The sequence below is a fragment of the Ruminococcus albus AD2013 genome (assembly GCF_000526775.1).
GTDB classification, from domain to species: Bacteria; Bacillota; Clostridia; order Oscillospirales; family Ruminococcaceae; genus Hominimerdicola; species Hominimerdicola alba_A.
The window spans coordinates 2,822,741-3,745,486 of sequence record NZ_JAGS01000001.1 but is presented as its reverse complement, the minus strand read 5'-3'; the positions used below and the strand labels follow the sequence as shown (position 1 = coordinate 3,745,486).

Sequence of the window (922,746 nt, the reverse complement as noted above, 5' to 3'; positions counted from 1 at the left end):
TATTTTTCTAAAACATCGGAATCGATTAATTTTAACCGTAAGTGAAGTGTGACTGCTTTTGCATATCGAGTTAATTGTCTATTCTATATTGTGGTAATTTGGTAGATTAACAATAATTAAGTATATAATCCTAAATCGTATACTAATTTATTGACATTCTATAATGAACATGATATACTAACTTTCGCGCGTTATCAATTATAAGTAATTCGCCATGCAATTTCGGCATGAAAACTTATTCAGGAGGATTAAAATGGATAATAAATATTCAAAAAAATTTCTTACTGGTGTGATATTTTCATGCGCATTATCCGCTTTGATTGTAATACTACGGATTTTCAAAATTGCAGTAATTTTAAAACCGAGCAGTGTTTTTTGGACAATTTTTGCTGTTTCTATTGTATCGTTTATTGTTTTGATGTGCAAGAAAGCGAATAAGAAAAATGTTATTCTGTTCATTGCAGGAATTTTCATATATTTTTCTGTATTTTTAGTATCTCTGTTTCGAGTTGGTACAATCGGAGGAACTGAGTATTTTAACACGATAAGTTCTGATGATGGCAAGCATACAGTAGTATTGCATGAATTTAAGAGACCTATACACAGTGGATTTACAATATATAAGAAAATTTTTCTAAATATTTATATATGTGAATATTGGACTGATGTAAGACCGGGTTATCTTCCTTTTGAAAGTGGAGATTGTAATTATGAATGGGATAATGATACGCTGAATATCTCTTTCAAAAGAGATGAAAATGTTGGGCACGAGACAGTTTCCATTGTTTTCTGAGTTAGAGCTTTCGTTTAGTGGCAGTCTTTGGAGACGTGTGCGGTGGTTGATATTTAATTTATCCAATTTTACTGGTGGTATGTTATTTAGCAGTTACATTTCATAGACAACCAAAAGCCCGACTGGTACACATTTACCGAACCGGAAGACAGGCGTTAGATTCGACAAACAAAAACACTCATTCGAGGATTTATTCTTGAATGAGTGTTTTTTTGGTAACCGTCAAATACCCTGCACCCCATAAAATATCAGACCCTGCAAGGAATCAACATCCCTGCAGGGTCAAATTTATTCATCGCCATTGAGTTTGAGATTTTTATCTACATGTATATGTGTTATATATGATTGTGGATTTTTTCTTATTGATTATATGTGAAGCAGTATGATCTCAACGAATGCAAATACCTCGACAGACCGATGACGCTTGAAGAATGCCGTCAGGAAAAGGAACATAGGCTTTGTCTGCACCGTTGGATTTGATTTTAAGGACACAGACGGATTTGATCTGATCGGCGGAGAAACACTTTTCACTGATATTTTGTAACGAAGATATAATAATTCGCTCGAATTTTGTATTGTTAATTTATAAATTCACTCTAAAAATGTTATAACCTCTTGACTTTTGGCTCAGATTATTGTATGATAGTATCAGGAGGTGCAGCAATATGTATATGCGAAGAAAAATAGACCGGTTTCTAAGCGACTGGAAACTTGACAACGACAGAAAGCCGCTTATCATTAAAGGTTCACGTCAGATAGGTAAGACCGAATCAATCCGCCACTTTGCAGCAGAACACTACGAAAGCGTTATAGAGATAAATTTTGTAGAAGAACCGAAATACACGATGATAACCGCAGACGGTTATAAAAGCGATGCAATCATCAAAAACATCTCACTGATCGACCCAACCAAAAAATTTATCCCCGGAAAAACGTTGCTCTTCTTCGATGAGATACAGCACTTTCCCGATATTGCCACAAGTCTGAAATTCTTCAAACAAGACGGACGCTTTGATGTGATATGCAGCGGTTCGATGCTGGGCATCAATTACCGCAGGATAGAAAGCAACAGTGTAGGCTACAAAAAAGACTATATCATGTACTCGCTTGACTTTGAAGAATTCCTGTGGGCAAAAGGATATGATGCTTCGCTGCATGACGATCTGCTCGGTGCTATGCTGGAGCTGAGACCGTTCAGCGAGCCGGAAATGGCAGTGTACCGTTCATTGTTTCTTGACTATTGTGTACTCGGGGGTATGCCAGCCGTTGTGAAGCAGTATATCGAGAGCGGTATTTTTGAAGGCTCTCTCGATACGCAAAGACAGCTGATAGAGGACTATAAAGAAGATATCAGAAAATATGCAGACGGTGTAGACCAGACCAGGATCATCAATGTCTTCAATAGCATAGCACCGCAGCTTGCAAAAGAGAATAAGAAATTCCAAATCTCAAAAGTCGCTTCCGGAGCACGCTTTCACACATACAGAGGTTGTATTGAATGGCTCACCGACGCAGGGATCGTTAATGTATGTAATTGTATGAATTTTCCTGAACTGCCGCTGAAGGGCAACATTGATCCTGATAAATTCAAGCTGTATTTTTCAGACAGCGGACTGCTTGTAGCAATGCTTGATGATGAAGCACAGGACGACCTTCGTGCCAACAAAAATTTAGGCGTTTACAAAGGCGCTCTTTATGAAAATATGGTTGGTGAAGCACTGGTAAAAAGCGGCTGTGAGCTGTGTTATTACAAGCGTGATGACTCTACGCTCGAACAGGATTTCTTTCTGAGAACAAGCAATTCTCTTGTTCCTGTTGAAGTGAAATCACAGAACGGCAGAGCAAAGTCCCTGCGGACACTGATCAGTTCGGAAAAATATGCTGACATACGCTTTGGTGTTAAAATGATAAACGGCAATATCGGCTACAGCGATCATATCTACACATTTCCATATTTTTGCACATTTTTGCTCAGAGAGTTTCTGAAAGCCGGAACATTCGATGAAGAAAAAGACCTGTAAACCACAAAACCGCCGTCAGGGTACGAACCTGAACGGCGGTTTTTTCTATTATGTAAGATGCTTGAAAACGGCGTAAAATCGAGGTTTTATATACCCCTCACTGAACCTGTTGAACCCCCTCATAGAACCGATTGAAAATCGTCAAGCAAAGGGAAAATATAAGAAACACGGCTACCAGCGCCAGATCTATAATAAATCATATAAAGTAGCTTTTCCAGTGAAGGAGGGCTGCTTTTTCTTCACAGCTATTGTATCAATCACCTATAGTTTTGATCCCTCTGGAATATGAATAAACAAGCACACTAAAGCGATATTTACTTCATCGGCATATCAGCCAGAGCATCCTTCTGCTCTCTCCTTGCGTAAATGACATCAGTTACTATGACTCTGTTTTCAAGCTCGTTAATCCAGAAATATACATAGTAATTCCCGATAGTCATTTGATGTATACCTTCGGTGCGCCAAGGCTCTTCCTCTATAAGCTTGACCTTGTTAGGGAAATTGTCAAGCTCTGTTATCGCATCAAAGATCATTTTCACTGTATTGCGAGCCGCCTGAGGTGCTTTAAGCTTATTTCTGATATAATCTGCTATGGATCTGATCGAGTTTTCAGCAAACGATGTAACTTCGACCTTATATTTACTCATTACCCAGTTCTCCCATCAGCCTGTCAAATACAGTGTCAGCAGGAGTTGACATTCCATGTCTTGCCTGTTCAAGCCCTACGGACATTCTCTGGTCAAACTCTTCTTTTGTCATTTCATCACGTGCTTTTACATCATTCACAGGAATCGAGGGACGAAACGGCAGACCGTTCCAAAGTATTATCTCACGATAAAACATATTTATTGCAGTTGAAACAGGTATTCCAAGCTTTTCCATTACAGCCTCAGCCTGAGCCTTTACTTCGGGCTCGACCCTTGCTGTAACATTTGCAGTTCTTGTTGCCATAGTATCGACCACCTTTCTAATGATATTATACCACAATGTATCGCAAATTGCAATACATTTTCAAAAAGATTTTAAGATGCTTTCAATATTGTCTGATGCACAATTAAATCATTCAGCGCTCTGTTAGTGACGAATCTTTCCAAGGACTAGTAGATAAGCTCGTGTGACATCCTCCCCCGCCTAAAGAGGCGGGGGCTTCCCCTGACCTCAGCGAGTTCGGTTCTCGTTCGATAGTACTAATGTACTAAGCATATGCGAGCTAACCCCGTGTGTCCCACGGCTTTTATGATTTAAGACTATCCTAATGCTATTAGCATACCTTCATTTCTTATATTTATTGCAGCATTTACATCTCTGTCATGATGAGTTTCACATTTGGGACAGTCCCATGCTCTTACATTCTTGTTTCGGTGAATAATGGATCGTTTCAGTTAGTGGATGAAGATTTTGCTTTTGATGAAGTTCCGGAAGTAGATGAAATGATTGCTGAAAATCTGATTCGCAGCAGAGGCTCAATTAACGAATATTATGATATATTTAAGCAAAGACAGCCCCAAAAATATGCAAGCTTAATAGATGCATATAGAAGAAAGAACTATGATGTATTAAGTGAATTCGGGTTGCCGACTGCACCAGGACCTAATGGGTGGGTGACGACATTGTATTTATCATCACCGGATCAATGCAGATTATCTGTTATCCTCAAATATCTCTATTTTACTCTCACTCAATTCTTTAACAATTTTAATAAAATCCTTATATTCATCAGCATTTAGATGAGTAAAAGTCGGATTGGATTGAATTATTTCATTTGTATTTCTTTTTATTCTTTCAATGATATATTCCGGAAGAGCTCCGACTTTTTTCCAGATCGCATGGTATAAAATGATATCTGCAATAACCATTTGTTCAGTATCTTCAGCTCCTAAAACTTCTTCAGTGTACTGCCTTCCAATATTTTCCGCATCCAAAGGGTGTCTTTTAAAATATACTTCAAGTGACTCAATCAAATTTGTTTTTTCTTCAAAATAGTTATTTTTTTCTATGATCATATTAATTCCTCACTTCGTAATTCGTATATTATTATGAATTATTTCAATTTCAATGTTTGTATGTCGTTCATGGAATTGGGTCACGACATTGTATTTATCATCACCAGATCGATGCAGATTATCTGTTATCCTCAAATATCTCTATTTTCCTCTCACTAAATTCTTTAACCATTTTGATAAAATCGTTATATTCATCAGCATTTAAATGATTAAAAGTTGGGTTGAATTGTAAAATCGCATTTGCAATTCTTTTTACGCTTCCAATGTCAAACGCAGGAAGAGCTCCCGCTTTTTTCCAGATTGCATGGTAAAAAATGATAATTGAAATAATTAGTTGTTCAATATCATCAGCCGGGTCAACTAATTCATAGTCCAGTCTTGCAATATTCGCTACATCTAAAGGGTATCTTTTAAAATATCTTTCAATTGATTCTATCGTATCGTTTTTTACTTCAAAATAGTTATTATCTTCTATGATCATATTAATTCCTCACTTCGTAATTCGTTTACCATTATAAATTATTTCTATTTCAATGTTTGTATGTCGTTCAAGGAATTGCGCTATTACATCGCTGCAACTATCACAACACTCTAACTCTGTAAATAGCTTTATTTTACCGGATATATTGGGCGTATTTTTAATCTGTCTTTCAATTTCGCTAAGTATCTTATACTCTGAACATACTTCACGTGGGAAAAACTTGCCCTCCTCTATCGGCTGCTTCAAATGCTGTAAATGGGCTTTCTTCAGGGTGCCAAGCCATATGGTGTTTACGCTTCACCTTGTCTTACAATATCTTCGTTTTCGTCATATTCGGTATACTTGTAATGATAATCGTTTTTATAATGATCTCTTATCAATTTTAACTTACCTGAATCATACCATTCATACGATTTTCCTACCGGAAATCCACCCGCAAATACTCCGCAGCTTTCAATATTTCCCGAAACATGGAACCGTATGGACAGTCCGTGCTGTCTTCCTTTCTCGTAATACGAATAATACGCAAGATTTCCGTTTCTGTATAATTCAAATAATAATCCGGTAAAAGGAACGCCTTCACTGCTGCATACCAGGTCGCCGTAATCGCCGCCCCAGCATATTTCTTCACCGTGAAATTCGGTTCCGTGTTCTATAACATATTCCTTTGATAATACATCTATTTCGCTTGGTTTCATAAGTCCTCCGATTGCTTTAAATTATATACTTTTATCAATTACATAAAAGGAAAGCTTTAAAAAATGTTAAGATAAATATTTATCTTACTGTGTTTTTGGATAACTTTATTTATAGTATATTGGAACTCTACGGGGTGCATCAGAGCAAGATATGATTTCAGAACAGCTCTACCCGTTCAAGCAAGAAGTCGATAAGGCTGCAATGGAAAATACCGTTGTTGTCATAGTAGTTGTGAGATATATCCTGCCTGATAACGATCTTCTTGAAGAAATCCTTTGTGAGCATAAGGGAAGACAGCTCTAAATCGGTCTTGTCCTCGGTGTTCATTCGCAGTGCGGATTGGATATATATGCGCTTGTCGGCATCGTTGACAACAAAATCTATCTCCTTCTGCATATTACGTCTATTGGAACGGTCTGCCACTACACCAGCATCGACCGAATAACCCCTGCGCAGCAGTTCGTTATAAATGATATTCTCCATCAGATGCCCGGGGTCGAACTGCCTGTAATTGAGCCTTGCGTTTCGGAGTCCCATATCGGTGTAATAATATTTGTTCGGGTACTTGAAATAGGTTTTGCCCTTGACGTCGTATCGCTTAGCTTCGGAAATCAGGAACGAATCCATTATATGTCTGACGTAATTCGAAACGAGCGCAGGATTGATCTTCTCATTTTTCATGCTAGCGAGAGCATTTGATATATTAGTCGGATTGGTCAGCGAGCTTATCTGCGAGGCAAGGAAATCAAGTATATCATTAAGAATATCCTCACGTTCAATGCCGTTTCGCTCAACAATCCCCTTGATATATAGCTCACGATACAGGCTGGAAAGATATTCTTTTTTATCCTTTTCGTCATCAAGTGAAGTTATCCTCGGCATACCGCCATAGAGCATATACATATCCAGCGCCTTGCTTTCATCGACCGAGACCGCTGAACAGAACTCCTTGAACGAAAGCGGATAAACGTGTATCTGCGAGGCTCTCCCGCGGAACTCGGTTGCAATATCGTTGGACAGACCCTTTGAATTACTGCCCGTAACATAAACATCAAGGTTCTTATATGCTTTCAGCTCGTTGAGCATATCGTATATATTGACCTCGATACCACCATTTTCTTTGTCCACGACCTTGCTTGTCATCTGAACTTCATCGATGAACAGATACAGCTTCCTATCCTTGTTTTCGTTGACGAGCGTTTCGACATACTCGCAAAGTACGATCGGATTACGGTATTTGTAATAACGCCTCTGGTCGAGTTCGATCTTTATGATCTGTTCTTCGCTAACATCATGTTCAAGAAGATACTGATAGAAAAGGTCAAGCAGCAGCACCGATTTGCCGCATCGTATTATACCTGTAATGACCTTGATTTCGCCGTTCCACATCTTGTGAACGATACGGTCAAGATATTAATCCCTGTTAATCATGATATTTCACCTCGAATTTACGTCGCTTGTGACGCAACTTATAGATATAGTATAACACACTTCTCAATTATTATCTAGAGGTTTGAGAAAATTCACATATAAGTTATGTCTATTGTGACGCAACTTGTAGGTGATATAGTGATTGAGTAAAATTGCATCACTAACCAATGACATACGCTTCTGCGGGAGATATTCTGTTGTAATGGTGCAAAATATAGGAGAAAAAAGTTTAGAAGGAAAATAGTTCTATATCATTCTTACAATTGACCTTTCCTCTGAACTATGCTATAATTATTTCAGCAAACACATCGCTTAGTAAACGGTGCAGATGAAATTGTCGGAACCATTAAAGATGAATGCTTTAATGAGGCTAAATAATGATGGTTGGAGTTTCAGATCATTTTTTGAAAGGTTTGAGTGAAAGATATGAATAAACGTATCATAAGCGGCTTGGCGGCTGTTGTACTTGTGCTGTCGGGCGTGGGCGCGAATGTCGGTAACTTTGTTGGGTTAAGAACAGAGATCACAGCAAGCGCAGATAATTTAGTTTATGGGGATTATACATATTCCGTGCTTAATGACGGAACGGTTAGGATCATGAGTTATAATGGTACGGATACGGAACTTGCAATTCCTGATACTATTGACGGGAAAAGTGTTACGGCTATCAGAAATTATGCATTTTCCACCAATTCCACTCGTAAAAGCCTTACAAGTGTGATCATTCCGAATAGTGTTACGAGCATTGGTGATTACGCATTTTCCGAATGTAAAAACCTTACAAGAGTCACCATTGGTAAAAGTGTGAAGAGCATTGGCAAGTACGCATTTTGGTATTGTTCTCTTACAAGCGTTACTATTCCGTCCAGTGTTACGAGCATTTCAGGGGAAGCATTTCTTGGCTGTTCAAAGCTTACAACGATCAATGTTGATAACAAAAATATGAGTTATGCTTCTGTAAACGGAGTTTTGTATAGCAAAGATATCAGTGAATTGATATGCTTTCCCTGTGGAAAAGCAAGTGTTAGCATTCCGGAGAGTGTTACGAGTATAGGTCAAAGCGCTTTTATGGGTTGTGAAAAACTTACAAGCGTGACTATCCCTAACAGTGTCAAGAGCATTGGCAGGGGCGCATTTTGGAATTGTTTCTTTACAAATGTGACCATTGGGAACGGTGTTAAGAACATTGTAGATTACACATTTTACTGTTGTCCAAACCTTACAAGCGTGACCATTCCGAATAGTGTTACGAGCATTGGCAATTCTGCTTTTGAAACTTGTAAAAGCCTAACAAGCGTGACTATTCCTGACAGTGTTAAGAGCGTTGGTCAATCTGCATTTAAAAATTGTCCAAAGCTTAAAAGCATTACAATTCCGGCAAGTATTACGAGCATTGGCTATGAAGCATTTGGATTTGATATTTCTTCTAATGAGATACCCGGTTTCAGGATATATTGCTACAAAGGCACTGCCGGTGAAAGATACGCCAAAGGTTACGGTCTTGTTTACAAACTTCTTGACGACAATCCCTACGTGACATCGACCCCCGGCAGCAACTGCGCAAACCTCAAATGGAATGCCGTTCAAGGTGCAGAAAAATACGCTGTTTACGGTCTTGTCAGAGGCAAATGGCAGAAGTTTTCTGAAACTGTAGATACTTTATACACGGTAAAAAATCTCAAGGCAGGCACCAATTACGAAGTCGCGGTCATAGCGATGTTCAGCGGCAAATGGAACACCGATTTCTCCAAAGCAATAACCGTCTTCGCCGACGAAAGCGCTGCTTCTAAATATCCCAAAGTCACGGATATTGATTACAACGAGCAGTATCACCAGTTCAAGTTGAGCTGGGATGCGGTTGACGGTGCCGAGAAGTACGGCGTGGCGGTATTTATCGCCAACAAGTGGAAGATCGTTACCCAGGATATCCCCGCAAACAAAACGAATTTCACTTCTCCCAAGCTCAAAGCAGGACAGACCTATAAGATGGTAGTCTGCGCCAAAGTGAACGGAAAGTGGGATACGGACAATATCAGCGAAAGAGCGGTCATTGTAAAAGTGATCTGATACTACAAAGAGCAGCGCGAAGCTGCTCTTTTTTGTGAGATTGAATTTGAGATTTTTATTTTTAGACAGATCATCAATTGACAGCTTAGCTTCTGTAAATACATTCAGTTTTAGTATCGAGAAAAAATTTATGCCTGCGGCAGAATGTACGGAAAGCCGTCATCATTCAGAGCAAGTCTGCATACATCGCAGTTTTTCATGATCTCTATAATCTCGCTGAGATCGGTCACTTCACGGTCTTTTCTTCTCATAAGCCGAAAATCCTCATATCCCCGTCAACGGTTGTAATTCCTGCAATGCCGAAGCTGTCTACAAGAACCTTTGCCACATTCGGAGACAGGAACGCAGGCAGTGTCGGTCCGAGGTGAATATTCTTCACTCCGAGATACAGCAGAGCAAGGAGAACGATGACTGCTTTCTGCTCATACCAAGCGATATTATAAACAATAGGCAGATCATTTACATCATCAAGCCCGAATGCCTCTTTCAGCTTCAGAGCGATAAGCGCCAAAGAATAAGAATCATTGCACTGTCCTGCATCGAGAACTCTCGGAATACCACCGATGTCGCCTAAGTCGAGCTTGTTATACTTGTACTTCGCACAGCCTGCGGTGAGAATAACTGTATCTTTTGGCAGCTTCTCAGCAAATTCCTGATAGTAGCTTCTGGACTTCGCTCTGCCGTCACAGCCTGCCATGACTACGAATTTGCGGATAGCCCCCGATTTTACAGCTTCTACAACTGTATCGGCAAGTGCAAATACCTGTTCATGGGCAAAGCCGCCGATAATAGAGCCGGTTTCGATCTCGGTAGGCGGAGGACATTTCTTAGCCTGTTCGATGATCGGCGAGAAATCCTTTACTTCGCCGTAGGGTGCGTCAATATGCTTACAGCCCGGATAGCCTGCGGCACCTGTTGTCCAAAGCCTGTCCTTGTAGCTGTCCTTCGGCGGAACGATGCAGTTTGTGGTCATCAGCACCGGACCGTTAAAGCTCTCAAATTCCTCTTTCTGCTTCCACCACGCATTGCCGTAGTTTCCTGCGAAATGTGGATACTTTTTGAAGAACGGATAATAATGCGCAGGTAGCATTTCCGAGTGCGTATAAACATCAACTCCCGTATCCTTTGTCTGCTCAAGGAGCATTTCAAGGTCTTTCAGATCGTGACCTGAGATCAGTATTGCAGGATTTTTGCGGACACCGATATCAACTGTCGTGATCTCAGGATTGCCGTATGCTGTAGTATTTGCAGCATCAAGGTCAGCCATACCCTGAACGCCGTACTTGCCGACTTCCAGCGTGAGAGCCACAAGGTCATCGACCGACAGACTGTCATCAAGTGTTTTAGCAAGAGCCGACTGTAAGAAAGAATCAAGCTCCTCATCATCATTCAGCAGAGCGTTTGCGTGTTTTGTATATGCCGCAAGTCCTTTCAGACCGTAGGTTATCAGCTCACGCAGAGAGCGTATATCCTCATTCTCTGTTGCAAGTACGCCGACAGTCTTTGCTTTCTCGGCATAGTCCGAACCGTTCCAAAGAGCTGCTTCGGAAAGTGATTCTTTATTCTGCACCTGTCCGAGCAATTCTTCTTTGACTGAAAGTGTTTCAGTAACCTTAGCGGTAATGCTGTCGAGATCGAAATTTGCATTGGTGATCGTGATAAACAGGTTCACGCTGATAAGATGATTAACAGTCTTATCGACAGTCTTTCCCTCTGCACGGAGCTGAGTTGTCACCGCAGACAATCCCTTTGTAACGTACACAAGCAAGTCCTGCATTACTGCGACTTCGGGTTGTTTACCGCAGACACCGCAAGCGGTACAACCTTTACAGCCCGCTGTTTCCTGACACTGATAGCAAAACATTTTCTGTTCCATGATATATTCCTCCATTATTTTCTTATCTCAACGATACTGCCGTCCGGCGAAATGACTGCGACTTCGAGCGGAATATCCTTACCGCTTGCTTCTATCGCACGTTTTATCGCATACTCCATACCTCCGCAGCATGGTACGGTCATTCTTGTGAGAGTGATGCTTTTTATTTCGTTATTCCTGAATATCTCTGTCAGCTTCTCAGCGTAATCAACGGCATCGAGCTTAGGACAGCCGATGAGCGTTATCTTCCCACGGATAAAATCATGGTGGAAGTTTCCGTAGGCGTAAGCCGTGCAATCAGAAGCGATAAGAAGATCTGCACCGTTGAAATAAGGTGCATTTGTAGGCAGGAGCTTTATCTGTATCGGGAACTGTCGCAGACAGCTCGGAACACGAACATCGCTGTCATCTTCTTTTGGCGTAAAGCTCTGCAAAGCAGAACCCGGACAGGTGAAACCGCTGCAAGCGGACTTCTTCTGTTTGTTTGCCTGCACTGCCTTCTCGTCATAAGCCGCCGCTTCACGCTCGGTGAAGTGGATAGCGTCCATAGGACAGGCAGGGAGACAGTCCCCGAACCCGTCGCAGAAATCGTCACGCATGAGCTTCGCTTTGCCGTTTACGATAGCGATAGCCCCCTCATGGCAAGCTTTCGCACACAGACCGCATCCGTTGCATTTTTCTTCGTCTATCTCAATTATTTTTCGTATCATAGCCATACCTCCTTGACTTATCAGTTACATTATAGTATAATCAAAGGAGAAAGTATGTTGTAATTACAACATTTTGGGAGAAAAATATGGATATTTCAGTTTTGCATAATTCGATACTGTTCAAGGGCTTTGATGATACCGAAATATCGGAGCTTATGAAAGCCCTTAATGCAGCCGAAAAGAAATATAAGAAAGGTGCGATGATCTTTTCTTCGGGAGAAATCACCGATAAACTATGCTTTGTGACCACAGGCAGCGTTACTATTGAAAGCAATGATATGTGGGGAAACCGCACGATACTCAACCTTGTAGGTAAGGGACAGTTCTTTGCAGAAAGCTATGCACTCCTGCCCGATGTGCCTATGCTGGTCGATGTCTGCGCCGCTGAGGATTGCACTGTTGTTTTTCTGAGCATGAAGTCGCTCGCTGACCTCAACGATACGATAAGGGCGAGACTTCTTGCAAATCTTCTCACTATCACCACGAGAAAAAATCTGCACCTATCGAGCCGGAGCTTTCATACTGCTCCGAGACAGGTGCGTGGACGTATTATGGCATATCTTAATACCGTATCGGTTCAGAAGCATTCCCGTAAGTTTGATATACCCTTTGACCGTCAGCAGCTTGCGGACTACCTCAATGTTGAACGCTCGGTGCTTTCCAATGAACTCAGCAAGATGCAGCGTGACAGATTAATACGGTGCAGGAAGAACCATTTTGAGATCATATAACAAAAATGCAGCCGACATTAGGGCGGCGCACATAAAGCAGTTTATGTGCGCCGCCCGAATACCGGACTTTTTCTGCTTCTACAGCTTCAAACGAAACCGCAGTTAACTATCTATAAGAGGTGTCTGCTTACTGTACAGTAACAACGAATGATCTGTCATCGATCTTATCCAGATCCCACTTACCGTCAACCTTAGCGCAGATCAGCATCTCGTAAGTGCTGTCAACGAGCAGCTTAGGTGAAGTGTATGAAAGCTCGTTGGTGTAAGCAAGGATCTTCCATCTGCCAGCAATCTTAACTGCTACGCCATACTCCTCTGCATCCTGAACTTCATTCCACTCCAGCTTGAACTGATGGAACTGTCTGCTGTATTCGATGTTGCTGAGGGTAGGATATTCTTCATCTCTGGGAGTTACAGTGATAGCTTTGGAATAATCTCTCTTCCACTCGCCGTTGAACATTGCAATTACTGCTACCTTGTATTCCTGACCGGGCTTCAGATTCTTGAGATTATAAGATGTACCGTGACCGGATTCCAGAAGTCTCCACTCGCCGTTGATAAAGCCAACTACACCGTACTTTTCAGCACCGTATACCTTTTCCCAATTCAGAGTTACGCTCTTGTGACGCTTCTCGTATGTAACCTCGGGGTTGAGCTTTTCCTTTGCCTCAACCTGAATGGAATCGCTGAATGCATTACCGTTAACAAAAACGGTAGCAGTATATATGGTCAGACCCTTGGAATAAACAGAAGTCAGGTTAACTTCGCTCTCAACGGCTTCGCTAGCACCGTCGTCCAGGCTGATCATCTTAGGAACAGCGGTGTATGTGCCGTCATCTTCAAGAATCCAGTTCCATGTTACATAGTGGTACTTATCAACAGTTGCTGCCTTGCCATCAACATATACAGAAGAGTTGGGATCGAATGCTGCACCGTCTTTACCATCGACACCATCGGGATAACGACCGGAGTGGTTACTGCTCTTCATGCCCTTGCCGCCCTTGCCGCCTTCGAGGTTGAAGTTGCCACCGTAAATGGTGATGTTACCAGCCAGTGCATAGCCGCCCTGTCCGCCGCTGCCTGCATACCAGCCATCTCCGCCGTCGCCTGCGTTACCAGCTTTGGCGTTGATAGTACCGCCGTATACAGTGAGATCACCGTCGATAGCAGCTACACCGGGAATACCCCAGTTGCCATTCAGCCAACCGGTGCTGCCGTAGCCCTGAGCAGAATCACTTGCAGTAGCGTTGATAGTGCCGCCGTATACGTTTATAGTACCCTTGATAGCGTTGTGACCAAACTGGTTGGTACCCTCATTGGGAGCACCTGTTGCGTTGAGTGTGCCTTCGCCGTAAACGTTCAGTACTGCACCGTCTTCAATAACGATACCCTGAGAAGCTGTAAATGTTGCACCTGCGTTCAGTGTAAGGTTAACTACACCAGAAACAGTAACTACGCTGTCAACGGTAACGTCACCTTCTTCGATAACATAATCGCCTTCGCTGAGTGCGCTGTAATCAACAGCAACAACTTCTTCAACTGCTTCGGCGGTAGTTTCGTCAGCGGTAACTTCCTCATCAACGTAAGCTACCAGCTCTGCCTCATCAGCACTTGCCGACAGGCTTATAAAGCTGCCAACGTTAGCAGGGAGCATACCTGCAGCCATTGTAAGTGCCATCAGACCTGATGCAACCTTTTTCATACTTCTTCTTTCGTTCATTTTCTAGTTCCTCCTTAAAAAATGATTATTAATATTATAAAAGCATACCCAAATTACCACAAAGGATACACTTTTATTAACTTGACAAATTGCTGTATATTAGCGATGAATATACACCAGAAATTGGTATTTCTGATTTGGCGTTTATTACTGACTAACTGTACAACTAACGGTAAATATTTACATCAAGTTCAAAACTACCTTGCTTTGAGTACATAGTTTATCCATTTACACAATATGAAGATTCGTCGCAAATCGCGATATATTAATGAATTATAGATATATTCAATAATTTATCCTAAGATTTGCTCAAAAAATAATTATCATCTACACATAAGGAACAAATCGTCTTTCGGCGGGACTATTCATGACAACGTTATCGCTTTTGGCGTTGGGTAAAGTTAGCACCAGCGTACTTATAACGCTGTCATGTAAATCTTACGCCGATAAATTTGGTCTTCAATATCTGTATAATGATATTATCATTTATTATAGAGTAGTGGGTGGACATCATTTTCTTTGCTCGCGCAAATTTGAACAAATAGTAGATGAATTTCATAACCAACACTATACTAAGAATTGTAATATAAAAAAGCTAAAAAGTCAATAGAAATTGCGTGAGTTGTATGAAACTTGCGTGAGTGGTCATTTATATTCTTGTATTTTATTTGTCACTATGGTATAATATTTATATTAAGTTATATTAACTCTGGAGAGGTGAATTTATGGAACTTAATATAGCGATCGTGGACGATTTGGAACACGACCGCATTATAATAAAGAATAGTGTTGATCGTTTCTTTCGTGACAGACACAACTGTACAATCAGGTCGGCGGAATATTCTTCTGCTGAGGATTTTCTTAAAACCTACCGCAAAGGAATGTTCGAGATAATCTTCGTCGATGTTTGCATGGGCGAAATGGACGGTCTTACCCTTGCAGAACAGCTTCGCATTGCTGACCGTGAACTGGGTATTATTTTTATGTCTACCACGCGGGACTTTGTTTTTCAATCCTTCTCTTCTCAGCCAAAAGGTTACCTCTGCAAACCATTTGAGTATGCTGCTTTTGCTGAGGTAATGAACAGGACTATCCGCGATCTTGATGCTGAGGACAAGCTGCTGAAAGTCAGCATTCCTCATAAGGTGTTGGAGATACCACTTTCTGAGATTGTCGCTGTGCTTTCAAACAACCATTCGGTGGATCTAAAACTTATCACGGGCGAAGTCAAACAGAGTATCATGCTTTTTGGCGAACTGGAAACTGCTTTGGAAAACGAGCCTAATTTTCTGTTTTGCAGCCGTGGTGTAATAATCAATATGGACTACGCATCACAGGTCAGGGGCGACCAGATCATCATGCAGGATGAAATGATATATCCTGTTCGCAGGCGCGGACGTAAGGATATTCTCGCAAAATTCACGAAATACGCCGCATCGCGTATGCGCAGGAGGCTTGATATATGAATATCAGCCTGACCATCAGATATTTTACCGAGCTTGCAATGGTCATACCCGCCGCAGCTATGGCGGTGATACCTGTGTACCGCTGCCGCAAGGTAAACAAGCCATTCCTCTTCGGCGCACTTGCGATCGTTCTTGGCATATTCACTGTGGGTGGTTCGATACTGTGTTCGATGCTTCTAATTCCAACCAACAAGCTGTTGTTTCCGACGATGGTTGCGATGTTTCTGCTATATAATTTCTGCTTTGAACTATCTATTTTTCAAAAGCTTTTTTCCTTTGGAAATTCGATGTTCCTGTGTGCGTTTTCAACCACATACAACACATTCCTGACTGCGCCGCTGGAACTTGGAAACAAATATAACGTATACAACCTGTCTTCGGGGCTTATCTGTCTTGGTGTTACAGTTTCTGTCGGGCTAGTCTTTGCACGAACACTATTTAAGAAGTTCCCCGAAATGTTTGAGAACGAAGATCTCGATAATGTGTGGAAAGTTCTTTCTATCGTACTGCTTACTTCATCGGTTCTCATTATCTGGACAAATCCTCTCAGCGCCGAGAATGTCATGATAGGCAGATTGCGCAGGATAACTCTGGTGATATTTCTGACCATTCCGATTGTCACTTTGTTTCTGTACCATATATTATGGTGGCTTTCCAAAAAGATGACCGAGCGTGCTGATCTACAACGCAGCCTTGACTTTTTTCGTATGGAAGAAAACCAGTACCGAAAAACAAGGCAGTATTTGCAGGAATCCTCTCAGCTTCGTCACGATTTTCGCCAGCATATACTCCTTATAAATGAATATCTGAAAAAGGGTCAGACCTATAAACTGAATGAATACCTCGCCCCGCTGGTTGAACATATTTCCCAGCGGCATAAGGCGATATGCGAAAATCAGGCGGTCGATGCTATTGCAAGCCACTATGACGAAGCCGCAAAATCTCAGGAAGTTTCAATAAACTGGTCGATAGACTTAGGCGAAGACCTGCCCGTAAAAGAATCGGATATGTGCGCAGTCATGGGCAATCTGGTAGAAAATGCCATTCGTGCGGCATCAGAACTTGATGGCGATAACCGTCTTGTGAGTGTCCGCATCGGTCTGATGAATACGAAAGCGTTGGTAATATCGATATACAACGCCTATCGCGGCAGGATTGAACTGGACAAGAATGATTTGCCCATCACCAACAAAGAAGGTCATGGAATCGGTCTGCGTTCTGTTCAGAACATTGTGAAGCGTTATAAAGGGTCAATGGTCATTGAGACCCACAATGGGATTTTCAACGTAAGCATACTTATGTATCGTCCCGAATAAACAGGGTATCGGATTTTTCTATACATTAAAATGAGTTCTGTAGATTTTATATTTACAGAACTTTTTTAGCTTAATTACTCAGGTTAATATTCTTTTGTATCAAATGCCGTTAATACTATATAATGACCGTCAATCTTTACAAAAACAAAAGATAATATTCATATACTTAATAATTTGCTTGCCGTTTGGCGTTTGACCTACAAGGTGCCAAGCTCTTCTTTTTGTGGTATAATATAATTGCCAAAACCATTAAACCAACGAAAGGATTCAGAAGATTCCTGTGCAGGGGGAAAAATAACATCAGAACTGAGTTCCTTTTGCTGGGACTTGCATACAACATAAAGAAGCTTTTTGCTAAGATTTCAGAAAACCGACTTGGAATTTCTCTTTTTGAACTGAAAACGGCATAAAAACCAGCAGAACATAACACCCCCGAGTCCTCTTTTTTTGAAGAGGGCTTGGGGGTGTGTGCTCTGAAACAGCTTATTTCACCAGTTAATATGTTTTTTTACTCTGATGTTCGGATATGGTTAGAGGGTGCTGCGGTTGCAACAGCCTCTTGATTTTATATCCTGTCTAAAATACTATGAATATCCCCATTGATACAAATGCTCTGACCTCTGATCTCATCAGGTGCATACGCCTCCCCGAAATTCAGGCAGGCATAGACCGCCTTCGGGTTTGCATAGGTCATCTTCCAGAACGGATACTTGATTATGACAGGCGTGTTCATGCCTACGCCAAGCTCTAAGAACAGGATATGCTGTCCCTCATGGCGGCGCAGGAACTCATCATAACGCTCCGCTGCTCTGTGCCAGCCCTCGTCTTCGACAAAGGTGTCATCTGCTCTGAGGTTCATGCTCATAGGCTTTCCGCAGACAGGACAGTGCGGAACAAGCTCTGACGGAACACGCATATCCTTCTGCCGCTCAAACATCGCCCTGACCGTTTCCTCGTTGTCATAGGTCTTTTGTCGGCACGGCTCACTGCACTGCCAAAGTCCATAATCGCCCTGCGTGTAGAACAGGCGGTGCTTGTGAAGCCTCACACGACTAAAGTCGCGTGCTTCCAATAGTGTCCTAGCGGACACGCCCACTTTAGGTGGGCGGACTACGTTTCTACCATACAGCCTGAACTCAGAAAATTATGCTGTTTGAGCAATAATTTCCGCATTCAGGTTAACTAAGGTAGAGAACGTGCAGGTGCTTCTCTTACTGCATTGAGGTACTTTTGCCTCAATGAGCAACCTTGAATTCTCATCCAAGGATTTTAATATTTCACGTATGAAATATCTTGCCCCGATATTATACGAAGCAGATAGATCACAGTTGTAGGTCTTGCCATTTTGAAATTTGCATAGCTCATAGGTATTGAAACCACCAAATTTACCACGAAGTACAAAACCACTGCCATCGTAGGCAAGGCGTGACGTATTCCATGCACAGATATGGCTTACTCTCATACCCAGTCTGTGAACTTTATTCGTTACAATAGACTGAACTTCCTGACTGCGCCACAGCTTGAGCTTCTGCTTTTTAGAACCGCGGACCTTACCGTTCTTGTCTAAATGCTCAAATACAATAACATCTGCATTATAAAGAACAGCTATATCTACGATGCAGGCAGCAGTTTTAGTGGCAATGTCGTGATTGATTCCTTTGGCTTTTGCCCAAAGCCTTGGTGTTTTATAGTTACCATGCTGCTGAGCTTTTTTTATACGGTTAACACAATGCATCAGATGGTCTGTTTATTTGGTAAGCTTACAAAAATGCCTTCCAAGAATAGTGCCATCTGAAAGCATTACGGAAATCGTAGCTGCGGTGTTTATTCCAAGATCTACAGCAACAATGGTCTGTTCATACACAGATATATCTGCAAGTTTGACCTTTTCCTCAAATGGAAATTCCAAAAACCACTCCTTGCCTCGTTTTTGAAGTGTTGGAGCGCATTGCTTGCGAAAACTGCAATGTCTGTATATATAATCCATATCAGACTTTTTAAGGTTTATCGTTATCCAGTCCCATGTATTACGGATGTAGACTTTGATCTGGGCAGTATAATCACCGGTCTGATTGTACATTACTGTACGGTACATAGAAGGGAATGTATATCCTGCTTTTGGAGACGATGGTTCTCTTCCGACCGGATCTTTGATCCAGTTATCGAGATTGCTTTTGTAAGATGATACCTTGCCTATAGCCTCGTTAATAGCACCACGGCGCAGATAGCTTGGCATCTTATAGAATTTGGCATCAAAATCATAAATTGGATCGGGATTATCTTTTGTAGCATGGATCAGTGTTTCAATATATGTGAGTCTACTCACACCTTTGAATGCCGTGAAGAACGCTATTTGCTCGACGGGATCGTTGAACTTGATGACACGTATCTCGGTGCTCCAACTCTAGGTAGATTTGCCAGGGATAATATCCGCGCAGGCTCGAAGATCGAGAGTGATAATGCTCGAAGTTACAAGAAACCGCTGGCACAGAAATACTTCCATGTTATTGAGACATATGATCCGACAAGCGGTCAGCTGAATTGGATGCATAAAGCTATATCAAACTTCAAAGCAATGATCATGGGAACTTACCACGGAAACGAAAAGATCCACACATCGTTATATGCTGCCGAATACTGTTACAAATTCAACCGTCGTAAGCTGGGAAACAGTGCGTATTTAAGGCTTTTGGCTGCTTTGGTGCAGTGATCTTACTTGTGGTGTGTTAAGGGGATAACCATATAATAATATAGCAAAATACCTCACTTGCTAAAATTTATATATAGCAAAAAACTCTGAAGTACATTTAATGCACCTCAGAGTTAAGAATAATGAATTGATAATGCCATTACTGGATTGGTATGGGCATTATTGTTTAGTAAATACCTGAATGCTATCAGGGCTTTCATATTTGTTATGTTCTATGATTGATCTTTGTTTATGACACTATTGTTCTATCTGTGGCGAATTAGATTCTGTGTCACTTTGAATATAATCATCCAGTGTGAACATCATTGTTTCCCTAGGACCCGGCTTCGTTGGCAATCCGAATTCACTTAATTGGGAGTAATTTTCATTCCTATATGCTTCTATCATGCTTGTATACTTTTGAGGCTGTCTTTGTTTGAAAATATCGTAATATCCGAGAATCGTTCCTCTGCTTCGAAGCAAATTTGCTGCGATTATATCATCGACCTCGGGTGTTTCATCAAAATCAAAACTGTTGTCAACCAATCGAAACGACCCATTATCGATTGAAACAAGAATGCGACTATAAAACAGATATGCTTTTACTTTATCAGAATCGTATATCAGCTCAAAATCAGAGCTTCTTATCTCCTCATCCCCTACTTCAAGAAGAAGTGTATCTCCGTCCTTTATAGAATACACTCTACCTGTTGTAGTAGATCTACTTTTTACTTCAAAAACATCGCCATTTGGGGTTGTAACTGTGCCTTCATCATTGAGTCCGGAATGACATCCAACCAGAAATAAAGATATCATAAAGCTCAGTAATAAAATAAAAAATTTTTTCAACATATTTTTATAACTTTCCTTTTATATAGTTGATAAACGCATATGTCAAAGCGTCGCTTTCTTCTTGTGTTATAATTTTGGGATCAGGTATGGAATAGATCGGTACGGAATACGTTAATGGATTTCCAAACATATCTGAAGATGTATAATATTTATAACCTTCAAAACTCTCCTCGTATTTTTTTCTTATTTTCGGAGTATAAGCTGCTTCCTCAGCCTTATCTTTCATAAAGTAATGCTTAACTGGACCATTACCATGTGTAAATTCATCTGCTTTTTCTTTAAGTTTCTCAATTCCTCCATAGTTATCCACAAATATCTTAAATCGATCCTTATAAACATTGTTATAATAGTCTTTCAATACATCCGATAACAATTCACTCTGATTATATAAATGAACAATATTATCAGCATCGATATCCGAGAACATATCATCTTCCTTGAAGTACTCAGATTCGTCAGAACAAATATATTTCTTAGCTACCTCGTTTAAATTGCTATTTTCTTCATTAGCATGAACTTTAATGTCATAAATCAAAGTCTGCAAGTCTCCAGCCCATCCTGAGAGTTGAACATCCACAAACAGTGGCTCATTTCGATATCCTGATAATGTAGCCATCATATGGATAAAATCAATCTCATTGCCGTCTCTGTCGATGAATTTTAAATTTTGAAAATAACCGAGAAGACCATGGTGTCGCTTTTCAATCTCCTCTCTAAGTTCTCCACAATCAAATCCTGTTGCATACGACCACATAAGATTATTGATAATACCATCATAACCGTATCTTTTCTTTAAGCAACGTAGAACATTGATTGTAATAATCGAATCGTCGAACATTTCATAATACTCATGATCATAAATTAACTCAGAATTTTTAATTTCTCTAATATCATCTTCAAGGATTTTGATTTTTTCGATTAAAGTGTTAAAGTTTCGATCATACTCAGAAAGCCATAAATCATCATGACCATTTTTATACGTATCATCATCCCAAGGATCAGAATTATAAGTAAAATATACAGATGAATAAGTGGTCTTGCCGCTATAACCATCATATACTTCAACAACTTTTGATCTTATATTATCAATAGATATTTCCTGTCCATCGAAAAGATCATCATTATCACAATCCTGAATCTCAGGGTCGGTATAGAAAATCTGTGCATTAGAAATGACCAGTCCCGAAACCTCAAATTCATCAGGGAGTCCGTCTTTATCTTTATCGGGAAGTGTTTTCAGATCAAAATGGTTTTTCTTTGAAAGATCCTTATAGATCGCATCCAGTTCTTCTGCTGTTGCAGCAGTAAAAGAGTCCCCGCCGGTGTAAGTTGCGCAGTCTTTCAGCTTCTGATTGTCTGCATCCGAACCAAGACCAATGGTATGTATCTTTATGTTCTTCTCAGCAGCCTGTTTTATCAGATCATCGACAACGTTTTTGCTAAGGTCTATCTTTAAATTAACATCGCCATCAGAAAGTAAAATTATATGTCTGGTGTACCAATGCTCGACTTTGCTGAGCTGTTTGACTGCCTCTTCAATTGCTGAACGCACATTAGTGCCACCGCCATTGTATGGTTCTACACGCCTTTTTAATTCTTCTTTATCATATGAGAAGCCGCTGACAAGTTTTGCGCTACTTTCAAAACTGATAAGAGCAGTTTTGTCAGTTAATGTCATCGAGTCAATGAAATTATCAATTGCAAGTTTTCTATAACCGTTTCTGTCATTACCGCTCATACTTCCCGAGCAGTCATAACAAATTGCTGCTGCAAGCGGTTCGTAATCATCTTCAAAATATAATGAAGCTCTTTTCCAAGCATCAAACCATTCTTTTTTATCTACAAGCATATACTTGCTGAAATGAGTAGTATTTATGCTGACAGTAGAATTCTCTTCATCAAGTATGGTTTCAAGTTCAACGAATTCGTCCTTATTCTCATCATACCATAAAAACAGCAGGTTGTCAAACTCTGTATCGCCCAGCTTACTCTTGTCAATAACATATGTAAGTGTAGCTTTTTCATACTTTGAAGTAGTTTCAATAGAGAAGGGTTCACCAACAAGTCCTACTACACCTGTGCAAAGCATATCCTTATTCATTACACTCTCAACAGTAGTAGTCTTCTGAAGATTGCCTGTACCCTCCATAGAAACGATAACTTCTGTTACGGCGCAATCTTCGTTCTCAACCTTGTGTGTAAATGTCTGAGAACGCCTTTCCTTGCCGTCAAGCTCACCGTCATCGTCTGAATCGGGATCTTTGGGATCAGTGCCAAAATAAATCTCGTCATCATCGTTCAGACCATCCTTATCGGTATCAACTTCAAGCGGGTCAGTGAAATAGGTATTAACTTCATCACCGTCTTTGAGGTTATCTCCATCGGAATCATCATTGAAAGGTCTTGTGCCGATCTCGTATTCCTGACCATTTGAAAGACCGTCTGTGTCAAAATCTTCATCGTAGTCTGATACACCATTATCGTTTGTATCGATTTTCAAAGGATCAGTACCGAGAGAAAGCACTTCATATCCGTCGGGCAAAAGATCACCGTCGGTATCAGCTTCATAAGGCTTTGTGCCTATTTCCTTTTCGATAAGGTTAGGCAGACCGTCTTTGTCAGTATCTGCAAGATACTTCCAGTCAGCAAAAGTCCAGCTGAGTTCTTCGGTTTCAGTACCTACAAATTCTGCCCATGTGTTGCTGTAATTGATGTTAGCACCATAGCGGCTGTTAATAACAACATTCTGTGCGATTATGATACCGTTCAGATTAAAATTGTCACAGTCGATGGTAACTGTACCAAATGGCGCATAGATCAGACCGTTCATCGAAGCCTGACTTTCATCGATATTTATATCACCGAATTTGGAATAGATAACAGCATTGTTGCCGTTGAGATTTCCGCCGCTGAGAGTAACATCGGAAACCGCACCGATTGCAGTATTCAGTGCAACATTGCCGTTATATGACATCTTGCCTGTAACATACACCGGCGAATTGAGGTTGATGTTCATCTCTGACAGCGTATAGTCGTTATCAAAATTACGGCTATTATTGAACCAGCTTGTCATCAGCTTGTTGTGGATATAGATCATATCCCTGCTGACATCGAAAGCCTTAGCGCCGTCCTGTGCATCAGTGGTATTCTCATCATCGGTGACGATCTCATCAACAGCAAGTGCTTCGTTCTCCAAAATAGTACCATTTACATTCGGATACTTTGCAGTTGTCGAATAAACACCGTTTGTGCAAGTGTTGCCATTGACCGTCAGATAATTAAGGTCAAGCTTAATGCCACCCAGTTCATCCGCAGCAAATATCGCATACGGATATGCTTCCTGCTTACTTGCAGCGTCAGCACTTGCAGGTAAAACTGCTGACATACTTGTTGTTATCATAGCTAATGATAACAGCCCTGAAACAACACGTTTCAGATTTTTTGATCGTTTTTGATCCATTTTAACCCTCCTAAACTTTTTTGCCAAATTTTCGGCAAAGCGGCTTTGAATTTTGAGTCGCTTGAAGATTATATCACATTAAAATATCGTGTGTCAATAGACTAATTAGTCTCTCCTCAATTCAAATAAAACCTTCGTAGCATCGACAAAAGCGATAAAACATGGTATAATAGAAGTGCAAGGAAAAAGCCGGAAAACGAGAAAAAAGCTTGCACTTTGGAGGATGCCATGTATAAGTTCAAGAGAGAAAAGCAGATTTCATTTACCGATTTCAATCAGCCGCTGGGACTGAAAATGAACCCGGATAACCGCTGGGTGAAGAAAGCAGCAATGATCCCGTGGGAAACGATCGAGGCTGAGTATGCGAAGCTGTTCCCGAGCCATACCGGTATGCCTGCAAAGCCCCTGCGCATGGCACTCGGTTCGCTGCTGATTCAGAAGCAATATCACTATCCTGATGAGGAACTGGTCGAACAGATCAGAGAAAACCCGTACTATCAGTATTTCATCGGTCTGCCCGGATATGAAGACAAGATTCCGTTTGTGCCGTCTCTGCTTGTTGAATTTCGCAAGCGTCTGTCTGAAGAGGTGCTGAACGAGATCAATGAAATGATCATCGAATACAATACACTGAAAGACGATCAGGATGACGATGATGATCACGGTAACGGCGGCGGAGAGCAGGAGACGAATGAGCAGCAGGATGTCTGGAATCACACGGAAACCGCCGGGATTTCTGGTACATTGATCATTGATGCAACTTGTGCTCCGCAAAACATCAAGTATCCGCAGGATATTGAACTGCTGAATGAAGCGCGTGAAAAGCTGGAAGATATGATCTGCCGGGTCAGTGATGAATACAATTTCTACAGACCGAGAATGTACCGTGAGAAGGCACGAAAGGATTATCTTGCTCTCGCAAAATGCAGAAAACGCGGTGCGAAAAAGATCAGAAAAGCAATCAAAAAGCAGCTGCAATACATCCGCCGCGATCTTGGATATATCTCGAATCTGCTGAAAAATAATGGTGTTGTGCTTTCAGAATCTGACGCATATTTACTCGATATTCTGGAGACAGTCTATTCGCAGCAGCAACATATGTTTGTCAGCAATACACATCGCATTGAAAATAGAATCGTCAGCATCAGCCAGCCATATATCCGACCGATCGTCAGAGGAAAAGCAAAATCTCCGGTTGAGTTCGGTGCCAAGCTGGATCTGTCTGTGGATGAAACCGGAATGTGCAGAATTGAAAAGCTATCCTTCGATGCCTACAACGAGAGTGCCGTTTTAAAAACTGCGCTCGAGAATTATAAGAAACGCACAGGACATTATCCGGAGCGTGTACTCGCAGATCAGATCTATCGTAATCGGGATAACATTGCATTTTGCAGCAGTCTAGGCATTCGGCTTTCCGGAAAGAAACTCGGAAGGCCGAAGAAGGATGCAGACAGCAAGGCTGAGAAGAAAATCGCCTACCAGGATAATACCGACCGAATTGAAGTGGAGCGGAAGTTTAGTCTCGCGAAACGCAAATTCGGTCTGGGTCTGCTGCTTACAAAAAGAGAAGATACAACAAAAGCATCGATCGTTCTCAGCATCATTGCGATGAACATCGACCGTCTTGCGGCGATGGTTTTGCGCCTTATTCAGTTTTTGCTGAATTTCGAGCTGTCATATGGCCTGCGGCGGTGCTCTTGAAATTATGCCTTAATGAGGAGAGACTAATTATCGATTCAGAAATAACAACTTAATACAGGTATTTGCTAAGTGATTTCTCAATGTTCTACACAATTCAACAAGAGTTATGGAGTTAAGGTTGGAACAATCGGAGAACATACCTCTCATATTATTTTTTACGTTGCCTGTATCAAATTCACTTAGATTAAGTGCAGTCAGACTGGTACAGTGATCAATCATAATGACCATATTGTTCAGCTGTCTCAGATATAATTGCTCAAAAAAAATCCTCCATTGACATGAATGGAGGATTCGACTAGCTGCAAAATTGGCATCAAAAACCACACTGTACGCTGGGAAGTATCGCTCTAATCCAGATTGCAGTCTCCAGCGCAAAAGGCAGCTGTATATATTCAGTTATGACCGAAGCAGTCTGTTGTGCTGGTGATGATCAGACGGCACATGTTTATGTTTAAGACTTCTGTCGCTTACAGTTGCTACAAAATACGATGGATTCCATATATATTTATTATAGTAGATTTTTTTAAGAATTTAAAATTTTATATACTTAAAAGTTGTTCTGTGTTTGTGTCACGCGTGACACAATCAAAATTTAATTATTTTTTTAGATCTAAGAAGCAAAATGACAGCTGATCTTACTCACTTAGCTGTCTTTCACTTAAGAATTATAGTATCTGACATTCTTAATTGAGGATTACAGTTTACAAGACGAAGTATATGATCAGGACTTCCTGTATTTGGTAGCTCTTACAATATGGTATTACAATGAATATACATACCCTCGACCATGCACAACAGAATGTCTAGAAATGCCGCCTAACTCATGACTAAAGTCACGAGCGTGCGGCGGCAAAATCGTCAATATCAGACTTTTCAATTATATGATTTAATAATTTAAAGAAAAACATTAAATTTTCAACTTCATTATCAGTTTCATTTTTTGAATAGACATCAACTCTTAATTCCCAGCTCAATTCGAATCCATATTCTTCCTTAACACAATCTGCTCCATATATTTATATACAAATCATTATATCATAAAATTATCCTGATTACAATAGCATGGTATTGCTATTGCTTCGTCTTTATCAGTCGTCTTGGTCTTTTTCTTTAAAATCTGCCCATCTTTCGATTGAAGTCTAATGTATCTGAGGTATTATGAAAGATCACGGCATTCAATTTGCTTATATCAAACTCCACAAAAGAAATAGTAACGCTAGGATCATTATTATCATAGGAATCGTATTCTTGTTTACGCATTGTGTATAATCCGTAAGTTGCGTTACCATCGCGATTTAAAGCCATTATATACCAATCATCATAGTATTCATTAACAGGGAGATCATTTCCCAACGATGAAGTCGATAGATTAAAAACCACGCTATTATGCGGTTTGCGGGACTCACATAACCGGGTTGATCCCAATTTGACCCCACAAAAACAACAATCGCAGAAAAGAACCCAAGCATAGAATTATAAAGAGCTGAGACAGGTTATGTTGTCTCAGCTCTTTTTGCAGTGTCTATTTCTCCCTCAGCCGATAAGTCCTGTTCCTGTTCGCACCCTCGGCAACTATAATGTCGTCAGCGATCAGTTCATTGAGAATGTCTCTCGATCTTGTCAGCTTGATACCAAGTAATTCTGCAATATCTTTTGATTTGCAGGTAACATGGTCGGTAAGGAACTCAATTACCGTTTCTTTTTGAAGTTCGATGATCTTCTTTTTATCGCCGGTTTTTATCAACGCTTTTTTATCAACGCTTTTTATCAACGTTTTTTTACCAGAAACCGCTGATAAGTCATTTGGCTCGGAAATCACCGAAAGCGACAGCGTGATCCTTTCCGGCTCGAAATCTTCGGTGATGACTGGCGCTTCCCAGCCCTGCTTGTCCCAGACTCTGTAAATGTTCGGGATACCGCTGCCTGCACGCTCGCCAATATCTATGAGGTTGAACATCTTAATCAGCGTGGTGTTTCTTGGGTCGGAGACACCGCCGCTTTTTGCTGCTTCAACGTCAATACGGAAATTGCCGGGATTTGAGAATGTAATAGTGTCACGCTTTTTGATGATAACAAGCCCCTGCCTGCCATAATAATCGGCATTGATAATGCAGTTTGCCAGCGCTTCACGCAGAGCCGTGTGGACAGGCGTATCATCAATTCGCTCGCCGTTTTTGATCTTGAAGGGAGTCTTGATGTCCTGGGCGATACGGTTGTAGACTTTGAAATAAAAGTCATAAACGTTGCCGCTCCAGTCGCCCGATGAAGAAACGATACGGTCGGTCCAACGGGTGCTGTCATCGAATTGCTCCTGATAGTCTAGGAAATAATGAGGAAACTCCTTGACGATCTCATACTCATATCCGAACATCAGCAGACCTGCAACTGTTGGATAACGCCTGCCGTCCTTGCCCCTGCTGACCGCACCGAGCTTGTAAAGAAAATCCTCGTCCTCCAGCTCCTCCCAAACGTGACCTGGGCGGGAGTTCCGCATACGCTGACGATACCTGTGAACGCTGTCATAATCGAAAACGCCCATATCCATATCTTCCAGCACCAGCATATCCTGTGATCTGCTCGCAGCGTCACGCAGCATCGCCTGGACTTCTTCCTTAGTGCAGTGATAATCGCCCTCACCGTTGCGGCGGTAAGTACCGGAAAGCGGGTTGCCGTCAATATAGATAGGCTTGTCAGGACGCTCCGCACGGGGAACCCTGATAACAACAATATCCTTGCCGTCAACGACCTCGGTTTGAACGTCTTTCTCAGTAAGAATGTTAAGACTCACTTTGTTCGGGTTGTTGATTATTTTCCAGAATTCCTCGATCAGATAAGTCGGGTCGGGCAGATCAATAGCGTGCAGGGACTTGTCCTTGTGCTCCTCAACGCCAAGCAGGATCACTCCGCCCAGCGTATTGGCAAAAGCAGAATAAGTCTCCCAAATGCTGTTAGGCAGCCCGCCGATAGCTTTTTTCGCTTCTATTCTGTTGTTCTCTCTGTATTTTTCTAAATGGGTCAGGTCTATCATGGTGGTACCTCGTAAATGGTTTTAGCTGTATTTTTTTACCGTCTAATGATCTGAATCAGTAACTCGGAATTTAGAATTGATCCTTAAACTGATTCATAATTCCATTGATTGCATATGGTTTTGCATACTTGATCATGGCATCACTAACACTTACAGTATTACTGTTATAGATTATTTACACATAGAAGGATAAACTTCTAGATGTTTGGTTTTTCCACTTTTTGTAATATTGACATTTTGAGTTTTTCAGTATTCCAACAAGTGGTTCAATAAGTTTTATTTGTTCTGAAATATCAAGAGAATCATGGACTTTTGAATTTATGCCCCATTCTAACAGATCAAGAGCAGCATGTCTATCCAATTGTCCATGAACATATTGATTACGATAATGCTTTAAGCATTTATAACAGGCACTTTCACATTGGCATTCTGTCAGTATTCTCTTTATATCACTAAGAATAGTTGATATCTCTTTGGCTACACCGACTGCATATCCTGCACCGCTTGAAAGATTATCATACATATAAACATCAATAAAACATTGTCGAGCATTTCTACGGAATCTGAATCCGGTGACTAATTCATCAAATTCAATATCGAGCCGCTGACTCACCGCCAATCTCATAAAAATATGTGCGAAATAATCCAAATGGGTATTGACAATGATATTATATGAAAATAATAAAGCCCTAGGAGTTTAGCTTGGTTCTCATATATAGGTTTTACAAGAAGTACTTTTTTTCAGATCATACTTCATAAACCTTTCATTGTGTGTGAATCCGCACGACTCGTAAAGCTTCATACCTTGTTCCGATGCAGTGATATGAATAGTACCTATTCCATTTCGCTTTGCCCATCGCATGACATACCCCAGCAAGCACTTTGCAATTCCGCGTCGCCGGAATTCAGGTGCAACATACATACTCGAAAGCACTCCTATCTTACCGGTCGGATTAGCAGAATAGGGCGGCTTTTCGGTTAGTGTCAGCCCGACTGTACCGATCACATTTCTGCCACTCATCGCAATCCACATACGGAATGTTCCGTTCCCGAATGCACGCTCATAGAAAGCGCGTATCTCCGGTGCTAAGGTAGCTGCATTTACATCACCTTCTTCGATCAGCTGTGCAATACGCAGCTCTATCAGAAGATCTGTCAGCTTCTCACCTGCCATGCCATGACCGTTTTCGTTATACCTCGTGACGCTCTCGATATTAATGCCGTTTTTACGGCGTGCGATCTTAGCATGCAATCCCTCGATCATCCAGTCTGCAAACGGGAAACCGCTTTCGATAGGTTTGTCATAAAAATCGTCATAAGAAAGATAGTCAAAATCAATGACCACAACTTCGCCTGCCGCCGCACCTTTGCACATCAGCAGCGTATCCATTGTGCAGCCGGGTGTACTGATGAAAATGCCGCCCGCGACCAGCCTCTGCTCATACGGTTCTTCATATTCTGCGGATGCCGCCTCCTGTGCAAATTTCTTCCATTCTTCCTCAGGAAGCCCGCCGCCTATCATCGGCGGAAGGTCGGCGATTATGGGCGCATAGGGATTATTCTCACGCATTTCATCCAGCGACCAGATACCGTAATCGGGACCGATACCGCCGTTGCCAAGTTCAGTAAGATAGCGCACAAGATCGTTCGGCAGCTTGATATGCATCTCCTGCTCAAATTTGCATACTTGTTCTATTGTGGCAGGCGGGTAGAACAGATCGGCTATTGTGCAGTCACGGTGTTCACTGCCGCCGCACATCGCATATTCTTCCGCAAGCGCACGTATCTCTGCGATCAAGTCCATATTTCATTCCTCCTGGTTAATTTCCAAATGATCTGTGTTATCCCCAAACAGCACTTACTGCTTGTTTGTATATTTTTTCCTCGCCATATAAATAAGGCCTCCACCAAACAATGAATACCTTGATTTTTGATGATAAAAAGATAATCTCTTAGATAAGATTTCTTATCGATTCTTCTTATTTATTATATCACAATTAGATGGTATATTCAAGTGTAAAAATAGTAATAATCACGATTTTTTAGGGTTGTTCGTGAGTTGTTCGTCAGTTGCAGGAAAAATGAATAGGTGGGCGTTTTCACTATTAATACTAAAATGTCATCGAATCAGTTGTTTGATATGCACAAATATATAAATACCTATTGACAAGTGACCGACCGTTCGCTATAATATAGATAGCAAGTGAACGATAGGTCACTCTTTATTTTTGGAGGATGCTATGGCAAAGGATACAAAGGAAAGAATACTTGATGAAGCGCTCAGGCTGTTTTCGCAGAAGGGATATGACGGTACGAATATCCGTGAGCTGACTGCATCGCTGGGGCTTGTAAAGTCATCAATGTACAAACATTATAAGAGTAAAGAAGAAATCTGGAACTCTTTGCTGGACAGAATGATCGCATATTACAATGAACGTTTCGGTTCGGCGGATAATCTGCCGCCTGTACCCGATACTCTTGATGAACTTGTTGCAATGACAATGCGGATGGTCGATATTACGGTGCATGACGAAAAGATCGTGATGACAAGAAAGCTGCTATCTATTGAGCAGTACCGTGATGACCGTGCAAGGCAGCTTGCAACAAAGCACTTTCTGACTGGGCTGACCGAGATGTTCACATATATTTTTGACAGAATGATGAACAAAGGATTACTGAAGAACGATGCCCCTCAAATGCTTGCATTTGCCTATACCGCACCGATCTCTGCTCTGATTCATTTATGTGACCGTGAGCCCGAAAAAACGGCTGAGGCTATTTCACAAATCAAAGAGTTCAGCCGGCATTTTAGCCAAGTTTACGGGCAGGGTGACGATTTTGCCGCCGCACGCTCGTGACTTTAGTCATGAGTTAGGCGGCAAAATCGTCAATAATATGATTAGAAATTTTTGCGGATAACCGCGTTTTTATCTAGCACAACAATTTGCTTAAGTGGTTTTCGTTGTAATATGTCTCAATTGACCTTCGAAGCGGAGATCGGCACATTTTATATCAATAATCTCAACTGTTACCCGAACAGTATTTTCTTCGGAGTGCTTTTGTTCTTTCAATCTTCTGCCGATATTTCTCCGCGTCTGCCAGTTCGTCCAGCCAGCGGGTGTAGAAATCATCAAAGCTGTCCGCAAGAAGTTCCAGCGCACCCTCGCCGGTCTGAAATATTTCCCGCGCATTTTCCCCGTAATGATAACTCCGTTGTCGTAAGCACAGCCCGCCGTGCCTATCGTCAGAAAACCCCTGTCCTCGCAGATATTGTCATTGAGCTCATACTGCACAAAAAATCTCTCGGGGTGAGCGTCATAGAATTTTTTGTCTATATCGAAATCCTCGACCTCGTCTGCCCTCATCGGGCGCGGGTCACATTCTTTTTTCAGGCTGTATTTGAAAGCATCATCGTATCCCTGTTGTCTACAAATTAGTTCTACTATTCTCTCTCAAAGCTGTGTCAGCTTAATCTCTGTAATTTACAATAACACCCTTTTCCCTGAGTGCGCTTTCAACTTCTTCTGAAAACTTGGTATTATATATCGTGATCTCTTCAAGCGAATCCATACCACAGATCTCTTCTTCTGTCACCTGACCGGAATATATAGTCAATGATTCAACACTGTCCAATTTATCAAGTCCTGATATTTTCCCATCTGTTTTCAGAAACATCCTACCCAAGTTTTCCATCTGTGAAAAATTATCACAGTCAATATCATTCTTGCAAAAGATACTTAGTTGTGCTAATCTTTCAAGCCTTGAAAAATCTTCACAGTTGATATCATACTTACTGCAATAAATATCTAGATTCCATAATTGCTTTAGTTCGTTCAATTTATTCAACGAGACCTCTGTATTGTCTCCGATTATACTCAATGTTTCCAATTTTTCCAGACCTGATATATCTTCAAAACTATCTAAATTGGTATCGTATAGGTTCAAATATTCCAATTCCGTACATTTGCTCAAAGCTGACCAGTTGACACCTTCTCCGCTAATATGTAAACTTTTTAATTTGGGATTTACAATATCATTTATATCGACCGGTATCACATCACCCGATTGATGAGCATCATAAACATATATATCCTCCAGTTCAGGGCAGTACTTTACAAATTTTATAACCGGGTCATCAGCTTCCAATGAATGTATCCTTTTTAATGTGTTTGAAGGATAAAATCCCCGTTTACTCATCTCTTCATCGTAACAATACATCAAAAACGGTCTGCCCAGATAAGGCGTAAAAACTCTCACCAACGCAACCAATACAATGCATAATGCAACGCACACGGTAATTATAACTTTCTTCTTTTTCATGATCAGTCTCCTATTCTTTTTTTATTTGTTATACTTTTCTATCTCAAAGCTATATCAGCTTAATCTATGTATTTTATGGTAACACCCTTTTCCCTGAGTGTGTTTTCAACTTTCTCTGAAAGCTTAGTATTCCAAACCGTAACCTCTTTTAGTGAATCCATGTCGCAAATATCTTCTTCTATCGCTTGATCTGGATGATTTAATGACAAAGATACAACGCTGTCCATTTTATCAAGTCCTGTTATTTTCCCCTCTGTACCCAGATACAATGTTTCCAGGTTTTCCAGCTTTGTAAAATTTTCACAGTCAATATCATTCGCGCAATAGATATTTAATTCATTTAAATTTTTGAGCTGCAAAGGCTCTACCCAGTCGATATCACTCTTACAATTGAGTTCAAGTTTCCTTAAATTTTGTAATTCATTCAATTTGTTCAAAGAAAGCTCTGTTTTATTTACAAGGATACTCAATGTTTCCATTTTTATCAGTTTGGATATATCTTCAGTAGTATAAAAATCACTAAAGGAAATACACAGATCTTTCAATTCAGTACAATTGTTCAGACTTGACCAATTAACACCATATCCACTCATATCCAATTTCTTTAAATTTGGATTTGAAATATCCTTTATATTGAATGTTTCAGGGTAACCCAAAACAGTTAACTCTTCAAGATTAGAACAGTATCTTATAAATTTTACGCAAGAGTCATGAGAAGAAATCTGTAATATTTTCTTCACATCGCTGGATAGATAAAATCTCTCCTTACTGCCTCCGCCACCACAACAATAAATCAAAAACGGCTTACCCAGATAAGGAGTATAAATCCTTACCAGCACAATTAATACAACGCACACGGTAATTATAATTTTTTTCTTTTTCATAGTAGTTCTCCTTTTTTCAGACTTTCCTGTCCTCAAAATTGCCCATAAATATTATATCACAAATATTTTTTTTTTGTCAATACACGTCCGCTGTCAAGGAAATCAATTTTCATTTTATGACCTGATTCTGCTTAACAAATTTACTTGTTAAGAATCTTTTATCGTGCAGTAATGGGTAAAATGTGCGTCTGTTTTTGGGACGTACTGCTGGGTTGTCGCCCCTCAGCTGCGACTGCGTCGGCAGCGCCCTCGGGGCGAGAAATCGGATTCGCTTCGCTGTCCGATTTCGTGCGCGGGCAATATTTACGGACAAAGAAAGAGCGTGGACCTGTGATCCTTGCAGGGCCTTATATTTTAGGGGATAAGAAAATTCTGACGGTTACCTCATTTACGCAAGTATAATAAAAAACGGATAGTCGTCTGATACTGACGTTCTATCCGTTTTGCATTTATCAAATTATAACAAATTCAGCCTATCACTTTATAGTAATAGTTCCTGCATTTTTGATTGCATTTGCTGTATCCCAGCTACCGTTTACTCTTGCCGCGATAGCGACCTTGTAGGTCTTACCCGGGGTGAGGTTCTTAGGAGAAGTATAAACCGTGCCTGTTATATTCTGTACCTGTACTCTCCACTTCCCTGCCAGATATACCGCTATATCGTATCTGTCAGCACCTTCGACCTTACCCCATTTTAATCTTACCTGATGGTAGTTCTCGCTGTATTCAACGTTGATATATGTGGGGTATGCAGGCTTGGCAACAGTACTGTGAATGTAGGTGTTCATTCCCTTGTTTTCGATAACAGCATATTCTCCTACGCCGCCGACAACAATTCCGGGAGCATCGGCATTTGCCCAGAAGCTGCTGTTCGAGAGCTTTGCCGCTTCTTTTATAATACCGAATTTCTCGCCAAGTACAATAGTATTAAGGCTGTCACACTTATAAAACATATCTGTCATACTCGATACTCTGCTCGTATCAAAGCTGCTGAGATCAAGTGAAGTAATGGCGGAACACTCTTGGAACATTCCAAACATATAACTTACACTGCTTGTATCAAATCCGCTGAGATCAAGCGCGGTCAGCGAGGAACAGCCCCTGAACATATCACACATACTTGTGACTTTGCTTGTATCAAATCCACTCAGGTCAAGTGAGGTCAAGGCTTCGCACCAAGTAAACATACTGTCCATAGATATTGCATTGCTTGTGTCAAATCCGCTGAGATCAAATTCTTTTATTTTTTTACAGCCGAAGAACATCAAGCCCATATATTTTACATTGCTTGTGTCAAATCCGCTTACATCAAGAGATGTCAGAGCGTAACAATTCTCGAACAATCCGCTCATATCCGTTAAATTGCTCGTATCAAATCCGCTCACATCAAGCGAGGTCAATTCGCAGCAGTTTTCAAACATTCCGGCCATATCAGTGACCTTGCTCGTATCAAATCCGCTTACATCAAGAGAAGTCAGAACGAAACATCCTTCAAACATATGTCTCATATCTGATACATTGCGTGTATCAAATCCACTAACATCAAGCGAAGTAAGACTGGAACAACCTTTGAACATAAAGCCCATTTCTTTTGCACTGCTTGTATCAAACCCGCTTACATCAATCGAGTGAAGTGATCCACATAAGTCGAACATCAGAGACATATCTGTGACTTTGCTTGTATTGAATCCACTTACATCAAGCTCCGATAATTTGAAGCAGCCATAGAACATTCCTCTCATGTCCGTTACATCGCTCGTATCAAACCCGCTTACATCAAGCGCGGTCAATTTGGAAGCATAACCGAACATACTACTCATATTTGTGACATTGCTGGTATCAAATCCCCTTACGTCAAGTGAGGGCAACTTTTCACAGCACCAGAACATACCGCTCATATTTGTAACTTTGCTTGTATCAAATCCGCTAAGATCAAGTGAGGTAAATTTTTTACAATTACTGAATATAAAACTCATATTTGTTACGCTGCTCGTATCAAATCCGCTCAGATCAAGTTCTCTCAGACTTTCACAGCCTTCAAACATATAACTCATATTTGTTACATTACTTGTATCAAAGCTGCTTATGTCAAGTGCTGTCAAACATTTGCAGTCCTCAAACATAAAACTCATATTTGTAACTTTGCTTGTGTCAAATCCGCTGATATTAAGGGTGCTCAGTTTTTTACAGCCAGAGAACATATTGCTCATATCAGTAACATTGCTTGTATCAGCATCTGAAAGATCAATATAAGTACAGTAATTAAAATCGCTGAACAGCTCGCTGCAATCTTCAGGCAAAACAGTTCCTTCTAAAGCTACGATGGTTTTTACATACGAACGGTAACAAAAATCCCTTACAGCTGTACCATCTACCTCACCTCTGAGAAACAGCACTCCTGAATTTTCATCATAGGAAAATTTGTTTGCAAATTCGGCATGCGCGGTTATAGTCTGTGTTATTATCGGCGCGCCAACGCTGACAGTTCCTGCTGCCATACACAGTGACACTACTACTGCTAAAAATCTTTTTACTCGCATTGTTGTTACCTCCAAAATTTTCAATTTTTAATAGAATAAAATATATAATTATTCTAAAAGACATGATAGCATACATCACAAAGAATGTCAACAATTACGATATGTTTTATTTATTATTTGTTTATTATCAATAAAAGAAAATATAATTTTTTATGCTTTTGAATGTCGATCTTTGATAACACGAACGGTCAATATTCACGTACCAAAACGAGCGTATGCATACGTTTGCATACGCTCGTATATTTTGTATCGTTTGGAATAAATTCGTATCGTCTGGTATGAGTTCGTATAATTTGGTATACACATCAACGAAAAACTATTTACCGATGCATAACAACCAAAGCCAACACTGCCATACCAATACACATCACACCCAGAAACACAGACCCGACTCTTGTTCCCATCAGCGGACGATATATCTTCGACGGTTTCTCGGGCGAAAACCTTATCTCCCGCAGATTGCCGATATCCGGCACATCAACATTCGTGAACACACCCTCGCTTGAAACATAGATCGTCCCATTAACTTCATACTGCCACCAGGGATTGTAAAGGCGGCTGATCCCGCTGCCTCGCCTGCCAACCGTTCTTCCGCCTCTCTTATGGCTGCTTTTAGAATAATGATAATTTCTGTAAATGCACATAGCTGTGATCACCTGCGTACATTCTCTCATTTTACGCGAATGCACCACAGGCGGTATCACCAGCATTCCCAAGCCAACTATTCCAAACCCGACGCAGGCAACTTCTATCATCCTTTCCTGCGTAAAATAAAAGCTGCCAGGATGTGACTTGTGATAAACGTTCACCACCGATATCACCACCAGCACAGCCCCTATCAGCGGAATCACAAGATTCATAATACTCTCCAGCGATACTCCGTCCTGAAACAGACCGACCAGCCCGACGAACAGTAGCAGCGCCCCGAATGTCGTCATGCAAAGTAAAGGTTCCGTTTGCACAAAAATCGGCATAGCGATCAGCACACCGATAAACGCTATTACAAATATCGCTACCTTGATACTGTCCGCCTTGCTTGTCTTACTTTCCTCCAGACCAAGCTTTCCCTCCAGTCCAAGCCTTTCAGCAGGCACACCGTCCACAATCAACCTTTTTCCATAAGGATTGACAATCGCCCGCATCAGCGTTCCCATATCGAACACAGGTGAAGTAAACTCATCATTACCACTATTCATATAAATGCCCCCTATCTTTATTTATATTATACCACATCACAATATAAAAGTAAAGAACCATAGCTAACTGATACACGGCAACAGCATTTACTTTTTAGAGAAAAAGAAGTAAAATAGAGATATGAAGATAGAAGAATTAAAAGAAGGAATACGAAATATAAGTGAGCCAAGGAGGACAGGATATGGAAATATCCGACACAAGCTCGAAGATATAATAATCATAGGACTGTGTACCATAATATGCGGAGGGGAAGATTTTGCCGATATGGAGACGTTTGGCAAGAGTCGACAGGAATATTTGTCGAAATTTCTTGAACTTCCGAATGGTATACCTGATGGTGACACATTCAGACGAGTATTTGAAAAACTAAATCCGTCTGAGCTTTCGTCATGCCTGATAAACTGGATATCATGTGAAAGGACCAAAAGAGGAACAGTTGCGATAGACGGAAAAACGATTTGCGGAAGCGGCAATGGTAAACATAAAGCATATCATGTAATAAGTGCTTTTGTTGCAGAAAATCAGCTTACTTTAGGTGAATTGGCAGTTGAAGAAAAAACAAATGAGATAACGGCAGTTCCTGAACTTCTGGATCTGATTGATGTAAAAGGCGACATCGTAACTGCTGATGCAATGAGCTGTCAGAAGAAGATCGTTGAAAAGATAATTAAGAAGAAAGCAGATTATGCAATAGGTCTGAAACAGAATCAGCCTGCATTATACAAGGATACCAAAGATTATTTTAATGAATTTTGTGATGATATTCCGATGAAATCGACGCTTGACGATTTTGCCGCCGCACGCTCGTGACTTTAGTCATGAGTTAGGCGGCATTTCTAGACATTCTGTTGTGCATGGTCGAGGGTATGTATATTCATTGTAATACCATATCGTAAGAGCTACCAAATACAGGAAGTCCTGATCATATACTTCGTCTTGTAAACTGTAAGCCTCAATTAAGAATGTCAGATACTATAATTCTTAAGTGAAAGACAGCTAAGTGAGTAAGATTAGCTGTCTTTCTGCATCTTAAACCTCATAAAAAGAAAAATTGAATTCTGTTTGTGTCATGCGTGACACAAACACAGAACAACTTTTAAGTATATAAAATTTTAAATTCTTAAAAAAATCTACTATAATAAATATATCCCTTCGTTTCTCTTCACCGAGCCGCGTAGCTACTCGGTGAAATGCCGAAAACAGCGGCGGGGAAGCTGTGCAACAGCCCCTTTTTAGTCTTTTTCGAGGTGTTTTCCGTACCGGATTATGTCTATACATTTTTCGACTTGCGATAATGATAGAGTATTGCTTTTTACTGTTACCCAGTACAATAACTTTAGTACATAATCTCTTTTATTTTTTGTGGAAATGACTATATCCTTATTTGAGATAAAAATAGCTTCTTTCAGAGCATATTGTTCCTCTTTATTCAGCTTAAGAGCTAAACACAATTTTTTTTCGTTTTTAGGAGTAATATCTCTACTTCCGTTAAGAATATTAACGACGTGAGAGTATGACAATCCTGTACGTTCTGCAAGCTCTTTGACAGAAATCTTTCTATCCTTTGCAAATTGTATTAAAAGACTTCTTGCTATTGTTGATTCGGTACTTTTAATTTTCATAATTATCACCTTCCTCATATTATAATTATAGCAGATTATTTAGAGAAAAATAAAAAAGCAGATCACACCATTATCTCGTGTGATTTTGGGACTGCAAATGTGCATTTTCAGCTCAATAAATGAATTTTAAAGTAACAAAACAGCTCGCAAATACGGCACTTTTGCCATATTTACGAGCTCGATGCTTTAGCAATATCAGTTCACAAAAGATGATTTTTATGCGATTCCAAGAAAAAACTTCATAGGAATTTTAAGCATAAAATGTAGTTCTTTGGAAGAGGCCATATTATCCGATAAAATTACGAAGATTCCGAAATCAGCATTTTCTAACTGTAAATCACTTAAGCATATACAGCTTCCGAAAAACTTAAAGATTATTGAACATGGGGCGTTTTGGTATTGTTATTCCCTTGAAAATATCATCATCCCTGAAGGTGTCAAAGAGATAAGTGAAAGTGCCTTCTATGACTGCTACACGCTAAAAGATGTTATATTTCCGAATAGTCTGGAAGTGATAGGAGACTACGCTTTTCAGGACTGCAAAGGTATAAAAGAGGTCAATTTTCCGAAAAACCTGAAAACGATAGGAGAACAAGCTTTTGTCGACTGTGATTCTCTTGAGAAAATCATTATTCCGGAAGGCGTTGAAGAGATAAACGAACGAGCATTCTTATTGTGCTCGTCGCTATATGAGGTCACAATAGAAGGTTCGCCGAAAATTGACGGTCATGCGTTTGGTGGTTGCTATTCGATAAATGAGGTCATAATAAAAGGTTCACCGGAAATTGATGAGTATGCGTTTGAGAATTGTAATATAGTTTATATAAATTCTCCGCAATGATGAAAACGTGGTGATACCCGATCGATAGAAATCTGTATACACCGCTTACAAAGTAACGAAATAAAAAAACAAGGGCTGTGAACAGCCGCATGAGAGTATGATCTCTCACACGGCTGACACAGCCCTTTAATGTATCATGTTAACTCTTATTTTATTTCTGAACCGCCCCATTCAACAACTGTGAAGCCTTTTCTTTCAAATGTGGAAAGCTCCTGCGGTTCGATGTCCACAGCTTCTTCAAGAGGTGCATATGTCATGAATACGCGCAGCATACTATCGGGTGATGGTGTGATGTTTAGCTTTGCGGTATCAGTATATTTATCACTCTGGAAGGAAATGAGATTATATTTGTTATGCTCCATTTGTGGCAGCCAGTATACGATAAACTCATTCATCTCATCTTCAGTCAGTCCCATATAGCTGAGCTTTTCTTTGAGAAAACTCTCGGTATCACTGCCTGCTACACAGAAGCCCTTAGAAAAATCAAATTCAGTTCGGCAGTTTACAGCGTCCCAGAACAGGTATCTGTGATGAGAGCCGTCAGCCTTGTTCACAAGTGATCCGTCAGGTTTAGCGACTACATCCCAGCCATTGTTGTACTTAGGATAGGTAGTAGAAAGATCAGCTTCGGTCAGTTCGACCTCAACATGAACGTCGGTCTCCTTTTCGGGATATAGGTAGATAACAGGCTTTTTAACTATAAGAGATCTGATTTGGATCTGTCTTTCGCCAAATTCATTCACGACCTGTACCCAGCCGTACTTTCCCTTATACGCTGTAAATGCCCAGTTATCATTATTATTCATAACGCCGAGTTCCTGAAGGGAAGTTTTTCCGGGGATCGTTGAAACTTTACTGTAGCTTGTATCAGGTCCGAGATACATAGTGATCTCATCGGCAATAACATATAAGTCCGAACCATATTTGAATTCTCTGTCAGGCTTGACATAGGAATTATAGTCGACTATGGTACAGGTCACAGCATTTTTGATAGCGTTTGCAGTGTCCCATTTTCCATTAACTCTAGCGGCGATAGCTACTTGGTAAGTCTTTCCGGTTGTGAGATTCTTGGGAGAAGTGTAAACAGTATCGGTTATATTCTGCGTCTGAACTTTCCACTTGCCTGCAAGATATACAGCTATACCGTACATATCAGCACCTTTGACTTTGTTCCATGTAAATCTCACCTGACGGTATTTATCGTTGTATTCGACTTTTATGTTTGTGGGGTATGTTATAGGATCGCCGGTAAAAATATTGTATGTGTTATTGCCTTTATTTTCGATATCTGCAAATTCTCCGCTTCCGCTTACAACAACAGAAGTTGCATTAGCATTTACCCAGCCGTCTTCGTTGGGAAGTTCGGCTTCTTCTTTTATTCTTTTGAAATTCTTTCCAAGAGTAAGATTTTTCAGATTATTACAATCTTTAAACATCCGACCCATATCTTTTACCTTGCTTGTATCAAAACTGCTCAGATCGAGTGTTTCCAAGCCGGAACAGCCGGAGAACATATTGTACATATCTGTGACCTTGCTTGTATCGAAACTGCTCAGATCAAGTTTACTCAGGCCGGTGCAGCCTTTGAACATATTATGCGTCCATATGACCTTGCTTGTATCAAAATTGCTCAAATCAAGTTCAGTCAAACCGGAACAACCATCGAACATATTGTGCATATATGTAACTTTGCTAGTATCAAAACCGCTCACATCAAGGTCGGTCAAACTTGAACAGCGACCGAACATCCAGCCCATATTTGTAGTCTTTTTTGTATCAAAACCGCTCACATCGATCGAAGTCAGCCTCGAACATCCGTTGAACAAACTGATCATAGATTCTACATTGCTTGTATCAAACGAACTTACGTCGATCGTTGTCAAACCGGAGCACTCATAGAACATACCTGCAATATTTGTCGCATTTCTAATATCAAATCCGCTAACATCAATTGAGGTAAGGCTGGAACAATGGGCGAAGATAAAAGACATACTTTCAATATTGCTTGTATCAAATCCACTTACATCAAGCGAAGTAAGTTTGGAACATTCATAAAACAACTCGTCCATATTTGTTACATTGCCGGTATCAAATCCGCTTATATCAAGTTTCTTCAAACCGGAACAGTAATAGAACATTCTGCTCATATCTTTAACATTGCTAGTGTCTGCATTTGTAAGGTCGATCGATGTGCAATTATAGAAACCTGAAAACATGCTGCTGCAGTCTGCGGGGAAAACTGTTCCCTTTTCAGCGACAACTGATATAACTATACCCTTGCAATTTTTGCAAAATTCCTTTAATGTATCACGATCTACCGTTCCCCTTAGCGTTAGCAAGCCTGTCGCTTCATCAAATGAATAACACTCTGCTTCGGTAACAGCTTCTGCCTGTGCTGTGATAGTCTTTGTGATAACAGGCGCACCGTAGCTTACAACACCTGCTGTCATACAAAGCGACATCACTACTGCTAAAACTTTTTTCATCTGCATAATTTTGTCCTCCCGATCAATAAATATAAAATATTATAACACGCGCAAATTCTATCGTCAATATTTTTGACATATCAGCTTAATCGTTTGTCAATTATCAATAAAAGAAAATATCATTATTGTATATTTATTACAACAAGTGAAGATATGGAATGATCACAATTGCTAAAAAATCATTGCACAACAAAAACGGATAGACCGTCCATTGTGAAGATGCTATCCGTTTTGATTTGTAAAATTATTTTGTCGAGGAAGACATCACTTTACGGTATGGCGCTGTGTACAGGACTCGAACCTGTAAGTCCAAAAGGACGCTGCTTTTCGGGAGCAGTGTGTTTCCAATTACACTAACACAGCGCATAACGTCGGCATTCGGATTCGAACCGAAACATCGGAAAACTCCGATTACTCTCGCCTTTCCAAGACGATCCCTTACCAGTTAGGGTTATGCCGACATATGGTGGGCAGGGTGGGTGCCGACCCCACTACGCATAAAGCAACGGTTTTACAGACCGCCGAGTTTGCCGATTCTCTGTACCTGCTCATATTGGTGGGAGAGGAAGGACTCTAACCTTCGATGTTTCTAATGTCACGGTTTTACGGACCGCTGCCCTCGCCGCTGGGTGACTCTCCCGAATAACAAATAAAAAATACCGCCTGACCCGAAAGCCAGACGGTATATGCTGAAGCTTATCATCAAGCAGTATCAACATTCACGCATAGCCAAACGAGCCTTATTCTTCTGAACAACGCTTGAATAACTATATGAATATGAGAATGCAAATACTGTGTTTTTCATAATGAACTTCCTTTCTTGATTTCTTTAATGACATTATAACATAACTTAGTACAGATTTCAATAAACCTGTAGTATAGACAGAAGAACTCAGAGTCGAACTGAGATCTACGGTTTTGGAGACCGTCATTCTAGCCATTGAACTATTCTCCTATTTCTATCGTATCTATTACAAACTACTCCTTGAATTCTAAAGATGATACCCGTTAGAATTTCAATACATAATTTGTAATAGAGACTTATTAGCTTCCGTTGAGAGGATCGAACTCCCATTGACAGAGTCAAAGTCTGTTGTCCTGCCTGTTAGACGAAACGGAATTATAGTGCCTCCGGCAAGAATCGAACTTGCGACGCCAGGTTCTTCAGACCTGCGCTCTACCAACTGAGCTACGGGGGCATATTGTAAAGACTGTGATAGGGGTCGAACCTACGCTCGTCGGGTTGCAGCCGACAGCCTTTCCACTTGGCTACACAGTCAAATTATTTCCGCTGAGAGATTTGAACTCCCGTTTTCGGTGTCAGAAACCGATGTCCTACCACTAGACGAAACGGAATTATGGCGACTCCGGCGGGACTTGAACCCGCGCTCTCCGACGTGACAGGCCGGTGTTTTAGCCGGTTAAACTACGGAGCCGTGTGTCCTGAATGAACAGGACGTATTAGTTAAGGATTATTATCTCATCAATGGTGACATTCAGGATATGAGCCAAAATCACCAGATTGTCGATAGAGGGTATGGACTCCCCTCTCATCCATTTGAATATGGACTGAGGTGTGTTGAACCCCAGAATGTTCTGAAGCTCTGTCACTTTAAAACCTTTTGCTTTTATAAGAGTCTTTATATTGGAACCTGTTGCTGTCATATTTATGACAGGCATTTCTTCAGTCATAATAATACCACCTTCCGATAGAATAAGAAAACCGTCTGTATGAGTTTGCACTACATACAGACGGTTATATTCTTTCAGAAGATGGTCAATAAACTCTATCTTTGAACTGAACAATTACCGGTGTTCGTATGCAGCACAAATAAGCCTTCGTCTTGCCAATCAAAACTAAAGCTAAAGAAGCACTGGTAATCATCATATGATCTGACAACAGTATTGTTCATGATAGAATTCATTGTTTTCACCCTTTCGTAATATAATTTCGGGAGATCGTTGCTCCCCTCTTGTTGTAACTTATTATAACACTCATACAGAGAATTGTCAAGTAGCTTTGTAAGCTACATTAATGACCGCAGTGGGAGTTGAACCCACGTTTCAAGGTTGAAAACCTTGTGTCCTGACCATTAGACGATGCAGCCTTATGACTGTTACCGGAATAACAGTCAGATCTTCTTAATTATAACTATCTGATCGATAGTCACGCCGAACATATCGGCTATGATTATCATATTATCGATAGTTGGCACAGTATCTCCACGCAGCCACTTGAAAATAGCCTGCGGAGTATTGAAACCGCACCTTGCCTGAACATCAGCGATCTTGAAGCCCTTCATTTTCATTATAGCTTTAATATTCGCTCCTGTTGCTTTGACATCTATCACCGGCATTGAAAACATCTCCTTTCTAAATATATTGATCCTGATGCTCCCGGTGAGATTCGAACTCACACTACACGGGGTTTAAGTCCGTTGACTCTGCCGTTGGTCTACGAGAGCATAAAAATGCGGAATCAGGGAGTCGAACCCTGAATAAAACGGTATTTGAGACCGTCGCGTATGCCTGTTCCGCCAATCCCGCAAAAATATTACCCGTGGGAAGACTCGAACCCCAAAAAGCCTGTTTCTAAAACATAAATGTATGCTAGTTATCAACTATGTTGATAACGTTCATACACACGGGCATAACAAAAACACCGCCTGCTGCAAACAGACGGTGTTTCACTTACAAGGATCAATAATACTTAGAAACAAGAAATCCCGAAATGTTCATCCACTTTATCTGTACGCAGCACAAAAGAAGTCTCTTCCAATTCGAGGACGAGGCTCAATAATGATTCGCTATACAGATATGAAACAGTGAACTTATTCATCTCGGTTTTCTCCTTTCTTTGATGTTGAGGTCATTATATCATATCTACAAGAAAAAATCAAGTAAACCGTAGGTATATTTTTTATTATAGAGTGCTTATATCACGTAAAAATTCCTTCTATAATAAAAACAGCTCTATTACTTGATAACATGGAGTAGAGTTGGATCTAAACCTTAATAAATTTCGATCAGATTAATTAAGGTGATCTCCCCAATCCTTCCAGCTGACATACATTGTATCATTGATCGTCATGCTGATATCACCGAGATAGAATACTGCATTATGGGCATTGTCGTCATTTCGCAGTGTAAGATACTTTTTAGTGTTTGCAGACAGTTTTGCTTCCGCATCGCTTGAGCTTTTTATCTCTACTGCAAATGTGTGTTTCCAGTCGGCTATGGTGTCTACTTCAAAACCGTTGCTGTCTCTGTAAAATGTTAGATTAGGTTTTTTTTGCCTGATTCATTCTGTTTTTCAGCATCTCTGCTACGGCACAGGTCTCAACAACAGCACCTTTGTACTTGCTCAGAAGCAGATCTTCTTTGTTCTCCAGCCTTAACAAATGACACAGCAGTCCCGAATCGACAAAATACAGCTTTGGTGTCTTTACTATCGAACGCCCAAGATTGTTCGTATCAGGCTCCAGAAAATGAATGATATATGAGTTTTCAAGAATAGACAGCCAGCTTTTTACTGTGGGTTGGGAAATTCCTATCTGCTTAGCTATGCTGTCCATTGAAAGAATCTGCCCACTGTATATAGCACATATCTGAATGAACTTTCTGAATGTTGACAGATTACTCTTATTGATCTGGTCTTTAACATCAAGATCAAGATAGGTGTCGATATAGCTCTCAAACCAGTCTTCTGCAATATAATGCTTTTCATTGTCATAAAGCGGAGGATACTGTCCTCCGAAAATAAGGTCATAAGCGTTCTTGGGCATAAGGTCAGCATCTTTAAGCTCTTTAATGGAAAAAGGGAGCAGTTTCAGAAAAGCAGCCCTTCCTGCAAGGCTGTCGGACATATTCTTTCTAAGCCTGAACTGGCTTGAACAGATGAGAATGAATTTCCCCGGTGTGAAAGGAGCGCTGTCAACATGAAGCTTAAGCGCATCAAATATCTCAGGCACCTTTTGCGCTTCGTCAATAATGGCACCATTTTGAAATGCCATAATAAAGTCGGCAGGGTTTGATTTTGCAAGTTCACGCATATTTTTATCATCAAAAGTTACATACTTTTTGTCGGGGAAGGTGATCTTTGTAAGCGTGGATTTGCCACTCTGTCTTGGACCTGTGATTCCTACTATCGGGAACTGCTCTGCAAGACGAAACAGCGCTTTTTATGCTATTCTGTTCAGCCTAATAATACCTCCTCAAAAAAACGAAATTTCAAAGTTTTAAGTTACTGTAATTCAAAGTATAATATAATTGCAATTCAAAGTCAAGCGTTATGTAAAACTAAAGTTTTGATTATTATATGCATATTAAACTCTATTATGAAGAGTATTGGAGAAGAAAAAGAGATTAAAGAACTGAAGACTGCCTGCAAAGCAGTCGGATGCATTTTTACTCCTGCATGATCCAACATGATTGACCTCGCATTATGCGGGGCCTTTTCTTTTATACGGAAAAAATAACGGAGTATATGAAAAGAAAAAAACACTATTAGTAAAACAAAATGAAGTATTCAGGAAAAATTAAGAGCATGCAATTTTGATTCTCAACTATATATAATCTTTAAGCGGGAAATTATATATAGTTGTTTTTGTGGGAATGATGTACCGGAAGATGATAGAACGGATGTTTATAAAAAACGGGAAGCGAGAAAGTTGTTTGAATGAAAAAAGATTTGATAAAAGGATTGAGAGGCGGAAGAATGAGAAAAGTGCCATAAGGTCGGAAGGAGTATTTTTGCTTTTTTTTGATGATTTCAAAATATGGTTATCCCCTTAACACACCACAAGTAAGATCACTGCACCAAAGCAGCCAAAAGCCTTAAATACGCACTGTTTCCCAGTTTGCGGCGGTTGAATTTGTAACAGTATTCGGCAGCATATAACGCTGTGTGGATCTTTTCGTTTCCGTGGTAAGTTCCCATGATCATTGCTTTGAAGTTTGATATAACTTTATGCATCCAGTTCAGCTGACCGCTTGTCGGATCATATGTCTCAAAAACATGGAAGTATTTCTGTGCCAGCGGTTTCTTGTAACTTCGAGCATTATCACTCTCGATCTTCGAGCCTGCGCGGATATTATCCCTGGCAAATCTACCCACAGTTATGCCCTTTAAATTCGGCACATCGCTCATTTTAACGTACTCGGGATTTCCTGCTGCGTTCTTCGATAAAGCTACGATCATCTTGACTTTTTCAGTACCTCTGCCACGCTTTTTACCGTGAGTCGGAGCACCGAGATACGTGTCATCAAGTTCAACGATCCCGTCGAGCAAATAGCGTTCTTCACGGCATTTCATAGCTTTTCTGATGCGATGAAGGATGTACCAGGCTGTCTTGTAGGTCACCCCCAAAGACCTCATCAGCGTAACAGCAGAAACGCTGCATTTGTTGCTCATAATGAGGAATGCGGTGACTATCCACAGTCTGAGCGGAATATGTGTTCTGTGCATAAAAGTTCCGTTTGTGGCGGATATATCTGCTTTACAGAACTTGCAGCGCAGCAGATGTCGTGACCTTATCCTGCGGTACTCAGAGCCACCGCAGAACGGGCAGGCAAAGCCCTTTTCAAAGCGGATATCAAGCAGAAAATCCTTGCAAAAACTTTCATCTGCGAACTAGAACACCCGACACTTGTGACAAATTACGATAGCACTTCCACATGGGATACGCTCAGATATTTTATCAGGGTGGTAGTAAACATAGGCGAATGGAAATAGGATGAGTTAACGTATATTGTCAGGGTCTTTTGTGCTATGATTTTCATAATTGACGGTGTTTATTTGCAGAATGATATTTTTGTCATAAAGAACAGACCTGACTGCCGGATAGCTAGTCAGGTCTGTTTCGCAGGATATCATTCTTTTTCGTCTTCACTGCCTTTATTTCTTGCGATACCGATAGCTGCAAGCAGGACCGCTGTGCCTAACGACACACCGCCTGCAACACCTGTTGCGGGATTAGCATTGCTAGCATTTGGCTTGGGGCTGTTTGCTGAAACAGTTTCAGCCTTTTTTGAACTGCTTTCGGATTTGCTTGAGGGATCGGATATATTCTCTGTTTCGGCAGACAGGACATACTCACTGTCCTCATATATGCCGGGCAGTTTCAGCTTGCCGTCCTTCAACTGGTCAGTAACGTCTTCGCCGTTCAGTACGACTTTAGTGATCTGCTCGCCGTCCTTAGCCTTGATCTCGAGAACAGGCTCGGAAAGTCGATCGACAGTGAACTCCTTTCCGTCTTCACCATTGACTTTTACATCAACATCACCTGTGACCGTAAGCCTGAGCTTGTGTTTATCCGGAACTTCAGTTCCGATAGTAGCTTCGCCCGGTGTCTGGTCAGATCCCTCGGCGCAGACTGTTATGACGGTGCAGGTCAGCATGGAAAGACAAAGCAGGAATACTGCTATTTTTTTCATGCGATCAACTCCTTATGTCCTGGGTGCTGCATCAGTGTATTCAACATTGAATGTCACGGTGTCACTGTACTCACCTGCGTATGCGGTCTGCCAGTCTTCCGCGGTGATATTTATGGTAAGGTCTGTTTTATCACCTACTGCGGTGTATTCTGCGGAAGTGAATACATTTTCGTTAACGGCATCGCTTGTTCCCTCGAAAATGGTGTATGCAAGGGTCTTTTCCTCGTCAGCCTTGTTCTCCATCTTGCTGTCGGTGACCAGGGATACTTTTACCGCCTTGCCGGGGTCGAGCTGTGCCTTTGTAAGTTCGATGGTGCCGAAATCGGTATTCTCGGTATTGAATGTCACCTTGGTGTCGAGGGGGATAGTCACGATGTAAGCAGGTGCTATCTCGGTGGTGATGACAGCATTAGCCGACTGTGGGTCGCTAGTCTCGTTTATCGTGGTGGGTTCTGCGAATGCCGTAACAGGCATTGCCAGTATTGCAAGTGCGGAAAGTCCGCTTATCAGTTTTTTCATATCGGTTCCTCCTTATTCAACTTTGATACCAAAGGTCAGCGTTTCGGTGTGCTTGCCTGCGTAGGTCGCGCCTGTTGCCTTGGAGAATGCCAGTGTCTTGGACTGCTCGCCTGTCTTGGTATCGAACTCTGCGACCGTACCGCCTACCGATACGTCTGCATTATCGGACTTGATGGTGTAATTCGCGGTGGAATCACCTATCTTTGCATTGAATGTACTTCCGCTTGCGGTATTAGATGCGCTGTCAAGGGTGACAACTATCTTTGAATCCTGCGCAAGTCTGACGTCTGTTGCAGTTATCGGCTTGGTGGTCTCTTCGGTGTCTGATAGAGTTACGCTTGCGGGGATAACTACTGTGTAGGTGGGCGATACCTCATATGAAACTTCCAGTCCTGCGGAAGATGGCTTAGGGTCAGGTAAATTATCGGTATCGGGAACTATTTGTGTAAGGTTAAAGATTATATGCAGGGTGCTTTCTTTCTGGATATTGTAATCTGCAAGAGTTTTGTTATTTTCAAGCTGTTTGCCTGCAAAGATGAGTCTTTGTGCATCCGGAGCTACGCCCTCTTTATCCTGTATTTTAGCCTTAACGTTCTCTATCGTGTCACTGGGTTCAACATCAAGAGTTATAGTTTTGCCTGTAATGGTCTTGACGAATATCTGCATAGCGTTTGCGGTGATGGTGCATACAGATGATATCATAGTCAGCGCCATTCCTGCCGCCAGTAATCTTTTAGCTTTCATTATGATGGCTCCTTTTCAATAGAAATTCCGAATACTACGGGGTCGGTGTACTTGCCTGCGAATGTGGGTGTCTCATCGGTGGTGAAAGAGATACCGGCACTTGCGGGTTCGGTCGAGGTGGGAAATTCGGCTACCTTGCCGCCTGTTTCCTTGTTTGTCAGCTTGCCAAAACTTCCCTCGGCGGTGTAGGGGAGCTTATACTCGCCTGCACCCTCGTGGAACATATTGAACTTGCTTGCGCTTGTTAGGGTGACAACTATCTTTTCGCCCTCATTCAGGAATACCTTGCCGGTCTGAATGGTGCCGCTGCCCGAATACTGTTGTCCGTATTCGCCTGTAAGCTCGAAGCTTGCGGGTATTGTCACGGTGTAGGTCGGGTCAACGTTAAATTCGACCGTCGCGCCCGCCGTTTCGGGGGTAGGGTTCACGTCAAAAGGGTCGCCGCCTTTAGGGGTGATAGTCGTATTACTGATGGCTGCTTCTGCAAAAGCTGTAACTGTCATCATACTTGCAATTGTAAATGCGGTCATGCCGCTTATCAGTTTTTTCATGGTGGATACCTCCTGAAATAAATTTTTGTTACTTTGCTATCAAAACCGTCTCAACGTTCGCGCCGTTATCAGTCAGAGAATGCAAATAATCATTATATCACTACTTACGGCTCATAGGTGTAGGGGCTTGCGCTGATAGCACCTTCTACACCGCCTATGGTCACAGTGCCGCAAGTACTGCCTCCTCCAGCACCGATGCTATATGCACCTCTATCACCTTTGCCCTTTGTGGCTGTTACCTTTGTGACGGTATTTGCAATGGTGATATCGCCACAGGATGATACTTTATTATTATTGACACTGCTTCCAATACCGGCAGCACCCTTGCCGCCTGTTGCATTAACCGTACCGCCATTGATTTTGATTTCGCCACAGGATGCATTAAAATAAACGCCGGAGCCGCTTCCAATACCGGCAGCACCATTTTCATAATTGCCGCCTGTTGCAGTGATCGTACCGCCGTTGATTGTGATATTGCCACAAGTTGAATCACCGCTTCCGATGCCGGCAGCACCTTCGCCGCCTGTTGCAGTGATCGTACCGCCATTAATTACGATGTTACCGCAATTAACGTGGTATCCTCCGCCGATACCTGCACCAGAAGGGTTGGTATCATTGCTGTATGCAGTCAAGCTGCCGTCGCCATCAATGGTCAGAGTCTTGCCCGAAGCGATCCAGATGCCGGGGTAATTGTTATAGCCATCGCTGCCTCTGCCGGCACATATTGTATTCGTACCGTTCAGGATAATAGTCGCATCGTTTGGGCAATTGATACCAGCCCAGTCGCAATTTTTCCCGAGGTTGGTGATATTCGCATCTTTCAGCGTGACAGTCGCACCATCTGCGATGGAAATCTTGACATTTGCAGCAAGCGTACCTGTCAGAGTTACGCCGTCCTTTGCTTCATAGTCGGCTGTCAATGTTGAAAGGTCAACAATAGTTTCTGCACTCTCCACCGAGATACCAAACGTCAGCGTGCCTGTATAATCGCCCGCGTACTTTGCCTTGGAAGCGTCCATCTTGGAGAAAGTAAGGGTCTTGTCGGTCTTGTCATCATTGGAGAATTCCGCGGCTGTGCTGCCCTTTGCAAGAGTTTCCGAACCTGCGGTTACGGTGTAGTCGAGGGAGTCGTCAGCGTTAGTTACCTTGAAATCGTTGGTATCCTCGTTTGCTATCTTTAAGGAAAGCTTCTGACCCTTAGCCAGCTTGAACGGCTTTGCAGTTTCATCCACCGAGATAGATGCGCTGGTCGCGGCAGTATCCGAAAGTGTGATGCTTGCGGGAATCACCACCGTGTAGCTGGGGTCTACGCTGTACTTCACATCGGTGCTGTTAGAAGAGGTGTTCGCATCGAGGGTCTTGATGTTCTCAGTTGCAAAGGCGTTTATAGGTGCCATTGCAGATACCATTGTGAGTGTTATCATGCCTGCGATAAATCTTTTTGTGTTTTTCATAGTTCATTCCCTCCTAAATCATGATAGTGATACGTTAAACGTAACTGTACCTGTGTAATCGCCCGCATATTTTGGCTCCTGATCAGGTTCGTTGAATTTAAGCTCTATATAGCGGACATTTCCCGTGTCGTCCGCACCGTCAACATGAAGTATCTCGTCATTGTCCTTGACATCGAGCGAGGTAGTGTCATCCTCGATATTGTTCAGCCTTTTCCTGCCCGAAATGGTGTAGGTCAGCGCGTCCTCGCCCTGTGTTACCTTGAAACAGCCGTCATCACCGATGATAGATACCCGCACTTTCTGTTTGGACACTCCATCGGGATAATCCACGCTCACATTGTAGTAAACATCGTCCCCCAGCGTGACCTCCGCGGGGATAGTTACGGTGTAGGCGGGAGAAGGGGGAGGCGAGATAGTAACATCTATGCTTTTCTCACATATACATACAGAGCCTGATGTTACCCTATACCATACGGTATATTCGCCTGCGTCTACTGCCACAGGGATATTTTCGGAATAATTCTGTCTGTCAAGACTATATTCCATTGTTCCCGAAGAAGTCGAGCCTCTTTCGATAAGTTCCTGTTCACTGCCGTCATAAATAAGCTCGGATTTTGCAACAGGAGCTGTCACAGTCACCTCATTTAGTGTAAGACCGCCTGAATAGGAAAACGAGTTAGAGTTAGTATTCGCTTCAGCTGTCGTATAGAAATCGGAAACAACAGCTGTGCCCGATTGATACATAAATCCTACGGGGTGAAATGAACCTGTATATGTTCCAGTGAATGCACATCTTGTGGCAGTCAGCTTTCCGTTAGGTCCGCCCCAGCCTATAAAACCGCCCGAATAGCTTGTGCCTGACACCTTTCCGCTGAAAGAGCAGTCTGTCAGCGATACATCAGCCGCAAAGCTGTGACCGACCATTCCGCCGAGATGTGTCTGACCGCTGATCTCTGCATTAACAGTCACATTCTCTACGGTCAAAGTTCCCGAAGGAACGCCCACAAGTCCGGAAGAATGAATACCGCCCACAACTTTACCTTCAACTATCAGATTCTTGATAGTGGCATTTGTTACGCCGCAGAACGGAGCAGCGCCGTGAGTCGAGGTACTGTTGATATCAAGAGTAAGAACATAACCGTCTCCGTCGAATGTTCCCGAAAACGGCTTCGGAATAGCACTTGCATCTCCGCTTCCCCCATGATTATTTCGTCCTATCATGGTAGTAACGGTAATATCTGAGGTGAGCTTGAAATACGTGTCTGCGTAGCTTGTTCCGCTGTTGACGTCATTTGCAAGAGCGTTCCAATCATCAGCCGAGTTTATCAGATAAGGACTTGCTTCGCTGCCGTCGCCCTCAAAATCCTCCGCACTCACCGTAATTACAGTATCTAACAGCTTAAAATCACCAAGCGGCAATCCTCCTGCCGAGGTCGTCATCACAGCCGCCGCGCAAAGCATGGCTATGAGCTTCTTTCTTTTAACCTGCATTTTATCAACTCCTTTACTTAGCTATCAGTACCGTCTCGACGTTAGCACCGTTGAGAGGTGTTTCACCGTCGAGGGATATTGTCGATATTTTTATCACCGCGGGATATTCGCCCGCCGCAAGGGACTTTGTCAGGTGAACATCGTAGATGCAGTCACCCGGCTGAACGTATTTCGACTCAAAGATAGTTTCATCGGTATCCTTGAGGGCTATAACGAACTTGAAGTAGCAGGGGTTGCCCTCGGGGTTCATCAGTGCCATTGTGACGTCCTGAGTGTCCTTGGCTATGCTGATACTCGGATATCCGGGTATCTTGATACCTTCGGCAGCACCGCCGTTGTCCTTTGGTTTTTCGCCTGTGTATTCGCCTGCATTTTCGTCAAGCTCGATAATATTCGCTTTTGAAGTTGTATCCTGCTGTGTGGGTTTTGTATCACCAATTCTATCCGAGTTTTTCCTGCTCAGATTTATCCCCAGCACGATCCCTCCCGCTATAAGCAGTACGATCACCGCTGCCATTACGACCAGCTGTTTTTTTGTTAGTGTTATGCCTTGTTTTTCATTCATAATGATCTACCTCCCGACAATAAAAGCGCACCCTTTTGGAAAACACTTATCCCCAAGAGTACGCGTCTATCAGTATAGTATTAAATTGAAAAGGGGCGCAGTTATGCCATGTCTGTCGATCTCTCTATCTATCTGATAGTAATGATTCCGCATGGATTTTTCAACTCCTTTTTCGGATAATTAACATCCAGTTCATGTATTTATTTTATCATAATTTAACCATTATGTCAAGTTTGTATTAATATAATTTGAATTTATAACATAAAATTTGAGCATAATGGCAAAAAACAAGTTCTAAGTTGGGCAAAGTGCGAGACGAAAAAGGAAAAATCAGGCATTTGCGTTATACAGATGCCTGATCAGTCAGTTTGTTTTTTTCGATGCTTTATCATGGACAAAATACGGTATCTGTCCTTGACAGGATACGTTCACTTTTGGATGACAATTTGGAGGAGCGGTGACACTCAGGGTGAAAGAGAAAGTGGGTATCAGGGCGATCTTCTTTTTGATTTTCTTTTTATAGAGAATTGTTTTTATCTATTATGGATTGTTTCGTAATATACAGGAAAAATAGTAGTGGTTGATTTTTATTCTGCATGATTTTTTTCACCTTCTTTTTATTATGAGGGAATGGAAGTTCGGAGAGATGTGATGAGGATGTACGGTTCTTCAGCATATAAATAATGGGGCTGTTGCAGCCCCTTTTTATATCCTTACTTGCACATTGTCTGAAATGTTTCTTTTGGCATCACACAAAGATTGGAACTTTGTGTGTGGGAAACACGAGCAGTCGTTTTAGTGTGCAATAATAACCCCCGAAGCATATTTGTCTCGGGGGTGGTACTATTTAATATCAGATAAAATATTTTTCAGCATAGCGAATTGTTTCTTGAAATTTCCCGAAGATATCTCACCTGTCGTGGGCACATTACCTGCTGCGCCAATGTTTCTTCCGAATTTTTGCTTAGCGAGATACACGGCGATATTCAGTGATATCTCGGTTACCATGAGCACTGTGTCCACGCGCTCGCAGACGGCTTTATGCTCGTCAATGGTGCTCTTCATCAGCATAGCCATGTTTTCTGTGACAGCTGCCTGCCTTATGTATTCCTCGTCGCGCTCACTTTCGAGGATTGCGCGGAAGCTGTCATATGCTTCGCAGAATTCGCTGTAAAAGCGGTTTACTGTAACACTGCTGTTGTGAAGTATCTTTCTGTTGCGGGCAAGTTTTTCCATAACCGCCTGAAATGCGGGGTAAGCTTCATCGAACCTGTTCCAGTAGCTGTTTATTTTCAGTCGTTCAAGCCCGCCCTTGTCAAAATCAATTTTCGATGGGTCAAGCTTTTCTATCAGCGTACTGAGTTCAGCAAGGTCATTCGTGACACTCATAAGAACAGAATTTCCGCCTGCCATGTCCATCAGACGTTTCTGCGCTGTGTTTACAGCTGCCGCCATTTTTTCATCGTACATTCTGTTTCTCCTGCTTACAGATTTGCATTGAACAGGTTTTTCAGCTGATAGATTACATCGTCAGTATCAGCGTTTATCGTAGCCGCTTCGTTCATCTCGGATATAGCTTTCAGCTCATCGAGGTCAGCATTGTAGCCGATGGTGTAAATCGGTATCTGAGAAGCTGTAACAGCACCGTTGATATCACTCATACCTGCGCCGATATTATACTGACCATCGCTAAGCAGGAATACCATAGGCGAAACATTCGGGTTCTGTGCCATGAATTCTCTCAGCATTATCACAGCCTGAGAAAGTGCGGAATAAGTTGCCGTATTACCCGATGCAGTAAGGGAATCAACTGCGCCCATGAAATAAGCCTGCTGATTGATATCGAACTGACCTATCTCCAACTCCACGTTCACGCCGCTTGAATAAGATACAACGCCGATATAGTTGGTGGAGTTTATATACTTTATACTGTTGCTCAGTGACATTTTCAGCGAGTTTATAGGTTTGCCCGACATTGAGCCAGAGCAATCAAGAACAAACACTGCTGCTATGGGCTTGCTGGTGTTCTTGTTCTTTTTCCAGAGTTTCTGTATCTGCATCCAGTTGCTTCCGCTTATATTGTCAAGACCGCCCTTGTAATCTTCAAGACCATTGAAGCCGTATTCAGTAGCTTTTTTCTTTGCGCTGTCAGATGAACAGAACTCAGCGAACTCCTGAAGAGCCGAAAGCTTTTCGCTGCTGATATCGCCAACAGCAACGAGAGGATTGTCATGTCTCATGCCGAAGGGGATAAATTTATAATTGTTTGTAAGAGCAACGTCCTGAGTGTAGGACTGATATTCCATCATCATGCAGTCGAAAGTTCCGCTTTCGGCAGCTGTTCTCATTTGCAGTGTATTATACGCGACAAATGGTACGTTATCCTGAAATGACTGGAATCCCTTTACAGCATCTGCGCTCAGAGGATTGCTTTCGTCAAAACTGGTGAGCATAGCAGCCAGGAAGTTCAGTCCCGTTGTGGATACAAAGGGATTTGTATAGCCTGTAGTTATAGTTCCGTTTACGGTAGCATCAACTATAGCCTTGATATCCACAGTGCCGTACTCGGATTCAAGTGATGAATAAGTGGTAGGGTCTATGAGTATGCCTGCCGCATTTCCTACAGTCCTGTCGGTGATGGTCTGTGTCTTTATGCCCTTGTCACTCAGTATACTGCACCAGATATTAGCCGAGGGCGATATAGCATCAGGGGTGTAAACACCTGCCGCGATATAGTCTATCTGTGTACCCGAGGATATGGAGCGCAGTCTTATGCCAACGCTTTTACCGTTTACCTCTGCGTTCGAGGAATTGAATTCCTCTGCCATTTCAGTCATCCAGCCGTCAGTGCCTGTGCCTGCCTTTTCGGGTGAAGAGAATATCTCCACCACGATATCCTTGCCGTAAGGCTCAACGCCTACGGGGTAGGTATTGTCGATATCGGGAAGTTCCTCAGCCGCATATGTATCATCGAAAGAAACTGTGCCTTTGGGCGCGTAGTTCCTTGTAACATTGACTTTCTCAGCGTTATTTTTCAGATTCTTGTCGATATCTTCAGCACTAAGGATCTTATTTCCGTTCTTGTCAGTGTCATTTTCCTTTGATTTTTTAGAGCCGTTTGATGACACTGCGGCTATTATAACTATAATGATACCTATAACAACTACAACAGCGCCCAGCACAGCCGGTTTCATCTTTTTTGTCATTTTGCACTCAACCTTTCATATGGTTCATTCCTCAAGACTTCTGTAATCCGAGGTCGTATCTATCAGCTTCTGCATATCTGCAAGAGGTGCTTCGGATATCTCGTCAAGGCACACCAGTTCATGTATCAGGCAATCGAATTTGGTGTTTATCTCCTCAAGCCTTTCTGCCCTGGTGCTTACCTCATCGATATACTGTCTGCACATATTGTCGTTTTCATCCTGTGACCACTGACGGTAATCGAAAACGCACACCCTTTTCTTTATAGCTCTTGCATTTGATGCCGACACTTTAAGTACATCATCCAGAACCGATACATAGTTCTGATAGGTGATATCTGCGGGATTGAAAGAATCCGAAAGCATACGCAAAGTCTGGTCATACTTCGTTGTTATGCCCTGAATGCTCTCCTGAATGCGTGTGCCAAGCTCGGTCTGCCTGAATGGGTTGTGATAGCTGAAAGCACTCTTATCAACACTTCCGAGGTCTGAATTTATCAGCATAGCTATCTTTGGGTCGCCGCTGACATTCTTGAGACCGTAGAATTCATATATCCTGAACCACTCCGCGAGGTCACGGTACTTCTCATAGGGTGTCTGCTGTGCGGGAAGCCCTGGTCCTGTGGGTTTTGTTCCCTGTGTCAGCGAATAGATGTACATTCCGTAAGCACCTGTCAGCGCGAGCATAAGTATTATGCCCAGCACTTTCATAGCACCGCCGCGTGCGAATATCCCGATAGCCCCGGGGGCAGCCAGCAATATCAGCGAAAGCAGATATACTATGCTTACTATTATATGTTTAGGTTTCAAATGTTTCACCGCTTTTCTGTGTTAATACATTATAACTTTTTATATTATAACATTTTTAATAAACAATGTCAATATGGATTTTCCATGTAAAAGGGGAGGTGAGATTTGCAATAGCTTGTGAAAGAACTCGTAACTTATATATACATTTACAAGGTTTTAACTGAGACTGTACCGTACGTGTGTTGAATCAATTCAAATAAGATGATTTTTTATGGTTCATTTAGAGCCTTCTTTAATCAATTTACATGAATGTGAATTTGGGGTGGATTACTTTGTGGTTTCTGTCCTAAATAAATTATATTATGTAAGTATAGCAATTGTTAAAATATACATTATATAGTTGTAATGCTTGACTTTTAACACAACATATATTATAATTCTATCAAACGAACGAGAGTGTGACAATTACCGTTCATGTTGGTATCAACCAGAGGTTCTATCTTTGGGTAATAAGCTATGGTGACGGTATTGAGCTGCTGTCTCCCGTGAAAACTCGCAGTGAGTATCTTGCTGAGGTAAGAAAAATGCTCGGTGCATATCCTGAGTTCAATGTGAAATAATAGCGCATCGGTTCTTGACACTCCCATTCCGCTGTTATATAATATTACAAGTGTGTTTTTAGGAGGTCATAGCAATGATAGATGAAGTAACAGCCGGAGCAAAGGTCAAGCTCAGAGAGAAGATAAGCGACAGCGTTCCCATAGGCAGTATTGCCACGGTCTTATACATCGACGACCTCGACAATGTTTTCATAGAATGGGTGAGCAACGGACGGCTGACCTCATTCTCCAAAAAGAATTTCAAGAGCCTGTTTGATATGGCAGGATAATGATTCATTCAAATCACATAAAAACAAACTCCCCGGAACTGCTCATACGAACAGCTCCGGGGAGCATCATTTTGGGATCATAACTTAGCGAGGTATTATCCCTCAATTGCAATATACTTGTGATTCTCCAGCTTCTTAGGCTCTGCCTTCGGAACGCAGATGTTCAAAACACCGTCCTCAAACTTCGCCTTCACATCGGCTTCTGTAACAGTATCTCCGATATAGAAGCTCCTCTGCATTGCGCCTGCGTAACGCTCCTGACGGATCAGCTTGCCCTTCTCAGTTTTTTCGTCCTTGTCAAGTCCCTTTGCGGCACTGACAGTCAGATAACCGTTCTGAAGCTCAAGATTGATCTGATCTTTCTTGAAGCCCGGCAGGTCGATCACGATCTCATAGTGATCATCATGCTCATGAACATCAGTCTTCATGACCTGAGCGGCGTGTTTACCGTACAGCTCCTTCTCCACGTCTCTGCTAAAATCAGGGAATCTGAAGAAATCATCGAATAAGTTTTCACCGAAAATGCTTGGATACAACATAGGTCAGTCCTCCTTTTTTACTCGTCACATTGTTTCCATTGCTTCGAGCAAGGGGACGGAGGGTTCAGCACCCGGATCCTTTGGTGCTTCTCTGTTCCTTTGTTCTGACTATATTATAGCACTCTTGATTAGCACTGTCAAGGGGAGAGTGCTAATTTTCACACAGGTTTCATATTTTTTGACAAGAATGTCACATTGGGTTGTGAGCAATAATAATCTGCCAATTAACCTTTTGACCGCAGTATGGTATAATTATCCTATACCCTGCTATACCGATACATTGGTGGGGTAGGTGATGGAAGTTTGACGGTAAAAAAACGGATATCCGCCCAACAAGGACGGTCTATCCGTTTTGTGTTCTGTAGATTTTACTGGTGCTAGCCTGTCACTTTACAGTAACAGTAACAGCGTTTTTGATAGCTTCATCAGTTCTCCACACACCGTTTACCTCAGCCGCAATAGCTACTTTGTAAGTTCTGCCGGGGGTAAGGTTCTTGGGTGTGGTGTAGGAAGTTTTAGTGATATACCGTTTAATAACTTTCCACTTGCCCGAAAGATATACAGCTACAGCGTACTCATCTGTGCCTTTTACCTCATCCCATGTAAATCTTATCTGGTGGTACTGTTTGCTGTATTCTACCTTGATGTTTAAGGAAAGATTTGCGGAGTTGCCTGCGTTAGCACGTATGTAGGTGTTTTTGCCTGCGTTTTCGATAACTGCATACTCTCCGTCACCGCTGACAACTGTCTTTGGGGCTTTAGCGTTTGCCCAGCCGCCGCCGTTGGGAAGCTCTGCGCCCTCTGCTATGTTTTTGATATTCTTACCGAGAGTCAGCTTTTTAAGGTTATTACATTCGCTGAACATATAAGTCATACGTATGATCTTGCTTGTGTCAAATCCGCTTATATCAAGTGTGGTAAGATTTGAACAGTTTTGGAAGATACCGTCGAAATACAGAACTTTGGCTGTATTAAATCCGCTAAGATCAAGCGAGGTCAGCCCGGAACAACGACTGAACATATGCTCTATGGTGATGGTATTTTTTGTATCAAATCCTCTTACATCAATTGATCTAAGACCGGAACACCCCAAGAACATACCGCTCAAATAACGAACATTGCTTGTATCAAATCCGCTTACATCAAGTAATGTAAGACCCGAACAACCGCGGAACATATAATACATATCTGTGACCTTGCTTGTATCAAATCCACTTACATCCAGTGAGGTCAGACCGGAACAATTCAAAAACATTTCACGCATACTTGTGGAACGGCTAGTATCAAATCCTCTTACATCAAGCGAAGTAAGCTTGGAACAGCCGGAGAACAAACCACTCATATCTGTTATATTTCTCGTATCAAATCTGCTAACATCAAGTGAAGTAAGTTTGGAACAGCCGGAGAACAAACCACCCATATTTGTTATATTTCTCGTATCAAATCCGGTCACATTGAGCGCAGTCAGGCTTGAACAGTTATGGAACATTTCCTTCATATTTGTAACATTGCTTGTATCAAATCCGCTTACATCAAGTGAGGTTAATTTTGCACAATTCCAGAACATCAAGCTCATATCTGTTACTTTGCTTGTGTCAAATCCACTTATGTCAAGCGAAGTCAGAGACGAACAACAAAGGAACATTCTGCTCATATTTGTAACATTGCTTGTATCAGCTTTTGAAAGGTCCATAGATGTACAATTTTTATAGTAGCTGAATAATGAATCACTTTTTTCAGGAAAGATCGCTCCCTTTTCGGCTATAACAGTTTTTACACTATCTTTATATCTATTGCTGAAAGTATTAAATTTTGATCTGTCGATCTCACCTTTCAGTGTGAGCACGCGGGTTGTTTCGTTATAAGAATAGCAATCTGTTACAAGTGCAACATTTGCTGCCTGAGCGGTTATGCTCTGTGTTATAACAGGTGAGCCATAGCTGACAGTTCCTGCCACCATACAAAGTGACATCACTACTGCTAAAACTTTTTTTAACTTCATATTTATGTCCTCCTGAATTCTAGTGCCGAAACGGCAATATATCAATATTTTCCCAAGATATGATAGCACACATAACCATCAATGTCAATAATATCGATCCGTTTTCTTGACCATTCGTCAATTTTCTATAAGAGGAAATATTATTAATTTATACTATTGACGGAAAGTGAAGGCGTGTAATAATCACCATTGATTAAAAATCGTTGCACACAAAAACGGATAGCCGTCCGAAATGGACAGTCTATCCGTTTTGCTTTCGTGATATTTTACCGGTGCAAACCTATTACTTTATGGTGACAGTCACAGCATTCTTTATAGCGTTTGCAGTATCCCATTTTCCGTCAACTCTGGCAGCGATAGCAACTTTGTAAGTCGTGTCGGGGGTCATGCTTTTGGGAGTAGTGTAAGAAGTATCGGTAATGCCCTTATCCTGAACCTTCCACTTTCCGGCAAGGTATACAGCTATAGCGTATCTGTCAGCGCCTTCAACTTCTTTCCATGAGAATCTTACCTGGTGAGATTTCAGGTTATATTCTTGGCTGTATTCAACTTTGATGTTGGTAGGATAGGTGGGAGTATAGGTTATATAGGTATTCTTCCCGTTATTCTTGATAACTGCAAATTTTTCGTCACCGCTTACTATTCTTGTAGGAGCTTTCATATTTACCCAGACTTTGCTGTTGGGAAGTTGTGCTTTTTTGAGAACATTTTTGAAATTCTCACCAAGAGTAAGGGACTCCAGTTTATTACAAGAACTGAACATACAACTAGAACTGGACAAATCAGACTTTTCTGTAACCTTGCTTGTATCAAAACCACTTAAGTCAAGTGATGTCAATTCACCGCAGCCATAAAACATATAACTGATATCTCTAACATTGCTTGTATCAAAAGAGCTTAAATCCAGTGTGGTTAGTTTGAAACAATCACCAAACATATGATACATATCTTTAACTTTACTTGTATCAAAATTGCTAAGATCAAGTGCAGTCAGGCTATGACACCAAGAAAACATATCGCTCATCTTTGTAACTTTGCTCGTATCAAATCCACTTACATCAAGCGATGTCAAGCTTTTACAGGAACTGAACATACCGTTCATATCTGTAACCATGCTTGTATCAAATGCAGTAACATCAATTGAAGTCAATTTGAAACAGCCACCAAACATACTACTCATATCTTTAACTCTGCTTGTATCAAATTTGCTTACATCAAGTGATATCAATTCGTTACAGCCATCGAACATATCTCTCATATCTGTAACTGCGCTTGTATCAAATCCGCTTACATCAAGCGATGTCAAACTTTTACAGTAACAGAACATCTCGTCCATATATGTAACTTTACTTGTATCAAATCCACTTACATTGAGCGATTTAAGCTTGCAACAGTTATCGAACATTCTGCTCATATTTGTAACATTGCTTGTATCTGCATTTGAAAGATCGATAGAAGAACAATTTGTATAATTACGAAAAAGAAGGCTGCTGTCTTTAGGAAGAACTGTACCTTTTTCAGCTATGACAGATTTAACACGATAGCCATACTTATTGTTAAATTTACGCAAAGTAGCACCATCAACAGTACCGCTAAGCGTAAGCCTGCCTGTTGTTTGGTTAAATGAAAAACCGTTTGTTGCTGAATCGTCTGCCTGTGCGGTTATGCTCTGTGTTATAACAGGCGCACCATAGCTGACAGTTCCTGCCACCATACAAAGTGACATCACTACTGCTAAAACTTTTTTTAACTTCATATTTATGTCCTCCTGAATTCTAGTGCCGAAACGGCAATATATCAATGTTTTCCAAAGATATGATAGCACACATAACCATCAATGTCAATAATATCGTTCCGTTTTTCTTGACCATTCGTCAATTTTTATATTAGAAAATATTATTAGTTTATACTATTGACGGAAAGTGAAACTAAGATAACCGTCAAATAAACAGAGTATATGAAAAGAAAATGTACTATTAGGAAATATAATGAAGTATTCAGGAAAAATAATAAGCGAATGATTTTAGATTGCAAGTATATATAAATTCATAAGTGAAAATTATATATAGTTGTTTTTTGAATGATGAGAAATAAGGAAAGGGTAAATGATGTGTCTGTGGATAATGAGGTGGATGAGAGAATGAGCTCAAAGGGATAAAAGAAGAAAAGGATGATAATGGGGATGGCATCAACCGAAAGAATTTCCTTTTTAGCGACACGGAAAAAGGAGCCGCTGCAAGTGCAGCAGTTATGAGCATCATCGAAACAGCAAAAAGAAATGAGCTTGATGTCTATGGGTATATGCTCTATCTGCTGACCGTCCTGCCCAAGTGGGGGGCGGATCCAACTGAAACACAGCTTAAATCGGTAATGCCTTAGAGCATGGCACTTCCATCATACTGTAAGCAAACTTACAGTGAGGTAAAGTAATTGGCTGTAAAGTAGAGTTACAGCCGTTGGTAGAGAAGTATAGTAACCGGTAGTAAAGTACAAGTAGATGGCTCTAATGATCAAAGCCGAGGTTTCATTGGAAGCCTCAGCTTTTCTCTTTAGGGGCTGGGTTTGGTTGGCGCTTACAATGCAAATCACAAAAGCAGCAGAATTCAAAAAGAATACTGCTGCTTTTCACTATTTACTTCATATTGTTTTTCATCTATTTCAGATCTCTGTTTTTCATTACTATTATCCCAAGTGTTAGAACCGCGCATAATGTTAACAGGCAACACAATATGCAGGCAGTATGATAATTATTCCACTCTACCATATTTGATTTTATGAGACCATTCGGATCTATTGATAATAACATCAATGCTTTTTTATCTGACTGCAGATCTTTTCCGTGATACATGATAACATTATACATTTTGTTTTCAACATACTGGCTTGCTAATATATTCAATCCCAAAGCAATCGCAAGCGCAGGTACTCTTCTTGCTGTTACTATCATGCATAAAAGAGAGATACCCACAAATGTAGCTATAGCAACTACTGCAGAAATGTTTAGATGTATACACAGATCCAGGGAACTTTTTACACTTTCTGAGGTTATATGATAAAATTCCAGTCCGAACCTTACGAGGCAGTAGCTCAAACCTAAAACTTCGCTTGCAATATGTATCAGCATTGCCCCGACATAAGATGTAATAAAATAGCCTAGGAATATTTTAAACCTTGAATGACCTGCCAGAATTTTATTTCGCAATGCACCCGAAGAATAATCATCGCCTACGCAAAGTATTGTTACTGCAATGATTATATACGAAATATACCATAAGTGAGCTAAATAGGTCGATATTTCCATAAAGCTCCAGCCCATCCAATAATCGCTGTTTTTTCCGTGAACTTTATGCAATACGAGCAACGAATCACTTGCAACAGCATTATAGATGTTAAAAAAAGACATTAGCAAAAGGCAGATCCAATAAACTTTGCTGTGAAATAACTTATAGAAATTTGCTTTTAATAATTTTGACATGTAATTTTAGCCCTCCGATGTTTACTTCATATCCTTTTTTACAAATACAATATAACCAATAACACAGAAAAATGCCATTGTGATCATGCACCAGCCGCAGGAAGGCTGGATAGCAGTTCTCAAATCAATTGCCTTATCAACAGGATCAACGAACCATCCACAGTAAAATGATGGAAGAAGCGAGTCTATAATAATGTATAGTTTATGTGAGAACTCACTTATCTCACTATCATCAAGTCTGGCATATACACTTAAATTTGCAGAATAGCATAGACATATTATCAAATCACCCAAAATTGCAGCTACCATACCTATAATACGATTTCCTGCGGCTACAATACAGAACAATGTTAATACACAAAGTGCTGCAGCAGGTGCAAGTGAACGTACCAACATGGATACGAAAGTGAGAAAATACCCGTCATATCCATATAAAGTACAGCATATACCATAACAAACTACCGTACAGATAATATGTACTAAAAAACATTCAACAATACTTGTCAGCAGATAGCCCGTATACAATTGTATACGAGAATAACCTGCCACGAGTTTGTTACGTATAGCTCCCGATGAATATTCATCTCCTATAATCATACCAATCAGCAAAACTGCGATAAATACAAAAGAAGAAAGATGTGTAAAACATGTTTCAGGGCATTGAATAACAGACCATTTGTCATATATCGATTCTTTTACCCTACCTGAATACTCCTCGTTTTTTGTAATCATTGTCATGATATTTATAAACGGCATCAGAAGCAAAGTCAACCAAAATGACCAGCTGTGGAACATCTTGTAAAAATTTGTTTTCATAAGCTTTATCATGATTTGCTGCCTCCGATAAGCGAAATGAAAAAGCTTTCAAGATCCTCATCGTTTTCATTAACCGATATTATATCGCATCCTGATGGCATTAGTGCTTTTGTAAGCTGTGATATATTGGGCCTGCCAAATATATCAACATTATGCTCGTCTGTGATCTTATATTCAAAGCCCATATTATCCAGTACAGAAGAAAGACAGGATGAATCCGTTACCTCTATATGTGTTGATCTGCGGCATTCTTTTTCAAGTTCTTCAGCACTCATTTCACGGATAAGTTTCCCATTATCAATAAAACCATAGTGTGTGGCAAGTCTTGAAAGCTCGTCGAGAATATGCGAAGATATGAGAACAGTTATCCCTTTCTCACGATTAAGCTTGATTATCAACTCTCTCATTTCAATGATCCCCTGAGGATCAAGTCCGTTTATTGGCTCGTCCAGTATCAGCATATCAGGAGCTCCACACAAAGCAACAGCGATACCTAGTCGTTGTTTCATACCAAGCGAGAAATTACGTGCTGTTTTTTTGCCTGTATTTTCAAGCCCGACCAATTTCAGAAGATCAGGTATACTTTTGTAGTCTGACAGACCTAAAGTCATATACTGCATTTTCAAGTTTTCATAAGCAGTAAGTCCCGGGTATATTGAAGGAGTTTCCACAACAGCACCTATGCGCTTACGCTGTTCCAGTATCTTTTTGTCATTATTCTTGACTCCGTATATTTCAAAACTTCCCGAAGTTGGCTTCTGCAAGCCACAAATAAGACGAATAAGCGTAGTTTTACCTGCACCGTTTTTTCCCACAAATCCATAAATCGAGCCTTTAGGTACATTCATAATAAAGCCATCAAGAGCAGTATACCCTCTGTATTTTTTTTCAAGTGATTCAGCTTTCAAAACATATTCCATATCGGTCTTTCATTTCCTTTCGTCTGCCAAATAAGAGTTGAGTGTTACGACAATTTATTCAACCCCATATTTGCGAGTAATAACCATTTTGTGCCAATAATTGATCGTGCTTACCCTCTTCGACAATCCTTCCATCTTTAACAACACATATATTATCACAATTCATTACAGTTTTAAGTCTGTGTGCGATTATCAGAATGGTAATATCTTTGGGTAACGAGTCAATTATATCTCGGATCATCTTTTCAGATATCGTATCAAGATTACTTGTTGCTTCGTCCATGATCAGTATATCAGGTTTTCTTATCAAAGCTCTGGCAATTGCAAGTCTTTGTCTTTGTCCGCCGGAGAGATTCTTTCCGTTTTCTTCAATTTTGGTGTTATAACCCATTGGCAGTTTTTCAGCAAAAGAATCTATGCCACATTTCTTGCATATATCCACAACATCTTCATCAGATGCATTCGGATTACCTATTTTTATATTATTCATGATAGTATCCGCAAATAATGATGTTGTTTGCGAAATGTATGAAATATGTTTCCTAAGTTCTATGGGCGAATAATCATTGATCGGTATATTTCCGATAGTGACCTCTCCGGTTTCGACTTCATGAAAAGCCATTAACAGCTTTGCAATAGTAGTTTTACCGCTTCCGCTTTCACCCACAAGTGCAGTTTTCGTCCCTGCTTTACATGTTAATGATAACTCTTTCAAAACAGGTTCACGATTTCCATAGCTGAAAACTACTTTGTCAAAAATGATATCTTCTTTCAGATTATGTGGAGAACGTTTATCATTATTTTCTTTTTCTGCATCCAGAATATCATTAAGTCTTTCTGCTGCAACCATAGCAGTTTGTATCGTTGGCTGTAGATTGACAAGATTTCCAACAGGCTGTAAAAAATAACCCATCATATAATAAAATACCAGCAGATCCGATAGCATCAGTTGACCTTTGATGCATAAATTTGCTCCCGTCCAAAGAAGTAATACCATGCTTATAGATGATACCATTGTCATTATTGATCCGAGTATAGTTCCCATAACATTTCCCCTTACGCCATGATCCAATTGCTCACCATACAATGCTCTAACCTTTTTCTTTACAGGGATCATATAATTATATGATTTGATAGTCTCTATACCGTCGATAGTTTCTTTCAAATACGAAGTTACGATACTGTCAGATTCCATCATTTTATAATTTACGTCGGATAAAGGTTTTCTGAATGCCAGAAGAATTATTGTGTAAACAAAGATAGTAATACACGTAATAAGAAAAAGCTTAGGACTTAACCAACAGAGAAATAATCCTGATGCAACTGCCATCATACTGTCTAAAATAATAGTCAGTGTAGCGTTACTAATGGCTGATTTTATATAGGCAGTATCTTTAAATCGCGACATATACTCGCCGGTATTTCTATTACCATAAAACCCTGCCGGAAGATCTATCAAATGATCGTAGAACTCCATTGTAAGAGGAAATTCTACATATTTTGACATTTTAGCCATGGCTTTACCGCGAATAATATCAAGTATCATTTTCAGTATATACAATAGAATCGCTGTGATACATACTGATTTTAATGATGGCATTATTTTGGATATAAGACTATCGATCTTTCCATCAGCCACAAGGTTCCGATCTGCCGAAGGAATATCCTGGGATAAATGATCACTATTCTCTTTGTTAGATATTACACCGGCTTCATATTCCTGACCGTTTCGTTCATCTTCAATTTGTTTGGTTATAACTGTATGTTGTGACTCTTTTACAACATAATTGAATACAAAAGAACCGGTCACGTTTATTATTGACATTATCAAAGATAAAACACATACACAGGTAACAAGCTTTTTTTGTTTTATAATATATTTAAAGAACTTTCTGAACGATCCTTTTCTTTCATTACCTGTATGAAACTTTTCAGTTTTTTCAAATGTAACGATTTGACCGAGCCAACATTGTTTAAACAATTCTAACGTTACAGTGCTTTTTCTTTGACATCCAGGATCGCTGATCAAATAAGAATTCTTTTTGATTTTCCAGACTACAACATAGTGTTCATATCCATATTCATTGATTATTCTCGCTACAAAAGGAAATTTCACTTCGCCTGATATTATACCGTCATTAAGTTCTTCAAAACTGCCTCCGAGTCCTTCTCCATTCAAGCCTATCTTTTGGGCTCCATCAACCAATCCATATACGTTTGCTCCTATATTGTCAACTTTGATAAGCGACCTTGCTTTTGCAATCGGAATCTTTAATCCATGAAATTCAGATATCATACAAAGACAGGCCGCGCCGCAATCTTTTTCATCATGTTGCTTTATATGGGGATATTTCATTCTAATTGCTCACTTTCAAAGAACACTAATTATATATTTTTAATATGATGGACTGCTGTCAGAAAAAATATCTGACAGCAGTCCATACATCATCGCTGTGTCGATCGGATATTTATGAATTTAAACTATATACTATCCGTAGTTAGACAACTTTATTAAAACTGCATTTTATGCTGTTCTATAGTTGTAGCTTGCTTCTCCATTCCCACCAGCATGATGATAAACTATATAAGAAATATATCCACTCCACCAATGTTCTTTATAGCTTCCGCTGTGGTCACGTTCATCACCAGCTCGATAATCTTTGACTGGTAGATACTCATCTCCTGCCTCTGCCCAACCCGAGCCGTAGCCGCCATTAAACGTTTTCATTTCTGATTCATTCAACTTTTTCATAATTAAACTCCTTTTAATTATATAAAATTATCGAATAAAACAGCTGCAGCGCTTATTCTATAATTAATTATACACAATTTTGTTTTTGATGTCAACAGTTTAATATAATTATATTTGGGAAATTGTGACTTTTTATATAATCCACTTAATAAGGAAACGGATGCAAATTATTAATCATATTAACGTGATAATTATTCTGTTAAATTATCAAATGATTAGTCGGTTATTGAATCTGAACAAGTAGAACTTAAAGAAAAACTGCCGATGACTACTCTTCCTCCTGAAAATTCTCATTATGATTATGTCAAAACGGTTTTTGAACCCGGTACTAAACATTATGAGGAATACTGGAGAAGAAAAAGAAGAGAAAAAGAGATCGAAGAAATGAAAGCTGCTTGTGAAAGAGCCGGCTGCGCTTTTACTCCCGCATGATCCAACTTATCTGACCTCACTTTTATGTGGGGTCTTTTTTTATACAGAAAAATATACAAAGTATATTTGATCTATGGAGTTGTTTGGAGTTTATTATACTTCTTTAGATATTGGTGGGGTAGGTGCGGAGGTTTATACGCTTACCCTAATTATCATTTTGATTATGTCAGGATAAGATGTAAAGCACCCACGTAGATACTCACATTTAGTATCCACGTGGGTGTTACGTCTTCAATAAGATCAAATATCAATGCCGCCTGTTATCTTATGGTGACGGTACCTGAATGTTTGATAGCGTTTGCGGTATCCCATTTGCCGTTCACCCTTGCAGCGATTGCGACTCTGTATTTCTTACCGGGTGTCAGGTTCTTGGGAGATGTATAAACCGTACCGGTGATGTTCTGGTTCTGTACTCTCCACTTGCCTGCAAGATAAACAGCGATACCGTATTTGTCAGCACCTTCGACTTTATCCCATGTGAATCTTACCTGGTGATATTTCTCGCTGTATTCAACTTTTATAGTGTTGCTGATTACCGCATTCGGCAGTACAGCGCCATAGAACGTAAGCTCCGCAATATTGCAGCAGTACACATCATCGGTATTCACGCCGTTATTCGGCCTTCCCTCTGGAACAGCGTAGCGGATATACCGTGCTTTCACCGGTGCATCGAGCATAACGGTCTGTGTGTCCGATGTGGGCATCCTGCCGATCGTGTGTACCGTCTGCCAGCTTGTACCATCCTCGGAAACGCTGAAATAGCCATCCACCATACGCGCCTCATAGCCCTTTCGGGGAGTGTAGGCGATCGCATTCAGCTCACATATTTCCCCAAGATCAGCCTGTACCCAGCCTGCACCCACACCGTCAAAGTAGGTTGCAGTATCGCCATCAAACGCCTTTCCGTAATTGTAGCCTTCCTGCTGCTTCCACGAATCTGTACCGCTTGTTGCTTCGGGCGCTAATTTTGTAAAGCTCGCCTCCGGATTCAGCGTGCCATAGAGCTTGATTTCCGCTACATTACAGCAATAAACATCATTTGTGTTGTAGCTGTTGCGCGGCTTGCCCTCTGGTACTGCATAGCGGATATAACGTGCCGTGATCGGCTTTTCAAGTTTCACTTTGTGCATGGCAAATGTGGGATTCTCACTAATTGTGTGTATGCTCTGCCAGTCTGTGCCGTCCATCGACACCTCGAAATAGCCATCCACCATACGGTATTCATAGTTCTGACGAGGGCAGTAAGCAAGTGCGCTCAGATCGTAGACCGCACCCAGATCTGCCTGTACCCAGCCGGCTCTCGTGCCGTCGAAGTATGTTGCGTTGTCGCCGTCAAAAGCCTTGTGGAAATCGGTATCTGCATTTTGCTTCCACGAGTCAGAGCCGCTTAGCTTGTCAGCCTGCACCTTGATCTCATTGCCGCCTATACTGCCATTTCCCTCAATGACAAACGTTGTGATGGAATTGCCGGGCAAGGTTGCATTCAGCGTTTTGCCGTTTAGATTGATAGTGCCCACATTCTTCCAGTTCTCATTCTTGCTCGTGCGGATCGCATTTGCCGTGCTGCCAACCTCAGCAAAGTCTGAAAGATCGAAAGTTATGTCAGCACTGCTGCCGCTTGTATTGTAGGAAACAGCCACGATCTGTCCCGTCTCAGGATCATAAGCGGCAACAGTATTGCCGGAGGAGTTCAGCATAATCATACCGGGGCGAATATAGCGCGAGTACTGTCCGAAAGCGTAGTATTTCTTCGTCAGAACGATCTTATTTGCATCATGGTTGGCAACTGCCACGCCCCAGTAGCCCTTCTGCGTGTCCACCATACCGGTATCCTTTCGGCCGTTGTAGCCGTTCTTTGAAATGTGGCTGTCGATCACCTGCCACATGATCCACGCCGATGCGTTCATGTCGTTGACATCGGTCGTGATACGCTGTGCCAGCCAGAGTGCCGCACTCATTTCGCCTGCATTCGTCCCGGCCGTGCCGCTGCTGTCCACCTCGCTCATCCAGAGATTTTTTCCGTTGGACAGGGCAATATTTTTTAGCTCGGCACGTTTGCTGCCGCCGTAGGTGTGGGTGTCGATACGACCGATCGCTTTTTTTGCATCATTAGAGAGATTGTTAAAAGAGCTAATCTGCGTGTCAATGGAGGTCTCATCCGTACCGCAAAGAATAACATCGCCCATTCCCTTGTCACGCATCGCCTTTTGCAGCTCCACGATCATGGTTGACTGCGAGCTTCCCTGATCGAAGTGACAGCCCTCCTGCTTGTAGCTGTTGGCCTTCCAGAAGTTGGTATACGGCTCATTCATAGCTTCCGCGCTCTGGATCTTCACGCCCCAGTCGTGCTGATAGTGATAGCAAACCTCCGCGAAATACCGCGCAAAATCATCGTATTGGTCGTCCTTCAGATTGTTGCTTTTGGCATCTGCCGATCCTGACGAACAGCCGCTCTTCGTCATGTAATAGGGCGGCGAATTGGAGAACATTTCCACAATCATATCATCTCCGGCAGCCTGAATAGACCGCATAAGCACATTGCGCTGATTGGCATCAGCACTCCAATCATAGGTAATTTTTCCGTTGCTATACTTAGTATATCCCGGCATATTGGAATCGGTTCGTGTGATATGATTGTGGCTTGGATCATCACCGCCGCCGATATTAAAGCGAGCAATATTAAGACGTAGACCTTCATCACCGTAGAACACATCCGCTGCCTGCTGTGCCAGCGAGTCAGAATAGCCGAGGCGATTGGCCCACCAGCAAAGAGATGTACCCCAGCCCTCAAATTCGCCATTGTTTATGGTAAAAGTATTATCCGGTGACAGCTTGACTGTTTGTGCCGCATGAGAGGTGAGAACACAGTGTGGTGCTGACATAAGGAGCATTCCACCGGTACAAAGCAGAGCGGTCAAGCGTTTGAAAATTTTCATATGATCCTCCTCCTTTAAGAATAAAGAGCTTGTTCTTGTTGAGACAAATTTGAAGGAGCTGTTGCTTAGTTGAAACAGTCCCGTTTTGCATTTATCAAATCGAATCAATTTTGAACTGTCACCTTATAGTAACAGTACCCGAATGTTTTATAGCATTTGCTGTGTCCCATTTTCCGTCAACTCTGGCAGCGATAGCGACTTTGTATGACTTCCCCGGGGTGAGATTTTTGGGAGATGTATAAACAGTGCCGGTGATATCCTGTTTCTGAACTCTCCACTTGCCTGCAAGGAAAACAGCAATGCTGTATTTGTCAGCACTTTCGACCTTATCCCATGTGAATCTTACCTGGTGGTATTTTTTTATGTACTCGACTTTGATGTTAGTAGGGTAGGTAAGCTTGGTTTCTTCAACGATAGGTAAGCGCTTATAGGTGTTCTTGCCGGTGTTTTCGATAACTGCATACTCTCCGTTACCGCTGACTACAGTCGCGATGTCTTTGGAATTTACCCAGCCTTTGTCATTATAAAGTTCTGCTTCTTCGGGAACATTTTTGAAATTCTCGCCAAGAGTAAGGGAACGTAGATTAAAAGAGAACATCCAGTTCATCTTTGTAACTTTGCTTGTATCAAACGAGCTCAGATCAAGTTCGGTCAAATTTCTTGAAGAGAACATTGCCATCATATCGGTTACTTTGCTTGTATCAAATCCGCTTACATCAAGTGTTGATAAGTTAGTTGAAGCGAACATTCCTGACATATCGGTTACTTTGCTTGTATCAAATCCGCTTACATCAAGTGTAGTCAATTTATTACAGGCACAGAACATACCACCCATATTTGTAACTTTGCTTGTGTCAAATTTGCTAATATCAAGTGACGTCAATTTTGCACAGCCCCAGAACATATCACACATATCTGTAACATTGCTTGTGTCAAAACCGCTAACATCAAGCGTTGACAAGCTAAGACAGGAATTGAACATACCACTCATATCTGTAACTTTGCTTGTGTTAAATCTGCTTACATCAAGCGATGTTAATTGGTCACAAAGAGAGAACATATCACCCATATCTGTAACGTTGCTTGTATCAAATCCGCTTACATCGAGAGAATAAAGTTTGCTACACTCATTGAACATATAGCTCATATCAGTAACATTGCTTGTATCAAATCCACTTAAATTGAGCGATTTAAGATTGCAACAGTTATCGAACATTCTGCTCATATTTTTTACATTACTTGTATCCGCATTTGAAAGGTCGATGGAATAACAAGGATATTCGCAAAAAAGCTTGCTGCAGTCTTCAGGAAGAACAGTTCCTTCCAAAACTATGACAGACCAAACGTTATCGCGATAGGTATTGTTAAATTTACGTAAAGCATCACCATCAACAGTACCGCTAAGCGTAAGCATACCTGTTGTTTGGTTAAATGAAAAGCCGCTTGTTGCTGAATCAGCCGCCTGCGCAGTTATGCTCTGTGTTATAATAGGTGCGCCGTAGCTGACAGTTCCTGCCACCATACAAAGTGACATCACTACTGCTAAAACTTTTTTTAACTTCATATTTATGTCCTCCTGAATTCTAGTGCCGAAACGGCAATATATCAATAATATGTTAGCACACATGACCATCAATGTCAATAATATCGTTTCGTTTTTCTTGACCATTCGTCAATTTTTATATTAGAAAATATTATTAGTTTATACTATTGACGGAAAGTGAAACTAAGATAACCGTCAAATAAACAGAGTATATGAAAAGAAAATGTACTATTAGAAAATATAATGAAGTATTCAGGAAAAATAATAAGCGAATGATTTTAGATTGCAAGTATATATAAATTCATAAGTGAAAATTATATATAGTTGTTTTTTTTTGAATGATGAGAAATAAGGAAAGGGTAAATGATGCGTCTGTGGATAATGAGGTGGATGAGAGAATGAACTCAAAGGGATAAAAGAAGAAAAGGATGATAATGGGGATGGTGGAACGCTCTCCCACCTCTTTTTTTACGATCACAGGAAAAAATAAAAAAGTGGCTAAAAAGAAGTCATATTTTTTTATTTGATCATTGCGTAACACAAGAAAATATGGTATAATGTGAAAAAACAGGATATGACTGTATATCTGCGACACGTTCTCCGTCAGGGCAGCAAAGGACTGAAAAAGGGGTTCAGGAAATGAATATTATATTTGAAAAATTCAGTGAAAAACATATTGAAGAGGCTGTTGAGCTGGCACTTGCGGAGCTTGAAGCGGAAAGAACACATTGTCCCGACCTGCCCTGTGTGGATTTCAGCGAACAGCTGACAGGAATGCTGCACTGGTTAAGCAGTCAGCAATTCGGGAAAGCCGCTCTGTATGACGGAAGGCTTGTGGGCTATCTGGTTTTTGCAGGCCCTTGGGACGGCTTTTTCGGAGATGTAAATGGCGTGTTTTCGCCTCTCGGCGGCAGTGCTTTTTCCTATGAGTTTAAAAACCGGGGCAGGCTGGCTTCAATGCTTTTTGCAAGCGCATCGGAAGAATTTGTGAAGCAGGCTGTTTTCAGTTGTGCGCTAAGCAGATACGCTCACGATGAGGAAGCTGCGAGATCCTTTGTGCTCAATGGCTTCGGAATACGCTGTTCGGATTCTGTCAGGGAAATCTCAAGCTTTGCTATTTCTTATGATCCGGGAAACATTCATTTTGCTGAATTGCCGCCAAATGAATTTGAAAGAATAAGGGAACTGAGAAACGGGCTTGTAAAGCATCTGGAAAGAGCGCCGGTATTCTTCTCGACTGATATGGAGCGCTATGAGCAATGGTTTAAGAACGGAGATCTGCGAGTGTTTGCCGCAGAGGCAGACGGTGAGATCATCGGCTTTATCTCCCTGGAGGATGAGGCAGAAAACTTTATTACCAGACACAACACGATGAAAAATATCTGCGGTGCATACTTTGATGAAAAGTATCGCGGAAAGGGAACTGCGCAGGGCTTGCTTGGATTTATCATCGAAACGCTTAAAGCTGAGGGCGTAACTCACCTCGGTGTGGACTGCGAAACTCTTAACCCTACTGCGCTTAATTTCTGGGGAAAGTATTTTGGACCGTACACATATTCCTTTGCAAGAAGGATCGATGAGCGCATTGTGTTATAACATCAGCGTCAGTTTGAACTCAGACAGAAAAACCGTCAGAACAAGAAGCCCCCGCAGTTTAGGCTGCGGGGGCTTCTAATCTATTTGTATTCTCTCCACCACCGCACCGTCTGCGTTATCCTTGAATTATCTTTTTGTTTTGGGAAAGATTATTTCAAGTATTAGAGAAATATATCTGATGGTGTTTGATTTTGAAATGAGGTGAAAATAAAGTGAAGTTGTGATGAAACGACAGGTTTTATTACTGTCTAAATTTTAGACACCATACAAAGAAGCCAAGATGCATCTGTGTTTTATATTTTCTTTGTCCGATGAGTTGAATTTCGTTTTAATATTCTTTCATGAGTTCGCTTTTTCTGTTGGAGAAAAAATTTGTCCCCCTCATTTTTTAAAAGTATTCAAGTTTTGAATTTTTGAGAGTATAAAAGGAGGATAAAACGAATGAAAATATCCAGTTTTGGTGCAGTTTTAGGGTAGTTTTAGAGTAGAAATGAACTCAAACGCTGTTTGTAGCCCGGGATTTCCTCCGATTTGGGTATGTTTTGGGTATCATTTGGGTATGTTTTCGTTTCTATTTTCCTCTAAGAGTCCTAAAACTAACTTTCCGATTTAGTTTTAGGATTTTGAAGATTTTTGCTTCATTTGAGGCACTTTTAAATTCAAGTTTTGAATACTTTTTCCAGAATTTTCCTTCGTCGCGCTAAAACTAAATTTAGTTTTAGAAATATGAAATTAGTTTTAGAAATATGAAACTAATTAGTTTTAGCGTACTAAAGCGTTTTCTTCAAGGTTTGAATAATATTATTCTTATTATTGAAGAGATTTATTCAACGGTTGAATAATAATTTACAAATCATGGAAAAGTATTTACAATATTTGGCTACATATACCAAAATATGTAAATTTCGGTAAGATCTTAATATATTTATATAATCGCTTCATTCGGAGATCAGAGAACATCCCAAGCAACTAAAATCAGCCTAAATTTTAGACTATTTATGTTATTTAAGAGCGCATATCTGTCTAGTTTTAAGACACTTATTTGTCTAATTTTTTATCACCTGTGCCTTATCAGTTGCATTTTTGTCTAAATATTAGTCAATAATCAGTCGAAAAATTAGACTTGGTTGTTCGAGAGTGCTTGTATCTATCTAAATTTTAGACATTTATCTATCTGAATTTTAGACACTTAATTTAAGACGAATAAATAACTGTCCGATATTCAAACAGTTATTTATCTAAATTTAAGGCAGTTTTATTGTGAGCGTATACTCCTCCCGCACCTACCACGCTGAAGGCTAATGAAGTATAATAAACTCCACGAAGCAAATTGGACTATCCAAATTGATCCATGTAGTTTGGCATTATGTATCAGAGTGATTGGTCAATACCAATGCACCAAACGATCTGCATGATAATAAGCATGAGATATAATACATATAAAAAGCAATACACAGCATATTTATAAAAGACAATATATAATATTTTATATATAAATATCAAAGTTAATAAATAACATATTGTATTTTATATATAAACGCAGTATAATGATCAACAAGCATAGAAGAAAGAGAGGAGCGTTCGTTATGAAAATAAACAAAGAGCTGCAAAATAAAGCCATTGCTGCAGAGCTTGGTTCAAGATTCAAGCAGTATCGCATAGATTATCCGATGACAAGAACAGAACTTGCAGAAAAGTCAATGGTATCGGTAGGTACTATTGCGCGTTTTGAAAATGGCAGCGATATCGGTCTGATAAACCTGATAAAGCTGCTCAAAGCACTGGAACTTGAGGAAAAACTGGATTTGTTGATACCCGATCCTCAGGAACGTCCTTCCTACTATGTTGAAAACAACACTCCTAAAAAGCGTGCAAGAAAACGCAGACAAAACGATAATGACTGGAAATGGGGCGATGAAAAATGATAGAAACGGCAGAAGTGTACCTTTGGGGAACTCGCATAGGGTTTGTTCATCAAGGTGTAGATGATGTTTCGGCTAGCTTTGAATATGACAAAAAGTTTCTGACCAGCGGAATAGAACTTTCACCGTTTAAAATGCCTTTATCCAATAGGGTATATTCATTCCCCGAGCTCAGCCATGTTGAAGCATTTCACGGTATTCCCGGTCTTCTGGCTGATTCTCTTCCTGACAAATTCGGTAATGCTGTCATTGACAAATGACTTGCAGGTCAAGGGCGTTCTTCCAAGTCTTTTACTCCTATTGAAAGGTTGTGTTATACAGGCAAACGCGGCATGGGAGCGCTTGAATATGTTCCGTCTGCCGGACCTATGCAGATAACGGGTGAAGTCGATGTTACCGATATGACAAAACTTGTTTTCGCAAGTGCTTTCCGAAAAAGTAGCACAGTTTTGTCCGATGCGGAAGCAGGCAAAAATGCAGTTGATGGAGATAGGTTCTACGGCAGGCGGTGCAAGAGCAAAAGCTACAGTTGACTGTAATGAAAAAACAGGCGAGGTCAGATCGTGACAGATAGATGCATGAAAAGGTTTTGACTACTGGCTCATAAAAATTGACGGAGTATCAGGCAACAGTATGTCAACACATCGTCTGAAGAGCTTTTCTTCCATAGGATCAATAAGTTCGGACATATCAAGTTGGTTCTTTTTCATGTTGATAGACCTCCATTGATTCTTTCATCAAAGAATATTCAAGTATTAGAGAAAAGTATTTGAGGTTGGTTGATTTTGAAGTATGACGGAAAAATGTTATAAAGGTAGGATGAAACGATAGGATTTTTTTATTGTCTAATTTTTTGACACCTTACAAGAGAGCAGAACTGCATCTATGTTTTATATTTTCTTTGCCCGGCGTGTGTATTTTCGTTTTAATATTCTTTCATGAGGTCGATTTTTCTCTTGAAAAAAAGTTGGTCCCCCCTGATTTTTGGTTTAAATTCAAGATTTGAATTTTTGGAGGTAAAAAGTGAAGAAAAAACGAATGAAAAAATCCAGTTTTGGTGCAGTTTTAGGGTAGTTTTAAGGCAGAAATGAACTCAAACGCTGTTTGTAGCCCGGGATTTCCTCCGATTTGGGTATGTTTTGGGTATCATTTGGGTATGTTTTCGTTTCTATTTTCCTTTATGAGTCTAAAACTAACTTTTCGAATTAGTTTTAGGATTTTGAAGATTTTTGCTTCATTTGAGGCACTTTTAAATTCAAGTTTTGAATTATTTTTCCAGAATTTTCCTTTATTACGCTAAAACTAAATTTAGTTTTAGAAATATGAAATTAGTTTTAGAAATATGAAACTAATTAGTTTTAGCGTGCTAAAGTTAGTTTTAGCGTACTAAAGCGTTTTATTCAAGACTTGAATAATAGTATTCAAGATTTGAATACTATTTACAATATTTGGATATATATGTCATAATATGTAAATTTTGGTAAAATCTTAATATATTTATATACGAGATTGACGTGAGGTGAAATAATCGTCTTGAACAGCAAGAAATAGTCTAATTTTAAGACAATTATTGTCGTTTTGGAATGTATAGTTGTCAAAATTTTAGTCACTTATCTGTCTAATATTTTGACACTTGCACTCGATTAAATATACTTTTATCTAACTTTTAGTCAGTTATTAGTCTAACTTTAAGACTAAGTTGTTTTTGCGAACCTAGAATAGTCTAAGATTTAGTCAGATTATTGACTAAGTTTTAGACACCGCATTTGTATCTGTCTAACTTTTAGTCAAGTTATAGTCTGAATTTTAGGCAATATTCTTTCTTTAGAGCTCTCCGATACTATTATAAATCAGTCTGTCCTGCAAAAAATACTTCTCACAAAAATATACCTGCGGTTTACTTGATTTATAACGCTGCCTGTATGCGAAAAGGTCGGCGCTGATATAGAAGTTTCTCGCCATAGTATTTCTGATGTCAGGTCAGAAGTACTATGGCGTTTGTATTGACAACACTTCGATGTTATGATATAATTGTTACTTACACAAATTGAGATGAATGTTGGAACTTTATATTTCAGTTCTGCCGAGGGAGAAATGTTAAAGTTTGTAGCAATTTATCCTTGAAGATACAGCGAGAAAGGTAAAACAAATGAAAAATTACGATAAACAGACCATAGCGCAGATCAGGAAACCGATAGTTCAGGCAGCGATCATAATGCTGGTGTTCTATGCGATAGAGATACCAATGGTGCATTTCAATGTATTTCCCGATGTAAACACGCGTTATATAGCAGACACTATAATAAGAGCAGCAGGCGGAACTGCCGGACTGATACTTTTGAATGGGTATTCCAAACGCGGTGAGAGTAAATGCACGCTGAAGCAGCTATTCACAAATAAGATTTCAGGGAAGACGTGGCTTATCATGATCCCACAGATTATCAATATTTTGCTTCCTTTCCTGAATATATTTATTGCAACCGTTTTTACAACAAGATATATTTTAACGCTCAGCATATTGATCGTTCAGCAGTTTGCAACCGGGTTCTATGAAGAAGGCGTTCAGAGAGGACTCATGATGAACGGTCTTATCAAATTTAATATAAGCACAGTGAAAAGAAGGCTGTTCACTGTTTTGGTTACAGGTCTGTTCTTCGGTCTGGGACATGCTCCCAACATCGCTTTTGGCGAAAATCCTCTGATTCAGGTTCCGTCTGCAATGTGTATTGGAATGTTTTGGGCGGCGGTATATATGCTGTCAGATAATCTGCTTCTCGTAATGCTTCTGCACGCTTTCGCCGACAGCACGTTCAGGATCGTCCACGGATTGTTCGGTTATGCTCGCGAAGGCTTTCTTTATCAGGCAGTAGAGTGTTCGAGAGATATCATAGAGTATGTGATACTGCCTGTTCTGGCGATCTGTATCTGCATATGGTTTGATAAGCTTAAGAATAATGCCCCTGAGGACGGGTCAACTTAAATGATAAGTCGGAAGATAATATACAAATCATGGTAATCATGGGGCTGTTGCAGCCCCAACAAAGAAAAAGAGCCTGGCACAGACCTATAATTACCAATAAGAGCAGGCACTTGGTATGTTTGAAAATATTAAAACTATATGGAGAGCAGAGACAATGAATGTATTATTCAAGGAAATTCGGCAAGGAAATATCGAAAATATAAGAGAACGAATTGAAAAAAATCCTGCCGTTGTAAATGAGGTATTCACTGGAAAAAAACCATTGAAAGATATAGGACAATCACCATTGCAGGTTGCTTTGAAATGCGCTGAATTTGATATTATAGACTTGTTGCTCAATAATGGTGCTGATCCGGATTTCATAGAAAACCCCTCACAAGTTCCACCGGGTAGTATGTGTTGTCCTGTAATATCAGATGCAATTAAATATGCAATGGATACCTTGCTGTATACTGGTACAAAACACATTGAACAATCCTTACGATATGTAGGGATCATTGAACGATTGCTTGTGTTAGGAGCAGATCCGAACAAAAAAAGAATTGATAAGAATCCAATCAACAACTGGCAGCCACTTGGAGTACTGGCGGCAAGAGGAAATTATATTTTGAAGCGGACAAGGAGCGATGATCCAGAGGCATATTGCATATCAAATAAAAACATCATTACTATCCTTGATTTGTTGATAAAGTATGGAGCAGATGTTGAGGATTGGCTTGATAACGGCGTATGGGGAGACGAATCCAATCGAAAAGCTTATCTCGATGATTTTGAAATTAAAGACGAAGTTGATTTTAATCGAGAGATTCGCACCATTTTTCAAGAATATTTTAACAGACAAACTAATACTTGATATACAGCAAGGAGAAATCGCTCTCCTTGCTGATTTTTCTTCCTTTGGGCAGACTGTTCGTTCTGTAAGTTAATACCAAAATAATGACCGCTTCGTTAAGCATAACCACTGAAAAATTTCAGTATTGATAATGATATGCAGTGCTTCGCGGCAACAAAACCCTCCATATATCTACTGACGTTTTCGGGCTTTTGGCGGTATTTTCTGAAAAGAATACAGTTTGTTAAAGGCAGTTCTCCCTCCTGCATAATTTCAACTGCGAATTTTAATATGATATGCGAACAGAATGTATTTCGGTGGTTGCTTTTTCAAGGTAGACGTGGTATAATTTGTGGGTAAGATTAACTTTGATAATGTAATTCGAGGTATCTCTATGAACGATAAAGAATTATTCACTCGCATATCCGAAGTGGAAAACAGATTGAATATAACAATTCCTAAAGTCTATAAGGATTTTTTACTTAAATGCTTGATAGAGCGAAGATTTCTCTTTCAGATATAAATATGATTATAAGGTCATCCCTATTTCATCATTTTGCTTTATTAGACAAAGAAATGAAAACTCTTAACTCCAATAATCAGCAATCTTAGTATAAAGCTACCACCTATGAAATATATTCAATAGGTGGTGTTTTGTTGGGCGAATACTTTGTACTTACCGTTCTCCAAGCGTTTTTATAATATAACGGTGTGTAAGAAAAATAGGTGTTAATTCGTTACGAATTATCTTAAATTTTACACAGTAATATAATTTAGGGTAAAGGTTTCCCCTCATACTGCGACAAAAGAGATTTCAATACAGAAATTATCGCCGTGAATTATCACATTTCCGTCGGCTTCTTTACTATATGACGTGATTATATTTGTATTTGACGAATACCTTTGACCATTGCTATTGGCAGTTCACTAGTCTGTCCACAGCCTTTTCCATTATCATTTTTGTAAGAGCCATTTTCGCTAGGATATGTCAGTCTATAACCGTCGTAAAGATTCAGCTGCACAAATCTAGTATCGAAACTTGAAATACTCGGCGGTTATCCTTACATTCAAACAACAGTAGATCTCGCTCTTACGACTGAGTGATCACAGTTATTATCGGAAGCTTATATTATGAAACGAAAACACATAATATTAAGTTCGAAGATAATAACGAATATTTTGTTTCTTTCGATGAGAACGGAAATTGCCTTGATTGGAAAGGCAGCTTTGGATTTGGTATTGGAAGCGTAAGTTTTTTTACAAATAATCGTGGAGAAGTTTGTGTTGATGAAAATAATATCGATTGGTATTACGAAGATTTCATTGAAATAATAGACCATTTTTACGAGGAAATAGATGAAAGTATAGACTGTCATCATTATACCGAAAATGATAATTATACACAGTACATTCACTTTAATTATTACTATCATGGTCCCGAACACGACAACGTATTTATATGTCAGCATGATTGATTTTTTTAGGAGCTTATTGCGCGGACGCACTATGAGCGGCTGGTGGCTTCGGGGGTAAGGCTTTACCGATTCACGCCGGGGTTCATACATTCAAAGGTGTTCGTCAGCGATGACAAAGTTGCCACGGTGGGCAGTGTGAATCTCAACAGCAGGAGTTTCTACTGTGATTTTGAATGCGGTGCGGTGCTGACAGGAGTTCCCTGCATAGCGGATATCAAGACGGATATCCTTGACACGCTGGCAGAATGTCAGCTTATCACCGAAGAAAATATTATCCCTCTGACCCTTGCGGAAGAAGCACGTGCCGCTGTGATGGGGAATCTTGGGGGGATGATGTGAATATTGAATAATGAATAGTGAACACACTTATGGAGAAAAGACTGGTGTATGATGCTTCAAAAACAACCTAAACACTATAAATGCAAGAATGAGGATACATATACAAAAATATGGACAGATATAGCAATACTTTTTGTTCTTTTATTGGCAGTTGTTATAGTTTGTGCCAAAAGAAAACCCGGTATGACTGAAGTATTGCATGAACTTATATCGATAAATCCCTTTTCTGCATTGATACTGCTGGTATTGCTGGATATCGTTTTTGCAGTGGTAAAGACTGTGATCTATGGCAGAAATAAAAAGATCATAATGAACAAAGGCAGTGTTTATGAAGGGAAGATCGAAGATACTGTATATGTAAAAAATAAGTTCGTAAAAAGTCCGGGTGCTACATATGATTACAGGTATCTTGTCCGCCTGAATGATGGAAGAACAGTTAATACGGAAGTTTATTACGAAGACTTTGTCAGCAAGGATAACATAAGCTGCTGCAATGTTTATGAATATAATGACCGTTATTATTTCACGGATTTCAGATGAGGTCAGGTGTTACAGTTATGAACATATGCATATATCTCAGAACTAAATGTCAACAATGTTTGGGCTAATTGTGCATAAAATATTATTTAAAGGGCATAAAAATTCATTGAATTGTTGATAACAGTCAATTTAAATCTTGACAGCTACATTCCGGAATGGTATAATATCTAACGTTCGAACAAATTACTTTAGTTTTTAGGAGGATATTTATTATGTTCAATGCAAAGAAATTAATCTCAGCTGTAGTATCGGTAGCACTTTGCTGCAGTATGGTAACAGCGATCCCTGCATATGCGCAGTGCTATACTTCCTGTGAGGGTGTACGTCAGGTAAAGGACAACGGTCAATATGTTTCCATGCAGGGTATGGCAGCTGACAGCACAGGTATATATGTGGCAAAGACCAGAGTAGAAAAATACGGTTACGGTGCACAGATCTACCGTGTAAGCTTCGACGGCAAGACCCAGACAAGGCTCTCTATGAGTGCTGCTGTTTCCAACGAACTCAAACACGCAAACGATATGTTCCTCAACAAAGAGAACGGTGTAAACTATCTCTATGTCAACAATGCTGACTTCAACAGCAACAGATCTGATTGTCATCTCGTCAAGTTAAGGATCAGTGGCAACACTCTGACCAAGGTCAAGACGATTTATTTTACCTATAATAATAAGCGCCTGAACTTTTCCGCTGTATCCGGCTACAAGTGGGTGAACGGCAAGTACAGAGTCATCCTCAAGGGCAGCAATAATGTATATACCGCTGATATAAGCACCTCTAATGTTAATGAAACTGTAGCGGCAAAAAAGACTCTTACTCTCGACACAGTTGTTATAATCAAGGGTACCGGATATAATTTCGCTGAGAAGTTCGCAGACGGCTCTGCTTGTTATTCCAATCAGGGTATTACATACTACAACAACAGACTGTACACTGTAGTATCTTCAAACAAGAAGCCAAACCAGAGCTTTATCGTTGCATACGACAACATAAGCAGCAAGCTGGATTCCGCTGCTATTGAAAAAAATGTTGCTGATTCCACCAGAGATCAGTTCCGTATAACCAGCTCTAAATTCCCCAACCTTTATGAAATGGAGAGCTGCGCTATCTATAACGGAGTACTCTACTATAACACCAACAGAAGAAAAACTGCTAACGATAGCGACTATGACGCTGTACTGAAAATAAAGGATTTTAGAGCGTAAGTTATATTTCGGAAAAATAGCCGCCTCAAAAGGTTCGACACGCGGTCGACGCAGTCACCGCTAACAGAAAAAAATCGAGGGGCTGTTGCAACCGCAGCACCATCTAACCATATCCGAACATCAGAGTAAAAAAACATATTTACTGGTGAAATAAGCTGTTTCAGTGCGCACACCCCCAAGCCCTCTTCAAAAAAGAGGACTCGGGGGTGTAATGTTCTGCTGGTTTTATGCTGATTTCAGTTCAAAAAGAGAAATTCCAAGTCGGTTTTCTGAGATCTTAGCAAAAAGCTTCTTTATGTTGTATGCAAGTCCCAGCAAAAGGAACTCATTTCTGATGTTATTTTTGCCCCTGCACAGGAATCTTCTGAAGCCATGATCCTGTTTCAGCACTCCGAATACGCCTTCAGCCTGTATGCTTCGGTTCATTCTGAGCTGTTTTCCGAATTCGGTCGTTATATTTTCCAGGCTTTCTGTTCTCAGTTCTTTGAACTTATGCGATATAGACAGCGTTTTGTTTCCTTTTGCTTTTGTACAATTCTGTTTGTAGGGACAACCTTCGCAGCTTTCACATCTGTACAGTGCTTTCTCCGAAACGAATCCGGTCTTCGTTTTCTCATGCTTTGTACCGATACGCCACAGTATCCTTCCTGCCCTGCATACGTGTATATCGCCGAGTTCGTGATATTCCATATTCTCGGGTCTGCCGTATTTTGTACGGAAGTTTCGCTTTTTGCTCTGCTCATAATTTACGGGTTTTATGTATGTTGCTGTTGAAGAGGCTATGAAGGGCTAAAATACGTGGTTTTCTAAATTTCAGAAATTTAACAGAATTTGCCAAATGGCTCAAAAATGCAATTTGTCACCCTGAATTCTAAGTGGATGACAAGACGGATGACAAAATCGGGTGACAAGAATCATAAACCGCCGTTCAGGTTCGTCCTGAGCGGCGGTTTTTTCATTCGTTGAAGTAAAGCACCTTTCCGTCAATGAGTGTAAATTTGTCCGCACCCTCAAAATCAAATCCCCCCGTGCAGACAAAACCCACGCCCGACACAGTGATGCCTTTGATGCTGTCAAGCTGTTCCTTTTCCTGACGGCATTCTTCAAGGGTCATGGGGCGGTCGAAGTATTTGCATTCGTAGAAATCATACTGCTCTCCACGCCGTATCACGCAGTCAAACTCGCCATTGGTCTTGGTAGCAGGGTCATCATACCAATAGCTGCCGAAGTCGTCAATATCCGGATATAAGCCCTGCATAGCGGCTCTGTGGAAGTATTGCAGAGCGATACCTTCAAGCCGTCTGCTGACGAATTGCTCCAGTACATCGTCAATATTTTGATTGAAGAACTGCTCCTCACCGATACGGACGATCGTTCCCGCCTTGCCGAAAATGAACGTGAAATAGAACCGCATCAGATTATCCACGATCTCGTAAAACTGTTTTTTCTTGTCATTCCGGCGGTTGATCGGGTCGGTCTTCTGAATGGTCTCCATGTCGAGCAAAATTTTCAACTGCTTGTCAAGCAAACCTGTCTCGCTGTTCGCTATTTTGTCCCGTATCTCGCTGTAACGCTTCTTGCCGTTGCCGAGGATCTCCAGAATCCTTGCATCAAATGTCTTCCGTATCTCCCCCAGCATGACATTCTCGATGTGCGACCGCACCAGACCTGTTTCGGGCAACAGCAGACGCTCGATGTTTTCCCGAATAGTCAGACCCGTATCAAGATTTTCCAGAACATAAGGACTTCCACCGAATACGGCATAGAAGGCGACCTTGTCACGAACAGAAAGATCGGGATAGAATTTCGCTGCATCAAGGTAGTCAAAGTCACGGATATGCTGTATCAGTGAGAACCGTCCGAACAGTGGGTTGCCCTCTTCGAGCAGTTCCTTCATCACTGTGATATACGAACCGCAGAGCACCAGCTTGACATTTTCGGTCAGCCTGTCGATGACCGCCTGCATATAGGAATCGACTTCGTTTTTCTTTTTGGTCTGTTTCAGATAGGGATACTCGTCAATGATGAGAAGTATCTTTTTGTCAAGCGTTTTCAGGTAATCCATCATCTCGAAGAAAGAGCCGAAGCGGATATTCGGCAGTCCGAGCCCCTCCGAAACGCTCTGATAGATCAGTTCCATATTTCCCTCAAAGGTGCTTGTCACGCACATATGGTTGATGACGACACCCTCAAAGCGCTTTGCAGCTTCGCTCAAAAGCGTGGATTTTCCGACTCTGCGCTTGCCGTAGACCAGCACCGCCGTTTTGCGTTTCCATGAGGAAAGCTCGGCATTCAACTGCCTGAGTTCTTTTTCTCTGCCGATAAACATAGCATCACTTCTTTTCTGAATATATTTTCTCTGAATAATTTTTCAGTATAATGATATTATACCACAGCGCTTTGCACTTGTCAAGTTTCTGAATAAAAATTCAGTGAAAAACCATTCAGAAAACAACAGACTTGATTCGATGACCCGTTATTGATAGTATGCCAACGGTAAGCAATACTATCACTCGGAAGCAGGTTATGAATCAGATGAAAATCAGGAATTAATTGTACATGGTAATATTATAATTGATAAGTATAAAGATAGATATATATATTGCCATCTGGAAGGAGAATACAATTCAACCAAGTTGATCATAATGTTTAAAGGAAAAAAGAAATAGGAGAGAGGTACAGCTGGAGCGTATTGAATGAAGATACATTTTCTTTATTTGTTAAACAATAAAAAACGGCAAGTTTCTTATCAATAAAGCATCAATAAAAACGGATAGTCGTCTGCTTAGGACGATTATCCGTTTTGTTTTTAAATCATATCAATTTAGTCTATCACTTTATAGTAACAGTACCGGCATATTTGATAGCATTTGCTGTATCCCATCTGCCGTTCACTCTTGCGGCAATCGCAACCTTATAAGTTACGCCGGGAGTCAGATTTTTGGGAGAAGTATAGGTAGTGCCTGTGATATCCTGCTTCTGAACTCTCCACTTGCCTGCCAGATAAACTGCTATGCCGTATCTGTCAGCGTTTTCCACCTTATCCCAGGTAAATCTTACCTGATGGTACTTCTCACTGTAATCGACCTTAATGTTGGTAGGATAAGGGACTGGTTTCGGACCGCCGAACTGATCGTTCATGAATGATGACATCCAGACCAGAGAAGCGTTCAAGCAGACAGAAACCTCATTTACAGACCATGCCTCTGCACTGTCAGCATAGCACTTCTGATTAGCTAAAGTGCCTCTTTTATAGCCGAGACCACGAAGGTAATTATCATTATAAATAACTGAGCAGGGACCGCCTGCAAGAACACCTGAGGGTGCCTTCGGTAATTCCGGATTGATACTGTTTGCCCAGTATTTGTGATGTGGCGATTTCATTGCCTTATCGCCGTAGCCTGATACATAAGAGAAGCCCAGACCGTTACGTCCGAAGAGGTAATCAAGTGCTTCGGCTGCACCGTTCCGATAAATATATTTGCCGTTATCAGTATCATAAGCATAAGCCAGGACCATAGCGTTGTTGATAACGAAGGAGTTGGAACCGTACTCATAACCTGTGTACACATCTCCATCGCCGATACCGATATAGCCCCCGACAGTCGCACTCGTGTAAGGTATGCCCATGCCTTCTTTACTCATCTGAAAAATATATCGATCAGCAATATTTTGGATAGAATTGACAATAGTCTTCCTGTCAGCAGAAGATGTCTTGTCGCTCAAGTAGAGTGAAAGGGTGCCCAGACCCGCAGTATTGCCCCAATTGAAGGAACCGAACGAACCGTTGTTCTCGCCGCTGCTCAGGCAGGAAGTCAAGCTGAATGCCTTATCCTGACCTGACGGGTCATTATAATTTTTATAGTTTTTTAAGAAGCCATAGTAAGCCGAGTCCCCTGTTGTTGCATAAAGCTCACAAGCTGCCCAGTAAGCATCATCAACTACATAGGTGTCACCGAAATTGTTGTTTCCGCCGGATTCACTGGGAGCAAAGTAAGGATCATCATAGTAATAGCCACTTGTAACGTTCCAATCAGACTGCTTAGCCATGATAGCCTTCCAGCTGTTCTGTGCATTTTGCAGACACTCTTTTGCGAAGTCATCATCTATGCCCTTCCACAGACGTGAAGCCTGTGCAGCACAAGCGATCATGTTGAATGTGGCTGCATACGTAGGAGGTCTGACGATACGGTAAGGATAATTATCCTCCATTGGGGGGTCAATACAGTATATGGACCTGAACGTGAGCGGAAAATCTGCCAACGTATGATCCTGCACTGAATGATATACAAAGCCGTCCTCATTTATCATTTTGAACATCCACTCCAGCTCTACCCTTGCTTCATCAAGTATATCGGGAGCATTATCCTTATTTTCTGGGACAGCTATCGTGCCGTCAGTCCACTTGCGTGTATTGCCTCTCCTCTTGGAGAACTCATAAGCGTTCTGAAGTGTCCATACGGAGAAACCGCCTTCGACAACGTACTTACCGTGGTCGTTTGCAGCGTACCATCCGCCTGTAACGTCGATCTTCTTATCCTTCTCGCCATCAGAGAAGTCGCTGTCATAAGATCTTACCCATTTGCTCTGAACGTAAGCAGTATCAGGATTATGACCATACTTATTGTGAGCCAGCCTACTCTTATCACCGGATGTGATGTACTCAGACTCTATCGGTACTCCTGAGCGGTTCTGATAGAAGTAGTTCATGGAATCCCTCAGCAGCTGATCATCATAGATCTGTCTGTCTATCCTGAATGGACTGCTCTCGTTCATCGTATAAGATTTCATATTTACGGGATTTGTCCAAAGAAGCTTATCACCTTTTAGCCTTGTATCATTTACATTCTTATATCCCATCACCTGAGTGCCGCTTACGCCGACCGTATCCTTAACGAATATCGTGTACTCGCCCTCAGTTCTGAAATCAGAGAAATCAATGATATGTACGTTGGCACCCGAGTCCTTGTATCTTGTGACCGAATTAACAACTGTATCCTTACCTGTACCCGAATTAGGATCGCTGCCGAATACCTTCGTCTTGCCTGTGTACTTTACGTTGCCCGATCTGTCACGTATCTCAAAAGCCAGTGGCATATCAGCATCGGTAACATAAGAAGCCCTCTTTTCCAGCTGAGGATAATAACCGATCTGATTCAGACGAACGTTGCTTTCGGGTCTTACAACGCCCCACTCGTTAACATCTCCATCGATAAATACGCCACCGGTAGTGTCGATCAGAGACAGATCATCGAATTTGAGGACCGTACCGTTTGGGAAGCAGTCTACCGGCTGATACTGACCCTTACCGCCGTAGTGGAATGCCCAGTCAGCAAGCTCAAGATCATATTCAGCTGTAAACTCAGCATCGAAGGTGTTGTCGCCTTTAGCGATCTTTACGCATTCCCACGTCTGATTGAAATCATCATTGCCGCAGTTGTTGTGCCAAACTTCAACAGTTCCGCCGTAGTTACCGATCTTGGTGTACAGCTCACCCTCATTGGAAGAATTGACCTTCCAGTGTACCTTGTAAGTATGACCTTTGTGTATAATTATATTTCTGCAACGGAACTGAAGATCCCATCTTGACTCGGGACCATCGTTATTCTGTATCGTTATATTGTAAGTGCCGTCTGAAATATCGAAGTCCTGCCGTGCCGGTGCATTCTCTAATGTGCGCCAGGGAAGACCTATGCCTGCTTCGAAGTCAGACTGGATAAGTATCTGTTCGTCTTCTGCAAACACACTCATAGGTGCAGATGCGGCTGCTGCCGATAAAGCGCCGGTAATTGCCACAAGCCCTGCGGCGATACGTTTCATTGTCTTGTGCATAACCTCTTGACCCTCCTTTTGAAAATAAAAGAACTTAAATCTGATACGGCTGTAACTTACAGTAAGCGAAATATATACCTGAAACAGCCATAGCCACATTATAACTGGGATGGACATTTCACAGTCATTACGCTGTTATGTCCGATAGATATTATATCACATTGTTTTTCAAATTGCAATGATTTCAATAATATCTTTTAAATTTTTTTATTCCATTCCTCTGCCGCATCAGATTTCCGCAGTATATAAAAAAACAATTCGCGGATGCATATGGTATGAAACTTAAAAATGTTCTTCTTGATGCCCACGATGATCAGCTTATCAAGATATTCTGTCAACGCACCATGGTAGCGTTTTTCTTTTAAATGTAGATTACAAGTTGAAGTATCATCTGACGGCATTAAAGAGTGGGTCACGCGTGACACAACAAAGCATCAATGATTCATCCATTATAGTATTAGTATTCTTTTACTTAAATTATAGCTGCATATATGTTATAATAAGTACATACCAAGGTATTCAGATGTTCTTAGGATTAGCTGCTCAAAAATATCCTTTTCATTATGCAACATAAAAAATAACACCGCTTTCTATGAGACTTCGCATAGCCTTGTCAGGGAAATAAGGAGCATATTTTGTCACAAGGTCCTGAGAAATATTACATTTTTCGATCCAATTTCTGATAACGGCTTTTCTCTCATCGTCAAAATATTCCGAAGGGGTACTGTTCATCATTTCAAGGAACTGCAAAACAAATATATTGTCATTATCAATTTTAACTCTTGACTTCCGCAAGATAACTTCCTGATTACCAACTTTTACTCTGCGAAGTTTTGAATTTTCGTTATTCGTTTGAATTTCTGGAATATTTGACATCTGTGTGGATAGTCCAGCTTGCTGCAAAGCTGTGATTCCGGTGTAAAATCCGATTCGATTTCCTTTCTCGGATAAATACTTTCTTTCTATGATTCTGCTGGGATTCAGAATACTGTTACCAAATGGTGTTTTGACTGGAATATAGTAAATACCTCGGTCATACCTGATGATCTGTCCGCATTCGCAGAGTTTCGCAAGTTCTTTTTTGATCCAAATATCAGAATAATTTTCATAAGAAATATCCGACGTGAATATGGGTTCATTTTTACCAAATGATTCCAGAAGATAATCAAACAACATATTCAGCACCTCCCTTTGTTGTACTGAGGATATTATACCACATTTAACCTTATAAGTCGATAATAGTATAATAGTAAATGGTGAATTATTATTTACAGTTATAATTTTCCCTATCTAGTGACCAAAAATACAAATATCACTCTTCTACTAAAGCAACCAAAGACTTTTTTTCAATCTGTAAGACTTCCCTTTCAATCGCTGACATGGGGCTGTTGCAGCCCCTACTAGAAAATGCGAATAATTGGAAATCTATTTATCACACAATTCTCTCTGTTTTTCGTTACCAAAACACCCTTTTTAACTTTAACTATGACTTGTATTCTTCTCCATTATGAAACATTTCAGCAAAAGGTTGCATTAATGGGTTATCTGTGCTATAATTATAATGATAGAGTATGCGCGAGCAGAAAGGGGCGTACAGTTATGAAAAAGTTCAAGACCACCGGACTATGCAATCCTTCTAAGAATTACATGGTAGACATTACAGAGCGCTTGAAGCAAATCAAGGTGATGATAGATAACGGTGACTACTTTACAATAAACAGAGCGCGGCAGTTCGGAAAGACCACAACCCTTGCTGCTCTTGAAAGGTATCTGAAAGACGAGTATAATGTTGTACGTCTTGACTTTCAAAGGATCGGTGATGCGGGATTTAAAACCGAAGAAGCGTTTGTAAAGTCATTCAGCAGAGCTGTTTTGCAGAAAAACAGCAAGATCAATATCCCCAAAAGTATAAACGACAAGCTGCTAGATTTTATCAACAGAAGCAGTGGTCTTGCTATACTTGACGAATTATTCTATTGCTTAATAGAATGGTGCAGCTGTTCGGAAAAGCCTATCGTCCTCATAATCGATGAAGTGGACAGTGCATCAAACAATCAGGTATTTCTTGATTTCCTTGCACAGCTAAGGCTCCAGTATCTTGACAGAGAAGATGACGAGGACAATCCTGCGTTTCAGTCAGTGATCCTTGCTGGAGTTGCCGATATAAAGCACATCAAGGGCAATATCCGAAACGATAATGATTCAAAGGTAAACAGCCCCTGGAATATTTCTGCGGATTTCAATATAGATATGTCACTGTCTGCCAACGGTATAAAGGGTATGCTTGACGAATACGAAGCCGACCATAACACGGGTATGAACACAAAGCTTATCGCCGATTCGATCTACGAACACACAAGCGGCTATCCGTTCCTTGTCAGCCGTATATGCCAGATCATCGACGAGCAGCTTGTACCGGACAAGTTTGACAGTCTTAATAAAGCATGGACTAAACAGGGCTTCAATGAAGCAATTAAGATATTGCTTTCCGAAAAGAACTCGCTTTTCCAGTCGCTCACGGGCAAGTTGACAAACTATCCCGATCTTAAAAGATCGATCAGAAGTATCCTCATGGAAGGTACAACACTTTCATATTCCGCGCTTCAGGAGTCTATCTCTCAAATGGAGATGTACGGTTTCATAAAGAACAATCACAATACAGTTGCCATTTCCAACAGGATATTTGAAACGCTGCTGTATAACCTTTTTCTTTCAGACGAGGAGATCAAATCAAGTGCGATGTTCAATGAAGGCACACTTGCCAAAAACATCTTTGTGGAAGACGGCAGGCTGAATATGCGCCTAGTAATAGAGCATTTTATAAAGACCTATACTCAGATATTCGGTTCGCTTGAAGATAAATTCAAGGAAAAGGACGGGCGTGAGCAGTTTCTGCTGTTCCTAAAGCCTATTATCAACGGTACGGGCAACTACTATATTGAAGCGCAGACCAGAGATCAGACACGCACCGATGTGGTTGTTGACTATCTCGGGCAGCAGGATATTATCGAACTAAAAATATGGCGTGGGCAGAAATACAATGCCGATGGTGAGCAGCAGCTTGTTGGATATCTCGATCATTTCGGGCTGAACATCGGATATATGTTGACATTTAATTTCAATAAAAACAAAGAACAGGGTGTAAAGCTTGTCAAGATCGATGACAAGACAATTTACGAGGGTACGGTATAACAAAAAGTCCCACCAAATAGATCGGTACTCATAAAGAATGTTTCCAAATACTAATATGAAAAACCTATACGGCTATAAGCAAAACAGGAAGGAACTTCATTTCGAGTTCTCTTCCTGTTTGTTTTTTTGTTACACATAATTCAGTACATCACATTATTACATTTAGCAGACCTATATCATTCCCACTTTCAAAACGAGCTATTGTTCCGACCGAGACCATTGATTTTTCTAAAAGCTCTGATCTTGTCATTGGCAAAGCGATCCTGTACTGCTTGAATCTTTCTGATATTTCCTTAGAAATAGCTCTGTCTTGTAATTCTCTGTTTATCTTCATTATTTGTCTATCTCCATCAACCGCACATAGCACTTCATGCTGACCCGCTTTCGCTCATTCTCCCAATCCTTGACACGGCCGACAGAAACGGACATCAACTCTGCTAGCCTGCATCGTGTGAGAGACTTCTTTTTTTGCAAGTTTCTGATATAACTTCCCTGCCCATTTATCAGGAACTTATTGTACTCATCGAGCAAGTCTGTGACTTTGCACCCGAATATCTCTGCAAGTAGTGTGAGCTTGTCCAACGGATACGCCGACAGCACATTGTTCTCCCAGCGGGCATAGGTGGTGCGGTCTACACCAATTTGAGCGGCTATCTCTTTTTGCATGAGCCCACAGCTTATCCTGTAAAATTTCAACCTGTCTGAGACTGTGGAATTATCATTAAGCTCAAAATCGGGTATTCCTTTCGGCTTGAAGCTGTGAATATAAAGGGTGACTGTTTTGCCGCTTGTGTGGGTAGAGTACAGCGTATACATTCGGCTCTTTACTCTGCGTAAAAATCGCCACTCGCCTATGAAGGGCACATCTTTTACATCATCTGACGAGAAAATGTCCGTTGTGATTGTGTAGCATTTTCAACACACCTGCTTCCGTAAGTCGCAAAGCGGGTACCCTTAGTATGATCGAAAGTCTGCACCGCCTTGATGAGCCCTATGGTTCCAATTGATATCAGGTCGTCCTGATCGGAAGAATTTGCATAGTACTTCTTGATTATATGCGCCACAAGGCGAAGATTGTGCTTTATCAGTCTGTTCCGCGCCTCTCTGTCCCCTGCGGACATCTTCTCAAAACATTCCCTTTCCTCTGCGGCACTCAGCGGCGGCGGAAATACCGTCCTGCCATCTAAATGCAGACCGAAAAATAGTCCGCCGTGGGATATCAGCCTGAACAGCTCAAGCAACTGTATCATCATATGTATCTCCTCCGTTTTGCTATATGATAATTCAGTATATTCCCCTGACTTCTCCGATTATGCAAAAAGCGCCCCCACATTATGCGGGAGCACCAATTTATTTTTTGCCACGACAAAAGCCTGCATATCGCAATATGCAGGCTCCGGCCCTTTCATAATATCTATAAACCTTTACTCTGGAAAGCTAATTAATAATAGGATACGATCTAACTTTCAAATTACCACATCAGCATCACCCTGATGCTCCGTATTCTTTTTGTTTCTTTCTATAAACATATTATACTGCATTTGACGTGTTTTGTCAAGTAAATGGTTTAATTTCACAATTTTAACTTTTATATTTGTATGTTTGCACAATTGGTTTCGATTTTCATGAGCTTAAATTCAGAATATTTAGTTTATTTGACAAAACTAAATATCGATTAAAAGGCGTTCTCGTCTTCCCACTCTGAAGATGAAAAAAGTCAGCCACACTCATAGATCGGAACATATAAAGCCGAGATAATTGAACCTCGGCTTTATATTATTGTGTAGTTTTAATTCTTCCGTAAGATCTCTAAAGCAGCATATTCATAAGATTTAATGTCAAGCTTAATACCAGCCGCCCATTTTTCCATCGTTTCCGAACTGTTTGTTGGAAAGATTTATATTGTAGAATTTTTCAGGGGACTGTTTATCGCTGTCAGTATAGATCTTATCCCATGTGCCGGTACCGATAAAATGAGCTTTGCTATCCAGATTAACGATGTATTCGCCGTTAATGTATGTGACCAGTATATTTGCTCTGTAAAGCTGGATCATACGCACTTCACCTGTGGTGTTATAAACAACGACAAGTCCGAAGTTCGTATCATTATCCTTGAGGTATTTAGCGCAATTCTTTGCATCTGTATTATAGCTCAAAGGATTTACACGCTTACCTGTTTTCCATGATTCCGAAAAAGTCGCATCGAGCTGACCAGCTATAACTCTGTCAATTGCCTGTGAGCCTGACGATTTGCCCGCATTGGACTTATAGACATTCCAGCTGTAACTGGTGAAACAGCCTACTCTCTCATACTTTCTGTCTTTTGCATTACCCTGTTCAAGGTAGAGCACCTTGTTGAATGCTGCTCTCTGATCATCTCCGCTAAGCAGAAGCTCATCTGTCAAAGAACTTTCTATCGAAGCTTTTATGGTTCTTGTATCAGCGACAGCAGCGGCGACCCTTGCCTTTCTGATGTAGCTTATAACATTAGGTACGATCAGGCTCGCCAGAATACCAATAATACACATAACAATGACTAACTCTACCAAAGTGAATCCCTTTTTATTATTTTTCATAAGCTCATTCCTTTCATCATGTTCATATTACCACAAATAAATCATTTTCATCACTTTATTTATTGACTATATTATATCAGGTTTAGACAAAATAGTCAACCTTATTAATCTAAATTTGTAGTTATATCCAAAGCAACGTATATAGTTTCTACAAATTGACTAAATCACAAGTTGACTAATTTTACAAATTAAAAGCATTCATCATTGTTATAAACATATAGGAAACAAATTTTGTTTCTATCTTTCAACCAAATGTCTCTTCCCTTATTTTTCCACTTTTGGAGCAGCAAGTAGAATTACAGATGTTGTTTTTTTCAATAAAGCTATCCATTCAACATTCCTCAAAACATATCTACAAAGCAGTGAATATTTACTGAAATGTTGTTTATTCACAATTCTGACACTGCAAAGCCGCGTATCAGCAGTGAAGTTTTGCACCACAAATATTGTTATGTTCATATTGTATAAGCATAGATGGAATGATCTCATATTTACAGTTGTGCGCTCCTATTATCAGCAATCTTACAGCGCTTCCAAATGTTAACATTAAGTAAACTTTGGATTTTTTCTCAAAACCATATTGACAAATGCAGTTTGGTATGATATAATAGACAAGTACTCAACGAGAGAACACAAAATCATATATCGCGGGGTAGAGCAGCTTGGTAGCTCGTCGGGCTCATAACCCGGAGGTCACAGGTTCAAATCCTGTTCCCGCAATCGTATACACTGTTCAGAGTGATCTGAACAGTGTATTTTTTATTGCAATATTCTATCAATGTACCATGTACCATTATAGAGTTATAGATATCGCCTTTCAAAAAATCGTTGTTGTCAGCAGGATAAACTTATAAAACTATGTCATTTGGGAACATTCTTAAAATTTTGAACTTTTTATGAAAGACCTTTACAAATTATGTAAAGTATGCTATAATGATTAATATAACTTTTGATTTTTGATAATATTTTCTAATTAAAAAAAGGGGAATTAATATATGGATTGGGTAGAAGTCGATATTTATACCACTTCCGAGGGCATTGAAGCTGTCACAGGCAGTCTTCTCGGGCTTGGCATAAACGGATTTGTTATCAAGGACGCAAAGGATTTCGAGGAATTTCTCAGCGATAAGAGCGTAAACTGGGATTATATCGATGATGATCTTATGGGTCTAAAAAACTGTGAGACAACAGTTACCGCATATCTGCCTGAAAATGCTCAGGGTCTGGATTATCTTGAAGCTGTCAAGGCTGAACTCCGTGCGCTGAAGACCCGCGATACCGAGAATGCATTCGGCAGGCTTGAATACGAGCTGAAAAATGTTCGTGAAGAAGACTGGGCTAACAACTGGAAGCAGTACTTCAAGCCGCTGGAGATAGGCGATAAACTTCTTATCAAGCCAAGCTGGGAGGATATCCCCAAGGGTGAGACAAGGAAGATACTGGAGATCGACCCCGCTTCAAGCTTTGGCACAGGACAGCACAACACAACTCAGCTTTGCCTTGAACTTGTTGAAAAGTATCTGGGTGAAAATGACAGAGTCCTTGACCTGGGCTGCGGCAGCGGTATACTTTCAATAGGCGCTGTTCTTCTGGGTGCAGATGAATGTACCGCCATTGATATCGACGCAAACTCTGTGAAGATAGCAGGCGAGAATGCCGAGAAGAACAATATCCCCGCCGAAAAATACCACGCTATATGCGGAAATGTCATCGACGATTCCGCACTTGTGGCTGAGATCGGCACAGGATTCGATATGGTATGTGCAAACATCGTGGCAGACGTGCTCATCGGTATGAGCGGACTGTTCAAAGGATTCCTGAAACAGGGCGGCAGACTGATAGTATCGGGTATAATCGATATGCGCAAGGACGAAGTTCTTGATGTTATAAAAGCACAGGGCTTTGTGCTTGACGAAATAAGAGAAAAAGAGGACTGGGTAGCAGCTTCATTCAAAGCACCGTAAGTCCCGAAAATATACAGCAGAACGAAAGGAAGTGCTTAAAATGCAGCTTATATTTGTAGTCATTAAGAGAGTGGAACTGGTGGACGAGATAATGCATGCCCTTGCGGCAGCAGGTATAAAAGGGGGCACCTGCATTGACAGCGTAGGAATGGCAAAGTCTATATCGGATATGGATAATCTGCCGATGATAGGCGTTCTAAGGGCAATGCTCAAGGGTGAAGACCCCGAGCAGAAGGGCAAGACTATCTTTGTGGCCGTTCACGACGACCAGATCGAAGCAGCCAGAGACGCTATACACAGCGTAACAGGCGATCTTACCAAGCCCAACGCAGGCGTACTCTTTGCAGTACCCGTTACCTTTGCCGAAGGCATCAACTGATATACAAAATAAAATCAGGCACTTTTGTCAGACTGACAGAAGTGCCTTTTATCATATCATCAGAAAGATCAGCATAAAAAAACGACCCGAAAACCCGGGCCGTTTGATATACTATATTAAAAAGGTGAATTACTTCATAGCCTCTTCAACAGCAACTGCGCAAGCAACTGTTGCACCGACCATGGGGTTGTTGCCCATGCCGATGAGACCCATCATCTCAACGTGTGCAGGAACAGAAGAAGAACCTGCGAACTGAGCGTCAGAGTGCATACGACCCATAGTATCAGTCATACCATAGGAAGCAGGGCCTGCTGCCATGTTGTCGGGGTGCAGAGTTCTGCCGGTACCGCCGCCGGAAGCAACAGAGAAGTACTTCTTGCCTGCATCTGTTCTTTCCTTCTTGTAAGTACCTGCAACAGGGTGCTGGAATCTGGTAGGATTGGTGGAGTTACCTGTGATGGAAACGTCAACGTTCTCCTTCCACATGATAGCAACGCCTTCGGTAACATCGTTAGCACCGTAGCAGTTAACCTTAGCTCTCAGACCCTCGGAGTAAGCCTTGCGGAATACTTCCTTAACCTCGCCGGTGTGATAATCCATCTCGGTCTCAACATAAGTAAAGCCGTTGATACGAGCGATGATCTGTGCAGCGTCCTTGCCAAGACCGTTCAGGATAACTCTCAGAGGCTTCTGTCTAACCTTGTTAGCCTTCTCAGCTATACCGATAGCGCCCTCAGCAGCAGCGAAAGACTCGTGACCTGCCAGGAATGCGAAGCACTCGGTATCCTCTTCCAGCAGCATCTTGCCCAGGTTGCCGTGACCCAGACCAACCTTACGCTGGTCAGCAACAGAACCGGGGATACAGAAAGCCTGGAGACCCTCGCCGATAGCAGCAGCAGCGTCAGCAGCTCTTGTGCAGCCCTTCTTGATAGCGATAGCGCAGCCTACAGTGTAAGCCCACTTAGCGTTCTCGAAGCAGATAGGCTGGATGCCCTCAACGAGCTTGTATATGTCCAGACCCTTAGCCTTACATACATCAGCGCACTCCTCGATGGAGTTGATGCCGTATTCCTTTATAACAGCCAGGATCTGCTTTTCTCTTCTCTCATAAGATTCAAATAATGCCATGATACTGATCCTCCTTATGCCTTTCTGGGGTCAACGAACTTAACGGCATCAGCAACTCTGCCGTACTGACCCTTAGCCTTCTCAAAAGCTGTGTTAGCGTCGTCGCCTGCCTTGATGAAGTCCATCATCTTGCCAAAGTTTACGAACTTGTAGCCGATGATCTCATCGTCAGCATTCAGAGCGATATCAGTAACATAACCATCGGTCATCTCCAGGTAACGGGGACCCTTAGCCAGTGTACCGTACATTGTACCAACCTGAGAACGCAGACCCTTACCCAGATCCTCCAGACCTGCACCGATGGGCAGACCATCCTCGGAGAATGCAGACTGCGAACGACCGTAAACGATCTGCAGGAACAGCTCTCTCATAGCGGTGTTGATAGCGTCACAAACGAGGTCTGTATTCAGAGCCTCCAGAATTGTTCTGCCGGGAAGGATCTCGGAAGCCATAGCTGCGGAATGGGTCATACCGGAGCAGCCGATAGTCTCAACGAGAGCCTCCTGTATAACGCCCTCCTTAACATTCAGGGTGAGCTTGCAGGTACCCTGCTGGGGAGCACACCAGCCGATGCCGTGTGTAAAGCCCGAGATATCCTTTATCTCCTTTGCCTTGACCCACTTAGCCTCCTCAGGGATAGGAGCAGCGCCGTGAGCAACGCCCTGTGCGATAGGGCACATTGTTTCAACTTCGTGCGAATAGATCATTGATAATAACTCCTTTCGGTTATTTGGCAGTCCATGCCGCCTCTATAATATAATACTACATTTCTTCTGACAATTCAAGTCTTTTCACAAAAATTTTTAATTTAACTGTCATTTTTTACGAAAGCCCTGTATCCCACTGTTTCAGGGGCTTCAGTAATACTAAAAAGCCTGTTTGCAGAGTTAGTCAAACATATACTTGCATATCCGAAGAAAATGGTGTATAATTAAGATATCTGATCATTTCACAGGGAGGATAAGATCATGTCAGCAGATCATTCAAAGAAAGCCTGCGAGCTTTTTGCAGGCGGATATAACTGCGCACAATCGGTGTTCGCAGCTTTTACAGACGTTACAGGCATGGATAAGGAAACAGCACTGAAGCTTTCTTCAAGCTTCGGCGGAGGAATGGGCAGATTGAGAGAAGTCTGCGGAGCCTGTTCAGCGATGTTCATGGTGCTTGGTATGCTTTACGGCACAGGCGAAGATTTTGGATATGAGGATAAAGCCGACCACTACAAGCGCATACAAGCGGCTGCCGAACAATTCAAAGAGAGGCACGGCACTATCGTATGCCGCGAACTTCTGCAAGGGCTGAAAGCCACCAGCGACCCCAATCCCGAGCACCGCACGGAACAGTATTATAAAGTGCGTCCCTGCATAAGATTTGTTGAAACAGCATCGGAGATACTCGATAAGTACATCGCCGAAAATCCGATAGATTGATTGGCAAGCAGCAAGTAAAACCAAACAACATATATTAATAATATTTATGCAAAGCGCTGAAAATATTAAGAAAATATTGAAATAACCATTATAATGAGTTATAATTATATCATTAAATGAATTTATGAAATAGGGGGATATTTATGGAACCGATCAAGGCTTTTATTCAAAAATGGCGTGATAAACTTGCATATATGGAATTCAGCGACCTTTTCCCACAGAACAAGAAGTGCGATGTACGTGATATCAGAAGCGTGATATTCTTCATCGGCATATATCTTGTTGCGCTCATTTTCTGTGCGCTGTTCTTTGTTGTACTGGGCTCGATACCTTTCATCTGGTGGCTGTTCAGATTCATCGGTGTGGTAGTAGGTATCTACGCTCTCGTTGGTATGGTACACATACTCTTGCAATACATGAAATACAACAGCTGATCCGTCAGTCATACAGATAACGATGTCCCGAAGCGTATAAAAGCGTTTCGGGACTTTTTGTTTGCCCGCTCCCCCGCCATGAAACCTATATCATAAAATCCCCAAATAAACACCCATACTCCACTATAGCTTTCTCTATTCCCATATGTTGACAAAGCAATGCGGGCATGATAAAATAATATGGGGGTGATGATATGTCAAGAATGGTCGATAGACTGGCAGAGTCGGGCAGTGGATGTTTTGTGCGCTGTGTAGGCGTTTCTGACAGCTATTTGCTTGATATTGAAGAACTTGACCGCCGTTTTGAGGGAGAGGGCTATCTTCGCCTTAACAAACTAGATACTCCTACGAACAGCGATGAACTTGAAAGGCTCAGAAAAGAATCCGAGGAATTTGCCGAAAGCTTCGAGGGCGAAAGACTTCTTGCACTTTACCGCGAAAGCGTCAGCGATATAAATACATCGATAGAAACAAACCTCATCATAAGCCTGCTGCACTGGAGCAAACTGCTGGGCAGCCGCACGGGCGGCGTGCTTATCTACTGCGGCAAAACAGGCTACAAGGAATATCTTTTCTGTTATCTGGCATATATGAAAGGCTGGAGAGTACTTGTGCTGATGCCCGAGGGCGAGGGCAAGATCTCTTCTGTACTTATAGAAAAATCAGAACTGATAACATTAGGTATGCCCTATGCAGTGCAGATACCTGCCTATGTACCTCCCCGCGTTGTTACTCCCCCGCCTGTAAGACAGCCTGCTCCACGTACCTATCCCGGTACTCCGCAGCGTCCTCAGCTGACAGACAATAACCGTTACGGCACACCGCCGCGCGAGTACAGGAGCGGACCTCGTCCCAATGCACCCATGCGTGGTGACGAGGGGAATATCAGGGTAACGATACCGCCACGCGAGCGCAGGAACGGTCCGCGTCCAAATGCACCTATGCGGGGTGATGAGGGAAATATCAAAGTAAAAATACCGCCGCGCCAGCGTACCAAAGGCAGTGCAAATGTTTCAAAGCAGACGTTTACCGCCGCCGCACCTGAGGATATCCCTTTTGAAACTCACAGTGATATCCCTGAAGCAGAAAACAACTTCTCGCCGTTCCCGCAGAAAAATCGCACGCAGACTCCCCCGCCCGCGAACCGCAGTACGCCGTCCGTGATGAATCGCAGCGTACCAACTCCGATAAATCGCAGTACACCTGCACCGATGGAGCGGAGCAGACAGCGGGAGCTTTCTTCCGAGGAGATAGCAAGGCTAGCAGAATCCGTGGTAATGATAACCGTGTGCAACAAGTTCGGCGATATGATAGGCAGTGCTTCGGGCATAGTTATAAATGCCGACGGATATATACTGACCAATCATCATGTTATCAGCAAGGGCAGCTATTTCCTTGCGAGATTTGAGAATGACCGTACAGCATACCCCGTTCAGATAGTCAAGTACAACAACGTGCACGATATGGCGCTTCTGAAAATACATCGCCGTGCTAAACCGTTGCCGCTGTTCAGAAACAAAAATCAGGAACTCGTGCGCGGACAGAAAGTTATCGCCATCGGCAGTCCCCTGGGGCTTTTCAACACCGTATCCGACGGCATAATCTCGGGATTTCGCGTGATAGATGTCACCGATATGATACAGTTCACCGCGCCCATATCCCACGGAAGTTCGGGCGGCGCACTGCTGAACACCTACGGAGAGATAATCGGTATGTGTACAGGCGGCGCAAAGGAAGGTCAGAACATCAATCTGGCTGTCAGCTGCCGCATCATCGAACCTTTTATCATGAATTTCATATAAACATCAAAAACGGCTTTCCACTTGGGAAAGCCGCTTTTTTCATGCTTTTGCTATGGCATTATTTTAACAGTTTTTTGCCCTTGATATGAGCTGCGATAAGCGAAATATCAGAAACATTTATTTTACCATCGCCGTTTATATCAGCCGCTTTAAACTGATCGCCCACCAGCAGTTTACGTCCTTTAACGTGAGCTGCCGCCTTTGTAAGGTCGTTTACGTTTATGATTCCGTCGCCGTTTACATCGCCTTTCTTTACCTTGGATGCAGACTTGTCAACGATAGCGAAACCAGCACTCGTCACGCCCGAATAGTTGCCCATGCAGGTAATGACTGCCTTTGCCGCACCGACTGCGGTGTTGTTTACGTAAGTCACGCTGTAATCCGTGCCTTCGGTCAGCAGTTTGCTTCCGTCATAGACCTTCACCTTCGGGACAGCTGCTTTTCCGCTGTACGTGTACTCTTTATTTTCGAGCACAACGTTAAGGCAGGCTGCATTTTTACCGTTTATGGTGAATTTCTTTTCGGTAGAGCCGGAGTAGTTTCCTGCACCTGTGATAACTGCCGATGCAGTGCCTGCTGCAGTGTTGTTTTTGTACTCAACCGTGAAATCTCTGCCCTCCGTCAGTTCAGAGTCATCAGCAATAACGGTAACAACAGGAGTCTTGGGATTTCCGTCGTATTCAAAGCTTACGGCAGAAAGTGCAGCCTGTGCGCCAGCCAGCGACTTGGGTGTGATCGTAAAGGAAGCTGTTGCAATATCCTTATAGCCGTTCCTGCCTATCACAATAACTGTTGCCCTGCCTGCATTGATATTGTTATAGTATGCCACTTCAAAATCCTGATGTTCTTTCAGCGTTGCTGAACCGTTAGTCAGGGTTATCTGAGGTTTCTTTGCTGTGCCGTCGTATGCATAGGATCTTGTATCCATACTGATATTGAATCCCGAGATAGACACCGCACTTGCCGAACCGATAACGAAAGGCTGTGTCAGAGTTCCGTAGTAGTTGCCCTGTCCGCTTATGGAAACATAAGCTGTTCCTGCCGAGGTATTTGAAGAATAGGTCACCCTGTAATCCCTGTTCTCCACAAGTGTTCTGCCATCCTTTTCTATTGTTACAGAAGGACGTCTTGCAGCACCGTTAGCATCGTAGAAGTACTTCTCAAGCTTTATGGATGCCTTGGAAATATCGCTGGTATTTATCTTGAAAGACCTGGTAACAGTACCGCTGTAATTGCCTGTGAAGCTGATCTTCACAACTGCGCTGCCCGCTATGATATTATCGCTGTAAGCAAGAGTATAATCCGTCTTTTCGGTCAGTACCCTGCTGCCGTCCTTTACTGTGACTTTCGGCTTTCTGGCTGTGCCGTTATACTCGTAGCTTTCGGGAGATACTGTGACATCAAGACTTTTTGCGGACTTAGCTGTGATAATGAAGCTGTCCTCATAGATGCCCTGATAATCGCCCATACCTGTTATAATTACCTTTGCCGTGCCTGTGTTGACATTTGCAACGTAATCAACAGAATAATCTACGTTATTTGTAAGAACTTCAGTGCCGTCCCTTACGATAACACCCGGAGTCACAGCACTGCCTGTATACTCAGCGGACTTTTCACTAAGCTCGATACTGCATTCTGCGATATTGTTTGAATCAGCATCCTTAGCTGTGATAGTGAACTCTGCGGACTTCATGCCTGTGTAGTTGCCTGTGCCGTTTACATATACACTGGCTGTACCTGCTTCAACGTTATTGCCGTATGTGACATAGTAATCAGCACCTTCAGTGAGTGTATTCATTCCCTCTGTCACAGTAACAGCAGGCTTCTTCTCAGTGCCGTCGTAGATGTAGTTATTGGTCAGCACGGCTATTCTTATATTGTTGAGAGGTGCAGGTGAGATAGTGAAATTCAGTGTACCTGTACCCGCATACTCACCGATACCTGTTACAATAACACTTGCAGTACCTGCATTTATGTTATTGTCGTAATCGTATGTGTAATCCAAACCGTTCCTAAGTGTCTTGTCGCCGCGCTTTACGGTAGGTACAGGCTTTTTAGCCATACCGTCGTATACAAAGGAATCAGCGCTGAGATAAGCCTTGCAGCTAGCGATATTTACAGCCTCTGCCTTGTTTATGGTGAAGTTGGCTGTCTTTGTACCTGTGAAGTTGCCCTTACCTGTCACGGTAACGGTGGCTGTACCTATCCTGGTATTGTTTGAGTAGCTGACAGTAAAGTCAGTACCGCTGACAAGTTTCTTTGAGCCATAGGATACTGTCACAGTCGGCTGCTTCGCACTGCCGTCATAAGTGAATGCAGTTCCCGAGAGAGTGATGTTCAGTTCACTAACAGACTTGGCAGTTATCCTGAAAGTCTTGCTGATCGAACCTGTATAGTTGCCCGTACCCTTTACGGTGATGCTGGCTGTGCCCGCATTTACGTTGTTCGAGTAGGCAAGAGTATAATCCTTGCCGTTTGTCAGGGTCTTTGTACCGTCGGTAACAGTTACATCAGGCTGCTTAGCATTGCCGTCATAGGTATAGCTTGAAGGCGATACCACAGCGGTAAGATTGCTTGCAGATCTCTGACTGATGGTGAAGGCCTTTGTCAGGCTTCCCGTATATCTGCCCAGACCCATGATATTCACAGTTGCTGTACCCGCATTGATATTATCGGTGTAGGATACGATATAGTCAACTCCGTTCGTAAGCGATGCAGAGCCGTTCTTTAAAGTTACAGCAGGCTTCTTTTCACTGCCGTCATATGCGTATGTACTTTTTGAAAGGGTCGCCGTACAGCTGCTTATCGCAACAGCAGCAGGTTCGCTGATGGTGAAGCTTGCTGACTTTGTACCTGTGTAGTTGCCCTTGCAGGTTATCACTGCGGAAGCTGTACCCGCATTGATGTTGTTTGAATAGGAAACAGTATAATCAGTGCCGTTCACAAGGGTATTTGTGCCGTCCTTTACAATTACGGTCGGTTTCTTCTCCTTGCCGTCATAGGTGTAGCTTGCGGGAGAAACTGTTACTGTCAGTGCGCTTGCATTCTTAGGGCTGATGGTGAATGTCTTCGTAGTGGTATCATTGAAATTGCCGATACCCTTGATAGTCACGGTAGCCGTGCCTGCCTTTGTGTTATTGGAATATGCAACAGTGAAGTCTGTGCCCTCAGCAAGAACATCTGAACCGTTAATTACATTAACAGCAGGCTTTTTCGCTGTGCCGTCATAGGTATAATTAGTTGTACCCAGAGTTATGGCGCATTTAGTAATGGAAGCAGGAGCCGCCTTGCTTATGGTAAAGCTTACGGTCTTTGAGCCTGTATAGTTGCCGATGAAGGTGATATTCGCCTTAGCTGTGCCGACCTCTGTATTGGCAGAGTATGAAACAGTATAATCAACACCGTTCATCAGTGTCCTGCTGCCGTCTTTTACTGTTACAGCGGGGGTCTTTGCCTTTCCGTCGTAGGTATAGCTTGTGGGCGAAACTGAAGCAGTTACACCGCTTGCGCTCTTCGCATTTATGGTGAAGTTCTTCGTAACAGAGCCTGTATATCTGCCGTTGCCCATGATAGTCACGGAAGCTGTACCCGCATTGGTATTATTTGAATAAGAAACCAGATAATCAGTGCCGTTCACAAGGGTGGTGCTGCCGTTCTTCACAGTGACAGAAGGCTTCTTCTCACTGCCGTCATAGGTATAGGAAGTCGCACTCAGAGTTACTGTGCAGCCGCTTATCGAAACAGCTGCAGGCTCACTGATAGTGAAGTTTCTGGTAACAGAGCCTGAGTATGTTCCCTTACCGGTTATGGTAACTGAAGCTGTACCAACGTTTATATTATCAGCATATGCAACAGTATAATCAGTACCGGCGGTCAGTGTCTTGCTGCCGTCCTTTACGGTAACGGTCGGTTTCTTTGCTGTGCCGTCATAAGTATAGGAAGACGCACTTAGCGTGATATTGCAGTTGCTTATCAGGGCTATATACACTTCGCTGATAGTGAATGTCTTTGTAGCCGTACCCGAATAGCTGCCCTTGCCTGTAATGGTCACGGTAGCTGTTCCCACATTGACGTTGTTTGAATACGAAACAGTGTAATCGGTACCGTTCGTCAGTGTCTTGCTGCCGTATTTAACTGTTACCGACGGTGTTTTCGCATTGCCGTCATAGGTATATGAAGTAGTTCCCAGAGTGATAGTACAGCTGCTGATAGGAGTAGCCGAAGCTCCGCTTATAGTGAAGTTTGCCGACTTTGTGCCTGTGTAGTTGCCCTTGCCTGTGATGGTAACCACAGCTGTACCTGCATTGGTATTGTTGGAATATGAAACAGTATAATCAGTACCGCTGACAAGTGTCTTGCTGCCATCTTTCACGGTAACTGCGGGCTTCTTTGCTGTACCGTCATAGGTGAAGCTAGTCTGAGAAAGTGTCATTGTCAGTTCGCCTGCACTCTTCGCAGAAATGGTGAAAGTTCTGGAAACTGTGCCCTTGTAGCTTCCCATACCTGTTACAGTCACGGTCGCTGTGCCCGCATTGGTATTGTTGGAATATGCAACGGTATAATCCGTGCCTTTGGTCAGAGTCTTGCTGCCGTCCTTTACGGTAACTGTCGGCTGTTTCGCTGAACCATCATAGGTATATGAAGATGTGCCGAGAGATACAGTACAGTTGCTTATCGAAACAGCAGCGGGCTGACTGATGCTAAAGCTTGCCGACTTTGTGCCTGTGTAATTGCCCTTGCCTGTGATGGTAACAGTAGCAGTGCCCACATTGGTATTATTTGAATAAGAAACGGTAAAGTCAGTGCCGTTTTCAAGAGTTTTTGAGCCGTCCTTTACAGTTACCGCAGGGGTCTTTGCCGTGCCGTCATAGGTGAAGCTTGAAGGTGACACTGACACTGTCAGATTGCTTGCATTCTTTGCATTGATAGTGAAGCTCTTTGTAACAGTGCCTGTATATCTGCCCATACCCATAATGGTCGCAGAGGCAGTTCCCGTATTGATATTGTTGTAGTATTCAACAGTATAATCAGTACCCTTTGTCAGGGTCTTGCTGCCATCTTTTACGGTAACTGCGGGCTTCTTCGCTGTGCCGTCATAGGTATAGCCTGAAGTGCCCAGTGTTACAGTACAGCCGCTTATTGAAACAGCTGCGGGCTGGCTGATGGTGAATGTTTTTGCGGCAGTACCTTTGTAGTTGCCGCTTCCTGTGATAGTCACGGTAGCTGTACCTACATTGGTATTATCGGAATACGAAACGGAGTAATCAGTACCGCTTACAAGGGTCTTGCTACCGTCTTTTACAGTTACCGCAGGTTTCTTTGCACTTCCGTTATAAGTATAGCTTGTCTGAGAAAGTGTGATCTCAAGTTCGCTTATACTCTTAGCCGCGATCGTGAAATTCTTAGTGAGCGTACCACTGTAATTGCCCTTACCGGTAACAGTCACCTTAGCAGTGCCTGCGACGGTATTTGATGAATAAGCAACGGTATAATCCGTGCCTGACTCAAGGATAGTATCTCCGTCTGCAACAATGACTGCAGGCTTTTTTGCCGTACCGTCATATGTACAGCTCTCAGGTGAAAGGGTCATAGTCATGCCGCTCACGCTCTTTGCAGAGATAGTAAAGTTATTTGAGAGCGTACCCGTATAATTGCCTTTTCCCGTGACAGTGACCTTAGCAGTGCCTGCATTGGTGTTATTGGAATAGGAAACGGAGTAATCTGTTCCGTTCGTAAGTGTTTTGGTGCCGTCCTTTACAGTGATCGTCGGCTTCTTAGCTGTGCCGTCATAGGTATAGCTTGTAGCCGAAAGTGTTACTGTGAGGTTGCTTGCGCTCTTGGCTGAAATGGTGAAAGTCTTTGTTACTGTGTCTTTGTAGCTGCCTATACCTGTAACAATAACAGTAGCTGTACCGACATTCGTGTTATTGGTATATGCAACAGTAAAATCAGTACCCTTGGTCAGGGTCTTTGTGCCGTTCTTCACAGTTACCGACGGCTGTTTAGCTGTGCCGTCATAGGTATAGCTTGAAGTACCCAGCGTTACGGTGCAGCCGCTTATCGAAACAGCAGCAGCCTTGCTGATCGTAAATGACTCCGTGACAGTACCTGTGTAGTTGCCTTTGCCTGTGATAGCCACGGAAGCTGTACCAACAGCGGTATTATTGGAATACGAAACGGCATAATCCGTTCCGGAGGTAAGTGTTTTTGAACCGTCCTTTACAGTGACCGTCGGCTTCTTGGCTGTGCCGTCGTAGGTATAGCTCGTCTGCGAAAGCGTTATCGTCAGATCGCCGACCTTCTTCGCATTGATCGTGAAATTCTTAGTGAGCGTGCCGCTGTAATTGCCTTTACCTGTAACAGTGACCTTAGCTGTACCTGCATTGGTATTATTGGAGTACGCAACAGTATAATCCGTACCGCTCACAAGTTCATAAGAACCGTCAATTATCAATACTGTCGGCTTCTTGGCTGTGCCGTCATAGGTATAGCTCGCAGCCGAAAGTGTTGCTGTGAGGTCGCTCACGCTCTTTGCAGATATAGTAAAGCTCTTTGTGAGCGTACCCGTGTAATTGCCATTTCCTGTGACAGTGACCTTAGCTGTACCTGCATTTGTGTTATTGGAATAGGAAACGGAATAATCTGTGCCTGAAGTAAGTACTTTTGTGCCGTCCTTTACGGTAACTGTAGGCTTCTTGGCTGTTCCGTCATAGGTATAGCTCGTAGCCGAAAGTGTTGCTGTGAGGTTGCCTGCACTCTTAGCCGAAATGGTGAAAGTCTTTGTCACAGTGCCTGTATAGCTGCCATTACCTGTAATGGTAACTGTAGCCGTTCCTGCGTTGGTATTGTTTGAATATGCAACTGTAAAATCAGTACCCTTAGTTAGGGTCTTTGTGCCGTCCTTCACTGTTACTAAGGGCTGTTTAGCAGAGCCGTCATAGGTATAGCTTGAAGTACCCAGAGTTACAGTGCATCCGCCGATAGCTTTCGCTTCAGGACTGCTGATAGTGAAAGAAGCGGCCTTTGTGCCTGTGTAATTGCCCTTGCCTGTTATGGTAACAGTCGCTGTGCCTGCATTTGTGTTATTGGAATACGAAACAGAGTAGTCAGTACCGCTCGTAAGTGTTTTGGAGCCGTCCTTTACAGTAACTGACGGTTTCTTTGCTGTGCCGTCGTAGGTATAGCTTGTGACTGAAAGTGTTATCGTCACGTTGCTGACACTCTTAGCCGAAATAGTGAAAGTCTTTGCCGCAGTGCCTGAATAGCTGCCTTTACCTGTGATGGTAACGGTGGCTGTTCCTGCCTTTGTATTATTGGTATATGCAACTGTAAAGTCAGTACCCTTGGTGAGGGTTTTTGAACCGTCTGTTATTGTTACTGACGGCTGCTTTGCAGTACCGTCATAAGTATAGCTGGTCGTTCCCAGTGATATTGTACAGCTGCTGATAGCTTTCGCACTGCTTATCGTGTAATTTGCAGACTGTGTTCCTGTATAGTTTCCCTTACCCGTAACAGTCGCGGTAGCTGTACCGACAGCGGTGTTGTTTGAATACGAAACAGTGTAGTCAGTACCGCTGACAAGTGTTCTGCTGCCATCCTTTACGGTAACTGTCGGTTTTTTGGCATTACCGTCGTAGGTATAGCTTGTCTGTGAAAGTGTCATTTCCAGACCGCTCATATTCTTTTTGTTTATGGTGAAATTCTTGGTAACAGTACCCTGATAAGAACCTATACCCTTTACAGTAACAGAAGCCGTGCCCGCATTTGTATTATTGGAATATGTAACCGTGTAGTCAGTGCCTTTGGTGAGAGTATTGGAATCGACCTCTACTGTGACTGACGGCTGTTTAGCTGTGCCGTCATATACATATGAATTTGCGCTGAGTGTGACATCGTCCGCAGTTATCTTAGGCTGATTAGTCTCCAGATTAACAGCATAATTCGCAATATCGGAGTTGTACTGTGAAAGATCCTGGATCAGCACGAGATTATATATCTTCTTTGAATTTGAAAGCTTGACCGTCTGGGGAGCAGTACCGTTCATATAAACAGTATTGCCCGAACCGAATGTTATTTTAGTCGTATCGCTTTCAAAATTACCGCCGACATACACCTTGCCTGAAGTCATCGTAACTTTGCTGGTAGCGGCGTACGAATAAGTCATTATGATAAAGTCTCCGCTGACATTAACGACATCATTGCTGTTTGTCATATCAAGACCCGCTTCTGTCGATACAAGCTCTCCTCTGCTGGTGACTCTGGCTATCCTGTAATCTCCGTTGACATTCAGCTTTCCGCCGCCAAGCTTTGTCATACCGCCCTCAGCTGTGAAAGTTCCTGTAATATTCAGCGTTCCTCCGCCTAGTTCGATATCTCTTTCAAACTGGGTCACATCACCTGTTATGGATACAGTCTTTCCGCCCATCACCATTCTGCTGATCTTCAGACCATTCTGTGTTCTGATGTTCAGATCTGAGACGAGCGGTGTCGTTGAGTAGAAATAGCCCTCCATATCGATCGTTCTGTTATCAGTGACAGTGATCTTTGCCAGCTCTCCCTGGTATGAACACTTTATAGTCTGTATGCCCGAGCCATTGAGGTTCAGCACGGAGGTACCCATCATAGTGAAGGCATTATGATTGCTTTCAGTAGAGATATAGTCGTATACATTACCACCAACATTTATCGTACCCGCAGTGATGAGGTCGTAGGTATACCAGCCGCTCCTGCCTACGGTGTTTGTCATTTGGGAATTTACATTCCAGATAAGATCCTTTGCGACCGTTATTGACGCTGATTCATTCTGCATCCTGATATATGCATAGGAACTTTCATTTGACTTGCCTATATACAGGTTGCCCTTTACTACCAGCTTACCCGTACCGATATCCAGCATACCTGCTGTCATGTAAAGATCGCCGTCAATAGTAAGAGTATGTCCGTTGAGTATGATATCACTGTTCGTTTGCACCGGACCCGATACTGTTATGTCAGACGAAAGACTTTTCACAGAACTCCAGGTCTCGGCAGATGCGCTTATTACCCCCGCGCTTTTCCATACCTGTTCTCCGGGCAGTACTGCTCCCGAAAAAGTCATCGTGACAGCCAAGATGCCAGCCAGCACTCTTTTCATTTGAATACCTCCATTTCGATATTTCCAGTTTTCTAACCCGATCGGGCACTTCACCCATGCCCTTTAAAAAACTAATTCTTACAATATTATATTATATCATATCCGAAGTCATTTTTCAATATTATTATTAAAACATCTCGTGTAATATTATCATTTTAGGACCTGCCCAAACTGGGCGAAATAGCACATTTCCACAGCATCTTGTGCATTTGGACCATACCTGCGCCGCAAACCTTTCGTACATTAGTATATGTTATCAATTTATGACGGAAAGTTCGCAATAAATGGATAGCAATATGCGCCGTATTTGAAATATAATAGGGGTAAACATGGTATTTAAGGTGTGTACGGAGGTCAACGATCATGGAGTTCTCAAAATTATGGCTGGATTACAGAAAGCTTGCAGATAACCGCAGCAGGGTGATAATAAGCTGTGACAACATGCTGAAGGATTCTGCTGCATTTGAAGAATTAAAGATCGCTATGGCTTCAATGGTGCCCGATGCGATAGTTCTGTGGAAATCCGAAGTATTCGATGATGATTCATGCCTCATCGTACTGACTATACGCCCCGAACTTTCAGAGGAAGAATACGATATCGCGGCTTCCGCGAATATCACGGAGATATGCGCAGGCAGTGAAACAGGTCTGCTGTACGGTGTGTTCGCATTTTTAAGAAAGATCGCACTTGCGGGAAGATTCATCAGCTTCACCGCCCACAAAAAGCCCTCTCAGCCAATACGTATGCTGAATCACTGGGACGAGGCTGACGGCGATATCGAACGCGGATATTCGGGCAAGTCCTTCTTTTTTGTAAATGAGGAACTTGAAGTAAACGAGCGCACTGTCATGTACGCAAGGCTTATGGCTTCCATCGGCATAAACGGTGTTGTTATAAACAACGTGAATGTCCGCCGCAAAGCAAAGCTTCTGCTCTCGATAGAGTTTGCAGAAAGCCTCACAAACCTCGGCGAACTTTTTGCAAGGTACGGAATAAAGCTTTTTATATGCCCCGATTTTGCCGCACCTAAAACTATATGCGGTCTTGATACGGCCGACCCGCTGGATGAAAATGTCATCGAATGGTGGAACACCACCTGTGCGCTGATTTTCAGCAAGATAAAGAATCTGGGCGGTTTCCTTGTAAAGGCTGACTCCGAAGGCGAGCCCGGACCTATGGCTTACGGCAGAACTCATGCCGACGGCGCAAATATGCTGGCAAGGGCGGTAAAGCCCTACGGCGGTATAGTTATCTGGAGATGCTTCGTGTACAACTGCACACAGGACTGGCGTGACAAGAAGACCGACAGGGCTTGCGCCAGCTACGATAACTTCATCGGGCTGGACGGACAGTTCGATGATAACGTGTATCTGCAAGCCAAGAATGGTCCTGTGGATTTCCAGATACGCGAACCCGTACACCCGCTTTTCGGTGCGATGAAAAATACAAATCTTATCATAGAATTCCAGCTTGCACAGGAGTATACAGGTCAGCAGAAACACGTTTGCTGGCTGATACCCATGTTCAAGGAGATAATGGAACATCACACCCGCCACGACCTCCCCGATGACCGCGTAAGCAGGATAGTCTGCGGAGTTGCCGCGGTGGCAAATACAGGCGACAGCTACTGCTGGACAGGCAGTGAACTTGCCGCCGCCAACCTTTACGGCTACGGCAGACTTCTCTTCGATGAAGAAGTCTCATACACCGAACTTGCAGAGGAATGGACAAGGCTGATGTTCGGCGATGATGAAAAAGTCACCTCGGCAGTAAAGGAGATACTTCTCAACTCAAAACAGGCTTACGAGGACTATACCGTCCCGTTGGGTATCGGCTGGATGTGCCACCCCAATGACCACTACGGTCCGTCCCCATGGGGTTATGAATTTGACAGATGGGGCACATACAACCGTGCTGACAGAGATGCCGTGGGCGTTGACAGAAGTGCTTCGGGTTCGGGATACAGCGAACAGTACGCCCCCGCGCTGGCAGAGGTCTACGGAGATATCACAAAATGCCCCGATGAACTTCTGCTGTTCTTCCACCGCGTGCCCTATACTCACAGGCTCCACAGCGGAAAGACAGTGATACAGCACATATACGATACCCACTTTGAGGGCTATGCAAAAGCAGAGCATTTCGCCGAGCTGTGGCATGGGCTCGAAGGCAAAATAGATGACCGCACTTTCAAAAACGGCTGTGAACGTTTTGCTGAACAGCTGAGATGCGCTAAGGAATGGCGCGATATAATCAACTGTTTCTTCCACAGGCTTTCGGGCATTGATGATGAAAACGGACGAGAGATATATTAGGAGTAAGAATATGAACGTTTTTAAGGCAGATGACATTTTTTCTGACGGAATGATCCTGCAGAGAGGTGTCGAGAATTTCATAACAGGCAGCGGCAAAGGTGAAATGACCCTCACCCTTGAACGCGATGACAAGATATGCGGACGTTCCCGCATTGCCGCCGACGGCAGATGGCGCATAGCTGTACCCGAGGGCAAAGCGGACTGTCTGCCCTACACAATAAAAATACGCTGCGGCAACGTAATGCAGGTGATAAGCGATGTCCTTTTCGGCGATGTTTTCCACATCACAGGACAGTCGAACATGGAACTCCCCCTCAACCGCACCTACGACCCTTTCAAGGGTGATGTTCCCGTTCCCGAGGAAGAACTTATCCGTGAATACCGCGTGCCCATTGCCCTGAGTTTTGAAGCAGGCAAAGAGTCAGGCACTTTCACAGGCGGAAGCTGGGTGCGTGCCTGTGATGACAAGGAACTTAATATGAGTGCCGCAGGCTATCATTTCGCTAAAAAGCTTTTCGCCGAGATAGGCGTGCCCATAGGACTTGTGAATACATCAGCAGGCGGCTCGGCTATCGAAGGTCGTATACCCGCAGAGGTCTGCCGCGAATTCCACGAGCTTGACCCCGTAACCGATATGGTCACAGCCGACGGCTACATGGAGAGAACTCTTTCCGAGGGCGAGAAGATCGAAAAAGAATGGTCTGCTTATGTTGAAAGCCGCGATAATATAGGCAAGGATGTCATCAGTGGTAAATATCCTGCCGAAAGCAAAAAATGCACCGTGCCTTTCATGGTCAACGACCTCCCCGATATGAACGGTTTCTGCGGACGTATATGGTTCTGGAAAGAGTTTGAGATACCAGCAGGTGCAGACCTTTCAGATGCCATGCTGATACTCGGCACTCTGGTAGATGCGGATATATCCTACATCAACGGCGTAAAGGTTGGCGAAACGACTTATCTTTATCCGCCCAGATACTACGAGATCCCCGAAAAGATTCTTCACAGCGGAACTAACCGCGTAGCTGTCCGTCTTGACATAAACAACGGCTTCGGCGGCTTCACCGAGGGCAAGCGCTTCTGTGTAAAGCTTGGCGATACCGTTATCGACCTCGAGGGCGAATGGGATTTCATGCCCGCAGTAAAAGCCCCTGTCCGCGGCACAGTAGAATTTCTGCCCTCAAAGGAACTGGCTGTCTACGCCTACATGACAGCCCCCGCGTACAGACTGCCTTTCAAGGGTATGCTGATATATCAGGGCGAGACCAACTGTGGCAATGCCGATATCTACGATGGTCTGTACAGACGCTTTGTCGAGTATTACAGAGAGCGCTGCGGTTACAAAATACCCGTAGTTTCCGTACAGCTGCCCAACTGGACCCCCGGCGGCGAGGGCTGGGTTAAGATACGCCAGAAACAGCTTGAATGCTGCAATATCCCCGATACGACTATGGCAGTAACTCTGGGCATGGGCGAAAACAACGACCTCCACCCCATAGATAAAGAAAGCGTCGGCGCGGCACTCTGCGACTGCGTGATGCGCCTTATCTATGGCAAGGGCGACCCTCTGCCCGTCAGCCCCACAATGATACGCCGCACTTCCGACGGCATAATGGTAGGTTTCCGCGAGGATGTTACTCTCACCGATAAGGATACAAAGTACTTTGAGGTACACACCCCCGAGGGCTGGAGATCGGTCAACGTAAAAGAAAACCGCGGCGGACTTCTGCTGGACTTCACAGCCGATAATGCAGATAAGATCCGCTACGCATGGCTCCCCGATGCCGACAGACCCGCAGCCGAGGGTATAAGCGGAAGACTGGTACCGACATTTGAAGCAGCAATATAAAAAAATACGTATAATGCCAAGGCTGAAAGGCTTTGGCATTTACACTATTATCATAACTAAAAAACACCGCCGCGGTACTATGGCTTACCGCGGCGGCGTTTTACGTATTTATAAGTAAGAAGGTATGAATCGTCAATGACCTGTGAAAAGTTTTGTTATGCTATCGATCTCGGAAAGGTTTCGCACTAACCCTTAGAGAGCCTTGAATGCCTCGGAGAGGTCTTCTATGATATCGTCGATATGTTCTGTACCGATGGAAAGTCTGATAGTGTTGGGACGGATACCCTGCTCCAGCAGTTCTTCCTCATTGCACTCGGAATGAGTTGTAGATGCGGGGTGGATAGCCAGTGACTTAACGTCAGCAACGTTAGCCAGCAGGCTGAACAGCTGCAGATTGTCGATGAACTTCTGAGCTTCTGCTGCACCGCCCTTTATCTCGAATGTGAATATAGAACCGCCGCCATTGGGGAAGTACTTCTTGTAAAGCTCCTGCTGAACAGGATCTTCGGATATCGAGGGGTGATTTACCTTTTCTACCTGGGGCTGAGATTTCAGGAACTGAACGACTTTCAGTGCGTTCTCAACGTGACGCTCAACTCTGAGAGAAAGTGTCTCCAGACCCTGCAGGAATACGAATGCGTGTACGGGAGAGAGGGTAGAGCCTGTATCTCTCAGCAGGATAGCTCTGATGTATGTAACATAAGCTGCTGCGCCAACTGCCTTTGTGAAGCTTACGCCGTGGTAGCTTACGTTTGGTTCATACAGCCAGGGGTGCTTGCCAGCGCCTTCCCAGTTGAAATTGCCGCTGTCAACGATAACGCCGCCTATTGTTGTGCCGTGACCGCCGATGAACTTAGTTGCGGAATGAACAACGATATCAGCACCGTGCTCGATAGGTCTTACCAGATAAGGTGTAGCGAATGTATTATCAACTATCAGGGGGATATTGTGAGCGTGTGCGATCTTCGCGATGCGCTCGATATCAACGACCTCGGAATTGGGGTTGCCGAGAGTCTCTATCTCGATAGCCTTGGTGTTATCCTGAATAGCAGCTTCGATAGCGTCATAATCGAAAGGATCAACGAATGTGCTTTCGATGCCGTAAGCGGGAAGTGTGTGCTTCAGCAGGTTGTAAGTACCGCCGTAGATGTTCTTAGCTGCTACGATGTGGTCACCTGCGTGAGCTGCGCCCTGTATAGCGTAGGTTATAGCAGCCGCACCAGAGGATACTGCCAGAGCGGCAACGCCGCCTTCGAGGGAAGCTATTCTCTCTTCAAAAACGCCCTGTGTGGGGTTTGTAAGTCTGCCGTAGATGTTGCCTGCATCTCTCAGACCGAATCTGTCAGCAGCGTGCTCGGAGTTGTGGAACACATAGCTGGATGTCAGATATATCGGAACTGCTCTTGCATCGGTTGCAGGGTCGGGGCTCTCCTGACCTACGTGAAGCTGTCTGGTCTCAAATCTCAGTTTTCTCTCATTTATATTACTCATAATTAATTCCTCTTTTCATGATATTTAAATAATGTACTGTCCTATAATGCCTTATCAACGTATTCAGATCAGCACATTCGCAGATGTGATGATACTTTTACGCTTCGGCTGATATGCTTCATATCATCGCCCGCTTTCTTATTTTAGTTATCCTAGTTGATTACTAGGTTTCTTACGATGGACTAATAATATCATATTTTTCCTATCATGTCAATAGGTTTTAGAAAAATAATTTATCTTTGTGAATAGTATACTATTACCGCTGTTGAAAATTGTTTCGCAAACAGCAATATGACCTTAAAAACAGGCTGAATATTGATAGAATTACACAAGATATTATATGACCGACATAAATATCCCATTAAACCAACTTAGCTTCAATATAGATAAAAGCACCGATATCGTAAAAATATCGGTGCTTTATGATCCTATGTATTTGCTTGTGTGTTGCTCACGACATCATCGGGAGCGTCACTTTGCTTTATCTACTTGTCCTCTTTCTTCTTTTTCATCACGCAAAGCAATGCGCCAAGCATAACTACCTGTATGCCCACAAGACTCTTAACACCTGTGTTGGGGTTCGAGTTGCTCTGTACAGTAGAACCGCCTGCACTGCTGGTTTCAGAAGAATCAGACTTCGAGCTGCTGCTCTCGCTTGAAGAGCTCTCCGAATTGGATGAAGAATCCTCAGGAGTCTCAACGCCGCGGGACGAATCATCGTCCTTCTCGGGTCTGCTTGAAGAATCAGCTTCACTGCTGTCCTCTTCGTCGGTAGGTACATCATCGTCATAGATGTTGACGAACACTGCCTCGTCAGCAGACTTTCCGTCGCCGTCGGTAATGTCTCTGCTTACGGTAAGCACGCCGTCATTGTCGGTAACAGTATCGGTCACGGTATATACGGTCTTATCGTAAGAGCAGTTATTGCTGCTGCCTGCGATCTCACTTACCTCGTATACATATACGCCTGCTTCTGTGTAAGTCCAGCTGCCGAATACAGCCTTGCCCGCACCTGTGATATCAACAGTGGTGTTCTCGGGAACAGGAGCGCCGTCCTTACCTGTCAGTTCAAATGTGTAGACCTCATCTTCATCGGGAGCATTGCCCTCTACGAACTTCTTGATATCAAGTTCTGTATCAACGGGATTTGGCTGATAGATGTTCACGAACTTCAGTTCGTCAGCCTTATCGCCGTTCTTCTCGATGGAGTATACAGCCTTGTACTCGCCGCTCTCGTCCTTTACAGTAACTGTCAGCGTGTATACAGTATCATCCTTGGTGTAGTTCGTATAGCTCTCATCAAGATCGTTCTCGCTGATAACATAGCGGTATGTGCCCGCCTTGCTGAATGCGATAGTGCCGAAGGGTTCAGCCTCGCCGCTTCCTGTTACAGAAGCTGTCGTCTTCTGAGGCATAGGGATATCGGCATTTTCTCCCTCAGCAGCAGAAAGCTCAAATGTGAACACGCGCTGTGCTTCATTGGGGTCTTTTCCGACTATCTCCTTTACAGCCACAGGAGGTACCAGTTCTGCAATAACAGGAGTATAATCATTCACAAACTCAGCCGCGCCGACTTCTGCATTACCCTTTGTAAGCTTGGTCTTAGCAGAAAGAACGCTGTCATTATCGGTAACAGTTACAGTGAATGTGTATACAGTATTATCCTTGGAGTAGCCAACATAGCTGCTGTCGAGGTCGTCCTCGGTTATCTCGTAAACATATACACCGACCTTATCATAGGTCATGCTTCCGAAGGAAGCCTTGCCTGCGCCCTCAACAGTAACATTTGTTACTTCGGGCATAGGGATATCCTTGCCGTCCTTAGCCGATATGCTGAAGCTGAATACCTTGTCGTCAGGTCTTTCAGTACCGCTGAACAGCTTGACAACATCAGGGAATACTACCGTGTCGGTAGGTGCAGGTGAATACTCGTTTACGAACTCAGCCTTATCAGCAGGCTCGTAATACCTGGTTTCGGGATACAGCACCTGCAAAGGAAGCAGCTCTGCTTCAAGCTGACCGTCATTGTCTGTAACGTTGAATCTTACCAGATATCCTCTGGTATCGAAAGTATAGCCTGTATAAGCCGAATTAACTTCAAATATAGCATAATCGTACTGACCTGCCTTGGTGAATTCGACCTTGCCGAATTCAGCAGTACCCTCGCCTGTGATAGTCACTCTGGTATTCTCGGGTGCAGGCGCATCGCTTCTGCCGCCAAGATTTGTAAAGGGCTGAATCGAGAATATGAAACGCTTTTCAGCACCTCTTGCACTGCCCTCTATCTTCTTGCTGATGACAGGTATCGCAGCCCTTGCAGGCGCAGGAGAATACTTGTTGGTAAACTCTATCTGCTGAACTTCAACAGGCTCGGAAAGTGCCTTGCCTTCAAAGTCATGTGTGCGGTATACCTCAGTCTTAACAGTAAGCTCGGTATTATCATCATACTGTATATCCCTGCGGACATCGCTGACAGTGAATACTACCTTGAACTTCTCGCCGGAGTAAGTCATGCCTTTCTTATTGCCTGTCTTCTCGGATACCTCGTATTCAAATACGCCCGGCTCAGTAAACATCAGACTGCCGTTCTCATCGCCGATAGCAGTTTCTGTACCGTTGACAGGTACCTTGACAGTGCTTATAGCCTTGCCCCATACGCCGTCCTTGTAAGCTCTGGGTGCAGGCGCACCGTTCAGAGGCTTTATGCCGAAATCGCAGACAGCCTCAAAATCATCAGATGTATCGCCATCAACGGTCTTAGCTATCGCAGGGAAGCTCTTGACCGCAGATTTAAGACCTATGGTAACAACGTTAGCGATAGTTGTATCCTTTACCCATCTGGTCTGTACCGACTTCTCGCAGTAATATGCGGGCGCATTGTAAGCCAGTACCTGATTTGTCTTGGTCTGATCCTTATGGATACTGTCAGGTGCTGTCATTTTCAGGTAAACGCATACCGAATGAGGCATATCCTGTGCCGAACCGAATTCGACATCTTCACCTATCTTGAATGCGATAGTCTTTACCTTAGCCCAGTTATCGTAATTATCGGGATCGATCTCGTACCAGTTATTTTCCTCGGTAAGCATCTCGGGTACAAGTCCGGGCTTGCCAAGGGCGGTATCGGTAGCCATTTCTACCTCATCATAGAACTTATTTGTGTTTACAAATACCTTTACATCACCGAATTCTTCCTTAGCCTCGCTGATATCCACTCCGTAGAGAGTACCCTTCCAGTAAGGCATACCCGCAAACTCGGGTTCCTTGTAAGCTTCCTCTATGGAATCGTATATTACTACATTCTTAGAAAGTCCCTCATTAGAGAAGAACTGAAGTCTGTAAGTGTAGTTGTGACCCGCATAGGTCTGTGTAAAGTCCTTGAAATCCAGATCATAGTCATCTGCCTTGATCTTCTTTTTCAGCGTAGTTGCGGAATAGAACATGGTAACTTCGTCTTCTGCCATAGCAGCAACTATATTGGTATGTGTTGTATCTCCGTCGCCGTCGATATCTTCAAACACCTGGTTACCGTCTCTGTCCTTGACTTCCTCAAATATCTTTCCATCGTCAGCCAGCGCTTTCAGACCCACAAGATCAAAAGGCTTGCCGTTCTTATCGATGAACTGTGCCTCTGCGAAGTTGTCAAGCTTTGTGCTTCTCAGCTCCTCATAGTCAGCCACAGCTTTCAGGTATATTACCGAACCCAGAGAATAACAGCTGTCGCTGCCCTCGCCGAGCTTCACCACAGGAAGATCATTATACTTCACCGTTATCTTTGCGTACTGCCTGTGAGTGCCCTTGTAGTTTTCGATAGTTTCAAAAGTTACCTCGGGTACTTCTGTGTTTATGGGTTCAACCTGACCGCTTTTCTTTCTCCACAGCTGTTCCCAGTTGTACTCCTTGGGGCTGTCCGAAAGTACAAGCTTATCCTGCATCGGAGTGACCTCAATAACACTCATGCCCATAGGCAGCAGCTCATGGAACACTATCTCCTTATCGCCCCTGATGACTCCCAGTTCAGCCAGCTGTCTGAGGTCTGCCTCATTAGATGCTCTGCCTGTAACAGCAGCCAGGTAGTAAGAGGTATATACCTTTTTGTCCTCCTGAACAATACCGTTGCTCTTCTTTGAAAGTCCGCAGAAAGGATCAATGCTGGTCAGATTGTTCTTAGCCGAAAGTCTTGTTGCTACCTTGATATTGCCTTCTTCGTTGGAATGGCCATCATAAAGCTCAGCATCAAGGTCAATAAGATCCTGCTTTACATAATCCTTTGCAGCATAGATGGTGCTGCCGTTGGTCGGATTTTCCCATTCACCCGCAGCATTGTAGCCCATCTGAGCATCCCAGTTGTACACCTGGAAATTTTCCAGATGTATCTTATCCATATTTTCAAGCACCTGCTTTACAACAGGTCCCTCACCTCTGAGTACGCCCGATACCTTGGATCTCAGGTTTATATCACCGTTAGCATCGCGGTATACGAACTTTATCCTGTATACTTTGTCGTGCTTGAATTCAAAAACTGTGTTGCCGTCTTCATCGGCATATCTGAAATTGCTGTTTCCGTCAGCAAGAGATATTTCCTGATCGAGCTGCCACTTGTCGGGATCGTCGGCAGTCATAACATATACTTCAACAGGCTTTCTCTTGTTTATAGGCAGATCTTCACTTTCCTTAACATCAAGATTAAGTGTAACTGATTTTACTGCCTTGTGTACTACCTCCATAGTGAAGGTCCTGAAATAGAAATCATCGGGCTGCAAACGCTTGATGTCACTTCCGTCATCACCAAGACCGTTCACATAAAGCGCATCGTCAACAACTTCCATCCAGTAAGGACCATCCTTGTATGTGAAGTCGTCAACAGCACCGTACTTGTAAGTCAGACCGATGCCCTCGATATCGTATGTGAGCTCTGCATCCTTGCCTGCTTTCAGCAGATCGACAGCGCCCACAGGATCGGGACCGCCCTTCTTGACAACGCTCCAGATATCGCCGCTGTAAATAGCGCCCATATCCTGCCATACAGAAGTCACTGAGTCAGAATCATAGGTAACATCGTTTTCATCACCGTCAATGCCCGCATAAGTGATCGTTGCATCGTTTTTAAGCTTTACACGTTTTCCGTTTGAATCAACAGCCTCAGCTGTTTCCCTGGGATATCTTACCAGCACGATGAAACGTGAAGCTGCGCCCTCATACTTCCACTGGCCTGCATACTCTCCATCTTCCTCTTTTTCAAGCGGGATAGTATTTTCATAATCCGCCGCCTGGGATACAGCGATGACCTCACCGCCGTCGGGAAGATCATCGATGTATGTGATAACAGGCTGATTGTATTCCACAGAGGTCTCCAGACGATAACCTATGAAAGCATACTCTTTCAGCTGTTTTTTGAACTCTGCCTCATCAATGCCATACCTTGAAAGATGATACTTGCTTTCAAGCATATCGTCCCATGCATAGTAACAGCCCTGATTTACGCCATCGTTCTCGGTGTATTTATACACCTCAGCATCTCTGACATGGGTGTGGAAAGATGCCGTGATAGTATCAGGCGTGCGGTCCTCTCCAAGCTCATTATCGAAGATCTTGATAGTGTAACCCTGCTCACTGTTATCGGCTACCCTGTTCGCACTTATCGTGTAATGAAGATTAAGGTCGATATGCGGTGAAGATGCCTTTACATTCTCAAGAATAATAACACCGTCAGTATAAGACCTGTCCTCCTTGACCTTCAGCAGCGAAGTATCCGTCGAGAGCTGATTAAGAAAAGCCTCCTTTGCCGTCAGCGCAAAAGGATCACCGTAGCGGTCTTCAAAGGCGCTGTAAGGAACCTCTATCTCCAGACGACCTGCCTCATAGGTCTTGTTAAGGCTGAGTCTCAGCGTTACGTTGACCTGCTGTGTTTTGCCCTCGATGGTATAATCCGCAGTTCTTCCGTCATCCGAAATGACCTCGCCTGTACCGTCAGTCTCGGTTTTCGAGAAGAACAGCTCGATATTCTCGGGCAGTTCAGCAGATTCCGCACTCACAGAAGGCACAGACCCAAACGCAACAGTAAACAGGCATACCAGCGAGAGCAATCCCGAAAGCAGCCTGTACTGCGGTCTATGAGTACTTTTTCTCATTTTTGCATTCCCCCTCCAAAATAGTTTTAAGCCCCACGTTTCCCGACAGACCCGTGCAGCTTCATATAGCCTGCAAAAAGCTATATATATTAATATGGTACCATTACAGAGGGCTTTTGTCAATAAATATACACAATTTAAAAACTTTTTCGTCATTTAATTCAAATTTTTCTGGTTAATCCGAATGGATTTATCACTTTATTCATAGTGTTACCAAAATTTTGTAAAATACTTACCAAAACACAAAAAAACACCCCCGAAAGCCCGGAGGTGTATTACACATTTATATGCTTTATACTGACACTGTTATGTAGCCGCACTTATTATAATAAACAATAATATAACGCCAACAATTACCTTCACCTTTGTTTGTATCCTCTTCGTCACAATGAACCACAGCGGTATAGTAAACTGGGGCGCGCAACAAAATCCGATGATCCAAAGTATCCTATTAGACTTGCCATTCTGCGGTTGAGGCTGAGGCTGATATACAGGCTGCGGGTTAGGAACATACTCCCTCATCACTATGGTCTCGCTGGGAATATAATTATTGTATACGGGCGGTGCTGCCTTTACAGGCGGAGTTATGCCTTTCAGCCTGCAGTAAGCCTCCATCTCGTAATCCGAAAGTATCTGTCTGCTGTCGCAGTAAGGACAGAACAGCACCATGTTATTAACGTCAATATCTCTCTCGCCCATGCAGTTCGGGCATTTGAGGTCAACTTCCATGTGGCGGTCAGCCTGAGAAGCATAACCTCTTGCGCTGTTATCTCTGTTGTAAGTTTCATAATCTCCGTATGCCATTTTAATTCTCCTGTTCTTTATATGGATACTAAAATAATAAGCCAGACCTTACTTTCATATGATATCACATTTTTATTGCAAATTCAACCTGTTTTTCCACTTTGTAATAATTATTCCTTACAAACTTACCCGTGTAATTTTATCAACAACGCACAATTAAAAAAACGCTTTCGCCCAAAAAGACGAAAGCGTTTTTGAATTTGTTATCTACATTAAGACTAAGCTGTAAATTAGTACAGCAGTCTCTTGCCCTTTACGTGAGCAGCGATCTTAACAAGGTCATTGATATCGAGCTTGCCGTCGCCGTTAACGTCAGCAGCCTTTATAGCAGCAGCAGAGAGCATTCTCTTGCCCTTGATGTGAGCAGCCAGCTTAACGATATCGTTAACGTTGATCACGCCGTTGCCATCCAGGTCGCCGGTGGTGTAATCATCTTCGCCTGTAGTCTCAGCATCAGTGGTCTCGCCATCAGTGGTCTCAGCGTCAGTAGTATCAACATCGTCGCCGGTATCAACATCATCGCTTGCAGCCTTTACCTCAACGTTAAGGATTTCGCAGCCATTCCAGCCCTCAACCTTACCAAAAGTAACAGCATTAATATCTTCGATCTTAGCTCCGGCAACTATATCAGCTACAGAATACTCAACAGTTGCCTCTTCGCCTGCAGGATTAACACCAGCCCAACTTCTCCACTCTTCACCTTCGCTGAAGCCAAAGCCGATATCGCCCCAGTTATCATTCGCATCAGTGTAAGTAACTACGATGACAGCATCTTCATCACTCAGAACATCAAGATTATCAAACACGAAAGCGCCTTCACTGTCCTTAGTAAATGTTGTATCAGCAAATACAGGTACAGCCATCATAGATACGGTCAAAGCAGCAGCTGTCATAGCTGCAACGATCTTAGAATTCTTCATCTCAAATTCCTCCAATTCATTAATACAGAATATCAAATAGACATTCATTGTCTATTTACAATATTAATTGTAACTCATTAGACCGTTTTTGTCAATACTTTGTAACCATTATTCATCATTTTACCGTATTCTTTAAGAAGACTTTTCACAAATTTTATCATTATTACCTAATAGTTTGTTTCAAATTTACCTAAAATTCGTATTTCTTTATCAAAATGCAAATTCATTCAAATTTTTTCTTTTTGGGAACAAGTCCTGAAAGCCTTGATAATGACGCCTGCGCCTGCATAAACAGGTCGTGAGCTTCCAGCTCGATATCTTCCCTGCTGACTATATCATGATGCTCTTCCGTCGGCAGTTCGCTTTCAGGTGCAGATAAGTTTTCATCTTCTGATAACGGCTGTATTTCCGCTTCAAATTGCAGTTCAGGTTCGGGATAAGGATCGTTTTCCGTAATAATATCCTGCTCCGAACAAGATTCTGATATCATTTCAGGTTCGGTCTCCGGTTCAGTTTTATATTCATACTCCGCTTCAAGATTCGGTTCAGATCGCAGTTCCTTATCCGATTCAAAAGCAGGTTCAATATCAGCCTCAGGTTCTGCATCCAGTTCCGTCTGTGACTCGTGCTCTTTTTCAAACTCCTGTTCAGAGATCATTTCAGGTTCGGGGTCAGATTCAGTCTGAAGTTCATTTTCAGGTTCGGTCTTCAATTCATCAATAGACTCAAACACAGGCTCGGTCTTCGATTCCACTATGATCTCAGGTTCCGATTCGGACAGGAGTTCAGGCTCCGATCCCGTCTCTTGCTCTGGTTGCTGTTCGATCTTTGGTGAAACCTCCGTCTTCGGCAGAGTTACATCACCATATTCAGGCGGAAATACGGGCTTACTTTTTCCAATGATAGCCTCAAGATCTATGGTGAGTATATCGCTCAGCTCGTCCTTTTCCTCTTCGCCCTCGTGATCTCCCAGCATCTCCATAACATTCACGGTAGTCCCAACAGCATCATGTCTTGTCAGCGCTGCAAGCTCTTCAAAATCAATAAATGGCTTTATACCTATTATTGATACATTATCCGTGCCGCCGTTGAGCGCCGCAAGCTTCGCCAGTGCCACCAGTTTCTCGGATATCGGCAGATCCATAGCCAGCCCTATCTCAAACTCATTCTCGCTGACAAAGTCCGAAAGACCATCAGTCGTGATTATTATCATATCATCGGGTTCTGCCCCGAATTCATTCACCAGAGGTGTCTGATCTATCTGCGGATCGCTCTGTGGACTTCCCATGGAGGATATCACCGCGTCACGCTTCTCGGGATCAAGCTCCTCAGCATTGTCTATCTCGCCCTTGCTGAACATATACTGCCCGTAGCTCTGATCCGTGGTCAGCTGCCTAATAGCACCGTTGACATACCTGTAGATCCTGCTGTCACCCACATTTATACAGAGACCCTTGCCGTCCTCATCAACAGCAAAAGCGCAAAGTGTCGTCTGCATATTAGCCAAATACTTTTCCTGCGTACTGTGCTTCTTTATCTTTCCATGTATGGCCATAAGAGACTGTTTGATATCTGTCTTCGAGGTGTAATCGACCAGAGCTAGCTCTTTCAGACAAAGGCCCGCAGCTATCTCACCTGCATTCTCTTCGCCCACGCCGTCGCAGACCGCCGTGATAAACGGAGCGTCCAGCACCGCTTCACGGAAGCCTTCATTTATTACCTCATTATTGACCAGCACAGCGTCTCCGTTATTTTTTTTCACGCTGCCTGTATCCGTATAACCGTATATGTAATATCTCATAAGCAATCCCCAAATTATCACACACTTATTCCGAAGCGTACCGCCGTCGGGAACTCTCTCTTATCATTATCCCTTTCTGTCCATTGGCGATAGCATACTATACCTTTTATATTATATAATATCTGCGCCCCAAAAGTCAAGTGCTTTTTTGTAGATATTAGACTAAATACTATATAGAGAATACACAAAAATTATCAAACATTTTATAATAATAAGACAGCTTTTTATTCACACCACGTTAAAAGGCACTTTCGTCTTATGACAAAAGTGCCTTTGCATTACATCATATCTGTGCCCCGATCAGAGGTGCTCATTAAACCACACCATTCTCGTAGACTTGGGATCAATATTGTATTCTTCAAAGCTGAACTTTTCATCTCCGAAAATGCTGATATCCTTTATAGCGTCTTGTATAGAAGGGTCATCAAATACCAGCATCCAGTCTTCTCCAGGCATAGAAATATCTATAACAGGGCTGAATTCCGACGGTGTCTTGTAAGCCTTGCCCAGCGAGATATGTTCTTTCAACTCGCTGTACTTCATGCCTACTTTAGCGCCTCCCCTGCCGGGTATCTCAGCACCCGGCAGATATTCAACAGCATATACAAAAGTTTCACCCGGAATTTTTTCAAACTTCTTACGGTCAACTTCATATCCGTCCGCTGTTTCTTTGAACAGATTCATATTATCGGGTCTGAATACAAATCTTATATTAGGGAAGACCTCATCATTGTACATAGCAGCACCCGCCGCCTGACCAATGCTGACCACTTCGACATCGTACTCTCCGTTCATATCATCTTTCAGTCTTTCGAAAGAGTATGTAGGGAAAACCATATTGCTGTTGCTTATAGCATAGGTGCAAACAGGATCTATGCCAAGTTCTTCAAATGTAAACTCATCTGAACGGAGAGTATCCGGGTTAATGTGCTTGTTCTTAACCGCTTTCCGTGTTGCTTCATCGTTGAAAACCAAATTCCAATTAACACCATTAATTATAGTGCGGATATTCGGTGAAAGCGAGCTGTTCTCAACTACTGCCTTGCCCAGACCGAGCTTTTTCTTCAGCTCGCTGTACTTCATCCCCACTACGCAGCCGGTATCGCCTATCTTTCCGCCATTTTCTACCTGTATTACCTGTGCAGGAACGGTATCGTTCATCCCCTTTTCAAACACATCTTTATCAAAGGTCAATACACCGGATTCGGTCATTTTTATGCAGTCTCTTCCTCTGTTGCCGAATATGAAGTAAGTATTCGGGAATACATCAAAGTTGTATACTGCCAAAACATCCATATCCGGCTGTCCTTCGTTGATAGTTGTCAGCTCGTATTCGCCGCCAACTGCCTCTTTAAACATTCCGAAATCATATTCTACCAGCGCACGCTTATTTAAAGCAGGCTCTTCTTTCAGAAGCCTCTTGCCTTTGACGTGTGCTGCCACGAAAGTGATATCTGAGATATTGATCTTTTCGTCACCGTTAACGTCAGCCCTTGCCTTCCTCTCATCATTCAGAAGTTTCTTGCCCTTAACGTGTGCAGCTATTATTGAGATATCTGTAACGTTGACCTTTCCATCCCCGTTGACATCTCCGTTAATTGCCGAAGCACTGATAGCACACACGCTGAACGCCATAGTAAGCGCTGTGATAAATGCCGCTGTTCTTTTCATTATACGTCGCCTCCTGTAAAACAGTTTTTTCGATACACTGTACCGTACTTTTTTATTATATAATTTCTTAATACTTTTGTCAAGTCTTTGATACACCCAGCGATATAAAAAGGCACTTCTGTCGTACTGACAAAAGTGCCTTGTATAAACTTATAAAAAGCTTATGCGCTTTCAGACAAGTATTAGTTGTTGACCAGCTTGTCCTCTTCGTTGTTCCAGCTGTACAGCTTTCTGATCTCTGTACCAACCTTCTCGGAAGGATGCTCAGCGTGGAGCTTTCTCATAGCCTTGAAGTGTACCTGAGAACCTGCGTCGCTCATGTCAAGCAGGAACTCCTTAGCGAAGGAACCATCCTGAATGTCGGAGAGAACCTTCTTCATAGCCTTCTTGGTATCCTCAGTGATGATCTTAGGACCTGTGATGTAGTCGCCGTACTCAGCAGTGTTGGAGATGGAGTATCTCATGCCCTCGAAACCGGACTGATAGATCAGGTCAACGATCAGCTTCATCTCGTGGATGCACTCGAAGTAAGCATTTCTGGGATCGTAGCCAGCTTCAACCAGAGTCTCGAAACCGCACTGCATCAGAGCACATACGCCGCCGCAGAGAACTGCCTGCTCACCGAACAGGTCGGTCTCAGTCTCGGTTCTGAATGTTGTCTCCAGAACGCCTGCTCTTGCGCCGCCGATACCCAGAGCGTAAGCCAGACCGATCTCTGTAGCGTTGCCTGTAGCATCCTGCTCAACAGCGATAAGACAAGGAACACCCTTGCCTGCCTGATACTCGCTTCTAACAGTGTGACCGGGTCCCTTAGGAGCGATCATAACGATGTTAACATCAGCGGGGGGAACGATGCAGCCGAAGTGGATATTGAAACCGTGAGCGAACATCAGTGTCTTGCCTGCTGTCAGGTTAGGAGCGATCTCGCTCTTGTACAGAGCTGCCTGCTTCTCATCGGGGATGAGTATCATGATAACATCAGCCTTCTTGACTGCGTCAGCTACGCTGAGTACGTCCAGACCCTGCTTCTTAGCCTTTTCTGCGGACTTGGAGCCTGCATACAGACCAACAACAACGTCAATACCGCTCTCCTTCAGGTTCAGAGCGTGAGCGTGACCCTGTGAACCGTAACCGATAATAGCGACTGTCTTGCCCTTCAGTACATTAAGGTCGCAGTCCTGCTGATAATAGATCTTTGCATCTGCCATTTTAATTTCCTCCTAAAATAATTTGGAATGATTTATTTCTCCCTGTAAAAAGGGGAATCTACTTCTTTACTTCTTTGCGCTGAAATACTCGGCACCTCTCTCAACAGCGACAGTTCCTGTCCTTGCCATTTCGAGTATGCCGTAAGGCTCGATCACCTTCTCGAATCTTTCCAGCCTGTCGTATCTGTCGCATATCTCCAGTGTCATGGTGGTAAGGGTGATATCCATTACCTTAGCGCCTGTGATCTCTGCGATAGTCATTATCTCGCTGCGCTTGTCAGCAGGAGCACTGACTTTTACGATCATGAGCTCGCGTGCTACGAACTCGTCTCTGCCGAAGGTCTTGACCTTAATGACCTCGATCAGCTTGTTGAGCTGCTTTTCGATCTGCTCGACAGTGTGCTCGTCGCCGTCAGCAACGATGGTGATCCTGGATATAGATTCATCATTTGTAGGACCTACCGCCAGACTTTCGATATTGAATCCTCTTCTTGAAAACAGACCGGATATCCTTGAAAGAACACCGCTGTGGTTCTCAACGAGAACAGAAATGGTATGTTTCATGTCATGACCTCCGTTTTTTCGCGGAAATAAATTCCACACTTAATTATTATACTATCATATTGTGGCTATTTCTTTAATTTTATCAGACTAAATCATTAACGGGCAAATTTAGTCATTTATCACAGTAAATCATACTTGTTATGGCGTGATAAAGTGCTGATATATAAATATTATACAAATCCCGCTCCTTATCAGACCTTATGCACCGTTTTCCATCAGGGGCGCAAGAACTTCCATGCACTCCCGTATGCTGTAAGCCGAGTATATCTGACCCTGATATTCCAGGTCAGCCATGCCGTTGCCCACCAGCGAGAGCACCTCTCTCAGCTGACCGCACTCGTTGTCCGTCAGCACAAGAGTATGTTCACCTCTCTCCGACAGCCATTCCAGCACCCTGCCATTGACAGCTCCCGCCTTTGTTATGACAGGCTGTCCGTCCTTCTCCGAATCCAGCACCATCAGCCCGAATTTGATCGAAGAAGCCAGACAGGTTATGCAGCCCTTGCCTTTAGGCGTTATGACAGCATACTCCCCTGTCCTTCGGGAATTATCCAGCTCAGCCATAAGCCTTGCGGACATATCATCGGCAAAGGGTTCTTCCTTTTCAAGACTGTTCAGCCTTTTTTCAAACTGCCTGTCTATCTCGTTCTCATCTCTCAGGGAGATAAGACCTACCAGCAGTCCCCAGTCGAAGTCATTGCCGTAACTGAGTATCTTATAATGCAGCATATCGCACCTCTTAAAGCGTGGGGAAATCCTTGTCAACGACTACCTCGCACACCAGCATACCTTTCTCGGTCGCCAGTTTCTCGATAGCCTTTTCCTCGGACTTCTTATCCGTTACCCTTATTGCAGGTATGCCGTAAGCTTCAGCCAGCTTTACAAAATCAGGTGAACCGTCAAGGAATACCGCCATCTGTCTGTCGTTGTAGCCCTTGGTCTGAAGTTCTCTTACCATGCCGAGCCTTGTATTTTTGAATACTACCACCTTGACATCAACACCATACTGCACCGCAGTTGCCAGCTCCATCATATTCATCTGGAAACCGCCGTCACCGCAGACAGCTACGGTTATACGGCTCTCGTCCGCCATTTTAGCGCCTATGGCACAAGGCAGAGAATATCCCATAGTACCCATTCCGCCTGATGTCAGGAAGCGGCCGCCCTTTTTGAACTGATATCTGCTTGTCCATATCTGGTTCTGTCCGACGTCAGCGCAGATATTAACGTCCGCAGGCATACGCTCGGAAAGTCTCTGTAAGAACTCCTTGGGATTGACAGTACCCTTGACAGGCTTTACAAACTCCGCAGGCACGCGCTTTTCATCGATGTGTTTCAGCCACTCTGTATGGTCTGCATTGCCCTCGGGGTGCTTTTCAAGATAATCAAGCATCTGCCTGAGTACCATTTTCGCATCGCCTACCAGCGGCAGGTCAGCACCGATATTCTTGCCTATCTCCGCAGGGTCGATATCTATGTGGAGTATCTTGGTATCTTTTTCCAGTTCCAGGGGCGTTTTGACAGCACGGTCACCCACACGGGCACCCACCAGGAACAGGGTATCACAAGCGTTCACAGCGTAATTCGCCAGCTTTGTACCGTGAGTACCTATCATGCCCACATAAAGAGGGTCTTCGTCTGCAAAAACGGATATACCCATCATGGTTGTGATAACCGGTATGTTCAGCTTCTTTGAAAGCTCAACTACCTCATTCTGTGCATTTGAAGCGAACACACCGCCGCCGATGCATATAAGGGGCTTTTCAGCTGTTCTCAGCGCTTCGGTGACTCTCTTCACCTGCAAAGCGTTGCCCTTGCCTGTGGGCTTGTAGCTGCGTATCTCGCACTTTTTGGGATATTTGAAATCCACCATCATCTTCTGAACGTCCATTGGCACATCTATCAGCACAGGGCCGGGTCTGCCCGTACCTGCGATATAGAAAGCTTCCTTGAACACTCTGCCCACATCATCGGGGTTTTTAAGAAGATAGCTGTGTTTCACAAAGGGTTCAGCCGCACCTGTTACGTCAGCCTCCTGAAAGACATCGGAACCTATCTGGTCGGTGTTTACCTGACCTGTTATGCAGACTATCGGTATGGAATCAGCATAAGCTGTTGCGATGGCGGTTATCAGGTTCACCGCACCGGGACCGGAAGTCGCTATACAGACCGCGGGCTTTCCCGATATCCTTGCGTATCCGCTGGCTGCATGACCGCCGTTGGCTTCATGCCTTACCAGAACGTGCTTTATATCCTTGTCAGCGTCAAGCAGAGCATCGTAAAACGGGCAGATAGCCGCACCTGGGTAGCCGTAGACGACCTTTATCTCCTCTGCCTTCAAACATTCGACCATAGCCTGACTGACTGTCATTTTCATAAAAGACTACCTCCTTTTTCCGCTGTTTTTCGGGTATTCTCCGATACACAGCACTTGTCGGGAATTTGGTCATTCCCTACAATAAAAATTTATATAATTATAACATATTTCCACCGTTTAGTCAACCCTGAAAGGCTGCTGTCTGCTGACCAGAAAACTTCCCGCAAATCTCCGCAACACGCTAAAAAGCAGGCGGAAACATCACATTTCCGCCTGCTGATAATATTATGTTTTTTCTCACTGTAACAGCAAAGCATACATCAAATGTACCCTCTGCCCGAGGACTCAGTCATCGTTGGGATCGGTCTCCTTTTTGGAGTCTGTTTCCTTCTTTGAACTTTCGACCTTCTTATCTTCTTCAGCCTTGGAGCTTTCGTTCTTCTTTTCCTCGTCAGCTTTGGAACTCTCGTCCTTCTTGTCCTTGTTAGTCTCAACAACGGTAATGGTATCTTCGTCCTTATCGTTAACAAGAGGTCTGTCACCGCCGTTAGGATCAATAGTCAGATCCAGATAATTGATAGGATTGAGCACATATCCCTGATACCTTATCTCCAGATGCAGATGATCGCCTGTGGAATAACCCGTTGTACCCATCAGTCCGATAAGGTCGCCCTGTCTTACAACATCGCCGGGTTCAACAAGCACCTTTGTAAGATGTCCGTACAGGGTCAGGAAATCATTGCCGTGGTCGATTATTATGAAGTTGCCATATCCGCCGCCGCAGCCGCAGGATTCGTACTTGCCGTAGTCATGGGTACAGGTTGTGTTCGTCATTATGACAGTACCTGTCTCACAGGCGTGTATCTCATATCCGTGGTCGCCGTTGATATCAACGCCCTTATGGTAAGTGCCCCAGCGCGCGCCCACGCCCGAATTTATGGTATAGTCCTGAGGAACAGGCCATGCAAAGGTATAAGTCGGCTCATTTTCGGGTATCTCCTCGCCGTCCTTGACACGCTGCTTGATGTTCTCGTGAAGTTCTTTCAGCCTCTCGTTGGCAAGTTCTTCCGTCGCCGCAACTTCTTCATCGAAAGGCACAGCACCGATAGTCGGCATTAATATCGCGCCAAGACTTTCAGCTGTCTTTATCTTCTCCAGATTGAACTGAGCTTCCTGCTCTTTCAGTTTCTTCTGCTTTTCTCTAAGAAGTTCCTTAGCCTGTGCCGATGAATTGTATATCTCATCAAGCTTTGCTTTCTTCGCATCAAACAGAGCATACTGCTTGTCAAGTTCAGCCTGCTGTTTATCAAGATTTGCCTGCTTTGCCTGACAGGTATCCTGCAAAGCGTAAAGTTCTTCGATTATTCGGTCATCATGTTCCGCTACGCGCTTGATAAGCTCCATGCGCATAAGGATATCATAAAAGCTGTTGGATTCCAGCAGTACCGTGGTATAAGAATCGGAGCCCGAAAGATAAAGAGCCCTCATCCTCATTTTCAGGCGTTCCACGCCGTTTTCGATATTGCCGTTTATACGGTCAAGTTCACGCCTGTTGCTGTTGACCTGCAATTCCAGCACTGACATCGACCTGTTGAGGATATACAGCTCGTTATCCAGCTCTTCCGTGCGCTTTCTGATGCTCTTGAGCATCTTTTCCTCCTCACGGATAGCAGTCTCCGCATCGGATATCTCAACTTTCAGTGCCGACTGCTTGCCGATGATATACCTCAGATCCTCAGCGTGCTTTGTAACATCGCTCTTCCCCGTGACAGCCCCGCTGTCAGCAGGTGTCTGTGTCACTGCTGTATTATCGGTCGTCCCCGACTGTCCGTTGTCCGTCCATGTCTGATCAGGATCGGTCCAGGTCTGATTCGGGTCTGTCCAGCCGTAGTCACCACTATAATCACCGCTGTAACCATAGTCACCGCTGTAACCGTAATCATCTCCGCTGTAGCCGTAATCATCACTGTAACCGTAGTCACCGCTGTAGGTATCGTAGCCATAGCCGCCGCTGTAATCATAGTTTGTATATCCGCCATAGTCGTAGCCGTAATCATAACCGTAGTCATAATCCGCATTGACCTTTTCAGCGTTTATACCGCTGCTGACCGCAGTGAACGTTATGCAAACCGCCGCCGACAGCGACAGTATCCTAATAAAGCCCTTACGCTTGCTCATTTTACACTCCTTTTAGGCAAAAAGAAGAAGCTGTAAAGCATCATAGCGGCATATTATCTATGCCGCTTGATACTAACAGAAATTATACATAGTTAGAGGGGTCAACCTGAGCCATATAGCCGCCCATATCTACCTGTACCTCGAAATGGGTATGAGGTCCGGTAGAATGACCCGTAGAGCCGACATAACCGATTACCTGCTCCTTTTCTACGTGCTGACCAACAGATACGATGATATTGTTTGCATGACCGTAAAGTGTCCACTTTCCATCGGGATGCTCAATAATGCAGTATCTGCCGTATCCGCCGCCGCAGCCGCAAGAGTAGTTCTTGCCGTAATCGTGAGTACAGTAGTTCTCAACTCTTATGACTGTACCTTCCTCAGCCGCACAGATCTCTGCATTGTATATCTGGCTGTCATAGATATCAATACCCTTGTGGTTGCCGTAAAGGGAACCGGAGTTACGCCAGCCAAATCCAAAGGAGATATTATAGTGACCGGGTACAGGCCATGTCAGATTGGACTTCGAGTTTGTGTAGCCGTAAGCCGCATTCTTGCCCGCCGAGGGTGCCGGTGCGGGTGGAACGTATTCGGCGCTGTCATCATCATCCGATGCGCTGTTGCTAATGTCGCCGTCATCTGCGTCAACATTATTGCTTCCGCCGTTATCGTCAACATCATCGTTGTCCTGAACGTCGTTATCGTCCTGCTCAGCCTTCTTGGCATCTTCCTCGCGCTGACGCTTTTCAGCTTCCTCACGAGCCTTTTCCTCTTCTTCCTTCTTCCTGCGTTCTTCTTCCTGACGAGCCTTCTCCTCGTCAGCCTTTTTCTTTTCTTCAGCCTTGATCGCCTGACGCTCCTTATAGAGGTCATCAAGGTCCTTCTCAAACTGCTTTCTCTCCTGCTCAATTATAGCAAGATTGTTTTCATACAGTTCCTTATTCTCACTCATCTTATCGATACTGATCTGGCTCTCCGAAACAAGCTGAGCAAGCTTGTCCCTCTGCTTTTCGTTAGCTTCCTTCTGTGTTTCAAGATCAGCCTGCTTAACTTCCAGTTCAGCCTTCTGCGCATTGAGTTCAGCCTCGTCCGCTTCATACTGATCCTTCAGTGCGATAAGATCATCTATCATATTATCATCGTGCTCGGCAACTCTCTTGACCAGTTCCATCTTCATGAGCATATCATAAAAATCCGAAGCACCGATGATGATATCCGAATATGTATTATTGCCTGCAACGTACATAGCCTTGAGCCTTACCTTGAAATCGCCCACGCCCTGTACTATCTGCTCGTGCTGTTCAGCTACCTGAACTTCTTTCTCCGCAATTGAGACCTCCAGTGCAGATATCTCGTCCTGGGTTTCAGAAATAGTCTCATTCAGTGCGAGTATAGTCTTCTGTACTGTTGCTATCTGCTCCTCGATAGCTTCCTTGTTTTCTTGCTCTGCAGAGATATCGTTCTTGGTATCGGCAATTTTCTTGTCGAGTTCTTCCTGCTTAGCTATAAGTTCATCGATGTTCTTCTTCTTTGAAGCGATATCCTTATAATTATCCTGAAGCTCCGAACTCAACGCATGACCGCGGTCCGCATTGATCATACCGTTACCTGCACCTGAAAAAGCTGAAGCGCAGATAATTACAGCTGCTGTACACGCTGCTGCCTTCTTAAAGCCTGTCAGTTTGCTCATTTTGAATTCCTCCGTAATACTGCGGGTATTTCTATCTTTTTTATTCCGCAGGATCTTTACACAAAACGTCGATTTTTTGTTTGTTCAGAAAAATGCCACAACAATTTCCTAAAGAAAAAGGCAGAAAACGATCGACCCCGTCCCCTGCCTGATCTGTCAATTCGATAAGCGCTTTATCTCCCTTATCGCGCTTATTGTTATTACACCTTGAGGTGTTTGCCTGTACTGATAGAAGTACCTACTGCGCCGATAACGGCACCTGCTGCAAGATAAGATATACTTACGGGGAACAGCAGCTCCTTGAATGAGTAGAGCTTCTTCATACCCATGATGACCCATATTACCGAGTCATCACTGAAGATGTTGTAAACACCCTCATAGGCAAATTTTGTCATAAGCAGCGCACCGATAGCCGCAACCAGACCAACTATCATGCCTTCCACAAAGAAAGGTATCCTTATGAACGCATTGGTCGCGCCGACATATTTCATTATATTTATCTCCTTACGTCTTGCAAAAACGCTTGCCCTGGTGGTATTGGAGATAATTACCAGACTTACTACGACAAGTGCAGACACAACAGCCACAGCTATTATCGAGAATATTCTTCTGATACTGATAAGCACATCTGCAAAAGATGTAGGTGACTGTGTGGAATCAACGTAGTCAAGTGTTTCGATCTGAGCGGTGGTATCACTCATTATCTCAATATCCTTGACAGTCAGTCTGTAAGTGTCGGGCAGAGGGTTCTCATCCGCATACTTGAAAAATGCGCGTTCTTCCTCTGTCATACTGTCGAGCATACCCTTCCAGGCTTCTTCCTTGCTGTAAAGCTCTATCGTATTAACATTGGGTATAGCCTTGAGATGCTCTTTCAGTTCCTTTTCGTTTTCCTCGGTAGCATTGTCGTTTATAACGACTACTACCTCACTCTTGTCTTCGATACCGCTTATTATCCTTGTGAGATTTATCGCGGTAAGGCTCGCCAGACCGACCATAAGCAGGCTGACAAGCAATATACAGAACGAAGCGAAAGTCATCATCCTGTTTTTCCATATACCTGAAACGCCCTGATGGACAAGGTAACGAAGGCTGCTAGCTTTCATCCTGCGCACCTCCTACTACCTCATCGAAGTCAATGCTTCCCTTGTTGATATTGATGATACGTCCGCCGAAATAGCGCACCAGATCATGCTCGTGAGTTACCATCAGTATGGTGGTACCGCATTCGTTGATGCTTTTCAGCAACTCAACTATCTCGTAAGAAAGCGCAGGGTCGATGTTACCCGTAGGCTCATCCGCGATTATCAGCTGGGGATCGTTGACAAGGGCTCTTGCCAATGCCACACGCTGCTGCTCACCGCCCGAAAGCTCGGTAGGATAACACTTAGCCTTGTCCGAAAGACCTACAAGGCTTATAACATAAGGTACTCTGCTCCTGATATACTTTGCGGGAGCGTCTATAACACGCAGCACGAATGCCACGTTCTCATATACCGTCATAGTTGGTATAAGTCTGAAATCCTGGAATACAACGCCGATAGTTCTTCTCAGCGCAGGTACTTTGCCTCTTCTGAGTTTTTTCAGATTGAAGCCGTTTACCAGAACAGTTCCGCTGGTCGCATCTATTTCTTTAAGTACCAGCTTGATAAGGGTGGATTTACCCGCACCCGAGGGTCCGACCACGAAAGCGAAATCGCCGTCATTGATCTTGAGATTGATCTTGTTTAACGCATCGACACCGCTTGAATTATAGGTGACCGACACATCCTGAAACTCTACCAAAATTTTACACCGCCTTAAAGTTTACGGACATAAACGCCCGTACCCACAGGCTTTTCCTTAGAATTTGACGGGGTTGGCGGAGAGATACTTCTTCACCATGAGTGCGATCTTGAAAATGATCGCGTGGTCAAACTCTCTCAGGTCGAGCCCGGTGAGTTTTTTGATCTTTTCAAGTCTGTACACAAGAGTATTTCTGTGTACGAACAGTTTTCTCGAAGTCTCGGACACGTTCAGGTTGTTCTCGAAGAACTTCTGTATAGTGAACAGTGTCTCGTGATCGAGAGAATCTATAGAGCCCTTCTTGAATACTTCCTTCAGGAAAGTCTCGCACAGGGTAGTAGGCAGATGGTATATCAGCCTAGCGATACCCAGATCATCGTAGGAAACGATATTCTTGTCAGTATCGAACACCTTGCCGACTTCGAGAGATACCTGAGCTTCCTTGAAAGAACGCGCAAGATCCCTGACGCCCTCGATAACAGTACCGATGCCGACATTTACTCTTGTATAGAATTCGCTTGACAGAGTATCCGAGATACTTCTTGCCAGCTTTTCCAGATCCTTTGTCTCAACACCTGCGGCAACTTCCTTTACCAGTACGATGTCGCTCTCGGTTATATTGAAGACAAAATCCTTGTTCTTGTCGGGGAACAGGTTCTGGATAACATCGTATGCAGAAACATCGTTTGAAGAAACGATCCTTATAAGCAGAACAACTCTCGAGATATCCGAGCTGAAGTGCAGTTCTCTCGCCTTGACATGAACATCACCGGGCAGAACATTGTCGAGTACAACATTCTTGATGAAGTTGTTTCTGTCGTACTTCTCATCATAATACTGCTTGATGCTGGACAGAGTGATAGCCAGTATGCTCGCATACTTTGCAGCCACTTCGTCAGTGCCTTCAACGAATACAGCATAATCGGGCTTCATGTGAGCGCCGAAAGGCTTGTAGGTGTAGCCGTCACGCACAAAGATATCATGGGAGTCTCCCAGATCGAGCGAAACGAACTCATTAGTTGTACCTACCTGTGCCAGTTCCGAGCAGGCGATTATGGTCGCAGTCTCGTCAATTACACCGATAACGCAGTCGATAGTGTCTCGCATCTGATGAACAACGCTTTGAAATAATCTGTTTGACATAATTTGATCCCCTCTACTTGCAAATTTTATTGTCGTGTTTTGTTTTGCCCTTTTAATAGCAAAACATTCGCTTACAATAATTATAACAAAAAAATCAGGATTTTGCAAGTCTTTTATAGTAAAAAGCGTAGATTTCTCAAAAAAACTTTTCACTTTGACCGAAATCACCCATTCGAGCTTTCGATATGTTACAAATTGTAACATATTTTTCTCCCGAATGTGTGAATATATTGTAAAATCGAAAGTCTCATTGTGTATTTTCAACAAATTCAGCCAATGAAATTCTACATGAGCGATACTATTTTGTAACCATTGAACATTTTGTTGATAAGCATCGATCGAGGTGCATTTTAACAAAAAAACAGACTGCCGTATGGACAGTCTGTCACTTTTATTCAGATCGAAATTATCTTGCTTCCTCAGCGAAGCCGCTGTCAACCAGATCAACCAGACCCTTTACAGCTTCTTCCTCGTCAGCGCCGTCAGCGATGATCTTGATAGTAGTACCGCCAACGATACCCAGTGAAAGAATACCCAGCAGGCTCTTAGCGTTTACTCTTCTGTCCTCTTTCTCGATCCAGATGGAAGACTTGAATTCATTTGCCTTCTGAATGAAGAATGTAGCAGGACGAGCATGCAGACCTACCTGATTCTGAACAACAACAGTATTCTGTAACATGATGCGATCTCTCCAATCCCTATTAGTTAATAAAACATTTTCACAGTCCCTATTATGAGTCGTGGGAGTTTTTTCCCCCTGTTCATGTAATATATTATACCCGACAACGCCCTTTTAGTCAACGCAAATTTTGAACAAACCACCGCCGCGGGCGTTATTTTCGTAAGTTTCACCCATAAAAGGTTAACAATTGTCAATATAGATAGTTAAAGTTGTACAATAAGTCAACATATTTTGTATCATTCTGTCCAAAGCTTTTTAACATCTTTATCAGTTATGCCCAATACATATACCATGTTTATTTGTTAAAATCGACGACTTTGTGTATTATTGCCAAATCTTCATCTGTCAGTTCAAGCTTTTCCAAAAGCTCGGGGCGCTTCTTTGCAGTAGTGATAAGAGCCTGTTCATGACGCCATTTTTTGATGTTTGCGTGATGTCCCGAAAGCAGTATCTCGGGAACTCTCATATCGTGCCATACCTCGGGTCTTGTATACTGCGGATACTCCAGAAGACCATTATAATGGCTCTCGTCTTCATAGCAGTCGGGCTGTGAGAGGGTACCCTCCAGCATACGCACCACCGAATCCACAAGTACAAGCGCAGGAAGCTCGCCGCCTGTCAGCACATAGTCGCCTATGGATATCTCCTCGTCCACCAGAGTTTCGATGATGCGCTCGTCAACCCCCTCGTAATGTCCGCAAAGTATAAAAATGTTATCCATCGCCGCCAGTTCTCTGCATCTCTGCTGAGTAAGCGTTTTGCCCTGAGGTGACATATATATCACATGAGGTCTTTCACGCCCCTCGGTCACGGCTTCAAAGCAGTTGAATATGGGGTCGCACTGCATGAGCATACCCTTTTGTTCACTGTAAGGCGTATCATCGACCCTTCTGTGCTTATCCTTAGTATATGCACGTATGTCGTGACACTTTACAGTGAATATATCCTTTGCCCTCGCCCTGCCCACAATACTCTGTGAAAGATAATTCTCCAGCATCTCGGGAAAAAGCGTTGCGATATCTATATTCATCTTATTTCCTCCGCATCGTCAAAAAGTCCCTCCAGAGGAGTTATCTTCATAACGCCACCCTCAACGTCGGTTTCTGCGATAACAGAGGGTATGGCAGGAATGTAGTACATCTTGCCGCTCTCGCTTTTAATATGGTATACATCATTAGCGCCTGTCTCGCTGACTTCAGTAAGCACACCGTATTCCCTGCCGCTGTTCAGGTCGATGACTTTCAGGCCTATCAGGTCCTGCACAAAATATGTGTCCTCGCCCAGTTCAACGTCTTCCCTGTCGAGATAAAGCACGCGGTTGCGTATCTTCTGGGCTTCTTCCACCGAATCTACGCCCTTTATCTTCATAACTACTATATTCTTCTGAACTCTTGCACGTTCCACCTCAACAGGCGTACCGCTTTTGTAGTACAGCGTATCGAACTCACAGAGGAAATCAGGGGTATCGCACCAGGGCTGTACCTTGACCTCGCCTTTCAATCCGAACACCGAAACTATCTTTCCTGCTTCAAGCAGTTTATTCATAATGTCACTTCCTTATATTATCAGCACCATCAGATGACGATGCTTATTATTTCGCACATTCCCGACAGAGTTTTTCGTTTACCGCAGTCTCACCAGCCCATTACGCGCTTTATTTCAGCGGTAAGTGCTTCTGCCGCCTTGGTATGGGTGGTTTCGGTGGGGTGATAATCAGCTACGAGTCCGTCCTCGGGCTTCTGGGGCTCAAGATGGAATGCGGATATATTAGCGTCCCCTGTTTCGGCGCTGTAATCCGATACCGCCTTTTCAACGCAGGGATAAAGGTTATCGCCCATTATACCCAGTACACAGAGTATCCTTGCATCGGGGTTATTCTTGCGGACTGTCTTCAGAAATTCAACATAGCCCTCAACGTAAGCCGCGCGTTTGTCTTCATCTGACTTGCAGTAGCTGTCATCGTTGGTGCCGAGATTTATCACCACAAGTTCGGGCTGATAGCGCGAGAAATCCCAGTCAAGCGACTGCGCTTCAACATCATCAAAACCGCCGTAGGAGAAAGCCTGTTTTTCGTAATAAAGAGGTATCTGCTGTTCGGGATGCTGTTCGCCGTTGCCGGTCCAGCCCGAGATTATGCCCCAGCCGCTTATGGAGAACATACTGTAATCAGCACCCAGATTCTGTGCTGTTTTATAGGCATATGCCCTGGTGACGTCCTCGGTGGATGTAGCAAAACCATGGGTCGGATCTTCGTCATCAACACCGTATCCGCAGGTTATGGAATCGCCTATGAACTCTATCTTATGGGGTTTTGATGCGGTTGGCTTTATGGTAGCACCCTCTTCAAGATTTATCGGCAGTATTCCGAAGCATGACATGGCTGTTTCGGAAAGCTTGATTATCTGCACAGTCTTTGTGACCTCGGTATCGCCCTGTATCGGGGAATACTTTTTGATGCCGTCGTTGAGCATATCATCGACAACGCGCTCGCCGTCCACAAGTATGGCAAGCCTTGAATAATGATCCCTCGGACCTGTAGAGGTTACCTTATCGCTCTCGATGATGATATCGAGGTTTTTCCCTGTGAATTCAAATTCAACACCCGAACCGCTGAGCGCACACCACAGAGTCCCCTCATCATCAAGATAAGTTCTGCCGACCTGCTTTGCATTTTCTGCCGTTAGCCTTGTACCCTTCATGCCCTTCTCCTCCGTAACCAGACTGCTTGATGTGCTGTCATTTTCAGAACTGTTATTTTTGCCGCAGCCCGCAGCAGAAATACTCAGCGCCAGCGCACAAAGCAGTATCAACGTTTTCTTTGCCATAATATTACTCCTGTCATTATACCCATAAACTCCGCCCCGCTGTCCGTCAGGGGCATTTTGTTTATTATATCATGATTTTTCTGTTATTTCAAGGGGGCGGGAGCACATACAAAGATTTTACGGCTATTTAATATTTTTGTATATTTCTCTGTTTTTTTGAGGAGCATGGCAGCAAAGCCCATGAAAAGACCCGACAGAATATAAATGTCGGGTCTCGGGAATGTTTAATATAATAGTATCAATCAAACCTTTCGTCGATAACACGGGCGGTCTTCTTCATGCTTCTGGGAAGCACGCCTATCTCGACTACCTTGACGATCGGAGTGAAGCCTATCTTGCTCTTGACACGTTCTGCTATGTGCTTTGAAAGCTCGGCAAAATCAACGTGACCGTTGGTCTCGACATAGATACGCATGGTATCCTTGCCATCAAGGTGAGATATACGTATCTGGTACTCGCTGGATATCTCTTCAAATTCGGCAAGCACTTCCTCTATCTGGCTTGGGAACACGTTAACGCCCTTTATCTTCATCATATCATCTGTTCTGCCCCTGATGGTATCTATGCGGGGATACTTTCTGCCGCAGGGACATTCACCGGGAATGATACGGGAGAGGTCGTGTGTTCTGTAGCGGATAAGGGGTGCGCCCTCTTTCACGAGAGTGGTTATAACTATCTCGCCCCATTCGCCGTCGGGAACATTTTCGCCTGTCTTGGGGTCGATAATTTCAAGATAGAGATAGTCGTCCCAGATGTGCATACCTGTGTTATGCTCGCAGTTTATACCGATACCGGGACCGTATATCTCGGTAAGTCCGTAAATATCATAAAGCTCGATGCCAAGTTCGTTTGAGATACGCTCACGCATTTTATCAGACCATCTCTCGGAACCGATAACGCCCTTTTTAAGATGTATCTTATCCTTGATTCCGCGCTTCTGTATCTCTTCTGCAAGAAGAAGTGCATAGGAAGAAGTCGAGCAAAGCACGGTAGTTTCAAGCGCCTGCATCATTTCAAGCTGTTTCTCGGTATTTCCGGGACCCATAGGCACAGCCATAGCGCCCAGTTTTTCACAACCGTTCTGGAAACCGATGCCCGCAGTCCACAGACCGTAGCCGGGAGTTATCTGGATCCTGTCCTTATTGGTGATGCCTGCTACCTCATAGCAGCGCTTGAACATTTCGCCCCAGTCGTCAACGTCCTTGGCGGTATAGGGGATAATTACGGGAGTACCTGTTGTTCCCGATGAAGAATGTATACGAACTATCTCCTCTTCGGGGGCTGTCATAAGACCCAGAGGATATGCGTCACGAAGGTCTTTCTTTTCGGAGAAAGGGAGCTTTGCGAATTCTTCGGGAGTATGTACTTCGGTTATGCCTGCTTCTTCCAGCTTTTTGCCGTAGAAGCTGTTTGATGCTATCAGCGCACGTATACGGTCATTGACCTGTGCCAGCTGAGTTTCTGTTATCTGCATTTGTTTTTCCTCCTTATGGAAGTATTTTCAACTATATAATTATAGCACATATCACCAAAAAAGTAAAGATGCAGAGAGGGATATTTTATTACAATATGTCCGATCAATATTCAGTTGTCAAGCTGCTAAGCCCTGTACAGTATAGCACGCCAAACCGTGTGTCCTTAGACGCAGTGTCAGGCACGCCTGCCATCGTGCGCACTGGGCTTTATATATAAACGCTCATTTACTGCACATTCCGTGCGGCAAACAGGCGGGATCTTCTTTCTTACCATCAGTCAAAAACGCCGAAAAGTTGTACGTTTTTGTACAACTCTTGCAGAAATATGTCCGAGTTAAATTTAAAATCATTTGTTTGCACAGAGGGTGGGGTGTTAGTTTGGGGATTTTGACGGTTTTATGTGGGGACTGCGGTGGACGTTTCGCCCCTGACGGGTCGAGAAATCAACGAGCGTACCGCCGTTGATTTCGGGCGCGGCAATAATTTTCCTCATATAGAATGGGGCTGTTGCAGCCCCAACAAAGAAAAAGACGCCTGACACACCAAAAAGGTAGTGCCAGGCGTCTCATTTTGTGGTATAATGTAATTGCAAATATAACATCAAACCAACGAAAGGATTGTACCACAAAAATGAGAAATTGTCAAGTGCGTCTTAACATGAATTATGAGATCTACATCGAAGAAAGCTCACCTGTCAGAGTATTGAGCAATGTTATAGATGAGATCTATCAAAAAGAAGAATACACGATAATAAGCAAGTGGAATGGCGCCATACCCGAGGATATCATGATGAAGATACTCATCTACGGCTACATGAACGACTCTTTTTCAAGCCGAAAGATCGAACAGCTCTGCAAAAGGGATATCCATTTCATGTGGCTTCTCGATGGCTTTGGAGCTCCGGATCACAGCACTATCTCAAGATTTCGACAGAAAATTGGAGAACAGATCGAGCGTGTGTTTTACGCTGTTGTAAAGTATCTTTTGAATATGAAAGAGATAAGCGGTGAGAACCTGTTCATTGATGGCACCAAGATCGAAGCTAATGCAAACAGATATACATTCGTCTGGAAAAAGGCGGTCTCAAAAAACGAGCAGAAACTTCGTACCAAACTGCCTGAGATACTTGATGAGATAAATTATGCTTATGGTGTGAGATTCCCCGAAAATACAGGAGTATCGGATATGATCTCGACCCTGTCATCTCTTATGATAAAATTCGGTATTGAACGAGTTTACGGAAAAGGACATCATAAATCATCATATCAGAAAGCACTTGAAAAGCTGGAAGGATATCGCGATAAAATGGCACAGTATGACTATTACAACAGCCTTTTTGACGGAAGGAACAGCTTTTCAAAGACAGATACCGATGCAACATTCATGCACATGAAGGAAGACCATATGAGAAACGGTCAGCTGAAACCCGGATACAACATACAGGCAGCAGTGGAAGGCGAGTATATTGTAGGTATAGACGTTTCAAGCGAACGGAGCGATGTAAATACGCTGATCCCGTTTCTGTCAAAGCTCAACGATCTGGAGCTGTTTGTATTGAAAAACATCATCTGTGATGCGGGTTATGAGAGCGAGGAGAACTATCTTTATCTCAGATCACATAACATGACCTCATACATAAAACCCGTAAATTATGAGCAGAGCAAAAAGCGGAATTATCGTACAAAATACGGCAGACCCGAGAATATGGAATACCACGAAATGGGCGATATTTTCGTATGCAAAGCCGGCAGGATACTTTGGAGAGTCGGGACTAAACACGAAAAAAGCAAGACGGGATTCGTTTCCGAAAAAGCTATGTACAGATGTGAAAGCTGCGAAGGTTGTCCATACAAACAGAACTGTACAAAAGCAAAAGGAAACAAGACGCTGTCTATATCGCATAAGTTCAAAGAACTGAGAACAGAAAGCCTGGAAAATATAACGACAGAATTCGGAAAACAGCTCAGAATGAACCGAAGCATACAGGCTGAAGGCGTATTCGGAGTACTGAAACAGGATCATGGCTTCAGAAGATTCCTGTGCAGGGGCAAAAATAACATCAGAACTGAGTTCCTTTTGCTGGGACTTGCATACAACATAAAGAAGCTTTTTGCTAAGATCTCAGAAAACCGACTTGGAATTTCTCTTTTTGAACTGAAATCAGCATAAAACCAGCAGAACATTACACCCCCGAGTCCTCTTTTTTGAAGAGGGCTTGGGGGTGTGCGCTCTGAAACAGCTTATTTCACCCGTTAATATGTTTTTTTACTCTGATGTTCGGATATGGTTAGAGGGTGCTGCGATTGCAACACCCCCTTTTTTTTGATATTGCCGCGCCCTATTTGGACGTTAGTTTGCTGTGCTATTTAAAGCACTCTTGTCGCGTCGCTTTGGTGCCTTGACCGAGCGGCTCCGCCTCTCGAGCTCTCCGCAAGCCTGCTAGCGCGAGGCTTGACCGCGCGCTTTGATTCGCGGCATAGTTTGATTAGTGCGCTGGTTTGTTGCCGCGAAATCCGCCCGTCCGGCGTTAGGACCTTTTCGCGAAAAGCTTGACCAAAAGCTCTCTTCCTTGGCATTCTACTCTAAACTATCTTTGATCAAAACAACTCCGCGCACAAACTATTGCATACCAATGACAAACTGCAATTCGCATCTATCCTGCGGACGGCAGCCGTCAGTATATCATAAAGCTCGGCACCTGCGGAAAGTGTTAGCTTTCGGGAGAGCGATTCGGCTGAATGAGTATCACAGCCTATCACTTCGCCATTTGTCAGCAGTGCGCAGGAATCGCGGACTATCTCGGAGAAAAGATATACGCCCTCACGCAACAAGGCTTTTTTGCCGTCTGCGGCAGCAAGGGCTTTAAGCACGCCGTACTCACTGCCCTCGGAATATGCGGCGGCAAGATTTTTAGCAAGAGCCACCGAATTATAGTACTGCTCTTTTTCCATATAAGCGCGGCACCGTCCGATATTGCCTTTGCCCGCTTCAAGGGCTTCTCGTATCTCGGTGATATCTCGGTCGGGATAATTCTCCTGCAAATACTCCCCGCTTTCCTGCATAGTCACGGGGGCGGCGGCAAGGCTGACGCATCGGGAAATTATCGTAGAAAGAAAAGTCTCCCTGCTGCGGGCTGTTAGTATCAGCGCAGTATGGTCGGGGGGCTCTTCTATCAGTTTCAGCAGGATATTCTGCACCTGCACGGTAGTCTGCACAGATAAGTCAAGGTCGGGTATGACGTAGACCTTGATATCTCCCTCATTAGGTGCAACAGGCGCATCTGCCACGATGGTATCTCTGATATCCTCGACATAGTAGTTTCCCTTGTCGTTGGGCTGTGCAAAAATAAGATCGGGGTGAACGCCTTTTTCGATAAGGCGGCAGCTTCGGCACTGCCCGCAGGGTTCGCCTGTATGGGCTTCGCACATTAGCTGTGCCGCGATATACTTCGCTATCTCCTTTTTGCCCAATCCCTTTTCGCCGTGGATTATCATCGAATGAGGCTCGCGCCCTGCACTGACCATGCGTGCGGTCTGTTTCAGCAGGGTCTGATTGCCGTATATCTTCATCATTTATACCTGTTCAAAACGCTCGATATCGGTAACGAATATAGTCGCACCGCCTATGGATACTTCAACAGGCACGGACTTTTCGTTGATAGGCTCGGTAACAACAGACGACGGCACGAACTGCTTGCGCTTGCGGGAATGTTCTTTCAGAACTTCTATCACCATATCCACCTGCGCATCTTCACAGCAGATCATGAATGTTGTATTTCCCGCCATGAGAAAGCCGCCTGTTGAAGACAGCTTTGTGGCGCGTATGCCTGCCTTTTGCAGACCTTTATTTACAGCGTAGGTATCATCGTTATTTACTATCGCATATACAAGTTTCATCGGAGTACCTCCCAAATTTTCCGCCGTCTGTCCGGGCGGATGTTATACTATTATATTATTATATCATTTTAGATCAGAAAAGTAAAGAGCGTTTTATCTTAAAACGCTTATGGCGGATATGCCGTATCTTTTGAGGATAGAAATTATCTCGGGTGTGATCTCCTCGCCGCTTACCGCTATCGGAACCGAGGGCTGACAGCTTGTGACCGTCATTCCGCATATCCTGCCTTTGGCTTCATCAACAGGCACTTCCTGCTGTAGCGAAAACGCCGCTTCGCGTATCGGCATACGCACTATGGCTTCGGGTATGCCGTCAAATTGAAGGTCTGTACCCTCGGCAGGTCTGATATCTGCCATCGCCGCTTCAAGACGGGTAAAATCTTCCTCGGTGTTGAAAGGCGTGGTCATCAGCACTGCGAGGTCGGGGTCGGTGTATTCGGGTTCTATCTTATTTTTACGCAGGATATCCCCCAGAGAATCACCGCTTATGCCACGTTCAGCAGAAGCTATGGTTATCTTGCATTTTTCATCCCCGATGGTTCGCCAGCCCATAGCGTTAAGGCGCTGTTTGCAGAGTTCAGTGCGTGCGGCAGTTTCAGCCAGCGCTTTTCGATAATCCCCTGCGAGATATTCAGCACAGAGGTCAAGGCTTTGCATGATAAGGTATGACGGGCTTGTTGACGCAAAGAGGGACATCATCAGCTTGGAACATTCCACAAAACCCGCAGGGGCGTTTTGTGAAATATGCAGCATCGCGCCACCTGTATAGCAGGGCAGAGTCTTGTGTGCGGAATCACAGCACATATCTGCGCCGAGAGTTATCGGGTGAGTGTCCGTATCAAGGAATTTAAGATAAGCGCCGTGTGCGTTATCGACGATGAGCGGAACTCCGTAGCTTTTGCAGACTTCGGCTATAGCGGGGATATCCGCGATAAATCCAAGATAATCGGGAGATGTTATATACACCGCATCGATCTCACGCGGGCATCTGAGAAAAGAAGCCCATATATCATGGGCGGTCACTCCCGATGAACACAGCGAGCGGCTTTTCTCGGCAGGATATACCCAGTCAGCGTCGATATCCAGCAGTATGCAGGCATTGATGAACGCCTTGTGGACGTTTCGCGGTGCCATCACAAGCATACGTTTGGACTTATCGGCGCGGCAGTGGTCAGCTATGGCGAGCATAGTCTTTATGCAAAGACTGGAACCCTCGGTGGAATAGAGTGTCTTAGCCGCGCCGTAAAGTGCGGCAGTGCGTGCTTCACTCTCAGCGATTATACCCTCGGCACCGAAGAGATAATCGGCACCGCGTATCTCGGTGAGGTCAAGTGGTTCAAGCCCGTGTAAAGGCTTGCCCTTATGACCAGGCATATGAAAGCGTGAAACGCCGCTTTCAGCGTAGTTTTTGGCAAATTCGTATATAGGTGCAGACATGGCTTTGTCCTTTCATAAAAAGTGTGGCTTTGGATCTTGGCAGAATGTTCGGAAAACTAACATGACAAGATTGGAAAATTATTCACGAAACACAGATATCCTGCCAAGGAAATAAATGGATATCTCCGCAGAACTGCCTGTACGGGGCGATACACGATCAGGCATACCTTATAAAAAAGGAACGCCGTTCAAAAAAGCGTACAGCCTGCCCGACCAAAAAACAGTACCGCCGCCTGAGGCTGACCGCAAATTCGGATAGGCCGAAAAAGCGGTTGGGTCAAAAAACGGATAGTCGGGCAGTGGTACACAAACGCGGGTGTTTTTACAGACACCTCATTTTTTTGAAAAAAGTCTGCTCATGGCAGCACGGCCTGCGTTTCCGACTATTCTTTTTCTGCCGCGGTCTATCGTCCGTGATACTGTAGACTTGTCAACCCCGAATTTTTCGGCTATTTCCTTGACAGTCAGCTTGTCCCAGTAGTATAATATTATATAACATTTTTGCTTTTTCGTCAAATTGTTTTCAAGCATTTTATAGAGTGCTTTTGAATACTCCGCGCGGGCTTCGGTATCGTCCTTTTGCTCTTCTTTGAACAGTTCGTCCTCAAAGCTGCCGCCCGCCGACAGGTATTCTGCACCCGTTTCATATGAGAGTCTTTTTTTGGTCAAGATAGCTGAAACCTCCTGTATTTTCCCCGAAATCAATTTGTAACCAAATTGTAAATTTTCAAGCTCGAATGTTTGTTCTTATTTTTAGTATACCATATATTGTGGTCAAAGTCAATAGTGAACGCAATTTGAAAAAAATTTAGTCAAATTGAGTGAAAAATATCGGACTGTTTGTGCAATTTGTGCTTGATTTTTGTTGAAAGGTGTGCTATAATAGGTCTTGCAATAATGGTTCGGGGTGTTTTATCGGACATATAAAATATATAAAAATCATAACAAATGTCTGAACGAATATCGAGAACTGTGAAAACTTCGTGAGGGTATTGTGTAAGCCCCTGCGGAGGTCGGGTATTGTGTAAGCCCGGATGCACCTATCATAATGGGTCGTTTATGCCCTGTTTGGTTACAAATAGATTACAAAAGTTACAAATCAAACAAGTCATTGCGGCAAAGGAGCAGTGTAAAGATTTATGGAGAAAAAAAAGCTTGACAGAATATCTGAGCTGACAGCCATTTCCAGGCAAAGGGAGCTGACCAAAGAGGAGAAATCCGAGCGCGAAGCACTGAGAATGGAATACAGGCGGAGTGTAACGGCGAATTTCACCGATACGCTGGAGCATACCGTGATAAAGGAACCCGACGGTTCCATGGTCAAGGTTAAGGATATGAAGCGTGGCGGGGAGGATAAATAAAGTGGCAGTACAGTCAAGACAGAAGCAGAAGCTTCTTACGATGAAGAAGCTGTTCGAGGCTAAGACCGACGAGAATCATTCATTTACGGGCGCCAAGCTCATCGAGATACTCGGTGAGATAGGCATCAAGGCAGAGCGCAAGACCATCTATGATGATATCAAGACGCTTTGCGACAGCGGAATGGACATCGTGACCGTCAAGGACGGACATTCCAATGCTTACTACCTGGGCGAAAGAACTTTCCAGCAGGAAGAGCTTTTTGTGCTGGCTGACGCTATCGCTTCCAGCAGATTTCTGACAAAGAAGAAGTCGCAGGAGCTTATCAAGAAGCTGCAGTCGCTTACCAGCGAATACAAGGGCAAGCAGCTGCGCAGACAGATACACGTCGATAACCGCGCAAAGAACTTCAACGAGCAGATATACTACTCCGTAAACAAGATACAGGAGGGTATTTTCGAGGAGAAGGAAATACGTTTCAGGTATACCGAATTCAACCCCGACAAAAAGCAGATACTCAAACACGGCGGAGATTTCTACACTGTATCCCCCTATTCGCTGGTGTGGGAGAACGAGAACTACTACCTCGTTTGCTGGTGCAACAAGCACGAGAAGATCTGCCGCTACAGAGTTGACAGAATGATAAATGTCGATGTGACCGATGAAAGTGCCAGAAAACTCACCGATGAGGAGAGAGCTGATGTAAGCAATATGCAGTCGCTCTATGGTATGTTCGGTGGCAAGCTGGAAAGCGTTACCATGCAGTTCGATAATTCTCTGGCTAATGTCATTATTGACAAATTCGGCATGAACTGTCACCCTCACAGAAATTCCGATTCCACTTTCTGCCTTACAGCAGATGTACAGATCGCGCCTACTTTCTGGGGCTGGTTCTTCCAGTTCGGCAAGAAGGCTAAGATACTTGCGCCCGATAACGTCATCGAGCAGGCTAAGGAATATCTGGAGGAGATATCCGAAAGCTACAAGTAAGCTTTCAGGGCGCAGATACGTCTGTGCCTGATGAAAATTGGAGAGGGCGGGATTACTACCCGCAATTGCGAGAAAGAGATCATATGATAAGCAAATGAGCCTCCCGTCGTAAGGTCAAGCCTTGCGGGAGGCTTCATTGTTATATCCCGACCTGCTGCGGCACAGTCGGGATATATACGATATTTACGGACATTCATGATTGTGTAAAAGGAGAACTTTTATGATATTTGCACTCATTGCTATTATTGTGATATTAGCAGCAGGTGTACTGCTGTTTACAACGCTGGGTCTTGCGGTGGCACTGATAGGCGGTCTGTTTATGGGAATCAGTGTCACGATAATAAAACTTTTCATCATGCCGAGGTTTGAGGAGAGAGACCAACTTCGTCTGGCTAATGACAATATACGCATAACCCCCGAAAGGCTTGAAGTCAGGTACGACGGCTACAAGAAAGGCTATGTTATCGACTGTTTCCATACCTCACCCGAAACAGGAAAGAAATTCGTGTTCAGCACACAGCCCTTTGCCGCTGACCCTACGCCCTATCTCTTCGATGCAAAGATATCTGTGATAGCTAACCGTGTGGACTATTCAAACTATTATATAGAGATGAACGGTCTGGAAAATATCGTTAAGTAATGAGAGGACAATGAGATGAAAGGATTCAGGCAACTCAGTCTTATGCTGGCGATACTGCTTATTTTCACACTGATGATGGCTATAACCGCGATGCTTTTCAAGGGCGTTAAAGCTGGTAAGATAGGAGCAGGCGTTCTGGCTGATGCAATTATGCTGATCGTCATAGCAGTGACAGCAGGGCTGTTATTTGCAGTTATAAGGCTTTTCAGACGGCACAAACAGCACATGAAACAGGCAAATTCGGCGGATATTCTCGCCGAGATAATGGCTATGAAAGACGATAAAAGTAAAAATAACAAGGAGGACTGACCTATGTGTGAAATCTCTGAAAAGCTGGAAAAAGCGAAAGAATACATATGCAAGCGTGCGGGTATCAAGCCCGCGGTCGGAATCGTTCTCGGTTCGGGACTCGGCAATTTTGCCGAGAGAGCGGAGATAGTTTCGGAGATACCATATGAGGATATCCCATGTTTTCCCCGTTCCACCGTTGAGGGGCACAAAGGACGCTTCGTTTTCGGAAAGATAGGTAAAACTCCCGTTGTGATAATGCAGGGTCGTGTGCATTACTATGAGGGTTATCCCATGGAGGACGTCATCATGCCCGCAAGGATAATGGGGCTTCTCGGTATAAAGACCCTCCTGCTGACAAACGCGTCAGGAGGCGTGAATAAAGGCTTCAGCGCAGGCGACCTTATGCTTATAAAAGACCACATCTCCTGCTTTGTGCCTAATCCGCTGATAGGAAATAATCTTTCTGAACTCGGTACAAGATTCCCTGATATGAGCGAGGTCTATGACCGCGAGCTAAGCGGCAGGATAAAGGCTTGCACCGAAAGTCTGGGTACAGAGCTGAAAGAGGGCGTATACTGTCAGCTGACGGGTCCCTCATATGAAACTCCCGCGGAGATAAAAATGCTCTCGGTGCTTGGAGCTGATGCTGTTGGTATGTCAACGGCGGTAGAAGCTATCGCGGCGCGGCATATGGGAGTGCGTGTCTGCGGTATATCGCTGATAACCAATATGGCGGCAGGCATATCGGAAGTACCCCTTTCTCACGAGGAAGTCAAGGAAGCCGCTGACAAAGCCGAGGTAAAATTCGGGGCTCTGGTGGAGCGTTTCATCGCAGGGCTTTCGGAATGATTCTACCTAATGCACATCATAACACCTATGCCGAAGCGATTTGCTGTGCAGTTCGTCAATGAGAGCTTTTGAGCGAAAAAAATCTGCGCAAAAGCTTTGTGCACCGACAACTTAACAAGAAAATATATCCGCGCCCCTTTAGTGCATTGTGCAAAAACGGAGCGCGGATCTTTTTTGTTTTTTGGGATTTGCATTTATCCCATCGATATGCTATGATATTTTCAGTAAAGGAGTGATGAATATGACAGCAACAAATGCTGCACAAAGCAAAAGAACGGACAGGGAGAAAGTATTATATCTGACACTTGCGGGGGTCTTCGCGGCGATGATATATCTGCTGACTGCCTTTGTAAAAGTCCCCACAGGTGCGGGATATACTCACGCGGGTGACAGCGCGGTATTTCTGGCGGCTTGTCTTCTTCCTGCGCCTTATGCGGCGGCAGCTGCGGCGATAGGTGCGGGTCTGGCTGATGGTCTGGGCGGATTCGTGGTATGGCTTCCCGCAACACTGGTGATAAAGGCACTGGCGGCGCTGTGCTTTTCCTCTAAAACCGAAACTATCGTCAACAAAAGGAATATCCTTGCGCTTATCCCCGCACTTATCCTCTGTGCCGTGGGATACAGCCTGTATCAGGGAATTTTCATGTCGGGCGGGATTTCAAAGACCGCTTTTGCCGCGGCATTCGCTCAGGTGCCAGCCTACTGCGTACAGACAGGTATCGGTGCGGCTATATACATTACGGTCGGAACTGTACTCGATAAAATGAAATTCAAACAGCACCTCTTACACAAAGCGGCACGCTGACGGCATGGTCATACTAATAAAAGCGCAGTACATATCGCACTGCGCTTTCTTTATTCCTGCTGTATCGTCAGAGTTTTTTGACTACTTTGATGGGCGGTTCCACGCAGGCGGCAAAAGTATCAGCGTCGGCGGGTTTGCCTACTGTGCTTCCGTAGTGGGTCGGGACGGCTATCTCGGGCTTTATCAGGTTTACGAGTTCAGCCGCCTGTTTTGCACCGATGGTATACGTTCCGCCGATGGGTACACATATGATATCGCAGGTAACAGCTTTAGCTTCGGGGGTAGCATCGGTATCGCCGCAGACATATATACGCTTGCCCTCCAATGTGACTACATAACCGAGCCAGCCGTTTTTCTTGGGGTGAAATGGCTTTATCGCATTATATGCTGCTATCGCATCAACAGGTATACCGAGTATCTCGGCGCTGTAACCCGCGTGCATGAAAGTTACGCGTTCTTCGCTTATCTTGGCTTTTGAAAATGCCTTCACCATAGTATAGGGTGCAACGAAAAGTGTATCGCTGCCCGCGCATTTTTCTATATCCTCGGGTGAAAAATGGTCATAGTGATCGTGGGTGATGAAAATTATATCCGCATCGTGATCCGCCTTATTAAGGTGGAACGGATCGAAATAGATCACCTTATCAGCACCGATACGTATACTGCTGTGTTCATTGACGGTCAGCTTATCTATCATCATGAACTCTCCTTTCGTTATAAAAAGGACCTCTTCCGCTTATGCGAAAGAGGTCCTTAAACTCAACATTATGACTTATTACATCTCGCGGTAATCGATCATACCGTATGTAGCTTCGCCTCTAACGTTAGTCATTTCCTTCAGTGCAGAAACTACGGAAGTATCTGCGGGACCGCTTCTTCTGATGACAGCGATCTTGTACTTAGGATAGATAGCGCCCTGATTCTCGATCTTCTCGGGAACCATCAGCTGTCTGAATGCTGTGTTGACATCATTCATTACCTGATCGGGAGCAGGCTGACCACCCTCGGAGGGGATCATAACAACGAATTCATCGGAACCAGTACGATATACCGACCTGCCGGGGAATACTTCGGTAAGAGTATCAACAGTACGAACGAGCAGACGGTCGCCGGCATCGTTACCGAATCTGGTGTTGATCTCACTGAATCCGAGGATATTGAACATCATGAAGTAGCAAGGCTTCTGTGCGCTTACGTCAGCATTCTCCATATCCATAGCGAAGGATACACGGTTGTTTGCATTCGTCAGCACATCCTTGAACATCGCGGTGTTCAGCGACTGTCTTGTCTGAGAGTTCTTTGCGATAGTAGATATCAGCTTCTGGTTGATCTTTTCCTGTCTCTTACTGATGAAGAAGAATACTACTGTCAGAATAAGGAGGACATAACCGAATATGATCAGGAACAGTCTCATGCCGTTTGTCAGAGCGTAAACTTCCTTTACAGGAGCTGAAACGAAGAACAGCCAGTTATAATTCGGTAAGTATACATAAGATGCAACATATTCGGTGCCGTTTACCTTGTATTCGACCTTACCCTCATCTTGTGTGTTGTTATTACCATATTTTTCACAAAGCTCTTTCAGCTCGGGAATTTCAACTTCCTGATTTATCTTCTCTTTATCAGGAACGAAAAGATATGTTTTAGCAGTAGAGGAAAGCATAAGGTAATTTGCATTTCTAAGCTCTGATTTACTATACTTTTCCTTGTTCTTCGCGTTATTCATGTCCTTGTTTGCGCCGGAGATCCTATCCAGAGTATTGATCAGACCATCAGTTTTGATACCCAGACCTACCAGACCGATAGGCTTGCTGTTCTTATCATAGATAGCCTTGTACATCGAAACGATCTGATTACCTGTTGCAGGGGATTTGATGATGCCTGCGTTGTAAACACCGTTTCCTTTACTTTTCATTTTTTCACGGAGCTCATCAAGTAATGCTTCATCTGTTCTGGTCTGCATTCCTATCGATTCCTGTGAAGTGCTGTGTGTAAGCACGACGGTATCCCATGTGCCTATCCATAAACCTTCACATGAAGGGATCGATCCGCCGAATTCAGAAGTGAGTTTCTGAGCGATCGCAGTAAGTTCTTCAACGCTCATATCCTTCACATCTTTGGTTAGTTCATCACCGCTAAGACCGTTTTTCTCATCGTTCACTTTGTTGAGGAGGTCTGTGACCTGTCTGGCTCTTGCAAAGTCCCCAAGCTGACGCTCATACAGCTCGATGTGGTTCAATACCACCTGCGCACGCTCTTCAGATGTCATAGCCATATGCGCATCCGCACTCTCTCTGGTCCTGTTACTTACGGTATTTGTTGTAACTATCGATACAGACAGCATTATTGCGAGCTGAATGATAAGCACAAAGTTAAGTGATATTCTGAACTTTTTCTTTTCTTTTTTCTTTGATTTTGCCATATTCTAACTACCCTTTCTCTTCTCGGGAATCGAAAGTCCCGATTAATAATTCAGTCTATATATTATCCGAAATGCTTACTAACCAAACAGTCCGAACAGACCTTTCTTCTTTTTGCCGTTGCCGAGTTCTTCAAGGAATTCAGCATCTTCTTCGTCATCATTCTCCGCTGCGCTCATAAGGCTGCTGACACGGCTTTTCAGCAGATCATTCTTGGCTGTGCCGCCGTTGCCGCCTTCATACTGTGATGATGTCACAGAAGTCAGCGGTGAGGAGGGTACCGGTGCTGCTGAGCCGAACTGCACCGACTGTACGAACTGTCCTGACATATAACCTGACTGTACAGGTGCTGCCGCGGGCATACCGTTTGGCATTCCGCTGAATGCGCTGTTCGGCGGGTATGCACCTCCCATGCCGAGCATCTCGGGCAGTGATATCATTCTGTCAGGCATTATCACACGAGCCATAGAATTTTCAGGGCTCATGGACATTATGTAGTTCACACATCCTGTACATGGAAGCATCGGGCTGCGGTTGATGGTATCTATCAGCACCATCGAATCTACTGCGACTTCATTGCCGTAAGTCTGCATATTACGCATTGCCTCGATCTCTGCATGAACACTCATCGGAGCTCCGTTCATCATTTCAATATGACTTACTCCGTTATACACCCTGCCTGTACGTGAACAGATAACACATATAGTTTCATCCGGCGCGATATACTCTCCGCTTTGAGTACGAGCATTCGCGACCTCCAGCGCAATGTTGTAAATGGCTTCAAACGTCATATATTCAAACCACCTTTCATCTCGTCTGTCTGCTACTTCCGAAAACAGGAACAGACCTTTCGTGTGTATTTATTGTATACCTTGACCAACAAAAAGTCAATAGGTTGTGCACTTAATTGAGAAATTAAAGATAAACTTCGTATGATTGCACAAATTTAACCCGTCGACGCAAGTAAATATGACAATACAATCCATATGCATCGGCATTACTTTTTTGTGTAATATGCTTTATTATTTAAGCTAATTTCAAACGTTTAATAGTTCAATCTAACAGTTTATTAAGAGTTTTTGCAGTAACTGCAAATCACAATAGTCACTTACTGTCATAATGCACAAATTTATTTAAACTGTTTAATTTTTTCAGATGGAAAAAACACTTTACAATACCGATATTACAGGGGTATGAACGATCATTCCGACTCATCCGAGGACACGGTGTTTTTGGCTGATTTTACGCCATTTGAGCGATTTTTCACTTAATATAGAAATGTACGGGCTTTATTTTACATTATTATCAAATTAAAAAACAAGAAAAGACCGTCCGGCAAAATAGTCCTGACGATCCTTAACCTGGTGTAGGTGAAGCTGTATCCTTTTCTTTCTCCTGGGGTATAGTTTTTTTGTATTTTTCTCCGCATTTCTTTTGTTAAATTTATTATAACATATTTTTCTCGTTTTGCACATTTTTGTCGTGAACTGCATTTATTTTGTCGCGAATTGCATTTTTTGCGGAAAGCTCCCGATATTCCGGTATAAAGCACTTAATCAGCCACAGCATCTTTTTTTAGTTATCCTTTTGTTTTCCATATCATTTTACCTTATTTACAGACTTTATGCTATCATCACATATTTATGCTGAGTATCATTTCCAGCCTGAACACGCCGTTTTCGCAGGAAAGGCGGGTCATGCCGCCGTATTTTTCAACAGTTTTACGTATATTCCTCACTCCGTATCCGTGGAGCTGTTTATCCGCCTTTGAGGTAAGGTGAACTCCATTCATCATCAGCTTTTCGCAGTCTACACCGTCAGGCGAAGTGTTTGTCAGAGTCATCAGACGCTGATGGGCGGTCTTGCGTATCTCAAGGCGAATGAAACGGTCTGTGTCGGGTTCGGTTCGCATACAGGCTTCAATGGCGTTATCCAGGGCGTTGGCGAACACGGTGCAGATATCTATGGCTTTCCAGCCCATGCCGCCGTCTGCTACTCCATCAATGGTGAAGTCTATGCCCTCTTCGGACATTTTTGCCATTTTGGAGGCTATGAGAGAATCCAGCATCTCATCTCCCGTTACTATCTTCGGGGAAAGCGCAGATACACTGGTATGCATATCCTCTATGAAATGCTTTGCTTCGTCAAATTTGCCCTCATCCATCAGCATAGCTACTACGCTGAGGTTATTGCGTACATCATGGCGGAAAGCGCTGGTCTCCTCCTGAGCTTCTTTGAACTGTTTTGATGCGGCGAGTTCAGCTTCGAGAAAGGAACGGTGCTGTTCGCTGAGCTTATTGAAATAATCGGTCTGGCGGTTGCGGAGTATCAGCAGGGGCAGAAGCACGGCTATTGCTATGCATACCAGTGAAAGCATTACCCTTACCGAGCGGTATTCAGCTGTAAGTGTGGTCTTATCCTTTTCAAAGGTCACATAGGCAGTCTCAACCGCTACCATATATATGCAGTAGAGGGTGACGTATATCTTGTCCGCCAGCCTGAAAGGCATGGTGCGTCCGCGTCTGATGTACTGTCTTGTAAGGTAGATGACAATAATCAGCATAAAAATTATAGCGAAAATATTTGTAAAATTAAATCGTTCAACTAGCTTTTCATCGCTGCTGATATTCAGCAGACCCTCAAGACCTGCACAGTAGGTGCATATCTGCGCGAGTATGAAGGTATTCATGACGCACAGTGCCATAGCAAGTACGGTTTTCGCACCAAGCCTGATTTTTCTGCCTTTGCTTCCCCAGGCGCCAAGCACGGCGGCTGACAGAAATATCACTACCGCAAAGAACGACCATTCAAATAAGCACGACAGCACCTCCATCAGCAGGCAGGATGCTGAATAAATAAGTACCTTTTTGCGGTTTATGACCAGAGAATCATCGTAAAAGCAGTGGATTATCAGTGCGCCCGCTAAAAATGAAAGTATCCCCACCAGAAAATCTGTGGATATAGAGACCATTGATGCAATATCGATCGGGTCCATCAGAGCCCCTCCTGTCTGTAAAAACTATACTATATGATTATAACGCATTTTTATATAATTGTAAAGCCACAGCACACAGGAAGGCTCCGTGACCGCACGAGATCCTCTGCTGTGCCATGGTTAAGATGTTAAGATCGTTAAGTTACGGCATTTTTCAGGCAAAATGCATATGTTTATATTCTCGGCAATACATCGACGAAAAATGCGTATAATCGGCATTTTACGATACAGTGTTCTGTAATCGGTCGATTTTTTGTACTTTCACACTGTACGCTAAAATGTACCGAAAATACTGTAATAAATATGTAATTGACAAATCGCGGACAAAGTTTTATAATAAATTTATAATAATTATATAATTAATGTTCCATCGATCAGACCCTCCGCGGGTTTGTGATAATGACATTTTGAAAGGAGAGAAAAAGTATGAGTAAGATCAAAGTCGTGACAATAGGCAGACTGTACTGTTCGGGCGGCAGTTCTATAGGAAAGAGAGTTGCGCAAAAGCTGGGTATCCCCTGCTATGACAGGGAGATAGTTGAGATGGCAGCTGAAAAAAGCGGTATCTCAATGGCAGAGATCAAGAAATATGAGGAGAGCGTTCTCAATCCGATGAAGAAACCTATAAATCTTTTTGGTTTTTCTGAGGACATATGCGAAAAGATATTTGCGGCAGAAACAGAGGTCGTTTATGAACTGGTGGAGAAAGGTCCCTGCGTTATCGTTGGCAGATGTGCTGATTTCATACTGAAAAACAAGGTCAAGACGCTGGACGTATTCATATATGCCTCTCTTGACAAGCGTATGCAGACGGCTATGAGCGAACCTCACAATATCCCTGCGGACGAGGTCGAGTACCGTCTGAAAAAGTATGACAAGAAGCGCGGGGATTACTACAACTCAAATACCAATAAAAAGTGGGGAACAAAGTTCAGCTATGATCTTTGTCTGGACAGCGGCACACTGGGATATGATATGTGCGCCGACATAATCGCCCACACAGTGGAGGCATCTAGTTAAAAATGGCAAAGGATAAGGACGTTAAGACCAATGCGATGAGGATACTCGACAGGAACAAGATCGCATACAAGGTGAACACCTATGAGTGTGATGAGTTCATTGACGGAGTACACATCGCAGATATGCTGGGTCAGCCACACGACAGCACTTTCAAGACTCTGGTTGCTCAGGGCAAAAGCGGCGGATACTACGTTTTCGCCATACCGATAGACGAAGAGCTGGATATGAAAAAGGCTGCCAAGTCCGTAGGAGAAAAATCCGTGGAGCTGATACACGTAAAGGATATCAACAAGGTGACAGGCTATATACGCGGTGGCTGTACGCCTCTGGGTATGAAAAAGCAGTATCCCACCGTGGTTGACAGTTCAGCTGAGAATTTCAGCGAGATAATCATAAGCGGCGGAAGACTGGGCTCGCAGATATTCCTTGACCCGCAGGATCTTGTAAAGGTCACGGGCGGAAAGTTCGAGAGCATCATCTTTGAACAGGTCTGACGTTGAATACAATTGAATACAGCGACGGGGACAACTGTACTTTTTTGAGCACAGACGTCCCCGTCTTTTTTCGGCATAAGAAATCGGAGAACACGCTATGTTCTCCGATATCATCATTTACCAGGTCTGTTCTTCAACGATCTGCTGATCGGTCACCTGGGGCTGTTCAGCCTGAGAATTTTCTGCCTGACTGTCAGGCTGGGGCTCGGGCTGAGGTTCATCGGTCACAGGCTCAGTTTCAGTCTCCGGCTCGGGTATGGGAGCTTCTGTTGTAGTAGAGGTCTTGGCTTCCTCTTTCTCCTTTTCAGCTTCCACGATGTCAGCCTCTTTCTTCATGGTATCCTTAACATCGCCTATCTTGTTTGTGTATACAAGGAAAGCGTACTCGTCCATCAGTCTTATCTCGCCCGAGAGCATATCGGTAAGCGGGAAGCCGTGAAGCTCAAATCTATTGCCGTCTTCAAGAGTGATCTCAACATTGAAATCACCCAGCATCATGACATCGCCCGATACCGTATGTGACCAGTTGAATCGCCTTACTTCATCTATCTCGAAATCTTCACCCGAGGGTATGAGATTTTCGCTGTACTCGCCGTCGCCGTAGTTTATGGCAAATCCGATTATCTCATGCTCGGTGCCGTTTGTCAGCTCAACGGAATAATCAGCTTTCTTCGCATCCTTTTCGCCTATGTAATTGAGTTTTTCCTCCTCTTCCTCCGGCTTAGATTCAGTGGGAGCCTCAGAAGATTCAGCTGCGCTGTCCTCTTCAACAGTACTCTCAGCGTCCTTTTCGACCGCTGAGGATTCGGCTTTGCTTGAAGTCTTATCCTTATCGCCTGTCTTCTTGCCGCAGGCAGAAAGGCTCGCTGCCATGACCGCAGCTGCCGCAAGAGCAGCCAGTGCTTTTATATTCATCTTACTTATCCTCCGTTTTCCTTAACTTAAAGGTTATCGTAAACACATATATTATACCACACCATCACGTTTGATTTATGAATAAATAGTAAATTCTCTCCCGACATAAACTTTAATTGGTCTTACCGCGCAAGGAAACTTTACGGTTTAAAGCGGCATCAGCCAAAATTGCAAGCTTCTGTTGCGCAACTGCCCGTAAAGGTTGCTTGACCCTCATGGATTTTTGAGATATAATATTTAACAAGGAAACAACAACAAGGGTATTTGAAGAAATAGCAGAAAAAAATATAAATAAAACAACACCTGCTGTTTCTTCAGATATCCGCAGCGGCGAATAAGCAAAAAGACGCCGTAGACAAAAGAAAGACAACAGCAAATACAGAAGTTCGGCACTGATGATGCTCCCCTGTTACGGTAATTATCTGCGATATGATGATACCGCGGCAGGTTTGGACGGCTAAGACAGAAAATTTCCATGTCATCGTGCTGCAGCTTGGTGTATTGAACGTTGCAGTACATCAGGCAGATGTGTGGACAAGAGGTGTTGAGAGATATCGTTGGATATGACAGCTTACTTTGAGCCGTAGTGTTTCTGATACAGGTATCAGAAGTGCTATGGCTTTTGGCATTTTATTCCATATTCTTCGGTACTTGACAAATGGCAAAAAATCGGGTATAATTAAATCATATTTCAGCAATAGGATTACTAAACCAATCAGGAGGGGCAGATATGAAGATCTCCACAAAAGGAAGATATGCACTCAGACTTATGACAGATCTTGCAAAGCACAAGGAAGACGGTTATGTACCCATAAAGGTTATAGCAGAAAGACAGAACATCAGTGATAAATATCTTGAGCAGATAATCTCTATCCTCAGCCGTGCAGGCTATGTGAGGAGCATACGCGGTGCAGGCGGCGGCTATACTCTCGCTTATCCTGCTGAAAAGTACACCGTAGGTATGATACTCAGGCTTACCGAGGGCAGCCTTGCACCTGTTGCCTGCCTTGAAACAGAGGAGAACCTCTGTGAGCGTGCTGAAACCTGCCCTACCCTGTTTATATGGGAGAAGCTTTACGCAGCTATAAACGACGTTGTAGACAGCATAACCATCGCAGATATCGTTGAAAGAGACTGTAACGGCGCTGACCTGTACAGTATCTGATATGGTGATTTGTGGCACATAGTAATTTTGCAACAGCATAATAAAAAGCGGAGGACAGTATCCTCCGCTTTTCGTTTGTCACAGTGTGTATTCAACATTACAGTAAACTTTGCCAGAATCATCGCGGAGAGATATGATACAGCCCGACGGTGTATCGTATCTGTCTGCAAAGACGGTATCGCCCCGCTTTATGGAGAATTTATACTCTGAACGGAGACGCTTCGCATTGTGGCACTCGTGAAAGAGTTCATCTGTTATATCGAAATAACGGGCGTTGTTGACATGATCGTTCATATCGATATCGCTTCTTCTTATGACCATACGGCAGGTGATGACCGGTGCGGTATCAGGAAGGGCTATTTTACGCGGGAGATACTCCATATCTAGCTTTTCATAGCTTTTTACCTGTGCAATGAGGTCAGCTGAAACACGGATCGGTCTGCCTGTTTTGATATCCATGAAAGCACCGCCTGCTATCGACTTTATGCACACATCTCCTTTTTCGCCCAGCACCATGGTATTTCTTGAACCGTACATTCTGTTGAGTTCGTATGTCCAGGTCTTTGTGCGGATATGCTCGCCGTATTCGGGACGCCTTATTATATCCACCTGACGGTGAGTAAGGAACATGACACTGCCTGTTTCCTTAAAAAAGGAAGCGAGAACGGGGTGATTCATCAAATGGAGATCAGAGGTATCCTGGAGGATATCGACAAGGCCGCTGTTACGGACTTTTCCACCCTCACCTATCTGCGAACAATATATCTTTCTGTCTGTTTCAAACATAATTTTCTCCTGCCTCATGAAATAAAAAAGCAGCCGCTCAGGGCTGCTATTTTGTTATTTATACGTCTTTACCGTCCGATGATTTCTGGGTAGCTGACGTTGCACCCGGTGTACTGTAATCACTGTACTCACCGTAGCCATAGCCGTACTTATAGCCATACTTGTACTTATAGCTGTACTTACCGCCATATTTGCCGCCCGATACAGAAACGTTGCTGACAACTACGCCAAGCAGCGAACCATCTGCCATCTTGATAGCGTTGATAGCTTCTTCAATAGCATCATAGGTGGACTGTGCGTGCTTTGCGACAAGAAGAACACCCGCTATGGAAGGAAGAAGTGTCAGCGCATCGGTTACGAGGTTTATCGGAGGTGTATCTATTATGATATAATCATAGTGTACTGAAAGCTGTTCAAGCAGCATCTTCATATTGTCCGAACCCAGCATCTCGGAAGGGTTGGGAGGGATAGGTCCGCAGGGAACTATATCAAGGTTTTCGATAACATCGTGATGAACTATCTCCTTGAAGGTATTGCTGCCGCTTATCAGTGTGCTGAGTCCGACTTCATTTTTAATGGTAAAAACTCTGTGCTGTACAGGCTTTCTGAGGTCGCCGTCTATCAGCAGTACATGATAGCTGTTCTGTGCGAGAGTTATTGCTATATTAGCTGCAACCGTGGATTTTCCCTCGGATGCGAGCGCACTGGATACTGCAAATATCTTGTTCTTCTTGGTAGAGAGAGCAAAGGATATATTAGTTCTGAGGGTCTTATATGCTTCGGTAACCGGGAAAGCAACATTTGAATCCATGAGTGTCCTTCTTTTGGCATTTCTGTTGCCAAAGCGGGGATTTCTGTTAATATTTGCCATACTTGCTCGAACCTCCCTTTCCTTCCATGAAGATATCAGGTATCTCTGCAAGAACAGGAACACCGAAACGATCTCTCAGTTCCTCACCGCTCTTTACGGTATTATCAAGGAAGCTTGAAATTAAAGCTATACCTACTGCGACCGCAAAACCTGCTACCATGCCGAGAAGCAGATATCTCGGTACATTGGGACCACTGGCGGTTTCGGGGACCTTTGCAGGTGAAACGGTTTCAACTGAACCTGCCTTGGTTGTACGTTTGATGATCTGCGGTGCAAGTTTGGATATATAGGTGCAGATATCAGCCGAGAACTTAGGCACCTGGCTGGTAACCGTTACCTGAAGAACCTCGGTATTGTTTATCGCAGATATGTTTATAAGCCTCTTGATCTGATTTGAAGGTATATACGCTTCGCCGTTTTCATCATGAGCTATAGTAAAGTAATTCTTCAGGTCTTCCTCTTTATAGTCTTTCAGGAGCCTGTTGGATATCGCCTCATACATCATAGCGTCATCAAGGATAACGATATACGTTGTTGCGAGACTTCGTGCAGTGTTAAGATCCTGTGCATTGATCTGATTTATATCATTTGTATCAGACAAATTATTGTTAGTAACATAGATCTTGATACTTGAAGTATACTGAGGAGGCAGTACAAACTTAGCATAGCTGTAGCTTGCTATACCCGCAAGTATAGTTACAACGATTATCATTCTCAGATGACCGAGCAGGATACCTAATAATTCCTGTATACTCATCTCTTTCTGTTGTTCCATTATTTACAACACCTACCTGATTTTCTAAAAGATCGTACAGATCTGCCGACAGCAGATCAATATAATAACATACTATATAAGTATACAGCATAAAGTGACTTTTGTCAATCCCATTAGCGCAAAAAAACAACATTTTTCCTTAACTTATTGCATTTAACTGTCAAAGCGGCTGTCAGTAGCTGAGAAGTTCTCTCATCACCCAGCCCGAAGTGCCCTTGTATAGCGTAGCCACCCATACATTTCCGTCGGGACCGACTGTTTCACCGTAGCCTGTGATAGTTGAACCGTCAGGTATGGTAGTCCTGATATCATATTCCTTAGAGGGACCGTATCTCAGATTGAGGTAGGTGGTATCCGAGGTGACGATATATTTTCTTTTGGAATCGTACTCCATGGCAGACTCCATACGGAACAGCTTATTTGAAACTATCTTTGTTGTGGCAGCCGTTGTCGTGCTTTTTGCGGTGGGTCGCGCTGTCGGGTCTTCGATACTTATCGTGCCGTTGGCTGTGGTAGTGGTCTTTTCTGCGCTGACTGTCAGCACAGCACCCGTAGTGCCGTTATGCTCGGGAACGGAGTAGTAAGTCTTTGCCTCGGTGCGCTGGGTCGCACGTATATCTTCATCCACCTCGTCATCCTCATCAAAAACCAGGTCGTTCTCCAGCGAACCGCTGACAGTGGTAGTAGTGGTATAGCCGCCGTTGGCGTCTTCATCATCCGCATCAACATCACCTACTGCGAAAGCCGCCGTCTTTGTGGTATGGACTGAGCGCTTTTCCTGAGCCGAGGTCGAAGTGAATATAGGCTCGTTATCCGAACCATCGCCTTCACCCACATGACCGCAGCCTGCAAGTGATACAGCTGCAAGTGCTGTCATTACTAATATCCTGAAATTTTTACACATTTTTATCTGTCCTTTCAAACAAGAAGTCTGCTTATTCTATACATCGCCCAGCAGACGCAGGGCGTTCTGTGAGAATATTTTCTCCTTATCATCATCGGAAATACCTATCCGCAGTATTTTTTTCTTTATCTCTGCGGGACTGTCCCATGGGCAGTCGCTGGCAAAAAGTATCCTGTCCGCGCCGTGTTTTCTGATTATCTTTTCCATAAGCGCATCTGTGAGAAATCTGCCTGTAAAAGCGGTATCGAAATACACCTCGCCGTCAATGCCCGCCAATATGTCGCACACCTGCTGGTGACTGTCATTGCCGCCCATATGAGCGAGAATCACTTTAAGGTGAGGGTGTTTTTTTATCATACGCAAAGCGCGTTCCGGCGGACAGTGTACAAGCTCCGGCGAGAACACATCAAAGCCTGCGTGAAGTATCACGGAGAGATCACGGCGCTCTATCTCATCATACAGAAAGTCTATCCTGTCATCATCAACCATGAAGCCCTGATAATCGGGGTGGAGCTTTACACCGTGCAGACCCAGTGAAACAAGTCTGTCAAGCTCTGCGGGGATATCCTCGAAGTCGGGGTGTATCGTACCGAAGCTTATGAATCTTCCGCCGTTGTTTTCGGCGCACCAGTCGTTTATAACTTTTACCTGAGTTGGACGGGTAGCCACTGACAGCAGCACTCCCCTGTCGATGCCCCATTCATCAAATCTTGCAACTGTGGTCTCGATAAGACCATCGGTCAGCGGTTCGAGCTCTGCCCGTTCTTTCAGCTGAGATATTGCTTTTTCGGCAATTTTTGGTGCAAAACAATGCACATGAAAATCTATCGTCAGAGTTATCACCTCCGTATTTACTGACATTACAGCCCCTATTATAGCACACAAAGCGCCCTCATTCAAGTAAAGTCACAGAACTTTCGGTATTTTCATACATATATCACACAAATTAGCTTGCATAAACTGAAAAAATGTGGTATAATTTGATAGTATAGTAAATTACAACAGTGAACATTTGTCAGTAACCGCCAAAAATTGCGGTGACATTGTGTTCACGATGCGGAGGAAAGTATCAATGGACAGTTTCAAGGAACAGATAATCAGAAAAGAAAACACAAAAAAAGACAGCACCCTGCGATTTTTGATAACGTTTGCCTGCGTGGCGCTGTGTTTTGCGGTGATAATGTTTACGATCATGGTAATGGGATATCTGCCGATCGCGATCTTTATCTCGGGTCTTATCATATACGGCGGAGTTCATCTTTTACAGAACCTTAATCTGGAGTACGAGTACATCTTCACCAACGGTGACCTTGATATTGACAAGGTAATAGCGGCGAAGAGCAGAAAGCATCTGGCTACGATCAAGGTCAACGATGCTACCGATATCGGCGAATACAAAGGCGGCGACAACGGTAACAGGACAGTCATAATGGCTTCGGCTATGAACCCCGAGATAACCGACTGGTTCATGGACGTAAAGCACCCCGATCTGGGTGATGTAAGGCTTATATTCACCCCCGATGATGGTATGCTCGGGGTGATAAAGACACATCTGCCCCGCACGATACGTTCAAAAGTGAATGTATCCGAAAAGTCGGAGGACTTTGAGTAATGGCAGCTTTCACGGTAGGTACAGACCTTGTGGAGGTAGATCGTATACGCAAAAGCTGTCAGCGTGAAAGCTTTGTGAACAGGGTTTATTCCGAAGCCGAAAAGGAGTACTTCAGAAAATTCCGCGACCCTGCCGAGAGCATGGCAGGAGCCTGGGCGGCTAAGGAAGCATTCTCAAAAAGCCTTGGTACAGGCGTCAGGGGGTTCGAGCTGAATGAAGCGGCGGTGGTCAGGGACGAACTGGGCTGCCCTCATCTCGAACTTACAGGCAATGCCGAGAGGATCGCTGAGGAGAGAGGTCTGGATTTCTCTCTCTCCATAACTCATACAAAAGATTATGCTTCGGCAGTAGTGATAGCTTTTCCGAAAGAGAGCTGAGCATACGGAGCATACATAATAAAAAATCTTGCGGAAATACCGCTTTCTAAGGAGGAATGGATATGATAAAGGACAGGATACTTACAGTTGAACAGATGAAGACCTGCGAAAAGCGTTCTGAGGAACTGGGCGTTCCCGCTTCACAGCTGATGGCGACCGCGGGTGAAAAGCTTGCTTCTCACGTAATGCATGAAACCATGGTTGAAGGTCAGCCCGATACTCCCGAAGTACTTATACTGGCAGGCAAGGGCAACAACGGCGGCGACGGTCTTGTAGCCGCAAATCATCTGCACAGGTCAGGAATCAGCACAAAGATCGTGCTTTGCTGCGGAAAACCCACAACACCCGCTGCCATCAAAGCTTTCGATTCGCTGAACAAGGATATCGATGTAATGTTCTATGACGGCGACAACACTCACCCCTGGGCTGAGGCAATAGACAATGCGACCATCATCGTTGACGCCATCTTCGGCACAGGCTTTACAGGCGAGATCGAAAGAGACCTTCAGCCTCTGTTCATAAAACTGAATACCTACGCCAAACGTGTTATCGCCTGCGATATACCCTCGGGTGTAGACGCAAGGAGCGGTCAGGCGGGCGTACTGGCTGTGCAGGCAGACGTTACTGTTACTATGCACGCAAAGAAACTGGGTATGCTCCTTTCTCCCGGAAAGTATTTCTGCGGATATATAAGAGTTGAGGATATAGGTATCCCGGCGGCAGCTATGTCCGATGACCCGATAATGGCAAACGAGATATACGCCAAAGCAAGTATGCTGGACGATCAGCAGCTCGGCAAGAAGTTCCTCACATCACGAAAGCCATGGGCTCACAAGGGCACTTTCGGCAAGCTGGTATGTGTATGCGGCTGCAGAAGGTATATAGGTGCCGCAGGCATATCCGCCACCGCAGCCATGAGAATGGGCGTCGGTCTGGTGGAGGTCTGCTCTACAGGCAAGGTCATAGACTCACTTGCGGCTAATCTGTACGAGTGCACTTTCAACGAGATGAAAGCTGACGCTGACGGCTACATGACCTCGGATAACGTTCCTGCAATACTGGATAGTCTTGCAGATGCCAAAGCACTGCTGCTTGGCTGCGGTCTGGGTCATACTCCCGAAACCGAAAAACTGGTAGCCGAACTGATCGAAAAATCTCCCGTACCCGTTATACTTGACGCAGACGGAATAAATTCCCTTGTCCCGAATATAGATGTACTATCGAAGAAACAGTCAACGGTGATACTCACTCCTCACCCCGGAGAGCTGGCAAGGCTCTGCGGAGTATCTCAGGAGGAAGTACTTGCAGACAGGCTGAAATATACCTACGACCTTTCAAAGAAATACGGTATCACGGTAGTAGCAAAGTCATCTGAGACCATTGTATGCTGTGCAGACAGGACAGAAGTCATCACTGCGGGCAGCACGGCGCTCTCAAAGGGCGGCTCAGGGGATATGCTTGCAGGTCTTATAGCTTCGCTTACGGCACAGACAAAGCGTTCATCGCTGATAAACTGCATACTTGCCTGCATGGTGATGGGCAGGGCGGCAGAGGTGCTGAGCACGAAGCGTTCCGAACGTGGTATACTTACAAGGGATATTCTTGCTTATCTGCCATTCTTCCTGAAACATCTCGAAGGCGGCGAGGACTGATATACACCAACAATACAGGCGGTTCTTCTTCAAGGAGAGCCGCCTTTTTTGGAGGGATAGCATTGAAAATGAGGTTCATACCGCTTATAGCGGCAGCGTTATTGACGGGATGCGGTGCTGAGAGGACATCGGCAAAGCCTGAGAAACTCAGCGGAGATATAGACAGATCGGCTGATATAACCCTTTTCGGAAGAGAATACAAGGCAGAGCTTCGGCGGGGCGGTGAGGGTACGTGGGAATGCGGATTCACAGAGCCCGAAAACCTTGCAGGACTGAAAATCACTTATGACAGCGAAAGCTGCATTATGGAGATGAATGATCTGAAATACCAATGCGGTAAAGCGTCACTGCCCGAATACGGACTGATGCCGCTTATGGCAGGTGCTGTTGACACTCTCATCGAAGGCAGAGACGTAAGCTGTACCAAAAGCGGAAAATACACCGTGGAAACAGGCGAGACAGCAGGACAAAAGTTTTCAGCAAAAGTCAGGGACGGAGAACTGACGGAGCTGGAAGTAGAAAATTCACTGACAGTACATTTCAGATAAAAGCGAGGATAACAAAAAGGCACTCCCACAATGGAAGTGCCTTAAAAACTGCGTTTTTATTTTTCAAGAACAACTTTGCCGTCTTCATCATACTCGATGATACCATCGGAGTCAGCATCAACCAGTTCTTCCTTCTCATAGGAAGCACCGCCGGGGATAGCACCCTCGGGAACCTTTATAACGTTGCCTGCATCATCTTCAAATACGATATCCGCGATGTAGAGATCGATATCGTTCTTTACCACCCATGCCATAACGGTAGTGTAGTTGGTCTCGTACTCGTGGTTGAACTTAGCATTCTCCGAGATACCTATTCTTGCTGTGGTAACGGTGTGTGCCCACTGGTTGCACCAGCCTTCGCCCGAATCGGAAGCCATTTCTATGGTAGCTGTATTGCCTGCCCATTCACCATTATTATTGGAGCCCATCGCACCGCCGTACCAAGCTACGGTAACAGGTCCGAGCCCATTATCATAAACCGCCTGATCTTTGGCAATAGCTACCAGTTCCACCTTGATCGTGAAGATATCGTCCATCAGCTCGGGCTGAGAAGCGAAGAGCTTGTTCATATCCGTTTTGATCTTCAGTATCTTATGACCGTTGTTTGCGGTATCCTCGGTGTCGTAGATCTCCTCGTCGCACTTGAGCATAGGTATGCCTGCAACTTCCTGTACGGAGAAGTTGATCTTAGCCTCATCGCCCTTATAGCCATCTTCGCCGGGCTTAACTTCATCTGTGCCCTCATAGAAAGTAGTGATGATGCCTGAAACATCGCTGTCTGCCGCGAATGTGAGAGATGCGTTGTCGTAGCACTCAAGAGAATCTGCAATTGCGGACAGCGGCTTCCAATTAGAATTATCTACTTTGGCAGCTGCGTCCTCCTCGGGAGTAGTCTCAGCAGGTGCTTCATCCTCAGCGGGAGTAGCCTCTGCAGGTGCTTCGGTCTCAGCAGTGGTAGTAGTGGTAGTTTTTTTCTCGGGCTCACTCTTATCGTCCTTTTTGCCGCAGGATGCGAACATCAGCGATGTCATGGTGAGTGCGAGAGTCATTGCAAGTATCTTTTTCATTTTTTTATACCCTCCATATTATATACCCGTAGACTTTGCACGGGTCTGACTGATTACATTTGTATTATAACACTTTTCACAAAGCTTTTCAATGTTAGTTTTTCACAATATTCACAGAGTTTTGCGGCAATTTTGCACTGATAACGATTACAGTGCGAGCAAGAAAATGCCCCCGCATCAGGCGAGGGCAGGTGTTGGTTTCAAATTTTAAAAAGATCCGCTCATCCCGCTGACACAACAAATAATCGGTGTAATATCAGATAACATCAACACGACGATCCATGCTGATATATTTTATCAGTGTTCTGCAACGCTTGAAAACGAAACACCCACGGTCTTACCCTCATAGGTGGCAACATAGGCAAAGCTCTGCTCTCCTGCTTTAATATTGCCGTCAACATCGATATCAACCTTGGCAATGGGTCTCTTTTCGAGGTAAAGTTCCTTGATCTTTTCGGGATAATTATTATCGTAAACTCTAAGGATATACTTTCTGTGGCAGTTTGAATCCCTTATAAGCCCTATGGTATTGACTGTATGTGTATCGTCTATAGTAGTTACCACAGGTACGCCCAGACTCAGCTGATTACACAGCGTATTGAAGCCATCGTCGCCGCTGGTAAGGTTATATTCATCTGCTTCATCATCCCACCTGAGAGCATTTAGCCTGTAAAGTGCCGCACATAGCTGTGCATCGTCTTCGTTATAGCCTTTTGCTATCTTATCTATACCCTCTGCTATATCAAGTGAAAGCAGTTCGACCTTTGACCACGGAAGATTGCCCGCCTCTATCTTACGCTTGTCTATCTTCCAGCCCTTGTTTTCTGCATCCTTACGATAATTATTCATCACCATAAGGGTATCGCCCTTTGATCTATAGTCGATATACTCGGTGACCTTTGAATAATGGTGCCTGAATATTTCGGTAGATACAGCACTCAGCGGCTTTCTCTCATCATAAGCCTTGCCTGTGACTGTGTCCCTGAGGTCATAACCTGCGGCATCGCTTTTCTGCATAGAGGGGTCTGCGGGGGAGATATCGCCAAGGGACATCTGCACATTGCCGAGATACCAGTCTCTTGCCATGACTGCCATGCCAAAATCAACACTGGCGCTGGTAGTAGTCCTGAAATTCTTGAAAGCAAATCCGTTCCTTACAGGATCAAAGCCCGTATTGTAAAGTGAATAACCCGTAACATCGTCGCTGGAATCGGAGTATGTAACTATATCGTAGTTGAGCGTAGTAACGATCTGCTTATAAACATCATCAAGAGCAGAAGCGTCCGACGCCGAGTAGTACTTTCCGCCCGTGGAATATGCGACCTCCTGAAGCCATGCACGGTCGATATCCCTGCCGAGACCGACTGTCAGCACTATTACAGATTTTTCATTTGCAAGTGCAGAAAGGGTCTCGATGGTCTCTGCACCTCTCTCATCGGATTCACCGTCGGAAAGCATAACTATGATATTTATGTACTTTCCGTCACCTGTCGCAGTGAATTCGTTTATACACTTTTTAAGTGCAGTCTGATTGAAAGTTCCGTCGAAGACCTCGTCCTCGGTCCTTATCCTTTTAAGGACATCCCGCAGCTCAGATCTGTCTTTGGTAAATCCGCACATCTTTGTATATGTTCCCGTGAACTTGCTTATGCCTATTTGGAAATCGCTGTTAAACTTATCTATCAGTGACTCGGTAAAATCAAGTCGTTTGAAATCCACGTCGTTCTCGGAAGATGTGGGGCAAAGCGCCTTGGGATACATGGAGCCCGAGTTATCGATAAGGAATACAACTCTTGTTGTCGCGGAGTCATTCACAGACTTATCACAACCCACCACATAAGTGCCGGGCTCGGTGATAGTCGCCTGAACATAGCCCTTCTTGCTGTCCGGTCTGGATTCAACTGGAGTATACTCGCGTTTATCAACATCAAAGTGGAGAACTTTAAGATCACTGTAATCACAGCCAAGCTTATTCATCCTGTTTTTATCAACATCTATTCTGATGGTGGCCTCAAGGCAGGGATATTCGGAATAGTAATCATATACTGCCGAGACCACGCTTGGATTCGATGATATGCCGAAAAGATCAAGCTTTTCGAGAGAAGCACCTGCTATATTCGGGTTTCCGCTGAGGTGTAGCTTACATCCGTCAAGTTCCTTTTCTACCACGACCACTCTCGATTTATCGGGTGTGGTGCCGTCGGTAACATCCAGTCTGGGGCTGGTGCCTGAGATTATCTCATAACCGTCCAGCATATCATCACCGTCGGTATCGGGATCCAGTGGGTCGGTGCCGAGTTTTAACTCGTCGCCATCGGAAATACCGTCGCCATCGGAATCACTGTTCTGAACACTGGTACCCTCTTGTGTCTCGGATATATTTATCAGGCCGTCCTCGTCCCAGTCACCGTTTTCAGGGAACTCGGGCTCTTTGTATGTACTCTGTATATCCAGCTGTGAAATGGCATTTTTCGCCAGATTTATCCTGTTGCTTCGTCTGATGCTCATACCGACAATAGCCACTGTGGCTACTACAACAGCCAATATGCCCAGCAATATAAGCAGAGTTATACGCTTTTTGCGCATACCTCTGTCAAGGCTCTTCACAAAATCATCGGCTGTCGGATTACCCTGACGTCTTCTCATTGCGTCTTCACCAATCTTCCTATTTTTACATACCAACCATATACCTTATCACATATTCATCTGCGAACAGTGAATTTTATATGTATATAATATCACAATATTCGGTGATTTTCAAGCCAATTCTTATGGAAATATTACACAAAATATCGAGTCGGATTTTTACTTGCATCACAGACCCATATTTCATTTTTTCATATCATTAATATCTTTATATGAACTTCATTTAAAACATAGCCGCCTGTTTTGGCTGTTTTTGTATGATACAGATATTTTCACTTGATTTTAAGCAATATTTGACGTAGGACGCATATCGTGATTTTTCACATACTTCCATTTTTTCTGAGATAAAATTCCCCTTGCCAAATTGCATATATTTAATTAAAAAAAGTAAGTCACATTTCCGAAATTTATTTTTCCTATTGACAGGGATTTGGAGATAGTGTATAATATTAGGTGAAAATTTTTGGAATAGTTTTTGACTATTCTGTGCAAGAAGGAGTTTTTGCTTATGACCATAAAAGACGCAAAACAGCAAGTGCTCGATTCTATCAAGGCTTATCTGGAAAAAGATGAGTTTGGTGAGTACAAGATAAGCATCGAGCATCAGAGACCCTGCTTCCTGCTCGGACCTCCCGGTATCGGCAAGACCGCTATCATGGACCAGATAGCTCAGGAGACAGGCGTTAACCTGATATCCTACTCGATGGCTCACCAGACCAGAGAATCTGCAATGGGTCTGCCTGTTATCGTTGAGAGAAACTTCGTCGGTGCCGATGTTAAGGTTTCCGAGTATACGATGTCGGAGATCATTGCAAACATTTATTATACTATGGAGCAGACTCACATCCGTGAGGGCATTCTGTTCCTCGATGAGATCAACTGCGTATCCGAATCTCTTGCACCTATCATGCTGCAGTTCCTGCAGTACAAGATCTTCGGTCTGCACCAGATCCCTCCCGGATGGGTAATCGTTACCGCAGGTAACCCCCCTCAGTTCAACAAGTCCGTTAACGAATTCGATATAGTTACATGGGACAGATTCAAGAAGGTCGAGATCGATGCTGAATTCCTCTGCTGGAAGGAATACGCTTACTACGGCGGTGTTCACCCCAGCATAATAGCATTCCTCGAACTCCACCCCACTCTGTTCTACGAGATAGACGCTACCGACAGACACAACTACAAGATCATCACCGCACGTGCGTGGGAGGATCTCTCCGAGATGATTCAGCTGTACGAGAGTGCAGGCATGGCAGTTACTCTGGAGCTGGTAGGTCAGTACCTGCAGGATCACGATGTTGCTCCTATGTTCTACGAGTTCTACTGCAAGTTCAACGAGCTGCGTGAAATCTATGATCCTGATGATCTGCTGGACGGCAACATCACTCAGGCTGCTGTTGACAGAGCCGGAAAGGCTGACATCGAAGAAGCTATAGCTCTGATGAACCTGCTGATGGACGGCGTTACTTACACAATGAGAACGACTATCCAGATGGAGAAGATGATCAGACAGATACATCCCAAGCTTGAAGATATACTTATCAAGATCAACGAGGGTCTTTCCTGCCGTCAGATCATTGCAGAGCATATCATGACCACAAGAAAGAATCTGGATATGGCTGTTAAGGCGCGTATAATCTCGCCTTCCAACAAGAAGATCCAGCACTGGATAATCCATAATCTGGAAGCTTACATGGACAAGTGCACCAACGAGGGCCGTGACAACAAGCAGAGATGTACCATCATCATCCAGAATGCGTTCACTAACCTGCTCACAGGTGCCAAGAACGTTACCAGCCAGTCCATGTCCGGTATGAAGAATATGTTCACATTCATGGAAGCTGCTTACGGCGCTGAAAGCCCTGTTATGAAGAAGCTTCTTGAAGAGCTTACTGTAAACTGCCACACCACCGACTTCATCAAGAAGTACGGTTCCGACGAGTTCTACAGACTGCTCGGACAGCCCGCTGCTGCGCCTACATACAACAATATGTACGAGCTCAATCTGGAAGACTGCCTGAAGTTTGAACAGGAATAAATACTATTCTCCCCTGTCATATGACGGGGGAGTTTTTGTTTTTACAGCAGTGAAAACTTTGCTTTGTAGTTTTATGTATAAAACGATTTCGTGTGCCGACTTGTCTTTACTTTTTCCAAAATATATGATATAATCAAGCATAGTAATTTTCGTGTAAAACTAACAATAAGGGTGAATATGAATGAGTGCTTTTGTTGAATTCAAAAACGTGAAAAAGACCTATAAAACAGGCGAAGTCGAGATACAGGCGCTGAAAGATGCCTCCTTTGAGATAGAGAAGGGCGAGTTCTGCGTTATCGTCGGGGCTTCGGGCGCAGGCAAGACTACGATACTCAATATTCTCGGGGGTATGGATACCCTGACCTCGGGAAGCGTGAAACTTGACGGACGTGAAATATCAAAGTTCGGCAAAAAGGAACTTACAGCTTACAGAAGGTACGATATCGGCTTCGTTTTCCAGTTCTACAATCTTGTGCAGAACCTTACCGCCAAGGAGAATGTCGAGCTTGCGGCACAGATATGCAAAGACCCTCTCGATGCGGAAGAAGTTCTGAAACAGGTGGGGCTCGGCGAGAGAATGAAGAACTTCCCCGCTCAGCTTTCGGGCGGCGAACAGCAGAGAGTTGCCATAGCCAGAGCTCTGGCAAAAAATCCCAAGCTGCTGCTTTGCGATGAGCCTACAGGCGCACTGGACTACAACACAGGCAAGGCAGTGCTTAAACTATTGCAGGATACCTGCCGCAAAAGCGGTATGACTGTGGTGGTCATCACCCATAACTCCGCACTGGCAGCTATGGCTGACAGGATAATAACAGTTAAAAGCGGTACTGTTGAAAGCATGAGACTTAACACGGAGATAGTAGATGTTGAAAACATCGAGTGGTGATGTTCATGAAGTCAAAACTTAAAGTTTCAACTTTCAGGGATATAAAAAGCACCTTCGGACGTTTTGCGGCGATACTGGCGATAATCGCCCTGGGTGTGGGATTTTTCTCGGGAGTCAGGATAACTACCCCTGCAATGGTGAAGACCCTTGGCGGTTTCATGGAAGATCATGAACTTTACGATTACAGGATAGTATCCACTCTCGGCTGGGAAGAATGCGATGTTGAGACCCTCCGCGTTCGTGATGATGTCCGTGCGGCTGAGGGCGCTTATTCTCTGGACATAATGTTCAAGGACGACTACGGCAACGCCCCTGTTATGAAAGTACATTCGCTGACAGAAAATGTGAATGTCCCCGAGATACTGGAAGGCAGACTGCCCGAGAATGACAGCGAGTGCGTTATGGACGGCAAGACCTCCTATAAGCTGGGAGATGTGCTGTATGTGAATACCGAGAACGAGAAAGACACCCTTGAAAAGTTCAAGCCCCGTGAAGTCACCGTGGTGGGACTGGTGTATTCCCCCGCATACGTTCACTTTGAGAGAGGTACCACCTCCCTCGGCAACGGTACGATAAACGGATTTATATATCTTAACAAAAGCGCTTTCGATATGGAAGCCTATTCGGAGCTGTACGTAAAACTCGACCATGAGCTTGAAGTATATTCCGACGAATACGAAGACTACATGGCGAAGCGTGAAGACGGCTGGGAAAAGGCGGCAGAGGACGCCGCTGAGGAGAGATACGACCGCATAGTATCCGATGCAGAAGACGAACTTGCGGACGGAAGAAAGAAACTTGAAGATGCCCGCGAAGAGGGTCAGCAGAAGCTTGACGATGCCCGCGCAGATCTTGATGACGCTAAGGAAGAACTGGATAAGGCTGCAAAAGAGCTCAAAGATGCTGAAAAAGAGATAGCTGACGGCGAAAAGGAGATCGCGGACAACGAGAAGAAACTCAAGGACGCGAAGATCACCCTTGACGACAGCGAAAAACAGCTCCGGAACGGCAAATATCAGCTTGACAATGCATGGTCACAGCTTATGACGAGCAAGGCTGAGATAGATGTTAACGAAAAAAAGATCACCGAGGGCGAAGCGGCGCTGAAAAAGGCACAGGCTGAACTCGATGCGGGTGCTGAACAGATAAACGCAGGTATTGCGGAGATAGAGGTCCAGACCGCGGCTCTTGACGAGCAGTACGCGCAGTTCATGGCGGAATACGGCGAGTATCTCGAAATGATGGATATGCTCCCTCCCGAACAGGCAGAACAGATAACTGCGGCTAAGGCGCAGATAGACGGCGGATACGCACAGCTTGAAGCGGCTAAGAGCGAACTTCTTATGAAGCAGGAAGAACTCACGGCGGGACAGGCTGAACTTGACGCAAAGAAAGCGACTCTCGCAGAGGGCAGAAAACAACTTGAAGCGGGAAAAGCACAGTACGCTCAGGGATATGCGAAATATAACGCTTCATGGGCTGAATATCAGTCGGGCAAGGCAAAGCTTGACAGCGGCAGATACGAATACAATGACGGCGTAAAAAAACTTGCTGACGGCAAAAAGGAACTTGAAAACGGCAAAAAGGAATACGAAGACGGAAAAGCCGAGTATGAGGACGGTCTTAAAAAGTATGAGGACGGCGAGGCTGAATACGAGGACGGTCTGACTTCATTTGATGAAGAGATAGCAGATGCAGAGCAGGAACTGGCAGACGGCGAAAAAGAGCTCCGCGACTTGAAAAAGCCCGATGTTTTCCTGCTTGACAGAGATACCAACATCGGCTATGCCTGCTTTGAGAACGATTCTTCCATCGTGGGCAAGCTGGCTAAGGTCTTCCCTGTATTTTTCATACTTGTAGCGGCACTGGTATGCATGACCACCATGAGCCGTATGGTCGAGGAACGCCGCACACAGATAGGCACGCTTAAAGCCCTCGGTTACTCCGAAAGTGCGATAATGAGCAAGTTCACCATATACGCAGGAAGCGCGGCACTTCTGGGCTGGTCCATAGGCTATGCACTGGGCACTTATATATTCCCGCAGGTCATCTGGCTCAACTACAAGCTTATGTACATAGAGCTTGATGTTGGATATCTGTTTGACTGGAAACTGGCTCTGCTGGCGGGCTTGGTATCTCTGCTTTGCTCGGTAGGTGCGGCATGGCTGTCGTGCAGATATGAACTCAGCGAAACAGCGGCTGAACTCATGCGCCCGAAATCACCAAAGGCGGGCAAGAGAGTACTTCTGGAATACTTCCCTTCCATATGGAACAGAATGAAGTTCCTGCACAAGGTATCTATACGTAATATATTCAGGTACAAAAAGCGTTTCTTCATGATGGTTGTCGGCATAAGCGGCTGTACTGCACTGCTTCTCACAGGATTCGGTATGTCCGATTCGGTAGGAGATTTCGCAGTGGTGCAGTATGAAGAGATCGTAACAGCAGACGCTTCGGTTACTTATTCTTCCGATGACAACGGCGATATGCCCGGGGAACTCAAAGAAAAGCTTGAAAGCACGGGAGCGACCCACGCCGACCTTTATGCTGGTTCATGGGATCTTGTGACAAAGGACGCAGTCAAGAGCATAAGCCTTATGGCGCCTGTTGATTTCAGCGAATTAAATGGCAGTATGAACTTCAACAAGCCCGACGGCAGCAAAATAGACCCGCCCACAGGTGATGAAGCACTTGTAAGCATCAGCATTATGCAGAGATACGGCGTAAAAGAGGGCGACACTATCACCCTGAGAGATGAAAATATGCGTATGATGGAATTCACAGTTAAAGCAGTGTTCGATAACCACGTATACAACTATGTTTTCATACCCTATGATTCCATTGAAAACCAGCTTGGCGAGAAATTCGGGCTGAATGAAGCTTACGTGAATTTCCCCGAGAACACCGACGTTTATCAGGCGCAGACCGACATTGCAAAGCTGAAATGCGTGAAAAACCTGAGCCTGTTTGAAGACCTGAAAAAACGTATGACAGACTCCATGGCGAGCCTTGACTACGTTGTGCTGCTGGTAATAATATGTGCGGCACTGCTGGCATTCATCGTGCTTTATAATCTCACCAACATAAACATCACCGAAAGAGAGCGCGAGATAGCCACAATAAAGGTACTGGGATTCTTCAAAAAAGAGACCTCGGCTTATGTGCTGAGAGAAAACCTCTTCCTTACAGGTCTTGGTATCATAGTCGGGCTGATACTCGGAAATATGCTGCTGCACTTTGTAATGTCATATCTCGTCGTTGACATGGTATGCTTCAAGGAGAGGATACTCGTAAGAAGCTATCTGTACAGCATAGGTCTGACGATAGTATTCAATCTGCTGGTGAATATCGTTATGGAAAACAAACTTGAAAAGATAAATATGGCTGAAAGCCTTAAATCGGTAGAATAGAAATTTTTACGATACGGAGGTAAACTATGGCTACACTAAACTGGAAAGATTATCTCGCAAAAGCGGCAGAAGTAAATGCAGAGGGCGCAGTACTGCTGACAAACAACGGCGTTCTCCCGCTGGATAAGAACTCTGAAACAGCTGTTTTCGGACGTATACAGCTGGATTATTACAAAAGCGGCACAGGCTCGGGAGGCATGGTTAATGTTGACAAGGTCACAGGCATAGTTGACGGTCTGCTTGAAGCAGGCGCAAAGCTCAACGAGGAAGTGCTGAAAACTTACAGGGACTATGTGGCTGAACACCCCTACGACTACGGCGAGGGCTGGGGCGGCGAGCCCTGGTGTCAGGAGGAGATGCCCCTTGACGATGCTCTTGTAAAAAAGGCGGCAGAGACCTCAAATACAGCCGTATGCATCATCGGACGTACCGCAGGCGAAGAGCAGGACAACGGCGTAAAGGCAGGTTCCTATCTGCTTACCGACGGCGAAAAGGCTATGCTTCGCAAGGTCAGGGATAATTTCCAGAATATGGTCGTTCTGCTGAATGTGGGCAATATCATCGATATGGGCTTTATCGACGAATTCTCCCCCGATGCGGTAATGTACGTATGGCAGGGCGGAATGACAGGCGGCACAGGTTCGGCTAAGGTACTGCTGGGCGAGGTATCCCCCTGCGGCAAACTGCCCGATACCATCGCTTATGATATCACCGACTACCCCTCCGATAAGAATTTCCACGACAGGGACAGAAATTTCTACACCGAGGATATATACGTAGGTTACAGATATTTCGAGACTTTCGCAAAGGACAAAGTGCGCTTCCCCTTCGGTTTCGGACTCAGCTATACCAAGTTCGAGATAAGCGCCGAAGGCAGAAAAACGAAAAGCGGCGCAGTTATCACCGCTAAGGTGAAGAATATCGGCAATACCGCAGGCAAGGAAGTTGTACAGGTTTATACAGAAGCCCCCAACGGCAAGCTGGGCAAGGCGGCGAGAGTTCTCTGCGGATTTGAAAAGACAAAACTCCTTGCACCCAATGAAGAACAGACGCTGACGATAGAAGTCACTGAGCGCGACATAGCTTCCTACGATGACAGCGGCGTTACGGGTCATGCATATGCATGGGTAACTGAAGCAGGCGAGTATAAATTCTATGCGGGCAGTGATGTGCGCAGTGCAAAGGAATGCTTCTCATTCACCCGGAACGATACCAAGGTCATCGAACAGCTTGAACAGGCTCTCGCACCCGTTATGCCTTTCAAGAGAATGGTGCGCACCGCAGAGGGTCTTTCCTTTGAGGATACTCCCCTTTCAAAGGTTGACGAAGCCGCAAGACGTCTTGAATATCTCCCCGAAGAGATAGCTTTCACAGGTGATAAGGGCATACGCACCGCCGACGTTTTCCACGGCAAAAACACCCTTGATGAATTCATCGCACAGCTTGACGACAATGACCTGAACTGCCTTGTACGCGGCGAGGGTATGTGTTCACCCAAGGTAACTCCGGGTACTGCGGCGGCATTCGGCGGCATAGCAAAACATCTGGAAGAACTTGGAATACCCGCAGGATGCTGTTCCGACGGTCCCTCGGGAATGAGACTTGATGTTGGCACAAAGGCTTTCAGCCTGCCCAATGGCACACTCATCGCGGCGACCTTCAACAAGCCCCTTATCACCGAACTTTTCACATATCTCGGCTTGGAGATGAGGGCTAACAAGGTTGATTGTCTGCTGGGACCCGGCATGAATATCCACCGCCACCCTCTCAACGGCAGAAATTTCGAGTACTTCTCCGAAGACCCCGTACTCACAGGAGATATGGCGGCTGCCGAGCTCAAAGGTCTGCACTCGCAGGGCGTGGAAGGCACTATCAAGCACTTCTGCGGAAACAATCAGGAGACCAACAGACACTTCCTCGATTCGGCTGTAAGCGAAAGAGCACTGCGCGAGATATATCTCCGCGGCTTTGAAACAGCTGTCAAAGAGGGTGGTGCAAGGTCGGTAATGACCACCTACGGCAAGGTCAATGATCTTTGGACAGCGGGAAGCTTCGACCTGAACACCATGATACTCCGCAAGGACTGGGGCTTTGACGGCTTCACAATGACAGACTGGTGGGCAAATATCAACGACCGCGGCTGTGCTCCCGACAAGAACAATTTCGCCGCGATGGTACGCGCGCAGAACGATGTGTACATGGTATGCGCAGACGGTGAAAGAGGCAGTGACAATGTTATAGCGGCACTGGCAGACGGCAGACTTACCCGCGCAGAACTTCAGAGGTCCGCAAGGAACATACTCTCATTCATGATGAGCACTCATGCTATGGCAAGAAAGCTTGGCGAGGACGAGGCTGTTGAAGTTATCAACAAGCCCGCCGAGACCGTTGACGATGGCGCAGGCGACAGAGTGTTCCTGCTGGACGGCGACCTTACCATAGATATGAGCGGCGTGAAGACCGAGAGAAATCTCGATTACAGCTTCACTGTAGATGTGGCACAGTTAGGTCAGTACCGCATGGAAATGACAGCAAGCTCAACACAGAGCGAGCTTGCACAGATGCCCGTGACCGTATTCAGCATGGGTACTGCATGGGGCACATTCACATGGAACGGCACAGGAGGAAAACCCGTGACCTTCGCCGTGGAAGAGATGCCCATGTTCTCCCGCTATACTATATTCAGGCTTCACTTCGGTCTGGGCGGACTTGATATGGATAAGATAGTATTCAAAAAAATAAGACCCGCCGAGGGCACAGGTCTGTGCGTTGAGGATATCTGAAAGATGGCTTCAAACGCAGACGTACTTCTGGCTGAAAGCGAACATTTTAAAGTAAAAAGCTTCTACGAGGACGCCGCGCTTATCGATAAAAGAACGGGCAGAACTTTTCCCGTTTGCGATATTTACGGCGACCCCGAGGGCGCACTGATAAGCAAAGACGAAAGCTTCGCAGTAGTATACGGCTGCGGAGCGGTAGTGTGCCGTATCCCCGATATGGTATGCACCGAGATATCCGATAAATGGGTGATATCTGCTGAACAGACAGATACACAAAGCATCAGGCTGACGTTTGAAGACGGCAGCACAAAAAATTATGACCTAATGGAGGAACAAAAATGAAAAGGACAACAGCATTAATAACAGCAACAGTAATGGCACTCTGCATGACAGCCTGCGGAGATAACACGGATAAGCCTGCAAAGGAAGACTCATCAAGCACAAGTGCGGCAGCACAGGAAGAAAAGGGCACCACTCTTTCCGATGAGGAAATACTCAAAAAGGCTAACGGCTGCGTAAAAACAGGCTATAACGCAGTAGCTGAATATCTTGCCGATATGGAAACACAAGGCAGAATCTCGGAAGCGACCGAGCAGGAAGCGTTGGATCTCGCACTAAAAGAACTTGAAGGATACTGCGATATAAACGGTACAGTGGGTGTAAGGTTCGATGAAATGGATGATAATGGCTTTTTCAACTTCACAGTGCAGTTCCGTTCAGCTGACAAACCCGAAATAGTCGGACAATATCCCGACCCTGCACAAACCCCTGAAGACAGCCCCGCATGGAATGTGAATGCAGAAGGCGAGTGCAGTGCATCTGAAACCGCAGGTACTTCAGGCGGAAACGGCGGTTCTTTCGGTGATGAGATAAGCGATTTTCTGACAGGCGGATATACTTCAAAATCCAAGCTGAAATCTGCAAACGGCAACGCAAAAACGGGCTACAACGCAGTAGCTGAATATCTTGCCGACCTGGAAACACAAGGAAAGCTTTCAACAGCCACCGAGGAAGAAGCAGCCGAGTTTGCCGCACGCGAGCTTGGCTACAACGATTCAACAGGCATAGTTGGTGTAACGTTTGATGGTGATCTCACCGAGAGCCCTGATTTCCATGTTCTTTGGCGCGAGAACGAAAATTCAGGTATCATAGGAAGATATCCCGACCCTCCCCAGAGTCCCGATGAACAGATAGATTGGGACGCAGCTGCGGAAATGAGCTGTTACGAGACATATTATAACGATGACGAGGACTAACTATCTCATCCCCAGAACTGAAAACTGCCAACTCTAAAGTAGCCTTTAACGCAGTGTGTGAATATCTTGCCGATATGGAAAGCAATATAGTTGCACACGCAGAATAAGATCAAAAAATACCCGTTCTCCACGACGATAACCGTCAGGAGAACGGGATATTTTTTATTTGATATCCTGATAGAACGCCCCATGTTCGGTGCAGTACCATATCAGTCTGCCCATGCGCACGAGGGGCAATCTTGCCTGCATCTTCCACTCGGGATACTGCCTGAACATCATCACGGTGCTGTCGCAGACATACGCCAGAAATGAGATATAATGCTGCTTTGTCATCTCATGGTCGGCGGTCACGAACAGTTCGCCGTCGATCACCTCGGTTTTCAAAACATCATCACCCTCCGCCTTTTTGGGCACTATGGGTGAAAGCCTGTTTCCACAGCAGCTGACAGAAGCTTCCGAAGTCGAAGTCATTATGCCGCCGCAGTCCTTGCATACGTAAAATCTTATCTTTTTCATATCGCCTTTCTCACTTTCGTTTATATCTTTACTGCCCGAAAGCAGGGTGTTCACATCTGTGCCGAATACCTCCGCCAGGTCGGCAAGCAGAGATACATCCGGCGCACCGTTGCCGCACTCCCATTTTGATACTGCCTTGTCGCTTACGTTGACTTTTTCTGCCAGCTGTTTCTGTGTAAGCCCAGCCGAAAGTCTCAGCTGCCTTATCAGAGCCCCAGTTTTTATCTGATCCATTATCCTCACCTCTTGCCTATATTTTAACTCACAGCAGCCGAAAAGTCAATCCACGCTCCGTAGATATGCATAAAACAAAAACGAAGACCCGTAAGAGTCTGCATTTTCTTATAACACTAATGGGGCATACTGTTTTCAGTGAATTTATTTGTTTATTTAACATATAAGCACATTTCAATTTACAGATCGCTTTGGTCCATTTTGCTATTGACCAAGTGCAAATTATATTTTATAATATTATTAGCTATTATTAGCGAAATTGTGAAAGGAATGATATTATGTCAATAAAACAAACTTTGTGTGGAATAGCGGCACTTACACTTATGCTTTCAAGCGGTATGGTTGTCGCTGATGCGGCGGGTGCTGCAACAGAAAATGGAGCAGAAAACAAACTGCTCGATACTATCTCGTACCGCGGCCATGTATATCAGCTGTTTGACGGTGGTCTTACATGGAGCGAAGCAAAGGAAGCGTGCGAAAAGCTCGGTGGACATCTTGCTACGATCACTTCCACAGAGGAGCAGAGATCCATAGAAGATCATCTTGGCGAACCCATCTGCAACAATTACTGGATCGGCGGATATCGTGACGGAGATTCATGGAAATGGATCACCGATGAAAGCTTTGAGTATACCAACTGGGAGTCAGGCGAACCAAATAACTATGGCGGCTCCGAGAATTACGTTCATATGTTTGGTGACGGATACAAGACCAGAGGCAGATGGAATGACGCATCTGACAGCGGTGCAGCATACGCCAACAGTTATTACGATCTTGATAAGTACGGTTATATATGTGAATTTGATCCTGCAAACCCCGATGTCACTTACACCCCCGGTGACAGCTGTGCGAACCTTGAATGGAACGCAGTTCCCAATGCCGAGAAGTATGCTGTATGCGGTTTTGTAAGCGGCAAATGGACGAAGCTCGACGAGACGACCGATACTTCCTACACTGTAAAAAATCTTACAGCTGGAAAGGATTACAAGGTTGCAGTGATCGCCATGTTCGGCGATGAATGGTACGACGATTTTTCAAAAGCTATCATCGTTACTCCGAATTCGGCAGTTATTTATCCCAAAGTAAGCAATATTAACATAAACAGCAAATCTCATCAGGCAAAGATCGACTGGGAAGCTGTTCCCGGTGCGGAAAAATACGGCATTGCTGTGCTGATAAACGGCAAGTGGAAGGTACAGGGCTACACAGATGCCGATACTACCACTATCACCACCCCCAAGCTCAAAACCAACACTGAATATAAGCTCGTAATATGTGCGAAGGTCAACGGCAAGTGGGAAACAAGCAAGCTAAATGAAAGAGCGTTCAGATTCATCGCTTTATAAAGATCAGAAACTCAGCACGGCTGTACGGGAAAACACGTACAGCCGTTTTCATTTACGCTAAAGCACAAAAAAACAGGCTCTTAATGATAAGAACCTGTTTCTAATGATGCCGCTGACCGGACTTGAACCGGTACGGTATTGCTACCGGCAGATTTTGAGAAATTCTATGAACTTTGCAAATCGTTTCACAGTCTTACAAAGCATGGCATTCAAACACCGTATTTTCGGGCTTTTTCAGGGTTAAAAATGTGAAACGCCGAAATTACAGGAATCAAAAAAAATCGAAAAAATGATCAATTTGGTAGAAAAGTTGGTAGAAAACCATGCTGGCAGAGAAATAAGATGGTAGAAAAGTTGGTAGAAAAAAAGAGCCCTCAAACGACGTAATTTCGAGGTTTACAAGCGTACAGCGTTCTAAAAAATGAAATTTCGGAGCGGTGTACGCTATTTTTATGCCCAAAACTGAATATTGTTTTACGCTCCTCAGAAATGAGGAGTTTTTTTATTTCTCATATCAAACGATGCGACAGCGCTATGGTCGCTAAATATTTTAATACTATTATAATGTGTATTTTTTACGCTGTCGTGAACAAAAGATGAATTGACAATAAAGGAAAAAGAATGAAGAGTAAAATAATCCAATAACCATCAGGAGGAAAATGATATGCCAAAACTAAGAATGAAAAGGGATAAAGGCTTTACGCTGATAAACAATACGATTCTCAGGAACAAGAGGATCGGAAGCTCACCGAGAGGTGTGTACGTTACAATGATGTCTATGGCTGACGGCTGGAACTTCACTGTTCGTGGTCTTGCCAGCATCATGGGCGAAGGAGTTACCAAGATTTCCACCGCCATGCATGTGCTCGAAGATGAACACTATCTCAAAAGAGTGCGTGTTTACGAAAAAGGTAAGATCGTTGACTGGGACTACTATCTTTATGATGAGCCGTACCCGTTTGACGACCAGGATGATAATGCTGAAAACTCTGCAGCATCAGATTATTCAAACACTGAAAACACCCACTCCCCTAATTTTTTACCCTTACAAGATACGGATAATCAAGATACTGATAACCTTGATACGGAAAATCAAGATCAAGTAAATCAATATATTGAAAAGCCGTACAGATATAAAGAAACAAAACAAGAAAAATCAAAAAAAGAAATATCTTGTTTTGAAGAAAAATCAATCGATCAATCACTGACAGCTTCAGACGGTAGTGTTGAAAACTTCACTGAGGTGAATCAGGATGGATTGATCGATGGACTGATGAAAAACAGAAAAAAAGCTGAAGATCAGGTAAAAGCAAATATAAACTACGAAGAATTCTGTGAATGGGTCACATTTTTCGGTAATGACAGACTCACAGTCAGTGAAATAAACAATATCGTAAGAATGATAGTCGACGGTATCTGCTCAAAGACACCGTATCAGGATATATGCGGTGAGATCAAGAGCAGACGTGAAATCGCAGAGGTCATGCTGCGTGTTGATCAGGAATGCATCGAGCGTTCTATCAGCAAGACAGAGACCAGATGCGACATAACAAACCGGAAAGCCTACTTCTTCAGTGTTCTCTACAAGGAAGCTGAGGATAAGGACTTTATACGCAATGACCAGGCGAGAGCAGATCTTTATGACATAAGGAATAATTTCTGATCCCGCCGGAAGGAGGCGAAAACAATGACATAGATTACAAACTGCAACAAAAAACCGCCTGCGGATAAATCACAGACGGCTTGAAAGATATTCGGTTTTATGCTTTTTCGATCGTGCAGGTATGCTTACCTGTTTTCTCGTCATAATTGATTCCAGCCAGAATGATATTGCCGGCAAATGGCTTTAAAGCAGCTGTGTACTTCTTAGCCTTGATCTGCTCAATTGCACCGCCAGCAGTCTTGTTCCATTTCAGCTCAATCACTAAAGCAGGATAATTTGACGTAGGCTTTGGAATATAAACCACATCAGCAATTCCTTTTCCGGACGGCATTTCTTCTATTTTTGCGAAACTGCCCTCCGTGCAAATGTATGCATATTTTATAATCGCTCTCAAAGCCTGTTCATTGTTATAAAACTGTGGAGCGTAATTCTCGCAGCGGATTTCTTCCATGATTTCTGCTACTGTATCAGCATCTTCTTTAAGAGTTGCGTCAAGAAGTTTCTTTGAACGCATGATGAGGTTCATCCACGCTTCGCCTTCATTTTTAGAGGACAGCAACCGCTTAAACTCTCCGCGTACTTCATTATTAGGAATGCGAACTGTTTTCTTATCTTCATGATAAGTCAGATATCCAAGGTGTATCAGAAGCGTCAAAACATCATCGGCAGTGCTGAATGTTTCAAAGTCATTCTGAAAATCATCAACTTCCACAGAAATTTCTTCACCAGCAATCAAGTAAGCGATTTTCTCCTGTAACCCATCAAAATTCATATTTATATAAGGTTTCAGTGATTCAGCAGCCGTGGTCTTTTTCCAGTAAGATTTACACTTCTTCTTTTCCAGAGCTTTCATTACTGAATATGGATTATAGATTGCTCCTATATTTGAAAAATCATATCCATCATACCATTCCTTGACTTCCTGATAGTCGAGGCCTCGTGCCTGACATTTCTGCTGTACTTCTTCTTCCAGAAAACCAGTGAATTCAGCAAAGTCGCCCGGCTCAATAATCGGACACTCATCAAAATCAGAAATTGCAGACTGTGAGCCGTCTTTTTTGATAGGAAGGATACCTGTCATGTATGCCGCAGCTACCACCTTCGGAGTAAAGATATTGCTTTTAAACCATCCCCTTAGAAGATTAAGGTATCGTTTCTGAGCTTCAGAATCATCTTTAGCTTCACGAATCATGGCATCCCACTCGTCAATGATAAAAATGAATTTTTGGCTTCCTTTTTTATCTACATATGCAATCAAGTTCTCTTCCAGTCCCTTATCGGCAGAAAGACTCGGATCCAACGCCAAAATATCTTCTTTAACTGCATCAGCAATCTGATCAGGTACTTCTCTTAAAGCAATTCCTTTTCGCTGTGCTAATGAAATAAACCATGCGATATCAAGGTTAATAACATTGTATTGATTCAAATGTTTTTCATAAGATGCACATCCCGCAATTTTCTTATCATCAAACAAACTGTGGGAATCACAGGAGCAATCATAATACGCTGTCAGCATTTTAGCAGAATAGGATTTACCGAAGCGTCGTGGTCTGCTCACACAGATGAGATTATTTTCCGCATTGATGCGTTCATTGATCAAATTGATCAACATGGTCTTATCTACATAATTTGGACCGGCGATCTGTCTGAATCCGGCGTTTCCGGAGTTAATATATGTTCCCATAGCTCCACACTCCCTTCACAGAGGCTATTATTTATCATTTTTAGTATACCAAAAAACAGACAATAAGTCAAGTCTTAACAATACTTCTATGCATTAAAAAGACCGAAAATTCTATTTCTCTGCTTCCTTCTCAGGACAGCAGTATAAAAGGAATTTTAATAAATTAAAAATATGCACCGTTTACTGATGTGTAATGCATAATTAAACATCATAAAGGTTCTGATAGAAAAAGGAGGCGAAACCAATGACATGAATACTTACGAACATTCATTTTCCAGAGCAAGAGGTATGCTGTGGGACTTTTCCGACCAGATTGCTGACATGATCATGGATAAGTACGGAAACAGACTTCTGAACAGTGACATCGACCATGCATATGGCGAGATGGAAAATATGTTTTACGACCATACGGACGAGCTTTCCGCATACATGATGGAATAGAGCGCCCTAACAAAGAAGAGAGGTGAACACATGTCAAAGTCGATCATTACCCAGGACGGCAATATCGTAAACTACGGCAATCTTGTTGCTGTGTACATCGACGATGAGCTCGATGACGATGAAAACGTCCTCGGCTACAATCTTGTCGGTCTGACCAGTACTTCAAAGGAAGCTGACGTTATCATTCTCGGAAGCTATTCCGATGCAGAAGATGCACTCAAGGCAAGATATGGACTTATCTGCTGGCTTCAGAGTGAAGCGTTCGGTACCTTCGAGATGCCGAAAACAGACGAAGGAGGTGAAAACTGATGCCTTCAGATTTTGAAAGCTGTACTAGAAAAACCATCGACATCACGCTGAAAGCAGAAAAGCTGACTGCGGATGTCCTGAAAGCCGCTTTACAGGAATTCGTATCGGGCAGGGCTGAAAAGATAGGACGTATGACCTACGGACAGCTTCAGAAAATATCTTATTCAAAGCTCGACGAAGTAGTGATCTCTGATCAGAACATCGGGGATTTTCTGAAAACTGCAAGGAAATATGATATTGACTATGCTCTGAAAAAAGATAGTGGTACAGAAACACCAACCTGGCATGTTTTCTTTTCTGCGGCAAAGACAGAAGATTTCAAGAGAGCATTTACCGAGTATCTCGCTCCAGGAAAAAGCGGTACAAAAGACCGCAGCGAGTTTACCCGTGAGGAGATGCAGAAAACTGCTAAACGTGCAGCTCTTAAACAGCGCAAATATAGGCAAAGACAAAAGACAAGGGAAAAAGTATTATGAAGAAGCTGATAATAAAATCACTCCCCTATGTAATATTTGCGTATGCAGGTGATCTTATCGGCTTTGCCTACCGGACGGCTGACGGAGAAAGCTTTCAGGAAAAGATCGTCCCCTTCATGAGCGGTCTCGGAACGGCTTTTGCCAGGGTCTTCCCCAGTCTGCACCCGTTTGATGTATTTTTCGGCCTGATGCTGGCAGGTGTAATGTGGCTTGTCCTCTATATCAGGTCGAAAAACAGGAAGAAGTTTCGTTATGGTGAAGAATACGGCTCTGCCGTATGGGGTACGGAAAAAGATATTGAACCGTACCGCGATGCTTCAAAACCCGAAAACAATGTCATTCTCACGAAAACAGAATCGCTGACAATGGGTAAACCGTCTGCACCGAAGTACGCACGAAACAAGAACATTCTTGTGATTGGTGGTTCAGGTTCCGGTAAAACACGATTTTTCGTAAAGCCGAACCTTATGCAGATGCACTCTTCATATGTAGTTACGGATCCGAAAGGAACTGTGCTCATCGAGTGCGGAAAAATGCTTGAACGCGGCCGTCCGAAACTTAATGATGACGGCAGTCCGGTATTTATGCGTGATGCAAACGGTAATATCCTAACAGACAAAAACGGAAAAAAGGTTCCTGAATACGAACCATACAACATCAAAGTGTTTAATACAATCGATTTTGCAAAGTCGATGCACTACAACCCGTTCGCCTACATCGGCGAAAAGAACCGTGAAAAGGACATTCTGAAATTTGTGGAGGTTCTGATAAAAAATACTTCATCTTCACAGCAGCCAAACAGTGATGATTTCTGGGTAAAATCAGAGAAATTACTCTATACGGCATATATTTCGATGATCTTCGCAATGTACCCTGAAGAACAGTGGAACTTTGAAACGCTCATCGAAATGATAAATGCTTCGGAGTGCCGTGAAGATGATGAAGAATTCAGAAACGCCATTGATCTGGAATTTGCACTCCTTGAACACTGGCTGAATAAAGACGAACCTGAACCTGATGACACTGAACTCTATTCGGAATATCAGAAAATGTGCGAATTTGAACCTACCGCACAGCAGCGCCGCATGGGTGGCTTCGCCCTCAAACAGTACAAAGCGTACAAGCTCGCAGCAGGAAAAACAGCTAAATCAATACTCATCAGCTGTTCCACCCGACTTGCACCTTTTGCGATTGACGAGGTACTTGAGATCACCTCATACGATGAACTGCACCTTGATAAGCTCGGTGATGAGCTTTCAGCACTATTTATAATTATTTCCGATACTGATGCGACTTTTAACTTTTTAGTCGCAATCATGTATTCACAGCTTTTCAACCTTCTCTGCACCAAAGCGGATAATTCACCGGGTGGAAAGCTGAAATATCATGTACGATGTCTGTTGGACGAATTCGCCAACATCGGTGAAATCCCACAGTTTGAAAAACTGATAGCGACTATCCGAAGCCGTGAAATATCTGCCTCGATCATACTGCAAGCTAAGAGCCAGCTGAAGGCTATTTATAAAGATAACGCAGACACCATTGAAGGCAACTGTGACACCCTTCTTTTCCTCGGCGGTAAAGAAAAATCGACGCTGAAGGATATTTCGGAAAGTCTGGGCAAAGAAACTATAGATGCCTATAATACTTCCGAAAACCGTGGACAGTCCCAGTCTTACGGACTGAACTATCAGAAGCTCGGAAAAGAGCTGAAATCTCAGGATGAACTGCAAATCATGGACGGTGATAAATGTATACTGCAGCTTCGTGGTGTACGTCCATTTTTCTCGTACAAATACGATATAACACGTCACCCGAACTATTATATGCTGTCAGATGATAATCCAACACAGGAATTCAACATTAAAAAATTCGTAAAAGCTAAAAGCTCGAAGCATTTGAAAATGCAGAAAAACAAGAGCTTTACAGAATTTGAAGCAGATGTGTCATTTGCTTCGGAAGAAACATACTCCGGAGTTACCGATGGTAAAGATACATACGTCGGTTACGATACGGACAGTGAAGAAACCGGGACAAAAAGATAACCGGTTGAAGCTGAAACACTGATTTAATTTTATTTGAGGAGAAACTTATGGAAAAACTTAATATTACAGCGGTAGATAATGCCGTATCAGAAACAGCAGTCACATCAGCACAGCCTAAGCACAAGTGGCTTGCCAAGGGAAGCAGACTTGCAAAGAAGGCTACACTTCTTGCAACAACTGCAGGAGTCATGATGAATACCTGCGCCACACACGCTTTTGCCGCAACAGGTGTAGTAGATACTACTAACTTTATTAATACTGCATGTACCGTACTCCAGTCCGTTATCTGCCTTATCGGCGGCGGTGTCGGTGTATGGGGTATCGTAAACCTTCTGGAGGGCTACGGAAACGATAACCCTGGAGCCAAGTCTCAGGGCATGAAACAGCTCATGGCTGGTCTCGGTCTTATTCTTCTCGCTGTAACGATCGTACCTGTTCTTAAGACTATGATGACAGCTGCGGTCTGATCTGACTAAGATCATTCAGAAAGAGAGACGAGCGTAAAACAGCTGAACGCTTTATAAGAAAAGCTGAACTATAGAATTATGAAAGGTCGCTTATGCGGTGGGCTGTGGTGGGAAATGAGCGGCAAACGAACTCCTCAAGGGGGTGATGAATATAGGAGTAATAAGCGATGCAATCGACGCACTTGAAGACTGGTGCGTTGATCTGTTCAAGGATGGTATCAAGAGTCAGTTTGACGGAATTTCAAAACTGCTTACAGATACCTTTACTCAGACGACCGGTTCTGGCGGACTTGTCTCGAATTTCATTACTAAGCATCCGGCATACTTTACCGGAGGTGCTGCATCCGGCAGGACAGTCTGGACTACTATAGAAACACTGTGCAATAACGTTGTTGTTCCGATCGGCGGATTTATTCTGACTGTAATTCTTCTGAATGAATTATGTCAGATGGTTCTCCGGGGCAACAATTTCAAGGACTTTGACGATTCCATCATTATAAAATGGCTCATCAAAGCCCTGTGCGGTGTAATTATCATATCAAATACCTATTATATCGCTTCGGCACTGTTCTCCTTCGGAACCAACGTGTGTTCCAACGGACTGACAACACTGCTGGGAAGCGGAAAATATCTTTCCACGGCGCTCAAGATCGATACGGCTGCGTTAAGCGGTCTGAGTCTTGGTGAACTCATGACGGTGTGGTTTATTTCCCTGATAGTTCATCTCGGTATCCTGATACTTATAGTTGCAATAGTGATAACTCTTGCTTCAAGAATCATTGAAGTATTCATGTACTTGTCTATCGCACCTATACCGATGGCTACGATGATGGACAGCGGTGAATGGGCTTCCATCGGCAAAAACTGGATAAAACAGCTGCTTGCACTTTCGTTCCAGGGATTTTTTATTGTGGTGGCACTCGGAATATTCAAGACACTCTTCAATAATGCAATTACCACACTCAATTCCAGCACGGACGGCGTGATACTTCAGATGGGTATGCTTTTAGGTTACACTGCAGCACTTATCTTTACTATTTTACGTACAGGATCTATCAGCAAGAGCGTTTTCAACGCAAGATAAAAGACAAGACCGGAGGTTTTATGGCACATTATGTTCCGATCCCGAAAGACCTTAATGATATTAAGGAGAAACTTATACTGGGATTTACGAAGCGACAGGTAATATGTTTCGGTATCGGTCTTGTACTTGGTGCTCCTGTCTATTTCCTCACACGTGATAAACTCGGACTGTCGGGAGCAATTTTCGCAATGGGTGCGGTCGCCGCACCCGCGATACTCTGCGGTCTGTACCGTAAAAACGGTATCTACCTTGAGAAACAGATAAGATTCATGCGTGAATATTTTACAAGGCCTCGCAAACGATATTACAAATCAACAAACATGTTCGCTGCTGTCGAAAGACAGATCGAATACAACAGAATAAAAAATAAGCTGAGAGATGCCGAAAGGAAGGGATGATGCACTTCACGGTATCTCCGCTTAACGGAGGTTACCAATGGGCTTTATAAAGAGAAATGCCGGAAAAAGTGATAACCGCAGCAAAGCAAAGGTTATCATGGGCAAGCCTGCCTCTAAACTTACAAAAGAGGAGAAAAAAATACTCTCTGCACGTATGGCGGAGATCAGAAAAGAAAACGGCGGAAAAAATACGGTACAGAATACAATCCCGTATCAGTGCATGTATCCCGACGGCGTATGTCAGGTATCGGACAATTTCTTTTCCCTGACAGTACAGTTTTACGATGCCAACTACTCAATCTCTGAGTTTGATGAACAGAACAATATCTTTTCAAAATACTGTGACGTTATCAATCTCTTTGACAACACAATACGTTTCCAGCTTACATTTGAAAATCAGAACAGAACAAAGGAAAATCTGATAAAGATGGTGCAGATACCGGAGCAGGACGACGACTTCAACATACTCCGAAAGGAATACTCGTCCATGCTTACCGACAAGCTCATGAAAGACTCAAATGGCAAATCGACACGAAAGTTCTTAACATTCGGCGTTGAGAGCACGTCATACAAGGCAGCACGTGCGAAGCTGATGAGCATAAAAAATGACGTAATAAAAGGATTCAGAGCATTTGGAGTGGAAGCCGAAGTACTTGACGGCACTAAACGGCTTGAAGCTGTGTACTACGCACTGAACCCGTACCGCAATTCCCCGTTTATTTTTGACTGGGGTGCAATGATAAGTTCCGGTATGGATACAAAGGATTTTATCTGCCCTGCTTCACTGAAATTCAACAAGTCGAATTTTCAGATTGGAAGTGCTTACGGTGCAGTATACGGACTTAACATTCTAGCCGGTGAACTTCCCGATGTAATACTGAAGGATTTTCTTGAAATGCAGAATCTCTTCTGTGTGAATATTCACGTTGAACCTTTAGATCAGGTCGAAGCTCTGAAATTCGTCAAGAAGAAGCTGACAAACGTCGAACAAATGAAGATCGACGAACAGAAAAAAGCTTCGCAGTCGGGATACGACCCGGACATTCTGCCGCCGGCTATCAAGATGTACATCGAGGACATTGAAAAGCTGCTCGGCGACCTGAACAGCAAGAATGAGCGGCTTTTCCATATAAGCATTTCGCTGAGAGCATACGCCAGAACGAATAAGGAACTGAAACTGCTTTCGGAAATGCTGAAAAGAACCTGTCAGAAGAACAACTGCATTATGTTCCCTTACGACTACAAACAGGAACAGACACTTGTCTCAACGCTTCCGCTGTGCTGCAACGATATTCCCGTAAGCCGAGAAATGCACACATCCGGAATTGCAATATTCGTACCTTTCACGACAAAGGAACTTTTTCAGAACGGACAGGCCGTGTACTACGGAATAAATACACTGTCCGGCAACATGATACGAGCCGACCGCTCAAGGCTCAAGAATCCGAACGGTCTGATACTCGGAACACCGGGTTCCGGCAAGAGCTTCAGCGTAAAGCGTGAGATACTCGACTCATTCCTGAATACACCCGATGATATTATCATCTGTGATCCGGAGGGAGAATATTATCCGCTGGTTTCGGCACTGCACGGACAGCTAATACGAATTGCCAGCAATTCGGAACAGTTCATCAACCCAATGGACATCACCATTGACGATTACCTTTTCAGTAATCCGATGGAGATAATTGCGAACAAATCGGATTTTCTTATCTCGCTCTGCGAGATAATTGTGGGCGGACGGTACGGTCTGACTGCGGAGGAACGTTCCATTATCGACAGATGCGTGCAGCGTATCTACAAGATTTTTATCGAGAATGAACCGACATTTGAAAAAATGCCGCTTCTCTCGGATCTGCAGAAGGAACTTCAGAAAGAGGGCGAAGTTGCACTGCGTGTGTCGAACTCACTGGAGATGTTCGTAAACGGTAGTCAGAACCTGTTTAATCACCCGACAAATATCGACATGACAAACAGGATCATCTGCTTTGACATCAAGGAGCTTGGAAACCAACTGAAGAAGGTTGCAATGCTCATCGTACAGGATACGGTATGGAACCGTGTGTCCTCCAACCGTGAGAAAAAGAAGATAACACGCTACTACATGGACGAGTTTCACCTTCTCCTAAAGGAAGAACAGACGGCGAAGTACAGTGCTGAGATCTGGAAGCGATTCCGAAAATGGGGCGGCTGTCCGACGGGTATCACACAGAATGTCAAGGATCTTCTTTCTTCAAAGGAAGTTGAAAACATCTTTGACAACAGTGACTTCATCTACATGCTCAACCAGGCTGCCGGCGACAGAGATATTCTTGCGGAAAAGCTTCACATCTCGAAGGAACAGATGAGATTTGTTACGAACTCAGGTCCGGGCGAAGGACTAATCCGATACGACAAGGTACTTCTGCCTTTTACCGATCATTTTCCGACAAACACGAAAATCTACCAGCTGCTTACGACCAAGCCTTCTGAACAGCAGTAATGTGCAAACGGAGGAAACATGAGCTTACAGAGAAAAGAAAACAATCTCCGCAGAGCGCAGGCACGGTTTGACCGTGTAAACAGACGTACAAAGCAGTTTCAGATAGAATTCCGGCGTGAAGCGAACAGTCACGGCACTTTCCACACACGTGCTCACATTGTACGTGATTATAAGGAGTACCACGGAAATGACCGAGGTCTGCTTCACAAAGCTGTAAATCTGAAATACCGCATCAAGGGAGACAGACCTTCCGTAACTCGAACACTGAGTTCGTGGAAGCCGGAAACGGCACAGGGAAAGATATTGAGAAACGCCCTGCGTGCGGGAAACTTTGCTGTTCACGATGTGGCACAGACTGCAGCAGATACTGCACTTGCCGGCGAAACCATCGCACTGAAAACCGGTGATGCCGCTGCACATGAACTGCGTAACAAGCTCCGGCAGAAATACACACGTGAAGCGGTGGACGATTATCACCGTGGTGTATTTTTCATGGGCCGCACAGTTGCTGATGCTGTCAAAGGTACACGTCATCATCTCAGAACGAAAAAGCAGCATAAGCTTGAAAAAGCAAAATATCAGCTAAAAAAAGCCGATAACAGTCTGTTTCGGGAAAAGACGTATGAACCGAAGCTTACTGCCAATGCGGAGGCTCTCCGCAGTTCACATGCTGATTACAGATCAGGGATAGTTACGGACAGGAACAACAGATACCGCAGAGCACTGAACAAAAGGCGTTTGCAGACTTACCGGCAGGAAAAGCGTGAACTGAAATTTGAACGGAACAAGCTGAAAAAAGAAAACAGATTCCGGACAAAGGAACTGAAAAATCAGAAAAAGATCATGCGTAACAGTGACCCAGGGCTCATGGCGTTAAAGCCCGTATCATACTCGGCAGGACGCATGAAGGCATCCGCATGGCAGAAAGCTGTGAATGAAGATGAAGAAAATGATTTTATTCATGCAGCTGACTCGGCAAAACGCCGTATCGCTGAACCTGTAAAGGATAAAGCAAGTAAACCAAAGCGTTTACATCAGAAGGAAAAGAAGCGTGACCGCCTTTCGGATAAGAAAGCGAAGTCGAACAAAAAACTGAAGCGTCAGGAAAGCAGGCTGAATGCAAAGCATGACAGCTTTAAAAAACGAAACAGAAGACCGAAGAGAAAAAGCCTGCGTGAAACTGTAAGTTCTTTTTTCCTTGCGGCATACAAGTACATTAAAAACCTGTATGAAAAGGAAGTAAAGAAGTTTTTTCTCACAATGGTACTCCCCGTCCTTATTATTTTTCTTGTATTCGCATTCATCATCATGATCTTCACATCTGTTTTCTCCAACGGCGGATTCACGCTCGGCACATATGCAGCACAGGATTACGATCTTTCCGAAGCAGAAAAATACTACACGAAGCTTGCCTATGACCTCAATAAGAAAATACTCAAGGTAAGCAGTGAATCTGAATGGAAAAGCGGTCTGGTGGACTTCGGTGCAAACAGGAGTGACCTGAAGGACAAGCCGGATACATGGGTTTGGGGACGTTCATCGGTTTACAACTGGGATCCGGTTTACGATTTCGACTGCTGGAAGCTCTGGGCTTTTCTCTGCTCCTACTACTATAATTTCGATGCCGACAACGATGACATCTATTACTGGGAATTCACCGGCGATACCGAAGATCTTCTCGACGAGATATTCGATGCCGAATACGAGTTCGTGTACTGGTACGACAACCAGTCACGCTGGGAGGAACTCTCACCTTACAACTACTTCGGAGGCGGAAACGCATCGTCAGGATCATACTACGTTGCCGATAAAAATGCTTACATCTGCGACGGTGAACCGTACAGATACCGTTTCAAACCGAATGCAATAACATCAGAGCTGGCTCAGTTTGAGGACGGCGACGGATATATCTGCATCAGAGATGATTACCGTGTACTGGATCCGCATGACGAATACAAGGAAACAGGCTTCTATGTGATGGATCACCGCTGGTATTCTGGAACAAGCGAACCATTCTACTATTATGACGGTTCGGCTGATCAGTTTTACTTCAATCACGGAGGTGACCGGCATAACCGAAGTTTCTGGGGATGGGACGGAACTGACGCATGGTTCCTTGTATCACCGGGTGATACACAGATATGGAACAGCAGTCTCGGCGATGTCTGCCTTTACGGATACTACGAAAAATACCGCTGGAAAACTGAGTGCAGTCTCTACTATAACGTAAAACAGAAGAAGACATTTGATGATGTCATCGCTGACAAGCTCGGCAGCATGTCACACAGCGACGAACGTCTTCAGTATTACACACTTCTCGTCGGAGGTGATTCCGGCACAGGATCACTCTACGGAAATCATCAGACACTGCACAATCTTCTGCCGGGGCCTACTGTCAGAGCTTACGATCTGAAAAGACAGTTCGGCTATGAAATGACAGAATGGAACACCGACAGTGAAGGTCTTTACCAGGGTATCAAGATCTATGCCGCAGGAGGTACAGCTCTGAAAGCACCGTTCAAGTGTAAGATCAAGGATGTTGATACGAGAAACAACAAGATAACACTCAGGAAAGACGATGTTGAATACTGGTACGACGGAACCGGCGGAACAAAGCGTGATACGGAAGTCGAGATCACAAATGCTGTTCTGAAAAGCGGTTTCAGAAAGGGCGATACGATAAACGACGGACAGGAATTTGCAGAAACCACTGCAGGCAATGTTAATTTCCACGTCAACATTGATACGGACGGATACGGCTGGGACTACATCGATCCACGGCTGGTACTTTATTAACGGAGGTGGCAAATGGCACTGTACGACAGGAAAATCGAACAGTACAGCAAAAAGGTATCACAGCTTGAGATAAACATCAGGCGTGATACCGACGAACACAAGAGACTGCTCTCCGAAATCGCGCGGTTACGTTATCTCTCACTCTGCGAAAAGCTTAACTGCGAAGGAGAAAAGCTTGAATCAGTACTCTCACGTGAACACGAGCAGATACAGCGCATGAAACAGTGCGGTATGACCGATGAGGATATCGATGCTCTCGGAAGCGGAGACAAGGACGAAACAGAACAAATAAGATTTTACTCTCAGGAGGAAGACAATGAAGACAAGAATATTTAGTGCATTGCTTGCAGCAGTAATACTCGCATACGGAAGTGTCGGCATCACAGCATCAGCCGAAGCGGCATCGGATCCGCCTGCTGCATCAGATTCATCAACTGAACCGGCGGAAAGCGCTGATGAAAAGCCGGCTGAAACAGCTTCCGCTGAAAAGCCGGAAGCTAGCCCATCTGACGACAGTTCAAAGGCAGACGATTCTGACATTGAAAAGTTCGCAAATGCAATGAGTGAGCTTGCCGGCGAAGGAAATATCACGATTACTCCGCCGGATTACTACGGAGATACCTACTACGATACAGACGGAAATGCTACCCTTATTAAGTCTGAACAGATTATTTACAACACGGAAGAAATGCAGTTTATTGCAGTAACAACAAAAGACGGGCATATTTTCTACGTGCTCATAAACTACACTGCAAAGAACGGTGAGGACAATGTTTACTTTCTGAACAAGGTTGACGATTACGACCTGTACGCACTTCTTTATGCGGGTAATGAGAAAGATGGCAAGATCACACCGGAAGAAGCAGAAAACGCTGCGGAAGCTGCTGAAAACGCAAGAAGCCGTGTAATAACGGAAACTGATGCAGAAGACGAAATAGCTGCCGAATCTGTTGACTCACGTGAACAGGCAAAGGCGGATATGAACAGGATCTATACACTTTTCGCTGTAATCGCTCTGCTCGGCGCAGGTGCAGTATTCTACCTGTTTACGAAGAAAAAAAGCAGTAAGAAGTCCGAACCTGAATTTGAAAAGTTCGGTGACGAAGCTGAGGAGGACGAGGATTACGAGTTCTACGACGGCAGCAGCGAAGACGACGAATAATTAACTGATCTGATATGATTTTATTTTGTTTGATTTTATTTTTCATCAGATCACTCACAAAAAGAAAAGAGAAAAACACTAACACGGACAATGAGAAAGAGAGAATTTGTCTGAATGAAGGTACTTAGCTTGTTTGACGGTATCTCATGCGGTATGCTTGCCTTGCAGAGGGCGGGCATACCCGTGGAATGCTATGATGCCTTCGAGATCGATAAGTATGCCGTCACGGTCTCGAAGAATAATTTTCCCGGAATCGTTCATCACGGGAATGTTTTTGACGGTGATTTCACACAGTTTCACGGATATGACCTTCTGCTCGGCGGTTCGCCCTGCACCTACTGGTCAATAGCGAAGAAAGACAGAGAGACAACTTCCGACGGTATGGGATTCAGGCTTTTCATGCAGTATGTACGTGCTCTGCACGAAAGCGAATGTCGATATTTCCTGTACGAAAACAACTATTCGATACATCAGAACATCAAGGATGAGATAAGCAGCAGGCTCGGCGTTCAGCCGGTCATGATAAACTCGTCACTTGTATCGGCACAAAACCGTAAAAGGTGCTACTGGACGAATATTCCGAACGTCACACAGCCGGAAGATCTCGGTATCATGCTTGTCGATGTGCTCGAAAGCGGAATACCGTGGCAGAACAAAGCGTACTGCATGACTTCGAGCTACAACGGTGCTGTCCTCTACAACACACTGGAACGCAGGCAGCGTACAATGGTCGCCATACCGGTCGATACGGTAAACGGCAAATCACATACGATACCGGCGACTTACTACAAAACCGGTGAAAATCCGTTCAGCCCCTATGGGAGTGAACGGGGCAAACAGCGCATTGCAATACCTGTCGGTGCTGCACAGCGTGGACGATATACCGACGGAAAACAGACGGAACAGCACATCGAGGTACGTGATGACGGCAAGTCGAACTGCCTGACGACTGTTCAGAAAGACAGCCTTATATGTTCTCCGATACGTGTTGGGCATTACGGCAACGGAGGTCAGGGGCAGCGTATTTACTCTGTCTCCGGCAAGTCCGTTACCCTGTCAGCCAACGGAGGCGGTCAGGGTGCGAAAACAGGTCTTTACAAAATCGACCTTCCCGACGGAGACTACATAATACGTAAGCTAACACCTGTTGAAGCGGAACGTCTTCAGACTCTTCCCGATAACTATACCGCCGGCATTTCCAATACGCAGCGTTATATGTGCATCGGAAACGGCTGGACTGTAGATGTGATCGCTCACATCTTAGGAGGACTTAATGACATTTACAATTGATCCCGATTTTCAGTCTAAAGCACTCAGTGTGATAATGAGCTTTATCATGGAGTTCTCGGGAATAACCGCAGAACCCGAACCGGTCGAGCTTACAGCAGGAAACCTGAATGTTTCGACAATATCGGTATCCTGTCTGAAAGTTACCTGGGATTCCGAAGCCGACCGTGACTACACCGTGAGCTGCACGGCACACGATGAGAATTACGCCTTTACGGATAACATGTACTTTAACTTTAAAGGAAATGACCTCTGCTACATAACAGGTCTTCGCGAAGGCACGGAATACACCGTATCCGTGGAACCTGTTCTTTCTGAGGAAGAAAAAGACGATTACAGAGTGAAAACAGCTTCCGCCGACGGTAAAACCGAGACGGTAGAAGTCATTTACGAGTTCCCTCACGAAGATGGCTGGACAAACTGCTTTGCCGGTGAAAAAGCATCGGGGCTAACTGCCATGCCGAGTTCCGGTGCAATATACGGTTCAACTGTTGATACCATAACCGATACAGGTATCCGCCGTGATGAATACGGTGACTACTGCTGTGCAATGGGTGTATGGTACGGCTATTGTCAGGACAGATTTTTGATAGAGTTGGAGAATGGAACTCAGTTCACAACGAAGATATGTGACAGCAAGGGCTTCGCCGATGACGGTGAAGGCAGGTATCATATTTTCGGAAACGGCGGCAAGTGCATTGTAGAATTCATCTATGATGACTACAACTGGCCATCCTGTGTCGCCTTCTCCGGCTCATGGGGCTATTACAACTGGAACGGTCTCGACCTGTCCGCCAACATCAAAAGCATCAAGAAAATAAACTACGGTGAACCCGTAGAATACTGACGGAGGAAAACATGAACATAAGAAAAATCGTAAAGTACATCGCAGAGATCGGTATGATCTCAGGTATCGCTTACATCGCCTACAAGATTGGCGAAACCGACGGTGCCGACAGGGAGAGAATAAGAAGCTCCTACGATGAATCCAGAGAATATGAGGATCTTCCTTTCGAGTATACGGAACCTGATGACGGCTGCATAGCACCGAAAAAAAACAAAAGAGCCTCTGATTACTCAAAGGCCCTGATATATTAACAATCGTAACTGTCTTCTTTTAATTCTTTTAAAAGTCTGTGACTCATCGGCTTAAAAGTAAGTATTGTTAAGCCTCCAGAAACTATTCCACCAATTACAGGTACAACTTTTGCCGCTCCTTTAGCAGCGGCTTGATTTACCATTTTTACGCTCATTTGTGCACTAACTTTTTTTGCAACTGGATACAATGCAGCCCTTGTTAATGCTTTTGCGGCAATCGATGATGTAGTTTTTTCAGTAATAGCAACACATAACTGTTTCAACGCTTGCTGAGCAGCTTCTACTCCATTCATTACTCCAAGAAATATTATAATTATATTCGTAATTCCATCATCCATTTCATCGGTATTGATATCATACCACCCATATAAATACATTAGTTTTTGTATTACCCGAAGAACATGACCATAGAACTGAACAATGTCAGCAGGAATAGTTCCAACCATAGCAACACCACCTGGTAATCCAGACAAAAAAGAAAGTGTAGTTGCTTTAGTAGTTTCTAAATTGATAGATTTCTTTGCGTGTTTTTCTAAATCATCATGTTTTATACCAGCCTTAATTGGACCTTGTTTTATAATATCATCTAAAATTTTTTTGTACTTATCTTTACTAAATTCTCTGCGTAAGTATTCTTCCCGATTAATTCTTACACCAGGTAATTCCAACGCTTTTTCTACTATTACTCTTATATCAAAATTCGCCATTATAGTCCCCCCAGCTTTCATAATTCAACATAGTGGATAGTGAAAATTAGTTTGAAATTATATTAGTATTTATTGTTTTTGATAATTGTTCCAAAATATTTCTCCATATCCTTTTCCGTACCCCAAAATATCATAATCGACTTATTATCTAATAGCCGATAATGCTGAGTAATCTTGTTCTTTTCAAGTTTATACTGATCTACAGAGCAAATAGTTTCCCAGAAAATGCCCTTATAATATCTTGGAATAACAGCCTTAAGTGCTACCTTCGGTGGTAATGGGAGTGCCACATTACCCAATGGATGTAATAATGGATTTTTAGAAATAGCTAATAATGCTTTTTCTGCAAGTTTCTGATCCAACATAAATCCCCCCTGTTACACCAATTGAATATTTATGACTTGAAAAACACGTACTTTTTCTTTATCAACTCAGAAGATGATATTCATCATTGATATTATAACATATTTAACATATTAACATCAATGTATTTCGGCTAAAATAGTGATATTAGACAATCACCAGTACTTTGTTTTTATACAATTATTCGTCACTAATGAAAGGAATGATCTTAATTAATGTCAATTTTAATCATCGGTGAAAAGCCAAGCGTAGCCCGTGCGGTCAGTTCTGTCGTAGGTGCTTCCAAAACTCAGAAAGGCTATATCGAAGGTAACGGCTACATCGTTTCCTGGTGTCTCGGACATCTGGTCGGGCTCTGCTTTCCGAACGATTACGGCAGGGGCTGGGATGGCAAATGGAGCTTTGATCAACTTCCGATGATACCGGATCAGTGGCGTTTCAGGGTTGCGGAGAAAACGAAAGAACAGTTTAATTTGCTGAAAAAGCTCATGAACAGTGACGATGTGACGGAGATCATCTGCGCGACCGATGCTGACCGTGAGGGTGAATGCATTTTCCGGTACGTTTACAGTATGGCTCAGTGTCACAAGCCGGTAAAGCGTTTATGGGTATCAAGCCTTGAAGAATCAGCTCTCAGGAAAGCACTTAGCTCCATGAAGCCAATTTCGGCATACGACGATCTGTTTAACGCCGGTTTTGCCAGGGCAAAAGCGGACTGGCTTGTAGGTATGAACTGCTCAAGACTGTTTTCAGTACGGTACGGAAGCAAGCTGAATATCGGGCGTGTTCAGACACCTACCCTTGCAATGATCGTAAAGCGTGATGCTGACGCTGACGGTTTCGTAAAACAGAAGTACTACACGGCAGACGTAAACTGTGGTGCTTTCATTCTTTCTTCTGAAAGGATAGACGATGAAAACACCGTGGGCGGTATCGTATCCGGCTGTAATGGTAAAACGCTTACGATAAGTTCAGTAAAACGAGAAGTAAAGGCCGAGAAAGCGCCGAAGCTCTACGATCTTACCACCTTACAGCGTGATGCAAATAAACATTTCGGCTACACCGCACAGCAGACGCTCGACTACACACAGTCGCTGTACGAAGGCAAGCTTGTCACCTATCCCCGTACTGACAGTCAATTTCTTAGCGATGACATGAAGCAGGCTGCTTCTGATGCTGTACGTCTCTGTGATAAACTTTTCGGGTTCGGTATAACGCATACACCGGATATAAGCAGGATCATAAATAACAGCAAAGTATCGGGACATCATGCCATTATTCCGACCGGAAATATTGCATCGGCTGACCTCTCCTCTCTCCCCGCAGGCGAAAGAAATATCCTTACGCTTATAGCGACGAGACTTATATGTGCCACTGCTCCGGTTCACAGATACGAAGCTGTGAAAATCACGGGAACATGCAGCGGTACGGATTTTTCGGCAAGCGGAAAAATGGTTCTCGAACAGGGCTGGAAAAGCTATGCGAGGACCACTGAAAAGGAAAATGAGGAAGAAATGTCTCTGCCGGATGTGACCGAAGGACAAACTTTTTCGGTTACGGCAGCAAAGAGCGAACACTTTACATCACCGCCGAAACCATACACAGAGGATACTCTTCTGTCGGCTATGGAACGTGCGGGGAACGATGAATATGATGAGGATACCGAGAAAAAAGGGCTCGGCACTCCTGCCACCAGGGCCGCAACTATCGAAGCTCTTGTCACGAACGGATATGTGGAACGTAAAGGAAAACAGCTGAGATCGACCGACAAAGGAAAAGAGCTTATAACCGTTGTTCCGGAAGAAGTCAGGTCTGCAAGGCTAACTGCTGAATGGGAGTCGCGGCTTCAGAAGATAGAACACGGTGAATTGTCCGAAGCAGATTTCATGAACAGCATTCAACAGTTCGCTGCTGAAATGTGCAGTACATACGGTCTTGCGGATAAATCTGTTTCTTTTTCAGGCTGCAATCATGAAACGCTCGGCAGATGTCCGAAGTGCGGTGCTGATGTTACCGGTGGTAAGTACGGATATTACTGCAAAGGCAAATGCGGTATGACCATCGGCAAAGTGTACGGGGTCACGCTGTCTGAATCTCAGATAAAAGCTCTTCTCGATGGCAAAAAAGCCACATATACCTCAAAGGGGCGAAAGACTATTGTACTGCCGGAATACGAAGAAAACCCGTATAACGGAAAGATATATTACCAGTGGAAGACGGAGGGTAAATGCAATGAAAAATAATAACAAGATCATAATGAAGTTATATGACGGCTGGTTTGAACAGCTGATCTCCGAGATCGAATATAATTCAAAATTTCCGGAAATATTACTGGATCATCCCGAAGAATTCGACAGCGAGATAATCTTCAATGCTATTACTATGTATGAACGAAACAAGTGGGTATTACAGTATCTCAAAAGAAAGCGCTCGAATGAAAACGTATATATTTCGCCGGTATACTACGAAGCTATCCTGTATATCCTGCTTGAAAACAGTGCGGTAAGAAATAAAGATGATGACCAGGATGATTCGGAGTGATGAATGAGCTATGAGAAAAATACAGTACGTCGCCGGAATACCGATAAATGAAGTACATAACCAGCTGTACAAGAGCTTCAGTACCGGCAGAGCACAGAACGTTGTGGTCGCACTCGATAAAAGCGGTGTGCCGTTTTCAGCAAGCTATGACGGAAACGGCATGACACTCGTCTATGACAGCAACTTTTCCTATAAGGTCGACGAGATCATCGGCAAGGCAATGTCGGGGCGCTATGAACTTCTGCTCCGTGAGATCGGACATCAGAACGGCCGTGACAGCTATCTTAAGCTTCTGTCGGAAGTCGCCGGTGTACTGCATACCACTGTCGGCACGCTGAAACAGCGTCCGTATGACATACAGCTTCTTCTCTGCAAGTCGTATGCCGATCACTGGCTATGTGATACATATACAATACAGCGTGAGCTTAACCGTTATCTTACAGCTAACGGAAGAACGCTGTCGGAAATGAGCGAACATGAGAGGCTTGAAATGCAGAAGAACAACACGCCTGAAAAACGTGAAAGTACTGATTCTGCTGATATACAACACCGCATGAACGTCATATACGGTCAGGAAGACCACCGGCGTAAGGCGGAAATTACCGCAAAGGAAGAAAAGCGTGCAGTTTTTTCGAGAGAAAAACAAAGAGAGCTCTCGGAGATCACGAAGCACAGGAAACAGTACGAACAGGAGCTGAATGTTAAATCACAGCCAGTTCAGGATGAAAACTATGAGAGGAAGTGCAGACCATGAAGAAGATCATTATTATCGCAGGTGCAGCAGCTGCTGCAGTAACAACAGCAATCGTATTCATCGTAAAGAGAAGGAAGTGATAAAACATGCCTGTACAGGATAACGAAGATAAGCGCACCGTAGCTGAACCCGTAACTGATGCGGAGGAGGGACTCCGCAGACAGAAAGCACAGACGCAGAAGCAGACTGAGGAAACATGTGTTCAGAAATCGGGAAAACTCCTACCCTTTCTGAACGCCAAAGCAGAACTGCATCAGAGTCGTATCAACGTCATCGACGAAAAAATTGAAAACCAGACGGATAAGATTGACAGGAACAGAGCAAAAATAGAAGCGCTGACTGCCAGAGCGGACAAGCTCGAAGATACCAACCGAATGCTGAAAGCAACTCTCGGTAGTTATCCAATCGTGAAAAAGCTGATTGAAAGCAACGAAAAACGTATACAGACTATCCGGGAAGAAAAGATTGCAAATTGTGAAGAGAAAGTCAGACAGGGTCGTATGAAAATCAAACGTCTGACCGATAAACGCAGTGTGATTTCACACAAGCTTAACAGAGTGACCGCACTGAGTGATGCTGTTAAAAGCTTCTCTATCGGGTATAACAAAGAACGCCGTGAAGCATTCTCCGAAGCAATGAACAGACTGAATGAAGCGACATATCACTGTCTCACCGATAAGAAAAATGCTCTGCTTGCAAAGCGTGATACTCTTATTGAGAAATACAACGCTCCCGAGACTGCTTCAGCAGATAAGCTGAAAATACAGGAACAGATAAACAATCTGTCGATACGTATCCAGAACGTCGAAAACCGAATCGACAAGGCATGGGAACCTGACGAATACTACAAGATCATACCGGATGCGGTAAAGGATGCACAGATGGAGCTTACGAGTGAAAAGCTTGCCGATATGACGGACAGCGGAATGAAAACGGTGCCGGAACTTGCGGAAAACACACTTTTCGCCGCAAAGGAAACGGATGAACTCAGTGCGGAACAGATAGAATCACTGGGAGAAAAGTTCAGAAGTCAGACGATGGCGAAGGTCGAAGAAATGCTTGAAGACGATGCAAACATGATAGACGGCATCATAAACAACGGCAGGAAATCCTCTCTTGATAAGATCAATGATGATGAACACCTGAAAGGTGAACATGCACGAAGTACTGTCAAACCGAAAGCAATAAGCTCAAACCGTACACAAAAACAGAATAATATACGGAACGGTCAGGAGAAAGCTAATAACGGAAACGGACATGCTTACTTTTCAAGAAGCCGTTTGAAAAATGACGTTCAGCGTATAAAAGCACGCAGCGTACAAAATACGGAACAGAAACAAACAGAGAGAAAGAAAAACAATCAGGAACTTGACTGATGAAAATAACTGAAGAACAGAAAGAAAGGGCTAATCTCGTAAATCTTCCGCAGTTTCTCATGTCACACGGCTTCGATCTGAAACGTGCCGGCAGAGAATACATCTGGAAAGATCACGACAGTCTGCATATACGTGACAACGGACCGGGCGAACGCGGACAGTGGTTTCGTTTCAGTGAAAACAAGGGCGGCGATAACATCGGATTCCTGCGTGAATACATGGGAATGTCATTTGCTGATGCAGTAGAAGCACTGACTGGTGAAACAATCGACCGTACCTATACCCCGCCTTCACGTACATACGAACATAAACCACCAACAGCGGCACGGGAGCTTACCCTTGCCGAAGCTGACAATGCACGCAGAGTTTTTGCATATCTGTGCAGGACACGGGGTCTTGACTACGATCTGGTGTCGGCACTGGTACGTGACGGACGTATCGCCCAGGAAGAAAAAACGGGCAATGTCCTTTTCAAATATTATGACGACAACGGCAAGGTTATCGGTGCTGAAAAGGTCGGTACATCGACAGAGCATAAATTCAAAGGGATAGCAACCGGTTCTGCCGGCGGTCACGGCTTTGAAGTTGTCCGCGGCACAGGCGAAAATGCTTTCTTTTTTGAGAGTGCAATAGATATGCTGTCATATCTGCAAATGCACGATAAGGAACTTTCCGACTGCAGGCTTGTATCGATGATGGGTGTCAAGCCGAACATCGTGCTCGATACGATGCTCCGGAGTAACATCTCACCGGATAAAGTGTTTTTGTGCTCCGACAACGATACCGCCGGAAATGACTTTGCCGAAAGGCTGACGGAACAGTATCCCGAAATGAAGCACATCAAAACTCCTGATATATATAAAGACTGGAACGATATGCTGCGTGATATACCGAAAGAACAAGAGACCAACAAGGAGGCTGGACAGATAAATATGCAGTATTACGGCAACGAAATGTGGAACAGGGCGACCGATAACAGAGACAAGAGCCTTGTAACAGTAAGTGTTCATGACTTTCCGAAGCTGAAAGAACAGCTTGAACAGGCTGGCATGAACTACTACGGCTATGTCAGAGGCGATTCCGTTGTAATGGCTGTCAACGACAGTGATGTGGAATGGTTCGGACGTGTATCCGGTGCTCCTGACATTGCACCGGAAAAGTCAAACAGACCATATTCTCCGCCTGAAAAGAATATTATCGGAAATGCGGAGTACAGATATATCCCGAACAAGGAGTATTTTTCTTCTGACCGTGATATGGTTCTCAAGATGGCAGAAGTTATGGCGGAACGCGGCATAAGGTTCTCCGGCAGAGTTTACACTTCGGGAAAAGGCACTCTTACTGTCAGCCGCGCTGATATTGAAACCGTGCGTGCAATTCGTAATGAAACCGCAGCAAGACGCAGCCAGCATGAAGCACCTGGAAAGAATGATGTACGTGACAACAATAACAGTTATCTGTACATGACAAAGCTGACCACCGCACAGTTCAATGATATGCGAATGTATCTTGAAACAAGTGTGAACTATCATACTGTCATACGTGACGGCAAAGTTGCTTTTACACTCGACAGAAATGATGCTCCTGCTTTTCATCGTGCATTTGAAAATGTTGAACGTGAATTAGGGTTGCTTCACAGCATGGCAAATACAGGTCTGTCACTTGAACAGCTGGCTGCCCTTTCCCCTGTTATGCACCGTCTTGCCGTAGAAGATGTCAAGCTCGATCTTACCAGCTTCTTTGACGAAAGATACGACGATGCACAGTTCGGCGAGATGCTGTCACTTGTTGATGCCTATCTTGCTCAGTCACCGGCAGAGCGTTACGGTGAAAACAGCAGGCTGAACGCTATGCTCGAAGCTAAGTCAAACTTTGACCGTGCAATCGAGCTTGATGATTTCTTCTCAGGTCACGACTTTACCGAAGAACAGAAAGCAGCCATTACAGCAATGTTCGTCGGTGACGTGACACGTGGTCAGATCGACAGCATAGACGAATCTTTTACCGCAGAAGACATCCAGGCTTACGATGAGATCCTGCATACAGCATTACAGGAATCAGACGTTGCCGAATTTCTTGCAGCACACCGACAGGCGGTAATCGAACGTGAAAAGGCTGCGAAAGAAGCATCTGAACCGGAGAAGCCAGCGTATAAGATATATCAGCTCAAAGGCGGAGAGAAATACCATGATATTCGTTTCAGAAGTATGGAACGTCTGAAAGCTGAAGGCACTGAACTTAATCAGGATGATTATGATCTTGTCTATAAAGGTGAAATTGAAGAATTCAACGGCAATGCCACGCTTGAAGCCATCTATACAAAGTTCAACATCGATCATCCCGAAGATTTCAGGGGACATTCCCTCTCCGTCAGTGACGTTATTGTTATAACCGATAACGGCAAAGATACAGCATATTACTGTGACAGCTTCGGTTTCACCGGGATGCCGGAGTTCTTCCGTGAAAAGGTGCTTACACAGGAAAAGGAAGAAGATCCTCTATTTAGAGCGAAGAATCTTATCAATGATTTCTGCGTTGACGAGTACAGCGAAGAAGCTGATTTCTCTGATCTGCATAACATCGGTCTTGCACACACCACTCTTACCGATGATGATTTCCCGGTTCAGGTGACAGCCGACCTCGCCGACTTTAAGATCACCTATGAGTTTGACGGTGAAGTATACAATACTGAACAGTACGGCAGCATTGGGGAGATGATTGAAAAAGGTCTTACAGGTCTTGACTTTTCCGACCTTGTATCCGTTCCCGATGAAGTTATTGAACGTCATACAGCTAAGGACGAACAGGACGTAACTCTTATGAGCGATGCTTCCGAAATGGAAGAAGCGTCTATTCCGGATGATGATTATAAGGCGATAACACTTAACTATAAGGGTGATGCCGAAAGCCTTGCCGAGATAAAGGATAAGGCACTGTCGCTTGGTGCTTCGGTACTTGTTGATAATGCGGAAGGAACGATCTCCGTTGACACCTACGAAAACCACAAAACGGAACTAGACACACTCGCCTACACGCTTGGACTTACGAGCATTACCGAGTTTACGTCTGCCATTGACGAACCGCTGTTTACCGATGCAGATGTTATTGAGGATATTCAGCGTAACGAAGATTCAGATGTTCCATTCCGGGAGAAACCCGATACGGCTGGTGAACAGCTTTCACTGTTCGGTGATGCTGTACCGCTGACAGCTTCAAAGACGACAAAGGAAAAGTCAAAGTCAGAATTTGCACCGGGACCAATTGTAGATGGTGTTAATGTTTTTGTTGCCCTTGCAGCAGAAATTGAGCGCGGCACGGGTTTTGTACACGGAAAGTTCCGTGTACAGGACTTTTATGAAAAGAGCCGTACACAGCCAAATCACCCTACCACACAGGAACTGGCTGCCTTCCTGAAAAAGGAGTACGGTACCGGAGGTCACAGCGGTAACGGCAATATCTCACTTGTTGACTATGACAGCAAGGGTTTGACTTTTTCTTTTGAGAACGGAGAAAAATTCCGGCACAGCTGGTTCAACGTAGCTGCTATGGTTGAACAGCATCTCAGGGATAATGCCTATCTTTCAATCAACGAGAAGGAAATGTGGCAGGAAATAAAGGCTGAACGTGCAGCAGAAGAAAACGCTGAACCGTACAGGATCGAAATCGGCGACCGTTTTCGCAACAAGGCTACTGGAATCATTTCGGAAGTTGTTGCGCTGACAGGAGCATTACCATATTATACGGAAGACTGCACTGTAAAGAGATTAAGCGGATCTTTTGAGATCACTGAGAATCTCAGCTATGATTATTTGCTGAACAGCGGTCTGTTTGAATATATCGGCAAAGGTGAACCGGAAACGGAGAAAGCCGAGACGGAGATACCACCAGTACAGGAAGCTGATGTGTCAGGTGAAAACAAAACTGTGTCAGAAGAAAACCTGACACCCGACAAAGGCGAAAACTTCACGATCACAGATGACACACTCGGTGAAGGCGGTGCAAAGACAAAGTTCCGTGCCAATGCCGATGCTATAAGAACGTTGAAAACGCTCGAAGCGGAAAAGCATCCGGCGACAGCTGCTGAAAAAGAAACGCTGTCAAAGTACGTCGGCTGGGGCGCAATACCGCAGGCTTTCGACCAGGATGCTGAAAAGTGGTCTTCTGAATACAGGGAGCTTTCCGAACTTCTGACACCAGAGGAATACAGACAGGCACGTTCAACCGTAAACGATGCGTTCTACACCTCTCCTGTAGTTATTGACAGCATTTATGAAGCTCTCCGCAGTTTCGGCTTTGACGGCGGAAATGTCCTTGAACCGGCAATGGGTATCGGTAACTTCTTCGGCTGTATGCCAAAGGGTATACAGGATAATTCTCACCTGTACGGTATCGAGATTGACAGCATTTCCGGACGTATCGCAAAGGCACTCTATCCCGATGCTGATATTGCTATAACAGGTTTTGAAAAGAACAACTTCCAGAACGGCTGCTTCGATGTTGCAGTCGGCAATGTTCCGTTCGGTGAGCTGGGCTTCAAGGATACAGTACATAATACAACAAAGCTGCATGATTTCTTCTTTGCCGAAGCACTCGACAAGCTCAAGGACGGCGGTATCATGGCTTTCGTTACTTCGGCCGGTACCCTCGACAAGCGTGACGAGAGTACACGTCAGATGTTAGCTGACAAAGCTGACTTCATCGGTGCTGTACGTCTGCCGGGCGGTAAGAACGGTGCGTTCAGGGATAATGCAGGTACGGAAGTAACCACGGACATTATCTTTCTTAAAAAGCACGAAGGCAAATCCGTTTCCGAAATGTCAGATATCCCTGACTGGGTACATATCGGTAAAACAGACGACGGACTGCCGGTAAACAAATATTTTGAACAGCACCCGGAAATGGTGCTTGGAAAGATCATCGAAGGCAACAAACTCTACGGCAGCGGCACGATGGTTGTCGCTGATGATGACTTCGACCTGAGATCCGCACTGCACGAAGCTTTAGGAAAGCTTTCAGCCGAGATCAGTCATGACAGGGGCCGTGAAGTTTACGCAAGAACTTCTGAGGGTGAAAAGGTTGAGATACCGTCCAACCTGAGAGATTACAGTTTATTCTTATCGGAAGATAAGGTTTATTTCAAGAAGCATAACTCAGCCTGTGAGTATCGTTTCGACAAAACAACTGCACAGCATAAGCGTTTTACGGCGTTTATCGAAATGCGTGACCTGACACGTGAGCTTCTCGAAGCACAGGAACTCGACAAACCGAACAGCGTAATAAAGGAGCTTCAGACAAAGCTGGGCGAGGTTTACGATGACTTCTACAAGAAATATGGACTTATACACAGTCAGACCAACAAGCGTTATTTCAGCGAAGATGTGTCGTATAACCTTGTAGCCGGTCTTGAAAAGAGCTATGACAAGAATAAACTGAAAGAGAAATCAGATATTTTCTTCAGAAGAACTATCGTACCTCCAAAGGCTGTGGAACATGTTGATACTGCACTTGAAGCTCTTACCCTTTCGGTTTCGGAAAAAGCAAAGATAGACTTTGAGTACATGAGCAGACTGACCGGCATGACGGAAGAAGAATTGAAGCACGACCTTACCGGCGAGATATTCCGGGTTCCGCACACGGAGAATGAATATCAGACTGCTTCTGAATACCTTTCCGGTGACATACGCAAGAAACTGCGTGCAGCGGAAGAGATCGCCGAGTACGATGCAGACTTTAACATCAACGTGGCGGCACTGAAAAAAGCAATGCCGGAACCGCTGAAAGCCGGCGACATCGACGTAAAAATCGGTGCGACATGGATAGACCCGAAATACTACGATCAGTTCATATACGAACTTCTCCAGACACCGGCATATCAGCGAAGCACCAGCCCGTCAGCACGCTGGAACAGGTCTTCGATCATCGGAACCGAGTATTCCGAACATACAAACTCGTTCCACGTAAGCAACAAGTCATCGGACAGATCCGTTCTCGCAACACAGAAATACGGCTCCCATAATATGAACGCCTACGATGTGTTTGAGCACATACTGAATTTACAGGAGCCGAAGATCTACAAGACGGTAGAGGTTCCGGACGGTATGGGTGATACCAAGGAAAAGCGTGTTGTTGATATTGATGCCACTCGTGTCATTCAGCGTAAAGCTGATGATATACGAAAAGCGTTCAAGGACTGGATATTCCGTGATCCGGAACGCCGTGAAGTTATCGTAAACCGATACAACGAGCTTTTCAACAGCATACGTCCGCGAGAATACGACGGCAGTCACCTTTCTTTCCCGCTGATGACGAAGGACATTAAACTTCACGGCCATCAGAAAAACGCTATCGCACATGCCATGTTCGGCGGAAATACGTTGTTTGCACACGCAGTGGGGGCAGGCAAAACGTATGAAATGATCGCAACGGCAATGGAGAGCAAGAGACTCGGCCTCTGCACCAAGAGTTTATTTGCTGTGCCGAACCACCTGACGGAACAGATCGGCAGCGACTTTCAGAAGCTCTACCCGTCTGCTAATGTACTTGTGGCGACAAAGAAGGACTTCCAGAAGGCAAACCGGCAGCAGTTGTTTGCCAAGATCGCAACCGGCAACTACGATGCCGTTGTCATCGGACACTCGCAGCTCGGCATGATACCAATCTCGAAGGAACGTCAGATCATGACGATACAGGCACAGATTGAGGGTATTCTTGAGGGCATCAAGGAACTGAAGGAGAAGAAGGACTGTTCACGCTTCCAGATCAAGACGATGGAGCGTACACGCAAGAGCCTGCAAAGTCAGCTCGACAAGCTTCAGAAGATGAACCAGGACGACACGCTGACCTTTGAACAGCTCGGTGTGGACAGGCTTTTCGTAGACGAGGCACACGAATTCAAGAATATGTTTGTCGCTACGAAGCTTCATAATGTCAGCGGCATTTCAAATTCTGCTTCACAGAAGGCACTCGACCTGTTCCTGAAGTGCCGTTACCTTGACGAGAAGACGGGCGAAAAAGGTGTTATTTTCGCCACCGGTACGCCCTACGCATCACCTTATCAACACTAAAAAATACCGAAATTCCGCACTTTTTCAAATGCTGAATTTCACCTCAATACCTGTTTCATCGGATATAAGCACGACATCTATCATCGCTGCCGCTACATCGTGCTTCTCCTGCACCGTCAGCTTATCCCACTGCTTCATAGGTTCTTCCAAAGGCTTTGTGTCGATCGCCTTACGCTTACGGCACATGGTCTGCATTTTTTTATCAAGCTCCGATTTCTGTTCGTGCAGGGCGCTCACACGCTTCTGAATGTAGTCAAAGAGTACGCTGTCCGCATCAGCGAGCTTTTCCATGAGCTTCTGTATCTCGCCGTCAATGCGAATGATCTCCGTCTTGATACTCTCCGTTTCGATGTCGGGCTTGCTGTCCTCACGCTTTGCGATTTTGAGCTGTTCGATACGCTTCTGCATTTCTTTCAGCACAGCGTCCTCGACCTGTCTCGGCTTTAACTGAATGGGCGGAGTGGGACAGCCGTTCAGCGTGAACTTGCCGTAGTCGATGAAGCGATGATACACCACACCTTTTCTGTTCGCACAGTGATTGAAGTGCATCGCATAGCCACAGCAGGCACATTTCACCATACCCACAAGCCAAGAGTTCATAGCCTTGCCGTTTGTCGGGAACTTGCTCTGGTGCGACTTCCTGTCCTGAACTCTCAGCCACGTTTCCGCAGGCACAAGCCCCTCATGGTAGGCTACCTTGACGAAATGCGTATCATCAAGCCCGGCGTGAACGAACAAACCGTGAATACCGTCATAGGCTTCAATATCGTCAAGCATTTCATATCCTTTGGAAAGAAAATAACGATACACTTCTTTATCCGCACGGACATACAGCGGATTCTCAAGAATACGGCTCAGGTGTGACCTGTCAAGATTTGAAATGCCTGTTTTCGTGCGTGGTGTCGGTCTTGAAGCATTGATACCGTTCTCTGTCATGTAGCGGATAATATCGGTCAGAGAGTTCTCAGGGTGCTGATACAGGTCATACGCCACACGCACCGCCTCAGCATTCTCCGAGGGAACAAGCACCGAGCCTGTTTTGCCGTTAATAGTCCGTCTTTCAGGAGTGTAGCCGAACTGAACTTTACCGCCCTGATAAAAGCCCGTTTCTCTTGCCTTAGTCTGGAAAGCATCAGCCACTCTTGCGGCGATCGTCTCACGCTCAAACTCCGCAAAATTCAGCAGATTGTTCCTCATCATACGTCCCTCTTTTGTCTCCGTATTGAACGGCTCAGAGAGCGAATAGACGGTCACACCGTAGCGGTCAAGCTCGTCCGTGATGTTAAGATACTCCCTCATGTTTCTGCTGAAACGGTCATACTTTTTCACGATAATTCTGCTGATAAGCCCCTCACGGGCATCGCTCATCATCTGCATAAATGCGGGACGGTGCATCACATCTTTGCCCGACTTGCCGTCATCGCAATAGATACGATAATCGCATTCTCCCACAAACCTGATACACTCCTCCTTCTGTGCGGAAATGGACAAGCTGTTGTTGCCCTTATCCTTGTCGCTGACGGAACGGCGTACATAGATAGCCGTGATACCGTCATTTGTTTTAGTTGTTCTTTTCATTGTTGACCTCCAATTGCGTTTGCAATCGGACGGTTGGTTTTACATCTATATCATAGCGCAACCGTCCGAAAATTGCAACAGCGTTCTTGTAACTGTAATCATTTTTCGGCAGATTGCCAGATCATTCAGTTGTTTCCTTTGTTCCGTTGCGGCGCATTGCACCGAGGAAAATATCGTACATCTTGTTGATCTTCTGCTGTCTGATATTTTCGGGAACATCATCAGGGTAAGAAACCTTTACTTTGATACCCTCGTCAGACACATAGTCAACTGCCTTCTCTCTTTTCTCTACGGCAGATGTTGTATTCAAATTTTAGTCCTTTCCGACAGCTTTTTCTTTCTCGCTGTCTGTCATTTCGGGTTTGGTTATCAGCATCATCGCATCTTTCAGCTCATGCTGGATCGTGTAAGTATCGCAGTACCAATTATCGACATACCGCTTGCAGAGGGCAAGCTGAATATCAAGAGGTCTGCGACGGAGCGTGCCTTCTGTCATACGCAGGAGTTTTGCGACAGCAGGCAGGAAATAAAGGCAGTCATCGCCCTTATGCTCCGCTATCTCGTCACGCTGTTTGGCATACTTGTCCGAAGTGAATTTTGCAATTATTTCATCAACGGACTCCTTGTAAATGCCGTCATAATTGAACAGCATACGCTCTTTATCAAACCGACCTTTGAACGGGATACCGCTTGCGGCGAGGGCAATGCTTATCTGCTGTCCCTTGTCAGTATCTATTGAAACATATTCCTTGTTGTTGCTCTCATAATCGTCACCAACGAGGAAAACATAGTCACTCATTCAAAGCCCCTTTCATCAATCCTCGTCAAACAGAGTACGGGGAGAATCCTCATACAAAGTAGCCTTGTCCTTATCAGCAGGAGCATTGTCCGTCAGACTATCAATATCCGAATCGGACATACCGCCATCACGGAGCTTTTCAAGCTGTTCATGCTCACGCTCGATAGCGGAGAACAGGTCTTTGCCGCTCAGCTTATACTTGTTGGCAAGCGCTGTCAGATAGAGCCTGTCATACTCTGCAAGCTCCTTGTTGAGTTGTGTCTGCTCCTCAGCGATTGTAGCCTGTCGCTTTGCGATCTTCTTTTCGAGTTTCGCCAGCTTGTCAGCGATAGAAGTCGTAGCCATATCATCACCACCATTCTGAATTTCTAATCGAGCCGAACTACTCAGCCCCATACTAAAATTATAGCGCACTTTCGGGGTGAAAGTCTATTCGCAGTGCGCATGAACTTGGGTGCGCCATAAAACTTTTCTTATCGTGAAAATGTTATGGGGAATTTTGAAACGGGCATAAAAAATGCAGAGCTGGTGTTGCTCTGCATTGGGTAAGTATATTCAGTTTTTGGTGCTAAGATAAATCAGAATTTATATCACAGAACCATCAGCAATGTTCCGGCTCCAATCAGGATACACCCCATCACTGACTTAAAAGTAAATTCTTCATGCAGAAAAACAAACGCCAGTATCAGCGTAATGACAACGGACAACTTATCAATCGGGACGACTTTTGAAGCGTCTCCCATCTGCAAGGCCTTGTAATAGCAAAGCCATGAGGCACCAGTAGCAAGGCCGGACAGAATCAGGAAAACCCAACATTTCTGGCTAATGTCTTTTATTCCTGCTTGCTGATGAGTAATAAATACCATTCCCCATGCCATGATAACAACAACCATTGTACGGATCGCAGTAGCCAGATTCGATCCGACACCTTCAATTCCTATCTTTGCCAATATTGATGTCAGTGCGGCAAAGATTGCCGAACCAAGCGCTAATAAAAACCACATAGTGATACTCCTTCAAATTCCGATTTACACGAGCAAGCCGAGTGCTTACTCCTACCTCTAAATTATATCATACCTTCCCCAAAAAAGCAATCTCATTTTCGAGAAATCCGCCCTCCAAAATCACTGTCATCATCAACAGAAATCCCGTGTTGAAACTATGCAAGAGGGAGAATCGTCATGAATAAACTGTAAACTTTTCGGATAATCATGAGCATTTTCTCAAAAACGTCGGTAGTAAAGTAGAAGGGTATTTTCATGGGCGGTCAGGCAGGGCAAAAATTTGAATGTAACGATAAGCATATCGACATTCAAAATCGTCTCAGGGAGAGCCGAACGGAAGGTTTCACCAGACTGCCGCCCACCCAGCATCATAACTGCGCCGAACCCCAGTAAAATACTCTCAGAGCCGTGTGGATACAGAGAAAAGTCGCATAGCTCCAAATCACGCAGGAGCGTGAAAATAGCCGTGAAACGGCGAAATACAAGTGAGGGCGTGGAACGCCCGATCAATTTTCACAAGCACGGTATGTCGTATTACGATTATGGAAAATCGTAAACCACATACGGCTTGTCAGGGGAAAATTCCCCTAAGACCCCTGAGAGGTCGGCACAGCCGACCGAGATACAGAAAGGAGACACAATGTCAATATTCAAAAAATCGGGTGAGGGCTTCCTTGCAAAGCTGTTCAAGCATAAGCAGGTGGAGGAGCTTGCGGAGGAACTTGCCCACACCTATGCGGACGAAATGCAGGAAGATATGCTGTCCGATAATCTCGAAACAGATACCGCCGAGGACACCGCTGCCGAGCCTGTTCCAATGCTGGAAGTCACAGAAACAGGAGAGGTTGACTTCACAGAACCGCCCGAAACCACCGAGGGTGAATCACCACCGCAGGACACAGCCGACAGTACAGAGCCGAGCGAAGTCCGCAAGCACCTTATCACATTCCGAGTGAACGACATGGAGCTTGAAGCGATCAACCGCAGATATGCGGAAACATCGTTCAAAAGCAGGGGCGATTTTTGCAGATATTCTGCACTCACTGTCATGAATGTTGAGGAAGATACCGAGGACATCAAGCAGATAGCACGGTACATTTCGTCTATCTCCAATTCGTTCAATCAGGTAGCCCACCGTGTCAACAAAGGCGGCAAACTTTACGATGAAGATATTGCCGATATGAAAGAGAGGTTAGAGGAAGTTTGGCGATTACTCGTATCCATACGATCCACACGGGAACATACGGTGCAATTGCTTATATCTGCAACCCAGACAAAACCGCAGACGGCAAATATGTTGTTAGCAACTTGTGCGTATCTACTCCATGTGGAGCATCAGAACAGTTTAGGAACATCAGGCAGTCAGTCGGCACAGGACGAAGCCGAAGCGAGTGCCAGCACATAATTCAGAGCTTCGCCCCTGGTGAGGTAACTCCTGAACGGGCTTTGCTTATCGGGCAGGAGCTTTGCAAGGCGCTTTTCAATGACGAGTATCAGTATGTTTTAGCTGTCCATGTAGACCATGAACATATCCATAATCATGTGATAGTAAACAACGTGAATTTCTACACGGGCAAGACTTTTGAAACCGAGCATAATCAGGGGAAAATTCCCGACCGAGCGTGGAGTAAACTTCGCACGATTTCCGACGAACTATGCAGAAAGCACGGACTTTCTATCATCGAAAATCCGCATCTTTCAAAGGGTAAAAGCCATTGGGAGTGGGAGCTTGACCAACAGAATTTGTCGTGGAAAGAACAGCTTAAACGAGCCATTGACGAGGTTATCAAGGTCAGCGAGGACTTTGAGGATTTCCTTGCGAAATGTGCGGATTTTGGTATTCTTGTTGACTACAATCCCGACCACAAAATTGACCTGAAATTTATGCTTGCGGAGCAAAAGGAACGCAATCCGAGGGCGAAATTTACAAGAGCGAAAACGCTGGGTTACTTCTACGAGAGCCAGCAAATCAGAAAGCGTATCGAGAGTTACAAGTACCAAATGTCGCACCGCCCGACAGCGAGAATTATTCGCACCACAACCGAGAAATTTCAGCAGTCTCAGGGCTTGCAGAATTGGGCAGACCGTGAGAATATGAAAGCGGCGAGCAAGGCGCTGAATGAAATGACAGCGAGCAACTCCACCCTTGAAGAATTGGAGAGTGCAGCTCACAGGGCGCTTGCTGAATTTATGGTCATGTCAACACCACAAATCGAATTGAGCGCCCGTATTCACAAAATGGAGGAGCAGATTCCTGCAATCGAGAAGTATCATGAATTTGTGGCTTATCACAAGAAATATGCTTCTCTGGAGGGCAAGGCGAAAACCAAGTACAAGAGCGATTTCTGCTATGAACTTGACGAGTACCACAAGGCTTACAAGAAGCTGATCGAGCTGTTTCCCGACGCTCATATACCGAAACTCAGCAAGCTGAAAACGGAGCTTGAAAAAGCCCGAACAGATTACGCTCAACAGAGTGCAGAACGTAAAGCCCTAAAAAAAGAAGCGGACAGGCTTTCAAGACTTGCGCAGCAGAAGCGTGACAATCAGAGAACGCTTGCCCGATATATGGAAAACGAACAAGCTGCCAAGAGAAAGAAAAGTCAGCTTGAATAAAGAGAGGAAGATTTTATGAGTAGAATAGGTTATATCCGTGTTTCCACGGAGCATCAGGAGACAGCGAGACAGCAGGAGATCATGTGCGACTATCAGGTTGACCGCATTTTCTCCGAGAAGATTTCGGGAGCGAACAAAGACCGTCCTCAGCTTAAAGCTATGCTGGACTATGTGCGTGAGGGAGATACTCTCTACATCGAAAGTATCAGCCGTTTAGGACGCTCCACGAAAGACTTACTGAACATCATCGACACCCTCACTGAAAAAGGGGTAACACTCGTCAGCCATAAGGAGAGCATCGACACCGATACTCCGTCAGGAAAGTTTATGCTCACCGTGTTCGCAGCACTCTCTCAGTTGGAGCGTGAGCAGCTCAAACAGCGACAGCGTGAGGGCATCGAGATTGCTAAGGCTCAGGGCAAGTACACCGGGCGAAAGCCGATTGAGATCGACTGGACGAGGTTCGGTCAGCTTTATGGGGAATGGAAGTCCAAGAGCATCACAGGGCGTGACTTTATGCGGAGAATGGGCTTGTCGGCAAACACTTTTTACCGCCGTGTCAGGGAGTATGAAGCGGAACACGGGATCGCAGAGCCTGTTTCTGCATGAGCATATTGCACCGAGGATTTTTATAATATTGCTGCGCCCTGCACAATTATTATTACAATTACTCCGCAGGGCTGGACTCCTGTCTTGTCATGGGATATAATGTATTTACAAAAAACACAGGAGGGATACAGCTATGTTAAAGATACCCGAATTGGCTATGCCGAGATCACGCAAGGTCACTACTGTCTGCAATGGTAAGCGTGAGGTCTGGACCGACTACGAAGAAGCAAAGGCATATTTCCTCGAAATGATGATGACCGCCGAGGGTGAGGAGCGTGACCGAGCAGAGTGTGTATACATTCAGCTACTTCACGGACTTGACGAGTGCAGCGATGAGGACGAGTAATCAGCGTAAGGGCTTTGCAGTAATGCAGAGCCTTTTGCTATGCTCAGACGAACGGAAATGCCCCTCAGAGCCGTCCGAGCCTGCGGAGCGGAAAACTAACCGCCTGAAAAGAAAAGACCTGAGAAGTGCTTGTGTGAGCAAATCTCAGGCCTTTGTGAGTTATTCAGTTCCAAAAGGGTATGCTGTCATTGTGGCGCGCGCCATAATGCTGATTTGAACCTCAGCGGAACGGAAAGTGAGTGTGTCATTAGACTTTGGGCTATTGGCGCATCTTATGCCACTACTTGCAGGGCATTGTTCTTGATACTCTCAATTGTTTGCAGGATAGCATTTCTCGTCTTTGCATCAAACATCTTGATAAAGCTGTACGGCTTATCAAACGGCGGTTTCATCAGTATTTTTATATCCTCGATATAGCCGTTGTTCTCAATATGATTGATGATCTTCAGGATAAACTCGATCTGCCTTTGGTTGAGTGAGCTATCGTTGATAAATACTGAAAATGCGGACATAGCACTCTCATGGTCGAGCTTTGCGATCTTGCGGATCAGCAGACCAAAAGGTGTATCACCGTACTCACGTTTGTAGTCATCACTGTCTCCGAGTTCCTGCGTGAGTATTCTTTCAAGTTCAGCATAGTCCTCTTTGGTAAGAGGAAGATTATGATTCAGCTTATAAATAACTGCATCGTTCTTATGCTCCTCAACATAGCGGTTGACCTTTTTGCGATAGTCCTCAAAATCATAGGCGGCACCGAGAGCGTCACCTTCTTTGCTTTCAAGCACAGGATCATCGAGCCTTGTGAATATCTTTGGCTTTTTTCCTCCGCCACCGTCAACAAGAAACTGCATCAGGTCACGAAGCTCCTGCCGTACTTTTTCCATCGTCAGAATACTGATATTCTCCCAAAATGTATCTGTCTGAATATCCTTGATCAGCGTGAGTTTCTGCTTAACTTGCGGTATTGTCGCTTTTCGCTCCAACAATTCAGCGGTCAGGCAGAGCTGATTTCTCAGGTAGTTCATTGTCGGCAGCTTGTCGATATTGGCAAGCATCATTCCGTACATGAAGTTATCAAAACGCTTTGCGTATTCGTCCGTGTCGTTCGTGGTGATAAGCGGAGCGATATGCTTTTGAAGTTCCAGTATATCCATATCGGACAGAGATACCCATTTTTCGGGCTTCTTGAATTTCTCAACATATTCTGTTTTGAGTCTTACCGATACAAGGTCATAGGACAGAGCGCACACTCCGCCTTGACAGGTATCTACCAACTGCTTTCGGAAATCCTGATAGGCATCATCGGAGAAACTGCTGTCCTGCAATGCAAATACCAACCGCACCTGCTTACAGAAGATATTTTCGGTCAGGGATTTTGTTTCGCCCGTTTCATAGCCGTTTTGGTGTTCTCTGAAATACTCGAAATTACCGCAGTAATCGAATATCAGGAAACGGCACTTGCCCTCATATTCGCCGTCTATGCCGTCAATGCAGGCGAGGTCTTTGCAAAGTCTTGTACCTCTGCCTATCATCTGCCAGAATTTCGTTTTTGAGCGTACCTTCTTGAAAAATACAAGGTTGACACATTCGGGAACATCAATACCCGTGTCCATCATATCGACCGAAACAGCAATAATGGGCATTTTATCGGGTATCTTGAAATCGTCGATGATTGTCTGGGCATAGCTGTCATCACAGGTGACACGCTGGGCGAATGTGCCGTTATATTTCGGATAGAGCTTGTTAAAACGCTGTACGATGAACTCAGCGTGTTCCTTGTTCTGAGCGAAAATGATCGTCTTGCCGAGCCTGTCACCGCCGTGAACTTTGATACCACGCTCCATCAGGTCTTGCAGGACGGTATCTACCGTTGTTTCGTTAAACACGAACTTGTTGAGCTGTGCCGATGGGATAAAGTCAGGGACATAGCCGTCCTCAGCAAAATCGTCCTCATAGCGTTCCTTATCCTCATCGGAGAGATCATCATAGGTGATACCTTCCTCAAGGAATTTCGTCTTGACCTCATAGTTATAGTACGGCACAAGCACATGATCTGTATAGACCGCCGTTTCGTAATCGTAGGCATAGGTCGGCACACCGTTCTCGACCTCAAAGAAATCATAGGTGTTGCGGTCAACATCGGTTTTAGGTGTAGCGGTCAGACCAACCATGATCGCATCGAAATACTCAAAGATCGCACGATATTTCTTGAAAATGCTTCTGTGGCTCTCGTCAGTGATGATAAGGTCAAAGTGTGCAGGAGAGAACAGCGGTACGCCGTCCTTTGTTTTTGTGCTGTCGATCGCATTCAGTATCGTAGGATATGTAGAGAACACGATACGGGCATTTCTATCGTCCTTGTTACTGCACAGATTGCACAGTGACATATCGGGCAGATAGTTCTTGAAATCGTCCTTTGCCTGCTTGACGAGTGCTGTTCTGTCAGCAAGGAACAGGATATTTGTGATATATCCGCCACGGCTCAGAACATCGGTCAGACTTGAAGCCGTCCTCGTTTTGCCTGTACCCGTAGCCATGACCAGCAGAGCCTTGCGAAAGCCCTCATCTATATGTTCACATACCGCACGGATCGCTTCTTTCTGATAATAGCGGTCTGTGATCCTGTCATCTATGGGAATTGTTGACAGCTTCTTGCGTGTTTCACGGCGGTTCATCAGCTTTTCAAGATCGGACTTTGTGAAGAAACCGCTGACCTTCCGCTGCGGAGAGGACAGATCGTCCCAGAAGTATGTTTCAAAGCCGTTTGAGGTGAACATCATCGGTCTGCGCCCGAATTTACGCTCTAAGCAGTCCGCATAGAGAACTGCCTGTTTTCTGCCGATATTTGGGTCTTTGCTTGTCCGCTTTGCTTCAATGACAGCAAGGGGCAGACCGTCACGCCCAAACAGTACATAATCGCAGTAACCTTTCTGTCCGAGGACACCGTTCATATCGGTGACTTCATATTCTTCCCACACATCGGCATCAGTACCGCCGAACTTCCAGCCCACCCATTTCAGGTCTACATCAATGTATATTTTTCGTGTCTTAAACTCTGAGAGGTCAGTAGGGGCAAAGGTACGGCTTTCCTGTTTTTCTTCTTTTTCGGCGGTAAGCGTAGCCGACATTTCGGCAATTTTCGCCTGCAAAGCCTTGATCTCGCTGTCCTTCTGCTCGATAAGAGACTCCTGCTCTTTGATCTTTTTGGTGTCGATCACGACCTTTTCCGTCGGTATGAGGGCAGGATCAAAGTGCCGTTCCACATAGTCCGAGCCATAGCAATAGTCCACCCATTCGATGAACTCAAACAGGCTTTCAAGTGCAAGCAGAGCGTCAGCCTTATTGACCGCCCTCTCTGTATGCACAGAGAGATTGCCGAGCCTGATAATAAACGGCAGTTTACCCCAAGTCTGGCTGTCAAGGGCGAAGCGGAATGACGGCTCATGGATCAGCGATTGCAGATTGTCCTTATAGGGCATACTGATCGTGTTATCGGCAGAATACACCCATTTCACGGCGAGTTCCAAAGCCTTGCGGCAGCCCACCGCACACATAGCAGGAGAGGTTGCATAGACCTTTTCGGCTTCAACGGCAGCTCCCGAAAAGAGAGCGTAATCGGCTATATTGCTTAAAAATTCAAAATTGGTCATTAAGTCTCACTCTCCTTATGATTTTCTTTATATTGATAGCGATAAATTTCGATTTGTCGGTCTGCTCTACAAAGGCGGCGAATTGCTCTTGTAGTTCCAAATCAGCAACAGGTATCAATAAATCTGATATATTCTTTAGGCTTAAATTCGCCTTATCACCGCCAACTTTCATGAAGTCATAGGCTCTTAATGCTTCATCAGAATTAAGAAATGTTAGTAAGAAAGATGTATTTAGTACATTAGGCTTTAATCTAACAAGTGCAACAGCTTGGTTAATATTTGCAAGTTCATCGCTATCATATACTGCTACACGACCGATTGAAGCGTTTACGATGTTAATCAATATATCGTTTCGCTTTAGAACAGAACGAGGTAATATTTTGTTGATATCATTTGGCAGATATTTCTTTTTGGTAAAATCCAAATATCCCTCACGAACATTCTCACTTGTAACAAATAAAGTTCCTTCCTCAGCATAATCTATTCCTTGCCATTTGGGTGAAGCACCTTTGGTAATCAGATCAGCGTACTCTTCAAGTTTACGTCTTTCAGTGATACCGCCAAACATCTCCACAAACCGTGACTTGACAAGTACATCAAGTTTTTGCAAGATACCGCTACATAGCTCAATCAGCCTATCAATTTTGCGTAAATTATCGGCTATTTTGCGCTGTTCCTCTATCGTTAGAAGTGGCAGTTTCTCTTTTTGGTAGTCCTTAAAGTAGATATGGGGAATGGTAGCGCCTGAAAAATACTTAGCAAGGTTCATATATGTAACCGCATAGTATAGATATTCCACGCAAACATCATCATTTGGAATAAGATACTGCATCGTGCCAATAATAGAGGTTTTTTCAGGCAGGAGCATTGTTCTTCCTATTCCTGCACCGTCCTTAACCACAGCAATATAGGGCTTATCCTGATGATAAAAGTCAACATCTTTGATATACCCACTTGCGCCGTAGATACCATAAGAGCCATTATTCTGCTCTATGTCCTTTTGTGCTATACTTGAACTGCCCTTAGTGCAGACCTCTCCGAGTGTCACATACTTCTTCATGCTGCCACCTCCTCAGAGGTCAACAGCAACCGCCCGACAGACCGTGATTTGAAATCTATCCGATATATTTTCGGTGACTTAGCTTCACATTGTTCTGATCGACCATAGCATACTGCATCGTGGTGTCGATTTTACTATGACCGAGGAGTTTCTGCACTTGTTCTATGGGCATTCCCTTGTCAATAGCCCTTGTAGCGAGGGTGCGCCTGAACTTGTGAGGGTGAACCTTTGTAATGCCGAGTTTTCGCCCCAATTCCCGAAGCCTGATCTCCACACCGCTGATTTTAAGGCGGCAATGCGGTTTCAGGAGTGACACGAACAAGGCAGGATCATCGTCCGTTCTCGAATCAAGATAGTTTTTCAGGTGTATCTTAGTCCGAGCATCGAAATAAACAGGACGCTCCTTGCTGCCTTTACCGAAAACAATGCACTCTCGGCTCTCAAAATCAACATCGCCTCTGTTCAGCCCGACAAGCTCACCGACACGCATTCCTGTTGAAGCAAGCATATCAATAATAGCGAGATCACGCAGATTTTCACAGTTATCACGCATACGCTCCAACGCTTCATCGGTATAGGTTTCCTTGACAGTCTTAGCCGACTTTATCTTGTGTATCCGCCGAACGGGACTTTTCAGGATATAGTCCTCGTCCTCAAGCCATGAAAAGAAGCTCGACAGGATACGGCGGATATTGTCGATATTGCCCTTACTGCAAGCATTATCTTTCTGATACTCCGCAAGATACTCCCTCAGATCGTCAGTCGTAATATGCGTGATATGCTTGTCGGTGTCGGAAAGCATCTTGTTGATAGTGGATTGATAGTATTTCAGCGTTTTTTCGCTGCACCCCTCAATCCTCTTAGCGTTTATAAAAGCGGTCAGCAGCTCTCCGTTACCCAATTCGGGCGTATCTGCTTTATCGCTGTTTTCCGTGATTTCCACATTCCACAGGTTACGCTCTAATACCTTTTGAAGCTGTAAAAGCTGGGCATTATCGAGGTAAGGGAGCATTTCCTGTGTAATGTTAAGTATAATTTGTTCTTTCATTTGGTACACCTCATTTGATTTTAGTGTACCAACGTCCTGCTCCGACATAAGTCTTATTCAGCTTTATGCAATCCTTCGCCCGGACCACCAACATAGCGACTCTTTGCTATTTCTTGAAGATTTTCATCGTCATTTGTCACCTTATTATCTGTTGGTATTCGTATTGTTATGTTTTCCTGAGTAGATGATAATTTGGGAAAATATGAAGGATTTGCTATAAAAAATTCTTGAATTGGTAAGTAATAAATCGTTTCATCTGCTAAATTAACTAATAATACGACATAAGAGTTTGCTCTGGACAAAGCGTAATTAAGGGTGCTACGTTTAAGCTCTAAAGAGATATAATCCCCAGAAACGTTAAACTTTGGTTTTGTACGTCCTTTGACCTGGCATTCAATGATATTTCCTGTCCATTCGTCATTTTCAGTTAATTCCAAGCAGCAATCTATACCGACATCAACACCAGTATAGTCTCTATACTCCCAATGATCTGCATTGAACTTGTAATGAACAATGCCTTTCGCTCTTGAACCGGATGCTCTATTATCATCATCTATCGGATAGTTTTGTGCCATAATATCACCCAAAATACTCCTGCATCAGTGCCTTTTTCAGCGTTTCAGCCCTTTCAAGCACCTGCTTGACTGCCAATTTCGATTTGTCGGTCTGCTCTACAAAGGCGGCGAATTGCTCTTGTAAGGCAATAGGTGGTAATCTAAATTTTAATCCCTTAATTATGGTTAGATTGAGTCCGTCCATAATAGCACCCTTAGAATTCAATGATAGCTGAGATAATAATTCTGGATGGATTTGAATAGCTTTAGCAATAAAAGTTGAATTTGCTAAATTTCTATCGAGTGTTAGGCAAGCTAAATGCTTTGTGTTTATAGCAAGAGGAATGTCTATTGGAATGACAGCAGATCTACCTACTGTTCCCATAATGGTAATGATAACATCAAGAGGTTTTACAGTGTATCTTTTTAGTTGCTGATATTTTGCTTCTGTGATATACCTCATTCTGTTATATGAAAACTCATTCTCTACGGCATTGTCAATGCCGAGAACAAATACGCCACTATCTACAAACTCATCATGATGCAATGCGCTTCCAAACGGTCCTGTTCTCATATCCGTGCATATATCCTGAATATGTACATATTTCCAATCGTTTGTTCCACAAAACATCTCCACAAACCGTGATTTGACAAGCAGATCAAGCTTTTCAAGGATAGCGTTGCAGAGGTCTATTGTGTGGGTTACTTTGTCGAGGTTAGAGACTATTATGTGTTGAACACTTGTATCCTCGGTATATTCAAAAGTAAAACTACCTATATCACTTTTTTTGATATTAGGCATACAAGCTCCTGAGCGAAGTTTCATTATTCTATCTTGTTGGCTTTTCAAGGCATAATATAGATACTTCACTTCACACCTTAAATCATAAAGATAGTAACAATGCGCACCACACCAAAATGGGGCTGGCATATAATTCACATATCCACATGAATTACCACCTTCACTTATTGTAATAGTGCCGCCTGATACATTGAAATCACTCCATTTACCAGAGGGGTTTATACCTCCATTTAGATAATCATATTCACCATTATCAATAAGTTCATCACCATTGATTTGACTGCCTTTAGAAAAGCAACAAATATCTTTTAATTGGATTTTACTCATTCAGCAATCCTCCCAACTCCGACAGCACACCGCCAAGCTCTTTGTAAAGCCCGTCAAGGTCTGCCATGATCTCGCTTGTCGGAGGATATTCCACCGCCACATATTCGGTTTTCTTGTACTTGTTGATAGACAGGTCATAGTCGTTGTCCACGATCTCCAGCTTTGGCACAAAAAAGCTCTGCTCTGTGCGCTCCCTGTCACGCTCACCGTCAGGGTTGTGGAATCGGGCGATAATATCGGGAATATCGTTTTCAGCTATCTCCGAGCGCTTGTCATCAAGGGAGAAACCGTCCGCCCTCATATCATAGAACCACACGTTATCCGTGCCGCCTGCATCGGTCTTGACGAACACCAGCACCGCCGTGGAAACGCCTGCATAGGGCTTGAAAACACCGCTGGGCATGGAAATAACGGCTTTGAGCTGATGATTTTCGATCAGTTCCTTGCGGATAGACTTGTGCGCCTTGCTCGAACCAAACAGCACACCGTCAGGCACGATACAAGCACATCTGCCGCCCTTTTGCAGCAGACGCAGGAACAGTGCAAGGAACAGCAGTTCCGTCTTTTTCGTGTTTGTGACAGCTTTCAGGTTGTCGTTGATACTCTCCGCATCAACAGAACCCTTGAACGGCGGATTTGCAAGGCAGACGGTGTATTTGCCGCTGACGCTGTTCTGCTTTGAAACGCTGTCCTTATAGTCAATATCGGGATTGGTGATAGAATGGAGCATCAGGTTCATAGCCGAGATACGGAGCATCGTCTGGTCAGTATCATAGCCCGTAAAGGTCTTTGTAGCAAAGTCAGCCCATTGCTCATCGGTCATGGTATCCTCATAATGCTTACGGATATATTCGGCTGCGGAAACGAGAAATCCGGCTGTACCGCAGGCAGGATCGCATATCACATCGTCGGGAGTGGGTGCAACCAGCTCCACCATCATCTCACGGATATGTTTCGGAGTACGGAACTGTCCGTTTTGACCTGCCGTAGAGAGCTTACCGAGCATATACTCATACAGATCACCCTGCATATCGAGGTCAGCTATATCATGCTCATAAAGATCGTCAAGCCCCGTGATGATTTTCTGCAACACCTGCGGATTAGGGATAACGAACACGGCACTATCCATGTATCGAGTGAAAGCTGTCTGTTCCTGTTCACCGTCCTCACGGTCTGGAATTTCTATCAGCTCACCCTTATCGTCAAAATCAGGGAGCTTGCCATACTTCATTTTCTTTACCGCAGGAAAGGCATATTTCGAGATAATACTGAAAATATCACGAGCGTCCTTATCCTTGAACTTGCTCCAACGCATAGCCTGTCCGATCTCCGACTGAGGAAAGATCAGATCGGCAGTATCGCCCGTCATATTGGCAAATTCTTCGTTTTCAAGCTCTTTTTCATCGAGGGAGCGTATAAACATCAGATAAGTGAGCTGTTCAATGACCGTCAACGGATTGGTGATACCGCCAGCCCATATATCAGTCCATATTTTATCTATCTTATTCTTAATGACACCGGTAATCATTGTAAACCTCCAACTACCTCACATAACGCAAGGTATTATCCATTATATTATAGCACAATCTGCACAAATAGTCAATGATTCGACGGGCGTTTTTCTAAATATTTCACCGAGGACTTATAAGTCCAGTATGGGCAAAAAAATAAGGCTACTGCATCTTTTACAGTAGCCATCGCTTATTTATTCAGAACATCGCTCATATTCAGCAGAGCATCTGCTTTTTCATCAGACAGCCTGCGGAAATTCTCAATCAAGTGCCGTTCTTTCTCCGTAAGATAGGTGCATTCCGTATCATCATTGAACATCTCCGCAAGTGAAGAACCGAGAGCGACTGCCAGACGATTCAGCGTTTCAATGGTGGGCTGCCGTGTGCCTTCTTCAATGCCCTTGATATGGTGTCCCGACACTCCTGTGAGCTGTGTAAGGCGGTACATAGACATTTTCTTATCTTCCCTAAGTTTGTGCAGTTTCTTGCCGACTTCCATAAAACCGCCCCTTTCTTATTGGTTACTATTATTATATACCTTATCGGACAATAAAATAATATCCGTGTGGGCTTGAATATATGGACATTTAGGTGTATAATATATGGTAACAAAAGTGAATAGGAGCAGTTGCTATGAATATTTACACAGTTTGCTTTTTTGGGCATGGATACATAGAGCGTGGAACGGAGATAGAAAACCGCCTTGACAAGCTCCTTCATGACCTGATAACGCAGAAGGAGTATGTTGACTTCATGATCGGACGGGACGGCGATTTTGACCTGCTTGCTTCTGCTGCCATTAAGCGAGCTATCCGCAATTACGGTTACGGCAATACCCATTTTACACTCGTCCTGCCATACATGAAAGCAGAGTACCGTGACAACGAAAAGGAGTACCTTGACTATTACGATGAAGTCGAGGTGTGTGCTGAATCGTCCATAGCACACCCCAAGTCCGCTATCCAAGTCCGCAACCGCAGTATGATCGACAGAGCAGACCTTGTGGTATGCTGTATACAGCATAAAAGCGGAGGAGCTTATGCCACGATACGCTATGCGGAGAAACAGGGCAAGAAGATAGTGAACCTTGCAAACGAAAACTGAATAAGCATCTGAAAAGAAAAAATCAGGGCTATGCCTTCCGTACACGGTCACGGAGGACATAGCCCTTTCCTTATGCTGTAAATGTATCAGTCCTGAATCTCCTGCATCATAGTCGCACCGTCCTTGAAACCGACCTTGTAGGCAGCTCTCATTTCAGCGGCAGCAGTCTCGCTCACACAGTCCAGAATCTTGTGAAACACATCAATCTGCTCCTCACTCAGCGAATCTTCAAAGGGGATACAGAGCTTATTAAACTCATCGGAGAACTCAGCGGAGTGAATATCGCCCTGTCTGTAATTGTACATCGCATCAATCATTTGTATCTGTCCTTTCGGTTTTATTGCTGTAAAACCAACCGTCCAACATTACCAAATAATCGTTGCTAAGGTGTTGCTTACGGCACACCGCTGAGCAACTCGATAACGGAGCTGCACACGATGATGCGTTATCTCGAATACGACTTTCTGAAGGAACACGGTCTGCATCACTTCGACAACTGGGTTTCCGTATTCGGCGAGCAGAAAACGGAATGGGAGCTGAAACCTGCGGGCAATGGCTTCAAGGAACGTACACGCATTGCGAACTACACAGGTCTGCCAGAGCTCATGTCGATGTTCAAGCAGATCGCTGATATACGCACTGCTGACACACTTAAACTTGATGTTCCGGAGTGTGAATATCATGTAGTCAACGTGGAAGCTACTCCTTTCCAGCAGAAACTTGTACAGGAGCTTTCGGACAGAGCCGATGAGATAAATGCCGGCAACGTTGATCCGAGCCGGGACAACATGCTGAAGATCACGTCGGACGGACGCAAACTCGGACTCGACCCGCGCCTTATCGACCCGTCGTTTGAAGACGACCCTTCCACAAAGCTTAACCGCTGTGTGGAAAACGTGGCACGCATACATGCCGAAACGGCTGCGGACAGGCTTACACAGATAGTTTTCTGTGATCTCGGCGTACCGCATAAAAACACCGCCGAAACAGAAATCGCCGGCGAAGATACCGACGATGCAAACGATAATAAGTCAATGGCGGAAATTGATTCACTGGAAGAAGAATGCGACTTCTGCGTGTACGACGACATACGTGACAAGCTGATCGCACGTGGCATTCCGGCAGACGAAATTGCCTACATACACGATGCGAAGAACGAGAAGCAGAAATCCGAGCTTTTCGAGAAAGTACGCAATGGTGACATCCGCATCCTGCTTGGCTCAACCGCCAAGATGGGAACCGGTACGAACGTCCAGAAAAAGCTGATCGCTGTCCACGATATCGACATACCGTGGCGTCCGGCGGATCTGCAGCAACGCGCCGGACGTATTATCAGACAGGGCAACGAAAACAAGAATGTTCAGATATTCAGGTACGTTACCAAGGGTACGTTTGATGCGTACAGTTTTCAGACTCTTGAAAACAAGCAGCGGTTTATCAGTCAGATCATGACTTCAAAAACTCCAGCCCGCAAGTGCGAGGACGTTGACCAGCAGGCTCTGACTTATTCAGAAATCAAAGCTCTCTGTACAGGTGACGAACGTATCAAGGAAAAGCTGATGCTCGACAATGATGTAAAGGAACTGAAAGTCCTTGCCGCCGAATACCGCAACACGGTGTACGAGATGGAAGACAAGATAAAGGCTTTTCCTGAAAAAGAGGAGAAAATAACCGCTCTGCTTGACGGACTTCACACCGACCGTGAAGCTCTTAGAAAGCTTACGTTCGATCCCGAGACGAAGCGACCAGTATTCAGAATTACTATCGGTGACAAGGAATACACGGATAAAAAGGAAGCTGCAAAGGCTTTCGAGGGTGCTGCACTTTCTGTAAAGTACGCCGACACACCAGTTAAGATCGGTAGCTTTCAGGGCTTCGACCTGTCGGTTACGATACACAGTGAAATGATGGGCGGAGGCATGTCTGCCACGATAAACGGTGCCACCGTTCACAGCACGAAGCTTATTGAAAGCTTTGCCCATAACCTCAACCGCCTTGAATCGGCACTGTACAATATTGACGGCAGGATAGCAAGTGTAAAAGACAACCTTGCACAGCTGAGGATCGACTATTCCGAAGCTCAGAAGATCGCCTCAGAACCGTTTCCACATGCGGAAGAACTGGAAACGAAGGAAGACAGGCTGAGAACGCTTACGGAGGAACTGAACCAAGAAGCGATCGAAGCGAAAAAGAACGCACCGAAACGTGAGAAGACCTGTTACTTTGAAAGGGCGAAGCTGAAACGTGATGCTATGAGGATAGCGAAGAAGCCGAAGCAGAGTAAAAGCAAGGAGCAGGATAAGACAAAGGCGGGGTTGGAGTGATTAACTTTATCCCTGTAATAAAGCCAAAATTATTGATGTACAATAACTATTTATGAATACTGATAATAAGCTCTATCTATTTTAAAGGATGGAGCTTTTATCTTATCAAGCAGTATATTACATTAAGAATAAATCCAAATTGAAGAACAGATTAACTGATAGTTTTTGAAATTTATACTTTCGCTTGATTTTTTGGTAAAATAATGTTATAATCTAAGCATAGTACATGTGCATATTCAACAATTTTGTGATATAAGAGGGGGATTAGTATGACAATGCATATGAGTCTTAGACTAGCCTGGCATGATAAAGGATGGAATGGACATATTTGTGATAATCCATGTAATAATCCTTACTGTGTTGGTGCTCATTCATATCCTGGAGATCTAATCGCTACAAAAAGGGATCTAAATTTTGAAAGCTCTCACAATGGTGAGTCAGCTGAAAAATTTCCTTGTGAAATCGCTTGCGGATTAAGCATCAATGCTTTCGGTAAAGAAACAATACAAACAAAAGTAGATCCACCTGACTGGTGGGGAGAAGGAAATGCAGATGCTGTTATACTGACTCTTCCACCAGCAACTGCTTGTACATGGTGTTATGAAGCTATGTATAAGAAAGACGTTTCTACGGAAGCAGGAAGTACACAAACCTATAACTATGAAAAACGTTTTAAAAACGCCCAGGACTATTTTTCACAGTTTGAAGAAGAAAAATCTCTTGTTTTCTATTATGCAGGCTATAGTAATCCTTTCTCAGAAGGTGAAGAAGAAAACTACGTTATCGTAGGTGTTTCAAGATTAAAGAAAATAGACGGTTTTCATTTCTATGAAAATACTACAGAAGAAATAAAGCAGAAATACGGCGGTGGATTTGCGTGGCAGAAACCTGTTACTTCAAATTATCCCGAAGAAGGATTCTGCATTCCATATTGGAAGTATATCGACAACAACGAGTTATCTGAACGACTTGTAATAAAACCGATAAACAGAACCCCATTTAAGTATGGAAGTCGTGAAGTAACAAATGATGATGCAATTGAAGTCATTCATCAATTGCTGGAAACTATCGATGTTTTAATCGAGATTGGTGATGATACTGAGGATTGGAAAAAAAGAAAAGACTGGCTCAACTCTGTTCTTAATGAACTTTGGAAAGCACGAGGACCTTTTCCGGGAATGGGTTCTGTCTTAGAAGCGTTAGGATTACCTGATCTCATCAAACCTTTCTTTGATATAACAGATGACAATGGAAGAAAAGTTTTTTATAAGCAACTGGAAGAGCTCCTTAATGGTGAGACAGAAATTATTTCAGGAATTGAGTACAATAGCAAGGATTTAAAGATTGTACGTCGTCAGTTTCAGATGATGGAAGATGCTGAAAAAGAGCTCTTGTTACATTTACTGCCACGATTTGATCTTACTACAAAGCAAGTAAGAGGAATCATTTCAGATGATCGTGAAAATGTATCTATCACAGCTACAGTAAGTGAACTTGTCGAAAACCCATATATTATCTTTGAACAGTATGTAGGCGATGATTCTGACGACTCTATTCCTTTTTATAAAATTGATAATGGCATTATTCCTTCACCGGAATATGGTCTGGATGAAATTCTTGATACAGGATCCACAGAACGTTTACGTGCATTATGTGTAGACGAATTACACAGAATTCCAGCACATTCATTTGGCAAGGCAGAAGCTCTACTTAATTCAATAAACGCAAGACTTGACCGACTGCCTGAATGGAAAAGATATGTTTATTCTCTTAAAAATTTTAGTGTAGAAAAAGTTATCTTAAATGGCGGACTGTTCATGAGAACCGATGAAGATAAAAACCTGTATCTTTATATTCGAAGCGTATATGAAGATGAGAGAACTGTCGAAGATGTTTTCAGGAAGCTGGCGGATCGAGCAGATATTGAACTTAAAATACCTATCTCAATTGAAAAATTCAAGAAAAATCTGAAAAATGATAGTTCGAAGCTACTTGATAATGAAGAAACCGCTGAAAAGTATGATCACATCCTGACCAAGCAATCAGAAGTATGCATGCAGATTTTCAGAAAGCCAATATGTGTATTGTCAGGTGCAGCTGGCACCGGAAAAACTACAGTCATAAAAGCTATTCTTGATAATATCGAAAGAGTACATGGGGCAGGAACAAGTTTTCTGTTGATGGCTCCAACAGGTAAAGCTGCAGAGAGAATTAAAGTTCAGACTGGGAAACCATCATCTACCATTCACTCTTTTCTTGCCAAGAACGGATGGATTAACAAAAATATGACGTTTAAGAGAACCGGCGGCAAAATGAGTCAAGATATAAATACCCTCATTCTTGATGAGGCTTCCATGATTGACCTGAATTTGTTTGCAACGCTTATAAGAGCTGTAAACTGGAATAGTATACAGAGACTTATTTTAGTTGGCGATCCTAACCAACTTCCGCCTATCGGCAGAGGAAAGGTTTTTGCTGAAACGATTGAATGGCTGAAAAAAAGTGAAGAATATGCTGACAGTGTCGGTGTTCTTACCGAAAACATAAGACAACTTGTAAATACAGTTGAAGGCAATGGTACAGGTATTCTTGAACTTGCGAATGTCTTTATTCAGGAAAAACAGGTAAACGGCGATGACTCAGATGCTGCTGCAAAGCTGAAGTCAGAAAAAGAGGAAATCTTTACAAAGATTTTGGAAAACGCAAATGGGGATGTTGATAAGGATCTGAGTGTTTATTTCTGGAAGGAACAGGATGATCTCGAAAAAGTAATTAAGGACAGATTAATAACCGATATGCAAATTCTGACTGGAAAGAGTGCAGAAACAGAAAAAAAGTTACATGAACTCTGGTCAGAGGCAATCAAAGATGCACCTGAACGATTTCAGATTATCTCACCTTATCGTGGAGAGTTCTACGGTACAATGTCAATCAATACTTTTATGCAGAGTACCTTTAACGGATACTGGAGCAGAAGACTTAATGTAGATGGTATCGGTTTATTTGATAAAGTTATTCAGATCAGAAACAGACCTGCATCTGACAAGGCTTATGTTTATGACTGGAATGCAAGAAAACCTGGAAGACAAGAAGTATTTAACGGAGAAATCGCAACTGTATCTCCGATGGCATATGAAACAAAAAAGATATCATGGATGACAAACATCCAGCATTTCCAGTGTAATTTTTCAGGAAAAACAAGAGCTGGTTACAGCTATGTATACGGAAAGTTTCTTGGTAAGGATGATAAGGGATATTGGATTCCAGATCAAAAGGTAACAGACAACCTCGAACTTGCATATGCAATCAGCGTTCATAAATCACAAGGTTCTGAATTTGATTATGTATACATAATCATTCCTAATAAGGAAAGTCACCTTATGACAATGGAACTACTCTATACAGCACTTACAAGAGCACAGCGTCATGTTACGGTTTTTCTGCAACAGGATATCAGCACACTTACTACTATGAGCCATGTAGAAAAATCAGCAGTCAGAAAGATTAATTCTTCTGTATTTGAGTTTGATCCTCTTCCTGATGAATTGCTTTACAGCGGTGATTGGTACAAAGAAGAAAGAAAACTTGCTACTTTATCAGAATACTTTGTAAGATCCAAATCGGAAGTTATCATAGCAAACATGCTTGTTTCCGAAAATGTACCATTTGTATATGAAGAGCCGTTATATGCGAATGACGGTACAATGTTTCTGCCTGATTTTACAGTTACATTTCAGGGTGAAAAATATTACTGGGAACATGTCGGCAGGCTTGATTTGCCTGATTACAAGGCGCACTGGGAGCTTAAAGAAAAATGGTATAACAAGCACTTCCCTGGTAAACTGATAACCACTTATGAAAGTAAGGATCTTTCTACAGAAGCCATGAATATTATCAAATCACATTTATGAGAACACAAATGAAACGTGCTAAGTGTTGTATAATCTTACACTAATGAATAACCCCCACATAAATTCAGTGGGGGTTGATTTTTTTATAGTGAACGCATAAAAGATTTTTATTTTGATTGATTATAAGCGAGCCAAGTTTGGTAAAATCAAAGCTTGTATTATTGAAAATCAAAAAACTAACTGCGTTCACTATAATTTATGGATATTTGAATTTTCAGCTCAATTCCGAGAGTGAACGCATAACAAGGTCAATATCCTTATTCTCCAATTCCTGAATAATATGAAGATATGTTTTCTGCGTTGTAGTCATACTTGCATGTCCAAGACGACGTGCAACACTGGCTATAGAAACTCCTGCAAATAGTAGCAAAGAAGCATGAGTATGCCTAAGTCCATGAACCGAAATAACAGGTACACCAGCTTTCTTACAATGCCGTTCTAATATGTCATTCACAGTAGAATTATAAACCTTCTGACCAGCTTTAACAAAAATCGGCTTATCTTCAGGAAGCCCCTTTATAAGCCCTGTAAACTGAATTACTGTCTGCCAGTCAAGTTGAATTTTACGTACAGAAGAACGATTCTTAGTAGGTAAAAATCCCGTTCCCTTTTTATAATCCCAGGTCTTATTGATTGAAAGAGTCTGATGAGGAAAATCAAAATCTTTAGGCGTAAGTGCCAATGCTTCTGAAAAGCGCATTCCTGTCTTAGCCACAAGCATTATAAACCAGTCCCAGTTAATATCTGAGCCAAGATTAAGCGTTATAAGCATTGTATGAAGTTCAAACTGATTAAGATACTTGATTTTCTTATCTCTCGGAGGTTTTCCTTTTATTATAGCCTTACGGGTAGGATCACGAGAAATAAGACCTTCGTCAACAGCATCAAGTATGGCACACTTTATCTGATGATGAAAATCCATCGTCGTTTGACGCTCATGTGTCTGTGCATAATCATTTAAAAGCTGCTGATAATTTATTCTGTTCACATCACACATTTTAGTGTCTGGAATTAGTTTTTTCAGCCATTCCAGTGTCATACGATACTTATTCATAGTAACAGGACGTATCGCACCCTCCTTGTAAACTTTTATCCACTGAGCATAATACTCATGAAAAAGAGATTCCTTTGTGATTGCTTCTAACATTTAAAATTCCTCCTATTTTTAACGGCATTTTGCCGATTTTTACTTACGCTGATGAAGGGTGATAAGGGTGTCGAGCTGTTTGAAAAAGCTGCTTATTTGCTTCTGTTCTCTTAACGAAGGTAAAAATAATGGTGCGCTAAAATACCCATCTGTTGTCATTCCTGTTAATGCTGTCTGAGTTGCTACATTCATAAGATGTTTTCTAACAGTCGGGTGATAGTTCAGTTCCAATGTGGCGAAGTGAGAATCAACAATATCATGATTCAGTTTTACTCGTCTTGTATGCCACGCAAATGCACTGCCTGCGCCATTTTTACCAACGCATACTGTTCTCGCAATACCTTCAAGAACTAATGAAGATTCACCATATATCAAATCTCCTTCGTCAAGTAAAAATTTATCATCATCAACTGGTCCTAAACGATATATTTCGCCATCAAAAATATCGTTATCATAGATATTTCCAACACCAATTACATTGATTCCTTCACCATAGTTTTCTTTGCTAATGTATATACCTGTGTTGTGATTCTTAACTAAATCTCCAACCTTACGCTGTTCCCAAGTGTAAGTTAAAATAATACAAGCATTAAAAAATCACCGGCAGAACTTTAGTCACAGACTTGCGATTGGGAACAGCGTAAGGTTAAAGATATAGCCGATAACACATATGGTGGCGGCACTCCTCAGACCTCAATAGATAGTTATTGGAACGGTGAAATACCGTGGATACAATCACAAGATATTATAGAAAATCAGCTTTTTAATGTTGAGCCGAGGAAGCATATTTCAGAAGAAGCAATATCAAAATCTGCTACAAAATTAGTACCCAAAAACTCTATTGCAATAGTGACTCGTGTAGGCGTTGGAAAGCTCGCATTTATGCCGTTTTCTTATTGCACAAGTCAAGACTTTCTTTCGCTATCTGGTATACAGATAGACGAAAAATTTGCAACCTATTCGCTATACCAAATGTTGCAAAAAGAAAAGCAGAATGTACAGGGTACATCAATCAAAGGAATAACCATTGAGGAGATGCTTTCAAAGAAGATTCCAGTCCCTTGTAACCGTGATGAACAAGGTGCGATTGGTGCATTCTTTCATAACCTCGACACCCTTATCACCCTTCATCAGCGTAAGTAAAAAAAGGAGTCAAGACAAAATCTTGACTCCCAAATGAGAATATCAATTATTCATTTGCTTCGATTTCTACTCCGTCATTCAGAATGAATTCTTTTAGCTTCTTACGGAGCTTAGGCCATACTTTTCTTTCCGGCAAAGTTGTATGTTCAATACTTTCAAAATAAAATTTAGCTCTCGAAATATCCGCTTTTTGTACAAGCTCCTCAAAGCGATTGAAAGCATTGATATTTTCTTCTGTAACATGAAGTTCCATGAAATAATACAATGCCTGCTCACTTATACCGAGATTCTCTGATATCTCATGAATGAGTTTTTTCTTAGCTCTGTTCTGATAATCATTAATGTAATCCATAATGGATTTGCTATCATCAATAATTATTTCTTTATTCTGAATATCTTTAAGCAGAATATTCGCATATTTCTGCTGCTCCTGAGTCAGCGATGCGAAAGATTTATGCAACTCATTCAGTATTTCTCTTCTTGTCTCTTCATCTGTTCCGTCAATAGTTAATTTAACATATTTCTTGAAACGTGAATCCATATACGCAGAATCTATTTTATCTGTAGACAACGACATAAGATAAGCATCAATATCATATGCTTCATCTTCACTCCCACCTGATCCTCCTCTACGCAGTTCTTTATATCGCATAAGAAGAATATTATAAGTAGTTTCGTCGAACTGAAGTACTACAGAATAGTTGTTCTCAAATTCATATTCAAGTTTATCCCATACAAATCCCTGCACCTTTGCCGGTTCAAGGAATTTATTAAGATTACGGAATAATTTTGAAAACTGCTGCTTATCAGCTGTGTTATCTGGCAATCTAGAAAAATCAGGAATTCCAGCGTTCTTAAACAATTCAGAAATCTCATTAAATACAATATTCATGTTCTCAAGATTAGGTCTGAGTTTCTGAACAAAGACACCAAGTGTGTTTGTTCCCGAATACTGCTCGAATGCATATGCTATTATATTCTGCATAGAATATGGACGACGGTAATAGCGAACTATTCCATGAGGTTTATCGTCTGTAAACACTCGATTTGTTCTTGAAAAAGCCTGAATTATCATTTCTATGTTTGACCACTTATAATACTTATCGAGATAAAGCGTATTCAACCACTTAGAATCATAACCAGTAAGCATCTGATCTACAACGATAAGAATATCAAGGCACTTTGTTTTATTGTTTTCTATCGCCAGATAAGGATCTTTATGAGCAAGTCTGGAACAAACATCTTTCTTGAAAGCAGCATAATTGCTTACTCTAAAAGCAACAGCACCATCAAAGAACATATTATTATAATCAGTAAGGATTTCTACTATACCATCAATTTTCTCAATTGTACCTTCACTGTTGTTATCGCTAGGATCAAAAACAGCTGTGATTTTTAGCTGAGAATTTTTTGTTTTGAAAAGCTGATAATACTTGATTGCTTCTGAAATACTACTGGTTGCAAGTATAGCGTGAAACTTTCCAAAATGGCTCTGACTATTCCAATTTTCAAGTATATCTTTTATAACTGCTTCTCTGTGCTCATCACGATCATACTGTGCCTCAGTAAGCTGGCCTTCTATACTTTCCAAACGATCACCGTCATCATCAAGCTGTTCGCCCATAGGGACTTCTTCCATCCAGTGATAGTATATTTTCTGTTTGTTCTCGTCTTCTGAAATCTCTTCTTCACTAGTAGCTTTAGCTTTTTCCAGTGCCACAGCTTTTCTAAGGTCATTATCTTTGTATGTAGGCTGAGGAATCGAGTCAAAACCAAGAACATTTCCATCCCTCATACCATCAGCTACCGTATATCTTGTACCTTCAAGTTCATTACCAAATACATCAGCAGTAGTAGAATTCTTCTTTTTGTTGATTTCAAGAATAGGTGTACCTGAAAAGCCTATAAATACTGCATTCGGAAATGTGAATTTGATAGCAGACAGCATTTCTCCAAAAACACTTCTATGGCACTCATCAACTATGAACACTATTCTTTTTTTGTTTATCGTATTAATATCACTTGTGTTTACTCCATCAGCTTCTTTTATACGGCTCATCTTCTGAATCGATGTAACAATAAGAGTATCTTTTACCGCCTCACTTTTTAGTTTGGTAATAAGTACTTCAGTATTCTCAGTTGACTGAACATCATCTGTTTCATCAGAGAATCCACGGTATTCACGAAGCGACTGTGTACCAAGTTCAATTCTGTCCATAAGGAAAACAACTTTATCAGCATCTTTAGAATTTGCTATAAGCTGCGCAGACTTGAAACTGGTCATAGTTTTGCCACTGCCTGTGGTATGCCAGACATAACCGCCATGTATCTTTTCATCGTCCCACTTCATTTTAGTTACACGGTCTGCTATTTTCTCGGCAGCGTAATACTGATAGCTACGCATTACTTTCAAAGCGTTATCAGTCTGATCAGCAATAGTATAAAGGCCAATAAGACGATGTGCCATAGGAATTGACAGCAGTCTGTCAGCGATTGCATTCCAGTCATTGATAGGATTATTCTGATTATCAGCCCAATGAAAACAGAATTTTTTACTGAATCTATCATCACTTCCAGGATTTGCGAAGTACGTACATTCTTCAGGGTTCATAGTCACAAAAATCTGAACCAATGAAAAAAGTCCGGTAAATATACCCTCGTGTAAATACTTCTGTATCTGATACTGTGCCTCGCTTATAGGAACTCCACTTCTTTTCAGCTCAACGTGAATAACAGGCATACCATTGATAAGCAGACAAAAATCGCCTCTGCGATTAGGGTATATATCATTTTTGGATCTGAACTTTGGCTGTCTTGCTATCTGATAGTGGGTTCTTCCAGAAGCAATAGTATTTCTGTCAAATATATCAAGAGAAATCTGCTTCTTAAAGTTATGATTATCTGCTTCATTATCACGTATTATCTGAATCGTACCACCATTAATAAAACCATTAAGCTTTAAAGGTGAACGAAGCGCAGTAATCTGCTCCATGATTTGAGCCATCTCACCGGTAGTAAGCGGATAATCGCCAAGTCTGTCAATAATACGATTATTCTCGTAAATTATCTTTGCCCAGTTATCGAGCAAGTCTTTTTCAGTTGGATAATTAAGAACCCCATCTTTCCAGCCCTTATCTCTTATAAGAGTATTTATCAGGGCGTCTTCAAAATCCTGTTCAAGATTAAATCCCATAGCATATATTTCCTTTCACTTATACGAACATCTTTTCAAGTAATGATTTTTTGACTTGCTGTAGCTTTTCTAACTTACGCTGATGAAGGGTGATAAGGGAGTCGAGGTTTGCAAAGAAAGCTCCAATTTGCTGCTGTTCGATATTATTTGAAGGAACTGCAATCACAAATTTACGGATATTTTCCATACTCAAAGCAGGTTGAGATGATGTTGCAATAAGCGGAAAAATCATATGATTATAAAACGATTTACTTCCCATTTCTTGAATCATAAATTGAGCATCATAATCGCTTTTGAATCTGATTCTCGAAACATTAGGAGCAAGGTAAAAGCGTTCGTTTTCAGGGATTATTGCTAATTCGCCGACCGTACCTACATATGTGAACAGAACATCGTTCACATATAGTTTACTACGACCTAATTTGCTGAAATTACTACCGTCGATATACTTTACATCATCAAGAACTAACTGCCCATTTTTTACATTTAGTCCCCTTAATGCAATAATATTTCCTTCATCAGAATAAACTATGTGTTCGGTAAACTCAAATCCTGCAAGTTTCGTAACATCTGCAATGTCCCCTAACTTACGCTGTTCCCAAGCGTCAGTAAATCCACCAAATCTTATCTCAGGTTTATCAGCGCCATTTTTAGGAAACATTTTTTCAAGAAGTGATTTCTTTACATTGTTCAATTTGATAAGCTTACGCTGATGAAGGGTGATAAGAGAGTCAAGCTGTGTGAAAAACTGCCCGATTTTGCCTTGTTCACTTAGATTTGTTGGTGCTGAAATCATAGTATCAGAGATAGCAGATTTTGAGATTGAGGTTACTTTTATACCTTGCATAAGCGGTATCAGTTGGTCATGATACGATGCCGAATTAAGGTAGAATCCAAGATACGCAGGAGCAAATTTAAGCTTTGGTCTGCAAGGTATTGTATGCAGACCTGATACAATGCTCAAATCCCCGATATTGTCTATTTCTACGCACTTTCCGACAGCTTCATCTTCTGCGGTATCGGCAATAATTATGTCTCCGTCCTGCAATTTTGATGATTCAAATTTCTTCGCTTTTTCATCATCGGCAATGAATGGAAGATCGGTACTCTGTGCATCTATATACTCACCAAATTTAATAAGAACATCACCGTAATGAATGTTCTTATAAGTGCCTGTATCCTCGCTTAATTCTGCTCTTGATAATGTGTTATTTGAGAGAAAACTCACTGTATCAGACAACTTACGCTGTTCCCAAGTATCCGTGAATCCCTTAAATCTTATTGCAGGAACGTTCGATTTTTTCGTCATTCTGCACACCTCCTCAGATACCGCCGAGCAGCTTCTTTAATTCTTCAAGACCCTGCATATCAAAATCATTTCCTGTAAGGTCGTCTATCATAGCAGAAAGCTCGTTTTCTGTATCTTTGATTTCTTTATCTACCTGTGCAAAAGTGATCTTATACTTATCTTCAAGAGCGTTTACCTTAGTACAAAGTGTAGAAACTATATTCTCAGGCAATGAATTGAGCTGATGTACAAAAGGTGTTATCCACTTTTCATGAAGGAGTTCATTAGCCTGTTCATCTGTAAGATTCTCAATAGTCTCTTTTGTTTTCAGATGTAAAGCCGCAGAAAGCTCCTTAATTGCTTTCTTCAAATTTTTCTCTTCATTGCTAAGTTTGTCAAATGACTTCAAAATAATAAGTATATCTTCTTCGACATCCTTTGCTTTTATAGCTTTCTTAACTTCAGCAGCAACAAAAGCAGTCTTATCATCATTTACAAAACTTTTCTCTTTTGAATCTTCGTCAAGGTTTTCAAAAAGCTCCTCTATTTCGCTGTCAATCTCAGAAACTCTTGTTTCCTTAACCTTTATGTTACTTAATTCTTCCGAAAGATACACGTTCTGAACGAGTTCAAATGGCAACACATGTCCGAAATATCCTTCCTGGACTTCAACTTCTTTACCATTTTTCTTCTTTATAACCATATTCGGATTTACTTTTCTTACCGAATCAAAGCCCTCTGTCTGTATCACTTCTATGTCAGCTGAAATTTTTGTCCAGTTGTCATCAAGTATCTGATAAGCTTCATAAGGATCAATCAAATCGATGCTTTTAAGTCTTTTAAAAATGTCAGCCGAAAGAACAGCCTCTTCCTTTGAAGCAACCATAGATGTTAAGTTGTCAATAAGTTCTTTATGCACGTACTCAGAAAAATCTAAAAAAGCATCATTATACATAGAAAAGAAATGTGATACGTTCGGGTGAGAATACATAATCTTTTTGACATCAGCTGATGCAATATCAGAATATTCGGATGATACTGATCTAAACAGTTCCCCTCTAAGCTGAGGAAAGGCATCCCAGTATTCAGAAAGAGCATCAATCTCACTGTTTGGGATACCACCGAACATAGAAGCATAAATATCCCATGTTTCAGCTGCTTCACTTGAATCTACATAACGAGGTATATTAAGATTATAATCGTTATTTCTGATTTCATCACGACTGACATTTCTTGAATACTTCGGAATATCAAGTCTATATATAATCGTATCAGCTATTCTACGGATATCAGAAGAACGAAGCTTATTGTTCTTTCCTACCTTTTCAAATCCCTTTGAAGCATCGATGATAAGCACATCAGAATTATCACGGTTCTGCTTCAGTACCATGATTATTGTCGGAATACCTGTACCAAAGAAGATGTTTGCAGGAAGTCCTATAATTGCATCAATGTTATTTCTTTCAATGAGATTCTTTCTTATCTCACCTTCTTCACCACCACGGAATAATACACCGTGAGGAAGTACGATAGTCATGATACCATCTGGTTTAATGTGATAAAGGTCATGAAGAAGAAAAGCATAATCAGCTTTGCTTTTAGGTGCAAGACCATATCCAGCATAACGACTTTCTGATTCCTTTCCGTCAGGATTCCATTGCTGAGAATATGGCGGATTGGATACAACCGCATCAACGCGAAGCACAGGAGGATAACTTTCTGTATCAATCGGCCAGTCATCTTCAAGCGTATCTGCGTTTCTTGTAAAGATATTTGAAGGCTCAATGCCACGCATAACAAGGTTCATTCTTGTAAGATTATAGGTATTCTCTTTGAGTTCCTGCGCATAATACTGAATCCTGTTGCTATCCATAAACTTAGCGGCACTTCTGCCTATGTTGATCAAAAGAGAACCCGAACCTGATGTTGGATCGTAAATAGCGATTGTATCTCTTTCTTTAAGGTGATTAGCGACAATTTCGGACATAAGTAGAGATACTTCATGAGGAGTATAGAACTCTCCTGCCTTTTTACCTGCATTAGCAGCAAAGTTAGAAATAAGATACTCATAAATGAAACCCAGAACATCATATCCCTGTTTCTGATCCATAGGGATGTCTTTTATAAGCGTCAGCAAATCACTGATAGCTTTGGTTCTCGCGCCACTTGTTTCGCCAAGTTTTGAAAGACCAGTCTGCAATGTATCAAAAATCTTGTCAAATACTTTTTTATAATTGTCTCCAATAAGGCGACTGAAAGCAGAAAGTGCATCAGTAACATTTGATACATCAAAGCTCTTACCCATACTTAACCATGTTGAAAAGAGATTTTCATAAGCGATAAAGTATCCAATGCTGCCTTTACACTGATCTACAGTTTCTGTATCATCCTCTACCAGTTCGGGAAGTTCTTCAGTGCTCCAGCCATTTCTTTTAAGATATTCTACCTCTTTATCAGAAAGGAATTTGTAGAATATAAAGCCGAGAATGTAGTCCTTATATTCATTGGCCTCAATCTTAGAACGCATTTTATTAGCCGATTCCCAAATTTTGTTTGCAAGCTGTTGTTTATTCAAGCTTATTCCCCCTTAATATTACAAAATTAGAGCGTCAAAATACATAATTCTTGATTCGACAGAATCATAACGAAAATTATTTAGAATCATATAACATTTTCTTAAACGCAGCCTTATATCCATATATCCAAACATTAGATTCAGCTTTATTTTCGAAAAATATATAATAACATTATATCACCAAATCAAGCGTATGACTATATACACAATTTACAAAACAAGCATACAGATAGTATGCACATTACCATTTATACTTGTAAAGAAATGTTACGTAATAGTCACGCTTCTTTGCTATTACCCTTTAATGTTAGGCTTCTGTTTCAGTATTTCCTGAATTTCTGCAAGATGTTTCGCCGTAAAGGTAATGACACCCTCACTGCCAATAGGAATTTCAACATTGCCTTCGTTATATACATCACAATCTATAATGCTTTGAATAAATGCATTCCTTATCGAATTATTCTGCCTAAGTGCTTCAAATCTCTTACTACATTCCAAACAAAGTGCAATTCTTAGTTGTGGAAAATAGTAATCAGGTAATAATTCAATGTTATTTACTTCAATAAGCGGCTTTGGCTTTACTTTAAGGCACATCTGACAAAAGCAAAGATCATGTCTCTCTTCCGGAGAATAAATCTTCAATGCTCCTTCACGAGAATCATTAATATTAAGATCGAAGGTACTGCCGTTTTTATTCTGACCCTTTCTTACTGTCCTTTCCACTTTAACAGAAATTATCTTTATAGGATCATTCCATAGTTTCCGAATATGATCCGTCATATGCTTCATATTCCCAACAGCTTCCGATGGAAACTCATAATCAGAATCATAATCGTACTCATTAGTACTACCTATAGAAAGATAGTCTAGCCCATATTCTTGTAACAGTTCATCAGATAATAATCCATCACGATAAAAACCACGTAAGAGTTCCTCATAATAAACAAAGTAATGATTCGGCTCATCAAGAAGTTCCTCAACCTCATCTGCTGTTAATTCATCATCATAGTAGAAATCTTCATAATGAATATCGCTTAACGACTTGGTTTCAATATCCTTGGCCAATCCCCTGCATTCATCATGAACTGTTATACTCTTGACCATATCAGTATTAAAGTATCCTGACTTATCACAAACAAACAGATTTTCACGAGTAATTTCACCGCATTGATTCTTGAGCGGGATCCTGTAAGCTGATAATATCTTAAACGAATCATTTTTCAAAAGCTTTCCTGAACGATATTCCTTTATTAAGAAGTTATAAATTGATGAAATATCAGTTTGGTTGCCCAGCATTTCCTCTAACTGGTTGTTATATCTGTTACGCTCCCATTTAATGTCCATTTCATTTATGTTAGCTTTATAGATATGTTCGCAAATTGATTTGGTAAGTACTTTTTCGTTTAAAACATAATAATTATCTCCGGATCTTGTCGAATTAGGTTTTACAAAAATGCTGTCATCTCTCCAGGATATATACATTGTAGAATCGTTTTCCGAACTATAAACTGGAATTATTTTCAGAGTTTTTATTTTTCCAGTATACTCATCCGGAACTTCACCAAGATATTCATACAAAGCGTTTCTAAAACTTTCATCTTTGATGAACTGTTCCGAATATCTGTAGATAATAGGAAGAACAATAGAACAATCAGCAGTTTCACACGCAAAGGCATTTAAAACCGAATCATAATCGCCTGAGCTTACATCAATAACAGAGGAAGTATCAATTCCTTCATAATTTGAATTCATCAGTTTGTTAAAGATATAAACAGCTGGCTCCGGAAAACGATACGCTTTATGTTTAATTGGTATTGCAAATATCTCACTGTTGTATGTTGGAAGTATCTCTTTAGTGCGAAGCTGTGATACTAAATCATATCCATTTAAATACTTGTTATCAAATGTTTCATTAGAATAAACACGAACTGTTCCCTGAAATCTTGGTACGAATCTAAGAAATCTGAAAACCTTTGACCTTTCCTCTGTTTTTAGGAAGTCAATCACATTTATTAAAGCAACATATAATTCATTGCGAATAATATCATTCCATTTTGAGCCCTCTGTTTCAATCTCTTCTCGTGACGTCGTAAGAGAAAACGGAGCATCGATAGCAATTGGAACTCTTATCTTATGCTTTGTCGGAAGACCACAATATAATGGAAAATCATAGTTTTTCTCAGGCGAAAATTCTGGTACATAGCATACGATTTGCTGTTCTTCCGATATATCACGACTGCCGTTTTTCCGTTCTTCCAATGCTCCTTCATCAGTTATAGTAAAGGCATGATAAAAACGTTTGAATGAATATTCACGATTTCCTATTGTGATCGTTCTCTTATCTTCGGTATCGTTTATTGTTACTACTATTTTTCCTATTGTTAATTTTTTCAAATTACGTAAGCTTAGGCATAGTTCTAATAGTTCTTTTTCTTTGTAAGTTGGTGTTATTTCATTGCCTTTCAGCTCAATTTCCATTCTTGTTCCTGCCACCGCTTCTTCGGCATCGTTCGATACTCTTGGAATCGTAGGCTCTTTATCACTCAAAGAAAAATGATAATTACCGCTATGAATAGTAACCTTTGATGCAATAGCAAATATTGTTTTGAAACCAACACCTTTTTCTCCGATTGATTGGTTGTGATGTGACAACAGCTTATTTTTTGTTGATTCACCAATCGCAGTAATAGAACGGATATTGGCTCTTGTAAAACCAGTTTCGTTGTACTCAGTGATAATAGTCTTATCCTCCAGCGATAATGAAAAAGTTGGTACAACCTCGTTTCCATAATAACAGTCATCAGCATTCTGAAGAAGCTCCTGAATAAATCGTCCTCTATCAGTTCCGGATTTCAAAATGATCTCAAGATAACTTTTATAACCTTCTTTTCCAAGAGAATCACGAATAGATATTCTTATCTGTCGAAGAACTCGCATGTATTCTTCCTCAGATATTGTGGAATCTTCTACATATTTATTTAGTTCATTTGTTTTTTCACGCCAGGTTATGCGCGTTGTAAAAGGATCATTCGGATCTATATCCCGACAGAATGATAAAAATGATGGTAATGGATTTATTGAAGAAATCAAGATTGCATTGTAGCAAGGAAGATAAATATCATCAGGTTCATCAATGCATACACACTTTTGATGGCAATACTCCATATATTTTCTGACAACCTTCGGAATATCACTCATCTCAAATTCATCATCAAGAAATTCCGAGATATCATGCACATCAGCATCATTTATTTCTAATCCGAATCGTTTATTATTCTTAATTTCCTCACAGATTATTATTCGTAATACCTTTGATAATTTCCGATGTTTTACGATGATTAGCAGCTGTGCCTGTGATATCTTAATAGGGTCAAGTTTCCTGATCAACTGTTCAGGATATTCATAGTTTACTGAATCGAGATAATCAAGAATATCAGAAGTTTTATCTGCAAATTGGAATGCTCGTTTGAATAATTCATCTCTGACATTTCGCTCTATTCTTATTCCAAACTTATTTACCGAAACAGGAGAGATAAATAATGAGCGCTGATACCCCATAAGATGATATACCTTTTCAGGTTCTTTGATATCTTCATCTTTGTTAAAGCAGAAAATCTCATCTGCTTTTTTGAAATCATTATCAACTGTAAAGAAAATTGGCAGTTCAAGATAATGAGCACCATTAAAACTTTTTTGTTCAGTAAGGCACTCCTCTTTACCATTATTTACAGCAAACAGACTTTTTCCTTTATCCGGTAAATACCTGACAATGTTTTCTTTAACAGTATGAGAATAATCAAGAAAAACCTTATCCATAAGATCAGACAAATATCTGCTTGCTTCCTGAAACCATAGATTATTCTCCTGCGGATCAACAAACTCTCTGGAAGCATCGAGCTTAAAAGGTACATGGCATACGATAGGCACAGTCAGTTTAAGCTGAGTTGGAAGAAACGAATATAATGCACCATTACCGACTTCCGAAATAAAATCGGCATCCGGTATAACCGCACATAAAATCATAGCCTTTCCGTTTTCCTGTCCGACTTTTGTTTTGTCACCATAACGGGCACGGCAAGCTTCTTTAGAAAACCTGATATAGGACGTGTATCGTGTACAGTGTATCTCTTCTTTTACATTTACTTCCGAACCCTGATCGTAATCCCGAAGATCAACAGATATTTCAATACCTTTTTCGACCTTAAACTGTTCAGAGTTATCACTTTCTGTACGTGATACATGGAACTCCATGCTTCTGAACACATCATAATAGAATTTCAGCGATGTGAGCTTATTCAGAAAAAGCAACGGATTACGAGAGAAAAGTGCATCTCTCTTACAGTACTGACCCTTTATTTCCTTATAAATCTGTTTTGCTCTGCCAGGAACATATAATGTCATCTGTGTTCCGTTACAATATTCATAGGAATTATAAATCGGAACCGGTATCGTAAAATTCTCTTTAAACAGTTCAAATGAGAACCAACCGCTTCTGATTCGTACTCTGTTTGCAACACCGAATACAGATTTAAAGCCAATACCCTTTTCTCCGATCTGATTCTTTTCAGATGATACATTCTTAGCTGCCTCTGCAATACCCGTAATGGCAAACACGTTAAATGGTGAAAAGCCAACCTCGTTATATGTTAATATGATCTCGTCTTTTTCAAAATCGAACCTCATATCAAGCTTGCAATCAACACTGTCATTATAATCACAGTCATCTACATTCTGTATCAGTTCAAATATAAAACGCAGACTATTGGAATAAAGACCATCTTCACCAACAGATAAAAGAGAGTTGAGAAGCTGAGGATAGTTATCACCGTGAAGCTTATCGTTTTCCGCAACAGCTTCTCTGAATTTCTTCAGCAATTCAATGTATTCTTTACCGTTCTCAGCTGATGCTATCTCTGCTGAAACGACTTTCTTTAACCCATCACGCAGTTGTTCAAGTTTTCGTGAACCTAGGTCACGGCAGTCTATCATTCCATAATCGCTTTGTAATTGCTGAAGCGTTGTCATTATTAATCCCCCACAATCGTAATAACACCATTAACCAATAAAGAAGGCAATACATCCGCCTTCTCAGCAGTTGCTTTTATTTCTGTATTCTTTCGAGAATATTTTTCCCGAACAGTCTCCAACTCACTTTGACGCATACGCTTAATATTCTCGTCATATGCGTCCTGTATCTGCTGTTCCAATGAACGGATCCTGTTTCGGAATGTATTAGCTATACTTTCAAGTTTAAACGATTCCGTTGATTTAATATCTCTTTTATGTTTTGTACTGGCTTCAAGCCACATCTTAACATGAAGTTTCTCTATGTCAGTCCAGTCAAACTGACCATCCGGATTACTTTCAGAATCAGAAGCGTCTTCTAATAGATATGGTAATTCTGCAGCAATCTTTTCATTCTCACAAACGGTAAGCAGTTTTGTATATGTATTATATCCTGTATACTGCCAGGCATAAATCGAAAAAACGTATGAACCGGACGGGATCTCGGAGGTACTTAACGTCAGATGTAAATGCGGTTCCTCACTACGTCCAAAATACTGCGCTGCTTGCTTTGCCAGCGGGTGCATAGCAGTTATGAAGAAGCTGTCACGTTCTTTTGAAGCAGTCTCCGGATCAAATGTTATACCATGGTTAGGTTTTTTTCCGCTTAAATAGTTTTCCCATGTTCTTCTGAGTGCATTACGACCACCTGAGAGTTTCTTCAGATCATCTCTTAATGTCTGCCTTGCTGACGCAGAAAGGCGTAGTGTTTTCAGTGATGATTCACCTAAAATATACTGTCCTTTACCGACCCGGGCAGTAATATAGTTTTCTATCAGTTTTTGCAGGAAGTATCCGGATATCCACGGATTTTCTGCTTTTTTTATTTCCTGAGATGTTGAAAGCTCTGTTAGATCAAAACCAAAGAGTTCCTTTTCTTCATCTTCAAGGCGGTTCAGCTCCTGCATTTTTCGCACTTCATTATCCGCCATCTGTTCAAGCTTTCTGTTGCGCTCTTCTTCAGTAAGAGCAGTATCATAAACAAGTGAATCAATATCGTAAGCGATCTGTCCGAGGATCTCTTCACAGTCGCCTATGCTTCTCTCAAATACACCGATACGCATAAGACATCTGTGATAAATGTCTGCATCTACAGTCCCTTCAGTAATAATGTTATAGATGTTTACAACATCGCTTAACTGACCACGACGGTCAATTCGACCTATTCGCTGTTCAATCTTCATAGGATTCCACGGCAGGTCATAATTGATCATCATATCACAGAACTGATAGTCAAGGCCCTCTGAACCGACTTCGGTAAACAAAAGAATATCTATCGCATCTTCATTTTCACGAGGAAGTTCAAAACGTGATTTCAGTTCGTAGCGAGCATCATCTTTAACACTGCCATCGATCTGTTCAACCCTGAATCCGCATTCAGACAGTTTTCCCTTTAAATATGACAGCGTATGTCTGAATGTACTGAAAATCATTATTTTATTGTTTGACTGTTCCTGCTTTTTACAGATGATATTATATGTCTCTTCAAATTTCGGATCTTCATCAGGAAGATTTTCTGACATACTCAGAATATTCCTGGCAAGTGATGAAATCGTACTGATTGATTTGTCATCAAGATCTTCGCTAGTAACATCAGAATCATAATCAAGCTGCTTCATTCGTCTGCTGATAATATCTCTGATATAAGGTGCAAGTCCGAAAATACAGCTTGCGGCCTGTCTTCGAATCATACTTATCATAAAAGGAACTGTATTTGCATTGTGAAGTGTAGAAAGTGCTGTATGTTCAAAATATAGTAATTCATTATGAAGCGTCTGCTGATAATCAGTAAATGAAATCGAAACCGTATGGGGACGTCTGACACAAAAATCCTGAATATCACGTCTTCGGGTTCTGTTGAGCATAGTTCCAAAGCTGTGAAGTGACTCAATATCAGAAATAAGCTTTACGCGTTCTTCACGGTCTATTTCATAGCTTTCAAGACGTCTCAATATATCATTATACAATGGATTCTCCGCAATAACGTTATCGCCCCATTGTGTTTTCTGAAGGTCAAGCAGTTCCGTTGTCGCCTTTTCATTCCAGCCTTCTTCCATTGCTCGAACTGAATGAACGGCACGGGAAATATTAGCGTTCGGGCGCGACATCATATTAAACGTATCCTTATCCACAACAATATCAGGACGAAGCACGTTAAGAAGCGTAAACAGATCATTATCACTTGTCTGTAAAGGCGTTGCTGTGAGCATTACAACTGCATCCGAATGGTCACAAAAATATTTAGTACACTTGTAAGCAAATGCTTTTTCTTTATCATCACTGCCATTTCTTATATGATGTGCTTCATCAACAATAACAAGATCAAAGTGCGGCTCAGGGTCAAGCTCCGATAATCCGAAAATACGATTCCTTTTGCCGCTCTCACCTTTATATACTTTTGAATCAAGTATTGAATAAGGAATAATAGCTTTGTTAAATCTTACCGGCCAGTCTCCGTCACGGTCAGTATCGGAAATAATTTGTCTGAGAGTTGTTCCATCTATAGGAATAAACTCTTCATCGAACCTTTTCATTTCAAGTTCCCATTTACGTTCAGCTACCAACGGTTTTGGACAGATAACCAACACTCTCTCCAGATCTGATCTCGCTTCAAGCTCCTTGATTATCAGTCCGGCTTCAATTGTTTTACCAACACCAACGCTGTCTGCTATCAGAATTCGTGGTTCATCAGAGTGTATCATTTTCAGTGCAGGACGGAACTGATATGGAACAAAATCAATACGTGCTGAATTAAGCGAATAAAGATTCTGAGATGAAGGATTATTTATCTGATATGCAGTAAGGTAACTTCTCATTTCTGAAAGGCTGATCCAATTATACCCTGCCGGCTTCTCAGCAAGTGCAATCTGACCTGTATAGTACTGTCTGGTTTCATTATTTACAAAAACACTATACTGAATAATATCTCCCAGATCTTTCATTGATCGTACAATACCGTTGACCTTAGGGTCGCTAACTAAATACACAAGGCTATTTTCTTTAATAGCACCTGCTGACTCATTAGAAGTACTCTCCGCTGATCCGGCACTATCACCTGATTTATCATGAAAAGGCTCTGTACTAATACTATCAGGCTGTTCTATAAACTTAATGAAGCTCTTTACCTCTTCACAAGTATCCTTACTTCCGCCAAATTGCTCTATGAGGGTAAGCATAGTATTCAAATCCTGAAGTACTACATCCTTCCCAGGTAACTCAGTACTGCAATGCGCCCAGTTATTTCGCACATTGATCATTTTACGTATAGTTTCACGCTCATAAGAAGGAAGATAGATAATGGTTTGAAGGTTATACCAGGATTTATTCGCAATTCTTAATAATGCAGCAAGGTCAAAATCAGAAAGCTTGGTATAGCCTTTCTCTGTGACTTTTTCTCGCTGAGTAAAGCTCAGACTAGGAATAACGCACTCGTCCCACCAGTTATCTGTAACTCTTGGCAGCAGGTCATTGAGCCAGTTATATAATGTTTTTGAAGCTTCATGAAGGAAAGCATTCATCTTACTTATGATAATCTGAGTATCCATATGATCAACCTCTGTTGTAATAGTTGTTGTTGTGAATTCTGTTAAGAATTTCATTTTGGAATTATTAACTATATTATATCACAATTCAACAATTTTTTCAATAGATTTTATATAAGTTTTGGCTATTAGCAAAATTGGTGATAATGAAGAGCTAAATCACTGAGTTCAGCTCACCTCGCAAATTTTGCGTAAATTTTGACATTAATTTTGATTTCAATGATGATCCGCTGAACGTTGACATGATACGACATTTGTGATATAATGCAGTTAGCGCAAGGTGACCGTGATTATAGTACCATGAGTACTGTCAAATTCTACTCGATAGGAGGAAACTCTATGAAATGGGACAAAGAAGTCACCTTAGCTCTGATTGCGCTTACTAGCACCGCCATTACGGTTGGTGTTCCAGCAATCAAGGAGGTTGCGATACAGCATATCGCAGCCAAAAAGGAGATAGCTTTGGCAAAAGCGAAAGCTGAGTCAAACATCGCCTGAGCTTGCGTCAGAGCACACGATTTTCGGATTGTGTGCTCGTTTTCTTAGACAGGAGGGATGACAAATGAATACCGCTGATATCTGCAAAACAGCTTTTGATGAAGCATTTAATAAAATAAAAAGACAGCGTGATGTATCTGCAGTTGAATGTTTTGAAAAAGAAGCACACACATATACCTCTTCAGCCTTTTTCAAATTTGGCGGAGAAGAATATACGAGCTATCAATTTTTAATGGAACAATCTGAGCGAATATCGTATAACGCACTGTATAACATCATTTGCACCCTTTTAAAGAATAAATGTGTCGCTTGTCAGATAAAAAATGAAAAAGAATTCTTTATCGCTATACCAATATCAGGCAGTGACTTTTCCGGTTATTATTTTAAAAATTTTGGTTTGCCTTCAGCTTTACAAAATACACAAATCTCAGATTTTATAAATGATTTTCAGCAAACAGGTTGTGCCATTAAAGTTATGAAAATAGTTTGTCTAGTTAGCGACTCTGCTGAAAAAGCTATTTATAATAACATTGATAATTCTCCATTAATATCATTAAAAGATTTTTTCAAGCTATATTTAACCGAAGATGATTATGATGTTCTTAAAGCTGAAGAAATAAAATTTACTGACAAGGTTAATAAATATCTCAGTGTTTCAATAGTTCGTACTTTATCTCCAAATGCATTATTTGGATTCAAACAGACTATAGACTATACGATACGCAATTTCAAGTACGAATTATTCATTGATCCGGCACTGACCAATGAACAATTTGAATTAATAAAGGATCAATTTATCAACAGCAAGTATTATAAAGCACTTATAGGTAAAAATGATTTCGCGATAAGTTTCTTGACAGCAGAATGGCTGTTTGATTCTATTCGCTATTCTGGCAAAATAGATTATACTTCAATAGCGATGGGATATTTTAAAGCTATTGAGCAGTTGCTATTTGCATTTATATCATTACATACAAAGGAAAAAGATTCTCAAAACCGAACGATTTTTGTTTTAAAGAAAAAGTATGTCGACTTAGAAGATAGTGTCATCACTAATGATAAAGATGCTATCACCTTACAAGCACTTACAAGCTTCTTTGGGTATTACAAATTTGGAACAAATAACATTGAAATCAGAAATACAGATTTGCTTAATAATTTTATAGATCAAAGCAACACTTATCCAATAATCATTAAAATGTTCGGCTCAATAACAGAACTGCGAAACGGATATTTTCACAAAGATAATATAACCGATTTAGAAACTGTTACAAAAGCGAGAAATACAGCATATCTTTTCTTTTTCTACTTTTTAGGTTCGTATCAGTTATCTGAACATGAAAAAGAGCAATTTAATATACCAACTACGTCTAATACAAACAGCTTTTATAAGCTATGCGGATATACTCATTATCATAGTCGTAGTGTGTACTACCTTTTCTTTGATGACGGGAGTAAATTTGTATGTTCAGCATCTAACGATAACAAAATGTCATTCGACGAATACGGTGATGCAACATATTCAGGATTATATTTCCGTAACCTAAAATGGGCAAAAGTGAAGCCGTTTTCCATTAGTTTAAATGATATAATGAGTCATCGTAATGACGCAGAAGAAACATTAGATATTACTGAACAAGATTTACTTTATTGCAGCATGTCAGTAGGAGAAATGAAACCTATTCCTGACGGAATGCAATTCTCAGGCCCACAAACACTAATATATGATCATGGACATTTTTGTGCACCAACTGAAAAAGATCGACCATCATATTAAAAAAGAGGTGAACCTCATGTGTACCTGGTACTATGCTGAATCAAAATCACTGTCTTTCTTCATCGAAAAGGCACAGCGGCTTCCGCTTGCTTATTCAATAATGAACGCGATGGTAAAGTCAACAAAGATGTCTGGCAACATACGCCCCACGGACATGGCAGCTGTCATTGCACCGAACAAAAGCGGAAATATGAGCATATACCCGATGATCTGGGGTTTTACACACGAAACCTTTAAGCACCCGCTCATCAACTGCCGTGTCGAGACAGCTGACATAAAAGAAATATGGCATGATTCATGGGCAAGACGCAGATGTATCATTCCTGCATCGTGGTACTATGAATTTGGCGTACTCCCATCAGAATCTGAGTTTCAAGGTGTAAGAGACGAAAGGCGCCTCAAAAAAGAAAAGTTTGCTATTCAACCGGAAGGCTCAGAGATCACCTATCTTGCCGGGTTGTACCGGTTTGAAGAACATCAGGGCGCGCAGGTACCGATGTTTGCAGTGCTCACACGGGAATCTGTCGAGCCTGTCAGCACGATTCACGACCGTATGCCACTGATACTTGCGAAGGATAATCTGAAGGAATGGATACACCCTGATGGTGATCCGAAGAAGATAGCCAAGCTCGCATTGACGAACATGGTCATGGAAAAGGCCGTGGATTATCCGGAGCCGAAACCTGCGTTTATGCAGATATAGCTCACAAGCCCAATACATTTCCAAAATTTACATTTATCCTCCTTGACACTCCACCGCCAGAGTAGTATAATAGTACGAGTGTTAAAACTGGAGGTAAAATTCTAATGGAATCAATTACAGTAGGTGCGAAGATAAAGCTGAACGATACAGGTTTATACAGCGAAAAGCCTGTCGGCAGCACAGCAACGATCATTTATATCGATGAACACGATATGGTGTATGTGGAATGGTCAGACGGCAAGCTGACTTCCTACACTGAAGGACAGCTCCTTAAGAGCTTTGTACCTGCATTTGCATAATAATTCGAACAGTCGGCAGATCAGTGTGATGATGTCGGCTGTTTTTATCATTTACGATTTAAAAATACATAGTCGAAAATTTAAGGACGATCAACTTGTCAATGTTGATCGTCCTTTTTTGTTCGCATTCACTTACGGATAGTAAATCAATAAACTGCAAATAGTATGATTACTTGAATTTAGATTAAATTTCTAAGCATTCAGTCAATATAGTAAACAACTAACAGTGTAATCAACACACAAATGATAACTACTATAAGTCCTATAACCATCACACTAGAAACAGTTTTCTTACTTCTTTTGTATAATGATAAAAGAGCCATTTCATAGCCATCTATTTGACCAGATTTTACTGATATATGATTGAATGCGCAAACGCTTTGAACAGAAAAACACCTTTCAATTTGTAGTTTATAATCGTCAAAAGAATCATCTGAGACAAAAGCAACTAGTTGTTTACTCGGCATGGTATTCATATGCATTGATTCTTTCTCCGAAACGTCTATCTCTATTCCAGTAAAAAAACAATCAGGAGTAATCCTATATTCTAATCCAGATTGCTGATCCTCGCATGATAAGCGCTCCACGCTTTGAATTACGGCTTGAATACTACCATAATAATTCTTAGAAAAAGAATGGTATAGACTAATTATAGTTTCAGCATTGTTTGGATCAAAAAATACAGCATTGACATACTTCTCATCATTTTCATCTTCCATGCCAAACACGCCTAAAAGCGGAATACCATTTCCATCTGTTGCAAGTATCATATTATGTTTTTGCTCGATATTTAAAAGAGAATATATAGCTTCCGGTATCTCATCATCATTCACAGCAACACTCTTATTATTACTAAAATCATATTTTACAGTGCGATAGCCATAACTCGAACGAAATGAGCATTTATAGTATGTAATCATGATAAGCTCCCCCCACCTAGGGAAATCATTATTTCTTCCGGAATGGATCAATACGACTAAAAAAATCCTCTGCACCACGCTCAAGAGTAATGTTGATTCCTGTTTTCTTCCTCTCCGTGTTTAAACCACTTTTCATCAAATGTGACTGAGGCTTTGTTCTCAACAAATCGTAAATTGCACAGCAATCAACTGCATCTCGGCTTGGATTAATTTGATTAAATACGCATTTGTTTTTATCACGAATGGAAAAAAATAAACTGATACGCTGCTGATAATCAGAGTATTTATGTTCAGTAATAAACGCAAATATTGTATTTAAAGGAATATAATATTTGCTTTGTACATTCTTATCCGGACATGAAAAACTTCGCAAAATTCTTAAATTGTTTGCGTTAATACTATAATCTAACGTACCCAATAATGAATCATCATATTGAGTCCTCTCAAAGCAATCTGTTAGTGTTACTAAAGACTTACCATAATGATTCGTAAATTGACTAAATAAATTAATAATATTATCAGGGTTTTGTGGATCACTAATCACGACATTAATGTATTTCTCATTATCAGCATCTACTATACCCATAACAGCTAAAAACAAACAATTCTTGTCATCTGATGATGCAAGGATAACAGTATTGGAAAAATCAGTGTTAAAAAGAAAATCTATTGGTTGAGGAAGTGGTTGATTCGATAATGGATGAAGTGTTGCAGCACAATCAGAATCCATTGAACACATACCCATTTGATAACCATTTCCTGATCTGAACGAACACTTCGAATATAGTACCATAGCATATCTACCTCTTCATCATACTAAAGCAACGCAATACATCAAACAAAAGATACTGTCGAAAGTACTGTTTTGTTCGTTATTAGTTGTTGTCAATGATTTCAAGATTATCAGGATTCTGTATTATTTCAAATCCAATAACTTGCTTTGAATTCTCCTGAATAGACTTTGCAATTTTTCCAATTTCATCGATATAATCCGTTTCTTTTGCGAGAGTCAATCTATCTTGGAACCATTCCATAATACGAAATCCTAGTTTCTTCTTTGTTCCTTTGTATGCCTTTTCATAATAGCCAGATCGTAACTTGTGATACACATAAAGTAGCGAATACAGTAAAGGCCGATCGCAGAATCTTGGCTCATATTTCATAGGTGGACAATAACGATATAGAATATCCCCAGTCTTAATTACAATGCAGCTCGTATTAAGAAAAGAATCAAATTCAAGGCCACCAAGAGTAAGGACAGGCATAATCATAGTTGTAAACTTTGTTTGATGATCAGCTTTTTTTAACCATGCAAACAACTGAGAATATTCACTCTTTATTCCATCACATAACCTTTTCATTTGATATTTTCGATAGTCATCTTGATTTCCTGCCGTTTCACTCTGACGATAATACTTTTCACACTTTACAGGAACAAACAAAATCATTTTCTTCGCATTGGTTTGATTTTCAGGGCTAATATGATCTGTAATGAAACTCGTGATTCTTTCTGTCTCATTCTGTCCTTGAAATTGACCTTTATTCTCCATTAACAAAACAGAGTCAACCACAATAATAATTACATCAGTACGTTCAATTTCATCAGATAGTTTTTGATCAAAACTTTGATCTGCCATTGCTGCCCCTATTTTTTCGCCTTCAACATCGACGAACCGAATCACTATTGGCTTTTTATTTTTTTTATTGACAAGTTCTAATTTAACATAAGCATCGGAAAATCCAGCTGTGCCTTTATCATACATTTTGTCGAAAGGCTCATATACAATATGTTCACCGCGAAAATAAGTTTTCATAGTACTTATTGTCTTCATTAGAACAGGATTTGCATTTGCTGAAAGATGAATTTTAGTATCCGCAGTTACCGTATTAAATTCGTCTAACATTGAAGCAAGCAGACTAGTTTTACCTGTTCGTCTTGCTCCTAACATTAGTATCTGAATATCTGGTTGTGGGTTTTCAAGCTTTTTTTCCATAGTTTATTCCTTTCCGTTACCTTCGATGGCAACTGAATCGAAATCTTGCTGACTGTATGAGCAGAATTGCTCCATAGTATTTTTCCACTTATGGTAGAACGCACTGCTTTCTTTGTATTCTTCTAAATCATCCTCCCAGATTATACCCATATGGGAATAATAGAACGATTTCCAAATTTCCGTGGCAGTCCGTTTGTGATTAGCAAAAGAGAAATTCGTCCTATCATAAAACTCACATAGGTAAGAGTAAAGTATACGGTTCGGATCGCGGAACAGATCTTCTCCAAATTTAAATCTTAATTCCTCGCACACCTCACCTAAACGTTCTCTCAATTGGAAGTGAATTGACATAGCCTGCACCTCAGTTGTTTGCTTTGCAAGCTGATTATCTTTTCCATCATCAGCATTACGATTTACTAATCGATCCAAACAAGATTGAATTCGATGCATCAAAAAACTACGAACACTTATTTGAATTCTAGCAATAGTCTCAAATGCAAGCCTAAAATTCTCATATCGTTCATTCTGGAAATACTGTTCAGCAAACTGGATTAACCACTCTGCTTTGTCAGGATAATCAGAAACCGGAAGCAATTTATCAAGTTTACCACCTTTTTCCGAGGATAGCATAGAGACAATTTTTTCACGGAATTCACGAATCTGTCCCTCAAAAACTTCATTGTCAATTTCCAAGAATTGTTGTGAAAACCTTGTACGTAGACTATCAAGTTCATGCCCCCAAAGGTAATATAGTTCATTGTCCATACCACCTTTTTGTAAACTATCTTCTAAACTCTTAACAGAAGGAAGAAGTTGAATTGAATCGTTGAGAATTTTATTGACTGCTTCACGAAATGCTACACAGTCTTCTGATTGTTTATATTTTAGATCCGTTTTATAATCTTTAAGTAATTTCATCATGCCCGAATCATATAAAGCACCCCAACGCTCTCCTAAGAAGTCAAACGAGTCGACTTCTTTCATTAACACAGCATTAAATGCAGAACGTAGTGAAGATTGTACTTTTCTATACTCGGAATATGCAATTTCTGCTTGTTTATGAACTTCTAAAATTACTCCATCATCAACATATTGAATATTTGAAAGTAAATTGTCAAGCAATTTAAACAAACAATCATAAACCTCATCCTTATTTGAGACATCTGTAATAAATGAGCCTGCACTTTGTAGCCCAAACTCTTTCATTTCATTTTCTTTACATACTCTGCAACGAGTGCTATTGTCTTTTCCTTCTCTATTATCATGATTAAACACCCAAAACAGCCATTTTTCAAAGTGCCTATCACTAAACTTTTCACGCAGTTCTTTATGCAAGTTGAGATAATCTTTATCTTGTAATGTACCGCAATCATCATCAGGTTTTACGATAATGACTGCTGCGTCACTTTCATCACCAACTGTCTTTATCATAGATTCTTCAATTCCGACAGCCGTATCCCCTAAACCGATAGTATCTCTTAATACAAGTTTACCAACATCAGAATTTGGAAACTCACATTCAATAACGGCTTCTTTTACCGCAAGATACTTATAATACGTTTGGCGCATGGGATCATATTCATCATAACCATTATGTTGAGCAACATATTGCTGAATCTCATTTGGCTCTGTCAAAACAATTTTTTCTTTATCAATCAGGCAAGACCATTCCTCATAATGTTCGATATACGCCTTGAGATGGGCGAATATTTGCTGTTCTTGTCCAACGGCAAGTTTGCTTCTCAATTCTTCTACCGTGAACTTGCTGAGATCTTCATATCGAGATAAACGAACCTCATCTTTGCCATACAATTCGTCAAAATAAGCCTGAAGAACATTTAAAATATCTACTGGAGAATAGAAATGAATAGTTGCCTTGAAAGAATTATTAGGAACATTGAAAATAACTGACCTAGTACCAGTACAATGTCCTGTTGGAAATGCAGGAATGACATCATTCCCTAATCCACTAATAGTTTGGAGTAACAAACTTTTACCCTGCCTTGCTTTGCCAATTACCGCCAGATTTACTTGATCACGCGAAAAGCGATCAATAACCTTTCTATATCTGCGAATAAGAAGAGTTACAGCATTACGCAAATCATTCGTCTGAATGGTTTGAACATTATCTCTGACTTCTTGATCAACACCATACTTTTCAGGACCGTTGAGCAATGTTTCTCTCATGTTGTCAATTTGTGTGATAGAATCTAATATTCCCTGAACAGATTCCAAGCATTCATTAAGATAAGGTATTTGTTCCTTTCGTCTTGCGATAACTCGATCAATGCGTTCTTTAATTTCCATGTCTTTATCCTCCAACTCTTCCTATCGGAAATAATATTACTACTTTTCATCACCCATATTCAGCAATTTCATATCATGCTTTGAGGAGATTATGAATAGTCCCTTAATTATTATATCACAATCTGTCGAAATTTTCAAGTAGTTTGCAAATATTTTTGTTTATATTGTGTGTTTTGCGAATTTAAGTGATTAATTTTTTCTTAAATATCTTTAAAGTTTAGTTAATCATATACTCATCAATTTTAAAACACCTTAATATTCAAGCATGCTAGAAAGTATTATAGATCATTTAAATAACCAAATATAAAAAAGAAACGGATAGTCCGTCAACATTGGACAGGCTATCCGTTTCTTTTATTCAGCAAACCCACAATCCGACACTTTCAGCTTTGTATGCTCTGCATCCTGCGGATCCACAATATCATATGTAATCGAGCTACACCGCAGTTCTGTGCAAAGCTCGGCAGCCTGTTTCAGGAAGTCCGGTGGTATCCCGATAAGAGAACCATCGTTCTTTATGAGCTTTACACCGTTCCTCCGCAGCTCTTCAATATATTCTTCGCTCTTCATGCATACACCATCGAAGCGAATACAGCTTCCTGTGCTTCTAGGCGGAGCATGTTGCCGATAGCGCCCACACGATTGAGATCACCCGTGGCAAGAGCTACTCGGTAGTCAACGCTCAGTGTCATGAACAGCTCCGTCTGATCGTTCAGAGCGTCCGTTACCTTCGTGTCGAGCTCGTCAAGGTAACGGTATATCTTGCCTTCGTCAACAAGCTTCTGCAAGCGTTCCGGCTTTTCTTCCTCGACGTAGTGCAGATGATACCTTATATGATCCGCATGGAACACGTATCGTTCCTGTTCACCCGTACTGGGGTTTACGTGCCGGACGGTCTGTGTGTCGGTGTTAAGCTCCCATTCGGAAACACCCTGCACTAAATTCTTACTATGAAAAATCATATCCTACCTCTTTTTCTTTACGTAAACGCCCACACCAACGGCACCGGCGACTGCAGCAACACCAATGACGATCGGGACGGGATTGGTTCCTGACTTCTGTTGTTTCTTACCTTCCGTTTCATACGGACCGACTGGAGCATCGTCTTCTGATGAAGCGTTATCTCCTGCAGCGACTGCTTCACCCACAACACGAGGAGCTTCCTCACCTTCATCTTCTATCTCATAAACGGCTTCGCTGTTGTTCTCTGTTTCCGGTTCGTCTTCTTTCAGCGTACTGTACGGTGGAAAGCTGTCAACTGTATTACCGCCGCTGTCGATCATGAACCAGGTTCCGTCCTGGAGCGTGAAACTGTAGGTGGTGTTTTCGGTCTCGATCGTCCAGCCACCGTTATCATCATCATTGAAATCCCAGCCGTTGATAAGGTTTTTGTAGTAGTGCTTGTAGGCATATTTTATCTCGCCGGTTTCCGACCAGTCGTATTCACCGGAGCCGTAGTTTTCGTCGAGCCACTTGTCGAGGATATGATGCTTATATGAAGCTTCGGGGAAGTCAAAGCCGTTATCGCCTTTGCCGTTCCAGATATCCTCCCAGACAGCATTTTCGATGGTGTCACGGTCGAGTGCTTCGTCAGCGTAGACTGTAACGGCTGTGCTGAGTGCAAATGCGGAAGCGAATAATGCTGTAAGAATCTTCTTTTTCATTTATTTTCCTCCTAATCATCTTCATCGGTGCAGTAGTCCAAACCATTCTGTATCTGCAGAAAGATACCGGAATAACGGTCATGTTCTGCACCATCACTGTTCATCATAGCTTCAAGGAAGAATACCATTGCTTCCTCACGGTCGTCCCATACTTTTTTGTATCCGTGACAAACCGTTGTAACTTTACGGCTGCGTGGCATTGCTAATTCGGGAGTTTTTAACATAGTGAGCACCTCCATCTTGAAAGTTCATTTCACTTCTGATCTTAAAACGGAACATCTTCGTTTGTGGTGTTCCCAGCGCTGTTTACTGTTTCCTTCTTCTTAGCCGAGAAGTGTATCTCATCGACCTTCACTTCGGTAAAGCTTTGCTTAACACCGTCCTTCTCGTAACAATTGATGTGAACCGCACCTACAAGAGTTATCATATCTCCTTTTCCGAACCAGTCGGCAATCACATCAGCGTTATTGTTCCAGGCGGTACAGCTGAAAAAGTCGGTTTCTGACTTTTCCTCACCTTTACGCTTCGGACGGTCACAGACTATCGAGAACTTACATACACGGTTTTCACCTTTGGTCTGTACTTCGGGGTCGGCAGTCAGTCTGCCTGCAACTAAGAATTTGTTTAACATTAGTTACCTTCCTTTCATGGTCTTCGATTTTTTGTTCCTTCTGTGATTTTATTATACTTGACTTTACGCCTAATGTCAAGTATAATTTTCAGAAGAAAAAATACTTTTGTAGAAGCGCTAAAAAATGCGTTCTGCTTTTTGGTATGTTTTAACAAGATTTTTGTTATGCTTGACTTTATGCCTAATCAATGGTACAATAAGGTTAAAATACTACAAGGGGGAATACACTTGTTCAAATATAAATGTGAGCTGTGCGGTATGGAGTTTGAAAGCAAGTCCAACCGTGCAAAATACTGCTACTACTGCCGTGACAAGGCACAGGTCCAGAGAAACAAGGCATATGCCGAAAAGAAGAAAGCCGGCACTTCCGTTCCGATCGGAAGCGAACAGAAATGCCCGATATGCGGCAAGACCTATACAGTTACTTCCGGTTCTCAGAAATACTGCAAGGACTGTATGAAAAAACAGCAGCAGGCAAGCAAAGGAAAACCTTCTGCGGAATACATCAAGGAGAACTACGATTATGTCCGTTTCAATGTTCCCAAAGGTGAAGGCGATGCTATAAAGGCTTATGCACAGGAACATAACATGACGATCAAGGATCTTCTTCTCACCGCCTTAAAGGAATACCAGGAAAACCACAAGGACTGATCATTCAAGATCTCCGTCCTTTTTACGTTTACGCTGCTGCTTCTGCGGTTCAAGCTCCTGACGTAAAAATGCATCAATATCACTCTGCGCTCTGCTCAGTTCCTTAAGCTTCGTATCCGTTTCACGATAAATACTGTCTTTCTCTAAACGCTCTGTTTTCAGGGCGTTTATTTTTTGCTCCAGTGCTTCTGCTGTCGGCATTCTGCCGTCAGCATACCACTCATGAAGCTGGCTGTTCAGCTCCCCGTATTTTCGCAGCTCATAGCTGTGCTCTTTCCGGAACTTCACCGCCTGATTTCCGCTTAATGTTTTCAGCTCGTCATACACCGTCTTATACTTTCGGAATTCTCTTATAACCGAAGCCTGAACTTTATAGTCATCGATCTGCGTTTTCATGCTGTTCAGCTCACGCACGAGAACAGCTCTCTGAGCAAAGGTCCGGTTACGTTCCTGCTCCACATCTTCAAGCTGGATCCCGTACTTTGCAATGACGTTTTTCGCCATACTTGCAAGCTTCATGTTTCCACGGTCGATCGCATCACGCACAAACTTCAGATCAGGGTCAAGAACCCTCTCACGTATGCGTGTTCTCGGAACGTACAGCATGCCGCCTTTATATTCTTCAATGCGGTTGATTATCTGTTTCGTTTCGTAAAACCAGCCGAGCGTTCGTGCTCGTGTCATCTTCGCACGCGGATTGCGTTTCTTCTGCTCGGCAAGCATGAATTTCAGATCAATTTTATGTGCCGGATTGTACTCGACGAGAATACCGTTTTCCCGACATCTTTTCAGAAAATCTTCAAAGCTTTCGCTGTCGATTATCACGTTGTCGATCGCATATTTCAGACGTGCTTTCCAGCTCAGCCCCTGACGGTTCATATCCCATTCCCAGTGGGATTTACCCTTCGTGTTCGACGGTGTCTCAATGACCGAGATATTATGCTCTCTGCACACCTCATCAGACAGGTCACGAAGCTTCTGAAATGAACGGTCTTTTTTCGTAGTTCTTCTGTTCTCATGAGTTTCAAAAGTTCTGCCGTCAAAAGCGTTCACATTATTGAAAATGCAGTGCAGATGTATGTGATCTTTGTCGGTATGGACTGCAAGGAAATACTGATACTGATCTTTCAGAAAACGACGACACAGTTCCGCACCTATTTCGAGTGCCTGTTCGGGTGTTACTTCACCCGGAGCAAAGCTCTGTATGAAGTGCTGCGACAGCACCGTATTCAGTCCCGTTCCCATCGCCCGTATCTCGTCAAAATCTCTGCTTGCCTGATACGGGTCCCGGCTGCAATTTGAAGTAAGAATATACTTTCCATTCTCCGTCTTTTCAGGATTTGCAATATATGCTAACGCTTTAGCCTCAGTAGCTTTGATTGGATATATCTTAGTGGCTGCCAAATCCTATTGATGCCCTCCCTTATCTCAGCTATATCTTCATCGTAAATTTTCCCGGTACTGTTCACGCGCACGGCTATCTGATTTACGTTGTTTGATATTGAACTCATAAGGCGGTGTATCTCCCTTAGTTCCGACTCGTTTAACTGCACGATATACCCCTCAAAAATCATCGTCCTGACAAACTCGCTGCGTGACTTTAATCCGCTGTTCTGAAACTTCATTTCAATGGCTTCATACTCTTCTTCTGTAAGGCGTATCTGCATGTATCGGCTGTGCGTTTCCCGCTGCTTTTTTTCTGCTATTTTCATCATTCCTTTCGTCGGGGTCTTAGGGGCTTTGCCCCTGACAAGCTTAGTGCGGCAGAGCGTTCAGTTTTCCGAAACTGTAATGCGGAGTTGCCGTGCTTGCTGGGAGTGAATCACCACTCCGTGGTGATATTGCATACCCCCTCACTTTACTACCGTTAAAATCAGAAAAACGGGAAAGAAAAACGCAGAGTTCACAAAAAATTCACACTTGAATTTAAGAAAATAATACATAAACTTCTGAGCCGATAACTGTGCACCTTTCAAATTCAATTGACATATCCGTATAATTCATTTAACACGGTTTGTAAACAGAGCTGAAAACAGTATATTTGCAACACTATAAACTGAAAAACGTCATAAATGCGCCGCAGTATTTCTCTTGACTGATATAGTCTGATTATGTATAATGAAAGTGCATAGAAAAGGAATGAAGAATAGTAAGCAGAATCATTCACAGTTGAATCAAAATTATCGCCAGAAGCGGAAGGGCTTTACCGTTCTGCTGATTCAACACCTAAGATTCTAAACATTGATGATTATGATATGGCAGTCATCTAATGGTCGGACGGAGAGCTGACTTCTTTTTCTGAAAACCAAGGAATTATTTGAAAGACTATGATCCTGACGACAGGACAATAAGGAGGTATTCTTTTTCTTCACTGTTTTGTTTTATCTGTTTTGATTTTTATTTTTTACTAACGTTTACGTCTATAGATTATTCACCTAAATTTTCATACGATAGTGTCCGTGCGGACGTTATAATCCTGCCCGATGAGGTATATAATATAATCAAGGATTTATATGCTAAGGGGCGGTATCATGGAGATCGGTATGAAATTAAGATCACTGAAAGAGAAAAAGAAGATGACCAATTACCGCCTGACACAGATGACAGGTATTTCGGGGCAGCACATAAGGGGAATAGAAGAAGGAACACGACAACCTACCCTCGAAACGCTAAGTCGGCTTACAGCAGCACTTGGAACCTCTCTGTCAGAGTTATTCAACGAAGATACGGAATGTTCGTATCTAAATGAAAAGGAACGGAAGATCGTTGAATACGTCAGGATGATGTCTGAAGAAAAATCAGACGCTCTTCTTAATCTGATCGAAACCTGGTACAGGTAATATATGAAGCAGCTTTGAACCCGATCGGGTCAAAGTCCCGTGGTAAGGAGTTGTTACGAAAGTAATGGCTCTTTTATTTTTGGTGAAAGCCGGTCATAAGCACAAACATACTCGGTAATGAAAAGATCATTGACAGCACCATACAGCGTGATCATACAGGATCAGCAGGAGGTGGTAATCAGGCTGGATATGCATTCGTTTACTATGGATTGCCTTGTATAGCAATTGAGTGAAACCATTATCGTATAATGTTATAGAAGGGGGGTGTTGCAATCGCAGCACCCTCTAACCATATCCGAACATCAGAGTAAAAAAACATATTTACTGGTGAAATAAGCTGTTTCAGTGCGCACACCCCCAAGCCCTCTTCAAAAAAGAGGACTCGGGGGTGTAATGTTCTGCTGGTTTTATGCTGATTTCAGTTCAAAAAGAGAAATTCCAAGTCGGTTTTCTGAGATCTTAGCAAAAAGCTTCTTTATGTTGTATGCAAGTCCCAGCAAAAGGAACTCAGTTCTGATGTTATTTTTCCCCCTGCACAGGAATCTTCTGAAGCCATGATCCTGTTTCAGTACTCCGAATACGCCTTCAGCCTGTATGCTTCGGTTCATTCTGAGCTGTTTTCCGAATTCGGTCGTTATATTTTCCAGGCTTTCTGTTCTCAGTTCTTTGAACTTATGCGATATAGACAGCGTCTTGTTTCCTTTTGCTTTTGTACAGTTCTGTTTGTAGGGACAACCTTCGCAGCTTTCACATCTGTACATAGCTTTTTCGGAAACGAATCCCGTCTTGCTTTTTTCGTGTTTAGTCCCGACTCTCCAAAGTATCCTGCCGGCTTTGCATACGAAAATATCGCCCATTTCGTGGTATTCCATATTCTCGGGTCTGCCGTATTTTGTACGATAATTCCGCTTTTTGCTCTGCTCATAATTTACGGGTTTTATGTATGAGGTCATGTTATGTGATCTGAGATAAAGATAGTTCTCCTCGCTCTCATAACCCGCATCACAGATGATGTTTTTCAATACAAACAGCTCCAGATCGTTGAGCTTTGACAGAAACGGGATCAGCGTATTTACATCGCTCCGTTCGCTTGAAACGTCTATACCTACAATATACTCGCCTTCCACTGCTGCCTGTATGTTGTATCCGGGTTTCAGCTGACCGTTTCTCATATGGTCTTCCTTCATGTGCATGAATGTTGCATCGGTATCTGTCTTTGAAAAGCTGTTTCTTCCGTCAAAAAGGCTGTTATATTGTTCGTACTGCTGTATTTTCTGCTGATATCCCTCAAGCTTTTCAAGTGCTTTCTGATATACTGATTTATGATGTCCTTTTCCGTAAACTCGTTCAATACCAAATTTTATCATAAGTGAAGAAAGTGTACCGATCATATCCGAAACTGGCGTATTTTCGGGGAATCTCACACCATAAGCATAATTTATCTCATCAAGTATCTCAGGCAGTTTTGCTCGCAGTTTCTGTTCGTTTTTGGATACAGACTTCTTCCAGACGAATGTATATCTGTTTGCATTAGCTTCGATCTTGGTGCCATCAATGAACAGGTTCTTACCGCTTATCTCTTTCATATTCAAAAGATACTTTACAACAGCGTAAAACACACGATCGATCTGTTCTCCCATTTTCTGTCGAAATCTTGAGATAGTGCTGTGATCCGGAGCTCCAAAGCCATCGAGAAGCCACATGAAATGGATATCCCTTTTGCAGAGCTGTTCAATCTTACGGCTTGAAAAAGAGTCGTTCATGTAGCCGTAGATGAGTATCTTCATCATGATATCCTCGGGTATGGCGCCATTCCACTTGCTTACTATCGTGTATTCTTCTTTTTGATAGATCTCATCTATAACATTGCTCAATACTCTGACAGGTGAGCTTTCTTCGATGTAGATCTCATAATTCATGTTAAGACGCACTTGACAATTTCTCATTTTTGTGGTACAATCCTTTCGTTGGTTTGATGTTATATTTGCAATTACATTATACCACAAAATGAGACGCCTGGCACTACCTTTTTGGTGTGTCAGGCGTCTTTTTCTTTGTTGGGGCTGCAACAGCCCCTTTTTTATTTCAAAAAGCCGTGTTCCAAGGTGAAATTTTTGTGATAGCCGGGACACTTTAAATAACAGCAGATTGACTGTAATGCTCGCAAATACGATGCTTTCCGCTGTTATCATATAATTTGGGCGTTTTTTCAACAAACCACGTAAATATGCGGTTTTCATCAAAAGTGACTGACCCAGATCCGGGTCAGTGGTGGGGGTCTAAACCATTGATTTTTCGGGCGTTTGGGTTCATAATATATGTAACGAAAAACAATTCGCTGCTGTACAGTGAACTCATGCGCAGAGGTTACTCGATCACTGTATGGGAACAGAATATGATTCAATCAGACAGACGAGTAATGTTTGATTGTCGGACGGATGATACCTGATGACAGTCTCACTGTGTCTGTTTGCGTTTCCGTCCGTGATAAGGAAAGGACTGAGATGTTCATGAAAAATGACGGCACTATTTTCAGAGATCACTTTAATTACAGTGACTTCAATGACGCTGAAAAGAAGGAATATATTGATTACGATGATGTCAGAATCGATGATAAAGACACCATACATACAGCGTTACAGAAATACCGGAGAAAAGCAAGAATCAGCGAAAGAAAGCTTGCAGATGAAATGGGTATTCCGAAAAGTACAGTGCAGCGCTACCTTAACGGAACTAATCCGGTACCACAGGATATTCTTGCGGCAATAATCATTATACTTAAGCCTCGTCCGTCCAGACAAAGACAGCTCTATGCTCTGGCAGGATATATACGCCCGGACGGCACTTTAACTACAAATCCAAGAAACAATAAACGATCCGAAATCATCGGTGACTTTCTGGACGGCTGTCACTATGTAAGAAGTTTTACTCTTGCGGCCTGTAACAGAAAGCTGATGATAAATCACTTTGAGCCTCTTACAAATGCCGGTATCGACGATAAAGTGGTGATACCCTGATGAGCAGGTTCTTCTACACACATTTCGGCGAATCAGTACCGCATGAGATCGAATGCGAATACAACAAAATGAGACGTAAGGAGATGTGGAACGATGAAAAGGAAAAAGCTTACCGTGCTTCCTCAGTAAACTTTTACGAACTGGAACCGGCACTGGCTGATCCTTCAAGTCTTCCGTCTGCTGAAAAAGAAAAGGCGGATAACGAAAGAAAAGCAAACAGGCTGAAATATCTCTCAATGGGTCTGGCAAAAATGAAAAAGGATTCTCCTATAAGCTACACGCTGATAAAGGAATACTACTGCTCAGCATCAGACGACAAGTTTACATACCCGATGCTGGCTGCCAGACACGGTCTGACCACAGACATTGTGAGATACAGGATTCGTCTTGCCAAAAAAGCCCTGCGAAACTTCATAATATCACACGAAAATGGCTGTGAGTAATTGTGCAGTGCGCTGATTTTTCTTTCAGAGAGCAAAAAAACTGCGAAAATCTTTCCCGTTTTTTCAAAATCAACGGTAGTAAGATAGAAGGGCTTATATTGATGATAAGTCCTGGCATATCATATTAAGCCGGAACGGCACAGTTTTTATCCATTTTCCTGTGCCGTTCCTAAAGCTTAACATTATTGTTCTCCTTTATTTTACTCCTTTCTACCTATAAGGCAGCAGAAATGCTGTCGGGAGTACCCACCTGAAATAATGTGGGTACTTCCAACAGCATTCCTAAATACTATAAACCTATATGTTTTATAGTCTTGATACACTGTCGGGAGCTTCTCTTCCTCCGAGGGGAAGCTGCCAACAGTATATCATATTTGGGCATAGAAATATCGTACAGACGATATACTGCTATGATCAGTATCTTGACAACAGAATATTCATCAGGCTAAACACCGGGAGTTTAAAGGAGGATCAGCTATGACTGACTATGAAGCCTATGACAAGCTCTTTTGTTCATACCCTGATGTTGTTACCGTAAAGGAAGTAAGTAAAATGCTTGGCTTAGGTATCAGAAACACTTATAAGCTGATTTCGGACGGAAAGCTCCATTCGCTTAACTGCTGTAAAAAAATACTGGTTACAAAGGTCGAGATAATAAATTACGTACTGCAATGCGCACAACAAGAGGGGCAAACAGAAGCAATATAATGACAAGTTAGTAGAATCGCATACAAGACTTTTGAAAATCACTTGTAAAAGCAGTAAAGGTGCGCTATAATAAAGCCACCAACTTGTACGCAGACTCTGCCAGCTTTCACACAAGGAGGATAAATAAATGAAAGCAAGTCTGCCCTTTAAATTCATTACTGCTGTGAAAAACAGCAAGCACTATGTGGTCTTTGATTACAGAGACCGTACAGGCAAAAGAAAAAGGAAATGGGTCGGAACAGAGCTTCCTGAAAAATGCAGAAAAAAAGATCTGACAGCAAAAGTAGACGAGATCGTTGCTGACTTTTACAGAGAGCATCTCGAAGATGATACGGAAACAGCTGAAACAGCATACGTTCCTGCATCATCGACCGGAAAAAACAGTGCGTCAACGTGTGAATATACGTTTACAGAATTCTATAAGATGTGGCTGGAGGCTATCAAACCTACTGTTGCGGAAACAACATTTGAAGGCTATACGCACACATCCCACCGTATAATAAAATACTTTGACAAGAATTATCCGGACATAAAGCTGAAAGATGTAAGAGCTATTGAACTGCAGAAGTTCTATAACGATATGTATGCCGGCGGCATTTCCTCAAACACAATAAAGCACTATCACGCTAATATCCATAAGGCTCTGAAATATGCGGTCAAAATGGACCTGATAATGGTAAACGAATCGGAAAAAAACTGATCGTCCGAAGATGGAGAAGTTTGAAGCAATGTTCTACAATGAACACGAGCTTGGTCGTTTGTTTACTGCTTTCAGGGGTGACCGTATGGAACTTGTGGTGCTGATAGCTGCTTACTACGGACTGAGGAGAAGCGAAATAATAGGTCTGAAATGGGATGCTATTGACTTTGAAAAAAAGACGATAACGATCCGTGAAAAGGCTTATGTTATTTCTGAGAATGGTAAAAGTATTACTAAATTCGACAATCAGCTGAAAACCAACTCAAGTCACAGGACACTTCCACTTATTCCGTTTATCGCTGATCTGCTCAGAGAAAAGAAGCAGAGAAATGAGTACCTTGCGGAAATACTGAAAAATGAATACTGTCACGACTATGACGAGTATATCTGCACAGATAACCTCGGACATCTTATCACGCCAGTTTACGTAACAGATCATTTCGCAAGCATGATAAGGAAGCACAGACTGAAGAAGCTCCGTTTCCACGATCTGAGACACTCATGTGCAAGCTTACTGCTTGCCAGCGGTATTCCGATGAAGGCAATACAGGAGTGGTTAGGTCATTCGACATTCCAGGTAACAGCTGACTTCTACAGTCATCTGGATTATAACTCTAAGATTGATTCAGCTGATGCAATCGCACAGGTTCTTGGAGCCTGCAGGGATGCAGCCGGTGGAACAGAGACATAATGTGAACACTGTTGAAAACAGAGTAAGGCAACAAAAAAAGAACCGAGCCAGATAACTAACTCGATTCTTCATGAAACTGATGCCGATGGCGGGACTCGAACCCGCACACTTTCGTACTTGATTTTGAGTCAAGCGTGTCTGCCAATTCCACCACATCGGCTTATAAAAATCTTTCTACACAGAAAAAATTCAAAAATGGTAGATAAGATGGTAGAAGGATTCATACACTGACAAGTCCTTTTCTACCATGATCATAAGATTCCCACGTGTTTATGCCATTAGAACGCTTTCAAAATTACGCAGAAACCTGAAAACAAATAAATGAGCCAGCGGATTTTGAGTCTGCTGCGTCTGCCAATTTCGCCACAGCGGCGTGATCCTGCGTTAATTGACCATAATATTATAACATATCGCATCACGAAAGTCAAGTGGTATCCGGCAAAATTATATCATCTAAAATTTATGCATAATCACTATTAAAACAGCCTAAAAAACGGTTGATTTTTACAGCGAAATATGTTAGAATTATTAAGACGAGGTATGTATGATTTTAAAGTAAATGTCATTTAAAAAAATCATCAAGAACCATTCATTTGGAATGTAATGAAAATACTAAGTTTACTTCGATCTGCTGCCTTTAGAAATATATAAAGGAGGAATTACAATATGGTTATACAAGATCTTAAAGTCCTCATCTGCGACGACTCCATGTTCGCAAGAAAAAAGATGAACATGACTATATCTGCACTGGGTATAAATGAAGTATATGAAGCAGCTGACGGTGAAGAGGCTGTTGCCAAATACAAAGAGAACAAGCCCGATGTGGTATTTATGGATATTATTATGCCCAGGATAACAGGTATCGAGGCTCTCAAACAGATCATTGAATTTGACCCCGATGCTAAAGTCGTTATGGCTTCAAGCGTTGGTACACAGGGTCACTTAAAGGAGGCTTTACGCGCAGGTGCTGCGGATTTTCTGCAGAAGCCTATATCTGATGAAGATACCAGAGCAATCCTCGAAAACGCCGCTAAGGGGGTGCTGTGATTGTTTGCTCAATTTTTCGGAGGTTATCTACTCCATAAAAAGCTGGTCACTTCTGAAGATCTGACGCAGGCTTTTGAGGATAAAAAGCATACAAGAATGCGACTTGGCGTGCTGGCTATAAATGCGGGACTTATGACCGCAGATCAGGTCGAGCACGTTAATATAACTCAGCAGAGCGTTGACAAGCGTTTCGGCGACCTTGCTGTTGAACTGGGATACGTCACCGAAGAACAGGTAGACAAGCTGCTTTCCCAGCAGCCTACGGAGTATCTTCTTCTCGGTCAGACCCTTGTTAACAACGGCGTGCTTTCCAATGCCCAGTTTGAACAGGCTATAAAGGATTACAAATCCGATAACGAACTTACTGACAGCGACCTTGAAGGCAGCAAGAACGAGAGCCTGAACAAGCTGGTAACCGAGTTCTATCACCTTGAGGAAGCAGCAAATGCCAGAATGCTGACAGACTACGTTACCATGATGTTCAAGAACATCATCAGATTCATTGACGGCGACTTCACACCGCTTGAAGCCATCGTTATACGTGAATTTGATGCCGAGACACTTATCGAACAGCGCATCACAGGCACTTACGACGCAGTCACCTGTATCACCGCCGAAAAGGACGTTTACTTTGAGTTTGCGAAGAGATTCGCAGGCGAGAATTTCGGTGATATCACAGGATACGAGAATGAAACTGTGGGCGAGTTCCTTAATGTGGTAAACGGTCTGTTCGCAGTAAACCAGTCCAACGAGGGCGGTGCTGAACTTACAATGACACCACAGCAGTTCATTCAGGATAAGAAGATAAGCTTTGAAAAGCCTGCTTTCTGTATACCTGTTGTGTTCAGCTTCGGCGAGGTGGATTTCATAGTTTCAACCGAATGATATTGATATCAAAGACCCCTGTGCGATCTGCACAGGGGTCTTTTCGTTTTGTTGTCTGTATATTGAAATATGGTTTTCACTTTATCACACCGACAAGAAAGTGTTGTATAATAAGGAAATATCGTGTTGATGTTATCCTTCCCCCGCCTGCGGCGTGGGAAGGATAACCGAAAAGATCACTTGACATCGGTTATATCAATATTGAATTTCACCTCGAAAAGTCCTTCTTCCTCTTCTCCGTTTTCTCTTCTTACGGTATTTACCTGCAATGTAACGGGTAAATCCTTGTTTACTTCCGAAAGAAGCTTATCAGCATGGAATACGCAGGCAACTCGCATGGTCTTGTCGTCCTCTGTCAGCCAGCTGAGACCCGATTCCATCATGTAAGACTCTGTCAGTTCCATTATTGGCTGTACATCACCGTAAACCAGATCCATGTGATTATTTACCCATTCATCGTGTGAGAATGCACTGCCGTCCTTTCTGGTAACGTCTATAACCACGCCGTAGGTGTTATCCTCCTCTTCGTAGTACAGACCGCCCAGTTCCATGTCATAGTCTGCAAATTCTTTGATAGTAGTGCCCTTATCCCTTACGTTGAGTTCGGTGGCTTTCTGTTCTTCTTCGACTTTATCATTTTCGCCTGTGTAGCTGAGACCATCGCTTACCCTGACGGTGATACCATTGGGATCAACACCTTCACCTGCATCGTTGGGCCATGTCATGCCTATCAGAGTTCCCTCGGGAGAATCATGTCCCGATTCAGTACTTACGTTAAAGGGCAGACCGTAGTATTCACACCAGTTTTTAGCCGCATCAAAATCATTATCACCGCACATCCAGAACAGTATATCCGTATAGTAAGTCTCGAGGCCGCTCTCATACAGACCGTTGATAAGATCGCCGATGTCACCGGGACGGTATACATTCAAATATCTGTGAGCCTGATTGTTCCATCTGAACACTGTAAGGTCATCAGTGAGTTCAAATGAATATCCGCCGGATGTGCTTTGTACACCTTTCTTTGCATATACAAGTATCTTATCTCCCTTAGCCAGCAGTTCCTCGGCCTGAGTTTTCTCCATTATGCTGAATCTTGTAGGTATCTCATCGTCTCCCGTGTACTTGAAAACTAATCCTGTATGACCTTCATCATCTATAAGCGAGCATAAATAATCAGTATATTCATCACCGTCTATTGTCTCTTTCTGAATGTTCACTATCTGCACCATGCCTATGAAGTCGGAAGCGTCAATGAGTTTCTGTGACTCTTCGTCTGTCTCTCTGCGCCATGATTCTGAATTGACGTTATCGACTTTATGGCCTTTGGAGATATCTGTTTCTGCGCTGCTTGCATCATCCTCTGCTGTCTGGTCTTCCGAACCCTCTGTGCTGTCTGCCGAAGCCTCGTCCTCAGCATCTGTGGTATAAGCTGAACCCGGTCTGATCGTTTTTACATCGCCGCCGTCGCTCATGCGTCCTGCCGCGAAGAATCCTCCGCCAACTACCAGTACTGCACAGGCTGCTGCTACTATACCGCCCTTGCTGCTGCGTATCCTTGCTCTTTCGTTTGTACTGCTCATAATATTGTCCTCCGCTTTCTGCTGTCCTGTAACAGCTGTTTTGTTGTCATTGTGAGAGTATTCTGCCGTGTTGTCTTTCTCTGCGGCTGCGATTATCTCATCGAATATCCTCATCTTGTTTTCTTCATTATATCTCTTTATTCCTTCCGAAAACCGCATATCTCTCACCCTCCTTCATCTGTTTTCTGAGCTTTTTCAGTGCACGGTACATTTTTGATTTCACCGTAGACTCCGCAAGCCCAAGCGTTTTTGCTGTCTTCTCAATGGTGTAGTCGTGACCGAAGTGCAAAAGGAATATCCTGTAAGTAACTTCGTCCGATTCTTTCAGGCATTGAAGTATCTCTTCATACGTAAAGCCGTCATCGTTTTCCAGACTGTCCAGCGCTTTTTCGTCGATTATCTCGATACCGTCATCAATGCTGTCTGTGATCCTTTTAGCTCTGAAATGATCTGTCAGTCCATGCTTTGCGCTGCGCAGAAGATAATGTTTCGGGTCGAGTATCTTTTCACCCGCAAGCATATGCTTGTAAAGCCTGAGATAGACGCTTTGCAGGATATCCTCGGCAGTTTCCCGCGAGTCCGCCTTGATGATAAGGTATTTATATATGTAGTCATAGGTCTTGCTGTATATCATCTCAAAGCGTTCCCTGACGTTTTCCTCGCTCACGGCTCTCACCTCCTCCTTTCTTTGAGGACTTTGCCCTCTCGCTATAATTGACGATGCACTCCGCAAAAAAGTTTCGATCCTGAAAAATTTTTTTCAGATGCGGGTGCGGGTCTTTTGCCCTCTCGTAATAATAGACGAACCGACCTGTAAAATAGTTTCACTCTAAAAAAATTTTTTTGCAGTTGTTCCGCGTGGGATTTGTCCTCTCGTATTTATAGACGTATCTGCCCGCAAAAAAGTTTCAGTAAGTTACAAAACGCCCACGGATATCATATAGAAGTTTTACCCCGAAGCATTTGAATGTGCTTCGGGGCATTGTACATTTCATAGCTGCTAAGACAGATCAGAATATGTCAATTAAGCTCATACCTTGTTCCGTGGGACAATAACACAGCATCTGTTAATTCTACACATAATATCACTGTGTTTCGGTCATTAAGATCATTGTGCCCATATCTATCCACGCTGCAAAAGCTGTTTTCAGTTTTGCGGCAATTTCAATGTTTTCTTCTTTTCCGAAAAAGCCAAGATCGGTGCCCTGTCCGTGAGCAGTAAACCATTCGCCTGCAATAGCTATAACGGGATTTTTTTCGATCTGCCTGATTTTATTGGAAAGAGCATAGGTGATCGTATAAAAGCAGTGGTTTTCATAATATGCATTCACATATCTGACATAAGGAATTCCATTTTCGACAGTTGCTAATGAAATAACTGTATCTTTTACAAATCGTTCAGTCATGATACGTTCCGCTTGATCGTTCCAGTTTTTCATGTCTTTTCACCTCTAAATCCCGATTTTTGTCTTAATATCAATTATAGCACAGTTATAAATAACAGTCAACAAAAACGCCACAGCACTTCTGACTTTAAGTCAGAAATACTATGGCTTAAAACTTCTGTATCAGTACCACCCGTATTTTCTTAGGGCGTTGATCATACAATATAAAGGCTTATTCCAGCGTTATGGACTTCAGCTGAGGGGTGCCGCCGCCCTTGTAGGTCAGCCAGATGGCATTTACGCCGTCAGGTATGCTGACATCTGTGCCCGATGCAGTCCACACATTGTTTCCTACTACATTTATCTCGCCCAGCACTTCACCGTCCCATGCGGTCTTTATCTGGAATGTTCCGTCGCCGTATGCACGGGTAGCTATGCTTATATGCTTAATGCCCTTGCAGTCGAAATACTTGAAGCCGATGTTGGTGCCGTCGCAGATATTTGCGATATAGCCTATCTCCTCATCGCCGTCCCTGCCGTCCTGCACTATGCGGGGAGAGTTCAGGTCGCCGATGTAGAGTTCTTTCTTCTCGGTGAACAGGTTGCAGGCGATATATGCGGGATACTCACCCTTGCCCTCCAGAGGTCCTCCGTTGAGTCCGCATGAGGTGATCTCCACCTGCGGGAAACTGCCGTCTTCTTTCAGTGTCAGCTTCTCGGCACAGCCCTGACGCGAGAACCATGTGCCGTTGGTATGTCTGTGATAGAAGATATACCACTCACCGTTTATCTCGATGATACTGCCGTGATTGTTTGCGCCGCGGCAGGTGGGCATATCGGCAGGCTTGTAGGTATCTATATGCAGGTCGGTATTGCTGACCAGAACTCCGCCGTACCTGAATCCCTCCATAGGGCTGTCGCTGACTGCGTAGCACAGTTCATGCATAACTTCAGATGAGTATACAAAATAGTACTTGCCGTTTACCTTGCGTATGGAAGATGCTTCAAAGAATGCGTGTCCTTCCCACTGTGTACCTGCGCTGTAACAGCTTCCCGGGGCGATAAGCTTCGGTTCGGTGAGGACTGTCAGCATATCCTTGTCAAGAGTAACTACCTTTGCGCCCGTGCGTGACTTGTCGCCTATACCACAGAAACCGCTGTACATATAGGTAACATCGCCCTCAGTGATAACACCGGGGTCAAACTGGGGTTCATCGCCCTCGCGTTCACCCAGGCGAGTACCATCTTTATAATGCACATATCCGTAGAATTCGTACTTGCCCGCAGGTTCATCACATACTGCCACGGACATAACGCCTACCTTGTCAAGCACATAATATAAATAGTATCTGCCGTCGGGACCCACCGTAACATCTGGGGCATAAAGGCACATATGACCGTCCTTGTTGAGAGGGTCGGCGTTGCGGGGGTAGATAACGCCCTCATATCTCCAGTTGCCAAGGTCGTTCACAGGTGCTGACCAGCAAACGTAGTCCCCCAAGCAGAATACATGACCGTTCCAGAGATCGTGTGAACCGTATACATATACCCTGTCACCGAAAACATAGGGTTCTCCGTCGGGTATATACTCCCAGCTGGGAAGATACGGGTTAAATGCCTGTTTTTTGCTCATATTATATCCTCCTTCATTTTACATGGTCAAGCAAAAATCTTGTAAATGAACTGTTTTCAACACCTGCCACAGCACCATCGGGAGTGAACTCCATCTCGGCGCGGTCGGCATCGGTATAAGGTCTCCATTCGGGAAGTTTGTTTCCGTTGATGTCATATCCGTTGGGGTCGCCCGTCTTTATGAAATTAGCCCAGTAATCGCACATCTGCCTTGCGAGATCGTAGTGTCTGCCCTCAAAGGGTCTGTTATCCTTAGCCAGTGTCTCAAAGAAGAACCAGAGGTCAACGGAATGGAAAGTACCGGGGTGATCGTCACCGGGGATATCGGGAACAAAGCGGTAATAGTAGCAGGGCTTCGGGTCAGCCAGCCTGTTTTCACCGAGGAATGCAGTCTTTACACCTATCTCGGGGGCTGATACGGGGGCATAGCCCTCATCGGTGTGTATATTTGCTTCGGGGTGTGAAAGGAACTCATCGACCTTATCACCGAAATACTTCGCCGCCAATTCCCTGAACTGTTCATCGTTCTCGGCGCGTATGTACTCAAAGAACTCATCACCCGTATTGCCCGCCATAACAGGCACACGGTTGCGGGTGCCGTCACAGAAAGCGTCCAGCGGGTCGCCTGTGCAGAAAAGTCCGTCATTTACTATGGTGAACATCACGCCCCTATTGATCATCCGATCACTGTAAGTGCGGCGTATAAACTGCGCATCCAGCTTTCTCGCCTCTTCAAGGGTCTTGACACCCAGTTCATCGAACAGCTTTACACCCAGCTTTTCTGCGTCTTCAAGAGTACGGGGTATAAAGAATTCGTTTCTCACATAGGGGTTGTTGAACATACCGCTCATTACAACAGCCTTTTTGAAATCTCCCGCATTGCCCTTGCAGGACATCTGCGACAGTACACTTCCGCCGCCTGCGGACTGTCCCGCAATGGTGATATTGTCGGGGTCTCCGCCGAAATTAGCGATATTCCTGCGCACCCATCTTAGTCCCGCCTGCTGATCGAGACTTCCGAAATTGCAGGGCGCATCGGGCTGTTCAGCCGTAAGCTGAGGGTGTGCCAGAAATCCCAGCGCTCCCAGCCTGTAATTTACCGTAACAACGACTATGCCGCGCCTTGCCAGCCTTTCGCCGTCAAACTCCATCTCAGCAGTATAGCCCCACTGAAATGCACCGCCGAAGTACCATACAACAACAGGCATCTTCTCGTCGCCTTTTTTCGCATTCGTCCATATATTAAGATAAAGGCAGTCCTCGCCCATGGGTATATCGGGATCAACGTGCCACTCGCGGCAGTAGATATCATCACCGATACCCGGAGTATCCTGCACCGATATAGGCGCAAACTCAAAGCAATCGCGGGTGCCCTCCCAGTTTTCACAGGGCTGAGGTGCTCTCCATCGGTTATCCCCCACGGGAGGTGCTGCAAATGGTACGCCTTTAAATGCTGTTATCCTCGGATCGGCTGCGGGTATACCGCGAACTTTTCCGTTTTCTGTATTAGCTATCCTTAACATATTGTCAGCTCCTTGTGCAGTTAATTTTAAGGATATTGTACCATTAACACGCCTTTTTTGCAAGACATATCTCACACTGTTCTGACCGATTATTGCTGATTTTACACAGACTTTCCGCCCTATACCCCTATCTGTCCGAACAGTTCATCAGGAGTCTGCCCTGTGTAGAGTATCGCCCTTATGCCCACCTTTTCAGCCCCTTTGACGTTCTTCGGGCTGTCATCTATGAAAACGGCGTTTTCCTTTTCAATGCCGTATCTCTCGCAGATAAGCTCATATATGGCAGGGTCGGGCTTGACTATCTTCTCGTTGCATGAGAAGATACCTCCGTCAGTCTCCCGCGTGAAGCTCATAACATCAGGGGCTGCATGAAGCAGGAACTCAAAAAAGTTTGAGAGGAAGAACACCCTGTGTCCCCGCTTTTTAAGCTCTCTTATCATGGGCACGGTAGTCTCTTTCAGCTGCGGTATATTGCCAAGCTGCGAAAATACGCGGCGTATCTCCCGCTCGCAATCGGGGGCTTGCGCTATGAATTTTTGCAGCACTTTCTCAACAGGCAGCACTCCCCTGTCAAGTTCGATCCAATCGGGATTTCCCCACATCGCCTTAGTTACGCGGAGGGCTTTGTCGGCATCGACGTACCTCCCGACAAATTCCTCAAAGTCAAAATCTATCAGCACCTTGCCGATATCAAAAATTATATCCATATTTCCTCCTATATCCGATAATCATTTACTGTATATACCTCTTCGTCAGCCTGCGGCTCTTCAAAAGCTCCCAGACATTTCTCTGCAAGCCCCTCATCAACATAATAAGCGGAATATTCCCCTGCCATTACAGCGGAATTTCGCTTTTCTATCCGTCTGAGCCATTCCTCACGCGGAACGGTGATGTAGTGTATCTCGAATACAACACCTTTCTGTGCGAAATACTCCCGCGCTTCATCACGCTCACGCTTTGTCCATAAGCCGATATCCAGCACGCTGTCGATACCGACTTCCGCATACTCACAAGCCTTTGCGAATACAAGTTTTTCCGTTCTTTCAACGTATGTATCCAGCATATCCCCCGCACCATCGGGAAACAGTGCCAGCGTTATCTCGTCCACCGAAAGCAGAGCCGCTTTTCTGTCTCTGCACAGCTTTTTTGCATAGGTGGATTTTCCCGTACATACAAGCCCGCACAATGAAATTACTTTTGCCATTTTTCTGCCTCCCCTATCACACCAAATATAGCATATAGAATCGGGATTGTCAACATAAGCGACGAACTTTCGGGGAATGCCAAGGGGAGAGCTTTTGGTCAAGCTTTTCGTGAAAATGTCCTAACGCCGGATACGTTCGACTCAGTCAACGTTGGCGGATTTCGCGGCATAAAATGAGAGCACTAAACAGACTAAGCCGCGAATTGAGCTTTGGCTCAAGCCTTTCGCGAAAGGCTTGCGAGGAGTTTGAGGGGCGGAGTCCCTCAATCACCAAGGCAAGGAACCAAAATGCAAAGCAAGCTTTAAAAGCGAAACAATCTCCCGACCAAACAGGCGCGGCAATAAAAACTCAGAGCGTGGACAACACAACCGTCCACGCTCTTTCTGCGTCCGTAAAATAATTGCTGCGCCCGCCGTCAAACAGCGACAGCCACAGCCGACGCAATCGCTGTTCTTTGACGGCTCGCCCCGAACGAAGAGAGGGGCGAAAACTCACAAACCAATGCCCAAAAACAAAACAATCGACTAGCCCAACAAAACACCGTCCCCAAATTATAATCCAGTTATCTGTTATATGGACTTCAAGAGTGCGGCACTCTTGTCCCGAGTACAGCGGTATCAGGTCGCCCCTGACGGGTCGAGAAATCAACGAGCTATCGCCGTTGATTTCGGGCGCGGCAATAATTTTACGCGAATAGTTTGAGCGTGAACATAATATTTATCCACGCTCTGAGTTCCTTTATTGCCGCGCCTTTTGGGTCGGAAGTTTGCTGTACTATTTATGGCTTTGTTGCCGCGTCGCGTTTGCGCCTTGATGCGAGGGCTCTGCCCTCGCGCTCCCGCAAGCTTTTCGCGAAAAGCTTGACCAAAAGCTCTCCTCTTTGGCATACTTACCCAACTTCGTGGTTGCCCTGCCAAGTTATCCCCCTCAATGCTTGACACGGGGGCTGTTATAGGATATAATATTTAAGAGTATTGATGAATCATGGGAAATGGAAAATACCTAAAATTATAACTGGAGTTGATATGATGTACAAACAGGGTAAATATCAGATAGTATCGAAAAAGACCTTGGCTAAAGGCATTTTCGATATCGAGGTGCTGTGCCCCGATGTGGCTGAACTTGCCGAAGCAGGACAGTTCGCACAGGTGGCTGCGGAGGGATTTTTCCTGCGCAGACCTATATCTATCTGTGATATAGACAAGGACAAGGGCACTATCCGCCTTGTGTTCGAGATACGCGGCAAGGGTACCGAGAAGCTGGCTGAACTCAACAAGGGTCAGCTGATAGATATTATCGCACCCCTTGGCAAGGGATTCAAGGTGCTTGAAGGCAAGAAAGCCATCTGCGTCGGCGGCGGCATAGGTGTCCCCCCGATGGTTGGCATAGCTAAGGCTTACGGTGCAAATGCCGTGGCTATAAGCGGTTTCAGGAATATGGCTGCTGTTATCTTACAGGAAGATTTCAAGGCTGCGGGAGTAGAGACAATACTCTGCACCGATGACGGTTCAGCAGGCAGAAAGGGCTTCGTCACTGATGCACTTGAAGAGCAGATAGCTAAGGATAAACCCGATATCATCGTTGCCTGCGGACCTATGGTCATGCTGAAAAGGATAGCTGATATCGCTGAGAAAAACGGTATCGAATGTCAGGTATCTCTCGAACAGAGAATGGCCTGCGGCGTTGGTGCCTGTCTGGTATGCGCCTGCCGTACAGTTAAGGACGGCAAGGAGATACATTCCCACGTATGCAAGGACGGCCCTGTATTTGACAGCAAGGAGGTGGTTTTTGAATGAACAGACTGAATGTGAATTTCTGCGGTGTTGATTTCAAAAACCCGATAGTACCCGCAAGCGGTACATACGGCTACGGCAGAGAGTATGAGTGTCTTTATCCCCTTTCGACCCTGGGCGGTATCTCCGTAAAGGGTACCACACTGCACAGAAGAGAGGGCAATCCCGCACCGAGAGTTGCTGAGACTCCCTCGGGTATGCTGAACTCCGTTGGTCTGCAGAACGGCGGTGTTGATAAGTTCCTCAGCTACGAACTGCCCAATCTTGTAACTAAGGATACTCGCATAATCGCTAATATAGCAGGTTCTACCATTGAGGAATGTGCCGAACTGGCGGCTAAACTCAAAGGCAGTGATATCGATATGATAGAACTGAATATCTCCTGCCCCAACGTTAAGCAGGGCGGTGCGGCTTTCGGTACCGACTGCAATATCGCAGGTGCGGTAACAAAGGCTGTCAAGGACAATTCGGACAAGCCCGTTATGGTTAAGCTTTCCCCTAACGTTACAAGCATAGTTGATATCGCAAAAAGCGTTGAAGCAAACGGCGCTGACGCTGTATCGCTGATAAACACACTTCTCGGCATGAGGATAGATATCAACACAGGCAGACCCATACTCAAAAACAACGTTGGCGGACTTTCTGGTCCTGCGGTATTCCCTGTGGCTGTGAGAATGGTATGGCAGGTTGCAAATGCCGTAAATATCCCCGTATGCGGAATGGGCGGCGTTTCCACTTGGGAGGACGCAGTTGAGATAATGATGGCGGGCGCAAGCCTTGTACAGGTAGGCGCGGCTATATTCAACGACCCCTTTGCACCCGTCAAGATAATAGACGGTTTGCAGAAATTCTGCGAGGATAAGGGCATAAACAACATCTCGGAGATAGTCGGCACTGTAAAGCCGTGGTAAGGAGGGGCTATGAACTTCCCTTTTGAAAGCGATATATATTCGCTGAGAACGCCCTGCTATCTTGTCAGCGAAAAGGCGCTCAAACATAATATGGAGATACTGCTGTCCGTCCGCAAAAGGACGGGCTGCAAGATACTTCTTGCCCAGAAGGCTTTTTCAATGTACGCCGCTTACCCCATGATGCGCCCCTATATCGACGGCACCACTGCCAGCGGTCTGTATGAAGCAAAACTGGGGCATGAGGAATTCGGCGGCGAGACCCACGTATTCAGCCCCGCATACAAAAAAGAGGATATGGCTGAACTGCTGAAGATATGCGATGATATCATCTTCAACAGCTTTTCCCAGTGGAAACTTCACCGCGGCACTGTTAAAAACAGCGGAAGAAAAGTATCCTGCGGCATAAGGTGCAACCCTCTGTATTCGGAGATAGACACCGACATCTATAACCCATGCTTTACAGGTTCAAGACTGGGTGTTGCCCCCGAAAATTTCGAGAGCGGCGAACTTGACGGCATCGAGGGACTTCACTTCCACACCATGTGCGAACAGGGCGCGGACGTTCTTGCAAGGACAGTACCCCATATCGAGAAACATTTCGGCGGATACATAAAGCAGATGAAATGGGTGAACCTCGGCGGCGGACATCACATAACAAAAGCAGGCTATGATGTTGACCTGCTTTGCAGAACGGTGGATAGTATACAGCAGAAGTACGGCGTTCAGGTATACCTTGAACCGGGAGAAGCCTGTGCGCTGAATGCGGGCTGGCTTGTGACGGAAGTTCTGGACATCGGCAAAAACGGAATTGAATTTGCGATAGTTGATACCTCGGCGGCTTGCCATATGCCCGATGTACTGGAAATGCCCTATCGTCCCGAGATAATAGGCGCGGGCAAGGCAGGCGAGAAAAAGCACGTATATCGCCTTGGAGGACCTACCTGTCTGGCGGGTGATATCATTGGCGACTATGCTTTTGACGAACCGCTGAAAGCAGGTGACAGATTGGTTTTCTGCGATATGGCGATATACTCCATGTGCAAGAACAACACTTTCAATGGTATGCCCCTGCCCGAGATATACCTTGAAAAGCTTGATGGTACTACCGAAAGCATTAAGCGTTTCGGGTATGAGGATTTCAAACGTAGGGTGTAAGCAAAGCTTTTTAATTCACAATTCATAATTCATAATTCATAATTGTTGGCAGGGCAACCACTAAGTTGGGTAAGAATGCCAAAGAGACAAAGCGCGCGGTCAAGCCTCGCGCTAGCAGGCTTGCGGGAGCGCGAGGGCAGAGCCCTCGCATCAAGGCGCAAAACCAAAGCGATAACAAAGCAATAAATAGCACAGCAAACTCCCGACCAAACAGGCGCGGCAATAATCAAAATCCCGAGCGTGGACAGAATCAATGTCCACGCTCTTTCTGCGTCCGTAAAATAATTGCCGCGCCCGCCGTCAAACAGCGACAGCGTCTTTGACGGCTCGCCCCGAACGAAGAGAGGGGCAAAAACTCACAAACCAATGCCCAAAAACAAAACCATCGACTAGCACAACAAAACACCGTCCCAAAATTAAAATCCAGTTATCTGTTATATGGACTTCAAGAGTGCGGTCGTTATATCCCGAGTACTGCGGTATCAGGTCGCCCCTGACGGGTCGAGAAATCAACGAGCTCTCGCCGTTGATTTCGGGCGCGGCAATAATTTACGCAAATAGTTTGAGCGTGGACATTTGATTGTCCACGCTCTGAGTTTCTTTATTGCCGCGCCTTTTTGACAGGGCGGGTAGTTTGCTGTGCTATTTACAGCTTTGTTACCGCATCGCTTTTGCGCCTTGAGTTGAGGGCTCTGCCCTCAAACTCCCGCAAGCTTTTCGCGAAAAGCTTGACCAAAAGCTCTTCTCCTTGGCATTCTTATTTCAGTACAGCTACGTTATCTTCCTGCCAACAATTATGAATTGATCACCGATAATCTCCCCAGAAAAACAGCGCCAGTGTGCCAGGCCCCGAATGCGCACCGATAACAGGTCCCGTATACGATATAACGACCTCCGTATCCTCGCCGAATATCTCTTTCAGCATCTTTTCAGCATACTTTGCATCCTCTATACAGTCGCCGTGACTTATAGTGACTATCTGATTCAGACAGTTGCCCATGCGCTCTTTTATCATCTGCCCCAGCTTGTTTATTGACTGCTTCCTGCCGCGGACTTTATCCTGCGGGATAAGATGTCCGTCATTATCAACGGAAAGTACAGGCTTTATGCCCAGCACCGTTCCCGCTATCGCCGATGCCCTTGATACTCTTCCGCCGCGGAACAGATATTTAAGGTCATCTACCGTGAATACATGGCAGATATGATAACGGTTGACCTCAATCCAGCTTGCAAGCTGGTCGATATCCATACCCTCACGCTTTTTCATATCCGCATAAATCAGCAGAAGTCCTTCACCCGATGATGCACTCAGCGAATCGACTATAACTATCTTTGCATCGGGATACTGCTCCGCAAGATTATCCTTAGCAATGAGCGCACTGTTATATGTACCGCTCAGCCCCGAAGAAAAAGTGAGATACAGTATATCCCTGCCCTGTTTCAGCTCTTCCTCAAAAGCGTCCTGGCATACCCCCACGGATATCTGAGAAGTTTTGGTGGAAGCGTCCTCGCGCATACGTCTGTAAAACTCCTGCATCGAGATATCAGCAGTTGTATAAGGCTTGCCGTCTATCTCAAAGGTCAGGGGGATTATCCTGCAATCCATTTTCAGCAGCCTTTCTTCAGGCAGGTCACAAGTTGAATCACAAAAAAGGGTATATGGTCTTGTCATAACATATCACTCCATTTATAAAGGTGTCTCAAAATCGTGAGGGGTATCCGTTTAATTTTTTGTAATTATACCACACTTTGATGTGTAATTCAATAGTTTTTATGAAAATATTTTGACAGCTGTCTGAAAATTTAACACCTGTTTATGTGAAAAATGTATATCGGTGTCGATTTTTAGAACTTCGTTTTTATTTATACCTACAAAGCGGAGGTAAATAATATTGACATTTTGAGATAAATGTGATATTATTTTGATATCAGAAAGAGATAAAAAACAATCAAAAGAAAATCAAACCGCAATCTGCGGACTTTCTGACGACCGCATACGACCAGGGAGGATAACGATGAAAAAGAGAAATAAGCTTATTTTCCGACGATACCGATGTATACCATCAGCAAAGCAGAACGACCAAAACAAAAACACATAATAAGGAGACGATCACTATGACAGAGAAAATTTTATCAACAAAGAAGAACGGCATGGCAATGATGATGCTTTTCATCCTACTTTATATAGCAGCTTTCCTCGGCATACCTGCTTCACCCGCTGTCGGCGGCGGCGCAGGTCTCCTGATAGGCATTATTTCGGGAATATGGATCACATTCGGCTGGATAGGCTTTATGGGACTTAAAGTTCTTCGTCCGCAGGAAGCACTGGTACTGACACTCTTCGGCAAATACAAGGGCACACTCAAGGGCGACGGATTCTACTGGGTAAACCCCTTCTGCACAGCAGTTAACCCCGCAGCAAACACAAAACTCCGCCAGAGCGGCGATGTAAAGAGCGACAGCGCAAAGACTTCCACCACAGCAGGCGGACAGGGCGCTGTAAACCCCGCAACAGGCTATGTTAAGATCGACAAGAGGATCTCCCTGAAAATGATGACCCTCGATAACAACAAGCAGAAGATCAACGACTGCCTCGGCAACCCCATCGAGATAGGCATAGCAGTTATCTGGAGAGTTGTTGACACCGCAAAGGCAGTATTCGAGGTTGATAACTACAAGGAGTACCTCTCTCTCCAGTGTGATACCGCACTGAGAAATATCGTAAGGCTCTATCCTTATGATGTAGCACCCAATGTTGATACCACAGGCGACGGCGTAGCCGATGAAGGCAGCCTGAGAGGATCTTCCGAGATAGTTGCACAGCGTATCCGTGACGAGATACAGGAAAAAGTAAAGAATGCAGGCATCGAGATCATCGAGGCGAGAATCACATACCTTGCCTATGCGCCCGAGATCGCAGCTGCAATGCTCCAGAGACAGCAGGCAAGCGCAGTCGTTGACGCAAGAAAGCTGATAGTAGACGGTGCAGTAGGCATGGTTGAGATGGCACTTGAACAGCTCAGCGAAAAGAACGTAGTTGAACTTGACGACGAGCGCAAGGCAGCTATGGTATCGAATCTGCTGGTAGTACTCTGCGGCAATCACGATGCACAGCCCGTAGTAAATTCGGGCAGCCTGTACTGATATGGCAGCAAAGAAGCAGATACCGCTGAGACTTTCCGAGAAGCTGTACAACGATATAGCATCATGGGCAGAAGACGATTTCCGGTCTGTAAACGGGCAGATAGAGTATCTTCTGACGGAATGTGTAAAACAGCGGCGTAAGAACGGCGGCTATGTAGGCAAGGACATAGATGCCCCACCGGACCTTGATGTAGAGGAATTTGAGTAATTCATAATTCATAATTCACAATTCATAATTGTTGGCAGGAAGATAACGTAGCTTGGTAAGTATGCCAAAGAGGCAAAGCGCGCGGTCAAGCCTCGCGCTAGCAGGCTTGCGGAGAGCACGAGAGGCAGAGCCTCTCGGTCAAGGCGAAAAAGCGACGCGGCAATAAAGCTATAAATAGCACAGCAAACTACCCGCCCTGTCAAAAAGGCGCGGCAATAAAGGAACTCAGAGCGTGGACAAATTTTATGTCCACGCTCTTACTATGTGCGGAGATATTGCCACGCCAGAAATCAACGGCGATAGCTCGTTGATTTCTCGACCCGTCAGGGGCGACCTGATACCGCAGTACTTGGGACAAGAGTGCCGCACTCTTGAAGTCCATATAACAGATAGCTGGATTATAATTTGGGGACGGTGTTTTGTTGGGCTGGTCGATGGGTTGATTTCGGGACATTGGTTTGTAAGTTTTCGCCCCTCTCTTCGTTCGGGGCGAGCCGTCAAAGAACAGCGACTGCGTCGGCTGTGGCTGTCGCTGTTTGACGGCGGGCGCGGCAATAATTATACGGACGCAGAAAGAGCGTGGACGGTTGTGTTGTCCACGCTCGATGCTTTTATTGCCGCGCCTTTTTTGGGGGCGGAAGTCTGTTTCGCTCTTATAGTTCGCTTTGCATTTTGGTTCCTTGCCTTGGTGATTGAGGGACTCCGCCCCTCAAACTCCTCGCAAGCCTTTCGCGAAAGGCTTGAGCCAAAGCTCTCCTCCTTGGCATACTTATTTCAGTACAGCTACGTTATCTTCCTGCGCATTTTTACATGGGGTATTCCGTCTTCAAGAAATTCCTCCGAGCAGACTTCAAATCCTTCTTTGGCATAAAACCCGATGGCGTATACCTGCGCTTCAAGATAAAGCTCTTCCGCTCCATTATACATCCGTGCCTGCTTTACTCCCTCGTGCAGAAGCCTGCCCCCAAGACCTGTGCCGCGCTCGGTGGTGACAACACGCCCAATCTGTACAGTGTGAGGCTCGTCGGGCTTGACGAACAATCTCAGGCATGATGTACATTCGCCCTTGTCATTCAGCGTGAAAAGGTGTCTGCATATAGGGTCTATACCGTCGATATCCGTGTAGGCGCAGTTTTGCTCTACCACGAATACATCACACCTTGCTTTCAGTATCGCGTGGAGCTCGTACGGAGTGAGCTCTGCGAATTCTTTGCTTATTATATCGCTCATATCCTCACCTTAAAAAGCGGCGCCCCCGCTTATCAGGAGCGCCATATTTTATCCTTTGTATTCTATCCGTATCTCGTCGCCTGAGTTCAGCTGTATCTCGGCGAGTTTTGAACCGCTTTCACAGTCTGTCAAGTCTGAGGATACTATGTAAGAGCCCTCGCCCCAGGGCTGAGTGCGTGTCATTTCCACCGACAGCAAACCGCCTATCATGAGGTTTTCGGGCTTTCCCACGGGGTCTTTCAGTTCAAGGCTGACTTCTCCGCGGGTATAGTCCGCAGAAAGCTTTATCAGCTCATAGTCGTGAAGCCCCGAATCTGCAAGTCCTGCCATATCAGTCAGGGAAAGCTATTCTGGGCAGGTAGGAGATTATATCCTCTTTCATGCGGATAACTTCTCTTCTTGCCGCCTTTGCGAAATCCTGCTCGTCGCACTCCTCTTTCTTGTAAGCGCACATAACGCCGCGGGAAGAGTTGACTATTGCGCCCAGACCGTTCTTGTCGAAGCCCTTGCTTACGCCCTCAGCGCCGCCGCCCTGTGCGCCGTAGCCGGGTACCAGGAAGAATGTGTGAGGCAGTGCAGCTCTCATTTCAGCCAGCTGTTCGGGATAAGTTGCGCCCACAACTGCGCCCACGCCGCTGTAACCGTACTTGCCCATGACTTCACTGCCCCATTTTTCGCACATATCGCCCATAGTAGCGTAAACGGTCTTGTCGCCGATCTTCAGATCCTGAAGTTCGCCTGAGGACTTATTGGAAGTCTTTACCAGCACAAAAATGCCCTTGTCGTAAAGCTTGCACTGTTCCAGCAGAGGATTGATTCCGTCAGAACCGAGGTAGCCGTTTACTGTCAGGGCATCTGCACCGAAAGCTTCGATCTTTTCGCCGCCAACATCGGTAAGACCCAGATGTGCAGCCGCATAAGCTTCCATAGTAGCGCCGATATCGTTACGCTTGCCGTCGGTCATAACGAACATACCTTTTTCCTTGGCGTACTGGATGGTCTTGTAGAGGGTCTTTACGCCCTCATAGCCGTACATTTCGTAGTAAGCTGCCTGGGGCTTGATAGCGGGGCAGATATCGTGTATCTCATCGATGATGCACTTATTGAATTCAAGTATAGCCTTAGCCGCAGCTTTAAGTGTGCGGTCGTACTTCTTGAATTTCTTTTCCTTTATGAATTCGGGAACGTACTCCAGCTTAGGGTCAAGTCCCACAACCGAAGGGTTCTGTGTTTTTACTATGTTTTCAATAAGTCTGTCCATTGACATTTATTTTTCCTCCATTTCTAAAAAGGGGCATCAGCCCCCGAAACCTTGTCAGATCTCATAATAGGGATATATCCCCGTCTTTACGCATTCCACCGTGAACCTCAGAAAGTCTCCGATGTTTATCGCAGGCGGGTCTTTTATATCCAGCATTGAAAGTCCGTCAGCTGATAATCTCAGATAGTATATCTCATCGATATCCTCTGTCTCGGCAGTGAATACATTCACCTTTCCGTCGGTGGAAATATTTTCACAGCCGTTTTTTAGCACTTCAACGGTACTGCCGTCTATCGGTTCATTATTATTAAAATTGAACTCGACCATGTACTTGCCACCCTTTACAGGTGCTTTATCATAGTGCCATACACCGTGGACATTTCCGAGGTCGTTTTCGGCAGTTACCATCGTAATGCCGTTTACTTCCTCTATTCTTGTAAGGTATACATTCATCACAGCACCTCTTTCAGACGGTCGTTCTATGGTCGGCATAAGTGACGAAATTTCACTTACAGATTTCCCTCAATGCAGAATATCCCGCTGATATCCGCAGTCCTTTCGATAAATCCCGCGGCTTCAAGGCAGAAGTCACGTTCATCACTTTTTCTATCGGCACAGCGTTTACGCAGTAGTTCTGCGATCTTCAGCCAGTCCTCTCTGCCGAACCAGTTGAGGGAACAGGGGTCGAAATTATCCTGCATACCCCAGCTGTTGTTCGGGTCGGGGTCTTTTACGGGGAATATCTCATCAAATATCGGTATAAGAAACTTTTCGCAGTCCGTTCTGTACACCGTAAGGCTGTCGTACCTGTCCCAGAAGATATTGCCGTCCTCTGTGATAAAGGCGGGGGTCAGTTCGATGCATACAAGTTCATCGTCGGAGGAGTACAGCCTGATGGTCGTGGCCTTGCGCTCACAGCCGTACTCGCTGATGATATTATCTGATGTTTTTCTGAGCATTGTATCACCCCTTAAAGGCTGAATACCACCTTGCCGCGGCAGATGGTGTACATATTCCTGCCTTTGAGCTTTTCGCCCTTGAACACCGTGTTCTTGCTCTTTGAATTCAGTTCTTCGGGAATGACTTCCCACTCAAAATCGGGGTCGAATATGCAGAGGTCGCATCTTTCGCCCACGGCTATCTTTATGGGTTCGAGCCCCAGTATCTTTCTGGGATTTATGCTCATTACCTCGGCAAGCTTTGAAAGGCTCATCTTGCCTGTGTGGTAAAGCTGAGTCAGTGTTACAGCCAGTGAGGTTTCAAGACCTACAACACCGTTGGGAGCTTTTTCAAAGTCAGCCTTTTCCTCGGCGGAATGGGGTGCGTGGTCGGTTATGATGCAGTCGATAGTACCGTCAAGCAGGGCTTCCTCAACTGCCTGTCTGTCCTTTTCTGTCCTCAGCGGGGGAGACATACGGTAGTCAGCATCGCGGGTGAGAAGCTTTTCATCGGTGTATGTGAAATAGTGGGGGGCAGTTTCGCAGGTGACTTTTACGCCGTCGCGCTTTGCCGCCCTGATGATATTCACAGAGCCCCATGTGGATACGTGGCATATATGTATCCTTGCATCACAGCTCATGGCAAGGGTTATCTCTCTTGCGGTGATGCTGTCCTCGCTGGCTCTGTCCATGCCCTTTACGCCCAGTTTTTCGGAGACCTCGCCCTTGTTGATGATACCGCCGTTTATTATGTTAAGGTCTTCGCAGTGAGAGGTTATTATCAGACCGTTATCGTTTGAAAGCTCCAGTGCTTTTCTCATAAGCTCGGCATTCTCTACAGGTCTGCCGTCGTCTGATATGGCGGTGATGCCTGCCTTTTTGAGCTCGTCATAATCGCAGAGCTCTTCGCCCTTCATGCCCTTGGTGACGCAGGCATAGGGGATAACGTCGATACCGGTCTTTTTTGCCTTATCGAAAACATAACGTATGCCCTCGGGTGAATCGATAGGGGGCTTGGTGTTGGGCATACACGCAACGCCTGTGAAACCGCCTGCCTTAGCGGCGTTTGCACCTGTAAGGATATCCTCCTTGTAGGTAAGTCCGGGGTCGCGGAAATGCACGTGCATATCGAAAAGTCCCGGCACAGCGCAGAGTCTGCCCTTGCCGTCGATGACCCTTGTATCGTCCTCAATATCTGTAATTACGCCAATGGCGGTTATTACACCGCCATCGACTGCTATATCCGTGATCTTGTCCAGCCCGCTCTGAGGATCGCAGGCTCTGACATTTTTTATCAGAAGCTCCATGGAATTACTTGTTAGCTGCGTCTTTTATACGATTGTCAGCCTTTGCATCGCCGTTGAACTCCTTGATAGTTCTTGTTCTTTCGCAGTTATAAACATTTTCTTCGGAGTTGGACATAACGAATGTGCAGGTAGCTTCAGCTTCCATGATCTCTTTACGCTCTCTGTCCGAAAGGAAAGTCCAGCCCTTGTCGGAATGAGGTTCGTCTGCTTTCAGTTTTCTGTAAGTGATCTCGGAGAACAGCTTCAGCTTTTCGCCCATATCATAGGAAGTATCTCTTTCACCTTTGGGGTTGAGCATCAGCTTGATCTTGCCTGCCTTCTCATTTACCTTGAACCAGCCCTCTGCGTAGATGTGATCTTCGTCGCTTGCCTTGACGATCCTGAATTCGCCTGACTGATCGAAATAGAATCTCATATCATCATCTTCATCTGTCCAGTAACCGAGTATCAGCTGTCTGGATTCAGTGCCTTTATCATGCTTGGGTTCGTTGAATACGTATGAGCATACAAAAACGCCGCATATCACTATAAGTACAAACAGTACGCCAAGTATGCCTGAAACTGCCTTTTTCATGTTGATTTCCTCCGTTCGGTGTGTTATGGTATTACTTTATTTCCAGCACTGCGCCTCTGTTGGCTGATGTTACCAGCGAAGCATAACGTGCAAGATAACCTGTCTTGATCTTGGGCTCTCTGGGAGTCCAGTTCTTTCTTCTTTCGGCAAGAACTTCATCGCTTACTTTAAGTTCGATCTTGTGAGCGTTGATATCTATCGCGATGATATCGCCTTCCTCGACCAGTGCGATGTTTCCGCCCAGAGCAGCTTCGGGAGAAACGTGTCCGATAGCTGCACCTCTTGTAGCGCCGCTGAAACGTCCGTCGGTGATAAGTGCAACTGTTGAGCCCAGACCCATGCCCTGTATAGCGGAGGTGGGGTTGAGCATCTCTCTCATGCCAGGGCCGCCCTTTGGGCCTTCGTATCTGATGACAACAACGTCACCGGGAACGATCTTACCGCCGCGGATAGCTTCGATAGCTTCGTCCTCGCTGTCGAATACTCTTGCGGGACCTTCGTGCTTGAGCATTTCGGGAGCAACAGCGGATCTCTTTACAACGCAGGTATCGGGTGCCAGATTACCTCTCAGCACAGCGATGCCGCCGTTGGGCATATAAGGATCATCGATAGGTCTGATGATGTTGGTATCCTTGTTTGCAACGCCTGTGATGTTCTCCTTGACGGTCTTGCCTGTGCAGGTGAGGCAGTCGGTGTTTATGAGGTCCTTCTTAGCCAGCTCGCCCAGTACAGCGTAAACGCCGCCTGCTTCGTTGAGGTCTTCCATATAAGCGTGACCTGCGGGTGCAAGGTGGCAGATGTTAGGTGTCCTTTCGGATATCTCGTTTACCAGCTCGAGGTCGAGGTCGATGCCGCACTCATGAGCGATAGCGGGCAGGTGGAGCATGGAGTTTGTGGAACAGCCCAGTGCCATATCAGCGGCGATAGCGTTCTTGAAAGCGTCCTCAGTCATGATATCGCGGGGACGGATATTCTTCTTCAGCAGTTCCATTACCTGCATACCAGCCTGCTTAGCCAGCTTCAGTCTTGCAGAATAAGCTGCGGGGATAGTGCCGTTTCCTCTCAGACCCATACCCAGAACTTCTGTCAGGCAGTTCATGGAGTTTGCGGTGTACATACCCGAACATGAACCGCAGGAAGGACAAGCCTTGTCCTCGAATTCCTGAACGTCTTCAAGGGTCATCTTGCCTGCATTGTAGGAGCCTACTGCTTCAAACATACTTGAAAGGGAAGTCTTGCTGCCCTTTACACGGCCTGCCAGCATGGGGCCGCCCGAAACGAATATAGTAGGAACGTTCACTCTTGCAGCTGCCATCAGCAGACCGGGAACGTTCTTGTCACAGTTGGGTATCATAACAAGAGCGTCAAAGTGGTGTGCCAGTGCCATACATTCGGTGGAATCAGCGATGAGGTCTCTTGTTACCAGAGAATACTTCATGCCCTGATGTCCCATAGCGATACCATCGCATACTGCGATAGCGGGGAACATTACAGGAGTGCCGCCTGCCATAGCGACGCCCATCTTTACTGCTTCAACGATCTTGTCGATGTTCATATGACCGGGAACTATCTCGTTGTAGGAAGAAACGATACCTACCAGAGGTCTCTCCATTTCCTCTTTTGTGAATCCCAGCGCATTGAACAGCGATCTCTGAGGTGCCTTCTCTACGCCCTCGCAAAAATAATTGTTTGACATTCTGATTACCTTCTTTATTATATTTTTTTCACCCTCGGGTGACTATTTTGACTATTTTATACGTTCATAGGGTCTGCCGCCCAGTATGAACACCGATATGCCCGCAAACAGGAAAGGTATTGAATACAGCCACCAGAATTTCCGTGTGCCCATCGGTCTTAGTTTGATACAGCAATCGGATACAGAATCGGGTTTCATATCCAATATGTATTTTGAGTTGTAATAGAGATCGGTATAATTGTCTTTCCAATTCTCCACTTTGTCTTTGATAAGCTTTTTATCAGCTTTGCTGGAGGTGATTATGCCTTCCACATCGTAGCTGATATTCTCTACCTCTCTGTTTTCCGAAAATATCTGATTGTACAGATCGGTATCATAATACTGATCTATTACCACGCATACAAATTTTCCCGGATCGTTTTCCAGTTCCATCAGAAAATATGACTTGTATGCACCCTCGTTTATCTCCTCCGAATCTGTAACATACAGTTCGTATGGTTCGGATTTATAATTGTTTTCATCGACAGGATAGCTGCCTTTTACCACAGTGGAGATCTTTCCCTTGACATACGTGCCGCTTTTGATATCATCAAATTTCAGCTTCGAGAGGTCACGGATATTTAGAGATTTGAAAAATATCACCAGACCGACTATAAGCACGATGATACCGGCAGCTGATAATGCCAGACCAATATAGTGCAGTTTATTGAGTTTAAGCTTCATATGCTATCAGTCCGATCGGATAAATTTTATTCATTTTTATTATCCTCATCCTCCTCGGGGACTTCCGACACGGACTCGACATCTACTATCTCGCCCTCGGGTCTGCCCTTTTCTTCGGCTTTGCGGCGTGCCACGGCATCTTCACCCGTGAAAACGCTCTTGACGCTGTCCATAGTCCTTGCGGCATCGCTTTTCAGCTTGCCGCTGCCGACATACTCCTTAGCGCCCTTGACAGCTGCGCTCGCCTTGTCCTGTATCTTACCGCTGGTCACGAATTCCTTGGTCTTAGTGACAGCTTTTCCTGCTTCTTCGCCAAGCTTACCGCTGCCTATGAATTCCTTGGTGCTTTTGACAGCTCTGCTGGCATCGTCGTGCATCCTGCCGCTCTGTACATATTCGCGCACGGGGGCAACTGTCTTATCGAAGCCCTCGCGGAGTTTGCCGCTCTCGACAAATTCCTTTGCGTTTCCCGCAGCTGCGGCGAGTTTATCCTTAATACTCATTTAAAAGCCTCCCGGTATAATGTATATTTTTGTTATTTCTCCAAAGCATACACCATAACAGGCACGGGGTCGCTGTCATTGAAAACATAGACCCTAGCGCACTTCGGAGATCTCCACACGCTGTATTTCGGCAGAGGTATCTCATATGGCGGGATAGTATCTATACCCGAGAACATTTCGTCCCATTCTCTGTCAGTGTATACTGTCAGTTCGATATCATTGGGTGACTGCGAGTTCGAGAGGTGCTCACCGCACCTGCAGGTCATTCTTGCCATAGTGGAGTATTATTTGTTCAGACCCAGGAACGCAGCACCGATTATGCCTGCATCGTTGCCCAGCTTGGCAATAACTATCTCTGTGTTCTTCTCGGAATTTCTGGTGTATACTTCCTTAGCTACCAGTTCCTTGAGGGGCAGCAGCAGAGGGTCGCCCTCGTTGCACACACCGCCGCCTATGCAGAGGATATCGGGCTGGAAGATATTTATTGTGTTTGCGATACCGCAGGCGAGATATCTGATGTAATCATCAACTACCTGCTTAGCGGCAGCGTCACCTCTTCTCATGGCATTGAAAGCTGTTCTCGCGGAAACCTTGCCGTGGTCATCAGCTTCTTCTTTAAGTATGCTCTCGGGGTGCTTTGCGATGGCTTCGTTAGTCATGCGGATAAGACCCGTAGCAGAGGAATATACCTCAAAACAGCCTCTTCTTCCGCAGGTACACTGGGGACCGTCAACATTGATAACGGTATGTCCTATCTCAGCACCCGCAAAGTTGAAGCCCGAGTATATCTTCTTGTTTATGATTATACCGCCGCCCACGCCTGTGCCGAGGGTGATGCAGACAGCATCGTTTGCGCCCTTTGCAGCACCTGCAACGAATTCGCCGTATGCTGCGGCATTAGCGTCGTTCTCAACATAGCAAGGCTTGTCGATATGTGTCTTCATAAGCTCAACAACAGGGAAATTCAGGAAACCGAGGTTGTTTGAATACTCGATAACGCCTGTCTCCGAGTTTGCAGTGCCGGGGGTACCGATGCCCACAGCTTCGATATCGTCAAGGGTAAGTCCTGCTTCCTTGACAGCTTCAAGGGCTACCTTAGCCATATCAGCGCATATCTCCTCGCCGGGTCTGGGAAGGTTGGTCTTGCAGCTTGTCTTTGCAACTATCTCAAAATCTTCGCTTACAACACCTGCTTTGATGTTGGTTCCTCCCAGGTCGATACCGATGTAATATTTCATATTATCCAACTCCTATTCGTTTTTTACGGAAGTATAGTAAATGACATTGGAAACTGCACTCTGAGAACGGGTAAAAGTATGATATATGCTTTTGCGAAGTTCGCAAAGCATCAATTTCAATGGCGTTCAATATAAGTCCGCTTTATGAAACGGCACATAAAGCGCCGCTGTTATCTTTTTATGATGCCCCTTATCACCATCACGATGCTGAATGCCGCCATTATCACCGTCGAAGCAAGTGCGGTCAGTATCAGCGCCCATGAGGGGTCGGGTGTTATCCTTATTATCTCACTGTAGTTTATCTCACTGAATCTGCCGCCGTTTTCGCCCCCGACAGTTATACTGCCGCTGTCCAGAAAAGCACCGTCCTCCATATAGAACCTTACGGGGGTATATATCTTTGATATCGCGGGCAGTTCCAGCTTATCGGTCTTTGCGGCGTACATTGACGGCGGTGACATTATCTCGGGCTTGCTGAATATGTAGCAGCCGTCCGCTTCTTCGCTGTAATACACTTCATTGAAGAAATATCCGTATATATCCTGACCATCTTCGGCTTTTCTGACATTTTCGTTATCGATAAAGAACCCTGTGCCGCAGCCCGCTGCAAGCAGTAAAAGTACGCAGTTGACTATCAGTGCTGTCTTCCTCGCCCTGCCTTTGTTAAGCATCGCGGACAGCGTGAAAAGTACGAGGATAGCCGCAGCTGCCAGTATTGAAAATAACGACATAGTATAACCTCCTTATCTATATCATACGTTTTTATGATACGGCATAAGAAATCGCCGTTATTTACTTTTTGCTACAGACATCTTTATTATCAAAGCTACGGTGAATAACAAGATCAGCGCAATTGAACCCAAAAAGGTTAGCAGTGCTATATTCATTACGGGACTGCCGAACAGGTCATTTTTGAATACCATATCGTCGATCATCATACACACGATGCTCAGAAACGCAATGAAAAGCAGTATCCCGTCTGTTGTGACAACAAAGTCTTTTGCCTTTTTCGCATCTTTTTTTATCACAAGTGCCAATCCGACAAAAGCTGCTATGATAAAGATAAATAAGATTATCGGTAATGTCATATTTGCCCTTCTTCAGTTTAGCTGAATGCTGTCGATAAACGGCGGTTCGTCAGCTGCCACATTGATGATATGATCAAGACATCTTATCTGGTAATGCCTTATGCCGTTTATTATCTGAAAAGCAAAGGTGCTTTTCTTAACGTAGTCCAGCCAGTCGGAATCTGTCGCTGTACATACGCAGTTATGATCGTCACGTGTGCCTCTGTCGCCGTTGTCATAACTCTCGTTTATAACGGCGTAGCTTATGTAAGTCTCGAAAACCAGCCGCCAGCGTCTATGCTCATTCGGGTCAATGGAACTGCTGTTTTTTACCAGTTCAGCCACATCTTCACCGAACTCCTCAGCTGTACTTGCTATATCCTGCTCGTTCAGGGCAGAGGCCGTTGTACCCATGATATCTATCACAAGTCCGTTTTCGGTCTCTTCCAGCTTATCCAGATAGATATATTTCTCGGTGTTTACATCTTCAAGAAATTCTTTAAATGTCATATCATCGATCTATCCTCGTAAGTATCAAACTGCACCTGCCCTCGACATAGAATTTGCCCGTTCCTGCGGATATGAACAGGCTGTCGCCCTTTTTTGCAGCCACAGCTTCGTCTGCGGTAGGCTCGGGTTCGCCGTCGGTAACGAAAGGCTCGCCCTCCAGTACCAGCAGGCTCACAAAGGAACTGTCGTCCGCGCAGAACTCTGCCCTTTCCTCAATATCCACCTTGTATGTGGTGAAATACTCGCATTTTGATAAAAGCTTTATCTCAGCACCGTTCTCACGCACCGCGGGGGTATCGGGGTAGCTTTCCGCCGGGGCGAGTTTAGTGACATCCATTGCTTTTTCAATATGGAGTTCACGGGGCTTGCCGTCCTTGCCGACTCTGCCGTAATCGTATATACGGTAGGTGGTGTTGGAATTCTGCTGTATCTCCGCGATGAGTATGCCTTTACCGATAGCATGGAGAGTTCCCGACTTGATGAAGAATACATCGCCCTTATTCACCGGGACATTGCTCGTCACTTCAAGCAGAGTGTTGTCCGCTATCCTCTGTGCGAATTCTTCCTTGCTTATCTCGTGCTTAAAACCGTAGAGAAGCTCGGCGCCTTCGTCACAATCAACTACATACCACATCTCGGTCTTGCCGTATTCCCCCTCCACACGCTGTGCGTAGTCGTTATCAGGGTGTACCTGCACCGAAAGGTTATCTTTAGCGTCTATAAGTTTTATCAGTATGGGAAAGTTCTCAAACTTTCCGCAGTTGGTGCCCAGCACCTGTCTGCCGACCTTGTCGATGTACTCCTGCAAAGTCAGCCCGTCGAATTCTCCGCCCGAAATAACGCTGGCACCGTCCTTGTGGCAGGAAAGTTCCCAGCTTTCGGCGACCTTATCGTAATCGCAGTTTTTGCCGTACTCATCTCTCAGTCTTGTACCGCCCCAGATATAATCCTTGAAGGCTGGCTCAAGCTTAAATATACCCATATCATATACCTCATTTTACTCTGAATGCGAATAATCGCACTCTTTATAATAATAGCATAGTTTTGATATTTAGTCAATATTTTTTCTAAATATTTCAATGAAATCGAATTTCGATCTCAAACATGGCGGTATCGGCAATAAATAATTGACCTGCACAGTATTCTTCCTTTTCCCTTATACAGTATGCACGCCGCCTCATATGCCGTGGTCATAGTCGGCGACTGCCTGCTATCGTGCGCACAAGGGGGGGAAAGATTTTTGTGCTCGGGTGAAAAGCGCTTTTCACTATCAGTGATTTTGGTCGAAAAGTTGTACGTTTTTGTACTATTCAAATGGGGGGATCCCCCATACCCCACGCACGAACCCTCACGCGCGTGAAACCTTGACGCTCCGTGCGCTTCGCTCGTTCCTCGCTTCGCGTACTCGGTCAAGATCGCGTTCGGGTTTCGTGCTGTTTGCCAGGCAGAATAATTTATGCTTTTCACTATCAGTGATTTTGGTCGAAAAGTTGTACGTTTTTGTACAACTCTTGCAGAAATATGTCCGAGTTAAATATAAAAACAGTTGTTTGCACAAGGTTTGAGGGGCGATGTTGGGGAGTTTGACGAGGAGATGGCAAACAGCGAGAGCCTGAGCGCTATCTTGACCGAGTACGCGGAGTGAGGTACGAACGGAGCGCACGCAGCGTCAAGGTTGCTCTAGCGCGAAGGTCGAGCGTTGGGGGTATGGGGGCTGTGCCCCCATTTAAAATATGGTATTGCAGAACTTGCGGAACATGATAAACAGCTTAAAAGCCACCATATGCGCCCCTATGCCACCGCATAAACTTCGCACCGTAAAACAGTTCACTTCCGCAAGATGCCAAATTGTGCATCATAACAGATTAATCTCCGTAAATTTTGTTTATTATATTAATTGCTTACAATTGGCAAATAGAGTATAATTAAATAAAAGGAATGGTAGTTTTACAGACCTGAAATGCAGGTCTGACAGGTAAAAATGATGTGAGATCAATGCGTGCCGATGACCTTGTCTGCGGCGGTCGCGGCATAATGCGGAGCGGAGGGCTTGGCTATGAAAACTGTATACAGACGGTTGATATGCTGCTGCTGTGTGATATTTGCGGCGGTATGTATGGGATCTGTGTCGGCGGTTACAGCGTTTGCGGAAAGCGGCGGAGAAGTACACAGCGCACAGGCACAGACCGAGGAACCAAACGATAATGACTGGCAGATATTCGCCTGTATGGGCGCGGGAGCGGTCATAGTGCTGGCGATAATATGTCTGCTGGCGGATAAGAAAAAGAAATAGACCCGCAGGAGCGGTATATTTCGTATAAATGCTACGGAGGTGAACACAATGAAAAAAGCGCCGTTTCTGGCAGTACTTGTACTTCTTCTCGGGGGATGTACTGCCGACGGTGATGTGAACGACGGCTATGAGGGAAACAACTCTGCGGCGGTCGAAGAGCAGATCGGTAATCGTGAAAATGACAGGTTGTATGTTAACGGTGATGGCGACGGGTATGTTATCTATGCCTCGTGGGACAGCGGAATGAAAGAGCGTATATCTGAGGGATATTGTGTTCAGGACCTCTGTTTTGGCGTAAAGTAAGTAAACTAAGGTCACCCTTTTTCGGGAAAAGTTCAAAAAACAGGACTGCAAATATTACAAGATGGTTAAATTTTCCTTGAAAGACTTGAAAAAGTGCGTAAGATGTAGTATAATTAGCTCGAAAGATATCGGCACTGTGCCGTTGGTCGGATAAAGAGAACATTCTCGGAAAGAAGCGTATGATTATGGAGAAGACTTTTTTCATCAGCAAATCAGCCTCTTCAGAAGAATATAGCGCACCTGCATACGACAGGTTCCAGCGGATAGAGAAACTCAACCTTCTGGTTGACAGCGGCTGGGTCATCAAGAGCTTCAAGTGCGATGCACATGAAGAGTACTTCATTCTGGAGAAAGCAGATCAGTAACACGCAGGGGGAATGACCGCAGGGTCTTTCCCCCTTTTTATTTACAAAGTACCTTTTGGCTTTTGCGTTGTTAAAATAAACCGGGATTTTCGGAAGTGTAATATAGTATAATGAACGGAGGATTTTACTAATGGAGAAAAAAGTCAGAATTCTTTGGAGTGTTAGCTTATTGATTATTGGTTGTGTATCATTAATTATCGCTGTCAGCAATATGGCTTCATTAGAACTGCCTGATATTGCTAAGCGAGTATTAGGAATAATAGATTTGCTTTCTATTCCCGTTTTAGTTTATTCCTCGATAAAACTAAGAAAATGGAATAATAGTGATAAAGAGTAAGAGTGTAAATTCTGATTTGGTTTACCTTAGGAACACTTTTGAAAAATTTAGTTTAAAAATAAGGCAGGCGGGAAAGTCTGTCATAAAAAGGAGGAAATTTTATGGACATGAAATCAATGAACAAGATATCCTATGGATTGTATGTGCTGACAGCAAGGTGCGGCAACCAGTTTAACGGGTGCATCATCAATACGCTGGCACAGGTGACGACTTCGCCCAACCGCGTATCCGTAACGGTGAACAAGGGCAATTTCACCGAGTATATGATACGCACAAGCGGCAGGTTCAATGTTTCGATGATAGACGAAAGTGCGGACTTTTCTCTGTTCACCCACTTCGGTTTCCAGAGCGGAAGATGGGGCAACAAGTTCTATGACTACGCCCTGAAAAAGGCGGAGAACGGTCTGCCGATAATTGAGAAGGGTACGTGCGCGTATATCAGCTGTGAGGTAGTGCAGACAGTTGACCTGGGCACCCATACCATGTTCATCGCCGATGTTGCTGACGGTGAAGTGATATCCGACAAAGCGCCTATGACCTATGCATATTATCACGCCAACGTAAAGCCAAAGCCCGCGGCGGCATCCGGGGGCAGTACGGGGGAAAGATGGGTCTGCAACATATGCGGCTATATCTACGAGGGTCATCTCCCCGATGATTTTGTCTGTCCGCTGTGCAAACACGGCGCGGCTGATTTCACCCGCATGGACGGCGGTGCTGAGGAGAAGCCCTCCGATACGGCTTCGGCAGATGCAGATGAAAAATGGGTCTGCGAGGTCTGCGGATATGTTTACGAGGGCGCACTCCCCGAAGACTATGTCTGTCCCGTCTGCGGCGTAGGTGCCGACCAGTTCAGGCGGCTGGGATAGTCCGCAATAATCGGTCAACATCAAGCAGGACAAGGCTTGACATAAATCGCGGATATATTGTAATATAGGAAAGGAAGATGGATGATGGAATGTCCCAGATGCGGAGGTGCGATGACGGACGGCATACTCATGGGCAGCGGAAAGACCACAGGTGTCAGCTGGATGACCAAGGAGTACCGTATGAAGCACGCTTTCGTTCCATTGACACCCAAAGCGCGTGAAGAAGCGCAGATGGTGAGCTTTAAGCTGGGTGAACTGAATACCCACATGGCTGACGTTTTCTGGATATGCAGAAAATGCGGTATAGTTATGGCTGAACTGCCGAGACTGAAAGAAGGTGTCGGCGATGAGTAACTGCACGGAATGCGGCGGTGCCTGCAAAAATGCTGTTTTAGGCGGCGAGGACGGCGTACTTATCTATAAGTACTATGCCGAAAACGATACTGTTGAGCATTATGCAAGGTACGACCTTTGCTGTGACGAATGTACGGAGTGCGGAGAGTATTCCGCGGCGAAGTTATGTGACAGGGCTGAGGGCGGAAGTCTTGCGGCGCTGGCTGAGATACTGGACGGCGAGGGATATGCATACGAGGTCTGCCCCGAATGCGGCGGACGGCTTATCAGAGATATGGCCGGTATGGGCAGTGCGGGAAATCTGCTGAAAAAATTCGCAGAAAAAGAATTTCCGTACAGCTTTGCGCTGTTTGACCTGTGCGCGGACTGCGGCAGGATATCTGATGTTCACGAAAAGCTGATGGGGGTATAGAAAAATGAATGCTAAGCTTAAAGATGAGATACTGAAAGTACTTAAAAACGGAGATGTGAACGGTCTCGATGCGGAATCGCTGAGCGATGAGGACCTGCGTACTTATATAACTCTGCAAGCCCTTAAAAACGACAGCAAGGGCGGAAAGTACGAGTATGCGGTGGAAACTGTCCGCGACCGTGACAACGGCGGCGCTGATGAAGCTTCACTTGCCGATGCGCTGGCGATGTACGGCGAAAGGGGCTGGCGGCTGAAATTCTGCTTTACCGATGAGATGAGGGTAGAGCGCGACGCTGAGGCTGACGCGACGATAAACGATATCGTGCTGATATTTGAGAGAAAGATCTGATATGGAACACGAACTCTTTATAAAAGAAGTTCGCAGCGGGATATACCTGCTGGATGAAGGACATGAAGCGACAGGATATCTCGTCGTTGGCGAAGAAAAAGCCTGCGTAATTGATACCATGAACGGCTGGAACGACCTTTGCGCTGCTGTGCGCAGGCTGACGGACAAGCCGCTTGTACTGGTAAATACACACGGTCACCCCGACCATATACTGGGTAACATATATTTTGACAAGGAGATCGATCATGCGCTTATAAGTCCACGTGACAGGACGCTGGCTGAGAGTTTCTTTGACACAATACCCGAGGTAAAGGAGATGTGCCGCAAAAGCGGACACAGCATACCGCCTTTCAGGGATATACGCGAGGGTGATGTAATAGACCTCGGAGGCAGGACACTGGAAGCTTTCGAGCTTGCAGGTCACACTGACGGAGAACTGTTGCTGCTGCTTCGTGAGGACAGGATACTTTTCACGGGCGACGGCATAAATCATCATCTGTGGTTACAGCTTGACGGCTGTCTGCCGATGAATGAAGTGCTTGCAGAACTTGACCGTCTGATGTTCCTGGAGGAAATGGCAGATGTGATACTGCATGGTCATGCGAGAGATTTCGATGATATATCATTGATTGGCTGTTTAAGAAACGGCATTGCGGAACTCTGTGAGGGCAGGAATGAGAATGACGAGCCCTATAACTGGTTCGGCGGTACGGATCTTCAGCATCATTTCCGCTGTCCTGAGGATAAGCATTATCAGCAGGACGACCATGTGATATGTTACAGAAAAGAAAATCTGCCTGAATGATATCATGTCAATAAAAATCTTTTTATAAAGGAGTAGAAAAACTATGGCATACGTAATAGGAGTTGACTGCGGTACAAGCGGTACCAAGACAGTACTTTTTGACGAGAAGGGCACAGTGATAGCTTCAAAGACTATCGAGTACCCCATGTATCAGCCGAAGAACGGCTATGCAGAACAGGACCCCGCTGACTGGGCTAATGCGATGGTAAATACCATCAAGGCTGTTATGGCACAGAGCGGTGTGAAGAAAGAGGACGTTAAGGGTATCGGTATATCTGGTCAGATGCATGGTCTGGTAATGCTGGATAAGGATAACAACGTGCTGAGAAAGTCCATCATCTGGTGCGACCAGCGTACCGAAAAGGAAGTTGCTTGGATGACAGAAAAAGTCGGCACAGAAAAGCTGATACAGATAACTGCCAACCCTGCACTGACAGGCTGGACTGCGGCTAAGATACTCTGGGTAAAGAACAACGAACCCGAGGTATACGAAAAGGTCGCTCATATCCTGCTTCCCAAGGACTATCTGCGTTTCGTCCTGACACATGAGTATGCTACCGAGGTATCCGATGCATCGGGTATGCAGCTGCTGGACGTTCCCAACAGAAAGTGGTCTGATGAACTGCTGAGCGTTTTCGAGATAGACAAGAACTGGCTGGGCAAGGTATACGAGTCCTGCGAGGTAACAGGCAAGCTGACAAAGGCTATGGCTGACGATCTGGGTCTGTGCGAGGGCACTATCGTAGTGGGCGGTGCAGGCGACAATGCAGGCGCAGCTATCGGCACAGGCGTATGCGAAGACGGCAAGGCTTTCACTACCATTGGTACATCGGGCGTTGTATTTGCGCATACTTCAAATATATCCATCGACCCCAAGGGCAGAGTACACACCTGCTGTGCAGCTGTTCCCAACAGCTGGCACGTAATGGGCGTTACTCAGGGCGCAGGTCTTTCACTGAAGTGGTTCAGAGATAACTTCTGCAACGCTGAAAAGGAGACTGCCAAGTACATGGGAGTTGATGAATACTACCTGATGGACAAGCAGGCTGAGAGCGTACCTGTGGGCGCTAACAGACTTCTGTATCTGCCTTACCTGATGGGCGAGCGTACACCTCATCTTGACCCCAATGCAAGAGGCGTATTCTTCGGACTTTCCGCTATGCACACCAAGAAAGAGATGCTCCGTGCAGTAATGGAGGGTGTATCTTATTCTCTGCGTGACTGTGTAGAAGTATTCCGTGAGATGGATATAAACGTATCAGACATGATGGCTTGCGGCGGCGGCGGAAGCTCACCCCTGTGGCGTTCAATGCTGGCAGACCTCTACAACTGCCCTGTTAAGACCGCTTCCTCCAAGGAAGGCCCCGCACTGGGCGTTGCACTGCTCTCAATGGTAGGCGCAGGCATCTACTCCAGCGTGCCCGAGGCTTGCAAGGCTGTTGTACGTACCGACAAGGTACAGGAGCCCAATGCGGCAACAGTTCCCGAGTACGAGAAGTTCTATCAGCTTTACCGCGATATCTATCCCGCACTGAAGAACGAGTTTGCCAAGCTGGCTAAGCTTTAATAACACTGCCAAAGAGAAGAGCTTTTCCTTGCCGGCACTAAAGAAGTAATCTATCCACCCAAAACAATTAATACAGACGATACAGCGGATCAACAGCCACATCTTCGGGTGTGGCTGTTTTTATGTCTGAGCCATCGGTAGCGACTCATTTTATTGATCCGTAAATCAGTATGTTCATTACCGAGTTTGTTTAGCTCTGCTAAAAATATAGATTTGATCTTGTTCGATTTTACTAAAAATATAATGGCCCTATTGACAAATAACACTTTGTGTGATATGGTTAGTTACAGAAGCAGCTAACCAACTAAGCACAGCACTTCTGAATAGCTATTCGCAGAAAATAACATATGTGTAGAGATCAAAGAAAGGAGACCTGAACGGTATGAGCGTAAATTATCCGCATTTCAATGATAATGAGCCACTGTTTATACAGATAGCCCAGTGGCTTGAAAACAAGATAGTCACAGGTCAGCTGGGCGAGGGCGAGCAGATACCCAGTACCACAGAACTTTCCCACAGTTTGAAGATCAACCCAGCAACAGTACGTAAAGGTGTCAACATTCTTGTGGAAAAAGGACTGGTATATAAAAAGAGAGGTATGGGTATGTTTGTGGCTGAAAATGCAAATGAAAATGTCAGAGATGACAGACGTGTCAAATTTTATGATGACTTTGTTGCTCCACTGCTGAACGAAGCAGACAGACTGGGACTTACCTGCGAAGATATCATCGGTATGCTGAAAGGAGATGAGGACTGATGAGCAGGATAGAGATAAAGACACTTACAAAAAGATATAATAAAAAGACCGCTCTTGACGGTGTTTCGCTAAGTATCGAAAAGGGTATGATCTACGGGCTTTTAGGTCGCAACAGTTCTGGAAAATCAACACTTGTAAATCTGGTAGGCGGACGTATTTTCCCAGATTCGGGTGAGATCACACTTGACGGCGAAACAGTCACCGAGAACGATAAGCTGCTTCGTCACATATATTGCATGAGTGCCGAGGATCTTCTTCCCAATCACATGAAAGTGAAAGACACCATTAAGGCGCAGAAGTATTTTTATAAGGATACCGATGAAGACTATGCACTGAAACTCTGTGATATTTTTGGCATTGATACGAAAAAACGTCTATCTCAGCTTTCGACAGGTCAGCGTACTCTCGCTAAGGTGATACTTGCACTATCCAGCGGTGCTGATTTCATCTTCCTTGATGAACCTGTCCTTGGAGTTGATGCCAACTGCCGCGAAAAACTATATAAGCAGATCATCGAACGCTTTGAAAAGACCGAAGCTGCATTCGTTATTTCCACACATATTATCGATGAATGTGCAGGATTGTTCGAGCATTGTTTTGTACTGGAGGACGGAAGACTTATCGCAGATGATGACTGTGAAGATCTTCAGGCGAAGGCTTACCTAATCGAGGGAAAGACCACAGATGTTACTTCATATCTCAAAGATAAAGAATATCTGACCAAAACAATAATAGGTACGCTGTGCTGTGCCTGTGTCTCAGGCGAATCAAAGGATGTTCCTGAAGGACTGGAAGTTTCACGTCCTTCTTTGCAGCAGCTTCTGATAGCTATGACGGGAGGTGTACAGAATGCGTGAATTTCTCGGTTACGCCTTTCGCGGTAAAGAGGGACTAAGAAGATACCTTAAATATTTCGGGATTTGTCTTGGAGTATTGTTCCTGCTCCATATCATTCTGCTCATTATGGGTATTATCAGCGTAAATTTCAGGAATGACTGGAAAAATATCTACGAAAGCGCAGGTACTGCTGTGGCAGGTATCATTTTCGGGATAATTCTGCATGATCTTATAAAGATATCGCTGCACAACGGAACATCAAGGATCAGTCTTCTGGTTGGAAGCGGTGCAGCTGCCCTGACATTCGGCGCACTTACTTCTGTGATGATAGAAACTGTCTACCTTTTGACCGATGGTATTTTCAGACTTGCAGGAATGAGACTTGACTGCATCATAATGTGCGATGAACGTCATAACTTGGCAGGCGGTGAACAGCTGTCTATGCAGGGTATGAACGATCTCATTGCCCACGATCCGAGGTTTATATTTTTCAGCATCAGCGAGATATTCCTGCTTGTAATGCTTGCCTATACAGCAGTGATGGTATTCTTAGCGGTAAAGCATAGAACAAATCTTTTCGGAGTATTGACGGCATCTGCGTTAACAGCATACTGCTACTTTATGGTTTTTATAGACTACGGCGGTTCGGTAACACTGCGCGGAGAACTTATGTCAGGGCTCAGAGATAAAATGATATATATCGGAGAGATACTTCATCCTGATCCCATGGCACCGGGTCAGTATGGCGGCTGCATCGGAGCGGTCATGGCATTTTTTTCAACTGCCCTGATGGTATTCATGACAGGCTATCTGGTATATGCCCTTTTCATACTAAGGGTACCCGCCGCAAAGCAAAAGAGAGGTCGTGAATAATATGAAAGAGAGTCTAAGATATATTATCAAAGCCAGATTCGGTATATTATTCACAGCGGTAACTGGTGCTGTTACCATGCTTCTGACGGCAGGGATCTTCGCTCTTCCGCTGATGAATATGTACAGATATGCAGCGGGCGAACCTGAAACTACGAAGTTTGAAGCAGCAGACATTCTCCGTCTGAACTTTGAGCGCAGCAGCACCGAAAAATTCGAGACAGTATCGCTGATAGCTGCCGCAATATGCGCGGCACTTCTTGCCAAAACTGCTTCGGGATTTTTCAGTGCAAACGGAGTAAGCCGCAGGACATCGACAAAAGCACTGTACACCTACGTGCCCATAACTGCGCTGATCCTCACCGCTGAAGATCTTCTGATGCGGATATGTCTTGTAAGAAACACGATCTTCATTAATTCGAGATCACTCAAAAGTATGATCTTCGGCAGAGGTGCTTACGATATTTTTGCCGACCGACCATCATTCATTTCCGAACTTGCGGGAGCTTCGGTTTACTTTGCAGCAGCAATTCTCCTGATGCACGCTGCAATAATTATTGTATCCCGTTCCCGTGCCGATACGATATAAGAAAGTATGATAGATGTTATCATTATTGTTTGTCATACGTTCAAAATATCCCCTGTGAAATTCATCACAGGGGATATTTTCAGTACATTTAATTGTACTCACAGTTTTTGAAAATCACGGGCAAAAACAATTATGAATTAAATATCTTTTCTCTTTACAATTCGCTTAGGTTGTGTTATAATATAAAGTTGTATAGTTGTATTGTAAACGGTAAAATCAATAGTCAGGAGAAAAAACAATGCTGATAGATTTTCACTCCCATTTTCTGCCGCAGATAGACGATGGTTCTCGCAGTATCGAGGAATCTGTGAAGATACTGGATATCATGGCTAAGGGCGGTATAGATACCATTGTGGCAACACCACATTTTTACTGCACTGAACAGTCGGTGGAATCTTTTCTGGAAAACCGCACAAAAGCTTATGAGAAGCTTGCTCCCAATTTAAAGCCCGAACACCCTGATATTCATTTCGGGGCAGAGGTGCTTTACGATCATTCCCTTGTGAATTACGAAAAGCTCCCCGAACTTTGCATTAAAGGCACAAACTGGCTTCTGCTGGAAATGCCCTACACAGACCTTGATGACAAGATACTGAGCGGTGTGGCTTCAATCACTGAGAGAGGTGATGTAAAGGTATTTATTGCGCATATCGAAAGGTATCTGAACTTCACTTCGATGAAGCGTCTGGAACAGCTGATGCGTCTGGAGGTTCTGGGACAGATAAATGCCAGGTCGCTGACTACGTTTATGTCAAAAAGGCGCTGTATGAAGCTTATCGAGCACGGATATGTCCATGTGCTGGGTTCGGATTATCACCGTATCGGCAGAGGTGATGTTACGGTGGATATCGGATACGGTATCATAACAAGCAACAAGAAGTTCGATGATTTTGCGGAGTATGCCGAGGAGAACGGCAGGAAGATACTTGCTGACGAACCTCTCGACAGCATTATCTGAGGGTGATATCATGGCGGAATATTTTTAAATGGCACATAAATGACTATATATGATATTTTAAGTCAAACTCCATTTACTGAAATATCTGAAAAGATACAAATGTTTTATGGAAATATGGATATAGATAAATTCGCTGAACTATATAATAAGCTGTTATCTATTACAGCAGCACATACAGATAAGAAATTTACTGTATATATCTCTGCTTTTAGAATCAGCGATTCAGATGAAGACGAATATGTCGAACATTTTGACGAAAACGATACATCACTATATTATGATGTCAGAGGCAATTACGGTAATGACGATCAGGTATATTCTATTGCAGCCTGTGATTACTTGGATTTTTTACAATATAATATAGATGCTAATACGTTGAAAAACTATTCATACTCAACAATATTAGCACATTGTTTTTTGGAAATAACCGCATATGGGTTTGATAGAGAGTAAAAGCATGAAGCAATTTATCATCAAAAAAATATATGAAAAATTTAATGGGAGGTAATTTGAATGGATAATAACAATCGTCCCCGTGCAAGACAAAAGAACTATCAGTCGGGCGGAAGCGGCGTTCACAAACGCGGCAGCGGTCTCGGAAGTGGTCCTGTCGGTTCGGGCAGCGGCGGAGGTAGTTCCTCGGGCGGAGGTGTAAACCGTGCGGCACTGGGCGGCGGCGGTTCGCTGCTGATAGTTATTGCGATAGTAGTATTCAATCTGCTGACAGGCGGCAAGGGCGGAAGCACATCTAACGGCGGCAGCGGAAACGGTTCGTCACCTGCGGGATTTGAAGCAATTGACACTTCGGGATATACCGCATACAACGGCACTGAACTGGATACCACGGTAGCTGCGGGCTCACGTGAAAAGTACACATCTATAAAGGGCGGCGGCAAGGACGACGTTACACTGATGATTTATATGTGCGGCACCGACCTTGAATCGAAGTACGGCATGGCTTCATCAGACCTTGCGGAGATGGCGGCTTCAAAGTACGGCGACAATGTGAACATAGTTGTATACACAGGCGGCTGCAAGGGCTGGAAGACAAAGGGTGTAAGCGACAGCGTTAACCAGATATATCAGGTGAAGGACGGCGGTCTGAAGCCCTTGGTAAAGGACGACGGCAAGAAAGCTATGACCGATCCTAACAACCTTTCATCCTTTATAAAGTATTGCAGCAAGAATTTCCCTGCTAACAGAAACGAGCTTATCCTATGGGATCACGGCGGAGGATCTGTCAGCGGTTACGGCTACGATGAAAAGAACAAGTCATCGGGTTCCATGGATCTTGCGGGCATAAACAAGGCGCTTAAAGACGGCGGTGTAAAGTTCGATTTCATCGGATTTGATGCCTGCCTTATGGCTACTGCGGAAACAGCCCTTATGCTGGGTCAGCACGCGGACTATATGATAGCTTCAGAGGAGACAGAACCCGGCATCGGCTGGTACTACACAAACTGGCTGACAAAGCTGGGCGAGAACACCTCAATGCCCACTATCGAGATAGGCAAGAACATCGTTGATGATTTTGTGGCTGCCTGCGGCAAGAAGTGCCCCAGTTCACAGACCACGCTTTCCGTTATCGACCTTGCGGAATTCTCCAATACTGTACCTTCAAAGCTTTCGGCTTTTGCGACTTCCGTAAGCGGCAAGATAACCGCAAAGGACTACAAGTCGGTATCAACAGCAAGAAACAACACCCGTGAATTTGCCAAGAGTTCAAAGATAGATCAGGTTGATCTGGTAGACCTTGCGGAAAAGGTAGGAACTTCCGAGGGCAAGACGCTTTGTGACGCACTGAAAGGTGCGATAAAGTACAACCGTACCTCTGCAAGCATGACAAATGCTTACGGCGTATCCATATACTTCCCTTACAAGAGGACTTCTTTTGTGGATTCGGCTTGCAGTACCTACAGTGCTATCGGCATGGGTGACGAATACAGCAAATGCATACGTCAGTTTGCAAAGCTTGAAACAAGCGGTCAGATAGCTGCGGGCGGCACGGGTTCACCTCTGGGTTCGCTGTTCGGCAGCGGCAGCAGCGGTTCAAGCGGCAGTGCCGACATCATCGGCGGACTGCTCAGTGCTTTCCTCGGCGATTCGGGCAGGAGCATTGACGGTCTTGACAGGAACAACACAGATTTCATGAACGAGGATACCATATCCGACAGCGATACAGCAGACTATCTCTCGCTGAATTATTTCGATGTAAACAATCTGGTATGGGAAGAAAAGGACGGCAAGCACCTGATGGAGCTTCCCGAAAATCAGTGGTCGCTGGTACAGAGCCTTGACCTGAACCTTTTCTACGATGACGGAAGCGGATACATCGACCTTGGTCTTGATAATATGTACAGCTTTGAGGACGGCAAGCTCGTTGCCGATACCGACAAGACATGGCTCTCCATAAACGGTCAACCTGCGGCTTACTATCATACCGATACGGTGGAGAACGGCGATGATTACACCATCACAGGATATGTTCCCGCGCTTCTCAACGGCGACAGAGTTGATCTTATACTGAAATTCACCGACGAGAACCCGAATGGTGAGGTCATCGGTGCGACAGATGCTTATGTTGACGGCGAGACTGATACAGTCGCAAAGGGCGAGATAGAGATCAGCGACGGTGATACCATTGATCTGCTCTGCGATCATTACAGCTATGAGGGCGAGTATCAGGACAGCTATATGCTTGGCGAACAGATAACCGTAAAGGGTGCGCTGAAACTCAGCGATACCGATGTGGGTGAGGGCGCTGTAAGGCTGACCTACAAGTTCACCGATATATACGATCAGGCTTACTGGACACCTTATATCACACTGAAATAAAGGCACAGGCTATAAACAAAATTATAAGCCGACAGCACGCGGGGATACCGTTGTGCCGTCGGCTTTTTGTTTGTAATAATGCTATTTTAATATAATTTTCCCGATAGGTATAGACAAATCGCCGATAATGTGGTATAATTAATTTGATACATCTAAGGAGCTGTCCTATTTATGCACGGGCAGGCTCGCAAAGAAAGGAAGCTAGATAATGCTGCATGAAAAATCCTGTGGCGCCATTGTGTACCGCAAGTACCACGGCAACACGGAAATATTGCTGATAAAGCACATCAACAGCGGACACTGGTCTTTCCCGAAAGGCCATGTTGAGGGCGATGAGACCGAGGAGGAGACCGCTAAGCGCGAGATCTTCGAGGAGACGGGCATTGAAGTCAACCTTGACACCACGTTCCGTGAGATAGTGTCTTATTCGCCGCGCAAGGATACCCAGAAGATCGTGGTATACTTCATCGGCAAGGCAAAAAATACCGACTACCGTCCTCAGGAAGACGAGATATCCGAGATACGCTGGGTCGAGATAGACCGATGCAATCAGGTGCTCGCTTACGAGAACGACAGGAGCATCGTAAACAAGGCAAAGAAATTTATAATCTGAACAGAAAAACGAGTCCCCGCTTGCGGTCGGGGGCTCGTTTATTTTTCTGTTATTCACACCAAATTTATTCGTGCTATATCGGAGCTTGAAATACTTGGCGGTTATCTTTCCCCCGCCTGCTTTGCGAACTTCGCAAAAGCATATATAAAACTTTTACTCGTTCTCAAAGTGCAATTTCTTATGTCGTTTACTATAATTATGCGAAGTGCTCTCGCGGTAATGGGTAGGTGTAAGACCTGTCTGCCTGCGGAAGACCCCTGTGAAATAGTCTACCGACGAAAAGCCAAGAAGTTCGCTTATCTCGCAAACGCGGAGTTTGCCTGTTTTCAGCAGTTCTTTTGCGTACTCTATGCGGAATGTATTGTAGAAGCTGTTGAAGGTCATACCCGTTTCCTGCTTGAACAGTTTACCGAAGTAATCGCGGTTGAAGCTGAAATACTCGGCGGCTGAACCTGTTGTGGCTGTTTCCCCCTCGCTGTGGGCTATAAAATCGCGGAGCTTTGATATGAAGCCTGTACTGCCCTTATCCAGAACAGCAAATGCTTTTTCGGCGGCACGGCAGTACTCTTCCCCCGCTTTGCCCTTTGACGCAAGACGTAGTGCCGTCATGACAGCGCGGCGAAGTCTGCTGCGGGAGGGCGGCTCTGCTATGACATCACAGGCACCCATGGAGAAATATCTGCCTACCCCTGCGCCCTCGGTACGGGGGACTATCACGATGGCGGCAATGCCTTTTTCGGTGCATTTTTTCAGTATAACAGCCGCATCTGTCTCGGGGGGACGGTCTGTTATCACAGCTATACCTATGCCGCCGCATTCTATCGCATCCACCGCTTCACGGGTATTCGCGGCTGTCTGTTCCGCGGTCATGCCAAGTTCACGCCACAGGGACATGGACTTGTATCTTTTCAGCCTGACGGCATCACTCTCCGCCAGAAGTACTTTTATAGGAGCTGTCATATTCCCTCACCTCCGTCAAAAAAGACAAAGACGCCGTAATACAAAATTACAGCGTCCTTGCTTAACTTATCCTATTTTCATCATTTTAACATATCCTGTAAGGATTGTCAATGTCAAATTTACAGAAATTTACTGCCCTGAAATATGTTCTATTTGGGCAATTTCCGCTTGAAACCCGATAGGAAGACTTTTCTGTCCTCGGGTATCTTCAGGCTCTCTTTAGCTTTTTGTATGGCTTTGTTGTTTACCCATGGGGTGAGTTTTGCCTCGGTGATAAAGGTGAGTGCCTCATCGTACCTCTGTGCAAGGGCTTCGGCAAAGAACCATGCCTGCATCATGTTTACGTAGTATTCCTCGGACCGGACTGCGGATACCCATTCAAGGTACTCGGTTCTGAAGTGTTCGCCAAGATAGTGCATCATAAGCATTTTCATGCCAAATCGCGTGGTATAGCATTTTCCGCTGTCTATCCAGCGTTTTATGCGGGGCAGAAGTTCCTCCTGCCTGCCTTTGAAGCTTCTGGGATTCAGCTGGTCACAGGTCGCCCAGTTATCCACATGGGGCAGAAATCTCTCCACTTCCGCCAATGCTTTATCAAAGTCCTTTATCTCGGTAACTATCAGGGAATGAAGTTGATTTTCGTCAAAAAGTTCATGGGGCAGGGCTGACAGAAAGCTGTCGGCTTCACCGCTTTTAATCAGCTTTTTGGCAAGTTTCCTGATATCGGGAGTGCGCACACCGAGGAATTTTTCATCTGGCACATTGGGAAGAAGCTTACTTTGAAAATCGCGGTATTCCTTATCCGCAACCGCTTCGAGCTCGGCTTTTATATCCATATCAGTAGTCCTTCGGCAGACCGCAGGATTCGCAGGTCTTTTTGAAAACGCCCTTGAAATGTCCGCCGCAGTGTCGGCAGAGTCCCTGCTTTACAAGGAACTGATCCAGCCACGGGGTAGTTGTGAAAACGTCCATATAATTATATGGCAGTTTGCCCATATTTACATTTCTGAGGGAACTGCACCCTGCAAAAGTCCTTACGCCAGAACCGTCATTCTCGAAAGTTTCGATAGATGCGGGAACTGTCACCACCGAAAGATTGCGGCACTCGGCAAAGGCAGAAGCGCCAAGGGATATCACAGTGCCGGGAAGAAGTATCTCCGTGAGACCGAAACAGCCCGAAAATGCGTAAGCACCGATGGTCTTTATTCCCGGGGGGATAGTGAGGGCACGGAGTTCGCGGCAGTCGGCAAAGGCATAACTGCCGATATTCTTGATATTTCCGTGGAGCTTGATGGTAGTCAGGGAGACACAGCCGCGGAAGATATCATTTGCAAGTTCGTGTATAGCTTTCGGGAGTTTTACGGAAGCAAGCTCGGAACAGCCGTTGAATGCCCCTGCACCTATCAGGGTGACAGAATCGGGGATATCCATAGCTGAAAGCTTCACACAGCCGTTGAAAGCGTTTGAGCCTATCCTTGTGAGGGTAGTCGGCATATCCACTGTTTCAAGGGAGGTACAGCCGAAAAATGCGCCCCACATACCGTTGCCTGCGCTCTGTATCTCGGTAACGCCCTCGGGGAGGACTACCCTGTGGACATTTACACAGTCCTTGAAAGCCTGTGCGCCTATGGCTGTAACGCCATCGGGTACGTAGACCACGGGGTCACTGCCGTTATATTTTTCAAGAACACCTGCACGTATCTCAAATACAGGTGCATTTTTCACAGGCTGTTCTTCGGGGATATATATATCCGCTTTCTGCATTGGTACGGCAAAAGCTGCGCCGCAGCTCTGGCATACCGCCGCGGAAAGTCCGCTTTCAACGCGGTTAATGTCCCCACACATGGGGCAGGCAACATCTATCTCTGTCATTTTCAACACTCCTCCGCGACCATTATGGGATAGCCGCTGATATATTTTTTCACCGCGAACGGTGCTCTGTCCGCATATGCAAATATCTGCGGAGCAAGTTCCTTTGCCACAGCCTGTATCTCACACAGGGGGCGTGTCTGCACAACGGGGCAGACTGTTGAAAGTGCTATCACCCTTGTGCCGTTCAGGTCCATCACACGAAAAGGCCATATGCGGCAGTCGAAGGGCTTTTCAGTGCCCATTATACAGCCCTTGTCATGATCCAGCAGTGAGCAGTAATACAAGTCCCTGTCGGGCTCTTTCTGCATTTTCAGCAGATAGTGATCTTCAAGGTCGAGAAATTCCTGATCGGGTCTGAATCCACTGATAATACGATCATGGGTGCTTTTTTCAATTATCGGGGTCTCCCAGAGGTCATAGCTGTCAAAACAGCAGCAGAGCCTGCATTTTGCACACTCCTCGCGGGAAAGCAGTTTTCCTATCATATCGCTTCTCCTAGTCGGTATATATACTTCCGCCGAGGAATTCCCTGACAAGGCTGTCATTGCCGATGAGTTCGGTATCTATGGGATCGACTTCCTCAAGCAGACTGAGTATGCTCTTGTACTTGTCAAAGTCCTTGTAAGTCTTGCTGACTTCCCTCATCTTATCGAGAAGAAGTCCCTTATATGCGGCGGGCTCATAGCCTATGTAGGTATCCAGCGAGAATTCCTTTTCTTCCTCGGCACGGTACTTGAAAGGCAGTATGAACCGCTCCTCACCGCGGGAAACGCTTTTGAACATATCAAAGGTCTCCGCAGGGCCTCTGCCCCTTGAACGTTCATCGCGGATAAGCCTGCGCATAAGTCTTATCATTGACGGGTGAACGAGAGTGCCGTCACTGAGTTCGATACGTGTGCGGACACTGACGTACATACATCTTGCGAAATCACCTGCGCCGCCCGTAACAAGCGGATTAAGGGCGTGTATGCCCTCGAATACGATGATATCATCTTTTCCTCGCTTGAAGAGGAAGCCGTCGGATGATGACTGCTCGGCAAAATTGAATTTAGGTATCATTACCTCCTCACATCGGGATATCTTCTCCATATGCTCGTTGAGCTTGTTGATATCTATCCGCATTGGAGATTCATAATCGGGTGAACCGTCCTCGTTTACTATATGCTCAAAAAAGCCCTTGGGCAGAAAATAGTCGTCCATAGAGATGGTATGGGTATGTATGCCCATATCGTCCAGCATATTATCTATTTTAAGCGCCGTGGTGGTCTTGCCCGAGCCCGAGGGTCCTGCAAGGAGTATTATCGGACGCTCGCGGTGTTCGTCAGCTATCCTTTCGGCTGCACGGCGAAGTTTCTTTTCGTACTTCTCATTGCACTCCGAGATATATCCATTCTGTTCTGCGACCTTGCTGTTGAGTTTATTTATATTGATCTTTTTCATGTTGTGTCTACTCCGTTTTCATCGTATTCTGAACATGGAGTCGCCCTCGGTGGGGATACGCTTGACATCCATGCTTTCAATGCGTATAAATCTGCCGTTATCAATGCTCATAACCGTGCTGTCGATATCGGCTTCGGTGCCTTCAAACTCGGCTTCAACGGTGCCGTCGTAAAGGTTTTTCACCCAGCCTGTCACGCCGAACTGCTGAGCGGCATAGTAGGCGGTATATCGAAAACCAACACCCTGCACACTGCCATGGAATATTATATGCTTTCTTATCTTTTCCATTAACTGCACCGCCTGTCTTACTGCAAAAACGTTAAACTAGAATAGCTATATTATAACATTTTTGTGCAGATTTGTCAATCTTAACCGAAAGAATGGCTTGAACAAAAGCCCGACCCGCAGTACAGTTTATCAGCTGTGAAGTTCTGATGACGATCGGAGTTATTATATTTTCCGCCATAAATAACTGACGTTCTGCATAGCAAGGCACTGATAGTTGTTGTTATATATTGACAAAACGAAATTTATACATTATAATATAGCTATACTTTTTTTACAATTTAAAGTCATTTAAAATGACCACTTGGGAGGATGAGATATGCCGAGTGAAAAATGGTTCGCAGATGTTGAAAAGTACCGAAAAGTACTGGAAAGTCCTGTGGACTTTAACGAATACTTTGAAAGAGATGCTATCTCAGGCGTTAGTATCGTCCGCTATCCCTTTGGTACGTTAAGCGTGCCTACGGGGGAGATAATAGCGGCTGACCCTCTGGCATACCTTTATGACGGCAGTGAGAGTTTTTATATTCGTGTGCCTGTGGGGGAATACCCTGCTGAACTTTGCATTATCCCCGAAATGAACGGCGACTGTGCAAGGAACGCCGCTATGCGGGTAAAATTCAGTGAGAAAAGGGCTGTGAGATATTCACTGGCACTGACAGGCACGGAAGATACTTCCGAACTGGCGGATTTTGGGGACGGCGATTACTGGGGATTTCCTGTTGATGCGGGACTTGGCTGTATCTGTGACAGGGCTTCGGAAAGGGCATATGTAGAACATCTGCGCAAACTTGCGGCGATACATGGTGATGAGTTCAATGCCTATTACGATTTCATGGAAGCGCTGTTCAAGGCAAGCTATGAAAATGACCCTAAATATCAGCGTGAGGGCGGTGACAGACTGGATTTTGTGGTGCCTGATACCGAACTTCACATACCCATATGCAATTCGGGCTTCGGTGACGGCAGATATCCCACATACTGGGGGTTTGACGCTGACGGCGAGGTCTGCGAGATAGTTGTGCAGTTCATAGATATAAAACTGGCTTACGGAGGCGAACAATGAGAACTAAGAAGATAACAATAGCGGTCATTGTTGTGATCATACTTGCCCTCGCGGTAACTGCGGCGCTGACCATGCCCCGCTTTCACCGAGGCGACAGGATAAAGCTGAATATCCGCGTTAAGGGAGTTCAAGCCGATACACTCGATTTTACGGTCGATGACCGTATTCCCGGCGAAGATGATCTTGAAGTCAGGACAAATGGCGACACTGCCGAAGTATCGATAAAAGCCGACAAGTACGCTACATATTCAGTCAGGATCGACGGTACTGAAAAGCCGCTGGAAGTGCGCATAAAGAAGTGGGACTGGTATGAACTGGTGGATGCGGACATCGACTTCACGATATCCGAAAACGGCGTAAGCTATTCAGCCGAGTCATCTGTGACAACAGGCGAAATGCCTTTCAGGACACACAATACCACTTCGGGTATAGCAGAGGAAAAAGACGGATATTATTCTGTACACATTGCATGATATAACACAGCGGAGAGGAGGATATTCATGGTTGACGAAGAGAGATACATGAAACTGGTGAAAAAACACCGCAAAAAGATAGCGGCTGTTAAGGATTATGAAGAGCTTTTCACTCGGCTGGGGGCTGAAAAAGCGGGCAGTATCACACTGACCTCGGGGCGTATAGTTGCTTGCCCCCTTGAAAGCATAGGTGACGAAAGCAGGCATATAGAGTATTATTACAGAGCCCCCGCAGGTACACATACCGTGGAACTTGCAAAGTCTTCCACAGGCAGGAACGCGGCGGTGAGGATAGTATTTTCCGATACACACGCCGTGCGTTACGAACTTGCACTCATCGGAACTGCAGAGGAACTTGACTGTATAAGCGACCTTGAAGCAGGACGCATACCATTCTATGAATCCTGCACCGCGTCTCCGATAATCGTGGCAGATCAGGGTCTTATGCCCGATCTGCTGGAACATCTCGTCGAGAGATACGGCGGTAATGATTACTACGAAAAAGAGGGCAAGAAGCTGCTTTTAGAGAAAAGCACCTGTTCCGAAGAACCCCTTTGCAGCGGACTTATGGACTTCTATCTTGAAGCCGATGATGCGCATTTCCCTATATTCTTCAACGGCGAGGGCGGCGGACATCACCCGATATACTGGGGCTTTGACCACGCAGAGAACATATGCTGCATGATATTCGACTTCGACCTTAAAGAGCTTCAGGGCGATGAAGAACCCCGCGGCAGGACAGGCAATTTCTTTAAGAAACTGCGCCGCGGTGACAGATAAAAAAGCGATACACATATTTCAGGAACTTACCCAAAAAAACAAGGAGATCCGGATATGAAAATTACAATATTACCCACAACAGGCATAGAATTTGACGGTAAAAGGATATGCTTAGGGTCATCGGCGGAGGAAATCAAAGCTGTCCTCGGGCAGCCTGAGGATGAATACACCGAAGACGATATCACACGTCTTTTTTACTTTGAAAGCGAACTGAGGTTCGATATTGACAAGGGCGGCGTGCTGGAATTTATAGAGTTTCTGGGCTTTGATGGTGAACTGAGACCCGTGATATACGGAACTGACGTATTTGAAACAGATGCGGATGAGGTTCTGGATATACTCACAGAAAAGAACGGCGGGGATATCATCGACGAGGAAGACGGCTACAGCTACGCTTTCCCCGATATAGGCATAGGCATTACACGAGATGCCACCCCCGAGAGTATAGATGAGATGATAGCGGAGTACGAAGAGGACGGCGAAGAGATCGATAAGGAAGATCTTGAATTTGAAAAGAGAAGAGCTTCTCACTGGGCGACCATAGGTCTCGGAAGCAGCGAGTATTACGATTTTCTGAGAGAATAAATATGAGCAGAGCTTTTTTCATATCCTCAGAAACAGGCGGCAGGGCGGGAAATGCCCTCAGCGGGATACTCAGGGATATATGTACAAAAATCGACGAAAACAACTACGATATATCGCGTTTTTCAGCTGATATAAAAAGCGTATGCGTGGTGGTGTGCTGTTTTCCCGATGACCTGCGTGCGGCGGGATTTGGCAAGCCGCGAAAGCTGATAAAGTATAAGGAGGGCACTGCGGATATACGTCTGCCCATGCCCTATGTGGATTTCATAAACGCAGATGACGATACAAAGTATCTCATGGCGGTCAGGAATATCACCGATTCGCTGAAAGTGATATGTGAGCGCTGTAAAAAGAGCAGACGTGCATCTTTTGACTGCGATGGAATGACAGATGATTTGCTGGCACGCCTTGGTATACCAAAAGAACAGCTTGAAAATATTGTCGGGGTATGTACCGACTGAATGGATATAATATGAAGGATAATAATTTCCGAAAGGGGTAGATAGAAATGAACACAAACGATTTCAGGGGCGCTCTTGAAAGCGAACTTTCCCGCAGTTTCGGCGTAACGGCGGAGAATGCCGCAGTATGGCAGCTGCATGACAGCATCTCCCGTGTTGTTATGGAGAATATCTCCGAGCAGTGGAAGCAGAGCACCGAACAGCATATGTCAGGCAGAAGAGCTATGTATCTGTCGATGGAATTCCTGATGGGCAGGGCTGTGTACAACAATCTGCTGTGTCTGGGGCTGACAGAGGTAGTTGACGAAGCGCTGAAAGTTCACGGCAGAAGCCTTGCCGAGCTTGAAGATATCGAAGATGCGGCACTGGGCAACGGCGGTCTCGGCAGACTTGCGGCTTGTTTTCTGGATTCTGCGGCGGCTCATGATATACCGCTGGACGGCTACGGTATACGCTACAAGTACGGACTTTTCAAGCAGTCCATCGTGGACGGTTTTCAGCATGAGGAAGCCGACAACTGGACAAAATACGGCGACCCCTGGTCAGTAAGGCGCGAGGAGGACGCAGTTGAGATAACCTACGGCGACCAGAAAGTTCTGGCGGTGCCTTATGATATGCCGATAATCGGCTACGGTACAAAGAATATCGGCAATCTGCGCCTTTGGCAGGCTGAAAGTGCTGAGGATTTCGATTTTGCGGCATTTGACAGCGGCGATTACGACGGCGCGGTAAAATCCCAGAACGATGCTGAGAATATCTCCAAGGTGCTTTACCCCAATGACAATACCGACAAGGGCAAGGTGCTTCGCCTGAAACAGGAGTATTTCTTCTCGGCGGCTTCTGTGACCGATGCACTGCGCAAGCACAAGGCACGCTTCGGCACACTGGATAACTTAGCAGACTACGTGACCATACAGCTGAACGATACTCACCCTGTTATAGCTATCCCCGAACTTATACGTCAGCTTATAGCAGAGGGCTATACCTTTGATGGGGCTTTCGGTATCGCACACAAGGTGTTCAACTATACAAACCACACCATTATGGCAGAGGCACTTGAAAAGTGGGACAGCAAGGTCGTTGAAAAAGTTCTGCCCGAGGTTTATGCGGTCATACTCCAGATAAACGAGAAATTCTATGCCGATATGTACGCACGCCGCATGGACAAGGCGCAGATACGCGAGATGGCACCCATCGGTGACGGCAAGGTGAAGATGGCGTTCATGGCGATATTTGTAAGTTCCTACGTAAACGGCGTTGCGGCTATACACACCGAGATACTGAAAAATGACGCTCTCAAAGAGTGGTACGAGATATATCCCGAGCGTTTCCAGAACAAGACCAACGGCATAACACAGCGCCGCTGGCTGGCACTGTGCAACCCCGAACTTTCATCGCTGATAACCAAGCTTCTCGGGAATGCGGACTGGGTGAAAGACCTTGACGAACTGAAAAAGCTGGAAAAGTACGCCGATGACGAAAATGTGCTGAAAGAGTTCATGGCTATCAAGGAAGCTAAAAAGCATCAGCTGGCAGAATTTGTAAAAGTTCATGATGACAAGGATATCGACCCTGACTGGATATTCGATATTCAGATAAAGCGTCTGCATGAGTACAAAAGACAGTTCCTCAACGCCCTCAGCATACTTTATATCTACTTCGGCATAAAGGACGGAAGTATAAAGGATTTCACACCTACTGTATTCATCTTCGGTGCGAAATCAGCCCCCGGCTACCGCAGGGCTAAGGCGATAATCAAGCTTATCAACGAGATAGGCGATTTCGTCAATGCTGACCCCGAGACAGCCGATAAGCTGAAAGTTGTATTCGTGCAGAACTACAATGTATCATACGCTGAAAAACTGGTATGTGCGGCTGATGTATCCGAGCAGATATCAACAGCAGGCACGGAAGCAAGCGGCACGGGCAACATGAAGCTGATGCTGAACGGTGCGGTAACTCTTGGCACCTATGACGGCGCTAATGTTGAGATAGTTGAAGAAGCAGGCGAGGAGAACAACTACATCTTCGGTGCGAGGGTGGAAGAACTTGCAGAGATAATGCCTGAGTATGACCCACGCGAGATACTATTCAAAGATGAAAAGATCAAGCGGGTTCTCGACAAGCTGATAGACGGCACATTCTCCGACGGCGGTGTACCCTCGGATCAGGAGGGTTCATTCCGTGAGCTTTACAAAGCCCTCACCGACGGCGCAAGCTGGCACGTTCCCGATCATTACTATGTTCTCGGCGATATCAACAGCTACGTTGAAACAAAACTCCGCCTTAATGCTGATTACAAGGACAGCCTTGCTTTCGCACGAAAATGCTGGCTGAACATCTGCAATGCAGGCAAATTCAGTTCAGACAGGACTATAAAGGACTACGCTGAAAATATCTGGAAGATATAATAAAACAATATCAGGCATCTATAAGAAAGATACTCATATAGAAGTTTTAAGCCATAGTATTTCTGATTTACATTCAGAAGTACTATGGCGTTTCTGTTGACTGTTATTTATAACTGTGCTATAATTGATGTTAAGACCAAATCGGAATTTAGATGATGAATATGATTAAGGAAATTGATATGAGTGATAAATTAAATAATACCGATGAATTGCCTGTTCTCGAACCGCTTATGCCCGGAGAAGATCCCCCACCTGAGCCTATCTCACAATACAGGAATCATCAGGATACCGAAGACAAAATAGCAGAAATAATGGCTCAAGCCCATATAAAGAGAGGAAAGTCGGAACTACGAGAAAGTATTATGCAAACTAATACTATCGTTTATTTATTGGTATTATTGGTTTTGTTCATTCTAAGTATGGAGTTTCTTCCGTCTTTTCTTGTAATACCTGTGATCATGTCTTTTTTGGTCATAAAAGTTCTGTTAGCTATGAAGAAGCAAGACCTTGATCTGAAAGGTGCTATAAAGGATAATATTGTTTTAGTTTTACTTACAGGATTATTCGTTTTTTTGGCAATTCTAAATATTTTTGATAAATGATTTCACTTGTTAATTCTGATTTATCTTAGCAACCGTATAAAATAGGATGCCCCTAAGCGCTTAAACGCTTGGGGGCAAAACTTCTATATGGGTATCCGTCTTTTCTTCGGGTGTGGCTGTTTTTTATGAAAAAATGCGTGTAAACTTTTCGTTAAATAGCTAATCAGGAAAACTGAAAACGTTTACTGTAATCGTATACTTTGAAAAAATCGCCCGTTTTTATTTAAGATACACAAAGGGGATAAGATTTTATATTGCATAATGCCGATTGAATATTGTATCAGATTATGATAACATATAGCGTAAAGAAGGATATAGCCGCTTATCTCCCATAGGGTAAGGGCGGTACGCGGCGGACATTGAGCGCAGTTGATAATGGCTTTGACTGCGCTCGGTCTTTTTAATGAAGCTTATATGGATATGGGTAATGGGTATATATAGTTTGGACAAAATGCGGGGGACGGATGTGCTTGAAAGTACAACCGTCCCCCGCATGATTTTACAATAGTTTTTTTGGGAGAACTATTTTTTATTTCAGGATATCACTGTGCATTCAGTGCAGTCTCGATAGCATCTGCAAAATCGAACTGACCCTCATATACTGTCTCATAGGAATTATAGTCGGTAACTGTCAGATCAACCTTGTAGCCTTTGCTGTATGCTGCTTCAACACCATAGTTTTCAGCATCTTTCAGCAGAGTGCCGTCAGTCAGTTCAAGCTTAGCAAGAACATCGGTGAGTTCAACAGCCTTGATGCCGATGCCGTCAAAATAGAGATAGCTTACAACAGGATAAGTCTCCTGTCTTGCAGAACCTGTGGATATCAGCAGTATAGCGCCGTCATCGAGAGCGATATGAGTGTTGGTGCCGTTAGCCTCACGGTAATTCTCGCAGGGCAGCCAGTTCGCGCCGCCATCGGTGGAATTGAATACGCCGTAATAAACGCTGCCTGCTGCTGCGCCGCCCTCAAGGGGAACGATAGCGTAAGCCTTGCCGTTTTCGTATGCATTTGCAAGACCCATCTTGTTCAGGTCGCTGAAGGTGTTGCCGCTTTCAAAGGTGTAAGCTGCGATGCTTGCAATATCTGATTCATGCTGACTTATCTCAGGCTCAGTATCCTCGGGAGCTGAGTCATCGCTCTTTGAGCTGTCATCATCAGCCGCGGAGCTGTCCTCTTCTGCGGTAGGCTCTTCTTCCTTTTCTTCCTCAGCGGTGGTATCTTCCTCATCTGTTACAACGCTGTCGGCGGAAGCAGTGCTGTTTGTATCAGCCTTGCTGCTGTCGTTATCCTTGGTATTGCCGCAGGAAGCGAATGAAGCAGTCATCATTGCCGAAAGTATAAGTGCTGTAAGTATTTTCTTTTTCATGATTTGTCCTCCTTTATAGATATATGCTATAAATTTTGTTTTTGGCTTTTTACAAACAACATTATAGCACCATTATCCATTCAAGTCAATTACGAATTGATGTCAATTTACACAACTAAACAGTTAATGTTTTGTCATATTGAATAATTGATTTTGAATATAACTACTTAAATAAGATATCTGATATTGTATGATATCTATAAGTTGATACAAAAATATGGAAAAATTATCTTCTACAGATTTACAGGAGAGTAACAATGTAATTGTTTTGTGATGTGATAATTATATGTATAATGAGTGTGAAAAGCCGTAAAATCAAATATCCCGCGAGTTTTTTCTCTCGCGGGATATTTTACTGACTGTGAATATAAATAGGAGGTAGATCAGTTATCAGTTGAACAGCGACTGCACAGCTGCACATATCTTGGAAGCTATGTAGGGGTTGTTCATTGTATAAAGATGTATGCCGTCAACATCGTTGGCGATAAGGTCAACTATCTGTGATACAGCATATGCAATACCCGCATCACGCATAGCGATGGGGTCGTTCTCGTACTTCGACATTATAGTAAGGAACTTCTTGGGCAGTCTTGCATGGCAGAGGCTTGCCATTCTTGCGATGGTCTTGGGATTTGTAACAGGCATTATGCCCGCCTCGATAGGAACATTTATACCTGCGATGGCAGCCTTTTCCCTGAAAGCGTAGAAGTCTTCGTTATCAAAGAACAGCTGGGATATCAGCTGTGAACAGCCTGCGTCTACCTTTTCTTTCAGGTGCTTTATATCCTCAATGCTGTTATCTGCTTCGGGGTGAGTTTCGGGATAGCAGGCACCTATGATATTGAAATCGCCCTGTTCCTTTATAAGGTTTATCAGCTCGGATGCATATTTGAAATCGTTGTGGGGCGGTATGTTGGGGTTTATATCTCCGCGCAGTGCAAGTATATTCTCAATGCCCGCCGCTTTCATCTGTGCCAGTTCAAAAAGCACTTTCTCGCGGGTGAGATTTATGCAGGCAAGGTGTGCCACAGGCTCGATGGAATATTTTTCCTTTATCATCTCGCATATACCGATGGTAGCGTTGCTGCCGTTTCCGCCCGCACCGTAAGTCACGCTGATGAAATCGGGCTTCTGGGGCGCAAGGCCGTCGATAGTGCTGTAAATACTGTCTATAGGAGTATCGCTCTTAGGTGGGAACACCTCAAAAGAGAGCGTAGTTTTATCTTTGAAAAGCTCGCAGGTTTTCATTTTATCCTGTCCTTTCGTTATTGAATAAAATTATATCCTACATATTCTATCACATTATCCTGATATAGTCAACTACAAAAATCATATAAAATGGTATAATAAAAAACTATATCAATTTTTAATTATCAAACCTATGGATCTGTTTCGTACAAGCAAAAGGGTGAACAGGATCAGCAAAATAAATCATTGACTTTATCCCAGTAATATGATATAATATATAAAGTTGGTATAAATTACCGTTGATATAGAATATCAATGCAACAGCGTAAGGAGCGTTTTCTGATGAGTACATTTGAAGAAACAGTCGGCGGTATAGTCAATGAACTGCTTACAGATCATGAAAGCGAAAAAGTCGGCGAGAACATAAAAATATTCAACCACCCCGATAAAGAGATAATCATAGATATCATCTTCAGCCTGAGAAAGATCATATTTCCCGGCTATTTCAGGAACAGGGATATCAAGGTATACACGATGAAAAGCAACCTCTCCATGCTGTTGGAGGATGTTATTTTTAAGCTGACCAAGCAGATAACCATTGTGCTTGATAACGATGACGAGGACAACAGTGATATCCTTGACAGGGCACGGCAGATATCCCTTGAATTTGTTAAGCGACTGCGCACCATAAGGGAGTATATCCTCACCGACGTTCATGCGGCTTTCGACGGCGACCCTGCCGCTTACAGCGAGGACGAGATAATCTACTCCTATCCCGGACTTTTTGCGATACTCGTCAACAGGATAGCCCACGAGCTTTTCCTGCTGAATGTGCCTATAATCCCCCGAATGATGACCGAGTATGCCCACAGCGTAACAGGTATAGATATCCACCCCGGTGCTACCATCGGCAAGTACTTTTTCATCGACCACGGTACGGGCATAGTTATCGGCGAGACCACTGTTATCGGCAATAACGTGAAGATGTATCAGGGCGTGACTCTGGGTGCCCTTTCCACAAGAGGCGGTCAGGCGCTGAGAAGCAAGAAGCGTCACCCCACCATTGAGGACAATGTTACCATCTATTCGGGAGCATCCATACTCGGCGGAGATACGATCATCGGCAAGGACGCAGTAATAGGCGGTAACGCATTCATAACACGCTCTATCAAAGAAGGCGCGAAGGTAAGCGTAAAAAATCAGGAGCTGAGATACAACTACGATGCCGCCCACCCCGTTGAGCGAATGGAGATAGAAGACGACGACACTGCCTGGTTCTACATGATCTGAACGATATTTTATAAATTTCAGGATATAATCATAACAGCAAAAGCCCGTATGCAATGTTTTCATTTTTTTGAAGACACCGTATACGGGCTTAAATATTTGTGTATTATTCTATTGCAGTAACGATCTGACCCTTTGTTATTTCAGAGCTCCGTAATCCTCGTCAGAAACAGCCTCGCACCATTCCGTACTTCCGTCCTCGCCCTCGATCTCTATTGCAAGATGTGAGAACCACGAATCGGGTGCCGCACCGTGCCAGTGCTTGACGTTTGCGGGTATATTCACGATATCTCCCGGGTGAAGCTCTCTCGCTTCCCTGCCCCATTCCTGATAATAGCCGCGGCCTCCGACACATATCAGCATCTGACCGCCGCCGCTTTTAGCGTGGTGGATATGCCAGTTGTTGCGGCAGGCAGGCTCAAAGGTCACGTTGAAAACAGAAAGCTGTTCTTTTGATACCTGAGCAAGGTAGCTCTGTCCGACAAAGAAATCACCATAAGGGTTCGGCTCACCTATCGGGAAGAAGATCTCGTTCTGATATCTGTCCTTATCGGTCTGTTCGGGAGCTTTCTCGTTCCATACATCTTTTGCAAGGCCAAACACTGCCCATGCGTGGGGCCAGCCTGCATAGAATGCCGTATGTGTAATGATCGCTGCTATCTCTTTCTGCGATACGCCGTGATTTTTTGCATTCATCAGGTGGTATCTGAGCGCATCGCTCGTCACGCCCTGCGACATCAGTGCTACTACGGTTATGATACTGCGTGTTTTCAGGTCGATATCGGTATTGTTCCAGTTCTCACCGAAAAGAACATCATCGTTATAATGTGCAAATTCGGGTGCGAACTCACCGAGGGCATCTCTGCCCGCTGTCTGTACTATCTTCTCAGCCATATTTCTGCCTCCTTAAAGCCATTCAGCGGTCTTATTCCTTGAAACGCCTGTATAACAGACGTTTGCATGATATACTATAATTATACCACAGGATCGCTGAAAGGTCAACAGGAGAAAACGTCACGCAAAACAGCCTTTTGAGAGACCGCAGCAGTTTATGTACTTCGTTATAAAGGCACAAGTTATCCGACAGGATATAGCTTTATACAATTTTTATGAGCAAATATTACACTTTTCCGTAAAGGGATATGATATAATTTCTATATGCAGAAAAGACTATAAGATCTCTGCGGTGACAGGCTGTGCGAAACTGTTTATAAGACCGTTTCCGTATTTTACGAAAAATTAAGAATATATCATAAAATGCCTGTTGTAAATGAATACCACCTATGATATACTTTTCCAACGGTAATATATTATAGGATAGAATTGTGAGGGGTAAATTATAATGAAGGATCTGACAAAAGGCAACCCTACATGGCTGTTGCTGATGTTTGCCATACCTATGCTGCTGGGAAACATATTCCAGCAGTTTTATAATCTGGCAGATACAAGGATAGTCGGTCAATATCTCGGTGAAAACCCGCTGGCTGCTGTCGGCGCTACGTCTTCGATCAACAACGTTATTATCGGTTTCATGCATGGACTGACAGGCGGATTCAGTCTGACTGCCGCCCGTGCATTCGGTGAAAAGAATACCGAAAAGCTGAAACAGACAGTTGCGGCAACGGTGGTACTCGGAGGAGTGACCTGTATAGTGCTCACTATACTGAGCCTCCTGTTCATCGATCCGCTGCTGCACGCTATAAATGTGGAACCCGACATATACAAAGATGCCAGAAACTACATAACAATGATACTCGGCGGCATGGGAATAATCCTCTGCTACAATGCTATGGCATCGCTGATGCGTGCTATCGGCGATACGGTCATGCCGCTGGTATTCCTTATATTCTCGGCATTCGGAAATATATTTCTTGATATACTGTTTGTAAAATATCTGAGATTGGGCATAAGGGGCGCTGCCGCTGCTACTCTTATCACTTCAGGTATGTCGGCTGTTGCCTGCTTTATCTATATGAAGAAAAAATATCCGTTCCTCATACCATCGGCTGAGCACTTCAAATTCTCACGCAAGTTTGCAGGTGATATGTATGCATCCGGATGTTCAATGGGACTTATGAATTCTATGGTAGGTCTTGGTTCACTTATAATGCAGGGTGCGATCAATGACCTCGGAAAAGATACCATCAATTCTCATATCGCCGCAAGAAAGATAAGTGAGATGTGCATGATGCCCATGATGGCATTCGGAGGGGCTGCATCAAACTTCGCAGGTCAGAACTACGGTGCAGGGAAATATTCGAGAGTACGCAAGGGATTATACAGTGCCACCATGCTTACCTGGATATGGAGCGTACTCGTCATCATAGCTGTTTATATCGGCACACCTTTCTTCGTACAGGCAATTACAGGTCTGCACAAAGAATACATTATAAAAACAGCAAGTCAGTACACTCATTTCAATATGCCGTTCTATTTCATTCTCGGTATAATATTCGTGTTAAGACATTCCCTGCAAAGTGTCAAGGTCAAGCTGATGCCCACAATGTCAAGCTTTATCGAGCTTGTGGGAAAGATCATCGTATCCTTCCTGTTTGCACCGAAGATAGGCTATAAAGCTATAATAGCAGCCGAACCCATCTCGTGGCTGTTCATGACTCCCGTGCTTATATGGGGATTTGTAAGCTGCAAACAGCTGAAAGAACCCGACGTTCCCGATATCGGCACAAAAACACTTGCCTGAGCAGGAAAATAATTATCCCACAGTTTCACGGACAGGAACTGTGGGATATTTTTGTTTCATATTATAGTTATAACTCTGAAGGGCTTTATTACAAGAAGTGTACGCTGACAGCTGCGGATCTCTTCATAGTCTGTTTCACAGACAGGATTATCCTCTGTAAACCCTCACCCATTATTCCGATGATGGCCGCAGTTCCCTCTCCTCTTGAAATAACTGACAATAAATGCTATAATATAACAAGAAATCACACGAGGTGAAACTATGTCAGAAATACTTATAATAGATGATGATTCGCATATCAACGATATCGTATCCAAAGCACTGCGGTCCGAGGGGTATTCGGTAACAAGTGCCTATTCCGGAACCGAGGCGCTGCTGCTTCTGAATAATTACAGACCCGATCTTATTCTGCTTGACCTTATGCTGCCGGGGCTTTCAGGGGAAGAACTTCTTCCGCGCATCGGGGATATACCCGTGATAGTGGTCAGTGCAAAAGCCGATGTGACAAACAAGGTCGATCTGCTGATAGGCGGTGCGGCAGATTATATCACAAAGCCATTTGATATGAACGAACTTCTCGCAAGGATACTGGTACAGCTTCGTAAAAATGCAAGATCTGACGAAAGATCATTTCTAACTTATCATGAGATCACACTTGATATGGATAAACATACTATCTCAGCTAAAGGGAACGAGAATAAACTTACAAGAACGGAATATGCCATTCTTAAACTGCTGATGTCAAATCACGATCAGGTAGTGGCAAAGCTGACGATATTAGACCGCATCAGCCTTGATACCCCTGACTGTACCGAAGATTCACTGAAAAGCCATATCTACAATCTGCGCAAAAAACTGAAAGCACTGACAGGCAAGGAATATATTTCTTCGGTATGGGGCATAGGGTTTATGCTGACCGAAAAATCTTGACTATTTCTTCACTTTTTTCTTCACTGTTTTCTTTACTTTTCTATTTTATAATATTTTCAGAAACAAGTGAGGAGGTCACATTATGGAATATGTTCTGAAAACAAACGGTCTGTGCAAATCTTATCGCCGATACCATATCCTGAACGGTCTTACTATGAATGTCCCTAAGGGTTCGATATACGGTTTCGTCGGCAAGAACGGCGCAGGCAAAACAACGCTGATAAGATTGATAACGGGTTTGCAGGATCCTTCAAGCGGTGAGTACACTTTATATGGTACAAAACATACGGACAGCAGAATTTCAAAAGTACGCAGACGTATGGGTGCTGTGGTGGAAACACCTTCCATCTATCCCGATATGACTGCAAAGGATAATCTCATACAGCAGTACCGCACCCTCGGTATTTCGGATTTTGACGGACTTGAGGATATCCTGAAGCTGGTAGGACTTGAAAATACAGGAAAGAAAAAGGCGAAACATTTCTCACTCGGTATGCGTCAGCGACTCGGCATCGCAGTTGCCCTCTGCGGAAGTCCCGATCTTCTTGTGCTGGACGAGCCTGTAAACGGTCTTGACCCACAGGGCATCGTGGAAATAAGAGAGCTTATACTGAAACTCAACCGCGAGAAGAATATCACAGTGCTTATCTCATCCCATATCCTAGATGAACTTGCAAAGCTTGCCACACATTACGGTTTTATCGACAGCGGCAAGATCATCAGGGAAATGAGCGCCGAGGAACTGAACGCCGTATGCCGCAAGTGTATGCGCCTGACTGTCAGCAGCACAGCGATACTGGCAAAAGTCCTTGACGATATGGGTATAGGATACAGTGTTATCGATGATAACCATGCGGATATCTACTCAAAACCCAACATCACACAGCTTACACTTGCCCTTGCAAAGGAAAACTGCGAAGTTATTTCCTTTGAGGAACACGATGAGAGCCTTGAAAGCTTCTATCTGTCATTGGTGGGAGGTGCTGTAAATGCTTGACTTGTTAAGTGCAGGTATCCACAGGTACCTTAAACGTCCGCTGACTTATTTATGCTTTGCTGCATCACTTATCTGCGGCATTACGTATGTTATTACGTCTGTTCAAACCAGCGAGAATGTGGATTTCTTTTTTCCTGATGACTTTTACTTTATTTTCAGTATTATTGCAAATACTATTTTATGTGTTATGAATATCGGCACAGAATTCAGTTCGGGAGTAATAAGGAACAAGATATCTTCAGGGCACAAAAAGCATATCGTTTATCTTTCCGAAGTGCTTATTACAGTTCTGATATCGACTATCATGTTCTGTCTTACAGCTGTTCCTCTGGTCGCCTATCATATAGCTTATTTACAGAGAATGAACTATCTGATACTTTCGCTGGCGCTGATATTTACAGCCTACATCTTTATCGGCATTATGATAGTGTTCGTATGCTTTGTCACTGCAAACCGAACAGCAGCCGCGATTATCGGGGGCTTACTGGTCTTTCTGGTAAATGTTATCGGCTATAATGCAGATGGAATGCTTGATGAACCCGAATTCTACAATGTATATCATCAGGCTAACGGGGATTACTTTACGGTAGCAGGTGAATTACAAGAAACCGAGGATATGGACGACATAGTAGAAATAACACAGGAAGAAAATCCTGAATATCCCCGCGGTATCAAGCGAAATATCGTAACGGTGATCCGTGACAGTAATCCGAATGTATCCATCAATTCATTTATGTCATACTGCTATTGCACAAATTACTCTGAAGAACTGTATGAATACGAGAAAGAATCTCATTCGGAAATGGTGAGAAGCGAAGCATCGATGTGTATAGCAGCAGTACTCATAACGATCTGTGGTGCTTTGATATTTAAGAAAAAGAATTTGAAATAAGGGAGCCATGTTTATGATAGTCTGTCTTGTCATACTTATCATTCTGCTTGTGTGCAAGATACTTATAATGCGAAGATCCGCAAGAGAGATAACAGATGAAATACGGGACAGACTTACTTCCGATACAAATACACCCATAACTATCACTAGCCATGACCGCCGTATGCAGGAACTGGCAATACAGATAAACCGTCAGCTGAAAGATCTGCGCAAGGAGTATCTGCAATATCATCATGGCAATACCGAACTGAAAACCGCGATAACGAACATATCACACGATATACGCACACCCCTGACGGCAATAGCGGGAAATCTCTATATGATCGGCAAGACCGATGATATTTCAGAGATCAGGGAATATATCAGCACCATAGAAGAACGCACAGAGACCATGAAACAACTCACCGAGGAACTGTTCCGCTATTCTGTCATATTATCAGATGAAGGTGAACAGGATACGGAGGAAGTTTATGTGAATCAGGTGCTTGAAGAGAGTATCGGCGGATTTTATCCCGTGCTGACAAAGAGGGGCATAATACCGCAGATAGATATCACAGATATCAGCATAGTCCGTAATATGCGAAGATCAGATCTGGCAAGAGTATTTTCCAATCTGCTCAACAATGCACTGAAATACAGCGACGGCGATCTGGAGATAACGCTTACGGATAAGGGCGAGATCACATTCACAAATACCGCAAAGGATCTGTCAGCGGTGGAGGTAGAACAGCTGTTTGACAGGTTCTATACCGTCGAGGTCGCACGCAACTCAACGGGACTGGGACTTTCCATCGCCCGAACACTTGTGGATCGTATGGGCGGTACTATCACAGCTGACTATGATGAAGATCGGCTGATGATAAAGATCATTCTATAATAATACAACGGCACGGAGAAAGATGAACCGCACCAGTAAAAACGTACAATGACAAAAAGAGCCCGCCCCCCGTCTGATATATAGTCAGTGCTGATAAGTCTGTTATCATCGGTTCGTATAAACATAAACTTCTTCCTTTCACTTTAGCACGCTAATACAAAAGTTGACAAAATTGACACAAATTGACACTGTTCTGTCAACTTTAAAAACCCCTATTTTACGGCGTTTAAACCTTGTTTTTGAGAAAATTGACAATGTTGACAAGGTAAGAGGAGAAATGAAAAAATAGCAGGTAATTTCCAATATATGGTAAATTTACTTTTTTAAAGTATCCTTACTACCCTGTCAATTTTGTCAACTTTCATGTTTTTACCTCTGAAAGCCCTATTTTTCGAGGGTTATAAAGTTGACATCTTCGTGTCAACTTTTGTCAATTTAGTGGTGGGATTGACTTGTATTATCGTTTTTGGCTTGCCTCTGGTGCCGTGTTCCACTATTATCCTGATATAGTTCAGGCTTTCAAGAAGCGACAACGGCTCACTAAGCTCCCCTGCTGATAGTCTGGTGATCTTCCGAAAGTAAACCTGCACAGCTTCCGTCACTTAAATGCAAGCCTGCTTATCAGCTCGGGCGTAGATGTAAAGACCGATCAAAGCGTACTTGGTCACTCTCAGGCAAGTACAACACTTGATATCTATGCCGCAGCCTTTCAAGATCGTGAAGCTCAGGCGCTGGGCGTGGTTGCTGATATCCTCACAGAGGGTAAGCAGAGAAAAGCAGAATAATGTATCAAATTTAATACATTTCAACAGAGCAGGCTTTGATCGGTCAGCTCTGTTTTTATGTGATTTGGAATATTTCAGGAAACATCAATTATTTTATAAAAAAATGGATAATGACCAAACAATGACCAAAACCCAAAAAAGCAAAATAAAAAAGCCCTGAAACATCGTAGTTTCGGGCTTTTCTTTGGTGCGGCAAACGGGACTTGAACGATAGCCGCTGCCCATTGTAATTGAATGTTATCTCAGCTTATCTGCGGTGTTGCGACGTTTCTGAGGTATGAACTTCAAGTGATTTGAGGTGGTCTCATGCAGTCTTTGGCGGAGATAAAGTCCAAATAAGGTCCGAAGGTTCAAAAATATTCTACAAAAAACTCGGTTATGCCTTCAACATCATGCTGCTGTCTTGGATATGTATGTATCGTTTTTCTTACCGTCGTCATACACATCATCAATCCCAACTGCCATATACCTCACCGATATCCCAAAAATACTCATGTTCCGGATCTTCACGAGCCTTCCAATCGCTTGGAGTTATGTTGATATTTTGTATACCAATCTCTGAATTGTCATCATCGTACTTCATTACACAGTTTATATGTATCACATATGAATTATCTTCAGTTTTAACATCATTGATCTCAACCGAACCCGTCAATCTGCTGACATTTCCACCGCCGAATGTTTTCCCTCCAAATGCATGATTAATTTCTCCATATGATAATATATCAGAACCGATCTTTTCAAAAACATTATTTATATCCGTATTCAGATCGTAAGTATCAAGGGATCTCTGACAGAAATTCTGTTTTATCATTTCGTAGTCTTTGTTTATAAAGCCATTCGCAACATCTTCTGCAAAATCATCCATCTGTTTTCCATATTTTTTATAATCGGTAAGAGGGTTGAATCTTTCAGCTGGAGAACTTTCTGTGCTTTTAAGTTCTTCTGACTCATCATGGATACTGCTAATATCAGATGTACAAGAAGAAAGAAGCGTACACGATAAAACCAGCACTAGCATAAGTTTTATTCTGTACATTATAGATGTCCTCCTAATATCCAAACTGTATTTCCGTCAATTATTATTTTGTGCGTTTTTTCCCTGTCCACATTACAGAATAAATAATTTTAATCGTACCGATCATCTATTATTTAAACACACTGATTGTTTCTATTGGTGCTGTATTTTCATTCCACTCTTCATCAATATCATTATCCTGTAATTCAAAACAAATGCCTGGAAGATCTTTTATTATGTAGATTGTTTCGATATTTTGTCCATCTTCTTCCGGTCTCCCTATGAACTTTTCAACATCACTTAGATAAGAGCCAATACCGACCTTTCCTTTTACTTTACCTTTAAAATCATTATATACCATTATTTGGATCAGTACTTTATCTTTAAACCAGAAAACAATATCAGCTGTGATTATTTTTTTTACATAATTATTATCGGTTGTTTTATATGGTATTTTTTCAGTACGAAGATGTTCAATAATACTATCGTAGTTTGCACCTATACTGTATCTGCCAACACTTTTACCTGGAATTATTTCATAAAAATCCACTTTACCACTCTCCTTGTTGTATAGTAATAAGCTCCTTAAACCCTTTCAAATCATCACCTACATAATAATCGATAAGTTGACCAAATTCAACATTATCCAAACTAGGATCAATGTTAATTATTACAGTTTTATTATCATATGTTATGGTTCTCTGTAAAGAACCACGCAATTGTCCTTTTCCATCCCAAATTCCTTGACGAATCGTTGCTTTATACTGTTTTCGCCAATATGGCAATGTGAATCATATTTTATAAATAACCCACAGATAAAAATTATATCATATTAAAGTATAAAGTGTCAACAGGTTAATTATTTCAGAAAAACCAACATAATACGTTGATCAACTAAGCTCTTTCTCGATGTTATATACAATTCTCCATCGGCATAAATAACAACTTTAGACCGTTCCATATGTGCAAAACATAGAATATTTTAAATTTTTTGTAAAGAGGGGGTGTAAAAACTCGGACATCTTACCCTATACAAGTAGGAGAAAAAAAGATCTGCACATTTGACAATTTCGTACCCTGCTGAATGTTCAATAAATAAAAAGTTTTTAAATATTCTGTAAAACAGGGGTATCAAAACACGTTCATCTTTCCTTATACAAGTGAAAAGGAGGTCGATATATTGAGAGAACTGAAAACAAAATCATGCGAGGAGATCATGACCACGCTCTACAAGCCCACTGTGTTCGCAGTGGAAGGTCTCATATCGCAGGGGCTGTACATTCTTGCAGGGTCACCCAAGGTGGGGAAATCGTGGTTGGCGCTGGAACTTTGCCTTGCAATATCGAAAGGAGAAAAGTTGCTTGATCGTCCGACACGGCAAGGCTCGGCGCTGTATTTTTGTCTCGAGGACAGCTGGCAGAGAATACAATCCAGGCTGTATGAACTGACCGATGAGCCGTCGGAGAAGCTTCACTTTGCTTTGAAAGCAGACACGATAGGCGATGGACTGTGCGAACAGATAGTCAAGTTCAAGTCGGAACATGATGACCTTCGGTTGGTGGTCATCGATACGTTGCAGATGGTGCGGAGCGAAACGGACAGCAGCTACGGCAGCGACTACGCTGAGTTGATACCGCTGAAAACTCTCGCAGAACAGTTGAGCATCAGCATAGTTCTTGTTCATCACCTGCGCAAAGCAGCAGACAGCGATCCGTTCAATATGATCTCGGGGAGCACTGGTCTGAATGGTTGTGTGGACGGTATGCTTGTTCTGAAAAAGGATAAGCGGTGCGGCGGTCAGGCTGTGCTGTACGCGACAGGTCGTGATATTGAAGACAGTGAATTGTCTCTCACAAGGCAAGGTGCACGCTGGGTACTTACAGATGAACGTGAGGACAAGCCGCCAGATACTTTTGTGTTCGCAGTCCATGACATGATGTCGGAGAAAGAAAAGCTGTCAGCAACGGCGACCGAGTTGAGTGCAGAACTTGAAAATCGTTTCGGATTAGTCCTGCCAAGCAACATGGTCAGCAAGAAACTAATGCAGCACGGATATGAACTTCGGGGCTATGGTGTGAGCTTTGAGATAAAACGCAGCCACGGAAAACGTTGGTTGGAACTGTCTTATGACCGTGCGGGTGACAGCAGTGACGGCAGGTTGCTGTACCCCGAGAGCTGCTGTCCAGCCGGCACCCGAAGTGTCGAAAAGCCTTTAGATACGTTGTCTGAGCAGGGTGACGGCTCAGCTGTGGGTGACGGCAAAGGTCGTGAGGGTGACGGTTCAGGCAGTGAGTATGTTCTCATCAACGGCAAGCGTGTACCTGTTGTGAGAATGTCATTCGAGGATATTGTACGCAGAAGTGCTGCAAGATTACGGCAAAAAATCTACGAAGAGCGAGGCGATATAGTACCCGACAAATATCGCCTGTCGGGTGGTTACTCCACCACGCCAACAAAACGCCACACAAGCGATTTGTGCGCGGCTGTGAGCGATATTGTTGCGGAATAGTATGATTTGATATTTACACGTATCGTATTATTCGGGCAGATATATCAGGAGGAAACGATGTGCAGGTTAAAGTGCGGCGTCAATTCGCCGCAAATCTCACAGCGGACGGCAACGCCGACCGCATTCTACGGGGGTTTTGGCGTATCGGTAATTGGCGTCAATCCCGCAAATTTCAGAAAAGTGTGGTGTCAATATTTCAAAAATCGCGAGATAAGCGCGTAGGTACGCGGGTTTTGCGTGGCGTCAAGCCCTGAATTTCAAATAGAAAGGAAGATCTAAAATGAACAGCAGATTTATCACAAGACAAAATGTATGAGACATCAAGGAGTGTGATATTTGAATGGCTGAAACAAAAATTACAATGCTGACAATAAAAGAAGCTGCTGCACTTGTGGACGGACTAACGGAGTACCGTGTGCGTGAGATGTGCAGGTCGGGTGAACTGCCTTGCTTCAAAGCGGGCAAAAAGTATCTGATAAACAAAGAGATACTGCACAAATATCTGAGCGGTGAGTTAGTGGTTCGGTAGAAAAATATGTTGCAGTAATTAACGTTCGTCTGTCGGCTGGCAATCCCGTAAGTCTTGTGATATGGTGTTGTTGCCGACAGGCAAATATAAATCGAAAGGATGAAACACATGGCGTACATTGAAAAACGAAAAAACAAGAAAGGCGAAGTTACATCATACCGCATTCGTGCGTACTGCGGTTATGATGTTCACGGAAAGCAGATGGTGAGGTTCAAGAGTTGGAAACCGCCTGAAAATATGTCTGCAAAACAGGCAGATAAAGAGATACAGCGCATTGCGATACTGTTCGAGGAGGAGTGCGCACATGGTCAGGTGACTGCGGCTGTCAAGTTCCAGAAAGTCATTGAGATGTGGGCGACCGAGTATGCTGAACTCAACCACCGCAGTACGACTTTACAACGTGAACATCTCATTGCAGACAGGGTCATCCCTGCGCTTGGACATCTGCGCATCGACAAGATAACTGCTCGGGACATTCAGAAATTCATAAACTCTCTTGCAAAGCCCGGTGCTAACAAACGTAACGAAAAACCGTTGTCGCAAAAGACAATGCGACATCATTTATCTTTCATCTCATCCATATTCGAGTATGCGATAAGACTGGACATGGTTAGTGCAAATCCGTGTTCAAAAGTCATCATACCTAAGGTCGATGCAAGCGGCAAAGCGTACAAGAAATCTGAAAAGCACATCTACACAAAAGAACAGGCACGTGAGTTCATGAAGATTCTTCGTGAAGCGCCGATGAAATACAAGGTGTTTTTTACGCTGGCGATATACACAGGTTGCAGACGTGGTGAACTGCTTGGTATCGAGTGGAAGAATATAGATTTTGAAAACGGAACGGTGATGATCGATCATACTTCAAACTACACTGCTGACAAAGGCATCTACTCCGATGCGACCAAAACGGAGAAGTCAACGCGGCTTGTAGATCTTCCGACTGCTGTCATCGGTCTGCTGAAAGCTTACAAACACGATCAGGACAGCTACAAAGCAAATCTCGGAGACAAGTGGCAGGAACACGACCGCCTGTTCACCAAATGGGATGGTCAGCCTATGCACCCGAACACGCCTTACACCTGGTTGATGCGGGAGTGTGAACGCAGGAATTTCCCATTCTATGGTTTGCACAGCTTCAGACATTTCTTCGCATCGGTCGAAATCGAAGCAGGAGTTGACCCAACCACGGTGGCGGCGATGTTAGGTCACAGCACACCTGTGACTACGATGTCTACTTACAGTCATTACTTCGCAGAAAGCAAGCGTCGAGCGAGCAATATCATGGCGGAGGTCATTGAGGGGAAAGAAGCAGGATAACGCACCAAGAAAATTCGGCGGGAGCTCTATACACAGGGCTCCCGCCAAAACTTTTTCCCAATAAGGTCCAAAATAAAGTCCAAACCTAGTTTTCAGGCATGAAAAAACCTCGCAAACGCCGTGTTTACGAGGTTTTGGTTTGGTGCGGCAAACGGGACTTGAACCCGTACGTCTAGGACACACGCCCCTCAAACGTGCCTGTCTGCCAGTTCCAGCACTGCCGCATTTATTTCTTATCTTTGAGGGAACTGAATTTCACACATTCAGCTTAATTATTATATCATGTAGGAAAGCAAATGTCAAGCATTTTTCAAAAAAAAACATTATTATATTCGTTTTTATATACCACATATTATTTTTTATATACTAAAATTCAAGCTATTAGTGTGACCTTTCCTGCGATATCCCGTGAGGCTCATGTTTTTCAGGCTAATATCGATACTCACCTACCTGTTGTCGAAAGGAAGTCCGTCAGCATATAATACAACGGAAGAAATTTTATGCCGGTGCATCATCCCGCGCAAAACGGGAATAATATCCACAGAGATCTTATCCACAAGGAGTGTTTTTATATGACCGTTCACAGAGGTGACATTTATTACGCTGACCTCAGCCCCGTTGTAGGCTCGGAACAGGGCGGGCTTCGTCCTGTGCTTATCGTGCAGAACGATATCGGCAACCGCCATTCGCCCACGGTTATAGCAGCGGCGATAACCAGCAGACAGGATAAAGCCCGTCTGCCTACACATATCACCCTGGGTACAGGGTGCGGACTTTCGCGGGATTCGGTAGTGCTTTTAGAGCAGATACGCACCCTCGATAAGCGTCGGCTTCGTGAGAAGATGGGACAACTTGACAAGGGCGCTATGTCAGCTGTTGATTCCGCACTGTCAGTGAGTTTCGGACTGGGCGGATAGCATTTTACACAAAGCCATCGTGATGACATTGTTCGTCTTCATGATTTTTCTTTTAACTCAGACATATTTCTGCAAGAGTTGTACAAAAACGTACAACTTTTCAATAGTTTTCGCTGATAGTGAAAAACGTTTTTCATTATCACCGTGCCCGATACCGTATCCCCATCGGTCGGGTGCAAAAAGTTTTTTATCACGAAAGGAACAGAAATATGACTATACTGAAAGAACAACTCATAGGCATGGGCGAAGATACCGCTGTATGCCGAATGGCGTTTGCCGTCGACAGCGCCGAGGAAATCCCCTATCTCGGGGCTTCGATCCCCAGGACTATCGCACCCGGTTCAACCGTGTGGGATATCTCCACAGGTGAATACTATGGCATGAACTCCCAAGGGGTATGGATAAACCAGTCCACAGGCGAACCTGTGATACCGCCCGACACCGATAAGGGCTAAAGGCAGTATCCGAAAGCCTGTAATGCAAGACAAAGCACTTCCGTCAAGCAGGACAGAAGTGCCTTGTTTTATCAGTTATCTGCAAATACTTTCAATATCTCTTCAACACCCGCCAGACAGCGTGAATAATCATCGATAAAGGCATCGTGATTGCTCAGAATATAGTCCGTATCACCGTCTCTTGCGGCAAATTCCAGAGCCTTCGCTTTCTCCGACAGCATCTGCGCACCTATTGTCAGTGAAGCGCTCTTAACTGCATGGACGTTCACTCTGTAATCCTCCCATCGCTTTTCGATAAAAGCTGCTTTTATGGGAATGACCTTGTCGGCTTCCAGATAACCGTCAAGAGTGTCCAGATAGAACTCCCTTGAATCCATACAATACCCCAGCCCGACAGCAGGGTTGACGTAAGCGTTCAGTGAACTCATCTTCTGAAGCTCTTTCAGGGTAAAGCTGTCCTCATCGGCTTTTCCATCGTGCTTCGCTGCGTCTTTCGTGACTGTGGTGACCTTCTCCTCAGGCAGATACTTCTTCAGGGTCTTCTCAAGCAGTTCACTGTCGATGGGCTTTGTAAGGTAATCGTCAAATCCCTCACGGATATACATATCCCTCGCACCTACGACTGCATTGGCCGTCAGGGCGATAAAGGCGGCGTCCGTATCGCGCATACCCTCATCACAGACACGTTTCAGGGTCTCTATGCCGTCCATGCCTGGCATCATATGATCAAGGAATACAATGTCATACTGCTTCTCACGTATCAGTGAAAGCGCCATATAACCTGACAATGCAGTCTCGGGGACAATGCCGTACATTTTCAGCAGACTCACAGCCACCTTGATATTCATCTCATTGTCATCTACCACCAGCACCTCGGCGTCGGGTGCGTAGATATGGGTATCGGATTCATTCTCCTTTACCGTGCTCCTGCGGATATTGTCACCCATAGGCTCATGGTCGGATATCTTCTGAGGCAGACTGAACCAGAAAGTGCTTCCCACACCGTATATGCTCTCTACATGGAGCTCGCTGTCCATCATTCCCAGCAGTTTGGTGACTATCGCCATGCCAAGTCCTGTGCCCTCGATGCTCCTGTTGCGCTGTTCGTCAAGCCGCCTGAAAGATTCAAACAGTGCCCCCATATCCTCTTCCCTGATGCCTATTCCCGTATCACCTACTTCAACATACAGCGTGATATCGTCATCCTGAACAGATTCGCTGCGCACCGTAAGAGTTACACTTCCCTTTTCCGTGTACTTCACAGCGTTGGTCAGCAGGTTGGATATCACCTGCTTTATGCGCATATCATCACCTATCAGTTTTGAAGGGAGCTCGGCATCCGCATTGACTATGAGCTTCAGTTCCTTGTCAGCCGCCCTTGCCGCCACCGATGTTACAAGGTCGTTTATCATTGAAGCCGTAGAGTAGGTAACAGGGATTATCTCCATCTTGCCGTCCTCTATCTTCGAGAAATCCAGTATACTGTTTATCAGCGAGAGCAGTGTCCGTCCCGCACTCTGTATATTCAGTGCGTATTCTTTTATGCTGTTATCACTGCATTCCCGCAGTATCATCTCATTCATGCCGAGGACTGCGTTTATCGGCGTCCTTATCTCATGAGACATCTGTGCTAAGAAAGTGCTCTTTGCTTCGTCCGCCGCGATAGCCGATTCAGCTGATTCTTTCAGCTGATGGTTAGCCCTGTTCTGCAAAGCTATCAGATGATGCATCAGGATATACACCGTGATCGTGCAGCCCAGCAGTACCACAACGCATATAGCGCCGTACACAAGCACACTGCCGTAAACGCTCCGCACGTTCCTCATAACATACACCGTGAAACCCGATTCTGTCTGGGTGCTTGCTATGGCAACACGAAGTTTTCCGTCGTAATCGGATATTATCGAAACGTTGCTGCCGTCGGGTTCAGCCGAAACATAGGGCAGTTCTGCCACATTGGTGATATTGTCCCCATTCAGCCTGTAACTGCCGTAGGGGTGGCTGATTATAGTACCCTCCTTATCGGTGATGAAAGCATAGCCGTTACCCGAATAGCTTGTGCCAAGCAGATCCACCAGCTTATCCATATAAAAATCTATGCCGAAGCTGCCGATATATCTGCCTGTATGGGCATCGTAAACTTTTTTTGCAAAAGTCACGCAGTATACACCTGTCTGCTCATCAAAATACGGAGCTGATATGCACCAGCCTTTCTCTGATCCTGCAAGGTCTCTGTACCATTCCCTGTCCTCAACGTGCCAGCTGTCATCGGGCTCCCAGCCGTTGTTCATTATAACAGGATGTTCCCATTCGGGATTGACAATATAGCTCACCGAGATATCACTGTACTGCGAGGTTATATCGTCCAGCCGCTTTACCGCCCTGTCGTAGTCATCAACAAGCGAGGGCTCGGCGGATACCATGGAACAGAACATATCCAGCACGCTTTTCTCGGCACTGACCCAGGATGAAAGCTTCTGCGAATAGCCGTCAAGCTCCTCCCTCATCTGTGATTTTCCCCATCTCAGGGTAGAGATCGTATTCACATACATACTCATGACGAAAACCAGCATAAGAGCGACTATTATCAGCCGCCTGAAATGAGCATCGATCGTCAGCCCCTTGCTTCTGTCACGCCTGCGCTTTTCGGTGTTCTCCTTTTTTACTATACTGTTATAGGAAACTATCTTTCCTATCATGTCACCAAGCTTATGCCCGCTCTCGCGGATGATCTCGAACTCTCTCTCATGACCCGCTGAGTTCTTCAGATTTTCCGAATTTGCCGCGGATATTATTTTGTGCAGAGGTTCCTGCAAACCCGCTGTCAGGCTTTTCAGGAAGACCTCATTGTGTTCCAGCATCTTGCGGGAGCGCTGCGCCGAACGTGCGGTATTGATGTACATCACTGCCAGCATTATGAACACTGCCAGCGATATGCCTATCATCACCAGCATCTGCATATACGAATTGCGGTACAGCGACCAGTTATCCTCGCTGACGATAAGGTACCATCCGAATCCCGATCTTACCGCAAACAGGTTCTGCCCCTTCTGCCTTAAGTGCACGGAACCGTCGCTTCCTTTAGCAAGTGAGAATATGCCTCCGTATTCGGGCATTTCTTCCATAATTTCACAGCCCACATGGGATTCATCGGTACAGCCTGCGATTACGCCCTTTTCAGTGACTATCACAGCTTCTTTTTCGCCATCGGCATACATCTTCGAGATATGCCGCCTGATATCCTGCATGGTGTAATCCATAGCCACAACAGTCTCGCCGTCTGCCAGCATTACTGATACCGTATAGCAGATATCCCCTGTAGCCGCATCAATGTACGGGTCGGTAACGTAGGCTCTTCCCCCGCTGCGCAGAGCGCCCTTGTACCAGCTTCTCTCATTTACATCATAATCGGCAGGAGCGTCAAAATCCGGTATGATATACCAGCCATTTCCCGCAATATATACATTATAGCAAACGCCATCGGTCTCAGGACGTATCTCATTCTTATATTCCCTCACCAGCTTTTCCAGCTTTGCACGGTCGTCAATATCGTTCTGTGCCGTCACAGCGAAGCGCATAGCCTTGCTGCGGACATCGTTTACTGTCTGTTCAAGCTCACGGCTGACTATCTCCAGTCTGCTGCTGCCTGTTTCATCAGCCTGCTGTGAATTCACAGTGAAGACCAGAGTTATCTCCGATATCATAGCTATCACCAGAAGCACCACAGCTATCAGGAACGCAAATGTCGCACTGTTTTTTTTTCAACGCTCTCACCACCTTTTGCTTATAATTATCTCCATTTAATTATATCACATCTTCCTCATGCTTTCAAGTCCTTTTTAAGGGACAGAGTGAGAAATAACAGCTAGCAAATAGTGTAAAATGGATAATGGAAAATTAAGGTATCCGCATTATTTGACGTCTGGGGAAATAATAAACAATTCGCGGCATAGCGTGTTGTGAAAAGCGGATAAATATCGGGGATATACTTTACAATCGTGGAAAAAATATGATATAATAAACAAAATAAATATCAATCGAAAGGAGTGTATTTATGACACGCTGGGGTATAATCGGCACAGGAAAAATAGCACGAACATTTGCGGCTGCACTGAAAGAACAAAACAGTTCTGTGACTGCGGCAGTAGCTTCAAGAACTCTTGAAAACGCACAGAGCTTTGCTGAGGAATTCGGCTTTGAAAAGGCTTACGGAAGCTATGAGGAACTTGCACGAGATGAAAGCATAGACATCGTATATATAGCAACACCCATGCACAAACACTACGAGGACACGCTGTTATGCCTTGAAAACGGCAGGAACGTCCTGTGCGAAAAAAGTATCGCACTGAACACAAAGCAGGCTGAGGAAATGTTCGCAAAAGCCGAAGAAAAAGGACTTTTCCTTATGGAAGCCATGTGGATGAAGATGCGTCCCGCCTACCTTAAAGTTAAGCAGTGGATAAAAGAGGGGCGAATAGGCGAAATCCGCTACATCAAGGCGGATTTCAACAACTTTATCCCCTTTGATAAAAACGACAGGCTCTTCAAGCCCGAATGCGGCGGTGCTCTGCTTGACCTCGGTGTGTACCCTATCACCTTTGCTGTGGCACTTATGGGCGAACCCGCTTCCATCGAGACCCACGCCCACATCAGCGGCGGTATCGACCTTTCAAACAGTGTGACTCTGCTATATCCCAACGGCGCATACGCATCTACCACATCGGGATTTGAGATACAGAACCGCAACAACGCCGTTATCGCAGGAGATAAGGGCAGTATCACCATGGGCGACTGGTTCTTCTGCTCCCCCGAATGTACACTGTACGATGCCGAAAGCAGACAGATAGAGGACAGGCTATTCCCACCCGAGATAAACGGCTACGAATACGAGATAAGAGAAGCCGAGAAATGTCTTGCCGAGGGACTGAAAACCAGCAAAGCCGTCCCACCCGAAGACACCCTCAGCATCATGCGCATAATGGACGAATGCAGAAAAACGTGGGGACTGAAATTCCCCCAGGAAGTCTAGCCAATTCATAATTCACAATTCATAATTCATAATTGTTGACAGGGCGGATAGTGTGTTTTGTTATCGTAAGTAAACATCAAGAATACGTTCCAACTCTGACAATTTTAAGAACACAAAAATGCGCTTACCGCAATTCCGCGATAAGCGCACATTTTTTATTAGCTATATTTTCAGTATCATAGATACTATCTTCATCACAATCCTTTGACCCCCGTCACACGATACTTATCTTCACCGCGAACCTATAATAGGCGGAAACGACCTGCCCAGCCGAGGGCAATTATGAATTGTGAATTATGAATTGATAGAAGTGAATTACTGAACCATGAGCTTGCATACCAGGTTTGCAAACTCAACTGGATCATCGATGGAGAGACCCTCTATCAGCAATGCCTGATCGTACAGCAGCTTGGTGTAATCTTTCAGGGTATCCTTGTCCTCAGCGTACAGCTTCTGCAGCTTGCCGAATATCTCGTGATTGGGGTTGATCTCCAGCGCCTTGTCTGCCTTTACACGGTTAGCGTCATTCTGGGGCATTGCGTTGAGTACCTTCTCCATCTCGATAGATATCATACCGCCGTCACTTGAAAGGCATACAGGGTGAGATTTCAGCTTCTTGGAAAGGCGTACCTTGTTAACCTTGTCAGCGATAGTCTCCTGCATGAAGGCGAACATATCCTTGTTCTCCTCGTCCAGCTTCTTGACTTCTTCCTTCTCCTCCTCGGTGTCGAGATCAACATCGGCATCGCTGATGGACTTGAATGCCTTGCCGTCATAGTTCAGCATTACCTTCAGGCAGAAGTCGTCAACGTCCTGTGTCATGTAGAGAACCTCATAGCCCATGTCCTTGATCTTCTCGATCTGGGGCAGCTTGTCTATACGCTCCTTGGTCTCGCCGCAGGCATAGTAGATGTACTTCTGATCTTCTTTCATTCTGGAAACGTACTCTTTCAGAGTTACGCTCTTGCCGTCCTCAAAGGTAGACTTGAACAGAAGCAGGTCTTTCAGGGTATCTATCGCAGCGCCATAGCTCTGGTAAATTCCGAACTTGAACTGGAGACCGAACACCTCAAAGAACTTCTCGTACTTCTCACGGTCATTCTTCAGCAGCTTTGCAAGCTCGTTCTTTATGGACTTCTCAACGTTCTTTGCGATTATCTTGACCTGTCTGTCCTGCTGCAGCATCTCACGGGAAATGTTCAGCGAAAGGTCTTCACTGTCAACAACACCCTTTACAAAGCTGAACCAGTCAGGCAGAAGGTCTGCACACTTATCCATTATCAGCACGCCGCTGGAGAACAGCTGGAGACCCTTTTCGTAATCCTTGGAATAGTAATCGAAAGGCGCCTTTGAAGGAATGTACAGCAGAGCATCATAGGTAGCTATGCCCTCGTTCTTGGAATGTATGTGAGCGATAGGCTCCTGATAATCAAGGAACTTCTCAGAATAGAACTTGTTGTAATCCTCCTCAGTCAGCTCGCTCTTGTTCTTCTTCCAGATAGGTGTCATGCTGTTGAGGGTCTCTGTCTCGATGGTGGTGGTAGGCTCTTCACCCTCCTCGGCATAGTTTGAATGCTCAACATCCATCTTTATGGGGAAACGGATATAGTCGGAATACTTCTTGACCAGCTGCTGTATGCGCCATGTCTCGCAGTACTCTGAATACTTCTCGTCCTCGGTATCCTCTTTCAGCACCATAGTGATGACAGTGCCCGCAGTCTCCTTCTCAGCAGGCTCGATGGTGTAGCCGTCAACTCCGTTGGACTTCCACAGATATGCCTTGTCACTGCCATAAGCCTTTGTCAGCACGCGAACTTCCTTAGCCACCATGAAAGTGGAATAGAAACCTACGCCGAACTGTCCGATGATATCAACGTCCTCACCAAGATCGTTGTCTGTCTTGAATGCAAGAGAGCCTGACTGTGCGATAGTACCCAGATTGTTCTCCAGCTCTTCCTCTGTCATACCGATACCGTTATCCTCGACAGTAAGGGTCTTTGCTTCCTTGTCAGCCTTTATCTGTATAGCAAAATCGTCCTTGTTGAGACCTACGCTCGTATCGGTCAGGGACTTGAAATACAGCTTGTCGATAGCATCGCTGGCATTGGAGATTATCTCTCTCAGGAATATCTCCTTGTGAGTATAGATGGAGTTTATCATCATATCCAGAAGTCTTTTGGACTCCGCTTTGAACTGCTTGGTTTCCATTATATTTCCTCTCCTTAAAATTTATTACAAACATTTTAGCACTCAGTGTATCCGAGTGCTAAATATATTATACCTCATATACATGAAAATGCAAGAGGTTACACAAAATATCTTTTATTTATTTACAATTTATAAACAAACCATCGCAATGGTGTTGTCAACCGAACAACAAACTGCCACTCAAAAGGTGAGAACAAAAAAATACGAACATATACCAAAGTATACGACCGTATATTTTGGTACGTGTATATACACCGCCCCATTAATTTAGTATCACACTTTACCGAATACTTTACTTTTGTACGATTATGTGATATACTGAATTTATATATCCAAAAAGGAGCTGACATCTATTTGAACAACGAAGTCATCTACATACAGAATAACAGCGGTGAGAAATACAGCTCGCTGAAGATCGACTGCCTGAAACTCGGCGTCATGCTGATACTGTACAGGCTATTTCTTTCCATGATGAGCATATTGGGCGTTATAGTGACCTGCCGTGTGCTTTCGGGGGAATTCCATTCCTACAATGGCGCGGTAGATCTTCTGAAAAGTGATTATGCGGACAAAATATCCACCTCGACCTACTCCATGCTTATGAATACAACGCTGACAACGTCCTCGCTGATACTGACCCTGCTTTTCGGCTGGATAGTGCTGGGATTCAGCTTCCGAGGTTATCTTAAGCCCTCGGTCAACGGAGCAAAAACAGGCTTGAGATACTTCCCCGCCTGCTTTGTGATGAATATAGTCATGTCAGCCATAGTGGCAATATTCGTGAATTTCATGGATCAGGCAGGCGTTACCATACCCGAAGCCGATTTTTCCATAGATAAGCCATCAACAGCGGCTGTAGCACTTCAATTCCTGTATATAGCCATTATGGCACCGCTTATCGAAGAGATAGTCTACCGCGGAATGATACTGAGTGCCCTTTCAAAGTACGGCGAATTTCCTGCCATTTTCTTTTCAGCACTTTGCTTCGGTCTGATGCATGGAAATATCCCCCAGGCAGTAGCGGCTTTCGGCACAGGACTTATGTACGCCTGCATTGCGGTCAGCTGTAATTCGATAATGCCGTCACTGGTGATACACTCGCTGAATAATATCGTCGTGAGCTTCTCCACACTCGGCAAGGCTATGGGATTTGCCTATACTTCCACCGTCAGCAGTATCATGCAGATACTTGCCGCAGTTATCGGATTCTACGTACTGCTGACCAGAGCCAGCGCTTTCAGCACCGCTGACGGTCAGACATCCCGCGAGAAGAAGAAGGTAATGATCACCATTTTCACCAGACCCGCAGTCATCTTATATCTGGTCATACTGATAATAAGAATAGCTGACGGCCTGATAGAAAGCAACGCCGCGTAAAGCACTGAAAGCTCCACGCGGCGTTCTGCCGTTTTTTGATATCTCTTTACCCTTACAACCATTTTTTCTTCTTGAAAAATATAAGGCTGATGATAACTATAAGTACGCTGACCGCGATCACTATCGGGTATGATGCTTTGTATCCCAGTTCGGGCATATATTTAAAGTTCATACCGTACCAGCCCGCGATAAGGGTCAGGGGCATGAAGATAGATGTTATCACTGTCAGGATAGTCATTATCCTGTTCTGCTTCACTTCAAGTCTGGATTGATAAAGGTCACGTATCTGTATAGAATAGTCACGCAGAGAAGCGGTCATATCATGCAGGCGCGATATGCGCTGATTGAACAGGTGGAAATATCTGACGTTATCCTTTATAAAGAAATTGTTCTCATTTTCTTCCAGTTCCTGTGCAAGATCCTGAAGCTGTTCGTAATGTATACGCATATCCCTGAGGTCGCTTCTTATACGGCTGACTCTCAGTGATGGATCAGTTTCCGAACCCTCAAGTATCCTCGATTCGATGGTATCAAGTTCCTTGTCCAGGGTTTCAAGTACCGCCTGATCTCCCGTTACTATCTGTTCAAGAAAATCATAAATGAATCTTTCAAGGCTTGGCAGTACCCATTTTTTGGTACGGATAATGTTCTGCAATATTTTTTCCACCATGCCGCTGTCATCTATGAAAACTATACCTTTCTCATCAAGTGCAAAGGCAAAATTCGTTTTCGGCCCAGAGATGCATTTGCGGTCAGGCACAGAAAATGTACCCGTCAGCGAATCGTAGTTCACCTCAGCCTTTGTGGTGTGTACCGAAGTAAGATCAATATCCATTTCTATACCCATATCGAAAGTATCCTTATATTCTGCCCATTCCGCAGAAGTAAGCACCGCCACATATTTAGCCCCTTGTCTGCCGCTTGTGGTATCTTCCGCTTTTTCAAGAGTGTTTTTGATATAGTATAACATTTTGCTGTCCTCCGGTACGATAAATTACAGCGAACCGAAAATGATAATCGTTCGCCGTAAATATATTATAACACTTTATTCCAAAAAAATCAACAAAAATTTTCTGCCCCGAAGTCTTTTTTCAGACCTCGCGGCAGATTTTTTACATTATTATCTCCGACTGGAAATACTGTTCCTGAAAGTGTATCTTTTCCGCTATTTCCTCTTTGCTGAATGTTTTATCCATCGGGCAGACCACCCATTTTTCTTCAACATCATCAGCCCTGTGAACGACAGCTATGATCTTACCCGTAAATTTTTCAACAGGTTCATCAACGCCTAAAATGTAAGCATCCTGTTCTTCGCCGTCGGGGGCGATGATGCCCTCGATATATCCGTAGTTTATCGGATAATACATATCCTTATACTCGGGGTGATAACTGCCGAGGGGTCTGTCAACTGTGACGGTAACAATATCTCCTATCATTCTGCACCTCCGCAACAAGAAATGCCACAGCATTTCCGAAAGTGTATCGGAAATACCGTGGCTGAATGGTTCATATCAATCTCTTCTGAAAAGGTCTCTTGTGTAAACTTTCTCACGCACATCATCAAGACAGCTGTCATATCTGTTGGCAATGATAGCCGCAGATTCAGACTTGAACTTGTCAAGGTCATTCACGACCTGACTTCCAAAGAATGTCTCGCCGTCTTTAAGGGTGGGTTCGTAGATTATAACTGTTGCACCCTTAGCCTTGATACGCTTCATAACGCCCTGAATTGAAGACTGACGGAAATTATCACTGTTGGATTTCATGGTAAGTCTGTAAACACCGATGACCACGTTCTTTTCGCTGGTGGAATCCCACGAACTGTTTGAAGAGTAGTATCCTGCCTTTTCAAGCACTCTGTCCGCAATGAAATCCTTTCTCGTGCGATTGGATTCAACGATAGCAGACATCATATTCTGTGGAACATCTTCGTAGTTTGCAAGCAGCTGCTTTGTATCCTTCGGCAGACAGTATCCGCCGTAGCCGAAGCTGGGATTGTTATAATGACTCCCTATTCTCGGGTCAAGGCAGACACCGCTGATTATCTGCTGTGTGTCAAGACCTTTCATTTCGGCATAGGTGTCGAGTTCGTTGAAATAAGAAACTCTGAGTGCGAGGTAAGTATTGGCGAACAGCTTTACAGCTTCTGCCTCGGTGAAGCCCATAAACAGAGTGTCGATATCCTCTTTTATTGCGCCCTGCTGAAGAAGTTCCGCAAAGGTATGTGCGGCTTTTACAAGTTTTTCGTCCTCTGTATCGGTACCGACAATGATACGGCTGGGATAGAGGTTATCGTACAAAGCCTTGCTTTCACGCAGAAATTCGGGGCTGAAAATTATGTTTTTCGTATCGAACTTCTCGCGCACGCTCTTGGTATATCCAACGGGTATGGTGGATTTTATTACCATTATCGCATCGGGATTTACTTTCTGTACCAGTCCGATAACCGCTTCCACCGCACTGCAATCGAAGAAATTTTTCTTCGGGTCGTAGTTGGTGGGGGCTGCGATTATAACAAATTCAGCGTCCTTGTATGCGCTCTCACCGTCAAGAGTTGCTGTGAGGTCGAGTTCTTTTTCGGCAAGATATTTCTCTATGTAATCGTCCTGAATGGGTGATATTTTACTGTTTATCATGTCCACCTTTTCGGGTACGATGTCAACAGCGGTAACAGAATTATGCTGTGCCAGCAATACAGCCAGCGACAAACCCACATATCCTGTACCCGCAACTGCGATCTTCATATTACTTTCCTCCCATATAGAAATTCTTGTACCATTCCGCAAAACGGCGCAGACCTGTGCGCAGGTCGATGGTCGGTTTGAAACCGAAATCGCGCTCAAGTGCGGTGCTGTCCGCGTAAGTCACGGGAACATCTCCCGGCTGCATCGGTACAAGTTCCTTGTGCGCATCAAAATCATAATCCTCGGGCAGTACCCCTGCGCGGACAAGTTCCTCGCTGAGTATCTGTACGAAATCCAGCAGATTTTCGGGAGTGCCGCCGCCGATATTGTACAGCGCATAAGGCGGTACAGGCAGACCGTCCTCTCCGTTTTTCTTCTCGGGGGCTTTCTGCATAACACGAACTATGCCCTCAACGATATCGTCAACAAAAGTGAAATCGCGCTTGCAGTTGCCGTAGTTGAATATCTTTATTGTTTCACCGTTCACAAGCTTGTTGGTGAATCCGAAATACGCCATATCGGGACGACCCGCAGGGCCGTAAACGGTAAAGAAACGAAGGCCCGTTGTTGGGATATTGTACAGCTTTGAATATGCGTGGGCAAAAAGTTCGTTGCTCTTTTTGGTAGCCGCATACAGTGAAACAGGGTGGTCTACCATATCATCGGTGCTGAATGGAACTTTCTTGTTTCCGCCGTAAACGCTGGAAGAACTTGCATAAACAAGATGCTCAACAGGGTTGTGACGGCAGGCTTCTAGGATATTGTAGAATCCGATCATATTGGAATTTATGTAAGCATCGGGGTTCTCGATGGAATATCTCACACCCGCCTGTGCCGCAAGATTCACAACTATCTCGGGCTTGTGTTCTTCAAATATCTTCGTGATGAGTGCCTTGTCGGCAAGGTCGCCTTTATAGAATTTAAAAGTGCACTTGCTGTTCTTTTCAGCCTTTTCTATCTCTGCTATGCGGTACTCTTTCAGGCTTACATCGTAGTAATCGTTCATATTGTCAAGCCCGATGATACATACACCATCAAGCATACCGAACAGCTTTGTTACCAGATTCGAGCCGATAAATCCCGCCGCACCTGTAACAAAAACATTTTTTATATTATTGTCAAACATTTATATGACCACCCGATTATTTAATTTCTTTCAGATATCTTGCTACTGCGTCCTGCCATGCGGGCAGAGGCTCAAAGCCGTTTTCTGCAAGCTTGGACTTGTCAAGTCTGCTGTTGAAAGGACGCGCCGCCTTGGAAAGTCCGTACTCCGCAGTTGTCACTGGGGTGACTTTCGTATCATAACCCGCCTGTCTGAATATCTCGCAGGTGAAGTCGTACCAGCTTATATATCCGCCCTCGTTGGTAGCATGGTAGTATCCGTACTTATCGCTTTCAGCCATATCAACGAGAAGTCTTGCAAGGTCAAAGGTGTAGGTGGGTGTACCTATCTGGTCGTTTACCACACGTACCTCTGGATACTTTTTGCCCACATTCAGCATGGTCTTGATGAAGTTATTTCCGTTAACGCCGAATACCCATGCTATCCTGATGATGAAATATTTTTCAAGGGTGTTGGCTACCGCAAGTTCGCCGTCAAGCTTCGACTGTCCGTAAACATTCAGGGGTGCGTAGTCCTTGCAGTCGGGCTGCCAGGGAGTTTCGCCCTGTCCGTCGAAAACATAATCGGTGGATATCTGTATCATCTTGCAGTCCAGCTTTTTGCAGACATTTGCGATATTCTGCGGGCCGTCAACATTTATCGCCCGTACTTTCGGGAGATTTTCCTCATCCTCTGCCGCGTCAACAGCAGTCCATGCGGCACAGTGTATCACAGCATCGGGTCTTACTTCCGTGAGTGTTTTTTCGACTGCTTCTTTGTCGGTGATGTCAAGCTTTCTGTACTCAACATCCTGTTCAACACTGTCGAAAATATCCGAGCCCACAGCCTCATGACCGCGCTTTTTCAGTTCATTTATAACATCATAACCGAGTTGACCGCCAATACCAGTTACAAATATTTTCATATAAATCCTCCAGATGAAGTATTCTGTTTATCGCCGCAAACAGCTTGTCCCTGAGAAGATCGATAACTATGCATACAGCAAAAAGTGCTATCGAGTATACGATTATCGAAGAGATGACAACAGGCTGACTGTTGTGGGTCTCCATGAATTTCTTTACGGGATAAAAAACTACTGCCGGGTTTACCGTTATAAGATATACGGCAAGCACATATTTTGATATCCTGCTCGAAAATTCCGATATCGGTCCGTATGAATCCCAGATAATAAACAGCAGGCAAAGTGCCACAGCGCCCAGCACGATAAGCGGGTCGTTGTAGCTGTAAATATACCACGAAAGGGTGGAATGTGAGCGTCTGTACATCACAAAAGCCGCAAAGGCAACAGCCGCCGAAGTCACAAGATATATCCCCAGATATAGAAGCTTGCTTTTTGGAAGCTTTTCCATGTTCTTTCTGCACAGCATACCCACAAAGTACATATACAGTCCGTGCAAGAATGTATGACCTCTGCCGATGCCGTCCCAGTCGAAAACAAAACCGTAGATCACTGCCACCACGCTAAGCGTTATCAGCAGTTTTTTCTGCTTTTCAGCGTCAAGTGAATCTATAAATTCATTGACGAAGGGCGCAAGGATACAAAGCAGAAAATATGCGCCCATGAACCAGTACGTCGATATCGGGAACGCCACATTCACCAGATATCTCAGCGATTGCCCCGACATCAGCGTGAACTGTTTTGTAAATAGCATGACAAGGTACCAGATGAACAAGTAGAACACCATCTCAACGTACAGCAGTACGATCTTTTTTGATTTCAGTTTTATTGAGTAATAACCGCTGATGAAAAAAAACGCATTAACGGCTATGATGCAGAACGAGTTCAGCAAAAACAGTGAAAAAGGAAATTGATCGGGTCTTACGTTGCCCGATCCGAGGGCTTTGAGATCTAATGTATGAACGATGATATGATGTGCAGTAATCATTATCATCAGTATACAACGAAGCAAGTCAGTTGAATAATTGCGCTTCGCGGACATCTCATACCTCCGCACGATTACCGTACATCTTCTCGTAGTAGTTCTGATATTCTCCGCTTATTATTGTTTCCCACCATTCACGGTTGTTCAGGTACCAGTCAATGGTCTTCTTGATACCGTCCGCGAACTTAGTCTCGGGCAGCCAGCCCAGTTCGTTGTGTATCTTTGTGGGGTCGATAGCGTAGCGCATATCGTGACCCTTTCTATCCTCAACATGTATGATAAGGCTTTCGGGCTTGCCAAGTTCCTTGCATATCAGCTTTACTATATCGATGTTCTTCATCTCGTTGTGTCCGCCGACATTGTAAACTTCGCCGACTCTTCCCTTGTGTATGATAAGGTCGATAGCACGGCAGTGATCCTCAACATACAGCCAGTCGCGGACATTCAGTCCCTCACCGTATACGGGCAGGGGCTTGTCAGCCAGCGCATTTGCTATCATCAGGGGTATCAGCTTCTCGGGGAAGTGATAGGGACCGTAGTTGTTGGAACATCTGGAAATTGTCACAGGCAGACCGTAAGTTCTGTGATAAGCCATAACCAGCAGATCTGCACCCGCCTTTGAAGAAGAATAGGGTGAAGAAGTGTGTATGGGTGTCTCCTCGGTGAAGAAAAGGTCGGGTCTGTCAAGGGGCAGATCGCCGTAAACTTCATCGGTGGATACCTGATGATATCTCTGTATGCCGTACTTTCTGCAAGCGTCCATCAGCACCTGTGTGCCGAGGATATTTGTCTGCAAGAATATCTCAGGGTTCTCGATGGAACGGTCAACGTGAGATTCAGCCGCGAAATTAACAACGATATCGGGCTTTTCTTCCTCAAACAGCTTGTAGATAGCTTCTCTGTCGCAGATATCTATCTTCACAAATCTGAAATTCGGGTTCTTCATCACGGGTTCAAGAGTGCTGAGATTGCCTGCATAGGTCAGTTTATCCAGACATACTATACGGTAGTCGGGATAGGTATCCAGCATATGGAAAACGAAATTCGAGCCGATGAATCCGGCACCGCCTGTTACAAATATTGTCATGGTATATTCTCCTTAAAATTCGATCTTGGATTCTGCCAGTGATGGGTGTACTTTATCCTTTTCGCTGAGTATCAGTTCACCTGCTTCGGGCCATTCGATACCGATGGCAGGGTCATTCCACATGATGCCGCCCTCGTCCTCGGGGTGGTAAACGTCGTCGCATTTATACGCAAACTCGGCGTAATCGCTCAGTACAAGAAAACCGTGGGCAAATCCTCGGGGTATCATGAACTGTCGCTTGTTCTCCTCGGAAAGCACAGCACCTACCCACTGTCCGTAGGTCTCACTTCCCTTTCTAAGGTCAACTGCAACGTCAAAGACCTCGCCTTTCAGTACCCTTACAAGTTTAGCCTGAGGGTGATTTTTCTGGAAGTGAAGTCCCCTGAGTACGCCCTTTCGTGAACTTGACTGGTTATCCTGAACAAAGCTGTAATCAAGACCAGCCGCCTTGAAATCGTCCTCTTTGTAGGTCTCCATAAAGTATCCGCGGTTGTCGCCGTAGGTCTTGACGTCGATTATGTAAACGCCTTTCAGCTTAGTTTCATTGAAAGTAAAATTACCCATCTTAAAAGCTCCTTAGTATTTTATCTTACCCTCTGCAACCTTTTTCAGGTGTGCGCCGTAGGGAGATTTGCCGTATTTTTCGGCAGACTTCATCAGTCCGTCCTTATCTATCCAGCCGTTGATGAAGGCTATTTCCTCAGGGGCGGATATCTCTATGCCCTGACGGTTCTGTACCATCTGCACGAAGTTTGTCGCCTCTGCAAGGCTGTCCATAGTACCCGTATCAAGCCATGCAAAGCCTCTGCCCAGAAGCTGAACATCCAGCAGACCGTCATCAAGGTACATCTCGTTGAGGGTGGTTATCTCCAGCTCCCCTCTTGCCGATGGCTTGACCTCATTTGCTCTGGCAGAAACGCCCTTGGGATAGAAGTAAAGACCCGTCACCGCATAGTTGGACTTAGGCGCCTTAGGCTTTTCCTCAATGGAGACAGCCTGACCCTTTTCATCAAATTCAACCACACCGAAACGCTCGGGATCGGGAACATAGTAGCCGAATACTGTCGCTCTGTCATTTTTCTCGGCATTTTCCTTTGCGGCACGGAGAATACTTCCGAAGCCGTTGCCGTAGAAAATGTTATCGCCCAGTACCATAGCGCAGGCATCATCGCCTATGAATTCTTCACCGAGAATGAACGCCTGTGCCAGACCGTCGGGTGAAGGCTGTACCTTATAAGAAAGGCTGATACCATATTCCGAGCCGTCTCCGAGAAGCCTTTCAAAATTCGGCAGGTCGGTAGGGGTCGAGATTATGAGTATATCCTTTATGCCCGCCAGCATCAGCGTTGACAAAGGATAATAGACCATCGGCTTGTCATATACAGGCAGAAGCTGTTTTGATGTTACCATCGTTAATGGATAGAGTCTTGTACCGGAACCGCCGGCTAGAATAATACCTTTCATATCGTTCACTCCCATTATTAATGTATATCATAAGCTGTGTATTCCGACTGTGCAAAAGCGACAATTTGAAACACAGCCGGTCTTACAATTAATTATCCCTTATATTATACTATTTTTTAGCGAATATGTCAAATCCCTCTTGTAAAAATAGAATGAATTCTCGGCGCAGTTAGGTCGATTTGAAACCGAATGAGCTACAAAAGCAGTAAATTATGCACATATTTTCATGTAAATGAACAGCGAACGAACTAAATTGATTAATTTTATATGTATATAAATTATAGTTAACCGACAAATTAGCCGAAATTTCCAATCGAATTTTTGATATTTGGTATAATCATCCAAAATGGAAAATTTCGATAAAATGTCTGAAATTTAATCAGATATATCAAAAATTTAAATTTGCTAAAATTATAATTCAAAACGCATTTGCGCAGATAATATCAATAATTTAACATTCTATGCTACAAACCGAAACATAAAAACGGCTCAGCTATATTTGATAAATATCATACTTATCATATATCAAAGCTATTCTATCGGTAAATTTATTTTTACTTGATCTTGTGCGAGATCGCCGATATCACGGAAGTTATCAGCGCAGATCATCAAAGCAAAAGCTTAAACATTGGTTAATTGTTTTGATATTTGCATCAAGCTAATAATTTTCTCAAAAAGCTTTTATGAAATATTTCAAACGAAGCCCTTTCAATTCGATATATAATATAGTATAATAAAGAACGAAAACCGACTATCAAACAGTATCCATCTCTCAGCAGAACAGTCATCCGCGACTTTCAGACCTGAAATTCCACATAATATGATATCGTTTTTTTTATGCACGGTCTCTCACCGACGTTATATAAGAATATTATCCTATTCAAAATATACTAAACATTTCACAAAGCGCCGATAAAAAATTTGTATTGTGTACAAATTGTTATGTCATATACAATTATACTAATGTTATAAACCCCGGCCTTAATATTTATTTATTTTAACTATTGCAAGCATTTGGATGATATGATATAATTAAATAAGTTAAGAAATCGGTTCATAAGGAGAATAGGTACAGGGAGAATAGGCTTTTATAGAATTGGCAGTTTTAAGAAAACTGATAATGACCCGATAGTACTTGACTTAACACTTAAAATTAATATGGAGGTCTTTAATATGAACATGAAAAAAGTTGTAAGCAAATGCGCAGCAGTTCTTTCAACAGTAACGCTCATGGGTTCTGCCGTTGCCGGCATTGTTCCCGCACCATTTGCAAATGCCGGAAATGTTATCGTAGCCGGCGCAGCTGATATCAGCGATTTTGAGTATGACGGAACATTTCTCACAGGCGATGTATACTGTCCGACAGGCAGTTCCTTTACCATGGAAGTTACCCTCGATAAAGATGATAAATCATATGGCACTGACGGCTTTAACTATGAATGGTACTACAGCTCCAGCGCTACAAAGGGCACAAACAAGGTAGATCAGTTCAACTGGACAAAGCTGAACTACACCTCAAAGTCTGTAACCTTTAATATGACTTCAGCTATGAACAACGCACACATCTACGCTGTTAAGATCAATAAGTCCACAGGCGAGAAAACTCAGACTCCTATGAGAACGATCTACAACGTAAAGGCTAACCTGCAGATGGGCGCAGCAAAGGCAAGCACTTCTAACGGCAGCACTTATGTTTCCGTTCCCGTATACCTCAGCAATCTGACAAACAGACAGATCTCTGCAGGTAAAATGGTCCTGGATGTAGACAAGAACGTATTCGACTCTGTCAGCTTCGGTTTCGCTGTAAGCGGCCTGAGCACTATTGATAACTTCACTAACGGCCAGTACGTCAACGTATTCGATAATGCTACATCATCTGTTACCCTCGGTTCAAACAATCTTCTGGGTACATTCACCCTGAAGGTAAAGAGCGGCGCTACATACAACGGTTCCAAGCTGACTCTCAATATCGAAAAGCCCACCCTGACAGGCGACTACGTCAGCGGTAACCTCAGATACGGTATCAACACTGCTACCGCAGTTGTAGGTTCTTCCGGTTCCGATACTTCTGACACTGTTCCTGCTAATCTGAGAGCAGTTACCAACTCTCAGTACCACCAGATCCAGTTCGTTTGGGACAAGGTAAATGGTGCTGACAAGTACGGTATCGCTGTATATCTGGCTGGTAAGTGGAGAGTTCAGACTTCCAACATCACTAACAACAGCTACGTTACTCCTAAGAACCTGACACCCGGTATGACCTATAAGGTCGCTGTTGCTGCAAGAGTAAACGGCAAGTGGGATACCAACGGTGCTATCAAGAACGCTATTACTGTTACAGTTAGGTAATTTCGTGCAAGCGGATCGATCATGATGATAAAAACGGCAGCTTTTTCGGAAGCTGCTGTTTTTTGGTTTATAATCATATATAAAAAACGAATGACATCCCATAAAAAGATGCCATTCGTTTTTTATATCAGTATCAAAGTTCTCCGATCATTTTCTTGATGTTATCCGCAAAGATATCATAAGTGAAATTATCCAGCACTCTTTCTCTGCCGGCACTACCAAGCTTGTTTCTCAGCTCGGGATCTCCCGCCAGCTTTTTGAGAGCCTCTGCATAAGCCTTGCTGTCAGAGTTCGGACATTCAAGACCCGTAACATCCTTGACGTTAACATAGTTAACTCCACTGCCGGGGATAGTAAAAGTAACCGCAGGCTTGCCGAAATACATACCCTCCGCCAGCGCTATACCGAAAGCTTCGTTCTTTGTCACCGAGGGGAAACAGAAGATATCGCAAGCCATCAGACAAGCGATAAGCTCGGTGTCGCTGATCTTTCCGAGAAAATGCACCTTACTGTCGCCCGATGCTTCCTTCATCAGCATACCTGTCAGTTCGCCCTTGCCGCCGATGAGTATAGCAAAATCGTCATCAAGATAACGGCTCGCTTCGACCAGCCTGATAAAGCCCTTGTAAGGTATATGTCTGCCCAGTCCGAAACAGATGGTCTTACCCTTGTACTTATTGCGTATCTTAGCCGCAAGCTTCTCGATCTCGGGAGTAACTTTCAGACGCTCGTTGTTGATGCAGTTGGGTATGACCGTACACTTGTCCTTGAAACGGCCCAGGAACGGACTTCCCTTTATGTAGTTCGGGCTAGTGGCGATTATCCTGTCTGCCCTCTCCAGCAGATCAATGTTCTGTTTGTAGAACAGCTTCGATAGCATCTTCTGCTTGGTGATATCCAGATGCCAGTACACCACCAGCTTGAAATCCTTCTTTTTGTATTTGAGCAGCAGCTGAGATACAAAGGGATTAGGATAATGGAACACGATGATATCGGGCTTGTAGCTCTCCATCACATCTTTGAGTTCCTTGTAGTAAGTCACGGAAAGCGCCTGAGAAGCCACTTTTGCCACCGAACCGCAGCGAATGACCTCAACGCCGTTAACGTCATCATGAACAGTCTCGCCCCTGTGGGTCGTTACTCCGTCTGTGGTGGAATCCTCATTGAAGCAGATGATCTTCTGCTCATAGTCCTCCCCTTTCAGCGCCAGAGTTATGTCAGCCGCAACTTCCTCAACTCCGCCTATAAAGGGATAATAGTATTTTGAAATATGTAAGATCTTTTTCATAATCGAAGCCTCTACATTAATTATTTCATCGACATTTCGATGCTTTTCGCTTTGCTGAGCATGGGCTTTTCAACATACTTTGTCAGCAGATGAGCCAGACCCAGACTTGCCGCGAATTTTATCACAATGAACAGTACCAACTTCACAATATACAGTTCCGCCTTTTTATCCGGATTCTTCGGATCAACCAGAACAATGATCTTTTCAAGGATCAGCTGCGGTATATCCGAAACCAGGAAGAATGAGAATCCAACACTTCCCAGCTTATTCATTGCCTCGACCGATACTTTGTACTTGTCCGCAAGCACAAACAGTGCAATGCCCGCCACATATGCAACAATATATCTGATAAACTCTCCTCTGTATGAAAGAATAACACTCGGCACAAAAGCCGCCGCATATATCTCCAGATATCTCGAAATACTGCGGATATCGCCGTATTCCTTGTACTGTATACCTATCAGACCAAACATTATCAGAAGTACAAAAGCAGTCGGTATACCGTCATTGTGGGTTATAAATCTCAGCAGCGAGATCAATACGGCACCTATGCCTCCTGCAATAAATAACCTTTCAATGGTCTTTTCGCTGGCATACTCAAAGAAATCCGCCGAAAGAACAGCCAGCGCCACAAAGAAGCAGACCTGTATCGGCATCATCCAGCTTGTACCGATTAATGGGGAAGATCCAAAAAACTTATTGAACAGCGTCATATTGAACAAAAGGTCTTTAATGTGCGAGAATAATCCTACTCTCGCCAGAACTACCTTCGTGATATATGTAGCCACCAGTATCAGCCAGAAAACAGGGTACATTCTTATAAAGCGGTTGTACAGATACTGTTTTCTCGTCCTTTTCTGCCTGGCCTGTACCGCCAGATATCCCATAATAAGGAAAAATATCGCAACACCCGTCCTGCCAATGACAAAACCAACTGAATTGTCAGCCCACGGCATCGGCGGATGAGCAAAAAACACAAGCAATGCCGCAAACCCTCTCAAGGTAGATATCCATCCGTAATTATTTTCACCTGTGCCGCTCATTTCTTCTTGCCCTTACCATACTCGGATTCATATATGATCTTATCTTTCCTGCTGATCTCCTTGCCCATCTGTACCTCGATGATGCTCATATCCGTATCAGCGATTATCATATGCTTAACACCCGCTTTTGCACTGACAGTGTCGCCCTGCTTCACGGGTATCATCTTATCGTCGATGACCACTCTGCCCTCGCCCGAAAGCACTGTCCATACCTCGTCGCGGTAGTTGTGGCTGTGATAATTCATGTTATTTCCCGCAAATAGCTTTATCTTGACGGTCATAGCCTCGGGTTCGGTATTGATAACGGTGTATGTTCCCCAGGATTTCTCCGCAAAATGAACATCTCCCGCTATCTTCTCAACATAAGGCTTCATATATCCGCTGCGCTCTTTGTCCGATACCAGTATACCGTCGCCGCTGACAGCTATCACCATATCATGACAGCCCATACACAGCACGGGTATGCCCAGTTCATTGACCACCTGCGTATTCTCACAGGTATCATCCAGGGTAACATCACCCTTTGTAGCGTCCGCCATTACCTCAGCCATCATGTTCCATGTGCCGACGTCTTTCCAGTCGCCCGAATAGCGCACTACCTTTATAGAACTCTCCTTTTCGACCACTGCATAGTCAAAGGATATCTTTTCCAGTGTCTCATAATTTTCAAGGAGCTCATCATAACGGGTATATCCTGTAATCTCCTGTACCTTATTAATAAGGTATCCCAGTTTGAAAGCAAATACGCCCGCATTCCACAGCGCACCCTGTTTAAGGTATCCCGCCGCAGTCTCCTTGTCGGGCTTCTCCTTGAAAGACCTTACAGTGCTGACGGTATCCTTCGCCTCGGGTATGATGTATCCGTACTTATCCGAGGGATAAGTAGGTTCGATGCCCATAAGAGTAAGATTGGTATCACCTTTTTTAACATGAGCTTCCAGCGATTTTACACACTCATAATAACTATTGTCAACATAAGGGTCAACAGGACATACTATCACGCATTCTTCCATGTCAACATTCTGCACATCGTGAAGATATGCCGACGCAAGTGCTATGGCAGGAAAAGTATCGCGTCTGCAGGGTTCTATACATACAGATACCTTGTCGCTCAGCTGATTTCTGATAGCGCTTACCTGTGAACGCGATGTCGCAATAGTTATTCCCGCATCGCTTACCGATGTTATCTGACGGTATACACGCTGAAGCATCGACTCATATTCGTCATTATCATTCTTGAACAGTCGTATGAATTGTTTACTTTGCACATCATTCGATAGGGGCCAAAGCCTTTTGCCGCTTCCGCCGGACAGTAAGATTATATTCATTCCATATCCCCCAGTTCAGCTTGTCATCTTCAGTTGAATATGTGGCAATAACAAGCTTTTTACGCGATATCAGCCCCATCAGCCATATTTCCACACAGCATCTGTACACCTTTATTATGGGGTGATGATATCGTTTACATAAATATTCCTTTTAATTTCCGGATCACCCTGAATCATAACAAATCAGTGAAATCACATATATTATATACTCAATATTGTACTGCATTTCGTTCGATATGTCAAGTAACTCACGTTTAATTGCATCGGTAATTTTAACCAATTAAGACTAACAAAATACAATATCCACATTCTGCCATGCAATAATATTATCCTGTCACCCATTTAACAATAATGATAATATAATAACAATGTAAAATTCTGTATTTTACACATAAATCTCGGCCATGTAGTAAGTAAATTAGTTTTAAATTCATTAAATTTATGCACAAATCATTGCCGCAAATTTACGTATATATATAATTTTGAAATTATACTAAAAAAAAGCGGTGTATATTATTTATAGTGATGAAAAAGATTAAATGTGTTGACTTTTGAAGATATGCGTGATATAATATATTTAACAAAAAGCAACCTGCTGTTCTTCGAGCAGGCCGCAAACATCGCTTAATTAAGCTGACGTCCGGCTTAAACAAGTGAACATCATTTATACATATGTATATAATAAATATAACTTCAATATTATAATGGGGTCGTTTCATTCGCGCAGGGCAGCCGGAAGAGATTCCGGATCTTATGTCAAAAACACATCATTCGCAAGTATGGCTTTCAACGCCAGCGGAAAACCTTGAGATTATTGAGAATGGGGAGAGAGAAATGATGAATTTAAGTGCACAGACAGATACAAGCATTCTGGCAGGCAGCATCGAAATGACATCTTACAGCGAAACAGCGCTGCAGGAAAGAGAAATTACCGTTTCACACAGCATACTTTACAGAAAGAAACCTGTATATGAAAAAATAAAGAGAGCATTTGATGTTACATCTTCCCTGATAGCACTCATAATGCTGGCACCTCTTATGCTGGTAGTTATGGTACTCATCGTTATAGATGATTTCGGCAGTCCTTTTTATATGCAGGAAAGAGTCGGAAAGGACGGCAAGATCTTCAAGATCTACAAATTCCGCTCAATGTATAAAAAAGCTGATAAAAAGCTTGAGGAACTTCTCGCCAAGGACGAATGCAAGGGCGCTACCTTCAAGATGAAGAACGATCCCCGCATCACCAAGATAGGTCATATCATCAGAAAGACCTCTATCGACGAGCTTCCTCAGCTCATCAATATCCTTAAAGGTGAGATGTCGATCATAGGACCCAGACCCTTTATTCCCAGAGAGCAGGCAAATCTTCCTGATGACAGGCTCCTGGTAACACCCGGTCTCTCCTGCTACTGGCAGATTGGCGGAAAGAACTCACTTACAACAGAAGAGCAGATAGAGCTTGACAGAAAGTACATAAAAGAACGCTCTGTTTTCGTGGATATTGGTATTATAATAAAGACTGTTTTGTTCGTTTTCAAGATCGGCAATTCCTAAAGTCCGAATTTATCCGGTGCAAGTCCGCTGTGATTTTGCACCGGTTTTTTATGTTAAGAAAACATTTTGATTTCATTATTTTTTGAAGTTCATGGAATTTTAATGTTTGCCACTTGAAAAATTTTATCAAAATTTGGTATAATTTAAAGAGTGTGAATTATGGAATTTCACCTAGCAGACAATTACTGCGCAAAAAATGAATGATTAATCTAGGAGAAACGATATGAAAAAAGTCGCTGTTGTAGTATGCCCGAATATAAGGAATTTTGGAAGCGTATTGCAGTCATACGCAACACAAAAGGCCGTTACAAAGCTCGGTTATGACAACGAATATATCAAATACGTAAAGACCAGAAAGACAGCCTACAAGTATCTCATACAGCTGCTTATCCCGTCTATCATGGCGGAAAGATGGTCTTTTGTAAAAAGAAAATTTTTCCAGAAAAAGAACGGCGAACTCATCAGCAGGCGAAACAAAGCCTTCGATAAGTTCGTTGATAAGTATATGACCGCTTCACCCAAGTACGTAGGGTACGATCAGCTGAAAAAAGCCGCAGGCAAGTACAGCATGGCTGTGCTGGGCAGCGATCAGGTGTGGAACCCCATAAACAGCGGTTCTGATTTCTATACCCTCAACTGGCTGAACAGCGGTACAAAGCGCGTTGCTTATGCACCAAGCTTCGGTGTTGCTGAAGTTCCCGCGCTGCTTAAAGATTTCTACAAAAAATTCTTAGGCAAGTTCGATCATATCTCTGTCCGCGAGAAAAGAGGAGCAGTCATCGTAAAACAGCTTACAGGCCAAAAGGTTCCCGTGGTCTGCGACCCAACCCTGCTTTTCAAGGCAGAGGAATGGGATGATATCCAGCCTGAAAAGCCCGTAGCCGAAGGCAAATATATCTTCTGCTATTTTTTGGGAAACAGAAGAGAGCCCCGCGAATGTGTGCTGAAACTGGCTGAAAAAACAGGACTTCCTATCGTTATGATGCCGTTCTTCGGCGAGATATCAGAGTATGACAATAAACTCAATGCGAAGTTCGTGGATAATCCCGACCCCTCGCATTTTGTAAGCGCTATAAAAAATGCTGAGTATGTATGTACGGATTCCTATCACGGCACAGTATTTTCCATTATTTACCGTAAAAATGTGATGGTGTTCAGGCGTCACAGCGCCGACAGCAGCAAGGATACATTCTCCCGTCTTGAATCTCTGCTTTCCATCGCAGGTATGAAAGACCGTGTAGTGAATGATGTCTGGGAGGACAGGTTCATTACCGAAAGCATTAACTATGATGAAGTGACTGAAAATATTGACAAGCTAAGGAAATATTCCTGGAACTATCTTTCAGACTCACTTAAAAACTGATCGAGCGATCAGGTTCGGAGGATCAAACGATGAACATTTCAGAGCGTGTCAAAAAAGACTGCTGCGGCTGCAGCGCCTGTATGAACAGCTGCCCCAGGGACTGTATAAAAATGACCCCCGACAAGGACGGATTTTTATACCCCGAGGTCTGCGAGGTACTGTGCGTTGAATGTAATAAATGTGTAAAGGTCTGTCCCGTTCTCAATGAGGATACACCTGCTAACAAGCCCAAAGCATATCTTGTAAAAAACAGGAACAAGGAACTCCGCAAGACCTCTACTTCGGGCGGATTTTTTGCGGCAGCCGCAAAATATGTCCTCAGTGAGGGCGGCGTCGTTTTCGGTGTGGGATTTGATGATAATTTCAATGTAAGACACAGCTATATCGAAAATATAAAAGATATCAAAAAATTCAACAGATCAAAATATGTACAGAGTGAAGTGGGACATAATTACCGAAAGGTCAAGGAATTCCTGCGTGACGGCAGAAAAGTGCTGTTTTCGGGCACTCCCTGTCAGGTTGAGGCTCTGCTGAATTATCTGGGTGAAGACCCCGATGATCTCTATACCATGGATATCATCTGCAAGGGTGTTCCATCGCCTAAATTCTGGAAGAAATATCTCTCATGGCACAAAAAGAAAAGCGGCAAGGATATCCGCGAAGTCAGGTTCCGTGAAAAGACCTACGGCTACGGCAGCACTACCATGAGGGTGGTATACAGCGATGGCACAGAGTACGACGAGCCTTATGATGTTGACCCAATGCTCCAGTTCTACAGCAAGGAGATGATCTCAAGACCCTCCTGCTATGACTGCAAATCCAAGGGCAAACACAGGCGCAGCAGCTTTACTGCTGGCGATTACTGGTACGTAAGCGGCGCAGCACCGAGAATGGACGACGGCATAGGCGTATCACAGGTACTGGTAAACAACGAAAAAGCCGCTGCCGCATTTGAAGAGATCAAAAAATATCTGGACGTTGAACCTCTGGATTTTGATAAAGACAGCGCGATAAACGGCGGCATGATGGTAACTTCTGCCAAGCCGAACCCCCGCAGGGAAGAAATGTACGCCGATCTCGATAATATGTCGATGGGTGCCCTGCAAAGGAAATACTTCCCCGCTACATTTAAGCTTAAAAACAGGATAAAGCGGAAGATACGTCCCGTTATGTATAATATGGGACTGCTGAAAATATATAAAAAAAGCATGAGAAAGCGCCAGAGCACCAAAGGCTCAAAGCGCTGAAAATCGGAGGCATGGTGAAATGAAAAAAATTTCGGTATATACAAGGGGCTTTACCCACGCGGCAAGCTATTACAGGATCTTGCAGTATACTGAAAAGATAAAGGACGCCAAAGTAACGAACAGATTTACCGTCACAGATAAGATGTTCAGAAAATACTCAAATTCTCCGACCCTCATCTGCAAGATACAGTACCACCTGATGATATTTTTCAGAAATCTCCGCAATTTTGCCGCAGATATGATCGCCAAGCCCGATATCGTTGTGATATCCCGCGCGGCAGTACCGAAGGTTTGCGTGTTCCCCATAAATCTTATGTACGAGCATATCCTGAAAAATTCAAAGGTGATATGGGATTTCGATGACGATATTTTCGGCATAAACGAGATCACAAAAGCCGAAGCAAGGCTTTTGCAGAAGCACAGCGACCGTATAATCGTCACAAGTGAATATCTGAAAAATAAACTGATCCCCCGCTGTAAAGAGATAACAGCTTTTCTGCCTACTACCGACGGCGACCTTCCCGTTAAGGACAAGGATACCGTCAACAGAGAAAGAGAAGCCTCTTACGGCGAAAAGGTGAATATCCTATGGGTGGGTTCATCTTCGGGACTGAAGCATATAAGGAACGTTGTTCCCGCACTTGACAAGGCGGCAAAGGCAGTAAAAGAAAAAACAGGCAAGACTGTCACACTGACGGTGATATGCAATCTGCCGCTGGAATCGGAAACTAAACACCTTAAAATAGAAAATATCCTCTGGGCACGAGATATCGTCCCCGCAGAGATGCTTAAAGCCCATATCGGCATAATGCCCCTGCTGAACATCAAGCGTTCACTGGGCAAAGGCGGATTCAAGCTGGTGCAGTATATGGCTACGGGACTTCCCTCTATCGCTTCCGATGTGGGATTCAACAGCAATGTGGTCGTAAATAACGAAACAGGTATCCTCGTTGACGACAAAGAAGATACCGAAGGCTGGGCAGATGCAGTTATGCAGCTTTCAGTCGATATAGATAAATGGAAAAACTTTAGCAGGGCTTCTATGGAAAAATGGGAGGAGAACTTCTCCTTTGACCGCAATCTTGAAGCATGGCATAAAATGCTCACCGAATAAAGCCCCGCAAAAAGGAGTTACTTTAAATGAAACTGGTTTTTATACACGATGGACCTCTGTTTTACGATAAGGACGGCAATTATTACGAATTTGCCTACCATGAACTTTACGAGAGATATTCGTATCTTGCAGACGAAATAACATTCATGATACGCACAAAGCCCGTGGAGGGCAAGACATTCACACTTGTGCCACCGCAGATAAAAGTCATCAGCGTGCCGAACTTTAAAAGCCCGAAGACTATACTGAAAAATAAGCCCACGGCTGAGAAGATAGTTGAAAAGTGCGTAAGAGAGAACGATTATTTTGTGCTGAGAACACAGAGTTCCATCGCACAGCTGGCTGTAAAGTATATCAAAAAGTACAATAAGCCCTATATAGTCGAAAGCGTCGGCTGTTCATGGGACAGCTACTGGAACCACGGTCTGCTGGGCAAAGCAGTTGCACCTTATATGTACTGGAAGACCCGCAGCATAATCGGTGATGCTAAGTACGTTTACTACGTTACAGGTCAGTTTCTGCAAAGGCGCTACCCCACCAAGGGCAAGACAGTAAGCTGTTCAAATGTCGTTATCGACGAACCGCAGAAAGCTACACTGGAAAAGCGCCTTGAAAAACTGAAAAGCTTCGATGCAAAGAAAAAGCTTGTGCTTGGTACTGCTGCCGCACTTGATACCCGCTATAAGGGTCAGGAATACGTTATACGCGCCATCAAGCCCCTTACAGATTTGGGCTACGATGTGGAATATCGTCTGGCAGGAGGCTACAACGGTGCGAAGCATGATTATTTTCTCCGCGACCTTGCAAAGGAACTTGGAGTTCTGGACAAGGTCAAGTTCGTCGGCAATCTATCGGCAGATAAAATGCCCGAATATTATGATTCGCTTGATCTCTACGTACAGCCCAGCAAGCAGGAGGGTCTGCCCAGAGCCGTTATCGAGGCTATGAGCCGCGGCTGTCCCGTTATAGGAACAAGCATCGCAGGAATACCCGAGCTTATCCCGAAAGTATGTCTTTTCAGAAAAGGCAGTACCGACGAGGTAGTAAAAGCGGTACAGCGTGTACTTGGTACCGATCTTGAAAAGCTGGCAAAAAAGAATTTTGCAAAGTCCTGCGAATTCAGCAGAGAAAAGCTTATCAGAAAGCGCGAAAAATTCTATGACGGATTCCTCGCAGAATATAAAAAATGATCTTTCAAAGGGTGGTCTGAACTATGGCTCATGCCGCAGGGATAGTGCTGTATAATCCCGATATAAAAAGGCTGGAGGAAAATATCTCGGCTATCGCACCGCAGGTGAACGAACTCATACTCATCGATAACGGTTCAAAAAATATCGACGAGATAGCAGAACTTACGGCAAAATACGATAATATCACTTATGTGAGGAACGATGATAACTACGGCATTGCAAAAGCCCTGAACCAGATAATCGATAAAGCTGACGAACTTGGTGAAGAATGGGTGCTGACCCTCGATCAGGATACCGTATGTGAACCCGATATCATTGAAACATACGACAGGTTCGCAAAACGTGCCAAAGATAACATTGGTATAATAACCTCAAAGTACAAAGACCGAAGCGTTGAAGTCGATTTCGGTATGACACAGGAGTACGAAAAAGTCAGTTTCTGTATAACCTCAGGGGCGTTCAATAACGTTAAGTGTATCAAATCCGTGGGCGGATTTGATGAAAAACTGTTCATCGATATGGTGGATTATGATATCTGCTACGCCCTGACAAGGAACGGCTGCAAGATAATAAGACTCAATTATACAGGCTTCCTCCACGAAGTCGGAAGAAGCTCTTCAAAAAAATTCTTCGGAAAAAATATCATCATCTTCAACCACTCCCCTCTCAGAAAATACTACTGGGTGCGCAACAGCATCTACCTGAAACGCAAGTACAAGCTGGGTATCAAGTCTGATGTGAGAGTTGTAAAAAGAATGATACAGACACTGCTTTACGAGAACGATAAATTCCATAAGCTGAAAAGTATGTTCAAAGGCGTGGCTGACGGATATAAATTGTAAAAGGAGAGATAGCATAAATGGCTGCCATCGCAACGGTTTGCATTGTAAGCTTCAATCACGAAAAATGGCTTAGAAAATGTCTGGGGAGCATCTGCACACAAAAAACAGATTTTGAATATAAGGTGCTTGTCCATGATGACTGTTCGACCGATGGCTCGATAGCTATCATTGAAGAGTTCGCACAGAAGTATCCCGATAAGATACAGACTATCATACAGGAAGAGAATCGTTACAGCAAGGGCATAAACATCGTTCAGAAGTACGTTATACCCGCTATACAGACAAAGTATTTCGCTATATGCGAAGGTGACGATTACTGGTGTGATGAGAACAAACTGCAAAAGCAGGTGAACTATCTTGAAAATCACCCCGAATGTAATATGACTTTCCATAACGCAAATGTGGTGGATACAGATGACAATTATCTCAAAACTTTCTACCCCCGCAAAATGTGGAACGACAAAAAGCTGTACAAAGCCCTGGAAAAGCCCGAGGGTACCGATATATCCGTAGGCGAACTTATTATGCTGGACTTTACTCCCACAGCATCTATCGTGGGCAGAACAGAAAATCTGCGTCCTATACTGAATTTCTCCACATCACTCGATCTGGTAGTAAGACTTGTCACCACCTATGACGGCTGTGCACATTACTTCAACGAGATTATGAGCGCCTACCGCACAAACAACCCGAACTCCGCTTCGGGTTCAATAAAGACTGACCCCGAAAAGCTGAAAAAGAACTTCTTCGACCGTCACTGCGGTCTGCTGAAAGAATTCGATGAATTCACCGAAGGCAAATATCACAGCGAGATCGAACATATCATAAAACGTAAGGAACTGATATACTATCAGCACCTTAATGACCTTAAAGGAATGAAAGCATCGGGGGTATACAACGAGCTTACCCTGTACGAAAGGCTGAAATATGATGTCAAGGACCTACTTCCTTTCATAGCCGATCTGAAAAAGAAGATAAAAAGATCGTAAGAACGATCACGGCAAAAGTCATTATAAATAGTGAAAATCCATATCGGGTCTTCACGTATGCCGATCACAGATGACGATACATTATGCATCTGCGGTCGGGATACGTCAGAAAACCGTTTTAAGATAAATAATATTATAGGAGAGATCTAATGAGTATCAGTGCAAGTACTTTTTTATATCTTACTGTCTTCACTCTTACGTGCTTTTTCACCTATAAGGCAGAAAAGAAATTTGATCTGTATATAAAAACTGAAAAACGAATTGCTAAACGCTTAGCGATATTCTATTCTTTCATCGCACTGTTGATACCGTCGCTTCTTGCCGGTATGCGTGCGGATACCGTAGGTAAAGACGTTCTTGAATATGCCATAAGAACTTTCGATCTTGCGAATACGTCTACCTTCTCCGAAACTTTCGAGCTTACTACCGAGCCTGTGGGCTATGCCCTGCTTGCATATATATCGTCGATCTTCTCCGATGATGCGGGCGCACTTCTTTTCACCTCACAGGTGATGGTAATAGTCCCGATATATCTGATAGCATATAAATACCGTTCTGTAACACCTATGTGGCAGACGATGCTCGCTTATATGTTCCTGTTCTACAACAACTCCTTCAACGTTATGAAACAGAGCGTATCGGCAGTATTTATCATGCTGTTCTACGTATATATGACAGAAAAGAAATACCGCAAGATGGTCGCGTGCTTCATCGTGGCTTTCTCATTCCACTTTTCGGCGGTATTCGGGCTTATTTTCATATTTGTCGCTCAGTTCCTCAACGGCAAGAAAAATAAGGAAACAAAGATCGCCTTCGTGGTGACCGTTCTCCTGCTGATCGTAAACCTGAGAAGCATAAGCCGTCTGCTGCTGGCACTTTCCCTGCTGCCTGAAAAGTATGCAAAAAACATCGAAGCCGTATTCAGCTCGGATACCACCGTTTATCTGCGAATAAGAGGCTTCAACAAGCACGTTTTCTTTGACTGGGTATACAGGTTCCTGCTTCTGCTGATCCCTCTGCGTATCATCAAAAAGATCAAACCCGACTATGATAAAAACATCAGAATACTGCCCGTTCTGGGATTTGCTTTCTACACATACGTTCTTCTGTTGTTCAGAACGATATACGGCATAAGAATATCGCTCTACTGCGATATGTTCACTATACTGATCGTTCCTATGTTCACATATGCGTTCAAGCGTAAAAAGATCGAGGACAAGATCAAAGTCAACGCTGCGCTCATTGTCATTATGGGATGGTACTGGTTTGTATGGGTAATGCTTTACAACTGGTCCGGATCAAACCACTACATATTCAGATGATCGGGGATATGTAAGGAAGCAAAAAGGAGAAATACGTTTTGGATTTAAAAAAAGATAAATTAGAACTTGAACTCAATGACCGGGCTGATAATTCAAATGATCAGGCTGAAAGTCCGAATAGCCAGGCTGAAAAATCAGTAGTTATCAAATCTCTGTTTTTCAAGTTTCTTGAACGTGCGGGCTATCAGGGCATAGCCTTTATAGTACAGCTTGTACTCGCCAAGATACTCGGACCCAAGCAGTACGGTATCATCACCCTGCTGACAGTATTTATAAGCATTTCACAGGTGTTTGTACAGAGCGGTCTCAACACCGCACTGATACAGCGCAAGGATGTCAAGGAAAATGACTACTCTTCGATTTTCCATGTCAGCCTGTTTATCGCAATTGTACTTTATATTGTACTGTTTTTCACAGCCCCCTTTGTTGCGGCTTTCTACGATATGCCCCAGCTGAAAAACCTGCTGAGGGTACTGGCACTGGTACTGATACCGGGTGCATTCAACTCGATACAGAACGCAAAAGTCGCAAGAGAGATGCGTTTCAAGGAACTTATGTACTGTACCATCGGTTCGGTCTTCATATCGGGTACTGTTGGTATAGTTATGGCTTTATGCGGCTGCGGCGTATGGGCACTGGTAGGACAGCAGCTCTCAAGCCGTATATCTGTATGTATACTGCTTCTCCTTATAGTTAAGTGGAGACCTAAGCGTGTCCTCGAATGGGACCGCATAAAACTTCTTTTCTCCTTTGGCTGGAAACTTATGGTATCCGCCCTGATAGACGTTATCTACCGTGAGCTCCAGAACCTTGTAATAGGCAAAAAATATACAAAAGAAGAACTGGGATACTGTAACCGAGGCAAGCAGTTCCCCGAAATAATCATAAACAATATCAACGGCTCGATACAGGGAGTTATGCTGCCCGCGCTTTCAAAGCATAACGGCGATAACAGCAAGATCAAAAGCATGATGCGAAGATCCATCGTTACCAGTTCCTTCCTGATATTCCCCGTGTGTATGGGCATAGCAGTGGTCGCAAGCCCACTGATCCATTTACTGCTGGGCGATAAATGGATGCCCTGCGTACCCTTTTTACAGGCATACTGCTTCGTATACGCATTCTGGCCTGTACATACCGCTAACCTGCAGGCTATCAACGCACAGGGCAGGAGCGATATGTTCCTTAAACTGGAATTCATAAAGAAAAGCTACGGTATCTGTATACTTGCTATCACCGTATTTGTCTTCAATACCCCGCTGGCTATCGTACTCGGTCAGTGCTGTTCAACACTGTTATCCTGCTTTGTTAACGCATCACCGAACAGAAAGCTGCTGAATTACGGCTATAAAGAGCAGATGACGGATATACTCCCATCACTGGGAATCGCTACAGTCATGGGCGCACTGGTATACTCCATAACATTACTGCACATGAAAGATATACCTACACTGCTTATACAGATACCCCTGGGTGTGATAACTTATGTGGGACTGGCAAAATTATTTAAACTGGAATGTTTCGATTACATATTGAATATGGTGAAAAAGATTTTGGGAAAAAAATCGATCTCAAGCGCATCATTGCAAGAAATATTCTCAGCACGTCTAAATAAGATCTTGAAAAGAGGAAAAAGAAAGTGAAAAAACTGTTATTGCTTGGCGGTTCAGCGCAGCAGGTAGTTGCCATTGAGACCGCAAAGCGTCTGGGCTGCTATACTGTTCTCTGCGATTATCTTCCCGATAACCCGGGTCAGTACGCTGCCGATAAATTCTATCTCGTAAGCACCACGGATAAAGATGCCGTGCTGGAAGTCGCAAAAAAAGAGGGCGTTGACGGCGTGCTTGCATACGCCTCCGACCCCGCTGCACCTACGGCTGCTTATGTAGCAGAAAAAATGGGTCTTCCGGGAAGCCCCTACCGTTCGGTTGATATCCTCTGCAATAAGGATAAATTCAGGGCATTCCTTGCCGAGAACGGATTCTGCACCCCTAAAGCAAGAGGCTATGAGGATACAGCCCCTGCTGAAAAAGACCTCAAAGAGGGCGTATTCACTTTTCCTGTCATTGTCAAGCCCGTCGATTCCTCAGGAAGCAAGGGTGTCGGCAGGATCGATACCGCTGAGGAGATATCCGAAAAGCTTGCATATGCTATGTCCTTTTCAAGAGGTCATAAAATAATCGTGGAAGAATTTGTGGAAAAGTTCGGCTACCAGATAGCAGGCGACGGTCTTTCCATCGACGGCAAACTGGTATTCAGGTGTTTTGCCAACGACCATTTCGACCCTAAATGCGAGAACCCCTTCGTACCTGTTTCCGCAAGCTTCCCCTACAATATGCCCGCAGATGTACAGACCAAGATACATAACGAGATACAGCGTCTGCTGACTCTCCTTGATATGGGCACTACCACATATAATTTCGATATGCGTATCGACAAGGACTATAATGTATACCTCATGGAGGTCGCACCCCGTGACGGCGGAAATTATATCCCCGATATCATAAAGTACTGCACAGGCGTTGATCTTGTAGAGTGCGCTGTTAAAGCGGCAATGGGTATGTCACTCAGCGATGTGAAGATGTCCCCCTATGACACATTCTACGCTTACTACGCAGTTCACAGCTATCAGAGCGGCATTTTAAAGTCGATAGATATCGCCGAAGATGCAAAAAAGAAGATCGTTGAAGATCATATCATAGTAAAGCCCGGTGACAAGATCACCACTTTCACAGGCGCGAATACCACCCTCGGTATACTGCTGATGAAGTTCGACAGCCTTGATGAAATGCTTGATATGATGGATAATTCCGAAAAATGGATTAGTGTAAAGGTTGACTGAGATGAAAGAGATAGGCGGATATATCGAATTTGAAAACTACTTCGGCACGGTTTACCACGAAGGCGCAGTCCCGCTGAACTGCGGCAGGAACTGCCTTGCCTACCTTATCGAAGCCGAGGGTATCAAAAAGATCAGGCTGCCATATTTTTTATGCAGCTCGGTCAGAAATGTCTGCCTTAAATACGGCACCAAGGTCGGATACTACCATATAGATGAAAACTTCCGACCCGTAATTAACGACCTTGCCCCCGATGAATGGCTGTATATCGTCAATTACTACGGTCAGATCTCCAATGAGGAAGTAAACGTTTATAAGCAGAAGTTCAGCCGTGTGATCTTTGATAACTCACAAAGCTATTTTCAGCACCCCGCCGAGTACGTACCTACGCTGTATACCTGCCGTAAATATTTCGGTGTTCCCGATGGCGCTTTCCTCTACACAGACAAAAAACTCACCCGCGATATCCCCCGTGATGAATCTTTTGAACGCATACATTACATATTGGGCAGGTACGAAAGGAACGCAGGTGAATTCTACAAGGAATCATCGGATAACAACCATTTCTTCGCCGATGAACCCATCAGAGAGATGTCAAAGCTCACAGCAGACCTGCTCAGGTCTTACGACTATGACCGGATCATATCCCGCAGAACGGAAAATTTCAAAATTCTGCATGACCGTCTTGGCGGTATAAATAAGCTGAATATCACCGTACCCGAGGGTGCATTTATGTATCCTCTATATATCGAAAACGGATCGGAGATACGTAAAAAGCTCCAGCAGATGAAGATATTCGTACCCACTCTCTGGGGCGATGTATTCGATAACTGCGATGAGAACTGTCTTGAATATACTTACGCAAAAAATATCCTGCCCCTGCCTGTCGATCAGAGGTATGATGCGCAGGACATGGGATATATCCTTGAAAAGCTGGAAGAAACAGGAGTATTATAATGGATCTTAAAGGTAAAAGACTTCTGATACTCGGCGCAACTACCGTCGAGATCGAGATAATAAACGAAGCAAAGAAACTCGGCGTGTATACTATCGTCACCGACAACCACACCGACTGGTCGCTGGCACCTGCAAAATATGTGGCTGATGAAGCCTATGATCTCAGCTGGTCGGATATGGACGCGCTGGAAAAACTATGCAGGGAAAGAAATGTTGACGGCTGTCTTGCAGGATACAGCGAAAGACGAGTTGAGTGCCTGACAGAATTATGTAAAAGAATGGGCTTTTACTGTTACACCGAGGGTGCAGATCTGGAAACGATATTCAGCAAGGATAAATTCCGTGAAGCCTGCATAAATGCAGGTATCCCCGCAACCTCTGCATACGATATCCATGATGAAAATATCAGTTTTCCCGTTATCGTCAAGCCTGTCGATAATGCGGGAAGCAGAGGTGTATCTGTCTGCAAAGACCGCGAAGAACTGAATAAAGCATACGAGAACGCCTGCAAGAGTTCCATCAGCGGACGGGCTATCATTGAAGAATTTCTTGACGGTGATGACCCGAGATACGAGCCTGTATTTTTCTACACTATCCACAACGGCACAGCAACACTTTCCAACTCCCTTGACAGGATAATGGTAGATTTCGGCTTCGGCGAAGGTATAATAAAGCAGGCAGTCGGAAATGTATACCCCTCAAGATATCTTGAAAGCTTTATAGAAAAGCAGGACGCTCAGTACAGAGAACTGTTCCGTTCACTGGGTATGAAAAACGGCTATGCGCTTATGCAGGGCAAGATGAAAAACGGCAATTTTGTTACCGTTGATCTCGGTTACCGCCTTGAAGGTTCACTTACCTTCCACTACTCAGATTTCATCAACGGCATGAACGTTATACAGATGATGATACGCCATGCACTTACAGGAACAATGGGCGATGACAGTATCATCAATGAGAAAGATGTTCCCCGCTTAGATAAAACAGGCGTTACACTTACACTGCTCGCCACTAAAGGTACGATAGCAAGTATCAGCGGACTTGACGAGATAAAGAACGAAAAGTGCGTTATCTATGTTTGCCCTAAAATGAAAGTCGGTACCGTGTGCAAGCTCCCTGCGGATTACTCCCAGGTGTTCGCGCGTATCTATATGTGCTCGGATGACAAACAGGAACTCCGTGATACTATCGAAAAGATATACAGCACCGTCAGAGTGCTTGATGAAGAAGGAAATAATATGCTGATAGGGAGATATGATGCAGATGAACTCAAATGATAAAAACTATACCAAAATGATAGATAAGTACGTCACAGGCAAAATACTTGTGACACGTTCCTCTATGCCCGAATATGAGGAGTACTGCGAGGAGATACGTGATATCTGGGATACACGCTGGCTCACAAATATGGGTCCCAAACACAAAAAGCTTCAGGAGGACCTTAAAAAATATCTGGACGTTGAACAGCTCGACCTGCTGACAAACGGTCATATGGCGCTTGAACTTACCATGCAGGCACTGGGTCTCACAGGCGAAGTCATCACAACTCCCTTCACCTTTGCCTCCACAACACACGCCATAGTCAGAAACGGTCTGACTCCCGTTTTCTGCGATATCGACCACGATAACTTCACTATCGATACCACAAAGCTTGAATCTCTGATAACCGATAAGACCTCAGCTATCGTTCCCGTTCACGTTTACGGAAATATCTGCAATATCGAGGAGATACAGCGCATCGCAGATAAGTACGGTCTTAAAGTTATCTACGATGCCGCACATACTTTCGGCGAAACTTACAAGGGCAAGGGCATAGGCTCTTACGGCGATGTTTCCTGCTTCAGCTTCCACGCTACAAAGGTATTCAACACTATTGAGGGCGGTGCGGTCTGCTTTAAGGACCCCGCTTTCGGAAACGCTATCTACGATCTGAAAAACTTCGGTATCCACGGACCCGAGATCGTTGAATCCGTAGGCGCAAACGCAAAGATGAACGAATTCTGTGCCGCTATGGGCATATGCAACCTCCGCCATGTTGATGACGAGATAAACAAGCGCCGCGCAGTTGTTGAGCGTTATCACGAACGCCTTGACAACACCGAGGGCATCAGACTGAATAAGAACGCTCCAGATGTAAAACCCAATTACGCATATCTCCCAATTATCATCGAACCTGAAAAGTTCGGCTGTGACCGTGACGAGGTATACAGCGTGCTTGCAGAACACAATATTTTCGCAAGGAAGTATTTCTACCCTCTCACCAATACATTCGACTGCTTCAACGGCAAATTCGATCCCAACGATACACCGATTGCACTGAAGATCAGCAAGCAGGTACTCACTCTGCCGCTCTACGCCGATCTTAAACAGGAACAGGTCGATCTCATCTGCGATATCATTCTTTCCTGCAAAAAATAATCCGAAAAATTTTACCGCTCCGAGTTTGTTATCGGAGCGGTATTTTTTCATATGAATATCAAAAGAAAAATCCGTCTTGACAGCACAATCAGATCATGATAAACTGTCAGATAGAAAGTTACTACCAATAATTATGACAGGAAGATCATTATGAAAACACAATGGATATTTTTCGATATAGGCTCGACCCTCATTGACGAAACAAAAGCCTACGAACACAGGATATACGATGCCATCGAAGGCACAGACATAACATTTGAGCAGTTCAATAAAATGCGAAAATACTTCGCATCGCAGAACCTGCGGGGCGATATAGAAGCAATAGAATACTTCGGTCTGAAAAGAACACCCTGGCACAGCGAAGACGAATATCCCTATCCCGATGCCGAAAAAGTGCTTGCATATCTCCATGGCAAGGGATATAAACTGGGTGTAATTGCAAACCAGTCCCCGGGCACGGAAGAAAGGCTTCACAGCTGGGGCTTGCTGAAATATTTCAGCACAGTGGCAGCATCAGCCGAACTCGGCATCTCAAAGCCTGACAAAAAGATATTCTTAAAAGCTCTGGAAATATCACACTGTTCCCCGGAAAATGCCACCATGATCGGCGACAGACTCGATAATGACATCTACCCCGCTATGTTACTTGGTATGAAAACGATCTGGATAAAGCAGGGCATATCAGCTTATCAGCAGCTTGATAACAACGGATCAGCCCCCGATCATATCATTAAAAGCCTTATAGAACTGACCGAAATATTCTGATATAAACTGACGGAAGCGGATACGATCAGCGTTACAGATAGGTATAAAATGTTCTATGGCCGTATCAATAATAACGGCTGATGTATTACCAATTTTTACTATATGCTGTCAATAGGGATTTGTCCTGTAAAAAGAAAAGGTAAATTTACAGTAAATGATATTGACTTTTTGAAATGTTTGTGGTATAATCTATTTACTAAAGGAAAACAGGAGGTAAATACCATGCTTGACCTTAAAAAAAAATTTAACGACACAAATGGCATATATGACGAATATAATAGAATATGGTTATCCCCTTAACACACCACAAGTAAGATCACTGAACCAAAGCAGCCAAGAGCCTTAAATACGCACTGTTTCCCAGCTTACGGCGGTTGAATTTGTAGCAGTATTCGGCAGCATACAACGCTGTATGGATCTTTTCGTTTCCGTGATAAGTTCCCATGATCATTGCTTTGAAGTTTGATATAACTTTATGCATCCAATTCAGCTGACCGCTTGTCGGATCATATGTCTCAAAAATATGGAAGTATTTCTGTGCCAGCGGCTTCTTGTAACTTCGGGCATTATCACTCTCGATCTTAGAACCTGCGCGGATATTATCCCTGGCAAATCTACCCACAGTTATACCCTTTAAATTCGGCACATCGCTCATTTTAACGTACTCGGGATTTCCTGCTGCGTTCTTTGATAAAGCTACGATCATCTTGACTTTTTCAGTTCCTCTGCCACGCTTTTTACCGTGAGTCGGAGCACCGAGATACGTGTCATCAAGTTCAACGATCCCGTCGAGCAAATAGCGTTCTTCACGGCATTTCATGGCTTTTCTGATGCGATGAAGGATGTACCAGGCAGTCTTGTAAGTCACGCCAAGAGTTCTCATTAGAGTAACAGCGGACACGCTGCATTTGTTGCTCATAACGAGGAATGCGGTGATTATCCACAGTCTGAGCGGAATATGTGTTCTGTGCATAAAAGTTCCGTTTGTGGCGGAAATATCTGCTTTACATAACTTGCAGCGCAGCAGATGACGTGACCTTATCCTGCGGTACTCAGAGCCACCGCAAAACGGGCAGGCAAAGCCCTTTTCAAAGCGGATATCAAGCAGAAAATCCTTGCAAAAGTCATCGTCTGCGAACTTTGAGTATATCCCATCAAGTGTGATCTCAGGTTTCGGAAATCTTTTTGACATAGCGACAGCTCCCTTCGGTTTCTGTCACTATTATACTATATTTTCTGGTTTTTGAGGTCTGTTTATTTGGACAGCATTGTAAATTATCTGTGGTGTGTTAAAGGGATAACCATGTAATAGAATGCCGTACCATGACAGCAACAATCATATGAACGTATATGACAACCCGCCGAAAGATCTGTACCGCGCACCATACGACCCGATGAATATGTCTGATGGTGTGATAAGGGGAACTTCAAGGGCTGATTATTCACCGTTGAAAAAAAGTCTTGCTATAACAGCACTTCTTTCTATAGCTGTAGTACTGATAGCCAAGCTTTTTGCAGGGAACGTTGTTCCGATCGGTTTCGGATTGCTCTTTTTCATCATTGGCAGCATTGTATTCTGGACTACCATTTTTAATTGCAGTTCAAAGAAAAAGAACTGTACTCAGCCTGTTACTGCAGTATGTCATGATCTTCATGTCTCTGTAAGCAGAGATTCTGACGGAACTACGTCTAGAACTTACAGCCCTGTCTGGAGATACTATTTTAATGGAAACTACTATGAACACCACGAAAGCAATTCAAGCAACATTGATGTTCCCCGCGTTGGTGAAGAGCGCACACTAATGATCGATCCGAGTGATCCTCTTACCATCTACCGCAAAAGTATCCCTCAGATGCTGTTCTTGCTGATATTCGGCTTAATATTCATGATTGTACCGATGCTTATGGTGATGATAGACTGATATTTCAAAGGCACAACTTTCATTGTGAAAGCTGTGCCTTTTTTCTATTGACCAAACAAAGACCAAGCAAAGAAACCATGCAAAACAAAAAGCTCTGAAACAACGGATTTACGTCATTTCAGAGCTAGTAACTAAGCGCCACCTGTTGGACTCGAACCAACGACCCTGCGGTTAACAGCCGCATGCTCTACCGACTGAGCTAAGGAGGCAGATATGCCAAAACACTCCGAAGAGTGTTTTGGGAGAGCCGGCGACAACTTATTTTCCCAGGCGGTCGCCCGCCGAGTATTTTCAGCGAAGATGAGCTTAACTTCTGTGTTCGGCATGGGAACAGGTGTGACCTCATCTCAATGATCACCGACTATTAATTGAGGACAATAACCTCAAAATTGAATAATGAAGGGTAATTTAAGGATTAACATAATTTAGGATAAGCCCTCGACCAATTAGTACACGCTAGCTTAATGCATCACTGCACTTACACTTTGTGCCTATCAACCTTGTAGTCTTCAAGGGGTCTTACTCATAAAGATGGGATATCTTATCTTAAGGGCGGCTTCACGCTTAGATGCCTTCAGCGTTTATCCGTTCCGCACATAGCTGCCCAGCTGTGCCACTGGCGTGACAACTGGTGCACCAGAGGTGCGTCCATCCCGGTCCTCTCGTACTAGGGACAGCTCCTTGCAAATATCCTACGCCCACGACAGATAGGGACCGAACTGTCTCACGACGTTCTGAACCCAGCTCGCGTACCGCTTTAATTGGCGAACAGCCAAACCCTTGGGACCGAATTCAGCCCCAGGATGCGATGAGCCGACATCGAGGTGCCAAACCTCCCCGTCGATGTGGACTCTTGGGGGAGATCAGCCTGTTATCCCCAGGGTAGCTTTTATCCGTTGAGCGACGGCATTTCCATTCACATACCGCCGGATCACTAACTCCAACTTTCGTTACTGCTCGAACCGTCATTCTCGCAGTTAGGCTCGCTTTTGCGTTTACACTCTGACGCATGGTTTCCATCCATGCAGAGCGAACCTTTGAGCGCCTCCGTTACTCTTTAGGAGGCGACCGCCCCAGTCAAACTGCCCACCTAACAATGTCCCCCGACTTGATTCAAAGCCGCAGGTTAGAACTCCAGCACTTCAAGAGTGGTATCCCAACAGTGACTCCACATCAGCTGACGCCAATGCTTCCCAGTCTCCCACCTATCCTGTACATGAAATACCGAAATCCAATATTAGGCTACAGTAAAGCTCCATGGGGTCTTTCCGTCTAGTCGCGGGTAACCGGCATCTTCACCGGTACTACAATTTCGCCGGGCGGGTTGTTGAGACAGTGCCCAGATCGTTACACCATTCGTGCGGGTCAGAACTTACCTGACAAGGAATTTCGCTACCTTAGGACCGTTATAGTTACGGCCGCCGTTTACCGGGGCTTCAATTCGATGCTCTCACATCTCCTCTTAACCTTCCGGCACCGGGCAGGTGTCAGCCCCTATACGTCATCTTTCGATTTAGCAGAGACCTGTGTTTTTGCTAAACAGTCGCCTGGGCCTATTCTCTGCGGCTTGATCACTCAAGCACCCCTTATCCCTAAGTTACGGGGTCAACTTGCCGAGTTCCTTAACAACCCTTCTCCCGTTGGCCTTAGAATCTTCTTCCTATCTACCTGTGTCGGTTTGCGGTACGGGCACCTAAGATATACATATAGCTTTTCTTGTCTCCGTCCATGATGACTTCTCTACTTATTTTCGATCCCTTACGACCGGGTCAACCATCGCCCGGCAACATCACTTTCGAAGCGTCCCTATACTTAAATCTTTCGGTGGCTACGGAATTTCAACCGTATGTGCATCGGCTACGCCTTTCGGCCTGACCTTAGCCCCCGGCTTACCCTGAGCGGACGAACCTTCCTCAGGAAACCTTAGATTTTCGGCCATTATGATTCTCACATAATTCTCGCTACTCATTCCGGCATTCTCACTCGAATAAAGTCCACCAGCGCTTCCGCTCTGACTTCACCCCTTATTCGACGCTCTCCTACCACTGTCATTACTGACAATCCCAAGCTTCGGTGTACATTTTAGCCCCGTTGAATTTTCGGCGCAGGGTCACTCGACCAGTGAGCTATTACGCACTCTTTTAATGAGTGGCTGCTTCTAAGCCAACATCCTGGTTGTTTATGCAACCCCACATCCTTTTCCACTTAAATGTACTTTGGGACCTTAGCTGTGGGTCTGGGCTGTTTCCCTTTTGACTGTGAGACTTATCTCACACAGTCTGACTCCCATGAATCGATTATCCGGCATTCTTAGTTTGATAAGGTTCAGTAATCTTTCGACCCCTAGCCCATTCAGTGCTTTACCTCCGGTAATCTGTCATGAGGCTAGCCCTAAAGCTATTTCGGAGAGAACCAGCTATATCCGAGTTCGATTGGAATTTCACCGCTAACCACACCTCATCCCCGGCCTTTTCAACGGACGTGGGTTCGGCCCTCCATGGAGTTTTACCTCCACTTCAGCCTGGACATGGTTAGGTCACTCGGTTTCGGGTCTATTGCATACGACTTATTCGCCCTATTCAGACTCGCTCTCGCTTCGGCTCCGTGCCTTAAGCACTTAACCTTGCCGCATACAATAACTCGCCGGACCATTCTACAAAAGGTACCCGATCACCCATTGACGGGCTCTCGGTGCTTGTAAGCATAGGGTTTCAGGTTCTTTTTCACTCCCCTCCCGGGGTTCTTTTCACCGTTCCTTCACAGTACTATTCGCTATCGGTCATTAGGTAGTATTTAGGCTTGGAGGATGGTCCCCCCATCTTCCCACGGGGTTTCACGTGTCCCGCGGTACTCCGGATACAGCTCGCTGCTCTGACTTTTCGCTTACGTGACTCTCACACTCTACGGTTCGTTTTCCCACACGATTCAACTAAATCATTACAATGCTAAATGCTGTCCAAAACCCCAAAGGTATTGCTACCTCTGGTTTAGCCTCTTCCGCTTTCGCTCGCCACTACTCACAGAATCTCGGTTGATTTCTCTTCCTCGCCCTACTTAGATGTTTCAGTTCAGGCGGTTCCCCCCATACAGCTATTTTATTCACTGTACAGTGCATGAGCATACTCATGCGGATTGCTCCATTCGGAAATCTGCGGATCACTAGATACTTGCTCTTCCCCGCAGCTTATCGCAGCTTATCACGTCCTTCATCGGCTCCTAATGCCAAGGCATTCTCCCTACGCTCTTATTAGCTTAACCTTAGAATTATGTTATCCTTAATGTTATGCTGATTGTAGTTTTCCCGACTAATTTCTTTTAGTCGTTTTCCTCATTTGCATTACTTTTAATATTGCTTCATTATTCAATTTTCAAGTTACTGTCAGAGGACTTTCGTCCTCAGTGGGCACAAGTGGACTCGAACCACCGACCTCACGCTTATCAGGCGTGCGCTCTAACCACCTGAGCTATGCGCCCAAACGAGTTATGTTCTTGCCTGTAGCTTGTCAGCTTTTCTCTCTGTCCTCGTCCCATGGTGGAGATGAGGAGGATCGAACTCCTGACCCCCTGCTTGCAAAGCAGGTGCTCTCCCAGCTGAGCTACACCCCCGTTTAAGGGACTCTTATGCTCTTTTAAAGATGCTTTAGACATCTTCAAAATTGAACAACCGACTGTTTCCACCACTTGCTGACCGGAGATTTGTTTATGAGAATTTTACTTCTCGCTTCTCCATAGAAAGGAGGTGATCCAGCCGCACCTTCCGATACGGCTACCTTGTTACGACTTCACCCCAGTCATCAATCCCACCTTCGACTGCTTCCTCCTTGCGGTTAGAACACAGGCTTCGGGTGTTACCGACTCCCATGGCGTGACGGGCGGTGTGTACAAGGCCCGGGAACGTATTCACCGCGGCATGCTGATCCGCGATTACTAGCAATTCCGACTTCATGTAGGCGGGTTGCAGCCTACAATCCGAACTAAGACTGCTTTTAGGGTTTTGCTCCACATCACTGTTTTGCTTCCCTCTGTTAACAGCCATTGTAGTACGTGTGTAGCCCAGGTCATAAGGGGCATGATGATTTGACGTCATCCCCACCTTCCTCCGTTTTGTCAACGGCAGTCCTGCTAGAGTGCTCTTGCGTAGCAACTAACAGTAAGGGTTGCGCTCGTTGCGGGACTTAACCCAACATCTCACGACACGAGCTGACGACAACCATGCACCACCTGTCTATACGTCCCCGAAGGGATTTCACATATCTCTATGCTATGCGTACGATGTCAAGACCTGGTAAGGTTCTTCGCGTTGCTTCGAATTAAACCACATACTCCACTGCTTGTGCGGGCCCCCGTCAATTCCTTTGAGTTTCAGCCTTGCGGCCGTACTCCCCAGGTGGATTACTTATTGTGTTAACTGCGGCACGGAAGGGGTCAGTCCCCCCACACCTAGTAATCATCGTTTACGGCGTGGACTACCAGGGTATCTAATCCTGTTTGCTCCCCACGCTTTCGAGCCTCAGCGTCAGTTAAAGCCCAGTAAGCCGCCTTCGCCACTGATGTTCCTCCTAATATCTACGCATTTCACCGCTACACTAGGAATTCCGCTTACCTCTACTTCACTCAAGAACTACAGTTTCAAGTGCAGTTCAGGGGTTAAGCCCCTAAATTTCACACCTGACTTGCAATCCCGCCTACGCTCCCTTTACACCCAGTAATTCCGGACAACGCTCGCTCCCTACGTATTACCGCGGCTGCTGGCACGTAGTTAGCCGGAGCTTCCTCCTTGGGTACCGTCATTATCGTCCCCAAAGACAGAGGTTTACAATCCTAAAACCTTCTTCCCTCACGCGGCATCGCTGCATCAGGCTTTCGCCCATTGTGCAATATTCCCCACTGCTGCCTCCCGTAGGAGTCTGGGCCGTGTCTCAGTCCCAATGTGGCCGTTCAACCTCTCAGTCCGGCTACTGATCGTCGGCTTGGTGGGCCGTTACCTCACCAACTACCTAATCAGACGCGAGCTCATCTTCCGGCAATAAATCTTTGATAGATAGGTCATGCGGCTTATCTATGTTATGGGGTATTAACAATCGTTTCCAATTGGTATCCCCCACCGAAAGGCAGATTGCTCACGTGTTACTCACCCGTCCGCCACTAGCTAGAGAGTGCAAGCACTCTTTCGCTCGTTCGACTTGCATGTGTTAAGCGTGCCGCCAGCGTTCGTCCTGAGCCAGGATCAAACTCTTAATTAAGTTGTATCCTAATACTCTTCTCAGAGTAATTAAAATCTCAGTTTCGTTTCACTGAACGTTTGCATTTTATAGTCTTTACTTGACTCTTACTTCGATTACCTCAAAGTATTTTCAAGGGTTTTCGTATTCTTGGTTGTTCAATTTTCAAGATGCCTTTCGTTGTCTGTCTTTGTCAGACAACTCATTTATTATACCACACTTTTCTTCGTTTGTCAACCCCTTTTCAGAAGTTTTTTGAAGATTTTTTTGAACTCTTTTCAGAGTTCTTTGTGCGTTATAAGCTGTTTTATTATACCACATTTTTCTTCGTTTGTCAAGCCCTTTTCAGAACTTTTTTGAAGTTTTATTTCCGAGCTTAGTTCTTTTTTATTGAACTTCTCTCTTGTGCGGTACTTTTTATTATATCACTTTTTTGCTCTTTTGTCAAGTGCTTTTCGTGATAAATTTTTGCTGCTTCTGAGTTTCGCTCTTCTGAACTGCTCCAGCGCTCGTTCTCTTATCCCTAAGTTTCCCGCGCTTTCCTACGCTCTTTCGTGCTCTCTCGTTGACAGCTTAATTATTATAGCACCTTTTTGCGCGTTTGTCAACACTTTTCGACGTAAAATGATTTTCATAATCAGGTAAATTTTCTGTACACTTTCTACAGTTAGATTCAACGTTCATTATCTAATAAAAAAGCCGCGGCATTTTCGTAACATCTGTCACAAAATACCACAGCATTTCTGTCAGAAAAGCATCATGTCCTCGCCTTCGGCAACGCTGGGCACGTACTCTTCGTTCTCTATAATATAGTCTATCACCCTGCAATAGAAATCAGTAGGGTTCATCTTTATCTTCGATTTGATAAAATTGGCCTGATCTTCATCAGGTGCATAAAGGTTTATATCCATAAGGGTCATATCTCCGTCGATATACCTGCATCCCACATTGAAACCGCTTCCCTCAGGTGTCACATCAAAGCTTATATCCATCTCGCTTTTCAGCTGTGCGAATAATCTGAGCCCCGACGCGTATATCTTGTCGCGCAGGCTCTTCTCCACCTGCTTCTTGAAGCTTTCCGCACCGCTCTTGCCCTTTTCCGTAAGACGATAGTACTCCGTTCCCTCTATCTCCGCCACCTCGATGGTTCCGTTTTCCAGCATAGCGCTTATAGCGGCTGTATAGTCGAAATAGTTGACTATCCCTTCTCCCGTCGCTATCTCCGTCAGCTGATTCGGTGTGCAGAGCTGATTTATCCTGCTGAGGAAATACGCCAGCAGTATCTGAACACGGTATACCTCCGTGACGTTCTTCATGCTCCCTGAAATAAAGTTTTCGGGATTATTTATCGTTGCCATCACCCTCCTTCGGGAAACTTTCTAAAAATTTGGGTATTCCAGCATATGGCTGAGTACAGCCAGACTTACCGCCGCTTCAACGCAGGGTACAGCACGCGCTACTATACACGGGTCATGTCTGCCCTTTACTACCAGTGTCTCGTTCTTCATGGCTGAATAGTCGATAGTCTCCTGAGGCTGTGATATTGAAGGCGTAGGCTTTACAGCCACCTTCAGTGTTATAGGCATACCAGAGGATATACCGCCCAGTATACCGCCGTGATTGTTAGTCTTTGTTACAACTATGCCTCTCTCATTGACATAGAACTCATCATTGTTCTCCGAACCAGTCATTTTAGCAACATCAAAGCCTGCACCGAATTCCAGACCTTTTATCGCAGGTATTCCGAATATCAGCTGTGCTATGGAATTCTCCAGACCGTCAAATATAGGCGAACCGATACCTGCGGGAACATTTATTGCGATGCACTCGATGATACCGCCCACACTGTCCTGATTTTCGCGGGCATTGAGTATCTCCTTTTTCATCTCATTTCCCTGAACATCGATAATTACGGGGAAATCCTTCTCTTTCAGGTCGATTATATCCTGTCTTGAAGTATTTATCGGGTCAAAAGCCTTATCCGTTATGCCGTGTATCTCCGAGATATGCGCACCTATATATATACCTCTTTTTTCCAGTATCTGCTGTGCCACAGCACCCGCAAAGCACAGGGGCGCAGTGAGTCTGCCCGAAAAATGTCCGCCGCCGCGTATATCGTTGAAACCACGGTATCTCAGGGCGCCTGTATAGTCTGCATGACCGGGTCTTGCCAGTCTGGAAAGGTTGTTGTAATCCTGCGAATGCTGATCGCTGTTAGCTATCATAGCCACCAGCGGAGTTCCCGTTGTCTTGCCGTTATGGAAACCCGAGATTATCTGCGGGATATCCTTTTCATTTCTCATAGTTGTCGTGCCGTCCTTTTTGGGCGCACGGCGAGCCATGAACTTGTATATCTTGTCCACATCTATGCTTTCCCCCGGGGGAACATTGTCCATGCAGACACCTATGGCGGGTCCGTGACTTTCACCGAAAACAGTGAAACTTATATTGTTTTTCCATGTTGATGACATCTTACTTTCCTCCTGTACTGAATCTATTCCTCAATTTCTCTGTGTACTTTGATATCTCACACATATCTGCGAAAGATATCAAAGCACACAAATGTGTGCTTTTTTCCTATCCGAGCAATCCTGCACGCAGCGAAGCATTCTCCGCCGCCAGGCTTTCCGCGTATTCATTAACGTCTTCTTCGTTGAATCCGCCCATCTTCACAGTACTCGGCACAGTTATATCCGCTTCCGGCGGCATCTGATATGGCGCACCGCTGTTCTTGGCAGCCAGTGCTTCTTCAAGCAGCACCTTTTCAGTCGTCAGCTTATCCAGCATCACAAGCGTTTCACGCTTGTCATAGCCGCCGCTTCTCGAAGTCCTGAGTATAGGCGGCATACCTGTTTCCGCTGCCGCAGGTGCAGAAGGTCTTCCCTCGTCATCTCCACCGAAAAGTCTGCTGAAAAATCCCATATCATTTACCTCCCGTCTTATCGTCTTTTTGATATACTCCCGTGAAGACCCGATATCACTCGTCCTTCTCGGTATCGCCCACTCCAAGCTGAGCCCGAAGATCGCTTATCTTAGCAAAAAGCTCATCAAAATAAGCATTGGTATCCTTTTCACTGAATCCGCCCGCCATCGCATGGCGTATCGGTGCCAGTTCCGTCTCCGCAGGTACAGTATAAGGCAATTCGAGCTTTTTCGCGTTCAGTGCCTGTTCCAGGGCGTATATCTCGTCCTGAAGCCTGTTTACTGCGAACAATGTTTCTTTCTTGTCATAACCTCCGAAACGAACAGTCCTGAGCATACCTTTTTCAGCCTGTCCGTCGCTCAGTTCGTCTATTTCTCCATTAAGGAGCTTTTCCAATATACCCATAAATCCATCCCCCTGTCATATGCCCGCACGGTCACCCCAACCGTACAATCGGCATCATCTGAAAAATCCTGTCTGTCCCGTAAAATAATCTCCTATCATATCTTCATGCTGCTTACAGTAAATCTCCGGAATCTCCCCTTTCCCGAAATATTTGAGTTCCAGCGTTTCCACGCCGTCTGTTTTCAGTTCGCCGCCGATCACCTCAGCCCCGAACAATGCCACCATCGGCTGTATCTTGTCTCCGTTAGAACATTCCGCACTATACCGCGAATATACCCCTATAAGCGTTTTCGCGCGGACTTTCAATCCTGTTTCTTCAAAAGTTTCTCTCTCCGCAGCCTCATGCAGTGCTTCACCCAGTTCTGCTATCCCTCCGGGAAGACCCCACTTCCCGCCGGGACGCTTCTGCAGGAGTATCCTGCCTTCATCGTCCTCGATAACAGCACAGGCAGCCGTCATGATAACAAGCTCATGCCCTACCATGCCGCGGATATATGATATATAATCGCCCATATCAGAATTCCTCTTCGTAATAGGCTTCAAATGCCGCATCTATACGTTCGCGGAGCCTTGCATAATCCTCTTCGCCACTGATAAAACCGTAGCAGGGCGTATCTCCGCCGCAGCATTTGCCGTAATCATCAAAGAACTGCTTTTCGTAGTACGTCTTTGCAAAGGGCAGTATGTCCTCCCGTATATCTTCGTCCCAGAGTTTGCCGTCGCAGTCCCACATCAGGAACTCCGCACCAGTCATGCGCCCTCTGCGGACATCTTCACAGTGATCGGGATCGGCTTCCTCGCCCTCGAATCCGTTCTCTATTATCCATCTCAGGAACATACCGATATGATTACCCGCAAGAAGCCATATCTCGTTTTCCTGTTCCTCGGTCAGCTCGCCTGTTATGCCGTGAGTCTCACGGTACAGTTTTTCCGTGCTGTCCCAGTGCCAGTCAGCTCTGTCGATAGCCATATCAGTCATCCCCCTCCCAAAAGGCAACAGCATTTTTTATAAAATCCTCAAAATTGTCGCCCAGATCGGTCAGATCGTCCTTATCTATCATCGCAGGAACATTGTAGTACCTGCCGTTTTCGTCAACACAGTAGAGTTCTCCTCCGCCGTCGCCGCCTATTGCCACATATCCGGGAAGAACTCTCCCCAGATCATAGTTGTCATATACCGTCTCCAGTTCTTCCAGCGGAAAAAGCACAAGGTATGTCCCGCCGACTTCTCCCTCGCCGCCGTTATGCTCACGCATGAACTCAAGGTAATCCTCGGGAAGCAGCACTCCGCCTATCTCCTCAACAGGCTCGCCCTTGTAGGCACTCCCGAACTTGAAACCGTCAAAACTCTCCATAGTATTACCTCCGAAAACAACCAATATGAACGATATACCACGCTGTACCGTCAAGTAAAACTCTTATAAAAAATATCTCACGCCGAAGTCTCAGATTTCCTCGGCTATGCCGCCCAGACTTCTGTATACTTCCCAGAAATCAGGATAGCTTTTTCTTACGCATTCCGCACCGCGGATCATCACGGGCTTTTCGCATCTTGTTGCGGCTATCGCCATAGCCATAGCTATGCGGTGATCGTTGTGCGCCGATACCTCGGCACCGCCCGCAAGACTTTCCTTACCCTTTATGATCAGGCTGTCCGCCGTTGCGGTAACATCTCCGCCCAGAGCATTGAGCGTTTCCTCCATTGCCGCCAGACGGTCACTCTCTTTCAGCCTTAGCCTTGCCGCATCGATTATTCTGCTCTCTCCGCCGCAAAAACTGCCCAGTACCGCCAATATAGGCACCAGGTCGGGTATATCAGCCGCACTTACGGTAAAAGGATTCAGCTTACCATTCTCATTATACACTATTTTCTCGCATATTTCAATGATTTTTTTATCACCTTGAAAAGAATTTTCGTTTAAGCCCCTGATATCCACTTCCGAGCCCAGAGAATTCGCCACTTCAAAGAACGCTCCCTGAGAATGGTCGCCCTCAACAGCACCGTCACACGCTACGAATTTCTGTCCTTCGGATATGATGAAGCTGTTCTCGGTCACTTCAACATTCACGCCGTATTTGCGCATTACGTCAATGGTCATATCCACATAAGGGCGTGATTCCAGATGTGAAGTCAGCACTATCTCGCTTCTCTCACCCGTCAGCGGCAAAGCCAGCAGAAGCCCCGTTATGAACTGCGAGGATATCCCGCCGTCTATCTCGTATCTGCCCCCTGTCAGCTTACCATTTATTGTGAAAGGCATGGTGTTGTTGTAATCGAACTCAACGCCATGACACGGAAATTCTTCCAGATAAGGAGTTATAGGTCTTTCGGGAAGCTTGCCCCTGCCAAGGAACTCCGTCCTGACACCCAGTGCCGCCGCCACGGGTATCAGAAATCTCAGCGTTGAACCGCTCTCACAGCAGTCCAGCACCGCGCTTTCGGGGGCATTGCCTATACCGCGAACGACCGCTCTGTCACCCTTGACTTCTATCTCAGCCCCCAGCTGACGCATAGCCTCAACAGTGGTCATTATATCCACCGAGGGGTACAACCTGTCTATCACCGAAGTCCCCTCAGCCAGTGCCGCCGCTATAAGCATACGGTGCGCCGCACTCTTTGAAGGCGGCGGTGTTACCGTGCCGCGAAGTTTTGTGGGGGTTATCTTTATATCCATACTATCAGTCCTTTATATTCGTTATCCGCCGCGGCTCAGCATCAGCCCGCTCACATCTCCGCGATGACAGCCGCTATCTCGTCCTCAGCTATCTCCTTGGCAAAATTATTCTCACCGAACTGCACTACCTCGCCTATTCCTTTCTGGAATACGAATCTCAGTTTGCCGTCCCTCACCTTTTTATCGGTGTAAAGTTTCTTGACCAGTGCCGCCTTGTCGATGTATTCAGGTACACGTACAGGCAGTTCAGCCCTCTCCAGCAGAGCTTCCACCCTCTGTCTTTCTTCAGCCGTAACAAATCCGTACTTCTCGCCCAGACGCGCCTGTGCCGCCATACCGATGGATACAGCTTCACCGTGATACAGCTCGTAATCCGATACAGTCTCCACTGCACGTCCCACAGTATGCCCGAGGTTCAGGACTTCCCTGAGACCGCTCTCCCTCTCGTCCTGCATCACCACATTGTACTTGACCTCGCAGTTGTGCTTTGCTATGTACTCGCAGGCTTCAACATCGCCATCAAATATCCTGCCGACGTTCTTCTCCAGATACTCAAAAAGCCCCCTGTCCCCCAGACAGCCGTGCTTTATCGTCTCCGCCAGACCGTTTGCTATCTGCTGTCTTGGCAGAGTTTTCCATGTATCTATGTCGATATATACCTTATCGGGCTGATTGAACATACCTATCAGATTAGTTGCAAGAGGAGTATCCACCGCTGTCTTTCCGCCAACCGAAGCATCAGCAGCCGCCAGCAGAGTAGTCGCATAATTTATAAAAGGCACACCCCTGCCGAAAGTTCCTGCCACAAATCCCGCAAGGTCGGTAACAACACCGCCGCCCACAGCAATAACTGCACAGTCGCGGCGGAATCCCTTTTCCAGCATAGCATCTTCCAGATACTCTTTCCACTTACGGGTCTTTGATTTCTCACCCTCGGGAATAACGAACATCTCAGCCGAAAATCCCGCATCTCTCAGCATACCGAGTATATCCGATGCATACAGCCCCTCAACGATGCTGTCAGTTATCACAGCGAACCTCTTTTTGCCTGTAAGTCCGCCTTTCAGGTCATCGATAAGCTGTTTCTGCAATCCGTGACCTATCTCTATATCATAGGTGTCGTCCACCACTTTTTTCAACTCGCATCTGAATACCATTTTCATCACTCTTTCTATGACGGTGTATTTAACGATTTAACGGTTTAAAACCAATATACTTTATTATATCATATCTTACAGAAAAAGTAAATACATCCCGACCCATTTTTCAGCAGATAAATCCCACAAAAAAAGGGGACTCTGGGGTGTTATGTTCTGCTGGTTTTTATGCCGTTTTCAGTTCAAAAACGGTCGGGGAGTATATTTTTCGCCCGAAACGAAATAGGTATATACGGAACGCTTTAGCACGCTAATACAAAAGTTGACAATGTTGACAAAACGTTGAAAGGATTTTCAACGCTTATTTTCCCCGAAGTTTCGGGATTTTTGCCCAAACGTTGAAAACGTGACAGGGGTAAGTGTAAAAATGAAAATATATAGTCATTAATTCCAATATATGGTAAATTTACTTAAAATGGCTACCATAGAACTTGTCACCATTTTTCAATTTTCGTATACACCCCGTCATCATTTCAACGTTTAGGAGTTTTGACCCTCAAACCGCGTAAAATCGGGCTTTTAAATGTTGACAACTTGTGTCAACGTTTGTCTACGTTTGTCAACGCTTGTCATACATTATTCATAAAATATAATTGGGTTTACCTTGATGATCGTTTTAGGTTTAACCGCTCTTTTGGTTCGTTCTTCAACTATCTTAATGTAGTTAAGTTCTTCCAGCAGTTCCAATGGTTCTTGCATTTCAATACTGCTCAGCCTTGTTATCTTCTTTGATAGCAGCTCGCCTTTTGTGATCTCGTCCACTTTGTGGTACAATTCTTTCGTTGGTTTAATGTTTTTTGCAATTATATTACATGGTTATCCCTTTAACACACCATTACAAAGTGCTATATAACACGGTAATATCGTGTCGTAGTTATCATTCCCCCGCCTGCGGCGGGTGAGGATAACCGCCAAGTGTTTCAAGTTCCGATATAATACTAATTAATGTAGTGTGTCATCGGGATAATCATAAATTATTTTATTCTATCGTGTTTTGTTTGAACCATTCCATATATTCTTTTTTATGGCGAATAAGGAATATAAATTCATCAATTTCAAAAACCATCTCGATTAATGAATTTTTTGCATATTCAGCCGCAACTGTATCTATGATATGAACTTCATTTTTATCGTTTGAAATTATATACTGATTTCCATCTAAAAAAATACCTTTATAACCGCTATCGTTGCAGATCATATCAGAATATTCCTGTATTTTTGTTTCATCATTCGCCTTTATAAATCCAACAATGATATCAACATCATCAATATCACCTACATCAATAAATAAATAATCCTCAAACATATTTATTGTCATACGATCATATTTTTTCATTATATTTTCAATCGTCATAATATCACCTATTTTATGAAATTTTGCACGGAAAGACATTCCAGACTTGATCAAAGTCATCATAAATTAATTTAATATGCGTTTCTCCTTTACAAATTCAACCGTCGTAAGCTGGGAAACAGTGCGTATTTAAGGCTTTTGGCTGCTTTGGTGCAGTGATCTTACTTGTGGTGTGTTAAGGGGATAACCATATTATATTATGCCACAAAAAGAAGAGCTTGGCACTGCCAGGCTCTTTTTCTTTGTTGGGGCTGCAACAGCCCCTCGGATATTTGATATTGCAGATGTCCCTGCCAAGAACTGCGTATCTGCCGATCACTTTCCCGCTTTTTTATGTAAAGAACGGAACTCCGCAGGAGAGAGCATCTCATGCTTCTTGAACACCGCGCAGAAATAACTGCAATCGTTGTATCCAACCTTTGTCGCTATCTCGTTGATGTTCAGCTTGTCTTCCAGCAGGAATATCTTAGCCTGCTGTATACGCTTTCTTGCAAGATACTCAAAAGGACGCAGATTCAGACATTCCTTGAAAAGTCTGCAAAGATACTGGGGCGAAAGGTCGATAAGATCAGCCAGCTCCACCAGCGTAAGCTCCTTGTAGAAATTCGTGTCGATGTAGTTTATAACAGGCTTCAGCTGATTCAGCTTGGTGCTGTCATGGCCGCCGTTCTGCATATTAGTTACCCTGTGCAGCTCGATCAGGAACTGGTACAGGTGCATCGAACATTCATGTCCTGCATAATAGTAATTAGTCTTCAAAAGGTACAGTATCTTCTTGAATATAGCCTCAACACCGCTCAGGTCGCTGATGTGTACCACCTTAGCCTTGTCCAGCTTAATGTGTTCAAGCGTGTACTGCGCATCTCTGCCCGAAAATGCTATCCAGTGTGTCTCCCATATGTCCTCCACAGGATAATACTCATGGGGCACATTAGGTGGAAGATACATAGCATCTCCCGCTTTTACAGGGAACTCGCCGTCAGCAATTTTAAGAACGCCCGCACCTCTTGTACAGTATATTATCTGATATCCGGGATAACCGTCCTCTCTGATAAAATGCCACTCTCTGTCCCTTGCGCCCGCACCCAGTACGAACAGCGGAAGTGATACCTCATCACCCAGCACAGGATAGTAAAAATCTGTCATAAAAAATCGCCCGCCTTTTATGAAACCTCTATGGGATCATAATATTCAAATTCTCTTATACAATAATATCACAACAAAGCTAAAATGTCAATACCTTATTCGGATATTTTTAAAGATCCGATCTCAAAAGCTCGCTTAAAAATCGTGTTATCGAGCAAACAACCGTTCTGCTGTATTGTCATTCTTTTGACAATGCAGTTTAAAATTTTCTTTTTATCACACCTGATACAAATTATTTAAAATTTTTCAACATAAAAAGAGAGGACAGCACCTCGCCGTCCTCCCCGATTATTTTTAAATTCAGTCCATAGTAACTATCTCTTTGTAGAACTCAGCGTAATCATTTCTGTTGTCCTTGGTGAAAGCGATAGCAGTTCTGGGGTGCTGGTTCAGCAGACCGGTCATGAGGTACTGGAGATCATAGCCCCATACAACGCCCTGTTCGCGCATCTTTGTCATGTGCTCGTCAATGAACTTGATAACAGGGAAAACATTGTACTTGGGATTTTTCAGGAAACCGAGCAGAAGCTCCATAGCGCAGTTGCCCGCACCTCTGCCCATTGAAGCATAAGTAGCATCCAGCCAGTCAACACCGTCACCAACAGCCTCGATAGTGTTTGCAAAAGCAAGCTGCTGATTGTTGTGTGCGTGTATACCGATCTTTTTGCCGTACTTCTCGGCATACTCAACATACAGCGCAGCAAGTCTCTGCATCTGCTCGGGATACATAGCACCGAAGCTGTCAACGATGTATATTACATCAACAGGGCTCTTGCCGAGTATATCCAGCGCCGCACGAAGATCGCCCTCCTGTGCTGTGGATATAGCCATGATATTGCAGCTTACCTCGTAGCCCTTGTTCTTTGCGTTCTCTATCATATCAACAGCTGTGGGTATCTGGTTGAGGTATGTAGCAACTCTGATAAGGTCGATAACACTGTCATTTCTGTCAATGATATCCTCCTTGTAGTTGCATCTGCCAACGTCAGCCATAACAGCTATCTTGAGGTCGGTGTCATTGTCGCCCACAACAGCTCTCAGGTCGTCCTCATCGCAGAACTTCCACTTGCCGAACTTGGTCTTATCGAACATTTCCTTGTCGCCCTTGTAGCCGAATTCCATATAGTCAACGCCTGCCTTGATATTTGCAAGGTACAGGTCGTGTACGAACTTGTCGGTGAAGAAGAAGTCATTTACCAGACCGCCGTCACGCAGTGTTGCGTCTACCACCTTTATACTGTCTCTGTAATTCATCAGATTGGATATCTCTTTCATATCATACATCTCCCGTTTAATAATTCGCTATATGCTTTATGCAGTCTAAGCTTTAAATCACTAAAGCAAAGTATAGCACACTTGGCTCGAAAATGCAAGTGCTTATCCAATATTTTATATATAGTTCACACATTTTTGTGTATTTAGTAAACTTCTACCCCACACTTCCGATATTGGTTTGTATATCACTGCTAATTTTCAAAAATCAAAGAGAAAATACCATTCCATTTTTCTTCTCTACTGCCCCTACCGTCCTGTCAATAATCATGAATCATCAGCTGCTATTGACAAAACTTTGTTAATAAGGTAAAATATATTATAGTAAACGACATTCAATTTTCACCCGCCGAAATAAGGAACAGGCTGGAAATTTATGTCGTTTACTGTATGTATGAATCACTAACTGGAGGCAATTTAATGAGCGAAAACAAAAAAAACTGCGTCAAAGTTCAAACTCCCCAAAGGCTGGGATTTTGATAATATCGCAAAACTGATCTACATCATGATAGTATGCGTGTGCGGAATGTTCATGAGACATAAACTCATGCCACACACTTCAAGAGATATGTGGCTGTACCTCGAAAGATGGTACAACTACTTCGCCGAACACGGCGGTTTCAAGGCGGTGGGCGACGATGTGGGCGATTACACCCCTATGTATTACTACTACATAGCGTTCCTAACCTATTTCAAAAGTTCCTCACCTCAGCTGGGGCTGAAGATACTTTCGATAATATTCGACTTCATAACAGCCATATACGCCATGTGGATAGTCGAGCTTTCGGATAAGAAAAGCAAGAACCCCCACCTGCCCGTAATAGCATTCGCCGCAGTATTCTGCCTGCCGACTGTTGTACTCAACTCCGCTACCTGGGGTCAGTGCGATGTCATCTACTCCTGCTTCCTTGTAATATGCCTTTATTATATGATGAAAGGCAAGGATAACGTAGCGATGATAATGTTCGGCATAAGCTTATCATTCAAGCTTCAGGCAATATTCTTCGCACCTTTCATAGGCATAGCCCTCTTCAAGAAGAAGATACGTCCCCTTAACCTGCTGTGGATACCCGCTGTATACGTTATAAGCATACTCCCCGCAACATTCGTCGGCGGAGATTTTATCCGCCTGCTGACAGTTTACTTCCGTCAGTCGGGTCAGTACGAAGACCTCTGTATGTCCCTGCCCAACCTCTGGGCACTCTGGGAGGAAGTTGAAAACGAACTTCTCGGACCTGCGGGCATATTCTTCGCAGGTGCCTGCGTTGTCACCGTGATGTACTACTACATCACCAAAAAGGAACTGAAACTCACAAATAATACCATGGTGGCACTTGCCATGATATCCTCTTTCGTAGTACCATTTGTACTGCCCCATATGCACGAAAGATATTTCTACCTTTCCGAAGTAATGTTCGTTATATTTGCATTCTGCTACAGAAGCAGACTCTGGCTGATATTCACTTCCCAGTTCTGTTCCGTACAGGCGCTTTCGGGCTACCTTTTCGGCAAGGGTTCCATGGACAGAAGATTCCTGCTGCTTATCGAGATAGTCAACATCGTTGTGGTATACCTCTGCCTTAAAAAGGAGATAGAAGAACCCCGCGATGAAGAAGTTGTAATGTGCTTTGAGAAAAAGGCAGAAAAAGCATGAAAATAGAGCATACTGCCCTCTATGTCAGCGACCTTGAAGGCGCAAAAGATTTTTTCACAAGGTATTTCCAAGCCGAAAGCGGCGAACTTTACCGCAACCCAAATACGGGATTTTCTTCCTGCTTTCTCACATTTGATGACGGTGCAAGGCTTGAGATAATGAACAAGCCCAACATCTTTGAAGACGATAACAGGGTATCCCGAATGGGCTATGCCCATATCGCATTCAGTGTCGGCAGTAAAGAAAAAGTTGATGAACTGACAAAGCGCATCACCGATGACGGATTCCGTCTTCAAAGCCCCCCGAGAGTAACAGGCGACGGCTATTACGAAAGCTGTATCATCGGGTTTGAGGGCAACCTCATCGAGATAACGGTATGACAAGGAGACAGACCATGAAAAAGATATGTATACTTACAGCCGCTGTAATTCTGGCTTTCGGGCTGAGTTCCTGCGGAAATAAAGACTCACACACCTATAAAAGACAAACAAGCTCAAAAGCAAGTGCCGAAAGCAAGGCAGATACTTCTTCTGATACAGATGATGACTCAGTGACCGATGCAGAAAGCTCCGAAGTTATCACCGAAGAAAGCGAAAAATCAGACGAAAGCAAACCTGCCGAATCAAAAGCCGAAAAAAAGCCTGCCACTACTACTTCATCAAAGGCTGACAGCCTGCCCGATGACGGCAAAAGCTACGTCTTTGATGACCCGAGCGGCGATGTAGCAGTTGCTAAAAACGAAGACGGCACGATCACTGTGGCTATACCCTCAAACAGCATAACAAATGAAGAAGCCAATTACTCTGACCACCACATCATCAAAAAGGAAGAGGTCAAAAGCGATGAAAACGCCGATATGACCTACATTACCATTGATGAAAATTACTACAATACTCTTGCAGAAAAAAACATAAATTCCAGCAGGGAAACTCTCGATGATCTTATCGCCAACGGTCTTGATTCCTATGAAACGGTAACAGATATCACCTACAACGATGATCTCACCGATTTTACTATCCATGTTAAAAACAGGGAAGCTTTTGAAAAAAGCGAGGATAAGGAGATAACCTCGGTAATTGAAAGCGCTGCATCAGATTACCACACATATTCTCTTCATGAAGATGTTACGCTCACTTTCCATTTCGTCGATGCTGACGGAAACGAATTTCTTAAAGAAGTTCTGGCAAGCGATTGATACCCCTGCATGAAAGAGACCGCTATGATAAGATACACCGACCTGAACGAAAAATTCATAACCGACCGTTTTCCCGAACTTGCAGAACTTGTTTCAATAGAAACAGAGGGTTTTGATGAGTTTCTGCCCCATGTAGCGTTCGCAAATGTCTTCAACGGACTTGCAGTATCCTTCCTGAAACTTGAAAGCTACAGGCAGAGCGATACATTAAAGCGAATATTCGATATGTACGAAGAACTTGCTTCTCAAGGCGACGAAGATACCCGTGACCTTGTGCAGGTAACTCTGCTTGAATACCTCTGGGACGAAAGTATCACCTATGAACGTGCAAAGGAACTTATGGGGGAAAGCACACAAGAACTATGGGCGCAGATAGACTATCTGAAAGCCCCGTAAATAAATATAAATTTACCACAAGGAGGTATCACCATGACATTGCAGGAGATCATCAGCGATTCCAAAAGCGTAGTATTTTTCGGCGGCGCAGGAGTATCCACCGAAAGCGGCATACCCGATTTCCGTTCTGTGGACGGACTTTATAACCAGAAGTATGACTACCCTCCCGAGACTATCCTCAGCCACACATTTTTTATGGATAAAACGGAGGAGTTCTACAAATTCTACCGCGACAAGATGCTCTGCCTTACCGCCAAGCCCAACAAGGCTCACCTGAAACTTGCCGAGATGGAAAAAGCAGGCAAACTGACAGCGATAGTCACCCAGAATATCGACGGACTTCATCAGGCGGCAGGCAGTAAAAACGTTTATGAGCTCCACGGTTCGGTACTGAGAAATTACTGCATGAAGTGCCATAAGCCCTATCCTGTCGAGGATATCCTCAATGGCACAGGTGTACCGAAATGCACCTGCGGCGGCACTATCAAACCCGATGTGGTACTCTACGAAGAAGGTCTTGACAATGCAACAGTCGAAGGCGCCGTTGAAAGCATCTCCAGCGCCGACTGCCTTATCATCGCAGGAACTTCCCTGACGGTATACCCCGCGGCAGGCATGGTGAGGTACTTCCGCGGCAAGCACCTTGTGCTGATAAATCGCGACCCCACCCCCATGGACGATATGTGCGAACTGGTACTCCATGAAAAAGTCGGAGAAGTCCTGGACAAAATAGTTATCTGATATCCCAAAACCCGACTGCTGAAAACGGCAGTCGGGTTTTTACAAAATATAGGCTCTTATATAGTTGCCCCGCACTCATAGTGATCGGCATATTTTTTCACATATACCCTTTCAGGTATGATAATTCTGCCGTATGCTGTAAATACTACTTATTATACTTTATGCCGATATATTCAATGGGGTCTATCCAGCTGCCGTTCTTTTTCAGGGCAAAGTGCAGGTGCGAAAGTTCAGCGGCTTCACATTCGGCAGTATCGCCCACCGCACCTATGACCTCCCCCGCATTGACGCGGTCACCCTCGACTACGTTCATCGCCTTTGAAAGGCTGTAATAGTATCCCGTCACGCCGCTGCCGTGGTCGATGACTATGCAGTTGCCCCACAGAGGGTCTTCCCTTACCTCGATCACCGTACCCTTGTTCATGGCTTTTACGGGAGTTCCCACATCAGCCTTGATATCCACACCGTCATGTGTACGCCATACGCCGAGAGTGCTATCCTTTACCAGCTCACCCTCCGAGAACGGGTTGATAATATCACCGTTTACAGGCATAACATTAGGCTGAGTTTTGATATCATCCGATATCATGGAGGAAGTGTCATCTTTAAAATCAGAAGAACTGTCTTTTTTATCCGCCTGACTTTCTGCGGGCTTCTGTACACCCGATTTCTTGTTGTCCGCCTGTTCAGCCGCACGCGGAACATCCTGCACGATAGTGCTGTTCAGTTCCTCAACTGCTTTGTTGTAAGCGGCAGCACCTGCCCCCGCAAGAGCTATCAGACTAGCCCCAAGGGTTATGCATACACCTTTTGTGCCGAGCCTTTTTCCAAGCTTTGAATCTGTAAGAAAATTACCCATAGTTTTCCTTTCCCCGAACATCAAATTTCAGCCACGCCGTCGGTCTGCGAAGCCCTTTGACAGTATTGTGGACGGAAAAAGAAAAAATATACATCGAAAATAAAAAGACACTCCTGACGTTCATTCAACGCCGGAAGTGCCTTATAGTTTTTTATTATCACAGCTTCCGCAGACCCTTTACCGCCGCCGCAACAAGCAGCAGATCCTTGGTGTTTATAAGCCCGTCATTGTTCACATCCGCACGGCGCTCGGTACCAGGGTCGGGGAAAAGTCTTTTCTGCTTTATAAAGCTTGCGATCATTAAAACATCGCCTATCTCAACACGGCCGCTGCCGTTTATATCGCCGCGCTTATAAACCTCGGGTGTGTCCTCTTCATCGTCAAGCATTGCAGGGTCGATCTCGGCGCGGCTCATACGGAAATCTTCAAAGCTGTAACTCCTGCCGATATCGTGCATTTCGGGAGTTTCGCTGTATATATCCGTAACCGTCACCGAGAAAGTGCTTTCGCCCTCACGGAGTATATTTCCGTCAGCGTCGATTATCTTAGCACTAAGATCGTATATGTCCTTTACTTCACCCGCCGAGTGAAGCTCGCTCACAGTGCAGTCCCGATCTATCACCCATGTTGAACTCTTATCCACGTTCACGGATATATTTCCTTTTTCACCGCATAAAGCACCTGCCGATACACTTTCGGGAGTACCCCTGTATACCGAACTATCGGTAAGCAGTATATCCAGCTTGCTCAGGCTGTCGCAGAGCATTTGTCCGTAAAGCTCCTGCCCCTTGAGTATCAGACTGCACTCAGCACCGCCGCAGTCCTTTCGGCCCCAGCCCCAGCGGGTAGGGTCGGATACGCATTTCAGCAGATATCCGCCGCGGTCGCTTGAAAGCTTTGTGCCGTTGAGTATTATCTCGCTTTTGCAGTTTGTGGTGAATATCACATCACCGTGAGAAGCTATGCTCCCACCCTCTACATACAGTCTTGAAAGCTTGTCCTCAGCGCCGAATGGGCTGTTTCCGTAAAGCACAGCCGCCGCCGTCAGACCGTCCTCACTCTTTGTTATATCGGTGGAAAGATCACAGTTGTAAATATACATCATGCCGGGATTTGCGACCCTTACAGCTTCAGACTTCCCGCCTTTCAGCGAAGCTCCGCTTATGGCGATGACCGAATCTGATTCTGCCGCAGGAGAATCCTCTCCCCCCGAAGTGTAGCTGCCTCCGCTTATGACCATATTCCCGCTGCCTTTTTCAGCGTATATAGTGCTTGAAGCCGCCCCCGCCGAGTTTACTGTAAGATCCCAGCCGAATACCGAACCGTTCTTTCCCGACCTTACACCGCAGCAGCCGTCGGACTTGTTTGAAAGCTTCATATCCTGCAAATATACTCTGCCGCCGCTGACAGAAAAACTGCCGTCAGCATGGTCAACAGCTGTATTACCCGAAAACAGCGTTTCGGAAGAATCCATAACGTTTATAAGATCGAAATCTCTCCCCGAAGCACCTGTGTACGAAAGCTTGTTTGAATCCACCTTGATGCCCGTAACATCGTTCATCTCGATGCAGGTGCCCGGTGTTTTAAGGTTGTTGTTTGTAATTCGCACGCCCTCAACCTGATGGTCAAAATCCCTGCCACTGCCTGTTGCAATAAGCTTTCCGAAAAGCTGTATCCCCACAGGTGAAGGTCTTGTTTTTGTGACCTTTGCTGTTATGGTATTGTTTTTTATCACTGTGTTCAGATCGTTGTTGAGTTTCGGATCGCCGCTGTCAACAGGGTCGTAGTACCCTGCGTTACTGTCGGAAGGCGACATATTCCTCACAATTATACCGCTGCCCACATTGTTCATGTTATTTCCGCTGACGGTTATATTCTTGTAGCTCTGCATAAGTATAGCGCAGTCGGTTATATTATTGAATGTATTGTTCTCGATGATGAAATCCTTGTAGTATTTTCCCAGCGTTGCCGAATGTGAACCTATGCCGCGCATTACATTTCGGAAAGTGTTGCCGCGCACCACCACATTTTCGCAGGTGGCATCATCAAAGGGCTCAAATCCGCTGAATACATTTGCGTTGTTCATTATATCGAACTGTATGGCTTCCTTTATATACGTGCCGCGGTAGTCCGAAAAATCGCAGTCCGTTATCGTCACGTCCTTAACTCCGCCAAGTTCAAGATGATGTGCATTCAGGTTGCTTTTGAACGACACATTTTTCAGCATAAGATTATTCATATGCCCAAAACGCACATTGCAGAAATTCTGATAATTCGCCCCCACATTGCCGTCAAAGCATCCGCCCTCGATGATGATATTGCGGGCATCCCTGTAACCGCCAAGCTTCCGCGGCTGTGCATTTCTCAGCAGACAGCCCCCTGTCGATGCGGCTTTTTTCAGCACAGCGCCTTTCATGCTTATGTAAGTATTTGAGTACACGAAAAGCGTCTTATTTACCAGATAATTTCCTGCAGGTATCACAACTTTCACCTGAACAGTGTCGCTTGCATTATCCCTCGCATGATCCAGTGCCTTTTGCAGCTGAGAAGAAGTATTTTTTCTGCCCGTTTTGTCAGCACCGAAATTATCCACCGCATTGATTGTTATGACCTTTTTGTATTTGACACTTCTGAACCCCGTGACGTTCTTTGCACCTGTTATTTTATCATAGTTGTAAGCATACGCACGAACAGAAACTCCTGCCGCCGCCCCCGAAAGCAGAATAGCCGCCGCTGTAAGCAGCACAAGCGCTTTGTTCACGAATATTTTCATCATTATTACCGACTCCAAAACAAAATATAAATAATTTAGACAAAAATATTATATCACATCGTGAAGCAAAAGTAAACAGCCAACAACCCTGATGATCAATTTTCGGCATTTTATCATATTTACTAAAATATATGACATTTTCTGTATCTGCTGTAATTATTTATATTCCTTGCGCTCATCCTGCTGTAACCTGCGGACATGTTCTTTTGCATTCATCACAAGCATAAATGAAAATACAGCCATAAGTAAAAGAGGAACAGCTATCATCCACATCGGGAGTTTTGTACCGCCCGACATCAGCAAAAGTATAGCCACAGTGTATCCGCAGCACAGCATCTCCGAACCGAATAGTATCATGCCCCTGAGTATAGCCTGCTTTTTCTGTTTGTCGGTGTAATCCGCCACCATTGTCAGGGTCTCTTTCATATCCTTGTTCATGTCCTCACTCTTCCTTTCGCCGTTAAGCAGTTCACGGATATCGATATCGTAATAGTCAGCCAGTTCGATAATAATGCTGATATCCGGCATAGTTCTTCCGTTTTCCCATCTTGAAACAGACCTTGAAGAAACACCGAATACCTCGGCAAGATTCTCCTGCGAAAGTCCTTTCTCATTCCTCAGCTGTTTCAGAAATGCTCCGATCTTTACCTGATCCATATTGACCTCCTTTCTGTATGCAATTATATCATATCACCTGCCCGATGACCACGACAGAGAGTGAGAACCGCCGCATATCCGCCCCTGACAGATGTGTCATGTTAAAAATACGCCATGTTTACTGAAAATTATAGCACACAGCGTTCACCATGTCAATAAAAAAGCCATAGCATTTTCTGCTATGGCTTTTACTATTCGCTCTTATCTTCTGCCAGTTTTCTTGGCAGTACCCTTTGACTTGTTCTTGGGGCTTTTTTCAGCGTGTCTTCTCCACAGTACCCACAGTGTAGGTGCAATGCAGTTAGAAGAGTACACACCTGCCAGCATACCGATGATCAGCGGGAATGCGAAGCTGATTATGGAGCTTACACCGTATAAAGTGCAGACAACGCATACAACGGACATTGCCATAACAGTTGTAACGGTGGTGTGTATCGAACGTCCCAGAGTCTGGGTAACGGAGAGATTTACCAGTTCTTCAAGTTCAAGCTTGCTGCCCTTGAGATTCTGGTTCTCACGGATACGGTCGTAGATGATGATAGTCGCGTTGATGGAGTAGCCGAGGATTGTCAGCAGAACTGCCATGAAGTTCGCGTTGATATCAAATCTGCATATAACGAAGCAGCCGTAAACCATGCAAAGGTCGTGCAGCAGTGCTACAACGGAGAATACACCTGCGGAGATACCGCCGATCTTCTTGAAACGGAAACCGATGTAGATGATTGTAACGATAGCTGCAAATATTACAGCCACCAGACACTTCAGGAAGAAGTCCATACCGTTTGAAGCGTTAACGTCACTGGACTCAAAGAGAGCCAGTTCGTTATCAGCGAACTTTTCTTCCAGAGCACTCTGGAGTTCGTTCTGCTTAACTTCGTTGATGCCGCCTGTTGAGGACAGCTGTATCTTAACGGTAGTCTGCTTTGTAGCAGCGTTTTCACCCTTGGTAACGGTAGATTTCTGATCCAGCACTTCAGTTACAACGTCCTGAACGTCATCGGTGTTGATGTCGCCTGTGTAGCTGTAAGTCATGATAGTACCGCCCTTGAACATGATATCCACGTTAAGTCCCAGTACAAAAGTCAGTACGATGAACAGTGCGATAAGTGTGCAGGAGATGCAGTAGAATACCTTGCGGTGTCCTACAACGTCGAGATTTTTCTTTTCATTAGTCATTCTTATCAACACCTCCGTACAGCTTGCGCTTCTTGAATGCCTTGAACTTGGAAAGTGAAGAAAGCATCAGTCTTGAACAGAAAATACCGAAGAAGAAGTTCAGTATGATACCTACCAGCAGAGTGTAGCCCAGTGAGTAGATAGTACCCGCTGTGGATGCACCGAATGCCATGAACAGGGGCTTCAGCAGTGTGCCGAATACGCTGTCGGTAGGACCGAATGCGCCCATAAGTATTACTGCAACGAATACAACGGTGATGTTGCCGTCGAATACGGCAGCCCACGCACGCTTGTAACCAAGTTCGATAGCGCCGTTAAGGGTCTTGCCGTTATTAAGTTCTTCCTTGATACGCTCAGATACGATAACGTTAGCATCAACGCCCATACCGATAGCCAGTATAATACCTGCGATACCGGGTATAGTCAGTGTGAAGCTTTCCAGGTTGGGGAAGAAGCCGCTTATGCAGGCAAGAGAACCCGCAGCCTGACCCAGAAGAGCGATCGAAGCAACAAATCCGGGAAGTCTGTAAACGATGATCATATAGATCGCTACCATAATGAAAGCGATAACGCCTGCGATAGCCATTGCTCTCTTTGCACCCTCACCCAGTGTAGCCGAGATTATGTTGGTGCTTGTAGAACGAAGGTTGAAAGGCAGCGCACCTGCGTTGATCTTATCAGCCAGGTTCTTTGCAGACTCATAGGTAAAGTTACCCGAGATCTGACATTTACCGTCGAGTATAGGCTCATTTACACTGGGGGCAGATATATTATTATCGTCCATCCAGATAGATATCTGACCGCTGCCAGCCAGTTCAGTAGTTGCATCGGCAAAAGCCTGTTTACCCTTTTCATTCAGTTCGAGGGATACTACCCAGGAGACATTACCTGTATTCTCATCCTGATACTGACGTGCCTCAGCCTTTTTAACGTCATTACCTGTGAGCACAACGTTAGGATCTTCAAGATTTGCAGGCTGCTCTGTGCCCTTTGCAAACACCAGCTGAGCAGTATCACCGAGTTCTGAAATAGCCTCGGAGGGGTCAAAATTCTCCTCACCGGACTGCCATGGGAACGACACCATTATACGGTGCTTGGTGTAATCAGCATACACCTCACTGTCTGTGATATTCAGACCGACAAGTCTCTGCTCAATAGTAGCCTTTGCAGCATCCATGTCGTCCTTTGTTATTTCTTTTTCCGTTACTGCGTCCATTTCGTCGGTGGTTGTTTCCTGATCCCCATTCAACTCAGGCTCAAATGTAGCATTAACGCCGCCCTGGATATCGATACCCCAGCGTATCTCGTCAATGCCCTTGATGTAGCTGTGTCTGATATCGCCGTAATAATAGTGGATACCGGCATATGTCAGGTAAGCAAAACCGAGAATGAGGAGCAGTACGATGAAAAAGACGGGTTTTGTGATCTTTCGCACTAAAAGTCCTCCTATCAAAATTTACTATGCTTATAGCGAATGACATAAATCTTCCCACATATGCAGTTATCAGCTGCTAAGGGGAAATCATTAATATCTTTAACTATAACATAAGCACATTCACTTACATATTATATAACTTTTTAGGTGAAAAGTCAATAGTTTTTTGAGATTTCCGGCAGAAAACATTATCATTTTTATATGAATTTTTTATCCGCGGGCATATTGTACGCACCAAAACCGACTGACCTAACAAAAAAGCCGAGGCATTTCCTCGGCTTACAGATATTATGAATTTATTATGCAGGCTTGAATGTCTTATAGGTAGGAGTATCTGCGACCTCATAAGCGGGATCGGGATACTGACCGACAATCTCGTCGCCTGCAGCTCTATGCCACTGAACAGTGAACTCAGGATTTGCAACTGTCATATCGTCAGCAAACTGAACAGCTACTTCACCAGAACCTTCGCCATTTGTAGAAAGCTCATCTTCAGCAGACTGCTTAGCGGTAGCCTCAGAAGCAGAAGCGATCAGGCCCTGTGTCTCCTGATCAGCCAGGTACTCAGCAACTGCATTGTAAGCGGTCTTTGCATTACCATTAGCGGTCTTCAGTCTGGACTTCTTAACATAGCCCATCATGCTAGGAACGAGAATTGCTGCGAGCACGCCGATGATCGCAATAACTACTACCAGTTCAACCAGAGTGAAGCCCTTTTTGTTTGAATTTTTCATGTGAAAATCCCTCCATAATTTGATTAAAAATATTTTAGTACCGCGTTATGCGGATACTGCCGAAATTAATTGTTCGGGGCAACGAACTTTAGCATCGATCGATCGTTTGAAGCTTCATGTTGTTTTCGTTTCCCTTACTGTGTCTATATTATAACTCATGATCTTCGATTTGTCAATAGGTTTTTTGAAGTTTTTTTCAAAACATCTTAGTTTTGTCACCTTTCACAAATGCTACATATTTTAACTATTAAACTTATCCCGATTTGCATTATTTCGATGGCTTTGTTGCATATTACATAAGTATTGTCAACTGTTTTGAAACCTTTTCGCCGAATTGTATACTTCAACGCTTTACTTTATTAACAGAAGTTTTATAACAGACGAGTGCTTATTTCTGTATTCTTCACCCGAGCTAAAGCACAACGGCACTCCCGTCCATGCGGAAGTGCCTGTTATGTCAATCTGTTTCGATGACCTTATTACGCGATACGGCGTACCAGCCCACACCGAATATGAACCAGAACACAGGGCTCACGCAGACATAGCTGTCATTTACTATACCCACCAGCATGAATGCAATGACCGATACATAAGTACCTATCCTGAGATGCTTGAACCTGTCATCTATGGGGTGGAGTATAACTGTCTTCGCGCCCTTTACAAGGAATACGCCCAGAAGAGTCAGCAGTACCAGCAGTGATACCACGCCGGAATCCACTGCTACGCCAAGGTACCAGTTATGGGGCTTGTTTACCACCATGCCCGGAGTCTCGTATACTTCCAGCAGGCTGGCATAGTCGTACTGAGGGAACACCGTCACGAAGCTGCCGCTGCCCTTGCCGATAAGCAGGCAGTCATCAAGTATGGATATAGTAGCGCCCCAGATGTAGAATCTGCCTGAAAATGCGCTTAGATCTTTCTTGAAACACTCGGGACCCTTGTAGCTGTTGATAGTATCCTGTGTATACAAACCGTGTACAAAGGGCTTGAACTTATCGTCCTCGTATTTGAATGTGAGGTTCTTTGAGTATCCCAGATCGATGTAAAGCTTTTCCACAGATGCGTTCCAGCTGAACCTGCAGTTCTTGTATCTTTTATCTTTGAAGCAGCTGAAATCATTCTTGTCGGTGCTTGTTTTAAGAACGTTTCCCTCGGTATCGAGGAATTCCAGACCGTCATCACCATTTCGGGACACAGTTATGATGTTTCCGCTGAAGTCTTCCAGCGCAAGGTCATGACCCTCCTGTCTGATCTCTTTAAGGACATAATGTTTCTTTGCCATCTTTTTTCTGTATTCTTCAACAGTGATCTTGCTTGCCGAACCGTTGTTGACAACTGTATCAACGCGGGAGCGGAAATCATCGTTGTTCTTCATCATATAAGCAAATCCGCCAGCTAATAACACAGCCGCACAGACGAATCCTATCAGCGAGGGCAGCCTTTCTATTGTACCTCTGAACCAGTAGACAGCATATATTATAAAGAGTATAGCCGCACTTGCCGCAACGGAGTAAAGTCCGCCCGATGAGTTTGAAAGCATGGCGCATACCGCTATGCCTGCGGCTGATAGAAGACCGAGGGCCTTTCTCAGGATATTCTTGCTTCCCAGACCCAGTGCCAGTGTCAGCGGGAACATCAATCCGCAGAAACCGCCGAGATAGTTGGAGTTGAAGAAGGTTATATGCACGTTCTCGCTCTGAGATTTCAGTGTTGTGGCAAACTCATACTTTTCGGGGGGCGCGATAAAGTGCGCGAAGAAGTCATCCTCCTGCAGGGGATAACCCATGTACTCCATCAAGCCGAATACCGTGCAGGCAAAGGTTGTCAGTATCATCGCCCAGCTGAAAAATTCAAGAGACTTTGTATCGCAGAAATAGTTTATAGCCGCTAAGAATATTATCAGATATCCCAGCACGCCCAGCAGACCTTCATAATGCTTGACTACGCCCATCAGAACAAGTTCGTGATTTTTGGAGCATATACCCGAGATAATAAGCAGCAGTGCATAAATACCCACAAGTATTATCGGCAGCCGCATATTTTTATTTCTCAGCGGGATATCTTTCCACTGTTTTTCTACGAAGAATTCCTCAACGATGAATATCCCTATCAATACGAAAGCCCCGACCACCACAAAGAATTCTTTCTGAAAAAGGAACCAGTCGTTTATAGCGCCCGTATTGGAGGAAAAATACTTCTGGGTCAGCCTTGTAAGGGGCTGTTGATGCAGGTAGGTAACGTAGGGCAGTATCGCCGTAAACATACACATCATCATTGCAACAAAGTTCTTCCTGATGGGATAATTGCCCTTTATCGCGACTATAACGCTATTTTCCTTTTCATGCTTCTTATCCGCTTTTTTCTTTTTTTCTTTGACGGGTGCTTCTTCGGAACCTTTCTCAGTATACTCGTCGGTCACATCTTCAATGACTTCATCATCGTCGTCATCGTAATCGTAATCGTCGTAACCGCCCGATGCTTCTTTCAGTTCTTCAAGTTCCAGCCTGCGCATACGTTCATCACGCAGACGAAGTTTTTCCTTTTCTGACAAGCCTGATTCTTTCAGCGCATTTTTAAAAACCGCTTCATCGTGCCAGTCAAAATTAAAGTCCAGCAGATCTTCCCGCTTCATGTGGACCAACACCTCTCTAAAATAATCATACTTTATTATTATATCACACATTGTTTATATTTTCAATAGTGGTAAATACCGAAATCTCCCATTTAACACGGATAGACATATAGAGGTTTTGACACGATTCGGGCGGCAGCAAACCCGAGCCCAAAACAAACTACGCCGCGAATAGAGCTTTGGCTCAAGCCTTTCGCGAAAGGCTTGCGGGAGCGCGAGGGCAGAGCCCTCGCATCAAGGCGCAAAGCCAAAATGCACAGCGAACTATAAGAGCGAAACAAAATCCCGCCAACAAAAAGGCGCGGCAATGATCAAAATCATGAGCGTGGACAAAATCAACCGTCCACGCTCAAACTTTGTTCGTAAAATATTGCCGCGCCCGAAATCAACGGCGTCAGCTCGTTGATTTCTCGACCCATCAGGGGCGACCTGATACCGCAGTACAAAGGATAAAACGACCGCACTCTTGCAGTTAAGAAACAGATTCCTGTCTGAAATATAAATCGGTGGTTTGTAGGGCTGGTCGATGGTTTGGTTTCGGGACGTAACTTTGCGAGTTTTCGCCCCTCTCTCCGTTCGGGTCGAGAAATCGGATTCGCTTCGCTGTCCGATTTCAGGCGCGGCAATTTTTTACGCAGATAGTTTGAGCGTGGACGGTTGTTTGTCCACGCTCCGAGATTTTATTTCCGCGCCTTTTTTTGACATGGGCGGTTTGTTTGCTGTTCTATTTACAGCACTATTTTTACGTCGCTTTTGTGCCTTGACCGAGGGGCTCTGCCCCTAACAGTCAGCTTTGCTGACTGTGGCTCCCCGCAAGCCTGCTAGCGCGAGGCTTGACCGCGCGCTTTGTTTCGCGGCATAGTTTGTTTGATGCGCAGGTTTGTTGCCGCGAAATCGGAACTATTGCGAAAAGCTTGACCAAAAGCTCCTTTCCTTGGCATAACTTTTCACCACGTTGCAAAAAAAATCCCCGCGAAGCTCTCACACATTCGCGGGGTATACTATTATAAATATATAGCTATAAACTTACGACGGATCATTCTTCGTCGGTAGTTACCTCATCGGGATCCTTTGTCATTGTCCAGCTGTAATCAACCTTGACCTTGTCGCTGTACTGCTCAAGCAGCCAGAACTGTGAAGTTTCCTCGTTTAAAACATATACTCTGCTGTTATCAAAGGTTATTGCCGCTACCATGACCAGTTCACGCTCGCCGTCAGAACTGTCAAACACTTCAAATACATAGCACTCTGTGCCATCTATCTGCTGCTCGCCGAGATATCCGTAAAATCTCTTATCGCTATCTGCCTTGGGAAAATTCTTATCTATTGACTTTATCACACGGTCGAATGATCTCTCTGCCTTCGCAGGTATCTCAGCAAATGTCTCATGTGCTGTAACTGTAAGACCATCTGTTGTCATCGCATCGGAAGTGATATCCTCTCCATCGGTAGATATCATAATGTCAACATCATTTGCTGCCGCGCTCTTCTTGTTCTCTTCTATAAATGAACTCTTTGTGCAGCCTGCAAGGGCAAGTGCGAAGCATACAGCTGCAAGAACTATCTTTCTTTTCATACTCTTATATATCCTCCGTTCGGGAAAAAGCACTATCAAAACCTATCTTATGGATAATGCTGCCGACAAACTCAGTCGTTCGATCATACTAACTTTTATTCTGTATGAGGAATTATAACACACTCTTAAATAGTTGTAAAGAGTTAAGGCGGCATCGCGAACAAAATTCCCCGTTATGAACAATACCGACAAAAGCAGGAATTGGTTTTTGTACATTTGCACAATGCAGACATTACCGTGTAGTATAGTTTACACAAGACATCTCTCTGCTTACAGTTTATAAGACCTTAGTACCATTTTTCAAAGTATTCCGTGTATGAAAAAATGCGAGCTGTGTGCCCGCATATGCAAGGTATGCCGATGCTATTGCTTTTTTATCGGAGGTCGGTTATAATGTAATCAAGATAAGCGCTTATCAAGTAAAAAAGGAGGCGGTGCAGAATGAAAGTCAGGCTGCTTGTAAGAGAGGAAAGATACGCCGAGATATACAAACAGCTGTCTGCGGCGGGTATCGAGATAGATGATACAGCCGACCTTATTCTCAGCGAAAACAATGTCTGCGTAAAATACCTTATCGGCAGACAAGGCGATGATATTTTCAGGCTTGATGTCAGAGAGATAACACATATAGAAAGTTTCGCCCATGATATCATAGCATACAGCGGAGGTGCGGAGTACAAACTGACAGAACGTCTGCGGCGGCTGGAGGAGATACTTGATCCCGGGGAATTCATAAGAGTGAGCAATTCGGCGATAGTGGCAGTACACCATATAAAAAGCATACGTCCTGCCATTTCGCAGAAATATCTGCTGACCCTCACCGATGGCAGCAAAGTCGATGTAACAAGGACATACTATTACATATTCAAGGAATTCCTGGGCATTTAAAAGAAAGGAGCTGACAATAATGACACCTATATTTGCAGTAATACTTGCGGCACCTGTGGTGCTTGGCATAACAGTGCTGATATATATGTTTTACTATCGCAGAAAAATAAACAAACGGCTTGCCGAAGGCATTATATCAGAGAAAAGAGGCGGCAAACCGATGATGCCGCCGATAGTATTCGTACTGGTGACTATCATATGCGTAAGTGCAGTAACGGTGCTGCTGGTGATAGCACTGAGCATTTTCTCATTCAAGAACTTCACTTCATCAGGAAGTTCCAATGGCGGATTTGACGGTGATCCGATCGTGGATGTATGCATGGTATATAAAGAAGATCTGGAGAACAGTCCCTTTGAGGGATACAAAACGGGTGACGAAATAAAAGGCTACAAAATGTCCACAGAGAAAAACGGAGACTTTACGTTCTATTGTTATTATGTCAATGACAATATGCAGGGCGTTCTTCCCAGACTGATAGTGGTGCCTGACACAAAGGCTGATACTTCCAGATTGAGTCTGGGCTTCATAATAAAAGCGGAAGAGGGCAAAAAGGAATTGACTTTCAATGGTTCAGGAGAGCCGTATATGTTCACTTTCGACCGCGATTCATTTGAAGGCACTATCCGATTTGAAGAATTCTATTTCGATGAAGCACTGAACGGCACCTTACTTAGCTGGGAGGAAAAATCCGAAAGATCAAAAGTAAAGGGCGTCCTCGAACTGGATATGTCATATCCCGAACCTGAAGAATAATGAAAAAATGTGCTCTGCTGTGCGGGGCACATTTTTCTGATGTTTCACAGAAGCAAAAACACCCCGCGGGATATCCGCAGGGTGCGATATTTTTTAGTTCAGTCCTACGGGAGCTGTAAAGTAGTTGCCCCATGCGTAGCCCTCCTGACCGTTATACTCAACATAGAACCAGTTGTTCTCGTTGCGTATGAAAGTTACCTCAACACCGCCGGGGATAGTATCCAGTGTAGCGGAGCTTGAAGAAGGCTCGGGGTGGAGGAGCACTGCACCTGTACAGGTTATCTTCTGTGTATCCTCATCTTCCTCGTCATCATCCTGTTTTTTAGAAGTTTTCTTCTTGGTGGACTTTTTAGAACCTTCACGCTCGGTAGCGGTCTTGGTCTCGGGTCCGTGGTATTGTGTAGATGTGATAGTACCTGTAGCAAGATCACCCTTTTCAGTACCTGTAAACAAGCTCTTCCAGAAAAGCATTATTACAACCACAACTATCAGCAGTGTCAGCATTATAGCGATGATACCCTTTACTGCCGCTGATATCTGTGCATCATTTTCCTGCTGTTTTCTTGTTCTTCTTGCGCCCTGTCTGTTGGGTGATGGACGTCTTGCGCCCTGTCTGTCGGGTCTTCCCTGCATATTATGCTGTCCCTGTCTGTACTGACCGCCCTGTCCCTGCATGGGCTGGCGGGGATGATTATTTCTATGCTGATTATTCTCGGGCATTTGCCTGTCTTCCTTTCAAAAAAATAGCGCACTGCGCTCTCTCAAAATATTTTACCCTATTATTATAACGTTTTACAGACAAAATGTCAATTAAAATTCGGTTACAGTAAACCTTAGTATTTTCTTAACATCGGCAATATGAAAACGGCAATATTATATTGCCCGAAAATTGCGCAGTATATACGTTATTAGCGCATTATCGCTGTTGACTTGAAGTTAATGCAGTGGTATAATCAATACTGTAATAATTTTTCCGCGAAAGGAATGACTTTAATGAAAAAACTATCTGTAATATTTACGGCTGCTGTAATGGCATTTTCGATGGCACTTCCCGTATCTGCAGTGAAACATGAAGACCCCGCTGTTGCTTACATAACCTATGCTGATGCGCCCGAGGGTACTGTCTACACTGATATACTTATAAAACTGCCCACCGATGATGAAAGCTACACCGACTTCACACAGTCTCCAGAGGTCTGTAAAGATGGTGCAAAAGGCGGTACTTCTTTAGGTATAACGGCCGACAGCGAAATAGCAAAGTACAGCGAAGATGGATATATCAGCCTTTCACTGCACCACAATAAAGCCCTGACACTTTGCATATACTCCGATAAAGAAGTGCTGAAAATGGCAACGTCCAAAATCGATTCCTGCGATTTTATCGACCTCAGCGTAAACTACGGCGCTTTCAAGGCGGCGTATATTGACGGCGAGGGAAATATCCTCGGGGTGACTGATGCTTCTGAAACTGCATACTCCATGGATACACCTTACGGATTCAGCGCTAAGGAAAATGGGCTGACCTTTCAGCGGCACGGAGCTCACCCGCGTGCAATAGCGATAGGGATAGCTGTATCGGTGCTGGTGATAATCTCGCTTCCTCTTATCATAGGGTTAATTTATTCAAAGCGGAATAAGCGTCTGAAGCCCTCAGAACTTGCGAAAAATAATAAAAAAGATGTAAAATAACAAAAAGCGGAAAATGTCGGGTCTGATACTGACATTTTCCGCTTTATTTTTATTTGACTATCTCAGCTTTTGTGACGTAGATAAGTTCACACGCACCGTCACCTGTGTCTGTTCGGGTGGTACTGCTGTTCCATGTAAAGGTATTGCCCTTATCGTCAGCGGCTTTTACATCCACAAGATAGCCTTCCAGCTTAACCCTGTCGCCGCGGCGTATTTTCAGCACTGTACGCTTTATCCTGTCATCGGCGGGGATAATGTGGTTGTTCGATGCACTGCGTTCAACATTTTCAACATCGCCCACAGGTATAAGCTCGTCGATATCATCTACGTGCCAGGAACAGTATCTTCCCGACTGCGACCAGTGGAAATCTATCCTGTCGTTGTATTCAGCTGTTTTGCCCCATGCAAGAGCAAGATCTACAGGAGCAAGCGCTCCGCTGACTTTGGAATCGTATCGCTTGGTATGTACCACCAGTGCGTCGATCTCGTATCCTGCCTTGAAAGTGATATCCGCCTCATAGCCGCTTATGAACTTCTTGGCTGAGCCCTCGGCTTCTGTCTGCACAGGCTCGCCCAGACCTTTTATGCCCCTGCGTACTCCCCTGCCCTCGATGAACCTGTAAACAAGCACACCGACAATAACAGTCAGCAGAGTGAGAAATATTATTTTTCCCGGCTTTATCCTTCGCTCCATTTACATCATATCCTCTATCTGATAAGGAAGCTCAACAACGAATACCACACCGCCTTCAAATGGGTTATCCACGGTGATCTTGCCGTCTGCCAGATCGACTATTCTCTTTACCAGTGCAAGGCCAAGTCCGTTGCCCTCGGTGGCGCGGGAACGGTCGCCCTGATAGAATTTCTCGAATATCTTGTCTTTCTTTTCTGCGGGTATCTGGGGACCGTTATCCCATATCTTGGTAACTATGCCCATTTCTCCGCGGAAGAGGTTAACTTTTATCTGTCCGCCCTGGGGAGTGAACTTGATCGCGTTGTTGACTATGTTCTGCCATATCTGACCCATCAGATCTTCATTGCCGACGTATATGATATCTTCAAGGTCGATATCCATATCGATATCCTTTTTCGACCACTCGGGTTCGAGCATGAGTATGATCTTGCGAATCTGTTCATCAATGCGGAAACGTTTCTTCTTGCCGATGGTGGTCTGGTTCTCAAGCTTTGTAAGATTGAGTATATTCGATGAGAGTTTTGAAAGCCTTGATGTCTCATCAATGATTATCTGTGTATACTCGTCCCTGTCCTCCATGCTGAGAGTGGGGTTCTGAAAAAGCTTGGCGAAGCCCTGTATGGAAGCCAGCGGCGTTTTGAATTCGTGGGATACATTGGAGATAAAGTCACCGCGGAGAGTTTCGATACCCGAAAGCTCCTGTGCCATCTTGTTGAAGTTCCTCTGGAGAGTGCCGTACTCATCAGAACCGTTCTCACGTACTCTAACCGAGAAATTACCTCTTGCGACCTCGGAAGTCGCCATACTCAGGTCGTGTATCGGCTGAAGCATGGTGCGTCCCACGAAAGTGGTGATTATCGTACCCAGCATGATACTGGACATGAACGCCACTATGGTAACCAGGTTGACTATCCAGAAAATATTCTCACTGTTGAAAGTATTCACGCGGACGTATCTGTCTTTTATCCTGGTTATCATAATTGCACTGGGTATTATGCCCTCGGTGCTGATATAGTATCCTGTTTCGTCGATGTCATCGATATGAGCCTGTACTTCCTTGCTGTCGGGTTCAAGTACAGTGATATCATATGAAGAATTGTTCAGCAGATTGACTATCCTGTCATAATTGAACCTCTCATCATTCTGGAGTTCCTTTGCAGAAAGTGCAAATGAGGTCATCTGTGACACAGCATTCTCTTTCATCACAGGGCTGAATATCAGCAGCAGTACGCTTACGGAGATACTCGCAGATATGAACATTACTATAAAGAACATCATAGCCAGCTTGAACTGCATGGTCATGCGCTGCTTGGGTGGATGTCTGACAGGTTTCAACGATGCGGGCGGGGTATACTTTATTGCTTTTTTCACTGTTTTACCGCCTTATAACCCAGTCCTCTGACTGTTACTATGGAGAAAGCCTCAGCTGTGCCGTAACGTTCACGCAGACGCTTTATATGTACGTCCACCGTTCTTTCATCAACATCCTTATCCATGCCCCACAGTTCGTCCAGAAGCTGTCTGCGGGTGAATATCTTGTTTGGATAGGACAGCAGCTTGAACAGCAGCTTGAATTCCATCTGGGGGATAGTCTCCCCGGGCTGACCGTCAAAAGCTACTGTCTGGGCATCATAGTCAAGTACGCAGTTGCCCACGGTCATGGTGTGCTCACTGGCAAGCTTCGACCTTTTCAGAAGTGCGCCCACACGGAGTATCATCTCGTTGATATCGATAGGCTTGACCATATAGTCATCTGTGCCCGCATCGAAACCGACCTTTTTGTCCTCGAAACTCTCCTTGGCTGTTACCATTATAATAGGCATCTGGAAATTCGCGCTTCTCAGCTGTCTTGTGAGTTCGTAGCCGTCCATATTCGGCATCATGATGTCAGAGATTATCAGGTCGATATTGGTCTTTTCCAGCATATCCAGAGCTTCTATGCCGTCGCTGGCAGTAAAAGGCTGATATCCGTTCTGTTTCAGGGCAGCGCTCATCAGGCGGCGCAGGCTGGCATCGTCTTCAACAACAAGTATCTGGAACATTAAAATCACTTTCCTTTCTTCTATAAGTTTATCCGATCCGTGAAAATAAATTTGCCGCAAGTTTATTTCATTCCATTATAAATTATACTCCAGTTCGAGATGATTTGCAAACTATATTTTGCTCATTCACAAAATATTTACAATATTTTTTGTGGCAACAGTTCACATAAGAGGACTTGCAAATTCATATAACTTAGGTCTAACACCTAAAATCACCATTTTTCTCACACGTATCTGTCACAATATCCGTCGTTAGTTACAACATACCGATATTATTCGTATACCATGTTGTGCAAATATACAAATTTCAAGTCATTTTTAAATCATCTCCATAGTTCATGTTCGGTTCATATAAGGGTGGTATTATATAATCAAGATAAAGAAGAAGGTTCGGCGAAGCGGTAAAGCCTAGTGTCCGGCGAACCCCAACTCTATGAATTTAGATGTTTTCCCTCGCGCGATCCCCCAAGTCGCACTTTCACTGAACATTAGGTTTTACCGCTTCTCTGAATAACATAAAAAATTGGTGCTTGGCAGAGCTTACAAAGCTTTGCAGGTTCTGTCAATCATCAAATCCCTTTCATAATTCTATAAGAAAATTAATGCTCATTTCACGCCGATTTAGAAGTGAGCGTTAATTTTTTGTCCAAAAAACGGTACCATCAAAATATGGGATCAAAAATCGAGAAAACGTTTGAAAAAAATTTTTGGAAACCGTCCGAAAATTCATGTAGGGTTCATATAAGCATGGTATCATATAGTTACAGTAAAGGAAATAACGCGAAGATTCCTCCAATAAATTCTTCGTCTTGATGTTTGGTAAAATCTGTGAAACGCCGAAATTTGCGGATTTTGCCAAACACCAAATCCCTTTCATAATTCTATAAGAAGATTAATGCTCATTTTACGCCGAATCAAGTGGGCATTAATTTTTTTGTCTTTTTGCAGATCGGTATCTGGGTTACCGCTGCTGAGAATTTTACAAAGAAAACGATTAAGTTTTCTTGATAAAATCAAAAAATCCTTCCGAAAATTCATGCAGGGTTCATATAAGCATGGTATCATATAGGTACAATAAAGGAAATGACAAGAAAGTCCCTCCAGAATTTCTTGATCTTGATGGTTGGCAGAGTCCGTAAAACGCCGAAATTTATGGGTTTTGCCAAACATCAAATCCCTTTCATAATTCTATAAGAAAATTAATGCTCATTTCACGCCGAAAAAGTGAGCATTAATTTTTTTGTCTTTTTGCAGGAAGCTCACCTGTCATTATACAGGATACGCTGCTTAAACGTTTTAGATTTTTTTCTAAAAAATTTGAAAAACCTCCCGAAAATTCATTCTCGGTTCACACAAGGGTGGTATCATATAGATACAGTAAAGGAAATGACAAGAAGATCCCTCCAATTCTTCTTTATTCTGATGATTGGCAAAGTCCGTAAAACGCCGAAACTTATGGGTTTTGCCAATCACCAAATCCCTTTCATAATTCTATAAGAAAATTAATGCTCATTTCACGCCGAATAAAGTGAGCATTAATTTTTTTGTCTTTACGCGGACTGATTTTTCTTTGAATGCAAATCTTTTAACTAAAACGTTTGATGTTTTTTTGGAAAAATCCAAAAAAACTCCCGAAAATTCATTCTCGGTTCATACAAGGGTGTTATTATATAATCACAGTAAAGGAAGAAACAAGAAAGTCCCTCCAAAATCTTTCTTAGGTTGCTGTTTGGCAAAGTTCATAAAACGCCGAAACTTGTGGGTTTTGCCAAACACCAAATCCCTTTCATAATTCTATAAGAAAATTAATGTCCATTTCACGCCGAAATAAGTGGGCATTAATTTTTTGTCCCGAACACCGAATATTAAAACAGCCCTTTCTGCCGATACAAACAGAAAGGGCTTTATTTGCTATCTTCCCGAATTCAGGAGATCGTTCTTGATATCCCAGAGCTTCTTCGAGAGATCCACATAGTAATTGTGGGGATTTTCAAAACGTGTTACCTCGTCCCAGAGGGTGTCGACTTCTTCTGCCGCATATGCTACGATATCAGCATAGGCGGGCTTTTTGTAGACCAGCTTTCCGCCTGCGAATATTGGTACCAGAAGTTCCCTTGCCTCAAAATCCGTGACTGTCTTTTTCTTCCAGGTGAAATTCGGGTCAAACAAAGTCAGAGGGGCGTTCTCGTCAAGAACTTCATCGTGAACACACAGCAGGTCGGCTATCGCCTTATGGTTCACCCTGTCGTAAATGCGATATACTTTCTTGAAATGAGGATTGGTGATCTTCACCACGTTCTCGCTTATCTTGATCTTCGGGGTTATATTTCCGTTGGTATCTTCAACGGCGACAAGCTTATATACTCCGCCGAAAACAGGTTCACTGCGGGCGGTGATGAGTCTTTCGCCCACGCCGAAGCCGTCTATCGCAGCACCCTGGAATATCATATCGCGGATAATGTATTCGTCCAGCGAATTTGAAGCGATTATCTTGCAGTCGGGATAGCCCGCATCGTCCAGCATCTTTCTGGCTTTTTTGGAAAGATAGGTGATATCCCCCGAATCCAGCCTTACGCCTACGGGACGTTTGCCAAGGGGCTTCAGTACATCGTCAAAAGCCTTGATAGCGTTGGGGATACCGCTTTTCAGTACGTTAAAAGTATCCACAAGAAGTACGGTGCTGTCGGGATAGCATTTGCAGTACGCCGCGAAAGCGTCATACTCGCTGTCGAACATCTGCACCCATGAATGCGCCATAGTTCCTGTTGCGGGGAATCCGAAAAGCTGGTCGGTTATGGTGCAGGCGGTATTCTTCACGCCGCCTATGCCCGCCGCCCTTGCGCCCAGGATAGCCGCGTCCGCACCGTGGGCTCGCCTTGAACCGAATTCGCTGACTGCCCTGCCCTGTGCCGCCCGCGCGATGCGGTTCGCTTTAGTGGCGATAAGCGACTGATGGTTTACGCACAGCAGAAGATAAGTTTCGATAAGCTGAGCCTGTATAGCAGGTGCGCGTACCGTGATGATAGGCTCGTTCGGGAATATCACTGTACCCTCGGGGACTGCCCATACGTCACCTGTGAATTTAAAATCTGCCAGATAATTTAAAAATTCCTCGCTGAATACGCCCTTGCCGCGAAGGTATCTTATATCATCATCGGAGAAATGCAGATCATCGATGTAGTCGATTATCTGTTCAAGTCCGCAGGCAACTGCAAATCCTCCGCCGTCGGGAACTCTTCGGAAAAACAGGTCAAAGTAAGCTGTCTTGCTGTCCATTCCGCTGAGGAGGTAGCCGTTGCCCATTGTCAGCTCGTAAAAGTCACAGAGCATGGTGTAATTCAGTTCGGTCATTTTTATCTTCCTTTCTGTTTACGATATTGTTATACGGCAGAAGTTTTCCCGCCGTTACAATAAGGATACCACACCCTGCCCCCGATGTCAAGGGCAGACAAAAAGGCGGGGAGCACCATGCTCTCCGCCTTTTTACAGTAAATGATATTTATCTCATGCCATATCAGCAAGTTCGGGTATTACAAATCCTTCATCCACCACAAGTATCCTTTTGCCCTTTGCATGCGCCGCAATCTTGGTGATATCTGCGATACTCTGCTTGCCGTCACGGTTAACATCCGAGAGGTCGGACTGCTCTTCGTCAGCAGGTACACGCTTGCCTTTTATGAATGCGGCAGCCATCGAAATATCGTTAATATTTATCTTGCCGTCGCGGGTGATATCGCCGTATCTGTATAACTTGACATCTGCCGCACTCAGCGAACTTCCCACTGTCAGTGCTGTCTTTACGGGTCGGCATGAATATCCCAGTATCCATACCACATATTCGCCCTCGGGCATGTCTGCATACATAGTGCCGTCAGATGCTGCATTCTCCTTGATGACTGCGCCTTTGCTGTCTATAAACACTACCTGCGTATTGCTGTCGCCGCCCTTTATCGAAAGAACAGTGTTGCATTCTATCTCGATAACGTCATCGCGATCATCGGGACCTTTATAGTCTTCGGGAGAAACTATGTTGAAATTCATACTCGCAGTACCGTTGTAATTACCGATACCCACAACAGTTATCGTAGCTGTGCCTATGTTCACATTATTTTTGCAGGATACTGTATAATCCCTGCCCTCGACCATTGCCGCACCCGAAACAGGGCTTCTCAGTTCAAACTTTATCTTTAAGGGCTTGCCTGTATATTTTACATCATCGATCTTTTTGATGCTCCAGGGATATCCGATATCGGCGGGCTCTATCTTGAATGTATAGCTCAGTGAGCCGAGATAATCGCCCTTGCCCGTTATAGTAAGCTTACCTGTGCCTACCTCTGTGTTATCGGAATACTCAACAGTATAATCCTTGTCCTTTTGTAAGGTATACGTACTCTCTTTTATGGTTATCTTAGGTTCTATCGCTTCACCTGTATATACTATACCACTTGTCTTCACTGTGATATCCTGCCTGCTCAACTGCACGGGAGCACGCCTTGATATCAGGAAATCCACTGTCTTTGTTCCGTTGAAATAGCCCATGCCTCTGATCGTCAGATGACCTGTACCCACAGCATTGTTGTTCTTATAGCTGACGGTATAATCCGTACCCTCTATCAGACGCTTGCCGCTTGAATGTACCTTTATCTTTGGCTCGACCGCGCTGTTTGTATAGATATGGGTTTCATCAGCGAACTCGATCTCAGCAGCAGCCACTGATGTTGCGGGCATTACCTCACCGTCAACTTTTTTATGACATTCCGAACATTCCTTATAGCGGTAGCCCGGTTCTGTCGCAGTCGGTCCTTTCTCAACTATCCATGGACCTCGGGTGTGCTTATGGGTTATGGTGACCTTGCAGGATACATCATCAAAGAAATCTTTACCGTCGCCTGCATAAAAGGACAGTACGCCTTCCTTTTTGGGTATCAGATATATGTTTCCGCCTGACTGTATATCATCTATATAATCACGAAGATATCCGCCGCTGTCGCAGCTGTGCCATATACGGTATCCGCCTGTTATAAGAGGATGGTCGTATGCTTTTATCAGCAAAGAATCCCCTATTTCCACCTCATAGCTATCCTTTGGGAATGCGAGAGTATAATCCTCCTCGTCCAGAAGGTCGAAATAATTCACCTTATAGCTGATTGGTCTTTCCTTGCCTTCCTTGTCGTAAATGCCTGTTATCGTTATGTCGATAACATCGTTCTTCGGAAATACACCCGGATTGAATATTATGCAATTGTTGTTCGATGCTATGTTTGCATCACTTACATCAAAATATCCGATCAGCTTTGAGACATCGTTGGGTGACTTATTATCGAAAGTCATAGTCTTGCCTGTGAGCTTTGAAGTCAGAGTTACCCTGACCTTATCCCTCTTCGGTGCGGAATAGACCTTTGTACTGAGGGTAACGGAATATGCATAACCGTTCTTTTCATCGATAGATACAAATTCATTCGGCATATTCGATGGCGGCCAGCAGATATAATCCCCGGTAAATTTATCCTTACGGGTCTTGTCCCTGACATACATCGCAGTACCGTCATATACCGCGCCCAGACCTGTTTTCTGCATATCGGGATTAAGTATCCAGCGCCTGTGACCAAGCTTTGATATATTGTTCTTATCGGTATCGAACATATAGCCCTCGACTACCGATGCCTGGATATTCAGATATCCCTTGCCTATATTGGAATCACCTGAACCCTGCTTTGCCAGAGCAAATACCTCGTCGCTCATTACGGAGGGTTTGGTGGGGGTGTGGCTCAGCATCTGATTGATATATATTATCAGGCTTGCGTTCTGCGCAAGTTCGTTGTAACTTTCATCAAGCTCAACATCGTAGGGCAGACCTGCCAGATATCGGCAGAAGTTGACGGAATCAAGACCGTCATCAAGGGTGTCCTGTTCCAGTTTGCCTGCATATGTAGGCTTTTTCGTAGAATAAGCTTCACTGTAAGCGGGAACATCATGGAGATCGAAATACATCTTCTGATACATTTCTTTGATCTCGGACTGCGTATGCCTTTCAAGCTCATAGGCTTCTGCGCACACCATAGCAGACAATGCAGCCGCTGATGCAATTGCTGCTGTGAACAGACCTCTGAACAGATTTTTTATCATTTCTATCCTCCTCCACGCCCGTCGGAACCACATGGGTCAATTTGTTAATTGTTCTAAATTTTTTCGAGTAAATTAATATGTTATTTTCGCTAAATCAATTATATCACAATTTTGATATAATTTCAACATAATATGCCATGTTAATTGAACTGAAATTCCCGCGCCTGCTTTGTCTATATTCAACAAGACAACATTTATTTATAGGAAAACATGATATAAGCGCGAAACTGCGGTCTGTGCTCCGATTTACCTTATCTGCATACAAAAAGCCCCGAAGCACTTTAAAATGCTTCGGGGCAGGATCATATAGTCTGATATTATTTCAGCGAATTGACAGCGGCTTTCCTGTCTTCAGCGCCGAAGATGTAAGAGCCTGAAACGAACACATTCGCACCCGCTTCTCGGCAGAGTTTAACAGTCTCACCGTTCACGCCGCCATCGACCTCGATGTTCACTTCAGAACGTCCCATGCTGTCGAGAAGATAGCGTATCTCGCTTATCTTTTCCAGCGTGTCAGCCACAAATTTCTGTCCGCCGAATCCTGGCTCGACAGTCATCACAAGCACCATGTCCACACTGCCGAGATAAGGCTTGACCTCCGAAACGGGAGTACCGGGCTTTATGGATATACCCGCGCTTATCCCGTGGGAATGTATCTTGTCTATCACAGCCTGCGGATCGCTTGCCGCTTCAAGATGGAATGTGATGTTATCCGAACCTAATCCCGCGTAATCATCGATATAGCGTATGGGGTCGGTTATCATCAGATGAGTGTCCATAGGCACCGATGCCGCTTTCCTCACACATTTCAGCACAGGTGTGCCGAAGCTGATATTGTTCACGAAAACGCCGTCCATGACATCACAGTGCAGCCAGTCAGCACCTGCCTTTTCAATGCTTTTTATCTCGTTTTTCAGATCTGCCAGATCACAGCCCAGCAGTGAAGCCGATACAAGATTTTTCATATTTTCACGACCTTAATTATTATATTATACGAAGCCGTATTTATTTTCTTATCTGACCGTTGCCTGTTACGATGTACTTGGTCGTGGTCATCTCGCGCAGACCCATAGGTCCTCTTGCGTGGAGCTTCTGAGTGGATATACCCAGCTCGGCACCCAGACCGAACATCTCGCCGTCGGTGAAACGTGTAGAAACATTTACGTATACAGCCGCCGCATCGATACGCTTAGTGAATTCCTGCGCAGAGAACAGGCTCTCGGTAACTATGCACTCGGAATGTCCAGTGCTGTACTTTGAGATATGCTCGATAGCCTCAGCAAGGTCATCAACTACCTTTACTGCTATAATATAATCCAGGAACTCTGTTGCATAGTCGTCCTCATCAGCGGGAACAACACAGCCGCCAAGTATCTGCTTGGTAAGCTCACAGCCGCGTATCTCCACATTATGCTCGTCAAGACGCTTCTTCAGCTTGGGCAGGAACTTCTCAGCAACATCGCGGTGTACAAGACAGGTCTCCACAGCGTTGCATACAGAAGGTCTCTGTGTCTTGCCGTTATCAACGATGTCAACAGCCATTTTCAGGTCAGCCGAAGCATCAACATAAACATGGCAGTTGCCTGTGCCTGTTTCGATAACAGGAACAGTAGCTGTCTGTACAACAGCCTTGATAAGCTGTGCACCGCCGCGGGGAACAAGTATATCGATGTACTTGTTAGCTGTCATCATATCGTGTGCGATACCTCTGTCGGTATCCTCTACCAGCTGGATAATATCGGGATCGAAACCTGCCCTCTTTACTGCAACACGCATCAGGTCAGCCAGGCATTTGTTTGAGTTTATAGCTTCCTTGCCGCCGCGGAGGATAACTGCGTTGCCGCTTTTAAGGCTGAGTATAGCCGCATCAACGGTAACGTTGGGACGTGCTTCGTATATCATGCCAACAACGCCCATAGGTACGCGGACTCTCTCTATCTTCATGCCGTTGGGACGAGTGCTTCCGTCAACTACCTCGCCCACAGGGTCGGGATACTTTGCAAGTGCTTCGCAGGCATTTGCCATGCCCTCTATTCTTGCATCGTTAAGTGCAAGTCTGTCCAGCAGGGATTCGGTCATCTTGCGTATTCTGCCGTTTTCGAGATCAACAGCGTTAGCCTCGATGATCTCTTTCTTGCTGCTGCGGAGGATATGTGCTATCTCCAGCAGAGCATCATTTTTCATGTCAGATGAAGCGAAAGCGATAGTGCCCTTGGCTGCCTGCGCTTTCTGACCCAGTGTGTCGATGTAACCCATTATAAAAACTCCTTTCAGAAAATCGTTTTATCAAATATATTTTACCATGAAATATTTATCCAGTTTAGGATCGGTGCGGCTTTTCCTGATGAACTCCACCGTGAACCCACACTTCTCATAAAATCCCGCCGCCTGAAAACGGTGAGTTGTAAGGCTGATGTGATCATATCCTTTGTCACGGAACCTGTCTTCCACAGCCTTTATCAGTGCTGTGCCGATATCCTTGCCGCGGTATTCTTTACGTACTATCAGTTCGCTGATATGTACTTCATTATAGTAAGCATGACCCATCACCGCACCCACGATATCACTACCGTCCTTTGCGGCAAATGTAAACTCGTTATAATCGGCTGACGTTCCGTTCTCGGCTGAATGTTCCTCAAAACCATCAGCAACGAATCTTTCAAGTTCTTCATCTGCGTTCTCGCAGAAAACTATCTCAGCCATAATTTCATCTCCATCCGAAGATAGTATACACGCCGTTTTCTTCCTCACAGGGTATGGAATACTTTTTCAGTATATCTTCAAGTTCTTTCCCCGCATCAATTATCTCGGGGGCAATAAGTTTACCGCGCACCTTTTGGGTGCATGGTCGTATCTTCACCCATTCCAGTGCAAAGGCACCGTTGAACAAGCCCTCGTATACATAGGCTTCGTGCCAGTTTATTTCCTCGGTGCATGGCTCTTCATCTGTGATAAATTTTGCAGTATACGTCGGCAGGAACGGCATTTCGTTCATCATAGCCCGCCGCAGGATATCCCACTTTTCCTTGCTCAGACAATTTTCAAGACCTTTTGCCTGTGCCGCCTGAAAAGCTTCTGATTTAAGTTCGTCAGCAGTCATGATACACCTCGGTTCAAAGCCCCAGTATCGTGAAGCACCCGCAGTTCTCAAATGCGTCTTCCACCCAGAGGGCGGCTTCATCGGTTATCTCTTTGACTATACCGCCTTTCTTTTCGGCAAGGCGGCATACCTCTTCCCACTTATCGGGATAGATAAGGTTCTCGCCGCAGTCATCGTAATCGGACAGGACGTTTTTCAGTATCTCTTCCAGCCCGCAGGTATACATTATATCATCATGCAGGAATATGGAACCATCGTTATGGTAGCGGTCGCCTTTATCCCAGTCCCATTCGCCTTTGAAAAACTCATAATATACAGTGCTGACGCGCTCATTATTATGGACGAAATACTTCATACTATCCCTCCTGTGCGGTGCTTATGTTTTTCTTGTTTCCGCCGTGCCTGATATGCCTAAACAGTGCATATATCCCGTAACCTGCCATAGCACCTGTGGTGTTCAGAATAAGGTCGTCGATATCGCTCGCCCTTACCGCAAAGGGAAGCTGTAATATCTCTATGCAAAGTGACATCCCTGCACCTGCCGCGGTAACTTTCCAAAAGCTGTCAAGACGTTTGAAGAGTATCGGCAGTATTATCCCGCTTGGTATGAACATCATCACATTACCCGGGATATTCAGCAGAATGTCAGCAGGGTCAATGTAATCGAGGATATTCACGAAAGGTATGATATTTATCCTTAGCGGAAATATATTCGCGGTATCGAATTCCAGCGGCAGTACCCTGCCGTTGTTCGTCTGCATCGGAAAAAATGTTATCCTCAGCAGAACAGCTAAATTCACATACATAAGCAAAAGCATCAGCTCACGCTTTATATGCAGCTTTTTGTTCTTTAAAGCCAACACCGCTCTTATGATGACCCACAACACAGCGAATACTATCTCGGTTGGTATAAACGGTATGTATATCACTGATCTTCAACTATATCGCTGTCACTGCTCTCGTCGATAGCAGGCTCTTTCTTTTCGGCAAGTGAACCCTTAGCCTTGAACCTTGTGCCCAGACTTCCTGTCTCGAACAGGTAGTACAGATTATCGGGGTTCTTGCCGTTGAGTATTATCATATCGATGCCATTATTGACAGCTATCTCGGCGGCGTTTATCTTGGTTATCATACCGCCTGTACCCATCTTGGTGCCTGCACCGCCTGCAAGTTTCCTGATATCGTCGGTAAGTTCTTCAACTACGGGTATCAGCTTGGCATCGGGGTCAAGACGGGGATCGGCGTCGTAAAGTCCGTCGATATCTGACATTATTATCAGCAGATCGGCATTTGCTATCTTAGCCACGGTAGCCGCCAGCGAATCGTTCTCGCCAACTTCAAGCTCCAGCTCATCGATGGCAACAGTGTCATTCTCGTTGACTATCGGTATAGCACCAAGCTGTATAACTCTTTCCAGAGCGTTCTGAACGTTCTGTCTTCTGTCCTCTAACAGCACGAACTTTGTCAGCAGAAGCTGTGCCACATTTATGCTGTATTCCGCAAAAAGCTTGTCATAAAGGTACATAAGCTCACACTGACCCACAGCCGCACACGCCTGCTTTGTGGGGGTATCCTTTGGTCGTTCCACCAGACCTATCTTTGACATACCCAGACCGATAGCGCCGCTTGATACAAGTATTATCTCGTGACCCGCATTCTGCAGGTCTGCCAGATTCTTTACCAGTCCCTCAACGCGCCTTATATTAAGTCTGCCCGTGCGGTGGGTAAGGGTAGATGTACCGACCTTTACCACAACTCTCTTCTTATCTTTTAAATATGACATTTCAACAGCTTCTTTCCTTATACTTTATCCAACTACTACAATATCTCATTAAGATTATCATAAACGAATTCCTGTGCCGTTCTCGGGAAAAGAACGGTCTTGTAAGTCCTGTTGAGAGATGATATCTTTTCCCTCTCGATTATCCCTGCCTCCTCCGAAAGTATGGTAGCCGCCAGTCGTTTCTGACCGTTCTCCACCTTTTCAGTGAGGTAGTTCTCGTTTATGAGCCAACTTTTTATAGCCTCGCTGACAGGCTTCTTGTCGGCGCTGAGTCCCAGCTGAGTGAGTATCTCGTCACACATCTGCGGAAGAGAAAGCTCTTCGTCCATACCTTGCAGACCCTCCGCGCCGTTCTTTATCATATCAGCCAGACTTCCGCTTTCGGCAGTATCCGACTGCATATTTTTCCTTTCGGGGTGTTCACGGAGATACTTGTTTATCTCCGCCGTGAAGTACATACCATACCTCTCCTGCTTTACCTTGCCCACGCCGGGCACTTCCAGAAAATCGCTCTGTGTCACAGGCATACGCACGCACATCTCACGCAGTGCAGAATCTCCGAAAACTATGTAGGCTGGCACCGATATCTCTGCCGCCAGCTTCGCACGAAGTTCACGCAAACGCTCGAACAGTTCTCTGTCAAAAGCGGTAACGCCGCGCTCTTTCTTTTTGATAACAGCAGGTTCGTCCTTGCTGTGCTTCGGCAGACGCATACTTACCTTTTTATTCTGCATCAGCACCTCAGCAGACCTCCGTGTCAGCACAAGCGTGCTGTGCTCGCCCTCGGTAAGATAGCCCTCAGCCTGTAAATACTGTATCTCGGAGCGTATCTGCGCTGTGGATACATCTTTCATTATCGAATAGGTGGAAAGGGTATCCAGTCCGAACTGCTTTATCTTTGAATTTGCAGAACCTTTCAGCACAGCGGATACCACCACCGCACCGAAATGCATATTCCTCTGATGCAGTCTGTATACGCAGGAAAGTATCTTCTGCGCATCAACGGTTATATCAGTAAGTTCTGTCTCTCCAAGACAGTTCGAGCAGTTTCCGCAGCTGCATTGGCGCTTTTCGCCGAAATAATCCAGTATGAACTGCCTAAGACATCTGCCTGTGTTGCAGTAATCCGTCATCTGACGAAGCTTTTGCAGATCACGCTTTTTGACAAGTTCCTGCGCCTCATCGTCCAGTTCCGAATTATCCCGCGAATTTTCAATAAGGAATTTATTGGTAACTATATCCCGCGCCCCATACAGAAGTATGCATTTTGCCTCACTTCCGTCACGGCCTGCACGGCCCGCTTCCTGATAATAATTTTCAAGATTTTTGGGCATATTATAATGGATGACAAAGCTGACATTGGATTTATCTATGCCCATGCCGAAAGCATTGGTCGCCGCGATAAGGTTCACACGGTCATATATGAAATCGTCCTGATTCTTTTTTCTTTCCTCTGCCGAAAGCCCCGCATGATACCTCGTGCAGGCGATGCCGTCAGCAGTCAGCTTTTCGCTGACCTCGTCCACCGCTTTTCTGGTGGCACAGTAGATTATCCCGCAGCTGCCCTTGTTTTCCAGAACTATCTTCTTAGCGGCAGCATACTTGTCCTTAGCGTGTTTCACTCCGAAATAGAGGTTCTCACGGTCAAATCCCGTGGTCACCGATACAGGGTCGTTAAGTCCCAGCATACGCACGATATCCGACCTTACCTGGTCTGTCGCCGTTGCCGTGAATGCGCCAACCGTAGGACGATAAGGAAGCTGTTCAAGAAACTCGGATATCCTCAGATAATGTGGTCGGAAATCCTGTCCCCACTGAGATACGCAGTGTGCTTCGTCCACAGCTACCAGCGATATCTTCACATTCCTTGCAAGTCCCAGAAAAGATGGCGTACAAAGCCTTTCGGGTGCAACATATATCAGCTTGTACATTCCCCGCGAAGCATTGGCTATTGCGGTGTTGTACTGCTGTGTCGTAAGGGAAGAATTAAGATAAGCCGCCCTCACGCCCGACTGTATAAGGCTGTTGACCTGATCTTTCATCAGCGATATCAGCGGCGATATGACAAGCGTTATGCCATCAAGCATCAGCGCAGGTATCTGATAGCACATGGATTTTCCCGCACCAGTAGGCATTATGCCCACAGCATCGCGTCCGCTGAGAAGCGCATCGATAAGAGGTAGCTGTCCCTCACGAAAATCCGTATGCCCGAAGAAATCGCGCAATACGCTGTATTTATCCGAAAAATCGGTCATTGTATCATCAGCTCTTTCCGGGATTAACCTTTCGGCGGTCAATTGACCCGCCTAATTATACATACACAGTATATTATATCACATTCCGCAGAAAAATGCAACGGTTTAAATTTTTAATTCACATTTCATAATTCATAATTAATAATTATTGTCATGAGCTTTGTGTACTTTCCTATAAATTGCTAATGCCATAAAAAAGGAGAATAAAATGCTTATAGTTTTTATCCGCTCAATTATCCTGTATTTTGTAATAACCGCAGCCGTCCGACTTATGGGAAAGCGCCAGATAGGCGATCTTCAGCCCTCGGAACTTGTGATAACAATGCTTCTTTCCAACATCGTGACCCTCACCGTCGAAGATATCAGCATACCCATGATAATGGGCATCGTTCCCGTCTTCACACTCGTCAGCATAGATGTCTTAGTGTCATATCTTTCGCTGAGGTCGCGGCGTATCCGCCGTACTGTCAGCGGTTCATCAAAACTGATAATATCCGACGGCAAGATCGACCAGAAAGTGATGCGTGAACTTCGCTTCACCACCGATGATCTCATGGCATCGTTACGCGCACAGCAGATTTTCGACCTCGCCGATGTCCAGTTCGCAGTAGCCGAAACAACAGGTACTATCTCCATCTGCCCGAAGAAGTCTTCCGTACCGCCCACTGCCAAGGACTTAGGCATGACTCCCGAAAACACAAACCCACCCGTCATGCTGATAAGCGACGGTGAAGTTTCCACCGCCGCCCTGAGATTTTTAGGTCTTGATATGGAATGGCTGAACAAAGTTGTCAAAGCCGATGGCGCATCGATCACCGATATCTTCATAATGACCGCCGAAAGCCCATCAAAATATACTATTATAAAAAAGGAGAAAAATCAATGAAACGACTTCTGATAAGCCTGACCCTGCTGACCTCTATCCTCGCCGCAGGTATCCTGTCCGCCGCATACATCAGAAATGCTAACACCCGAATTCAGAGCCTTTGCGCCGAGATAAGAGAACAAGCACTCGCCGATGCAGACCCGTCAGCCGCTGTATCCGAGCTTCGCACCTGCTGGCAGGAACACTGCAAGATACTCTCATTTCTCGAAAACTTCAACAGCGTATCAGCAATATCCGCCGAAATGAGCCGACTGCCCGCTCTTGCCACAGCCGCACCTGCCGACCTTGTGGAACAGATAGATTTCATCTCCGAACAATGCCGTCTTCTATCCCGACGCCATCTTCCGAGCCTGCGTTCTTTGCTGTAAGATGACCCATCAAACCAACAAAAAACAGCCCGCAGAAAATTCTGCGGGCTGAACGTATTAGCATATTAGTCCTGATACTTGCCTCTCTTAACGTAGGTAGTATGCAGATACTTGTGAGCGTTGTGAGCGCCGGGAGCTTCAAAGAAGTCCTTGTACAGCATATCGCAAACAGGGCTCTCGTGAGACATTCTCAGCTTCATGCTGCTGTCTGCATCGTACAGAGCCTTAGCTCTGATAGCCTTGAGGTCAACGAAGTTTCTAACTGCGTCGCTCTGAACAGGCTGACCGCCGCCGTTGATACAACCGCCGGGACAAGCCATGATCTCAACGAACTGGTAATCTCTCTCGCCGGAGAGTATGCCGTCGATGATCTCTCTTGCGTTAGCAAGACCGGAAGCAACTGCTACCTTTACGGTAACGCCGCCTACTGTGTAGGTAGCTTCCTTCAGACCCTTTGTACCTCTTACATCGTGGAACTCCAGAGGCTCGCACTTGCCGTCCAGCTTAACAGCTGCGGTTCTGAGAGCAGCCTCCATAACGCCGCCTGTTGCGCCGAAGATAGCGCCTGCACCGGAAGCGATCTCGAAAGGATCGTCGAACTTCTCGTCAGGCAGAGCATTGAAGTCGATACCAGCTTCTCTGATCATTCTGCCCAGCTCACGGGTTGTGAGTGCAACATCAACGTCATCATAATCGCCGTTTCTCTGCTCTTCTCTTGTTACCTCGAACTTCTTAGCAGTACAAGGGATAACGCTGACTACGAACAGGTTCTTGGGATCGATGCCGTTCTTCTGGCAGTAGTAGCTCTTGAGCAGTGCGCCGAACATCTGCTGAGGAGACTTGCAGCTCGACAGATGAGGCAGGAAATCAGGATAGAAGTGCTCACAGAACTTTACCCAACCGGGGCAGCAAGAGGTGAACATAGGCAGAGTGCCCTTGTTCTGAATCCTCTCGATCAGCTCGTTAGCTTCTTCCATGATCGTCAGGTCGGCAGTAACGTCCATGTTGAAGATGTTAACGTCGCCCAGTCTTCTGATAGCAGCGACCATCTTGCCCTCAACGTTAGTACCAACAGGGTTGCCGAACTCTTCGCCCAGAGTAGCTCTGATAGAAGGAGCGGTGAAGAATACGACCTTCTTCTCGGGATCTGCGATAGCGTCCCAAACCTTCTTTTCGCTGCTCTTCTCGGTAAGAGCGCCAACAGGGCAGGATACGATACACTGACCGCAGCCTACGCAAGCGGTAGATGCCAGAGGCATATCGAATGCGGAACCAACGTGAACGTTGAAACCTCTTCTGATGTTGCCGATAACAGAAACACTCTGTACATTCTTACAAGCAGCAACGCATCTCATACACTGGATGCACTTGTTGTTATCTCTTACGAGGAAAGGAGTGGAGTCATCGATAGGCTTGTTCATTTCCTCGGGCATGAATCTGTCCTCATCTGCGCCGTAAGCAATGCTGAGCTTCTGCAGCTCGCAGTTGTTAGCTCTTACGCAGGAGAGACACTTCTTCTTGTGGTTGGAAAGGAGAAGTTCCAGAGTAGTCTTTCTGGACTTTCTTACCTTAGGAGTATTTGTGAATACCTCCATGCCTTCTGCTGCAGGATGTGTACAAGCAGCAACAAGACCTCTTGCGCCTGTGATCTCAACTACACAGATACGGCAAGCGCCGATGCAGTTAACGTCCTTCAGGTAGCAGAGTGTAGGTATATCAACATTAGCAGCCTTAGCAGCTTCGAGAACGGTAGAACCTGCGGGAACTTCAACAGGTATGCCGTTTATTTTAAGATGAATCATTTCCATAGTTCTATACCCTCCTCTTACTTCTTGATGATAGCGCCGAACTTACAGTTGTTCATGCAGACACCGCACTTGATACACTTGGTTGTATCGATAACGTGAGGATTCTTGACAGTACCTGTAATAGCGTTTGCGGGACAATTTCTAGCGCAGAGCGTACAGCCCTTGCACTTGTCGGCGATGATCTCATACTGGAGCAGGTTCTTGCAGACGCCTGCAGGACATTTCTTGTCCTTGATGTGAGCAAGATACTCGTCGCCGAAATACTGAAGTGTGGAGAGTACAGGGTTAGGAGCAGACTGACCCAGTGCGCACAGTGAAGAAGACTTCATGTGTGTAGCCAGATCCTGGATCTTCTCCAGATCCTCCATCTCGCCCTTGCCGTCAGTGATCTTCTCCAGCAGCTGGAGGAGCTTTCTTGTACCAACACGGCAGGGAGTACACTTACCGCAGCTCTCATCAACAGTGAAGTTGAGGTAGAACTTGGATACATCGACCATACAGTTGTCCTCGTCCATAACGATAAGTCCGCCTGAACCCATCATGGAGCCCAGAGCAGCGAGGCTCTCGTAGTCGATAGGAGTATCTATATGCTGTGCAGGGATACATCCGCCTGAAGGACCACCTGTCTGCGCAGCCTTGAATGCCTTGCCATCAGGGATACCGCCGCCGATCTCTTCGATGATCTCACGGAGAGTAGTACCCATGGGTATCTCAACCAGACCAACGTTAGTGATCTTGCCGCCCAGAGCGAATACCTTAGTACCCTTGGACTTCTCAGTACCCATAGCAGAGTACCAAGCAGCACCCTTTCTGATGATCTGTGCAATGTTAGCGTATGTCTCAACGTTGTTCAGCAGAGTAGGCTTGCCGAACAGACCCTTAACAGCAGGGAAAGGAGGTCTCGGACGAGGCTCACCTCTGTTACCCTCGATAGAGGTCAGCAGAGCAGTCTCTTCGCCGCATACGAACGCACCTGCACCCAGTCTGATCTCGATATCGAAATCGTGACCTGTGCCCAGGATGTCCTTGCCAAGCAGACCGTACTCTCTTGCCTGATCCAGAGCGATCTGGAGTCTGTTAACAGCAACAGGATACTCAGCTCTTACGTATACATAACCCTGGTGAGCGCCTACAGCGTAGGAAGCTATTGTCATAGCCTCGATAACAGCGTGGGGGTCACCCTCGAGGATAGATCTGTCCATGAATGCGCCGGGGTCGCCCTCGTCTGCGTTACAAGCAACGTACTTAACATCGCCGGGAGCGTCCTTTGTGAACATCCACTTTCTGCCGGTGGGGAAGCCTGCACCGCCGCGTCCTCTGATACCGGAATCGAGAACTTCCTTAACTACCTCATCGGGAGTCATGGAGGTCAGTGCCTTATACAGTGCCTGATAACCGTCGGTAGCGATATACTCCTCGATATCCTCGGGGTCGATAACGCCGCAGTTTCTCAGAGCTATTCTCTTCTGCTTTCTGTAGAAGTTTGTCTCATACAGAGAAATGATGGAACCGTCCTCGTGAACAGTCTCCTGATACAGCAGATCCTTGCAGATCTCGCCGTTTACGAGATGCTCGTCAACGATTCTCTTGATGCCCTCGGGAGTAGCCTGTGCATAGAAAGCACCCTCGGGGTATACAATAACGATAGGACCGAGAGAGCAAAGACCGAAGCAGCCTGTTCTTACAACGAGTACTTCGTCAGCGATGCCCTTTGCAGCCAGCTCATCTTTCAGAGCCTTCAGAACGTCCATAGAATGTGAGGACTGGCAGCCGGTACCGCCGCATACGAGTACCTGCTTGCGGTAGCCTGTTTCCTTGGCGAGCTTCTCGCCTTCCTCAGCGATTATTGTCCTGACTTTAACGATATCCGCCTTAGCGGCTTTGATCTTATTCAGTTCTTCGATGGTCATACTGCCTTACCTCCTTACTTGTAGCTATCCAGGATCTTTGCGACCTGTTCGGGTTTCAGCTTGCCGTAAACGTCCTCGTCTACCAGCATTACGGGAGCCAGACCGCATGCGCCAACGCAGCGGCAGGAATCGATGGAGAACATACCATCAGCAGTACACTCACCGCTCTTTATGCCCAGCTTTGCTTCAACAGCCTCCAGTATCTTATCGGAGCCCTTAACATAGCAGGCAGTACCGAGACAGACGCTGATCCTGTGCTTGCCCTTGGGGGTAAGAGAGAACTGGCTGTAGAATGTTGCAACGCCGAATACCTCCGACAGTGAAACGCCCAGTCCGTCAGCGATCATCTTCTGGACCTCGATAGGAAGATAGCCGTAGATCCCCTGAGCCTCCTGCAATGTAGGCATCAGTCCACCGGGCTGGTCATGGTGCTTAGCAATGACTTCCTTAAGCTGTGCCTCCTGCTCAGGAGTACCCTGAAAAGGAATAACGGTTTTCTCAGTCATAAAATAACCTCCTTAATTGATTTTGCATAACAAAATATACTGATCATGCGCTGCGCGTATAAAGACAGTCATCATCCTCTGCGAAATGTGCAAAATGCAGAATTTCTCCGGACATAAAAACAAAGCCGTCTGTTATACCTTTTTACATAGGGGATATAAGTGCGTATATGCCCCATAAATCAAGGCGCAGCCAACATTATTATTATACATTATTTCGACTTTCTTTTCAAGCATTTTGGAAAAATTAATAACCAAACTTAATTGCATTTTTTTATGCATTTTTACGCAAAATGTTCGGTTAGCTGTGTATAATTCAGTTAGTATAGACTAATTTTTAGCCGATACCCCACATTTCCGACCTATAAAACAAATCCTGTTTACCATGGGTCATATATGATTTGATATACCTGCAAGAATTCTTTCATTTTTATTTGCGTAACAATGCGTTAATAAAATGTCAATTGATAAAATGCACAAAATAATTTCGCTAAATTTGTGAATGATTTTTCGTAATTTTTGTATACAAAACACAAAAAATATGCTATAATAAAATCAGCCCAAAGGAAAGGAGCGATGTTCCATGAGGTCTATCATAACTATAAGCCGTGAGTTTGGCAGCGGCGGCAGAGAGATCGGCAAGCTGCTTGCCAAAGATCTTGATATCCCGTTTTATGATAAAGAGCTTCTGGAAATGGCTTCCAAGGACAGCGGGATATGCGAAGAGCTTTTCGTCAAGAACGACGAGAGTTATACCAACAGCTTTCTGTTCTCCCTTGTTATGGGCAGTTATCCTGTATCTGCGGATGGCAGGATAAATCCCGACCTACCTCTGAACCACAAGATATTTCTTGCGCAGTTCGATACTATCAGGAAACTTGGCGATAAGGGTCCCTGCGTTATAGTCGGCAGATGTGCAGACTATGTTTTAAGGGATAACCCGAGGGTCATCAATTTCTTCCTAACGGGAGACCTGGCTGATAAAAAAGCGCGTATCCTTGGCAGATACGATATTGAAAAGGACAAGGTGGAGGACTTCATCAAGAAGACCGATAAACGCCGTGCTTCCTATTATAATTATTATACCGACCAGAAATGGGGCGCAGCTCCCAATTTCGACCTGTGCATCAATACGTCCAAGACGGGGATACAGGGTGCGGTACAGCTCATGAAGGAGTATATAGCTATCAAAGAGAACTATAAGCCCGATTGAGTACCTTAAATAACGACATTCATGTTTTTAATTCATTTTACTTTCCTTACTACGAAAAGACACCGAGCCGGGAGGTCGGTGTCTTTTTGTGTGCAAAAAAACAAGAGGTACCGTAAGACGATACCTCTGAAGCTACTATTATAAATTATACATTATCCACTATTCATTTTATACCGTGATCCAGTAACGCTTCATCTGAGCACCATCGACATCGATGGTTTTCTCGAATACCCCACCGTTATCAAGAATGATTTTCTCACTGGCAATGTTATCAGCGTTGCACGTTACAAGCATCTTTTCTATGCCGAGCTTTCTGGCGTTCTGAATATTCAAGCGTAGCATTTCCTTGCCGTAGCCCTTTCTGCGTTCCGAGGGACGAACGGAATATCCGCAGTGCCCGCCCCAAGTCCCGAGAATAGGGTGGTCTATGTGGTGTCGCAGATCAATTATCCCAACAATACGATCGTCACTTTGCCTGACCGCCAGATATGTGTCAGATGGTACCTGTGAACCGACTTCGCCGCACGTTGCTTTGTTACTGCGAAGTTCACAGATGCGTATCCATTCTTCGACGGAACTGCAAGTATCCAATGACATACAGCCTGCAAACTGATCTTCGCTGTCTGCATCATTTTCCAGTATCTCACTCCTGAATGCCCAGATATCCTTGGCATGATCGTGGTCGGGTGAAATAAGTCTTATTGTATCCACAATGATCTCCTTTTAATAATGCAGCACCCTCTGTATATTGCTGTGTACCTGCCGCCTGTCGCTGAGGTTCAGACTGCGTATCATACGCCTTACGGGAAGTATCTGCGGAGGTGCTACCGATAATGAATCCAGCTGCATATCCAGAAGTATCTCCGTCAGTGAAAGATCGGCTCCCATCTCTCCGCAAAGGCAAACCTTTATTCCCTTGCTGTGAGCATTGTCAACAACAAGCTTTATCATTCTCAGCACCGCCAGATGATTAGGCGGGACAACATTCTCGTAGTTCGGGTTCTGCCTGTCTATCGCCAATGTGTACTGTTCCAGATCATTGGTACCTATACTGAAAAAGTCCACCTCTCTCGCCAGCAGATCGCTTATCATCACCGCCGCGGGAGTTTCGATCATGACACCAAGCTCCACATCATTACCGAAAGCTATATGCTTACTGAGAAGTTCGTCCTTTACCTTGTGCATAATATCCTTTACGCGGTATACCTCGTCTACATCTATCACCATAGGTATCAGTATCGAAAGCTTTCCGTAAGCCGATGCCCTGAGCAGCGCCCTCAGCTGAGTTTTGAATATATCCTGCCTGCGCAGACAAAGCCTTACAGCCCTCATGCCCAGCGCAGGGTTCTCCTCTTTGTCAAGATTGAAGTAGTCAGCCGTCTTGTCAGCGCCGATATCCAGTGTGCGTATAACAACGCGCTTGCCTTTCATATCCTCAACTACCCTGCGATAGTTGTAGAAAAGCTCTTCCTCATCGGGAAAACTGTCCCTCTGCAAATACAGGAACTCCGATCTCAGCAGACCTATGCCCCCTGCATCGTTCTCAATGGCAGATTCAAGATCGGCAAGACCGCCGATATTTGCATAAACTTCTATCTCCCTGCCGTCACGGGTAACGTTCTTCCTGCCCTTCAGCCTCTGAAGAAGTTCGCTCTTGCGCTCTTCCTCTTCCTCACGCCTCGCCAGCTTTATCTGGGTCTCGTTGTCAGGCTCAATATAGATAACTCCGTCATACCCGTCAACTATCGCAAAACGCCCGTCGAAATCTTCAAGCTTGACATCACCCAGACCTATCAGTGCGGGTATGTTCATCGTCCTCGCCAGTATAGCAGTATGCGAATTTATCGAACCGCCCATGGTGCAGAATGCCGCAACCTTAGTTTTATCAAGGGTAGCAGTCTCGCTGGGCAGAAGATCTTCCGCACATATTATAGATATATCGTCCAGTACGAATTCCTTAGCCGAAAGATTCTGCAGCTGTCTTATCAGCCTTTCCGAAGCGTCATAAACATCGGCGCTTCTCTCACGGATATACTCCGAATCGCCCTGACGCATGAGTTCCGCCAGTGTCTGTGAAGTCTTTGCCACCGCATATTCAGCATTCAGCCTTTCGTCGAATATCAGACCTCTTACACCACGCTCATACTGACTGTCGCCGAGTATCAGCTCGTGGATATAGAATATAGCCGCATCGGTCTCGCCTATCTCCTCAGCAGTTTTTTCTCGCAGGATACGCAGTTCTTCGACAGCGCCCTCCTTGGCGTTCATATATCTGTCCCATTCTTTTTCGGGATCGTTTATCTTTATCTTGGTAACGCTGACTTGGTCACGCTGATAAAAGCTGATGACACCTCTCGCGATACCGCGGTATACAGACCTACCTCGCAGTGTGACCATAGCAGTTCACCTCCGTTCACTGTATTAAACAGGTCATAACTCTACATATTAATTATAACACATTCACTCATGGTTAAAAAGGATGATTTGATTTGTTTACATTTGCGACACACTTTTTGTCGTTTTAAAATATTATCAAACTATAATTTTGTTTGTTTTAAACAATTTTATATGGGATATTTTTCCATATTCAACAGCAAAAAGAGGAAAAATCGCCCCTGAATACTCTTTCAACGCTCCAAATTCCACTAAATTAACCCCGTGAAAGCACTTCTCCCCCGCTGAGAACTCCGTTGTTATACTCCGTTCTCCTTTTGTACACCCCTTCTAAAAACTCCGCGCCGATTTTGTACAAACAAATGTTTTTTCTTTTTACTCGGACATATTTTTGCAAGAGTTGTACAAAAACGTACAACTTTTCCGCTATTTTCACTGAGTATAGAAAGGCAATGGCTCATTGGGGCTTTTTATATAGATGGTATCGGTGCGCACGATGGCAGGCTGCCGCCCGTCTGTGACTACGGCACATAGGGCGCGTGTCATACTGTACCGACCGAACAGCATCTTGACAACAGAATAACTGTCAGTCTTTTTGGTATATGCAAACATAACTTTTATTATCACTGTCTCTTTACTTTTGGGGAGATATGTGCTATAATAATAAAGTATGTACGGTGAGCTTGTATGTTTGGCTCACCAAAAGCTGAAACAGAAAGGAAAACATATGCTCAAGATAATCGGTGTGCGCTTCAAAAGCGTTGGCAAGATATATTATTTCGACCCGGGCGATGCCGAACTTAAAAACGGTGATAAGGTCATTGTCGAAACTTCCCGCGGCGTTGAATGCGGCGAGGTCGTTATGACCGACAGAGAAATAGATGAAACAAGCTTCAAAAACCCCATAAAGCCAATAATCAAAAAGGCTGACGAACGCGATCTCAAAACGATAGAACGCAATAAGCAGAGAGAGCAGGAAGCTTTCGAGATATGCAAGCAGAAGATCGAAGCCCATAAGCTGAAAATGGATCTGATAGATGTTGAATGCACATTCAGCAATAATAAGATGCTTTTCTACTTTACCGCTGAGAACCGCGTGGATTTCCGCGAACTGGTCAAAGACCTGGCAAGCGTTTTCAGGACAAGGATAGAGCTTCGTCAGATAGGTGTCCGCGATGAAGCTAAAATGCTCGGCGGACTGGGAATATGCGGACAGCCCTTCTGCTGTTCAAGATTCTTAGGCGATTTCCAGCCAGTTTCCATTAAAATGGCAAAGGAGCAGGGACTCAGCCTTAACCCCACAAAGATAAGCGGCTGCTGCGGCAGACTCATGTGCTGCCTGAAATACGAGCAGGACAGCTATGAGGATCTTCTGAAACATACCCCGAAGGTCGGCGCGATAGTTAAAACCACCGACGGCAAGGGCGTTGTTCAGGAGGTAAACCTGCTGACAGGCAAGCTGAGGGTAAAGATCGACCGTTCAGATAATGTCATCACCGTCAAGAAAGACGATGTTGAAGTCCTCAAGGACGGCAATATAAAGATCGACAAGAACGAGCTGAAAGCTCTTAAAGGACTGGAGGGTAAGTAAATGCCGTCATCACCCGTTCATCTGCTGCTGGCATATAGAATGGCTGACAGTCTGAATGTAAAAAACAAAGCAGACTTCCTGCTCGGCGCCATCGCCCCCGACTGCGTGAACTACGGTCAGGAACAGGCAAGTGAGGAAGTCAGGTATACAGCCCATATCCGTGACAAGGATTATGATATCTGGAAAGCCAAGCTAAAAGCTTTCGCCGTGGATAACGCAGAAAAGTTTGCTGATAAAAAAGATTTTCTCCGCGGCTACCTTTTCCACTGCTGGTCGGATATAGCCTGGGACGAAGCAGTTCAGCCGAAGATATTCGAGTTTCTCGGAACACTTGGCTACGGCTACGATGATATGACTAAGCAGAAATGGCAGGAACTTTACCGTTTCAACAGCCTTGCTGTAAAAAGCAAGGAATATGCTGAGTGTACCGAGTTTGTCAAGCAGGGCAAGCCTGTGGATATAGCAGGCTGTTCCGCAGAACTTATATCGAAGTATGCGGCTTACGTCGCAGATGATTACCGCGACAAGATACTCGATGAAAAGCCCCTCTTCCTGAACGATGCGCATATAGCCGCAACAGTTCAGCAGATGAATGAAGCGGGTTACAGCGAAGAACTGGCAAAGTTGTAAAAACAGAAGCAAAAAACAAAAGATACTGAGTAGAACTCAGAATAATTTAAAATGGAGATGTTTAAAATGTTGATGTCATTAACAGAGACCACAACCACAGCACAGAACGTGTTCACACCATTCCCTTTCCCTATGCATCTGGGATTCTGCATTGCGGCTACTATAGTATATGGTATATATTTCGTTAAGCAGAAGACAATACAGCACTTTCTTCTGCTGCTTGCCTGCGACCTTACTTTTATCACTCAGATAAATACTTCCAAGCCTGCCCTGACCTTCCTGTTCATAGCAGAGATAGTTCTGCTGCTGGGTGCTGCTTTCTTCTCGATAAAGTACAGCAGGGCGCAGAAAGCTGCAGAAAAGGAAAAGAAAAAGGCTCCCAAGCAGGACAGCGACACTGTTGACAGCGCTTTTGAGGACTAAAGCATGAAGATAGTTATCCTTGACAGCGAAACAGTTTCCCGCGGCGGCGATGTCAGCTTAGACGGCATAACCTCTCTCGGTAAAAGCGAAGTTTACGGCTTCACACCAAATGACGAAGTTGCCGACAAGATAGGCGATGCCGATGCGGTGATATGCAATAAGTGCCTTATCACCGAAGAAGTTTTCAGCAAATGCCCTAACCTTAAATATGTGGGTCTTTTCGCAACGGGCTACAATAATGTTGACCTTAAAGCGGCTGATAAGCACGGTGCGGCAGTCTGCAATGTGCCCGCATATTCTACCGATTCCGTGGCACAGCACACCTTTGCATTGATACTCAACCACTTCAATAAAATAAGGGCGTATGCAGATACAGTCGATAACGGCGACTGGGTCAACTACAAACTTTTCACCTACTTCTATATACCTACTTACGAGCTGAAAGGCATGAGGATAGGCATCATCGGTTACGGCAGCATAGGCAGGCGCGTGGCTGAGATAGCCAGAGTTTTCGGAATGGAAGTTGTAACTTACACACGTTCTCCCGAAAAAGTGGGCGAGGGTGCAAAAGCTGTAAGCCTTGATGAACTCCTCAGGACAAGTGATGTAGTTACCATGCACTGTCCCCTTAACGAGCAGACCAAGGAAATGATAAACAAGGAAGCTCTTGAAAAGATGAAGCCTACCGCATACTTCGTGAATACTGCAAGGGGCGGAGTTGTCAATGAGTATGACCTTGCTGATGCCCTGAACAACGAAGTCATTGCAGGTGCAGGCATAGATGCCCTGACTTTTGAACCTATGCGCGAGGACTGTCCTTTGAGAAATGCAAAGAACGCTACTATAACGCCTCACATTGCATGGGCACCCAAACAGACAAGGATACGTCTGCTTGAAGTTGTATCTGCAAACCTGAAAGCATGGATAGACGGCAAACCGCAGAATGTGGTGAACGGGAAATAATACTCCGTCCGCGCAGATAGATTTGAAATGCAAATCAGAATAAATAACAATGCCCCGAAGCGTTTTGTAATGCTTCGGGGCAAAATTTGTTTATTAAGATCCGGCTAATGATCTTTGTTTTTTGATTATAAGCAATGGTAAACCTTTGAGCTTTCTCCATATAAAAACTACAGGTATGACCATCAGGCAGGTCACCAGCCATATAATAACAAAATTTCGAGCTCCTGTAACTTTTAAAACAATGTCGTTTGCAATAAAGAAAAAAGGCATAGGATCGTAATGTATCACCATTATATCCATAGAACTTCTTCCAAGTTCACGAAGCGGTATTATCCTCTCCGGTAAAGCCGAACAGATCAGTATCAGTGCTGAAGAACCTGTAACGCCTGTAAGCAGAAACATTGACAGACTGTTAAATTTCAGGGTGTGCATATTTACCACCGGGGGATACAGATGGCAGCATACTATCAATGTAACGCCAAGTATCAAGCCGTATATAAGATTGCGGTGTTTGTTTTTGCGGTCGATATAATTGAAAAATAGAAACCCGAAAGCAATAAAAAACACAGCGGGTATTATACGTATAGCAGCTGCCGCAAGAAATCTTGTGACTTTTTCTTTCATCAAGCCTTGTATTTTCAATCTAGAGTATATCTTTACTGCAAAGAGTGAAAAGTAAAGCGATATCAAAAGAATCACTCGTATGTCAAGTTTAAGTTTGTATTTCAGAAAATGGAACAGAAGCCGTGCAAAGAAAAGGGTCGAAAGAAACCACAGCGGTGCATTGCCCATCGTTGTCCATGTGGCAGTGATCATACCTGTGATATGGTCATCTTCGTTGCCGTAACGATAGTAGTAAACCAATATAAATAATACTGAATAGAGATAGTAAGGCACCATGATATGCATGAATAATCTGCCCGCTTTCAGGGCAGGGACAGTATCCTTTTTTGAGATACTGTCCTTATAGCCCAGCAAAAAACCTGTGATGACAAAGAACAGAGGCATATGAAAAGAATATATCAGCCTTACAAAATAGTGAGCGATATGGTTGCTGTCGGGAACTACAAGATTGACATGACCCAACATTACCAAAAGTATCCCGATGCCTTTTGCATAATCGATATAGTCAAGAGATTTTGCTTTGCTGGCAGAGCGGGCTTTCTTTTTTTCAGCCATTATTTTACAGCGTCCAGGAGAGCCTGTACCTTATCTGTGCGCTCCCATGCTACGCCCAGATCTTCTCTGCCCATGTGACCGTATGCTGCCAGCTGCTTGTACTGGGGCTTGCGGAGATCGAGCATATCGATGATAGCTGCGGGACGGAGATCAAAGATGTCGTTGACTGCTGCACTGAGTCTTTCATCGGATACCTTGCCTGTGCCGAAAGTATCCACCAGTATGGAAACAGGGTTTGCAACACCGATAGCGTATGCAAGCTCAACTTCGCATCTGCTTGCAAGACCTGCGGCTACGATATTCTTAGCTACATATCTTGCTGCATAAGCTGCGGAACGGTCAACTTTCGTTGGATCCTTGCCGGAGAAGCATCCGCCGCCGTGGCGAGCATATCCGCCGTAGGTATCAACGATGATCTTTCTGCCTGTAAGACCGCTGTCGCCCTGAGGTCCGCCGATAACGAATCTGCCTGTGGGGTTCACGAAGTATGTGGTCTTGTCGTCGAGAAGTCCTGCGGGGATAACGTGCTTGATGACTTTCTCGATGATATCAGCTCTTATCTGCTCCATGGATACCTTGGCATCGTGCTGTGAGGATACTACTACTGCATCTATCCTTGCGGGCTTGCCGTCAACGTACTCAACAGTTACCTGAGTTTTTCCGTCGGGACGGAGGTAAGGAAGTGCGCCGTTCTTGCGAACTTCTGTAAGTCTGAGAGCCAGCTTGTGTGCCAGGGATATAGGCAGGGGCATGAGTTCGGGAGTTTCATCGCAGGCATAGCCGAACATGATACCCTGATCGCCTGCACCTGTATCGAATGCATTTTCCTCTCTGCCCTCGAGAGCGTTGTCAACGCCCATAGCGATATCGGGGGACTGCTTGTCGATAGTGGTCATAACAGCGCAGGTATGGCCGTCGAAACCGTACTTTGCTCTGTCATAGCCGATACCCACTACGGTATCGCGTACTATCTGGGGGATATCCACCTGTGCCTTGGTGGTGATCTCGCCCATGCACATTATCATACCTGTTGTTGTCACAGTCTCGCAGGCAACTCTGGAATAGGGATCCTGTTCCAGCATTGCATCGAGGATAGCATCGGAGATCTGGTCGCAGATCTTATCGGGGTGACCCTCGGTCACCGATTCGGAAGTGAAAAGAAATCTTGACATGAATAGTTCCTACCTTTCTTATAAAGAAACTTAGTCGGCTCAACCGACATATACTGTTGCTAACCGTTAAATCAACAGCCAATAAAAAGCCTCTCAATTCCGAAGGAATGAGAGGTGAGATCTTTTTGATAAAAATTCCTCATCTTTCGGAAATAACCGCAGGATTTGGCACCTTGACGAACTGCATAATACAGCACACAGGTTGCCGGGCTTCACAGGACCTGATTCCTCCACCGCTCTTGATAAGGCTATTAAATTTAACGTCTAACATTATACTACATTCTTACTCTGTTGTCAACAGTTTTAACGTTTTTTTTTACAAGGTACGCTATACTAACTCTTTATAGATAGAGTAAGCGGAAATCTATTTGTAATGAAAGACTATATAATCGGCGCAATTTTAAATATTTTTAAACAAATGATAGAATGTTTGAGAAAGCGCTTGACAAATCAGGATTGTCGTGGTATAATAATTTTCGTTGACTGGTCAAGTCAATGACCCAAATGCGGGTGTAGTTCAATGGTAGAACTCCAGCCTTCCAAGCTGGCCACGTGGGTTCGATTCCCATCACCCGCTTTTACTGTTGAATGCAGTATATGCGTCATTAGCTCAGCTGGATAGAGCAACCGCCTTCTAAGCGGTAGGTCACTGGTTCGAATCCAGTATGGCGTGTTACGGTGGGTATAGCGTAGTTGGTTAACGCGTCAGATTGTGGTCCTGAAGATCGAGAGTTCGAATCTCTCTACCCACCCTACAGCTTCTCGGAAATATTTGAGGGGCTGTTTTTTTATAGTTTACTGCCATTCCGGAATTCAGGCGGTGTGATAAATGAACTTATATGACTTTCGCAAACCACTCGTTAGACGGGTGGTTTTTTTGATAGTTCGCGGGTTCGTTGCATAAATTGCGGGAGACTTTGATATGTACATACCTTACATATAACAACTCCCCAGAGCGGTACGTACATCATCGGCGGACTTCCTCAGATGTTGTATGTACATTATCTGTCAAGACGAAAGACATACGAATAAAATAACGAACATTCTTCTAAAAAAAAGCGCATAAACTGCGCAATAAATGGTGAGGTAATGCCAAATTTTTGAATTGACACAAAGTTGTATATGTGATATAATGTGTGCAACGATGAAGATCGCAGTTTATATGCGCTCAGCTGTCGGCGGAAACGTCGGGGCACACACAGCGGCGGCGCACCAAAACGGAGGTAATTATCATGAGCAACAAGCTTGCAAACACACCTGAAGTGAAGATAGGTCTTGTGGCAGTTTCAAGAGACTGCTTCCCCATGAGCCTGTCAGAAAACAGAAGAAATGCCGTAGCTAAGGCTTATACCGAAAAGTACGGCGCAGAGGGACTTTTTGTATGTCCTACCGTTATTGAGAACGAAGTACACATGAGAAAGGCTCTTGACGAAGTTAACGCTGCGGGCTGCAACGCTCTCGTTGTATACCTTGGCAACTTCGGTCCCGAGACCCCTGAAACACTGCTCGCTAAGTATTTCGACGGCCCTGCAATGTTCGTTGCAGCTGCTGAGGATGACTGCGGCGATGCACTTATCGACAACAGAGGCGACGCTTACTGCGGTATGCTCAATGCCAGCTACAACCTCAAGCTGAGAGGCGTAACTGCTTACATTCCCGAGTATCCTGTTGGTACTGCTCCCGAAGTTGCTGATATGATAAACGAGTTTATCCCTATCGCAAAGACTATCGTTGGTCTGAGAAATCTCAAGATCATATCCTTCGGTCCCCGTCCTCAGGACTTCCTGGCTTGCAATGCACCTATCGCAAGACTGTATGACCTGGGCGTTGAGATCGAGGAAAACTCCGAGCTTGACCTGTTCGCAGCTTACAACGAGCACAAGGACGATCCCCGTATCCCCGGCGTTATCGCTGATATGGAGAAGGAACTGGGCGACGGCAACAAGATGGCAGGCATCCTGCCCAGACTTGCTCAGTACGAAGTAACTCTGCTTGACTGGGCTGAAGAGCACAAGGGCGAGAGACAGTTCGTTGCATTTGCTAACAAGTGCTGGCCTTCATTCCAGACACAGTTCGGCTTCGTTCCCTGCTATGTAAACGGCAGACTGGGCGCAAGGGGTATCCCTGTATCCTGCGAAGTTGATATCTACGGCGTTCTTTCCGAGTACATCGGTCAGTGCGTATCCGACGATATCGTTACTCTGCTGGATATCAACAACACTGTTCCCGGCAACATTTACAGAGAGGATATCGAAGGCAAGTTCGATTATACTCAGAGAGATACATTCATGGGCTTCCACTGCGGCAACGGCAGCTGCTGCATCCTGAACAACCCTGTTATGAAGTATCAGCTCATCATGCACAGAGGTCTGGAGCCTGATGTTGAGCCTGATATCACAAGAGGTACTCTTGAGGGCGACATCAAGCCCGGCGAGATCACATTCTTCAGACTTCAGTCTACTGCTGACGCAACTCTGCGTTCTTATGCAGCTGAGGGTGAGATCCTGCCTGTAGCTACTCGTTCCTTCGGTACTATCGGTATCTTCGGCATCAAGGAGATGGCAAGATTCTACAGATATGTACTGCTGGAGAAGGGCTATCCTCATCACGGTGCAGTTGTATTCGGTCACCACGGCAAGGCACTGTTCAATGTGCTGAAGTTCCTGGGTGTTGAAGACAGAGAGTACAACAGACCTGCTTCCACAAGATATTTTGGCGAGAACCCTTACAAATAAATTGCTTTAAAAGAAAAGACTGCTGCGAAGTGACGCGGCAGTCTTTTTTTGTATGTAGATTTTGGGATAAAAAAAGCCCCCGAAGCCTTAAACTTCGGGGAAAACGTCGCTGAGAGGATTCGAACCTCCGGCCTGCCGCTTAGGAGGCGGCCGCTCTATCCAGCTGAGCTACAGCGACTTATCAACTTAATTATTATACCATATCTCAGAGGAAAATGCAAGACCTTTTTCAAATTTTTTTCAGTCTGCCGATATGATATCCTTTATGACTTCCCCTGCAAGTATAAGTCCTGCCACGGAGGGGACAAAGGCTACAGAACCGGGAACGGAACGTCTGCCTTCCTGTGGTTCTTCGGAACTTGTGCGGGGAGTTATGGGTTCTTCCTCGGAGTAGACTACTTTGAGGTGTGCAACATTACGCTTTTTGAGTTCGCGGCGCATCACCCTTGCAAGAGGGCATCCCTTTGTCTTATAGATATCGGTGACGCGGAATGCGGTGGGGTCAAGCTTATTGCCTGCGCCCATGGCGGATATCACGGGTACTCCTGCGGCTTTGGCTTTCATTATTATCTCTATCTTGCCTGTGACAGTGTCGATGGCATCTATCACGTATGTATACTGTGTGAAATCGAAATCATCGGCGGTCTCGGGCATGAAGAAACAGTTATGTACATTTACGGTTATATCGGGGTCGATATCGTGTATCCTTTCGGCGGCTATCTCGGTCTTGTATCTGCCGACGGTGCTGTGGAGGGCGATTATCTGGCGGTTGAGGTTAGTGGTGCTGACGGTATCGCTGTCGATAAGGTCGATGGTGCCTACTCCGCTTCTGGCAAGGGCTTCAACTGCAAATCCGCCTACTCCACCTACCCCGAAAACTGCCACGCGGCTGTTCTGGAGTTTTTCCATGGCTTCACTGCCGAGAAGCAACTCGCTTCGTGCATACTGTTCTTTCATATTAGTCCTCCGTGAAATTACTTGCTTTATTGATAATTGTCGAGCCGTACTGTCAGACGGAAATATGTACTCTGACAAACTTGCACAGATTTTTGCTGACGGTGCAGATCTCCCGCAAGCTTTTTAAAGTTGAAAGAATTTATCTTTGAACCAGACTTTTTTTACTTCAAAGCTTTTGCCGTCAAGATATTCAAGACAACCGCTTTCGGTGGCGAAGCGGAATGTGAGTTTATAGGAACACAGCGCCTGGGTCTTCACGCCGAGGGCGCGGTTTATCTTGTTGCTGCCGTATTTTCCGTCGCCCAGCAGAGGGTAGCCGATGTGTGCAAGATGTGCTCTTATCTGGTGAGTTCTGCCTGTGACGAGATCGACTTCCAGAAGTGCCAAGTCGGACTGCTTATTCTCAGCAAGAACTTTATATCGGGTTATCATGGTCTTACTGCCCGGGAAAGACTTGTCCTCTACACGGACTACCTTTGTCTTTTCATCGCGGCGATGGAAAGCTTTCAGCTCGGCGGACTTTTTATTAGGGATACCCACTGTAACGCAGAGATAGAGTTTTTCAAGTTCCCTGTCCTTGACTTTCTGATTGAGCACCCGCAGGCTTTCGGCATTTTTGGCACATATAACTATACCCGAGGTATTCCTGTCGATGCGGTTGCACAGGGCGGGAGTGAAGCTGTTTTCGGTATCGGGATCGTATTCCCCTTTGTCATAGAGATAGTGCAGAACACGGTCTATCAGTGTATCCGCTTCTCCGCTTTCGTCCTCATGCACCACAAGACCGCAGGGCTTATCGCAGAGGAGTATATTTTCGTCCTCGTACACTATTTCGATATCCTTGGGCGCGTTGAGGAAACGGTGGGCTTCATCGCGCTTTTCGGGGAAAAATTCATCATTGATATAGAGCTGTACGCTGTCGCCCTCGCTGAGTTTTGTGCTTATCTCACAGCGTTTGCCGTTAAGCTTTATGCGCTTTAACCTGATGTATTTGTACATCAGGTTTTTCGGCAGTGCAGGGACTGCCTTGGTGAGAAATTTATCCATGCGCTGTCCCGCGTCATTTTTGTTTATACTGAATTCTCTCAAATTTATCCTCCGCCTATTTTTTGTGATGTTTTATAGCCTTATTTTACCTGACGTAAAATGTCTACAAGTTCCCGGATATCGCTTTCAAATTTTTCATCGGGGACAGGAAATTTACCTGCTTCTCGGTACCTTATGGCTGATTGAAGTTTGCAGAAGCGCCAACCGTCAGCCAGTGATCTGGGGCGATTTTTGAGCTCTTCCGCTATGTTGATATCCATATCTATCATGTAGGAATCTACCAGATTTACGTATAATTCGGGGTGGCGATGTTCGTTGATCTTATTTATCAGAGCTTGGGATCCTTCTGTTAAGCCCCGTTCTCTGAGCACTCTTGATTTCAGGCACATCACCATATCGGGGCTGAACCAGATATCGTAATTTCCCGAAAACTCCATATCCTTTAGCAGGTCACAGACTTCGATCATTTCATCATAATAGCCGTAGATATACAGCCATGTCGCCAGAGCGGATATATTCTGTAGATCTCTGCTTGATTTAAAACTGCACTTTTTCAGTATTTTGTTACAGTAACTTCTGACTTTCTTTTTATCAACAGTGATGCTTATACGCTCGATCAATTCTGTCATAATCAAACCGACCTTTCGTGGGTATTAGCCCTTTGCAAGATACCAGCTTTCGCCCTCGCCGACGGATACCTCCATAGGCACCGAAAGCTTGACTGCATTTTCCATCTCTTCTTTCAGCACGGCGGAAGCCCTGTCCTTATCCTCGGGGGTTACTTCGATAATAAGTTCATCGTGTACCTGTAATATCAGCCTTGCATCCAGCTTTTCTTCTTTCAGCCTCTGGTAGACCTTTACCATGGCTATCTTGATGATATCCGCCGCCGCGCCCTGTATCGGGGCATTCATAGCGGCACGCTTTCCGAATGCCTGCATGACTTTATTGGTAGCTGAAAGTTCGGGGATATAACGGCGTCTGCCGAATATGGTGGTGACATAGCCGTTCTTTATGCCGTCCTCTACTGTCTTATCCATGAACTGTGATACCTTCGGGAAGTTATCGAGATAGTTCTTGATATACTGCTTGGCTTCTGCCACGCTGACACCTATATCCTTGGATAGTGAGAATGCTCCGATACCGTAGATGATGCCGAAGTTTACTGCCTTTGCGGCTGATCTCATTTCGGGGAGCACCATATCGGCGGGTATCCCGAATACCTGTGAAGCTGTCATGGCATGGATATCCGTGCCCTCTTCAAAAGTTTTTCTCATATTCTCATCGCCGCATACTGCCGCCAGTACACGGAGTTCTATCTGGCTGTAATCGGCATCGAGAAGAGTACAGCCTTCACCCGCAACGAAGAATTTACGCATATTGCGTCCTATCTCCTTGCGCACGGGGATATTCTGCATATTGGGTTCGGTGGAGCTTATACGTCCCGTGCGGGTCTCGGTCTGTTTGAATACGCTGTGTACCCTGCCGTCGGATTCTACTTCTTTCAGCAGACCGTCAACATAGGTGGAGCTAAGTTTTGTAAGGGTGCGGTATTCAAGCACAAGGCGTACAATAGGGTGCTTGTCGGCAAGTTCTTCAAGAACTTCGGCGTTGGTGGAATAGCCCGACTTGGTTTTCTTCTTTGCGGGAAGTCCCAGTTTTTCAAAGAGGACTTCGCCCAGCTGTTTCGGTGATGCGATATTGAATTCGCCGCCTGCAAGGTCGTATATCTGCTTAGTGAGGGCTTCGATATCCTTTTTCAGCCATTTGCCGAACTCACGTATACCGTTTGTATCTGCACGGACACCGTAATGCTCCATAGATGCTAGAACTTCACAGAGGGGCATTTCCACATCGTTGAAGAGTTTGAGCATCTCGGTCTGTTCAAGCTGTAATTTAAGGTTTTCTGCAAGCGGTAGCAGTGAGCATATATCTGCGAAATCGCCCATATCCGAGCGGTAAGTGACCTTATAGGTCAGGCAGAGATTTTCGACAGTGTACTCCCCTGCCTGAGAATTCAGCAGATATCCTGCAAGGTCACAGCAGAATGTAAGACCGTTCAGCCTTGTGCCGTTATCAAAGGCAAATCTATGGGCTTTTTTGCCCTCAAAAGCAGTCTTTTCACAGTCGCTCTCAAAATATTTCAGGACTATGCCGTCGAAATCCCAGTCGCCGAAAGCTACGGCATACGCCTTGTCATCAAAGAACACCTGCAATTTATTGCCGTCAAAGATAAAGGCTGATTTTTTGCCCTCGGTCATCTGAGCGATGGCATCATCATTCAGGGGAAGACCTGTTTTGTACTTGGGCAGGTCTTTGAGCTTTATTTTGGTCTCCTCACCCGTATCGGCTGACTTGCTGTCCGCACCTGTGAGTTTCAGTCTTTCCATCAGTCTGAGCATTTCAAGCTCGGTGAGGAAAGCTTTAGCTTCGACTGCATCGGGAGCAGTTAATTTGTAAGCCGCGGTGTCCTTTTCAACGGGAGCTTCAAGGCATATCTCTGCAAGGAAATGGCTGTCGATAGCATCATCATGTCCTGCTTCAAGCTTTGCGCGGTTGCCCTTGGTTATCGTGAATTTATCAAGGTCGGAATAGAGGTTTTCAACAGTACCTGCTTGCTGGATAAGATTCAGGGCGGTCTTTTCGCCTATGCCCTTTACGCCCGAGATATTATCCGAGGTATCGCCCATCAGCGCCTTGACCTCTATCATCTGGCGGGGTGATACGCCGTATTCTTCCATAATGCGGTCGGGGGTATATATCTTGGTCTCCTTTGTGCCTGCAAGGCGGACTGTCACCCTTTCGCTGACAAGCTGAAAGCTGTCGCGGTCACCTGTAAGGATATAGCACTCATTACCGCTGTCAGCAGCAGCTTTTGAGAGTGTACCGAGGATATCATCGGCTTCATAGCCCTCACACTCCACAGTCTTTATGCCGAGGAGTCCGAGAAGCTTTTTTATAAGTGGCATCTGCTGTGCGAGTTCATCGGGCATACCCTTGCGGTTAGCCTTGTATGACGCATTCGCCTTATGCCTGAATGTGGGTGCTTTAAGGTCAAAAGCCACAGCCACGCAGTCGGGGTGTACCTCTTCTATTTCTTTAAGATATATATTCATGAATCCCGTTAGCGCATTGGTGCATATGCCCTTTGAGTTGGTGAGTATGCGTATGCCGTAAAATGCGCGGTTCATTATACTGTTGCCGTCTATACAAAGCAGTTTCATCTGTATACCTCCCGGTTTGTTAACAATGTTCTGTTATATTATACCACATTACTCGCCATCATGCAAGCAGGATCGATATATATTGTAGTTATCCCTTTAGTACACCACTGCAAAGTGCTATAATAAGGATAATTGCCAGGTATTTCATGTTCCGATATAACACCGATCAATATGGTGTGTCAGTAGGATAAAACAGAATATTTCAAATTAAAACACAAATCCATCACATAAATGTTTTATAATGTACCATGTGTTACTTTGAAAACAGATCCGTATGCGTATAATATACGCTGTGAGGAAAGGAAAGATATCCATGTTAAAAAAGATGATGGCTGTTCTGCTGGCTATGGCGATATGCACAGGCTCGATGGCAGGATGCAGCAATAAAAAAAGCAATAAAAAAGATAAAGAAAAGAACAGTTCCGAGACTACCGCTAACGAGGACGAGGCAGCAGGTCCCGAGCAGCAGGAAGTATTGCCTGTGGCTTCGCTGACAGTTGACGGCGAGAAAATAGATACCACTGATTATGTTATGTGCAATATCAGCGGTATAGACATCACATTCGACGAATTCAGATTCTATTATTTCCAGGCTCTTTCACAGTACGAGCAGTTCGGTATCGACGAAAAAGCTCTCAGGGATAATAAGGAGACTTATCAGCAGTTCCTTGAGTATGTCATAAGTTCCATAAAAAATGAACTTGTTACTGACAAGCTTGCGGCAGACCACAACATCGAGCTTGACGACGAAGATCAGAAAGTCATTGATGGCAATGTGAAAAAAAGCAAGGAAAGTTACGCTAACGAAGAAGAGTTTGAAAAGGAGATCCAGAGATCTCACCTTACATATGACGTGCTGGTAAAGATGTTCGTAAGGGCACAGACCTACAACAAGGTAATGGCTGCGCTGTTTGAAAAGGGCGGCGAGTATGCTACCACCGAAGAAGATTTCCTGAAGCTTGTAAATGACCCCAAGGAGTATGCACACGAGGTACACATAATGGTGCCTTTCTATGCGCAGGTTGAACTTGATGACAGCACTGCTGCCACCTACGATGATATGACACTTTCCCAGAAGATAAGTGCAAAAAACTCAGCTTACAATGCCCTTGATGCCGATGCTAAAACAGCTGCGGCAGAAAAGGCTAAGACCGTTGCCGAGGAAGCGCTCCAGCGTGTAAAGGACGGCGAGGATTTCTCCAAGCTGATCGAAGAATACGGCTGGGATATCGAGCTTGATGAAAACCCTGGCAATGGCTACTATATGCGCCGTGACAACACAGGCGGATTCCCCAAGGCTCTGCTCGACGAGACGTTCTCTCTTGAACCCGGTCAGGTATCGGACAAACTTGTTGAGGACGGCACTTACGGTTACTTCATCGTAAAGCGTCTTGAGCCTGATGCGGACTACATCAAGGAGAATATGGACAAGATGATCGCCACAAACGATCAGCCTAAGATACAGGAGAAGTTCACCGAAACAATGGATGCGATGACTGTTACTTACTGCAGTGTCTGGGATAAGCTTACTTTTGACAGTATAACCTGATGAGCATTTTTCAATAAAAGCGAATAGCGATCATAATACCGAAGCTGACTTAATGAAGTCGGCTTCGGTTTTTATTTTTCAGGAAATTCCCCATCACAAAATGACATTTGTCACATAACAAAGTGATGGGCGACACTACAAACCGCAGGCGGAGTATGATATAATACAGACAATGAAAGAAAACAACAAAAACTACGGAGGTTAATGATATGACTGATACGGTTATAAAAATAGACAGTCTTGTAAAAAGATACGGTGAACTCATCGCGCTGGATCATCTGGCTCTGGAGATAAAGCAGGGTGAGGTATTCGGGCTTCTGGGACCTAACGGTTCGGGAAAAACTACAACTATCAACTGTCTGCTGTCTCTGCTTTCCTACGATAAGGGAACAATACAGATATTCGGCAAGGATATGAGCCCCACCGCTTACGATATCAAAAGAGATATCGGCGTTATAATGCAGAATGTGGCGGTATATGATGAACTGACAGTGCAGGAGAATATCGACTATTTCTGCGGACTCTACATCACCGACAAGGAACAGAGAAAGCAGTACGTCGAAGAAGCTATTAAATTCGTGGGGCTTGAAGATTTCAGAAAGTTCCGCCCCAAAAAGCTTTCGGGCGGTCTGTTGAGAAGACTGAACATCGCCTGCGGCATCGCCCACAAGCCGAAGCTTATAATCCTTGATGAACCCACGGTAGCAGTAGACCCCCAGAGCAGAAACAAGATACTCGAGGGTATAGCGGAACTGAACCGCAATGGTGCTACGATAATATACACCTCCCATTACATGGAAGAAGTTGAGCAGATATGCACACGAATCGCTATAATGGACAAGGGCAAAAAGATAGCCGAGGGTACAAAGGAAGAACTCACGGCGATGATAAAGAACACAGAGACTATAAAAGTGACTCTCCACGAACTGCCCGATGAGGTGCTTTCCGAGATACGCTCACTTCCTCATATTTACAGTTCCGAAGTCGAAGATGGCACACTGACGGTATCATGTTCGGGGGGCAAGCACAACCTTATAAGAGTCCTCGAAATTCTTCAGGAGCATGATGTCCACATCGGCAGAGTAACCACCGAACAGCCAACCCTCAACGATGTATTTCTTGAGATAACAGGCAAGGCATTGAGAGACAAGGGGGAATGATGATGTTTTTCAACGAATTCAAATACTTCATCATCTCGACACTGAGAGCAAAACAACTGATATTATGGCTCATACTCTTCCCCATGGTAATGGGTATACTGTTCAAACTGGCTTTCAACGGACTGACTGAAAAGCAGTTCAGTTTCAAGGTCATACCCACAGCGGTAGTCGAAACAAAGGAGAACAGCATATTCCGCGAGGTAATAAAAGGCGTATCCGAGGGTGATGACCCCCTGCTGAAAGTAAGATATACCGATAAAGAAGAAGCTGAAAAACTTCTTATCAAAGGCGATATCGAGGGTATCATTTTCGTTGATGACACCATAAGCCTTACGGTAGCGGGTTCGGATATGGAAGAAACTATCCTGAAAGCATTCACGGACAGATATCTTACACAAGAAAAGCTGATAACGGATACCGCGAAGAAAGACCCATCAAAGATACCCGCCATGACAAAGGCAATGTCAGATGAGATAAAAGTGCTTGACGAAGAACCGATAGAAGCTTCAAGCACAGACAGATACATAACTTATTTCTACAATCTGCTTGCGATGGTAGCTGCCTGCAGTTCGGTAACAGGACTTTCGGTAGTAACAGCGACAGAAGCTGACCAGTCCCCTCTCGGGGCAAGAAAATGCTGTTCGCCAACGCCTAAGCTGATAAGTACGCTTGCCGTTTTGCTGGGCAGCTGGGCGGTGAGTGCTGTATGCATGGTGATAAGCGTATCATTCCTCGCCTTCGTGCTGAAGATAGGTTTCGGCAACAGACTTCCGCTGGTATACGCAGGCGGCATACTTGGCAGTATAACAGGTACTTCAATGGGATACATGATAGCTTCGCTGGTAAAGGGCAGCTATGAAAAAAAGAACGCAGTGGCAATGACGGTATCACTGGGCGGAAATTTCCTCAGCGGACTTATGGTAGCCGAGATAAAGCCCGTCATCATGGAAAAACTGCCCCTGCTGAACGAACTGAATCCCTCTGCGGTGATATGCGACAGTTTCTACTACCTTAATATCGATAGTGGCTATGAAAGATTCATCGGCAAAATGTTGACACTGGCAGCAATGACAGCGATATTCACGGCTATCGGATTTATTTTCACAAGGAGGAAGAAGTATGCAAGTATTTAAGCTGTTCATGCTCATACTCAAAAAAAAGACAAAACTGATAATACTGTTCACCATAGCATTTATGGCACTTTGTATAGGTTTCCTCTTCAGCAGCAGTACAGATGAAAAATTCACCGAGAGCAGGCTGAAAATAGTCATAGCCGACAACGATAATACCCCAGAAAGTAAGGCACTCATCGAGTATATCGGCACAAAGCACGATATAGTAACTTCAAAGATGGATATAAAAGACGCGCTGTTTTTCGGCACGGTGGACTATTTTCTTACTATAAACGAGGGCTATGCCAAAAACCTTGCTGACGGAGCGACGGAAGGACTTTTCAAAAGTCAGCACGTTTACGAAAGTTACAGCGTTGCATATATGAGCAGTTTTCTTGATGAATATGTAAGCTGTGTCAGAGCCTGCAAAGCTGCGGGCGATGACACGGAGACCGCTGTGAAGAACGCCGCTGCCGCCATGGATACAAACACCGAGGTAAGTATGATATCATCAGAAGCGGGAAATGCAAATGGTCTTGAAAGCGGGAAAGGATTTTTCAGATATCTGCCTTATATACTCCTTTCGCTTATGATATCTGTGCTCTCGCCTGTTATGATGTCCATAAACAAAAAGGAAGTCCGTTTCAGAACAAACTGCTCGGCTGTACGCCCCACATCTTTCATGATGCAGATACTCCTCGGAAGCGTTATCTATGTGCTGGCGATATGGGTGCTGTTCATGGTGGCAGGAGCTTTGATGGAAAACGGTGCATACAGCGGCATGGGCTGGCTGAATCTCGTAAACAGCGGGATATTTGCGGTAGTATCGGCATTCATAGCTGTACTGGTATCAATGCTGCTGCCATCACAGCAGACAGTTAACCTCGCCTGCAATGTTATAAGTCTGTTCATGAGTTTCATGTGCGGCGTATTCGTACCCCAGGCTATGCTGGGCAAAACAGTGATATCCATAGGCAGATTTCTCCCCGCATTCTGGTATATCAAGGTAAGTGATATGCTGACAGGTGCGGCGATCTTCAACTCATCCAAGGCTGTGCAGTATCTGCTTATCGAGGCAGGATTTGCAGTTGCGCTGGGCATTATCACCACACTGCTTTACAAGACAAAGCTACGCTCGGCAGAACTTTAATATATCGGAAAATAGGAAAGGCAGATACTTCGTGCGTGAAGTATCTGCCTGTATTATATATCCTTATAGTTCAGAAAATAAACTCCATCTCGATGCATTTCCACTCATCGCCATGATAGCTGTAATATCCGTCCTCGGTACCGACTTCCTTGAACCCTGCCGCGCTATAGCATTTAAGCGCCGCGGGATTATTTTCAAATACCCCGAGTGTTATCTTATCAGCAAGAAGATAATCGCGGGTATAGTTTTTCGCAAGCTCCAGCATTTTTCTGCCGAGCCCCTGTCCCCGCCTTTCACTGTCAACGATGACAAAGCCGAAGCGGGCGGTTTTCTTTTCCTCATCGGTAAAGCGAACTATCATGTGTCCGCAGATGCCTTTCTCATCATATGCTGTAAATTCCAGATGGCGGTCATTATCCCTGTAATCGGCATAGTAGCTGTTAAGCTCATCTGCCGTCAGCGGAAAATCTCCGAACCTGTCAGATGACCACTGTCTGAAAGAATATTCGTCCTTTGTCCAGCTGACTATCTTTTCAGCATCACAGGACTTATAGGGTCTGAAACGCATCATACGTCTTCAAGCAGTACAACTGCCGTAGCCGATATGCCCTCGCCGCTGCCTGTAAAGCCAAGATGTTCCTCGGTAGTAGCTTTTATGGATATCTGCGAGATATCACAGCCGATGGTGTCAGCTATATTTTCGCGCATATCCATTATGTAAGGTGCAAGCTTCGGAGACTGACAGCATATGGTCATATCGGCATTTGAGAAAACATAGTTGCTGTCATCAACATATTCCATTACCCTGTCCAATAGTTTAAGGCTGTCCGCGCCCTTGTAATCAGGGTCGGTATCAGGGAAATGCTGACCGATATCACCCAGTGCCATCGCCCCGAGAAGAGCGTCCATCAGCGCGTGGACGAGAACGTCTGCATCAGAATGACCATCCAGACCAAATTTATAGGGTATCTCAACACCGCCGAGGATAAGCTTTCTTCCCTCGACAAGCCTGTGAACATCATAGCCGTGACCAATACGCATATCTTATACCTCCTTATAGTTGCCTAAGAATTTGAAATAGCTCAGTTCATGTGAAAGCTCACTGAGGAGCGTTGTGACTTCCTTTTTGCCGATATCTCCCTTGAAATCCAGATAGAACATAACATCAAACTCCGTGTTGGCGATGGGCATACTTTCTATCATGGTCATATTAAGACCCGCAACGGAGAATTTTGTCAGCAGTCTGTAAAGGGACGAGGACTGATGAGGAAGTGCCAGACAAACCGATATGGTATCGGCGTTATCTGCCTTGAATGTCTCATGGGAAATGAGTATGAATTTTGTGTAATTCTCCGCCGCATTCTGCACGCTTCTGCGGAGTATCTCAAGACCCAGGTCTTCTGCACATTTTTCCGAGCATATCGCCGCACAGGGCTCGGTGCTTTCCTTTACATAGCAAGCCGCAAGTGACGTATTCGAGAAACTGTGCGCCTTGTACGCGCCCCTGTTTATCAGGTCGGAACACTGCCTGAGCGCCTGTTCATGTGAATATATATCGTGTATATCCTCAATCCTTACGCCTTTTCGCGCCGCAAGGCAGTGGGATATCTTCAGCTTTGCCTGTGCACATATCTTGAAATCGTACTGACGCATGAGTTCGTAAGTCTGCACCACAGAACCCGCAGTCGAATTGATGATCGGCAGTATACCGAATTCAGCCGCACCTGCCGATACTGCCTTGAATATCTCCTCAAAGTTATCAAAGAACATAGTGTCAGCGTCCTCAAAAAGCTCACTGCACGCTATGTGGTTATACGAACCGAAAGTTCCGGGTACAGCCACCCTGTGCCTGCCCGAAAGATCAAGCTTCTTGAAAGGTATAAAGCCAGTATTATCGAACATTTTGCGGTATTGCAGACATTTTGATATATCCATCATCGTCTGGAAATACACCCTTGTGGCACCCTGAAGACCCTCGGGTGCACCCTCCGTCACATTCGCTATCACCTGCTTTTCCCTGTCTTTCTGAAAAACGGGAAGTCCGTTAGCTATCTTATAATCCGCCACCTGTCCGCAAAGCTCCATACGCTTTGAAAAAAGCTCCTGAAGCTGTTTATCTACTTCATTTATCTCTGCTCTGATATCATTCAGATCCATATTTATCACCTGCGTCAATATAATTCTTACCCCTTATTTTACCACATTTCAAAAGATTTTGCAATAGCTTTGCCTAATTTAACACCTTATTCGATTTTGAATAGAATCGGTTATCCCGCTGACATACCATGCTGATAAGCCGTTTGATGGGCAGTATTCTCTCCCCTGCCGAAGGATAGAAAAGAATAATTATTGACATAAATGTTAATATGATGTATAATATATCTGAACAAGCACAAAAGGGCGACCTTGTAAAATATCCCTAAAATGGGAAATCTGATAATGGAGGCATAGAAAATGAAAAAAGGAACAAAACTTATCATTTCAACGGCTGCGGCAGTTACAGCGGCAGTCATCACAGGCACGATGTGCGCGTTTGCAGCAGCGGGCAACGGCGATGTCAACGGTGACGGCAAGGTCAACATAACCGATATAACCCTCACCGCGGCATATGTAAAGGGCAAAAAGATGCTTTCCGCAGATGCACTTACAGCGGCAGATGTAAGCGGCGACGGTTCCGTAAACACGACGGATCTCACAAGGCTCGCAGCCTTTGTAAAGGGAAAGCGTTATCTCGACGGTTCCGAACCCACACCGCCTCCCGAGCCTGAACCCGAAGGTCCTGTTATCGAGGTCAGGAACGGAGTTACATACGTCGATGGTATACTCGTTGTCAACAAGAGCTACGCTCTCCCCGAGAACTACGGCAACGGACTTACAGCTGAGACCCAGAAAGCTTTCAACAATATGCAGGCTGCCGCATGGAATGACGGCATATCACTGTGGATATGTTCGGGATTCAGAAGCTACTCCTATCAGAGCCAGCTTTACTGGAGCTACGTAAACAGGGACGGTCAGTGGGCTGCTGATACATACTCCGCAAGACCGGGACACTCCGAGCACCAGACGGGACTTGCCATAGATATCAACGACGCCAGCAGTAATTTCAACGGCACCCCCGCAGCTAAGTGGATAGCCGCGCACTGCACCGAATACGGATTCATAATCCGCTACCCCTATGGCAAGCAGGATAAGACAGGCTTTATGTATGAACCATGGCACGTCAGGTATGTCGGCAAAGATCTTGCAAAAAAGATAACTGCTTCAGGTCTGTGCCTTGAAGAGTATCTGGGTATAGATTCCTACTATCACTGATATAACAAACAGCGGACGGAAAGCGTAAAGCTTGCCGTCCGTATTTTTATATCCTTGCAACAGCCCCTGGGTCGAGGATAGATATCTTAGGTTTGTCATCGCGGATAACAAAGCCCTTTACCAGTCCCGCATCAGCAGGAGAACGTGCTATCATATCGGCAGTTATGTTTTCAACATCACTGACTCTGTCCACCACAAGACCGCACTGCATAGTGTTGACCTCAATAACTACAACACAGCTTCTTTCATCATACTCCCCCTGTGGCAGTCCCAGACGAAGTCTGAGATCCATAACAGGCACAGCCTTGCCGCGGTGGTTCATCAGCCCCAGAACATAGGGCGGCGCTGTTGGTATCACGGTGAATTCCGGCATTTCAATGATATCCGCTACGCTGAGGATGTAAAATCCGTAATATTCCCCGCCTGCGAAAAAGGTCAGCAGCTGACCGCCGTTGTCAAGAAGTTCGTAAATATCAGCCATTTGAAGTCTCCTCCCCTTTTTCTCCGCCAAGCAGTGAGAGCATATCAAGTATTATCGTAATGCTGCCGTCACCAAGTATCGAACAGCCCGCAAGACCCGCTTCTTTAAGATGAAGTCCGTCAAGCAGGGGCGAGAAAGGCTTTACCACCACCTGCTGATCGCATACTATACTGTCAGCCAGCAGTACGGCTTCATAAGCACCCTCGCGGCAGTATATGCATATTCCCTCTGTGGGGTCGGTTATGTCCGTATTAAGCTGAAGCTTCTCACCAAGCCTTATCAGCGGCAGGCACTTGTCCCTGAGATATACGAACTCATTTCCGTCGGGGTCGGTGATAACATTTTCAGCCGTGCATGAGAATGCCTCTCTGACCGACAATGCAGGTATGGATATGTTGCTGCTGCCTATCTCAACGCTAAGCACATCAACTATCGAAAGAGAAAGCGGTATCCTTATGGTAAAGGTACTGCCCTTGCCCAGCTTTGAGTTGACTGTCAGCTTGCCGCCCACCTTTTCGATGTTCTGCTTTACAACGTCCATGCCGACACCGCGTCCGCTGTACTGGGTCACTGTTTCGTTGGTTGAAAATCCCGCGGCAACAACAAAATTGAATATCTCCCTTTCGGTGTATTCGCTCTCGGGCTTTGTCAGCAGACCGTTCTTTTTCGCCTTTGCCATTATCTTTGCCGCATCCATGCCTGCGCCGTTATCCTTGCATGATATAACCACTTCATTGGATTCATACCCCGCACTCAGGGTTACTGTAGGCGGATTTTTCTTGCCCGAAGCCGCCCTTTCCTCGGGAGTTTCGATACCGTGGTCAACAGCGTTCCTTACAATATGCATCAGAGGGTCGCCCAGCATATCTATTATGGATTTATCCACCTCGGTATCCTCGCCCCTGAAAACCAGATTGGCATTCTTTTTCAGGGTATTGTTCATATCACGCACTACCCTGTTCATCTTCTGGAAAGCAGTAGATACAGGCACCATTCGCAGTGACATAACAACGTCCTGCAATTCATCCGTCAGCTTTTTAAGTTCGCGGGAAGATTTATTGAAGCGGTCAAGGTTGGTATCAAGTTCTCTCAGGTCGGGTGAGGAAGTAACAGCACTCTCGGTTATTACTATCTCCGAAACAAGTTCAAGCAGCTTGTCAAGTTTTTCCAGCTTGACTGTCAGCATACTCTGTTCCTTGTGTTCTTTTTTCTGCGCCTTGGCTGCAGGCTTCGGAGAGTGCTCCGCCTGTGTTTCCGCCTTATTCTCCGTCTTCTGTGGTTCCGCTTTTTCTGCGGCTCCTGCCTTTGGCGCTTCCTTTTCCGCATCTGACTTATCTACCTTGACCGCGCTTTCAACATTGATACCGCTTTGCAGCATCTTCTCAACAGCGGCGGTGTCGTCAGTGATAAGCTTTATGTAAAGACCGTTCTTTTTGATAGCATCATCAGCATCATCGGCATCCATATCGTGCGGAAGAGTACGGCAGACCTCCGATACAGCACCCAGCTTTCTAAGCAGGACTATCGCCCTTGCCGATGGCATAGCACAGCTTTCACTGTATGTCACCCTGTATGTCAGCAATTCATCACCGTCATCGGGCAGGAATACTCCTTCGGGTATACTTATCTCATTATTGCCGCCTTTCTCACCGCCTGACTTTGCTTTCAGCTTGTCTCTGGTAAACAGCTCAAAGTTTTCAACATTCAGCGCCGCTGATATCATCTTTTCAACAGCGTTGCGGTCATCTGTCACAAGTTTTATGTAAAGCCCCGCGTTCTTTATCTGACCATCGGCATTATCATCGTCCATATCAGGCGGTATAGTCCTGCACACCTCCGCAAAAGCCCCAAGCTTGCGTATCAGCACTATCGCCCTTGCTGACGGCATCTGACAGGCATCGTCATATATCAGCTTGTAAGTCAGCATATCCGCAGGTTCGTTATCATCAAAGATATCAGCAGGAACATCATCGCTCTGTTCCTCGGTATTTCCGCCCTCTCCCTTGAAGAACGCCGCTAAGTCGTGTATATGCCCTATCATCTCCGAAAAGTCAGTAAGCGGTATATCCTCATCGGTAAGATTTTCAAGCTCGGCTTTCAGCGCATCACTGCTCTTGTAAAGCAGGTCGAACAGCGCCGCCTTGTCAGTGCGCACATAGGTCTTTTCGCGTATTATAAAGAACATATCCTCCATCGCGTGGGCAAGGGTAGACATATTCTGCAAGCCCATCATCGCCGCCGAACCCTTTATCGTGTGCATGGTTCGGAATATCTCCGCGATGTCGCTCTCCTCTATCATGGATATCTCTTCCGCCTGTTCAGCACGCATGAGTATCTCATCAAGGTTTTCAAGCAGTTCCCCCGTTTCAAACAAAAAGGTATCGACCATGCTTTCCATGCTCTCATCAAATTTTGGCATATCGTATCACCGCCCGTTTTTCATATATTTTTCATCATATCGAATCAAAGAATCTCTCTGTGTATATCTCCTGTGCTTTGCTGTCGGGGAATATTTCCAGATCCGCAGGGTCGAATATACCCGCCGCGTCTTTCACAGATGGCTTTTCTCCCATCCTGACAAGATATACCCTGTCACTCCCCGCCATCATGCCCGACTGCAAAGCGTTCACCATTGCCCCTGCACAGCACATACCGTACCCCGCAGTGAGAAGAACGTCCCTCAGCTTTCTGAAAGCCGTATAATAGTCCTCGTCTCCACCAACGTAATTTCTGCCGCCGATTTCCGCCTTGAACTTCAGCACTTCACCGTTATCTTCCTCCGTTACAACGGCATTATAGAAAGTACCGTCCGTAAGTTTTTTCAGCTTTACAGAATATTCTTCCATAGTCCCTCTCCTTTTCCCGATATCATCACGGGTCGATAATGCCTGCCTTAGCCATCGCAGCAGTGAGTCTCTCATAATTCAGACCCCTTACCACATGGCAGCTTGAACCCTCCGCAGAGGTATACACATAAAGGTGACAAGTACCGTTCATACGCTGAAATGGATTTCTGGTTATCTTTATCTTGCTTATCCTGTCCATCCTGACAGATGCTTTATGAAAGCGGTAGTATCTGCAATAGGAAAGCATACAGTGTCCGCCCTCAAAGCCCACAGCCGTATTGAATGCCGCATTTACCTTTACTATGACCAGCCATACCAGCGGCACCATTGATATCACCGCCAGATTGGTCAAAGCGCTTTTCCAGTCGGGGATAGTTTTTACTACCATCTCAAAGCGCGGTATCAGCCTGCAAAGGAATTCATATAACGCTCCCGGCAGCATACATATCAGCAGCGGTATAGTCACAAATCTCCTGACATCGCCCAGACCGGTGCGCACATCATAGCCCACCGTCGGCATATTCGGCATAAGCAGCCTTACAGATGTTTCCGCCGAAGAATTCGTGGTTATGGGCACAAGTGCCGAAAGTTCAAGCCTGCGCTTGCCGTAGCCCGTGCAGTGTACCTGCACCGAACATATCCCGAAGATCTTCATTAACATGGACTGCTGATAGTCGATATAGTTTATCCTCTCGCGCATTATGATATGCCGCCGCTTTGTGCCCTTGCCGCTGCTTATCAGCAGCATATCCGCACATCTGGTACAGCTGAATCCCCAGTGCCGCATAAGGTTGGATACAAAGGAGACAAACCAGCTGCCCGCTACTGCCAGTGCGGCAACTATCAGATACTTCGGTATATGCAGTGTCATTTTTTCAAGCTGGGTGTTCACCTTTGCCAGAAATTCTTCCTCTATCTCGCGCCCGACTATCCTGTACGCCTGATATATGAAAGTCAGCGTCAGCAGCATCCCCGAAAGGGTAGATGAAAAAAGCAGTGAAAATATCAACAGACTTCTCTTCTGAGTGTTGAAAATATACTTTGGTTTGCTACGGCATTTCTGCGTTGCAAGTTCGTATATCCGAAACGCCTGCTTCTGGCTGATATCCAGCCTGATATCCGCGCTTTGTATGCTTTTTGCATCGGTATCGATATATACCGTACAGGCTCCCAGCAGCCTGAATATATACCCCTGACACAGGGACATTGAAGACATCTCGCTGAAATACACCTGTGTCTTTTCAATGCCGAAATACCCCGTGTGAGCGATTATGCTGTCCTCTTCTATCTCGAAATATATGAACACCCACCGCAGTATGCCGTATCCGAATATCACCGAAAGGGTAAGTATATCCACCCAGTTTGTCTTTACCCAGCTTTCAAAATCGAACTGTGTCGCGATAAGGTATTTCGCCAGAGGTATCAGCAGCAGCCAGAGATACTTTGCGATATACATTATGATCTTTACAGGGTGCTGCCGTCGCCTGAAAAAAACCGCGTATGCCCTTGTATTCGTCTTTCATTCGTCTATCCTGCTCCTGATAGAATTGTTTACCAGATTTGCTATCTCTTCAGCGTCGCGCCTGCCCAGAAAGGGTATCACCAGCCGCGAACCCAGAGCGTTGAGTATTATAAAGTTCATACCCGTCAGCCTGCCCAATGGCAGAAGTATGCAGGTCACCGATTTCACCGAAGAAGTCAGCATGAACTGTTTTGATGTTATAAAAAGCCCGCTTTTTGCGGTTATCTCTTTGTCAGACACAGTGTATCTCGCCTTATGGAAATAAAACGGAAGCACCAGCACCGCAAAAAGCGCCGCTATGACCCACAAAGGCAGCAATACATAGTAATCCGCAAAATTGCTGTGTATATGTGCATACTTCTCCACAAGGTCAAGCACCAGATTAAGCGCGAACCTGATGAAAAAAAGTATAGCACCCAGCAGCGCATATATAAGCGCCAGCGGTCTTTTTGAAAGCTTGTAGATCTTCATATCTCCTGCTCCTACGTTATCGTGACTGTATACTTTTATCGTTTTCCCGCCTGTGCCGATAGTTATACATATTAAGTATAACACATTTCACCCTGCTTTACAAGTACAAAAGCAAAAAAAATTTTAATTAGTTTAGGGGATTACATACTTTATTGTCGAGCCATAGATCTTATGAGCCGATATCGCCAATGTCTTTTGTTTTATGCGAAAAAATGCGCTCGGTATCTTTACTTTTGCAGAAAATTGTGTTATAATCATAAGGTAAATTTTTATTTTTCTCATGGAGGTTGTAAAATTATGGGAATGTTTGATAAGCTGATAGCTAATCTCAAGGCTGAAAAGAAAACTATCGTATTCACCGAGGGCAGCGATGCCCGTATACTCAACGCTGCTGACAGACTTCTGAAAGAGGGTCTGATGGGCGTTATACTCTGCGGCAATGTTGACGATGTAAAGGCTGCTGCTAAGGCAGGCGGCTTCAATATCGACGCTGCTGAGATACTCGATCCCGAGACTTATCCCGAGATGGACGCTCTCGTTGCTCAGATGGTTGAGCTGAGAAAAGGCAAGATGACAGAGGAAGAAGTAAGAGCTGCACTGAAGAAGTCCAACTACTTCGGCACAATGCTCGTTAAGGCAGGCAAGGCTGATGCTCTGCTGGGCGGCGCTACTTATTCCACCGCTGATACAGTAAGACCTGCTCTCCAGATCATCAAGACCAAGAAGGGCAGCAACCTGGTAAGCTCCTCCTTCATCCTTTTCAGAGAGAAGGACGGCAAGGAAGAGAAGATAGCTATGGGCGACTGCGCTATCAACCTGGGCTATACCGACAGACTTGACAAGGAAGGCAACGTAGTTCTTTCCGCTGCAAGACAGCTGGGTGAGGTTGCAGTTGAGACTGCAAGAACAGCTGCATACTTCGGCATCGACCCCAAGGTAGCTGTACTGAGCTTCTCCACCTACGGTTCAGGCAAGGGCGGCACTGTTCAGCTTAGCCACGATGCTGTTATCGAAGCTAAGAACATCGACCCCGATCTCGTTATCGACGGCGAATTCCAGTTCGACGCTGCTGTATCCGCAGAGGTTGCAAAGACCAAGTGCCCCGACAGCAAGGTTGCAGGTCAGGCTAACACATTCATCTTCCCTCTTATCGAGGCAGGCAACATCGGCTACAAGATCGCTCAGAGACTCGGCGGCTATGAGGCTTACGGTCCTATCCTCCAGGGTCTGAACGCTCCTATCAACGACCTCTCAAGAGGCTGCAACGCTGATGAAGTTTACAAGATGGCTATCATCACCGCAGGCATGGCTTGATAGTAAGATAGTTTTATAATAACGTATGACAACAGCCATAAAGAGGTCGGCAGACTTCTTTATGGCTGTTTTGTATGACCACGTATCATGAGGTCATCGTGCTTTTACGAAGCGATACGAAAGTATACCAACGGATACCAAAGCATACGAACATTTACGAAAACATACGAACGTAAAAACAGCGGTTTTACATTGCACTAAGCGCTCGGGAATATCTTTCCAAAGCTTAATAAAAAATACGGTCGTACCCCAACGGATACGGCCGTATATTTTCGTATTATATTAAACGACATTTAATTTCTACATTCAGCGCTCGCGGAAGCTGAGCTTTTTGCCGACGTGAGCGCTGAATGTCTTGAAATTAATGTCGTTTAATATGAGAATCTACCAGAACAGTACCGTCATTGTCGATGGCAAGTTCCTTTACCTGCCAGCCGCCAAGTCCCGCATTGTCCAGCGAGAATTTCATCTTGCCTGCAAAATACGTATTTTCAACATCAACTATCGACATCACGGTAGGACCCGCACCGCTTATGTAGCTTGCGTATGCGCCGTGTGTATAAGCGATATCAAATACCTCTCTGCACCCGGGTATAAGTTCCATTCTGTAAGGCTGATGAAGCTTGTCATGTACCGCCGTGCGCAGATTTTCAAACTTGCCCGTCAGCAGTGAAGCCGAAAACAGTGCCGCTCTCGAAAGATTGTACACAGCATCCTTGTGGGATACTTCCTTTGGCAGACAAGCACGGGCTTCCTCGGTCTTCAACTCAAAATCAGGTATCATAGCCACAAATTTCAGCTTTGTGTATACCTCCTGCTTTACCCAGTGTACCTTTCTGCCATCGAATACAGCCGTAACGATACCGCCCAGCAGTGCAGGGGCAGTATTATCAGGGTGACCCTCTATCTGTGCCGCAAGGTCAACAAGGTCGTCCTTTGTCAGCGGGTCGCCAAGCATCCTGTTAGCACCCACAAGACCCGCGATTATGCAGGCTGAAGACGAGCCTAGTCCCCTTGCCATGGGGATATTGTTGGTCTGACGAAGTTTCAGACCCTCCAGCTTCCTGCCGCATACGGCATATAGATCCTTAGCTGAAAGATATATCAGATTTCTCTCATCACAGGGAACAGGGATATCGTCAGATGAAGCTATATCTATAACATCGCTCTCCTCCATCTCCACATAGTTGTAGTAATTAAGCGCAAGTCCCAGCGCATCAAAACCCGCACCAAGGTTAGCCGAGGTTGCGGGTATTTTAATGTTTATCATTTTACTTCCTCATTTCCAAAAAGGGTCACATTATGTTTCAAGGGGGCGTACTCTCAGCGTTACGCCTATGCTGTCAGCAACAGCCTGCGACTTCGCTATCTCCTCTTCGCCGATAACGTCCACTACCGTGAGTATAACATTTGGCACATACTTTTTCATGGTCTCAGCGAATGAAAGCATCTCCGCAAAGCAGTCCTTGTCTGTCCACTTAGGACGGGTTATCGCCATATAAGCCTTGCTGTCCGAAGCGTTAAGGCTGATGGAAACAGTATCTATAAGTCCCTTGAAATCCTGCTCGGTCTTTCTTCCGTGTATAAGGTTTGCCAGACCGTTTGTGTTGAGCCTTATGGGAGTATCGCATACCGAGCGTATATATTCAGCCGTTTTCAGCAGTATATCCAGCTCGCTTGTAGGCTCGCCGTAACCGCAGAATATTATCTCCTTGTAAGATGAAAGGTCGCGTGTTTTAAGGTTTTCAATGACCTCATCATAGTCAGGCTGATGTTCCAGCCACAGCGGGTCGGAACCGTAAGCGCCGTCATCGTTCTGTCTCAGGCAGAACGTACAAGCACAAGGACATTTGTTTGTGATATTCAGATAAAGCTTACCCCACAGCTCATAGGATATGGTCATAGCTGTCTTTTTCATTTTTATCCCTCCGATATATTTCATGATTTAAGTATAGCACATTCTGATACAAAAGTAAAGCCCTGACGGAAGCCCTGGAGCGCTGAAAGTGCCAGAGAGGTGCATTTAGCCGTGGGCGTTTTGTGCTTTGTGCGAGTATTGCAATTTTTTTTAAAGTGTGCTAAACTAAGGTGTGTTGACATTAAGAAAATCGACCGCTGTGCGGATAGCACACGGTCAATATATCATTGAGGTGAATGTATGAAGGTAATTATTCAGCGCGTAAATTATGCGCGTGTTGCAGTTGACGGCAAGGTTGTCGGCGAGATAGGAAAAGGTTTCCTTATACTGATGGGCGCAGGTCACGGTGACGATGAAAAGGATTGTGAAAAGCTGGCTGAGAAGATATGCAAGCTGAGGATATTCGCAGACGAGAACGACAAGACAAATCTTGCGCTGAACGATGTAGGCGGGGATATACTCTGCGTCAGTCAGTTCACGCTGTATGCGGACTGCCACAAGGGAAACCGTCCCTCTTTCGTAAATGCGGGCGCACCCGAAAGGTCGAATGAACTTTACGAGTATTTCTGCAAATGCTGTGATGACCGAATAAACGGTAAGGTGGAAAAAGGCATATTCGGGGCGGATATGAAAGTCAGCCTTGAAAATGACGGGCCTTTCACGGTGATGATAGAATGTGTGGACGGAGAGATACTCAGATAAAAAACTATGCGGAGGTACGATGGCATACAAGATCAGAACTCTTGAAAAAAGCGAATATACTGCGCTTGAAGATTTTCTGTATGAGGCGATATTTATCCCCGAGGGGGTAGAACCGCCGTCTAAGGATATAATCAAGCGCCCCGAATTGCAGGTATATGTTGAAAATTTCGGCACACGCATGGGCGACTTTGCGCTGTGCGCCGAATGTGACGGCAGGATAGTCGGGGCAGTATGGACGAGGATAATGGATGATTACGGTCATATCGATGATGACACGCCCTCATTTGCGATATCGCTGTACAAGGAATACCGCGGGCAGGGCATAGGCACCGAACTTATGATGAAGATGCTGGAAGTCCTGAAAAATGCAGGATTTTCGAGGGCATCGCTGGCGGTGCAGAAAGCGAATTACGCAGTGAAGATGTACAGAAAAGTCGGCTTTGAGATAGTCGGCGAAAATGAAGAGGAGTATATAATGGTATGGGAGTGCTGAAGGATAAACGTATCTGCGGTATAGCGGCAGGATCATTGACAGCGGCGGTATTTTGTTCGATATCGCTGATCGTAGTACTGAATTTTCTCAAAGGGACACCGTGGTATATTTTCAGCAGTGCTTTGAGACTGGTGTTCGGGCTGGTGGTGCTGTATCTGCTTAAAAAACTTTATGACAAAGACGCAAAGGATGTATTCAGATTCAATGATCCCAAATCGGCATTTGCAGCATCGGCGGGATTTCTGATATTTTTTGTATATACTGCGGCATCGTTCTGCATAGGCGCAAAAGCTGTAACAGGACTCACTGCGGGTCTGCTGATATCGCGGGTGATATTGCAGCAGCTGACTACGGGATTTTATGAAGAGATACTTTTCCGTGCACTGATGTGTGAGGGATACCGTTATACAAAAGGCGGTACTGCCATAAAACTTGGGTTTGCGCTGTTTTCGTCTGTCATATTCGGTGCAGTACATATACTGACAGGCTGGGATATTACGAGATTCATAGAAACGGGTATGATCGGCTTTGCATTTGCGGTGGTATATTTGCAGACAGGTAATATAATACTGCCGATGATACTCCATTTTGTTTATGATGTCATCATCAATTTCGGGAACTATATTGAATGGAGAGAAACGGAGATCTTTTCTGTAATGCTATCATGGAGAACTGCGGCGTATGCGGTGATGTTTGTTGTATCGCTTATAATTCTCATCAGAAAAGAAAAAACGGAAAACACACCATATGGAGGAAAACATGAGGATACTTATTCTCAGGCACGGTGAGCCTGATTATGTTAAGGATTGCCTTACAGAAGCGGGGATCGCACAAGCAAAACTTCTGGCGGAAAGGCTGGCAGGCGAAGATATAAAGGCTTTTTATGTATCGCCTATGGGCAGGGCGCGGGAGACCTGCGATATAACGCTGAAAAAATTTCCCGAAAGCAGAGCGGAAGTCTGCGACTGGCTCCATGAGTTCGACCTTATGTGGGATAATCCCGAGAGCGGCAAAAAGGAAATGGTCTGGGATGTACCACCCGACTACTGGACGGAGATACCCGAGCTTTATGAAAAGGACGGCTGGTATGAGCACCCCGCCATGAAAGCGGCAGGAATGGGCGAGCGTATACTGGCTGTAAACACAGGGGTGGACGAAGTTCTTGCCAAGTACGGTCTTATACGAAAGGGCAGACATTACGAAGTAAAGCAGAAGTGCGATGACACCATAGCGATGTTCTGCCATTTCGGGGCTATGTGCGCAGTGACGGCACATCTGCTGAATATCTCGCCGATGATAATATGGCAGGGTTTCAATGCAGACTTCACTGCATTAACGGAGCTCTGCACCGATGACAGATACGGAAGCAAGGCAAATTTCAGGATATGCACCTTCAATGACACCCATCATCTGAAAGAGCATGAAAGAACACAGCTGAGTGCGAAATAATACTATAAGCAGCCACCCTATGAGATGGCTGCTTTTGGTTTCTTTGACAGTCTGTTGCTTTATGTCAAAAGATCCGCATAAAACAAAATCAAGCTCAGAGGTCCTTGGCCAAAACCTTTGAGCTTGATCTTGTTGTTTTTTATAAAGTCGGGTTAAAAGTGGTAATGTCAAAATTAAGTTCGATACCGAGTGTTTTGTGTTCTCTGTATCTTATGTATGTATTATATACCATTTTGACCCGACGCACATCACCCAAAGTGACTAGATGATTGTAAACGTTTTGTTAACAAGTGAATCTTCTAACAAAACTATTTATTACGGTTATCCCTCCCCCCGCCTGCGGCGGTGGGAGGGATAACATCAACACGATGATTCATTGTTATATAGCACTTTGTGGTGGTGTGACAAAGGGATAGTCATAAAACTATTTCAGTTTCCTTCGGTTGAGCTTTTCGATATATTCCCTGACAGCCTTTTCAGAGGCTTCAACATCGTGTTTCAGGTCACTGGCAGACATTCTCCTTGCACCCGAGCCCATGATTATCACTTGCTCAAGCCCATCGGAAGTCGCCACCGTGACACGGTGCTCCTTAGCCAGCTGGTGCGCGGTGCGCTCGATGTAGGTATCAGCGGTCTCCGCCTCCTTGGTGTATACCACGCTGACGCTCCCCGACTTGTCGATATGCTCGGGCTCTTTCACGCGGTAAGCATCAAATACGATAATAAGCTCGCACCCCCGACAGCCCTGAAAACTGCTCAGGCGGTTGATAAGCGTGCTCCTGGCAAGGTCGAGATTTTCTGCCGCCAGCTTTTTGAGTTCATCCCATGCGAATATGATATTGTAGCCGTCCACCAGAAGATACTCGGGACCTGTGGGAACAGGTCTGGGCTTTGCCTTGGTCTTCACAGCTTCTTTCGGAGTGCGCATAGCGTCCCGCTTTTTGCGGTTTATGGAACCGTAGGTGCGCTCGAATATCGCCATGAGTTCCTCGTCCTCAACTGCACGGCGAACAAAATCTGCCGCGCGGGTGCGGACTTCCTCCGCCTGCTGATACTGCCGCCTGCCTGTTTCGGGGCTGACGTGCATCTGCTCATCAGCTTCGTCCCAGGGCACAACATGACCCGCTCCGTGGGAACAGAACACAGAATCGGCGTAATTGTGGGTGTCCTTGTCGGGATCGTAGCCTATCTCGGCGATGACTTCATCGGCATCAAGACAGACATCGTATCCCGCCGCCCGACAGCTAAGCCTGCCAAGACCCTTTGTATAGCCCGCCACCTCGGTGTGGTAGAACCTGAGCTTGGATACAGGGGCGGTACCTGTCAGTACCGCAGTTTCACCATCGGTCTCGGGAGGTTCGGTGTGCGCCCCCATGCGGTCGAGGTCGGTGAGGGCTCTGCCAACGTTTGCCGCAGGTATCTCCAGACGATAGGAGTACCAAGGTTCCAGCAGGATACTTTTCGCCTTGCGCAGTCCCTGCCTTACAGCACGGTAGGTCGCCTGACGGAAATCGCCGCCCTCGGTGTGTTTCAGGTGGGCACGACCCGCCGTCAGGGTTATGCGCATATCGGTTATGGGCGAACAGGTCAGCACGCCGCGGTGGGTCTTTTCTTTCAGGTGGGTCAGGATTAGCCTCTGCCAGTTTCGGCTGAGGATATCCTCACTGCAATCGCTGTCAAATTCCAGACCGCTGCCCCGCGGCAGGGGTTCAAGTCGCAGATGAACTTCCGCATAATGGCGCAGGGGCTCAAAATGACCCGCACCGTCAACAGGCTCGGCGATTGTCTCGCGGTAAGCGATACGCCCCTCGCCAAGCTCGATATCCATGCCGAAACGTTCGCTGACAATGCGTTTCAATACTTCCGCCTGAACCTCACCCATCAGCGCCGCCGTGACCTCGTGAAGCTGTTCATTATAGTTGACAGCCATGGTTGGGTCTTCATCTTCAAGTATCCGCAGTCTGCTGAGAAGAGTATGCTCGTCAACTTCCTTAGGTGCAATGACGCGGTATGTCAGCACAGGCTCGAGTATCTGCTCGGGATCTGTGGGCTCAAATTCCAGACCCTGCCCCGCGAAAGTCGCGGTAAGGGCGGGCACAGCGCAGACCTCTCCCTGAACTACCACCTCTGCATTGCGGGCTTTTTCGCCGCTGTACACTCTTATCCTTCCAACCTTTTCGCTGATCTCCTCGCCATCACGGTCAGTGTAGGTCAGCACATCACGCACCGCAAGACTTCCGCCCGTGATCTTCATGTGGGTCAGCTTCGCGCCGTTGTCATCGGTGATCTTATAGACCTTCGCGCCGAACTCAGCCCTTTCCTCGGGGAGAGGTATGTACTTTGATATGCAGTCAAGCAGAGTTTCGATGCCCTCCAATTTGAGTGCAGAACCGAAGCACACAGGTATCAGACGTCTTTGCGCAATGGCAGAAATTATATTACTGTCCGAAATTTCGCCCTTTTCCAGATATTCTTCCATCATTTCTTCACTGCACAGAGAGAGTGCTTCTGTCAGATCATCCGCGGGCTGTGCGAAGGATACGCACTTGTCACCCATGGCGGCAGTGACGGAATTCATAACGAAATCCTTACGCGCACCGTCCATGTCCATTTTATTGACAAAGATAAATGTGGGGATATCGTAACGTTCAAGAAGGCGGGCAAGGGTCTTTGTGTGAGGCTGTACACCGTCAGTGCCGCTTATAACGATGATAGCCGCATCGATCACACGCAGGGTACGCTCAGTCTCCCCCGAAAAGTCAACGTGCCCCGGAGTATCGAGCAAAGTGAATCCAACACCGCCGTACTCAAAAACCGCTTGCTTGGAGAATATTGTTATACCCCTGTCCCTCTCAATGGGGTTAGTATCAAGAAATGCGTCCTTGTGATCGACACGGCCCAGCTTGCGTATCGCACCGCTTTTATAAAGCATAGCCTCCGAAAGCGTTGTCTTTCCCGAGTCAACGTGGGCGAGTATGCCTATTACTGCTTTTCTGTTCATATATTTATACCAGCCTTATCATTTTCAAATTCCTGCACACAGACCCACATGGTCAGCACTAAGAGTATTTTAACATATTTGGCTGAAAAAGTAAAGGTCTTCAAACAACTGCGAGTATACAAAAAAAGACCGAGCCATAAGACTCGGTCTTTATGAAAGCTTGTTAAGCTAAAAATTATTCGTTGATAGCAGTAACAACGCCGGAACCTACGGTTCTACCACCCTCACGGATAGCGAAACGCAGACCTTCCTCGATAGCGATAGGAGTGATGAGCTCAACATCCATAGTTACGTTATCGCCAGGCATGCACATCTCCTTGTCAGCAGGCAGAGAGATGATACCGGTAACGTCAGTTGTTCTGAAATAGAACTGAGGTCTGTAGTTGTTGAAGAAAGGAGTATGACGGCCGCCCTCTTCCTTCTTCAGAACGTAAACCTGACCGCTGAACTTAGTGTGGGGGTGAATGGAGCCGGGCTTACAAAGAACCTGACCTCTTTCAACCTGATCTCTTGTGATACCACGGAGCAGAGCGCCGATGTTATCACCAGCCATAGCGGAATCCAGAGTCTTTCTGAACATCTCGATACCGGTTACAACTGTGGTCTGCTTCTCATCAGACAGACCAACGATCTCAACGGTCTCACCAGTGTTCAGAACACCTCTCTCAACTCTACCTGTAACAACGGTACCACGGCCGGAGATGGTCATAGTATCCTCAACAGGCATCAGGAAAGGCTTAGCGTCGTCTCTCTCAGGAGTAGGAATGTACTCGTCAACAGCGTCCATCAGCTTGATGATAGGCTCATAAGCAGGATTGCTCAGGTCATCGGGAGCTTCAAGAGCAGCCAGAGCAGAACCAACGATGATAGGAGTATCATCGCCAGGGAAATCATAAGAGCTCAGCAGATCTCTGATATCCATCTCAACGAGTTCGAGCAGCTCAGGATCGTCAACCTGGTCAGCCTTGTTCATGAATACAACGATTGCAGGAACGCCAACCTGACGAGCCAGCAGGATGTGCTCTCTGGTCTGAGCCATAGGACCATCAGAAGCAGCAACAACCAGGATAGCGCCGTCCATCTGAGCAGCACCTGTGATCATGTTCTTAACGTAGTCAGCGTGGCCGGGGCAGTCAACGTGAGCATAGTGTCTCTTATCAGTCTCATACTCAACGTGAGCGGTATTGATTGTAATACCTCTCTCTCTCTCCTCGGGAGCCTTATCGATCATGTCATAAGCCTCAAACTTAGCCTGACCCTTCATAGCCAGTGTCTTGGTGATAGCAGCTGTCAGGGTAGTCTTACCGTGGTCAACGTGACCGATGGTACCAATGTTAACGTGGGGCTTGGTTCTTTCAAAATGTGCCTTTGCCATAGGAATTTTCCTCCTTAAAATAAATTTTATACTTCGTTCAGACGCAGCGTTCAGATATACTGAACGCTCATCTGACATACCGTAGTATTATTATACCAAATAATTAAGCATTTTGCAATAGTTTTTGCAAAATATTTTTGCTAAAATCAGTCTTTAGCTCTGGAAGTCATGATCTTGTCAGCGATAGACTTCGGTACCTGAGTGTAGCTGTGGGGTTCCATAGCGTACTGACCACGACCCTGAGTCTTGGATCTCAGGTCGTTAGAGTAACCGAACATCTCAGACAGAGGAACAAGAGCGTCAACCTGAACAGCACCTGTTCTCTGCTCCTGACCGAGGATCTGACCACGTCTGGAGTTCAGGTCGCCGATAACAGTACCCAGATAATCATCGGGAGCTATTACGGATACCTTCATGATAGGCTCAAGGATTATAGGAGCAGCCTTCTTCATAGCCTCCTTGAATGCCATAGAACCTGCGATCTTGAACGCCATTTCAGAGGAGTCAACTTCGTGGTAAGAACCGTCATACAGTTCAACCTTACAGTCAACAACCTGGAAGCCTGCGAGTACGCCGCTCTCCATAGCGCCCTTGATACCTGCGTCAACAGCAGGGATGTACTCCTTGGGGATAGAACCGCCGACTACCTTGTTTACGAACTCGTAGCCTGCGCCGCTCTCGTTGGGGAATACATTGATCTTAACGTGACCATACTGACCCTTACCACCTGACTGCTTAGCGTACTTGTAGTCAACGTTAGCTTCCTTGGTGATGGTCTCCTTATAGGATACCTGAGGTGCACCAACGTTAGCCTCAACCTTGAACTCTCTCAGCAGTCTGTCAACGATGATCTCCAGATGGAGCTCACCCATACCTGCGATAATGGTCTGACCTGTCTCTTCGGAAGTATAAGTTCTGAAGGTCGGGTCTTCTTCTGCCAGCTTAGCCAGCGCGATACCCATCTTCTCCTGACCTGCCTTAGTCTTAGGCTCGATAGCGAGCTGGATAACAGGCTCGGGGAATTCCATGGATTCCAGAATAACAGGGTTCTTCTCGTCGCAGAGAGTATCACCTGTTGTAGTATTCTTCAGACCGATAGCTGCACCGATGTCACCTGCATAGATGGTATCGATATCCTTTCTGTCGTTGGAGTGCATCTGAACGATACGTCCGATTCTCTCGTCCTTATCCTTGGTGGAGTTGTAAACGGTAGAACCTGCTGCCAGTACACCGGAGTATACTCTGAAGTATGCCAGCTTACCAACGAAGGGGTCTGTAGCGATCTTGAATGCCAGTGCTGCGAAAGGCTGATCGTCGCCTGAAATTCTCTCGCACTCTTCACCTGTATCAGGGTTAACGCCCTTGATGTGGGGAACGTCGATAGGAGAAGGCATATAGTCAACGATAGCGTCGAGCAGCTTCTGTACGCCCTTGTTCTTGTAGGAAGTACCACAAGTAACAGGAACCATTGTGTTAGCGATGGTGGACTTTCTGATAACAGCCTTCATCTCTTCGATGGTGATCTCCTCATCAGCGAAGAACTTCTCAGCCAGATCGTCATCAACTTCTGCCAGATGCTCGATCAGGTCAGCTCTGTACTGCTCAGCCTTTTCCTGCATATCAGCGGGGATATCCTCACATCTGATATCCTTGCCCAGATCATCATAATAAATGTATGCCTTCATCTCAAGGAGATCGATGATACCCTTGAAATCTTCCTCAGCGCCGATAGGCAGCTGGATCGGAACGGCATTGCACTGAAGTCTCTCGTGGAGCATATTCAGTACGTTATAGAAATCAGCACCCATGATATCCATCTTGTTGACGTATACCATACGGGGTACCTTATAGTTATCAGCCTGTCTCCAAACAGTCTCAGTCTGGGGCTCAACGCCGCCCTTTGCACAAAGAACGGTAACGGAGCCGTCGAGAACTCTCAGAGATCTTTCAACTTCAACGGTGAAGTCAACGTGGCCGGGAGTATCTATAATGTTGAGTCTGTGACCCTTCCAGTAGCAAGTAGTAGCAGCAGAGGTGATAGTGATACCTCTCTCCTTCTCCTGTGCCATCCAGTCCATTGTAGATGCACCGTCGTGTGTCTCACCGATCTTGTAGTTAACACCGGTATAGAACAGGATACGCTCAGTAGTAGTTGTCTTACCGGCGTCGATGTGTGCCATGATACCGATATTACGGTAATCCTGGAGCTTAGTTTCTCTAGCCATGATATATCCTCCTCTATACTCTTACCATCTGTAATGAGCGAAAGCCTTGTTAGCTTCAGCCATCTTGTGTGTGTCGTCACGCTTCTTGCATGAACCGCCTACACCGTTAAGAGCGTCGAGGATCTCAGCTGCGAGCTTTTCCTTCATTGTGTCCTCGTGTCTTTCACGAGAATACTTAGTGATCCATCTCAGACCGAGTGTCTGACGTCTGTCAGGTCTAACCTCCATGGGGACCTGATAGGTAGCACCGCCGACACGGCGAGCCTTTACCTCCAGCTCAGGCATGATATTGTTCATAGCCTCCTCGAAAACTTCGAGAGCAGGACGGCCTGTCTTTTCCTCTACGATCTCGAATGCTCCGTAAACGATCTTCTGGGCAACACCCTTCTTACCGTCGAGCATGATGTTGTTTACCAGACGTGTAACCAGCTTGCTGTTGTATACAGGATCCTGGAGTACGTCTCTCTTGGTAACTCTACCTCTTCTTGGCACTTTAATTCCCTCCTTCACAAATAATGAATTCATAGGTACTCGCTCTGTGACCAGACCTTTCGACCCGTCACAGCCCCGTCAGTTCCATGCAGAGTTACCGATATATATATCAATCACTCCACAAAAACTGTGGTCTCCGCTTTTACGCGGCAATGAGTTGTTCCATAAATTTTGAGCGGGATATTTCCCGTAGTGTTCGCAAGCTTGTTTTAAGCTTACTTAGCAGCGCCTGCCTTAGGCTTCTTAGCGCCGTACTTGGATCTAGCCTGCATTCTCTTAGCAACGCCCTGTGCATCAAGAGTACCGCGGATGATGTGGTATCTTACACCAGGGAGGTCCTTAACTCTTCCGCCTCTGATAAGAACAACAGAGTGCTCCTGAAGGTTATGACCGATGCCGGGGATGTATGCAGTTACCTCGTAGCCGTTGGTCAGCTTTACTCTGGCTACCTTTCTCATTGCGGAGTTAGGCTTCTTAGGAGTAGCTGTTCTAACAACTGTGCATACGCCTCTCTTCTGAGGACAGCTCTGATCGATCACTCTCTTCTTCTTGGCATTGAAGCCCTTCTGAAGTGCAGGAGCTGTAGACTTGTCTGCAAGTACGTTTCTGCCCTTTCTTACTAACTGGTTAAAGGTTGGCATGGTTTCTCTCCTTTCATCAAATAGTTACACTGACCCTATTGTCAGCGTACTCGACTATTATACATTACTTTTCCCGATATGTCAAGCGGTTTAAAATAATTTTTACACTTCACACAAATCACCCCGTCCGACAAGCAGACGGGGTGTCTATTATCCCATATTTTCCCGATAGACCGCAGTTCTTTGTCTGTCAGTATCTCTCCAGACCGGTCATTCTTATCCCTTTGTAAGTTTCGGTTTTTTCGTTTGTGAATACTACTTTACAGCCCGATGAGCCGTCGTCGGTACTGAAGCTTATGACCATATCATCCTTTGGTTCGTTTGTCAGTTCATCCTGTGCCAGCATTATTTTCAGCGTTATTTTACCGTCCGCCGAAGATCCGACTTTATGGAGGGATATGTCATAGTCTTCGGGTGCATCTGCAATATATATCTTTCCGCCTGCGGTGAATCTCAGCCTGTTCGGGTACTGCACATCATATTCAGTATTTATATCGCCCTTATCCGCATAAATATCCCCTGTCAGTTCAAAGGTATATACGAACTGTGTTCCTTTAAGACCATCAGCCGTGCTGTGCCATACTTCAACATCTTCGCTCGGCACAACACTAAAATCATACGCGCCGTCCTCAACTTCCGTATGCTGTGTCTTTATACAGACAGGTTCATGGGGTGCAACTTTCTCCTGTTCCTTTACTTCATCAAGCACGATATCTATTTTCAGATTTCCTCTGATATCTCCTGTTCTTTCCTTATCAACAGCGTTTATCAGCAGATAAGCCGTATTTTCATTAACCGCGTCCTCGACCACCCTGACATTCAATATATCGATATCAGTATCGCACTTAGTTTTCAGACTTCCCTTTCGTCCGTCTATCTCAAGACTGCAAGTCTTTTCAAGGCTGTCAAAGGTCGATACCGCGCTAAGTTTTCCGCCCTCGGTCTTTTCTATCCTCATCACATAAAGCTGAGATACAACTCCGCCGCTGATGAAATCTTCATCGAATATCGTGGTCATCATATGCGTTTCAAGCCCCGTGTCCTCGCCGCTTCGCTTGATTCCGCCCTTAATTTTCGGCTTTATATGAGTTATATTGCAGTAACTGCCGATAACGAATTTCCTGACCCTGTCATCAATGCTGTATTCCGTTGCCCCTGCCGCGGCCTGCGAAGAGCTGAGAATGCCATTGAAGAATTCATCATCCGATTTTCCCACAACTGCATAACCCTTGCAGTACAATGTTCCCTTGTTCTGTACAGCGACATAATCTCTTTCGTCAAGCACCATGGTATAATCAGCATCCAGCCAATCCTCACCGTAAAGGGTATCAAATCCCAGTACCAGCTGATCTCCGAACTTCGGCAGTTCTGTACTGCCCGATAACGCATCACCGTCTGTCGGCAGTGTGGTGCAGAACAGAAAGTTTCCTGTCTGATAGGATCTTCTCGCTCCGACAAGGAGTATGCCGTCTGTATCTTCGGATCTCACGCATTCAAGCACTGTCACCGATTCCGTATGACCGTACATCCCGTTCATCTTACGAACACCTTCATTGTCCTCAGAGCTGTCTGTGTACTTATCTTTAACCTTGACTTCCTTGACTTGCACGGGTCTGTCGTATGCTTCTTGTGCCGTACTTTCCACAGGTGCATTATTTTCTTTCATACCGTAGAACATCGGCATTACCGCCATACCGATAACTGCTGCCGCTGTCACCGCAACTATCCCCGCGGACTGCCATTTTTTCAGCTTCGGCTTCAAGCCTTCAGCTTCAGCCGTTTTCAGAGCCCTGCGCTGCCAGTCCTCGGGTGTCCTGACATTATCCAAAAATCTCATCTGTTTCATAACGTCCGCTCCCTTCCTGTTCAAGCTGACCTTTCAGCTTTTCTCTTCCGCGTTTCAGCTGTGAGCGCACGGTGGAAGGTCTTGTCTTCGTGACCTCTGCTATCTCATCAGCTGTAAGCTCCTCATAATAATAAAGGTATATCACATCTCTGTACTTCGGCGGAAGTTCCATCACCAGCTGCCATATCTCACTGTCGGCAGGCTGAACGGGTATGTCACTGACATCTTCCAGACTGAGGGTGTTCCTGCGCAGGCGATACCGCCATAAGCTCCTGCACTCGTTCACCGTCACCCTGAGAAGCCATGCTTTCGGGTTTGGTATGACACCCTTTTTCAGTTCCTTGTACAGCTTAAAGAACACCGTCTGATATACGTCCTCCGCATCTGTCATATCCCCGGTATGCATCACACAAAGTCTTGTGACCATGTCGCTGTACTCTTTTAACAGCTCTTCATAATCGCTAAGGATATCAGCCATGCGCCTCACCTCCCTCTCTGTATAATAAAACGCTCGCGGTCCCCGAAATGTTGCACGGGTCTGAAAAAATTTTTTTCATTCAGCTGACGCTCCGCATTTTGTCAGCTCCAGTATACCAGATACTATTTTTTTGTCAATATAATGATCAGATCTTCGGGCATAAAAAGCAGCCCTCCGACCTGAGCCGAAGAGCTGCTGATTATTATTTCATATTATCAAGCCGGGATCCTATCAGATGAACGATTCAGCGGGAGCAGTATGTGCGCCGCTCTCGTTCTTGACGATCTCAACCTTGTTGTAAACGTCCATACCTGTACCTGCGGGTATGAGCTTACCGATGATAACATTTTCTTTAAGACCCTGGAGCTTATCCGTCTTGCCCCTGATAGCTGCGTCGGTAAGAGCCTTTGTGGTCTCCTGGAAGGACGCTGCGGACAGGAAGCTGTCGGAGTAGCTGGAAGCCTTGGTGATACCCTGAAGAACGGGCAGTGTTGTGATGAGTCTTGCGCTCTCGTCGCCTGCGTCGATCTGTGCCTGTATCTCTTCGTTGAGCCTGTCAACTTCGTACTTGTCAACCAGCTCGCCGGGAAGTCTGTAGCTTGAACCCGGATCGTCGATCTTGACTTTTCTCATCATCTGACGAACGATAACCTCGATATGCTTATCGTTGATATCAACACCCTGCAGACGGTAAACCTTCTGAACTTCGGTGATGATGTAGTTCTGTACAGCCTTTTCGCCGTTAACAGCCAGTATATCAGCAGGGTTGATCGAACCCTCGGTGAGAGGCTCACCGGGTATAACGGTCTGACCGTCTCTAACCCTGATCTTGTAGCCGTAAGGTATAGGATAGGTCTCGAATGCGGGCTCGATGCGTCCGTCGGGAATGATATCCTCTGTTACGGTGATCTGCTTGGTCTTCTTGATCTCCTCGATGCGAACTACGCCGCCGATCTTGGAAATGATAGCTGCGCCCTTGGGCTTTCTGGACTCGAACAGTTCCTCGACACGGGGAAGACCCTGTGTGATATCTTCTGCCGATGCGATACCACCGGTATGGAATGTTCTCATGGTCAGCTGTGTACCGGGCTCACCGATTGACTGTGCGGAGATAACGCCGACAGCTTCACCGACCTGAACAACGCTGCCGTTAGCCAGGTTTGCACCGTAGCACTTAGCGCATACGCCGTTTCTTGCCTTACACTGCAGTACCGATCTGATCTGGATAGAGGTCTTGCCCTCTTCTTCCAGTGCAGCAACGATCTTGGCAGCGTCATGCTCGCTTATCAGCTTATCCTTGGAGCAGATCAGCTCGCCTGTTTTGGAATCCTTGAGTGATTCAACAAGGTATCTGCCCACAAGTCTCTCGCTGAGAGGCTCGATCATTTCGTTGCCGTTCTTGATGTCGAATATCTCGATACCAACAGTAGTGCCGCAGTCCTTGTGTCTTATGATAACGTCCTGAGAAACGTCAACAAGACGTCTTGTCAGGTAACCCGAGTCAGCGGTACGCAGAGCGGTATCGGCCAGACCCTTACGTGCGCCTCGGGAGGATATGAAGTATTCCAGTATGTTCAGACCTTCACGGTAGTTAGCTCTGATAGGCATCTCGATGGTAGAACCCGATGTATTGGCGATCAGACCACGCATACCTGCGAGCTGTCTTATCTGGTTTATCGAACCACGGGCACCGGAGTCCGCCATCATATGGATAGGATTGTGCTCGGTGTCGTAGCTTGCTTTCAGTGCATCTGTTACCTTATCGGTAGCGGCGTTCCAGATCTCGATGAACTTCTTGGACTTTTCTTCTCTGGAGATATAACCTCTCTTGTACTGCTTGTCTACCTTTTCAACCAGTGCATCTGCTTCTGCGAGGATATCCTTCTTGGAAGCGGGGATATCAGCGTCGCAGACCGCAACGGTGATGGCAGACTTTGTGGAGTACTTATAGCCCAGTGCCTTTATGTTATCAAGCACTTCGGAGGTAGTTGTAGTACCGTGTCTCTGTATACATCTGTCGATGATGTCGCCCAGCTGCTTCTTCTTAACGAGGAAGTTAACTTCAAGGTCGAACTGCTTCTCGGAGCTTGTTCTGTCAACATAACCCAGATTCTGGGGGATTATGGAGTTGAAGATAAGTCTGCCGACAGTAGCGTCGATGATCTTGGAAACGGTCTTTTCACCGATCTGGCGGGTGATCCTTACCTTGATGGCAGCGTGGAGAGTTACATCGTGGTTATCATAAGCCATGATAGCCTCGTTGACATCTCTGAACACCTTGCCTTCACCGGGCTCGCCTGTCTTCTGGAGAGTCAGGTAGTAGGAACCCAGCAGCATATCCTGAGAAGGAACAGCCACAGGACGTCCGTCCGAAGGTTTCAGCAGGTTGTTAGCAGCCAGCATGAGGAATCTTGCCTCAGCCTGTGCCTCAACGGATATAGGCAGATGCACCGCCATCTGGTCGCCGTCGAAGTCGGCGTTGAACGCTGTACAAACCAGAGGGTGCAGCTTGATAGCTCTGCCCTCAACGAGTATGGGCTCGAATGCCTGGATACCCAGTCTGTGCAGTGTAGGCGCACGGTTCAGCATTACAGGGTGACCCTGGATAACGTTCTCCAGAGCGTCCCATACCTCGGGGCGAGCTCTCTCGACTGCTTTTCTTGCGCTCTTTATATTTATCTGAGGATTTGTGTCAACAAGTCTCTTCATAACGAAGGGCTTGAACAGCTCCAGAGCCATCTCCTTAGGCAGACCGCACTGATACATCTTCAGTTCGGGGCCTACGACGATAACGGAACGTCCTGAGTAGTCAACACGCTTACCCAGCAGGTTCTGACGGAAACGTCCCTGCTTACCTTTCAGCATATCCGAAAGGGACTTGAATGCTCTGTTGTTAGGACCTGTAACGGGTCTGCCGTGTCTGCCGTTGTCGATCAGTGCGTCAACAGCTTCCTGGAGCATTCTCTTCTCGTTTCTCACGATGATATCGGGAGCTTCCAGCTCCAGCATTCTCTTGAGACGGTTGTTTCTGTTTATAACTCTTCTGTAGAGGTCGTTCAGGTCGGAGGTAGCATATCTGCCGCCGTCCAGCATTACCATAGGTCTGATATCGGGGGGGATAACAGGAACTACGTCCAGTATCATCCATTCAGGTCTGTTGCCCGATACTCTGAATGCTTCAACGATCTCCAGTCTTTTCAGCAGCTTGATCTTCTTCTGACCAGCGGGCAGTTCTTTCAGTTCTGCCTTCAGTTCTTCGGAAAGCTTGTCGAGGTCGATCTCTTCAAGCAGCTGCTTGATAGCCTCGGCACCCATGCCTGCCTTGAAATCGCTCTCGTCATACTTTACCAGCAGATCGTTATACTCCTGCTCGGTAAGCAGCTTGCCCTTTTCAAGATCGGTGTTGCCGGGATCGATAACTACATACTTTGTGAAATAGAGTACTTCTTCAAGTCTCTTCTGAGAGATCTCCAGCATCTGTCCGATACGGGAGGGTGTGCCCTTGAAGTACCAGATATGTGATACAGGTGCAGCCAGTTCGATGTGACCCATTCTCTCACGTCTTACCTTAGCCCTTGTTACCTCAACGCCGCAGCGCTCGCATATCTTGCCCTTGAAGCGTATCTTCTTATACTTACCGCAGTGACACTCCCAGTCCTTGTGCGGTCCGAATATCCTTTCGCAGAACAGACCGTCCTTTTCGGGTTTCTGTGTACGGTAGTTTATGGTTTCGGGTCTTGTTACCTCACCGTAAGACCACTCTCTGATCTTTTCGGGAGATGCCAGTCCGATCTTTATTGATTCAAATACATTAAAATCCAACAGCGATACCCCTTCCTTTATTTAGAAGTTGAAACCGGAGAGGGAGGCACCCTGTGCCTCTTCTCCTGTTTACCAATGATTAATTATTGTCGTACATGAACGTTTACTGTTTATTCAAACAGATCGTCCTCATCAACGTCACCGGTGTAGCTGTCGTGGAGATAATCCTCATCTCCGTCGTCGCCGTCGCCGTAGTCGTAATCGTCGCTGCCGCTGCTGCCGTAATCGTCCAGATCACCGCGCTCGAGTTCGGAAGTACCGTCCTCGTCCTCAGCTCCGAAGCCGTCGCCGAAGTCTTCGCTCTCAGCGGACATCTTGGTATTGTCATCAGCGTAGTGTGTAGGAATGAGATCGTCGTCATCATCGAACTTCTGCTTGAGGTCGATCTCTTCGTTATTGATGTTGAGAACCTTGATATCAAGGCACAGGGACTGCAGTTCCTTGATAAGTACCTTGAATGCCTCGGGCACGCCGGGGTTAGGAACGTTCTGACCCTTAACGATAGCCTCGTAGGTCTTTACACGTCCGTTCAGGTCGTCCGACTTAACGGTCAGTATCTCCTGCAGAGTATAAGCTGCGCCGTAAGCTTCCAGAGCCCAAACTTCCATCTCACCGAAACGCTGTCCGCCGAACTGTGCCTTACCGCCGAGAGGCTGCTGTGTTACCAGTGAGTAAGGACCAACGGAACGTGCGTGTATCTTATCGTCAACGAGGTGGTGGAGCTTGAGGTAGTACATATAACCAACAGTAACGCGGTTATCGAATTTTTCACCTGTTCTGCCGTCATATACGGTGAACTTACCGTCCTCGCTCATGCTCAGTGCATTGGGGTTGATGACCTCGTCCATGGGGTGTATCTCGAAGTCGTCGTCCTTGTGCTCGAGATAGTTCTGCTGAGCCATCTTGAAGCACTCACGGATATCAGCCTCGTGTGCGCCGTCGAATACAGGGGTCATTATCTTCCAGCCAAGTGCCTTTGCAGCCATACCCAGATGAACTTCAAGAACCTGACCGATATTCATACGTGAAGGCACGCCCAGGGGGTTCAGACAGATATCCAGAGGAGTACCGTCTTCCAGGAAAGGCATATCCTCCTGAGGAAGTATACGTGAAACGACACCCTTGTTACCGTGACGACCCGCCATCTTATCGCCGACAGAGATCTTTCTCTTCTGTGCGATGTAGCATCTAACCAGCATATTTACTCCGGGAGAAAGCTCATCGCAGTTCTCTCTTGTAAATACTCTTACTTCTATAATAGTACCTGCTTCACCATGAGGTACCTTCAGGGAGTTATCCCTTACTTCTCTTGCCTTCTCACCGAAGATAGCTCTCAGCAGTCTTTCCTCGGCTGTCAGCTCGGTCTCGCCCTTAGGTGTTACCTTACCGACGAGGATATCGCCCGAGCGTACCTCGGCACCTATTCTGATGATACCGTTCTCGTCCAGATCCTTCAGAGCGTCATCGCCCACGTTGGGGATATCTCTTGTGATCTCCTCAGGTCCAAGCTTGGTATCTCTTGCTTCTGTCTCCAGATCTTCGATATGGATTGAAGTATACTTATCCTGCTTTACAAGGTTCTCGTTCAGCAGAACGGCGTCCTCGTAGTTGTAACCTTCCCAAGTCATGAAGCCGATCAGTGCGTTCTTACCAAGAGAAAGTTCGCCGTTGGAGGTAGCGGGGCCGTCACCGATTATCTGGTGAGCCTCGATACGCTCGCCCTTTTCAACGATAGGTCTCTGGTTTGTGCAGGTACCTGCGTTGGATCTCTTGAACTTTGTCAGCTCGTAGGTGTGCATATTGCCGTCGTCCTCGCGGATAACGATCTTGTCAGCGTCAACGCTCTCAACAACACCTGCCTTGGTGGATACCACTGCAACGCCGGAGTCGATACAAGCCTTGTACTCCATACCTGTACCAACGATAGGCGACTCGGTCTTCAGCAGCGGCACAGCCTGCCTCTGCATGTTCGATCCCATCAGCGCACGGTTCGCATCATCGTTCTCCAGGAAGGGGATACAAGCAGTAGCGACTGAAACGACCATCTTAGGAGATACGTCCATGAAGTCGATCTTGCTGTTCTCGATCTCCAGGATCTGGTCTCTGTATCTGCCGTTTACCTTGGGTCTTGCGAACTTGTGGTCTTCGGTCAGGGGCTCGTTAGCCTGAGCTACCATGAAGTTGTCCTCGACATCGGCAGTCATGTATACTACCTCGTCGGTAACAACGCCTGTCTCCTTATCAACTTTTCTGTAAGGAGCCTCGATGAAGCCGTACTTGTTTATTCTTGCGAATGATGCCAGATAGGAGATCAGACCGATGTTAGGTCCTTCAGGAGTCTCGATAGGGCACATTCTGCCGTAGTGTGTGTAGTGAACGTCACGAACCTCGAATCCGGCTCTGTCTCTCGACAGACCTCCGGGACCCAGGGCGGAAAGTCTTCTCTTGTGAGTCAGCTCAGCAAGAGGGTTGTTCTGATCCATGAACTGTGACAGAGGAGATGAACCGAAGAACTCTCTGATAGCCGCAGTGATGGGTCTTATATTTATCAGCGCAGTAGGAGTGATTACCTCGCTGTCCTGCGACTGGATATTCATTCTCTCACGGATAACTCTCTCCATTCTGGTGAAACCGATGCGGAACTGGTTCTGCAGCAGCTCGCCTACGGAACGGATACGTCTGTTGCCCAGGTGGTCGATATCATCAACATCGCCGACACCGTCGCACAGATTGAGGAAATAAGAGATGGTAGCAACGATATCATCGATAACGATGTGCTTAGGAACCAAATCGTCGCATCTGCTTCTGATCTCTTCCTTGAGCTCCTCGGGATCGTCGGTGCTTTCCAGTATCTCCTTGAGTACTGCGAAGCTTACCTTCTCGTTGATGCCGCACTCAGCAGGATCAAAGTCAACATAAGCCTGCATATCTACCATGCCGCTGCCTATGATCTTGACTTCCTTGTCTACCATTCTGGTAACGGTCTCGCCTGTGGGAGCAGTCTCGTACTCCTTTACCTCAACGGTAACGAAAGCTTCCTTAACACCCGCGGTCTCGATCTCCATAGCCTTCTCATAGCTGATGAGGTCGCCCTCTTCTGCCAGAACTTCGCCTGTCATGGGAGCTACGATGGGTCTTGTGATCTTATGACCTACAAGTCTGGAGCCTACGCCCAGCTTCTTGTTATACTTGTATCTGCCGAAACGTGACAGATCATATCTCTTTGCATCGAAGAACAGATTGTTCAGATGTGTCTCCGAGGACTCAACCGTGGGAGGCTCGCCGGGACGGAGCTTCTGGTATACCTGCAGCAGAGCTTCCTCGCGGTTAGCGGTCTGATCCTTCTGCATGATAGTCTGGGTCAGTCTCTCGTCAACGCCGAAAGTAGCCTCGATCTCCTCATTAGTGCCAAAGCCGAGAGCACGGATGAATGTGGTTATCGGGATCTTTCTGTTCTTATCTATACGGACATAAACGACATCGTTCGAGTCCATTTCATACTCGAGCCATGCACCTCTGTTAGGTATAACGGTGGTCTTGAACAGATCCTTACCTGTCTTGTCCTTATCAAAGGCATAGTAAACACCGGGAGAACGTACCAGCTGAGATACGATAACACGCTCTGCACCGTTGATAACGAATGTACCGCTGTCGGTCATCTTCGGGAACTCGCCCATGAAGACCTCCGACTCCTTGATCTCTCCTGTTTCGAGATTGTTCAGTCTTGCGGTAACTCTCAGGGGAACAGCGTACGTTGCATCTCTCGCCTTGCACTCTGCGATCGTGTACTTTGAATTTTCATCAAAGCGGTATCCCACGAAAGTCAGCTCCAGATTACCGTTGTAATCTGTGATCGACGAAACATCTCTGAAAACCTCCTTGAGTCCCTCGTCCAGAAACCACTGGTACGAGTTCTTCTGCACCTCGATGAGGTTAGGCATTTCCAGGACTTCGTTGATCTTGGCAAAGCTTTTTCTGGTATTCTTACCAAGTCTTACGTCCTTGACATTAACCATAGGCTCGATCACTCCTTAATTTATTTTGAAACTTTGTGAACGTTTTGTAAAACTGCACTTTTTACCCTCTTGACGTCGGGTGACCAAGTGCCTCACGAACGTGAACTTTGCCCTGTTTTTACCGCTTTCTGGCATTTTTACAGGCGTAAAGCTCCATTATGATACAGTATAAAATTATAACACAGACTTCGACCCTTGTCAAGCCTTTTCCATTGACTGCATCCCTCATTTACCCATTTTCGCCGCTTTTAACAAAAACCAATGTCATGCAGGGCTGAAAGTTTTACAATGACCATTCATAAGATATTCCGTAAATTTTTTATGAACGGAAGCCACCCCATCAAAGTACGTCAGGCAATACACACGTACCAAAAAATACGAAGGCATACGGTCGTATAATTTTCAGCTGTGATTTTTCTCATTTCCCCCATGATTTTTATGGCGGCTCGCCGCTCATCGCAATTGTCATTATTTTCCATTTTTGCTGTGTTACTGCCCATATTTACACCTGTGATATTGTGCAAACAACTGTTTTTAATTTTAACTCGGACATATTTCTGCAAGAGTTGTACAAAAACGTACAACTTTTCGACCAAAATCACTGATAGTAGAAAGACATAATTTTTTCTAAGCATGGCAAACAGCCCGGATCCACTGCCGACACAGTCGTGGTTAGGGTTCGGGCGTGGTGGTATGGGGGCACGGTGACTGCGTCGACCGTTACCCCAATTTGAAATAATATTTTATAGCAAAAGTTATTAAGAACAAAGAATAGATCCCACTTATGCGCACGATGGCAGGCAGTCGCCGCCAGAAGCCCGAGCGCAATCTTGACCGTAGTGAGCCGAACGACCGCAGGGAGTGAGAGCGAACGAAGCGTCAAGGCTTCACGTGCGCGAGGGTTCTGGCGTGGGGGTATGGGGGTATCCCCCATTTGAATAACGGGATATGAGGCGGCGTGTTATACTGTATAATAGGGAAACATACCACCTCCCCCCACGGCAAAAATCAGCCCCGAAGCACACTTCGGGGCATAGTCCACATTTTACATTATTCTGATCTGATGACACATCAAAGGAGGATCTCATGAAGCCTGAATATCACAAAATCTCCCGCTTCCAGCGTAAGCGGAGGGTGCGTTCTCACAAATCTTTCTCTTTCGGCGATAAATTCTTCTATCGCTTCCCTCGTCTCAAAAAGTCCGTACCGATTAAGCTTAAACTGCGGAAACACAAAAGGTATCTCATTATACACCGCCGAGTAATTATCCCCCGAAGAATAGGCGTAGTCGTATCCAAGAAACACCTTTTCAACGTCGGGACACTCAAACCTCGGACGAGGTATGTCCGTTTCAGCCAGAAGCAGTCTGTATCTTATATTTCGCTTTTCTGCTTCTTTTACATATTTATATATATGTTCCATATCGCTGCAGGCAGCCACCCAATAATGATCGGGTATGTTATAAGTCATGCCGATATCGATATGTTCATCATAGTATCCTTCAAAACTTTTGTCCGCATCTTCAACATAGTTCAGGAACCAGTTCTGCGCCGAATCCTTGCTGTAACCGCTGCCGTCCACGCCCCTGTAAGGATTATCCGTATATTCCTGAACGATAATTCCGTTTACTGTCATTTCTCTTTCACTCGTTCCAGTATTTCCTGTCAAGACTTCTGTACATCACCGTCTGCATCACATGGGCTTCGGTTATCATTTCGCTGTTATCCATATCAGCAACCGTCCGCGATACTTTCATCATCTTATCGTATGCGCGTCCCGAAAGCCCGAGGTTGTCAAACACCTTTCCAAGAGTGTTCCGCGCTTCCTCCGTCATCTGACAGAATTCATGCAGTCTGTCGGGAGTTATCCTCGCATTGCAGGTTATTGAAGTCCCCTCGAATCTCGCCGTCTGTATATCTCTTGCCTTCTGCACACGCGCCCGTACCTCCGCCGATGATTCTTCCTTCTGCGGTGAAGACAGATCGCCGTACTCCACAGGTTCAACTTCGATATGCACATCAAATCTGTCAAGCAGAGGCCCGCTTATCTTGTTCAGATAGTTCACCACCTGCTTGTGGGAGCATATGCATTTCCTCGTGGGATGACCGAAATATCCGCAGGGGCAAGGGTTCATGGCACCTATCAGCATGAATGAACAGGGATAGGTTATGGTGCCGAATGCACGGGATATGGTCACCTGCTGGTCTTCTATGGGCTGTCGTAGTATCTCCAGCGATGCACGGGAGAATTCTGCCATTTCATCAAGAAAGAGAAGTCCGTTATGTGCAAGGGATATCTCGCCCGGCTTGGGTATGCTTCCGCCTCCCGCAAGACCCGCTGTTGATACCGTATGATGGGGCGCACGGAAAGGTCTCACCGTTATCAGCGGCGCATTCTTGTCGATATGCCCTGCCACGGAATGTATCTTCGTGGTCTCGATGGATTCCTCAAAGGTCATGGCAGGAAGTATGGAAGGCATACGCTTTGAAAGCATGGATTTTCCCGAGCCCGGCGAACCCACCATCAGCACGTTGTGACCGCCTGCTGCCGCGACTTCCAAAGCCTGCTTTGCAAAACTCTGTCCGCGTACATCAGCAAAATCAAGCGCACCGTAATAGCTGACTTTTTCGGGCTTGTACGGCTGTGCGGGAACTATCTGCGCCTTGCCCGCCAGATGATAGACCAACTCCCCCAGTGAACCCACACCAAGGCAGTCAATACCCTCCACCACCGAGGCTTCACGCAGGTTGTCGATAGGAACGAATATCCTCTCCATGCCGTTTTCTTTTGCCATTATGGTCATGGGCAGAACACCCTGTACAGCACGTATCTCGCCGTTCAGCGCAACTTCGCCTATGAATACCGACTTCTGCATATACGCATCATTCGATATCCCCATTATCCTCAAAACAGATACTGCGATAGCAAGGTCGTGCACCGCCCCTGTCTTTTTAACATCTGCGGGTGCAAGGTTCACAAGCACCCTTGCTTCGGGGAAGTTTATCCCGCTGCTGCGAAAAGCCGAGCGTATCCTCTCACGACTCTCCTTTACCGATATATCAGCCATTCCCACGATATCGAAACTTTCAAGCCCCTCTGAACTTTCTATCTCCACCGTCACGGGAAAAGCATTCAGCCCCAGCAGACCAAGGCTGTTTATCCGCGCATACATCAGCCTTCGCCCTCTGTCTTTGCCGACATTATGCCTTCATAGAAATCCAGCACGTCCCTGTAGACCTCCTCCTTGTTGAGTTCGTTTATCAGTTCGTGCCTTGCGCCGTTGTATATCTTCATCTCAGCATCGCAGTCGTAAAGGCGCAGCTTGTTATACACTTTCAGCACTCCCCTGCCGCAGTCTCCCACAGGGTCTTTGCTGCCCGATATTATATAGGTCGGCAGTTCTTTCGGGTATTCCTCGAACCACTTGTTCCTGTTGACATAGTAATTCACACCCACCAGATTTTCAAATCCGTTTACAGTAAAACAGAAATTGCAGTAGGCATCCGCATTGTATTTTATTACCTCGTCTTCATTTCGGTTCAGCCAGTTACCGCCGTCCCTGCCCGACTTTGAGTTATATATGCCGTATTTTCCGAACATAGCCATATCTGTAAGGGGCGGTCTGAACCTGCTGCCCTTGACTTTTCTTATGCCCTGCAAATAAAGCATCAGCTGAGGTTCGACCCCCAGCAGCGCACCTGTGCCGCTGAAAATAACTCCGTCAAGTTCATCGGGGTATGAAGTCGCATAAGCCCTGCCCAGCAGACTTCCCATGCTGTGTGCAAACATGAAGTATGGCAGGTCGGGGTATTCTTTTTTCATTACTCTCGTAAGGCGGTGCATATCAGCCAGACAGTGCTGCCAGCCGTTGCGCTCGCTGATGAAACCCAGTTCCTTGTTTTTGTTCGGGTCAATTATACCGTCTTTTTCCTCGGCAAGCTTAGCGGCGGTCATACCGTGCCCCAGATGGTCGTTGCCGACTACAAGATATCCGTTATCGTTGAGAAATCTTGCAAACTCGCGGTATCTGCGCACGTATTCGCACATACCGTGTACCAGCTGTATGACTGCTTTTGGCTGAAAATCCTTCTTGGTGTATATCTCATAGTATATCTTCTTGCCCTTATCGCTTGAAGGGAAATATCTTTTCTCGGTGATGTATTCACTGTTTGACATAGTTTATACCTCCTTGTGCTTTGATTTTTGATAGATCATAGTATCGCCCTCAGCGGGCTGTTTCATTCTTGTACGATCTCTGCCTGTACAGACAGGCACTGTCTTCAATTTTGCTGACTGCCGTGAACCAGCTGAACTTCGGTGAAATTACATAAAAGTCCCTGATATCGTAAACTTCTTCCAGCACATCGAACATCGCATCTTTTTCACCCTCATACACCCAGCCGTCTGAAAGTATCAGAAAAAGCTTGTCCTCATCGGGTATACCCGCCTTGATAGCCTGAATATACCCTGCATGGCTTTCGTAATTAAGTGAACAGGCTATGTGTTCGCAGTAAAGTTCTTCCCTGAAATGCATATTGTACTCTTCAAGGGTCTGTCTGCCCACTGGATAGTTTTTTATATCGGCAAAGGTGAAATAAAACTTGCTGATGATATCAGTGTAACCTTGCTTTGAATATTCATGAAATTTTCCGCGGTCGATGTTCTTCGCCTTTATAACTTCCTCTATCTCATCACGGAGAAACAAGTGCTTTTTTCTTTCGGAAATATATTTAAGGTCATCGTATGGCATTTTGTGAACTCCTAAAATTCAAACCGCTGTTCCTGCATGGTTACAGCATCTTTTGTAGTGCAGTTGTCTTTACCAAATGTGACCACTATCCCGTCGGAACATACCAGCTGTGTGCCGCCGTTTATAAAAGCAGAAACATAGGCGTTTTCAAGGTTGCGGGAATACAGCTTAATGCCATCCTTTGCGGAATAAACATCTACAAAAGTCGGGGTCATCTCCCCCTCCTCGACCTCATCTTCCGCGTCATATCTGAATCCCACCGCCGCAATATAGTCGTATTCCGGGATATATCCCAGCCTTAGATAATGTTCACCCACCTTGTTTTCAGCTGACCACAGCTTATTCAGGTCGGTGTCACAGCATTCAAATCCGCCGCACATCACAGAACAGTATACTCTTCCGCCCCCTGAACATACACTCAGCAGTAAGCGCGGATATTTTTTGCTTTTTCCCCCGAAAAAACAGGTACTCTCGTGCAGAGGATACTTCAAGTTCAATATCAGGATAAAGCTTTTCATGATCCTTTTCTATGGAGGTGATACTGCCATCCGCAAGTGAAAGAGTGAACATTTTGTTCTCGGCATTTATGGCATAAAGCACCTTATCATCAGCACTGAAATACAGACGCTGGATCTTCTTGACCTCTTTGGTATTCCACAGGGCTTTTCCGCTTTCAACTTCATAAAGGGTTATGCCCGACCTGCTGTAAGCTGCCGCCGCGAAAAGCTTTCCGCTGTCGGATATGCACAGCCTGTCGCCGCCGGGACCATACTTAGTGTCGTACTCACCCAGCTTTGCCCCTGTGACAGAATCGAAAGCCGCGACTTTTTTCTCATATTCGGCTGCAAGCAGGTATCTGCCGCTGTTTGAAGCCTTCATTTGTCTTATAAACATTTCGTTTTCTCCTTTTTCTTTATATGGTCATAAGTTTACTGTAATTATACCACAAAAGTTTCCAACATTCAAGTAATTTAGCCAAAGATTTTTGTTGAATTTCCAAAAATCGATGGTTTATTCGTTCCTGATTGTTAAAAAAATTCTATTCCCCTTGAAAAATAATTTTATTATGGTATAATATATTGTATACGTGCAGAATGATTTCTGCATAACATAAAGGATAAAGATGATCGATTTTCCGTGGTGTGGAAAGAAATAACTGATGAGGTGAGAAAAATGAGCAAAGAAACTGAACTCTATAAGCTCTGGTGTGAAAAGGCTGTGGACGATCCCGACCTCGTAACTGAACTGAAATCCGTTGAGGGCGATGACGAAGCTATCCTCGACCGTTTTTACAGAGATCTCGAATTCGGTACAGGCGGTCTCCGCGGCGTTATCGGCGCAGGCTCCTACAGACTGAATATCTATACTATCAGACGTGCAACACAGGGTCTGGCTGACTATGTTAACCAGACATTCAAGAACGCAAGCGTTGCTATCTCCTACGATTCAAGAATCAAGTCGGACGTATTTGCCAAGGCTACCGCTGCTGTTATGGCGGCTAACGGCATCAAGGCTTACATCTACAAGGAGCTCATGCCTACTCCCTGCCTTTCATGGGCAGTACGTGAACTGGGCTGTCAGGCAGGCGTTATGGTAACAGCTTCACATAACCCCGCTAAGTACAACGGCTATAAGGTATACGGTGAGGACGGCTGCCAGCTGACCATCGATGCTGCTAACGTTGTTACCGAGAAGATCGAGTCCGTTGATATGTTCGGCGGTGCTAAGTTCATCGACTTTGAAGAGGGTCTGAAGAGCGGCATGATCGAGTATATCGGTCAGGACGTTATCGACAAGTACCTTGATAAGGTTGCTGAACAGGGCATACATACCGACCTCGTTGCAGACAGCGGTCTGAAAGTAGTTTATACTCCCCTTAACGGCACAGGCAATAAGCCCGTAAGAGCTATACTGAAAAAGATAGGCATCAAGGAAGTAACAGTAGTTCCCGAGCAAGAGAATCCCGACGGCAATTTCCCCACCTGTCCTTTCCCTAACCCCGAGATCAAGGAAGCACTGGCTAAGGGTCTTGAACTCTGCGAGAGCGTAAAGCCCGACCTGCTGCTGGCTACTGACCCCGACTGCGACCGTGTAGGTATTGCAGTTCCCGCTCCCGATGGCAGCTATGTACTGTTCTCAGGCAACGAAGTAGGCGCTATGCTGCTGAAATATATCTGTCAGGAGAGAACAGCACTGGGTACTATGCCCAAGAACCCTGTTGCTGTCAAGACCATCGTTACCACCGATATCTGCCGCAAGATAGCTGAGGAATACGGCGTTGAGCTGAGAAACGTCCTCACAGGCTTCAAGTTCATCGGTGAGCAGATAGGCTTCTTAGAGAAGGACAACGAAGCTGACAGATACATCTTCGGTTACGAGGAGAGCTACGGCTATCTGGCAGGTTCTTATGTACGCGATAAGGACGCTGTTGTAGCTTCCATGCTGATCTGTGAGATGGCTGCATTCTACCGCACAAAGGGCATCACACTGCTCCAGGCAAGAGAGAACCTCTACAATGAGTACGGCAACTATCTCCACAGCCAGGAATCCTTCCAATGCGAGGGTGCAAGCGGCATGGAGAAGATGAAGGAGATCATGGCTGGTCTGAGAACAAACGGTCCCAAGGAGATCGGCGGACTGAAAGTTACAGTATTTGCAGACTACAAGGTATCCGAGCAGACAGATATCGCAACAGGCAAGAAGACTGTACTTACTCTGCCCAAGTCCGATGTACTGGTATTCGAGCTTGAACAGGGTGCGAGCGTTATCATCAGACCTTCCGGCACAGAGCCCAAGATAAAGGCTTACTACACCGCAATCGGTGAAACAAGAGCCGCTGCCGAAAAGACCGAAGCTGCGCTGAAAGCAGACTTCAAGAAGATACTCGGCTTCTGATAAACCATTCTACCCGCAGGAACTTCCCTGCGGGTATTTTTATGCCATAAACAAACTGCGATAAGAATGCCAAAGAAGAGAGCTTTGGCTCAAGCCTTTCGCGAAAGGCTTGCGGAGAGCTCGAGAGGCAGAGCCTCTCGGTCAAGGCACAAAAGCGACGTGACAACAATAAAATCAATAGCAGACTATCTACCGACCCTATCAAAAAGCGGGCGGTCACAAAAATCCGATGGAACACAAAACTTGTGATACGCACTTTCGTGCTGGGCGCACAGACCGCCCGCGCCGTCATCGGACAGCGAAGCGAATCCGATGACTCGACCCGAGGAACGAGGGGCGACCTGATACCGCAGTACGTTAGTTAAGAGCGAAGCACTCTTGAAGTCCATGCAACAGTTAGCCGGATTTTAATTATGGGGCGGAGTTTGCCGGGCTGGTCAATGGTTTGGTTTTATGACATAGCTTTGTGAGTTTTCGCCCCTCAGCTGCGACTGCGTCGGCAGCGTCCTCGGGTCGAGTCATCGGAAACGCTGTCGCTGTTTGACGGCGTGCGCGGACAATATCTCCGCACTTGGTTTATACTGGAAATATAGATTTGTTCACGCTCGGGATTTGGTATTGCCCGCGCATTTTGACGGGAAGATAGTCTGATATTGATTTTTTGGTTGCTACGTCGCTTTTACGCCTTGATGCGAGGGCTCTGCCCTCGCGCTCCCGCAAGCCTGCTAGCGCGAGGCTTGACCGCGCGCTTTGATTCGCGGCTCGGTTTGTCTGATGCGCCAGTTTGTTTCCGCGCCTATATCCGATAATTTATCCATCTGTGTCTTTACTTTTATAAAATAGTATGGTATAATAAATTTATCTGATGCCCCATGCACCTGTCAATTAGTTTTTTACAGTCATATGCATGGGTGTTATCGCGGTAAATATTTTTTCACCCGAAATTATATGAAAGAGGTAATGACTATGTCAACTAACAGCTATGAATCCCCCTTCTGTACAAGATATGCCAGCAAGGAGATGCAGTACATCTTCTCCGCTGACAAGAAGTTCACCACCTGGAGAAAACTCTGGGTAGCACTTGCAAGGGCTGAGATGAAGCTTGGTCTTAACGTTACTCAAGCTCAGGTCGATGAGCTTGCTGCTCACATCAACGATGTTGATTACGACAAGGCTGCCGAGTACGAAAAGAAGTTCCGCCACGATGTTATGGCTCACGTACATACCTACGGTGAGGTTTGCCCCAACGCCAAGGGCATAATCCACATGGGTGCGACTTCCTGCTATGTAGGCGACAACACCGATGTCATCATCATGCGCGACGCTCTGACCATCGTAAAGAGAAAGCTTGTAAAGGTAATCGACCAACTGGCTAAGTTCGCTGACAAGTACAAGAACCTGCCTTGTCTGGCTTACACACACCTCCAGCCCGCACAGCTGACTACCGTGGGCAAGAGAGCAACTCTCTGGTGCAACGAGCTGGTAATGGACCTGGAAGACCTTGATTTCCAGCTCGGCAGACTGAAGCTTCTGGGTTCAAAGGGTACAACAGGTACTCAGGCTTCATTCATGGAGCTTTTCCACGGCGATACCGACAAGGTAAAGGAGCTTGAAAAGCTGATAGCTGAGGAAATGGGCTTTGATGCAGTTGTTCCCGTATCGGGTCAGACCTATTCCAGAAAAGTTGACTTCGCTGTATGTCAGGTACTGGCTGCTATCTCACAGAGCGCTATGAAGTTCGGCAACGATATCAGACTTCTCCAGTCCTTCAAGGAGATAGAAGAGCCTTTCGAGAAGACCCAGATAGGTTCCTCCGCAATGGCTTACAAGCGTAACCCCATGAGAGATGAGAGAATCTGCTCACTGGCAAGATACGTTATGTGCGATGTACTGAACCCCGCATTCACAGCAGGTACACAGTGGTTCGAGAGAACTCTGGACGACTCCGCAAACAAGCGTATCTCCGTAGCTGAGGCTTTCCTCGGTGTTGACGCTATACTCAACATCATGCTGAACGTTACCGACCCCGAGAACGGTCTGGTGGTATACGACAAGATCATCACCAAGAGAGTTATGGCTGAACTGCCTTTCATGGCTACCGAGAATGTAATCATGGACGCTTGCGAAAAGGGCGGCGACAGACAGGAGCTCCACGAGCATATCAGAGAGCTTTCAATGATAGCAGGTGCTCATGTTAAGCAGGACGGTCTTGACAACGACCTTGCTGACCTCATCGCGGCTGACCCCATCTTCAAGGTAACCAGAGAAGAGCTGGCTGAGATAATGAAGCCCGAGAACTACATCGGCAGATGCCCTCAGCAGGTAGATGAGTTCATAGCTAACGTTGTAAAGCCCATCATCGATGCTAACGGCGTATCCGATGATGTTGCAGAGATCAACGTATAACGATAAAACGGATAAAGGCTGATAATATCCCGCGATGGAAATTTCATCGCGGGAATATCGGCATAATACAGAGGATATCAAATCGGGCAGATATGACACGGCGGCGAAGTACCTGTTGAAAACACAAAGGGAGATACCGAACTTGCTCTCACTGTTTTCGGCTTTTTAGTGTGCGGATCGCTTGATCTGATATAGCTGATACCCGGCGGTATAAAAAGAGCAAAGCGTGACAGCTGAAGTTAAGTAAAGAGAATATAAAAGAGGAGAACAAAAATGAGAAGAAGATACGATAACAGCGGTTACTACAGAGGAAAGGTATGCCCCAGATGCGGCTGCCCCAGCTGTCAGATAATAAACGAATCCACCACCACAGGCGGAGATTACGGCGTTTGCAGCGGTATATGCGGATATATTCTGATGGGTCCTGTTGGACTGCTGTGCGGGCTTTGCGGAATGGACACCAAGACAAAGACCCGTGCTTACTGGGTATGCCCCAACTGCAACAAGAAATTCAAGGTATGACCGAGGAGAGAAAGCAGGAGATCTGGCTGAAAGCCATGGAATACGGCGGGCGGTGCGGATGTCATCAGCGGGCGGACAGAAGCTTCTTTATAGGACAGTGGCAGTTTCCTGTATGCGCAAGATGCACCGGTGTACTGATAGGGCATATCATCGGTTTTCCCTTTGCTATGAAAAAGCGCGTATCACCGTGGGCGGCGGTATGCCTTTGCGAAGTAATGCTGGCGGACTGGGTATTGCAGGCGCTGAAGATAAAGGAATCCACCAACACAAGGCGGCTGGTCACGGGAGTGGTCGGCGGTTTCGGGACGGCGGTGGTGTATGCGATGATGCTAAAGCGGATATTCTCGAAGATACTGAGGAAAACTCATGGATAAAACGGATATTAAGGTGTTGGCTGGGTCTTGTGCAGTGCTGGCGGCGATCGGATTTTCAATAGTTACGCTCGCTAAGTTCCAAAGGCTGGATTACGACCATGCAGTTCGTATAGCCGATGATTACAGCAAGGCGAATTTCAATATAGAGGATCTGGATATTGATATCGTGAGAGCTGATATCGAACGCAGTTGCTTCTCCGATGTTAAAACAGATAACATTGGATTGAAAAATTACCTTAGGCACAGCAACCACGACGATAACTCCGCGACAGAACTTGACAGCCAAACTGCCACTTTGCTTGGTGAAGTCATAGCCGAATACGAGAACGAACAGTATCATGAATATCTCGATGCTAACTCAGCAGAGATTTCCGACAAGACCTTTGATGGCTGTACGAACGGCTTTCTTGTATCGGGCGTGAATGACGAAAAATCCTTGGAGTATTTCACTGCTTCAGCACGAATAGCACATTACCCCGACAAAAGCTGTGTTGAGGAACTAAAAAAGATCAGAAGTCAGTGGTGGGAAAAATACACCGACGATAACCCCAACAAGTTTGATTATACGACCGATATGCCAACCGTTTTCAGCGGCACTGCCGAGAGCGATAATGCGTATTTCACATACGAAGTCCGATTTGACTACGGCGACGTGGAAGACCCATCGGAAATGGTGTCGGTAGGTTGTACATATTTCGGTTCGGACTATATAGCTGATTATTTTTACTACGGCTATATTAATGACTGCTATCGGGGGTTTCTGAAATTTCTGAGAAAAGAGGAAGTGACAGTTCCCGAAGAGATAATCGGGTTGCCCGATAACATCGAAAAAGAAGAGTGATATAATGGATATTGCAAAATATCAGAAAGCGGCGGACGAGATACTTGACCGCCTTATAAATGCCATGCGTGGCGGCAGGGCGGAGATACACCCTCAGTCGCTGATATGTGCGGTGGGCGCACTGGCGGGATACTCCTGTCAGAAAGATGTGCGCGTGATGTTCATGAAAAAGAACGGTCTTTCGGAGGACAAGGTGTTCACGATAATGACCGACAAGCAGGGCAGGAAATTCTATTTCGGCGACCTTATAAACGAACCTCTCGTCAACGAGAAGTATTCGGTATGGTCGATGATAGGCGGTGCTGTAAAACAGCACGGCGGTAAACTGCCAGATGTGAACGACATATTCCGCTACATATCCTACACCGTGGGTGGCGAGAATTTCGGAAAGCCCCGCGCCTGCGAAGTGGGCGATGATATGGGCATCTACCTGAAACAGCTGTGGCTCCCCCTTAACGGCATAGCAAGCAAGTATGCCGCAGACGGCGAACTGCATATCATATACGGCATTGCTCTGCAAAAGGCAGTATTCGCGGCGGGAAAACAGATGGACGTCACCGAGGCGGCGCGGATAGCTATGGAGAGCGCTGTCAGCATGAGCAAGGTGGATTATAATAGTTTTTGCAGGTGAAAGGCACGAAATCCCATACGACCTGTGACATCTGAGTTATTTGACGAGGTGATAATGTGAAAAAGATCTTTCCGTTGATTTTGGCATTAGCACTTGCAGGCTGTGCAGGTGCTTCAAATAATGACAGCAAAGCCGAAAGCAAAGCTGAGACTTCTGCTGTGAATGATACTGCTGAGCAGGTATCTTCAGATGTTTCACCGGATATTCCCGACAGTATGACAGAAATCTCTGACGAAAAATTGTCCACCGGAATAATCAGTCACGTACAGTACAGTAGTCTGATAATGAAATATGATTACATGGTTGATTCAACAGAGGAATACAAAATATTCAAAAGCTTCTGCGGTGATGTACCTGAATTCGACGACATCGACTTTGACAAGTACACCCTGTTTGCAAAAACAGGAGCAGGAAGCAGCGGTGACAAATATGTTATCGACCGCGTGCTTATCAGCGGAACAAAAGTGATGCTGAACATCACAAAGACAGAAGATGGCATGACCGATGACAATGTGAAGCGCTGGTTTTATGCAGTAATACCAAAAGCAGATCTCCCTGATGAGATCAAGGATTGGAAAAGACCATCGGAGTCAAAAATGGCTTCGGCAGGGATTTCACTGGTGAATGCCTGTATAGAACCCAACAGTTTCAATACTGCAAAATATGAGGCTATACTCAAAAAGTATGATGCTTTCCAAGCTTCGATCAGATACATGGGCAGCGATGGAATGATATTATTGCGTTTTTTAACAGTAAAGAGCGACGCTGATGGGATAAATCAAGATATCGAAAGCAGCTTTGTGCCCCAGCTGTCAGAGAAAGGCGAAAACAGGATAACAGTCACAAAGACTGATCTGCCGACTTCGGTGTATAAAGAACAGAACAGCAATTCACCTGATAGCTATGACACAGGAAGTATATTAGTGCGCATACAGTGCACAGAACCATCAAGTCAGTACAATGAAGCGGCTGACTATATCGAAGAAGCATTCGGTGAAACTGATTGGATAAGTTCACCCAAAGATAACTGCATAGAGGGTAGATTAGAGCTCGACAACTTCCCTGTCGAGAAACTCCAAAGCAGTATTGAAGCGATTAATGACGTGAATGAAAAATTTGATATAAAGCTGAATGGATTCAGCTTGACATATAAATATAACTGAAAGGACAGATAATGATGAAGATCGAAACTAAATGTTTGCATGAGGGATATACCCCCAAGAACGGAGAACCCAGAGTTGTGCCGATAGTACAGAGCACTACTTATGTTTATGACTCAACCGATGCTGTGGCTGCGGTATTTGATGACCCCACCCTCAGCCTTATCTACGGCAGATTCGAGAACCCCACCACTGATGCGGTTGAAAAGAAGATCGCTGCTCTGGAGGGCGGTGTGGCTGCTATGTGTACCTCTTCGGGTCAGGCTGCTTCTCTCTGCTCGATACTGAACATCTGCGAGAGCGGCGACAGCTTTATCGCTTCTACCGCTATATACGGCGGTACTATCAACCTGTTCAGCATAACACTGAAAAAGCTGGGCATCGAGTGCATATGGGTTGACCCTGACTGCACAGAGGAAGAGCTGATGGCTGCTTTCAAGCCCAACACCAAGCTGGTATTCGGTGAGACTATCGCTAACCCCTCGCTGACAGTACTGGATATCGAAAAGTTCGCAAAGGCTGCACACGCTAACGGCGTTCCGCTGATAGTTGACAACACCTTTGCTACACCTATACTTTGCAGACCTATCGAGTGGGGTGCTGATATCGTTATACACTCTACATCAAAGTACATGGACGGCCATGCAGTACAGGTAGGCGGCGTTATCGTTGACAGCGGCAAGTTCGACTGGGCAGCAAGCGGAAAGTTCCCATGCATGACTGAACCCGATGAGAGCTATCACGGCACTATCTACACCGAGAAGTATCCTTTTGCACCTTTCATCGTAAAGGCTCGTATGCAGCTGATGAGAGACTTCGGCTGCTACCCTGCGGCTAACTCCTCTTTCCTGCTGAACCTCGGTCTGGAAACACTGCCTGTACGTATGAAGCAGTATGTTGAGAATGCTAAGATTGTAGCTGAGTACCTGAACAATAACGACAAGGTTGAGAGCGTGTTCTATCCCGGTCTGGAGGGCAACAAGTACTATCCTCTGGTACAGAAGTATCTGCCTCTGGGTGCTTCGGGCGTTATCAGCTTCTCCATCAAGGGCGGCAGACCTGTTGCTGTCAAGTTCATGGACAGCCTGAAACTGGCTTCCAACGAAGTTCACGTTGCAGATATCCGTACCTGCGTACTGCACCCCGCTTCTGCTACACACAGACAGCTTACCGAGGAACAGCTGGTAGCCGCAGGCATCGACGGAGGTATGATAAGATTCTCCGTTGGTCTTGAAAACGTTGAGGATATACTGGACGATCTGAAGCAGGCATTTGCGGCTATCTGATCGATAGTTTAACTTACGGACTGCGGGATTCACTGAGGGAAACCTTTCTGATGAAAGGTTCTCCCTCAGACTCCTTTCCAAAGACTTTTATATAGGTAAGCGGGGGATAGCCGTACTTTAAAAGTACAGCTATCCCCCGCATTTTGTTTTCTATTTTAGAATAGCTATCCCCCGCTTACCTAAGTAAAAAGTTTTAGGAAAAGGGGTTTGGGGGAATAACCCTTTTTCAAAAGGTTTTTCCCCCAATCAACCTCGCAGTTCGTAAGTTAAATCATCAATCACTGACGGAGATAAACGCCGTTTTCTTCGATGTAGTCCTCCATATCGTCTTTATAGCCGAGGTGGAGGGGGTCGCTATCGAGTGCTTTCAGTGCGCGCTGACCGATATCCTTACGGAAGTGTGCGCCCTCGAAGGTGATCTTTTCAACGCCCTGATATGCTTTTTCAAGAGCCGAATTCAGGGTAAGACCCTTTGCGGTAACGCCGAGAACACGTCCGCCGCTGGTGAGGAACTTGCCGTCAGCAAGCTTTGTTCCCGCATGGAAGACCTGAGCGCCCTCGACCTGTCCCTTAGCGTCAAGACCCTTGATCTCGATTCCCTTGGGGTAAGAGAGGGGGTATCCGCCGCTTGCCATTATAACACAGGCACAGCTGCCCTCTGCCCATTCAACGTTGAGTTTGCTGAGCTTATGGTCATAGATAGCTTCCATGATGTCAACGAGATCTGTTTTCAGCATAGGCAGAACTACCTGTGTTTCGGGGTCGCCGAAACGGCAGTTGTACTCGATGACCTTGGGTCCCTTGGGAGTGAGCATAAGTCCGAAATACAGACAGCCCTCAAAAGTTCTGCCCTCGGAATTCATGGCATTGATGGTAGGCAGGAATATCTTCTCCATACACTCCTTAGCTATTGCTTCGGTGTAGTAGGGGTTAGGAGATACAGTGCCCATTCCGCCTGTGTTGAGACCCTCATCGTTATCGAGTGCTCTCTTGTGATCCATGGAGGATATCATAGGAACGACAGTTTTGCCGTCTGTGAAGCTGAGTACAGATACCTCGGGGCCTGTGAGATACTCTTCAACGACGATAGTGGAACTGCTGTCGCCGAACTTTTTATCATCTATCATTTCCTTGATAGCTGTTACAGCTTCTTCCTCGTTCTGCGCAAGTATAACGCCCTTGCCCAGTGCAAGACCGTCAGCCTTTATAACAGCGGGATAAGTGTTCTGCTGCTTAACGTAAGCTATAGCAGACTCGCTGTCCTTGAATACCTCGTAGCCCGCAGTGGGGATAGAGTATTTCTTCATCAGTTCCTTGGAGAATACCTTTGAACCCTCGATTATAGCGGCTGCCTTTTTAGGTCCGAAGGTCTTGAAGCCCTCAGCCTGCAAAGCGTCTACCATGCCCAGTACCAGCGGATCGTCGGGTGCTACTACTACAAGATCGACAGCCAGCTTTTTAGCCAGTGCAACAACACCGTCAACATCGGTAGCACCAACGTCAAAGCACTCAGCCATTGCGGATATACCGCCGTTGCCGGGGGTGCAGTAGATCTTTTCAGCTTTAGGGGACTGTGCAAGCTTAGCGATTATAGCGTGCTCGCGTCCGCCGCCGCCGACTACAAGTATTTTCATTTAAAACACTCCTTTATGAATTTATCAGGTCTTTGAGAAACGTATGGTCTTTAAAACTTCATTGAAGTTGTTCCGCATTGCTGCGGTACACTGATCGTATGAGATGACCCATACTTCAAGGACAGCGGTGTCCTCGGCAAGTATGCTGATATCCAGATCGAAGGATATGCCGTCAACGGAATATACTCCGCTGACAGTATAAGCCGCGTGTCCCCCGACCTTGGTATCGCCGCGGTCGGTGATCTCGATCTGATCTTTCAGCCCCTTGGAATCTATCACTGCATCAGCCACATCGCTGAGGGTCATATCCGCAATAGTTTCAACCACGCGGGAATTTATCATTATCGAGCAGTTGTCCTTTGCATCAGCGATATCATCGCTCTTATATACTATCGACGTTGAAGAAGCAGAATCCTGAGTGGTCTCCCACTTTTTATCGTCAGCCTTTACGGTAAAAACGGGCTTGGTTTCCTTTTTCTTCTTTTCCGCCGCCGAAGATAATGTATCGGCAGCTTCGGGATCCTTGATCTCGATGACCGTTTTGTCTTCAGCTTCCGCCTCGGAGTTTTCAGCCGCCGCGGTATTGTCAGCCGCAGGAGCGCCCTCATTCGGGTCAATAATGACTATACCGGGAGTATTGCCCGCAGGCGCACCTGCCGCCCCCGAACTGCTGTCCTTTTTGCCCGATCCGTCCTTGCTTTCCTTGCCGCCGCAGGCAGCAAGACTGACAGCCACGACTGCTGCCATAGCAGCGATAGCGATCTTTTTCATTTCAAAACCACACTTCTGTCAAAATATTATGAGTTTATTCTGCCTCAACGACCTCTGCGTTCTCGAGAGTCTCCTCAGCGGTCACAGTTTCTTCCTCGGTAGTAGTCTCGTCGTCAGCATCAGTAGTTTCATCATCTGTTACAACATCGTCAGAAACAACAGCCTGTGCAGCAGGCTTGGAATCGTTAGCCTTCTCCTCTTCCTTCTTGCCGCAAGCGGTCAGAGACATAGCAGCTACGGCTGCAGCGATGATCATTACCTTTGTAAATACCTTATTCATTTTAAACTTCTCCATTCATGTGCCGATATCCCGGCTAAATTTTACTTTCCTGATAAATGCGCAACTGCGCATTTTTTTACATACTGTGCGGTCATTGCCGCTATACGGACTTTACCGACAACATCATAGCGTTGTCGGTATCTTCCGTATTTAAGTTGAACTTATTCAGCTGCTGATTCAACAGTCTCCTCTGCGGTAACTGTTTCTTCCTCGGTAGTGGTTTCATCATCAGCATCAGTAGTCTCATCATCGGTCACTACAACATCACCGGAAACAGCCTGTGCTGCAGGCTTGGAATCGTTAGCCTTTTCCTCTGCCTTCTTGCCGCAGGAAGCCATTGTCATTGCTGCAACAGCAGCTGCGATCACCATTACCATACCGATTTTCTTGTTCATTTTACATTACTCCATTCATGCCGCCGGACTCTCCGGCTGAAATTTTATTTGTAACGGCATAACGATCTCCCATATCTCCGCCGATGATACATTGTATATCGATCGTTGGTGGTATGGGGATACTTTATGTCGGTTACTTACTTTCCTTACTATGCGTCATGCGCATAATTTCCTTACTGTGCGGTCTTACCGCTATTCAAACTGCACCGACCACATAAGGTCACGCAGGTCGTTGTCGATATCCGATACACTTGTTTCGGTTATCGTAAAGCAGACATTCACTTCGGTATACCCGTTGAAGCCCGTATACTGCAAGATCCTGGAGTCAACTCCGAAAGCCGACGTATCGAGAGTATACTCTCTGCGTATCCACGGGATACCGTTGATATCAAGGGTACTCCAGTCGATAAGAGACTGCCCTGCGGGCGGAGCTTTCATCAGATTCACTGCTCTCCTCAGCTATGCTGCTTCATTCGGCGCGGCACTTTCTCCCTGATCTTTATCGGGAGCCTTGCCGCAGGCGGTGAGTATCACCGCCGCCGACAGCGCCGCAATTATTATTCTTTTATCCATTAGTGATGGAAGAGTCTGATACCTGTGAATGCCATAGCCATACCGTACTTGTTGCAGGTATCTATAACATTGTCATCACGGATAGATCCGCCGGGCTCTGCGATATATGCAACGCCTGACTTCTTAGCTCTCTCGATATTGTCGCCGAAGGGGAAGAAAGCATCGGAGCCGAGACATACATCGGTATTCTTAGCCAGCCATTCCTTCTTCTCCTCGCGGGTCAGAGGCTCGGGCTTGGTCTTGAATATTCTCTGCCACTCGCCCTCAGCCAGAACGTCCTCGTACTCATCGCCGATATATACGTCGATAGCGTTGTCACGGTCAGGTCTGCGGATATCGTCCTTGAAAGGCAGAGCCATTACCTTGGGGTTCTGTCTCAGCCACCAGTTATCAGCCTTGCTGCCTGCAAGTCTTGTGCAGTGTACTCTGGACTGCTGACCTGCACCGATACCGATAGCCTGTCCGTTCTTGACATAGCATACGGAGTTGGACTGGGTATACTTCAGTGTGATGAGGGAGATCATCAGATCTTCCAGCTTGTCATCGGGGATATCCTTATTCTCGGTAACAACGTTGGAAAGCAGTGCCTTATCGATCTTCAGCTCGTTTCTGCCCTGCTCGAAGGTCACGCCGAATACCTGCTTGCGCTCGATCTCAGCGGGAACATAGTTCTCGTCGATCTTGATGATATTGTATGTACCCTTTCTCTTGGACTTGAGTATCTCCAGAGCTTCATCGGTATAGCCGGGAGCGATAACGCCGTCGGATACCTCTCTCTGTATCATCTTGGCAGTAGGAACATCACATACATCGGACAGTGCGATGAAATCGCCGTAGCTGGACATTCTGTCTGCACCTCTTGCCCTTGCATAAGCGCAAGCCAGTGAAGAAAGCTCGCCCAGATCGTCAACGAAGTATATCTTAGCCTCAGTCTCTGTCAGGGGTCTGCCGATAGCGGCACCTGCGGGAGATACGTGCTTGAAAGAAGTTGCAGCGCACATACCGGTAGCAGCTTTCAGCTCCTTTACCAGCTGCCAGCCGTTGAAAGCGTCCAGCAGGTTGATATAGCCGGGCTTGCCGTTGAGCACTTCGATAGGAAGATCCTTACCATCCTCCATATATACTCTTGACGGCTTCTGATTGGGGTTGCAGCCGTACTTCAAAAGCATCTCGTTTGCCATTGTTATTACCTCCGATTAAAATATAATTTTATCCTTATCCGCGGGATCATCCGCGTCTTTATCAGCTTTTACTATCGGGACTTTACCGAAGAAATCATCGGGATCCACAGTTTTAGTTCTTTCATCCATGCGGCGCATTTCTATGCCCATGTTTTTGAACATCGGGTCATCAGGATCTTTTACCACCAGAATATCATCACTGTTTCTGTTGGCGCGGGCATCTATCTGTTCTGCCGAATACTTGTCGAACTGTAAAATATCTGCCACAGTGTTTCCCAGTGCTGCTCTTGTCAATGAGTCCATTTCTTTGCCTGTTGGTGCGCCCGAAGGTTCGTTCACTCTCAGTTCGATGGGTGAAACGCTTTTTATCATTTCGATAAACTCTTCAATTTCACTGCGTGTCGCAAAATTCAGCACATCGCTCGCTGCTTCACTGTTATACTTTATATAAATATACAGCTGATACGTCGGTTTATTGCTTTGAAGACCGTAATACCTCGGCTGAATAATGTCTATATCGGTGTAAAGAGTCAAATGACATGATAACAAACCGTAGATACCCTGATCCAGCGCTGCATTGTCGCCCTTCACATTCCGGCATTTTCTTACAGCTTCATCAAGGTCGCCCTTGTACAGAAGTTTCGAGCGCCTGTATTCCTTTTCTGTCTTGCTGATAAAGAAAAGGAACGGCCCCCAAAGCAGCAGCAGAAAAGGTAAAGCAAAGATCAGATCAAATACGTCAAAGAGCATCATAGGTAAGAATAGCAGTGTGAAAAGGGTGATTATAACAAACCCGTTCTTTTTGTTCTGCCTGTACTTGTCATTATTATTCATATTCTGACACCTCCACAGGCGATGTTCAGTCACAGTCAGCATAAAGCTGATACTTTCCGCAGTGCAGGCACCTGAAAAGATAGCCCTGCATACTGCCGCCGTTTGTCATACATTCTCTGATATCACCGATATCGAACATAGCCTCGTCCTTGCGGTAGATATCTTCCAGTTTATCTGAAAGACCCATCTTTTCAAGTTCTGCCATACCCACATAGCCCACAAAAGCGCAGTAATCATTACAATGTGCCAGCCAGACTTCCTGCTGCCACCCGCAGTATCCCGGGGTACGGTGTATAAGTTCGTCCAGCTTGGATACATCATCAATCTCCTCACAGCTGTAAGCGTCCTGAAACTCGCCGTCAAATTTCTTTGCGGCACTGCCGTCGGCTATACACCATGGACACAGACACTCAACATCTTCTGTCGAATAGAATGGACTTTCGTATACATATCCGGTCTTTTTGCCGCAGCATTCGCATATCTGCGGCTTGTCAGCCTTTTTGAAAGCCCCTGTGCCTATGGGGTCGGGGTGATATCTGAATTTCGGGAAGTCTTTATCCATATCCATACCTCACTGTTTCAGAAACTGTTATGCGAAGAAGATGATCACAAAATCTCCATGATGAGATAAGCTATGAAACCACCTCCCAAAGCTACCAGCAATGCGGTAACTGTCATTCTGACAGCAGCGGGCAGCCCTGATCTCAGTCTCAGCGGCTGTTCGACTTCTTTGGGTGGGATGGGTACTGTTTTAGAAAAGACCGCAGGTACTGCCAGAAAGGATATGCACAGCATCATAAAAATTATCCCGCCGAGATCATACCCGCCTGAATGATTCCTGAAGAAGTCTAACAACATGAAAGCTGTGATCGTCAGCACGAATACAAGCCCGTAATAGAGATATGTGAGCGTTTTCCAGTGCTGGACGCTTCTGGCATATTCATACCTGATATGCTCGATGTTCTTGAATTCATTTTTGGTTCTTTCAAGGACTGCCCTGTCAGAGCCTTCCTTTATGTTCAGCACCGAATCACAGTAGGGGCATTTTGTCACCCGCTGACCAGGGGCATAGTTTATATCACCCGAACAGTTCGGGCATTTCATTGCCATTATTTCCATGTAATTACCTGCCTTGGCTCATTTCAAAGACTACCGAAGCCACACTTGATCCGCTGTCCTTTTCGGAAAAACTGTCTCCCTTGACCATCTCGCCGATCACTCCGCCCAACAGCAGCATACCGATCACGATACCGTAAAGTGCTCCTGTTGAACTGGGTCTTTCCTTGGGGGTAAGTTTATTCAGAATTATATCGGGAGGAGTCGGTGCAAAGGAATGGAGTATCGGACCGCCGCCAAAAAGCAGCACGATAACAGGAAAGCCTGATATCGTTGACATACTCGAATGTTCAGGTGCAAAGCCGAACACAAAACCTATGACTACACACAACACCATTGAGACATACTTTATGGTCTGCCACCTTTTAAGCTTTGCCAGATAGGTTTTTTTAGCGTTCTCAGCAGCAGCGCTATCTCTCATCATCTGCTCATAATCCAGATCTTCTGCGGACATGGATATCTTTATAACCGAATCGCAGTAGGGACATTTGCAGCTGGTTTTACCATGTTTATAATTTATGTTCCCTGCACAGTTTGGACATTTCATGGATAGCAGTTCCATAATTCTTCTCCTTTGGAATATTTTTACAGGTCAAAGCTCTGCTTACCGTTCTCGGTCAAAAGTATGACCTTTTCGTCCTCGATCATGCCGCCTATGACATGGTTCTCGTTTATAAAACGGAAATACTCCATATGCTCCGCCAGAGTTTTATGCTCGGGAACAAGTATCGGCATAGGCTCGATGCGCGAACCCTGAAAGGCTATACACTTACATTCGGTATATATATCCTTTATCATATCCCGCAGTTTATCCTTGTTGGCAGGGTCGGTAAACTTCTCATAAAGCTCTTTGCCGATATCGTAAAGCTCGGTCATCTGTGTGCTGCCGATATTTCCCGCAAAAACATACCGTCCGTCCTCTGTCATGCCGAGCGTGTACCCGTTGCCGGGAGCTATCGAGAAATATCTTATCAGCTGCCTTGCCATTACTTTGTATACTTGTTTACGATCTTCGATACAGCCTTGCCTGTTTCGATATCGATGAACCTTACAAACAGGGATACCTTGTTATCCTCGTTCAGTGCGTTCCAGAGACCGTTGGTGAACTCATCGATATCGTTGGGGATAGCGATCTTCTTGGGTTCACCTTCAAAGCTGGGCAGAGGATTGCCGTCACCCATATAGGTGTGGATGAAATGACCAAAGCCTGCTATGGGAGTTGAATAGCTGAAAGTGAATCTCTCAACACTGTCTGGGTTGCCGTCAGCGGATTTCAGTATGCTCATAGCATAGTTGTACTGACCGTCGCCAACGTGCATGATACCGGAAATTCTGGGTGTATAGTTGGGAGCATCGTCCTCATACTCTCTTGTGCGCAGGCTCTGCTCGAAAGTCTGCTGCTTGTCCATAAGCTCGTATATAGTATCAGTCTGATCGCCGTTGGTAACGATGGTCTTGTTGCCCAGTACTCTTACAGGGGAATATATTATCAGATGAGGATCGGAAAGCTTTGAAGGATCAGCTGCCTCGGTCTTGATGCCGTCAGCAGTTTCGGTGAAAACTCTGTTTCTGGAATTCACGCTTCTGCCCATGATGAAATAAGCAGTAACAGCGTGCTTGCCGTCAGCGCTCTTGCCGATGATGATACCTCTTCCGGGGTAAGCGTTGCCTTTCAGTTCCTCGTAAATGTCAAGTGTTTTCATATTTTTTGACCTCCTTGATAAGGTTTATGGTTGACCATTGAACTTTGCTTCAATGGTATTTACCAATGTTTTCTTCATATTCTTTAACAGCTTAAAAACAGCCTAGTAAAAAACCACTATCGCGCACAGTGAATATGCACGCGCATCATATCAACTATATATTATAGCAGAAATTTTCGCCGATTGCAAGTCATAGCAAAGAATTATCACTATTTTTTTTCAGATAAAGCCATTAATCAACGTAAGCCTTGCCGTCACGGATAGTTATTCTGTCCTCACAGAACAGCGAAACTGCCTTGGGCAGGAGCTTCCACTCCACGTTTTCCATTATCTTCTTCTGGAGAGTTTCGGGGGTCTCGTCGTTGGCGATATCAACTGCGCCCTGAAGAATTATTGCACCTGCGTCTGCTTCTTCATTTACAAAGTGTATAGTCGCACCGCTGATCTTGACACCGTATTCCAGAGCCTTTTCATGAACTTTCAGACCATAGTAGCCCTCACCGCAGAAAGAGGGTATCAGTGCGGGATGAACGTTGATTATCTTGTAGGGATAAGCCTTTGTAACTACTTCGTCAAGGATTATCATGAATCCTGCCAGCACAACGAGGTCGGCTTTCTGTCTGTCAAGTTCTTCAAGTATAGCCTGACTGTATGCCTTTTTGTCAGCATACTCCTTTCTGGGCAGCACCACTGAGGGTATACCTGCCTTAGCCGCTCTTTCAAGGGCATATGCGCCCTCTTTTGAGGATATTACACAGCTTATCTTTCCGCCCTTTATCTCTCCTCTTTCCTGAGCGTCTATCAGTGCCTGTAAATTAGTCCCGCCGCCCGAGACCAGTACTACTATATTTTTCATAATGATACTTCCTTTCGGTCAAAAATAATAAACACATACGGGCTTACCTGTTTCAGCCGCGTCCCTGAATAGTTTTTTCAATACATCCAACACTTCGCCGCTTTTAGGCAAAAATCTCAGTTTCGTCTTATCCACCGCCGCAAGCTGTCTGTACACTGTTACAGGGTCTTTAAATTCGTATACGTCATCGGGACAAAGTTCCTCATTTAACATATCAACATGATAATAGAGCTGTAACCCGATAAATCCATATTCTTCCGGTTTTATACCGTCAACCACAGCACCAAGATATCCGTCCCATATACCATAGCCCCACCTTATGCCCTTTTCATCACAGGTAAAAAAGACGTACTCTTCCTCGCCCTCAAAACCGGCGTAGTATTTTTCGTCGATATACTTATAGTCCTCAGCGGACCAGGTCATACGCTCCATACTCAATACTCCCCCGCACCTTCGTTTATAACAACCTTTTTAATGCCTTTCATACCGTCCAGTGCTTTCGGGACTTCGGTTATATACTGTTCATCATCTGCATTTCCGAGATCGAGCATCACCGTTACTTTGTCGGGTTCATCTGCAAAGACCATAACATCTCCGTGATATGTATTTTCGTCATCCTGCGGGAGTTTATCCATACACTCTTCCACCGCACTGATATCTTCATCTGTGGGGGGATTTTCAAAATAAACGCTGTACAGGAACATCTCTCCGTCAAAGCCATCGACCTTGATATCATAACTCAGCTTTAGTTTATCAATGCCAAGCGTCTCCTCATAAGTTGGCATCTCCGATTTGATATCATCAACACTGACCGCCTTTGGGTGGCTTTCACGATAACCGATATAGCCAATTGTCAGTACTCCCGCCAGCACGATAAGTCCTGCAAGCTGATGTCCGTGCCTGTGCCAGAATGTCTTCAGCGACTTCCTGTTGTCGAATTCTCTCACGATAAGCCCTCCGCTTCGCATCTCAGCTTGTAAAATATCTGTATAAAAGGCGGTGCGCTCTCCATTTCCTCAGCCATAGCAGAAAGTCTGCGCTTACCCGTCCGCCTGTCGAGTATCGCAAATATCCTGACAAGCGGATACTCGCTTTTCAGGCTCTCCTCAATCGGCTGTGAAGAGAACATATCAAAGGCGCGGTAAAATACTTGATGGTCAAATCCGCCAGCTTTTTCGGCTTCATCAAATGCTTGCATCCAGCTTCTGTGAAGCCCTGCGCCGCTTTCTTCCTGCTCATGGTATTTCTGTGAATGCAGCATCATGAGTTCAAAATAGTCGCTCTTGAAGACCTCAACACCGTCAACACGTATTGCCGCACGCCCCTCATGGTCGGGATATTTGCTGTATGAGGTGGCAAAGTATGTCACACGCCCCTGCAATGAGGGCGCAAGAAACTCCGTCTCAAGCCTTTTCTTTATCTTTGTAAACGGCATAATGCCCTCCTTACTTTATGCTTCCGCCGTGGAACAGACATTCATATATCTGCACACCATTCAACGATATTATCTCATGCCCATAAAACCAGCAGGTATCACCGCTTACCTCGCATTCGTATACATATCCGCCGTCTTCATAACGCGCAGGTCCTCTGAATGGCTTATCAGCAGGAACTCTTAACAGTGCCTCTTTCAGAAAATCTCCGCTGAAATTCTCACCTGTCACTCTGCCGACATAATTCATCGACCAGAATGGTTCGCCGTCACACCATAAAGCTTCCTCGCCCGCAAATCTCTCGCCGCCGAGATAAGTATCTATGTAGGTAAGCCCGTCCTCGCTGTACTTCAAATCATGGGATTTCGGACGGCTGCTTGCGCTTTCCGCGCCCTTGCCCGCATAAGTGGCTTTCTTCGCCCTTATCAGAAATCCGATAACCTTATCGTTAAGTTTGTCCAACATCATTTTCCTCCGCAGATATCAATTATCTTATCGGCATATCTCTCCGCGTATCTCATGGAGAACTCTCCGTGATACATTCCGTCAAGCACCTCGATGCTGCTGCCCTTAACGGCTTTGTTTATCATCTCAGCCGATCGTTTTACCGACTTCATTTCTTTTCCGCCTGCAAAAACATACACTCGCGCAGAAGTATCTTTCACAGAGCTTTTCAGTTCATACTGCTGATTTGCCGTGAGAAAAGCTGTCATATTTTCAAGAGTTATCTCCTTGGTGTCGCGGAAATAATCCTCAAACAGTTCGTCCTTTATCTTCAGTGCCGCGAACTGTTTCCTCGCGAACCACTCTTTTTGAATCAGCCCGTAACTCATTTTCAGTGATGAGGGCAAAAGCGCCGCTGTCATCTTTGAGGGTATAACAAGTGCGCTCTCTATCACTGCATTTTCGCAGATATCCCCGTGCTGTGCCAGCATTTCAAGTGCGACCTGTCCGCCGAGAGACAGCCCGCCGAGAAGTTTCACACTGCCGCCGAAATTTTCATCTATATATGTAATGACTTCCGTCGCGGTGTCTTCTATCGAAGAAAAGTCCCTGTCGCTCCCTGCATGACCGTCTAAAATAGGAAGAACCACACGATACTGCTTTGAAAGTATCTGCGCAGCTTCGCGGTATCCCCACCATGAGAGCCCGCCGCCGTGGAGCAGGATGATAGTATCGCTGTTTTTCTCACCGAAAATAACTGTCTTCATGGTGATGTCACCCTCTTATCGGCTTAGCTTCTATCTCCACCCACGCAGGCTTGAAACCGCAGTTCAGCGCGATATTCTGCGAATGGAGATTTCCCGCACCTGTTCCGTAAAATGGTATATCACCCATTTCGGTTATCCTGTTTTTCAGAAGCGTCACAAGGTAAGTACCAACGCCCTTTGAACGGTATTCGGGCATAACATCAATGCCTATCTGCATCCAGTGAGGTGCATCTTCGGAACAACCAGCCATGCCCATGATGTTGTCGCCGTCGCAAGCGACAACCGCTATCCTGTCGGGGCGTGTTGAAAGCGCCGCTTCGCATATGGCATTTTCAAAACGTTCATCGCTGTAAAACTGATGTATCTCCTCATCATAGTACCACTTTACGGCATAGTCTGCCTGTGGTGTTACATCACGGCAGGGCAGGAACATATGGTGTGTCTGTGTAAGACCGTATCCGTACTTTGCAAGTTCTCTGTCTATCGCCGCAAGGTTTCTGTGTTCCATCAGCTGATGTCCCTGTTTACTTTTGGCAAATCCATACAAAAACTCATGTATAGATTCGTCAGCCGAAATGACAGTTCCTCTGCCGACAGTCGCCATTGAGAGGAATGTCTTTTTCGTTGAATACAGTCTTCTGCCCTCGTTCAAAGCCGATGCCACAACAGTGTTGCTGTCTTTGAAAAAGTCCTCAGCAGTGCAGTTATAATCAACAGCCAGCTGGGTGAGAAGCTTATCGAAATAGTTTTTAAACATATCTGTCACCGAAGTTTTGACATCTCATTTTTCAGAAAATCTTTGTCATACTTTCTGCGGTAATCCCTCAGCATATCATCAGCTGACTTGTGCTGAAACTCACCGTCAGCCATCATCAGCGGGAAATTATGTACGCAGTCGCACAGCAGATATTCCCTGCCGCGGTCTCCGTGACATTCCGCCATCTCGCTTATCACCCGCGACAGTACAGCACAGTATTCGCCAGAAAGTTCAGCACGTCTGCCGTCATCGGGCTTGTCACCGCATACCCATGAAAGTATATCATCGTTCTTATCAAAGTAACCGCGAAGCGCACTTCTTACAAAACCCTCTGAGGGTGATGCCTTTGCAAGTTTATCCGATATCTCCCTGAGTGCAGGCAAATAAGCACCGACCCTCTCGGGCAGTACCCTGAAACACACTATCATAGAATGGATATCGAAAATGTCATTGTAAATAGATTCCATAACACCGAACTTCTTTCATCATGACCCGTTTAAAAAAGCCACCCGACACGAGCCGCGCCGAGTGGCTGAAAATACTTTTTATCAGCAGATGATAACGCCCATGTCGCTATCTACCAGCTCGCCGAGAACATAAGCATCCTCGCCTGCGGCCTTGATAGCAGCGATAGCCGCATCAGCGTCAGCCTTGTCAACAACAACAGTCATACCAACGCCCATGTTGAAAGTATTGAACATATCTCTCTCGGGGATATTGCCTGTCTTTGCGATAAGGTCGAATATAGGCAGTACCTGAACATCGCTTCTCTTGATCTGAGCGGATATGCCCTTGGGCAGTGCTCTCGGGATATTCTCGTAGAATCCGCCGCCTGTGATGTGGGATATGCTCTTTACCTTTACAGCATCCAGCAGGCTCATGATAGCCTTAACATAGATGCGTGTAGGTGTCAGCAGTGCCTCGCCAAGAGTTGTACCCAGCTCGTCATAGTGCTTAGCCAGATTTTCCTCGTTAACATCGAATACCTTTCTTACCAGCGAGAAACCGTTGGAATGTACACCGCTGGACTTTATAGCGATCATTACATCACCCGCCTTCTGTGTGGTGGGGTCGAGTATCTTGTCCTTATCAACAACGCCGACAGAGAATCCTGCCAGGTCGTACTCTTCCTCGGGCATAAGACCGGGATGCTCCGCAGTCTCACCGCCTACCAGTGCGCAGCCTGCCTGTACACAGCCCTCTGCAACGCCTGAAACTATGCTTGCGATCTTCTCGGGGATATTTCTTCCGCAGGCGATATAATCAAGGAAGAACTGGGGCTTAGCGCCGCAGCAGATTATATCATTTACACACATAGCAACGCAGTCGATGCCCACGGTGTCATGCTTGTCCATCAGGAAAGCGATCTTGATCTTAGTACCAACGCCGTCAGTGCCCGATACCAGAACAGGCTTCTTTATGCCTGTGATATCCAGTTCAAAGAGTCCGCCGAAACCGCCGATACCATCGATAACGCCCTTGGTAACTGTTCTGCCTACGTACTGCTTCATAAGTTCTACTGCCTTGTAACCGGCAGTAACGTCAACGCCTGCATCCTTGTAGCTGTTTGAATAACTGTTCTTGTTCATAAATGCTTCCTTTCGGTCATATACTTTAACTTGTTGTAAGTGTTATTCCTTGCCGTTCCAGCAATATGTGCAAAGTCCGCACTCGGGTCTGCCTACTGCCCTTACTGTACCCTCTACGGACTGGAATTCCAGTGAAGTGAGCTTCAGTCGGCGGCATATCTCATCTCTGAGATACTTGCCTCTCTCGGTGTTGGTATCGCTGTATTCGCTGATGTACTTAACACCCTCGATACCCTCATTCTCGTCGATTATCTGCCTTGCGATGAGTTCCAGCTCAGAAGTGCTTCTCGAGAAGTTAAGGTACTTGCAGCCGTACATTATAGGAGGACAGGCAGATCTCATATGAACTTCCTTAGCGCCGTTTTCATAAAGGAACTCAACCGTCTCCCTCATCTGTGTACCTCTTACGATACTGTCATCAACGAACAGCAGCTTCTTGCCCTCGATGAACTCATGAACGGGTATCAGCTTCATCTTAGCTACCTTGTTTCTCATGGACTGATTTGTAGGCATAAAGCTTCTGGGCCATGTGGGAGTGTACTTTATGAAAGGTCTTGCAAAGGGGATACCGCTCCTGTTGGCATAACCGATAGCGTGAGGAGTACCCGAATCGGGAACGCCGCATACGTAGTCAACATCGGGCAGTCTGCCGTTCTTGATGTCGTTCTCCGCCATTATCATGCCGTTGCGTATTCTCATGCCCTCAACATTGACGCCCTCGTAGTTGGCGTTGGGGTAGCCGTAGTAAGTCCAGAGGAAAGTACAGATGCTCATTTCGTCCGTACCCTCGGAGAGTATCTCGTAGCCGTCCTTGGTGAGCTTCAGTATCTCGCCTGCTTTCAGCTCATGGCAGGTCTTGTAGCCCAGCTTCTGGTAAGCGAAATCTTCAAATGAGAAGCAGTATCCGTCCGATCTCTCACCGATGAGAATAGGCAGCTTGCCTGCCTTGTCCCTTGCGCATATGATGGAATCCTCAGTCATAAGCACCAGTGACATAGTGCCCTGTATCTTCTCCTGAGCGTAGCGTATACCGTCAACGAAGCTGTCTTTCTGAGCTATCAGCGCACCGATAAGTCCTGCGGAATTGATAGCACCGCTGCTCATAGTCTCAAAGTTTGCACAGCCTTTCAGCAAGAGCTCCTCTGTCAGCTCCTTTGCGTTATGTATAACGCCGATGGAGCATATAGCATAAAGACCCATCGTAGACCTTACCATTATCGGCTGAGGATCTGTATCGCTTATACATCCGATACAGACCTTGCCGCGCATAGCCTCAACGTCTTTCTCGAACTTTGTTCTGAAAGGTGAGTTCTCAATGCTGTGAATGTTTCTCTGAAAACCTATTTCGGGCGCATATGAGGTCATACCGCCTCTTCTTGTGCCCAGATGTGAATGATAGTCAGTGCCGAAGAAAACGTCCTGTATACAGTCGTTAGCTGACACTGCGCCAAAAAATCCGCCCATAAATCAAATCTCCCGATACCTTATTATTTTTATCGGATATTCGCCGATTCCCGACGCATATCCGTTATCCGTCAATTTCCTGAAATTATATAACTGCGGCAGTCTGCAGGCGTTTCCACGATAATGTCAGCGCCGCATTCTTCCGCTTCTTCCCTGCTGCCGTAGCCCCACAGCACATATACGCTGTCAAGCCCGCATTCCTTGGCTCCCACGATATCATGGAGCCTGTCGCCTATCATAAGCACGCTGTTTCTGTCCGTAACGCCAAGATTTTCCAGCGTGTACTCGATGACTTCTTGCTTCGTGTCCCTTGCACCGTCCACTCCGGAACCTCCGATAAAGGTGAAATACTTTGCCATATCGAAATGCTCCAAAAGGCTTCTTGCAAAGGGTTCGGGCTTGCTTGTAGCAACTCCGAGGACGAATCCGTCGTTTCTGAGTTCTTTAAGTATATCCTCAACGCCCTCAAACTTTTCAGAATCGAAAAGCCCGTCCACAGGATACTTTTCGCGGTATATCCTGACCGCTTCCCAGGCGCGTTCATCGTCCAGTCCGCAGAATTCCTTCATCGACCGAAACAGCGGAGGTCCCAGAAATCTTCTCATATTCGGAGGTTCTTCCAGTCCCATCTTTTCCATGGTGTACCTCACCACGCTGAATATTCCGGGCGCTGTATCCATCAGTGTGCCGTCAAGATCGAACAGCAGGAACTTGTATCTGCTCACAGTGCAGCCAGCTTTTCCTGCAGAGCAGCGTCCTTTGCCTTAACGCCCTCGATCATCTCAGCCTTTGCAGCTTCCAGCTTTTCTGCCAGACCATCATCGGAGAGTGCCAGCATCTGTATAGCCAGCAAAGCCGCATTCTTTGCACCGTCGATAGCGACAGTCGCTACAGGTATGCCACTGGGCATCTGTACAGTAGCCAGCAGAGCATCAAGGCCATCAAGATTGCTGGACTTGCAGGGGATACCGATAACAGGCAGTGTAGTGTGTCCCGCGATAACTCCTGCCAGATGTGCAGCCATACCTGCCGCACAGATGATAACGCCGAATCCGTTTTCCTTAGCCTTGTCTGCAAAATCAGCGGCAAGGGCAGGTGTTCTGTGGGCGCTCATAACATGACATTCATAAGGCACACCGTAAGCTTTCAGCTCGGCACACGCCTTGGATACCACAGGAAAATCGCTGTCCGAACCCATGATAACTGCTACTTTCTTCATATCAGCATCAAACTCCTTCTTCAACAAAAAAAACTGCAGCTATTGCGTTGCAGTTTCAAATTTGGTCATACTTGTTACTTGCATGGGTGTACTTAGAGTGTGATGAGACAAAGCGGCAGCCATCGGTCGCTCCGCCCATGGAATATAAAGCTTTTGAATCTTTACATATTCCCGAATACATCATACGATACTCCTGTCCTGCGCCATGCGGCTTTTAGGGAGGGTCATCCCCCCGATATCATATAAATATTGTACAATATTCTCGGGACAATTTCAACAGTTTTCCATATAGAATTTGTTAAGGTTATAAAAAGATTTATTGTGTAAAATAACAAATCATATCATCAATAAAAGACTCCCTCAGCCCTGTTCAGCGCACTTATCGCCGACATATCAACAGCCGTTTCCGACACTGTGCGGCACTTGCACAACCTCTGCACCGAACGTATGCCATCCGTGTCGGTGCCCGAAAAACCGCGGTATCCCGCTGTTCCTAACACTCTTGCCGATATTTCTCCGTTTGCATAAAGTCTGAAATTATACATCCTTATTTCTCCTTCGTACTGTTCGCTCAGCCCTTAAAACCGACTCCATTTATCTGTTCATCAGTATGCCCCATATTCGATAAATAATGCGCTTGCCTATTGACTTAATGTCACTTATATGTTAAAATTATATTATCGATTTATAGCTGAAAATTAACATAAATAACAAATTACTTTGTTTGCTTACGAAATGTTAAAATAAAACGACAGAAAACAATGTTGGTCTTTCCGAAAAACGGATAAGCCGACAGATAGATAAATGGGGAGAATGTAATGGATAATCTATCGAATATAGGCGTTATAAAAGACGTCATGCAGCGCCACGGCTTTACATTTTCAAAAGCCCTCGGGCAGAACTTTCTGGTAAACCCCTCGGTTTGCCCCCGCATAGCTGAGATGGGCAATGCTAAACCCGGCTTCGGAGTGATAGAGATAGGTACAGGCGTGGGTGTGCTTACAAACGAACTGGCAAAGCGTGCCGATAAGGTGGTCGCCATCGAGATAGATGAACGCCTTATCCCCGTGCTTGAAGAGACCCTCGCCGAACATGATAACGTCAAGGTCATAAATGCAGATGTAATGAAAGTCGATCTGCACAAACTTATCGAGGAAGAATTCGATGGACTGGAAGTCGCTGTATGTGCAAATCTTCCATACTATATAACGTCCCCCATACTCATGATGCTTCTCGAACAGCGTCTGCGGATACGTTCCGTCACTGTTATGGTGCAGAAAGAAGCGGGCACACGCCTGTGCGCACCTGTTGGCACAAGGGATATGGGAGCAGTTACCGTAGCCGTCAACTACTTCTCAAAGCCTAAGATACTCTTCAATGTTTCCCGCGGAAGCTTCATGCCCGCGCCAAACGTTGACAGCTGTGTGGTGCGCTTTGATATCAATGATACCACCCCCGAGGGAGTAACCGACGAAGCCTTTTTCTTCAAAATGGTGAGAGCGGCATTCTCGCAGCGCAGAAAGACCTTGGTGAATTCCGTGTCCGCAGGTCTCGGCACCGATAAGCATACAGTCACCGCCGCCGTGGAAAACAGCGGTCTCGGGGCAAATGTCCGTCCCGAACAGCTATCCATGGAGGAACTGGTGCGTTTCAGCGAGGAACTGAAAAAACTCACGTAAATACGACACATTTCCCACACTCTCGATGATAGAATATGTTCATATATTCTATTATCGGGACGTGAGAAATATGCTACTGAATGTTAAAACAAGATCCGTAACTCCTGCCAGAAAAAGGCAGATATCGAAAAGTACGGCAACAGCACGAAAATGGTCATGCCGCATAATTGCTTTTGCGGGCGGTCTCCTGACAGGTCTTTCTGTCACTCTGGGCTTTCCCTCATTTATGTGCGGCGCGGCAGCATCTCTGGCAGGTAACTATTCACCCGCCGTTTTCCTCGGGACGCTGCTGGCTTTTATGCTGAACCGCGGTATCGAAGCAGGTATAGTGCAGATATGCTCCGTGCTTGTGATAACAGCCATACACTTTATCGACCCCTTCGGAGACAGGCGTGAAGAACCCGTCTATCGCTCCCTCGTGGTGTCGGGAGTGCTGATGCTGTTCTCCTGCGTTGTTACTGCCGCTGTGCCTAGCGATTTTTATCTTGCGTCCATGCGCATGATAAATTCTCTGCTGGCAGGCTGTACCGTTTTCATCACAATGTCTGTGCGTGACTCCGCAAAACACAGCGGTGTTTTCGACCTCACAGGCATGAACGGTATGTTCGCGGGAATGTTCTTCATAATGATGGTGAGCATATTCGCTTCGGTGAATATATTCGCCATAAATCCCGGCAGGATGCTCGGCGCATTCATAATGCTTCAGGCATCAAGAAGATACCGCAGTTTCGGCGGTGCAGTCATAGGCGCACTGACAGCCTGCGGCGTACTTGTCAGCGACCCCTCACTTGCAAGAAACACTCTGCTTCTCGCAACGGCAGGGCTGATATGCGGAGTATTCGTCCGCTTCGGCAGACTGGCAGCTGTCATGAGTTTTCTCGTAACTTCCCTGATAAGCCTTGTGGCAGTGGGTATCAACGGCGATACTTACCATATGTTCGCGGATATCGTAACAGGCTCTATCCTGTTTCTTATCATACCCGCCGATAAAATAAAGAATTTCAGCAAGCGAATATCGGGCTTCCAAAGCACCCCCGAACTCATCGGACAGACCACAGCCGCCAGACTTTCAATGGCAGGCAGGACTCTCGGTGAGATACGCCGCCGTCTTGACATGGTCACGGTAACTATGGACAGGAACACCGCTTCCCGCACAGCCTCGTCAGAGGTCAGACGGTGCGTGTGTACCGACTGCCACTCTTATCACCTTTGTTTTGAGAAAAACGAAAACACAGAGAAGGCTTTTGATATCCTTCAATTTACCCTTGACCGCGGCGATGCCGTAACCGATGAACAGGTCAGGCAGACAGTACTGTGCTGTGACAGACCTGTACTTCTTGCCGAAGCTTTCAACGACCTCGAAAGACATATCATACGGGACAAAGCCGAGAATATCCGCATCAGGGAACTGCGGACAATGCTTACCGATCAGCTTCTCTCAATGGAAGATATCCTTTCCGACCTGTCATACCGTTCATCACGGGTGCAGTCAATAGATACAGGACTCTCCGAAAGCGTGCGAGAACAGTTGGCTGTCATGGGATATAAGGGCGCAAAGGTATGCGTCTATATAGACGAAGACCTCTGCCGAAGAGCCGATGCCTTTGTAAAAGGCGTTTTTTCGGGAGATATCGCTAAACTTACAGCATCGGTGTCCTCTATTCTCGATTGCGATATGGCTCTGCCCGATATCACCGAAGAAAACGGCATGACGAGGATATCCTTCTCCGAACTCCCCTGCTTTACCGCGGAAGCCGCAGTTTTCTCGGCATCTGCCAGTGGAGAGTATTCAGGAGACAGTTATGATATCTTTGATATAGGCGGCAGCGAGAAATATATACTCCTGTCCGATGGCATGGGCACAGGCAAACGTGCAAGGCTGGATTCTTCATTCACTGTCAGCCTCAGCCGCAAGCTTCTCACCTCGGGACTTTCTCTCACCACCGTGCACAGGCTGGTATCCTCGATGCTTCGTGTAAAGGGCTGGGAGGAAAGCTTTGCCACCATGGATATAATGCATCTCGACCTCTGCGGAGGACGGGCTTCACTGCTGAAAGCGGGGGCAGTAAACAGCAGGCTGTGCCGTGACGGCGCAGTAGTGTCTCTGGGAGATACTTCATTTCCCGCAGGGATACTGTCTGATTGTCCCCCCGATAAATGCGAGATAAAGCTTTTTGACGGCGACATCATAATAATGAATTCCGACGGTGCGGACGAAGATTCCGCACAGCTGATAGCACAGACTGCGGCAGATAAGACCGACTGCGATATCAACGAACTGGTGAACCGTCTGGGAAGCATGATACTCGACCGCAGACAGGGCGCAAGAGCAGATGATATCACCGTGATCGCGGTGCGTATAGGTACGCGTAAAGATTAATTATGTATACATTTGTATCTTTTAGTGTATAAATCCGACATTTTTTATTAATACCATATACCATATGCACAAACCCGCTGGTTAAAATATGTAGGAACTTGAAAAAAATTACAAAACCCCTTGCAAAAATATTAAATAAGAGTTAAAATAGATGTATAAAAAGGCATCGCTATGCCTTGTTAAAAAGGAGGAAAGAGTTTTCATGGATAAAATACCTCAGGAATATGAGATACCTCTATACCTTTTCCATAACGGTACCAACTACGAGACTTACCGTTTTCTCGGCTGCCATAAAGGCACAAAAGACGGGAATGACGGTTATTATTTCAGAGTATGGGCTGCCAAGGCTCGCGCCGTTTCTCTGGTCGGCGATTTCAACAACTGGGACGATAACGCCACACCTATGCAGCAGATCGAAAAATCCGAAGTCTGGGAAGTATTCATTCCCGGTCTGAAGACATACGATACATATAAATTCTCCATAGTCGGCTGTGACGGCAAACGCCGCTGTAAGGCTGACCCCTACGGAACACACATGGAGCTGAAGCCCCAGACGGGTTCTAAGATATTCGATATCGAAGGCTACAAATGGAAAGACGATAAGTGGCAGGAAGAACGCAAGACCAAAGACGTTTACAACTGCCCCATGAATATATATGAGGTTCACCTGAATTCGTGGAAGTCCTGCGATGACGGAGTATACTATTCCTACACCAAATTCGCAAATACGATAATACCTTACCTCAAGGATATGGGCTATACCCATATCGAATTCATGCCCCTGGCAGAATTTCCCTTTGACGGTTCCTGGGGTTATCAGGGCATAGGCTACTATGCACCTACCTCACGTTTCGGCACTCCTCACGAGTTCATGGCGATGATAGACCTCTTCCATCAGGCAGGTATATCCGTTATCCTCGACTGGGTACCCGCACATTTCCCCCGCGACGAAGCAGGTCTGTTTGAATTTGACGGCGGTGCGAGCTATGAGTACGCCGACCCCAAAAAGCGCGACCATCTCGCATGGGGCACAAGAGTATTCGACTACGGCAGAGGCGAAGTCAAGAGCTTCCTCATCTCCAACGCACTTTACTGGATAGAACAGTACCATATCGATGGTCTCCGCGTTGACGCAGTGGCTTCGATGCTGTACCTCGATTATGACAGACGTGACGGCGAATGGACACCCAATATATACGGCGGACATGAAAACCTTGAAGCTGTGCAGTTCCTGCGCGACCTCAATACAGCAGTTTTCTCCAGATGCCCCACAGCACTGATGATAGCCGAAGAATCCACCGCATGGCCGATGGTAACCAAGCCCGTCACCGACGGCGGTCTGGGCTTCAACTTCAAATGGAACATGGGCTGGATGAACGATATGCTCAAATATATGAGCTACGACCCCATAGACAGGGCATTCCATCACGATATGCTGACGTTCTCCTTCTTCTATGCATTCTCGGAGAATTTCGTACTGCCTATATCCCACGATGAAGTAGTACACGGCAAAGCTTCACTGGTAAACAAGATGTACGGCGGAGATGTTGACAAAAAGTTCGAGCAGTGCAAGCTGTTCAATGCATATATGATGGCTCACCCCGGCAAAAAGCTGATGTTCATGGGCACAGAGTTTGCCCAGTTCAGAGAGTGGGACTATGAGAACGGTCTTGAATGGTTCCTTGTAGACGAATACGAGAACCACCGCAATTATCATGCTTTCTCAAAACGTCTCAACCGCTTCTATCTCGACCATCCCCAGTTCTGGCAGAAGGACTTCGACTGGTCTGGCTTCAGCTGGATAGCCAATGACGATTTCAGACAAAGCATAATCATATTCCGCAGATTTGATGCGGAGGCAAACGAAGTCATCGTTCTCTGCAACTTCGTCCCCGTTGAGAGAAAGAGCTACTGCTTCGGCGTGCCGTATAAGGGCAAGTATACCGAGGTATTCAACTCCGCCTCCCCCGACGGCGCACCTATGACCAACGGTACTGTCAAATCGCAGGACGTTCCCATGCACGGCTTTGAACAGTCGGTATGCATAGATATACCGCCTTTTGCCTGCCTGTACTTTGAAGTTAAGAAGGACGGCGAAAAGAAAAAAGCGGCTGTCAAAAAGGCAGAACACAACTCAGATAAGAAAAAATCAGCTAAAGAAAACTAACAGGCATACAGCTGTCCCGCCATCATCACAGCGGGCAGATATCAATAGAAAAATAATTAATATGGTGGGTGAAAATTTATGTTCAACAAAAAAGAATGTGTGGCTATGCTTCTGGCAGGCGGCCAGGGCAGCAGACTTTACGCCCTGACCCAGGATGTTGCAAAGCCCGCAGTGCCTTTCGGCGCAAAGTATCGTATTATCGACTTTCCTCTGTCTAACTGCATAAATTCAGGTATAGACACAGTAGGTGTCCTCACACAGTATCAGCCTCTGGTACTCAACGAGTACATAGGCAACGGTCAGCCATGGGACCTCGACCGTGTTCACGGCGGCGTTCATGTACTGCCTCCTTATCAGAAGGCTACGGGTGCTGACTGGTATTCGGGCACTGCAAATGCTATCTATCAGAATATCGGCTTCATCGACAGATATGACCCCGAGTACGTTGTAGTGCTTTCTGGCGACCATATCTACAAGATGGACTACAACAAGATGCTGGAATTCCACAAGAAAAAGGGCGCAGCTGCCACTATAGCTGTTCTCGATGTTCCCAAGCACGAAGCAAGCCGTTTCGGCATAATGATAACCGATGAAGAAGATAATATCATCGACTTTGAAGAAAAGCCCAAGAACCCCAGATCTACACTGGCTTCAATGGGTATATACATATTCACATGGGAGAAGCTGAGAGCTTACCTCATCGCCAACGAAAAGGACGAGACCGCTTCCAAGGACTTCGGAAAGAATATCATACCCGATATGAGAGAAGCAGGCGAAAAGCTGGTAGCTTACCGCTTTGACGGCTACTGGAAGGACGTCGGAACCATCGAGTCCCTCTGGGAAGCTAATATGGATCTTATAAATCCCAATATCCCCATAGATCTCTACGATCCCAACTGGAAGATCTATTCCAGAAACCCGATATTCCCTCCCCAGAGTATCGGCAAGAATGCCCAGATACAGAACTGCATGGTAACAGAGGGATGTGTCATAGACGGCTCTGTAGAATTCTCAATGATATCCGACGGTGTTATCGTTGAAGAGGGCGCTGTTATATATGACTCTATCCTCATGCCCGGCGCAGTAGTCAAGAAAGGCGCTAAGGTAGAGTATGCCATCGTAGGTGAAAACTCAGTCATCGGCGAAAACTGCCAGATAGGTGCAAGACCAGAGACCATCGAGGACAAGGACAGCTGGGGCGTTGCTGTAGTTGGTCATAACCTGAAAATATCCGATGGAGCCAACGTTGTGCCAAAGGCGATAATCTACGAAGATATGTAAGAAAGGAGACCGGGTAAAATGGAAGTTAACATGGGTAATGTACTGGGTCTTGTTTTCGCAAATATGCACGACACGACTCTCGGTGATATGACAAAGAACAGAACTATGGGTTCTGTAATGTTCGGCGGAAGATACCGCCTGATAGATTTTCCCCTCTCAAATATGGTAAACAGCGGTATTTCCGAGGTAGGTGTGATCACAAAGAGCAATTATCAGTCTCTTATGGATCACCTTGGAAGCGCAAGAGAATGGGATCTCGCAAGAAAGAAAGGCGGACTTTATATACTTCCTCCTTTCGGCAATGTTGAAAGCACACTTTACAGGGGCAGGATCGAAGCAATCTACGGCGCGATGAATTTCATCACACATTCTGCCGCAAAGTATGTGGTACTGACAGATTGTGACGTTATCACAAATATCGACTACAAGCCGATAGTTGCAAAGCATATCGAGACTGGTGCCGATATAACCGTAGTGTCACACACAGGACCATATACCTCGGAAGACCTGAAGACCGCCACCGTACTGAACACAAATGACGAAGGTCAGGTAACCAGCGTGCTCATCCAGCCCGAACTCAGCGGCACCTGCACCTGCAGCCTGAATATGTTCGTCATGAGCATGGAATTCATAGTAGATATGATAAAGGACTCCATCGCAAGGGGCAAAGTTTCCTTCGAGAAAGATATCCTTCAGGAAAGATGCAATGAGCTGAAAATAATGGCTTATGAATACAAGTACTATTTCAGCAAGCTCAATTCCACCGATACATACTTCAAGGCAAATATGGATATCCTCGATCCCGAGAACGCAAGAAAGCTCTTCGTTCCCAAGAGATCCATCTATACCAAGGTAAGCGACAACGCACCTGCTAAGTACGATCTCGACAGTATCGTCAAGAACTCTCTTGTTGCAGACGGCTGCATAATCGAGGGCGAAGTTGAGAACTGTGTGCTGTTCAGAGGTGTAAAAGTCGGCAAGGGCGCAAAGATCAAGAACTGCATCCTCGGACAGGGTACTGTTGTAGGCGACGGCGCACAGATGAACTACGTCATCACCGATAAGGACGTAACCGTTGCTCCCAAGCACGTTCTCACAAGCACCGCGGATTACCAGATGTACGTATCCAAGGGCGCTACAGTATAATAAAAATCAGCCGCACGGCGCCGTCGGTCGGTGCCGTGCGTTTTCGATAATAAAACATGGTCTGTGGGAGAAAACGCACCTGTTTCACAGCATAAATACTAACTTTTACAAATGAGCGAAATATGGAACTGAAGAATTATTCAAACGATCAGCTGTATGATATTATTGAAAGAACGGAAGATTACGTTAAAATGGGCGAAGCCTTCAAAGAACTTATGAAACGTTCATCTGATGATGAGCTTGTTGAGATCATAGATGATATGGTATATATCGATGAAGTTCCTTATGCATTAAATGAACTCATGGAGCGGTCATCTTCAAAAGCTTTTGATACAGGCATGGATATCCTTATAAATGATAAAGGAGACCATTTTCTTCAGGCTTGTGTATGGGACACTTGCTATGACTTTAATGATGCCCAAACGGTCACGCTGATGAACCAAAGGAAAACAACAATGGGATACAGCCTGATAGAAACAATACTTTTAAGTATGTATAACTATCAGACAAATTCCTTTCCCACTGCTTTCCAAAAGCTTATCATAGATTCGTATAATAATATGCCCGAAGAAAAGAAAGCTGAATTTTCAGATATGTTTGATGATTTTTCAAAGAAATATCAATTGTAACGGCTGCCCCGGCAGACCCCACCAACTATGACCGACCTATCAATTACGCAAAAGGAGGGTGATACTATGAAGATACTCTATACAGCCAGCGAGGGACTTCCCTACTCCGCATCGGGAGGACTCGCAGATGTTGCAGGCTCACTGCCCGCCGCACTAAACGCACTCGGACAGGACTGCCGCGTTGTACTGCCCCTTTACGGCAGTATCCGTCAGGAACTCAGAGACAGACTGAATTACATCACCAATTTCACCGTGCCCGTAGCATGGCGCAATCAGTACTGCGGTGTGTTCGTGGGAGTGGAGAACGGCGTTACCTACTATCTTCTGGATAACGAATACTACTTCGCCAGAAACGGTATGTACGGCTTCTACGATGATGCAGAAAGATATATATTCTTCTCCCGTGCAGTTCTCGAACTGCTGAAATTCATCGACTTCAAACCCGAAGTCATCAACGCCAATGACTGGCAGACTGCACTCGTGCCCGTTTACTATGATATCTTCTACCGCTATCAGCCGGGATACGAGGATATAAAGACAGTATTTACCATACACAATATCCAGTATCAGGGTCAGTACGGTCTTGAACTGATAAACGACCTCATGGGCATACCACTATACCATACCGATATGCTGAGCTATGACGGCGACGTGAATTTCATGAAAGCCGCAATAGAGGTCAGCGACAGAGTAACAACAGTATCCCCAAGCTACGCATGGGAGATACTCGACCCCTGGTATTCCCACTCTCTCGACAGAGAACTAGTCCACCACCAGTATAAACTCAGCGGTATACTCAACGGAATATCTCAGACGATATACGACCCCGCCACCGACAAGAACCTCGCCCGCAACTACAGCCTTAACGACAGACTGGGCAAACTTGTCTGTAAAAAAGCCCTTTGCGACGAACTCGGCATAGCATCGGGCAAAGAGCCCATCATCGGCATAGTCACCAGATTTGTGTCACATAAGGGTCTCGACCTCATAAAGTATGTCTTTGAGGATATGATAAGCCTGGGCTATAAATTCGCAATACTGGGTTCGGGCGAAAAGATATACGAAGACTTCTTCACCGAGATGCACTACCGCTATCCCGACAGAGTAGGTCTCCGTTTAGGATTCGTCCCCGAGCTTTCAAGAAAGGTATATGCAGGTGCCGATATGTTCCTCATGCCGTCCCAGAGTGAGCCCTGCGGACTTGCCCAGATGATAGCCCTGAGATACGGCACTATCCCGATAGTCCGCGAAACAGGCGGTCTCCGCGATACCATACGCGATGCAGGCGGCGAAAACGGCAACGGCTTCACTTTCAAGAGCTACAACGCTCACGATATGCTCGATGCCACTGTACGCGCAAGAGCGTACTACGACGATAAAATGCGCTGGGAGCGCCTGGTATCTACCGCATTCAAGCAGGATTTCAGCTGGGAGCGCTCCGCCAGGGAGTATATACGTCTCTACGAAAATATCAATTAAAACAGCAATACCTCAAAATGGTACAGCTGAAAGAACGAGGGTGGACTATCGAAAGTCCACCCTCGTTCTGCGTCAGCAGAATTATTGCCTCACCTAAGTTTCCCGAACAGAACAAAGGCGCTTCCGCTGATGCGGAAGCGCCTTTGTTTGGTTGGAATGTGTTTATATAGAGTGTAATCAGTTAATTAAGAGTGATCTCGACTACCGAGCAAGCAGGAAGCTTAACGGTCAGCTTGCTGTTTTCAAGCTTGACATCGTGAGGCCTGATAGCGACTTTCTCGGGATCATCGAAAGTATTGCAGGCATGAACGTCCTCGGTGAGGATATGTGCCTTAACTTCCTTAGCGTCGAAATTACAGATATCGCAGCTGAGCTCGGCATCGTCGTCAATGGAGCAGTTTGCGAGAGTTATAGTCATAACGCCGTCCTTTACGGAAGCGGAAGAAGATATCATAGGAACGCTCTTGCCACCGCAGCAGTTCTCGTTATCGGTATGGCAGTATACGCACTCAGCATCCTGATGAGCCTTGAACATATCGAAAACGTGGTATGTAGGAGTCTTGACAAGCTTTTCGCCCTCAGTGAGGATTATAGCCTGAAGAACGTTGACAACCTGAGCGATATTAGCCATAATAACGCGCTTGCAGTGACGGTTGAAGATATTCAGCTGCATAGCTGCAACGATAGCATCACGCATAGTGTTCTGCTGATAAAGGAATCCGGGATTTGTGCCGGGTTCAACATTGAACCAGTTGCCCCACTCGTCCATGATAAGACCTATCTTGTTATCGGGGTCGTAGCGGTTCATTATCTCGGTATGTCTGGTCAGCATAACGTCAACGTAGTTAGCGAGGTTGAGTATGGTATAGTAATCGTTGGCATCAAACTCTGTGGAAGAGCCCTTGTCTACCCAGTTGGGAACGTTGTATGCGTGGAAGGATATGCCCTGTGCCTGGTCGGGATTGAGGTTCTTCATCAGCACCTGTGTCCAGTTGTACCAATCCTCTCCGCCGCCTCCGGGACCGCAGGCTACCTTGAAGAGCTCGTTGCCGCTGTAATTTTTGCAGTAGCTCTGGTACTGTCTGTACTGGTCGAGGTAATATTCGGGGCGCATATTTCCGCCGCAGCCCCAGTTCTCGTTGCCTATGCCGAAATATTTCAGCTTCCAGGGCTTCTCTCTGCCATTCTTCTTTCTCAGTTCTGACATGGGAGATATACCGTCAAAAGTCATATACTCTATCCATTCAGCCATTTCCTGAACGGTGCCGCTGCCTACGTTGCCTGCGATATAGGGCTCACAGCCTACCAGTTCGCAGAGTTCCATGAACTCGTGGGTACCGAAGCTGTTATCCTCAACAACGCCGCCCCAGTTAGTGTTTACCATCTTTTTACGGGTAGACTTATCGCCTATGCCGTCTTTCCAGTGGTATTCATCGGCAAAGCATCCGCCCGGCCAACGGAGTACAGGCATCTTAATCTGCTTGAACGCTTCAATAACGTCTTTTCTGATACCGTGGATATTGGGTATTGATGAATCCTCGCCCACGTAGATACCGCCGTATATACATCTGCCGAGATGTTCGGAGAAATGTCCGTATATCTCGCGGTTGATGTGGCCTGTTTTGTCATTGGCGTTAACAAGCATCTTAAAATTTTTCATATCGGTATACCTCCTGTAACTTAGAATTAAGTAAATTGCGCGAACGTCCGCGCTGCGTTTCACAGTAATTACAATATAACATATTGACAAACCAAATTCAATGACGTATAATATTTTTGTACTTACTTATCCTACGATTTGTATTCTTTTGTAAAGGGGTGGCTGTATTGTTCAGGCTTCACAATATGGGATTGGATATGCATCACAGTGCAGATTTTTCCATCGAACGTCCAAATGGTTCGGGTGACTGTTTACTTATCATATTCAAAACAGACGCTCTGCTTACTACCGATGGCAGGGATTCTACCGTATCACCTGACACGGCGATAATATACAGCGAGGGTACTCCCCAGTACTATCGGGCGATATGCGGCAGTTATGTGAACCATTTTCTGCATTTCGGCATGGAGGACGGCGACGCCGACGGGCGTGTGATATTCGACAGACTGCTTACGCCCGGGCGTGTGAGTGATGCGGAGGATATACTGCGTATGCTGAGCCGTGAACAGCTTTCCACATCGCCGAACAAGGACGAGTATTCATCTATGCTGATAAAACTTCTGCTGATGAAGGTATCAGAAGAATCTGACGGAACAAGCGATGCACAGCTTAACCCTCATGCAGAGATACTTGACGCTCTGCGTGCGGATATATATGCGAACCCGGGTCAGTTCACCTCGGTGGCACAGCTGGCTGAAAGGGTTAGGGTCAGCCCCTCGCATTTTCAGCAGCTTTACCGCAGCAGATTCGGGGTAAGCTGTTATGAGGATCTGCTTTCGGCAAGGATACGTACCGCGCAGTACTATCTTTCATCAACAGCTCTGACAGTGCGGGAGATAGCGAATCTCTGCGGATATGAAAACGAGGTATGCTTCATGCACAGGTTCAAGGAACGCACAGGTACAGCCCCGGGAGCCTACCGCAAGCTGATAAACGGTAAATGATATGGACAAGATGAGATTTGCCGAAGCGCGGAGAAAACTCCTTGAAAAGCCCCAGAGCAAGGGTATAGGCACGCTGTCGGAGAAGACTGTCCACGCGGTGCTGAAAGAGTATTACGGCGGCGGTGAAGAGAACAAGGAGATACCTCTGGGCGGATTTGTGGCGGACGTTGTTTCCGAAGACGGTGTCATCGAGATACAGACAAGGGCGCTTTATCGGCTGGAGCGGAAGCTGGAAGCACTTCTGCCATTATGCAGGGTGACAGTGGTATACCCGATAGAAGCAAGGAAATATCTGCTGGATATCGACCCCGACAGCGGCGAGCTGATATCGAAGAGGCTTTCGCCTAAGCGGTTGAAGATATGGCACGGGATAGCTGAACTTTACGGGATAAGGAAATTTCTGGGCAATGAGAACCTGACGGTGAGGTTCCCTGTGCTGACAGTCGAGGAAACTCGTATCCGTGCGGTGGAGAAAAAACGTCGGGCTGACAAGATAGACAAACTTCCCTCGGAGATGACTGAGGAAGTCGTTATACGGAGAAAAGAGGATATAGCGGCACTTCTGCCCGAGGAACTACCCGATGGATTCACATCAGCGGAGTTTGCAAAGCTATGTCGGATAAATGCCGACACCGCAGGAAAATGCATACGTGTGCTTTCTGTTATGGGTATTATCACCGAGTGCGGAAAGCAGGGACGCTGCAAGTTATGGAAAAAGACAGAGGGGTAATTCTGCATACGCTGCGGTCGGGAAACTGACCGATAACCAATAACCGATAACACAAGGTCAAAGAACGGAGGAATGAAAATGAAAAGACTGATAAGTGCTGCTGCCGCGGTAATGATCGTACTGACCATGGCAGGCTGTTCGCTTGGTAAAACCGGTGACAAGGAGAAGAGATCCGGTAAAAATGGCGACGCAGTCAATGTTCAGGATTTGCCAGAAATCGAACCCGCTAAAGGTATCGCTACTATATCAATAGTGACAGACGATGCAGGTGCTGAGGATTCCCTTGATTTTATCACGGAAACGGTATCAAGTCATATATCAGAGATGCAAGCTTCCTGGTATGATGATTACGTGATCCCTCCCGAGCCTGTTTACAAGGAATGCAGTATTACTCTTTACGATGAAAACGCCAAGGCGGTATCCGAGGAACTTCGCGGTAATGTAAAGGTGCGCGGCAACTGGACTACCACATATGACAAAAAACCTCTGCGTATTAAGTTTGATGAAAAGCAGAGCGTACTGGGCCTTAACGACGGTGCCGAAGCGAAAAACTGGCTGCTTCTGGCGAGCTACAAGGACGGTTCGATGCTTCGAGACAAGGCTTCGCTGCAAATGGCAAGGGGTATTTTCGAGAAAGACGGGCTATATGCATCTGATACTCAGCTGGTAGATGTTATCGTCAACGGAAAATACTGGGGCGTATATCTACTCGCAGAGTATCAGCAGGTAAATCCCGACAGGGTCGATATCACCGACCCCGAGAAAGACTATCAAGGCACGGATATCGGCTATTTTATGGAGTTCGACGGTTATTTCTTCAATGAGGACGACCTGCATCAGTTCAGGATGGATTACAACAAAAACGCACCTTTAACACCCTATGACGGCAATGACGGCAGTGGCAGGACAATGGCGGCACGCTGCAGCGATGACCCCGAAGACCCCAGAGACGAAGTCGGCATGACGATACACAGCAATATCTACTCGGTGGCACAGCATGATTTCATAGCCAATTACACCAACAATGTATACAATATAATGTACCGTGCGGCTTACGATGATGAAGCATGGGTATTCGATGATGATTACAAGACCATCTCGATGACGGATAAGATAACTCCCCGCGAAGCAGTTGAAAAAGTAGTTAATGTGGATTCACTGGCGGATATGTACATAATCAGCGAGCTTACCTGCGACGCTGATATCTACTGGTCGAGTTTTTATATGGACGCAGATTTCGGTGAGGGCGGCGACAAAAAGCTGACCTTTGAAGCACCCTGGGATTTCGATTCGGGACTCGGAAACAAAGACAGATGCGCTGACGGCACAGGGTACTATGCGGCGAACATCGTACCCGATGCAAACGGCGGTGTCGATGGCGGCGGAGAGTATGATTCCATCAACCCATGGCTTGCCGTGCTTATGTATGAGGACTGGTTCAGGGATATAATAAAGGAAAAATGGACTGCGGCATATGACGCGGGCGTGTTCACGGAAGCGCTGGATACCATAGAAAGCGACAAGACAAAGTACAAAGACGCATTCGAGCGCAATTATGAACGCTGGGACAACCTTGTACACAATGAGATATTTGCAAACGAACTATCAAGCAGGGCGAAGGAATGCAAAACTCATGAAGAAGCGGCAGATTATCTGCATGAATGGCTGAGTGCGAGAGTAGAATTCATGAATGGCGAGTGGGGCAAGTAAGGCTGAACAGTCAGCGCTGAACCTATTGCAATATTCTCGGAAGTATGTTACAATAGGAATGTCGTTTAATATACACTACAACATTGAAAAATCTTCTTTACGAGGTAAATAAAAATGAGAAAAAGCGGAATACTTATGCATATATCCTCACTGCCGAATGACTACGGCATCGGCAAGATGGGCAAGGAAGCTTATGAGTTCGTGGATTTTCTTGTACGCTCAAAGCAGAGCTGCTGGCAGATACTGCCTGTTTCTCCCACAAGCTATGGTGATTCGCCATATCAGAGTTTTTCGATACACGCGGGAAATCCTTATTTTATCGACCTTGAAACTCTTGAAAAGGACGGCTATCTCAAGCCCGAGGAGTACAAGGACATCAAATGGGGCGACGATAAGGGCTCTGTGGATTACGGTACGATATACGAAAATATTTTCACTGTACTGAAAGCAGCTCACAAGCGCTTCCGCAAAGACCCTGCCAAGGGATATGTGAAATTCGTGCTTGATAACAAAAACTGGATATACGACTACGGTCTGTTCATGGCGCTGAAATTCGCCCACGGCGGAAAAGCCTGGTACGAATGGGAAGAACCGCTGAAAATGCATAAAGGCAAAGCTGTCAAACAGGCTTCAAAGGACTACGCTGATGATATCGACTTCTGGTGCTTTGTGCAGTATGAGTATTTCAGACAGTGGAAACGTCTTAAAAAGTACGCCAACGACCGCGGAATAAAGATAATCGGTGATATACCGATATACTGCGCATATGACAGTGTTGAGGTCTGGGCGACCCCCGAATATTTCTACCTTGACAAGGAAAAGAAGCCCATCGAAGTTGCGGGATGTCCCCCCGATTGTTTCTCGGAGGACGGTCAGCTATGGGGCAACCCCCTGTACCGCTGGGACTACATGGCAAAGGAAAAGTACGTCTGGTGGATAGAGCGCATACGTGCGGCTTTCGGGATATACGACACTGTAAGGATAGACCATTTCCGCGGATTTGAAAGCTACTACTGCATACCCTACGGCGCACCGAATGCGAGAAAGGGTCACTGGAGCAAGGGCCCTGATATGAAGCTTTTCAAAGCGGTGAACCGCAAACTTGGTGAACTGGATATCATTGCGGAGGACCTGGGATTCCTTACAAAGAAAGTAGTCAAGATGCTTGAAGCGGCAGGTTATCCGGGCATGAAGATACTGGAATTCGCCTTTGACGGTGACAGTTCAAACGGATATCTTCCCCACAATTACAGCACTTCAAACAGCATATGCTACACGGGTACTCACGACAACGAGACTGCTCTGGGCTGGATAAAGAGCTGTGATAAAAAGACAGCTGATTTCTGCAAGAAGTATCTGAATGTCAAAAAAGACAGCGATGTGCCCTGGGCGCTGATAAGACTGTGCTGGTCAAGCGTATGCGATACGGCGATAGCACAGATGCAGGATATACTTGAACTGGATTCCACAGCGAGAATGAATACACCGTCCACTGTTGGCACTAACTGGAAATGGCGCCTTGAAAGCAGTGAACTGCTGACCGACAAACTGGGTGACAAGCTTGCAGATCTGACAAAGATCTATGGCAGAGCTCCGCATTCCGAAAAGAAAAAAGACAAGGCGGAAGAATGATCGAATACAGTCGCCGCCAACAAAAAAATCGGGCGTATGCATGACCTAATGCATACGCTCTGATTTTTGTCAATGATAACTGTACAGACCACGAGCTTTGTTTTACAAAATCATTTATCCGGTACACCGTTCTATTGCCGCATAATTACACATCTGTCCCAAAAAACGAACATCACACGCCCCGGTTATGTGTCGAATAACTGAAAAAGCCCCGAGAATACTTGAATAATCAAAAAAAAATGTGCTATAATGATAACTTGATAGTTTGTAACTTGATAAATATATCAACGGAAATATAACAAAACCAAAAAGGATGTCATATATTGGATAATATTACAAAAAACCGCGAGCAGTATAAACGGCTCTTGAATTTCATAGCCGCACTGGTGATAATCCTGTTCTTTGTAATGGGATTCTCGTTCGTGTGGTATAACTATTATAACAGTAAAATGCACGACCCCTTCTGGCATTACGGAAACTTCCTGATGATAGGCATTTACTGTGTGATGTACGCAACTTTCACAAGCCTGTTCAACGGATTCAGACTGGGCTATTCAAAGTTCATGGGACTTTTCGGTTCTCAGGTGCTGGGCATAATCAGTACAAACGCCATGGAGATAGTCCTCATCGCCCTTATCGGACGTAACAGAATGGATCTTTCCGCCATGGTGGTACTCGCCGCTATCGAACTGGTATTCGCCTGCCCATGGAGCTACGTCTTCACCATGATATATACAAAGATGTACCCGCCGCGGCGGCTGATAATCATCTACGGCAACTCAAATGCCAAGTATCTTGTAAATAAAATGGCACAGAGGACGGATAAGTATAATATCTGCGCAGCCGTCAGCTGTGAAGAGAGCCTTGATGAGATAGAACGGCGGATACTCCGCTACGAGGGCGCTATCATCACAGATATCCCCGGCGACCTCAGAAACAAACTGGTGAAGTTCTGCTTTGAACATTCCATCAGAACTTACATCAACCCCAAACTTTCGGATATCATTATCCGCGGCGCAGACGATTTCCACCTTTTCGATACACCTCTACTCCTCTCCCGCAACGACGGTCTTAAATTCGAGCAGCGTATGTTAAAGAGATTTTTCGATATCTCTCTGGCAGGTATCATGTTCCTGATACTCCTGCCATTCATGCTTATAACAGCCCTTGTCATAAAGCTCTACGACGGAGGTCCTGTACTGTACTCACAGGTAAGGCTCACCACTAACGGACGCAAATTCAAGGTGCTGAAATTCCGAAGCATGATAACCAATGCCGAAAAAGGCGGAGCACAGCTCGCTTCCGAGCACGACGACCGCATCACCCCCGTGGGAAAAATAATCAGAAAGATACGCTTCGACGAGCTCCCACAGCTGATAAATATCCTCAAAGGTGATATGTCCTTTGTAGGTCCCCGTCCCGAACGTCCCGAGCTTGCAGAACGCTATGAGCTGACAATGCCCGAATTCAAGTACAGGCTGAAAGTCAAGGCAGGTCTTACGGGATACGCCCAGATAATGGGCAAGTACAACACCACCCCCTATGATAAGCTGAAACTCGACCTCATGTATATCGAGCACCAGTCCATAAGGGAAGACCTCAGGATAATCCTCAGCACTGTGCGTACAGTATTCGTCCCCGATGCTACCGAGGGCGTTGACGATGAAAAGCCCATCGAAACAAAGCGCGACCTCATCGAGCACGATTTCAGCAAAGACCTCGGCATGACCGAAGAAGAGGTAGTCGAATACGAAGAAGAAAACGGACTGCCCAAACGCTAAAAAAACGCGGGCACCCGCAGGTCAATAAACAAAAAAGATCAGAGCGTATGCAGCCGAATGAATGCATACGCTCTTTCTATGTCCGTAAAATCATTGCCGCTGATACGAAGAATATAACAATGATATCCCGACTTATATTCACTGAAAAAATACTAATTATACAGTCCCCTTTTCCTCGTTCCCCGACGAGGACTTCTTCATTCCTATCAAGGCTACGCCGTCCGAAAACTTAGGCAGTTTAGGCAGTTCCTTTTCTGCCAGACCTTCTTCAAGCCCGGATATCAAAGCCTTTTTTCCGTAAGAAGCAAGCTGCGATAACGCCTTTTTCGCCGCGCTCCGCTGTTCGGGCGGAAGCCTTTTCAGTGCTTTCAGTATTGCCGTCAAAGATTTCCTCTTGTTGCTGCCCAGCTCGTTGAAAGTTTCACCCTCAGCTGCCTCAAGCACCGAGAATACTGCATCCACAAAGGTATGCCTGTCGCTCTCGTCCAGCGAAGATATCCAGCCCGTCATCGTCTTGTTGACGAATACACCCAGCTTTGAAAGCTCCTCCGCATAATCGAACCCGCAGCGCGTGACCTGCCATGAGTACGCAATATGCTGCGAAAGTCCGCTCGCATTGCTCTTGACTATTCGGTTCTGCGTTCTTCCCGAAAGCAGCTGACCCACCAGAGACGACTGCGGTATCACGCTTATCACCCGTGAAGTCACAGCAAGATATTCCTTCGATGCCGCCACTTCCTCGTTGAAACCGGGGCTGTCGAATGCGAATATCGCCCGCACACGCTTCCTTATGCTCTTTTCGCAGAATGCCGTAGCATATATCGCAAGATTACCGCCCTTTGAATGTCCCCCGAGTACAAGTACCTCCTTGCCCTCCGAGAAATTCTCACTCAGGTACTTCACCGCCATGCTCTGCGAAGCCGTTTCGTGCATAAAACTGAAATTCAGGTCTTCCTTCCACCCCGCAAGAGTGCTGTCCGTACCACGGAAAGCCACAAATGTAAATTTATCGAAAATGCAGGTAAGTGCCGAAAACTGCATATCCCGTGAAGAGTCAACATTATTCACGTAACCGCATATCCGCATACCATCAAACCTGCGTGATTCCGCCAGCTTGTTCACCAGCTCGATATCCTGCTCGTAGCTGACTATCCTGAGCTCCTGCGGAACTTTTTTGCCATCGAAGCTGTCTCTGAGCTCCGCCAGCGTGACCGTTTTGTCCATGCCCGCAGGTACTATCCTCTCAGCAGGAAAATAACTCAGCTCAGCAAGTATAAGTGCATCCACCGCATTGAACGGCGATACCGAAAAGGGCAGGTCGCCCCGCCAGTCAAGATAATCAAGAATGTTAGCCATACCCATCTCCTCCGCTGATATTATAACATATATTGATAAAAATGTAAAGATACTATGTACATATAAAAAACGCATATAATGCATAAGAAGAAAATTTCACTTGATCTTTGGCTCTTCAGCAGACAGAAAGAGCGTATGCATCAGTTTGCATACGCTCGATTTTTGCAGCTGTGCTATAAAGCAGGGGCATTAATTATTTCTGCTTCAGGATATCGGGTGTTGAACCTATGCCGAATGCCTGTTCGTTTTCGCGGTACTGGATAAGTGCGCGGTACATATATACATCTTCGGGGGTAGTTACCTTGATGTTTCCGCGGTTGCCCTCTACCATGTGGGCTTCCTTGCCGATACTCTTTATAAGCGTGCAGGAGTCTACAAGATTATCATAACGGTTCTCGGTTGCTCTTACCTTGTCGTGGTCAGCGATTATCTCACCGAGGTAGAAACTCTGGGGTGCCTGTGCAGCATAGGTATCCTTACGGTAGGGAACAGTTTCAACTGTCTTGCCTGTGGTGCTCATGAGGATAGTCTCAAAGCAGGGGGTGCAGGTGATGGCGTTGCCGTTCTGCTTAACACCCTCGATATTGTTGCAGATAGTATCATAGCTTACCCAGGGGCGTACACCGTCGTGGATAAGTACGATGGAATCATCGGGGTTCTCGCTCTGTGCCTTTTTCAGACCGTTATATATGGAGTCCTGACCTGTTTCACCGCCCTCGACTATTCCGCACACCTTGCTGATGGCGAATTTCTTCACCAGCTTGTTCATGTAGGGGATATAGTCTTTCAGCATTACGATATATATCTTGTCAATATCATTGTGATTCTCAAAGAGTTCCAGTGTGTGTACGATGATGGGCTTGCCGTTTATCTCAAGAAACTGCTTGGGTATGCCTGCGCCCATTCTTACGCCGCTTCCACCTGCGAAAATTACTGCTATATTCATTATATTATTCCTCCGTTACTTGCTTTCGGTCATATACTTTTTGATGAGTCCGACTACGCGCTCTGCTGCCTTGCCGTCTTCCCTGCTTCCTCTGTCGGCAAGGAACTGCTTGACATCATCGGCATATTTCTTATCATCAAATGCAAGTATATTTGCTTCCATCTGATCGTTGTTCTCAGCGATGGGGAAAGGTGTGGAATCAAGGGGATAATAGAATCCTCTTTCCTTGTCGTAGGATTTCAGGTCGTTGGCATAGATGAAGCCGGGTCTGCCTGTGAGGACGAAATCACATATCCAGCTGGAATAATCTGTGATGCCCATATCGCAGGCTGCCATAAGTTCCTGAATATCGGGGTAGAGGTTTCCCTGAAGTATATCGGGGTTGTTCCTTACTGCCTTGACATTTGCCAGCTTGTTTGCCACCTTGAAGTGGTATCTGTTTATTATCTTCCACTTGCCGCCGAAACGTTTTCTTGCGGCTTCGAGTATCCTGTTATAGTCGATATCGTAGCAATCGAGATTTCTTGCATCACGGAAAGTGGGTGCGTAGAGGATAAGATTGCAGTCTTCCTCGATATCGAAGAAATCGCAGACCTTAGCCTTGATAGCTTTCTTTTCCTCATCGGAACAGAAAAGTACATCGTTTCTGGGGTGGCCGTATTCCAGCACCCTTACCCTTTTGCTCTTCCAGTAAGTGGTACGGTATACCATGGTTTCAAAGGAAGAATTGGATATCATGAAATTGGTTATCCTGCCTGCGGTCTCGGCGCATTTTCTCCAGTGTTTATCGCTTACTGCGTCGGGATCTATCTTTTTAAGACCCATAGAACCGTGCCATGTGTTTATATATATCTGGTTGCCCTTTTTAGGAACATAGTTCCAGGGGAAGTTTACTGCGTTATCTACCCAAACCCTTGCGGTAGCCATCTCATAAAAATGTTCGAGAGAATTTCTTCTCACTACTCTTACCTCGGGCGGGAAAGGCAGAGGCAGGCTGTCCATTATCTTTTTGGTGGTAACGAACACGATATCATAGTTAAGACCCTGTCTGATTATCTCATCGCAGATATACTTGGGGTTGCACTCATATACATTATTATAATGCATGAACACTATCTTATTCTTTTCGACCTTATCCCTTGTGCTGTATGATATATATTTTTTCATCAGATAGGATATCAGCAGGTCGGTCTTCTGTCTTGCACGCATGAAAGTGAACTTGAAGAAAGATTTTTCAGCGGCACGGCGCTGTATCTGACCCAGCTTGCCTTTTACTTTATACTCACTCATTTATATTTCCTCCGTTTGAACGGGGTCATTCCCCGTATTTTCCAAAATTTACACTGACCACGTCATGACCTGCTTTTCGCAGGCTGGCGGGAATAAGTTTCATATAATCTCCGTAGGAATATTCCAGATACTTGTCATAATTTGAGGGTACGGGATATTCGCGGTCTCCGAATCGGAGATATTTCGGTCTGCCCAGCCACTTTGCGGGGAATGCCCCGTGACGAAGATGTTCGCCCGTGCCGTCGTAAAGACTATGGGTGGGGAACTTATCAAAAAATGTGACTGTGCGCTCCTGTATTTTTTCAAGTGTACGGATATCGGTATGCTTTATGAAAAGTGTAGTAAGCCTGCACAGCAGTTTCAGTTTTCCGTAGAAGTGCATAGGTGTGCCCTCCCATTTATGGAAGACCATCGACCTCACGAAAAGGGTGAGGAACACATGGAGTTTCTGCAGTGCTTTGATATCCGCTGTTTTATCGTGTACGAATATATCTATGAATATACCCTGATGCATATTGCCGAAGCGGGACGAGAACCGTGTTTTGAACTCGGTGCCGTTCAGCCTTATCTTGGTGAATATGCTGTGGTATTCGCTGTCGGTCTCAGATGACTGGAAGAAGAACTCATCGCTGTTTATCTCGCTGTTCACCACCGAAAGAAAGCGTTTATAGTCATCCCTCAGCATCATTACATCCATATCGTCGTCCCAGGGTATCATACCGCTGTGACGTACAGCGCCTAAAAGTGTACCTCCGCCCAGATAATATTTTATACCGTTCTTGCGGCATATCCTGTCGAATTCGTTAAGGCACAAAAACAGGGACTTGTGCAGAAGCGAGAGTTTTCCGCCGTAGGTATTATCAAAGCAGAATAACTTATCCCCGTGCTTTTTTGAAAAGTCCAGCATGAAAATGCTGTCCTCATAGGAAAGCAGATGTTCAAAGCCGCCAGACATGAGGGACTTTGCCTTGATATTGCATCCACCGAAACCGCAGTAGTACACACCGTTTCTGATATTCTTCCTTGATGCCATGAACAGTGCGGCATTGAAGACATCATGTATAACGGACGAACTGTTCTCACGGGGAGTTCGGCTGTGGCTAAAACCTGCGCCGAATATCATGCCCGTATAGAGGACTGCGCATTTATCTCTGTATTTTTCAGCTTCCGCGGGTATATCCGTTATGAGGATATGCGGGAAGATCTCAGCTGAGGGGACAACGCCCTCACAAAAAGAAAAGCGACAGCACAGCACTTCTTCATTGCCCGAAAGCGGGACATCAGTGCAGTACACGTCCTTTTGTTCAAATATATTTTCAAAGGTATGTTTTATCTGTTTATCTTCACAGAAAAGCATTATGCCGCGGCGTTTGAGTATATCAAAGCGGACACAGTCTGATTTTACACAGCGCTGTACCCAGTCCTCGGTATAATCATTAAGCACATTTTCGGACAGCATAGCTGCACCTCCTGTATCTTGGCAGTATTGCCTATACATTATATCACTATTCACCTGAGTTGTAAAGCGAGTAAAGTCCCGCAAGCCAAAGTTTTAGCGATATTAACAACTAAACAGACTTAATCGGGATAAATTTATGCTGATTCCTCATGTAAAAAGCAGGGACGTTCACTGCATATAGCAGGAACGTCCGATGCTGCATTATGGTAAAAGGTGAATTTTTACTGTCCTTCGGGGAGGATTATAGCGGCTGCGATATAAGGTATGATACCTACTCCGCCCATGCACGCAAGAATAACTGCGCCGAGTCTTACGATGTTCACATCAACATTGAAATATGCTGCAATACCTGTGCATACGCCTGCCAGCATGGAACCGTTCCTTATCCTGTAAAGCTTCTTTTCCATATTTATACTCCTTTCGGTGTGCGACTTTACTGATTACTGAAATTATACTATTGTTTCCTCGGTTTGTCAATACCGTCAGAGGATATCTTTATCGGTGGTGTTATTGGTATTATCGGGGGTGATATCCACAACGGGAGAGTAATTCTGCTGCGGCGCCTGACCCATTGCTGAGGCTGCATCAGGTACCTCGGGAAGGAAGATAGCTGCAATTATATATGCGATTATTGGAAGTCCGCCTATGCAGCAGCCTGTTACGCAGGCTATCCTGATGATATTGGGGTCGAGGCCAAGATATGCACCTAATCCGCTGCATACGCCTGCGATCATTGATCCGTTTCTTACTCTGTAAAGCTTATTTCCGTTCATAATGTTATCTCCTTTCGGGTGTCTGCAAATAATTTTTTCGTTTTGTGTCGTTTATGTTTTATATTATTATACCTTAAAAACTATTAAATAATCTTTAAATACGGGGCTCAGTTTTTCCAGGGGCGTTTACTGCCCGTCCAGCCCTGTTCCTGCCAGTGCTTTTTGTCGCGTTCGTTGATGCCTTTTCTCTGCATAAGATGCATACCGAAGAACACGGCTTTTGTTTTTAAAGATGGTGTCACATGACCCGCACGGCTTTTTATGGCATTTGCCATGGCGGTGGTCTTTCTGTCGATGGCGGCGCGTTTCTTGTCGGATACGCTTTCCCAGTCAGTCGCCATTACGCCCACGCCGTATTTGTATATCTTACCTATCCCCCAGAAGAACAGACTGTCGCCCATATCCTTATTTGTTTTCCCCATGCCCGCACCTGCGGCGGTGGATATGCACACGCCCTGTTTGGTGAACATTCTTCCGTCGGGTGAATGTACCATCCAGCGGTAGCCGTAGTGGTCTAGAAAAGCTTTCATCGCACCTGTTGCGTGGAAGACGTAGACGGGGCTTGCGAGTATTACCACATCGGCATCATCTATTGCTTTGGTTATGGGTGAAAGTTTCTGATAGTGGGGACATTTGCTTTCGTGTTCAAGAAAACAGCGGGTACAGCCTGTGCAGAATTCTCCGAAATCCCTTGGCAAGAGAAATTCAGCGAGTTCTCCGCCTATCTTTTCGCCCAGCATATGTGCTATGTTGTAGGTCGAGCCTTTATGGCTTTGTCCGTGGATTATGACCGTTTTCATACTTACCTCTTATGATGGTATCCTGAAATGATATTATTTTTCTGTGGAGATCGCGCTTCGTAAGATAGTCAATCTGTCACGTGATACAGAAGCCTGCAATGAGTTCCCGAAACCCGATACAGATATCAGCGGGTGACCGTCATCGTTTCCGATATCCGTGGTCATGCTTTCATTTTCTGAGATCTCTGTGCAGGTATCTCCGCCTGCCATCGCCGTAACTATGACTGATATGATGACAGGTATCATGATAGCCAGGAATATTTTTCCTGTGATATTCAGTATTCTCTTCATTTTATTGTTTCCTTTGGTCTGTTCTTCACATTGCGGGTCTGACGGTATTTCTGTTTATTATCCGTGCAGTGCCCAGATGGTTATCATAGCATCGTATACGCCGTGGCATATCATCAGCGACAGCAGTGTACAGCCCTTTATCTTATTTCTGTATGTGCAGAATATGAAGCCTATCACTGCGGTGACAAAGATCTGTGCTATATTTCCTCTGAATACATGGAATAGTCCGAAGAGGAGGGACGAACCTACGGCGGCATATATCTCTTTGCCGAAAAGGCTTTTCAGTTTACTGTATATAAAGCCGCGGAACACCAGTTCCTCTGCGGCACCTACCGAAAGTATGCAGTAAGCGAATTCGTATACGAACTGCCATGGTTCGGTATAGGACTTCCCGCTGTTTACGTATTCTCCGAATCCTGCGAGAACGGGTATGCCTGTCAGCACCAGTGATGTGCCGAGACCCAGCCCGATGCCGATAAGTATCTGTCTGAGGATACCTTCCTTTTCAAGCCCTAAGTCGGCGGGGCGCATTTTATCCTGACGGATAATTATTATCGGTATTACCGCTATCGCCCAGTAAAGGACGAACATCAGCGGAGCGCGAAGCGGGACGGGCATATTCATTGCTATTTTGGCATTGAACATATTCAGCATGAAACCTCCCACCATGCTGCCCATAAAGCCCATCGTAAGGCTTAAGAGGTCATTATCACGCTGTTTTGCCAAACGTGCCGCGCTTACTGTTCTGCCCTTTTTCCAGACGCGCTCTTTTTTTATTCCATTGGTCATATCATGTCTCCGTATATTCTTATTATGGCTGACGTTTGATTTATGATCTGTGGGATATCGGTCAGTTATCGAAAGTGATCTTGATATCGCCTACGCCTGTATCGGTATCGATGGAGTATTTCTTATTGTATTCTTCCTCATTGTTGGTAAGGGCGATCTCACAGTCGCCTGCACCTGTGTCAACATCTATATCGCCGTTGACTTCACCGTCGAAGTTGAAATCACCTGCGCCGATATCTACATCAAGACCGCCTGCTATGGAATCGGTGAGGGTTATATCCCCTGCGCCGATATCGATCTTGACTTTGCCTGTACAGCTGATGCCATCAGCGGTTATCTCGCCTGCGCCTGAATCAAATGATGCTTCTTTGCACTTGATATCAGAAACTGTCAACTCACCTGCGTCAACTTCAAGGTCGAGTTTTTTATACTCCTTTGCGGGAAGATAGAGAACTGCGTCAACTTTCTGACTTCCGTTAATGAAATTGAAAAAGTTAGTGAGGTCAAATTTCCAGCCTTTTGTAAGATCGACCCTAAGAATTCCGCCGCTTTCTTTTATCACATAGTTCTTAGGAACATCGCCCTCGATGTGGATACTGTCGTCAGAAGATGTGCGCACCTCGAGTTTGCCTGCGCCGACATCTATCTCTACGGATTCGGTCTTGCCGAGATCGATATCTTCGGAAACCGAGACAATGTTGCCATTATAGGACTTTGCGGCATCTGAGGTCTTATAGAATACTGCACCGCCTATCAGCATTACAGCACCAACAACTATCAGGCCGACGGAGAAGTAAGGGAAAACCCTGCGGGTGGTGGTATATGTCTTTTCTTCAAGATCTATATTATTCATAACGCTGTCCTCCTTTTCCGAATATCTTTCCGAAAATGCTGCGCATACCGTTTACACAAGCGCCTGCAAGTCTTCTGATACCTGCGAAGCCTGGTCTTGCTACAAGACCGAAGATGCCCAGCATTATCATGCCGATACCTATCATCATGATGCCTTCGGGAGTGTATTCAAACAGGCTTACGATGCCCGAAATCACCATTGAAAATCCGCCTGCCACCAGCGCGATAACGATGGCGAAAAGTGCTGCAAGTATGCCGAAGAGTACACCGCCGACAGCTGCAACAACGCCTATCCACAGGGGGAAAGTCACGATAAGGAGGATTATCTTGAGAAGAGTATTATTACGGGTGGTTCTCTGTTCTGCTGTCATTGTGGGATCGTTGAAGCTTCTTTCAAAAGCGTTTTTAGCCTCGTTGATAGCACCGCCGATCGCCTGATTTGCTTTTGTAGCCGCATCAAAGAATATTCCAGAAGTTGCAGCCGAAGTGTACTGACCATTGCCGGTAGTGTTTGTATTTTCATTAGCTGTATATCCGTAGCCGTAATTGTATGAACCGTTCTGCTCGTTTTTTTCCTTGCCGACTTCTTCAAATGCAACATCCTGAACGTCATCAAATGGCGCTCTTCTTGCCTCTCCTACTTCATAGGCAGCATCGCCTTCGGTATGGATACCGTTTTCTATAAGTATCTCCTTGGCAAGTGTTTCGGGGTCACCCAGAGTCTGAGCTGTCTGTTCGTCACTGCCGTAACCAGCATCAAGGAATATCTCCTCATAATAGCTGAGCGCGTCCTCGATATCCTCGCGGGGCAGCCCGCCTTTTTCAAGGTTATATCTGAGGCTTGTAAGAAATTCAAGTCTGTTCATTATCGTCCGCCCCCTTGTTCATCAAAATACTGTCTACCTTTTCTTTATGTGTCTGCCATTCCTGACGATATTCTTCCAGTGCTTCGTTACCCTTAGGGGTAACTCTGTAATATCTTCGGTTCCTTCCCATAAATTCCTTATCATAAGTCTCCAGATAGTCGTTTTTCTGGAGCCTTCTGAGTACGGGGTAGAGGGTCGATTCCGAGATATCAACGGCTTTTCTGAGGAACTGTGTTATCTCATAACCGTAGGTATCGTCGTTCTGTACCACCGAAAGCACCATAGCGTCCAGCAGTCCTGCATTGACCGGAAATCCCATATTCCTGCTCCTTTCTTTGATAACTCTGTGCATAGTCGTTCTCCTTACCCGCGGGGCGTTTCTTTTGTCTTTTGTCTGATGTCATCTCGTCTCTTTTGCTCTGCATTGCATTTTATACTGTGTAATATATTTTTTCTCGCAGTATATCGAACTCTGTAATATCTTTGTTCTGATGATATTATACGACGTATAATATCATTTGTCAATACAATATTGTGAAAATCAAAGTACTTTGTATATCTGCACAATATTACAATCCTTTCAATTTGCAGAATATAACATCATGCATAATGTCATGGCATTATATGGTAGCAAAGTGGGCTTCTATTATATAGAGTGTACATAATATAGGATGATCTAATCAAGGTGAGATGACCGAGAGTATGATTAATTAATCGTCGGAGAAAATTATGAAATCGCGTTCATAATTTGAATTGTATATTCTGCTATCAAAACCGTTATCAAAGAAGATGAATTAGCAATAATGCTTAAAATCCTCTGGAAAATACTGGCATTAGGCAAAATTTCCTTAATAAATAGGAATAATTCTGTATAAATTAAGCTCTTCAGTGCAAAAGTTTAGTTCAGAATTGTACAATTATTATACACAAAATTCCGGCACCTGATGGGGCAGATCGGTTAATTAAGTCGGGGGCAAAATTATGAAATCTCGTTCATATTTTAAATTGTGTATTATGCTATCAAAAGCGTTATATAAAGAGATGAATTAGCAATGATGCTTAAAATCCTATGGAAAATACTGGTATTAGGTAAAATTCCCTTAATAAATAAGAAGAAATCTGTATAAATTAAGCTGATTTGAGTAATAATTTAGGAGATATCTGTACAATGATCGTACACAATTAAATATCGGAATAGTATGGTACTTCTCCCTCGGAAATGCTTGGTTAAAAGAACTAACACAAGTTGTATAATATAACAATAAAAACGTTTTCTAAATTACCGAATTAGCAACTATGCTTAAAATTTGCTGGAAATATATGGCATTAAGCTTCATTTTCTTAATAATTGCAAAAAATTAAGTACAAATTCTGCATACACCGAAACGAACTGTCGATAAAGAAGACATTTTTTGTATATAATTTTATCCACCGAATTTACTCTATGCTCTTACACCGAAAAATTTCGTATGATATTTTCGGTATATATGATTCAAATATTGCGATTTCTGGTAACAGCCGATCGTTGTATGTCCTATCCTCATTTTTTAAACCATTTAACTCACGTTGTACAATACCACAAATAGTATATATTATAAACAGAGGAGTTAGCAACAATGCTTAAAATCTACTGGATAATATTTCCATATAGTCAAAATTCATTAATAAGTGGGCGAAAAATTGTATAAATAAAAACTGCTCGGCAACAATAATCAGAGCAGCTTTAAATCGTTTGTATATAATCATATCCATGCGAAAATCCTGCAACATTATTTACGCAGATTTTCGTTAATTGTTTACGGGAGGTCATATCATGCAGGATTTTACAGACAAGACAGGCATCACCAAAGAGCGTTACAAGCATATGTGTGCCGCCGCAGAGCGCGGGAGCAAGTGGTACAAAAATGTGCCAAAGGCTTTTATTATCGGCGGGCTGATATGTGTTGCAGGGCAGGCGCTGTCTGCCATGTACAGCGCTTTTGGTCTGGGTGAAAAGGCAAGCGCGGCGGCAGTTTCCATCACGCTGATATTTATTTCCGCACTGCTGACAGGACTTGGTATCTACGAAAAGATCGCAAAACACGCAGGCGCGGGAACTCTTGTGCCGATAACGGGTTTTGCAAACTCGGTATGCGCTCCCGCTCTGGAGTTCCGCACAGAGGGCTATATCACAGGTGTGGGTGCGAAAATATTTATCATCTGTGGACCAGTGATACTTTACGGCACCCTCGCAAGTATCGCCTACGGTCTGCTCTGCTACTTTTTCATATGAACAGCTATTGCTGTCATGCGCATACTTTCTGTCATATCACAGCACGCAAAGAAGGACTGCCGCATAATGCAGCAGTCCCTCTCTGTGGAAAAAATTAAGATGAATGATCATGTCTTAAACTTTATTTAAGGCATTATGCTTCCTCTTCGGTTTGAGAAACTTCTTCAGTCTGAGGGGTCTCTTCAGTCTGAGGTATCTCGTTTTTCTGGAGAAGCATCTTTTTGCCCTTTACATGAGCAGCGATCAGTGTAATATCGGAAACATCAAGAACGCCGTCAAAATTAACGTCAGCTCTCTTGAATTTATCCTTAACGAGCATTCTCTTGCCCTTTACATGAGCAGCTGCCATTGCGATATCGGTAACATTGATCTTGCCGTCGTTGTTAACATCGCCTATCAGCCAGTTTCCTTCTGCCACTGTAACAGTTACGCAGGCGGGTTCACTGTCATTATGGTTCTTATCGCCCTTTACCTTATACCATACATAGTATGTACCCGATTCATCAGCTGTAGGTATCTCATCGCCGAATGCGTCTTCATCAGGTGTTGTCTCAGCATCTGTGGTCATTGCAAAGAGCATATCTCCGCCGTCGCAGTCGCTTGTGGTGATAAGCTCCTGAACTGTTCCGTCTTCGGTCAGCTCATTTGCTGTCGGTGCAGTGAAAACAGGATCAGCCTTTTCGATAACAGTCTCGATGCAGGCAGGCTTAGCGATCACCAGATTATCGTCATTTACCACCTCGTACCATACATAGTAATTACCTGCGTCCACAGCGCCGGGGATATTCTCGGAATATGCATCAGCTTCGGGTGCAGTCTCCTCATCGTCGCCCATAGCATAAACGAGTTTTCCTTCCTTTACCTCACCTGCGGTAATAAGATCCTGTCCGCCGCCGTTGTATACCAGGGGACTTATAGCCTCCGGCTCCTTAGTGATAATCTTCTCCCATACCGCATACAGTACGGTATCAGTTTCCGGTATCGTAAAATCAGCTCCGTCAGCGTAAACAACAGTCTCACCTGCGCTGTCGGTATCCCAGCCCTTGAACAGGTAGCCGTCTCTTACGAAATTATTTGTGTTCAGTTTTACCAGGCTTTCTGGCGTCTCCAGCATGGCTTCCATATCACCGGTTCCGCCATTGGCATCATAGGAGACCTGTGCAAAACTTGCATCTCCTGCAAACAGCTTAGCTTTCTTAGTTACTGTTTCTCCTGCAGGTATCTCGATCGTCCACGACCATGCAACAGCGCTGTCACCGGTAAACGTCGATGCATCTTCTCTGTTTTCGAATACTTTGACTGTTTGATTATCAACAATATCACGGTAACCACCATACCACATGGTCGTGAAATTTCCACCGCCGGGTATCAGCATAAACTGTATCGTGTTATCCTGTTTGACCATTTTTATACCGTTTGCTGAGAATGAACAAGGTGCATTATCATCACCGCCTATACTAACATCACCCCATGAGCCTATTTTCACTGTCTTGGTTTCATTGGTGGTGTTGGTCAGGGTATAGTTTATATTAACTACTTTTCCACTCAGCTGCGCCTTTACATCTGCTGTTACACCATCAGATACATATTGCTTTCCATAAGCAAATCCTTCAAATTTTATCGCGGCATTTTCTCCGACCTGCATCACTGTCAAGTAACCGCCATCACCAAATGTAGTTAGGATATAGTTATCTCCGTCCTTGCCCCTCACATTGAATCCTCTACCTGCAACTGAATAAGCAACATATTCGTTCTCTTCGGACTGTGGCACCTCAGTTTCATCCGCACTTGCTGTAATAGCAGTTCCCGCCAGGAAACCACCTTCATAAAGACTTGCGGGTGCTGCACCCGCTACCATCATTACTGCCAGCATACCTGCTAATACTCTTCTTGATCTTCTTATTTCTTTCATGCTTGATCCCTCCTGTTATCATAATTGCCCCACGGGCTTAGTCATCCCGTCCGGCATATTATCGACGTATGGTCAATGAAAAAGGTCGAAGCAAGCCTGCTGTCTGTCAGATCATATATCAACAGCATAGCTTTAACATCTCCTTTTGATGAATATTTTTTACAAAGCACAGTATAGTTTTGTATATTCACAACTATATCACAAATTTACGCCTTTGTCAATACAGTCTGGTTAATTTATCCAGATTTTGTAATAACACCACAAATTATGCCAAGTTTGTATAGTAACTATTACATATAAATTAAATGATTTTAAAAACTCATATTCACCCGTGCGAATTTGCCATATTTTCCTGTGCAGAAATAACTAAAAAGCACCATAATGCCTTAACAGCATAATGGTGCTTTGGTATATCATTTTTGTATCTCTGCTAAGATACAGTTCACATCTTGGCTCTCTGCTGATCGCCTGTCTCAATTGTATTTTCCCGAATTATCGGAAGTAACGTTTTATACTTCCTCTTCAGTCTGAGGTATCTCGTTTTTCTGGAGAAGCATCTTTTTGCCCTTTACATGAGCAGCGATCAGTGTAATATCGGAAACATCAAGAACGCCGTCAAAATTAACGTCAGCTCTCTTGAATTTATCCTTAACGAGCATTCTCTTGCCCTTTACATGAGCAGCTGCCATTGCGATATCGGTAACATTGATCTTGCCGTCGTTGTTAACATCGCCTATCAGCCAGTTTCCTTCTGCCACTGTAACAGGTATGCAGGCGGGGTCACTGTCATTATGGTTCTTATCGCCCTTTACCTTGTACCATACATAGTATGTACCCGATTCATCAGCTGTAGGTATCTCATCGCCGAATGCGTCTTCATCAGGTGTTGTCTCAGCATCTGTGGTCATTGCAAAGAGCATATCTCCGCCGTCGCAGTCGCTTGTGGTGATAAGCTCCTGAACTGTTCCGTCTTCGGTCAGCTCATTTGCTGTCGGTGCAGTGAAAACAGGATCAGCCTTTTCGATAGTAACATCAGAGTAAGCAGGTTCATAAGATTTGTAGTCAGATTCTTCAGTTACAGATGTTTTATACCATACTCTGTATGTACCTGCATCTGTAGCGGTGCAAGAGTCCTGCCAGAGCTCACTGTCTTCAGCGGGAGCTTCAGAAACGTCTGAATCAGTTATCGCATACTTTGGAGTTACGCCTTCGGCACTAGAAGGTGATATGTTTACAAGAGCCTGAGCATCGCCATTATACGTAAGACCTTCAGATGCCTTGAAAGCAGAGCTGAATTTCACCTGTGTCCATATAACATTGCCGTTTTCGTCAAGAGTTTCCTCCTGTCCGTAGTAGACTTTCATTTCATTGATATCGAGCATAGCAAGCTGGAAATCAGGATAGTAACTTCCACTTGAATATGTCCAGAGATAAAAATACAGTCTGTCATTCTTATCTATCGGCACCTCACCCTTTTCAAACTCGAATGTCTGCGAGCCCATGTAAGGTTCGGAGCCACTGCCGTAAACATCAATAAGTTCCATATCCTTTAGGATATTGCTTCTTGTTTCGTCCTTATTGCCTGCAGTTTCCCAATCTATATTCTTTTCACTATCTTCTAAAGACGTACTTTTGCCGCCGTAATAGCTTACATATTCACCTGTGCGGTAAATAGGCTTTGAAGTCATTACAACACCGTTACAGCCTGTACCGTAAGGCCACTGCCATTTAACGGTTATCGACTGTACACTGTTATCATCATGCAGTGTTACATTTCCAACCTCGGGTCTGAAGTGAGCATAGTCGCCTGCACTAGCGGAGATAGTTGTGTTAAACAGCCCAACGCTGCCGAGATTTATAGGTGCTGCACCCGCTACCATCATTACCGCCAGCATACCTGCCAGTACTCTTCTTGATCTTCTTATTTTTTTCATGACTGATCCCTCCTGATACTAAAACTGCCAGTAGGTTTTATTACCCCGCATGGCATATTATCAACATATGTTAAATTGTAAAAAGGCAAAAGCAAGCCTGCTGTCCGTAATATCAAAAACGAACAGCATAGCTTTGACAGTTCCTTTTTAATGAATATTCTTCACAAAACGAATTCACGTTTTGTATATTCACGACTATATCATAAATACACGCAATTGTCAATATCATCCGATTGTTTTATTTCGGTTTTGTAGTATAACCACAAATTATTCCAGAATTATATAGCGAATATTACATATAAATTAAATGATTTTAAAAAATATCTATTCGCACAAACTTGATATAATTCCCATTCAGGAGCATAATAAAAAAAGCCGTTCCCAGATGAGAACGGCTAGTACAGTTCTTGTTCAAGCGACCGAAACGTATCAGTATCAAAAAAATCAGTTATACTTATATCAAGTCCATCACAAAGCTTTTTTATCGTTACTATGCCAATATTTTTTGCTTTGCGGTTAACTATATCATTTACAGTAGATTGCGTAACACCCGATAATGTTGCGAGTTTATTTACAGTTATGCCACGCTCAATACAAAGCCCGACAAATCGCTCAGCAACAGCATCGGAAATACTCATATTTATGCAGTCCTTTCGTTAAGATGACATAAATATGATACCATTTTTTGTGAAGTATTATTAACGGTTTACCGTTGACTTATGGACGCTCGTATGTTAAAATATTATTAACGATATAACGTTTTAAGACTAAACGAAAGGACTGATATTATGAATTGTAAGAAATGCGGAAAGCCTATTGAAAACACCTTATTTATCTGCCCTGATTGTCTCGAAAAACTAAATACAACTAATAACACAATCACAGTAAACAAAGCTACCCAAAACAATAATTCTAATAATTTAGCTACAATGATTATAATATGCTTGTTAGTTTTCGTTCCCATATTTTGTTTACTTATAGGTAGCCATAATAATCATTCCAATGATACTTCTAGCAGAAAAAAAAATGATAGTCTTTTACAGTTTGGCACTCTTTTAGAAACAAATGAATACACCGAAGATGGAGAAAAAATAATTGTTATAAAAGCAAAGATCACAGGTAGTTTAACAAACAATATGACTATTGATCAAAATTATTTTAATATAGAATACTTAATAAAAAACCATAACTTCAATAAGTATGACACTATCGTATACTGGGCTGTTGCAGATATGACAGATGGATCAGAGTCAAAGGTTATTTCTTTTACTGTTGATAAGCCATTGATCGATAAAGTAGCATCAGGCAAGTTTCCAGCCAATCAAATGGGAAAATATGTATCGGATCTATGGATTTTACCTTCTCTTACAGAATAAATAGTGCGCCACCCGCAAACCAGCGAGTGGCGCAAATAATTATGAATTATGAATTCTTAATTATGAATTGAATTACAACTTAGCTCTGTCCTTAGCTCTCTGCTGATTGCTCAGTGTTCTCTTTCTGATACGTATGCTCTTGGGAGTAACTTCCAGCAGCTCGTCATCAGCCAGGAATTCCAGTGCGTCCTCCAGCGACATATTTCTGGGCGGGATAAGACGCAGAGCATCGTCCGAACCGCTTGCACGGGTGTTGGTCAGATGCTTTCTCTTGCAGACATTTACTACCAGGTCATCAGACTTGGGTGATGCGCCGACTACCATGCCCTCGTATACCTGAGTACCGGCAGATATGAACAGTTCGCCTCTCTCCTGTGCATTGTACAGACCGTAGGTAACAGCCTCGCCTGTCTCAAATGCAACCAGAGAGCCCTGTGCTCTCTTGGGGATATCGCCCTTGTAAGGCTCGTAACCCTCAAATACCGAGCTCATAATGCCCTCGCCCTTTGTATCGGTCAGGAACTCACTCTTGTAGCCGAAAAGTCCTCTTGCGGGGATAAGGAATTCAAGTCTCATTCTGCTTCCGATAGGATTCATAGCCTGAAGCTCGCCCTTGCGGCTGCCCAGCTTCTCCATTACAGAACCTACACAATCCTCGGGAACGTCAATTACTACTCTCTCGATAGGTTCGTTCAGCTTGCCGTCTATCTCACGGTACAGCACACGGGGAGTGGATACGCCCAGCTCGTAGCCCTCTCTTCTCATATTCTCGATGAGTATGGAAAGATGCATCTCACCTCTTCCCGCAACACGGTAGGTATCAGCATTGTCAGTCTCGGATACTCTCAGGGATACGTCCTTCAGCAGTTCCTTGAACAGTCTGTCCCTGATGTGACGGGTAGTAACGAACTTGCCCTCTTTACCTGCAAAAGGCGAGTTATTTACCGAGAATGTCATCTCGACGGTAGGCTCGCTTATCTTTACGAAAGGCAGGGGCTCGAACTTGCCGAATTCGCATATTGTATCACCGATAGTGATGTTCTCGATACCGCTTATACATACGATATCGCCTGCCTTAGCCTCGTTGCAGGGAACTCTGTTCAGACCCTCTATCTGATACATGGTAACTATCTTGCCGCGGTATTCCTGCTTGGTGTTGTGGAAATCACCGATGCTTACGTCCTGATTTACCTTCATAACACCGCGCTCGATACGACCGATAGCGATACGTCCGACGTACTCGTTGTAGTCGATAGCGGATACCAGATACTGCATACCGCCGTCTTCTTCAACCTCGGGAGCAGGTACATAGTTCAGTATCATGTCAAACAGAGGTATCATATCTGTACCGCCGTCCATGGTCAGTGAAGCAGTGCCGTCTCTGCCCGAGCAGAACAGTACAGGGCTGTCCAGCTGCTCATCGGTAGCATCAAGGTCGAGCAGAAGTTCGAGAACCTCCTCAACTACCTCTTTAAGACGCGCATCGGGACGGTCAATCTTGTTAACAACTATTATTATCTTGTGACCCAGCTCCAGAGCCTTCTGCAAAACGAAACGGGTCTGAGGCATAGGACCTTCAGCAGCATCTACCAGCAGCAGAACGCCGTTTACCATTTTCAGTACACGCTCTACCTCGCCGCCGAAGTCAGCGTGGCCGGGAGTATCGATAACGTTTATCTTAACGTCCTTGTACTTTATAGAGGTATTCTTCGCCAGTATAGTGATACCTCTCTCTCGCTCGATATCGTTGGAGTCCATGACTCTCTCTTCAACAGCCTGATTCTCTCTGAAAGTACCGCTCTGCTTGAGCATCTGGTCTACCAGCGTGGTCTTGCCGTGGTCAACGTGGGCGATTATAGCCACATTACGCAGATCTTCTCTTACCATTTTTCTTCCTCCCATTTTTTGCAGAAGTTTTTTCCTACCTATTACCTATTTATTCCCATTTTTTTAATTGAGTCTAATCTTCAATAATTTAAGACTCTTCTGAGGGCACTGTAACGTGCAATTTAACGAAATGCCCCAAACAGCAAAATAACCCTGCGCTCAGCGCAAGGTCACTTTCAGACAATATATTATAGCACATCATTATCAGTTTGTCAAGCATTGTTGGATTATTATTTTTTGTTGACTCTTTGAACAATGTGTGATATAATTAATTCAAGTTACAGCAACTGCATAACTGATCCATAAAAGAGCATGATCGGTCTGCTGTCCGTATGTACGTAATATAAATCATATATATCCAAAGGAGGAGAAATCAATATGCAAACCACACACAAAAACACCAAAAAACGTATCCTGAGCACTGTAATGTCGGCTGCCATGGCACTGACACTGCTGCCATCAACAGTTCTGACAACAAGCGCAGATAACAATGTCGGCAGCGATCCCCTCGGTTATGAGATTACGGGGATCGAGCCCTATTATTTCTTCTACCAGCCAAGCGATATAGTCCTCGGCAATCTGGAAACGGGTCTTGCCACCGCAGCAGTATCCTTTGCGTACAAAAAAGCCCAGCTTATCGAAAGCGACGGCGAAGTTCTCACCGAGATAGCCGCAAACCCCGAAGACCCGCAGATAGTAAATGCGGAGATCACCCGCAGCATGGGAGGTAAAGAGCTTAAATTCAGGGTATACTACTCCGATACTGAATTTATCGACACCGAAATATTCACTGTTATCACCTACGAAGTCACCGTGTCATCCGAAGTTACTGTCCTTTCAAGAGATACCAACACAGCCGACGCAGTATTTGAAGCAAACTTCCATCCCATTCAGGTAAAAGTATATTCAGGCACAGAATTCAGCTATGATGCACAGATCAGCGGGACCAAATTTAAATTACATCTTGATATGGAAGATGCCTGGAAAACTTACAAAGTCCGTTTCTACTATGGCATCAATTCCGATGAATATGTTGAAGCATCTACCTTTGTTGAAATGCCGTTTATACCCCTTTTTGACGGATATGTACAGAACACCGTCATTCCCGAAGGCGAAAAAGAGACCGTTGTGTGCGCAGCCCTTAACTTCCCATGCAAAAAGTTCGAGGTATACAGCAACGGCAAAAAAATATATACCAGTCCCGCAAATTACAACCCCGATTATAAAGCCACAGCACCCATTTCCGAATCATACACAGGCACTGACCTCTTCATAAGGGCTTATTACGAAAGCAATGATTCTGCACCTGCCGAAAGCATCGATTCCGAGATATTCCATATTGTAAAGGCAAACCCATCGCGCCGCTTCACAAAACAGCCCAATGATATGGATATAACCTCGGACAATATCACCGAACTTTCATGGGCGACCAATTTCGTTCCTCTTGAGACCGAGTTCATCTGGGACAACAACTGCTACTTCTCCACTGATGACCCCAGAACGAATTTTGTCAGCGCCGCTGAATGGTTCGGCAACTGTTCAACAGCCGATTACCGCATAAGGGCATACTACGGTGCAGGCGCAGAAGATTATGTTGACAGCGCAGTTTTCCACTCCGTAGCACCCGAGTTCACCGTTGAACCCATAGGCGGATATATCCACACAGGCGAAACGATGAACCTGGAATGGGACACCAACTTCAAGCCCGCAAAGCTTGAACTCTGGGAAGACGGTGCTTACTACAAAACTCTGGATAGCAATGCCAGATCGATACAGCTTGATGGCACAGAAGCATCAGACTATTATATCCAGGCTTATTATCTTGATGAAGAAGACTCATTTATATTCAGTCAGAGTTTCAACGTTCAGCCCACAGACAAGACCATCTACAATATCTACATAGACGAAAACATATACCTCTATAATATGACAGTAAATTCACTCTCACTCAGTGCTGTGGAAGGCGATGAGATATATGTATGCTATCTGGGCGAAGCCTATACTTTCGACAGATGGGACGGTATGCTATCGGGCGTTACATTCGGCAACGAATCTGACAGAGAAACAAGCTTCGTTATGCCTGCAGGCGATGTCACCCTCAAGTATCTGAAAAAGGTCTCCGAACCCGATGATATTCTAGGTGATGTAAACGGCAGCGGCAGCATAAACATTACCGACATCACACTGACAGCGGCTCATGTCAAAGGCAAAAAGCTCCTTAATTCCGAACAGTTTGCACGCGCAGACATTAACCGCGACGGCAAGATATCTGTCACCGATATAACCAAAATAGCAGCTCACGTAAAGGGCAAAAAGCTGATCGCACAGTGATCATGATATCATAACACAAAAACCGGCGGACGAACAGTCTGCCGGTTTTCGCTGTAATATAAGGCACTCCCGTAATATCGGAAGTGCCTTTGTGTTTTTGTGTATCAGTACTTTACAGTGAACTTAACTCTGTCATTGCCGTTCTCATCGGGGTCTACCATCTCAGCCTTGATGATGGTGATAGGTGTGCCGGGAACAGAAAGCTCTGCGTACTGGCCGTCTGTGTAGCCGCGGGATACTGTTGTGAAGCCGTCTACAACGTCCATACCCTCGGTAACTTCACCGAATGCTGCATATTGACCGTCAAGGTAGTCGCAATCGGTATAGCAGATGAAGAACTGGCTGGAAGCGCTGTCAGGATCACTTGATCTCGCCATCGAAACAGTGCCGCGAACGTGCTTCAGATCGTTATCAACGCCGTTATCGCTGAACTCACCCTTGATGGTCTTATCGGAACCGCCCATGCCTGTTCCCTCAGGGTCGCCGCCCTGTGCCATAAAGTCGTCAACAACGCGGTGGAATGTCAGACCGTCATAGAAGCCCTCGCTTACCAGATTTTTGAAGTTCTCACAGGTGATAGGTGCCTTGTCAGCGTGGAGGGTCATTGTGAATGTGCCTTCCTTGAACTCTCTCTCTGTGAAATCAACAGTGAACAGCGCTCTGTCGTGACCGTCAGCATCAGCAGAGATCATCTTAGCCGATGTGATGGTTATAGGCTTTACGGGAGAAGCAAGCTCATTGTTCTGATTCAGCGTTCTGTCGCAGTTGAGGAATCTTTCAACAACTTCCATGCCCTGTGATACCTCACCGAATGCCGCATAGTTGCCGTCAAGGAAATCGCAGTCTCTGTAACAGATGAAGAACTGGCTTGAAGCACTGTCGTTATCCTGTGATCTCGCCATGGATACTGTACCTCTTACGTGCTTGAGGTCATTCTCGACACCGTTATTGCTGAACTCGCCCTTGATGTTCTCGCCCGAGCCGCCTGCGCCTGTGCCCTCAGGGTCGCCGCCCTGTGCCATGAAGTTTGCCACTACTCTGTGGAATGTTACTCCATCGTAGAATCCGCTGTCTACCAGCTTTTCAAAATTCTCGCAGGTCAGGGGAGCCTTGTCCTCGCGCAGTGTGATAACGAAGCTGTTCTCCGAGATATCCTCGTCACCGCTGGTAACGTCATCTCCGCCGTTGTTGGTCTGTGCCGCAGCACCCTTGTCATCAGAAGCCTTTGAACTGTCCTTTTTGTCAGTGTTACCGCATGAAGCGAAAGCACCGCAAGTCAGTGTCATAGCCACTGTCAGCGCCATAACTTTCAGCGCCTTGGTTATCCTGTTTCTTTTCACCTTTTTCAATTCCTTTCATTAATTACCGCTGATTAAAGCGGTCACTATATTATTGTCGCTTTTCAATTATAGCACCTATCTTCTGAAAAATCAACCAAAAGCTGTATATTTCACCGAAATTTCATCATTCCACCTTACTGCGGCTGACTTTTCGGAGACCGCTGCCAAGCTACGCTTTATTATTCTCGACCTCTTTAAATTCAACAGTAAACATCGCTCTTTCATGCCCCTCAGCATCAGCAGATATCATCTCAGCCTGTGTGATGGTTATGGGGTATACGGGAGAAGCAAGCTCGTTTATTTCGTTCAGTGTCCTTTCGCAGTTGAGGAATCTGTCAACAACTTCCATGCCCTCAGATACCTCGCCGAAAGCCGCATAATTTCCGTCAAGATCATTACAGTCTTTGTAGCAGATAAAGAACTGGCTTGAAGCACTGTCCATTTCCTGTGACCTTGCCATTGATACCGTACCTCTTACGTGTTTAAGGTCATTCTCAACGCCGTTATTGCTGAATTCGCCCTTGATATGCTCCCCCGAACCGCCGACACCTGTACCCTCGGGATCTCCGCCCTGTGCCATGAAACCGTCCATTACACGGTGGAATGTCAGTCCGTCATAGAAACCACTGTTCACCAGCTTTTTAAAGTTCTGACAGGTAATAGGCGCCTTGTCCTCACGTAGTGTGATCACAAAGCTGCCAACTGTTATATCCTCATCGGCAGAGGTGATAATATCCTCGCTTTTCTGCACCGCAGTACTCCTGTCATCGGAAGCCTTCGGACTACCCTCGTTTTCATGTGTGTTCCCGCACGAAGCAAACACCCCGCAGGTCAGTGTCAGAACCGCCGTCAGTGCCATAACTTTCAGCGCCTTTGTTAACCTGTTTCTTTTCATACTTTTCATTCCCTTTCATTTCAGACCGCCCCAAAGAACAGTCCGTGTATTATTACCATTTTAAATTATAGCACCTATCTCCCCAATAAACAACCAAAAGCTGTATATTTCACCGAAATTTCATCATTCTTATCCGCCTCGGTTGACTTTTTACTGCTTCGGCATTATAATTATATAGTATGCGTGCAGTGCTTTAAAACGTCAGTACGCATAAGCGATAAACAGATAATGTGAGGTCACTATGGAAAAAACAAAAAAGCAAAAACTTCCCGCGGCGCTGCTGACGGTATTTTCGGCACCGCTGCTTATCATGGCAGTGATATTGTACGCCTATAAACTTGACGGTGCATTTCCTTTCGGCAAAGGCACCGCAGCATGGGGAGATATGATACAGCAGGTAGTCCCTCTGCTGATAGATTTCAAAGATATGCTGGCAGGCAAGGACGGAGTATTCCTGAATTTCAACAACGCCGCAGGCATGAATATGTGGGCGGTGATATTCTTCTTCCTTGCAAGCCCTTTCTCATTCCTTGTGGTATTCATAAAAAAGACGGATATGCTGTACTTTGCAAATATCCTCATAATGCTGAAACTGATGGTATGCGGCGGTACAGCCTCCCTGTACCTTTATAAGACCCGCAAAAAGCTCTATCCCGTATGGATAGCCGCCCTCGGCACACTTTACGGTCTTTGCGGCTACGGTCTTCTTTACTATCAGAACGTTATCTGGCTGGATATGATGTACCTTTTCCCGCTGATGCTGCTGACCCTTGAAATGCTCTGCGAGAAAAAGCGTGTCCTGCCCTATACCCTCGTGCTCGCCGCGATGATGGCGGTAAACTACTATATCGGATATATGGCAGTCATATTCATAATGCTATTTATCGGACTTGCCCTCTGCGCCGTCCGCCGCGAAAGTTCGGGCGGAGAGACCGCTGTAAGATTTGCCGCAGGCTCGGTCATGGCTGCCCTGCTGACAGCCGTTGTCTGGCTGCCAAGCCTTTTGCAGTATACCCAAAGCGGCAGAGTCAAGGACGAATTTTTCAGTTCCATAAAAAGCAAAGGCTTCCTCACCGCATACGAGACCGTACTGCCCACCGTTCTCTGTTCGGCATTCGTGCTGACGGCAGTATTCTTCTTCTCATGCGACGGCAAGCCCCGCAGCCGAAAACTGAGCAATTATCTGGTACTGGCATTCCTCACCCTTATCCCGATAATCGTTGAGCCCATCAACCTCATGTGGCATACGGGAAGCTATATGTCATTCCCCTCGCGTTTCGGCTTTATCACCGTATTCATGCTGGTGGTATGCACCGCCATGTACCTCGAAGACAGGGATACACTTTTCCGTGAAAACAAACTCACCGACCATGCCGCGGTGCTCATACCCGCACTGGTGCTGACATACTTTTTCATTGACCTGGTCACCGAATTTATCCGCAAAAACCGCGAGACCGCAAGTAAATATACAAGCTCACTCTGGGGTGACAGAAACTCGCTTCAGGTATGCGTTACAATGTTCCTGCTGATGTCGGCAATGTCCGCAGTTATGCTCCTGCTTTACCGCAAAGGGTATCTCAGCACAAGAACACTTTCCATTATCTGCACCGCACTTATCCTCTGCGAATCCTTTGCAAACGTCAGGATATACCTGACCACCCCCGTGGTGAACTACCCCGAGCGTGCAGCCGACCAGAATAAAGTCTATGACCTCGCCGACAGGATAGAGGACGAAGAACTGTTCCGTGTAAAGACCGACGGCAAGCTGTTTTACGTAAACCTTGTGGGCACTCTCGGATACGGCTCCATAAGCCATTATACCTCTCTTAACAGTCAGGATTATATGTTCATGATGAAACGCATGGGCGTGTCCTCAAACTGGATGGACGTAGGCAGCTACGGCGGCACCGAACTCACAGATATGCTAATGAGCATAAAGTATCAGATAGTACGCGGCGATGCCGAAAACGCGGTATACTCCAACGGAGATTACTCCATCACAGAAAACAGCGCTTATCTCCCCTCCGGCGTTATCATCGGCGATATCTCAGCCATCGAAGGCGAGCTCCCCGATATGACCAGAAGCGAGATACAGCAGTTCATCTGCGATAACGTTCTCACCGAAGATGCAGTAAAAGCCTATGCATTTGAGGGTGCCGAGAACGGAAGCGGCTATACCGTAACAAACGGCGATACCCTTGAACTCACCCTCGATATAAGCGGCAGACAGTCTCTCTACTTCGATGCTTTTGACCGTCCGCAGGTATCCCTCGGCAGTGATATCGACGGCAGTTTCGATATCTTAGTCAACGGCAGTATGATAAAGACAAACTACCCAAGCGGCGAATTCAACGGTTTGCAGAAACTGGGCGAATTTGAGAACGAAACCGTCACAATAACAGCCAAGGTCAAAAAGGATGCCGATATGCGTTCCCTCGGCGTAACTGCAATAGATACCGATAAACTCAGAGCTGCCGCCGAAGCCGCCCAGACAGTGGGCTTCACCCGCAAAGGCGGAAAACTCACAGGCACCATTAACGCAAGCGCAGGACAGTACTGCCTGATAAATGTACCCTACACCGACGGTCTGAAAGTCCGCATCAACGGAAAGTCCGCCCCCTGCATAAGGGTCCTCGGCGACCTCACCGCAGTTGAACTCACCGACGGCGAGAACGATATCACCGTCACCGCAATACCCAAGGGATTCATCGCAGGCTTATTCATGAGCCTTGCAGGCACTGTCCTCTGCATACTCTGGCACTTCGTTATCAGCAAAAAACTGAAAGTCCCCGAAAAGGCTTCAAAAGCCCTCATGTGGGCTGTCATGACTGCATGCGCGGCAGTGTTTGCGGCAGTATATATCGTACCCGTGATAGTTCACCTCACCGCCGAGGAATAATTAGGAGGCGTAAACTCAATGACATTACAGCAGCTTAAATATGTAATAACCATCGTGAACTGCGGCTCTCTCAGCGAAGCCGCAAAACAGCTGTATATCTCCCAGCCCAGCCTTTCAAACGCCGTAAAGGAGCTTGAAAAAGAGCTTGGCATCGAGATATTCCGCCGCACCCCAAGAGGTATGACACTGTCTTCCGAGGGCACCGAGTTTCTCAGCTATGCAAGACAGGTAGTCGAGCAGGCTGAACTCCTTGAAGCCCACTACTCGGGCGACAAAAAGATAAAAAGGATATGCTCCATATCCACCCAGCATTACGCCTTTGCAGTTGAAGCTTTCGTGATAATGCTCTCCGAGCTTGACCACGAATCCTATGAGTACACCCTCCGCGAGACCCGCACAGGCGAGATAATCGAAGATGTCAAAGACCTCAACAGCGAGGTGGGTATACTGTTCATCAACGACTTCAACCGCAAGGTGATACTCAAACTGCTGAAAGAGAACAATCTGGTCTTCCACCCCCTTTTCCGCGCCGACCCCCACGTTTTCATCAGTAAGGAACACCCCCTCGCAAAGGAAAAGCAGGTCACCTATGAACAGCTTGAAGACTACCCCTTTGTATGCTTCGAGCAGGGTCAGCTGAATTCCTTCTATTTCTCCGAAGAGATATGCAGTACCCGAACATTCAAAAAGCAGATACACGTAAGCGACCGCGCAACGCTGTTCAATCTCTTAGGCGGACTCAACGGCTATACCATATCCAGCGGCGTGCTGGGCAGTGATATCAACAGCGGCACCATAACCGCCGTTCCTCTCGTCACCGATGAAGATATGCTGTTGGGCTGGATAGAGAACAGCCGCACAGGACTTTCCAACGCCGCAAAACGCTATGTGGATACCCTGAAAAAGGTCATCGACAGCTATGGCTTCATCCTTCTCGACGAAAGCTCTGATATTTCGCAGTAAAAATTCACATTAAATTTACAAATTTCGTCGTCTGATATGATATAATAAGCTTTGGTATTTTATTACGATAAAGCATTATTCTGAAAGGAAGTAAAATAATGAGTGACAAGAATCTTGAAGAAATGAGTTTTACCACCCGCGCTATCCACGTCGGCGCTGAGCCAGACCCCGCAAGCGGTGCTATCGAGCCTTCTATCTATATGGCAAACAGCTTCCTGCTGCCCTATGACCCTTCTACTATGAACTGGTCTGCATCAGAAGCTAATATATATACCAGAAACGGCGGCGTCAATCAGGGTATGCTGGAAAAGAAAGTCGCTAATCTCCACGGCGGTGAGGACTGCGTAGTTCTCGCAAGCGGTGTTGCAGCACTTTCCGCTCTGTTCTTCACAAAGCTCAAAAATGGCGACCACGTTATATTCTCCACTGTTACATATATCGCTACCTACCGTATCTTCAACGAACTCTGGTGCGAAAAGTGGGGCATCGAGACAAGCATAGTTGACTGCACTGACATCGAAAAGATAAAGGCTGCAATCAAGCCCAACACCAAGCTTATCCACTTCGAGACTCCCGGCAATCCTACCTGCTGTATCTGCGATATCGAAGCTATCGTAAAGCTGGCACACGAGAACAATATACAGGTATCCGTTGATAATACATTCTCTTCGCCTTACAATACCAGACCTCTGGAATACGGTGTTGATTTCGTTGTTGAGAGCCTTACAAAGTACATCAACGGCCACGGCGATTCCATGGGCGGCGCTATCATCACCGACCACGAGACCTGCGAAGCTATCCGCTATCAGGCACAGGTAAATATCGGCGGCTGCATCAGCCCCTTCAATGCATGGCTGATACAGAGAGGTGCTGCTACATTCCCTCTGCGTATGCAGGTGCATAACGACAACGCTCTGGCAGTAGCTGAATGGCTTGAAAAACAGCCCTGCGTAAGCTTCGTAGCATACCCCGGTCTGAAGAGCTTCAAGGGTCACGAGCTGGCAGTAAAGCAGATGAAGCACGGCTTCGGCGGCGTACTCAGCTTCGGTCTCAAGGGCGAGCACGACCTCTACAACAGAGTAGTTACTCACCTGAATGTATTCACATCAGCTGTATCACTGGGCAACACAGGCAGCCTGATAGTATTCCTCGGTGAGGACGACGAGAGAATGTACCTCTACCCACAGGAATTCCACGGCGGATTCTACCGTGTGGCTATCGGTATCGAGGACAAGAACGACCTCATCAACGACCTCAGACAGGCATTCAAGGCAGAGGGTCTTGAAACCGTAGACTGATACAAAAAACAACATGATAAACTTCGCGGCATTTCCTTAAAAAGAAATGCCGTTATTTTTAGGAGAACCAATATGCCCAAACTTATTATCCTGCGAGGAAATTCAGCCAGCGGAAAATCAACCGTTGCGGCGCGTCTTCAGCATATCATCGGCAGAAATACCATGCTGATACCTCAGGACTTCGTCCGCCGCGAAATGCTATATGCCCGCGACGGCGAAGATACTCCCGCCATGCCGCTGATGATATCCCTGCTGGAATACGCCCGCGAACATTTTGATACCGCCATCATCGAGGGCATAACAAAATCGGACTGGTACAGACCTCTCTTCCAAAAAGCGCAGGAACTCTACCCAAACGAGCTGTACGCCTACTACTTCGATATCCCCTTTGAGGAAACTCTCCGCCGCCACGCCACCCGTGATAAGTGCGGCGACTTCGGGGAAAAAGAAATGCGCGAATGGTGGAACGATAAGGACTATCTGCGCTATATTCCCGAAAAGGCAATAACAGAGGATATGACAGCTGATGATATCATTAATATGATACTGCACGATATCGGTCGGGACGAACTTTTGACAGATAACAGTAACTCACAGTAACGACCCCAAATTATCAACAAAGGATGGATACTATGGTTGAAAACTCAGGGCATAACGGCCACCGTGAACGTATGCGGCAGAAATTCAGGAATGACACCGACCTCAGCACTTTCACTGACCTTGAAGTTCTCGAAATGCTGCTGTTCAGCGTCATTCCCCGTGCCGATACCCGTGAGACCGCACAAAGTCTCCTTAACACTTTCGGCAATCTGCACACAGTGCTCTCCGCCGATATAGATTCCCTTTGCCGCGTAAAGGGCGTAGGCATAAAGTGTGCCGAACACATTGTATTTCTCGGACAGGTTTTCCGCCGCGCCGAAAAAGAGAGCCTTATATCTGTTCAGGCGGACGATTTTGATGATCTCAGCCGATACCTAATAAATTTCTTCAAAGGCGACACCATCGGAAGACTATGCGCATTCAGTATCAATAAATCGGGCAGATTGACCGCCTCTACCGTCCTCTCCGTCGGTATAACAGACCGTATCGCTTTTGATATCGAAGATCTGAAAACATTCCTGAAACAAAACAACGCAGAAATGCTCCTCCTCGCCCATAACCGCACCGACGGCACCGCCGACCCCACCGAAGAAGATATTCTTCTGACCCGAAAGATACGCAATCTGCTTGATGATGAAGTATATCTCCTGGATCATGTGGCAGTAAGCACAGACAACGCAGTTTCCATGCGTTCCCGAGGCTGTTTCCGTTCATTTGAATAACAGAAAAAAATCCGAGCGTATGCAACCGTATGCATACGCTCTTTTCATGCCTGTAAATATTGCATGGTGAGATTTGTATATAACACCGCCAATACAATGGATACCCTACGCTCTCCGCGTACCCGCGCCAATGCCGAACTTAGCATGAAGCCGCTCAAAGATCCTCTCCGCGGGCTTTATGAAGATCAGCAGGAACACGCAGTTGGATACCATATAACTTACCGTGAACCATGCCGACGTCAAGGTAAGCCCCAGAAATCTTTCGGGGGTGAAACCGCCACCAAGCCAAAGAACGCTGCAAATGTCCATGAACAACGAGTAGCACAGCCCTGCCAAAGCCCCGAAAACACACAGCATCAGCCTGTTCTTTTTGAGACGTTTGCCGATAAGTCCCGCCAGCAGACCGATCAAGCCCCATATCATCATCTGAAAAGGTGTCCATATCCCCTGGGTGAAAAAGAAATTCGATATCAGTGCCGTAAGTACCCCTATCAGAAAGCCCTGTTCAGCCCCGAGGTATATCCCCGCCAGTATTATCACCGCCGCGCAGGGCTTGAATGCGGGCAAAGGCGCGAATATTATCCGCCCCGTGACCGACAGCGCCGTCATCACAGCCGCAAGGGCTATCTCTCCCGCCGAGGTATCTTTCTTCTCGAACCTTGCGAAAAACAAACCGCAAACCGCAATACCCGCCGAACCTATCAGCCAGCTGACAGACCTGTCACCGAACAGCAGACAGCCCCCTGCGATGACCGCCATACAAACCGCAAACAGCGCCGCTTTCAACGCCCTGTTCATAAGCCTGCCCCCCATAAAGCCCGACGCAGTCTCTCGACCGTGTATGCGTTTTCGACTTCACCACGCGCTATCCTGCCCGCCGCCGTGCTGAGGTATCCTGCCCCTGCGAAAAATTCTCCCGCAGGCATAAGGCTTTCCACCCGACCGCCGCAGAGTATGGCACAGCTGTCAGCAAACTCCGCCGCGCTTTCAAGGTCGTGAGTGACTGTCAGCACAGCCTTGCCCTCACCGCACAGCCTGCGTATCATATCCCCGAAAGCCCTGCGCGATACTGCGTCAAGTCCCTTTGTAGGCTCGTCCAGCAGAAGCATATCGGGCTCGCAAAGAAGCACCCTGCCGAGGGCGCAAAGCTGTGTTTCGCCGCCGCTGAGGTCGTAAGGGTGAACATCCGCCAGATGTTCACAGCCCATCATGCCAAGCATTTCATCAGCCCTTTCTTCGGGCTTTTCCATGGCTTTCAGCGCGAAGATATAGTCCTCACGCACCGTAGGCTGAATGAATATGTCCCGCGCTTCCTGCGGAAGCATGGCAATAAGCGGCGACGGCTTTTTCAAGCGTTTTCCGAACACCCTGACAGTACCCGAATAGGCTCTGCAAAGCCCTGCCAGACACCGTAAAAGCGTAGTTTTTCCGCTGCCGTTAGCACCTATCAGCGCCAGATGCTCCCCCCTGTGCAGAACCATATCCACGCCCTCAAGTATATCATCGCCCCGCCTTTCAAGGGCAAATCTCAGACCATCTGCCCGCAGTGCTTCTTCCCCGAAATTTCCGACTTCGGGCAAAGGGACTTCCCTTTCGTGAGGTATCTCACCAAGCAGTTTCCTGCCCTCTCTCACCGTCAGCGGACATTTTTCATGCCCCGCAAACACCCTCGCCGCCGCAGGCAGAAAACTTTCCGCCGCCGATACCACACACATCTCCTGCGGTGAAGTATCCGCCGTGATACGGCCATTTTCCATGAGTATCACCCTGTCGCACTCCGCAAACAAAAGCTCCGTGCTGTGCTCGGCGATGATGACCGTTGTACCGGCTTCGCGGTTAAGACGGAGTATCAGACTGCTGATATCCTCCGCCGTTACAGGGTCAAGTCTGCTGAAAGGCTCGTCCAGCAGAAGTATCTCGGGCTGCATGACCAGAGCCGCGCAAAGGCTCACCAGCTGTTTTTCGCCCCCCGAAAGCTCATCAAGTTTTCTGTCAAGAAGCTTGCCCAGACCGAAGCGGGTGATAGTCTCCGCCGCCGCACGACGTACTTTCTCGGCACTCAGCCCTGCATTTTCGGGGGCAAACATTATCTCGCCGTATACCGTATCGCTGACAAAACTGTCCTCAGGGGACTGCGCCGCATACCCTACCATGGGCTGAGGGCTTTCTGCTTTCTTTCCCAACAGCGAAATGTTTCCCGACAGTTCACCGAAAGGTGCTATTTCGGGCTTTAATAGCTTCAGAAGCGTAGTTTTTCCGCAGCCGGAACGCCCCATGAGCAGCACAAGTTCGCCCCTGCCGATTTTCAGGTCGATACCCTCGATAGCAGGCGCTTTTGCGTCATTATATCGGAACGTCAGTCCTTCGCACCATACAGCGTCCATTGAAGCCTCTCCTTTGCAAGAATGATTATCGGCAGAATACATTCTGCCATATATACCGCCGTCATCGCCATCTCATACCTGCCGAAATCCACCTTCGGAAAGAAATCCGTTGCCCCGCCGAGTGCCGATAATACAAGCCCGCCAACGGTCAGCAGTACCGCCGCCGATATGAACAGAACGTCTTTCAGGCGCAAAGCACGCCTGTCCGAAAACGTGATCTTGTGAGTACCGAAACCGCGGGCGTTCATACTCTGTGCCGCACCTGCCGCCGCTTCCGCCGACCACGCCATGCAGGCAGTAAACACCGCCGAAACTTCTTCAAGCCGTCCCGAGGGACTGTCTCCGCCGAAAAGCCCTGCGCCCCGCTGTGCTTCGCGAATGCGTGAATTTTTCCGAATAAGTCGGGGTATGAAGCCGAGGGTCATACTGACAGTCATTGCCAGTTTAGGGGAAAATCTCCCGAAGATGCCAAGCATTTCACGCTCGTTCACCAGACCTCTCAGCACTGCCAGCCACACTCCCGCGCCGCTGAGGGAAAGCCCCAGTTCAAGCCCGTAAAGCATTGATTCCAGCGTGTATGGGCGGTCGTTCACGAAAAGCAGTACCGTCATTCCCCTGTGGGAGAATACAGGATCGATGACCGCAGTAGCCGCGCATAGTGCCAGAGCACCGCACGCCCATTTAAGCCCTTTCCGCCGACCCTCAACAAGAAACAGGCAGATAAGCCCCGCGATAAATCCCGCCCCCGCCGCACTCAGCGAACGCGAGAACATTATAACCAGCAGTATGCCCATGACCGCCGCAAGCCGCGAAAGTGGTGCAAGACCTTTCATCTGCCCGCCTCCCCGAAAAACTCATCAACATACTTAAACACTATCTCGTCACCGCTTTCGGGCTGATACTCCCCGCAGTTGACCCCCGGGGTATCGCCGTTCACAGTGTATATCCAGCCGCTTTCCGCGCCCATGTCGAACTCTTCAAGTCCGCCTATACCGCTGATATACACCGCTCTGCCGCCCTTTGTTGCGAAATCTATGCCCTCATATCTGAGTACTCTTGCGGCAACATCGTAAACGCTGTCCCCCGAAGAAAGGGCGTACTTCCCGTCAAGCATAGTACCGTCCCCGGGCAGACCCTCAGCCCTGCCCACCGCCGCCGAGCAATCCACACGTATCGTAACGTACTCGCCGTCCTCAGTTACAGCCACAGGGTGAAGAGCATAATATTCCTCGGGAGTTTTGATATCCACGAACAGCACAGCCGCCGTCAGAACAGCCGCCGCCCCTGCATATATAGCTATATCCCGTATTTTCATGCTCTCAACTCCTATCTAAAATGGGGGAACGGTCGACGCAGTCACCGTCGCCCCCATACCCCCACGCTTCAAACCCTCACGCGCGTGCAACCTTGACACTCCGTGCGCTCCGCTCGTTCCTCGCTACGCGTACTCGGTCAAGTTCGCGTTCGGGCTTTGAAGCTTTTTGCCATGTTTAACGACTTTGCCGCGTGACTATTATTCTAAAATTTGGGAACGGTCGACGCAGTCACCGTCAGCCCCCATACCCCCGACGCTTCAAACCCTAACCGCGACTGCGTCGGCGGTGCGCGCATGCAACCTTGACACTCCGTGCGCTTCGCTCGTTCCTCGCTACGCGTACTCGGTCAAGTTCGCGTTCGGGCTTTGAAGCTGTTTGCCATGTTTAACAACTTTGCCGTGTGACTATTATTCTAAAATTTTGGGAATGGGCTATGCAGTCACCGTCGCCCCCTCCAACAATTATGAATTAAATAAATCCTCTCAGCCAGAGCCCCAGACTTTTCAAAAGCCCCTGCTTTCTGCAAGCCCGCCGTGATTCTTCATAAAACCTCGTTGCCGCGGTGAGTGAGCTTTCATCGGGGGGATTGTCCGAAAATCTTAGCTTTTCATAAGCCCTCTCCGATTCTTTGAACCTTTCGCTAAGCAGACCTTTCGCTTTCTCTGCCAATTCTTCGGGGCTTAGTCCGCTGACACCCAGCGCAATTTCCAGAAGCTCTTTTCCCTGAAAATGCCGGGCTTTCAAAGCCGATGCTGTATCCCGCTTTCTGCGCTTCATTCTTCTGACAGCCGCCCTTATCCTACCAGCCGCAAGCAGAATGATGAGCGTCCCCACGGGTACAGCACATATCACCCTAAGCGACTGCTTTTCCGTCTTCTTTTCTTCACGTATCTCTGCGGCTGTGCGTGGGGGTGCAGAAGTGTAGATGATGTCCTCAGCCCCAGAAGTCAGGCTGTCTTCATCACTTTTTTCGCCATCAGCTGAAGCACCCTCTGGCAAAAGTGGAGATACTTCCTCATACATGGGTGAAGTCTCAAAGACCACCCAGCCTGCGCCGTCAATGTATACCTCTGACCAAGTTCTGACCTCGCCATCTGCAAGCTTTGCATGACCGCTCTCGGGCATCTTATCAAAGTATATGCCTTTGACTTCTCTCGCCGCAATACCACAGCTTCGCGCCAAGCCAACGGTAAGTTCGGCAAAATCTGAACTGTCAGCGTTTTCGGGTGAAAGCTCAGCTCTCACCGCTTTTCTGACCTCTGCAAGCTTTTTATCCAGTGGCAGAGTGCCCTCTATTTCGGCGATATCCCGCAGATGGGCGTTCTCTTTTGCTGTAAGACTTCCGTAAGCCGAATAGACATACTCCCTGTAAAGCCCCTCGCAGTCGAGGTAATCACCCTCCTGCAAACGTGCCATCAGCCTGAAAATATTCTCGTTGAGCCGAGGGCAGCAGCTGTATTTTCCGTCAGATTTTTCACCGCATACAGTCGCAGGAACATACTCCCCGCTGACTTCGACTTCTTCTGTCGGGAGAAATGTCCCCGCCGATTCCATCAGTAAGGAAGTCTGAGTTTCGGGAGAAAATCCCTCGTCACCAAGTGCTCTCATTATCGCCGAGCCGCGGGCATACTGCGATTTAGTACAATGGGGCTGTTCGTATTCTTCAGCCAGATAAAGGCTTTCGCCGCCCGATGCTGAAACTTCACCCGCAGGCGGAAGTTCGGGCATTTTTATAAACACCGCAGGCAGAGCCAGCACAGCCGCCCCGAGGGCAAGCCCAGCCCTGTGCATATCCTCAGCGCCGAAACAGCACACCGATACCGCCAGCGCAAGTGAACCGCAAAGCACAAAGGGATTTCCGCCGAAAAGCACGTATCCCAGCGCCGACAAAGCCCCGAGTATCACAGCCGTGACCCTGACACCCGCCGCCGAATATACCCCGCAGATAAGCCCGCAGGCTATCACCGGTATGATGTATGCGCTTTCCGAAACGCCCGACACGGGGGTGTAGGGCAAGCCCCGCTTTATCGCATACAAAAACTCTGCATTATCCACACAGAGGGCACATTCAGAGAGAAAACGCTCATGCAGTATCACCGCTGCAAAAGCACCGACCGCCACAGGCAGAAAGCCAAATTTCCGACCGAAACGCCCCACAAGCAAAGCCGTCAGGGCACACAAAAGCAGAGCCGCCGCTCCCGCGTACAGCCCGCCCAATATGTAAAATGTCAGTGTCGCACCCGCCCCGAAAACTATCGGTGCGGAAAAATTCCATGTTTTTTCGCCCATTCTAACTCCGCTTTCAGCCGCCGTCTATTACCGTCAGCCGTTCATCGCTGAACCCTGTTTTCCTTGAAAATGCTATTATGCGTCCGTCGTCTATCCTGCCGCAGAGCTTTTCCAGAAAGCCATCACCCACCTGTTTGTACATGGGAAATCTCAGGACTTCGCTCATCACGGCTTCGCTGTCAGCATTCTCGATGAATTTGAATCCGTCCTCGCCGTAAGGCACAGCAAGACCGTAGTCGATGCCCTGTTCTGTCAGCACCTGTGCCAGACCGCATATCTGCTCTGCAAGTATGCCCGCTCTGTCACCTGCACCGTAATCCGCATAAAGCCAGAGGTCACCTGTTCTTTCGGGGGTATAGGTATTCAGGTAGGGCTTGCCGAATCGGTGGGTCAGTTTCAGGTTCACCCGACGCAAAGGTTCATCGGGACGCGCTTCTCTTGCGCCATCGGGCTCGTTTTCTCCCACCGCCGCTTCCGCTATATCGTATATCTCAGCCCCGATGGGGTCGGGGAGTACCGTAATACTTTCCTCAGCGTAGCATACCGCTGTACGCTTGGTTATCCCAAGCAGGTCGCTTCTGCGGAATGACATGAACCTTATCAGCAATCCGCCGCAGTTATCCTGCGCGGGAAGTTCATACCTGCCCCCGCCTTTGATATCCACCACATTTGCTGACCTCTCACCTGTAACGAGATTTTCGCAGAGTACCGTGCCGCGCAGACGCTTCTTGCCGGAAAATATCACCGCAGGGGCTTCGCCCTTGTGGAGAAAAAGCTTTTCGTAGCTGACTTTAACTTTGTAGTCTTCCGCCAGATTTTCTGTCACTGCCGCGATAAGCACAGCCAGCAGTCCCGCCGCTATGTACAGCCCTATCACGGTAAAAAAGCCCGAAATAAGTGCCGCCGCAAAGCACAGCCAGAATATCACCGCCCTCATATATCCTCCCTGTTTTCGGGATAGGGCAGTTTTTTTATGATATCATCAAGTATCCCCTCGGGAGTTTTTCCCGCAGCCTTTGCTTCTCTTGTAAGCACAAGTCTGTGGGCGCAGACGGGTATAAGACAGGTGCGGATATCCTTTGGAACGACATGGTCTCTGCCGTCCAGAAAAGCCCCTGCCTTGGCTATCCTGCAAAGTGCCAGCGCACCTCGGGGTGATATACCGCCCTCGGTATCACTGCACTCCGCCGCCGACTGCATCATGTCGCAGATGTAGTCCATTATCTCTTCCTTGACAGTCACCTTGTTGATATCAGCCCTGAGACCATCAAGGTCTTCCGCCGAACATACCTGTTCGGTATCGTCAAGCGGGTCGGTGAGGATACGGTCTGTCAGCAGTTTTTTCAGCGCTTCTCTGTCGGGAGCGCCAAGACGAAGCCTTACCATGAATCTGTCAAGCTGAGAAAGGGGTATGGCAGAAGTCCCTGCTGTGCCCGAGGGGTTCTGGGTTGCTATGACTGCGAAGTTCTTTGAAAGTTCGTGGGTAACACCGTCCACAGTCAGCTTTCGTTCTTCCATGGCTTCAAGAAGTGCCGCCTGTGTCCTGCCAGATGTTCTGTTGAGTTCGTCCGCCAGAAGAAGGTCGGTCATTGCCGCGCCATCGTGGTATACGAATTCGCCCTTGCCCTCATCGTAAGCCGAATATCCCGTGATATCCGAAGCAGTGGTATCGGGGGTCATCTGTAACCTGCGGAATTTCAGCCCCATGCATTTTGAAAGCGCAAGCGCAAGGGTGGTTTTACCCGTACCGGGAGTATCCTCCAGCAGTACATGGCCGCCTGCCAGCACTGCGGCTATCAGCATTTCGATATTATCGTCCTTGCCGACGATGACCTTTGTAAGCTGTTCTTTTATCTTTACAGGGATACTGTTCATTTTTCCTTTTCCTTTCTCTTGCGCATAATAACACCGCCGATAACACCCGCAGCAAATAAGGCTATTATCGCTGCAGATACAGCTAACTGCGTATTTTTCCCATTTGCAGAACCGTCGGGGCTGTTTTTCAAGGCGGGGGGAGATGTGTTCCTGTTCTTAGCCGAAGTCATTTCTTTAAGCGTGGTCTTCACAAGCTTTTCGGGGCTTCCCTCGTTCATATCGTATACCGGCCTTTCCCCCGACCTCAGCCTTTGTATACTGCAAAGTGCGATAAGTGCCTGGGATGAAGCCAGTTCACTGCTTTCGCCGCCTTTTTGATGGGCAAATCCGCCGTCATCGTTGGCGTAGCTTATCAGTTCATCCGTCAGGCCCTTGAATCTTTCGTCACTGTCGGGATCGATATCAAGACAGCACAGCGCACATATGATCTGCGCCGCAGTTTCGCAGTTATCCGCATCTCCGTATCTTTCCGCAAGAAGTTCCACCGCCTTGTTTACGGAGTTTTCAGTCTCCTCACAGCATCGGTAGGGTGCAAGCGCCTGCAAAGCCATCGCCGTGATATCAAGGTCGCTTCTGCCGTCACCTGCGGTCAGCGAAAAACCGCCGTCGGAATTCCGGGTATCTATGATCGAATATATTATCTCTTCCCTGTTGGGGAAAGCGTCCTCAGGAAGCTTCCAGTCACAGCTGTCCATGGCTATCAGCGCCCATATCTCGCCGTTTACGCCCTGTTCATCAAGAGGTCTGCCCTCGCCCCGCAGATAGGTGCCTCTGCCAAGAAGATCGATCTCCGAGACATCGGTAGGGTCGATACCAAGGCATATCCCCGTCAGCACAGCGCGGTGCCAGTCAGTGGCATTAAGGCGGTCGATGGCGGCATCGTCGGAATATTCGTCCTCAATACGCTTTTTCCACGCCGTAAAATACTCTCCCGTATCCGTTTCCAGCCCCGACCTTACTGCACCTATCGCCAGCCAGTCCGAACTGTCATAGCCCGCATCTTCCGCTATCCTGCCCGAAAGCAGACTGTCGCCCTCGGGGATACCGTTCTTATTCTTTTCAAAGGTGACGATACCCCTTGCATAGCCCTCTGCCTGTTTTGTATCCAGCGCCGAAGCACATATCGGGGAACTCATCATTACTGCCGCAGTAAGCAGTACCGCAGGTCTTTTCAACATCATTCACCACCAAGATCATTTCCCATATCAAGTGAGAATACAAGCTCAATTCTCTCGCCGTCCGCAAATACCGCAGAAGTCATGGCATAGGCGGGCTTTTTGCCGTTGCGGCTGTACATCCAGCCAGAACCGGGTGCGTAATCAAATTCGCCGAGGGAATCATCATCTTTACTGTTGTTAGGTACAACGCCCGCACCTGCAAGGTTCTCCTTAGCCTTATCGGTGAGTTCTCCCCCCGCGAATCTTCCCGCCATGGATATCCTCGCAAGATATCTGCTGCCAACACTGCCGCGGTACGATACTTCATATCCGTTATCTTCAAGGAACCTAACCACCGTATCGAAGCCTGTTTCGCCTTCAAGCACAGGGAAGCTGCCGCTCTCGCAAAGTGTGCCAAGCCCTATGAGGTCAGCATTGACGGATATCTGTATCCTGCCGATCTCTTCGCCGACTTCGGCTGCTTCGCAATTTATATTGTAGCTGTATTCGCTCTGTCTGCCCGAATTGTCTCTCAGCCTTATGGTGACAGGATTCTCACCGCCGTGAAGTTTAAGTATATAACCCGTGCAGGAAGAATCTTCCCATTTGCAGGGGACGGTATTTCCGCATATGACTTCGATATTATGCGACCACAGCCTTACACCGTCACAGTCGGCGGCTTCAAGGTTCAGGGTATAGGCGCTTCCTTTGACGGTGATATCATCGGACAGATTTATACTTTCAAGATGCGGCAGCTTGCTTTCATCGACATTGTAAAGAGAGGTGACGGTAAAGGTCTGTTCGGTCTGTTCGGTCTTATCATTGTCGTCCCATGCAAGCAGACGAATGGTATTGTCGCCCTCATTAAGCGGTGCTGTAAATGTATCACTGCCGCGGAGGGCTTTTCTGTTCACAAGCACGGAAAGTTTAGGGGAATTTCCGCCCACTGCCTTTGCACTGAAAGTAATGCTGTCGGTATACACTGTGCAGTCGCAGAGGTCGGTGATTATGGCAAGGGTGCGTACAGGTATGTAAGTTACCGAGAATTCAAGGAAAGTATCCCCAGAGGTGAGTTTTATCATGTTCTCGCCCTCGGAGAGAGTTACGGTGAAGCTGTCCTTGCCTGATATGAGCCTGCCGTTCAGCCTGACTTCAAGTCCGTCGTCACAGCGGGCTGTAAATGAAAATCCCGGTTCGTAAACTTCACAGTCGGAAAGGTCGGTAACTATCTCGGCGGCGGGAGACGAAAGGTACACGGTGTAGTCACGAAAAGCTCTGTACACCTTGTTTTCAGCATCCTTATAGGTACAGCTGACCCTTATGGTGTTTTCGCCCTCCCTGAGATGGACCCTGCCTGCAAATCCGTAAAAAAGAGAACCGTTGACTTCAACATCACAGCGGACGGCTTCAAGGTCTTCTATCAGGTGGGTCACGGTGAAGAAGTAGGTGCTGTCATTCACTGTTTCGCCGTCAGCTATCGAGGCGGTGAAGTATTCGCGGTCGGCTTCTCTGCCGTCGGGGGTGGTTTTTGCGAGGGCGGTAACATCTTCAGCCTCACGGATCGTCGATGTGGGTGCCTGGCTGTCCTCAGGTAAAGTATCGTCCTGAGAATATTCCGTTTGCATTACCGCCGCGGAAGTATCTGACGCACCGCTGTTATCATCATAGGCGGGACGGCTGTTATTTTCGGCATCGGAGGTGCTTTCGGGGGATGAACTTTCATCTTTGCGGGAACTTGTATCTTCCTTTTCGGAGATACTGCTGTCCTCGGCTGAAAGCCCCTCTGCCGATATCTCGGGGAGCACAGCTTCGCGGTGTTCTATCCCGATGGGGGTATCTTCGCGGGGGGCATTTCGGAAAAAGCCCACAGCAAAGCTGACAGCCCCTGCTGTAAGCATCAGGGCGGCTGCCGCGGAAGCTATGATACTTTTCCTGTTTTTACCGTTCATACCCGACCTCCGAAAAAGCAATACGATAATCCCTTTAGCACACCTGCCAAAAATGGGGTAAACAAAATGCTAATTGAGCGTTGTATATCTTATTTCCGTAAAACCGCTGTTTTGTATTGTGTCATCAGGATAACCACGTAAAGCAATACAGACCCCGACACATGGACTGATAAATAAAGTAAACTGTATAGCGGCGTTTACTATCGAACATTCCATGTGTCGCAGATCTGTTATCAGTGTCTGTTAAATTAAGCCTGATATTTCCGCAAACGCAGCGGCGTCCGTGGATATCATCTTTCGGTCTTTATCATCTTTTTGCCCTTTGCGTGTGCCGCCGTAACAACGATATCGGTAACGTTTACCGATTCATCTGCATTAACATCGGCAGCGTTGAGGCTGTACTTATCGATCATCTTTTTGCCCTTTACATAAGCAGCCAGCTTTGTGATATCGGTAACGTTTATCATGCCGTCGCCGTTTACATCGCCTTTTTTGGCAAGTGCGCGCTTGTACTGATCTTCGGTCTCGGCAACGAGAACATCGATATCGCTTGAAGCGTAAGCGCTTGCGCCGTTTCCATTATACAGTCCGTAAGCAAAGCTTGCAGTGATAACTTCATCATCGGTGGTGAGCTTATCAACGCTGAATGTAAGATCCTTTGATGTGATATCACCTACGGTCTTCTTGGGACCGTTTGTGACATCAACAGTATACTCCTGATCGGTCGGATTTTCATCTGCCATGAATACAAATGTCTTGACGCCCCTGGGGTGAATGGTTATCTCGGGGCACTCGATATCGAACTTTACTGCTTCACCGACAGCGAGCAGACAGAATGAATCATAGCGGATATAGAGCAGTCCTGTTTCTTCGTCATAGATAGGATCAACTGCGCAGTACTGTGCGTGTTCGCCCTGAGGTGCGAATGCAACAGGAGGACAGGTATGCTTGTTGCCTGCCAAATCTGTTTCCTCAACAGTATCGATAGGAGCGGTCATGCCTGCTTTATCTCTCAGCTTGCGAACAACGCCTGTGGCGCCGTTTTCAACGTAGTATATAACATTATAGCCTTCCTCGTCAACGCCTGCGAAAACGCCCTTAGCCTGACAAGGTGCGGCGGTCTCAACGGTGTAAGCTACCTTGGGCATTATTCCGCCGTTTCCATCATCAACTGCATCAAGCACGACAATACGTGAACCGTTGTATGGATCCCAGCCGGAACCGTTTATGGTAATATAGATCCTGCCGTTTTCAACGATAGGAGTGCAGGTGCAAAAAAAGCCTTCAAGATTAAGTTCAGCATTCAGATCGAGCACGTTGCCTTTACCGTCTTCGGGAGAAGCGGTAAATATTTCATTACTGCGGGAAGTATAGTACAGCACACCGTCCTTGAGCACCATCTTGCTGCGGATATCTTCATGTGCATTTCCTGCAAAAGATTTCTTTTCACCTGTAGCATCGTCAAGAGCTACAGGCGCGTTATTTTCACTTGAAGTCTTGCTTCCGTTCTCAGCTCCGAAGATCACAGTGCCGTCATTTACAACAGCGTTTGTCCAGTAGAAACCGCCCTTGTTGGTGTATTCCCATTCAGCGGATTTATCTTCATTGGTGCTGGTCTCGTCTTCATCAGCAGCACTTACTTTGACAAAATCGGCATCATTCTCATCGGAATTCCAGAAGCCTGTATAGATATTGCCGTTTTCAACTACGATATCGCAGGTGGGACTTCCGCCGTTCTTGTTTTTGTATATCCACAGTGATGTAAGGGTATCTGCATCAAATGCCTGTATGATACCGCCATCGAGAGCCATGAACACTTTACCGTCAGCATAAACGGGACCCTTGGTGGCAAACATTGCCTGACCTGCCATTTTTCCTGCCGATACCTGTTCACCTGTGAACTTATCGATCTTCAGGATATTATCGGCTGTGCTGATATAGATATATCCGTTATCTGCCACAGTGAAGCCTGTGGGAGAAGCAGCCCAGTTCATTTTATCTTCAACTACCTGATCTGCCCAGTAGAGGACAGCATCATCGGCTTTTTTGAAATCGGGTGCGATCGTTTTTTCCTCAGCGAATGAGCTTATTGCTGCTGCGTTAACTGTCAGCAGGGCAGCACAGAAAGTGCTGAGTATTTTTGCAGATTTTCTTTTCATTTTCTGATCTCCATTCTGTATAGATTTTTTTTGCGTTTTTTCCGAAAACGCCTGTAATGCATATAAGTATATCACATTGCTGTCTCTTTTTCAATAGTATAGTCCGCGCAAACAGCAGGACGCGGTATACAAAAAAGTAAACGCTTTGTATAGTTTGAAACTATATCTCGCTTGTATTTATGATAAATGTCGTTAAAGTTTCGTACTTTCGGAATGATATTAGCAGATATTCAATTGTCAAGATACTGAGATGCTTTCTTCCCCTTATACAGTATAACACGCCGCCTCATATCCCGTAGTCATATTCGGCGACTGCCTGCCATCGTGCGTATAGGCGGGAAAAAATCTGAGAATGCTGATCGGGTCAACCGAAAAGGTGTTCTCACTATCAGTGATTTCAGGCGAAAAGTTGTACGTTTTTGTACAACTCTTGCAGAAATATGTCTGAATTAAATAAAAAAACAGTTGTTTGCATAAAATCACAGGGATATAGTTAGGCAAATCGCCGAAGAATGAAAGGAGAAAAAACGGCATTGAACTTGACAAACTCAAAAAAAGATGTATAATTGGATTTGCAAAAATCAATTGCAAAAATGTAAAAACCCAAGCACATTTTCATCTGCCGAAAAAGCGGCAGAGTGTATTCAAAATTTATTTGAGGTGTTTATTTATGAAAAAGATAATGGCAGGACTGCTGGCTGTTTCACTGGTATTCGGCGCAGGCGGAATCTTCGTCAATGTGGATAGTGATGTTTTCACACTGACAGCGAGTGCAGCTGAAGAATTGCCTATGAGCGGCAAATGCGGCGAGAATGTTACATGGATGCTTGATAAAGATGGCACGCTGACTATCAGCGGTGAGGGGGATATGTACCTCGTCGATAAGCCTATTTCACTTGGGCGTAAGACAGATGAGGTAAAAAAGGTAGTCATTGAAAATGGCGTAACAAGCATAGGCAACAGCGCCTTTACATTCTGTATGAACTTAACGAGCGTAACTATTCCCAATAGTGTAACAAAAATAGGCAAATATGCCTTTATGAGCTGTGAAAGCCTGAACAAGATCAATATACCTAATGGCGTAACCCGAATAAGTGACTATACTTTTACACACTGCAGCAATCTGAAAAGCGTAACCATACCTGAAAATGTGACATATATAGGGGAATGCGCTTTTATGGGATGTACAAACCTGACCGACATAAAAATCCCCAACAGCGTAACAAACATAGGGGAATGTGCATTTGTCGATTGTGATAATCTGACTAAAATAACTATTCCGAACAACGTCATAAAAATGGGTTACGGTACTTTTGCAAATTGCGAAGAACTTACAACCGCCGTGATATCAGATGGCGTAACAAGCATAAGCGAAGACGCATTTTATGGCTGTCCAAAACTGAAAAGCGTAACTATACCCAGCAGCGTTCGGATAATAGGAGAAAAAGCATTCGGATACTATAACGATAAGGAAAAAGATATTATTGGTACTACGATAAAAAATTTCACCATAAGAGGCACTAAAGATACTGCTGCTGAAAAGTATGCAAAGGACAATGAGTTCAGATTCGTCGAAATGTCAGACGCTGGCATCAAGGGCGATGTAAACAATGACGGCAAGATAAATGTTACCGACATCACCAAGACTGCGGCGCACGTCAAGGGCAAAAAGATGCTCACCGAAGAAGAGCAGCTTCGTGCCGATGTCAACAATGATGGAAATATCAACGTTACAGATATCACAAAGATAGCGGCACACGTCAAGGGCAAGAAACTGCTTTGACGGATATATGAAAACAGAGTCTTTTAAGGCTCTGTTTTTTTGCGGCAATACTGACGGCGGGTTTTAAGATATATCAAAAAAAGGTATTGAAAAATGGGGAAATGTGTGCTATAATAATTTTAAGTGTTATCGAAAGGCGGTGGCTGAGGTGCTGGACAGTGTTGAGATCATCTCAACGGAGGAGTTTTACACCGAAAAAGCTTCGACCTGCTGCTTTACGGGACACCGTCGGCGCGACCTGCCTTTCGGGGGCGACATCTCAAAGCAGGGCGTCAAGAACCTGATAAGCACGATACATCTGCTGTGTCACGAGGCTTACGGGCGCGGGATACGCACTTTCATAACGGGTATGGCAGAAGGGTCGGATCTGATCTGCGGATCGGTGATAATGGATATGATGCACAGTGAGGATCACCCCGGTATAGAGCTTATATGCGCTCTGCCATACAAGGATCAGATACGGGAGATCAAGCTTCCGAAAGACCGGTATATATACAGTCTGCTGCTGAAAATGGCTTCGGCTGTGGTGGTGACCGGTGATATCGGTGACAGCGGACGTTACCGCAGGAGAAATCAGTTCATGGTGAACAATTCTTCGGAGCTGATCGCGATATACAAAGAAAAACAGCGTGGTTCGGGAACTTTGCAGACCATAAATATGGCAAGGCACAGAGAGCTGGATATACACATTATCGAGCTTGACAGGAACCCGCAGTTCTACTGTGAATAAATATACAGAAATAGGAAATAATATACAGTAAGGAGAATAATATAATGTCATCTGCCGCAAAAAAAAGAAAAAGGAAAAGAAAATCACAGGCACCCGTTGCGCTGGTATATGTTGTAACGGTGCTGATATTCATGGCGCTGATATCGATGCTTGCAGTATACCTGCTGAAAAGCTTCGGTCTGCTGAAAGAGGATGAGGACAAAGACGCTGTTGTTACAGTGCAGACCTTCAATGATCTGTTTGCACGAGTAAACAGCAAAGGCGTGCTTTCGGATATGACGCTGATAAGGATAGACCCTACTGACGACAGCATACTTGTCGTGCCGATATCGGCTATGACAGTGAGCAAAACGAACAACATGACCATGCGTGACATCTTCTCAAATCAGCGTATGGAAGGCGTAAAAAACGCAGTCGAGGGTACGCTGGAGCTGAATATCGACAACTATGCTACGCTTTCAAACGACTCATTTGAGCGAGTTTGCGATATCTACGGCGGTATAACCTACAAGGCGCCCGAAGAGTTATACTATCTTTCAAAGGACAATAACGAGAACGATATCTCGATACAGAAGGGTGAGCTTGCATCACTGGGCGGAAGACAGATACGACTGCTGACGCAGTACCCTGTATTCTCAAACGGCAAACAGGGCAATAACGAATTCCTTGGCGAAGCTATGGAATCGCTGATAAACAGTATGTTCCAGCAGGATTACATCACAAAGGACAATCTGGACAATATTTACAGCATAATCACGACAAACAGTGATACCGACATGAACATGGAGGACTTCAAGTTGCAGAAGTCCTACATCAAAGATATGCTTTCAAGCAAAAAGACCCCTGCGGAAAAGCTTATACCCAGAGGAACATGGGGCGAAAAGGATTCGACCTTTGTTTTCAGCGATGATTTCATCACCGAACTGAAGGAAAAAGCAGCCGAGATTGCTGATGAAAGCGAGGCATCCTCTGCAGCTGAGGGCGTCACACAGACACAGGCTGAAGCAAAGAACACCGAAGCCGAAACAAAAACGGCGGAACAGTAAGACGACTAAGGAAAGTGATCACAAATGAAGCTCATGGTCCTGATACTGAACAAAACAGACGCTCTGGAATACCTGCTTGAGGGACTTTCCGCGGCGGGCATCGGCGGCGCTACGATAATACCATCATCGGGCATGGCGATGACGCTTTCAAAGATGAATTCCAGTTTTCTGAGTTCGTCGATACGCAGTATGTTCAGCGGTGAGGAAGACGACAACAAGACCATAATCTCCGTTATCGAGAACGATCAGCTGGATCTGGCGCGGAGAGTGGTATACAACACTGTGGGCGACCTTTCACAGCCGAACACGGGTATAATGTTCACGATACCGCTGGATTTTGTTGAGGGCAGGCGCAAGCGCAGGACTCCTGTACCCGAAAGAGCGGACAAGGAAGAAAACAAGGATAAAAAAAGCACCGGAGAAGCTAAAAAAGGCAAAAAGGATAGATGATTGTAAATTTCCTGTTAATATTCCGGACATCTCTTGCAAAGCTGTACTATTTATGATATAATATATGCAATAGGCTTGACGAAAGACCGGAATTTAAAATTCACGGTCTTTTGTGTTTGTATGGACTATAATCGCATCGGTACGGGTATGGCCGAGGGCTGTGCAGAGTCGGTGATATCGGAGCAGAGCAGCGCATTCAGACGGCGTTTCTGCATAAGTATCGTGACTTCGGGTACAGCTTTGGCGGTATCGGAACAGATGCGAATATCACAGGGAGGGCTGATGATTTGAGTAAAGGCAAGGGCGGAAGCTCAAAAAAGAGTACGGCGGACCTCGTAGCCGAGCTGGCTCAGCCGCTGGCGGACGAGCTGGGGCTTTTCCTCTGGGACGTCAGGTTCGAGAAGGAGGGCGCTACCTGGTATCTGAGGGTACTTATCGACAAAGACGGCGGCGTGACAATGGAGGACTGCGAGAATTTCACGAGACCTTTCAACAAGATACTCGATGAAGCAGACCCTATCCCGCAGAGCTATGTATTTGAATGCGGCAGCCCCGGACTGGGAAGAGAGCTGAGAAAGCCGATACACTTTGAGGTATGTATAGGCGATGTTGTAAGAGTAAGGCTGATACGTCCCGATGAGAACGGTGAGCGCGAGTTCATCGTGGGACTGGTGGGCTATGACGAGGAAGAAAAGCTTATAGCCTGTCAGACACTGGACGAGAACGGCGACGGCGTAGCGAACGTACAGTTCAGCCTTAACGACTGCGCATTTGTAAAGCTCTATGATGACGGCGACCTTGAAGAGGAGCTGGCAGGAGCTAAGTTTGATTGATAACCGCGACATACAGGTTTTAAGCACGCAAAAAAGCATTATTGATAGTTTGAGAAGTATTTTCAGAGAGGAATGGTCATAAAAGATGAACGAGCAGTTTTTTAATGCACTGACAGATCTGGTCAACGAGAACGAGATCGACAAGGACGTACTTATCGAAAAGATCAGAGAAGGCATAATCAAGGCAATAAAGAAGGAAAATCCCGAGAGCGAGCATATAAGAGTTGATATCGAGCCCGAGACAGGCAAGCTGGAGATGTGCATACTCAAGGAAGTTATGAAGGTAATGTTCGTAGACGACCCCGCTAACGAGATATACATCGGTGAAGCACAGACCTACGATCCTTCCATCAAGGTGGGCGACTGGGTAGAGATACCTGTCAACCCCGCTAAGATAGGCAGAGTTGCGGCACAGTTCGCAAAGCAGTCCATCAAGCACGATATCAAGGATTTCGAGAGAAACAAGCTGATAGAGCAGTACAAGGACAAGGAACACGAGATAGTTACCGCTACGGTACAGAAGGTTGAGCCCGCTACTGGCAATGCTGTCATCACCATTGACAAGAACGAGCATTACTTCTACCGCAGTGAGCAGATACCCGGCGAGATACTCAAAGAGGGCGACAAGATCAAGGTATACATCGTAAGCCTCGGCGGCGGCGAGAAGAGACAGCCTGTTGTAAAGCTTTCGAGAACTCACAAGGATCTGGTAAAGAGACTGTTTGAGCTGGAAGTTCCCGAGATAGCTGACGGCACCGTTGAGATAAAGTCCATATCCAGAACAGAGGGCGTAAGAAGCAAAATCGCTGTATGGTCCAAGGATAAGAACGTTGACGCTGTGGGCGCCTGCATAGGTCCCAAGAAGTCCAGAATCTCCGCTGTTGTACAGGAACTCAAGGGCGAGAAGATAGATGTTATCAACTGGGTAGAGGACGAAGCAGAATTCATCGCTAAGGCGCTGGCACCTGCCGAGGTTCTCAGTGTTGAACTGCTGGAGCCCGAGGTAAAGATCGAGCATAAGGGCGAAGAAAAGGAATTCGAGAGAGTTATCAAGAAGTGCCGCGTTATCGTACCTAACAATCAGTTCTCACTTGCCATAGGCAACAAGGGTCAGAACGCTAAGCTGGCTGCGGGTCTTACAGGCTACAAGATAGACATCGTTCCCGAGAACGCTCCCGAGAGTGCGGAGACTGAGGAAGAATAAGATGCCTGTAAAGCCGAAGAAGATACCGATGAGAATGTGTCTCGGCTGCGGCGAGATGAAGCCGAAGAAAGAGCTTGTCAGGGTGGTGCGTTCAAAAGAGGGCGAGATAAGCCTTGACCTGACAGGAAAAAAGGCGGGCAGAGGCGCATATATATGTGCAGACGCTGAATGTCTGAAAAAGGCACGCAAGGCAAGACGACTGGAAAAGAGTTTTGCGTGCAGGATAGATGATGAGTTATATGATTCAATGGAAAAGGAGCTGAGCGGCGATGAGCAGTAATAAATCGGGAATACTTTCCATGAGCCGCAAAGCAGGCAAGCTCGTTATGGGCATGGACATGGTAAAGGATGCCTGTTCTGTGGGAAATGCGAAAGCGGTATTCACAGCGGCGGACATATCGGAGAAATCGCTGAAAGAGGTAAGATACACCTGTGCAAAGTACGATGTGAAGCTTTACGCCCTGGGCATGAACATGGACGAGGTAGCCCTGGGGCTCGGCAAGCGCGTGGGCGTTGTAGCGATGATCGATGCAGGTTTCGCAAAGAGCTGTGCCAAGGGACTTGAAGAAGTCATCATCGACAAGGACGAGTTCGGTATTTAAGGTGTTCTGACACTGATATAAAACAAACGGAATAATAACAGGCTTTCCCGATGGGGATGAGCCGATGAAGAAAAAATATGTTCATCGTAAACAGAAGGAGGATATTTATTGCCTATGAGTACGAAAGCAACTAAGAAGATAAAACTTAATGACCTCGCCAAGAGCCTGGCTCTCGGCAACAATGATATTATAGAGTGTCTTGAAAAGCTGGACGGAGTTTCCAGAAAGACACAGGCTGCACTTTCACCCGAAGAGGTGAGCTATGTATTTGAATACTTCACCCAGAACAATCAGGTGGAGAATTTTGACGCATACTTTGCAAACACTGTAAAGCCTGCCGAGGAACCCAAGCCCAAGAAGGCTGAAAAGAAGGCAGAACCCAAGACCGAGAAGAAGCCCGAACCCAAGGCTGAGGAAAAGAAAGCTGAACCCAAGGCCGAAGAGAAGAAGCCTGAGGTCAAGGCTGAAGAAAAGAAGCCCGAGGTAAAGAAAGAAGAGCCCAAGGCAGAGGAAAAGAAGCCTGAGCCCAAGCCCGAGAAGAAGCCCGAAAAGAAGAAGGAAAAGAAGGAAGCCAAGAAGCAGGATCACGGCGTGAAAATGCAGCTGGGAGGCGGAAGCTCCTTCGGCAGCGATGACAGCAAGGGCTATACTGTATCGGAGAGCACCGACGATCATTCCGACGGCAAGAGAAGAACTGTCGATACACGCGGAAGCTACATCGAGCTGGACAAGTACAACGAGAAGTACGACAATATGGCTACCAGCAAGCAGGGCAACAAGAACGACAACTTCCGCAAGAAGCAGAAGATCACACAGAAGTCTCAGCAGTACAAGAAGCAGCAGCATTCTCACAAGAAGGAGACAGAGCAGGATAAGCTGAACAGACTGGCTCTTGAAAAGGCAAGAAAGCAGCAGCTGAAGGTTATGATACCCGACGAGATCGTAGTATCCGAACTGGCAAGCAGACTGAAAGTAACTGCTACCGAAGTTATCAAGAAGCTGATGGCACTGGGCGTATTCGCATCCATCAACGAGGTGGTCGACTTTGATACTGCTTCACTGGTAGCAGAGGAGCTGGGTGCAAAGGTCGAGAAGGAAGTACACATCACCATCGAGGAAAGACTTATCGAAGACGAAGCTGACGCTCCCGAGAGCCTTGAAGACCGCTGCCCCGTAGTTGTAGTTATGGGTCACGTCGATCACGGTAAGACTTCCATACTCGACAGAATAAGAAACGCTAACGTTGCAGAGGGCGAAGCAGGCGGTATCACACAGCATATCGGTGCTTACCAGGTAAAGTGCAACGGACAGAAGATAACATTCCTGGACACCCCCGGCCACGAAGCTTTCACTTCCATGAGAGCGAGAGGTGCGAACATCACCGATATAGCTATACTCGTTGTTGCGGCTGATGACGGTATCATGCCCCAGACAGTAGAGTCTATAAACCACGCAAAGGCAGCGGGAGTATCCGTTATAGTTGCTATAAACAAGATGGATAAAGAGGGTGCTGACCCTGACAGAGTAAAGCAGCAGCTGACAGAACATGAACTGGTCGTTGAAGAATGGGGCGGTGACGTTATCGCAGTTCCCGTATCTGCAAAGACAGGCATGGGCATCGATGAACTGCTTGAGAACGTACTGCTGGTAGCAGAAGTCAAGGAGCTTAAAGCTAACCCCAACAGACTTGCTAAGGGTGCTGTTATCGAAGCACGCCTTGACAAGGGCAAGGGTCCTGTTGCAACACTGCTGGTACAGAACGGTACTCTCCATGCAGGTGATGTTATCATCGCAGGCACATCTGTCGGCAGAGTAAGAACCATGACAGATTACCGCGGCAGACCTATCACCGAGGCAGGTCCTTCCACACCTGTTGAGATAACAGGTCTGGGCGAAGTTCCTACCGCAGGTGAGACCTTCAACGCAGTTGAGGACGAGAAGCTGGCAAGAGAACTGGTAGAGCAGCGTAAGCACGAGGCTAAGGAAGACGAGTTCAAGAAGTTCCAGAAGGTAACACTGGACAATCTGTTCTCGCAGATATCCGAGGGCGAGATGAAAGAACTGCCTATCATCGTAAAGGCAGACGTACAGGGTTCTGTGGAAGCTGTAAGACAGTCTCTGGAAAAGATATCCAACGAAGAGGTAAGAGTAAGAGTTATCCACGGCGCTGTTGGTGCGGTAAACGAGAGCGACGTTATGCTTGCTAATGCATCCAACGCTATCATCGTCGGATTCAACGTTCGTCCCGACCCTGTTGCAAAGGCAAACGCCGAGCAGGACGGTGTCGAGATAAGACTGTACCGTATAATCTACGATGCTATCGAAGAGATCACCGACGCTATGAAGGGTATGCTTGCACCTAAGTACAGAGAAGTTGAGACTGCTCGTGTTGAGGTAAGACAGGTATACAAGATCAGCTCTGTTGGTACTGTTGCGGGCTGTTACGTACTGGACGGCAAAATCGGCAGAAACGACCTTATCAGAGTTGTTCGTGACGGTATAATCGTGGCTGATGACAAGATGAGCTCCCTGAAGCGTTTCAAGGACGATGCTAAGGAAGTCAGCGAAGGCTTCGAGTGCGGTATCACTCTGGAGAAGTTCTCCGATATCAAGGAAGGCGACATCTTCGAGGGATACATCATGGAAGAGTACCGCGACTAAGCCCTCGGGCGGGCGGCTCGTTTCCGCCTATTATCGGAAAGCTATAAAGGATAGTATGGCGTGACGGCGGGTCGAAAGATCTTGATAAACGAAATGAACGATACTAAGTTTGAATTTACGAATAAACTGAATGTTGAGGACTATCTGCGTCTGCGTGAGGAAGTAGGCTGGAAAAGCATTGCTCCCGAACAGGCGCAGGCGGGACTTGACAACAGCTATGCGGTCATAGCGGCGATGCTTGATGACGAAGCTGTCGGGTTTGTAAGGCTTCTCTGGGACGGCGGCTATGTGGCGTATCTCGCTGAGGTGATGGTGACGGAGAAATGCCGTCACAACGGGCTGGCTTCGCAGATGGTGGGGCGGCTTGTTGAAAAGCTCCGCAGTGAGAAAAAAGAGGGCTGGCAGATAAAGATACATCTGATGGCAAATCTCGGCAGAGAAAGCTTTTACGAGCCTTTCGGCTTTAAAAGCAGACCGAACGAACATGACGGCGCGGCTATGGATATGTGGCTGTAAAAGATAAAATAAGGAAGGAGCTATATAAATGGCATCACACAAGGCAGGACGTATGTCCGAGGATATAAGACGTATAATCTCGGGAAAGATGGCAGACCTGAAAGACCCGAGGATAAACGGAGGAGAGTTCCTGACAGTTGTACGCTGCGATGTGGCAAGGGACGGCTCTTTCTGCAAGGTATATATTTCCAGTTTCAGAGGGCTTGAGGAAGCCAAAAAGGCTGTAAAGGGCTTTGAATCGGCTACGGGGTATCTCAAAAGGGAGATATCAAATGTGCTTGGTCTGAAAAAGTGTCCCGAGCTGAAATTTGTGGCTGATGATTCGATAGAGCATTCGGCGGCTATAACCAAAAAGCTCAGAGAGCTGGTAAAGGAAGAAAGTTCCGAAAATGAAGAGGACGAGTCCGCTGAGGACTGATCGTATAGAAGGGGCTATTGTATGGAATACGGCGAGATAAACAGGATATTTGAAGAAAATGACAAATTTCTCATATTGACACACAAGAGCCCTGACGGTGATACGCTGGGCAGCGGCTTCGGGCTGTGCTATTTTCTGAGAGATATGGGCAAGCTGGCTAATGTGGTGAACTCCGATGGTTTTCCTGACAGGTATGATTTTATGTACGCGGAGTACAAAGATCAGGATTTCGAGCCCGAGTTCATAATAGCTGTGGACATTGCTGACGTTACCCTGATGGGCAGCGGACTTGCAAAATATCAGCAGGAGGGCATGGTGGATCTTTGCATAGACCATCACATATCGAACAAGCATTATGCTAAACTGACCCATGTTGAGGGGCAGACAGCCGCGGCGGCGCATATCTTCTACAAGATATTCAAGGAATCGGGCAGGAAGCTGAGGGACATCACAGCTAAGTGCCTGTACACGGGAATTGCTACGGATACAGGCTGTTTCAAGTACGAGAACACAACTCCCGAGACCCACATGGCGGCGGCTGAGCTTATGGCTTACGATATTGACTTTGCCAACGTGAACAGGAAGATGTTCGATGTGAAGAGCAAGGGCAGGCTGAAAGTCGAGCAGGCTGTTACAGGCAGTATGGAATACTACCTGAACGATAAGTGCGCAATGATAACCATAACCACGGAACTTATGGAGAAATGCGGTGCAGACCCTGCGGAGTTCGACGGACTGGCTTCGATACCCCTTTCTGCTGAGGGCGTAGTCATCGGCATAACAGTAAAGCAGAGACATAAGAATGTCTACAAGATATCGGTGAGAACTACCGAAGAAATGGACGCTTCGGCGTTCTGCGGATTATTCGGCGGCGGCGGACACATACGTGCCGCGGGCTGTGAGATAAGAGGTTCCCTTGAATATGTAAAGGCTTTGCTGATCGAAAAAGCAGAGCAGGTACTCGGGATATGACAGGACAGGAAATAAGCGGCGTTATCGCGGTATACAAGCCCGCAGGCTGGACATCATTCGATGTGGTGGCTAAAATGCGGGGCATACTGCATACCCGCAAGATAGGTCACGGCGGTACTCTCGACCCTATGGCGGAGGGTGTACTGCCTGTATTTGTGGGAAAAGCCACAAAGGCTTGCGACATACTGCCCGATGTCAGAAAAGGGTATCATGCGGGGTTCAGGTTAGGCATAACTACGGACACACAGGATATCACGGGTAAGATACTTAGTGAGGACGGCAGGCCTGTGACGGCTGAGGAACTTAAAGCGGCAGCTGAAAAGTTCATCGGAAAGATAATGCAGGTGCCGCCCATGTATTCGGCGGTGAAAGTTGACGGTAAAAAGCTTTACGAGCTGGCGCGTGAGGGAAAGGTCATCGAGCGCGAAGCCAGAGAGATAACCGTACTTTCAATGGTGATAGATGATTATGATGAGGTGTCCCGCGAGGGGCACATGACGGTGCTTTGCGAAAAAGGCACGTATATCCGCACGCTGATAAACGACATCGGCGAAATGCTGGGCTGCGGCGGGGCTATGACCTCACTGGTGAGGACATACTCGGCGGGGCTGGCACTGGAAGAATGTCTGAGTATAGAGGATATACAAAGGATAGTCGGTGAGAGCGGTGCTGAAAGCGTGCTGACACGGCTCGATAAGTGCTTTGAGGTCTATCCTGCACTGAAGCTTGATGAGAGAGTCACGGGACTTTACAAAAACGGTGTCAAGCTGAGGGCAGAGCAGGCAGGCGCGGAGGACGGGTCTGTTTACCGTGTATACGGTGCGGACGGCGGATTTATAGGGCTTGGCAGAATGACCGACGGAGGATTTCGGAGCGTCAAGAATTTTTTCGTATGATCGAGGAATGATTTGATTTGAAAGATATCGACAGGGGCTTTTCGCCCGAAAAAGGAACTGTCTGTGCGCTGGGGCTGTTTGACGGCGTACACAGGGGGCACAGGCTGGTCATAAACAATGCGCTGTCACTGGCGGAAGAGCTGGGCGTAAGGTCAGCGGTATTTACTTTCAGGACTGACACAGTGACTTCAAAGGGTCACGACGGCAGGATAGAAATGATACTCAGCGACGAGGAAAAGCGCAGGCATTTCGAGAATATGGGAGTAGACCTTATATACTCCCCTGCTTTTGACGAGCTGAAAGGTATGTCCGCCGAGGATTTTGTAAAGGATATACTGGTAGGACTTCTGGGCTGCAAAGCTGTGGTATGCGGCAGTGATTTCCGCTTCGGTAAAGGGGCGGAGGGCGACTGCAACACGCTGGAGCTTTACGGCAGGATATACGGCATAGATGTCAGGGTATGCGACAAGCTGAGCTACAAGGGCGAAGAAGTGAGCTCGACGGTGATACGCGAGTGCATACGCTCGGGCAGGATAGAGCAGGCAAATGAACTGCTGGGTTACATATTCGGGCTGAGACTTGTAGTTGAACACGGCAGACAGTTAGGCAGACAATGGAATTTCCCGACGATAAATCAGGTGATACCACAGGGGCAGATAATGCCGAAATTCGGGGTATACGCCACAAGGGTCATCATCGGAGACGAAGAGAAGTTCGGTGTGACGAACATCGGTGTTAAGCCTACACTGAAAGCTCACGATGCACCTCTGGCAGAAACTTACATCCTTGATTTTTCAGGCGACCTTTACGGAAAAGAAATAGAGATACTTCTTGACAAGTTCATACGTCCCGAAAAAGGATTCGACAGTATCGAAGATCTGAAAACGCAGATAGGCAAGGATACACTGAAAGTCAGGGAGTTTTACGGATTGTAATAAATACAGGATAAAAGGAGCATACAAAATGAAAAGACTTGCAGCTGCCGCAGTATTTGCAGCATTACTGCTTACAGGCTGCGGAAAAGCCAAAGTACCCGATCTGGAAAAAGATTACAAAGAATATCTGGACTATGCTTTTGACGGGAATTACAGCATAAGCAAACCGATGGAGCAGAGATTCGATTTGGAGGACCGCACGGAATTCACATGGCAAGTGATGTACACGGGCAATGACGGAGAAGACAGATCCACAAGAATATTGATCAACCGCGGTGACGATTATAACAAGAAATATATCGATTATGATAATGACTGGACGGTGGCTGATCTGGTTGCCAGAGTACAGGGAACAGAGGTCTGTGAAGAGATAGCGGATCAGATACTTTCAAAGTATTTTACCGAGACTGCGGAAACCGATGAGCATCTTTCGCTTAAAGGCGACGGATTCACGATATCAGCACATACGACCAGCTGCAGGCTGATGGGTGCAGATCTTGATATGCTTGCCGAATTCATCAAGCCGGGCAGCGGTGAAAAGTATGTTGGCACGAACCTGGCTGACTGGGCTAATGATAAGTACAACTATATTGAAGTATTCTTCGCTATTTTGGATGAGTCAAAGACCGAGGAACTTACCGAGAAGTTCAACGAGGTAATAAGCGATTATAAAGCAATTACCAAAGATCCCCAGACCTACTGCTTCAAACTGGAAGGAAAAGACAGTGATGATAGCTGGGTGACACTGGCATCTGAATGCAAGGTGCAGGGCAAGGACTTTGACGCAGAAAATTTCAGGCTCAGTAATGTTGCCGAAGAGTTAGGTATAGATACAGATACGTATATAGATCCGGATTGACGGATATACAAATTCTGACAAAGGACAGATACTATAGGGGGTAAAAGTCCGAGGGTTTTCCGTAAGCTTTCACAGGACTTACACAGTATGGGGTTATACTTTAATAATGCACAAATTTTCCTTAGTGGGAGGAAAGTAAATTGATAGAGGTAGTTAATTTATCAAAGCATTACGGCGACAAAAAAGCCGTGAACAATATCAGCTTCAAGGCTGAGGACGGTGAGGTACTGGGCTTTCTGGGACCTAACGGTGCGGGAAAATCCACAACGATGAACATTCTCACGGGATACATCTCATGCACCGCAGGCAAGGCGCTGATAGACGGTGTTGACATACTCGAAGACCCTGTAAAGGCTAAGAAGAACATCGGATATCTGCCCGAAATACCGCCACTTTACCTTGATATGACGGTCAAGGAGTATCTGTACTTCATATACGATCTTAAAAAGTGCAAGCTGCCCAAGATATCCCATTTGCAGGATATATGCAGTCTTGTAAAGATAGACCATGTATACAACAGGCTGATAAAGAACCTGTCAAAGGGTTACAAGCAGAGAGTCGGGCTGGCACAGGCACTGGTGGGAAATCCCAAGGTGCTGATACTGGACGAGCCTACTGTTGGTCTTGACCCCAAGCAGATAATCGAGATAAGGACGCTTATACGCAAGCTGGGAAAAAATCACACCGTGATACTTTCATCGCATATACTCTCGGAGGTACAGGCTGTCTGTGACAGGATAGTAGTTATCAACGAGGGCAGAGTTGTTGCAAATGATACTGAAGAGAACCTTTCACACAAGCTGACAGGCGACAACAAGTTCATATGCAGGATAGACGGCAAAAAGGACACAGTTATGCGCCTGATACAGAGTATCGACGGCGTTGACAAAGTATACTGCGATGCAGAACACAAGAACGACATCTGCGATTACCGCATTGAAGCGGCTGAGGGCAAGGAAATACGCTACGAGCTTTTCAGAAAAATGGCGGACAACGGCTTCACCATACTTGAACTCAAGAGCGCAGAGATGAATCTGGAAGATATCTTCCTGAAACTTACTATGGGCGAGACTATCCCCGCTCTCGAAGAGAACAATGATGAGGAGGCTGAGAACTGATGGGCGCTATTTTCAGGCGTGAGGTGCGCAGCTATTTCACCTCCCCTATCGGATATATATTTATTGCGGCATTTTTCGCTTATGCGGGACTTATGTTTTCAACTTTAAGTCTTAACAGCGGATATGCCAGACTGGACAGTATGTTTTCTTCACTGCTGACCATACTGAACGTACTGATACCGATACTTACCATGCGTACCATATCGGACGAAAAGAGGACAAGAACAGACCAGTGTCTGCTGACTGCCCCTGTAAGTCTGGGTGGTATAGTTTTCGGCAAGTTCCTTGCAGCTTTTCTGGTATATGCAGCTGCTGTTTCCATAACTGCTGTTATGGCTGTGGTAGTATCAATATACGGCGAACCTGACTGGAACGTTATCGTGGGCAATATAGTTGCTCTGCTGCTGCTTGGCGGTGCGTTCATCTCCATCGGAATATTCTGTTCTTCATTCACCGAGAATCAGGTAGTTGCTGCGGTCATCAGCTTTATAGCACTTATCGCAGTATCTTTCCTTTCCACCATTGCAGGACTTCTGCCCGCACTGGACGAAGGTCACTGGTACACCAAGGTGATAAATGGTCTGAGGACTGCGCTGGAGAAAACTTCTTTCGGCGAGAGGTACATGGAGTTCACTTACGGAATATTCAATTTCTCCAATGTGATATTCTTTATAAGCGCTGTGGCGGCTTTCCTGTTCCTGACAGTGAGAGTGCTTGAAAAGCGCCGCTGGAGCTAGGAGGTGTCTGTGATGGAAAACAAGGAAGAAAAAGTCACCTCAACCAATTCGGAGAAGCTGAAAAAGCTCGTGGACGAAGAAAAGAATACCAAAAAGAAAAACAAGGATAATGAGCTTGAGGGCAGTGTGGCTAAAAAAATCAAGCACGGCACAATGGCTACTGCACTGACCTGCGTATTCCTGGCAGTGCTGGTACTTTTGAACGTTGTTGCCACTGTGCTTTTTGAGCGCTATCCCATAAATATCGACCTTACAAAGGAAAAGATATACTCCATGACCGAGGAATCGGAGGAGTACGTAAAGAAAGTTGACAGGGATGTACTTGTAACGATATTTGCTGACGAGGACACCTTCATCAACTATTCATCCTACAACAAGCAGGCTATAGAGCTTCTTAAAAACTACTGCAAGATGAATCATCACATATCCTACAGATTTATGGATATAGATTCAAACCCTGATGTTATAAAAAGCTACAGCGATACGATATCCAATTTCGATATCATATTCGAGACAAGCAGCGAAGTCGATGGTGAGACCATCAAAAGGACAAGAAAGCTGGGTATGATCGACCTGCTGAGCTTTAACGATGATTTCGTTTCACAGCTTTCACAGTCGGGCTACAGCATTGATATGCTGAGGGAACAGGCAGGAAGCGACCTGCAGCTGCTGGCTTACTACGGCACTTATGTCGAGTCTTCAAATGCCGAACAGGCATTCACATCGGCACTTATGACTGTTACCGATCCCGATCCTGTATACGTTACTTTCCTGAATGGAAGAAACGAAGTCAGCGACATAATGTCAAAGACTTCGCCCTTCTCCTATTTCAAGACACTTCTTGTGGCTAACGGATACAATGTCAACGAGATAGACATAACCAAGGACGAGATACCATCCGAAACCGATATAGCAGTTATACCTGCACCGACGGTGGATTATCTGCCCGAGGAGATACAGAAGGTCAGCGATTATCTGAACAACGGAAATGAGCTGGGCAAACAGCTTATCTATGTGGCTTCCTACAGCCAGAAAAAGACACCTAACCTTGACGAATTCTTAGAGGAATACGGATTATCTGTGGGCGAAGGCGTTGTATGCGAGACCTATGGTGACAACTACATCAACTATCCCTACTGCACACTTTCCACCGATCTTTCTTCGGACTTCAATCAGGACGTGCTGAACAAGGATCTGGTGATAAGTTCTATGTACACAAGACCTGTAAATACGCTTTACGATCAGCAGGGCATGATAACTACTCAGCAGTATGTAAAGACTACTGATAATGCCTACACTGCAAAACTGAAGTACAACGAACAGTACCAGCTGGTACCCTCGGATACACTTACCACAGGTCAGCAGTGCTTATTTGCAATAGGCTCAAAGGCAAAATTCGCTGAGGACGGAAGCGGTGACACAGCATACAGCAATGTGCTGTGCTTCGGTTCGGAGTATCTGCTTCAGTCGAATATCCTTTCGGCACAGCAGTATGGCAACAGCGAATACTTCTTCAGCATTATCGCGGGCATAACCCACAAGTCGGACGGAGTATTCATCAAGCCCAAGACCATCAAGGGCACAGCCTTTGATATCGACCAGAGCAAGAAGACCGCACTGATGTGGACATTCTGCGTGATAATACCTGTAGCGGTACTGGGTGCAGGTCTGTTCGTATGGTTAAGGAGAAAGAATAAGTAATGAACGGCAAGGTACAAGGTATCATTATCTGCGGCGTGATAGCGGCAAGTCTGGCAGGTATGCTGGTCTTCCTGAACGCCACGGACAAGGATAAAAACAAAAAGGAAGAAAGCTCGGCGGCGGAAACAGTATCATCTGCCGCTGAGATGGAACACTACTTCGTACTGGAAAAAGGTGAAGAGGAGATAGCCTCCATAAAAGCCGAAAACGAGAATGGCGGTTTTACGCTGGACAAGCCATCTTCCGGCAAAAGCTCATGGACGGTGGAGGAGATAATCTCGGTGAACCAGAACAGGGCGATAAAGGAAAACATGATATCCGAATGCGGTTATCTTGAGGCTTCAAAGATAGCCGAAGAAGACGCACAGGAGCTTTCAAAGTATGGTCTGGAAGAACCAAGGGCTTCATTTGAGGTCGGCTACACCGATGGTACTTCAAAGAAAGTGCTTATAGGCGATGTTGCTCCCGAAGCAAAGTACACCTACATCAAAACTGAGGACGGCAGCACGGTATATATGATACTGAGCTCGCGTATATCGGATATGCTGAAAGGCGCAAAGGAATTTGCAAACCTTTCACTGATAGAAAAGCCTGTGAACAATGAGGACTGGCCTGAATACGGCAAGGAAGTCATTACCCGCAGTGACTGGGACTATCAGGTGGTATTCGAGAACGACCCCAACGAAGACAGCAATATGCTTTCAAGCCAGGTAATAAGCGAACCGATATTCTCATATCTTAATATCACGGGTTCAGGCGCTGTTACTCACGGTATGTGGGGACTTACGGCGGCAAGCTGTGAGGCTGTTGCTCCAACCGATGAACAGCTGGCTGAGTATGGTATTTCCGAACCCAGATGTGTGGTAAGCCTTAAAGGCAAAGGCTACGACTACACACTGAAAGTCGGCGGTGAAAGCTACAGCGAAGCCGCAGAGGGCGAAACCCCTGTACTTCAGGGCTACTACTGTACTCTTGACGGTGTATCGGGCAGCAATGCCGTATACGTTATAGCCGCAGAGAATCTGCCATGGGTGACTTTCAAGATTGAGGACGTTACATCAAACCTGATAACATCAAACTATCTTGTTGACCTGGCGAATATGTCGGTGACGATAGACGGCAAGGAAACTCTGTTTGAGATAACTACCAACGGCGGAAGCAATGACAAGGACGAAAACGGCAAGGCGGCTGATGTGACTTCGGTAAAGACTGACGGCAAGGAGCTGGATATAGGTCTGTTCAAGGATCTTTATCAGTTCATAATGTCATGCCCCACCAACGAGATATGTTTTGATGACCCTGAGGGTAGCCCCGCTGTGATCATCAAGCAGGTCCGCAAGGATGGCGGCGAAGATGTTGTCGAGCTTTACAAGGATACTTCAAGACGTTACATCGTCAAGCTCAACGGCAAGACCTCTTTCAGGATACAGAGCACCTGGGTAGACAGCCTGGATACCAATATCGGAAATCTGAAAAACGGCAAAAACATAGACAACAACTATTGATACCGCACATAGTACGGTATCCGACAGACAGAAAGGCGGAGAGAGATAATGAGTGACGCAGTAAAGAAATTTTTCACATACAAGGGACTTCCCCTGGTAAGAAAAGGCAATCAGCTGTATTACGGCAATATGTATGACGACTTCGTTGTATGGATAGAGATAAAGCACACCCAGAAGGTGGGCGATCTTGAAGTTGCCGATAAGGTCAAGATAAGAAAGATGTCTACCGATCTTACCAAGCCTAATATCGACAAGCAGGCAGACACCGACAGCCTTTACGATGCACTTGATATCGCTTGTGCATGGCTGAAAGTTAAAGCGTAAACTGAATTTATTAAAAAGGGCGGAGATCACTTTTAGCGGTCTCCGCTTTTCGGGAGAATAGCATGGAATATGTTAGCATCGGCGGAGTGAACGTCGAAAAAACTGCGGCACTGGCGCCTATGGCGTCGGTGGCAGACAAATCTTACAGGCTGCTTTGCAGAGAATTCGGGGCGGCTTATCTGGTAAGCGAAATGATATCCTCAAAGGGGCTTTGCTACAACGACAGAAAGACAGGCGAGCTTTGCGAGATAGAAGACGAGGAACGTCCCTACGCTTTACAGCTGTTCGGTGAAGACCCCTACTTTATGGGCAAGGCGGCGTATCTTCTGGGAGAGCACAAGCCCGATATCATAGATATCAACATGGGGTGTCCTGTGCCCAAGATAGTGGGTAATGGTTCGGGTTCGGCGCTGATGAAAGATATCCCCCGTGCGGTGGAGATAGCTAAAGAAACGGTAAAAAATGCAGGCTGTCCCGTGACGGTGAAATTCCGTGCGGGGTGGGACGACACCTCAAAAAATGCGGTGGAATTCGCAAAAGCACTGGAACAGACAGGTATTGCGGCTATGGCGGTACACGGTCGTACAAGACAGCAGTTCTATTCGGGAGAAGCTGACTGGGAGATAATACGTCAGGTGAAGCAGGCGGTGAGTATACCTGTATTCGGCAACGGCGATGTCAGGGACGGTGAGAGCTGTAAAAGGATGTACGAAGAGACAGGCTGCGACCTTGTGATGCTGGCGAGGGGAAGCTACGGCAAGCCCTGGGTATTCCGTGAGATACGGCATTTTCTGGAAACAGGAGAAAAACTGCCCGAGCCCGATATAAAAGAGCGCATGGAGATAATGCTCAGGCATTGCAGCTATCTTTGCAAGTACAAGGGCGAAGTCCGCGGCATGAAAGAAGCACGTAAAAACGTAGCATGGTATGTCAAGGGTCTGCCGAATTCGGCTAAGCTGAGGGCGGAATGCGGTGAGCTTTCCGCCTATGAACAGGCTGAGGAAATGGCGGCGCGGATAATACGTGCAGAGAGCGACTTATAATAACAAGGGAGGACTAATAATGAAGCTTTCGGATAACAGGATAATGCAGGAGGACGTTGAGCGTGCTTCGGGTGCAGATTTTATTGAATGGGACAAGCTGAAAGGCAAGACTATACTTGTAACAGGTGCAACAGGTCTTATCGGCGGACAGGTAGTAATGACTCTGCTGAATGCCAATGCTGAGAGAGGTCTCGGGCTGAAAGTAATCGCGGCTGTGCGCAACAAGGAGAAGGCTGAAAAGCTGTTTAAATATGCTGACAAGTCGGCACTGGAATTTCTGGTGCAGGACGTAACTTCACCTTATAATTATGATGGCGGCATCGACTTCATCATTCACGGTGCGAGCATAACAAGCTCGAAGGCATTTGTTGATACCCCTGTGGAGACTATATTCACGGCGCTTGACGGCACAAAAAATCTGCTGGAGCTGGCAAAGGCTAAGCAGGTCGAGGGCATGGTATATCTGTCATCACTGGAGGTTTACGGCGTAGTTGACCTCAGCATGGAGAGTGTTGACGAAAAGACTTTCGGCAGCATTGACCCCATGAGTGTAAGAAGCAGTTATTCTGAGGGCAAGAGGATAGTGGAGACACTGTGTACATCTTACGCCCACGAATACGGCGTGCCTGTAAAGGTCGCAAGACTTTGCCAGAGCATGGGCGCAGGTGTGGGCTACAACGACGGCAGAGTATTTGCGCAGTTTGCAAGAGCAATAATCGAGGGAACAGACATTGTGCTGATGACAGACGGTTCCACCGAGAGAAATTACTGCTACATCAGCGATGCGGTAACAGGTATACTGACTGTTCTGCTGAAAGGCGATACTGCACAGGCTTACAACATCGCCAACAAGGACACCCTCATCAGCATACGCGGCATGGCTGAAATGCTTATCGAGAATTATCCCGAAAGCGGCACGAAGCTTGTCTTCAACATAGTTGAGGACGTAACAAAGCTGGGATACAATCCTAAGGTGAAGATGAATCTGGCAACAGACAAGGCTGAATCACTGGGCTGGAAAGCGGAGACAGGTCTGAAAGAGATGTTTGACAGACTTATCGAAAGCATGAAGATAGACCGCTGATTCTACAGACTTGGTCAGGTATATAATAATGCAGGGGACAGCCGTACTTTAAAAGTACAGCTGTCCCCCGCTTGCTTTATGTTGAAAAGTCATACGTCAGCTTATCATCCAGCCCAGTATTTCAAAATCCGGGGCAGTGTCGCCGTTGATAAACTCCACCTTGACAGTGTGTTCCGCTGCTTCATCAGAAGAGAATATCTCCTCCGCCTTGGGATAATTTCCCCAGCCCCCGGGAAAATCACCGTCCACGATGACCGCCGCATTGTCATCGACCTTTACTGCCACCTTGCCGAAAGTTCCGCTGATATTCTTGTGATAAAGAATACCCAGATCTTTACACTTTATCTTAAAAACAGCCGAACCGCCTGTGGTTGAACCCCAGCCGCCGCTGAAATTCCCGAACTGCGCACTTTCGGTGAAAGTTCCCGCATCTACAACTTCTACCAACTCGGGAGTGTCCGCCGAACCAAGAGTCGCCCCTGCGAACCTGTCACCCGTAGGAGATTCCACCGCCGCAGGATCAAAGGGGGTGACTTCCTTGCTTTCGTTTTCAAGACCGTCTTTCACCTGATCGAAGAGGTTCAGCACGCACTGCGCCATCACCGCATGACCCGCATCGTTGGGGTGTACATTGTCGTTTGATGTGTCCTTCCACGCAAAATTTCCCGCATCTATCTCGGGTATTATTGCATCGTGGTATGATATCATGGGCAGATCATAAGTCTCGGCGACTTTAAGGTGCGCACTCTGCGGAGAACCGCCGCCCTCTGTAGATGGTTCAATAAGTATCACCGCAGGCTGATTTTCCAGTGCGAGACAGTACCTTACAAGGCTGTCCATGGTCGCCTGATAGAACTCGCTGTCCTGATCGTTGATGAATTCGATAAATACTATATCCGATTCAGGCGGAACATCTCTGTACGCCCTGTGTACCGCAAGGTAGGAGTCCGTCGCACCTATGCCCGCATTAGTGCCCAGCACATAAAGACTGAGATTTTCCTCCCACCATGCGGTTATAAGGTTTGTGTACTGCTTTGCCGAACCCGAAGCCCCGGAACCCGCTGTTATAGAATCTCCAAGGTAGCAGATGTTCGTCACAGCTTTCGGGTCGTCCACCGCACGCTGTATCTTAGCCGCCAACCGCGAGGTATCCCCGCGGTTCAGCAGTGACCTTGCCAGCATATTTTCAGTGGCACCCTGTTTGAAGTCGTAAGCGCCGTCATTTACGGGGTACTCCGCCAACAGCTTCTCCGAAGCTGTTTCTTCCGCGATAGTATCACCACTGTTATCCGCAGTTTCTGCGACCTCAGCCGAACTATCAGCCGCCTTTGAACTCTCCCCCGAAGAAGCCCCGCCGCAGCCCGCAAAGGCTGATGCACATATAGTCAGTGCAAGTATGAGTGCAAGTTTATTTTTCATGCGAATTTTCCTTTCATATTTTTATAGTAAACGACATATTGATCTCTTCATTCAGCGCTCGCAGACACTATGCTTTTTGTGGCTGTGTGCGCTGAATGTTCTGAAATATATAACGTTTGCTATATTATCCCTTCATGCCATATTCGGCTTTTCCTATGATAAGTGTATTATATCACACATCTTTGCAAAAGTAAATACATTTATGAGATTAATTTTCTTATATGGTCCGCATATAAAGAACGGTCTGTTCGTACAGATCCCACGCCGATATACCCCACCGACAGCGGATAGTTTCATCTTTTTCGATATGCGAATATCCTATAAAAGCCTTGTGCATAGTGCTGAAAATATCAGTTTAATTTTGTCCTGTTGCACATAGCAAAAAATACCGAAAAATGTTATAATTAGGTAGTATGCAACAATTGTTTTAACGACTATTTATAGCAAATGACATACAGGGTCTTTCGGAGGAACATATCATGAATACTCTTATACACATAAAAAGGATATTCTGCCGCACATTGCCCGCACTTTTCTGCGCGGCGGCGGTTCTTATGACATCGGGCTGCTATCTTCTTCCCGATGAGGAGGAAGCTGCCATTCCGCCCGCTGTAAAGGCAAGCGAGGTCAGCTATACCACCGTGACCGCCAAACGCAAGGATATCGAGAAAAAGATAGTCAGCACAGGTACCGTCACCGCTGAAAGAAAGTACGACCTCAGCTATGAAAAGCAAAGCGGAGTTATACTGGAATTCAATGTCCGTGCAGGAGATAAAGTCAAAAAGGACGACCCCATATGCGAGATAGATACCTCCGACCTTGATGACCAGATAGCTGAAAAGGAGCTGTATCTGCAAAAGGCAAAACTCAATGTGGATATGATATGGGAAAGCGGCGGTACTCAGGCGCAGATAGATTCTGCATATGTGGATGTACAGCTGATAGAGCGTGAACTTAACAAACTGCGTGCTAAAAAAGAAGGTTCTGTTCTCCGTTCTCCCATTGACGGTGTAGTATCTCAGCTTGCCGATGTACGTGCGGGAGATAACGTAAGTTCGGGTCAGACAGTTGCCACTGTCATAGATACCTCTGCGCTGTATATAGCTGTAAAGCCTGAGGATATGACAAAATTCGATATTGACACAAAGGTGCAGATACGTATAAACGAGAATTACTACGACGGCGTTGTTTTCATGAACCCATCTGCCCTTGCAGAATATCAGGAGGAAGTAAAAGCTTCCCACGACAAAGAGGACAAGACAGGTATCAGCTACGAATCGGACTACATCTATGTCCGCTTTGAGGGCGATATCCCTCCCGATGCGCTGGGTCAGCTTGCCGATGTGATACTCGTGCTGGACAGGTCTGAAAATACCATTGTGATATCCAATAACCTCATAAAAAAGGTGGACGGCGAAAAGGTGGTATACGTGCTGAAAGACGGCGAAAAAACTGCCGTTCCCGTAGAAGTCGGTCTTTCAACAGGCTCTCAGTCCGAGATAATATCGGGAATAGAAGAGGGCGACGAACTGGTGCTTAAATAAAAAGCGAGGAGCAATGACCTGATGTTTACACTTCTGCTTCGCAAGATGCGAAATACAAAATGGATGGTATTCTGCCTGCTTATCGGCTTCATCATAGCCTCTGCCATGATGAGTACCATACCCATATATATGAACGCTTCACTTCAGCGTATGCTGATAAAGGATATGGAAGCCTTTCAGGAAGAGTATATGATATACCCGGGTGCTTACAATACCTCGCAGGTGTTCCGAAGCGATACGGATACGGCTTCTCAGCTTAAAGCCCTTGAGGAGTATAACGCCCTTACGGATAAACAGTTCAGTGAACTTGGCTTGCCCGATGCAGGGGGTAAAAAGGTCATTCAGGATACCTATCTCTTCTGCAAATCCATATCCGTTGAAGACGGTGGTTCACCCGCAAGACTTACCCTTGGAGGTATGTCGGATATATGCGAACATTCAACCGCCCTATCGGGAAGAATGATGGAAAAAGGCAAACGTCCCGACGGTGTGTTTGAGTGCATGGCTACGGAAAAATCCTTGAAGACCAACGGTCTTGCCCTTGATACCATCTATGAAATAGCAAATATCCTGGACGATCGCGGTTCGATAAAGATAGAGATAGTAGGGCTTATCGACGTTGCCGATGAAAACGACCCCTTCTGGGCTGAGGGCATAGACGAAGCCTATACCGCCGCGGTTTTTACCGACTACGATACCATGCTTGATGAGATGATACCCACGGGTGCGGTAAATATCGCAAAGGCGAACAATAACTATTTCATCGACTATACCAGACTTGACATCGCGGGGCTGAAGACCATCAACAGCAGATACAGCGCCCAGAAAGAAACTTTCAAGAAAAATGATGTGGGCTTCACCATACCCGCAATGGATATCCTCACCGATTATGCAAAGCGTTCATCTCAGCTGACCCTGCTTTTGTGGCTTCTGCAGATACCTGTGATACTTATGATAGTATTCTACCTGTTCATGGTATCAAAGCTGAATATCGAGCAGGAAAAGAACGAGATAGCCGTATTCAAAAGCCGAGGTGCAAGCAATCGTCAGGTGCTGGGGATATATGCGCTGGAATCTCTGGTGCTGGGTGTCATCACGGCTATCGCAGGACCTTTTGCGGGTCTGGGGCTTTGCAGGATACTTGGCGCTTCCAACGGTTTCCTTGAATTCGTCAACCGCCGTGCCATGCCTGTAAAACTCACCCCGGAAGCTTTTCTGTATGCGGCGGCGGCAGTGCTTGTGTTCTTTATGACCACCCTTGTGCCGATAATCCCAGCATCAAGGACTACCATCGTTGAACACAAACGTTCCAAGACAAAGGCCCACAAACTCGCATTATGGGAGAAAATCGGGCTTGATGTGATACTGGCAGGCGGGTCATTTGCATGGCTGTACTACTACAAACGAACTCAGGCAAAACTCCTTGAACTTGGCGTTAAGGACACAACGGCAACTATCAACCCCCTGATGTTCGTGGCTTCCACTGCATTCATACTGGGTCTGGGGCTTTTCCTGATAAGGATATACCCATTGTTTATAAGACTTCTCGGCAGGGCAGGCAACAGATTCTGGTCGCCTGCGCAGTATGTTTCGCTGAATAATATCGGCAGGTCGGCAACAGGCAGAGAGAGATTCCTCATGCTGTTTCTGGTACTCACCGTATCTCTCGGCGTGTTCTTTGCAAATACTGCCCGCGCCCTCAACCGCAACGCCGAAGAGACTGTTGAATACGCAAACGGCGCTGATATCGTACTCACCGAGGAATGGTATTCCAGCAAGACAGAAGCCACCCGCAAAAATGCAGGACGATCTTCCAACATGGGCGGAGGTGTTTCGGGAAAGTCTGCCGACGAAGATGACACCGATACTGCCACAGTCGTCACATACACCGAACCTCTCTTTGAAAGGTTTGAAAATCTCTCAGGCGTAAAAAATGCTGCAAAGGTTTTCAGGCGTGACGGCATTACCATCAAAAGCAGTAAGATGAATGTCGTAAAACGCAAGGCTGAAAAATCTGACGAGAAAAAGCGCGAGGATTTCCTCGATCAGGATATGAACACCAAGTCCTCAAATATCGACAGAAACGTCCGCCTGATGACGGTTCAGCCCGCGAAATTCTCAGAGGTCATAAATTTTGAGCAGAGGCTTCTGCCCACACATATCAACAACTACCTTGAAGCCCTTGCAGAGTACACCCCGGGCGTGATACTCTCATCGTCATTCAAGGATTACGGACTTGAACTGGGTGATACGGTAGAGTGTGAATGGGGGGCGAATGAACCCTTTGATGTGACGGTACTGGCTTTTGTGGACTACTGGCCAAGCCTTGACCCCTATGCGGAAGCAAAAGACGGCAGTTACATGGATTTCGCTGTGATGAATTTCGATTACGTAAATGTCCAGACCAATATGGAACCCTATCAGGTGTGGATAGACCTTGAGGACGATGCCTCGGTGCAGGATTTCTATAATTCCGTAGAAGAAGCCCATATCCGTACCACAGGCATGACCTCCACCAAGCAGGATATCATCACCAAAAAGAACGACCCAATGCTTCAGGGCATGAACGGTGCCCTCACACTGGGATTCATCACCATTATGATAATGTGCATAATCGGATTCCTTATCTACTGGATACTTTCAATAAAAAGCAGGACTTTGCAGTTTGGTATACTCAGGGCAATGGGCATGAAGTACCGCGAGATAATATCCATGATAGTATACGAACAGATACTGGTTTCGGGCGTTGCCATACTAGCGGCGATATTCATAGGCGGTATCACAAGCGAACTTTTTGTACCACTATTCCAGAGTATCCTCGATGTAAGCAGCCGCGTACCGGAATTTGCGGTGATACCTCAGAGAGATGATTACCTGAAACTTTATACTGTCATCGCTGTGATGCTTCTGGTGGGATTCTTAGTTCTCGGAAGACTCATAGGCAGGATAAATATTTCCAAGGCACTGAAACTCGGCGAGGATTAAAAGCTAACCTGCGGACAATGCCAAGGAAGAGAGCTTTGGCTCAAGCCTTTCGCGAAAGACTTGCGGAGAGCTCGAGAGGCAGAGCCTCTCGGTCAAGGCGCAAAAGCGATGCAGGAACAAATCCATAAATAGAACAGCAAACTTCCGATCCAATAGGCGCGGCAATAATCAAAAAATCGAGCGTGGACAAACAAACGTCCACGCTCTTTCTACGTGCGTAAAATTATTGCCGCGCCCGAAATCAACGGCGAAAGCTCGTTGATTTCTCGACCCGTCAGGGGCGACCTGATACCGCAGTTCTGGTGATAAAAGCGCCGCACTCATGCAGTTCATTTAAAAGATAGATGTTTTGAAATTTGAGGCGAAGTTTGTTGGGCTGGTCGATGGTTTGGTTTTGGGACGTAGCTTGGCAGTTTACGCTTGTTTGTTGCTGTTATTCCAGATATCCGAAATTGCTGTCGGAGTTTACAAAGTCGATATTGTAGATACAGATAACGCGGTCTATATCATGACTTTTTACGTATTCGGATACTGTCTCTTCCTCGAAGTGGTAGTATCTCAGATCGATCATGCTTATGTGACCGAACTGGTTACAGAGTTCGGGGAGAACAGCGTTTGCGTAGCTGTCTTTCAGCAGAAGCACTCTTTCATCGGAAGGAGCGCTTGTATCTATCTCGCACAGTGCGAAATTGCCACCCATGATAGATGCGTACTTATCCTTGGTATTCTCGGGGGCTTTTACGAAAAGTCCCTGTTTGGCGGGTATGCCGTCAATTTCTCTGCACTCCGCGGGAACAGCGTGGTCGCCGCCCTTTGAAACGTATTTCACGGTGATATCGTTGCCCTCGTAAGTCACTTGTTTGATGGTATCACTTTTTGCCCATGATGAGGGGGCTTTTGAGTAGAGGGTACCGTAGAAGCCTGTGAGTTCGCGGGTAGTTTTTTCAAAGCTGTTTACAGCAGGAAGACCCATGGTCTGTCTGAGTACGGAATATCCCAGTTCTGCACCCAGAGAAGTCCAGTGATGGTCGGTGCGGTAGTAGCAGTTGCCGCCCTCAGACCGCAGTGCTTCCTCGGGATATGCAAGGGTGATGCGGTCGGAAAGTATCCCGCGAATATGCTCGGCTGTTGCGTGCTGGTCTTCGCACTTGTTCACCGATGGAAGCTTGTCTTTCAGCACACATGAAGCGTTGGGCACAAGCAGGAATGTCACGGGGATATCACTGTCAAGTTCCTCGGCAAAGGTATTTAAGAAAGATATATTCATATCGACCCTTGCGGTATCCTCATGGTAATCCTGTATATAAAAGCCGTCCTCAGCAAGATACACGCCGTTCATATAATTCTTGCCAAGCAGAGAATCTGCTGTGGTCTTCAAAGTGACAAGCTCGTCTTTCAGGAATATCTGGTCGGACATATATTTTTCGATATCCTTGGTGAAGTCCCCTTTTGTCAGCCTTTCAGCGGTGAATTCGGGCACCTGCTGGAGTGTGCGGTTCTCCATCTCGGAGAATTTTCTGTCCGGACTTATTACACCCGCCGATGTCATGCCGAACACAAGAATCAGGAACACTGCCGCCGTGATAATGTGACCGTTATGAGGGAGTGTTTTGTTTTTAGCCTTCTTTTTAGTTTTCTTACTCATTATCAGACCTCACTGCCGTGGAGTTTCATATAAGCTTTCAGGACTGCCATCTGTGTTTTGGCATCGGGGAGTTCATTATCCATTACCATTTGGAAAGCCTTTTTCAGGGGGATCTTTTTGACATCGAGAAACTCACCGTCATCGAGGTGCTGTTCACCGAAGTGCAGACCTCTTGCAAGGAACATATATATTATCTCGGTATCATAAGCAACTGTGGGATAAATACAGCCCAGATATTCAAAGCTGTCAGCGGTGGCGCCCACTTCTTCTTTCAGCTCGCGCCTGCCGCATTCTTCGGGGTCTTCACCGAATTCCAGCTTGCCTGCGGGAACTTCTGTAAGAACCTTGCCGAATGGATAGCGGAACTGCTCCACCATATAAAGCTGCTCATCTTCATCAACTGCGGCTATACATACACCGCCGGGGTGCTTTATGAACTCCCGCACTCCCCTGCTGCCGTCTTCAAGCTCTATCTCATCACGAAAAAGCTTGACAACAATGCCGTCAAATATCTTTTCTGAGGAAAGTTCTTTTTCCTTCTGATACATAAGCTGCCTCCAATAGTTAATCTGCCTTTGCTTCTGCTGTTTTCTTTTCGACCTTATCATCCTTATCAAAGAACCTGCGGTAAACGAGATATCCTGCAAGAGCAACAAAACCGAATATAGTCAGTGCGATACCCTTGGTCTGACCGTCAGCGGAATAGCTGAACACTATCTCACTGTCGCCTGCGGGTACAAGTACTGCCATCATGCCGTAGTTGACTTTCTCGACTTTTACCTCTTCGCCGTTTACCTTAGCCGACCAGCCCTTCTCGTAGGGTATGCTGAAATATACCAGCTTGGGTTCTTCAAGCTTTATCTTGCCTGTAAAACCGTTGGTATCATGGCGGAAGTAATAGCAGCTCTCCGCTTTTCTTTCAGAGCAGTTATTGATATAGTTGTGATAGTTGAGTTCATCATCGGAGAACTCATAGGGCTTGATATAATCGGAGTATACCGCAGCCTGATTGCCGTCAAGTACAAGTGCCTTAGTGAGCATTATGGTCTTTTCGAGCTTTTCATGATCCTTTATTGCTTCATCATCGGTATAGTAATCAAAGGCGAAGCCCATGGGGATATAGTTCTCGTTTTCGTAGATATTGAAGCCGTTCATGGTATCGATGTAGGTGAAGCCCAGAAGCTTTGGAACGGTCTCAGACTTGGGATTCTCGGTCTCGCCGCTTCTCTGCTTATCGGTGAGTTCATCAAAGTAATATCTTACGGAATTCAGGGATCTGAGTGGATAATACTCGGGTTCCATACGAGTAGCAACGTCTCTCTGCTGATCTATCTCGGCATAGAAATCCATTATCGCGGGATCGACACAGCTGTGGAAACATCTCATGGAGGAAAGATCCCAGAACATACACCAGTTATCAACGCTGTCAGAGGTATCTATACGGTAGAAATCGCTGTCCTCGCCGCCGTATGCAAATTCGGCATCAAGCTTGGCAGTGTCGATATTCTTGCCGCCGTTTATGGCTCTTTCGATATAATCTGCATTGTCGTTGCCCTGCTTTACGCCGTACCAAACCTCGGAGGAATTGCATACCACGCAGGCAACAGCTGTCATGCCAACTGCAACTGTTGTAAATCTCTTTCCTCGGGGGATAAAGTATATCAGTGCACAGAGTGCAACTATCATACCTACGGTAACGCCTACCTGGATATAGTAGAGTTCAGGATACTGTGCCAGCTTGCCGTAGACTATCTCCTTGCCCTCATACTTGGGAAGAAGTCCAACTGCGAGGAAGCCTATACCTGCGATAGCTGTGGGCAGGAAGCCCTTTTTCAGCTGGTCGGGGTCTTCTTCAAGTACCTTTGCGGTCATGAGTGCGAATATCAATATGGGGTGATAGTACCATCTTGCATAGTAGGATGAGTTGAACAGCATGAATGCGGAGTTCAGTATAGGCACACAAGCCATTATAACGAATACTATCACAGACCAGCCCAGCCAGTCGCGCTTTTTGCGGGTACGCATATAGGCGATAACACCGCACATTGAGAACAGGGGAAGATATCCTGCCAGAGAAGCCCATCTCGCGCTGTCAACATCAAAGATATTCACGCGGGCAGGCATATCTGAAAGAGTGAAGAACGCCTGGAATATTCTGGCAATACGTGCCTTATCGTTATAAAGGATATAGTCAAGACCTACCATGCGCTCGTTTACGCGGTAGTTGTTCATTACCATCAGCACCGAGGGCAGAAGTATGATGCAGGACATTGCAAGACCGATAACAGCCTCAACACCCAGATAGATGAATTTCTTGAGGGTGATATCGAAGTCTTTTTCGATACATCTGAGGAAGAAGTATATAACAGTGAATACCACAGCGCTTACAAAGAAGAAGTAGCTGATTGTCGCTGTGATTGCTACCGCAATGGCGAATGCACCCTTTTTGTTTTCCTGCACCAGAAGTTCAAAAGCAAGGAGCAGGAGCGGGAAAAATGCGGTCGCATCATGGAAATGGTTGAAGAATATATTATAGGTCTGGAAACCCGAGAATGCATAAAGCAATCCGCCGATGACAGCACAGTTCTTATTGTTTATAAACCTGCGGAGGTATGCATAGGCGCATATACCTGCAACGCCTGTCTTTATGGCAAGCAGCCATGGCATCAGGTAAACTGTTGAACCTACGGGGAACAGGGTGGTCAGCCAGAAGAACGGCGAACCCAGCAGGTAGAAGGAATAAGTGCTGACAAATCCCGAGCCGAGGTCGGTGCCCCAGTCCCAGCCGAGATTGCCTTCCTTGACCATCTGCTGTGCGTGCTTATAGAACATCAGCTGCTGTGAGTTGAAATCACCGTAATACATAAATATACCGTGGTTGCGTATCATCGCAGGCAGGAAGCCTATCATCATTCCCACAAATGCCAGTATAAACAGCAGAAGATATTTTTCTTTCTCCCTGCCCTCGGGCGGTTTTAGTTTGCTTTTGAACATCTGAGAATTTTCCTTTCCTTTATATATTTTTTACGTGGTTATCCCGCTGACACACCATAAAAACAACAGTTTTACAGAATTTAAGGTGCTTGTCGCATCTCTTTCCCCGCCTACGGCGCGGAAGAGAGGTGTGCTAAAGGGATAGTCATATTTTTAATATAATTAACGTATCGCATACAAATTTTATTATAACACAACCGCAGTAAGTTTGCAATATTTTTTTTAACAAAACTTACCCGTGCAAAGAGGCGTATATCGGCAAAATAGGCACCAAACAGGTGATCTCGGTCATATCGAGACATAAGCAGGCACAAAAAAAGCGCCGCCATACAGGCTGCGCTTTTTACGGGAATGACCCGATATTAACAATATCAGTTAAATCAGAACTGTTCCTCTTTCATCTTTGCAAAGCACTCGCTGCAGTATACAGGTCTGTCCTCACGGGGCTTGAAAGGAATAGTAGCCTCTTTACCACAAGCTGCACATACAGCTGTGAAGGTCTGTCTTTCAGCTCTGCCTGCCTGCTTTCTTGCATCTCTGCAAGCCTTGCATCTCTGGGGCTCATTGGTGAAGCCTTTCTCAGCATAGAACTCCTGCTCGCCGGCAGTAAAGATGAACTCGTTTCCGCAATCTTTGCAAACTAATGTCTTGTCCTCGTACATTTTCTCTTACCTCGATCTTAAAAATAGTAATTGTCCCGCTGCCGACGGATTTGCACCGTCACGATCGTGTCCGCTCACCGTGAGCAGCGCAGCGTTATCTGAATATCCCACGCAGTTTTTTTCTGACCCTCTGCATGGTATTGTTGACAGATTTCTCGCTGATATCCAGCTTTTCAGATATCTGTCTGTAAGAATGTCCCGCCAGGAAAAGCCGGAGCACCTGCCATTCGCGCTCGGAAAGTTCATCGGCGATACGATCGTAGAGCCCGTCATGCTCGGCTTTCGCTATCACCGCATTATCGGGGATATCCTCATCGTTTCCACTGATATCCTCTTCGATCTCCTCAGTGGATATCCTTTCCTCTCCGCTGTATCTGCTGTCCTTCATAATATATGACAGCATACTGTGCCTTATGCAGACCCCTGCATACGCCGCAAAACCCGCCCCTCTGTCGGGACGATAGCTGTTCACCGCACGCAGCAGTGACATCATGCCCTCCTGAACCAGATCTTTGACGATCTGTTCGCGTCCCGCCCTTGGTGCAAGACCCGTAGCCATACGCTCGGCTGTGCCCATATACCTGTATAAAAGCGCACTAAGCGCAGCCTTGTCACTTCCCGAGAGCTTTGCAAGCTCTTCATCGCTAAACTTTTCGTAATCCTTAAACATGACTGCTATACACCTGCGAACCGCCTTATACTGTGGTACATTCCAACGTAAACATATCATAACATTTTCTACACAATAAGTCAAGAGAATGAATTAAATTATTTTTTGTTTTTGAATTTTTTGTAACAACGTACATATTTCACACAAAAATATTGGCAATATACACCACAGAAAAAATGACAATTATCAAAAAAAGTCTGCTTTTTTTCGGCAGACTTTTTGGTTTGAGGTTGGATTTTAGCGGGTCATGCGCGCTTGCTGTACAAGTGTTGAGAACATATTTATAATGATAAAATACTTTGATAGTAGATATCTTATCATCTATATTATGCATAACTATCCAGAAATGCTCAGTACGAAAACTAATTAAACCAGACTCTCCTTTATCCGAGAAATCTTCACCCATTATCTCTTTGACATCAGAAAATGGTGTACCTATAGTTACTCCATTGATACTGAATGGGATATCAGGGTAATCTTCCCTAACATTATGTGAGGTTTCGGATTCACAAGCTTCAAAATAAATGGAACTAATCTTGTTGGATTCCTCTTTAGCGACTTGCCCGACATTATAACCGCAGTAGTTGAGTTCATATGTTGTACTGCCTTTTTCTTTTAATCTTTTGTCAGACTCTTCATCAGGCACAATCTCAAACCCATCACCAAGATCATCTTCTGTGCATGGCAGTTCCAGATTTTTGCCGTTGATGTAAATAACATCTTTGATGGTTTCGTCTGTCCACCCGCCCTCTGGTACAGGCACAGGGTCAGGCATGGATACCGTACTTGCGGTGCTTTGTGTTTCGGTGGCAGAAGCTGTGCTTTCTGATTTTTCGGGCTTTTCTGTTTTATCCGAATTTGTGCAGGCTGATGCGCACATCATCATGAATGATGTCAGTATAACAGCCATAAATTTGAATTTCATTTTATTTTCCTTTCTGATATTCATCCATTCACGGAGATGCGCGGCACGCGGGCAGTTATATCGCAGGTGACTTCGTAGCCGATAGTGCCTGTAAGGGCGGCTATGGTATCGGCGTTAATCTCGGAGTTCATCAGTATAACTTCGTCACCGGGAGTGACATCGGGGATATCCGTTACGTCGCACATGAACTGATCCATGCATACTCTGCCGCAGATACGGCATTTTTTGCCGCGGATAATGACTTCGCCCTTATTGGAGAGCGCTCTGGGGTAGCCGTCGGCATATCCAGCAGTGACGGTGGCAAGCTTGATGCGCTTATCGCTGACGAAAGTTCTGCCATAGCTGACAGCTGTTCCCTCGTCTATCCATTTCACCTGAGAGACCACTGCTTTGAGGGTCATTACGGGCTTTGGCTTGAAAGGCAGGGGCTTGGCGGGGTCGGGGTAAAGTCCGTAGAGGATTATTCCGAGCCGTGCGAGGGAGCTTCCCTCTCCGTAACCGTAGGCACCGCCTGCGGAATTCTTTATATGGGCGTGTTTCAGATGTATGCCTTTTTCTTCCAGCAGTTCTTTGACTTTGAAGAATCTATCCGACTGCATACGGGTGTACTCCTCATCGGAATCGTGTATACCATCAGCAGAGGAAAAGTGAGTGAAAATGCCTTCAAGGGCGATATTCGGCAGTTTGGAAATTTCAGCCAGTTCATCTGCCTGCTCTTCGGCTGTGCCGTGAACGCCTATGCGGGTCATGCCTGTATCGACAGCACCGTGGAGACGAACAGTGTCTTTCGCGTTGACGCTGAGTGCCTGAGCGTAGGAAAGCTCGGTACAAGCCTGTATAATATCGTATGAAGCAAGCTCGGTGGCAAATTCAGGGGGAGTATAGCCGAGTATGAGGATATCACCCTTAATGCCCATATCTCTCAGGCGTATGCCCTCGATAAGATTTGATACGGCAAAATATTTCACGCCGAAATTCTTTTGTAGATAAGGCACGATAAGGTCATCGCCATGACCGTAGCATGAGGCTTTTACCACGCACATAAGCTCGGTATCCTCGGGGAGCAGTTTTTTATATTCGCAAAGATTATAGCCCACTGCCGAAAGATCTGTCTCAGCCCAGCAGCGCTTCAAAAATTTCATGTACAAGACTTCCTTTTTAAAATGTGATATTATGATTATACTCCCTCAGGGAGGTTTTGTCAACAAAAAAGCTGCCCCGCAGGACAGCTTTTGTGATTGAAAATTATTCCTTGGCAGTATCAGCCTTTGCAGCTTCGATCTTAGCAAGAGCCTCGGGAGTAGCACCTGCGGTCAGCAGATCGCGAATCTCGGTGAGGAGCTTTTCCTCAGCAGAAGGCTCAGCAGCTGCTTCCTCTTCTTCCTCTTTCTTCTTAGCAAGAGCAGCAGCCTTTGAAACTGCACCATTTATAGCTTTGAGAAGCAGGAAAAGAACAAGTGCGATGATAAGGAAATTGAGTATCGCGGAAATGAATGCGCCGTAATCAAAGGATACACCGCGGATCTTGAAAGAACCGCCGACGATCTGAGGATTGCCTTCCTCATCATACTTCACACCGCCTGTGATAACAGCGATAAGGGGGTTGATAAAGCAGCTGGTGAGTGCAGTAACGATAGCACTGAAAGCGCCACCGATGATGACACCGATCGCCATATCCATAACGTTGCCCTTGAGTGCGAATGCCTTGAATTCTGTCATAAATTTCTTAAACATACTTCTACACGTCCTTTCGGAAATTTTATCTATTATTATAATATCACATCAAAGTCTTGAAGTCAAGGAAAAATCAGCTAAATATTCTTATAATTCAAAATATTTTTCAGAAATAACGTTGATGGTGCGAAAAAAATATGCTCTCTTTAAAATAGTATACCTATTGCAAAAATGAAATTAAAATGTAAACATTTTATGAAACCACTTGCAATTCTCGGAAAGGTGTGCTATAATAAATAAGCTGTCAGGGACAAGGGCAGTAAAGATGTAACGAATATCGATCAATGGGGTATAGCCAAGCGGTAAGGCAACGGACTTTGACTCCGTCATTCGATGGTTCGAATCCATCTATCCCAACCATACTGGGGCGTCGCCAAGCGGTAAGGCAACGGACTCTGACTCCGTCACTCCGAAGGTTCGAATCCTTCCGCCCCAACTGTTTCCCTCACTCTGACGGGTGAGGGAATTTTTATTATAATCGTCCGTATTATACATTGGTGCGGCTGCCGATGGGTGCCGCTGATATCTGAAGCAAAAAAGTCAAATATTGCTATTTAACAAAATTCAATATAAAGATTTGACCAAATTTTTTAGAAATTTATAGTGATTATACTAAAAAATATAAACCCAAATGGTAAATATTATTGTTAAATTGCTATTGACATATGCTGTAAAGTGTGATATAATGTGGACAAATCCGAACAGGAGACGTTCTGTTTGGCTTGTAATACCGTTGTAAATACTATTGAAGCAGCTGCTGAAAGAACTTGCACGAACTAAAGTTAATACAATGTTAACAAAATGTTCAACAATAGTATCTATATCTGTATTATAATTAAAAACACCGAGTTAATTATATAGCCATACTTTGTTCTGTTGGACGGGCTTTGTTTCTGTCTGGCGGCTGACATCGAATGGGTATGATTAAACAATAAAATTTCAAATTATTAATTTTGGGAGGAATTTTTTATGAACAAGAAGTTATTTGCACTTCTCACTTCTGCAGCTGTAGTAGTTGCTTGCGCACCTGCTGTATTTGCTGAGGCTAATGAGGCTACTAACGACGTTACTGCTACTCTGGAGTTTGGTGCTCCTGCAACTGTAGCTGAGGGTGAAGAGGCTACTATCGACGTATATCTCACCAGCAGCATCCAGCTCTGCGGCGTACAGTTCAATTTCGACGTTGAGAACGGCGAGATCGTTGACTTCGTATTTGACGAGGCTACAATCAAGGATCTTGGTTTTGATGACTGGGGCTTCACTAAGGAGCAGTCTGAAGACTTCAAGGCTCAGGGTTACGAGGATTATGCTGTAATGGCAGTTGACACAAGCTTCGATGAGAACACTGTACCTTCTAAGACTAAGATCGGTACTCTGACTGTTAAGGGTCTCAAGGAAGGCGACGTTATCTCCATCAATACTAAGAACAACCTCGGTAACTATGACTACGGCGATGCTGAAGCAGCTTGGACAACCACTCCTGCTTCTGTAACTGTAGAGGCTGCTGCTGAGTCTACTGTTGAGTCCACTGTTGAGTCTACTACTGAGTCCACTGTTGATTCTACTGTATCCAGCGAGTCCACTGTTTCCAGCGAGTCTACTGTTTCCAGCGAGTCTTCCAAGGCTACTACCAACACTTCTTCTAAGGCTACTAACGGTACTACAAACAACACCAACACCGGTGCTGCTTCCACCGCTGCTGTAGCTCTGGCTGCATCTGCTGCTGCTCTGGTAGTTATCTCTAAGAAGAGAAAGTAATTTAAGCGACTTAAAGTCAATTAAATAGCATTTATTACGGCAGAGTCTTTTGACTCTGCCGTTTTTTGTTGACTTTAACAGCAAGTTGGTGTATAATCGTATTGGGAGGTGCAGATATGAGATACAGGATATTTTGCCTGATGACTATAGTTGCGGTGATATTCACCATGACAGGATGTGGCAGGACTAAGGATACAAAAGATGAGTCCCTATACGATCTGATAATTGAGGACAGCAGTTCTTCTGATGTTGTTGAGAAAACAATAGAAAGCATTGCACAGGTTGAAAGTTCAGCCGAAAACGAGATAGAGGAAGGATCTTCTGCAGTAGAAACGGAAGCTTCTGTCAGTGAAGATAGTATCAGCGATAATAACGAGTACACTGAGTACTGGTTCAGGACTAAGAAACAGCGTGACCAGCACTACGAAAAACACGGTATCGAAATGGGCTTTGCTAATGCTGACGAGTACCGCAAGGCGGCGTCCGACGTTGTCAACGACCCTAATGCGCTCCACAAGACCGAGAAAGAGGACGGCGACGATGTGTACTACATCGAAGATACCAACGAGTTCGTCGTCGTTTCAAAGGACGGATATCTGAGAACGTACTTCAATCCCGACAAGGGCAAGGATTATTATGACAGGCAATAATGTTAACATATTGTAAACACAGCTTTCCTGATATTGACAATCGGGAAGCAATGGCGTATAATATCCATAAGATTTTGTGAGCAGACAAGTTCACTAAAAAAAGAAAGGTTGACCCGTAATGACTCTTATCACCGTATTCGCAGTCTTTACATACTTCTTCTTTAGCTTTAGCCGATTTTTTGGCTATAAGCTTATTTGTCGTGGTATGAAAGCTATGCGGACGGGTGTACAGCAGTTTATGGGCTGACAATATATCCATTCAGGTCACAGACCGTGCTTTCGTATTACGAGAGCACGGTTTTTTTGATGCAGTTTTTCTGACAATATATTCAAGAAATTTCAAGTTTTTTACAGGAGGAATCATTATGGTTATCGTATTAAAAGACAGCGCCAACAAAAAGCAGATAGAGGAACTTATGGAATGGCTAACAAGGTTCGATGTGAAATCAAATCTTGTGGAGGGCGTACACTCGAAGATAATCGGTCTTATCGGCGATACAACGGCGGTGGATATCGAATCGGTGCAGGCCAAGGAGATAGTTGACACTGTCAAGCGTGTGCAGGAACCCTACAAAAACGCCAACAGACGTTTCCACCCGCTGGACACTGTGATAGATGTCCGCGGCAGAAAACTGGGGGGCGACCGCTTGCAGGTGATCGCGGGTCCCTGCTCCGTTGAGACCGAGGAACAGACTATCAAGACCGCTATTGCCGTCAAGGAAGCAGGTGCCACAATGCTTCGCGGCGGCGCATTCAAGCCAAGAACTTCGCCTTACGCTTTCCAGGGTCTTGGCAAGGAGGGCATTGATATCCTTAAAAAAGCAAGAGCTGAGACAGGTCTGCCCATTGTCACCGAGATAATGGACGTCAGCGATATCGACCTTTTCGACGATGTTGATATCATTCAGGTGGGTGCGAGAAATTCCCAGAACTTCACACTGCTGAAAGCCCTCGGCAGGCTGAACAAGCCTATACTGCTGAAACGTGGTCTTTCTGGTACTTTGCAGGAACTGCTGATGTCGGCTGAGTACATCATGAGCGAGGGCAACAGTCAGGTGATACTCTGCGAGCGCGGCATACGCACCTATGAGACCGCCACCCGCAACACCCTCGACCTTGCAAGTGTACCTCTGCTGAAACAGAAGACACATCTGCCTGTTACCGTTGACCCCAGCCATGCGACAGGTATCGCTTCACTGGTAGAGCCCTGTTCTCTCGGCGCGGTGGCAATGGGCTGTCACGCACTGGAAATAGAGGTACACATCGACCCCGAACACGCATGGAGCGATGGCGCACAGTCACTGACCCCCGAAAAATTCAAGGCGTTAATGAATAAAATACGCGCTATGGCTGAATTCTGCGGAAGACCTGTTGACGCTGATTGACGAAAGCTCCGCATTGTGGTATAATCAAAGTGATAGGTTCAGCTAAGCGCAATTCCTTGAACGACATCCAAACATTGATATTGAAATAATTCATAATAATAACATACGAATTAAGTAGTGAGGGATTAATATGTACATAGATAACAACTATTTTGAAGAAAAACAAACTACGATCGATTCAATTGAACATTATTTTACAAGATACCCTATAGATAAAGCTAATATTGCAAGAATGTACTCGGAAGAAGTTTTAGGAGTTGCAGATACTGAACAACTGATTATTGCAGAAATCATTTTTTATCATGCGATGTGGAAAAAGGCGGGAGGACTTCCGGTATATGACATTGAAATAATTAAAAAACTTACCAATGAAATCATAAAATCCAACCAATCTTTTACTCATTTAAATGCTGATGAATATAACGATTTTATCAAAATGGTTAAAGAATTTAGTGAGAGTAAAATAGAGATATTTGAGGATAACAGTTGATCTTTTTGTTTTCAAAAAATATTGTTCCGAAGTGATGGTGTTAAACTACCAACTAATGCTACAGGAGGGCTTCACATGGAGATAATCGCAAGGATACACACCGACCTGCCTACGAAATTCGGGTTGCCGCGGCAAAGCGGTCTGGTTGATGAACTGGAAGGTCTGGTGGTGTTTGAGCCGAAATACCGAGAACCCGAAGCACTTCGGGGGATAGAGGGATTCTCGCACCTGTGGCTGATATGGGAATTTTCCGAGGCAAAGCGTGATAGCTGGTCGCCTACGGTACGTCCGCCGAGATTAGGGGGAAACAAGCGAATGGGCGTATTTGCTACACGATCACCTTTCCGCCCGAACCCCATCGGACTTTCATGCGTGAAACTTCTCGGAGTTGAAAAAACAGCAGATCAAGGGCTTGCCCTGAGGGTAGGCGGTGCCGATCTGATGGACGGCACGCCGATACTGGATATCAAGCCATATCTTCCCCTTGCTGACTGCCGCCCCGAAGCGACAGGCGGTTTTGCGGTGGAAAAGGCTGGTTATTCAGTAAAAGTAGACTTCCCTGCCGAACTTTTGGAGAAAGTACCCGAAAGCAAGCGGACAGCGTTGAAAGCAATACTTGCCCAGGACCCTCGCCCCGCTTATCAGAACGACCCCGAGAGGGTATACGGTTTCGGGTATGCGGGACTTGAAGTGCGTTTTCGGGTATCGGGTGACAGGCTTGAAGTCGTCGAAATCGAAGAAACGTGATATTAACATACACAGCAAAAGGCAGCACCAAGCAGTGCTGCCTTTTGTCATTGTTCGATCTGTTTGCCGAGAAACATGGCTGCCGCCTTGCAAAGCATCGCCTGATCGTCGGTAACATGGCGATCATCCTTGCCCCCGAGGAATGCCACCGCGCCTGTGATATCTCCCCCCGATATTATAGGCGCGACTGCCAGCGCATGAGTATCAACGCCATCAACGGGCTGAAATTCAGCTGACCCATTGCGGTACTCATATCCGCTGCGTGTCTCCAGCATATCCTCCAGCGCCTGAGAAAGTCTGCGCTGTGAGTACTCCTTTTTCGGAACTCCCGACACTGCCACAACGTGATCTTTATCAAATATCACAGCGGGCGCTCCTCCAAGTTTCGATATGACCTCCGCCGCCTGCAAAGCGCCATCGGATAGCTCATTTATCGGGGAATACTTTTTGAATATTACTTCACCGTCGGGGTTGGTGTAGATTTCTAGCGGGTCGCCTTCACGTATCCTCATAGTCCTGCGTATTTCTTTCGGTATGACTACCCTGCCGAGGTCGTCAATGCGTCTTACTATTCCTGTTGCTTTCATTTTGTTCCTCCGTTCTTGTTTTTTGTGGGAATAGTTTGCGCAGATTTTGTATGTTTATGCGTTTCAGGGATATAATGGTTCTGAAATGGTATTCTTTGATCTTTGACGTAAAATCGCTGATCTCATTCTGATCGTACTTAACTAACTTTATCTGCTTGTTTTCAAACCCTTCGCGTTTTTTACATATTCTGAGAACGATCTATCGATCGCTTTCTACATCATTCAGGGGAGTAACAGGTAATTGAATAAAAAAACAGCAGTCATCAATCAGGAGCTTGATGACTGCCGTAAGATCATATATCAGAAGAGGAACAGGATCAAAAGAAAATATCCATAATATTTTTCCCGCTGGCTGCTCATTGATCCGAAGATAATACATAGCCGTTGTTATCCCATCTGGTGAAAAATGCTCTGGCGATAAAACTTTCACTCATGATAAATGATATCACAAGACATAATAACAATGCTGCTATTCCGCCAAAATACTGTACAAAAGAAATGTTGATATTCCTCATTATTATTCCGATGATAAAATATATCGGATCGATCAACAAATAAACTATACCCGACAAAGCAGTGCCGCAATATGTTATGCGAGAACGGTTCGCTTCCGGATTAGACAGTGCCATACCGCAAACAGCCACTGCCATTATCCCATAACCTATCAGGTGTCCCTGATATACCAGAAAGCCTGTCTTACCCAGAAGAATGATCTCTCCCACAGAAAGCCCCGCTCCTGCAACGAACAAAATCGCATATATCCAATTATTTATCCTGAACAGGATCTCACTTTTTTCACGCAGATATTTTCCGAGAAGAAGATATGGAAGTGCTCGGGTCAGCCAGTTTCCGGGAATGAACCTATAGCCCAGAATGTTGAAATGGATAATGCCTGCAAATTCGCCTGTGAACAGCATGAAAACAAAGGTCATTATCATTACTGCCTTGTAGTATTTCATCAGTCCAAGCCAGTCAGCTATATATATTATAATGTAAGCATAAACCAGTGACTGAATGAACCAGATACTGTTACCTATCGGAAGCGGCCAGAGATTTAGTACAACAAAATTGAATATGATACGTCTTGATATAGTGACTGAAATATTGTTGATAAGGCACACGATAACATTTACTATTATATTCAGCACTATCATTGCAGCCAGAAAAAGTCCTGATCTTTTCATTTTTCGCTCGGTCTTTTTCTGACGCTTTTCCTTATCTTCTACCAGTACAAAGTATCCCGATAGGATAAAGAAGGCAGGAGCCGCAAAACCGCTTATCGCTGAAAGCACTCCTGTTGGTTCGGGAAAACCATAGTTCCAGAAGCACATAAATGCCATTAGGATAAACCGCAGATATCCTGCGCCTTTACATCTGTGACCATCATCATAATACTGTTCAAGTTCTGTCGAATTCATGTATTCCACCAGCCTTCATCTGTATTATTCTTTACAGTATCTTTTTCGGGAGGAGTCATGGGCATACTTAATTCAGCAGGGTACTCCTCGCCCTTATTTCTCATATCTGCAGAGGATATACGCTCGTTTAAAGTCTGCGCTTCCTCGCTTGTTATCTCGCCTATCTTACCTTCACCGATACGATATATCCTGTCGCACAGCTTCAGTGCTGCGGGGCGGTGTGTTGAAAGTATGATAAGTCTGTCGGGATGACTTTCCATAATATTATGCAGTACTCTTTCCTCGGTATCACGGTCAAGAGCGCTCGTTGCTTCGTCAAGCAGAAGTATCGGCGCATTTCTTAACAGTGCTCTCGCAATGGAGATACGCTGTGCCTGACCCTCCGAAAGTCCTCTGCCGCGCTCGCCGAGAACGCTGTTTATCCCGTCGGGCATTTGCTCGATAAACTCCCAGGCACAGGCAGTTTTTAGTGCACCTATGACTTCTTCATCGGAAGCTTCTTCATTCACCATACGCATATTATCTGCAATAGTGCCCGAGAAAAGCGTGTTGCCCTGAGGAACATATGCAAAGAACCGACGCATATCGGAATTCATCGGGAACTCATTCCCACTGCCGCTTTTCAGAGTTACATTACCCTCCTGCGGTTCAAGCATTCCCAGCAGCAGACGTATCAGCGTGGTCTTTCCTCCGCCTGATTCAGCCATAATAGCCACTATCTCGCCTGAGCTGACTTTGAATTCCGAATTTTCATAAACATTCTTTCTTTCGTCATAGCCGAAAGTGATATCATTTACGCTGACAGTTATGCCGCTTCCTCTCTGTTCTTCAAGAAGCTCCGCATTCTTCGGGTCATGTTCCTCACGCGGAAGATCAATAAGTTCTCTTATCCTGTGAGCGGAAACGGAAGAATTCAGCATACCGGGTATGGTTGCTACAAGGCTGTTGAATCGGTTTGAAAGTGCTGAACGCTGCTGTAAAAAGAAAGTCATATCGCCGTACATTATCTGACCTGTCCACAGTCTGTACAGGCAGTAGGCGAATGCCGCCATAGATACGACACTGGATACCAGTGTCAGAAGTATATTTGATTTTATCTCAAACTTATTGTAATCGAGGTTGAATCTCTTGTATCGCTGCTGCCATTCGCGGAGCTTTTTTGAGTAATACCCGAAGATGCCGAAGGACTTTATCATGTCGAAATTGTAGAAAGTCTCGACTTCAAAACTCATCATTTTTGAATTGAGTTCAAGGACGCGCTTGCGGTATTCCTTCATGCGGCGCATGATAAAGCGGCTAAGACCCAGCAGTATTGGTGCGGACAGAAACGCTATCAGCGCCATGGCGTAGTCCATTCGCCACAGTACGACGAAAGTGGCTATGAACGTGTAAATGTTTATAACCAGATTGGGTATCCAGTTTATGGCATTTGCCGCGATAGTACCAACATCGCCGTTAAATCGGTTCAACAGATCACCGCTGGGGTAGTTGCTGAGCTCTTTCCAGCGTGCGTCCATTATGCGGTCAAATATTCCTGCCTGTATATCGTTGTTGACGTATATGGATATTCGGGCGTTGATATAGCTGTTTATACTGTTCAGTGCCAGTGAAAAAAGCATCATGCCTATCATCAGCGCTACCAGCATACCCAGCTTTTCATGCTGCTGACCGACTATTATATTGATAAGTACTCGGCTGACATACGCCGAACCTATCGACATAGTTGAACCGACTATACCGAGAACGGTATAGAACACAACTATCCAGCGGTATTTCTTTGAGTAGCTGAATATCCATTTCCAGTCATCAAGAAATTCGCGTATCGTGCCGTCATGCAGGCTGTCCCAGAGTATCTGCACGTTGTCGCTTCGGAACAGCTTGTTTATTCCTGTGTAAACTATTTTTTTCTCTTTTTTCTCATTCATATTGATCGCTATTTCTGTTAAGGGTTTCATATGCCGTGAATGCCGCTTCGGGATCCATATTGCAGCTGAGACGGTACAGCGGTATCCTGCCGCCGAGTTCTCTTAAAAGCTTCAGCGTTTTTTCAAGCGCTGTTTTGTCTTTCGGACGGTAGACCTGCTGTATCAGTTCGGGCATTATCTGCGGGAACGCTGTGCGCTCTATGCGGTTTTCCAGTCCTCTTTCGAGGGACACTATCCCGCAGAGATCTACACCGACATTCTTCTGCATACCCTCTTTGCCTGCCCAGGGCGTGCCGTAAACTGTCACAGTTTCACCGATATGTATAAGCGGTTTATCACCGTTCACCACATAGCTGTTTTCGATATTGTCCAGCCACAGGCGGATATGTGTGGTCTTGCCCGTACCCGATGCCGCGGTGAAAAGCCATGCTTTTTCGCCGACAGCAACAACTGCCCCGTGCATAAGGAACGTATCGTGTTCGAGCATCTGCGTTGCTATTTTGCGGTATACGGCAAGAGTTTCGAGGTAGCTGTCTGGGTGATCCACAAAGGGGATCCTTTCGATCTGTGCTTCACGGAAATTTTTCAGCCGTTCAAGTCTGATATCCTCGGAGGTCGCAGAAATGCAAAAATCGGGCTTGCCGTCCGTGAGGTAATCATGGCAGAGGTCGTAAATCTCGTCATACATACTACTGATGCCGACATTCAGCCCAGCGAGTTTTGCTGTAAATTCCATGCGCTCACCTCACAGCGGATCTCATTTTTTTCCTGATACGGCGAAATCTGTTGCGAAAGCGCAATACAAAAAAACGCATTTTATAGGGCTTGCACCACAGCTTTTCATATAAATTGTACCGCAGTCCTTCGAGGCGTATCGGTTTGTTTCCCCGCTGTGCGGAGTCCACTACACCGAGGATATCCTGCGGGGGAACGACATCAAAACTGACGCAATTATCCCCTGCAATGATGTAATTTCCGTCGTTTTTTCTCCCGACAATGCGGTGCAGAACATACTGCAAACCCTTGGGAGAGGGTCTTGTGTGGAGCACTATGTCAAGATTTTTCAGTGTTTCGATATCGCATTTTTTTACAACGATAGCGTCGGTCTTTTCATGAAAAAGCGGGCGCATACTTACTCCCCTGACAGTGAAAATTATCTTTCCGCTGCGTTCCAGTTCGCCCTCGTATGTTGTCTTTATCACTCTGCCAACAGCCCCTCTTTGAGCAGATTGTTGAGGAAATCTGCCAGCATATGACCTATCTCGTCAACGTTGGATTCGGGGTGGATTTTGCACAGTGCCTTATGCACATTTTCGGGAGTTGTTTCCTCCGAAAGCAGTTTTATTATCTCCGCACCGCTGTCATTCAGGCGGAGCATACCGTGAAATTTTGAGCTGTCTTCGCCCACAGCCACAGCATTCCATTCGCCGTCAATTTCCATTACTGCCATTTCAACAGCAAGCTTCATAATTATCCCTCCATACAAAAACTTGCAGCCGTGAGCCGTGCCCACAGCTGCAAGCAGCTAAATATTCATTCGTTATCTAAAAGTATTCGTTGAAATGAAAGATTACTGTTTTATAAACTTTCCTAAATCCTTGTCCCATTTATAAGTGCCATTCCAACCTTCAGCGTACTCGTCTGCATCATCATAACCGAACATTTTATCAATTGTATCGAAGTATCCATTAGAGTTGTCAAAGATTGTTTTCGAATTTTTAGGTAAAAGGTTATAAAAATCGTCTATGTTATTTTTCGCTTTATTATAATCATTACCATTGTAGTTGGCATTAGCGTCGTTATTCACCCCGTTATAAAATCCACTCAAGGTCACGCCGCTCGCTACGATAACATCAGCTTCCTTAAAACGTAGAACTTCCATTTCGGGTCTTTTCATCGTGCTAATTCTTATGAACCTCCTTCATATTCTGATAATCACTTTAACGTGTTCTGAAAATCAACAGAAATATATCTGTCATTAAATTATCTGACATATATTAACAGCCAAATCACAGGAAATACATCTGCAATTTACACTTTTTACATATACAAATTATAACACAAACCCAACAACTGGTCAAGTTTAGTTTTAGTTGTTTGTGATATTTATGAAAATTTATTTACTGATATTTGCTAATTTGTATATAATTAACATCAGGAGATCAAGATGAGTTGGCTAAAGTCGGATAGTCAGAATTTTCCATTCTCGGTTTAAACAGATATCAGCTTGTCATGCCCGCGGCGGTCAGGCTTTGTCAAGGCTGCCTTTTTATATGTTATCAGCAGTATCTTTGCAGAAGCATAACATGGTCATCTGTGCAATATAATTCCCTATATCTGATCCATCAGCTTTGCAAAAAGCCCCTTGCAGCCTTCCTCGATATCGGCATAGGCTTTGCCAAAATCACGGCTGTACCACGGATCGGAAACATCATCACCACGGTCTGCGAATGTGAGAAGCTTATATATCTTTCCGTCCTTATCACCGCCGAAGATACGGTTCATATTGCGTATATTTGCAGTATCCATGCCGATGAAGTAATCGTATTTATCATAGTCCGACTTTTTCAGCTGTACCGCTGTCTTGCCCGCACAGCCGATACCGTGCCCTGCAAGTTCTGATCTTGCGGGAGGATATACGGGATTACCCAGTTCTTCTGTGCTTGTTGCACTTGATACGATATAAAAATCATCGCTGTATCCTGCATCGGATACAATTTTTTTCATTATAAATTCAGCCATCGGCGATCTGCAGATATTGCCGTGGCAGACGAACATTAATTTTATCATTTTATTTTTTCTCCTCTAATATGATGTGTAGTCTTTTGTACTATTTCATTAAACCATGATCATTCCATTTCATCAAATCAAAATGGAAAAGAATAGCAATTCACCGAAGTGAACCGATATCAGAAAACTTCACAGGTGTACTTTCCTCATCACACCTTTTTAAAAACAAGCATTTTGCCGCGTTCAAGGTCTTCTAAGGTGATGCCGCCTTTTTGCTGATAGTAGGGGCTGTATGCTTTTTCAAAATGTATGCCTTCAAGGTTCTTTTCGATGTATTCAAATCCCTGTGCGCATATCTCATCGGTAAGTTTTTTATAGGTGTATTTGCATTTTTTCTTTTCCCTATTTCGGAAATTTGAAAGGTGGAAAGGCAGTACCGCAAGCACGCCGCCCTTTTTCAGCGTTCTTTGTGCTTCCTCTGTCATGGTGAAACGGTGAAGTCCGCCATATATCTTTTCTTCACCGTGGAAGATATCGGAATATATGACAAGATCAAAAGTCTCATCATCGAAATCATGGCGGAAATCTTCTCTGCCGATGGCAGTGGTTATACAGCGGATATTTCTTTCCTCGGCTTTTGCGTTTAGCTGATCGAGCATCTGCTTTTTGATGTCTACTGCGTATATCCTGCATTTCTGGTCAAAAGCATAGGCTGCCGCGATCGAGTAATCCCCTGCACCGCAGCCATAGTCGAGTATAACGGGGTCGGGGGTATCGGTCAGCTGTGAGATAAGTTCCTTACCCTCAGTTTTCTCCCAGTTTCTGATCTCATCAAAAATACTCATAATATTTCTCCTTATCGGTATAGTGATCATTATGAGTTGGCGGTGAGGTCGCTGTAAGCCCATGGTTTGCGGTAGTTATCGCCCATTACTTCGTTATCGCGGTAATCCCGAAGCATTGCAAGGTCGATATCGGCGGTGAATATACCCTCGCTTCCGTCAGCTTCAAGTATGCACATATCGCGAACGCCCGGTTCATCACGAAGCCATGCGATACCATCGAATATGGTGGAATGACCGTTGCAGTCGGGGACGGTATCGGGATAATTGCAGGTCGCAACGGCGATCATATTTTCGTATGCCCTAGTCCTAAGTGCAGACAAGCGATTGATCTCCATTGGGCAGGCGTTGGGGGCGAGAACTATCTCTGCGCCTTTCAGCATGAGTATCCTTGCGCTTTCGGGGAATTCGCGGTCAAAGCAGATCATCGCGCCGACTTTGACTGTACCTACAGCTGTATCAAGGTCGCAGACCTTAAACCCGTCACCTGATGAAAGTGCGGCTTCTGCGCTGAAATCACAGGTGTGGACTTTTGAATACTTCATGGCTTGCCTGCCGTAACGGTCGAAAAGAACGAGCGTGTTCAGTGGTTTTGGGTCGTGCTTTTCAAGGAAAGTTATGCCTATTGCCATATCAAGTTCAGCTGAAAGTCTGCCGAATGACTGCACGAAATCATCATCTGTGGATATTGCACGGGCTGTCCATTCCTCTGCGGGCGGGTCGTAGATATCGTAGCCGATACTGAACATTTCGGGAAAAAGTGCGATATCTGCCCCCTGTGACTTTGCTTCTTTGCATGCGGTTATACCTTTTTCGAGATTCCCCTTAATAGTGCCTGTGGGGGTCAGCTGTAACAATGCTATTTTTAGTTTGCTCATTTCGGTCTCCTTTTGGGTTTTATGGGCATTCGTTTGCCGCACCGTATATTTTGGTATGCGGTCGTATGATTTGGTATATTTGGTTATACGGTCGTATGCGATGGTATACGCTTGTATGCGAATTCAAGCAAACCTATATTCAGCACTGCGAAAAATGTGAGATACATCGGCATTATCGCGATGCCGAGGGCTTGCTGCAAAAGTCCGAATACCATGGGCATGAATGTACTGCCGATGTATGCCGATGCCATTTGCAGACCTATAACGGCGGCGCTGTTTTTTCTGCCGAAGTTTTCGGGTGCCATATGCTGTATCGCAGGGTAGACAGGTCCCATGCCGATACCTGTTATCACAAATCCGACCGCCGCTGGGATATAGCTTTTCAGCGGCAGGAATATCAGCAGTGTACCAAAAACCTCGACGGCTATCCCGATGCGTATCAGTAGTCTGTCACCCAGTTTGTTGGAAACAAATGCGGATATCAGGCGGCCGAACATCAATCCGCCGAATATCAGCGAACCGAATGCGGCGGCTAGTTCGGTACTTATACCCTGCTTTGCGCCGACAAAGTAGCTGGAAGTCCAGAGGAAGCAGGTGGCTTCACCCGAACAGTAAGCGTAAAATGCTATCAGTGTCGGGATAACGCCGCGAATCTTCAGGGCAGAGATTATGCCTGTGCTGTCGCTTTCGTCATCATCGGAAGTTTCCGCATTTTTCTTCCACAGCGGGAAAGACAGCAGGCAGACAAGCATTATCCCCGACTGTATATACGCTGTCCAGCGGTAGCCCTCATTCCAGCGGGCGCGGGACAGGGCAATGGACATTATGTAGGGACTTATCATTGCGCCTACGCCGTAAAAGCAGTGGAGAAAGTTCATAACCGAAGATGAATAATGCTTCGCCACGTAGTTGTTAAGGGCGGAATCCACCGAACCTGCGCCAAGCCCATAGGGTATTACGAACAGGAATAGCATGGCGTAGCTTGAGGCGAATGAAAATCCCATCAGCCCCAGAACTGTCAGGAGAATTGAGATTACGACTATATTATGTGTCTTGAATCTGCGGATAAGTGCGGGTGCGATAAGGGCTGAGATTATCGTCATGAATGATATTGACATTGAGACATATCCCGCGTAAGATGATGGTACGCCAAAGTCCTTCTGCATGGTCGGCCAGCCCGAGCCAAGAAGCGAATCGGGAAGACCGAGACTTATGAACGCAAGATATATCACGGCTAAAAGAAGTGCTGTCATTGTTTACCTCACTTAATATATACCGATAATTTTTACTATAATTATAGCACGGTTCACAGGGAAGGTCAATCATCGGAAAGCAAAAAACACCGACCCTCTGCGGCAGAGGATATCTGCCGCGGAAAAGTCGGTGAGATCTTGTGATATTACACTAAACTATCTGCTGAAAATTATCTTACAGTAACAAATACAGCATTCTTGATAGCATTTAGAGTATCCCATGTACCGTTTACCTTAGCTGCGATAGCAACCTTGTAGGACAGACCGGGTGTCAGGTTCTTGGGAGTTACATAGCTTCTGGTAGAAGCAGGGATATAGGAAGTCTGAACTCTCCACTTGCCTGCCAGATAAACTGCGATACCATAGTTCTGTGCATTAGGAACTGAATCCCATATGAACTGGATCTGGTGATACTGAGTGTTGTAGTTCACTCTGATATTTGTAGGATAAGTATCGCCGGAAGGCTGATAAGGATTAGGATCGGGATTGGAATAGTTCTTAGGAACTGCATACAGACCGTAAGCTGTCAGCTCGCTGGTAGTAGCGCTGATGAAGAGGTTGCTCATATCGTTCATGGACAGACCGCTGTTATTTACAGCTGCCATCAGATCATCATAGGTGAATGTCTTAACGAAAGGAGTACCGCTGTAGTCGCTTGAGCTTACACGGTTCCATGTATTGTTGCCGCCGTCCTGAAGAACGAGCTCAGGCTGAGATGCGGAATCATAAACGAGAGCGAAGTCGTAGTTGCTGTTAGCATAGTTCTTCCAGCCATCAACTGTGAAGTTCTTCCAGGAAGAGATGGTCTTACCGCTATCATTCTTGTAGAGCTGTACCCACTTGGAACCGATGTCAACACTTGACCACTTGAAGTTGGGGTCAACTGCAACAGAGCTGTTGAGGTTGGAGCTGATGCCGTAAACGCCCATCATAGCTGCAACAACATCCTTAGCACCATCATACCATGTGCAGCTGCCGCGGTTCAGATAACCGTGAGCTTCGCCGTTAGCTACGCCAACAACGTTGTTATCCCACAGAACGCAGGGGATACCCTGTTCCTTAGCTCTGCCGAGGTAGTACTTAGCCCATGCGATACGGTCGTTAGTGTTGCCGAAGTCGGAAGCAGAGAACTCACCGATGATAACGGGAGCATTCTTCTGACGCTGGAGATTGCCAAGATAGTTGAACATATTGGAGATCTCGCCTTCATAATCTGCACCCCAACCGGACTGACCGGGGAAGTTGTGGTTAGCCTTGTCATCGGTAGCCATTGTGAAGTAGTAAGGAGTATATGCGTGTACAGAAAGTGCTACATTGCCTGCATTGTTAGGGATAGCAATGTTGGAAATAGCTGTCTGGTCATTGGATGCGCAGTAGCCGGGCAGCATCAGCAGACGCTCTCTGTTCTGGCTTGAACCCTGATTACGAACAGTATTTACAAATGTAGCATTCAGCTTGTTGATGTAGTTCCAAGTGTAGCCGTTATCGCCTGAACCGTTGCCCCACTCGGAAACAGCGCTGTTGCCTGTCTGACGAGGCTCGTTCATGCCCTCGAAAATGAGGTGCTGGTCATAGTTTGCGAATGTTTCAGCAATATCAGACCAGATGCCCTTCATCTTCAGCTCTGCCTGATAATAAGTGTTATCATTGAACTGAGAAACATTGATGAAATTCTCGTGGTGGATGTTCAGGATAACGAACATATCACGATCGATAGCATAATCAACAGTCTGCTTAACATAGTTCATCCATGTATCATTTACATGATAACCATTGCCGTTCTGTTCAAGATGCTCATACCAGGTCACAGGTATACGAACAGTATTGAAGCCTGCTTCCTTGACTGCCTGGAACTGTCTTGCATTAGGTGCGGGCATACCCCACTGAGTTGCATACTTCTCGGGTGAAGAACCGGAAGGTACTTTGGAATTGTGCGCATCAAGCGTATTACCGAGGTTCCAGCCGATCTTCATCTGGGAAACGATGTTCCATGAACTCTGACCGGAAAGTGCAGATGCCTTGACATTTGCGATCGGCAGAGAAGCTGCGCCTGTTGCTGCGATAGCAGCAGCGGACATTGCGGACAGTACTTTGCCCACGAATTTCTTCTTCATAGGATAATTCTCCTCTCAAAAATAGATAGTTAGTCTTTCGCGGAAAATATTAAGCTCCCGCGAAATAGCTTACTTTTTTCTCCATGCCGCGCAAAAATATACGCACCACGGTGAAATTCCTTCTCAATGAAAACTTTTTCCATTAGTTTAATTATACATTTTTTTTTACAAATGTCAACGGGTTTTGGTGAACAAAGCCCAGTCATATATGTAAAAATTTTAGCTAAATATAGTCTTCAAAAAACAAGTTCGCTGTACGTTCACAAGAAGTTCATACGTACACTTTATTAAGCTGTTTTTTATCAATATCAACCATGGAATATGTTAAGCCTCGTAAATATTCACGGTGCAGATTTTTCAAGGCACTGCTCTATCTGCGAGTACGCTTTCTGCCAGTCGGTCTGAGGATCGGAGAGGATAATATAAGGAATATTCAGTGTGCGGAGTATCTCAACTTCCCTTCTCTGACGCTCTTCAAGGGCTTTGATATAGCCTTCAAATCCGATAATATTATTCGCTTTTCCGTAAGCACCGTTACAATGATAGTCGATAACGCTGTTAAGCCATTCCGTGCCGCGCTCAGGGAGAGCTTTCTCTATTGCACTTCGTATATCCCCCGAATGGAGATAGACCACAAAAGGTTCCAGGGGACTTATGATATCGCATATACTGCGTATATACGCGGCGGAGCGGTCTGTATCAAAGCCGAAGCGAATCATGGTCTCGCACATGGGATTTTGCAGCAGCACACAATTGAAAACATATCTTTCATCGGGCTTTACGGTCTTTACGAATTCCCGCCATTTATCCAGCATCAAGGGCATTTCGGTTTCCCATGGGAGAAAGTCGTATATCTTATATCTTAGCAGTTTATCGAAAAGTTCGCCCTCAAATCCGCTCAGGGACACAATATGACCGTCCCCCTGCGAGACAGACTTTTCTTTTATCAATCCCTGTTCTTCCTTGGAAAAAGTGTTCAGCTCGGTATTGCTCACAAATGAATGGAATTCATAGTCGGCGGGGTGTGACCCTGTTCCTTCGTCAACGAATATGGCGTTAAGCTTATCTGCGATATATTTTGAGGTCGTGCTTTTGCCCGAGCACGGCAAGCCCTCTGTTATTATAAGTCTGTTCATGTCATTTACCATCCTATTTTATAGCGATGATGACGGCGAATTTGCGATAAGCGTAGATACATTTCACCGTACTGAATCCACTGTTTTTAAGCATCTCTGTTTCGTCCTCGACCGAGCACTCTTTATCGAACTTGCGGCGCTCCAGCCAGAGTTCGATATCTCGGTCGGTAAGCCCGCTGTTATAGAGCTGACCTTCCCAGAAGCTGTCATACCATTTATTGAGACGGGTATCCCCTGCGCAGAACTGGTCGTAGTTAACGAAGATACCGCCTGCGGGGAGAGCCTGATATATTTTTGTGAAAAGCGCCTGCTTTTCCGATTGTTCAAGGTGATGTATCGAAAGGGCGGATATCACAGTATCAAATGGTACTTCGGGAAGTTCCTTTATATAATCTGTGGTTTGGTACGACACGTTATCAAGCCCCTGAAACCTGCGTTTTGCAACGCTGAGCATATCATCAGCGATATCGGTGAGCAGATAATCCGATCCGGGGAAATGCTTATACCAGTAGTATGCCAGCAGTCCCGTGCCAGAGCCTAAGTCAACGATGCTTTTCGGTTCTTTGATATTCGCGGCGATAAAGTCGGTGGTATCAATATAAAAATCATCGAAGCAGGGGATAAATTTTCTTCGGTTGATATCGTACTCCTCAGCTATACTATTGAACTGACTTTCTATATTCATTTTGATGACCTCACTTTTCTTTTTTGGGGCAGATATTATCTGCCGTTGATGATAATTATAGCATATAGATACTAATGCGTCAACCGCACTATTGCCGACAGATCTTCACTGAGCACAGCATTTTCTCGCACCGATGATATGAAGGCATCTGAGTTTTTCAAAGGAGTATGATGACAGCGGGCGGTCGAAAGCATCAAAGGAATGGGCTGACACACAGGGTTCACCGCACAGAGAAGTCACAAGCAGTGAATGGTAGAATCCTGAACTGCTTCCAAGCTGTATCACGTCACCTACTGCGGCTTTGCTGATATTGACTTCTTCACCGAAAGGTCCTGCGCCGCGGTTCGTGACCATGAACCGATAGAAGTATTCCACTCCTGTCCATGCGGCGGCGCGGTCATTCAGAGAGATATAATACCAGCCAATATCGCGGGTATAGTTCATTACTGCGCCCCCCGCGAAGATGCACTGTGATACGAAGTTGGTACAGTCACCGCCTGAATTTTCAAAATCATAGAATGACGGATTCCGTGAAAAAGCCCATCTGCGGGCGTATTCTATTTCGTCTGAGATGTTCAGCGGATATTCTCTCATATTATCACCCCTTTATATATTATGCGTTGCTTTCGCGATGCGTTTTTTGATCAATACTAACCTACAAAGCTACTTGACTTTTCAATGCAAGTGTGATAGAATAAGCACATCAAAGGAAATAACTCCTGAAAACAAGCTCAGGAAAATCATATTTAAGAATTATTTTTATCTGAAAGAGGTGAACTTTTTCACCTCCGGACTATAAGAAAGAGGTGAAAAACAATGTACGCTATAATGAACAGATCAGCAATGAGAATGAAGTCTTTTAACGATTACCAGTGTGATTTTAGCTTTGATTTTGCTTGGCAGCAAGATAAGAGCTTTCTTGTGCTGCACTCAGACAGTTCGGTTTGTTCAAGCCCTCACATTTGGGATATCGTATAGCGTTCATTGGATCGTCTTGTGATAAAACAAAAACCGTCTGTGTGCAAAGCAAGCTCACAGGCGGTTTATTATTTTATCAGAAAGGCGGTCATTTTTATGTCATCGGCACCAACTATAAATATGGAAGCAACAGGGGCTAACATAAAGTCTCTCATCAAGGCGAACGGCCTTAAAATATCCGAGATACAGGCTGTATACGGCTTCAACACCCCGCAGTCGATATTCAAATGGATGAGAGGCGAGGCTATGCCATCTGTTGATAATCTGGTAATTCTGGCACACATACTCGGTGTGACCATCGATAATATAATCATAACAAATTGATCCTGCCTTTTTGGCAGGATATACGGCTCCGTAGTTCAGTTCTGGTCAGAACACCTGACTGTCACTCAGGAGATCGCCGGTTCGAGCCCGGTCGGAGTCGCCATATTTCCGTTTCGTCTAACAGGTAGGACGACAGTCTCTGACACTGTAAATGTAAGTTCGAGTCTTACAGCGGAAACTTTGCCTTTGTAGCTCAGTTGGTAGAGCGCGGGTCTGAAGAACCCGGCGTCACAAGTTCGATCCTTGTCGAAGGCACTATATTTCCGTTTCGTCTAACAGGTAGGACAACGGTTTTTGAAGCCGTAAGTGAAAGTTCAAATCTTTCAGCGGAAGTTTGATAGTATATGACTGTGTAGCCAAGAGGCAAGGCAGCGGACTGCAACTCCGCCAGCGCAGGTTCGACCCCTGTCACAGTCTTTACAGTAAAATACAGGAAAGTAGTTCAATGGCAGAATGGCGGTCTCCAAAACTGCAGATCACAGTTCGACCCTGTGCTTTCCTGCTCATTATATAGTATAAAAGAATTAAGCCATAGCATTTCTGATCTGAAACCAGAAGTGCTATGGCTGTTTGTGCTAGTCCGAAAATTACTCTCCCTGCCGTTTTTTTACACAAATAACATGGTCGGATTTCGTACATTCAGCCGATAGAAGAAAACCCCATAAAAGTGATATAATAAATAGGTAAGCTTTTAGACCGCAAAGGAGGCTTTATTATGAGTGAAGTTATGGACAAGATCATCACCAGAAGAAGCGTAAGGGCTTTCACCGACGAGATGCCCACCGAGGAACAGCTCGAAACTATCCTGAAAGCAGGCACTTTTGCCGCTACGGGCATGAACAGGCAGTCCCCGATAATGATAGCCGTTACCGATAAAAAGGTGCGCGATGAGCTTTCTGCAATGAATGCCCGCATTATGGGCAAGGACGAGAGCTTTGACCCTTTCTACGGCGCACCCGCTGTTATAATAGTACTCGCAGATAAGAGTGTGGGTACATATATCTACGACGGAAGCCTTGTTATGGGAAATCTCATGCTGGCAGCCCACGATGTGGGTCTGGGCAGCTGCTGGATACACCGTGCCAAGGAAGAATTTGAATCCGAAGAGGGCAAAGCACTGCTGGCTAAGCTTGGCATAACAGGTGATTACGAGGGTATCGGTCATTGTGTGGTAGGTCATATCAAGGGCGATTACCCCGCAGAAAAGCCCCGCAAGGAAAACTACATCTATTACATAAAATAAGGAGGTCATTTTATGCCTTTCATCAACATCAAAACAAACGCAGCTGTTTCAGCTGATAAGGAAGAAAACATCAAGTCAGCTATGGGCCAGGCGATAACCGCTATACCCGGCAAGTCCGAAAGCTGGCTCATGGTGGGTATCGAGCCTGAGTACAAGCTGTGGTTCAAGGGTACTTCCGACCCTACCGCTATGGTGCAGGTAAGCATCTACGGCACTGCTGACAGATCTGCAAAAAACAAACTCACAGGCAAGATTTCCGAGATAATCGGTGACGAGCTGGGTATCAGTCCTTCGCGTATCTACGTAAGCTATACCGATATCCCTGACTGGGGCTGGAATGGCGCTAACTTCTGATATATCTTCAATAAATGTAATACCCCCGCGTTCTCACAGGAGAATACGGGGGTGATTTTTTTGCAAGACTATCTGTTGTTTACAAGCTCGGGATACATATCGTGCTGTGCAAGTCTCTGCCATGCAAGCTCTTCCCACTTTGTGCCCTTTATGCCGTAGTTGCAGTAAGGGTCGATGGAAATTCCGCCGCGGGGCAGGAATTTACCCCATACCTCGATGTACTTTGGTTCCATCAGCTTGATAAGGTCGTTCATTATTATATTCACGCAATCCTCATGGAAATCGCCGTGGTTGCGGAAGCTGAACAGATACAGCTTCAGTGATTTGCTCTCAACCATTCTCTCGGCGGGAATGTAAGAAATATATATGGTCGCAAAATCAGGCTGACCCGTTATGGGGCAAAGGCTGGTGAATTCGGGGCAGTTGAACTTCACAAAATAATCGCGGTCGGGGTGCTTGTTGGGGAAAGTTTCCAGTACCTCGGGAGCGTAGTCTGCACTGTACTTTGTATTGTTGTTACCAAGCAGCGATATGCTTCCTCTTTCTTTTTCTGTTCTGCCTGCCATGTTCATTCTCCTTTCAGCAGAGGGTCGATAAGTCCGTTAGCCTCAAAAGCCGCAGTCCTGTCGATGCAGGTGCCGCACTTTCCGCAGGGCTTTTCGCCGCCCTCATAACAGCTCCATGTTAGTTCGTAAGGCACACCGAGTTCTGTTCCCATTTTAACTACATCAGCCTTTGTAAGACCAACAAAAGGCGCTTCGATATGCACCTGTTCTCCGCTGCCGATAGTTATTGCGCTGTTCATGGCGTTGTTGAAATCCTGTGAACAGTCGGGATAAGCGTTGCCTGCCGCGTCATCAGCGTGAGCTCCGTAGTATATCACACCGCAGTCCAGCGATATTGCTATGCTTGCCGCAGAAGCTAAGAAAAGTCCGTTGCGGAAAGGCACATAAGTTGAAACGGGCTTACCGTTTGTCTGTGTCAGCTGTTCAGCGTAGCTTTCGTGGGGTATCTCCTTGTCGGACTGTGTCAGAAGCGAGCAGTCCGAATCTGCGAATATCAGCGCAAGGTCGAGGGTTTTCAGCGGTACGCCGTAATACTCTGCCACATTTTTTGCAGCCTGTATCTCCTTATCATGCTTCTGACCGTAGAACACCGAAAGGGCGGTGACATTCTCTTTGCCGTATTTTTTTATGGCGAGAGCAAGACAGGTAGCACTGTCAAGTCCGCCGCTGAATAATACCAATGCTTTCATACCACACCTCAGTCAAGTAATTTTTTCAGGTCGCTGTCTGTCTTGAATGTGCCGAGATATGTGCGTGTCTCGGTATGGGAGGAGGCATTTTTTATACCCCTTGCCGTCATACAGCTGTGACAGCCCGATATCTTTACACCAACATCGGGAGTGCCTGCCGCCTCGGAAATTATCTCTGCGATATCCCTGCCCAGCTTTTCCTGCAATTGCAGACGCTTAGCAGCCATTTCGCAGATACGGGCTATCTTGCTCAGCCCGAGAACTTTTCCGCGGGGGATATAACCAACATTAACGGTCATATCGTACATCAGCGCCATGTGATGTTCGCAGTAGCTGAACACAGTGATATCTTTCATGATGATGGCTTCATCGGCGTCAATGTCCTCGGAAGTGAATGTCTTGCCGAACATCTCAGCGATCTCATGATTTGTATAGGCGGTACCCTCCAGAACTTCCGCCAGCATATTCGCAACGCGGGCAGGTGTCTCTTTAAGGCCCTCTCTCTCGGGGTCTTCGCCTATGGCTTCAAGCAAGCCTTTTATGTGAAACATTATCTTTTCCTTGTCCATTATTCAGACTCCTCTCTCATTGGGATCCCATATAAACTTGTGAAGCTGCAATTGCAGATTCACCCTGCCAAGCTTTTTTTCTTTCATGAACTCTACCATATCCTTCGGTTCTATACGTCCGAAAACAGGACTTAGATACACCTTGCAGACAGGCTTGTACTTTTCAAGCACAGATGCCGCACGTTCCAGGTCTTCTCTTGAAGCGCACACGAATTTCAGCGTATCGCTATCTTTCAGATGCCTGAAATTTTCAAGGCACATACGGCTTTCCATACCGCTGGAAGGCAGTTTGTAGTCCATTGTGAATACGGGGCGCACAGTGCAGTTTTCAGCCACAGGCGATATCGCCACCGAGCCGTTTGTTTCTATCTCAACATCTATCCCGATGTCATTCAGTGAGTTTATCAGTTCGGCGATATCTTTCTGCAAAAGCGGTTCGCCCCCTGTGAGGGTCACGCGGTGCAGACCGTATTCCTCAGCGGCAGATCTTGCGATCTCTGCAAGCTGACCGACCGTCTTTTCGGTATATGGAGCCTCCGCGCCGTTAGCCCACTTGGTGTCACACCAGTCGCATTGCAGGTTACATCCAACAAATCTCATGAACAGCGCCAGTTCACCTGCAGATCTGCCCTCGCCGTTTATGCTTACGAAGCTTTCAGCAAGTTTGAATGTACCCATGTCATTCACCCTCATAATAAGCGCAGTTTTCGGGAGTTTCATAAACCGTTATCCTGCTTACGGGAAGTCCCTGTGCGGTCAGCATATCGTAAAAATGCCTTGAAAGGTTCTCCGCAGTCGGGCGGAAATCCACCTCGGTAATGGAAAATCCTTCGTCCTTCAGTGCGGCAAGGGTAGCCGCTTTAAGACTTCCTTTTTCATATATAAGCGTATGGTCAAAAGAATCAGCAAGCCCGCGGACAGCTTTTTTAAAGTCGCCGAAATCTATCAGCATACCGCGCTTTTCGCCCGCCTGCTGTAACTCACTGCCCGATATCTCAGCTTCGATCTTCCAGCTGTGACCATGTATATTAGCGCATTTTCCGTTGTATCCCGCAAGAAAATGTGCGCTGTCAAAATGTGCTTCTGTTTTAAGATGATACATTTTATCCTCCAAAAAAATAATGCGTCCGCAAAAAAATGCAGGCGCACAGAATATCGGCATGAGTCTATCGACCCAAGCGAATACCATTATGTGCCCTGGTTTTGTTTCTATGCCCTTTGCAGGCATATGACAGGATGGCGCAAGCGAACTGTCGGGATACATTATAACACCATCATAGCTCAAAGTCAAGCCATTTAACGAAATTTTTACGTGGATCCGCATAACATTTACATTCCATTCTGTTTAAGGTATATAATACCCTTATCAACGCTTCGGAAATTTGAACAAAATATTAAGTTATATTTATTAATTTTATCGAAATTATTGACATATGTTGTGTTATCTGTTATAATATAATAAATAACTATCTTTTATCGTGATAAATTTTATGTGATGTCACGATTATTGCTACAAATGACTGAGAGGTGAACTGTGGTGGAGAGATATCGCTTTACTGATAATGAACGTGCTTTGATGGAAAAAGCAGATATCCCCTTTGCAATATACCAGTTTATTGATAAACGAGTAGTTCCTCTGATACTTTCAAAGGGCTTCCGCGATCTTTTCGGCTACGACGACCTCGAAAAAGCTTACTATGATATGGCTAACGATATGTACAGGGAAACTCACCCCGATGACGCAGGGCGCATAGCCGATGCAGCGTACAGATTCGCTGTTGAGGACGCAGGATACGATGTGATATATCGCTCAAAGGCAATAGATGGCAAAGGTTATATGATCATACACGCTATGGCTAAACATATCCGAACAGACGAGGGAGTACGTCTGGCACAGGTGTGGTATACCTACGAGGGCGTTTGCAGCGAAGATGAAGCGGACGTTTCACTTCTGAGCGATTCGCTCAAGATGGCACTGTACAAAGACAGTATGCTCAAAGCCAGCTACTACGATCATCTTACCGGTCTGCCGAGCATGACATATTTCTTTGAGCTTGCTACCAATAAAAGACAGGTGATCCAGGCGGAAGGCGGTACTCCCGCACTGCTGTACATGGATTTCAGCGGCATGAAGTATTACAATCACAAGTTCGGCTTTGCTGAGGGCGATAAGCTTCTTCAGGCGTTTTCAAGGATGCTTGCAAAGCGTTTCGGCAACGAGAACGCCAGCCGTCTGGGACAGGATCATTTTGCAGTCATAACCAAAGCAGATGACATTGAAACAGAGCTGAAAACTCTGTTTGAGGAATGTGCTGCCATGAAAGATGTGCAGCCGCTGCCCATACACGTAGGTATATATAAGCACTGGTTCGACGGCATAGTAGCAAGTATGGCGTGTGACAGGGCTAAATTTGCTTGTGACACGCTGAAAAATCTCTATTCATCAGAATTCAGCTACTATGATATGAAGATGAAAGACGCCGAGGAAAGACAGCAGTATATCATCGCAAATCTGGACAAGGCGATAGAGGAACGCTGGATAAAGGTGTACTATCAGCCGATAGTCCGCGCCGTCAACGGCAAGGTATGCGATGAAGAGGCACTGGCAAGATGGATAGACCCAGTTGAGGGCTTTATGTCCCCAGGCGATTTCATTCCCGTGCTGGAAGATCATAAACTGATATACAAGCTTGATCTTTTTGTGGTCGAGTGCGTTTTACAGAAAATAAAAACACTTTCGGGTGCAGGGCTTGACCTTATGCCTCAGTCCGTAAATCTCTCGCGTTCCGATTTCGACAGCTGCGATATAGTAAGCGAGATATGCCGCCGCGTTGACAAGGCGGGGATAAGTCACAGTATGCTGACGATAGAAATAACCGAGAGCGTTCTGGGAGAAAATTTTGATTTCATGAAAAATCAGGTCGAACGGTTCCACGCCCTTGGATTCAAGGTATGGATGGACGATTTTGGCAGCGGATATTCTTCACTGGATATGCTTCAGCGTATGCCCTTCGACCTTCTGAAATTCGATATGAGATTCATGCAGCAGTTCAATAAAGGCTCAAAATCCAAGATAATGCTCACTGAGCTGCTGAGAATGGCAAACGCACTGGGACTTGATACAGTCTGCGAGGGCGTTGAAACAGAGGAACAGGCAAAATTCCTGCTGGAAGCAGGCTGTGCAAAACTTCAGGGATACTATTATCAGAAGCCAATACCTGTTGAAAAGATACTGGAAAAATACGCTCAGGGCATACAGATAGGGTTTGAAGCCCCTGAACAGTCCCAGTATTACGATATCGTGGGCAGGGTAAGTCTTCATGATATATCTTCATTCTCGCAGGGCGAGGATGTCAGCCTTGATAAGTATTTCGATACTATACCCATGGCAGTCATCGAGGTGAAAGCAGACGGTCTTGTGCGCTTTGCCCGATCAAACAGCTCTTACCGAGTATTTATGCAGAGGATCTTTGGTATGAGTATAAGCGAAAATCCTTTCAACTACGGTGAGACCACCCTTGATGAAAAATCTTCTTTCCTGAAAGCTCTGCTTAAATGCCGGCATGACAATGATACTTTCCTTGTTGATGAGCAGATGGGCAGTGTGACCGTACACTCCTGTATGCACAGGATAGCCGTTAATCCCAACGGCACATACGCCGTTTCTGTTGCAGTCCTTTCTGTAAGGGACAACAGCAAGGGAACCACCTATGAAAATATCGCAAGAGCGCTGGCTGCGGATTTTACAAGCCTTTACTATGTTGATCTCACAAGCGAGGATTTCATGGAATACAGTTCTAAACAGGGTAATGACGAACTCGCACTCGAAAGACACGGTAAAAATTTCTTTGCGACGAGCCATTCGGAAGCTCTAAAATATCTGTACAGCGATGACATTGAAGAATTCCTGTCAGTTTTCACCATGGAGAACATTTTAAAAAGTCTTAAAGAGCAGGGTACTTTCAATATAAACTACAGGCTGAAACAAGAAAATGATCTCGTATATATGAGCATGAAAGCAATGCCTATGCAGCATGATCCTGACCATATCATAGTAGGTACACGAAATGTGGATCAGCAAATGAAAAAGAATCTTATGCTTGAAAAGATGCACCGCAACGAAGCTGTATTTTCTCGTATCATGGCGCTTTCAGGCGACTATATCTGCCTGTATAACATCGACCCCGTTACCGAGGAATATGTGGAATACAGTGCTTCAAATTTGTACAAAAGCTATGGTCTTGCAAAGTGCGGCAATGAGTTCTTCAAAACAAGCAGAGAGACCTGCGCTAAGATAATAAGTGAGGAAGACCATGAGAGATTCAAAAGTCAGTTCACAAAAGAAAACGTAATGAGCTGTATCGAAAAGGATGGCAGCTTCACAATAAAGTACAGCATAGTAACAAAAGACGGACCGCTTCCTGTGACAGCAAGAGCGGTAATGATACGTGAAGATGACGGTGAAAAGCTGATCCTAGGTGTAAAAAAGTCGGCTGTGGCCTGATGATCAGTCAGCTTACAAAATAAAAAACGGCTGTGACGGATAATATCCGCCGCAGCCGTTTTGTGTTCGATATCAAGCCTTTGCTGCAAAATGAGCGTTGAGCTTTTCAACCAGTGCATCAGCGTCTGTTCCGTGAACAGCGCAAGCCTCCTCGATAGTCTCGCCTCTTGAAGCGGGGCAACCCAGACAGTGCATACCTATTTCAAGAAACAGGGGAGCAACGTCAAAATCTGTATCGAGGATATCGCCGATAACTGTATCCTTAGTTACTGAATATGCCATTATGAATTCCTCCTTTTCGGTTTTGATATATTATAACACATAATTTTGCAAAAGTAAAGATGCCCGGAAATAAAAATTGGATTATTTCGGTATACTTTAGAATTTGTTCACAACAGCACAGTTTCAGGGTGTTCAGAACCCGTTACTATCAATGCCCCATTCGGTCATTTTCAGCCTGATATAGTACCCCTGCGGCACATCACATACAGGGCATTGTTCGGGCGGCTGAGTGCTTGTCATTATAAAGCCGCAGTTCATACATACCCAGATTTCTTCCTCCTCGGAGTTATAAAGCTGTCCGCGGCGGATAAGGTCGGCAAATGCAGCAAACCTTTCAGCATGGGCATTTTCTATCTTTGCGATGTTCTCAAAGCTCCGCGCGATGTCGGTAAAGCCTTCCTCGCGGGCTATGCGGGCAAATTCGGGATAAATCACCTCGGATTCATGGTGCTCGTCCTTTGCGGACATTTCAAGCATTGTAAGAAGATCATCGCTTATATCCACAGGGTAGTCGCCGCAGACCTGTAACTGCTGTCCCGAGAATTCCTTTAAATACTCGTAAAACACCTGTGCGTGTGCCCTCTCCTGCTCAGCAGTGAAGCGGAAAAGCTCTGAAACTGCGTAATCACTTGATGCAAACTTTTTCTGTGCAAAGGTGTACCTGTTACGCGCCTGACTTTCGCCTGCAAATGCCCTCATAAGGTTTTCTTTGGTTTTTGAATTAGCCATTTCCATAATAATTCCCCTTTCATCAGATGGTCAGTGTGCCGTTTTCATTTTCTTCAAGAAGAAGCACCTGCTCTTCCCTGGCGGTTACAGCATTGATATATACCAGCACTTTACGTCCGTTTCCCGCACGACAGGTGTATTCGTAGCAGAGGACTTCACCGCCGCCGTCGGTGGGTATCACAGCTGTGCGGTGGCTGATAACACTTAGTTTTGGCGATACTTCTTCTTTGGCCCGCAGTACCGAACACAGCTTGTCATCGTATTCACGCTTGTGATGGTTCGTCAGGAATCCTCGGGCATCGTAGCCCAGTATATCACCGTTGTCCATAGCTACCGAGACTTTAACAAGGTCGGGATATATACGTTTGCCAAGGTCACTGTAACAGAAATTCACTGTCATCACATTGTTCTGTATCTCGTAGTAGGTCATCTCCATTGAAAGTATCCCCAAGCGGTCGAGGTATTCTTCCGCTTTCCCGACAGCTGTATCCTTGCCGAGTTTTGAGGCGTCAACATTGCGCATATTCAGAAAATATGAGATATACCCGCCGTTTTTTGTCACTTCGCAGAACACTCCGCCTTCATCATCGGAAAACCGCCATGCAGGCATTTTTCCGCCGACATCCGAACTTTGTGTCAGGTCGGAAAGGCTGATATCCAGAGCCATAGCCGCCTTCTGCAGGCAGTAGTCCCTGCTCACTTCTGCGGCGTTTTCAGTCATACGCGGGGTCTGTTCAAGGATATTGTCGGAGAATGGTCCGTCGTATATCAGTTTGGGATAATCGTCAAAGCTTCCCTCAAAATCGGTAAAGCCTTCTGTAACATGGGGCGGTTCTTCGTCAGCCATAAAACCCTCAGCCTGTTCAAAGCACAGTTCTCCGCAGGCGACTTCGCCCTCAAGTTCCCACAGTCTGTCGCTCAGTATCTTTGAAAAACTGCAAAGCTTCGAGATACTGCTGTATTCCTCAGCTGTAAGTTTTTCGCCGTTTTGCAGTTTTTTTGAAAGCGACATCGAATAATTTCCCACCTGAGAGAGAAACTTATAGGTGTTTTCAAGGTCCAGCTGACCCACGGGCAGCCTTGCCAGTGCGGATTTTGCGGCAGAAGCTTCACGGCAGAGGTCGGCGGCAAGGGCTTGCTGTACCTGCCCCGAACCTGAATACAGCTGTTTTTCAAGCACGTTGGTGATATCCTCACAGCTGCCTGCAAGTTCTTCGACGGCGGCGGTATAGGAATTGTTCACCGCACGCTCAGCAGAATCGGCACGTTTCATCAGCATGATGTTCTTCACCGAAAGTGCCGCAACTGCCGAAAATGATATCAAAGATAGTTTGATAAGTCCTCGTTTTGTGATAGACAAAAGCATCAGTCCTTTACTTTATTTGAGGTTATAGTTAACGACATTATAATTTCTGCATTCAGCGCTTGCAGACGCTGTGATTTTTGTGGCTGTGAGCGCTGAATGTCTTGAAATTAATGGCGTTTACTATATTATGGCTGAAAGCCATGAAAATATGCACTTTCCGCAGACATTGGTGCTATATTCAAAGACACTTGCCCGCGGACACAATATATAGTGTCTGACTATGTGCCTATCTTCAAATCGTGGATTTTTTAACAATGCCCTGCTGTCCCCGAAACTCCGCGTTATTACAGCTGACGCTCTCACGTATCATACAAAAATATGAACCGTCGTTCGTGAACTCTTCCAAAAAATACACTGTGTTATTGTGCATATTTAATCGATTAAGTGCTTGACAAATACAACATCTTGTGCTATGATTATATACGCAATACAACATAATGCAGAAAAGAGGAATGTTCCATGATAAACGTAAATGTTAAGAACGGTGAGCTTACCGAAGAAGAAAAGCAGGCATATATATCCAGAGCTCATGACCTTTATCCCGGTAAGGCTATTGATTCCATAGATATTTCACTTGACGGCGATTATGCTGAAGTGGACTACCATTTCTCTGCTGTACCTTTCCAGAGGATAAGAAGGATCACAGGTTATCTGGTCGGTACTCTTGATCGTTTCAATGATGCTAAGCGCAGCGAAGTTGAAGACAGAGTTAAACACGGCGTAGTAAGCTAAGTACTTTTAATTTTAATAATTTGTTTTTTATTGGCAGAGGCCGTTCCGTTTATGCGGGACGGCTTTTTTCTGTCCTTTCGTATGTTTTAGTACCTGTTCGTATATTCCGGTACACTGTGGGGAAAATATAAATGTAAACAATTTGTAAAGACTATTGACAATCGGAGAAAAGTGTGGTATATTTTGTTTGTACACAAATAAATCGCATAAAAATAATTCGCATACGACATTTTTAAGACTACAAGGAGGAACCGATTATGACAATCTATGAGAACGTACTGAAAAGAAAAGATGGCAGTGAGTTTGGTCTGGCCGAACTTAAAGGCAAGGTGCTGCTGATAGTCAACACAGCAACGGGCTGCGGATTTACTCCCCAGTATAAAGGTCTTGAAGAGCTGTATAAGGAATACAAAGACAAGGGTCTTGAGATACTGGATATCCCCTGCGACCAGTTCGGACATCAGGCGCCCGGCAACGATGATGAGATCCACGAGTTCTGCACCATGACCTACAACACCACTTTCCCAAGATTTGCAAAATCTGAGGTCAACGGCGAAAACGAGCTTCCTCTGTACACTTTCCTGAAATCACAGATGGCTGACGACAGCGTAAACGGTCTTGCAAACAAGACTATAATGATGGGCGTTGAGAAACTCAGCACTACCTGCAAGAACAAAGGTGATATCAAGTGGAATTTCACCAAATTCCTGGTTGACCGCGATGGAAATGTAGTTGGCAGATATTCACCCACCACCAAACCCGAAGATCTTAAAAAGGAGATCAAGAAATATATATGAGCGATAAATACGAAGCTATACGCCTTAGAAATCAACTTTGCTTCCCGCTGTACCTCTGTGCTAAGGAAGTAACGAGAAAATATACCCCCCTACTGGAAGATCTCGACCTTACCTATACCCAGTACGTGGTGATGATGTTCCTGTGGGAACAGGACGGTTGTACCGTTCATCAGATAGGCGATACGCTTATGCTCGACCCCAGCACTCTCACACCTCTGCTGAAAAAGCTGGAGAGCAAAGGGTATATCTCCCGTACACGCAGTGAAACAGATGAGAGAAGTCTTAATATAGTGCTGACTGAGAAAGGTTCTGCACTGAAAGACAAAGCACTGTCAGTACCTGAGCAGATGAGATGCTGCATAGGTCTGACCCCCGAAGAGGGTGCAGTCCTCGGCGGGCTGATAATGAAAATTCTCAGAAATATTGAAAGTACTGAAAAGGAGTGATTGTTATGGCAGTAATTAAGGTAACAACAGCAGATTTTGAAAATGTGGTACTGAAGTCCGACAAACTTGTTCTGGTAGATTTTAACGCTGACTGGTGCGGTCCCTGCAAGATGCTTGCACCCGTGCTGGAAGAGATAGCAGCTGAACGCGAGGATATAAAGGTAGTAAGCGTAAACGTTGATGATGAGGGCGATCTTGCTGCTCAGTTCGGTATATCTTCCATACCCTGCCTTATCGCTTTCAAGGACGGCGCAGAAACAAAGCGCAGCATAGGTTTCCGTGGAAAGGGCGCTATCGAAGAACTTTTGAGGTGATACTATGAATTACGATGTAGTTATCATAGGTGCAGGTCCTGCGGGCATGACAGCCGCAGTTTATGCAAGACGCGCAAATAAGACAGTGCTTCTGCTTGAAGCTGCAAGCTTCGGAGGACAGATCGTAAATGCTCACAGCATCGAGAATTATCCCACTGCACCCCATATCTCGGGATTTGACTTTGCGATGCGCCTTTACGAGCAGGCAACTGCACTGGGAGCCGAGTTCGTATTTGAAAAGGCTGTAAGCATCGAGGATAAGGGTGAGTACAAGCAGGTCAACACCCCTTCCGCAAGCTACCATGCAGGTACTGTCATAATAGCGACAGGTTCCGATAAGCGCAAACTGGGTGTTGCCCGCGAGGACGAACTTCTCGGCAAGGGTGTAAGCTACTGCGCTACTTGTGACGGTGCTTTCTTCCGCGGTAAAACAGTTGCTGTGGCAGGCGGAACAAGAGTCGCACTTGAGGACGCACTTTATCTCGCTGATGTTGTTGAGAAAGTATACCTTGTGCATAAGCTGAACAGTTTTCGCGGCGCTGAGGCTGAATACGAGCGTCTGAAAGAACGTGAAAATGTTGAGATACTTCTTAACAGCGATATAACTGCACTGAAAGGCGAAAACGCTCTGGAAGCTATCGAGATAACTGCAAAGGACGGCAGTGTGCGTGATATAAGCGCAAGCGGTCTGTTCGTGGCAGTTGGCAGAGTGCCAGAGAACCAGAATTTCTCGTCAGTGATAGACCTTGATGACAAGGGCTATGCAGTTGCGGGCGAAAACTGCCTGACCAAGACCGAGGGCATATACGTCGCAGGCGACAACCGCGTCAAGGAAGTGCGTCAGCTTGTAACAGCCGCCGCAGACGGCGCAGTTGCAGCTATGGCAGCAGTAAAGTACCTCAATGAGAAAAAGGCATAACTTAACCTCATATACGAAAAGCTCGGAGAAAACCTCTGTTACTGAACCGCACCAGTAAAAACGTACAATGACAAAAAGAGGGGGCTGTTGCAGCCCCAACAAAGAAAAAGACGCCTGACACACCAAAAAGGTAGTGCCAGGCGTCTCATTTTGTGGTATAATGTAATTGCAAATATAACATCAAACCAACGAAAGGATTGTACCACAAAAATGAGAAATTGTCAAGTGCGTCTTAACATGAATTATGAGATCTACATCGAAGAAAGCTCACCTGTCAGAGTATTGAGCAATGTTATAGATGAGATCTATCAAAAAGAAGAATACACGATAGTAAGCAAGTGGAATGGCGCCATACCCGAGGATATCATGATGAAGATACTCATCTACGGCTACATGAACGACTCTTTTTCAAGCCGTAAGATTGAACAGCTCTGCAAAAGGGATATCCATTTCATGTGGCTTCTCGATGGCTTTGGAGCTCCGGATCACAGCACTATCTCAAGATTTCGACAGAAAATGGGAGAACAGATTGAGCGTGTGTTTTACGCTGTTGTAAAGTATCTTTTGAATATGAAAGAGATAAGCGGTAAGAACCTGTTCATTGATGGCACCAAGATCGAAGCTAATGCAAACAGATATACATTCGTCTGGAAGAAGTCTGTATCCAAAAACGAACAGAAACTGCGAGTAAAACTGCCTGAGATACTTGATGAGATAAATTATGCTTATGGTGTGAGATTCCCCGAAAATACGCCAGTTTCGGATATGATCGGTACACTTTCTTCACTTATGATAAAATTTGGTATTGAACGAGTTTACGGAAAAGGACATCATAAATCAGTATATCAGAAAGCACTTGAAAAGCTTGAGGGATATCAGCAGAAAATACAACAGTACGAACAATATAACAGCCTTTTTGACGGAAGAAACAGCTTTTCAAAGACAGATACCGATGCAACATTCATGCACATGAAGGAAGACCATATGAGAAACGGTCAGCTGAAACCCGGATACAACATACAGGCTGCGGTGGAAGGCGAGTATATTGTAGGTATAGACGTTTCAAGCGAACGGAGCGATGTAAATACGCTGATCCCGTTTCTTGAAAAGCTTAACAGTCTTGAGTTGTTTGTATTGAAAAACATCATCTGTGATGCAGGATATGAGAGCGAGGAGAACTATCTTTATCTCAGATCACATAACATGACCTCATATATAAAACCCGTAAATTATGAGCAGAGCAAAAAGCGGAACTTCCGTACAAAATACGGCAGACCCGAGAATATGGAATACCACGAACTTGGCGATATATTCGTATGCAGGGCAGGAAGGATACTGTGGCGTATCGGTACAAAGCATGAGAAAACGAAGACCGGATTCATTTCGGAGAAAGCACTGTACATATGTGAAAGCTGCGAAGGTTGTCCCTACAAACAGAATTGTACAAAAGCAAAAGGAAACAAGACGCTTGCTATATCGCATAAGTTCAAAGAACTGAGAACAGAAAGCCTGGAAAATATAACGACCGAATTCGGAAGACAGCTCAGAATGAACCGAAGCATACAGGCTGAAGGCGTATTCGGAGTGCTGAAACATGATCACGGCTTCAGAAGATTCCTGTGCAGGGGCAAAAATAACATCAGAACGGAGTTCCTTTTGCTGGGACTTGCATACAACATAAAGAAGCTTTTTGCTAAGATCTCAGAAAACCGACTTGGAATTTCTCTTTTTGAACTGAAAACGGCATAAAAACCAGCAGAACATAACACCCCCGAGTCCTCTTTTTTGAAGAGGGCTTGGGGGTGTGCGCACTGAAACAGCTTATTTCACCAGTAAATATGTTTTTTTACTCTGATGTTCGGATATGGTTAGAGGGTGCTGCGATTGCAACACCCCCTTTTGTTATGACAAGAAGTTACGGACGCATACAACAGTACGAAAAAGAGATACTTGAATTAAAGAAACAAGGATTGACATTAAGACAAATTGGAGAACGGCTTGGCTTCTCACAAAAACAAGTACATAATTTCATCACCCGGTATAATGAGAAGCAAAGAAAGTTAGCTGCCGGTATTGTTTTGAGAAGGAAAGGTCGTCCGTCAAAAAACGATAAGTACACCGAGACAGATAAAGTCAATGAGCTGAAATATATCATAGCTCGTAAGGATGCGAAGATCAAAGCTCTTGAAATGGAGAATGAACTTATGCGGGATTTTCTCTCGCTTACAGAAAGGAAGTGAGACCGGAAGTAAAGCACCGAGTTATCTATCGTCATAAGGATAAGTACAGCATAAGCGAGATGTGTAGGATACTTGGCGTGTCAAGAAGCGGTTATTATGGCTTTGTTAAACGCATGGACAAGCCTGCAAGGGATCTGGAGCTGTCAGAACTTATTCGTGAATGTCAGCAGGAAACTAAGCAGACATATGGTTATCGTCGTGTAGCTATATGGCTTGAACGCAAAGGCATTCATCATAACCCAAAGACCATTCTGCGTGTTATGAACAAATACAGCCTTCTTTCTGTTGTCAGGAGAAGAAAATACTGCAATTACAGTCATGCTCTGCACAGATACGATAATCTGCTCAACAGAGATTTCCACGCGGACAGACCTAATCAGAAGTGGGTAACCGATATTTCCTACATAAAGACTGCACAGGGATTTCTGTATCTCTCGGTCATCAGAGACCTGTATGACCGAAGTGTAGTTGCTTACAAGACATCGACGGTTCAGAACATAAACCTTGTTCTGAACACGATTAAAGCTGCCAAGAGAAAGGAAAAGGTCACCGGGGAGTTGCAGCTCCACAGTGACCAAGGGTTTCAATACACTTCACAACCGTATTTTAACCTAACCAAAGCATACCACATTACGCCGTCAATGTCAAGACGTGGAAATCCATATGATAACGCTTTGGCTGAAAACTTTTTCTCCATTTTGAAAACAGAATGCATTTACAGGACTAAGATCAAGACATTCGCCGAAGCTAGACATCTCATTGATGATTATATCTATTTCTACAATCATCAGCGTATACAACTCAAAACAAAACTGACTCCGCTTGAATTGCGAAGCCAGTTCGTTGCTTGATTTAATTTGCCATAGGGGCTTTTTGGTGATGTACGCACAATGTGGTGCGGTTCATACAGGAGTTTTCTCCGAGCTTGATTTTTATGTCATATAGATGATAGCGTTATTCGGATATGGCATCAAGTGAAAGTGTGGCGATTCCGTTGAGCGAACCATCGGCACGTTTTCCTGCCAGGAAGTCGTAATAGCCCTGACAGGATATCATAGCACCGTTATCGCCGCAGTATTTAAGCTCAGGCATATATACCTTGAACCCGCGCTTATCGCATTCCTTTTGCAGAAGTTCTCTTACGCCCGAATTTGCCGAGACGCCCCCTGCAAGACCTATGGTCTTGTAGCCGAGATGTTCAGCGGCAAGCATGGTCTTGTCCACCAGTGCCTTTGCAACAGTAGCCTGAAAAGAAGCCGCCATACCCTCACGGTCTATGGGTACACCTTTCTGTTCGGCATTGTGTACAAGGTTTATCACCGCGGTCTTCAGTCCCGAAAAGCTGAGGTCGTACTCACTGCCCTGCACGCGGGGCTTGGGAAGATCATAGGCTTTGGGGTCGCCCAGTTTTGCGGCGGCATCGATGAACTTTCCGCCCGGGTATTCATAGCCCAGAGTTCTCGCTACTTTGTCGAAACACTCTCCTGCCGCATCATCTCGTGTTCTGCCTACAACATGGTAGTGGGTATAATCCTTTACTTCAACTATATGGGAATGCCCGCCCGAAGCCACAAGGCAAAGATATGGCGGTTCAAGGTCGGGGTGAGTGATGTAGTTTGAAGCGATGTGTCCCGCGATGTGGTGCACAGGCACGAGGGGCTTTTTGGTGCTCATAGCAAGTCCCTTGGCAAAACTTACACCAACCAGAAGTGCGCCTATCAGCCCGGGTGCATAGGTAACAGCTATTGCATCGATGTCATCCATGGTGCAGTTTGCTTCTTCCAGTGCGGCTTTTGCCACCCATGAGATATTTTCGGCATGGCGGCGCGAAGCTATTTCGGGCACCACTCCGCCGTACAGCCTGTGTTCATCTATCTGTGAAGCGACGATGTTTGAAAGCACAGTCCTGCCGTTTTCGGTAACGGATATGGCTGTTTCGTCGCAAGAGCTTTCTATTCCTAAGATCTTCATATTATCCTCCGTATTGGGCATCAGCCCGTTCAGCGTTTATGTATGACACAGCATTCCGCTGTTTTGCAAAAACCGAGTTTCTGCGCAAGTCCTGCCGAACCTGTATTTTCCGAATGGCAAGCCCATACAGGTGTTCTGCCGCTTTCAAGTATGTCTTCGATAGTTTTCGCCGCCGCGATAAAGGCAAGACCTTTCCTGCGGTGTGCGGGATCAGTTTCAACGCCTATATCGACTTCTATTCCGCTTACCGCAGCTGAAAAAGCCCATGCCGCAGGTCTGCCATCAAATGTTACACAGTAGCCTGTTCCTCCCGCAAGGAAGTTTTCGGTGCTTTCCCATGAAAAGGCAGGAACGATACGTCCCGCCATCTGTGAAATCAGCCCGCTGTCCAGCTTTTCAAGTTTGTAGCCATCGGGCAGAAAATACTCGGGCGGTGTTGACTTTCTGTACTCAAAGAAAAGTCTGCCGCTGACAGCAAACTCCTCTCCGAACTTTTCTGCGATAGCGTTATCAGCAAACAGCACCAGTCGCCGACCGCAGTTCAGCATAAGTTCTTTTATACTATTTATAAAGGCATCGTCAGCCGATCCCGCGATATGACCGAAACCGCAAAGGTGATGAAACAGCACAGCCTTTCCGTTGGTATAGATATCTCCCGCCTGTCTGCCCTCGGCGAGCGACAGGGGATAAATCTTCCCGAAAGGGATATTTTCGGCGGTTTGAATAAAATCACAGTAACTGTTTTGTGGTATCTTCCTGAATACAGTCATGATTCACCTCATGTTCAGGTGCTTTGTTTAGTCATTATAACGGCATTTTCAGTCGGGTCGTCATAAAAATTCTTGCGCACTCCCGCCTTTTCAAAACCCAGACTTTCATAAAGCGCAATCGCTGCCGAGTTCGACTCTCTGACTTCAAGCACCCAGCTTTCGGCTTCGGTAAGTAATGCAAAAATCTCTGCGAACATCGCCCGCGCTATGCCTCGTCTGCGGTATTCGGACAGAACGCAGATATTGTTTATCTCGGCTTCTCCAGCAATGTACCAGCAGCTGAGAAATCCCGCCGCTTTGCCGTCCGCATATGCAAGCAGAGTGCGGTCATTCGGATTTGTCAGCTGTGCCCGACAGACTTCCTCGCTCCAGGCTTCTTTCAGGCAGGCAGCAGAAAGTGCCGCTGCTTCTGCCACGTTATCCTCTGTCATGGGTACTATTTTCAGCATGGCTTTTCTCCTATCAGCAGATATGAACCCTCTGACCGCAGTATCTTTACCGCGACATTCTCAAAGCCTGCCTGCCTTGCTTTTTCTCTCAATGCGCGGGGAGGTGTCCCAAGACCTGTATCATTGTCAAATGTGAATAAGCACACAAACCGTCCGCCATCCTTCAGCACTCTGAGGATCTCGGTGAGAGCGGCTTTTTTGTCTTTCCACAAAGGCGGAGTATGGAGCGTGGTCACGCAGTCAAAAAAATTATCGAAATAGGGTAGTTCTTCAATATTCGCCTGACCCATCAGTGCTATTTCGTCGATACTTCTGTCTCGGTCAGCGGCAGATATATCCACCCCGTAAAGGTCAAGCCCTTTATCGCTGAGTTTTTGCAGCATGATATCGCTGCCCAAACCGATATCCAGCAGTTTTCCCCCTTCGGGCGCATTTATGTATTGCCTTACAGCAGCATAGTGTTCATTTTCTTCCTTTCGCCTGTTCATCGCATTTTTCAGCTTGACGGCGTATTCAAGAAACATAAAGTTCACCTGCTTTCGATACACTCCTTAACAGCGGCGATGAGCTTATCCATCTGTTCGTCCGTGCCGATGGTTATTCTCAGCCATTTGTCGATAACGGGTTTTTTGAAGTAACGAATGAATATGCCTTTTTCTCTGGTGTAGGTGAATATCTCCTCGGCGGGGATATCGGGGTGCGAAACAAACAGGAAATTTGTTTCGCTGTCGGTGACTTTGAAGCCCATCTCCCTGAAAGCCTTTGCTGAACGGTCGCGGGTAGCCTTTATTTTTTCAACAGTATCGCGGAAGTATTTCTCATCGTTAAGGCTTGCGATACCTGTTTCGATAGCCAGCTGATCCAGTGGATAGCTGTTGTAGCTATCCTTGACCGCATGCATATAGCTGATAAGCTCGGGTTGTGCGAATGCCATGCCAATCCTCATGCCAGCCAGCGAACGTGACTTGGAGAATGTCTGGGTAACTATGAGATTATCGTACTCCTTGATAAGTTCAACGCAGCTGTAACGTCCGAAATCCACATAAGCCTCATCGATGATGACAATTACATCGCGGTTGTGTTCAAGCAGGTCGATGATGAAATCCTTGCCCACGCCGATAGCAGTGGGTGCATTTGGGTTGGGTATAACAACACCGCCGTTTTCGGGGTAGAAGTCCTTAACATTTATAAGGAAGTCGCCGTCAACAGGCTTGGTCTCATAGGGTATTTTCAGAAGCTCACACCATACAGGATAGAAACTGTATGTTATATCGGGGTAGAATATAGGTTTATCCGAGTTGAAGAATGCTCTGAAAGCCGTTGCGAGCACATCGTCCGAGCCGTTGCCGCAGAACACATTTTCGGGAGCGAGCCCGTATCTTTCCGCAAGGGCGGCTTTCAGCGGCACAGCGTCTGCGGAAGGATATTTTTTCAGGTCGAAAATATCCTTTTTGCGCAGGACTTCCTGCACACCCGCCGAAGGGGGATAGGGATTCTCGTTTGCATTCAGCTTGATTATGTTCTCGTTTTTAGGCTGTTCGCCTGCCACATATGGCTCGATGTTTATCAGGTTTTTTCTCCAAAGTTTTTCGCTCATTTAAATGCACTCCTTACAATTCGGGCATATCTTAATTTATTATATCACAACGATGTTCCTCTGTCAAATTCAGCATAGTAAAGTATTACCATGCTATCAACATAAACAGTATATCACGCTTCGGCATATATGTCAATAGGCAGACTTCTTTTTTGTGAAAAAAGTGCACCGCTTTTTAACTTGACATCATAGCACTAATATGATATCATCAACATACACACGAAAGGAGAACAAATGATAATGAAGATAGTAACTCTTGTTGAAAATACCTGCGGACATGAGGGCTGTATCGCAGAACACGGATTATCGGTATATATCGAAACTGAAAAGCACAAGCTTCTGCTGGACTGCGGGCAGACAGACGCAGCAGTAAAAAATGCCGAAGTTCTCGGCATAGACCTGACTGCGGTGGATACCGTCATACTCAGCCACGGGCACTACGACCATTCGGGCGGGATAATGCCGTTTTCGCGGATAAACAATACCGCGCAGATAATCATGCAGAAGTCCGCCGCCGAGCCCCATTATAATGGTGAGCGGTACATCGGTATCGACAAAGATATCTTAGCTCTGCCGAATGTACGCCTTATCGAAGGCGATGTCAGACTTGATGATGAACTTTTCCTGTTCAGCGGGATAACAGGCAGAAGATGCTATCCGCAGGGCAACAGAAAGCTCCTGCGTGATGAGGGCGGCGAGAAAGTGCAGGACGATTTCGCCCACGAACAATGTCTTGTTATTGAACAGGAGGGCAAACGCTGGCTGCTGTCGGGTTGTTCGCATAACGGGATACTGAATATCCTCGACAAGTATAAGGAGATATTCAGCGGCGTTCCAGATTATGTTATCACAGGTTTCCACATGATGAAAAATGACGGTGAGCACACCGATGAAGAAAAAGCTGTCATCATGCAGACAGCCCGAGAACTTGTTCAGATGGATACCGTCTTTTACAGCGGACACTGCACAGGTATACCTGCATTTGATTTGATGAAGACCATAATGGGCGATAAACTTATTGCCCTGCACAGCGGCGAAAAAGTGATATAGAGTGAAAAGCACCGTAGTTATCATGCGGTGCTTTTTCAGATTAAAATATTAGTTTTCAGATGTAAACATTTTATGTGTCATATTTACTTTCGCTGAAAGATGTGGTATAATATATGAAATCAATATCATATCAGGAGGTGCGGTATGAATATTTCGGAATTTGCCAAAGAAGCAGGTGTATCGGTATCGGCAGTCAGCAGATATTTCAACGACGGCTATCTTTCAGATGATAAACGCGCTCTGATAGAAGCGGCTATCGAGAGAACAGGCTATGTGCCGAGTTATTCAGCACGGACAGTGCGTTCAAAGGTGACAAAGCTGGTAGGTGTCATACTGCCTAAACTTTCCAGTGAAAGTATAGCAAGGATAACCGAGGGCATAGGTGAGGTGCTGGGCGAGGAAGGCTTTGAACTTCTTCTGGTGAATACGTCCAACGACTATAACCGCGAGATAAGTTCACTTGAACTGTTCAGGCAGAACCGCGTAGACGGAGTTATACTTCTTGCAGGTGTCATAACCGACCTGCATCGTTCACTGCTTGCCAAGATGCGAGTACCCACAATAATAGTCGGCCAGAAGCTTAAAGGCTTCAATTGCGTATGTCACAACGATCTTGGCGCGGCTTATAACATGACGAAACTCATGCTTGACAAGGGCGCAAAACGTCCTGCTTTCATCGGCGCGAACCCCGAGGATATGGCGGCGGGAAAAGACCGCAGAATCGGATTTGAAAAAGCCGTCCTCGATGCGGGACTTACTCTTGATCCGAAATTCTGCGAGATAGCGAGATTCAGCATGGATTCGGGCTACGAAAAAGCAAAGCATCTGTTTTCGGGCAGAGAAAAGCCCGACTGCCTGTTCTGTGCAACGGATAATATCGCCGCAGGTGCTATGCTGTACTGTCGCGAGAACGGTATCCGTATCCCCGAAGACCTTATGATCGGTGCGGTTGGAGATTCGCGCTTCGATAAGGTGCTTTATGTGTCGCTGTCATCGGTGCATCTCCACTATAAGACCGCAGGCAGAGAAGGTGCCAATATGCTTCTCGCTGAAATGAAAAAGACCAGCGAGGTACATCGTATAGTTCAGCTGGAGTATGATATCATAGAAAGAGAGTCAACAAACCGTATTGGCTGAAATATACAAAATCGAATATGAAACTGTGTGAAACTTACCGAAAAGATGTCCCCAATTCTTAATATATGCCAATAGACAAGTACAAGAAACTATGCTATAATGATACTACGATATGAAAACGGTATCACAAATACACGTGATATTCTTTCAGTAAAAATATGGAAATTATTTTAGAAAGGGTGGGTTCTATGGATCACAAAATTTTAGCATCTGAAATACTTGAAGCGATCGGCGGAAAAGAGAACCTCGCAAGTGCAGCACACTGCGCAACAAGGTTAAGGCTTGTCATTGCCGATAACAGCAAGGTGAAAAAGTCTGATCTTGAAAACTTTGACGGAGTCAAGGGCGTGTTCGAGGCATCGGGACAGCTTCAGATAATCCTGGGCACAGGTGTTGTCAATAAGGTGTATGCCGAATTCATACAGCTTGCAGGGATAGAGGCTGCTTCAAAGGAAGATGTGAAGAAAGCGGCAGCGGCAAAGTCTCCATGGTATAAGAGAGCTATCAAGACGCTTGGTGACGTATTCGTACCTATCATACCTGCAATAGTTGCAACAGGTCTGCTGTGCGGACTGCTTGGCGGTCTTTCAAGAGCATTCCCAAGCCTGGCAGACAGCCATCTGTATACACTGCTGGATATGTTCTCCAATGCAGCGCTGACGTTCCTGCCGATACTCATAGCTGTAAGTGCCGCTAAGATATTCGGCGCAAACATCTATCTGGGTGCAGTTATCGGCATGATAATGATACACCCGAATCTTGTGAATGCATGGTCTGTCGGCGACGGCAGCGGTCTTCCCACACTCTGGTCATGGTTCGGTCTGTGGAACATCAACGCAACAGGCTATCAGGGTCACGTTATACCCGTAGTCATCGCGATACTCCTTCTGTCGGTCATTGAAAAATGGCTGCACAAGCACGTTCCCGAGATGTTCGATCTCTTCGTTACACCTCTGGTATCCGTTCTTGTAACAGGATTCTTTACAATGACAGTTATAGGCCCTGTATTCGCTCAGGTCGAATCTTGGGTACTTACCGGTGCACAGTGGCTCATCGCTCTGCCTTTCGGTATCGGTTCATTCGTTATGGGTGCTGTATATGCTCCTACAGTTGTTGCAGGCGTTCACCATATGTACAACGCTATCGAGCTTTCGATGCTGGCTGACAGCGGCAAAAATATCTGGATGCCTATCGCAACAGCAGCTAACGTAGCACAGGGTGCTGCTGCACTTGCAGTAGCAGTCAAGACTCAGAACAAGAAACTCAAGTCTATGGCTCTTCCTGCATCTCTTTCCGCATTTATGGGTATTACCGAACCTGCTATCTTCGGTGTCAACGTACGTTTCGGCAAGCCTCTGGTTGCAGGTATGGCAGGCGGTGCCTGCGGCGCAGCAGTAGCTTCTATCATGAACGTTTACGCAACTGCAAACGGCGTTACAGGTATATTCGGCTTCCTTATCACTACAGACAGCTTCCTCGGCTATCTGCTCACATTTGCAGTAGCAGCAGTTGTAGCATTTGTTCTTTCATGGATACTCTATGCTCCCACAAAGGAAAAAGTTCCTGATAAGGAGTACAAAGATAACTGTGTATACTCTCCTATGAACGGCAGAGCTATCGCTCTGGAAGAAGTTCCCGACAAGACCTTTGCATCAGGCACACTGGGACAGGGCGCAGCTATCGATCCTATGGACGGCAAGGTAGTAGCACCCGCAGACGGCAAAGTAACTACACTCTTTGATTCTCATCACGCTGTTGGCCTGACCCTTGATAACGGCATGGAGCTGTTCATTCATATCGGTATGAACACAGTTGAACTCGAAGGCGAAGGCTTTGACGCTTATGTCAAGGAGGGTGACAGAGTTTCCCGCGGAGATACCCTCATAACCTTTGATATCCAGACCCTGAAGAACAAGGGATACAGCGTCATCAGCCCCGTTATCATTACAAATACCGAGGATTTCAAGGAAATACGCAGAACTGCTGATGGCGGAATCAACTACTATGAAGAACTTCTCGAAACCAAAAAGTGATGATCCACACGGACGGTGAATCGGTATATGAAAAATGATCTCAGACAAAAGCTTCATCTTGAACCCAAAAGCGGCTGGATAAACGATCCCAACGGTCTTTGTTATTTCAAGGGCGAATACCATGTATACTATCAGTATTCGCCCGATAGTCCTACGGGCAGCGGAAGAAAATGCTGGGGACACCTGAAAAGCCCCGACCTAATAAACTGGCGTTCAATGGGTATAGTACTTTTTCCCGATACACCTGATGATAAGGACGGTGTATATTCAGGCTGCGGATTTGTCAAGGACGATACACTGTATCTGTTCTACACGGGCAACGTCAAAGAAGATGGCGATCACGATTACGTAACATCGGGACGCGGTGCGAATGTCATACTTGTAACCACCCAAAACGGACACGATATGAGCGACAAGAAAGTTCTTCTGCGAAACTCCGATTATCCCGAAGAATGTTCCTGCCATGTTCGCGACCCCAAGGTCTGGGAAGAAAATGGCAGGTACCATATGGTTCTTGGTGCAAGGACTTTGCAGGACAAAGGCTGTGTGCTCCACTACGTGTCTGATGACCTGGAAAACTGGTCATTCCTGGAAAAGTATACAGCCGATGATATGGGTTATATGTGGGAGTGCCCCGATGAATTCGTGATAGACGGACACAGATTTCTGAGCATATCTCCACAGGGGCTTGTTCACAGTAAGTACGATAATCAGAATGTTTACAGCTCGGGATATTACCGCATGGAAAACGGTGTGCTCACCGATTTTACAGAATGTGACAAAGGCTTCGATTTCTATGCGCCCCAGAGTTTTGAAGCACCTGATGGCAGACGTATCCTGTTTGGCTGGGAGGGCATAGGTGATATACCTTATACCAACCCCACCACCGAACTCGGCTGGCAGCACTGTCTGACTCTCCCCCGAGAACTGACAGTCACCGATCACGGAAAAATACAGCAAAACCCCGTGAGAGAACTTGATTCTCTCCGCAAAAACGCCGCACCGATAAACAGCGGCGATACTGTAAAGATCGATCTCCCGTTTGACCTTGCTGCAAAAGTGGCAGGGGATATAAAGGTGAGATTTGATAACATCCTGCAGCTTTTACACCAAAATGGCGAGTTCCGTCTGGAATTCCTGTCAGACAGTGCATCAGGCGGCAGAGATGTAAGATACGCAGATATCCCCGAATTGAGGGATATACGTATCATAGCCGATAAAGCTTCGGTAGAAGTGTACATCAACGGCGGCGAAACAGTCATGTCAGCCAGAATGTACCCTGAGGATACCGAAATAACTCTGTCGGCTGAAGGCATAAACGGAACCTTATATGAACTTGACGGGATCGAGGTGATATCCGATGAATAACGTGCTTGCAGCGATAGGTGAAGCGCTTATCGATTTTATCCCCGACAGGAGCGGCTGCTCCTTCGATGAAGTAGGTGCATTTTCCCCTAAGGTCGGCGGAGCTCCCGCAAATGTGTGCGCGGCGTTCTCAAAGCTGGGCGGAAGATCAAAAATGATAACACAGCTGGGCGATGACCCTTTCGGGCACAAGATAATCGGTGAACTGAAAGCTGTCAATGTCGATACGAGCTGCATCTCCCTTACGGACAAGGCAAATACAGCACTGGCATTCGTATCCCTTGAAAAAGACGGCGGCAGGACATTCTCGTTTTACCGCAAGCCCTCGGCTGATATGCTGTACGGCGAGGAAAGCGTAAAGGAAGAATACTTCGATGATGTTTTTGCCCTGCATTTCTGCAGCGTGGATATCGGAGATTTCCCTATGAAGCAGGCGCACAAGAAAGCCATCGGGATAATGCGAGAAAAAGGCGGCATAATAAGCTTTGACCCCAATCTCCGCTTTAATTTATGGGACAGTATCGAGGCACTGGTAAGTGCAGTACGCGAGTTCATTCCCCTAAGTGATATTGTAAAGATATCCGATGAAGAACTTAGCTATGTAACAGGTACAGATGATATCGAAAAAGGCGTGCAGACGCTGTTTAGTCAGGGTGTAAAGCTTGTATTGTATACCTGCGGTGCTGACGGCGCTTATGCGTTTACGGAAAATGTTAAGGTCTATGCACCGTCTATCAAGGTCAATGCGGTGGATACGACAGGCGCAGGGGACGGTTTCACAGGAGCGTTCCTGTGGAAACTGAGAGATATCACAGAAGGTGATGATATCATTAAGGGCATCACCGAAGAAAAACTTCTGGAATGTCTCACATTTGCCAACAGTTTCTGTGCGCTGAGCGTTCAGCGAAAAGGTGCGATAGCATCTTATCCCACTCGGGACGAGATGCAGATATAAAATTTACGACACGAAAGGAATAACTGCTATGAAAGAATTCACATACATTATCGAAGACGAGATAGGTATCCACGCAAGACCCGCAGGCAATCTTGTAAAGCTCATAAAAACTTTTTCCAGCAACGTTACTATCGAGAAAGAGGGTAAACCTCCTGTCAGCGGTACAGCCCTTATGAAGATAATGGGACTGGGTGTAAAATGTGGAGATACTGTCAAGTTCACCATCGAGGGCGAAGACGAAGAAGCAGCATTACAGCAGCTGGCAGAATTCATGGACGCTAATCTTTAAACAAATGAAAGGGCGGTGACGGTTATGGTCGTTTATCAGGGCAAAGGAGTCTACGGTGCGGTCGCAGTCGGCAAAGTGTCTGTATTCAGCCGAAGTTCAGCCGATGTCCGCCGCGTGAATGTCAATGACACAGAAAAAGAACTCTCGCGTGTCGAAGCTGCCAAAGAAATGGCGGCTCAGCAGCTTGAGGCGATACACAGCAAAGCCCTCAAAGAGGTAGGCGAAGCCAATGCCGAGATATTTGAGGTACACCTCATGATGCTTGACGATGAGGATTATAACGATTCCATAAAAAGCATCATCGAGACCCAGAAAGTCAACGCCGAATATGCGGTCGCTGTCACAGCTGATAATTTTGCAGAGATGTTCTCAAGCATGGACGATGCCTATATGCAGGCGCGTGCCGCTGATGTAAAGGATATCTCCGACCGTCTTATCTCATGCCTGACAGGCGGCAGTAAGACAGAAAACAGTTCAGATGAAAAAATGATTATCTGTGCCGATGACCTTGCCCCAAGTGAGACCGTTTCTCTCGACAAGGACAAGGTGCTTGCGTTTGTTACGGCTTTTGGTTCGTCCAATTCTCACACCGCCATACTCGCACGCAACATGAATATACCCGCGGTAATAAGTGCCGGTGAGGACTTCCTAAAAAATATCCACGACGGTGATATGCTGATAGTTGACGGTCATACAGGTCAGCTTATCGTATCTCCCGATGATGCGACTATCGCAAAATATACCGCCAAACAGGCTGAAGACGCAAGAAAGAAACAGCTTCTGCAGGAACTCAAAGGCAAGGAAAACATCACCCTTGACGGTAGGAAGATAAATATTTTTGCCAATATCGGCGGAGTGGGCAGTATCGGTGCTGTGCTTGCAAATGATGCAGGAGGCATAGGTCTGTTCAGGAGCGAGTTCCTTTATCTGGAAAGTGAAGACTATCCCACCGAGGAACAGCAGTTCAGTGCTTACAGAAAAGTTCTGGAAAGCATGGCAGGCAAAAAAGTCATTATACGTACCCTTGATATAGGTGCTGATAAGCAGATAGATTATTTCGGCCTAGAAAAGGAAGATAACCCTGCACTAGGTCTCAGGGCTGTGCGAATATGTCTCACCCGCCCCGAGATATTCAAGACCCAGCTGAGAGCGCTGTACCGTGCTTCTGCCTTTGGTGATCTTGGAATAATGTTCCCGATGATAACCAGTGTCGCGGAAGTCGAAAAGTGTCTGGCTGTCTGCGAAGAAGTCAAGGCTGAACTGAAAAGCGACGGCATAAGGTTCAACGAAAATACCGAGATAGGTATAATGATAGAAACTCCCGCCGCCGCAGTGATAAGCGATCTTCTCGCCCCTCTTGTGGACTTTTTCAGCGTAGGAACCAATGATCTTACACAGTATACCCTCGCCTGTGACCGTCAGAACGCCAAACTCGAACCTTTTGTTGATACCCATCACGAAGCTGTGCTTCGTCTCATCGAGATGGCGGCAAATAACGCCCACAAGAACGGTACATGGATAGGCATATGCGGCGAGCTTGCGGCTGACCTGACCCTTACCGAAACTTTCATGCGCATGGGCATAGATGAACTTTCAGTTTCACCACCCTACGTGCTTCCTCTCCGTGAAAAGGTGAGGAGCCTTGATCTCAGCCGATGATATTACCGACCGTGCAGATGACCTCTGCACGGTCTTTTTGTGGTGAAAAGCTGTTCGCAATGCAGAGGATGCAATAAAGAAAGCAACTTGCGTTGAATTTGACAAAGTATAGTTATTGTGCTATAATCGCTATTGATCAGCGGAAATTCACTGTGTTGATGAAGTTTATACAGCTTAAACAGCATCCGGAACAAAGGCTGTCTTATCATGCTCCACAAAAAAAGAACCCCGCACATCTGCGGGGGACTTTTTTTGGGGGGAGGTCATTTATAATAGGATCTATAGCATTTTTATATAATTTATCCGGTTCTTTTATCACAGCATCTTCTTGCCTTTGATGAAAGCTGCGATCCTGGAAAGATCGGTAATGTTGATAATGTTATCGTTGTTTATGTCTGCTATGATTGTGTTTTTAAGCATCTTTCTGCCCTTTATGTGAGCTGCTACCTTGGAAAAATCGGATATATTCACAATACCGTCGCCGTTAATATCGGCTTTTCCGGAATGTGTGGAAGCAGCTTTCTCACTGTTGTTGTCATAGCGAACCTTAGGCTCACTGTTCTGCAGCTTGGTCTCGGTTGCGACAACGGGTCCTTCAAGAACTTCAAAACCTACGTTAGCGTAAGCTGCCAGTCTCTGTGCGGTAGTGCCTGCACAGCCTCTGATCTTGAAGCCGGGTATGCTGTAATTGAAAGATGTAGCTGTGATGCCTGTTAAGCTCTTGGGCAAAGTGATCGTCATTATCGAATCACACTTCTGGAATGCATCAGCTGCGATATTGGTAAGACCTTCATAGAAAGTAACTTCGGTAAGGCTGGAGCAGCCATAGAATGTACGCCAGCTTACGTTCTCCACGCTGCCTGCAACATTTATATCGGTAAGAGCGCTGCAGTTTGAGAATACGTATTCGCCCAGATTCTTGACGCCGTCTTCGATGGTAACGGATTTAAGGCTTTTACATTCCTGGAATGTTGCGAGCTCTAATTTATCGATGCTGCCTGGAACGGTAACTTCTGCAAGTGCGGAACACTCTTTGAAAGCTTCCTGACCCATGTAGGTAACGCTGTCAGCTATATCAACGTTCTTTATGCTTCTTGCTTCGAGGAATGCATTTGAACCTATGGAAGTAACGCCATCAGGTATAACTACGTTCTGGAGAGCTGTGCAGGATACGAATGCATAATCGCCGATCTCAGTTAAGCTGTTAGGCATCGAAACGTTTGTCATCATGTTGTTAAGCGCGAATGCGTTGTCGCAGATAACCTTGACGCCATTGGGTATAACTACGTTACCGGAGCAGTTTCTGCCGTCTATAACGATGTTGTTTACGACTACCAGAGGATTTCTGGACTTCTGAGCTGCCAGCCATCTGGTATCTGTGAAAGCATCAGAACCGATGTATGAAACGCTGCTTGGTATGAAAATGTTTTCAAGATTGGAGCTGCCCTTGAATGCGTCATAGTCTATTTTTGTAACGCTGTTGGGTATAATGATGCTTCTTAATCTGTCGCAGCATCCGAATGCGAAAGCGCCTATTGTCTTAACAGTGTTGGGCATATTTATGGCGGTGATGTTTCTGTTTTCTGCAAAAGCGTGGTCGCCTATGCCTGTAACGCCGCTGGGTATGTTTACATTACCGCTGCAGTTTGCACCGTTGATGATTATTCCGTTTACGATGACCATATCGCTCTGTCTCTGCTTGTTTGCGAGCCACTTTGTGCCTGCGAAAGCATTGGAACGGAAGTTGGTCAGGTTCTTGGGGAACTTGATATTTTCAAGATTTGAACAAGAATCAAATGCGTCACAGCCTATCTCAGTAACGCTGTCGGGTATGGTTATCTTTTTAAGGGAAGTACAACAGCCGAAAGCATTCATTCCGATATTGCTGATACCGCTGCCGTTGTTTATTGCTGAAAGGTTTGAACAGTGGTAAAAAGCGTATGCTCCGATCGACTTTACAGTTTCGGGGATAGTAACGCTTGTCATGCCGTTATGGCAGATCGCATAATCGCCTATGCCGACCACGGGAGCACCATTGATATAAGAAGGTATAACAACGTTGGATTCGTTGCCGCTGTAACCTAAGATATTAACACCGCTTCTTACATCATCTATGAAAGCGTACTCGAAATAACCTTCTACTCGGTTAGCTGCGCTGGCAGTTATAGAGGTATCTATAACATTCACGTTCTGAGGAAGAGCTGCGCCGCCGAATACTAATACTAAAGTCATAAGTCCTGCAATAAATCTCTTAGTCATAATAAATACCTCCATCCAAATTACCATTTGTTATTTGTTTATACCACGAAATATAAAGTACACATTCAAACTAACCGTCTAGTTAAATTTGATAATTTATATTGAAATTACCTATATCATTTATCCTGATTAAATTATACATTATTGCGTAACAATTTTCAAGGAACTCTGGGTATACTTTTATTTAATAGGCGAAGTCTTTTAATTAATTATTTCCAGAAAACATTTTCGTTTCCATATATAGTGTTTTTATGTTTTTTAATTTCTATATGTAGTAAGATGAGCCCCGAAAAGTTAACAATTGCTTTTCGTAAGTTTCGAAGAGTTTGAAACATTTTGTAAATAAATAGTGTTTTTTTGTATCTAACTGTAAGATATTTAATAAAAAGCCACCTTTGTCTTACACCATGATTCAACATTTTGACGATTGACACCAATTCCGCCTTGTGCTATAATTACAAATGCTGGTTCGGAGGGCAAAACATTCGATAGAAATGTAATGCCGGATAAGACCGCAGGTTGAAACGCCTGCTGTTTTGTCCGGCTTTTTTTATGGAGGTATTTGAATGAAAAACAATGATTTTACCGAAGGAGCTATACTGCCAAAGCTCCTGAAGTTCATGCTGCCTGTGCTGTTTGCCATGTTTTTACAGGCTATGTACGGTGCCGTGGATCTGCTGGTAGTGGGACGGTTCGGCACCGATAACGATGTTTCGGCAGTTTCCACAGGCTCGCAGATACTTCAGACACTGACTAACCTTATCGTCAGCTTCTCTATGGGCATCACGGTTGCGGTCGCACAGCGCATCGGGCAGAACCGCCCCGAGGAAGCCGCACGGACGGTAGGCACAGGTCTTGTGATATTTGCCATAACGGGAGTGATCTTCACCGTTATAAGTGTTCTTGGCGCAGGCGGACTTGCTAAGATCATGCAAGCTCCCGAAGAAGCCTACAATCTCACCAAAAGCTATATCCGCTTATGCGGCGGAGGATTTATCGTCATAACCGCATATAATCTGCTGGGCAGTATTTTCAGAGGTCTCGGCGATGCTAAAACGCCCCTCATAGCCGTAGGTATAGCTTGTGCGTTCAATATCGTCGGAGATCTGGTCTTTGTTTCAAAGTTCCACATGGGCGCGACAGGTGCAGCCCTTGCGACCGTACTTGCACAGCTTGTCAGCGTTACAATATCCTTCTTTATAATAAGGAGAACGAAGCTTCCTTTTGAATTCCATAAGTCAAACCTGAAGCTTGAAGGCAACTACGCAAGAAATATCATACGTATCGGTTCACCTATAGCATTGCAGGATTTCCTTGTCAGCGTATCTTTCCTGGTATTGATGGCTATAGTCAATAAGCTGGGCGTTACTGCGTCGGCGGGCGTAGGTGTTGCACAGAAAGTCTGCGCTTTCATCATGCTGGTACCGCTGGCGTTCATGCAGTCCATGGCTGCATTCGTAGCCCAGAACTATGGAGCAGGTCATACCGACCGTGCTGTCAAAGCCCTCAAAAGCGGCATAGCAGTATCGCTGATATTCGGCATAGTGATGTTCTTCGTGGCTTTCTTCCACGGCGATCTACTTTCGGGTATATTCTCAAACAAACCCGATACCGTCGCTGCCGCATGGGATTATCTTAAAGCCTACGCCATCGACTGCCTGTTCACCTGTTTCCTGTTCTGCTTTGTGGGATTTTACAACGGCATTGAAAAAACTAAATTCGTTATGGCACAGGGCATATGCGGAGCTTTCCTTGTGAGGATACCCGTTGCATTCTTCATGCAGAAGACGGGCGGCGGCTCACTGTTCAAGATAGGCCTCGCGACTCCGTGCTCGACTGTTTTGCAGATCATCATGTGCTTTATAGCGTATATAATCTTCACGAAGAACAGGACTAGCGTATTCCCAAAGAAAAAAATATGATACCGAAGGATCTAAGCGCATACACATAAAACTGCCGCACAAGCGAACCTTCCACCTATTTCTGCGAATTTCACCTATTTTACATTGACACCGGGAACAAAATGTGGTATCATTACAGATAACGATGAGGGGATGGCACCCATAATAAAAAACGGACATCGTACAACAGAAAAAGGTTTGAGTTACAAAGGGGAGGACACCCATGACAAAAAACATTATTGTAACGGACGAAAACGGCAAAGTGATAGGCACCACCTACCCCAAAAGGGCGGCGGGGCTTGTAAAGAACGGTCGGGCAGAGTATGTCAGCGACTGTGAGATAAGACTGATATCTGCTCACGCTCCGACCGCAGAGATAAAAACGGAGGAACAACAGATGAGCAAGATAATAGAATTTGATGCGAGAAAATTCGCGTTTGACAAAAGCTGCCGCTCCAATTCGGGGCTGCGCACATTTATGACCCTTTCACTCGGTACTGCTGAGGTTTGGGAGATAGGCGACCACGACAGACACAGGTCGCAGATAATAAGCAGGATGAAGCTGCAAAAGTTTACGGATTATACCTTCCGCTTTGCTATGGTTGGCGGACATAACGAGAACGGCGACGAAGTATCACTTGTAAATATCTTCCCTGAAAACAGATGGGACGACAGGCTTACTTTTGCCCTCGACAAGAACCGTTACGAACCTGTTATCAGCAAACGGGACAAGACTGGTCTGCTAAGAGTTTTCGAGCTGCCTTTCAATTCAGGCAGTACAGAAGACTGGTGCATCGTGATAACTCAGGAGAAAGCACCTGCCAAATTTACAGCACCACTGCCGATCGAAGCCTATGCAGGGCTTGAAAATATGACATATCAGCAGTGGCTGAACGAGAACGGCAAAAAGCGCGGGTTCTTCAGCCGCGATACTTCAAGCAAGGACAGCGGATTTATCTTCCGCGACCCCTTTGCAGGCGGCAGTCCTTTCAGAAAGCTGATAGATATGGCAAAGCAGGGCGCTGATGTTGACAGCATCATCGAAAAGGCGAGAAAAGGCTTTGATATTGAAAACCTGATAGACCAGGTCAAGCAAGGCATCGACCCCGACGGCGAACTGTTCGGCGGAGATAAGAGCGCTCCCGATTATGTGGATAACGGCAGCGATAATGCCGGCGGTTTCACTACAGGTTCAAACGGCATGAACGTCACCTGCACTGACCTTAATATCAACGAGAGCGAGTTTGCAGAAAAGCTTTTGCAGATAGGCAGCGGCTGCACTTTCAGGATGACAGATGTGAATATCGGTCCCTGCGGCGACAGAAGCTGCATGATGATAGGCAGCCCGACCTCTGGCAGCACTTTATGCTTTGAGGATGTTACCATGACCTCATATGCACTTTCGATGATAATGGCAAAGGTCGGCGGCGGATGCGTAGTTACATTTACCGATGTTACCATTACCGCAGACGGCGTGGATTCCATGATAGATGCCGATAACGATGCAAGCGGGATAAAGTTCGTGCTGAACGATGTTACTCTGCCAAAGCAGGCGCTTGACCTTATCTATTCTAAGATAAAGACAGGCAGCACCATCACAGCTAACGACATTTCAGCTACATTTACAGCTCCTGCGGCTGAAAAGGCTGAAAGATCTGAGAAGACAGAAAAGGCCGAGAAAACCGCACAGCCCGAAAAGGAAGAGCCCCGCGGCGGATATTTCTTCAAGGATATGCTGAAAAGCACCTTTGAGAATGCGACTGAAAGCTTCAATACTTTCGGCGAGATGATGCGCAAGGCTGAGAACGATATTTCAAGTGCGATAGGAGATCTTGTCAATGACAAGTCCGAAGCTTCCAAGGCTGAGGATGCTCCAAAGCCTGCTGAGACAAAGGACGGATCGACAGAAGCTGCCAACGAAAAGGAAACAGCTGAGGCTGATACCGACGGCGAAGAAGAGTGATCTCCTGACATTAATTATCCAAACATAAGTTTTGCCCCGAAGCATATTAAACGTGCTTCGGGGCATTTTTCTGCAGCTTACTCATTCGCCGCCTCTGTCCCAATATGATTTGAGCCGATTGCACCAAATAAATACCATAAAAATCCGACCTTTTGTCCTTTTGGCTGAAAATGCAAAAAACTCTTGACAAATGGCGGATATCGGTGTATACTCATATTTGTTAACAGCAATGGCGCTGTGGACGTTTAGTCCGCAGCGCTTTGATTTTTTTGGAGGGATAGTTATGATAAGCGTACCCGAGATATTCGGCTCAGATGTATTCAATGAGTCTGTAATGAGAGAAAAGCTGCCCAAGGCAACTTACAAAGCACTGAAAAAGACTATGGACTACGGCGATCCGCTGGCACCTGATGTTGCCAACATCGTTGCTAATGCCATGAAGGATTGGGCAGTTGAAAAAGGCTGCACACATTACACTCACTGGTTCCAGCCTATGACAGGACTTACTGCCGAAAAGCTGGACAGTTTCATCACACCTGCCGAGGGCGGCCATGTTATTATGGAATTCTCGGGCAAAGAGCTGGTCAAGGGCGAGCCTGATGCTTCCTCATTCCCATCGGGCGGACTGAGAGCTACTTTTGAAGCAAGAGGCTATACCGCATGGGATCCTACTTCCTACGCTTTCATAAAGGAAAAGACCCTCTGCATACCCACAGCTTTCTGTTCCTATAACGGTGAAGCACTGGATAAGAAAACTCCTCTGCTGAGATCGATGGAGGCTATCAACAAGTCTGCTCTGAGAGTGCTGAAGCTCTTCGGTTCCGATGCTACAAGAGTTATCTCAAACGTAGGTCCCGAGCAGGAATACTTCCTTGTTGACAGAGAGATGTATTCTCACAGAAAGGACATGATCTTCACAGGCAGGACCCTCTTCGGCGCACCCGCACCCAAGGGTCAGGAGCTTGAAGATCACTACTTCGGTACTATCAAGACAAGAGTTGCCGCTTATATGAAGGATCTGGACGAACAGCTCTGGAGACTGGGTATCCATGCCAAGACCAAGCACAACGAAGTCGCTCCCGCACAGCACGAGCTGGCTCCCATCTACGGCACTACCAATATCGCTACCGACCACAACCAGCTGACCATGGAGATCATGAAGCGTACTGCAAGAAAGCACGGCTTCAAATGCCTGCTCCACGAAAAGCCTTTTGCAGGCATCAACGGTTCCGGCAAGCACAACAACTGGTCGCTTTCTACAAATACAGGCATCAATCTGCTTGAACCCGGCAAGACCCCTGCGGAGAATGCTCAGTTCCTGCTGTTCCTCACCGCAGTCATCAAGGCTGTTTATGATTATCAGGACGTTCTGAGAGCCTGCGTAGCTACTGCGGGCAACGATCACAGACTGGGCGCTAACGAAGCACCTCCCGCTATCATCTCCATATTCCTCGGCGATGAACTGACAGGTGTACTTGACGCTATCGTTAACGGCTACAAGTACGAGGGTGAGCACGTTGAGATGGAGATAGGCGTTGACGTACTTCCCCACTTCGCTAAGGATACAACCGACAGAAACAGAACTTCTCCTTTTGCTTTCACAGGCAACAAGTTCGAGTTCAGAAGCCCAGGTTCAAGACTTTCCTGCGCAGGTCCCAATACCGTTATCAACACCATCGTTGCAAAGGTACTGGACGATTTCGCAGATGTGCTTGAAAAGGCTGACAATTTCCAGGATGCACTGGACGACCTCATCAAGAACACCATCAAAGAAAGCAAGAATATCATCTTCAACGGCGACGGCTATTCCGAGGACTGGGTCACCGAAGCTGAGAAGAGAGGTCTGCTGAACCTGAAGAGCACTCCCGAGGCTATACCCACATACCTCGCACCCAAGAATGTTGAGCTGTTCTCGAAGTACAATGTTTACAGCGAGACCGAGCTGAGATCGAGAGTTGATATACTGCTGGACGAATACTGCAAGACCATCAACATCGAAGCTCTGACTATGATAGATATGGCTAAGAAGGATATCCTCCCTGCTGTTGCTACCTATATCAAGGAGCTGGCACAGACTTCTTCACTGGCTAAAGACTGCGGTGCAGATACATCTTTCGAGGACGATATGGTCAAGAGACTTTCCGCACTGGCAGGTCAGACATACCGCAGACTTTCCGCACTGGAAGAAGCAGAGATCAAAGCAAAGGATATCGACGATGTTGAAGCACTGGCTAACTACTATCACGATACTGTATTCGTTGCCATGGGCGAGCTGAGAGCTTCCGCTGACGAGATAGAAACTCTGGTAGGCGAGAAGTACTGGCCTTATCCCACATACGGTCAGCTGCTGTTCTACGTTAAGTAATAGATAGACTGTAATAAAGAGTGTGTGAGACAGCGTTTCTCACGCACTCTTTTTATACCGATGGATCATTGCAGAAAAAAATATTTGATATTTTGAACAGAGTATGGTATAATCAGTACAGAAAACAACGAGGGAGACCTCAGACATAAACATCACCGAGGAGGAGATAATAATGAAGATAACATCAGCAGAAGCAGCTAAGATACTGAGAGGCTACACAGATGAATACAACAATCTCTGCATTGCCGAGCAGAATGGCAAGGAATACAACGCCGCTGTGGGTGAAGACCCGGATGAACTGCGCCCCGAATACGACTATGTGTCTACCCAGGCACAGCTGGAAGAGCTGGACAGAAAAATAAGAAAGCTGAAGCACACCATAAACATATTCAACAGCACCACCGAAGTTCCGGGGTTCGATATGACAATCGACCAGGTGCTGGTATATATACCTCAGCTGACAGCACGTATAAACAGGCTGTTCCGCATGATGAACGTACTGCCGAAGCGCAGATGCACTACGAGCAACTACAACAACATCATAGACTACACCTACACAAACTACGACCCTGCTCAGGCAAAGGCTGATTACGAAAAGGCACGCAACACCCTGGCAAAACTGCAGACTGCTCTTGACCTGGTCAACAGCACAGTAACTATGGAATTCGAGCCCTGATAAGGGCTTGATCTTCCGCTGACGTTCCCAAAAAGATTTATTCTTTAACAGTACATAGATCAGGTACATGGTATAGGTTATTGGTTATTGATTTTGTTATCCGTTATTTTTAAGGTACAATGTTTTCTCTGATTTTTTTACAAAACCGGTGAACGTCAGAAAAGCTTCCGCCGCAGAAGCTCGGTCATAAGCGGCAGACCCGTCGGGGGATATCCCTCGGCGGGTATTTTTTATTTGCAACAATTTACTATGCCGCCAATATTTTTTCCAAAACTACTTGACAACTGTGCATATGTATGCTAAACTGTGTATAGTGTATATATACAATTTTCTTGGAGGATAAAATGGATATTATTTTACGCAACGAATCTGATGAGCCGATATATCAGCAGATAACAGAGCAGATAAAGGCACAGATAATGGATGGTACGCTCACCGCAGGGGACGCTCTGCCGTCGATGCGAACTCTCGCAGCACAGCTTCGCATAAGCGTTATCACAACAAAACGCGCCTATGAGGAGCTTGAACGCTCGGGTTATATCGAGAATTATACAGGAAAAGGCTGTTTCGTCAAAAAGCAGAATACTGATTTTCTGCGCGAAGAAACTATCAGGCAGACCGAGGAGATGCTTGCGCAGGTATGCAAAAAGGCAAAACTTTGCGGCCTTAGTGCAGACGACCTGAAAGAGATGTTGGATATCATGTATTCGGAGGAGGATGACAATGACTGAATATGAAAATGCTATTGAACTTAAAAACGTAACAAAAAAATACGACGGCTTTACACTGGACAATGTCAGCTTCACTGTTGCAAAGGGCTCTATCATGGGATTTATCGGGCAGAACGGAGCAGGCAAGACTACTACTATACGTTCCATTCTGAATATCATCGGTATCAACAGCGGTGAGATAAAGCTGCTGGGGCTTGACCATATAAAGGACGAATACGCCATAAAAGAGCGTATCGCTGTGGTATTCGATGAACTGCCTTTCCATGATTCATTTACAGGTGAAACCCTTTCAAAGATGTTCTCGGGGCTTTACGGTTCATGGGACAAGGACGAGTTTTTCAGGCTTTGCGAAAGATTCGGTCTGCCTGTAAAGAAAAAGCTCTCTAAATTCTCAAAGGGCATGAAGATGAAAATGCAGATAGCCACCGCACTTTCACACAATGCCGAACTGCTTATCATGGACGAAGCTACCACAGGTCTTGACCCGATAGTAAGGAATGAGATACTTGATATCTTCCGCGAATACCTGATGGACGGCAACAGGTCGATACTAATGTCATCGCATATCACCAGCGACCTTGAAAAAATAGCCGACAGCGTGGCTTTCATCGATAAGGGAAAGATTCTGATAACGGGATTTAAAGACGATATCCTTGATTCTCACGGCATCATCAAATGCACCAAAGATGACTTCAGGGAGATTGACCCGACAGATTATATCAGTGCTAGGATCAGCGATTTCGGCGCGGAACTCATGACTCCCGACCGCAGGGTTGCTGCAAAGAAATACTCAGGTGCGATAATAGAAAAACCGACCCTTGAAGAAATAATGCTGTTCTACGTGAACCGCGAGAAAAAGGAGTGGTCTTGATGAAAAAAGGTTCATTCACTGGACTTCTTTACCGTGAATTCTATCTGGGCAAAAGCAGCTATATAACAGGGATATTATTATTTGCAGGATCCGCACTTCTTGGCTGGCTTTCACTTCTCAGCCTGAAATACGGCAATTTCGGATCGCTGTTCGGTAAAGATCTCAGCGGCGGCGTTATCAAAAACAAAGAAGCTTCCGAAATAATTCGGGCTATGATCCTGTTATTCATGCGGTATATCCCCGCATTGATGTCCTGCACCATCGGCGCAGGAGTGTTTATGGACGTTGCGTGCAAAGATGTAATGAACAAATGGAACAGATTCGAGCACTCAACTCCCGTCACTCCGTTAAGATTTGCGGCAGTCAAAACGATATCAATGCTTATCACGACAACCATCAGCTTTATTCTTGCTGTGTTTTATATGTTTACTATTGATATCGGACTTGGGGAAAGCTTCACCTATGCGGAAATTTCGATAATTTCGATTTTTTTGTTATTCCTGGTTGTATTAGGTGTACTGTCGCAGATATTTATCATGCTGCTTAAAGACAGGGATAAGGGTATGCTGTGTACAACGGCGATAGTAATGGCACCTATCTTTATAATCAGTTTCATAAACTCAAAGAATGAACGTGAAAGCGGCAAAGAAGTGAGTTTTCAAGAGACTATAAAAGATTTTATAGAAAAAACGCTGGAGTATTGCCCACTCATTTATATAGCGATAGCAGTGATTTTTGCAGTGCTGTTCGTGTCTATGTATCTGATTTACAAAAGGAGGGAGAAATAATGAGGGGTCTGCTTTACAAGAACTTTCGGATAAACTTTTCTTCCTGCCTGCTGATATTGATAACCGCATTTGTATGCTGTGCTTCCATCATCGCTGTATCCATAGTAAGCGGAGCTGATTTTATTGCCGAGAATGACGGTGCTCTGATGTTTGCAGTTTTGTATTATTTCGTCTTTATGATGCCCTCACTGACCTCTAATCTGCTGTTTGAATCCGACGAAAGCAGAACGGCAAGCGCTTTTGCAATGTCCCTCCCGCAGTGCAGTAAGGGACATATCGAATCCAAATACTGGTATATCCTGATACAGTATCTTGTGGTGCTGTTCATCACTTTTCTGACCGACACAGTAATTTACGGTATTCTCGGCGGAACTTTCAGCGCCGCTATGATGCTTGTGCTGATCTTCTGTTTCAGGCTCCTGATCTCAGCGATAGAAATACCTTTTGTGATACGCTTCGGCTCACAGAAAGGCATTGCTATAAAAGGGCTGGTGATAGCCTTTATAGTTATGCTTGTTTTGATATACCTTATGTTCGGCGATATCTCATGGCTGATAAACAGCGATGACCCCATCAAAGCATTTATGAACCTGGTAAAAAGCGGAAATATCATATTTCCAATATCATTGTTCCCGTTTTTCAGCATAGCGGCATATTGGCTTTCCTGTAAGATATCCGTCATTGTATTCAGGAGGGGGGCAGAGAATTATGAACAATGATAAAAAGCTGACTATCAAAAGGCTGGTGATATTCCTTGTGATATCATTCATTCCCTTTATCATAATTATACCTATACTCTGGAACATCTTCGGCGAACCCATATATACAAGCAAAAAGGAAAACGTTGCAGTTGTCGCATATATACTGGGTGTTTTCGGAATGATGATACCCTCTGCCGCACATCTCATCACAAGGCTGGTCACAAAAGAGGGTTTTGATAACACCTATCTCGGTGTTCATTTCAAGGGCAAAGAGGGCTATTGGATTGCTTCAATATTGGTTAAACTGGCAGAGGGATGGGCAGGACTTTTCCTGCTTTGGGTGTTATTCCTGAAAGAATTATCATTCAGTGAAGCCTTTCCGGATTTCAGCATGAAGTACATTGGCGCATACCTTTTACAGCTTGCGTACTCGGTAATTATTTTCTTCCCTGCCTTTGGCGAGGAATGGGGCTGGCGCGGCTATATGATGCCGAAGCTTCTGGAACTTATGCCTAAGCCCGCCGCAATAGTTGTGGGAGGTATCATCTGGGGTCTCTGGCACGCACCTCTCACGATAGCGGGACACAATTTCGGCACAGACTATGTAGGCTACCCATTTGTGGGTATACTGATTATGTGCCTGTTCTGTGTGATGATGAACTGCTTCCTCACCCTTGTCACCGAAAAGACAAAGTCGATATATCCCGCATCTTTTATCCATATGATACATAACAACATGGTACCCGCTATCCTGCTGACATTATTTGGTAGTGAGACAGCAATCAAAAAGATACAGGGGCTGAACAGCATAGAACTCTTCTTTGCTCTGTCAGGTATTTCGGCTTTAACTGCGGTCATAAGCTTTATAATCTTCATAAAAAAAGAGAAAGAGAGTTCTGAATAAAAAAAGAACTAACAGAAGTGTAGAATTAAAGTTAGATTAATTAACACAAAGGGTATTGACAAGAAAAAAGCGGCGTGATAAAATTAAAAATAGAACAAAGATCAAACTCCCGCGGAACGGCTGTACGGACGTATCTCATTGCCGCTTCGGGGGAAAATATCATAAAAGATAAATCAATGCATCTATCGGAGGAACAAATGAAAAAACTGCTTTTTGTATTCAACCCCTTTGCGGGTAAAGGTCAGATAAAAAATGAGCTTTTCAATATTGTCGATATCTTTACCAAGGAGGGCTTTGATGTTACCGTTTACCCTACCCAGTGTTCAGGTGACGGCGAACGCAAGATAAGAGAGGACGCCGACAATTACGACCTTATACTGGCAAGCGGCGGCGACGGTACGCTTTCCGAAGCCGTAAGTGCTCTTATCCCGCTGGATAAGAAAGTACCTCTGGGATATATCCCCACAGGCTCTACAAACGATGTGGGTATGTCTTTGGGACTGCCAAATAAGCCCGTAGACTGCGCAAATGCCATCGCTAAAGGAGTATTTTTCGATTACGATATCGGTCTGTTCAACGGCAACAAGAATTTCGTCTATGTGGCGGCTTTTGGTGCATTTACAGCGGTATCCTACGAAACTCCACAGGAGTACAAGAACCGTTTCGGTCATGTGGCTTATATCGTTGAGGCTCTGCGCCGCATAAATGAGATAAGAGGTTACGACCTCACTATCGAACATGACGGTGAGACTATCGAGGGCAGTTTCGCACTGGGTCTTATTTCCAATTCCCAGAGCATCGCAGGCATGAAAAACTTCATTCAGGACGGAGTATGCTATGATGACGGTCTGTTCGAGGTATGTCTTATCAGAACTCCAAACAATGCTATCGAGCTCAGCGGTATACTCGCAGAAGCGGCTATAAACAAGCTGACAGGTCCCAACTTTGTGACATTCAAAACATCTCACCTGAAAATAAAGAGCAAGCAGCCCCTTGCATGGGCGCTGGACGGTGAATCGGGCGGCGTGCATGACGATGTGGATATTTTGAACCTGAAACAGGCTATACGCCTGAAAATAGGCTTCAACGCCATAACTGCCGAGCAGGAATTCGTGCGTTTGCAAGCCCCCGCAGAACGTCTGCTGAAACTGAGTGCCGAGGAATACTTCAAGACCCACGAAACAGAAGACGATTCCGACGAAGACAAATAATAAAATAAAAACCGTCCGACTGATGTAAATTTCAGTCGGACGATTTTTTTACTGGTTCATGTTTGATTCTATCAGTGATATCTTATCGTAGCTGCTGGAGGACGCTGCGCCGAGGGCGAAAAGCACGTCTGTTGCTCCTACTTCTTTGGCAAAATCAACGGAATTGATATTGAAGAACCTGTTATCGCAGAGGTAAATCTTCGAGAATGAGGAAGTCAGGAAAGGCACAAGGGCGTTGCCGTAGCTGTCCTTGAATATTACCAGAACTCTGTCGTTATCAGCATCAGTATCGACTTCAAGTATCGTATCATCTGTACCTACAAACACGGTGTAGCTTGCTGAGATATCGTTGTCCTCAAAGAAAAGTGAGCTTGGTACACCCTCACCGAAATAGGTATCATGGAAAAGCACATTCAGCGAATCAAGGTTTGCGGGCTTGTAGTAGGTGAAAGTGTCGGGAGATTCCTCCAGAGGATAGATGCCGTTCACCGAATAGAACGCCCCGAGATAGCCCTCACGTTCAACTTTTTCATAACTGTCCAGAGATGAAAAATCAACTCCTGCCTTTTCAGCGAAGACCTTTGAAGCATAGTAAGCCGCCAGTGGCTGCCAGTGGTAATCACTGCGGGAATAGAGGTACTCACCCTTGTGGTCTTCAAGCGTGGAATTTATAGGCACACTCTTTCCCGATGTCATCATGGAATACACCTCATCGGCACATTCCTTCTGGTCGGGGTAGCTGTCCCTGAGGTCATCGGGGATATAGAATTCCTGAGAAGTAGGTATCATCATCAGGTAGGTATTTACATTACTTCCCACGCTGTCAGCATAAACATCAACGCAGTCTGCCAGATATCTGCCGTTCTCGGAGTTATAATAGTACTCCTCCATGGCGCGGACATTTGACGTGCCCGAATTAGCAAGTATACAGCCGTTGAAGTACTCATATGTACCTTCTTCGGGTTTTGCGGTTGTGGTAACGGGCTTGGTCGTAGTCTCGGGAGCTTTCGTAGTAGTAGCCTTCGATGTCTTTTTCTCGTCCTTTTTATCATCTTTAGCAGCGGACTCTGTAGGTTCTTCTGGCTTTTCGGACTCTACACTGTCTTCATCGACTGTTGGTACAGCTTCGGTGGTCTTTGGCTTAGGGGCAACGACCATATCCTTATTCTGTCCGATGGTATTTCCACAGCCCGTAAGCATCAGCATGGCGGCTGCACAGGCTGCAAATATCTTAATTTTCATTTATAACACGCTCCTAAAAAACATATTCATGACAAATTATATTATATCACAGAACCGCCCACGATGTCAATAGCGAAGCGCCATGGTTTTACCTAAAGCATCAAAAAAGCAGCCCCGAAGGACTGCTTTAGTCTTTAATCGATATCGATAAATTTCTGTCCGTTATCCCTGTTATCGAACCTGATATTGGGATCCTGCTTGTTCCTGCCTGTCAGCAGAGTTCCGCCGATATTGGACATTCCCGAGATAAGCAGGCAAACGCCCATCAGTCTGGAAGTAACATCAGCCAGCAGTATAGGATTTATTACCAGCATCAGACCTGCCAGTGTAGTAAGCACTGCGATCACCAGAGCTTTTGTCCAGCGGGTGCTGTTGTTCTTTTTCAGTGCAAAAGCGCCCTGGATATTGGTTATACCGCTTATCAGCATATAGGCACCGAAGACGAAAGCTATTACTTTCGGTATAAAATCGGGTCTTACCATGACGAACACACCTGCAAGAACGAGTATAACACCGCTTATAAGACCGCTCGCATTATTGGGGTCAGTTTTTGTACGTATAAAGTATCTCAGCAGAGCAACTGCGCCCATAGCAGTGATGACTCCGCCAACCACAAGCCCGACGACCCTTGTAAAGAAATCGGGTCTGATTATCAGTGCGATGCCCATAACTATGCAGAAAACAGAGAGCACCGTAAAATTGCCCAACACTTTTTTCATTTTATTCATTGCTGTCCCTCCCCATTGTTCTCATTCTCTTTTTTCAGCTTTACCGCCTTTATGACTTTCATACGCGAGAATTCCTCTCTGTCTTTTTCTTCCAGAGAATCTGCGATGAACTTAACAGTATCGGTATAGCGGGGAATTATGATATTCTGCAGCGCATTTGCTCTGCGCTGGGTTTTCTTTATCGCCACGGAAAGTCTGTAAATACTGTTCTCGACTTCAGCGAGTTTCACCGTAAGCCTTTTAACTTTTTCAAAGGCGATGAACGCTCTGTCCAGCTGAGAATTAGTTCTTGCGAATCCATAGCAGACTTCACGGGGAGTTTCATGGTAAATGACCTGCGGGAGCTCCACGCCCATAACGCTTTTGGAGGATAGTTCGATACCGTCCTCAACAGGCATACATTCGGCATATGGGGTTATAACACCCATTGACATATTAGCCATCTTCAGCATCTCATAGGCTTCCTTATAGGTATCTTCTATGGAGCTTCTGAGTTCCTTGGCTTTTTCGACCAGCGTCATTATCTCACGTATAAGGATATTGCGCTTTCTGTCGAGAAGTTCATAGCCCAGTGCCGCAAGCTGGAGATTTTTCTTAGTTGCTATGAGGTTACCCTTCGTGGGGAACACCTGCTGTACAGCCAAAGCTTTTTCACTCCTTTCGGAAATAAGAAACGAGACACTCGCTTAATTTATGATAACTCAGTATTTCACTATAAGTACGATATTCAGCAATACGGCCAGTATACCGACCACAGTGACAAAAGTACCTACTTTGCGATACTTGCTTATCTCAGCTTCACTGCCCTCACTGCCCTTTTTAAGGTATTTTTCGGGCTTTATAAGCATACCAACCCCTAAAATGACTGCTGCGACAGCAAAAGCCATTTTTATGATCTCATACGATGTCATATAAATTCTCCCTAAAATCACTATTTATACGCATTCTCAGGATCGTAGAACTTGTCCAGATGTTCATCATCAACTCTGTCAAGTTCAGTCCTCGGCAGTGACGATAGCAGTTTCCAGCCGAGATCAAGAGTCTCCTCTATCGAACGGTTAGTCTCAAAGCCCTGATTGATGAAGTGCTCCTCGAAAAGCTCACCGAATTTAAGGTATGCCTTATCCGCCGCAGTAAGCTCTTCCTCACCGATAACGGAAGCCAGCGAACGCGCGTCCTGAACTTTTGCATAAGCCGCAAACAGCTGGTTAGCGCACATCTGGTGGTCTTCTCTGGTATAGCCCTCGCCTATGCCGTCTTTCATAAGTCTTGAAAGGCTGGGCAGTATGGCAACACCGGGGTATATGCCCGTAGCATCCAGGTTTCTGTCCAGAACTATCTGACCCTCGGTGATATATCCCGTAAGGTCGGGTACAGGGTGGGTGATATCGTCATTAGGCATGGTAAGTATGGGTATCTGTGTAACAGAACCGTTTGCGCCCTTAACGATGCCCGCTCTTTCATAGATAGAAGCAAGGTCGGAATAGAGGTATCCCGGATAGCCCTTTCTTCCCGGTATCTCACCCTTTGAAGACGAGAACTCACGAAGTGCTTCTGCGTATGAAGTCATATCTGTCAGTATGACGAGGATATGCATATTCTTTTTGAATGCCAGATATTCAGCGCAGGTAAGTGCGCATCTGGGGGTAAGTATACGCTCTATGATAGGGTCATTTGAAAGGTTAAGGAACATGGATACTCTCTGGAGAACACCTGTTTCCTCAAAACTTCTGCGGAAGTAATCAGCAACGTCGTTGGTAACGCCCATCGCACCGAATACTACTGCGAAATCCTGACCTGCTTCATCAGCTATCTTTGCCTGACGTACTATCTGCACAGCCAGTTTATTATGTGAAAGACCCGAGCCAGAGAATATAGGCAGTTTCTGACCTCTGATAAGGGTCATAAGTGCATCTATGGATGATATGCCTGTATTTATATAGTTTCTGGGGTAAACTCTGGATACGGGATTCAGCGGTTCGCCGTTGATATCGCGGTACTCTTCTGCAACTATCTCGCCCAGACCATCGATAGGCTTGCCTGCGCCGTTGAAAATACGTCCCAGCATTTCTCCGCCCAGAGGGAGTTCCATAGGTCTGCCTTCAAAGCTTGTGGTCGTATTTTTCAGCGAGAGCCCCTTAGTGCCCTCAAAGACCTGCAATACTGCCTTATCCTCGTATACCTCAACAACACGCGCCAGACGGTGAGTGCCATTATCCAACTCGATATCAGCTATCTCGTCATAGCTTACGTTCTTACATTTATCGAGAACGACCAGAGGTCCGTTTATCTCGCTGAGACCGATATATTTTATATTCAACTCAGACCACCTCCGCGTTCTTGTACCACTCGTTCATATCCCTCTCGTAATCGTCGAACATACCGAGTTTGTCATTGGGGATATCGTACTTTATCTTGATGAGCTTGTCAGCCCAGCCGTTAGACATTATCCTGTCGATGGAAACACCATCTGCGAGAGCATCTTTTGAAAGCTCAAAGAATCTGAGTATAGCCTTCATCATGCGGTACTGCTTCTCCAAAGGTACATAGGTATCGTCCTTATGGTAAGCATTCTGCTGTAAGAATCCTACACGCACTACTCTTGCAACTTCGATAAGCAGTTTCTGGTCATCGGGGAGCACATCAGTACCCATCAGCTTGACTATCTCCATCAGGCTGTTTTCCTCAACGAGGATATTTGATATCTGCTGTCTTACCTCCATAAAATCAGGGGCAACATTATCTCTGTAATATGCTGAGAGATCATCGGTATATTCGGAATAGCTTGTATTCCAGTTTATGGCAGGATAGTGTCTTGCATAAGCAAGTGCCTTATCCAGTGCCCAGAAGCACCTTACGAAACGCTTGGTGTTCTGTGTTACAGGCTCGGAGAAATCCGAACCCTGAGGGGATACCGCTCCTATTATGGTAACAGAGCCCTCAGCACCGTTCAGTGTCTTTACATAACCTGCTCTCTCGTAAAATTCCGATATACGCGATGGCAGATATGCAGGGAAACCTTCCTCTGCGGGCATTTCTTCCAGACGGCCCGATATCTCACGCAGAGCCTCAGCCCAACGGGATGTGGAATCTGCCATAATAGCTATATGATAGCCCATATCTCTGTAATATTCAGCCAGAGTTATACCTGTGTATATGGAAGCCTCTCTTGCTGCAACAGGCATATTCGAGGTATTTGCTATCATGGTAGTTCTGTCAGTCAGCGGACGCTGTGTCTTGGGGTCTATCAGTTCGCTGAATTCCTCAAGTACCTGTGTCATTTCATTTCCACGCTCGCCGCAGCCTACGTATACGATTATATCAGCATCGCACCACTTTGCTATCTGGTGCTGGTTCATGGTCTTGCCTGTACCGAATCCTCCCGGAATAGCAGCAGTACCGCCCTTAGCCACGGGTACTACGGTATCGATTATACGCTGACCTGTTATCAGCGGTCTCGACATAGGCATTCTCTCCGCACAGGGGCGGGGAGTTCTTATAGGCCACTTCTGGCAGAGGGTGAGTTCCTCTTCATTGCCGTACTCGTCATGCAGCCTTACTACTACATCGTTTACATTATACTTGCCCGTAACAGCCGTCCATACGACCTTTCCGCCCTTAGATAAAGGCGAGAGCATACACTTGTGTGTTATCAGCGCAGTTTCGGGGCAGGTAGCATATATCTCGCCGGGACGAAGTATATCGCCCCTCTTTACTGTCACCGTAACATCGAACTTACGCTTGGGATCAAGCGCAGGGACATTAGCGCCCTCGGATATGAACGCACCGCTTATCTCCTCCAGCTTTTTCAGAGGTCTTTCGATACCGTCATACATATTATCAAGTATTCCCGGGCCGAGAGTTGCCGCCATAGGCGCACCCGTGCCGTAAACAGGTTCACCGGGTTTCAGTCCCGTGGTAGTCTCATAGACCTGCAAGGTAGTTTCCTTTGCGCTTACGCGGATAACTTCGCCTATCAAGCGCTTTTCGCCGACAAAAACCATTTCCTGCATGGCAAAGCTCTTGGTATTGCGCACCGTAACGACAGGTCCGTTGACCGAATATATCTTATCCATTGTTTCCGTACTCATTTTATTCACGCCCTTTATGTGAACTCTACCAAAGCCCCGAGGGAATTCGGTATATATGATAAATCATAGTGAATGACATCTATCCCGAGCGGATCAGCAGGGAGAGCATGTCATTTCTTCATTACAGGTCAGTGCCCAATCCTGCTTTGCCTGCAAAGCCGCTTTTCTGTCTTTTGAATTCGTTATCGAAAGTGCAGTCCAGTGCCAGATTATCTTCGGGGAATACTACCATGAGTCCCCCAAGCAGTATATTCGCGCTCTCGGTGACAGTAAATCTTCCGCCGCATGTAAGCACAGAAGCATATTTCATATCAGCCGATGCTAAACGCACCTCGCCTTTTTTGTTCGGATATACCGCTGCACACTCAGTAACGCGCCTGACAAGCAACTTTTCATAATCAGCGCTTTGTCTGAAAGCCTCCAGCTTTTCCCTGACATTCGAGAACACCCTGTCTATGACTTCCTGTCTTGCGTTCAGCACGTTCCTGCGCTGTGCCAGACGTCCTGCGGATTCCGTCCTCTGTGCAGCCTCTTTCTGCTCCTTTTCAGCCTTAGCTCTGCTCTGTTTGACAAAATCTCTTGCCTCAGCTTCAGCCTCAGCCAGCACTTCGGCGCACTGCTCTTCGGTCTCCTTTATTATCTCAGCAGCCTTTTCGGCAGCCTCATCGAATACTGCCTGCTTGAATTTTTCCAGCTTTTGTGTCTGATCCGTCATTGTAATCCTCCAACGCTTTACAGCTTTATGCCAACAGCCTCAGCCAGATACTTTGATATCGTATCTGAGATATTCGCTGTGGCGTGTCTGTCGGGTATCTCAACAATAAGGGGAGTCGCACGGTTGAGCTTGTAGTCCATGACCTTGTCAGGACACTCTTTCAGCGCCTTTTCTGTCATCAGGACTATTCCAACGTCCTTCATTTCCATCGCTTCATCCAGCGCCTGCGCTACCTCTTTTTCACCGTGTACGACCTTGCCCTCGATACCTGCCAGCCTCATACCCATCTGGGTATCTATATTATCGCTGAGCAAATAGAATTTCATAGTATTAGCCGCCGATGCCCGAGATTATCAGCATGGAGATCAGCAGACCGTACAGAGCGATACCTTCACCCAGTACGACGAAGATCAGTGCCTTAACGAAGTTCTTGGGGTCTTCGGATGTAGCACCGATAGCTGCGGGCGCACCCGAACCAACGGCAATACCCGAACCGATACAAGCAAGACCAACAGAAAGACCTGCCGCCAGATAACCGATACCTGCACCTGTTGTGATAGCTTCCTTAACGGTAGAGCCTTCTTCAGCCGCAAAAGCTATAAGGTCGGTGAAAGGTACTATCATACCCACCAGCATTATGCCTGCAAATGTACACAGATTTCCGATGAAAGCAGCCTTTGCAGACTTCTCACCTGTCTTTATCTTCTTAGCCATAAACATAAAGGGTACTGTCAGCAGTACGACAGCTGCCAGCGGCAGCAACATGATTTTAAGCATATCTAAAACCTCCAAAATTAATTATCATATATTTACTTCGGTATCGAAGCTTACGCTCATAGGCTCAAACTCCTTGCCGTCGCTCTCATAGAAACGCGAGAATATCTCGTAGAATTCCAGACGTATGATCTGTATAGCAACTATCATACCTTCCATAGCCATAACGAACAGGTTGCCTATCACAAGTGTGAAGGGCTTGGCAGCCGTTGCTGACATATTCAGAAGTGTCATTACGACCAGCATCATACCAGCGTGGGAAAGTACAAATCCGCCGACTCTCAGGAATGACATGGTGTTTGAAACATAACTCAGCAGGAATTCAAACATCTCAAAGAAGTTCTCGACGATGAATCCGCCGACTGTCATATCCTCTTCATCCTCGGAAAGCTTCCATTTCTTGTACTTTGCGGCTATCGCAAAAGGTACTCGGCAGAATATACATATACCGGGTATCACCAGCAGCAGCGCGAACACTGCACTGCTTGCAAGTTCTATCTTCAGTATGAACTTGCTTACTACGAAAGTTACCAGCGAACCGTAGAAAATAAGTCCCGCGATGCCGTTGCAGCCGAATACTGCCTTTTCGTAGTTCTTTTCTCTGAAACCTATGTAGATGTTCAGCAGCATGGATACCGCTATCAGGAATATACCTATGCCCACCGCGGTAAGCAGTATGAACGATGACTGTTCAAAAGCTTTCAGCGGCAGGAAGTCTATCCCGATGCTTTCGTATATCGGGTCGAGAAGTTCTTCAAATCCGAATACCGAACCGTACAGTGTACCGAAGATCATACTGGAAAAACCGCATCTTGCAACGATACCGCCTGCCTGCTTGCTCTTTCTGCCAAGTATCAGTCCGCCGAGAAACAGCAGGAATCCCTGTCCCAGGTCGCCGAACATTATACCGAACAGCAGAGTATATGTTATAGCCACGAATGCCGTGGGATTGAACCCGTTGTACTTTGGCAGACCGTACATCTCAACAAGCATTGAATACGGTCTTGTGAACCAGCCGTTTTTCAGCACCGTAGGCGGAGTGCAGTATGCATCCGCATCAGGCGGCAGAAGCACGACTTCCACTTCTTCCATATCATCGAAGCTTTCGGAGAATTTATCCGCCTGCTTTTTGGGAACAAATCCCTTGATATAGAACTTTTCCTTGACAGCCCCGACTTTGCGGCGCAGTTCAAAGATATCGTAGCGCTTTTTCAGCGCGGTATAAGCTTCCAGTATTGTCTGGTCATGCTTTTCGGCGAGTACGGCTATCTCTTTATCAAGAGCCTCTATCTCCGCCTTTTTGTTCTTTATCTGGTCATTCAGCTTTGCAATGGCTTCATCTGTATTGCCCGATACATAGTCGGGAAGATGTATCCTTTCAAAGAACATTGAACGGAATATACTGTCCACCAGTTCCTTGTCGCCATTTGCACAGAAGTACATACCCCAGCAGAAATCCTTTGTAGTCTCGAAAGGCACAAAGAAGAATGTCTGATCGTAGTACTGAAGCTTTGCCAGATTATCCGCAGGCATACGTCCGATGCGACAGGCAGTATGCTTGCAGGCAAATATCTTGCTGAAATCGCTGTTCATGCCCCGCAGATGGTCTACCTGCAGCACAGCGCCCTCCAGCTCTGATACCTCTGTTGCGAGCTTTTGTTTCTCGCCGTTCTTTTCCTCTATCTCGCTGTCGATATTCTCGGAAAGTTCATTGAACTGTTCCGCTGTCCACCCATTGAACCTTGTCCCCTTTGTCTCTTTCAGCTCAATGCCCATCTCAGTGGCAAGGGACGCAAATTCTTTAAGCGGCACACCGAAGGGGTTCTTCTCATTGAGCAGCTTTACAGTCGAATTAGCTTCATTCTTGAAAGCCGGCTCGATATGGAAGCACCCGCTGTCGCAGCAGCGTATGAGGGTCTCATCCAGATCCTCAAATCTGCCGATGATATTGACAAGCGCCATTTTTTCAATCGCCATATTTAGGTGTTCGCACTCCTTTCATCGGGAAGATATCAAAGCGTTATCAGCTGTGCTTCAATAGCGGCAGCCTCAACGCCGTATCTGATGCCCTCGATGATATGCACCAGATTGGAAACTTCTATATCGCAGAGGATAATGAAAGCATACAACGCCACGGGAGCATTTGTGCTGCCCGTAAGGTAATGCCTCAGCCTTCTTATCTTCACGCTGTTTATCTCCACCTCGATATTATCTGTATCGGGGGAGTTTTTCCCATAAATAGTATGATTTACCATGTCCATCATGGTCTCACTGTCGGCTGCTTCATACAGCCTTTCCATATTCTTTTTGCCTATGCCGTAATATTTCAGCGATCTCCTCTTTATCTCCTCGGGTGAATACCCGAAGTAGGATTTCATACGGTAGGCATTTATTATATTTCGGCAGTCGATCTCACGGAGTATGATTGTTTTCAGCTCCTCAGAAACACTGCCCGAAAACTCCTTTTCAGCCTGTTCGAGTAGTTCTTCGTAATAGGCTGTCCTCAGCCTGAGCTCACACTCGGTATAATCGGCTCTGCCATCCTCGCGGACAGGTATCTTTTTCAGTACCTTGCCATAGCGTGTACCCTTCAGTCCCGCCACCAGATCTTCATAGGTCTGTGAAAGGCTGAGCTCCATAACGGGTATCGTCAGATACTTTATAAGATATCCAGGCAGGTCGGAAAGATATGTCCTGTCAAGTGACGAGTTTATTCGATTTATGATAGAAAGTATGCAGTCTATCTCGCTGCGCCTTATCAGAAATCCGAAAAACGGCTGTTTATCAAGCCCCTGAAATTTGCACAGTCTTATATATGTCTCAAAGTTCTCCCTGTACAGCAGTTCTTCAAGAAAACCACGGTGTATGGTGTTGGGATCAACTTCCGCGAAAGCTTCCCTGAAACGTGCCGACCGTGAGATGTATTCCGCCGCTTCGGGCACAGTCCTCAGCGCCGCCAGTTCCCGATAATCCTCCTGCGTGAAAAGCTGAGCGTACTTCGCTCTTATCTTCGCAGTGGTGGCATTTGAACTATAATTCTCCAACATATCGGGCACCTCCTTTCAGCCGCAGGGTCATCAGCCTATTATCGCGGCGATTATATCATTTTCCCAGTCCTCATGACAAGCTTCATAAGCCGCAACAAGGGCATCAAGCTGTTCTCTTTCACTTTGCTTCAGCTCATTCTCGCAGTTGCTCATATCCTCCTCGGAAATAAGGAATGCGCGGTAGAGATCTGCCTCAGACTCAGCATTCTCATGTATCCTCTCGACCTTTTTCTCGCATTCTTTCAGCATCTCGCTGCGCTTCTGCATAGCCTGTTCAAGCTTTTCCTCGGCAAGTCTGTCTGTTTCCAGTATCTCACTGATTATATCCAAACTGCTCACTCCTTTCGGCAGTTTATATTAAACGGCATCGATATCTGTTTGCCGCTCGCTATAATGACCTATAGTCATATGTTTAAAAATACATTATCATTTTACAACTTTTTATCATAAAATTCAAGTCAGCCCTATTTTTTTCCACATATTTAACAATAGTTGCATAGCCCCCAACTCAATTTCGTTGATTATAACCATATCCCGATGGCAAAATACTGTCAAACTGCCCGTATCAGCGAAAAATATCACCTGACTGCGCGCTTTAATAAAAAAATGAATGCTTGACAAAACTGAAAAAACGTGGTATAGTTGTATTTGTTGCGAATACACTTGTTTGTCGGAGGTGAACTTTCCGTGGCTGATAACGAGTCGGGTCTTGTTATAGTTAGTGCAGATGTACTGCCTGATATCGTGCTGAAAGTGCTTGCCGCAAAACGTATGCGGGCAAGGGGGGAGGTCTCCACCTCTACCGAGGCTTGCAGGGCAGTTGGCATTTCAAGAAGCGCTTACTACAAATACAAGGACTCTGTTTTTAATTATGAGGAACGTCTCACCAACAATATCGTTTCCGTCTACTGCACACTGCGTGACGAAAAGGGCGTGCTTTCCTCAATAATATCGAAGCTTTACGAGCTGGGGACGAATATACTGACCATAAACCAGAATATCCCCGTGGATTCCGTGGCTACGGTCACGTTCTCGGTAAGATTCGACAGAGACGCGCTGAATACCCAGAAGCTCACCGAGGAGCTTTCAAAAGTATCGGGTGTAGTTGAAGCGAAGATAATCTCGGGCGAGTGAGTTCGGTCTGAACAGACATAATAATAATTTAGGAAGAGGATAATTATGAGTAAGAATGTAGCGGTCATAGGATACGGTGTAGTAGGCTCGGGTACTGTCGAGCTGTTTATGAAGAACAGGGAAGCTATCAATAAGAAGATCGGCAGGGATTGCGATATCAAGTATATTCTCGATCTCAGGGATTTCCCCGAATCTCCTTTTGCCGATATGATCATACACGATTTTGATACTATACTCAACGATGATGAGATAGAGGTAGTTGCCGAAGTTGTAGGCGGCACTACATTTGCATATGAGTACACCAAGAAGCTGCTTGCAAAGGGCAAGAGCGTAGTAACTTCCAACAAGGCTCTTGTTGCAGCTTACGGTGCAGAGCTTTTACAGCTTGCACAGGATAACGGCTGTTCCTATCTGTTTGAAGCCAGCGTAGGCGGCGGTATACCGATAATCAGACCCCTGAACAAATGTCTGGCAGGTAACGAGATCCAGCAGATCTCGGGTATACTCAACGGTACTACAAACTTTATCCTCACTAAGATGATAAAGGATCAGATGAGCTTTGAGGATGCACTGAAGCTGGCTCAGCAGCTGGGCTATGCCGAGGCTGATCCTACTGCCGATGTTGAGGGCGAGGACGCCTGCCGCAAGATATGCATACTGGGTTCACTGGTATACGGCAAGCACATCTATCCCGAAATGGTACATAAGAGCGGTATCACAAGGATCACTCTGGACGATGTTGAGTACGCTGACAACGCAGGCTATGTTATCAAGCTGATAGCTTCCGTAAAGAGACTTGAAGACAGCAGTCTCAGCGCTATCGTTTGCCCCAGACTCGTTCCCAAGAGCAATATGCTGGCAAGCGTTGACGATGTTTACAACGCAGTAAGCGTTACAGGCGACGGTGTCGGCGATGTACTGTTCTACGGTCAGGGCGCAGGCAAGCTTCCTACCGCTTCCGCAGTTGTAGGTGATATCATTGACTGCCTGAGACATAACGGCAGATCTCTCGGTATCCACTGGGAGGAATCCAAGAAGGACGAGAAGTTCGTGGTAAGATACAAGGATATCAACTGCTCCATGTATGTTCGTCTTAAAGGCGACGATGTTCAGGCTCTCAAGCCTTCCATCTCCGAGATGTTCGGCAAGCTGATGTACATTGAGCGTGCTAATCGCCCCGACGATGAGCTTGCATTCATCACACCCAACATGGTAGAGAGCGATATCGATGCCAACCTGGCTATACTCTCTCACTCTGCTGAGATAGCAAGCAAGATAAGAATGTTCTGAAATTAAGATCACAAAAGCCCCTGCATAAGCGGGGGCTTTTTAAAACGCGGTATAAATACGAGAGGAAGATCTCATGGAATACACTGACTTCACCTTTGAATCCCTCGGAGACGGTATTGAGATATGCATATCCGATGAACACCGTTTCGGTACGGACGCTTTTCTGCTGGCTGATTTTGCTCAGGCAAGACATAAGGATATATGCGCCGACTTCTGCACAGGCAGCGGCATAATCGCTCTTCTGCTTCACAAGAATTACAAGCCGAAGCTGACCTACGCACTGGAGATACAGGAGAAAGCCCACGAACAGCTGAAGATCTCACTGAAAAAGTCGGATATAGATGATATCGTCCCCGTACTGGGTGACCTTAAAGACTGGCGTGCGGACAAGCCCATCGACCTTATAACCTGCAATCCCCCCTACAAGATAAACAACACAGGCGAAAAGAACGACAGCGAAGCGGTATCCATCGCCCGTCATGAGATGCTTTGTACAGTTGAGGACGTTTGCAGAGCGGCAAAGAAAAATCTTCGCTACGGCGGCAGACTGTGTATATGCAACCGCCCCGAAAGGCTCTGTGATATCATGACCGCCATGCGATCCAATGGCATTGAACCAAAGCGACTGCGGACTGTACACAAAAATCCCGACTGTGCACCGTGGCTGATACTCGTTGAGGGGCGCATGGGAGGAAATAATTTTATACAAATTGAAAAGCCGCTTTATGTGCGTTCTGCCGACGGCGGGCTTTCAGCCGAGATGAACAGGATATATCACCTCGATGGTTCAAACTGATATTTAATAGGCGAAAAGGCACTTCTGTCGATGCTGACAGAAGTGCCTGAATTATTTATTCTCTTAATTAGCCCTTGTACTCGGTGCCGTAGTAGCAAGCCTTGTAGATCTCCTTCAGCTCTTCGATGAGAGGATATCTGGGGTTAGCGCCTGTGCACTGATCGTCGAATGCGTCCTCGGACATCTGATCCAGTGTTGCAAGGAAGTCTTCCTCGCTGATACCGTACTCAGCAATGGTCTTCTTGCAGCCTACGCGCTCTTTCAGCTCTTCTACCTTATCGCAGAGCATCTTGAAGCAAGCCTTGTCGTCCTTGCCGAACAGACCCAGCGAACGTGCAACATCAGCGTACTTTTCAAGAGTCTTGGGGTATTCATACTGCGAGAATGTGCCCATCTTGGTAGGAACAGGATTAGCATTGAACTTCATGACATTGGTTATTACCAGTGCGCAGCAGATGCCGTGAGGCAGGTGGTGATATGCACCAAGCTTGTGCGCAAGGGAATGTCCTATGCCAAGGAATGCGTTTGCAAATGCCATACCTGCCATGGTAGCAGCGTGTGCCATCTTCTCTCTTGCCTTGTATGCAGTCTGTCCGTTGTCAACGCACTCGGGCAGATTTTCAAATGTCATTTTCAGCGACTGGAGAGCGATACCGTCAGTGAAATCGGTAGCCATTACCGACGCCAGAGCCTCAAGGTTGTGTACCATGCAGTCCAGACCCGAAGCAGCGGTCAGACCCTTTGGTGCGCTCATCATCAGGTCGGTATCAACGATAGCCATGTTAGGCAGCAGAGCGTAGTCTGCCAGAGGATACTTGTGACCTGTCTTTTCATCAGTAATAACCGCGAAAGGTGTAACTTCGGAACCTGTACCGGAAGATGTAGGTATGCAGATGAAGTAAGCCTTTTCGCCCATTTTCGGGAAAGTGTATACTCTCTTGCGGATATCTATGAAACGCATAGCCATATCCATGAAGTCAGCCTCGGGGTGCTCGTAAAGTACCCACATGATCTTTGCAGCGTCCATAGCAGAACCGCCGCCGATAGCAATGATGGTATCAGGCTCGAAAGCACGGATAGCCTTTACGCCTTCAAGTGCGCAGCCCAGTGAAGGATCGGGAGCAACATCGAAGAATACATTGTGTGCGATACCCATCTGATCCAGCTTATCAGTGATAGGCTTGGTGTAGCCGTTCTTGTACAGGAACTGGTCGGTAACGATGAACGCCTTCTTCTTGCCCATTACGTTTTTCAGTTCATCAAGGGCAACAGGCAGACAACCCTTCTTGAAGTATACCTTTTCGGGTGCTCTGAACCACAGCATATTCTCTCTCCTCTCAACAACTGTCTTAACGTTAAGCAGGTGCTTTACACCAACGTTCTCGCTGACGGAGTTTCCGCCCCAGGAGCCGCAGCCCAGTGTCAGCGAAGGTGCAAAGTTGAAGTTGTAGAGGTCGCCTATACCGCCCAGTGAAGACGGTGTATTCACGATAAGACGGCTGGTATTCAGTCTGTCAGCGAATTTCAGCAGTTTCTCGCGCTCGTTTACGTTATCTATCCAAAGTACCGAGGTATGACCAAGTCCGCCATTGTTTTCAAGCAGGGTCTCAGCCTTATCGAGTGCATCATCGAAATCCTCAGCCTTGTACATACCGAGAACGGTAGTCAGTTTCTCATGACCGAAAGCTTCTTCGCGGTCGGTGCTGGTAGCTTCGCCTATCAGTACCTTTACGTCCTCAGGAACTTCAAAACCGCAGAGCTTAGCGATAGTAACAGGTCTCTGACCAACTATCTTTGCATTAAGGCTGCCGTTGATTATCATGGTATGCCTTACCTTATCAGCTTCCTCATTGTTAAGGAAATAACAGCCGCGTGCTTTCAGCTCAGCCTTTACTTCCTTGTATATTTTCTTATCAACGATAAGTGTCTGCTCGGTAGCGCATATCATACCATTATCGAAGGTCTTGGAGTGAATTATGGAGTTTACTGCAACCTTGATATCAGCAGAAGCATCGATTATAGCGGAAGCATTGCCCGCGCCAACGCCCAGTGCAGGTGTGCCTGAAGAATAAGCACTCTTTACCATTCCGGGACCGCCTGTTGCAAGTATCAGGTCGGAATCTCTCATTATCTGGTTGGTCATATCCAGTGAAGGAACATCTATCCAGCCGATGATATTCTCGGGTGCGCCAGCAGCCACAGCAGCATCAAGAACTATCTTGGCAGCTGCGATAGTGCAGTTCTTTGCACGGGGGTGAGGGCTGATGATGATACCGTTTCTGGTCTTCAGCGAGATAAGTGTCTTGAATATAGCGGTAGAAGTAGGGTTGGTAGTAGGTATTACCGCAGCGATAAGACCGATGGGTTCATAAAGCTTTGTAGTGCCGTAAGCTTCGTTAGTCTCGAACACACCGCAGGTCTGGACATTCTTATAAGCATTGTAAATATGCTCGGACGCATAGTTGTTCTTGATGACCTTGTCTTCAACTATACCCATGCCTGTTTCTTCAACAGCCATTTTAGCGAGGGGCAGACGTGCCTTGTTGGCAGCCAGTGCAGCAGCCTTGAATATCTTATCGACCTGTTCCTGAGTATAGGTCGCAAACACAGCCTGCGCAGCTCTGACTTCCTTTATCTTGGCAGATAGTGCTTCTACGCTGTCCACGAAAATCGGTTCGTTCTTTTTAGCAGTAGTTTTAGCCATTATAGTATCCTCCAAACATTATAAGGTTGAATCTTCACACCAAAACAGGTAATATCGGGTCATTACGACCCCGATCTCCTTTTATCATAATCCTATTATACCAGTTTGTTATTTTTTTGTCAATCACATATTTCACTATCTTTTTTAAACTTTTTTTTAACGTTCTGCAATTTGGGCATCCTTATTTTGCAGGGCTTCCGCCATTGCATCACTATTACGACTTTTTGCGTTATATACAGACTTTTCGCCGTTGTGCTTACCCGATATAGTATTACCATTCTTTACAGCTTTATGACTGCGCCCTCCCGCAGGAATGAGCAATTTCGGTATATTCACAGTTTTCCACCAATCGGCGCTTGTTTAGATTTCACAATTTTTTAAAAATTTGGTGACAATCCGAAAGATACGTGTTATAATAGTATCCGAAATTTGATTTTTGAAGGAGTATCATTATATGAAAATAAAGACAATTCCTTTCATTCTTGCCGCCGCTATGCTGACAGCTTCCTGCGGTAAGCAGACAAACAACGAACCGACGACCGAAACAGAAAAGAGTTCCGCTGTAAGCATCGAAGTACAGGACAACGTCAAGAGCTCTGAGGAAGATAATGCCCCCGCAGATGAAAACTCAGCTGCTGCAAATGCCACCGAAGAGAAGTCTGCCGATGAGAACAAGACGGGCAAAACCGTCGTTCATCTTGCCTGCGCAGGTGATAACCTTATCCACGATAATATCTACGTTGAAGCACAGCAGGAAGACGGAAGCTACGATTTTTCAAAGTGCTATGCCCCCTGCAAAAAGCTGATAGAGGGTACAGATATAGCCATACTCAATCAGGAGACCCTTGTAAACGATGCCTTTGAGCCTTCGACCTTCCCCATGTTCTCCACACCCACCGAGGTCGGTGATGCAGTGGTTGATTTCGGATTCAACGTCATATCCATGTCCAACAACCATGTGCTGGATAAGTTCTCCGACGGACTGATATCCTCACTTGATTACTGGGACAGCAAAGGTGTCGTGCATTACGGTGCTTACCGCGATGAAGCCGATTCCGAGAACATCAGGACGATGGAAGTCAATGGCGTAACATTTGCTTTTCTGGGCTATATGGAACACACCAACGGCATATTCCTTGGTGACGGCGACCCTGGAAAGGTGGTTTACCTCTCCGATGAAGAGACCGTCAGGCGGCAGATCGAAAAAGCTAACAAAATGGCAGATGTTGTTGTTGTGTCCTGCCACTACGGCACCGAAGTCATAAACGACCTGAACGATATGCAGCTGGAGCTTACTCCCAAGCTGGTCGAATGGGGTGCAGACCTTATCATAGGCACTCAAGCACACGCACTTTCGACCTGTACATATCTCGATAAGCCCGACGGCGGTCAGGATTTCTGCTACTACGGTCTGGGCAATTTCTTCTCCACCATGTTCGACGGAGACAATCCCGACGGTCAGTACGGCAGGTCCATAATCGGCATATTCGGCAAGCTGGACGTAGTAAAAGACTACGACAACGGCGGTAAAATATCGTTTGAAAACGTAAAAAGCCATCCCCGTTATTTCCCACTATGAGGGTGCAAACTGGGATTCGATGTGGTACAACTGTGCGGTGTACCCCTATGGCGATTACACTGACGATATGCTTTCCCGCCACATGATGTATCAGCAGGCAGGTGTAAACAGGAACGTTCTGCAGAACTACATAAACTATATTCCGGAAGAATTTCTTGCATACGAATAATTGTTACAGTGAACAGCGAAGTCCCCGACTAACCGCTGTTCGCTTTTTTTATTGATAACGAGGGCAGTTTTACCCTCATAAAAGCGCAAAGGCACTTCTGTCAGTATTCCAACAGAAGTGCCTTATTCTTGCTGCGTATTACCTCCGCAATACCGATATTAGTTTGCAAGACCGGACTTCTCGATACCTTCTACAAAGTATCTCTGCAGGAATACATACATTACCAGTATAGGGGTTATTGAAAGCAGACAGCCTGCTTCCAGCCAAACGATTATCTGACGAACAGATACCGACTGATTGTTGAACAGTGTCTTTGCAAGGGTGGTATTCAGGTTCTTCAGCATCAGTGCAACGGTGTCGTTGTTGGTGAAGAAAGAACTTGATACATAGTAGTCGTTCCAGTACCATACGATGGAGAACAGGAAAACTGTCAGGAATGACTGCCTTGCATTGGGTATCATTATCTTTACATAGGTGTAAAGAGGTGAACAGCCGTCCAGATAAGCTGCGTCTTCAAGTTCCTTGGGCAATCCTCTGAAGAACTGACGGAATATGAAGATGAACAGACCGGCTCTTATGCCGTTTGCGAACAATGCAGGCAGATACATCGTCCAGCCGCTGTTTATCAGTGAAGTTTTGCCAAGAGTCAACATCTTAGCAAGGAACTGAGGCTTGAAATGTGCGTACTGCATATACATGGGTATCGTTGTTATCTGGGGAGGAACGATTATCATCATTACAACCAAGCCGAACAGTATATTCTTGCCCTTGAACTTGAATCTTGCGAAACCATAGCCTGTTATCGAACAGGTTATTACCTGAAGAACAGAAGATACCAGGTTCAGGATGATGGTGTTTATCAGTGTCTTGTCGAACTTCATTACCTTCCAGGTATCCTTGATATTCTGCATGGTGAAGTTCTTGGGTATCCAGATGATAGAAGGATCGTTCATCTGTTCGTTGGGTCTGAATGCTGTTGAAAGCATAAATATCAGAGGATAGAGTATGACAAAGCACAGACCGAAGAGTATCAGAAATCTGAATACAGGCCAGACAGCGCCTATGGCTTTCTGCCTTTTGTTGTACTTTATCTGGTCGGGAGTAAGGAATTTTTCAAGACCTTCCGCCTTCATTCGCTTCTCACGAGCTTTAATAGCAGCCTTGCGTTCTTTTTCAAACTGCTTTTCTTCTTTTTTAGTTGCCACTTCTATCCCCCCTTTACTCAACTTCGTAGTAGATGACCTTGTTAAGGATAGCAACTATGATAGCCAGACAAACACCTATTATTGCGAAGTATGCCCACGCCATCGCAGCTGAATATCCGTGCTGCCAGTTGGTAGACTTGTTAAGAACTATGGTCATTACCTTATTGCCGGGGTCAACGAAGGAGTCAACTACTGTATAAACAACACTTGCGAGTATCATAGGGCTTATCGTGGGAAGAGTTATCTTCCAGAAGAATTCCCACGAAGTAGCACCCTCCATCTGAGCCGCTTCCTTGGAAGCAGGCGAGATGCCCTGAAGTGCCGCGAGTATCAGAAGTATCTGTATACCCGAGTTCCAAACCAGATTGAAGATATCTGTTGTCAGCGAATTTATGATATTTGAAAGTCTGTCGCTTATATTGTAGATACCCAGGAAGTTCAGGAGCTGATCTACAAGGTTAGCTTCAAACATCGTGCTGAACTGCTCGGAACCGCCAGAATAGCCGCCTGTGCTCATGTTGCCGTTGATGATATCCATAACAGGACCCGTAGCTATGATAACAGGCAGGAAGAATACTGCTCTTGCAAATGTTCTTCCCTTGAACTTCTGGTTCAGCACCAGTGCGATGAATATCGAGAAAATAATGATCAGAGGTGTTCTGAGCGCCGTATTCTTCAGCATATCCACCAGCGCGAGAGTATAATCCTGATCCTTACGGAAAGCATTGACATAGTTCTTCATGCCTATCCACTTCATCTCCATGCCGCCGACTTCTACCTTCGTTTCGTTGAAGGAGTAGATAAGCGACATGACGAGAGGTGCGATAAAGAAATATATCGTGCCCAGCGCCCAGAGACCTATGAAGCCGTAGCCGTAAAGTCCCTTTCTCTTTTCATACGAAAGTACGTGCTTTTTCTGCTTTTCGGGAGCTGTATTTTCGGAAGTCTGAACTGCTTTATTGTTTTCTTTGCTCATTATTTCAAACCTCCTTCGATACAGTTTTCTATATTGACGTTCTGACCGTCAACAGTCGCGGTAGCGTTCTTCTTGTCGATCTTTACCACAACATCACCCTGACCTTCCTTTGAATAGGTGGTCGTGAGAACATTTCCGTCGCCGCTTATCTCGTACTTGCTGATAGTGTAGTCAGAAACACCGCCGACAATGTTCTTTGCAGCCTTGTACTGTCTTGCTGCCGCTTCTGTCCAGCCCCTGTAATTAGTATAGTACAGGTCATTGTACTCGGTATCCTGGAGCACATCGCTGTCAGCATAGGTGAAATCATAGTGTATCTGAGAGCCCGAAGCGAGAGCCAGCATAAAGGTCTCATCTGTGTTGGAGCTCTTGTTGATAGCGCTTGAAGCGTAAGGCACATAACCGTGGATGACCATCTGATAGAACGGGATATCAAAGTCTGTGATATCATATCCGCTGGACGAAACAGGCACACCGGATACAGTGGAAACATAGGGCAGGATATAAGCGTTAGCCTCATCAGCCAGGATAGCGCCTATATTACTGTTTGCTTTCTTGTATTCATCAACAAGTACATTCATGGTCTTATCTCTGCAATATGTGTCCTTTCTGGTGTAATCTCCCACCAGTCTGGAAGACAGATAGCCAAAGCCGATCCTGTCGATACCTTCCTTCTGATAACTGCCAAGCATCTCTTCAAAGGTCTTTGAATACTTGCTTGGTGAAAGCAGTGCAGGAGCAACGCCTTTCTGTGCAACGCCGAACGACAGGCTGTAAGAGGTCTGTCTTGAATAAGCGTTGGATATTCTTATAGCAGTGCTTGTCAGCGTCCAGTAACCACCGGAAGATCTGTCCATTGTAAAGTTGTTCATGGACGGGTACACCTGAACATTGTCAGTGTTGATAAATTCAGTGAAATCACTTTTTCCGCCAAGTGTGCCCGAGGGCTTTGCCTTAGTGGAGATATTATCCTTTATAGCGGCATTTGTCCAGTCGTTGTAGTTTACATTGAAACTGTTGACACCCTTGCCTTTAAGCTCTTTAACTATCTCGCCCGCCTGGTCGAAGCCTGTTATCTCAGTTTTGAGATTGAAAGGCAGACCCAGTATGGAAGTTCTCTTCAGCACGCCGCCGTAGAGGTCCATATAAAGCTTGTTGCCGAGAGAAGACTGCCTTTTCAGACCCTTCTCATCTATAAGATAGTTTCTGTAAACCTCAGCGCAGTCAGCATAGTTTACAGTACCGCCGTCCTTGCTTGTAACGGGATAGTAGTGTATGCCGAAACGCTCGGTCTTGATATCTCCCTTTTCAAATACGTTCAGCTTGTTGGCGCTGTCGCCGCTCATAAAGAACGCATCGGAAGAACGTGTTTCAAACTCGAAGTAGCAGCTGTTGTATACCTGCTTGTTCTGACCGCTTACCTGAGCCCTTGCGTATACATTTGCATCACCGTCGGTAGCCACCGCAACAATGCCGTTGCTGCCGTTTACCGTGGAAAGCACGGGCAGATAAGCCTGTTCGGTAACTCTCGGTGCCTGCAGAGGAACCATGGTGTAGTCTCTGCCGTATACCTGCTGAATATAATCGGGATACGTTCCCTTGCCGTTATTGTAGTTGATAACAGCACCGCTGCCGTCGGGAATTATCATATAGCCTTCCGTAGGATTGCCGTTATAGTCCACAGCAGGAGCTGCTGCGAAGTAAGGACAAAGCTGGAGCTTGGTAAGTATCTTGCCGTCCACCTGAGAAGTGTTCGCTTCTTCTACCTCAGAAGAATTAACATAAACATACAGACTGTCCTCGCAAAGCTCGTAATGAACTTTCAGCGTAACGCCCTCGGAGTTGAATTTGTATTCGATAACAGCGCCCTTGTCATTGGTAGTCCACTTGGACTTTGCCTTATTTGAGTAGATAGGTGCAGCTGACTCTGTCCTCTTTTCCTGTCTCAGGTCACCGACCTTGATAGCGCAGCTTGATGCGATCTGCTTTCTCAGCGCTTTCTTCATCATGTTGCCCTTTTCAACATCAACTACCTGATCCTCGGAAAATACGTTTATAGGAGATGTCCACCAGTAAGCGCCGCTGCTCTTTACATAAAGACCGAGTCTTTCGTTCTTTTCGTCACCGTAGAGAATTAGATTGTCATTCTCACAGAGCTTTTGAGCCATAGATGCAGCCTGCTCATCGGAGATCTTTTCGGGGAGAGCATCCTCTGCTCCCGAAGTATCCTCATCAGCCGCTACAGTATCTTCCACCTCCGCAGTTTCCTCCACCGCGGCGGTATCCTCTTCAGCATCAGCCGAAGTAACGGCCATAGAACCCAGAGGCATCAGCATAGTAAGGCACAAACCAAAGACTATCGCTTTTTTATAACTTTTATTATGCATTTTAACACCACCGTTTCTAATTAGCCTCGGATCCTATACGCGATCTCAGTGTAGATCTGATAGATGAATACGTAAACCTGCTGGAACAGAGAGAGCAGAAGTATTGCCAGGAACAGTATCAGCAGCATAGCTGCTACTGTCAGCAGCATGGAAATGAGGGTCTTGCCGAAGGAATACTGATGGCAGGCTCTCATTGCCTGTATCATAAGCACTATTGACCAGCCTAATCCCAGATAGTACAGCGCCGCGATCCAGATGGCCTCTTCCTGTACCAGGAAGTTTGAGAGAAGTACTCGTATAAGTGTGCATACTATATAAGGTACCAAAGAGTAAGCGGAGTAGATACAGATCTTTCTGAAAGTACCCTCGCCCTCCAGCAGTGTGCATATCGACCAGTTGCCGATGCACCATGTAATGTAGTATACCACCGACTGAACTATCAGCGGAACGACATTGAAGATCTTTACGTAGTTGCCGTTGAACTGGAAGCCTGTCAGCTGTCTGTCGGCCACCATTGCAACGAAAAGGAAGAATACTATCACAGCGGATATCCTTATAGATCCCTGCTTCTTCCATCTGAGATCCTCAAAGCCTTCAACAGGGTGGAAGATACAGTGCTTTAACCAGCCCATGGGTGTAAATTCATACATGACTTATCTTCCCTCCTTTTGTTTTTTGAATAATTTTCCGAGCTTGCCCTTGACGATATAGATCTTTCTCTTGTGCAGCTTGGAAAGTACTATCAGCCATACTATCAGCACAACTAAAACTGTAACGATAATATTGAAGTTTTCCTCAATGAACTCGTTTCTTGCGTACTTGAATGCTCTGTCATAAGATTTCTGAGCATAAGCTGTCTCAAAATAATCCAGAGCCTTCTGGTACTCTCCCTCGTTCAGTGCTGCCTTGCCGAGACCCATATATGCCATAGGATAGCCACCGTCTCTTGCGAGAACGTTCTCCCAGATAGGCTTTGCCTCGGAATATCTGCCCTGATCGTAAAGTTCGATCGCCTCATGCATCAGAGATCCGAATGTGGTCTCGGAGTAGATGGTTATATCGTTCTTTGAGCCGTCAAGTACATAGATGTTATTGTTGTAAGCTTCTACCGCGTTGGGATTCGAGAAGCTTCCGCGCTGATCGTTGGTAGAGTTCTTTGTACCGAAGATACAAAGAAGTTCAGCATTTCTGTCGTACTGGAACACACGTCCTGTGGAGAAGTCCAGTACATTTATCAGACCGTTGTCGGATATGCATATATCCGTAAGTCTGGTGGAATAAGTCTGGTTCGCAGTAGCATCGTACTCCGAAGCCATATCACCGAAGATGTAGGTATCACCGGTAGAGTTGTTCCAGATATTGTAGCCTGCGGGGTTCAGCTTCTTTACAGCGTCCGTAGTAGCGTTAGCAGCTTCGGTAACGGTGTATATGAAACCGCCGTCATCAATATCGAAGTTAGCATACTCAACAGGTACATTTCTTGTCATACCGGATATCTGCTCGTTTGAAGCAAACTTTCTCCAGAGCTTCTGTGCGATAACGGCAGCCGTTACCTCAACTCTGTTGGCACCGAAGTATCCCTGGAACTTGCCTGACTTTGTGAACTGGACCGCACCCTGGTTAACAGAGGTACAAACCGCATATACGTTTTCAGCCTTATCTGCTACTACCTTTGAGGGGTTGAAAGTCTCAACGGTATAAAGATCGGTCTCGGGTCTTGTATATTCCTTCACAAGTTCGAGTTCTGTATTGGATTCTACCGAAGCCTTGACAATTCTTGAATTTTCATAGTCTGCAATGTATATGTAAAGCTTGCCGTCCAATACGCTTCTCTTTACATATACTCCCGAGGGAGCTTTGAAATTTTTGCCGTCGGAAGCGCCTGTATAAGCGCCTACCAGCTTCAGCTTTTCATCAAGTCTGAGGATACGGTTATTATCTGTATCTGCCACCCAGAACTGTTTCAGCTCGGGATCAAAGAACATATCCTTTGAATTTGCAAGCCTTGCGGAAGCCTTTTCACCGATGAACAGCGGATCTGCGGGATCCGAAAGCCTGTCTAGTCCCATATCAAATCCGGTAACGGTCTTATCGATACGGTAAGCATTCTGCGAAGGTATCGGGTCGCCCCAGAAATCGTATATATAGGACTTGTAGGGTTCTGCAGCGTAGGCATTCAGCGTCATCGACATTGCAGCGACGGCAGCCAGTCCTGCGCAGAGAATCTTTTTAAAAGAATTTTTTATTCTCAACACTACTTATCACCTTTTTCCTTTTCTAGTTCTCATGTCGGATACCTGTTAATCCTTCATACCGGAATTCGCCATGGTCTCCATTACGTTGCCCTGTGCAACCAGGAATACCGCCAGCGGAGGAATGAGAAGTACAACGCTCGAAGCGAAGGTAACGCCCTGACGGGCAAGACCTGCTGCGGAGATCTGCTGTACAACAGTAGGTAGTGTTTTGAGTTCTTCCGAATATATCAGAGCGCCGCCCTGCATATTCCATGCGCCCTGGAATGCGAAAATTATCAGGGTCATCAGTGCGGGCTTTGAGTTGGGAACGACGATCTGCCAGCATATCCTGAACAGACTTGCGCCGTCCACCTTTGCAGCTTCGACCATCGCATCGTGTATCGTGGACATTGACTGTCTCATCAGGTACAGACCGATGGATGTGGAGATACTTGGGAGTATCAGTGCCAAATAGCTATCGATAATTCCCAACTTAGACATTACCATGAACTGCATGATCCATGTTGCGTTTGAAGCAAACAGCAGTGCAAGTACGATGACCTGGTTGATGAACTTATCACCGGGAAAACGGCACTTTGAAAGCACGAATGCCGCACAGCAGCAAACAAACAGGTTCGCACCGCAGATAACGATGGTTATGAAGAAGCTGTTGAAGATATATCTGGAAAGCGGCACCTGCCATGAGTTAGCCGCAACTCTGAACATATCCGAGAAGTTCCTTCCCGTGGGATTTATGACGTAAAGCTTCGGCGGGAACACGAACAGTTCCTCAACGGGCTTTAACGACTGTATCACCGAGTAGTACAGCGGGAATACCATGAATGCACCCAGAAGCACCAAAAATATGAATATGCAGACATCGCCCGCTCTTGAGCCGTTGATAGACTTTTTCTTATCTGAAACTTTGAGCGTCTCGATAGACTGCTTCTTTTTCTTTCTTCCAGCCATTTGGAATATTCCCCCCTTTTAGTCAAGATACTTGCCGAGTATCCAGTTGACACCCTTATTGGCAAGAAGCATCGCCGCGAAGAGCACGAAACATATCGCTGACGAATAGCCCATCTCATAACGTACCCAGCCGTAGTCGGTAGCGTGGTTCATTATGGTATGTGCAGCGTAGTCGGTGGAAGGCAGACCTACCAGATTCTGACCTACCATACCAACTGTGAACGAAGTGGATATCTGCATAACAGCTGCGAACAGGAGCTGAGGTCCCATAGAGGGGATAGTGATCTTGAAAAGCTCCTGCCATCTGTTCTTGATGCCCTCGATAGCGCCAGCCTCGTACATGGACTTATCTATGTTCTGGAAGCCTGCACGTATCGCAAGGAAGCCTGCACCCATGGACATCCACAGCTGAACGATGATAACGACTGTAAGTATGTACTTGGTATCGGTTATCCACTGTGCAGGGGATTTCAATATGCCAAGATCCATCAGTACAGCGTTCAGGTAGCCGTAGGAGTCACCCGAAAGTATCAGCTGCCATGTAACATACACCGATGTTGTCATGGAAGGTGCATAGAATACGAATGTAAAGAATGTTTTCAGGAACGGATTCATCTCGTTTATCAGCCACGCTATAAGGAAGCTGAGAACATAGGAGAAAGGTCCTGTGAATATTGCGAATATCAGAGTATTTCTTATTGCAATAAGGAACACGTCGTCATTTACGAACAGTGTATAGAAGTTTGAAAGGCCTACCCATTTGGGCATCTGTATCATATTGAAGTTTGTAAAGCCCATAGGCAGTGACATTATAACAGGTACTACCGTAAAGGTGATAAAGAATATCATGAAAGGGATGAGCATGATATAGCAGCCTTTGTTGACTTTTACCATGTGCCAGGTATAAGCCCATTTGCCCTGTTTTTTAATAGGGCCGTCAGTATTTCTTGCCATAACACAGCACTCTCCTTTCCTTAGTCTAATCCGAGATCTGCACGCTTACGTGTGATCTCGTCATTGATATCCTTGTTGTACCAGAACAGGGTATCTCTTGCATTTTCGTTTTCGTTAACAACTTTTCTGAAAGCGTTCATAACGTTTCTTGTAACGCCGTAGGAAGCGGGGATTATCGGTATCTCGACCTGAGTGTTCATCTGATCGAGAAGCAGATCTGCTTCCTTGGTGGTCCATGAAAGACCTCTCAGTGCTTCCTGGTTAGCAGTGGAGTAACGTCCCATAGGTCCGAGTACGGATTCGATGTTGTTGCCATACTTGGTCTGAGTCTCTGTGCTTGTGAACCACTTGATGAAGTCCCATGCAGCATCCTTGTCGGGAGCCTTGTTGAAGATAACGCAGCCGGTGCTCTCAGAGTTGGCAGTATGGTTTATATTGCCGTTTTCGTCCTTGGTTCCGGGTACTGCTCTGAAGCTCCAGCAGCCCTTGATTTCGGGAGCGGCAGCTGTCAGCTGATTATAGAACGAATAGTCATTTACCAGAACAGGCATATCGCCCTGTCTGAATCTTGTGAACGCATCGTACTGCTGCTGGAAGCTGTATGTGGTATAGAACTTTGTCCAGGTATCAAAAGCTTCGATAGCAGGCTGCTCACTGAATGTGGTCTTGGTCTGATCTTCATTGTAGTAGTTCAGACCCTGCTGCAGCAGCATCATAGCGAAGGTGCTTCCGTTTTCTGTAACGGCGGAGACCATCGTAACACCCGCAGTAGCAGTAGCGGGAAGTCTCAGACCTACTTCAAGGTAGTTTCTCTGGAGAGTGGGCAGGCAGTTGATTATGCTGTCCCATGTCGCCAGATCGGTATCGGGGTCGATATCGTACTGTTCCAGAATATCCGATCTGTAGAACAGCATCGGGAAATTCTGTGTACAAGGCAGGCCGTAAACGCCGCCGTCATAGGTGTACAGTGTCATGATATCAGGTGCGAACCGCTTCGTGACTTCTTCATAGTCACTGAACTCTGTCAGATCAACTAGCGTATCTCTTACCGCCAGCTGAATGGGGTAGTCACCGCCCAGGAAGAGTGCCATATCAGGACCCTTGCCCGAGAACGTAGCCTCAGTAATACCGCCCTGTACCAGCTTGAGGTTTATCTTGTTATCAGAATTGGCATTGTAGTCACTGTCGATGAGTTCCTTGATAACTACCGCATTATCACGGCCGAGAGTTACCCAGCACTCCTGTGCAGAGGAATCTTCATCGTTTGAAAGAGAGTTGTAATCCTCAAAGAAAGAGCCTATAAAGGACTGGAAACCATGTCCGACAGTTCCGAAGAATGTCTGCTCACAGTCGGAGAAATCCACATTATCCGAGCAAAGCTCTATCTTATCAACTTCAAGGGGCTGCATTCTGTAAGTATTGATAAAGGTCGATACTGCAGTTACGTTATCCTTGATCTGTCCCATCATCTCGGGGATTATATCAGGCTTCTTCACACATTTGTCAAGTATTATCGCCATTTTTTCAAGAGTTTCGGCTTCTGTTCCGCCCGAACCCGAAAGCTTCTCGATCTTTTCCTTCTCCTCTCTGAGGAGTGCGGCATTATTTTTGAAATCATCGATGATAGTCGGTATAGCAACATCTATCATGTAGTTGTTGTACTCATCAGGAGAAGGACCTGTGATCTGTCTTATCTGGCGATAATAGCTGTTGATATCGAAAACGACATCATCAAGCTCGCCCATTATCTCGCCTATCTCACCTGGAACAGCTTCCAGGGTGATGGTGTTTGCACCGGCTTCAAAGAAGTAGTACATGGGGTCGCCGTCGCACGAAGGTGAAACAACATTCCAGTCGGTATCGTAGAAGAACTTCACCTGCTCCGATTCCTTGTTGGGAACCACGCCGTTTATGTACAGCCTTCTGTTGGAGTACATACCTCTCATCTGATCCTGTCTGCTGAATATACCTATTTTATAGTATCCTGCCTGAGAAACATTGACTTCCCAGGTGACAGCCTGTGTTGATTGGTTCCAGTTTCCGCCGCCGCCGATGGTGTTGTACCTTGTCTTGGTGGGGCTGTAATCCTTGGTGCTTGAAGTCATATAAGATGTCTTATCCGAAGTAGGATACAGTGTTCTTGAAGACTTGAAGCTGGCAGTTTCGCCCTCCAGCACTATCTTCTGTCCCGAAGACTGGCCTATCTCTGAAGCTGAAGGAGCGCTGTACGCCTTGGGTTCTTCATAATTGTATACCTTTATATCGCCTATCACGAACTGTGCTTTGTCCGAATCAAGGGTAAGCACGTGCTTGCCTGCTGTCATATAGAACTGCAAAGGCTCGTTGTACAGACCGTCAACATCTGCCAGAGGCTTATCCATCTGCCATGTGGGATATTCTATCTGTCCGGGACGCATATCATTGCCCTTAGCGTCCTCACCGATATCACCGTCATTCACCCACACTTTATCGAGTGTTATACGCTGAGCCGTACCGTAAGGGCTCTCGCCATCGATAAGCAGAGAGAATTCGATATCATTTGTCGTTCCCGGAAGAGCGTAGTATGACATTTTCAGATTGTATCTGCCATCCTGAGGTATCTCCACCTCATAGGATACCGAACCCTGCTGATTAGACCAGATAAATACATCATCCACGCCCTCAAAGCTCGTTTCGGCGCCCTTGGAAAGATCTGCACTCACCGAGTCAGGCAAATAATCCGAACCCTTTATAACGATCTCATCGATCGTAGGTCTCGCGGTATCCTCATATTTTTTCAGATACTTGCTGTAAGAGTTCTGACGGATACTGTCTGTGCCTGTCAAAGCCTCCGAGCTTTCATCGGCGGTGCCTAGAGAGTTGTCTGTTTCTGCAAAAGCCGTCGGAACAAAGCAGCTGACACTCAGAGATAGCGCCAAAGCAGAGCAAACAACACGCCTAAACATTGTGTTTTTCACTATTAGATCCACCCTTTCTATAAATAATGCTGTGAAAAAACCTGAGATCCTCACTGCACCGACGCATAGTCATTTAAACTGTAAAGAGATCCCATCTATCCTTAGTCTGTAAATCAGACCGAATATACTAACTGTCTTCCGAGGGGAAAAGAATTATCCCGCCCCGTTCTTCGTCAAGTTCCACCCTGACCTTGCCGCCGCCCTTTATTCCCAGCGACTGCATATAATCCTTAGGAAGCTGTAATCTGCCAGACCTGTCCAGTACAGCCAGCTCCTCATGTGAAGCTTCTTCCTCTTTCGTGATGACCTCGCCCATCTCGTCAAGGTCCTCCCTGTACGATTTTTTTCTTATTATCTCCGAGCTCGTCCTGCCGTCCCTTATCGCCACAACTCTGTCGATATGGTCTGCAAGCTTCAGGTCATGGGTCACTATCACAACTGTGACTCCCTCGCTCCTGTTCAGCTCCTTGAATATATCAAGTATCATCGCAGAGGTCTTTGTATCAACCGAACCCGTAGGTTCGTCCGCCAGCAGCAGCTTCGGGTCGTTCGCCATAGCTATAGCTATAGCCACTCTCTGCTGTTCGCCGCCCGACATCTGATCGAGCCTGCTGTTTTTCCGCTTTTCCAGCCCTACCTTTTTAAGAAGCTCCAGCGCTCTTTCACGCCTGCCCTTTCTGCCTTTCAGCAGCATGGGAAGTTCCACATTCTGCACCGCTGTCAGGTAAGGCACAAGGTTTCTCGCATTGTTCTGCCACACGAAGCCCACGGTATCCCGCTTGTACTCCATGTAGTCCTTATCCGTGAATTTCAGCAGATCCTTGCCGTCTACCGTCAGGCTTCCCGCCGAGGGTCTGTCAAGTCCCCCCAGCATATTCAGCAGCGTAGATTTGCCGCTGCCCGAATTGCCCACGATAGCCATAAGCTCACCTTTTTTCACATCCAGGTCAAGCCCCTGCAATGCCACCGCTTCCACATCGGAAGTTTTATATATCTTTACCAGATTCTCACATCTGATCATGTATTCCTCATCGGCTGACTTTATAATAGTATCATCACTCAACTATCTCACCGTCCTCCAATGTATACACCTTATCTGCCACGTCCATCATGCTTGGATCGTGGGTCGTCATGATTATCGTCATGTTCTGCTTAGCCACCAGCTCTTTGAAAAGCTTGACTATATGCAGGGCAGTATTGGTATCAAGTTCCGCCGTGGGCTCATCAGCGAATATCAGCCGAGGTTCGTGGGCTATCGCCCTTGCTATCGCAACTCTCTGCTGTTCACCGCCCGACATCTCGCCGGGTCTGTGGCTCATTCTCTTTTCAAGCCCCACCGCCGCAAGACATTCTCTTGCACGTGCGTCCCGCTTATCGTAAGGGTATTTCGCAAGCCTGAGCCCGAAGTTCACATTTTCAAGCGCCGTCATTCCCGACATCAGCGCAACCGACTGGAAAACGAAAGCCATATCGTACCTGCGCAAATTATCTCTTGCGCCCTCGGAAAGCCTTGTGATATCCTTACCATCGAACAGCACCCTGCCCTTGGTAGGTCGGTCAAGTGCCCCGAGGATATTTATCAGCGTAGTTTTGCCGCTTCCCGAGCGTCCTCTCAGCACGGTAAGCTTGCCTTTTTCTATCTCGATATTGACATTTTTCAAAGCAGAAACTATACTGCCATCGCCGATCTTGAAGTCACGGTAAAGCTCCTCTGTCCTGAGTATTACGTCCATGGGGCTCTCCCTCCCTTCCGCAGCTTTTGTACAGATCAATTATTATTGTTGATTTGTGCATTTTTCACATCTTGTGATATATTAATTTTTATCCATACAATATACAGTATTTGCTGTACAATGTGTTCAAAAATATTAGTTAAGTGAAGTGCACTATGCCACACGATTTATCGAAATTAGCCAAAATGGCATACTTTACTATCATTTATTATAACAATTAACCGACAATTTGTCAAGCGGCAGAAAACGTTTACGCAACCTTAAATTTAAGCTATAATTCAGCTTTCGCCGTACTGCACAATCGCCCACCGCAATTTTTATGCATTTTGCGTCATTCATTCGCAATTTTTGCATTGTTGTATCGATTACATATTTGCAATTCACAATAATTTTCCAAAAATCTTTGTGTAAAATCACAATAGATTTTCAAACTCTGTTATGCACAAAATTATCGTGTTAATTTAGTCCAAATTTCATAAATTTAAATACACAAAAACCGGACTGTCTATCCGACAGCCCGGTCCATGCTTATTATCCTGTTTTACGTGTTATTTGAGCTTTTTCTTGCCCTTGATAGCCGCAGCCAGACTTGAAACGTCCGAGATATTAACTTTTCCGTCCCCGTTAACATCTGCCTTTGAGGTGTTTTTGAGGAGCCTTTTGCCCTTTACGTGGGCAGCTAAAGCTGTCAGGTCGCTCACGTTCAGCTTGCCGTCACCGTTAATATCGCCCTTGGAAGTACTTGTTGAAGCTATCACCTCATAAGACAGTCCGTTCTCCTTTGCATACTGCTCTGCCGCAGAACCCTTGTATACTCTCATCTTGAAACCCTTTATCTTGCCGTTATCATAAAATCCCAGCGCATCGGGACTGATCTTTGTAACGCTCTTCGGGATAGTTACAGTACCCATAGCGGTACAGCCATAAAAAGCATCATACCAAATAGTTTGCAGACCGCTTGGGAACTGTACGTTAGTAAGACTTATGCATCCAAGGAAAGCGTCGAGACCTATCTCTTTCAGCTTTGAAGGGAACTTTACACTTGCAAGACCAACACAATCAATGAAAGTATTGGATTCTATCTCGGTGATGCCGTCAGGCAGAGAAATGCCCTTTAATCTGGCACAGAGGTAAAAAGCGTTTCCGCCTATCTTGGTTAGTGTGGAAGGCAGTGATATGCTTTCAAGTGACTTGCACTTAGCAAATGCGTGAACACCTAATTCTTTCACGCCGTAAGGCACAGTAACAGTCCTGAGTGAAGCGCACTCGTCAAAAGCATAGTCTGGTATCACCTTAAGACCGCTGCTTATCGTGAGGTTGCTGAGGGCTGTACATCCGCCGAAAGCATTGCTTCCCAGTGAAGTAACACTGTTAGGCATAGCTATTGCAGTCAGTGACACACAGTTCTCGAAAGCCTCATTTTGTATCTCCTTCAGACCGTTGGGCAGGTTTATGCTCTTCAGATTGCCGCAATTGAAAAATGCACAGGTACCTATGCTCTTTATCGTGGAGGGCAGAGTAACACTCATTATTGAATGATTGCCGTCAAAGGCTTCCTCGCCTATGCTGACTACAGTCTTGCCGCCTATGGAAGAAGGCACGCTCAGATTTGACGCACCGCCGTTATACGCAGTTATCTCCACGGTGTTGTCACCGAATACTATGTATTCGTAATCTCCGTATGTCGCCGCACTTGCGGTAACAGCGACACTCGAAACTATCGGGGCAGCAGGGCATACAGCTCCGCCAAATACCATCATAAGCGCACAAAGACCCGTCGCAACTCTTTTCATTTTCATAAAACCACTCTCTTTCATTTTCTCAGTTAATTATACCTATCACTATATTTTGTCTGCAGATAATCAATAGTAATATTATTTAACAGTATACTTTACTTTTAAACAAATAACTAGTCATAAAATGCTAAAAACATAATACGATGACACGATAATTGCGCATCAAAAAGCCGAACCATAGCGGTTCGGCTTGTGTATCTGCATATTATTCCTTTACGTGTGCCGCGATCCTTGTGAGGTCTGAAATAGTGATCTTTCCGTTGCCGCTTATATCGCCCTTTTTGGGTCCGGAAAATATCTTTTTGATCTTAACGGTCGTTGCTTTCGCTTGTGCAGATATAGTGTGCGGCAGTATATCCGCCCACAGGGTTCTCGATGTAGCTGTCTTCGAGTACGATATTTTTATAGCACATCGCATAATTTTGGGTCGATTTTAGATCTAATCTGGAATGGTGTATCTCTATGGTGTTTTCAGCGGAATAGTTATCGCTGTGTGTTTGACCGACACAAACCTCATTGTTACCTTTCACAGATACATCAGCATCTACGAACTCCTTCCAAAGCATACCAACACATACCAAAGTATACCAACTGTTAACTTTTTATCCCCTCTTGCAAAATCGCTGAAACCGTGCTATAATAATTTGAATAATATTTTTATAAAGAGGGATCAGTAAAATGAATGGCTGCAAAAGAGTTGCCGCAATACAGGATCTGTCAGGTCTTGGCAGATGTTCGCTGACAGTTATAATACCAACACTTTCCGCAATGGGTGTGCAGGTTTGTCCTGTGCCGACGGCGGTACTTTCCGCACACACAGGTTACAGTGAATTCGTTATCCGCGATCTCACGGATTTCATTCACCCCGCACTGGAGCACTACAAGCGCATGAACACGCATTTTGACTGCATATACAGCGGTTTCCTGGCTTCTGCCGAACAGATAGATCACTGCCTTGAATTCTTCTCCGCTTACCCCGATGCACTTAAAGTCGTCGATCCCGTTATGGGCGATGACGGCAAAAGCTACGCCACCTACACAGGCGAACTTTGCAAGCGCATGGGTGAACTTGTTGAAGTAGCTGACATAATCACCCCCAACATCACCGAAGCGGCTATACTTCTCGGTGAAGAATATCCATCAATGCCCCTTGGCAGCAGCGATGCAAAATCATGGCTGGTAAGGCTGTCGGGACAGGGTGAGCGCACTGTGGTCATCACCAGCGTGAACCTTGCAGGCGGCGGTATGCATACCATCGGATACGACAGGGATACCAACAGCTTCTGGAAGATACGAAACGACTACGTCCGCGGTGCGCACTATTCGGGCACGGGTGATATATTCGCCAGCGTACTCATAGGTTCGCTCCTTAAAGGCGACAGTCTCCCCATCGCCATGAACCGCGCAACAGCATTCGCCGAGCTGAATGTCAAGGTTACATACAGCTACCAGCAGCCCTGGACAGAGGGTCTTATGCTTGAAAGCCAGCTGCCCTGGCTCACAAGCTATCAGCAGCTTGACGGGTATTCTGTGCTATGAGTAATGTGGAAATTTTTGACAGTTCAAGGTCGTATTCCCTGCGGGCGGGGGGGCGGGAAAGCCTGTGTGATAAAGAACAGCAGCTTCCCCAGAAAGAACAGCAAAGTTCGCAGGACCGCACTCACCGACTGAACATAGTCCTCGTAGAACCCCGTATCCCCCAGAACACAGGCAATATCTCCCGCACCTGTGCCGTAACAGGCGCAGCACTGCACATGGTAAGACCTTTCGGCTTTGAGATAGACGACAAAAAACTCAAACGCGCAGGTCTTGATTACTGGGACAAACTGGATATATACTATTATAATAGTATAGAAGAATTTTTTGAGAAGAACGACGGCGCATACTTCTTCTTCACCACAAAAGGCAGGCAGGTACATTCCGAGGCCCGCTATCCCGAAGACAAGCCCGTATACATAATATTCGGCAGAGAAGATGCAGGTCTCCCCGAAGAACTCCTCTACGCCCACCCCGACGAATGTGTCCGCATACCAATGCGCAACACACTGAGAAGTCTCAACCTGTCCAACTCCGTGGCAATAGCCACCTACGAGGTACTCCGCCAGTGGGATTACCCCGACCTCGGCAGAGAAGGCAAACTTACAAAATATACATGGTGACAAATAAGATATAAACACCATGAAGGAGGATAACAAAATGAAAATCAAATATAAATACAGGAGCAATTTAATTTCGACTATTATTTTTGTGGAATTAATGGTTATGGTTGGATTGACAACAATAGCTATGATGTTAAAGTTTTCATCTAATCCATATAATAAAAGCCCCACTAAATCAGAACTAATATTGTCTATGTTATTTCTTTTAACCTTTGTTATATTTATTCTCTCCAGTGTGATTTTCTGTAAAATTAAAATACCGGTAGAGATGATCGCAGATTCAGACGAGCTGTCAGTCACGATGCCTTTTCGAGAAACCATTATAAGCTATTCCGATATTGAAAGTATAAGTCTAGATCACGAGTTCAAAAAGGCAGAAATACGTGGCGAAGATGATTTTTACAATGAGATACTGACAATAACTGATATCAACAAAAAGAAATATGTATATCACAAAAAAATCGAACTTGATCAAAACAAGGTAGCCAAGAACCCCGCATATCTGGAGAAACAGTTTGAAAAAAGCGAGTTCTCACGTCTCAAACGCTACATCGAGGAACAAATGAAATTTGAGAAAAGGCTAAGAATAAACTTACAAAATATACATGGTGACAGATAAGATATATACACCATGAAGGAGGATAACAAAATGAAAGAAAAATACGAATATGAATCCGTCAAAGAGATCGGTACCCTGGACGGTATATTATTATTTGGCGGTATAATACTGCTATGCTTTTCAATAATAAAACACAGCGATCTTGAACCCCGAACATTCTGGATATTAACTTCTATAGCGGGTTCCGCGCTGATCTGCTGGCTCGCACGCCTCTTAGTCCCTATGCACTTTACAGCCGATGAGACAGCTGTCACATTCAGAAGATTTTTCGGAAAGAAGATAGCGTATTCTTCCATAAAAAGCATAGATCTGCGACTCGAAAAAAGAATATACAAGAAAGACGAAGGTAACAGAACAGTCAGACACACGTATTTTATCGAGATACTGACTTTCCACTGTGAAAACGGCGATCACTCATTCGCCTGCAAATCAGAACCATCGCAAAAAACTATTACAATGTCGAACAATTCCGAGATCGTGTCCCCCGATGACACGACATACAGCCCTTTTTCACGGCTGAAAATATACATAGAAGACATAAAAAAGAAAAGCTGACAAAACATACATGGTGACAGATATAAACACCATGAAGGAGGATAACAAAATGAAAATCAACTATAATTTCAGAAGCAATTTACTTCCGATCATCACCCTATTATTAGCGTTTATACCACTTGTTCTTGGTGCAGGTTTAACAATCTCGCTAAATAACGAAGTATCATCCGTGCTTAAACCGGTTGTTATTATAATGTATCCTGTCATAGTGCTCGCCTGCTATATACTGTTAAAAAATTTGCCTGTAGAGATTTTTGCAGACGAAAACGCACTGAATATCAAGGTGCTTTTTAAGAAAACCGTTATAAGATATTCCGATATTGAGAGTATACGTTTAGAGCACGAATTCAGAAAGGCAAAACAGCGCGGCGAACAAAACTGGTATGGTGAGATACTTAAAATAACCGATATCAATAAAAATGAATATGTCTATTACCGAAAACTCGATCTGGATCAGGACAAGATAGCCATGAACCCCACATATCTGCCGGAACAATTTGAAAACAGCGAGTTCGCAAAACTGCAAACCTACATCGAGGAGCGCATCCCGATCATGCAGATCGACTAAACAGAAAGATAGAAAGAAAGAGTGACAACATAATGAGAGAAAAATATACACGTTTCTTTGAAAATGACACAGCTACAGCCATAGGCTGCGGAGTTGCAATTGTAATGTTATTCATATCGGCTCTGGCTGGCGTAGCAACAAGATCGACGGCAGGTGCAGCACTGGCATTTACGCTGATTGTGATTACCATGGCAGCCTTCAATATAACTGAGCCAAAAGCAAGCTTTGATGCCGACGATACACAGGTCACGTTCTCATATCTCGGCAGAAAAACTGTTATAAGATACGGTGAAATAAAAGATATGAAAATTGAACGTCGCAATAACGAGTTCAAAACAAGATCGGGCATCCAGAGATGCTATGTCGAGACCCTGACAATATACGCAAAAGAAAAGACCTACGTATTTTCAGCTCAGATGGATATCGACTATGACGAGGTAGCCAAAGACCCCGCAAGCATGACCGCACAGTTTGAGAACAGCAAGTTCTCACGCCTCAAAAACTACATCGAGGAGCGCATTTATATAAATATATAAAAAGAGAAAAATAACATATAAAGAGGAAACAACAAATGAAGATAAAATATAAATACAGGAGTCCGTTATTTTACGTTTTGTTTTATGGCGGCATAGTTCTCATGATCTTGCTGGCATATTCAGGCGTGAGATTGCGGGAAGAAGACGCAGGCATCATCCTTATATCCATAGCAGTATACATAGTACTGCTTATTATACTGTCAGTTGTACCTGTGAGTATGCACGCCCGAAAACGTTCGGTGCTTATAAAGGTATTCTTTAAGAAGACCAGAATAAGATACCGCGATATATCAGAAATATCAGTTGAACAAGAGTTTCAAACGGCGATGATACGCGGTGATAAGGATCACTATAATGAAATACTCACCATAGAAACAAAATATGGTAAACGCTATATTTACCGCCGCAGGCTTGATATCAATTATAAAAACCTGATACGTCACCCCTGCGATCTAAAGCGTGATTTCAATGAAAGCAAATTCTCTCAGCTGAAAACTTACATTGAGGACATGATAAAGACAACCTGATAAAGGAAAGGAAATGAAAAAATGAAAGAAAAATACGACTATGACACTGTCAACGATACCTCTGCCACGGAAGGTTTAATATTTTTTGCCGCAGTTGGACTGATGATATATTTATTCATGAAAGGTGACCATCTCGATAGACGGATATTCTGGATATTAGTTTTTATATCAGGTTCCGTGCTGGCATTCTTTATCGGACGAATCTTAGTCAGTGTGCGCTTTTCCGCTGACGACAACGCTGTCACATTCAGCAGGATATTCAGGAAGCGGATACCCTATTCCTCAATAAAAAGCATCGATCTGCGCACCGAAACAAGATCGTTCAAGAAAAAAAAGACGAAGTACCAAATTGTCACATATACAGGTGTCACTGAAATAATAACTTTCCACTGTGACGACGGCGACCATTCATTCGCGGGCATACTTGTCCCGCCGCACGACACATCCGAACCGTCAGGTGTGTCAGCCGAGGACATGGCAAACAGCAAGTTCTCACGCCTCAAAAACTACATCGAGGAGCGCATCCCGATCATGAGTGCTGAAAAAATATAATGAAAGAATGACAACTCATGAAAAGAAAATATGAATTCAAAGGCAATGGCAGATGGACGACCGTAGTATCGGTCATATTGTTTATACCATTAATGGTCTGGTTCGTGCTGGCTGCCGTATATGACAGCGTTGCTGCAATGGGTCTGTGGCTGCTGACGCTCATAGGTTTCATCGCCATAGATCTGAATATCCCCTGCTATTATGATGCGGGAGAGACTTCGGTCACTTTCAGCATATTCGGCAGAAAGACCCATATAGACTACCGCGACATAAGGTCTGTGGAGGTCAGTTACGGCGAGTACAGAACACTTGTAGATAAGTCGATAGTTTTTGTAACCCCTTTTGAAGAACTTGTGATACAGACCCATGAAAAACGGTATGTGTTCTGTACAAAGCTGAGAGATTTCAGCGGCAAAGGCTGTATGACAGAACTCAAAGACTATATCGACGAGCGTATAGGCTTGAAAGAGCGCATATAATTTATTTTCATGTAGGATGTATAAAGGAGAACATGGTATGAAAGAAGAATTTACTTATTCTTCGGATACTGGGCTTTTGCTCATATTTCCGACCTTTTTAGTAGTTATTATATTAACTGTAGCGTTAAATAAGTTTTGGTACGGTGCAACAGTTGTTTCCGGGATACTGTTATTGTTATGTCTATTGCTTCTATTGATATCCAGTTTTGTTCCATGTAGCTTTGAGGCGCAGGAAACGGAAGTCAGATTTATAAAAGCATTTATAAAGACCGATGTTATAAAATACAGCGATATCAGGAGCATGGAAATAACGAGAGAGCATAACGATACAAGGTACGGCACCAAATGGGTAGAAACTATCTGCTTTGACCTAGGAAGTAATAAGCTGACATTCAGTGCGGCAATGGACATCGACTATGACGCGTTAGCCAAAAAAACCACATATCTTACAAAAGAGTTTGAGAACAGCAAGTTCTCGCAATTAAAGCGATACATAGATAATAAAATAAATACAGACCAAGGAGGAAAACCAAATGTCTAAAATAAAGATAATGACAGATTCGGCGAGCGATATCTCAGCCGAGAACGAAAAGAAGTACGAAATTCACGTAGTACCTTTCAAGATGAGTATGGGTGATAAAAGCTACACCAGCCGCGTGGATTTCGACAACGAGAAGTTCTACAAAATGATGGACGAGTATGACGGCATACCCCTGACATCGCAGATAACTGCATTTGAATTCGCAGAGAATTACAAGGAGCTTTACAACGCAGGTTATACCGATGTTATCTATGTCAGCATAAACTCAAAGGGTTCTGCCACATACAACAATTCCGTCATGGCAGTTGAGCAGTTTTATGAGGAAGTACCCGAAGCAAAGGGCAAGTTCAATATCATCAATATCGATGGCAAGGGCTACACAGGCGGATACGGCTATGCAGTGGTAGAAGCTGCCAAGAAAGCGCAGAAAGGCGCATCTGTAAGCGAGATAGAATCCTTTATCCGCGATTGGGTGGATAACTGCGTTATATTCTTCGGAATGTATTCTCTGCAATATGCCAAGAAATCGGGACGTATCCCCGCGGCAGCTGCATTCGTGGGTGAGATAATGGGTCTCCGCCCTGTATCCCGAATTCAGCATAACCAGATAACCACCGAAGCCAAAGTACGCGGCGACAAGGCGCTTATCCCCAAGATAATCGAACTCACCGCAGGCGAACAGATACCCAAGACACCTTACTGCGTCGTATACGGCAACGATACCGAAGTCCGTGACGAGATGATACAGGCTATGACCAAAAAGCTGGGCTATCCCCCTGCCGATACCTATCAGATAGGTTCGGAGATAGCGGTAAACGCAGGTCCGAAGGTCATCGGTGTGATATTCAAGTCACAGAACAAGTGATATAACATAAAAAGAGCGTATGCATTGAGTTTTGCATACGCTTGATCTTTTTGTTAGCGCTGACGATCAGGAATTCAAATATAGTGCCACGCCGCCGAGTATCACCAGCACACCCAGTACACCAAGGATAAGTCCTGTCATTTTTCCTTTGCCCTCGTCAGTAGTGTCTTCGCTTTCGTCGGTTTCCTCTTTTTCCTCTGCAATATAATATGCAGAAGGCTTTGCAGGGTCGTATTTGATCTTGATATTATCGCCCTCTGAATAGCCGTCATCCGGTATCTCTTGTGAGTATTCCTCACCGTTCGCGGTGTAGACTATCTTCCATTCCACGAACTCTCTGTCCTCACCGCCGTTGGGGTCGGGCATTTTGGTAACTATCTTTTCAACTGCCTTTGCTGTGCCCTCAACATAGTTATCTTCCTTGATGACAGTCTCACTGCCGAGGGTCGGTATAAAGCTGTACCCCTGCGCAACTTTGAACGCTATGTACAGCAGAAGAAGTCCCGTAACTGCAAGCACTATCCCGACGATATGACCTGCCCCGCTGAAAAGCCCGTCAAAGCTTTTGTCAGTATCATCTGCAAGGGCAAGAAGTTTATACATTTCCATTTTACTCACTCCTCAGCATGGGGTTTTCGTACCCGTGCTTTTCATAATTGTTGTTCAGCATAGTTAAAAGTTTGGTGCTTTTTATGCCGAGATAAAGTTTCAGCGGTCTGCCGTTGTTGTAGTAGATGTTGAGAGTCTCTTTGATGACCTTGCCCTGTGTATAATCGTAGCTGTATTTTTCGGCAGGTCGGAGACAATCCTTTTTTATCTCGGGGACGATAATGCCCTCGGGGGTGATTATAGTGAATGCACAGGGCAGAAAAAGCAGAGTTACTATCAGCGAAAGCACATACACGGGCAGAGACATATTATCCACCGAATAACAGCAGGTCACACCCGCTGCAAAAAGTATCATGCAGAGGATATCGCCTATCTCGGTAAGGGTGACTTTATCCTTTGCGGCTTTCCATGCCTTTATCACGCGGATATCTGTAACAATCAGTGCCGCAGCGACTATTGCAAGGCATACCAGCATCACAATATCAAGATCGGTCATGATATCACTCCCTTACGTAGGCAAGTTCAAGGTCGCCGTCAACAAAGCCGAAACCTACTGCACGGTAGTTTTTCAGCATATCCGAGTATCTGCCATTTTCAAGATAAGCGGATATAAGTTCGCGGACATCTTCGTGTGCTTCTTCCCAGCTGTATTCCTTTTCCCAGTAATACAGGTCTTCCTGCGAGGAATAAACTTCAAAGCAAGCCCATTCATCATCCTGTGCATCAAATCTGTCGGAAGCTACCAGCTGAACGGACCAGCCGTTATTTTCCTCCTCGTAGATATTGAAATTAACTGCCGCCGCTGTATCGGGGAGACCGTTCTCCAGTTTTTCATCGAGCCATGCTGCGAATTCTTCGTACATTATATTTCTCCTTTCGTATGCTGTGGTATCGGTTGGTATAAAAAATTATACCACTGTAAGGACTATTCAAAGATATTATACCACATCGGCAAAGCGAGGTCAACCGTTTTTTGAGGATAGAATGCCAAGGAAGCGAGCTTTTGGTCAAGCTTTTCGTGAAAAGCTTGCGGAGAGCCACAATCAGCAAAGCTGACTGTTGAGGGGCAGAGCCTCTCGGTCAAAGCGCAAAAGCGATGTGAAAATTGTGCTTTAAATAGCAAAGCAAACTCCCGACCAAACCGGCGCGGCAATACCAAATTGTACGAGCGTGTACCAAACCATACGACACGCACAAACTATCCGCGTAAAATTATTGCTCGCGCATCGACCCGAGGACGCTGCCGACGCAGTCGCAGCTGAGAGGCGAAAACTCACCAACTACCCGCCAAAGCAAATATACAATTAAAAACACGCTAAGTATAATTCGCGGCAACAGGTCAACACTATAACCATAAAACTGAAAGGACTGATACTATGATAGAAAAAGATACCGTCCGACTTTTGCGGGAATGTGACGCGGGTGCAAAAATGGGTGTATCCTCAATAGAGGATACTATGGAGTTCAGGCTGAGTGAACCCTTGAAAAATATCCTTGAAAACAGCAGGGAACAGCATATGGAAATGAACAGGGTGATAAATGAACGGCTTGAAAGATTCAGCGATGAGGGTAAAGACCCGCCGATGATGGCTGAACTTATGGGGAAGATAAAGGCGAATTTCAAACTGGTGACAGATGATACCGATAAAGCGGCGGCAGAGTTCATAACTGACGGCTGTAATATGGGTATCAAGTCGCTTTCAAAATACCTCAACCAGTATGCCGCGGCAGAGGAATACTCCAAGGATATCACGAAAAAGCTGATAGCGCTGGAAGAGGAATTGGCAAGGGAACTGAGAGGGTTCTTGTAAGGCAAAACAACCGACCGGCGGGAATTGTCAAAGATGATTGCTTTGGCAGTTTCCGCCGGTTTGCTTATCATCTCCCAATTGTTAAAATTTTATCTGTAAGCATTGACATTGGTCTGCTATTGTTGTATAATTGATTATGTAGGTTTTAATCTTATTTTCTATAAAAAGGAGTTTTTAAAATGAAGAAATCCGTAAGAAAAGCTATCATTGCAGGCAACTGGAAGATGAACAAGACCCGTCCCGAAGCTAAGGAGCTTCTGGAAGCTATCAAGCCCCTCGTAGCAAATGCTGAAGGTAAGGTCGAGGTTATCGCATGCGTACCTTTCACCAATCTGGAGACTGCTGTTAATACTACCGCAGGTTCTAACGTAAAGGTCGGCGCTGAGAACGTTCACTTCGAGAAGAGCGGCGCCTTCACAGGCGAGATATCTGCTGATATGCTGACTGAGCTGGGCGTTGAGTACGTTGTTCTCGGTCACTCCGAGAGAAGACAGTACTTCGGCGAGACCGATGAGACTGTTAACAAGAGAACAAAGGCTGCTCTGGCTGCAGGTCTGAAGCCTATCGTTTGCGTTGGCGAGCTGCTCTGGGAGCGTGAGTGCAACATCACTGAGGAAGTTATCGCTCGTCAGATCAAGCTTGACCTCTTCGATATTTCCGCTGAGGACGTTAAGAAGACTGTTATCGCTTACGAGCCTGTATGGGCTATCGGCACAGGCAAGACTGCTACTGCTGACCAGGCTGAAGAAGTTTGCGCATTCATCAGAGCTACACTTGCTAAGCTGTATGACGATGCTACCGCTCAGGCAGTTACTATCCAGTACGGCGGATCCATGAACGCAGGCAACGCTGCTGAGCTGCTCAGCAAGGAGAACGTTGACGGCGGTCTTATCGGCGGCGCTTCCCTCAAGGCTGCTGATTTCAACACCATCGTACAGGCAGCTGTAAACGGCTGATATCTGAATTAGCAAACACATCGGGGGGCGGGTCAGCCCGCTCCCTTTTTTCATAGAGTAATTGGGGAATTTGGGGAAATTCTTGCAATAAATATATTCAGCGGTAAATTTATGCCGTCTGATATTATTCATGAGGTGTGTTAAAAATGAAAAGAAGCAGGCTGCTGCGCAGACTTATGACTCTTTCGGTAGTATCCGAAGTCATCTATATGTTTTTTATAACTATACTGTTGATCTTTCGTCCCGCATTTTATGACGATGCGCTGATAAAATTCTTCAAAATAGAAATCAGTGAAGTCCCCGCAAATAATCCCGACATGACACTTGCTGCCGTACTTCTGGGCGGCGTTATAATCTACTTTATATTATGGTTCTTGCTTAAACTTATGATGGATAAGGATATGGACCCGCAGATCATCGGTTTGCTGTCATTCCTTATGCTTCCGGCATCTACCATTATTTCAAGACTGCTGTTCTCAAAGGCGGTGAGATCAGCGGCTGAACTTGGCGCTGATGTCAAAGCCTTTACCCAGACACATTTCCGCATTCTGGAATACTGCGGCTGGGCAAATCTTGCGGCATATATCTTCATGCTGATGGGCTTTGCAGTTTGCAGGCAGAGATTTTGTGATCTGGACTGACAGTATCTGAACTTCAGGTCACACTCTAAAGTGTATATTTAATTCTTATTTGTTTTCGGTAATATATGCGCAAAGCATTTATTATAAATAAGTATCCCGCTGTCCTTCATGCGCGGACAGTGAGATAAACGAAAGGACAATTTAATATGAGCATGAAACTGGTACTCATCCGCCACGGCGAAAGCGAGTGGAACAAGGAGAACAAGTTCACGGGCTGGACTGACGTTGAGCTGAGCGAGGCAGGTGTTGAGGAAGCAAAGAAGGCAGGCAAGGTCTTGAAAGAGACAGGCTATGACTTTGATATCTGCTATACCTCATACCTCAAAAGAGCTATACATACGCTCAACAATGTACTGGCCGAGATGGACAGAGAGTGGCTGCCCGTAGTTAAGAGCTGGAGGCTCAACGAAAGGCACTACGGCGCTCTCCAGGGTCTGAACAAAAGCGAAACTGCCGCTAAATACGGCGAGGAGCAGGTGAAGATCTGGAGAAGATCCTTTGATATCCCTCCGATGGCACTAACCGAGGATGACGAAAGAAATCCGAAGAAGGACCCGAAGTACCGCGAGGAAGATCCCGCAGAGTTACCTTTGCAGGAAAGTCTCAAGGATACCATCGCCAGAGCTGTTCCGTACTTTGAAGAGGAGATAAAACCTCAGATAAAATCGGGCAGGCGTGTGGTTATAGCGGCTCACGGCAACAGCCTGAGAGCTTTGGTAAAGTACTTTGACGGTCTCAGCGATGAGGAGATAATCAATGTGAATATACCTACGGCAACACCGCTGGTATATGAATTTGATGACGAATTCAACGTGATCGGCAAGGAGTATCTGTGCGACCCCGATGAGCTTGCTGCAAAAATGAACAGTGTGGCAAATCAGGGCAAAGCAAAGTAACAGTTTCGGCTGAAATTTCAAAGCCGAAGAGCTGTCGGGTCCCCCGCTGCGGCGGGGGCGCTTGGCAGACGATTCGGTAATATATACAGAAAGGACTTAAAATATGTCTAACAAAAAAGTAATCCTCGTTGTAATGGACGGTATCGGTATTTCCGTTACACATCTCGGTGACGCTGTTACCGAGGCTAACACACCTACACTGGACAGACTGAAAAAAGAATGTCCTTACACCACCCTGAAAGCTCACGGAAGCGCAGTTGGTCTGCCTACCGATGACGATATGGGTAACTCCGAGGTTGGTCACAACGCACTTGGCTGCGGTCAGATCTATTCTCAGGGTGCTAAGCTCGTTAACGAGTCCATCGAGAGCGGCAAGATGTTCGCTTCCGAGACTTGGAACGAACTGGTAAACAACGTTAAGGCTAAGAGCAGCACTCTTCACTTCATCGGTCTGCTTTCCGACGGTAACGTTCATTCCAACATCTCTCACCTGAAGAAGATGATCGCTAAGGCTAAGGAGCAGGGCGCTGCTAAGGTAAGAGTACACGTACTTCTTGACGGCAGAGATGTTCCCGCAACAAGCGCTCCCATCTACATCGAGGATCTGGAGAAGTGCATGGCTGAACTGAATGACGCAACATTCGATGCTAAGATTGCTTCCGGCGGCGGAAGAATGAAAGTTACCATGGACAGATATCAGGCTGACTGGGATATGGTAAAGCTCGGCTGGGAAACTCACGTAAAGGGCGAGGGCAGACAGTTTGCAAACGCTCTTGAAGCTGTTGAGACTCTCAGAAACGAGACAGGCGCTATCGACCAGGATCTTCCTGCATTCGTTATCGCTGAAAACGGCGCTCCTGTCGGCAAGATAGTTGACGGCGACAGCGTTGTACTCTTCAACTTCCGCGGCGACAGAGCTATCGAGCTTTCTATGGCATTCGACGGCGGCGATGAGTTCACATACTTCGACAGAGGCGCTAAGCCCGATGTTATCTACGCAGGTATGCTGGAATACGACGGCGATCTCCACATTCCTAACAAGTACCTTGTAAATCCTCCCGAGATCAAGGATACTATGAGTGAGGTTCTGGAGAAGGCAGGTCTGAAGTCCTACGCTGTATCCGAGACACAGAAGTACGGTCACGTTACATATTTCTGGAACGGCAACAGAAGTGAAAAGTTCGCTTCCGAAGTTTGGAAAGAGATACCTTCCGATAAGGTTTCCTTTGACCAGAGACCCTGGATGAAGTCCGCTGAGATCACCGATGATCTGATCGAGGCTATCAAGTCTGAAAAGTATGACTTCATCAGATGCAACTTCCCTAACGGTGACATGGTTGGCCACACAGGTTCTATGGACGCTACCATCATCGGTGTTGAGTCTGTTGATCTGGGTCTGACAAGACTGCTGAAGGTTGCTGAGGAATACGGTTATACTGTACTCATCACAGCTGACCACGGCAACGCTGACGAGATGCTGGAGAAGAACAAGAAGGGTGAGATCAATGTAAGAACTGCTCACTCCCTGAACAGAGTTCCTTTCTACATCGTAAGCAAGGACAAGTACGAGATCAAGGACGCTGACAGCGAGAAGTATGGTCTTGCTAACGTAGCACCTACTGTACTGAAGATATTCGGTATCGAAGCTCCTGCTTGCTGGGAAGATTCAATGATCTGATATTAAATATTGAGCGGTGAGTACTCATGTACCCACCGCTTTTGTATTGCCATATCACACGAACATACGCAAAAAGAGGACAGCCGATCGCTGTCCTCTTTGGATTTATCTGTAAGATCAATATGCCTTGCCCCAGAGTACCATTTTCTTTGCAGGCTTGCCGCAGCATACGCAAACGTCGCTGATATTATCCTGCTCGAAGGGAATACATCTTGAACCAACGCCAGTCAGTTCCTTTACCTTATCCTCGCACTCTTCTTCGCCGCACCACATTGCCTTTACAAAGCCGTCACCGTTCTCTTCAAGAGCCTTGATGATCTCATCGGTGTTCTTGCAAGCGTAGGTACGTCTTTCGCGGTTCTCGAGAGCCTTCTGGAATATTCCCTCGCGTACTGCTTCAAGCTTAGCGTTTACTGTCTCAACAAGCTCGGTGAGAGGTGTGAAGGTCTTTTCTCTGTCGTGTCTTGTAACTATTACGCACTGACCGTTCTCGATATCCTTGGGTCCCAGTTCGATACGAACAGGCACACCCTTCATCTCGTACTCAGCAAACTTCCATCCGGGAGACTGATCGCTGTCATCGAGCTTAACGCGGATACCTGCTGCTTTCAGCTGCTCATATACCTCGTTTGCCTTTTCAAGCACGCCTTCCTTGAACTGCTGTACAGGAACGATAACTGCCTGTATAGGTGCTACTGCGGGAGGCAGTACAAGACCGTTGTCATCGCCGTGAGTCATGATGATAGCGCCGATAAGACGGGTAGTAACGCCCCATGATGTCTGGTGGGGGAATGCAAGCTTGTTATCTCTGCCTGTGAACTGGATACCGAAAGCCTTGGCAAAGCCGTCGCCGAAATAGTGGGAAGTACCTGCCTGAAGTGCCTTACCATCGTGCATAAGTGCCTCGATAGCATAGGTAGCCTCAGCGCCTGCGAACTTATCACTGTCGGTCTTTCTGCCCTTAACTACGGGCATAGCCAGATCCTTCTCACAGAAGTCAGCATAGACATTGAGCATACGCTCTGTTTCTTCGATAGCCTCCTCGGGAGTTTCATGGATAGTATGACCCTCCTGCCACAGGAATTCTCTGGAACGAAGGAAAGGACGGGTAGTCTTTTCCCATCTTACAACGCTTACCCACTGGTTATACAGCTTGGGCAGGTCGCGGTAGCTGTGTACGATATTAGCATAGTGCTCGCAGAACAGAGTCTCGGAAGTAGGTCTTACGCAGAGTCTGTCTTCAAGCTTTTCGCTTCCGCCGTGAGTTACCCATGCAACTTCGGGAGCAAAGCCCTCAACGTGATCCTTTTCCTTCTGGAGAAGGCTCTCGGGGATAAACATAGGCATACAAACATTCTCGTGACCCAGTGCCTTGAAACGGGTATCGAGTATCTTCTGTATGTTCTCCCAGATAGCGTAGCCATAGGGTCTTATTACCATACAGCCCTTTACGCTTGTATACGCTATGAGTTCTGCTTTAGTGCAGATATCGGTATACCACTTTGCGAAATCCTCATCCATTGAGGTTATCGCATCGACCATTTTCTTATTCTTTGCCATATTTTTTTCAACTCCTAATTATATGTACGGCGATATCATTCCGCCACTGTTTACTTATTTTTCCAAAAGTTTTTTCAGCTCGGACTTTGTATAGTCCCTGTATATCTTTCCCGATGGTCCAAACACGCTTTCCGCGGTGTCGGGGATATTCTTCATGACCTTTTTAAGATCGATATTCTCGGGCAAGGTCAGGAAATTTCCGTCATCGTCCTCTAACTTTACCGCACAGAAGATGAACTCCCCTGTTTCGGGATCTAATTCAAAATAGTCCGATACCTCTGTTGCTTTTACATCAAGATATTTTTCCTGACCCGCAACAAAGTTCTCGTAGATGAATTCCGTCAGCGCCTGTTTGCTGATCTTAATGACCCTGACTGTATCCTTGTCGATATGCGTATCCGCATTCAGGGTGAAGTCATCGATGCACTCGTATTCGCCAACATCATTTTGCAGATATTCGATATCGTGGTACAGCAACGTCCTGCCGCTTTCACCCACCGCTCCGAACCGCATATAGAATGAATCCTGTATATCCTCCGATGGTATGCCAAACAGTTTGTTCAGCTTGAAAATGCTGCAAACGTATCGGATATCCATTTTACCATCATGCAGTGAATTCAGCTCTCTGATATTTTCAGCGATAAGCTTATCTGTCTGCTGACTGTCGAGAGTGATGGTATCTTCTACGCTGCCGCTGAAACTATTTTCAAAGAAGTCTATCGCTTCAAAATAGCTTTCATCATCAGGATCATCACTGCTATACCTGAAACACAGCCTGCCGTTCAGGTCGGACAGCTTTACCTCATCGCGGCTGTCGATAAGTATCGCATTTTTGTCACCGCAGACTATCAGCCATGCCAGTGACAGCGTGCCAACGTCTAAGCCCTCTGACGCTTTGATCTTCTCAAAAATATCTGCCAAAGCTTTCTCATTCATTTTCATCGCTCTGAACTTCCTGCTTGTCTTCCGCCTTCTTCTTTTTCTTACCGAAATTGAAAGCGTAGATATCCTGATTATATATCTTGTAATTCGGGTCGAAGCCCTCGTCCTTTGAAGCTTCAAAGGCGCTGTGAACTTCGTAGTTTTCCTGGGGAGAATGTCCCGTGGCAGTATTCTCCACCCTTTCGGGCGTGGCAAGACCCTTGCGTTCGATCTTGTCTGCCAGCTGAGGATTTTTATTCTGTATCCATTTTGCCATTCTCGGCGTTACCAGACAAGCCAGCACTATCAGCACCATTATGATGCCGCATTTTAATGCCAGTGAACCCAGCAGATTCAGTAATTCGTGATTCATTAGTGTTCCTCTGTTTCATCGGGGTAATCCCAGAACTTTCCTTTATGGAAGTTAGGGTTGCCCAAAGGCTTTGCTGTCAGTCTGAACATGACACAGCCGTCAGGACAGACTACTGTTTTTGTATACTTGCTGTCACCGCCAAGGTTTTCAAGGTCTCCGCCGCTGCGGACAGCTTCCATCAGCGGGTACAGCATCATCATTGTTTTGGAGCATATACCCTGACCGTCCTTGTTTACGGGACAGCCGTAAGTGCAGGTATATATATCGCCGGGCTCTTCGCCGTTGCGGCAGTATCTTTCGGTCTTGTTTCCCCGGAGAAATCCCAATACTTTAACTGTGAATTCGTATTCCTCGTTATACCATTTTTTCATGGTGTACCTCCGTCAGAAATTACATTTGTCGGCGTATTTTTGATATATCACCGTCAAAGCGAGTCCTCCTAGAACCTGAAATACAAAAACGGGTTGAAGGAATTGCCTGCAAGGTACGCTACCGATACTGTGAACAGCAGGATACATTCTGCGGGGACAATGACCGTTTCGTAGAGGACAGGCTTGCGCTTTGCAAGGAATCCGCCTGCTTTTTTGATAAGCGGAGTAGAGCATACTACCGCCAGTATGAACAGCAGAGCATTCTGTGAAAGGCGGAAAGATGTCATGTGGTTCCAGAAGGGAAGTCCGCCAAAGCCGAACATATTTTTAAGGTTCTGCAAAAGTGCCGTGGTATCTTCATATGCGAATATGCCCCAGCCAATTACTATCAGCAGAAGTGCATAGATATGCTGTACTATCTTTGGTGATTTTTTCAGAAGTTTCAGCAGGAAGTTTTTCTCCAGCAGGAGTATCACGCCGAAGTATACGCCCCACATCATGAAATTCCAGTTAGCACCGTGCCAGAAGCCTGTCAGGAACCATACCACCATGATATTGACGCACTGTCTTGCCTTGCCCTTGCGGTTTCCGCCCAGTGGGATATAGACGTAATCCCTGAACCAGCTTGAAAGTGAGATATGCCATCTGCGCCAGAATTCGGTGATGGAATCGGATATATATGGGTAATTGAAGTTTTCAAGGAAATCAAACCCGAACATCTTGCCTAGACCTATCGCCATATCGGAATAGCCCGAGAAATCGAAGTATATCTGGAAGGTATAAGCGATTATGCCTATCCAGCTTGCAGCCACACTCAGTTCGTTCTGTGGCGAATGGGATATACTGTCAAAAAGCTCACCCACTGCATTGGCTATTATGACTTTTTTGCCAAGTCCCACACAGAAGCGTTTTACGCCCTCCGCGAACTTTTCGATGCTTTCATCTCTGTGTACCAGCTGTTCGGCGACATCTATGTATCTGACAATAGGTCCCGCTATAAGCTGGGGAAACAGTGCCACGTAAGTGCCAAGATGGAGTATATTCTTCTGGCACTTAACGTTGCCCTTATATACGTCGATAACATAGGACAGGGTCTGGAAACTGTAAAAGCTTATGCCTATAGGCAATGCCAGCCCTGTGGGCTTTATCTGTGTGCCAGCGGCGGAATTTATCGTGTTGATAAAGAAATCCGTATACTTGAAAAACAGCAGCAGTCCCAGATTCCAGACCACCGCTGTCATCATCGCGGCAAAAGGACCTTTACTGTCCTTTTTATTTTCGGGCAGGCGGGTCTTATCCGCAAATATGCCCGTGAAGTATGCGACTGTTATGGACAGACACATAAGAAATATGTATATCGGTTCGCCCCATGCATAGAACACGAGGCTGAACAGGAACAGCACAGCATTCTGGGCTGTTCTTGAGTGCTTTCTGAACAGTACAGGCATGAGAAAATACATCAGCAGTACTGCGGGCAGAAAGCCAAAAAGGAAGGTCGTACTTGAAAAAAGCATTAACCGATTATCTCCTTAGCCTTTGCGCTGTCGCCTGATACGCAGTAGAATACATAATCGCCCTTTACGATAAGCACAGCGTCGTCAAGCTTGGGTGCCTGCTCGGGCTTATAATCGGTGAAGGTTGACTTCTGGTTAGCAAGTCTTATAGTAAGGCTTCCCTCGATGGCTTCAGTCATATCCTTGTTTGCTTCAAAGCAGGCGATCTCCTCGGGGGTAGCACCTGTTGAGCTTGCATATACCTTTGCAGACTTGTAAGCATCGGGTGAAACGCCCATTATCTTTTCGATCTTATCTGCATCAAATTCGATGAGGCTGTCCTCATAGGAGATATCGCTCTTCAGCTGATCTGCTATAGCTTTAACATCTATGTTCTCGACAGTTTCTGTCTTCGCTTTATCTCCGCCCTTATCGCTGTCTTCCTTTTTGCCGCAGGAAGCGCAGGCGCAGGTAACTGTCATAGCTGCAAGAATGATACATACTGTTTTTTTGATATTCATTTTACTCACCTTATCCTTTTAATCTTATATTCATACCATCAGGTATTGTCTATTATGAAATTCTGCCAGTACAGGCAATAGTCGGCGGTCATGTGTATACCGTCGGGAGAAGCTTCCTCGGGGAGGTAGCCGTTTTCATCCGCAACCGCAGGAGAGCAGTCCAGATAATGCAGACCCAGTTCGCCTGCCACTTTTTCTATCGAAGCGGTGAATGTGCGGGCGTTCTCGTTATTTACGGCATCGCCGTCCTGATCCTGGGATTCTGCAAGAGGAAGTATACCTATCAGGTATATCTCCGCATTGGGCTGATAGCTTTGGATAGTCTTTACCATCTCGGTATAGTGTTCCTCAAAGGTATCGACATAAGGCCAGCCCATCTCGTTGGTGCCAAAGCTTATGAAAACTCTGCCGAACTGACGGGTGCTTAACGCTTGCTGGAGAGTACCCACCGAACCGTCGCCCTGTGCTATCTCGGCAGAGGTCAGTACGGTATCGATATTCAAACCGACTGCGCACAGGAAAGTCGCCTGGGGCTTATCGGTGCTGTTCATCATGCCGACTGTACGGCTGTCACCGATAAACACTGCATCACCGAGGTCATCGGCTGTATCTTTTGCTACAGCATATGGGTGTTCGCCATCTGAAATATCGGGCGCATTGGAACTTGTTTCCTCTGTAACAGAGCTTTCGGGCTCGGCTTCTGAGGAGTCCGTTTCCTCCGGTTTCGCTTCATGCGAGGTTATTTCAATTTTAGGCGCAGTTTTTTCAGCCTTGGTGTCAACGGCGGGTTTGTGTGCTTCTTTCACGGCTGCAAACACCGACCAGCACACAGTAAACAGCATACACCCAAGACACAGGGCTGTGACCATATTCTGCTGCGCTTTTACGCGCCTTTTTCTGATAACCGAATTACTTTCCATCTTTCATTTCCTCTAAACACAACTAGATAAGTATATCATACCATATTTCCGCAATTTTTGCAAGTATATTATTGAAATTTAGTATCATTATCCCCCGATTTCTCCGCGCTATACAAAAGGCGGATAGATGACTCTATCCGCCTTGTTTAAAATTATATCCCAAATTCAATTTCGTTTGCTATATCCTGATCCTGCAGGGGCTGTTAATTATAGAGATCCCCTGTGATAGTCCAGTAAACCTCAAGATCTGTAACATCAAGGTTGTCGATATTTTCCGCTCCGTTAAGGAACAAGGGTACTTTATAGCCTATACAGCTGCCGTATTTCAAATCGGGATCGCCGTTTTCATCGACCCATTCTTCATAGAATTCTGCGGCAAGAAAGCCGTCGGGGTCATCGACGATATCATCAAGGAAGGATTCAAAAGGCATATCGGTGGCATAGAACTCGCAGTCAAAAGCATCGACCATTTTCACATTGTCTGTAGCGGAATCCACAAAATAAAGCCTGCCAAGCCAGTCATAGCCGAAAAATGCAAGCTCCTCTTTCAGTGCGGGAAAGACTTCTCTGAATATTTTCTGCCACTTTTTAACGTCCTCTTTCCTGAAAAAAGTGAACAGTCCGTCCAAAAAGCTGTTGCCCGCCGCAATTTCGAGTAATTCTTCTTTGTCTGCACAGGAGGTCGCGCCGACCTTCTCGGATGTGCCCAATATCTTTTCAAACATTTTTCAAGTACTCTCCATTGTATTATTTCGATGCGATAAACTCAGGTCTTTGCTTTTTGAAAAACGATGTTTCAGTCCAGCATTTCATGCAGCTTGATCGCAAGCTTGGATACGGGCAGTCCAACAACGTTGAAGAAATCGCCCTCGATCTTATCCACGAGAAGCGTTCCCTCGCCCTGTATGCCGTAAGCGCCAGCCTTATCCATCGGTTCGCCCGTATTGATATAATCCTCTATCTCCTCATCGGTAAGATCTTTGAACCAGACCTTTGTAGTTTCGGTAAAGGTATCGGTATGACCCTTATAGCTGATGGATACTCCTGTATCTACGGTATGCATACGTCCCGAAAGAAGTCTGAGCATACGCGCCGCATCTTCTTTGTCCTTGGGTTTTCCAAGTATCTCGCCGTCAGCGGTGGTAACTACAGTATCACAGCCGATAACGACAGCTTTCTGATATACATCGGCAATGCACTTGCACTTCTGGAATGACAGAAAACCGGGAACATCGCACGCACTCAGTGCCTCGGGGACTGCTTCTCCGCAGTCGGCGGGTATCACCCTGAATGACGGACATATAAGCTGCATAAGCTCTTTTCTTCTCGGTGATGCTGATGCAAGTATCACATCATATTCCATCATCAGATTTTTGATATTCAAACTTAATAACCCCCATTTTGGTCATACGACCAGTCTGTGCTGTTATCGTAGTAGCCACCGTTATCATAACCGCCGTTATCGTAGGTGGCATCAGATGTATAGGTCGTATCCGAAGACCACTGATCATCGGAAGCGGAATAATCCGACCACTGCGAAGTGCCATCGCTGTAACCGTAATCGGTCTGCGGTGCGGTATAGCCTGTATTGTCATCAGCAGCCGCGGTATTTGTATTCGTGGTATCGCTGCTGTTGTCCTTCGGCGGTTCCTCCGAGCCTTCTGCAGGCTTGGAGAGTTCCAGCTTAGCGTCAACATAGTAGTGGGTCAGTATCTGGTCATATGTCCAGCCGTTCTCGGCGTAGTAATGTGCGCCCCACTGTGACATACCGACACCGTGTCCCCAGCCGCAGGAGGTGAATGTGAATTCGCCGTCCTTATACTTTATGGTGATGGCATTGGATTTAAGACCCATCATATTACAGAGCTGGTTGCCTGTGAGCTTGCAGTTATCTCTGCCGTCGATAGTGACGGTATCGATATAAACCACGCTGTATGCTCTGTCGATAGTGAACCACTTGGTCTGATCCTCCGAGAGAGTGATGCCGAAGCGACCCTCAAGCATGGACTTGACCTGTGATCTGGTATATGTCTTTTCGATGCCCCAGTTTACGTCCTGGTCATCGAATTCGCTTTCAACGCATTTAAGGTAGGGATAATCCATGCTCCAGATATCGCCTGCGGTAGTAGTATAACCCGCACTTGAAGCTGAATACACAGCATTGATTATCTCGCCGTCATAGTGCATAGCCTGACCTTCAACGGATTCGACTATGCTCTCCAGCTTGGAGGAATAGCCGTATCTGAGACCTATGGTAGGTGTCAGACCGTGCTCCTGATTGAATCTCAGGTGAGAATATGCAGCGACTATCTGCGCTTTTATCGCATCGTCGTCCCACGAATCACCTATCTCGTTATTGACCATCAGGCAGAGAAGTTCATGACCGTTCATAACAACGGTAGAGCCTGAATTTTCATCATGCACCCTGAAATACTCGCCTGCCACGCTTCTGGTAGCGGTGAGCTTCTGTGGAGCTGCCTTTTCGGGATAATAGATAAGCGTATCCTGTTCGGGGAAAGGCACCGTGAAATCGTCGGGGTCGGTGATAGCGGGGCTGTTGACCTTGAATCCCTTGCACTTTGTTTCGGCAGCCGACATATCGTAATCACTTATGGCTGCTTTTTTATACTTGGGGAAAGTCATCTTTTTTACAGTAGGCTCAGCTTCTGCCTTTTTAGTCTCCTGCTTGGGTTCAGCCGCAGGAATTGTCTTTTTCTCGACAGGCTTAGGGGCAGGTTTTTCTGCTTTCTGTACCACGGCAGATCTTACGGTCTCTTTCGCTTCTACCCTTTTTGCGGGGTTGAAAGCGCTGTCAGTCAGCATCAGCAGTCCGCAGCCGCCTGTGACGGCAACGCCTGTTACAAGCATTCTGATATGTGCCGCAAGCTGTCTTCCGACAGATGCCTTGCTGTTATTTTCGTCTTTAGTCTTGCTCATCACAAAATTACCTCAAACGTTTAAGATTCGTTGTTTAGGGCTAAAAGCCCACACTGTATAGTTTACCAAATAAAGAGAAAAAGTCAAGACAAAACTCATGTCTGCCCTGACTTTTCGTATGTCTTACCAAATGCTGCACAAAAACTGTTCAGAGCCGTTATGCACTTTACCAGTTCTTGAAATACCTCTGACCATCGACTTCGAGGCAGAACTGCAGGGTCTCAAACCATGCTGAGGTAGCACCGCCGCAATATCTGGGAGCGTAGTAGTAAGTAGCACCGTTGGTGTTATCTTCACCCTGAAGTGCCCTTAACGCGCAGTCTCTTGTGTTCTGCGTGGGTACTGTAGTTCCGTAGTAGTAGCCGTAGATAGCATCAAACTGTTCGGGAGCTGTGAGCACTGCCGAGATAGTGTCCGGGAACTGGCTCGATTTTACCCTGTTGATGATAACGTTAGCAACTGCGATCTTGCTCGCTTCGGAACAATTGCCTACTTCGCCCTGAAGAACGTAGCACAGCATCTCGAATTCATCATCGGTATAACTGATGACGGTGTTTTTGCTGTCCTTGTCTTCAAGCTTGATAACGGTCTTATCCTCTTTTTCGTCGGACTCCTTGTCCTTCTTTTCCTCGGTCTTTTTGCTGTCGGGGGTCTTACCCGTAAAGTACTCAGCCATCGCATAGCCCTTTATCTCGCCATGTCTTACCGAATACCACACACCGTCATCGGTGCATCCGTCAACAACGACCCTTGTGTCTGTGTCGAGTACTTCAAGTGCTTCCGCGCTTTTGCTGGGTTCTGCCCTGAGATTTACGGGCGACTCAACATAAAGGAAGGTCTTGGAAATACTTTTGACCTTGTTTTTGGTTTTCTGTTCGGTCTCAGCCTTGACCGATTCTTTGCTTGTCTTTTTCTCCGTGGCTGATGTTGTCGTCTCAGTTCGGGAAGAGCTTGTCTTTTTGCCTGCTTCCGTTACCGCAGTGGTCTCGGGAGCGGAAACTTCTCCGAACTCATACTCGTTGATACTCGCCTTTCTCCATGTGACGGTATCCAGTGCGGTATACGCACCCTCATCTCTCGCTGTGTCGGTGGTGTTTACATTCGCAGCCTTTGTTTCTCTGCCGATCTCTGCTTCTGCTCCTGCATTTCTGCCAAGCAGTCCGCATACGCTTATTGTACCTACAGTAAGTACGCACAGTGCGCTGCTTCCAAGCAAAGTTCCGACCTTTCTCACGGACGGCTTCGCGGAATTCCGTTTAGCAGCCCTTGATCTTTTCTGCTTCATTTCTATCACATTACCTTTCCGGGAGCCCCTTGCGAGACTTCCTGTCCGCAGCCGTGAGAGATGCTGCGGAGCTTTATATTTTATACACCGGCGAATCCGATGTAATAAGCATAAAGCAAGTGATGACCTCCGTCATCAGTATTCCCAGCCTTTATAGACTGTTTTGTTCCCGTAGATATCTTTCCATATCTTCGGGAAGTAGATATCCTTGTCCGCTCTTTCCTTGTAGGAAGCTTTTATAGCGTCGATATCATCATCGGGTGTCAGCTTCTTAGCGACTATTACCCATCTTACTCCTTCCTCCACAAGCTTTGAACAGGTGGAGAGGGTTATATACTTATCGTCTTCGGTACACTTAATATCGCTTGAGTACCATGACCTCCTTGTAATCTCGTCATACCATTCATCGAACCTGTACTGTTCGTCGTTGAAATCTCTGTAGCCTATGTATTCCCAGAGATCGCCGTTATCGTCTTTTGCATCGGTATTTATCATGAAGCAGCTGACGATGGCGTATTTGCACTTGCTCTCGTATATCGAGTTGAACTCGATCACCGCGTGGTCCTTCAGGAAATCCGCGCCCTGTTCGTATTCGGACAGGTGAGTGAAGCTTGTGCCCAGCCAGCCCATATGGTGGCCGAATATCGTGATATTATCGGACTGTCGCTCTTTGCTGATAATACTCCATGAGTCAGCAAAAATACTGCCCGATTCATAGTAGTTACCATCAATATCTTTGTAAAGATACTCGTCATTGTTCTTGCCCTGAAGAACAGGGAAGCTCATAAATGCATCTCCATCGGAGTCCTTGAATCCGGGTATCTTTATCCAGCCCACAACATCATCATTGCGGTCTAAAAGCTTTTTATCCTTGACCCATTTCTGTACCTCACGCTTTTTGTAAGATTCATCGGGGTCTGCAATATCTATATCATCGCTGCCTGTATTTGCCTCATAGTCCACATTTTCATCGAACTTTGGCTCATACTGTTCAACGAGACCGTGCGCTCGCGATCTTTCTCCGTTTGTGGTGTTAAGGTAGCTTTTCAGCTGACCCAGTGATACGCAGAAAAGTCCTACCGAAGCTATAAAAACTATCTTGCGGACTACCTCGCTGCTTTTATCGCCTTTCCAGGGGATAAAGTATCGTATCACACCACCGGTATTATTAGATCCTTCGTTATCGTTAAAATTTGCTGATCCTCTTGCCATTGCCATTTTATCATTACTCCTCGACTTTCAGGGTCATACCCTCTGTCAAGTCTTTTTGCTGATCTGTTGTTAGTTGTTATTTATTTTTAGTATTCCCAGCCCTGGTATATCTTTTTGCTTCCGTAATGGTCTCGCCAGTACTTGGGGTAATATATCTCTTTATCGGGTCTTTCCTTATAGGATTTTACGATATGGTCGATATTGTCCTCGGCTGTAAGCTTCTTCGCAACTATTACCCATCTGAGGTCTTTCAGAAGCTTTGAACAGGTGGAGAGAGTGATGTACTTATCATCCTCGGTACACTTGATATCGCTTGAATACCAGGATCTTTTGCTCACCTGATCGTACCAGTCCTCAAACTTATTGTCATCATCATTGAAGTCCCGGCAGAGAACATAATACCATGCATCGCCGCCGTCATCCTCGGGCTCAGTGTTTATCGCAAAACAGCTGATTATCGCATATCTGCGTCCGCTTTCATATATGGAATTAAACTCGATTATAGGATACTTTTTCAGGAAGTCCACACCCTGTTCGTACTCGGACAGGTGAGTGAAGCTTGTACCCACATAACCCATATGATGACCGAACACAGTAATGTTATCGGTCTGCCCGTTCTCATCCATCACGCTGGCAGAATCGATAAATATGCTGCCCGACTCGTAATACTCTTTATCAAGATTTTTGTAAAGATAGTAATCATTATCCTCGCCCTTCAGAACGGGGAAGTTTATGTACTCCTCACCGCTGTAATCGGTGAAGCCGGGTATCTTTATCCATCCGATAACGTCCTTATTGCGCTTCAGCAATGGTTTCGCCCAATCCTGAAGCTTCAGCTTCTGCGCAGATGCCTCGGGGTTCGATGCATCGTAATCATCGCCGCCGTTATTTGCATCGTAGTTGACGTTATCATCGAACTTGGGTTCGTACTCAACCACAACTTTCTGTATATAGGACTTCTGCTTTTCACGGCTGGCGCCCAGATAATCACTCAGTTCGTTCAGCGACATCGAAAAGAGTACTATCGATGCACAGAACGCGACTTTTCGGACTATCTCGTTAGCTTTATCACCTTTCCATGGGATAAAGTACTTTACAAACCGCAGAAAGAAATTTGAATCATCTCTCTCTTTAAGATTTGCAGTCTCATTAAACATTGCCATCGTTATGATCTCCTTGACTTATCTGTATGCCGCAAAGCTCGCATATCATCTGCATAGTTTTCAGCACAGTTAACCTTCTTATTGATCCTCTGTCAAGTTTTTCATACTCTTCATACAACTTCAGCACCCGCGACAATTCCTTGTCTTTGTACCTTACCGAAACGTATACCGTTCCGACAGGTTTTTCTTCGGTGCCTCCCGAGGGTCCGGCAAGACCCGTTATGCCCACAGCGCAGTCAGTACCAAAGAGTGCCATGGCACCTTTGCTCATCTCACTTGCTACCTCGGAAGAATAGACAGTGAATTTTTCCAGCGTTTCTTTCTTAACGCCGAGAACTTTCATCTTTATATCCTCGGTATAGGTGCAGACGCCGCCTTTGAACATTGCAGACGCCCCCGACACTGCGGTGATATATTCAGCCACCATTCCGCCTGTACAGCTCTCGGCTGTTGACATAGTGACCGAATTCTTTATCATATATTTTACTACACTCGCTGTAACAATGTCAATAGTTTCTGTTACCACTTTGTAGTCTTCCGCAAAATTCATCAACATCCTCCCGCCTTTTCCTGACACATCACACAAAAAATAGACCCTATTTTTGAACTCCATGTAAATTTAGTGAACATATCTTACTAAAAAATCAAGGGTTTTTCCGCCGCTTTTGTTACGCTTCTGTTACATACCTTCGACATAAGTGTTTGATTTTTCGGACATTTAACACATTCAAAACTTCGGAAAATCGGGATATGAACATAGTTGATCACCTGTTTTTCACAATAAGAAAGTACCGAATTTTGTACGCAAAAATTAAAATTTGGAAACATTGTAACCATTGTGTAACCAAATTTACCAATTGTAACATCGTACAAATTGAGATATTTTCTGTACAGTTGCCGTCATCAGACGCATATGAAAATATGAAACAAAAGTATGTCAGATATCCGCCCTTGTACGTTATCTGTTTTTGATGAGAGTAACGCTGGTGTTCTCGACTGCCTTCTGTATATAAGGCTCAAAATCGAAGCTTGCCTGCGCCTTTTCCACCTCAGCAAGAGAGGGTCTTGTCTTGGGGTGCTTGGGTGTAAATACGGTGCAGCAGTCCTCATAAGGCAGTATGGAAGTCTCAAAAGTGCCGATCTTACGTGCGATCTCAACTATCTCGGATTTATCCATACCTATGCAGGGTCTGAACACGGGCATACGGCAGGCTGCATCGGTGCACACCATCGCATACATTGTCTGGCTTGCCACCTGTCCAAGACTCTCGCCAGTAACAAGCGCCTGAATATCGCCGTCCTTTTCGCATATACGCTGTGCGATCTCCATCATAAGGCGACGCATGAGTATTGTGAAAAGCTCCTCAGGACAGTTGTCTCTCAGCAGTTCCTGTATCTCGGTAAAGGGCACGCAGAAGAACTTAACATCTCCGCAGTAAGCAGTCATAAGCTTTGCAAGTGTTTCAACTTTCATCCTCGCTCTGTCAGAGGTGTAAGGCGGAGCCTCAAAGTGAATAGCTTCCACAACCGCACCGCGACGAGCCATCATATAGCCTGCAACAGGGGAATCTATACCGCCCGAAAGCAGCAGCATAGCACGTCCGCTTGAACCTACGGGGATTCCGCCTGCGCCGTCAACGGGGTCGGAATGAACATAAGCATAATCCTCACGAACTTCAACGGTAACAGTTATCTCGGGATCATGCACATCGACTTCCAGATGGGGGAATCTGTCCAGTATAGCCCCACCAAGTTCGGAACATATCTCGGGCGACTTTTGAGGGAACTTTTTATCGGCACGTCTTGCGTTTACCTTGAAAGTTCTTGCGCCCTCCAGCACTTCAGCAAGATATTCGGGCGCCTGTTCGCATATTGCTTTCAGGTCTTTTTCGATAGCGCCGCTTCTGCAAAGCTTTACTATGCCGAATACTTTGGAAAGTCTGGTCTCAAACTCGTCAACATCGGGATTCTCTCCCAAAGGTTCAACGTACAGAGTTGACTGCGATTTAGTTACTCTGAACTCTCCCGCACTAGCCAGTCTGCGCTTTATCGTTTTGACCATCATGCTCTCAAAAGTGCTTTTGTTAAGACCCTTGAGGGCTATCTCGCCATACTTGCAAAGAATTATTTCCTTCATTATAACCGCTCCTCCGTTTATTTTTTGTCAGTAACTGTCGGCTGTATCCGATAATTTATCGACTTCTTCCGACGATTCTCTTATATATTAATATGGTATAAAACGTCCGTTCATATCACTTCAGCCTTGCCAGTTCGCTTTGTGCAGCTGAGATACCTTCCATCAGACCGTGCAGGTCTTCTTCGGTGGTATCGGGCGAAAAGCTGATGCGAAGGGTGGTATCCATAGCCTGTACAGGTATTCTGAACTCAGCAAGAACGCCGCTCTTTTTGCCCTTTGAACAAGCCGAACCACTTGAAACAAATATCCCGCGCTTTTCAAGATAATGCAGAAGTACTTCGGATTTAAGACCATCTACCGTTATGCTTGTAACATAAGGAGATTTTTCTCCGCGAAAGTTAATGCCTATCCCGCCGTTCTTTTCACAGAGTTCAAACAGCAGAGATTCCAGCTTTTTGGCATTTTCCAGTCTTTCGGCGACATTTTTCGAGTAATGCTTTACCGCTTCTCCGAAGCCGCAAATCAGCGGAACAGACTCCGTTCCCGAACGCATATTTTTCTCCTGACCGCCGCCCATCAGCAGTGCGGGTATGTGCAGACCCTTGCGGATATACAAAGCACCTACCCCTTTAGGACCGCAAATTTTGTGGGCACTAAGTGAGATAAGATCAGCACCCAGGGTCTTAGTCTTTATCGGCAGTTTCATATAACCCTGAACGCAGTCGCAATGAGTGATGACCTTCGGAAAACGCCTGTGTATCGCATTGAAAGCCTTGCTCACAGGGAGAACCGCACCCGTTTCATTGTTGACCAGCATCATGCTGACAAGGAATGTGTCCTCATTTACAGCATCTGCCACAGCTTCTGCGGATATTATTCCGTTTTCGTCAGGCGATATGCGTATTACCTCGCAGCCAAGGCGTTCCAGCTCATCTATGGGGCGTGCTGTAGCGGGGTGTTCGATCGTTGTGGTGACCACCCTGTGTTTGCGCTTACCCTGAGATTTATATGCGCCAAAAATTGCGGTGTTACTGCTCTCGGTAGCCCCCGATGTGAAGAATATCTCCTCAGCAAGACACCCCAGACTTTCGGCTATCACTGTCCTCGCGTCAGTCACCAGTAGCTCGGCATCAAGTCCGCATCGGTGCAGTGATGACGGGTTACCGTACACCTCCAGCCCTTTCATCACCCCTGCTTTTGCGGCTTCACAGGGCTTTGTGGTAGCGGCATTATCAAGATATATCAAAACTTTCAGTCCTTTCTGATTTGATAGCATAAATTATATTATAACATATTTCATTCCGGATTTCAACCTGATAGTATGAACAGATCGTCTTTCATATGTACGCGGAACATTCATTTTCGTGTGATTTTCGGTTTAAAAACTATTGACAGCTTATCATACAAATGTTATAATGATAGAGGTTGGGCGCCTATACGGCGAAATAGATAGATCTTGGGGTGTAATATAATGGAAAACAAGGAACTTTTGGAGCTTGCCATCGAAGCTGCGCAGAATTCCTACTGCGCGTATTCGGGTTTCTCGGTAGGGGCAGCACTTCTTACCGAGGACGGCAGGATATTCACAGGCTGCAACGTTGAAAACAGCTCGTTTTCACTGACAATCTGCGCTGAAAGAACAGCGATATTCAAGGCAGTGTCCGAGGGCTGCAAAAAATTCAAAGCAATAGCCATCGTCGGTGGTGCGGAGGGCAATTTCAGCCACCCATGCTGCCCCTGCGGTGCTTGCCTGCAGGTTATGAGCGAATTCTGCGATGATGATTTCTCTATCATACTGACAAACGGAGAATTCACACTCGGTGAATTCCTGCCCATGCGCTTTGAACTTAACTGAACAGATATACGAAATGTACAGGACTTCGCTGTGTGCGAAGTCCTGTTTCTTTTTTCCAAAACGCACCTGCACAAAAAGGACGGAGAGCACCTGACTCTCCGCCCGTATATTCATCTTTTGCGATTTGTGGATCAGTACATACCGCCCATTCCGCCTGCGCCTGCTGCGGCTGCTGCCATAGCTGCGTCAGCTGCGGGATCCTTCTTGTCAGCTACAAGGCTCTCGGTAGTCAGTACCATTGCTGCTACGGAAGCTGCGTTCTGGAGTGCGCTTCTTGTAACCTTGGTAGGATCAACGATACCTGCGGGTATCATATCAACATACTCATCAGAGTATGCATTGTAGCCGTAGCCTACCTTGCCCGAACGAACGATGTTATCTATGATAACGCTGCCCTCTTCGCCTGCATTTGCAGCGATCTGTCTCAGAGGCTCTTCAAGTGCCTTGTATACGATCTGAGCGCCTGTCTTTTCGTCGCCCTCAAGGCCTTCAACAAGCTCCTTAACCTTAGGCATAGCATTGATGAGTGCTGTGCCGCCGCCTGCTACGATCCCCTCTTCAACAGCTGCCTTTGTAGCTGCCAGAGCATCTTCGATACGCATCTTCTTTTCCTTCATCTCGACCTCGGTAGCAGCACCGACCTTGATAACTGCAACACCGCCGGAAAGCTTAGCCAGTCTTTCCTGAAGCTTCTCTCTGTCAAAATCGGAAGTTGTGGTCTCGATCTGGCCCTTGATCTGGTGAATACGAGCCTTGATATTCTCGCTCTCGCCTGCGCCGCCAACGATGATGGTGTTCTCCTTCTGAACAACGATCTGTCTTGCAGAACCCAGCTGTTCAAGAGTAGCTTCGCTCAGCTCCATGCCAAGCTCGGTGGAGATTACTTCGCCGCCTGTCAGGATAGCGATATCCTGGAGCATTTCCTTTCTTCTGTCGCCGAAGCCGGGAGCCTTTACAGCAACACAAGTGAAGATTCCTCTCAGCTTGTTGAGTATCAGTGAGCTCAGAGCCTCGCCCTCAACGTCTTCAGCGATGATGAGGAGCTTCTTGCCCATCTTTACGATCTGCTCCAGCAGAGGGAGTATATCCTGCATATTGCCGATCTTCTTATCTGTGATAAGAACGAGAGCGTCATCGAGAACTGCTTCCATCTTATCGGTATCTGTTACCATGTAAGGGCTGAGGTATCCTCTGTCGAACTGCATACCCTCAACAACCTCGCTGTAAGTCTCAGCTGTCTTGGACTCTTCCAGAGTGATAACGCCGTCAGCAGTTACCTTCTCCATAGCCTCAGCGATCAGCTGACCGATGGTATCATCAGCAGCAGAAACTGCACCGACTCTTGCGATATCCTTGCTGCCCTCGATCTTCTTGGAGTTAGCGATGATAGCTTCAACAGCGGTCTCAACTGCCTTAGCCATACCCTTCTTCAGGATCATAGGATTAGCTCCTGCAGCGATGTTCTTCATGCCCTCGCGTACCAGCGCCTGAGCAAGCAGAGTTGCGGTTGTGGTACCGTCACCTGCTGCGTCATTGGTCTTTGTAGCAACTTCCTTTACCAGCTGAGCGCCCATATTCTCGAAAGCGTCTTCCAGCTCGATCTCCTTTGCGATTGTAACGCCGTCGTTTGTGATGAGTGGAGCGCCGTACTTCTTATCGAGAACTACATTTCTGCCCTTGGGTCCCAGTGTTATCTTAACGGTATCAGCCAGCTGGTCGATACCTGCCTGCAGTGCTTTTCTGGCTTCTTCGCCGTAAATGATCTGCTTTGCCATTGTAAATTACCTCCGTTTTGATAATTCATAATTCATAATTCATAATTCATAATTTTTGCGGAAGACTAATGCTTACTGTTAGCTATGAAGAATGATATGAACTATGGTAATTGTAATATTTATCTATACCTGATGTACCTGTGCAATTATTCAACTACTGCCAGAACGTCCTCCATTTTAAGAATGGTATATTCCTGTCCGTCAACCTTGACATCTGTGCCGCTGTACTTGCTTACCAGCACTTTGTCGCCGACCTTGACATTCATCTCAACGTCCTTCTTGCCGGGACCTACTGCTACTACCTCAGCTACCTGGGGCTTTTCCTTGGCAGCGCCTGCAAGTATGATACCGCTTGCTGTAGTCTCCTCAGCCTCGGTCATCTTTATAACGACTCTGTCCATAAGGGGTTTGATATTCATTATAATTTCCTCCTCGTATATATAGAATTATATGTTGCAAAATGTTGTTTTAGCACTCTTTGTATCCGAGTGCTAAGTATATTGTACCACGATTTTTATAAATTGCAATACGTCTACCCGATTTTTGTAGATTTGCACAAATAGAGGTCTGTGTATACCATGAAAATTGTGTTAGTATGTGTCTGTTATTTTATGAAGTTTTATGTTATAATTACTATAATTAGTAATGTGATAAAAATCATCTGTTGTAGACTTTGTGATTATTCTTTGAATATTTCTGTTCTCGTTGCATTTAATTTATAAGATGTTCACAAAAAATTAGTACTGAGTTCACAAAAGTTGATTGTAAATTTGTTATACTGTAATTACTAATTTATCATTTAAATTATATTGCTATCCCCTCAAAGGGACAGCATAAAATTAATAGCTTGCAGTCCGGGTGTGGCTGAGGCGACGAAAGGAAGATGAATATGTCACTGGGAAGAGTCTTGGTAGTTGATGATGATAAGAATATCTGCGAGCTGCTGCGTCTTTATCTGGAAAAGGACGGATATGGCGTTATCCTGGCTCACGACGGTGAAGAAGCGGTCGTAAAATTCAATGCGCTGAAGCCCGATATCATTCTGCTTGATATCATGCTGCCCGGCATCGACGGCTGGCAGGTATGCCGTGAGATCAGAAAGAAGTCAAACGTTCCGATCATTATGATAACAGCTAAGGTAGAGACCTTTGATAAGGTACTGGGTCTTGAGCTCGGTGCTGACGATTATATCGTCAAGCCATTTGATACCAAAGAGGTTATCGCGAGGATCAAGGCAGTTTACAGAAGAGTTGGTCAGTCCTCTGCAGAGAGCGAGATCAAGGAAGTCAAGTATGACAAGCTTTCTGTAAATATGACAAGATATGAGCTGAGAGTTAACGGTCAGGTAATGGATACTCCCCCGAAGGAGCTGGAACTGCTGTTCCATCTGGCATCGAACCCCAACAGAGTTTATACCAGAGATCAGCTTCTTGACGAAGTATGGGGCTTTGAGTACTATGGTGACTCGAGAACTATCGACGTTCATGTAAAGAGACTTCGTGAAAAGCTTGAGGGCGTTTCCGACAAGTGGGCACTGAAAACTGTTTGGGGCGTAGGCTACAAGTTTGAAGTTTCCGAAAACAACAATGAATAACGGCAAAAGTATATTTACAAGGTACTTTGCGATTTGCTCAGCAGTAATACTGATAAGCTTTTGTTGCTTAGGAACAGTATTACTGCTTGTTTCTTCAAGGTACTTCTTAGATGAAAAAAAGAGCCTCATGCTGAAAGATGCCAGGGCTCTTGCTTCATATACGCAGGAAAAAATGCTGGAGCAGCCTGACAGATGGCGTGAAGATGTGGCAGCGGAGATGAAGACCTATGCCATAGGCAGCAACTCCGATTATCTGCTGTGCAGTGATGATGGATATGTAGTGGCGGCTACCGGCGGCGAAGTCGAAAACATCGACCCCGAACTGCTGATAAAATTCAATGGTACTACTACATACTCCTATGACGACCTAAACGGCGAACTTGACGAGGTCTGCCATATCACGGGCGATTCCTTTTCCGCCAACGGTCCGAGGTACTATGTGCTGGCATACTCGCCAAAATCACAGCAGGACAACTACACCAAAAACATCATGGAGATATTCATGGTCAGTGCGATAGCCGTACTGCTGGTAGTAATGTTCCTGGTGTATTTCGCTACGCTGAAGCTGACAGAGCCTATCACCGAAGTCGCAGAGATAGCCAAAAAGCTTGGTAACGGCGATTTCTCGGTAACACTCCCCGAGTATACCACCAAGGAGTTCAATGAACTCTCCATAGCCTTCAACGAAATGGCTGCCAACCTGAAAAGCTATGATACCATGCGTAACAGCTTTCTGGCAAACGTTTCACATGAGCTCAGGACACCGATGACTTCCATAGGCGGCTTTGTAGACGGCATACTTGACGGCACTATACCGAAATCACAGCAGAATTACTATATGAGGATAATCTCCTCCGAGGTCGGAAGACTTACCCGTCTTGTAAAGAGTATGCTGAACCTTGCCAAAATAGAAGCAGGAGAGCTTGAACCCAACAAGACTTCTTTCCCTGTGACCGAGCCGATACTAGATACCCTGCTGACCTTTGAGCCGAGGATAGATGAGAAAAACATCGATATCCGCGGACTTGATGTGCAGAGGATAAATATGTACGCCGATATCGACCTTATACATCAGGTGATGTACAACCTTATCGAAAACGCCATAAAGTTTGTGGATAAGGGCGGCTATATCGAATTCTCATTCGAGGACGGAGAGGATGCTACTTCCGTTTCCATAAGGAACAGCGGCGAGGGTCTGGCTGAAGACGAGCTTCCGCTGGTATTCGACAGATTCTACAAAACAGATAAATCCCGAGGCATACACGCTCAGGGTCTGGGGCTGGGACTTAATATCGCACGCTCCATAGTCGAGATACACGGCGGCAAGATAATGGTAAAGAGCCTTAAAGGCGAGTATACCGAATTCACCTTTACCATACCCAAAGCCGAGAAAAACGAGGAATGATGAACGTCAGAGGACTGCTGTTCGCGGCAGTCCCCTTTTTACAAATAAAAGAGAGGTGATAACCTGATGGATCTTGAGAAAGACCTCACCGAGAACACCCAAGGCGAGACCACCGATGAGGACATTACCGATGCCGCAGAAAAGCTCGCCAAGGATGCATCGAACAGCTGGGACTACAGCATAAAATATTTCAATATGCCCAAGGGGGCAGTTGAAAATGATGAGATAGTTGACGGAGATTTCTGGCGCGGCATAACACTGCCCGATATCGAGGAAAAGCCGCGAAGCAAAGGTATTGCAAAGCGTGTTGTACTGAATACGCTGTTTGCCGTGATATTTCTGGGCACAGGTTTCCTTATCGCCTGCGTGAGCGCAAGGGGAAAGGGCGTGGTATCAAACCTCGTCACAGGCGGCAAACATATGACTTTCAATATGAAAGTCGCCGACAGACCCGAAGTCGGTGATGAACTGAAAGACGAAATGGGCAGATACACCGCTCAGGGCATTGCAGAAGTCTGCGGGCCTTCGGTAGTATCCCTGGATATATTCACCGAGCAGAGCACGATAATGCCATCGGGCAAGGGCAGCGGCATAATCCTAAGTACCGATGGATACATTGTATCCAATGCCCATGTTATCGACAAAGCCAAAAACGGTATAAAAGCCGTACTGAGCGACGGCAGGGAGTACGCGGCGGAAGTAATAGGCTCCGACCCGCGGACGGATATCGCAGTTATAAAGATACCCGCCACCGACCTTCAGCCCGCTGAATTCGGAAATTCCGATCAGGTAAAGCTCGGCGAGGACGTTGTATGCATAGGCACTCCCGCAGGATACAGACACTCGATAACAAAGGGTGTGGTATCGGGCACTGACAGAAGAGTTATCCCCGAAAATTCCACAGCAGGTGTCAGCTGCCTTCAGGTAGATGCAGCTATAAATCCCGGAAATTCGGGCGGCGCAATGTTCAATATGTGGGGACAGGTCATCGGTATAACCTCATCGAAGCTTGCTTCCATCGACTATGAGGGCATAGGCTTCGCCATAACCACAAACGAGGCAAAATCCGTGATAGAAGACCTTATGGAAACAGGCACTGTAAAGGGCAAGGCGCGTATGGGTATCGTGTTTGTGCAGATATCCGAAGCAACAGCCGAACTGACAAATTCTACCCCCGGTCTCAGCGTGCAGAGCATAGCCCCCGAATGTGATGTTGCCAATACCGACCTTCAGCCCGGCGACCTTATAACGCACATCAACGGCACATATGTGAACGATATCGAAGATGTTCCTACTTTTGTCAGAAATATGGAACCCGGCGATGATGTGACCTGCCATGTCATAAGAAAGACAGGCGATAAGGAAACGGAATTTGATATAACATTCAAGCTGATGGACGACAGAAATACTCTGGCAGAGGATACCGACGAATAACAGACAGCCCGTAAACGCCCTGAAGCGGCTACGGGCTGTAGCTATGTAGTGAGGAATGCCAAGGAAACAAAGCGCGCGGTCAAGCCTCGCGCTAGCAGGCTTGCGGAAGAGCACACCATCAGCTTTGCTGATGGTGTGCTCTTCCGCAAGCCTTTCACGAAAGGCTTGACCCCAAGCTCGCCTCCTTGGCATTCTATCCCACGAAAGCGTTAAACAAGGTATTGACTTTTTCGGGTGTTTAGTGTATAATATAATAGTCTATTTATATCAATAACAGAAAGTTTCTTTACTGTACAATAAAAAGGTGGCTAGATAAATGGGATTACTTGACAAATTATTCGGCAACTACTCCAAAAAGGAGCTTGCCAAGATCGAACCTATCAAAAATAAGGTGCTGGAGCTCGAGGATAAGTATGCGGCTATGTCCGATACCGAACTGGGCGAACAGACCGCCGTGCTGAGAAAACAGGTCGAAGATGTTTCCGACCTTGACAAAGTTCTGCCCGATGCTCTCGCAGTATGCCGTGAAGCTGCATGGAGAGTTCTGGGCAAAAAGCCTTATCCTGTTCAGATAATCGGTGCTATCGTTCTGCATCAGGGACGTATCGCCGAGATGAAGACAGGTGAAGGTAAAACTCTGGTTGCTTGTCTTGCAGCGTATTCCAACTCGCTTTCGGGCAAGGGCGTACACGTTGTAACAGTCAACGACTATCTGGCTAAGTTCCAGTCAGAGGAAATGGGTAAGGTATTCAACTTCCTGAATACTTCCATCGGCTGTGTACTGTCAGGTATGGATAAGACCGCAAAGAGAGTGGCTTACAACTGTGATATCACATACGGTACGAACTCCGAACTGGGCTTCGATTACCTGCGTGATAACATGGTAATATACAAGAAGGACAAGGTGCAGAGAGAGCACGCTTTCGCTATCGTGGACGAGGTTGACTCTATCCTGATAGACGAAGCAAGAACTCCTCTTATCATATCGGGTCAGGGCGACAAGTCAACCGATCTTTATAATCTGGCTGACAAATTCGCAAAGACCCTGAAGCCCGTTACCGTTATCGAAATGGATGACAAGATCGATAACGACCAGCTGGACGGCGATTACATCATCGACGAGAAGGCTAAGACTGCCACCATCACCAAGAGCGGTGTAAAGAAAGCAGAGAAGGTATTCAACGTTGAAAACCTCATGGACGCTGAGAATATGACTCTGGCACACCACATCAATCAGGCGCTGAAAGCTAACGGCGTTATGAAAGAGGGCGTTGACTATATCGTTCGTGACGGCGAAGTTCTTATCGTTGACGAGTTCACTGGCCGTGTTATGGACGGCAGACGTTTCAACGACGGTCTGCATCAGGCAATCGAGGCTAAGGAAGGCGTTGAAGTCAAGAGAGAATCCAAGACTATCGCTACCATCACATATCAGAACTATTTCAGACTTTACAATAAGCTGTCGGGTATGACAGGTACAGCTCTTACCGAAGAGGACGAGTTCAGAGAGATCTACAAGCTGGACGTTATCGAGATACCTACCAACAAGCCCGTAATCAGAAAAGACCACCCCGATGTTGTATACAAGACCGAGGCAGGCAAGTTCGATGCTGTTATCGACCAGATCGTTGAGTGTCATGAAAAGGGACAGCCTGTACTGGTTGGTACTGTATCCATCGAGAAGTCCGAGCACCTCTCCAAGCTGCTGAAGAAGAAAGGCGTTCCTCATAACGTGCTGAACGCTAAGTATCACGATAAGGAAGCTATGATCGTTGCACAGGCAGGTAAGTTCGGTGCTGTTACCATCGCTACCAACATGGCAGGCCGTGGTACCGATATCACCCTGGGCGGTAACGCTGAGTATCTGTCCCTCGCAGCACTCCAGAAAGAGGGCTACACCGAGGAACAGGCTGTTGAAGCAGCAAGCTACTCCAACACAAATGACGAGGAGATCCTCACCGCAAGAAAGAAGTACAGAGAGCTTTACAAGAAGTTCGATGAAGAGGTAAAGGAAAAGGCTGAAAAGGTAAGAGAGGCTGGCGGTCTCTATATCATCGGTACAGAAAGACACGAGTCCAGACGTATCGATAACCAGCTGAGAGGACGTTCTGGACGTCAGGGCGACCCCGGCGAGAGCACATTCTTCCTCTCCCTTGAAGATGACCTGATGAGAATATTCGGCGGCGATCGTATCACAAGCATGATGGATACCCTCAACGTTGACGAGCATACTCCCATACAGTCCAAGATGCTTTCCAGCGTTATCGAGTCTTCACAGAAGAAGATCGAGGGCAGAAACTTCAATATCAGAAAGAACGTCCTCAACTACGACGACGTTATGAATACTCAGCGTGAGATCATTTACAGCCAGAGGCAGCAGGTTCTCGACGGCGAAGATCTGCACGATTCCATCGAGAAGATGATAGACGACTTCATCGATGACTCTGTAAATATGTATGTTCAGGGCGAGATCGCTGATGACTGGAACCTGGTTGGCCTGAAAGAAAGACTCAACGGTCTGTTCACCACCGAGGACGACTTCAACTATACCCCCGAGGAACTGGATGAAGTATCCCGCGATGAGATCGTAAATACTCTCAAAGACAGAGCTCAGAAACTCTACGATGCAAGAGAGGAAGAACTGGGCGAAGAACTGCTCCACGAGATCGAGAGAGTTTGTCTGCTGAAGGTAGTTGATACCAAGTGGATGGATCACATCGACGATATGGAAGAGCTCAAGAGAGGTATCAGCCTGAGAAGCTACGGTCAGAAGAACCCTGTTGTTGAGTACCGTATGGAAGGTATGGATATGTTCGATGCAATGATCGAATCTATCCGTGAGGATACAGTAAGAATGCTGTTCACCATCAAGGTAAGACAGCAGGTAGCTCCCCAGAGACAGGAAGTGCTCAGACCTATGGAGCATCACAATATGACTATCCGCAACAAGAACAAAGTCGGCAGGAACGATCCCTGTCCCTGCGGAAGCGGCAAGAAGTACAAGGATTGCTGCGGAGCAAACGACTGACAGACTTATAAATAATAATGATGAACAGGACGGCTGATGACCGTCCTGTTTTCGGATATACAATCGATATGACGGAGAGTGAATAATATATGTCAACAGCATTCAAAGGGGCGGATATCCTTCTGCCCAAGGATACGGATATGAACAAGTGGGCAGTAGTTGCCTGTGATCAGTATACCTCTGAACCCGAGTACTGGAACAGAGTTGAAAAATACGTAGGCGATAATAAGAGCGCCTATAACCTGATACTTCCCGAGGTGTACCTTGAACAGCCCGGCGTGGATTACAGGATAGACAAGATACACCGCACCATGAAGGAGTATCTTGAAAAGGGCGTTTTTGAAGAATACAAAGATGCTATGATATATATTGAGCGCATTCAGTCCGATGGCAGAGTAAGGGCAGGTATCATCGGCAGTATCGACCTTGAACAGTACGAGTACTACAAGGGCTCCGAATCTCAGGTAAGGGCAACAGAAGCCACCGTTATCGAGCGTATACCGCCCCGCATCAAGATACGCAAGGGCGCTCCCGTTGAACTCCCCCATATCATGATACTCATTGACGATGCCAAAAAGCGTATCATCGAACCCCTTGCAGATAAGAAGGACGAGTTCACAAAGCTCTACGATTTCGACCTGATGGAGGGCGGCGGACACATCACAGGCTGGCTTCTCGATAAGGAGACAGAAGAGATAGTCGTGAGCCATCTGGAGCAGTTCTCTAAACAGGAAGCTTTTGAGCGCCGCTACGGCATAACAGGCAGACAGCCCCTAACCTACGCTATGGGTGACGGCAACCACTCCCTTGCCACTGCAAAGGAATTCTACGAGACCCTCAAACGCGCAGACCCCTCGGCTGACCTCTCCGACCACCCTGCAAGATACGCTCTTGTCGAGCTGGTAAACCTACATTCTCCTGCCCTTGAATTTGAAGCTATTCACCGTATAGTTACAGAAGTCAACGAAGATGACCTGGTAAAGGCGCTGACAGAAAAGCTCGCCCTCTCCGATGAGGAAAGCGAGCAGAGCTTCATTATCGTTCAGAACGGCGAGGAGAAAAAGGTATTTGTCCATGCGCCAAGCTCAAAGCTGACTGTTGGCTCTCTCCAGAATTTCCTTGACAACTACACCAAGGAATTCGGCGGCAAAACCGACTATATCCACGGCGCAGAGGTAGTTAAGGAACTCTCCAAAAAGAAGAACTCCATCGGATTCCTGCTCCCAGATATGGGTAAAAACGAGCTCTTCCCCACCGTTATCGAAGACGGCGCTCTCCCCAGAAAAACTTTCTCCATGGGTCACGCCGCAGATAAGCGCTTCTACGTTGAAGCCCGCAGGATAATCAAGTAACGAACAACAGGCAGTTCATATACGGACTGCCTGTTTTGCATTGGAATACATTGGATATCACCTGCGTTTATATGATTGACAATTCACCTCATATTTAGTATAATAAAAAAGTGTGATACCATCTGATGATACGGAAAGGGCGGTGAGGTCATGGAAGATAAAGCAAATAAAAAGAAGGCGGCCATTGCTGTCGCTGCAAGTGCAGCAGTGCTTGGCATTATCGCGGCCGCTGTGATATTCCTGACCCCGAAAGATCTGGTCATCAGCGAGATATGTGCCGAAAATGACGGCAATTTCGAGGAAGCTTCTCTGCGTGACAGCGAAGGCAAGCTTTGCGACTGGATCGAGATATACAACCCGAACGTAAAAGCTGTTGACCTTAAAGACTACACCCTCTGCCGTGATGGCAAAGCCGACCATGCCATCAGCGGCGGTACAATACCTGCCCGCGGCTATGCGCTGGTATACTGCACCAAAAACGGCTTCGATGACCCCGATGTTATATCTGCGGATATAAAGATACCAAAGGGCGAGGAATGTACCATATCACTGAAAAACGGCGGTATTGCCGTTGACAGCATCACTGCCGCGCCAGCCCCTAAAGGGTACACGGTATGTTCCGGAAAAAACGGGGCATATATCACCCTTGCGACCCCCTGCGCCAAAAATTCTGAGGTAAAGTGCGCTTCACAGGTAATATTCTCCAAAGAAAGCGGATTTTATCCCGATGCCATCTCCCTTGAAATGACCGCATCGGATTCCGCAGGTATATACTACACCACCGACGGCACCGACCCCCGAACTTCTGATACAGCGGAGATATATTCCGATCCCGTCGATATCAGGGACAGAGCGGGTGACAAAAATGTACTTTCCGCCATGGACCCTATGAAGATACAGCTGGAATACCGTCCCGGCAAAGTCGAAGCCCCGAAAGATAATGACGTTGACAAGGGCACTGTGATACGCGCCTGTGCTAAGTCTGCGGACGGCGAATGGGGCTTGGTCAGCACCGCATCTTACTTTGTGGGACTTTCCCCCGCCGCCCACAGCAATATGCCCGTCATATCACTGGTGACAGAACCCGACTCTCTCTACGACCACGAAACAGGCATATACGTCCGCGGAAAGGTATACGAGGATTACTACCCCACAGACCCCAACCACCTCTATAACGGCTCGATACCCGCCAATTACAATCAGAAAGGCAAGGATTGGGAACGCCCATGCACTTTGCAGTTCTTTGAAAGCGACGGAAGTCTTGTATTCACACAGGAAGCAGGTATGAGGATACAGGGCGGCTGGTCAAGGGCTGATTACCAGAAATCTTTCAGATTCTATGCCCGCTCCGAATACGGAAATAAAAGCTTCGATCACCGTTTCTGGCAGGGGCTGGATACCGCCGAGGGTCAGGACGATGACAGCTTCTCGACCTTTGTACTGCGAAACGGCGGAAATGATTCAAACTATCTGAAATTCAAGGATCTTATGCTGCAGGATATGGCAGATGGATTCTCCTTTGCCACACAGACAGGCAGACCATGTGTCCTCTTTATCGACGGCGAATACTGGGGGCTTTATGTTCTTCAGGAGGATTACTCGCAGGAGTATTTCACCCGCCACTACGGAGTGAAAGAGAAGTCTGTCGCCATATACAAAAATAACGCACTTGACGAGGGGCTTCCCGAAGATGAAACAAGCTTCAATGATATGCAGAGCTTCATCTCCGAAAATGACATGAGCATCGGGGATAACTACAGCCGTGCCTGCCAGCTTCTTGATATGGAGAACTTTATCGACTACTGCGCCGTCGAGATGTACATATTTAACGATGACTGGCCACAGAACAACTACGGCTTCTGGCGTTCAGCGGACGGCAGCGAATACGGCGACGGGAAATGGCGTTTCTTCATGTTCGATACCGAATCCTGTGCCTGCCACTACAATATGAAAGGCGCCGAAAAAAACCTTTTTGAATATCTGGATGAAAAAAAGCACAAACCCCTGACCAAGATGATACTAAGTCTTCTGGAGAATGATGAGTTCCGCACAAAGCTGATAACAAGGCTGATGGATATGGGTAACTGCACATTCACACCCGAGCGCCTTGAAAGCTTCATAAATACCTACAGCGATGCATACCTGTCAGAAATGCCCGCATACTATCTCAGATTCCCTACCAACCGAACAGTAGAGCGTTCATCTATGCCGATGATATCACGTATGACAAAATTCTTTTCAAACAGACAGGATAAGCTCATAGAATACCTGAGCACCGAATATGACCTTGGAAAGACGAGAACTATAACCGTGATCTCCGAAAGCACCGATATTACCCTTAACGGCTGTGAGATCGGCAAAAACTGCGATTGCAGATACTTCGATAACTCACAGATCACTTTGACCGCAGAGGGTAAGGTAATATGGGAGATATCTAAAAAAGGCAGGAAGACAGAAGAGATAACAGACCGTACTCTCACTATTAATGTCACCGATGACATCACGATAAAAGCAAGATCTTAACAGCATACAAAAAAGACTCTGTACCGCGCAGGTGCAGAGTCTTTTATTATACTTATCACATTCTGTATCCGCAGTTTGAGCAGAACAGTTCATCATCGCCAACAAGCTCACCGCACTTGGGGCAAAGCTTTACTGAGGGGCGCTTGGGTCTCATATCAGAGGTATCGACTGCGGGAGTTTCGGGCTGATAGAAAGTCCCGGTGTTTACAGGAGCCTCATTGTAGGTCGCAGGCTTTGTCTCGCCTGTAAGACCCTGTACAGACTGAGTATTCTCACCAAATCCGAAAGCACTGCTTTCCTGTTCGTTGTTTTCGGGAACGGATATATTGTTATCAGTGCTGACAGGCTGAGCTTTTTCTTTCTTGCCGCCGCGTGGAACTTCTGCCACAAAATCCTCACCGCCGACACGTGCCAGTACCACAATACCCGAAAGGATAAGCAGCAGACCTGCGATGAGAGGGAAGCCTACCTTTGCCAGTGCAGCAACACCAACGAACTTGTCGCTGTCATAATTGGTCTTGAAATACTTATCAAAGAAATCAGTACCTAAAATATCGTAAAGTTTTAAAGCAGGATAGATGCACAGCACAGGGCTCATGAATATATTCGCCCAGCCGAAGGCTTTGCCCATGCGTTTGAATTTTGCAGCAGAGAACGCCCAGAACATCATGACCAGTGCGAACACGGCTACCGAGATATAGCTGCTGTTCCTATAAAGAAAATCTTCAAGATTAAAAGACATATCATAAACTTGTCTCGAGAAGAACTGAGTATACAGCAATCCCGGAAGATAGTCATCTGCCGCAGAGCAAAGTGCCAGCAGTGCCGCGATACAAGTCATAAAGCATACTCCGCCGCCGCTGTTAGTCATTTTTTTCCTGCCAATAGTTTTAGCCATCGTTACCATCACCTTCATCAGAATTTTTCACAATACTATTATCATAACCCATTTGCGCCGTTTTGTCAACAGTATTTTCTGTCTTGGGGGCAGGAGGGTTGTCGTTATCGGCTATTTCTATCATCATCGGTTCGGGCACCAGCGCACCGCTGTATTTCGGTTCGGGCAGAGGTTCTTCCTCGGGTTCTTTTTTAGCCGAATGTTCAAACAGCTTACGCAGATACTTGCCGTTCTTGATATCCGCAAGGGCTACCACAGCAAGCAGTATCACACCGAATATCGATATCACCAATGATAGCCGCCAGTAGTTCGGCGAAAACTTCATCTTTACCGTATTTTCGCCCTTTTCAAGGGGTATGGCGATAAGGCTGTCGTCAACTGCCTTCTGAGGTTTTGTCGGCTTGCCGTTTACCTCTATCGTCCAGCCGTTTTCATAGGGGATAGTTGTAAACAGCATCTGACCGTCCTTTTCCGCATTAACTTTGCCTGTAAGCTCGGTATCCGCAAACTCGGTCACTTCAAACACGCTGTCCTGCATTTCTTCAACAGCCTTTGCAAATCCGTCATAGTCGAAACTGTAGAACAGCTTGTCACGCCAGTAAGCCTCGTTTTCATCATTTGCAATGGTTATGCGGACACGTATCTCCTGATCTTTCAGGAATCTGCCTATCTTCATGATGGAATAATTATCCCCCACGAAGAACTGACCAACATATTCCATATTGTAAGCATCGTCAACGTAGTCGTCCTCGGGCTGATACCAGATATTGCAGCTGCGCTCGTATTTCGTTGGCAGGTACATATAAAGGTCGCTGTCCTTATCCATGCGTACCACGTAATCAACATGGCATTCCTTGTTGTTCTCATCCATCGGGTAATACTTTATATGCCCGTCGGTAGTATTTATGGTCCGGACGTTCTCGTTGTCGCTGTTGATGATATCCACAGGCTTGAAGAAGTTATATTCCTTGCCCGCCAGTGCATTGAACAGAATATTCTGATTTTCAAAAGGATCATCGTCACCCAGCTCGACCTCGGAAATATCGCCCTTTGCAGCTACGCCAAGACCAAGTGTATTCGGGTTTTTATAGAACTTGAAAGTCGTCGGGACGATCTTTTTCTCACCGTCCACAACTTTCTCATGGTCAATGCTTATCTCGGTTTTTATCTGATACTCAGGCGGCACCTTGTACCTGCTGCTGACATACATATCATTACCCTTTTTGTCCATTATATACTTTATATCGAATATAGCATCGGTCATGGGGGTAGCGCCGTCATATTTGGTGTAATGTCCGCCGTAGGCAAATCCCAGCCTGTGAAGCATCAGCAGTGCAGGGGCGTTCATGGTCGAGCTTGAATGTGAAAGGCTCTTATAGCCCGTACCTATCGCATCATTTACAGTGCGGTGGAAAGTAGCTTCCATACGGTAGAAAGGCTCGGGGTCGTACTCCTCTATCGTATCCACAGCCTTTCTCAGGTCGGACATATAAGGTTCGTAGGAACTGTATTTGGAGTATGAAACATCGATATCTATCTTCTTGATAGTGTCGATATTCACGGCAAAAAGTTCAGCCGTAAGCACAAGGGTCAGAGAGAAAGCCACTCCCCTTGAACGAGGATATTTCCGTATAAGATACAGCAGCACGAAATAAACGGTAAGCGCTATCATGCTGACCCATATGCCCTGTATGATATTGTATGGATCTCCGTTAGCATTCTTTCGGGTGACGAACAGCTTGAAGTGGGAATAGTTCTCCCTTTCGCACCAGAAAAGGAATACCATCAGCCCGAAGAATACTCCGCCGATATTTTTCGCGGTCACGCCCTCAAGGTTTTCAAACGCCTTGAAAGCCATGCACACCAGCATGAATGAGAATATGAAAGAGTACCTGAAAGGCAGCCAGTTAGGCACCTGAAAACCGTGCATAGCCATATCCCAGGGCTTTATATACATAAGCACCGTGAGTATCACCGTGAGTACGGCATCGGCAGTCTTTTCCTTTACGTTGATCTTCTCGTTCATGAAATACAGGGGCACCAGCAGAAGTACAGCTGTACCACAGTATATCATGGGCATACCCTCGGGGTAGACCGTATCGTAGGTCATGGGGAAAAGCTTGGTGATGAATGTGAGAAAATCAAACTGTGTCGCCAGTGAGAAATCAGGGTCGGTGAACTCGAATTTGCCAAGCTTCAGCGAATTGTATACAGGTATCAGCACCCATGCAGAGCACATCAGCGCCACGACCGTACCCGCACCGAAAGCCAGACATCTCAGTATGAACTTCTTTGGCAGAGCTCTTTCGGGGTCTGAAAGGCATACATAGCAGAAATAGAAGAACGTGAATATTCCCACCATATACCCGATATAGAAATGTGCTATGAACATCAGTGCCAGAGGTATTATATAAGGCAGTAGCCTGCCCTCATACACCAGCCTGCGCACGCCCCAGCATATCAGCGGCAGATAGATAAGACCGTCCAGCCACATGGGGTCCATCAGCTGAACCACCATGAATGCCATAAGTGCGTACATCAACGGGAATAATACCAGCGAAACTGCCTTCGGCGGGTGCTTTGCTGTCTTTTTAAGGAAAAAGCAGCAGGTCACCGCAGATGAGCCAACCTTTGCCAGCTGCATTATCAGTATCGCAGTCAGCATCATATGCCGCGGCAGAAGCGCTATTATTATCATAAAAGGGCTCGCCAGATAGTAGGCAAATATGCCGAACATCTCACCGCTGAGATTTCGCGACCAGTTGTATATCCAGCTTTCCCGCCCCCAGAATGCTTCGCGGTAATGCTCATAATAATAGACGTACTGTCCGTTCAGGTCAAGCACCAGCACGGAGCTGTCGCCTATGGGGTGTATCCTGAAAAATACATAGGAGCCGTACATTATCGCAGCGGCAAGAAAAAACACCGCAAAGTACAGTCTTCTGTCGATGCAGAATCCGCCTATGCCCTCCACAAATCTTCTCAAAAAGCTGCCCCTCTTGTCAGGGGGGCTCAACTTTTGTATATTATCCATTCTTATCTTTATCCTCTCTTCGGCTGACTATTTCCCTTATTATATACCTCGGTCGCTGTTTTATCTCTTCGTATATCTTGGCGATATAGTAACCTATCACGCCAAGGCTGAACATGATTATGCTCGATGTCAGCAGCTGAAGGATTATGACCGTCGGGAAGCCTGCCTCGGAATTCCCGAAAAATTTATTGTAAAGCGTGTTCACGCCCAGTATCACCGATATCAGGAAAGTTATCACGCCGAATATGGTAACTATCTGCAAAGGCGCAGATGTAAATGATGTTATATTGTTAACCGCGAATTTTATCAGCTGGCTCGTCTTCCATTTTGACTGCCCTATCTCGCGGTCAGCGACTTCAAACAGCACCCTTTCGGTGCGGAAGCCTACCCAGCCCGACATCGCCCTGAAAAACGTAAGTCTTTCGGGCATACGGTTGAGTGCGTCGATAACGCACCTGTCCATAAGCTTGAAATCGGAAGCGTCCTGCATATCCAGTCCGCCCGTACTGCTTATCAGCCTGTAAAACAGCAATGAGAAACCCTTGTACATAAAGCTTTCCCTGCCCCTGTCTTTTTTGCGCCCCTCGACTATATCAACTCCGCCCTTTTCCCATATGCGGTACATCTCAACGATGGTATCCACAGGAAACTGCATATCGCAGTCAAAGATAACGGCGCAGTCGCCCTTTGCAGTTTCAAGTGCCGCAAACATAGCGCTCTCCTTGCCGAAATTGCGCGAAAAATTCACAGCGACGATATGGCTGTCAGCCTTTGCGAGAGCTGTCATTTTCTCCCATGTCTTATCAGCCGAACCGTCGTTTACGAATACTATCTCATAATCTATATTATTTTTATCCATGGTACTTCCCACAGCGGCGGCAGTGCGTTCAACATTGCCCTCTTCGTTGTAGGCAGGTATCAGTACAGATATCAAATCATTCACTCCCGAATATCAGTTTTCCTCGGTCACTTCCGTATATTCTCCGTTTTTTCTGATAATTCCGTGTCTTACGGAATTTGCCCTTACAGCAAAGGTAATAACCATGATGTACGCGGTCAGCTTGCTCATAAAAGCCAGCAGTCCCGCAACGTCCTGTATACCCTGAACCCCCGCAAGACGGTTTATCATATCGCTCAAAAGACCCACCGCTATGCATAGCGCGGTCTTGTTGCCGATATCCTTCATGCGCAGTATATCCGTGCGGTTATCAGTCAGCAGAAGCTTCCTGCTTTTGACAAAACTGCCGTCCTTATCATCCGCCGCCATAAGCAGGTCGTTAGCATCAAAAAACGCTATCGCCCCGAACACCATTCTCAGCGCGAGAGCGGTGACAGCCATACCCAGCACACAAGCCGTTATGTTGCCAGCTGTGCCGCGCCCTCTGATGATAAATTCAAACAAAGCCGCCAGGCCAGCACTTAATGCTGACACAGCCGTTCCCACAGCGGAATTTCTTTCCAGCAGCGATAACACTCTTTCACGCTGTGTCTGAAAGTCTGTGCTTTTTTCTTCCATAATGCCGCGCACATTTTTCCAAAGTGCGATACCCCCAAGCCCGCTAATGCGGACAGGGGGTCGCTCTTCATCTTTTCTTTTTATAGCATCGTACTGTCTGACGCACAATTCTCCAAGCTCTCTCGTTCCCGCCGCACAAAGGGCGAAACCGATAGCTTTCAGCACATATCCCGCTGACCAGTCAAGGGGCAGCTGGATAAGCAGCACTGTCATTCCAAGAAAAATAAGGTACATTCACTCAGCTCTTTTTCTTGAACGAGGATTTTATCAGCAGAGCAGCGCCTGCAAATATCATTCCGAACATCAGAACGTATACATAAAGGGTATTGCCGTATTTTGCATGGAAATTCAGCGACGACAGCAAAGATATCACTATCACCAGAAGTCCCAGTGCCGCTACGGAATAACCGATAAAACGCTTTTTGCCGTCCAGGAAGAATATCAGACCTATTCCTACCAGCAGGGGTATCAGCATAACGCCGCCCGAGATGTGCATACCGAACAGGCTGTACATTCCGCCGAATCCGCCTATTCCCGATGTAACGGTAAAGGAGTTCAGCAGCCAGTAAAGACCGCCGCCCAGCAGCAGGAATCCCATGAAGAACTGCAAGGTATCATTTCCTGCAGAACCGCTCCTGTTAGTGTCCTCAAAATAATCCATAGAAGGTTTTTTATTGCCGTTCATTATTGCCTCAACTTCCTTAGCTTCTTTTCTATTTTTCTTGGCAAAAGCTCTTGCGCTTTTTTCTGCCCTTTTCATTTCCTTGTCAAAAAACGAAGTCTTTCCGAACATAAAACACACCTCCGTTTTAACGTTTCATTGTTATGGAACGATCTCTCTTTCCATGCTTTAATTATAAGCTATTTTCCCCGAAATGTCAATACTTCAGCGATTGCACTTATGTTAACATCGGTTGCGTTTTCGGGTTTATTATGCCGAAAACCAAAAACACGCGGACAGCTTTTCCTGCCCGCGTGAAATAACCTTTTGTTCTACTTATTTTTTCTTTTATCAGCGTATCTGTATCTGTTTTGTGCTCAGCTTACCAGCCCATATCGATAAGCCACGAATTAAGTGACTTTTCACGTTCCTGCACCGAAGCTTTTCTGTCGGGGTCAAATTCGCCCTTGATGTTTCCGTCAACTATGTACAGCACGCGGCTGCACTTTGCGGCTACCTTTGCATCGTGGGTCACCAGCATAACAGTAGTGCCCTCATTGTTGAGCTTTGTCAGCTCCTCCATGACCTCTTCCGAAGATGTGCGGTTGAGGGCACCTGTGGGCTCATCGGCAAATATCATCTTAGGTGAGTTTATCATACTGCGGCATATGCAGGCTCTTTGCAGCTGACCGCCCGATACCTCGTTGATATCGTTATCCGCCGTATCGATTATGCCCAGCTTGCGCATAAGCTCCTGACCGCGTTTTACGGTCTCCTTTCTCGGCTCATTGGTCCTCTTTGACTTTATCGCAGGAAGTATGATATTATCCAGCACCGAGAGATTCTTCATCATGTACATCTGCTGAAAGATGAATCCCATATCGTCCAGCCGCATCTCCGCAAGCTCCCCCTCACTGAGACCTGCCATGTCCTTTCCGCAGAATTTCACCGAACCTGCGCTCATCTTGTCCATGCCCGATACCGTATACAGCAGTGTGGATTTTCCCGAACCCGATGGTCCCATCACCGCCACCATCTCCCCCTCGTTTATCGTGAGGTTAAGCCCGTTCAGTACGGTGGTCTTTCTCTTGTTTACCTCGTAGCTTTTGCAGAGGTCTTTTACTTCAAGTATCTTATTCATATTGTTTCTCCTTTCCGCGTCTGCGGTCTGTTGTCCTTTTCTGTAACAAAGTATAGCATGGAAATTCTTAAATAGTCCTTAAATATTTTTCATAAAACAGGGGCATCATAAGCCTCAAACTATGCTTTTTGGGGAAATACTGCGTAAAACCGCAGTTATGACAGCTCATTTGGGTAAATTCGCCGTTAATTGTATGGTCAATATAACGATAACGTTAATCATAATTAACCATATCATAAACACAAGGTACAAAAAATATTTGTGATTTAACAGTAGATGACAATTTTTGACTTGTATAAACACAGGATAAGTGTTAAAATGAAACTGACGAAATTCGCACATTCAGACTGCTGACGTATGGCATCTGTAAACTGTGCGGGAAAGAGAGGTAAAATCCGGATGAAAAACAATTTCAAGTTAAGGTTCATGGCGGGACTTGCGGCAGTAATGTGTCTTGCGGGCGTTATGAGCAGCTGCGGCAATTCGGGAGGAAACAGCTCCTCAAAGAAAACTGCTGACAGCTCCAAGTCCGAAAGTAACGAAAAGACACAGGACGGTAAGGTATTCATGGAGAATACCACAGGCACTTCCGACGGCTACAGCTATGAACTCTGGAAAGACAAGGGCGATACCAAAATGACCATCACCGAGGGCGGCACATTCTCATGCGAGTGGTCAAACATCAACAACGCCCTGTTCCGCAGAGGACAGAAGTTCGACTGCACCAAGACCTACAAGGATCTGGGAAACATCACTATTAAATATGGTGTTGACTATCAGCCCAACGGCAATTCCTATATGTGCGTTTACGGCTGGACAAGAGATCCGCTGGTGGAGTATTATATCGTAGAAACATGGGGTTCCTGGAGACCGCCCGGAGCACCCGAGGCACTGGGTACAGTCACCGTTGACGGCGCGACCTATGATGTATACAAGACCACCAGATACGAACAGCCCTCCATCGACGGCACCAAGACCTTCGACCAGTACTGGAGCGTAAGACAGGATAAGCCACAGAGCGACGGCACAAAGATCGAGGGTACTATATCCGTATCCAAGCACTTCGATGCCTGGGAACAGCTGGGTCTGCAGCTTGGCAATATGTACGAAGTTGCCCTGAATATCGAAGGCTATCAGTCCGAGGGTCAGGCGACCATCTATCAGAACGAACTGACCATAGACGGCAATTACTCAGCTGACCCCGCACCCGTAGTCACCAAGAACGGCGGAAACGACGATAAGCCCGAAGATCCCGCAGACGGCGCAGGTTTCTTCACCAGTGATTTTGAATCCGATGAAAGCGGCTGGATGCAGAGAGGTTCTTCAACAGTGGCACAGACCACCGATGAAGCTTCCGAGGGCAATGGTTCACTGTTTGTAAGCGGAAGGACCGATAACTGGAACGGCGCGGCTTTAATGCTGAGCAGTGAAGTATTCAAACAGGGCGGCACCTACTCTTTCAAGACCGATGCTATGCAGAAAAGCGGCGAGGACGCTACTCTGAAATTCACAATGCAGTACACAGGCAGTGACGGCGACCACTATGACCAGATAGCCCAGCAGACCGCTCCCAGCGGCGAATGGGTGACTCTGGAGGGCGATTACACTGTACCCGACGATGCAACGAACCTCATTCTTTACGTTGAATCTCCCGACAGCCTTACAGATTTCTATATCGACAATGCTTCGGGCATAGGCGACGGCAGTGAGCCCATCCCATCAACATCGGATAAAAAAGACGATACCGAGTACACATTCAGCGACCCCGTTGCTATAACAAATACAGCGGATATCTCCTGGATAGACAAGGACAAGCCCATGGTGGCAATATCCTTTGATGACGGCGCCAGCGCCACCAAAAAGACCGACCCCGCATACCGTATAATCGATACTATGGCGGATAACGGTTTCCACGCTACATTCTTCTATGTGGGCAACTGGATAAAGACTGAAGAACAGGTTAAGTACGCACATGAAAAGGGCATGGAGATAGCAAACCACACCACGACCCACCCCTATCTCTCCAAGCTGAAGCCCGCAGAGATACGCGACGAATATGAAAAGTGCCGCGAAAAACTCAAGGGCATTATCGGCGAAGAACCCTCAGCTGTGCTGAGACTGCCTTACCTCGACGGCGGCGGAGATACCACAAAGACTCTCAACGATGTGGCACTGATATCCTGCGCAGTTGATACCAAGGACTGGAACAATGCTACCGCCGACAATATAGTTGATACTATAAAAAAGGCAAAAGAAAACGGTTCTCTTGATGGCGCGATAGTTCTCTGCCATGAGAATTACGAAGCCACCGCAGAGGCTATGGAAGAAGTCGTTCCGTGGCTGAAAGAAGAGGGCTGGCAGGTAGTTACCGTATCCGAGCTTTTTGCCGCTAACAGCAAAGAACTCATCGGCGGAAAGGTATACACAAAGCTTTCGTGATAAGGCATATTTCAGGCGCTTCTGTCATGCAAGTCAGGAGCGCCTTTGCTTTATGGTATTTATCAGCAGCAAATAAACCAATAATTTAAGTTAAATTAATACGACTTTGTGTCAGATTTGTGAAATGCGCAATTTTTGGTCAGAAAGTGGCACTAAGAGCGCAATTTTTGACTAGTTATTTATTTACTGTTGTACTAAAATTAGTATACGGATATATGAGATATACCGTGTTTATCGGTAATAATACTTTTTGGAGGTAATCAATATGAAAATTACTAAGATCCTTGCTGGTATGTCAGCACTGGCAATAGCAGCCGCAACATCTATCCCTGCATTTGCAGAGAAGACCATCGTAGATGACACAAATCTTGACTATATCGAGGTCAAGGAAGCTGACGGTGTATATCAGTACTATGTAGATCTGGCTAAGAGCCCTTATGATCCTGCTACTGTATCCGCAGTTAAGTTCACTTTCTCTGTTGATGATTCTGCAGGTTTCGGCGGTGGACTGATGCTCAACAGCAACAAAAGCGGTTGGGATCAGAAAGATGAATGGAGTTGGGCAAATCCCGGTGCAGATAATGCACAGATATTTGCTGATGGTTCTGACGGCAATTACACCCTGACATTCGATTTCGGTGCACTGGGCGAAGAATACTGGGGCTCACCCGCTGATGGCGAGAATTACTGGGCACAGGTAGTTTGCCAGCTTTGGTGGGGTAACGATGTTACTGTAACCAACGTTGAGATAGTTGGCGATGAGAAGGCTGAGACTCCCGAGAGCAAGGCTGAATCTGCTGCTGAATCCAAGGCTGAAGAGACTTCCAGCACTGCTGCTGATTCTTCTTCCAGCAACGCTGACAGCGCTTCTTCTTCCAAGGCTGCTACAACAAACAACAACACCAAGAACGCTACTACAACAAACAATGCTTCTTCCGCAGCAGCTGCTTCCGATAACACCAACCAGGCAACAGGTGCTACCACAGGTTTCGCACTTGCAGGTCTCGCTCTGGCAGGCGCTATCGCAGTAGTTTCCAAGAAAAAGAACTGATAATTCAGTTAATGTATGATAAAAACGGATCGTCATATGGCGATCCGTTTTTTTATATCCTGTCTCAAAAAAACAAACCCCCGTGTATAAACACGGGGGTGATGTAAGCAAAAAGATGAAATTACTTCAGCTCTACAGTTGCGCCTGCAGCTTCCAGCTTAGCCTTGATATCCTCAGCCTCAGCCTTAGGAGCAGCCTCCTTAACAGCCTTAGGAGCTTCCTCAACCAGAGCCTTAGCCTCCTTCAGGCCCAGACCTGTGATCTCCTTAACAGCCTTGATAACTGCCATCTTGTTGTCGCCGAATGAAGCGAGTACAACGTCGAACTCAGTCTTCTCAGCCTCAGCTGCTGCGCCGCCTGCTGCGGGGCCTGCTGCTGCTACAACTGCAGTTACACCGAATTCCTCCTGGATAGCGTCAACGAGCTCTTTCAGCTCAAGAACAGACATCGTCTTGATCTCTTCTACAAAATTCATAATCTTCTCAGAAGCCATGATTAAAATCTCCTTTATAAAATATTTTAGTTGTGCGGAACTTTAAGCTGTCCGCCTTAGCTTTATGCTGCACAGATTATGCAGCGTCGCCGCCTTCCTTGTCGGCAAGAGCCTGAAGGGTTGCAGCCAGCTTCTGCATCGGACCCTGGAGGGAGCCGACCAGCATAGCAAGCAGAGTATCCTTGGAAGGTATCTTGGACAGAGCGGTAACACCTGCTTCGTCGTATACCTCAGTACCGATATAACCTGCTTTCAGCTTGAACTTCTCGTTCTTTGTGTCCTCAACGAACTTGCCGAGGATTCTTGCGGGTGCAGTCTGATCATCGTCGGAAATAGCGATAGCAGTAGTACCCTCGAGTACGTTTGTGATATCGTCCAGGCCTGCATTCTTGAATGCAAATCTCAGCATTGTGTTCTTCTCAACGAAGTACTTAACGCCTGCCTCTCTCATTTCCTTTCTGAGCTTGGTATCCTCCTCAACGGTGATACCCTCGTAGCTTACCAGAACGCCTGCTGCGGAGTTCTTGATCAGCTCGGTCAGCGCTGTGACCTTTTCCTGCTTAGCAAGTAAAGTCTTCTCACTTGGCATTTCTTAAATTCACCTCTTTGCAGTTTTCTCGCAAAGCGTAATCTAAAAGAAAAAATCCCCTTTATCCAAAGACAAAGAGAATACATAGTCATTATTGACGATGCTTTCTTTTCCTCGGTCGGGCTTACCTTTGTGCCGACTGTCTTTAGAATACGAATGCTTATATATTATAACAGACCCCCGACATTTCGTCAAGGGGGTCTTTGAATTTTTATGTAAACTTTTTGTGAACCGTGCGTGTTTTACGATTTTCGCATTTTACCGGGGGTATTATTATAATGATGACACAGTCCCATCTCCCTCCACGCCGAAACCCCGCTGCTTGATTTTCATGCTTTTGCAGCTTCAACGGATACCGAGTGCCATTCTTCGTCCCACAGCATACTCCTTAACGTGACCGCCCGTCCGGCGTCAGGACTCACGCCGAAACAGCCGCCCTGAATTTCAGGGATATCTTATCCGTTATTAGCGCGATGAACTCGCTGTTTGTGGGCTTGCCCTTGCCTGTATTTATGGTATATCCGAAAAAGCTGTTCAGCGTATCGATATCACCCCTGTCCCACGCTATCTCTATGGCATGGCGAATAGCCCTTTCCACGCGGGAAGCAGTAGTCGCAAATTTCTTGGCAACAGAAGGATACAGCAACTTGGTCACGCTTTCCAGCATCTCCTTGTCATTCACCGAACATATTATAGCCTCCCGCAGATAGTGATACCCCTTTATATGTGCAGGCACACCTATCTGATGGATTATGTCCGTAACGATTATCTCAAGATTCGCAGGGCTCTGCCGCACCCCACTTATCCTGTGTTCGGAGGATATATCCGTGTCGATATCCAGCATAGCCTTGATACGCTCACCCAGCACTTTCACATCAAAGGGCTTCAGCATAAAGTACGAAGCCCCCGCATTCATCACCTGATTTTCGATGAAGCTGTTCTCATAAGCGCTGGTCACTATGTAAAGGGGCTTTTTATCCAGCTTTTCCGACCTGCGTATCAGCTCGATAGCATCTATCCCCGGCATTACCGCGTCCACGATCACAACATCGGGCAGTTCGTTTTTCACCGCGTCGAATATCACCATGCCGTCTTTCTGGCGTGTTATCACAAAGAACCCCGAATTTCTCAGGTTTGCGGCACAGAAAACCCCGTACTGCGCGGAATCGTCACCTATAAGTATCTTGATCTTGTTGTTCATAAAATAATACCTCCGTAGCTGATAAAAAGTATCCGATCATCCCTTTATCGCACCGCTCAAATTGCCGATATATCATGTTGACGTTATCTTTTCCCCAGCCCGCGGCGGGAGAAAAGATAACTGCCAGACTCTCATTATATTCCTTTAAGCGCTGTTCAGTCGCTGTGTCAGCAGGATAACTGGAAAAAGTATGTTTTGACGTTCCCGGGCAGTCAATTTTCGTTTGCATAAATATCTTAACACAGTTAAACTTAAAATGCAATAGCTTTTTATTAAAATCGTCACGAAATTTCCGATTTTATTAGACAATATGCACGAAGAATTCCGACAAAATATTGCTATTATGAATATTTCTTCGCCTTTCAGCATCAAAAAACAACCCTCGCACCGATTCGTCAGATCATCCCCCGCCCCAACCAAAACCTGCACCTGACCGCACCGCTCCGACATATCTTTCCTTTAGATACAATATCCGACAAGATCCCGCGGACTTTACTTTTGCAGGAATATATGATATAATTAATCGGTCATAAAAATCTGAAAGGTATGATAAAAATGGAGAACACAAAAAAGAAAGATATTTTCGACCGCATAATGGGCTGGGGCTTCTTAAAGACCTTTGAACCCTTCTATAAAAAGAACAAGGAGATACTGCTGTATCTGTTTTTCGGCGGACTAACTACGATAGTCGGGCTGATATTTTTCATACTGCCCTCAAAGACCATGAGCTTTGAAGACATCAAGATCGGCAGTATAACCATAGATACTACCACTCAGGTCGCAAATACCATATCCTGGATATGTGCTGTAACATTCGCCTACATAACCAACAGGATATGGGTGTTTGAAAACAAGGCACACACCTCAAAAGGCATAGCAAAGGAATGTCTGTCATTCTACGGCGGCAGACTTCTCACCCTGCTGATAGAGAACCTTCTGCTGAACCTGTGCGTTGAAAGCATAAACATGAATGATATCGTAGCAAAGGTGCTGGTCTCCATCGTTACGATAATCCTCAACTACATCATCAGCAAACTCTTCGTTTTCAAAAAACAGAAATAATACCACAGTCCGCTGGTCACCGTGCTTATACAGATATATCGTGTAAGCCCCATGACCGCGGGTCTTTTTTTCAGCCGATGCTGCTGTGTGAGAAAATGGTGTCAAAAAGCAGAGTTTATGGTTAAAAGCCTTGATTTTAACGCGGTGATGTGCTATAATATGGTAGCGAAACATCGTGTTGATGTTATCTTTACCCCGCCAAGTATTTCGATCTCCGATATAACACCAATTAATATGGTGCGTCAGCGGGATAATCATAAAATGCAAGCACAAATAATATGATCAAAGGAGAACAACAGATGACAAAGAAAATTATAGCAGCTATGCTCGCACTGACTATATGCGCAGGTCTTGCAGGCTGTGAAAAAGCAAACGAGAAAAAAGACAGCAGTTCCGCTAAAGATAAGGCAAACACCGCGTCAGCCGATACAGATACTACCAACGACGAGAACACACAGACTCCCGACAGCAATACAAGCGATTCAGAAGATACCACCGTCGAGCTGAACAAGGATAATATTTTCATCAATGACGTTTATGTCAATAATACAGACACCCCCACCAATGACGAGCTTCTCACTTTCGCCACGCTGGCTATTAAACAGTACAACGCGGCACAGAAGAATGACAGCGAAAAATATACGCAGATGTTAGCTTTCGATAAGGTGGTCGAACCCTTCAGTGAAATGATCGCCGAAAGACATATCAATCCCGAAACCGATAAGATGTCTGTTAAAGATATGGCAATGTACCGCTGGGGCTATGCGCTTTATTTCTGGTCAGACGTTGATCCGACAGATGATGATGCAGGTACAGAGGAATTTAAAAAGAGAACGTATCTCGCCCTTGACGGTCTCAATATCGATAAAACGCCCCTCTGGGAAACCAGAAAAGACTTAGTCCCCATGGGCGAAGTAAACGCTGATACCATCGCATATATCGATCTTCAGCAATTCGTGCGCGAAGAAGATGATATGTACATCAACTTTGATATGACATTACTCAACGGAAATGATATGTTCAAGTTAGGAAGTATCGAAGCATGGTATATAGACGGTTCCTCAGGCGTAATGATTTTTTCCGCAGAACACAGCGACAACGAATACGCGGGAATGACCATTGACGAAATAAAACAGAAGATCGGGGAAAAAAAGGCTCTGAATAATTCGATAGAAGCCGCAAGCTCTGTGTACTTTATCATGGCTGAGTACTGTGCAGACCGTGATGCGGAGGGCAAAAATATCAAGAAGATCCTTGAAAGCGATTTTCCCATGTGTAATTCAGGCGAGGGTCTTGACATTGCAGGCGATGAACCTAAGGCTAAGGGCGATAAATATGTGTATGACCAAATGCACGAATATGGCTACCCCGACGGCAAAGCATCTATCTCGGGTTATGATAAGGACTTGGACTTCATCGAAAAGGCAGGATATACCTCGACAGACGGAGTGACCGGATATTATCCCACAGAAGAATAGCTGATAACAGATAAGGAGAAAATATTTTTATGGCAAAGAAAATTCTGGCAGCAATGCTTGTGCTGACAATGTGCGCAGGTCTTGCAGGCTGCGGAAAAGTAAGCGATAATAAAGACAGCGGTTCCGTTAAAGAAAAATCAACCGCAGCAGCCGATACAAATACAACCAATGATGAGAATATACAGGCTGCCGACAGCAAAACCGATGATGGCAGCATGACTGTCTCCACAAAACTGAATAGGGATAATATTTTCTTTGAATACATTTCGAGCGATTGCAAAGATGTCCCCACCAACGATGAACTTATCACTTTCGTTGAGTCGGCTGCCGAACAATACCACGCCATTCAGACGAATGACAAAGAAAAGATCAGGCAGACCATTGCTTTCGATAAGATCATTGACCCGTTCTGCGATTTTGTGCTAAACACCGATATAGCAGCTTTCTACCTTGGTTATGATGATTGCGATCACTCTTTAAAAGATTCAATATTGTTCTCGTATGGCTGGCTGCTTCCCGAGGATTCCGACAGCGAAGAAACATATTATTACAATGCTGATGATAATGCATCGGCAGACGAATATAAAAAGAAAATCACTCACTCCGTTGACAACATGAATATCGATGAATTAGTTGATACCTATTGGAAATATTGGAAAGACCTTGTTCCATTGGGCGAACTGAGCGATGATACAGTAATAAGTATCAATCTTCTTAACTTCGAGCGCGACGGCGATGATATGTTCATCGACTTTTATATGACAATATTCAACGGAAATGATAAGTTCGAGTTCAATGGTGTAAGAGCATGGTATATTGATGGCAACGTGGGTGTACGGATAGCGTTGCCGGAACACAGCGACAACGAATATGCGGGCATGACCGTTGACGAGATAGAAAAGAAGATTAAAGAAAACGATGCAATATTTCATTCCTCAGGGATTGCAAAAAGAATGTATGATATCATGACCGAGTACTGCGCAGACCAAGAGGTGTCCGGCGAAGATCTCAAACAAAAGCTTGACAGCGATTTTCCTATGTGTACATCAAGCGCAGGTCTTGACCTTGCAGGCGATGAACCAAAGGCTGAGGGCGATAAATATGTGTATAACGAAATGCACGAATACGGCTACCCCGACGGCAAAGCATCTATCTCTGGTTATGATAAGGACTTGGACTTCATCGAAAAGGCAGGATATACCTCGACAGACGGAGTGACCGGATATTATCCCACAGAAGAATAACTGAAAACCGACCACTGATAAGGAGGAAATATTTTATGGCAAAGAAAATACTGGCAGCAGCCCTTGCACTGGTGATGTGCGCAAGTCTTGCAGCCTGCGGCGACAAAAAGGAGGACAAGGACAATTCTTCAAAGGCTTCAAAGACTTCGGATTCGTCAAAAGCCGACGTGCAGACCACTTCCGATGAAACTGCTCCAGATGAGACTACTTCCGACGAGACCACAGCAGACGAAGATAAGGCAGGCGCTCCCGTAAATAACGATACCACTTTCCAGACAGCCGAAGTTACCATGAAGCTGATAAACAATAACATCATCTATATAGATGAGAACAATCTGGAGACCAGACCCACCAACGAAGAGGTACAGGCTGCCATCGATGCTATCTTCAAGCAGTATAAAGCCGCTGAGGATAAGGATAAACAGGCGTTCCTCGATACTTTCAGCTTCGATATTCTCAAAGAACCAATGGCTGAACTGTGCGATATCTCCTTTAAGTATGACAACGACCATTCCGATGAAGAATTCCAGCAGTATCTCGCAAGCACAAATCAGACCACAAAATATGCAGTAGTTGACGATGTTATCGGTCTGCTTGAAAAGCTTGGCGATTCCGATGTGAACGATAAACTCAGCGATGCTATGGAAGCCAAGGACGGCGCAAAGATCAGAGAACTCCTCAATAAGCTGACCGACAGCGTTAAACCCGATGCGGAAGCTGTAAAAACAAACCTCGATACCGCAACCATCTTCAACAGCAAAGAGGATATACAGAAAATGGGCGATCTCGGCGATGACGTTATCTACGGTTTCTTCCTTGAATACAGCGGAAAATATGAAGACCAGCTTTATATGCGCCTGACTTTCTCGGTTCTTGCAGGCGATAAGGAGTATGACCTCGGCGGTGTGGAAACATGGAGCGTAGGTGACGATTTCGGAGTATACCTCACAAACCAAGCTGAGGAGGTCGATATGGAAGAAGATATGAAGGGCATGAGCGCAAAGCAGATATTTGAAGCCATGAAACTTCAGATGACAGCACCGGAAGAGTGATGATAAACAGGAGAAGACTATGAAAAGACAGGATTATCTCAGCTGGGACGAGTACTTCATGGGCATAGCACATCTTTCAGCCCGCAGAAGCAAGGACCCCAGCACACAGGTGGGTGCCTGTATAGTATCAGAGGAAAATAAGATACTGTCGGTAGGCTATAACGGTATGCCGACAGGCTGCAGCGATGATGATATGCCGTGGGACAGAGAGGGCGACTTCCTTGAGACCAAGTACCCCTTTGTATGCCACGCAGAACTCAACGCCATACTCAACCGTTCAACGGGGAGCCTGAAAAATGCGAGGATATACGTATCCCTGTTCCCCTGCAACGAATGTGCCAAAGCGATAATCCAGAGCGGTATAAAAGAAGTCATATACGGTGACGATAAATATGCCGATACCGACGGAGTGAGGGCATCGAAGAAGATGTTCAACATGGCAGGAGTAAAACTGCGTAAGTATGAGAACACGAATAGGGTCATCAAAATAGAGCTGTAAGGCGAAACACAAAGAAGCGGGAACTGCCAAGGAAACAAAGCGCGCGGTATATGCGACTGCGTCGGCATATGCCTCGCGCTAGCAGGCTTGCGGGAGTTTGAGGGCAGAGCCCTCAACTCAAGGTGCAAAAGCGACGTGGCAACAAAGCCATAAATAGCACAGCAAACGACCGACCAAAAATGCGCGGCAATATCGAAATCATGAGCGTGAGCAAAACTAACGCACACGCACAAACTATCCGCGTAAAATATTGCCGCGCCCGCCGTCAAACAGCGATAGCGTCTTTGACGGCTCGACCCGAGGAACGAGGGGCGACCCTTTTCCCAAAACAAACATCAGTGACCAAACCAAAATGTTCCACGTGGAACATTTGTTTGAAATCAAAAACGGATACAGACATATCCGACCCCAAAAGGAGCAAGACCAATGGAAAGAAAATACGCTATACTCGGCGAAAGCCTGAAACATACAATGTCACCGCCGATACACAAAAGACTGTTTGAACTCAAAAACAGAGAGTTCACCTATGAGATAATCGAACTCCCACCCGAGGAGCTTGCTCCCCATGCGGAATATCTCAAAAGTCTCGCAGGATTCAATATCACTATCCCCCATAAGATAGGCATAATCTCCCACTGCGATAAGCTGGCGGATTCTGCAAAGAGATATAACTCCGTAAACTGCGTCGATAATAAGGACGGCGTACATACAGGCTATAATACCGACTGCGACGGTTTCCTCGCAACGATAAATGCAATGGGCGCAGACCTCGGCGGCAAGGTGCTGCTGATAGGCTGCGGCGGTGTCGGCAGAATGATGGCTATCGAAGCCGCACTCGCAGGTGCTGAACTCTTTATAGCCGTTCTCGAAAGCGATATCCACCTTGCTGAACAGGCTGTAAAGGAAATAACCGCCATGAAGCCCGATGCCAGAGTATCTATCGTCAAGAATACCGAGATAGATACCTCTGTAAGCTATGACCTGCTGATGAACGCCTGCCCTGTGGGTATGTACCCAAAAATAAACGGCTGTCCCGTCAGCGATGAAGTTATAAACGCAAGCAAGGCGGTTTTCGATGTTATATACAACCCCCGCGAGACCGTGCTCATCAAAAAGGCGAGAGCACAGGGCAAAAAAGCCGCAGGCGGTATGGCTATGCTGGTATGGCAGGCAGTTAAAGCCCATGAGATATGGGACGGCGATATCTACTCCGACGATGAAGTCCAGAGCATCATAACCGAAATGGAACTCCAGGTCGAAAAGGATTTCCCGACAGCATAATAATGTCCGTCCCGATGTTCCAGCACGTTCATCGGGACGTTTTTTGCTACGCTAAAATTTTCCCAAAAATGATAACGATTACAATAGTAAATAATTTGTTATCCCCTTGAAATCGGCATTTTTATGTTGTATAATTAGGGCAAAGGATATTTAATATATTACCATATATCTACCTTTAACAAAATATGGTAATGGTTTTTAGGGAAAATGAAGGAGCGGATATCATGCTGATAAATGAAGTCAAAAAAGAACTGGAAGAACATATCATACCATTCTGGAACAAACTGCGTGATGACGAAAACGGCGGTTACTACGGATACCTCAGCTTCGGGCTGGAACTTGACAAACAGGCAGATAAAGGCGTGATACTCCATTCAAGGATACTCTGGTTCTACTCCAATGCCTATATGACCCTGGGCGGTGATGAACTTCTCGACTATGCAAAGCACGCCTATGAGTTCATCAAAAATAACTGTATCGACTACGAACACGGCGGCGTTTACTGGATGATGGACTATAAGGGCAGACCAGCGGATACCATGAAGCACACCTACAATATCGCCTTTGCCATATACGCCCTTTCAAGCTATTACAGGGCAAGCGGCGATAAGGTTGCCCTCGCGCTGGCTTACGGGCTTTTCGATGATATAGAAAACAATACCCTCGATGAGTACGGCTACCGCGAAGCTTTTGACAGGGAATGGAATCTCGTGGATAACGAAGCCCTCAGCGAAAACGGACTTAAAGCCGACAAGACCATGAACGCCATACTCCACCTGATAGAAGCCTATACCGAACTATACAAGGCTGACGGCAATGAAAAAGTCGCCCAAAGGCTGAGATTTCAGCTTGGTCAGATGAGGGATATCGTATTTACCCCCGAGACCAACGCACTGAAAGTTTTCTTTGATACAGCATTCAATTTAGTCGGCGATATCCATTCCTACGGTCACGATATCGAAGCCACATGGCTGATGGATAAAGCCTGTGATGTCCTCGGGGACGATGAACTCAGAAAAGAGTTCGCCGAGATGGACTTGAAGATATCCCATAACATACAGGATATCGCTCTTGAAGACGGTGCGCTGAACAACGAAAGCGATAAAGGCATTATCGACAAGACCCGCGTATGGTGGGTACAGGCGGAAGCTGTTGTGGGCTTTATAAATGCCTATCAGCACAGCGGCGAGGAAAAGTTCCTTGTATCCGCAAAAAGCGTATGGGAGAATATAAAGAAATACGTCATAGACCCCCGTGAGGGCGGCGAATGGTACGCCGAAGTCACCTTTGACCATGTTCCCCGCGAAAGCGAAGAAGCAGTAGGTCCATGGAAGTGCCCCTACCATAACGGCAGAATGTGCATGGAGGTGATAACCCGCGGCGTGGACTTCTGATATTCCCCCGAAAGGAGGACTACATGGAAAAAGCAGTCAAACTGCTTCACCGCACACTTATTACTTTGTGCATTTTTATACTTGGCGGAAGCCTGATATATTACCTTACAAAGTGGGGAAGTCTGCCCGATGAACCGGGTATACATTTCGGTCCCGATCAGGAGTTCGATGTATACGCCTCTAAGGTCTACGGATTTTATCCCCACCTGATGAGCGGTATAACCATAGGTATAGCCGCTTTTTCGGGGTGGCTGATAAGCAGGAAAAGCACGGGGCTTAATATCAGCGAAAAGGGCGAGAAGCTGTTCAAGGCTGAAATAATGCTCACGATAGATGTCATCGCTTTGCTGATAACCCTGACTTTCCTTGAATGGACGATGGCGGTGTCACATCAGAGGGCACTTGGTGATATCGCTCTCGGACTTATAAGCGCGGCGTTCATCGCGGGCGCTGTCGGGATAAGCGCTGAGATAGTCACCGCAGTCAAGTTCCGTAAGAAAAACGAACATGCAAAGGGCACAGGAACTTTTCACCGTTCATGCAGGATAGCCGCATGGCTGTTAACAGGGCTGTCCGTTATACTGCTGGCATTTGTGTGGGAAAGACTTCCCGCAGATGACATTACAGATCAGTATCACGGGCTGGCATATTTTGCCAATTCAGGTACCTACATGAACAAGTGTCTGCTTTTAGTGCCCTACGCGGTATGCGTTATTATTCTGGCAGTGCTTGAAGTCATATCGGTCAGGGCAATAAAAAAAGACAGCAAAGCACTGGTACGGTTCACCGACAGGCTGAAGCTGATAAACGGTCTGTTCTTTTTCTGGTGGGATCTCATGCTGATTAGCGAAGCTAAGATAGGCGCGGTATCGGTTTGTATATACATCGGGCTGACAGTGCTTTTCGCAGTGCTGTATATCTTCCATAAAAAGGAAAATCAGCACCCGAACGCGTAATGAACAACATCAAAATCCAAGGACATACCATAGAAAGGCAAGTTAAAATGTACAAGTACGAAACACATCTTCACACGGCGGAAACTTCTGCCTGCGCATCGGCAACAGGTGCCGAACAGGCAAGGCGATACAAGGCAGAGGGCTATGACGGCATATTTATCACAGACCACTTTTTCAATTCAAACACCACAGTCCCGAGAGATATCTCATGGGACGAGAAGGTGATGCTTTACTGCAAGGGCTATGAAAATGCCAAAGCAGAGGGCGACAGGATAGGGCTGAAAGTATTTTTCGGGATAGAGTATACCTATCAGGGGGCTGATATACTGGTATACGGTCTTGATAAGCAATGGCTGCTGGCGCACCGTGACTGTGACAGAGATTTCTACCAGTTTTACTACGATGCAAAAGCCGAGGGCGCACTGCTGATACACGCTCACCCTTTCCGCGAGGCGGACTATCTGCGGGAGATAAAGCTTCTGCCAAAGTGGGTGGACGGTGTTGAGGTCTATAACAGCGGAAACGGCAAAGATGTATACAACGAGCGTGCCGAGTGGTATGCAAAGCAGTTCGGTTTCCGCACTACTGCGGGTTCGGACAATCATCATCTGTCGGTAAGGAGCGAACGTCTTGCGGGAGTAGTCAGCGAGGTTGAGTTCGAGCGACCCGAAGATTATGCGGCGGCATTTTTCGCTGATAAAGTGAGACCCCTTTATCCTGCGGAAAGATTATAATAAAACAAATGTTCCACGTGGAACATTCTGAAAATAAGGCTGAATGTTCCCGACGGCGAAACCATGGCAGATGCCTTATGATAGCTAAGATAGGAAAACAGTAAAAGGAGGATATTTATGAAACTGAAAAGAATTGCAGCCCTGCTGACTGCGGCAGTTATGAGCGTTGGTGTGATGGCTTCATGCGGCGGCAGCAAGAGTGACGACAAGTCAAAGGCGGATACAAAGTCTGCGGCAGAAACAAGCGGTGCCGAGGGTGACAGCTCCGAAAGCGAAGAGATACCCGTTTCACAGACACATACCAACGACCCCATGACCGTAACTTCTGCAAAGGACTTAGTTGCCAAGATGTCCAACGGCTGGAATCTCGGAAATACCATGGACGCAACAGGTGAGGGTCTTGAATCCGAGATAAGCTGGCTTCCCACCAAGGTATATACAAACAAGTTCATGATAGATATGCTTCCCGAGGCAGGCTTCAATGTACTGCGTATACCCGTAAGCTGGGGAAATCATCTTATAGACGACAACTACACCATCGACCCTGCATGGATGGACAGAGTTCAGGAGATAGTTAACTACGGTATCGATGACGGTATGTATGTTATACTCAACACTCATCACGAGGAATGGTATATGCCCAAGCCCAGTGAGAAAGACGGCGATATCGAGGAATTAAAGGCGATATGGTCACAGATAGCAGACCGTTTCAAGGGCTATGACGAACACCTTATATTCGAGGGACTGAATGAACCCAGACTCCGCGGAGAGGGCGCTGAATGGACAGGTACTTCCGAAGCGAGAGAGATAATCAACGAGTACGAAAAAGCCTTTGTTGAAACTGTAAGGGCATCGGGGGGCAACAACGGTGACAGATGCCTGATGATAACAGGCTATGCGGCTTCTTCGGGATACAACAACCTTTCGGCGATAGAACTTCCCGAGGACAGCGACAAGCTGATAATCTCGGTACACGCATACCTGCCTTATTCTTTTGCACTTGATACCAAGGGTACTGACAAGTACGACCCCGAGGACAACGCTATCCCCACATTTTTCGATACCCTCAACGAACTTTTCATCAGCAGGGATATACCCGTTATCGTGGGCGAATTCGGTTCCATGAACAAGGATAACATCGATGACCGTGTAAAATGCCTTGACGATTATCTCGGTAATGCGGCTAAGTACGATATCCCATGTGTATGGTGGGATAACTATGCACGCATCGGCAACGGCGAGAACTTCGGACTTCTCAACAGACAGGAGTACGACTGGTACTTCCCCAAGCTGATGGATGTATTCAAGAAATACGCCGAAAGCGACCCTTCAGCGGCAGCAGCATAACAACGTAAACAAGCGGTCGGTCACAGAAATGTGCCCGCCGCTTTCATGTTGAAATATTGTGCAATATGCATAACCGAAAGAGTGTTTTTGGCCTTCGATTGTACGATACAGAGAATCACTATTTAACCTATTGACATACTAGGATTAATATGATATACTTTGAACACAGAAACGGGAAGACCCGCATTAATAGTAAGCTATTTCAATGTCGTTTACTATAAATCACTGTAATGAAAGGAAGATATATAATGGCAAACATCTACAAGAACATTGGCGAACTTGTCGGCAAAACTCCTCTGCTGGAGGCTGACAGATTTTCAAAGGCTGTAGGCGCAGAAGGAAAGATACTGGCTAAGCTTGAATACTTCAACCCCGCAGGAAGCGTTAAGGACAGAGTTGCCCTGAACCTCATCGAGGACGCAGAGAAGAACGGCACACTGAAAGAGGGTTCTACCATCATCGAGCCTACATCGGGCAACACAGGTATCGGTCTGGCGGCAGTGGGCGTATCCAAGGGCTACAAGGTCATACTTACAATGCCTGAGACCATGAGCGTTGAGAGAAGAAACCTGCTGAAGGCTTACGGCGCAGAGATCGTACTGACAGAGGGTTCAAAGGGCATGACAGGCGCTATCAAGAAGGCTGAGGAACTCAACAAGGAGATCGCAAACTCCGTTATACTCGGTCAGTTCGTAAATCCCGCTAACCCTGCTGTACACCTTGCTACAACAGGCCCCGAGATCTGGGACGACACTGACGGAAATGTTGACATCTTCATCGCAGGCGTAGGTACAGGCGGTACTGTAACAGGCGTTGGTCAGTATCTGAAATCCAAGAACCCCAATGTCAAGATAATCGCAGTTGAACCTGCTTCTTCTCCTGTACTTTCTCAGGGCAAGTCCGGCGCACACAAGATACAGGGTATCGGTGCAGGCTTCGTTCCCGATGTACTTGATACAAAGGTATATGATGAAGTATTCGCAGTTGAGAACAACGACGCTTTCGCAGCAGGCAACAAGTTCGCTAAGACAGAGGGTATCCTTGTAGGTATCTCTTCGGGTGCGGCACTTTTCGCAGCTGCTGAACTTTCAAAGCGTCCCGAGAACAAGGGCAAGACAATCGTTGCACTTCTTCCCGATACAGGTGAGAGATATCTCTCAACCGCACTGTTTGACTGATAATTCGTACCCCCATAAATAAGCTAAGGACAGATGTACATAAGGTGCATCTGTCCTTTCCATTTTTATTGATCTTTTGCCGCATCTGCTGCGGCGGCGAATTTTTCTTCATCATCGGGGCGTATGACCAAGTCGGGGGTGATGATGAAACAGGGCTTGTCCTCATGCAGAAAAGTTCCGCTGATAAATCGGGGGTTGACCTCATCGTTGACATCGGGGGGAGGCTGTATTTCCTCCTGACTTTTCTCAACAAAGCCCGTGATATTATCGCACAGCAGACCAAGGCGTTTCTCGGTATCGCAGATGATTATACATTCGCGGTCAGTCCTCATACGTCTCGGATAGCCGAATCTTTTCCTGAGGTCAATGACTGTTATAGTCACGCCGTCGTTGACGATAGTGCCCTCAACATAATCGGGCAGGTCGGGGACTTCGCTTGCATTCTGCCGCGGCACTATAAGCCGTACATCAGAAAAACCCATGGCAAAGGTCTTGTCATCAACGGTAAAGATAAGATATTTATTATTGCTCTCCTCCAATGTCTGCACCTCCAAATGTGCTGTACTGTTATTGTATATAGTCATACTGCCGGCACACCAAACTAAACAGCAATCTGATGGACTATGGAGGTATTCTTTCCCCGCATGCGGCGGGGGAAGAATACCTCACCATAAATGTAACTTGTTATAAAAGCATATGAAGTGGTGTGCTAAAGTATTATGTGTCATTAAGTTTATTGATAATATGAGATGCTATCTCATCAAGGGGCAGGCTGATATTTGCGGCACCGTTCTCTGCGGCGACTTTCGGCATACCGTATACCACCGCTGTTTTTTCGGATTCGGCGATATTGTATGCCCCAAGCTTGCGCATATCCAGCATACCCTTTGCGCCGTCACTGCCCATACCTGTAAGTATAACGCCTATGGCGTTCTTTTTTGCCGCATACGCCGCAGAATCGAAAAGAACGTCCACCGAGGGGCAGTGACCGTTGACCTTTACGCCCGCTTCACTTGTGACAAAATAGCCCTTTTTATCGCGAAATACCCTGAGATGCTTTCCGCCTGCCGCGATTATCACCATGCCGCGTTTGAGATATGTGCCCGATACTGCTTCGGTGACTTTCATCGGCAGTGCCGCATCAAGCTGAGTTGCATAAATCTTGGTATAACCCTCGGGCATATGCAGTACACACACCACAGGGGGACAGTCCGCAGGCAGACCTTTCAGCACCACGGGCAGGGCATTTGTGCTCCCCGTTGAGCCGCCTATTACTATGACCCGCTCGCAGTCGCTTATCTTCTGTGGATAGAACCTCGGCTTGATAATGCTTACAGAACTTATTATACTCGTGCTGACACGCTGTAAGAGTTTTTCGTCAGCCGCTGTACCGCTCTGATGAAGTATGATATCTATCGCCCCTGCCGAAAGCAGTGCCGACTGAGGACTTTTGCTTGCGGTAACAACGATTATGGGTATCGAATACCTCGGACAGAGTTCCTTTATATAAGCGGCGGCATCAAATTGCTCACCTGCATCTATATCCAGTACGATCACAGAGGGTTTACGGTGGGCTATCATCATCTTTGCTTTTCTCAGAGGGAACGCCGCTATCACAGTATCCCCTGTCAGAAGTTCTTTCAAGCCGCCTGCAAGCAGCTCATGCATTTTAAGGTCATCTGATATCAGATATACTATCATATGCTGCTCACCTCCGTTTTCTTACGGTAGACAGCAGGCTTCTCCCTGATATAGGGCATATCCAATGGCGCAGATTCAGCGTGACCTATATACAGATATCCGCCCTCTTCCGTGGCATTGTAGAAACGTTTGCACAGGTCGGATTTCGTTTCATCATCAAAATATATCATGACGTTGCGGCAGAGAATAAGATCAAAGCTTTTCTTGAAATTTATCTCATCCATAAGATTATGGTATTTGAATACAACGTTTTTGCGTATGCGTTCCTTGACCTGATAAAGACCGTGAGAGGTCTTATCAAAGAACTTTTCCCGCCATTCCTCGGGGAGATTTTCAAGAGATTTTTCGGTGTACACGCCCTTTGAAGCCTGCCTGAGTGCGTTGAATGAAATATCTGTTGCCAGTATCTTCAAGTCCCACTTGGAGCGGTTGAAACCGAAATACTCATCAAGGCACATGGCAAGATTATAAGGCTCGTTACCGTAGGAACAGCCCGCCGACCATATCCTGAGATCATGGTCACGCACGGCTTTTTCAGCCCGGGGCAGAAAGACTTCGCGGAAATGGTCGAAATGCTCGGATTCACGCATGAAATAGGTATGATTTGTAGTCAGCTTATTTATAAGGTTAGCTACCTCTCTGCCCGATGTATCGTCAAATACAGCATCAAGGTACTCGCTGAAGCTGCTGAAGCCGCAGTCAGCGATATAGTTTGCAAGTCTCGACTGCACAAGGAACTGCTTTCCTTCAAGGTCGATGCCGTAGCCTTTTTTGACAAAATGTACAAGTTTATTGAAATCAAGTTCATTGATGCCTGTATCAACATTTGATATCACAGCCTGCGCCCCCTTTCAGCATGAAAAATTACCTGTCTATCCCTTTAACACGCCACATAGTGATATATAACAATGAAACATCGTGATAACCGCCAAGTATTTCAAGTTGTGATATAACTCCAATCAATATGGTATGTCAGCGGAATGATCATAAAACATTATGCTTTATACAGTTGATTATAACATAATTTCATGTGATTTTCAAGTGGTTTTGTATTTTTCGTACAATAATTATTAAACAACAATATTGAATTTGCTATTATGGTGGGCGTTACAGCTCCTGCATTTTATGAAAAATTTGATAATTTTGAAAAGTTTTTATATACAATGCACAGTGAAATATTCCGAGAAGCTTGTGCGGTTGTGCAGTTCAATAAAGTGTATGCAAAATTATATAATGTCATTGACAAATTATTAAAACGGTGCTATAATGATATCAGTTTCAAAAGCATCATGAAAGGAGTGAGACGATGAATAAAAGCGTGTACAGTCTGGTGCTGGCGGACGAAGTGGTGGAAGCCATCGACCGCATGGCGTATTCGATGAACACAAGCCGATCGAACCTGATAAACCAGATACTCGCCGAAAGGGTCAGCCTTATGACCCCCGAGATGCGTATGCGGCAGATATTCAGCGAGATAGAACAGCTTATGGATCAGCGGTTCCTGTTCATCGATCAGCCCTCCGACAGCATGATAGCCATAAAAAGCCCGGTGCGGTACAAGTACAAGCCTACACTAAGGTACAGCCTTGAACTCAGCCGTGATATGCAGGGCAAGGTAGGGCGGCTGAAAGTATCTTTCAGGACTAAGAGCGAACAGCTGACCGCCGCCGCAGACGGATTTTTTGAGCTCTGGCTGAAACTTGAAAACAAGTATCTCAGGAAAGTTTTTCCCGATGGCGTTCCTGCACAGGCTGAAAACGGCAGGTATACAAGAGATCTCTATTCTCCCATAGCGGAACATCTTTCCGATAAGGAGATAGCAGAGGCGGTGGCAGGATATATCCGCCTGATGGACAGCTGTATACAGACCTATTTTGACGGTCTGACCGAGGGGCGTGACCGTTCCGATGAGATAGGCGCGAAGTACGCGGCGTATGTCAGGACGGTAACTGCGGTTATATAGGACGGTGACGGCATGAGCAGAAAAATAAAGATAACAGACGCTGTTATACTGATACTGCTGACCGCGGCGGTAATAGCTTTTTTCGCACTTACCACAAAGGCGGAGCGGAAATTCGGTGTAAGAATACCAAAGTCATCATCACAAGAAGTGATAGGCGGCTTTACATTCGTGACGCGCAATGACCTTATAATAAATATCCCCGAAGACTATATACGCGAACTCAGCGAAAGCAGACCCACCTACGATGAGGTCGTTGAAAAGCTCGGCGAGCCGGGTATACAGACAGGTTCCGGGATATGCAGAGCCTGCTGGCGCATAGGTGAAAGGAAGTACGCGGAATATGTTTTCATGGGCGATATGCCCTATCTGCAAATACGGGAATACTGATAAGCTAAAAGGAGTACTGTATGGATAAAGAAAAAGTAAGAGTTATCAAAATAAGTAAAGAGGCACTGTTTGAATATATCTATGAAAATTTTATCGCAAATCAGGATAAGTATTTAGATGTAGACAAGACTGAAGTATCTGATTATTTTGATATCGATCATGAGAATGGGAATTTTATATTCTGTGCAATAAGATTTGAAGATGAAGACGGAAATTTCCTTTCAATGCCTTCTGAGATAGATCTGAAAAAACTTATGAAAATGATCCCCGATACAACAGATTCGATGTTTTCACCAAACCGAAAATATTATAAGGAATACTCAAAAGACGAATTAGCTGAATTGTGTAAATAAATTCTTATCAGACGCAGGGACACTTTTTATAACGAAGTTAAATATATTTTTTGACATATAAAGGAGGACACAATAATGAATATGCAGAAATTTACCGAGAAATCGGTGCAGGCTGTACAGGACGCACAGAACATCGCGGCAAGGCAGTCAAATCAGGCGATAGGACAGGAACATCTGCTGAGCGCACTGTGCCTTGATGATAACGGTCTGATACCCCAGCTTCTCACACAGATGAGCACGGATATCAACGCTTTCCGCGGCGCACTGGACAGGGCTGTTGATAAGATACCGAAAGTCACCGTAGGCGGACGCGCACAGGGTCAGGTGTATATTTCCAGTGAACTTGACCGCGCACTTGCCGAGGCAGAAGCACAGGCAAAGCAGATGGGCGATGAGTTCGTATCCGTTGAGCATATATTCTTAGGTATAATGGAATGTGCAAACAGCGAAGTCGCAGAGGTACTGCGTACCTTCGGCATAAACAAGACAGGTTTCCTTGCGGCACTGAAACAGGTGAGAGGAAGCGCAAAAGTAACCAGCCAGAACCCCGAGGAGACTTATGATGTACTGAAAAAGTACGGTCAGGAACTGGTAGGTCTTGCAAGACAGAACAAGCTCGACCCCGTTATCGGCAGAGATTCCGAGATTAGAAACGTTATCCGCATACTCTCCCGTAAGACAAAGAACAACCCCGTGCTGATAGGCGAACCCGGCGTAGGTAAAACTGCCGTTGCCGAGGGTCTTGCACAGCGTATCGTCAGCGGTGATGTGCCCGACAGTCTGAAAGACAGACAGATATTCTCGCTGGATATGGGCTCGCTGATAGCAGGTGCAAAGTTCCGCGGCGAGTTTGAAGAGAGATTTAAAGCCGTTGTAAGCGAGATAAAGAAATCCGAGGGCAAGATAATACTGTTCATCGATGAACTGCATACCATCGTGGGCGCAGGAAAGTCCGACGGCGCAATGGACGCAGGAAATCTGCTGAAACCTATGCTGGCAAGGGGCGAACTGCACTGCATCGGTGCCACCACCCTCAACGAGTACAGACAGTACATCGAAAAGGATAAAGCCCTTGAAAGACGTTTCCAGCCCGTTATGGTAGACGAACCCAGCGTTGAGGATACCATATCCATACTCCGCGGCATAAAGGAGAGATATGAGGTATTCCACGGCGTTAAGATACAGGATCAGGCGCTGATAACCGCGGCTGTGCTTTCCGACAGATACCTGACGGACAGATTCCTGCCCGATAAGGCTATCGACCTTGTGGACGAAGCCTGCGCACTTATCCGTACAGAGATGGACTCCATGCCCACCGAACTGGATGACCTGAGAAGAAAGATACTCCAGCATGAGATAGAAGAAACTGTCCTCAAAAAGGAAAGCGACAAGCTTGCCGAGGAACATCTGGCAGAAGTTCAGAAAGAACTTGCAGATATGAGAGCGCAGTACAACGAGATGCGTGCTAAATGGGAAAACGAAAAGAACGCTATCTCCAAGGTGCAGAAGATACGCGAGGAGATAGATGCTGTAAACGGCGAGATAAAGCAGGCAGAGCGCGACTATGACCTCTCGAAACTGGCAGAGCTGAAATACGGCAAGCTGGAAAATCTGCAAAAGGAACTGGCAGAGGAAGAAAAGAAAGCCGAGCAGTCCTCAAAGAGCAATACCCTGCTTAGAGATAAAGTAACCGATGACGAGATAGCAAGGATAATCTGCCGCTGGACAGGCATACCAGTTGCAAAGCTGATGGAGGGCGAGCGCGACAAGCTGTTAAGGCTTGAAAGCATACTCCATGAAAGAGTTATCGGACAGAACGAAGCTGTTGAAAAAGTCAGCGAAGCTATACTCCGTTCAAGGGCAGGTATCGCAAACCCCAACACACCTATCGGTTCGTTCCTGTTCTTAGGCCCTACGGGTGTGGGCAAGACCGAGCTTGCAAAGACCCTTGCACAGGCACTCTTCGATGACGAAAACAATATGGTTCGTATAGATATGTCGGAGTATATGGAGAAATTCAGCGTAACAAGGCTGATAGGAGCGCCTCCCGGATACGTGGGATATGAAGAAGGCGGTCAGCTGACTGAGGCTGTAAGAAGAAAGCCTTACTCCGTTGTACTGCTGGACGAAGTCGAGAAAGCTCACCCCGATGTGTTCAATATACTTCTGCAGGTGCTCGATGACGGCAGAGTTACCGATTCACAGGGCAGAACGGTAGATTTCAAGAACACCGTTATCATACTGACCTCGAACCTGGGCTCACATTTCATACTTGATGGCATCGACGAGGAAACAGGAGATATCAGCGAGGAAGCAAGGGACAATGTCAACGACCTGCTGAAAACTCATTTCCGTCCCGAATTCCTGAACCGTCTTGACGAGATAGTAATGTACAAACCTCTGCTGAAGAGCGAGATATACAGCATCTGCGGACTGATGCTGAAGAGCCTTGAAAAGAGACTTGCAGAAAAGCGCCTGAAAATGGAGCTTACCGAATCTGCAAAGGCGGCGATAGTCGATCAGGGCTACAATATGGCATTCGGTGCAAGACCTCTGAGAAGATTTATTCAGAGCCATGTGGAGACTCTGCTGGCAAAGGCAATAATCAGGGACGACCCTGCTGCTGACAGCCTGATGAAAGTAGATTATGACGGCAATGATTTCTCTGTTGAGACTATCGCACCGACAACAGCCGAATAATACTTATATTAATTCATAATTCATAATTCATAATTCATAATTGTTGGCAGGGCAACCACGAAGTTGGGTAAGAATGCCAAGGAGAAGAGCTTTGGGTCAAGCCTTTCGCGAAAGGCTTGCGGAGAGCACGAGAGGCAGAGCCTCTCGGTCAAGGCGCAAAAGCGACGCGGCAACAAAGCTTTAAACAGCAAAGCAAACTTCCGACCAATAAGGCGCGGCAATAATCAACAATAAGAGCGTGGACAATCAAACCGTCCACGCTCTTTCTGCGTCCGTAAAATTATTGTCGCGCCTGAAATCGGACAGCGAAGCGAATCCGATTTCTCGACCCGCAAGGGGCGATATGATACCGCAGTCCTTTGATTAATAAAAAAACCTACTTCCAGATATCCTCCCCAAGCCCCGAAAGATAAGCAGTAAGCTCCTCTGCCATCTCGTATTGCTCGGATATCCTAGGATGCCCCGGAGTCGCCTTGCCTGTGCGGGTGAACATGAAATGTCGTATCCTGCTGTCAGAAAGCTCATAAGCTATCTCGTCAACAGCTTTGTCCCATTCGGGGTCGTGACCAAGTACCGTCAGCAGAAGCACAAAATATGCACGGTGGTACTTTGCGCGAAGTTCCTTTATTATCCCCTTGTAACCCTCTTTCCAGCGGGTGCGGAAAGATATATCGGTTATGTCGGGGTCGCCCTCGGCTTCGTTGTGACTGTCATTCTGTCCGACCGCGAATATCACCACATTCGGGGTGTATCTGCCAAAATCCCATGGGGTGTAACCCCTTTCACCCTCGGGATAATAACAAAGCTTGTCGTAGGCAGTCTCCATACCGATGAAATCAGGGGCGTGGAACCAGCCTGTGTTGTCAAATACCGAAATACCGCCCTGGGCTGTGCAGTTAAGCTGTGCCCCGAGATTTCGCGCAGTTATCGAAGCATAGCTGTACCACGCATTGTCGTAAATGCCCTCGTGTCCCTCAGGGTCGCACTTGCCCTCAAAATCACGGGCTTCAACTACTGCGCCCGCCGATACCGAATCGCCGAATACCTCTATCTTCCTTGAGGGAAGCGCAGGGGCTTCAAGAACTTCACCATCAATGACAAAGCCTAAAAACCTGAAATAGTGAGATGCGTCCTGACGCTTGAAAAGCACTATCTCGTGTTCGCCGTCTTCAAGACCATCTGCAAGCGTAAGACAGTACTCTTTTTCCCATTCGTTTTCCTCGCCGAAATCAGCACGGCATACCTTGCCGTCGATAACATATCCGACAGACATTTTGTTGAAAAAACGCCTGTTGAATATCACTGCACTGACACTCGTGCCTTTGAACCTCATGCGCACATTTGAACCTGCCCAAATGAATACGGGCGCATTCGGGTCGTCAAAGTCTATCCTGCCCATGTAGGACATCTTGTCTGTGGGGCTGATAAGCTTTTTGCCCTCGGGTATCCTTGTTTCCATTTCCATATCCTCCGTTTATACTGTATCGTTCAGCGCTTTTTGCGCTGTTTTGACCTTAAATATGCCTTGGTTATTGCGATGCCAAACAGCAGTTCTATCACCGATAGTACTGCGCAAATTATCGACAGAGAGCGGGAGTCTTCAATATTGCTTTCAAAATAATATTCTTTGGTATTTTCGGGATCGTAGAATATCTTCGCGTTTTTCTGTTTTGCAAGATATAAAGATGTGGTATGTAACGTCTGTGAGGGGAAAACGCCGTCGCTCTTTACAACTACATCGGCTTTGCCCTGATAGTGATGGTGCCTGCCCCATATTTTGGCATTCGTCACCTCGCCGACTATCTCGGCTGTGCAGTGGTTTTTCCTGTGGATATGATCTTTCATAAACAGACCTGACGCCACAGCAAACACTGCCGACAATACAAAGGTGAAAACTATCAGCCCGATTTTCAGCCTGTCGGGTTTGTTCTTCTGCTTTTGCTTTTTCAGGAATGCTTCACTGCCGCTTATATGTTTCTTCTTTTTCACTTATGCCACACCACCACATCGCCCGAATTTTTTGCGATGCTTATATCTGCTTCGGGGAATCTCTCTTTCAGCAGACCCTGCATATGTTCGCAGAAAATATTTTCAGTGTAGAAATGCCCCGCATCGAATACCACAAGACCTGCGTTGTATGCGTCAACAAATATATCGTGCTTAACATCTCCCGTGATATAGCCGTCACAGCCCTTTGCAAGTACTTCTCCCAGAAAACTTCCGCCGCTGCCCGAACATACTGCTATCCTTTTCAGCAGACCGCCGTTTGCTTTGTCGTATCTCACTGTGGGACAGCCAAGTTTTTCCTTGCAGATATCTGCAAGTGCTTCGGCAGTGATGCCCTCATGTTCGCAGATACAGCCCATCTTTGCACCGTTTTCCTCGGCTATGCAGTCAACAGGCACAAGACCCAGCTTTTTGCAGAGGATATCGTTCATCACAGCGCAGTCGAAATTTGTGTGGGCTGAGATAACGCTGATATCGTTCCTTGCAAGTACACCAACTACACTGTCCGGGTCAAGCCTTTTTATTCCGCGGAAAATCACGGGATGATGTGTAACGATGAGGTCAGCCCCGACTTCTGCGGCTTCTTTTGCAACATCAATGGTGCAGTCAAGGGACAGAAGTATCTTATCAGCGCTCCTGCCCTTATTGCCGACGCAAAGCCCGCTGTTATCGTAGCTTTCCTGCAAACGGAAAGGTGCTGTCTCCTCGATGAAATTGTAAATATCTCCTACTGTATACATAATTGTCCTCCTTTAGTTATAGAAAAACACCTCCGACGTTTTCTGTCGGAAGTGTCAGTGTAATCGTTATTATTTTTTACCGAACAGACCTCTTTTTGCGGGTTTCTTTCCGATATCCTTGGTGGGGTCGCCGAAACGCTCCTTGTTCTTTTCGATATCCATAGCTTTATCATGTACGCTTGCGGACATGATGCCTGACATCTGCTGCATCAGCAGGTTCTGCTCGAATATCGCAACTGCTTCTTCACAGGTCTCAGCTTCGCCGTTCACCATGAATTCCTTGATCTGACCGATATTGTTCATGTAGTCCATATCCAGATCCATGAAATCGATCTTCTTTCTCAGTGCTGTAAGATAATCGTCGCGCTGTTTTTCAAGCTGCTTTATCCTGCCCTGAAGTATCTCGATCTGCTCGGTGATACCCTCATTGACTTCTTTCTGGTGATCCCTGACTTCAACAAGTTTCTGGGTGTAGTACTTATTGATTATCATATAACCTGAAACTGCTATCGTAAGGAAGCCGAATACAGGAACTATGATGAAAAATCCGGTATGGAAAGCTATCAGCAGGAGAAGTGCAAATATCAGCGCACCGCCGAGAACGTATAGCATCGATTTATTGCGCTTTCCGTTAAAATCAAATTCCCTTTCTGCCTCAGAAACATCTCTTATATATATTTTCAGATACTCCTTGTTCTCCTTACTGATCTCAACGCCGTCAGCAATTTCAAAGTATCTGTTTATATAGCATTCAGCTAACTCCATCTTTTCTAGCTCGGTCATTATTCTTCACCCTCTGAAAGTCGTATTATTAAAGTAATACCCGTACAGCAATGACATAGGTCAAAGTGTATATAATAAAAGTATACCACACCAACTCCTTTTTGTCAATATTTTTATAAATAATATATTCAATAAATAAAATATGTTGGAATTTTTTAGTTGATGTTTAACTAAAAGATATAATTAACGTATTCCTTGAACCGAATGACCGATATACTATATAATATGGGGATTCAGAGCGATATAAGTTAATTTCAATGAAGTTTAAAGTAAGTTAACTTAAATATTTATATAACCTGTTAATTATCGAAAGATTTTCTTAAATTCGCCTGACTTTCATTGACAGAAGTTTCTTTTTGTACTATAATAAATTGCAGATAGAAAAATCAGAAAACCTATGTAGACAAAAAAGACAACAGATGATCAATAGTATATTGTACGTCTGTATATAGCCGATATGCTGTACACATTTTATGTGCAGTGTGCTTATGCAGACTTTTTTTGTCTTACAGACTTATCAACAGGAGGATATGGATATGTCAAAAGCAAGTTCTGTCGGAAAAGCTGTTGTGACTCTGCTGATAATCGGCGGAGTGGGCTTCGGCGGGTGGAAGCTGTATAAGAATTACGGCAGTCCCGAGTCTAACAGCAGCGACAAAGTGTACGTACAAAAGGTATCGAATGTGAATACTGTCACAGGTTCGGATCTGTTTGCAAACAGTTTCCCCGGTGTGGTAGTGGCACAGAAATCGGTAGACGTTAAATACGACAGCACCAAGACCGTAAAGGATATACTGGTGGCTGAGGGCGATGCCGTAAAGAAAGGCGATAAGCTTCTTACCTACGATACCGAAGCGATACAGATCGAGATCGATACTGCAAAGCTGGACGTTGAAAGAACTCAGAACGAGATCGAGACAAATAATCAGCAGATAAAGCAGTACGAGGAAGAAAAGAAGAAAGCAAGTGAAGATCAGGTAGTATCCTACACAAACCAGATACTTCAGCTGCAAAGCGACAATGCAAGAAAAGAATACGACATCAAGGCAAAGAATGTGGAGATAACCAAGCTGGAAAGCTCCAAGAAGAACGCTTATGTCGTAGCACCCATAGACGGCACTGTAAAGGATCTGAAAGATCCGTCCTCAAACGGGGGAGCTGATGATTACGGCTACGATCGTTACGGTTCCGGCGATGAAGGCGTGATAATGAAGATCTCCGCCGAGGGCGACTACCGCGTAAAAGGCGTATTCAACGAGCAGAACAGCAATGCCATATACAAGGACGCTGAGGTGATACTCCGCAGCAGAACAGATGATACCAGCGTCAGTGGTGTCGTATCTGAGATAGACACATCACCTCAGGAAAACAACGACGATATGTACGGCTATGGCGAAAGCGATGAACAGTCAACTTCTTCAAAGTATGCTTTTTATGTTGAGCCCGAATCACTGGAGGGCTTCAAGCTTGGACAGCATATCCTCATCGATACCGACAGAAGCGACGATGTTGAGAAGACAGGAATATGGCTTTATACAAACTTTATCCTGAAAGACGGAAACAAGTCCTATGTATGGGCTAAGAAATCCGACAAGGATGTCATCGAGAAGAGATACATAAAGATAGGCAAGGAAGATACCGAGTACGGCGACTGCGAGATACTTGAGGGTCTTTCCACCGATGATTATATCGCTTATCCCGCCGACTACATCAAGGAAGGTCTAAAGACCACCACAAATTCCTCCGATAAGGATATCCCCGAAAATGATCTTGGCGACGGAGAGATGATGGACGAAGGTATGATGGATGAAGGCATGATGGACGAAGGCACGATGGACGAGGGCGACATGGGCAATATGCCTGGCGATTTCGTTTCAAACGATGACGGCAGCTATTCAATGACAGATGAGGACGGAAATTTCATCGAGGGTGCTGCTGACGGTTCAATGAAAGTCACCTCACCTGACGGCGGTGTTGTCGAAATGGATGCTGATGGCAACTTTATCCGCGGCAGTGTTGATGATGATGGTACATTCACATTCGACTATGACGGCGAAGCTACTGCTGACACTGATAAGGGCGATGCTGACGGCAAGGCAAAGGCTGAAAAGACCGAGAGCGAAGAACCCGATGTAGCATTTGAAGATCTTTACGGCATCTCCGAAGATGAGTTCAACGCTATGTCCACCGATGAAAAGGACGAGTTCCTTAAAAAGCATTACAGCTGAGAAAGGCGGACAATATGGTATTTGAACTGAACAATATCTTCAAGGATTATATGCAGGGCAAAGAACCCGTCCCCGTACTTAAAGACATATCGCTGAGCGTTGATGACGGCGAGTATGTTGCGATAATGGGACCCTCGGGTTCGGGCAAATCCACCCTGATGAACATTATCGGCTGCCTTGACAAGCAGACAAAGGGCAGCTTCATATTCGATGGTTCGGATATAATGAAATGCAGTGACAAGCAGCTTTCGGATATACGCAATACCAAGATAGGTTTCGTTTTCCAGAACTTCAATCTTCTGCCGAGACAGTCGGCACTTGAAAATGTTGAACTGCCTCTGCTGTATGCGGGACTTTCCAGAAAAAGACGCCGCGAAATGGCGAAAGAGGCTCTGCACAGAGTAGGTCTTGAGGACAGAATGAACTTCAATCCCACACAGCTTTCAGGCGGACAGAAGCAGAGAGTTGCCATAGCAAGGGCGATAGTCAACAGACCCAAACTGCTGCTGGCGGACGAACCTACAGGTGCGCTGGATACAAAATCGGGCGACGATGTAATGGAGCTTTTTGAAGAGCTGAACAAGGACGGCGTGACCATAGTTATGATAACCCACGAACCCGAGATAGCCGAACACGCAAAGCGTGTAATGTATATCCGTGACGGCGAACTGCACAGCGGCGCATTCAACAGCCGTGTCAAGAAAGAGGAGGAGGAGAGCGAATGAAAAAACTGATAATATTTCTTCTCTGTGTGGCAGTACTCGGCGGCGGCGGATATTTCGGCATGAAAAAGTACAAGGACAGCAAGCAGGAAAAAGTCGTAGTTGATGTAGTGCCTGTCAGCCTTATGATGCAGGACAGCGAATATTTCGATTACTACTACAGAGGACTTGACGGACGCGTGCAGTCTTCCAATACCCAGAGAGTATATATAGATACCGAGAAGCTGGTAAAGGAAGTATACGTTGAGGAAGGTCAGAGCGTTAAAAAGGGCGATGCGATACTTGAATACGATATGACCGTGGTAGAGCTGGAACTTGCCCAGAAGGAAAACGCTGTAAAGATAGTTGAGCAGGATATCAAGATGGCTAAGAAGGAGCTTGAAAAGATACGCAACTACAAGCCCTCCGAGGACGCACCTCAGCCCCCCGAGCCGGATTATCCTGATTTTCCCGACGATATACCAGATGACAGTATGCCTGACGACAGCATTCCCGACGATATCGGACCTGATGTTCCCGACGGACCTCCCGCACAGCTTATCACAGATGTGATAAAGCCTGCATTCATACCCGCTGAGGGCGTGGGCACCCCTGAGGCGCCCTACATCATCAACTGCACTAATGAGGCTGAGGTCTCCAAAGAGTTCATGATAAGAATGGCAAGCGAGAAGAAGTGCGCCGAGATATGCGTATACGACGAGGAATACAGATACCTTTTTAAATGGATAATAGTGCCTGCCGAGAAAACAGATCCCGAAGCACTTGTAAGCTGGAAGGTATCCGACGGCATAACCATCGACGAGGACGGAAATGCTTCCATTGATACCGATGTTAAGCACTACGGCAAGCTGAGCTTTACTCACCCGACAACTCAGAAGAAGGACGATTCATCATTACCCGAGGACGACAGCTCCGAGCCCGAACTTCCCGAGGAAGATGAAGAACCCTATGATTACTATGAAAGCTACGATCCCGCTGATTATTACATCGACCCGGAGGGTACGGATTATGTATATTCCCGCGAGGATATCAAGCAGATGATATCCGATAAGGAAGACGATATAAAGCAGCTGGAGATAGACCTCAAACAGGCTAATTTTGAACTTCAGACAGCCAAGAAGCGCAAGGTAGACGGCAAGCTTTACGCCGAGCTGGACGGCATCGTCAAGAAGATAGGCAAGGCTTCGGGGGATGAAGAAGCCGCTGAAGAGGAAGAAGAGGAAGACATCTACGAGGAGCCCAATGCCGATGACCGCGCATTTGCAGTTATTCAGGGCGAGGGCGGCACCGAGGTAGTATGCGAGATAAGCGAGCTGAACCTTCCGAAATACAGCATCGGCGATACCTTTACCATAACCTCATGGAATTCAGACGGTACGGGCGTTGCTGAGATAACCAAAATAGACGATGTACCCGTAAGTTATAATAACTATAACTGGGGCGAAAATCCGAATAACTCTTCGTATCAGATACACGCAAAGATAATCGAAGGCGAAGACAGTTTCTCTTACGATGACTGGGTAGAACTTACTGCGGATAAAAAGGAATCGAACAGCGAAAAGTCTTCAAACTCGGTATACCTGCCGATACACTATGTAAGGCAGGAGGGCGGCGATTATTACATAATGAAAGCCGACGAGGACGGCAGACTTAAAAAGCAGTACGTAAAGGTCGGACAGATAATGTACGGCTATATGATCGAGATCAAGGGCGGTCTTAGCTATAAGGACAAGATATGTTTCCCTTACGGCAAAGAAGTCAAGGAGGGCACAAAGACCCGTGAGACCACCGAGATACTTATGCCCGAGAACATGGACATATTCTGAGGAGGTAAGCTATGATAGAAAACGTTAGGCTCTCCCTCCAGGGAATACTGAGCCACAAGATACGTTCATTCCTGACAATGCTGGGCATTATCATCGGTATTGCGGCTATAATCGCCATAGTATCGACTATCGAGGGAACGAACGAACAGATAAAGAACAACCTTATCGGCGCGGGAAACAATACTGTTAAGATATCGCTGATGCAGGGCGATACCGAAGCCGATTTCGCCTGGTCGCCTGTACCTGATAATATCAGGGTGGTATCCGAGGAGAGCAAGAAGAGGATAGTTGACCTTAAAGAGGTTGAGAGCTGTACTCTTTACCGCACAAGAGAAACTATCGATAACCTGTTCTATCTCAACAAGAAGATAGATTCATCTATCATCTACGGTATCGACAGCGATTATTTTTCAACAATGGGTTACGAGATAGCCGAGGGTATGGGCTTTTCCGAAAAGCAGTACACGGATTTCTCCAAAGTTGCGATAATCGATACAAATATGCAGAGAGGTATATTCGAGGGTGAGAACCCCATCGGAAAGATACTCGATATCAACGGCGAGCCTTTCAGGATAATAGGCGTTGCCTGCAAGCGTACAGGATTTGAGCCTGTTATCAACAATGTTGAAGACTACTTCACCTATAACCGTTCTTCCAGCGGACTGATATTCATACCCACCGATGACTGGGGTATAATCTTCCGCTATGACGAGCCACAGAACTGTGTTGTACGCGCAAAGGATACCGACAGTATGACAGGTGCGGGCAAGAAGACAGCGGATATACTCAATGAGAATATCCGTAAGCAGTCTGCGGGTTCTGAGCAGAAATCAGCTGAGAGCGTTGCCAATACCCTTGAATACAAGAGCGAAAGCCTGCTGGAACAGGCGAAGAAGCTTCAGGACCTTTCAAAATCCACAAACCAGATGCTTATATGGATAGCGGGCATATCCCTGCTGGTCGGCGGTATCGGCGTTATGAACATAATGCTGGTATCCGTTACCGAGCGTACCCGCGAGATAGGTCTTAAAAAGGCTCTTGGCGCAAGAAAGAAGCGCATACTCGCACAGTTCCTTACAGAAGCCTCAGTACTTACCACCATAGGCGGTGTACTGGGCGTACTGATAGGCATAGGCTTATCAAAAGTAATTGCGAATATCGCAGAAGTTCCTGTATCTATATCCACACCTGCGATCATCGTATCCGTTGCATTCTCTATGGTAGTCGGTATCGTCTTCGGACTTATACCCAGCATAAAGGCTGCAAATCTCAATCCTATCGATGCACTCCGCTATGAATGATAAATTTTTTCCCAAGTACAAACAGAGACTGTCGCTTATGCGGCGGTCTTTGTTTGTATATATCACTTTGCGGCAGCTGTATTTTTTTGTCAAAAATGGGAAATCAGAAGCAATTTTTGGGTAGACTTTGAGAACCCATCATGCTAAAATCATAGTAATGAAAATCAACACGGAGGTGCAGGATGGAAAACAGAAAATACCGCAATGCGTTTGCAGAGATAGGAAAAACAGATGAAGAGATATCAGCAAGGCTGAATGAAATCGTACAGGAATTTTTCTGCGGTGAGGACAGCTTTTATCACGAAGACGGTGATACAGGCTATTTTGAGGATACAGGAAACCACGATGCAAGAACAGAGGGAATGTCCTACGGCATGATGATGGCTGTTCAGCTGGATAAAAAGGATATCTTCGATAAGATATGGAAATGGTCAAAGAAGTATATGTACCTGACAGAGGGCGATAACGAGGGCTATTTCAGATGGTCATGCGGCGTTGACGGCAAAAGTTTTGCCGAGGGTCCCGCACCCGACGGTGAGGAATTCTACGCTATGGCACTGTTTTTCGCTTCCCACAGATGGGGCGACGGCGAAGGCATATTCAACTATTCCCACGAAGCAAAGGAGATACTCCGTGCCTGTGTCCATAAGGGCGAAAACGGCAGGGCAGGTGCACCGATGTGGAACAGGGATAACAAGCTGATACTCTTTGTGCCCGGTTCTGATTTTACTGATGCTTCCTATCATCTGCCCCATTTTTACGAGCTTTTCGCAAAATGGGCTTATGAAGAGGACAGAGATTTCTTCGCACAGGCAGCAAAGGCAAGCCGCGATTACATCGCAAAATCGTGCCACCCTGTTACCGGTATGAATCCCGAATACGGCGAGTTTGACGGTTCACCCATGTCCCGTCCTCTCCCCTGGGCTACCGAAAGACATGACTGGTTCTACAGCGATGCTTACCGCACTGCCGCAAATATCGGTCTTGACAGGTCATGGGGAGGCAAGGACGACCGCCTTGAAGATGCTGTAAGACGTTTGCAGTATACTCTCGGCATCGTAAATAAAAACTCTCCATTCATGACCTATGAGGTGGATGGTACTCCCCTTGATGAACCCGCAAGACACCCTGTGGGTCTGCTTGCAACAACAGCACAGGCATCACTTGCCATAAGCGGACAGCTTTCCCTCGATGCAGAGGATAAATCAGTCCGCCTTGCCGCTGAATGGGTAGAGCGTTTCTGGAACGAACCCCTCCGCAAAGGCGACAGACGTTACTACGATAACTGCCTGTATCTCTTTGCATTCTTAGCCCTCAGCGGAAATTATAAGATATGGTAAATTCACAGGAGACAGCACTCACCCGCTGTCTCCCATTTTTTTATGCCTGCGCAGGTCGGTCTCGGATTGATACAGATGATGGTTTATCTTACAAACTGCGAGCTTTATTGAGGAAGACCCTTTTGAAAAAGGGTCCTCCTCAAACTCCTCCCCGAAAACTTTTAACTCTTTTTGGCAGGGGGCAGACTTCTTTATAAAGTACACCTAGTACGGTCACTTACTTCACTATATAATAATAGCTGCCCCCTGCCAAAAAGAAATAGAAGTCTTTGGAAAGGGGTCTGGGGAATAACCTTTCTTCAGAAAGGTTTTCCCCAGCAGAACCCGCAGTACGCAAGATAAACCATCATCTGCACCGAACTGGGACTGCTCCGCGGGGGCATAAAAACGGCGGACAGAATGTGTATCTGTCCGCCGGAAATATTATTCAACAGTAACGCTCTTAGCAAGGTTTCTGGGCTTGTCAACGTCAAGACCCTTAGCTACCGAGATATAATATCCAAGCAGCTGGAGAGGAACTACCGCAAGGCTTGCGGCGAAAAGCGGGTCGGTCTTGGGAACGTATGCGGTAAAGTCCGCAGTGTCCTCAACACTGTAATTGCCGTAGGAAGTCAGACCCATGATATAAGCACCTCTTGACTTGCACTCAACCATGTTGGAAACTGTCTTCTCAAACAGTTCCTGCTGAGTCAGCACGCTGATAACAAGAGTACCTTCCTCGATAAGGCTGATAGGACCGTGCTTCAGCTCGCCTGCCGCATAAGCCTCCGAGTGGATATAGCTTATCTCTTTCATTTTCAGCGAACCTTCAAGGCTTACTGCGTAGTCGATACCTCTGCCGATGAAGAAAGCATCGCGGATATTTGCAAACTTGGAAGCGAACCACTGTATCCTTTCCTTGTCTTCAAGTATCTTTGCTACCTTGTCGGGAATGGTCTGTATCTCTTCAAGAAGTTCAGCCAGTCTTTCATCGGATATCTCACCGCGTACCTTTGCAAACTGCATAGCCAGCAGATAAGTTGCGATAAGCTGAGTGCTGTATGCCTTGGTTGTCGCAACGGATATCTCGGGACCTGCCAGTGTGTAGAACACGCTGTCGGCTTCACGGGCGATATTCGAGCCTACAACATTTACGATACCCAGTGTCTTTATGCCGTTTTCCTTAGCAAGAGTAAGTGCGGCACGGCTGTCGGCAGTTTCGCCCGACTGACTGATTATTATAACAAGACTGTTCTTGTTGAAAGGAGTCTTTCTGTATCTGAACTCGCTGGCAAGTTCAACCCTCACAGGGATAGTAGTAAGTTCCTCGATAACATACTGCGCCGCAACACCAACATGGTAAGCAGAACCGCAGGCAACTATGTATATCTGAGAAAGTGCCTGTACTTCCTCATCGGTAAGACCGAATTCGGAAAGCACGATATCGCCGTCCTTAACAACGGAGTTTATCGTATCCTTTATAACCTTGGGCTGCTCGTGTATCTCCTTGAGCATGAAGTGCTCATAGCCGCCCTTTTCAGCTGCTTCGGCGTTCCACTTTATCTCGGTGATCTCCTTGGTGATCTCCTCGCGCTCGATATTGTAGAAAGTAACATTGCCCTTTTCAAGCTTTGCTATCTCGTGGTTGCCGATGTAGTATACGTTTCTTGTATATTTCAGTATAGCAGGAACGTCGGAAGCCACATAGGTCTCACCGTTTGCAATACCGATTATCATGGGGCTGTCCTTACGTGCGGTATATATCTCCTGCGGATATTCCTTGAACATAACACAGAGAGCGTAGCTTCCGCGAATACGTATCATAGCTCTTGCGATGGAATCAACAGGACCCTCGCCGTACTTGCGGTAGTAGTAATCGATAAGCTTTACAGCTACCTCGGTATCGGTCTGCGATTTAAAAGTATATCCTGCCTTTACCAGCTTGTCGCGGAGTTCCTGATAATTCTCAATGATACCGTTATGTACAGCGATAACATTTTCATCATCGGTAGCATGAGGGTGAGCATTAAGTGCGGAGGGTTCGCCGTGGGTAGCCCATCTGGTATGACCTATACCGCAGCAGCCTTTAACTGCCTTGCCGCCGTCTGTCATATTTATAAGAACTTCCAGCTTGCCTTTTTCCTTAATTATCTCGGTATCGTTCCCGCCGTCGCGAACAGCTATACCTGCGGAATCGTAACCTCTGTATTCAAGCTTGGAAAGTCCGTCAAGCAGCACGGGAGCAGCCTGATGGTCACCTGTAAAACCAACAATACCACACATTATATATTACCTCCAATATACGGTTTTATTTCTTTTAATATGGTAAACAATATCCAGATTAATTATATCAGATAATAAACTAACTGTCAATAGTTTGATATACGTTTCGGATGTAATAAATTATATATAAAGACAGATTTCGGCGATTTCGCGGCAGCAAACCGGCGCACCGGACAAACTATGACGCGAAGAGAGCTTTTGGTCAAGCTTTTCGCGAAAAGCTTGCGGAGAGCTCGAGAGGCAGAGCCTCTCGGTCAAGGCGCAAAAGCGACGTGAAAATAGTGCTGTAAATAGCCCAACAAACTACCGACCAACAAGGCGCGGCAATAATCAAAAATCGAGCGTGTGCAAAGCTTATACCACGCACAAACTATGTGCGGAGATATTGCCGCGCCTGAAATCAACGGCGATAGCTCGTTGATTTCTCGACCCGACGGCGCTGCCGACGCAGTCGCAGCTGAGGGGCGAAAACTCGCAAAGCTACGTCCCAAAACAAACACATCGACAAGCCCAACTACCCCCGCCCCCAATAATCAAGAACATCTATCTATGACATGATCTGCAAGAAGTGCTTCACTCTTATCTGACGTACTGCGTTATCAGGTCGCCCCTGTCGGGTCGAGCCGTCAAAAACGCTTACGCTGTTTGACGGCGGGCGCGGGCAATATTTACGCGGGTAGTTTGTGCGGGGCTTTAGTTTTGCTCACGCTCGGAGTTTTCGGATTGCCCGCGCTCTATTGGTCGGAAGTTTGTATCGCTATTTATCGCTTTGTTGCCGCGTCGCTTTTGCGCCTTGAGTTGAGGGCTCTGCCCTCAAACTCCCGCAAGCCTTTCGCGAAAGGCTTGAGCCAAAGCTCTTCTCCTTGGCATTCTATCCTAAGTACAGCTACGTTATCTTCCTGCCAACAATTATGAATTGTGAATTATGAATTATAAATTAAAATAAGGTTTATTTCCATGCTTATTTTCTTGTCAACCCCTATTTAAAACTTCTATGTTTTACACAACCCCATTTAAGTTCTTTTGTTTATCCAACTATACAAACTATTTAATCTATATCTTCCAAACCCCTATGTTCAGGGAAATTTCCCCATCTGTTACAGTTTTTTGTTACTATTCTCCCCTGTTAAGTAACAAATGGTTAAAAAACGGTAACAAGAACTTTTTTGGACAGTTAAAACTCAACACCCCAGTTTTCAAAATTGTTGAAAACTCTGTTGAAACTGTTGAAAAGAGGGTGTATAAACTGCTATAACCCATTTTTATTGTTGAAAACTTTTCCCCTTTCAACAATCGTCCCATTTTTCTCCCTTGAGTGTTACCAAGTTGTAATCAAAGAGTTACACAGCCTGTCCCAAAAGACGTACTTCAAACCCCCATCGTCAAATTGACATCAGTATTCAACTGTAATAAAACAGTAATAAAAATGACATTCCGTTAACGCCCGAAAATCCCATTTTTGGGCGTTTTTACGCCACTTTACAAAAAATTCACAAAATAAATTCTACCTTAAATCGATTACAGCTGTTGAAAATCCTGTGGATTTCTGGTACAATTGTGAAAACGATAATTTTATTATACGGAGGTACCATCATGAGTATAACCTACAACGAAAAATCCCGCTCTTTCAAACTTCGTGCCAATAACACCGACTATATGTTCAAGGTGATAAACGGCGAATATCTCGGTCACGTTTACTACGGCAAAAAAGTCCCCGATGAGGATATGGACTGGCTGCTGCGCCTTGATGAAAGCCCCTTCACCCCCGAGACCAACAACCGCGACAGGGCAGTATATCTCGATACCACACCTTTTGAATACCCCTGCTTCGGTATCGGCGACTACCGCGAAAGTGCCCTGAAGATCCTCGACAGCGATGGTATGTCCACCTGCGACCTCAGATACGTTTCCCATAAAATATATGACGGCAAACCCGCTCTTGAAGGTCTGCCCGCAACTTTCACCACCGAAAAAAGCCCCGCTCAGACTCTTGAAGTCACCATGCTTGATGCCCACACAGGGCTCGAAGCTGTGCTGGTATATTCGATATTTGAAAATCTCGATGCCATCACCCGCTCGGTGAGATTCAGGAATACCTCGAACAAGCCCCTGAAACTCACCCGCGCCATTTCCGCCTGTGTTGAATTCGATACCGATAAATTCGATATGATAACCCTCAACGGTTCATGGGCGAGAGAACGCCACATCGAACGCGCTCCCCTTCACCACGGCAAGCAAAGCATCGATTCCTGCCGCGGCGAATCCTCCCACCAGAACAACCCCTTCGCCGCCCTCTGCGAACACAACGCCGATGAAGATATGGGCGAGGTGTTCGGTTTCAACTTTGTCTACTCGGGAAATTTCATCGCTCAGGCAGAAGTCACACAGCACAAAAAGACCCGCTTCGTTATGGGCATAAATCCCCTCGATTTTGAATGGCTCCTTGAATCGGGCGAAACTTTCACCGCCCCCGAAGTTGTTATGGTACACTCCGATGAGGGCATAGGCAAAATGTCCAGAATTTTCCATGACCTCTACCGCGAGAACCTTATCCGCGGCGAGTACAAAAACAAACGCCGCCCCATACTTATTAACAACTGGGAAGCTACCTACTTTGATTTCAACACCGATAAGATACTCTCCATCGCAAAGGAAGCTTCAAAGCTGGGTATTGAAATGCTTGTGCTTGATGACGGCTGGTTCGGTCACAGGGATTCCGATAATTCCTCTCTGGGCGACTGGTTCGTTTACGAAAAGAAACTCCAAGGCGGCTTGAAGCACCTCGTTGACGAAGTCAACAAACTGGGCATGAAGTTCGGTCTATGGTTTGAACCCGAAATGGTCTCCCCCGATTCCGACCTCTACCGCGCCCACCCCGACTGGGCTATACAGATAAAGGGCAGAGATATGACCCTCTGCCGTGAGCAGTACGTCCTCGATTACTCCCGCAAGGAAGTCCGCGACTACGTATACTCCATGATGAAGAATATTCTCGACAACGCCAACATCGAGTATATCAAATGGGATATGAACCGCCAGCTGACAGAAGTCGGTTCAGCCGCACTCCCCGCCGAAAGACAGCGCGAACTCTGGCACAGATACGTCCTGGGTGTCTACGACCTTATGGGCAGACTCACCACCGATTATCCTCATATCCTGTTGGAAAACTGCTCGGGCGGCGGCGCAAGGTTCGACCCGGGTATACTCTATTTCTCACCGCAGATATGGTGCTCCGATGATACCGATGCCATCGAGCGCCTGAAAATACAGCACGGTACTTCCATATGCTACCCCTGTTCGACGATGGGTGCACACGTTTCCGACTGCCCCAACCATACCGTCGGCAGAAACACTCCTTTCAGAACAAGGGGGCACGTTGCCATGGTGGGAACTTTCGGCTACGAACTTGATGTCACCCGTATCCCGCAGGAAGACAGGGATATGATACCCGCCCAGATTGAGGAATTCAAAAAGTACAATCCTCTCGTCCGCACAGGCGACCACTACCGCATAGGCAATATGTTCGAGGATAATACATGGGATGCATGGATGTTCGTTGCAAAGGACAAGAGCGAAGCCCTGTTCGAGTTCGTGCAGGTAATGGCAAGACCCAATATGCGCTCCCGCCGCATAAAGCTGAAAGGTCTCGACCCCGATGCTTACTACTATGAGGAAAGCGAACCCGATAAGCTGATATCAGGTGCGGCACTTATGAACGCAGGTATCAACTGTGCAAAAGCATGGGGTGCCGACGGCATAAGCGGCGACTACTCCTCGAAGATACTACATTTTATAAGGAAGTGACCCCATGGTACAAGGATACAACTGCATGATAGTTCTCTCCCCCGAGGGCGACGAGTGGCTGATGTGCAAACGCAGAAAAGACCCCTACAAAGGGCTGTACAATCTGGTGGGCGGAAAGATAGAAAAAGGCGAAGATGGCGAACACGCCGCCTACCGCGAGCTTTTTGAAGAAACTTCCATCACCCGCGAACAGATAACCTTAGAACGCCTTATGACTTTCGATTACCCAATGGACGGCTGTTATGTGGAAGTCTGGGCTGGTCAGCTGAGTCAGCCCACCGAAGTCAGCGGCGATGAAAATGACCTCGAATGGCTTCCCTTAACCGAAGATTTTTTCGATATGAAAAAGTATGCAGGTGAAGGCAACATCGGTCATATGTTCGAGATACTGAAACTCCACCCCGAGCGATACCATATTAAATAACAGTCCCACTTTGAAAGGAACAAAGATGACATACCCGAACATTATCAAAGCCGAATTCCTGTCCCGCACCAACCGTTTTATAGCCGAGGTAAATGTTGACGGAAATCAGGAGACCGTCCATGTGAAAAACACTGGACGATGCAAGGAACTGCTGATACCGGGCTGTGAAGTCTGGCTGACCGAACCGGGCACCCCGAACAGAAAAACAAGATACGACCTTGTGGCAGTCAAAAAAAGTACAGGCGTACTTTTCAACATCGACAGTCAGGCGCCAAATAAAGTTATGCGTGAATGGCTGGATACTCAGGGCTATGACAAGGTGATACCCGAATTCACCTACGGCGATTCAAGGATAGATTTTTATATGGAGCGGGGAGAGGACAAATATCTTCTTGAAGTCAAAGGCTGTACACTGGAGATAGACGGTGTGGGCTACTTTCCCGATGCACCCACCGAGAGAGGTGTGAAGCATATCCGTGAACTGATAAAAGCGAAGTCCGCGGGCTACAATGCCGCCATCGGATTTGTGATACAGATGGACGGCGTAAAAGAAGTCCGCCCAAACACTGCAACCCACCCCGAATTCGCAACCGCCATCGAAGAAGCAAAAGCCGCAGGGGTCAAAGTGCTGTTTTTCACCTGCCACACCGAACCCGACTCCCTGACCATCGCAGGAATGACAGAAGCCTGAAAAACACCGACAGGAAATTTTCAACCTGTCGGTGTTCTTTATGTTGAAAACTCTGCGTGTTTTCGTGACGATATGACTTTGAAAATAAAATGTTCCACGTGGAACATTTCTCAACATCACGAACACCGCAACGTTGAAAACTCCCGCCCAAAAGCAGACCCATTTTCGCACCCAGATTTTTCAACACCCCAGCCCCGAACTGTTGAAAATCAGCCCCCTGAATTTTTGATCGTTATGGTATACTCTATGCAGTCTTCCCTGTCGATGCGTTTTGCAGTTGCGTCAACGCCTGCAAGTTTCATGACCTCCATTGCCTTGTTGACGGAGTTGAAAAACAGCCTGACATCTTTCAGCATGACGGCGCGTTTTTCATAGCTCGATTTTTTCAGTTCTTCCCTTTCAAGTCGGGCTATGTATTTTTCCAAAGCGTCAACTGTCCAGCCGCCCTCGATAGTTTTCGCAAGCACTACTTTTCTCTGTTCGTCATCTGCAAGTTTTAAAAGCGCTCTGGCGTGACGTTCTGTCAAACCGTGTTCGATAATAAGCTGCTGTTCTTCACGGCTGAGTTTCAAAAGTCTGAGCTTGTTGGCAATGGTAGACTGTGCCATGCCCAGCTTGATGGAAACTTCTTCCCGCGTGACTTCCCCGCCGTCGATAAGTGCGCTGATGGCTATTGCTTCTTCAAAACAGTTAAGGTCGCTGCGCTGGATATTTTCAAGCAAAGCCAGCACCGCCGACCTTCCGCGGTCAGCTTTGATAATGATACACGGAACGGTTTTCAGCCCCGCAAGCTTCGCCGCCCTTAGTCTTCGCTCGCCCGATATCAGTTCAATATTTTCATCGCTCCGTCTTACCGTCAGCGGCTGTATAATACCGTTGGCGGTTATGCTTTTTGCAAGGGACGTCAGTTCTTCGGCTGAAAAATGTTTCCGCGGCTGAGACGGGTTCGGTCTTATATCGCCGATGTTTATTTCAACTACTTTTCCCAGTTCCCGCAATTCTTCTTCGGGACTTTCCTGCATCTCCACAAAAGCCTTTGTGATAAAATCCGTTATCCTGTTCATCATCGCTCCTCCTTTTCATTAAGAAGATTGTACCACAGCCGCGGCAGATTTTCCATATACTTATACGGAGAATATTTCGTTTTTTGCCGACAGATTAATACCCTTGTCTTTTCAGTGTGACATCATTCACTTTTTTTGGCGGAACGTTTGTCGATTGAAATAAATAAACGTCAGCATAAAATGTTCCACGTGGAACAATTTAACTCACTAAAATCAAAGCACGACAAAATGTTCCACGTGGAACAATCTTCTCACTAAAATCAAAGCACGGCAAAATGTTCCACGTGGAACATTTACAGAAGGATATATAATAGTACGTGCAAAACGCAGAAATTTTCAAAAAGGGGTTTTCAAATCAGCAAAAATGTTGTATAATAAAAACACGAATTATTCTGAAAGAGGAGATACTATGGGTAAGATAATTGCCGTTTCAAATCAGAAAGGCGGCGTGGGAAAATCCACGACGGTCTGCAACCTTGCCGCAGTTTTCGGTGCAAGGGGAGAAAAGGTCCTTATTATAGATTTTGACCCGCAGGGCAACACCACCACAAGCTATGGTATACAAAAAAGAAGCATACGCAATACCGTGTATGATGTGCTGATGGGGGATTGTTCTCTGTTTGAAGCTGTGTGTGCAACTGCTTTCAGGGGGGTGTCGGTAGTGCCGACAACTCAGGAGTTGGCGGGTGCGGCTGTTCAGCTGATGACTATGGAAAACAGGGCTTATCAGCTGAGAAATCAGCTGAAAGAAGCTAAGGCATTCTATGACCGCATACTTATCGACTGTCCGCCGACGCTGGATATGCTGACGATAAATGCGCTTGTGGCGGCTGACTCGGTGCTGATACCTTTGCAGTGTGAATTTCTCTCGCTGGAAGGTCTGGTGGAGTTACATAACACCATCGACAGAGTGAAGCAGACATGGAACAAGTCGCTGATAATCGAGGGTATACTTTTCACCATGTGCGTTGACAGGTACAAGATAACAGGGCAGATAGTAAGCGAAGTCAAAAAGCATTTTCCAAAGGAAGTTTTTTCAACTTCAATACCGAGAAATGTTGCACTGTCCGAGGCACCTAGTTTTGGTCAGCCTGCCATATACTACGATAAAAAAGCCAAGGGTTCAAAGGCATATGAAGAACTGGCAAAGGAAATTCTGAAACGCGAAAAGAAGCGTAAGGACAAATAATTTTTGTGACATTAGAAAATTGTTCCACGTGGAACAATTATGTAGCGGAGTTCAAGAACATGAAAATGTTCCACGTGGAACATTTTCACAGGAACGAAAATCAGCAAGAAAAAATGATATTATGACCTGCAAAGCGATACAGAAAGGATAAATAAATGGCAAAGAAAAACAGAATGGGTTCGGGACTTGATATGCTGTTTGCAGAAAACACTCAGCCCGAAATAAGTGCTGCCCCCGAAAAGGAAAGCAGCAACGGCATTACTATGGTAAAGGTCACTCTGCTTGAACCTAACAAGGATCAGCCGCGAGTGATATTTGATGATGATAAGCTTTCCGAACTGGCGGACAGTATAAAGGAGAACGGCGTGCTTCAGCCGATACTTGCAAGACCTCTCGAAAACGGCGGCTATCAGATAGTTGCGGGCGAGAGAAGATGGAGGGCTTCAAGACTGGCGGGTCTGACGGAAGTGCCTGTATACATAAAGGAACTTGACGACAGACAGACCATGCAGATGGCGCTGATTGAAAATATACAGAGGGCGGATCTTTCGCCTATTGAAGAAGCTAAGGCTTACAAAAATCTGATGGACAGTTACAGAATGACACAGGCAGAGCTGGCAAAGGCGGTAGGAAAGTCCCGCTCGGCGGTGGCGAATTCCCTTAGACTGCTTGACCTTACTGACGAAGTCAGTGACATGGTGGACAGAGGTGAGATATCCTTTGGTCATGCGAAAGTGCTTTTGGGACGAGATAAAAAAGATCAGAAAGAACTTGCAAAGCTGGTCGTCGAAAAAGGGCTTTCGGTAAGAGAGTTGGAAGACGAGATAAAAAATATTGAGCTTCGTGCAAAAAAAGAAGAAGCGGCACTCAAAAAAAATATGCGGGAAAAATCTGTTAAAAAGTTCAGACCTTTCCTGTATGAGTTTGTGATGTCTGTAAATGTTTTATCTCCGTGTGATGTAAAAGCTAAGGAAGAACGTGACGGCGGAGTAAAGGTTGAACTGATGATACCTAAAGAAGCTGATGCTGAAGCGATACTTTCAAAACTGGGTGACCTGCTTACGGAAGAAATTTAAATATCAGGGATATCCCGTTTTTGAAAACGGTGCGAAAGGGCTTGACAAAACTTCGGTCAAGGAGTATAATTAATTGTTGTCAGAAGATAAGAAATTTTTGTAAATTAAGGATAGAAGGACAAGTTATGAATTTAAAGAAAGCAGCAAACGTAAAAAACATCATCTGTCTGGCGGTAGTAGCAGCGCTGGGTGTTGGTATAATTGTCGTTGAGAAAAAGGGCGGCAAGGATATCAAGTCAAAGAATGACAGCAAGTCATCTAGCAGCAGTTCATCAAAGGGTGAAACTGTTATCGGTGAGGACGGCCGTGAGAAAGTGATACTTTCGGCAGAGATACCCGAGCTTAGCTGTGAGTCCATCGATTTCGGCGAAAATGTAGTATTTGCTGATACCGAGGGTAATTACTCCTTTATGGAAAACGGCAGCAGTGTCAAAGACATAGCTGTTCAGGATGACAGCGGTGCTGAGATAGTGTTCTCGAAAGAGGACGGCAAGCTGGTACTGACGAGAGACGATCAGCCTGCGGCCGGATTTGTTTATGAAAATCACATGATCGAACTGAAAGACGGCAAGCTGTACATTGACAGCAGTCCTGTTGAATACAAGGCTACGTCATTTTCATCATACAGACTCAGCAAGGATTACGTTATTGAGTGTACAGATAAGGGCAAGTACAGGCTGAAAGACAACGACGGCAAGATCACCGATGAATGCGAGCTGAAAGACAGCACAGGCGCTAAGATAAAGATCAAGGCTGACGATGAGGGCTTCTACACCGAGGGTGTGAACGATGGTCTGTTTTACAATGTATACAGGCTAGGTGATGATCTGCTGACGACATCGTGGAGCAATGTGCTTTACATCAACGGACAGGAGCTTGTGCCTTACGGTTACACGGATGATTATGTAAATCCCGATATCAAGGTAGATATCGACAAGGTGGATATTGAAGCTAAGAGACCTCCGATAGATTACGGTGCAGCGGCTACGGCTAACGGTGATATAAGTGCGCTTACCGAAGAGATGCTGGGTTATGTCAACGAGATAAGGAAGCAGTACGATATGCCTATGGTATACGGACTTGACGAGTTGGACAAGGCATCGCAGGTAAGGGCTGATGAACTGGCACAGGATTACAGTCACACAAGACCCGGTGAAGATGGGAATGCATACAACACGGTGCTGACAGATGAGGGACTTATCTGGTGGCGCAGTGGTGAGAACATTGCTAAGGGCGGCAGCAATGCAAGGGAAGTATTTGACAGCTGGATAAGCTCGGAAAAGCACAGGGCAGTTATACTTGACCCTGATATGAAGTATCTATCTTTGGCGAAGTCTGAGGGTGATGGTGAGAATTACTGGGAGCTTCTGATGTTCAACGATTGTTATGTACCTGTTGAGGGAGCGGAATAAATTTAATTCATAATTCATAATTCATAATTCATAATTCATAATTCATAATTGTTGGCAGGGCAACAACAAAGTTGGGTAAGAATGCCAAGGAGAAGAGCTTTTGGTCAAGCTTTTCGCGAAAAGCTTGCGGGGAGTTTGAGGGGCGGAGTCTCTCGGTCAAGGAGCAAAAGCAAAATGCACAGCAAGCAATAATAGCACAGCAAACTTCCGACCAACAAGGCGCGGCAATAACGAAATTCAGAGCGTGGACAAATCAAATGTCCACGCTCTTTCTTTGTGCGTAAAATTATTGCCGCGCCTGTCATCGGACAGCGACAGCGTTTCCGATGACTCGACCCGAACGAAGAGAGGGGCGAAAACTCACAAACCAATGTCCCGAAATCAAACCATCGACCAGCCCAACAAAACACCGTCCCCAAATTATAATCCAGCTATCTGTTATATGGACTTCAAGAGTGCGGCACTCTTGTCCCAAGTACTGCGGAATCAGATCGCCCCTTGCGGGTCGAGAAATCAACGAGCTATCGCCGTTGATTTCGGGCGCGGCAATAATTTACGGACGCCGAAAAAGAGCGTGGACGGTTGATTGTCCACGCTCGGAATACTCTTATTGCCGCGCCTATTTTTGACAGGGCGGTTAGTTTGATTTGCTGTTTATTGCTTTATTGCTACGTTAGTTTTGTGCCTTGAATTGAGGGCTCTGCCCTCAAACTCCCGCAAGCCTGCTAGCGCGAGGCTTGACCGCGCGCTTTGTCTCTTTGGCATTCTTACCCAACTTCGTGGTTGCCCTGCCAACAATTATGAATTATGAATTATGAATTATGAATTTACCTTCACACTACGGAGTTATTCTTCCTCCACTCACTTGGTGAGAGGGTAGTGGATTGTTTGAACTGTCTTGAAAAATGCACGGCGTTTTTATAGCCGCAGGTAAATGCGATATCCTCAACAGTTCTATCTGTATATGCGAGGTAATGCTTCGCTGATTCGATACGGCTGTTGATAACGTCTGCATTACAGGTAACACCAAAAGCTTTTTTATACAGCAGATGGAGATAAGGTTCACTGACACTTATCAGGTGTGCCATTTTTTCAACGCTCCATTCCTCTGCTGGCTGGGCATATATCCTGCGGCGCAGGTCGAGGAGTTCGCGGTAATGTACTATGCCTGAATCCTCCTGCTTGCCGTTTTCCGAAAAAACTTCTGAAAGCAGTGCTTTGATGAGAAAGCCTGCTGTCTGGAGATTATTTCTTCTGTAATAGCAATCAGCGATAAGTGTGAAATAGCTTGCAACGTCGATGGATTCGCCGATAAATATAGGTGTATCGTACCTGATATCGACACCCGATGATATATCCTCGCTGCATTCAAACTGTATCCAGTCGTTGATATACTCATCATCGCAGGCTTTATAATACTGCGGTGAATTTTTATCATATATTATAAACGTGTTGGGTTCAACATTTATGGTCTCGCCGTTTATCACGAATACTGCCTTGGTCTTGACAAATAGCATGAGGTGACCCTCATAGCCGCGGGGCTGATCCAATACAAAATTTCCGTCATGCTTACAACTGCAGCCCATACGGTTGATATAAAACATTTACTTCCTCCTTGAAATGAAAATCGGAGCATTTTCATGCTCCGATAATTGTTCTGCGATCATCAGAATATATCATCAGTAACAGTGATAACAGCTGCGTTCTTCTTTGCACTGTTATCCTTGAATATCTGCTTTCTGAACAGTACAAATACGTCCACGAGTATCACCGCGATTATCAGGATGAAAAGTATCAGGGGAGCAAAGCTCTTTTTACCCGGTTTTACTCCGTTCTGGGGAACGTTGTTTATGGGCGCATTATTTATCGGCACATTATTCTGGGGGAACTGGTTCTGCTGATACTGATTGTTCTGCTGGAACTGGTTCTGGGGCTGTACAGGCTGCTGCTGGAACTGATTTGTCTGCTGGTACTGGTTCTGAGGCTGTACAGGCTGCTGATACTGATTAGTCTGCTGGTACTGATTCTGGGGCTGCACGGGCTGCTGATACTGGGGCTGCGGTGCAGGCTGAGGTATCGGCGCGGGTGCGGGAGTTGGTATTGGTGCAGGAGCGGGTGCAGGCTTAGCCATCTGTACCGGCTTTGGCTTTGGTGCAGGTTCCTGACCGGGCATGAATATGCTGTCCATAGTGGGCATATCAGCCTTATTGGGCTCCTCATTCTGGAGCATATCATCAGTTATAACAGGTATCTCAACAGCGTCCATAGTAGGATTTTTAAGAGCTTCCTGCTGCTTTGCGAGTTCCTCGGCAGCGGTGGTATCCTGTGGTACGCTTACGGGAGTTCCGCATATATTGCATACTTTTGTATTTTCAAGTAAAGTATTTCCGCATACGGGGCATATCTTCTGCTTTATTGTAACAGGCAGCTTGCAGCCGCAGGTATTACAAAAAGCCTGACCTTCCTCATATGGAAAATTACATTCGGGACAATTCGGCATAATTGTTCTCCTTTCATTACTACCTATTTATATATAACGTTTGTAACATTTCAGACATTTATATACAATAATATAATACCTCATTTTTATCTCTTTGTCAAGCACTATTTTACATTTTCTATAATCAATTACCCATCAATATCCTTTTGCGGTATGTTGGCTTTCTGTACAGAACGTTTGCGGGATCCATTGAGGGAAACCCTTTTGAAAAAGGGATTTCCCTCAAACTCCTTTCCGAAAACTTCTATTTCTTTTTGGCAGGGGGCAGCTACACTAATAAAAGCGCAGTATGTTATCGTACTGCGCTTTCTTTATTAATATGTCTGCCCCCTGCCAAAAAGAGGCAAAAGTCTTTGGAAAGGAGTCCAGCATGACTTCGTGATGCTTGGGAACAACCTTTCTTCAGAAAGGTTTTCCTCAGTAATCCCCGCAAACGTTCTGTATAAACAGCCAACATATCTCAGACGGATATTGTCGGGCATCAATCCTCAGCTACGGTGTCTTCTTCGAGGACTTCTGCTTTTTCTTCTTCCTGAGCTTTGAGGATATCTTCCTCGCTTGCCTTTTCGACCTCAGCTATCTCGGCTTCGTCGTCGTGTTCGGTCCTGGTGAATGTTACCACCTTATTTTCGCCTGCAACCTTCATCAGTCTTACGCCGCGGGAATATCTGCCCATGACGCTGATATCGCAGGCACGGAGTCTGATAACTATACCATCGGAGGATATCATGATGATATCGTCCTCTTCATCGACTACCTTTATGCCGCATACTTCGCCGTTCTTATAGTTCAGTACACCGTGACCGCCTCTGTGACGGATAGGATAGTTTTCAAGTGCCACACGTCTGCCGAGACCTGTCTCGCTGACTGTCAGGACAGTTGCACCCTCACGGATACGTGCCATTGATACAACGTAGTCGCCATCACGGAGTTTTATCGCTCTTACGCCGTGGGCTGTTCTGGACATAACTCTTGCATCGGTCTCGCTGATACGTATAGCCATACCGTTATGGGTAGCTATAATGAGTTCGTTATCGCCCTCTGTAAGTCTTACGCCTGCTATCTCATCGCCCTCGTCAAGACCGATAGCGATAAGACCGTTCTTGCGGACGTTCTTATAAGCGGAGAGGGGAGTCCTCTTTATCTTGCCCTTCTTGGTGACCATGACGATATACTTATCCGCATCGAAATCATCAACCTTTATCATGGCTGTGATGAGGTTATCATCGGAAAGTTCAAGGAGGTTCTTGATATTAACGCCGCGTGAAGCCTTTGAACCCTCGGGGAGTTCGTAGCACTTCATCTTATAGGCAAGACCCTTTGTGGTGATGAAGAGTATATTATCATGAGAGGAGCAAACGCTCATTTCGGTGATGCAGTCATCCTCACGCTGTTTCATGCCTGTAACGCCCTTGCCGCCGCGGTTCTGCGCCTTATACACGCTTATGGGCATACGCTTGATATATCCCACATTGGTATAAGTAACGACGCTTTCCTCAACGGGGATAAGGTCTTCGATATCAACTTCGCCGCTGACGTTCTCGATCTGGGTACGTCTTTCGTCGCCGAATTTTTCCTGTATAGCTTCGACTTCTTCGATGATGATATCATATACTCTCTGTTCATTTGCGAGGATATCTTCCAGATCGGCAACTGTTGCGGTTATTTCAGCCAGTTCATCGATGATCTTCTGGCGCTCCATACCTGTGAGACGACCGAGAGTCATCTGGGCGATATGGTCTGCCTGAACATCTGTAAGACCGAAACGGGTGCAGAGTTTCTGCTTAGCTTCGGGGATACTCTTGGAGTTCTTCATTATCTCGATTACTTCGTCGATATTATCGAGAGCGATAACGAGACCCTGCAGGATGTGCTCGCGTTCCTTGGCTTTTTTCAGGTCGAACTCTGTTCTTCTGCGGATAACGCTTACCTGGAAGCTGATATACTCCTGGAGTATCTGCTTTAAGGTCAGCACCTTGGGCACGCCGTTTACCAGTGCCAGCAGGATAACGCCGACGCTGTCCTGAAGCTGGGTATAGCTGAAGAGTTTATTCAGCACGACCTGAGGATTTGCGTCCTTTTTCAGTTCGATGACGATACGCATACCGTCTCTGCCTGTTTCATCACGCAGGTCGTGGATACCGTCAACGCGCTTATCCTTTACGAGGTCGGCAATGGACTGAACGAGTCTCGCCTTATTGACCATATAGGGTATCTCGGTAACGATGATGCAGTTTCTGCCCTTTATCTCCTCGATGGAGGTCTTGGAGCGGAGGGTTATCTTGCCTCTGCCTGTGCCGTAAGCGGCTCTGATACCGCTTCTGCCCATGATGATACCGCCGGTAGGGAAGTCGGGTCCCTTGATAGCCTGCATAAGTTCATCGAGAGTACAATCGGGGTTCTGGATAACTATCTTCATGCCCTCGATAACTTCGTGGAGGTTATGAGGAGGGATATTAGTTGCCATACCGACTGCGATACCTACTGCGCCGTTACAGAGTATATTAGGAAATCTCGAGGGCAGCACAACAGGTTCCTGAAGTCTGTCATCGTAGTTGGGCTGGAAATCTACTGTATCCTTTTTGATATCTGTCAGCATATTTACTGACATCTTAGCCATCTTAGCCTCGGTATAACGGTAAGCAGCAGGCGGGTCGCCGTCCACTGAACCGAAGTTTCCGTGACCATCAACCAGAGGATATCTCAGTGAGAAATTCTGTGCAAGTCTTACCAGTGCATCGTACACGGAAGCGTCACCGTGAGGGTGATATCTACCCAGCACGGAACCTACGGTATCGGCGCACTTACGGTATGCCTGATCGGGAGTAAGTCCGTTCTCATGCATAGTATATAATATTCTTCTGTGAACAGGCTTCAAGCCGTCTCTTACATCAGGAAGAGCTCTTGATACTATAACTGCCATGGAATACTGAAGGAAAGATTCCTTCATTATGCTTTCCACGTCCTGATTTAAAAGATTATATTCGTCCACTTTATCAGCTCCTTTTTATAAAAAGCAATTTATGCTGTTAATTTCAGTTCTCACTTACCTCATAATCTTCACCGAGAACTTCTTTCAGCTTATCTCTAAGAAGTGACTGATCCTTTTCGTTTATAACTCGCTTTGAGAGCACGTAGATTGTCTCTTTCCTGAGTATGATTATGAAAAGTCTTGCATTCTCGATTATGTTGAGTGAGATATCCTCAAACCTGACGATACGGGGCTTTACGGGAGTGAAGTCCTCTGCCTGCATTTCCTCTTCGGTGAAGACTGTTTCGATTTTGAAGCAGTCGTCATAGAGGGTGAAGCGGTACTTATCATCTTCAAGGGAAGCAAGTGCTTTCATCAGGTATTTTTTGATGCGGAATGTGTTGAACCATGTGGTGAATATCATCACAAGGCACACAAAGCACAGCACCCAATTGAGATAGCCCTCGGGGTTCTTTATGATAGACGCAACGAACATCAGTGATACTGCTGCGAAAAGTGCGGTTATCACCCAATTGCGCTTATACACATATTTTTTCTGGAAGATGGTGAAGGCTTCTTCTTCCTCTTCGTTTTTAACGTTATAATCAAATCCTGTGAGAGGTTCACCTGTGGGGACGAATTCCTTTTCTTCCTCGGGCTTTTCGGTATTCTCTTCTGTTTTATCGAGGATATCCCTCTCATAGACCTTTTCTGTTTTTACTATTGTCTCCTCGGTATTACCGCCGTTTTTGGATATATCTATTTCCATTAGGTACGCTCCTGTCCGATAGTATTATACGTCAAGGTTCTTGACATACTCCGCGTTCTTCTCGATGAATTCCTTACGGGGACCAACTTTATCTCCCATAAGTATCGTGAATATCTCGTCAGCCTTAACAGCATCTTCGAGAGTTACCTTTATCATCGTTCTGCGCTCGGGATCCATAGTGGTCTCCCAGAGCTGTTCGGGATCCATCTCACCAAGACCCTTATATCTCTGAACAGCGACTTTGAGTTTGCCGCCGTCGGATAGCTCGTCTATATACTTATCTCTTTCTTCATCGGTGAAAGCATATCTTACTTTCTTGTTTCTTTCCACCTTGAAGAGGGGAGGCTGTGCGATGAATACGTGTTCCTCTTCGATGAGGGGTCTCATGAAACGGAAGAAGAAAGTCAGCAGGAGGGTACGGATATGAGAACCGTCCACATCGGCATCGGCCATGATTATGACTTTGCCGTATCTCAGCTTGCTGATATCAAAATCCTCACCGATGGAAGTACCCAGTGCGGTGACTACGGGCATAAGCTTCTCGTTGCCGTATACCTTATCGATACGGGCTTTTTCGACGTTGAGCATTTTGCCCCAGAGGGGGAGTATCGCCTGATAGCGTCTGTCACGACCCTCTTTTGCGGAACCGCCCGCAGAGTCTCCCTCGACGATATATATCTCTGTCATGGACATATCTCTCTCGGAACAGTCTGCCAGCTTGCCAGGCAGGGAAGCGGATTCGAGAACTGATTTTCTTCTGGTGAGTTCTCTTGCACGCTTTGCGGCTTCTCTTGCTTTCTGCGCCTGTATGGACTTATCGAAGATAGCCTTTGCAACTGCCGGATTTTCTTCCAGATAATTGCGGAGTTTTTCTTTCAGCATCTTATCAACGAAGGGTCTTACCTCGGGGTTGCCGAGTCTGCCCTTTGTCTGACCTTCAAACTCGCAGTTTGTCAGCTTGACGGAAACGATGGCTGTAAGACCCTCACGGCAGTCTTCGCCCATAAGTGCGTCGTCGTTATCCTTGATGAGATTATGCGCCTTGCCGTAATCGTTTAAGATCTTAGTCAGGGCTGACTTGAAAGCCATCTCATGAGAACCGCCATCGGGGGTATGGATATTATTGGCAAACGAGAGTATTATCTCGTTATAGGTATCGTTATACTGCAAAGCGATCTCGGCGAACATATCGTCTTCCATGCCGTTTATGTAGATAACGTCCTCGCTGAGGGGTTCAACACCTCTGGTCTTATGGATATGTTCAACGAACTGACGGATACCGCCCTCATAGTGAAGAACCTCACTTATGGGTTTTTCGGGATCTCTCAGGTCGGAGAAAACTATCTTTATGCCTGCGTTGAGGAAAGCCTGTTCACGCAGTCTTTTCAGCAGAACTTCGTAATCGAAGGTGGTAGTTTCCTGGAATATCTGGGGATCGGGCTTGAACTTGACCTCGGTACCTGTTTTGTCGGTCTCGCCGATGATCTTCAGGGGTTCGCTGTAATGACCTCTGTCAAAACGCTGGAAATGAACGTTTTTGCCGTCATATACAGTGAGTTCGAGATATTCGGAAAGCGCATTAACGACCGACGCACCAACGCCGTGCAGACCGCCTGCCACTTTATATCCGCCGCCGCCGCCGAACTTACCGCCTGCGTGGAGAACGGTATAAACTACGGTCGCTGCGGAAATGCCCTCTTTCGGGTGGATACCTGTGGGTATGCCTCGTCCGTTATCCACAACTCTGATAACATCGCCTGGCAGGATATCTACTATTATCTCGGTACAATAACCTGCAAGCGCTTCGTCTATGGCGTTGTCAACTATCTCGTAAACGAGGTGATGCAGACCTTTCGGACCTGTGGAACCGATATACATACCGGGTCTTACACGAACAGGTTCAAGGCCTTCCAGAACTTCTATCTGGTTTTCGTCATAGTTGTTGCTTTTGTCGATCTGTGAGATAGATTCGGTATCGACTACCTCAACTTCCTTGATATTTTCGTTATCCAATATTATACTACCTCCTGCCTGTCAGGCTTTTTCTGCATACGAAATAATTTTCGTTTGCATGGATATATAATCGTTTATATCATTGCTATATATATTATCACATCATCTGAACGATGCTTTATATCTTTTCAGGAGAGTTGCGCAGTTCAGCTGGCTGATGTAGACTTTTTCTTCAAGATCATTGTCATCAAAACAGACCACAAAACTTTTCGGGAGTTCGTAGGTGCAGTAGATGACGCGCTTATTCTTTTCGGCATTTGCCAGATAATCTCTGGTATCGGCTGATGTGGAACTGTTATCGAGATCGAATATGCCGACTATATTTCTGCTGTTTACGATATAGTCATTGCCTATATGAAGATACATATTCTCACCTCATGACGGTCTTTATCTGAGCCATCTGTCCTGTTCACTCCGTGAAGTGCCCCTGTACCATTCTCCGTACCGGTTTTCATGTCCGGATTTGGCGATAAATCTTAAAGGCGCTGTTATTATTTTCAGGGTTGTCCATATAACAGAAAACAGCGTACCAAAATGATCTTCAAACCATATACAGAAGTTTTCCCACCTGGTATTCACATGGAGTTCGCGGGATTTGACCGCCCGCAGTCTTTGGGCTTCTTCCTCTTTTTTCTTCTCATATACCTTGCAATAAGGGCAGCTGCGATATTCATTTGCTGCATACAGATGTCCCTTATCGCACTTTACTACATCTACTTTTTGGATCTCGTCCATATTGTTCATCTCTTTTCAAAAGTTCAAACGTTCTGATTTATCTGAATGTGTACTTATCCCAGAAATGGGGATCCCATATATCATTTCTACTAGGATATCCATAAGGATTCAATTCAACGATTTTGTACAAGATGATCAACGGAGCAAATATGATAGATAAGATAGCCCCGAGAATATCTGTAAACTTATTGAACCTCAGCCTGGAGTTTTCAGCCGGGGTATTTATGTGAAGTTCGCGTTCATCAGATTTTTTGAGAGCTTCTCTTTTTGCAATTTCTTCTGCTCCTTTTTTGCAGTAAGGACAGGTCTTGTAAAGATTTGACGGATAGAGATGTCTGTTCTTACATTCTGTTATCCTGATATCTTCCATATCATTCATCTCTTTCTTTTATCTCGGGGTCATTTTTTCTTTATCTGACCCTTTTCGATATTGAATATCTTCCCGTGCTGTTCTTCATCAAAGGGGATATTCATATCACAGCAGGTGATAAACACCTGCATATCGTGTATTTTTGATATAACGAACTTCTGCCGTGAGGGGTCGAGTTCGCTGAGGACGTCATCGAGGAGGATAACGGGATGATCGTCTATCTCCTCATGGAGGATATACGCCTGAGAAAGCTTCATGATAAGTGCAACTGAACGGTGCTGACCCTGTGAAGCGTCCTCTCTCACTGGGGAACCGTTTATTTTGCATATCAGGTCATCGCGGTGGACACCTTTTTGCGTGAAGCCTGCGCGGATATCATCATCGATATTATTTTTCAGCACATTTAGGTACCGCTCGGTGAGTTCGCCTGTATAGACCGAAGCTGCGCCAAGAGATGCGGTATCATATACCGTGGAATAATAATCTATATCAAGTTCCTCGCTGCCGCCCGATATCTCGGAATAGAGATTTTTGGCGATAGCACAGAGCTTTCTGGTATAATTGAACCTCAGCAGGGATATATAAGCGCCCATCTGGGCAAGCTGGATATCCCACATTTCCAGTTCTTCTCTTCTGCTTCTGCCGTAGGAGATATTTTTCAGCAGGGTATTTCTCTGTTCGATAAGCTTTTCATACTTTTCGGTAACTGCGCTGTATGAATTCTTTATCTGGGAAACAGAGAGGTCGGCGAACTGACGTCTGTTATCGGGTGAACCTTTGGAAAGTTCAAGATCTTCGGGGGTAAAGATGACGCAGTTCAGTCCGCCGAAGAGTTTCGACGGGGCTTTCAGCTTAACACCGTTCAAAGAAACGCTTTTTTCCTTGATATTCGGCTTTGCCATAGCGTATCTTATATCCTGTTCGCGGAAATTGTTTTTGAACGAAAGGCATATCTCCATGACCTGTTCATCGTCGCCTATCATGCGTCTGTCCTTGGTGCTGCGGAAGCTTCTTGCGCCGCTGCACAGCCATATGGCTTCAATGAGATTGGTCTTGCCCTGGGCATTTTTTCCGCAGAAGATATTTATTTTCTCATGGGGCTTTATCTCGATATTTTTGAGATTCTTGAAGCCGTTCACCGATAGATCCGTAATGAACATTACTTTATCACGAGTTCAGTCTTTATCTCGTCTATCTGGACTTTATCGCCGGGGCGTATCTTTTTTCCGCGCATGGTGCAGACTTCTCCGTTGACCTTTATGCGCTCTTCAAGGATTATCTCCTTGCCGATTCCGCCTGTTTCCACTATGCCTGCGAATTTCAGCAGGGAATCCAGTTTTATGAATTCGGAAGTTATACTGACTTCTTTCTGTTTGTATTCCATATTTTTCCTTTCGGTATATTATTACTCTCTGGGCAGGCGGACGGGGAGAACGAGGTATGTATACTTTTCGCCCTCACAGGGAACTATCTTCATTGCCAGAAGACTTCCGCCCATTTTGAGCTTGACTTTTTCATCATCGATAACTTTCAGGGGATCGAGAAGGTACTTGCACTTGAAGCCTATCTCGATAACGGGACCTGAGATTTCGGCATTTATCTCATCGGATATCTTACCCAGTGCTGTGGTACAGTTTATCTTGACATGATCGTTCTCGAAGTAGCATCTTACGGGAGAGGGTGATCTGTCATTGATAAGCAGCATAGCTCTTTCCAGGGTAGAAATGAGCTCTTTTCTGTCTACCACTACATCGGTATTGGAAGAATTCGGTATAGCGGACTTATATGGGTGGAAATCGCCCTCGAGAAGTCTGGAATATACCACATATCCGCCGATATCAAAGATTATATGCTTTCTTGACGGGTGTATGAACACTGTATCTTCTTCGTTATCGCTGAGAAGTCCCTGTATCTCGGAGAGAGATTTTGAGGGAACTACGAACTTGATGGGTTCGCTGAACTTTACGGGTTCGTATCTTACAGCCATTCTGTAGCCGTCGATAGCAACCATAGTCAGGGTATTGTTTTCGATATCGAAGAGTTCGCCCTTGAGGATAGGCTTATCCTCGGTGAGGGCTACTGCAAATTTTGTCTGTGATATCATATTCTTCAGCACTGGCTGAGCGATAGGTATCTGAGTCTCGCTGTCCTTTTCGGGAAGCTCGGGATAGTCCTCGGCAGAAGCTGCGAACATATTGAACTTGGTAACACCGCCCGATATAGTTACCTGATAGCTTTCGGATATATCTATCAGAACTTCATCAGCTGACATTTTCTTTATCATCTCGGAGAAAAGTCTGGCATTGATTATGCATGAGCCTTTATCTTCGCTTCTTACGGAGATGACTGTTCTTATACCCATTTCAAGGTTATAGCCTGTGAGTTCAAGCAGAGAATCCGCCAGTGAGAATTTTATGCCTTCCAGTGACGGGAGAGTTGACCTTTCGGAGACTGCTTTTGAAACGTTGACTATTGCATCGTAAAGCGTCTGCTTGGAACAGATGAATTTCATATTATCAATCCTTTCATTAGGTGCTGATGTATTTTTTTCAGGACGGTTTTCCGTCTTGTTGAATATTCAACGCTGGGGTGAGAAGATAAGTGGAGTTTGCGTGATAAGAAAAACAAAAGTTAAGATATATTTGTAGTATTAGTAGTAGTGTGTGTTGAAAATGTTGGAAAGTAGGTGAAAGCCCTTTGAACTTCGGGTTTCGGTGGGGGGAGTTTTTGTTGGATGAATGTTGGGAAGATGTTGACTTAATTTTCGGGTGTTGAATTGTTTAGAAATTGTTGGTTTAAAAGCTAAAACTTGGTTGAAAAAATGTTGGTATAAAAACTTTCAACTTTTTGGCTTTTAAAACAAATTTTTGGGTATGATGAAAATTTTGAAAATCTGTCGGATGTTGTCGGGATATCCCGAGATATATCGGATCGCTCCGATAAGCGAAATGTTGAAAAACCTGTTGAAAATGTTGAGAACTAATACAAATTTTAATTTGTTTATCAAGAATAAGCAACTGACATTGTTGATTATTTCTCTTTGAGATTTTTGATTATATCGTCAACGGTATCCTTCATTTCCTTATTTGATTTGAGGAGATTTGATACGTCGCGGTAATGTATGGTCATGGTAGAGTGGTTCTTATTTAGGGCATCGCCTATCTGGGTATATGTCATGCCCTTGACCTCTTTCAATATATATATAGTTATCTTTCTGGCGATGGATATCTTTGAATGTCTGTGATTTGACTTGATATCATCGGCAGTAACATCGAATGCGTTTGCAACTTCGGATATTATCCTGTCCACGGTTATCTCGGAGGGCTGATTGGATATGATTATCTCCTTTATGACCCTCTGTGCCATTGATATTGACGGAGATTCGTTGGTATACACTGTAAGAGCTTTGATCTTCTTGACTGTGCCTTCAAGCTGACGGATATTGGTCTTCAGCTTTTCAGCGATAAGTCTTACTACATTATCTGAGAGTTTGAGCTGCAGAAGTTCAGCCTTGCGGTTGATGATAGCCATTCTGGTCTCAAAATCAGGTGCCTGAACGTCAGCCTGCACGCCGAGACTAAGTCTGGTGGATATCCTGTCCTGAAGTTTTGTCATCTTGGAGGGAAGGATATCGGAGGTGAGCACTATCTGCTTACGGGCATTATACAGCTCGTTGAATGTATGGAAAAATTCGTCCTGCATTCTCTCCTTGCCTGCGATTATCTGGATATCGTCTATCAGCAGGAGGTCGGCATTACGGTATTTTTCATGGAAATTTACAGTATCTTTGAATTCGAGGGCTTTGACCAGTTCGTTTATGAACGCTTCGCCCGTGGTATATATTATCTTGAGTTCGGGGTGGTTCTTGCTTACCTTATACTCGATAGCTTTCATAAGGTGTGTTTTACCAAGACCCGAATCGCCGTATATGATAAGGGGGTTGAATACCTTATCGGGGTCGATCTGCTCAGCGTTCTTATCATCGTACTTTTCGGCAACGGCGTTACAGAATGCATAAGCAAGGCTGTTTGAGCTGCCTCTTATGAAATTATCGAAGGTATAAACATCTGCTTCGTCTGAAAGCTCGGTATCCTCTATCCTGATCTCTTTCTTCTCCTCGGGTTCGTCATCACCGGATACCATGATATCCACCTTGATGGGGAATCCCATTACTTCCTCAAAAGCTTTGTTGAGAACGTCACCGTATGCGGTCATGGTCTGCTGCTTTACAAAATCGCTTTTCGCAAGCAGGTACGCCACATTGTTTTCCATCTTATAGGGCTTGAGCACCTGTATCCACATACGATATCCCGATTCGCTTATACGTTTATCATTGGGTACGTCGCTTCCTGTCAGACGATAGCAATATTTTAATACCTCTTCAAATACATCATTGAATGAGTTTATCAACTCTTACGACCTCCTTAAATCTTACCCGTATGCACCCGATGTTTATTCTCAGCTGAGGCACATTTATCAGACCCTCCCGCGATATGGAAAGCAGGAAGATCTTATATAATAAAAATTTACAGATTTTGCCAAAAATAAAAAAGGGCACAAATATATAATTTATTATATCACATTCCAAATTAAATTTCAAGACCCCCTATATATATAATAGTACTGGTTTTTGTTTGCTATATTTGCGTTGATTTCCGTGTATATACAGGGATATATGCAAATCAAAATACAAATTTAATAAAAATTTTACTTTAATCTCAGGGGGCGGCAGGTCAGAGAGGGGAAAGTGATCTTTGAAGAAGTGTTCCGATGATAGGGGTTATCATAATAATAAAAATAATAAATATATAAATAATTATTAAATAAATTATGAACTGACTTGACAAACTATATGTAAGTAAGGTATAATGTTAAATTACAAGGGCTATGTCTACAAGACAGGCTATGGATAATTTTTTCCGACATTTTTTGCGGGTGTGTCCTGATAAGGGTACAGTTGTGAAAAGCTCGGGACTCATAAAGGAGAGTGAAACAGACATGAAGAGAACATATCAGCCTAAGAAGCTCCAGAGGAAAAAGGTCCACGGCTTCAGAAAGAGAATGGCAACTGCTAACGGCAGAAAGGTGCTGGCTCGCAGAAGAGCAAGAGGCAGAGCAAGACTGACTCACTGATAAAGAGCAATGACCGTATACCAGCAAACAGTGTCATACAGACGCTTTGCAGGTTATGCACAGAAAGGTCGCAGTATTTTTGCTGACCGTGATCCGCAGGTGTAACTGCGGGTCTTATTCGTGCATTTTCTGCTCGGCGTTCTGATCGTATGTGTTTGTTTGGTATAAGGTCTTTATCTTTTTATGAGTAAATTAATTTTGTTGATAAATTAAAATTTTAATAGTAAACAGCAGGGATATCTGTTGTTTGATATAGTATACATTCGGAGAGGAAAGATATGCTGTTCACACAGGTCATAAAGGATAACAAGTCATTCCAGAGGTGTTACCGCAGCGGTCGGTATGCTGTATGCGGATATGTGTGCGCGTATTTTTATCCTAATGGTACGCCGTTCAACAGGCTGGGCATAACCGCGGGAAAAAAACTGGGAAATGCGGTATGCAGAAACAGGGTGAAGCGGATAGTCAGGGCTGCTTACAGGCTTTGCGAGACTGATTTTCACATGGGTTACGACATAGTATTTGTCGGCAGGAACGACGCTGCTGAGAGGACTTCTGCGGAGATGGAGAGTTTTATCAGGGAAAAGCTTTTCTGCGAGATGGAAAAAGCTGCGCAGAACGGGGCTTTTGACAAAGTCAGGAATAAGAAAAAAAGGTAAGGGAAATATCATGTCGCCCTTTGCATGGCTGGCAAGACTGCCTATAAAAGTTTACAGGAAATTTATCAGTCCGATGCTGCCTGCGCAGTGTAAATATTATCCGACTTGTTCTTCCTATGCGCTGACGGCTTATGAGAAACATGGGTTTATCAAAGGTACGGTGCTTACGGTATGGAGGCTGCTGCGGTGCAATCCGTGGTCGCTGGGAGGGATAGATGAAGTCCCCGACAAGGTGAGGATAGATTATTTCAGGATAAAAAAAGGCATGGACAAGTAGGGAACTGTTTTGAAATAAGTTGTATGTTCATCTGCACGATGCTTATGTATCGCATGAATATATCGGATAGATATGCAAGTTATTTTGCAGCAGATATTTAAAGGAAAGTAATGTGTTTTCGCACATATTGCGGGCTTATGGGCTCGCGGTAAATGAATTAGGAAAAGAGGAGTTAAATTGTTCGACCTTATTGCTATCCCTCTGGGATGGATAATGAAGGGCTGTTACTATGTATTCAAGAATTATGGTATAGCCCTGCTGGTATTCACGCTGATAACCAAGTTGATCGTATTCCCGCTGAGTGTAAAGCAGGAAAAGAGCATGGCAAGTATAGCTATGCTGAAGCCTAAGCTGGACGAGCTGGAAAAGAAATACGGCAAAAACAAGCAGAAGCTCCAGGAGGAGCAGATGGCGCTTTATTCCGAAACGGGTGTTAACCCTATGGCGAGCTGTCTGCCAATGCTGGTAATGATGCTGATACTGTTTGCGATGATACCTGTTATCTACGGTCCGTTGACGTATGTATCAAATCTGGACAAGGACGATGTCAAGGCTTCAAACCAGATGATAAAGCAGCTGCACATAGTAAGTGCGGAGGTCAAGGATCACGATACTACTCTTGAAGAGCTTATCGCAGGATATGAGGCTGACGGCAAGGATCCTTATGAGGAGCTGGAAGATCTTTTCAAGGACGAGGAGGAATATCCCAAGTCTGCAAAGAGCTTCAAGAAGGAGAGCGGCATCGATAATGTAATAGATGCTATAAAGCTCCACAATGATATCGACACTTTCATACTTGATGAAAAATATTTCGCACAGAACCTTATAGAAGGCAGACCCGAGCTTATGACATTCGTGTTTGCACAGGATAACAGCGGCAAATATTCGGATGTACTGAGTGTTGCATCAAATGATGTTGAAAAATTCTCGAAAGATTTCAACTATGAATTCATGGGTATCTATCTGGGTACTACACCCAGCTGGAAGGACAAAAAGGTAAGCTGTCTTGTGCCTATACTCAGCTTTTTGCTGAACCTGCTGACTACTATCATCAATCAGCACTATACCAAGAAGAACAATCCTGCGGCTGCAAAGATGACAGGTTCAAACAATGCGATACTGTATATAATGCCCCTGTTCTCACTGTGGATCACATTCAAGTATCCTATCGGACTGGGTATATACTGGTGCTTCTCGTCATTGTTCGGTATACTGCAGATAATCATACTCAAAAAGATCTATACTCCCGAGCACGTTGCAGAGCTTGTTGAAAAGGATATGGCTAAGAAGAAGACAAGCGGCAGGCAGAACCTTATGCAGAAGATGGCTGAGGCTCAGCTGGTAGCTGCGGGCAAGGATCCTGCGGAGATAAGAAAGCAGGCAGGCGGCAGTGATTATGAAGAGCCCAAGAAGAAGAGCAAGAACGAGATAAAGCAGGAACAGCGCAAGAAGATCAACGAAGCGAGGGCTAAGGCTGCTGAGGAGATGGATGAGGAAGAAAAAAATCTCACCGACGAGCAGAGAGAGAAGCTCCGCAAGGCGCGTGAAAAGATGGCGAGAAAATACGGAAACTGAATTTCACAGGATATCCTGATGAGATATATTTACAACGAGAGGAGAGCTTGACTTATGAAGCAGGAATTTTCTGCCCCCACAGTTGAGGAGGCAAAGGCCCTGGCTGCACAGGAATTCGGTGTGAGCGAGGACAAGATAAACTTTACTGTTATTGAAGAGCCTAAGAAGTCCCTTTTTGGTAAAGTGAAGGGCGATGCGAAAGTTGAAGCGGAATACACCGAGACAAAGACCGATATCACTGTTAAGTACATCAGAAAAGTACTGACAGGTATGGGCGTCGAGAATATCACCATTGATGTAACTGAGATCGAGAACGGTATCTCACTGGAGATAAACGGCGACGGATTTAGCGAGATGATAGGTGGCAAGGGCGAACTGCTGGATTCACTGCAGTATCTGGCTTCGCTGGTATGCAACAAGGTCGACAGAGAATACTTCAGGATCACTACCGACTCCAACGGTTTCCGTGAGAGAAGAAAGAAGCAGCTTGAAGAGCTGGCTGCAAAGATCGCTAACAATGTCAAGAAGAGCGGCAGATCTTCTGCGCTGGAGCCTATGAACCCTTACGAGAGACGCATTATCCATGCGGCTGTATCCGAGATAGAGGGTGTTACCTCACAGTCCAAGGGTGAAGATCCTTACAGAAAGGTAATAATCAGCTCCACCAACCCCAGACGCGGCGGAAGAGATTTCAAGCGCGGCGGCAAGGGCGGCAACAGAAGAAACGGCAATGGCGGAAGAAAGGGCGGCAGACGTCCTCAGAGCACAGGCTTTGATTTCACCACAAGCTTCGAGAAGGAATACAAGAAGCCTAAGCCCGAAGATTCAATGCTGGGTTCGGGACTTTATTCCAAGATAGATATCTGATAATATCAAATATAAAAAGAGCGGAAAGTTGGATTTCCGCTCTTTTTATTGTTTACAGTATACTATTCAAAATCAACTTCTATTCCGCTGTCTTCAAATTCTTCTTTTATCGACTGTTGTTTATCCTCCGGTACACATCTGTTTATATCATAAAGTTAGTTGTGGGTTATTCTTCCTTAATTTTCAACAGATTTATCTCGGTAGTGTTGAAAATTTGGAGGGGTATAACGCTGTTGCTACGAATTATATATCAGACTTTCCCCTTCATCATCGAACAATTCTGCAAGGTCTTCTCCCCTGAACACAGCTGTATAACCATAGGGCAGGCACATAAAGTCCAGCAATTCCGGTCTTTTTACCATCAGCTTATATACGAACACAGGCTCAAATACCGCCGCATCATCTATCTCGGCTTTGCCTTTTTCGTCATAAGAATAGCTGTTCACCTGCCACCCTGATGAACCCATCTCCTTGAAACGGGTCATCACGAGGTTATCTTTTTCAAGTGCGCCTTTTGCCACAGCCATCTTATCGTAGAAATGCACAGCATCTCCCATAACGCCAAGCTTTTTCAGCAGAAGCACCTGCCTGTACTGTATCTCAAGGGCGGTGGTAAGGTCTGTGTTAAGGGCGGTGAGAGGGTCATCGGTGAAATCGGGGGCGGCTATATCGAAACCGCCGTTATGTTCACTAAGCAGGAATGTAGAAAACCCTGCCCTTATCCTGAAACCGTCCTTTATCCTCTCTGCGGGGATATGTTCTATCGCTTCAAGCAGAGGTTCAACAAAAGGGCGCAGGGCTATTTCTGCTGAAAATCTGAATTTTATTCCGTGTATTTCTTCTGTATAATTTACTACCATCGTTATCTCCTTAAAAAAACAGGCGGGAATTTATCAGCCCGCCTTATCGTTCATAAATTGTTTTACAGTGTTTTCAACAGTACCAACACTGTTTTTTTCGGTTATATCGACCCTGTACGCATAGGTCTGTTCCTTGCCGTCGGTCTCGGCTGTTGTGGTCTCGGTGAAGTATTCTAGTCCGCCGTCCTCATCAAAGTAATACTCTGCCGTAAAACCCGTGACTTCGCCGTTTTCGACTTTTGCGCCAATCTTCTGAGGATCGTAAACGTGGGTAACTTTTATACCGCCATCGATAGTTTCCTCTTTAGCCGAGGTTATATTCTTTGGGGTATATATCAGCAGCCCCTTATCCGCCTGTGGGTGGGGCATTTTTCTTGTATACCTCACAAAATCCGCATCACTTTTTACTGAATGTTTCACCTCACCGTTCTCGTAGGTGAAACATTCCAGCCCGTTATTATACTGTGCGTACTCGTTGTTATCGCTTTTGCCGTAATAGGAAAATATCAGCGTATCCTTTTCATCGTATTTAAAGGTGAAGCACTGTTCTTCCTCTCCCGAGGAAATATCTGTCATTATCACCTTTGCGCTGTCAAGAGAAGTATAATCCTCACGCGCCTGCTTTATCAGCATACTCCCTGCCTTGTCTTCGGCTTCGCCGCAGCTGCCCAGCATGACAGCGGCTGAAATACCTGCAAGCAGGACTCTGACAAATTTTCTCATAAGTTCTTGCCGATCTTAGCGAAGAGTATGAGCGCAAGGGATATAGTTACCATCTGTGAAAGGGTAGCGCGTATCATAAATCCGATATGGAACCTGATAACATACAGATCAACATTCCAATTCTCTATACCGATATCCCTGCCCCATGACATCCAGTTGAAATAGGGTATATTCTGACATACCTCAGCGAGAAAACCACCAAGGATTATGCCTGATATCACAAAGAACAAAAATGCAAAGGTCTTTTTGAATTTATCCATAGCCTTACTCCGTACTTACTTTCTGCGAGAAGGTGAGCGTCTCTTGTTATCGGTTATCTTTTTGAGATCGGAGAACTTCTCATCGCTCGACGCTTTGAACTTGCTCAGCATATCTTCAAAATCCGCATTTCCCGACTTCTGGTTGGGATCGTATATCGGGGGAGGGTTCTTGCTGAAATCCTGAGGAGGTCTGTCATCACGGCGGGGTCTGAAACCGCCCTGAGGTCTGCCCTGACCGCCGCGGTTATTGTTTCCGCCCATAGGTCTGCCGCCCTTATCGCCCATTTTCTTCGGGGGAGCGGGCTGTGCCTTCTTTATGGACAGAGATATCTTACCATCCTCACCCATGCTTAGAACCTTTACCTTGACAGTCTGACCCTCCTGCAAATGATCCTTAATCTCGCTGACAAAGGTGTTAGCCACCTCGGAGATATGTACCATGCCGGTGGTGTCCTTGTCAAGTTCAACAAAAGCGCCGAACTTTGTGATACCGGTTACTTTTCCTTCATAGATCTTTCCTACTTCAAGCTGCATCTGGATTTTACTTCCTCACTTTATTATTTTATTTATTTGTACAAACGGCATATTATCGTACCCACAGGATACCGTACCAAGCCGTTTGCAATATTTTATATCGTTTATTTTATTCCGACTTGTTCACTATGTAGTAGCGTCTTTCATTCGGGTAAGAATAGCCCAGCTGTTCAACAGCCACTCTCTCCATGAACTCGTCTTCGTCTGCTTCGAGCAGAGCGGTATATTCGTCGTTCTTCTGCTTTGTTTCTTCTATCTTGCCTGTCATCATTACAGTTTCCTGCCTCAGCTGTTCTATCTCATTCTGCTGAGACATCATATCCACTGCTGCAATTACACAGAAGCACACAATGATAGCAAACAGAACAGGTCTGAACACACTGCGTTTACGCTTGGATCCGACATTTTCACCGATATTTTCTTCATCATCGGGCAGAGGTTCATCGTCAGCTGTTTCGGGAATATTTTCGATATAGACATCTTCGGTATATTCATCCTCGGCGTACTCATCAGCCGATTCGGTATACTCGTTATCATCATCTTCTGTTTCATCGGCAGAATTAAGTTCAGCCGCCATCAAAAGCTCCGCAGCATCGCCGAGATCATTGTCATTTTCTGCATTTTCGTCATGGATATCAAGCTCATCGTCCCGTTTCATTGTCTGCTCCTTTCCGACTTCGCATACATTATTATAAAAACAGAAGTCTACTCCAATGTATTATACAACATTTTCGCCCAAAGTTTCAAGGGCTTTTCACAACTTTTTCTATTTTAGGACAAATTTAGGCGTTTTTAACAATAACATCCGATGTCGCAAATCGATTTTTGTGAGATAATTCTTAGTGCATTTTTTGTTAGAATGCCAAGGAAGAGAGCTTTTGGTCAAGCTTTTCGCGAAAAGCTTGCGGAGAGCTCGAGAGGCAGAGCCTCTCGGTCAAGGCACAAAAGCGATGTGGCAACAAAGCTATAAATCGAACAGTGAACTAACCGTCATGTCAAAAAAGGCGCGGCAATAATCAAAAAATCGAGCGTGTGCAAAGCTTATACCACGCACAAACTATGTGTGGAGATATTGCCGCGCTCTGGGTTTTAGTAAACAGATACTTGTCTGAAAATATAGATCGAGGTTTACTTGGCTGGTCGATGGTTTGTTTTGGGACATTGCTTTGCGAGTTTTCGCCCCTCAGCTGCGACTGCGTCGGCAGCGCCGTCGGGTCGAGCCGTCAAAAACGCTTCGCTGTTTGACGGCGGGCGCGGCAATAATTTACGCTGATAGTTTGTGCGGGGGCATTAGTTTTGTCCACGCTCGATTTTTTGATTATTGCCGCGCCCTATTGGTCGAAAGTCTGTTTCGCTCTTATTGTTCGCTGTGCATTTTGGCTTTGCGCCTTGGTGATTGAGGGACTCCGCCCCTCAAACTCCCCACAAGCTTTTCGCGAAAAGCTTGACCAAAAGCTCTCCTCCTTGGCATTCTTATCCTCATTTCTGCTTCTCACCCCACTAAAATAATTATTTCCAGAATTTACATCGCGCAAACTTCACGGAAATCAATTTTCAAAAAATCAGGTTTCAAAAGTTACATTTATATTTCAGATTGTACAAATTACTGGACAGAGCACCTGGAAAATGATATAATATAGGCATGAATAATGGAATAACCGAGTATTTTGAAGATATTGAATTATATGAGGAATATGACGGCTATTTTTGCAGTATCCCCGATATCATTACAATAGCAATTCTTGGAAGTATCTGTGGACTTAGAAATATTCATCAGATTCATCAATGGGCGACAAATGACAGAGTAAGCGAATTCTTAAAGGAGAAATTCGGAATCGATCATGTCCCTTGCTATTATTGGATATTGAGCCTGCTGAAATATGTCAAGCCCGAATCGCTCAACCGCTGTTTTGCGGATTGGGTCTATTCATTTATGCCCGAAAAGTCCAAAAGTATGACGATCTCTCTTGACGGGAAAACTGTTTGTTCGACACTTAAAATGAGTAAGATCGAAAGTCCTCTGCACATCATCAGCGCACAGGTATGCGAACTTGGATTGACCCTGGCACAACGCAGCACGGACGATAAAAGCAACGAGATACCTGCGGTGCAGGAGCTTCTGAAAGAACTGAAAATAAAGGGTAATATAGTTGTTGCGGATGCACTGAACTGTCAGAAAGAAACTGCTGAGATTATCGTAAAACAAAAGGCAGATTATCTGCTTTGCGTTAAGGATAATCACCCAAATTTGAAGAAAGATATCGAGGATTATGTGCAGGACAGTTCTCTCAGAGACACTATGCAAACAGTTTCAAGAACGGAGAAAAACCGTGGCAGAGTTGAAACAAGGACAGCGTATGTAACAACAGATATCAACTGGCTGGAACAGAAAAAAGAGTGGAAAAATCTGAAGTGCATAGGAGCCATTCATACTGAATTTGCAACGAAAAAAGGCACTTCGAGCGAATGGCACTATTACCTTTCAAGCCGCGAAATGACAGCGGAACAGCTCCTTCATCATGCAAGAATGGAATGGTCAGTTGAGTCAATGCACTGGCTGCTTGATGTTCATTTTGAAGAAGATTGGTGCAGAGTCGAAAACAAAGACGTTCAGCAATGCCTGAATATGTTCAGAAAAGCTGCGATAAATTTAATCAAGAACTTTAAAAATCGGAACAATTCTAAAGCCGCCATATCCAAACTTATGTTTGAATGTCTTATGGAGCCGCTGATGATTTCGAGGGTGATTTTTGAAAATTGATTTCCGTGCGCAAACTTCATCGGGTCTTGACAAAACCTATAATAAATGTTACACTATAAGTTGATAAATTTCGGGCGAAAGCCTAAGGTGAGGAGTAATAAATATGATAGATATCAAGCTTATAAGAACCAACCCCGAGCTGGTCAAAGAAAATATCAAAAAGAAGTTCCAGGACGAAAAGCTCGTACTGGTTGACGAAGTAGCTGAATTCGATAAGGAATACAGAGCTGCACGTACAAAGGCAGATGAACTGAGAAATCAGAGAAACGTTAAGTCCAAGCAGATAGGTGCTCTGATGGGCAAGGGTCAGAAAGAAGAGGCTGAGGCTGTAAAGGCTGAGGTCAATGCTATGGCTAAGGAACTGGCTGACCTTGAAGTCAAGGAAGAAGAGCTGGAAGCTAAGATCCGCGAGAGAATGCTGGTGATCCCCAACATCATCGACGACAGCGTGCCCATAGGCAAGGACGACAGCGAGAATGTTGAGATAGAGAAGTTCGGTGAGCCTGTTGTTCCTGATTTTGAAGTACCCTACCATGTTGATATCATGGAGACTTTCGACGGCATCGACCTCGATGCTGCGCGCGAGACTTCGGGTAACGGTTTCTATTATCTCAAGGGCGATATCGCAAGACTTCACTCTGCTATACTCTCCTATGCAAGAGATTTCATGATCGACAGGGGATTTACTTACTATGTACCTCCTTTCATGATAAGATCCAGCGTTGTTACAGGCGTTATGAGCTTCGCTGAGATGGAGAACATGATGTACAAGATCGAGGGCGAGGATCTGTATCTTATAGGTACTTCCGAGCATTCCATGATAGGCAAGTTCATCAAGACAACTCTGCCGGAAGCTAAGCTGCCCCAGACACTGACCAGCTATTCTCCTTGTTTCCGTAAGGAAGTAGGTGCTCACGGCATCGAGGAGAGAGGTGTATACCGTATACACCAGTTCGAGAAGCAGGAAATGATCGTAGTCTGCAAGCCTGAAGACAGCAAGACATGGTATGACAAGCTTTGGCAGAACTCTGTTGACTTCTTCCGTTCGCTGGATATCCCTGTACGTACTCTTGAGTGCTGTTCGGGCGACCTGGCTGACCTGAAGGTAAAGAGCTGCGACGTTGAGGCATGGAGCCCCAGACAGAAGAAGTACTTCGAGGTAGGTTCCTGCTCGAATCTGGGCGATGCTCAGGCAAGAAGACTCCAGATAAGAGTTAAGGGTGAAGACGGCAGCAAGTATTTTGCACACACCCTCAACAACACCGTTGTTGCACCTCCCAGAATGCTCATCGCATTCCTGGAGAACAACCTCAACGGCGACGGCACAGTATCTATCCCTGAACCTCTCAGAATGTACATGGGCGGCAAGGACAAGCTGGTGCCTACAAAGTAAGAGATATAAAACATTACAGTACATATCCCCCGTCCGCAAGGGCGGGGAATTTGTGATAAAGACGTTCTGTATATCTTTATGACTTCAAGTATATGAAATAACTGCCGCGCCTGTAAGTGGTGCGGCGTTTTTTGGGATAAGAGAGTTTGATATATTATCGTTAGGAGCAGACCGTATGGAAAATTTTGATATCATAGTAATAGGCGCAGGTCATGCGGGCTGTGAGGCTGCGCTGGCAGGGGCAAGGCTTGGTCTTAAAACAGCACTGTTCACCATAACCCTTGATGCAGTGGCGAATATGCCCTGCAATCCCTCGATAGGCGGTACCGCCAAGGGACATCTTGTGCGCGAGATAGACGCACTCGGCGGTGAAATGGGCAAGGCAGCGGATAAGACCCTTATCCAAAGCCGTATGCTGAACCGCGGAAAAGGCCCTGCGGTACATAGTCTGCGTGCGCAGATAGACCGTATGGCATACCACAACCTTATGAAAAAGACAATCGAGGACACCGAGGGTCTGTATCTGAAACAGGCTGAGATAACCGATGTGCTGTTTGAAGATGACGGCAAGACTGTTCGCGGTGTGCGTACACATCTCGGTGTTGAATACGGCTGCAAGGCGGTGATAATTGCCAGCGGAACTTACCTTAATGGTGAGATACACGTAGGTACTACTACCTACCCCAGCGGCCCCGATTCGGTACTGCCTGCAAGAAAACTTTCCGACAGTCTGAAAGCCGCAGGAATGACATTGCGCCGTTTCAAGACAGGCACTCCTGCAAGAGTACACAAGCGTTCAATTGATTTTTCAAAGCTTGAAGTTCAGCACGGCGATGACGATATTACACCTTTCTCGTTTACCGACAGCGGAAATATCGAAAACAAGGTGGATTGCTACGTCAGCTACACAAACGCCGAGACCCACAAGGTAATAATGGATAATATCCATCTTTCGCCAATATATTCGGGCAGGATACACGCTATCGGCCCAAGATACTGTCCTTCCATCGAGGACAAGATAATGCGTTTCTCCGATAAGCCAAGACATCAGCTTTTTATCGAGCCCATGGGTCTTGATACCGATGAATACTATCTTCAGGGCATGAGTTCATCTCTGCCTGTTGATGTTCAGCTGCAATTCCTGCGTACTATCGAGGGTCTTGAAAATGTGGAGATAATGCGTAATGCCTATGCTATCGAATACGATTGCTGTGACCCAAACGACCTTCTGCCCACCCTTGAATTCAAGGAATTCCACGGCATTTACGGCGCGGGGCAGTTCAACGGCACCTCTGGCTATGAAGAAGCCGCCGCGCAGGGTCTTGTGGCGGGCATAAACGCCGCACTGAAACTGAAAGGCGAAGAGCCTATGGTTCTCGACCGTGCAAGCAGCTACATAGGCACACTGGTGGACGACCTCTGCACCAAGGGCGTTTCCGACCCCTACCGTATGCTTACCAGCCGAAGCGAGTACAGACTTCTGCTGAGACAGGATAACGCCGACCTGAGACTTACCGAAACAGGTCACAGGGTAGGGCTTATCGATGATGAGAGATATGCGGCTTTTCTGAAAAAGAAAGAGCAGATAGATGCGGAGATAAAGCGTATTTCCGCCATAAATATAGCACCCTCAGAAAAGCTGAACGAGTACCTTGTATCACAGGGTACTGACGGTATAAACAACGGCATAAAGCTGACACAGCTGATACGCCGCCCTCAGTTGACTTACAAAGGTCTTGCATTCATCGACCCGGAAAGACCCGACCTGCCTGATGATGTTTGCGAGCAGGTGGAACTTATGATAAAGTATGAGGGCTACATCAAGATACAGCTGGAACAGGTTGCGGCTATGCGAAAGCTGGAAAACAAGAAGATACCCGAGAATATCGACTATTCAAAGGTAGGCTCACTGCGTCTTGAAGCGGCTGAAAAGCTGGCGAAGATACGTCCGCTCTCCGTGGGACAGGCAAGCCGTATCAGCGGTGTGAACCCTGCGGATATAAATGTACTGCTGGTATATCTGGAAACTATAAAGTAGCCCTGATAGTGACCGACCGAAAGGAAGATCTTTATGTCATTTTTAGATAAGCTTTTTGGGAAAGAACGCAAACCCAAGCCCGAGCCTTACACAGTGGATACCGAGTTCGGGAAGTTCACTATGGAGTATTGGGACAAGGAAAAAACAAAGCCCTGCTATGCGTATCTCGGCTTTGCGGAATGGACAGATGAGAGCGGGACCTATGATATCTACAACGTAGAGATAGACTGTGACAGCGAGGAAACTTTCGAGATGAAGAAGGGTCTTGCCACGCTGAAAAAGCTCATGAGCGAACAGGAATTCTGGCTTGAAAGGGCAAGGCAGGGTGCGGCAGAATATTTTCTCACCGAGGACGGTACAGTGCTGACATGGGTAGAGGACGAAAACGGCACAGAGGTGGAACTTCCGCCCGAGGAGTTCAAGAAACTGCTTCATGTGGTATCGATACATATATATGCCGATGACAATATCTGTCTGGTACTGGACGGGAGCTACAACGGAAATAGCTTGTACACTGACCACTGCATAAGCGTTTCGCTCAATAGTAAGGGCGAGGTCGAGGGATGCAGTCTTTGATTAGGGACAGGTCTATGGAGAAATATCTTGAAATGGCTGATCCTGCAAAGCTTAGTGACGAAGAATATCTTCGGCTGGCAGATCATTTTCTCGGGTATATATATGCAAGCAGTTTCGAGCTGAACGTAACGGGGATATGCTATCTTAAACTGATATATGACAATGCCCCCGAGCGTTTTGATAAGCTGATAATAAAGAGCGGACATCTGATGAAGCGTGACGAATATCCCGATATGACTCTGGAAATACTTCTGTTTTGCAATGAAAGATCATACAAGGAATATCTTATGTCCGCGCCCGATTCCGACGAAGTGCGTGATGCGCGAGACAATCTTGAATACGATATCAATCATTACCGCGAAGAAAAATGGTATAAGAATATGTGCGCTGAGTACAGCAAACTCAGAAGAAAACTTGAGGAGTGACAGAATGTCAACAGTATGTGCAATATCGACCCCCCTTGCAGAGGGCGGTATATCTGTAATAAGGATAAGCGGCGAAAATGCAGTAAGCTGCGCGGCTGAAGTTTTTAAACCTTTCACCTGTGAAAGTGTTGAAAAAATGCAGGGCTATACCTGCGCCTACGGTCAGATACATGACGGCGACAAGACCGTTGATGACGGCGTGCTGACGGTTTTCCGTGCGCCCCATTCCTATACGGGGGAGGACGTATGCGAGATATCCTGCCACGGCGGTATATATGTCACTAAAAAAGTGCTGAGACTTTGTCTTGAAAACGGCTGTGGACTTGCACAGGCAGGCGAATTCACAAAAAGGGCTATGCTGAACGGCAAGCTTTCACTTACTCAGGCTGAGGCTGTTATGGATACCATTGCGGCACAGGGCGAATATGCCCTGGCTTCGGCTAATCTTACAAGGCAGGGCAGTCTTTTCGGGCAGATTCACGAAGTCACAGGCGACCTTGTAAAGCTTCTGGGCGAACTTGCGGCATGGGTGGATTATCCCGAGGAAGATCTCCCCGCAGTTGAGGAAACAGCCCTCCGTGAAAGTATCGGGAAAGCGCTGTCCGTCACTGGCAAGCTTATCGCCGACCACGATAACGGTATGCTGATAAAGCAGGGCATCGATACCGTCATAGCAGGCAAGCCGAATGTCGGCAAATCGACACTGATGAATCTTCTGCTGGGTTATGACCGTTCAATAGTAACAGAGATCGCCGGCACGACACGAGATGTCATTGAAGAAAGCGCAAAGCTTGGCGAACTGGTATTCAGGCTTTCGGACACAGCGGGCATACGCGACACCGAAGATAAAGTCGAAAAGATAGGCGTTGAAATGGCTGAAAAACGCCTTGATGAGTGTATGTTCGTTATCGAAGTCTTCGATACTTCCGTCAAACCCGATGATGACGATATCGCCCTGCTTGAAAAGGTTAAGGCATCAGGAAAAAGAAGCCTTATCGTGCTGAACAAATCCGACCTCGAAAGCGCAGTTGATGAAAACTTTTTCAGGGATTATAGCGATAATATAGTTTGTATATCCGCCAAGAACATCGATGACAGGTCACAGATACAGGCGGCTGTGGAAAAGATATTCACACCCGAGAATTATGATGCCAACAGCACCATATTCGCCAACGAAAGACAGAAATGCTGTCTTGATAAAGCCCATGCAAATCTTAAAGCCGCACTTGAAGCCCTCGATATGGGCGAAACTCTTGACGCGGTAACAGTAATGATAGATTTCGCCGCAGATTCTCTGCTTGAACTGACAGGCGAAAAAGCCACCGAAGCAGTGGTGGCAGAAGTGTTCTCAAAATTCTGCGTAGGAAAATAAGAAACGCGGCGGGGCAATTTTGTCTGCTGCCGCACAATGAATAACGGATAGTGAATAATGAATAATGAAAAATCAAGGTATCGCCTTTGGCGGTGGTTTTGATGCGGCTTTGTTATTCATTATTCTTTTTTTCTGAAAAAATTTTTTTCACCTGCAAGGATATGCTATTTACAAACGTATTATATACAGAAAACCAAAAACACCCGCTGCCGACCCCCTCGGCGGCGGACTGTAAGGGGGTGGTTTGACTATGGAAACAGCTTGTTTCGAGCTGAACGGATTTGATGCCGTATATGATGAATATTTTGATATGGTGTACAGGATATGCTACGTGTATTTCCACGGTCATACCGCCGATGCAGAAGACGCGGCGCAGACCGTATTCATGCATTATCTTGAAGCGGGAGTTATACCCGAAACGAATGAGCATACCAAAGCGTGGCTTATCGTCACGGCGCAGAACGTCTGCAAAACTATGCTGAGGAGACATCACAGAAAAGATACCGAACTTGATTTGGCGGCGGATAAGGGTACGGCTTTTGAGTACAATGAGGTCATGGACGCAGTTATGCGTCTGCCCGAAAAAGAGCGCATGGCTGTCTACCTGAACCTCTACGAAGGTTATACAGCCGCCGAGACCGCGAAGCTGATGAAATGCCGTGAAAATACAGTATATTCATACATACACCGTGCAAGAAAAAAGCTGAAAAAAGAACTGGGAGGGTGAGACTATGACAGACAAAGAGCTTGATGAAAAGCTTGCAGCTGCTTTCGATAATGTGCGGGCAGACAGTGCTGTCAAGGCTCGCATTCGGAAAGGCTTAACAGGTGACATTATGGATAACAATAAAACTATAACAGTCAGCAAAACAGCTGACCAGAATGAAAGAACAGGAAAAATAAAAGTCAACAGGCGCGGCAGGATAGCTGCGGCAGTTATCGCGGGCGTTTTAGCAGTGGGCGGAGGTTCATACCTGCTGAAAAACGGCTTTGCCAGAGTTGCTCCCGGCACCGATTCACATACCGAACAAACCACAGATGACGGTGCATATTATTACAACGGAGAGAAAGTTGACAAACTGCCCATGACCAATGAGGAACTCGGATTTCACCCGGAGGCTGAGCAGATATATGACAAGTTCGGATATAATCCTTATATCTGGACGTTAGCTAACGGCAATTTTCTGGTAGGAGTTTCATTTGATGAAAACGGCAATGAATATGAAAGCGGAGATTACTGCCGCTGCTGCTTCTATATATACGATCCGGAAACAAACTCGGTAAAAAGCGTACTAACGGATCTTGACGATCCTTATTCTTACACTAAGTCATTTGTTCAGTACGGCGCAAATTGGAACCGTATAGTATTTACACAGAGAGAACAACGAACTGACATGACCTGCAAAGTATATGATCTTAACCTTGCACCGGTCGAAGAATGTTCATTTGAATTTGATACCGAATATACTGCTTCCAAGATCATGGTAACGTCCGATAATAAAGCATATTTAGTTGCGTACAAATATACTGACTATGGTACCGAGCTTTATCTTTATGACAGTAAGAGCAATGTTGTCTACAAGTCTGAACAATGTGACAGTATAACTCCAAACACCATATCTATATCGACTAATGGCAAGTATTTCTATTACGGTACATCAAACGGTGATTCGATGACTCTGCACGCTGTCGCGCTTGCAGACGGATATGTTGATGCCGAACATACTGACAGTATATACAACAATACAAAATATCCGTACTATTTTGACAGCGGAAGATATCTTTACACCGTTTTCCTTAATGATAAAGGCGAGCAGAGATACAGACGTATAGATATGACAGGCAAAGAGGAACTTGTATTCGGCAAACCCGAAGATGATATGATCTATGATTATACATTTGCGGATAGTACCTATATAACAAGAGACGGCAAATATCTGTTTAACTCCCACAACGACGAAAATGACAACATACTTTGTGTTTATGACATAGAGAATGAAATGAAGAAAGTATACGAAACAAAAATAGGCACTATCCGCATTGACAGAGACGGCATAGGTATACTTTATGATGAAGCCACAGGCGATGTATGTCTTTGTAAGCCTTTTGCAGAAGACGGCGGTCCTGTCTGCCTCAACCTCACAGGAAAAGAGTATTCCAACTTCGGTATGCCAAAGAGTGTACAGAATGACACGGCAGATACTTCCGATACACATTATTACAACGGCGAAGCTGTCGATGAATTGCCTGTATCGAATGAGGAACTCGGATTTGACCCTGAGGCTGAAAAGATAGAAGACAAGTTCGGATCTGAATCGGCTTTATGGAAATTATCCAACGGCAATTTTCTGGTAGGAAAGGCTTTTAACAAACAAGCCGATGAATTTGGCATCACGGAATATTTAAATTCTTATCTTTATGTTTATGAGCCTGATACAAACTCGGTAAAGAGCGTATTGATAAATGATACAAAGAAATTGAGATCAGTTCAGGTCGAGGAAAATTGCATATTAAATGTCAAATTCAAAGAAAATGCCAAGACGGATACTGAATATACCTACGAATTTTATGATCTAGATCTTGTGCCCATCGAAAACAGTACATTCAGCTTCGATGCCGGACTTACTGAACCAAAAGTTTTAATAACGCCCGATAATGAATCATATATAGTTGGTCAAGATTTCTCTATTTACGACAGCAAGGGTAACGTTATCCACAAATCCAAAAATTCCGGTTTTGTTTTCCCTGACAAAAAAATATCTAATAATGGCAAATGCATTTATTACGCTTCATCTAATGAAAATTCAGTAACTTTGCACACTGTTTCACTTGATGACGGATATGCTTATAACGAATATACCTACGAAACAAACAAAGATTTTGACATTCCGTTATATTTTGACAGCGGAAAATATCTGTACATCGTTTACAGTGGTAAAGACGGTAAGCAGCAATTTGGACGCATAGACATGACAGGCGAAGAAGAACCCGTAGACGGTAAACCAAAAGATGAACTGGTATTTGATGATATAGTGGGTGATAGTAATGGAGATCAGTATAATATTTATTTGACAAAAGATGGCAAATATCTGTTTTTAAGCAGCGATGGCGATTCCGGTTCAGTACTTAACGTTTATGATATCGAAAACGAATTTAAGAAAGTATACGAAACAAAGATCGATAACCGCGCTATTCGCAGAGACGGCATGAATGTACTTTACGATGAGAATACAGGTGATGTATGCCTGGACAACGCTCATAATAAATGTTTCAATCTTTTCGGCAATGAGTATTCAAACTTCAACCTGAAGACAAACGTCAAGGATACCACCGAAGCAAACGAAAATGATACAAGCAGCAATGCAACTATCCCCGATGTTATCGGAAATGAAGCAGAAGATGCCGAAAGAAAACTGACAGAAGCAGGTTTCAAACCTGTTCTCAGGTCTGCGTATGATGATGCTTCCGAAGGTCAGGTAGTACGTATCGAGCCTGCTGCGGGTACCGAAGCACCTCTTGGCAGTACCGTCATGATCTACGTATATAAATATGCCGAATATAAGAATGATCTGACATTCAACCTGTCGATCCCGAAAGGTCTGCGCGGCAGTTTCGCTGTCTGTGTTGATTCGGATGATTATCGTTATTGGGGCGAGATTTACGATTTTAACGGCGAAGATGATGAAAGCAACGCTATTCCGATATATCTTTCAAGCAACAAAGATACTGATGTATTCACGATCACCTTAAATAATCTTGATACAGGTAAATCTGTGGAATACTATAAAGTAGAAGCAGATTTCAGAACAGGTGAATTAAAAGCTATCACTGATTATGACAAAGACGGTTTGCTTGCTATTTCTTCCCAGAATTAAAGCAAAGATGATCAACAGCAAAATGCGCTCGATCCAACGGGCGCATTTTTTGCTGTGATTTTTACTAAAAAGACAAAAAAAGTTCTTTACAAATGTAGATAAATGTGTTATAATATTTTTTGTATATATCGAACAGAAAGGAGATATCTATGGCAGGGCTGATATTTGACTCACATTGTCATTATGATGACAATGCTTTTGATGAGGACAGATACGAACTGTTAAACAAACTGCTGGTAGATGAGGGTCATGTTGTAGACAAGATGCTCCACGCGGCAGTAGATGAGAAGTCCTCGCTGTTTGGTATCAAAACGGCTGAAAGGTACGGGAATTACTATACCTCCATAGGCTTCCACCCAGAGTATGCGGACGATGTCCCCGATAATTATATGGAGATACTGAAAACGCTGTATGAAAAAGCATCAGCAACAGGCAAACTCAGGGCAGTTGGCGAGATTGGTCTCGACCACCACTATGAGGGCTATAATGCCGATAAGCAGAAGACCCTTTTTATAGATCAGGTAAAGTTCGCAAATGAAAAAGGACTCCCCGTTATAATCCACTGCCGCGACGCGACGGAGGAATGTATGGGCGTTCTCAGTGAACTGAGACCCGCGGGTGTTATGCACTGTTTTTCGGGTTCGGCTGAAACGGCTGAGGAAGTCGTGGGGCTGGGTATGTATATAGGATTCACAGGGGCTCTGGCTTTCAAAAACAACAAGAAAGCTAAACGTGCCTGCGAAGCAGTGCCGCTTGAACGGCTGCTGCTTGAAACGGACTGTCCGTATATGGCACCACCGCCTTACAGGGGCGAGCGCAGTGACAGTTCAATGATAGCCGAGACTGCAAAAGTCATGGCGGAGATAAAGGGAGTTTCCGCAGAAGAAGTACTTCGGGCAACTAACGAGAATGCGTGCAGACTTTTCGGGATAAGCTGACCGAAGCGATATTATAGTTTTGGAGATGAATGAATTGGCGGAGACACTGTATTTGGTGATACCATGTTACAACGAGGAGGAGATGCTGCCCATAACTGCAAAAGCTCTTATGAAAAAGATGGACGGGCTTATTGCTGAGGGCAAGGTAAGCAGTGACAGTAAAGTAATGTTCGTGGACGACGGTTCAAAGGACAATACCTGGGAAGTTATACAGAAACTTCACGATATGCCCCAGACAAACCTGTTCACAGGAATAAAGCTTTCAAGAAACAAGGGTCACCAGAATGCACTTCTGGCAGGTCTTATGACAGCCAGAAAATATGCGGACATACTGATATCTATGGACGCAGACTTACAGGACGATATCAATGCGATAGACGGTATGCTTGAAAAGCGTGCCGAGGGCTGTGAGATAGTTTACGGCGTAAGGTCTTCAAGAGAGACCGATACCGCATTCAAGAGGAACACAGCCAGAAGCTATTATAAAATGCTGGAATTCATGGGCGTGGAGATAACCTACGACCATGCTGATTACAGACTGATGAGCAAGAGAGCTGTCGATGCGCTGGCAGAGTTCAAGGAGGTAAACCTGTTCCTGAGAGGAATGGTGCCTATGGTTGGCTACAAGAGCGACATCGTTAAGTACGAGAGAAACGAGCGTGTAGCGGGCGAATCAAAGTATCCGCTGAAAAAGATGCTGGCTTTCGCAGTTGAGGGCATAACTTCCCTTTCGGTAAAGCCTATCAGATTCATAACCGCCCTGGGCGTGTTCATATTCGTTATCTCGGTGATAATGCTGATATACTTCCTGTTCACAAAGGCATTCGGCTCGACTGTAAAGGGCTGGGCTTCAACGATAACATCTGTGTGGGCGCTTGGTGGACTGCAGATGCTGGCGATAGGAGTTATCGGTGAATATATCGGCAAGATATATCTTGAAACAAAGGCAAGACCTAAGTTTATAGTTGATATAAACTTAGAGGAAACACAGGCATAATAACAAACTTAAATTTATTTAAAAGGAGTAAAAGAAAATGGCTGAAAATTTACACATATCCGGAACAGTAAATCAGGAGAAGATAGACAATACCGCACTGGTAGAGGCTATCAATGCTATGAGAAAGGAATTCAATGCAGACTCTCAGAACAAGGTCATCAATACCGCACTGAGATCAACATTCCTTGTACCCGCTATCATTGAAAAGGGTCAGGAGCTGGTAGCTGACCAGAACAATCACGTTCAGTTCAAGGACAAGCAGGAAGCTAAGTTCATGCTGGTAAACAAGCCTATCCGCGATGAGCAGGGCAACCAGACAGGTTCTGTATCTTTCTTCCCTGTATTTACCGATCCCGATGAGCTGAAGAAGCTGAACACAGACCAGCTGTACAGACCTTTCGCTATGAAGTTCAGCGATATCGCTTACCTGACAGAGAGCACTCCAAATGTTGAAGGCTTCGTTATAAACCCCTTCACCCAGGAGCACAATCTGCCTTTCACCAAGCCTATGCTGGAATCCATCAAGCAGACCCTTATAAACTTCAAGAAGAGCAAGGACGCTGCAATGGCTGCTGCTCAGGAGGCTGCTGAGGGCGAAAAGCCTGATATCACTGTATCTTCTTCCGAAGAGCAGTAAGGCTTAGATACCACGATCATTACGGTCGGGACGGCGGTACAGCAAAGGGTATCCGCAGATACCCTTTGCTTGCAGACTGTTCCGACCTTTTTGCGGAGGAAACAACATGAGATACATATACTGTCCGCAGTGCGGAAGAAAGCTGACAGAAAGACCTGCGGGCGATGAGGGTCTTGTGCCCTATTGCGAGGGCTGTGAAAAACTGTGGTTCGATACTTTCCCCAGCTGTTCGATAGTTCTGGCAGCTAATGAATATGATGAGATAGCACTTCTGCGGCAGGATTATATGTCGGATAAGTATACCACCTTCGTTTCGGGCTATATCACCCCGGGTGAAAACGCCGAACAGACAGCCGTCAGGGAAGTCGCTGAAGAGATAGGCATCAAAGTCGAAAAACTCGATTACGCAGGAACTTACTGGTTCGAGAAACAGGGACTTCTTATGCACGGCTTTATCGCAAGGGTGAAGAAACAGCCGCTGGTGCTGTCCTCGGAAGTTGACTGGGCTGACTGGGTGCCCGCTGAAAAAGTTATAGAAACTATTTTCCCCGATTCACCCGGCAATGCGGCTTTTGCTATCTATAAGAAATTCATGGGTGAGTATTTCGGAAAAAAGTGACCCCCGCATCGGAAAGGACGATTAACAATGGCTCTTGACGGAGTTTTTCTCGGTGAGATAAAAAAGGAACTCATGCCCCTTATAGGCGGCAGAGTTGATAAGATACATCAGCCCTCAAAAGGTGAATTGCTTTTTGCGATCCGTACCTATGACGGGCTTAAAAAACTGCTGATAAACACAGTGGCAGGCACAGCAAGACTGCACCTGACCAATGCTGATATCGAAAATCCCAAACAGCCCCCAATGTTCTGTATGTTGATGAGAAAGCACCTTTCGGGCGCTAAGCTTATCGATATAAGACAGCCCGGGGCAGAACGTGTTATCATGCTTGATTTTGATGCCACTAACGAACTTGGCGATATGGTAAGACTTACCGTCACCGTAGAACTTATGGGCAGAAGAGCAAATCTCCTGCTGACGGACGAGAACGGAAAAGTCATCGACAGTATAAAAAGAGTTTCGACAGAAGTTTCCGAAACTCCCGTGCTTCCGGGTGTAGTATATACCCTACCCGAAAGCGACGGCAGACTTTCCCTGACCGAATGTTCAAGAGAAGAGTTTGAAGAAAAACTGGCAGAATTTTCAAAACAGGAACTCTCAAAAGGCATAATGAAAACTATTCAGGGTATATCCCCCGTCTTTGCAAGAGAGTGCGCATTCTTTACCTCACATTCCACCGAAGTAATAATCGGAGAAATGACTCCCGACCATAAGGACAGACTGTGGTTCTATATCAAAAAAATACGCGAACAGCTCGATAAACGTGAAAATAAGTATACCGTCATAAAGACCACAAGCGGCGAACTGAAAGATTTCTGCTTCTGCAATATAGACCAGTACGGCGGACTTATGGTGACAAAGCAGTTTGAAAGCCCATCCGCCCTGCTGGACTATTTCTATTCAGAAAGAGACAGCCTTTCCCGTACAAGACAGAAAGCACAGGACCTTTTCCGTCTGCTTGCCAATACCATCGACAGAACAGAATCAAGGGTGAAAAATCAACAGCTTGAACTGAAAGACTGTGCAAAACGAGAACAGCTGAAACAGTACGGCGACCTCATCACCGCAAACCTCTATGCCCTCGAAAAGGGCATGACAGAAGCTAAGCTTATAAACTTCTACGACCCCGAACAGACCGAGGTCACGGTCAAGCTTGATAAACGCCTGACCCCTGTCCAGAATGCCCAGAAGTATTTCAAGGAATACCGCAAGCTTGATACCGCAGAAAAAGTTCTTGAAAAGCTGATAGCCCAGGGCGAGGAGGAAGCAAAATACTTAGATACTGTCCTTGATGCCCTGACCCGTGCCAGAACAGAGGGCGATATCGCCGCACTCAGACAGGAACTCAGCGAACAGGGATATATCAGCAGGGGCAGACAGAAAGGCAAACCGCCAAAGGCACTTCCGCCGATGAAGTTCAAGTCCAGTGAGGGGTATGATATCCGCGTAGGCAGAAATAATGCCCAGAACGACAGACTGACCTGTAAAGAATCCAAAAAGACCGATGTATGGCTCCATGCAAAGGATATCACAGGCTGTCATGTAATAATCAGCTGTCCCGACAGAGGGGAAGCTGCAAAATTCACCCCCGATGAACTCCCTCCCGACCGTACCATCGAAGAAGCTGCAATGATAGCAGCGTACTATTCCAAGGCAAAAAATTCATCAAGATGTGATGTGGATTATACCTTTGTAAAGTTTGTGAAGAAACCTGCGGGTTCAAAACCGGGCATGGTGATATTCACACATAACTATACAATAACCGTGAAACCGGACGAGGAAATAGTGCAGAGCCTGGAGTCCTAATTCATAATTCATAATTATTGGCAGGGCAATAACGTAGCTGTACTTTGGATAGAATGCCAAGGAGAAGAGCTTTGGCTCAAGCCTTTCGCGAAAGGCTTGCTGGGAGCCACAATCAGCAAAGCTGACTGTTAGGGGCAGAGCCTCTCGGTCAAGGCGCAAAAGCGACGTGACCACAATAAAATCAATAGCAGACTATCTTCCAACCAATAAGCGCGGGCAATATGGAAACTTAGAGCGTGGACAAAATAACGTCCACGCTCTTTCTGCGTCCGTAAAATTATGACCCGCAAGGGGCGACAAGTCCTCCGCAGTCCACAAAAAGCCAAACAATTTTTCAACAAAAAAAGCCGAGTGCTGTTGAAAAAGCACTCGGCTTAAAATATCAAAGTTTTGAATAACCGAAACTGTTTATCAGAGCATCGACCTTCTGGCTGTTTTTGCACATAGGGCAAACATTGGCGGGATAATTCTGATAGTTGGGCAGATCTTTGTCAGTGAACAAAGCGTGGATTGGGATATCGTCAAACTTGTCGATAGCTGAGAATATCGCGCCAACAGCCGCAAGCTTGCCGTTGTAGTACTGTAAACAATCAACAGCACGTCTGATACTTTTACCTGTTGAAGCACTGGATATCAGCAGAAGTATCTGCTTGCCCCATACCTTTTTCTGGGTATTGTCACGGAATATCATCTGATTTACCGCGTTGAGTTCGGGGGTGATGAGGTTGATATCCTCGCCCTTGTTTATACCTGCCTGAGAAAGATATTCAGCAAGAAAACCGCCGAGTATCTCTGTGCCTTCAAGACATATTATCGTTTCGATATTTGTGTTGGCATATGTGCTGCCGAGTTCATGTGCAGCTTCCTTTGCCATTTTAAGGCTGGTCTTTATAGATGTCATATCAACATAATAATTAACGTGGGAGTGGTTGGTAGCAAAATGCCCCGGGATAATTCCTATCTGCACCTTCTTATTCTTGATCGACTGTATAGTCTGTAAACGCTCTTCCATTGTGAATATTCCTCCTTTTTGATAACAGGGCTGATATCTTATATTCTGCCCTGTAAAGATCATTATAATGCGAAACTATTCGTTTCTGTAATATATATTATAACATATTTTTTCACAATTGTAAAGATGTTGTTAAACAAATTTAACACATGACGTTTGTGCAATACGTCGCTTTTACTTGCTTTTATCAATGTCAGGGATATCCTCGGAAACAAAATGAACATAATTTTGTTTGAAGGCTGAATTTTTACCGTGGACAAAGCATATAGAAAGAGCGTGGACATTTTGTATTGTCCACGCTCGATTTGTTGCAGCGGTAAATGTATCGACCGAATGATGTACCTTTTTGAAAGTGGTAAAATGATCCTATTGTCAGTTTGCCTTGATTTTCAACAGATTGATCTCGGGAGTGTTGAAAATTCGGAGGGGTATAACGCTGTTGCCGAGACCTCTGCTGACGTACATGGTGGTATCTCCGCTTTTGTATTCGCCTGCGGTATATTTCGGGAAAAATCCCTGGTCGGGGGCGACTATGCCGCCGATGAAAGGAAGTCTGACTAGTCCGCCGTGGGCATGACCTGTTATTATCAGGTCGGGGGAGGAGAGTGTGTATTCCTCCTCTAAATACTGGGGTTCGTGGGCAAGTACGATATGCAGTGCATCATCGGGGACATTGTCCGAAAGTTTAGCGAGTGTGCCGTCATAAAGGTGGTCATCGCCCAGACCCGTGAGGTATATGCCGTTTTCAAGGGTAATGGTGGTACTATCGAGAATAGTTACACCTGCGGAGGTCATGCCACTATATAAGGTATCAGTTTCAGATTTATCTAACCACATTTCGTGGTTGCCTGTGATATAGAAGCATGGGGCGATCTTTGCGGCTTCTTTACAGAAGTCGGTGGCGGTATCGATATTAGTGTGATTGCTGTCAACGATATCGCCAGTGATTACAATTATATCGGGAGATTGATCCTTTATCTTGCTGATAAGTCGCGAGTTGTTTCTGCCGAATTTTGCATTGTGAAGGTCGGACACCTGTACGATGCGGAAATCGACTGCCGATTTGGAAACTTTTGCAGAGGTGAAAGTGTATTCGTCCACGGTAAGATATTTATTCTGGAAAATACAGAATATCGTCAGCAGGACGATGACAACAGACAGAATAATTATCTTCTTTTTGCTTAGTTTATGTTTTCTGAATAACTGCATGGTATCTCCTTAAAGCATTGGTGCGAAAATCCTGAGAATGACAGACATAAATCGGCTGGCAAAACTAAGCTGACGAACATCTTCATGTGTTATGCGGTGACATTTGTTTTTGAAAAGGTCTTCAAAATCCGCCTTGATATCGGGGATACAAGCGGTATCCTGCATAAAAGCCGCGTCTTCAAAATGGAGATAGAGTGAGCGGTAATCGAAATTGATAGTGCCGACAACGGCGCGTTTATCATCAGAAAGGCAGTTTTTCGCGTGAATAAAACCCGGGACGTACTCATATACCCTGACACCCATATTCAGAAGTTCCATATAATAGGAACGGGTCAGACACTGAATGTACCATTTATCGGGGATATGTGGGGTAATGATGCGGACATCGACCCCTGATTTTGCCGCAAGTTCAAGAGATGTGAGTATCTCGTTATCGGGGATAAAATATGGTGTGGTTATATAAAGGTAATTTTTGGCAGTGTTTATCATAGTCATATAGACCATTCTGCCTATTTTTTCCGAATCGAGAGGAGTATCGCTGTAAGGTACGATGATGCCCTGAGATGTGGTATTTTCATCAGAGGGAGTGGGACGGTATTTTTCATAATCGGTAGTTTCGTGAGATATGACTTCCCACATCTGGAGGATCATCATGGTGAGATTCCAGACAGCCTGACCGCGTATCATGATGGCAGTATCTTTCCAATGACCGAAACGGATAAGGCGGTTGATATATTCATCTGCGATATTTACGCCGCCGGTGAAACCGACATTTCCGTCAACTACAAGTATCTTGCGGTGGTCGCGGTTATTCTGGATAGTGGACATCATGGGACGGAATTTGTTGAATATCAGGACTTTGCCGCCAGCTTTTTCGATAGCTTTTTTATCTTTCATAGGCATGGTGAACTGTGACCCCATGCCATCAACGATAAGACGGACTTCGACACCTGCGAAAGCTTTTTCGATGAGGATATCAACGATCTCGCCCCACATTTCACCGTCATCAACGATGAAGTATTCCATGAAGATGAATTTTTCAGCTTTGCGGAGTTCGGTAAGCATAGCGGCAAATTTGTCCTCGCCAAGAGGGAAATAGGTAACATCCTCACAGCCATAGGCAGGAAAGCCTGCGCTGTCATCAAGATAACGGACAAGACGGTAAAGTTCGGGATCTTCTTCTTTTATCTTTTTTGAAAGCTCGATATCCTCGGGCAAGTAGCAGCGGGTGTCGAGATTTTTTTGAACATACGCATTAGAAACCTTGCGCTTGTAGGGCTGATTAGTAAGGATAAGGTAGAGTATAGTCGTGAATACCGGGAAGATCAGCAGGGGAACGATCCATGCTATCTTATAGGCGGGCTGACGGTCGGTATTAACTATATATATAGCAACGATGATGCCCAGGGTGGTGAAAAGTACGGATAGGTAATTGTAGTTTTCATTCAGAATTGTGAACATGATGAATATTTGAACGAACTGAAGCAAAAGTAGAAGAATTATGGTAGTTTTCTGAGAAAAAATGATATTTATAAGTTTTTTAGGCTTTTTGCGTCGCTTTGCGTATTTGGATCGCGGCTTCCTTGAGTTGATGGCGAAGCCATCGCCAGAGGTTATCTGATGTTTCACGAAGCTGTCCCCTTTCTTATATAATGTATATAGAAATATTATAACATCTAAGAGAAGTGAATTCAATAGCTTATTGCATAAATTAATATTATGCACAAAAATGCGAATTATAAGTAATGCCCAAAGAATAATTAAGTACAGAAAATCTAAATTAAAACTGGATAATTTAAGGGAGAATTTTCTTTGAAAGTTAATCTTTTGTTTAAAATAAAAGTCGAAAAAGGGGTTGACTTTTGCGCCTAAATGCGCTATAATAATTAAGCTGTCAACGAGAGAGCACGAAAGAACGAATAAAGCGCGGGAAACTTAGGGATAAGAGAACGAGCGCGGAACTAGTTCAGAAGAGCGAAACTCAGAAGCAGCAAAAAATTATCACGAAAAGCACTTGACAAAAGAGCAAAAAAGTGATATAATAAAAAGTACCGCACAAGAGAGAAGTTCAATAAAAAAGAACTAAGCTCGGAAATAAAACTTCAAAAAAGTTCTGAAAAGGGCTTGACAAACGAAGAAAAATGTGGTATAATAAAACAGCTTATAACGCACAAAGAACTCTGAAAAGAGTTCAAAAAAATCTTCAAAAAACTTCTGAAAAGGGGTTGACAAACGAAGAAAAGTGTGGTATAATAAATGAGTTGTCTGACAAAGACAGACGACGAAAAGGCATCTTGAAAATTGAACAACCAAGAATACGAAAACCCTTGAAAATACTTTGAGGTAATCGAAGTAAGAGTCAAGCAAAGACTATAAAATGCAAACGTTCAGTGAAACGAAACTGAGATCATAATTACTCTGAAGAGAGTATTAGGATACAACTTAATTAAGAGTTTGATCCTGGCTCAGGACGAACGCTGGCGGCACGCTTAACACATGCAAGTCGAACGAGCGAAAGAGTGCTTGCACTTTCAAGCTAGTGGCGGACGGGTGAGTAACACGTGAGCAATCTGCCTTTCGGTGGGGGATACCAATTGGAAACGATTGTTAATACCCCATAACATAGATAAGCCGCATGACCTATCTATCAAAGATTTATTGCCGGAAGATGAGCTCGCGTCTGATTAGGTAGTTGGTGAGGTAACGGCCCACCAAGCCGACGATCAGTAGCCGGACTGAGAGGTTGAACGGCCACATTGGGACTGAGACACGGCCCAGACTCCTACGGGAGGCAGCAGTGGGGAATATTGCACAATGGGCGAAAGCCTGATGCAGCGATGCCGCGTGAGGGAAGAAGGTTTTAGGATTGTAAACCTCTGTCTTTGGGGACGATAATGACGGTACCCAAGGAGGAAGCTCCGGCTAACTACGTGCCAGCAGCCGCGGTAATACGTAGGGAGCGAGCGTTGTCCGGAATTACTGGGTGTAAAGGGAGCGTAGGCGGGATTGCAAGTCAGGTGTGAAATTTAGGGGCTTAACCCCTGAACTGCACTTGAAACTGTAGTTCTTGAGTGAAGTAGAGGTAAGCGGAATTCCTAGTGTAGCGGTGAAATGCGTAGATATTAGGAGGAACATCAGTGGCGAAGGCGGCTTACTGGGCTTTAACTGACGCTGAGGCTCGAAAGCGTGGGGAGCAAACAGGATTAGATACCCTGGTAGTCCACGCCGTAAACGATGATTACTAGGTGTGGGGGGACTGACCCCTTCCGTGCCGCAGTTAACACAATAAGTAATCCACCTGGGGAGTACGGCCGCAAGGCTGAAACTCAAAGGAATTGACGGGGGCCCGCACAAGCAGTGGAGTATGTGGTTTAATTCGAAGCAACGCGAAGAACCTTACCAGGTCTTGACATCGTACGCATAGCATAGAGATATGTGAAATCCCTTCGGGGACGTATAGACAGGTGGTGCATGGTTGTCGTCAGCTCGTGTCGTGAGATGTTGGGTTAAGTCCCGCAACGAGCGCGACCCTTACTGTTAGTTGCTACGCAAGAGCACTCTAGCAGGACTGCCGTTGACAAAACGGAGGAAGGTGGGGATGACGTCAAATCATCATGCCCCTTATGACCTGGGCTACACACGTACTACAATGGCTGTTAACAGAGGGAAGCAAAACAGTGATGTGGAGCAAAACCCTAAAAGCAGTCTTAGTTCGGATTGTAGGCTGCAACCCGCCTACATGAAGTCGGAATTGCTAGTAATCGCGGATCAGCATGCCGCGGTGAATACGTTCCCGGGCCTTGTACACACCGCCCGTCACGCCATGGGAGTCGGTAACACCCGAAGCCTGTGTTCTAACCGCAAGGAGGAAGCAGTCGAAGGTGGGATTGATGACTGGGGTGAAGTCGTAACAAGGTAGCCGTATCGGAAGGTGCGGCTGGATCACCTCCTTTCTATGGAGAAGCGAGAAGTAAAATTCTCATAAACAAATCTCCGGTCAGCAAGTGGTGGAAACAGTCGGTTGTTCAATTTTGAAGATGTCTAAAGCATCTTTAAAAGAGCATAAGAGTCCCTTAAACGGGGGTGTAGCTCAGCTGGGAGAGCACCTGCTTTGCAAGCAGGGGGTCAGGAGTTCGATCCTCCTCATCTCCACCATGGGACGAGGACAGAGAGAAAAGCTGACAAGCTACAGGCAAGAACATAACTCGTTTGGGCGCATAGCTCAGGTGGTTAGAGCGCACGCCTGATAAGCGTGAGGTCGGTGGTTCGAGTCCACTTGTGCCCACTGAGGACGAAAGTCCTCTGACAGTAACTTGAAAATTGAATAATGAAGCAATATTAAAAGTAATGCAAATGAGGAAAACGACTAAAAGAAATTAGTCGGGAAAACTACAATCAGCATAACATTAAGGATAACATAATTCTAAGGTTAAGCTAATAAGAGCGTAGGGAGAATGCCTTGGCATTAGGAGCCGATGAAGGACGTGATAAGCTGCGATAAGCTGCGGGGAAGAGCAAGTATCTAGTGATCCGCAGATTTCCGAATGGAGCAATCCGCATGAGTATGCTCATGCACTGTACAGTGAATAAAATAGCTGTATGGGGGGAACCGCCTGAACTGAAACATCTAAGTAGGGCGAGGAAGAGAAATCAACCGAGATTCTGTGAGTAGTGGCGAGCGAAAGCGGAAGAGGCTAAACCAGAGGTAGCAATACCTTTGGGGTTTTGGACAGCATTTAGCATTGTAATGATTTAGTTGAATCGTGTGGGAAAACGAACCAAAGAGTGTGAGAGTCACGTAAGCGAAAAGTCAGAGCAGCGAGCTGTATCCGGAGTACCGCGGGACACGTGAAACCCCGTGGGAAGATGGGGGGACCATCCTCCAAGCCTAAATACTACCTAATGACCGATAGCGAATAGTACTGTGAAGGAACGGTGAAAAGAACCCCGGGAGGGGAGTGAAAAAGAACCTGAAACCCTATGCTTACAAGCACCGAGAGCCCGTCAATGGGTGATCGGGTACCTTTTGTAGAATGGTCCGGCGAGTTATTGTATGCGGCAAGGTTAAGTGCTTAAGGCACGGAGCCGAAGCGAGAGCGAGTCTGAATAGGGCGAATAAGTCGTATGCAATAGACCCGAAACCGAGTGACCTAACCATGTCCAGGCTGAAGTGGAGGTAAAACTCCATGGAGGGCCGAACCCACGTCCGTTGAAAAGGCCGGGGATGAGGTGTGGTTAGCGGTGAAATTCCAATCGAACTCGGATATAGCTGGTTCTCTCCGAAATAGCTTTAGGGCTAGCCTCATGACAGATTACCGGAGGTAAAGCACTGAATGGGCTAGGGGTCGAAAGATTACTGAACCTTATCAAACTAAGAATGCCGGATAATCGATTCATGGGAGTCAGACTGTGTGAGATAAGTCTCACAGTCAAAAGGGAAACAGCCCAGACCCACAGCTAAGGTCCCAAAGTACATTTAAGTGGAAAAGGATGTGGGGTTGCATAAACAACCAGGATGTTGGCTTAGAAGCAGCCACTCATTAAAAGAGTGCGTAATAGCTCACTGGTCGAGTGACCCTGCGCCGAAAATTCAACGGGGCTAAAATGTACACCGAAGCTTGGGATTGTCAGTAATGACAGTGGTAGGAGAGCGTCGAATAAGGGGTGAAGTCAGAGCGGAAGCGCTGGTGGACTTTATTCGAGTGAGAATGCCGGAATGAGTAGCGAGAATTATGTGAGAATCATAATGGCCGAAAATCTAAGGTTTCCTGAGGAAGGTTCGTCCGCTCAGGGTAAGCCGGGGGCTAAGGTCAGGCCGAAAGGCGTAGCCGATGCACATACGGTTGAAATTCCGTAGCCACCGAAAGATTTAAGTATAGGGACGCTTCGAAAGTGATGAAGCCGGGCGATGGTTGACCCGGTCGTAAGGGATCGAAAATAAGTAGAGAAGTCATCATAGACGGAGACAAGAAAAGCTATATGTATATCTAAGGTGCCCGTACCGCAAACCGACACAGGTAGATAGGAAGAAGATTCTAAGGCCAACGGGAGAAGGGTTGTTAAGGAACTCGGCAAGTTGACCCCGTAACTTAGGGATAAGGGGTGCTTGAGTGATCAAGCCGCAGAGAATAGGCCCAGGCGACTGTTTAGCAAAAACACAGGTCTCTGCTAAATCGAAAGATGACGTATAGGGGCTGACACCTGCCCGGTGCCGGAAGGTTAAGAGGAGATGTGAGAGCATCGAATTGAAGCCCCGGTAAACGGCGGCCGTAACTATAACGGTCCTAAGGTAGCGAAATTCCTTGTCAGGTAAGTTCTGACCCGCACGAATGGTGTAACGATCTGGGCACTGTCTCAACAACCCGCCCGGCGAAATTGTAGTACCGGTGAAGATGCCGGTTACCCGCGACTAGACGGAAAGACCCCATGGAGCTTTACTGTAGCCTAATATTGGATTTCGGTATTTCATGTACAGGATAGGTGGGAGACTGGGAAGCATTGGCGTCAGCTGATGTGGAGTCACTGTTGGGATACCACTCTTGAAGTGCTGGAGTTCTAACCTGCGGCTTTGAATCAAGTCGGGGGACATTGTTAGGTGGGCAGTTTGACTGGGGCGGTCGCCTCCTAAAGAGTAACGGAGGCGCTCAAAGGTTCGCTCTGCATGGATGGAAACCATGCGTCAGAGTGTAAACGCAAAAGCGAGCCTAACTGCGAGAATGACGGTTCGAGCAGTAACGAAAGTTGGAGTTAGTGATCCGGCGGTATGTGAATGGAAATGCCGTCGCTCAACGGATAAAAGCTACCCTGGGGATAACAGGCTGATCTCCCCCAAGAGTCCACATCGACGGGGAGGTTTGGCACCTCGATGTCGGCTCATCGCATCCTGGGGCTGAATTCGGTCCCAAGGGTTTGGCTGTTCGCCAATTAAAGCGGTACGCGAGCTGGGTTCAGAACGTCGTGAGACAGTTCGGTCCCTATCTGTCGTGGGCGTAGGATATTTGCAAGGAGCTGTCCCTAGTACGAGAGGACCGGGATGGACGCACCTCTGGTGCACCAGTTGTCACGCCAGTGGCACAGCTGGGCAGCTATGTGCGGAACGGATAAACGCTGAAGGCATCTAAGCGTGAAGCCGCCCTTAAGATAAGATATCCCATCTTTATGAGTAAGACCCCTTGAAGACTACAAGGTTGATAGGCACAAAGTGTAAGTGCAGTGATGCATTAAGCTAGCGTGTACTAATTGGTCGAGGGCTTATCCTAAATTATGTTAATCCTTAAATTACCCTTCATTATTCAATTTTGAGGTTATTGTCCTCAATTAATAGTCGGTGATCATTGAGATGAGGTCACACCTGTTCCCATGCCGAACACAGAAGTTAAGCTCATCTTCGCTGAAAATACTCGGCGGGCGACCGCCCGGGAAAATAAGTTGTCGCCGGCTCTCCCAAAACACTCTTCGGAGTGTTTTGGCATATGCACCATTAGCTCAGATGGTAGAGCAACTGACTCTTAATCAGTGGGTCCTGGGTTCGAGTCCCCGATGGTGCACTTCATAACGCTGAAAACCAGCGTCAAGGCCCGTTGGTCAAGCGGTTAAGACTCCGGCCTCTCACGCCGGCGACGGGAGTTCGATTCTCCCACGGGTCATATTTCCCAAGACCGCAAGCTGACTTCTTCAGTTTGCGTTTTTTTGTACATGGACCATTAGCTCAGTTGGTCAGAGCAACCGGCTCATAACCGGTGGGTCCGGGGTTCGAGTCCCTGATGGTCCACTCTCAATTTTATATCTAGGGGTATAGCTCAGCTGGTAGAGCAGCGGTCTCCAAAACCGCGTGTCCCGAGTTCGATCCTTGGTGCCCCTGCTATCTCCGTGAGGGAAGAAATTCCCTTGCGGGGGCTTTTCATATCTAAAGTGTGTCTATAGACACAGTGTATGCAATTCACTTGCTGGCACAAGTCCATTGATCTCAGTGAATTTGTGCCAACAAGCGGTACTTGCTATACCAGCCTGTTGGTTTATTTATAACCGCTGTTCCATAGCGGAAATAATTGTTTTGATTGCCTTGAAAGTTTTCCTTTTGACGCAGATCAATTAGATCGCCTAGTCATCAGTGTATTCTGAGGAGTGACAAACTCTTTTAGCAAATACACCTTGCTGTCGGCTACGCCCTTTGCATAGTCGATACAGACCATGACTTCCCGATTACCTCCCCGGTAGCTCACACCACAGTGTTTATACTCGCTGCACTTACTGTCAATAAGTGGTCACGGCGCACATTGAGGTAGCTGCCATTAGGCAGGCTTGCAAATGCAAACTGTTTCAATGCAGCTGAATGGTTCAGCAATTATTGAGGTCTCGTCGAGGTTGCTTTCTCTCTCTGGCTATTCAGTTCAACTGGAGTCAGCCGTAGGATCCGTAAGTCTTACGGGAAAAAGAAAAGAGTTCTCAGCACTTGCCCGTAAAAGCATACTGAAAACTCCTTGACAAATATATCAAAACCATGCTATAATACATAACATGGACATTGATGCATCCATCTGTAAAAGTCTCACATCTGCTGTCGGAAAGCATTTGTGCTGATGGGCTTATTTGAATTGCAGTTCAATTAAGCCACAGGTGGGTGTTTTGTTGTTCTTACCCACTGTATGTATTATAGCACATCGTTTTTTATTTGTCAAGCCTTTAAAAAAAATAATTTTGAATAAATTTTAATTTGTTTGTTCTTTTTTCTCGTAGATGTATTTTTCGATATATCATATGTAATTTTGGTATTATAGATTGACGAATTTTCCTCTTTTTGGTATTATATTTCTTGTGCTTTTGCATACAGGATTATATACTTTTGGAGGAATTATTTAATGTTATTCGAGAAACAGAGCAACAATACGGTAGAAGAGTACATGACTAAATGGTTAGTTAATACCAAGCGACCAATTTTGAAACGTTCGTCATATGATCGGGTCGAGCAAAGCCTTAATTATCAGATTTTTCCGGCTATTGGTAGAATAAAGATGAGGAAACTCACTAGTGATGATATACAGATAATGCTTAACGATTTAGCAGAACGTTCTTCTTATAGTACTACGAAAAAAGCATATGTTAATTTGAAAAGTTGTCTTGATCTTGCTGTTATTAAAGGTGATATAAAGAAGAATCCTATACTTTCGGTTGTTCTTCCAAAAAACAATAAATCTGATGAAACGGTAGTATATTACTCTCCCGAACAGGCGAGGGCGATTGCTGCCGAAGCCATTTCAACTTATAATAATGGCAGTTTTAAGTATAGGTACGGTTATTTTATTGTTTTTATGCTTAACACTGGTCTGCGTGTTGGGGAGGCTCTTGCACTTAGTTGGTCTGATGTTGATTTTACAAATAAAATAGTTTACGTACATAACAGCGTTTCTTCGGTAAAAACGAGAGGGGACAGCAGCATGAAGTATGAAAAGATTGTAAATTCTCCCAAATCACGTAATTCAGTTCGTTATGTTCCTCTCAATAAAACAGCACTTGATGCTTTAGTAAAGATACACGCTATAATGGGTGATAATGATAGGATAGTTGCCACGGAGAATGGTCTTTTAGTTGATCCAAGTGCTATTCATCGCACTATGTCGCGAATCCTTAAAAACTGCGGAATTAACGGGAAGAAAGACATTGTTCACGCTCTACGCCATACATTCGCAACGCTGCTACTTAGACAGGGAACAGATATTAAAGTTGTATCTGAGATTCTCGGTCATTCCGATGTTTCGATAACGATGAAGTTTTATTATCACGTCATCGAGGAACAAAAGAAAACTGCTATGACAAAACTTGATGAGATTTACTAAAGTGTGTCTATAGACACTGTCTTTTTATCTATGAGCAAAGAATACAATACTCTCTTTATTATTGTATTATTTATAATAAAAACACCGTTTCAGTTGGATAGCATTTATAGTGTAATTGATCCATACCCATACCAAAATAATTAATACAGACGAAACAGAGGATCAATTACCATATCTTCAGGGGTGTCACCGCTCCTCCAAAATGTCATCCAAAAGTGAACGTATCTTGTCAAGAACAGATACCGTATTTTGTCCATGAAAAACATCGAAAACAAACTGACTGATCAGGCATCTGCAAAGCACGGATGCCTGATTTTTCCTTTTTTCCTTTCATTCTGCACAACTCCACACCTGAACGTTTGTCACCATTTCTAAGGTTTAAGTTATAAATTCAAATTTAATTTCACATTAGCTTGACAGATTAGTTAAATGATGATAAAATAATTACATTAATGAAATGTTAATTATACAAAAAGAAAGCTGACAAAGCCATGCTGGATCGTTATAATCGGACAGACAAATATGGTAATAATAGCATACTCTGTGGGATAAGTTTTTTCTATTGGGTGCGCTGTTGTATATTAAAATACTGACTTAGGAGGTATGATTATGAAAACACGAAGTATCGAAACACGGTTCTTGTCGATCGTACTGTCGCTCCTGATGGTGCTGACAATGCTGCCCGCGGCAAGCTTTAAGGCGTATGCCGACACGGGGTCGAACACGCCCCTGACATTCACGGCTCAAGAGGATAACTCTTCAGTTACGATAAAGCTGCATGAAGGTGCAGTATTGCAGTATTCAACAAATGGTGAAAAGTGGAACGATTATACAACCGGAACGACAATACAGCTCGGTAATAGCGGTGACACCGTTTATTTTCGCGGAACTAATAAAAATAAACAAATATTTGATAACTCCCACAAAGTATCGATCACCGGAAAAGTAGCGTGCAGCGGTAATATCATGACGCTGGTGGATTGGCAGGCTCCCGATAACGCTGCAATTGGTTCTCATTGCTTTAGTTATATGTTTTTTCGCTGCACCGGTCTGACAACAGCACCTGAACTCCCTGCAACAACTCTGGCAGATTATTGTTACTGTCATATGTTTAACGGTTGCACCAGTCTGACAACAGCGCCTGAACTGCCTGCAACAAATCTGGCACATGACTGTTATCTCAATATGTTTGACGGCTGCACCGGACTGACAACAGCGCCTGAACTGCCTGCAACCACTCTGGCAGAATCTTGTTACTATGCTATGTTTTACGGCTGCACCAGTCTGACAACAGCGCCTGAACTGCCTGCAACAAATCTGGTAGATTTTTGTTACTATTATATGTTTAACGGCTGCACCGGACTGACAACAGCGCCTGAACTGCCTGCAACCACTCTGGCAGATTGTTGTTACTATTATATGTTTAACGGCTGCACCGGACTGACAATAGCACCGAACCTGCCTGCAACCACTCTGGCAGAATCTTGTTACGAAGGAATGTTTTACGGCTGCACCGGACTGACAACAGCGCCTGAACTGCCTGCAACAAATCTGGTAGATTTTTGTTACTATTATATGTTTTACGGCTGCACCGGACTGACAACAGCGCCTGAACTGCCTGCAACAACTCTGGCAAATTCTTGTTACTTTGGTATGTTTTCCGGCTGCACCGGACTGACAATAGCACCGAAACTGCCTGCAACCACTCTGGCAAATTATTGTTACTCTTTTATGTTTTACGGCTGCACCGGACTGACAACAGCGCCTGAACTGCCTGCAACAACTCTGGCAAATTATTGTTACTTTGGTATGTTTTACGGCTGCACCGGCATCATGCTGTCAACAACGCAGACAGAAGAGTGTAATACCGAATACAGAATTCCTTCTTCCGGAGAAGGAACAGCATCTTCCTATGCTCTTACCGATATGTTCAATAAAACCGGCGGAACCTTTACAGGCACGCCCGATATCAACACAATTTACTACACGGTAAAAGCACACACCCACAATTTCACCTACACCGCAAGCGATGCGGTCATCACGGCGACCTGCGATGCAGGAAAATGTGATTTGACAGAAAACAAGGTCACATTGACTATCACTGCACCTACTCTGACCACCTATGACGGCACAGGCAGCGCATCGGCGACCCTGACCGGGCTGACTGATTTCAACGACGTTACCGGCAAGACCGTTGCGGAGTCAGATATTAAGTATGTCGGCAGAGATAACACTGTCTATGAGGAAAGCACGACTGCTCCCACCGACGCCGGCAACTATACCGCAAGCATCACAGTGGAAGAAAAGACCGCAGCAGTGGATTTCACAATAGCAAAGGCTGACCTGACACCCGATGAAGTAACAGACCTGGATGCTATCTACGGACAGACTCTCGCAAATGTTACACTCCCTACAGCCAATGACGGTACATGGGCTTGGGAGGATGATACTACAACTTCTGTAGGCAATGCAGGCATGCATACATTCAAGGCTGTATTCACACCTTCAAATACTAACTATAATACTTCAGAACAGAACGTTACTGTTAATGTTGCAAAGGCTGACCCCACACCTGATGCAGTAACAGGTCTGACAGCCGTTACCGGCAAGACACTTGCAGATGTTAAACTCCCCGTAGGCTGGGCTTGGAACGATGATACACTCAGCGTAGGCGATGTTGGGAATAATTCTTTTGCAGCTACCTACACTCCCGAAGATACAGACAACTACAATACCCTCAGGCGGGATCTGACAGTTACAGTTACAGTTACACTACTCGGTGACGTAAACTTTGACGGCAAAATAAATACTACCGACATAGTTAAGGTAGCAGCTCATGTTAAGGGTAAAAAATTACTTGATAAAACCGCAGCAAGAGCCGCTGATGTTAACGGTGACAGCATAATCAATGTAACCGACATCATCATGATCGCAGCTCACGTCAAAGGTAAAAAATTATTATAATAAATTCACCTGTTATTTCTAATAAATACGCCCACATCGTTTATTACGGTGTGGGCGTATTTTTTGGAGAAGCCGGGAGAAATAATTATTCAAATCCGGAATTTTCTTTTTTAATGCATAAGAAACAGATTCTCCCTGCCAAAAAACTTGGTTCAGAATGGGAAAGGTTCATAAGGACATGACGAGCAGATATAGCCGTCATTGTTGTGCAGTTCATGTCGATCAAGAATAAAAGACGGTATCCTCCCGGACACAAGGTCGGGAAGATACCGTTTTGTTTTTGGTTTATCGATGTTGTTTTCTCAGGAGCATTCTGCCCTGACAAATAGAGTGGTCATCTTGACAAAATAGAGTGTCTGCACCTCGACAGAACGAGTATCTGTGTGACAAGATACGTTCACTTCTGGATGACAAATAAATGGAGCGGTAACAAGGGGTGCTTTTTTACTATAAAACATAAAACAAGTATGTCAATAACTTGTGGCCTAAGGTGAGCTTTGAGGGAGTTTTCGTGATTAGAATTTTATAAATAACAGAAGCGGTCAGCCGAAAATGGTTGACCGCTGTTTCGTTATGGTATGGGGAACTTTGAAGTCATTACTGGACTCTCAAAGTTTAATTTAAACTACCATTCATTAGATAGAACACAACAAACACCTGCATTATTATCATCAATGGCAATCCAACAGTTAAATAATCCTTTTTAGTTTTGTGATGAAATAGATACATCGCTATTAAACCACCTATTGAACCGCCAATAAATGATAATATCAGCAGCGTCACGATGCGAATTCTTGATTTTCTCTGTTCAGCTTTATGCTTATCTATGCCGAATACGATAAATGTGATTAGATTTATGACAACGATATAGATCAGTAATAGCTTGTGATTATCAAAGAAATTCCAAAAGGCAAGGCTTATATCATTTTTTATGTAGCCTTTGATTATCAGGAACAGTATTAGCTGTATTATGAAAAGAGAGGCTATGAAAACTCTCGACATCATAATTTCTTTCTTCTGTCCGCCCTTCAGTCCTTTTCTGTCAAATACTAAGATAGAAATGACTATACCTAACGAACCACCGAGGAATGATACTACGGTAATGACCTTATCAATCTCTTTATCAGAAGTGTTGTTATATAGCCAAGTATTGATAGCAAACAGTATAAACCCTAAAATATTGATGCCGATAATATAATAATCAAAGTAATTCAAACTCATATCATCACCAACATCTTATCTCTTATGTGAATACGATCTGAATATCACTATCCTTCAAATTCATTCCGGGATTAACATTCTTTATGAATGTTCTAATAAGGTTTTCGGTGGACGTCTTAGCTTTTGCGAGATTGGAATCATTATTTTCGAGTTGTTCAGTGAGCTTGTCCAATGCTTCTGCTCGGTCATTAAGCATCATCTTTACTCCTGAATCATAATCGCCATTAAGCTCAAAGAAACCTTTTTCGTATTTATACAGATAGGCTTTTGTATTGGTATCGAGTGCTATATGACTAAGCTGGGGCGTTTTTAGCTTGACGAGGATATAGTTGTTATAATCATCAATGATGAATTCACTGACGCTCATATCTACAGTATATACGCCCGTAGCATTGAATTCTACCCAACGAGTAGTTTTATCAGCATCCTTATCAGGCTCAGAGATTTTAACCCAGCTATCACTTACGCTTAAAACCTCTAAAGAGTTTTCTTCCTTGATGTTACCGATAGTAAGTGTTGCCTGATTACTAACATGGTTCTTTGCTTCAAAGTAATCGAAAGCCTTTTGCTTGAATTGATCGTAAGTCTTTTGCTTTGTTTCATCATAAGCTGTTGCAAAGCTCTCCTTGCATGAATTCTTTGCGTTAGTGCCAAACAAGTAGAAAAGCAGCCCACTACCCACAAGGCAGATGATTATGACAGCGAGGATTTTTAGAACCTTGCCGTTATTCTTCCGTGTTGCTGTCCTTGAAGCTGACATGAATCACGACCTCCTCCTTTGTTGCAGATTGTATCAGAAAAGTTACTTGTTTTTCCGCAGAACTCATTGCCGAATCTTTGAGAAGATCGTAATTTGTAACCGTCTCCTCGGCATTGAGAGTTAATTCCTTAATACTGTTCATCACAGCGGTATATCCGTCCTCGTTGCTACCCGACCAACTATGCTTCATGTAGGAATCGAGTTGTTCACTCTTTTTATCATCAATTCTCAGTGTTGCTTCGGGCATTGGTAGTATAACTTCATATATATTGCCATTGGGAGTGATTTCAGCATTATACAGGTCTACGGTAAAAGTAATATCACCATAAAAGGCTAATAGGGTTTTGTATTTATCGCTGATTTCTAACAGATCGTGCATTACAACTGAAGCAGATAAAACCTCTAATTTACCCATAGTCTGAACTTTATTACCAACATCGACCTCGGTATCTTTGGCTGAAAGACCTTCTTCTTTGCCCTCCTCAGCACCCTCAGCTAAACCTTGAGTGATGCCTTCATAGGAACCGGTGAGTCGTCCTGCGGCCCGTCCTGCTGTCGTGCCAATTCCTCCGCCTATTTCTTCTGCTCGTATATAAGCCGAGATAAAATATACCAAGACACATACTGATGCGGCTGTTATCGCAGCAAGCAAAATATCGGCTGATACCTTCTTTATGAGCTTGCCAATGGGCATTTTGCTTTTCTTGGGCTTATTCTTAGTAGTTGTTGTAGTAGGCATTAACCTCACCTCACTCGCTTAATTATCAATTTTTGTTTTGGATTTCATATTGGAGAATTCTTTATCTAACTTGTTATACTTACAAGTAGTGACGTATTTGTCAACAGCATTATAGCTCTTACTGAATGGTTTCATGCTCTTTTCGTACAATTGATAATTCGCATTAGCGGTCAATGTGATTTTCAGTTTTCTTGAATTATCGACAAAATCTCCGTTTCTAAGCGTTTCCTTACCTGTTGTATCATCAAAAGCAAAAACAACCTGTCCGTTATCATAAGTATAATCCTGAGCATTAAATTTTGAACCTTTGACCTTGCTGATCTCAATATCAATGTCAGTGTAATAGGTGCTATCACCTGAATCAGTGCTTATTGATTGAGAACCGCTGCCTGTTAATATGTAATAAACTTCAATAGTCTTTTTCTTTGAAGCATTCTTCTTGGTAACATCGATCCTTATTGCTTCATTTTTAAGAGGACTCCAGTCTGATACGGATATTTTTAGTCCGGATACGGTTTCAACCTTCTTATCATTCAGAATCTGATTATCGTCAATACCGAGAGGATTTCTAAAACTATAAAACAAATCCTTTGAAATATAGGACTTCTTCTTGTTTATAGGTTCATTTGTTCCGTTATAGATATTGAACTTGATTTCAGTTCCAACCGTATCTTCAAGCTCAACCGTAAGATTTGCCTTCTGAGTAGAACTCAGTGCGAAAACATCGTCTATTGATACGGTTTCTCCATCATTATTCTTGAATTTTATGCGATGATCCGTTGTGTTGACGATACACTCTGCCTGATCGGACAGATTATTTACCTTATATCTTTCCGCAGGCTTGAAACTTGCGGTCAGCTTATCCGTACCCGCTGCGAAGAATGATTTATCATCTTTGACTTCCTTGCCATTGAGATAATAGGTGATCGTACCACCCTTATCAGGCTGAGGAAGGTCAATCTTCTGTTTTTGGGTGAATTTCAGCTCATTCTTCAGCATATAATCAATATTGGAATCAACATTGATTTTCTTCTCTTTATCGCCCATATTGAACGTATAGCCGTCATTTGGCTTGCCCACATAGTAGATAACATCGCCTATATTCAAGCTTGTTGCTTTTGTTATCTCATTATGCTCACTATCATAGAAAATGACTTTTCCATTGGTATAGGTGTAAGCAGCAGGATCAAATTCAAAGGCTTCTGACTCGTTGTATACAGAGTATACATAGCCATTCTCTGATGATCTGATAAGATTTTTTGTAGTACCTACGCCTGTAATTGTTCCAGTAGATTCAATACGGACTTTTGCATCGAGTTTTGCAGATGCAATCAAAGGATAATCAGGCTCATATTTCTTTCCATCAATCCATATTGTTACCGGAGCCGTAGCTGAAACGCTGTCTATCCTAATATCAAATTTTTTGCCAAAGACCAATTTATAGTCATCGACAGCACTTTGAGCATCATATTGTGTGAATGTTACTATTCCTGTTTCATCGCTATATGACTCGCATTGTGGCTCGCACTCGTCCTTCATAAGATAATATTCATTGGGATTAAATTGAGCTTTTACACGAAAAACGGCATTAGCTTCAACAGAATAGCTATCCGATTTTGTAGAGTAGGATTGTTCACCTACATTGACAGTCCATACGGGTGATAGCGAGATAGTATTTCCGTCAATATCCCTATATTCAGCCTGAAATGACAGGTTTCTGCTTTTATATGCGCCGTCAGGGATAATGCTTATTTCTCTATACTGCAAGTCAGAAGGGATAGTAATATTATCCTCAGTGGAAGAAGCGTAGTTGAAATTCGCCTGATCTCCGTCAAATACAGCCATTGTGAAGCCCTTAAACTCGTATGTATTTGACTGAACAAGGCTTGTAGCATCAACCTTAGCGTATATTGTATCTCCCGGATACACAAAGCAGTTCTTCTTGTCAATGACTTCTTTATGCTCCGGATCAGTGTAGTATGTGACGTTGAGCAGACTGTTAGAAGCAAAAGAAACATGAACCATACCCGGATGATTATCGAGTTCCATCTGAGCGACTTCATCATCAATGTAGTAGCCGTCAGCATCTATTTTATCCTCATTAGCATTTTTCATGTTAATGTATGCTTTATACTGGTCGTTGTCATGAAGAAGATACCGTTTCATCAGCTCGTCAGGCTTCTCTTTTACTTTCTCTGCCGAGCAGCTTGATAGCAATAAACAGCCAATCAAAGCTAATACAGTGTAGCTATTTTTCATACGAACTTCACCTCCATATCTCGATAGAAAAAAGCAGTAATTTGTCTTTTTTATATATTATACCACAAAAATACGCCAAAAGTCAACCACAGTTCCTGTGAAAATCAACAAAATTTATATATTATTTGTATTGAGATACAAAAAGTTATTACTGCTGCAAAGTGTACAATTTGTATATGCAAAAACATAATCTTTACTATATTTATTGTAAAACTATGAAAAACGATTGCATCTCTAGTTAATAGTAATGAATGCAAAATTTATTCCATAATAGAACTACATATTCATTCTAGCAAACAGTAATGTTCTTTAACAATTTTTGCGGTCGAAGTATCCATTTTTTTCAAAATCTTTCAATTATTGCTTTTTATATAAAGATTTCTTGACTTTTCAGAACCATGGATGTATAATAAAATTGTTATTTGAATAACAATTTTATCAAAAAGGAGAAATATTATGATAAAAACAAGAATCATAGGTGCAATTATGGCACTTACAATTTCTGCTGCTCCAATGCTTGGCTTGTCTAATACTTTAACAAAGACAATGCCTAGTGTTCAGATTACAGCTGAGGCTGCTAAATCCAAACCAGGTAAATGGATTAAGGCAGGAAACGGTAAATGGTGGTACAAACACAATGATGGCACTTATACTAAGAATGACTGGGAATATATAAACGGTAAATGGTATCATTTTGATAGTGCAGGTTGGATGCAAACTGGAATTATAAGAGATGACGGTAAAAAGTATTTACTTGATCCTGATAATGGTTATATGGTGACAGGTTGGAGAAAGTACAATAATCGTTGGTATTTTTTTGAATCCAATGGTGCTGCAAAGACACAATTTGCTACAATAAATGGAAAAAATTATTATTTTGAAGTAACTGATAATCTTTACGATCCTAATTATGCAGCAATGAAAACCGGTTGGTTTTTTATTGGCTTTAAAAACGGTCACCAGTATTACGCATATCCTGGTGATGATGGTCATCTTGCAAAAGGAAAAGTTAAGATAAACGGTGTTAAATATACGTTCCATGAAACCCTTTGCTATTTAATTAAAAAGGGTTGGTGATTCATGTAAGATATCTAAGTAAGATAGTAAGATAAAAAACAGGGTGGTTGAGTAAATCGCCCTGTTTTTTATTTCTTATGTTTTATTAGAGTAAGTAAAAAGGCGATTTACTCAATCGCCTTTTTACTGTTATTTCATCTCATATTCTGTTTCAGGATAGTCCATAGTCCATAGCCTTTTCCATAACCATTTTTGTAAGAGCCATTTTAGATACCTTGTATGGATCGCCGTTTGGATGTATCCATTCGGTCAGATTATTCTTTTCTAGAATAAGGGGCATTCGATCATGGATCCTGCTTACTGGGTCAACCGATTCTCTTGTTATCACAGTGAACATGGGTATCTGTATACCCCTATGCTCTTCAAAGCGGTATAATCCTGCGAGGTATGTGATTTCAGCTCCTTCGGGCTGTATAGCGTACTTTTCTTTTTTAATTCTGCGCTGTTCATTTTCGTTAGTGAAGCCAACTTCTGATGGCGGTATACCCCATTCGTAGTACCATGACGCTGGGATCACGCATCTTCGTCTGAACCACGAATCTTTCCATAAGGACTTTTGATCAGCCGTTTCAATACGACAATTGATTAATGGTTTAGAAGTTGACTCATGTGTAAATCCCCATATCATAGGAAATACAGCCACATTACCTAGCCTATTAGGTGCAAGAACGGTTGCCATATCAGTTGGACGTATATCTCCTGACATTGCCTTTGATTTTGCCATAGCGATCATAATACGATCAGCAAGCGGTAGTTGCCCCGCCGTATCAATGATATCTGCCAAAGGCTTATAATCACGATTGGCATAGAACCAAGTACACATCAAAATCACCCCCAAAGATTATCACGTTGGATTGCAGCGTTTACACGGAGAGTAACCTTGTCCTATGAGTTCGTTTATATCTCCGGCAAACTCCTGCTTATTATGTTCAGCCATATCATCGACTGATGAACACCACGGATAGTGAATCTTTTTAGTATTTGTATTTAGAATATATGTTTGCGATTGTTCATCACTATTATCAGTTTTTTCACTATCTACAACAAGCGGTTCATCAATATCCTCTACAATAGAATCGAGGATATTAACATCATAGTTCTCGTCATGACGATTGTCGCCGGTTGCATAGTCAATTATAACACCCGGTAGTGAATTCCAGCAGAATACGTTAAAACATAAACCTTGACCTTTATCCTCCACCGAATATGCTTCCATCAAAACACCTGTTGCAACTAAGTTGTCTCCCTCAAAAACAGGTGTTACACGGTACATTACATGATTTCCGGTTGATTTAATATAATTCGCAGTCTTATTTTCATAAGGCAACATTCCTTGGATATTCATATAACGAGTGCCTGTAATCAAATTGCTGATGTTAGCGTTTTCACCCGTAAGCTGATAGCCGATCAGATGACAGCGGTTGTATTATCTTAAGAAATGTATATGTTCAACTTCGGTCCAACCCGCCCAAAGCCCTTTATTTTAAGGAAAAACGCGATCACATTCCACATTTTTACCGTTATCAAAATCTGAACACAAAAATCAGTTTTTTCTACGTATGATAGTACATCTTAGGCTACATTCGTGTCACCTCTTATAATTCTGCAAGTTTTTTTCTTAATACACCATAAATAATTATATCATCGGAATATTCTACGACTTTCAATTTCAGCATAAATATCTTTAATACATAGATAAGATCATCCCATTTAAAACAGTTAATATCTTGCTATATTATAACACAAGCTAAAGTAAAATTCAACCGCTATATTCCCTGAAACACGATAAAGCAAGGTTAAAAAAGTTCTTTCTATTCACATTATTTTTATAGTAAAGATCTTATTTATTTTTTGATTTATACATAACTTTGAGTTCTGCTTAAAAAAATTAAACTTTAAAGTAAATACTTCTGAATAAATTTGTAAAATATTGACTATATGGTTGATGCATGATATAATTTTTTTATGTGGGTATTTAAGATCCACAAAAATAAGGAGGGTTAATATGGATCTAAAAAGATCAAAAAAGCTGAAACGTATCGTTTCTGGAATGTTATCATTGGCTATGATAACAAGTATGTCAGCAGTTTTACCTGCAAATGCTGAGGAAGAAAGTTCGCAGGATCTGTATAGTTTGACTGATAACAGTAACAGCTACACAAGCAATGCGGATATCGTATCTGATGATGTAGTAACAGACGAAGAAGACACCTACAAAATAATTCAAGGCGATGTCAACAACGACGGTGAAATTAATTCTGATGATACAAATCTTTTACATCGCTGGCTTGCTTGTTTAGTTGGTGACAATGAGTTGGATTTGGTAAAGGCTGATGTTAACTTTGACGGTGAGGTTGATGTTATAGATCTTGTCGAACTGAGCAGACTTGAAAAGCATGATCAGACTTTCACATACGAAGTAGAAAATGAAGACTGCGCTGTTACTGAAGTGCAGGTCGCAATGGAATGTACAGGTGATCTCAGCAAGACTATGCAGGTCGAGAGCATAATGGACGAGGATGCTATGTGTTCCGAAGTAGTCGGACTTGTAGGTGAACCATTCTCAATCGAGACCACTTCGGATTTCAATAATGCCACTATTACATTTAAAGTAGATCAAAGCAAGCTTGAAGATACAAACTTTGAAGATTTGATGTTTTTGTGGTATGACAGGGATAATGATAAATTTGTTGAACTTGAAACCGAACACAATGCGGGTAATTCGACTGTCAGTGTGGAAACTACACATTTTAGCGATTATATGCTGGTCGATGCTAATAAATGGGTAGCTAGGTGGAGAGGAATTGAGAGCCTTTACAGGACGTCTTTAAGTTCAAAAATAACTTTTCGCTCACCATCAGTTTTTTTTGAAGTAATAAACACCCGCAATAAAAATTTATTATCTGACAGCTTATATTTAGAAGTTTTAAAGGATTTATCAGAATCGTCATCGCCCTTTCGTCGAGGTTTTTATACTAATAGAATACTTACAAATTATGATGGTTTAAGCACTTCTGGTAAGTTTACTCCCTCATTAGATGATATCATTGATGATTTGAGCGATCCATCGGTCTGGTTTTGGGAGGTCACTAATCTTTTGGAGCAGATAAGAACATCGACATCGGATTTGTACATTCCTTCAAGCTTAAAAGATGGTTCTAGAAAAGCTAGGGAAATAACTATAGTGTTAGTACTTGATGATTATTACGTATCTAATCATCATCCTACAGAAACGATACAACAAATTTTAGCACATAATACTGTATTCTATTTTGTTGATTTTCGAGGTGAACATGATTCACTGCTTGATAGTATTGCAAAAGGATCAAATGGTGAATATTTTAATTATTCACCGGAAAATATTGAAAAACTAAAAAAGATCCTTTCAACTCCTATAGAACATACATCAACAACACAATATTATAAAGATACTGACGAAGATGGTTTTTTTGATGTTGAAGAGATAAACGGCTGGATGTATAAATCAAACGGAACTACTACACATGCTCGTACTAATCCCGAAAAGAAAGATTCCGATGGTGATGGACTGGATGATAATGTTGAAATGAATCCCACTCTGATTTATGAGGCATCGAATGATCCTAACATTCCTGATAAGTATTATTATAAAATGTATTCTGATCCCAGTACACCGGATACGGATGGGGATTATCTGAACGATAAGATAGATGTTTCCCCGTTAACGGAAGATCCGATAAAGATCACTGATGTAAATCTTGATGATTCAAACAGTATATATGGTATGAATCCACCCTTAGATTCAGTAAGTGATTTGACTGATGGTGAATTACGCAGGATAAGTGTAGATGGTGGTGATGAATTTAAAAATTGTTATAAATTTACAAGAAAAACTGGCAATAAGAGTTTTCGGTTTATATTAGCTCCTACGAAGGATACAGACTATAAAATAACAATAACCAACACAGAACTTGAGAATGTTAAACTTACAGTCCATAAGGATGGATGTAAATTTGAGCGAATTAATGGTACTAATTCTGTTAGTTATACTTTACCATTGAAAAACGGTCATGAATACGAGATTGAGATTATCAACAACTCTAAAATTGCTGATACTTGTGAAGTTACTATAGCACAGGATAACTGGGTTTATGCGCCAAATGGAGCTTTTCTTGATTATACAGATGAAGATTCAATTTACACTAATGTGGTCTATTACCTCAGTGATAGTACTGTTAAAGGTATAATTGAAAATTATGCCCTATATGGTGAAGGCGATGAGCTAAAAGTTGATGATTTTGATAGTAAAACTGAAGAACAAAATAATAAAGCTTGTGAACATTATGCTCAAATTTTCCATGATGCCTTTGCAGGCTTGTCAAATGATAAATTGTCAAAAATTTTATCAATAATAGGCCCTACAAATACAGCGGCAGGAGTAGTCGTTGTAATTCCCAGTGTAACTGCTAGGCTTGGAGAACAGTTAGCAGGAAAATGTGGCGTAGGAATTACGATATTCGGTGCATATTTAACAGCTGTAGATTTAATAGAAGAATTTGACAAATCTAAAATAAAAAAAGCTCTATATGAAGGTAAGTATAATATAAAGATGGCAATTACAAGTTATTACCGAACAGATTATCCTTCATATCAGAAAATATATGAATGTGATATAGACTGGGCAGGATGGGAAAATAATGGTTATATAAATCGTTACGCTGATCCAACACTACTAGGTTCATTATTTGGATATACATCCTATCGCATAAAAAATATCGTTCCATTAAATATATATGCTCCACATAAAGACGAAAATGGAGAGTGGATTATTTCTGTAGTGGAAAATGAAACTGGAGAATGGATACCAAATGATTAAAAGGTTTTCTTTTATAGCGCTTTTATTTGCAATCATTATTTCTGTTATCGTGTTTTTCTCTCACTATACTATAATAAATGGACATATTTATTCTTATAAAACTACAAACTTGGATCTTTCAAAGGAAAAAGCATCAACACTTCATGAAGGTAAGCTAAATAATTTCAAAAAGCTAAAAGTCCTTAATATTCGTACTTCAAAGATAAACAGCTTATCTTTTTTAAGTGATATGGATGAACTAGAAGAATTACAATTTGGATATATATCTTTATCATCATCAGAAAAAATCGATGGATCCGCCCTTCGCCATATTTCTGATTTGAAGTGCTTAAGAATTGTCGATATAAATCGTTTGGTAAACTGGGATATGAATGAAATAGAGAAATTCAAAAAGCTTACATTCTTAGAAATTTCATTTTCTTATCTGTCATCGGATGCGATATATGATATCAGCCGAATTAATTCCTTAGAGAAATTAGATCTTGCTGAATCTACAATAGAAGATTTATCAGCACTGAAAGCAATCGAAAATCTTAAAACTTTAGATTTATACAAAGCTTATCTTAAAGATCCATCAGGTCTTTACGAGCTCGATCAAATAGTCAATCTGGATATAATTGATTTTCAAGATATAGATGTATACCGACTTGCCGATATGCGTTCATTGAAAAGGATTTTAATTCGTGAAGGACAAATGTCAGAAAAAGAACTAGCTGTTTTAAAAGATGCTTCAATCGAAATATATTATGATCCAAAAGAATTTGATTCATATGCGCTATAAAATGCAACTTTCACAATTGACAATATAACTTTTGAACATGTTAAATTACAAGGAATCCGTAATTCACCAGAAAGTGCAGCAGACCAACATCTGCTGCACTTTTTTTCCCGACATGGGTAAAATTCTAACGGGTGAAAAAACATAAGCATCAAGTTTGACGGTTACTAACTATTTTTTATTAATTCGTACATGTCAAACCCGTCGAACTCCCCACCTGTGTATGCCGCTCAGACTGCCACAGCTGCACGGGCATTTTGCCCACCCTCGCCGGTGACTGCCCACGGGCACTGCCCGGCAATAAGTGATATACTTTGTATGGCACGTCTATGACGTGACTATACACCAAGGAGGTCTATCACATGGTAGACTACAAAGGAATTCTCAGGCTCAGCAATAAAGGCTACAGTCTGAGACAGATTGCTGCAAGTTTCACATCACACGGTCAAGAATGTTCTGGATCTTGTTGCAAAGCATCAGATAGGATGGCCGATAGATGATGATGTCACAAATGTCGATATTGCTTGAAGTTTATTATACCATTTCGGACACCGGAGGTCTAGGCGCGGATGGTTTGACGGTTACTATAAAACGCTTGTCTTGGAACATAATGCATGAACTTTAGAGAATTCTGTTTTCGCAGAGGTTTATACTGCAAATTAAAAAAGCTGCGGAGCGGATGGCGCTTCACAGCTTTTAGGGCGTATTCGGTTTCCTTTGGAAATCATTAATTACTATGCAATAATCAAATTTGCATTCATAGCAGAGCATTGATTATTCAATGATTTCAATGGTGCTGATGATTTTAGACTTTTCATAAAAAATGACTTTGACAGGATACATGTGTGGTTGATGCGTATCACCGGTTATAGGATCAACAACCATTTTGCTTTTATTCATCGGATTGTTATTGATGAGGTATTCCCACTGCTGATCAGTGATATATAATTCAATGTAAGCACCATTATACGGAATCTTTATGGTATTTTTTGAATCTGGATGATTTATGGAAAACTCTTTGGTAACAATATGGAATTGATCGTTAACGGTTTCTTTTTTACCTGTAAAAAGATCGATATACAGGTTGAACGATAACAGAGCTGCTATCAGAATACTAATACAATAATCGTATTTTATATGTCTTGATGATTTCAAACTATATACCACAAGAGCAACCCCGGATACAATCACAACGGAACACAATATAACATTACAGTAATAATACCAATCCCCATTATTGGGTAACCGCCTGAGCAGGAGAAAAAGTATGAAACAGATCGAGAATACATTTCCTCCAAAGTATTTTTTTGCTTTATTCATAATGCCTCCTGAAATTGAATCCTGATCAGAGGTGTTTTATTCACGATTTATTATACCACAACTCCCATGAAAAAACAACCTCCGCTTTCATCAAATTGCCGCCTAAACAGCGTAATAACTGCGACGTATCCCTGCACTGCCGGAATGCGAGTGAGATTTATATTGTTTTCGATTTTTACTGGGCAGTCACCGGCGAGGGTGGGCAAAATGCCCGTGCAGCTGTGGCAGTCTGAGCGGCATACACACCACCGAAGTCTAATGGAGTATAATAAACTCAAAGAAGTATCATGGAGTTCATTGGAGTATATTAGATACCGTCAAATCCTCAGCACTTACCCCACCGTGCCTTGGGGGCTAACTGGCTCTGTTTTATTATAGCATACATACCCACCGATATCTGCTATAATTGGATATGCAAATATTAGTTTATCATATTCATAATTAATTCCGGTAGATACTGCTACAGGTTTATTGTTACTATTCAGAACGGAGAGAGTTACCCGAAGAGTTCAGATATGATACAATGTATTAGGCGTGTTGTCTGCCAACCCGATCGCAAAGAACGTATTAACCCTTCTCAAAGACAGATTCTAAAGAGCTAAATCCTATGAGAATGGATAACATCAATACCATAACTTACAATAAAGTATCGTTCTCTTCATGATTATATCTTCCTTGTACTTGAATAATTTGAACATATACTGTTCTTAACATATGTTAAACAGGTATTTGCCGTCAACAAAGTCATACTTGCTTAGTTGCCAGCCTGAAGGCTTAATCATTCCAATGCCCTCACGCTCAGTTGTCGGCATCATATCAATGGAAATGCAAGCGATACACGTGCCACAACGACCTAGATTATCAAGTTCAGGATAGTATTCATAGGACTGTGTTGTGATCTCATCGTTATTAAAAAACGGCTTATTGTCGTTTACCTCACAGTAAGGTGCATTACTGAAAGAAGGAATATCATTTATGGAAAACTGCGTAGATTGCTTTTCAGGTTCTACGCTAGTTGTTGCTGATGTTGTGGTCTCTGAAACCATTGTTGTTTCAGTTATAGATGTAGTGGCAGCAGTAGTAGTAGTTGCAGAACGTGTTTCTTTATCTGCTTCAGACGTTATAATTTCTGTCTGAGCCGAGGAAGTAGGTTTATCTGTATCAGAAGCTTTGTTTCTAGTATTATAGGAAACACACGATGTTAATGTTATTACGAACATCATAGCTGCGATCAACAGTTTATTCTTCATGAAATTTCCTCCTCTCGCAGTTATATTGATTAGTCCTTCACTTATACTTACTATAATATTACTATAATAATTAAATATCCAAACTTGAAGCTGGGAATTGTATTAAGAAAATAATATTATATGACAAGAGGACTTTTGCAACGCAGAAGTCCTCTTTTTTTAATTTTGTCTACAGTCAAAGTTCTTTTTATGATTATACCATATTTTCGTATATTCGTCAAATATGCTATCTGAAAAGGTTGTTTTTCGGTTTATCTGTTCAGAACAAATTTTGAGCGTCTGATGTTATGTTATTCTTGCCTTATATCACCTTATGCGAATAAAGATAAACTTAATATATCATATTTATAGGCAAAACTGTCAAGAGTTACAAATCGGTTATTTTGCCCAAAAACATCTTCATATTATCTTGCTATTTCTTCCTTTTTGTGGTATAATAAAATCTATAGTATACTTCATAAAGTAAGGTGAAATATATGAGATCGTCTAGCGAGTATATTGATAAACTGAATCAGGTTCTTTCAAATAAAAGTAATGCTGATGTTTATATTATCAACGATAAACTCACATTATCTGTATTTTCTGTGCTCGAAAAGAGCCTGAGAAATGTTCGCAGGATTTATCTTATTATTCGTGATAATCCTCATCTTCCTAAAGATGAGGTATCTCGTGAGTTTGAGATGAATCCCAATGATACACTCTACAACGAATATGATATAATTGAGAAAAACGAACTGACTCATTTTGCTAAGGCTAAAGCTATGCATGATTTTATCAAGAATCATGTTGAAATAAGAAAACTTAATCCCCGTGCAAAGATAGGTATCAATGTACTTATTGTTGACGAGGATTTTATGATCACTGGTACTACTTCTCTTGAACTGAGTGAAGAACACTCTGAAAGAAGTGTCAACTTCAACACGACGATAGATAGTAGTATGGATCAGTCGCAGATAACTAATTTTAGAAATGAATTTGAAAGAATATGGCTTTCCGATCAGCTCACATCGGATTTCAAAGATGAATTACTAAAAAGCCTTTCTTTTGTGTATAAGGAGCATTCACCTGAATTTGCTTATTACTTTACGCTTAATGAACTGTTCGGTAATAAAATAGATGAAGGCGTACAGCGATTTGAAAGAGATAACGCCGGATTTAAGGAGAGTATTATCTGGAATATGCTCTTTGATTTCCAAAAAGAGGCTGTTTTGTATGCTATTCAGAAGATAAATAAGTATAATGGCTGTATTATTGCTGATAGTGTTGGTTTAGGAAAAACATTTGAGGCTCTTGCCGTAATTAAGTATTTCTCTGACAGGCAGGATAATATTCTTGTGCTTACTCCTGCAAAGTTATATAATAACTGGGATTCGTACAGAGATAATGATTATAGCGATAACCCTTTATCTGATGACAATATCAGGTATAAGGTTCTTTGTCATACCGATCTTTCGAGATATAGCGGAACATCAAGAAGTGGAATAGACCTTGAACGTTTTGACTGGAGTCGTTTTGATCTAATTGTTATTGACGAATCACATAATTTCCGTAACCGAGTAGAAAAGGAAGAAAGTGAAACACGTTATCAGAGATTGCTTGAAACAGTAGTTAAAAAGAAAAACCGGACTAAAGTGCTCTTGTTATCAGCAACCCCTGTTAATAACAATCTCTCTGACCTGAAAAATCAAATCAGTCTTATTACTGCAGACCGTGATGATGCTTATGAAAAGGAAGGTATTGAAAGCATAGGGCAGACTTTACGCAGAGCTTCTATTGTATTTAACAACTGGGAGAAGAACGGAAGAAATGCTAAGAGCCAACTCTATGATGCACTTCCGAAGGATTTCTTTGATCTGTTGGAATTACTTACTATAAGCCGTAGCCGTAAGCATATAACTAATTACTACAATAGCAGTGACATAGGATCATTCCCATTAAAACTGCCTGTTGATACACATAATCCTGATATAGATTCTAAGCATGAGCTGCTTATTTTCCGAGATACCTTAATGGTTCTTGAAGAATTACTGCTTGCAGCTTACACTCCTGTACGATACATAAAGAAAGAATATCGTCAGATGTATCTTGAAAAATACGCAACATTCCATAAAGGAAAAATGATTTTTAACCAGGAAATGCGTGATAATACAACTAAAATATTGCAGATGTTTAATCTGTTCAAGCGCCTTGAAAGCTCAGTTTATTCATTTGAGCAGACGCTTAGTAAACAGAACGCAAGAATAGATCGTTACATCGCACTCTTATCTGCCAACGATGACACCCTTACTGATGAATCATATTATGATGATGAAGAAACATCACTTGAATATAAACTTGACATCAAGGTTGCTCATCTTGATAAGGAGAAATACATCGAAGACTTACAGTTTGATAAAAGAATTGTTGAGCATTTGCGTGAGCAAGCACGAGCTATTCTTGATAATAATAGAGATGAAAAACTTGCAAAACTCAGGGAGATAATAAAGCATAAGATCGAAGCTACACCAACAAATGCAGGTAACAAGAAAATCCTCATATTCTCTGCATTTGCTGATACTGCAAATTATCTTTATGACAGTATAGCACAGGAGTTGCTCAGTAATGGCTATTATTGTGCAATGGTAAGCGGTTCAGCAAAGCCAAGAACAACTTTACCTCTTGATAAGGGTATGAGGAAAAACTTTGACTTTAACAAGATACTGACTTGTTTTTCTCCGAGATCCAAGCATACTGACATTCCTGAAAGCAGACAAATAACCGTCCTTATCGGTACGGATTGTATTTCCGAAGGTCAGAACTTGCAAGATTGCGATACCGTAATCAACTACGATATTCAATGGAATCCGGTTACGCTTATTCAGCGTTTTGGAAGAATAGATCGTATTGGCAGTACAAATGCGTATATAAAACTGATTAATTTCTTCCCTGCTGTTGAGCTGAATGAATATCTTGGTCTTGAAAGCAGAGTTAAAAAGAAGATGGTGCAGTCTAATATTGTTTCAACGGGTGACGATAACCTGCTTGAACCTGAAATGAACGATATTAGCTTCCGTACAAAACAGATGGAAAAGCTGAAGAACGAAGTAATAGATATTGACGATGCAGCGGATACAATTTCTATTACTGATCTTAATATGAATCAGTATATTTATGAACTTTCGCAATACATTAAGGCTTACCCTGAATTGTTGAGAGTGCCGAGAGGTATTTATTCTATTGCAATTCCAAGAGAAATAGGTCTGGACAGAGAAGGTGTCCTTTTCTGTTTTAAGTATCGCAATAACGAAGATAAGCCGAATTCAGACAGTTCTCTCTTCCCGTATTATCTGGCATTTATCTCAGATGAGGAGGAAATCTTGTTTGACAGTACGCAGGCAAGAGAATTACTAAAGCGAATGCGTGGACTATGCTACGGAAAAGATCAAGTTAACACCGAGCTTGTACAGGCTTTCCTTAAAGAAACCAAGCAAACAAAAGATATGGGCAAGTATTCTCATTTGCTCAGTAAGGTCGTTGATTCAATACAGAAGGTTGAGGAGGATAATGCAGGCTTCACATTGTTTGATTTCGGCGGCTTCAAGAATGATTTTGCCAACAAAACCAGCGATGATTTTGAGCTCGTTTCATTCATCATTGTGCGTAAGGAGGCGTAATTATGCTTTCATTACCTCAGAAATATCGCAAGGATGCTCCTATCGCAAAAGTCACTTTTGTAAAAGGCGCACCGCTTGCGGGGGCTGAAAAGAAGCGATTTGAATCATCAGTTGAAGAAATTCGATTAATGTATCAGATAGAGGGATTTGACATTCCCAATCTCGTAAATGATGAATATAATTGTCAGGTTATAATGTTTCTGAGAATTAAACTGAAAGACCTTAAACAAGCATCTTTTATTGCTAAGATTGTTCAAAAGTGCATTGCACCGCTTTGCATAATTGAGTTTACTGACGGATCAAACGCAGTTTACAGCTTTGCCGATAAAAGACTGAATAAGCAGAACGAAAGAAGTTTTATCATTGAGGAGGAGTATGTTACTGACAAACTTCCACTCGATTTTCAAAATGATCTTAAAACATTGTTCTCTCTTTATATCGACTATGAAACGATACTAAACCGCAATAACAAGCACAGCTATTACCTTGAAATGATGTGTAAGGCATTCCTTGTTTTTAATCATGGTCTTTTCAAAAATGATGATGCTTTGCTTGACAGTAAAATGTGGTATGATGATAACAAACTTATCCTTTGTTTTCCGCTATTAAAGAAACTCAAAGCATTAAAACTTTCTGTTTCAAAAGCGAAAACTCTATCTGAGAAAAGTGATTATAACAAGCAGATTAAGGATAATATTCAAAAACTGAAGGTTCTGTATTCAGGAGAAGAAAATGAGTGAAGAAATAATAACAATATCTATTCCTTCTGATAACGAAGGGTATGTATTGATGCAATGCGAACATTGCGGAGAATACTTCAAATGCACTCCGTATGATATAGAAACTGACGAACTGCTGAACATATACTGTCCTAATTGCGGTTTGATAAGCGATTCTTATATTACAGAAGACGTTATGCAACTCGCTAATGCAAAAATAAATAATTACGCTCAGGATTTATTGGATGATTTCTCAAAGAAGTTGGAAAGGCAGTTTTCACATAATAAATTTGTGAAGTTTAAAGCTGGGCGCAAGCCTAAAAAGGAATATGAACCTGCAATATATTCAAGCATAGAGGATCTGGTTGAATGTAGTTATAAATGCTGTAACAGAACAGCAAAAATCAATCCGTTATTAAAAATGTCAGTAAGCTATTGTCCGTTTTGTGGAGGTGCAGATTTTGGAGATAAATAAGACAAAATTAAAAGTTATCATGTCTAAATTTAATAGTGCTTCTAGCCGTTTATTACAGTCTTCTTTTGATAGTTATCTTGATGACTTAAAAAGGTTCTGTAACTATTTGGAAAAGAACGAACTGATAATGGAGTATATAAATAGTTGTGGAGGGTACACCTCTGCGATAGAATCGCACATAGATGAATGTATGATTGATGGTGAAAAGATTAGTTTCAGTTTAGATGAAGATGAAGAAACATCTGAAATCTATTCTTTTATAAAAGTCATTTGTAATCGTAGTTATCCGATGTTTCCACATCGCATATTGCTTCAATATTCATCTTCAAGTGAATATTGTGATAAGTTAAAGGAGTTTAATCACAGCGTAGTTTATGCACTTATAAATCATATAAGCGATTACTTAAAGAAAGTAGGTATAGAAATGGGAATTGACGATAATGTTACTTATAATATTCACGGACAGCAAGTGAATATTGCCAATGATAATGCAAGCATAAGTGCTGTTCAGAACAATTATGGTATTGACGCTGATCAGCTTAAAGACCTCATTACTTCAATGAGAGAAGCAATCAAACCTGATCTTTCTCCAGAAGATGCAAAAGACGTCAATGAGTGTATTGATGTTATCGAGGGTGAGCTTACTTCTGCACAGCCGAATGAAAACAGAGTAAAGGATAAGTTTAAAATTTTAAGCCGTATTGATGCCGGAACTAAGTTTGCAAGTGCTTGTTGTTCATTGCTGACATTTGCAGATAAAGTACATCCGTTTTTAGATCAGATTATTCCGTGGTTTCAGAGTCTGATATAATTTTATGAGTATAGGAGGATATGAACAATGAATGATTTTCCGAGAGTTTCCGAGGGTATCCTTGGTGAACAGGACACTGCAAAAACTAACACCGAGCTTTTCCTTTCAATCGTTGGACAGTACTTTCCCGAAGCTATAAAGGACGGAGAAGTCGATTTTACAGCACTCAGAGAGGAAATGGGCGAATTTGCTGAGGTTGGCTCAGAACACTATGATTTCACCTGGGCTGGTAAACAGGCAGCAAAGAAAGAAGCTCAGGCTGACCTGTTCGGAAAGTCTCTCCGCTATAAGCCGGAGGATAGCCTCAACCCAGATACGACTGAGAACATCTACATTGAGGGAGATAATCTTGAAGCCCTTAAACTGCTACGCCGTAATTATCATGGTAGAATAAAAATGATTTATATTGATCCTCCATATAATACTGGAAGTGACTTTGTTTATCACGATGATTTTTCTATGACAGAAGGTGAGCTTGCAGAGCTTTCTGGTGATGTTGTTGATGGTGTGCGTTTTCAGAAGAACGGTAAGGACAGTTCACGGTATCACACCAACTGGCTGAATATGATGTATCCTCGGCTTAAATTGGCAAGAGAGTTACTTTCTGATAACGGGGTAATCTTTATTTCAGCTGATGATAATGAAATAGATAATCTACGTAAAATATGTAATAGTATTTTTAGCGAGCATTGTTTTATTGGTCAAATAACAGTTGTTGGCAATCCAAGAGGACGAGATTATGGTGGAATCGCAAGAATGCACGATTATGTTCTTGCATACATGAAATCAGATAAAACGGAATTGAACCTTATAACAGATAAAGAAAATGAGTTTAAAATGTTTGATGATTTAGGGGGCTTTGAATTAAGAGAACTCAGAAATAGAAATGTAAAATTCAACAAAGAAAATAGACCTAATCTATACTACCCTTTTTATATTGAGCCAAACGAAGAAGATGAATATCATTTGCATAACATTTCACTAGAACCTCATGAAGGATGGATTGAACTCTATCCGTTAGAATCTCAAGGCATTAATGTTGTGTGGCGATGGGGTAAAGAAAAAGCACTTGCTAATCTTAATATTAATATAAAAGCAAAACCTATGCGTAATGGTAGCTATATGATAGTCGAAAAATATCGTGAAGGAAGAATGATGGCTCGATCAGTATGGTGGGACAAAGACACTAATACTGAAAAAGGAACACTTGCTGTAAAAGAACTTCTTGAAGGAAAAATATTTGATTATCCCAAACCGGCAGAAATGATTTACAGACTGTTGGAAATGGGTACAGATTCTAATTCAATTGTTATGGACTTCTTTTCTGGTTCTGCCACAACCGCACACGCTGTTATGCAGCTTAATGCAGAGGGCGGCGGAGATCGCAAGTATATTCTTGTTCAGCTCCCTGAAGTCTGCGATGAAAACAGCGAGGCGGCAAAGGCAGGGTATAAGAACATCTGTGAGATAGGCAAGGAGCGTATCCGCAGGGCAGCAAAGAAGATACACGAGGACAACCCCGACGCACAGTTTGATGACGGCTTTAAGGTATTTGAAGTCGGCAAAACTACTATCCGCTGGAACCTTATGGACGATGATGAGCTTTCAGAACTCGATAGAGCATCAAGTGATACAGAAAAGCTCGACTTTACCGATGGTCACAATGATACTGATATTGTCTATGAAATCATGCTCCGCCAGTACGGTATTCCTCTGAGTACGCCTATTGAAAAACTTGCTGACGTCAGTGACAGAACGTATATATTTGCCGATGCAGTTGTTGTCTGCTTAGAGTCTGAAATTACTGACGAGCTTATTGAGAAACTTGCTGATATTGAGCCGACTCCTGCAAAGTTTGTTCTTCGTGACAGTGCGTTTGGTGATAATATCGAATTCAAGGACTTCTCTTTCAGAAAGCTCTCTGCTCTTATCAGAAGTCACCAGACTGAGGAAGAACGCAAGAGCAAGTATAACAACTATACCGTTGAGTTTATTTAAGGGGTGAACAGCATTGAGTGAAAAGATAAGATTTCAGATTGAGGAGCTTGACTATCAGGAAGATGCTGTTAACGCAGTTATTGATTTGCTCAAAGGTATAGATCGTCAGGCTGTAAGTAGTATTTACAGTGACAAGTCAGTAATTCGTCGCTTTACTTCATCACACCCTGAAGCCAACGTTCGATTTAACGCAGGAACAAGACTTATACAGAATCTTAATACCGTACAGTACCGTAATGGTCTTTTCAAGGACAGCGGTATTGTAGGCAACATACCACAGTTTACTATAGAAATGGAAACAGGTACGGGTAAGACTTTTGTATATCTGGAAACTATTCTTCGTTTATGGAGCGAGTTTGGAGGACAGTTTAAGAAGTTTATCATTGTTGTTCCTTCAAATCCTATTCTTATGGGTGTTAAGAAGTCGATAGAAACTTTTGCTGACTATTTTAAGCCTAAGTTCAATAACCTTGACTTATCTGAGCATTTCTTTGTATTTGATAAAAACGCAACTCGTGAACAAGTTACAAATAAGCTAATAGAAAGTACTGATCTTTCTATTATGCTTATTACTAACCACAGCTTTAATAAGGAACAGAATCGGTTGCGGCAAGAAGATGAGCACGGTATTGTAATCTGGAATGATATAAAAGAGATAGCTCCTATAATAATTATAGACGAACCTCAGAAGCTTGACGGTGATGGCAAAAAAGTAACTGCTTCTATGAAAGCGATACTGGAACTGAATCCGCCTATGATACTGCGATACTCTGCAACACATAAAAACCTGTACAATCCGATATACCGTCTTGATTCATATGATGCATACAAGAAAAAGCTAGTCAAGGGTATCAAGGTTACGACAGTACATAGCCTTACGCCGAAGGACTTTCCGTATGTTCGATATGTTGATTTCACATCAGCCTTGCAGGCAAGGATAGAGATATTCTACAAGAAACAGGGCGATATAATACGTTGTCGAAAGTTTGATGTTGACAGTAATGCTTCATTGGAGGAGCTTTCAGGCGGTCTACCGCAGTATCACAACTGGTACATAGCAACCCAGCCACGCAAGGATGAACCTTTGCAGATTAGTAAAGATGATGGAGATATTCTTTGGCTTAATAAAGGAAAGAGCAATGACGAAATAGATCATTCTGTAGCAGTCGAAAAACAAATAGAACTCGCTATTCGAGCACATATAAACAAACAATCAGAGATACTTGCAAGTGGCAAGAAGATAAAGGTGTTGACTCTGTTTTTCGTAGACAGTGTAGCCAAAGTTCGTGGAGATAGTGAGGACGGAAGAGGCGAATATCTGCGTATATTTGATAGAGTATTTGAGGATATACGTTCTCAGCCTAATCTTATTGAAAGCTCTATTTTACAACAGTATCCAAAAGAATTTGCAATTTTGAATCCTGATGTTCCTGTATCACAAGTACGAGAGGGTTATTTTGCTGTTGATAAGAAACATAATGTAGTTGAGGTTGACGGCTGGAACAGTGACCTCAATGACGAGGATATCAGTCTTAAAGCTAAAGCTCAGGAGGATGTGGATAGAGGTATTGATCTTATCTTGAATAAAAAGGACGAGCTTATTAGCTTTGATGAACCGCTTTCATTTATTTTTTCTCACTCTGCTTTGCGTGAAGGTTGGGATAATCCTAACGTTTTTATATTGGTAACGCTAAAAGAAGGCGGCAGTGATATTGCAAAGAAGCAGGAAGTAGGCAGAGGCTTACGTCTTCCAGTAGATATTACGGGTACACGTTGCTATGATAGCACCATTAATGAGCTTACAGTTGTTGCTAACGATTATTTTGATCACTTTGCAAGTACATTACAGAGCGACTATAACAAATCTACTGGCTTTAACAAAAACGAAGTCAGTGCAGATGTTGTTAAACTCACTATGCTGAAAGCCGGAGTCCCTGCTGATAAGATAGAAGAAGCGTGTGATGCATTCAAACGAGAGCTTTTATCTTCTGGTGCCGCTAAAATTGATAAATCTGGCAAAATCGTTCTAACTAAAGAGGCAGAAGAATTTCCAAATATTATGTTCAATGACCCTACTCTTATCGAGCATTCTGATAAGATCATCGAATCCTTTGTTAACGTTATGCAGGATAAGGGCAGTAATAAGATTGAGATTACAAATGGCGATGAAGAACCGTTTGAAAACAAAATGCAGAGCTACGTTAATGAAGGCGAATTTGCTACTATGTATCGTAAACTGCTGACAATTCTGCAAAAGAAATCTGTTTATAGGTATAAACTTGACACAGATGAATTCATTTCTGCAACTGCCTCTGAAATCGAAAGACAGCTTGCCAAGAAGAATGACTTCATACAGTTTAAGATTACCAAAGCAGATGTAGATTTTAGCGATTCTCGTAAAATGCAGATGGGTAATGCACAATCACAGGTTGAAGACAGCACCAGTCATACTATAACCTATGATGAAAGACCTCTGTTTGAACTTGTAAATATGATAATGATGCATACTATGCTTCCAAGACTTGCAATTATAAGAATAATAAAGAAGTTATCTGACAAAGCAAGGAACAAGATTAATAATCAGGATTACCTTGAAGAAGCAATATCCATTATCAATCAGCAGCTTGTTTCTTATAAGAGCAAACAATTCTTAGATGCAGAATTGGTAGCAAGCGTTGGTTCAGCTGAGAAAGATATATTTGAGGTTGATAAGATTGCTAACGAGGAAGAAATACGTTATCTATTTACTCCAAATCCAGCCCGCAGACGTGCGATGAACCTTAAATACAAGTTTGATAGTGAGGGCGAATATAAATTCGCTAAAGCTCTTGATGAAGATCCTAATGTATTGCTTTATACTAAACTGAAAAAAGGCGGTTTTGTTATCGAAACTCCTGTTGGAAACTATTCTCCTGACTGGGCAATAGTCTATCAAAAGGACAACGAACAGCTTGCTATGTATTTTATTGCAGAAACAAAATGGGATAAAGAAGCTGGCAATCTCAGCGATGATGAGAAAATAAAGATTCGCTGTGCAACCAAGCATTTTGAAGCTGTTGACGGCTCAATGAAAGATAAGGTTAAATACGCCTGGGTTAATGCTTATAAGGATACAACTCAAGACCATAGTTTCCCTCAGATTTTTATTGATGAGAACTACTTTGATACATTAACGCTATAATTTAAAAGAGCGGAGGAACGTCAAATCGTTACCTCCGCTTTATTTATGCCTATTGACTTTTTATTGGTAAGCGTATAACCCCCAGCACCTACCCCACCGAAGTCTAATAAAGTATAATAAACTCCAAGGAACACCATGAAGTAAATTGAATAATCCGAATTGATCCATGGAGTTCATTGGAGTCGATCAGACAAGGAGGTAACAGGTATGGACAAAACAACATCCATCACAAAGGGTGCATCACCGGCAGATTTATCATTGAGCGACATTTGAAAAAGGGATCGGTATTTATATCGATCGATGACAATTCTGTTTTTCTTGTAAACGGCATTGTCAGCAGTTGGGAGGAAATGCTGAGAAATGCATCGATGCCAACTTTGCTTGATGCAACGCTTCTGCCATTTAAAAATGCGATCATTTCCGATGGCCTGGTATCTGTTATGCCGATCATATTCGGTCCGAACAGCAAAGCCGATTTCAAAGATATATACATGGACGCAAAGAGAAATGGAGAAATTAAAGCCAGAATATGATGTTACAGCCGGGTGTTATCTGCCCGGCTGTTTGCTTTTATGATGCGGGGGGGTTATACGCTTACTTACAACATCTCATGTTTCTAAATACACAAAAGACCGACTGCTCACAGCCGGTCTTTTATAGCGCGTTTTTATATTTGAGATATTTCAAATTTATAGTTTGACATTTTATGGTACAGTCACAGAATTTTTGATAGCGTTTGCTGTATCCCAATAGCCATTCACTTTTGCAACAACAGCTACTATAGTGAATTCAAAAAAGTTTTGAATTCTTCCTGTCTATTAACAATTGATTTATATAAACATGCTTTCCAATAGTTTTGTCCATAAATTTCTTCAAGAGTTTCAACATCATCATTTAATACATCAATTGCACTTTCGTAGTGTTCTTTTTTTAAAGATTTTAGCAATGACTTAGATTTTACAGCTAGCTCATCGGAACATCTATCTTTGTATCGATTAATTAGTTTTAAAGATTCATAGTGATTTTTTATTAATTCCGGTGTATTATCCTTGAGTGAAATTTCAATTGAAGGAGTGTAAGGATCATCGAAACAAATGTCGATTAGCAAGTATTGTTCTTGAGGAATAGCATCAAAATAAAAATGAATCGTCTTTCTTATAACTGTACTTTTATTTTTGTTACATTTATAACAACAAGGGATAAGATTAGGTATGAATACAATGAATTCAGTGAAGTATGTCTCGGGGAAATAATGATCTAAAGTGTTTGATTCAGAAACAAGACAATATGGGCAAGTTGACTTCTTACCATCAGGTAATTTGCTAAACAGTTGTTTTCTTTTTTCTTTAAAAGCAAGACTGTTATTATATGCATTTCGCATTATTCCTTCATATTCAGTATAATCAGTAATCGGTGTAATAGCACTTAAATTGTTTTTTTGGGAAAGGTATAATTCATACCTTTCAAAAATTCCTTCTTTAACACTATTTAACTTTTTACGATCATCTTTATGTTTCTTTTGCAAAATATTGTTGAATAAAATTTTATTATCATCTAGTATCTCTTGATCACCATTGAAATCATCTAAAACAGTTAATTCCGGCATATTATTACTTCTCCTTACAGCATGTTTTTAAATATATTTTTGCATTAAGAGAAAGATTATTATTGAATTCTTTCAATATTTCATCATATGAAAGAGTTTTACTCATTGCTAATAACACGGATTTATAACTACTTTCAGAATTAGTAACATCGAATATATCATCCGTAATACTTGTAATATCTTCTCCAAAGCATTCAATATCAGGATTCCTAATTAACAGTTCGTTGTTTATTCTAGTGAGTGTCTGAATATATCTTGATGGTATCTCTTGTATAATTAACGGAGAATGAGTAGCTATTATAGCATATGAGTTAAACTCATTCAATAATGATGAGAACATTCTCATCATATTAGCAATAGCATTAGGATGTAAATGAAGCTCAGGTTCATCAAACAGAATAATTGATTCGTTTTCTATGTTTGCTATAGCTTCTGTTATAGTACAAAAAAGAATGTGTTGTCCGGAACTGAGCTTGATTTCATTTTTCGGATCATTTAGTATTTGATCAATCAGTTCACTGTGCTCTTCTTCTATTATTTCACCAATTACCTTTTTCCAAGAATCAATTCGTTTTTTTTCTTTAATTATTTTTATTGAGTTTATTAAATTTGAATGTAAGTTTTCTAATGAGAGTGTACCCGATTCAGATTGTATTCCACAATAAACATAACTGATAGAGTTATAATTGTTGTGTCCAGAAGGACGTTTAATGAATTTATCGAATGCACTGTATGATATAGAGATTACTCGATCAAACAATGGTCGTTTTCCGATAAACATTTCTTCACGTTCATCAGCAGAATATTTGAGACCACTTAGTGAATTGGCTAGATATTCTAAAATTGTTGTTTTTCCCGTACCGTTTTTTCCGATAAGTACATTGATTCTATACGGTATATTAGTGGAGCTACTGAAATTAAAATGCAGCTCCGAAATTAATTTCGAAAACGGAAGTTTAACTGCATAATTAAATGACATATCATTACGTTCTATATCGCCTGATAAGCATAATTTTAAGGCGTCATTTAATGCTTTTGAAGCACTGGATTCTCTTAAAAGTGAGGTTCTTACGCCATGCTGGTTAAGAAATCTTTCATGCAGCTCAGGATGTGTTGCAAGGTCATTTAATCTATTTAGTATATCTTTATAGTCTTTAGGAATAAGCTCTATTATTTTCTTATAAAAGTTCAAATCTTGTCCTAGCGAACAAAATACGTTGCTGTCAAGTTTTTTAATATTAGTACCGATTACTTTTTGGACTGGTTTATTGTATTCATCTGTCCTATATTTATCAATGTAATAGCAATATATTTTGATTGTTCCAATCCAATTGATGATTCCTTCTCTATCTGCATATACCATATGAAATGTTGTATGGTAAAAAAAATCATCCCAACTATCTGAGTAAAGTAAGACGGTGTTGAAGTATTTACCATTTTCGGGTGGCCAGCCTATGTTTGTATTTATTATGTCCATTAAATAACTCCTTATTGATTGCTAATGAATAGTATAAAAAACTATTCGTCAATATTTGAATCGATATATTCGTAACTCATATCTGCAAAGCATTTTAAAATTGCTTCAAATATAATTTTAGCGCCTTTGCATGGTACAGCCATACCAATTTGTTTTCTTACGCCTTCCTTGCTGCCTATGAACTCATATGAGTCCGGAAATGTTTGCAGTCTTGCTCTTTCTCTATTGGTTAATGCTCTTGGTTCTTTCCAATGATAAATATGTGTTCCGCCGCCACCACTGCCGGTAACAGTATATGACGGTTTGCAAGGATCAAGGCGCTTATAAATTTGGCTTATTTTTGCTCCTTTGACATTTAGCTGCAGATGTTCAGGAAGATTTGCCGTAAAAGCATTTTCACCTGGTTTTATATGCATTAGTCGTTCAACAACATGAGGTGATTGTTTTGTTTTTTCGTTGTTAAATGCATCTGCTGGTATAGGAGGATTCTCAATAGCTGTCCTGCAAGTATTATCAATGTATTTATAGGGTTTTGGAGATGGGACACGATATACAACGTCAAGATCTTTTCTTATACCAACTATAATTATACGATGACGAGCTTGAGGAATTCCATATTCTTCGAATTTGTAAAGGTGAGGGACTATGTTGTACCCTGCTTTTTTTAATTCTGATAGAATCTTTTTAAAAGCTTTTCCATCATTTGCTGTTCGTAATCCTCCAACATTTTCAGCTAAGAACCACATTGGTTTAAACTTTTTTAGAGCTTTTACACCATATGTATACAGCGGACCATATACACCCTCTATGCCTTTCTGTTCGCCAACAACGCTGAAATCGTTGCAAGGAAAACCAAAAGCAAGAGCATCAATTGGTGACAATTGTGACATATCAAATTTCCGAATATCGCCGTGATAAACGCTTTCTTTTATTGCAGGTCTGTCTAATATACTTCAATATTATAAAAGCTCAGAAATGACAGTTTATTTGCTAGGATTTAAAACATCATCTTCGTCAATTAAAATATGGAAATGAATACCAATCATTATTGCAAATAACATTATTATAATTTTGAAAACTAATAAGCATTTGAAAAAGATTGAGAGTATATTTAAAATCGTTATACCATAGCATACACCAGCAACAGAACCTATGATACCTCTAAATATTTTATTCTTAAATTCTGCTGCGATAGTATCTAAAATAATGGGAATAAAAAAACCCAGCAGGATAGCAGCCCACCAGCGTATTTTAGTTGCGCATAATAAAGAGACTATTGTTGTTATAATGTCTATTGGAATACACATTCCGGCATCAGAGGTGTGTTCTTCTAAAACAATGTATCTTCTTGCCATGTTAATCTCCTTTCTAAATATCAATAATACCATCATTATTTGTTAATATATCATATATGTGCATAAAAGTCAATAGTTAGGTGGGATTTTATTTGTACCATAACTTATCTTTTGATAGTATGCGAAACAGTAACAGTAAACTGTGTCTATAGACACACTTTTGTTCAGTCGTAACCATCGCTCAAACTTCCTTTTTCTTCTCCCGGATACGCTCTATACCGACAAACTCATGTTTATTATCAGGCTTGAAAGTAACGCCGATCTTGTACTTGCCCTTGCCGTTCTTCTCCTCGATGCTGACCGTGGTGCTGCCGCTGCTTAGAAGAGCCTTGCAGTTGGATTTGGACAGGGACATGGGCTTGGTGTAGTTTATTTCCTTTCCATCCTTAACAAACGAGAAGTGACAGTATGTATTTTTGAATATGACGAATTTGCACCCGCTTTTGTAAGCCGAACAATAGAAATTTTTGTTACCGTCAAGTATATCACTGCCGCAGAAAGGGCATTTTCCTAAACTGTTGCTGTCTGTAAATTTCTGTGCGGAACAAACGGTAACGTCCTGTGCGATTATCCTACGAAGTTCATCGGCTGTTTTATCTATTGAGTGCTGCATTGTTTCTTTTCCAAGTTCGACCGACTTTATCATCATGTTGAATTCGATGTTTCTTTCGGTAAAAAGGTCGATATTCAGCTGATGAAGATATCTAATGAAAGCTTCACCTTTTTCGGTGCAGTAATACTTTCCCTGCTTTATATCGATGTATTTATAGGTCTTTACGCATTTGGTTATAAGTCCAGTTCTGGTTGCTACAGTGCCTATCTCCATACCCTTTTTTACAGCTTCATACAGTTCACTGTCATCGGCAGGGGAGTCATCGTTATCCTGGGCAGATGATGATTTAGCAAAAGGCGCTTTAAGGTACGCATTAAGGGAATCAATGGTATAACGCGGAGGGGCTTTTGTCATCTTATTATCGATGACCCAAGAGAATGATACAAGTTCTCCGGGAGAAAAAGAAGGGAGCGTTTTGTTATCCTCATCATTATCATCGGTTTTCTTATGCGGTTCATATCGACGGAAACCCGGAGTAAGGGGAGTATCACCCTTAATTTTGAATTCGTGAGTGCCATTGGTGAAAACTATCACGGTCCTGTTGACGGTACAAGGCGGAGCAAATACCGCGCAGAAACGCTTGACTATCGTGTTATAGACCTTCTGTTCATCATCGGACAGAGCACTTTCATTTGTCGGAAAGTTAAGCGTAGGTCTGATAGCGGAGTGACTTTCCACCTTGCTGCTGTCAAATATCTTTTTAGTGTCCTTGTGTTCAAGATCGAGGGAGTATACAGCATTCATCTTGTCAGCAACAGCGAATACATCTGCTTTTTCTTCTTCTGCGAAATACTCAGTATCAGCGCGGGGATATGTAATAAATTTCTTGTCGTATAACGACTGGATAATGGGCATCGACTTGTCGAGTGTCATGCCCAGGTCCTTTGATAGCTTACCTTGCAGCGTATCGAGAGAAAACATCTTTGGGGGAGTGACAACAGCTTTTTTCGTATCGATGCTGCCGACCCGAAAGACACCCGATGACAGTTCTGTAAGCCGCATCTGTGCCTGTTCCTGAGTATCGTATTTCTCCTTATCGGTGACAGTGACCTTTATGCTGTCCTTTTCCGTTTCACCATGAAGCTGAAAATACGGTGTCGATACGAAGTTGCGTATTTCAAGTTCGCGCTGATACACGGTATCGACTATCGGGATAATTACACGACCAACGCCCCAGCCTTTACGGACATTAGCTTTTTGCATCAGATAACGGGAAAGATTATATCCGAACAGCCAATCCACGAATGTTCTCGCATAGCCTGCGTTAGCCAGATCATCGTATTTGCTGTCACTTTCCAGCGAGCTAAGGGCTTTCAGTATCGTGCTTTCAGTCTGTTCCGGTAGCCACAGACGATACACAGGCTTTGTGTTCCTAGCGACGCGGAGCACGTTACGCACGATGATCTCACCCTCACGGTCCGCATCACCGCAGTGTATGATACCGTCGATCTCGGGCATATCCATCAGCTTCTTGATAAGCGAATACTGCCTTGCACAGTCCTTGCCATTCGGGAACAGTCTGAAATTCGCAGGTATTATAGGCAAAACCGCAGTTTCTCCCTCCGGTACATATTTTTCAGGCTCCCCGAGAGTAAGCAGATGCCCGAAACAGAACGTTATCACGTAGCTGCTGCTTTCATAATAATACAAGTCTTTGTTGCCTACACGCTGAACATTCTCACGATGTGCTATCGCATCTCTTGCATTCTTAGCTAAACTCGGTTTTTCGCATATTATAAGCTTTTTCATTCTTTCTTTTTCCTTTCTCTTGGTGTTCTTGGCTGAAATCGTTCAGCCTTGTATACTGCATCAAAAAAATCGGCTGGAACTTTCAATGCATAACAGATACGTTCGAGCATCTCTAGATCAGGTATGTTGTCACCACATTCCCATGTGTATACAGTGAACTTAGTGCAGCAGATAGTATCAGCAAGCTTAGCTTGTGATATACCCGCCTGCGTTCGTGTTTTCTTTAGCAGTTCCGCAAAGGATACATTTGCTTTAGGTTTAGTTTTGGGTGGTTCATCACCTAGCTGAAACTTAGCTTCCATCATCATGAGCTCATAGTAGTTCAATCCAAATCTCCGGGAGAAAAGAAAGAACGTGTTCGCTATCACGCGGATATCGTTCTCAACCCCGGCTTCAATATTCCCTAAGTCACTTGCCTTGAATCCACAGGTTTCTGCGCAGTAATTGATCGTGCCGTAATTCTCACGCATTATTCTCAGATAATCACGAGCTGTTATTTTCCTCATAGTAACACACCTTTTCCTCACAATAATACGCCGCTTTATATTCTACGATAATATACATAGTTTTATAAACCAAATATTTTTTTTCTTTCTCTAGGATAATACAAAGTGGGTACTGATAATGACAGCTCAAATCAGCCCCCACCCTCATCGTAAAAATAATTGCAGCATTTTTTCCCAAAAGCCTTGACAAAATCATTTTTATGTGATATTATCATGTTGAAGTCGAGTATTGCAAGTTCTTGACTATATCGTGATTGATGTGAGAGCCTTGTCCGAGGGGCTCTCATTTCTTTTGCCCTTTTTTTCTTTATTCGCCCCTTGACCCTCAGTACAATGAAGTACAAATTATCTGTGTGATCGCCTGCCTTTGTTCTGCGCCTAGTTCGGAATATGAGCCTTGTTTTTATCAACGCACCAACAAGCTCTATGACTTCACTGCGTTTAAGCTGCATCATCTCGGCAAGGTCATTATAGCTATGGAAGAAGGACCTTTTATTGCTGTCAGCCAACTTACAGAAAAGCGCATACGCATAGAACATCTTCTGTGACAGACCCAACTTGAAAACGTCGTTAGGCATATAGAAATAATCCGCGAGGAAAGAAAAGGCTTGCAAATCGTAGTGAGTTGCACCCAGACAGCCGTTAGAACGTGTTTGACGATATTGATGAGTAATTACCCCTTTCTCAGACAAAGCCTTTAAAACACGCTTTACGGTCGCTACAGACAGCCCACAGCTTGCTGCTATCGTTTCCTGCTTGATGCAGACTGCATATCCGTTGGTTGTCAGCTTGGTGTGACGGTTAACGATGCTGTACAGGCGGCAGGCTACCATTAGTTCGTTACGGGACAGCTCCAGCAGTTTATTTGGTATTTTCATTTTACACCTCGATTAATTATTTTTGCAAATAAAAAACGGTAGACAGGTGGTATCTGTCTACCGTTTATTATACAGTATTAAATACTGTATGTCAAGAGTTTTCCTCAATATATTTATCTACGAATTCTTTGAATAGAGCGTTTGGCGTTGTATTGTTTTTGTACGCAAGTTCTTTAAACTTAGCAGCCTTTTCTTTACGAAGTCTGACTGCTAAATTAGTTAAGTTCTCTTTGCCCCATTTGATATTGGCTTTCTGATGAGCTTCTGAAACAGCCATTGTGTCACCTCCATATCACTGCATATCCTGTGCGAGGGTTCGCGCTAATTCTTTATTATAGTACATGGTTATCCCTTTAACACACCATTACAAAGTGCTATATAACACGGTAATATCGTGTCGTAGTTATCATTCCCCGCCTGCGGCGGGTGAGGATAACCGCCAAGTGTTTCAAGTTCCGATATAATACTAATTAATGTGGTATTAAGAGCAAGCCCGTATGCCTTTAGTATGTGTTATCAAATAGAATACATTTCGTGTTTTGTTTGAACCATTCCATATATTCTTTTTTATGGCGAATAAGGAATATAAATTCATCAATTTCAAAAACCATCTCGATTAATGAATTTTTTGCAAATTCAGCCGCAACTGTATCTATGATATGAACTTCATTTTTATCGTTTGAAATTATATACTGATTTCCATCTAAAAAAATACCTTTATAACCGCTATCGTTGCAGATCATATCAGAATATTCCTGTATTTTTGTTTCATCATTCGCCTTTATAAATCCAACAATGATATCAACATCATCAATATCACCTACATCAGAAAATAAATAATCCTTAAATTTATCTATTGTCATACTATCATATTTTTTCATTATATTTTCAATCGTCATAATATCACCTATTTTATGGAATTTTGCACGGATAGACAGTCCAGACTTGATCAAAGTCATCATAAATTAATCTAATATGCGTTTCTCCTTTACAAATTCAACCGTCGTAAGCTGGGAAACAGTGCGTATTTAAGGCTTTTGGCTGCTTTGGTGCAGTGATCTTACTTGTGGTGTGTTAAGGGGATAACCATATTATAGTATATCCGAAACAGGATAGTTTGTCAACCTTTTAAACGAGAAAAATTGACAGTTCATTAATTAGTACACATTGTGAGAGTTATCTATGTACTTACGAATTTCTTCACGTTCTGTCATATCCAGATTGCCGCGCCCGATAGCCATTTTTATTATTTTTTCGACTTCGCTCAGATTATTGTTTTTATACTCGTTAGTGAACTGTCCTCCCGACAGTTCGTCAAGCTTTTTAATGATGACTTGCAACGTTGATTTGAGAGCAACGCTTTCATTAACAGAATTATTAGCAAAATCAGTGCGGACATTCTTTTCAAGCTTGACTTTTTTACGTGCTTCAAATGATTTACGAACATCGTTCCAGTTGGTCACAGGTTGCGCAAAACCGTTCTCATCATTTACCATCACCGGTCTTCTTGTTTTCGGGTCTATTATAGGCGTGAAAAGAGGTTTCCATAGTAATTCCATATCAAAAATAGTATCAGAAAGGGGCATATCTATCAGGTTACAATCTTTTGCGATATCTTCCTGAGTAGTGATCTTGATCTTTAGTCTGTAGAAAGGCTCAAATTTGGTTTTTATTGGGTACATTCTTTGTCTTTTGGTTATAGCTGAACCGAAAGGCATCGTTGACAATTCACTTGCAGTCATGAGAGCACGTCCTTCAACAACAAGGTTCTGATGTTCTACAAATTCGCTGAGTTTACCGCTGTATGTTGTGTATTCGATAGTTGTTGTTCCGAGGATCTTTGAGAAGTATTCATTTGTATCATTGTCCATAGAATTGATATAAATCATGTTGCCGCAGTTAGATCGTATTGTTTTGGCAGCATCACCATACTTTGTGTCAAGCTGATTAAGATCCTGTATAAACATATTAAAAAGCAGATTTCGTCCTGCACCGACTGTTATCTTACTGTCCATATCAGGAATTCTGACCATGTTACCAAATTCATCCAGGATAAAATGCACACGCTGCGGGAGTTTCTGACCAGCACACTTTGCAGAAAGTGAAACCAGTGTATTATAGCACTGATTCACGAACAGGGAACTGATTACCCAACGTGCAGGATTGTCATCGGGAACAACCATAAATACAGCCATAGGCTTTTCGGGATCAACAAGTTCATAGAAGTTGATCTGATTACCCGAGGTGAGCTTAGCGATACCCTGATCTGAGCCGAAAATATTGATATTAGATGCAAGAGTTGAAAAAATAGAAGAACGCATCTCGCCAGACGAAAATCGTGATACCGCATAAGCAGCCACGGCAGGATTCTGAGGATCCTTGCGCTGGAGTTCTTGAAAGAGTTCATCGAGAGCATTAACTTCACGTTTTTCACGGCGTTCATTTTGGGCACCGAAGTCAATAAACATCTGATATACAGAGTACATTGATACATTTTCGATGCAGTTGTTATCGTATCCCTTTTCAAGAAGATATAGTATCATGGCTTTTAGAAGTGCTTTTGCGCTTTCGGGCCAGATAGGATCCGATTTATCATTATGAGTGAATGTGTCAGCAACAGAATCTATCATAGTAATACAAATGGATAGATCATCATTTTCTTTGCGACAGCGTTTGTATTCGTCTATGATTACTTGCAAAGGATTCCATAAAGATGATTTTTTCGTATCTCGCAGATTCAGCACCACTACATTATATCCGTTATCTTTTAGTAGTTTATAAGTATTTTCCAGCAGCTCACCTTTAGGATCGTTTAGCACCATGCTGTGCTTTAGTTTAGATAGAGCGATATGACGTATCATAGGCAGCACGAATGTCTGACCTTTACCGGAACGTGTAGTACCGATTATAAGGCTGTGTATCGTTTCGCAGTCTATGTAGTATCTGCCGTTTTCGTATGCAAGTATTATACCGCTTTTCTCAGCACTTTTCATATCATTAGCAGGGAAGGAATAGAACAGTTTTTTTAGTTCTTTTTCTTTTAGAAATCGGTCTTTACCCTTGATCTCCTTGTTGTCATGCGTTACGTGCCACTTGACATCGAGCTTGAAAGTGATATAAAAAGCAGTTGCAAAGGTTATTAGTAAAACCATTGGCAAATCAAATTCTTTGGGCTGTTTATAGAGAAATTCGATTTGGAATTTCATGATTTTATTTACAGCTTGCTTATCATTAAGGACAGATACGGCCTTGGTTGCAAGTACAAAATAATTGAGCGCGACATTTATCAGCAAAAAGAAAAACAGTGAAAAGCCCAGTAGCTGACTTAATCTCACCAAACCCCTGTTATCTTTGTTTTTTTCTTCCATTTCATCATCACCTATCCATTTCCTTTTTCTTTCCTCTCGGATAACACCTTAATAGTATGGAGTGTATTCAAGATAATCATCATTGCTGATCTGATTCTCATAGTCGAATTCACGTTGAAGTTGCTTTATATGTGCATCATATTCAGCCATTATACTTCTAAGCTGTGACCAGCACATATTGGCATTATAAGTAGATGCAGCTACTGATCGACGCAGCATCGGTGCTTTTTTTGTTCTATTTATGCTTTTACCGCGGTTGGTTTTTACAGGCTTTTGAGTAGATACGTTTGCGGTGTTTTGAGTTGTTTCTTCGCTTTCTAGCTTTTTCTTATATGACTGCGCCACCTTATGCGCGATCTTGTTTCCGTTTTTGTATGAGTTATTAAGATAATATAACCCCTCTTCGGGACTATTGTTTTTTAGCATCATTATTCCGTAAGCATATTGTGCATAAGCGTGACCGTTATCGGCAGAGCGCCGCATCCATTCTGCACCTTGCTTTATATCATCGTCAGCCAGATAAAGTTTGCCCAGCTGATACTGAGAATCACGGTCATTATTGTTTGCCGACATAAGCATATATTTTTCTGATAGTTTTTTGTCTTTATCCTTGTAGTACATACCAAGTGTAAATGCAGCTGTGTCAGAAATATCGGCAACACTTTCAAGTCGTTTGATGTCATCATCGTCTTTGATAAGACCGAGCGCTTTGTTCGCAATATTATAGTTGCTGATGTATTTGTTATTACTGAGCAGATAATCCCGAAGTTCATCAATATCCTTTTTTTCTTCTCTCCCGGATACACCCTTATCGCTCAACCGTTTTATAAGTTCATCGGACCCGGTATCAGGATATTCACCGTTTTTCATTTCCTTAATGTGTTTTAGCAGAATGTTTCCGGCACGATTATAGAAGTCCTCCATCTGATGTTCCGAATAAGTAAGCGCCTGCGATTCGTCACCATAAAAATCCTGATACTGCCTATCCATCATACCTAATGACGACACATACAAATCAAATGACTTTTTTAGTTCAGGATCCGAGCCGATTATCTCATCAACACACTTGTCGATCTCGCGCTGGAAAGGTTTCATGCGATGATTACCATACTGCATTGCGATGTTCGACGGAAATTTATCCGCCAATTCAAGCAGCATCTTTTCGGCACCTCCCATAGCATCGGACAGCTGAGGAAAAAGTATCTCACGTTTGATACGTGTGATCTCTGGTGTATGTGTCTGATTGATTATGCCGTTTGCTATCGTTGACTTTAATGTTTTGATAGCATCCTGTTCTATGCAGTTCTGATTTTTATCTTTGTGATTCCTGCGTGTAGTTCTTTCCAGCGGATACATAGCAAAATGTATGTGGATATTATCTGTGTTTTCATGTATCGCACCTATCCAGTTGATGTTATCAGCGGAAAGCTTGTCTGACTTGTCGATCATCTTATTGATACCATTACGTGCGACATTTTTCAGCTTAATATAGTCAATGTTACTTCCAACAAGAATACCATTGTTACGCAGAAACTCATTGTTAAATGAAATTACCCCACTATATTTGGGACAACCATTTTCACGAGCTGTCACTTCCTGTGTCCTATAATCGTTTAGCTGTTCGTGCGTGAGCAGATCGTGTTCAGTATCAAATGCGCCTTTCGATTTTTCATCGTTCTTCATATAGTCGAGAAAGTCTTTGTATTCTTGCTCCTTACTATGCAGTTTAGGAAGAAATGCAGATGGTCGTTCCAGGTAGTCAGTAAAATCACCTTTAACATATTTGGTATTGCTGTTACTTTGTGTATCAGATCGGATGTACCAGTTGTAAAGGAATTGTATTTTGAATACAACGGCGGGTGTAGCCATTAGTATCCACCTCCGAAGTTAGCTTTATTAATTGCATTTTGCCGCATCTGAGAGTTGTAATTTTGTTTTGCCTGCTGTATGCTTTTATGTATCGTTTGGCAGTTAATGTTCTCATCTGCTGTATCTGTATTTTCTACTCCTAAGAAGTTTAGGTAGCTGTTAACTCCGTCTCGTGTTTCGTAGGTGAATTCTTTAATGTCACCAATCTGATGTGACAGCTTGGATAAAGCTACTTCCATACGGTCAAGCCTAGACGCTATATCAGATTTAGCCCGTTTACGTTCTGATGTACTCGGCAGTTCACCATAGTCGCTTGTGATGTTTTCGGCAATGGCTGCTTCCAGTATCAGCACTCTTAATAATTCTGATGTATTTGTAAGACCACGTTCTGTTTTCAGTAGGTCTAATAAATCTAATG

At 45.0% G+C, this 922,746-nt stretch carries 806 protein-coding genes, 36 tRNA genes, 6 rRNA genes, 6 pseudogenes and 1 riboswitch (1 of these 855 running past the window's edge); of the genes and pseudogenes, 376 read left to right on the top strand and 478 right to left on the bottom strand.

The window, feature by feature from the left end:
- Positions 1–253: 253 nt before the first annotated feature.
- Positions 254–793: a hypothetical protein gene (locus N773_RS0116905; RefSeq protein ID WP_024858887.1), complete on the top strand. Its 540-nt coding sequence runs from the start codon at positions 254–256 to the stop codon at positions 791–793.
- Between the two features lie 665 nt (positions 794–1,458).
- Positions 1,459–2,814, top strand: coding sequence for an ATP-binding protein (locus tag N773_RS0116900; RefSeq protein WP_024858886.1), 1,356 nt, complete (start codon positions 1,459–1,461; stop codon positions 2,812–2,814).
- 314 nt (positions 2,815–3,128) lie between these two features.
- Here the strand turns inward: N773_RS0116900 and N773_RS0116895 are convergent, their stop codons facing one another.
- From N773_RS0116895 to N773_RS20485, 8 genes are all read right to left on the bottom strand, one after another.
- A complete protein-coding gene (locus N773_RS0116895) occupies positions 3,129–3,461 on the bottom strand; it encodes a type II toxin-antitoxin system RelE/ParE family toxin (RefSeq protein WP_024858885.1) in 333 nt (110 codons plus the stop codon).
- On the bottom strand, positions 3,454–3,765 hold the full coding sequence (locus N773_RS0116890) for a type II toxin-antitoxin system RelB/DinJ family antitoxin (protein ID WP_024858884.1): 312 nt from the start codon (positions 3,763–3,765) through the stop codon (positions 3,454–3,456). Before N773_RS0116890 ends, N773_RS0116895 begins: the two co-directional genes overlap by 8 nt.
- A gap of 296 nt (positions 3,766–4,061) precedes the next feature.
- On the bottom strand, positions 4,062–4,181 hold the full coding sequence (locus N773_RS21970) for a transposase (RefSeq protein ID WP_242840438.1): 120 nt from the start codon (positions 4,179–4,181) through the stop codon (positions 4,062–4,064).
- A gap of 273 nt (positions 4,182–4,454) precedes the next feature.
- Positions 4,455–4,817, bottom strand: a complete 363-nt coding sequence (locus N773_RS0116885; protein ID WP_024858883.1) for a hypothetical protein — start codon at positions 4,815–4,817, stop codon at positions 4,455–4,457.
- A gap of 118 nt (positions 4,818–4,935) precedes the next feature.
- Complete coding sequence (locus tag N773_RS0116880) at positions 4,936–5,298, bottom strand: hypothetical protein (protein ID WP_024858882.1); 363 nt, start codon at positions 5,296–5,298, stop codon at positions 4,936–4,938.
- A gap of 9 nt (positions 5,299–5,307) precedes the next feature.
- Entirely contained in the window at positions 5,308–5,544 is a 237-nt protein-coding gene (locus N773_RS23510) for a deaminase domain-containing protein (RefSeq protein WP_196231654.1), read from the bottom strand.
- Between the two features lie 44 nt (positions 5,545–5,588).
- Positions 5,589–5,996, bottom strand: a complete 408-nt coding sequence (locus N773_RS20490) for a toxin-antitoxin system YwqK family antitoxin (RefSeq protein ID WP_043538381.1) — start codon at positions 5,994–5,996, stop codon at positions 5,589–5,591.
- A 157-nt stretch (positions 5,997–6,153) separates the two neighbouring features.
- A complete protein-coding gene (locus N773_RS20485) occupies positions 6,154–7,386 on the bottom strand; it encodes an ATP-binding protein (RefSeq protein WP_242840410.1) in 1,233 nt (410 codons plus the stop codon).
- 468 nt (positions 7,387–7,854) lie between these two features.
- Between N773_RS20485 and N773_RS0116865 the strand changes: the two genes are divergently transcribed.
- Positions 7,855–9,495, top strand: a complete 1,641-nt coding sequence (locus tag N773_RS0116865) for a leucine-rich repeat domain-containing protein (RefSeq protein ID WP_024858881.1) — start codon at positions 7,855–7,857, stop codon at positions 9,493–9,495.
- 128 nt (positions 9,496–9,623) lie between these two features.
- Here the strand turns inward: N773_RS0116865 and N773_RS21960 are convergent, their stop codons facing one another.
- From N773_RS21960 to N773_RS0116850, 3 genes are read right to left on the bottom strand one after another with little or no spacing between them, the layout of a single operon-like run.
- The gene (locus tag N773_RS21960; RefSeq protein WP_347494349.1) at positions 9,624–9,746 is read right to left on the bottom strand and encodes a hypothetical protein; all 123 of its coding nucleotides are present in this window, start codon (positions 9,744–9,746) and stop codon (positions 9,624–9,626) included.
- Positions 9,743–11,371: a hydroxylamine reductase gene (hcp, locus tag N773_RS0116855; RefSeq protein ID WP_024858880.1), complete on the bottom strand. Its 1,629-nt coding sequence runs from the start codon at positions 11,369–11,371 to the stop codon at positions 9,743–9,745. Before hcp ends, N773_RS21960 begins: the two co-directional genes overlap by 4 nt.
- Before the next feature lie 14 nt (positions 11,372–11,385).
- Complete coding sequence (locus N773_RS0116850) at positions 11,386–12,081, bottom strand: ATP-binding protein (RefSeq protein ID WP_024858879.1); 696 nt, start codon at positions 12,079–12,081, stop codon at positions 11,386–11,388.
- An 86-nt stretch (positions 12,082–12,167) separates the two neighbouring features.
- Between N773_RS0116850 and N773_RS0116845 the strand changes: the two genes are divergently transcribed.
- Positions 12,168–12,812 (top strand): Crp/Fnr family transcriptional regulator, encoded by a 645-nt coding sequence (locus N773_RS0116845; RefSeq protein WP_024858878.1) that lies wholly within the window; start codon positions 12,168–12,170, stop codon positions 12,810–12,812.
- A 127-nt stretch (positions 12,813–12,939) separates the two neighbouring features.
- Here N773_RS0116845 and N773_RS21465 read toward each other — a convergent pair whose 3' ends face one another.
- Positions 12,940–14,532 (bottom strand): fibronectin type III domain-containing protein, encoded by a 1,593-nt coding sequence (locus tag N773_RS21465; RefSeq protein ID WP_024858877.1) that lies wholly within the window; start codon positions 14,530–14,532, stop codon positions 12,940–12,942.
- Positions 14,533–15,257: 725 nt separating this feature from the next.
- On the opposite strand from N773_RS21465, the gene N773_RS0116830 reads away from it, so the two are divergent.
- Positions 15,258–15,998: a LytR/AlgR family response regulator transcription factor gene (locus N773_RS0116830; protein ID WP_024858875.1), complete on the top strand. Its 741-nt coding sequence runs from the start codon at positions 15,258–15,260 to the stop codon at positions 15,996–15,998.
- A complete protein-coding gene (locus N773_RS0116825) occupies positions 15,995–17,314 on the top strand; it encodes a sensor histidine kinase (RefSeq protein ID WP_024858874.1) in 1,320 nt (439 codons plus the stop codon). The genes N773_RS0116830 and N773_RS0116825 overlap by 4 nt, the downstream gene beginning before the upstream one ends.
- A 565-nt stretch (positions 17,315–17,879) precedes the next feature.
- On the opposite strand, the pseudogene N773_RS0116820 reads toward N773_RS0116825, so the two are convergent.
- The 3 genes and pseudogenes from N773_RS0116820 to N773_RS22805 all read right to left on the bottom strand — a co-directional run.
- A pseudogene (locus N773_RS0116820) lies at positions 17,880–18,353 on the bottom strand (Sir2 silent information regulator family NAD-dependent deacetylase); the annotation flags it as partial.
- A gap of 105 nt (positions 18,354–18,458) precedes the next feature.
- A complete protein-coding gene (locus tag N773_RS22810; RefSeq protein ID WP_242840409.1) occupies positions 18,459–19,049 on the bottom strand; it encodes a hypothetical protein in 591 nt (196 codons plus the stop codon).
- Between the two features lie 12 nt (positions 19,050–19,061).
- Entirely contained in the window at positions 19,062–19,640 is a 579-nt protein-coding gene (locus N773_RS22805) for a hypothetical protein (RefSeq protein WP_207637793.1), read from the bottom strand.
- A 6-nt stretch (positions 19,641–19,646) separates the two neighbouring features.
- Here N773_RS22805 and N773_RS0116810 point away from each other — a divergent pair.
- A pseudogene (locus N773_RS0116810) lies at positions 19,647–20,024 on the top strand (transposase); the annotation flags it as partial.
- Between the two features lie 237 nt (positions 20,025–20,261).
- Here the strand turns inward: N773_RS0116810 and N773_RS0116805 are convergent.
- Both N773_RS0116805 and N773_RS0116800 read right to left on the bottom strand, forming a co-directional pair.
- A complete protein-coding gene (locus N773_RS0116805; RefSeq protein ID WP_024858871.1) occupies positions 20,262–20,855 on the bottom strand; it encodes a hypothetical protein in 594 nt (197 codons plus the stop codon).
- A 4-nt stretch (positions 20,856–20,859) separates the two neighbouring features.
- Entirely contained in the window at positions 20,860–24,315 is a 3,456-nt protein-coding gene (locus tag N773_RS0116800) for a vWA domain-containing protein (RefSeq protein ID WP_024858870.1), read from the bottom strand.
- Between the two features lie 228 nt (positions 24,316–24,543).
- Between N773_RS0116800 and N773_RS0116795 the strand changes: the two genes are divergently transcribed.
- Positions 24,544–26,016, top strand: a complete 1,473-nt coding sequence (locus N773_RS0116795; RefSeq protein WP_024858869.1) for an IS5 family transposase — start codon at positions 24,544–24,546, stop codon at positions 26,014–26,016.
- 27 nt (positions 26,017–26,043) lie between these two features.
- On the opposite strand, the gene N773_RS23505 is transcribed toward N773_RS0116795, so the two are convergent.
- The 4 genes from N773_RS23505 to N773_RS21950 form a co-directional block, all read right to left on the bottom strand.
- Positions 26,044–26,235, bottom strand: coding sequence for a hypothetical protein (locus N773_RS23505; protein WP_431602481.1), 192 nt, complete (start codon positions 26,233–26,235; stop codon positions 26,044–26,046).
- Between the two features lie 1,303 nt (positions 26,236–27,538).
- Complete coding sequence (locus tag N773_RS0116790) at positions 27,539–29,044, bottom strand: RNA-binding domain-containing protein (protein WP_024858868.1); 1,506 nt, start codon at positions 29,042–29,044, stop codon at positions 27,539–27,541.
- Positions 29,045–29,219: 175 nt separating this feature from the next.
- Positions 29,220–29,669: a DUF1998 domain-containing protein gene (locus N773_RS0116785; RefSeq protein ID WP_080678365.1), complete on the bottom strand. Its 450-nt coding sequence runs from the start codon at positions 29,667–29,669 to the stop codon at positions 29,220–29,222.
- 84 nt (positions 29,670–29,753) lie between these two features.
- The gene (locus N773_RS21950; protein ID WP_024858866.1) at positions 29,754–30,848 is read right to left on the bottom strand and encodes a GNAT family N-acetyltransferase; all 1,095 of its coding nucleotides are present in this window, start codon (positions 30,846–30,848) and stop codon (positions 29,754–29,756) included.
- A 436-nt stretch (positions 30,849–31,284) separates the two neighbouring features.
- On the opposite strand from N773_RS21950, the gene N773_RS0116775 reads away from it, so the two are divergent.
- Positions 31,285–31,902, top strand: coding sequence for a TetR/AcrR family transcriptional regulator (locus N773_RS0116775; protein ID WP_024858865.1), 618 nt, complete (start codon positions 31,285–31,287; stop codon positions 31,900–31,902).
- Between the two features lie 90 nt (positions 31,903–31,992).
- On the opposite strand, the gene N773_RS0116770 is transcribed toward N773_RS0116775, so the two are convergent.
- From N773_RS0116770 to N773_RS0116750, 5 genes are all read right to left on the bottom strand, one after another.
- Complete coding sequence (locus N773_RS0116770) at positions 31,993–32,409, bottom strand: hypothetical protein (RefSeq protein ID WP_024858864.1); 417 nt, start codon at positions 32,407–32,409, stop codon at positions 31,993–31,995.
- Between the two features lie 103 nt (positions 32,410–32,512).
- Entirely contained in the window at positions 32,513–33,364 is an 852-nt protein-coding gene (locus tag N773_RS0116765) for a leucine-rich repeat domain-containing protein (RefSeq protein WP_024858863.1), read from the bottom strand.
- A gap of 59 nt (positions 33,365–33,423) precedes the next feature.
- Entirely contained in the window at positions 33,424–34,248 is an 825-nt protein-coding gene (locus N773_RS0116760; protein WP_024858862.1) for a leucine-rich repeat domain-containing protein, read from the bottom strand.
- Positions 34,249–34,724: 476 nt separating this feature from the next.
- Positions 34,725–36,788 (bottom strand): BspA family leucine-rich repeat surface protein, encoded by a 2,064-nt coding sequence (locus tag N773_RS21460; protein ID WP_024858861.1) that lies wholly within the window; start codon positions 36,786–36,788, stop codon positions 34,725–34,727.
- Positions 36,789–37,108: 320 nt separating this feature from the next.
- Positions 37,109–37,984 (bottom strand): hypothetical protein, encoded by an 876-nt coding sequence (locus tag N773_RS0116750; RefSeq protein WP_024858860.1) that lies wholly within the window; start codon positions 37,982–37,984, stop codon positions 37,109–37,111.
- A 121-nt stretch (positions 37,985–38,105) separates the two neighbouring features.
- Here N773_RS0116750 and N773_RS0116745 point away from each other — a divergent pair, with 121 nt between their 5' ends.
- The gene (locus tag N773_RS0116745) at positions 38,106–38,795 is read left to right on the top strand and encodes an ISAs1 family transposase (RefSeq protein ID WP_024858859.1); all 690 of its coding nucleotides are present in this window, start codon (positions 38,106–38,108) and stop codon (positions 38,793–38,795) included.
- 422 nt (positions 38,796–39,217) lie between these two features.
- Here N773_RS0116745 and N773_RS0116740 read toward each other — a convergent pair whose 3' ends face one another.
- Positions 39,218–39,607, bottom strand: a complete 390-nt coding sequence (locus tag N773_RS0116740) for a helix-turn-helix transcriptional regulator (protein ID WP_024858858.1) — start codon at positions 39,605–39,607, stop codon at positions 39,218–39,220.
- 271 nt (positions 39,608–39,878) lie between these two features.
- On the opposite strand from N773_RS0116740, the gene N773_RS0116735 reads away from it, so the two are divergent.
- The gene (locus N773_RS0116735; protein ID WP_024858857.1) at positions 39,879–40,448 is read left to right on the top strand and encodes a leucine-rich repeat domain-containing protein; all 570 of its coding nucleotides are present in this window, start codon (positions 39,879–39,881) and stop codon (positions 40,446–40,448) included.
- A 146-nt stretch (positions 40,449–40,594) separates the two neighbouring features.
- Here N773_RS0116735 and N773_RS21455 read toward each other — a convergent pair whose 3' ends face one another.
- The 28 genes and pseudogenes from N773_RS21455 to N773_RS0116590 form a co-directional block, all read right to left on the bottom strand.
- Positions 40,595–42,940: a BspA family leucine-rich repeat surface protein gene (locus N773_RS21455; protein ID WP_024858856.1), complete on the bottom strand. Its 2,346-nt coding sequence runs from the start codon at positions 42,938–42,940 to the stop codon at positions 40,595–40,597.
- A gap of 271 nt (positions 42,941–43,211) precedes the next feature.
- Positions 43,212–43,297, bottom strand: a tRNA-Ser gene (locus N773_RS0116725).
- A gap of 6 nt (positions 43,298–43,303) precedes the next feature.
- Positions 43,304–43,395 (bottom strand) — tRNA-Ser (locus N773_RS22330).
- A 3-nt stretch (positions 43,396–43,398) separates the two neighbouring features.
- A tRNA-Tyr gene (locus tag N773_RS22325) sits at positions 43,399–43,484 on the bottom strand.
- A 4-nt stretch (positions 43,485–43,488) separates the two neighbouring features.
- Positions 43,489–43,574 (bottom strand) — tRNA-Tyr (locus tag N773_RS0116720).
- 243 nt (positions 43,575–43,817) lie between these two features.
- A tRNA-Trp gene (locus N773_RS0116715) sits at positions 43,818–43,889 on the bottom strand.
- Between the two features lie 171 nt (positions 43,890–44,060).
- Positions 44,061–44,133 (bottom strand) — tRNA-Phe (locus N773_RS0116705).
- A 9-nt stretch (positions 44,134–44,142) separates the two neighbouring features.
- Positions 44,143–44,213 (bottom strand) — tRNA-Cys (locus tag N773_RS0116700).
- Between the two features lie 6 nt (positions 44,214–44,219).
- A tRNA-Gln gene (locus tag N773_RS0116695) sits at positions 44,220–44,290 on the bottom strand.
- A gap of 3 nt (positions 44,291–44,293) precedes the next feature.
- A tRNA-Asp gene (locus tag N773_RS0116690) sits at positions 44,294–44,370 on the bottom strand.
- A gap of 25 nt (positions 44,371–44,395) precedes the next feature.
- Positions 44,396–44,626: a helix-turn-helix domain-containing protein gene (locus N773_RS0116685; protein ID WP_196231653.1), complete on the bottom strand. Its 231-nt coding sequence runs from the start codon at positions 44,624–44,626 to the stop codon at positions 44,396–44,398.
- A 344-nt stretch (positions 44,627–44,970) separates the two neighbouring features.
- Positions 44,971–45,042 (bottom strand) — tRNA-Glu (locus tag N773_RS0116680).
- Positions 45,043–45,066: 24 nt separating this feature from the next.
- Positions 45,067–45,291, bottom strand: coding sequence for a helix-turn-helix domain-containing protein (locus N773_RS0116675; RefSeq protein WP_024858854.1), 225 nt, complete (start codon positions 45,289–45,291; stop codon positions 45,067–45,069).
- A 35-nt stretch (positions 45,292–45,326) separates the two neighbouring features.
- Positions 45,327–45,399, bottom strand: a tRNA-Leu gene (locus N773_RS0116670).
- 7 nt (positions 45,400–45,406) lie between these two features.
- Positions 45,407–45,481 (bottom strand) — tRNA-Leu (locus N773_RS0116665).
- Between the two features lie 734 nt (positions 45,482–46,215).
- Complete coding sequence (locus N773_RS20455; protein ID WP_242840437.1) at positions 46,216–47,031, bottom strand: ATP-binding protein; 816 nt, start codon at positions 47,029–47,031, stop codon at positions 46,216–46,218.
- 713 nt (positions 47,032–47,744) lie between these two features.
- Positions 47,745–48,566: pseudogene (locus tag N773_RS20450) on the bottom strand (IS1595 family transposase); the annotation flags it as partial.
- A 26-nt stretch (positions 48,567–48,592) separates the two neighbouring features.
- Positions 48,593–48,715, bottom strand: coding sequence for a hypothetical protein (locus N773_RS23300; RefSeq protein WP_278245368.1), 123 nt, complete (start codon positions 48,713–48,715; stop codon positions 48,593–48,595).
- Between the two features lie 90 nt (positions 48,716–48,805).
- On the bottom strand, positions 48,806–49,369 hold the full coding sequence (locus N773_RS0116635) for a hypothetical protein (protein ID WP_024858852.1): 564 nt from the start codon (positions 49,367–49,369) through the stop codon (positions 48,806–48,808).
- Positions 49,370–49,381: 12 nt separating this feature from the next.
- Positions 49,382–49,888 carry a hypothetical protein gene (locus N773_RS0116630; RefSeq protein WP_024858851.1) on the bottom strand — a complete coding sequence of 169 codons (507 nt, stop codon included), beginning with the start codon at positions 49,886–49,888 and terminating at the stop codon, positions 49,382–49,384.
- Positions 49,889–49,900: 12 nt separating this feature from the next.
- On the bottom strand, positions 49,901–50,632 hold the full coding sequence (locus N773_RS21945; RefSeq protein ID WP_080678362.1) for a ubiquitin-like protein: 732 nt from the start codon (positions 50,630–50,632) through the stop codon (positions 49,901–49,903).
- Entirely contained in the window at positions 50,632–51,183 is a 552-nt protein-coding gene (locus N773_RS0116620; RefSeq protein ID WP_024858849.1) for a hypothetical protein, read from the bottom strand. The genes N773_RS21945 and N773_RS0116620 overlap by 1 nt, the downstream gene beginning before the upstream one ends.
- A 104-nt stretch (positions 51,184–51,287) precedes the next feature.
- Positions 51,288–52,637, bottom strand: a complete 1,350-nt coding sequence (locus N773_RS0116615; protein WP_024858848.1) for a hypothetical protein — start codon at positions 52,635–52,637, stop codon at positions 51,288–51,290.
- Between the two features lie 18 nt (positions 52,638–52,655).
- Entirely contained in the window at positions 52,656–54,128 is a 1,473-nt protein-coding gene (locus N773_RS0116610; RefSeq protein ID WP_024858847.1) for a hypothetical protein, read from the bottom strand.
- A gap of 13 nt (positions 54,129–54,141) precedes the next feature.
- Positions 54,142–54,693, bottom strand: a complete 552-nt coding sequence (locus N773_RS21450) for a hypothetical protein (protein ID WP_024858846.1) — start codon at positions 54,691–54,693, stop codon at positions 54,142–54,144.
- An 843-nt stretch (positions 54,694–55,536) separates the two neighbouring features.
- Positions 55,537–56,163 carry a hypothetical protein gene (locus N773_RS0116600; RefSeq protein ID WP_024858845.1) on the bottom strand — a complete coding sequence of 209 codons (627 nt, stop codon included), beginning with the start codon at positions 56,161–56,163 and terminating at the stop codon, positions 55,537–55,539.
- 14 nt (positions 56,164–56,177) lie between these two features.
- Entirely contained in the window at positions 56,178–57,899 is a 1,722-nt protein-coding gene (locus N773_RS0116595) for a VWA domain-containing protein (RefSeq protein ID WP_024858844.1), read from the bottom strand.
- Between the two features lie 24 nt (positions 57,900–57,923).
- Positions 57,924–58,706, bottom strand: coding sequence for a hypothetical protein (locus N773_RS0116590; protein ID WP_024858843.1), 783 nt, complete (start codon positions 58,704–58,706; stop codon positions 57,924–57,926).
- Between the two features lie 398 nt (positions 58,707–59,104).
- Here N773_RS0116590 and N773_RS22320 point away from each other — a divergent pair, with 398 nt between their 5' ends.
- Both N773_RS22320 and N773_RS0116585 read left to right on the top strand, forming a co-directional pair.
- Positions 59,105–59,266 carry a hypothetical protein gene (locus N773_RS22320; RefSeq protein WP_155250914.1) on the top strand — a complete coding sequence of 54 codons (162 nt, stop codon included), beginning with the start codon at positions 59,105–59,107 and terminating at the stop codon, positions 59,264–59,266.
- Between the two features lie 74 nt (positions 59,267–59,340).
- Complete coding sequence (locus N773_RS0116585) at positions 59,341–59,535, top strand: hypothetical protein (protein WP_051454302.1); 195 nt, start codon at positions 59,341–59,343, stop codon at positions 59,533–59,535.
- 95 nt (positions 59,536–59,630) lie between these two features.
- Here the strand turns inward: N773_RS0116585 and N773_RS0116580 are convergent, their stop codons facing one another.
- From N773_RS0116580 to N773_RS21440, 3 genes are all read right to left on the bottom strand, one after another.
- A complete protein-coding gene (locus N773_RS0116580; protein ID WP_024858841.1) occupies positions 59,631–60,074 on the bottom strand; it encodes an Hsp20/alpha crystallin family protein in 444 nt (147 codons plus the stop codon).
- A gap of 385 nt (positions 60,075–60,459) precedes the next feature.
- A complete protein-coding gene (locus N773_RS21445) occupies positions 60,460–62,076 on the bottom strand; it encodes a BspA family leucine-rich repeat surface protein (RefSeq protein WP_024858840.1) in 1,617 nt (538 codons plus the stop codon).
- 283 nt (positions 62,077–62,359) lie between these two features.
- A complete protein-coding gene (locus N773_RS21440) occupies positions 62,360–63,832 on the bottom strand; it encodes a BspA family leucine-rich repeat surface protein (RefSeq protein WP_024858839.1) in 1,473 nt (490 codons plus the stop codon).
- 494 nt (positions 63,833–64,326) lie between these two features.
- Here N773_RS21440 and N773_RS22980 point away from each other — a divergent pair, with 494 nt between their 5' ends.
- On the top strand, positions 64,327–64,455 hold the full coding sequence (locus N773_RS22980) for a transposase domain-containing protein (protein ID WP_196231652.1): 129 nt from the start codon (positions 64,327–64,329) through the stop codon (positions 64,453–64,455).
- Between the two features lie 274 nt (positions 64,456–64,729).
- Here N773_RS22980 and N773_RS0116560 read toward each other — a convergent pair whose 3' ends face one another.
- The 5 genes from N773_RS0116560 to N773_RS0116540 all read right to left on the bottom strand — a co-directional run bounded on the left by N773_RS0116560 (position 64,730) and on the right by N773_RS0116540 (position 70,039).
- Positions 64,730–65,551, bottom strand: coding sequence for an ABC transporter permease (locus N773_RS0116560; protein ID WP_024858838.1), 822 nt, complete (start codon positions 65,549–65,551; stop codon positions 64,730–64,732).
- Between the two features lie 21 nt (positions 65,552–65,572).
- Complete coding sequence (locus N773_RS0116555) at positions 65,573–66,379, bottom strand: ABC transporter permease subunit (protein WP_024858837.1); 807 nt, start codon at positions 66,377–66,379, stop codon at positions 65,573–65,575.
- Complete coding sequence (locus tag N773_RS0116550) at positions 66,376–67,287, bottom strand: ABC transporter ATP-binding protein (protein ID WP_024858836.1); 912 nt, start codon at positions 67,285–67,287, stop codon at positions 66,376–66,378. The genes N773_RS0116555 and N773_RS0116550 overlap by 4 nt, the downstream gene beginning before the upstream one ends.
- 58 nt (positions 67,288–67,345) lie before the next feature.
- Positions 67,346–69,643 (bottom strand): peptidase domain-containing ABC transporter, encoded by a 2,298-nt coding sequence (locus N773_RS0116545; RefSeq protein WP_024858835.1) that lies wholly within the window; start codon positions 69,641–69,643, stop codon positions 67,346–67,348.
- Between the two features lie 168 nt (positions 69,644–69,811).
- Positions 69,812–70,039: a hypothetical protein gene (locus tag N773_RS0116540; RefSeq protein ID WP_024858834.1), complete on the bottom strand. Its 228-nt coding sequence runs from the start codon at positions 70,037–70,039 to the stop codon at positions 69,812–69,814.
- Between the two features lie 264 nt (positions 70,040–70,303).
- Here N773_RS0116540 and N773_RS22315 point away from each other — a divergent pair, with 264 nt between their 5' ends.
- Positions 70,304–70,471: a hypothetical protein gene (locus tag N773_RS22315; RefSeq protein ID WP_155250913.1), complete on the top strand. Its 168-nt coding sequence runs from the start codon at positions 70,304–70,306 to the stop codon at positions 70,469–70,471.
- 260 nt (positions 70,472–70,731) lie between these two features.
- Here N773_RS22315 and N773_RS0116530 read toward each other — a convergent pair whose 3' ends face one another.
- Together N773_RS0116530 and N773_RS21435 are read right to left on the bottom strand one after the other, a co-directional pair.
- A complete protein-coding gene (locus N773_RS0116530) occupies positions 70,732–73,407 on the bottom strand; it encodes a discoidin domain-containing protein (protein ID WP_024858833.1) in 2,676 nt (891 codons plus the stop codon).
- Between the two features lie 118 nt (positions 73,408–73,525).
- On the bottom strand, positions 73,526–74,971 hold the full coding sequence (locus N773_RS21435; RefSeq protein ID WP_024858832.1) for a BspA family leucine-rich repeat surface protein: 1,446 nt from the start codon (positions 74,969–74,971) through the stop codon (positions 73,526–73,528).
- 618 nt (positions 74,972–75,589) lie between these two features.
- Between N773_RS21435 and N773_RS0116520 the strand changes: the two genes are divergently transcribed.
- The 10 genes from N773_RS0116520 to N773_RS0116470 all read left to right on the top strand — a co-directional run bounded on the left by N773_RS0116520 (position 75,590) and on the right by N773_RS0116470 (position 85,839).
- The gene (locus tag N773_RS0116520) at positions 75,590–76,546 is read left to right on the top strand and encodes a GNAT family N-acetyltransferase (protein WP_024858831.1); all 957 of its coding nucleotides are present in this window, start codon (positions 75,590–75,592) and stop codon (positions 76,544–76,546) included.
- A gap of 1,586 nt (positions 76,547–78,132) precedes the next feature.
- Positions 78,133–78,471, top strand: coding sequence for a helix-turn-helix domain-containing protein (locus N773_RS20420; RefSeq protein WP_024858830.1), 339 nt, complete (start codon positions 78,133–78,135; stop codon positions 78,469–78,471).
- Complete coding sequence (locus tag N773_RS22800; RefSeq protein ID WP_024858829.1) at positions 78,468–78,728, top strand: HipA N-terminal domain-containing protein; 261 nt, start codon at positions 78,468–78,470, stop codon at positions 78,726–78,728. The genes N773_RS20420 and N773_RS22800 overlap by 4 nt, the downstream gene beginning before the upstream one ends.
- Before the next feature lie 72 nt (positions 78,729–78,800).
- Positions 78,801–79,001 (top strand): hypothetical protein, encoded by a 201-nt coding sequence (locus N773_RS22795; protein ID WP_024858828.1) that lies wholly within the window; start codon positions 78,801–78,803, stop codon positions 78,999–79,001.
- 1,616 nt (positions 79,002–80,617) lie between these two features.
- Positions 80,618–81,448 carry a CPBP family intramembrane glutamic endopeptidase gene (locus tag N773_RS0116495; RefSeq protein WP_024858827.1) on the top strand — a complete coding sequence of 277 codons (831 nt, stop codon included), beginning with the start codon at positions 80,618–80,620 and terminating at the stop codon, positions 81,446–81,448.
- A gap of 115 nt (positions 81,449–81,563) precedes the next feature.
- Positions 81,564–82,301: an ankyrin repeat domain-containing protein gene (locus N773_RS0116490; protein ID WP_024858826.1), complete on the top strand. Its 738-nt coding sequence runs from the start codon at positions 81,564–81,566 to the stop codon at positions 82,299–82,301.
- Between the two features lie 1,079 nt (positions 82,302–83,380).
- On the top strand, positions 83,381–83,755 hold the full coding sequence (locus N773_RS22675) for a hypothetical protein (protein WP_196231651.1): 375 nt from the start codon (positions 83,381–83,383) through the stop codon (positions 83,753–83,755).
- A gap of 15 nt (positions 83,756–83,770) precedes the next feature.
- Positions 83,771–84,094: a phospholipase D-like domain-containing protein gene (locus N773_RS0116480; protein WP_080678361.1), complete on the top strand. Its 324-nt coding sequence runs from the start codon at positions 83,771–83,773 to the stop codon at positions 84,092–84,094.
- Between the two features lie 183 nt (positions 84,095–84,277).
- Positions 84,278–84,634 carry a hypothetical protein gene (locus tag N773_RS0116475; RefSeq protein ID WP_155250912.1) on the top strand — a complete coding sequence of 119 codons (357 nt, stop codon included), beginning with the start codon at positions 84,278–84,280 and terminating at the stop codon, positions 84,632–84,634.
- 212 nt (positions 84,635–84,846) lie between these two features.
- Positions 84,847–85,839, top strand: coding sequence for a hypothetical protein (locus N773_RS0116470; RefSeq protein WP_024858822.1), 993 nt, complete (start codon positions 84,847–84,849; stop codon positions 85,837–85,839).
- Positions 85,840–86,064: 225 nt separating this feature from the next.
- Here N773_RS0116470 and N773_RS0116465 read toward each other — a convergent pair whose 3' ends face one another.
- From N773_RS0116465 to N773_RS0116450, 4 genes are all read right to left on the bottom strand, one after another.
- Positions 86,065–86,529 carry a transposase gene (locus N773_RS0116465; protein ID WP_024858821.1) on the bottom strand — a complete coding sequence of 155 codons (465 nt, stop codon included), beginning with the start codon at positions 86,527–86,529 and terminating at the stop codon, positions 86,065–86,067.
- A gap of 265 nt (positions 86,530–86,794) precedes the next feature.
- Positions 86,795–88,168 (bottom strand): AAA family ATPase, encoded by a 1,374-nt coding sequence (locus N773_RS0116460; RefSeq protein WP_024858820.1) that lies wholly within the window; start codon positions 88,166–88,168, stop codon positions 86,795–86,797.
- A 503-nt stretch (positions 88,169–88,671) separates the two neighbouring features.
- Positions 88,672–91,671, bottom strand: coding sequence for a glycoside hydrolase family 9 protein (locus N773_RS0116455; RefSeq protein WP_024858819.1), 3,000 nt, complete (start codon positions 91,669–91,671; stop codon positions 88,672–88,674).
- Positions 91,672–92,232: 561 nt separating this feature from the next.
- On the bottom strand, positions 92,233–92,847 hold the full coding sequence (locus N773_RS0116450) for a DUF6088 family protein (protein ID WP_024858818.1): 615 nt from the start codon (positions 92,845–92,847) through the stop codon (positions 92,233–92,235).
- 423 nt (positions 92,848–93,270) lie between these two features.
- Here N773_RS0116450 and N773_RS0116445 point away from each other — a divergent pair, with 423 nt between their 5' ends.
- Positions 93,271–94,863: an AAA-like domain-containing protein gene (locus tag N773_RS0116445; RefSeq protein ID WP_024858817.1), complete on the top strand. Its 1,593-nt coding sequence runs from the start codon at positions 93,271–93,273 to the stop codon at positions 94,861–94,863.
- A gap of 148 nt (positions 94,864–95,011) precedes the next feature.
- Here N773_RS0116445 and N773_RS0116440 read toward each other — a convergent pair whose 3' ends face one another.
- From N773_RS0116440 to N773_RS0116425, 4 genes are all read right to left on the bottom strand, one after another.
- On the bottom strand, positions 95,012–95,197 hold the full coding sequence (locus tag N773_RS0116440) for a helix-turn-helix transcriptional regulator (protein WP_024858816.1): 186 nt from the start codon (positions 95,195–95,197) through the stop codon (positions 95,012–95,014).
- Positions 95,197–95,679, bottom strand: coding sequence for a helix-turn-helix domain-containing protein (locus N773_RS0116435; RefSeq protein WP_024858815.1), 483 nt, complete (start codon positions 95,677–95,679; stop codon positions 95,197–95,199). Before N773_RS0116435 ends, N773_RS0116440 begins: the two co-directional genes overlap by 1 nt.
- Before the next feature lie 53 nt (positions 95,680–95,732).
- The gene (locus tag N773_RS0116430) at positions 95,733–96,116 is read right to left on the bottom strand and encodes a sigma-70 family RNA polymerase sigma factor (RefSeq protein WP_024858814.1); all 384 of its coding nucleotides are present in this window, start codon (positions 96,114–96,116) and stop codon (positions 95,733–95,735) included.
- A gap of 591 nt (positions 96,117–96,707) precedes the next feature.
- Positions 96,708–97,439 (bottom strand): type II secretion system protein, encoded by a 732-nt coding sequence (locus tag N773_RS0116425; RefSeq protein WP_024858813.1) that lies wholly within the window; start codon positions 97,437–97,439, stop codon positions 96,708–96,710.
- A gap of 646 nt (positions 97,440–98,085) precedes the next feature.
- Here N773_RS0116425 and N773_RS0116420 point away from each other — a divergent pair.
- The 3 genes from N773_RS0116420 (at position 98,086) to N773_RS0116410 (ending at position 99,782) form a co-directional block, all read left to right on the top strand.
- Positions 98,086–98,159 (top strand) — tRNA-Met (locus N773_RS0116420).
- 275 nt (positions 98,160–98,434) lie between these two features.
- Positions 98,435–99,403, top strand: coding sequence for a 50S ribosomal protein L11 methyltransferase (prmA, locus tag N773_RS0116415; protein WP_024858812.1), 969 nt, complete (start codon positions 98,435–98,437; stop codon positions 99,401–99,403).
- 40 nt (positions 99,404–99,443) lie between these two features.
- Complete coding sequence (locus N773_RS0116410) at positions 99,444–99,782, top strand: hypothetical protein (RefSeq protein WP_024858811.1); 339 nt, start codon at positions 99,444–99,446, stop codon at positions 99,780–99,782.
- Between the two features lie 129 nt (positions 99,783–99,911).
- Here the strand turns inward: N773_RS0116410 and N773_RS0116405 are convergent, their stop codons facing one another.
- On the bottom strand, positions 99,912–100,910 hold the full coding sequence (locus N773_RS0116405; protein ID WP_013497378.1) for a GGGtGRT protein: 999 nt from the start codon (positions 100,908–100,910) through the stop codon (positions 99,912–99,914).
- Positions 100,911–100,924: 14 nt separating this feature from the next.
- Positions 100,925–101,617 (bottom strand): iron-sulfur cluster assembly scaffold protein, encoded by a 693-nt coding sequence (locus tag N773_RS0116400; RefSeq protein WP_013497377.1) that lies wholly within the window; start codon positions 101,615–101,617, stop codon positions 100,925–100,927.
- Positions 101,618–101,878: 261 nt separating this feature from the next.
- On the opposite strand from N773_RS0116400, the gene N773_RS0116395 reads away from it, so the two are divergent.
- The 3 genes from N773_RS0116395 to N773_RS21935 all read left to right on the top strand — a co-directional run bounded on the left by N773_RS0116395 (position 101,879) and on the right by N773_RS21935 (position 104,576).
- Entirely contained in the window at positions 101,879–102,340 is a 462-nt protein-coding gene (locus N773_RS0116395; protein WP_024858810.1) for a C-GCAxxG-C-C family protein, read from the top strand.
- 143 nt (positions 102,341–102,483) lie between these two features.
- Positions 102,484–102,774: a hypothetical protein gene (locus tag N773_RS0116390; protein ID WP_024858809.1), complete on the top strand. Its 291-nt coding sequence runs from the start codon at positions 102,484–102,486 to the stop codon at positions 102,772–102,774.
- A gap of 194 nt (positions 102,775–102,968) precedes the next feature.
- Positions 102,969–104,576, top strand: coding sequence for a S1C family serine protease (locus tag N773_RS21935; RefSeq protein WP_024858808.1), 1,608 nt, complete (start codon positions 102,969–102,971; stop codon positions 104,574–104,576).
- Positions 104,577–104,634: 58 nt separating this feature from the next.
- Here N773_RS21935 and N773_RS0116380 read toward each other — a convergent pair whose 3' ends face one another.
- Positions 104,635–113,709, bottom strand: coding sequence for an MBG domain-containing protein (locus tag N773_RS0116380; RefSeq protein ID WP_024858807.1), 9,075 nt, complete (start codon positions 113,707–113,709; stop codon positions 104,635–104,637).
- Positions 113,710–114,072: 363 nt separating this feature from the next.
- Between N773_RS0116380 and N773_RS0116375 the strand changes: the two genes are divergently transcribed.
- Together N773_RS0116375 and N773_RS0116370 are read left to right on the top strand one after the other, a co-directional pair.
- The gene (locus tag N773_RS0116375) at positions 114,073–116,022 is read left to right on the top strand and encodes an alpha-glucuronidase (RefSeq protein ID WP_024858806.1); all 1,950 of its coding nucleotides are present in this window, start codon (positions 114,073–114,075) and stop codon (positions 116,020–116,022) included.
- 10 nt (positions 116,023–116,032) lie between these two features.
- The gene (locus tag N773_RS0116370) at positions 116,033–117,871 is read left to right on the top strand and encodes a hypothetical protein (protein WP_024858805.1); all 1,839 of its coding nucleotides are present in this window, start codon (positions 116,033–116,035) and stop codon (positions 117,869–117,871) included.
- 192 nt (positions 117,872–118,063) lie between these two features.
- Here N773_RS0116370 and N773_RS0116365 read toward each other — a convergent pair whose 3' ends face one another.
- The 20 genes from N773_RS0116365 to N773_RS0116270 form a co-directional block, all read right to left on the bottom strand.
- Complete coding sequence (locus tag N773_RS0116365) at positions 118,064–119,362, bottom strand: O-acetylhomoserine aminocarboxypropyltransferase/cysteine synthase family protein (RefSeq protein WP_024858804.1); 1,299 nt, start codon at positions 119,360–119,362, stop codon at positions 118,064–118,066.
- Between the two features lie 485 nt (positions 119,363–119,847).
- On the bottom strand, positions 119,848–125,493 hold the full coding sequence (locus N773_RS0116360; RefSeq protein WP_024858803.1) for a Spy0128 family protein: 5,646 nt from the start codon (positions 125,491–125,493) through the stop codon (positions 119,848–119,850).
- A 306-nt stretch (positions 125,494–125,799) separates the two neighbouring features.
- Positions 125,800–126,297 (bottom strand): hypothetical protein, encoded by a 498-nt coding sequence (locus N773_RS0116355; protein ID WP_024858802.1) that lies wholly within the window; start codon positions 126,295–126,297, stop codon positions 125,800–125,802.
- A gap of 230 nt (positions 126,298–126,527) precedes the next feature.
- Positions 126,528–127,217, bottom strand: a complete 690-nt coding sequence (locus tag N773_RS0116350; RefSeq protein WP_024858801.1) for a dockerin type I repeat-containing protein — start codon at positions 127,215–127,217, stop codon at positions 126,528–126,530.
- Between the two features lie 223 nt (positions 127,218–127,440).
- Positions 127,441–129,018, bottom strand: coding sequence for a protein phosphatase 2C domain-containing protein (locus N773_RS0116345; RefSeq protein ID WP_024858800.1), 1,578 nt, complete (start codon positions 129,016–129,018; stop codon positions 127,441–127,443).
- Positions 129,019–129,318: 300 nt separating this feature from the next.
- Complete coding sequence (locus N773_RS21415; RefSeq protein ID WP_024858799.1) at positions 129,319–130,689, bottom strand: dockerin type I repeat-containing protein; 1,371 nt, start codon at positions 130,687–130,689, stop codon at positions 129,319–129,321.
- A 182-nt stretch (positions 130,690–130,871) separates the two neighbouring features.
- Complete coding sequence (ilvC, locus tag N773_RS0116335) at positions 130,872–131,897, bottom strand: ketol-acid reductoisomerase (RefSeq protein WP_013497242.1); 1,026 nt, start codon at positions 131,895–131,897, stop codon at positions 130,872–130,874.
- 66 nt (positions 131,898–131,963) lie between these two features.
- Positions 131,964–132,461: an acetolactate synthase small subunit gene (gene ilvN / locus N773_RS0116330; protein ID WP_013497241.1), complete on the bottom strand. Its 498-nt coding sequence runs from the start codon at positions 132,459–132,461 to the stop codon at positions 131,964–131,966.
- Positions 132,462–132,659: 198 nt separating this feature from the next.
- Positions 132,660–133,190, bottom strand: coding sequence for a hypothetical protein (locus N773_RS0116325; protein ID WP_024858798.1), 531 nt, complete (start codon positions 133,188–133,190; stop codon positions 132,660–132,662).
- 10 nt (positions 133,191–133,200) lie between these two features.
- Complete coding sequence (ilvB, locus tag N773_RS0116320; protein ID WP_024858797.1) at positions 133,201–134,838, bottom strand: biosynthetic-type acetolactate synthase large subunit; 1,638 nt, start codon at positions 134,836–134,838, stop codon at positions 133,201–133,203.
- Positions 134,839–135,123: 285 nt separating this feature from the next.
- The gene (locus N773_RS0116315; protein WP_024858796.1) at positions 135,124–136,956 is read right to left on the bottom strand and encodes a peptidoglycan DD-metalloendopeptidase family protein; all 1,833 of its coding nucleotides are present in this window, start codon (positions 136,954–136,956) and stop codon (positions 135,124–135,126) included.
- An 82-nt stretch (positions 136,957–137,038) separates the two neighbouring features.
- The gene (locus tag N773_RS0116310) at positions 137,039–138,646 is read right to left on the bottom strand and encodes a murein hydrolase activator EnvC family protein (RefSeq protein ID WP_024858795.1); all 1,608 of its coding nucleotides are present in this window, start codon (positions 138,644–138,646) and stop codon (positions 137,039–137,041) included.
- 200 nt (positions 138,647–138,846) lie between these two features.
- Positions 138,847–139,752, bottom strand: a complete 906-nt coding sequence (gene ftsX / locus N773_RS0116305) for a permease-like cell division protein FtsX (protein ID WP_024858794.1) — start codon at positions 139,750–139,752, stop codon at positions 138,847–138,849.
- On the bottom strand, positions 139,742–140,431 hold the full coding sequence (ftsE, locus tag N773_RS0116300) for a cell division ATP-binding protein FtsE (protein ID WP_024858793.1): 690 nt from the start codon (positions 140,429–140,431) through the stop codon (positions 139,742–139,744). The genes ftsX and ftsE overlap by 11 nt, the downstream gene beginning before the upstream one ends.
- Before the next feature lie 57 nt (positions 140,432–140,488).
- The gene (locus N773_RS0116295; RefSeq protein WP_024858792.1) at positions 140,489–141,574 is read right to left on the bottom strand and encodes a PucR family transcriptional regulator; all 1,086 of its coding nucleotides are present in this window, start codon (positions 141,572–141,574) and stop codon (positions 140,489–140,491) included.
- A 406-nt stretch (positions 141,575–141,980) separates the two neighbouring features.
- Positions 141,981–142,253 carry an HPr family phosphocarrier protein gene (locus N773_RS0116290; protein ID WP_013499335.1) on the bottom strand — a complete coding sequence of 91 codons (273 nt, stop codon included), beginning with the start codon at positions 142,251–142,253 and terminating at the stop codon, positions 141,981–141,983.
- Between the two features lie 298 nt (positions 142,254–142,551).
- Positions 142,552–143,286 carry a tRNA (guanosine(37)-N1)-methyltransferase TrmD gene (gene trmD / locus N773_RS0116285; protein ID WP_024858791.1) on the bottom strand — a complete coding sequence of 245 codons (735 nt, stop codon included), beginning with the start codon at positions 143,284–143,286 and terminating at the stop codon, positions 142,552–142,554.
- The gene (gene rimM, locus N773_RS0116280) at positions 143,283–143,801 is read right to left on the bottom strand and encodes a ribosome maturation factor RimM (protein ID WP_043537889.1); all 519 of its coding nucleotides are present in this window, start codon (positions 143,799–143,801) and stop codon (positions 143,283–143,285) included. Before rimM ends, trmD begins: the two co-directional genes overlap by 4 nt.
- Before the next feature lie 89 nt (positions 143,802–143,890).
- A complete protein-coding gene (locus N773_RS0116275; RefSeq protein ID WP_024858789.1) occupies positions 143,891–145,081 on the bottom strand; it encodes an SGNH/GDSL hydrolase family protein in 1,191 nt (396 codons plus the stop codon).
- 238 nt (positions 145,082–145,319) lie between these two features.
- Positions 145,320–146,555, bottom strand: coding sequence for a phenylacetate--CoA ligase family protein (locus N773_RS0116270; protein WP_024858788.1), 1,236 nt, complete (start codon positions 146,553–146,555; stop codon positions 145,320–145,322).
- A 631-nt stretch (positions 146,556–147,186) separates the two neighbouring features.
- On the opposite strand from N773_RS0116270, the gene N773_RS0116265 reads away from it, so the two are divergent.
- Complete coding sequence (locus N773_RS0116265; protein WP_043537886.1) at positions 147,187–148,725, top strand: IS1182 family transposase; 1,539 nt, start codon at positions 147,187–147,189, stop codon at positions 148,723–148,725.
- 428 nt (positions 148,726–149,153) lie between these two features.
- Here N773_RS0116265 and N773_RS0116260 read toward each other — a convergent pair whose 3' ends face one another.
- From N773_RS0116260 to N773_RS0116250, 3 genes are all read right to left on the bottom strand, one after another.
- Complete coding sequence (locus tag N773_RS0116260) at positions 149,154–150,128, bottom strand: ATP-binding protein (protein ID WP_242840407.1); 975 nt, start codon at positions 150,126–150,128, stop codon at positions 149,154–149,156.
- Entirely contained in the window at positions 150,129–150,452 is a 324-nt protein-coding gene (locus N773_RS0116255) for a cyclic-di-AMP receptor (RefSeq protein WP_024858785.1), read from the bottom strand.
- 93 nt (positions 150,453–150,545) lie between these two features.
- Positions 150,546–151,889: a PLP-dependent transferase gene (locus tag N773_RS0116250; protein ID WP_024858784.1), complete on the bottom strand. Its 1,344-nt coding sequence runs from the start codon at positions 151,887–151,889 to the stop codon at positions 150,546–150,548.
- 115 nt (positions 151,890–152,004) lie between these two features.
- On the opposite strand from N773_RS0116250, the gene N773_RS22310 reads away from it, so the two are divergent.
- Positions 152,005–152,148: a hypothetical protein gene (locus tag N773_RS22310; protein ID WP_155250911.1), complete on the top strand. Its 144-nt coding sequence runs from the start codon at positions 152,005–152,007 to the stop codon at positions 152,146–152,148.
- A 74-nt stretch (positions 152,149–152,222) separates the two neighbouring features.
- Here N773_RS22310 and N773_RS0116240 read toward each other — a convergent pair whose 3' ends face one another.
- A complete protein-coding gene (locus tag N773_RS0116240) occupies positions 152,223–152,558 on the bottom strand; it encodes an RNA polymerase sigma factor (protein ID WP_024858783.1) in 336 nt (111 codons plus the stop codon).
- Between the two features lie 470 nt (positions 152,559–153,028).
- On the opposite strand from N773_RS0116240, the gene N773_RS0116235 reads away from it, so the two are divergent.
- From N773_RS0116235 to N773_RS0116210, 6 genes are all read left to right on the top strand, one after another.
- Positions 153,029–153,250, top strand: a complete 222-nt coding sequence (locus N773_RS0116235) for a DUF896 domain-containing protein (RefSeq protein WP_024858782.1) — start codon at positions 153,029–153,031, stop codon at positions 153,248–153,250.
- 1 nt (position 153,251) lies between these two features.
- Positions 153,252–154,238, top strand: coding sequence for a helix-turn-helix transcriptional regulator (locus N773_RS0116230; RefSeq protein WP_024858781.1), 987 nt, complete (start codon positions 153,252–153,254; stop codon positions 154,236–154,238).
- Positions 154,239–154,458: 220 nt separating this feature from the next.
- Entirely contained in the window at positions 154,459–154,878 is a 420-nt protein-coding gene (locus N773_RS0116225) for a hypothetical protein (protein WP_024858780.1), read from the top strand.
- A 15-nt stretch (positions 154,879–154,893) separates the two neighbouring features.
- The gene (locus N773_RS0116220) at positions 154,894–155,187 is read left to right on the top strand and encodes a hypothetical protein (protein WP_024858779.1); all 294 of its coding nucleotides are present in this window, start codon (positions 154,894–154,896) and stop codon (positions 155,185–155,187) included.
- Positions 155,188–155,190: 3 nt separating this feature from the next.
- Complete coding sequence (locus N773_RS0116215) at positions 155,191–156,018, top strand: purine-nucleoside phosphorylase (protein WP_024858778.1); 828 nt, start codon at positions 155,191–155,193, stop codon at positions 156,016–156,018.
- A 241-nt stretch (positions 156,019–156,259) separates the two neighbouring features.
- On the top strand, positions 156,260–156,823 hold the full coding sequence (locus N773_RS0116210; protein ID WP_024858777.1) for a TIGR04002 family protein: 564 nt from the start codon (positions 156,260–156,262) through the stop codon (positions 156,821–156,823).
- Positions 156,824–156,890: 67 nt separating this feature from the next.
- On the opposite strand, the gene N773_RS0116205 is transcribed toward N773_RS0116210, so the two are convergent.
- The 4 genes from N773_RS0116205 to N773_RS0116190 all read right to left on the bottom strand — a co-directional run bounded on the left by N773_RS0116205 (position 156,891) and on the right by N773_RS0116190 (position 162,238).
- On the bottom strand, positions 156,891–157,523 hold the full coding sequence (locus N773_RS0116205) for an MBL fold metallo-hydrolase (protein WP_242840406.1): 633 nt from the start codon (positions 157,521–157,523) through the stop codon (positions 156,891–156,893).
- A 75-nt stretch (positions 157,524–157,598) separates the two neighbouring features.
- A complete protein-coding gene (locus N773_RS0116200; protein WP_024858775.1) occupies positions 157,599–159,245 on the bottom strand; it encodes a sensor domain-containing diguanylate cyclase in 1,647 nt (548 codons plus the stop codon).
- Positions 159,246–159,323: 78 nt separating this feature from the next.
- Entirely contained in the window at positions 159,324–160,034 is a 711-nt protein-coding gene (locus N773_RS0116195) for a hypothetical protein (protein WP_024858774.1), read from the bottom strand.
- Positions 160,035–160,876: 842 nt separating this feature from the next.
- Positions 160,877–162,238 carry a sensor histidine kinase gene (locus N773_RS0116190; RefSeq protein ID WP_024858773.1) on the bottom strand — a complete coding sequence of 454 codons (1,362 nt, stop codon included), beginning with the start codon at positions 162,236–162,238 and terminating at the stop codon, positions 160,877–160,879.
- Between the two features lie 426 nt (positions 162,239–162,664).
- Between N773_RS0116190 and N773_RS0116185 the strand changes: the two genes are divergently transcribed.
- Together N773_RS0116185 and ybaK are read left to right on the top strand one after the other, a co-directional pair.
- Positions 162,665–163,258, top strand: a complete 594-nt coding sequence (locus N773_RS0116185) for an AAA family ATPase (RefSeq protein ID WP_024858772.1) — start codon at positions 162,665–162,667, stop codon at positions 163,256–163,258.
- Between the two features lie 2 nt (positions 163,259–163,260).
- Positions 163,261–163,752 (top strand): Cys-tRNA(Pro) deacylase, encoded by a 492-nt coding sequence (gene ybaK, locus N773_RS0116180; RefSeq protein WP_024858771.1) that lies wholly within the window; start codon positions 163,261–163,263, stop codon positions 163,750–163,752.
- A 117-nt stretch (positions 163,753–163,869) separates the two neighbouring features.
- Here ybaK and N773_RS0116175 read toward each other — a convergent pair whose 3' ends face one another.
- Together N773_RS0116175 and N773_RS22670 are read right to left on the bottom strand one after the other, a co-directional pair.
- Positions 163,870–164,667, bottom strand: a complete 798-nt coding sequence (locus N773_RS0116175; RefSeq protein ID WP_024858770.1) for a hypothetical protein — start codon at positions 164,665–164,667, stop codon at positions 163,870–163,872.
- A gap of 112 nt (positions 164,668–164,779) precedes the next feature.
- A complete protein-coding gene (locus N773_RS22670) occupies positions 164,780–165,043 on the bottom strand; it encodes a hypothetical protein (protein ID WP_196231650.1) in 264 nt (87 codons plus the stop codon).
- Positions 165,044–165,397: 354 nt separating this feature from the next.
- Here N773_RS22670 and N773_RS0116170 point away from each other — a divergent pair, with 354 nt between their 5' ends.
- The gene (locus N773_RS0116170) at positions 165,398–165,832 is read left to right on the top strand and encodes an RrF2 family transcriptional regulator (protein WP_024858769.1); all 435 of its coding nucleotides are present in this window, start codon (positions 165,398–165,400) and stop codon (positions 165,830–165,832) included.
- 78 nt (positions 165,833–165,910) lie between these two features.
- Here N773_RS0116170 and N773_RS0116165 read toward each other — a convergent pair whose 3' ends face one another.
- The 5 genes from N773_RS0116165 to N773_RS0116145 all read right to left on the bottom strand — a co-directional run bounded on the left by N773_RS0116165 (position 165,911) and on the right by N773_RS0116145 (position 170,029).
- Positions 165,911–166,618: an acyl-[acyl-carrier-protein] thioesterase gene (locus N773_RS0116165; RefSeq protein ID WP_024858768.1), complete on the bottom strand. Its 708-nt coding sequence runs from the start codon at positions 166,616–166,618 to the stop codon at positions 165,911–165,913.
- A 58-nt stretch (positions 166,619–166,676) separates the two neighbouring features.
- Positions 166,677–167,489 carry a CpsD/CapB family tyrosine-protein kinase gene (locus tag N773_RS0116160; protein WP_024858767.1) on the bottom strand — a complete coding sequence of 271 codons (813 nt, stop codon included), beginning with the start codon at positions 167,487–167,489 and terminating at the stop codon, positions 166,677–166,679.
- Complete coding sequence (locus N773_RS0116155) at positions 167,476–168,264, bottom strand: YveK family protein (protein WP_024858766.1); 789 nt, start codon at positions 168,262–168,264, stop codon at positions 167,476–167,478. The genes N773_RS0116160 and N773_RS0116155 overlap by 14 nt, the downstream gene beginning before the upstream one ends.
- A 172-nt stretch (positions 168,265–168,436) precedes the next feature.
- On the bottom strand, positions 168,437–169,168 hold the full coding sequence (locus N773_RS0116150) for an SH3 domain-containing protein (protein ID WP_024858765.1): 732 nt from the start codon (positions 169,166–169,168) through the stop codon (positions 168,437–168,439).
- A gap of 36 nt (positions 169,169–169,204) precedes the next feature.
- Positions 169,205–170,029, bottom strand: coding sequence for an amidohydrolase family protein (locus N773_RS0116145; protein WP_051454300.1), 825 nt, complete (start codon positions 170,027–170,029; stop codon positions 169,205–169,207).
- Between the two features lie 211 nt (positions 170,030–170,240).
- On the opposite strand from N773_RS0116145, the gene N773_RS0116140 reads away from it, so the two are divergent.
- The 4 genes from N773_RS0116140 (at position 170,241) to N773_RS0116125 (ending at position 173,357) form a co-directional block, all read left to right on the top strand.
- Positions 170,241–170,780: a DUF6106 family protein gene (locus N773_RS0116140; RefSeq protein WP_024858763.1), complete on the top strand. Its 540-nt coding sequence runs from the start codon at positions 170,241–170,243 to the stop codon at positions 170,778–170,780.
- Complete coding sequence (acpS, locus tag N773_RS0116135; RefSeq protein ID WP_024858762.1) at positions 170,780–171,157, top strand: holo-ACP synthase; 378 nt, start codon at positions 170,780–170,782, stop codon at positions 171,155–171,157. The genes N773_RS0116140 and acpS overlap by 1 nt, the downstream gene beginning before the upstream one ends.
- 62 nt (positions 171,158–171,219) lie before the next feature.
- Positions 171,220–172,809, top strand: a complete 1,590-nt coding sequence (locus N773_RS0116130; RefSeq protein ID WP_024858761.1) for a bifunctional ADP-dependent NAD(P)H-hydrate dehydratase/NAD(P)H-hydrate epimerase — start codon at positions 171,220–171,222, stop codon at positions 172,807–172,809.
- Between the two features lie 62 nt (positions 172,810–172,871).
- A complete protein-coding gene (locus N773_RS0116125; RefSeq protein WP_024858760.1) occupies positions 172,872–173,357 on the top strand; it encodes a hypothetical protein in 486 nt (161 codons plus the stop codon).
- A 56-nt stretch (positions 173,358–173,413) separates the two neighbouring features.
- Here N773_RS0116125 and N773_RS0116120 read toward each other — a convergent pair whose 3' ends face one another.
- Positions 173,414–174,424 (bottom strand): hypothetical protein, encoded by a 1,011-nt coding sequence (locus N773_RS0116120; RefSeq protein WP_024858759.1) that lies wholly within the window; start codon positions 174,422–174,424, stop codon positions 173,414–173,416.
- 297 nt (positions 174,425–174,721) lie between these two features.
- On the bottom strand, positions 174,722–177,070 hold the full coding sequence (locus N773_RS0116115) for a vWA domain-containing protein (RefSeq protein WP_024858758.1): 2,349 nt from the start codon (positions 177,068–177,070) through the stop codon (positions 174,722–174,724).
- 508 nt (positions 177,071–177,578) lie between these two features.
- Between N773_RS0116115 and N773_RS0116110 the strand changes: the two genes are divergently transcribed.
- The 6 genes from N773_RS0116110 to N773_RS0116085 all read left to right on the top strand — a co-directional run bounded on the left by N773_RS0116110 (position 177,579) and on the right by N773_RS0116085 (position 187,440).
- Positions 177,579–179,108, top strand: coding sequence for an ATP-binding protein (locus tag N773_RS0116110; protein ID WP_024858757.1), 1,530 nt, complete (start codon positions 177,579–177,581; stop codon positions 179,106–179,108).
- Positions 179,109–179,289: 181 nt separating this feature from the next.
- Positions 179,290–179,994 (top strand): ABC transporter ATP-binding protein, encoded by a 705-nt coding sequence (locus N773_RS0116105; protein WP_024858756.1) that lies wholly within the window; start codon positions 179,290–179,292, stop codon positions 179,992–179,994.
- Positions 179,995–179,999: 5 nt separating this feature from the next.
- A complete protein-coding gene (locus N773_RS0116100) occupies positions 180,000–183,404 on the top strand; it encodes an ABC transporter permease (protein ID WP_024858755.1) in 3,405 nt (1,134 codons plus the stop codon).
- A gap of 26 nt (positions 183,405–183,430) precedes the next feature.
- Entirely contained in the window at positions 183,431–186,187 is a 2,757-nt protein-coding gene (locus N773_RS0116095) for a glycoside hydrolase family 3 protein (protein ID WP_024858754.1), read from the top strand.
- 3 nt (positions 186,188–186,190) lie between these two features.
- The gene (locus N773_RS0116090) at positions 186,191–186,526 is read left to right on the top strand and encodes a hypothetical protein (RefSeq protein WP_024858753.1); all 336 of its coding nucleotides are present in this window, start codon (positions 186,191–186,193) and stop codon (positions 186,524–186,526) included.
- On the top strand, positions 186,523–187,440 hold the full coding sequence (locus tag N773_RS0116085; RefSeq protein ID WP_024858752.1) for a hypothetical protein: 918 nt from the start codon (positions 186,523–186,525) through the stop codon (positions 187,438–187,440). The genes N773_RS0116090 and N773_RS0116085 overlap by 4 nt, the downstream gene beginning before the upstream one ends.
- 162 nt (positions 187,441–187,602) lie before the next feature.
- Here the strand turns inward: N773_RS0116085 and N773_RS0116080 are convergent, their stop codons facing one another.
- A complete protein-coding gene (locus tag N773_RS0116080; RefSeq protein WP_024858751.1) occupies positions 187,603–188,190 on the bottom strand; it encodes a helix-turn-helix domain-containing protein in 588 nt (195 codons plus the stop codon).
- A gap of 278 nt (positions 188,191–188,468) precedes the next feature.
- Here N773_RS0116080 and N773_RS0116075 point away from each other — a divergent pair, with 278 nt between their 5' ends.
- Both N773_RS0116075 and N773_RS0116070 read left to right on the top strand, forming a co-directional pair.
- Positions 188,469–189,536: a lectin-like protein gene (locus N773_RS0116075; RefSeq protein WP_024858750.1), complete on the top strand. Its 1,068-nt coding sequence runs from the start codon at positions 188,469–188,471 to the stop codon at positions 189,534–189,536.
- A 664-nt stretch (positions 189,537–190,200) separates the two neighbouring features.
- Complete coding sequence (locus N773_RS0116070; protein WP_024858749.1) at positions 190,201–191,199, top strand: hypothetical protein; 999 nt, start codon at positions 190,201–190,203, stop codon at positions 191,197–191,199.
- Between the two features lie 97 nt (positions 191,200–191,296).
- Here N773_RS0116070 and N773_RS0116065 read toward each other — a convergent pair whose 3' ends face one another.
- Entirely contained in the window at positions 191,297–192,883 is a 1,587-nt protein-coding gene (locus N773_RS0116065; protein WP_024858748.1) for an AAA family ATPase, read from the bottom strand.
- Between the two features lie 249 nt (positions 192,884–193,132).
- Between N773_RS0116065 and N773_RS0116060 the strand changes: the two genes are divergently transcribed.
- The 14 genes from N773_RS0116060 to N773_RS20395 all read left to right on the top strand — a co-directional run bounded on the left by N773_RS0116060 (position 193,133) and on the right by N773_RS20395 (position 206,928).
- Complete coding sequence (locus N773_RS0116060) at positions 193,133–193,324, top strand: hypothetical protein (RefSeq protein ID WP_024858747.1); 192 nt, start codon at positions 193,133–193,135, stop codon at positions 193,322–193,324.
- Positions 193,325–193,354: 30 nt separating this feature from the next.
- Complete coding sequence (locus N773_RS0116055; protein ID WP_024858746.1) at positions 193,355–193,633, top strand: hypothetical protein; 279 nt, start codon at positions 193,355–193,357, stop codon at positions 193,631–193,633.
- Positions 193,633–194,109, top strand: coding sequence for a PcfB family protein (locus N773_RS0116050; RefSeq protein WP_024858745.1), 477 nt, complete (start codon positions 193,633–193,635; stop codon positions 194,107–194,109). Before N773_RS0116055 ends, N773_RS0116050 begins: the two co-directional genes overlap by 1 nt.
- Positions 194,106–196,154, top strand: coding sequence for a VirD4-like conjugal transfer protein, CD1115 family (locus N773_RS0116045; RefSeq protein ID WP_024858744.1), 2,049 nt, complete (start codon positions 194,106–194,108; stop codon positions 196,152–196,154). Before N773_RS0116050 ends, N773_RS0116045 begins: the two co-directional genes overlap by 4 nt.
- A gap of 191 nt (positions 196,155–196,345) precedes the next feature.
- On the top strand, positions 196,346–196,621 hold the full coding sequence (locus tag N773_RS20400; RefSeq protein ID WP_051454329.1) for a Maff2 family mobile element protein: 276 nt from the start codon (positions 196,346–196,348) through the stop codon (positions 196,619–196,621).
- Between the two features lie 145 nt (positions 196,622–196,766).
- Positions 196,767–197,705, top strand: coding sequence for a VirB6/TrbL-like conjugal transfer protein, CD1112 family (locus tag N773_RS0116035; RefSeq protein ID WP_242840405.1), 939 nt, complete (start codon positions 196,767–196,769; stop codon positions 197,703–197,705).
- Between the two features lie 20 nt (positions 197,706–197,725).
- On the top strand, positions 197,726–198,103 hold the full coding sequence (locus N773_RS0116030) for a PrgI family protein (protein WP_024858741.1): 378 nt from the start codon (positions 197,726–197,728) through the stop codon (positions 198,101–198,103).
- Positions 198,104–198,140: 37 nt separating this feature from the next.
- Complete coding sequence (locus N773_RS0116025; RefSeq protein WP_024858740.1) at positions 198,141–200,585, top strand: VirB4-like conjugal transfer ATPase, CD1110 family; 2,445 nt, start codon at positions 198,141–198,143, stop codon at positions 200,583–200,585.
- An 18-nt stretch (positions 200,586–200,603) separates the two neighbouring features.
- The gene (locus N773_RS0116020; protein WP_024858739.1) at positions 200,604–203,381 is read left to right on the top strand and encodes a hypothetical protein; all 2,778 of its coding nucleotides are present in this window, start codon (positions 200,604–200,606) and stop codon (positions 203,379–203,381) included.
- Between the two features lie 12 nt (positions 203,382–203,393).
- Positions 203,394–203,717 carry a hypothetical protein gene (locus N773_RS0116015; RefSeq protein ID WP_024858738.1) on the top strand — a complete coding sequence of 108 codons (324 nt, stop codon included), beginning with the start codon at positions 203,394–203,396 and terminating at the stop codon, positions 203,715–203,717.
- Entirely contained in the window at positions 203,698–204,543 is an 846-nt protein-coding gene (locus N773_RS0116010; RefSeq protein WP_024858737.1) for a CD1107 family mobile element protein, read from the top strand. Before N773_RS0116015 ends, N773_RS0116010 begins: the two co-directional genes overlap by 20 nt.
- 114 nt (positions 204,544–204,657) lie before the next feature.
- Positions 204,658–205,833 (top strand): DNA cytosine methyltransferase, encoded by a 1,176-nt coding sequence (locus N773_RS0116005; RefSeq protein ID WP_024858736.1) that lies wholly within the window; start codon positions 204,658–204,660, stop codon positions 205,831–205,833.
- A complete protein-coding gene (locus N773_RS22975; protein ID WP_242840404.1) occupies positions 205,817–206,677 on the top strand; it encodes a fibronectin type III domain-containing protein in 861 nt (286 codons plus the stop codon). Before N773_RS0116005 ends, N773_RS22975 begins: the two co-directional genes overlap by 17 nt.
- Positions 206,678–206,688: 11 nt before the next feature.
- Positions 206,689–206,928 carry a hypothetical protein gene (locus tag N773_RS20395; RefSeq protein WP_024858734.1) on the top strand — a complete coding sequence of 80 codons (240 nt, stop codon included), beginning with the start codon at positions 206,689–206,691 and terminating at the stop codon, positions 206,926–206,928.
- Here the strand turns inward: N773_RS20395 and N773_RS0115990 are convergent.
- Both N773_RS0115990 and N773_RS0115985 read right to left on the bottom strand, forming a co-directional pair.
- Positions 206,925–207,635, bottom strand: coding sequence for an EcsC family protein (locus N773_RS0115990; RefSeq protein ID WP_051454299.1), 711 nt, complete (start codon positions 207,633–207,635; stop codon positions 206,925–206,927). The two genes, N773_RS20395 and N773_RS0115990, sit on opposite strands and share 4 nt — an antisense overlap.
- A gap of 62 nt (positions 207,636–207,697) precedes the next feature.
- Positions 207,698–208,000: a hypothetical protein gene (locus N773_RS0115985; protein WP_024858732.1), complete on the bottom strand. Its 303-nt coding sequence runs from the start codon at positions 207,998–208,000 to the stop codon at positions 207,698–207,700.
- A 213-nt stretch (positions 208,001–208,213) separates the two neighbouring features.
- On the opposite strand from N773_RS0115985, the gene N773_RS0115980 reads away from it, so the two are divergent.
- From N773_RS0115980 to N773_RS21410, 5 genes are all read left to right on the top strand, one after another.
- Positions 208,214–210,241, top strand: a complete 2,028-nt coding sequence (locus tag N773_RS0115980; protein WP_024858731.1) for a DNA topoisomerase 3 — start codon at positions 208,214–208,216, stop codon at positions 210,239–210,241.
- On the top strand, positions 210,231–210,539 hold the full coding sequence (locus N773_RS0115975) for a hypothetical protein (protein ID WP_024858730.1): 309 nt from the start codon (positions 210,231–210,233) through the stop codon (positions 210,537–210,539). Before N773_RS0115980 ends, N773_RS0115975 begins: the two co-directional genes overlap by 11 nt.
- A 10-nt stretch (positions 210,540–210,549) precedes the next feature.
- Positions 210,550–211,293, top strand: a complete 744-nt coding sequence (locus N773_RS0115970) for a hypothetical protein (RefSeq protein ID WP_024858729.1) — start codon at positions 210,550–210,552, stop codon at positions 211,291–211,293.
- Positions 211,294–211,379: 86 nt separating this feature from the next.
- Positions 211,380–212,669 (top strand): DUF4316 domain-containing protein, encoded by a 1,290-nt coding sequence (locus tag N773_RS0115960; protein ID WP_024858728.1) that lies wholly within the window; start codon positions 211,380–211,382, stop codon positions 212,667–212,669.
- Positions 212,669–219,733: a YodL domain-containing protein gene (locus tag N773_RS21410; RefSeq protein ID WP_024858727.1), complete on the top strand. Its 7,065-nt coding sequence runs from the start codon at positions 212,669–212,671 to the stop codon at positions 219,731–219,733. Before N773_RS0115960 ends, N773_RS21410 begins: the two co-directional genes overlap by 1 nt.
- Positions 219,734–219,757: 24 nt before the next feature.
- Here N773_RS21410 and N773_RS0115950 read toward each other — a convergent pair whose 3' ends face one another.
- The 5 genes from N773_RS0115950 to N773_RS0115930 form a co-directional block, all read right to left on the bottom strand.
- Positions 219,758–221,311 (bottom strand): recombinase family protein, encoded by a 1,554-nt coding sequence (locus N773_RS0115950; RefSeq protein ID WP_024858726.1) that lies wholly within the window; start codon positions 221,309–221,311, stop codon positions 219,758–219,760.
- Between the two features lie 121 nt (positions 221,312–221,432).
- Positions 221,433–221,621, bottom strand: coding sequence for a hypothetical protein (locus N773_RS0115945; RefSeq protein WP_024858725.1), 189 nt, complete (start codon positions 221,619–221,621; stop codon positions 221,433–221,435).
- Between the two features lie 3 nt (positions 221,622–221,624).
- Positions 221,625–222,110 carry a hypothetical protein gene (locus N773_RS0115940; protein WP_024858724.1) on the bottom strand — a complete coding sequence of 162 codons (486 nt, stop codon included), beginning with the start codon at positions 222,108–222,110 and terminating at the stop codon, positions 221,625–221,627.
- A gap of 15 nt (positions 222,111–222,125) precedes the next feature.
- Complete coding sequence (locus N773_RS0115935; protein ID WP_024858723.1) at positions 222,126–222,455, bottom strand: hypothetical protein; 330 nt, start codon at positions 222,453–222,455, stop codon at positions 222,126–222,128.
- A gap of 245 nt (positions 222,456–222,700) precedes the next feature.
- Positions 222,701–223,114, bottom strand: coding sequence for an EamA family transporter (locus tag N773_RS0115930; protein WP_024858722.1), 414 nt, complete (start codon positions 223,112–223,114; stop codon positions 222,701–222,703).
- 640 nt (positions 223,115–223,754) lie between these two features.
- On the opposite strand from N773_RS0115930, the gene N773_RS22305 reads away from it, so the two are divergent.
- The 4 genes from N773_RS22305 (at position 223,755) to N773_RS0115905 (ending at position 226,685) form a co-directional block, all read left to right on the top strand.
- Positions 223,755–224,519 carry a plasmid mobilization relaxosome protein MobC gene (locus N773_RS22305; protein WP_024858721.1) on the top strand — a complete coding sequence of 255 codons (765 nt, stop codon included), beginning with the start codon at positions 223,755–223,757 and terminating at the stop codon, positions 224,517–224,519.
- On the top strand, positions 224,423–225,730 hold the full coding sequence (locus N773_RS0115915) for a relaxase/mobilization nuclease domain-containing protein (protein ID WP_155250910.1): 1,308 nt from the start codon (positions 224,423–224,425) through the stop codon (positions 225,728–225,730). The genes N773_RS22305 and N773_RS0115915 overlap by 97 nt, the downstream gene beginning before the upstream one ends.
- Positions 225,731–225,745: 15 nt before the next feature.
- Positions 225,746–226,339, top strand: a complete 594-nt coding sequence (locus tag N773_RS0115910) for a recombinase family protein (RefSeq protein WP_024858719.1) — start codon at positions 225,746–225,748, stop codon at positions 226,337–226,339.
- Positions 226,340–226,472: 133 nt separating this feature from the next.
- Complete coding sequence (locus N773_RS0115905) at positions 226,473–226,685, top strand: hypothetical protein (RefSeq protein ID WP_024858718.1); 213 nt, start codon at positions 226,473–226,475, stop codon at positions 226,683–226,685.
- Between the two features lie 272 nt (positions 226,686–226,957).
- Here the strand turns inward: N773_RS0115905 and N773_RS0115900 are convergent, their stop codons facing one another.
- The 7 genes from N773_RS0115900 to N773_RS21400 form a co-directional block, all read right to left on the bottom strand.
- Complete coding sequence (locus N773_RS0115900) at positions 226,958–230,335, bottom strand: DEAD/DEAH box helicase family protein (RefSeq protein ID WP_024858717.1); 3,378 nt, start codon at positions 230,333–230,335, stop codon at positions 226,958–226,960.
- Positions 230,322–231,395 (bottom strand): restriction endonuclease subunit S, encoded by a 1,074-nt coding sequence (locus N773_RS0115895; RefSeq protein ID WP_024858716.1) that lies wholly within the window; start codon positions 231,393–231,395, stop codon positions 230,322–230,324. The genes N773_RS0115900 and N773_RS0115895 overlap by 14 nt, the downstream gene beginning before the upstream one ends.
- A gap of 55 nt (positions 231,396–231,450) precedes the next feature.
- Positions 231,451–232,443, bottom strand: coding sequence for a site-specific tyrosine recombinase/integron integrase (xerA, locus tag N773_RS0115890; protein ID WP_024858715.1), 993 nt, complete (start codon positions 232,441–232,443; stop codon positions 231,451–231,453).
- Between the two features lie 53 nt (positions 232,444–232,496).
- Positions 232,497–233,030, bottom strand: a complete 534-nt coding sequence (locus tag N773_RS0115885) for a DUF4365 domain-containing protein (protein ID WP_024858714.1) — start codon at positions 233,028–233,030, stop codon at positions 232,497–232,499.
- Entirely contained in the window at positions 233,023–234,126 is a 1,104-nt protein-coding gene (locus N773_RS20380; protein WP_024858713.1) for a restriction endonuclease subunit S, read from the bottom strand. The genes N773_RS0115885 and N773_RS20380 overlap by 8 nt, the downstream gene beginning before the upstream one ends.
- Entirely contained in the window at positions 234,119–235,654 is a 1,536-nt protein-coding gene (locus tag N773_RS0115875) for a type I restriction-modification system subunit M (RefSeq protein ID WP_024858712.1), read from the bottom strand. The genes N773_RS20380 and N773_RS0115875 overlap by 8 nt, the downstream gene beginning before the upstream one ends.
- Positions 235,655–235,827: 173 nt before the next feature.
- On the bottom strand, positions 235,828–236,136 hold the full coding sequence (locus N773_RS21400; protein ID WP_002851766.1) for a helix-turn-helix domain-containing protein: 309 nt from the start codon (positions 236,134–236,136) through the stop codon (positions 235,828–235,830).
- Between the two features lie 134 nt (positions 236,137–236,270).
- Here N773_RS21400 and N773_RS22665 point away from each other — a divergent pair, with 134 nt between their 5' ends.
- A complete protein-coding gene (locus N773_RS22665; RefSeq protein WP_024858711.1) occupies positions 236,271–236,741 on the top strand; it encodes a hypothetical protein in 471 nt (156 codons plus the stop codon).
- A gap of 86 nt (positions 236,742–236,827) precedes the next feature.
- On the opposite strand, the gene N773_RS0115860 is transcribed toward N773_RS22665, so the two are convergent.
- Positions 236,828–237,058, bottom strand: coding sequence for a DUF6809 family protein (locus N773_RS0115860; protein WP_024858710.1), 231 nt, complete (start codon positions 237,056–237,058; stop codon positions 236,828–236,830).
- Between the two features lie 90 nt (positions 237,059–237,148).
- On the opposite strand from N773_RS0115860, the gene N773_RS0115855 reads away from it, so the two are divergent.
- Together N773_RS0115855 and N773_RS0115850 are read left to right on the top strand one after the other, a co-directional pair.
- Positions 237,149–239,065, top strand: coding sequence for a helicase-related protein (locus N773_RS0115855; protein WP_278245375.1), 1,917 nt, complete (start codon positions 237,149–237,151; stop codon positions 239,063–239,065).
- Positions 239,066–239,334: 269 nt separating this feature from the next.
- On the top strand, positions 239,335–242,976 hold the full coding sequence (locus N773_RS0115850) for an ATP-dependent DNA helicase (protein ID WP_024858708.1): 3,642 nt from the start codon (positions 239,335–239,337) through the stop codon (positions 242,974–242,976).
- A gap of 214 nt (positions 242,977–243,190) precedes the next feature.
- Here N773_RS0115850 and N773_RS0115845 read toward each other — a convergent pair whose 3' ends face one another.
- Positions 243,191–244,123: a site-specific integrase gene (locus N773_RS0115845; protein ID WP_024858707.1), complete on the bottom strand. Its 933-nt coding sequence runs from the start codon at positions 244,121–244,123 to the stop codon at positions 243,191–243,193.
- A gap of 39 nt (positions 244,124–244,162) precedes the next feature.
- Positions 244,163–244,702 carry a restriction endonuclease subunit S gene (locus N773_RS21915; protein ID WP_278245374.1) on the bottom strand — a complete coding sequence of 180 codons (540 nt, stop codon included), beginning with the start codon at positions 244,700–244,702 and terminating at the stop codon, positions 244,163–244,165.
- Positions 244,703–244,762: 60 nt separating this feature from the next.
- Between N773_RS21915 and N773_RS21910 the strand changes: the two are divergent.
- Positions 244,763–245,266 (top strand): annotated as a pseudogene (locus N773_RS21910) (restriction endonuclease subunit S); the annotation flags it as partial.
- Between the two features lie 46 nt (positions 245,267–245,312).
- On the opposite strand, the gene N773_RS0115830 reads toward N773_RS21910, so the two are convergent.
- The 5 genes from N773_RS0115830 to N773_RS0115810 all read right to left on the bottom strand — a co-directional run bounded on the left by N773_RS0115830 (position 245,313) and on the right by N773_RS0115810 (position 260,931).
- On the bottom strand, positions 245,313–248,459 hold the full coding sequence (locus N773_RS0115830) for a type I restriction endonuclease subunit R (RefSeq protein WP_024858704.1): 3,147 nt from the start codon (positions 248,457–248,459) through the stop codon (positions 245,313–245,315).
- Positions 248,460–248,478: 19 nt separating this feature from the next.
- Complete coding sequence (locus tag N773_RS21905) at positions 248,479–249,768, bottom strand: restriction endonuclease subunit S (protein ID WP_024858703.1); 1,290 nt, start codon at positions 249,766–249,768, stop codon at positions 248,479–248,481.
- 13 nt (positions 249,769–249,781) lie between these two features.
- Complete coding sequence (locus N773_RS0115820) at positions 249,782–252,322, bottom strand: type I restriction-modification system subunit M (protein ID WP_024858702.1); 2,541 nt, start codon at positions 252,320–252,322, stop codon at positions 249,782–249,784.
- A gap of 294 nt (positions 252,323–252,616) precedes the next feature.
- Positions 252,617–257,347: a sacsin N-terminal ATP-binding-like domain-containing protein gene (locus N773_RS0115815; protein ID WP_024858701.1), complete on the bottom strand. Its 4,731-nt coding sequence runs from the start codon at positions 257,345–257,347 to the stop codon at positions 252,617–252,619.
- A gap of 2 nt (positions 257,348–257,349) precedes the next feature.
- Complete coding sequence (locus N773_RS0115810) at positions 257,350–260,931, bottom strand: helicase-related protein (RefSeq protein ID WP_024858700.1); 3,582 nt, start codon at positions 260,929–260,931, stop codon at positions 257,350–257,352.
- A gap of 336 nt (positions 260,932–261,267) precedes the next feature.
- On the opposite strand from N773_RS0115810, the gene N773_RS22300 reads away from it, so the two are divergent.
- From N773_RS22300 to N773_RS0115790, 4 genes are all read left to right on the top strand, one after another.
- Positions 261,268–261,426: a hypothetical protein gene (locus tag N773_RS22300; protein ID WP_155250909.1), complete on the top strand. Its 159-nt coding sequence runs from the start codon at positions 261,268–261,270 to the stop codon at positions 261,424–261,426.
- Positions 261,427–261,490: 64 nt separating this feature from the next.
- Entirely contained in the window at positions 261,491–263,203 is a 1,713-nt protein-coding gene (locus N773_RS0115800) for a hypothetical protein (RefSeq protein ID WP_024858699.1), read from the top strand.
- Positions 263,157–263,906 carry an SOS response-associated peptidase gene (locus N773_RS0115795; RefSeq protein ID WP_242840403.1) on the top strand — a complete coding sequence of 250 codons (750 nt, stop codon included), beginning with the start codon at positions 263,157–263,159 and terminating at the stop codon, positions 263,904–263,906. Before N773_RS0115800 ends, N773_RS0115795 begins: the two co-directional genes overlap by 47 nt.
- 104 nt (positions 263,907–264,010) lie before the next feature.
- Positions 264,011–264,205 carry a hypothetical protein gene (locus N773_RS0115790; protein ID WP_024858697.1) on the top strand — a complete coding sequence of 65 codons (195 nt, stop codon included), beginning with the start codon at positions 264,011–264,013 and terminating at the stop codon, positions 264,203–264,205.
- Positions 264,206–264,405: 200 nt separating this feature from the next.
- Here N773_RS0115790 and N773_RS0115785 read toward each other — a convergent pair whose 3' ends face one another.
- The 9 genes from N773_RS0115785 to N773_RS0115745 all read right to left on the bottom strand — a co-directional run bounded on the left by N773_RS0115785 (position 264,406) and on the right by N773_RS0115745 (position 271,721).
- On the bottom strand, positions 264,406–265,125 hold the full coding sequence (locus N773_RS0115785) for a hypothetical protein (protein WP_024858696.1): 720 nt from the start codon (positions 265,123–265,125) through the stop codon (positions 264,406–264,408).
- 28 nt (positions 265,126–265,153) lie between these two features.
- Positions 265,154–265,918 carry a hypothetical protein gene (locus tag N773_RS0115780; protein ID WP_043537882.1) on the bottom strand — a complete coding sequence of 255 codons (765 nt, stop codon included), beginning with the start codon at positions 265,916–265,918 and terminating at the stop codon, positions 265,154–265,156.
- Positions 265,919–266,000: 82 nt separating this feature from the next.
- Entirely contained in the window at positions 266,001–267,119 is a 1,119-nt protein-coding gene (locus tag N773_RS0115775) for a hypothetical protein (RefSeq protein ID WP_024858694.1), read from the bottom strand.
- Positions 267,120–267,122: 3 nt separating this feature from the next.
- Positions 267,123–269,426 carry a hypothetical protein gene (locus N773_RS0115770; RefSeq protein ID WP_024858693.1) on the bottom strand — a complete coding sequence of 768 codons (2,304 nt, stop codon included), beginning with the start codon at positions 269,424–269,426 and terminating at the stop codon, positions 267,123–267,125.
- Between the two features lie 354 nt (positions 269,427–269,780).
- A complete protein-coding gene (locus tag N773_RS0115765) occupies positions 269,781–269,996 on the bottom strand; it encodes a hypothetical protein (protein ID WP_024858692.1) in 216 nt (71 codons plus the stop codon).
- Positions 269,993–270,388, bottom strand: coding sequence for a hypothetical protein (locus N773_RS0115760; RefSeq protein WP_024858691.1), 396 nt, complete (start codon positions 270,386–270,388; stop codon positions 269,993–269,995). Before N773_RS0115760 ends, N773_RS0115765 begins: the two co-directional genes overlap by 4 nt.
- A gap of 3 nt (positions 270,389–270,391) precedes the next feature.
- Positions 270,392–271,090 carry a hypothetical protein gene (locus N773_RS0115755; protein ID WP_024858690.1) on the bottom strand — a complete coding sequence of 233 codons (699 nt, stop codon included), beginning with the start codon at positions 271,088–271,090 and terminating at the stop codon, positions 270,392–270,394.
- Between the two features lie 11 nt (positions 271,091–271,101).
- Positions 271,102–271,314, bottom strand: a complete 213-nt coding sequence (locus N773_RS0115750; RefSeq protein WP_024858689.1) for a hypothetical protein — start codon at positions 271,312–271,314, stop codon at positions 271,102–271,104.
- 41 nt (positions 271,315–271,355) lie between these two features.
- On the bottom strand, positions 271,356–271,721 hold the full coding sequence (locus tag N773_RS0115745) for a single-stranded DNA-binding protein (RefSeq protein ID WP_024858688.1): 366 nt from the start codon (positions 271,719–271,721) through the stop codon (positions 271,356–271,358).
- Positions 271,722–271,949: 228 nt separating this feature from the next.
- Between N773_RS0115745 and N773_RS0115740 the strand changes: the two genes are divergently transcribed.
- Positions 271,950–272,372, top strand: coding sequence for a hypothetical protein (locus N773_RS0115740; protein ID WP_024858687.1), 423 nt, complete (start codon positions 271,950–271,952; stop codon positions 272,370–272,372).
- Here the strand turns inward: N773_RS0115740 and N773_RS0115735 are convergent, their stop codons facing one another.
- Together N773_RS0115735 and N773_RS0115730 are read right to left on the bottom strand one after the other, a co-directional pair.
- Positions 272,373–273,776 (bottom strand): relaxase/mobilization nuclease domain-containing protein, encoded by a 1,404-nt coding sequence (locus tag N773_RS0115735; protein ID WP_024858686.1) that lies wholly within the window; start codon positions 273,774–273,776, stop codon positions 272,373–272,375.
- Positions 273,725–274,084: a plasmid mobilization protein gene (locus tag N773_RS0115730; RefSeq protein ID WP_024858685.1), complete on the bottom strand. Its 360-nt coding sequence runs from the start codon at positions 274,082–274,084 to the stop codon at positions 273,725–273,727. Before N773_RS0115730 ends, N773_RS0115735 begins: the two co-directional genes overlap by 52 nt.
- An 819-nt stretch (positions 274,085–274,903) precedes the next feature.
- On the opposite strand from N773_RS0115730, the gene N773_RS21385 reads away from it, so the two are divergent.
- Positions 274,904–275,212 carry a helix-turn-helix domain-containing protein gene (locus N773_RS21385; RefSeq protein ID WP_024858684.1) on the top strand — a complete coding sequence of 103 codons (309 nt, stop codon included), beginning with the start codon at positions 274,904–274,906 and terminating at the stop codon, positions 275,210–275,212.
- Between the two features lie 407 nt (positions 275,213–275,619).
- Here the strand turns inward: N773_RS21385 and N773_RS0115720 are convergent, their stop codons facing one another.
- Positions 275,620–277,158, bottom strand: a complete 1,539-nt coding sequence (locus N773_RS0115720; RefSeq protein WP_043537851.1) for an IS1182 family transposase — start codon at positions 277,156–277,158, stop codon at positions 275,620–275,622.
- Positions 277,159–277,716: 558 nt separating this feature from the next.
- On the opposite strand from N773_RS0115720, the gene N773_RS0115715 reads away from it, so the two are divergent.
- The 5 genes from N773_RS0115715 to N773_RS21375 all read left to right on the top strand — a co-directional run bounded on the left by N773_RS0115715 (position 277,717) and on the right by N773_RS21375 (position 280,771).
- Positions 277,717–278,229 (top strand): helix-turn-helix domain-containing protein, encoded by a 513-nt coding sequence (locus tag N773_RS0115715; RefSeq protein WP_024858683.1) that lies wholly within the window; start codon positions 277,717–277,719, stop codon positions 278,227–278,229.
- Positions 278,229–278,672 carry a hypothetical protein gene (locus tag N773_RS0115710; RefSeq protein ID WP_024858682.1) on the top strand — a complete coding sequence of 148 codons (444 nt, stop codon included), beginning with the start codon at positions 278,229–278,231 and terminating at the stop codon, positions 278,670–278,672. The genes N773_RS0115715 and N773_RS0115710 overlap by 1 nt, the downstream gene beginning before the upstream one ends.
- Positions 278,673–279,149: 477 nt before the next feature.
- Positions 279,150–279,380 (top strand): helix-turn-helix domain-containing protein, encoded by a 231-nt coding sequence (locus tag N773_RS0115705; RefSeq protein ID WP_024858681.1) that lies wholly within the window; start codon positions 279,150–279,152, stop codon positions 279,378–279,380.
- 127 nt (positions 279,381–279,507) lie between these two features.
- Positions 279,508–280,080, top strand: a complete 573-nt coding sequence (locus N773_RS21380) for an N-terminal phage integrase SAM-like domain-containing protein (protein WP_051454296.1) — start codon at positions 279,508–279,510, stop codon at positions 280,078–280,080.
- A 10-nt stretch (positions 280,081–280,090) separates the two neighbouring features.
- On the top strand, positions 280,091–280,771 hold the full coding sequence (locus N773_RS21375; protein ID WP_080678354.1) for a site-specific integrase: 681 nt from the start codon (positions 280,091–280,093) through the stop codon (positions 280,769–280,771).
- 80 nt (positions 280,772–280,851) lie between these two features.
- Here the strand turns inward: N773_RS21375 and N773_RS0115695 are convergent.
- Positions 280,852–280,931 (bottom strand) — tRNA-Leu (locus N773_RS0115695).
- Positions 280,932–281,437: 506 nt separating this feature from the next.
- On the opposite strand from N773_RS0115695, the gene N773_RS0115690 reads away from it, so the two are divergent.
- Together N773_RS0115690 and N773_RS0115685 are read left to right on the top strand one after the other, a co-directional pair.
- Positions 281,438–281,818, top strand: a complete 381-nt coding sequence (locus N773_RS0115690; RefSeq protein WP_024858680.1) for a response regulator — start codon at positions 281,438–281,440, stop codon at positions 281,816–281,818.
- Positions 281,819–282,703, top strand: a complete 885-nt coding sequence (locus N773_RS0115685) for a chemotaxis protein CheX (protein WP_024858679.1) — start codon at positions 281,819–281,821, stop codon at positions 282,701–282,703. It begins immediately after the preceding gene.
- 176 nt (positions 282,704–282,879) lie between these two features.
- On the opposite strand, the gene N773_RS0115680 is transcribed toward N773_RS0115685, so the two are convergent.
- From N773_RS0115680 to N773_RS0115650, 7 genes are all read right to left on the bottom strand, one after another.
- Positions 282,880–284,445 carry a hypothetical protein gene (locus N773_RS0115680; protein WP_024858678.1) on the bottom strand — a complete coding sequence of 522 codons (1,566 nt, stop codon included), beginning with the start codon at positions 284,443–284,445 and terminating at the stop codon, positions 282,880–282,882.
- Positions 284,414–284,953 carry an RNA polymerase sigma factor gene (locus tag N773_RS0115675; protein WP_024858677.1) on the bottom strand — a complete coding sequence of 180 codons (540 nt, stop codon included), beginning with the start codon at positions 284,951–284,953 and terminating at the stop codon, positions 284,414–284,416. The genes N773_RS0115680 and N773_RS0115675 overlap by 32 nt, the downstream gene beginning before the upstream one ends.
- A gap of 418 nt (positions 284,954–285,371) precedes the next feature.
- Complete coding sequence (locus tag N773_RS20355) at positions 285,372–285,725, bottom strand: pyridoxamine 5'-phosphate oxidase family protein (RefSeq protein ID WP_347495429.1); 354 nt, start codon at positions 285,723–285,725, stop codon at positions 285,372–285,374.
- A 178-nt stretch (positions 285,726–285,903) separates the two neighbouring features.
- Positions 285,904–287,304, bottom strand: a complete 1,401-nt coding sequence (locus tag N773_RS0115665) for a family 43 glycosylhydrolase (protein WP_024858676.1) — start codon at positions 287,302–287,304, stop codon at positions 285,904–285,906.
- Positions 287,305–287,317: 13 nt separating this feature from the next.
- Positions 287,318–288,826 carry a carboxylesterase/lipase family protein gene (locus N773_RS0115660; RefSeq protein ID WP_024858675.1) on the bottom strand — a complete coding sequence of 503 codons (1,509 nt, stop codon included), beginning with the start codon at positions 288,824–288,826 and terminating at the stop codon, positions 287,318–287,320.
- A gap of 119 nt (positions 288,827–288,945) precedes the next feature.
- The gene (locus N773_RS0115655) at positions 288,946–289,533 is read right to left on the bottom strand and encodes an HAD family hydrolase (RefSeq protein WP_024858674.1); all 588 of its coding nucleotides are present in this window, start codon (positions 289,531–289,533) and stop codon (positions 288,946–288,948) included.
- Positions 289,534–289,541: 8 nt separating this feature from the next.
- A complete protein-coding gene (locus N773_RS0115650; RefSeq protein ID WP_024858673.1) occupies positions 289,542–290,030 on the bottom strand; it encodes an AAA family ATPase in 489 nt (162 codons plus the stop codon).
- A 1,026-nt stretch (positions 290,031–291,056) separates the two neighbouring features.
- Here N773_RS0115650 and N773_RS0115640 point away from each other — a divergent pair.
- From N773_RS0115640 to nspC, 3 genes are read left to right on the top strand one after another with little or no spacing between them, the layout of a single operon-like run.
- Positions 291,057–291,827, top strand: a complete 771-nt coding sequence (locus N773_RS0115640; protein WP_024858671.1) for a dihydroorotate dehydrogenase electron transfer subunit — start codon at positions 291,057–291,059, stop codon at positions 291,825–291,827.
- On the top strand, positions 291,824–292,735 hold the full coding sequence (locus N773_RS0115635) for a dihydroorotate dehydrogenase (protein ID WP_013499457.1): 912 nt from the start codon (positions 291,824–291,826) through the stop codon (positions 292,733–292,735). Before N773_RS0115640 ends, N773_RS0115635 begins: the two co-directional genes overlap by 4 nt.
- A 9-nt stretch (positions 292,736–292,744) precedes the next feature.
- Positions 292,745–293,890 carry a carboxynorspermidine decarboxylase gene (nspC, locus tag N773_RS0115630; protein ID WP_024858670.1) on the top strand — a complete coding sequence of 382 codons (1,146 nt, stop codon included), beginning with the start codon at positions 292,745–292,747 and terminating at the stop codon, positions 293,888–293,890.
- 805 nt (positions 293,891–294,695) lie between these two features.
- Here the strand turns inward: nspC and N773_RS0115620 are convergent.
- Positions 294,696–295,562: a DegV family protein gene (locus N773_RS0115620; protein ID WP_024858669.1), complete on the bottom strand. Its 867-nt coding sequence runs from the start codon at positions 295,560–295,562 to the stop codon at positions 294,696–294,698.
- Between the two features lie 443 nt (positions 295,563–296,005).
- Here N773_RS0115620 and N773_RS0115615 point away from each other — a divergent pair, with 443 nt between their 5' ends.
- Together N773_RS0115615 and N773_RS0115610 are read left to right on the top strand one after the other, a co-directional pair.
- Positions 296,006–297,034, top strand: coding sequence for an SPFH domain-containing protein (locus N773_RS0115615; RefSeq protein WP_024858668.1), 1,029 nt, complete (start codon positions 296,006–296,008; stop codon positions 297,032–297,034).
- 1 nt (position 297,035) lies between these two features.
- The gene (locus N773_RS0115610) at positions 297,036–297,242 is read left to right on the top strand and encodes a PTS ascorbate transporter subunit IIC (RefSeq protein WP_024858667.1); all 207 of its coding nucleotides are present in this window, start codon (positions 297,036–297,038) and stop codon (positions 297,240–297,242) included.
- A gap of 783 nt (positions 297,243–298,025) precedes the next feature.
- Here N773_RS0115610 and N773_RS0115605 read toward each other — a convergent pair.
- The 16 genes from N773_RS0115605 to N773_RS0115530 all read right to left on the bottom strand — a co-directional run bounded on the left by N773_RS0115605 (position 298,026) and on the right by N773_RS0115530 (position 309,271).
- Positions 298,026–298,472: a GNAT family N-acetyltransferase gene (locus N773_RS0115605; protein WP_024858666.1), complete on the bottom strand. Its 447-nt coding sequence runs from the start codon at positions 298,470–298,472 to the stop codon at positions 298,026–298,028.
- 48 nt (positions 298,473–298,520) lie between these two features.
- Entirely contained in the window at positions 298,521–298,802 is a 282-nt protein-coding gene (locus tag N773_RS0115600; RefSeq protein WP_024858665.1) for a hypothetical protein, read from the bottom strand.
- Between the two features lies 1 nt (position 298,803).
- A complete protein-coding gene (gene pyrF / locus N773_RS0115595) occupies positions 298,804–299,739 on the bottom strand; it encodes an orotidine-5'-phosphate decarboxylase (RefSeq protein WP_013499452.1) in 936 nt (311 codons plus the stop codon).
- Positions 299,740–299,787: 48 nt separating this feature from the next.
- A complete protein-coding gene (locus N773_RS0115590; protein ID WP_024858664.1) occupies positions 299,788–300,186 on the bottom strand; it encodes a hypothetical protein in 399 nt (132 codons plus the stop codon).
- A 56-nt stretch (positions 300,187–300,242) separates the two neighbouring features.
- Positions 300,243–300,692: a hypothetical protein gene (locus N773_RS0115585; RefSeq protein ID WP_024858663.1), complete on the bottom strand. Its 450-nt coding sequence runs from the start codon at positions 300,690–300,692 to the stop codon at positions 300,243–300,245.
- Positions 300,693–300,703: 11 nt separating this feature from the next.
- The gene (locus N773_RS0115580; RefSeq protein ID WP_024858662.1) at positions 300,704–301,978 is read right to left on the bottom strand and encodes a dihydroorotase; all 1,275 of its coding nucleotides are present in this window, start codon (positions 301,976–301,978) and stop codon (positions 300,704–300,706) included.
- A 4-nt stretch (positions 301,979–301,982) separates the two neighbouring features.
- Positions 301,983–302,552 carry a hypothetical protein gene (locus N773_RS0115575; protein ID WP_024858661.1) on the bottom strand — a complete coding sequence of 190 codons (570 nt, stop codon included), beginning with the start codon at positions 302,550–302,552 and terminating at the stop codon, positions 301,983–301,985.
- Positions 302,553–302,583: 31 nt separating this feature from the next.
- Positions 302,584–304,248, bottom strand: coding sequence for a dihydroxy-acid dehydratase (ilvD, locus tag N773_RS0115570; RefSeq protein WP_024858660.1), 1,665 nt, complete (start codon positions 304,246–304,248; stop codon positions 302,584–302,586).
- A 51-nt stretch (positions 304,249–304,299) separates the two neighbouring features.
- On the bottom strand, positions 304,300–304,971 hold the full coding sequence (locus tag N773_RS0115565) for a hypothetical protein (protein WP_024858659.1): 672 nt from the start codon (positions 304,969–304,971) through the stop codon (positions 304,300–304,302).
- Between the two features lie 26 nt (positions 304,972–304,997).
- On the bottom strand, positions 304,998–305,474 hold the full coding sequence (locus tag N773_RS0115560; RefSeq protein WP_024858658.1) for a hypothetical protein: 477 nt from the start codon (positions 305,472–305,474) through the stop codon (positions 304,998–305,000).
- Positions 305,475–305,506: 32 nt separating this feature from the next.
- On the bottom strand, positions 305,507–305,749 hold the full coding sequence (locus tag N773_RS0115555; protein ID WP_024858657.1) for a hypothetical protein: 243 nt from the start codon (positions 305,747–305,749) through the stop codon (positions 305,507–305,509).
- A 9-nt stretch (positions 305,750–305,758) separates the two neighbouring features.
- Positions 305,759–306,712 carry an ROK family protein gene (locus N773_RS0115550; protein WP_024858656.1) on the bottom strand — a complete coding sequence of 318 codons (954 nt, stop codon included), beginning with the start codon at positions 306,710–306,712 and terminating at the stop codon, positions 305,759–305,761.
- 170 nt (positions 306,713–306,882) lie between these two features.
- Positions 306,883–307,443: a hypothetical protein gene (locus N773_RS0115545; RefSeq protein WP_024858655.1), complete on the bottom strand. Its 561-nt coding sequence runs from the start codon at positions 307,441–307,443 to the stop codon at positions 306,883–306,885.
- Positions 307,444–307,500: 57 nt separating this feature from the next.
- Entirely contained in the window at positions 307,501–307,800 is a 300-nt protein-coding gene (locus tag N773_RS0115540) for a hypothetical protein (protein WP_024858654.1), read from the bottom strand.
- Between the two features lie 12 nt (positions 307,801–307,812).
- Positions 307,813–308,289, bottom strand: coding sequence for a hypothetical protein (locus N773_RS21370; RefSeq protein WP_024858653.1), 477 nt, complete (start codon positions 308,287–308,289; stop codon positions 307,813–307,815).
- Between the two features lies 1 nt (position 308,290).
- Positions 308,291–309,271: a type I phosphomannose isomerase catalytic subunit gene (locus N773_RS0115530; RefSeq protein ID WP_024858652.1), complete on the bottom strand. Its 981-nt coding sequence runs from the start codon at positions 309,269–309,271 to the stop codon at positions 308,291–308,293.
- A 1,074-nt stretch (positions 309,272–310,345) separates the two neighbouring features.
- On the opposite strand from N773_RS0115530, the gene N773_RS0115525 reads away from it, so the two are divergent.
- From N773_RS0115525 to N773_RS0115440, 18 genes are all read left to right on the top strand, one after another.
- Positions 310,346–310,582: a hypothetical protein gene (locus N773_RS0115525; protein WP_024858651.1), complete on the top strand. Its 237-nt coding sequence runs from the start codon at positions 310,346–310,348 to the stop codon at positions 310,580–310,582.
- A gap of 48 nt (positions 310,583–310,630) precedes the next feature.
- Entirely contained in the window at positions 310,631–310,885 is a 255-nt protein-coding gene (locus tag N773_RS0115520) for a hypothetical protein (RefSeq protein ID WP_024858650.1), read from the top strand.
- 185 nt (positions 310,886–311,070) lie between these two features.
- A complete protein-coding gene (locus N773_RS0115515) occupies positions 311,071–311,250 on the top strand; it encodes a hypothetical protein (protein WP_155250907.1) in 180 nt (59 codons plus the stop codon).
- A gap of 130 nt (positions 311,251–311,380) precedes the next feature.
- Entirely contained in the window at positions 311,381–311,587 is a 207-nt protein-coding gene (locus tag N773_RS0115510) for a hypothetical protein (RefSeq protein WP_024858648.1), read from the top strand.
- A gap of 101 nt (positions 311,588–311,688) precedes the next feature.
- Complete coding sequence (locus N773_RS0115505) at positions 311,689–312,456, top strand: flavin reductase (RefSeq protein WP_024858647.1); 768 nt, start codon at positions 311,689–311,691, stop codon at positions 312,454–312,456.
- 84 nt (positions 312,457–312,540) lie between these two features.
- Entirely contained in the window at positions 312,541–312,810 is a 270-nt protein-coding gene (locus N773_RS0115500) for a PF20097 family protein (protein ID WP_024858646.1), read from the top strand.
- Entirely contained in the window at positions 312,803–313,222 is a 420-nt protein-coding gene (locus N773_RS0115495) for a hypothetical protein (RefSeq protein ID WP_024858645.1), read from the top strand. Before N773_RS0115500 ends, N773_RS0115495 begins: the two co-directional genes overlap by 8 nt.
- Before the next feature lie 4 nt (positions 313,223–313,226).
- The gene (locus N773_RS0115490) at positions 313,227–313,571 is read left to right on the top strand and encodes a DUF4177 domain-containing protein (RefSeq protein WP_024858644.1); all 345 of its coding nucleotides are present in this window, start codon (positions 313,227–313,229) and stop codon (positions 313,569–313,571) included.
- A gap of 1 nt (position 313,572) precedes the next feature.
- Positions 313,573–314,376 carry an MBL fold metallo-hydrolase gene (locus N773_RS0115485; protein WP_024858643.1) on the top strand — a complete coding sequence of 268 codons (804 nt, stop codon included), beginning with the start codon at positions 313,573–313,575 and terminating at the stop codon, positions 314,374–314,376.
- A 43-nt stretch (positions 314,377–314,419) separates the two neighbouring features.
- Positions 314,420–315,943, top strand: coding sequence for a xylulokinase (xylB, locus tag N773_RS0115480; RefSeq protein ID WP_024858642.1), 1,524 nt, complete (start codon positions 314,420–314,422; stop codon positions 315,941–315,943).
- Between the two features lie 382 nt (positions 315,944–316,325).
- Positions 316,326–316,700 carry a GntR family transcriptional regulator gene (locus tag N773_RS0115475; protein WP_024858641.1) on the top strand — a complete coding sequence of 125 codons (375 nt, stop codon included), beginning with the start codon at positions 316,326–316,328 and terminating at the stop codon, positions 316,698–316,700.
- Positions 316,700–317,557, top strand: coding sequence for an ATP-binding cassette domain-containing protein (locus N773_RS0115470; protein WP_024858640.1), 858 nt, complete (start codon positions 316,700–316,702; stop codon positions 317,555–317,557). Before N773_RS0115475 ends, N773_RS0115470 begins: the two co-directional genes overlap by 1 nt.
- A complete protein-coding gene (locus N773_RS0115465) occupies positions 317,550–318,410 on the top strand; it encodes a hypothetical protein (protein ID WP_024858639.1) in 861 nt (286 codons plus the stop codon). Before N773_RS0115470 ends, N773_RS0115465 begins: the two co-directional genes overlap by 8 nt.
- A 1-nt stretch (position 318,411) precedes the next feature.
- Complete coding sequence (locus N773_RS0115460; protein ID WP_024858638.1) at positions 318,412–318,996, top strand: hypothetical protein; 585 nt, start codon at positions 318,412–318,414, stop codon at positions 318,994–318,996.
- 238 nt (positions 318,997–319,234) lie between these two features.
- Entirely contained in the window at positions 319,235–319,954 is a 720-nt protein-coding gene (locus N773_RS0115455) for a tyrosine-protein phosphatase (RefSeq protein WP_024858637.1), read from the top strand.
- A 39-nt stretch (positions 319,955–319,993) separates the two neighbouring features.
- A complete protein-coding gene (locus N773_RS0115450; RefSeq protein WP_024858636.1) occupies positions 319,994–320,407 on the top strand; it encodes a DUF6557 family protein in 414 nt (137 codons plus the stop codon).
- Positions 320,408–320,467: 60 nt separating this feature from the next.
- Positions 320,468–322,789 carry a clostripain-related cysteine peptidase gene (locus N773_RS0115445; protein ID WP_024858635.1) on the top strand — a complete coding sequence of 774 codons (2,322 nt, stop codon included), beginning with the start codon at positions 320,468–320,470 and terminating at the stop codon, positions 322,787–322,789.
- A 208-nt stretch (positions 322,790–322,997) separates the two neighbouring features.
- A complete protein-coding gene (locus tag N773_RS0115440) occupies positions 322,998–323,402 on the top strand; it encodes a bis(5'-nucleosyl)-tetraphosphatase (RefSeq protein ID WP_024858634.1) in 405 nt (134 codons plus the stop codon).
- Between the two features lie 153 nt (positions 323,403–323,555).
- Here the strand turns inward: N773_RS0115440 and N773_RS0115435 are convergent, their stop codons facing one another.
- The 6 genes from N773_RS0115435 to N773_RS0115410 all read right to left on the bottom strand — a co-directional run bounded on the left by N773_RS0115435 (position 323,556) and on the right by N773_RS0115410 (position 327,962).
- Entirely contained in the window at positions 323,556–324,362 is an 807-nt protein-coding gene (locus tag N773_RS0115435) for an AraC family transcriptional regulator (protein WP_024858633.1), read from the bottom strand.
- A gap of 149 nt (positions 324,363–324,511) precedes the next feature.
- On the bottom strand, positions 324,512–325,198 hold the full coding sequence (locus tag N773_RS0115430) for a DNA alkylation repair protein (RefSeq protein ID WP_024858632.1): 687 nt from the start codon (positions 325,196–325,198) through the stop codon (positions 324,512–324,514).
- A gap of 1 nt (position 325,199) precedes the next feature.
- A complete protein-coding gene (locus N773_RS0115425) occupies positions 325,200–326,234 on the bottom strand; it encodes a leucine-rich repeat domain-containing protein (RefSeq protein WP_024858631.1) in 1,035 nt (344 codons plus the stop codon).
- A 2-nt stretch (positions 326,235–326,236) separates the two neighbouring features.
- Positions 326,237–326,719, bottom strand: coding sequence for a hypothetical protein (locus N773_RS0115420; protein WP_024858630.1), 483 nt, complete (start codon positions 326,717–326,719; stop codon positions 326,237–326,239).
- Positions 326,720–326,729: 10 nt separating this feature from the next.
- Positions 326,730–327,674: a uridine kinase family protein gene (locus N773_RS0115415; protein WP_024858629.1), complete on the bottom strand. Its 945-nt coding sequence runs from the start codon at positions 327,672–327,674 to the stop codon at positions 326,730–326,732.
- Positions 327,675–327,692: 18 nt separating this feature from the next.
- Entirely contained in the window at positions 327,693–327,962 is a 270-nt protein-coding gene (locus tag N773_RS0115410; protein WP_024858628.1) for an acylphosphatase, read from the bottom strand.
- 316 nt (positions 327,963–328,278) lie between these two features.
- On the opposite strand from N773_RS0115410, the gene N773_RS0115405 reads away from it, so the two are divergent.
- From N773_RS0115405 to N773_RS0115375, 7 genes are all read left to right on the top strand, one after another.
- Entirely contained in the window at positions 328,279–329,025 is a 747-nt protein-coding gene (locus tag N773_RS0115405; RefSeq protein ID WP_024858627.1) for a DUF4241 domain-containing protein, read from the top strand.
- Positions 329,022–329,498, top strand: coding sequence for a hypothetical protein (locus N773_RS0115400; protein ID WP_024858626.1), 477 nt, complete (start codon positions 329,022–329,024; stop codon positions 329,496–329,498). Before N773_RS0115405 ends, N773_RS0115400 begins: the two co-directional genes overlap by 4 nt.
- Positions 329,499–329,525: 27 nt before the next feature.
- Positions 329,526–330,278, top strand: a complete 753-nt coding sequence (locus N773_RS0115395) for a DUF4241 domain-containing protein (protein WP_024858625.1) — start codon at positions 329,526–329,528, stop codon at positions 330,276–330,278.
- Between the two features lie 54 nt (positions 330,279–330,332).
- Positions 330,333–330,863 (top strand): hypothetical protein, encoded by a 531-nt coding sequence (locus N773_RS0115390; protein ID WP_024858624.1) that lies wholly within the window; start codon positions 330,333–330,335, stop codon positions 330,861–330,863.
- 2 nt (positions 330,864–330,865) lie between these two features.
- On the top strand, positions 330,866–331,324 hold the full coding sequence (locus N773_RS0115385) for an Imm44 family immunity protein (RefSeq protein ID WP_024858623.1): 459 nt from the start codon (positions 330,866–330,868) through the stop codon (positions 331,322–331,324).
- A 47-nt stretch (positions 331,325–331,371) separates the two neighbouring features.
- Positions 331,372–333,735, top strand: coding sequence for a glycogen/starch/alpha-glucan phosphorylase (locus N773_RS0115380; RefSeq protein ID WP_024858622.1), 2,364 nt, complete (start codon positions 331,372–331,374; stop codon positions 333,733–333,735).
- 155 nt (positions 333,736–333,890) lie between these two features.
- Positions 333,891–334,337 (top strand): hypothetical protein, encoded by a 447-nt coding sequence (locus N773_RS0115375; RefSeq protein ID WP_024858621.1) that lies wholly within the window; start codon positions 333,891–333,893, stop codon positions 334,335–334,337.
- 542 nt (positions 334,338–334,879) lie between these two features.
- Here N773_RS0115375 and N773_RS0115370 read toward each other — a convergent pair.
- Together N773_RS0115370 and metF are read right to left on the bottom strand one after the other, a co-directional pair.
- Positions 334,880–335,704, bottom strand: a complete 825-nt coding sequence (locus tag N773_RS0115370) for a hypothetical protein (protein ID WP_024858620.1) — start codon at positions 335,702–335,704, stop codon at positions 334,880–334,882.
- A gap of 390 nt (positions 335,705–336,094) precedes the next feature.
- On the bottom strand, positions 336,095–336,952 hold the full coding sequence (gene metF, locus N773_RS0115365) for a methylenetetrahydrofolate reductase [NAD(P)H] (protein WP_024858619.1): 858 nt from the start codon (positions 336,950–336,952) through the stop codon (positions 336,095–336,097).
- Between the two features lie 282 nt (positions 336,953–337,234).
- Between metF and N773_RS0115360 the strand changes: the two genes are divergently transcribed.
- Complete coding sequence (locus N773_RS0115360) at positions 337,235–338,182, top strand: serine O-acetyltransferase (protein WP_024858618.1); 948 nt, start codon at positions 337,235–337,237, stop codon at positions 338,180–338,182.
- 135 nt (positions 338,183–338,317) lie between these two features.
- Here the strand turns inward: N773_RS0115360 and N773_RS0115355 are convergent, their stop codons facing one another.
- Complete coding sequence (locus N773_RS0115355) at positions 338,318–339,073, bottom strand: carboxymuconolactone decarboxylase family protein (RefSeq protein ID WP_024858617.1); 756 nt, start codon at positions 339,071–339,073, stop codon at positions 338,318–338,320.
- 448 nt (positions 339,074–339,521) lie between these two features.
- Here N773_RS0115355 and N773_RS0115350 point away from each other — a divergent pair, with 448 nt between their 5' ends.
- From N773_RS0115350 to N773_RS21900, 6 genes are all read left to right on the top strand, one after another.
- Entirely contained in the window at positions 339,522–340,880 is a 1,359-nt protein-coding gene (locus N773_RS0115350; RefSeq protein WP_024858616.1) for an MATE family efflux transporter, read from the top strand.
- A gap of 261 nt (positions 340,881–341,141) precedes the next feature.
- On the top strand, positions 341,142–341,810 hold the full coding sequence (locus N773_RS0115345) for a response regulator transcription factor (protein ID WP_024858615.1): 669 nt from the start codon (positions 341,142–341,144) through the stop codon (positions 341,808–341,810).
- An 82-nt stretch (positions 341,811–341,892) separates the two neighbouring features.
- Positions 341,893–342,807, top strand: coding sequence for an ABC transporter ATP-binding protein (locus N773_RS0115340; RefSeq protein ID WP_024858614.1), 915 nt, complete (start codon positions 341,893–341,895; stop codon positions 342,805–342,807).
- Between the two features lie 187 nt (positions 342,808–342,994).
- Positions 342,995–343,699 (top strand): ABC transporter permease subunit, encoded by a 705-nt coding sequence (locus N773_RS0115335; RefSeq protein WP_242840402.1) that lies wholly within the window; start codon positions 342,995–342,997, stop codon positions 343,697–343,699.
- 13 nt (positions 343,700–343,712) lie between these two features.
- Positions 343,713–344,576, top strand: coding sequence for a sensor histidine kinase (locus N773_RS0115330; protein WP_024858612.1), 864 nt, complete (start codon positions 343,713–343,715; stop codon positions 344,574–344,576).
- 584 nt (positions 344,577–345,160) lie between these two features.
- On the top strand, positions 345,161–345,361 hold the full coding sequence (locus N773_RS21900) for a tyrosine-type recombinase/integrase (protein ID WP_080678401.1): 201 nt from the start codon (positions 345,161–345,163) through the stop codon (positions 345,359–345,361).
- A gap of 448 nt (positions 345,362–345,809) precedes the next feature.
- Here the strand turns inward: N773_RS21900 and N773_RS0115325 are convergent, their stop codons facing one another.
- On the bottom strand, positions 345,810–346,400 hold the full coding sequence (locus N773_RS0115325) for a DUF5104 domain-containing protein (protein ID WP_024858611.1): 591 nt from the start codon (positions 346,398–346,400) through the stop codon (positions 345,810–345,812).
- 109 nt (positions 346,401–346,509) lie between these two features.
- Entirely contained in the window at positions 346,510–346,929 is a 420-nt protein-coding gene (locus tag N773_RS0115320) for a hypothetical protein (RefSeq protein WP_013497277.1), read from the bottom strand.
- Between the two features lie 630 nt (positions 346,930–347,559).
- Between N773_RS0115320 and N773_RS20345 the strand changes: the two genes are divergently transcribed.
- The 3 genes from N773_RS20345 (at position 347,560) to N773_RS0115295 (ending at position 350,737) form a co-directional block, all read left to right on the top strand.
- On the top strand, positions 347,560–348,888 hold the full coding sequence (locus N773_RS20345) for an AAA family ATPase (protein WP_242840401.1): 1,329 nt from the start codon (positions 347,560–347,562) through the stop codon (positions 348,886–348,888).
- Positions 348,889–349,228: 340 nt separating this feature from the next.
- Positions 349,229–349,417: a helix-turn-helix domain-containing protein gene (locus N773_RS0115300; protein WP_024858608.1), complete on the top strand. Its 189-nt coding sequence runs from the start codon at positions 349,229–349,231 to the stop codon at positions 349,415–349,417.
- Between the two features lie 108 nt (positions 349,418–349,525).
- Entirely contained in the window at positions 349,526–350,737 is a 1,212-nt protein-coding gene (locus N773_RS0115295; RefSeq protein ID WP_024858607.1) for a tyrosine-type recombinase/integrase, read from the top strand.
- Positions 350,738–350,877: 140 nt separating this feature from the next.
- On the opposite strand, the gene N773_RS0115290 is transcribed toward N773_RS0115295, so the two are convergent.
- Positions 350,878–350,961: transfer RNA gene (locus N773_RS0115290), tRNA-Leu, on the bottom strand.
- Between the two features lie 348 nt (positions 350,962–351,309).
- On the opposite strand from N773_RS0115290, the gene N773_RS0115285 reads away from it, so the two are divergent.
- Together N773_RS0115285 and N773_RS0115280 are read left to right on the top strand one after the other, a co-directional pair.
- Positions 351,310–351,654: a type II toxin-antitoxin system PemK/MazF family toxin gene (locus N773_RS0115285; RefSeq protein WP_024858606.1), complete on the top strand. Its 345-nt coding sequence runs from the start codon at positions 351,310–351,312 to the stop codon at positions 351,652–351,654.
- A 209-nt stretch (positions 351,655–351,863) separates the two neighbouring features.
- A complete protein-coding gene (locus N773_RS0115280) occupies positions 351,864–352,109 on the top strand; it encodes a hypothetical protein (protein WP_024858605.1) in 246 nt (81 codons plus the stop codon).
- 71 nt (positions 352,110–352,180) lie between these two features.
- Here the strand turns inward: N773_RS0115280 and N773_RS0115275 are convergent, their stop codons facing one another.
- Positions 352,181–355,831 carry a hybrid sensor histidine kinase/response regulator gene (locus N773_RS0115275; protein WP_242840400.1) on the bottom strand — a complete coding sequence of 1,217 codons (3,651 nt, stop codon included), beginning with the start codon at positions 355,829–355,831 and terminating at the stop codon, positions 352,181–352,183.
- Between the two features lie 332 nt (positions 355,832–356,163).
- Between N773_RS0115275 and N773_RS0115270 the strand changes: the two genes are divergently transcribed.
- Entirely contained in the window at positions 356,164–357,138 is a 975-nt protein-coding gene (locus N773_RS0115270; protein ID WP_024858603.1) for a Gfo/Idh/MocA family protein, read from the top strand.
- Between the two features lie 315 nt (positions 357,139–357,453).
- On the opposite strand, the gene htpG is transcribed toward N773_RS0115270, so the two are convergent.
- The gene (gene htpG / locus N773_RS0115265; RefSeq protein WP_024858602.1) at positions 357,454–359,346 is read right to left on the bottom strand and encodes a molecular chaperone HtpG; all 1,893 of its coding nucleotides are present in this window, start codon (positions 359,344–359,346) and stop codon (positions 357,454–357,456) included.
- Between the two features lie 354 nt (positions 359,347–359,700).
- On the opposite strand from htpG, the gene N773_RS0115260 reads away from it, so the two are divergent.
- A complete protein-coding gene (locus N773_RS0115260) occupies positions 359,701–360,723 on the top strand; it encodes a CPBP family intramembrane glutamic endopeptidase (RefSeq protein WP_024858601.1) in 1,023 nt (340 codons plus the stop codon).
- Positions 360,724–360,775: 52 nt separating this feature from the next.
- On the opposite strand, the gene N773_RS0115255 is transcribed toward N773_RS0115260, so the two are convergent.
- The 9 genes from N773_RS0115255 to rfbA form a co-directional block, all read right to left on the bottom strand.
- The gene (locus N773_RS0115255; protein ID WP_024858600.1) at positions 360,776–361,693 is read right to left on the bottom strand and encodes a magnesium transporter CorA family protein; all 918 of its coding nucleotides are present in this window, start codon (positions 361,691–361,693) and stop codon (positions 360,776–360,778) included.
- 142 nt (positions 361,694–361,835) lie between these two features.
- Positions 361,836–362,159, bottom strand: coding sequence for an inorganic diphosphatase (locus N773_RS0115250; protein ID WP_024858599.1), 324 nt, complete (start codon positions 362,157–362,159; stop codon positions 361,836–361,838).
- A gap of 75 nt (positions 362,160–362,234) precedes the next feature.
- Positions 362,235–363,467, bottom strand: a complete 1,233-nt coding sequence (locus tag N773_RS0115245; protein WP_024858598.1) for a nucleotide sugar dehydrogenase — start codon at positions 363,465–363,467, stop codon at positions 362,235–362,237.
- A 1-nt stretch (position 363,468) separates the two neighbouring features.
- Positions 363,469–364,533: an NAD-dependent epimerase/dehydratase family protein gene (locus N773_RS0115240; RefSeq protein ID WP_024858597.1), complete on the bottom strand. Its 1,065-nt coding sequence runs from the start codon at positions 364,531–364,533 to the stop codon at positions 363,469–363,471.
- A 16-nt stretch (positions 364,534–364,549) separates the two neighbouring features.
- Positions 364,550–365,437 (bottom strand): dTDP-4-dehydrorhamnose reductase, encoded by an 888-nt coding sequence (rfbD, locus tag N773_RS0115235; protein ID WP_024858596.1) that lies wholly within the window; start codon positions 365,435–365,437, stop codon positions 364,550–364,552.
- A complete protein-coding gene (locus N773_RS0115230; protein WP_024858595.1) occupies positions 365,394–366,473 on the bottom strand; it encodes an acyltransferase family protein in 1,080 nt (359 codons plus the stop codon). Before N773_RS0115230 ends, rfbD begins: the two co-directional genes overlap by 44 nt.
- 1 nt (position 366,474) lies before the next feature.
- A complete protein-coding gene (gene rfbB / locus N773_RS0115225) occupies positions 366,475–367,503 on the bottom strand; it encodes a dTDP-glucose 4,6-dehydratase (RefSeq protein WP_024858594.1) in 1,029 nt (342 codons plus the stop codon).
- 12 nt (positions 367,504–367,515) lie between these two features.
- The gene (rfbC, locus tag N773_RS0115220) at positions 367,516–368,067 is read right to left on the bottom strand and encodes a dTDP-4-dehydrorhamnose 3,5-epimerase (protein ID WP_024858593.1); all 552 of its coding nucleotides are present in this window, start codon (positions 368,065–368,067) and stop codon (positions 367,516–367,518) included.
- Positions 368,068–368,079: 12 nt separating this feature from the next.
- On the bottom strand, positions 368,080–368,967 hold the full coding sequence (gene rfbA / locus N773_RS0115215; protein WP_024858592.1) for a glucose-1-phosphate thymidylyltransferase RfbA: 888 nt from the start codon (positions 368,965–368,967) through the stop codon (positions 368,080–368,082).
- A 2,100-nt stretch (positions 368,968–371,067) separates the two neighbouring features.
- On the opposite strand from rfbA, the pseudogene N773_RS22295 reads away from it, so the two are divergent.
- Positions 371,068–371,316 (top strand): annotated as a pseudogene (locus tag N773_RS22295) (endo-1,4-beta-xylanase); the annotation flags it as partial.
- A gap of 133 nt (positions 371,317–371,449) precedes the next feature.
- Here the strand turns inward: N773_RS22295 and N773_RS0115205 are convergent.
- From N773_RS0115205 to N773_RS0115195, 3 genes are read right to left on the bottom strand one after another with little or no spacing between them, the layout of a single operon-like run.
- Entirely contained in the window at positions 371,450–372,604 is a 1,155-nt protein-coding gene (locus N773_RS0115205; protein WP_024858590.1) for a glycosyltransferase, read from the bottom strand.
- Between the two features lie 20 nt (positions 372,605–372,624).
- Entirely contained in the window at positions 372,625–373,647 is a 1,023-nt protein-coding gene (locus N773_RS0115200) for an acyltransferase family protein (protein ID WP_024858589.1), read from the bottom strand.
- Positions 373,644–374,975 carry a sugar phosphate nucleotidyltransferase gene (locus N773_RS0115195; protein ID WP_024858588.1) on the bottom strand — a complete coding sequence of 444 codons (1,332 nt, stop codon included), beginning with the start codon at positions 374,973–374,975 and terminating at the stop codon, positions 373,644–373,646. Before N773_RS0115195 ends, N773_RS0115200 begins: the two co-directional genes overlap by 4 nt.
- 834 nt (positions 374,976–375,809) lie before the next feature.
- On the opposite strand from N773_RS0115195, the gene N773_RS0115190 reads away from it, so the two are divergent.
- The 14 genes from N773_RS0115190 to N773_RS0115125 all read left to right on the top strand — a co-directional run bounded on the left by N773_RS0115190 (position 375,810) and on the right by N773_RS0115125 (position 391,576).
- A complete protein-coding gene (locus tag N773_RS0115190; protein WP_155250906.1) occupies positions 375,810–376,529 on the top strand; it encodes a sugar transferase in 720 nt (239 codons plus the stop codon).
- A gap of 223 nt (positions 376,530–376,752) precedes the next feature.
- A complete protein-coding gene (locus N773_RS0115185; RefSeq protein WP_024858586.1) occupies positions 376,753–377,892 on the top strand; it encodes a polysaccharide pyruvyl transferase family protein in 1,140 nt (379 codons plus the stop codon).
- A 29-nt stretch (positions 377,893–377,921) separates the two neighbouring features.
- Positions 377,922–379,139: a Coenzyme F420 hydrogenase/dehydrogenase, beta subunit C-terminal domain gene (locus tag N773_RS0115180; RefSeq protein ID WP_024858585.1), complete on the top strand. Its 1,218-nt coding sequence runs from the start codon at positions 377,922–377,924 to the stop codon at positions 379,137–379,139.
- 19 nt (positions 379,140–379,158) lie between these two features.
- On the top strand, positions 379,159–380,253 hold the full coding sequence (locus tag N773_RS0115175; protein WP_024858584.1) for a glycosyltransferase: 1,095 nt from the start codon (positions 379,159–379,161) through the stop codon (positions 380,251–380,253).
- A 26-nt stretch (positions 380,254–380,279) separates the two neighbouring features.
- Positions 380,280–381,443, top strand: a complete 1,164-nt coding sequence (locus tag N773_RS0115170) for a glycosyltransferase family 4 protein (protein WP_024858583.1) — start codon at positions 380,280–380,282, stop codon at positions 381,441–381,443.
- A gap of 23 nt (positions 381,444–381,466) precedes the next feature.
- Positions 381,467–382,285, top strand: a complete 819-nt coding sequence (locus tag N773_RS0115165) for a glycosyltransferase family 2 protein (RefSeq protein ID WP_024858582.1) — start codon at positions 381,467–381,469, stop codon at positions 382,283–382,285.
- A gap of 17 nt (positions 382,286–382,302) precedes the next feature.
- A complete protein-coding gene (locus N773_RS0115160; protein ID WP_024858581.1) occupies positions 382,303–383,274 on the top strand; it encodes a glycosyltransferase in 972 nt (323 codons plus the stop codon).
- Positions 383,275–383,423: 149 nt separating this feature from the next.
- Positions 383,424–384,596 (top strand): EpsG family protein, encoded by a 1,173-nt coding sequence (locus N773_RS0115155; protein WP_024858580.1) that lies wholly within the window; start codon positions 383,424–383,426, stop codon positions 384,594–384,596.
- Positions 384,597–384,634: 38 nt separating this feature from the next.
- Positions 384,635–386,239 carry a lipopolysaccharide biosynthesis protein gene (locus N773_RS0115150; RefSeq protein WP_024858579.1) on the top strand — a complete coding sequence of 535 codons (1,605 nt, stop codon included), beginning with the start codon at positions 384,635–384,637 and terminating at the stop codon, positions 386,237–386,239.
- The gene (locus N773_RS0115145) at positions 386,236–387,438 is read left to right on the top strand and encodes an ATP-grasp domain-containing protein (RefSeq protein ID WP_024858578.1); all 1,203 of its coding nucleotides are present in this window, start codon (positions 386,236–386,238) and stop codon (positions 387,436–387,438) included. Before N773_RS0115150 ends, N773_RS0115145 begins: the two co-directional genes overlap by 4 nt.
- 1 nt (position 387,439) lies before the next feature.
- Complete coding sequence (locus tag N773_RS0115140) at positions 387,440–388,393, top strand: hypothetical protein (protein WP_024858577.1); 954 nt, start codon at positions 387,440–387,442, stop codon at positions 388,391–388,393.
- A complete protein-coding gene (locus N773_RS0115135; protein WP_024858576.1) occupies positions 388,393–389,670 on the top strand; it encodes an ATP-grasp domain-containing protein in 1,278 nt (425 codons plus the stop codon). The genes N773_RS0115140 and N773_RS0115135 overlap by 1 nt, the downstream gene beginning before the upstream one ends.
- The gene (locus N773_RS0115130; RefSeq protein ID WP_024858575.1) at positions 389,657–390,811 is read left to right on the top strand and encodes a DegT/DnrJ/EryC1/StrS family aminotransferase; all 1,155 of its coding nucleotides are present in this window, start codon (positions 389,657–389,659) and stop codon (positions 390,809–390,811) included. The genes N773_RS0115135 and N773_RS0115130 overlap by 14 nt, the downstream gene beginning before the upstream one ends.
- A 150-nt stretch (positions 390,812–390,961) precedes the next feature.
- Positions 390,962–391,576, top strand: a complete 615-nt coding sequence (locus N773_RS0115125) for an HAD family hydrolase (RefSeq protein ID WP_043537876.1) — start codon at positions 390,962–390,964, stop codon at positions 391,574–391,576.
- A 316-nt stretch (positions 391,577–391,892) separates the two neighbouring features.
- Here N773_RS0115125 and N773_RS0115120 read toward each other — a convergent pair whose 3' ends face one another.
- Positions 391,893–392,768 (bottom strand): IS1595 family transposase, encoded by an 876-nt coding sequence (locus N773_RS0115120; protein ID WP_024856826.1) that lies wholly within the window; start codon positions 392,766–392,768, stop codon positions 391,893–391,895.
- Positions 392,769–392,916: 148 nt separating this feature from the next.
- Here N773_RS0115120 and N773_RS0115115 point away from each other — a divergent pair, with 148 nt between their 5' ends.
- On the top strand, positions 392,917–393,498 hold the full coding sequence (locus N773_RS0115115; protein WP_024858573.1) for a DUF3592 domain-containing protein: 582 nt from the start codon (positions 392,917–392,919) through the stop codon (positions 393,496–393,498).
- Positions 393,499–393,634: 136 nt separating this feature from the next.
- On the opposite strand, the gene N773_RS0115110 is transcribed toward N773_RS0115115, so the two are convergent.
- From N773_RS0115110 to N773_RS0115020, 19 genes are all read right to left on the bottom strand, one after another.
- A tRNA-Asn gene (locus N773_RS0115110) sits at positions 393,635–393,707 on the bottom strand.
- A 36-nt stretch (positions 393,708–393,743) separates the two neighbouring features.
- Positions 393,744–393,860: ribosomal RNA gene (rrf, locus tag N773_RS0115105) — 5S ribosomal RNA — on the bottom strand.
- A 64-nt stretch (positions 393,861–393,924) separates the two neighbouring features.
- Positions 393,925–396,756, bottom strand: a 23S ribosomal RNA gene (locus tag N773_RS0115100).
- Between the two features lie 142 nt (positions 396,757–396,898).
- Positions 396,899–396,972, bottom strand: a tRNA-Ile gene (locus N773_RS0115095).
- Between the two features lie 56 nt (positions 396,973–397,028).
- A tRNA-Ala gene (locus N773_RS0115090) sits at positions 397,029–397,104 on the bottom strand.
- A gap of 126 nt (positions 397,105–397,230) precedes the next feature.
- Positions 397,231–398,741 (bottom strand): 16S ribosomal RNA (locus tag N773_RS0115085).
- A gap of 725 nt (positions 398,742–399,466) precedes the next feature.
- Positions 399,467–400,078 (bottom strand): DUF4364 family protein, encoded by a 612-nt coding sequence (locus N773_RS0115080; RefSeq protein WP_024858572.1) that lies wholly within the window; start codon positions 400,076–400,078, stop codon positions 399,467–399,469.
- A gap of 21 nt (positions 400,079–400,099) precedes the next feature.
- Positions 400,100–401,191 carry a chorismate synthase gene (gene aroC, locus N773_RS0115075; protein WP_024858571.1) on the bottom strand — a complete coding sequence of 364 codons (1,092 nt, stop codon included), beginning with the start codon at positions 401,189–401,191 and terminating at the stop codon, positions 400,100–400,102.
- Positions 401,192–401,297: 106 nt separating this feature from the next.
- Positions 401,298–401,642, bottom strand: a complete 345-nt coding sequence (locus N773_RS0115070; protein ID WP_024858570.1) for a hypothetical protein — start codon at positions 401,640–401,642, stop codon at positions 401,298–401,300.
- Between the two features lie 55 nt (positions 401,643–401,697).
- Positions 401,698–402,048 (bottom strand): hypothetical protein, encoded by a 351-nt coding sequence (locus N773_RS0115065; protein ID WP_024858569.1) that lies wholly within the window; start codon positions 402,046–402,048, stop codon positions 401,698–401,700.
- Positions 402,049–402,102: 54 nt separating this feature from the next.
- A complete protein-coding gene (locus N773_RS0115060; protein WP_024858568.1) occupies positions 402,103–402,561 on the bottom strand; it encodes an NUDIX hydrolase in 459 nt (152 codons plus the stop codon).
- A gap of 1 nt (position 402,562) precedes the next feature.
- Complete coding sequence (locus N773_RS0115055) at positions 402,563–403,018, bottom strand: hypothetical protein (RefSeq protein ID WP_024858567.1); 456 nt, start codon at positions 403,016–403,018, stop codon at positions 402,563–402,565.
- Position 403,019: 1 nt separating this feature from the next.
- Positions 403,020–403,403: an SMI1/KNR4 family protein gene (locus N773_RS0115050; protein ID WP_024858566.1), complete on the bottom strand. Its 384-nt coding sequence runs from the start codon at positions 403,401–403,403 to the stop codon at positions 403,020–403,022.
- Between the two features lie 90 nt (positions 403,404–403,493).
- A complete protein-coding gene (gene aroA, locus N773_RS0115045; protein WP_024858565.1) occupies positions 403,494–404,723 on the bottom strand; it encodes a 3-phosphoshikimate 1-carboxyvinyltransferase in 1,230 nt (409 codons plus the stop codon).
- A gap of 50 nt (positions 404,724–404,773) precedes the next feature.
- Positions 404,774–405,880, bottom strand: coding sequence for a 3-dehydroquinate synthase (gene aroB / locus N773_RS0115040; RefSeq protein WP_024858564.1), 1,107 nt, complete (start codon positions 405,878–405,880; stop codon positions 404,774–404,776).
- Between the two features lie 576 nt (positions 405,881–406,456).
- Positions 406,457–406,642 (bottom strand): hypothetical protein, encoded by a 186-nt coding sequence (locus N773_RS0115035; RefSeq protein WP_024858563.1) that lies wholly within the window; start codon positions 406,640–406,642, stop codon positions 406,457–406,459.
- A 217-nt stretch (positions 406,643–406,859) separates the two neighbouring features.
- Positions 406,860–407,216: a hypothetical protein gene (locus N773_RS0115030; RefSeq protein ID WP_242840399.1), complete on the bottom strand. Its 357-nt coding sequence runs from the start codon at positions 407,214–407,216 to the stop codon at positions 406,860–406,862.
- A 333-nt stretch (positions 407,217–407,549) separates the two neighbouring features.
- A complete protein-coding gene (locus N773_RS0115025) occupies positions 407,550–408,380 on the bottom strand; it encodes an AraC family ligand binding domain-containing protein (protein ID WP_024858561.1) in 831 nt (276 codons plus the stop codon).
- A gap of 300 nt (positions 408,381–408,680) precedes the next feature.
- Positions 408,681–409,655 carry an aldolase catalytic domain-containing protein gene (locus tag N773_RS0115020; RefSeq protein ID WP_024858560.1) on the bottom strand — a complete coding sequence of 325 codons (975 nt, stop codon included), beginning with the start codon at positions 409,653–409,655 and terminating at the stop codon, positions 408,681–408,683.
- A gap of 502 nt (positions 409,656–410,157) precedes the next feature.
- Between N773_RS0115020 and N773_RS0115015 the strand changes: the two genes are divergently transcribed.
- Genes N773_RS0115015 through N773_RS0114995 form a run of 5 tightly spaced genes read left to right on the top strand, consistent with a single transcriptional unit; the run spans position 410,158 to position 413,638 of the window.
- Positions 410,158–411,306 carry a glycosyltransferase 87 family protein gene (locus N773_RS0115015; RefSeq protein WP_024858559.1) on the top strand — a complete coding sequence of 383 codons (1,149 nt, stop codon included), beginning with the start codon at positions 410,158–410,160 and terminating at the stop codon, positions 411,304–411,306.
- Entirely contained in the window at positions 411,303–411,686 is a 384-nt protein-coding gene (locus N773_RS0115010) for a VOC family protein (protein ID WP_024858558.1), read from the top strand. The genes N773_RS0115015 and N773_RS0115010 overlap by 4 nt, the downstream gene beginning before the upstream one ends.
- A gap of 14 nt (positions 411,687–411,700) precedes the next feature.
- Entirely contained in the window at positions 411,701–412,501 is an 801-nt protein-coding gene (locus N773_RS0115005; protein ID WP_024858557.1) for an LptM family lipoprotein, read from the top strand.
- Between the two features lie 9 nt (positions 412,502–412,510).
- The gene (locus N773_RS0115000; protein ID WP_196231649.1) at positions 412,511–412,897 is read left to right on the top strand and encodes a DUF7674 family protein; all 387 of its coding nucleotides are present in this window, start codon (positions 412,511–412,513) and stop codon (positions 412,895–412,897) included.
- Positions 412,898–412,930: 33 nt separating this feature from the next.
- Entirely contained in the window at positions 412,931–413,638 is a 708-nt protein-coding gene (locus N773_RS0114995) for an NAD-dependent protein deacylase (protein WP_024858555.1), read from the top strand.
- A gap of 145 nt (positions 413,639–413,783) precedes the next feature.
- Here the strand turns inward: N773_RS0114995 and N773_RS0114990 are convergent, their stop codons facing one another.
- The 8 genes from N773_RS0114990 to N773_RS0114955 all read right to left on the bottom strand — a co-directional run bounded on the left by N773_RS0114990 (position 413,784) and on the right by N773_RS0114955 (position 425,480).
- Entirely contained in the window at positions 413,784–414,497 is a 714-nt protein-coding gene (locus N773_RS0114990; protein ID WP_024858554.1) for a M23 family metallopeptidase, read from the bottom strand.
- 157 nt (positions 414,498–414,654) lie between these two features.
- Positions 414,655–417,273 carry a glycosyl hydrolase family 28-related protein gene (locus tag N773_RS0114985; protein ID WP_024858553.1) on the bottom strand — a complete coding sequence of 873 codons (2,619 nt, stop codon included), beginning with the start codon at positions 417,271–417,273 and terminating at the stop codon, positions 414,655–414,657.
- Positions 417,274–417,426: 153 nt separating this feature from the next.
- Positions 417,427–417,927: a helix-turn-helix domain-containing protein gene (locus N773_RS0114980; RefSeq protein WP_024858552.1), complete on the bottom strand. Its 501-nt coding sequence runs from the start codon at positions 417,925–417,927 to the stop codon at positions 417,427–417,429.
- A 201-nt stretch (positions 417,928–418,128) separates the two neighbouring features.
- Positions 418,129–419,103 carry a protein translocase subunit SecF gene (secF, locus tag N773_RS0114975; protein WP_024858551.1) on the bottom strand — a complete coding sequence of 325 codons (975 nt, stop codon included), beginning with the start codon at positions 419,101–419,103 and terminating at the stop codon, positions 418,129–418,131.
- Positions 419,096–420,538 (bottom strand): preprotein translocase subunit SecD, encoded by a 1,443-nt coding sequence (locus tag N773_RS0114970; RefSeq protein WP_024858550.1) that lies wholly within the window; start codon positions 420,536–420,538, stop codon positions 419,096–419,098. The genes secF and N773_RS0114970 overlap by 8 nt, the downstream gene beginning before the upstream one ends.
- A 299-nt stretch (positions 420,539–420,837) precedes the next feature.
- Complete coding sequence (locus tag N773_RS0114965) at positions 420,838–421,272, bottom strand: prepilin-type N-terminal cleavage/methylation domain-containing protein (RefSeq protein WP_024858549.1); 435 nt, start codon at positions 421,270–421,272, stop codon at positions 420,838–420,840.
- Between the two features lie 457 nt (positions 421,273–421,729).
- Positions 421,730–423,904 (bottom strand): O-antigen ligase family protein, encoded by a 2,175-nt coding sequence (locus tag N773_RS0114960; RefSeq protein ID WP_024858548.1) that lies wholly within the window; start codon positions 423,902–423,904, stop codon positions 421,730–421,732.
- Positions 423,905–424,940: 1,036 nt separating this feature from the next.
- Complete coding sequence (locus N773_RS0114955) at positions 424,941–425,480, bottom strand: hypothetical protein (protein ID WP_024858547.1); 540 nt, start codon at positions 425,478–425,480, stop codon at positions 424,941–424,943.
- Positions 425,481–425,921: 441 nt separating this feature from the next.
- Between N773_RS0114955 and N773_RS0114950 the strand changes: the two genes are divergently transcribed.
- Both N773_RS0114950 and N773_RS0114945 read left to right on the top strand, forming a co-directional pair.
- Positions 425,922–426,368 carry a LytTR family DNA-binding domain-containing protein gene (locus N773_RS0114950; RefSeq protein ID WP_024858546.1) on the top strand — a complete coding sequence of 149 codons (447 nt, stop codon included), beginning with the start codon at positions 425,922–425,924 and terminating at the stop codon, positions 426,366–426,368.
- A 19-nt stretch (positions 426,369–426,387) separates the two neighbouring features.
- Positions 426,388–427,122 carry a hypothetical protein gene (locus N773_RS0114945; RefSeq protein WP_024858545.1) on the top strand — a complete coding sequence of 245 codons (735 nt, stop codon included), beginning with the start codon at positions 426,388–426,390 and terminating at the stop codon, positions 427,120–427,122.
- Between the two features lie 93 nt (positions 427,123–427,215).
- Here the strand turns inward: N773_RS0114945 and N773_RS0114940 are convergent, their stop codons facing one another.
- Positions 427,216–427,842 carry an SH3 domain-containing protein gene (locus N773_RS0114940; protein ID WP_024858544.1) on the bottom strand — a complete coding sequence of 209 codons (627 nt, stop codon included), beginning with the start codon at positions 427,840–427,842 and terminating at the stop codon, positions 427,216–427,218.
- Positions 427,843–428,115: 273 nt separating this feature from the next.
- Between N773_RS0114940 and N773_RS0114935 the strand changes: the two genes are divergently transcribed.
- On the top strand, positions 428,116–428,811 hold the full coding sequence (locus N773_RS0114935; RefSeq protein ID WP_024858543.1) for a hypothetical protein: 696 nt from the start codon (positions 428,116–428,118) through the stop codon (positions 428,809–428,811).
- Between the two features lie 49 nt (positions 428,812–428,860).
- Here N773_RS0114935 and N773_RS20340 read toward each other — a convergent pair whose 3' ends face one another.
- From N773_RS20340 to recQ, 13 genes are all read right to left on the bottom strand, one after another.
- Complete coding sequence (locus N773_RS20340; RefSeq protein ID WP_024858542.1) at positions 428,861–429,505, bottom strand: hypothetical protein; 645 nt, start codon at positions 429,503–429,505, stop codon at positions 428,861–428,863.
- Complete coding sequence (locus tag N773_RS20335; protein WP_024858541.1) at positions 429,506–430,876, bottom strand: HAMP domain-containing sensor histidine kinase; 1,371 nt, start codon at positions 430,874–430,876, stop codon at positions 429,506–429,508.
- Positions 430,873–431,547 (bottom strand): response regulator transcription factor, encoded by a 675-nt coding sequence (locus N773_RS0114920; RefSeq protein ID WP_024858540.1) that lies wholly within the window; start codon positions 431,545–431,547, stop codon positions 430,873–430,875. The genes N773_RS20335 and N773_RS0114920 overlap by 4 nt, the downstream gene beginning before the upstream one ends.
- Before the next feature lie 1,911 nt (positions 431,548–433,458).
- Complete coding sequence (locus N773_RS0114915; RefSeq protein WP_024858539.1) at positions 433,459–434,898, bottom strand: nicotinate phosphoribosyltransferase; 1,440 nt, start codon at positions 434,896–434,898, stop codon at positions 433,459–433,461.
- Between the two features lie 153 nt (positions 434,899–435,051).
- Positions 435,052–437,673, bottom strand: a complete 2,622-nt coding sequence (locus N773_RS0114910) for a dockerin type I domain-containing protein (protein WP_024858538.1) — start codon at positions 437,671–437,673, stop codon at positions 435,052–435,054.
- 317 nt (positions 437,674–437,990) lie between these two features.
- A complete protein-coding gene (gene rpe / locus N773_RS0114905; protein WP_024858537.1) occupies positions 437,991–438,638 on the bottom strand; it encodes a ribulose-phosphate 3-epimerase in 648 nt (215 codons plus the stop codon).
- A 40-nt stretch (positions 438,639–438,678) separates the two neighbouring features.
- On the bottom strand, positions 438,679–439,929 hold the full coding sequence (locus N773_RS0114900) for a glutamate-5-semialdehyde dehydrogenase (RefSeq protein ID WP_024858536.1): 1,251 nt from the start codon (positions 439,927–439,929) through the stop codon (positions 438,679–438,681).
- A gap of 30 nt (positions 439,930–439,959) precedes the next feature.
- Complete coding sequence (locus N773_RS0114895) at positions 439,960–440,376, bottom strand: GNAT family N-acetyltransferase (RefSeq protein WP_024858535.1); 417 nt, start codon at positions 440,374–440,376, stop codon at positions 439,960–439,962.
- Between the two features lie 4 nt (positions 440,377–440,380).
- Positions 440,381–440,824 carry a DUF6678 family protein gene (locus N773_RS0114890; protein WP_155250904.1) on the bottom strand — a complete coding sequence of 148 codons (444 nt, stop codon included), beginning with the start codon at positions 440,822–440,824 and terminating at the stop codon, positions 440,381–440,383.
- Entirely contained in the window at positions 440,787–441,128 is a 342-nt protein-coding gene (locus N773_RS0114885) for a hypothetical protein (protein WP_024858533.1), read from the bottom strand. The genes N773_RS0114890 and N773_RS0114885 overlap by 38 nt, the downstream gene beginning before the upstream one ends.
- Before the next feature lies 1 nt (position 441,129).
- Entirely contained in the window at positions 441,130–441,702 is a 573-nt protein-coding gene (locus tag N773_RS0114880) for a VanZ family protein (RefSeq protein WP_037287974.1), read from the bottom strand.
- On the bottom strand, positions 441,699–442,556 hold the full coding sequence (gene proB, locus N773_RS0114875; protein ID WP_024858531.1) for a glutamate 5-kinase: 858 nt from the start codon (positions 442,554–442,556) through the stop codon (positions 441,699–441,701). The genes N773_RS0114880 and proB overlap by 4 nt, the downstream gene beginning before the upstream one ends.
- 35 nt (positions 442,557–442,591) lie before the next feature.
- Complete coding sequence (gene recQ, locus N773_RS0114870) at positions 442,592–444,811, bottom strand: DNA helicase RecQ (RefSeq protein WP_024858530.1); 2,220 nt, start codon at positions 444,809–444,811, stop codon at positions 442,592–442,594.
- A gap of 271 nt (positions 444,812–445,082) precedes the next feature.
- On the opposite strand from recQ, the gene N773_RS0114865 reads away from it, so the two are divergent.
- Both N773_RS0114865 and N773_RS0114860 read left to right on the top strand, forming a co-directional pair.
- Entirely contained in the window at positions 445,083–445,697 is a 615-nt protein-coding gene (locus tag N773_RS0114865) for a DUF421 domain-containing protein (RefSeq protein WP_242840398.1), read from the top strand.
- Positions 445,694–446,065, top strand: coding sequence for a DUF4363 family protein (locus N773_RS0114860; RefSeq protein ID WP_024858528.1), 372 nt, complete (start codon positions 445,694–445,696; stop codon positions 446,063–446,065). Before N773_RS0114865 ends, N773_RS0114860 begins: the two co-directional genes overlap by 4 nt.
- A gap of 65 nt (positions 446,066–446,130) precedes the next feature.
- Here the strand turns inward: N773_RS0114860 and N773_RS0114855 are convergent, their stop codons facing one another.
- Genes N773_RS0114855 through nuoE form a run of 3 tightly spaced genes read right to left on the bottom strand, consistent with a single transcriptional unit; the run spans position 446,131 to position 450,289 of the window.
- The gene (locus N773_RS0114855) at positions 446,131–447,873 is read right to left on the bottom strand and encodes an NADH-dependent [FeFe] hydrogenase, group A6 (protein ID WP_024858527.1); all 1,743 of its coding nucleotides are present in this window, start codon (positions 447,871–447,873) and stop codon (positions 446,131–446,133) included.
- A 17-nt stretch (positions 447,874–447,890) separates the two neighbouring features.
- A complete protein-coding gene (gene nuoF, locus N773_RS0114850) occupies positions 447,891–449,783 on the bottom strand; it encodes an NADH-quinone oxidoreductase subunit NuoF (RefSeq protein ID WP_024858526.1) in 1,893 nt (630 codons plus the stop codon).
- Positions 449,784–449,797: 14 nt separating this feature from the next.
- The gene (nuoE, locus tag N773_RS0114845) at positions 449,798–450,289 is read right to left on the bottom strand and encodes an NADH-quinone oxidoreductase subunit NuoE (RefSeq protein WP_013499541.1); all 492 of its coding nucleotides are present in this window, start codon (positions 450,287–450,289) and stop codon (positions 449,798–449,800) included.
- A gap of 580 nt (positions 450,290–450,869) precedes the next feature.
- Here nuoE and N773_RS0114840 point away from each other — a divergent pair.
- Complete coding sequence (locus N773_RS0114840) at positions 450,870–451,499, top strand: AAA family ATPase (protein ID WP_024858525.1); 630 nt, start codon at positions 450,870–450,872, stop codon at positions 451,497–451,499.
- 168 nt (positions 451,500–451,667) lie between these two features.
- On the opposite strand, the gene N773_RS0114835 is transcribed toward N773_RS0114840, so the two are convergent.
- From N773_RS0114835 to N773_RS22660, 3 genes are all read right to left on the bottom strand, one after another.
- The gene (locus N773_RS0114835) at positions 451,668–452,210 is read right to left on the bottom strand and encodes a GNAT family N-acetyltransferase (protein WP_024858524.1); all 543 of its coding nucleotides are present in this window, start codon (positions 452,208–452,210) and stop codon (positions 451,668–451,670) included.
- 12 nt (positions 452,211–452,222) lie between these two features.
- Complete coding sequence (gene ptsP, locus N773_RS0114830) at positions 452,223–453,896, bottom strand: phosphoenolpyruvate--protein phosphotransferase (RefSeq protein WP_024858523.1); 1,674 nt, start codon at positions 453,894–453,896, stop codon at positions 452,223–452,225.
- 429 nt (positions 453,897–454,325) lie between these two features.
- Positions 454,326–454,520, bottom strand: coding sequence for a hypothetical protein (locus tag N773_RS22660; protein ID WP_196231648.1), 195 nt, complete (start codon positions 454,518–454,520; stop codon positions 454,326–454,328).
- 100 nt (positions 454,521–454,620) lie between these two features.
- On the opposite strand from N773_RS22660, the gene N773_RS0114825 reads away from it, so the two are divergent.
- The 4 genes from N773_RS0114825 to N773_RS0114810 are packed head-to-tail and all read left to right on the top strand — an operon-like array spanning position 454,621 to position 457,500.
- Complete coding sequence (locus N773_RS0114825; protein WP_024858522.1) at positions 454,621–455,484, top strand: PSP1 domain-containing protein; 864 nt, start codon at positions 454,621–454,623, stop codon at positions 455,482–455,484.
- The gene (locus N773_RS0114820; RefSeq protein WP_024858521.1) at positions 455,485–456,114 is read left to right on the top strand and encodes a zinc dependent phospholipase C family protein; all 630 of its coding nucleotides are present in this window, start codon (positions 455,485–455,487) and stop codon (positions 456,112–456,114) included.
- A 51-nt stretch (positions 456,115–456,165) separates the two neighbouring features.
- Complete coding sequence (locus tag N773_RS0114815) at positions 456,166–456,537, top strand: hypothetical protein (RefSeq protein ID WP_242840397.1); 372 nt, start codon at positions 456,166–456,168, stop codon at positions 456,535–456,537.
- A gap of 3 nt (positions 456,538–456,540) precedes the next feature.
- On the top strand, positions 456,541–457,500 hold the full coding sequence (locus tag N773_RS0114810; protein WP_024858519.1) for a D-2-hydroxyacid dehydrogenase: 960 nt from the start codon (positions 456,541–456,543) through the stop codon (positions 457,498–457,500).
- Between the two features lie 93 nt (positions 457,501–457,593).
- Here N773_RS0114810 and N773_RS0114805 read toward each other — a convergent pair whose 3' ends face one another.
- Both N773_RS0114805 and metK read right to left on the bottom strand, forming a co-directional pair.
- Complete coding sequence (locus N773_RS0114805; protein WP_024858518.1) at positions 457,594–458,679, bottom strand: acyltransferase family protein; 1,086 nt, start codon at positions 458,677–458,679, stop codon at positions 457,594–457,596.
- Positions 458,679–459,851, bottom strand: coding sequence for a methionine adenosyltransferase (gene metK, locus N773_RS0114800; RefSeq protein ID WP_024858517.1), 1,173 nt, complete (start codon positions 459,849–459,851; stop codon positions 458,679–458,681). The genes N773_RS0114805 and metK overlap by 1 nt, the downstream gene beginning before the upstream one ends.
- A 136-nt stretch (positions 459,852–459,987) precedes the next feature.
- Positions 459,988–460,100, bottom strand: a riboswitch (SAM riboswitch).
- Between the two features lie 257 nt (positions 460,101–460,357).
- Between metK and N773_RS0114795 the strand changes: the two genes are divergently transcribed.
- The 4 genes from N773_RS0114795 (at position 460,358) to N773_RS0114780 (ending at position 462,586) form a co-directional block, all read left to right on the top strand.
- Positions 460,358–460,428 (top strand) — tRNA-Gly (locus N773_RS0114795).
- 22 nt (positions 460,429–460,450) lie between these two features.
- Positions 460,451–460,524 (top strand) — tRNA-Arg (locus tag N773_RS0114790).
- A 5-nt stretch (positions 460,525–460,529) separates the two neighbouring features.
- Positions 460,530–460,603, top strand: a tRNA-His gene (locus tag N773_RS0114785).
- 480 nt (positions 460,604–461,083) lie between these two features.
- The gene (locus N773_RS0114780) at positions 461,084–462,586 is read left to right on the top strand and encodes an L-fucose/L-arabinose isomerase family protein (protein ID WP_024858516.1); all 1,503 of its coding nucleotides are present in this window, start codon (positions 461,084–461,086) and stop codon (positions 462,584–462,586) included.
- 104 nt (positions 462,587–462,690) lie between these two features.
- Here N773_RS0114780 and N773_RS0114775 read toward each other — a convergent pair.
- The 5 genes from N773_RS0114775 to polA all read right to left on the bottom strand — a co-directional run bounded on the left by N773_RS0114775 (position 462,691) and on the right by polA (position 467,814).
- Positions 462,691–462,764: transfer RNA gene (locus N773_RS0114775), tRNA-Arg, on the bottom strand.
- A 62-nt stretch (positions 462,765–462,826) separates the two neighbouring features.
- Entirely contained in the window at positions 462,827–463,543 is a 717-nt protein-coding gene (locus N773_RS0114770) for a tRNA threonylcarbamoyladenosine dehydratase (RefSeq protein ID WP_024858515.1), read from the bottom strand.
- Positions 463,544–463,666: 123 nt separating this feature from the next.
- Positions 463,667–464,632, bottom strand: coding sequence for an RluA family pseudouridine synthase (locus tag N773_RS0114765; RefSeq protein ID WP_024858514.1), 966 nt, complete (start codon positions 464,630–464,632; stop codon positions 463,667–463,669).
- A 38-nt stretch (positions 464,633–464,670) separates the two neighbouring features.
- Entirely contained in the window at positions 464,671–465,219 is a 549-nt protein-coding gene (locus N773_RS0114760; RefSeq protein ID WP_024858513.1) for a DUF6707 family protein, read from the bottom strand.
- 24 nt (positions 465,220–465,243) lie between these two features.
- On the bottom strand, positions 465,244–467,814 hold the full coding sequence (gene polA, locus N773_RS0114755) for a DNA polymerase I (RefSeq protein ID WP_024858512.1): 2,571 nt from the start codon (positions 467,812–467,814) through the stop codon (positions 465,244–465,246).
- Between the two features lie 313 nt (positions 467,815–468,127).
- Here polA and N773_RS0114750 point away from each other — a divergent pair, with 313 nt between their 5' ends.
- The 4 genes from N773_RS0114750 (at position 468,128) to N773_RS0114735 (ending at position 472,785) form a co-directional block, all read left to right on the top strand.
- Positions 468,128–469,363, top strand: coding sequence for a peptidylprolyl isomerase (locus N773_RS0114750; RefSeq protein WP_024858511.1), 1,236 nt, complete (start codon positions 468,128–468,130; stop codon positions 469,361–469,363).
- A 209-nt stretch (positions 469,364–469,572) separates the two neighbouring features.
- A complete protein-coding gene (locus N773_RS0114745) occupies positions 469,573–470,523 on the top strand; it encodes an ABC transporter ATP-binding protein (protein ID WP_024858510.1) in 951 nt (316 codons plus the stop codon).
- A 2-nt stretch (positions 470,524–470,525) separates the two neighbouring features.
- Entirely contained in the window at positions 470,526–471,656 is a 1,131-nt protein-coding gene (locus tag N773_RS0114740) for an ABC transporter permease (protein WP_024858509.1), read from the top strand.
- Positions 471,643–472,785 (top strand): ABC transporter permease, encoded by a 1,143-nt coding sequence (locus N773_RS0114735; RefSeq protein ID WP_024858508.1) that lies wholly within the window; start codon positions 471,643–471,645, stop codon positions 472,783–472,785. The genes N773_RS0114740 and N773_RS0114735 overlap by 14 nt, the downstream gene beginning before the upstream one ends.
- 70 nt (positions 472,786–472,855) lie before the next feature.
- Here the strand turns inward: N773_RS0114735 and N773_RS0114730 are convergent, their stop codons facing one another.
- The 3 genes from N773_RS0114730 to N773_RS0114720 are packed head-to-tail and all read right to left on the bottom strand — an operon-like array spanning position 472,856 to position 474,942.
- Complete coding sequence (locus N773_RS0114730; protein ID WP_024858507.1) at positions 472,856–473,356, bottom strand: GNAT family N-acetyltransferase; 501 nt, start codon at positions 473,354–473,356, stop codon at positions 472,856–472,858.
- Entirely contained in the window at positions 473,353–473,826 is a 474-nt protein-coding gene (gene ispF / locus N773_RS0114725) for a 2-C-methyl-D-erythritol 2,4-cyclodiphosphate synthase (RefSeq protein WP_024858506.1), read from the bottom strand. Before ispF ends, N773_RS0114730 begins: the two co-directional genes overlap by 4 nt.
- Before the next feature lie 3 nt (positions 473,827–473,829).
- Positions 473,830–474,942 (bottom strand): bifunctional chorismate mutase/prephenate dehydratase, encoded by a 1,113-nt coding sequence (locus N773_RS0114720; protein ID WP_024858505.1) that lies wholly within the window; start codon positions 474,940–474,942, stop codon positions 473,830–473,832.
- A 297-nt stretch (positions 474,943–475,239) separates the two neighbouring features.
- On the opposite strand from N773_RS0114720, the gene N773_RS0114715 reads away from it, so the two are divergent.
- Positions 475,240–476,097, top strand: a complete 858-nt coding sequence (locus N773_RS0114715) for a D-alanyl-D-alanine carboxypeptidase family protein (RefSeq protein ID WP_024858504.1) — start codon at positions 475,240–475,242, stop codon at positions 476,095–476,097.
- A gap of 46 nt (positions 476,098–476,143) precedes the next feature.
- Here N773_RS0114715 and N773_RS0114710 read toward each other — a convergent pair whose 3' ends face one another.
- The 5 genes from N773_RS0114710 to N773_RS0114690 form a co-directional block, all read right to left on the bottom strand.
- On the bottom strand, positions 476,144–476,578 hold the full coding sequence (locus N773_RS0114710; protein ID WP_024858503.1) for a chemotaxis protein CheW: 435 nt from the start codon (positions 476,576–476,578) through the stop codon (positions 476,144–476,146).
- Positions 476,571–478,997: a chemotaxis protein CheA gene (locus N773_RS0114705; RefSeq protein WP_024858502.1), complete on the bottom strand. Its 2,427-nt coding sequence runs from the start codon at positions 478,995–478,997 to the stop codon at positions 476,571–476,573. Before N773_RS0114705 ends, N773_RS0114710 begins: the two co-directional genes overlap by 8 nt.
- A 34-nt stretch (positions 478,998–479,031) precedes the next feature.
- Positions 479,032–479,424 carry a hypothetical protein gene (locus N773_RS0114700; RefSeq protein WP_024858501.1) on the bottom strand — a complete coding sequence of 131 codons (393 nt, stop codon included), beginning with the start codon at positions 479,422–479,424 and terminating at the stop codon, positions 479,032–479,034.
- A gap of 25 nt (positions 479,425–479,449) precedes the next feature.
- Entirely contained in the window at positions 479,450–480,880 is a 1,431-nt protein-coding gene (locus N773_RS20330) for a PH domain-containing protein (protein ID WP_242840396.1), read from the bottom strand.
- A 63-nt stretch (positions 480,881–480,943) separates the two neighbouring features.
- A complete protein-coding gene (locus tag N773_RS0114690) occupies positions 480,944–481,501 on the bottom strand; it encodes a PH domain-containing protein (protein WP_242840395.1) in 558 nt (185 codons plus the stop codon).
- Between the two features lie 213 nt (positions 481,502–481,714).
- Here N773_RS0114690 and pta point away from each other — a divergent pair, with 213 nt between their 5' ends.
- Positions 481,715–482,731: a phosphate acetyltransferase gene (pta, locus tag N773_RS0114685; RefSeq protein WP_024858499.1), complete on the top strand. Its 1,017-nt coding sequence runs from the start codon at positions 481,715–481,717 to the stop codon at positions 482,729–482,731.
- Between the two features lie 361 nt (positions 482,732–483,092).
- Here the strand turns inward: pta and thrB are convergent, their stop codons facing one another.
- The gene (gene thrB, locus N773_RS0114680) at positions 483,093–484,001 is read right to left on the bottom strand and encodes a homoserine kinase (RefSeq protein ID WP_024858498.1); all 909 of its coding nucleotides are present in this window, start codon (positions 483,999–484,001) and stop codon (positions 483,093–483,095) included.
- Positions 484,002–484,031: 30 nt separating this feature from the next.
- On the bottom strand, positions 484,032–484,649 hold the full coding sequence (locus N773_RS0114675) for a TIGR04100 family radical SAM protein (protein WP_024858497.1): 618 nt from the start codon (positions 484,647–484,649) through the stop codon (positions 484,032–484,034).
- Positions 484,650–484,889: 240 nt separating this feature from the next.
- Here N773_RS0114675 and dtd point away from each other — a divergent pair, with 240 nt between their 5' ends.
- The 4 genes from dtd to N773_RS0114655 are packed head-to-tail and all read left to right on the top strand — an operon-like array spanning position 484,890 to position 487,293.
- Positions 484,890–485,351: a D-aminoacyl-tRNA deacylase gene (gene dtd, locus N773_RS0114670; protein WP_024858496.1), complete on the top strand. Its 462-nt coding sequence runs from the start codon at positions 484,890–484,892 to the stop codon at positions 485,349–485,351.
- Between the two features lie 19 nt (positions 485,352–485,370).
- The gene (locus tag N773_RS0114665; RefSeq protein ID WP_024858495.1) at positions 485,371–485,844 is read left to right on the top strand and encodes a GNAT family N-acetyltransferase; all 474 of its coding nucleotides are present in this window, start codon (positions 485,371–485,373) and stop codon (positions 485,842–485,844) included.
- On the top strand, positions 485,832–486,632 hold the full coding sequence (locus N773_RS0114660; protein WP_024858494.1) for a CPBP family intramembrane glutamic endopeptidase: 801 nt from the start codon (positions 485,832–485,834) through the stop codon (positions 486,630–486,632). Before N773_RS0114665 ends, N773_RS0114660 begins: the two co-directional genes overlap by 13 nt.
- Positions 486,604–487,293 carry a histidine phosphatase family protein gene (locus tag N773_RS0114655; RefSeq protein WP_024858493.1) on the top strand — a complete coding sequence of 230 codons (690 nt, stop codon included), beginning with the start codon at positions 486,604–486,606 and terminating at the stop codon, positions 487,291–487,293. The genes N773_RS0114660 and N773_RS0114655 overlap by 29 nt, the downstream gene beginning before the upstream one ends.
- A 424-nt stretch (positions 487,294–487,717) precedes the next feature.
- Here the strand turns inward: N773_RS0114655 and N773_RS0114650 are convergent, their stop codons facing one another.
- From N773_RS0114650 to N773_RS0114575, 15 genes are all read right to left on the bottom strand, one after another.
- A complete protein-coding gene (locus N773_RS0114650; RefSeq protein ID WP_024858492.1) occupies positions 487,718–490,294 on the bottom strand; it encodes a translation factor GTPase family protein in 2,577 nt (858 codons plus the stop codon).
- 175 nt (positions 490,295–490,469) lie between these two features.
- Positions 490,470–491,669, bottom strand: a complete 1,200-nt coding sequence (gene tuf / locus N773_RS0114645; protein WP_024858491.1) for an elongation factor Tu — start codon at positions 491,667–491,669, stop codon at positions 490,470–490,472.
- Between the two features lie 146 nt (positions 491,670–491,815).
- Positions 491,816–493,894 carry an elongation factor G gene (gene fusA / locus N773_RS0114640; RefSeq protein WP_024858490.1) on the bottom strand — a complete coding sequence of 693 codons (2,079 nt, stop codon included), beginning with the start codon at positions 493,892–493,894 and terminating at the stop codon, positions 491,816–491,818.
- Between the two features lie 21 nt (positions 493,895–493,915).
- The gene (gene rpsG, locus N773_RS0114635) at positions 493,916–494,386 is read right to left on the bottom strand and encodes a 30S ribosomal protein S7 (RefSeq protein WP_002853108.1); all 471 of its coding nucleotides are present in this window, start codon (positions 494,384–494,386) and stop codon (positions 493,916–493,918) included.
- A 215-nt stretch (positions 494,387–494,601) separates the two neighbouring features.
- Positions 494,602–495,027 (bottom strand): 30S ribosomal protein S12, encoded by a 426-nt coding sequence (gene rpsL, locus N773_RS0114630; protein ID WP_002852924.1) that lies wholly within the window; start codon positions 495,025–495,027, stop codon positions 494,602–494,604.
- 190 nt (positions 495,028–495,217) lie between these two features.
- Complete coding sequence (locus N773_RS0114625; protein WP_024858489.1) at positions 495,218–496,873, bottom strand: hypothetical protein; 1,656 nt, start codon at positions 496,871–496,873, stop codon at positions 495,218–495,220.
- On the bottom strand, positions 496,848–497,351 hold the full coding sequence (locus N773_RS0114620; RefSeq protein ID WP_024858488.1) for an RNA polymerase sigma factor: 504 nt from the start codon (positions 497,349–497,351) through the stop codon (positions 496,848–496,850). Before N773_RS0114620 ends, N773_RS0114625 begins: the two co-directional genes overlap by 26 nt.
- Before the next feature lie 231 nt (positions 497,352–497,582).
- Positions 497,583–501,173: a DNA-directed RNA polymerase subunit beta' gene (rpoC, locus tag N773_RS0114615; protein ID WP_024858487.1), complete on the bottom strand. Its 3,591-nt coding sequence runs from the start codon at positions 501,171–501,173 to the stop codon at positions 497,583–497,585.
- A gap of 110 nt (positions 501,174–501,283) precedes the next feature.
- On the bottom strand, positions 501,284–505,189 hold the full coding sequence (gene rpoB, locus N773_RS0114610) for a DNA-directed RNA polymerase subunit beta (RefSeq protein WP_024858486.1): 3,906 nt from the start codon (positions 505,187–505,189) through the stop codon (positions 501,284–501,286).
- 1,071 nt (positions 505,190–506,260) lie between these two features.
- Positions 506,261–506,824: a hypothetical protein gene (locus N773_RS0114600; RefSeq protein ID WP_024858484.1), complete on the bottom strand. Its 564-nt coding sequence runs from the start codon at positions 506,822–506,824 to the stop codon at positions 506,261–506,263.
- A gap of 7 nt (positions 506,825–506,831) precedes the next feature.
- The gene (locus N773_RS0114595; protein WP_024858483.1) at positions 506,832–508,361 is read right to left on the bottom strand and encodes a YifB family Mg chelatase-like AAA ATPase; all 1,530 of its coding nucleotides are present in this window, start codon (positions 508,359–508,361) and stop codon (positions 506,832–506,834) included.
- Complete coding sequence (locus N773_RS0114590) at positions 508,361–509,365, bottom strand: alpha/beta fold hydrolase (RefSeq protein WP_024858482.1); 1,005 nt, start codon at positions 509,363–509,365, stop codon at positions 508,361–508,363. Before N773_RS0114590 ends, N773_RS0114595 begins: the two co-directional genes overlap by 1 nt.
- 49 nt (positions 509,366–509,414) lie before the next feature.
- Entirely contained in the window at positions 509,415–509,939 is a 525-nt protein-coding gene (locus tag N773_RS0114585; RefSeq protein ID WP_024858481.1) for a DUF6756 family protein, read from the bottom strand.
- A gap of 11 nt (positions 509,940–509,950) precedes the next feature.
- On the bottom strand, positions 509,951–510,319 hold the full coding sequence (locus N773_RS0114580) for a hypothetical protein (protein ID WP_024858480.1): 369 nt from the start codon (positions 510,317–510,319) through the stop codon (positions 509,951–509,953).
- Positions 510,303–510,833 (bottom strand): hypothetical protein, encoded by a 531-nt coding sequence (locus N773_RS0114575; RefSeq protein ID WP_024858479.1) that lies wholly within the window; start codon positions 510,831–510,833, stop codon positions 510,303–510,305. The genes N773_RS0114580 and N773_RS0114575 overlap by 17 nt, the downstream gene beginning before the upstream one ends.
- 279 nt (positions 510,834–511,112) lie before the next feature.
- Here N773_RS0114575 and N773_RS0114570 point away from each other — a divergent pair, with 279 nt between their 5' ends.
- The 8 genes from N773_RS0114570 (at position 511,113) to N773_RS0114535 (ending at position 520,054) form a co-directional block, all read left to right on the top strand.
- Positions 511,113–512,834 (top strand): phospho-sugar mutase, encoded by a 1,722-nt coding sequence (locus N773_RS0114570; RefSeq protein WP_024858478.1) that lies wholly within the window; start codon positions 511,113–511,115, stop codon positions 512,832–512,834.
- Between the two features lie 966 nt (positions 512,835–513,800).
- Entirely contained in the window at positions 513,801–515,240 is a 1,440-nt protein-coding gene (gene purB / locus N773_RS0114565) for an adenylosuccinate lyase (RefSeq protein WP_024858477.1), read from the top strand.
- 273 nt (positions 515,241–515,513) lie between these two features.
- Complete coding sequence (locus N773_RS0114560; RefSeq protein ID WP_024858476.1) at positions 515,514–515,762, top strand: hypothetical protein; 249 nt, start codon at positions 515,514–515,516, stop codon at positions 515,760–515,762.
- The gene (locus tag N773_RS0114555) at positions 515,759–516,136 is read left to right on the top strand and encodes a DUF2085 domain-containing protein (RefSeq protein ID WP_024858475.1); all 378 of its coding nucleotides are present in this window, start codon (positions 515,759–515,761) and stop codon (positions 516,134–516,136) included. Before N773_RS0114560 ends, N773_RS0114555 begins: the two co-directional genes overlap by 4 nt.
- Complete coding sequence (locus tag N773_RS0114550) at positions 516,129–516,977, top strand: hypothetical protein (RefSeq protein ID WP_024858474.1); 849 nt, start codon at positions 516,129–516,131, stop codon at positions 516,975–516,977. The genes N773_RS0114555 and N773_RS0114550 overlap by 8 nt, the downstream gene beginning before the upstream one ends.
- A 4-nt stretch (positions 516,978–516,981) precedes the next feature.
- Entirely contained in the window at positions 516,982–517,608 is a 627-nt protein-coding gene (locus tag N773_RS0114545) for a hypothetical protein (RefSeq protein WP_024858473.1), read from the top strand.
- Between the two features lie 80 nt (positions 517,609–517,688).
- Positions 517,689–518,771 (top strand): hypothetical protein, encoded by a 1,083-nt coding sequence (locus tag N773_RS0114540; RefSeq protein WP_196231647.1) that lies wholly within the window; start codon positions 517,689–517,691, stop codon positions 518,769–518,771.
- A gap of 14 nt (positions 518,772–518,785) precedes the next feature.
- Complete coding sequence (locus N773_RS0114535) at positions 518,786–520,054, top strand: O-acetylhomoserine aminocarboxypropyltransferase/cysteine synthase family protein (protein WP_024858471.1); 1,269 nt, start codon at positions 518,786–518,788, stop codon at positions 520,052–520,054.
- Between the two features lie 278 nt (positions 520,055–520,332).
- Here N773_RS0114535 and purD read toward each other — a convergent pair whose 3' ends face one another.
- The 25 genes from purD to N773_RS0114405 all read right to left on the bottom strand — a co-directional run bounded on the left by purD (position 520,333) and on the right by N773_RS0114405 (position 537,615).
- The gene (gene purD / locus N773_RS0114530; RefSeq protein ID WP_024858470.1) at positions 520,333–521,688 is read right to left on the bottom strand and encodes a phosphoribosylamine--glycine ligase; all 1,356 of its coding nucleotides are present in this window, start codon (positions 521,686–521,688) and stop codon (positions 520,333–520,335) included.
- Positions 521,689–521,712: 24 nt separating this feature from the next.
- Positions 521,713–522,459, bottom strand: a complete 747-nt coding sequence (locus N773_RS0114525) for a hypothetical protein (RefSeq protein WP_024858469.1) — start codon at positions 522,457–522,459, stop codon at positions 521,713–521,715.
- Positions 522,460–522,493: 34 nt separating this feature from the next.
- Entirely contained in the window at positions 522,494–522,739 is a 246-nt protein-coding gene (locus N773_RS0114520) for a hypothetical protein (RefSeq protein WP_024858468.1), read from the bottom strand.
- A gap of 161 nt (positions 522,740–522,900) precedes the next feature.
- Positions 522,901–523,134, bottom strand: a complete 234-nt coding sequence (locus N773_RS0114515; protein WP_024858467.1) for a hypothetical protein — start codon at positions 523,132–523,134, stop codon at positions 522,901–522,903.
- A gap of 192 nt (positions 523,135–523,326) precedes the next feature.
- Positions 523,327–523,581: a hypothetical protein gene (locus N773_RS0114510; protein ID WP_155250903.1), complete on the bottom strand. Its 255-nt coding sequence runs from the start codon at positions 523,579–523,581 to the stop codon at positions 523,327–523,329.
- A 125-nt stretch (positions 523,582–523,706) separates the two neighbouring features.
- Positions 523,707–524,888, bottom strand: a complete 1,182-nt coding sequence (locus N773_RS0114500; RefSeq protein WP_024858465.1) for a phosphoribosylaminoimidazolecarboxamide formyltransferase — start codon at positions 524,886–524,888, stop codon at positions 523,707–523,709.
- Between the two features lie 15 nt (positions 524,889–524,903).
- Positions 524,904–525,722, bottom strand: a complete 819-nt coding sequence (locus N773_RS0114495) for a hypothetical protein (RefSeq protein ID WP_024858464.1) — start codon at positions 525,720–525,722, stop codon at positions 524,904–524,906.
- 25 nt (positions 525,723–525,747) lie between these two features.
- On the bottom strand, positions 525,748–526,290 hold the full coding sequence (locus N773_RS0114490) for a CbrC family protein (protein WP_080678350.1): 543 nt from the start codon (positions 526,288–526,290) through the stop codon (positions 525,748–525,750).
- 38 nt (positions 526,291–526,328) lie between these two features.
- Positions 526,329–526,841 (bottom strand): hypothetical protein, encoded by a 513-nt coding sequence (locus tag N773_RS0114485; protein ID WP_024858462.1) that lies wholly within the window; start codon positions 526,839–526,841, stop codon positions 526,329–526,331.
- A gap of 4 nt (positions 526,842–526,845) precedes the next feature.
- Complete coding sequence (locus tag N773_RS0114480; protein WP_024858461.1) at positions 526,846–527,400, bottom strand: hypothetical protein; 555 nt, start codon at positions 527,398–527,400, stop codon at positions 526,846–526,848.
- Positions 527,401–527,423: 23 nt separating this feature from the next.
- The gene (locus N773_RS0114475) at positions 527,424–527,825 is read right to left on the bottom strand and encodes a hypothetical protein (protein ID WP_024858460.1); all 402 of its coding nucleotides are present in this window, start codon (positions 527,823–527,825) and stop codon (positions 527,424–527,426) included.
- Positions 527,825–528,541 carry an IMP cyclohydrolase gene (locus tag N773_RS0114470; protein WP_024858459.1) on the bottom strand — a complete coding sequence of 239 codons (717 nt, stop codon included), beginning with the start codon at positions 528,539–528,541 and terminating at the stop codon, positions 527,825–527,827. Before N773_RS0114470 ends, N773_RS0114475 begins: the two co-directional genes overlap by 1 nt.
- Positions 528,542–528,773: 232 nt before the next feature.
- The gene (gene purN, locus N773_RS0114465; protein WP_024858458.1) at positions 528,774–529,397 is read right to left on the bottom strand and encodes a phosphoribosylglycinamide formyltransferase; all 624 of its coding nucleotides are present in this window, start codon (positions 529,395–529,397) and stop codon (positions 528,774–528,776) included.
- 18 nt (positions 529,398–529,415) lie between these two features.
- Positions 529,416–529,829, bottom strand: coding sequence for a hypothetical protein (locus N773_RS0114460; RefSeq protein WP_024858457.1), 414 nt, complete (start codon positions 529,827–529,829; stop codon positions 529,416–529,418).
- Positions 529,830–529,831: 2 nt separating this feature from the next.
- Positions 529,832–530,344 (bottom strand): hypothetical protein, encoded by a 513-nt coding sequence (locus N773_RS0114455; protein ID WP_024858456.1) that lies wholly within the window; start codon positions 530,342–530,344, stop codon positions 529,832–529,834.
- Positions 530,341–530,832, bottom strand: coding sequence for an SF0329 family protein (locus N773_RS0114450; protein WP_024858455.1), 492 nt, complete (start codon positions 530,830–530,832; stop codon positions 530,341–530,343). Before N773_RS0114450 ends, N773_RS0114455 begins: the two co-directional genes overlap by 4 nt.
- 10 nt (positions 530,833–530,842) lie before the next feature.
- Complete coding sequence (locus N773_RS0114445) at positions 530,843–531,295, bottom strand: DUF5680 domain-containing protein (protein ID WP_024858454.1); 453 nt, start codon at positions 531,293–531,295, stop codon at positions 530,843–530,845.
- Positions 531,295–532,041: an alpha/beta fold hydrolase gene (locus N773_RS0114440; protein ID WP_024858453.1), complete on the bottom strand. Its 747-nt coding sequence runs from the start codon at positions 532,039–532,041 to the stop codon at positions 531,295–531,297. Before N773_RS0114440 ends, N773_RS0114445 begins: the two co-directional genes overlap by 1 nt.
- A 7-nt stretch (positions 532,042–532,048) precedes the next feature.
- Positions 532,049–532,798: a GNAT family N-acetyltransferase gene (locus N773_RS0114435; RefSeq protein ID WP_024858452.1), complete on the bottom strand. Its 750-nt coding sequence runs from the start codon at positions 532,796–532,798 to the stop codon at positions 532,049–532,051.
- 5 nt (positions 532,799–532,803) lie between these two features.
- On the bottom strand, positions 532,804–533,265 hold the full coding sequence (locus N773_RS0114430; protein ID WP_024858451.1) for a hypothetical protein: 462 nt from the start codon (positions 533,263–533,265) through the stop codon (positions 532,804–532,806).
- An 81-nt stretch (positions 533,266–533,346) separates the two neighbouring features.
- Positions 533,347–534,387 (bottom strand): phosphoribosylformylglycinamidine cyclo-ligase, encoded by a 1,041-nt coding sequence (gene purM / locus N773_RS0114425; protein ID WP_024858450.1) that lies wholly within the window; start codon positions 534,385–534,387, stop codon positions 533,347–533,349.
- Between the two features lie 42 nt (positions 534,388–534,429).
- On the bottom strand, positions 534,430–535,851 hold the full coding sequence (locus N773_RS0114420; protein ID WP_024858449.1) for an amidophosphoribosyltransferase: 1,422 nt from the start codon (positions 535,849–535,851) through the stop codon (positions 534,430–534,432).
- 71 nt (positions 535,852–535,922) lie between these two features.
- Entirely contained in the window at positions 535,923–536,576 is a 654-nt protein-coding gene (locus N773_RS0114415) for an HAD-IA family hydrolase (protein WP_024858448.1), read from the bottom strand.
- Positions 536,573–537,070: a 5-(carboxyamino)imidazole ribonucleotide mutase gene (gene purE / locus N773_RS0114410; protein ID WP_024858447.1), complete on the bottom strand. Its 498-nt coding sequence runs from the start codon at positions 537,068–537,070 to the stop codon at positions 536,573–536,575. Before purE ends, N773_RS0114415 begins: the two co-directional genes overlap by 4 nt.
- A gap of 344 nt (positions 537,071–537,414) precedes the next feature.
- Positions 537,415–537,615 (bottom strand): hypothetical protein, encoded by a 201-nt coding sequence (locus N773_RS0114405; RefSeq protein WP_024858446.1) that lies wholly within the window; start codon positions 537,613–537,615, stop codon positions 537,415–537,417.
- 273 nt (positions 537,616–537,888) lie between these two features.
- Between N773_RS0114405 and rsmA the strand changes: the two genes are divergently transcribed.
- The 7 genes from rsmA to N773_RS0114370 all read left to right on the top strand — a co-directional run bounded on the left by rsmA (position 537,889) and on the right by N773_RS0114370 (position 547,831).
- Positions 537,889–538,749: a 16S rRNA (adenine(1518)-N(6)/adenine(1519)-N(6))-dimethyltransferase RsmA gene (gene rsmA, locus N773_RS0114400; protein WP_024858445.1), complete on the top strand. Its 861-nt coding sequence runs from the start codon at positions 537,889–537,891 to the stop codon at positions 538,747–538,749.
- 70 nt (positions 538,750–538,819) lie between these two features.
- Positions 538,820–541,129, top strand: a complete 2,310-nt coding sequence (locus tag N773_RS0114395) for a SpoIIE family protein phosphatase (RefSeq protein WP_024858444.1) — start codon at positions 538,820–538,822, stop codon at positions 541,127–541,129.
- 202 nt (positions 541,130–541,331) lie between these two features.
- Positions 541,332–543,296 (top strand): 1,4-alpha-glucan branching protein GlgB, encoded by a 1,965-nt coding sequence (gene glgB, locus N773_RS0114390; protein ID WP_024858443.1) that lies wholly within the window; start codon positions 541,332–541,334, stop codon positions 543,294–543,296.
- Between the two features lie 78 nt (positions 543,297–543,374).
- Complete coding sequence (locus N773_RS0114385; RefSeq protein WP_024858442.1) at positions 543,375–544,577, top strand: glucose-1-phosphate adenylyltransferase; 1,203 nt, start codon at positions 543,375–543,377, stop codon at positions 544,575–544,577.
- 18 nt (positions 544,578–544,595) lie between these two features.
- Positions 544,596–545,723 (top strand): glucose-1-phosphate adenylyltransferase subunit GlgD, encoded by a 1,128-nt coding sequence (gene glgD, locus N773_RS0114380; RefSeq protein WP_024858441.1) that lies wholly within the window; start codon positions 544,596–544,598, stop codon positions 545,721–545,723.
- 122 nt (positions 545,724–545,845) lie between these two features.
- Positions 545,846–546,352, top strand: coding sequence for a hypothetical protein (locus N773_RS0114375; RefSeq protein ID WP_024858440.1), 507 nt, complete (start codon positions 545,846–545,848; stop codon positions 546,350–546,352).
- Between the two features lie 66 nt (positions 546,353–546,418).
- The gene (locus N773_RS0114370) at positions 546,419–547,831 is read left to right on the top strand and encodes a glycogen synthase (RefSeq protein WP_024858439.1); all 1,413 of its coding nucleotides are present in this window, start codon (positions 546,419–546,421) and stop codon (positions 547,829–547,831) included.
- Between the two features lie 181 nt (positions 547,832–548,012).
- Here N773_RS0114370 and N773_RS0114365 read toward each other — a convergent pair whose 3' ends face one another.
- Positions 548,013–549,491: an alpha-N-arabinofuranosidase gene (locus N773_RS0114365; RefSeq protein WP_024858438.1), complete on the bottom strand. Its 1,479-nt coding sequence runs from the start codon at positions 549,489–549,491 to the stop codon at positions 548,013–548,015.
- 185 nt (positions 549,492–549,676) lie between these two features.
- On the opposite strand from N773_RS0114365, the gene N773_RS0114360 reads away from it, so the two are divergent.
- The 5 genes from N773_RS0114360 to N773_RS0114340 all read left to right on the top strand — a co-directional run bounded on the left by N773_RS0114360 (position 549,677) and on the right by N773_RS0114340 (position 556,288).
- Positions 549,677–550,435 (top strand): AraC family transcriptional regulator, encoded by a 759-nt coding sequence (locus N773_RS0114360; protein ID WP_242840394.1) that lies wholly within the window; start codon positions 549,677–549,679, stop codon positions 550,433–550,435.
- Position 550,436: 1 nt separating this feature from the next.
- Positions 550,437–551,165, top strand: a complete 729-nt coding sequence (locus N773_RS0114355) for a hypothetical protein (protein WP_024858436.1) — start codon at positions 550,437–550,439, stop codon at positions 551,163–551,165.
- Positions 551,166–551,243: 78 nt separating this feature from the next.
- Positions 551,244–552,875, top strand: a complete 1,632-nt coding sequence (locus N773_RS0114350; protein ID WP_024858435.1) for a CotH kinase family protein — start codon at positions 551,244–551,246, stop codon at positions 552,873–552,875.
- 114 nt (positions 552,876–552,989) lie between these two features.
- Positions 552,990–554,507, top strand: a complete 1,518-nt coding sequence (gene malQ, locus N773_RS0114345) for a 4-alpha-glucanotransferase (protein WP_024858434.1) — start codon at positions 552,990–552,992, stop codon at positions 554,505–554,507.
- A gap of 323 nt (positions 554,508–554,830) precedes the next feature.
- On the top strand, positions 554,831–556,288 hold the full coding sequence (locus N773_RS0114340) for a sugar transferase (RefSeq protein WP_051454293.1): 1,458 nt from the start codon (positions 554,831–554,833) through the stop codon (positions 556,286–556,288).
- A 156-nt stretch (positions 556,289–556,444) separates the two neighbouring features.
- On the opposite strand, the gene N773_RS0114335 is transcribed toward N773_RS0114340, so the two are convergent.
- From N773_RS0114335 to N773_RS0114280, 12 genes are all read right to left on the bottom strand, one after another.
- Positions 556,445–557,644: an Mbeg1-like protein gene (locus tag N773_RS0114335; protein WP_024858432.1), complete on the bottom strand. Its 1,200-nt coding sequence runs from the start codon at positions 557,642–557,644 to the stop codon at positions 556,445–556,447.
- Positions 557,645–557,837: 193 nt separating this feature from the next.
- Positions 557,838–558,590, bottom strand: coding sequence for an IspD/TarI family cytidylyltransferase (locus N773_RS0114330; protein WP_024858431.1), 753 nt, complete (start codon positions 558,588–558,590; stop codon positions 557,838–557,840).
- A 15-nt stretch (positions 558,591–558,605) separates the two neighbouring features.
- Positions 558,606–559,880 (bottom strand): CDP-glycerol--glycerophosphate glycerophosphotransferase, encoded by a 1,275-nt coding sequence (locus N773_RS0114325; protein ID WP_024858430.1) that lies wholly within the window; start codon positions 559,878–559,880, stop codon positions 558,606–558,608.
- A 25-nt stretch (positions 559,881–559,905) separates the two neighbouring features.
- Positions 559,906–561,339, bottom strand: coding sequence for a LicD family protein (locus N773_RS0114320; protein WP_024858429.1), 1,434 nt, complete (start codon positions 561,337–561,339; stop codon positions 559,906–559,908).
- Positions 561,340–561,560: 221 nt separating this feature from the next.
- Complete coding sequence (locus tag N773_RS0114315; RefSeq protein ID WP_024858428.1) at positions 561,561–561,746, bottom strand: PspC domain-containing protein; 186 nt, start codon at positions 561,744–561,746, stop codon at positions 561,561–561,563.
- 75 nt (positions 561,747–561,821) lie between these two features.
- Positions 561,822–562,112, bottom strand: coding sequence for a PspC domain-containing protein (locus tag N773_RS21890; RefSeq protein WP_024858427.1), 291 nt, complete (start codon positions 562,110–562,112; stop codon positions 561,822–561,824).
- 107 nt (positions 562,113–562,219) lie between these two features.
- Entirely contained in the window at positions 562,220–562,912 is a 693-nt protein-coding gene (locus N773_RS0114305) for a flavodoxin family protein (protein WP_024858426.1), read from the bottom strand.
- Between the two features lie 33 nt (positions 562,913–562,945).
- A complete protein-coding gene (locus tag N773_RS0114300; RefSeq protein WP_024858425.1) occupies positions 562,946–563,203 on the bottom strand; it encodes a hypothetical protein in 258 nt (85 codons plus the stop codon).
- A 57-nt stretch (positions 563,204–563,260) separates the two neighbouring features.
- On the bottom strand, positions 563,261–563,992 hold the full coding sequence (locus N773_RS0114295; protein WP_024858424.1) for a CPBP family intramembrane glutamic endopeptidase: 732 nt from the start codon (positions 563,990–563,992) through the stop codon (positions 563,261–563,263).
- Positions 563,993–564,053: 61 nt separating this feature from the next.
- Entirely contained in the window at positions 564,054–564,845 is a 792-nt protein-coding gene (locus N773_RS0114290) for a DUF4097 family beta strand repeat-containing protein (RefSeq protein WP_024858423.1), read from the bottom strand.
- On the bottom strand, positions 564,838–565,710 hold the full coding sequence (locus N773_RS0114285) for a DUF1700 domain-containing protein (RefSeq protein WP_024858422.1): 873 nt from the start codon (positions 565,708–565,710) through the stop codon (positions 564,838–564,840). Before N773_RS0114285 ends, N773_RS0114290 begins: the two co-directional genes overlap by 8 nt.
- Positions 565,697–566,029, bottom strand: coding sequence for a PadR family transcriptional regulator (locus N773_RS0114280; protein WP_024858421.1), 333 nt, complete (start codon positions 566,027–566,029; stop codon positions 565,697–565,699). The genes N773_RS0114285 and N773_RS0114280 overlap by 14 nt, the downstream gene beginning before the upstream one ends.
- Before the next feature lie 1,494 nt (positions 566,030–567,523).
- Between N773_RS0114280 and spoVAC the strand changes: the two genes are divergently transcribed.
- Positions 567,524–567,982: a stage V sporulation protein AC gene (gene spoVAC, locus N773_RS0114270; protein WP_080678349.1), complete on the top strand. Its 459-nt coding sequence runs from the start codon at positions 567,524–567,526 to the stop codon at positions 567,980–567,982.
- Positions 567,983–568,115: 133 nt separating this feature from the next.
- Here the strand turns inward: spoVAC and N773_RS0114265 are convergent, their stop codons facing one another.
- The 3 genes from N773_RS0114265 to N773_RS0114255 all read right to left on the bottom strand — a co-directional run bounded on the left by N773_RS0114265 (position 568,116) and on the right by N773_RS0114255 (position 572,466).
- A complete protein-coding gene (locus N773_RS0114265; protein ID WP_024858419.1) occupies positions 568,116–569,894 on the bottom strand; it encodes an InlB B-repeat-containing protein in 1,779 nt (592 codons plus the stop codon).
- A gap of 509 nt (positions 569,895–570,403) precedes the next feature.
- Positions 570,404–571,828, bottom strand: coding sequence for a dockerin type I repeat-containing protein (locus N773_RS22970; RefSeq protein ID WP_024858418.1), 1,425 nt, complete (start codon positions 571,826–571,828; stop codon positions 570,404–570,406).
- A gap of 395 nt (positions 571,829–572,223) precedes the next feature.
- Positions 572,224–572,466: a helix-turn-helix domain-containing protein gene (locus tag N773_RS0114255; protein ID WP_024858417.1), complete on the bottom strand. Its 243-nt coding sequence runs from the start codon at positions 572,464–572,466 to the stop codon at positions 572,224–572,226.
- A 150-nt stretch (positions 572,467–572,616) separates the two neighbouring features.
- On the opposite strand from N773_RS0114255, the gene N773_RS21365 reads away from it, so the two are divergent.
- Complete coding sequence (locus tag N773_RS21365; RefSeq protein WP_024858416.1) at positions 572,617–573,204, top strand: hypothetical protein; 588 nt, start codon at positions 572,617–572,619, stop codon at positions 573,202–573,204.
- Between the two features lie 72 nt (positions 573,205–573,276).
- Here N773_RS21365 and typA read toward each other — a convergent pair whose 3' ends face one another.
- Positions 573,277–575,091, bottom strand: a complete 1,815-nt coding sequence (typA, locus tag N773_RS0114245; RefSeq protein ID WP_024858415.1) for a translational GTPase TypA — start codon at positions 575,089–575,091, stop codon at positions 573,277–573,279.
- 378 nt (positions 575,092–575,469) lie between these two features.
- Here typA and N773_RS0114240 point away from each other — a divergent pair, with 378 nt between their 5' ends.
- Positions 575,470–577,422 carry a dockerin type I repeat-containing protein gene (locus N773_RS0114240; RefSeq protein WP_024858414.1) on the top strand — a complete coding sequence of 651 codons (1,953 nt, stop codon included), beginning with the start codon at positions 575,470–575,472 and terminating at the stop codon, positions 577,420–577,422.
- 104 nt (positions 577,423–577,526) lie between these two features.
- On the opposite strand, the gene N773_RS23420 is transcribed toward N773_RS0114240, so the two are convergent.
- From N773_RS23420 to N773_RS20315, 3 genes and pseudogenes are all read right to left on the bottom strand, one after another.
- Positions 577,527–578,027: a peptidylprolyl isomerase gene (locus tag N773_RS23420; protein WP_242840434.1), complete on the bottom strand. Its 501-nt coding sequence runs from the start codon at positions 578,025–578,027 to the stop codon at positions 577,527–577,529.
- Between the two features lie 117 nt (positions 578,028–578,144).
- Positions 578,145–578,573: pseudogene (locus N773_RS23415) on the bottom strand (peptidylprolyl isomerase); the annotation flags it as partial.
- A gap of 358 nt (positions 578,574–578,931) precedes the next feature.
- Entirely contained in the window at positions 578,932–579,657 is a 726-nt protein-coding gene (locus N773_RS20315; RefSeq protein ID WP_024858412.1) for a peptidylprolyl isomerase, read from the bottom strand.
- A 241-nt stretch (positions 579,658–579,898) separates the two neighbouring features.
- On the opposite strand from N773_RS20315, the gene N773_RS0114225 reads away from it, so the two are divergent.
- The 5 genes from N773_RS0114225 to N773_RS0114205 all read left to right on the top strand — a co-directional run bounded on the left by N773_RS0114225 (position 579,899) and on the right by N773_RS0114205 (position 586,139).
- Entirely contained in the window at positions 579,899–582,556 is a 2,658-nt protein-coding gene (locus N773_RS0114225; RefSeq protein ID WP_024858411.1) for a YfhO family protein, read from the top strand.
- 18 nt (positions 582,557–582,574) lie between these two features.
- On the top strand, positions 582,575–583,519 hold the full coding sequence (locus N773_RS0114220) for a LysR family transcriptional regulator (RefSeq protein WP_024858410.1): 945 nt from the start codon (positions 582,575–582,577) through the stop codon (positions 583,517–583,519).
- Between the two features lie 98 nt (positions 583,520–583,617).
- Positions 583,618–584,817: a trans-sulfuration enzyme family protein gene (locus N773_RS0114215; protein WP_024858409.1), complete on the top strand. Its 1,200-nt coding sequence runs from the start codon at positions 583,618–583,620 to the stop codon at positions 584,815–584,817.
- Between the two features lie 72 nt (positions 584,818–584,889).
- Entirely contained in the window at positions 584,890–585,417 is a 528-nt protein-coding gene (locus N773_RS0114210; RefSeq protein ID WP_024858408.1) for a kinase, read from the top strand.
- A 32-nt stretch (positions 585,418–585,449) separates the two neighbouring features.
- Positions 585,450–586,139 carry a JAB domain-containing protein gene (locus N773_RS0114205; RefSeq protein ID WP_024858407.1) on the top strand — a complete coding sequence of 230 codons (690 nt, stop codon included), beginning with the start codon at positions 585,450–585,452 and terminating at the stop codon, positions 586,137–586,139.
- Positions 586,140–586,244: 105 nt separating this feature from the next.
- On the opposite strand, the gene N773_RS0114200 is transcribed toward N773_RS0114205, so the two are convergent.
- The 10 genes from N773_RS0114200 to N773_RS0114155 all read right to left on the bottom strand — a co-directional run bounded on the left by N773_RS0114200 (position 586,245) and on the right by N773_RS0114155 (position 599,268).
- Complete coding sequence (locus tag N773_RS0114200) at positions 586,245–586,937, bottom strand: ECF transporter S component (RefSeq protein WP_024858406.1); 693 nt, start codon at positions 586,935–586,937, stop codon at positions 586,245–586,247.
- Complete coding sequence (locus N773_RS0114195; RefSeq protein ID WP_024858405.1) at positions 586,934–588,523, bottom strand: ABC transporter ATP-binding protein; 1,590 nt, start codon at positions 588,521–588,523, stop codon at positions 586,934–586,936. Before N773_RS0114195 ends, N773_RS0114200 begins: the two co-directional genes overlap by 4 nt.
- A complete protein-coding gene (locus N773_RS0114190; RefSeq protein ID WP_024858404.1) occupies positions 588,496–589,356 on the bottom strand; it encodes an energy-coupling factor transporter transmembrane component T in 861 nt (286 codons plus the stop codon). The genes N773_RS0114195 and N773_RS0114190 overlap by 28 nt, the downstream gene beginning before the upstream one ends.
- Positions 589,353–589,838: a DUF4430 domain-containing protein gene (locus tag N773_RS0114185; protein ID WP_024858403.1), complete on the bottom strand. Its 486-nt coding sequence runs from the start codon at positions 589,836–589,838 to the stop codon at positions 589,353–589,355. The genes N773_RS0114190 and N773_RS0114185 overlap by 4 nt, the downstream gene beginning before the upstream one ends.
- Before the next feature lie 469 nt (positions 589,839–590,307).
- A complete protein-coding gene (locus N773_RS21360; RefSeq protein WP_024858402.1) occupies positions 590,308–592,128 on the bottom strand; it encodes a transglutaminase-like domain-containing protein in 1,821 nt (606 codons plus the stop codon).
- A gap of 13 nt (positions 592,129–592,141) precedes the next feature.
- On the bottom strand, positions 592,142–593,065 hold the full coding sequence (locus N773_RS0114175) for a DUF58 domain-containing protein (protein WP_024858401.1): 924 nt from the start codon (positions 593,063–593,065) through the stop codon (positions 592,142–592,144).
- Positions 593,062–594,003 carry an AAA family ATPase gene (locus tag N773_RS0114170; RefSeq protein ID WP_024858400.1) on the bottom strand — a complete coding sequence of 314 codons (942 nt, stop codon included), beginning with the start codon at positions 594,001–594,003 and terminating at the stop codon, positions 593,062–593,064. The genes N773_RS0114175 and N773_RS0114170 overlap by 4 nt, the downstream gene beginning before the upstream one ends.
- Entirely contained in the window at positions 594,000–595,181 is a 1,182-nt protein-coding gene (locus N773_RS0114165; protein ID WP_024858399.1) for a prenyltransferase/squalene oxidase repeat-containing protein, read from the bottom strand. The genes N773_RS0114170 and N773_RS0114165 overlap by 4 nt, the downstream gene beginning before the upstream one ends.
- Entirely contained in the window at positions 595,181–597,109 is a 1,929-nt protein-coding gene (locus N773_RS0114160) for a hypothetical protein (protein WP_024858398.1), read from the bottom strand. Before N773_RS0114160 ends, N773_RS0114165 begins: the two co-directional genes overlap by 1 nt.
- Positions 597,110–597,399: 290 nt before the next feature.
- Positions 597,400–599,268 carry a PQQ-binding-like beta-propeller repeat protein gene (locus N773_RS0114155; RefSeq protein WP_024858397.1) on the bottom strand — a complete coding sequence of 623 codons (1,869 nt, stop codon included), beginning with the start codon at positions 599,266–599,268 and terminating at the stop codon, positions 597,400–597,402.
- A 670-nt stretch (positions 599,269–599,938) separates the two neighbouring features.
- Between N773_RS0114155 and N773_RS20305 the strand changes: the two genes are divergently transcribed.
- The 23 genes from N773_RS20305 (at position 599,939) to N773_RS0114040 (ending at position 620,685) form a co-directional block, all read left to right on the top strand.
- Positions 599,939–601,051: a leucine-rich repeat protein gene (locus N773_RS20305; protein WP_024858396.1), complete on the top strand. Its 1,113-nt coding sequence runs from the start codon at positions 599,939–599,941 to the stop codon at positions 601,049–601,051.
- A gap of 148 nt (positions 601,052–601,199) precedes the next feature.
- The gene (locus N773_RS0114145; RefSeq protein ID WP_024858395.1) at positions 601,200–601,781 is read left to right on the top strand and encodes an SLOG family protein; all 582 of its coding nucleotides are present in this window, start codon (positions 601,200–601,202) and stop codon (positions 601,779–601,781) included.
- A gap of 44 nt (positions 601,782–601,825) precedes the next feature.
- Positions 601,826–602,827: an LCP family protein gene (locus tag N773_RS0114140; RefSeq protein WP_024858394.1), complete on the top strand. Its 1,002-nt coding sequence runs from the start codon at positions 601,826–601,828 to the stop codon at positions 602,825–602,827.
- Between the two features lie 24 nt (positions 602,828–602,851).
- Positions 602,852–603,277, top strand: coding sequence for a hypothetical protein (locus tag N773_RS0114135; protein WP_024858393.1), 426 nt, complete (start codon positions 602,852–602,854; stop codon positions 603,275–603,277).
- A 120-nt stretch (positions 603,278–603,397) separates the two neighbouring features.
- The gene (locus N773_RS22290; RefSeq protein ID WP_155250902.1) at positions 603,398–603,568 is read left to right on the top strand and encodes a hypothetical protein; all 171 of its coding nucleotides are present in this window, start codon (positions 603,398–603,400) and stop codon (positions 603,566–603,568) included.
- Entirely contained in the window at positions 603,565–604,110 is a 546-nt protein-coding gene (gene rimP, locus N773_RS0114125) for a ribosome maturation factor RimP (protein ID WP_024858392.1), read from the top strand. Before N773_RS22290 ends, rimP begins: the two co-directional genes overlap by 4 nt.
- 85 nt (positions 604,111–604,195) lie before the next feature.
- Positions 604,196–605,314: a transcription termination factor NusA gene (gene nusA / locus N773_RS0114120; protein ID WP_024858391.1), complete on the top strand. Its 1,119-nt coding sequence runs from the start codon at positions 604,196–604,198 to the stop codon at positions 605,312–605,314.
- Position 605,315: 1 nt separating this feature from the next.
- Entirely contained in the window at positions 605,316–605,594 is a 279-nt protein-coding gene (gene rnpM / locus N773_RS0114115; RefSeq protein ID WP_024858390.1) for an RNase P modulator RnpM, read from the top strand.
- Positions 605,584–605,916, top strand: coding sequence for a L7Ae/L30e/S12e/Gadd45 family ribosomal protein (locus N773_RS0114110; RefSeq protein ID WP_024858389.1), 333 nt, complete (start codon positions 605,584–605,586; stop codon positions 605,914–605,916). The genes rnpM and N773_RS0114110 overlap by 11 nt, the downstream gene beginning before the upstream one ends.
- Before the next feature lie 114 nt (positions 605,917–606,030).
- The gene (gene infB, locus N773_RS21885) at positions 606,031–608,577 is read left to right on the top strand and encodes a translation initiation factor IF-2 (RefSeq protein WP_024858388.1); all 2,547 of its coding nucleotides are present in this window, start codon (positions 606,031–606,033) and stop codon (positions 608,575–608,577) included.
- Between the two features lie 93 nt (positions 608,578–608,670).
- Complete coding sequence (locus N773_RS0114100) at positions 608,671–609,093, top strand: GNAT family N-acetyltransferase (protein ID WP_155267789.1); 423 nt, start codon at positions 608,671–608,673, stop codon at positions 609,091–609,093.
- Between the two features lie 28 nt (positions 609,094–609,121).
- Positions 609,122–609,511, top strand: a complete 390-nt coding sequence (gene rbfA / locus N773_RS0114095) for a 30S ribosome-binding factor RbfA (protein WP_024858386.1) — start codon at positions 609,122–609,124, stop codon at positions 609,509–609,511.
- Positions 609,512–609,532: 21 nt separating this feature from the next.
- Complete coding sequence (locus tag N773_RS0114090) at positions 609,533–610,483, top strand: DHH family phosphoesterase (RefSeq protein ID WP_024858385.1); 951 nt, start codon at positions 609,533–609,535, stop codon at positions 610,481–610,483.
- Positions 610,480–611,379 (top strand): tRNA pseudouridine(55) synthase TruB, encoded by a 900-nt coding sequence (truB, locus tag N773_RS0114085; protein ID WP_043537871.1) that lies wholly within the window; start codon positions 610,480–610,482, stop codon positions 611,377–611,379. The genes N773_RS0114090 and truB overlap by 4 nt, the downstream gene beginning before the upstream one ends.
- 17 nt (positions 611,380–611,396) lie before the next feature.
- Positions 611,397–612,314 carry a riboflavin biosynthesis protein RibF gene (gene ribF / locus N773_RS0114080; protein WP_024858383.1) on the top strand — a complete coding sequence of 306 codons (918 nt, stop codon included), beginning with the start codon at positions 611,397–611,399 and terminating at the stop codon, positions 612,312–612,314.
- Positions 612,315–612,342: 28 nt separating this feature from the next.
- Positions 612,343–613,173 carry a hypothetical protein gene (locus N773_RS0114075; RefSeq protein ID WP_024858382.1) on the top strand — a complete coding sequence of 277 codons (831 nt, stop codon included), beginning with the start codon at positions 612,343–612,345 and terminating at the stop codon, positions 613,171–613,173.
- Positions 613,174–613,313: 140 nt separating this feature from the next.
- Positions 613,314–614,291: an ABC transporter ATP-binding protein gene (locus N773_RS0114070; RefSeq protein ID WP_024858381.1), complete on the top strand. Its 978-nt coding sequence runs from the start codon at positions 613,314–613,316 to the stop codon at positions 614,289–614,291.
- The gene (locus tag N773_RS0114065) at positions 614,291–615,028 is read left to right on the top strand and encodes an ABC transporter permease subunit (RefSeq protein WP_024858380.1); all 738 of its coding nucleotides are present in this window, start codon (positions 614,291–614,293) and stop codon (positions 615,026–615,028) included. Before N773_RS0114070 ends, N773_RS0114065 begins: the two co-directional genes overlap by 1 nt.
- Before the next feature lie 12 nt (positions 615,029–615,040).
- Positions 615,041–616,729, top strand: coding sequence for a GldG family protein (locus N773_RS0114060; RefSeq protein ID WP_024858379.1), 1,689 nt, complete (start codon positions 615,041–615,043; stop codon positions 616,727–616,729).
- On the top strand, positions 616,729–618,234 hold the full coding sequence (locus tag N773_RS0114055) for a DUF4340 domain-containing protein (protein ID WP_024858378.1): 1,506 nt from the start codon (positions 616,729–616,731) through the stop codon (positions 618,232–618,234). Before N773_RS0114060 ends, N773_RS0114055 begins: the two co-directional genes overlap by 1 nt.
- Positions 618,235–618,282: 48 nt before the next feature.
- A complete protein-coding gene (locus tag N773_RS0114050; protein ID WP_024858377.1) occupies positions 618,283–618,558 on the top strand; it encodes a hypothetical protein in 276 nt (91 codons plus the stop codon).
- 62 nt (positions 618,559–618,620) lie between these two features.
- Positions 618,621–619,601, top strand: coding sequence for a tRNA dihydrouridine synthase DusB (gene dusB / locus N773_RS0114045; RefSeq protein ID WP_024858376.1), 981 nt, complete (start codon positions 618,621–618,623; stop codon positions 619,599–619,601).
- Between the two features lie 19 nt (positions 619,602–619,620).
- A complete protein-coding gene (locus N773_RS0114040; RefSeq protein WP_024858375.1) occupies positions 619,621–620,685 on the top strand; it encodes an NAD-dependent epimerase/dehydratase family protein in 1,065 nt (354 codons plus the stop codon).
- A 96-nt stretch (positions 620,686–620,781) separates the two neighbouring features.
- On the opposite strand, the gene N773_RS0114035 is transcribed toward N773_RS0114040, so the two are convergent.
- Positions 620,782–622,104: an SGNH/GDSL hydrolase family protein gene (locus N773_RS0114035; RefSeq protein WP_024858374.1), complete on the bottom strand. Its 1,323-nt coding sequence runs from the start codon at positions 622,102–622,104 to the stop codon at positions 620,782–620,784.
- A gap of 479 nt (positions 622,105–622,583) precedes the next feature.
- Between N773_RS0114035 and N773_RS0114030 the strand changes: the two genes are divergently transcribed.
- Both N773_RS0114030 and N773_RS0114025 read left to right on the top strand, forming a co-directional pair.
- Entirely contained in the window at positions 622,584–623,648 is a 1,065-nt protein-coding gene (locus N773_RS0114030) for an efflux RND transporter periplasmic adaptor subunit (RefSeq protein WP_024858373.1), read from the top strand.
- 21 nt (positions 623,649–623,669) lie between these two features.
- The gene (locus tag N773_RS0114025) at positions 623,670–626,633 is read left to right on the top strand and encodes an ABC transporter permease (RefSeq protein ID WP_024858372.1); all 2,964 of its coding nucleotides are present in this window, start codon (positions 623,670–623,672) and stop codon (positions 626,631–626,633) included.
- 433 nt (positions 626,634–627,066) lie between these two features.
- Here the strand turns inward: N773_RS0114025 and N773_RS0114020 are convergent, their stop codons facing one another.
- The 8 genes from N773_RS0114020 to mscL form a co-directional block, all read right to left on the bottom strand.
- Positions 627,067–628,278, bottom strand: a complete 1,212-nt coding sequence (locus N773_RS0114020; RefSeq protein ID WP_024858371.1) for a DHHW family protein — start codon at positions 628,276–628,278, stop codon at positions 627,067–627,069.
- Positions 628,279–628,280: 2 nt separating this feature from the next.
- The gene (locus N773_RS0114015; protein ID WP_024858370.1) at positions 628,281–628,826 is read right to left on the bottom strand and encodes an NUDIX domain-containing protein; all 546 of its coding nucleotides are present in this window, start codon (positions 628,824–628,826) and stop codon (positions 628,281–628,283) included.
- 16 nt (positions 628,827–628,842) lie between these two features.
- A complete protein-coding gene (locus N773_RS0114010) occupies positions 628,843–631,272 on the bottom strand; it encodes a YfhO family protein (RefSeq protein WP_024858369.1) in 2,430 nt (809 codons plus the stop codon).
- A 380-nt stretch (positions 631,273–631,652) separates the two neighbouring features.
- Positions 631,653–631,934, bottom strand: coding sequence for a zinc-ribbon domain containing protein (locus tag N773_RS0114005; RefSeq protein WP_024858368.1), 282 nt, complete (start codon positions 631,932–631,934; stop codon positions 631,653–631,655).
- A 94-nt stretch (positions 631,935–632,028) separates the two neighbouring features.
- Positions 632,029–632,604: a sigma-70 family RNA polymerase sigma factor gene (locus N773_RS0114000; protein ID WP_024858367.1), complete on the bottom strand. Its 576-nt coding sequence runs from the start codon at positions 632,602–632,604 to the stop codon at positions 632,029–632,031.
- 139 nt (positions 632,605–632,743) lie between these two features.
- Positions 632,744–633,529 carry a hypothetical protein gene (locus N773_RS0113995; RefSeq protein ID WP_024858366.1) on the bottom strand — a complete coding sequence of 262 codons (786 nt, stop codon included), beginning with the start codon at positions 633,527–633,529 and terminating at the stop codon, positions 632,744–632,746.
- 20 nt (positions 633,530–633,549) lie between these two features.
- On the bottom strand, positions 633,550–634,671 hold the full coding sequence (alr, locus tag N773_RS0113990) for an alanine racemase (RefSeq protein ID WP_024858365.1): 1,122 nt from the start codon (positions 634,669–634,671) through the stop codon (positions 633,550–633,552).
- Between the two features lie 103 nt (positions 634,672–634,774).
- Positions 634,775–635,263: a large conductance mechanosensitive channel protein MscL gene (gene mscL, locus N773_RS0113985; RefSeq protein ID WP_024858364.1), complete on the bottom strand. Its 489-nt coding sequence runs from the start codon at positions 635,261–635,263 to the stop codon at positions 634,775–634,777.
- Between the two features lie 285 nt (positions 635,264–635,548).
- Here mscL and N773_RS0113980 point away from each other — a divergent pair.
- From N773_RS0113980 to tsaA, 7 genes are all read left to right on the top strand, one after another.
- A tRNA-Gln gene (locus tag N773_RS0113980) sits at positions 635,549–635,623 on the top strand.
- A 3-nt stretch (positions 635,624–635,626) separates the two neighbouring features.
- Positions 635,627–635,699, top strand: a tRNA-Gln gene (locus N773_RS0113975).
- A 533-nt stretch (positions 635,700–636,232) separates the two neighbouring features.
- Positions 636,233–637,021 (top strand): hypothetical protein, encoded by a 789-nt coding sequence (locus N773_RS0113970; protein WP_024858363.1) that lies wholly within the window; start codon positions 636,233–636,235, stop codon positions 637,019–637,021.
- A gap of 116 nt (positions 637,022–637,137) precedes the next feature.
- Positions 637,138–637,671, top strand: a complete 534-nt coding sequence (locus tag N773_RS21355) for a hypothetical protein (protein WP_024858362.1) — start codon at positions 637,138–637,140, stop codon at positions 637,669–637,671.
- Positions 637,672–638,036: 365 nt separating this feature from the next.
- On the top strand, positions 638,037–639,056 hold the full coding sequence (gene aroF, locus N773_RS0113960; protein WP_024858361.1) for a 3-deoxy-7-phosphoheptulonate synthase: 1,020 nt from the start codon (positions 638,037–638,039) through the stop codon (positions 639,054–639,056).
- Positions 639,057–639,186: 130 nt separating this feature from the next.
- On the top strand, positions 639,187–639,546 hold the full coding sequence (locus N773_RS0113955) for a hypothetical protein (protein WP_024858360.1): 360 nt from the start codon (positions 639,187–639,189) through the stop codon (positions 639,544–639,546).
- 75 nt (positions 639,547–639,621) lie between these two features.
- A complete protein-coding gene (tsaA, locus tag N773_RS0113950; RefSeq protein WP_024858359.1) occupies positions 639,622–640,293 on the top strand; it encodes a tRNA (N6-threonylcarbamoyladenosine(37)-N6)-methyltransferase TrmO in 672 nt (223 codons plus the stop codon).
- A gap of 47 nt (positions 640,294–640,340) precedes the next feature.
- Here the strand turns inward: tsaA and N773_RS0113945 are convergent, their stop codons facing one another.
- The 15 genes from N773_RS0113945 to N773_RS0113870 form a co-directional block, all read right to left on the bottom strand.
- Positions 640,341–640,880 carry a stage V sporulation T C-terminal domain-containing protein gene (locus N773_RS0113945; protein ID WP_024858358.1) on the bottom strand — a complete coding sequence of 180 codons (540 nt, stop codon included), beginning with the start codon at positions 640,878–640,880 and terminating at the stop codon, positions 640,341–640,343.
- Positions 640,881–641,236: 356 nt separating this feature from the next.
- Entirely contained in the window at positions 641,237–642,298 is a 1,062-nt protein-coding gene (locus tag N773_RS0113935; protein WP_024858357.1) for an acyltransferase family protein, read from the bottom strand.
- A complete protein-coding gene (locus tag N773_RS0113930; RefSeq protein WP_024858356.1) occupies positions 642,295–644,223 on the bottom strand; it encodes an ABC transporter ATP-binding protein in 1,929 nt (642 codons plus the stop codon). Before N773_RS0113930 ends, N773_RS0113935 begins: the two co-directional genes overlap by 4 nt.
- Positions 644,216–644,959 (bottom strand): hypothetical protein, encoded by a 744-nt coding sequence (locus N773_RS0113925; protein ID WP_024858355.1) that lies wholly within the window; start codon positions 644,957–644,959, stop codon positions 644,216–644,218. The genes N773_RS0113930 and N773_RS0113925 overlap by 8 nt, the downstream gene beginning before the upstream one ends.
- A 4-nt stretch (positions 644,960–644,963) precedes the next feature.
- Positions 644,964–645,425 (bottom strand): S24/S26 family peptidase, encoded by a 462-nt coding sequence (locus tag N773_RS0113920; protein ID WP_024858354.1) that lies wholly within the window; start codon positions 645,423–645,425, stop codon positions 644,964–644,966.
- Positions 645,422–645,691, bottom strand: coding sequence for a PqqD family protein (locus tag N773_RS0113915; RefSeq protein ID WP_024858353.1), 270 nt, complete (start codon positions 645,689–645,691; stop codon positions 645,422–645,424). Before N773_RS0113915 ends, N773_RS0113920 begins: the two co-directional genes overlap by 4 nt.
- 102 nt (positions 645,692–645,793) lie before the next feature.
- Entirely contained in the window at positions 645,794–646,120 is a 327-nt protein-coding gene (locus tag N773_RS0113910; RefSeq protein ID WP_024858352.1) for a hypothetical protein, read from the bottom strand.
- 434 nt (positions 646,121–646,554) lie between these two features.
- A complete protein-coding gene (locus N773_RS0113905; protein ID WP_024858351.1) occupies positions 646,555–647,013 on the bottom strand; it encodes a low molecular weight protein-tyrosine-phosphatase in 459 nt (152 codons plus the stop codon).
- A gap of 149 nt (positions 647,014–647,162) precedes the next feature.
- A complete protein-coding gene (locus tag N773_RS0113900; RefSeq protein WP_024858350.1) occupies positions 647,163–647,798 on the bottom strand; it encodes a class I SAM-dependent methyltransferase in 636 nt (211 codons plus the stop codon).
- Between the two features lie 29 nt (positions 647,799–647,827).
- Complete coding sequence (locus N773_RS0113895) at positions 647,828–648,673, bottom strand: carbon-nitrogen hydrolase family protein (protein ID WP_024858349.1); 846 nt, start codon at positions 648,671–648,673, stop codon at positions 647,828–647,830.
- 83 nt (positions 648,674–648,756) lie between these two features.
- Complete coding sequence (locus N773_RS0113890) at positions 648,757–649,926, bottom strand: MFS transporter (RefSeq protein ID WP_024858348.1); 1,170 nt, start codon at positions 649,924–649,926, stop codon at positions 648,757–648,759.
- A gap of 170 nt (positions 649,927–650,096) precedes the next feature.
- Positions 650,097–652,040: a cellulase family glycosylhydrolase gene (locus tag N773_RS0113885; RefSeq protein ID WP_024858347.1), complete on the bottom strand. Its 1,944-nt coding sequence runs from the start codon at positions 652,038–652,040 to the stop codon at positions 650,097–650,099.
- 341 nt (positions 652,041–652,381) lie between these two features.
- On the bottom strand, positions 652,382–653,176 hold the full coding sequence (locus tag N773_RS0113880) for a hypothetical protein (RefSeq protein WP_024858346.1): 795 nt from the start codon (positions 653,174–653,176) through the stop codon (positions 652,382–652,384).
- Positions 653,177–653,189: 13 nt separating this feature from the next.
- A complete protein-coding gene (locus tag N773_RS0113875; RefSeq protein WP_024858345.1) occupies positions 653,190–653,861 on the bottom strand; it encodes a class I SAM-dependent methyltransferase in 672 nt (223 codons plus the stop codon).
- A 105-nt stretch (positions 653,862–653,966) separates the two neighbouring features.
- Complete coding sequence (locus N773_RS0113870; protein ID WP_024858344.1) at positions 653,967–654,455, bottom strand: amidase domain-containing protein; 489 nt, start codon at positions 654,453–654,455, stop codon at positions 653,967–653,969.
- Positions 654,456–654,935: 480 nt separating this feature from the next.
- Between N773_RS0113870 and N773_RS0113865 the strand changes: the two genes are divergently transcribed.
- From N773_RS0113865 to N773_RS0113825, 9 genes are all read left to right on the top strand, one after another.
- Entirely contained in the window at positions 654,936–655,163 is a 228-nt protein-coding gene (locus N773_RS0113865) for a helix-turn-helix domain-containing protein (RefSeq protein ID WP_024858343.1), read from the top strand.
- A 24-nt stretch (positions 655,164–655,187) separates the two neighbouring features.
- Positions 655,188–655,266: transfer RNA gene (locus N773_RS0113860), tRNA-Asp, on the top strand.
- Positions 655,267–655,269: 3 nt separating this feature from the next.
- A tRNA-Gln gene (locus N773_RS0113855) sits at positions 655,270–655,341 on the top strand.
- A 4-nt stretch (positions 655,342–655,345) separates the two neighbouring features.
- A tRNA-Phe gene (locus tag N773_RS0113850) sits at positions 655,346–655,418 on the top strand.
- A gap of 6 nt (positions 655,419–655,424) precedes the next feature.
- A tRNA-Gln gene (locus N773_RS0113845) sits at positions 655,425–655,496 on the top strand.
- Between the two features lie 13 nt (positions 655,497–655,509).
- A tRNA-Cys gene (locus N773_RS0113840) sits at positions 655,510–655,580 on the top strand.
- 14 nt (positions 655,581–655,594) lie between these two features.
- A tRNA-Trp gene (locus N773_RS0113835) sits at positions 655,595–655,665 on the top strand.
- A 213-nt stretch (positions 655,666–655,878) separates the two neighbouring features.
- Positions 655,879–656,406: a nitroreductase gene (locus N773_RS0113830; RefSeq protein ID WP_024858342.1), complete on the top strand. Its 528-nt coding sequence runs from the start codon at positions 655,879–655,881 to the stop codon at positions 656,404–656,406.
- Between the two features lie 12 nt (positions 656,407–656,418).
- On the top strand, positions 656,419–656,760 hold the full coding sequence (locus tag N773_RS0113825) for a phenylpyruvate tautomerase MIF-related protein (protein WP_024858341.1): 342 nt from the start codon (positions 656,419–656,421) through the stop codon (positions 656,758–656,760).
- Between the two features lie 68 nt (positions 656,761–656,828).
- Here N773_RS0113825 and queF read toward each other — a convergent pair whose 3' ends face one another.
- The 5 genes from queF to queD are packed head-to-tail and all read right to left on the bottom strand — an operon-like array spanning position 656,829 to position 659,686.
- Entirely contained in the window at positions 656,829–657,332 is a 504-nt protein-coding gene (gene queF / locus N773_RS0113820; protein ID WP_347495427.1) for a preQ(1) synthase, read from the bottom strand.
- On the bottom strand, positions 657,329–658,015 hold the full coding sequence (gene queC / locus N773_RS0113815) for a 7-cyano-7-deazaguanine synthase QueC (RefSeq protein ID WP_024858339.1): 687 nt from the start codon (positions 658,013–658,015) through the stop codon (positions 657,329–657,331). The genes queF and queC overlap by 4 nt, the downstream gene beginning before the upstream one ends.
- Positions 658,016–658,023: 8 nt before the next feature.
- Positions 658,024–658,584, bottom strand: a complete 561-nt coding sequence (gene folE / locus N773_RS0113810; protein ID WP_024858338.1) for a GTP cyclohydrolase I — start codon at positions 658,582–658,584, stop codon at positions 658,024–658,026.
- 3 nt (positions 658,585–658,587) lie between these two features.
- Positions 658,588–659,304 (bottom strand): putative 7-carboxy-7-deazaguanine synthase QueE, encoded by a 717-nt coding sequence (gene queE, locus N773_RS0113805; protein WP_431602475.1) that lies wholly within the window; start codon positions 659,302–659,304, stop codon positions 658,588–658,590.
- Positions 659,264–659,686 (bottom strand): 6-carboxytetrahydropterin synthase QueD, encoded by a 423-nt coding sequence (queD, locus tag N773_RS0113800; protein WP_024858336.1) that lies wholly within the window; start codon positions 659,684–659,686, stop codon positions 659,264–659,266. The genes queE and queD overlap by 41 nt, the downstream gene beginning before the upstream one ends.
- A 435-nt stretch (positions 659,687–660,121) precedes the next feature.
- Between queD and N773_RS21350 the strand changes: the two genes are divergently transcribed.
- Positions 660,122–663,088 carry a putative bifunctional diguanylate cyclase/phosphodiesterase gene (locus N773_RS21350; RefSeq protein ID WP_024858335.1) on the top strand — a complete coding sequence of 989 codons (2,967 nt, stop codon included), beginning with the start codon at positions 660,122–660,124 and terminating at the stop codon, positions 663,086–663,088.
- 72 nt (positions 663,089–663,160) lie between these two features.
- On the opposite strand, the gene N773_RS0113790 is transcribed toward N773_RS21350, so the two are convergent.
- The 3 genes from N773_RS0113790 to N773_RS0113780 form a co-directional block, all read right to left on the bottom strand.
- The gene (locus N773_RS0113790) at positions 663,161–663,370 is read right to left on the bottom strand and encodes a DUF1858 domain-containing protein (RefSeq protein WP_024858334.1); all 210 of its coding nucleotides are present in this window, start codon (positions 663,368–663,370) and stop codon (positions 663,161–663,163) included.
- A gap of 132 nt (positions 663,371–663,502) precedes the next feature.
- Positions 663,503–664,105 (bottom strand): rubrerythrin, encoded by a 603-nt coding sequence (gene rbr, locus N773_RS0113785; RefSeq protein WP_051454291.1) that lies wholly within the window; start codon positions 664,103–664,105, stop codon positions 663,503–663,505.
- A 16-nt stretch (positions 664,106–664,121) separates the two neighbouring features.
- Positions 664,122–665,465, bottom strand: a complete 1,344-nt coding sequence (locus N773_RS0113780) for a PepSY1/2 domain-containing protein (RefSeq protein ID WP_242840393.1) — start codon at positions 665,463–665,465, stop codon at positions 664,122–664,124.
- Between the two features lie 459 nt (positions 665,466–665,924).
- Between N773_RS0113780 and nrdD the strand changes: the two genes are divergently transcribed.
- The 8 genes from nrdD to N773_RS0113740 all read left to right on the top strand — a co-directional run bounded on the left by nrdD (position 665,925) and on the right by N773_RS0113740 (position 671,764).
- Complete coding sequence (gene nrdD, locus N773_RS0113775; RefSeq protein ID WP_024858331.1) at positions 665,925–666,197, top strand: anaerobic ribonucleoside-triphosphate reductase; 273 nt, start codon at positions 665,925–665,927, stop codon at positions 666,195–666,197.
- A 257-nt stretch (positions 666,198–666,454) separates the two neighbouring features.
- The gene (locus N773_RS0113770) at positions 666,455–666,994 is read left to right on the top strand and encodes a glutathione peroxidase (protein WP_024858330.1); all 540 of its coding nucleotides are present in this window, start codon (positions 666,455–666,457) and stop codon (positions 666,992–666,994) included.
- Entirely contained in the window at positions 666,991–667,440 is a 450-nt protein-coding gene (locus tag N773_RS0113765; RefSeq protein ID WP_024858329.1) for a MarR family winged helix-turn-helix transcriptional regulator, read from the top strand. Before N773_RS0113770 ends, N773_RS0113765 begins: the two co-directional genes overlap by 4 nt.
- A 5-nt stretch (positions 667,441–667,445) precedes the next feature.
- Entirely contained in the window at positions 667,446–667,754 is a 309-nt protein-coding gene (gene trxA / locus N773_RS0113760; protein WP_024858328.1) for a thioredoxin, read from the top strand.
- A 4-nt stretch (positions 667,755–667,758) separates the two neighbouring features.
- A complete protein-coding gene (locus N773_RS0113755) occupies positions 667,759–668,673 on the top strand; it encodes an NAD(P)/FAD-dependent oxidoreductase (RefSeq protein ID WP_024858327.1) in 915 nt (304 codons plus the stop codon).
- A 210-nt stretch (positions 668,674–668,883) separates the two neighbouring features.
- Positions 668,884–670,422 carry an IS1182 family transposase gene (locus N773_RS0113750; protein ID WP_043537869.1) on the top strand — a complete coding sequence of 513 codons (1,539 nt, stop codon included), beginning with the start codon at positions 668,884–668,886 and terminating at the stop codon, positions 670,420–670,422.
- A 53-nt stretch (positions 670,423–670,475) separates the two neighbouring features.
- Positions 670,476–670,913, top strand: coding sequence for a helix-turn-helix domain-containing protein (locus N773_RS20290; RefSeq protein ID WP_024858325.1), 438 nt, complete (start codon positions 670,476–670,478; stop codon positions 670,911–670,913).
- Positions 670,910–671,764 (top strand): IS3 family transposase, encoded by an 855-nt coding sequence (locus N773_RS0113740; protein ID WP_043537868.1) that lies wholly within the window; start codon positions 670,910–670,912, stop codon positions 671,762–671,764. Before N773_RS20290 ends, N773_RS0113740 begins: the two co-directional genes overlap by 4 nt.
- 103 nt (positions 671,765–671,867) lie before the next feature.
- Here N773_RS0113740 and tsaD read toward each other — a convergent pair whose 3' ends face one another.
- From tsaD to hisC, 5 genes are read right to left on the bottom strand one after another with little or no spacing between them, the layout of a single operon-like run.
- Complete coding sequence (tsaD, locus tag N773_RS0113735) at positions 671,868–672,884, bottom strand: tRNA (adenosine(37)-N6)-threonylcarbamoyltransferase complex transferase subunit TsaD (protein WP_024858323.1); 1,017 nt, start codon at positions 672,882–672,884, stop codon at positions 671,868–671,870.
- 29 nt (positions 672,885–672,913) lie between these two features.
- Positions 672,914–673,654, bottom strand: a complete 741-nt coding sequence (locus tag N773_RS0113730) for a GNAT family N-acetyltransferase (RefSeq protein WP_024858322.1) — start codon at positions 673,652–673,654, stop codon at positions 672,914–672,916.
- A 14-nt stretch (positions 673,655–673,668) separates the two neighbouring features.
- A complete protein-coding gene (rimI, locus tag N773_RS0113725) occupies positions 673,669–674,103 on the bottom strand; it encodes a ribosomal protein S18-alanine N-acetyltransferase (RefSeq protein ID WP_024858321.1) in 435 nt (144 codons plus the stop codon).
- Positions 674,097–674,627, bottom strand: coding sequence for a class I SAM-dependent methyltransferase (locus N773_RS0113720; RefSeq protein ID WP_024858320.1), 531 nt, complete (start codon positions 674,625–674,627; stop codon positions 674,097–674,099). Before N773_RS0113720 ends, rimI begins: the two co-directional genes overlap by 7 nt.
- A 5-nt stretch (positions 674,628–674,632) precedes the next feature.
- Entirely contained in the window at positions 674,633–675,700 is a 1,068-nt protein-coding gene (gene hisC / locus N773_RS0113715; RefSeq protein ID WP_024858319.1) for a histidinol-phosphate transaminase, read from the bottom strand.
- A 240-nt stretch (positions 675,701–675,940) separates the two neighbouring features.
- On the opposite strand from hisC, the gene N773_RS0113710 reads away from it, so the two are divergent.
- The 7 genes from N773_RS0113710 to ptsP (N773_RS0113680) all read left to right on the top strand — a co-directional run bounded on the left by N773_RS0113710 (position 675,941) and on the right by ptsP (N773_RS0113680) (position 684,188).
- The gene (locus N773_RS0113710; RefSeq protein ID WP_024858318.1) at positions 675,941–676,750 is read left to right on the top strand and encodes an MBL fold metallo-hydrolase; all 810 of its coding nucleotides are present in this window, start codon (positions 675,941–675,943) and stop codon (positions 676,748–676,750) included.
- 144 nt (positions 676,751–676,894) lie between these two features.
- Entirely contained in the window at positions 676,895–677,887 is a 993-nt protein-coding gene (locus N773_RS0113705) for a LacI family DNA-binding transcriptional regulator (RefSeq protein WP_024858317.1), read from the top strand.
- Positions 677,888–678,075: 188 nt separating this feature from the next.
- Positions 678,076–679,920 (top strand): PTS beta-glucoside transporter subunit IIBCA, encoded by a 1,845-nt coding sequence (locus N773_RS0113700; protein ID WP_024858316.1) that lies wholly within the window; start codon positions 678,076–678,078, stop codon positions 679,918–679,920.
- Positions 679,921–679,947: 27 nt separating this feature from the next.
- Entirely contained in the window at positions 679,948–681,288 is a 1,341-nt protein-coding gene (locus N773_RS0113695) for a glycoside hydrolase family 32 protein (RefSeq protein ID WP_024858315.1), read from the top strand.
- Entirely contained in the window at positions 681,281–682,240 is a 960-nt protein-coding gene (locus tag N773_RS0113690) for a carbohydrate kinase family protein (protein WP_024858314.1), read from the top strand. The genes N773_RS0113695 and N773_RS0113690 overlap by 8 nt, the downstream gene beginning before the upstream one ends.
- Positions 682,241–682,268: 28 nt before the next feature.
- A complete protein-coding gene (locus N773_RS0113685) occupies positions 682,269–682,529 on the top strand; it encodes an HPr family phosphocarrier protein (protein WP_024858313.1) in 261 nt (86 codons plus the stop codon).
- 24 nt (positions 682,530–682,553) lie between these two features.
- The gene (ptsP, locus tag N773_RS0113680; protein ID WP_024858312.1) at positions 682,554–684,188 is read left to right on the top strand and encodes a phosphoenolpyruvate--protein phosphotransferase; all 1,635 of its coding nucleotides are present in this window, start codon (positions 682,554–682,556) and stop codon (positions 684,186–684,188) included.
- A 315-nt stretch (positions 684,189–684,503) separates the two neighbouring features.
- Here the strand turns inward: ptsP (N773_RS0113680) and N773_RS0113675 are convergent, their stop codons facing one another.
- The gene (locus N773_RS0113675) at positions 684,504–686,447 is read right to left on the bottom strand and encodes a leucine-rich repeat protein (RefSeq protein ID WP_024858311.1); all 1,944 of its coding nucleotides are present in this window, start codon (positions 686,445–686,447) and stop codon (positions 684,504–684,506) included.
- A gap of 566 nt (positions 686,448–687,013) precedes the next feature.
- Here N773_RS0113675 and N773_RS0113665 point away from each other — a divergent pair.
- The 10 genes from N773_RS0113665 to N773_RS0113620 all read left to right on the top strand — a co-directional run bounded on the left by N773_RS0113665 (position 687,014) and on the right by N773_RS0113620 (position 698,558).
- Positions 687,014–688,369, top strand: coding sequence for an MATE family efflux transporter (locus N773_RS0113665; RefSeq protein ID WP_024858309.1), 1,356 nt, complete (start codon positions 687,014–687,016; stop codon positions 688,367–688,369).
- Positions 688,370–688,571: 202 nt separating this feature from the next.
- A complete protein-coding gene (locus N773_RS0113660; protein WP_024858308.1) occupies positions 688,572–690,311 on the top strand; it encodes a hypothetical protein in 1,740 nt (579 codons plus the stop codon).
- 283 nt (positions 690,312–690,594) lie between these two features.
- Positions 690,595–692,676, top strand: a complete 2,082-nt coding sequence (locus N773_RS0113655; RefSeq protein WP_024858307.1) for a glutamine synthetase III — start codon at positions 690,595–690,597, stop codon at positions 692,674–692,676.
- Between the two features lie 172 nt (positions 692,677–692,848).
- On the top strand, positions 692,849–693,352 hold the full coding sequence (locus tag N773_RS0113650) for a hypothetical protein (protein ID WP_024858306.1): 504 nt from the start codon (positions 692,849–692,851) through the stop codon (positions 693,350–693,352).
- Positions 693,353–693,696: 344 nt separating this feature from the next.
- Positions 693,697–694,083: a GntR family transcriptional regulator gene (locus tag N773_RS0113645; protein WP_024858305.1), complete on the top strand. Its 387-nt coding sequence runs from the start codon at positions 693,697–693,699 to the stop codon at positions 694,081–694,083.
- Positions 694,076–694,954, top strand: coding sequence for an ABC transporter ATP-binding protein (locus tag N773_RS0113640; RefSeq protein WP_024858304.1), 879 nt, complete (start codon positions 694,076–694,078; stop codon positions 694,952–694,954). Before N773_RS0113645 ends, N773_RS0113640 begins: the two co-directional genes overlap by 8 nt.
- Positions 694,954–695,742, top strand: coding sequence for an ABC-2 transporter permease (locus N773_RS0113635; protein WP_024858303.1), 789 nt, complete (start codon positions 694,954–694,956; stop codon positions 695,740–695,742). The genes N773_RS0113640 and N773_RS0113635 overlap by 1 nt, the downstream gene beginning before the upstream one ends.
- The gene (locus N773_RS0113630) at positions 695,742–696,461 is read left to right on the top strand and encodes an ABC-2 transporter permease (RefSeq protein WP_024858302.1); all 720 of its coding nucleotides are present in this window, start codon (positions 695,742–695,744) and stop codon (positions 696,459–696,461) included. The genes N773_RS0113635 and N773_RS0113630 overlap by 1 nt, the downstream gene beginning before the upstream one ends.
- Positions 696,451–697,347, top strand: a complete 897-nt coding sequence (locus N773_RS21345; RefSeq protein ID WP_024858301.1) for a CPBP family intramembrane glutamic endopeptidase — start codon at positions 696,451–696,453, stop codon at positions 697,345–697,347. The genes N773_RS0113630 and N773_RS21345 overlap by 11 nt, the downstream gene beginning before the upstream one ends.
- 197 nt (positions 697,348–697,544) lie before the next feature.
- The gene (locus tag N773_RS0113620; RefSeq protein ID WP_024858300.1) at positions 697,545–698,558 is read left to right on the top strand and encodes a diacylglycerol/lipid kinase family protein; all 1,014 of its coding nucleotides are present in this window, start codon (positions 697,545–697,547) and stop codon (positions 698,556–698,558) included.
- A gap of 48 nt (positions 698,559–698,606) precedes the next feature.
- On the opposite strand, the gene N773_RS0113615 is transcribed toward N773_RS0113620, so the two are convergent.
- The 12 genes from N773_RS0113615 to N773_RS0113560 form a co-directional block, all read right to left on the bottom strand.
- On the bottom strand, positions 698,607–699,800 hold the full coding sequence (locus N773_RS0113615; RefSeq protein WP_024858299.1) for a DHHW family protein: 1,194 nt from the start codon (positions 699,798–699,800) through the stop codon (positions 698,607–698,609).
- Between the two features lie 134 nt (positions 699,801–699,934).
- A complete protein-coding gene (locus N773_RS0113610; RefSeq protein WP_024858298.1) occupies positions 699,935–700,528 on the bottom strand; it encodes an HdeD family acid-resistance protein in 594 nt (197 codons plus the stop codon).
- Positions 700,525–701,172 (bottom strand): V-type ATP synthase subunit D, encoded by a 648-nt coding sequence (locus N773_RS0113605; RefSeq protein WP_024858297.1) that lies wholly within the window; start codon positions 701,170–701,172, stop codon positions 700,525–700,527. The genes N773_RS0113610 and N773_RS0113605 overlap by 4 nt, the downstream gene beginning before the upstream one ends.
- A 57-nt stretch (positions 701,173–701,229) precedes the next feature.
- Positions 701,230–701,439: a hypothetical protein gene (locus tag N773_RS0113600; RefSeq protein WP_024858296.1), complete on the bottom strand. Its 210-nt coding sequence runs from the start codon at positions 701,437–701,439 to the stop codon at positions 701,230–701,232.
- 20 nt (positions 701,440–701,459) lie between these two features.
- The gene (locus N773_RS0113595) at positions 701,460–702,848 is read right to left on the bottom strand and encodes a V-type ATP synthase subunit B (protein WP_024858295.1); all 1,389 of its coding nucleotides are present in this window, start codon (positions 702,846–702,848) and stop codon (positions 701,460–701,462) included.
- 1 nt (position 702,849) lies between these two features.
- Positions 702,850–704,604 (bottom strand): V-type ATP synthase subunit A, encoded by a 1,755-nt coding sequence (locus N773_RS0113590; RefSeq protein ID WP_024858294.1) that lies wholly within the window; start codon positions 704,602–704,604, stop codon positions 702,850–702,852.
- Between the two features lie 136 nt (positions 704,605–704,740).
- Positions 704,741–705,334 (bottom strand): V-type ATP synthase subunit E, encoded by a 594-nt coding sequence (locus tag N773_RS0113585; protein ID WP_024858293.1) that lies wholly within the window; start codon positions 705,332–705,334, stop codon positions 704,741–704,743.
- A gap of 17 nt (positions 705,335–705,351) precedes the next feature.
- Positions 705,352–705,660 carry a V-type ATP synthase subunit F gene (locus N773_RS0113580; protein ID WP_024858292.1) on the bottom strand — a complete coding sequence of 103 codons (309 nt, stop codon included), beginning with the start codon at positions 705,658–705,660 and terminating at the stop codon, positions 705,352–705,354.
- Between the two features lie 4 nt (positions 705,661–705,664).
- Positions 705,665–706,111, bottom strand: a complete 447-nt coding sequence (locus tag N773_RS0113575) for an ATP synthase subunit C (RefSeq protein WP_024858291.1) — start codon at positions 706,109–706,111, stop codon at positions 705,665–705,667.
- A gap of 24 nt (positions 706,112–706,135) precedes the next feature.
- Positions 706,136–708,085 (bottom strand): V-type ATP synthase subunit I, encoded by a 1,950-nt coding sequence (locus tag N773_RS0113570; protein WP_024858290.1) that lies wholly within the window; start codon positions 708,083–708,085, stop codon positions 706,136–706,138.
- Positions 708,086–708,120: 35 nt separating this feature from the next.
- A complete protein-coding gene (locus N773_RS0113565; protein WP_024858289.1) occupies positions 708,121–709,155 on the bottom strand; it encodes a V-type ATPase subunit in 1,035 nt (344 codons plus the stop codon).
- 30 nt (positions 709,156–709,185) lie between these two features.
- On the bottom strand, positions 709,186–709,485 hold the full coding sequence (locus tag N773_RS0113560; RefSeq protein ID WP_024858288.1) for a hypothetical protein: 300 nt from the start codon (positions 709,483–709,485) through the stop codon (positions 709,186–709,188).
- Positions 709,486–709,842: 357 nt separating this feature from the next.
- Between N773_RS0113560 and N773_RS0113555 the strand changes: the two genes are divergently transcribed.
- The 3 genes from N773_RS0113555 to N773_RS0113545 all read left to right on the top strand — a co-directional run bounded on the left by N773_RS0113555 (position 709,843) and on the right by N773_RS0113545 (position 712,375).
- Positions 709,843–710,289 carry an ACT domain-containing protein gene (locus N773_RS0113555; RefSeq protein ID WP_024858287.1) on the top strand — a complete coding sequence of 149 codons (447 nt, stop codon included), beginning with the start codon at positions 709,843–709,845 and terminating at the stop codon, positions 710,287–710,289.
- Between the two features lie 45 nt (positions 710,290–710,334).
- A complete protein-coding gene (locus N773_RS0113550; RefSeq protein WP_024858286.1) occupies positions 710,335–711,579 on the top strand; it encodes a homoserine dehydrogenase in 1,245 nt (414 codons plus the stop codon).
- A 73-nt stretch (positions 711,580–711,652) separates the two neighbouring features.
- Positions 711,653–712,375 carry a tRNA1(Val) (adenine(37)-N6)-methyltransferase gene (locus tag N773_RS0113545; protein WP_024858285.1) on the top strand — a complete coding sequence of 241 codons (723 nt, stop codon included), beginning with the start codon at positions 711,653–711,655 and terminating at the stop codon, positions 712,373–712,375.
- A 67-nt stretch (positions 712,376–712,442) separates the two neighbouring features.
- Here N773_RS0113545 and adhE read toward each other — a convergent pair whose 3' ends face one another.
- Positions 712,443–715,079, bottom strand: coding sequence for a bifunctional acetaldehyde-CoA/alcohol dehydrogenase (adhE, locus tag N773_RS0113540; RefSeq protein ID WP_024858284.1), 2,637 nt, complete (start codon positions 715,077–715,079; stop codon positions 712,443–712,445).
- A gap of 156 nt (positions 715,080–715,235) precedes the next feature.
- Complete coding sequence (locus N773_RS0113535; protein WP_024858283.1) at positions 715,236–715,415, bottom strand: hypothetical protein; 180 nt, start codon at positions 715,413–715,415, stop codon at positions 715,236–715,238.
- 118 nt (positions 715,416–715,533) lie between these two features.
- On the opposite strand from N773_RS0113535, the gene N773_RS20280 reads away from it, so the two are divergent.
- Together N773_RS20280 and N773_RS22955 are read left to right on the top strand one after the other, a co-directional pair.
- The gene (locus N773_RS20280; RefSeq protein ID WP_242840392.1) at positions 715,534–716,658 is read left to right on the top strand and encodes a CapA family protein; all 1,125 of its coding nucleotides are present in this window, start codon (positions 715,534–715,536) and stop codon (positions 716,656–716,658) included.
- A 19-nt stretch (positions 716,659–716,677) separates the two neighbouring features.
- Positions 716,678–716,827 carry a hypothetical protein gene (locus N773_RS22955; RefSeq protein ID WP_242840391.1) on the top strand — a complete coding sequence of 50 codons (150 nt, stop codon included), beginning with the start codon at positions 716,678–716,680 and terminating at the stop codon, positions 716,825–716,827.
- A gap of 158 nt (positions 716,828–716,985) precedes the next feature.
- Here N773_RS22955 and N773_RS0113525 read toward each other — a convergent pair whose 3' ends face one another.
- From N773_RS0113525 to N773_RS0113470, 12 genes are all read right to left on the bottom strand, one after another.
- Complete coding sequence (locus N773_RS0113525) at positions 716,986–718,032, bottom strand: carbohydrate ABC transporter permease (protein ID WP_024858282.1); 1,047 nt, start codon at positions 718,030–718,032, stop codon at positions 716,986–716,988.
- 13 nt (positions 718,033–718,045) lie between these two features.
- Complete coding sequence (locus N773_RS20275) at positions 718,046–719,008, bottom strand: carbohydrate ABC transporter permease (RefSeq protein WP_037288416.1); 963 nt, start codon at positions 719,006–719,008, stop codon at positions 718,046–718,048.
- Positions 719,008–721,395, bottom strand: coding sequence for a DUF5696 domain-containing protein (locus tag N773_RS0113515; protein ID WP_024858281.1), 2,388 nt, complete (start codon positions 721,393–721,395; stop codon positions 719,008–719,010). Before N773_RS0113515 ends, N773_RS20275 begins: the two co-directional genes overlap by 1 nt.
- Before the next feature lie 20 nt (positions 721,396–721,415).
- Positions 721,416–722,045 carry a Yip1 family protein gene (locus N773_RS0113510; protein ID WP_024858280.1) on the bottom strand — a complete coding sequence of 210 codons (630 nt, stop codon included), beginning with the start codon at positions 722,043–722,045 and terminating at the stop codon, positions 721,416–721,418.
- A 3-nt stretch (positions 722,046–722,048) separates the two neighbouring features.
- On the bottom strand, positions 722,049–723,647 hold the full coding sequence (locus N773_RS0113505) for a tetratricopeptide repeat protein (RefSeq protein ID WP_024858279.1): 1,599 nt from the start codon (positions 723,645–723,647) through the stop codon (positions 722,049–722,051).
- 48 nt (positions 723,648–723,695) lie between these two features.
- Positions 723,696–724,598 carry a carbohydrate ABC transporter permease gene (locus tag N773_RS0113500; RefSeq protein ID WP_024858278.1) on the bottom strand — a complete coding sequence of 301 codons (903 nt, stop codon included), beginning with the start codon at positions 724,596–724,598 and terminating at the stop codon, positions 723,696–723,698.
- Positions 724,599–724,616: 18 nt separating this feature from the next.
- Positions 724,617–725,552, bottom strand: coding sequence for a carbohydrate ABC transporter permease (locus tag N773_RS0113495; protein WP_024858277.1), 936 nt, complete (start codon positions 725,550–725,552; stop codon positions 724,617–724,619).
- Positions 725,553–725,572: 20 nt separating this feature from the next.
- Positions 725,573–728,470: an extracellular solute-binding protein gene (locus N773_RS0113490; protein ID WP_242840390.1), complete on the bottom strand. Its 2,898-nt coding sequence runs from the start codon at positions 728,468–728,470 to the stop codon at positions 725,573–725,575.
- A gap of 166 nt (positions 728,471–728,636) precedes the next feature.
- A complete protein-coding gene (locus tag N773_RS0113485; RefSeq protein WP_347494482.1) occupies positions 728,637–729,572 on the bottom strand; it encodes an ATP-binding cassette domain-containing protein in 936 nt (311 codons plus the stop codon).
- Entirely contained in the window at positions 729,565–730,242 is a 678-nt protein-coding gene (locus N773_RS0113480; protein ID WP_024858274.1) for an ABC transporter ATP-binding protein, read from the bottom strand. Before N773_RS0113480 ends, N773_RS0113485 begins: the two co-directional genes overlap by 8 nt.
- A gap of 548 nt (positions 730,243–730,790) precedes the next feature.
- Entirely contained in the window at positions 730,791–732,041 is a 1,251-nt protein-coding gene (locus N773_RS20270; protein WP_024858273.1) for a leucine-rich repeat protein, read from the bottom strand.
- Between the two features lie 305 nt (positions 732,042–732,346).
- A complete protein-coding gene (locus N773_RS0113470; RefSeq protein WP_155250900.1) occupies positions 732,347–732,604 on the bottom strand; it encodes a hypothetical protein in 258 nt (85 codons plus the stop codon).
- 112 nt (positions 732,605–732,716) lie between these two features.
- On the opposite strand from N773_RS0113470, the gene N773_RS0113465 reads away from it, so the two are divergent.
- From N773_RS0113465 to N773_RS0113415, 11 genes are read left to right on the top strand one after another with little or no spacing between them, the layout of a single operon-like run.
- Positions 732,717–733,577: a pyridoxamine kinase gene (locus N773_RS0113465; RefSeq protein WP_024858271.1), complete on the top strand. Its 861-nt coding sequence runs from the start codon at positions 732,717–732,719 to the stop codon at positions 733,575–733,577.
- Positions 733,574–734,197, top strand: coding sequence for a tRNA (cytidine(34)-2'-O)-methyltransferase (locus N773_RS20265; RefSeq protein ID WP_024858270.1), 624 nt, complete (start codon positions 733,574–733,576; stop codon positions 734,195–734,197). Before N773_RS0113465 ends, N773_RS20265 begins: the two co-directional genes overlap by 4 nt.
- 37 nt (positions 734,198–734,234) lie before the next feature.
- Entirely contained in the window at positions 734,235–734,816 is a 582-nt protein-coding gene (locus tag N773_RS0113455; protein ID WP_024858269.1) for a hypothetical protein, read from the top strand.
- Positions 734,817–734,846: 30 nt separating this feature from the next.
- Positions 734,847–735,371: a hypothetical protein gene (locus tag N773_RS0113450; RefSeq protein ID WP_024858268.1), complete on the top strand. Its 525-nt coding sequence runs from the start codon at positions 734,847–734,849 to the stop codon at positions 735,369–735,371.
- A gap of 49 nt (positions 735,372–735,420) precedes the next feature.
- Positions 735,421–735,939: a hypothetical protein gene (locus N773_RS0113445; protein ID WP_024858267.1), complete on the top strand. Its 519-nt coding sequence runs from the start codon at positions 735,421–735,423 to the stop codon at positions 735,937–735,939.
- Positions 735,940–735,971: 32 nt separating this feature from the next.
- Positions 735,972–736,475 carry a hypothetical protein gene (locus tag N773_RS21340; protein ID WP_024858266.1) on the top strand — a complete coding sequence of 168 codons (504 nt, stop codon included), beginning with the start codon at positions 735,972–735,974 and terminating at the stop codon, positions 736,473–736,475.
- A 35-nt stretch (positions 736,476–736,510) separates the two neighbouring features.
- Positions 736,511–737,002, top strand: coding sequence for a hypothetical protein (locus N773_RS0113435; protein ID WP_024858265.1), 492 nt, complete (start codon positions 736,511–736,513; stop codon positions 737,000–737,002).
- Between the two features lie 21 nt (positions 737,003–737,023).
- Positions 737,024–737,554, top strand: coding sequence for a hypothetical protein (locus N773_RS0113430; RefSeq protein ID WP_024858264.1), 531 nt, complete (start codon positions 737,024–737,026; stop codon positions 737,552–737,554).
- Between the two features lie 17 nt (positions 737,555–737,571).
- Positions 737,572–738,033 (top strand): hypothetical protein, encoded by a 462-nt coding sequence (locus tag N773_RS0113425; RefSeq protein WP_024858263.1) that lies wholly within the window; start codon positions 737,572–737,574, stop codon positions 738,031–738,033.
- A gap of 37 nt (positions 738,034–738,070) precedes the next feature.
- Positions 738,071–738,574, top strand: coding sequence for a hypothetical protein (locus N773_RS0113420; protein ID WP_024858262.1), 504 nt, complete (start codon positions 738,071–738,073; stop codon positions 738,572–738,574).
- Complete coding sequence (locus tag N773_RS0113415; RefSeq protein ID WP_024858261.1) at positions 738,567–739,439, top strand: DegV family protein; 873 nt, start codon at positions 738,567–738,569, stop codon at positions 739,437–739,439. Before N773_RS0113420 ends, N773_RS0113415 begins: the two co-directional genes overlap by 8 nt.
- Before the next feature lie 66 nt (positions 739,440–739,505).
- Here N773_RS0113415 and N773_RS0113410 read toward each other — a convergent pair whose 3' ends face one another.
- The 3 genes from N773_RS0113410 to N773_RS0113400 are packed head-to-tail and all read right to left on the bottom strand — an operon-like array spanning position 739,506 to position 740,911.
- Positions 739,506–740,048 carry a DUF3592 domain-containing protein gene (locus N773_RS0113410; RefSeq protein WP_024858260.1) on the bottom strand — a complete coding sequence of 181 codons (543 nt, stop codon included), beginning with the start codon at positions 740,046–740,048 and terminating at the stop codon, positions 739,506–739,508.
- A gap of 1 nt (position 740,049) precedes the next feature.
- Complete coding sequence (locus tag N773_RS0113405) at positions 740,050–740,544, bottom strand: hypothetical protein (RefSeq protein ID WP_024858259.1); 495 nt, start codon at positions 740,542–740,544, stop codon at positions 740,050–740,052.
- Positions 740,545–740,548: 4 nt separating this feature from the next.
- Positions 740,549–740,911 carry a hypothetical protein gene (locus N773_RS0113400; protein WP_024858258.1) on the bottom strand — a complete coding sequence of 121 codons (363 nt, stop codon included), beginning with the start codon at positions 740,909–740,911 and terminating at the stop codon, positions 740,549–740,551.
- 513 nt (positions 740,912–741,424) lie between these two features.
- Between N773_RS0113400 and N773_RS0113395 the strand changes: the two genes are divergently transcribed.
- From N773_RS0113395 to gpmI, 5 genes are all read left to right on the top strand, one after another.
- Complete coding sequence (locus N773_RS0113395) at positions 741,425–741,859, top strand: hypothetical protein (protein ID WP_024858257.1); 435 nt, start codon at positions 741,425–741,427, stop codon at positions 741,857–741,859.
- Positions 741,860–742,038: 179 nt separating this feature from the next.
- On the top strand, positions 742,039–742,815 hold the full coding sequence (gene tpiA, locus N773_RS0113390; RefSeq protein ID WP_024858256.1) for a triose-phosphate isomerase: 777 nt from the start codon (positions 742,039–742,041) through the stop codon (positions 742,813–742,815).
- A gap of 146 nt (positions 742,816–742,961) precedes the next feature.
- The gene (locus N773_RS0113385; protein WP_024858255.1) at positions 742,962–743,456 is read left to right on the top strand and encodes a hypothetical protein; all 495 of its coding nucleotides are present in this window, start codon (positions 742,962–742,964) and stop codon (positions 743,454–743,456) included.
- A gap of 146 nt (positions 743,457–743,602) precedes the next feature.
- The gene (gene gpmA / locus N773_RS0113380) at positions 743,603–744,352 is read left to right on the top strand and encodes a 2,3-diphosphoglycerate-dependent phosphoglycerate mutase (protein ID WP_080678343.1); all 750 of its coding nucleotides are present in this window, start codon (positions 743,603–743,605) and stop codon (positions 744,350–744,352) included.
- Positions 744,353–744,455: 103 nt separating this feature from the next.
- Entirely contained in the window at positions 744,456–746,030 is a 1,575-nt protein-coding gene (gene gpmI, locus N773_RS0113375) for a 2,3-bisphosphoglycerate-independent phosphoglycerate mutase (protein ID WP_024858253.1), read from the top strand.
- A 117-nt stretch (positions 746,031–746,147) separates the two neighbouring features.
- On the opposite strand, the gene proS is transcribed toward gpmI, so the two are convergent.
- The 16 genes from proS to N773_RS0113295 form a co-directional block, all read right to left on the bottom strand.
- Positions 746,148–747,590: a proline--tRNA ligase gene (gene proS / locus N773_RS0113370; protein ID WP_024858252.1), complete on the bottom strand. Its 1,443-nt coding sequence runs from the start codon at positions 747,588–747,590 to the stop codon at positions 746,148–746,150.
- Positions 747,591–747,644: 54 nt separating this feature from the next.
- Complete coding sequence (locus N773_RS22950; protein WP_242840389.1) at positions 747,645–748,532, bottom strand: hypothetical protein; 888 nt, start codon at positions 748,530–748,532, stop codon at positions 747,645–747,647.
- Positions 748,519–748,884, bottom strand: a complete 366-nt coding sequence (locus tag N773_RS0113360; RefSeq protein ID WP_024858250.1) for a hypothetical protein — start codon at positions 748,882–748,884, stop codon at positions 748,519–748,521. The genes N773_RS22950 and N773_RS0113360 overlap by 14 nt, the downstream gene beginning before the upstream one ends.
- Positions 748,884–749,255 carry a TIGR04076 family protein gene (locus N773_RS0113355; RefSeq protein WP_024858249.1) on the bottom strand — a complete coding sequence of 124 codons (372 nt, stop codon included), beginning with the start codon at positions 749,253–749,255 and terminating at the stop codon, positions 748,884–748,886. Before N773_RS0113355 ends, N773_RS0113360 begins: the two co-directional genes overlap by 1 nt.
- A gap of 68 nt (positions 749,256–749,323) precedes the next feature.
- Positions 749,324–750,769 carry an MBOAT family O-acyltransferase gene (locus N773_RS0113350; RefSeq protein ID WP_024858248.1) on the bottom strand — a complete coding sequence of 482 codons (1,446 nt, stop codon included), beginning with the start codon at positions 750,767–750,769 and terminating at the stop codon, positions 749,324–749,326.
- Positions 750,769–751,269, bottom strand: a complete 501-nt coding sequence (locus N773_RS0113345; protein ID WP_024858247.1) for a DUF4358 domain-containing protein — start codon at positions 751,267–751,269, stop codon at positions 750,769–750,771. The genes N773_RS0113350 and N773_RS0113345 overlap by 1 nt, the downstream gene beginning before the upstream one ends.
- A gap of 38 nt (positions 751,270–751,307) precedes the next feature.
- A complete protein-coding gene (locus N773_RS0113340) occupies positions 751,308–752,189 on the bottom strand; it encodes an SGNH/GDSL hydrolase family protein (RefSeq protein WP_024858246.1) in 882 nt (293 codons plus the stop codon).
- Positions 752,190–752,392: 203 nt separating this feature from the next.
- Entirely contained in the window at positions 752,393–752,914 is a 522-nt protein-coding gene (locus tag N773_RS21335) for a T6SS immunity protein Tdi1 domain-containing protein (RefSeq protein WP_024858245.1), read from the bottom strand.
- 71 nt (positions 752,915–752,985) lie between these two features.
- Positions 752,986–753,555 (bottom strand): Maf family protein, encoded by a 570-nt coding sequence (locus tag N773_RS0113330; protein WP_242840388.1) that lies wholly within the window; start codon positions 753,553–753,555, stop codon positions 752,986–752,988.
- 20 nt (positions 753,556–753,575) lie between these two features.
- Entirely contained in the window at positions 753,576–755,126 is a 1,551-nt protein-coding gene (locus N773_RS0113325; RefSeq protein WP_024858243.1) for a SpoIID/LytB domain-containing protein, read from the bottom strand.
- Between the two features lie 166 nt (positions 755,127–755,292).
- Complete coding sequence (locus N773_RS0113320) at positions 755,293–756,411, bottom strand: cell wall hydrolase (RefSeq protein WP_043538276.1); 1,119 nt, start codon at positions 756,409–756,411, stop codon at positions 755,293–755,295.
- Between the two features lie 135 nt (positions 756,412–756,546).
- Positions 756,547–757,629, bottom strand: a complete 1,083-nt coding sequence (locus N773_RS0113315) for a class B sortase (protein WP_024858241.1) — start codon at positions 757,627–757,629, stop codon at positions 756,547–756,549.
- A gap of 80 nt (positions 757,630–757,709) precedes the next feature.
- The gene (locus tag N773_RS0113310) at positions 757,710–758,786 is read right to left on the bottom strand and encodes a class B sortase (protein WP_024858240.1); all 1,077 of its coding nucleotides are present in this window, start codon (positions 758,784–758,786) and stop codon (positions 757,710–757,712) included.
- A complete protein-coding gene (locus tag N773_RS0113305; RefSeq protein WP_024858239.1) occupies positions 758,773–759,336 on the bottom strand; it encodes a CinA family protein in 564 nt (187 codons plus the stop codon). The genes N773_RS0113310 and N773_RS0113305 overlap by 14 nt, the downstream gene beginning before the upstream one ends.
- Before the next feature lie 408 nt (positions 759,337–759,744).
- Positions 759,745–760,923, bottom strand: coding sequence for a tRNA uracil 4-sulfurtransferase ThiI (thiI, locus tag N773_RS0113300; RefSeq protein ID WP_024858238.1), 1,179 nt, complete (start codon positions 760,921–760,923; stop codon positions 759,745–759,747).
- 115 nt (positions 760,924–761,038) lie between these two features.
- Positions 761,039–762,169: a cysteine desulfurase family protein gene (locus N773_RS0113295; RefSeq protein WP_024858237.1), complete on the bottom strand. Its 1,131-nt coding sequence runs from the start codon at positions 762,167–762,169 to the stop codon at positions 761,039–761,041.
- 225 nt (positions 762,170–762,394) lie between these two features.
- On the opposite strand from N773_RS0113295, the gene N773_RS0113290 reads away from it, so the two are divergent.
- Positions 762,395–762,778 carry a cytidine deaminase gene (locus N773_RS0113290; RefSeq protein ID WP_024858236.1) on the top strand — a complete coding sequence of 128 codons (384 nt, stop codon included), beginning with the start codon at positions 762,395–762,397 and terminating at the stop codon, positions 762,776–762,778.
- 131 nt (positions 762,779–762,909) lie between these two features.
- On the opposite strand, the gene groL is transcribed toward N773_RS0113290, so the two are convergent.
- Both groL and N773_RS0113280 read right to left on the bottom strand, forming a co-directional pair.
- Positions 762,910–764,553, bottom strand: a complete 1,644-nt coding sequence (gene groL / locus N773_RS0113285; RefSeq protein WP_024858235.1) for a chaperonin GroEL — start codon at positions 764,551–764,553, stop codon at positions 762,910–762,912.
- Between the two features lie 146 nt (positions 764,554–764,699).
- Positions 764,700–764,972, bottom strand: coding sequence for a co-chaperone GroES (locus N773_RS0113280; protein ID WP_024858234.1), 273 nt, complete (start codon positions 764,970–764,972; stop codon positions 764,700–764,702).
- 470 nt (positions 764,973–765,442) lie between these two features.
- Between N773_RS0113280 and N773_RS0113275 the strand changes: the two genes are divergently transcribed.
- The 6 genes from N773_RS0113275 (at position 765,443) to N773_RS0113250 (ending at position 775,889) form a co-directional block, all read left to right on the top strand.
- Positions 765,443–766,147 carry a response regulator transcription factor gene (locus N773_RS0113275; RefSeq protein ID WP_013496874.1) on the top strand — a complete coding sequence of 235 codons (705 nt, stop codon included), beginning with the start codon at positions 765,443–765,445 and terminating at the stop codon, positions 766,145–766,147.
- 127 nt (positions 766,148–766,274) lie between these two features.
- Entirely contained in the window at positions 766,275–767,552 is a 1,278-nt protein-coding gene (locus N773_RS0113270; protein ID WP_242840387.1) for a HAMP domain-containing sensor histidine kinase, read from the top strand.
- Between the two features lie 66 nt (positions 767,553–767,618).
- Positions 767,619–768,986 (top strand): S1C family serine protease, encoded by a 1,368-nt coding sequence (locus tag N773_RS0113265; RefSeq protein ID WP_024858232.1) that lies wholly within the window; start codon positions 767,619–767,621, stop codon positions 768,984–768,986.
- A 316-nt stretch (positions 768,987–769,302) separates the two neighbouring features.
- Positions 769,303–772,014, top strand: coding sequence for a preprotein translocase subunit SecA (secA, locus tag N773_RS0113260; protein ID WP_024858231.1), 2,712 nt, complete (start codon positions 769,303–769,305; stop codon positions 772,012–772,014).
- A gap of 89 nt (positions 772,015–772,103) precedes the next feature.
- Positions 772,104–773,366 (top strand): DUF1015 domain-containing protein, encoded by a 1,263-nt coding sequence (locus tag N773_RS0113255; protein WP_024858230.1) that lies wholly within the window; start codon positions 772,104–772,106, stop codon positions 773,364–773,366.
- A gap of 150 nt (positions 773,367–773,516) precedes the next feature.
- Positions 773,517–775,889 carry a CotH kinase family protein gene (locus tag N773_RS0113250; protein WP_024858229.1) on the top strand — a complete coding sequence of 791 codons (2,373 nt, stop codon included), beginning with the start codon at positions 773,517–773,519 and terminating at the stop codon, positions 775,887–775,889.
- Positions 775,890–775,944: 55 nt separating this feature from the next.
- Here the strand turns inward: N773_RS0113250 and N773_RS0113245 are convergent, their stop codons facing one another.
- The 6 genes from N773_RS0113245 to N773_RS0113220 all read right to left on the bottom strand — a co-directional run bounded on the left by N773_RS0113245 (position 775,945) and on the right by N773_RS0113220 (position 783,139).
- Positions 775,945–776,787 (bottom strand): zinc ribbon domain-containing protein, encoded by an 843-nt coding sequence (locus N773_RS0113245; RefSeq protein WP_024858228.1) that lies wholly within the window; start codon positions 776,785–776,787, stop codon positions 775,945–775,947.
- Entirely contained in the window at positions 776,780–779,773 is a 2,994-nt protein-coding gene (locus N773_RS0113240) for a YfhO family protein (RefSeq protein ID WP_242840386.1), read from the bottom strand. Before N773_RS0113240 ends, N773_RS0113245 begins: the two co-directional genes overlap by 8 nt.
- Positions 779,774–779,813: 40 nt before the next feature.
- The gene (locus tag N773_RS0113235; RefSeq protein ID WP_431602410.1) at positions 779,814–780,764 is read right to left on the bottom strand and encodes a glycosyltransferase family 2 protein; all 951 of its coding nucleotides are present in this window, start codon (positions 780,762–780,764) and stop codon (positions 779,814–779,816) included.
- Positions 780,765–780,773: 9 nt separating this feature from the next.
- Positions 780,774–781,571: a hypothetical protein gene (locus N773_RS0113230; RefSeq protein WP_024858225.1), complete on the bottom strand. Its 798-nt coding sequence runs from the start codon at positions 781,569–781,571 to the stop codon at positions 780,774–780,776.
- A gap of 4 nt (positions 781,572–781,575) precedes the next feature.
- Entirely contained in the window at positions 781,576–782,130 is a 555-nt protein-coding gene (locus N773_RS0113225) for a hypothetical protein (protein WP_024858224.1), read from the bottom strand.
- A 250-nt stretch (positions 782,131–782,380) separates the two neighbouring features.
- Positions 782,381–783,139 (bottom strand): ABC transporter ATP-binding protein, encoded by a 759-nt coding sequence (locus tag N773_RS0113220; RefSeq protein ID WP_024858223.1) that lies wholly within the window; start codon positions 783,137–783,139, stop codon positions 782,381–782,383.
- Between the two features lie 399 nt (positions 783,140–783,538).
- Between N773_RS0113220 and N773_RS0113215 the strand changes: the two genes are divergently transcribed.
- Together N773_RS0113215 and N773_RS0113210 are read left to right on the top strand one after the other, a co-directional pair.
- A complete protein-coding gene (locus N773_RS0113215) occupies positions 783,539–785,578 on the top strand; it encodes a glycoside hydrolase family 11 protein (RefSeq protein WP_024858222.1) in 2,040 nt (679 codons plus the stop codon).
- Between the two features lie 265 nt (positions 785,579–785,843).
- Complete coding sequence (locus tag N773_RS0113210; RefSeq protein ID WP_024858221.1) at positions 785,844–786,629, top strand: NPXTG-anchored protein; 786 nt, start codon at positions 785,844–785,846, stop codon at positions 786,627–786,629.
- Between the two features lie 121 nt (positions 786,630–786,750).
- On the opposite strand, the gene rplL is transcribed toward N773_RS0113210, so the two are convergent.
- From rplL to spo0A, 3 genes are all read right to left on the bottom strand, one after another.
- Positions 786,751–787,122 carry a 50S ribosomal protein L7/L12 gene (gene rplL / locus N773_RS0113205; RefSeq protein ID WP_013496830.1) on the bottom strand — a complete coding sequence of 124 codons (372 nt, stop codon included), beginning with the start codon at positions 787,120–787,122 and terminating at the stop codon, positions 786,751–786,753.
- A 76-nt stretch (positions 787,123–787,198) separates the two neighbouring features.
- Complete coding sequence (gene rplJ / locus N773_RS0113200) at positions 787,199–787,711, bottom strand: 50S ribosomal protein L10 (RefSeq protein WP_024858220.1); 513 nt, start codon at positions 787,709–787,711, stop codon at positions 787,199–787,201.
- Between the two features lie 418 nt (positions 787,712–788,129).
- On the bottom strand, positions 788,130–788,912 hold the full coding sequence (spo0A, locus tag N773_RS0113195; RefSeq protein ID WP_024858219.1) for a sporulation transcription factor Spo0A: 783 nt from the start codon (positions 788,910–788,912) through the stop codon (positions 788,130–788,132).
- A 555-nt stretch (positions 788,913–789,467) separates the two neighbouring features.
- Between spo0A and N773_RS0113190 the strand changes: the two genes are divergently transcribed.
- From N773_RS0113190 to cysK, 11 genes are all read left to right on the top strand, one after another.
- Positions 789,468–789,974 carry a GtrA family protein gene (locus N773_RS0113190; RefSeq protein ID WP_024858218.1) on the top strand — a complete coding sequence of 169 codons (507 nt, stop codon included), beginning with the start codon at positions 789,468–789,470 and terminating at the stop codon, positions 789,972–789,974.
- A 299-nt stretch (positions 789,975–790,273) separates the two neighbouring features.
- Positions 790,274–791,452 (top strand): hypothetical protein, encoded by a 1,179-nt coding sequence (locus N773_RS0113185; protein WP_024858217.1) that lies wholly within the window; start codon positions 790,274–790,276, stop codon positions 791,450–791,452.
- A 29-nt stretch (positions 791,453–791,481) separates the two neighbouring features.
- Positions 791,482–792,696, top strand: coding sequence for a hypothetical protein (locus tag N773_RS0113180; protein ID WP_024858216.1), 1,215 nt, complete (start codon positions 791,482–791,484; stop codon positions 792,694–792,696).
- A gap of 35 nt (positions 792,697–792,731) precedes the next feature.
- Positions 792,732–793,748, top strand: coding sequence for a hypothetical protein (locus N773_RS0113175; RefSeq protein WP_024858215.1), 1,017 nt, complete (start codon positions 792,732–792,734; stop codon positions 793,746–793,748).
- 19 nt (positions 793,749–793,767) lie between these two features.
- Positions 793,768–794,247, top strand: a complete 480-nt coding sequence (locus tag N773_RS0113170) for a deoxycytidylate deaminase (protein ID WP_024858214.1) — start codon at positions 793,768–793,770, stop codon at positions 794,245–794,247.
- A 426-nt stretch (positions 794,248–794,673) separates the two neighbouring features.
- Positions 794,674–795,528: a shikimate dehydrogenase family protein gene (locus tag N773_RS0113165; RefSeq protein ID WP_024858213.1), complete on the top strand. Its 855-nt coding sequence runs from the start codon at positions 794,674–794,676 to the stop codon at positions 795,526–795,528.
- Between the two features lie 224 nt (positions 795,529–795,752).
- Entirely contained in the window at positions 795,753–796,922 is a 1,170-nt protein-coding gene (locus tag N773_RS0113160) for an AGE family epimerase/isomerase (protein ID WP_024858212.1), read from the top strand.
- 23 nt (positions 796,923–796,945) lie between these two features.
- Positions 796,946–797,878 carry a hypothetical protein gene (locus tag N773_RS0113155; protein ID WP_024858211.1) on the top strand — a complete coding sequence of 311 codons (933 nt, stop codon included), beginning with the start codon at positions 796,946–796,948 and terminating at the stop codon, positions 797,876–797,878.
- A 47-nt stretch (positions 797,879–797,925) separates the two neighbouring features.
- Positions 797,926–798,612, top strand: coding sequence for a PHP domain-containing protein (locus N773_RS0113150; RefSeq protein ID WP_024858210.1), 687 nt, complete (start codon positions 797,926–797,928; stop codon positions 798,610–798,612).
- A gap of 117 nt (positions 798,613–798,729) precedes the next feature.
- Positions 798,730–799,959, top strand: a complete 1,230-nt coding sequence (locus N773_RS0113145; protein WP_024858209.1) for a glycoside hydrolase family 5 protein — start codon at positions 798,730–798,732, stop codon at positions 799,957–799,959.
- A gap of 248 nt (positions 799,960–800,207) precedes the next feature.
- Positions 800,208–801,137, top strand: coding sequence for a cysteine synthase A (gene cysK / locus N773_RS0113140; protein ID WP_024858208.1), 930 nt, complete (start codon positions 800,208–800,210; stop codon positions 801,135–801,137).
- Positions 801,138–801,202: 65 nt separating this feature from the next.
- Here cysK and N773_RS0113135 read toward each other — a convergent pair whose 3' ends face one another.
- From N773_RS0113135 to N773_RS0113125, 3 genes are all read right to left on the bottom strand, one after another.
- Positions 801,203–801,676, bottom strand: coding sequence for a chemotaxis protein CheW (locus tag N773_RS0113135; protein WP_024858207.1), 474 nt, complete (start codon positions 801,674–801,676; stop codon positions 801,203–801,205).
- 178 nt (positions 801,677–801,854) lie between these two features.
- Complete coding sequence (locus N773_RS0113130) at positions 801,855–802,838, bottom strand: chemotaxis protein CheB (protein WP_024858206.1); 984 nt, start codon at positions 802,836–802,838, stop codon at positions 801,855–801,857.
- The gene (locus N773_RS0113125; protein WP_024858205.1) at positions 802,835–803,674 is read right to left on the bottom strand and encodes a CheR family methyltransferase; all 840 of its coding nucleotides are present in this window, start codon (positions 803,672–803,674) and stop codon (positions 802,835–802,837) included. The genes N773_RS0113130 and N773_RS0113125 overlap by 4 nt, the downstream gene beginning before the upstream one ends.
- A gap of 470 nt (positions 803,675–804,144) precedes the next feature.
- On the opposite strand from N773_RS0113125, the gene N773_RS0113115 reads away from it, so the two are divergent.
- The 4 genes from N773_RS0113115 to clpB all read left to right on the top strand — a co-directional run bounded on the left by N773_RS0113115 (position 804,145) and on the right by clpB (position 808,241).
- Positions 804,145–804,801, top strand: coding sequence for a hypothetical protein (locus N773_RS0113115; protein WP_024858203.1), 657 nt, complete (start codon positions 804,145–804,147; stop codon positions 804,799–804,801).
- 12 nt (positions 804,802–804,813) lie between these two features.
- Entirely contained in the window at positions 804,814–805,188 is a 375-nt protein-coding gene (locus N773_RS0113110) for a hypothetical protein (protein WP_024858202.1), read from the top strand.
- Between the two features lie 20 nt (positions 805,189–805,208).
- Positions 805,209–805,541 (top strand): hypothetical protein, encoded by a 333-nt coding sequence (locus tag N773_RS0113105; protein WP_024858201.1) that lies wholly within the window; start codon positions 805,209–805,211, stop codon positions 805,539–805,541.
- A 75-nt stretch (positions 805,542–805,616) separates the two neighbouring features.
- Positions 805,617–808,241: an ATP-dependent chaperone ClpB gene (clpB, locus tag N773_RS0113100; RefSeq protein ID WP_024858200.1), complete on the top strand. Its 2,625-nt coding sequence runs from the start codon at positions 805,617–805,619 to the stop codon at positions 808,239–808,241.
- A gap of 376 nt (positions 808,242–808,617) precedes the next feature.
- Here clpB and N773_RS0113095 read toward each other — a convergent pair whose 3' ends face one another.
- The 4 genes from N773_RS0113095 to N773_RS0113080 form a co-directional block, all read right to left on the bottom strand.
- The gene (locus N773_RS0113095) at positions 808,618–809,700 is read right to left on the bottom strand and encodes an electron transporter RnfD (protein ID WP_024858199.1); all 1,083 of its coding nucleotides are present in this window, start codon (positions 809,698–809,700) and stop codon (positions 808,618–808,620) included.
- A gap of 29 nt (positions 809,701–809,729) precedes the next feature.
- Positions 809,730–810,230 (bottom strand): hypothetical protein, encoded by a 501-nt coding sequence (locus N773_RS0113090; RefSeq protein WP_024858198.1) that lies wholly within the window; start codon positions 810,228–810,230, stop codon positions 809,730–809,732.
- The gene (locus tag N773_RS0113085) at positions 810,227–810,988 is read right to left on the bottom strand and encodes a Nif3-like dinuclear metal center hexameric protein (protein WP_024858197.1); all 762 of its coding nucleotides are present in this window, start codon (positions 810,986–810,988) and stop codon (positions 810,227–810,229) included. Before N773_RS0113085 ends, N773_RS0113090 begins: the two co-directional genes overlap by 4 nt.
- A gap of 69 nt (positions 810,989–811,057) precedes the next feature.
- Positions 811,058–811,771 (bottom strand): hypothetical protein, encoded by a 714-nt coding sequence (locus N773_RS0113080; RefSeq protein WP_024858196.1) that lies wholly within the window; start codon positions 811,769–811,771, stop codon positions 811,058–811,060.
- 536 nt (positions 811,772–812,307) lie between these two features.
- Between N773_RS0113080 and N773_RS0113075 the strand changes: the two genes are divergently transcribed.
- The 5 genes from N773_RS0113075 (at position 812,308) to N773_RS0113055 (ending at position 819,188) form a co-directional block, all read left to right on the top strand.
- Positions 812,308–813,999, top strand: coding sequence for an efflux RND transporter periplasmic adaptor subunit (locus N773_RS0113075; protein ID WP_024858195.1), 1,692 nt, complete (start codon positions 812,308–812,310; stop codon positions 813,997–813,999).
- 14 nt (positions 814,000–814,013) lie between these two features.
- Complete coding sequence (locus tag N773_RS0113070; RefSeq protein WP_024858194.1) at positions 814,014–814,724, top strand: ABC transporter ATP-binding protein; 711 nt, start codon at positions 814,014–814,016, stop codon at positions 814,722–814,724.
- The gene (locus tag N773_RS0113065; RefSeq protein ID WP_024858193.1) at positions 814,721–816,547 is read left to right on the top strand and encodes a biotin/lipoyl-binding protein; all 1,827 of its coding nucleotides are present in this window, start codon (positions 814,721–814,723) and stop codon (positions 816,545–816,547) included. Before N773_RS0113070 ends, N773_RS0113065 begins: the two co-directional genes overlap by 4 nt.
- Positions 816,548–816,558: 11 nt before the next feature.
- A complete protein-coding gene (locus N773_RS0113060; RefSeq protein WP_024858192.1) occupies positions 816,559–817,848 on the top strand; it encodes an ABC transporter permease in 1,290 nt (429 codons plus the stop codon).
- 182 nt (positions 817,849–818,030) lie between these two features.
- Positions 818,031–819,188, top strand: coding sequence for a glycosyl hydrolase family 8 (locus N773_RS0113055; protein ID WP_024858191.1), 1,158 nt, complete (start codon positions 818,031–818,033; stop codon positions 819,186–819,188).
- Between the two features lie 423 nt (positions 819,189–819,611).
- Here N773_RS0113055 and glmS read toward each other — a convergent pair whose 3' ends face one another.
- On the bottom strand, positions 819,612–821,450 hold the full coding sequence (gene glmS / locus N773_RS0113050) for a glutamine--fructose-6-phosphate transaminase (isomerizing) (protein ID WP_024858190.1): 1,839 nt from the start codon (positions 821,448–821,450) through the stop codon (positions 819,612–819,614).
- 1,593 nt (positions 821,451–823,043) lie between these two features.
- Here glmS and N773_RS0113045 point away from each other — a divergent pair.
- Genes N773_RS0113045 through sfsA form a run of 3 tightly spaced genes read left to right on the top strand, consistent with a single transcriptional unit; the run spans position 823,044 to position 826,369 of the window.
- Positions 823,044–825,254 carry an alpha-galactosidase gene (locus N773_RS0113045; protein WP_024858189.1) on the top strand — a complete coding sequence of 737 codons (2,211 nt, stop codon included), beginning with the start codon at positions 823,044–823,046 and terminating at the stop codon, positions 825,252–825,254.
- A gap of 4 nt (positions 825,255–825,258) precedes the next feature.
- Positions 825,259–825,678, top strand: coding sequence for an NUDIX hydrolase (locus N773_RS0113040; protein ID WP_024858188.1), 420 nt, complete (start codon positions 825,259–825,261; stop codon positions 825,676–825,678).
- A 25-nt stretch (positions 825,679–825,703) separates the two neighbouring features.
- Positions 825,704–826,369, top strand: a complete 666-nt coding sequence (gene sfsA / locus N773_RS0113035; protein ID WP_024858187.1) for a DNA/RNA nuclease SfsA — start codon at positions 825,704–825,706, stop codon at positions 826,367–826,369.
- Between the two features lie 209 nt (positions 826,370–826,578).
- Here sfsA and N773_RS0113030 read toward each other — a convergent pair whose 3' ends face one another.
- A complete protein-coding gene (locus N773_RS0113030) occupies positions 826,579–827,433 on the bottom strand; it encodes a ParB/RepB/Spo0J family partition protein (protein WP_051454288.1) in 855 nt (284 codons plus the stop codon).
- A 409-nt stretch (positions 827,434–827,842) separates the two neighbouring features.
- Here N773_RS0113030 and N773_RS0113025 point away from each other — a divergent pair, with 409 nt between their 5' ends.
- The 3 genes from N773_RS0113025 to N773_RS0113015 all read left to right on the top strand — a co-directional run bounded on the left by N773_RS0113025 (position 827,843) and on the right by N773_RS0113015 (position 831,110).
- The gene (locus tag N773_RS0113025) at positions 827,843–828,622 is read left to right on the top strand and encodes a ParA family protein (RefSeq protein WP_024858185.1); all 780 of its coding nucleotides are present in this window, start codon (positions 827,843–827,845) and stop codon (positions 828,620–828,622) included.
- 155 nt (positions 828,623–828,777) lie between these two features.
- Entirely contained in the window at positions 828,778–829,698 is a 921-nt protein-coding gene (locus tag N773_RS0113020) for a ParB/RepB/Spo0J family partition protein (protein WP_024858184.1), read from the top strand.
- Between the two features lie 125 nt (positions 829,699–829,823).
- On the top strand, positions 829,824–831,110 hold the full coding sequence (locus N773_RS0113015; RefSeq protein WP_024858183.1) for a CAP domain-containing protein: 1,287 nt from the start codon (positions 829,824–829,826) through the stop codon (positions 831,108–831,110).
- 833 nt (positions 831,111–831,943) lie between these two features.
- On the opposite strand, the gene N773_RS0113005 is transcribed toward N773_RS0113015, so the two are convergent.
- The 12 genes from N773_RS0113005 to dnaA all read right to left on the bottom strand — a co-directional run bounded on the left by N773_RS0113005 (position 831,944) and on the right by dnaA (position 844,878).
- Positions 831,944–832,714, bottom strand: a complete 771-nt coding sequence (locus tag N773_RS0113005) for an AraC family transcriptional regulator (protein WP_024858181.1) — start codon at positions 832,712–832,714, stop codon at positions 831,944–831,946.
- Between the two features lie 62 nt (positions 832,715–832,776).
- Positions 832,777–833,610 carry a zinc ribbon domain-containing protein gene (locus N773_RS0113000; RefSeq protein ID WP_024858180.1) on the bottom strand — a complete coding sequence of 278 codons (834 nt, stop codon included), beginning with the start codon at positions 833,608–833,610 and terminating at the stop codon, positions 832,777–832,779.
- 481 nt (positions 833,611–834,091) lie between these two features.
- Entirely contained in the window at positions 834,092–836,602 is a 2,511-nt protein-coding gene (gyrA, locus tag N773_RS0112995; protein ID WP_024858179.1) for a DNA gyrase subunit A, read from the bottom strand.
- A 43-nt stretch (positions 836,603–836,645) separates the two neighbouring features.
- On the bottom strand, positions 836,646–837,350 hold the full coding sequence (locus N773_RS0112990) for a hypothetical protein (protein ID WP_024858178.1): 705 nt from the start codon (positions 837,348–837,350) through the stop codon (positions 836,646–836,648).
- A 24-nt stretch (positions 837,351–837,374) separates the two neighbouring features.
- The gene (gene gyrB, locus N773_RS0112985) at positions 837,375–839,363 is read right to left on the bottom strand and encodes a DNA topoisomerase (ATP-hydrolyzing) subunit B (RefSeq protein WP_024858177.1); all 1,989 of its coding nucleotides are present in this window, start codon (positions 839,361–839,363) and stop codon (positions 837,375–837,377) included.
- A 102-nt stretch (positions 839,364–839,465) separates the two neighbouring features.
- Positions 839,466–839,729, bottom strand: coding sequence for an extracellular matrix regulator RemB (remB, locus tag N773_RS0112980; RefSeq protein ID WP_024858176.1), 264 nt, complete (start codon positions 839,727–839,729; stop codon positions 839,466–839,468).
- Positions 839,730–839,750: 21 nt separating this feature from the next.
- Positions 839,751–840,098, bottom strand: a complete 348-nt coding sequence (locus N773_RS0112975) for a hypothetical protein (RefSeq protein ID WP_024858175.1) — start codon at positions 840,096–840,098, stop codon at positions 839,751–839,753.
- A 37-nt stretch (positions 840,099–840,135) separates the two neighbouring features.
- Positions 840,136–840,468: a hypothetical protein gene (locus N773_RS0112970; RefSeq protein ID WP_024858174.1), complete on the bottom strand. Its 333-nt coding sequence runs from the start codon at positions 840,466–840,468 to the stop codon at positions 840,136–840,138.
- A gap of 29 nt (positions 840,469–840,497) precedes the next feature.
- Positions 840,498–841,628 carry a DNA replication/repair protein RecF gene (gene recF, locus N773_RS0112965; RefSeq protein ID WP_024858173.1) on the bottom strand — a complete coding sequence of 377 codons (1,131 nt, stop codon included), beginning with the start codon at positions 841,626–841,628 and terminating at the stop codon, positions 840,498–840,500.
- The gene (locus N773_RS0112960; protein WP_024858172.1) at positions 841,628–841,852 is read right to left on the bottom strand and encodes an RNA-binding S4 domain-containing protein; all 225 of its coding nucleotides are present in this window, start codon (positions 841,850–841,852) and stop codon (positions 841,628–841,630) included. The genes recF and N773_RS0112960 overlap by 1 nt, the downstream gene beginning before the upstream one ends.
- Before the next feature lie 21 nt (positions 841,853–841,873).
- Entirely contained in the window at positions 841,874–842,980 is a 1,107-nt protein-coding gene (gene dnaN, locus N773_RS0112955; protein WP_024858171.1) for a DNA polymerase III subunit beta, read from the bottom strand.
- Positions 842,981–843,498: 518 nt separating this feature from the next.
- The gene (gene dnaA / locus N773_RS0112950; RefSeq protein ID WP_051454287.1) at positions 843,499–844,878 is read right to left on the bottom strand and encodes a chromosomal replication initiator protein DnaA; all 1,380 of its coding nucleotides are present in this window, start codon (positions 844,876–844,878) and stop codon (positions 843,499–843,501) included.
- 588 nt (positions 844,879–845,466) lie between these two features.
- On the opposite strand from dnaA, the gene rpmH reads away from it, so the two are divergent.
- The 5 genes from rpmH (at position 845,467) to jag (ending at position 848,979) form a co-directional block, all read left to right on the top strand.
- On the top strand, positions 845,467–845,601 hold the full coding sequence (gene rpmH / locus N773_RS0112945) for a 50S ribosomal protein L34 (protein WP_024858169.1): 135 nt from the start codon (positions 845,467–845,469) through the stop codon (positions 845,599–845,601).
- Between the two features lie 278 nt (positions 845,602–845,879).
- Positions 845,880–846,260 (top strand): ribonuclease P protein component, encoded by a 381-nt coding sequence (gene rnpA / locus N773_RS0112940; protein WP_024858168.1) that lies wholly within the window; start codon positions 845,880–845,882, stop codon positions 846,258–846,260.
- Positions 846,229–846,537, top strand: coding sequence for a membrane protein insertion efficiency factor YidD (gene yidD, locus N773_RS0112935; RefSeq protein WP_431602474.1), 309 nt, complete (start codon positions 846,229–846,231; stop codon positions 846,535–846,537). The genes rnpA and yidD overlap by 32 nt, the downstream gene beginning before the upstream one ends.
- A gap of 177 nt (positions 846,538–846,714) precedes the next feature.
- Positions 846,715–848,112, top strand: a complete 1,398-nt coding sequence (yidC, locus tag N773_RS0112930; RefSeq protein WP_024858166.1) for a YidC/Oxa1 family membrane protein insertase — start codon at positions 846,715–846,717, stop codon at positions 848,110–848,112.
- 54 nt (positions 848,113–848,166) lie between these two features.
- Positions 848,167–848,979: an RNA-binding cell elongation regulator Jag/EloR gene (jag, locus tag N773_RS0112925; protein WP_024858165.1), complete on the top strand. Its 813-nt coding sequence runs from the start codon at positions 848,167–848,169 to the stop codon at positions 848,977–848,979.
- 236 nt (positions 848,980–849,215) lie between these two features.
- On the opposite strand, the gene N773_RS0112920 is transcribed toward jag, so the two are convergent.
- From N773_RS0112920 to N773_RS0112900, 5 genes are all read right to left on the bottom strand, one after another.
- Positions 849,216–849,839, bottom strand: coding sequence for an immunity protein Imm33 domain-containing protein (locus N773_RS0112920; protein WP_024858164.1), 624 nt, complete (start codon positions 849,837–849,839; stop codon positions 849,216–849,218).
- Between the two features lie 33 nt (positions 849,840–849,872).
- Positions 849,873–850,562, bottom strand: coding sequence for a hypothetical protein (locus N773_RS0112915; protein WP_024858163.1), 690 nt, complete (start codon positions 850,560–850,562; stop codon positions 849,873–849,875).
- Positions 850,559–850,822, bottom strand: a complete 264-nt coding sequence (locus tag N773_RS0112910) for a DUF4321 domain-containing protein (RefSeq protein WP_024858162.1) — start codon at positions 850,820–850,822, stop codon at positions 850,559–850,561. Before N773_RS0112910 ends, N773_RS0112915 begins: the two co-directional genes overlap by 4 nt.
- Positions 850,823–850,837: 15 nt before the next feature.
- Positions 850,838–851,356 (bottom strand): S1 RNA-binding domain-containing protein, encoded by a 519-nt coding sequence (locus N773_RS0112905; protein ID WP_024858161.1) that lies wholly within the window; start codon positions 851,354–851,356, stop codon positions 850,838–850,840.
- Positions 851,357–851,465: 109 nt separating this feature from the next.
- Positions 851,466–852,014 (bottom strand): FtsB family cell division protein, encoded by a 549-nt coding sequence (locus N773_RS0112900; protein ID WP_024858160.1) that lies wholly within the window; start codon positions 852,012–852,014, stop codon positions 851,466–851,468.
- 984 nt (positions 852,015–852,998) lie between these two features.
- Here N773_RS0112900 and N773_RS21880 point away from each other — a divergent pair.
- The 13 genes from N773_RS21880 to N773_RS0112830 all read left to right on the top strand — a co-directional run bounded on the left by N773_RS21880 (position 852,999) and on the right by N773_RS0112830 (position 868,793).
- Entirely contained in the window at positions 852,999–854,117 is a 1,119-nt protein-coding gene (locus N773_RS21880) for an ISAs1 family transposase (RefSeq protein WP_024856640.1), read from the top strand.
- 103 nt (positions 854,118–854,220) lie between these two features.
- Entirely contained in the window at positions 854,221–855,510 is a 1,290-nt protein-coding gene (serS, locus tag N773_RS0112885) for a serine--tRNA ligase (protein ID WP_013496849.1), read from the top strand.
- A gap of 175 nt (positions 855,511–855,685) precedes the next feature.
- On the top strand, positions 855,686–857,548 hold the full coding sequence (gene mnmG / locus N773_RS0112880) for a tRNA uridine-5-carboxymethylaminomethyl(34) synthesis enzyme MnmG (RefSeq protein WP_024858159.1): 1,863 nt from the start codon (positions 855,686–855,688) through the stop codon (positions 857,546–857,548).
- 33 nt (positions 857,549–857,581) lie between these two features.
- The gene (locus tag N773_RS0112875) at positions 857,582–858,124 is read left to right on the top strand and encodes a DUF2262 domain-containing protein (protein WP_024858158.1); all 543 of its coding nucleotides are present in this window, start codon (positions 857,582–857,584) and stop codon (positions 858,122–858,124) included.
- Positions 858,125–858,138: 14 nt separating this feature from the next.
- A complete protein-coding gene (locus tag N773_RS0112870; protein ID WP_196231646.1) occupies positions 858,139–858,549 on the top strand; it encodes a hypothetical protein in 411 nt (136 codons plus the stop codon).
- A gap of 4 nt (positions 858,550–858,553) precedes the next feature.
- Complete coding sequence (mnmE, locus tag N773_RS0112865) at positions 858,554–859,921, top strand: tRNA uridine-5-carboxymethylaminomethyl(34) synthesis GTPase MnmE (protein WP_024858156.1); 1,368 nt, start codon at positions 858,554–858,556, stop codon at positions 859,919–859,921.
- A 250-nt stretch (positions 859,922–860,171) separates the two neighbouring features.
- Complete coding sequence (locus N773_RS0112860; RefSeq protein ID WP_024858155.1) at positions 860,172–860,648, top strand: RNA polymerase sigma factor; 477 nt, start codon at positions 860,172–860,174, stop codon at positions 860,646–860,648.
- A 4-nt stretch (positions 860,649–860,652) separates the two neighbouring features.
- On the top strand, positions 860,653–863,796 hold the full coding sequence (locus N773_RS0112855; RefSeq protein WP_024858154.1) for a PASTA domain-containing protein: 3,144 nt from the start codon (positions 860,653–860,655) through the stop codon (positions 863,794–863,796).
- Positions 863,797–863,945: 149 nt separating this feature from the next.
- Entirely contained in the window at positions 863,946–864,734 is a 789-nt protein-coding gene (locus N773_RS0112850; RefSeq protein WP_024858153.1) for a TatD family hydrolase, read from the top strand.
- 34 nt (positions 864,735–864,768) lie between these two features.
- Positions 864,769–865,731, top strand: coding sequence for a glycosyltransferase family 2 protein (locus N773_RS0112845; RefSeq protein WP_024858152.1), 963 nt, complete (start codon positions 864,769–864,771; stop codon positions 865,729–865,731).
- A 37-nt stretch (positions 865,732–865,768) separates the two neighbouring features.
- Positions 865,769–866,368 (top strand): SseB family protein, encoded by a 600-nt coding sequence (locus N773_RS0112840; protein WP_024858151.1) that lies wholly within the window; start codon positions 865,769–865,771, stop codon positions 866,366–866,368.
- Positions 866,369–866,474: 106 nt separating this feature from the next.
- Positions 866,475–866,987, top strand: coding sequence for an NAD(+) diphosphatase (locus tag N773_RS0112835; RefSeq protein ID WP_024858150.1), 513 nt, complete (start codon positions 866,475–866,477; stop codon positions 866,985–866,987).
- A 27-nt stretch (positions 866,988–867,014) separates the two neighbouring features.
- Positions 867,015–868,793, top strand: coding sequence for an Rqc2 family fibronectin-binding protein (locus N773_RS0112830; RefSeq protein WP_024858149.1), 1,779 nt, complete (start codon positions 867,015–867,017; stop codon positions 868,791–868,793).
- 382 nt (positions 868,794–869,175) lie between these two features.
- Here N773_RS0112830 and N773_RS0112825 read toward each other — a convergent pair whose 3' ends face one another.
- The 3 genes from N773_RS0112825 to cls all read right to left on the bottom strand — a co-directional run bounded on the left by N773_RS0112825 (position 869,176) and on the right by cls (position 872,643).
- Entirely contained in the window at positions 869,176–869,805 is a 630-nt protein-coding gene (locus N773_RS0112825; protein WP_024858148.1) for an orotate phosphoribosyltransferase, read from the bottom strand.
- 372 nt (positions 869,806–870,177) lie between these two features.
- On the bottom strand, positions 870,178–871,014 hold the full coding sequence (locus N773_RS0112820; protein WP_024858147.1) for a metallophosphoesterase: 837 nt from the start codon (positions 871,012–871,014) through the stop codon (positions 870,178–870,180).
- A gap of 9 nt (positions 871,015–871,023) precedes the next feature.
- The gene (cls, locus tag N773_RS0112815; RefSeq protein ID WP_024858146.1) at positions 871,024–872,643 is read right to left on the bottom strand and encodes a cardiolipin synthase; all 1,620 of its coding nucleotides are present in this window, start codon (positions 872,641–872,643) and stop codon (positions 871,024–871,026) included.
- A gap of 813 nt (positions 872,644–873,456) precedes the next feature.
- Between cls and N773_RS0112805 the strand changes: the two genes are divergently transcribed.
- The 11 genes from N773_RS0112805 (at position 873,457) to N773_RS0112755 (ending at position 883,811) form a co-directional block, all read left to right on the top strand.
- Positions 873,457–874,967 (top strand): 16S ribosomal RNA (locus N773_RS0112805).
- Between the two features lie 126 nt (positions 874,968–875,093).
- Positions 875,094–875,169: transfer RNA gene (locus tag N773_RS0112800), tRNA-Ala, on the top strand.
- A 56-nt stretch (positions 875,170–875,225) separates the two neighbouring features.
- Positions 875,226–875,299: transfer RNA gene (locus N773_RS0112795), tRNA-Ile, on the top strand.
- 142 nt (positions 875,300–875,441) lie between these two features.
- Positions 875,442–878,273 (top strand): 23S ribosomal RNA (locus N773_RS0112790).
- 64 nt (positions 878,274–878,337) lie between these two features.
- Positions 878,338–878,454: ribosomal RNA gene (gene rrf, locus N773_RS0112785) — 5S ribosomal RNA — on the top strand.
- Positions 878,455–878,488: 34 nt separating this feature from the next.
- Positions 878,489–878,561, top strand: a tRNA-Lys gene (locus tag N773_RS0112780).
- Positions 878,562–878,588: 27 nt separating this feature from the next.
- Positions 878,589–878,660, top strand: a tRNA-Glu gene (locus N773_RS0112775).
- A gap of 51 nt (positions 878,661–878,711) precedes the next feature.
- Positions 878,712–878,785 (top strand) — tRNA-Ile (locus N773_RS0112770).
- Between the two features lie 17 nt (positions 878,786–878,802).
- Positions 878,803–878,875: transfer RNA gene (locus N773_RS0112765), tRNA-Trp, on the top strand.
- A gap of 997 nt (positions 878,876–879,872) precedes the next feature.
- Positions 879,873–880,847 carry a tyrosine-type recombinase/integrase gene (locus N773_RS0112760; RefSeq protein WP_024858144.1) on the top strand — a complete coding sequence of 325 codons (975 nt, stop codon included), beginning with the start codon at positions 879,873–879,875 and terminating at the stop codon, positions 880,845–880,847.
- 609 nt (positions 880,848–881,456) lie between these two features.
- Positions 881,457–883,811, top strand: coding sequence for a dockerin type I domain-containing protein (locus N773_RS0112755; RefSeq protein ID WP_024858143.1), 2,355 nt, complete (start codon positions 881,457–881,459; stop codon positions 883,809–883,811).
- Between the two features lie 615 nt (positions 883,812–884,426).
- Here the strand turns inward: N773_RS0112755 and N773_RS22285 are convergent.
- The 4 genes from N773_RS22285 to N773_RS0112735 are packed head-to-tail and all read right to left on the bottom strand — an operon-like array spanning position 884,427 to position 888,790.
- A complete protein-coding gene (locus N773_RS22285; protein ID WP_155250896.1) occupies positions 884,427–885,032 on the bottom strand; it encodes a DUF1294 domain-containing protein in 606 nt (201 codons plus the stop codon).
- 22 nt (positions 885,033–885,054) lie between these two features.
- Positions 885,055–885,792, bottom strand: a complete 738-nt coding sequence (locus N773_RS0112745; RefSeq protein ID WP_024858141.1) for a DUF4230 domain-containing protein — start codon at positions 885,790–885,792, stop codon at positions 885,055–885,057.
- Positions 885,758–886,531, bottom strand: a complete 774-nt coding sequence (locus tag N773_RS0112740; RefSeq protein WP_024858140.1) for a hypothetical protein — start codon at positions 886,529–886,531, stop codon at positions 885,758–885,760. The genes N773_RS0112745 and N773_RS0112740 overlap by 35 nt, the downstream gene beginning before the upstream one ends.
- A gap of 18 nt (positions 886,532–886,549) precedes the next feature.
- The gene (locus tag N773_RS0112735; RefSeq protein WP_024858139.1) at positions 886,550–888,790 is read right to left on the bottom strand and encodes a hypothetical protein; all 2,241 of its coding nucleotides are present in this window, start codon (positions 888,788–888,790) and stop codon (positions 886,550–886,552) included.
- Between the two features lie 456 nt (positions 888,791–889,246).
- Between N773_RS0112735 and N773_RS20250 the strand changes: the two genes are divergently transcribed.
- The gene (locus N773_RS20250) at positions 889,247–889,867 is read left to right on the top strand and encodes an N-acetylmuramoyl-L-alanine amidase family protein (protein ID WP_024858138.1); all 621 of its coding nucleotides are present in this window, start codon (positions 889,247–889,249) and stop codon (positions 889,865–889,867) included.
- Between the two features lie 151 nt (positions 889,868–890,018).
- Here the strand turns inward: N773_RS20250 and N773_RS0112725 are convergent, their stop codons facing one another.
- Together N773_RS0112725 and N773_RS0112720 are read right to left on the bottom strand one after the other, a co-directional pair.
- The gene (locus N773_RS0112725; protein WP_024858137.1) at positions 890,019–890,690 is read right to left on the bottom strand and encodes an SOS response-associated peptidase family protein; all 672 of its coding nucleotides are present in this window, start codon (positions 890,688–890,690) and stop codon (positions 890,019–890,021) included.
- Positions 890,691–890,711: 21 nt separating this feature from the next.
- Positions 890,712–891,233, bottom strand: a complete 522-nt coding sequence (locus N773_RS0112720; protein ID WP_024858136.1) for a DNA/RNA non-specific endonuclease — start codon at positions 891,231–891,233, stop codon at positions 890,712–890,714.
- Positions 891,234–891,872: 639 nt separating this feature from the next.
- On the opposite strand from N773_RS0112720, the gene N773_RS0112715 reads away from it, so the two are divergent.
- Positions 891,873–894,722, top strand: a complete 2,850-nt coding sequence (locus N773_RS0112715; protein WP_024858135.1) for a dockerin type I repeat-containing protein — start codon at positions 891,873–891,875, stop codon at positions 894,720–894,722.
- The gene (locus tag N773_RS0112710) at positions 894,691–895,503 is read left to right on the top strand and encodes a hypothetical protein (RefSeq protein WP_196231645.1); all 813 of its coding nucleotides are present in this window, start codon (positions 894,691–894,693) and stop codon (positions 895,501–895,503) included. Before N773_RS0112715 ends, N773_RS0112710 begins: the two co-directional genes overlap by 32 nt.
- 771 nt (positions 895,504–896,274) lie before the next feature.
- On the opposite strand, the gene N773_RS0112695 is transcribed toward N773_RS0112710, so the two are convergent.
- Positions 896,275–896,820 carry a hypothetical protein gene (locus N773_RS0112695; RefSeq protein ID WP_024858133.1) on the bottom strand — a complete coding sequence of 182 codons (546 nt, stop codon included), beginning with the start codon at positions 896,818–896,820 and terminating at the stop codon, positions 896,275–896,277.
- A 707-nt stretch (positions 896,821–897,527) separates the two neighbouring features.
- A complete protein-coding gene (locus N773_RS21325; RefSeq protein WP_051454285.1) occupies positions 897,528–898,070 on the bottom strand; it encodes a hypothetical protein in 543 nt (180 codons plus the stop codon).
- A gap of 476 nt (positions 898,071–898,546) precedes the next feature.
- On the opposite strand from N773_RS21325, the gene N773_RS0112685 reads away from it, so the two are divergent.
- The 7 genes from N773_RS0112685 (at position 898,547) to N773_RS0112655 (ending at position 909,440) form a co-directional block, all read left to right on the top strand.
- Entirely contained in the window at positions 898,547–901,723 is a 3,177-nt protein-coding gene (locus tag N773_RS0112685; protein ID WP_024858132.1) for a helicase-related protein, read from the top strand.
- A gap of 2 nt (positions 901,724–901,725) precedes the next feature.
- Positions 901,726–902,463: a DUF4391 domain-containing protein gene (locus N773_RS0112680; RefSeq protein ID WP_024858131.1), complete on the top strand. Its 738-nt coding sequence runs from the start codon at positions 901,726–901,728 to the stop codon at positions 902,461–902,463.
- Complete coding sequence (locus N773_RS0112675) at positions 902,456–902,917, top strand: hypothetical protein (protein WP_024858130.1); 462 nt, start codon at positions 902,456–902,458, stop codon at positions 902,915–902,917. The genes N773_RS0112680 and N773_RS0112675 overlap by 8 nt, the downstream gene beginning before the upstream one ends.
- Positions 902,904–903,728, top strand: a complete 825-nt coding sequence (locus N773_RS0112670; protein ID WP_024858129.1) for a hypothetical protein — start codon at positions 902,904–902,906, stop codon at positions 903,726–903,728. Before N773_RS0112675 ends, N773_RS0112670 begins: the two co-directional genes overlap by 14 nt.
- Positions 903,729–903,755: 27 nt before the next feature.
- Positions 903,756–905,726 (top strand): site-specific DNA-methyltransferase, encoded by a 1,971-nt coding sequence (locus N773_RS0112665; RefSeq protein ID WP_024858128.1) that lies wholly within the window; start codon positions 903,756–903,758, stop codon positions 905,724–905,726.
- A gap of 13 nt (positions 905,727–905,739) precedes the next feature.
- Entirely contained in the window at positions 905,740–908,907 is a 3,168-nt protein-coding gene (locus tag N773_RS0112660; protein WP_024858127.1) for a DEAD/DEAH box helicase family protein, read from the top strand.
- Between the two features lie 269 nt (positions 908,908–909,176).
- The gene (locus N773_RS0112655; protein ID WP_024858126.1) at positions 909,177–909,440 is read left to right on the top strand and encodes a hypothetical protein; all 264 of its coding nucleotides are present in this window, start codon (positions 909,177–909,179) and stop codon (positions 909,438–909,440) included.
- Positions 909,441–909,685: 245 nt separating this feature from the next.
- Here the strand turns inward: N773_RS0112655 and N773_RS0112650 are convergent, their stop codons facing one another.
- The 12 genes from N773_RS0112650 to N773_RS0112595 all read right to left on the bottom strand — a co-directional run.
- Positions 909,686–910,513 carry a hypothetical protein gene (locus N773_RS0112650; protein ID WP_024858125.1) on the bottom strand — a complete coding sequence of 276 codons (828 nt, stop codon included), beginning with the start codon at positions 910,511–910,513 and terminating at the stop codon, positions 909,686–909,688.
- A gap of 4 nt (positions 910,514–910,517) precedes the next feature.
- Complete coding sequence (locus N773_RS0112645; RefSeq protein ID WP_024858124.1) at positions 910,518–911,990, bottom strand: AAA family ATPase; 1,473 nt, start codon at positions 911,988–911,990, stop codon at positions 910,518–910,520.
- A gap of 41 nt (positions 911,991–912,031) precedes the next feature.
- Positions 912,032–912,922 (bottom strand): DNA cytosine methyltransferase, encoded by an 891-nt coding sequence (locus N773_RS0112640; RefSeq protein WP_347495438.1) that lies wholly within the window; start codon positions 912,920–912,922, stop codon positions 912,032–912,034.
- 51 nt (positions 912,923–912,973) lie between these two features.
- Positions 912,974–913,345, bottom strand: a complete 372-nt coding sequence (locus tag N773_RS0112635; protein ID WP_024858122.1) for a hypothetical protein — start codon at positions 913,343–913,345, stop codon at positions 912,974–912,976.
- 181 nt (positions 913,346–913,526) lie between these two features.
- On the bottom strand, positions 913,527–915,707 hold the full coding sequence (locus N773_RS0112630) for a type IA DNA topoisomerase (RefSeq protein ID WP_024858121.1): 2,181 nt from the start codon (positions 915,705–915,707) through the stop codon (positions 913,527–913,529).
- Positions 915,704–916,213 carry a helix-turn-helix domain-containing protein gene (locus tag N773_RS0112625; RefSeq protein WP_024858120.1) on the bottom strand — a complete coding sequence of 170 codons (510 nt, stop codon included), beginning with the start codon at positions 916,211–916,213 and terminating at the stop codon, positions 915,704–915,706. Before N773_RS0112625 ends, N773_RS0112630 begins: the two co-directional genes overlap by 4 nt.
- A 131-nt stretch (positions 916,214–916,344) precedes the next feature.
- Positions 916,345–917,091 carry a helix-turn-helix domain-containing protein gene (locus N773_RS0112620; protein ID WP_024858119.1) on the bottom strand — a complete coding sequence of 249 codons (747 nt, stop codon included), beginning with the start codon at positions 917,089–917,091 and terminating at the stop codon, positions 916,345–916,347.
- Between the two features lie 91 nt (positions 917,092–917,182).
- Positions 917,183–917,368, bottom strand: a complete 186-nt coding sequence (locus tag N773_RS0112615) for a hypothetical protein (protein WP_024856315.1) — start codon at positions 917,366–917,368, stop codon at positions 917,183–917,185.
- Between the two features lie 226 nt (positions 917,369–917,594).
- On the bottom strand, positions 917,595–917,972 hold the full coding sequence (locus tag N773_RS0112610; protein WP_242840384.1) for a hypothetical protein: 378 nt from the start codon (positions 917,970–917,972) through the stop codon (positions 917,595–917,597).
- A 276-nt stretch (positions 917,973–918,248) separates the two neighbouring features.
- Positions 918,249–920,243, bottom strand: a complete 1,995-nt coding sequence (locus tag N773_RS0112605) for a VirD4-like conjugal transfer protein, CD1115 family (RefSeq protein ID WP_196231644.1) — start codon at positions 920,241–920,243, stop codon at positions 918,249–918,251.
- Between the two features lie 264 nt (positions 920,244–920,507).
- The gene (gene mobL, locus N773_RS0112600) at positions 920,508–922,328 is read right to left on the bottom strand and encodes a relaxase MobL (RefSeq protein WP_024858116.1); all 1,821 of its coding nucleotides are present in this window, start codon (positions 922,326–922,328) and stop codon (positions 920,508–920,510) included.
- Positions 922,328–922,746 carry the 3' portion of a hypothetical protein gene (locus N773_RS0112595; RefSeq protein ID WP_196231643.1) on the bottom strand. 91 nt of this gene lie beyond the right edge of the window, so 419 of the gene's 510 nt are visible here — the last part of the coding sequence; the start codon falls outside the window, past its right edge; the stop codon is at positions 922,328–922,330. The genes mobL and N773_RS0112595 overlap by 1 nt, the downstream gene beginning before the upstream one ends.

Coding starts and splice junctions, on each gene's coding strand:
- N773_RS0116905 (WP_024858887.1), top strand. CDS start 254: ATGGATAATAAATATTCAAAAAAATTTCTTACTGGTGTGATATTTTCA.
- N773_RS0116900 (WP_024858886.1), top strand. CDS start 1,459: ATGTATATGCGAAGAAAAATAGACCGGTTTCTAAGCGACTGGAAACTT.
- N773_RS0116895 (WP_024858885.1), bottom strand. CDS start 3,461: ATGAGTAAATATAAGGTCGAAGTTACATCGTTTGCTGAAAACTCGATC.
- N773_RS0116890 (WP_024858884.1), bottom strand. CDS start 3,765: ATGGCAACAAGAACTGCAAATGTTACAGCAAGGGTCGAGCCCGAAGTA.
- N773_RS0116885 (WP_024858883.1), bottom strand. CDS start 4,817: ATGATCATAGAAAAAAATAACTATTTTGAAGAAAAAACAAATTTGATT.
- N773_RS0116880 (WP_024858882.1), bottom strand. CDS start 5,298: ATGATCATAGAAGATAATAACTATTTTGAAGTAAAAAACGATACGATA.
- N773_RS20490 (WP_043538381.1), bottom strand. CDS start 5,996: ATGAAACCAAGCGAAATAGATGTATTATCAAAGGAATATGTTATAGAA.
- N773_RS20485 (WP_242840410.1), bottom strand. CDS start 7,386: ATGTGGAACGGCGAAATCAAGGTCATTACAGGTATAATACGATGCGGC.
- N773_RS0116865 (WP_024858881.1), top strand. CDS start 7,855: ATGAATAAACGTATCATAAGCGGCTTGGCGGCTGTTGTACTTGTGCTG.
- N773_RS21960 (WP_347494349.1), bottom strand. CDS start 9,746: ATGAGAAGAAAAGACCGTGAAGTGACCGATCTCAGCGAGATTATAGAG.
- hcp (WP_024858880.1), bottom strand. CDS start 11,371: ATGGAACAGAAAATGTTTTGCTATCAGTGTCAGGAAACAGCGGGCTGT.
- N773_RS0116850 (WP_024858879.1), bottom strand. CDS start 12,081: ATGATACGAAAAATAATTGAGATAGACGAAGAAAAATGCAACGGATGC.
- N773_RS0116845 (WP_024858878.1), top strand. CDS start 12,168: ATGGATATTTCAGTTTTGCATAATTCGATACTGTTCAAGGGCTTTGAT.
- N773_RS21465 (WP_024858877.1), bottom strand. CDS start 14,532: ATGAACGAAAGAAGAAGTATGAAAAAGGTTGCATCAGGTCTGATGGCA.
- N773_RS0116830 (WP_024858875.1), top strand. CDS start 15,258: ATGGAACTTAATATAGCGATCGTGGACGATTTGGAACACGACCGCATT.
- N773_RS0116825 (WP_024858874.1), top strand. CDS start 15,995: ATGAATATCAGCCTGACCATCAGATATTTTACCGAGCTTGCAATGGTC.
- N773_RS22810 (WP_242840409.1), bottom strand. CDS start 19,049: ATGCATTGTGTTAACCGTATAAAAAAAGCTCAGCAGCATGGTAACTAT.
- N773_RS0116805 (WP_024858871.1), bottom strand. CDS start 20,855: ATGTTGAAAAAATTTTTTATTTTATTACTGAGCTTTATGATATCTTTA.
- N773_RS0116800 (WP_024858870.1), bottom strand. CDS start 24,315: ATGGATCAAAAACGATCAAAAAATCTGAAACGTGTTGTTTCAGGGCTG.
- N773_RS0116795 (WP_024858869.1), top strand. CDS start 24,544: ATGTATAAGTTCAAGAGAGAAAAGCAGATTTCATTTACCGATTTCAAT.
- N773_RS23505 (WP_431602481.1), bottom strand. CDS start 26,235: ATGATTGATCACTGTACCAGTCTGACTGCACTTAATCTAAGTGAATTT.
- N773_RS0116790 (WP_024858868.1), bottom strand. CDS start 29,044: ATGATAGACCTGACCCATTTAGAAAAATACAGAGAGAACAACAGAATA.
- N773_RS0116785 (WP_080678365.1), bottom strand. CDS start 29,669: ATGAGATTGGCGGTGAGTCAGCGGCTCGATATTGAATTTGATGAATTA.
- N773_RS21950 (WP_024858866.1), bottom strand. CDS start 30,848: ATGGACTTGATCGCAGAGATACGTGCGCTTGCGGAAGAATATGCGATG.
- N773_RS0116775 (WP_024858865.1), top strand. CDS start 31,285: ATGGCAAAGGATACAAAGGAAAGAATACTTGATGAAGCGCTCAGGCTG.
- N773_RS0116770 (WP_024858864.1), bottom strand. CDS start 32,409: ATGAGGGCAGACGAGGTCGAGGATTTCGATATAGACAAAAAATTCTAT.
- N773_RS0116765 (WP_024858863.1), bottom strand. CDS start 33,364: ATGAAAAAGAAGAAAGTTATAATTACCGTGTGCGTTGCATTATGCATT.
- N773_RS0116760 (WP_024858862.1), bottom strand. CDS start 34,248: ATGAAAAAGAAAAAAATTATAATTACCGTGTGCGTTGTATTAATTGTG.
- N773_RS21460 (WP_024858861.1), bottom strand. CDS start 36,788: ATGCGAGTAAAAAGATTTTTAGCAGTAGTAGTGTCACTGTGTATGGCA.
- N773_RS0116750 (WP_024858860.1), bottom strand. CDS start 37,984: ATGAATAGTGGTAATGATGAGTTTACTTCACCTGTGTTCGATATGGGA.
- N773_RS0116745 (WP_024858859.1), top strand. CDS start 38,106: ATGAAGATAGAAGAATTAAAAGAAGGAATACGAAATATAAGTGAGCCA.
- N773_RS0116740 (WP_024858858.1), bottom strand. CDS start 39,607: ATGAAAATTAAAAGTACCGAATCAACAATAGCAAGAAGTCTTTTAATA.
- N773_RS21455 (WP_024858856.1), bottom strand. CDS start 42,940: ATGCAGATGAAAAAAGTTTTAGCAGTAGTGATGTCGCTTTGTATGACA.
- N773_RS0116685 (WP_196231653.1), bottom strand. CDS start 44,626: ATGACTGAAGAAATGCCTGTCATAAATATGACAGCAACAGGTTCCAAT.
- N773_RS0116675 (WP_024858854.1), bottom strand. CDS start 45,291: ATGCCGGTGATAGATGTCAAAGCAACAGGAGCGAATATTAAAGCTATA.
- N773_RS23300 (WP_278245368.1), bottom strand. CDS start 48,715: ATGAAAATCATAGCACAAAAGACCCTGACAATATACGTTAACTCATCC.
- N773_RS0116635 (WP_024858852.1), bottom strand. CDS start 49,369: ATGAAAAAAATAGCAGTATTCCTGCTTTGTCTTTCCATGCTGACCTGC.
- N773_RS0116630 (WP_024858851.1), bottom strand. CDS start 49,888: ATGAAAAAACTGATAAGCGGACTTTCCGCACTTGCAATACTGGCAATG.
- N773_RS21945 (WP_080678362.1), bottom strand. CDS start 50,632: ATGAAAGCTAAAAGATTACTGGCGGCAGGAATGGCGCTGACTATGATA.
- N773_RS0116620 (WP_024858849.1), bottom strand. CDS start 51,183: ATGAAAAAACTGATAAGCGGCATGACCGCATTTACAATTGCAAGTATG.
- N773_RS0116615 (WP_024858848.1), bottom strand. CDS start 52,637: ATGAAAAACACAAAAAGATTTATCGCAGGCATGATAACACTCACAATG.
- N773_RS0116610 (WP_024858847.1), bottom strand. CDS start 54,128: ATGCAGGTTAAAAGAAAGAAGCTCATAGCCATGCTTTGCGCGGCGGCT.
- N773_RS21450 (WP_024858846.1), bottom strand. CDS start 54,693: ATGAATGAAAAACAAGGCATAACACTAACAAAAAAACAGCTGGTCGTA.
- N773_RS0116600 (WP_024858845.1), bottom strand. CDS start 56,163: ATGTACGATGAAAAAATGGCGGCAGCTGTAAACACAGCGCAGAAACGT.
- N773_RS0116595 (WP_024858844.1), bottom strand. CDS start 57,899: ATGACAAAAAAGATGAAACCGGCTGTGCTGGGCGCTGTTGTAGTTGTT.
- N773_RS0116585 (WP_051454302.1), top strand. CDS start 59,341: ATGATAGATGAAGTAACAGCCGGAGCAAAGGTCAAGCTCAGAGAGAAG.
- N773_RS0116580 (WP_024858841.1), bottom strand. CDS start 60,074: ATGTTGTATCCAAGCATTTTCGGTGAAAACTTATTCGATGATTTCTTC.
- N773_RS21445 (WP_024858840.1), bottom strand. CDS start 62,076: ATGAAGTTAAAAAAAGTTTTAGCAGTAGTGATGTCACTTTGTATGGTG.
- N773_RS21440 (WP_024858839.1), bottom strand. CDS start 63,832: ATGAAGTTAAAAAAAGTTTTAGCAGTAGTGATGTCACTTTGTATGGTG.
- N773_RS22980 (WP_196231652.1), top strand. CDS start 64,327: ATGAGCATCATCGAAACAGCAAAAAGAAATGAGCTTGATGTCTATGGG.
- N773_RS0116560 (WP_024858838.1), bottom strand. CDS start 65,551: ATGTCAAAATTATTAAAAGCAAATTTCTATAAGTTATTTCACAGCAAA.
- N773_RS0116555 (WP_024858837.1), bottom strand. CDS start 66,379: ATGATAAAGCTTATGAAAACAAATTTTTACAAGATGTTCCACAGCTGG.
- N773_RS0116550 (WP_024858836.1), bottom strand. CDS start 67,287: ATGGAATATGTTTTGAAAGCTGAATCACTTGAAAAAAAATACAGAGGG.
- N773_RS0116545 (WP_024858835.1), bottom strand. CDS start 69,643: ATGAAATATCCCCATATAAAGCAACATGATGAAAAAGATTGCGGCGCG.
- N773_RS0116540 (WP_024858834.1), bottom strand. CDS start 70,039: ATGAAAAAGTTGAATGAATCAGAAATGAAAACGTTTAATGGCGGCTAC.
- N773_RS22315 (WP_155250913.1), top strand. CDS start 70,304: ATGACTACTCTTCCTCCTGAAAATTCTCATTATGATTATGTCAAAACG.
- N773_RS0116530 (WP_024858833.1), bottom strand. CDS start 73,407: ATGAAAATTTTCAAACGCTTGACCGCTCTGCTTTGTACCGGTGGAATG.
- N773_RS21435 (WP_024858832.1), bottom strand. CDS start 74,971: ATGAAGTTAAAAAAAGTTTTAGCAGTAGTGATGTCACTTTGTATGGTG.
- N773_RS0116520 (WP_024858831.1), top strand. CDS start 75,590: ATGAATATTATATTTGAAAAATTCAGTGAAAAACATATTGAAGAGGCT.
- N773_RS20420 (WP_024858830.1), top strand. CDS start 78,133: ATGAAAATAAACAAAGAGCTGCAAAATAAAGCCATTGCTGCAGAGCTT.
- N773_RS22800 (WP_024858829.1), top strand. CDS start 78,468: ATGATAGAAACGGCAGAAGTGTACCTTTGGGGAACTCGCATAGGGTTT.
- N773_RS22795 (WP_024858828.1), top strand. CDS start 78,801: ATGGGAGCGCTTGAATATGTTCCGTCTGCCGGACCTATGCAGATAACG.
- N773_RS0116495 (WP_024858827.1), top strand. CDS start 80,618: ATGAAAAATTACGATAAACAGACCATAGCGCAGATCAGGAAACCGATA.
- N773_RS0116490 (WP_024858826.1), top strand. CDS start 81,564: ATGTTTGAAAATATTAAAACTATATGGAGAGCAGAGACAATGAATGTA.
- N773_RS0116475 (WP_155250912.1), top strand. CDS start 84,278: ATGACTGAAGTATTGCATGAACTTATATCGATAAATCCCTTTTCTGCA.
- N773_RS0116470 (WP_024858822.1), top strand. CDS start 84,847: ATGTTCAATGCAAAGAAATTAATCTCAGCTGTAGTATCGGTAGCACTT.
- N773_RS0116465 (WP_024858821.1), bottom strand. CDS start 86,529: ATGGAATATCACGAACTCGGCGATATACACGTATGCAGGGCAGGAAGG.
- N773_RS0116460 (WP_024858820.1), bottom strand. CDS start 88,168: ATGTTTATCGGCAGAGAAAAAGAACTCAGGCAGTTGAATGCCGAGCTT.
- N773_RS0116455 (WP_024858819.1), bottom strand. CDS start 91,671: ATGCACAAGACAATGAAACGTATCGCCGCAGGGCTTGTGGCAATTACC.
- N773_RS0116450 (WP_024858818.1), bottom strand. CDS start 92,847: ATGTTGTTTGATTATCTTCTGGAATCATTTGGTAAAAATGAACCCATA.
- N773_RS0116445 (WP_024858817.1), top strand. CDS start 93,271: ATGAAAAAGTTCAAGACCACCGGACTATGCAATCCTTCTAAGAATTAC.
- N773_RS0116440 (WP_024858816.1), bottom strand. CDS start 95,197: ATGAAGATAAACAGAGAATTACAAGACAGAGCTATTTCTAAGGAAATA.
- N773_RS0116435 (WP_024858815.1), bottom strand. CDS start 95,679: ATGTATACGCTGTACTCTACCCACACAAGCGGCAAAACAGTCACCCTT.
- N773_RS0116430 (WP_024858814.1), bottom strand. CDS start 96,116: ATGATGATACAGTTGCTTGAGCTGTTCAGGCTGATATCCCACGGCGGA.
- N773_RS0116425 (WP_024858813.1), bottom strand. CDS start 97,439: ATGAAAAATAATAAAAAGGGATTCACTTTGGTAGAGTTAGTCATTGTT.
- prmA (WP_024858812.1), top strand. CDS start 98,435: ATGGATTGGGTAGAAGTCGATATTTATACCACTTCCGAGGGCATTGAA.
- N773_RS0116410 (WP_024858811.1), top strand. CDS start 99,444: ATGCAGCTTATATTTGTAGTCATTAAGAGAGTGGAACTGGTGGACGAG.
- N773_RS0116405 (WP_013497378.1), bottom strand. CDS start 100,910: ATGGCATTATTTGAATCTTATGAGAGAAGAGAAAAGCAGATCCTGGCT.
- N773_RS0116400 (WP_013497377.1), bottom strand. CDS start 101,617: ATGATCTATTCGCACGAAGTTGAAACAATGTGCCCTATCGCACAGGGC.
- N773_RS0116395 (WP_024858810.1), top strand. CDS start 101,879: ATGTCAGCAGATCATTCAAAGAAAGCCTGCGAGCTTTTTGCAGGCGGA.
- N773_RS0116390 (WP_024858809.1), top strand. CDS start 102,484: ATGGAACCGATCAAGGCTTTTATTCAAAAATGGCGTGATAAACTTGCA.
- N773_RS21935 (WP_024858808.1), top strand. CDS start 102,969: ATGTCAAGAATGGTCGATAGACTGGCAGAGTCGGGCAGTGGATGTTTT.
- N773_RS0116380 (WP_024858807.1), bottom strand. CDS start 113,709: ATGAAAAGAGTGCTGGCTGGCATCTTGGCTGTCACGATGACTTTTTCG.
- N773_RS0116375 (WP_024858806.1), top strand. CDS start 114,073: ATGGAGTTCTCAAAATTATGGCTGGATTACAGAAAGCTTGCAGATAAC.
- N773_RS0116370 (WP_024858805.1), top strand. CDS start 116,033: ATGAACGTTTTTAAGGCAGATGACATTTTTTCTGACGGAATGATCCTG.
- N773_RS0116365 (WP_024858804.1), bottom strand. CDS start 119,362: ATGAGTAATATAAATGAGAGAAAACTGAGATTTGAGACCAGACAGCTT.
- N773_RS0116360 (WP_024858803.1), bottom strand. CDS start 125,493: ATGAGAAAAAGTACTCATAGACCGCAGTACAGGCTGCTTTCGGGATTG.
- N773_RS0116355 (WP_024858802.1), bottom strand. CDS start 126,297: ATGGCATACGGAGATTATGAAACTTACAACAGAGATAACAGCGCAAGA.
- N773_RS0116350 (WP_024858801.1), bottom strand. CDS start 127,217: ATGAAGAATTCTAAGATCGTTGCAGCTATGACAGCTGCTGCTTTGACC.
- N773_RS0116345 (WP_024858800.1), bottom strand. CDS start 129,018: ATGAGATATTACATATACGGTTATACGGATACAGGCAGCGTGAAAAAA.
- N773_RS21415 (WP_024858799.1), bottom strand. CDS start 130,689: ATGAAAAGAACAGCGGCATTTATCACAGCGCTTACTATGGCGTTCAGC.
- ilvC (WP_013497242.1), bottom strand. CDS start 131,897: ATGGCAGATGCAAAGATCTATTATCAGCAGGACTGCGACCTTAATGTA.
- ilvN (WP_013497241.1), bottom strand. CDS start 132,461: ATGAAACATACCATTTCTGTTCTCGTTGAGAACCACAGCGGTGTTCTT.
- N773_RS0116325 (WP_024858798.1), bottom strand. CDS start 133,190: ATGCTGCATTATAAGATACTCAGTTACGGCAATGACTTCGACTGGGGA.
- ilvB (WP_024858797.1), bottom strand. CDS start 134,838: ATGAAAATGACAGTCAGTCAGGCTATGGTCGAATGTTTGAAGGCAGAG.
- N773_RS0116315 (WP_024858796.1), bottom strand. CDS start 136,956: ATGAGCAAGCGTAAGGGCTTTATTAGGATACTGTCGCTGTCGGCGGCG.
- N773_RS0116310 (WP_024858795.1), bottom strand. CDS start 138,646: ATGAGCAAACTGACAGGCTTTAAGAAGGCAGCAGCGTGTACAGCAGCT.
- ftsX (WP_024858794.1), bottom strand. CDS start 139,752: ATGAAAGCTAGCAGCCTTCGTTACCTTGTCCATCAGGGCGTTTCAGGT.
- N773_RS0116295 (WP_024858792.1), bottom strand. CDS start 141,574: ATGTCAAACAGATTATTTCAAAGCGTTGTTCATCAGATGCGAGACACT.
- N773_RS0116290 (WP_013499335.1), bottom strand. CDS start 142,253: ATGTTACAGAATACTGTTGTTGTTCAGAATCAGGTAGGTCTGCATGCT.
- trmD (WP_024858791.1), bottom strand. CDS start 143,286: ATGAATATAGATATCGCAACGCTTTTTCCCGAGATGCTGGAGAATTAT.
- rimM (WP_043537889.1), bottom strand. CDS start 143,801: ATGAATAAACTGCTTGAAGCAGGAAAGATAGTTTCGGTGTTCGGATTG.
- N773_RS0116275 (WP_024858789.1), bottom strand. CDS start 145,081: ATGGCAAAGAAAACGTTGATACTGCTTTGTGCGCTGGCGCTGAGTATT.
- N773_RS0116270 (WP_024858788.1), bottom strand. CDS start 146,555: ATGCAGATAACAGAAACTCAGCTGGCACAGGTCAATGACCGTATACGT.
- N773_RS0116265 (WP_043537886.1), top strand. CDS start 147,187: ATGAGAAATTGTCAAGTGCGTCTTAACATGAATTATGAGATCTACATC.
- N773_RS0116260 (WP_242840407.1), bottom strand. CDS start 150,128: ATGATGAAGATATACGGCAATCAGACCCTGCTGAAACAGACCGCACGC.
- N773_RS0116255 (WP_024858785.1), bottom strand. CDS start 150,452: ATGAAACTTGTATATGCGATAGTAAATAACGATGATACCTACGCTGTA.
- N773_RS0116250 (WP_024858784.1), bottom strand. CDS start 151,889: ATGTCTGCACCTATATACGAATTTGCCAAAAACTACGCTGAAAGCGGC.
- N773_RS22310 (WP_155250911.1), top strand. CDS start 152,005: ATGGATATCTCCGCAGAACTGCCTGTACGGGGCGATACACGATCAGGC.
- N773_RS0116235 (WP_024858782.1), top strand. CDS start 153,029: ATGGAGAAAAAAAAGCTTGACAGAATATCTGAGCTGACAGCCATTTCC.
- N773_RS0116225 (WP_024858780.1), top strand. CDS start 154,459: ATGATATTTGCACTCATTGCTATTATTGTGATATTAGCAGCAGGTGTA.
- N773_RS0116220 (WP_024858779.1), top strand. CDS start 154,894: ATGAAAGGATTCAGGCAACTCAGTCTTATGCTGGCGATACTGCTTATT.
- N773_RS0116215 (WP_024858778.1), top strand. CDS start 155,191: ATGTGTGAAATCTCTGAAAAGCTGGAAAAAGCGAAAGAATACATATGC.
- N773_RS0116210 (WP_024858777.1), top strand. CDS start 156,260: ATGACAGCAACAAATGCTGCACAAAGCAAAAGAACGGACAGGGAGAAA.
- N773_RS0116205 (WP_242840406.1), bottom strand. CDS start 157,523: ATGATGATAGATAAGCTGACCGTCAATGAACACAGCAGTATACGTATC.
- N773_RS0116200 (WP_024858775.1), bottom strand. CDS start 159,245: ATGGCAAAATCAAAGAAAAAAGAAAAGAAAAAGTTCAGAATATCACTT.
- N773_RS0116195 (WP_024858774.1), bottom strand. CDS start 160,034: ATGACGTTTGAAGCCATTTACAACATTGCGCTGGAGGTCGCGAATGCT.
- N773_RS0116190 (WP_024858773.1), bottom strand. CDS start 162,238: ATGGACCCGATCGATATTGCATCAATGGTCTCTATATCCACAGATTTT.
- N773_RS0116185 (WP_024858772.1), top strand. CDS start 162,665: ATGAGTAAGATCAAAGTCGTGACAATAGGCAGACTGTACTGTTCGGGC.
- ybaK (WP_024858771.1), top strand. CDS start 163,261: ATGGCAAAGGATAAGGACGTTAAGACCAATGCGATGAGGATACTCGAC.
- N773_RS0116175 (WP_024858770.1), bottom strand. CDS start 164,667: ATGAATATAAAAGCACTGGCTGCTCTTGCGGCAGCTGCGGTCATGGCA.
- N773_RS0116170 (WP_024858769.1), top strand. CDS start 165,398: ATGAAGATCTCCACAAAAGGAAGATATGCACTCAGACTTATGACAGAT.
- N773_RS0116165 (WP_024858768.1), bottom strand. CDS start 166,618: ATGTTTGAAACAGACAGAAAGATATATTGTTCGCAGATAGGTGAGGGT.
- N773_RS0116160 (WP_024858767.1), bottom strand. CDS start 167,489: ATGGCAAATATTAACAGAAATCCCCGCTTTGGCAACAGAAATGCCAAA.
- N773_RS0116155 (WP_024858766.1), bottom strand. CDS start 168,264: ATGGAACAACAGAAAGAGATGAGTATACAGGAATTATTAGGTATCCTG.
- N773_RS0116150 (WP_024858765.1), bottom strand. CDS start 169,168: ATGTGTAAAAATTTCAGGATATTAGTAATGACAGCACTTGCAGCTGTA.
- N773_RS0116145 (WP_051454300.1), bottom strand. CDS start 170,029: ATGTCAGTAAATACGGAGGTGATAACTCTGACGATAGATTTTCATGTG.
- N773_RS0116140 (WP_024858763.1), top strand. CDS start 170,241: ATGGACAGTTTCAAGGAACAGATAATCAGAAAAGAAAACACAAAAAAA.
- acpS (WP_024858762.1), top strand. CDS start 170,780: ATGGCAGCTTTCACGGTAGGTACAGACCTTGTGGAGGTAGATCGTATA.
- N773_RS0116130 (WP_024858761.1), top strand. CDS start 171,220: ATGATAAAGGACAGGATACTTACAGTTGAACAGATGAAGACCTGCGAA.
- N773_RS0116120 (WP_024858759.1), bottom strand. CDS start 174,424: ATGAAAAAGATACTTGCAATGACTCTCGCACTCACCATGACATCGCTG.
- N773_RS0116115 (WP_024858758.1), bottom strand. CDS start 177,070: ATGAGAAGACGTCAGGGTAATCCGACAGCCGATGATTTTGTGAAGAGC.
- N773_RS0116110 (WP_024858757.1), top strand. CDS start 177,579: ATGACCATAAAAGACGCAAAACAGCAAGTGCTCGATTCTATCAAGGCT.
- N773_RS0116105 (WP_024858756.1), top strand. CDS start 179,290: ATGAGTGCTTTTGTTGAATTCAAAAACGTGAAAAAGACCTATAAAACA.
- N773_RS0116100 (WP_024858755.1), top strand. CDS start 180,000: ATGAAGTCAAAACTTAAAGTTTCAACTTTCAGGGATATAAAAAGCACC.
- N773_RS0116095 (WP_024858754.1), top strand. CDS start 183,431: ATGGCTACACTAAACTGGAAAGATTATCTCGCAAAAGCGGCAGAAGTA.
- N773_RS0116090 (WP_024858753.1), top strand. CDS start 186,191: ATGGCTTCAAACGCAGACGTACTTCTGGCTGAAAGCGAACATTTTAAA.
- N773_RS0116085 (WP_024858752.1), top strand. CDS start 186,523: ATGAAAAGGACAACAGCATTAATAACAGCAACAGTAATGGCACTCTGC.
- N773_RS0116080 (WP_024858751.1), bottom strand. CDS start 188,190: ATGGATCAGATAAAAACTGGGGCTCTGATAAGGCAGCTGAGACTTTCG.
- N773_RS0116075 (WP_024858750.1), top strand. CDS start 188,469: ATGTCAATAAAACAAACTTTGTGTGGAATAGCGGCACTTACACTTATG.
- N773_RS0116070 (WP_024858749.1), top strand. CDS start 190,201: ATGCCAAAACTAAGAATGAAAAGGGATAAAGGCTTTACGCTGATAAAC.
- N773_RS0116065 (WP_024858748.1), bottom strand. CDS start 192,883: ATGGGAACATATATTAACTCCGGAAACGCCGGATTCAGACAGATCGCC.
- N773_RS0116060 (WP_024858747.1), top strand. CDS start 193,133: ATGAATACTTACGAACATTCATTTTCCAGAGCAAGAGGTATGCTGTGG.
- N773_RS0116055 (WP_024858746.1), top strand. CDS start 193,355: ATGTCAAAGTCGATCATTACCCAGGACGGCAATATCGTAAACTACGGC.
- N773_RS0116050 (WP_024858745.1), top strand. CDS start 193,633: ATGCCTTCAGATTTTGAAAGCTGTACTAGAAAAACCATCGACATCACG.
- N773_RS0116045 (WP_024858744.1), top strand. CDS start 194,106: ATGAAGAAGCTGATAATAAAATCACTCCCCTATGTAATATTTGCGTAT.
- N773_RS20400 (WP_051454329.1), top strand. CDS start 196,346: ATGAATACCTGCGCCACACACGCTTTTGCCGCAACAGGTGTAGTAGAT.
- N773_RS0116035 (WP_242840405.1), top strand. CDS start 196,767: ATGAATATAGGAGTAATAAGCGATGCAATCGACGCACTTGAAGACTGG.
- N773_RS0116030 (WP_024858741.1), top strand. CDS start 197,726: ATGGCACATTATGTTCCGATCCCGAAAGACCTTAATGATATTAAGGAG.
- N773_RS0116025 (WP_024858740.1), top strand. CDS start 198,141: ATGGGCTTTATAAAGAGAAATGCCGGAAAAAGTGATAACCGCAGCAAA.
- N773_RS0116020 (WP_024858739.1), top strand. CDS start 200,604: ATGAGCTTACAGAGAAAAGAAAACAATCTCCGCAGAGCGCAGGCACGG.
- N773_RS0116015 (WP_024858738.1), top strand. CDS start 203,394: ATGGCACTGTACGACAGGAAAATCGAACAGTACAGCAAAAAGGTATCA.
- N773_RS0116010 (WP_024858737.1), top strand. CDS start 203,698: ATGAAGACAAGAATATTTAGTGCATTGCTTGCAGCAGTAATACTCGCA.
- N773_RS0116005 (WP_024858736.1), top strand. CDS start 204,658: ATGAAGGTACTTAGCTTGTTTGACGGTATCTCATGCGGTATGCTTGCC.
- N773_RS22975 (WP_242840404.1), top strand. CDS start 205,817: ATGACATTTACAATTGATCCCGATTTTCAGTCTAAAGCACTCAGTGTG.
- N773_RS20395 (WP_024858734.1), top strand. CDS start 206,689: ATGAACATAAGAAAAATCGTAAAGTACATCGCAGAGATCGGTATGATC.
- N773_RS0115990 (WP_051454299.1), bottom strand. CDS start 207,635: ATGGCGAATTTTGATATAAGAGTAATAGTAGAAAAAGCGTTGGAATTA.
- N773_RS0115985 (WP_024858732.1), bottom strand. CDS start 208,000: ATGTTGGATCAGAAACTTGCAGAAAAAGCATTATTAGCTATTTCTAAA.
- N773_RS0115980 (WP_024858731.1), top strand. CDS start 208,214: ATGTCAATTTTAATCATCGGTGAAAAGCCAAGCGTAGCCCGTGCGGTC.
- N773_RS0115975 (WP_024858730.1), top strand. CDS start 210,231: ATGAAAAATAATAACAAGATCATAATGAAGTTATATGACGGCTGGTTT.
- N773_RS0115970 (WP_024858729.1), top strand. CDS start 210,550: ATGAGAAAAATACAGTACGTCGCCGGAATACCGATAAATGAAGTACAT.
- N773_RS0115960 (WP_024858728.1), top strand. CDS start 211,380: ATGCCTGTACAGGATAACGAAGATAAGCGCACCGTAGCTGAACCCGTA.
- N773_RS21410 (WP_024858727.1), top strand. CDS start 212,669: ATGAAAATAACTGAAGAACAGAAAGAAAGGGCTAATCTCGTAAATCTT.
- N773_RS0115950 (WP_024858726.1), bottom strand. CDS start 221,311: ATGAAAAGAACAACTAAAACAAATGACGGTATCACGGCTATCTATGTA.
- N773_RS0115940 (WP_024858724.1), bottom strand. CDS start 222,110: ATGAGTGACTATGTTTTCCTCGTTGGTGACGATTATGAGAGCAACAAC.
- N773_RS0115935 (WP_024858723.1), bottom strand. CDS start 222,455: ATGGCTACGACTTCTATCGCTGACAAGCTGGCGAAACTCGAAAAGAAG.
- N773_RS0115930 (WP_024858722.1), bottom strand. CDS start 223,114: ATGTGGTTTTTATTAGCGCTTGGTTCGGCAATCTTTGCCGCACTGACA.
- N773_RS22305 (WP_024858721.1), top strand. CDS start 223,755: ATGTCAATATTCAAAAAATCGGGTGAGGGCTTCCTTGCAAAGCTGTTC.
- N773_RS0115910 (WP_024858719.1), top strand. CDS start 225,746: ATGAGTAGAATAGGTTATATCCGTGTTTCCACGGAGCATCAGGAGACA.
- N773_RS0115905 (WP_024858718.1), top strand. CDS start 226,473: ATGTTAAAGATACCCGAATTGGCTATGCCGAGATCACGCAAGGTCACT.
- N773_RS0115900 (WP_024858717.1), bottom strand. CDS start 230,335: ATGACCAATTTTGAATTTTTAAGCAATATAGCCGATTACGCTCTCTTT.
- N773_RS0115895 (WP_024858716.1), bottom strand. CDS start 231,395: ATGAAGAAGTATGTGACACTCGGAGAGGTCTGCACTAAGGGCAGTTCA.
- xerA (WP_024858715.1), bottom strand. CDS start 232,443: ATGAAAGAACAAATTATACTTAACATTACACAGGAAATGCTCCCTTAC.
- N773_RS20380 (WP_024858713.1), bottom strand. CDS start 234,126: ATGAGTAAAATCCAATTAAAAGATATTTGTTGCTTTTCTAAAGGCAGT.
- N773_RS0115875 (WP_024858712.1), bottom strand. CDS start 235,654: ATGATTACCGGTGTCATTAAGAATAAGATAGATAAAATATGGACTGAT.
- N773_RS21400 (WP_002851766.1), bottom strand. CDS start 236,136: ATGGAAGTCGGCAAGAAACTGCACAAACTTAGGGAAGATAAGAAAATG.
- N773_RS22665 (WP_024858711.1), top strand. CDS start 236,271: ATGAATATTTACACAGTTTGCTTTTTTGGGCATGGATACATAGAGCGT.
- N773_RS0115860 (WP_024858710.1), bottom strand. CDS start 237,058: ATGATTGATGCGATGTACAATTACAGACAGGGCGATATTCACTCCGCT.
- N773_RS0115850 (WP_024858708.1), top strand. CDS start 239,335: ATGACAATGCATATGAGTCTTAGACTAGCCTGGCATGATAAAGGATGG.
- N773_RS0115845 (WP_024858707.1), bottom strand. CDS start 244,123: ATGTTAGAAGCAATCACAAAGGAATCTCTTTTTCATGAGTATTATGCT.
- N773_RS0115830 (WP_024858704.1), bottom strand. CDS start 248,459: ATGGGATTTAATCTTGAACAGGATTTTGAAGACGCCCTGATAAATACT.
- N773_RS21905 (WP_024858703.1), bottom strand. CDS start 249,768: ATGACGAAAAAATCGAACGTTCCTGCAATAAGATTTAAGGGATTCACG.
- N773_RS0115815 (WP_024858701.1), bottom strand. CDS start 257,347: ATGACAACGCTTCAGCAATTACAAAGCGATTATGGAATGATAGACTGC.
- N773_RS0115810 (WP_024858700.1), bottom strand. CDS start 260,931: ATGGATACTCAGATTATCATAAGTAAGATGAATGCTTTCCTTCATGAA.
- N773_RS22300 (WP_155250909.1), top strand. CDS start 261,268: ATGAAATGGGACAAAGAAGTCACCTTAGCTCTGATTGCGCTTACTAGC.
- N773_RS0115800 (WP_024858699.1), top strand. CDS start 261,491: ATGAATACCGCTGATATCTGCAAAACAGCTTTTGATGAAGCATTTAAT.
- N773_RS0115795 (WP_242840403.1), top strand. CDS start 263,157: ATGGACATTTTTGTGCACCAACTGAAAAAGATCGACCATCATATTAAA.
- N773_RS0115790 (WP_024858697.1), top strand. CDS start 264,011: ATGGAATCAATTACAGTAGGTGCGAAGATAAAGCTGAACGATACAGGT.
- N773_RS0115785 (WP_024858696.1), bottom strand. CDS start 265,125: ATGATTACATACTATAAATGCTCATTTCGTTCGAGTTATGGCTATCGC.
- N773_RS0115780 (WP_043537882.1), bottom strand. CDS start 265,918: ATGGTACTATATTCGAAGTGTTCGTTCAGATCAGGAAATGGTTATCAA.
- N773_RS0115775 (WP_024858694.1), bottom strand. CDS start 267,119: ATGGAAAAAAAGCTTGAAAACCCACAACCAGATATTCAGATACTAATG.
- N773_RS0115770 (WP_024858693.1), bottom strand. CDS start 269,426: ATGGAAATTAAAGAACGCATTGATCGAGTTATCGCAAGACGAAAGGAA.
- N773_RS0115765 (WP_024858692.1), bottom strand. CDS start 269,996: ATGAAGAGCGAAGAATATATTGAAGAGCTGCGGAGGAACGGTGTAAAG.
- N773_RS0115760 (WP_024858691.1), bottom strand. CDS start 270,388: ATGATTTTTCATAGTAAGAATTTAGTGCAGGGTGTTTCCGAATGGGAG.
- N773_RS0115755 (WP_024858690.1), bottom strand. CDS start 271,090: ATGAAAAAGAAGATTCTTACAGCATTATTCGCTTCCGCATTTGCACTC.
- N773_RS0115750 (WP_024858689.1), bottom strand. CDS start 271,314: ATGTTAAAAACTCCCGAATTAGCAATGCCACGCAGCCGTAAAGTTACA.
- N773_RS0115745 (WP_024858688.1), bottom strand. CDS start 271,721: ATGTTAAACAAATTCTTAGTTGCAGGCAGACTGACTGCCGACCCCGAA.
- N773_RS0115730 (WP_024858685.1), bottom strand. CDS start 274,084: ATGAAAATAGCAGAAAAAAAGCAGCGGGAAACGCACAGCCGATACATG.
- N773_RS21385 (WP_024858684.1), top strand. CDS start 274,904: ATGGAGATCGGTATGAAATTAAGATCACTGAAAGAGAAAAAGAAGATG.
- N773_RS0115720 (WP_043537851.1), bottom strand. CDS start 277,158: ATGAGAAATTGTCAAGTGCGTCTTAACATGAATTATGAGATCTACATC.
- N773_RS0115715 (WP_024858683.1), top strand. CDS start 277,717: ATGTTCATGAAAAATGACGGCACTATTTTCAGAGATCACTTTAATTAC.
- N773_RS0115710 (WP_024858682.1), top strand. CDS start 278,229: ATGAGCAGGTTCTTCTACACACATTTCGGCGAATCAGTACCGCATGAG.
- N773_RS0115705 (WP_024858681.1), top strand. CDS start 279,150: ATGACTGACTATGAAGCCTATGACAAGCTCTTTTGTTCATACCCTGAT.
- N773_RS21380 (WP_051454296.1), top strand. CDS start 279,508: ATGAAAGCAAGTCTGCCCTTTAAATTCATTACTGCTGTGAAAAACAGC.
- N773_RS21375 (WP_080678354.1), top strand. CDS start 280,091: ATGGAGAAGTTTGAAGCAATGTTCTACAATGAACACGAGCTTGGTCGT.
- N773_RS0115690 (WP_024858680.1), top strand. CDS start 281,438: ATGGTTATACAAGATCTTAAAGTCCTCATCTGCGACGACTCCATGTTC.
- N773_RS0115680 (WP_024858678.1), bottom strand. CDS start 284,445: ATGCGGTTTTCGGAAGGAATAAAGAGATATAATGAAGAAAACAAGATG.
- N773_RS20355 (WP_347495429.1), bottom strand. CDS start 285,725: ATGAAAAACTGGAACGATCAAGCGGAACGTATCATGACTGAACGATTT.
- N773_RS0115665 (WP_024858676.1), bottom strand. CDS start 287,304: ATGAGCAAAAAACAGGCATTTAACCCGTATCTTCCCAGCTGGGAGTAT.
- N773_RS0115660 (WP_024858675.1), bottom strand. CDS start 288,826: ATGTTAAGGATAGCTAATACAGAAAACGGAAAAGTTCGCGGTATACCC.
- N773_RS0115655 (WP_024858674.1), bottom strand. CDS start 289,533: ATGGATATAATTTTTGATATCGGCAAGGTGCTGATAGATTTTGACTTT.
- N773_RS0115650 (WP_024858673.1), bottom strand. CDS start 290,030: ATGGCAAAAGTAATTTCATTGTGCGGGCTTGTATGTACGGGAAAATCC.
- N773_RS0115640 (WP_024858671.1), top strand. CDS start 291,057: ATGATGTACAAACAGGGTAAATATCAGATAGTATCGAAAAAGACCTTG.
- N773_RS0115635 (WP_013499457.1), top strand. CDS start 291,824: ATGAACAGACTGAATGTGAATTTCTGCGGTGTTGATTTCAAAAACCCG.
- nspC (WP_024858670.1), top strand. CDS start 292,745: ATGAACTTCCCTTTTGAAAGCGATATATATTCGCTGAGAACGCCCTGC.
- N773_RS0115620 (WP_024858669.1), bottom strand. CDS start 295,562: ATGACAAGACCATATACCCTTTTTTGTGATTCAACTTGTGACCTGCCT.
- N773_RS0115615 (WP_024858668.1), top strand. CDS start 296,006: ATGACAGAGAAAATTTTATCAACAAAGAAGAACGGCATGGCAATGATG.
- N773_RS0115610 (WP_024858667.1), top strand. CDS start 297,036: ATGGCAGCAAAGAAGCAGATACCGCTGAGACTTTCCGAGAAGCTGTAC.
- N773_RS0115605 (WP_024858666.1), bottom strand. CDS start 298,472: ATGAGCGATATAATAAGCAAAGAATTCGCAGAGCTCACTCCGTACGAG.
- N773_RS0115600 (WP_024858665.1), bottom strand. CDS start 298,802: ATGGCAGGACTTGCAGATTCGGGGCTTCACGACTATGAGCTGATAAAG.
- pyrF (WP_013499452.1), bottom strand. CDS start 299,739: ATGTCAATGGACAGACTTATTGAAAACATAGTAAAAACACAGAACCCT.
- N773_RS0115590 (WP_024858664.1), bottom strand. CDS start 300,186: ATGAATGTATACCTTACAAGAATAGAGGAAGTAAACGGCATTACGATG.
- N773_RS0115585 (WP_024858663.1), bottom strand. CDS start 300,692: ATGCTCAGAAAAACATCAGATAATATCATCAGCGAGTACGGCTGTGAG.
- N773_RS0115580 (WP_024858662.1), bottom strand. CDS start 301,978: ATGGAGCTTCTGATAAAAAATGTCAGAGCCTGCGATCCTCAGAGCGGG.
- N773_RS0115575 (WP_024858661.1), bottom strand. CDS start 302,552: ATGAAAAAGGCAGTTTCAGGCATACTTGGCGTACTGTTTGTACTTATA.
- ilvD (WP_024858660.1), bottom strand. CDS start 304,248: ATGTCAAACAATTATTTTTGCGAGGGCGTAGAGAAGGCACCTCAGAGA.
- N773_RS0115565 (WP_024858659.1), bottom strand. CDS start 304,971: ATGAAGCTTAAACTCAATAAACTGCACTATATTGGTCTGGCATTATCA.
- N773_RS0115560 (WP_024858658.1), bottom strand. CDS start 305,474: ATGAGTATTAAGGATAAACTCGCCGCAGCTGCGGGAAACGCAAAGGAA.
- N773_RS0115555 (WP_024858657.1), bottom strand. CDS start 305,749: ATGGCAAGAATGACCTGCAGGTGCGGTGAGCACCTCTCGAACTCGCAG.
- N773_RS0115550 (WP_024858656.1), bottom strand. CDS start 306,712: ATGAAATATTACATCGGTATCGACCTGGGAGGAACCAACATCAAAGCA.
- N773_RS0115545 (WP_024858655.1), bottom strand. CDS start 307,443: ATGTCGTTATTTTCAATACTGGCAGCTGCGGCTATCCTCGTACTTTTC.
- N773_RS0115540 (WP_024858654.1), bottom strand. CDS start 307,800: ATGACATTACCGATAATCTTATTTATCTTTATCATAGCAGCTTTTGTC.
- N773_RS21370 (WP_024858653.1), bottom strand. CDS start 308,289: ATGACATTTAAAGAATTTCTTGAAGATGTAAACACCGAGAAATATATC.
- N773_RS0115530 (WP_024858652.1), bottom strand. CDS start 309,271: ATGGGTATATTTAAGCTTGAGCCAGCCTTCAAGGATTATATCTGGGGC.
- N773_RS0115525 (WP_024858651.1), top strand. CDS start 310,346: ATGAAAACTGTATACAGACGGTTGATATGCTGCTGCTGTGTGATATTT.
- N773_RS0115520 (WP_024858650.1), top strand. CDS start 310,631: ATGAAAAAAGCGCCGTTTCTGGCAGTACTTGTACTTCTTCTCGGGGGA.
- N773_RS0115515 (WP_155250907.1), top strand. CDS start 311,071: ATGGAGAAGACTTTTTTCATCAGCAAATCAGCCTCTTCAGAAGAATAT.
- N773_RS0115510 (WP_024858648.1), top strand. CDS start 311,381: ATGGAGAAAAAAGTCAGAATTCTTTGGAGTGTTAGCTTATTGATTATT.
- N773_RS0115505 (WP_024858647.1), top strand. CDS start 311,689: ATGGACATGAAATCAATGAACAAGATATCCTATGGATTGTATGTGCTG.
- N773_RS0115500 (WP_024858646.1), top strand. CDS start 312,541: ATGGAATGTCCCAGATGCGGAGGTGCGATGACGGACGGCATACTCATG.
- N773_RS0115495 (WP_024858645.1), top strand. CDS start 312,803: ATGAGTAACTGCACGGAATGCGGCGGTGCCTGCAAAAATGCTGTTTTA.
- N773_RS0115490 (WP_024858644.1), top strand. CDS start 313,227: ATGAATGCTAAGCTTAAAGATGAGATACTGAAAGTACTTAAAAACGGA.
- N773_RS0115485 (WP_024858643.1), top strand. CDS start 313,573: ATGGAACACGAACTCTTTATAAAAGAAGTTCGCAGCGGGATATACCTG.
- xylB (WP_024858642.1), top strand. CDS start 314,420: ATGGCATACGTAATAGGAGTTGACTGCGGTACAAGCGGTACCAAGACA.
- N773_RS0115475 (WP_024858641.1), top strand. CDS start 316,326: ATGAGCGTAAATTATCCGCATTTCAATGATAATGAGCCACTGTTTATA.
- N773_RS0115470 (WP_024858640.1), top strand. CDS start 316,700: ATGAGCAGGATAGAGATAAAGACACTTACAAAAAGATATAATAAAAAG.
- N773_RS0115465 (WP_024858639.1), top strand. CDS start 317,550: ATGCGTGAATTTCTCGGTTACGCCTTTCGCGGTAAAGAGGGACTAAGA.
- N773_RS0115460 (WP_024858638.1), top strand. CDS start 318,412: ATGAAAGAGAGTCTAAGATATATTATCAAAGCCAGATTCGGTATATTA.
- N773_RS0115455 (WP_024858637.1), top strand. CDS start 319,235: ATGCTGATAGATTTTCACTCCCATTTTCTGCCGCAGATAGACGATGGT.
- N773_RS0115450 (WP_024858636.1), top strand. CDS start 319,994: ATGACTATATATGATATTTTAAGTCAAACTCCATTTACTGAAATATCT.
- N773_RS0115445 (WP_024858635.1), top strand. CDS start 320,468: ATGGATAATAACAATCGTCCCCGTGCAAGACAAAAGAACTATCAGTCG.
- N773_RS0115440 (WP_024858634.1), top strand. CDS start 322,998: ATGCTGCATGAAAAATCCTGTGGCGCCATTGTGTACCGCAAGTACCAC.
- N773_RS0115435 (WP_024858633.1), bottom strand. CDS start 324,362: ATGACAGCTCCTATAAAAGTACTTCTGGCGGAGAGTGATGCCGTCAGG.
- N773_RS0115430 (WP_024858632.1), bottom strand. CDS start 325,198: ATGGATATAAAAGCCGAGCTCGAAGCGGTTGCGGATAAGGAATACCGC.
- N773_RS0115425 (WP_024858631.1), bottom strand. CDS start 326,234: ATGACAGAGATAGATGTTGCCTGCCCCATGTGTGGGGACATTAACCGC.
- N773_RS0115420 (WP_024858630.1), bottom strand. CDS start 326,719: ATGATAGGAAAACTGCTTTCCCGCGAGGAGTGTGCAAAATGCAGGCTC.
- N773_RS0115415 (WP_024858629.1), bottom strand. CDS start 327,674: ATGAAAAAGATCAATATAAATAAACTCAACAGCAAGGTCGCAGAACAG.
- N773_RS0115410 (WP_024858628.1), bottom strand. CDS start 327,962: ATGGAAAAGATAAGAAAGCATATAATATTCCATGGCAGTGTGCAGGGT.
- N773_RS0115405 (WP_024858627.1), top strand. CDS start 328,279: ATGCCGAGTGAAAAATGGTTCGCAGATGTTGAAAAGTACCGAAAAGTA.
- N773_RS0115400 (WP_024858626.1), top strand. CDS start 329,022: ATGAGAACTAAGAAGATAACAATAGCGGTCATTGTTGTGATCATACTT.
- N773_RS0115395 (WP_024858625.1), top strand. CDS start 329,526: ATGGTTGACGAAGAGAGATACATGAAACTGGTGAAAAAACACCGCAAA.
- N773_RS0115390 (WP_024858624.1), top strand. CDS start 330,333: ATGAAAATTACAATATTACCCACAACAGGCATAGAATTTGACGGTAAA.
- N773_RS0115385 (WP_024858623.1), top strand. CDS start 330,866: ATGAGCAGAGCTTTTTTCATATCCTCAGAAACAGGCGGCAGGGCGGGA.
- N773_RS0115380 (WP_024858622.1), top strand. CDS start 331,372: ATGAACACAAACGATTTCAGGGGCGCTCTTGAAAGCGAACTTTCCCGC.
- N773_RS0115375 (WP_024858621.1), top strand. CDS start 333,891: ATGAATATGATTAAGGAAATTGATATGAGTGATAAATTAAATAATACC.
- N773_RS0115370 (WP_024858620.1), bottom strand. CDS start 335,704: ATGAAAAAGAAAATACTTACAGCACTTATACTTTCGGCAATGATGACT.
- metF (WP_024858619.1), bottom strand. CDS start 336,952: ATGAAAACCTGCGAGCTTTTCAAAGATAAAACTACGCTCTCTTTTGAG.
- N773_RS0115360 (WP_024858618.1), top strand. CDS start 337,235: ATGAGTACATTTGAAGAAACAGTCGGCGGTATAGTCAATGAACTGCTT.
- N773_RS0115355 (WP_024858617.1), bottom strand. CDS start 339,073: ATGGCTGAGAAGATAGTACAGACAGCGGGCAGAGATGCCCTCGGTGAG.
- N773_RS0115350 (WP_024858616.1), top strand. CDS start 339,522: ATGAAGGATCTGACAAAAGGCAACCCTACATGGCTGTTGCTGATGTTT.
- N773_RS0115345 (WP_024858615.1), top strand. CDS start 341,142: ATGTCAGAAATACTTATAATAGATGATGATTCGCATATCAACGATATC.
- N773_RS0115340 (WP_024858614.1), top strand. CDS start 341,893: ATGGAATATGTTCTGAAAACAAACGGTCTGTGCAAATCTTATCGCCGA.
- N773_RS0115335 (WP_242840402.1), top strand. CDS start 342,995: ATGAATATCGGCACAGAATTCAGTTCGGGAGTAATAAGGAACAAGATA.
- N773_RS0115330 (WP_024858612.1), top strand. CDS start 343,713: ATGATAGTCTGTCTTGTCATACTTATCATTCTGCTTGTGTGCAAGATA.
- N773_RS0115325 (WP_024858611.1), bottom strand. CDS start 346,400: ATGTACAGAATAAAACTTATGCTAGTGCTGGTTTTATCGTGTACGCTT.
- N773_RS0115300 (WP_024858608.1), top strand. CDS start 349,229: ATGGCTGAAACAAAAATTACAATGCTGACAATAAAAGAAGCTGCTGCA.
- N773_RS0115295 (WP_024858607.1), top strand. CDS start 349,526: ATGGCGTACATTGAAAAACGAAAAAACAAGAAAGGCGAAGTTACATCA.
- N773_RS0115285 (WP_024858606.1), top strand. CDS start 351,310: ATGACCGTTCACAGAGGTGACATTTATTACGCTGACCTCAGCCCCGTT.
- N773_RS0115280 (WP_024858605.1), top strand. CDS start 351,864: ATGACTATACTGAAAGAACAACTCATAGGCATGGGCGAAGATACCGCT.
- N773_RS0115270 (WP_024858603.1), top strand. CDS start 356,164: ATGACACGCTGGGGTATAATCGGCACAGGAAAAATAGCACGAACATTT.
- htpG (WP_024858602.1), bottom strand. CDS start 359,346: ATGGAAACCAAGCAGTTCAAAGCGGAGTCCAAAAGACTTCTGGATATG.
- N773_RS0115255 (WP_024858600.1), bottom strand. CDS start 361,693: ATGTTATACTATATCAAAAACACTCTTGAAAAAGCGGAAGATACCACA.
- N773_RS0115250 (WP_024858599.1), bottom strand. CDS start 362,159: ATGATAGGAGATATTGTTACCGTCACAGTTGACAGACCCCTCGGCAGT.
- N773_RS0115245 (WP_024858598.1), bottom strand. CDS start 363,467: ATGAAGATCGCAGTTGCGGGTACAGGATATGTGGGTTTGTCGCTGGCT.
- N773_RS0115240 (WP_024858597.1), bottom strand. CDS start 364,533: ATGTTTGACAATAATATAAAAAATGTTTTTGTTACAGGTGCGGCGGGA.
- rfbD (WP_024858596.1), bottom strand. CDS start 365,437: ATGAAAATATTTGTAACTGGTATTGGCGGTCAACTCGGTTATGATGTT.
- N773_RS0115230 (WP_024858595.1), bottom strand. CDS start 366,473: ATGTCCGCGAAGCGCAATTATTCAACTGACTTGCTTCGTTGTATACTG.
- rfbB (WP_024858594.1), bottom strand. CDS start 367,503: ATGACAATATTTGTAACAGGCGGTGCCGGATTCATCGGCTCGAATTTC.
- rfbC (WP_024858593.1), bottom strand. CDS start 368,067: ATGGGTAATTTTACTTTCAATGAAACTAAGCTGAAAGGCGTTTACATA.
- rfbA (WP_024858592.1), bottom strand. CDS start 368,967: ATGAAAGGTATTATTCTAGCCGGCGGTTCCGGTACAAGACTCTATCCA.
- N773_RS0115205 (WP_024858590.1), bottom strand. CDS start 372,604: ATGAAAAAGATCTTACATATTTCAAAATACTATTATCCCTTTATAGGC.
- N773_RS0115200 (WP_024858589.1), bottom strand. CDS start 373,647: ATGAGCGGCACAGGTGAAAATAATTACGGATGGATATCTACCTTGAGA.
- N773_RS0115195 (WP_024858588.1), bottom strand. CDS start 374,975: ATGAATATAATCTTACTGTCCGGCGGAAGCGGCAAAAGGCTTTGGCCC.
- N773_RS0115190 (WP_155250906.1), top strand. CDS start 375,810: ATGATGAATTTAAGTGCACAGACAGATACAAGCATTCTGGCAGGCAGC.
- N773_RS0115185 (WP_024858586.1), top strand. CDS start 376,753: ATGAAAAAAGTCGCTGTTGTAGTATGCCCGAATATAAGGAATTTTGGA.
- N773_RS0115180 (WP_024858585.1), top strand. CDS start 377,922: ATGAACATTTCAGAGCGTGTCAAAAAAGACTGCTGCGGCTGCAGCGCC.
- N773_RS0115175 (WP_024858584.1), top strand. CDS start 379,159: ATGAAAAAAATTTCGGTATATACAAGGGGCTTTACCCACGCGGCAAGC.
- N773_RS0115170 (WP_024858583.1), top strand. CDS start 380,280: ATGAAACTGGTTTTTATACACGATGGACCTCTGTTTTACGATAAGGAC.
- N773_RS0115165 (WP_024858582.1), top strand. CDS start 381,467: ATGGCTCATGCCGCAGGGATAGTGCTGTATAATCCCGATATAAAAAGG.
- N773_RS0115160 (WP_024858581.1), top strand. CDS start 382,303: ATGGCTGCCATCGCAACGGTTTGCATTGTAAGCTTCAATCACGAAAAA.
- N773_RS0115155 (WP_024858580.1), top strand. CDS start 383,424: ATGAGTATCAGTGCAAGTACTTTTTTATATCTTACTGTCTTCACTCTT.
- N773_RS0115140 (WP_024858577.1), top strand. CDS start 387,440: ATGAAAGAGATAGGCGGATATATCGAATTTGAAAACTACTTCGGCACG.
- N773_RS0115135 (WP_024858576.1), top strand. CDS start 388,393: ATGGATCTTAAAGGTAAAAGACTTCTGATACTCGGCGCAACTACCGTC.
- N773_RS0115130 (WP_024858575.1), top strand. CDS start 389,657: ATGAACTCAAATGATAAAAACTATACCAAAATGATAGATAAGTACGTC.
- N773_RS0115125 (WP_043537876.1), top strand. CDS start 390,962: ATGAAAACACAATGGATATTTTTCGATATAGGCTCGACCCTCATTGAC.
- N773_RS0115120 (WP_024856826.1), bottom strand. CDS start 392,768: ATGTCAAAAAGATTTCCGAAACCTGAGATCACACTTGATGGGATATAC.
- N773_RS0115115 (WP_024858573.1), top strand. CDS start 392,917: ATGAACGTATATGACAACCCGCCGAAAGATCTGTACCGCGCACCATAC.
- N773_RS0115080 (WP_024858572.1), bottom strand. CDS start 400,078: ATGGCAACGATAAATAATCCCGAAAACTTTATTTCAGGGAGCATGAAG.
- aroC (WP_024858571.1), bottom strand. CDS start 401,191: ATGTCATCAACATGGAAAAACAATATAAGTTTCACTGTTTTCGGTGAA.
- N773_RS0115070 (WP_024858570.1), bottom strand. CDS start 401,642: ATGGGATTTTTCAGCAGACTTTTCGGTGGAGATGACGAGGGAAGACCT.
- N773_RS0115065 (WP_024858569.1), bottom strand. CDS start 402,048: ATGGGTATATTGGAAAAGCTCCTTAATGGAGAAATAGACGAACTGAGC.
- N773_RS0115060 (WP_024858568.1), bottom strand. CDS start 402,561: ATGGGCGATTATATATCATATATCCGCGGCATGGTAGGGCATGAGCTT.
- N773_RS0115055 (WP_024858567.1), bottom strand. CDS start 403,018: ATGGCTATCGACAGAGCTGACTGGCACTGGGACAGCACGGAAAAACTG.
- N773_RS0115050 (WP_024858566.1), bottom strand. CDS start 403,403: ATGGAGAGTTTTGACGGTTTCAAGTTCGGGAGTGCCTACAAGGGCGAG.
- aroA (WP_024858565.1), bottom strand. CDS start 404,723: ATGGATATAAAGATAACCCCCACAAAACTTCGCGGCACGGTAACACCG.
- aroB (WP_024858564.1), bottom strand. CDS start 405,880: ATGGTATTCAGATGCGAGTTGAAAAAAGTGGTGGACGACACCTATGAT.
- N773_RS0115030 (WP_242840399.1), bottom strand. CDS start 407,216: ATGAAAAAATATGATCGTATGACAATAAATATGTTTGAGGATTATTTA.
- N773_RS0115025 (WP_024858561.1), bottom strand. CDS start 408,380: ATGACAGATTTTTACTATCCTGTGCTGGGTGATGAGGTATCACTTCCG.
- N773_RS0115020 (WP_024858560.1), bottom strand. CDS start 409,655: ATGAAAGAGATATCCAATCTGATGAATTACAGAGACAGTATAAAGGTG.
- N773_RS0115015 (WP_024858559.1), top strand. CDS start 410,158: ATGATAGTATGCGTGTGCGGAATGTTCATGAGACATAAACTCATGCCA.
- N773_RS0115010 (WP_024858558.1), top strand. CDS start 411,303: ATGAAAATAGAGCATACTGCCCTCTATGTCAGCGACCTTGAAGGCGCA.
- N773_RS0115005 (WP_024858557.1), top strand. CDS start 411,701: ATGAAAAAGATATGTATACTTACAGCCGCTGTAATTCTGGCTTTCGGG.
- N773_RS0115000 (WP_196231649.1), top strand. CDS start 412,511: ATGAAAGAGACCGCTATGATAAGATACACCGACCTGAACGAAAAATTC.
- N773_RS0114995 (WP_024858555.1), top strand. CDS start 412,931: ATGACATTGCAGGAGATCATCAGCGATTCCAAAAGCGTAGTATTTTTC.
- N773_RS0114990 (WP_024858554.1), bottom strand. CDS start 414,497: ATGGGTAATTTTCTTACAGATTCAAAGCTTGGAAAAAGGCTCGGCACA.
- N773_RS0114985 (WP_024858553.1), bottom strand. CDS start 417,273: ATGATGAAAATATTCGTGAACAAAGCGCTTGTGCTGCTTACAGCGGCG.
- N773_RS0114980 (WP_024858552.1), bottom strand. CDS start 417,927: ATGGATCAGGTAAAGATCGGAGCATTTCTGAAACAGCTGAGGAATGAG.
- secF (WP_024858551.1), bottom strand. CDS start 419,103: ATGACTAATGAAAAGAAAAATCTCGACGTTGTAGGACACCGCAAGGTA.
- N773_RS0114965 (WP_024858549.1), bottom strand. CDS start 421,272: ATGAAAAATTCAAACAAAAAGGGCTTCACTCTGGTTGAACTGGTAGTA.
- N773_RS0114960 (WP_024858548.1), bottom strand. CDS start 423,904: ATGAAGCGGGAAGATCTGCTGGACTTTAATTTTGACTGGCACGATGAA.
- N773_RS0114955 (WP_024858547.1), bottom strand. CDS start 425,480: ATGAAAAGAAAGATAGTTCTTGCAGCTGTATGCTTCGCACTTGCCCTT.
- N773_RS0114950 (WP_024858546.1), top strand. CDS start 425,922: ATGAAAGTCAGGCTGCTTGTAAGAGAGGAAAGATACGCCGAGATATAC.
- N773_RS0114945 (WP_024858545.1), top strand. CDS start 426,388: ATGACACCTATATTTGCAGTAATACTTGCGGCACCTGTGGTGCTTGGC.
- N773_RS0114940 (WP_024858544.1), bottom strand. CDS start 427,842: ATGCCCGAGAATAATCAGCATAGAAATAATCATCCCCGCCAGCCCATG.
- N773_RS0114935 (WP_024858543.1), top strand. CDS start 428,116: ATGAAAAAACTATCTGTAATATTTACGGCTGCTGTAATGGCATTTTCG.
- N773_RS20340 (WP_024858542.1), bottom strand. CDS start 429,505: ATGGAGCGAAGGATAAAGCCGGGAAAAATAATATTTCTCACTCTGCTG.
- N773_RS0114920 (WP_024858540.1), bottom strand. CDS start 431,547: ATGTTCCAGATACTTGTTGTTGAAGACGATGCCAGCCTGCGCCGCCTG.
- N773_RS0114915 (WP_024858539.1), bottom strand. CDS start 434,898: ATGACCGAACTGAATTACACCATGCTCTGTGACTTTTACGAGCTGACA.
- N773_RS0114910 (WP_024858538.1), bottom strand. CDS start 437,673: ATGATAAAAAATCTGTTCAGAGGTCTGTTCACAGCAGCAATTGCATCA.
- rpe (WP_024858537.1), bottom strand. CDS start 438,638: ATGAAAAATCTTGTATCGGCTTCACTGCTGGGCTGTGATCTGGCAGAT.
- N773_RS0114900 (WP_024858536.1), bottom strand. CDS start 439,929: ATGGGTTACATCGACACACTGGGTCAGAAAGCGCAGGCAGCCAAGGGC.
- N773_RS0114895 (WP_024858535.1), bottom strand. CDS start 440,376: ATGGCTGAGATAGTTTTCTGCGAGAACGCAGATGAAGAACTTGAAAGA.
- N773_RS0114885 (WP_024858533.1), bottom strand. CDS start 441,128: ATGAAGTATTTCGTCCATAATAATGAGCGCGTCAGCACTGTATATTAT.
- proB (WP_024858531.1), bottom strand. CDS start 442,556: ATGTCATATTTAAAAGATAAGAAGAGAGTTGTGGTAAAGGTCGGTACA.
- recQ (WP_024858530.1), bottom strand. CDS start 444,811: ATGACCGATTTTTCGGATAAATACAGCGTATTGCGCGATTTCTTCGGG.
- N773_RS0114865 (WP_242840398.1), top strand. CDS start 445,083: ATGGGAAAGCGCCAGATAGGCGATCTTCAGCCCTCGGAACTTGTGATA.
- N773_RS0114860 (WP_024858528.1), top strand. CDS start 445,694: ATGAAACGACTTCTGATAAGCCTGACCCTGCTGACCTCTATCCTCGCC.
- N773_RS0114855 (WP_024858527.1), bottom strand. CDS start 447,873: ATGGAAATGATTCATCTTAAAATAAACGGCATACCTGTTGAAGTTCCC.
- nuoF (WP_024858526.1), bottom strand. CDS start 449,783: ATGACCATCGAAGAACTGAATAAGATCAAAGCCGCTAAGGCGGATATC.
- nuoE (WP_013499541.1), bottom strand. CDS start 450,289: ATGACTGAGAAAACCGTTATTCCTTTTCAGGGTACTCCTGAGCAGGAG.
- N773_RS0114840 (WP_024858525.1), top strand. CDS start 450,870: ATGAGGTCTATCATAACTATAAGCCGTGAGTTTGGCAGCGGCGGCAGA.
- ptsP (WP_024858523.1), bottom strand. CDS start 453,896: ATGGTCACACTGCGAGGTAGGTCTGTATACCGCGGTATCGCGAGAGGT.
- N773_RS0114825 (WP_024858522.1), top strand. CDS start 454,621: ATGCTCAAGATAATCGGTGTGCGCTTCAAAAGCGTTGGCAAGATATAT.
- N773_RS0114820 (WP_024858521.1), top strand. CDS start 455,485: ATGCCGTCATCACCCGTTCATCTGCTGCTGGCATATAGAATGGCTGAC.
- N773_RS0114815 (WP_242840397.1), top strand. CDS start 456,166: ATGGAGATGTTTAAAATGTTGATGTCATTAACAGAGACCACAACCACA.
- N773_RS0114810 (WP_024858519.1), top strand. CDS start 456,541: ATGAAGATAGTTATCCTTGACAGCGAAACAGTTTCCCGCGGCGGCGAT.
- N773_RS0114805 (WP_024858518.1), bottom strand. CDS start 458,679: ATGGCTGAAAAAAAGAAAGCCCGCTCTGCCAGCAAAGCAAAATCTCTT.
- metK (WP_024858517.1), bottom strand. CDS start 459,851: ATGTCAAGATTTCTTTTCACTTCCGAATCGGTGACCGAGGGTCACCCC.
- N773_RS0114780 (WP_024858516.1), top strand. CDS start 461,084: ATGAGCAACAAGCTTGCAAACACACCTGAAGTGAAGATAGGTCTTGTG.
- N773_RS0114770 (WP_024858515.1), bottom strand. CDS start 463,543: ATGAAAGAACAGTATGCACGAAGCGAGTTGCTTCTCGGCAGTGAAGCC.
- N773_RS0114760 (WP_024858513.1), bottom strand. CDS start 465,219: ATGACAGAATTGATCGAGCGTATAAGCATCACTGTTGATAAAAAGAAA.
- polA (WP_024858512.1), bottom strand. CDS start 467,814: ATGAAACTGCTTTGTATAGACGGCAACAGTATAATGAACCGCGCATTT.
- N773_RS0114750 (WP_024858511.1), top strand. CDS start 468,128: ATGTTAAAAAAGATGATGGCTGTTCTGCTGGCTATGGCGATATGCACA.
- N773_RS0114745 (WP_024858510.1), top strand. CDS start 469,573: ATGACTGATACGGTTATAAAAATAGACAGTCTTGTAAAAAGATACGGT.
- N773_RS0114740 (WP_024858509.1), top strand. CDS start 470,526: ATGTTTTTCAACGAATTCAAATACTTCATCATCTCGACACTGAGAGCA.
- N773_RS0114735 (WP_024858508.1), top strand. CDS start 471,643: ATGCAAGTATTTAAGCTGTTCATGCTCATACTCAAAAAAAAGACAAAA.
- N773_RS0114730 (WP_024858507.1), bottom strand. CDS start 473,356: ATGATGCGTTTCAGACCCTATAAGTCCTGTGATGCTGAAAAGATAGTC.
- ispF (WP_024858506.1), bottom strand. CDS start 473,826: ATGCGTATTGGTCACGGCTATGATGTTCACAGGCTTGTCGAGGGAAGA.
- N773_RS0114720 (WP_024858505.1), bottom strand. CDS start 474,942: ATGGATCTGAATGATATCAGAGCAGAGATAAATGAAGTAGATAAACAG.
- N773_RS0114715 (WP_024858504.1), top strand. CDS start 475,240: ATGAAAAAAGGAACAAAACTTATCATTTCAACGGCTGCGGCAGTTACA.
- N773_RS0114710 (WP_024858503.1), bottom strand. CDS start 476,578: ATGGCTGATATTTACGAACTTCTTGACAACGGCGGTCAGCTGCTGACC.
- N773_RS0114705 (WP_024858502.1), bottom strand. CDS start 478,997: ATGCCAAAATTTGATGAGAGCATGGAAAGCATGGTCGATACCTTTTTG.
- N773_RS0114700 (WP_024858501.1), bottom strand. CDS start 479,424: ATGGAAGAATATTCTGTAAAGCTGAAAAAACTTACGGACGGTACTTTC.
- N773_RS20330 (WP_242840396.1), bottom strand. CDS start 480,880: ATGTATATCGCAAAGTATCTCTGGCTGCTGCTGATACCTCTGGCGAAA.
- pta (WP_024858499.1), top strand. CDS start 481,715: ATGGGAATGTTTGATAAGCTGATAGCTAATCTCAAGGCTGAAAAGAAA.
- thrB (WP_024858498.1), bottom strand. CDS start 484,001: ATGATAAACATTAAAATACCCGCAACCTCGGCTAACCTTGGTGCGGGT.
- N773_RS0114675 (WP_024858497.1), bottom strand. CDS start 484,649: ATGAAAAAGACAGCTATGACCATATCCTATGAGCTGTGGGGTAAGCTT.
- dtd (WP_024858496.1), top strand. CDS start 484,890: ATGAAGGTAATTATTCAGCGCGTAAATTATGCGCGTGTTGCAGTTGAC.
- N773_RS0114665 (WP_024858495.1), top strand. CDS start 485,371: ATGGCATACAAGATCAGAACTCTTGAAAAAAGCGAATATACTGCGCTT.
- N773_RS0114660 (WP_024858494.1), top strand. CDS start 485,832: ATGGGAGTGCTGAAGGATAAACGTATCTGCGGTATAGCGGCAGGATCA.
- N773_RS0114655 (WP_024858493.1), top strand. CDS start 486,604: ATGAGGATACTTATTCTCAGGCACGGTGAGCCTGATTATGTTAAGGAT.
- N773_RS0114650 (WP_024858492.1), bottom strand. CDS start 490,294: ATGAACAGAAAAGCAGTAATAGGCATACTCGCCCACGTTGACTCGGGA.
- tuf (WP_024858491.1), bottom strand. CDS start 491,669: ATGGCAAAGGCACATTTTGAAAGAACCAAGCCCCACGTTAACATTGGT.
- fusA (WP_024858490.1), bottom strand. CDS start 493,894: ATGGCTAGAGAAACTAAGCTCCAGGATTACCGTAATATCGGTATCATG.
- rpsL (WP_002852924.1), bottom strand. CDS start 495,027: ATGCCAACCTTTAACCAGTTAGTAAGAAAGGGCAGAAACGTACTTGCA.
- N773_RS0114625 (WP_024858489.1), bottom strand. CDS start 496,873: ATGAAACAGATGAGATTTTTGGATAATGTCAGGACACCCGAGGACTGG.
- N773_RS0114620 (WP_024858488.1), bottom strand. CDS start 497,351: ATGGCTGATATCCTTAGCGATTATGAAGAGCTGTTAAAAGAGTACAGC.
- rpoB (WP_024858486.1), bottom strand. CDS start 505,189: ATGGTTAATGTCAAGGACGTAAGACTTGGTAAGAATACCAGAAAAAGC.
- N773_RS0114600 (WP_024858484.1), bottom strand. CDS start 506,824: ATGACAGTAAACGGAATTATCGTTCAGGAATATACGGATAATCCTTAC.
- N773_RS0114595 (WP_024858483.1), bottom strand. CDS start 508,361: ATGTATGCGCGGATAAACAGCCTTGGTCTGCTGGGGCTGAATGCTTTT.
- N773_RS0114590 (WP_024858482.1), bottom strand. CDS start 509,365: ATGTCAAACAGTGAATACATCACCGAGAAAAGATATTTCCCTTCAAGC.
- N773_RS0114585 (WP_024858481.1), bottom strand. CDS start 509,939: ATGCCATACGATGACCTTAAATATATTTCCGAAAGAAAAAAGCACTTG.
- N773_RS0114580 (WP_024858480.1), bottom strand. CDS start 510,319: ATGTGCGGCGGATTTGAATGCTGTGACACCGACCTGAATAAGCTGTGG.
- N773_RS0114575 (WP_024858479.1), bottom strand. CDS start 510,833: ATGTTTATAAGACAAATGAAGGCTTCAAACAGCGGCAGATACCTGCTT.
- N773_RS0114570 (WP_024858478.1), top strand. CDS start 511,113: ATGAGCAAAGAAACTGAACTCTATAAGCTCTGGTGTGAAAAGGCTGTG.
- purB (WP_024858477.1), top strand. CDS start 513,801: ATGTCAACTAACAGCTATGAATCCCCCTTCTGTACAAGATATGCCAGC.
- N773_RS0114560 (WP_024858476.1), top strand. CDS start 515,514: ATGAGAAGAAGATACGATAACAGCGGTTACTACAGAGGAAAGGTATGC.
- N773_RS0114555 (WP_024858475.1), top strand. CDS start 515,759: ATGACCGAGGAGAGAAAGCAGGAGATCTGGCTGAAAGCCATGGAATAC.
- N773_RS0114550 (WP_024858474.1), top strand. CDS start 516,129: ATGGATAAAACGGATATTAAGGTGTTGGCTGGGTCTTGTGCAGTGCTG.
- N773_RS0114545 (WP_024858473.1), top strand. CDS start 516,982: ATGGATATTGCAAAATATCAGAAAGCGGCGGACGAGATACTTGACCGC.
- N773_RS0114535 (WP_024858471.1), top strand. CDS start 518,786: ATGAAGATCGAAACTAAATGTTTGCATGAGGGATATACCCCCAAGAAC.
- purD (WP_024858470.1), bottom strand. CDS start 521,688: ATGAAAATACTTGTAGTCGGCGGCGGCGGACGCGAGCACGCTATAATC.
- N773_RS0114525 (WP_024858469.1), bottom strand. CDS start 522,459: ATGAAAAAGATCGCTATCGCTGCTATGGCAGCAGTCGTGGCTGTCAGT.
- N773_RS0114520 (WP_024858468.1), bottom strand. CDS start 522,739: ATGAATAAGGTATTTACAAAGGTAATGATCATCGCTGCAGCCGTAGCT.
- N773_RS0114515 (WP_024858467.1), bottom strand. CDS start 523,134: ATGAACAAGAAAATCGGTATGGTAATGGTGATCGCAGCTGCTGTTGCA.
- N773_RS0114500 (WP_024858465.1), bottom strand. CDS start 524,888: ATGGCAAACGAGATGCTTTTGAAGTACGGCTGCAACCCCAATCAGAAG.
- N773_RS0114495 (WP_024858464.1), bottom strand. CDS start 525,722: ATGAATAATAATGACAAGTACAGGCAGAACAAAAAGAACGGGTTTGTT.
- N773_RS0114490 (WP_080678350.1), bottom strand. CDS start 526,290: ATGGATATGGATAAAGACTTCCCGAAATTCAGATATCACCCCGACCCC.
- N773_RS0114485 (WP_024858462.1), bottom strand. CDS start 526,841: ATGGAAATAATGGCAATGAAATGCCCGAACTGTTCGGGTGATATAAAC.
- N773_RS0114480 (WP_024858461.1), bottom strand. CDS start 527,400: ATGGAACTGCTATCCATGAAATGTCCAAACTGTGCAGGGAACATAAAT.
- N773_RS0114475 (WP_024858460.1), bottom strand. CDS start 527,825: ATGGCAAGGCAGCTGATAAGATATTTCTCGATAGCTCCCGGCAACGGG.
- N773_RS0114470 (WP_024858459.1), bottom strand. CDS start 528,541: ATGAAAACACTTGACATTTACGAGGAACTGAAAGGCAACGCTTACCCC.
- purN (WP_024858458.1), bottom strand. CDS start 529,397: ATGAAAAATATAGTAGTACTGGTCTCGGGCGGCGGGACTAATTTACAG.
- N773_RS0114460 (WP_024858457.1), bottom strand. CDS start 529,829: ATGGAGCGTATGACCTGGTCCGCTGAGGACTATAAGTATATCGACGAA.
- N773_RS0114450 (WP_024858455.1), bottom strand. CDS start 530,832: ATGCCGTTTACAAAGATAAAGAAAAGGCTTGAGACGGAGTTTCTTGCG.
- N773_RS0114445 (WP_024858454.1), bottom strand. CDS start 531,295: ATGTTGGACAAACTTAACGATAAGGTTATCGGATTTCTGATAAGGGCG.
- N773_RS0114440 (WP_024858453.1), bottom strand. CDS start 532,041: ATGAAGACAGTTATTTTCGGTGAGAAAAACAGCGATACTATCATCCTG.
- N773_RS0114435 (WP_024858452.1), bottom strand. CDS start 532,798: ATGTTTAAAAACTATTTCGATAAGCTTCTCACCCAGCTGGCTGTTGAT.
- N773_RS0114430 (WP_024858451.1), bottom strand. CDS start 533,265: ATGGAATCTATTTACAATGACATTTTCGATATCCATTCTATGATAGTG.
- purM (WP_024858450.1), bottom strand. CDS start 534,387: ATGAACAAGAACAGTTATTCAAACAGCTACAAGGATGCAGGCGTTGAC.
- N773_RS0114420 (WP_024858449.1), bottom strand. CDS start 535,851: ATGGGCGGATTTTTTGGCGCAGTGTCAGCTAACGACTGTATACAGGAC.
- purE (WP_024858447.1), bottom strand. CDS start 537,070: ATGAAGAAAGTAGCAGTTATCATGGGTTCGGACAGCGATTTTCCTGTG.
- N773_RS0114405 (WP_024858446.1), bottom strand. CDS start 537,615: ATGTATAATTTCAGACTTTATGCAAACGGAGAAATATCGGCAAGAGTG.
- rsmA (WP_024858445.1), top strand. CDS start 537,889: ATGGATAATCTATCGAATATAGGCGTTATAAAAGACGTCATGCAGCGC.
- N773_RS0114395 (WP_024858444.1), top strand. CDS start 538,820: ATGCTACTGAATGTTAAAACAAGATCCGTAACTCCTGCCAGAAAAAGG.
- glgB (WP_024858443.1), top strand. CDS start 541,332: ATGGATAAAATACCTCAGGAATATGAGATACCTCTATACCTTTTCCAT.
- N773_RS0114385 (WP_024858442.1), top strand. CDS start 543,375: ATGTTCAACAAAAAAGAATGTGTGGCTATGCTTCTGGCAGGCGGCCAG.
- glgD (WP_024858441.1), top strand. CDS start 544,596: ATGGAAGTTAACATGGGTAATGTACTGGGTCTTGTTTTCGCAAATATG.
- N773_RS0114375 (WP_024858440.1), top strand. CDS start 545,846: ATGGAACTGAAGAATTATTCAAACGATCAGCTGTATGATATTATTGAA.
- N773_RS0114370 (WP_024858439.1), top strand. CDS start 546,419: ATGAAGATACTCTATACAGCCAGCGAGGGACTTCCCTACTCCGCATCG.
- N773_RS0114365 (WP_024858438.1), bottom strand. CDS start 549,491: ATGAAAAATTTTAAGATGCTTGTTAACGCCAATGACAAAACAGGCCAC.
- N773_RS0114360 (WP_242840394.1), top strand. CDS start 549,677: ATGGGATTGGATATGCATCACAGTGCAGATTTTTCCATCGAACGTCCA.
- N773_RS0114355 (WP_024858436.1), top strand. CDS start 550,437: ATGGACAAGATGAGATTTGCCGAAGCGCGGAGAAAACTCCTTGAAAAG.
- N773_RS0114350 (WP_024858435.1), top strand. CDS start 551,244: ATGAAAAGACTGATAAGTGCTGCTGCCGCGGTAATGATCGTACTGACC.
- malQ (WP_024858434.1), top strand. CDS start 552,990: ATGAGAAAAAGCGGAATACTTATGCATATATCCTCACTGCCGAATGAC.
- N773_RS0114335 (WP_024858432.1), bottom strand. CDS start 557,644: ATGGCTAACATTCTTGATTATCTTGACTGGCGGGGCGACCTGCCCTTT.
- N773_RS0114330 (WP_024858431.1), bottom strand. CDS start 558,590: ATGAATATAGCAGTAATTTTCGCAGGTGGAAGCGGCGTAAGAATGGGC.
- N773_RS0114325 (WP_024858430.1), bottom strand. CDS start 559,880: ATGAGTGAGTATAAAGTAAAAGGCAAGCTGGGTCAGATACAGCGCCGT.
- N773_RS0114320 (WP_024858429.1), bottom strand. CDS start 561,339: ATGCTGTCCGAAAATGTGCTTAATGATTATACCGAGGACTGGGTACAG.
- N773_RS0114315 (WP_024858428.1), bottom strand. CDS start 561,746: ATGGAAAAGAAGCTTTACAGGATAAGGAACGGTTCCATGCTGGCAGGC.
- N773_RS21890 (WP_024858427.1), bottom strand. CDS start 562,112: ATGAACGGAAATAAGCTTTACAGAGTAAGAAACGGATCAATGATCGCA.
- N773_RS0114305 (WP_024858426.1), bottom strand. CDS start 562,912: ATGAAAACGGTCATAATCCACGGACAAAGCCATAAAGGCTCGACCTAC.
- N773_RS0114300 (WP_024858425.1), bottom strand. CDS start 563,203: ATGAAGAGAATACTGAATATCACAGGAAAAATATTCCTGGCTATCATG.
- N773_RS0114295 (WP_024858424.1), bottom strand. CDS start 563,992: ATGACCAATGGAATAAAAAAAGAGCGCGTCTGGAAAAAGGGCAGAACA.
- N773_RS0114290 (WP_024858423.1), bottom strand. CDS start 564,845: ATGAATAATATAGATCTTGAAGAAAAGACATATACCACCACCCGCAGG.
- N773_RS0114285 (WP_024858422.1), bottom strand. CDS start 565,710: ATGAACAGACTTGAATTTCTTACAAGCCTCAGATATAACCTTGAAAAA.
- N773_RS0114280 (WP_024858421.1), bottom strand. CDS start 566,029: ATGGGATTTCCGGTCAATGCAGGACTGCTGGACGCTATGGTGCTTTCG.
- spoVAC (WP_080678349.1), top strand. CDS start 567,524: ATGCAGGATTTTACAGACAAGACAGGCATCACCAAAGAGCGTTACAAG.
- N773_RS0114265 (WP_024858419.1), bottom strand. CDS start 569,894: ATGAAAGAAATAAGAAGATCAAGAAGAGTATTAGCAGGTATGCTGGCA.
- N773_RS22970 (WP_024858418.1), bottom strand. CDS start 571,828: ATGAAAAAAATAAGAAGATCAAGAAGAGTACTGGCAGGTATGCTGGCG.
- N773_RS0114255 (WP_024858417.1), bottom strand. CDS start 572,466: ATGAGTATTTCCGATGCTGTTGCTGAGCGATTTGTCGGGCTTTGTATT.
- N773_RS21365 (WP_024858416.1), top strand. CDS start 572,617: ATGAATTGTAAGAAATGCGGAAAGCCTATTGAAAACACCTTATTTATC.
- typA (WP_024858415.1), bottom strand. CDS start 575,091: ATGGTAAGAGAAGATCTGCGTAATGTGGCTATAATCGCCCACGTTGAC.
- N773_RS0114240 (WP_024858414.1), top strand. CDS start 575,470: ATGCAAACCACACACAAAAACACCAAAAAACGTATCCTGAGCACTGTA.
- N773_RS23420 (WP_242840434.1), bottom strand. CDS start 578,027: ATGACCCTCCACGCTGACAAGGCACCTATCACCTGTGAGAACTTCAAA.
- N773_RS20315 (WP_024858412.1), bottom strand. CDS start 579,657: ATGAAAAGAAACAGGTTAACAAAGGCGCTGAAAGTTATGGCACTGACG.
- N773_RS0114225 (WP_024858411.1), top strand. CDS start 579,899: ATGGAAAAAACAAAAAAGCAAAAACTTCCCGCGGCGCTGCTGACGGTA.
- N773_RS0114220 (WP_024858410.1), top strand. CDS start 582,575: ATGACATTACAGCAGCTTAAATATGTAATAACCATCGTGAACTGCGGC.
- N773_RS0114215 (WP_024858409.1), top strand. CDS start 583,618: ATGAGTGACAAGAATCTTGAAGAAATGAGTTTTACCACCCGCGCTATC.
- N773_RS0114210 (WP_024858408.1), top strand. CDS start 584,890: ATGCCCAAACTTATTATCCTGCGAGGAAATTCAGCCAGCGGAAAATCA.
- N773_RS0114205 (WP_024858407.1), top strand. CDS start 585,450: ATGGTTGAAAACTCAGGGCATAACGGCCACCGTGAACGTATGCGGCAG.
- N773_RS0114200 (WP_024858406.1), bottom strand. CDS start 586,937: ATGAACAGGGCGTTGAAAGCGGCGCTGTTTGCGGTTTGTATGGCGGTC.
- N773_RS0114195 (WP_024858405.1), bottom strand. CDS start 588,523: ATGGACGCTGTATGGTGCGAAGGACTGACGTTCCGATATAATGACGCA.
- N773_RS0114190 (WP_024858404.1), bottom strand. CDS start 589,356: ATGAAAGGTCTTGCACCACTTTCGCGGCTTGCGGCGGTCATGGGCATA.
- N773_RS0114185 (WP_024858403.1), bottom strand. CDS start 589,838: ATGAAAATACGGGATATAGCTATATATGCAGGGGCGGCGGCTGTTCTG.
- N773_RS21360 (WP_024858402.1), bottom strand. CDS start 592,128: ATGGGCGAAAAAACATGGAATTTTTCCGCACCGATAGTTTTCGGGGCG.
- N773_RS0114175 (WP_024858401.1), bottom strand. CDS start 593,065: ATGAGGGCGGTGATATTCTGGCTGTGCTTTGCGGCGGCACTTATTTCG.
- N773_RS0114170 (WP_024858400.1), bottom strand. CDS start 594,003: ATGAACAGTATCCCTGTAAAGATAAAAGAACAGCTTACAAAGGTCATC.
- N773_RS0114165 (WP_024858399.1), bottom strand. CDS start 595,181: ATGTTGAAAAGACCTGCGGTACTGCTTACTGCGGCAGTAATGATGAGT.
- N773_RS0114160 (WP_024858398.1), bottom strand. CDS start 597,109: ATGAACGGTAAAAACAGGAAAAGTATCATAGCTTCCGCGGCAGCCGCC.
- N773_RS0114155 (WP_024858397.1), bottom strand. CDS start 599,268: ATGAAAAGAAAATCTGCAAAAATACTCAGCACTTTCTGTGCTGCCCTG.
- N773_RS20305 (WP_024858396.1), top strand. CDS start 599,939: ATGAAAAAGATAATGGCAGGACTGCTGGCTGTTTCACTGGTATTCGGC.
- N773_RS0114140 (WP_024858394.1), top strand. CDS start 601,826: ATGTCATCTGCCGCAAAAAAAAGAAAAAGGAAAAGAAAATCACAGGCA.
- N773_RS0114135 (WP_024858393.1), top strand. CDS start 602,852: ATGAAGCTCATGGTCCTGATACTGAACAAAACAGACGCTCTGGAATAC.
- N773_RS22290 (WP_155250902.1), top strand. CDS start 603,398: ATGGACTATAATCGCATCGGTACGGGTATGGCCGAGGGCTGTGCAGAG.
- nusA (WP_024858391.1), top strand. CDS start 604,196: ATGAACGAGCAGTTTTTTAATGCACTGACAGATCTGGTCAACGAGAAC.
- rnpM (WP_024858390.1), top strand. CDS start 605,316: ATGCCTGTAAAGCCGAAGAAGATACCGATGAGAATGTGTCTCGGCTGC.
- N773_RS0114110 (WP_024858389.1), top strand. CDS start 605,584: ATGAGCAGTAATAAATCGGGAATACTTTCCATGAGCCGCAAAGCAGGC.
- infB (WP_024858388.1), top strand. CDS start 606,031: ATGAGTACGAAAGCAACTAAGAAGATAAAACTTAATGACCTCGCCAAG.
- N773_RS0114100 (WP_155267789.1), top strand. CDS start 608,671: ATGAACGATACTAAGTTTGAATTTACGAATAAACTGAATGTTGAGGAC.
- rbfA (WP_024858386.1), top strand. CDS start 609,122: ATGGCATCACACAAGGCAGGACGTATGTCCGAGGATATAAGACGTATA.
- N773_RS0114090 (WP_024858385.1), top strand. CDS start 609,533: ATGGAATACGGCGAGATAAACAGGATATTTGAAGAAAATGACAAATTT.
- truB (WP_043537871.1), top strand. CDS start 610,480: ATGACAGGACAGGAAATAAGCGGCGTTATCGCGGTATACAAGCCCGCA.
- N773_RS0114075 (WP_024858382.1), top strand. CDS start 612,343: ATGAAAAGACTTGCAGCTGCCGCAGTATTTGCAGCATTACTGCTTACA.
- N773_RS0114065 (WP_024858380.1), top strand. CDS start 614,291: ATGGGCGCTATTTTCAGGCGTGAGGTGCGCAGCTATTTCACCTCCCCT.
- N773_RS0114060 (WP_024858379.1), top strand. CDS start 615,041: ATGGAAAACAAGGAAGAAAAAGTCACCTCAACCAATTCGGAGAAGCTG.
- N773_RS0114055 (WP_024858378.1), top strand. CDS start 616,729: ATGAACGGCAAGGTACAAGGTATCATTATCTGCGGCGTGATAGCGGCA.
- N773_RS0114050 (WP_024858377.1), top strand. CDS start 618,283: ATGAGTGACGCAGTAAAGAAATTTTTCACATACAAGGGACTTCCCCTG.
- dusB (WP_024858376.1), top strand. CDS start 618,621: ATGGAATATGTTAGCATCGGCGGAGTGAACGTCGAAAAAACTGCGGCA.
- N773_RS0114040 (WP_024858375.1), top strand. CDS start 619,621: ATGAAGCTTTCGGATAACAGGATAATGCAGGAGGACGTTGAGCGTGCT.
- N773_RS0114035 (WP_024858374.1), bottom strand. CDS start 622,104: ATGAAAAATAAACTTGCACTCATACTTGCACTGACTATATGTGCATCA.
- N773_RS0114030 (WP_024858373.1), top strand. CDS start 622,584: ATGAATACTCTTATACACATAAAAAGGATATTCTGCCGCACATTGCCC.
- N773_RS0114025 (WP_024858372.1), top strand. CDS start 623,670: ATGTTTACACTTCTGCTTCGCAAGATGCGAAATACAAAATGGATGGTA.
- N773_RS0114020 (WP_024858371.1), bottom strand. CDS start 628,278: ATGAGTAAGAAAACTAAAAAGAAGGCTAAAAACAAAACACTCCCTCAT.
- N773_RS0114015 (WP_024858370.1), bottom strand. CDS start 628,826: ATGTATCAGAAGGAAAAAGAACTTTCCTCAGAAAAGATATTTGACGGC.
- N773_RS0114010 (WP_024858369.1), bottom strand. CDS start 631,272: ATGTTCAAAAGCAAACTAAAACCGCCCGAGGGCAGGGAGAAAGAAAAA.
- N773_RS0114005 (WP_024858368.1), bottom strand. CDS start 631,934: ATGTACGAGGACAAGACATTAGTTTGCAAAGATTGCGGAAACGAGTTC.
- N773_RS0114000 (WP_024858367.1), bottom strand. CDS start 632,604: ATGTTTAAGGATTACGAAAAGTTTAGCGATGAAGAGCTTGCAAAGCTC.
- N773_RS0113995 (WP_024858366.1), bottom strand. CDS start 633,529: ATGAAATTCAAATTTATGGCTGTTATACTGACATCATTCATGATGATG.
- alr (WP_024858365.1), bottom strand. CDS start 634,671: ATGAAATTTTTGAAGCGCTGCTGGGCTGAGACAGATCTTTCGGCAGTG.
- mscL (WP_024858364.1), bottom strand. CDS start 635,263: ATGTTTAAGAAATTTATGACAGAATTCAAGGCATTCGCACTCAAGGGC.
- N773_RS0113970 (WP_024858363.1), top strand. CDS start 636,233: ATGAACAAGAAGTTATTTGCACTTCTCACTTCTGCAGCTGTAGTAGTT.
- N773_RS21355 (WP_024858362.1), top strand. CDS start 637,138: ATGAGATACAGGATATTTTGCCTGATGACTATAGTTGCGGTGATATTC.
- aroF (WP_024858361.1), top strand. CDS start 638,037: ATGGTTATCGTATTAAAAGACAGCGCCAACAAAAAGCAGATAGAGGAA.
- N773_RS0113955 (WP_024858360.1), top strand. CDS start 639,187: ATGTACATAGATAACAACTATTTTGAAGAAAAACAAACTACGATCGAT.
- tsaA (WP_024858359.1), top strand. CDS start 639,622: ATGGAGATAATCGCAAGGATACACACCGACCTGCCTACGAAATTCGGG.
- N773_RS0113945 (WP_024858358.1), bottom strand. CDS start 640,880: ATGAAAGCAACAGGAATAGTAAGACGCATTGACGACCTCGGCAGGGTA.
- N773_RS0113935 (WP_024858357.1), bottom strand. CDS start 642,298: ATGAATTCGACAGAACTTGAACAGTATTATGATGATGGTCACAGATGT.
- N773_RS0113930 (WP_024858356.1), bottom strand. CDS start 644,223: ATGAATGAGAAAAAAGAGAAAAAAATAGTTTACACAGGAATAAACAAG.
- N773_RS0113925 (WP_024858355.1), bottom strand. CDS start 644,959: ATGGAATTTACAGCAAAACTCGCTGGGCTGAATGTCGGCATCAGTAGT.
- N773_RS0113915 (WP_024858353.1), bottom strand. CDS start 645,691: ATGAAGCTTGCTGTTGAAATGGCAGTAATGGAAATTGACGGCGAATGG.
- N773_RS0113910 (WP_024858352.1), bottom strand. CDS start 646,120: ATGAAAAGACCCGAAATGGAAGTTCTACGTTTTAAGGAAGCTGATGTT.
- N773_RS0113905 (WP_024858351.1), bottom strand. CDS start 647,013: ATGATAAAATTAATGTTCGTCTGCCACGGCAATATCTGCAGATCGCCG.
- N773_RS0113900 (WP_024858350.1), bottom strand. CDS start 647,798: ATGAGTATTTTTGATGAGATCAGAAACTGGGAGAAAACTGAGGGTAAG.
- N773_RS0113895 (WP_024858349.1), bottom strand. CDS start 648,673: ATGAGCAAACTAAAAATAGCATTGTTACAGCTGACCCCCACAGGCACT.
- N773_RS0113890 (WP_024858348.1), bottom strand. CDS start 649,926: ATGACAGCACTTCTTTTAGCCGTGATATATCTTGCGTTCATAAGTCTC.
- N773_RS0113885 (WP_024858347.1), bottom strand. CDS start 652,040: ATGAAGAAGAAATTCGTGGGCAAAGTACTGTCCGCAATGTCCGCTGCT.
- N773_RS0113880 (WP_024858346.1), bottom strand. CDS start 653,176: ATGAACAGACTTATAATAACAGAGGGCTTGCCGTGCTCGGGCAAAAGC.
- N773_RS0113875 (WP_024858345.1), bottom strand. CDS start 653,861: ATGAATATAGAAAGTCAGTTCAATAGTATAGCTGAGGAGTACGATATC.
- N773_RS0113870 (WP_024858344.1), bottom strand. CDS start 654,455: ATGAGAGAATATCCGCTGAACATCTCAGACGAAATAGAATACGCCCGC.
- N773_RS0113865 (WP_024858343.1), top strand. CDS start 654,936: ATGTCATCGGCACCAACTATAAATATGGAAGCAACAGGGGCTAACATA.
- N773_RS0113830 (WP_024858342.1), top strand. CDS start 655,879: ATGAGTGAAGTTATGGACAAGATCATCACCAGAAGAAGCGTAAGGGCT.
- N773_RS0113825 (WP_024858341.1), top strand. CDS start 656,419: ATGCCTTTCATCAACATCAAAACAAACGCAGCTGTTTCAGCTGATAAG.
- queF (WP_347495427.1), bottom strand. CDS start 657,332: ATGAACATGGCAGGCAGAACAGAAAAAGAAAGAGGAAGCATATCGCTG.
- queC (WP_024858339.1), bottom strand. CDS start 658,015: ATGAAAGCATTGGTATTATTCAGCGGCGGACTTGACAGTGCTACCTGT.
- folE (WP_024858338.1), bottom strand. CDS start 658,584: ATGGACAAGGAAAAGATAATGTTTCACATAAAAGGCTTGCTTGAAGCC.
- queE (WP_431602475.1), bottom strand. CDS start 659,304: ATGAAACTCCCGAAAACTGCGCTTATTATGAGGGTGAATGACATGGGT.
- queD (WP_024858336.1), bottom strand. CDS start 659,686: ATGTATCATCTTAAAACAGAAGCACATTTTGACAGCGCACATTTTCTT.
- N773_RS0113790 (WP_024858334.1), bottom strand. CDS start 663,370: ATGGCATATTCAGTAACTAAGGATACAGTTATCGGCGATATCCTCGAT.
- rbr (WP_051454291.1), bottom strand. CDS start 664,105: ATGGAAATGGCTAATTCAAAAACCAAAGAAAACCTTATGAGGGCATTT.
- N773_RS0113780 (WP_242840393.1), bottom strand. CDS start 665,465: ATGCTTTTGTCTATCACAAAACGAGGACTTATCAAACTATCTTTGATA.
- nrdD (WP_024858331.1), top strand. CDS start 665,925: ATGATAAACGTAAATGTTAAGAACGGTGAGCTTACCGAAGAAGAAAAG.
- N773_RS0113770 (WP_024858330.1), top strand. CDS start 666,455: ATGACAATCTATGAGAACGTACTGAAAAGAAAAGATGGCAGTGAGTTT.
- N773_RS0113765 (WP_024858329.1), top strand. CDS start 666,991: ATGAGCGATAAATACGAAGCTATACGCCTTAGAAATCAACTTTGCTTC.
- trxA (WP_024858328.1), top strand. CDS start 667,446: ATGGCAGTAATTAAGGTAACAACAGCAGATTTTGAAAATGTGGTACTG.
- N773_RS0113755 (WP_024858327.1), top strand. CDS start 667,759: ATGAATTACGATGTAGTTATCATAGGTGCAGGTCCTGCGGGCATGACA.
- N773_RS0113750 (WP_043537869.1), top strand. CDS start 668,884: ATGAGAAATTGTCAAGTGCGTCTTAACATGAATTATGAGATCTACATC.
- tsaD (WP_024858323.1), bottom strand. CDS start 672,884: ATGAAGATCTTAGGAATAGAAAGCTCTTGCGACGAAACAGCCATATCC.
- N773_RS0113730 (WP_024858322.1), bottom strand. CDS start 673,654: ATGACTGTATTCAGGAAGATACCACAAAACAGTTACTGTGATTTTATT.
- rimI (WP_024858321.1), bottom strand. CDS start 674,103: ATGCTGAAAATAGTACCCATGACAGAGGATAACGTGGCAGAAGCAGCG.
- N773_RS0113720 (WP_024858320.1), bottom strand. CDS start 674,627: ATGTTTCTTGAATACGCCGTCAAGCTGAAAAATGCGATGAACAGGCGA.
- hisC (WP_024858319.1), bottom strand. CDS start 675,700: ATGAGCGAAAAACTTTGGAGAAAAAACCTGATAAACATCGAGCCATAT.
- N773_RS0113710 (WP_024858318.1), top strand. CDS start 675,941: ATGAAGATAGTAACTCTTGTTGAAAATACCTGCGGACATGAGGGCTGT.
- N773_RS0113705 (WP_024858317.1), top strand. CDS start 676,895: ATGAATATTTCGGAATTTGCCAAAGAAGCAGGTGTATCGGTATCGGCA.
- N773_RS0113700 (WP_024858316.1), top strand. CDS start 678,076: ATGGATCACAAAATTTTAGCATCTGAAATACTTGAAGCGATCGGCGGA.
- N773_RS0113695 (WP_024858315.1), top strand. CDS start 679,948: ATGAAAAATGATCTCAGACAAAAGCTTCATCTTGAACCCAAAAGCGGC.
- N773_RS0113690 (WP_024858314.1), top strand. CDS start 681,281: ATGAATAACGTGCTTGCAGCGATAGGTGAAGCGCTTATCGATTTTATC.
- N773_RS0113685 (WP_024858313.1), top strand. CDS start 682,269: ATGAAAGAATTCACATACATTATCGAAGACGAGATAGGTATCCACGCA.
- ptsP (WP_024858312.1), top strand. CDS start 682,554: ATGGTCGTTTATCAGGGCAAAGGAGTCTACGGTGCGGTCGCAGTCGGC.
- N773_RS0113675 (WP_024858311.1), bottom strand. CDS start 686,447: ATGACTAAGAGATTTATTGCAGGACTTATGACTTTAGTATTAGTATTC.
- N773_RS0113665 (WP_024858309.1), top strand. CDS start 687,014: ATGAAAAACAATGATTTTACCGAAGGAGCTATACTGCCAAAGCTCCTG.
- N773_RS0113660 (WP_024858308.1), top strand. CDS start 688,572: ATGACAAAAAACATTATTGTAACGGACGAAAACGGCAAAGTGATAGGC.
- N773_RS0113655 (WP_024858307.1), top strand. CDS start 690,595: ATGATAAGCGTACCCGAGATATTCGGCTCAGATGTATTCAATGAGTCT.
- N773_RS0113650 (WP_024858306.1), top strand. CDS start 692,849: ATGAAGATAACATCAGCAGAAGCAGCTAAGATACTGAGAGGCTACACA.
- N773_RS0113645 (WP_024858305.1), top strand. CDS start 693,697: ATGGATATTATTTTACGCAACGAATCTGATGAGCCGATATATCAGCAG.
- N773_RS0113640 (WP_024858304.1), top strand. CDS start 694,076: ATGACTGAATATGAAAATGCTATTGAACTTAAAAACGTAACAAAAAAA.
- N773_RS0113635 (WP_024858303.1), top strand. CDS start 694,954: ATGAAAAAAGGTTCATTCACTGGACTTCTTTACCGTGAATTCTATCTG.
- N773_RS0113630 (WP_024858302.1), top strand. CDS start 695,742: ATGAGGGGTCTGCTTTACAAGAACTTTCGGATAAACTTTTCTTCCTGC.
- N773_RS21345 (WP_024858301.1), top strand. CDS start 696,451: ATGAACAATGATAAAAAGCTGACTATCAAAAGGCTGGTGATATTCCTT.
- N773_RS0113620 (WP_024858300.1), top strand. CDS start 697,545: ATGAAAAAACTGCTTTTTGTATTCAACCCCTTTGCGGGTAAAGGTCAG.
- N773_RS0113615 (WP_024858299.1), bottom strand. CDS start 699,800: ATGAAAATTAAGATATTTGCAGCCTGTGCAGCCGCCATGCTGATGCTT.
- N773_RS0113610 (WP_024858298.1), bottom strand. CDS start 700,528: ATGAATAAAATGAAAAAAGTGTTGGGCAATTTTACGGTGCTCTCTGTT.
- N773_RS0113600 (WP_024858296.1), bottom strand. CDS start 701,439: ATGACATCGTATGAGATCATAAAAATGGCTTTTGCTGTCGCAGCAGTC.
- N773_RS0113590 (WP_024858294.1), bottom strand. CDS start 704,604: ATGGATAAGATATATTCGGTCAACGGACCTGTCGTTACGGTGCGCAAT.
- N773_RS0113585 (WP_024858293.1), bottom strand. CDS start 705,334: ATGACGGATCAGACACAAAAGCTGGAAAAATTCAAGCAGGCAGTATTC.
- N773_RS0113580 (WP_024858292.1), bottom strand. CDS start 705,660: ATGAAATTCTATTTGCTCAGCGATAATATAGATACCCAGATGGGTATG.
- N773_RS0113575 (WP_024858291.1), bottom strand. CDS start 706,111: ATGCTTAAAATCATGTTGCTGCCGCTGGCAGCTGTCGTACTGCTGACA.
- N773_RS0113570 (WP_024858290.1), bottom strand. CDS start 708,085: ATGGCGATTGAAAAAATGGCGCTTGTCAATATCATCGGCAGATTTGAG.
- N773_RS0113565 (WP_024858289.1), bottom strand. CDS start 709,155: ATGTTGGAGAATTATAGTTCAAATGCCACCACTGCGAAGATAAGAGCG.
- N773_RS0113550 (WP_024858286.1), top strand. CDS start 710,335: ATGAGTAAGAATGTAGCGGTCATAGGATACGGTGTAGTAGGCTCGGGT.
- N773_RS0113545 (WP_024858285.1), top strand. CDS start 711,653: ATGGAATACACTGACTTCACCTTTGAATCCCTCGGAGACGGTATTGAG.
- adhE (WP_024858284.1), bottom strand. CDS start 715,079: ATGGCTAAAACTACTGCTAAAAAGAACGAACCGATTTTCGTGGACAGC.
- N773_RS20280 (WP_242840392.1), top strand. CDS start 715,534: ATGAAAATAAAGACAATTCCTTTCATTCTTGCCGCCGCTATGCTGACA.
- N773_RS22955 (WP_242840391.1), top strand. CDS start 716,678: ATGTGGTACAACTGTGCGGTGTACCCCTATGGCGATTACACTGACGAT.
- N773_RS20275 (WP_037288416.1), bottom strand. CDS start 719,008: ATGAGCAAAGAAAACAATAAAGCAGTTCAGACTTCCGAAAATACAGCT.
- N773_RS0113515 (WP_024858281.1), bottom strand. CDS start 721,395: ATGCATAATAAAAGTTATAAAAAAGCGATAGTCTTTGGTTTGTGCCTT.
- N773_RS0113510 (WP_024858280.1), bottom strand. CDS start 722,045: ATGTATGAATTTACACCCATGGGCTGGTTAAAGCACTGTATCTTCCAC.
- N773_RS0113500 (WP_024858278.1), bottom strand. CDS start 724,598: ATGGCTGGAAGAAAGAAAAAGAAGCAGTCTATCGAGACGCTCAAAGTT.
- N773_RS0113495 (WP_024858277.1), bottom strand. CDS start 725,552: ATGGCAAGAAATACTGACGGCCCTATTAAAAAACAGGGCAAATGGGCT.
- N773_RS0113480 (WP_024858274.1), bottom strand. CDS start 730,242: ATGGACGTAATACTCAGGACAGAGGAGCTTTACCGTGACTTCAAGATC.
- N773_RS20270 (WP_024858273.1), bottom strand. CDS start 732,041: ATGAAAATGAAAAGAGTTGCGACGGGTCTTTGTGCGCTTATGATGGTA.
- N773_RS0113470 (WP_155250900.1), bottom strand. CDS start 732,604: ATGCTTTGGAAGGAGTTCGTAGATGCTGATGTATCTGTGAAAGGTAAC.
- N773_RS0113465 (WP_024858271.1), top strand. CDS start 732,717: ATGAATGGCTGCAAAAGAGTTGCCGCAATACAGGATCTGTCAGGTCTT.
- N773_RS20265 (WP_024858270.1), top strand. CDS start 733,574: ATGAGTAATGTGGAAATTTTTGACAGTTCAAGGTCGTATTCCCTGCGG.
- N773_RS0113455 (WP_024858269.1), top strand. CDS start 734,235: ATGAAAATCAAATATAAATACAGGAGCAATTTAATTTCGACTATTATT.
- N773_RS0113450 (WP_024858268.1), top strand. CDS start 734,847: ATGAAAGAAAAATACGAATATGAATCCGTCAAAGAGATCGGTACCCTG.
- N773_RS0113445 (WP_024858267.1), top strand. CDS start 735,421: ATGAAAATCAACTATAATTTCAGAAGCAATTTACTTCCGATCATCACC.
- N773_RS21340 (WP_024858266.1), top strand. CDS start 735,972: ATGAGAGAAAAATATACACGTTTCTTTGAAAATGACACAGCTACAGCC.
- N773_RS0113435 (WP_024858265.1), top strand. CDS start 736,511: ATGAAGATAAAATATAAATACAGGAGTCCGTTATTTTACGTTTTGTTT.
- N773_RS0113430 (WP_024858264.1), top strand. CDS start 737,024: ATGAAAGAAAAATACGACTATGACACTGTCAACGATACCTCTGCCACG.
- N773_RS0113425 (WP_024858263.1), top strand. CDS start 737,572: ATGAAAAGAAAATATGAATTCAAAGGCAATGGCAGATGGACGACCGTA.
- N773_RS0113420 (WP_024858262.1), top strand. CDS start 738,071: ATGAAAGAAGAATTTACTTATTCTTCGGATACTGGGCTTTTGCTCATA.
- N773_RS0113415 (WP_024858261.1), top strand. CDS start 738,567: ATGTCTAAAATAAAGATAATGACAGATTCGGCGAGCGATATCTCAGCC.
- N773_RS0113410 (WP_024858260.1), bottom strand. CDS start 740,048: ATGGAAATGTATAAACTTCTTGCCCTTGCAGATGATACTGACAAAAGC.
- N773_RS0113405 (WP_024858259.1), bottom strand. CDS start 740,544: ATGACCGATCTTGATATTGTGATGCTGGTATGCCTTGCAATAGTCGCT.
- N773_RS0113400 (WP_024858258.1), bottom strand. CDS start 740,911: ATGTACGAAGAATTCGCAGCATGGCTCGATGAAAAACTGGAGAACGGT.
- N773_RS0113395 (WP_024858257.1), top strand. CDS start 741,425: ATGATAGAAAAAGATACCGTCCGACTTTTGCGGGAATGTGACGCGGGT.
- tpiA (WP_024858256.1), top strand. CDS start 742,039: ATGAAGAAATCCGTAAGAAAAGCTATCATTGCAGGCAACTGGAAGATG.
- N773_RS0113385 (WP_024858255.1), top strand. CDS start 742,962: ATGAAAAGAAGCAGGCTGCTGCGCAGACTTATGACTCTTTCGGTAGTA.
- gpmA (WP_080678343.1), top strand. CDS start 743,603: ATGAGCATGAAACTGGTACTCATCCGCCACGGCGAAAGCGAGTGGAAC.
- gpmI (WP_024858253.1), top strand. CDS start 744,456: ATGTCTAACAAAAAAGTAATCCTCGTTGTAATGGACGGTATCGGTATT.
- proS (WP_024858252.1), bottom strand. CDS start 747,590: ATGGCAAAGAATAAGAAAATGGTCGATGCGATAACCTCAATGGATGAG.
- N773_RS22950 (WP_242840389.1), bottom strand. CDS start 748,532: ATGAAAATGAATGAGAAAGCTTTGGCAGATATTTTTGAGAAGATCAAA.
- N773_RS0113360 (WP_024858250.1), bottom strand. CDS start 748,884: ATGAATCACGAATTACTGAATCTGCTGGGTTCACTGGCATTAAAATGC.
- N773_RS0113355 (WP_024858249.1), bottom strand. CDS start 749,255: ATGAAAAAATGGTATAACGAGGAATACGAATTCACAGTTAAAGTATTG.
- N773_RS0113350 (WP_024858248.1), bottom strand. CDS start 750,769: ATGCTTTTTTCAAGTACGACCTTCCTTTTTGGCTTTCTGCCCGCAGTA.
- N773_RS0113345 (WP_024858247.1), bottom strand. CDS start 751,269: ATGAATATCAAAAAAACAGTATGTATCATTCTTGCAGCTATGACAGTT.
- N773_RS0113340 (WP_024858246.1), bottom strand. CDS start 752,189: ATGGAAAGTAATTCGGTTATCAGAAAAAGGCGCGTAAAAGCGCAGCAG.
- N773_RS21335 (WP_024858245.1), bottom strand. CDS start 752,914: ATGTTTGAAAAGATATTGGGCACATCCGAGAAGGTCGGCGCGACCTCC.
- N773_RS0113330 (WP_242840388.1), bottom strand. CDS start 753,555: ATGATGGAATATGATGTGATACTTGCATCAGCATCACCGAGAAGAAAA.
- N773_RS0113325 (WP_024858243.1), bottom strand. CDS start 755,126: ATGAGCAAGACTAAAGACGAAAATAACAGCAAGGCATCTGTCGGAAGA.
- N773_RS0113320 (WP_043538276.1), bottom strand. CDS start 756,411: ATGAAGCAGAAAAGATCAAGGGCTGCTAAACGGAATTCCGCGAAGCCG.
- N773_RS0113315 (WP_024858241.1), bottom strand. CDS start 757,629: ATGGCAATGGCAAGAGGATCAGCAAATTTTAACGATAACGAAGGATCT.
- N773_RS0113310 (WP_024858240.1), bottom strand. CDS start 758,786: ATGGCAATGTTTAATGAGACTGCAAATCTTAAAGAGAGAGATGATTCA.
- N773_RS0113305 (WP_024858239.1), bottom strand. CDS start 759,336: ATGAATTTTGCGGAAGACTACAAAGTGGTAACAGAAACTATTGACATT.
- thiI (WP_024858238.1), bottom strand. CDS start 760,923: ATGAAGGAAATAATTCTTTGCAAGTATGGCGAGATAGCCCTCAAGGGT.
- N773_RS0113290 (WP_024858236.1), top strand. CDS start 762,395: ATGGAAAACAAGGAACTTTTGGAGCTTGCCATCGAAGCTGCGCAGAAT.
- groL (WP_024858235.1), bottom strand. CDS start 764,553: ATGGCAAAGCAGATCATTTACGGCGAAGAAGCCAGAAAAGCACTGCAG.
- N773_RS0113280 (WP_024858234.1), bottom strand. CDS start 764,972: ATGAATATCAAACCCCTTATGGACAGAGTCGTTATAAAGATGACCGAG.
- N773_RS0113275 (WP_013496874.1), top strand. CDS start 765,443: ATGTCACTGGGAAGAGTCTTGGTAGTTGATGATGATAAGAATATCTGC.
- N773_RS0113270 (WP_242840387.1), top strand. CDS start 766,275: ATGCTGAAAGATGCCAGGGCTCTTGCTTCATATACGCAGGAAAAAATG.
- N773_RS0113265 (WP_024858232.1), top strand. CDS start 767,619: ATGGATCTTGAGAAAGACCTCACCGAGAACACCCAAGGCGAGACCACC.
- secA (WP_024858231.1), top strand. CDS start 769,303: ATGGGATTACTTGACAAATTATTCGGCAACTACTCCAAAAAGGAGCTT.
- N773_RS0113255 (WP_024858230.1), top strand. CDS start 772,104: ATGTCAACAGCATTCAAAGGGGCGGATATCCTTCTGCCCAAGGATACG.
- N773_RS0113250 (WP_024858229.1), top strand. CDS start 773,517: ATGGAAGATAAAGCAAATAAAAAGAAGGCGGCCATTGCTGTCGCTGCA.
- N773_RS0113245 (WP_024858228.1), bottom strand. CDS start 776,787: ATGGCTAAAACTATTGGCAGGAAAAAAATGACTAACAGCGGCGGCGGA.
- N773_RS0113230 (WP_024858225.1), bottom strand. CDS start 781,571: ATGTACCTTATTTTTCTTGGAATGACAGTGCTGCTTATCCAGCTGCCC.
- N773_RS0113225 (WP_024858224.1), bottom strand. CDS start 782,130: ATGTTCGGAAAGACTTCGTTTTTTGACAAGGAAATGAAAAGGGCAGAA.
- N773_RS0113220 (WP_024858223.1), bottom strand. CDS start 783,139: ATGAATAAGATACTTGAAGTAAAAGACCTCTGCAAAAGCTACGAGGTA.
- N773_RS0113215 (WP_024858222.1), top strand. CDS start 783,539: ATGAAAAACAATTTCAAGTTAAGGTTCATGGCGGGACTTGCGGCAGTA.
- N773_RS0113210 (WP_024858221.1), top strand. CDS start 785,844: ATGAAAATTACTAAGATCCTTGCTGGTATGTCAGCACTGGCAATAGCA.
- rplL (WP_013496830.1), bottom strand. CDS start 787,122: ATGGCTTCTGAGAAGATTATGAATTTTGTAGAAGAGATCAAGACGATG.
- rplJ (WP_024858220.1), bottom strand. CDS start 787,711: ATGCCAAGTGAGAAGACTTTACTTGCTAAGCAGGAAAAGGTCACAGCG.
- spo0A (WP_024858219.1), bottom strand. CDS start 788,912: ATGAACAACAAGATCAAGATACTTATAGGTGACGATTCCGCGCAGTAC.
- N773_RS0113190 (WP_024858218.1), top strand. CDS start 789,468: ATGGAGAACACAAAAAAGAAAGATATTTTCGACCGCATAATGGGCTGG.
- N773_RS0113185 (WP_024858217.1), top strand. CDS start 790,274: ATGACAAAGAAAATTATAGCAGCTATGCTCGCACTGACTATATGCGCA.
- N773_RS0113180 (WP_024858216.1), top strand. CDS start 791,482: ATGGCAAAGAAAATTCTGGCAGCAATGCTTGTGCTGACAATGTGCGCA.
- N773_RS0113175 (WP_024858215.1), top strand. CDS start 792,732: ATGGCAAAGAAAATACTGGCAGCAGCCCTTGCACTGGTGATGTGCGCA.
- N773_RS0113170 (WP_024858214.1), top strand. CDS start 793,768: ATGAAAAGACAGGATTATCTCAGCTGGGACGAGTACTTCATGGGCATA.
- N773_RS0113165 (WP_024858213.1), top strand. CDS start 794,674: ATGGAAAGAAAATACGCTATACTCGGCGAAAGCCTGAAACATACAATG.
- N773_RS0113160 (WP_024858212.1), top strand. CDS start 795,753: ATGCTGATAAATGAAGTCAAAAAAGAACTGGAAGAACATATCATACCA.
- N773_RS0113155 (WP_024858211.1), top strand. CDS start 796,946: ATGGAAAAAGCAGTCAAACTGCTTCACCGCACACTTATTACTTTGTGC.
- N773_RS0113150 (WP_024858210.1), top strand. CDS start 797,926: ATGTACAAGTACGAAACACATCTTCACACGGCGGAAACTTCTGCCTGC.
- N773_RS0113145 (WP_024858209.1), top strand. CDS start 798,730: ATGAAACTGAAAAGAATTGCAGCCCTGCTGACTGCGGCAGTTATGAGC.
- cysK (WP_024858208.1), top strand. CDS start 800,208: ATGGCAAACATCTACAAGAACATTGGCGAACTTGTCGGCAAAACTCCT.
- N773_RS0113130 (WP_024858206.1), bottom strand. CDS start 802,838: ATGATAGTATATCTGATATCAGATGACCTTAAAATGCATGAGCTGCTT.
- N773_RS0113115 (WP_024858203.1), top strand. CDS start 804,145: ATGAATAAAAGCGTGTACAGTCTGGTGCTGGCGGACGAAGTGGTGGAA.
- N773_RS0113110 (WP_024858202.1), top strand. CDS start 804,814: ATGAGCAGAAAAATAAAGATAACAGACGCTGTTATACTGATACTGCTG.
- N773_RS0113105 (WP_024858201.1), top strand. CDS start 805,209: ATGGATAAAGAAAAAGTAAGAGTTATCAAAATAAGTAAAGAGGCACTG.
- clpB (WP_024858200.1), top strand. CDS start 805,617: ATGAATATGCAGAAATTTACCGAGAAATCGGTGCAGGCTGTACAGGAC.
- N773_RS0113095 (WP_024858199.1), bottom strand. CDS start 809,700: ATGGAAACAAGGATACCCGAGGGCAAAAAGCTTATCAGCCCCACAGAC.
- N773_RS0113085 (WP_024858197.1), bottom strand. CDS start 810,988: ATGTATACAGTAGGAGATATTTACAATTTCATCGAGGAGACAGCACCT.
- N773_RS0113080 (WP_024858196.1), bottom strand. CDS start 811,771: ATGACCGAGCTAGAAAAGATGGAGTTAGCTGAATGCTATATAAACAGA.
- N773_RS0113075 (WP_024858195.1), top strand. CDS start 812,308: ATGTCAAAAGCAAGTTCTGTCGGAAAAGCTGTTGTGACTCTGCTGATA.
- N773_RS0113070 (WP_024858194.1), top strand. CDS start 814,014: ATGGTATTTGAACTGAACAATATCTTCAAGGATTATATGCAGGGCAAA.
- N773_RS0113065 (WP_024858193.1), top strand. CDS start 814,721: ATGAAAAAACTGATAATATTTCTTCTCTGTGTGGCAGTACTCGGCGGC.
- N773_RS0113060 (WP_024858192.1), top strand. CDS start 816,559: ATGATAGAAAACGTTAGGCTCTCCCTCCAGGGAATACTGAGCCACAAG.
- N773_RS0113055 (WP_024858191.1), top strand. CDS start 818,031: ATGGAAAACAGAAAATACCGCAATGCGTTTGCAGAGATAGGAAAAACA.
- glmS (WP_024858190.1), bottom strand. CDS start 821,450: ATGTGTGGTATTGTTGGTTTTACAGGTGACCATCAGGCTGCTCCCGTG.
- N773_RS0113045 (WP_024858189.1), top strand. CDS start 823,044: ATGAGTATAACCTACAACGAAAAATCCCGCTCTTTCAAACTTCGTGCC.
- N773_RS0113040 (WP_024858188.1), top strand. CDS start 825,259: ATGGTACAAGGATACAACTGCATGATAGTTCTCTCCCCCGAGGGCGAC.
- sfsA (WP_024858187.1), top strand. CDS start 825,704: ATGACATACCCGAACATTATCAAAGCCGAATTCCTGTCCCGCACCAAC.
- N773_RS0113030 (WP_051454288.1), bottom strand. CDS start 827,433: ATGAACAGGATAACGGATTTTATCACAAAGGCTTTTGTGGAGATGCAG.
- N773_RS0113025 (WP_024858185.1), top strand. CDS start 827,843: ATGGGTAAGATAATTGCCGTTTCAAATCAGAAAGGCGGCGTGGGAAAA.
- N773_RS0113020 (WP_024858184.1), top strand. CDS start 828,778: ATGGCAAAGAAAAACAGAATGGGTTCGGGACTTGATATGCTGTTTGCA.
- N773_RS0113015 (WP_024858183.1), top strand. CDS start 829,824: ATGAATTTAAAGAAAGCAGCAAACGTAAAAAACATCATCTGTCTGGCG.
- N773_RS0113005 (WP_024858181.1), bottom strand. CDS start 832,714: ATGTTTTATATCAACCGTATGGGCTGCAGTTGTAAGCATGACGGAAAT.
- N773_RS0113000 (WP_024858180.1), bottom strand. CDS start 833,610: ATGCCGAATTGTCCCGAATGTAATTTTCCATATGAGGAAGGTCAGGCT.
- N773_RS0112990 (WP_024858178.1), bottom strand. CDS start 837,350: ATGGAAATAGATATATCCAAAAACGGCGGTAATACCGAGGAGACAATA.
- remB (WP_024858176.1), bottom strand. CDS start 839,729: ATGTATCTTCATATAGGCAATGACTATATCGTAAACAGCAGAAATATA.
- N773_RS0112975 (WP_024858175.1), bottom strand. CDS start 840,098: ATGGACGAGATCCAAAAAGTAGATGTAGTAAAGTGCGATAAGGGACAT.
- N773_RS0112970 (WP_024858174.1), bottom strand. CDS start 840,468: ATGGAAGATATCAGGATAACAGAATGTAAGAACAGACATCTCTATCCG.
- recF (WP_024858173.1), bottom strand. CDS start 841,628: ATGTTCATTACGGATCTATCGGTGAACGGCTTCAAGAATCTCAAAAAT.
- N773_RS0112960 (WP_024858172.1), bottom strand. CDS start 841,852: ATGGAATACAAACAGAAAGAAGTCAGTATAACTTCCGAATTCATAAAA.
- dnaN (WP_024858171.1), bottom strand. CDS start 842,980: ATGAAATTCATCTGTTCCAAGCAGACGCTTTACGATGCAATAGTCAAC.
- rpmH (WP_024858169.1), top strand. CDS start 845,467: ATGAAGAGAACATATCAGCCTAAGAAGCTCCAGAGGAAAAAGGTCCAC.
- rnpA (WP_024858168.1), top strand. CDS start 845,880: ATGCTGTTCACACAGGTCATAAAGGATAACAAGTCATTCCAGAGGTGT.
- jag (WP_024858165.1), top strand. CDS start 848,167: ATGAAGCAGGAATTTTCTGCCCCCACAGTTGAGGAGGCAAAGGCCCTG.
- N773_RS0112920 (WP_024858164.1), bottom strand. CDS start 849,839: ATGGTAGTAAATTATACAGAAGAAATACACGGAATAAAATTCAGATTT.
- N773_RS0112915 (WP_024858163.1), bottom strand. CDS start 850,562: ATGAGAAAATTTGTCAGAGTCCTGCTTGCAGGTATTTCAGCCGCTGTC.
- N773_RS0112910 (WP_024858162.1), bottom strand. CDS start 850,822: ATGGATAAATTCAAAAAGACCTTTGCATTTTTGTTCTTTGTGATATCA.
- N773_RS0112905 (WP_024858161.1), bottom strand. CDS start 851,356: ATGCAGCTTGAAGTAGGAAAGATCTATGAAGGAAAAGTAACCGGTATC.
- N773_RS0112900 (WP_024858160.1), bottom strand. CDS start 852,014: ATGAAACGGGACGATGAGCTTGATATCCATGACGAAAATGCAGAAAAT.
- N773_RS21880 (WP_024856640.1), top strand. CDS start 852,999: ATGAATAATGGAATAACCGAGTATTTTGAAGATATTGAATTATATGAG.
- serS (WP_013496849.1), top strand. CDS start 854,221: ATGATAGATATCAAGCTTATAAGAACCAACCCCGAGCTGGTCAAAGAA.
- mnmG (WP_024858159.1), top strand. CDS start 855,686: ATGGAAAATTTTGATATCATAGTAATAGGCGCAGGTCATGCGGGCTGT.
- N773_RS0112875 (WP_024858158.1), top strand. CDS start 857,582: ATGTCATTTTTAGATAAGCTTTTTGGGAAAGAACGCAAACCCAAGCCC.
- N773_RS0112870 (WP_196231646.1), top strand. CDS start 858,139: ATGGAGAAATATCTTGAAATGGCTGATCCTGCAAAGCTTAGTGACGAA.
- mnmE (WP_024858156.1), top strand. CDS start 858,554: ATGTCAACAGTATGTGCAATATCGACCCCCCTTGCAGAGGGCGGTATA.
- N773_RS0112860 (WP_024858155.1), top strand. CDS start 860,172: ATGGAAACAGCTTGTTTCGAGCTGAACGGATTTGATGCCGTATATGAT.
- N773_RS0112855 (WP_024858154.1), top strand. CDS start 860,653: ATGACAGACAAAGAGCTTGATGAAAAGCTTGCAGCTGCTTTCGATAAT.
- N773_RS0112850 (WP_024858153.1), top strand. CDS start 863,946: ATGGCAGGGCTGATATTTGACTCACATTGTCATTATGATGACAATGCT.
- N773_RS0112840 (WP_024858151.1), top strand. CDS start 865,769: ATGGCTGAAAATTTACACATATCCGGAACAGTAAATCAGGAGAAGATA.
- N773_RS0112835 (WP_024858150.1), top strand. CDS start 866,475: ATGAGATACATATACTGTCCGCAGTGCGGAAGAAAGCTGACAGAAAGA.
- N773_RS0112830 (WP_024858149.1), top strand. CDS start 867,015: ATGGCTCTTGACGGAGTTTTTCTCGGTGAGATAAAAAAGGAACTCATG.
- N773_RS0112825 (WP_024858148.1), bottom strand. CDS start 869,805: ATGGAAGAGCGTTTACAGACTATACAGTCGATCAAGAATAAGAAGGTG.
- N773_RS0112820 (WP_024858147.1), bottom strand. CDS start 871,014: ATGCAGTTATTCAGAAAACATAAACTAAGCAAAAAGAAGATAATTATT.
- N773_RS0112760 (WP_024858144.1), top strand. CDS start 879,873: ATGTTATTCGAGAAACAGAGCAACAATACGGTAGAAGAGTACATGACT.
- N773_RS0112755 (WP_024858143.1), top strand. CDS start 881,457: ATGAAAACACGAAGTATCGAAACACGGTTCTTGTCGATCGTACTGTCG.
- N773_RS22285 (WP_155250896.1), bottom strand. CDS start 885,032: ATGAGTTTGAATTACTTTGATTATTATATTATCGGCATCAATATTTTA.
- N773_RS0112745 (WP_024858141.1), bottom strand. CDS start 885,792: ATGTCAGCTTCAAGGACAGCAACACGGAAGAATAACGGCAAGGTTCTA.
- N773_RS0112740 (WP_024858140.1), bottom strand. CDS start 886,531: ATGCCTACTACAACAACTACTAAGAATAAGCCCAAGAAAAGCAAAATG.
- N773_RS0112735 (WP_024858139.1), bottom strand. CDS start 888,790: ATGAAAAATAGCTACACTGTATTAGCTTTGATTGGCTGTTTATTGCTA.
- N773_RS20250 (WP_024858138.1), top strand. CDS start 889,247: ATGATAAAAACAAGAATCATAGGTGCAATTATGGCACTTACAATTTCT.
- N773_RS0112725 (WP_024858137.1), bottom strand. CDS start 890,690: ATGTGTACTTGGTTCTATGCCAATCGTGATTATAAGCCTTTGGCAGAT.
- N773_RS0112715 (WP_024858135.1), top strand. CDS start 891,873: ATGGATCTAAAAAGATCAAAAAAGCTGAAACGTATCGTTTCTGGAATG.
- N773_RS0112710 (WP_196231645.1), top strand. CDS start 894,691: ATGAAACTGGAGAATGGATACCAAATGATTAAAAGGTTTTCTTTTATA.
- N773_RS0112695 (WP_024858133.1), bottom strand. CDS start 896,820: ATGAATAAAGCAAAAAAATACTTTGGAGGAAATGTATTCTCGATCTGT.
- N773_RS21325 (WP_051454285.1), bottom strand. CDS start 898,070: ATGAAGAATAAACTGTTGATCGCAGCTATGATGTTCGTAATAACATTA.
- N773_RS0112685 (WP_024858132.1), top strand. CDS start 898,547: ATGAGATCGTCTAGCGAGTATATTGATAAACTGAATCAGGTTCTTTCA.
- N773_RS0112680 (WP_024858131.1), top strand. CDS start 901,726: ATGCTTTCATTACCTCAGAAATATCGCAAGGATGCTCCTATCGCAAAA.
- N773_RS0112675 (WP_024858130.1), top strand. CDS start 902,456: ATGAGTGAAGAAATAATAACAATATCTATTCCTTCTGATAACGAAGGG.
- N773_RS0112665 (WP_024858128.1), top strand. CDS start 903,756: ATGAATGATTTTCCGAGAGTTTCCGAGGGTATCCTTGGTGAACAGGAC.
- N773_RS0112650 (WP_024858125.1), bottom strand. CDS start 910,513: ATGCCGGAATTAACTGTTTTAGATGATTTCAATGGTGATCAAGAGATA.
- N773_RS0112645 (WP_024858124.1), bottom strand. CDS start 911,990: ATGGACATAATAAATACAAACATAGGCTGGCCACCCGAAAATGGTAAA.
- N773_RS0112635 (WP_024858122.1), bottom strand. CDS start 913,345: ATGGCAAGAAGATACATTGTTTTAGAAGAACACACCTCTGATGCCGGA.
- N773_RS0112630 (WP_024858121.1), bottom strand. CDS start 915,707: ATGAAAAAGCTTATAATATGCGAAAAACCGAGTTTAGCTAAGAATGCA.
- N773_RS0112625 (WP_024858120.1), bottom strand. CDS start 916,213: ATGAGGAAAATAACAGCTCGTGATTATCTGAGAATAATGCGTGAGAAT.
- N773_RS0112620 (WP_024858119.1), bottom strand. CDS start 917,091: ATGAAAATACCAAATAAACTGCTGGAGCTGTCCCGTAACGAACTAATG.
- N773_RS0112615 (WP_024856315.1), bottom strand. CDS start 917,368: ATGGCTGTTTCAGAAGCTCATCAGAAAGCCAATATCAAATGGGGCAAA.
- N773_RS0112610 (WP_242840384.1), bottom strand. CDS start 917,972: ATGAAAAAATATGATAGTATGACAATAGATAAATTTAAGGATTATTTA.
- N773_RS0112605 (WP_196231644.1), bottom strand. CDS start 920,243: ATGGTTTTACTAATAACCTTTGCAACTGCTTTTTATATCACTTTCAAG.
- mobL (WP_024858116.1), bottom strand. CDS start 922,328: ATGGCTACACCCGCCGTTGTATTCAAAATACAATTCCTTTACAACTGG.